Consider the following 914,078-nt stretch of genomic DNA (forward strand, 5'->3'; position numbering starts at 1 on the left):
CGAAGCATGCTCCCGTCGAAGGCGAGCCCGCCGAATGCGAGTCCTACGTCAAGCGCGTCAACGCCTGCGTCGAGAAGGCCCAGGGTGCGAACCCGGCCGGCGCCGAGGCGTTCCGCCAGCAGCTCGAGACGACGCGCGCGCAGTGGGCGCAGATCCCCGACAAGACCGCCCTCGCCGCGGCGTGCAAGCAGGCCGAGGATGCGTTCGCGCAGACGGCCGCCATGCTCAAGTGCGAGTGAGCCAAGCCCCTTTTCCCGTTTCCCCCTAAAGACGACGGCTGCACGCGCAGCCGTTTCGAAGCCACAGGTAGCACATCCATGAGCTCAGCCAACACCGCAGGCAAAGTCGTACAAATCATCGGCGCCGTCGTCGACGTCGAGTTCCCGCGCGATTCCGTGCCGAAGGTGTACGACGCGCTCACGATCGACGGCATGGCGATCACGCTCGAGGTGCAGCAGCAGCTCGGCGACGGCGTCGTGCGCACGATCGCGCTCGGTTCGACCGACGGCCTCAAGCGCGGCCTCGTCGCCAAGAACACCGGCGAAGGCATCAAGGTGCCGGTCGGCAAGGCGACGCTCGGCCGCATCATGGACGTGCTCGGCAACCCGATCGACGAAGCCGGCCCGATCGGCGAGCAGGACCGCTGGGTCATCCACCGCGGCGCCCCGTCGTACGACGACCAGGCGGCGGCCAACGACCTGCTCGAGACCGGCATCAAGGTCATCGACCTGGTCTGCCCGTTCGCGAAGGGCGGCAAGGTCGGCCTGTTCGGCGGCGCCGGCGTCGGCAAGACCGTCAACATGCTCGAGCTCATCAACAACATCGCCACGCAGCACGCCGGCCTCTCGGTGTTCGCGGGCGTCGGCGAGCGAACGCGTGAAGGCAACGACTTCTACCACGAGATGATCGACGCGGGCGTCGTCAAGCTCGACGACAAGACGCAGTCGAAGGTCGCGATGGTGTACGGCCAGATGAACGAGCCGCCGGGCAACCGCCTGCGCGTCGCGCTGACCGGCCTGACCATGGCCGAGTACTTCCGCGACGAGAAGGACGAGACCGGCAAGGGCAAGGACGTGCTGTTCTTCGTCGACAACATCTACCGCTACACGCTGGCCGGTACGGAAGTGTCGGCGCTGCTCGGCCGCATGCCGTCGGCGGTCGGTTACCAGCCGACGCTCGCCGAGGAAATGGGCGTGCTGCAGGAGCGCATCACCTCGACGCGCACCGGCTCGATCACCTCGATCCAGGCCGTCTACGTCCCGGCCGACGACTACACCGATCCGTCGCCGGCGACCACGTTCGCGCATCTGGACTCGACCGTGGCGCTGTCGCGCGACATCGCGTCGCTCGGCATCTACCCGGCCGTGGACCCGCTCGCCTCGACGAGCCGCCAGCTCGATCCGCTCGTGATCGGCCAGGAGCACTACGAGACCGCGCGCCGCGTGCAGGGCACGCTGCAGCGCTACAAGGAGCTCAAGGACATCATCGCGATCCTCGGCATGGACGAGCTCTCGGAAGAGGACAAGCAGGCCGTGTCGCGCGCGCGCAAGATCGAGCGCTTCTTCTCGCAGCCGTTCACGGTGGCCCAGGTCTTCACCGGCGCGCCGGGCAAGTACGTCTCGCTCAAGGAGACGATCCGCGGCTTCAAGATGATCTGCGACGGCGAGTGCGACCACCTGCCGGAGCAGGCGTTCTACATGGTCGGCGGCATCGACGAGGCCTTCAAGAAGGCCGAGGACATGGGCGTCAAGAAGGCGGCCTGATGAAGCCGGGCGCCGGCCACGCGCCGCGTGGGGACTCGTCCCCGGCGCGGCGCTGACGCCCCGCCCACCCGTGCAACGAGCAAGGCGAGACAGAACATGAGCACCATCCGCTGCGACATCGTCAGCGCCGAGGCAGAGATCTTCAGCGGCAACGCGCAGATGGTCGTGGCCTCGGGCGAGCTCGGCGAGCTCGGCATCACCCCGCGCCACGCCCCGCTGATCACGCGCCTGCGCCCCGGCCAGGTGCGCGTCATCCTCGAGAACGGCGAGGAGCAGTCGTTCTACGTGTCCGGCGGCATCCTCGAGGTGCAGCCGCAGGTCATCACGGTGCTGACCGACACGGCCGTGCGTGCCGCCGACCTCGACGAGGCCGCCGCGCGCAAGGCCAAGGAAGAAGCCGAGCGTGCGCTGGCCAACCGCGGTGCCGCGATGGACATCGCCGAGGCCCAGGCCCAGCTCGCCCAGGCGGCGGCGCAGCTGCAGGCCCTCGAGCGCCTGCGCCGCAACCTCAAGCACTGAGTCTTCGCGATATCGCGTGACGACGAACGCCGGCCACGTGCCGGCGTTTTTCGTTTTCGGGAGCACGCTACCGGCGTCACCGCGGCCGGCCATGTGCAGGGCGCGCACGCCGCCACGGCCCCGCATCGCCCGCGCCGTCGTGAAGCCCGTCACACCTCTTCGCCGCGCCACGGATTTCCGTTAAGGTGCCGGGCCAGTCCAGGGGATGCCGCCATGTCTGCCGTACCGCTGCACGTCGTGATCCTCGCCGCAGGCGAGGGCAAGCGCATGAAGTCGTCGCGGCCCAAGGTGCTCATGCCGCTGGCAGGCCGGCCCATGCTCGGCCACGTTCTCGAGGCGGCGCGCTCGCTGTCGCCGGTCGCGATCCACATCGTCTACGGCCACGGCGGCGACCAGGTCCGCGCCGCGTTCGCCGATCCCGACCTCTCCTGGGTGCACCAGCCCGAACAACGCGGCACCGGCCACGCGGTCAAGCTCGCGATGGCCGCGATCCCCGAGGACGCGCGCGTGCTCGTGCTCTACGGCGACGTGCCGCTGATCAGCCACCGCACCTTGTCGCAGCTGCTCGCGCATCCCTCGCCGCTGGTCGCGCTCGTGACCCAGCTCGAGGTGCCGTACGGCTACGGCCGCGTCGTGCGCGACGGCATCGGCCGCGTGCGCGCGATCGTCGAGGAGAAGGACTGCAGCCCCGAGCAGCGCGCGATCACCTGGGTCAACAGCGGCATCCTGGTCGCCGATTCGCGCCGCCTGCGCGTGTGGATCAACAACCTCTCCGACGACAACGCGCAGCACGAGTACTACCTCACCGACATCTACGCGCAGGCCAACGAGGAAGGCGAGCCCGCCGAGGCCAGCCACTGCACCAACCCGCAGGAAGTCTTCGGCGCCAACGATCCCTGGCAGCTCGCCGCGCTCGAACGCCTCTACCAGCGTCTGCGCGCGACCGAGCTCGCGACCGCCGGCGTGCGCTTCGCCGATCCCGTGCGCTTCGACGTGCGAGGTTCGGTCACGGTCGGGCGTGACGTCGAGATCGACGTCGACGTGATCCTCGAAGGCCGCGTCGAACTCGGCGACGAGGTCACGATCGGTCCGTTCACGCGCATCGCCAACTCGCGTCTCGCCGCGGGCACGATCGTGCGTGCGCATTGCGACCTCGAAGGCGTCGTCACGCATGGTCCTTGCGTGGTGGGCCCGTTCGCACGCCTGCGGCCGGGCACCGAACTCGGTGCCGGCACGCGCGTCGGCAACTTCGTCGAGACCAAGAACGCCGTGTTCGCCACGGGCTCCAAGGCCAACCATCTCAGCTATGTCGGTGACGCCGAGGTCGGCGCCTCCGCGAACATCGGCGCCGGCACGATCACCTGCAACTACGACGGCGTGAACAAGCACCGCACCGTGATCGGCGACCACGCCTTCATCGGCTCGAACTCCGCACTCGTCGCGCCGGTCACGATCGGTGCCGGCGCGACGGTCGGCGCGGGTTCCGTCATCACACGCACAGCCCCGGAAGGCGAGCTCACGATCGCACGTGGACGCCAGGTCACCGTGCCGGGCTGGCAGCGTCCCAAGAAGACCTGAGCGCCCCTTTCCCATCCGGACTCCCTGCATGGCTTCGGCTCCCCTGCCCGCTCCCTCCGACATCCGCGTCGCGATCCTCGGCCTCGGTTACGTCGGCCTGCCGCTCGCGGTCGGCTTCGGCCGCCAGCTGCCGACGCTCGGCTTCGACATCAATGCGGCGCGCATCGCCGAGCTCAGGGACGATCGCGACCACACGCTCGAGGTGTCGAGCGAGGAACTGCGCGACACGCCGCAGCTGGGCTTCAGCGCGGACCCGGCCGACCTCGCGCAATGCAACGTGTTCATCGTGACCGTGCCGACGCCGATCGACGACGCCAAGCGTCCCGATCTCGGCCCGCTGGAGTCGGCGAGCCGCACGGTCGGCCGCGCGATCAGGCCGGGCGGCATCGCGATCTTCGAGTCGACCGTGTACCCGGGCGCGACCGAAGAGGTCTGCGTGCCGATCATCGAGCGCGAATCGGGCCTGCGCTTCAACGTGGATTTCTTCGCCGGCTACAGCCCCGAACGCATCAATCCCGGTGACAAGCAGCACCGACTCGAGACGATCATGAAGGTCACCTCGGGTTCCACGCCCGAGGTCGCCGACGTCGTCGACGCGCTGTACCGCCGCGTCATCACGGCCGGCACGCACAAGGCCTCGAGCATCCGCGTCGCCGAGGCCGCCAAGGTCATCGAGAACACCCAGCGCGACCTCAACATCGCGCTCATCAACGAACTCGCGCTGATCTTCCACCGCATGGGCATCGATACCAGCGAGGTGCTCGCCGCGGCCGGCACGAAGTGGAACTTCCTGCCGTTCCGTCCCGGCCTCGTCGGCGGCCACTGCATCGGCGTCGATCCGTACTACCTGACGCACAAGGCACAGCAGATCGGCTACCACCCCGAGGTGATCCTGTCGGGCCGCCGCATCAACGACGGCATGGGCAGCCACGTTGCCCAGCGCGTCGTGAAGCTCATGACGCAGCGGCGCATCCACGCGGCAGGCTCGCGCATCCTCGTGCTCGGCCTTGCGTTCAAGGAGAACTGCCCGGACCTGCGCAACACGCGCGTGACCGACGTCGTCGACGAGCTGCGCAGCTACCATGCCAACGTCGACGTGCACGATCCCTGGGTGAGTGCCGCCGAGGCGCAGCACGAGTACGGCCTCACCCTCGTCGACACGCTCGAGGACGGCCTCTACGACGCGATCATCCTCGCCGTCGCGCACCGCGAGTTCATCGAACTCGGCGCGGCGCGCATCCGTGCACTCGGCAAGCCCGGCTGCGTGCTGTTCGACGTCAAGCAGGCGCTGCCGCGCGACGCGGTCGACGACCGTCTCTGAGGACGAAGGAAGACACGCCATGAAGGTCCTCGTCACCGGCGCCGCCGGCTTCATCGGATCCACGCTCAGCACGCGCCTGCTCGAGCGCGGCGACGAAGTGCTCGGCTACGACAACGTCAACGACTACTACGATCCGCGCCTCAAGGAGGCACGCCTCGCCCGCCTCGTCGACCGGCCGGGCTTCTCGTTCGTGCGTGCCTCGCTCGAGGATCGCCCGGCGCTCGAGCAGGCGTTCGCACGCTTCGGCCCGCAGCGCGTGGTCAATCTGGCCGCACAGGCCGGCGTGCGCTACTCGCTCGAGAACCCGCACGCCTACATCGACAGCAACATCGTCGGCTTCACGAACATCCTCGAGGCCTGCCGCCACGGCGGCGTCGAACACCTCGTCTACGCCTCCTCGAGCTCGGTCTACGGCGCCAACCGCAAGCTGCCGTTCTCGGTGCGCGATCCGGTCGACCACCCGGTCAGCCTGTACGCCGCGACCAAGAAGGCCAACGAGCTCATGGCGCACACCTACAGCCACCTGTTCGGCCTGCCCACGACCGGGCTGCGCTTCTTCACCGTGTACGGCCCGTGGGGCCGACCGGACATGGCGCTGTTCCTGTTCACGCGCAAGATCCTCGCCGGCGAGCCGATCGAGGTGTTCAACCATGGCAGGCACACGCGCGATTTCACGTATGTCGACGACATCGTGGAAGGCGTGATCCGCACACTCGACCGCGTGCCGGGCCCGGATCCGGCGTTCGACCCGCTGCAGCCGACGCCGGCCTCCTCGGGCGCGCCTTATCGTGTCTACAACATCGGCAACCACGACCCGGTCGAACTGTCGCGCTACATCGAGGTCATCGAGGCCAGCGTCGGCCGGCGAGCCGAGAAGATCCTGCTACCGCTGCAGCCCGGCGACGTGCCCGACACCTGCGCCGACGTCGAGGAGCTGAGCCGCGACACCGGCTACGCGCCGTCGACGCCGATCGAGGTCGGCGTGGAGCGCTTCGTGGCCTGGTACCGGGACTACTACAGGGTTTGACCGAGGTCGCGTACACCCGAAATTCTGTGATACGTTTCACATTATCGAACCGGGGAAGGGAGGTAGGACCGTGTACGTCATCGTTCGCACCCTGATGGCCTGCGCCATGCTGCTGCTCGCAGCCTGCGCGACCGCACCACGCTCCACCGACGCGCCTGCGGTCGATCCGCAGGTACAGGCTGTCGAGGCCTACCGCATCGGCGTCGACGACAGCATCCGCGTCGCCGTGTGGCAGAACCCCGACCTCAACGTGACCGTGCCGGTCCGTCCCGACGGCAAGATCTCGGTACCGCTGGTCGGCGACGTCGAAGCCGGCGGCAAGACGCCCGAAGAAGTCTCGGCCGACATCCGCACGCGCCTCGAGGCGTTCGTGCGCAATCCCCAGGTCACCGTCATCGTCGACCAGCTGCGCAGCCACGAATACCTGTCGCGCGTGCGCGTGACCGGTGCGGTGCGCACGCCCGTGTCGGTGCCGTTCCGGCAAGGCATGACGGTACTCGACGCGGTGCTCGCCGCGGGCGGCACCAACGAGTTCGCCGCCGCCGACCGCACCTCGCTGTACCGCCGCGCCGGCAGCGGTACGCAGACCTACGCGGTACGCCTGGACCGCATCCTGCAGAAGGGCGACCTGCAGACGAACTACGGCGTGCAGCCCGGCGACGTGATCACCGTGCCCGAACGGGCGTTCTGATCCCCGCAAGGCCACGCGCAAAGGATGCCGACACCGATGACCCCCGATGCGATCACCCCGCTCACCGAGCTGGTGCCGCCGTTCATCCGCGAAGCACGCCGCCACGGCGTGCTGCTTGCGGTGCTGTTCGTCGTCATCGCGGCCCTCGCGCTGGTCGCCGGCATCCTGTGGCCCAAGGCCTACGTGTCCTCGACGACGATCCTCGCCCAGGGCAGCGACATCATCCAGCCGCTGCTCGAGGGACGCGCCGTTCCCACGGGCGTGACCGATCGCGCCGGCCTCGCACGCCAGGTGATCTTCAGCCGCAAGGTGCTCGAGGACGCGCTCGAGACCGGCGGCTGGGACAAGGACAAGCCGAGCGCGGTCGCACGCGACCGCCTCATGGAGCAGATCAAGGACCGCACGAGCGTCTCGAGTCCGCGTCCCGAACTGGTCCAGATCGCCTACCGTGATCCCGAGCCCGAGCGCGCCTACCGCATCGCCGCGCGTTTCGCGGCACAGTTCATCGAGGAAAGCCGCCTCGCCAAGGAGCGCGAGAGCCGCGAGGCGTTCGAGTTCATCGACAACCAGGTCAAGGACTACCACCGCAAGCTCACGGGTGCCGAGGAAGGCCTGCTGCAGTTCCGCTCGAAGAACGCCGATGCACAGCCGGGCAGCGCGACCGATGCGACCGCGCGCATCGGTGCGCTGCGCACCCAGGTCGAGCAGGCGCGCATGCAGCTCATGGAGCAGCAGTCGCGTGAATCGGCGATCGTCGCGCAGATGTCGGGCGAATCCGAGGTCACCGCCGTGCAGACGCGCGAAGGCCTCTACCGTGCCCAGCTCATCGAGCTGCAATCCCAGCTCGACCGCCTGTTGCTGACCTACACGGAGCAGTATCCGGACGTCGTCCGCACGCGCATGCAGATGCAGGACATCCAGCGCCAGCTCGAGGCCGAGCAGCAGCGGCGTGCCGCGTCGCCCGGTGCACAACAGAGCCCGTTCGACAACGCGCAGTTCAACCCGCTCTACCAGGAGCTGCGCCTGCGCCTGGGCGAAGTGCGTCGCGAGGTCGCCGCGACGCGTTCGCGCATGAGCGCGAGCGAGTCGATGCTGGCCGACGAACTCGACCGCAGTCGCCGCATCGCGGCATCCGAGGGCGCGCTCGCCGAGCTCACGCGCGACTACGAGGTCAACCGCGATATCTACCAGGACCTCCTGCGCCGTCGCGAGAACGCACGCGTCTCCATGGTGCTCGACGAGGAGCAGCGCGGCCTGCAGTTCCGCATCCAGGATCCCGCGACGCTGCCGCTGCGCCCTTCCGGACTGCGCCTGACCCACTTCGCCGCGGCAGGCCTCGGCCTCGCATTCCTGATCCCGCTGGGACTCGTGTTCGCGCTCGTGCGCTTCGATCCTCGCGTGCGCACGGCGACCCAGCTCGAGCGCGCGACCGGCATGAAGGTCCTCGCGACGATCCCGACCTACGCGACCACGCGCGAGAAGCGGCGCCAGCGCCTGCGCCTGGCCATCGCCTCGCTGCTCGTCGTCGGCGTGCTTGCCGGCTACGCTTCCGTGTACTGGATCAGGGTGCTCACCGCATGACCTCGCCCGGAAACGACAACGACCTGCCCGACCACGTCGGCGCGGCACTCGGCGCCGCTGCGGGCGACATCGCCAGGCGCGCGAACGCATCGCGTTCGATCTCGCGCATCGTCGAACCGACGCCGCTGATGCCCGCCCGCCTCGAGGAGCGACGCCTGATCCATCGCGAGCAGTCCGTGCGCGAGCAGGCCGATGCGTTCCGCGAGGTGCGCACCGCGCTGCTCGCGCTCGGCGACGGCCGCAACTTCATCACGATGGTCGCGCCGGTCAGCTCGGGGTCGGGCGGCAGCTTCGTCGCGCGCAACCTCGCCGCCGCGTTCGCGTTCGACGAGGCCAAAACCGCCTTGCTGATCGACTGCGACCTGCGCCATCCGTCACTGCACCGGGACCTCGTCGTCGATGCCGAGCGTGGTGGCCTCACGGACTACCTCGACCATCCGGCGCTCGGCGTCGAGAACATCCTCTACCACACCGGCGTGCCGCGCCTGCGCCTGATCCCGGCCGGGCGCCAGCGCGAGACCAGCGGCGAGTACTTCACGTCCTTCCGCATGCGCGCGATGCTCGACTCGCTGCGTTCGCGCTACGCCGACCGTTACCTGTTCCTCGACGGTCCCGCGGTGCGCAATTCGCCCGATGCGCAGATCCTCGCCGACCTTGCCGACTACGTCGTGCTCGTCGCCGGCAGCGGCCGCGACACGCCGGCGGCGATCCAGAAGGCGGTCGCGCGCTTCGATCCGAACAAGCTCGCCGGAGTCGTTCTCAACGAACTGCCCTGAGCGGCAGCGGTACTGGAGGGATTCGCGATGCGCAGAGGAACCGTTGCCCTTGCCGCGCTGCTGTTCGGCGGCGCCGACGCCGCGCACGCGTGGCGGGTCGAGGGATTCGCCGAGCTCGGCCTGCTCCACAGCGACAACATCGGCCTCGATGCCGAGGGCCAGGTGTCGCAGAACGTGCTCGTTCCGAGGGTCGGCATCACGTTGTTGGAGACCGGCTCCACGGTGCAGGCGCAGGTCGCCGCACTGATCGAGTACCGCGACTACCTCGGTGGCGCATTCGCGAGCGACACGCGCGGCAGCCTCGACGCCGCGGTCAACTGGTCGATCGTGCCGGAACGCTTCGCGTGGACGTTCGCCGACAACCTCGGCCTCTACCCGGTCGACCTGCGCGCGCCCGACACGCCGTCGAACCTGCAGCAGGTCAACGTGTTCAGCACCGGCCCGACGTGGCGCATGCGGCTCGCGCCCAACACGACGGGCCAGGCCGAGCTGCGCTACGCCGATGCGCGCGCCGAGGAGGACACCGGCTTCGACTCGTCGCGTTACGCGGCCGCCTACCGCCTGTCGCATGCACTGTCGCCGTCACGCAACCTGCTCGGCAACGTCGAGTTCCGCCAGGTCGATTTCGACAACGACCGCCTCGCCACCGACTACGACCGCTGGGACGTGCACGCGGGCTACACGCAGACGTTGTCGGCGCTCGACCTCGCGCTCGCCGCGGGCTGGTCGCGCCTGTCCTTCGACGACGGCCGCAGCGCGAGCGGCCCGCTCGTGCGCGGCAGCCTCGACTGGCGCGCCGCGCGCAACACGCTCGGTGTCGCGGTCGCCTGGCAGTTCTCCGACGCGGCCACGCAACTGGTGGACGCCCCCGGGTCGTTGCGCGGCCCCCTCGGCGCGGTCGGCATCGGCCATGTCGACGTCAGCCCCGACGTGTTCGAGGAACGTCGCGTGACGCTGCGCCACGCCTACGAAGGCGCGCGCCTCGTCACGGGCGCGCACGCCTATGTCGCACGCATCGCGTACGAACAGGTCACGACCACCTTGTCGGACGACCGCGACGACGTCGGCGGCGGTGTCGACGTGGCCTACCGCCTGCGCCCGCTGCTGCGCATCGGCGCGCTCGCCGGCATGGAGCGCCGCGACTACCGCCGCGCCGGCACGCGCGACAGTGACCGTTACTACGGGCTCTACCTCTCCCAGCAGTGGGCGCGCCACTGGAGCTGGCGCCTCGACCTGACCCGCAACGAACGCACGTCCGACATCGCCGACCTGACGTACGACGAGAACGTCGCCTACGTCAGGATCACCTACACGCTCTGACGCGCACCGTCACGCATCCGGAGAACAGCGCTTGGGCAGGATCCTCGTCACCGGCGGCGCCGGCTACATCGGCAGCCACGTCGTCCGCCAGCTCGTGGAGCGTGGCGAAACCGTCGTCGTGCTCGACAACCTCAGCACCGGCTTCCGCGACGCGGTGATCGGCGCGGAACTCGTCGTCGGCGACATCGGCGACCGCGTGGCCGTGGACGCCCTGCTCGGCACGGGCGACATCGACACGGTCATGCATTTCGCCGCGCACACCGTGGTACCGGAGTCGGTATCGAATCCGCTCAAGTACTACGGCAACAACACCTGCGGCACGCGCAGCCTGCTCGCGGCGTGCGCGGAGGCCGGCGTCGCCCATGTCGTGTTCTCGTCGACCGCCGCGGTCTACGGCATGCCGTCCAGCGGTGTCGCCGACGAGGACACGCCGACCCTGCCGATCAACCCGTACGGCTGGTCCAAGCTCATGAGCGAGACGATGCTGCGCGACCTCAGCGCGGCGACGCCGCTGCGCCATGTCGTGCTGCGCTACTTCAACGTCGCAGGATGCGATCCGGGCGGGCGCATCGGCCAGAACACGCCGAACGCGACACTGCTGATCAAGGTCGCCTGCGAGCATGCCGTCGGCAAGCGCCCTGGCCTCGCGATCTTCGGCACCGACTACGACACGCCGGACGGCACCTGCATCCGCGACTACATCCATGTCGAGGACCTCGCCGCGGCGCATCTCGGCGCGCTCGACCACCTGCGCGGAGGCGGTGCATCGACGACGCTCAACTGCGGCTATGGCCACGGCTACAGCGTGCGCGAGGTGCTCGAGGCCGTCCAGCGCATCAGCGGCACGCGCCTGGACGTGCGCGAGGAGCCGCGCCGCGCCGGCGATCCGCCCGCGCTCATCGCACGCAGCGAGAAGCTCGCGAAGATCTTCGGGTGGACGCCGCGCCACGATGACCTCGACGTGATCGTGTCGACCGCGCTCGCGTGGGAACGCACGCTGCTCGCGCGCGGCGTGCGCTGAGGTCGACGCGGGCATGCGCACGAGGCGCTCAGGTGTAGGGGCGGCGGCAGAACACGTGCGGCAGCTGCACCATCGCGCGGAAGAGATCGGTGTCGACATGCGTCTCGATCGCGACGCGCGGCATGTCGTAGCGGTCCGAATCGCGCGTGGCGAATCCGCCGTAGTACGAGAACGCGTAGCGCACGCCGAGGTCGGCGAGGCAGGCACGCGTGTTGGCGTCGAACGCGTCGCGCGCGCCGACCGGATAGGCGAAGAAATCCATCGGCGTGTGGAGCTCCTCGCGCAGGCGCATCGCGCAGGTCGTGAGCTCGTCGCATTGCTCGTCCGCCGACAGTCGCGACAGCACCGGATGGCTGACCGTGTGGCCACCGATCGTCATGCCGTGGTCGCGCATCTCGCGCAGCATGTCCCAGTCCATCCAGTAGCGGTCGAACGCGGGATCGTCGTCGACGCCGCTGGCGCCGCGGATGTGCGCGAGGAAGCGCGCCGATTCCGCGGATGGAAGCCGCTTGTAGGCCTTGAGGAGCGTGCGGATCGCCGGCGTGCGGTCTCCGCCGGGACCGAGGTCGAGCGGCTCGTCGAGCCATCCGGCGGCATCGAGCCGGCGCAGCGGCGACGCCCGCACGAGGTGGGCGATCTCGTCCCACCACGGTATGCGGGGCTTGTCGATGAAGCCCGTCGCGACGAAGAACGTGCCCGGGACCCCGTGGCGGCGCAGGATCGGATAGGCGATCTCGTAGTTGTCCCGATAGCCGTCGTCGAACGTGATCGCGACGTGGCGGCCACGGCGGGAAGCGAGCGCAGCGGGGATGTCGGCGGGCGAGATGACGTCGCAATGCGAGGCCAGAAACGCCACCTGTTCGTCGAACGCCTCGGCGCTCGCGCTCCACAGTTCGCGATCGAACGGCGAGTCGCCGCCGTCGCCGATGCGGTGGTAGTTGAGGATCAGCACGCCGTCCGGCCGGGTCAACGACGCGACGAGGCCGCGCGTGCCGGTCAGCGCCAGGGCTTTCGCAACGATCCTGCTCTTCACGTGGCGCCTCCCTGGCATCGCCCCCGCGACGCCACCTCGCGCTGTGTCCACCGCGCGAGGGTCGACGCACGCGGCATGCTGCGCACGGCCTGCGCGGACGCGCGCGCACCGGTGTGCATCGACGCGAGGGCGCATCCATACGATGAAGGTTGTACCGGAATCCTCGCCCCCTGGCCGCTGCCGCTTCCCCGGCGGCAAGCCCGCGTAGTAGAACCGATCGGCCAGCCCAGCTCAACCGCCGGGCCACCGCATGCCATCCGGCCCGGCAAGGAGTCCGCATGAACGCCATCCGCCTGCTGGTGGCTGTGCTCGCCCTCGCTCCGACGAGCGCTCCCGCGCGCGAGTGGTTCGTGTCCACCGGTGGCGACGATGCCACCGGCAAGGGCAGCCTCAAGCAGCCGTTCCGCACGATCAAGCGCGTGCTGAGCACCAGCAACGGCGTGGCGCGCGCCGGCGACACGATCACCGTGCGCGGGCCGGCCGGCAACGCGACCTACAACGAATGCGACGTGCGCCTGCGCGTGCCGCTGACGCTGCGCTCCCATCCCGGCGAGCGTGCCCACATCCATTGCGACATCACGACGCCCGACAGCGTCACGGTACAGATCGACGCCGGTGCGTCGGGCAGCCGCCTGTCCAACCTCGAGATCAGCGGCGGTGCCTATTACGGCGTCATGCTGCAGACCGACTGGTACCGCGGCGAGGGCGAGCACCTGACCGGCGCGTCGGACGTGATCCTCGAGGACCTGCTGATCCGCGACACCGGCCGCGACGGCATCAAGGTCACCCCGCGCTCGGATCGCGCCACGATCCGCCGCGTCGAGATCCGCAACACCGGCGCGATCCACCCGCCCGGCACGCCGCTCGACAAGCGCAACGCCGACGGCATCGACAACGTCAACGGCTCGGGCATGGTCGTCGAGGACAGCTACATCCACGACATCTCCACGACCGGCCTGTACTTCAAGGGCGGCTCGGCCGACGTCATCGTCCAGCGCAACCGCATCGAGAACACCGGCATGGCCGGCATCCTCGTGGGCTTCGACACGAGTCCGGAATTCTTCAACCTCGACGTCAACCCGCAGTACTACGAGTCGGTGCGCGGCATCGTGCGCAACAACCTCGTGCGCAACACCGACTACGCCGGCATCGGCCTGTACGCGGCCAAGGATGCCCTCGTCGCCAACAACACGATCGAGAACGCCGCGCGCGTCGGACACGCCGCGATCTACTTCGGCGTCACGTTCCAGGACTGGGAAAAGGAGGCCAGGCGACCCGCGACGATCAACCCGCGCATCGTCAACAACCTCGTCGTGCGTCCCGCCGGCACCTGCGTGGAGATCCGCTGGTCGCGCGAGCTCGGCGGCCTGTCGGCGCTCGACGGCGCGACCGGCATGAACGCCAACGGATACGACGCGACGCGGAGTCCCTGCCGCTTCGTCGACCATCGCCCCGGCAGCCCGTTGCGCGGTGGCGGCGATCTCGATGCATGGCGCACCCTGCCCGACACCGAGGTCCGCGGCATCTCGGCGCGCTTCTCGCTGGACGCCCGCGGGCGACCACTGCCCGGCGACGCCTCGATCGGCGCGGGCATCGTCGTCCGCGAGGTCGTCGACGATGCCGAAGGGCATGCGCGCCGCGCGCCTTACGATCTCGGCGCCTTCGCCGCACCGGCGCAGACCGCCCCGCCCGCCACTCCCGCTCCCGCCTCCCCTGCCCACGGTTCCCGATGACCCCGATGCTCTGGTTCGCCGCTTTCGCCCTCCTCGGCCTGCTCGGCCTCGCCGCCGCCGCGCTGCACCTGGCAAGGCGACGCAACATCACGGCCTGGCTCATGGCCTACCTGCGCCAGGACTGGCGCACGCCGGTGCCGCAGGGCACGACGCGCCACCTGCTGTTCTGCTTCGTCGATCACTACGAGCCGGCATGGGGCAAGCCCGACCTCGCGCTCGAGCGCGCGCGTGTCGCGCGCTGGCGCGCCGATCTGCCGAAGCTCTGCGAAGGCCATCGCGACGCCGACGGGCGACCGCCGGTCCACTCGTTCTTCTACCCCGAGGAGGAGTACCGCGAGGAGCACCTCGACGCACTCGTCGAGCTGTGCCGACTCGGTCTCGGCGAGATCGAGATCCACCTGCACCACGACGGCGACACCGAGGCACAGCTGCGCGAGAAGCTCTCGCGCTTCACCGAACTGCTCGCGAGCCGCCACGACGCGCTGCCTCGCGATCCGGCAACCGGGCAGCCGCGCTGGGCCTTCATCCACGGCAACTGGGCCCTCGACAACAGCCACCCGAGTGGACGCCACTGTGGCGTCGACAACGAACTCATCGTGCTGCGCGAGGAAGGCTGCTATGCGGACTTCACGCTGCCGGCCGCGCCCGATCCGTGCCAGACCAGCACGATCAACCGCATCTACTGGGCCAAGGACGATCCGCAGCGCCCGAAGTCGCACGACAAGGGGCCCAACGTGCGCGTCGGCGGCGGCACCGGCGGCGACCTCATGATCCTGCAGGGCCCGCTCGGCCTGCGCTGGAACAGCCGCAAGTTCGGCATCTTCCCGCGCATCGAGAACGGCGACATCCGCGCCGTGTCGCCGCCGTCGCGCGACCGCATCGACGCCTGGGTCGACACCGGCATCCACGTCGAGGGCCGCCCGGAGTGGATCTTCGTCAAGATCCACACGCACGGCGCCGAGGACTGCGACATGGACACCCTGCTCGGCAAGGCCATGGACGACGCGTTCACGCATCTCGAGACGCGCTACAACGACGGTCGCTTGTGGAAGCTGCACTACGTCAGCGCACGCGAGGCCTACAACATCGCCAGGGCCGCGGAGGCCGGACTCGACGGCGACCCGGGCCTTTACCGCGACCACGTCATCGCGAGGCCGGCCTATGCCACGGCAGCCGAGCGTGACCTTCCGGCGGGCGCCGGCACGGCGCGTTAGGGCAGTTCGCGCTCGAGGGCTTCGCGGGCGCCCGGCGCCCGGAAGCCGAGTGCGCGCAGCCTTTCGCCCGAGTAACGCAGGGGCTTCCATGTCGCACGCACGCGGTAACGCGTCAGCGGCGCGGGGAGGCGACCGCGCGACCAAGCACGCAGGCGTTCGGACAGTCCGGCGATCCGCAGCAGCATCGCGTAAGGCAACGTCACGACGCGCAGGCCGGGCGCATGCGCGCGTCGCCATCGCGACAGGTAGTCCCGGCAGCTGACCGGATCCTCGTCGACGACGTCGTAGGTGTCGCCGTCGAAACGCGCATGCGTGGCCGCGAACACCAGCGCGGCCGCGCAATGGTCGACGTGCGCGAGCGGCAACGTGTTGTCGCCGCCGACCGCCACGAACACGCCGCGGCGCGGGCCGAAGCCGACACGCGCCACCGGCGCGAGCCGCCCGCGACCGTACAGCACGCCGGGACGCAGCACGACGAGCGGCAGCCCGTGACGCGCAAGCGACGCGCGGAACAGGCGTTCCTGCTCGAGTTTCGCGTACGCGTAGAGATCGCGCCGCGCCGGCGACGGCTCGACGGGCGTCGTCTCGTCGACGAGCGCACCGTCGTCGAGCACGGCGGTGCCGTACACGCTGAGCGAACTCGCGAGCACGATGCGCGGCGGTGCCGGCATCGCAGCTGCGGCGTCACGCAGGTGGCGCGAGGTGGTCAGCGTGCCGTGCACGATCGCGGCGACGTCGCCGCGCATCGCCGCGGCGAGATGGTAGACCAGCGACACGCCCTGCAGGGCACGCGCCGCATCCTCGACGGTATCGAGCGTACCTTCGACGCGCGTCACGACGGGATCCGCACCCGCCACGGCCTCGTCGAGCGCGCGCGTGTCGCTGCCGGGCCGCACGAGCACGCGCACGTCGGGCACCGCATCGGCCACCAGCCTGCGCAGCAGCGCCACCCCGAGGTAGCCGGTCGCACCGGTGACGAGGACGGCCATGTCAGCGCGCCCAGGGCATCGGGTCGATCGGCGCGAAGCGCGAACGGATCGGCACGCGTGCCGGACCCTCGAGCGATGCGGTGATCGCGAGGGCGATCTCGGCCACGTGCAACGCCAGTTCGGCCGACAGGCGGCTCGGCCTGTCCTCGCGCAAGGCACGCGCGAGTTCGGTCGGGCCGAGGCAGAAATCGACCTTGCGCCGTCCCTTGGAGAGCCGCCGGGCCTCGTCGTCGCCGAGCAGGCGCTGGCGTGCGTTCCACGGCGACTCGGTGGTGCGGCCGCGCCAGGTCAGGCGACGGCGCACGCGCACGGCCGCCTCGGGCGTCCACATGTCGTCGACCGACAGGATGCCGTCCTCGCCGAAGATGCGCAGCTGGTGGTCGTGGCGCGCGACGATGCTGCAGGTCAGCCGCGCCACGATGCCCGACTCGAACGTGATGCCGGCCACCGTCATGTCGGCCGCCTGCTCCTCGAGCGGTACGCCGAGTCCCTTCTCGGCAACGCATCGCGCCCCGAACGCGGTCACGCTCTCGGCAGGCCCGAAGAAGGCGGCGAGCCACGTGAGTGCATAGCCGGCGTGTTCGAGCGTGTTGCCCACGCGCAGCTCGTCCTCGTACGGCCACGGCGCGCCGGACCTGCCGCGCCAGCGCTTCACGCCCATGCGGTGCAGCAGGCCGTCGTCCATCTCGGCGTAGACGAGGTGCGGGCGCCCGATGGCGCCATCCCGGAGCAGCTTCCACGTGGTCTGGGCCGGACGCCCGAGCAGCCGGCTCGGCGCGCCGGAGAGGCGCAGGCCGCGCGCCGCCGCGCGGGCGACGAGATCCTCGGCCTCGCCGACATCCATCGCGAGCGGCTTCTCGGAGTACACGTGCTTGCCGGCCTCGAGGCAATCGCGGGACACCTCGTAGTGGCTGGCCGGGTGGGTCAGGTTGAGCACGGTCTCGACGCGTGCGTCCTCGAGCAGCTCTTCGAACCCCGTGTACGAAGGCACGTCCCAGGTACGGCAGAACAGGGCGAGGCGCACCGGGTCGCGATCCCACGCGCCGACGAGCTCGAGGTCGCCATGGCGGCGCAACGTATCCATGTAGAGGTCGGCGACGAAACCGCATCCGACGATCGCAATGCGCACTGCGCGGTCTCCTTGGTGGGTCGTCACCGCGCCGCCGGGCGACGCGTCACGCCGGCAGCGCCGCCGCGTAGACCGCATCATAACGGGCGCACATCGCCTGCATCGACGCGTTCGCCTCGACCCAGGCACGCGCGGCCGCACCGAAGCGCGCGCGCTGGCCGGCATCGGCGAGCAGCGCGCCGACCGCCGTGGCGAGCGCGGAGGCATCGTCGGTCGGCACGAGTCGCCCCGTCGCCCCGTCGGCGACGATCTCGGGATTGCCGCCGACGGCGGTCGCGACGATCGCGAGCCGGCTCGCGCACGCCTCGAGCAGGGCGATCGACAGGCCTTCGGTACGCGAAGGCAACGCGAACACGTCGAGCGCCGGCAGCAGGTCGGCGATGTCGGAGCGTGCGCCGGCGAACACGACGCGCGACGCGATGCCGAGCGCCGCCGCCTGTTCGCGCAGCGGCGCCGCGAGGGGACCGTCGCCGAGCAGGACGAGATGGACGTCGGGATGCGCCCGCGCGAGCAAGGGCATCGCCTCGAGCATGGCGGCGTGGTTCTTGAGCGCGACGAGCCGGCCGACGCAGCCGACCAGCGGCACGTGCGAGGGGATGCCGAGGGCCTCGCGCGCCGCCGCGCGCGAGGCCTCCGTCCGCGCGTAGCGCTCGACCGGCACGCCGTTGAAGACCGTCTCCGCGCGCGATGCGGGAACGATGCCGCGCGCGACGAGGGCATCGCGCGCGCCGCGCCCCACGAGTGCGATGCGCGCGGTGCGCGCGAGCGAGGCCCGGTAGAGCCAGCGCAGGCGGCGCTGCGCGAGGCGCGTACCCATGTTGTGGCAGGTGTTGACCAGGCGGATGCGCGCCATGCCGAGGGTGGCGAGCGCGGCGTAGTAGTTCGGCACGAAGTTGTGCGTGTGCACGATGTCGGCCCGCGCGCAGGCGGTGCGCAGCGCGCGCAGCACGCCGAGGTCGAGCGTGCCGCGCTTGCCGCCGACGACCACGGGCACGCCGCCGGCCTCGAGCACGGCGCGGAATCCCTGCGTGGCGGCGAGGCTGAAGACGCGAACGCGGTGCCCGCGCGCCTGCTGCTCGAGCGCGAGGTCGGTGACGACGCGCTCGAGGCCGCCCGTCTCGAGCGTGTCCACGACATGGACGATGGCGGGCGCGGCGGATGCGTGCATCGGGTCCGGGAAGCGGGAGCGGCGTCGAAGTGTGTCAGATGCCCCCGGCGCCAGCCAGCCGCGACGAAGCCCGCTCGCGGCGATACCGCAGCCACGCGCGTGACCGTATGATGCGCCGGCGTCGTGCCGCCGCGCGCGTCGCGACGATGCCCCGCCTCGCGGGTCCACGCCTTCCAGCCGGTCGAAGCATGAATCAGCCCTTCAGCGGCGTGGCCGCGATCCGCGCGGCGATGATGGTGATGGGCTCGACCTACGTCACCTATGCCCTGGGGCTGCTGACCAGCGTACTGGTCGCACGCAGCCTCGGGCCGGACGACTTCGGTCGCTACTCCTATGTCGTCTGGCTGGCCGGCATGCTCATCGCGTTCGGCAACAACGGCCTCACCACCACCGCGATCCGCTTCGTCTCCGAAAGCCTGGGCCGGCGCGCCGAGGACGACGCACGCCGCGTGCACGGCTGGCTGCGCCGCCGCCAGCTCGCCTGCCTCGCCGCGGTCGGACTCGCGGTCGTCGCGCTGACGCCGTTCCTCGAGCCGGCGGGCTGGGAAGGGCACCGCACCGCGTTCCTGCTCGTCGTGCTCGCCGCCGGCATCGCCAAGGCGATGTTCCTGTTCGACGTCTCGGTCGCCAAGGGCCACGGCCTGTTCGGAGTCGAGGCCAAGTCGACCGTCGTGCTGAGCCTGCTCAACATCGTCGCCGTACTCGCGCTGCTCGCCCTCGACGCACCGCTGATCGCCTACATGACGCTGTTCGCGTTCGTCGGCATCGGCTACGCGATCGCCTCGGCGACGATGCTGCACACGGCGCGCATCGCCCCGTCCCGCGAGGCACCGGGGGACGACCTCCTCGCGCGCCTGCGCAGGCATCTGTTCTGGACGGTCGTGCTCACGGTGGCACTCGCCTTCAGCAACAAGTCCATCGAAACCTACCTGCTCAACGCCCTCGTCGGCCCCGCCGAAGTCGGCTACTTCGCGATCGCCGGTGCACTGACGCGCGGCGGCATCGACCTGCTGTCCTCGGGCCTGACCACCGTGCTCATGCCGATGATGGCGCACGCGTTCGGCGAGGGCGGCATCGCGCGCGTCAACGCGATCATGGCCGGCGCGGTCCGCTACTTCATGTTCATCGGCCTGCTGCTGGCGGGCTCCGGCGCGCTCGTGGCCGACCTCGCCGTCGCGATCATGTACGGCGAGCGCTACGCGCCGGTCGTCGACCTGCTGCGCATCATGATCGTCGTCGGCGGCCTCACGCTGGCCGAAGGCGCGTTCACCGCCCTGCTCGCCACGACCGACAACCAGCGCCTGCGCGCGACGTTCGCGGTCGTGTCGATCGGCGTGACGGCGCTGTTCGCGATCGTGCTGATCCCCGAGTACGGCCTGACCGGCGCGGTCGTCGCCCATGCGTCGTCGCGGCTGATCGTGTTCACGGGGATCGGGATCGGCATCCTGCGCCGCATGCGCGTGGCCATGCCGTGGGGAGCGCTCGGGCGCCTGTTCGCGGCGGCCGCCCTCGCCGCACTGGCCGCCACGCTGCCGCTGCTGCTCGTGCAGGGCGTGTGGGTCGAGGCCGCCGCGGCCGTGGTCTATGCCGTCGTGTTCGTCGGTGCGACGGTCGCCCTGTCGGCGTGGAGCGCCAGCGACATCGTCAACATCGCCGCGTTCACGCGACGCTACCCGCGCATCGGCGACCGCGTCGGACCCGTGCTCGAGCGCTGGGCGCAACGTCTGGAACGTCGCGAGGCGCCGTGAAGGCCTGTGGACAGCCGCGCGATCGCGCGGGCATCCTTGACGCGATGGAAACAGGGGAAGGACACGTGCCGAGCGCGCGCGCCAGCCATGCAGGGACGATGCATGCCGTGACCACGGGCGTGCCGCGGTGAGCCTCCTGTTCTGGATCAGCGCGGCACTGGTCGCGTACACCTTCGCGGGTTACCCGCTGTGCATCGCACTGCTCGCGCGGCTCGCCCCCCGCCCGGTCGCGCGTGGCGATGCCTGCCCGACCGTCACCGCCGTGATGGCCGTGCACGATCCCGGCCCGATGCTGCAACGCAAGCTCGACAACCTGCTCGCCCTCGACTACCCGACCGATCGCCTCGACATCGTCGTCGCCTGCGACGGCTGCCGCGACGGGTCCGCCGACGTCGCGCGCGCCAACGACCCTGCGCGCGTGCGCGTGCTCGCGTTCGAGGAGCGGCGCGGCAAGAGCCGCTGCCTCGACGATGCCGTCGCGACCGCGACGGGCGAGATCCTGCTCATGATCGACGTGCGCCAGCGCATCGAGCCGGGCGCACTGCGCGCACTGGTCGCGCCGTTCGCCGACCCCGCCGTGGGTGCCGTCGGCGGCGAGTTGCGGTTCGAGGATCCCGACACCGGCTTCGCCGCGAGCGTCGATGCGTACTGGCGCTACGAGAAGGCGATCCGCCACGCCGAAAGCCGCAGCGGCTCGGTGATCGGCGTGAGCGGTGCGTTCTACGCGATGCGCCGCGCGCTCTACGCGCCGCTGCCGCCCGGCACCGTGCTCGACGACGTGCTGACGCCGATGCGCCTCGTGCGCGACGGCCACCGCGTCGTGTTCGAACCCGGCGCGATCGCCTGGGACGTCGCCTCGCGCGACGCAACCTCCGAGCGTCGCCGCAAGATCCGCACGCTCGCCGGCAACTACCAGTTGCTCGCCCTCGCGCCCTGGCTCGCGAACCCGTTCGCGAATCCCGCGTGGTGGCGCTTCACGAGCCACAAGCTGCTGCGCCTGCTCGCGCCGTGGCTGCTCGTCGCGCTAGGCGTCACCACCCTCGTGCTCGCACCGCGTCATCCGTTCTACCTCGCCTGCCTCGTCGCGGCGACCGCGGCGGTGGGCGCGGTCGCGGCCGGCCATGCCGTGCCACGCATCGGCCGCTTGTTGCCGGTGCGCCTGCTGACCGCGTTCCTGCACATGAACCTCGCCGCCGCGCAGGCGCTGTTCGCATTCGCGCGCAACCGCACGCTGCACCTGTGGTGACCCGCATGCCTCCCCACGCCTCGACGACCCGGGCCTGAGAGACGATGGCCGCCTACTTCTTCATCGTCCTCTACCTGCTGCTCGTGCTCGTGCGCCCGCAGGAGTATCCGGCCTTGGCCGGTTCCGGCATCCCGATCCTGCCGGCCGTGCTCGGCCTCGCCGCACTGACCTGGCTGTTTTCGCGGCAGAAGCGCTTCGACGCGCCCTCGTACGTGCTCGTGGTGGCGTTCCTGGCCGCGACGATGGCGTCGCTCGCGCTGAGCGGCTGGGTCGGCGGCGCGGTCGAGCAGCTCGCCAACTTCGCACCGACGGTGATCGCGTTCTTCCTGCTCGCCAATGCGGCGACGCCGCAGAAGCGCATCGCCTTCGTCATGACCGTGTTCGTGGCCAGCGCGGCGCTCATGGCCGTGCACGGCGCCGAGCAGTCCGCGCTCGGCGAAGGCTGGACCGGCATGCCGCTGGTCGACGACGGCCGCATCCAGTACGTCGGCATCTTCAGTGACCCGAACGACCTCGGCATGCTGTTCGTCATGTGCATGCCGATGGCGTTGTTCCTCGGCAGCCGCGGCGGCCTGCTCGGCCTGCGTCGCCTGTTCTGGTACGCGGCCTGCGTACTGCTGCTCTACGGCGTCTACCTGACCAACTCGCGCGGCGCGCTGCTCGCCGTGGTCGCGATGACCGGCGTCTACGTCTGGCAGCGCCGCGGCCTGTTCGCGGCCGGCGTCCTCGGCGCGCTGGCCCTCGCGGCGCTCAAGCTCATGCCGTCGCGACTGAGCGAGCTCGACGTGCAGGAGCGCTCGGCCGCCGGTCGCGTCGATGCCTGGTACGAGGGCATGCAGATGCTCATCTCGCATCCGTTCTTCGGCGTCGGCACCGGGCGCTTCACCGAGCACCACCCGCTGACCGCGCACAACTCGATCATCCTCGTGCTCGCCGAGAACGGCTTCATCGGCTTCACGATCTGGTTCGCGCTCGTCGGCTACGCGTTCTGGATGATGATGCGCATCCTGCGCCAGCCCGCGCCCGAGGGCGATGCCATCGTGCAAGGCACATGGCGTACCGACCGCGCGATCGCGCTGACCCTGCTCGTGTCGCTGTCGGGTTTCTTCGCCGCGGCATTCTTCCTGAGCCGCAGCTACGTGATCCTGCTCTACCTGCTCATCGCGCTCGTGGTCGCGCACTTCAGCGGCGTGCGCGACCGCTTTCCGCACATCGCGCCGATGCTGCTGCGCAACGACCTGTTGCGCTGGCCGGCGCTCGCCGCGGTCGCCACGGTCGCGTTCTACGCGATCCTCAAGGTGCTGCTTGCCCTCGGATGACGAACGACCACGCTCCCGCCTCCTCCCGCCTGCGCATCGCGCTCGTCACGCCGATCCTCCCGGTGCCGCACGACGCCACGCGTGGCCGCTACATCCACGAGACGGCACGCGCGCTGTCCACGCTCGCGGACGTGCGCGTGTTCTTCCCGCAGCTGCGCTACCCGCGCCTGCCGGGACTCGCGCCGCGCAGCTTCCTGCAGGGCGAGGTCGGCCCGGATTTCCGCCTCGACGGCATCGACGTCGAGGCCTTCACCTACCCGGGCCTGCCGGGGCTGTCGCGCGCGACCAATGGCTTCGTCGAAGGCCTCGCGCTGACGCCGCGCGTGCGCAGGTTCGCACCCGACATCGTGCTCGCATACTGGATCTACCCCGACGGCGCAGCCGCCGTGCACGCCGCGCGGCGCCTCGGCGTGCCGTGCATCGTCGGCGCGCGCGGCTCCGACATCCACGTGCGCTCGGGCGTCAACGTGCTTCTGACGCGGCGCACCCTCGCGCGCGCCGACGCCGTGCTGACGGTGAGCCACGCGATGCGCGCCGCGGCGACGCGCGATTTCGGCGTTCCCGCCGGCAAGGTCACGACGATCGTCAACGGCATCGACACGGGCGTGTTCCACCCGCGCGATCGGGCCGCGATGCGCGCGAAGCTCGGCATCGACGCGGAGGCGAAGCTCGTCGTCTACGTCGGCCGCTTCGTCGAGGCCAAGGGCATGCGCGAGCTCGTCGAGGCGTTCCGCCGCCTCGGTTCGCGCGACCCGCACATCCAGCTCGCGCTGGTCGGCGACGGCGTCATGCGCGCCGAACTCGAGGCACTCGTGCAGGCCAGCGGACTCGGCGCGCGCACGCACCTGCCCGGGGCGATGGCCCCCGCCGGCGTCGCCGAGTGGATCGGCGCGTCGGACGTGCTGACCCTGCCGAGCTGGTCGGAGGGCTACCCGAACGTCGTCGTCGAAGGCATCGCCTGCGGCTGCCCGGTCGTCGCGACCGATGTCGGCGGCACGCGCGAGATCGTCGATGCCGGCAACGGCATCCTGATTCCGCCACGCGATACGGACGCGCTCGAGCACGCGCTCGACCAGGCCCTCTCGCGCGACTGGGATCACGCGGCGATGGCGGAGGCGATGGGCCGCGGCTGGGCCGATGTCGCGGCCGACACGCTGGCAGCCTGCCGGCGCGTGCTGGACACCCGCGCGGCACGATGATCGCCCGCGGAGACGATCGGGGCGATTCTGAGACTTGCATCACATATTGAGGTCGCTTTATGGTTCGGGTTCCGCTTTGCGCGACACGACCTCATGCCGACCATGGACCAGGCAGCACGCGGCGCGTGCCCCACGCCGTTCCCCCTACCCGCCCCGCCCGGGCCCGTCACGGGCGCCACCGGATGACGGGCGCACGCATCACGCGTGCCGAGCTGCTCGATGTCGCGGACTGTCCCGACCTGCACGATGCCTGGTGCCGGCTGCAAGCCGGCGCGACCGGCTCGCCGTTCACCTCGTGGCGCTGGGTGTCGACATGGCTGGCCATGCTGCCGGCGAGCGCGCGTGCACTCGTGTTCCGTGCCTCCGATGGCGATGACGTCGTCGCCCTCGGCCTGCTCGTGGAGGTCGAGGAATCGGGCACGCGGCGCATCTTCGGCAGCCGCATGCTGCACTGGCAGGAGACCGGCGACGCGACGCTCGACGAGATCACCGTCGAGTACACGGGCCTGCTCGTTCGCGAGACGCACGCCGAAGCCGCCTACGCCGCGCTGCTGGGCATGCTCGGGGCCAGCGATCGTTCGTGGCGCGCGCTGCGCCTGAGCGGTTCGACCCACGGCCACTGGATCGCACGTGCGATGCCGGCCGGCCTGCGCGCCTTCACCGAGCACGAGGATGCCTCGTGGTTCGTCGACCTCGCCGCGACGCGCGCGGCCGGGACCGACTACCTGCACCGCCTCAGCAAGAGCACGCGCGCCGGCCTGCGCCGCACCGAGCGCGCGTATGCGGCGCTCGGCGAGCCGCGCCTGGAGCTCGCGCCGGATCCCCGGACCGCGCTCGCGTGGTTCGGCGAGCTCGACGAGCTGCATACGCGCTACTGGCGCGCCAAGGGCCGCCCGGGTTCGTTCGCGAGCGCGCCGTTCCGCCGGTTCCACGAGGACCTCGTCGTGCATGGCCATGCCGAGGGACTCACCCAGATCATGCGCGTGACCGCCGGCGAGCACCTCGTCGGCTACCTCTACCACCTGGTCTGGGACGGCTGGGCGCATTTCTACTCGAGCGGCCTGCATTACGGCCTGCTCAAGCGCGAGGATCGTCCCGGCTACCTCGCCCAGATGCTCGCGATCCGCCACTACGAGGCCGCCGGCCTGCAGGCCTACGACTTCATGGCCGGCGCGAGCGAGTACAAGCGCATGATGAGCACGCACCGCCGCCCGATGCACTGGATCCGCATCAGTCCGGCGACGTGGCGGCTCGCGCTCGAGCGCGGCATCGTCTCGCTGCTGCGCGGCAAGTCGCCACCGCCGGCGCTCGCGCCGGCCGGTCCCGCCATCGTCGCGCTGCGCGGCTGAGGAGGACGGACCGATGTGCGGCATCGCGGGCTTCCTCGGACACGGCGACGGCACGATGCCGCCGCGCATGCTGCTCGAGCGCATGATCGGCACGCTGCGCCATCGCGGCCCCGACGGCTTCGGCTACCACGAGGGCGACGGCATCGGCCTCGCCCATGCGCGCCTGTCGATCATCGACCTCGCCACCGGCGACCAGCCGATCCACAACCCGGACCGCGCGGTCTGGACCGTGTTCAACGGCGAGATCTTCAACTACGTCGAACTGCGCGAGACGCTCGTCGCGCAAGGCCACGTGTTCTACACGCAGTCCGACACCGAAGTGATCGTGCACCTGTACGACCGCTACGGCGACGCGTTCGTCGACCACCTCAACGGCCAGTTCGCGATCGCGCTGTGGGATGCGCGCGCGCGACGCCTCGTGCTCGCGCGCGACCGCACCGGCATACGCCCGCTGTTCCATGCCCGCGCGCGCGGCCGCACCTGGTTCGCGTCCGAACCGCGCGCGCTGCACGCCGTGCTTCCGGAATGCGCCGAACTCGATCCGCGCGGCGTCGCCCAGGCCCTGAGCTACTGGGCCTGCGTCGATCCCGACACCGTGTACCGCGGCGTGCGCAGCCTGCCGCCGGGCCATGTGCTCGCGATCGAGCACGACGGCCGCGAGACGCTGCGGCGCTACTGGGACTGGACCTTCCCCGCCCACGGCGACACCACGCCCTACGCCTCGGCCGAACAGGCTGCCGGCGCGTTGCGCGAGCTGCTCGTCGATGCGGTGCGCCTGCAGTTGCGTGCCGACGTGCCCGTCGGCGCCTACCTCAGCGGCGGCCTCGATTCGTCGGGGCTGGTCGCGATCATCCGCCGCTTCACCGATGCACCGGTGCGCACGTTCTCGGTCGCGTTCGACGACGCCGAGTTCGACGAGAGCGCGCAGCAGCAGGCGATGGTGCGCCACCTCGGCACCGACCACAGCACGCTGCGGGTGAGTTCGCGCGACATCGGCACGGTATTCCCGGACTTCGTGCGCCACGCAGGTTCGCCGGTGCTGCGCACGGCCGGCGCACCGCTCATGCTGCTCGCCGGCATGGTGCGCGAGCAAGGCTACAAGGTCGTGCTCACCGGCGAAGGGGCCGACGAGGTGTTCGGCGGCTACGACCTCTTCAAGGAAGCCAAGGTCAGGCGCTTCTGGGCGCGCCAGCCCGAGTCGCGATTCCGCCCGCTGCTGCTCGGCAGGCTCTACGGCTACCTCGCCCGCTCGCCCGTGCAGCACGCGGCGTTCGCGCAGTCGTTCTTCGGCCAGGGCATGCAGCACGCGGGCAGCCCGGTGTTCGCGCACGTGCCGCGCTGGACCACGTCGCAACGCGCGCTGCAATTCCTGTCGGCCGACTGGCGCGAGGCGGTGAGCGGCTTCGATCCCGTCGCCCATTACGAGGCGACGCTGCCCGACGCGATCTCGACCTGGTCGCCGATCGCGCGCGACCAGTACGTCGAGGCCAAGACGCTGCTGGCCGGCTACCTGCTCGCTGCACAGGGCGACCGCGTCGCGATGGCCGCGTCGATCGAGGGCCGCGTGCCCTACCTCGACCATCGCCTCGTCGAGTTCGCGAGCCGCCTGCCGCCGCAGTGGAAGATCCACGGGCTCACCGAGAAATACCTGCTGCGCAAGGCGCTGGCCGACCTGCTGCCGCCCGAGATCGCCACGCGCACGAAACAGCCGTACCGCGCACCGGACAGCGCGAGCTTCTTCGTCGGCGGCGCGCCGCTGGATTATGTCGCCGAGCAGTTCTCGCCCGCACGCCTGCGCGATGCCGGCTGCTTCGACCCGACCGCCGCGGCCCGCCTGTTCGACAAGTGCCGGGCGGGCCGTGCCACGGGATTCGCCGACAACCAGGCCTTCGTCGGCATCCTGTCGACGATGCTGATCGAGGCCGGGCTGCGCGACGCGCGCCGGGCAGCCGCATGACCCCCTCGACCCGCCCCCGACGCCCTGCCCGGCGACGGGTCCGATCGGGCACAATCACGCGCAGGGGTTTCGCGCGTTTTCCAGGCCAGGCATGCGACGCGGCGGCGACGAGCCGCCGGACCGCATGCGGGTGCCTGCCCAACCACATGGAACAAGCGCTGTGACGATGGATTCCAAGCAGACGATCCGCTCGTTCATCCTCAAGAACTTCCTCTTCACGGACGACGCCTCCGCCGTCGCCGACGATGCCTCGCTGATCCGCGGCGGCATCGTCGATTCGACGGGCGTGCTCGAGCTCATCGAGTTCCTCGAGGAGCGCTACGCGATCCGCGTCGCGCCCGAGGAGATGATCCCGGCCCATTTCGATTCGATCGACGCGATCGACGCGTTCGTGGCGCGCAAGCGCCAGGCCTGACGCCGCCGCCATGCGGTTGCTCGCCACCCGCCTGCTCGACCACGCACGCGAGACGCCGCGTCGCGTCGCGCTTGCGCACGCGCAGGTCGCGCTCGACTATGGCGCACTCGCCGATGCGTCGCTGCGCTTCGCCGCGATGCTGCGCGCACGCGGCGTGGTCGCCGGCGATCGCGTCGCGCTCGTGCTGCCGAACCGCCTCGAGGCGGTCGTCGCGACCTACGGCGCGTGGCTGGCCGGTGCCGTGGTCGTGCCGCTCAACGCGCAGGCGCGCGAGCGGGATTTCACGCCGTGGCTGCGCCATGCCGGCGCACGCTTCGTCGTCGTCGAGTCGACGCATCCCGACGGCATGCTCGCCGCGGCCGGACTGGCCGACGCTGCCGGGCGCCTCGTGCTCGACGCGCCCGACGCCGAACCGTCGACCGACTGGCGCGCGGTGCTGGCGACGGATCCCCTGCCCGAACCCTGCGCCGTCGAGCACGGCGCGCTCGCCGCGATCCTCTACACCTCGGGCACCACCGGTGCGCCGAAAGGCGTCGCACTGAGCCACGCCAACCTCGCCAGCAACGTCGACGCGATCCTCGCCTATCTCGAACTCGGGGCCTCGGACAGTACGGTATCGGTACTGCCGTTCTACTACGCCTACGGCGCGTCGGTGCTGCATACGCACCTCGCCGCCGGTGCGCGCCTCGTGATCGAATCGAACCTCGTGTTCCCGCACCTCGTGGTCGGCACGCTCGCGCGCGAACGCGCGACCGGATTCTCGGGCGTGCCCTCGACGTTCGCGCTGCTGCTCGACCGCGCCGCGTTCGACGGCCACGACCTGTCCGCGCTGCGCTACCTCACCCAGGCCGGCGGCGCGATGCCGGTCGCGCTCGGCGCACGCCTGCGCGCGGCGCTGCCGCAGGCGAGCGTGTTCGTCATGTACGGGCAGACCGAGGCGACCGCGCGCCTGACCTGGCTGCCGCCTGCGCAGTTCGAGGCCAAGGCCGGCTCGGTCGGCCGCGCGATCGGCGGCGTCGAGCTGCAGGTCCGTGACGAACACGGCGAGGTCGTTGCGCCCGATGCGGAAGGCGAGGTCTGGGCGCGCGGCCCGGGCGTCATGACCGGCTACTGGAACGATGCCGAGGCCAGCGCGCGCGTGCTGCGCGACGGATGGCTGCGCACCGGCGACGAGGGCCGCCTCGACGCCGACGGCTTCCTGTTCCTCGCCGGGCGCCGCAGCGACATCATCAAGACCGGCGCACACCGCGTGCATCCGCTCGACGTCGAGGAAGCCATCGCCGAAGTCGACGGCGTCGCCGAGGTTGCGGTCGCCGGCATCGACGACGCCACGCTGGGCCAGGCCATCAAGGCCTTCGTCGTGCGCGCACAAGGCGCCGAACTCGACGCCGACCGCATCCGCGCGCATTGCCGGACGCGCCTGGCCACATACAAGGTGCCGCGTCAGGTCGACTTCGTCGAGGCGCTGCCGAAGACCGCATCGGGCAAGGTGCGCCGCGCGCACCTCGTCACCCCACCATCGCTGCAGGAGGCCCCGTGAGTGCATTGACGTACGACGTGCTGGACATCGACTACGCCGGCGAGGCGGATCGCATCGCCGGGCGCCTGCGCGAGATCACCGCGCGCACGCTGCACCGGCGCGGCCTCGTCGTCGCGATCTCGGGCGGCATCGACTCCTCGTGCAGCCTCGCGCTCGCGGTGCGCGCGCTCGGACCGCAGCGCGTGCACGCGCTGATCCTGCCCGAGCGCGATTCGTCCGACGACAGCGCGGTGCGCGCCGGCATCCTCGCCGACCACCTCGGCGTGCGCACCGAAACCGTCGACATCGCCCCCGCGCTCGCCGCGATCGGCTGCTACGCGGCGCGCGACGACGCGGTGCGCCGCGCGCTGCCGGCGTACGCGGAGGGCTGGCGCTTCAAGATCGTCATCGACGGCGGCATCGAAGGCCGCATCAACCAGTTCCGCCTCGTCGCCGAGGACCCGGCCGGGGCCACGCACGACGTCGCACTCGGCCTGTCGGAGTACCTGCAGATCGTCGCCGCGACGAACTTCAAGCAGCGCATCCGCAAGACGCTCGAGTACTACCACGCCGACCGCCTCAACTACGGCGTCGTCGGCACGCCGAACCGTCTCGAGTACGATCAGGGCTTCTTCGTCAAGAACGGCGACGGTGCCGCCGACGTCAAGCCGATCGCGCACCTGTACAAGTCGCAGGTCTACGGCATGGCGCGCTTCCTCGGCCTGCCCGAGCGCGTCTGCGCGGCGATTCCGACCACCGACACCTACAGCCTCTCGCAAGGCCAGGACGAGTTCTACTTCGCACTGCCGTACCGCGCGATGGACCTCGCGCTGTGGGCGCTCAACCACGAGCGCCCCGCAGCCGAACTCGCCACGGCGCTCGGCATCGACGTCGCACGCGCCGAGGCCGTCTACGAGGACATCCGCAACAAGCGCCGCACCACGGCCTACCTGCACCGCTCCGCGGTGCTGGTCGACCCGACACCCGAGCGCGAGCGCGGCGCGTGAGCGAGGCGGCCTACCGCGTCGATGACGGGACGCCCGCGCGCGATCGCGAGGCCGCGCTCGCGATCTGGCGTGGCAACCTCGGTGAAGACGCGCGCATGCCGCTCAAGTTCGACTGGTTCTACACGGCATGTCCGTTCGGCGAACCGGCGATGAAGTTGTTGCGCCACGCGTCGGGCGATCCGGTCGGCATCGCCACGGCCGGTCCGCGCCGCATGCTGGTCGACGGACGCGACGTGCGCGCGGGCGTGCTGGTCGACCTCGCCGTCGTCCCCGAGCATCGCGCCCTCGGCCCGGCGATGATGCTGCAGGCGAGCTTCCTCGCCGCCGGCGATGCACGGTTCGACCTGCTCTACGGCTTCCCGAACCCGCGCGCGGCGCCGGTGTTCAAGCGCTCCGGCTACGCCAAGCTCGGCGACATCGTGCGCTACGCCCGCGTGCTGCGCCACGCCGGCTACCTCGCGCGCAAGTTGCCGCAGGGCCTCGCCGCGGTCGCCGGCGCGCTCGTGGACGTCGCACGACGCCTCGGTGACGCCTGGCGCAGCTTCGGCAACGCACCGCTGCTCTCGAGCTGGTCCACCCAGGCCGATCCGCGATTCGACGCGCTGTGGGCCGCGGCACCGGCGACGCGCGGCCTCGCCGCGGTACGCGACGCGACGTTCGCGCGCTGGCGCTTCGACGAGTCCCCGCTCGCGCAGACGCGCTACCTGCTGCTGGCCGATCCCTCCGGAAGCACGCTGCGCGCGTGGTTCGCCTGCCGCGACAACGGCAAGGTGCTGCAGGTCGTGGATTTCTGGTCCGACGATGCCGCGGTCGGACTCGGCAGGCCCTACATCGACGCGCTGCTGCGCGCGGCACGCCACGGCGGCTACGCAGCGGTCTCGGTCGAGTATGCCGGCCCCGTCGAGGGCACCACCGGATGGACCGCCGCGGGCTTCCGCGAGCGCAGTCGTCGCCCGGTGTTCGGACACGCGTTCGGCGCGACGACGCTGCCCGCGACGCTGCACCTGACCGCCGCCGACGAGGACGAATGAGCGCCTCCACGCCCACTGCCCGGACGCCCGAAGCGGCCGGACCTCCCGACAGGAACGCCACGATGCCAGCCGACCACGACGCACCACGCGTACGCAAGGTGCTCTACCACCACCGGACCCAGGGCAAGGCCGTGGAGGGCGTGCACATCCGTGGCATCACCGACGCGCTGCGCGCCGAGGGCGTGCACGTCGACATCATCTCGCTGCCGGGTGCCGATCCGTATTCGTCACCCAAGGCGATGTCGCCGACGAAGCAGGCCAAGCCGTGGATGAGCTTCGTCACGAAGCTCCCCGAGCCGCTGTTCGAGCTGGTCGAGATCGCCTACAACCTCGTCGCCGGATCACGCCTGCGCACGTACCTGCGCGACAACCCCGACGTCGACTTCATCTACGAGCGCTACTCGCTCTTCATGTGGGCCGGCATCCGCGCCGCACGCAGGCGCGGCATCCCGATCATCCTCGAGGTCAACGACTCGGCGACCGTCTACCGCGTGCGTCCGCTGTTCTTCCGCCGCATTGCGATGGCGATCGAGCGCAGCGTGTTCCGCAAGGCCTCGGGCCTCGTGTTCGTGTCGGGCGTGTTCCGCGACCGCGCGCGCGCCGCGCACCCCGACATGGCCGCGGCGATCGTCACGCCGAACGCGGCCAACATCGACAAGTTCACCTTCACCCAGGCGCAGCGCGACGAGGCGCGCATGCGCTACGGCCTCGAAGGCTCGGTGGTCTGCGGCTACCTCGGCGCGTTCGTGCCGTGGCACGCGATCGACCGCTTCGTGCACCGCATCGCCGACCGGCTCGCGGACAATCCCCACCTCAAATTGCTGCTCGTCGGCGACGGCGCGACCTTCCCCGCGCTCAAGGAGTTCGTCGCGTCACGCGGTCTTTCGGAGCAGGTGATCCTGACCGGGCGTGTCGGCCACGACGCCGTGCCGGGCCTGCTCGCCGCGATGGACATGGCGATCCTGCCGAGCGCCGGCGACTACACCTCGCCGGTCAAGCTGTTCGAGTTCATGGCCTGCGGCGTGCCGCCCGTGGCGCCGGATTTCGAGCCGATCAAGGAGGTCGTCGTCGAGGACCGCACGGGCTGGATGTTCAAGGCCGACGACCTCGACGAGGCGGTGCGGCAGGTCCTCGAGCGCAGTCGCGACACCGCCGCCCTCGCACGCGTCGGCGCCGCGGCGCGTGCCTACGTCACCGAGCACCGCCAGTGGCGCAACAACATCCTCGAACTGCTCGACTTCCATGCCCGCGTGCGCCATCGCGATGGCGCGTGAGCGCGCGTCACTCGAAGCCGTTGCGGAAGATCGCGTTCGACTGCGTCTCGTCGGCACCGATGTCGTAAGGCGCGGCGCGGCCCTGGCGATCGATGTCGTCGGTGACTTCGGGCACCGTGGTGCCCGCGTTGATCGCGGCACTGCCGGCCGGCAGGTGGCCGGTCGCATCCACGCTGAAGGTGCCGACGATGCTGTTCGCATCGACGCCGTTCTGCGTGCGCCACTGGGCCAGCGTGCCGCCCGAGGAGATGCTGCTGCCCGGACGCGCGTCGTGGAAGCGGCAGCCGGCGTCCTGGAAACCGTTGAAGTTCGTGCCGGGCGAACCCTGCAGGCCCGACAGGCCGCCGAGCTCGTTCGAGTAGCGCACGTCGATGCAGCGGCCGGCGCTCTTGATGACGAGGTTGTTGAGCACGCGCGGGTTGATCGAGGGCGGGCGGCGTGCGTTCGGATCCCAGTCCTGGAACGTGATGCCGAAGTAGATCGCGGCGTGCCCGACGCGTGCGGCGTTCTCGATCGTGTTGTTGGCGACGAGGGCATCCTTGGCCGCGTACAGGCCGATGCCGGCGTAGTCGGTGTTGCGCACGAGGTTGTTGCGCACGATGCCGCGCACCGACTCGTAGTACTGCGGGTTGACGTCGAGGTTGAAGAATTCCGGGCTCGTGTCGAAGCCCACGAGGATGCCGGCCATGCCGGTGTTCTCGATGCGGTTGCGCTGGACGATGACATCGGCCGAGCCGCCCTTGAAGTACAGGCCGGTCGTGGAGATGTCGTGGATGTAGCTGTCCTCGACGACCATGCCCGAGCCGTTGACGTTGTCGATGCCGTCGGCGTTGCGGTTGTCGAGCGGCGTGCCGGCCGGGTAGATCGCACCGGTGTTGCGGATCTCGACGCGGCGGATCGTGGCGCGGTCCGAGCGCGGGGTGACCTTGATGCCGTCGCGGCCGGTGTCGTGGATCAGCACGTCCTCGATCACGACATCCGACGCGCCGGTCAGGTGCTCGCCGCCGCCGCGGTACCAGCCGGTCTGCAGCATGATGCCGTAGTAGGCGCCGCCGCTGACCGTGAGGTTGCTGATGCGGCTGCCCGAGGCGGCCGGGTCGATCTGGATCGTCACGCTGTCGGGCGTGGTGATCGCGCAATGGATGCGCGCGCGCTCGCCGGGGTAGGAGCGCAGCGTCAGCGGCACGCGCAGGCGCACGTCGCATTCGTTGTAGGTCGCGTTGCCGGCCGGCCCGCGCACGGTGATCGTGTCGCCGGCGCGCGCCACGCCGTTGCTGGTGCTGAGCACGCGCTTGATCGTGCGGAACGGCGTCTGCTCGGAACCGGTGCCGGTCGAGTCGTTGCCCGTCGTGGACACGAACCACTCCACGGCATGGAGCGGTGTCGACGCGAGCGCCAGAAGGGTCGTCAGGAGCAGGTTGCGGGTCATGCGTGGGTCCTCGCCATGCCTCGCGCTCATGACGTCCTCGATGGAAACACGGGGATGCGGCGCGGGTCGCGGCGAATGATCCAGCCGCGAAACCGACCCGTTCGTGAACCCGGCCACAGACCTTCCCCATCTGTGGGCGAGTACGCGAAATCGTATCGCGGAATCGGTGAAACCGTCGACATTCGGCTTCGAAAAGAAAGGTGTCCAGACGTCCATAAGGACCTCCGAACACCATTCTGCGACTCTGCTAGGCTGCGCGGCCGGCGCCCCGGCAGCTCTTTCCCCACCCTCCCAGCGCCACAAGGAACGCCCCCGTGAGCACCGTTTCCCCGCCTCCCGCCGCCTGGTCCGGCAGCGATCCCTGGCCCCGCGATGCCTCGGGCGAGCTCCTCGTCGGCGGCCGGCCGCTCGCGCGCGTCGTCGACGCGGTCGGCAGCACGCCGTGCTACCTCTACGACCGCGGCCGCCTGACCCGTCGCGCACGCGCCCTGCGCGAGGCCTTCCCGGCCGGCGTGCTGCTGCATTACGCGATGAAGGCCAACCCGATGCCGGCGCTGGTCTGCCACATGGCGACGCTCGTGGACGGCCTCGACGTGGCCTCGGCCGGCGAGCTGCGCGTCGCGCTCGATACCGGCATGCCTGCCGAACACATCAGCTTCGCGGGACCGGGCAAATCCGATCGCGAACTCGAGCAGGCCCATGCCGCCGGCATCCTCGTCAACCTCGAGTCGTTCCGCGAGGTCGGCGTGCTTGCACGCGCCAGCGAGCGCAGCGGCACGCGTGCACGCGTCGCGGTGCGCGTGAACCTGCCGTTCGAGCTCAAGGCCTCGGGCATGAAGATGAGCGGCGGTGCACGCCAGTTCGGCATCGATGCCGAGCTCGTGCCGGACATGCTGCGCGCGATCAGGGAGGCCGACCTCGCCTTCGAGGGCTTCCACATGTTCGCGGGCTCGCAGAACCTGCGCCACGCGGCGATCGTCGAGGCGCAGGCCAAGTGCTACGACCAGGCGCTGGAATGGAGCGACCTGTTCCCGTCTCCCGTGCGCAGCCTCAACCTCGGCGGCGGCTTCGGCATCCCGTACACGCCGACCGAAGCGCCGCTCGATCTCGCCCCCGTGCTCGACAACCTCGCTGCGCTCGCCGAGCGTGCGGGCAAGGACCTGCCCGGCGCGCATCTCGTGATCGAGCTCGGCCGCTACCTCGTCGGCGAGGCCGGCGTCTACGTGACGCGCGTGGTCGACCGCAAGATCTCGCGCGGCCAGGTGTTCCTCGTGGTCGACGGCGGCATGCACCACCATCTCGCCGCGTCGGGCAATTTCGGCCAGGTCCTGCGCCGCAACTATCCGGTCGCGGTCAGCGCCTCGGGCGAGGGCGGCGAGCGCGAGGTCGCGAGCGTGGTCGGCCCGCTGTGCACGCCGCTCGACCTGCTCGCCGACCGAATGGAACTCGACCATGCCGAGCCGGGCGACCTCGTCGCGGTGTTCCAGTCCGGTGCCTACGGACGCAGCGCGAGCCCGCGCGCGTTCCTGAGCCACCCGGACGCGGTCGAGGCGCTGGTCTGATCGGTGCGGGTCGGCGCGGTATCGCGCCGACCCGCCGGTTTCACTCGTCGTCGGCCGGCAGCACGCGACCTTCGGCTTCGGCCTGCAGCGCGGCGCGGCGGATCTTGCCTGTGCCGGTCTTGGGCAGCGCCGTGCGGAACTCGACCTCGCGCGGGATCATGAAATCCTCGAGGTGGGCACGGCAGTGCGCGATGATGTCGCGCGCCTCGATCTTCACGTCCTCGGCGATCACGACGATCGCCTTAAGCGACTTGCCGAGCACCTCGTCGGGCACGCCGACGATGGCCGCCTCGCGGATGCCCTCGAGCGCGTAGAGGACGTTCTCGATCTCCTTCGGGCTGACCTTCTCGCCGCGCGACTTGATGATGTCGTCCTTGCGGCCGACGAAGTAGCAGAAACCCTCGTCGTCCATGCGGAACAGGTCGCCCGTGTGCAGCACCTTCTCCCACGGGTAGCGGCCCTGCTTGAGCGTGCGCGCGGTCGCTTCCTCGTTGCGCCAGTAGCCCTGCATGACATGGCCGCCGCGCACGACGAGCTCGCCAACCGTGCCCGCCGGCACCGGCTTGCCGTCGTCGTCGGCGACCCACACCTCGGTGCCGGGGATCGCGATGCCGACGCTGTCGGGGCGCTTCGCGAGCTGTTCCGGCGGCAGGTAGGTGCAGCGCTTGGACTCGGTCATGCCGTACATCGAGAACACCTGCGCCTCGGGGAACAGCCCCTGCAGCGCGAGGATGTGCGCCGGCGGCAGCGCGGCCGCGGTGTTGGTCAGGTAGCGCACGCTGCGCGCCCAGTCCGGATTGAAGTTGCGCAGCTGCACGATCAGCGCCGCCATCGTCGGCACGAGCGGGAAGCCCGTGACCTTCTCCGCGGCGAGCATCGGCAGGATCTTCTGCGGGAACGCGAACGACTTCTCGAGCACCAGCGTCGCGCCGACCTTCACGCACATGAGCAGCTGGTAGAGGCCGTAGTCGAACGCGAGCGGCAGCACGCTGAGCACGACGTCGTCGGCACGCGAATCGAGGTAGGTGGTGATCGACGTGGCCGCGTGGACCATGTTCTTGTGCGTCATCATGACGCCCTTCGGATGGCCCGTGGACCCCGAGGTGTAGACGAGCATCGCGAGGTCGATGTCGAGGCCGGCCGGCGCGAGCGGTGCCTGTGTGGCGAGCAGTTCGTCCCAGCCGATGCGCGGCGTCGTGCCGGCGGCCTCGTCGGCGCCCTCGCCGACGACGACCACACGGCGCACGCTCGGCGCCTGTGCGGCCGCGGCGAGCGCGGCGGGCAGCAGGCTGGCCTGCGTGACCAGCACCGACGCCTCGCAATTGTTGAGCACGTAGGCGAGCTTCTCGGCCTTCGTGGTCGGATTGATGACGCTGAAGATGCCGCCGGCGCGCAAGGTGCCGAAGATCGCCACGGCGGTCTCGACGCGGTTGTCGAGGAACAGCACGCAGCGCTCGCCGTTGGCGAAGCCGGTCGCGCCGACGAGGCCGCCGGCGAAGCGGTCGGCCAGTGCGTCGAACTCGGCGTAGCTCGTGCGCTCGCCGCCGGCGACGATCGCCGTGCGCGACGGATCGCGCTGCGCGCTGTCGCGCAGGAACTGCTCGTAGCGGTTCATGCGTCGAGCCCCGCGTCGCGGCGCTTGCCCTCGACGTAGGCGGTCAGGCGGGCGATGCCGTCGAGGTTCTCGGGCACCACGTCGTCGTCGTCGACGACGATCTCGAACTCCTGCTCGAGCCACGTCACCAGCGTCAGCACGCCGATCGAATCGATCACGCCGGCGTCGAACAGGCTGGTGCCGGCGTCGAGCTCGGTGCCGGCCTGGGTCGGGAAGGTCTCGTGGATGAAGGCGCGGATGCGGGCCTGGATCGTTTCCATGGAGGTTCCGGGTCTTGGAAGGTGGAGTGTGTCGACGCGGGCGGCACGTGGCCGCCTTCTGCGGCGATGGTCAGGAAGCGGGCGGCGGCGTCGCTTCGGCGGTCGCGGCCTCGCCGGGACGCGGCAGTGTACCGACCCTGCGCGCGGGATTGCCGGCGACGATCGTGTACGGGGCCACGGTTCCGGAGACGATCGAACGCGCCGCGACGATGCTGCCCTCGCCGATCTCGACGCCGGGCAGGATCATCGCGCCGTTGCCGATCCAGACGTTGTCGTGCACGACGATCGCCTTGACGTCGTCGTCCGACGGCGGCGCGCCGGCCTTGCGCAGTTCCGGATCGCTGGCGTGGCCGCCCGAATCGCGGAACGACACGTTGGCGGCGATCTGCACGTGCGCGCCGATGCGGATCTCGCGGCCGACCACGAAGCTCGTGCCGTGGGCGACGTCGGTGTACGCGCCGATCACGAGGCGCGGCCGCGCGACGAAGCTCGCCGCGAAGTTGATCGATACCTTGCCGTCGAAGCGCGCGTAGTCCTCGAGCACGAGCTCGCCGCGGCCGATCACCCACGGCACGTAGATGCCCGCGGTGACGCCGCGGCCGACGCGCGTCGCATAGGCCTTGAGCAGCGGCTCGGCGATGAACTTGCTGCGCACGAAGAACACCACCGCGCGCAGCGCGAGGAACACCCACAGCATCGGCAGCACGACCACGCGCGGCGCCGGCAGCGTGAAATGCACGAGGCGCTTGCGCAGGCCGCGCGCGGCGCGTGCGAGCGGATGCGGCGAACGCGCGGCCCATTGCCGCCACGAGGTGCCGCTCATCGTGCGCCGCGCCGGAAGATCACGATCTCGACCGTCTGGATCAGGATCATGAGGTCGAGCATGAGGTTGTGGTTCTTGACGTAGAAGATGTCGTACTTGAGCTTCTCGGCCGCATCTTCCTCGGTCGCGCCGTACGGGTAGTTCAGCTGCGCCCAGCCGGCGAGACCCGGCTTCACGCAGTGGCGCAGCTCGTAATAGCGGATCTTCTGCGCGAGCTCGGCCACGAACTGCGGACGCTCGGGACGCGGGCCGATCAGGCTCATGTCGCCACGCAGCACGTTCCACAGCTGCGGCAGCTCGTCGATGCGCACCTTGCGGATGAAGCGGCCGACGCGCGTGACGCGATCGTCGCCGGCCGTCGCCCAGCGCGCGACGCCGTCCTTCTCGGCATCGGTGCGCATGCTGCGGAACTTGATCAGCGGGAACGGACGGCCACGCTCGCCGACGCGCTCCTGGCGGTACAGGATCGGCGCGCCACGCCCCGATTCGAGGCGGATCGCGATCACCGCGCCGAGCATGAGCGGCCACGACAGCAGCAGCACGATGAGCGCAGTGACCACGTCGAACGCGCGCTTGCTGAAGCGACGCAGCGGCGTCGCGTCGAAGCCCGACGAGAACACCAGCCACGAGGGCTCGATGAGGCCGAGCTTGACCTTGCCGAGTTCGCGCTCGAAGAACGTGACGAGGTCGATCACCGCGATGCCGAGCTGACGGCACTCGAGCAGCTGCTCCATCGGCAGCTGGCCGCGGCGGTCGTCCGGTCCCACGACGATCTCGTTGATGCCCATGCGCTGCGCGTACGCCGCCAGCGATTCGCCGACGTCGACGACCTCGCCCTCGGGCACCGCGAGCGTCTCGCCCGGCATCGGCATGAAGCCGACGAGGTTGAAGCCGCGACGGTCGACGCGGCGACGCATGCGCTGGGTGACCATCGCGGCGCGGCGCCCGGATCCGATCACGAGCACGCGGCGCTTGAGCGCCTCGACATCGACGAGGCGCATGAACACGGCCCGGAACGCGAGCAGCGCAGGGAAGCCGATCAGCAGCGCCAGACCGAGCACGCCACGGCCGACGTAGAGCTGCGGGATCACGTAGTACAGCATCGCCACCGCGATCCAGCCGAAGCCGAAGCCGACGAGCTGGCGCGCGAACATGCCGAACCAGCTCTCGCGCAGGCGAGGCTGGTAAAGGCCGAGCGCCGCGAGGGCGCCGATCAGCACGCCCGCGAACAGCAGCGCACGCACGAACAGGTATTCCGAGTGCAGCGCGAACGAGCCAGGCTCGTTCCAGTAACGCACATGCATCGCCGCGACCATCGCGAGCACGAGCAGCACGAATTCACAGCCCGCCAGCAACAGCAGCCAGCGCGCACCTTGTTCACGCAGGAAACGGATCATCCACCCCTCCAGGATCCCGATCGGCCTCGCATCCGGCGAAGCATTCGGATCGGGTTCGCGATATTCGGCGGAACGCATTGACAGCCCCCCGGGGCCCCGTTGATTCTGTGACGCAATTCTCACATTACCGGCGGATCTTGTCGCCCCCATGAACCGTGCCACCGCCTCGACCCGATTGCGGCGCCCGTCCGGGGGCAGCCAGCCCACCGCAGGCTCCCTGATCGCAAGCGATGCCACGGGCCATGGACCATCAAGGTGCCACCGTGCCCGCGGCCTGCCCCAGGCCTGCCCGCGCTCCGCCATGCCGACCGTTTATCATTCACGTTCCGTGCCGCCGCCGGCCTCCGGTGGTGCCCGTCGCCCCCTCTCGAGAAAGGAATTCCCATGTGTGGAATCGTCGCCGCCGCCGCGCAGCGTGATGTCGTCCCGATCCTGATCGCCGGCCTGCAGGCGCTCGAGTACCGCGGCTACGACTCCGCCGGCCTGTCGGTCGTGAACGGGGGCGCGCTCGAGCGCGCCCGCACGGTCGGCAAGGTGCGCGAACTCGAGGCCCGCCTCGCCGCGCAGCCGCTGGCCGGCACCACCGGCATCGCGCACACGCGCTGGGCGACCCACGGCGTGCCGAACGAAGCCAACGCCCATCCGCACCTGTCGGAAGGGTCGGTCGGCGTCGTCCACAACGGCATCATCGAGAACCACGCCGAACTGCGCGAGGAGCTTCGCGGCCTCGGCTACCGCTTCACGTCCGACACCGACACCGAGGTGATCGCCCACCTCGTGCACCACCTCATGCGCGACGGCACCAGCCTGCGCGAGGCCGTGCAGGCCGCGATCCCGCGCCTGCACGGCGCTTACGCGATCGCCGTGGTCAGCGGAACCGAACCCGATCGCGTCATCGGCGCGCGCCGCGGCAGCCCGCTGTGCGTCGGCATCGGCATCGGCGAGCACTTCCTCGGCTCGGACGTGCAGGCCCTCATCAAGGTCACCAACCAGTTCGTCTACCTCGACGAAGGCGACCTCGTCGACCTCACTCGCACGACGATGCAGGTCTACGACGAGGCCGGTCAGGCCGTCGAACGCCGCCTGCACACGAGCGAACTCTCGGCCGACGCGGTCGAGCGCGGCGAGTACCGCCACTACATGCTCAAGGAGATCTTCGAGCAGCCGCGCGCGGTCACCGAGACGCTCGAAGGCCGCATCGCCGGCGACCGCATCCTGCCCAACATCTTCGGCGTCGATGCGGACAAACTCCTCGAGCGCGTGCGCCACGTGCAGATCGTCGCCTGCGGCACGAGCTACCACGCCGGCCTCGTCGCGCGGTACTGGCTCGAAGGCCTCGCCGGCATTCCGTGCAGCATCGAGGTCGCCAGCGAGTACCGCTACCGCAAGGTCGTGGTGCCGAAGGACAGCCTGTTCCTCGCGATCTCGCAGTCGGGCGAGACCGCCGACACGCTCGCCGCGCTGCGCGAGGGCAAGCAGCGCGGCTACCTCGGCTCGTTCGCGATCTGCAACGTGCCGGAATCGAGCCTCGTGCGCGAATCCGACCTCGTGCTCATGACGCGCGCCGGCCCCGAGATCGGCGTTGCCTCGACCAAGGCCTTCACCACGCAGCTCAGCGCGCTCGCGCTGCTCGTGCTGGAACTCGCGCGCCTCAACGGCCTCGCCGAAGAACGCTACACGCGCCTCGTCGGCGACCTCGCCAGCCTGCCGCGCCGCATCGCCGATGCGCTCGAACTCGAGCCGCAGATCGCCGCGCTCGCCGAACGCTTCGTCAGCAAGAACCATGCATTGTTCCTCGGCCGCGGTGCGAACTACCCGGTCGCCCTCGAAGGCGCGCTCAAGCTCAAGGAAATCTCCTACATCCACGCCGAGGCCTACCCCGCCGGCGAGCTCAAGCACGGCCCGCTCGCGCTCGTCGACGAGGACATGCCCGTCATCACGGTCGCGCCGAACAACCAGCTGCTCGAGAAGCTCAAGTCCAACCTCGAGGAAGTCCGCGCCCGCGGCGGCGAGCTGTTCGTGTTCGCCGACAACGATGTCGAAATCCGCGACGACGGCGTCCGCGGCGCGGTGATCAAGGTCGACTCCGGCGGCAACCTCATCGCCCCCGCCGTGTTCACCGTGCCGCTGCAGCTGCTCGCCTACCACGTCGCCGTGTTGCGCGGCACCGACGTGGACCAGCCGCGCAACCTGGCGAAGTCGGTGACGGTGGAGTGATGCCGTGTCGCGCTGCGGACATCGTCACGGCGCGATGATGGCCTGACGTATTTCCGCCCGATGCGCCGCCGTTCCGGGATTCCTGTCCTGCAGCACAGCGGATTCAGGCGGCCCGGCGACGGGTCCACGCATGCGGGATGTCTCGCGTGAACGCGCGGCACGGCAAGTCCTGGCTGCGCTCCTCAACGCTCTCGGGAACTGATCCAGAAACTCGCGCCGCCAAAGACGCTGCCATCGGGGTTCGACAGCGCCTTCGCAACGAGATCCGGCATCGTCCTGAACGCGTAAGCGCAACCGAACTCCACCTCGTAGCGCTCGCTGAACATGAGAAGCGCCCTCACGAGGTATTGCTCGTTCCAGCTCCTGTTCTCGTCGATCACCCACTGCCTCGGGTACTCGTCGGGAAGAAAGGTGTCGTGGATGTGGATCTTCACGCCCCTTCGGATCCTGGGGAGGATGTTGAAGTAGATGTGATTGACGTCGCTGCCCGTCTTGGCGACATGCGAGCTGTCGATGAACAGAACGTCGCCGGCCTGAAGGTCCTCGAAGACGGCGAGATCCACCTGCTGCACCTTCTTCTCCACGAGCTGCCCGAGCGCGCCGGCGTTGTCTCTGAGAAAGCGGCGAGGATACGGTTCGATGCAGGTCACGTGCATGCGGCCGCCAAGGAATCGCCTGTTAACGTCCATGACCAGCATGCTCGAGAACCCCGATCCGATCTCGATGAAACGCCTCGGCTTCCAGTGCCGGAGAAGCGCGAACAGCACGCGCGAATCCAGCCAACCGAACTGGGAGTTCTGCGTGAAGAAGCTGCCGTCGCCATTCTCCTCGTCGCCCGATTCCTCGTAGTCGTACTCCCGGAAATACTTCGGGAACAGGTTCGACAGCCAGTCCCTGTGCTGCTCCTCGTTGAAGTCGATACCGAGCACTTCGGGCTCTTCCGGCCACAGCTCCGATGAGCTTCTGCCGGCTTCCTCGGTGTTCACGACGGGAGAGTAGAAATGACCGTTCGGGTGTGCCGGTCTCGACTTCGCCCAATCACGCCCCAGCACCAATCCCTTGACCAGATCCACGGCACGCCTGCGCAGTTCCATTGCCACCTCAATGATGTCGGATCGGTAGCGCCTGAGCCTGACGGCGCGACGGGCTGGCCATGCGGGACGACCGGCTGTTGCCCGCGACGAGGGACCGCCTCATCGTCATTCGCGGCATCACGGTAAGGAAACGACACTGCGTGGCCATGGCGAGCGTCGTCCAGCGCGTGCCGGCATGAGGTCGATCGCGCACATTCAACCCTGCGATCGTCCGTCCGGCAACCCCACGTCGGCTCGGGCCAGATGCGCGGGACATCGGAGCGCGTACGAAATTTCCCACACAACCCTCCGCGTTTTCCTACGGCACTCGGATCGCCTGAGCCGACGACTGCTGCCATGGGCGCTGGCATGGTCGCGGCGCGCATGGTCGGCGACGATCGCTCATGATGGGAAAGCAGATGATGACCCCTTCCACGGCATGCCGGGACGAAACGCCAAGGGATGACCCCACCGGATGCATGCCATGCCGTCGAATCGCCTGATCCTGTTCGCAGCACTTCCGACCGCAGTCCTGATCCTGGCAGGCGCCTTCTTCCTCAAACCGGTTTCAGCCTGGTACCTCCGCCATCACCACTCCACCATGCTAGGTACCATGTTCGCGCTGCTGGCTCCTCCTGACGACTTCTACTCCACCATTGCGAGCGAGCATGTCAGGTACGGAGAAGCGCGGACCTTCGATATCGAATTCAGGTACGCAGGTGGTCATCTTGTCTACGGGAGCATGGAAGGCCCCATCAACACGTCCACCAGAGGCCATCTGTCCTGCGGAGACATGTCCATCGACATCGGCTACAGGAGCAGGATCTACTCCCTTTCAAAGGGGCGAGAGTTGTCCAATCTTGGGCATTTCATCGTGGATGGGCCCATGGTGGGACGCATCATTCGATGCGAGATGCTTCTGCACGGCCAAGAAGGCGATGTGGAAAGGATCGCGATCGCCAAGGTGTCCGACCTGTGAACGACTGCTCATCCGGCGCAGTCGTGCCGGCAATCCTTTCACGCCGCCACATCGCGGCGCGACGGCAGCGAGACCTTAGGCAACATCGACATCGATCCCCAAGGAAGGCTCATCGTGAAGCACGCATGGATGACGATGGCGATACTGGCGCCGACGATGAGTGCGATGCCGGGCTGCGCGCTTGTGCGGAGCGGAGGCGTCGAGACCATCTTCTTCGTCGACGATGCGGCGTCCATCAGCGCATCCTGCATCGACGTCGGGTACAGAGAAGCTGCGCTCGCATGCCACCGCATTCGCGATGGAGACAATCTTGTTGTCGGTCTTCGCAGATATTCTCCGAACCGGACCGATCGCGAAGGTTTCTTGAAGCTCACCTTCGTCATCGACCGTGGCGTCGCCGATGGGGAGGTCGTCGAGCTGCCAAGTGATCGAGTCAAGGCCGCGTTCGGATCCGGGCTCAGCTTCATGCCTGGAGGGTCGGGATGCCATGGCCAGGCGACGTCCGGGACGGTGTCTTTTGCACGCACCGGCAAGGAAGCGTTGAAGTTGCATGCCGATGTCGTGTTCGATCTCCGAAGCGCTCCCGGGTGGCCTGACCACTGCAAGCCGTACGCATTCCGGTCCGAGCTGGAAGCTCGTCGATCCACCCTCGACAGGATGGGGCCTTGGGAAGGCGTCGTGAACGGCGAGTCCGAAGCAGAAGAATCCCATCCCTCCTCGAAAACGAAGTAGAAAAACAGGCATCGCCGACTCATGTCACATCCCGATGATTGAACATGAAGAACCGTGCCGCAAGGATCGGGAACACGGCGACGATCGTCATCCTTCTGGCGTTCCTCATGGTGACGAAGATTCCTTCGATACTGTTTTTCCTGGATCGAGAGCTCTGGATGACAGCATCGGAAAGTGACGATGCGTTCCTGCATGACCTGAAAGTGGATCTTCTTCTCCTGCGGGGAGCCGATCCTCAGCGGGTCTATGGCGACGCGCGAGGATACAGTGCCATCGACATGGCCTCGATTGCCGGAAAGAAGCGGTTCCTCGATCGGATCTACTGCAGCGCAACCCAGCAACGGAAGGACAGCATCCTCGCCACGGTGGCGTCGAGAAACAGTGGCCTCGCCATCTACACATCCAGCAGCTGATGTCGCGCCTGCCCACTGGAGGCCTCAACCTTCCAGTCGTGCAGAAGCCGCCGCTCCAGGCAGACGAAGTCGCATCCTCTGCCCGAATGACCTCGACATGCACCGGGACGCTGTTGCCGTTTACATCTGCTTGAACAGATGCAACCAGCTCCGACTCACCGGCACCGTCTCGGGGCGATCGCGCAGGTGGATCGTCGCGGCGTCGTCTTCGCGGACGACGTGGGCGATCGCGCGCAGGTTGACGACGACGGCGCGGTGGACCTGGGCGAACAGCTGCGGATCGAGTTGCGGCAGCAGGTCCTTGAGCGGGGTGCGCACGAGGGCGTCGGCAGGGCGGCCGGCGTCGCGCCAGGCGATGCGCGTGTACTTGGTGTCGGCGCGCAGGTAGTCGATGTCCTCGACGGCGATGAGGCGCAGCGTGGTGCCGGACTGCGCGCGCAGCCAGCGCAGCGGTTCCTCGCGTGGCTTGGCCTGTATCAGCTCGGCGAGCTGCGCGAGCAGCGACTCGGCAGGCGCGACCGGTGACGCGGCGGACAGGCGAGCCTTGAGGCGCGCGACCGTGTCGGCTAGGCGCGCGGGCTCGACCGGTTTGACGAGGTAGTCGAGCGCACCTTCGTCGAAGGCCTGCACGGCGTAGCGGTCGAACGCGGTCACGAAGACCACATGCGCACGACGCGCGACATGGCGCGCCGCATCGATGCCGTTGAGGCCGGGCATGTGCACGTCGAGGAAGCAGATGTCCGGCGCGAGCGCATCGAAGCGTTCGATCGCCTCGCGGCCGTTGCGTGCCTGCGCGACGATCTCGAGCTCCGGCCACGCGCGCGCGAGCTGCAGCACGAGCGCTTCGCGCAGCAGCGGCTCGTCGTCGGCGACGAGCGCGGTCGGTCGCGTGCTCATGCCTTCACCTCGCGCAGCGGCAGATCGAGTTCGGCGCTCGTGCCGTGCGGGTACTGGCCTTCGATGCGCACGTGCGCGCCGACGCCGAACGCGAGGCGCAGGCGTTCGCGCAGCGTGGCGAGTCCGGTGCCGAGCCCGGCGCGTTCGCTCGCGCCGAGGCCCACGCCCGTGTCGACGACGCGCATGAGGCAGCGCGTGCCGACGCGTTCGACATGCACGTCGATGCGACCGCCCTCCTCGGCCGGATCGATGCCGTGGCGCACGGCGTTCTCGACGAGGGTCAGCAGCGTCATCGGCGGGCAGACCTGCGTCTCCATGCCCTCGTCGACATGCAGCGCGAAGCGCAGGCGATCCGGCATGCGCAGATGCATGAGTTCGAGGTAGGCGCGCACGAGGCGCAGCTCGTCGCCGAGCGTGGTCGCGCCGTCGCCGAGCCGCGGCACGCTCGCACGCAGGTAGGCGGTGAGGCTGTCGAGCACGGCAGGCGCACGCGGCGATCCCGCCGCGACCAGCGCCTGCACGTTGGCCAGCGTGTTGAACAGGAAGTGCGGCGCGACCTGCGCCTGCAGCAGGCGCAGGCGTGCATCGAGGGCCTGACGCTCGAGCTCGCTGCGCGTGAGGTCGAGGGCGAGCTCGTGCTCGCGCGCGAGTGCCTCCTTCTGGCGCACGAGTGCGCCGAGCGCGACCCACGGTGCGATCAACACGCCGAACACGAGCAGCATGCCGAAGCCCGAGAGCCGGTCCGGCTCCTCCCAGAACGGCGGCGCGCCGGCCGGCGTCGAAGCCATGTAGATCGTCACCACGGCCACCGGCATCACCAGCGCGACCGCGACGACCTGCAGCACCCAGCGCGCGATCCAGCGTGGCAGGCGCGAGGGCCACTGCTCGAACACGCCGAACGCGACCATCGCGACAAAGGCGAGCATCGCCACGCGCACGGCGAGCGACCACCAGCCCGATTTCCAGCCGAAGCCGAGCAGCAGGCTGATCAGCAGCACGGCGATCGCGACCGCGCGCACGCGGCGCCAGCCGAACATCAGCGCGAGGCCGCGCGGTCGATCGAAGGTGGGCATCACGGGCATGGCGGCGAGCATAGTGCAGCGGTAGGCAGCACTGCGTGGGTCACAGACGCGGCCACCACATGATCATCGTCGCCGCACCGATGCCGAGCAGTGTTGCGCCGGTCGCCGCGAGCAGGAACGCGCCCATCGTGATCCTGGCCGCCGTGCCGCCGGCCTGCGCGCGCAGGAAGCCTTCGAGCACGAGCAGCGGCAACAGCGACTGCGCGAACGACAGCGTGGTCAGGGTCGGCCCCGTGAACGTCTTCGGATCGAAACCGGCCGGTCCTCCGTTGGCGACGATCCAGGCCATGAGGCCGACCCGGAAGAACCACACGCCGCTGACCACGAGGAACAGGCGAAGCGCCCAGCGCCGGTGGGCATCGAGGCGACGTGCACGTGCGTGCCGCCACGCCATCGCCGCGCAGCCCAGGATCAGCAGTGCGTTGAGGGTGATGCCGAGGTGCTGCGAGAGGTCGCCGACCGTGCCGCGCACCCACACGAGCACGAGGCCGCCGACGCTGAGGATCACGGCTGCGGCGAGATAGACGCGGCCGACGACGCGATGGAACGCCGGCCAGCGCCGCCGCAGCGGCGGCAGCAGCTGCAGCGCGCCACCGACGAGGATAACCGCCGCGAACGCGAGGTGGAGCACGAGCACGCCGGCGAGGAAGGGCTCGTCGGCGGACGGCGCCTTCGGCAGCACCTCGCCCCACTCGTCGAAGCGCCCCGCGAGCGCGGTGCGACCGTAGAAGCCGACGACATAGGCCGCGAGCAGCAGCTGGCCGAGCAGCGCCGTGCCGAGCCACAGCGCGCCTGCGGTGCGAAGGAAGCGCGCGGGCCTGCCGTCGTCGCGCCCGGAGCGCACGGGCTTGCGGGATGTGGGCACGCTGCGGCCCAGGGGCATCGTCGAGGACATGGCGGGACTCCGCGGCATCGGTTGCCGCACAGTCTTTCGCCGGGCCACGCTGCCCGCCGCGTACGGGCGACGATCTGCGGATTCGCGCCGACGGAATGCGCCGGAGACCGATGAACCGTCCCGCACCGTCGGGCGCCCCGGAACACCCGGCGAGAAGTCGCGACTGCGGCTGGCGCACGCCTCAGCGGGCGTCGTCGCTCCGAGGCTCGACGAGTCCGACCATTGCCGCGACGAGCGCATCCTGGGACGCACGCGGCGTGAACGTGTGGTCGCTGCCTTCGAAGAGAGCCACGCCGATCGCGCCGCGCGCGACGAGTGCGGCGACCATGCGCCCGCCTTGCTCCGAGAGCAGATCATGGCCGGGATCGCCTTCGGCGAACAGGAAATCGACCCGCACGCCTCGCCGGACGAGGGCGCGCAGATCGCCCGCGAGATCGTGCCGCATCGGAACGTGCAGCAGGCGCAGCAGGCCGACGCCACGGGCGCGTGCGAGCATCGAGGCACGCCGTGCGACCACGCGCAGGGCCGCCACGACGTCGACCCGACCACGCAGGAGCTTGCGCCACCCGCTCCATGTGCGCAGCAGCGCTCGATAGCGTGCGGCTTCGCCGATCACGCGCGCGACCGGCAACGGCGGCGGCATGCCGGCAATCGGACGGAACGTGAGCGGATTGATCGCGATGACCGCATCAAAAGGCGTGCCGTCGAACGCGGCCTGCAGCGCATGGAACGCCCCCGCGCAGACACCCGCCACGGTCACGTGCGGCGCACCGAGCCCGCGCGCCATAGCGACTGCGGCGGCGACATCCGCGGTTGCAGCGACGCCGGGATACACGGTGCCGGCTTCGACGCCGTCGGCTGGCGGGCTGTCGCCGAGACCACGCAAGTCGATGCGCAGCACGAGCGTGCCGCGCGAGGCGAGCTGGCGCGCGAGGCGTACGTGCAGGCGGTTCGGCCCGATGCGCGGCGTCGCACCCGCGTTGAGCAGCACGAGCGCAGCGCGTGGCGTAGCCGCGGGCAGCGTGGCGACACCGCGTGCGCCCGAGGCGAGCGTGACAGGCGCTTCCCGCAGGGCATCGATACGCGCACCCGTCGACTCCCTGCACACCGGCGCGCCGTCGTGTGCGCTGCGCTCGTCGTGCACCGTCATGCCCTTGCGGGCGAAGGCGACGACGGCGTCGAGCAGCCGCTCGGGCACCGTCGAGCGATGCGGATCGAGCATCATCTCGGTATAGCCGTCGAACACGCGCTGCTCGACGTGCGCGCCGAGCACGCCGAGCTGCACGGGCCAGGCGGTCGATGCCGCCAGGTCCGCGCGCTCGAGCACGAGCACGTCGGGAGCCGGCGCGGGTGCCGGCAGCGCAGCGAGATCGAGGCGCTCGAGCGCGGCATGCGTGTCGGGCGTGATCGCGAAACCGATGAGTTCGCCGAGCGGCTCGCCCTCCCGCGGCGCGGCGAGCGGCAGGCCGAGTGCGCGCTGCAGCATGCGCGACTCGCGCAGGAAGCGCTTGCCCTGCACGACCGGCGCGATCGCGACGAGGCCGACGACATCGTCGCGCAGGCGTGCCGCGAGCACGGCCCAGGCCGCGCCGAGCCGCAGGCCTGCGAGCACGAGGCGTGTGGCGCCTTCCGCGCGCGCGCGGTCGCAGCCCTTGCCGACGCTCGCGACCCAGGCGTCGATGCGTGCGTCGTCGAGGTCGTCGCCCGCGCTGTCGCCCGTGCCGTCGGGATCGACCCGCAACGCGAGCAAACCCGACTCGGCAGCCAACTCGGCGAGCCGGCGCAGCGTGCGGTGCGCACAGATCGCCTCGTAACCGAACGGCGGCACGATCACGAGCGCGGTGTCGCCCGCGACCGCGGGCCTGTGCAGCCACGCGAACGTCGCGCGCGTGTCGTCACCGAGCCACACGGGCTGCGCCTCGGGGACCGTGGCGATGCTCACGCGAGCGTGAACCGGGTACGCGTACGCGCATTGAGCGCCGAGGCCACGCCGCGAAACGGTGCTGCGGGATCGACGCCTGCGACGGCATGCAACACGATCTCGCGTGACTGTCCCGGTGCGAGATGGAAATCGTCGTCGGAGGGCACGTGGCCGGGCACGTCGAGCATCACCGACTGCGCGAACATGCGCGCGGACACGGCGAGCACGATCTCGTCACCGCGGCGCCGCGCCTCGACCGCGAGGCCTACGTCGTCGCGCACCGAGAATCCCATGCCGTCCGGGAACGCGAACGTGTCCGAGAGCAGCACGTCGTCACGCACGAGCGCGACATGCACGACGTCGGCGACCGGTGGCCCGAAGCGGTATGCGTACGCGAGGTCGACGAAGGTGTCGAACAGGGCTGCCGCGGCGAGCTCGATCGATGCATGCGCAGGCACCTCGACGTCGCTGCCGGCACGTCCCGCGACGATGCCGCCGTCGCGATGGAGCGTGACCGCGACGCGTGCGCGCAACGGCTCGGGACCATCGTTGTGCACGTGGATCGCGAGACCGTCGAGTCCTTCGTCGGTGATCGTCACGGCGACCGGTGCGAGCACGCGGCGCAGCGCATGCAGGCAGGTCTTGGGACGACCCAGCGCATCGACGAGACCCCAGCCGGCACCGGGCCAGAGATCGTGCAGGAACCAGACGAGCGCGCCCTGGGTGCGCGAGCGCGCACGGCGCCACTCGGCGAACGTGCGCGCCATGACATCGCCCGTCGCGGCGCGACCGAGCGCGAGGTAGCGCTCGTGGTCGCGTGCGCGCAGCGCCGCGGCGTCGACACCGTACAGCGCCTCGACATAGTGGTCGCGCACGTCGTCGAAATCCCAGCCGGCGCCAAGGTCGCGCGGCACGCGCGCGGCCCAGCGCGGATCGGGCGCGCGCACCGCACCGCCGGCCGGCAGTGCAGCGTCGGCCGGCACGTTCGCGAACGCGAGGCACTCGCTCGCGAACGCGGGCGCGCCACGGCGCGCATCATCCAGGCCGCGTCGGTAGGCACCGACGCCGTAGTACGAGGTGACGCCGTCCGAGGCCTGCGGGAACGCACCGCCGTGCGTGCTCGACGGCACGTAGACGTGACCGCGCGCGATCACCGGCAGCGCGAGATGCTCATGGAACAGTGCCGGCGTCCATGCCTCGCGCGGTGCGCCGGACATCGCCGCCTGCTGAGCCACCTCGCTGTTGCCGCAGACGATCGCGACGCTCGGGCGTGCCTGCAGGCGATCGAGCAGCTGGCGCGTCTCGCGGCGCGCCTCCTCGACGAAGGCCTCGTCGTCGGGATAGTCCATGTTCGCGAACATGAGGTCCTGCCAGAGCAGGATGCCGTGACGGTCGAGTGCGTCGTGGAATGCGTCGTTCTCGTACACGGTCGCGCCCGACACGCGCAGCATGTTGAAGCCGGCGTCGCGCACGCGGCGCACGGCCGCTTCGATGGCCTCGTCCGTGGCATCGAGCGTGACCACGTCGAGCGGCGTCCAGCACGCGCCGCGACAGAACACCGGCACGTCGTTGACGCGCAGCGCGAAGCCACCGTCGCTGCGGTCGACCGTGATCGTGCGGAAACCCGTCGCACCGAGCTCGAGGCGCTCGTCGACGCCGTCGCGCACGGCCTCGACATGCAGGTCGTACAGCGCGGGCTCGCCGTGCGTGTGCGGCCACCAGCGTTCGACGCCGGCGATGCGCGCCTCGCCGCGCCAGGTCGTGCCGTCCCATTGCAGATCGACCGCGCTGCGATGCGCGCGTCGCGTCACGACGATCGTGGCCTGCGTGGTCCCTGCGGCGAGCGCGATCGCGACATCGACGATGCCGTCGACGTCCTCGAGGCGCGCCTCGACGTGTACGCCGCCGGCGCGGCCTTCGGCCGGCTCGAGCCAGACCTCGCGCCACGGCCCGACCGCGGGACACGGTGGCGACCATCCCGGCGTGCGCCCGAGCAGGCTCGTACGGAACGCACGCAGGTTCTGCTCGACGAGCATCGGCACGCGCCAGCGCGGGCGCGCACGGCGCTGTGCCAGTTCCGGCGCGAGTGCGCGGCAACGCAGGAGCAGTTCGTGCGTACCGTCGAGATCGAGCTCGATCTCGTGGGCGAGGCACATGTTGGCGCTCGACAGCAGCGGCTCGCCGTCGAGCCACGCCTCGGCCAGCGTCGCGAGGCCGTCGAAGCCGAGCACGAAGCGTCCGTGCGAAGGCGGCAGGCACACGCGCCACCAAGCGTCGAGCGCATCGAAGGCGAGCGGCGTGTCCCAGGACCAGCGGCCCGCTTCACGCAGCGCGCCCGCGGCGGTGCCGGGCACCTGCGCGGGCAGCCAGTCGAGCGCGTCGATCGTCTCGCGCGGCGTGCCGGCCGGTGCGAGCGCCAACGTCCAGCCGTCGCGCAGCGGCGCGCGACGGGCGGCGGCGACGGCGCGCCCGGCGCTCACTGCGGCGCGAGCGAATCCACCGCGTCGCGGATCGCGGCGATGCTTTCGAACACGCTGCGCTTGAGCAGGTGGTCGGGGAACTCGATGTCGAACGCGCCCTCGAGCGCGAGCATGACGTTGACGCTCGCGTGCGAGGTCATGCCGGCCTGGTAGAGGTCGGCGTTCTCGTCGAGTGCGGACGCGTCGGCGTCGAGGCGGCCGTGCTCGGCGAGGATCGTGCGGATGCGTTGCGTCGTGCTCATGGGGTCGTCGGTGATGTCGGGTGGGAGGCGGCCCAGGTCGCGAGCGCGTCGTGCGCATGCTGCCATGCGTCGATCCACGTCGCGAACAAGGCCTCGGTGTCGGGCGTGCGCTTCGCGTTGACCGCACGCGCGGCCTTGAGGATGAAGGCCTGCGCGCCGGTCGAGAGGATCTCGAACGCGTCGGCGGCCGTGGCGAGGCGCACGTCGGCATGCTCGTGCCCGTGCAGCCAGCGCAGGTGCATCGCGGCGAGTTCGGCAGACGAGCCGAGCTGGCGCAGCGTCGCGAACGCCCAGGCGTGGTAGTGCTCGAGGCCGCGCGCCTGCAGGTCGGGAAGCTCGCGCGTGAAGCGCGCGGTGAAGCGTGCGACCGGATTCGTCGCCGGCATGCGCGCGACGTGCCGGACGAGCATGCCGGCGGCCTGCGTCGCGAGCGTCGCCGCATCGGCGTCGCGCAGACGATCGATGCGCACGAGCTCGGCGTACAGCGGCAGCGCGCCGGATTCGTCGCGCGTGCGGAACGTGTTCTCGAAATCCTCGCCGTCGAGCTCGAAGTAGCCGGCGTTGTGGAAGTAGCCGAGGCGGCGCGCTTCGGTGTCGACGTCGGCGAGCACGATCGTCGTCTTGACGTGGTTCCTGCGGTAGTCGGTGCCCGAGGTGTCGGGCAGCCACCACGCATCGGCTTCGGTCGCGATGAGCTTGCCCGCGCCGAGGTGCTCGATCGCGTGGTCGAGCAGCGGCCGCCAGCACGTCATCTCGCCGAGCTCGACGCCGTACAGGCGCTGCAGGTCGTCGTGCGACGGCTTGTAGAACGACCACTGGTCGCCTTCGAAGTCGATCGCGATCGTGCCGCCGAGCATCGCGAGCGGCTCGCGGCCGAGCGCGTGCAGCAGCTCGATGCAGACGTCGACGTAGCAGTTCTTCTCGAGCCAGACGCTCGGCGGCTGGTGCGTCGCATGACGCACGTGGCCGGTCGCGTCGACCTCGAGGGCGCGTACGCGCATCAGGGCCACAGCACGTCGCGGACCGCCGCGGGCCACTGCGCGGGGTCGAAGCCGTGGGCCTGGAACAAGGCCATCGCGATGCGTTCGAGGCCGAAGCCGAGGCAGGCGGTGTTGGCGATGGCGCCGTCGGCGGCATGGATGCCGAACACGGTCGCGAACTTGTCCTGGTGCCAGTTGAACGAGCAGATCGCGGTCGGCGCGGCTTCCGAGATCACCGGCACGAGCACCTCGAACTTGAGCTGCTGCTCGCGCTGGTTGACCGCGAGCAGGCGGCCGCCCTTGCCGAAGAACGGATCGTTGGCGATGTCGGAGCGCACCGGCAGCTCCAGCGCACGCAGCAGGCCAAGCGCGCGCTCGAGCCAGTCGTTGCGCCAGGTCACGACCTGGTCGGGCGTGCCCGCGCGGATGTACTCGCGCATGCGGAACGACTGCAGGCGCGTCGGCTCGTCGGAAGGCTCGTGGCGGAACACCCAGCCCAGCGAGGTCGCGAGCCGCCCCTCGGGTGACAGCGTGCCCGCGAACGTCGGGTACACCGGATAGCAGACCGCCGGCGTGAGCATCACGTCGGTCATGCCGAGGCGATCGCTCCAGGGCTCGCCGGCATGGATGCAGGCACACAGCGCGCGCGCCTCGAGCTCGCTGCCGAAGAAGCTGTGCACGGCGCCGGCGAGCTGCGGGAAACTCTCCATGTAGCCGGTGCGCTCGACCAGCGCGCGCGGCAGCGTCGGCGGGAAGTGCACCTCCTCGGCGCCGTCGTCCTGCGCGAGGCGACGCACGGCGGCGTCGAACGCGGTGACCACGCCCTCGAACACCGCGCTGCGGCCGATCACGCCGCGCACGCCGCTCGGCACGACCAGGCCGTGCCGGCGCAGGCCTTCGGCGAATGCCGCAGCGTCGTACGCGGTCGCGGGCATGGTCAGTCGTCCTTGTAGACGAGCAGCATCGAGGCGTTCTTCGCGGCGATGCGTTCGTTGGAGATCATGAGCGAGGCCGACAGCGTGTCGCGGTAGTGGCGACCGACGCTGAAAGGCGTGTCGTTGCGGAAGCCGAGGATGCCGATCACCTGCAGCGCCTCGTGGACGAGCTGCGGCGCCTTCTCCGAGCACGCCATCTTGAGCTCGTTCATGCGCAGCGCCCAGCCGATCGAGGTGAGCTGGTCGTGCTGCGCCGCCATCGGCGTCGCGGCGATCTCGTCGAACGCGCGCGCACAGCCTTCCCAATGGTGGCGCATCGCCTGCAGCTGGGCGTGGGCACGCGCGAGGCGCGGTGCGCCGGCCGGCACCACGCCGGGCTTGCGGCGTGCCTCACCGCGCACGAAACGCGCGGCACGGTCGAGTGCATCGGCAGCGATGCCCCACCACAGCGCCGACCACAGGATGTGCGAGTACGGCACCATCGTCAGCGCCGAGGCGTCGCCGAAAGCACCGGGCACGATCTGCGCAGCGCTGCCGCTGCCCTTGAACTTCGCACCCGGGCTGCAGGTGCCGCGCATGCCGAGCGTGTCCCACTGGCCGACTTCGGCGAGCGTGTACTGGCCCTTGGTGAACAGCACGAGCACCTGATCGCCCGACGCCGCATCGGCGGCGCGGCGGCAGGTCACGAGCTGGGCGTCGGCGTGCTCGCCGTAGGAAATCGTCGTCGCGTCCTTGGCGAGCGTCATCGCGTCGCCGTCGACATCGACCGCGCAGACGCTGGTACGGGTGTCGCCGAACGTGCCGTTCTCGGAGGTGATCGAGGCGACGAGTTGCTGGCGCCCGACGAGGTCATCGCGCAGGAACGCGTCGAAGTAAGGCGTGCTGGCACCGTGCCGCGCGAGGCAGGCCACCTGAATGTGGTGCATCGCGAGGATCATGCCCGAGGCCGAGCAACCCCTCGCGAGGGCCGCGCACTGGCGACCGAGCTCGGTCATGCCGGCACCGGCGCCGCCGTGACTCGCCGGCACCGCGGCCGACAGCAGGCCGGCCGCGCGCAACGCGTCGATGGATTCGATGGGGAAACGGGCCCGAGCGTCGACGTCGGCCGCGTGCGGTGCCGCGATGTCGCGCGCGATCGCCTCGGTGGACGCGACGAGCGCGCCCGACGCCGCACCCGGATGGTCGTTCATGGGAAGCCTGCCTCGCAGTGCTCGCGGCGTCGGATCGATACGGGTGCGGATTTGTTGCGAATCATCCTCGATTCGTGAACCGCGTTCCAGATCCCGCGCGATGCTCAGGCGCCGGGCAGGTCGCCGGCCATGCGCACGAGTTCCTCGACCACCTGGGCGCGTTCGTCCGCGGTCATCGAGCACAGCTCGAACACCTCGCAGAAGAACAGGCCGTCCAGCGCGAGCGACACGGCCGCCGCACGCGGGAACGCGACGCCGGCCTTGCGCAACTCCTCGAAGTGTCGGCGTTCGTAGTGGCGCGGGCGTTCGAGCAGGGCCGGGAAGTTCGCCGCCGCGGCAAGGAACGATCGCGCGGCCGCCGGCTCGTGCGCCTCGTCCTTCGCGCATTCGATCTGCGCCTCGATGTAGGCGCGCAGATAGCCCGCCGGTGTGTCGGGATGACGGGTGCGCGCCTCGGCGAGCACGGCCTCGTGCATGTCGAGGTGGTGATCGACCATGCCCTTGAGCAGCGCTTCCTTGCTCGCGAAGTGATAGAGCAGCCCGCCCTTGCTGACGCCCGCCGCGGCGGCGACCGCATCGAGGGTCAGGTTCGCCGCGCCGACGTCGCGGATGACCTGTTCGGCCGCCTCGAGGATGCGGTGGCGGGCACTGGGGCGGGCTTTGGCGGGCATGGGGTCGAGGGTTGACGAGGTCGGGGCGATTATAGACTATACCGTCCGGACGGTTTAGACGACGACGCCGCGATGAACGCACGTACCCGCACCACCACGCTGATTCCCCTGCCCTTGCCGCGCACGCCGGCGATCAACGCCGAAGGCATCGCCTCCGACTTCGCAGCCGCGGCCTGGATCCAGGAGTTCGTGGACCTGAGCCAGCAGGCGATCGCCGAGGTCGACGACGAGGACATGCGCCGGCACTACGAGGACGAGCTGTTGCGCCGCGTGCCCTACCTGCGCGCCGCAGGCGTTTTCGAGGTGTTCCAGGTCGCCCATCCGGCGTTGCGCGCGATGATCGAGGACCACGCGCGCGGCTGAGACTTCGCGATCGGCGACAGCGCCCGGCGCGGCTGGCCGACCGCCCCACGGCAGCACGCCTCCCCGCCCACCCGCGCCTCGAGGCCCGCAGCCCGCGCGTACAATGCGCGCCCCACCGCTGCCGGAGCGCCTGCCGTGCGCATCTGCGTCTACTGCGCCTCCAGCCAGGAGTGCGATCCGCTCCATCACGAGACCGCGTATCGCGTCGGCCAGCTGCTCGCCGAGGCCGGGTGCACGGTCGTCTACGGCGGCGGCTCGGCCGGATCGATGGGCGCGGTCGCGAACGGTGCGCTCGCCGCAGGCGGCGAAGTCGTCGGCATCCTGCCGCGCTTCATGGCCGACCTCGAATGGGGCCATCCGGGCCTCACGCGGCTCGAACTCGTCGAGGACATGCGCGAGCGCAAGCACCGCCTGCTGACCGGATCCGACGCGGTCATCGCGCTGCCGGGTGGCTGCGGCACGCTCGAGGAACTGTTCGAGGCGATCACGCTCAAGCGGCTCGGGCTGTACTTCAACCCGATCCTGCTGCTCGACACGCAGGGCTTCTATCGTCCCCTGCAGACCTTCATGGAGCAGGTCATCGACCAGCGTTTCATGAACACCGAACACCTCGCGATGTGGCAGCTCGTCGAGCAGCCCGAACAGCTGCTCCCGACGATCCGCGCGACGCCGCGCTGGCGCGAGGACGCACGCGAGATCGCGGTGGTGAGGCGCTGACCGGGGCGAGGTGAAGCGCGGGACGCCAGCACGCAGGCTGCGTGTCGAGACCGCTGCCGCGTCACGCTCCACGGCGGAATCGCCTGCGGCGGTTCCGCCCTACCCGTTACCCGTCGAAACGATGCGGAACAGGCGTGCTCCGGTAGGGCGGAACCCGCGCAGCGGATTCCGCCGTCAGGCGGAGTGATGCGTGCATCATCGTGCGCAAACCTGTCGCGGCGGCACCAGTCTGCACGCTTGGGAGCATGACGCAGCGACACGCTCCACGGCGGAATCGCCTTCGGCGGTTCCGCCCTACCCGCAACACGCCGAAACAATGCGGAACAGGCGTGCTCCGGTAGGGCGGAACCCGCGAAGCGGATTCCGCCGGTAAGCAGGACTCAATCGAAGTCGCGCGACGTGCCGGTGAGCTCGCGCACGCCGCTGTCGCCGTCGCCGAAGCCGTCGCCGTCGGACTCCGCCTCGGCGGCCGGTGCGCTGCCGTCACCGTCGTTGCGGGCGCTGCGGTCGGCGGCCTTGTCCCAGCGCGACTTGATCGGGTTGACCGCTTCGGCGGCATCGACCTCGAGCAGCAGGCTCGCGCGGCGATCCTCGGGAAGATCGGTCCAGTGGCAGTCGTCGATCGCACCGGCCATCGCATAGAGCAGGTTGAGGCTCGGGCGGAAACCCGCGCGCTTGACCTTCATGAACGCCTCGACCGGGCCGACGCGCACGAGGTCCTCGTGCGTGCGCACGCCGACCTGACGCAGCCACGCGGCCGATTTCGGGCCGACGTTGCGGATCTTCACATCACGACTCATGCGCTGGTCTCCCCATGCGGTGCCGCGGCGAGCGCGTCGAGGAACACGCGGCAGAGTGCTTCCATGCCGGCGCGATCGTCCTCGTCGAAACGCGCGGGCAGCGGGCTGTCGACATCCCATACGCCGACGAGGCGATCGCCGGCCACGAGCGGCACGACGATCTCCGAACGCGAGGCCGCGTCGCAGGCGATGTGGCCCGGGAATGCGTGCACGTCGGCCACGAGCTGCGTCTCGCGCGTGGCCGCGGCCGTACCGCAGACGCCCTTGCCGATCGCGATGCGCACGCAGGCGGGCTTGCCCTGGAACGGGCCGACGACGAGCTCGCGGCCGTCGAAGAAATAGAACCCGCACCAGTTGATGTCGGGCAACGCGTGCCACGCGAGTGCGGCGAAGTTGGCCGCATTGGCGATGCGGTCCGGTTCGCCATGCAACAGCCCGCGCGCCTGGTCGGCGAGCTCGGCGTAGAAGCCGGCCTTGTCGGCGGCGGTGATCGGGGCGGCGTCGAACGACATCGGCGGCACGGCACGGGACGGAAACGCGGATTCTACCCGTCAATCGCCGGGATGGACGACTGCGTCACCGTTTGGCGGCCGCGTCCGCGTCCACGATCGGGGTTCCGTGCCGCTCCACGAGGAACCCCTGATGCCGCATCCCGTCCCGTCACGCCCGCACCTGCTGCTCGCCGCAGGCATCGCACTCGCCCTCGGCCTGCCCGCCTTCCCCGCCACCTCCCACGCCGCCGGCGCCAGTGAAGCACGCGCCGCCGCGCGCCATGCCCTGCGGATGGAGAACCGCCGCCAGCGCAACGCCGGCATCGCCATCACCGCAACGCAACGCCCCGTCGGTACCCGCGCGATCCTGCCCGTCACGAGCTGCGCCGACGACGGCGGCGCCGGCACGCTGCGCAGCGTGCTCTACGCCGCGAACGAGGGCGACACGGTCGACCTCTCCGCACTGACCTGCGGCACGATCACGCTGACCCAGGGCGAGATCGACATCAGCGTGCTCGGCGACGAGCAGGTCAACGACATCACGATCGTCGGCCCGGGCCGCGACCTGCTGACGATCGACGCCAACAACGATCGCTTCATCTACCACGGCGATTTCCAGACCGGCCTCGCCCAGCTGCGCATCCGCGACCTCACGATCGCCAACGGCCTCTACACGCACGGCCTCGCGAGCTGCATCGACACCTCTGGCGATGCCGAACTCACGCGCGTGACGATCACCGGCTGCCGCGCCAGCGGTGGTTCGCCACTGACCTTCGGCGGCGCCGTGAGCGTGTCGGGTGACCTCGCGATGGTCGACAGCACGATCACCGGCTCGTCGAGCACGGCCGCAGGCAACGCGGTCGCGATCGGCGGCGGCGCCTACGTCTCGGGCGACCTCAGCCTCGTCGACAGCACGATCTCCGGCAACAGCGTCACCGCGGTCACGGCCGGCGACGGCGAGTACTACCTGACCGCCGGCGGCGGTGCCTACGTGCGCGGCGCGCTCACGGCACGCAACAGCACGGTCAGCGGCAACACGATCAACGCGACGGGGGCCTCGCAGGACGGCATCGGCGCGGGAATCTACGTGCGCGCCGAAACCGACATCGAAGGCACCACGTTCGACGCCAACACCGCCGACGGCGCCGGCGGCGGCCTCTACAAGGACGTCTACAGCGTGTTCGGCGATCCGGGCACGCTGCTCGAGGTGCGCAACAGCACATTCTCGGGCAACACCGCGCTGCGCGGCGCCGGCTTGGTCGCGAAGCGTCCGACCACGCTCGCCAACAGCACGATCGCGTTCAACACGGGAGCCGAAGGCGCCGGCGGCGCGCTGTTCACGGGCGACATGGCGACCACGCTCGACCTGCAGAGCGTGATCATCGCGTCCAACAGCGCCGGCAGCGGCGCGACGCTCGCACCCGATCTTTCCGCCACGGGTCCACTCGCCGTGACCGGCGCGAACAACCTCGTCATGAACGCCGGCACGCTCGCGCTGCCGGCCGGCACGCTCACCGCCGATCCGCAGCTCGCGCCGCTCGCCGACAACGGTGGCCGCACGCGCACGCACGCGATCGACTCGGACAGCCTCGCGTTCGATTCCGGCAACAATGCGGCCGCCCTCGCCACCGACCAGCGCGGCAGCGCGCGCGTGGTCGGCGCAGCCGCCGACATCGGCGCCTTCGAGTGGATGAGCGACGTGATCTTCGCCGACGGCTTCGACCCGGCCGCAGCCAACGTCACCTACCGGTACGACGACGGCGACGGCGACACCAATCAAGGCCCGCCCTCGTCGTTCAGTCCCGACATGCTGTGGGGCAACTACTACACGACGCAGCCCGGCGGCACGGTCATCACGCGCATCGAGGTCGCATTCGGGCCGACGTTCCCCTCGCTCGCGAACGGCCCGGTGACGTTCTGGCTGCTCGACGATCCCGATGCCGACGGCGATCCACGCAACGCGATCCTGCTGACCAGCGTGCAGGGCACGCCCGACGTGTTCAACGACACGTTCTTCAGCGTGACGATCCCGCCGACCGCGGTCAGCGGCGCGTTCTTCGTCGGCGCGAGCGCCAAGCTCGCGGGCGGCGTCGACAGGCCCGCGCGCGTCGACCGCGATGCTCCCGGAACGAACTCGTGGTTCTTCTACGCGCCCGAGATCGCCGACGTGATCGACGATCTGAACTCGGCGCCGTTCGGCGCGCAGAACACGAGCCCGACCAACCCGCTGCCCGGTGCGTTCATGGTGCGCGCGATCGGAACGTCGCCCTGACGCACTGCTACCCGGGGAAAATGCGCACACCGCAACGGAGCTGTTGCACGGTGTAACCGGCGTGCCGCGGCGCGCGACTTCACAGGCTCGACGCGTCCTCCCGAAGCGGCGTTGCGCTCGAGCCCCTCTCCCTCCGGGAGAGGGGTTGGGGAGAGGGTGCGGGATCGTGACCACGTCGGATCATCGTCGCGATCCCGGACCCTCATCCGGCCCTGCGGGCCACCCCGTATCGGAGTACGGGGCAGGCTCTTCTCCCGGTGGGAGAAGGGAAACGACGCGCGTCATGTCGAGCTGCCGCAAGAACGACTTGGCATCCCGGGATTCGTCGTCGGAAGCCTGACGCGGCAACGCTCTGCAGCCTTCGCTTCGAACTTTCCCCGGACAGCAGTGCACCCTGAAGGCATTCGCGCCGGCATGCTGCCCGCGTGGCGGCGTGGCGGCGTGCCGGCGTGGACATGACCGCGGCCGCGCGGCGCCCGCATAATCGGCGCCTCGCCGACACGACGCGCCCGATGCCGCATACGCCCCCCGTTCCCCTCGAAGCCCGCGTGCGCGGCGAGGACGGCTTCCGCAACCGCGGCGCCGAAGTCACGCGCATGGAAGCATTCCTCGATGCGGCCTTCGCGTTCGCGGTGACCCTCATGGTGATCTCGATCGACGAGATCCCGAAGAGCCGCGACGAGCTCATGGCCGCGCTCAAGTCGGTGCCCGCATTCGGCGCGAGCTTCCTGCTCATCGCACTGTTCTGGCGCGGCCATGCCGACTGGAGCCGACGCTACGGCATCAACGACCGCGCGAGCCAGCGCCACGGCCTGCTGCTCGTGTTCCTCGTGCTGGTCTTCATCTACCCGCTGCGCATGGTGTTCGGCGCGTTCTTCGACTGGGCCACCGGCGGCTGGCTGCCGGCCAACCTGCGCATGGGCTCGGCCGACGACGTGCGCTTCCTGTTCGTGGTGTTCGCGATCGCGTTCGGCTCGATGGGCGGCGTGCTGCTCATGCTGCACGTGCATGCCTGGCGCGTGCGCGGCACGCTCGCACTCGATGCGCTCGAGACCGTGCTGACGCGCCTCGCGGTCGTGCGCTGGTCGATGATCCCCCTGTTCGCACTCGTCTCGCTGGCACTCGCGGCGTGGATGCCGGTGATCCCGGGCCATACCTGGACGCTGGCCCTGCCCGGCTGCGTGTTCTTCGGCCTGCACATCACCCAGGTCGCGCTGCGCCTGCGCGAGAACCGTCTCGTCGCGCAGCTCGCGCCGCAGGTCACACGATGAAACCGCTGTTCGTCACCGGCACCGACACCGGCATCGGCAAGACCCACGTGTCCTGCCGCATCGTCTCGACGCTGCGCCGCGAAGGCCTCGACGCAGTCGGCATGAAACCGGTCGCGAGCGGCTGCCGCGCCACGCCGGAAGGCCTGCGCAACGAGGATGCGGAAGCGCTGATCGCGGCGTCGCGCTGGACCGGCGCCTACGAGACCATCAATCCGCTCGCGTTCGCCGATCCGATCGCACCGCACATCGCCGCGGCCGATGCCGGCACCGCGATCACGCTCGCGCCGATCGGTGCGGCCTACGCGTTGCTCGCCGCCGCGCGCGCACCGGTCGTCGTCGAAGGCGTCGGCGGCTGGCTCGCACCGTTGTCGGACACGCTCATGCAGGCCGACCTCGCACGCGTATTCGGGCTCGACGTGGTGCTCGTCGTCGGCATGCGCCTGGGCTGCCTCAACCACGCGTTGCTGACCGCGCGCGCGATCGTCGAGGACGGCTGCCGACTCGCGGGATGGATCGCGAACCGCGTCGACGCCGACATGCCGCGCTTCGACGAGAACCTCGCCACGCTGCGCGCGCGCCTCGCCGCACCGCTGCTCGGCGTCGTCGCGCACGGCGCCGACGCCACCGACACGCTCGACCTCGCGCCGCTGCGACGCTGAACCCGCGCTGCGCGGTCGTCGTCTGACCGCGACCTGACCATGCATCGGCGCACGCCGTCTCACCGCGCGCCTCGCGCACTAGACTCCTCGCACCCCGCAAGGAGACACGCATGGCCCAGCGCTTCTACATCTCGATCGACGACCTGACCCGCGCGCGCGGCGAGCACACGTCGCTGTCGTTCACGGGCGACTCGCCTGCCTCGCTCGCCGCGGCGTTGCAGGCCGCCTTGCGCGAGCCCGCGCTGTGGCAGCGCTGGCGCGACCTCCAGGACGATCCCGACGAGGTCGATCCGTCCACTGGTGCGACCGATCCGTCCGCGAGCGTGACCGGCGAACTCGTCGACTCGCGTGGCGAACTGGTCGTGACGACGTCGCTGCCGCACGCGATCGTCAAGCACCGCCTCGACCTGCTCGCGGGTCGCTCGTGGACGCTGCGCGACGTCAAGGGCGCGTGACGTCCACCGCGGCGCGCGCGCCCATCGGTGCGCGCGTCGCCAGCCACACGCCGACCGCGGCGCAGGCGAAGCCGGCCAGCTTCAAGGCCGTGAGGTGCTCGCCGAGCACGACATGCCCCATCACGGCAGTGACCGCGGGCATCAGGAAGAACAGCGACGCGACCGCGCTTGCCGCGCCGCGCCGGATCAGCACGAACAGCAGCGCGAAGCCGCCCACCGAGTTGACGACCACGAGCCACGCGAGCGGCACGAAGAACGCGCGCGTGGCCTCGAAATGGAAGTGCTCGAGCGCGAGCGCGAACGGCAGCAGCACGAGCGTCGCGGCGAGGTTCTGCGTGGCGAGGCCGACGCGCAGGTCGATCGTCGACGCATGGCGCTTCTGGTACAGCGTGCCGGCGCTGATACCGACGAGGCCCGCGAGCAGCGCGATCCAGGCCGGCCACGGCGTCGCGCCATCGATGCGGTCGGCGACCACGAGCAGCACGCCGCCGAAGCCGATTGCGAGACCGAGCCATTGGCGCGCGGCGAGGCGCTCGCTGCCCGCGGCGACCGCGATCACCGCGACGAGCAGCGGCATCGCGCCGATCACGAGCGCGGCGACGCCGGCCGTCGCGCCCCAGCGCAGGCCGAGGTAGACGCCGCCGAACTGCAGCGCGAGCGTGAGCACGCCGACCACCGCGCTGTGCATGAGTGCACGCCGAGGGCCCAAGGCCACGCGCGCACCGACGGCAAGCCCGCCGAACACGAGCGCCGACAACGCAAAGCGCCAGACCAGCGCCGTAAACGCGCCCGCATGCGTCACCGCGAGCTTGCCGGCGAGGTAGCCCGTGCACCACACCAGCACGAACGACAGGCCCGTCGCGGACAGGGCCGGATTCGGGGCGGACACGGCATCACGGCTCACGGGGAACGATCCTGACCGGCGCACGGCGCGCCATCCCGCACCGTAGCCTGCGCCCGCGCGCGCGGCCATCCGCCGATGGTCGAGCCTCCGGGACTTCCTTCCCGGGCGGCGCGGCCCCGAGTCGCCTACGATGGCGGTTTGACCATGCTCCGGGGAGCCCCATGATCTCGATGCGTCCGTTGTCCGCCGCGCTGCTCGCGGCCCTGTTCGTGCCGTCGCTGGCGCTCGCCGCCGACAAGAAGAAGGACGAGGCGCCCAAGTGGGACGTCGAGACCGCCCACGGCAAGAGCGCCAAGACCGTGCGCTTCTCGGTCGAGGAAGGCACCTGGATGGACCTCGACGTCAGCCCCGACGGCAGGACGATCGCGTTCAGCCTGCTCGGCGACCTCTACGTGCTGCCGATCGAGGGCGGCACCGCCAAGCGCGTGACGCGCGGCGCGGCGTGGGACGTGCAGCCGCGCTTCTCGCCGGACGGCCGCGAGCTCGCCTTCACCTCCGACCGCGGTGGCGGCAACAACGTCTGGCGCGTGCCGGTCGGTGGCGGTACCGCGACCCAGGTCTCGAAGGAAGACTTCCGCCTGCTCAACAACCCGTCGTGGACGCCGGACGGCCAGTACCTCGTCGCGCGCAAGCACTTCACCGGGCAGCGCTCGCTCGGCGCGGGCGAGCTCTGGATGTACCACCGCAGCGGCGGCAACGGCCTGCAGCTGACCAAGCAGAAGAACGACCAGCAGGATCTCGGCGAGCCGGCCGTGAGCAAGGACGGCCGCTACGTCTATTACTCCGAGGACGTCACCGCGGGTCCGTTCTTCCAGTACAACAAGAACCCGCACGACACGATCTACGCGATCAAGCGCCTCGACCGCGAGACCGGCGAGACCGAGACCGTCGTCGGCACGCCCGGCGGCGCGGTGCGTCCGCAGCCCTCGCCCGACGGCAAGTCGCTCGCCTTCGTCAAGCGCGTGCGCGAGAAGAGCGTGCTCGAGGTGCAGGATCTCGACAGCGGCAAGGTGCGCCCGCTGTGGGACGGCCTCTCGCACGACCTCCAGGAAGCCTGGGCGATCTTCGGCCCGTACGCGAACTTCGCCTGGACGCCCGATTCGAAGCACATCGTGATCTGGGCCAAGGGCAAACTGTGGCGCGTCGACGCCGCGACCGGCGCGCCGACCGCGATCGCGTTCAAGGCCGATGTCGAGCAGACGCTCGCGCAGCCGCTGCGTTTCGAGCAGTCGATCGAGAAGGGCACGTTCGAGCCGAAGATGATCCGCGACGTCGCCACGAGCCCGGATGGCCGCACGCTCGTGTTCCACGCGCTCGGCCACCTCTACACGAAGACCTTGCCGAACGGCGCGCCGCAGCGCCTGACCAGTGACACCTCGCGCTTCGAATACCAGCCCTCCTTCAGCGCCGACGGCCGCAAGCTGCTCTACACGACGTGGTCGGATGCCGGCCAGGGCGCGATCGTCGAGCGCGACCTCGCCAGCGGCCAGGTGCGCACGCTGACCACGAAGCCGGGCTTCTACTACGGCCCGAAGTACTCGCGCGACGGCGCGCGCGTCGTCTACGCCAAGACCTCGGGATCGTCGCTGACCGGCAACCTCAACGCGGGCGAGGAAGGCATCTACGTGATGCCCGCGAGCGGCGGCGACGCGCGACGCGTGGCCAAGTCGGGCGGCGAGCCGCAGTTCACCGCCGACGGCAAGCGCGTCACGTTCCTGACCGGCGGCGGCCTCAAGAAGAAGCTGCAGAGCGTGTCGATCGACGGCAGCGAGCCGCGCGACGTGTTCGACCTCAAGTACGTCGATTTCGTCAGCATCAGCCCCGACGGCAAGTGGGTCGCCTTCACCGAGCTGTTCAACGCCTACGTCGCGCCGATGCCGCAGACCGGCGGCAGCATCGAGCTTTCGAAGGATTCCAAGGCGATCCCGGTCACCGCGATCAGCAAGGACGTCGGCTCGTACCTGCACTGGGCCGCCGATGCCGCATCGGTGCACTGGATGGTCGGCCGCGAGTACCACTCGCGCGACATCAAGGACAGCTTCGCGTTCGTGCCCGGCGCGCCGAAGGAACTGCCCAAGCCCGGCAGCGACAAGGGCATCGACGTCGGCCTCACCGCGAAGGTCGATGCGCCCGATGGCGTGTTCGCGTTCACCGGCGCGCGCCTCGTCACGATGCGTGATGCCGACAAGACGCAGGACGTCATCGAGGACGGCGTCGTCGTCGTGCGCGGCGACACGATCCAGGCGATCGGCGCGCGCGGCAGCGTGGCGATCCCGGACGGCGCGACCGTCATCGACGCCGCCGGCAAGACCATCGTGCCGGGCTACGTCGACGTGCATGCGCACGTGAACCACTTCAACAGCGGCGTCGTCCCGCAGCAGAACTGGGCGTACTACACCAACCTCGCGTTCGGCATCACGACCACGCACGATCCGTCGGCGACCACCGAGACCGTGTTCTCGCAGTCCGAACTTGTGAAGTCCGGTGCGATGGTCGGCCCGCGCATCTACTCCACCGGCACGATCCTCTACGGCGCCGACGGCGACTTCAAGGCCGTGGTCAACTCGATCGACGACGCGCGTGCGCACCTGCGCCGCATGAAGGCGAACGGCGCCTTCAGCGTCAAGAGCTACAACCAGCCGCGCCGCGACCAGCGCCAGCAGATCAACCAGGCCGCGCGCGAGCTCGGCATGCTCGTCGTCGAGGAAGGCGGTTCGACGTTCAACCACAACATGACGATGGTGCTCGACGGCGTCACCAGCATCGAGCACAACCTGCCGGTCGCGCCGCTCTATGCCGACGTCATCAACCTGTGGAAGGAAACCGACGTGCGCAACACGCCGACGCTCGTGGTGAGCTACGGTGGCCTCAGCGGCGAGTACTGGTGGTACGCGCGCGACAACGTGTGGGAGGACAAGAAGCTCAACCGCTTCTTCCCGCGCGAGACGCTCGATGCGCGCTCGGTGCGCCGCGAGACCGCACCGGACTGGGACTACTACCACATCGAAGTGGCGAAGGCCGCCAAGTCGCTGCGCGATGCCGGCGTGAAGATCACGGTCGGCGGCCACGGCCAGCTGCAGGGCCTGTCGGCGAACTGGGAAACCTGGTCGCTCACCCAGGGCGGCTTCAGCAACTGGGAAGCGCTGCGCGCGGCGACGATCGACGGCGCCGACCTGATCGGCCTGTCCAGGCAGATCGGCTCGCTCGAAGCCGGCAAGCGTGCCGACTTCGTCGTGCTCAACACGAACCCGCTCGACGACATCCGCGCGACGATCGACACGCGCTACGTGGCCGTCAACGGACGCGTGTTCGATGTCGACGCCGACATGGCCGAAGTCGGCGGCCTGCAGCGCAAGGCGCCCGAGTTCTACTGGCAGCTGCACCGCGACGGCCGCACCTACGGCCTCGAGTACGGTCCGACCGCGCCCTGCCATTGCCCGAAATCGGGCACGGTGCACACGCACTGAGCAAGGCGCTCGAACGTCGATCCCCCGTCCGCGCGGGCGGGGGATCGGTGTCGAAGTGATCCACGCAGCGGCCGTGCAAGGCGGCCGCATGCCGCGACGTCAATCGTCGGTGGTGTGCCGCTCCGGCATCGCGTCACCCACGCTGCCCGACATGGTACGAGACGCTTCGCGGCGCGCCAGCGGCACCGCGAGCGCGTACAGCAGCGCGGTGACGCCACCGAACAGCATCGCGAAGATCCACAACGCGCCTGCCCGCGAATCCACGAGCGGATAGACCACGCAGCCCGCGGTCGCGAGCGCGCTGACTCCGACGACCAGATAGAACGCCCAACGCGAGAGATCCGCAGCAAGCCCGCTCGCAAACCAGGCCAGCAACCACACGGCCGCGAGCGCGGCCACGGCCATGATCACAAGCGACATCGGCAGCACTCCGTCGCGGAGAAGGCGCCATCATTCTGGCGTGTCCTGCACGCCATGCAAGCGGCCTGTCCGACGATGGCACGCGGCGCGACGACGTCCGTGACGCGAAGCGTCGGCATCACGCCGACGCGTGGATCCGCATGAGCCATGCCGCGACCACGAACGCCGCCACAAGCCACACCGCGACGATCACCGCCGCGGCGGACCGGCTCACGGGACGCATCGCGGCATCACGTGCGCGCCGCCGTGCCCGCGCGAGCACGCGCTTGGGCATGAGCCTGATCACGAGCAGCAGGCCGAGCGGCACGAGGATCACATCGTCGAGCAGACCGAGGATGGGGATCGCATCGGGGATCAGGTCGATCGGACTGAACGCGTATGCGGCCACCGCGAGCGCGAGCACGCGTGGTAGCCATGGCGCCGCCGGATCGCGGGCGGCGAAGTACGCGGTCAGCGCCCACGCGCGCATCGCACGCAGCGTCGCGCGCCAGCCCGAATCCGCCTGCCGCGTAGCCGTCCGCTCGTGCGATGCCTGCGTCACGCAGCGCCCGGCGCGCCATTCGACATGTCGGTGATGAACATCTCGCAGGCACGCACCTCGACCGCGAAACCGAGCCTGCCGCCGAGGTTCGCGGCCGGATGTTTCGATGCGACCTGCACGGCCACCTCGACACTGTCGGCCTCGACGAGGAAGAACGCGCCGGGCTGATGGCGACCCTCCAGATACGCTCCCGCTCTGCGTTCGGGCGCACCGTCGGTCGGAACGAAGTGGACAGCGTCCGCCGGCATCGCCAGTGATCCCAAGGCCGTCACGCTCCCGGTCGCGCGCAGCGCGGCATCGTGCGGCGCGCACGCAGGCCCGAGCGCAGCACCCTCTTCGGTGGACATCGTCTCGAACGCTTCGACGTCGAACCAGCACAGGCACAGGAACATCATCCGCGCGTCTCCTCGTGACGGGCGCCGGAGCGCCGACGCGACAGGCGCATCGTAACGCCGGGCGCCGCGCTCGGTGCCACGGACGTGGTGTGCCGTCGTGGCTCCATGAGGCATGCCCCCGAGGCGATGGCCTGCCCCGCTTCGCACCCGCGTTACGTCAGACGGTCCGCCTCAGTACGCCGGTGATCGCATGACCCGCCACACATGCCGCCACGGCATCACGAGACCGACCAGCACGACGCCGATCAGGCATGCGAACACGGTCTCCGAGGCGTACTCGTCAAGCGCGCCTGCGCGCGAAGCCGGCCACGCGACCGCGAGCAGCCAGATCGTCTTCCACGCGAACTCGAAGCCGAGCAGCGGCAGCATGCGCAACGGATGACGCACGCCGATCGCCGAGCCCAGCGCGATCGCCGCGAGCAGCGCACGCACCACGCTCGACGGCCCGGCCTCGACATTCGGCGGCGACACGATCAGCGGCCAGAACGTCGACGCGAGACCGACCGCGATGACGAGGTAGGTGCCGCGCAACGCGAGCAGGCGCAGGCGGCCGGGTTCGTGGGGCATGAGGCTCGCTCCGTGCGACGCGGGGTTGCGTCGGGGGCGATGCTGATGCGCTCGGCGCATTCGTGCGCGAACGATGCGACGGGATGCGGATGCGAGGGATGAGATGCTTCCCAAGGATCACGGAGCGGACAGCGTCACGCTCGACGCCTGGAAGTAGCGCGCTCGTCGACCATACCGATGCTTCGGTGCATTGGAGCGTCGAAACTTCACCGAACGCTCACATCAGGTCGTCGTCGGCGCCGTTCTCCGACACGCCCCACTCATTCCTTGATCCGTCCATACGCCACCACGCGCGCATCATCCGTATCGCGCAGGCGAAGGCGTCCGTCGCGCAGCCCGAGCACGTCGTAGACGAACGGTTCGCCGCTGCCGTCGCGCGGCACGATGACGAGCCGGCACGCCGCGTACGTCCACGTGCCCGACGTATCAGGGCGCTCGTGCAGCCACGAGCCGAACGTGCGCTCGCCGCTTTCGATGGCGAGACGGAACGTCTCGAAGAAGCCGCCTTCACCGCGCGCTCGCCACGAACCGACGAGATCGGCCTCGTCGACGCCGCACGACTTCGCCGCAGCCTCCGGCCTCGTCATGGCCGCCGCCGGCGAGCGTTCCGTCGGCACGCCTCCCTTGGCCCATGCCGCGCACGGCACGAGCATCGCAACGAGTACGACAGAAACAAGCGTCGCGAGGCGCCTCGGCGACAACACACGCAGTCCATGGCGTGACACTCGATGCTCACTCACGCGCGAACACCTCCGACAACGCATCGCCGGTCGGCGTGACGAAGTCGTCCAGTCGCCAGCAACCGTCGTGACGACGCAGCACGAGGCGCACGACATGGGGTATGGCCGGCCTCTCGTCACCGAGCACGAAGCGGTAGCGCATCGACACCTCCGAGGTCTCCGCATCACGCGCCTTCGCCTCGAACGTGACCGGCTGGCCGATCTCGCCATCCTGCGCACCGAGCCAGGGATCGTAGTCGAGATGACCGACTTCGCCGTCGGCGTACGCAGCCTCCTTCGACAGCAGCGTGCCGAACGACGGCGTGAGCTGCGCGAGCAGCGCAGGCGAAGGCGGGCCGGCGTAGAAGCGTGCATGCCGGTCACGGAAACCGCGCGCCCAGTCGGCGGGCTCGGGGCACGCCGCATCGGCAACATGAGGCACCGCTGCCAGCACGAGCATCACACCGGCGGCGACACGCCTCACGACGTGCGCACCCGCAGACCACCGGCCGATCGCGGCATGCGCCAAGTACGCCATGCGAGTTCCGCCAGCGTCACGATCACGATGAGCACGAGTCCGCCCTTGAAGGCCTCGTCTCCGGCCGACGTCGCGAGCGCAGGGCCATCGAGCACGGTCCAGACCATCGCCGCGCAGGTCAGCAGCGCGAGGGCGTCCTGCACGCGGCGCAGGCGCGGCGTCCAGTGGCCTTGCACGAGCACGTGCGCGAACAGCGGCAACGACGAGGCGACGAGCAGGAACAGCACGAACGCCTGACGTTGCAGGAACGTGTCGGTCCAGGTCAGCGCGAGATAGGCCTCGGGCGCCGCGCGACCACCGAGCGCGAGATCGAGCACGAGACGTGGCTCGGCAAGGATCGCGAGCCCCGCGACGATGCCGATCATCGCGAGCACGAGCCCGCCGCGCGCGACACGACCGGAGCGGGCGTCGCGCGGTTTCCACGTCGACGCGCGCGGTCGACGTCGGTCCGCCAGGTTCGCCGCTGCGAACCACGCCACGAGCACGCCGGGCCACCACAGCGACGGCACGACCACGCGCAGCCACCAGGTCGCGAGCAGCGACAGCGGATCGGACGGCGCGCCGGGCGGGGGCTGCAGGCTGGCCAGCAGACCGAGGCTCCAGATCACCGCGAGGCCGATCCAGGTCAGCCGCACGAAGCGGCGTGCGTCGGCCGGCGCGATGATCGTCGGCACCGTACCGTAACGTGACGCGACCTCGGCCGGCTCGCCGAACGCGCGTACGAGCGCGATCGCCATCGCCGCATCGGCGGGGCGTGCCTCCTCCTGAGCCTTGCGCTCGAGCGCTTCGCCGAGCAACGCCTGCAGTTCGAGTGCGACGTCCCCGCGCTCCCGGCGCGGCAGGTGCCCGACCACATCGGCCACGTACGCAACGATCACGTCCAGCGGATTCATCGTGTGCCCTCCTCGAGGAGTCGGTTCATGGTGTCGTTCATCGCGCGCCACGACGCGGTCAGGCGTTCGAGCAGTGCGCGGCCTTCGGCATTGAGCGCGTAGTAGCGACGGGGCGGGCCTTCGTCGACGCGCCATTCGCTGGCGAGCGCGCCCTGGGATTCGAGGCGGCGCAGCAGCGGATAGAGCGTGCCCTCCTCGACCACCATGCCCTGCTCGGCGAGGGCCTGGCGCAGCTCGTAGCCGTACCGTGGCTCACGCAGCTGCGAGAGCGCGGCGAGCACGACGACGCCGCGCCGCAGCTCGAGCTCGAGTTTTCCTGAAACGTCGGCTTCACCCATGTGGCGCACTGTACTGTGCGTCACACAGTCATGCAACACCCACGTTGCGCGACCGGATCTTCGGCGGGCACATCCCCTGTCACCCGGCGTCGAGCGCCTTCCTGAAGTAGACGACGCGCTCGGTCTCCTCGAAGCCCAGCGCCTCGTGCATGCGATGGCTGTCGACGTTGTCGAGCAGCGCATCGGACGCGAACTCGCGGCACCCGTTCGCGCGCGCCCACGCCGCGACGGCCTCGACGAGGCGACGCGCGACGCCCCTGCGGCGATGCGCGGCGTCGACGTAAAGCCCCTCGAGGAACGCGACCGGCGAATGCTCTGTGCCATTGACGTAATCGTGGCGGATCGCGGCCTCGACGAAGCCCGCAGGCGTTCCGTCCACCGCGTATGCGACGAACTGCACGTAGCGTGCGGGCTCGTCGAGGAACGACTGCATCTCCTCGAGATGCCCGGCATCGTCGCCCTCCGGCCACAGCGCGCGACGGAGGGCGAGCCACCCGGGCTGGTCGAGGCGGGTGCAGGCGATGATGCGGACGCCCGTCGACGAGCGGCTGCCGTCAGGACTCGGCATGTGGAACCTCTGCTTCAAGGATGGGTGACACCGCGATCATGCCTCGGCGCACGACAGGCCATCAGGGCGATGGATCCGATCCGGCAAACATCGACAGCCGCGCGGACGCGTGACCCGTCGTCAACGTCCCGGTCCACACGCGTGCCACGCGCAGCGTGCGTGATCGTTCAAGGCCTGCGCTCCGGGAGCACGCCCGCCGAGTGCGCAGACGATTCGCTCCAGATCGCCGGACTGCGGAACGCGTAGCGCCAGATCGCCCACCACAAGGGTGCCGACAGGATGACGCTCGCCAGGGCGATGACGGCATAGGCCGGATCACGCTCATGCGACGCGACCCACAGCAGCATCGCCGTGAAGGCGAACCCTCCCGCCATGAGGAAGAATGCGTAGCCGCACCACACCGACCGCCAGCCGATCGCCTTCTGCGAAAGCCAGCCCCAGAGCCCGACGATCGCGTAGCCGTTGACGATCGACATGAGCAGCGCTGCCGGTGAATCCACACCCGAGACGATGCCGGCCACGCTCAGCACGAGCATGAGAAACAGATAGACCATCCACCAGCCGCTCTGCGGCGCTCGCCCGGCATCCATGTTCTTCCCCACACGACAGCGTCGCGGAAGGCAGGCCGCGACTTGTGCGCACGATCCTAGTCGTGAGACCTGCGATCTGCCAGCCACCTCGCCGCGCGCGCATCGATCTCCGCGATGAACGCATCCTTGCCCTGCGTGTAACTTCGCGTGTCGTACGGATGGATCGCCGCGAGTCGATGCTTGAGCGCGTCGTACGCGCGGGCGACCTCCGGATGCGCGATCAGGTAGTCGCGGAACGCGAGGTGCCTTGCGATCTGCGGCGATCCCGCCTCGAAGGCGTGGATCTGGTGCGTGCGCTCACCGTCCGGGCCGTCCTTGCGGAAATAGCGACGCCCCGCGATGCCGAATTCGCCGAGCGCTTCGTAGCCGAGGGCGACGAGGCGATCCGCGCGCGCGTCGAGTCGCGCGAGATCCGCCGTCACCGCGAGCATGTCGATGACGGGCTTGGCGTGAATGCCCGGAATCGCCGTGCTGCCGATGTGGTGGAGCGTGTCGAGCGCATCGCCGAGTGCATGCGCGACGGCAGCCGCTTCACGCTCGAAGGCATCCAGCCAGCCGACGTCATGCGACGAAAGGACGATGCGCTGGACGCTCATGGCATTGCGCTGCCACAGGCTCCCGATGTCACCGCGTAAACCGGACGCAATGGACTCGTGTCGTGGCGATGCGACATCAGTACGCTTCCTTGGCGTGAAAAACGGCCGGCTCGGGATCCAGACGGACATGGATCACGTTCAGGTCCGAGAACCGGATCGCGAGGCTGCGATGCTGCGGATTGGCATGGACCTCGAGCGAGAAGACCTGCTCAGCCTGCAGTTCGTACACCAGGCGGCCCGCCACCACGATGCGCAAGGAGATGTCCGGCGCCACCGGATCGATGGAAGCGACGACGCTCCAGTCGGACTCCATACGATGGAACGTCACGAGCTGATAAGGCCAGGGAACGTCATCGTCGGAAAGCCTGCCTTCACAACCGAAAAAGGCCTCGAGATCCTCGAGCGTGATCGCGGAGCGCTCACGTGGCGACGATGTCGTCACGCCTGCTTGTTCTTCGCGTCGAAGAGCTTCGGCTCCCACAACTCGACCTTGTTGCCTTCGGGATCCATGATCCAGGCGAACGTTCCGTTCTCGTGCGCATCGGGGCCGCCGACGATCTCGACGTCAGCGGCACGCAGCTGCGCGATCAATGCCTCGAGGTCGTCGACGCGGTAGTTGATCATGAAGTTCGAGTCGCTCGGACTGAACCACTGCGTGTCCTTGTCGGCGACGTTCCAGACCGTGAGGCCCTTGTCCTCGGCGGTGTCGTCGGGCCAGCGCAGCACCGCGCCACCCCAACTCTCGAGCGGGATGCCGAGATGCTTCTGGTACCACGCCGAGAGTGCGGCGCTGTCGCGCCTGCTCTTGAAGAAGATGCCGCCAATGCCGGTGACCTTGGCCATGTCGATTCACCTCGTGAGTGGGAAGGGCGCTGTCGACACGACAGCGCCCCGTCGTGGAATGTGTCGGCGCGCATCGCCTGTGGATCGTGCGATCCGATCGTAACGCTCAGGCCGACGCCGCGGGTTGCAGGCCGTCGATCGTCCAGAGGCCGGCCGGGCAATGGCAACGCCCCTGCATGTCGTCGAGCACGGAGAATCCGAGTGCGACGGCTTCCTCGAGCAGCACGGGCAACACCGTCCCGCGTGCTTCCGGCGTCAGTCGCAGGATGTAGAGCGGCGTGTTGTCGGGCACCTTCTCGAGCGGCGTGCCGAGCGATGCAGCGAGCACCTCGGGCGACAGCCGCGCGCGCAGCGCGTCGCACAAGGCACCGTATTTCGCGTGATCGGTCGTGTAGCGGAACCCGTAGAGGCGGCTCTGCCGCTGCGCATCGAAGGCATCCGTGAACGCGGGATGCTCGAACACGTAGAACGGCTGGTCGGCGTCGGACATCGGCAGGTGATCCTCGTGGCAGGGCAGCGGACGGACGGCGGCATTCTGGGTCGCCGCCGTACTGTCGGGCAAGGATCGGCTGCAGGCCCGCCTAACGTCTTGTCGCGAGAGCCTTGTCGAGTTCGATGAGGATCAGCGGAAACGTCGTGAAGCCGTCGCTGCCGAGGAAATGTCCGCCACGCTCGACCGCGATGAACCTCGCATCCAGTGACGCCGCCAGGCGCTCGCTCGCCGCAAAAGGCACGATCGCATCGTCGCGAGCGGCGATGACGATCCTGGTCGGCGTGACGCCGGCGAGCCTCGCGTGATCGAGGTCGGCGACGATGAAGTCGTCGAGCTGGGGCAACAGCGGAAGGCGTTCGTTGAATCCCGACACCAGGGCGTAACCGCCGATCGTGGTGTCGCGCCCTTGCGACGCAAGGAACCGCAGCACGGCGATGCTGCCGAGACTGTGGGCCACGAACCAGGTGTCCGCATCGAGCACCGGCACCTGCGTCTCGATCGCGTGCTGCCACTCGCCCGGCTTCGGCTCGGAGGGCGAAGGCAGGGAGACGATCGACACCTCCGCCCCTCTCGCCTCGAGCTCGCGCTCGAGCCACGCGAACCAGTGATCGGAGGGTGATGCTGCGTATCCATGGACGATGACCACACGAACGGGCGCTCGCGATGCGTCGTGCTGCGTCGCGCACCCCGATGCGGCGATCGACGACGCAAGAAGGAACGGAAGTGATCGGCTCATGCCACCTACGCTACGCGATGCCATGGCCGGGCGTGATGACCGACGCTCACAGCGAACGCACGTTTGGTCATGACGCAGATCGGCGGGATGCGCTCACGCGCGATCGGCGTCGGCACGACCCTCGTCGTCCTCCTCACGACCCGCCACCACCACCTTGCGCAGCAGCACCGCGAAGACCGCGCCGATGCCGATCCAGACCGTGAGCATCACCACGAACATCGCCGGATCCTCGATCCAGAGGATGTCCGGGCGCGATCCGAACGCCGGGATGCGTGCCTCGGCGATACCCCGCACCGCGATGAGCGACGGCGCCAGCGCGAAAACTGCCAGCCCCAGATAACCGGTCCATCGACCGAGCGTCTCGCGCAGGGTTTCGCCGGGCTTCGGACGCAGGTGCGCCACGTTGAAAAGGATCGGCGCGACGACGAGCAATGCGGTCAGCACGACGCCCACCGCGACCACCGGATCGAACAGGTGGGGAAGGTCGAACGCCACGCGGAGCACCGCGCCGGCGAGCAGCAGGAACACTCCGTAGACGATGACGACGCGCATGTCCGATCCCGACCGTGGCGCGCGAAGCGTAGAGCATTGGCCCTGCCGCGTGGGGGGCGACGAGACCTTTCGCATCGGAAGCCCGAGAGCGATGGGCGAGTGAGCCGCAACCACGCCGTCAATCGTGGAAACCGACCTGATAAAGCCGCGCCGGGACCTCCGGCGTGCAGCCACGCGAGCACACGTAGATCGCCTGCACGAGCGCATCGCCGCGCTGCGTGCCCGACCCGAGCTTCGCGGCGCGGGCAAGCTCGCGGTACTCGTCCGCGTAGGGCGCGCCCTGCGGCGGATGCATGCCCTGCGCAGGTATCGGGAGCGCGTCGTAGACGATCGCCGGATCGCGGTCGGGCGCCGAAGCACAGGAGAGTCGCACCGCAACCTCGTCCACCTTGGTTGCCCGGCAGAACGCGAGGCTTGCCGGACTCGTCGCGCCGTAGACGGCACCGCCCGGCGATCCGGCGGGCGCATCGTCCTTGTACGCGAGGCGCACGAGTCCGCCATCGTCACGAAGGCCGACGAAGGCCGTGTCCTCGACGCCGAGCGCGAGGCATGTCGGCGGCGCCATGCATGCGACGGCGGCCATCACGCACACCGCGATCGCGAGGCGCTTTCGCATCACGAGCCTCTGCCATCGAAGCAGGTCGGTCGACATCGCGGCACGTGGTGTCATGTGATCGTGATCCCTGCTCATGCATCGGCCTGCGGAACGTGGAAAAGATGCGCGTTGGCGCGGAAAAAGGCCAGCAATCCGGCGTGACGTTCATCGTCCGCATACGCTGTGCCCGCAGCGTGATAGGCCGCCGTGGCGGCATCTTCATCGTGGGGGTCGATGCGGCACGCCGCCAGCGCCGCCTCGAGCGCGCGAGCTTCTCCCTGCATGCCGACGCGATCATAGGCGGCGATGGCGGACGGCAGCAGCCATTCCCCCGCATTGGTCAGCGCCGTCCAGCCGTTGATGGCGTAATCGTCCTCGAGCCAGAAGATCGGGAACGCGAGTCCGAAGCCCTCGGGCATGCGTTCGATGCCGGGCACGACGCCGTGTTCGTCGATGCCCATGTGCAAAGGCAAGGCCTCGAGCGCTTCCATGAAAAGCTCGTCGTCATCGATCGCCCAGAAGGCGAGGGGAATCGCTTCGGACGGTTGTTCCGGGTGAAGCCTGCGCAGGTGATCCTGGACGGCGGCGAGCACATCGTCCACCGCGCGTGATGGACGCGTCACGAGCGTGACGCCGTGTGGCGTGCGCGCATCACGCGAGCGGCACCAGATGGTCGGCGAACGGCTCGAGTTCGATGTCGGGCAGGCGCTCGGCGATCGCACGCGCCATCCGTTCGCCGGCTTCGGTGTCGACCGGGCCGAGCGCGAATGCATCGGCGCGTTCCTGCGCGCTGGGCCACTGCGCATAGCTGTACCAGAGGCCGTCCGAGCCACGGTGCAGGCGCGAGCCGAGGGAGCCTCGCTCCGAGCGCAGCAGCTCCGACACGCGCGACCATGCCTGGACGAAGGCATCCTCCTGGCCTTCATGCAGGCGCCAGCGGTAGAGGACGATGTAGGACGGCGTCGCATGGGCGTCGATCGTGGTCATCGTGTCGGCGTTTCCGGTGGCGGTTTCGAGGCACGACATGGATCGCCGCGCAAGGGTCCTGTCGAGCGAGCAGAGGGATGCCGTCCCGACGGCGGAAGACGCATCATGCGATGCACATCGCCTCTCATGCCTCGTGTCCTTCGGGCATCGGCGACGCCGGGAACGGCGCATCGAGCGGCTCGACCCGATGCGCACGGTTCGCCGGAGGCGCGTAAGCCTCCGGCCAGTACTCGACGAGACGCGTGATCCTGCCGTCGACGACCTCGAAGAACGAGATTGCTTCGGCGGCCTGCACGCCGTCGCCGATGGCCACATGCGTGACCACCTGGTCGCCCGACGCGACGAGCCGCAACACGCGGAACGCCCAGCGACCGTGCGCCGGGTATTCGACGTTCATGCGCGCGAAGTTCGCCGCACCGCGGATGCGCTCGCCGGACTGTGGCCACTCGAGGACGAACCCGTCGGCGAGCACCTGCCCCACCGAGGCGAAGTCGTTCGTCGCCATAAGGCGCCAGAAGCCGCGGACGGTGTCCTCGGGCGTGGCGCAGGCACCCTCTCCACTCGATCGCGTCATCGCCGGCGACCCTCCAGCGCACGTGCACCAACCCCAACCAGCAGGCACGCCAACGCCACGGCATCGGCCGTGACGACGCGCGCGATCTGCGCGTTCGCGCCACCGACCGACCATGCCAGCCACAGGAATGTGACCACGCTGACGAACCCGGCGACGAAGGCGAGCACCTGAAACGCAGGGCGGAACGCCGCGACCAGAAGGAACGCGCCGAGCAGTCCGAACAGCACGGCTCGGTGCCGCATGAGGATCTCGAGGTTCGGCTCGTCGAACGCGAGACCATAGAGCGACGCGAGTCGCTCGCTGCCGAGTACGCCCGACAACGGCAGCAGGTGGATGACCGCGACGATCACGAACATGACGGTGACGACGTGTTTCACGATGGCTCCTTCCGCGTTGGATTCACGGCCCGATCACGTGCGCGACGCTGACCGATCCGCGGCGAAGATCCCGTCTACAGGTAGGACACGACCCACGTCCTGACCACGCTCCAGGTTTCGCCGGATCGCTGCAGCCGGCATGCGGCCATGCCGCCGTGGGGCGACGGACCGAAGGATGCCAGCACCAACGCTGTGCCGCTCGCCTCATCATGCCCCGGCGGCCAGAACGACAGATAGAAGTCCTTGTAGCCGAGCACATCGTCCCTGCGCGGCGCCGCGAGCCGCACGATCACACCGGGAATCGTGATGCGGGACGGAGGCGCCCAGCGTTGCGCCGAACGTGCGTGTACGTCGTCGAGTGCCGGACCGACGACCGACCCGTCGGCACCGTCGAACACGCCGAGCAGCTGCTCACGCCCGATCTCGCGCGTGGAGGTCTCGCCCCTCGGCAGGACGTGCACGATCCTGGGATCGCGCCGACCGGCCTCCGATGCGGCTTCGCGGTAGACGGCCGTGGCGCACGCTCCGAGCAGGTTGCGATCGCTGGCGGAGTCCGCTGCCGATGCCGCCATCGACGACACGGCGAGCACGGACGACACCATGAGGCGCACGAGCCGCGACGACGTGCCGGAGCCGTCTTGCCGTGCATGCGCGGGATCGATACATCGAAGCACGATCATGCCTCACCGAGCGCGTCGCGCTCGTCCTGCGTGGCGGCCTTCGACGCCGCGAGCCGGATGGATCGTTCGAACATCACGGTTGCCCCCTTCCCTTGCCATGCGATCCAGACAAGCGACGAGACGCGCCCATCCCGATCACGTCATGCCTTCACGAACACGGCCTGCACCGTCGACGTCCCTGCACGGCCATCAGATCGTCGCCTCCCGGCGCGCCAGGAAGGCTTCGAAGCGCGTCTGCATCGCGTCCTTGGCGTCGAGCAACGCTTCCGCAAGCGCCTTGTTCTCCGCGAGATCGATGTAGACGAGCAGCGGGCGATTGAACGTCGTGTCGTTGAGACTCAGCACGAGCATCGAGCGCACGATCTCCGAGGCCGACGTCGCCCGCCGGCACGTGCGCATCTCGAGCGCGTGGATCTCGTCGGCCGCACGCTGGCTCGCGCTGCGTACCGATGATGGCGCACCGACACGCCGCGGCTTCTCGCCGGCGCGCAGGCGGTTGTCGATGCATTGCCGCTGCGTCGCGTCCTCTTGCTCGGCGAGCGCAACGGCAGCGTCCTTGAGCTCACGCAGCTCGGCAGCCTCGTCGGGCACCGACGCGATCGCGATCGCGGCATCGAAGTACTCGACGCGCAACAGGGGTTCCAAGGCCTTCCTCCGATGATCCATCCGTGATCCCGAGCACTCGATTCTACGCGCAGAGCCGGCGCAAGCACCGATGCCATCGGCGCGACCCGTCGGATGCCGTCCGAGTCCGGGGAAGCACGCACACCGTGACGTGCAACCGCTACGGCCCTGTCCGCATCTCCTCGTGCGTCTCCCGACGCGGACTCCTGCAATGAACCGATGCCTTGTTCCCGCCCTGTCGCTCCTGATCGCCCTGATCGCGCTCGATGTCCCGGCGGCGGCGCCGGTGACCGATCCCGTGCCGAACCCGAACGCCGCCGCGAAACCGACGAGCGAGGATCCCGCCCGCGACGCGCTCGACGCCTGGCTCGCGGCCTTCAATGCGGACGATCGCGCCTCGCTCGAAGCCTTCCGCGATAGCCACCAGCCGACGATGGACGTCGACGGCATGCTCGACTTCCGCGCGCGTACGGGGGGCTTCCGGCTGATCCGCCGTGAAGCCTCCGAGGCCGGTTCGTCGAAGGCACTGGTGCAGGAGCGCGAGTCCGACACGATCGCACGCGTGGAGACCATCGTGAAGGACGGCGCGCCGCTCGTCGTCAGGATCGAACGTATCGAACCGCCTGCCGATCTGCGCGTCACGCGACTCGACCAGGCGGCCGCGGTCTCGGCACTCGCTGCGAAGGCCGACCAGGACGCGCAGCGCGATGCCTTCGCCGGCGTGCTGCTCGTCGCGCGCGGGGACAGCGTGCTGCTGCAGCGCGCATGGGGACTCGCCGACCGCAAGGCCGGCACGCCGGTGACCCTCGACACCAGGTTCCGCCTCGGCTCGATGAACAAGATGTTCACTGCGGTCGCGACGCTGCAGCTCGTGCACGCGGGCAAGCTGTCGCTCGACGGCACGGTCGGCCAGTACCTGCCGGACTATCCGAACGCGGCGATCGCGAAAGTCACGGTCCGCCAGCTGCTCACGCATGCGGGTGGCACCGGAGACATCTTCGGGCCGGACTTCGATGCGAAGCGTCTGACCCTCAAGACGCATGACGACTACGTTCGCCTGTATGGCTCGCGCGGCCCCGATCACGCACCCGGCGAAGACCATCGCTACAGCAACTACGGCTTCGTGCTGCTCGGCGCGATCATCGAACACGCCAGCGGCCAGTCGTACTACGACTACATCGACACCCACCTGTTCGCGCCCGCCGGCATGCGCGACAGCGGCTCGCTGCCCGAAGAGACAGCGGTTCCGTCGCGCGCGACCGCCTACACGCGAGCCAGGCCCGGCGCACCGTGGACCGATGCGATCGACACCTTGCCGTACCGAGGCACGGCAGCAGGTGGCGGCTACAGCACGGCCGGCGACCTGCTCAGGTTCGCACGCGCACTGCAGGCCGGCACGCTGCTGCCATCGGAGTTGCTCGCCGAGGCCACGCGCGACCAGAGCCCGCGTTACGGATACGGCTTCAATGTCGCCAAGGTCGACGGCATACCCGTCTACGGCCACGGCGGTGGTGCGCCCGGCATGAACGGCGAGTTGCGCATCTTCCCGACGCTCGGCGAAGTGGTGATCGGACTCGGCAATGTCGATCCGCCGGCCGTGTCGCGGCTGGTCGAGTTCTACCAGGTGCGCATGCCGCTGGGGTCGTGAGGCTCGGCGTGACGCCGCGTGCATCCCGGCACGTCACCGCATGAGCGGAATGGATCGACAGTCCGACCACGCTGTCGATCCACCCAGTGCCACGCCCATGTGTATGCCGACCGCAGCGAACGCAGAAGGCATCCCGACGCTACTCGGAACAGGCATCCTGACATCAGGGACGATCCGGGAGCGCTACCGATCATCCCCGTGCGAGGGTGACGGACCTGCCAGGAACTCCGGAAGCTCCGCCATGGCCTCGGCCGAGGCTTCCACCTCCCAGATGTCGACGCAGCAGCCGCATCCCTGGTTGTCGGACTGATACGTGATCGCCGTGGACCAGCGCGCGAGCCAGCGCTCGGCCGCCTCGATTTCGCCCGGCTCATCGACAGCGACGACGATTGTGGCGCGCGGCATACGCAATCAGTCCAGCGTCTGGGCAGGCAGCATCGCCCTGCGACACGCGCCCAAGCGAGATTCGAGGCTGCATGCGCAACATCCCTGTCCCGGCAACGACGAGTGCACGAAGAATGGCATCCCGTATCGGGTCGACGGAAGGTCGAGTGCCGGCCCCGACGTGTTGCCCGACCTGCTCAACGCAACACGTCCGGACGGGATCGGACCTCGATCAGCACGGCCGTCCGGTGATGCCCCGTGATCGGCGGGAACAGGCTGCCCGTCACCGAGACGCGACGGCCCGCGTACTTCGTGAACCCGATGCCTGCCAGCGGAACGAGCGTCACTTCGGTGACACCGACGGCATCGCTCCCGGAATCCTCGCCGGAGGCCCGCACGCAGAGGGGCGCATCGAGCGCGAGCAGCGCCTGCGTCTCGAGCGCGTCGATGTCGGGACTCTCGCCGTAGTTCGGAGGACCGTAGAAGGTCTTGAGGTAGACCAGACCGGTCAACACGACGCCTTCGCGGTCGAACGCGAGGCACGCGTCGGATGCGAACGCATGCACACTGCCCAGCATGAGACACAGCGAGCAGAGGATGCGATGCATGCGGGCTCCGCGAGCAACCATGGGGAGACGCACATGATGGCATGTCACCGTCATGCGCCGACGGCAAAAGAGGCCGCACCAAGACGACATCCCAACTAGTCGCCCTCGACGCGGCGCACGATGCGCGCTTCGTCACGCAACGAAAGGTTTCCGCTTCTGCGCTCGACCCAGCCTGCCCTGAGTACATTGCCGTCACGCAGATAGAAAATGTACCTAAGGCCGGCGGACACCTGGCCATTGTGGAACATGTCGGACTCCCGACACGAGATGACGAGGCCTTCCAAGCCATGCGCCGGAAGGCGCACCGACGTCTCCGCTTTTCCCTTCAGGACCCTATCGACCACCACATGCGCCAATGACGCGTCGTCGATGCTCGTGACTTGGCCGATGAACACGGCCTCGGCTTCGCTCGCGAGCGATTCGGCGTACTCAACCTGCAGTGCAAGGTCCTCCGCGTCGATACGACGCTGCTCGTCAGGCGCCAAAACGAGACAAGCACTCGCGGATCCGGCTGCCATCATCAGCAGGAGCGCGAGCGTCAGAGCAGGCCTGCTCAAGCCGGATGCCGCTGAACGCGCTCTCGATCGCATGCCGACAACCGCATCCTGCGACCTTCCGATCGAGACAGCACCGGGACGACCGGCCGAATCCGCGCGAGATGTCAGATTCCAGCGAGCAGACGCTCGAATCACACCATCCATGACGTTCACGCTGATCGGACTGCCAGCCCTCACGCGCGCCACCACGCAAGCGTGCGGGCCGTGCCCAGTAGAAGTGCAGCGGATCGCAGTCTCCGCCGCTCACCACGATCTCGACGCATGTCGCGCAGATCTCGTAGCCTCGAGGCGCCTCGCCGAGTGCCTCCAGCGGAGCTTCGGACTGCGCTTCCACACGGATCCCAGGGTCGGAACCGTCGCAGATTCCGAACTGCATCGACCCGTCGACAGGAATGTCGATGACCGGCAAAGGAACGTCGTCGATCGTCACGAGTAGCCCGACGCTCCCGGCGGCGATGCCGAGCCGGGCGGCATCCTTCCGGCCAGTCCTGTCGAGATCGACCTCGACCACCAGCGACGCAGGCCAGTCGTAGGCGACAGCTCGATCCACGTTCGCATCAGTGGACGCGAAGGCCAGGGCGATGCCCGACACTGCGATGAATCCTTCCATGGAATCTCCCTCACTCGGCAAGCGACGGCCTGAGAAGCAGCCTGATCATGATGGGCCTTTTTTTTGGCGGGTGACGGGCGACTCCCTGCCCATCCATACGCCCAGTCCGTTCAACTGTACCGCAGACATCACTTCGGGGAGCGCACGTCGGCACCGCAGCCGATCCACGTCCGGCATCCTCGGCAGAACCGCGCTTCCGATGCCAGCTGGCGATCACTGCGATCTCCCCGCAGCGATGAGCTCCGGGCTCACGTTTCCGGCGACCTGTCGCGGCTTCCGATCTCCGATTCATCAAGGATTGGCTTCGCGAGCGCCAGCGCGAGCAGATCGAGCTTGTCCTGCAGCTCCTCGAGCGTGTCGCCGTAGACGGTGCTCGGGATCTCATGCGTCGCTATCGGCCTCCCGTCATCGTCATCGTCGTAATAGACGTCGAAGATGTGCAAGCCGGTGCTCGTTCGTACGACGCGATGATTCCAGCTCATGGAGGTACGCTCGCTGCAAGTTGGACATGTTGCGACGCCGGATCGTGGCATCGACGGTCAGTATTCGAGGCGTATCGACCAGCTTGTGACGTTGAGCCCGCCAAACGAAGAGATCCTCGAGAGGCATGCTGACCTCATGATGCCTTCGAGTCCATCACCACGCGGATGCTCCACGCCATTCCGCCCACGAGGCACTCCGCGCTGCCGGGAGCAATCGCGAAACGTCTGGCCAGACCGACTCGCTCATGGGATCGGGGTGCCCCGCGCGTGGCCTTGGTCCACAGGATCTGGACGACTTGCATGATGAGCACGCGCAGGTGCCCGATGCTGGATCGCACGATCAGACATGCAGCTGCTGGCCCAGCTCATTGACCAACGCCCGCCATTCGGCGAAGTCGTCCGTCTCTTCCCACAGCTCGCGGAGTTCGGAGTTCTCGGCCAGGATCATGGTCAGGGCCTCCCGCGCCTGCGCGACGAGGTCGGCGTCAATCTTCGGACGGATGCTCGCCAGCCACCTGGAAAGATCTTGCTGTTGTTGCGCGGCCAGAGTCGCGCGCCCCAGCGCCGCCGCCACGATCTCTGCCGCGACGATGGCCTGGCACGCGTCCGGCGCTTCGACGTACTCGGTGGAGGTGAGTACGTTGTCCAGCACCTCGCGGATCAGCGCGAGGTCGCCGCTGTCCGTCACGTCCGCGAGGAAGTCGCCCGCGTCGTCGTTGTCGAAGGAACCCGTTCCCCATGCGCCCATGAATCCTCCTGGCAGTGCAATGGATCGAACCGAGCCACACCATGAAGCGGTGTCGGATCGATCGAGCGATCAGGCTGCATGCTGCCCCGTGCCGACGCTGTAGACCAGCACGCCGAAGCCCACCAGATGGACGACCAGGATCACGCGCATGAGATGGGCATGCAGAAGGATCGTGCGGTCGCCCAGGGACTCCGGCTTGTTCGTCAGCAGGAAGCCGAGCAACGCCACGCCTGCCTGAGGCTCGAAGCCACGTGGGCTTCCGATGCGCTGATGCATGGCGGGATGCCTCTCTTCCAGGGAGCGGAAAAGAAGCAACGCTGACACGAGCCAGACAATGGCGAGGCCGAAGAGGGAGAGGAAAATCGGAACCACGTGGTGTGTCATGCAACCTGAGGCTTCCGCCGGCGAACGCGCGACGGGACGTCATCGCCCACGGCGCGCGAAATCGTCTTTCATGCGTTCGTTCAGCGCCTGGAAGTCCTGGACCAGCCGATCGCAGGATGCCTTCTCGGCCTGGCAAAGAACGCTCATGCTCACCACGAGTGCACCGTTCGATTCCGATACAACCCTCCTGACCGCAGAAGGATAGGCAGGGTCGGTTTCCGGTGCGAAGGACCACAGTACGCGCTCTTCCCGGATGCTGACGATGGTCCAGCCATTCTGGACCTCGATCTCCGCACCGGGCGCGGCACGCGCAGCATCACGTGCGGCACTCACCGTCGGGTAGCCCATGCTTCCCGCCTGCGATTCGAGCACCGGCCGCGAAGGCATCTCGGCGAGCGCATTCGCCGAGAGCAACAGCACCGCGAGGATTGCATGCATTCCTCGAGCTCCTGCCTTCAACCAGACCTCCTCGCCAATCCGGACCACCATTCGGTTCACTCCATGGAAAAGCAGCCCCAACCGTCGTTGCGGCCTGCCAGGGACTCGGACTCCATGGCGAGCACGTTCTCGAAATCCGTGACGTTCCGGTGCGTCGGCAGCATGACCGGATGCACCTCGACCTGCCACGGGCACTCGTCATCTCCTTCGTGGGATCCGAACGACACCTTCTCGCCGCGTCGCAAGAGACGGGTAGCGAATTGCATGGCCGCCTCCTCCGAGGGGAAGATCACGGAGAAATCGATCTCCCTCGCCTTGTCGAGGTTGTCCCCGTCCTGCGCCATTCGCCACAGGACCTCGCCATTCTCGTCGTCGGGGAACAGATGAGGATCCCGCATGTTTACGAATCTCCACCGACGGCAGCTGACGGTGGGCATGGGCGACACGTGGAGGCCGCCACGGTGCGTCCACCCGACGGGAGCTCCGCCCGACCTGGCACGCCCTGCATGTTCGACTTCCGGATGCCCAGTCCCTGCCAGAACGCGTTGGGATAAGTGAGGCTCGGCGTGCCTATCCAGCCGCGCGTGAGATTCAGCTCGTACCCGGACTCCAGCCGCACGTACTCGACGGATGCGAGTGAGATCTGATCCCACGCGCCCGCGAAGCGAAGATCGTCGAGGGTCGCCGGATACGAGCCGGTGCGCACCTTGTGCAACTCGATCAGGGCGATTGCCGTCTTGAAATTCTGATCGCCCATCCTGGCATCACCCTCCTCCTGAAGATCGCACCCGGCGACCGCAACAACCAGCAATGTGCAGAAGGCCAACCGCATGGCATTCATGGTGAATGTCCGATCCGAAAAGTTGCTGTCCATCACTTCGATGTCAGAAGTCGCGTACCTGCCCACACATGAGATTGTTCCGGATACCTCGTGTGCAGGGCCCGCCATGTCTCGAACCATGTTTGGCTTTCTTTCTCCGGCGTGATCACCAGGACACGCTCGTTCCCGAAATCCACCCACGTAGATCCGTCAGCGAGGATCAACGATGCCCCTACCCTGAACGCGGTGTCCTGGGCCATGTGCCAGTACCGTTGCTCCTTGTCGCTGGCAAAGGAGTCCGGTCGTGGGCTGACGGGCCGTTTCATGTCCTTCATCTCGTCAGCACCCGAACCGGACGGCGACCAGCCCGAAGAAGCCGCTGCCGGTGACGGCAACCACGGCGTCAGACACGCCATGGCGGCTGCAGGGAGTGTCATGCATGTGACGCTTCTCCGTTACTGAAGCTCGACCGCGAACGACGACATGCCGGTGCGGGCGGGCCCGCGTGCCTCGTCAACCTGGATCCCGTGCATAGAAGCCCATGCTGAGACTGGCTCCCAGCATGGCGAGAGAAGCAACACTACCCGCATCGATGCCGCCCCCTTCCTGCTCGTCCGAGCCGAGGATCCACATGGCGATATCGAACTCGATGAACTCGGGCATCACCCGGGCCTTGATCGCCATCAGTTGATCGACGCCACCTACCCGTGAAAGAAGAGCCGGAATCATCTCGCCGAGTCGGGTGGCGTCGGAAAACTCGATCTCCCACGATACCGCCGATCTTCTGAAGGGCGTGCCGTTCGGCACCCTGGCCTCGCCGCGGGCGACGGACGACGATGCCGGCACGCCGATCAAGGCCTCGACCTCGGCAGGTTTCATCTCGAAGCCGCGCAAGCAGACCGAGCCGATGAACTTGGGACGGCGAGCGATGGGCGGGGTTGCCGTCATGCGTGTCCTCGATGATGCCCGACGCCGGAACCCGCGCGCGCGCCCGTGACGATCGTGCCGCGTGACAAGACTGGCCCGCGGCTCGGGCCAAGCGTAAGGGCCGCGACGATTCGTCGGGCGCGCACCGGACCCATGACGTTTCCAACACGAACGACGTGCCGGTACTTGTCCATGCAAGCGATCCTCGGGGCGAATTGCCGCTCCGGCTCGCGGGATGGTCCGGGGTGCCTGCTCATGCAGGGAGCACACGCTCGCATCGGAAGCCTCTGCAGCCGGGTCGTCGCGCGCAGTGACGCAGCGGGAACCCGGACGGACGGCGGGACCGCCTAGCCGTGACCATGACGAAATCCACCTTGCACCGTCGACGTCGGGTCACCCAGTTCATTGTGGAGCGACGCCAGGATGGCCGATATCGAATCGGGAGCAGGTTGGCCATACCGCTCTTCAAGCGCGTTGGCGATGTGCCTGATCGTGTCCGCGAGGAAGATGCCCCAGGCAGGCGCCTCGTTTCGCCCGTTGTCCTGCCACAGACCGATGTTGATGGCGCAATGCTGCCCCCGCTCTGCAATCCAGGCGCTGAGCATCTGGACAGCCTTCTCGTCCCGTTGTGCTGCTGGTGGAACCACGAGTGGCTTCATGGAAGGTGCCTCGCCCGAGTCATGCCGTGTCCCCGGATCGCGTCGATGGAACGGTCATGTGCCTGGCTCGCCGTCGATCTCGGCTGACTTTCTCCCGGCCGGCTCGTCGGGAATCGCGTCGATGCTGCGCCGGGTGAGGTCGCGATAAGCCTGGAACATCACCGCGAAGGGCGCTTCGCTGCCCGCGAAGTAGCCGATCTGGTTGACCTTTCCGGAGTGGACGGAGCGCGTGACCCACGCCGGATGGGCGGCGTGCCCGGCGGTGGTGAACGCGACATGCATGACGTTGTCCGGGCTGCGCAGCACCTCGAGGTGCTCTTCCGGAAACTGGCGGAGAGAAGCCCCGTAAGCGCCATGCACCTGCTGTCGGTAGGCCTCCCACTGGGCAACACTGATGCGGGCTTGCGGAAACGGCTGGAACTCGGGCGGATCTTCGGCGAGGACCATCGTGGAACCCAGCAGAAGGACCGCAGCAACGACGATGCTTTTCATGGCGCCCGATACCCGAGACCTGCCGTGTTGTAACGGCCTGGGGAGCGAGTGGCAAGCTTCGACATGACACCCACGCCTCGCGTCGACGCATTCCCGACTGCCAGGTGTCAGGCTTGCGTGCGCCTGGGCACCACGAAGGGCAGTCCGGACAGGCTGATGTCGGGCAGTCGAGCCAGGGCCCGCTTCTCCAGCCCCTCCCATGTTCCGGTCAGGTCCATGCTCGCCAACGGCGGCAAGCGCCACACCTCGTAACAGTCCATGTACTCGTCGGCCTCTTCGTCGAACCTGGAGTAGAACAGGTAGGCCTCTCCGCGCCGCTCCGCGACGATCATCCGCGGAACATCCCAGAATTCCCGGTACGCGATATTCGACCAGGCGCTCATGCGTCAGCTCTTGCTGGAGTCGGACAGTGTGCACGGCGCGCGCTATTGAATGAGCTTCACGCTTCAACCGGCATCGCAGCGGCTCGACACCTGACCCAATCGTCGCCACCGATCGGCATCGGCTCCAATGCCGTACCACGTGGCAATCGGGTCGGGCCACGCGAACGGGAACGCGACGAAGGCGAAGACTGCCGCACATGCGGCTGGCCTGGCATCCGAGTCAGCCCATGCTACAGACGGTCATCGGCTCGAGCGCAGGGTCATGGCGCATGCCCGGCCTTGTGCAGTAGCGCTTGTGCCCGCTGGGCCAGCTTGTCCGGCTCACGCATGTAGGGCGCAGGCGCATGAGTCATCGCGACGGTAGCGGCTGCCTGCGCCGGCGACAGTTGGCTCAGCGGTCGACCGTACCGGCGAAGCGCAAACGCGCCGAGACCATGATCCGTGCCGTTGTAGGCAAGCGTCGCGTAAAGCCCGTACATCTCCGACTCTTCGAGATGCACGGGCAGGAGAATCCGCCAAAGCACCTCGCGCATGTGCCACTGACTCTGGGGCAGGTCCGAGTAGACAAGAGACATGACCAGACGGGTTGCATGTGGCGCAGGCGATGTGGCGTTCGCATCGATGAGCTCGCGAATGATCAGCGGAGGAGAGGCTTCCTCCGGGCTCGCCTGGACAAGCACGCCATGAATCCGTTCAAGATGGGGGCGGACAGCGAGCATGTCGTAAGCGAACAACGCCAGGACAGGAACCCCGGTCAGGAGCGCCATCGTCTTGGCCACGCTGCCGATCACCTTGCTCATCGCCCCCTCGACCGGATCAAGCCGCACCGTGAAGCGGCGTCGGCCCGTGTGGGTTGCCTGGTGGCCCGGACATCGGAACAACCCGTAGTGGCCAAGCCAAAGCTCATGAAAAGCATGAAAGAACCGTGTGGATCAAACCGATCCTCGAAGTCGAATGAACGGTTGGCCGCCTATCGGACAACGAAGGTGGTCCGCAGCGGAATGCTGACGCCGCGCATGCGATCCTTGACCACGACCTTGACGGCCCAGATGCCGCGTGGGTCTGTAGGCTCCGCAACGTACGTCAAGGAAGCGGTGGAGAGGTAAACGCTTGCCGGATCTGTCGTGAGTTCGGCTTTGAAGCACGGCATGTCGAACTCCTCGACAGACCTGGAGCCATCCGGGCGAGAAACCACGAAATCACACGCGACATCCGTCATGCCGGATGCATCGAGCATGGGATTCGCCAGGAAGGTGAGGATGAAAAGCTCGCCGCCGGCCGAGACCTCGTCGGAGGTGGAAAAGCCTGGAACGGTCTCCGGTGGAGCAGCCCATCTTTCCTGCCAGTCCTTGTCTGGCGTGATCAGCAAGGAGGCGCTGAAGCCGTCCTTCGACTTCGCAGAGTCCGTATCGGGAAGCGGGTTTCCGCTCATGTCTCTCCAGCCGCTCTGGGCCGAGGCTGCCAGCGAGAAGAACGCGAGAGCGATGGATGAGATACCGGGACGCTTCATGAGCAGCCGAGACCAGAGTTCAGCCGCGTTGTAGCGGTGATCGGCCATGTCGGCAAGCCCTGCCTGCCGACGCAGCGTCGGCCGTAACGAATCGTCATGCACCGGCCCCCACCCCGAAGCCCTCGGGAACCATCCGGAGCTCGGCGGCGGTGCACACGCCGTTGCCCCCGGAGAGAGGGCGAACACCGAAGAGGGTCCCGTGCGGGGAGATCTCTGCCTGGATGACGACGACAGGCTGCTCCGACCCATCGTCGAGCCGCTGGAACGCGCAGCATGGCAGTCGAATCGGATCGTGCTTCGACTCACCCTGCACGTAGAATACGGCCTTGCCGGCACGGACGTCCTCCTCGCGCGCGGCACGTCCGGCCACATGAGGCGTGCTTCGCCATTCGGCTTTGTCGATAGGTCCCCAGAGATCCGTCATGGTCGGCACCTGGGTTCAGTGTCCGGCATGAGCGGCGTCGCCACGGATTGCCTGAACGGTGGGACGGAGGGCGCAACCCACCGCCTGGGACTTGAGCGTCATGACGAAAGTCTCGGCGTCCTTCGACTCAGGCGTCGCCGTCAGGCGTGCACTTGAAGGATGGGTCAGGCGGCACACTGCAACTCGCTGCGCCCACCGGGATGAGCATCCGTTCCGACGCTCTTTCCGTGAGCCAGCTTGCGGGCCCATAAGCAACCGCCACGACCGAAACGGCAGAACGCCGCGCGTTTGCCCAGCTGGCCGAGACTTCAACTTGCACGAGCTCTCCATCGATCTCCACCTCGTGCGCTTCCGATGGGGCCCCCACTTGAGCGACCACCTCCGACACAGGACGTGCGCACCATTCTTCGAGAGCGCGCACCAGGACTGGATAGACTCTTCCACTTTGCATCGCGGGTCCAATCCTTGAATCAAGCCGATTCGCTAGACGGTGCCGGCGTGGACGAATGACCGGACGTGGTCACTTGATACTGCAAGTGTCGGCATGAGCACCGTCCGACCTGACGTAAGTAGAGGTACTTCCGGTCCTTTTGCTGTACAGAAACAGCTTGTCGAAGCCTGAAGAAGAGGACAGTTCGATGGGGATGGCGTAACCGTTTGCATTGGCAAGCAGCGACACAGCCCGCTCCGAGTGCCTGTGCCGGAACTCGGTGCTTCCCTTGGCACGAATGACAAGACCGGTTCCATCAGCGTTGAACTGCAAGGTATCCCTGGGGCTATGGTCCGGGTCTTCGCATAGAACCCAGTTGCCGACAAGCCAGTCTGGCTTGGGTGCCGCACGTTCCGAGGCCACGGCCGTCGCCGCAGACATCAGCAACAACACTCCGACTGCACGTTTGCAGAAATCCATGGACACCTCCAGAACCGAGTCGGCCGCGTTGCGGAGCAACGTCGGCTTGAACGAACCGTCAGGCTTCATCTGCCGGAATGTGCTGCCTTACCCAGGCATCTACCGGGGAAGCTCGCTCCGCAACATGGCCAGTCTCGAGATCGGCGCACTCGACGAGTGACGGATCGCGTGTGGCGAGATGCGCCACATGCACGTAGTAGAAATCGTCCGCTCCGTCGTGGTCCGTGCAGCCGCATGCGAAGTTCCAGCCATCCTGATCGTGTGCCACCAGCAGGATCGGCCGCGATGCATCCAGGACATGGCTGCATATGATGGCGCCCATATCCGTCGGAAAGCTTCTCATGAGGCATGACGCCGGAGCCGAGCGGCGGCATGAGGGAACGAGTCCTTGGGACTTGAAGGCAGAATCGCGACCGTCCGCTTGAGCGCCTTGTCGGGCATTACAGACCCTGCCAGTAAGACGCCGCGCCGGCGAAAGTCGCCGGCCTCGATCGGTACGCAAACTCGTCGGGGATCGCGAGATCCTGACGGCGAACTCGATAGCCCGTGCTGACCTTCACGTAGTGCGCAAAGTAGTGATACCCGGTGTCGCTGCCGAGATACCACAAGGTACTGATGCTGCCGATTCCACGGTACTGCGCCAGATGCTGCGGAGAGACGATGCTGCCCCCTCTGACACTGGTCATGAAACCAGAGCAGCCCGTCGCGATGATGAGATACCCAAGACCAAGCGCCATCGAGACGTTCTTCATGTTGCCCAACCCCCTGGTCAAGCCGACCGGTGAAGCCGGATCGGCATGAATGAACCATCAGGCAGCATCGTCTTCGACGGCCTCGTCATGGCTGCAGATGGACTCCACTAACGGCAATGGCGCCGGATCCTCGGAGTAGGTGTAGACCTCGAGGCCGGAAAGCTCTCCCTCCAAGGCCCAGACAATGAGACCCAACGACTCACCGCCAGGGGCCTTTGCAGCGGCCTCCGCGACTACCCGGGCGGTCCGTCCTCGAACAGGCACGCGAAAGTCCACCGAAGCGCACCCGCAGCCGCAGCGCCCGACCACCTGAAGCGCTCCGATCTGGCTGGCGAAGTCCATGGCAGAAGAATCCGTCGCAGCCACGGCCAAAGCACGCCGCACCACGGCAGCCTCGGCCTCCGATATTGCCCTGACGGTCGCGGAAGATCTGGGCATGCTCCTAATCCTCGAGACGAGCGACATCACCGGGGCGGTGAGCCCGCCCAGATGATGCCTCCTCCACGGATGAGTCAGGCACTTCGGCGAACACACCGGCGTACCAGATCGCTGCAGGGGAGCGGAACCACGTCGTATTCGACGTGTTCTCGAACTGCGCGAGCTCGCTCAACCTTCCGCCGAACCGGCTGTAGAGGGCAATGAGTTCGCGCAAACTGGCCTGGCTGATTCGCCGCGACTTGAGACTGACATGAAGCTCGCGCCCCACACCGCGCACTGCGACCACGCCGGGAATGCTCTGCAACCAGGTGAAGAACGCGGCCTCGTCACCAGCCGAAAGGTAGGTCATGGGGGCCTGCCACACCAGGGTTGCCATGTTCCGCATCACTCCAGATCAGCACTTTGCAACGCAACGCCGGATTGAACCGTCAGGTTTTCCGCGCCATTGCCCGGAGCTCGTCCTCGACGGCTTCGCGATTGTCCTGGATGAACGCATCGAGATTTCCGCCGACGTTCCTCGACTCCATCTGCGCAAGAATGGCGTACGCCTCTTCCCGTCTTGCCTCGGGCCCCAGGTGCTCCTTGGCGAAAAGCTGACGAAGATCCTCGACACGAGCGGTAAGGAACGCCTGCAGCTCCGTGGCACGCTCCATGGCACATTCGTCGAGGGACAAGCCCCGGGCCTTCCGCCGCAACAGAAGCGCGCCGAACACCAGGATCACCAGGGCCACGACGAGAACTGACGAGGAATACATGATCCATCCTTTGCGGTCCAACACCTGAGTCGAGCGCCACGTAGAGGCGTCGACGTTTGATGAATTGTGCTCGTGACTACTGCCACGTCCACAGATTTCTTGCGGCGGAAATCAGCAGGAACAGCCCGGCCAGCCCGAAGGCGACAATGCAGAACTCGGCAACCCAGCCGGTATAGGTAACCCCTTTCATCTCGAATGATGGAAGTCCGGAAGATAGCCATGCAAGTGCACGAGACCCGGAGCAGAGCACGAGCACGGCTCCACCAAGCAGCATCATCCATTGGGTCATGCGATCAGTCTTCGACATGTGCTGCCTGACATTCGGTCTCGACGGGCCAAGGGCGTCCACTGCGCATGATCAAGCCGCGCCGTGAAGCAGCGCAGGACGTTGTGGATTGTCAGGGCGCACCGATGGGATGCCTAATGCGCCACAGAACACCGCTCGGATCAGAGAGCGTGAAGTCTCTCATGCCCCAGGACCTGTCCTGCACGTCGCTGAAGGAGACTCCGTAGTCTCGGGCAATGTCCAGAGATTCGAGATGCGTGTGCCAGTCATCTGCGCTCTTGACCAGAAAGTGCATCTGGAAATGGTGTGCGTGCTCTTTGACGAAGAAGTTCTGCAGAAGAAAGCTTGTCTCTCCATGGCGGAGGTAGGCCAACTCGCCAGATGACCATCCGACCGTAAAGCCCAGTCGTTGGTAGAAGCGCAACGAGAGCTCGAAGTCCTGTGCCGGGACGAATGCCTTGATCTCGACGGCCTGAAGATCGCTTGAGGTCATCTGCGCTGTACACCTCGACGCCATAACTCAGTCGAGTTGTAGCGGGCCGGAAGGCAGGCAGCAAGCTCTACCAGCCGCCTCACTCACACACCGGTGCAACGTCGGCGACGAAGACCCGTGAGGCCACCCGCCACACCTAAGAACCAGGTGGCGCCCCAAGCACGTGGAGGACGAGTCGCATGACGTGAGCGGCACGAGACAGCAGGAGCAGCACGCCGGTCAGGATGGTGGAACCCGCAGAAGAACTGCCGGGCCTCATGTGGCTGTCCCAGTAGGACCCGGCCAGGCCGAAGAGAAGCAGGACAGCGCCGATCGCGATTACCGCGAGACTCAGGACGCCCTTGAGCCAACTCGGCAATGGCAACAGGAGCGAACCCCAAGCCACCAGGACGAGCACGACGTACTCCATGGGCTGCTCCCGACTACCGACGTACGGCCTGACGCCTGAGTCAAGCTGCGCCGCGAAGCGGCGTCGACTTGAATGATTTGCCAGGTTTCTTTCCGACCATCTTCACGAGCTCTCGCTCCACCTCTTGGGGGGCGGGCTGAGCCACCGGGTGATGTAGATTAGGATGGCGAGAGGAACTCCGAGTGCCGGGGCGATCCAAAGGTTCGCAGTGCGCTCCAGCTGGGTGACCAAGTCCTCACCGAGATTGGCAATCAGACCCATTGCGGCGAGCACGCCGGTCCACACGACCATCTCCTTCAGGACTTCGCGATTGAAGAGGCCGAACGGTCGTTGTTGCTTGAGTGAAATCGCCCACGGCTCTCGCCACTTCATAAAAAACCCTAATGCCATTGCTCGGGCGCGTTCACTTCTCACATCACCTGCCGCGATGTTCTGGACGATTCTATTTGACCTCGCGTGGCTCAACGATTTCGCCACCCATGAGAACCACAACTGAAAAGCGAGAATTCATGACCATGGAACCGTCCAGATCGCCGACGAAATCAAAGGTGTAGTACCAACGATCGGGCGCACGCGAATTGCCGGACGAGAACAGGCCGTAGCTGCGAAGCTTGAAGGAGGAAATCTTGGGGAATGACCTTTTCAACCAATCGTATGCACGTTGATGTGCTGCTGGCATATCCAGGGGTGGAGAGTTTTTTCCGTCGAATATCCATTTGGGCGTCTTCAGGAAATGGGCATCCGAGACATACCAGCCGATCTGCGTTCCGTCCGCTTCGTTAGAAGAGCGAATGGGATACTCGGCCGTACCAGCCGCATCTGCACCACAGGCTGCCAACAGCAGTAATAACCAAAGTCCTTGCTTCATTCTTCCCTCATTTGGGACTTCCCTCGAAAAAATTGACACCGTTGAGTTAGGCGCATCGGCGCTCTTAGTCGACGGGGCTCCGGTAATCCAGTGCCGAGTGTAGGCGCTGGCGATTGTAGAAGTCGACGTAGCGGCTGATCGAAAGCCGCAGGTCGCGATCGGTGGCAAACACGCTGCGGTGATAGAGGTCGGACTTCATCGTCTTGTTCCACGACTCCATGTGCGCGTTGTCGTTCATGCGATGCGGTCGGTTCACGGACTGCACCATCCCGGCACGCTGCAGGGCGTGCCTGAAGTGACCTCGCGCAGCGCCTTCAGCTCGGCTGCGGCCTGCTTGTCCACTTCGACACCCTTGCTCACGATCTCACCCTCGCGTGCCAGCCTGCGCCAACGAGACAGCATGAAGGGAGGATGTGAAGCGACTCGGCAACGTCTCGCACCGAGACGCCCGGCAGCTCGCTCAGGCGTACGGACGTGGCCTTGAAGTTGTCGCTGTAACGGGTTGTCGTGCGTGGACCTGGACGGGGCATGGGCACTCCTGATCGTTAGGTCAGGGTGTCCACCAAACCGAAGGAACTACCGTGTCGGCTTGAATGAATTGTTAGGCCGCACCCAATTTTGAGGCGGCGCCCATGATGCGGTCAATCTCCGCTGCGGTTGTCCAATCGACCCGCGGCTGCTTTAAGGCAAGTACGTCCACGATGTCGCTTGCAGAGAGAATGCAGTAATGGGTCGGGATATTATTGAATGTTTCTGCTTGCATCGAGCTAGCGGCCCACGCTGAGTCCTGTACTTGCAGAAAAGGGAACGTCCAATAGCCGCCCGAAGACTTCGGAAGCGACATCGAGTCGGACTCTCCTGGCCACTTATGAGAGAATTCCTTGTGGGTAGTGACAGCCTCAAAGTTATCAAAGCGTAGAACGAGCAAGTTCCCATCCGCGAACTCACCATCACAAACGATAGTCATTGCTCCAGCACTATGCTGAAGAATAAATACCCCGGCCAGAAACTCTGGCACGTGCTGGATCGGTAACCATGGAATGAACGTCTGCATGAAATTATCTGTGCGCCCTAACGTTGGAGATAACCGGAAGCAACCGGCTTGTCGGGTGATGTCCGGTTGATTGACTTGTTAGGCCGCACGCTCGAAACCAAAGAGTGGCATTGCAATGGCGAACAGGCTAAGAAGAGCAGCAATAAGACCGAGGCGTAGAACCATGACTTTGTGTTCCTTAAGACTGCCTGGCTTCCAGCGATCTTGGATGAACATGCCTAGTAGGAATGCGGGAAAGGTGGCCAAGGCACCACCGAACCACATGCTCTCGAACCAGTGAGAGAAGCGAGGAAGCAAGAAGCCGAGCGCAGCTCCCAACACTTGAGCTCCGAGAACGACAACTGACAAAGCCCGTATTGGCTCAAGATCGCGCCAAGAGTATGAAAAGCCAAACTGTGACTCCTTCATGTCTTGTCCGACTGGATAGCGGTCATGGTGGCCTAACGGTTGAGTTGAGCGGCGCGCGCGCCGCAGTTTGGGCTTGGCACTTTATCGCGCCCGCGTCCGCTCGAACGAGGTGTTAGGCCGCTCGCCCTCATTGGTAGTGCTCGTTGCTAAGGCCGCGTTCTAGAAGCTGTGACGACGTGGCCGCGACAAAGGAATCGGTCCCTACAGCACCGCACCCGGGACAGATAGGCGAGTTGGATTGCTGGAACCGAAGGTCTCCAGCGATGCCACGGAAGAAGGTGCCCGTCTCTTGGCACTCCGCCGCGAGCCCACCGCACTTTCGACAAGCCACAATTATGGGCCCACCCTGGCCACAGCACGGGCACGTCTGCTTGAGCGTCCAGATGGGAGTGTCGATTTGCACGAGCGTGCGGCCTAACGTCCGAAATAAGCCGCACCGCGAAGCGGTGTCGGCTTGATTGAGTTGTTATACGCCGCGGCGCCGGCCGGAGCCAGCAGCAGGACAGCGCGCCACGATGGGCGGGAGGCCAGTAGCAGAACCAGCCTGCGATACCAGTGGCTGGCGATGGTGCTGCTGCACAAACCAGAGTTGAAAATGACCAATGCCTTTGGCAGAGAGCCTGACGATTGCAGTCCAGTCATCCTTGACCTCCTAGAACTCATTGTCTGACCACGTATAACGCCTGAATTAAGCCGCGCCGCGAAGCGGCGTCGGCTTGAATGAATTGTTAGGCGGCTACCCCGCGCTCTATGAGCACGAAATCCTCAGCCGTCTCCGTTGTGTAATGCACAAGGCCTGCAAAGTCTGTGTGGACCATGATGCCTGCGCCAAGGTACGCCCAACCATCCTCGCCTGGGAGGTACTCGCTTGTGTCCATTGACGCGATGACACGGCCACGGTAGTCGCCGTCAATCTGGATGACGTCACCTGGCTTGATGTCTGTGCCATCCGCGTACTTCATGCTGCCGCCTAACGCCTGAATTAAGCCGCGCCGCGAAGCGGCGTCGGCTTGAATGAATTGTTAGGCATCGCAAAGCCTGCGTAGCTTGAACAGGGCTTGTGAGTGCCTCTCGGAAACTAGGCCAATCGATGGATGATAGCGAAACCCCGACCGATCTAAAGCCGCAGCCTCCAGCGCCAGCCTGGCCGCCGAGCGTGCAGCTGGCGGATCGTGTTGCGCGAAGATTAGCGCCCGTGCAGCGTGATGCTTGAAATGGTCAACGGGGAACATGAGCTGACTCTCCGAGCTAGTGAGCATGCCCATGGCTTGGTCAAAGCGGTCTGTGACGTCATTAACGGCTATTAGGTAAGGCAGCTCTAAGTACGCACCTGTACGCAGGTTGGGGAATACTCGCTCCCGTTCCAACGCTGCTTCATAAGCTTGGAAAGCCAAATCCAGCTGGCCGAGTGCGAGGAAAGCGGTGGCGCGGTCTACGTAGGCCTGCGCGTTATCAAAGTCATCTCCGAGCGCAAAGTACCGATCAAGAAGCTCAAGCGCTATCTGCGGCTCTATGCTCGCCAAGGTACAGGCCTGTATCCGAAGGTACTGGCTCTTTCGCCGCGCACGCTTCAGCTTTTGCTCAAACGCAAGTGCGATCTCTTCGTTCCACTCTGAGTTTCGGAACCATGAGTTGTCTGCCATTGCGATGCCTAACGCCTGAATTAAGCCGACCCGCGAAGCGGGTTCGGCTTGAATGAATTGTTAGGCATGCGCAGCGAGAACGCTTGCATGCCGCTCACTGGGCAAGCCTGCTGTCTAGTTTTTCCATCAACTCGTCGAGTCTTGGCGCAAGGCCACATGCACAGACTCGCTTTTGCTCGTCCCAAGCGTTCGCATCGATCCCTGGGCAATCCCCGTCGTGCTCGGCGTAAGCGAGTATGAACCTACGAAGCTCGATTGTTAGTGGGTCACGATCCATAGACTTTACCAAAGCATGCCTAACGCCTGAATTAAGCCGTCCTGCGAAGCGGATTCGGCCTGAATGAATTGTTAGGTGGCTCACGCATGGAATGCGAGCGCTAGAACTGGAGCATGACCGGCCTCAATGCGGCGCCAGTTGACGAAGGCAGAGCATTCGACAAGCGCGGAGAATAGTTCAGGGCAACGGGCTTTGAAGTCTTGAGCATGGTCAATGACGAGCGACAGTGCTTGGCCAGAATCAATGTGCACGGTGGTCATACCTGATCCCGGATCATCCAGGTTGGAAAGACAGTCGATCCAAGCGTCCATGTTGTGACCGTAGAAGGATGGAAAACCAAAGGCAGCAGAAAATACGATGTGAAAAGATTCAGCGTCTACGATTCTTTCTGCGTCAATTCGCATTACTACCTCTGAGCCGCCTAACACCAGAGTTCAGCCACGTTGTAGCGGGCTGGGAGGCAGGTGGCAAGCTTTACCTGCCGCCTGACTCATAGACCGATGCAACGTCGGCTGCAACGACTCGTTAGGCGCCAAGCCGAGGTCTATGAGCGCCAGCATTGAATCGCGTACAGCGCACTCGTGGCGTGGCGCCCCCAGTGACTTCGGAAGGATTCCCGCCACTCCCATGCAGCGGCTGCTCCGTTCCCTTTGTCGTAGAGGGCCAGGCCGGCCCGCAGATCTCTCCATACGTCAGCAAGGTCGTCCGCCAGATCGCCGGTAACGGGCTCAGGTGATTCTAAAATCGACGGCTCAGCGAAAGTTGCGTAGTAATTGAATGGCAACGACGAAAGTCTCTGGTACACCGCGACCCACTGCTTATGCTCCAGCCTCGGCGCGTCCTCGTCATCGAAGAGCTCGGGCAACTCGTTGACTTGAGCGCACAGTTTTGAAAGCAGAAGAGCAGCGGTCTCCGCTTCTAGATCGGGAGATGCCGCAAAGCCTTCTATCCACGCACAGTAAGCGCGAGCGGTACTAACGAAGTCTTCCAGCCGCTGCGTGTCGTCCATGGCGCCTAACACCAGAGTTCAGCCGCGTTGTAGCGGTGATTGGGACTGGTGGCAAGCTCTATCTGCCGCCTGGCCCAAGCGCCGATGCAACGTCGGCTGCAACGACTCGTTAGGCGCCGCCGGGGATCCCGATAGAAGCGGACTGTTCCACGTTTCGTCTGCCGAGGTTACCTAACGACTCGGCTCTGCGTGACGCCCCTCTATCTCATACCCATCTCTAGTTCGCATCCTTACGACGCAAGTATTCGGCGTACGACGCTGGCCAGCGTAAGCAAACTCCGCCTGAGCGAACATTACATAAGAGGGATCTATGTCCTCTTTCGCAATAAGCTCAGCGAACTTGGCCGGAAGCGTAGCTGAGTTGCCGACGTCTGCGGCCGCGAGGAGGGAGACCATGATGCAACCAAGGCCAGACTTCCGTTGCTCCAGATCTCGTTCCGGAGGATGAAATCCGTTCCCACTCAGCGCGTAGTGCGCCAAGCTATTGGCAACGCTGCGAAGTCTTTTAACGCCGGGCATGGTGGTAGCGCCTAACTACAAGTAGACCCCGAACCCGGGGAATAGCACGCATCGTTCAGCAGCCGGGCGACGCTGTCAACGTTCAAGCGCCGCGAAATCAAGACTTTGCGCTTGGGCGCCTCGATGAACGCGCCCGGGATATCCTGCGGAAACGACGTGATAAATGATATCGCCTCAGAAACGGGTGATATCGCGACAGCTGCCGCCGACGAAGATGGCAGCCCGATGTCGACACGTTAGTCGGCGGTGGCTATCGGAAGGAACCACAGAGAGGCACACCGACCGATGAGACAGCGCGCATGCCGTTCAGCCGAATGGCGGTCGAGGACACCCGGCCCGCGTTATCGAGCCGGGTGAGGACACCCCCTCACGCCACGCGGTAGTTGTCCTGCATCGGGTAATTGCGCGCGTAGGCCGCGAAGGCCAGTGCGGCGAGGAACGCGAAGCCGGCGAAGAAGAACATCAGGAACGCGGGCTCGCTCAAGCCCGTGTTGGTGATCATCGCGCGGAAGCCGTCGTTGCGGACGCCGGCGTTGGTGAGCAGCACCCACAGGCTGCCGAACGTGCTGGTGAGGTACCAGAACGCCATGATCACGCCCTTCATCGCATGCGGAGCCTGGCTGTAGGCGAACTCGAGCGCGGTCGCGGAGACGAGCACCTCGCCGAACGTGAGCAGCAGGTAGGGCAGGCTCTGCCAGGCGAGCGAGACTTCGGCGCCGCTGTCGATCCACAGCTGCAGCACGCCGGCGACGATCCACGACACGCCCGAGAACGCGATGCCCCAGCCCATGCGGCGCAGCGGGGTCACCGTGAAGCCGAGGCGGCGCAGTCCCGGATAGAGCACGATGTTGTTGAACGGGATCAGCAGCATCACGAGCAGCGGGTTGAGCGCCTGCATCTGCGCGGCATCCTTGATGAGCCAGCTCGGCCACCACCAGGTGTCGTGCGGGATCACCATCGTGTTGCCCTGCAGGATCCACGTCGAGGCCTTCTGGTCGAACAGCGACCAGAACGGCGTGACCAGCGCGAAGACGATGAGGATGCGTAGCACCGCGCGCACGCCGTCGACGGCGGCATCGGGATGCGCACCACGCGCACGCTCGAGCTGCAGCGAAGCACCCCAGCCACCGAACGCGATCAGCACGCCGAGCGACAGGCAGGCCGTGATGACGAAGCCGAACGCGTCGGGCCACGGCAGCGGTGCGCCGACGGCCTTGAGTGCCCATGCCGCGAGCATCGCGACCGATGCCGCCACGCCGGCCCAGGCGATCATCGCGCCGGTGCTGCCCTCGCCTTCTCTGCGCGTGCGCAGCGCGGTGCGGATGACGTTGAGGAACGAATGCGGATCGGCACCCGACGGCGGCACGTTGACGTACTGGCGGCGACCCATCCAGAAGATCAGCGTGGCGATGAACATGAGTACGCCCGGGATGCCGAACGCGACGGCAGGGCCGTAGTGGCGCAGCAGCAGCGGCGCGAACAGCGACGCGAAGAACGAGCCGAAGTTGATGATCCAGTAGAACGCGTCGAAGACGAGCTTCGCCTTGTCCTTGTTGCGCTGGTCGAACTGGTCGCCGCAGAACGACACCACCAGTGGCTTGATGCCGCCCGAGCCGAGCGCGATCAGGAACAGGCCCGTGTAGAAGCCGTAGGCGTGGTTCTCGAACAGCGCGAGGCAGGCGTGGCCCGCGCAGTAGATCAGCGAGAACCACAGCACCGTGTTGTACTTGCCGAAGAAGCGGTCGCTGAGCCAGCCGCCGAGCAGCGGGAAGAAGTACACGCCGATCACGAACGTGTGGAAGATGTCCTTGGCGACACCGGCGCGATCCGCATCGGGCAGGTACTGCAGCAGCACCGAACTGATCAGGAACGGCACGAGGATGTTGCGCATGCCGTAGAAGCTGAAGCGCTCGCAGGCCTCGTTGCCGATGATGTAGGGAATCTGGCGCGGCATGCGCGCGTCGGACGAGGTGGCCGTGGCGGGTGCGGTCATCTTCTGGGGATTCGGTCGCGAGGGGGATGCGCGCTACTATGCACGGCGCGGCGCGTGGCGGGAACCTTCGGGACTCTTCGCGCCGTGTCCGAACATCCGGCGCGCGGGCGTGAAGGCGCTGGATCCCGGCCTGCGCCGGGATGACGGAGGCTTATCCGAGGGCTCGGGCCTTGCTCACGCTCCGGATCGCCTGCCGCGCGTCCAGCCGCAGACGTGCAGCACCGCCACCATCCATCCGCCGAAGGAACGGCACCGCCACGGGGAGTCCTGATGAGCACCACCAAAGTCCCGCAATTGACCGTCCGCGCGGTCGTCCTGTCGATCGTGCTGGTCGTCATCCTCGCCGCGGCCAACACCTACCTCGGCCTGTTCGCGGGCATGACGATCGCCTCGGCGATTCCCGCCGCGGTCGTCTCGATGGGCGTGCTGCGCCTGCTCGGCGGCGGCACGATCCTCGAGAACAACATCGTGCAGACGGGCGCTTCGGCGGGCTCGTCGATCGCCTCGGGCGTGATCTTCACGATCCCGGCGCTCGTGATCCTCGGCTACTGGAACACGTTCGAATACTGGTGGGTGTTCACGATCGCGGGCCTCGGCGGCCTGCTCGGCGTGATCTTCTCGGTACCGCTGCGCCGCTCGCTGATCGTCGACCAGGGCCTCGCATTCCCGGAAGGCAAGGCTGCCGCCGAAGTGCTCAAGACGGGTGAGAACCCAGGGCAAGGTATCAAGACCCTCGGCATCGCCGCATCGCTCGGTGGCCTCGCCAAGCTCGGCGCCGAGGGCGGCCTGCGCCTGATTCCCGATGTCGCGTCGTCCGCGACATGGCTCGGCAAGGGCATCGCCTACATGGGCACCAACCTTTCCCCGGCGCTGCTCGGTGTCGGCTACATCGTCGGCCTCAACATCGGCATCGTCGTGCTGCTCGGCGGCATCATCGGCTGGAACATCGCGATCCCGATCTACAGCACGTTCTTCCTCGACGGCGACCCCGTGCTGGCCGCGCGCGTTGCCGGCATGAGCGCCTTTGACACGGCCTGGGAGATCTGGTCGGAACAGATCCGCTACCTCGGTGTCGGCGCGATGCTGATCGGCGGCATCTGGACGCTGATCTCGTTGCGCAAGTCGCTGTTCTCGGGCATCCGCAGCGGCTTCGAGGCGACGCGCTCGGATGCAGGCGCGACGCTCGCGCACACCGAGCGCGACATCCCGATGAAGTTCATCGGCATCGGCCTCGTCGTGTTCACGCTGCCGCTGCTCGCGCTGTACCAGAACATCGTCGGCCAGTGGACTGCGAGCATCCCGATGACGATCATCATGATCGTCGCGGGCTTCCTGTTCGTGTCGGTGTCGGCCTACATGGCCGGCCTCGTCGGCTCGTCGAACAATCCGGTCTCGGGCATCACGATCTCGACGATCCTGTTCGCCGCGGGCGTGCTGGTACTGCTGCTGGGTCGCGATTCGAACATCGGTGCGGTCGCCGCGATCATGATCGGCGCCGTCGTGTGCTGCGCTGCGTGCATCGGCGGCGACAACCTGCAGGATCTCAAGGCCGGCCACATCGTCGGCGCGACGCCGTGGAAGCAGCAGCTCATGCTCGCGATCGGCGCGATCTCATCGGCGCTGATCATGGCCCCCGTACTCAACCTGCTCATCGCGGCGAACGGCATCGCGGGGGCACCAGGGGCCGAAGCCTTCCCGCGCCCCATGGCGGCGCCGCAAGCCAATCTCATGGCCTCGGTGGCCAAGGGCATCTTCGGCGGCCAGTTGCCTTGGCCGACGATCGGAGTCGGCGCAGGCATCGGCGCGCTCATCATCGCGATCGATTCGTGGCTCAAGTCGAGCGGCAAGAGCTTCCGCATCCCGGTGCTCGCCTGCGCGATCGGCATCTACCTGCCGATCGAACTCATGGTGCCGATTTTCCTCGGTGGCCTGCTGTCGTGGTTCGTCGAGCGCCGCAAGGGTGGCGCCAAGACCGAGGAAGAGCACGGCCGCCTGCATCTCAAGGGCATGCTGTTCGCGGCCGGCCTCATCACGGGCGAGGCGCTCATGGGCATCTTCATCGCGATCCCTGTCGTGGTGACCGGCGACAAGAACGTGCTCGCGCTGCCCGACTCGCTGCACTTCGGCGGCTGGCTCGGCCTGGCCCTGCTCGCCTTCATCGCGATGCTGCTGTACCGCGCCGCGGTCAAGCGCGATCCGGCCTGATCGTTTCCAGGTGACGGCGGAATCCGCTGCGCGGGTTCCGCCCTACCCGAGCGCACGTCTCCGCGCACCGCAGGTTCGCGTAGGGCAGAACCGCCGAAGGCGATTCCGCCGTGCCCCGCGACATCATCTCGTACCGTGTCGTGGCGCATCCGTACAGACGTCATGCACGGGAGCTCGACGATTGCTCAACTTCGGCTCACTTCACGGCGGAATCCGCTGCGCGGGTTCCGCCCCACCCGGGCAGGTATGACCCCGTGCGATGCGGATCGTGACGCTTGCGTAGGGCGGAACCGCCGCAGGCGATTCCGCCGTCACCGCACGCTCGTGACACACGCGACGGTGCGCGCGAGCCCGAACATCAACCCGTATTCTGGATGCCCGCCGAGATGCCGTTGACGGTCGCGATGAGGCCGTGCAGGAGCTCGTCGTCGTCGCGATCGGCCTCGCGCCAGCGCGAGAGCAGGTCGACCTGCAGCAGGCTGATCGGATCGACGTAGGGATTGCGCAGGCGGATCGACTGGCGCAGGCGCAGGTCGTGGGCGAGCAGCTCGTCCTCCTGCTTGAGCTCGAGGATCGCGCGGCGCGTGCGTTCGAACTCGGCCGAGATGTCGGCGAAGAACGGCGCGTGCAGGTCGCCGGCGAGCCGCGAATAGCGCTCGAAGATCGCGATGTCGCACTTGGCGAGCACCATCTCGACGTCGTCGACGAGCTGCGCGAAGAACGGCCAGTCGCGCGTCATCTCGGCGAGCTGCGCGCGCCCGAACGTGGCGATGCCGTGGGCGAGTCCGCTGCCGACGCCGTACCAGCCGGTCAGGCCGCAGCGGTTCTGCGACCACGCGAAAACCCACGGGATCGCACGCAGGCGATCGATGCCACCGGTGCCGCCGCGGCGCGACGGGCGCGAGCCGATGCGCAGGCGCTCGATCACGTCGATCGGCGTGGCCGCGCGGAAGTAATCGGGGAACGACGGGTTCTCGTGCACGAGCGTGCGGTAGGCACGGCGTGCCTCGGCCGCGATCAGCGTGGCCATCGTGCGCCAGGCCTGTTCGCGTGCCTCGGGCGGTCGCGGGCGCAGCGTGGCGCGCAGCACGGCGCCGGTCATCTGCTCGAGGTTGCGCAGCGCGAGCGCGCGGATGCCGTACTTGCGGTGGATCACCTCGCCCTGCTCGGTCAGGCGCAGGTGGCCGTCGACCGAACCGCGCGGCGAGGCGATCACGGCGCGCTCGGTCTTGCCGCCGCCGCGGCTCGCCGAACCGCCGCGGCCGTGGAAGAACACGATGCGGATGCCGGCCTCGCGCGCGAGGCGCGTGAGCGCGATCTGGGTCTGCTGCAGCGCCCAGCGCGAGGCGACGAGGCCACCGTCCTTCGCGCTGTCGGAATAGCCGAGCATGACGATCTGGCGATCGCCGCGCGTGGCGAGGTGCGCGCGGTACAGCGGGTCGGCAAACAGCGCGCGCACGACGCTCTCGGCGGCGTCGAGGTCGGCGACGGTCTCGAACAGCGGCGCGACATCAAGCGGCACGCTGTCGTCGTCGCAGGTGCAGCCCGCGATGCGCGCGAGCGCGAGCACGGCGAGCGCATCGGCCGCGCTGCGGCTCATGCTGATGATGTAGGGACCGAACGCGCGCGCGCCGTAGCGCGGGCGCAGCTCGGCGACGGTGCGGAACACGGCGAGCGTGCGGCGCGCCGTGTCGTCGGTGCTCGCGTCGATGCCGCGCGGGTTGCCGATCAGCTCGCCTAGGCGCCTCACGCGCGTGGCGACATCGTGGTTCGCCCAGCCCTCGTCGCCGAGCAGCGCGGCGAGCGCGGCATCGTGCGAGGAGGATTCCTGGCGCAGGTCGAGCGTGGCGAGGTGGAAGCCGAACGTCTCGATGCGACGCACGAGGCGGCGCACCGCGAACCAGCCCGCGTGACGGCCGCGGTGCTGGGCGAGGCTGTCGGCGACCACGCGGATGTCGGCGAGGAACGTCGCCGCGTCGGGATAGCCACCTTCGCGGCCGCGCTCGGTCTCGCCGAGGCGTTCGGCGACGAGCTGCAGCAGCTGGCGATACGGCATGTCCTGCTGGCGCGAGCGCAGGCGCGCGGCGGCCTTCGGCAGCAGCGCGCGGTAGACGTCCAGACGCGCGAGCACATCGGCCGAGCACGGCACGCGCGAGACGGTCTGGCTGAGCAGGCTCGCGAGCGCGAGCACCTCGCGGCGGTACAGCGCGACGACCTGCGCACGCTGCGTCGCCAGCGTCGCGGCGATCGTCTCGGCACCGACATTCGGGTTGCCGTCCATGTCGCCGCCGACCCACGTGCCGAAGCCGAGCACGGCCGGAAGATCGGGCGCGTCGCCGGCCTCGGCGAGCGCGTCGGCGAACACTTCGTAGAACACCGGCACGACGCGGTAGAGCACGTCGGTGAGGTAGAAGCCGACGTGCTCGAGCTCGTCGGCGACGGTCGGCTTCTCGAGTGCGAGTTCGGCGGTCTGCCAGGCTGCGGTCAGCGCGAGGCGCATGCGCTCGAGGTCGGCACGGCGCTCGACCGGGGTGCGGCTGCCGTCGATGTCGGCGACCAGCGCGCGCACGACCTCGTGCTCCTTCTCGAGCAGCGCGCGACGCACCGCCTCGGTGGGATGCGCGGTGAACACGGGTTCGATGCGCAGGCGCGACAGGCACGCGGCGACATCCTGCGCGGAGACGCCGTCATCGCGCAGGCGCGCGAGCACGTCGCGCAGGCTGCCGGGCTGTGCGGCGGCGCCGGACATCTCGTAGGCACGACGGCGGCGGATGCGGTGCACGCGCTCGGCGACGTTGACGGCCTGGAAATAGGTCGAGAACGCACGCACGAGGGCGCTCGCATGCGCGACGTCGGCGCCGGTCAGTTCACGCTCGAGTTCGGCGGTGGCTGCACCGGTCTCGCGGCGATGGATCGCGGCGATGCGGATGCGTTCGACCTCGTCGAGGAAGGGCTGGCCTTCCTGCTCGGCGATGATGTCGCCGACCAGCGAACCGACGCGGTTGACGTCGTCGCGCAACGGCTGGTCGGTCTCGGGAAGGTCGATGGAGCGCAGGCTGTCGGCGGCGTGGCGGGCGTGTTCGTTCATCGCCCAAGCCTAGCGTGTTGCGCTGCGCCATCAAAGCGCGACGCGGGCCGCAACACGCGGCCCGCGCTGGAAAAAAGGTATCAGACGAGACCTTCGGCGACCTCGAACGCGCACTCGGTCTTGGCCTTCACCTCTTCCACGGTGACGCCGTCCTGCAGCTCGATGAGGCGCAGGCCCTTGCCGCGTTCCACCTCGAACACGGCGAGGTCGGTGATGACGAGGTCGACCACCTGCTTGCCCGTGATCGGCAGCGTGCAGGTGTTGCGGATCTTCGGCGTGCCGTCCTTCGCGGTGTGCTCCATGAGCACGACCACGCGCTTGACGCCGCTGACGAGGTCCATCGCGCCACCGGGACCCTTGACCATCTTGCCCGGCACCATCCAGTTGGCCAGGTCGCCGGTGCCCGAGACCTCGAGGCCGCCGAGGATCGACAGGTCGATGTGGCCGCCGCGGATCATCGCGAACGAATCGGCGCTCGAGAAGAAGCTGCTGCCCGGCAACGCGGTGATGGTCTGCTTGCCGGCGTTGATGAGGTCGGGATCGACGTCGCCGTCCTCGGGGAACGGGCCGATGCCGAGCAGGCCGTTCTCCGACTGCAGCGTGACGTCCATGCCTTCGGGGATGAAGTTGGCGACGAGGGTCGGGATGCCGATGCCGAGGTTCACGTAGAAGCCGTCCTGCAGCTCCTTCGCGGCGCGGCGCGCCATCGCCGTGCGCACCGGGCTTTCCTTGCCCGTGTTGGCGCCCTGCACGGTGCGGAACTCGATGCGCTTCTCGTACGAGGGACCCTTGATGAGGCGGTCGACGTAGATGCCCGGCACGTGGATCTGGTCGGGATCGAGCGAGCCGACCTCGACGATCTCCTCGACCTCGGCGACGCAGACCTTGCCGCAGGTCGCGATCATCGGGTTGAAGTTGCGCGCGGTCTTGCGGAACACGAGGTTGCCGAGCGCGTCGCCCTTCCACGCCTTGACGATCGAGACATCGGCCTTGATGCCTTCCTCGAGCACGTACTCCTTGCCGTCGAAGACCTTGGTCTCGCGGCCGTCGGCGAGCAGCGTGCCGAACGCGGTGCGCGTGTAGAAGCCCGGGATGCCCGCACCGCCGGCGCGCAGGCGCTCGGCGAGCGTGCCCTGCGGCACGAGCTGCAGCTCGAGCTCGCCGGCCAGCACCTGGCGTTCGAATTCCTTGTTCTCGCCGACGTAGGACGCGATCACCTTCTTGACCTGGCGCGTCTTGAGCAGCGGGCCCATGCCGAAGTCGTCGACGCCGGCGTTGTTGCCGACGATGGTGAGGTCCTTCGTGCCGGCCGCGAGCAGCGCGCCGATGAGGTTCTCGGGGATGCCGCACAGGCCGAAGCCGCCGGCGGCGATCGTCATGCCGTCGAACAGCAGGCCGTCGAGCGCCTCCGCGGCGCTGGCTTGGATCTTGTTCACGCGATGCTCTCGTGCAGGGGAACCGGCCGCCAAGGATACCCGCTCGCCGGGTCGGGCGGCCGCTGTACGAAGGTACAGCGGGCCGACGCCATGTCGCCGGGATGCGCGAGGGGCCGGAGAACATTCCCCGCGGGCGAGGCTGCCTGCACACACGCGTTCGTCGTTCGCGCGCCTCCTCTCCCCCGGCGCCTCTCCCGCGAGGGGCGAGGGGCGAGGGAGGGACACGCTGCGCCGGGGCCATGCGGGGCGTTCCCGCACGTGCGCTGTCGTCCCGGCGCAGGCTCACTACCGTCCGGCTCCCCACCATGCGGAGACCCGCGGTCGTCCGAGCCAACGCCAGACTCCCCTCTCCCCTTGCGAGAGAGGGACTGGGGGAGAGGGGTGCGGCAGCATGATTCCGTTCGACGTCGTACGTCTCCGCCTCCTCGAGGGACCCGGTGCGGATCGCACCGGGCATGTCGTCGATCAGCGCGGCGCGGGCTGCACGCCGACGCTGCGGAACAGCGCGTCGGCGTCGTAGAGGCGGTCGCCGCGGATCGTCGTGGCGACCTTGCGGATGTCGGCCATGACCACGGTCGGGTCGCCGTCGACGAGGATCAGGTCGGACACGTAGCCCGGCGCGACGCGGCCGTACTCGGCCTCGCGCTTCATGACCTTCGCGCTGTCGTGCGTGGCGATGCGCAGCACGTCCTTCGGCGGGATGCCGGCCTCGACATAGAGTTCGAGCTCGCGCGGCAGGGTCATGCCGGCGAGGTTGTCGGTGCCCGGCACGATGCGCACGCCGCTGCGGTACAGCACGCCGACGTAGTCGACGAGGCGCTGGTAGGAATCGCGGTACAGCGCCTCGGAACCCGGCGCGATCGGCAGGCCGCCCGAGCCCGAGCGCATGCTGCGCTGGACGGTCGGCGGGAAGCGGTCGATGATCGCCGACATGCCCGGGCCCGGCACGCCGGGACGGCCGAGGAACATGTCCTCGAACGTGCCGACGGTCGGGTCGACGACGATGTCGCGCGCCTTGAGCAGGCCGATGAACTCGCGCACGGGCGCCGAGCCGAGATCGAGCTTCGCAGCGTGCTGCGCGACCGCGGTGAAGCGCGCGGGGCTGCGCGTGTCCTGCACGATGTCGAACAGGAAGTTCAGCACGAGCATGTTGATGTGCTGGATCTCGTCGGCGCCGCCTTCGACGAACTGGCGCGCGGTCATGAACGCGGGCACGTGGCCGCTCACGCGCAAGCCCTTCTCGTGCGCGGCGCGCGCGATCACGGGCATGAGCTCGGGCTTGATCGAGCTGTAGATCTTGATCTGCTCGTGGCCGCTGGCCGCGTACATCGCGACCGCATCGACGGCTTCCTTCTCGTTGTCAGCGAGCGTCTTGATCGGGCCTGCGTACGGCCCGCGTCCGTCGATCACGCCGGCGCGGATGATGCGCGGCCCGAGGTCGGCGCCGGCCTCGATCGCATCGATGCGACCCTTGAGCGCCTCGAGGTTGTTGGCGAGATCGCGGATCGTGGTCACGCCCGAACCGAGGTTGAGCGGACCGTCGGCGCCGGCCGAGTAATGCGTGTGCATGTCCCACAGGCCCGGCATCAGGAAACGCCCGCCGCCTTCGAGCACTTCAGCGCCCGCCGGCAGCGCGCGGTCGGCCGCGTCGATCGAGACGATGCGGCCCTTGTCGATGAGCACGGAGCGACCGTCCACCACCTCGCCCGACGGCGGATCGAACACGCGCACGTCGCGGATCAGCAGCGGTTTGGCGAGCGTGCGCGTGAGGGACGCGGCGCGCTCGCGGGCGAGGCGCTTCTCCTCCTTGTCCTGGCGTTCGCCGAGGCGCGCGAGCGCGCCTTCGTGACCTTCACGGACGAAGGACATCCAGCTCGACCAGCTCGCGAAGAAGCGCTGGTCGGCATCGAGCCAGACGTATTCGGGCTGCAGGCCGAGTCCGCTGAGCATGTAGAGCGTGACGGTGCCCTTGCCCTTGACCTTCTCGGTGGCGACCTTCTCGATGCGCGCCTCGCCGGCCGGCAGCAATGCGAGCTTGCCGCCCGGTGCCTTGAGCAGCGCACGCACGAGCACGACGGCTTCCTCGGGCTGCATGTTGAGCGGCAGGTAGAACGCCGGCGCCGCGAGCTCGCGCGTCTCGTCCTCGGCGTTGTTCTTCCAGCGGTAGCGCGCGCCGTCACGCGAGAACGTCTCCTCGACGGCGCCCTTGAAGTAGTCGTTGCCGGTCGCGCGCGACGACAGCGGAATGCCGTCGGCACCGATGCGCAGCGTGGTCTCGAGCTTGGGGCCGCGGCCACGGTCGTTGTACTCGTAGCGCGCGACGAGGCTACCGTCGTCGGCGTAGCGCGCCTCCGAGGAACCGGCCGGCTGGCCGAGCAGCAAGGCCTTGCTCTTCTCGACCCGTTCGGCCGCGGAGGCGCCGAAGGCGGCGAGGCCGGACAGCAAGGCGAGCACGAGACGCGTCGTACGCATGGCGATTCCCCGATCGATGGTGGCCCGACCCTAGCCGGGTCGTGCGGGCCGTGAACGTGCCGGAAGGCGGGTGCGCAATGGCCCATGCCCGCAAGGCCCGCTTGCGCGACAATGCGCGCCCCGCGGCGCTGCGTGCCGCGCCCTCCAGCCTGAAGGCCTCCCCATGCTACGTCCCTGTCTCGCCGCCTGCATCGCCGTGGTGCTGGCCGGCTGCTCCGGCGGCGATCCCGCCCCCGCGCCGACCGCCGAAGCGCCCAAGCCCGCCGCCACCCAGGAAGCCACCCGCGTGAATCCGCTGCTCACCGCCAGCACGCTGCCGTTCCAGGCGCCGCCGTTCGACGCCATCCAGGACACCGACTACCAGCCCGCGATCGAGCAGGGCATGCGCGAGCACCTCGCCGAGATCCGCGCGATCGCCGACAGCACCGAGGCGCCGACGTTCGCGAACACGATCGAGGCATTCGAGCGCAGCGGCGCGACGCTCGAGCGCGCCAGCCGCACGTTCTTCTCGATCGCGCAGGCCAACACCAACGACACGCTGCAGAAGGCGCAGACCGAACTCGCGCCGAAGCTCGCCGAGCACGGCGACGCCGTGCACCTCGACGCCAAGCTGTTCGCGCGCCTCGAGGCGATCCACGCCGGCCTCGCGACGGGCGGCTACGACGCGCAGCAGGTCGCGCTGGTCGAGCACCTCTACCGCGACTTCGTGCGCGCCGGTGCCAAGCTGTCGGCGGAGGATCAGAAGGCCGTGCGCGAGCTCAATGTCGAGATCTCGACGCTCGAGACCGACTTCTCGCAGCGCCTGCTCGCCGCCACCAATGCGGCCGCCGTGGTCGTCGACGACGCGGCCCAGCTCGAAGGCCTTTCGGACGCCGAGAAGACCTCCGCTGCCGATGCGGCCAAGGAGCGCAAGCTCGACGGCAAGTACCTGCTCGCGCTGCAGAACACCACGCAGCAGCCGGTGCTCGGTTCGCTCGCCAACCGCGACCTGCGCCTCAAGGTGCTCGAGGCGTCGGAGAAGCGCGCCAGCCACGGCGACGCCAACGACACGCGCGCGATCGCGCTGCGCCTCGCCGATCTGCGTGCGCAGCGCGCCAAGCGCCTCGGCTACGACTCGTACGCGGCCTATGCGCTGGCCGACCAGATGGCCGAGACGCCGGCCGCGGCCGACAAGCTCATGACCGACATGGTGCCCGCCGCGACCGCGAAGGCGCGTGGCGAGGCTGCCGCGATCCAGAAGCTCATCGACGCGCAGAAGGGCGGCTTCAAGGTCGGCGCGGCCGACTGGGACTACTACGCGGGTCAGGTGCGCAAGGCCGAGTACGACCTCGACGATGCGGCCGTGAAGCCTTACTTCGAACTCGACCGCGTGCTCAAGGACGGCGTGTTCTTCGCCGCGACCGAGCTCTACGGCATCACGTTCAAGGAGCGCACCGACCTGCCCGTCTACCACCCGGACGTGCGCGTGTTCGACGTGTTCGACGCCGACGGCTCGCCACTCGCGCTGTTCTATGCCGACAACTTCGCGCGCCCGAGCAAGGCCGGCGGCGCCTGGATGGACGTGTTCGTCGAACAGAGCGGCCTGCGCGGCACCAAGCCGGTCGTGTTCAACGTCTGCAACATCCCCAAGCCCGCCGCTGGCCAGCCCGTGCTGCTGACCTGGGACGAGGTGACCACGCTGTTCCACGAGTTCGGCCACGCGCTGCACGGCATGTTCTCGAACGTGACCTACCCGAGCATCGCGGGCACCAACGTGCCGCGCGACTTCGTGGAGTTCCCGTCGCAGTTCAACGAGCACTGGGCGCTCGATCCGAAGGTGTTCGCGCACTATGCGCGCCACCACCAGTCCGGTGAGCCGATGCCGCAGGCGCTCGTCGACAAGATCGTCAAGGCGCGCGCGTTCAACCAGGGCTACGCGACCACCGAGTACCTCGGCGCCGCGCTGCTCGACATGGCCTGGCACACGCTGCCGGTCGGCGAGGTGCCGAAGGACGCCGACGCGTTCGAGGCCGAGGCACTCAAGCGCTTCAAGGTCGACGTCGCGCAGGTGCCGCCGCGCTACCGGACGCCGTACTTCGCGCACATCTGGGGCGGCGGCTACGCGGCCGGTTATTACGCCTACCTGTGGAGCGAGGTGCTGTCGCACGATGCGTTCCAGTGGTTCGTCGAGAACGGCGGCCTCACGCGCGCCAACGGCGACACGTTCCGCCAGCGCATCCTGTCGCGCGGCGCGACCGAGGCGTTCGCGGGCCAGTACCGCGCGTTCCGCGGCAAGGACCCGAGCGTCGAGCCACTGCTCGAGCACCGCGGCCTGAAGTGACGTGACCGGCCACGGCGGGACGGGCCTCGCGCCCGTCCCGCCGTGGCCCTCGTTCCACGCTTGCAGTCGCGCGGATGCGCGCCGATGATCGGCCGCCTCGACCCGATGGGAACGACGATGCCCGCGCGCCTCCTCCTCGCCCTGCTGCTCGCCGTGCCCGCGGTCGCCACCGCGCAGAGTGCCGGCGGCTCCCCGAACCGGCGCTGCGAGGACGCCACGTCCAAGACGATCGAAGCCTTGCAGTCGTCCCGTTTCAAGGACGCGACCGAAGGGTTCGGCGCGGCGCTGCGCGCGCGCATGGGCGAGGACGACCTCGCCAAGGCCTGGAACGGCATGCCGGAAAAGGACGGCGAGCTGCGCACGATCGGCCGCCTGCATGCCGGTACGGTCGGCGGCCATCCCGAGGTCTACGTGCCGCTGATGTTCGCGAGCGCGACGTGGACCCTGCGCATCGCCTGCGCGTCCGACGGCACGATCACCGACCTCGCCTTCAAGCCGCCGCGGCGTTGACGCCCTCTCCCCTCGACGAGCGGACCCGACCATGACCGCGATGCGGCGTCTCCCCGTGCCTTCGCTACCCGTCACCGTGATCTGGACGCTCGCCGCGGGCGTGCTGCTGCGCTTCGCGACCGGACTCGAGCCGATCGCGTGGCTCACGTGGATCGCACCGGTTCCCCTGCTGCTGCTCGCGTTCGCGCTGCCGCGTTGGCGTGCCCTGCTCGCCGTGACCGTGGCCGCGCTGATCGCGACGAGTGCCTACCTCACGTTCTTCCGCCTCGTCATGCCGTTGCCGGCCGCCCTCGCGGCCATGACCGGACAGGCGCTGCTGTGGGTGCTCGTGGTCATGCTCGCGCGGCGCGTCGTGCTCGCGTTCGACACGCCATGGACCGTGCTCGCCTACCCGCTGCTGTGGGTCGCCGTGGACATGCTGCAGGCGCTGACGAGCCCCGACGGCAACTGGGGCAGCGTCGCGTACACGCAGTCGGACGTACTCGCGTTCGTGCAGGTCGCCGCGATCGGCGGCGTGCCCGCGATGCTGTTCGTGCTCGGCCTCGTACCGTCGTGCCTCGCGATGCTCGCGTGGCGCAGCAGCCTCGACCGGCGCGCGATCGGCGTGGTCGTGACGGTGGTCGTGATCGTCGCGGCGACATTCGGCCATGGAGCATGGCGCCTCGGCCAGCCGCTCGACGGCACGTCCGTGCGTGTCGGCATCGTCTCGATCGACGACGCGATCGGCCCGAATGCGAAGGACACCTACGCGCTGCCGATCCGCGACGGTTACGACGCGCTCGTCGCGCGCGTGGCCGGCGAGGGCGCGACGCTCGTCGTGCTGCCCGAGAAGATCGCGACCCTGCGTCCGGACGCGGCCGAAGCCTGGAAGACGCACTTCGGGACGCTCGCGGCGACGCATCGCGTGTGGCTCGAGGTCGGCCTCGGCATCGACGACGGCATGCAGCCGCGCAACCGCGCCTGGCTGTACGACCCGCAAGGCGTGCTCGTGCAGGACTACGAGAAGCACCTGCTCGCGCCGCCCGAGCGCTTCGCGAACTACGGCTCGGGCGATGCGTTCAACCTGCACCCGATCGGCGGCACGCCGTACGGCCTCGCGATCTGCAAGGACATGCACTTCGCCGCGTTCGGGCGCGACTACGGCCAGCGCGGCGCCGGCGTCATGCTCGTGCCGGCGTGGGACTTCGCCTACCTCGACGCCTGGCTCGAAGCACGCACGACCGTGCTGCGCGGCGTCGAGAACGGCTATGCGGTCGTGCGCGCAGCGCGCGAAGGGCTGCTCACGGTCAGCGATGCGCACGGCCGCGTGATCGCCGAGGCACCGAGCGCGGCGATGCCGGGCGCACACCTCGTCACCGACCTCGTCGTCGGCCCGCAGGTCGCGACGCCTTACACGCGTATCGGCCCCGTGCTCGGCTGGATCGGCCTCGTGTTCGGTGCGCTCGTGTTGCTGCCGTGGGGCGTGCTGCGGCGAAGCTCGCGGCGCTGACGACGCGAAGACGCATTGCGCAATCGCAAGCCCCGGGTAGCGTTGTGCTTGAGCCCCTCTCCCTCCGGGAGAGGGGTTAGGGAGAGGGTGTGGAATCGAGATCACGTCCGACTATTGTCGCGATCCCGGACCCTCATCCGGCCCTTCGGGCCACCTTCTCCCGGAGGGAGAAGGTAAGAAATCGCACCGCGCGATGCTGTCGCAAGGCAAGCCGGCACTCGTCGCCTGAAGCCTGTCGCAACAACGCTTTCCGCCTTTAGCTCCGAGCCGTCCCCGGATAGCGGTGCGACGAGGGCTGAATCGAAGCCGCGTCACTCAGCACACGGGCCTTGTCGCACACCTCTACGCATCCCGTCTGCACCAAGATCACGGCCGGTCGGCGGCCGCAGCAGCCCAGGAGATACCGATGGCGGACTTGTCCTCGTTCCCGATCACGACGCGCTGGCCGGCGCGCCATCCGGACCGCATCCAGCTCTACTCGCTCAACACGCCGAACGGCGTGAAGGTCTCGATCATGCTCGAGGAGACCGGCCTCCCGTACGAGGCGCATCTCGTCGACATCATGAAGAACGAGAGCCACGTGCCCGAGTTCGTGTCGCTCAATCCGAACGGCAAGATCCCGGCGATCCTCGATCCCGACGGGCCCGACGGCACGCCGCTCGGCCTGTTCGAATCGGGCGCGATCCTGCTCTACCTCGCCGACAAGACCGGCCGCTTCATCCCGAAGGACGCTAACGCACGCTGGGAAACCATCCAGTGGGTGTTCTTCCAGATGGGCGCGATCGGCCCGATGTTCGGCCAGGTCGGGTTCTTCCACAAGTTCGCGGGCAAGGACATCGCCGACAAGCGCCCGCTGCAGCGCTACGTCGATGAATCCAAGCGCCTTCTGAAGGTGCTCGACACGCGCCTCGAAGGCCGCACGTGGATCATGGGCGACGACTACACGATCGCCGACATCGCGACGCTCGGCTGGGTGCGCAACCTCGTCGGCTTCTACGAAGCGGGCGAGCTCGTCGGCTTCGATGCGTTCACGAACGTCGCAGCGTGGCTCGAGCGCGGTCTCGCACGGCCGGCCGTGCAGCGCGGTCTCGCCATCCCGGCGCGTCCGTCCTGAGCATGCGCCGGCACGCGTGGCGTCGCGCCACGGGTCTCGCCGCCGTGCTCGTGCTGGCCGGCTGCGCGACGCCGCGCGGGCCCGAGATACCGCCGCGCAGCCCGGCCGAGATCCGCGCAGAGATCATGCGGCTCATGCCGGCTTCGGCGCGTGACCGCGAGGCGTGGGCGACCGACATCCAGGTCGCGTTCGCGTCGCTGAAGCTCGAGCCGACCACGAGCCACCTGTGCTCGGTGCTCGCGGTGACCGAGCAGGAGTCGACGTTCACGGCCGATCCCGCCGTGCCGAACCTGCCGAAGATCGCACGTGCCGAGATCGACAGGCGCGCGGCATCGATGCACGTGCCGCGCCTCGTCGTCTCGGCGGCGCTGCGCGTGGATTCGCCGAACGGCAAGTCCTACGGCGAACGCCTCGAGCGCGTGCGCAGCGAGCGTGAACTCAGCGAACTCTACGAAGATCTCATCGGCCGCGTGCCGCTCGGCCAGCGCCTGTTCGGTGGCTACAACCCTGTACGCACGGGCGGCCCGATGCAGGTCGGCATCGCATTCGCCGAGACGCACGCGAAGCAGCACGGTTATCCCTACGACGTGGACGGGTCGATCCGCCGCGAGGTGTTCACGCGTCGCGGCGGCATGTACTTCGGCATCGCCCACCTGCTCGCCTACCCGGCCAATTACCCGAAACCCGTGTACCGTTACGCCGACTTCAACGCCGGCTGGTACGCGAGCCGCAACGCGGCGTTCCAGTCCGCCGTGAGCCGAGCGACCGGCATCCCGCTCGCGCTCGACGGCGACCTCGTCGCCCACGAGAGCCGCGAACCCGGCAAGACCGAGCGCGCCGTGCGCGCGATGAAAGGCCTCGACATGAGCGAGTCGTCGATCCGGCGCGCGCTCGACAAGGGCGACACGCTCGCGTTCGAGGAGACGAAGCTGTACACGCGCGTGTTCGAACTCGCCGAGGCGATCGAGCGCAAGCCGCTGCCACGCGAGGTGATCCCGCGCATCACGCTCGAGAGCCCGAAGATCACGCGCACGCTGACGACGGAATGGTTCGCACGCCGCGTCGAGGATCGCCACACCCGCTGCATGGAGCGCGCGAAGGCGCCGGCGAAGCGTTGAGCGATCCACATCGGCATCGCGTCCGCCGGCAGGAGCATCGTCGCCCCGGCGCAGGCCGGGGCCCAGTGCCCTTCGATGTAATGGCGGCGTGATGGCGAAGTCCGGAGCCGGACCTGAATGTGCTGCACCATCGGTAACGCTTGTTGCCCCTCGTCGCACAAGGAGGCGCTGGGCCCCGGCCTGCGCCTGGGCGACAAGTCGTGTGGGGCAGCACCGCGGATTCGACGTGGCGGAATCCGCTGCGTGCGTTCGGCGTAACGGACGTAGGGTGGAACCGCCGCAGGCGATTCCACCGTGCATGATCACATCGCCGCCGAAGGCACGGCTTTCCATGCCTTCGGGATGGCGTTGCCGCACACAGAAAACTCGTCACCCCGGCGAACACGAATGGGGTCAGGTTCATTTTCCCGAGAGGGGCTACGCGCCTTGGGCGCTATCCGGGGAAAATGAACCTGACCCCAGCCTCGCCAGCCTTGGATTCGGCCTCGCGAGTGCGAAGCGGCGGAATCCGCTGCGCGAGTTCCGCCCTACACGAGCGCTTCGCGCGAGAGGTTCACCAGCGGCTTCACGACCATCGCGAGGCGATGACCGGGGTCAGGTTCATTTTCCGCGAGGAGCCACGCGCCTTGTGCGCTGTCTGGGGAAAATGAACCTGACCCCAGCCTTGGCAGCCCTGAATTCGGCCTCGCGATCTCGACACGGCGGAATCCGCTGCGCGGGTTCCGCCCTACGTGTCTGCTCCATGCGCAGGGTTCGCCAGCGGCAGCACGACCGTCGCGAGGCCGTCGCCTTCCTCGACATGCAAGGCGAGGCCGTGGTGCGCGCACAGGCGCTTGACGATGACGAGGCCCAGGCCGAGGCCGTGACTGGCATCGCCTTTCGCGAACGGTCGGGCGGCATCGAGTCGCCCGGCGAGTACGGCGGCAGGCGCCGGATTGGCAATGCGCAACGTGTGCGCTTCGGTCGTGATGCGGATCTCGCCTTCGGCCGTATGCGCGAACGCATTCCCGACGAGATTGCCGAGCACGCTGTGCAGCACCGCCGCAGGCAATGCGATGCGCGCCTCGTCGCGTACGTCGACGACGACCTCGACCGCGCGAGCGCCGAGCAGAGGTGCCTGTTCGAGCACGACCCGTTCGAGGACCGGCGCGAGCAGGCTCGTCGTGCGCGACGGTTCGACCTCGCGCGCGAGTGCGAGCAGCATCGCGAGCGTCTCGCCGATCTGCAGCGCCGCACGATGGACCTCGCGCAACGTGGCCTGTGAGCCGATGTCGGTGCCGGAAGACGCGAGCCGCGCCTCGCAGGCCGCGACGATGAGCGCGAGCGGCGTACGCAGTTCATGACCTGCGTCTCGCGTGAAGGCCTGCTCGCGCGCGACGAACGCGTCGATGCGCGCGACGAGGCCATCGAGTCCGCGTGCGAGCACGCCCACCTCGTCATCGCCGAAGCCCTGCGCGAGATCGCGCGGGAGGCGATCCGGCGTCGCCTCGTCGACGCGCGCGACGAGGCGCCCGAGCGGCGTCGTCGTGCGCCGCGCGAGCCACACCGCGACCGGCAGCGCGACGACCACGACGAACAGCGCCGACAGCGCGAGCAGCATGAACACCTGATCGCGCACCGGACGCACGACGAGGCGGTCGCCGACCTCGGCGACGATCCACGCCGACGGCGCGGTCGCACCCGGCAGCGTGATGCCCGCGAGATGGAAGTGATGGCCGTCGCGCCCGTCGAACTCGCGGCGGCGCGGCTCCTCGGCGTGGCGTGCCGCGAGATCCTCGGGGAACGTCGCGGGATCCTCGTGAAGGGTCATCGCCATGTCGCGCGGTGTCGCCCACTCGCCCGTGGCGAGTCGCGCGGCCTTCTGTGCATCCACTTCCTGCACGAGCATCGCATCGAAGAATGCGTCCTCGACCGTGTACATGAAGACGATCGCGTAGAAGCCGAACAGTGCCGCAACGACGAGCGCGTACGCCGCGAACGCGACGACGAGGCGACGCTGCAGCCGGCGGCGCGGCCGCGTCACGTGTCGTCCTCGAGGCGGAAGCCGACGCCGTGCACCGTGCGCAGCATCGGCACCGCATACGGTTTGTCGAGCACCTGGCGCAACTGGTAGAGGTGCGAGCGCAGCGGATCCGACGGCGGTACCTCGTCGCCCCAGACGCGTGCGGCGAGCTCGCTGCGCGTGAGCGTGCGCGGCCAGGCCTCGGCCAGTTCGACGAGCACGCGGTACGCGGTCTGGTGCAGCGCGAGCACGTCGCCGTGGCGCGAGGCTTCGCCGCGGCGACGGTCGATCGCGAGCGAACCGATGCGCAGCACGTGCGGCTGGCCGACGCGATGGCGACCGGCCAGCGCGACGCAGCGCGCAAGCAGCTCCGCGCCCGAGAACGGCTTGACGAGGTAGTCGTCGGCGCCGGCCTCGAAACCGCGCAGCTTGTCGACGAGCGCATCGCGTGCGGTGAGCATGAGGATCGGCACGTGGCGGTCGGCCCGCTCGCGCACGCCGGCACAGACGGCGAGCCCGTCGAGTCCCGGCAGGCCGAGGTCGAGCACGAGGACGTCGGGCGGCTCGGCGAGCGCGAGCTGAAGGCCGCTGCGGCCGTCGGCGGCGAAATCGACATGATGCCCATGCGCCTCGAACAGCGCCGCGAGGCTCGCCCGCAGCGCGTGGTGGTCTTCGATGACGAGGATGCGCAGACGGGACATGTCAGCCGTCGAGGCGGGCCAGGAGCTGCCTAGCTTCGTCGAGGTCGGGATGCGCTTCCAGCACTTCGCCGACCAAGGCGCGCGCCGCGGCCGTGTCGCCGAGCCGCCACGTCGCCTCGGCGATGCCGACGCGCAGCTGCGGTGCGTCCATGTAGGGCCTCGCGAGCTGCATGAGCGAGCGTGACTCACGCACGACCGTGTCGTCGGCCGCGACCTTGAGCCGGTAATAGCCGAGCAGGCCGATCAGGTCGACATGGTAGGCCTCAGGATCGCGTGCGAGTTCGGCCGCGACCGCGGACTCACCACGCGTCGGCAAGGATTCGACGAGTGTCATCGTCGCTTCGTCGCGCCACGGCGTGCGCGCGACCGGCGTGCGACCGCTCGCGCTGACGATGGCTTCGGCGAGGGCCGGCGTCGAATACGGGTTCTGCCCGGTCACGAGGCGGCCGTCGACGACGACTTTCGGCATCATGAGCGGCGCTTCCTGCCAGCGCGCGCCGCGTTCGCGCATGCGGTCCTCGATGAGGAACGGGAACGAGGCGGCCCAGCGCTTGCCGAAGAGCTGCTCTTCCTCGTTCGTGAAACCCGTGAGCGCCTTGCCGGCCACGAGCGGCGTGCCGTCGGCGAGGCGTACGTCGACCAGCGCGGCGGGTCCATGGCAGACCGCAGCGACGACGCCGCCTTGCGTCCATACGTCCGCGATCAACGACTGCAGGGCACGATCGCCTGGCAGGTCGAACATCGCGCCCTTGCCGCCGATCACGACGACCGCGGCGTAGTCGGAGGCTTTCGCTTCGCCAGTCGACAGTGTCGCGGCGAGCGCGCGCGTGGCGTCCGCATCGGCGAGCACGCGCGCGTTGAACGGCAGCGCGGCGTCGTACTTGTCGGCTTCGACCGCGCCGCCGCGCGGACTTGCGACGTCGATCGCGAAGCCGTTGTCACGCAGGATCGCCCAGGCCTGCGCGAACTCGTCCATTTCGAAGCCGGGGCGCGTCTTGCCGGCGTCCTTGCCTTCACCGCTGACGACGAACAGGGCACGCGGTGGCGCGGCCTCGGCGGCGACGGCCGGGGGCACGAGGGTTGCGCCGACGCAGAACGCGGCGGCGAAGAAGGTGGAACGCATCATGGTCGATACTCCTGGAGAAACGGACGTCGACCTGCACGATGGAGGTCGACGATCACGAGTGTCGACCGTCGCCGTGAAGCGGATATCAAGCGGGCGCACGATGGCCGCGGCGCCGCGCCATCAGGCATCCTTCATGCGCGGTCCGCGATGCTCGCGGGCCACGAACCAGGGGGACAGTGACGATGGCGAACGGACAAGGCTCGGCGGGCAACGTGATCGCGGCGCTGTGCAGCTTCTTCGTGCCCGGACTCGGCCAGCTCATCCAGGGCCGCCTGCTGTCGGCGATCGGCTAGTTTCTCGTCGCCTGTATCGCATTCGCGATCACCTGGGTCATCACGCTGTCGACGCTGCCGTTCGGCTGGTTCATCGTGAGCGTGTTCGCGTGCATCAATGCGGCGATGTATCGGCCGGGGGTCTAGCTTCTCCGACGGCGAGGCGAGAGCCGACTGGGGTCAGGTTCATTTGCCGCGAGCGGCTGCGAACGCGTGAAACGGCGTGCCAAGGCAAATGAACCTGACCCCGGTTGCACGCCTCCGCCACTATGGAGCACGCGCATCCGCTGACACGCAAAGGCGCCGGATTCCCGCCTGCGCGGCAATGACGGCAAGAAGCGGGCTCGCGTGCGTCCATATCAACCGAATGGGGTCAACCGAATGGGGTCAGGTTCATTTGCCGCGAGCGGCTGCGAACGCGTGAAACGGCGTGCCAGGGCAAATGAACCTGACCCCGATTGCACGCCTCCGCCACCATGGAGCACGCGCATCCGCTGACACACAAAGGCGCCGGATTCCCGCCTGCGCGGCAATGACGGCAAGAAGCGTGCTCGCGTGCGTCCATGCAGCAGCATGTCGGCGGCAATCCGGTCATGAAGCTGCGGAAACGCCTGCCCTGCATGACAGGTACATGCAGCAAGAAGGAACGATCTGGCGCGGTGCTTTTCCAACCCTTCTCCCTCCGGGAGATGGTGGCCCAAAGGGCCGGATGAGGGTCCGGGATCGCGATGATGATCCGGCTTTGTGACGATCCCGCACCCTCTCCCCAACCCCTCTCCCGGAAGGAGAGGGGCTCGAGAAAGGTCACGCTGGCGAAGCGTCGTCCATGCGCCGTCACGTGCTCGAAGACGATTCCAGCAACCGCACGATCGCGTGCAGCGCGCGGTTGACCGGCGTGGCGATGCCGAGGCCGTCGCCGAGGGTGGTCACGAAGCCGTTGAGATGGTCGATCTCGCTGCGCTTGCCACGGGCGAGATCCTGCGCGGTCGAGGAGCGCTGCGCGGCCATGCTGTCGGCGATCGCGAGCACGTGCGGCCACAGCTCATCGCCGAGCGCGACACCCGAGGCGTGGGCGACCGCGAGGCATTCGTCGAACACGTCGCGCATGACGTCGACGATGCCGTGGCCGTGCACGAGGCGGCCGTACGGTTGCTGCGAGATCGCCGACAGTGCGTTCCACGCGCAGTTGATGACGAGCTTGGACCACAGCGCTTCGGCGACGCGGTCCGAGACCTCGCTCGGTACGCCGCCCATGGTGAACGCTTCGGCGATCGTCTCGCTCGCTGCCGACGGACCGAGCACGAGCTCGCCACGGCCATGGTGGCGCACGTGGCCGGGACCGCCCATGTCGGTGGCGACGTAGACGACGACGGGCACGACCTCGCGGCCGAGCACGCCGGCGAGGCGCGACGCGTTGTCGACACCGTTCTGCAGGCTCAGCACCGTGGTGTCCGGCGCGAGATGCGTTCTCATCGCCGCGCCGGCCGACTCGGTGTCGCCCGACTTCACGCAGAACAGCACGACGTCGGCGCCTCCGACCGAGGAAGGCTCGGACGAGGCACCAAGCTCGACGCGCCCCGTGTACGCAGCCGAATCGAGTTGCAGGCCGTGCGAATGTATCGCGTCGACCAGCGCGGGCCGACCGATCAGCACGACCTCGTGTCCCGCCAGCGCGAGTTTCGCGCCGAAATAGCAGCCGACGGCACCTGCGCCCATGACGGCGATCTTCATCGTGGTGTGACCTCGTGTGGGGACGTCTGCATCGCGCGGGGCGTGCCATCGTGATCGAAGCACCGTAGGCGACGCCGACACACCCGCGCAACCGCGACGATGGTCGCCATCACGCGGCTCATCCCGCATCGCCGCCCGGCAGATGCGGTTGATCGGGCTTCTCGTCGAGCTCGAGGCAGTGCACGCAGTGTGTGTGGCACAGCGTCGCGAGCGTCGCACGCAAGGTGTCGAGGCTGACGCCGTCCGAGACCTCGAACGTGACTTCGACAACCTTCGCCGAGGCCTCGCCGTCGACGAGCTCGGCGAGCGGTGCATCGGGCACGCTCGCACGCGACGCCTCGAGCGAGGCGACGAGGCGCTCGACGACCTCGACCGCGACGGCGACCAGGGCCTCGTCGCCGTGGTCGGACACGAACCGGTAGCACAGCTTCATGCGGCATCCCTCGCATCGCTTCGACCAAGCGCTTGTCGCATGCCGCGCATGACGCGGCGATGAGCGGTCCTCCGACCTGCATCGTCGCTGAGCGCATCGCGGCCGCCGCGGCGTGGTTCACGCGGGCTTGGGCCGTGGCCGCCCAGCATGCGGGCTCTCCCACGACGCGAGGCACGCCATGGCCACCGCAAACGAAAAGCGCGAGCAGCTCCGCTCGCTCATCAAGGGCATCGACATCGCGATGTTCACGACCTACGGCGCGGGCGGCTTCCCGGTCAGCCGCCCCTTGAGCACGCAGGAGGCCGAGTACGACGGCAAGCTGCTGTGGTTCATGGTCCGCCGCAAGAGTCCGAAGATCGAGGAGATCCGGCGCAACGCGAAGGTCAACGTGGTCTACGCGTCGAAGGAGAAGAACGTGTACCTGTCGATCGCCGGCATCGCCGAGGTCGTCGACGATCAGGCAAAGATCGACGCGTTCTGGAACGACGGACACAAGGCGTTCTTCCCGCGCGGGCGCACCGATCCGCAGATCGTGCTGATCCGCGTCACGGTCGGCACGGTCGAGTACTGGGATGGCCCGTCCTCGCTGGTCGGCAAGGCCGTCGCGTTCGTCGTCGCGCGCCTCACCGGCAACGACGACGCGATGGGCGACAGCGGCACGATCCGCCTCTCGCGCAAGGCCGGGCCGCCGGCCAAGGCGAAGACTGCGGGCAGGAAGACAGTGTCGAAGCGGACGCCCGCGAAGAAGACATCGAAGAAGGTGTCCGCCGCACGTGGCGCGTCACCTCGCAAGGCAGCCGCCGCGAAGAAGCCGCGTGCCACGACGGCACGCAAGGCGGCGACGCGCAAGACCGTGGCGAAGCGCGCCTTACGCTGAGCACTCTCGATCAACCGGCGCGGCGAAAGGTCAGGTTGATGCGCGCCGCGCCGGTGAGTTCGTGGTGCCCGTCCGCGAGCGGCAGGATGCCGTGGTGGCGAAGGCGGTCGACGCCGCCCCAGACCACGACGTCGCCGTGCAGCAGCGCGATGCGCGCGACGCGATCGCCGCGCGCATCACCACCGAACTGGAACGTCGCGGGCAGGCCGAGCGATACCGATACGATCGGATGCGCGAGATCGCGCTCGTCGCGATCCTGGTGCAGCGACAGTTTCGTGCCCGGCACGTAGCGGTTGACCAGGACGCTGTCGGGCACGAATCCGTCGAACCCGGCCGCTTGTGCGGCCTCGCTCGCGAGCGTCGCGAACGAACCCGGCATCGAAGGCCAGGCATGCCCCGTGAGCGGATCGGCACACTCGTAGCGGTAGCCGCGCGCGTCGCTGGTCCAGCCGAGCGTGCCGCAGCACGTCATCGCGACGGCCATGCGGCGACCGCCCGGCGTGACGAGATGACGGAACGGCGCAGCGGCCGCGATCACCTCGACGTCGGCGAGCAGTTGCGGCGCGCGATCGACAGCGAAGCCGCGCAGCACGCAGGCCTGCGCGCCGAGCACGATCGGCGCTCGCGACTCGGCGACCGCGAACAGGTCGCCGGCCGGCGCCGACATCGCCTCAGTCGGAGTCGCCGTTCGCCCCATGGCACTTCTTGTACTTCGCACCGCTGCCGCAGGGACAGGGATCGTTGCGGCCGACCTTGGCCTCGCGGCGCAACGGCGCCTGCGAGTTGAGGCGATCCAGGCGCGTGAGGTTCAGCGCATGCAGCACGTCGGGCACCTGGCCGAGCGCTTCGAGGCGCTCGCGCGTCGTGAGCGGGGCCTCGGGGTCTTCATCGTCATCGTCCTCGGACGCCTCGGCGTCGGCCTGCCAGCGCAGCGGCTCGCGCGGCGTGTCGGCGGCCTCGCCTTCGTCTTCGACGTCGGCATCGTCCCCGTCGTCTTCGCCTTCGGGCAGCAGCGCGGCGATGAAGTCGAGGTCGGCCTCGGTGTCCTCGTCGGCGTCGACAAGCGCTCCCCAGGCATCCTCGCGCAGGCCGACGCCGCCCATGAAGCCGATCGCCCAGTTCGCACCGGGGATGCAGCCGAGTTCGGCGAAGCCGTCCTCGTCGAGTTCGTCGGCATCCTCGGGCAATGCGAAGTACGGCAGCGCCTGCTCGTCGGGATCGCGCGCGACGCGACGCGTGACGTGCGCAAGCAGGCCGGCGAGCAGCGCCGAGGCGTAGGTGGTGTCGGCCTCGTCGGCCCATGCCGGCGCCGCGCCCTGCAGCACGACCGGCATGAGTTCGTCGAGCCCGACGGACTCGGGACCGACCACGGCCGCGCAGAACAGGCCGTCGACCGCCTCGAGTGGCAACACGCCGTCGTCGGCGCGCGCGTCGAGCAGGTCCGACAACGCCTGCGCGTCGAGATCGGTGAAGTGGCGGGCGAGGCGGTCGGGGCTCGTGGTCATCGCGGTCGTGCTCGTTTCGGGGCGCACAGGATACGCGCCATGGTCGACGCGCGCCGGAAGGTCCGTGCGGGTGTCTCGATGTGCGGGTATCTAGGTGATGCTGCGCATTCCCCTCTCCCCCGGCCCCTCTCCCGCAAGGGGAGAGGGGAGTGCGCGGTGTTGCGGTCGATGTCGTGACCGTCGGCCTCATCGCGCGCATGCCCGCCATGCGGCGTAATGGCGAACCGGCATGCCACGACGGTCCGCCACGACGAGGACCGCCTTCAGCCCCTCTCCCCTCGCGGGAGAGGGGTTGGGGAGAAGGGGCGGTTCGGACGGGCACGGCTCTCGTCGTGGACTCTCAGGCCATGTGGCGCCGTGACGAACCGGCATGCAACGACGGTCCGCAAGACGAGCACCGCCTTCAGCCCCTCTCCCCTCGCGGGAGAGGGGTTGGGGAGAAGGGGCGGTTCGGACGGGCACGGCTCTCGTCGTGGACTCTCAGGCCATGTGGCGCCGTGACGAACCGGCATGCAACGAAAGTTCGCCACAACTTGAGGAACGCTTTCAGTCCCTCTGCCCTCGCGGGAGAGGGGTTGGGGAGAGGGGGCGGTTCGGACCGGCGACCGCGCTCAGTGCGTGCGGCGGCAGCGGATCGCGAAATCGACGTGGACGTGCTCGTCGTGTCGCACCCAGGCCGCACGCGGCATGAAGCGGATCTCGCGTTTCAGCGCGGCACCGTGGCGCGTCGCGTACAGCAGCGGCAGCAGCGGTGGATCGAAGATGACCTGGGCGAGATCGGCGCCGCGTGCCTTCGCGGCGCGCTTGAGCGCGAGCAGGTGTGCGGCGAGCGCTTCCGCATCGAGCGTGAACTCGCCGAAACGGCCTTTCGCGTCGAACTCGATGTCGTAGCCCCAGCGGTTGCCCGCATGCGTCGGCAACGGCACGGACACGCCGTCGCGGTCACGCACCGGCACGAAGAAGTCGACCGAGGTGCCGTTGCGGTGCGTGCGGTGCGGCGCGAACGGTCCGCCCTCGCGCGCGCCGGTTTCGCCGTAGACGAACACGGCGTCCGGCATCGACGAGGCGAGATCCGCATAGGCCGCGACGACGATGTCGCGCACCTCGGCATGCAACCAGGTGCGGCCGAGGCCGATCGCGAGCGTGCTGTAGCTGCTGAAGTTCGGACCCGAAGCCGGTAGCCGCACGCCGCCTTCGAGGTGGCCGTTCGCGACCGTGCCGAAGCAGGTGCTGGCTTGGACACCTGGCGTGGCGCTCGCGGTGAGCGTCGCGGCGAGCACGACGGCGCACACTGCACGCACGATGACGCGGAATCCCCGACGCGCGACGGACGCGCGCGTCGCCACGCGTCAGTACGCGAACTCGCGGAACAGCGGATCGACCGAACCGTTCCACTGGTGGTGGTAGAGCTCGAGCTTGCGTTCGGCCGGCGTCTGGCCGGCGTCGAGGATCTCGAGCAGCGGCTCGAGGTAGATCGACTCGTCGGCGCCGTTCGCGTTGAGGCGCGCGCGGCGGCGCAGGCCGTGCGCGGAGATGCGCACAGCCTCGATCGCGAGCTCGTGCAGCGTGCCGCCGCGGAACGGCAGCTTGAGCGCGTGCTTGGCGACACCGTCGCGCAGCGCGTTGCGCTCGTCGCGCGTGAAGTCCTTGACGAGGTCCCACGCGGCATCGAGCGAGGTCTGGTCGTAGAGCAGGCCGACCCAGAACGCCGGCAGCGCGCACAGTCGGCTCCACGGGCCGCCGTCGGCGCCGCGCATCTCGAGGAACTTCTTGAGGCGCACCTCGGGGAAGGCCGTGGTCATGTGGTCGGCCCAGTCCGTGAGCGTCGGCTTTGCACCGGGAAGCGCGGGGAGGCCGCCGTCGAGGAAACGCCGGAACGACTGGCCCGAGAGGTCGTGGTAGGTGCCGCCGCGGTAGCTGAAGTACATCGGCACGTCGAGCAGGTAGTCGACGTAGCGCTCGTAGCCGAAGCCGTCCTCGAACACGAAATCGAGCATGCCGGTGCGGTCGGCATCGGTGTCGGTCCAGATGTGCGAGCGGTAGCTCAGGTAACCGTTCGGCTTGCCCTCGGTGAACGGCGAATCGGCGAACAGCGCGGTCGCGACCGGCTGCAGCGCGAGCGAGGTGCGGAACTTCTGCACCATGTCGGCTTCGTCGGCGTAGTCGAGGTTGACCTGCACGGTGCAGGTGCGCGTCATCATGTCGAGGCCGAGTTGGCCGACCTTGGGCATGTACTCGCGCATGATGCGGTAGCGGCCCTTGGGCATCCACGGCATGTCGGCGCGCGACCACTTGGGCTGGAAGCCCATGCCGAGGAAGCCGATGCCGAGTTCGTCGGCGACCGTCTTGACCTCGCGCAGGTGGCTGGTGACCTCGCTGCAGGTCTGGTGGATCGTCTCGAGCGGCGCGCCCGACAGCTCGAGCTGGCCGGCCGGCTCGAGCGTCACCGAGGCCTTGTCGCGCAGCAGCGCGATGAGCTTGCCGTTCTCCTCGACGCGCGACCAGCCGAAGCGGGTCAGGCCGTCGAGCAGTGCGCCGATGCCCTGCTCGCCTTCCCAGGTCGGCGGGCGCAGGTCGTCGAGGCGGAAGCCGAACTTCTCGTGCTCGGTGCCGATGCGCCAGTCGGCCGCAGGCTTGCCGCCCGCGGCGATATAGCCGACCAGCTGGTCGCGACCCTCGATGGGGTCGTCCTTGACGGCGCTGGGTCCGGACATGACGGGCAATCCTGGCGGGTGAGGCGGGCGATATGGGGCTGGCCTTGCGACGGGCAAGACCGGCGGCGCAAGACTAGCGGCTCACCCGTGCCGGGACGACGCGCGATCCGGCGGCAGGCTGCCGCAGTCCGCGCGCCGGGGCGGTCACGCCGGCGTGATCCCGAGCCAGCGCAGGATCACCGCGCGGGCCTCGTCGAGGCCGGTCTTGGCGGTGGCCGAGAACAGCTGCACGCTCACGCGCGCATCAGGGCCGTCGTCGGCACCGAGCTCGGCCCGCGTGTGGGCCAGCGTGCGCGACGCCTCGCTGCGCGACAATTTGTCCGACTTGGTCAGCACGCAGTGGCACGGCAGGTCGATCGAGGCCGCGTAGGCCAGCATCTGGCGGTCGTATTCCTTGAGCGGATGCCGCGAATCGATGATCAGCACGACGGCTTTCAGCGACTCGCGGTTGCGCATGTAGGTATCGACGAGGCCGCGCCAGTGGTCGCGGATCGCGACCGGCACCTTCGCGTAGCCGTAGCCGGGAAGGTCGACGAGGCGATGGTCGTCGTCGAGCGAGAAGATGTTGATGAGCTGCGTGCGGCCCGGCGTCTTGCTGACGCGCGCAAGTCCCTTGTGCGAGGCCAGCGCATTGAGCGCGCTCGATTTTCCGGCATTGGAGCGCCCCGCGAACGCGACCTCGGCGCCCGTGTCGGGCGGCAGGTCGCGCATGCTGTTGGCGCTTTTGAAGAACCGGGCGGTGTGCAGAATGTGCATGTCTGTCCGTGGCTGCTACGATGAGGCGCAGGGCTGTTTGACCGGCCTCCGGCTGGTGCGGATAATTCCCCGGTTTCCGTCCTCGCGCCGCCGCCGAATGGAGGGGTGGCGCGTGATGTCCCGTCATCCTGTGGAGTGAGTGTATGAGTTTTCGGCGCGTTTTTGCTCTGGCGGCCCTGATCGCGATCGGGTCGGGCCATGCCTTCGCTGCCGAAAAGGTCCAGCCCGGCGACGCCAAGGCCGGTGAAGGCAAGGCCGCCGCGTGCGGCGCCTGCCACGGTGCCGACGGCAACTCGCAGAGCCCGATGTATCCGAAGCTTGCGGGCCAGAACGAGGCCTACATCGCCCGCCAGCTCGTGCAGTTCAAGTCGGGCAAGCGCAACAACCCGATCATGGCGCCGTTCGCCGCGACGCTGACCCCGCAGGACATGCACGACATCGGCGCGTACTTCGCGACCAAGCACCCGACGCCGGCCGAGGCCGACGAGTCGCTCGTCGCGCGCGGCCAGCAGCTCTACCGTGCCGGCGACGCCAAGCTCGGCGTGCCTGCCTGCATGGCCTGCCATGGCCCCGACGGCCGCGGCATGGCCGGCTCGGCCTATCCGCAGCTCTCGGGCCAGTGGGCCGAGTACATCACCGCGAAGTTCGGCGAGTGGCGCGACGGCGCCAGGTGGGGCGAGGACGAGCACGCCAACATCATGCCGGACATCGCCGGTCGCCTCAGCGACAAGGACATCGCGGCCCTGGCCTCGTACGCCCAGGGCCTGCACACCGCGAAGTAATCCCTGCGGCCGGTCCGCCGTCACGTGACGGCCGCGACGGCCGCGCACGTGACACGACCGTTCCCGGAGGACCCATGTTCAGAACCCTTTCTTCCCTGATCCTGGGCCTCGGCCTCGTGGCCGGCGCGCATGCGCAGTCCGGCGAGTGGGTGGCCGGCAAGCACTACTTCGTCATCGAACCGCCGCAGGCCACGACCACGGGCGACAAGGTCGAGGTCGTCGAGGTGTTCTCGTACGCGTGTCCGCACTGCAACGAAGTCGCGCCGATCGTCGAGAACATCAAGAAGAACCTGCCGTCGAACGCGCAGTTCGTGCTGCTGCCGGCACAGTTCGGCTTCGACGCGTGGAAGGTCTATGCGCGCGCCTACTACACGGCGCAGGCGCTCGGCATCGCCGACAAGGCCCACACCGACCTGTTCCGCGCGATCTACGTCGACCGCAAGCTCGACACACGCGCGCCGAAGATCGAGGACGTCGCCGCGTTCTACACGAAGTACGGCGTCAAGGCGGAAGACTTCGTCGCGACCTCGAAGTCGTTTGCGATCGAGGCGCGCCTCAAGCGCAACGACACCGTGATCAAGGCCTACGGCGTCGACGGCACGCCGGCCTTCATCGTCGCCGGCAAGTACCGCCTGAGTGGACAGTCCGCGGGCGGCTACAACCAGCTCGAACCGCTCATCAAGCACCTCATCGCGAAGGAATCCGGCGGCTGAGGCAACTTGCCGCGCTTCCCGCTGTCCCACGCGCCGTCCTTCCCGGAGAAACCCCGATGTCCAAGCGCCTGACCCTGCTGCTCGCCACTTTGCTCATGGCGTGCTCGTTCCAAGCCTTCGCCCACGACGACCATGCCGGCCACGCGCATGCCGAAGCCCCGGCCTCGACGCCCGGTGCGGCCGAAGCCGGCAAGAACTATTTCCTCGTCGAGCCGGCCCAGCCGGCGAGCGGCGACACGATCGAGGTCGTCGAGGTGTTCAGCTATGCGTGCATCCACTGCGCGCATTTCCAGCCTTACGCCGACCAGCTCAAGGCCGCGCTGCCGTCGTATGCGAAGTTCACCTACGTGCCGGCGATCTTCAACGCGCAGTGGGAAGCGTTCGCACGCGCCTTCTACACGGCGCAGTCGCTCAACGTGCTCGACAAGACGCACCAGAAGCTGTTCGACGCGATCCATCGTGACCGCCGTCCGTTCCGCTCGTTCGACGACATCGCCGCGTTCTACGGCGAGAACGGCGTCGACGTCGAGAAGTTCAAGCAGGCGTCGACCTCGATGGTCGTCGAGAGCCAGCTCGCGCGTTCGAAGGACATCGTGCCGAAGTTCGGCGTCGACGGCACCCCGACGCTCATCGTGAACGGCAAGTACCGCATCACGGGCGCATCGGCCGGCGGCTATCCGCAGCTCATCGAGCTCGTGCAGAAGCTGGTCAAGCAGGAGCACGAGGCCGCCGCCAAGCCGGCCGCGAAGGGCAAGAAGTAAGCGTACCGGCACGCCAACGGTCCATGCGGAGGCCGCCCGAGGGCGGCCTTCGTGTTTGAAGATCCCGATTTGCCCGGCAGTCAGGCCTCGTCGCCGACGATCCGCTAGGCTGCACGCAGCGCCTCCGCTCCATCGATCCGATGCCTCCCGACACCCCGACGCCGACCACGCACCTCGACGTGCTGAGCTGCAACATCCTCGCGGGCGGCAGCGTCAAGCGCTACCGCGAGTACGTCACGCAGAGCTGGAAGCACGTCGTGCCGCACGGCCGCCGCGCCAACCTCGACGGCCTCGCCGCGCTCGCCTCGAAGTACGACCTCGTCGCGCTGCAGGAAGCCGATTTCGGCAGCCTGCGCTCCGGCTTCATGAACCAGACGCAATACCTCGCCGAGAGCGCGGGCTTCCCGTTCTGGAGCCACCAGCCGAACCGGCGCATGGCCAAGGTCGCCAACTCGTGCAACGGCATGCTCGCGCGGCTGCGCCCGAGCGAGGTCGTGGACTATCCGCTGCCGGGCCGCATCCGCGGGCGCGGCGCGCTGTGGGTGCGCTTCGGCGACGAGGCGTCCTCGCTCGTCGTCGTGATCGCGCACCTGTCACTCGGTCCCAAGGCGCGCGCGTTCCAGCTCGCCTACATCACCGAGCTGCTGCAAGGCCATCCGAACGCGCTGCTGATCGGCGACCTCAACACGCCGATCGAGAGCCCCGAGCTGCGCACGCTGTTCGCGACCACCTCGCTTCAGGCGCCCGAACAACCACCGCTGACGTTCCCGAGCTGGGCGCCCAAGCGCGCGATCGACCACATCCTCGCCTCATCGACGCTCGTCGTCGAGGACCTGCGCGCCCTGCCCCACCTCGTCTCCGACCACCTGCCGATCGCGGCACGCATCCGCCTGCCGGAGCCGCTCGCACGCGGCTGACGGGCAGGCCTCCTCAGGGTGCGCGAGTCGCGCCCCCGTCGCGCCACAGCGCTTCCCACCCCTCGAATCCGAGCCCGCGCAACGTCTCGAGGTTGCGCTCGACGATCGCATCGGTGTCGCCGACCGCATCGACCACGCGCGCGATGCTGGCCTCGCGCAACAGGTGCAGGGTCGGATACGGCGAGCGGTTCGTGGCGTTCGTGACATCGGCGGGATCGGTTCCCGCGAAGCAGTAGTCGGGATGGAAACTCGCGAGCTGCAACTCGCCCTCGAGCCCGAGCGCGGCGATTTCGATGTCGGCAAGACCGAGGAAGTCGTTGTAGTCGAGGAAGTCGCCGAGCACGTGCGGATGCACGAGCACGGTCGTCTCGACCACCTCCGCATCGCCTTCGTGCAGCGCGACCAGTTCGCGGCGCAGGTCCTCGAGCAGCGCCTCGGGCGTCTCCGCCGCGCTAACCACGAAACGCACGCGGCCCCTCACGTACGGGGCCCGTGCGAAAGGACACAGGTTGAGGCCGATGACCGCGCGCTCGATCCAGCGGCGTGTCGCGGCGACGACGACATCGTCGTCGGGCGGCGGTGCGCTCACGCGCGCACGAGGTCGTGAGGGCGCGTCACGTCGCTTGCGACGGCTTGGCGAACACGCACGCGAGATCCTCGGCGTCGAGCAGCCGCCATTCGCCCTCGGACAACGTGCCGAGCGTCAGCGCGCCGACCGAGGCACGATGCAGCTGCTCGACGTGGTTGCCGACCGCCGCGAACATGCGACGCACCTGGTGGTAGCGGCCTTCGGTGAGCGTGAGGCGCGCGTGGCGCGCATCGACGACCTCGAGCTCGGCCGGCGCGAGCGGCGTCTTCTCGGATTCGAGCATGAGCGTGCCGCTCGCGAACAGCGCGGCCTCGTCGCCGCGCAGGTCGCTCGCGAGCGTGGCCTCGTAGACTTTCGCGACGCTCGCCTTCGGCGAGATGATCCGGTGCAGCAGGCCGCCGTCGTCGGTGAACAGCAGCAGGCCCGAGGTGTCGCGATCGAGTCGCCCCACGCTCGACAGCAGCGGATCGCGCAGCGCGAAGCGTCGTGGCAGCAGATCGTAGACGAGGCGCCCGGCATCCTTGGTCGAGCAGGTCACGCCGACCGGCTTGTGCAGCATCAGCGCGATGCCCTGCGGCGGATCGAGCGGCTCGCCGTCGACATACACGTCGGCATGGCCGACCTTGTCGTCGGCGTAGAGCACCTCGCCCGACGGATCGGTGATGCGGCCCTCGCGGAACATCGCCTGCACCTCGCGACGGCTGCCGTAACCGAGGTTGGCGATCAGCTTGACCAGCCTCATGTGCGCACCCCACGAGCCTCGAAGACCTTGAAACCGTGTTCGACAGCGACCTCGCGCACCTCCGTGAAGCGCTCGGCCAGAGACACCTCGTACGGCAGGTGGCGATTGGCGACGAGCCACAGCACGCCGCGCGGGTCGAGCGCACGCGCCGCGGCGGCAATGAAGGCCTGGCCGAGGCCGGGCTGGTCGGCACGGCCCTGATGGAACGGCGGGTTGCTCACGATCACGTCGTAGCGCCGTGGCAGGCCCGCGGTCACGTCGTGCCAGAGCACGTCGACCGCGACCTCGCGTCCGCTCGCGGCCACCGCACGCGCGAGATTGTCGCGCGCCGGTCCGAGCGCGCGCGCCTCGGCCTCGTAGAGGTCGATCGCCGTGATGCCCGCGCAACGTGCGACGAGCTGCGCTGAAAGGTATCCATAACCGGCACCGAGATCGGCGGCGCGACCGGCCAGCGTGGTCGGCAGGTGCGTGGCGAGCAGCTTCGAGGCGACGTCGACGCGATCCCACGCGAACAGGCCGGGTCGACTCGCGTAGCCGTCTGCGGTCGTGCGCGGCGCATCGAGCGCGCTCCATGCCGAAAGCAACGCGGTGTCGACGTCGCCACCGAGCGGCGCGGTCCAGAAGATGCGGCACTTGTGCTTGGACATCACCTCGACACCACCGGCCAGGCGCGCAAGGTCGGACTCGCCCGAGCGTGCACCTTCGGTGTTCGCGATCGCCGCGAGCACGACGCCGCCGTCGCTTGCATGCGTCACGGCACGCGCGAACAGCGCGCGCGCCTCGTCACGCTGGCGCGGTGGCAGCACGAGCACGAGCGGGAAGCGCTCGTCGTCGGCAGGCTCGGCGACGCGGTGACCCGCACGCTCGAGCGCATCGGCGAACGGCTTGAAGCCTTGCTGGAACGTCCAGCCGGAGCGCGAGTGCCCGCTCCACCAGCGCCCCTCACGCGCGCGCAGGAACAGCACGCGACCGTCGGCGGGCATCGCCACGGCGTGACTGGACAGGGCATGGAACAGGGCATCGATCGCCGCCTCGGACGTGGCGGCGGACAGGGCGATCGCGGTCAAGGCCGTATCCGGTTCGAAACGACCGGCGATTCTACAAGAGCGGGGCCGGAGCCTTGGGGGACGAGGCCCGGGGTCAGGTCGAGACCTGGGGTCAGGTTCATTTTCCCTTGCGAGGCTCCGAAGCTGGGGTCAGGTTCATTTTCCCCGCGATGCAAACCGGTATTCGAACGCAGGCGCAAAGGAAAATGAACCTGACCCCAGGCCTCGAAATGTAGGAGCGAGGGAAAATGAACCTGACCCCAGAGGCTCGGGCGTGGCGACGGAAGTGATCCGCCGCCTCGCCGGAACGGTCAGAACTTCACGCTCGCCTCGACGTAGCTGAAGCGGCCGACGAGGTCGTAGGTCGACGCGTCGTAGCCGTTGAGCGAGCAGCTCAGGCAGATCGGCGGCGACTTGCCGAACACGTTGTTGACGCCGCCCGACACGGTCAGGTCGAACGAGGTCGGCAGCTTCCAGCTCGCGCGCACGTCGTGGTACGTGGTCGCGCCGAGGCGGTTGGTGCCCGTGTCGTTGTCACCGCAGATGTCGTAACCCGTGGCGGCGGCGCAGCTCTCGGTGAGGCCCGAGATGTAGCGCGTCGTCCACGCCGCGCTCCAGTCGGCCAGCGACCACTTGAGCGTCGCGGTCGAGCGGATGCGCGCGATCGCCGAATCGGCGACTTCGAGGCCGACCGCTCGCGGTTCCGCCGCACCCGAGTCGGTCGCGATCGCCTTGTAGCGGCTCACGTACGTGGTCTGCCAGCTCGCACCGAAGGTGCCGATGCCGGTCGCGTTGCCGATCCAGTTGATGCCGACATCGAAACCGCGCGTCTCGACGTTGCCGAGGTTGAACAGCGTGTTGTCGAACGCGTTGATGTTGCCGCCCGAGGAACGACCGATGCCGCTGCAGAACACGGGATCGAGCGTGGCGACGCAACGATCGAGCTGGGTCTGCGCGTCGGAGGCCTGGATCGCGTCCTCGATGCGGATGCGGTAGTAGGTCAGCTCGAAATCGAGCTTCTGCGACCAGTTCGTGCCCTCGGCCCAGCTCGGGCTGTAGACCGCGCCGAGCGTCATGCTCGTCGAGGTCTCGGGCTTGAGGCCCGGGTTGCCGCCGGTCACCACCGAGATCTGCGAATTGGCCTGCTCGAAGCTGCCCGGATCGGGCACGCCGAGCGTCGCGCAGTTCGAAGCGGTCTGGCCGGTCGCGAAGTTGCACGGATCCTGGATAGAGGCATCGAAACGCGAGAACGTGCCGTACAGCTCGCCGATCGACGGCGCGCGGAAACCTTCCGCCCAGGTGCCGCGCAGCGTGAGGTCGTCGCCGAGCTGCCAGCGCAGGCCGAGCTTGTTGTTGGTGGTGCCGCCGAAGTTCGAGTAGTCGGAATACCGCGAGGCCACGCTGAGGTCGAGGCGCCTGGCGAACGGCGCATCGGCGACGAGCGGTGCATTGAGCTCGAGGTAGACCTCCTCGACGTCGTAGCCGCCGCTGGTCGGGCCCGAGGGCACGCCGTTGGATTCACCCGCGACGACGATCGCGTCGGGCTGGTAGTAGCCGCTCTGCTTGCGGTACTCGTAGCCACCCGCGAACGCGAGCGCACCGGCCGGCAGCTCGAACAGGTCGCCGGAGAGGTTGGCCGTCCACGAGCTGAGCTTCTGCAGGCTGCGGTCGTGCTCGGTGAACAGGATGTAGTCGAGCATGTCCTGGGTGATCGAGCCCGGGCCGCCGAACAGGTTCAACGGCACGCACGGTGCCGTGCAGTTCGCGACCGGTCCGAGCGCGCGCTGGATGTGCGCGATGTTGTACGTGCCCGTGACGGTCTGCGTGGCCTTGTTCTCGGCGTTGACGTAGTTGACGTCCCAGAAGAAGTTGCGCGAGCCGATGCCGAACTCGCCGTTGAGGCCCGTGCTGAAGTACCGCGTATCGACATCCTGCGAGAAGATGCGCGGACCGCCTTCGACCGGGCGCCGCGCGACGAGCGTGCCATCGGGACCGATCGTCATGCCGAACGGGTTGTACGGGTTGGTCGCGTCGATCGCGACGAAATCGCCGAGTCCGTACGTGCCGGCTTCCGAACCGAGGAAGATCGGCTCCGGCGCGGCCTGGTTGGTCGACTCGCGCTGCGTGTAGGCGCCCTTGAGGTTCCAGTTGACGCTGTCGGTGATGCGGTACGTGCCTTGCGCGAACAGCGACTTGCGCTCGGACGGTGTCAGCAGCAGGTTGTACGGCGCGAAGTTGAAGCGGTCGCTGTTCGGACCCGCACCGATCCACGGATGGAAATCGCCGATCGTCGGGATGCCCGAAGCTCCGTCACCGGCGAGGTTGCAGAACGAAGCACCGCCACTGATCGGGCACAGCCCGCCGTAGGTCTGGGTCGGATCGAGCGGCGCGAACACGAAGCGACCGCCCGGCGTGGCCGAGCTGCCGTTGTCCACGCCCGTGCCCGGCACAGGGAAGCTCGACTGGCCCCACACGCTCGAGCTGATCGCGTTCTGCTTGTAATAGCTCACGTCGACGAAGGCATCGAAGCGCTCGCCGCTTGCGCCGAGCGAGAGGTTGCCCTGCTTGGTCGTGCCGTCGCCCTTGGAGTAGTCGCCGTAATAGAGGCGCGCGCCGGCGCCGTCCTGCTTCTTCTTGGTGATGATGTTGACGACGCCCGCGATCGCATCGGAGCCATACAGCGACGAGGCGCCGTCGGTGAGGATCTCGATGCGGTCGACCGCGCTGGCCGGGATCGTGTTGAGATCGACCGCGGCCGAGACGCCCGAGGCCGAGGATTCGCTGACCCACCGCAGGCCGTCGACGAGGATCAGCGTGCGCTTGGCGCCGAGGTTGCGCAGCGAGACCGTGGTCGAGCCCGAGCCGACGCCGCCGCCGTCGGGCGGGAAGCCGAAGTTGCCGGCCGAGTTGAACTTGGTGTTGAGCGACGAGCCGCTGACCGAGAGGCGCTGGATCACGTCGCCGATCGAGCCGAGGCCGGTCGCCTCGATGTCGGCCGCGCTGATGACCTGCACCGGTGCCTGGCCTTCGATCTCGGCCTTCTTGATGCGCGACCCGGTGACCTGCACCGCCTCGAGGCGTTGCGTGTCGTCACCGACGGGGTTCTGCGCGAAGACGGCCTGGGCCGGAAGGGCCGCGGTGGCGGCGAGCAACGACGTCTGGATGGCAAGACGAGTACGGCGGATTCGCACCTGCATGGATCCTGTCTCCCGTGGGCTGGCTGGAACGGAACGTACGATCCCCTGGCTTCACGCGGGCCGGTGACGACCCCGACGTTAAGAAAAGGTATACCCCCTCCCGCCAAACAGCCAGCACCGCGTGTCACAGTTTCGTCACGCGACGACCACGGTTTCCGCTGCAATCGTTTCCATCGCGCATGGCCACCGCAGGGCGTCGCGTTACACTGGCCGCATGCCAGCCTTCGCCCGTGTCACCCGATCCTGCGTGCTCGCCGCCCTGATCGCTCCACTGCTCGGCACGCCCGCCGCAGCCGCCCCCTCCTCGCACGACCGCGCCGACCAACGCCAGCGCTACCTCGCCGCGCGTGCCGCGGTCGACAAGGCGCCCGGTGATGCGTGGAAGAAGTTCGCGATCGACCTCGACGGCTACCCGCTGCTGCCCTACCTCGAGCTCGCCGTGCTCAAGCGCGGCAAGGCACCGCCCGCACGCGTGCAGGTCGAGGCCTTCCTGCGCCGCTGGCCGGACAGCCTGCCCGCGCGCGACCTGCGCGAGTCGACGCTGCGCGAGTTCGCCAAGAATGGCGACTGGGCCGGCTTCCGCCTCACGTGGACCGACAGCCAGGCGCGCGACCTGCGCTGCGCGTGGCAGCGCGCGCGCATCGCCGCGGGCGAGAAGCCGGTCTATGCGGACGATATCGAACCGCTGTGGATGCAGCCGCGCCCGGTGCCGGCGACCTGCGAGCCGCTGTTCGACTGGGCCGCCGCGAACGGGCAGCTCTCCACCGACGTGATCTGGCAGCGCATCGAGGGCGCCGCCGCGGCCGCGAACCCGGGCACCGTGCGCACGATCGCCGCGCGCCTGCCGGCCGCGGACAAGGCCGCCGCCGAGCGCATCGCGAGCGCGGTCGACGATCCCGCAACCGTGCTCGCGAAGGCATCCGCATGGACCGACACGCCGCGCACGCGCGACGCGATCGCGTTCGGCATGATGCGACTCGCACGCCGCGACAGCGCCGCCGCCGAGACGCGCTGGGCCGAGCTCGGCGACAAGTTCACGTGGGATCCCGCGCAGAAGCACCGCATCCTCAACGCGATCGCGGTGTACCGCTCGACGAACTACTCCGACGACGCGCTCGCACGCCTCAAGGCCTTGCCGAGCGAGGCCGCCGACGACAGCTCGCGCGAATGGCACGTGCGCGTCGCACTCGCCGCGCAGGACTGGAACGAGACGCTCAGCGCGCTCGACGGCATGACGCCCGAGCAATCCGCCGATGCGCGCTGGCGCTACCTTCGCGCACGCGTGCTGACCAAGCTCGGCCGCAAGGACGAGGCGGCGCCGATCTTCGCCGCGGTCGCCGGCGAAGCGAACTTCCATGGCTTCCTCGCCGCCGACTGGATCGGCGCACCGTACGCGATCTGCGAACTGCCGCTCGCGACCGACAAGGCCACCGAGGCGCAGCTGCTCGCGCAGCCCGACCTGCAGCGCGCGTTCGAGTTCCACGCGCTCGGTCAGCTCGACGCCGCGCGCCGCGAATGGGATTTCGCGATGACGCGCCTCGCCCCCGCGCAGCGCGCGCACGCGGCCGACCTCGCCTACCGCGAGGAGTGGTACGACCGCGCCGTGTTCCTGCTGTCGGCGTCGTCGGACACGCAGCGCCACTACGAGCAGCGTTTCCCGATCGCGCGCAAGCCGCGCGTGACGCGCGAAGCGCGTGATGCCGGCATCGACCCCGCATGGTCGTACGCGATCATCCGCGCCGAGAGCGCGTGGATGACCGATGCACGTTCGCATGCCGATGCCTACGGCCTCATGCAGCTGCTGCCCGGCGTCGCCAAGCAGGTCGCGACGCGCGCGGGCCTGCCCTACGCGAAACCGTCGGACCTGTTCGATCCGGATCTCAACATCCCGCTCGGCACGCGCTTCCTCGCGCAGATGGCCGGGCAATACCAGGGCAGCCCGTGGCTCGCGAGCGCTGCCTACAATGCGGGCGGTCGCCCGGTCGGCCGCTGGATCGACGCACGCGCGACATTCGAGCCCGACTTCTTCATCGAGACGATCCCGTACAAGGAGACGCGCGAGTACGTCGCGCGCGTGCTCGCCTTCAGCGTGATCTACGACTGGCGCCTCAACGGCAACGTCGTGCCGCTGGCCACGCGCATGCCGAAGATCGGCCAACCGTACGAAGCTCCGAAGGACGACGCACAACGCAAGGCCGTGGCGTGTCCCGCTGCGGCGGTCGCAGCGACCGCATCGCGCTGAGAAGACGTTCCGCTCTCGCTTCTTCAGCGAAGGAAAAAGAGCGGAAAGCAGTGCATGGGCGCGAGCCCGTCACGGCGACAATCCCTGCTGCCGTCACTCGGCGACCGATGCACTGTTGTCCGGGGAACGTTCGAAGCGAAGACCGGAAGCGTTACCGCGTCATGCTTCCGGCGATGAGTGCCGGGATGCCGACTCGTTCTCGCCGCGACACGGCATCGCGCACGCTCTTCCCTTCTCCCTCCGGGAGAAGATGGCCCGCAGGGCCGGATGAGGGTCCGGGATCGCGACGATATCGGACGTGGTCACGATCCCGCACCCTCTCCCCAACCCCTCTCCCGGAGGGCGAGGGGCTCAAGCGCAACGCCACTGCGGGAGGACGCATCGAGCCTGTGAAGTCGTGCGCTGCCGAGCTCTGGAAATCACCATGCGACAGCCCCGTTGGCGGCGCGACGCGATGTGCGGCCCTCCCGGACAGCAGTGGCAACCGACGCGATCGCCGGCTTCACCTGCGTGGAGCACGACGCCGCTCGCGCATCGATGGACGCATGAGCAGTACCGCGCCGTCGAGCGCGTTCATCCCCACGGCAGCAACGACTCGAACGTGCCTTGCATGAGCTGGTCACAGGCGTTGTTCGGATGCGGCGTCGCCCACCAGGGCGTCGCGCCCGTGAGCTGGCTCCACGCGCTCGACGCGGTCTGCGTGAACAGGTTCGGACAGATCGACACGAAGCCCGCGACGACGAAACGCGGCGGCGCAGGCAGCGTGCCGGACAGGCGGTTGCCGCCGAAGCGCAGTTCGACGAGCGTGTTGAGCACGGTCAGGTTGAGCGTCGGCAACGGACCGGTGAGCAGGTTGTCGCTGACGTCGAAGGTACCGAGGTTGCGCGTCTGGGCGAGGTCGGGAAATGCGCCCGTGAGCGCGTTGCGCTGCAGTTGCAGTGTCGCGAGGCGATTGACGCCCGACAGCACCGGCATCGTGCCGGTGAGCCGGTTGTTCGACAGCCGCAGCGTGACGAGCTCGCCGAGGTCGCGGATCTCGGGCACGGGCCCCGTGAGCTGGTTGTCCTCGGCCGTGAACGAGGTCAGCAGCGGCAGTGCGCGCAGCGACGGCACTTCGCCCGACAACCGGTTGCCGCCGACGCCGTAGGCACCGAGTGCCGGCACGTTGTCGAGCGGCGGGATCGGCCCGCTCAGCATGTTGCCGCTCGCCTCGAAGCCTTGCAGCTGCAGCAGCCCCGACACGCCCGGCAGCGTGCCACTCAGCAGGTTGTCGGCGACGTTGAACGTGCGCAGGTTCGTGAGCGAGGCGAGCGCGGGAATCGTGCCGGCGAGACGGTTGCCTGCCGCATCGAAGGTCTCGAGGTGCGTCGCGCCCGCGAGGGCACCGATCGTGCCGTCGAGGCGGTTGTTGCGCGCATTGAAATGGCGCATCTGCAGCATGCCGGACAGGTTCGGCGTGCTGCCCGTGAAGCGATTGCCTTCACCGTTGAACGACTGCAGCCGCGACAGGTTCGCGAGCGCCGGGATTGCGCCGGTCAGCGGTCCCTGGCTCTGCGTGACGCCGGGATTGCCGGACACGTTGATCGAGACGAGGAACGGCAGGTCGTCGAGGGCGGGCAAGGTGCCGGCGAGGTAGTTGTTCGGAAGCGCGAGCGCGATCACGTGCGATGGCGGCCCGCCGATCGCGTGCTGGTCGCAGGTGACGCCGAACCAGATGCACTCGTCGACTTCCTCGGGATCGTCGTCCGGATCGTTGTCGCGCCAGAGGCTGTTGTTGCGCCAGAACGGCCCGCTGGTCTGCTCGAAGAGGCGCTTGAGCACGAGGCGCTCGCTGCGCGGCAGCACGCCGGCAGCCGCCTCGAGCGTGACGCTGCCGAACAGCGCGGCCACCACGATCGCGATCCATGTGGCAGGACGAGCCATGACATGCCTCCGCGCACCCGCAGCGGGTGCTTCGGTCGCTCAGGCGCGGAAGGGGCATGCGATGTCGCATCCATGCATCGTCCGGCACTGGCAGGTACCCGGACTCCGATGGCAACATCCGCAATGCAACGTCGTGCCCTCCAGCACCACGGACGACAGGGGACAATCAGGATGAACACGACGCTCCGCGCTCTTGCGGCCGGGATTCTGCTGGGCATGCCCGCCCTCGCCGGCGCCACGCAGGTGGCGTTCCATCCGCTGGTCGAGAATCTGCCGATATGCTCGGGATGGTTGGGGGCGCGATCCGCAACCGACATGGATGGCGACGGGCGCAACGACCTCGTCCTGGGCTGCAGCATCAGCTACGAGTCGTGGGTGATCAACGTCCTCGGCCTGGACGGCTCGGGGCAGCTCGTCGAGAAGCGGACCTGGACGGTTCCGTACGGGGATGTCTCCTGGCCTCCCATGGTCTGGCACGACAGTACCGGTGGACACGTCGGCCTGCGGCGCCCGCAGGGGCTGGAGCGATGGTCGGGTTGGCCACCACGCAACGAAGGCTTCGTGCCTTTCGCCGGCCTCGCACCGTCGCAGATCGATCCCGCGACGACGGTCATCGCGGACATCGACGGCGATGGTGCCGCCGAGATGCCGATCCTCGCGCAGAACCCGCTGCGCATCGATGTCTATGCCGTGCCTTCCGGCGCCTTGCGCTGGAGCGTACCCCTCGAAGCACGTGGCGGAACGAACTACCGGCTCCAGGTGCTCCAGCTCGATGCGGACCCCGCACTCGAACTGCTGGTGACGGGGACGTCCGGACATGTCGTGATGGTCGACGGCGCAACGCGTTCGGTCGACTACCAGATCGCCGGACGCCTCGATACCGGCGTGGCCGTCGCGGGACGTTTCCTCCCTGCTTCGGGCGGCCTTCTCGACGCGGTCGGCCAGCGCTGGACGCTGTATCGCACCACGCCGTGGCAGGAGATGTGGTGGAACCGTACCGTGGTGGCGGCAGGAACGCCGCAGGTCGGCGACATCAACGGCGACGGCATCGACGAGATCGTCTTCCGCGCGCCGGGCAGCCGTGATGTCGTGGGCATGGCGGTGACGGAGAACGCTCCGCGCGTGGTCGCCGATCTGGGTGACCGTGGATCCTTGCTCGGTCTTGCGGACATCAGCGACGACGGACGGGCGAAGATCCTCGTCGATGAATCGGGGAACGGCCTCGGCTGCAGGCTCACCGCCTGGGATGGCGTCACGGCAACGATACGATTCCAGTTCCAGATCGGATGCCAGGACCGGATCGCCGGCCCGTTCCTGCACGATGCATCCGGCGCGGCGACCGACATCGTCATGTACGAGCGGAACACCCAATCTTTCCTCCGCCGCGTCAATGTGCTGACCGGCGCAACCGTCTGGACGGCTCCGACACCGATTCCCGAATTCCAGGGCAGTGTGTGGGCCGTTGCGGCGTTCCGGGGCCATGACGGGAATGCCGAGATCATCGCCAGCGCACCCAGCGAAGATTACGGGTGGATGGTGTTCCACGACGCCACGACCGGCGCGCACAAGCGCACGTTGCAGATCGGCGGACCGGGCTTGTGGGTCGCTCCGCGCGAGTTCGCCGTGCGCACCGATGCGCAAGGCGCGCCGTACAGCCTCGTCACCTGCATGAGCGATGGCCGCGTCCGCGAGTTCCGTTACGACACCGGTGCCCACCTGTGGACGATGCCCGACGCGGGATTCGGCTGCAGGAACGTCTGGTTCGACGATGGCGCCGTCGTCGCGAGCGGCAGCGACACGGGGCTGATCGCGTACGACGCCGGTACGCATCAGCTGCGTTGGCAGACGCCCTCCGGCCTCGTGTCGTGGAGGGTCATGCCGATCAGGCCGGCAGGCTCGTCCACGCAGTACCTGTTCGTGGACGGGACCGACGTCCATGTCTTCGATCCTCCGAGCCAGCAGGTCGTGCGCTCGTTCCCCCTGCCTGCGCGGTTGTCCGCGCACACGGGCGTCCAGGACATCGTGTTGCCGCCCGGTGGCGACATCCACGGCCTGATCGTCCGCTCGCACGACGGTGTCGCCGTGATCGACGGCATCACCGGCGAGCTTCGCACCGGAATCGATCACCTCGCCCACCACAGCCTGCGCCACGGTGCCCTGAGCGTCGGCTCGACCGGGACACCCGGACGCCATCTCGTCGCGGCCATCGGCAACTCGGCGTGGTGGACCTTCGCATTGGACCTGCCGCCTGACCGCATCTTCGCAGGAGGTTTCGATCCCTGACGGGAGACGTACCTGCCGCCGGCATGTACGCGCGATCCACGCGAACGGCGGCAGGGTCCAGCACGCTTTCGCGGACAGCCACCTGCGGCGCCGCGCCACATCGGGCGCCGCAGGCCTGCCGTACCCGCATCACGTGAAACGGGTCTAGAATCCGCGCCGCGACCCAGGTCGCGGCCGTCCAGACGGCCCCACGGCAAAGCCGACGCCATGCCTGCTTCCTCCTGCCACCGGAGTCATGCATGCGCGTCACCCGTTTGTCGGCCGCCCTCGTGCTGGCCTTGCTGCCGTTCCCTGCCGCGTTCGCGCAGGATGTCGAGACCCCCGATGCCGCCGACGTCGACCGTGAGTCGACGCTCGCGACGATCATCGTAAAGGGCGAGAAGGCCGAGCGTTCGCTGCAGGAGACGACCACGAGCGTCGCCGTGACGACGCCCGAGCGCATGCGCGAGGAAAACCTCGTCGATCTCTACCAGGTGCTCAACCGCACCGCCAACATCAGCCAGACCTACGGCAACGCGGGCTTTACGATCCGTGGCGTCATCGACCGCGATGGCGGCGGTGCCTCGCCGCTGTCGACGATCTACCTCGACGGCGCGGCGCTGCCATCGGTGCTCGTCGCGGGCGGCCCGACCACGCTGTGGGACCTCTCGCAGCTCGAGATCCTGCGCGGTCCGCAGTCGACCATCCAGGGCGAGAACGCGCTCGCCGGCGCGATCATCCTGCGCACCGAGGACCCGACCATGGACTGGAGCGCACGCGCGCGCCTGCTGTATTCGGACCCGGGCGACCGCGTCGCCGCGTTCGCGGGCGGCGGTGCGCTCATCGCCGACGAGCTCGCGTTCCGCATCGCCGTCGAGGACCGCGACACCGACGGCTTCGTCAAGAACCCGACCCGCGGCACGCACGAGGACGCGTCCGAATCGACGCTCGCGCGCGCCAAGCTGCTGTGGACGCCGTCGGCCCTGCCGGGCCTCGAGGTGCGCCTCGGCTATACCTGGTTCGAGCGCCCGGGCCCGTACATGTTCACGTACTCGCGCCTCGACACGCCGGATCCGTACGAACACCGCTACAACTATTCGGATGCACCCAACACCGAAGACTCGCGCGCCGACATCGGCACGCTCGAGGTCGACTACGCGTTCGGCGACCACTGGACCTTCCACGCGGTGACGGCGTGGAGCGATACGACGAGCCGTCGCCTCTACGACGGCGACCTCACCGAACTGCCGCTGTCGTGGGGCGGCTCGGACATCGACAGCGACGCGCTCTCGCAGGAGCTTCGCCTCGGCTTCGAGGGCGACCGCCTCAAGGGCCTCGTCGGCGCGTACTACTCGCGCCGCAAGGAGTTCACGGCATCGGCCTCGCAGACCAACGTCGAGACGCCGGCCGCGACGATTGCGGGCCTGCTCATGCTCAACGGCGTCGATCCTGCCACGGCCGGCCAGATCGCCGGACTCTACGTGTCCGCGTTGCCGGTGATCCCGGTCGACTACCACAGCACGACGCCGACGCATTCGGAGAACCAGGCGATCTTCGCCGACGGCGAGTTCGCGATGACCGACCGCTTCGCCCTGCTCGGTGGCTTCCGCTACGACCGCCAGAGCTACCGTTTCGGCACCGACACGACCGCACTGTTCGCGGGCCAGTTGCCCGACCCCGCCAACTACGGCCCGCCCGGTTCGGACCTCAACACGATCTTCACCGTAATCAACCAGGCCGTGCTCGGCTTCGTCGGCCAGGCCTCGGGCGCGACGCCGCAGGGCACGCGCGATTTCGACACGTTCCTGCCCAAGCTCGGCGCGCGCTTCGCGTTCACCGACGACGTCTCGGCGAGCTTCGTCGTGCAGCGCGGTTACCGCTCGGGCGCGTCGTCGTTCAACATCGCACGCAGCACGACGTACGCCTACGATCCCGAGTACACGTGGAACTACGAGGCGTCGCTGCGCTCGCTGTGGCTCGACGGCCGCTTCTCGCTCAACGCGAACGCCTATTACGTCGACTGGAAGGACAAGCAGGTCAACGCCTTCTTCGGCCTCAACGATTTCGACTACCACACCGTCAACGCAGGCCGCGCGCACCTCTACGGTTTCGAGCTCGAAGCCAGCCATCGCGTCAACGATGCGTTCGACTGGTACGCCTCGCTCGGCCATTCGCGCACGCGCTTCGACGAGTTCGAGACGATCCTCGGCGCGAACATCGACGACTACTCGGGCACCGAGTTCGCCTACGCACCGCGCTGGACGCTCGCCGCCGGCACCAACTGGCGCTTCGCGCAGGACTGGGTGCTCAACCTCAACGCGAACCACCGCACCAAGGTCTACACCGACCTCGGCGACTTCCGTACGCAGCTGGCCTCGCGCACGCTCCTCAACGCGAAGTTCGGGTACGAGAAGGGCAACTGGAGTGCCTGGGTGTTCGCCAACAACCTGCTCGACGAGAAGTACATCCAGTACCGCTGGTCGGACCAGCCGCAGGCGATCCTCGGTGCGCCGCGCGTCGTCGGCGTCGGCCTCGAAGCGCGCTGGTGACCGGCGTCGCACCGTGACGACCGCGCTCTGGCTCGTGCTGTCGCTGGTCTCGGCGCTCGCCCTGCACCTGGCGAGCCCGCACCAGCACCTGCGGCCCGTGCTGCGCTCGCATGCGCGCGCGTTGCGCATCGCCGCAGGGCTCGCCGCGGCGGGCGCGCTGGCCGCGGCGATCGTCGAGCTCGGCATCTGGGCCGGCGTGTTCGCGATGCTCACGGCGTGGATGCTCGGCGTCGTGGTGCTGCCCTACCTCGACGCGTGGCGACGCGCGCGCAGGGAGCACCGCGATGTGGGCTAAGTCGCTCGCCGCGGCGCTGCTCGGCCTGCCGTTGACCGCCGGCATCATCGGCTTCGTCGTGCTGCTCGGGCCGGGCCGGCTCGAGACGATCACGCTGCCGTGGCTGCTGATGTCGTTCCCGGTGTGGATCGGCGTCATGTCGCTCGCGTTCGTCTTCCGCACCGGTCTGCGCGCATGGCTCTGGCTCGGCGGCGCGACGTTCGCGTGCTACGCGCTGATCCACGTGTGCAAGCAGCTCGGCTGGACCGCGGTGCTGCCGGCATGAAGGCCTCGACGCTGCGCATCTACCTGTCGGTGCACACCTGGGTGGGCCTGCTCTCGGGCATGGCCTTGTTCATCGCGTTCTACGCCGGCGCGATCACGGTGTTCTCGCACGAGCTCACGGGCTGGGAACGCCCGCCCGCCGCGATGCCCGCCGAGACGCAGGCGATCGCCCAGGCGCAGGCGCTGGTCGACGGCGTCATGCACGAACACGGTTCCAAGCTGCACGATTTCTACGTGTCGCTGCCCGGCGAGCACGGCCCCGAGACGACGCTGTACTGGTACGACACCGAGGCCGAGCAACAGCATCGCTTCGTGCTCGACGACAAAGGCGGCGTCGCGCAGACGCCGGCGCGTGACGGCTTCGTCGCGTTCATCTACGACCTGCACTTCACCGCAGGCCTGCCGCGCACGTTCGGCACGTACCTGTTCGGCATCGTCTGCATCCTCTACGGACTCGCACTGGTCAGCGGCGTCGTGCTGTACCTGCCGACGTTCTTCAAGGACCTGTTCGCGCTGCGCCTCGGCCGCAACATCAAGCGGCTCTGGCAGGACGCGCACAACGTCGTCGGCGTGCTGTCGCTGCCGTTCCACGTGATCTTCGCGTGGTCGGGCGCGGTGCTCACGATCGGCTTCATCATGCTCGCGCCGTTCCAGTTCCTCGTGTTCGAGAACAAGCTCATGCCGATCGTCGAACGCGACTTCGACGTCGCCACGCATGTCGAATCCGCGGGGCGCTCCGCGCCGATGCTGCCGGTCGCCGAGCTGCTCGCACGCGCGCGCGTCGCGCTGCCGGGGCTCGAGATCGAGAGCCTGTCCTACCACGACGCCGGCGACGCCAATGCGCGCGTCACGCTGTACGGCGACCTGCCGCAGCGCCGCCTCAACCACCATGGCGGCGTCGCGCTTGATGCGGTCAGCGGCGAGGTCGTCAACGCGCTGGGCCCGCGCGACTACCCGCCCGGCATGGCGATGCTGCGCGGCCTGCAGGCGCTGCACTACGGCGACTTCGGCGCGAGCGCGGTGAAGTGGCTGTACTTCGCGCTCGGTATGGCCGGCGCGTTCCTGTTCTACAGCGGCAACCTGCTGTGGATCGAGTCGCGCCGCAAGCGCCGCCAGGTCGACCAGCCGCGGCGCACGCGCGTCATGGCCGCACTGACGCTCGGCACCTGCCTCGGCTGCATCGCGGGTGTGTCGGCCACGTTCCTCGCCGGTGCCCTGCTGCCACCAGGCTGGGTCCCTACCAGCTACTTCATCGTGTTCTTCGCGGCGATCGCGTGGGCCTGCCTGCGCGCTCCTGCGCGCGCCGCGCACGAGCTGCTGTGGGCGTGCGCCGTGCTCACGGCAGCGATCCCGGTCGCCGGCTTCGCCGGCTCGGGCGAGCACCTGTTCGCGGCGCTGATCGCCGGGCACTGGGACCGCGTGCTGACCGACGCGACGGCGCTGGTCATGGCATTCGCGTTCTCGCGCATGGCCGTGGCCACGCTGCGGCGGGGGCGCGACGGTGATCCGAACAGCGTCTGGGCGTTGCCGGCACGCCGATGAGCACGTTCATCGACGACGTCGCTGCGCTGCAGGCCTGCGTCGGCGCCCTGCCCGGCCCACGCGACCTCAAGGTCATCGATTTCCTCGACGAGCACGCGCTGCGCTGGCTCGCCGCGTCGCCGCTCGCGTTCGTGACGTTCGGTGACAGGGACGGCCTCGCCGTGACCGTGGCCGGTGGCGAGCGCGGCTTCGTCGGCATCGACGATCCGCGCCGCGTGTCGCTGCCGCGCGCGAGCCTCGACGACAGCGCGGACGTGCGCATCGGCCAGGGCGTCGGCTCGCTGTTCCTCGTACCGGGCCTCGGCGAGACGCTGCGCGTGAACGGACGTGTCACGTCGATCGACGACACGCGCGTCGGCATCGCGGTCGAGGAGTGCTACCTGCACTGCGCGAAGGCGCTGATCCGCTCGGCGTTCTGGAGCGCGCAGCCCGACCGCGGCGACGTGCCGATGCCGCCGCGTGCGCTCGCGCAGGCGAGCCGGCTCATGCTGCTCGCGACGGTCGATGCGGAAGGACGTGCCGACCTGAGCCCGAAGGGCGATCCCGCCGGCCTGCTGCTGCAGGTCGAGGATGGCGCGGCCTGGTATCCGGACCGTCCCGGCAACCGCCGCGTCGACAGCTTCCGCAACATCATCGCGCAGCCGCGCATCGCCGCGATCGCGCTCGTACCCGGGTCGACGCGCGTCGTGCATCTCGTCGGCTGTGCGCGCGTGTCGACGGATGCCGCGATGTGCGAGCGCTTCGCAGTCGACGGTCGCGTGCCGAAGCTCGTCACGCGCATCGACGAACTCGTCTGGCGCGTCGAGGACAGCGCCGCGCTGCGTCGCGTGCAGCCGTGGCCCGCCGCGAGCGCACCGCCGGACCTCGATCCGGCGGCGATCTTCAAGGCCCACGTGAAGCTGAGCCGAGAAGGCGGACTGCAGGCCGCCCTCGTGCGCGCCGCCGTGTCGATCCCGGGCCTGATGCGGCGCGGACTCGCCAGCGACTACGCGAAGAACCTCTACTGACGCCGCGCGCTCAGGCGAGCGCGAGGGTCAGGCACTTGGCCGAACCGCCGGCCTTGATGAACTCGTCGAGCGGCGTCTCGACCACGGTCAGGCCGAGGCCGTCGAGCGCGTGCTTGAGCTTGCCGCTCGCGCGATGCACGACGACCGCCGTGCCGAGGCTCACCGCGTTGCACGCGAAGGCCTCGGCGTCGCGATCGTCGACGGCGACGCGCAGGCGCTGCGGGATGCGCGTCTCGACGTGGCGACGCGACTCCGCGTCGAACGCCTCGGGATGCCAGAGCAGCACACCACCCGGCAGCGGACAGAAGCAGGTATCGAGGTGGTAGAAGCGCTCGTCGACGAGACGCAGCGGCACGACCTCGGCATCGACCACGCCTTGCAGCGCGGCCGCGGCGGCCGCCTGGGTGCGATGGCCGTGGCCCATCCACAGCACGTCGAGCGCGTGGTCGAACAGCGCGTCGCCGGCGCCTTCGAAGGTGACGCCCGCGGCGAGTGGCGCGATCGCATAGCCCTGCTCGCGGAACCACGTCGTGTACGGTGCTTCCTCGCCACGGCGCTGCGCGTGCGTGAAGCGGCTCGGCACGAAGGTGCGGCCGCGCACGAGGCCGGCGTTGGCCGTGAACGGCATGTCGGGCAGGCCTTCGACCGGCGCGACGGTCTCGACCGAGGCGTGGCGCTCGAGCACGTCGCGCAGACCCTGCCACTGCGCGAGCGCGCGTGCGGGATCGGTGCGGTGCTCGTTGCCGGCCATCCACGGGTTGATGACGTAGCTCACCTCGAAGTGCGCCGGCGCGCACAGCAGCAGGCGCGCGCGGACGCCGCTCGCACGCACCGAGGTGCGGCGCGACGCGTCGGCGGTCGGGAAGGGGCGAACCGGCCAACGGCCGTCGAGTTCGCGGTCGAAAAGGGGAATGCTGGCGGTATCCATCGTTCGTCGTTCGTGAAGTGTCGCAGCGATGTAGCGGTTCGACGTGTCAGGCACATGTCAACGCTGCGGAAATGTCCACATTCGCGGGATCGTGTCACGAGGATGACGCCGTCCGTTCAGGCTCGCCGCGTCCCGTGCGGGCCATGCCGGCGCTTCCGCGCTATCGTGGGCCCATCAGGAACCAGGGGAAGGAGGCGACGATGAAGCCGATGCGCGTGGTGATCCTCGGCGGGACCGGATTCATCGGATCGCGGCTGGTGCCTCGCCTGCACGCCGACGGCCACCGCATCACGCTGCTGTCGCGCAACCGCGACGTGCACCGCGAGCTCGGCGTGCTGCCGCGCGTGCGCCTCGAGAACGCCGATCCCTACGACCGCAAGACACTCGAGCGCCATCTCGCCGGTGCCGATGCAGCGATCAACCTCGTCGGCATCCTCAACGAGCCCGGCAGCGACGGCAGCGGCTTTCGGCGCGCCCACGCCGAACTGACCACGACGCTCGTCGCCGCGTGCACGGCCGCGCGCGTGCCGCGCCTGCTGCAGATGAGCGCGCTGCGCGCCGGCGAAGGTGCCAGCCACTACCTGCGCACGCGCGGCGAGGCCGAGGCCGCCGTGCGGGCCTCGCGTCTGGCCTGGACGATCTTCCGCCCGTCGGTCGTGTTCGGCCCGGGCGACGGCCTGTTCTTCCGCTTCGCGCAGCTGCTGCGGATCGCACCGGTACTGCCGCTCGCGCGCGCCGGCACACGGCTCGCGCCGGTGTACGTCGGCGATGTCGCCGAGGCCTTCGCGCGCGCCCTCGCGCATCGCCACACGGCCGGCCACGTCTACCCGCTGGTCGGCCCGCGCGCGATCACGCTCGGCGACCTCGTGCGCTGGACCGCGCAGCTGATCGGCCGCAGGCGCCTCGTGATCGGCCTGCCCGATGCCCTCGGCATGCTGCAGGGGCGCGTTGGCGAATGGCTGCCGGGCAAGCCCGTCTCGCGCGACAACGTGCGTACGCTGATGCTCGACTCGACCAGCGAGACCGACGGCCTCGGTGCACTCGGCATCGTCGCGACACCGATGGAAGCGATCGTGCCGGCGATGCTGTCGGGCACGACCGCGCGCGAGGTCGCCTACGCGGGCTACCGCGCGCGTCGCGTGGCGCGCTGAAGCGCGCGCGCCTCTGGCACACTGGCGCGATGCAGATCTATCTCGTCGGCGGCGCGGTCCGCGACAAACGCCTCGGCAGGCCCGGCGTCGACCACGACCACGTCGTCGTCGGCGCGACGCCCGAGGCCATGCTCGCCGAGGGTTACAAGGCCGTCGGCAAGGATTTCCCGGTGTTCCTGCACCCGCGCACGGGCGAGGAGTACGCGCTCGCGCGCACCGAGCGCAAGACTGGACGCGGCTACCACGGCTTCGCGTTCCATGCCGATGCGTCGGTGACGCTCGAGGACGACCTCGCGCGGCGCGACCTCACGATCAACGCGATGGCCGAGGACGCGGACGGCAGGCTCGTCGATCCCTACGGCGGCGCGCGCGACCTCGAGACACGCGTGCTGCGCCACGTGTCGCCGGCGTTCGTCGAGGATCCCGTGCGCGTGCTGCGCGTCGCACGTTTCCTCGCGCGCTTCGCGCCGCTCGGCTTCACGATCGCCGACGAGACGCTCGCGCTGATGCGCACGATGGTCGAGGACGGCGAGGTCGATCATCTCGTGCCCGAACGCGTCTGGGCCGAGACGCGCAAGGCGCTCGCCGAACCCCGCCCGTCGGCATTCCTGCAGGCCTTGCGCGCCTGCGGTGCGCTGCGCGTGCTGTTTCCCGAGATCGATGCGCTCTACGGCGTGCCGCAGCGCGCCGAGTTCCATCCCGAGGTCGACACCGGCGTGCACACCGAGATGGTCGTCGACATGGCCGCGACACTCGCGCCCGGCGACGACCTGATCGGCTGGTGCGCGCTCGTGCACGATCTCGGCAAGGCGCTCACGCCGGAGGAGGAGCTGCCGCGCCATGTCATGCACGAGGAACGCGGCGTCGAACCCGTGCGCGCGGTCGCGCAGCGCCTGCGCGTGCCGAACGAACACGCCGCGCTCTCGGAGCTGTGCTGCCGGCTGCATCTGCTCGTGCACCGCGCGTTCGAGCTCAAGCCGGGCACCGTGCTGGAACTGTTCGAGAAGCTCGACGCATTCCGCAAGCCGGCGCGCGTCGACCAGCTGCTGCTCGTCTGCGAGGCCGACAAGCGCGGCCGCCTCGGCCTCGGCGACACGCCGTATCCGCAGGCCGGCTACCTGCGCGAGGCGTTCGCCGCCGCATGCGCGATCAAGGCCGCGCCACTCGTCGCGCAAGGCATCACCGGTACCGCGATCGCCGAGGCGATGAAGCGCGAGCGCGTGCGTGCGATCGCGACGCTCAAGGCAACCCACGCGTGAAGCAGGGCCGGCGCGAACGTCCGGAGTAGCGTGGTACTCGAGCCCCTCTCCCTCCGGGAGAGGGGTTGGGGAGAGGGTGCGGGATCGAGATCACGTCCGACTATTTTCACGATCCCGGACCCTCATCCGGCCCTTCGGGCCACCTTCTCCCGGAGGGAGAAGGGACAAGGTCGCGCCGCGTGCGGCTGTCGCGAACACAAGTCGGCATCTCGACATTCATCTTCGGATGCCAAGTACTGCAACGCCCTACAGCCTTTGCTTCGAACGCTTCCCGGACAGCAATGATGTCACCAGCGAAGCCCTCATGCGTCCGGCAGCGATACGGGACAAGCGCGACGGGCCTTGCGGATCACGGCGACGCGTAGCCGAGATAGTCCAGGCTCGCCTGCAGCATCGCCGTGGTGCCCGTCGCGAGCGCGCCTTCGTCGACGAAGAAGCGTGGCGAGTGGTTGCTCGGCGCGGTATCGGGGTCCTGTCCGGCCGGCGTCGCGCCGAAGAAGAAGTACACGCTCGGCGCGCCCGCGCCGATGGCCAGATGCGGGAAATCCTCCGAGGCGGTCCAGCGTTTGGCCTCGATGACGTGCTCCTTGCCGAGCGCCTTCTCGAGACTCGTGCGCACGCGTGCGGTCAGTGCGGGATCGTTGTGGTTGACCGGATTGCTGCCCGGCACGACCGGGATCTGCGCGTCGACCTTCGCGCCGTGTGCGGCGGCGACGTGCTCGGCGACGTTGCGCAGGTCGGCCAATGCCTGATCGCGCATGTCCTTGTCGAACGCGCGCACGGTACCGTGCAGCTCGGCGCTGTCGGGCACGATGTTGAATCGCTGGCCGCCGTTGAAGATGCCGAAGGTGACGACCGCCGGTTCCTTGTTGATGTCCAGGCGGCGGCTCACGATCGCCTGCGCCGACATCACGATCTCCGCACCGGCGACGATCGGATCGATGCCGCGCCACGGCGTCGCGCCGTGCGCCTGGCGGCCCGTGATGGTCATGCGGAACGTGTCGGAGCTCGCCATCATGCCGCCTTCGCGCAGCGCGACCGAGCCGACCGGATACGCACTCGTCACGTGCATGCCGAAGATCGCATCGGGCTTGAAGGCGGCGAACACGCCTTCCTCGACCATGAGCGGCGCGCCGCCGCTTTCGCCGGGAGGCGAGCCTTCCTCGGCCGGCTGGAAGATCACCATGACCTCGCCGGGCAGGTCCTTGCGCAGCTTCGCGAGCGCGGCGGCGACGCCGAGCGTGGTCGCCATGTGAACGTCGTGGCCGCAGGCGTGCATGACGCCGACGCTCTTGCCGAGGTACTCGCCCTTGGCCTTCGACGCGAACGGAAGATCGACCTCTTCGGTGACCGGCAGCGCATCCATGTCGGCGCGGATGGCCAGCTTCGGGCCCGGCTTGCCGCCCTTGAGCACGCCGACGACGCCGGTGTGCGCGATGCCGGTCTTCACCTCGTAGCCGAGCTTGCGCAGCGTATCGGCGACGATCTTCGAGGTGCGCGTCTCGCGGTTGCCGAGTTCGGGATGCTGGTGGAAATCGCGGCGCCACGTGGTGATCTGGCCGAGCTGCGCCTCGACCTGCTGGCGCGCGACCTCCGCGGCCGTGGCGGTCGACGCCGCGAAGGCGAGCACGAGGGCGGCGACGGGCATGGGACGCATGGCGGATCTCCTCGGGAAGGATCCGCAGTCAAGCGCATCGACGCGCGCGCGACAAGCGCCGCAGGTCAGGCGCGGTGGGCGCGGGCGAGGTAATCCTCGCTCTGCATCTCGATGAGGCGCGACTCGGTACGCGCGAACACCGCGCGCAGGCGACGGCCGTCGTAGAGGTCGACGATCGGTGCCGCGGCCGACAGCACGAGCTTGACGCCGCGGTCGTAGGCCTCGTCGACGAACTCGACGAAACGCTGCGCGGCGTCTTCGGTCTGCGGCGTGAACTCGGGCACGCCCGAGATCAGGATCGTCGCGTAGGTGCGGGCGAGGAAGATGTAGTCGGCGACGCCACGCGGACCTTCGCACAGCGCATCGAAATCGAACCAGATCGCACCGTCGGAGGCGCGCCGCGCCGGGATCGGGCGGTCGTTGACCTGCAGTGTGACCGCCTCGCGCTCGTTGCCGTGGGCGACGCGGTGGAACGTCGCGAGCATCGCGCGCTCGGCGTCGGCACCCGGCGGACAGTGGTAGACCGGTGCCTGGCGCAGTGCGCGCAGGCGCCAGTCGGTCGGCGAGACCATCTCGACGACCTCGCAATGCTTCTCGATCAGCGCGATCGCGGGCAGGAAGCGCTCGCGCTGCAGGCCATCCTTGTACAGCGAGGGCGGCGGCGTGTTCGACGTGGTCACGAGCACGACGCCGCGCTCGAACAAGGCGGCGAGAAGGTTGCCGAGGATCATCGCGTCGCCGATGTCGAGCACGAAGAACTCGTCCAGGCACAGCACCTCGGCCTCGTCGGCGATGCGCCCGGCGACCTCGACCAGCGGATCGCTGCGCCCGGCCAGCGTGCGCAGCTCGGCGTGCAGGTCCTGCATGAAGCGATGGAAGTGCACGCGGCGCTTGCGCGTCGTCGGCAGCGCCTCGTAGAACAGGTCCATCAGGAAGGTCTTGCCGCGGCCGACGCTGCCCCACAGGTACAGGCCGCGCGGCGACGGCGGGCGCTGGCCGCGCAGGCGCTGCCACAGCGACGGCGCAGGACGCGCGGCGAGTTCGGCGTGGATGCGGTCGAACGCGACGAGTGCGGACTCCTGCGCGGCATCGTGCTGCCAGTCGCGCCGGGCCACGCCGGCCGCGTAGCGCGCCGACGGAGTCTCGAGCCCGCTCATGCCCCGCTGCGCGGCGGCGGCAGGTGCGCCTTCATCGCGTTCTTGACCGCGCCGCGCAGGTCCATGAGGCGGCGATGGAAGAAGTGCGTGGTCTCGGGCATGCGCACGAGCTGCGGCGGAGCCTCGAGCGCGTCGATCCAGTCGAACACGGCCTGCGGTTCGACGATCTCGTCGTCCTCGCCCTGCACGACCAGCCACGGGCAGGCCGGCAGCGTGATCGCGTCGAAATCCCAGCGACCCACCGGCGGCGCGATCGTCACGAGCGCGTCGGCCTCGAGGCGCACCGCGTTGCGCAGCGCGACGTAGCTGCCGAACGAGAAACCGGCCAGCCACAGCACCGCACCGGGGCGCACGCGACGTGCCCACGCGACGACCGCGGCGAGATCGTCGCCTTCGCCGTTGCCGTCGTCGAACGTGCCCTGCGACTGACCGATGCCACGGAAGTTGAAGCGCACGGTGTCGAGGCCAAGCTCCGACAGCGCGCGCTCGACGATCGTGACGACCTTGTTGTGCATCGTGCCGCCGTGCAGCGGGTGCGGATGGCAGACGATCGCGATGCCGTCGCGCGGGGCCTCGGCCTCGATCTCGGCGGGCGACGCGGCGACCTCGAGCGCGCCGGCGGGGCCGTCGAGCAGGAACGTCGTGGTCGCCTCGGGGAAGCGCGCGGGGGCCGCGGGAAGCTCGGGTGCATTCATGCGCACATGATACCGTGAAGCGCCTCGACGCCTTCCCGCACGACGATGAACCACCTCGCCCACGCCCTGCTCTCGGGCTCCTCGCCCGACCGCGTGCTCGGCGGCTTTCTCGGTGATTTCGTGCGCGGCGCGATCGATCCCGCGCTGCCGCGCGGCGTGGCCGAAGGCATCGCCCTGCACCGCGCGATCGACAGCTGGACCGATGCGCATCCGGAAGTCGTCGCCGCGAGAGCACGCTTCGTGCCGCCGTTCCGGCGCTACGCGGGCATATTCGTCGACATCTGGTTCGACCACCTGCTCGCGCGCAGCTTCGCGCGCTGGTCGACGCAGCCGCTCGAGGCCTTCGGCGAATCCGTCGTCGCGCTGCTCGAGTCGCGCCTGCACGAGTTGCCGGCCGACCTGCAGCGCTTCACGCGCTACCTGCGTGCGAACGGCCTGCCTGCCGCGTACGCGGACCGCGCGGTGATCGGGCGTGTCTTCGCGGGCGTAGGCTCGCGACTGGTGCGCGAGAACCCGATCGCACGCGGCCTCGACGCGATCGCGCCGCTCGAGACGCTGCTCGAGGCGCATTTCGAGGCCTTCTTCCCCGAGCTCGTCGCGTTCGCTGACGAGCGGCTCGCTCGGCTCGACGACGACGCCGTCGCAGGCCCCTGAAAACGCGGCGGGACCGGGCTCCCCAGCCCGGTCCCGCCAGCACCCCCCTGGCAAACGTGGATCAGTGCTCGTAGGCCGATTCACCGTGATAGGTGATGTCGAGGCCTTCGCGCTCTTCTTCTTCGCTGACACGCAGGCCGAACACGACCTTGGCGATCAGCAACGACACCGCCGCGACGAGGCCGATCCAGACGATCGTGATGACCACGCCGAGCGCCTGGATGCCGACCTGCGAGGCGATCGAGAAATCGGCCGCGCCGGTGCCGCCGAGCGACGGCGCCGCGAACACGCCGGTCAGGATCGCACCGACGATGCCGCCGACCGCATGCACGCCGAACACGTCGAGGCTGTCGTCCGCGCCGAGCAGGCGCTTGAGGCCGTTGACGCCCCACACGCAGACGATCGCCGCCGCCGCGCCGATCGCGATCGCGCCGAACGGACCGACGAGACCGGCCGCCGGCGTGATGCCGACGAGGCCCGCGACCGCACCCGAGGCCGCGCCGAGCACCGACGGCTTGCCCTTGACGATGCCTTCGACGAGCGACCACGTGACGACCGCGGCGGCCGTCGCGAACAGCGTGTTGATGAAGGCGAGCGCGGCGCCGGCGTTGGCCTCGAGGTTCGAGCCCGCGTTGAAGCCGAACCAGCCCACCCACAGCAGCGAGGCGCCGACCATCGTGAAGGTCACGTTGTGCGGCTTGATCGCCTCGCGGCCGTAGCCGAGGCGCTTGCCGACGAGGTACGCGGCGACGAGGCCCGCGACGCCCGCGTTGATGTGCACGACGGTGCCACCGGCGAAGTCGAGGGCCCCCTTCTCGAACAGGTAGCCACCGGCCGCCCACACCATGTGCGCCATCGGCAGGTAGCCGAACGTGAACCACAGGACCACGAACAGGATCGTCGCCGAGAACTTCATGCGCTCGGCGAAGGCACCGACGATGAGTGCGCCGGTGATGCCCGCGAACGTGGACTGGAACGCGATGAACACGTACTCGGGCAGCTTGACGTTGTCTGTGAACGTGTCGGCCAGCGACTCGATCGTGACGCCGGACAGGAACAGCTTGTCGAACGTGCCGATGAACGCGTTGCCGCCCGCGAACGCGAGGCTGTAACCGTACACGGCCCACAGCACGACGAGCAGCGAGAACACGACCAGCACCTGCATGAGCACGGAGAGCACGTTCTTGCTGCGCACCATGCCGCCGTAGAACAGCGCGAGGCCCGGCACGGTCATGAGCAGCACGAGCAGCGTCGAGGTGAGCATCCACGCGACGTCGCCCTTGTCGACCGTCGGCGCGACCGCCGCGGCGGCTTCCTGGGCGAAGGCGAGGCCCGGCACGAGCGCACCGAGCAGGACGAGGGTCATCGGAAGGAACCGGTGCAGGCACCGGGAAGACAGGATGGTTTTCATGAAGTCCTCGCGGGTGTCGTTAGAGGGCATCGGCGCCGATTTCGCCGGTGCGGATGCGGATGACCTGCTCGATGGGCGAGACGAAGATCTTGCCGTCGCCGGTCTTGCCGGTGCCGGCGACGCCCTGGATGGCCTCGATGACGGCCTCCACGCGGTCGTCGGTGACGACGGTCTCGATCTTCACCTTGGGCAGGAAGTCGACGACGTATTCGGCGCCGCGATAGAGCTCGGTGTGGCCCTTCTGGCGACCGAAGCCCTTGACCTCGGTGACGGTGATGCCGGACACGCCGGCCTGGGACAGCGCTTCGCGGACCTCGTCGAGCTTGAACGGTCTGACGATGGCGGTGATGAGTTTCATGGTCGCTCCCGTGGATCGGTTGGAGCCGGCCGCACGGCGGCCGGCGCGCGGATCAGAACGCCTTGGTCAGCGTGACGATGCCGGCCTGCTTGCCCGTGTATTTGCCGAATGCGTTCGTGTAGAGCGACTCCTCGGCGTTGGTGTCGACGTAGGCAACGGCGATCGAGAAATCGTGCGGCAGCGCGGCCGTGACGCCGACCTTCCAGTCGGTGTACTCGCCGGCGCTGAAGCCGCTGATCCACTGCTTGCCCGCATGCAGGTTGAGCGTGAACGTCTCGCCGAGCGGCTGGTTCCAGGCGAGGTCGAGGTAGCCGCTGCCGTCGGAATCGGAGATGCCGAACAGGTCGGTGAACGCGTACGAGTACTTGGCCGTGACCGTCGCGAACGTCACCGCGAAGTAGCCTTCGAGCGTATCGGCATCGTTGAAGCCGCTCGGGAACGTGCCCGGGTACCAGTAGTAGTTGAGGCCGACGTCGTAGGAGACGCTGTCGCCCCAGCTGCCCTTGTAGCCCGTGTAGAAGTCGAGCTCGACGCTGCTCGAGATGCTGTCCTGGCCGTCGGAGAGCCAGCTGATGTTGCTGCCCCAGGTACCGGCATAGAAGCCGCTCGCGTGGTCGAACTGGAAGCCTCCCTGCAGCGCGGGGTCACGGTTGGTCTGCGTGATGCCGCGGAACGTGTAGTCGTTGGTCAGCGAGATCGAGCCGGAGAACGGCGAGGAGGCTTCCTCGGCATTCGCGGACGCGGCGTACAGGCCGACGAGCGGGATGAACATGCAACACGCAAGTACGTGCTTCTTCATGGGCAGGCCTCGACAGGTGGGAGAGGAAAACGGAACGGCGCGAAGGATTCGGGCGCGAAGCCCGGGGAGCTCCCCAGCTCCCCGGCTCCGGTCAGACCGAGTAGTACATCTGGTATTCGATGGGGTGTGTCGCGGCGCGGAACTTCGTGACTTCCTGCATCTTCAGATCGATGTAGCCGTCGATGAAGTCGTCGGTGAACACGCCGCCGGCCTTGAGGAACTCGCGGTCGGCATCGAGCGCGGCGAGTGCCTGGTCGAGGCTCGAGCAGACCTGCGGGATGTTCTTCTCCTCCTCGGGCGGCAGGTCGTAGAGATCCTTGTCCGAGGGCGAGCCGGGATCGATCTTGTTGAGGATGCCGTCGAGGCCGGCCATGAGCAGCGCGGCGAATGTGAGGTAGCCCGAGTTCATCGGATCCGGGAAGCGCACCTCGATGCGGCGGCCCTTCGGGTTGTGCACGAACGGAATGCGGCAGCTCGCCGAGCGGTTGCGCGCCGAGTAGGCCAGCATCACCGGCGCCTCGAAGCCCGGCACGAGGCGCTTGTAGCTGTTCGTGGTCGAGTTCGAGAACGCGTTGATCGCCTTGGCGTGCTTGAAGATGCCGCCGATGTACCAGAGCGCGGTCTGCGACAGGCCGCCGTAGAGGTCACCCGAGAACAGGTTGACGCCGTCCTTCGCGAGCGACTGGTGCACGTGCATGCCCGAGCCGTTGTCGCCGACCAGCGGCTTGGCCATGAACGTGGCGGTCTTGCCGTTGCGGTGGGCGACGTTCTTGACGACGTACTTGAGCGTGAGCAGCTCGTCGGCCTTCGCGGTGAGCGTGTTGAACCGCGTGCCGATCTCGCACTGGCCGGCCGTGGCGACCTCGTGGTGGTGCACTTCGACGACCTGGCCGAGCTCGGTCAGCACGTTGCACATCTCGGTGCGGATGTCCTGCAGCGAGTCGACCGGCGGCACCGGGAAGTAGCCGCCCTTGACGGCCGGGCGGTGGCCCGTGTTGCCTTCGGCGTAGCGCGTGCGCGACGACCACGAGGCTTCCTCGGACTCGACCTCGAAGAACACCTTGCCCATGTCGTTCTGCCAGCGCACCGAGTCGAAGAGGAAGAACTCGGGCTCGGGACCGAAAAACGCCGTGTCGGCGATGCCGGTCGACTTGAGGTAGGCCTCGGCGCGCTTGGCGAGCGAGCGCGGGTCGCGCGAGTACGCCTGCATCGTGTTCGGCTCGAGCACGTCGCAGTGCAGGATCAGCGTCGGCTCGGCGAGGAACGGGTCGATGTAGGCCGTGGCCGGATCCGGCAGCAGCACCATGTCCGACTCGTTGATGCCCTTCCAGCCCGCGATCGAGGAGCCGTCGAACATCTTGCCGTCCTCGAACACCGACTCGTCGATCGTCGCGGACGGGAACGTCACGTGCTGCTGGCCGCCACGCAGGTCGGCGAAGCGCAGATCGACGTAACTGATGTTCTTGTCCTTGATCAGCTTGAGAACGTTGGCGGCGGAAGACATGGAGACCTCGTGGTTGACGGATGTGAGGCTTGTTAAGCAACCGTCATGCCACGATTGGTGCGCTGCAAAACATCTTTCATATCAATGTCATAAGAACATCGATGTGATGCAGACCTCAATGGAATGCACCGCAATGGATCTACTTTCTATGAATATGCTCGATAGTGGTGCAATGGTCTGGCACGCCGATTGACGCGGCGACCTGCTCCGCCTGGCGGCGAACACCCCGGCGCCCGACGGCCGCGCGCGACATGGTTTTGGCCAGTCTTCACCGAGCCTTCCGACACTTCAGACGCCGCCGTGCGCCACTGCGTGCCCTTCCCGTGAACGAGGCACCCCGATGCGTACGACCCCGATCGCCGTCCTGATGGCCGCCTGCGCCTTCTTCGCCCACGGCGCGGCCCGCGCCGACGCGCCGACTCGCCTCGACGACGGCTGGCGCGTCGCCGATCCCGCCGCGCAGGGCTGGGATCCGAAACCGTTCGCCGAGGCCGAGGCGAAGATCGCCGACGGCACGTGGAAAGGCGTCACGAGCCTCGTCGTCGTGCACCGCGGCAAGCTCGTGCACGAGCGCTATTTCAACGGCACAGACCGCGACACGCTGCACGACACGCGCTCGCTGACCAAGAGCGTGACCGCGATGCTCGTCGGCGCCGCGATCGACCGCGGCCTCGTCGCCGACGCGCAGGCACGCGTGTTCGCGCTGTTCGGCGACAAGGCTCCCGTGCGCAACCCGGATCCGCGCAAGGACGCGATCACGTTCGAGGACCTGCTCACGATGAGTTCGCTGCTCGAATGCAACGACGAGAACAGCTTCTCCTCGGGCAACGAGGAGCGCATGTACGTGAGCGAGGACTGGATCCGCTTCACGCTCGACCTGCCGATCAAGGGCTTCGCGCCGTGGGAATCGCCGCCCGCACGCAGTCCGCACGGCCGTGCGTTCGCCTACTGCACGGCAGGCTCGTTCCTGCTCGGCGCGGCGGTCGAACGCGCGAGCGGCAAGCCGCTCGAGACCTTCGCGCGCGAGGTGATCGAGGCACCGCTCGGCATCACACGGTCGACCTGGAACCGCGCGCCCGACGGCACCGGCATGGGTGGCGGCGGCACGCGCTACCGCAGCCGCGACCTCGCGAAGCTCGGCGAGATGCTGCGCGACGACGGTCGCTGGGCCGGCAAGGCGGTGCTGTCGAAGGCGTGGACGCGTGCGATGCTCCACGTGCATGCGCAGGCCCGCGACGACGCCGACTACGGCTACCAGACCTGGCGCTTCCGCTTCCCGCATCGCGGCGGCGAGCAGCCGGCCTGGGCGATGTCGGGCAACGGCGGCAACTACGTGTTCATCGTGCCCGAGCTCGAACTCGTCGCGGTGATCACGAGCAACGCGTACAACCAGCGTTTCGCGCATCCGCAGTCGCAGGGCATCTTCCGCGACGTCGTGCTCGCGGCGATGCCGCCCGCGCGTGACGACGCGAAGCGCAACTAGCGCACGGGTGCGTCGCGTCGCGCGGCGAGCAGGTCGGCGGGCAGCCAATTCGCCGCGAGCACATGCTCGCGCTCGCCCGCGACGCGGCGGCCGATCGTGTCGATCGCCGTCGCGAAACGCGGTTCGCCGGCGAGCGGCCGGAACAGCGGCGAGGTCTGCAACCAGGCGCGATCACTGAAACCGGCCGCGATCGCCGCATCGAGGGCGTCGAGCGCGGCCGCGTGATGCCCGCCATCGGCCTCGAGGATCGCGAGCTCGAGCCAACTGTCGGGCCAGCGGTCGCCGGCGTCGATGCCGTGGCGCAACACCTCGCGTCGCGCGGTGCGCCAGGCCTCGTCGGGCGGCGCCGCGCCGAACAGCGTCGCGAGCGTCACCGGCATGCCCGCATGCGGTCGCGCGGCGCGTGCCTCGCCGAACGCCTGCGCGGCCGCTTCGCGATCACCGTCGAGCAGCGCGAGTTCGCCGGCGAGCAGGAACAGGTCCGGATGGCGCGGCCGCGCCATCGCCTCGGCGAGCGCCGCACGCGCCTCGGCGAAACGGCCCTGCAGGAAAAGGTGGCGCGGCCAGGCGACGTTGCCGAACACGTTGTCGGGAAACAGCCGGAAGACCCGCGCGTAGCGCTGCTCGGCGACGGTCGTGAAACCGAGCAGTTCGAGCGTGCGCGCGACCTGTACCTCGAGGAAGCGCAACCGTGCACCGGCATCGCCGACCGCGAGGTTCGCCTCGAGGGCTTCCGCGAGACGCCCTTTCACGGCGAGCAGGTTGGCCGCCGAGGCGAGGCTGTCGGCACGGCCGGCCGGATCGAGCGCGTGCGCGCGCCGGTACGCGGCGAGCGCGTCGTCGATGAAGCCACGGCAGTCGAGCGCGTACGCCAGCGCCGCGTGCGCACCGGCATCGTCGGGCGCTTCGGCGAGTCGTTCGCGCGCGATCGCCTCGGCACGCTCGGCCTCGGCGGGCGGGAAGTCGTAGAGGCACATGCGCGCCGACAACGCGAAGCTGAGACCGATGCGTGCAGCCGCATCATGCGGCGTGCGCGCGAGCACGTCCTCGAACAACGCGATCGCGCGCTCGTTGTTGTCGCGCTGGCCGATCGCGGCGTAATGGCGTGCGCGGGCGAGCGCATCGTCGGAGGTGTCCGCCATCGGCGCAGGCGGTACCTGCGGGCGAGCGCGCAGCACGAGGACGATGACCGCGGCCGCCACGAGCACGACCGCGACGGACACGACGATCGCGCGCCTCGCGGCGATACCGCGTGGCGCTGCGGATGCCGTCGCGGGCGCCGGTGCGCCGACCACGTCGTCCACGAGCGGCTCGGGTACGTGGCACAGCTGGTAACCGCTGCCGCGTACCGAGCGCACGTAGCGCGACTGGCGGCCGTCGTCGCCGAGTGCCTGGCGCAGCAGCTTGACGCGCTGGGTGACGGTTTCCTCGCCGACGACCGCGGGCGACCAGACCTCGTCGATGAGCGCGTCGAAGCCGAGTACGCGGTCGCCGTGCCGCACGAAGCATTCGAGCAGGCGGAACGTCAGCCCGCCGACCTCGAGCACGGTGCCGTCGCGCGTGACGCGCTGACGGTCGAGGTCGACGACGAGGTCGTCGAGGCGGTAGCGGCGCGTGCTCATGCCGGTGTACCCGACCCCGAACGCGAAACGCCGCCTTGCGGCGGCGTTTCGATGCGATCGCGCGGGAAAGCGGCGATCACTTGACCTGGCTGATCATCCACTCGACGGTGGCCTTGACCTGCTCGTCGTTGAGCGCCGGGTTGCCGCCGCGCGGCGGCATCATGCCGAGGCTGCCCGTGAAACCTTCCTCGGCGTGCTTGATCAGCGTCTCGGCGCCGAGCGCGATGCGCTCCTTCCAGTGTGCCGAATCGGTGAGCTTCGGCGCGCCACCCGCGCCACTGCCGTGGCAGGCGCTGCACAGGTTGCCGTAGATGACCGAACCGTCCGTCGTGCCTCCGTAGGCGACTGCCGAAGCCGCCGCCTTCTTCGCTTCCTCTTCGGCCGCGGCAATCGCCTGGCGTCCCGATTCGCCCGCGTGCACGCCGCCGACCGGCGCGAGGCGCTCGGCGACCTTGACGGCCTTGGACGGGTTGTCGGGACTCGGATGCTTGGAGTAGACCCAGGCCGCGAGGCCGATGAGGCCTGCCGCGACGATCATCAGCGCGACGATCAGCAACGAGAAATGCTTGAGGAAGACCGCATCGGTCTGGGGAACGGGATTGCTCACGAGGGCCACCTCTTTGAGACGTCCGGACCTGCTGCCGGCCGCCGGAAACGACGCAGGAGTATAACGATGGCCATGGGGACGCGGAAGGCCGCGCCGCGGTCGGTTGGTCGCAGCCGGTACGGCACGGTATGATCGCCGCCCGCGTCATGCCCCGATGCGTGCCTCGCGGTTTCCGCCACCGGCACGCCCTCGAACGGCCTCGGCGCACTCTGCGGCGCGATGCCGCAGCCGCTCCACCCCGTGCGCCCGTAGCTCAGCTGGATAGAGTACCGCCCTCCGAAGGCGGTGGTCGGAGGTTCGAATCCTCTCGGGCGCGCCATTCCCGCCTTGCATGCCCGGCCCACGACCTGTGGACGCGCGAGGCCTCAGTCGATGACGCCCTGCTGCCTCAGCGTCTCGATCGCGAGCCGCGCTGCCGGCGAGCAGGCGTCGAGTGCCTCGCTGCCGATCCACGCGATCGCCTCGATCTCGGCCGCGGCCCTCGGTTCGCCCGCGAGTTCGCCGCGATAACAGCGCAGGCGCACGAACGTGCCCGCGGGCTTGCCGTCGGCCTGGGCTTGGAAGTCGCCGACGAACACGAGGCTCGCGGGATCGAGGTCGACCGCGAGTTCCTCGGCGATCTCGCGCACCAGCGCCGCGGCATCGCTCTCGCCGGCCTCGCGCTTGCCACCGGGCAGGTACCACGCGGCGCGGCCACGCGAGCGCGCGACGAGCACGCGGCGGTCGCGCACGTGGACGAGGGCGAGCTTGTCGATCGGGGTCGTCATGGCCGGGCCTGTGGCGGATCTGCGCCATTGTCGGCCATCGCGTGTGGCCCGTGTCAGCCATGTGCGGCGTTTCCCGTATGCACGAGGACGGGCATCGCGCCCGTGCGGACGCCGCGCGTCGTCGCGTCCGTGGCCACGACCGGGAGGGATCGCGATGGGCATGCTGCTGACGAGAGGGAGCCGGGGCCGCGACGTCGCGCGGCTGCGCGCGGCGCTGCGCGAGCGCCTCGGTGCCGACGCGGCGACATTCGCTGGCCTCGCGGGCGACGGCGACACGTTCGATGCCGACACCGAGGCGGCCACGCGACGCTGGCAGTCCGGCAGCGGCCTCGTCGGCGACGGCATCGTCGGCGCGCATACGGGCGCCCTGCTCGGCCTGCGCAAGCCGGCGCGCTTCGAGGTCGAACCCGACTTCCCGCGCGTTCGCCTGCTGTTCCCGGCGACCAAGCCCGCGAACATCGCGCGCTATCTGCCCTACGTCGCCGCGGCGCTCGAGGCCGAAGGCCTTACCGACCGCCCGATGCTGCTCGCCGCGCTCGGCACGATCCGCGCCGAGAGCGAAGGCTTCGTGCCGATCAGCGAACTGCCTTCGCAGTACAACACGAAGCCGGGCGGCGAGCCGTTCGGCGCCTACGAGGGCCGCACTTCGCTGGGCAACACGCAGCCCGGCGACGGCGCGCGCTTCAAGGGTCGCGGCTTCGTGCAGCTGACCGGGCGCGACAACTACACGCGCTACGGCGCGAAGCTCGGCATCGACCTGCTCGAGGTTCCCGATCGCGCGAACGCACCCGAGGTCGCCGCCGCGCTGCTCGCGCGCTTCCTCGCCGACCATGCCGACGCGATGCGCGCGGCCCTCGCGCGCGGCGACTATGCAGGCGCGCGCAAGCTCGTCAACGGCGGCTCGCACGGACTCGCACGCTTCAGGGAAGTGTTCACGATCGCCGCGCGCGAGGCGTCGCAACGGGATGCTCCCGCAGCGGTACCGGCACCGGCACGCCGCAAGGTCGCGGCCGGCACGGCGAAGGCGGCGGCGCGCAAGCCGAAGCGCCCTGCGCTGACCGTCGTGCGCGACCCGGCCGACCTGCGCGATCGCCCCTACTACGCGCCGCCACGCGGCCTCGCCGAACGCTGGCCCGGCGATGCGGACATCGCGACGTTCCTGCCTGCGTACACGAAAGCCGGCCTGATCCTCGACCAGGGCGAGGAAGGTGCGTGCACGGGTTTCGGCCTCGCCTGCGTCGCCAATTACCTGCGCTGGCGCGCCGCCGGCACACCGGCGAACCTCTCATCGGTGAGCCCGCGCATGCTCTACAGCTTCGCGCGCCGCTACGACGAGTACGCCGGCGAGGACTACGACGGCTCGAGCTGCCGCGGCGCGCTCAAGGGCTGGCATCACCACGGCGTCTGCCTCGAGGACGACTGGCCGTACCAGCCCGCCTCGCGCCAGCCGGCCTACGGCTACGTCGAACGCGCGGCGCGCCACACGCTCGGCGTGTACGCGCGCGTCGACCTCGGCTCGATCACCGACCTGCAGGCTGCCATCCAGGAAGTCGGCGCGGTGTACGTCTCGGCGTTCACGCACGACGGCTGGGACGAGGTGCCGAAGCGCGTGCGCGCGCCGTCGTCGCACGACGACCTGCCCGTGATCCCGTTCGACGGACGGCCTTCCGACACGGGCGGCCACGCGTTCGCGCTGGTCGGCTTCAACGCGACCGGCTTCGTCGTGCAGAACTCGTGGGGACGCCAGTGGGGCGTCGGCGGTTTCGCCGTGCTCACCTACGCGGACTGGCTCGCCAACGCGATGGACGCATGGGTCGTGTCGCTCGGCGTTCCGGGCGTCGTGGTCGGCCGCATCGGCCGCGACGAGCTGACCGGCGCCGCCGCGGCGCTCGCGCGCGGCACCGACACGCGGCGCTGGTGGAGCGAGGATCAGGCCTACCGCCACAGCGTCGTGTTCGGCGACGACGGCCGCATGAAGCGCTACCTCAGCGAGGACGAGCTCACGCGTACGCTGCTGCACCAGGCCACGGGCCTGCCCGACGCATGGTTCCGGACGCGGCCCGCGAAGGAGCCGCGGCGCCTCGTGCTGTACGCGCACGGCGGTCTCAACAGCGAGGATGCCGCGATCAAGCGTGCGCGTGCGATGGGTCGGCACTTCGTCGCGAACGGCTGCTATCCGCTGTTCCTGGTCTGGAAGACCGGCCTGCTCGAATCGATCGGCGGCATCCTGCGCGGTGCGTTCTCGCGCGAACCCGCACGCGCGGCCGGCTTCGGCGAACGCATCAGCGAACGCACCGACCTGCTCGTCGAGAAGACCATCGGCCGCCCGCTCGCGCGACCGGTCTGGAGCGAGATGAAGGAGAACGCCGAGCTCGCGTTCGGCTCCGGCCGCGGCGGCGACCTGCTCGTGACCGCGCTGCAGAAGCTCTGCGAGACCTGGGGCGACGACCTCGAGATCCACCTCGTCGGGCATTCCGCGGGGGCGATCCTGCTCGGCAGGCTGATCAGCGCACTCACCGCGCGCGGCCTCGTCGGCAAGGTGGCCTCGACGCACCTCTACGCGCCCGCGTGCACGGTCGAGTTCGCGAACCGCCACTACGCGCCGCACGAGGCGCTCATGAAGCGGCTGCACCTGGACGTGCTCAGCGACCGCGCCGAGCGCGACGACGCGGTCGGCGGCGTCTACCGCAAGTCGCTGCTGTATCTGGTCTCGAACGCACTCGAAGCCGACCTGCGCACGCCGATCCTCGGCCTCGACCGCATCTTCCGCGAGGACGACGCGGGCTGGGACGGCACCTCGAGCACGGCCGATGCGCTCAAGCAGTGGCGCGCGGCGGCGGCGCGTGCAGGGCTGGTGAAGAACAGGCTCGGCGTGCTCGACGACGACAAGGTGACCGTCGCGCTGCCGAAGCACCGCATCGCGGCGGCGCACGGCAGCTTCGACAACGACATCGCCGTCGTGTCGCGCACGCTCGAACGCATCACGGGCGGCAAGCTCGCCACCGCGGTCGACGACCTGCGCGGATTCTGAACGCGCGGTGCGTTGCGGGCGAAGAACCCGCAGCGCCCGCACCGACCCACCATTGTCCGGAGAAAATCCACACATCGTGCCGCACCGTCAGCGGAGCTGTGGCGCGGTATTTTCCGCGCGCTCACCGTCGCGTGACCGCACAGGCTCACCGCGTCCTCCTGGAGTGGCGCTGCGCTTGAGCCCCTCGCCCACCGGGAGAGGGGTTGGGGAGAGGGTACGGCATCGACACCACGTCCGATCATCCTCGCGATCCCGGACCCTCATCCGGCCATTCGGGCCACCTTCTCCCGGAGGGAGAAGGGATAAGGATCGCGCCGTGTGCGTCTGCCGCGAGAGCGAGTCGACATCCCGGCATTCATCGCCGCAAGCCTGACGCGGCAACGCTCTCCAGCCTTCGCTTCGAACTTTTCCCCGGACAGCAGTGCGCACCGACCGGCATCGCGTAGACTCGCGCGCATCGGGGAGTGCGACGGGCATGCGGGCGAGCGGCATCGTGCTGGCAATGGTGTGCGGCTTCGCCGCGGCGGCCGGCCGCGTCGACGCTGCCGAGCTCGTCGTCGCGATCGTCGACGGCCAGGGCGCGCCGGTCGAGGATGCCGTCGTCACGGCGACGCCGCGCGATGCCTCGCTGGCCCCGCCGCCGCGCGCGCCGGCGACGCGCGTGATCGACCAGAAGGACGAGCGCTTCGTGCCCACGCTCGAGGTGTTCCGCCCGGGCGACCGCCTCGTGTTCCACAACAGCGACCCGACGCGCCACCACGTCTACTCGTTCGCCGATGCGAAGGCGTTCGAGTTCGTGCTCGCGAGCGGTGAGCAGTCGGCGCCGATCGTGCTCGACAAGCCCGGCATCATCGCCGCGGGCTGCAACATCCACGACACGATGATCGCGCACGCCTTCGTGTCCGACGCGCCCTGGCTTGCACGCTCCGACGCGACCGGGCACGTGCGCATCGAGGGCCTGCGCGCCGGCATCTACGACATCGCGGTCTGGCATCCGCGCCAGCGCCCGGGGCGCGCGCTCGCGCCACAGCCGGTCACGATCGACGCGGTCGTGACCTCTGTCGCCGCGACGTTCACGCTGCCGCTGCTCGCCGATCCGCACGGCGACCACGGCCGCGAGCGCAGCGGCTACTGAGGCATGAGCCTGCGCCTGCGCCTCGTCGTGTTCATCGTCGCGACGATCGCGGCGATCCAGGCGTTCACGGCCGCGCTGGTCTACGACGTCGCGCGCGACACGAGCCTCGCCACGGGTCGCCAGCAGCTCTCGCAGGCCGCCGAGGCCTTCATGCTGCAACTCGAGGACGCCTCGGCGCGGGTCGCCGACACCGTGCACGTGCTGTCGCTCGATTTCGCGCTGCGCACCGCGATCGCGCAACGCGACCGCGACACCGTGCTGTCGGCGCTGCGCAACCACGGCCGCCGCGTCGGCGCGGCGCGCATGATGCTGCTCGACGTCGACGGCGGGGTCGTCGCCGACACCGGCGATGCGCCACTGCCGGCCGACGCCGCGCTATCGCCCGAGCTGATCGACCGTGCGATGGAACGTCCTGCCTCGACCGTCTCGGCCTGGGACGGCCGTGCGTACTGGACCGTCGTCGTGCCCGTGTTCGCACCGGCACTCACGGGGCTGATCGCGGCGAGCATCCCGATCGACGACGCGCTGCTCGCACGCATGCAGCGGCAGTCGGCGCTGCCGCAGGCGATCGAGCTCGCCGCGCGCGACGGCGACGGCCGCTGGCAGGTCGTCGCGGGCGGGCAACGCCGGGCCGGACTCGTCGCGCACGCGCAGGACTGGATCGCCGCGGACGCGCCCGAGCCGCACCTCGTCGACCTCGACGGCAACGAGTACCTCGCGCTCGCCGCGATGCTCGGCGACGCGACCGCGCCACGACCGGTGGCCGTGCTGATGGGGTATTCGGTCGACGACGCGCTCGCGCCGTACCGGGCGGTCGCGCCGGCCTGGGCGAGCCTGCTCGTGCTCGGCGTACTGGTCGGCCTCGCCGGCGCGCTGCTGTTCGCACGCGGCGTGTCGCGGCCACTCGATCGCCTCGTCGCGCGTGCACGCGGCATCGCCGCCGGCGACTACACCGTGCCGCCGGCACGCCGCGAGCCGCGCGAAGTGGCCGAACTCGCTGCGGCGTTCACCGGCATGGGCCAGGCGATCGCCGAGCGCGAGGAGCACATCCGCCACCAGGCCGACCACGATGCGACCACGTCGCTGCCGAACCGCGCGAGCTTCGAGGCGGAGGTCGCGCGGCATCTCGCCCATGACGCGGCGGGCGGTGGTGCGCTGCTCATGATCGCGCTCGCGCGCCTGCCCGAGATCGTCAAGACGATGGGGCATGGCCTCGGCGATCGCGTCATGCGCGAAGCGGCACGACGCCTCGCCACGCCGGCTGCCTCGGCGTCGCTCGCGCGCGTCACCGACGGCGCGTTCGCGCTGTGGCTGCCCGGTGGCGACCGCGACGCCGCTATCGCGCTCGCGTTCCGCGTTCTCGACGCGCTCGGCGCGCCGCACGTCGAGGCCGATCTCGCCGTCGATCTCGCACCGGCGGCCGGCATCGCGCTCGCCCCGTTCCACGGCCGCGAGGCGAGCACCTTGCTGCAGCGCGCGGAGGTCGCGCTGATCGCGACGCTCGGCAGCGACGATCCCGTCGCGGTCTACGATCCCGCCACCGATCCGCACCGTCCCGACCGCCTGTCGCTGATGGCCGACCTGCGCGAGGCGATCGACCACGACCACCTGCACCTGCAGTTCCAGCCCAAGCTCGGTCTCGCGCACGGCACGATCGGCGATGTCGAATGCCTCGTGCGCTGGCGCCACCCGCGTCTCGGTGCGCTCGCGCCCGACGCGTTCATCGCGCTCGCCGAGGAGACCGGCAACATGCGCCGCCTCACACGCTGGGTGCTCGCCGCGGCGATCGCGCAGGCCCGCGCATGGATGCTGCGCGGCCTCGACCTTCGCGTGGCGGTGAACCTGTCGGCGCGCGACCTCGACGACGCCGACCTGCCGCGCCGCGTCGGCGAACTGCTGACCGTGCACGCGCTCGCGCCGTCGCGGCTCGTGCTCGAGGTCACCGAGAGCGCGGTCATGCGCCATCCCGATGCGGCGCTGCCCGTGCTGCAGCGGCTCGCGGGGATGGGTATCGAACTCGCGATCGACGACTTCGGCGTCGGCCAGGCGTCGTTCGCCTACCTGCGCCGCCTGCCGGTACGCGAACTCAAGATCGACAAGGTGTTCGTGCTCACGCTCGCGACACGCGAGGACGATCAGGCCATCGTCGACGCGATCGTCGCGCTCGGCCATCGCCTCGGCCATCGCGTGACCGCCGAAGGCGTCGAGGACGCGGCCACGCTGGCCCATCTCGCGCGCATCGGCTGCGACCACGCGCAGGGCTTCCACATCGCGCGGCCGCTCGATGCGGCCGATCTCGAACGTTTCCTCGCGTCACGCGCCGCGGAGGGTGACGCACGATGACTCCGAAAATTCTCGCCGCCGCACTCGCGCTGCTGCCCTGCGCCGCCGGCGCGCAGGACATCCGCTGGCAAGGCTTCCTCGACCTGCGTGTCGTCGCCGCGGCCGACGAACGCGCCTGGCCCGATGGCGGCATCGGCAAGACGCGCTACGGCGACGGTGGCATCGGCGTGCATGCGAGCGCGGCGGCGCTGATCGGTCGCTTCCAGTTCACGCCGGCGCTGTCGGGCTACCTCGACGTGCAGGTGCACGACGCCGACCGCGCGAATCCGCAGCTCGTCGAGGCCTACGCGCGTTATCGCCCCGTGTCGACCACGCCGTGGCGCTGGGCGCTCAAGGCCGGCGTGTTCTTCCCGCCGATCTCGCTCGAGAACGACGCGATGGGCTGGACCAGCCCGTGGACGCTGACACCCTCGGCGATCAATGCCTGGGTCGGCGAGGAGCTGCGCGCGATCGGCGGCGAGTTCGCGCTCGAGCATCGCGGTGCGAATGCGACCTGGGAAGGCCGGCTCGGCGTGTTCGGCGGCAACGATCCCGCCGGCGAGCTGCTCGCCGCCCGCGGCTGGTCGCTCAGCGATGTCAACGTCGGCCTCGGCGGCCGCATCCGCGAGCCCGACGCCTATGCGGAGGACGACGACACGCCGCCGCTTCGTTACGACGCGTTCCTCGAGCTCGACGACCGCCCCGGCGCGTATGCGGATCTCACGTGGCGCTCGCGGGGCGGCACGCGCGTGAGCGTGATGCGCTACGACAACTTCGCCGACCCCACCCTGAGCACGCGGTACGAGGGCCACCGCACGTTCGCGTGGCGCACGCGGTTCTGGAGCGTGGGATGGCAGACGCGGATCGGATCGATCGAACTGCTCGCGCAAGGCATGACCGGCGACACCGTGTTCAAGCCGTCACCGCGCTTCACGGGCGAGACCGAGTTCCATGCGGGCTACCTGCTCGCCGGGCGCGCGGAAGGCATATGGCGCCCGGCCGTGCGCGTCGACTTCTTCACGTTGCGCGACGTCGCGGGCGGCCCGGTGCCACTGAGCGAACACGGCAACGCGCTGACCGCTGCGCTGGCATGGCGCCCGAACGACCACTTGCGCATCACCGCGGAGCTGCTTCGCACCGACAGCTGGCGCATGCAGCGCGTGATCGAAGCGCGCGACCCGCGCGAGGTCGACACGCAGGTGCAGCTCGGCCTGCGGTGGTTCTACTGACCCAGCTCAACCGGCGTGGGCGCGGCGGTCGGCGACGTGGCGGATACGGCGCGAGACGATGCGGCGACCGCTGAGCGGTACCGCAATGCGCGCGCCGTCCGACGTGCGCGCGGGCTGGGTCGCGCGCCCGTCGGCATGTTCGTAGGCCACACCGCCCGCGTGGACACCGAGAATGCGGAACGGCACGCCGTGGAAACGCGACTGCGCGTCGAGCGCATCCTGTGCCGTGGCGAGCGAACGATAGAGGTGGAGGACGATGCCGGTCGACGGGTGATGCATCACCCAGCCGACGAGGCCTTGCCGGCACATCGCGCGCTGCGCGGATTCATCGCGTTGCAGATCGAAAGGAAGGACTTTCTGCATGGTCGACATCGCGTGCTCCTCGTGAAAGGTACGGATACTCGAAAACGCGCATGCAGTGTGGTCGCGACGGGCTGAACGCAAGTGTCCGATGCGGGAAACAGGCGCTGAATGCGCGGGATCGCCCGCCCGCGCTTCGCGTCCGTTCAGGGCAGCGTGTAGGTCAGCGCATAGCGGTGCACGCCGCCTTCGATCGTGATGACGAGTTCGCCTTCGAGGCCCTTGAGCTCGTCGGTGCCCGACTCGGGGACTACGGTCACGCTCCAGTTCTCGGGCTTGCCGCCGCGCAGGCCGGAGCGGTGCATGAGCGCGAAGCTGCCCTTGCGTCCGTCGAGCGTGCCGGTGACCTTCTCGATCGCGACGTAGGCGCCCGCGTCCTTGCCGTCGCCGTAGGCGAGCATCTCGCCATAGGCCACGGCCTCGAGCGGGCCGTGGTAGGTCTTGTGCAGCGCGAGACGGCCGAGCCCCGCCGCCCTGGCCGGATCGTTGTCGGGTTGCTGCGGCGTGATCTTGACGTCGAAGCTGCCGTGGGCGTTCATGCTGGACTCCTTCGCGGCCCAGGCCGCGTGACTGAATACGAGGGCCGCGCCGAGCGCGACGTGACGGATGAAGGACGTGGACGGCATGCGGATGGGCATGATGGCGACTCCCCGGGCGAGTGGCGCGCATGACACCACGGCGCGCGACCGGCCGATTGTAGAAACGCGACGCGGCCGCCGCGAGCCGCGGGCATGACGCGCGAGGTCGGCAAGGCCCGCGGGCTGCTGCGCCACGCGCCGGTCGAAGGCACGTTCCATCATGCGCGCCTCGCGCCGTCGCCGAGCCTCGCCGATCGCATCGCGCATTTCTGGAGCGTCGGCTGGGACCTGCACGGCGGACCACCGCAACGCCGCGAAACGCTTCCGCATCCGACCATCCACATCGTCCTGCAGGCCGGACGCAGCCGCGTGCACGGCATCGAACGCGGACGCTTCACGACCGTGCTCGAGGGGCGAGGCAGCGTGTTCGGCGTCAAGTTCCGGCCCGGCGCGTTTCGTGGCCTGCTCGGACGCGCCGTCGCGACGCTGCGCGGCACCTCGCTGCCGCTCGCCGCCGTGTTCGGCGAGGACGCCGCGACGCTCGAAGCGCGCGTGTTCGACGTCGACACCGACGCAGCGCGCGTGGCGATCCTCGAGGACCTGCTCACGCATCACCTGCCGCCGGCCGACGACGATGCCTTGCACGTCGCCGATCTCGTCGAGGCGGTCGCGACCGACCCGGCGCTGCTGCGCACCGACGTGCTTGCGCATCGCGCCGGCACGACATCGCGCGGCCTCCAGCGCCTGTTCCACGAGTACGTGGGCGTGACGCCGAAGTGGGTCATCAACCGCTATCGCCTGCACGAGGCGCTCGAACACCTCGACGCCGGCGAGCCCGTGTCGTGGACACGGCTCGCGCTCGACCTCGGCTATTTCGACCAGGCCCACTTCATTCGCGACTTCAAGGCGATGGTGGGCTGCACGCCGGGAGCGTATGCGCGGCGTGCGCGCTGATCATACGAACCACGGAACGTATCCGCAGCCCGGAACGCGCCAGCCCCAAGCCCCCTACGCAAGCACGAGCTCAACCCCGTATTCCGCGTCTGGCCCGCCCTGTCCATGAGCCTCGATGATCTCGACGAGCCAGTCGAACACCGTAGGCCCCTGCCTTGCTTGGGCCCGCTCGAGGTCCCGCGTGATGCCCGCGACGCCCGAGGAATGGCAGGCGTGCAGCCGCGCACGCAGGACACGCTCGGTCTCCGCGAATCCCAGTCTCTGTCTGGAAAGACGGTGATGTTCCCACGTGATGACGAAACCTTCTTCGGGCGTTCCGAATCCACCACGCAGGACATCGTCGAAGGCATCGAGATTGCGCCCCCATTCGCGATCCGCCAGTGCACGCTCCCCGAAGTGACGAAAGAATCCGTCGAGGTCGGAGAACGCTCGTCCGTCGATGAGGATGATGGGTTTCACGCAGGGCACCTGGTTACTGGACTCGCACGCCTGATGAGGATCGAACCGACCAACCATCACGAAGATACTACCCGTCAGCGAAACACCCTCGACCCGCCGCACCACTGCTCCTCGCACGGTATCCCGTCGCGATCGCCGTCCATCTTCACGCCGGGACAATGTTGCAGAAAGAACGTCGCCTCGGCACACGAGGTCATCTGCGAGCAGTGGATCCGGCCGTCGCACGCGAAGGCCGGAGACTCGACGCGTGGCGCCGCGACGGCGACGCTTTCGCGTTGCACAGCTGCCGCGGGACGTTGACGCGGTGCCGATCCTGCATCCGAGCGCGATGGAACACGCTGTTCGAGAACTTCTTCGCGTGCCGCCCAAGGCGCTTGCGCCGCGAAGCGGGCGTGAAGCGACACGCCGGCAGCGGCGACCAGCACGAGTGCAGCCGCGATACCCTTCACGCTCGCCCCGCGCTTCTGCGGCGCGCGACGTGCCGGGCGCGCGGACGATGCCGGCGTGCGCACGCCGACCGCACGTGGACGCCTGTCAGGTCCGTCGACGACCGTGAACGACAGCATCTGCCCGACGACGGGCTGCTCGCCGCGCGGGAACGCCGAGATGTGCACGAACAGTTCGTGGGTGCCTTGCGCGGGCTCGATGAAACCGAAACCGCGCGCCTCGTTCCAGCGCTTGAGCGTGCCGTGTCGACGCATGCAGGACTCCGTGTCCGGGCTTCGCCGCGTGCCGGGCTCGCGCCCTCCCCTGTGCCGGCGCCCCGTGCGGCACGGGGCGCCGCGCGCTCACGTCACTTCTTCTTCGGGATGTACAGGTCGGTGATCGTGCCTTCGTAGACCTCGGCGGCCATGCCGACCGATTCGCTGAGCGTCGGGTGCGGATGGATCGTGAGGCCGATGTCGGCGGCCTCCGCACCCATCTCGATCGCGAGTCCGAGTTCGGCGATGAGATCGCCCGCGTTCGGCGCGACGATGCCGCCGCCGATGATGCGGTGCGTGGCCTCGTCGAACAGGAGCTTGGTGAAGCCTTCGGTGCGGCCGATGCCGACCGCGCGCGCGGAGGCCACATGCGGGAACTTGCCGACGCCGTAGGCGATGCCGGATTTCTTCGCCTCGACTTCGGTGAGGCCGACCCAGGCGATCTCGGGATCGGTATAGGCCACGCTCGGGATCACGCGCGCGACGAACTCGCTCTTCTGGCCCGCGGCGACTTCGGCCGCGACCTTGCCTTCGTGCGTGGCCTTGTGCGCGAGCATCGGCTGGCCGACGAGGTCACCGATGGCGAAGATGTGCGGCACGTTGGTGCGCATCTGGCGGTCGACCGGGATGAAGCCGCGCTCGGTCACGGTGACGCCGGCCTTGTGCGCATCGACCTTGCCGCCGTTCGGCGCGCGGCCGATCGCCACGAGCACCCGGTCGTAGGTCTGCGGCTCGGGCGCGCCCTCGCCTTCGAACGTCGCGACGAGGCCCTTCTTGCCGGCCTCGATCTTGGCGACCTTCACCTTGAGGTGGATGCCCGCGTAGCGCTTCGACAGGCGCTGCTGCAGCGGCTTGACGAGATCGGGATCGGCACCCGGCATGAGCTGGTCCATGAGCTCCACGACGGTAACCGCGCTGCCGAGCGCGTCGTACACGCAGGCCATCTCGAGGCCGATGATGCCGCCGCCGACGACGAGCAGCTTCTTCGGCACGTCGACGAGGTCGAGCGCGTCGGTCGAATCCATCATGCGCGGGTCGTCCCACGGGAAGCCCGGCAGCTTCACGGCCTGCGAGCCGGCCGCGATGATCGCCTTTTCGAAGCGCACGAGCTTGTTGCCGTCGGGACCTTCCACTTCGAGTTCGTTCGGCGAGACGAAGCGGCCCGTGCCCTGCACGACCGTGACCTTGCGCTGCTTGGCCATGCCGGCGAGGCCCTTGACCATCTGGCCGACGGTCTTCTCCTTGTGGCCGCGCAGCTTGTCGAGGTCGATCTTCGGCGCCCCGAAATCCAGGCCGATGTCGGCCGCATGCGCGGCTTCCTCGATCACGCGGCCGGCGTGCAGCAGCGCCTTCGACGGGATGCAGCCGACATTGAGGCAGACGCCGCCGAGGTTCGCGTAGCGCTCGACGAGCACCGTGTCTTGGCCGAGGTCGGCCGAGCGGAACGCGGCCGTGTAGCCACCCGGACCCGAGCCGAGCACGACGACCTGGCAGGTCACGTCGGGCGTGCGCCCGCTCGCCGCGGCGGCCTGCGGGGCCGGTGCGGACGGCGCAGCAGCGGGTGCGGGAGCCTTGGCCGGCGCGGCGGCGGCCGGTGCGGGAGCCGCAGCAGGCTTGGCGGGTCCCGCGGCACCGCCTTCGGCGACCTCGACGATCGCGACGATGCTGCCTTCGCTGACCTCGTCGCCGAGCTTGACCTTGAGCTCCTTGACCACACCGGCCACCGACGACGGCACTTCCATCGTCGCCTTGTCCGACTCCAGCGTGACCAGCCCCTGGTCCTTCTTCACGCTGTCGCCCGGCTGCACGAGCAACTCGATGACGGGAATGCCGGCGTAGTTGCCGATGTCGGGAACCTTGATCTCGATCGTGTTGGCCATGGTGGGTCTTCTTGAGGAATGAGGAACGCGCGGCGCCGTCAGGGCGCCGTGCAGGAAAGCGTGGCGAGGCCGTTCGCGGGGCCGGAGCCCGCGACGCCGGTCGCGCCGACCTCGGTGAAACTGCCGCCGATCGCGAGCGCGCCGCCGGGCAGGCTCACGGCCTTGCCGGGATTGTCGCCGGTACCGCCCGCCACCTCGACCCAGGTCGAGCCGACGAGCTTGGCGAGGCGGCGGATCGGCGTGCCGGCCGTGTCGGTGGTGAAGATGCCGGTCGCGAACAGCGCGGGGCCGTCGCCGTCGTCGTGCACGACGAGGCCGCGGATCTCGCCCGTGATCGGGAAGCCCGCACCGACCGCGCTCAGCGTGGTGCCATCCCAGCGCGCGATCGCGGGCAGCGACTGCGAACCGTCGGCCGAGGCATTGAAACGGCCGCCGATGTAGAGCGCTGGACCGTTGCCGTTGTCGAAGGTCTTGAGCGCGAGCACCTGCGAGACCGGGTTGCCGCTGCGGATCACGCCACCGCCGACGCTGAAGAACGCGCTGCCGTCGAAGCCCATGACATTCTTCGATTCGGTGACGATCTGGCCGCCCGCACCGTCGGGCATGCGGATGCGGTCGAAACGGCCGGCGAAGTAGAGGTCGCCGTCGAACACCTCGGTGGCGAGAATCACCGGCGCGACGAGGCCTTCGAACTGTTCGTGGTAGACGGTCCAGTCGGTGCCGTCCCACAGTGACAGCAGCGGTTTCTGCGGCGGATCGACCGCACCGCGCGAACCGCCGACGACGAGCCGGTCGTTCCACGTCGTCACGGCCTGCGCGAACGTGAGGTCGGCCGCGAACGGCGAGCCCGGCACGGTCGTCGTGGTCGCACCGTCCCAGGCGACGAGGCCGCGCGAACCGGGCAGCTCGTTGCCGCCGAACGCGATGCCGTTGAACGCACCGGCGATGTAGAGGCGCTCGCCGGTGCCGGCGTCGTACGGCGCGAAGCCGGTGACGAAACCGTCGACGAGCTCGGTCGTCGCGAGCGGCGAGGCGATGCCCGTGGCGGGATCGACCGTGACGACGCCACCCGACACGCCGCCGACGTCGCCGCCGAGCGAACCGCCCGCGTACAGCGTGCCGTTCCACAGCCCGAGCGTGCTCAACGAGCCGCCCGGCGTGCCTGCCGCGGTATTCCAGGTACAACCGGGCTGCGGCACGGGATCGAATCCGTCGGCGAAGATCGCATCCTCGACGGGCAGCTGGTTGAGGAACACGACGACCGAGGGCTGCCCCGAGTAACCGATCGCGAGATCGAGCCGGCCGTCGCCGTTGAAGTCGGCCGCGGCCAGCGCGGTGCCCGAGCCCGGCGCGTCGTAGCTCCAGTCCGGCGTCGTTGCGGGAAGGCCGTCGCGGTTGAGGTAGAGGTAGGCGCGCCCGGTCGAGAAATCGATGTCGACGATGTCGGGACGGCCGTCGCCGTCGAAATCGGCGACGAGCAGGTCTTGGTGGCTCGCGGTCTGGGCGGACGTCCAGACGTCCGTGAACACTCCCGCGCCGTCGTTGCGGAAGATCTTGATCACGTTGCCGAGGCCGATCACGACATCGAGGTCGCCGTCGCCGTCCATGTCGGCGAAGCGGATGCCGCGGTCGCCCGTGCCGGTGCCGAACGTGCGCCACGGCACTGCGGCGAAACTGCCCGAGGCGTTCTCGTGCAGCGCGCTCGGGAAGTTCACCCAGCGCGCGAAGCCGAGGTCGATGTCGCCGTCGCCATCGAGGTCGCCCGCGGCGACGCTGTTCTGGATCGACACCTCGCCGATCGTGACCGGCGAGGTCGCGAGCGTGCCGGCGGTGTTGCGGAACAGGTACGACGGGCGGAAATCGTCGCCCGAGCCACGCCCCTGGTTTGCGGTGACGAGGTCGAGCAGGCCGTCGCCGTCGATGTCGACGAGGGCCATGCCGACCGCCCACGCCGGGGCGTTGCTCTGCCAGCCCGGCGACGTCGCGAGGCCGGTGGCGCTGCCGAAGTAGATGCTGTTCGGCGCGTACGCGCTGCCGCCGTTGGCGACGACGAGGTCGGCGAAACCATCGCCGTTCACGTCGCCGATCGCGGCGTCGCCCGAGTGCACCTGGTCGGCCGAGGTCCAGCCCGGCTCGGCCTGCAGGCCCGTGCCGGTGTTGAAGTAGACGCGGTTGCGCCAGTCCTCGTAGGGCGGAAAGCTGTTGGACTGGTAGGCGACGACGGCGAGATCGGGCTTGCCGTCACCGTCGAGATCGCCGGCAGCGAGGCCGCCGACCTGGATGCGCAACGTGTTCTGCCAGTCGGGCGTGGCGCCGAACGGCACCACCGGTGCGGTGCCGGACGGCGCCGGCAGCGAGGCCGACGGGTGCGCCGCGGGCATCGTGCCGTCGGGAGCGATCTCGAGTGCGTACGCCGCCGGGGCTCCGGCGGTGGCCGCGAGCGCGGCGAACAAGGCTGGCATCTTCATCGGAACCGTATCTCCCGTGGGCGGTCGTGCGGCAGGAAGCCCCTGTCCTTCCCGATGGATTCCTCTCTGGTGACGATGGACGCGCGCGTGCGCCTTAGAGCAGCACGCGGCGCATGTCGGCCAGCACCTGGCCGAGGTAGCTCGTGAAGCGCGCCGCCGAGGCGCCGTCGATGACGCGGTGGTCGTACGACAGCGACAGCGGCAGGATCAGGCGCGGCGCGAAGGCCTTGCCGTCCCAGACCGGCTTGGTCGCGGACTTGGACACGCCGAGGATCGCGACCTCGGGGGCGTTGACGATCGGCGTGAACGCGGTGCCGCCGATGCCGCCGAGCGAGGAGATCGAGAAGCAGCCGCCCGACATGTCGGCCGGGCCGAGCTTGCCGTCGCGCGCCTTCTTCGCCAGCTCGCCCGATTCGTTCGCGATCTCGATGACGCCCTTGCGGTCGGCGTCGCGGATCACCGGCACGACGAGGCCGTTCGGCGTGTCGGCAGCGAAACCGATGTGGAAGTACTTCTTGAGCACGAGGTTCTCGCCGCTCGCATCGAGCGAGGCGTTGAACTCGGGGTACTTCTTGAGTGCCGCAACCACGCCCTTGATCAGGAACGCGAGCATCGTGAGCTTGATGCCGGCCTTCTCGTTCTCCTTGTTGAGCGCGACGCGCAGCGCCTCGAGGTCGGTGATGTCGGCATCGTCGAACTGCGTGACGTGCGGGATCATGACCCAGTTGCGCGCGAGGTTCGCGCCCGAGATCTTCTTGATCTTGGACAGCGGCTTCGTCTCGACCTCGCCGAACTTCGAGAAATCGACCTGCGGCCACGGCAGCAGGTTGAGGCCGGCAGCACCGCCGCCACCCGCGGCCGGGCGCGGCGCGAAGCCGCCGGCGAGTGCCTGCTTGACGTACTTCTGCACGTCCTCGCGCGTGATACGGCCATGGCGCTCGCTGCCGGTCACGCGGCCGAGGTCGACGCCGAGCTCGCGCGCGAAGAGGCGCACGGCCGGGCTCGCATGCGGCACCTTGTCCGGCATGACCGCGCTCGCGTCGAACGCGACGGGCGGCGTGCGCGGACCCGACATCTCGGGGTCGAGCTCGGGACGGGCCGGTGCTGCGGGTGCCGCTGCCGCGGATGCCTCGGCGGCAGGCGCCGGTGCCGGCTTCGGCGCCTCGGCCTTGGCCGGCGCAGGCTTGGGGGCTTCGGCCTTTGCGGGAGCCGTTGCCGGCGCGGGCGCCTCGGCGCCGCCGGCCGCTTCCTCGATCACCGCGACGATGCTGCCTTCGCTGACCTCGTCGCCGAGCTTGACCTTGAGCTCCTTGACCACGCCCGCCACCGACGACGGCACTTCCATCGTCGCCTTGTCCGACTCCAGCGTGACCAGGCCCTGGTCCTTCTTCACGCTGTCGCCCGGCTGCACGAGCAGCTCGATGACGGGAATGCCGGTGTAGTTGCCGATATCGGGGACTTTGACGTCGTGGGTGGCCATCGAATGCTCCAGGGGAATTGCCGCACGGCTCGCGCGGTGCATCCTCCATTGTGGCGGCTACGCCCCGCGACGCCAACCGCCAAAGGTCGCAGCCTGCGCTAGGATGGACTTCCACGCACCGTGGAGCACGCCGCCATGCCCGTCGCCTCCCGCCTTGCCGTCGCGATCGCCGTGATCGCCGCCTGCGCCGCACCGGTCGCCACGCACGCGGGCCACGCGCCCGGTGGCGGCATCTGGAAGGCTGCCGTGCCGGCGCATGCCGTCGAAGCCGCGTTCGAGGGCCACGATCCGCTCGGCCTGTCGGCAGGCAAGCGCATCCGTGCCGACTGCTCGCTCAACTGGATCGATCCCGACACGCGTGAACGCTACTGCTTCGCGAGCGGCACCTCGCTGCTCGTGTTCCTCGAACACCCCAAGGCGAACATCGCAAGCGCCGCCGCGGCATGGTCGCGGCTGGGCACGCAACGCCCCTGAACGACGGTCCCGCGGGGGCGACACCCCCGATTCCGCGACGGTCGGGCTAGAATCGGCGTCCTGTCACGGTCCCGCATGCACGCGCGGGCCTGCGGCACGCGTCGCTCCGTCCCCCGAGATGCAGGATCGTTCCCCATGAAGAACCCGCTCGCCGCAGCCCTGACATGCGGCCTCGCCGGCCTTGTTTCCGTGTCGGCCGTGTCCGCCCAGTCCTCCGTGCTGCACGAGAACGGCCCCTATGTGACCCATGTCGGCGGCCATGCGTCGGGTGCCGACGCGAGCCTGCTCGAGAACGTCAGGTTCCCGGCCAACACGAGCAACGGCTTCGCGGTAGGAGCGCCGCGCTACCGCCTCACGGACGATTTCACGATCCCGGCGAGCACGACCTGGACGGTCGACCGCCTGCGCGTCTACGCCTACCAGGCCGATGGCGCGACGGCGCCGTTCACCTCGGCCAACCTGATGATCTGGTACGGCCAGCCGGGCGTGGGCGCGTTCCTCGTCTACGACGGGCGCGAGACGAATGCGCTCGTCCATGCCGAGCCGGTGGCTTATCGCGTCTCGGAAACCAGCGGTTTCGCAGACGTTTCACGGCGCGTGCAGGCCATCGACCTCGCGATCCCGAACGTCATCCTGACCACGCCCGGCCGCTACTTCGTCAGCTGGCAACTCAAGATCGGCGACACCCAGGCCGCGATCTACACGCCGCAGGTCACGATCCTGGGCCAGGTCGACACGACCAACCCGGGCGGCACCGCGGGCCAGCACGACGCGAATCTCGGCAACGTGCTCTCGGCAGGCAGCTGGATCAACCCGATCCGCAGCGGCGAACCGAGCTCGCCGCACCGCGTCGACCTGCCGTACATCATCTACGGCTACGCCAACGACCGCATCTTCATCGGCACGTTCGACTGACGCCGACCGGGCCGGCGCGATGCGCCGGCCCGTGCCGGATCATTCCGGCCGCGACAGTCGGCTGTGGCGGATGCCATAGCCGAAGTACACGACGAGACCGATCGCGAGCCAGATGCCGAAGCGCTCGAAGGTGTGCAGCGGCAGGCCCGAAATCAGCCAGATCGAGAAGCCGATGCCGACCAGCGGCACCACCGGTACGAACGGCGTGCGGAATCCGCGCGGCAGCTCGGGACGGCGCACGCGCAGCACGATGATCGACGCGCAGATCACGATGAACGCCGCAAGCACGCCGATGTTGACCATCTCGGCGAGCTCGCCGATCGGGAACGCCCCCGCCGCGAGACCAGTCACGACGCCGAGGATCAGGGTCGGGCGGTAAGGCGTGCCATAGGTCGGGTGCGGCCTGGCGAACCACGCCGGCAGCAGGCCGTCGCGGGCCAGCGCGTACCAGATGCGTGCGGCGCCGAGCATGAAGGCGAACACCACGCTGATGATGCCGGTCACGGCGGTGATCGAGATCGCAACGCGCACCCAGGTCAGGCCGAGCGCGCCGAACGCGTTGGCGACCGGCGCATCGTTGCCGAGCGTCGAGTAGTGCGCGACGCCCGTGAGCACGAGCGAGATCGTCAGGTACAGCGCCATCGAGATGCCGAGCGAGAGCAGGATCGCGCGCGGCAGGTCGCGCTGCGGGTTCTTGGCCTCCTCCGCGGCCGTCGTCAGCGTGTCGTAGCCGAACACCGCGAAGAACACGACCGCCGCCGCGGTGACCACGCCGTTGAAGCCGAAGTGGCTCTTGCCGTCGTCGCCGACGATGCGCTCGGGGATGAAAGGTGTCCAGTTCGCCGGATCGATATAGAACACGCCGACGCCGATGATCAGCGCGACGCCGATGATCTTGACGATCACGACGGCGGTGTTGATGCGCGCGCCGAGTTCGGTGCGCATCGTCAGCAGCACCGCGATCGCCATCGCGACGAGCGCGGCGATGACATTGAAGTAGCGTCCCTCGCCCGTTCCGTAGGCGCCCTGCGCCCACACCGGAAGGCCGAGTCCCATCGCCTCGAGGATGTTCTGCAGGTAACCCGCCCAGCCGCTCGCGACCGCGGCGACGATGAGCGCGTACTCGAGCAGCAGGTCCCAGCCGATCAGCCAGGCCGCGAATTCGCCGAGCACCGCGTAACCGTAGGTGTAGGCGCTGCCGGTGACCGGGATCATGCCCGCGAACTCGGCGTAGCACAGTGCCGCCGCGGCGCTCGCGACGCCCGCGATGACGAACGCGAGGGCGACCGCAGGGCCGGCATTCGCGGCCGCCTGCTGGCCGGCCAGCACGAAGATGCCGACGCCGATGATGCCGCCGAGACCGATGCTCGTGAGCTGCCACAGGCCGAGCACGCGGCGGAAATCCCGCCGCTGGCCGAGTTCGGCCTGCAGTTGTTCGACGCTCTTGTGGCGCGTCAGCTTCGCGATCAGGCTCATCGGCATCCTCCCCAGGGCAGCGCAGGATCATAGCGACGAGCGGTCGCGGGTGTCGCGTGCGGCATCGCATGCCGCCCGTGGTCCGTGACGCCCCGCACCGACGTCCCCGCCTGCCTTGCCCGCCCCGCGCCAGGCGGCCCCGCCCCCCCGGAAACGTGCAGGAATCCCAAAAGGGGGCGTCGCCCTAACTCATCCATATGTAAATTTGGTTGCAGTCGATCACAAACCCGTTGCCTTGCCGCGACAACAGGCAGAAGATCGGCGCGGTCCGTGTCAGGAAGGGGTACGGGCTTACAAGGGGATCGCTGCTTCGACAAGGATGACCGGCTGCGCCTGCGCGGCCGGCGAAGCCGCGCGTCCGTTTCGTCCATTCGAAATGTTGGGGAATTTCATGACTTCGAGGTCAACCGCTCGGCGCATTGCGAGACATCGCATGACGCCCGTGGCGGGTGCCCTGGCGCTGACCCTCTTCGCAGGGTTGACGTCCTCGGCCTCCGCTTCTTTCAATCCCGTATACGATGCCGCGCGCATGCTGCCCAAGGCTGCATCCGCCGCCGTGCTGATGCCGTCGCCCGCGGGTGACGTCGCCTACTACACGGTCGTATTCAAGGAAGCCCCGCTCGCCACGTACGCGGGTGAAGTCGCCGGCATCCCGGCCCCCGAGCGCCAGCAGCGCGGCGCGGCCACCGGCAAGCTCGACCTCGAATCCGCGGGCGCGGTCGCCTACGTGAGCTACCTCGAGGCTCGCCAGCAGGGACAGATCCAGTCGATCGAGTCCTCGCTCGGCCGCCCGCTCGCGGTCATGGCGCGCATGCAGCACGCCCTCAACGCCGTGATCATCGGCCTCGACAGCATCGAAGCCGAGGAACTGAAGAAGCGCGACGACGTGCTGTTCCTCGAGCGCGAGCACGAGCTCGAGCTGCACACCGACCGCGGCCCCGCGTTCATCGGCGCGCCGGCGATCTGGACCGGCGAGACCGCCTCGGGCGTCGACACGCGCGGTGAAGGCATCGTCGTCGGCATCATCGACACGGGCATCAACTGGCAGAGCCCTGCCTACGCCGCGACCGGTCCGATCGACGGCTACGTGCACCAGAACCCGCGCGGCACCGGCAATTACCTCGGCCTGTGCCAGACCGGCTTCGCAGATGCCGGCCGATGCAACGACAAGCTCATCGGCATGTACAACTTCGCGTCGACGGCGGCCGACCGCAGCGGCGCCGACACGCAGGGCCACGGCTCGCACACCTCGAGCACGGTCGCCGGCAACCGCTGGCAGGCCACCTACGCGAGCGGCCAGTTCACGATCTCCGGCGTCGCCCCGCACGCCAACGTGATCTCCTACCTCGCCTGTCCGTCGACCTGCCCCACGACCGCGACGTCGCAGTCGGTCAACCAGGCCGTCATCGACGGCGTCGATGTCATCAACTATTCGATCAGCGGCGGTACCTCGCCGTGGACCGACTCGACCTCGGTCGCGTTCCGCAATGCCAATGCGGCCGGCATCTTCGTCGCCGCCTCGGCCGGCAACACGAGCACCACGGTGCCCGACCCGCAGGGCCAGACGAACCACCTCGAGCCGTGGGTCGAGACGGTCGCCGCGTCGACGCAGGACCGCATCATCGCGGTCAGCCTTAACCTCGACGGCAGCAATCCGCCGGCCAACACGCAGAACATCCCGATGCGTCCGGGTGGACTGCCGCTGCCGACATCCAACCTCGTCAACGTGCCGATCATCAAGAGCCCGAACTTCGGCAGCGGCGCGACGGACGGCTGCGCGGCCTACCCGGCCAACACGTTCACGCGTGCCTACACGCCACCGACCGTGCCGGCCGACCGCATCTTCGCGGACGGCTTCGATCCGGTCACGACGCCGCCCGAGCGCGTCGGCGCGGTCGCCGTGCTGCGCCTCGACGGCACCACCAGCACCTGCGGCAGCGGCGCCCGCCGTACCGCGGCGCTGAACGCGGGTGCCGTCGGCGTGATCTTCGTCGACACGGCCTACCTCAACCTCGGCGCGGCGGACACGTCGTGGTCGATGCTGACGACGGACTGGGCCAACCTCGAGACGGCCATGACCCCGGCCACCGCGACGGTGTCGATCGACATCGCGGCGCAGGCCTATCCCGGCACGCCCGACGTCATCGCCGGCTTCAGCTTCCGTGGCCCGCGCATCCTCAACGGCCAGGGCATGGTCAAGCCCGACATCACGGGTCCGGGCGTGGACATCCTCGCCGTCGGTGCCGCGAACGTGGTCGGCCCGAACGGCGTGTACCTCAACAACGGCACGTCGATGTCGAGCCCGCACCTCGCCGGTTCGGCCGCGCTGCTGCGTGCGCTCAACCCGACCTGGACGCCGCCGCAGATCAAGTCGGCGCTGAACCTCACGTCGAACAACTCCGGCGCGATCAACCACGACGGCACCCCGGTGCGTCCGTGGGACTACGGCTCGGGTCGCGTCAACCTCGCCAAGGCGGCGAAGGTCGGCCTGATCATGGACGAGACCCCGGCGAACTTCCTCGCGGCCAACCCGGCGGCGGGCGGTGACATCTCGTCGCTGAACCTCGCGAGCATGGCGCGCTACAACGCCGTCGGCACGCACACGTTCACGCGCACGCTGCGCCGCGCACGTTCGGGCACGCAGACCTACACGCTGTCGGTGACGGGCCTGCCGGAAGGCGCCGCCTCGTTCACGCCGGCCTCGTTCACGGTCAACTCGTCGGGCTCGCGCACGATCACCGTCTCGGTCGTCAGCGGCCTGCTGACCCCGGCCCAGTGGACGTTCGGCGAACTGACGCTGACGCCGTCGGGTGGCGACGAACCGCCGCTGCACATGCCGATCGCCGTGTACCCGGGCGGCCCCGCCATCGCGGTCAACCCGACCTCGCTGTCCGGCTCGTCCGACACCACGGTCAGCAACAACCTGACGATCAGCAACACGGCCAACCCGACGCTCAACTGGCAGGTCCAGACCACCGGCACGGGCACGCTGACGCCGATCAACACGAGTTCGACGACGAACGGCTGGCAGGGCGGCACGTACACGGGCTTCACGCCGGCGCGCGGCTACCACTGGTCGCAGAACTTCGACGTGACCGCTCCGCTTCGCGTCACCACGCTGCGCGCCAACGGCTTCACGCTGCCGGGCACGACCGCCCTCAGCACGACCAACACGCCGTCGATCACGTTCAGCGTGTACGCCGACAACGCCGGCGTTCCTGCCGGTGCGCCGGAAGGCTTCGGTGCCGCGCCGCTGTGGACGTTCTCGGGCGCGATCAGCACCGCGAACGGCATCACGACGACCGGCGGCAGCCTCGCGCTGAACCTCAACGCCGCCAACGTCTCGGGCACGCCGCTCAACCTGACGTCGGGCCGTTACTGGCTGACCGTCACGCCGACCATCAACGGCACCGGTGCGCAGACCGCGGCGAGCCCGCTGTGGGCCTGGTACGTCAGCGGCGACACGCAGATCGGCAACGTGCCGCGCCTGTACGCGCCGTGGCAGAACGCGACGCAGTTCCAGACCGGTGACGGCCTCAACATGCTGTCGACGTTCGTCCAGGGCGTCGCCGACTGCACGCTGCCCGCCTGGGCCAGCGTCGGCACGACCTCGGGCGCGCTCGGCTTCAACGGTTCGCAGGTGGTCCCGGTCACGTTCAACGCGTCGGGCCTGTCGGCCGGCACGTACACGGGCTCGCTGTGCATCTCGAGCAACGCGACGAACATGCCCGTGACGGTGGTGCCGCTGAGCTTCACGGTACCGAACGGCGGCGCGATGGCGCCGACGCTGGCCAAGGCCTTCGCACCGGCGAGCATCACCGCCGGTGGCACGAGCACGCTGACGATCACGCTCGGCAACGGCGGCGGCTCCGCGAGCACGCTTTCGGCCTCGCTCGTCGACACGTTCCCGACCGGCCTCACCGTCGCCGGCACGCCCAACGCGTCGACGACGTGCACGGGCGGCGCCGTCTCGACGACCTCGGGCTCGGTCACGCTCGCCTCGGGTGCGTCGATTCCGGCATCGGGTTCCTGCACGGTCTCCGTCGATGTCACGGCTGCCGCAGCCGGAAGCTTCGTCAACACGCTCGCCGCCGGCGCGCTGCAGACGAGCACGGGCACCAACGCCGCTGCGGCGACCGCGACGCTCACGTCGACCGCTCCGGTCGGTGACGCGCCGACGCTCTCCGCAGCGTTCGCACCGTCCAGCGTCACGGCCGGTACCGCGAGCACGCTGACGCTCACGCTCGGCAACACGAACGCCTCGGCGGTCGCGCTGACCTCGGCTCTGGTCAACCACCTGCCGGTCGGCCTGCTCGTCGCGACGGCGCCCACGGCGTCGACGACGTGCGCGTCCGGCACGGTCTCGGCGACGGCCGGCGCCAACACGGTCTCGCTGGCTTCCGGTGCGCAGATCCCGGCGAACGGCTCGTGCACGGTCACGTTGAACGTGTCGTCGGTGAGTGCCGCGACGCTCGTCAACACGATCCCGGCGGGTGCCCTGCAGACGGTCTTCGGCGGCAACGCCGCAGCAGCCTCGGACACGCTCACGGTGACCGCGGGCACGTTCCCGGCGCCGTACTGCGCGCGCGCGTTCTCGACCACGGTCGAGCCGATCACGCTGGTCAACATCGCCGGCATCAACAACACGACGACCAACGTCACCGGTTCGGCGGCGTCGCCCGCCCTCGAGGACTTCACCTCGCTGAGCGGCACGGTCCGTCCGGGCATGTCGTACCCGTTCACGCTGAAGGGCAACTCGGACGGCGCCTATGCCGATCCGTTCCGCATCTACGTCGACTGGAACCAGGACGGCGTGTTCGCCGAGAACGAATCCGAGCTCTACGCAGGCGGCACGATCTTCGGCTCGACCGGCATCGACGCGATCAGCACCGGTGGCGTGCTCACGGTGCCGGTCAGCGCCAAGCCGGGTCCGACCCGCATGCGCGTCATCAAGGTCAACTCGACCGGCCCGACCGCATGCACCTCGACCGCAACGGCCGGCTATGGCCAGGGCGAGGACTACACGCTCGTCGTCGACTACAGCCTGCCGACGATCGGCCAGGCGTTCTCGCCGAAGACGATCGTGCCGGGCGGTACGAGCTCGCTGACGGTGTCCATCGTCAACCAGGGCACGACGGCCGCCACGCTGTCCGCGGCGTTCCCGGTGGGCCTGCCCTCCGGCGTCACGATCGCCTCGACGCCGAACGCGAGTTCGACGTGCGGTGGTACGGTGACGGCGACGGCCGGTGCGGCGGGCTTCTCGCTCGCTTCGGGCGCGCAGATCCCGGCCCGCGGCAGCTGTTCGGTCAAGGTCGACGTGACCTCCGGCACCGCCGGCGGCTACGTGGTCTCGATCGCCGACGGCGTGCTGCAGACCAGCCTCGGCAACAACGCGGGCACTGCACCGGCGACGCTCAACGTCGACACCCCTGCCGCGGATCCGACGCGCCTGTACGCCAACCTCGGCACCGACGCCAATGCGGCGCTGCTGGTGGGTACGCCGAACACCTACCCGGGCTCGACCACGCGCTACACGCCGATGGTCTGCGACCGCGTGACGCTGTCGCAGCCGGGTGAGCAGCTCATCACGAGCTTCACCGTGGCCCTCGCCAACACGGGCGCGACCGCGATCTCGTCGACGACGACCACCGCGATCTCGTTCTGGGACGACACCGGCACGGACGGTGCCCCCGGCGTGCGCCTGAGCTCGTCGAACGGCCTGTATCCGGGCTACACGAGCGGCTACTTCGGCTACGGCTTCGCGATCCCGGCCAATGGCAAGGCGATCCTCAACGCAGCGCCGTTCGGCTACCGCGCCATCCGCGTGCCGTCGCCCGTGAACGGTGGTCGCGCCCGCGTCTGGGCCTGCGTGAACTTCGTCACGAGCACGGCCGCGGTCACCGACACGATCCTCGCCGGCCTCGGCGTCGAGAAGTACACGAATGCACCGACCTCGGGCAGCACGGAGGACCTCGCGTTCATCTCGGCGACCGGCGGTCCGCTCACGGTCAACAACCCGGCCGGCAACCTCGTCAGCAACTCGGGTGGCACGCCGAACGTGTTCGGCTGGCAGCTCCAGACCGCGGGTCAGGCGCCCGTCCTCGACACCATCGAGACGATCACCCCTGCGGGCGTGCCGGGCACGACGAGCAACACCACGACGGGACAGACCGGTGTGGCCAAGAAGTTCCAGGGTCATGCCGCCACGCTTCCGGTGGCCGCCGACCGGTTCTCGGTGTCCGGCACCGCGAACTGGAGCATCAACGGTGCGATCCTGCCGCCGCTGTGCACCGTGGTCGGCAACTACACCGGCGTTCGCGCGACCGTGAAGCTGTGGGGCACGTTCAACGGCACCGCCGCCACCGACGTGTTCGACACGCCGCTCGCGACGAAGACGTTCGACCTCGGCCCGATCAACTGCACCGCGGCCAACACGATCCTCAACGGCATCCCGGTGCGGTTCGACAGCCCGGTCGTGGTTCCGGGCGGTTCGCAGCTCGGCATCTCGGTGATGTACGCAGTGGACAGTGGCACGGGGTATGTCGAGAACGGCGACATCACGTCGTACATCGCCGCGGCCGCTGCGGGCAACCTGCCGTCCGTCGGAGCGAACGCCTCCGTCAACGGCTGGTACCGCAGCGCGAGCGATCGCGCTGACCTGAACTTCGTCGGCGGTGCAGCCAACGACTACATCAGCACCGTGCGTCAGGGCGTCGCGATCCGCCTGTACGGCGAACGCGTGCAGTAACGACGTGCAACACGTGCCGGGTCTCCACGACCCGGCACGCTCCATCGGGGGCGAGGCGCAAGCCTCGCCCTTTTCTTTGGCCCCCATATCGACATGGCCAACCACCATGCCGCGCATAACCTTTTGCTAACCGCCCGCGCGCACAATCGATTCCCTCTCGACATCCAGGGGATACGGCCATGCGCGGAACCATCAGGACGGCGTTGCTGCTCGGCGCGATCGCGTTCGGGCACGCCCTCGGCGGCAACGCGTTCGCCGCGGACCGCACCCTGCTCAACGTGTCGTACGACCCGACGCGCGAGCTCTACCAGCAGCTCAATCCGCTGTTCATCGCCGACTGGAAGGCGAAGACCGGCGACACGCTGACGATCCGGCAGTCGCACGGCGGCTCGTCCAAGCAGGCCCGCGCGATCATCGACGGCCTCGAGGCCGACGTGGCCACGCTCGGCATCGCCTCGGACATCGACGCGCTGGTCGAGCACGGCGGCCTCGCGCCCGCGAACTGGCAGGAGCTGCTGCCGAACGACGCGACGCCGTATGCGTCGACGATCATCTTCCTCGTGCGCAAGGGCAATCCGAAGGGCATCGCCGACTGGGGCGACCTCGCCAAGCCCGGCGTCAAGGTCATCACGCCGAACCCGAAGACCTCGGCCGGTGCGCGCTGGAACGTGATCGGCGCATGGGCCTGGGCGCTCAAGCACAACGCCAACGACGAGGCCAAGGCACGCGCCTACCTCGGGCAGCTGTTCGCGAACGTGCCCGTGCTCGACACCGGCGCGCGCGGCTCGACCGTGACGTTCGCGCAGCGCGGCCTCGGCGACGTACTGATCGCGTGGGAGAACGAGGCCCATCTCGTGCTGAAGGAATTCGGCGCGGAGAAGTTCGACATCGTCGTGCCGTCGCTGTCGATCCTCGCGCAGCCGCCCGTGGCGGTGCTGCCGAAGAACGCCGACAAGCACGGCGTCGCCGACATCGCCAAGGCCTACCTCGAGTTCCTCTACACCGAGGCCGCGCAGGACGTGATCGCGAAGAACCACTACCGTCCGCTGCACGAAGGCGTCGCCGCACGTTACGCTGCGGACTTCCCGACCCTCGAACTCGTCAACATCCGCGACTTCGGCGGTTGGAAGACCGTGCAGCCGAAGTTCTTCGGCGACGGCGGCGTGTTCGACCAGATCTACACGAAGAAGTGATGCCGCCGCGGTCGCGCCGCGGCGCCCCAGGGGACCGATGAGCACGACCATGACCTCGCCCGCGCCCCACCGACCGCGCCGTCCGCGGCGTTCGGCGATGCCGGGCTTCGGCCTCACCCTCGGCTTCACGCTGAGCTACCTGTCGCTGATCGTGCTGATCCCGCTCGCCGCGCTGTTCGTGCGCGCGGGCGGCCTCGGCTTCGCCGGCTTCTGGACCGCCGTCACGAGCGAGCGCGTGCTCAACGCGCTGTGGCTGAGCTTCGCGGGCGCGCTCGGCGCGACCGCGCTCAACGCCGTGCTCGGTGTGCTGTTCGCGTGGGTGTTCGTGCGCTATGCATTCCCGGGCAAGCGCCTGTTCCAGGCGATGATCGACCTGCCGTTCGCGCTGCCGACCGCGGTCGCAGGCATCGCACTGACCACGCTGTACGCCTCGAACGGCTGGCTCGGCGCGCCGCTCGAGGCGCTCGGCCTGCAGGTCGCCTACACGCCGGTCGGCGTGATGCTCGCGATGACGTTCGTGAGCCTGCCGTTCGTCGTGCGCACGCTCGAACCGGTGCTCGAGGATCTCGACGTGCATCTCGAGGAAGCCGCCGCGACGCTCGGCGCCTCGCGCTGGCAGACCATCACGCGCGTGATCCTGCCGCTCGTGATGCCGGCGCTGCTGACCGGCTGCGCGCTCGCGTTCGCGCGCGCGGTCGGCGAGTTCGGCTCGGTCATCTTCATCGCCGGCAACCTGCCGAACGTGTCGGAGATCGCACCGCTGCTGATCTTCATCCGACTCGAGGAGTTCGATTACAACGGTGCCGCCGCGATCGCCGTGGCGATGCTCGCGATCTCGTTCGTGCTGCTGCTCGTGATCAACCTGCTGCAGCACTGGAGCCGCCGCCATGCGCATTGATCCTGCGCGCGGAGGAGCCCCGTGACGCGCGCGCGCTCGAGCGCGACGACCGAGCCTCCGTGGCTGCGCGTCGCGCTGATCCTGCTCGCGCTCGCGCTGCTCGGCGTGTTCCTGCTGATGCCGCTCGGCGTGATCTTCGCCGAGGTCTGGAAGGGCGGCTGGGCCACGTTCAAGGCCGCGGCGACCGATCCCGATGCCGTGCACGCGATCAAGCTCACGCTGCTCGTCGCGGCGATCGCGGTACCGCTCAACACGGTGTTCGGCGTCGCCGCTGCGTGGGCGATCACGAAGTTCGACTTCCGCGGCAAGAACCTGCTCGTCACGCTGATCGACCTGCCGTTCTCGGTGTCGCCGGTGATCGCGGGCCTGGTCTGGGTGCTGCTGTTCGGCCGTAGCGGATGGCTGCACCCGTGGCTCGAGGCGCACGACATCAAGATCATCTTCGCGCTGCCCGGCCTCGTCGTCGCGACCGTATTCGTGACGTTCCCGTTCGTCGCGCGCGAGCTCATCCCGCTCATGCAGGCGCAAGGCAGCGACGAGGAGTACGCCGCACTGACACTCGGCGCGGGCGGCTGGAGCACGTTCTGGCATGTCACCCTGCCCAACATCCGCTGGGGCCTGCTCTACGGCGTGCTGCTTTGCAATGCACGCGCGATGGGCGAGTTCGGCGCGGTCTCGGTGGTCAGTGGGCATATCCGTGGCCTCACCAACACGATGCCGCTGCACGTCGAGGTGCTGTACAACGATTATCAGCTGACCGCGGCGTTCGCGGTCGCTTCGCTGCTCGCGATCCTCGCGTTCATCACGCTCGGGCTCAAATCGCTGCTGGAATGGCGACACGGCCCGGAACTCGCCGCACTGCGCGGCCACTGAACGACTCCACGCATGAAGATCACGATACGCCAGGTCGGCAAGAGCTTCCGCGATTTCACCGCGCTGCACGACGTCGACCTCGACGTGCACTCGGGCGAACTGCTCGCGCTGCTCGGGCCGTCGGGCTCCGGCAAGACGACCCTGCTGCGCGCCATCGCGGGCCTCGAGCCGATCGACCACGGGCGCATCCTGTTCGACACCACCGACGCCGCGACGCTGTCGGTGCAGCAGCGTCGCGTCGGCTTCGTGTTCCAGCACTACGCGCTGTTCCGCCACATGAGCGTGCTCGACAACATCACGTTCGGCCTGCGCGTGCGCCCGCGCGCGCAACGGCCGAACGCCGCGCAGATCCGCGCGCGTGGCCGCGAGCTGCTCCAGCTCGTGCAGCTGCCGGGCCTCGAGGACCGCTACCCGAACCAGCTCTCGGGCGGCCAGCGCCAGCGCGTCGCACTCGCGCGCGCGCTCGCGATCGAACCGCGCGTGCTGCTGCTCGACGAGCCGTTCGGTGCGCTCGACGCGAAGGTGCGCAAGGAACTGCGCGACGGCCTGCGCGAACTGCAGCGCCGCACCGGCTACACGACCGTGTTCGTGACCCACGACCAGGAAGAAGCGCTGGAACTCGCCGACCGCGTCGTCGTCATGAACGCCGGACGCATCGAGCAGGTCGACACGCCCGACGGCATCCGAACGCGGCCCGCGACGCCGTTCGTGACGAGCTTCGTCGAGCGTGAGGCTCCACCGCAGCGATCGCCCGCGTTGCGCACGGCGTGGCAGTCCTGATGCGTCTCGACGGGGTGACCGACGACGCCGGCATCACGCATGTCGGCCGGCCCGCAGCGCGCTGACGGCGCGGATCCGCGACAAGTTTCAGTCGGGATCGAAGCCGTCGGCGAAGACCGCATCCGTCGTGCATGTGCCGTCGGCATCGTAACGCTGCAGGCGAGCGCCCTGGTTCGCGCCTTCACCACCGCTGCCGAGGACGGTCCAGCCCTCGTCACCTGCGACCGCCGCGTTGAAGTACGACAACGAGGAGACTTCGCCCTCCCGGCATGGCCTGCCATCGGACTGGAACTCGGCGAACTTCGCCGTGGTGCGCCCTCCTCCTCCCATCACGAACGCGAAGCCGACGGCGAGGACGCGCCCGTTCGGCGCTTCGGCAAGGGACGTGACATCACCGATCGTCGATGACGAGCGATCCCAGCGTGTCGCGCCGCTGGTGCCGTCCACGCGCAGCAGCCGCATCGCCTGGCCCGCTCGTTGAGCCGCGACGAGCAGGTCGCCATCGGCAGCGAGGATCGACGGTCCGGCGCTGAACGTCTCGGCCGTCGAGGCCTGATTGGACAGACGGCGCGTCCACAGCCGTGTGCCTTCCCGCGCAACCTTCCAGGCCATGGCACCCGGCGAACCCAGTTGCGTCTCCGGCGATGCGACGACGATCACCGCGTCGTCGGCGGTCGCGAACACGCTGGCATTGCCCAGCGGATTGCCGATGTCGCCGGTTTCCAGGTCGGCGTGCCGCACCGTACCGTCCGGCGCGAAGCGCACGGTCAGGAACCCGCTCATCGTGCCGGGTCCGTGTGCGGCCACGACCGCCCCGCCATCCGCGAGCGAGGCGATCGACATCACGCGCACGAGCGGGAGTCCCGACACCCAGCGCCATGCCGGCAGCGGAAGACCACTGCCGGCGGCGAAGCGCAGCACGACGATGTCGGTGCCATCACGCGCCCTCACGAGCAGGTCACCCTGGGTTCCGACGGCCGCAACGCGTACGCCCACGGCCTTCGCGCCGAGGTCGAGGCGTCCGTCCGGCTGGCTGTGCTCCCATGCGGACAGGCCTTGCACGTCGAACGCCTGCGCGAAGATGCCGACGCCGCCACGTTCACCGATCAGCGCCGCGGTGGCGTCAGGCAGGAGCACGGCGCCGCCGCCGAGCACATTGGTGCCGCCATGTTCCCGTGTCCACGCCAGAACGCCTTGTGCGCTCAGGCGCGAGAGCGCGATGCGGTTGCTGCCCGCGCGCGAGATGTCGAGTGCCACGTACAGGTCGCCGTCGGCGGCACGTTCGAGTGTCGAGCCGCTCGTCCATGCCGCATCGTCGACACGCCATGGCGTGGTCCAAAGCGGTTCCGGGAAAGCCCGCGCAGGAGCCGGCAGCAAGGCCGCGGCCGAGACCAGGCATGCGGCGAGTGTGCTGAGACGAACATGCATGCCGGTCGTTCCCGTTGCCCGGCGACATGCTGGGCTTTCCACGATTACGTGCTGCGGCGTCACGAATCCCAACGGCCGGGGCTGTTGCGCCTGGCGCGACCGTCACCGCGGGCGGCCCACGGAAACGCCCCGCGATCGGCTGAACCGCGGCCGAGCGCCCACCCGAAGCGGCCCGCGCGACGTACTTTCGTGACACGCCGCGCGGTTCCGCGGCGCGCGATCCTCCAGCCTGCCGGCTCCGGTGGTCGTCGTGGACGAGGTGGATCATGCGCAGAAGGATCGTGGCGGGCCTGTTGTCGATCGCATCTGCGGCATCGGCGGCGGCCCCGGGCATCACCACCGTCACGTCGGCATCGCTCGAGCGCGTCGCTGCGGCAGCGCCCGGCGCGTCGCTCGAACTCGAGGCGTTCCCGTCCGGTCCGGCTGCGACGACGCGCGTGACGTTCGAACGCATCGAGGTCTACGCCCCGGGGGCACGCATCGTCGAGATCACGCCGGCCGGCGAGCGCGAACTCCCGCGCAGCACGCGCGTGCACCTGTACGGCGAGGGTGCCGACGGTTCGCGCATCGTGTTCTCGTATGATCCCGACCTCCGCGAGGCGCCGTCGGGCTCGGGATCGGGTCCGTCCGGCGGCTTCATCCTGCGCGGCGAGCGCGTGGCCCAGGGCTGGCGGTTGCGCGCGCTGACGCCGGAGGACGCGCTGCCGCGGGGCGTCAAGCTCGAGTACGCCGACAACGTCGACTCGCTGTCCCATCCCGACGGCGCACCGGGTCCACTCGACCACCTCGCGTCGCCGCCCTCGACACAGGCGACGCCGGCGGCTCGCCTGGCCACCGTCGCGGTCGATACCGACGCGCAGTTCATGGCGAACCGATTCGGCGGCAACACGGCACAGGCGACGGCATGGATCGCCGACCTGTTCGCCGAAATGAACGTCATCTACCGGCGCGACCTCAACGTGATCCTCGTGCAGGGCACGACCATGCTGCGCACCGGCAGCGATCCCTACTCGCAGACCGGCTCGCCCGCATCCGGCGCGCACCTCAACGAGTTCGGCAACTACTGGGCCGCCAACTACGCCAGCGTGAATCGCTCGTTCGCGATGCTGCTGTCGGGGAGATCGCCGAGCCCGAATTCCGCCTCGGGCATCGCCTGGGTCAACTCGTACTGCCGCACCCAGGGCAGCGGCGGCAGCTACAGCGTCAACCAGATCTTCACGGGGTCGGGCATCTCGGTGGCGTCGAGCGCGTTCATCGTCGCGCACGAACTCGGCCACAACTTCGGCGCCTCGCACACGCATTGCAGCAGCGCCAACAACGGCGCCGCACCCGTATCCACCGGCACGATCGACCAGTGCTACAGCGGCGAGAGCGGTTGCTTCTCGGGCACGACCAGTTGCCCGTCGTCAGGGCCCGGCGCACCGCGCGGCACGCTCATGAGCTACTGCCACATCAACGGCTGCCAGCAGAACGTGCTGCAGTTCCATCCGACCCACGTGACCCAGCTGCTCGCGCGCGTCGCGGCGAACACGCCGAGCTGCCTGCGCACCGAGACCCTCCTCACGACGGGATTCGAACTGCTCTAGGGCGGCGTCAGCGTCGCGGCCCGCGCTGCCACGACGCGAGTCACGTCGGCGCGACGAGCGCAGCCGCTAGTAGAGGTCGCGCGGCCTCGACCGGCCGCGCACGGTCGCGCGGCGCCGGATCAGCATCTGGTCCGCACGATGGACGGTCTGCTCGAGCGTCTCCGACGCCTCGCGACTCGCCCACCCGAACGACAGCGGCACCGGCGCGCCGGCGCGCGTGGTCGCCTGCAGGCGTTCGACGAACGCTTCCAGGTCGTTCGAGCCGTAGTGCGCGAGGAGGATCAGGAACTCGTCGCCGCCGAGGCGCACGATCGCGTCCTCCCCGCGCACGAGCCCGCGCAGGAACTGCACGGTCTCGACGAGGATGCGATCGCCGACGCTGTGGCCATGGGTGTCGTTGTAGTGCTTGAAGTGGTCGATGTCGACGACGATGCAGCCCCAGCGATCGTGCTCGCCGGCCAGGCGCGAGACCCTGGCGAGATGTCGACGGTTGTGACTCCCGGTCAACGGATCGGTGCGGCTCGACTCGGCGAGTTCGCGTTCGTAGCTGCGCCGCTCGGTCACGTCGATCGCACAGCACAGCACGTGGCGCACGCCGTCGGCGCCGACATGCAGCTGGTTGCGGTATTCCCAGACGCGTTCGTCGCCGTTGCGGTGGAACAGTGTGCCGCTGTCGGCGGCATGGCCGACCGTCAACACGCGCTCGAGGTAGATCTTGTAGAAAGGGCGTTCGCTCGTCGTGATCAGGTCCGCCAGATCACGCCCTTCGAGTTCGTGCGGCTCGTAACCGATCGCATGGGCCATCGCCTGATTCGCCATCACGATGCGACCGCGCTCGTCGTGGACGAACATGAGGCCGAGGCTGAGCTCGACCATCTCGCGGAAGCGGCGCTCGCTAGCCTCCAGCGCGCGCTGCAGCTGCAGCCTCGCCGTGACGTCGCGCACCGACACGAACCACACCTCGCGGCCGCGGAACGTCGTGCGCTCGACACTCGTCTCGACGTCGATCGTCGTGCCGTCGGCACGCCGGTGCAGGTGCACGCCGCTGCGCGGTTCGAGCACGGCCGCTTCGCGCTTCGTCTTCGGCTGCACGAGCAGGTCGCGCATCACCAGGCGCACGGCCTGTTCGCGGGCGAAGCCGTACAGTGCAGCGGCGGCGTGGTTGGCGTCGATCACGCGCAGGGTCGACGCATCGACGAGCAGCGCCGGCACCGGGCTCGCGTGGAACAGCACGACGGCATCGTCGGCCTGCGCGGGACCGGGCGCCGGCTGCATGCGTCGGCGTGCACGCATCACCGACGCGAGCGCCGCCACGCCGAGCAGGCAGGCCGCGCCGACCACGACGACGTGCTCGAACATCGCCCGCTCGGGCTCGGCGAGCCACAGCGCCGCCGCCGTGGCGTACAACGCCGCGGCGGCGAACCACGCGAAGCCGGTCGATGGCCGCGAGGCGATCATGAAGGGCGCACGCGCCGTCGATGGGTGCACAGGTCCACTCCCACGGACGACCACGCCCGCTCCCGTTTCCTCCGAACCGGCGCGGATTGTCGTGCGGCGATGTGGAGAATGCGCACCTGCGAAACAGTTGTTGACGACACCCCCGTTCCGTTCAGGAACCGGACCGGGCGCGTCAATCGCGCATCAGCGTGCTCTTGCCGAACAGGCTCTCGACGAGGTCAACGGCGAGCACCGCGGTCTTGTTGTGCTCGTCGAACGCGGGATTGAGTTCGACGATGTCGAGCGAACCCAGCGCGTTGCGATCGGCGATCATCTCCATGCAGAGCTGCGCCTCGCGGTAGTTGGGGCCGCCCGGGATCGTCGTGCCGACGCCGGGCGCGATGCCCGGATCGAGGAAATCGACATCGAAACTGACGTGCAGGTGCGTGTTCTCGTCGACGTCGGCGAGCGCTTCCTCCATGACCCGCTTCATGCCGATCTCGTCGATGTAACGCATGTCGTAGATGTCCAGGCCGTGCTCGCGCACAAGGCGGCGCTCGCCCTCGTCGACCGAACGGATGCCGATCTGGCGGATGCGGTCGGGCGTGATCGCGGGGCGGCTGCCGCCGAGTTCGGTCAGCTCGCGCGGGCCGAGGCCGCACAGGCAGGCCACCGGCATGCCGTGCACGTTGCCCGACGGCGTGATCGTGCTCGTGTTGAAATCCGCATGCGCGTCGAGCCACAGCACGAGCAGTTTCTTGCCGCGCTCGCGGCAGACCTGCGCAACGGCCGTGATCGAGCCGATCGCAAGGCAGTGGTCGCCGCCGAGCAGGATCGGCAGGCGGTCCTGGCGCAGCTCGGCACGCACCGCCTGCATGACGTGGTGATTCCACTTCTCGACCTCGACGAGATGCCGGTAGCCGGCATCCGGCGCGGTCCACGGGTTGAGCGGACCGCCGAGGTTGCCGCGGTCGACGACCTCGAGGCCGCGCGCGACGAGCGCCTGCTCGATGCCCGCGACGCGCAGGGCTTCCGGCCCCATCGAGGCGCCGCGATGGCCGGCGCCGATGTCGGTCGGGGCGCCGATCAGGGAAATGGGGGGAAAACGCTGCATGGGCTGATCCGCGAAACCGGAAAGGCCGGCAGGATAGTCCATGCCTCCCTGGGCGGCCAACGCGCCCCGCGGCTCAACCGGCGCGACGCGCGGCCACGCGGCGGTGCAGTTCCTCGATGAGGCGCCCCATCGGCTCGCTCTTGGTGAGCACGACGTCGCAGCCGCAGGCGAGGATCTCCTCGTGGCGCGCCACGTCGCGCTCGACCGTGAAGCACAGGATCGCCACCGACGCGAAGCTCGGCTCGTCGCGGATCACGCGCACGATGCCGAGCGCGGTTTCCTCCTCGAGCCAGTAGTCGGTCACGACCGCGTCGCACGGCCATGTCGTGATGCGCTCCCACAACAGGTCGCGGTGTGCGGCGACCACGACTTCGCAGCCGGCTTCACGCAGGGCGGCGGCGATGACGTCCGCCTGGTCGGGATCGTCCTCGCAGAGGATCACGCGCAGGCCCGCCCCCTCGTCGCGCAACACGCCGCTGTGGCGCACCTCGCCGGCGGACACGGCATCCATCGCGGCGAGCACGCGCGGCATGAGGCGTTCGACGACCGGCATCGCGAGGATCTGCGCGAGGGTACGGCGGCGGTCGAGCAGGTGCGCGTTCAGCGCGGTGGCGGCCTCGCCGAGCGCCTCGTAGCCGTAGGCGGCGGCCGAACCGGCCAGCCGATGCACGAGCGAGCGCAGCTCCGCCTCGCTCGCGGCGTCGCCCGGATCGGCCGCGACACGGCGCCAGGCAGCCTGGAGGGCGGTGCGTTTGGTCGAGAGCGACGCGCGATAGCGCTCGCGCAGCAGGTCGAAACGGTAATCGGAATCGCTCATCAGTGACGCGGCGTACATCGCTTGAGGTGCCTTGGCAGACTACCCCGGCCCAAGCATTTAACGCGCCAACGTCACGATCTTTAACGACCTTTAACGAAGCGGACCCGCCCCCGTTGCCGACGGAGAGAATCCGCGGGAATGGCGCCGGGCCGCCATTCCGGGCGCCACAGCGCGGCAGCCGGACTCCACGGCGACGCCCTGGCACGCGCCCTGAAGCAGCCCGTCCACGGCTCCCTGCGTGTGTCTTCCTGACAAAGACCGCGACGCCGGCATGCTTGAATCCACGCCGTTCGCCCCCTCGGAAGGGAACCGATGCCGCAGGCGGCGCGTGGACACGGCCCCACCGGCAGCCCGCGCGAACACCTCAGACGCGCAGATGCCAACCGCGGCGGTCCATGACGCGCACGACGCCCCACCAGAACGCGACGAACGCGAGCGCGAACGCGAGCGACGGCAGGGTCGGGCCGAACCGGGGCGTCATCCAGCCCGCGAATCCGGTCTCGTACAGCACCGACCACAGGCCGGCCGCAGCGAGGACGTACACCATCAGCGCCGAGCCGACATAGGCCGCGATCGCGTTGACCCCGAAGGCCCGGCCCCATGCCGGTACGCCGAGGCGGTCGACGAGCGCATGCGCACCGGCGAGCGCGAGTCCGGCCCAGCCGGCCGTCCAGGCCACGTACGACGGCGTCCACAAGGCCTTGTTGATCGGCAGCACGAGCGACCATGCCGCCCCGAGCGCCAGCGCGATCAGCGAGCCGGCCACGATCGCGCCGACGCGGCCACGCCGCAGCGCTTCGCCCGCGCGCACGCCGAGCAGGGTCGTCGCGATCGCCGGCAGCGTCGACAGCAGGCCTTCGGGATCGTGGCCGCGCCCGGTCGCGGGATCGATCTGGTACAGCCACGGCGCGAAAAGCGCGGTGTCGAGACGGCTCGCGAGGTTGTCCCAGGGCTCGTAGCTGCCGCCCGCGGCGAGCAGCGCCCAGGTTGCGCCGAGCAGCACCGCGACGACGACCCACTGCCCCGCCGCACGCACGTGGATCGCGAGCAGGCCGGCTGCGGCGAAGCACAGCCCGATGCGCTGCAGCACGCCCCAGGGGCGATAGTGCTCGCCGCCGAGCAGCCACCACGCCGCGAGGTGCAGGCCGAGGCCGAGCGCGACGAGGCGCGCGGCGCGTACGAGTACGCCGCGCGACAGCGCCGCGCGATCGCCATCGGCTTCGACGCGAGGGCCGAGCGCGAGCGCGATCGACACGCCGACCACGAACAGGAAGAACGGGAAGATCAGGTCGGTCGGCGTGCAACCGTGCCAGTCGGCATGGCGCAGCGGGGCGTAGACGTGCGACCAGTCGCCCGGGTTGTTGACGAGCAGCATCGCCGCGACCGTGAGGCCGCGCAGCGCATCGACCGAGGCGAGGCGCGTGGCGGCCACGTCAGCCTGCGATCGTGCCGCGAGGTCGCCGATGCGCCGCGCCGCGCATCACGGCGCGCGTCGCCGCCACGCCAGCGCGCGCACGACCACGGCGAGCAGCAGCACGCCGAGAAACGCACCGTAGATGAAGCTCGACGCGGCGACCTGCTTCCAGATCGAGCCGCCGATGTCCGCGTTGGCTTCGTACGACGCGATCATCGCCCACGCCGAGATGCCGACGGCGACCGCGATCGCGGCGAGGTCGAACGCGCGCCGCGCGAGCGTGCGCGGCAGCGACTTCGGGAACGCCCAGTATGCCCACACGAGGATCGCGAACCACGGCGCGAACAACACGAGCGCGAGCCAGCGCATCAGGGCTTGTCCTTCTTCGCGTCCTTGTCGGCCTTGAGGATCGCCAGCGCGTTGCGCAGCGCTTCCGCATCGCCGGCCACCACGGTCGCACCGGCGGCGGCGATCACGGACTCGAACGCACCATCGGAATCGATGAGCGCCGCGACGAGGCGACCGCTGTCCTTGGGCGAGGCGAAGCCGGCGCTCTGCAGCAGCACGGCGCCGTCGCCACCGACGAGCTTGACGTAGAACAGGCCGTCGTCCTCGCGGTAATTCTTGAATACGGGTTTCGCCGTGGTGGCGGTCGCCTTCGCCACGGTCGCCGGCACGATGCCGCCGAGGCCGACCGCCTCGCGCAACGCGGCCACGAACGGCGCGCTGCGCTCGCGCGCCTTGCGCGCACCGGCGAGCAGGTGCTGCTCGATGTCGTCGGGGCGCGCGATGAGTGCGTCGTAGCGCGCGCGTGGCTCGGCGAGCTCGGCGTCGATGCGCTCGAACAGCTTCTGCTTGGCGTCGCCCCAGCCGATGCCGGCCGCGAAGGCCTCGCGCATCGCCGCGGTCTCCTCGTCCGTCGCGAATGCCTGGTACAGCGCGAACACGTTCGAACCTTCCGTCTCCTTGGCCTCGCCCGGCGCGCGCGAGTCGGTCACGATGCCGAGGATCGCCTTGCGCAGGTCGGCCGCGGGCAGCCACAGCGGGATCGTGTTGTTGTAGCTCTTGGACATCTTGCGGCCGTCGAGGCCGGGCAGCGTCGCCACGTTCTCCTCGATCACGACTTCGGGCAGCACGAACGGCACGCCGTCGCCGCCCGTGACGCGACGGTAGGCGTCGCCGTACAGGTGGTTGAAGCGCTGCGCGATGTCACGCGCCATCTCGATGTGCTGGATCTGGTCGCGCCCGACCGGCACGCGATGCGCGTTGAACACGAGGATGTCCGCGGCCATGAGCACCGGGTACATGAAGAGGCCCGCGGTGATGCCGGCGTCGGGATCGACTTCCCCCTGCATCGTGTTGCGGTCCACGGCGGCCTTGTACGCATGCGCACGGTTGAGCAGGCCCTTCGACGTCACGCAGGTCAGCAGCCAGGTCAGCTCGGGGATCTCGGTGATGTCGGACTGGCGATAGAAGAACGCGCGGTCCGTATCGAGGCCGAGCGCGAGCCAGGTCGCCGCGATCTCGAGGCGCGACTGCGCGATGCGGCGCGGATCCTCGCACTTGATCAGCGCGTGGTAGTCGGCGAGGAAGTAGAACGACTCGACGTCGGCGCGGCGGCTCGCGACGATCGCCGGGCGGATCGCTCCGACGTAGTTGCCGAGGTGCGGCGTGCCGGTGGTCGTGATGCCGGTCAGGGTGCGGATGGTCGTGGTCATGGCGGTTCGGTGACGCGGGGATCGCGCAGTCTAAGCGATCCGCGCGCACGCTCCGACGATCAGATCCGGCGTGCACGGCCGGCGCAGGAGGCCGACTGCCGGCTGAACGCTTTCGCGCCGGCGTCGCCCCGCCAACCCCGCCGTGCGAGGCGCCGCGTTGAACCTCCCACACAACCGGAGGTGACCCATGCGTGCCCTGCTCTGCGCTTCACTGATCGCCCTCTCGACGAGCCTGCCCGCGTTCGCCGGCAACCTCGTCGACCTGTCCGTCGTCGACCGCGATACGGGCACGACGCTGCCGACCTACATGAAGAACGGCAAGCTCTACATCGCCGGCAAGCCGGGCCATCGCTATGCCGTGCGCATGAGCAACCGCAGCGGCGGCCGCATCCTCGCCGTGCTGTCGGTCGACGGCGTCAACGCGGTCAGCGGCGAGACGGCCGGCCCGTCGCAGAACGGCTACGTGCTCGACGCCTGGGAGACGACCACGATCAACGGCTGGCGCAAGTCGCTCGACGAGGTCGCGCAGTTCAACTTCACCGCGCTGCCCGACAGCTATGCCGCGCAGACCGGCCGTCCCGACAACGTCGGCGTGATCGGCGTGGCCGTGTTCACCGAGCGCGTGCCGACCCGCCGCGAGCGTCAGGCCATCGCCGATGCGGCTGCGCCGCCGCCCGCCCCGGCGAGCGCCCCGCAGGCCTCGCGTTCGGCCCAGGGCATGGGCGAATCGAAGGCCGCACCGGCCGAAGCCGAGCGCTCGTCGAACGACGCGATGGCCAAGCGCGCCGAAGCACCGCGCCTCGGCACGGGCCATGGCGAGCGCGAGTGGTCGCGCGTCGGCACGACGACGTTCGAGCGTGCGAGCAGCCGCCCGGCCGAGCAGGTCGCGATCTGGTACGACAGCCGCCCGAACCTGATCGCACGCGGCATCATCCCGCGCCAGCCGATCGCACGCCACGTCGAGCCGGATCCGTTCCCGAACCGCTTCGTGCCGGATCCGCCGCGCCGCTGGTGATCCTTCCGCAGTGCCCCTCGCGGGCCCGTCATCCCCTGCGGATGGCGGGCCCGCGCACGTTCCCGCCTGCTACGCTTGTGCGCCCCCAACGCGGACCACGTGCATGCTCGACCGCCTCGACGCCGCCTCGTTCGCCTCGCTGGTCGGCCAGCGGGTCTCGGTCACCGCCGCGGACGCGGTCGCCGCGTGGGAGGTGGTGCAGGTCAAGCCGTTGGCCGCCCCGTCGCCGCGCCCCGTGGCGCCGTTCTCGGTGCTGCTGCGCGACGCGGGCGCCAAGGCGTCGTGGCCGCAAGGCCTCTACCGCCTCACCCACCCCGAGCACGGTGACCTCGACCTGTTCGTCGTGCCGCTCGGCCCCGACGGCGACGGCATGCGCTACGAGATCACGTTCAACTAGGCGCCCAGCCGAGGTAGCGGTAGATGCCGCGATCCTCGAGCAGCACGAAGCCGTGCCGCAGGTACCAGTCGTGGGCGCGGTTGTGGGCCTCGACGTGCAGCGTCATGCGCCAGCCGCGTTCGCGCGCGATCGCGAGCAGGGCTTCGAGGATGCGCGTGCCGACACCTTGCCCGCGCCGGCCGGCGAGCAGGCCGATGTCCATGAGGTTGAGCGCACCGTCGCCAACGTGCAGGCACAGTCGACCGACCGGTTCGCCACCCTCGACGATCACGAGGAACTCGGCGCCCGCGTAGTGCGTACGGTAGTGATGCCGCTGCAGCGCGGACTGGCTGTCGAGGAACGCGCGCTTCTGTTCGGGCGTCCACGGCACGACCGCGAGCTCTTCGGCACGGCCGTCGGCGTAGACCTGCTGGAGTAGCGCGAGGTGCGAGTCGTCCTCGACGACGAACGCAAGGCCCGGGCAGCGCGCCGCGAGCGCCGCGGCGAGCGGTGCCGCGATCACGCCGCAGCCGTGACCGAGAACACGAGGTAGTCGCGGAGCAGCGGCGTACCGTCGAGGTTCGCGAGCGGCCAGCGCACGTCGCCGCTGTCGGCGACCACGATCGGTGCCCGCATCGAGGTCGGCACGATCCACGCATAGACGCCGGGCTCGAGCCCCGCATCGGGTGTCGAGGCCGGTGCGCAGGCCAGTGTCGAGCACGTGCCGGGCACGTCGCCATGTCGCGTAGCGGAGATGTCGAAGCCGCACCAGACACCGCGTGTGGCGTGGAACACGAGACCCGCGCTGGTCTCCTCGGGCGCATCGGCACGCCAGCGCAGCACGTCGTGGCGATGCGCCCCGCCCTCGCCGTCGGCGTGCACGGCCTGCACGTCGAGGCCCGCGAGCGGACTGTCCTTCGTCGCGACGAGACCGTGCAGGTGCACGCGCCAGGCCTGCACCGAGGCGGCATCGACCGCACGATGCGCGGCGACCGTGGTCCAGCGCACGATGCCGTCGTCGCCGACATCGCGACGCAGCAGGCCGTCGAGCGGCGCGCGATCGACCGCGTACGCGGGTGCGGCTGCACCGAGCATGGCCGGCACGGCCGGCGCGAGGCTCGCACCGAGCAGGAAATGGCGACGTTTCATGGTGATCGGATCTCCGGCGAAGTCACACGGCCATCGCGGCGGGCTGGAAAATGAGGACACGTATCAGGCACGACCTTGCACACACGGCACTCAAGGCCTCGGCGGGAAGACACCTTGCAGCGCGATGCAGAAATTGAGTGTCAGGTAGGGCTGCATGTTGTTGTGCGGAAGTCCGCCACCCACCGCGGGCAGCAGCAAGGACGGCGTCAGCGGTGCCTGCGCGAGCGGTGCGTACGCGGCGATGCCGCCGATGCCCGTCGCGAACAGGTTGTTCTCCGGCGAGATGCTGATCGCATCGCCCTGCGACACGGTCACGCCGTGCGCATGGATCGGCATCTCGGATTCCAGCAGCGTCACGCTCGCGGCACCGCCGACTTCGCCGAGATCGTGCAGCGACAGTCCGGGCCCCTGGCCAGGATGCATCGGCACGCTGCCCTGCAGGTTCGGCAGCGCGAAGTTGCTCTTGCCGTTGCCGCCGTAGGTCGTACCGAGCAGCGAGAACAATGCGGTGTTCTGGGACAAGGGCAGGAGCTGCCCGTTGCAGAATGCCCAGCCACGCGGCGCGAAATTGAACGGGTAGATGCGGATCTCGGCGACGAAGGGATCGCTCATTCGAAGGTCCTCAGGTCGGCGAAGGGAAGATGCCGAACATCGAGATGATGTAGTTCACGCACAGGTAGGGCTGCATGTTCTCGTGCGGCTGGCTGCCGCCCGCGGGCGTCACCGACTGCGGCGCAAGCGTCGCGAACGGCGCGTCGGTGCCATAGGGCGAGACCGTGGCCGAGGCGCTCGCGGCCGGCACGAGGCCGACTGGCGTCGCATCGGTGGCGAGCGACTTGGTCGCGAGCAGCACGTGCGAATGCGAGGGCATCTGCGGTGTGCCGAGGGTGACGGACTCCACGCCACCGCTCTGGGCCATGCTGTAGGAGACGCCCCCCGGTCCTGTTCCCTGATGGATCGGCACGCGCCCGCGCATGTCGGGCAGCGCGAACGTGCTCTGTCCGTCGCCTCCGTAGGTCGTGCCGATCAGGTTGAACAGCGTCTCGTTCTCCGAGATCGGCATCAGCTGCCCGGAGCAGAACTCCCAGCCCGCCGGGGCGAAGTTGCCCGCGAACAACCTGATTTCACCGACATAAGGGGTACCCATGGTGGAAGGCCTCAGTTCGGGGAAGGAAAGATGCCCTGCAGGGCGATGCAGAACGAGATCGTGAGGAAGGGCTGGCGGTTCTCGTGCGCCTGGGAACCGCCGTTCGGCGTAATCGCATTGGGCGCCATCGAGATGTTGGCGGATGCCGCGCTCGCGTAAAGCGCCGAACCTGTCGTACGTGCGAGAACATCGGTCGCGAGCGGCGTCGACGTGGTCGCAAGGGCGCTGCTCGCCTGCAGCACGTGCGCGTGGGTCGGCATCTCCTGCAGGTTCAGCGTGTGCGCGGCTTCGCCCGCGCTCTCGCCGAGCGTGCGGCCACTGCCGAAGTGGACCGGCACGCGGCCGCGCAGGTCGGGCAGCGCGAAGTTCACCTGGCCATTGCCGCCGTACGTCGTGCCCAGCAGCGAGAACAAGGCCTGGTTCTGGTTGATCGGCAGCAACTGGCCGTTGCACAGCGCCCAGCCCCGCGGAGCGAAGTTGAAGCTCATCATGCGGATCTCGGAGAGGAACGGTTGCGACATCGGTGCATCTCCTGGCGGTTCGTTGTTGCCGGTGGCGAATCGCCACCGGACGCAGGCTTCATCAGAGGGTGCAGTCGCGGAATCCGGACGTCGCGGAAATCAGGAGCGTACCGCCGCCTGCCGGGTTCTGCCCGTTCACGTAGGCCTGGAGCAAGGGCGATGTCGTGTTCACCCCGAGGCCGACGATCCCGAACGCATCGGTCGTCGCCACGGCGCCCTGCTTGCGCAGGCCGATGCCCTCCGTACCGCCGCTGCCCGCACTCGTGTTGCCCGAGAGGGCCACGCACAGCGTCGTGTTCTCGCCCACCGCATTGTTGCCCGAATCGAGACGGATGCCCGGTCGCACGCCACCGAGAGGCGCGGCGACCGTGTTGTTCTCCACGCGGGCATTGAGCACGCCCTGGGTCGCCCGGACGACGCCGAGGATGCCGTTGCCGTCGGTCTGGCTGACGATGTTGTTGCTGACGTTGATGCTCATCGTCGGATTGTCGGTCGCGTTGACACCGTTGACGCCGAACGCGATGCCGTTGGCGCCAAGCGAATTCGCCGGGTGGGCGGGCGCAACGACATTGTTCGTGATCGAGCCCGTGACCTCGGCACCCGCGTTGAGGGCACTGACCGAGATCGCGCTGCCGGTGATGTTGGCGATCGGCGTGCCGGCGGTACCGTTGCCCGAGATGTTGACGTTGCCGCGCCCGCGATCGCCGATCGCGAACAGGATGCCTTCCAGGTTGATGCGGTTGGCCGCGCTTTCGCCGCGCACCTGGTTGCCGGTGATCGCGATGAGATTGCCGCCGTCGTGCGGGATGCCGAGCGTGGCCTGCGTCGCGCCTGCCGCGTTGCCGCCCTGCACGCGGATGCCCGAACCGCCGGGGAAGTTCGTGATCACGTTGTTCGTGATCGCCGCCGCGTTGACCGTGGCAGCCCCTCCGGCACTGCCGTTGGCGACCACGAGGATGCCGCTGCCGAGCGACTGCAGGTTGCTGGTGCTGCTCGTGAACGTGTTGCCCGACACCTGCAGGTTCGAGATCGAGCCGGCGTAGTTCGCGATGTGCACGCCGTGGTAGCGCGCATTGGTCAGCGCATTGTTCGTGATCGCGACGGCACCGGTGAGGTTGACCTCGGTGCCGGTCACCGCCGTGTTGAACGCGATGTTCGACTCGCCCGGCGCGCCGCCCGTGCCCGATGCGTCGATCGCGCCGTTGGCGAACGTGAAGCCGTTGACCAGCGTGCCCTTCACGCCACTGCCCGCGGTGCCGAGGACGCGCATCGAGGTGAACGACGGGTTGGACGTGCCGGTCAGCTGGATGCCGTGTGTGCCCGCATTCTGGATCGTGCCGCCGCTGCCGGCGCCGCCGGTACCGGTCACGGCGAGGCGACCCGACGTGCCTGTCGCGTTCAGCACGATGCCGCTCGACGCGCCGTTCGACGACACCGACTGGAATGTCGCGTTGCCGAAGCCGATCGTCGTGTTGAGGACGTTGAGCGCGATGCCCGAACCGCTCGAGATCGTGTTGCCCGAGCCTTCCACGGAAATCGTGCCGCCGCCCGTGGCCTGGAAACCGGCGCCCGTGGTCGTCGACAGCACGAGGCCGCCGTTGGTGAACGCGATCGTCGAACCCGTATTGGTCGTGAGGTCGACCGCGTTCGCGGTCGTGCTCGCGAACGTCTTCGAAGCCCCCGAGAACGTGATCGTGCCGCCGCTGTTGGCGTTCGCGCGGACACCGCTGCCGACGCCGCTCGACGACAGGTTCCCGCTGAACGTCAGCGCGCCGCTCGTGCGCGTTCCGATGTCGAACAGGTGCCCGTTCGTGGTCTTGCCCACGCTGCCCGAGTAGATCGCGGTCAGACTGCCGCCGCTGACCAGCACGGCGGGACTGCCCGCGGCACTGGCCGACAGCGCGCCGTTGCCGAAATTCACTTCGCCACTGACGTTCGTCAACGCGATGTTGCCGTTGCCGCTGCTCGACGAGACACCTTCGAAGATCGAGCCCGCCACGAAACTTCCGTTGCTCAGCGCGAGCGCCTGCCCGCTGCCGCTGATCAGCACGCCGTCGCGCACGTTGAGCATTCCGAAGCCGTTGCCGCTGATCGACGGTCCGGTCGTGTTGCCGATCTCGAGTGCGCGCAGCGTGTTGCCGTTGCCGAGCGTGATGCCGGGCGTGGTGCCGGTGGTCGTCGTGATCACCGGACGCGCCTGACCGATCGCGGGACGCGCGACGCTGTTGGACGGCGGGAACAGGCCGAACTCGGCATCGAAGCCCGCGCCGGTGACGGAGTGCCCGATGACCCACACGCCGGCGGAAAGCGTCGCGCCGCCCGTGTGCGTGCCGCTGTACAGGAAGATCCGGTCGGTATTCGCGTTGGCGAGACCCGCGGCGGTCGCGAACGTCTGCAGCGGCCTCTGCAACGTGCCGGTGCCGCCCGGCGTGGCCGCGGGATCGACGAACCACACGCGCGGGCCCGACAGCGTGAACGTCATCGTCGCCGGAGCACTGCAGGCGACCGGGACGCCGTCGTCGCAGACCTGGTAGCTGAAGCTGTCCGTGCCCGACGACACGCCGGCCGGCGGATCGTAGGTGTACGCACCGGTCGCCGCTGTGATCGTGACGCGACCGCCTTGTGTCGTCGTCGTCGGGATCGATCCGCCGACCACGAACGTCGAACTGTCGGGATCGCTGATAGAGCCCGGTGCGAGCAGGTAACCGGTCGCACCGGCGGCCACGTCGATCGCGATGTGCGAATGGACCGGCAGCGCCGCGGGCGGCGTGACGACCGGTGCATCGTTGACAGGCGTGATCGTGATCGTGCTCGTCGCCGTGGCGCTTGCAGCCTCGCCGTCGCTGGCGACCCACGCCACGGTGCGCGGCGCGGTCGATGGATTCGACGAGGTGTTCGTGTAGGTCACGGAACGCAGCGCCGCCTGATAGGCCGCGACGCTCGCCGTGCCCGTCAGCGTCAGCGTGCCGGTGCCTGCATTGAACGACGCCGTCACGCCACCGCCCGAGCCTCCGCCGAGCACGTCCTGGCCGTTCGTGTAACCGGCGGTGATCTGCACGGTCGCACCGGCGAGCTGGGTGTCGTCGGCATCGGTCACGGTCAGCCCCGGCGCGATCGCGACCGCACCGCTGCCTTCGGTATAGGCCAGCGTGCCGCCCGCCATGACGACGGGCGCCTCGTTGAGGCGCTGCACGGTCACGGTCGTGGTCGCGGCTGCGCTGGCGAGATCGCCGTCGGTCGCGCTCCACGCGAGCGTGCGCGGTGCCGTGGTCGGCTGCGCGATCGTGTTGACATAGGTCACGCTGCGCAACGCGGCCTGATAGTTGGCGACACTGCTCGTGCCGGTCAGCACGAGCGTGCCGGTCGCGGCCGTGTAGCTGCCCGTGATGCCGTTGCCCGGCGTGAACGCGAGCACGTCCTCGGCGGCGACGAGACCGGCGGCGATCTGCACGGTCGCGCCTTCGAGGTCGGCGTCGTCGGGATCGGTCACTGTCAACGCCGGTGCGACGGCGACGGGCGCGCTGCCCTCGAGGTAGTCGACGTTGCCGGCCGCGGTGACCACGGGCGCGTCGTTGACGGCCGCGACGGTGATGGTGCTGCTTGCCGGCGTGCTCGTCGCACCGCCGGCGTCGGTCGCGGTCCAGGCGACCGTGCGCGGCAGCGTCGACGGATCGTCCGACGTGTTCGCATAGGTGACGGCACGCAGCGCGAGCTGGTAGTTCGCGACCGTGTCGGTGCCGGCCAGGGTCAGCGTGCCCGTGGCCGGGACGAACGTCGCGGTGATCGTCGCGGTGTTCACGAAGGCGAGCACATCCTCGCCCTCGACGCGGTTCGTGGTGATCTGCACGGTCGCGCCGGAAAGGTTCGTGCTGTCGACGTCGGTGACCGTGAGCGACGGATCGACCGGCGTCGCCGCATCGCCTTCGGTGAACGCGAGCGTGCCACCTGCGGTGACCACAGGTGCATCGTTGACCGCGGCGACCGTGACCGTGCTCGTGACGGGAACACTCGTCGCCGCACCGTCGTTGGCGACCCACGTGATCGTGCGCGCGGACGCCGAAGGATCACCCGACGTGTTCGCGTACGTCACCGCGCGCAACGCCGCCTGGTAGTTGCCCAGCGTATCGGTGCCCGTGAGCGCCATTGTGCCGCTGCCGGCATCGAACGTCGCGGTGATCGTGGCGGTGTTCGCGAACGCGAGCACGTCTTCGCCGTTCACGTAGTTGCCCGTGACCTGCACGCTCGCGCCGGCGAGCGTCGTGTTGTCCGGATCGGCGACCGTGATCGTCGCGTCGACCGGCGTCGGGGGATCGCCCTCTTCGTAGGCCAGCGTGCCGCCTGCGGTGAGCACGGGAGGATCGTTGACGGGAGTGATCGTGATCGTGCTCGTCGCCGTGGCGCTCGTGGCCTCGCCGTCGGTGACCGTCCACGCGATGGAACGCGGCGTGGTGGACGGGTTCGTCGACGTGTTCGCGTAGGTGACCGAACGCAGCGCCGCCTGGTAGGCCGCGAGGCTGGCCGTACCGGTCAGCGTCAGCACGCCGGTCGCGGGGTTGAAGCTCGCCGTGATGCCGCCGGCCGGCGTGGCGGCGAGGACATCCTGGCCGGTCGCGAAGCCCGCGGCGATCTGCACGCTCGCGCCGGCCAGGTCGGTATCGTCGGGATCGCTCACCGTGACGGCGGCGTCGATCACCGTCGCAGCGCTGCCCTCGGTGTAGGCGAGCGTGCCGCCTGCCGTGACGACCGGCGCTTCGTTGAGGCGCTGCACGGTCACGGTCGTGGTCGCCGGCGCGCTGGCGAGGTCGCCGTCGGTCGCAGTCCAGGAGAGCGTGCGCGGTGCCGTCGTCGGCAAGGCGATCGTGTTGACGTAGGTCACGCTGCGCAGGGCGGCCTGGTAATTCGCGACGCTGCTCGTGCCGGTCAGCACGAGCGTGCCGCTCGCCGCCGTGTAGCTGCCCGTGATGCCATTTCCGGCCGTGAACGCGAGCACGTCCTCCGCGACGACGAGGCCGGCGGCGATCTGCACCGTCGCGCCCTCGAGGTTCGCATCGTCCACATCGCCGACGGTCAGGAACGGCGCGGCCACGACCGGCGCGCTGCCCTCGAGGTAATCGACGTTGCCGAGCGCCGTGACGACCGGTGCATCGTTGACGGCCGTGATCGCGACCGTGCTCGCGGCGGGCTGGCTCGTGGCGCCGGCATCGTCGCTGGCGGTCCAGGTGATCGTACGCTGCAGCGTCGACGGATCCTGCGACGTGTTCGCATACGTGACCGTGCGCAGCGCGGCCTGGTAGTTCGCGACCGTATCGGTACCTGTCAGCGTGAGCGTGCCGGTGGCCGCGGCGTACGTGGCCGTGATCGTGGCCGTGTTCGCGAACGCGAGGAAGTCCTGGCTGTCGTCGTGGTTGGCGGATATGCGCACCGTCGCACCGGCGAGGTTCGCGCTGTCGACGTCGCTGACCGTAAGCAGCGGATCGAGCGCCGACGGGGCATCGCCTTCGGTATAGAGGAGCGTGCCACCTGCGCCGATGACCGGCGCATCGTTGACCGCGCCGACCGTGATCGTGCTCGTCACGGGCACACTCGTCGCCACGCCGTCGGTCGCGGTCCATGTGACCGTGCGCGGCAGCGCCGAGGGATTGCCCGACGTGTTCGCGTACGTGACCGCGCGCAGCGCAGCCTGATAATTCGCGAGCGTGTCGTTTCCGCTGAGCACCAGCGTGCCGGTGCCCGCGGTGAATGTCGCGGTGATCGTGGCCGTGTTCGCGAACGCGAGCACGTCCTCGCCGTTCACGTAGTTGGCCGTGAGCTGCACGCTCGCGCCGGTGAGCGTCGTGTTGTCGGGATCGGTGACCGTGACCGTCGTGTCGACCGGTGTCGCGGCGTCGCCTTCCTCGTAGGCCAACGTGGCGCCGGCAGTCAGCACGGGCGCGTCGTTAACCGCGGTGATCGTGATCGTGCCCGTGGCCGGTGCGCTGTCACCCCCCGCATCGCGTGCGATCCACGTGACCGTGCGCACGGCGGTCGACGGATCCTGCGAGGTGTTCTCGAAACGCACGTTGCGCAGCGCGGCCTGGTAGTTCGCGATCGTGTCGGTGCCGCTCAGCACGAGCGCACCGGTCGTCGGCGTGTAGACGCCCGTGATCGTCGGCGTGTTCACGAACGACAGCACATCGGCGCCCGACTGCAGGTTCGTCATGATCTGCACGGTCGCACCGACGAGATCGGTGCTGTCGGGATCGGTGACGGTCACGCCGGCATCGAGGATCGCCGGCGCGTCGCCCTCGGTCCACGCCAGCGTGCCGCCGGCCGTGACCACGGGCGGATCATCGACCGCATTCACGGTGACCGTGATCGTCTGCGGCGCGCTCTCGTCGACGCCACCGTTCGCGGTGCCGCCGTCGTCGCGCAGCACGACGGTGAGCGCCGCGGTGCCGTTCTCGCCGGCCGCGGGTGCCCAGCTCAGCACGCCGGCCGGGCTGATCGTCGGCGTGCCGTCGAACAGCGTCGGGTTGCCGTTCGCGGTGATCGCGAACGTGAGCACCTGACCTGACTCGTCGGTCGCGGTGACCGGTCCGGGACGGATGCCGGTCGCGACGGTCGCGGTCTGCGGGCCGGAACCTTCGTCGACCGCGGGCGGATCCTGCGGCGTGAATTCGGGTGCGTCGTTGACCGGCGTGATCGCCACGGCCGCCGTGGCCGGGATCGAGGTTCCCTGGCCGTCGCCGGCCGTGAACGTGAAGCTGTCGCTGCCGTTGCGGTCGGCATTCGGCGTGTAGGTGACCGTCGCGGTCGACGGCGAGGTCGACGTGACCGGCCCGAGCGTGCCCTGCGTCGGCGGCGTGGCGATCGCGAACACGAGCGCATCGCCTTCCGGATCGACGCCCGACAAGGTCAGCGTGACGGCGGTGTCCTCGAGCGTGGTCGCCGCCGTCGGCGTCGCGGTCGGCGGCGTGTTGCGCGTGTTGGTCACGTCGATGCGCATGAACACGCGGCCGTTCTCGATGGCGGCGAAGAACGCGCGCAGGTCGATGCCGGCCTCGCCGCTCGTCGCGTCGCCGGCCGCGTCGACCGCGAGCGGACCGACGCCGTTCCAGTCGCCGGTGAGGCCGTCGACCACGAAGTTCGCCGCGAGCGCGCCGCTGCTGCCGAGCAGCACGAGGCCGACGAGTCGCCACGCCGCCTTGAGTCGCCGCGCGCGGCGCGCACCGGCGAAGGCCATCAGGGTCGCGAGCAGCAGCACGGCCGGCCAGGCCAGCGTCGGGATCGCGATCGCCGGCAGGCCCACCACGATCGGACCACCGTCCGCGCCGGCGAGAAGGTCGTCGCTGCCGGATGCGCTGCGCGCGACGACCGCGACCGTGAAGCGCGCGGCCGTACCGACCTGGAGTTCACCGAGCGCGTCGGCGATCTCGACGGTGTCGGTGCCGGCGATGCCGTTGCCGACGCCGACCGGGTAGCCCGCACCGAGCGGGATGCCGGCGCCGAACGCGCCGCCGCTGCAGCGATGGCGCGTCATCGAGGTCACCTGCGGCGAGCTGCCACCGGCGACGACCACGTCGAGGCGCACCTCGCCTCCGCCCGCAGGCGCTTCGACGCAACCGGTCGCCGGGTTCGCGTCGGTATCGACGTAAACGGAATAGGTGTAGGTCTGGGCGATCGCGGGCAGCGACGCGGCCACGAGCAACGCGCTCAGCGCGCGGACGATCCATCGGCTCGACATGATGTTCCCCTTGTTTCACACCCTTCCCGACCGGCAGACCACCCTCCGCCGGGCCGACGGCGGGTCAGTGCCCGCCGTGAACATTGTGAAGAATAGTCTCGTGAAGCCGCTGCCGCCATCGATTCCTGCGGCGCCGGATCGCGCCGTTCGTCAGTCCGGCTTGCGCGGCAGTGCAGCATGCACGGGCGGTGTGACCGAACGTCCGTAGGCATCGCAGGTACCGAGCTCGCACAGCACACGGCGCAGGCCGGGCTGGGCCTGCACGACGAGGTGGAACAGCACGTTCTGTTCGAGCGAGCCGCGTACGGCCTCGGCACCGGGGCCACGTGCGAACACCGCGACGTCCTCGCCACCGTGCGTCTCGCTGGCCAGCGGCACGCCCGACTCCTGCTGGTAGTCCGGATGCGCGGTGTCGACGTCGTCGAGCGGATGGCGGTCGGGTCCTTGTGCGACGAAACGCTTGGGCTCGTGCGGGAAATGCTTGGGACCTTCGGGCTGCAGGTTCGAGGCACCGAGGTAGCCCGAGCCGTTCGCGTAGCCGAGCGTCGTGTAGGTGCGGCCCGTCGCATCGTGCGCGAGCTTGTCGCTCGGCGCCCCCTCGAACGACAGCCCGCGCACCTTGCCGAGGATCGGATTGCCGCGCACCGGGTAGCCCGCGATCGTGAGCGTGTGGCTGTGGTCGGCGGTGACGAGGATCAGCGTGTCGTCGACCGAGGTCATCTCCGCCGCGGCGCGCACCGCATCGGACAGCGCGACCGTCTCTGACAGCGCGCGGAACGCGTTGCTGCCGTGGTGGGCGTGGTCGATGCGGCCTCCCTCGACCATGAGGAAGTAGCCTTCGGGGTCGTCGCGCAACAACGTGATCGCCTTGCGCGTGAGCTCGGCCAGCGAGGGCTCGCCAGCGCCGTCGGCGACACGATCATGCTCGTAGCGCATGTGGTCGGGCTCGAACAGGCCGAGCACGCGGCCCTGCCGCGGCACCGGCAAGGCGTCGAACTGGGCCTGGTTCCAGACGTAGGTCGAGCCCGCCACGGCCGACCATTCGGCGACGAGGTCGCGACCGTCGCGGCGCTTGCCGCGCAGCGCCGGATACTCGGGATCGGGCGTCGTATCCGGCATGAACCACGCGCGTCCGCCGGCGAACGTCACGTCGATGCCGCGGCCGACGTCGTACCGGGCGAACTGGCGAGCGAGGTCGACGCAGCCTTCGGCCACGGCCGCCGCCGGCAGCGAGACGTCGGCCTCCCAGTTGCGATCGGGCGAGTGGCCGTAGGTCGCGGCAGGCGTGGCATGGGTCAGGCGCGCGGTCGAGACGACGCCGGTGGCGAGGCCGGCCGCGCTCGCAAGCTCGAGCGCGGTCACCGCCTCATTGCCGGCCAGCGTCGCGCAGTCGCGGCGCTGCGTGCGCTGGTTGACCGAGACGACGCCGAAGCGCGTCTTCACGCCGGTCATGATCGCGCTCATCGTGCCGGCCGAATCGGCGGTCTGCGCATCGACCTCGTAGGTGCGGCTCAACGCCGTATAGGGGAAATCCTCGAACGACAGGCGCGTCTCCTCGCCCGGGCGGCCTTGACGCTGGCCCGCGAGCACGCGCGCCGCGGCGATCGTCGAGATGCCCATGCCGTCGCCGAGGAACACGATCACGTTGCGGGCGCGCGGCGGCGCATCGCCGCGCTGCGCCGCGGCCGTCGCGGCGCCGGCGCGGTACCACCACTCGGGCGTCTCGCCGCCGGGGCGGGCGATCGACGGCACGTCGATCGGCGGTGCGGCCACGGTCGCTGCCGGGCGTGGCGCCGTTGCGCACGCGGCGAGACCGGCCACGCCGCAGGCGGCAAGCGCGAGGCGCGGGAAGAACGATGTCATCCGGAGGGTCCTCGATCACGGCACACCCGGATGGTGCGCCGCAGAAAAAGACGATTGTCACCCATCCGGCCGGTTTTCCGTACGCCTCCGCACACCCTCGTGATTCCGCGGGGTCCGGAAACGCTGCATGACCACCGTGCCACCCCGTCCCTGCATCCTGCCCGCGCGCCTGCACGCCCGATTCGGCGCGCACATGCGCGAGGCCGTGTACGCCTGCGTGGCGATGCCGGACGGCGGACATCTGCTCGGCGGCCGCTTCGGCGCGGCCGATGCTGGTGTGCCGGCATGGCTCGTGCGGCTCGGCGCCGACGACCGCCCGCACCGCCAACATCCCGCGAGCATGGATGGCGCGGTCTGCGCGATCGCGCTCGACGCGGTCGGCGGCGTGCTGATCGGCGGCCTGTTCGCGCACGTCGGCGACACGCCGCGGGCAGGCCTCGCGCGCCTGCATGCCGACGGCACGGTCGACGCCGCGTTCGATCCGGGCGTGGACGGCACCGTGCTCGCGCTCGCGACGCTGCCCGATGGCGCGATCCTCGTCGGCGGCGCGTTCACGCGCGTCGACGGCCACGCACGCCACAACCTCGCCTGCGTGACCGTCGAAGGACGCGTCGATGCACGCTTCGCCATCGGCGCCGATGCGTGGATCGACCGCATCACCGTGCAGCGCGAAGGCCAGGTCATCGTCGCGGGCGGCTTCGCCTCGTTCGGCGGCCTGCCGCGCGAACGCATCGCGCGCCTCGACCGCCACGGTCGCGTCGAGTCGCTGTTCGATCCGAACGGACGCGCGTGGATCCCACGCCGCCCGCTGCGCTCGTCACCGGCCTCGCCCGCCCTGCATCGCATCGATCGCCGCGAAGGCACGCGCTGAGCACACGCCACCGCCTGCCATATCGATATGGCAGGCGGGCATGGGCCCGTGCCGCCGGCGCGACGCATGATCGGGAACTCGCCCGCCCGGAGCCCGCCGATGTCCCGCCTCGCCACGCTGTTCGCCGTCACCTGCGCGCTCGCCAACCTCGCCACGACGGCCCACGCGGCGCCAGCCACCAAGCCCGCCGAGGCGACCGTGACCGTGCTCTACGACGCGTTCGGCAAGGACGCGGGCACGCACAAGGACTGGGGCTACGCGGCACTGGTCGAGTACGGCGACACGCGCATCCTGTTCGACACCGGCAACGATCCCGAGGTGTTCCGCCGCAACGTCGAGGCCAGGAAGGTCGACCTCGCGAAGCTCGATTTCGTCGTCATGTCGCATCGCCACGGCGACCACATGGGCGGCATGAATCATCTGCTCGCGGTCAATCCGAAGGTGAAGATCTACGCGCCGAAGGAAGGCTTCGGCGTCTACGGCGGCGACCTGCCCGCCACGTTCTACCGCCGCGATGCGTCGCTGCCGGCCGAGCAGCGCTACTTCGACGGTGCCCCGCCCGAGACGCTGCGCTTCGGCTCGGCGTGGCCGAAGGCCAACATCGCGCTCGTCGACAAGACGATCGAGGTCGCGCCGGGCGTGCACCTGATCGCGCTCGTGTCCGACAAGACCGGCACGCTCGAGCTGCGCGAGCTCTCGCTCGCCCTGGAGACGACGAACGGCACCGTGCTCGTCGTCGGCTGCTCGCACCCGGGCCTGGACCGCATCGTCGAGGCCGCGACCGCGATCGACCCGCGCATCCAGCTCATCGCGGGCGGCTTCCACCTCGTGGTCGCCGACGACGCCGCGATCGGCGCGCTCGCGACCGCGCTCGACCAACGCTTCAAGGTGAAGTACCTCGCGCCGGGACACTGCACGGGCGAGCCCGCGTTCGCGGCGTTCCGCAAGGCTTTCGGCGAACGCTTCCTCTACGCCGGGCTCGGCTCGCGCATCGTCGCAGGCGCCACGCCACGTGCGTCGGCCGCCGTCATCGACGACGCCGACCTGCGCGACTACCGCGCCGCGCTCGCACTGCGTGGCGGCGACGACCACCACGACCACGGCGAGCTCGCCGTGCACTGAGTCACGCTCCGCCGTCGTACCAAGGTACGACGGCGGCCGCGCGACGCGGCGACTACGCTGGCCCGGGCCAGCCCTTCGGGGCACCTCGGGAGGAAGCATCATGCGTACCGTCTCGCGCGCGCTCGCCGCGCTCTGCCTCGCCGGCACGGGCCTCGCCCACGCCGCCTGCGTCGACAACGTCGTGCTCGTGCACGGCAACACGGGCAGCCCCTCGGATTTCGTCAACACGACCAACACGCTGATCGCGCGCGGCTACACGTCCGCGCAGATCATCCGCCCGTCGTGGGGCACCTCGTGCGCGGCCTGCAACGACCACCTCGGCAGCGAGGAGACGCCGGTCGAGAACGCGCTGATCGACGCGATCGCCTCGTCGTGCACGGGCCGCATCGACGTGATCGGCCACTCGATGGGCGCGACGCTGGCCGCGCGCGTGATCGACCGCCTCGGCATGAAGGCGTACGTCGACAGCTTCGTCGGCATCGCCGGCGCGTTCCGCGGCCTGCGCAGCTGCGGCACCTATCCGTACAACGTCTGGACCAGCACCTGCGGCGCCTGGGGCCTGTCGGTCAACAGCCCGTTCGTCAACGGCATCGCGGGCAAGCGCTTCGGCGCGCGCGTGCACTCGATCAAGTCCTACTACGACGAGATCGTCTGCGCGACCGGCGTGTGCACGGTCGCCGGCGTGCACGCCTCGTCGATCGCGGGCGAGGACACGAGCACCACGTACACCTGGGGCCACTTCGGCCTGCTCTGGTACACGTCGACTAAGCAGGCCGACCTGATCCAGTAGCGCGGGCTCAGACCAGCTTGCTCCAGCGCATCTCGGCGACGCCCGCCGGCGGCGTGAAGGCGTCGGCGCGCGCCTCGGGCCAGAACCGCTGGAACACCGCGTGCTCCGGCACACCGTCGAGCAGCTCGCCGGGGCGCACGAACGGGTACAGCACCGCGAGGGAACGCACCTCGTTGCCCGACACGCGACGGATGATGTGCTCGGGACCGAGCTCGCCGGGATGGCGCAGGCCGGCCGCCGCGACGAGCTCGCGTAGCGCGCGCAGCGTGTTCTGCTGGAAGTTCTTCACGCGCTCGGCCTTGTCGGGCACGTCGAGCGCGCGCCAGCGCTTGGCATCCTGCGTCGCGATGCCGGTCGGGCAGTGGTCGGTGTGGCAGGTCTGCGACTGGATGCAGCCGAGCGCGAACATGAAGCCGCGCGCGGCGTTGCACCAGTCGGCACCGAGCGCGAGCGTGCGCGCGACGTCGAAACCCGTGATGATCTTGCCGGCCGCGCCGATGCGTACCTCGTCGCGCAGGCCGAGCCCGACCAGCGTGTTGTGCACGAGCAGCAACGCCTCGCGCAGCGGCGCGCCGACGTGGTCGGCGAACTCCATCGGCGCCGCACCGGTGCCGCCCTCGCCGCCGTCGACCACGATGAAGTCGGGTCGGATGCCGGTCGTGAGCATGGCCTTGGCGATGCCGAACCATTCCCAGGGATGGCCGATCGCGAGCTTGAAGCCGGTCGGCTTGCCACCCGACAGCGTGCGCAGGCGGGCGATGAAGCGCAGCAGGCCTTCCGGCGTGTCGAACGCCGAATGGCGCGCGGGCGAGATGCAGTCCTCGCCCTCGGGCACGCCGCGCGTCAGCGCGATCTCGCGCGTGACCTTGGCCCCGGGCAGCATGCCGCCGTGGCCGGGCTTGGCGCCTTGCGAGAGCTTGAGCTCGATCATGCGCACCTGCGGCAGCACGGCGCGTTCGACGAAGCGCTCCTCGCTGAACACGCCGGCGCGTTCGCAGGCACCGAAATAGCCCGAACCGAGCTCCCAGACGACGTCGCCGCCCATCTCGCGGTGGTACGGCGACAGCGAGCCTTCGCCGGTGTCGTGGTAGAAGCCGCCGCGCCGCGCACCTTCGTTGAGTGCGCGGATCGCGTTCGGCGACAGCGAGCCGAAGCTCATCGCCGAGATGTTGAACACGCTCGCCGAGTACGGCTGCGTGCAGTCGGGCCCGCCGACCGGCACGCGGAAATCGTGGTGCTCGATCTCGGTCGGCATCATCGAGTGGTTGATCCACTCGTAGTTGGCCGCGTAGACGTTGCGCTCGGTGCCGAACGGACGCGTCTCGAGCGCAAGCTTGGCGCGCTGGTACACGATCGCGCGCTGGTCGTGCGAGAACGGCACCTCGTCGTCGTCGGCCTCGACGACGTACTGGCGCATCATCGGCCTGATCGTCTCGAAGAAATACCGCACGTGGGCGAGGATCGGGAAGTTGCGCGGCAGCGTGCGGCGCGTCTGCGCGATGTCGGTGACACCGACGACCGTGAGGAAGCCGCTCGCGAACGCGAGCACGCGCCACGCCCAGCCGTCGTTCCACAGCACGAGCGAGGCGACGAACGCGATCACGACGGCGGCGAAGAACCAGTAGCGCGTCGGCAGCGGAGACTTCAAGGCTGGCGTCCTTCCGGGGCGGGCATTCCCGAGCATAGCGCAGCCGCGCGAAGCAGCCGGCGGCGCGGGTGCCGGCCTCCCGTCATCAAGCGCTCAGGACGCGCGGCATCGCTTGCTTCGACGTCGCCGAAGACCGCGGCGGGGCACCACCAACTGTCGGACGGCGACGCGTCGAACAGATGCAGCGTGGCGACGATCAGCCCTTGCCGGCGTTCGCCGCCGGAGGCGGACGCCGTTGCAGCGCCATCGCCTTGAGCGCGTTGAGCGCCTCGCTGAGCGCGTAGTCGCGCGGCGCTTCGCTGCGCACGAGCGGCGTCGTCACGGGTGGCGTCGCGCCCGGGGTCTCGTTGTCGCCGCGCAGATGGTTGCGCAGGTCGCGCTCGCTCGCGATCGGGTAGGGATCACGGTCGCTCTCGGTGAGCTGCAGGTCGGCGAGCTCGATGTCGGGCGCGATGCCGGCAGCCTGGATCGAGACGCCGCTCGGCGTGTAGTAGCGCGCCGTCGTGAGCTTGATCGCATGCTGCTCGTCGAGCGAGAGCACCGTCTGCACCGAGCCCTTGCCGAAGCTGCGGCGCCCCATGAGCAGCGCGCGGTGGTTGTCCTTGAGCGCACCGGCGACGATCTCGGCGGCCGAGGCCGAACCCTGGTCGATCAGCACAACGATCGGCGCGCCGTTGAGGGCATCGCCCGGCGTCGCGCGGAACGCCATTTCGGCCTCCTTGACGCGCCCGCGCGTGGTCACGATCGTGCCGCTGTCGAGCAGCGTGTCGCTGACCTCGACGGCCGCCGTGAGCAGTCCACCCGGGTTGCTGCGCAGGTCGATGACGGCCCCCGCGAGCGGCTTGCCGTTCTCCTTCTGCAGGCGGTCGATGCGCCGGCGCAGTTCGCTGCCGGTCTCCTGCTGGAACTGGCTGATGCGCAGGTAGGCGTAACCGGGATCGAGCAGGCGGCCACGCACGCTGACGACGCGGATCGTCTCGCGCTTGAGCTTGAACTCCTGCGGGCCGCTGACGCCTTCGCGCAGGATCGACAGCGTCACCTCGCTGCCGGGCTTGCCGCGCAGCAGGTCGACCGCCTCGTTAACGTTCTCGCCCTGCACGACCGTGTTGTCGATGCGCAGGATCGTGTCGCCGGGCTTGATGCCGGCGCGCGCGGCCGGCGTGTCGTCGATCGGCGAGACCACGCGCAGCGTGCCGTCGAGCGTGGTCACTTCGATGCCGAGGCCCTGGTAACTGCCGCTGGTGTCCTCGCTGAGCTGGTCGAGCGCAGTCGACTCGAGGTACTCGCTGTGCGGATCGAGTCCGACCAGCATGCCGCGGATCGCCGCCTGCATGAGCGCCTTGTCGTCGACATCCTCGACATAGGCCTGCTTGACCAGACTCATGACCGCCGTGAACGTGCGCACGTCCTCGAGGCTGATCTGGCCCGTGGACGGCACACCTGCCGGCAATGGCGTGGACGTCTCGCCAGTGGCCGCCTCTGCCTCGTCGGCCTCGACCTGAAGCGCTGCAGGCGGATCGGCCGCGTGCACGGCTCCGGCGAACGTGGCGAGAAGGACGAGCAGGCGGCGACGCGGAAAACGGGACATCGGGGGCACCTCGGCAGGATCGCGCCGATCATAGCGCGGTTGGCGGAACGGCCCCGGAAGGCGCGTGCCGAACCGCGTCAGACCGTCATGCGCACGATCGGTTCGCGATCAGCGTGCGCGCAGCCACGGTTTCGGGTCGATCGGCTGGCCCTGGCGACGCAGCTCAAAGTACAGCGCAGGCGTCGACTGGCCGCCGGTCGCGCCGGCCTGGGCGATCGACTCGTCGGGGGCGACCCAGTCGCCGACGTCCTTGAGCAGGGCCTGGTTGTAGCCGTACAGGCTCATGTAACCGTCGCCGTGGTCTACGATGAGCAGCAGGCCGTAGCCCTTGAGCCAGTCCGCGTAGGCGACGCGGCCGTGGCCGACCGCGCGCACGTCGCTGCCGGCTTCGGCACCGATGAGCAGGCCCGACAGGCGCCGGCCCGACGCATCGCGTCCGCCGAAGCCCGCGACGAGCCTGCCGGCGGCCGGCCAGCCCATCGCACCACGGCGGCTCGCGAACGGTGCCGAACCATCGAGCTGGCGCGGGATGTCGGCGAACACGTCACGCAGGCGCTCGATGAGGTCGAGCAGGCCCTTCTCGTCCTTGCCGAGCGTGGCGAGACGCGCCTGCTGGTCCTTGACGCGCGTTTCGAGATCGGCGAGCAGCGTGGCACGCTCGCCACGCTCGCGCTCGAGATCGGCGACCCGCGCCTGCTGCTCGGCCCGCGTCGCGTTGAGGTCGGCGTTCTTGGCCTCGATCGCGGTCTGCACGTCGGCGAGCGCGCGCAGGTCGGCGAGCAGGCCGTCGATGCGCTCGACGCGCGCACGCTGGAAATAGCGGTGGTAGGCCATGACGCGCGCGATGCGGCCGACGTCCTCCTGCTGCAGCAGCAGCTTGAGTTCCTCGTCGTGGCCGAGCGCGTAGGCCGAGCGCAGTAGGGCCGCGAGCGCCTCGCGCTGCGTGCCGAGCGCCTTGGTCAGCGTCGAGCGTTGCGCCTCGAGCCCGGCGAGTTCTTCCTGCTGGCCGCCGAGGCGCGCATCGAGTGCGCGCAGCTCGCCGATCGCGGCGGCGATCGCGGTCTCGTGCGTACGCAGCGCGCGCGTGGCCTCGTCGCGCTCGCCGGTGGTGCCGCGCTGCTGCTCCGTGAGCTCGCGGATCTGCGCGCGCAGCGTCTCGAGCTTGCCGCGCGCGACCTGCTCCTCGGCGGCGCGCTTCGCGGCATCCTCGGGCTGCGCCTGCGCGGTCGCGACGAAGAGCGACAGCGCACAGGCGAGGAACACGCGCATCAGGCGAGGAACTCGACCAGGTTGCGGCCCGTCATCTCGACGGGTTGCGGCAGGCCCATCAGCGCGAGCGCGCTCGGTGCGAGGTCACGCAGTGCGCCGGGTTGGAGCTTGGCGGGGCGACCGACGTAGACCAGCGGCACGGGACCGACCGTATGCTGGGTGTGCGCGACACCGTCACCGTCGAGCATCTGTTCGAGGTTGCCGTGGTCGGCACTGATCAGCATCTCGCCGCCGCTCTCGCGGATCGCCGCGACGATGCGCCCGAGCGCGATGTCGATCGCCTCGACCGCCTTGATCGCGGCGGCCTCGATGCCGCTGTGGCCGACCATGTCGGCATTGGCGACGTTGCAGGCGATGAAATCGAAGCGCCCGCCGCGGATCGCCTCGACGAGGCGGTCGGTGAGTTCGGGCAGGCTCATCTCGGGCTGCAGGTCGTAGGTCGCGACCTTCGGGCTCGGCACGAGGATGCGCTCCTCGCGGTCGAACGGTGCCTCGCGCCCGCCCGAGAAGAAGAACGTCACGTGGGCGTACTTCTCGGTTTCGGCGATGCGCAGCTGGCTCAGGCCGAGCGAAGCGAGGTATTCGCCGAGTGTGTTGGCCATCGACTGTGCGCCCCATGCGATCGCGCTGACCGGCAGGTCGGCGGCGTACTCGGTCAGCGACACGAACGCCGACAGCGCGATCGCACGCGAGCGCGCGAAGCCGTCGAACGCGGCGTCGACGAACACGCGCGTGAGCTGGCGTGCGCGGTCGGCGCGGAAGTTCATGAACACCACCGCATCGCCGTCGGCGATGCGCGCGCCGTCGCCGATCACGGTCGGCAACACGAACTCGTCGTTCTCGCCGCGCACGTAGGCCGCGTCGAGCGCGGCACGCGCGCTCGTCGCGACGTGGTCGGCGCGCGCCTCGGCGATCGCGTCGTAGGCCTTCTGCACGCGATCCCAGCGCTGGTCGCGGTCCATCGCGTAGTAGCGGCCGCTGACGCTCGCGACGAAGGCACCCGGCGTGGTCGCGCACAAGGCTTCGAGTGCGTCGATCGATGCGCCGGCGCTGCGCGGCGGCGTGTCGCGGCCATCGAGGAACGCGTGCACGGCAATGCGCGGCACGCCACGCGCGGCGGCGAGCGCGATCATCGCGTGCACGTGCGCCTCGTGGCTGTGCACGCCGCCCGGCGAGAGCAGGCCGAACAGGTGCAGCGTGCCGCCGCGCGTGACCGCGGCATCGCAGGCCGAGACGAGCGCCGCATTCGAGGCGAAGCTGCCGTCGGCGATCGCCGCGTCGATGCGCGTGAGGTCCTGGTAGACGATGCGGCCCGAGCCGATGTTCATGTGGCCGACTTCGGAGTTGCCCATCTGCCCGTCCGGCAGGCCCACGGCGAGGCCGTGCGTCTCGACCAGCGTGTGCGGGCACTCGTCGAGCAGGCGGCGCCAGTTCGGGCAGTCGGCCTTGGCGATCGCGTTGTGCTCGTGTGCCTCGCGATGGCCCCAGCCATCGAGGATGAGCAGCAGGACGGGCTTGGGTCGGGACATCGGCGGGCAGGTCTCGGCGGGAAACGACGCGGCATGGTAGCGGAAGCGTCGCCGGGCGCTTAAACGGTTTCGCCTCCCGCCGCATCCCATGCCGCACGACCCCCAAGGAGACCGACCATGCTGCGCCCCCTCTGCCTCGCCCTCGCCCTCGCCCTCGCCCTCGCCTTCACCGCCGCCTCAGCCCATGCCGCCGACGACATCAGCAAGGTCAACGGCGCGATCCGCGTCGAGGCCGGCCAGGAAGCCGGTGACGTCGACACCGTCAACGGCGCGATCCGCATCGGCGAGAACGCGCGCGTGCGCAAGGTCTCCACGGTCAACGGCGCGATCGACATCGAGTCCGGCGTGACGCTGGAAGCCGTCGAGACCGTCAACGGGCGCATCGCGATCGGTGCGCGCGTGCAGGTCGCCGGCGATGCCGAGACCGTCAACGGTGCACTGACGCTGCGCGAAGGCAGCGACCTCGCCGGCAAGGCCTCGACCGTCAACGGCGTGGTCCGCCTCGAGTCGGCACGCGTAGGCGGCGGCATCGAGACCGTCAACGGCGACATCGAGATCGGCGAGGGTTCGCGCGTCGAGCGCGGCATCCTCGTCGAGAAGCCGAGCGGCTGGTCGTTCGGCAAGCCCAAGCTGCCGCGCGTCGTGATCGGCCCGAATGCGGTCGTCGAAGGCACGCTCGAGTTCCGCCGCGAGGTCGAGCTGTTCGTGAGCGACACCGCGCGCGTCGGCGAGATCAAGGGCGCCACCGCGAAGCGCTTCAGCGGCACCTCGCCGTAACGCGGGCGATGCCTCGCGCCGGCGCCTGCTTCGTGCAGTGCGCCGGCGCTGCGACGTGAACGCAAGGTTCACCTCGCCGAACCTCCCCTGAATTCGGTTCAGGTTCACTGCAGCGGTGGAATCGTGGTGCCGACACACCACCGACGTTCCACGCCGCGCGGCCCGCCGCGCACCTGCAGGAGAACCCACCCATGACCCGTTACCTGTTGCTGCTGCTCGTCGCGACCTGCAGCGCCTCGGCGTTCGCCGCCGACCGCAAGGACGCCGAGATCGCCCTCGCCCAGGCCGAGACGGCCGTCCAGGCGGCCGAACGCGCCGACGCGGGCGCCGCCGCGGCACCCGACTATGCGTCGGCACGCGACAACCTCGTCGCCGCACGCGGCGCGCTCGAGCGCCGCAACTGGACCGACAGCGCGATGAATGCGGAAAAGGCCAAGGCCGACGCCGACCTCGCCGCCTCGCGTGCCCGCCAGGCACGCGCCGAATCCGCCACCGCCGAGATCGACGCGAGCGTGCAGACGCTGCGCCGCGAACTCGCCCGCCCGGGAGTCTGAGCCATGAACACCGTCATCCGCCGCGCCACCCCGCTGCTCGCCGTCGCCCTGCTCGCTGCGTGCGCCTCGACGCCGAAGGGACCGCCGCCCGAGATCGTGCGCCTGCAGGACGAGGTCACGCGCCTGCGCTCGGATCCCGCGATCGCGCCCAATGCGGTCGAGGAGATCGGCCGCGCCGACGCCGCGGTGTCGCTGCTCGCCGCCGAGCATCGCCAGCTCAAGGAGCCGATGTTCCGCCACGGCATCTACATCGCCGACCGCCTCGTGCAGACCGCCGAAGCCAATGGCCTGGCACGCTACGCCGAGACACGCGGCAAGGAACTCGGCATCGAGCGTGACCGCCTGCTCGTCGACGTGCGCGCCCGCGAAGCGGCCGATGCACGCCTCGCCGCGAACTCGGCGCTCGCGACGGCCGAATCGGAGCGCCGCGCCGCCGAACTCGCACGTGCGGATGCTCTCGCCGCGCGCAGCGAGCTCGAGACCATGCGCAGCAAGCTCACCGAGCTCGAGACCAAGCAGACCGAACGCGGCCTCGTCGTCACGCTCGGCGACGTGCTGTTCGAGGTCAACCGCTCCGAGCTCAAGCCCGGCGCCGCGCGCTCGCTCGACCAGCTCGCCGCCGCGCTGCGCGAGGATCCGCAGGCCAGCGTGAGCATCGAGGGCCACACCGATTCGACGGGCAACCACGCCTACAACATCGACCTGTCGGCGCGCCGCGCCAACACCGTGCGCAATTACCTCGTGAGCCAGGGCATTCCCGATGCACGCCTGCGCACGCGCGGCCTCGGCCCCGACTACCCGGTCGCGAGCAACGGCAACGAAGCCGGTCGCCAGCAGAACCGTCGCGTCGAGGTGATCGTGAGTTCCGGTCTGGCACAGCGCTGAAGCGCGGTGCCGCAGGGGGATGCCCGTCAGGCGGCGACGCCGGGCGGGCATTTTCATGTGCCGTATCGTGACTTGCGGCCTTGCGCGCGATCGCACGGCGCGGACTAGAATCGGCGTTCCCCTCGCCCGGAGACCGCCCATGGTTCGACTCGCCCTCGTCAGCGCGATCGCGCTCGCCCTCGCCGCCTGCGGCAAGCAGGAGGCCGAAGCGCCCGCTGCGCCGGCGACGCCACCCGCGGCCCCCGTCGCGACGAAGCCCGCTCCGGTCGTGCCGACCTCGGAAGGCCGCTTCTCGCCCGAGATCAAGGCCGAGGATTTCGCCGCACGCGTCAAGACGCTGTCCTCGGACGAGTTCGAAGGCCGCAAGCCCGGCACGCTCGGCGAGCGTGCGACCACCGCCTACATCAAGGATCAGTTCGAGCGCGCCGGCCTCAAGCCCGGCAACAAGGGCAGCTGGTTCCAGACCGTGCCGATGCAGACGACCACGCTGCTGGACGCCGACAAGGTCGCCATCGAGGTCGCCGGCGGCAAGGGCAACGAGAGCTTCTCGCTGACCGGCGACGCCGTCGTCGGCACGCTCGACGGCAGCACCGACGTCGAGCTCAAGGCGTCCGACATCGTCTTCGTCGGCTACGGCGTCAACGCTCCCGACTGGAACGACTACGCCGGCCTCGACGTCAAGGGCAAGACGGTCATCGTGCTCGTCAACGATCCGGGCTGGGGGAACCAGGATGCGGAACTGTTCAAGGGCAAGGCACTGACCTACTACGGCCGCTGGACCTACAAGTACGAGGAAGCCGCACGTCAAGGTGCCGCCGCCGCATTCATCGTGCACGAGGATGCCGGCGCCGGTTACCCGTTCGGCGTCGTGCAGAGCGGCTGGAACGGACCGCGCCAGTCGCTGCCGCCGAGCGAGGATCCCGCGCCGAAACTCAAGACCGCAGGCTGGTTCACCGAAGCCGCGGCGACGCGCCTGTTCGCGAGCTCCGGCCTCGACTTCGCTGCGCTCAAGAAGAGCGCCGACGTGCGCGGTTTCAAGCCGACCGCGCTCGACGCGAAGCTCTCGGTGAGCTTCAAGAGCCGTGTCGACACGAGCAGCTCCGAGAACGTCGTCGCGATGATCCCGGGCAGCGAGCGTCCCGACGAGGCGATCGTCTACACCGCGCACTGGGACCACCTCGGCAAGGACGAATCCCTGCAGGGCGACCAGGTCTACAACGGTGCGATCGACAACGCGACCGGCGTGGCCGGCATCATCGAGATCGCCGAGGCGTTCGCGAAGCAGGAACCCGCGCCGAAGCGCTCGGTCGTGTTCACGGCGGTGACGCTCGAGGAATCGGGCCTGCTCGGCGCCCAGTACTTCGTCGCGCACTCGCCGTTCGCGCTCGACAAGATCGCCGCCAACATCAACCTCGACGCGCTGCCGGTCGACGGCCCGACCAAAAACGTCACCGTGATCGGCCTCGGCCAGTCCGAGCTCGACGGCTACATCGAGGAGGTCGCGAAGGCGCAGGGCCGCGTCATCGGCGGTGACGAGGAACCCGAGAAGGGCTTCTTCTTCCGCTCCGATCACGTCAACTTCGCGCGCGCCGGCATCCCCGCGCTTTACGCGTCGGGCGGCCTCGACCTCGTCGAGGGTGGCGAGGCGGCCGGTCGCGCCGCGGCCGAGGACTACACGCGCAACCGCTACCACAAGCCCGGCGACAACTACGATCCGAACTGGGATTACCGCGGTACCGTGCAGGACCTCGAGGCGCTCTACGCGGTGGGCCGCAAGCTTGCCGACGAGGCCACGTTCCCGCAGTGGAAGCCCGGCGCCGACTTCGCGCGTCCCGCGAAGAAGTGACCGACATCCGCCGACGCGGCGTGCCCCGGCACGTCGCGTCGTCACCTGAGAGCCGGCCCGGCAGGATCGTCCGTGCCGGCGAGGGCAGCCCTTCGTGACGGACCCGCATGCGGTCGCGTTCACGGTGCGCTACCGCCTTCGCGAATACCTAGCCTTCGTGGTCGAGCATGCGTTCGACGTCGATCCCGAGCTGCGCGCCGCGGGTCGATGGAAGCGCGTGCAGGCGCGCGTGCTCATGGTCGTCGTCGCGACGTTCGCGTTCGCGATCAAGTCGTTGCGCCTGGGTCGTTGCACGTTCGTCATCGACGCGCGCGGCCTGACACGCGGATCACGGCTCGGCACCGCATCGGTGCCGTGGGCACGCGTGAAGGCCTTGCACGCGTACCGACCCGGCTTCCTGCTCGAGCTCGCGGAAGGCGCCGTACCCTTGCCGTACCGTGCTTTCGACGCCGTGGACCGCGAGCGCATCCGCGCGTTCGCGGCGGCGGGAATCCCGGTGCGCGTGGACGCGGCGTCATCCTGACGGAGCACTCCCGGCTGGCTTCGCGTTCAGCGCCCGTAGGCGACCATCGCCGGAATCGCCCTGCCGGACCGCCCCATGCGCCGCACGACGCGCTTCCCCTCACTTGCTTTCCTGATCGGCGCGCTCGGCGTGGTCGCCGCCTGCGCCGACTCCGCGCGCACGTCGGGCACCGCGCAGTCGGCACCGCCGCATCACGCCGCCCCGGCCTCGTGCGACGCCGCGCGCGTGGCGTGGACGACGGGCGAACGCATCGGCGAGGCGCTGACGGACAAGGCGCAGCGTGACAGCGGCGCACACCTCGTGCGCGTGATCCGTCCGGGCCAGGCCGTGACGAAGGACTTCAGCCCCGACCGCCTCAATCTCGATCTCGACGCCGACGACAAGGTCGTGCGCGCGCATTGCGGCTGAGGCCGCTCCACCCCGCGTCAACCGCGCTTCGACGACCCTTTCGCCGCACCGCGCGAGCGCAGCACACGCAGCGCGAGCGCCTCGAGCTGGCGCGCGCCACGCGCACCGGCACCGGCATACCGATGCAGGCGGCCGTCCCGCCAGGCCTCGAAGACGCGCGGATCGATGTAGGACGCGCGGCACACGGCCGGCGTGTTGCGCAGCGATGCGGCGACATCGCGCACGACCTGGTTGACGACACGCGTGACCGCGCGCTCGCTCTCCGGAACGGGCTCGCCGGCCAGGCGCGCGACCGCGTGCAGCGTGCCGCCCCAGGTGCGGAAGTCCTTGGCCGTGAAGCCCTCGCCCATCGCCTCGTGCATGTAGGCGTTGACCATGCCCGAGTCGATGCCCTGGCGACCGCCATCGTCGTCGAGGTACTGGAACAGCTGCTGGCCGGGAAGCTGCTGGCAACGGCGCACGATGCGCGCCAGCCGTTCGTCGTCGACCGTGACCGCGTGCTCGAGCCCGCTCTTGCCCTTGAAGCTCAGCGACACGCGACCGCCGCGCACGAAGTCGACATGGCGTGCACGCAGCGTGGTCAGGCCGAACGAGCGGTTGTCGCGTGCGTACTGCTCGTTGCCGACACGCACGAGCGTGCCGGCGAGCAGCGCGACGACGACCGCGAGTACCTTGTCGCGCGGCAGGCCCGGCAGCGCGAGATCACGGCGCAACCGCCTGCGCAGGCGCGGCAAGGCCTCGCCGAACGCGACCAGCCGCGCGAACTTGTCGGCGTCGCGGCGCAGGCGCCAGCGCGCGTGGTAGCGGTATTGCTTGCGCTCGCGCGCGTCGCGCCCGGTCGCCTGCAGGTGGCCGCGCGCATCGGGACAGATCCACACCTGCGTATAGGCGGGTGGCACCGCGAGCGAGCGGATACGCGCGAGTTCGTCGGCATCGGTGATGCGCCGACCGTCGATGCCCAGGTAGGTGAAGCCACTGCCGGCGCGGCGTCGTCGGATGCCCGGTGCCGTGTCGAGCACATAGACGAGGCCGGCGCGCCGCGCGAGCTTCGCCTCTTCGGGCGGCGGCGGCACGGGAACGGGCGAACGCGGCGTCGTGGGCATGCGCGCAGCGTGCCGCGGCGCGCATGAACGCGGGGAGGCCATGGCACCTGCATGCCACGGCCGTTCACGCCCGCGCCAGACTCGCCGGCGCGGGCCCGTGCATCACGGCGTGACGGGGGCGTCGCGCAGGTGCTTGTCGAGGAAGGCCAGCATCGCGCCGTAGCCGGCGATCTGGTTCTTCTTCTTGGTGAAACCGTGGCCCTCGTCGTCGAACACGACGTACTCGACCGGCACGCCGTTCTTCTTCACGGCTTCGACGATCTCGTCGGACTCCGCGAGGATCACGCGCGGATCGTTCTTGCCCTGAAGGACCAGCAGCGGACGCTTGATCTTGTCGGCGTGGAACAGCGGCGAGATCTCGATCAGGAAGTCCTTCTGCGTCTCCGGATTGCCGATCTCCTGGTAGAGCGCCTCGCGCATGCTCTCCCAGTACGGCGGAATGCTCTCGAGCGTGCGCACCCAGTTGCTGACGCCGAACACGTCGACGCCGACCTTGAACACGTCGGGCTGGAACGCGAGCGCGGCCAGCGTCATGTAGCCACCGTAGCTGCCGCCGGCGATGCCGATGCGGTCGGCGTCGACGTAGTCGAGCGACTGCAGGTACTTCTTCGCCTCGACGCAGTCCCACAGCGGCTCGCGGCCGTGCTTGCCGTCGTCGGCGGCGAAGAACGTCTTGCCGTAGCCCGAGCTGCCGCGGTTGTTGATGCCGAGCACGACGTAGCCGTTGTTGGCGAGGTATTGCATGACCGGGTTGTAGGCCCGCGTGGTCTGGCCGCCCGGACCGCCGTGCACCCACACGATCGCCGGGCGCTTGTTCGTCGCACTGGCCTGGTGCGGCTTCCACAGGATGTTCGGGATCTCGAGGCCGTCGAAGCTCTTGAAGCGCACGACGCTCGAGTCGACGAGGTCGGTCGGGGCGATCTTCGCGCTGAGGTTGGTCGTCAGGCGGCGCGCCTCGGGCTGGCCGAACTCGACGAGGTAGAGGTCGCTGGGCTGGCGGTCGCCGTTGAGGAACAGCGCCGCGCGCGACTCGGAGCGAGCGATCACGACGCCGCGGATCTCGCCGGCCGGCAGGGTCGGCAGCGTGACCTTGTCGCCGCTCGCCGCGTCACGCACTTCCAGGCGCGTGCTGCCGTCGGCGTTGATCGCGACGACGCGGTACTTGCCGTCGTGCGAGAAGTAGGAATAGACGATGTCCCAGTCTTCCTTCTGAACATCCTCGTGGGCGTCGGACGCGATCACGTAACGACGCAGGCGATCGAACTCGCTGCCTTCGTTGCTCAGGTAGAGCAGGCTCGTGCCATCCGGGGAGAAATCCTGCGCGGCGAACTGGGCATTGCCTTCGTGCTTGGACAGGTGGCGCAGCGTGCTGCTCGCGCGCTCGAGCAGGTAGAGATCGCTGTCGTTGGTCGTGCGAGGCTTGCCGAGCGCGAGCCATTTCTCGTCGTGCGACAGCGGACCGATCTCGTAGCCTTCGGTGTTCTCGTACAGTCGCTCGCGCGCGTAGGTCTTCGCGTCGTAGCGGTAGAGGTCGAAGAACTTCGGATCGCGCTCGTTGGTGGTCACGTAGAACGCATCGCCGGCGTGGTTGAAGCCCGCGAATGCGGCCTTGAGCTTGTCGCCCGGCGTCAGGTCCTTCTCGCTGCCGTCGGCCTCGATCACATAGAGGTGGTTGAGTTCGTTGCCGCCGCCGTCACGCGTGACGAGCTTGCGCTCGTCGTTCGGAAACCACGCTACCGCGTTGACGTTGTCGGTGGTCGACTGCGTGACCGCGGTCCACTCGCCGCCCGCCACCGGGATCGTGTACGCGTTCCAGATGCCGCTCCTGTTCGACGAGAACAGCAGTTTCGATTCGTCGTGCGAGAACGAGGCGTTGGCGACGCTCGTCGTGTCGACGAACTCCTCGATCGTGTACTGGCGCGACGGCAGCGTCGCAGTGGCCGTTGCAGGCGCTTCGGCGGTCTTCGCATCGGGTGATGCCTCACGCTGGCACGCGGCCAGCAGTACGGCGGTACAGGCGAGGCCGATGATCGGCAACGCTCGGAATCGGTGCATCTCGTGTCTCCCCGGTTACTGGAAAAAGTGCGCCACGCTAGCACGGCGCCGATCACGCCGAACGGCGCATGACGCATCGCAGCATGGCGCACTGTTCCGATCGCGATGGCACAGCCGCATACGAGGCAGTGTCACGCATCGGGAACACTTCCTGTTGCGACGCACAAGGAAAACATCCCTTTTTCTTTTCGCATGCAACTGAACGCAAAGGGATTTTTTTCGCGGCCGCGATTGGCACAACCACTGCTTATAAGGCCATGCGCAACGATCGTAAGCGATGCGGTTCGGCGCATGACCCTCGGGTGCATGCCGCCGGCGTCGCCGTTGCCGGGGGTCCCCATACGCGGAGAGGAGAGCAGCGAATGAAATTCAGAACAGTGGCGATGACGTGTTCCGCAGTGCTCGCGGGAGTGCTCTGCGGAAGCGCGCTCGCGAATCCGGAAACGTTGCAGCGGCAGAAGGATCCGAACCAGTGGCCGGCGCCCGGCCGCGACCTCGGCATGACCCGTCACAGCTCGCTCAAGGACATCTCGACCGACAACGTCGGCAAGCTGCAGATGATCTGGTCGCAGTCCAGCGGCACGCTGCGCGGCCACGAGGGCCAGCCCGTCGTCGTGACCGAAGGCGGCAAGGCGATGATGTACATCATCAGTGGCTGGCCGAACATCGTGCAGGCGCTGGATCTTTCCGATCCGGACAACCCGAAGGCGATCTGGCGCTACAACAAGGAAACCGACCGTGACGAGTCGGCCGTGCCGCGCGCCTGCTGCGACACCGTCAACCGCGGCCTGTCCTACGCGGACGGCAAGGTCGTGTTCGGCACCCTCGATGGCTTCCTCATCGCGCTCGACGCCAAGACCGGCAAGGAAGTCTGGGTGGTCAAGCACGCGTTCCCGGACGCCGGCGAGACGATCACGCCCGCGCCGCTGATCGCCGAGGACAAGGTGCTGATCGGCTTCGGTGGCGACGAGTTCGCCGCGCGTGGCCGCTTCACGGCCTACAACCTCAAGGACGGCAAGAAGGTGTGGGAATGCCACGCCACCGGCAGCGACAAGGACGTGTGCGTCACCAAGAACACCAACAAGGCCAATCCGCACCACGGCCAGGGCGGCAAGGACATCGGCATCTCGAGCTACCCGGGCGACGAGTGGAAGCGTGGCGGCGGCGCGAGCTGGGGCTTCTACAGCTACGACCCGGACCTCAAGCTCGTCTACCACGCGACCGGCAACCCCGGCCTGTGGAGCCCGTCCTACCGCTGCAAGTACAAGACGCACGAGGAGTGCAACAAGGGTGACCAGGACAACCACTGGTCGATGACGATCTTCGCGCGCAAGGTCGACACCGGCGAAGCCGTGTGGTCGTACCAGATGACGCCGTTCGACCAGTGGGACTACGACGGCATCAACGAGAACATGCTCGCCGACTGGACCGTCGACGGCAAGAAGCGCAAGGTCCTCGTGCACTTCGACCGCAACGGCTTTGCCTACGTGCTCGACCGTGCCGACGGCACCCTGCTCAAGGCACACAAGTTCGTGACCGCGAACTGGGCCGAGAAGGTCGACCTCAAGACCGGCAAGCCGGTCAAGGTCAAGGAGCACTCGCCCTTCAGCGTCGAGCAGAACACCCAGGTCTGCCCGTCCGCGATGGGCGGCAAGGACCAGCAGCCGTGCGCCCTCGATCCGAACGAGGAAGGCATGGCGTACTGCCCGACCAACAACTGGTGCATGGAGCTCGAGCCGCAGGAGCGTTCGCACACCCAGCAGGGCACCGTGTACGTGTTCGCCAACGTGTACATGTATCCGGAGAAGCCGGGCGTCACGGGCAAGTTCAAGAAGTTCAACGTGCTCACGGGTGAGACGGTGTGGGAAATCCCCGACCAGTATCCGAACTGGGGTGGCGCGCTCGTCACCGACGGCGGCCTCGCGTTCTACGGCAGCCTCGGCGGTGACTTCCGCGCGGTCGACCGCAAGACCGGCAAGGTGCTGTGGTCGCGCAAGCTCGGCTCCGGAATCATCGGCAACCCGATCACCTACAAGGTGAACGGCAAGCAGTATGTGTCGGTGTGGAGCGGCATCGGCGGCTGGATCGGCCTGCCGGTCACGGCTGGCCTCGACCTCGAGGACAAGTTCGGCGCGATCGGCGCCACCGCCATGACCAAGGCGGCCAACCTCGACAAGATCCCGCAGGGCGGCACGCTGTATACGTTCCGCGTCGGTGACTGACCGCGACGTGACGCAACCCGAGTGACACCTGCCCGGCGCCGAACAGGCGCCGGGCATTTGCGTTTCCGTACCCCCACCAAAGTCGTGTTGATGTGATGCCGCTGCCGAGAACAGGCTCTGCGCGTCCCGATGCGATGGATGCCGCAGGAGCCGCACGAATGCCCCGGACACTTCCCCTGGCGATCCTCGCCGCGCTCGCCCTCGCAGGCGCTGCCGCACCCGCCCATGCCGACGACGAGATCCGTGCGCTGCGCGTCTGCGCCGATCCCGGCAACCTGCCGCTCTCCAACGACAAGGGCGAAGGCTTCCAGAACAAGATCGCCCAGGTGCTCGGCGAAGCACTCGGCACCGGCGTGCAGTACGACTTCCGCCCTTCGACCGAGCGCGGCCTCATGCGCGGCACGCTCGACGCGAACGCGTGCGACGTCATGTTCGATCTTCCCGCGGACCTCGAGCGCATCCTCGCGACCAAGCCGCTGTACCGCAGCACGTTCGTGTTCGTCTCGCGCAACGACCGCAAGCTCGTCGTGCGCGACCTCGACGACCCGCAGCTCAAGAAGCTCAAGATCGGCGTGTACCAGATGTCGTCGATCCGCGCGGCGCTCGCCGACCACGACGTCAAGGAGAACACGGTCACCCATTTCATCAGCTACGACGGTGCGCGCGTGCCCGAGCACCAGCCGTCGTACCAGGTCCAGCGCATGATCGACGGCGAACTCGACATGGTCGCGATCTGGGGCCCGTTCGCGGGCTGGTACCGCACGATCAAGCAGCAGCCGATCACGCTGCAGCCGGCCAACCTCATGTCGACCGGCGAACCGCTGCAGTTCGACATGGCGCTCGGCGTGCGCCGCGGCGACCGCCAGCTGCGCGACAAGCTCGACACGCTGCTCGAGGCCAACAAGGACAAGATCCGAGCGATCCTCGACGAGTACGGTGTGCCGCTCGTGCAGTGCGAAGGCTGCATCATCAGCGGCGACCTCGTCGCCAAGGCCGACACGACGCCCAAGCCGCCGACCGAGGTCGCGACGATGGCCACGCCGAAGGGCGGCACCGGCGCGTCGCTCGACCAGCTCAAGCGCTGGCTCAAGGAAGGTGCCGATCCGAAGAGCGAACTCTCCAACGCCGCGACCGCCGGCGATGTCGTGCGCGTGAAGTACCTCGTCGAGCTCGGCACCGACATCAACGTGCGCGACGACGAGGGCTACACGCCGCTGCTCACCGCCGTGAAGACGCGCTACAACGAGCTCACGCGCTATCTGATCCAGGCCGGTGCCGACGTCAACCTCGCCGACCGCGACGGCTGGACGCCGCTCATGTACGCGGCCTGGCGTGACAGCCCCGAGATCGTCGGCATGCTGCTCGCCAAGGGTGCCACGCTCGAAGCGACCAACAAGCAGGGCCTCACGCCGCTGTGCATCGCCGCGCAGCACGGCAAGAGCGGTTCCACCGCGGCGCTGCTCGAGGCCGGCGCGAACGTCGGCGTCGTTGTCGGCGGCGGCGGCTACACGCCGCTCATGCTCGCGCTCGTCGGCGGCTGGGACGATGCCGCAGCCAAGCTCATCGAGCGCGGCGCCGACGTCAACGCGCAGAACAAGGCCGGCATCACGCCGCTGATCATCGCGGCAGCGGCCAACCGCGTCGAATCGGTCAAGCGCCTGCTCGCGAAGGGCGCCGATGCGAATGCGAAAAGCGAGGACGGCACCACGGCACTCGGCATCGCCAGCGAGCGCAACAACAAGGCCGTGGTCGAGGTGCTGCAGCAGGCCCATTCGGGCCTGAAAGGCAGCGGTTCAGGCGGTGCGGCGCAGCGTGGCTGAGCCACGACCCGCCCGCGTTACCCAGGTGACATACCAGGCAAGCATGAGGAGTCGTTCGTGTTGAAGACAGTTGCAGCAGGTATCCCGATGGTGCTCGCGATCGCCGCGTTGTTCGGCGCCGCCGGCATGACCCAGGCCGCCGAGGAGAAGGCCGCCGCTCCCGCCGCCGCGGGTGGCACGATGCCACCGCTCGAGCGCGTCAAGGCCACACCGAAGGGACAGCTCAAGAACCCGTACACGGACGAGGACAAGACGATCGTCGAGGAAGGCCGCAAGCTGTTCATGCGCGCGAGCTGCAACGGCTGCCACGGCGGATCGGGTGGTGGCGGCATGTGCCCGCCACTGACCAACGAGACCTGGGTCTACGGCGGCGACGACGACACGCTTTTCCGCCTCGTCTCCGAGGGCAGCGACTCGCTGCAGAAGGACGGCTACCACCGCATCGGCAAGGAGAACGTGGTCGGCCCGATGATGCCGTTCGGCACGATCATCAAGAGCGACGACGACCTCTGGAAGATCATCACGTTCATCCGCTCGAACTGGCGCGGCAGCCCGGCCAAGAAGTTCGGCGACGCCTCGAAGGATGCTTCCGCCGCGAAGGCTGACTACGGCAAGCACTGAGGAACCTCCCGTGCGCCGGCCTCGCCGGTGCACGGGCTACCCGCGGCACGCGCGGCGCGGGTATCGTGCGGCATCGGCCGGCGCGCCGGATGCCGCGCACGCCGCGATGCCCCGCACGAAGGAGATCCCCCGCATGATCCGAACGCACCGTGGCCTCGCCCTGCTCGCGCTCGTCGCGCTCGCGCCGCTCGCACACGCCGCACCGATGGCCTACGTGCCGAACCAGCGCAGCGGCACGATCTCAGTCATCGATACGGGCACCGACACCGTCGTGCGCACCCTCGACGGGCAGAAGACCTTCGGCAAGCGCCTGCAGCAGGTGGCCGTCGATCGTGACGGAAAGACCCTCTTCGTGATCGACGCCGCGCACTCCAAGCTCGTCGCGCTCGACATCGCAACCGATACGGTGCGCACGTCCACGGAGATCGAGGACGACGCCGAAGGCGTGACCGTCTCGCCCGACGGCAAGACGCTCGCGGTCTGCGTCGAAGGCTCGCAGCACGTGCTCGTCGTCGATGCGACTACGCTCGCGACGAAGGCCGACATCAAGACCCAAGGGCGCAATCCCGAGCACTGCGTGTTCTCGCCCGACGACAAGTGGCTGGTCACGAGCAACGAGGCCTCGAGCGACCTCGACGTGATCGACCTCGCCACGAACACCTCGGTCGCGACGATCAAGACCACCGGCCATCCGCGTGGCATGGCGTTCGTGCCCGGGACGGGCCATCTCTACGTCGCGCAGGAGACCGGCAACGTCGTCGACGTGATCGACGTGGCGGCGCGCAAGAAACTGTCGAGCATCGCGGCGGGCCTGCGCACGGCCGGCCTCACCGCGAGCAGGGACGGCAAGCACGTCTACGCGTCGAACGGCGGCGCGGGCAGCATCTCGGTGATCGACGTCGCCCAAGGCAAGGTCGTCGCCGAGGTCAAGGTCGGCGAGCGCCCGTGGAACCCGTCGCTGACGCCGGACGGCAAGAAGCTCTACGTCGCCAACGGGCGCTCCAACAGCGTCAGCGTGATCGACACGACCACGCGCACGAAGCTCAAGGACATCCCGGTCGGCGAGATGCCGTGGGGCGTCATCGTCGGACCCTGAGTCCACCCGGCGCGGCGGCACATGGTCGCCGCGCCGTCCCGCTCACGAGCCGAGCTTCTTCGCGAGATTGTCGAGACCCGCGCGCAGCAGGTCGTGAATCGCCTTCTTCGCGGCGTCGTCATTGAGGTTTTCGGGCGGATCGTTGTGCGTGTCGCCGCGGTAGAAGCGCGCCGACCAGGTCACCTCGCTGCCGCCATCGGCCGGCTTCACGCTCAGCTCGGCCGTGTAGTAGCTGACCGGGAACGCCTCGAGGTTCTCCTGGTAGAGGCGATACGAGTACGTCATCGCCGCAGCGTCCCAGGTGTCGAGGTTGTCGACGATCTCGCCACCCGAGGCGAGCTCGACCTTGCGCTCGGAGCCGGGCGTATTGCCGTTGCTGACCGTGCTCGCCTTCACGGCCGGGTTCCATGCCGCGAGGTTGCCGAAGTCGCCGATCATCTTCCACACCTCGGCTGGCGGCTTGGCGATCTTCACGGTCTCGTCGGCCTTGTGCGGGGTCGGGCCGTGCGCGTGCGCCGGCGCGGCGAGTGCCGACGCGACGACACAGGCCGCGAGGAGGAACGGGATCTTCATGCGTGTCTCCTGATGATCATGGAACGAAGGCGGATGCTTCGCGCAGCGCGCGCGATGGCGGGCAGCAGCCAGACGATGCACAGGCAGGCGAGCGCGAGCGCGGCGAGGAACGGTGCCAGCGGCACGTGTGCGTCGACCTCGCGCGGCGTCGCGTCCCGCACGATCGCGCGCTCGAGGTCGAGGCCCGGGGCGAGCGTCGCGTAGCCGAGTCCGGTCATGCCGGCAAGCGTGCGCAGGAACGGTTCGCGTACCGACGACAGATGTTCCTCGCCCTGCGCGGCTGCGGCACCCCAAGGTGCGTTGCGCGGATGCCAGCCTTCGCGGTGCTGCACGTCGGCCGGCGGTTCGCCGCTGCGGTTCTCCTGCGTGACGTCGTCGGCTGCGAGGAAGCCAATCTCGCGGCCGTCGCGATCGAACTTCGGTATCGGTGACGGCACGGTGCCGCCGACGCCGACGACGAGGCCACGCACCTTGCCGGGTTCGCCTTCGTAACGTGGCGGACCGCTCCAGTGCGTCGGCGGCGACTCCTGGCCGTCGGTCAGGAACACGAGGTCGGTGCCGTAGCGCGACGCGAGGTCGATGGACTGGTACAGCCCTGAGGCGACGTAGCTGTCACCCTCCCAGCCCATGCGCCAGTCGAGCGCGGCGAGTGTCCCGGCGAGCGTGGCGTAGTTCGCGCAGGTCTCCATCGGTGCGAGCAGCAGGAACGGGCGCCGCTCCGCGAACAGCGCGAGGCCCGCACGCGATCCGCACGGCAATCCGGCAACCAGTGCGGCGAGTTCACGCGAAACATGCGCGAGGCGGCTCTCGGGCGCCTCGCCATGGCGGTAGTCGCGCACGTTCATGCTGCCGGTGATGTCGACGACGAACAGCGCGTCGACGCGCTGGCGCGGGATCGACACGCGCGGCGAGAACGCCGCGACGATCGCGCATGCCGCGGCGGCGGCGAGCAGCCAGAAACGCGCATCGCGCCGCCCCGTCACGGCCCACCCCGCGGCTGACCCGGCAGGTCGGTCCACAGCTTGTCGGGCTGTTCGGGCGGCTCCTCGTCGCCTTCGGCCTCGCCGTCGGGGAAGTCGCGCACGAGGCGCATCGCGATATCGAGGTTGACCTTGGCGTCCCAGTGCGCCGGATCGATCTGCAGCGCGCGCCGGTAGAACTGCTTGGCGAGGTTCACCTGCGCGATCGTGTCGTCGTAGCGGTGCGCGCCGACGATCGCGAGCGCCTGGCGCAGGTGCGCGTTGGCGAGGTCGTAGAGCGCGGCCGCTTCGAACGCCGGCGCGCCGTCCGCGGCGAGGTGCTCGACGAGCGGACGCGCCTCGTCGAAACGGCCCCGCGAAGCGAGCCAGTGCACACGTGCAAAGCGGACTGCATCGCGCGCATCGTCGGCCACGGCCACGTCGTCGCCACGCGCGAGTGCCGCGATGATGCGGTTGTCGTCGACGATGCGCTTCCAGGCGAGCAGGCTCGCGGCGAGCGCGAGCAGCGCGAGCGCGAGTGCGGTCCAGACGATGATGCCGCGCCAGCGCGCGCTCACCGGCGCACCACAGGCATGGGCATGTCGGCGCGCACCTCGACGAGTTTCGCGGCCGCGAGCAGCGCGCACGCGAGTGCCGCGAGTCCGAACGCAAACGGTGCGAGGTCGCGCTGCGGCGCCGGTTCGAGCCACTGCACCTCGCCGCGCTCGGCCTCGTCGATCGCGTCGATCGCGGCGGCGAGCTCGCCTGCGCTCTCGGCCTCGAACGCGCGATACGGTACGCCGAGCGTGCGGAAGAACAGGTCGAGATGGCGTTCGGGCATCGATTGCGGGGTGTCCTGCGACGGATCGGCCGGCGCATCGAACGGCCCCGCACTGCGCTCGGTGCGCAAGAACAGCCAGTACAGGCGCAGCGGCCGCGCCGCGAAGGCCGCGCGCAGGCTCTCCTGCACGCGACGATCGATCACCGCGGCGCCGTCGGAGACGAGCACCATGACCTGCGAGGCGGTCTGATCGCGTTCGTCGAACAGCGAGAACGCCATCGCGAGGCCGCGTGCAACATCGGTGTAGGCGAGCCCGGGCTCGTCGATCGGCGCGATCGCCGCGCGGATCGCCGCGCGACGGTCGGTCATCGGCAGGATGAACATCGGCGAGGTCGAGAACCCGACGACGCCGACACGGTCGTGCCCGCGGCGTTCGACGAAGGCGTCGAGCAGGCGCTTCGCCGCGGCGGCCTTCGACTCCTCGCCGCCTTCGGGGGTGCGTCCCGCGAACGTGCTGTTCATGCTGCCGCTGCGGTCGATGACGAGGCCGAGGTGGGCACCCGTGCTCGTGCGCGGGATGCTGTCGTGCTGGCGCACGGGCGCCGCCAGCGCGAGCACGAACGCGACGAGTGCGAGCGAGCCGAGCGTGCGCAACGCGATGTCGAGCGCGTCGGACGCACTGTCCGCCGGTACGCTGCCGAGCCAGCTCCAGTCCGAAACCGCGCGGCTGCCGAGCCACCACGGCAGCAGCGCAAGCGGCAGCAACCACAAGGCCTGTGGCCGCAGCAGCACGAGATGCGACCAGATACTCATCGTGTCCGCCGCTCGGCGACGGCCAGCGCACCGGCGAGCGCCACGAGCTCGCGCACCGACAGGATCGTGCGCGCGGCTGCGCCATCGCCGGCGAAGAACAGCGCACGTGACGCCGCGAAGAAGCGCCCGATAGGCTCGGCAAGCGTGGCGAAGGCAGGCCGTGCGGCGAGCCAGGCCGCGACGTCCTCGGCGAACAGGCGGCGGCCAGCGCTCGTATCGAAGGCGCGGTGCAGTCGGCGCACGTGGTCGTCGTAGTGTGCGTCGTCGGTGCGGCGCAGCGCGCGCGAAGCGTGTGCGAAAGGTCGGTCGGGCCGCGCATGGAACGGCCACCAGGCGTGGCGGCGCACGACCGCGGCGAAGGCGAGCAGCACGAGCACCGTACATGCGGCGACGGCGATCCGCGCCGATCGCGTGTCGCGCATCGTCGGCAAGGCATCGGGCCGCAACACGATCGTGCGCTCGCCATCGACGCCACCGGAGCCGAGCTTGACCTCGCGCAGCGGCGACATCGTCACGATCGCTTCGGGCACGCGCGCCTGCACGACCGTGGTGCCGTCGGTGACGCCGATGTCGAATCCCGGCAGCGTGCGTTCGAGCGCCTGGATCGGTGCGTAGAAGGTCTGGTAGTCGAGGTCGATGCGCAGCACGTCGACATCGCCGTCGCGGCGCGACGACGTGCGCACGCTGCGCAGGTCGAGCCAGTAGCGCTGCGCACCGGGCGCCGGAAGCGACGTCGCCTGCAGCGTCCATCCGCGCTCGACCTCGATCTCGATCGCGCGCGGCACGAGGTCGCCGATCATGAAGCCGTAGGCGCGCGTATCGACCGCGTGCACGCCGCGGACCTGCGCATGCACGAGGCCGGCCGACAGGACGATCAACACGCTGGCGGCAATGCGCAGGCCGTGCATGTCAGCGTCCGATCAGGTGGGCGGACAGCGCTTCGGCATCGACGCGCGCGCCGACGTCGAGCATCGCGGCACCGTGCGCCGCGCAGATCGCATGCAGCGCGCGCGACTGCGCCTCGCGCGCCTCGCGCCAGCGCGTGTGCAACGCCGGCCGCAGCCAGACGAGCCGGCGACGGCCGTCCTCGCGGTCGCGCAGTTCGGCGAGGCCGTGACGAGGCAGCGTGTCCTGCGACGGATCGAGCAGGCGCAGCGGCACGGTGTCGTGCGCGGCGAGCGCCTCGAGCAGGCGATTCGCATCGTCTGGCCCGAACGCGAAGTCCGACACGACGAACACGAGGCTGCGACGCCGGCCGAGACACTCCGCGGCACCGACGAGCGCGTCGATGCCACGCCCCGACGGCAACGTGGTGTCGAGCGCATCGAGATCGCCGTCGGCGTTCGCGTGGCGTGCGGCGCGCTCATGCAGCACGGCACGTCCTGCGACGACGAGGCCGAACGCATCACGCAGCGTGCGTGTCGCCGTGGCCACGAGGCGAGCCAGCGCGCAGGCGCGTGTCCACGCCGGCCGCATCGAGGCCGAAGCATCGACGAGGACGTGCACGGCCGCGGCGGCGCGCTGCTCGAACTCGCGCACGTGCAGGCCGCCGAACGGATCGCGCAGGCTGGCGCGCAGGTCGATGCGACGCGGGTCTGGGGAACGGTCGAACGGCACGATCTGGCGCAGGTGGCCGAGCGCGCCGGCATCCACGCCGCGATGCGCGCCCGGCATCGGCGAACGCACGCGCCAGCGCAGCGCGTAGGCGAGCACCGCGTCGTCGGACGTGACGGCCGCCTGGGCGGAGCTGCTCGTCATCGGCACGGCGCCTGCGTCAGGGTGCCGGCACGTGGTCGAACACGGCCTTGCACAGCGCGCGCACGATCGTGTCGCGGCGCGGCTCGTAGACCGGCGCGAGGAACACGCGATGCGCGACGACTTCGAAGAACACCGCACGCAGGTCCTCGGGCACGAGCATGTCGCGCCCCTCGAGCCAGGCCCGCACGCGCGCCGCGCGCACGAGGTTGGCGATGCCGCGCGGGCTCGCGCCGCCGACGACGAGACGCGAGGTGTCGACACCGTCGATCACGAGGCCCGCTCCGGCCGGATCGCGCACGGCGCGCCACAACGCCTCGACGTAGTGCTGCACGCTGTCGCTCGCGGCGACCTGCGCCTGGATCGCGCGTGCGACGCCGTCGAGCGCGGCCGGATCGAGCACGCCGGGCGAGACGCCCGCGACCAGCGCGGCCACGTCGTGGAAGCGCGGATCGAACACGAGCGCACGACGGGTCGCCGCATCGTCCGGAGCGGTGATGGTGACCTCCATGAAGAAGCGGTCACGTGCCGCCGCGGGCAGCTCAAACGTCTCCTCGCGCTCGACCTGGTTGCGGTCGGCGAACACCTGGAGATGCGGGAACGCGTACTCGCGGTTGAACGCCGACAGCGTACGCTCGGCCATGAGGCGCAGCAGCAGCGAATGCACCTGCGGGCGCGCGCGGTTGATCTCGTTGAAGAAGAACACGGCGAGGTCTTCGCCCTTGCGCAGCACGGGGCCCGGCTCGACACGCGGCTTGCCATGCTCGTCGAGGTAGGTGTGGTAGACGAGGTCGCCCGGCATGAGATCGATCGTGCCTTCGACGCGCCCGTAGGCGCCGCCGATCGCACGCGCGACCGCCTGCAGCATGGTCGTCTTGCCGACACCGACATCGCCCTCGAGCAGCACGTGGCCGCGTGCGAACACCGCGATCGTGAGCAGGCGCAGCGCGCGCGACTGGCCGACGACGGCCTTGCCGACTTCGTGTTCGAACCGCAGCGCGCGTTCGCGCCAGGCCGCGAGGTCGACGGGAGGTGACGCGACGGATCCGTTGGACATGTTCACGCGTTCGTGCAGGGGTGTCGTTGGGGTCGGGATGTGCGCCCGCACGCGCCTCCCGCGCGACGATCGCTTGCGGAGCATCGCCGCGGCCGGTGCGATCCGGCCGCCGCGACAATGGGTGGCATCACGGGTTCGGCAGCTTGGCGACGTCGTACTCGAACTTGCCGGTCTTCTTGAAGTTCGCGATGCGCCTGGCATTGCGCTCTTCCATCGCGGCCAGCGACACCGACTGCTTGTTGAGCTCGGTCGGGTTGTGCTTCGGGTCGTACTTCGAACCCGCGACCTTCTCGGGGTAGCCCGGCTTCGGTTCCCAGCAGTTGCCGGGTTCCTTGCACTTGGTGCCGTCGTAGGCGGACGCGGAACCCGCGAACAGGCCCGCCGCGGCGAGCACGAGCACGGAAGCGGTGATGCGCAAAGTGGTTTTCGTCTTCATCGTGGTCCTCTCTCGGTTGGACGTGGAACCTCATCGGTGCGCCGGCCCCTCGCCGACGCATCGTGTGTTGTTTTTCAGGGAGCGCACTCGGCGCCGGCGGGCACCTCGAGCGTGTCGTCCTTCGACCAGGGCTTGTAGGCTTTCTTCTCGTCGTCGCTCATCCACTCGGCTTCCTCGACCTTGCCGTGGTAGATGTGGCGCACCCACGCCATGACCTGCAGCATCTCGTCGAGCGTCAGGGCGAGGTACTGCGGGCCCATCTGCGCGCGCGCGCCACCGAACACGATCGAGAACAGGCCTTCGTCGGTCTTGCCTTCGGGATAGGTCCAGTAGTCGTCGGTGAGCGACGGGCCGATCTTGCCCTCGGCGTAATGGCCGTGGCAGGCCGAACACGCCGTGAGCATGAGTTCTTCGCCCTTCTTCAGGCACGCGGGCTTGCTGTTGTACGGGTTCCTGCCGGTCTCGAGGAACTGCTTCACGCCGGGCGTGTCCCTACCCTCGTCGCGCGCATTGGAAAGGTCGAGCGCGGAGCCGTCGGTCACGTTGCGGAACGTGATCTGTGCCACCGCATTCGTCGCGGAGAGGCCGGCCGCCAGCGCGGTCGCGGCAAGGATCATGCGTACTGCTTTCTTCATCGTCTGCCTGTCTGGGTAGTCCGTGGAACGCGTCGCGTCGGGGTGTCAGGACGCGACCGGAAGCACCGGCACGCCTTCGTCGTCGAGGATCTTGCGGATGCGCGGTGCCGCCTTGACGAGCGCCGCATTGATCTCGTCCAGCAAGGCCTGGTCGCCCTTGCGGACGGCCACGGACTGGTCGAACTGGAACGGGATCGGCGCGCCCTGACCGGTCTCGTCGGGCGGCACGAGCTTCATCTGCAGCGGCGTGGTGGATCCCTTCACGTAGCGCGCGACCTCGGGGCCGAATGCGATGGCCGCCTCGGCGTTTCCTTGCGCGACTTCGTTGACCATGCGTGCGGGATCGACGCGGATGTACTGGTTGCGACGCGACTTGAAGTCGACCAGCGAGTAGACGTAGTTCGAGTTGTCCTCGTACTTGCCGATCTTCTTGAGCATCGCCTCGCCCGACGACGCGAAGCCCGTCGCGATCTGCTTCATCGCGGCGAGTCGCGCATCGTTCCACGCGGTCAGGTCGAGACCGCGGTCGGAGCGCGTGACGAACACGTAGCCCGAACGGTAGTACGGCCGCGACGTGAGCACGCGCTCGTCGCCGCTGTCCAGGCCCATGACGACGTCGCACTCGTTCTTGTCGAGCTGGTCGCGAACGAGGTAGATCGCCGCACGCGGCGACCACACGAACGTGGCCTTGCGGCCCATCGCTTCGGCGATCGCCTCGGCGATGCGGTTCTCGAAGCCGCTGCCGTCCTTGTACGAGTACGGCGCCTCGATTTCCGATGCGCAGATGCGCAGCGACTTGTCCGTCTGCGCGGCGGCGAACGGGGCGAACAGCGCGGCGGCCGCGAGCGCGACGCGGCGCAGCGTGGTGGAAAGGTGTCGAACGGTCATCGTGGTGTCCATGGCAGGGCGTGGAGAACGCGGGGCGCCACGCGGCGCCCCGCGCGTGGCATCACTTGCTCGCGTACTCGCCGATCTTCAGGTCGTCGTACGGACCCTTGCCGTCGAGCGAGAACACCATGACGCCGCCGCCCATCTGCGTGTAGTTGGCGAGCTTCTTGAACGCGCCGACCGCACCGAGGCCCGCGGTGGGATCCTCGAGATCCTGCACGAGGCCGATGCCCGGCCAGCCGCCGACGCCGTAGAAGATCGCGACGTACTGCGTGCCCTTGTGCGTGTAGGTCATCGGATGGCCGATCACGCCGGACGGCAGCTTGAACTTCCAGAGCAGGTCACCCGTGTCGGCGTTGCGCGCCTTGATGAAGCCGTCGAGCGTGCCGTAGAACACGAGGTTGCCGGCCGTGGCGAGCGTGCCGCCCCACACCGCGAAGCGCTCCATGTGCTCCCACTTGTACTCGCCGGTGATCGAGTTGTAGGCCTTGATCTGGCCGAGGCCCTCGTAGTTCTGGCGATCGCCCTTCGGGCCCGGGTACATGTTGAGCGTGGCGCCGACGAAGAACTGGCCCGCGCGGTACGGCAGCATGAACGGTTCCCAGTCCATGCAGATGTGGTTGATGCCGAGGAAGAACAGCTGCTTGTTCGGGTCGTACGAGTCGTGGCCCTGGTTGTGGTAACCCATCGCCGACGGGCAGATGTCGCGACCGTTGTGGTCCATCTTCGTGGCGAACTCGGGATCACGCACGGGCAGGCCCGTCTTGAGGTCGACGTGCTTGACCCAGTTGACCGTGTCGTCGAGCTTGTCGGCCGAGACGAGGTCGCCGTTCTCGCGGTCGAGCGTGTAGATGATGCCGTTGCGGTCCGGATGCGTGAGCAGCTTGCGCTTCTTGCCGGCCTTGTCGGTCTGCTCCGACAGCATCATCACGTTCACGCCGGCGTAGTCCCACTCGTCGTGCGGCGTCTTCTGGTAGCCGAACTTGGCCATGCCGTCGTCGACATTGCGGCCCCAGATGGTCATCGTCCACTTGTTGTCGCCGGGACGCATCGTCTCGTTCCACGGCGCGGGATTGCCGCTGCCGAAGTAGATGAGGTTGGTCGCCGGATCGAATGCATACCAGCCCCAGTTGGTGCCGCCGCCGATCTTCCAGGCCTCGCCTTCCCAGGTCTTGAGGCCGAGGCCGAACTGGCCGTAGTGCGGATTGGCCTTGTTGAAATCCTTGGCGAGACGCAGGTCGTCGTCGCTGCCGGTCGCGAACGCGCGCCACTTCTGCTCGCCGGTCTTGACGTCGTAGGCGGTCAGGTAGCCGCGCACGCCGAGCTCGGCGCCCGACGAACCGACGATGACGAGATCCTTCACGACGTACGGCGCGATCGTGAGCGTCGAGCCGACGCGGATGTCGGAGTTCTCGAGCTTCCAGTACACCGCGCCGGTCTCGGCGTTGAGCGCGACGATATGGCCGTCGAGCTGGGTCTTGAAGACCAGCGCCGGCACCTTGCCGTCACCGGGCCAGTAGGCGAGGCCGCGGTTGACGACGTCGCAGCACGCGACTGCGCGCGCAGCAGCGTTCTGCTTGGGCTTGTCCTGCCAGAGGATGCGCGTCGGGTTGTCGAGGTCGAGCGCGAACGTCGAGTTCGGGAACGGCGAATGGATGTACATCTTGCCGTTGACGACGATCGGCGTGCCTTCGTGGCCGTTGAGCACGCCGGTCGAGAACGTCCACGCGGGACGCAGCTGCTTGACGTTCTTGTCGTTGATCTGGGTGGCTTTGCTGAAGTTGTTCGCGTTGTAGTTCTTGCCGGTCATCACCCAGTTCTCTTCGCTCTGCGAGAGCTGGACCAGCTTGTCGTTCGCGATCGCGAGCGACGCCATCACGGACGTCGCGAGGACCGATGCGCCAAGGACGATTCGCCTCATTGCCCCTTCTCCTGTTTCCCGGTTGTTGTTGCCGTGCTGCACAAGCACCGTGCGTTGCGAGCTGCCGTGCAAGGACGGTTCGAGCCTTGCCACTGCGACCAACAGGAAGAGCAGGAAGCGGGCCAGCACGCGATGCGCGACGCGATCGCGAACGTGCTTCGTGAACGCACAACACTTCGTCGGACGACGCGGGAAAAATTCCTGCATGGGCGTCGCTGTTGCGCGTCGTGCAGGCACGACGCTTTCGCGTGACACGAATGCTCCAGAAGCGAAACAGGCGGAGCAGCGCGAGCGACGTCTGCATGCGCTTGCAAGCGTCGCGGATGAACGCCTGCACACCGCGATGACGGACGAAGGCGCGCCTTCACGATGCGTCGCAGAAGGAACTCTTCCCGATATGCACGAAGTCTCCTTCCCGATCTCGCGCGATCACGCGCGGCCCCGGACACGTCCCCGCGCGTCGCGCCTGTCGTCGCACCTGTCAGCGAACGCGCACGCGCGCGAGGCCCGTGCGACGCGGCGGCTCGCGCGTCGCCACCCCGCCATGCCCGGTGCGACATCGCGCCGGGTGCGGCGCGATGACCATGCCAGCGCTGGAGCACCTGCCCCGGGACAACTGTCGCGGAACGGTTACGGTGTCGTCGCCGATGTTGCAACGCACACGCCGGAATCTTCCCTATCCCATTGACAGGAAAGGCCTTTGAGGTGTCCACCGCAGTTGGCACGGCCAGTGCTAAATACTGTGCGCTGCCGGCGCCGTTCCGGGCCTGCAACCGTACACATCACCATCTGGAGCACGAAAACGCATGAAGACCAGAGCTGCAGTCGCCTGGGAAGCCGGCAAGCCGTTGTCGATCGAGGAAGTCGACCTCGCGGGACCGAAGGCCGGCGAAGTCCTCGTCCGCATCGTCGCCACGGGCGTCTGCCACACCGACGCGTTCACGCTGTCGGGTTCCGATCCGGAAGGCCTGTTCCCGGCGATCCTCGGCCACGAAGGCGGCGGCATCGTCGAGGAAATCGGTCCCGGCGTGACGAGCGTCAAGCCCGGCGACCATGTGATCCCGCTGTACACGCCCGAATGCGGCGCGTGCAAGTTCTGCCTCTCGGGCAAGACCAACCTGTGCCAGGCGATCCGCGTCACCCAGGGCAAGGGCCTCATGCCGGACGGCACGTCGCGCTTCTCGCTCAACGGCAAGCCGATCCTGCACTACATGGGCTGCAGCACGTTCTCCGAGTACACGGTGCTGCCCGAGATCGCGCTGGCCAAGGTCAACCCCGCGGCGCCGCTCGACAAGGTCTGCCTGCTCGGCTGCGGCGTCACCACGGGCATCGGCGCGGTGCTCAACACGGCCAAGGTCACGCCGGGCTCGACCGTCGCCGTGTTCGGACTCGGCGGCATCGGCATGTCGGTGATCCAGGGCGCGGTCATGGCCAAGGCCAGCCGCATCCTCGCCGTCGACATGAACCCCGACAAGTTCGAGATGGCGAAGATGCTCGGCGCCACCGACTTCATCAATCCGAAGGATTATCCGGACACGCCGATCCAGCAGGTCATCGTCGACCTCACCGACGGCGGCGTCGACTACTCGTTCGAGTGCATCGGCAACGTCAAGGTCATGCGCTCGGCGCTCGAGTGCTGCCACAAGGGCTGGGGCGAGTCGATCATCATCGGCGTCGCCGGCGCGGGCCAGGAGATCTCGACGCGCCCGTTCCAGCTCGTCACCGGCCGCGTCTGGCGCGGCTCGGCGTTCGGCGGCGTCAAGGGCCGCTCGCAGCTGCCGGGCTACGTCGACCGCTACATGGCCGGCGAATTCAAGATCGACGAGTTCGTCACCGAAGTCCTTCCTCTCGAGCAGATCAACCACGCCTTCGACCTCATGCACGAGGGCAAGGTGATCCGCTCCGTCATCAAGTTCTGAGCGTTTCCGGCCGGCCTCGCGACGGCATCACATCGGCCGTCGCGCGTCGCGGCATGGCGACTGTTTTCCACCTGCAATCCGAAGGAGATTCCCCATGGCAAATCCCGTCATTTCCGGCGACGGCGTCGTCTCCCACGTCTTCATGGGCGCGGCGGACGTGGCCAAGTCCGCGGCGTTCTACGACGCGGCGCTCGGTGCCCTCGGCATCAAGAACCTCGGCCCGTTCGGCAACGGCTGGATCCTCTACGGCCGCGACAAGCCGGCCTTCATCATCGCCAAGCCGGGCAACGGCGAAGCGCCGTCGAGCAATGGCGTGACGATCGGCTTCGCCGCGTCGAGCACGGCCGAAGTCGATGCGTTCCACGCTGCGGGCCTCGCCGCCGGCGGCACCGATGAAGGCAAGCCGGGCCCGCGCGGCCACCTGCCGGGCGCCTACGCGGCGTACCTGCGTGACCCGTCCGGCAACAAGGTCTGCACGTACACGTTCGTCTGATGCAACGCCAGCCCGCGCGCGCCGGGAGACTTCCGGGCATGCGCGGGCCATGATCGCGACGCAAGACCCGTCCCGCACCCGCGGGACGGGTTTTCTCGGCAATGCCGCCGGGAAGATCTCCTTCACACGCCTGGACGGGGCATGATCCCGTACACGTGCGTCCACCTCGTTCCGGACTGTGCACGCCACTCGACCCATCGCCCGTGATGATCGACGCCTGACCCGAGCACAGCACGAAACGGAAACCACCCGGGAATTTTTCCCGACGCATCGCAGCACGCACGCCCCCGGCTTTCGTCCGGTTGTGGCATGCCGCGTCGATTCGCACAATCGCGCTCCCTCCGACCGTTCTCCCGGGAGCCGCGCATGTCCGCCATGAAGATCGCGATCGCCGACGACCACGCCGTCGTGCGTGCCGGCTACCGCCGCCTGCTCGAGCTCGAGGACGGCCTCGAAGTCGTCGCCGAGTTCGGCGACGGGGACAGCGCGAGCCAATGGCTGGCCGCGCATCATGCCGACATGCTGATCCTCGACCTGTCGATGCCGGGCCGCGGCGGCATGGAGACGCTGCAGCGCCTGCACGCGCGTTCGCCGGAGCTGCACATCCTCGTCTTCACGATGCACGAGAGCCCCGCGCTCGCCGCGCAGGCGATGCGCCTCGGCGCGCGCGGCTACCTCACCAAGAGCAGCCCGCCCGAAGCGCTCGTCGACGCCGTGCGCAGCATCGCCGCGGGCGAGCGCCCGGTGTCCGAGGACCTCGAGGAGGGCATGAAGCAGAAGGTGCGCCGCACGCCGCTGCCGCACCTGTCGCTGTCACCGCGCGAGCTCGACATCTTCCTCATGCTCGCGCAGGGCGCGAGCGTCGAGGCGATCGCCGAACAGCGCCGCATGAGTTTCAAGACCGCTGCCAACTACCAGACCGCGATCCGCAAGAAGACCGGCCTCGGCAGCGCCCTCGACATGAACCGTTACGCGGTGGCCCATGGCCTCTTGCAGACGACGAGCGACGGACGCACGAACTGACCCCGTCCCCTCATCCCGCCACCCCGCCGGACCGCGCGAAGCGCGCGACGAGGCGGAGGCCGGGACGCCCGCCGTCGTCGCGTGCCGCCTCGATCGCGATCTCGCCCTGGTGCGCCCACGCGCGCTCGCTGATGCCGGCCAGACCGTTGCCGCGATGCATCGCGCGCGTCGCCGAATCGAGCCCGACACCGTCATCCTCGACGCTCCACGCGACCGTGCCGTCGGCCTCGACGGCGATGCTCACGTCGATGCGCGTCGCCGCGGCGTGGCGCATCGCATTGGTCAGCGCTTCCTGGGTCATGCGGTAGAGCGCGAGCGCGAAATCGTCGTCGAACGTGTCGAGCGCGGCATCGAGGTGCAGCTCGACGCGCGCGCCCTCGCCCGGGCGCTCGTTCCAGCTGCGCGCGAGATCCTCGAGCAGGCGACGCAGCGGCACGGCCTCGCCCTCGACACGCGGATCCTGCGGACGCAGCTCGCGCAGCAGGTCGCGCACGTCCTCGTGGACGCGCCGGCAGTGGTCGGCGAAGCCGCGCACGACGGCCTGCACGTCGGGACGCTCGCCCACCTGCTGGGCGAGCCACGCCGCGTCGGCGCGCATCGCCGTGAGCACCTGGCCGAACTCGTCGTGCAGCTCACGCGCAATGCGCGCACGCTCGTCCTCCTGCAGCGTGAGCAGCTTGAGGCTCAGCGTGCGGCGCACGTTCTGCGCCTCGTCGAGCGCACCGGCCATGTGGTTGAGCGACTGGCCGACCGCATCGAGCTCACGCATCGACAGGGCCGGCACGCGCCACGCGTAGTCGGCGCGCTGATAGTGCCCGATCGCGACATGGATCGGCTGCAGCGGCGCGAGCGCACGACGCAATGCCCAGTAGATCGCCGCGAGCGTGAGCACGCCGTAGCCGAACAGCATGACCAGCAGGCTCGCGGTGTCCTCGAAGGCCTCGTCCTGTTCGCTGACCGGATTGAGCATGAAGGTCGCGACGAAGCGCACGCCTTCGTCGCGGCGGATCACCCACGTCGTCGCCTGACCTTCGCCCGGCTCGGTCGGAAGCATCGCGACGAAGGCACGCTCGACGAGCGACAGCGGCTCCGGTGGCGCCGGCGAGACGACCTCGCGGCCGGCGACGTCGGCGACGCGCAGCTGCAGATGCCGCATGCGCCCCGAGCCCGCGATCTCGCGCAACGCGGCGAGGTGGCCGTCGAGCGTGTCGATGTCGTCCTCCTGCAGCGCGCTGAGCAGTTCGAACGCACGCACGACCTCGGCCGCGCCGCGCCCCTCGTGCTCGACGTCGAACTGCGCACGCCACATCGCGAATACGAACGCACCGAGGAACATCGCCGCGGAGACCGCGGCGATCCGACCCATTAGAAACCGTGACATGTCCATCGGAGTTTTCGCACGTCCACCGAGCAGGAAGTTTTCCCGATCCACCACGCGCCGCCACGACAACGGTTCGCGATGCACCCCATCGACGACCGGACAACCAAGGGAGAAGGGTCCATGACAGTCCGCAGCACCGCGTTCCGCCATCGCCGCAAGCCCGCTTCGATCAGGCCTTCGGCATTCGTCCTGGCGACATTCTGCATGATGGAGATGCCCGCCTCACGCGCCGAGACCGAGCGCCGCGAGGAGGAGGATGCGGTCACGCTGCCGCTGATCGACGTGCGCGAGATCCTGCCGCACCAGCCCGAGGACGCACCCGGTGCGACCGGCATCCTCACCGCCGACGAGATCGACAAGCTGCTGCCGTACACCGTGCACGACGCGCTCGATTTCATCCCCGGCGTGCACACGCAGGACGACGACGTGTTCGCGCGGCGCTCGGGCATCGGCATCCGCGGTGCACCGTCGCGGCGCTCGCGCAAAGTGCTCATGCTCGAGGACGGCACGCCGATCAACGCCTCGACCTACCTCGACTCGAGCACCCACTACACGCCGCCGATGGAACGCCTCGAGCGCATCGACGTGCTCAAGGGCAACGGCCAGATCCTGCACGGGCCGCTCAACAACCACGGCATCGTCAACTTCCGCAACACGGCACCGACCGCGATACCCGAGACGACCGCCGAGTTCGCGTTCGGCAACCACGCGACCTCGAAGCAGCACGTCATGCATCGCCGCACCGACGGCGACCTCGGCAGCGTGCTCTCGTACACGCACCTGAAGGGTGACGGCGTGTTCGACGTCGAGGACACCGAGTACCACGACGTCTACGCGGGCTTCGACTACCGCCTCGACGAGCGCCAGGACCTGCACGTCTCGCTGACCTACCTGCGCGAGCGTTCGCACTACGACGAGAGCAATCTCACGCCGCAGGAGTACGCGGTCGATCCGTTTCGCAAGCGTGGCCGCTTCGGCCAGGAGTACGACACGATCGCGGTGAACTACGCCAAGCTCGATCTCGTCCACAACATCGACCTCTCGTCGCAGTGGCGCTCGTCGACGAAGTTCTTCGCCACCGACCTCGATCGTCCGCGCTTCACGGTCGATCCCGGCGAATACCTCGTCGGTGCGCTGCCCGACCTCGTGCTCGACGACGGCGACGGCGCGTTCGTGCCGGGAGCGGACGGCAACGGTCAGATGATCAGCCGCGACCGCCACTACCGCACGTTCGGCCTCGAGAACCGCATGGAAGTCGGCGGCATCACGACCGGTGCGGTCGCCCATACGCTGCAATGGGGTGCGCGCGTCGAGCGCCACCTGTTCATGGACAAGCGCACCGAGGGCGAGGTCGGCGAGATCCTCTCCGAAAGCAACCGCGGCGAGACCACGCGAAAGGAACCGTACCAGTCCTCGGCGGTGTCGCTGTTCGTGCAGGACGTCATGCGGTTCGGCGACTGGACCTTCACGCCGGGCCTGCGCGCCGAGCGCTACACGCAGCGCCGCCAGCGCACGTTCCCGACGCGCGAGGCGCGCGAGGAGTACGAGAAGACGATCGCGCTCCCCGGCGTCAGCCTGCTCTACGACGGCTGGCGCGACACGCATGTGTTCGCGAGCGTGCAGCGCGGCTACACGCCGGCGACCGCGCGCGGCAGCGACTTCCCGCTCGTGCCCGAGATCGGCGTCAACAGCCAGATCGGCCTGCGCTCGAACGTCGGCGCCAGTCTCGCCGTCGAGGCCGCGGTGTTCCACAACAAGCTGCGCGACACGCTCGTGCAGTTGCCTTTCATCGACCCGGCCAGCGGCGAGGATCTCTTCATCAACGCGGCCGATTCCAAGGCGACGGGCATCGACCTCGGCGTGCGCCTGGATTCGGCGGCGTTCACGGGATCGGCGCTCAACGTCTACGGCCTGCTCGCCTACAGCTACACCGACGCGGTGTTCACGCAGGGCGCGAGCAAGGGCAACCGCGTGCCCGAGGTGCCGATGCATTCGGGCAGCCTCACGCTCGGCCTCGAGCACGACAAGGGCTGGCACGTCAGCGCGACGGTCACGCGCCAGGGCGAGTTCTTCACCGATCCCGCCAACACGCGCGATCCGATCCTCGCCAACGAGGACGGCGAGCCGCTCGGCCCCGAGGACGTGATCGACCTGCGCGAACCGATCGTGCTCGGCCTCGTGCCGGGCCGCACGCTGCTGTCGGCGCGCGCGAGCTGGGCGATTCCGAACACGAAGGCGACGCTGTGGGTGCAAGGCCGCAACCTCACCGACAAGCGCTACATCTCCGACTACGCCAACGGCCTGCGCCCCGGCGCGGAACGCACGGTGATCGGCGGCGTGACGCTGCGTTTCCAGTAATCCGTTCCACGCCGCGGCGGGCGACCGCCGCGGCGACACCGCATCACGACAAGGGATCGCACCGCTCCGGTGACGACCCGCCAATGAAGAAGGGAGAGCAGCATGTCCACCCGCCACACCCCGATCCGTTCCATCACGACACGCCCGCGTCCGCGCGCGATCACGCTCGCCGTGCTCGGCGCGCTCGCCGCGTCGGCCGTCGCGCAGGCACAACCCGCGCTGCCGTCCGATGGCGACGAGCTGCCCGCCGTCACGGTCATCGGCATCACGCCACTGCCCGGTGCCGCACTCGACAAGGACCAGATCGCCGCGCCCGTGCAGATCGCCACCGGCGAGGAGATCGCGCGCAGCAACGCGATCGACCTCACCGCCTACATGAACCGCACGCTCGGCAGCGTCTACGTCAACGACATCCAGAACAACCCGCTGCAGCCCGACATCAACTATCGCGGCTACACGGCCTCGCCGCTGCTCGGCACGCCGCAAGGCCTGTCCGTCTACCTCGACGGCGTGCGCCTCAACCAGCCGTTCGGCGACGTGGTCAGCTGGGACCTGATCCCGCGTGCGGCGATCACCTCGATGGCGCTGATGCCCGGATCGAACCCGCTGTTCGGGCTCAACACGCTCGGTGGCGCCTTGTCGATCCGTACCAAGGACGGTTTCAGTGCCCCGGGTGCCGCGATCCAGCTCGGCTACGGCTCCGATTCGCGTCACGCCGGCGAGTTCGAGATCGGTGGCCATGCCGACAGTGGCGTGCACGGGTACCTCACCGGCAACCAGCTCAAGGACGACGGCTGGCGCGACGATTCGCCGACCGACGCCAAGCAGCTGTTCGGCAAGATCGGCTGGCGCAACGACAGCACCGACATCTCGCTGACCGGCGCCTGGGCCGACACCGACCTCACCGGCAACGGCCTGCAGGAACAGCGCTTTCTCGAGCGCGACTACGCAAGCGTCTACACCAAGCCCGACAACACGACCAACCGTTCGGACTTCCTCAACCTCGCCGCGACGCACCGCTTCAACGACACGCTCTCATTCTCGGGCAACGCCTGGTGGCGCCGCATCGAGACGACCACCTACAACGGCGACATCAACGAGGAAGCGCTCGAGGAGAACGTCTACCAGCCCAGCGCGGCCGAACGCGAAGCGCTCGCCGCCGCCGGCTACACGGGTTTCCCGGTCAGCGGCGAGACCGCCGCGAACACGCCGTTCCCGTACTGGCGCTGCATCGCCAACGTGCTGCTCAACGACGAGCCGAACGAGAAGTGCAACGGCCTCATCAACCGCACCGCGACGAACCAGATCGATCGCGGCGTGTCGGGCCAGTTCACGCTCGACGGCAGCTTCGGCGATCGTCGCAACGTGCTCGTGTTCGGCGCGTCCGCCAATGCGAGTCATTCTCGTTTCAAGCAGACCTCGCAGTTCGGCTACCTGTCGCCCGATCGCGGCGTGGTCGGCGTGGACGGGCCCGGCGCGTTCGCCGACGGCACGCAGGATTCCGAGAACGCGTTCGACGCGCGTGTCGATCTCGGCGGCCGCACGCGTACATGGAGCATGTTCGCGAGCGACACGATCGAACTCGCACCGGCGCTCGCGCTGACCGTGTCGGGGCGCTACGACCGCACACGCGTGAAGAACCGCGACGCGATCACGCCGGGTGGCGAACCCGGCTCGCTCGACGGCGACCACACGTTCGACCGCTTCAATCCGGCCGTCGGCCTCACGTTCGCGCCGTCGGAGGCGTGGAGCGCCTATGTCGGCTACAACGAGGGCAGCCGCGCGCCGTCGGCGATCGAACTCGGCTGCGCCGATCCCGAAAACCCGTGTCGCCTGCCGAACTCGATGGCCGGCGACCCGCCGCTCGAGCAGGTCGTGACCAAGACGATCGAGGCCGGCATGCGCGGCGACGCGGGCGGCTTCGCGTGGAACGCGGGCGTATTCCGCGCCGACAACCACGACGACATCATGTTCGTGTCCGACGAGCAGGCCGGCTTCGGCTACTTCCGCAACTTCGGCGAGACGCGCCGCCAGGGCGTCGAGCTCGGTGCCTCGACCCAACTCGGTGCATTCCGCCTCGGCGCAAACTACACGTTCCTCGACGCGACCTACCGCAGCGAAGAGGAAGTGAACGGCGAAGGCAACAGCTCCAACGAGGAAGGCAACGGCTTCGAAGGCGCGATCGAGATCGAACCCGGCGATCGCATCCCGCTCGTGCCACGCCACCTGTTCAAGGCCTCGGTGCAGTGGGACGTGACCGAGCGCTTCACGCTCGATGCCGACATGATCGCGCTCTCGGGCGTGTACGCGCGCGGCAACGAGAACAACCAGCACGAACCCGACGGCCTCTACTACCTCGGCAAGGGCAAGACCGGCGGCTACGCGGTGACCAACCTCGGCGCGAGCTTCCGCCCGACGCCGTCGCTGACCGTGTTCGCACAGGTCAACAACGTGTTCGACCGCCAGTACTACACCGCGGCGCAACTGGCCGCGACCGGCTTCACCGACGACGGCAGCTTCATCGCACGCCCGTTCTCGGGACCGGTGGTCGACGGCGAACGCCCGCTGCGCCACGCGACGTTCTACGCACCGGGCGCACCGCGTGCGTTCTGGGTAGGCGTGCGTTACGCGTTCTACTGAGCACCACGGCCCGCCTCCGTGAGGGGGCGGGCTTTTGGCAACACGCCACGACGACCACCGCATGGATTCACCACACGGGTATCGCGTAGGGCGGAACCGCCGCAGGCGATTCCGCCATGCACGGTAACGGCGTCGCATGCCATGGCGTCACGAACCTCCGGGATGAATGGCATCTTTCGCGAGAGGCTTGCGTGAAGCACCGACGCGTGGATCTTCGCGAGCGGCTCTCGACTCGTGCGGGCTTATCGTTCTCCACGGCGGAATCCGCTGCGCGGGTTCCGCCCTACCCGTGCACTCGACACGTAGGGCGGAACCGCCGCAGGCGATTCCGCCGTGCACGGTGACGCCGTCACACGCCATGGCATCACGAACTTCCCTGGGCATGACGTTTCTCGCGGGGGATTTGCGTGAAGCACCGACGCGTGGACCTTCGCGAGCGGCTCTCGACTCGTGCGGGCTTGTCGTTCTCCACGGCGGAATCCGCTGCGCGGGTTCCGCCCTACCCGTGCACTCGACACGCAGGGCGGAACCGCTGCAGGCGATTCCGCCGTGCACGGTGACATCCGCCGCATGCCGTGGCTCCGCGAAGGTGTGCGGGGCATGACGTTTTTCCGAAAGGTTTGATGATGCGCGGAAGCACGCCTTCACCATCGGCGCGTGACTCATTGCGCATGAGCGTTACCTCACGCGCCGCGGTGCTTGCCCTTCCACGGCGCGTAGAACGCGCGGATGCGCGCGACGTCGGCGTCGACGTCGGCCGTGGTCTCGAACACCGGACCGAAGCCGATCGTGCGTTCGGGGTAGTGGAAGTACACCGCCATGACCGGCACGCCGGCCGCGCGCGCGATGTGCCAGAAGCCGGTCTTCCACTTGTCGACGCGGCGGCGCGTGCCCTCGGGCGCGATCGCGAGCCACAGCTGCGGCTGCTCGGCGAAGCGCGCGACCATCTGGTCGACGAGGCCGTGCGTCGCGCTGCGCTCGATCGGGATGCCGCCGAGCCGGCGCAGCAGCCAGCCGAGCGGCCCGACGAACAGCTCGCGCTTGGCCATGAACGACACGCGTGCACCGATCGCGACCTTGACCAGCAGTCCCCACACGCCGTCCCACCACGACGAGTGCGGCGCACCGACGAGGACGAGCCTGGATAGATCGGGGTACTCGCCGACGAAGCGCCAGCCGCAGCGCTCGAGCACCCATCGCGCAAGACGTCGCCACGCATTCTGCGGGTACTGCGGCATCGACGGCGGCAGCGGACGGTGCAGCAGGTCGTCGCTCAATCGCCACCCCAGTCGCGCGAGCCGCGGCCCTGCTTGATCGTCGCGCGTTTCTTCTTGCCGGTGATGCGCCGCTCCTGCGAGGCACGCGAAGGTTTCGTCGCGACACGCTTCTTCGGCACGACGAGCGCGGCACGGATCACCTCGGCGAGGCGCGCCTGCGCGTCGTCGCGGTTCTTGGCCTGGTCGCGGAAGCGGCTCGCCTGGATCACGAGCACGCCTTCGTCGGTGAGGCGACGGTCGCGACGCGCGAGCAGGCGCTCGCGCAAGGCCTCGGGCAGCGACGGCGAGCGCGCGACGTCGAAGCGCAGTTCCACCGCGCTGGCGACCTTGTTGACGTTCTGTCCGCCGGGCCCCGACGCACGCACGAAGCGTTCGACGAGTTCGTCGTCGGGGATCGACAGCTGGGCATTGATCTCGAGCATGCGCGGATTCTAGCGGTGCGGCGTGTCGACTCCACGCTGCCGTGCGGCATGGCGAGCCGATCAGCGGCGAGAACGCCGGCATCCGGTGCGGGAGCGGCCAGGCCGACTCAGGCCGCGGCGGTCTCCGCCGCGGCACCTTCGCCACTGCGCGGCGCGCCCTCGAGCGTCCACTCGAATCGCTGCAGCAGGCCTGCGAACTCGGCATCGAGCGGCGCCGACACCTCGACGCGCTCACCCGTCACCGGATGGGCGAACGCGAGTCGCCACGCGTGCAGCAGCAGACGGTGCACGCCGTAGTACTGCTTGTAGAGGCGGTTGTGCTCGGTGCGACCGTGGCTGGTGTCGCCGACCAGCGGATGCCGCGCGTGGGCGAAGTGACGGCGGATCTGCCGGTAGCGCCCGGTCTCGGGCGACACCTCGACGAGCGCGTAGCGCTGCTGCGGGTAGCGGTTGATCGCGATCGGCACCTCGATCGTGTGCAGGCGTCGCCAGCGTGTCAGCGCGGGCTTGCGCTCGCCGTCCTCGCGCACGCCGGGCAGCGGGTAGTCGATCTCGCCGGTCTCGTCCGGCCAGCCGCGGCAGACCGCGAGGTAGGTCTTCTCGACGTCGCGCGCCATGAACTGGCGCCCGAGCACGCCGGCGACCTCGGCATTGCGGCCGATCAGCACGACGCCGCTCGTGGCGCGGTCGAGGCGATGGATCAGGTGCAGCGCGCCGGGCACCTGCTCGCGCACCACGTCGATGAGGTAGGCGTCGTCGCAGGCGACCATGCGGCTGCGGTGCACGGGCATGCCGGCGGGCTTGTCGACGACGACGAGATGGTCGTCCTGGAACAGGATCATCGGAGGTTTCCGTGTCAGCGCGTGCGCGCGGCGGCGACGAACGCGACGAAGGCGATGCCGGCCGCGGCGAGTGCGGCGACGGACGCACCACCCCAGCGCGGGAGCTGCGTGTCGAACACCTGCAGCAGCGCCGCGGCGATCGCCGCGGCCGCGCCAAGCACGAGCCAGGTCGCGAGGCGCTGGCTGGTGCGCGAGCGCGCCTCGAGCCGCGCGAGGTCGTCGGAACGGATGCGCAGTTCACCACGCCCGGTGGTCTGCTGCTCGAGCCAGTCGTGCACGAGCTGCGGCATGTCGGGCGCGACCGCGAGCCACTCCGGCAGGCGTCGACGCAGTTTCTTCAGCATCGCCTTCGGGCCGCGACGCGCCCACCAGATCTTCTCGAGCACGGGGCGTGCGGTCGCCCAGATGTCGATGCGCGGGTGCAGCAGGCGGCCGACGCCCTCGATGTTGAGCAGGGTCTTCTGCAGCAGGATCAGCTGCGGCTGCAGCGTGAGCTGGTAGCGGCGCGCGGTCTGGAACAGCTTGACCACGACCTCGGCCAGCGAGATCTCGCTGAGCGGCCGCGTGAAATACGGCTCGCACACGGCGCGCACGGCCGACTCGAGCTCGTCGGTGCGCACGTTGGCCGGCATCCAGCCCGCGCGCAGGTGCAGCTCGGCGATGCGCTTGTAGTCCTGGTGGAACAGCGCGAGGAAGTTCTCGGCGAGCCAGAACTGATCCTGCTCCGAGAGCGAGCCCATGATGCCGAAGTCGAGCGCGATGAAACGCGGGTTCTCGCGGCGTGTGGCATCCACCCAGATGTTGCCGGCGTGCGCGTCGGCGTGGAAGAAGTTGTCGCGAAACACCTGCGTGTAGAACAGCTGCACGCCCTTCTCGGCGAGGCGCACGCGGTCGATGCCGGCCGCGTCGAGCGCGGCGAGGTCGTCGACCGGGATGCCGTGCACGCGCTCGAGCGTGAGCACCTCGGCGGTCGTGTGCGACCAGTGCACCTCGGGCACGTAGAGATCGTCGGAGCCGAGGAAATTGCGCCGCAGCAGGCTCGCATTGGCGCCCTCGCGCTGCAGGTCGAGCTCGTTGAACAGCGTACCCTCGACCTCGGCGACGACGTCGAGCGGGCGGATCTTGTCGGCGTTCGGATGCACGCGCGCGGCGAGTTCGCCGAGCGCGCGCAGCAGGCCGACGTCGCGCGCGATGCGCGCACGGATGTCGGGACGCAGCACCTTGACCACGACCTCGCGGCCGTCCGGCAGCGTCGCTGCATGCACCTGCGCGATCGAGGCCGAGGCGAGCGGCTCGTCGTCGAAACGCGCGTAGCGCTGCTCGACCGGCGCGCCGAGCGCGCGCTCGACGGCGGCACGCGCGAGCGCGCCAGGGAACGGCGCGACACGGTCCTGCAGGCGCGTCAGCTCGTCGGCGATGTCGGGCGGCAGCAGGTCGCGCCGCGTCGACAGGATCTGTCCGAACTTCACGAAAATCGGGCCGAGCTCGGTCAGTGCGAGTACGAGGCGTGCGCCGCGTGGCAGCGCCGCGACCTCGCGCGTCGGACCCGGCAGCACGAGGCGTGCCCAGCGCAGCGCGCGCACGCGGCGCGCATCGTCGAGGACGTCGTCGAGGCGGTAGCGCACCGCGACCGCGAGGATGCGCACGAGGCGCGGCAGCACGCGCAACGCGATCATCGGCGGGCCTGCAGGCGGCGCACGCGCGCCTCGAGGCGATCGCCACGCTCGCGCACGGCATCGACGTCGTCGAGGAACGCGTCCATCTCGCCGCGCGCGACGAGGTCGCGGCTCTCCTCGACGAGGTAGTCCGCGCCGTCGCGCACGAGGCCGACGACGCCGTCGCGCACGAAGGCGAGACCGCGCCGCACGCCGCGTGCGACCTGCACGCCGGCGACGTCGCCGAACACGCGCGCGAACGCTTCGTCGACATCGGGCTCGAAGCGTATCGCGAGGCGCTCGAGACGGCGCGCGAGGTCGGCATCACCGGCGATCTCGATGCGACCCGGCAGCACCGCGTCGGCGTCGCCGCGCAGGCGCGCCACGGCCATGCCGAGCAGGCTTCCCGGCGTCGCCTCGACACGCAGGTCGCTCGCGCCGCCGAACGCGGGTCCGACGCGCAGGCGCGTACCGTCGACGGCCAGGCGCATCGCCAGCGGCGTGCCGCGGAACGTGATCGCGACGGCACGGCCGTCGAGCGCGCCGAGGGCCTGGCGCGTGTCGGGATCGAGCGCGAGCGCGCGCTCGAGCACGGCTTCGAGGGCACGGCCGAGCACGGCCAGCACGGGGTTCGGCGCGCGCGGCGCGGCGGAGTCGTCGGTCATCCGCGCATTCTAGCGTGGCGCGTGGTCAGCGCCGCCGCATCGCGTAGGCCTTCTCGACACGAACGATGCGCACGTCGTAGTGCTCGTACCAGCGCGCGCGGCCGATGCGCCGGGCCTCGAGGTGCTCGGCGTCGCGCTTCCACGCGGCGATCGCGCCGAGGTCGGGATCTGGGGTCAGGTTCATTTTCCGCTGCGTCGCCTCGAGACTCCCGACGTCTTCCCAGGAAAATGAACCTGACCCCAGATCCTCGACCCCGGATCCTCGCGCGGAGGAGTCGTCGGTCATCCGCGCATTCTGGCGTGGCGCGTGGTCAGCGCCGCCGCATCGCATAGGCCTTCTCGACGCGGGCGATGCGCACGTCGTAGTGCTCGTACCAGCGCGCGCGACCGATGCGCTGCGCCTCGAGGTGCTCGGCGTCGCGCTTCCACGCGGCGATCGCGGCGAGATCGGTCCAGTACGAGAGCGTGATGCCGAGGCCGTCGGCGCCGCGTGCACTCTCGATGCCGAGGAAACCGGGCTGGCGCGACGCGAGCTCGAGCATGCGCTCGGCCATGTCGCCATAGCCGTCGTCGATCTCGGTCCGCCGTGACGTGAACAGGACCGCGTAATACGGCGGCTCGGGCGTGCTGGCGATCGACGGCGTGGCCATCCGGAACTCCCGCGTGTCGGCGTGGCGGCGGCGTGGCGTGCCGCGGGACGCGTATTGGAACAGGAGTGCCGTGCCGCGGTCACGCCCCGCGCGCCATCGTGAAGGTTCATCCCGCCGTTTCGCGTAATCTCCCCGATGCTTCCGGGGAGACCACCATGCGCCACCTGATCCTGCTCGCCACCGGCGTGCTCGCTGCGACGCCGTGCCTGGCCGACAACACGTTCGTCGTCAACACGACCAGTGATGTGGGCGGAGGCAGCCTGCGCGTCGCGATCCAGCAGATGCAGCCCAACAACGGCATCCAGACGATCCGCTTCGAGCTGCCGGCGAATGCGCAGATCACGCTGACGTCGGCGCTGCCGCCGCTGGTCGGCCAGACCATCGTGATCGACGGCTCACCCAGTCCGGGGCTGCGCATCGAGGGCGCGGGCTGGTCGATGCTGCGTTTCGCGAGCGGCAATTCGGGCCAGAGCGTGCGCCTGCAGAGCCTCAACCTGCGCGGCGGCTCGAACGCGGACGGTGGCGGCTGCGTCGACCTCACCACGCAGGGCTACCTGCAGGTGATCGACTCGACGTTCGACAGCTGCTTCAACTCCGGCCCGCCCGCGACCGGCGCAGGCGGCGGCGCGATCCGCACCAATGGCACGCTGCGCCTGACACGCTCGCGCTTCACGAACAACGCCTCGTCGGATGGCGGCAGCATCGGCCTCGTCAACGCGGGAGGCGCCGTACGCGTCGCCGGCCCGCTGGCGAACTCGGTCCTCATCGAGCGCACGCAGTTCATCGGCAATCGCACGCACGCGACCCAGAACGGTACGGCCTGCAACGGCGGACAGGGCGGCGCGCTGTCGTTGAGCCTTCCCGCTAGCGCGAGCGCGGCGATCCTCGACACGCAGTTCATCGACAACGCGACGCTGTGTCCCGCCACGGGATCGCGCCAGGCCGGTACCGGTGGCGCCGTCGTCGTCTATGGCGAAGGCCTCGGCAGCAACGTCTCGTTCGAACGCGTGACGTTCCGCGGCAACGAGGCGCGCACGGCGGGATCGATCTCGGTCGAGAGCGCCCGCCTCAACGTCGTCAACGGCACGTTCTTCGAGAACACGGGACTCGCCACGGCCGACCTCTACCTGCTCACGCGCACCGGACGCCCGCCCACCACGTTGTACCTGCGCAACAGCACGTTCGCGCGCGGCACGAGCACGTTCGCGAGCAACGGCGCCTACCTGCACCTGCAGAACGGTGCCACCGCGACCGAGGTGCGCAACACCGTGTTCGCCAGGCCGCTCGCGGGCCCGGCCTGCAGCCCATCGACGATCAACGTGCAGAGCGGCGACATCGCCTTCACGGGCGAGAACTCGTGCTACTTCTTCCGCCCCGACAACTCGACGTTCACGAGCTACTTCCCGAACGCGCCGTTCAACACGTTCGGCCTCGACGCGATGACGCAGAGCTGGGGATCGGTGCCCACGCTGCACCCGGCCGCCGACAGCGTGCTGATCGACAACGGCACCAACACGGGCTGCCCGACACTGGACGCACGCGGCCTGCCGCGCCCGATCAACGGCGGCCAGGCCACCTCGTGCGACGTCGGCGCGGTCGAGGTCAACCGGGACCGGATCTTCGGAACGGGATTCGATCCCTGATCGCGGCGCCGCCGATCAGCGACCCTGCAGGCGCTCGCGCGTGAGCTGGGTGAGCAGGCGCGTCATGCCCTCGGCGAGGCTGACCTTCGGGGCGTAGCCGAGGTCGCGCCGGGCCGCGGCGAGGTTGAACCAGCTCGCCTGGCCGAACAGTTCCAGCGTGCCGGCGTTGAGCAGCGGCGACGGTACCTCGTCGCCCTGAGCACGCGCGCCGCTCGCGAAGGTTCGCGCCGCGATCGCCGACAGGCGTCGCGTCTCGGGCGGGAAGCCGCCGGCGCGCAGCAGCGCATTGAAGAAGGCCTCGATCGTGATCGGCTCGCCCTGACCGATGAAATAGGGCTTGCCGGCGATCGGTGAACCGATCTCGAGGCGCTCGAGCGCGAGCGCATGCGCCTCGGCGGCATTGTCGACATGGCAGGTGTCGATGCGCTTCTCGGGCTCGCCGAACAGACGGAAGCGCCCGCGCTTGGCGAGATCGAACAAGGCCGGCAGGCGATGCGGCTCGCCGTGTCCCCACAGCACATGCGGACGCAACACGACCGTCGCGATGCGCTCGCCGTTCGCGGCGACCACGCGCTGCTCGGCGAGCGCCTTGGTGTGCGGCAGAGGGGTCGCCCAGCGTGCGGGATACGGCAGCGACTCGTCGGCGTTCTCGAGATCGCGTCCGCCGAGCACGACGCTCGCGCACGAGGTGAGCACGAGTCGTGGCACGCCGGCGAGTTCGCAGGCACCGAGCACGCAGTCGGTCGAGCGCACGTTGGCCTCGTGCATGGCCTCGATGCCGGCGAGCGGATCGACGCAACCGGCCGCATGCACGACCGCGTCGCAACCCTCGGCGGCGTTGCAGACGTCGTCGAACGCGGTGGCACTGCCGGTGCGTGGCTCGATGCCGGCCGCGGCGAGTTCGGGGCCGATGCGGCGCACGAGCGCGCGTACCTTGTGGCCGCGTGCGGCGAGCACGCCCGCGAGGGCACGCCCGAGGAATCCGGTGGCTCCGGTCAGAAGGATCTGCATCCGCCGCGTGTCGCCTTGACGTGTCTCCCGTCGCGTCGCGACGGCCCCTGTGACGGATAGTGCAGGAAACCGCCCCCCGATTTCGAGGCCGGCTCGACGATCCGCTTAACGATCCGCTCAGTGCCCGCGTTCCAGAATCGGCTGTCGCTCACCCCGGGGACCCGCCATGATCCGATTCGCCCTCGCCTTGCTCGGCTTCGTGGCGCTGCACGCACACGCCCAGCAGGACATCAACGGCAGCACGCCTTCCGGCGCCTACTGGCGCATCGCGGTGCCGGCCGGCTGGCAACCGGGTGGCCCTCTCGTGCTGTACCAGCATGGCTTCACGTTCTCGCAACCGGAACCCAACCCGGGACTCGGCGTGCTGCGCGACGTGATGCTGTCGCAGGGCTATGCCGTCGCGGCGACGAGCTACCGCCAGCGTGGCTGGGCCGTGTTCACGGCCGTCGAGGACAACCGCGAGCTCGTCGAGATCTTCCGCGAGCGCATCGGCGAGCCCGGCGAAGTGATTCCGTGGGGCGGTTCGCTCGGAGGCCTCGTCGCGCTGCGCATCGCCGAGTCGTCGGGCTTCCCGCCGATCCACGGCGTCTATGCGGCCTGCCCTGCCGCGGCCGGCTCGCGCCTGTGGGACCACGCGATCGACCTGCGCCTCGCCTACGACGTGGTCTGTGCCGGCGCAGGCAGCCTGCCGACCGGCGCCGAACCGACACCGTGGGCCTTCAACCTCGGCGACATCCCGACCAACCTCGACGATTTCGAGGACCAGCTCTCGCTGCTGCCGACCCTGCTGCCGCTCAACCAGTGCACGGGCGTGAACCTGCCCGACTCGCTGCGCACGAGCGACAAGCGCCGTCGCCTGGCCGAACTCATGGCCGTGGCGGGCACCACGGACGAGGATTTCTTCGTCACCCAGTTCGCCTACGCGACCTATGCGATGAGCGACCTCGTGCGCGCGCCCGACAAGCTCGCCGGGCGCAACCCGTTCACGACGACCGGCGTGGTCTATCCGCAACCGGCCATCGAGGCCGGCATCGCGCGCATCACGGCCGATCCGTTCGCTGCGCAACAGCTTCGCGAGGCTTCCGACGTGCGCGGCGCGACCGGTACCGCGAAGATCATGTCGATGCACACCTCGCGCGACGAACTCGTCGTGCCGTCCAATCAGGACGTGCTGCGCCAGCGCATCCCGTCCGGCAGGCTCGTCAGTGCGATCGTCGCCGAGGCCGAGCCGAGCCATTGCGGCTTCTCGCTCGCCGAGGGCCTCGCCGGCTGGATGACGCTGCGCGACTGGATGCAGAACGATGGTCCCGCGCCGGCCGTGGCCGACCTGCAGGCCTCGTGCGAGTCGCTCGTCGCGCAGGGTGCCGACGGCGATTGCCGCTTCGATGCGAATGCCGTCGTGCCACCGCTCGACAGCGTCTATCCCGTGCGCCCGTCGGCCGGTGCGATCGACGCGCGCTACAGCGGTCAGTGGTACGACCCGTCGCGCAGCGGCGAAGGCATCTCGCTCGAGGTGCTGCCCGACGGCCGTGCGCTCGTCTACTTCTTCACGTACCCACCCGAAGGCGTGACCGGCACGCAGGCCTGGATGATCGGCAGCGGCCCGATCGACGGCAACGCGATCGCGATCCCCGACATGCGTCGCCCGCAGATGCGCTTCGACGCGACGACCTTCACCGACGTGCTCGACCAGCCGCTGTGGGGCGCACTCCGGATCACGTTCGACGACTGCGGCAGCGGCCGCATGCGTTGGGAAGGCCCGCAAGGCTGGGGCTCACGCGAGGTCGCGCTGCGCCGCCTCACCGCGCTCGACGGCCTCGCCTGCGACGACGTCGGCGAAGCGCCCGCACAGCCGAGCGGCGCGTGGTCGGACCGACGCTTCAACGGCAACGGCTTCCTGATCGAGCGCCTCGACGACACACGTACGGCGACGCTGTGGTTCAGCCCGGGCAGCCTGGCCGGCGGACAGACGTGGATGACCGGCGTGCTCGAGGGCGACCTGACGACGGGCGTCACCGCGCAGACGCTGTACCGCCCGAGTGGTCCGCGTTTCGGCGATGCGTTCGATCCGTCGCAGTTCCAGAGCGTGCCGGCGATGCAGCTCGACTTGCGGCTCGGCTGCGGTACGGCCGGCGCGGGCCAGTACACGACGACACCCGTGCTGCCGGGCTCGGGCACACCGCTCGACCTCAATCGCATCACGCGCCCGGCCGGCGTCGGCGACTGCACCGACTGAGGACGGGGACGCGGCGCCCGCGACGGGCGCCGCCTCGCCCCTCTCAGGAGCGAGAGGCGTTGCGCTCAGCGTGTCAGTGCTTGCCGAAGAAGCGCGCGATGCGGTGGAAGAAGCCGGGCTTCTTGTGCGCAGCGGCCGGTGCCGTGACGGTCTCGGTCGGCGTGGAAGCACGCGCCTCGCTTCCCGCACGCGGTGTGCGCTCGCGGCGCGGCTTGCGCTCACCGGGATGTGCATCGGACTTGGCCGGCGTGGCGGTACCGTTCGCTGCCGCGGGTGCTGCCGCAGCCTCGCCGTCACGACGGCTGCGGCCGCGACCGCCACGACGGCGGCGCTTCTTCGGCGCACCCGTGGCGGGATCGATCGCACCGACGGCGTCAGGAGCTTCTGCGGCAGCAACGGCCACGGTCGTTTCAGCGGCCGGAGCCTCGACAGGCTTCGGGGCACGCGGCGGACGCGACTCGCGGCGCGGACCGTCGCGACGCTCGCCGGAGCGACCACCGTCACGGCCACCGCCGCCACCCGTGCGCGAACGCGGGCCACGCGAGGAGGGCCCGCTCTTCGGCGGCGCACCGGCCGTGTTGCGTGCGTCGTCGGCGGCGTCCTCGTCCTCGTTGGCCGGGATCGAACCGTCGGCGCGCGGGCGCGGCTGCGGCACGACGAGCAGGTCGGGCGTGACCGCCGCGGTCGGGATCTTCTGGCCGATGTAGGCCTCGATGTCGGGCAGGCCCATCGCGTAGAGGTCGCAGGCGAAGCTGATCGCGTCGCCCTCGGCGCCGAGGCGCGCGGTGCGGCCGATGCGGTGGACGTAGTCCTCGGCATCGTGCGGCAGGTCGAAATTGAACACGTGCGACACGGCCGGGATGTGCAGGCCGCGCGCGGCGACGTCGGTCGCGACGAGCAGGTCGATCTCGCCCTTCTGGAAGCGGCCGAGCAGGCGCTCGCGCTTGGCCTGCGGCACGTCGCCCGACAGCGTGGCGACACGGAAGCCCTGGCGCTCGAGCGTGCGCGTGAGGCGCTCGGCCATCGCCTTGGTGTTGATGAAGACGATGCTGCGGTGTTCCTCGAGCTTGCCTAGGAGGTTGAGCAGCAGCGGCATCTTCTCCTCGGTGGCCGGGAAGTAGACGACCTGGCGCACGCGGTCGGCGGTGACGTTGTCGGTCTCGACGGTCACCTTCTCGGGCTCGTTCATGTGCTCGTAGGCGAGCTCGAGCACGCGGTGGCTCAGCGTCGCCGAGAACAGCATGCCCTGGCGCTCGGCCGGCGGCGGCATGCGGCGCAGCAGGAAGCGGATGTCCTTGATGAAGCCGAGGTCGAACATGCGGTCGGCCTCGTCGAGCACGACCGCCTCGACGGCACGGAACGACACCACGTGCTGCTTGAGGTAGTCGATGATGCGGCCCGGCGTGGCGATGACGATGTCGACGCCGGCCTTGAGCATGTCGCGCTGCTTGTCGTAGTCGACGCCGCCGTAGATCAGCGCGGAGGTCAACCCGGTATTGCGGCCGATGTTGCGGAAATCCTTCTCGATCTGGATCGCGAGCTCGCGCGTCGGCGCGAGGATCACCGCGCGCGGGTCGCCGGTCTTGCGCTCGACCATGGCCGGGCGCGTCAGCAGGCGGTTCAGCACCGCGACGAGGAAGGCCGCGGTCTTGCCGGTGCCGGTCTGGGCCTGGCCGGCGATGTCCTTGCCCTGCAGGGCGAACGGCAACGTCTGCGCCTGGATCGGCGTGCAGCGGATGAAGCCGGCGTCGGTGAGGCCTGAAAGCAGGCTCGGGTGCAGGTCGAAACTCTCGAAAACGATGTCGGTGAGCGGTTGCTGGTGTGACATTCCGTGGCGGTCTCTGGAGGCGGGGAGCCGGGGGGCGCGGGCTTGCGTCGCGCGATTCCATCCCCAACTTGCGCTGAGCAGCCGAGTTCGGCTGAAATGGACTGAAGCCGGGCGCAAACCGGTTCAGGTCGGCATCGGGTCAACCGTGCAAGTGTAGCCGAACCCGCCGCGCGACGCGCGTGCGCCCCGTTTACCCCCATCCGTCACCTTTCCGGAGAACCCGCGTGAGCCAGCAGATCGCCCACGTCAGCGACGACCAGTTCGAGGCCGAAGTGCTCCAGTCGTCCGAGCCCGTGCTCGTCGACTTCTGGGCCGAATGGTGCGGCCCGTGCAAGATGATCGCCCCGATCCTCGACGAGCTCGCCGACACTTACCAGGGCCGCCTCAAGGTCGCCAAGATCAACATCGATCACAACCGCAGGACGCCGCACGACTACAAGGTCCGCGGCATCCCGACGCTCATGATCTTCAAGGATGGCAAGGTCGAGGCGACCCAGGTCGGCGCGATCAGCAAGACCCAGCTCGCGCAGCTCATCGACCGCACGATCTGAACGTTCCGAGGGCGTCGTCGCCACGCGCGATGACGCCTTCCGCCGGCGGAATCCGGCCCGTTCCACGCAGGCCGGGCGCTTGTCGCCCGCATTTCACGGTGCTAAGTTACCTGCGCACCGGGGAGCGCCTCCGCTCCGATCCTCCGGTAACCCCCCCGAAAGTCTTCCCTCCCAACGGCACCCCATCGAGGTCCGTCCGTGTCCGATATCGAAAATCCAGAAGGTGGCGAAGGCGCCACGCCGCCCGCGCGCGAACCGCGTCAGCGCCAGCGTGCCCCGCGCCCGCCGCGCGATGCCCAGGCGACCCCGCCGCAGCCGAGTCCCGACCAGCAGCAGCTCGACTACCAGCCGCCGGCCGAGTACGTCGCGCCGCAGAACAACGCCGATTCGCAGGCGCCCTCGGGCGGCCAGAACGAGCCGCGCGACAACGCACAGCAGCACCAGGGCGGCGGCCAGCAGCGCCACGGCGGCCAGCAAGGCCACCAGGGTGGTCAGGGCGGCCACCAGCAGGGCAACAACAACAACGGCCAGCGCAACAACCGGCGCGACCGTGACCGCGACCGCCGCGGCAACCGCAACCCGCAGAACAACCAGCACCGCGGCCTGCCCCAGGTCGACGAGGAGTGGGACGAGTCCCGCGAAACCGGGCCGCTGATCGACCTCAACGAGCTCAAGCGCAAGAACGCGCTCGACCTGCTCGCGCTGGCCGAGACGCTCGGCATCCAGGAAGGCGTCGCGCGTGCACGCAAGCAGGATGTGATCTTCAACATCCTCAAGGCGCACGCCCGCGCCGGCGGCGGCATCTACGGCGAAGGCGTGCTCGAGATCCTGCAGGACGGCTTCGGCTTCCTGCGCGGCCCCGACCAGTCGTTCCTCGCCGGCCCGGACGACATCTACGTGTCGCCGTCGCAGATCCGCCGCTTCAACCTGCGCACCGGCGACTACATCACCGGACGCATCCGTCCTCCGAAGGAAGGCGAGCGCTACTTCGCGCTGCTCAAGGTCGACCACATCAACGGCGAGCCGCCGGAAGCGTCGAAGAACAAGGCGCTGTTCGAGAACCTCACCGCGCTGTTCCCGCGCAAGTCGTTCCGCCTCGAGCGCGGCAACGGCTCCACCGAGGACATCACGGGCCGTATCCTCGACCTCGTCGCGCCGATCGGCCGCGGCCAGCGCGGCCTCATCGTCTCGCAGCCCAAGGCCGGCAAGACGATGATGATGCAGAACGTCGCGCAGGCGATCGTGCACAACCACCCGGACGTGCACCTGATCATCCTGCTCATCGACGAGCGTCCCGAGGAGGTGACCGAGATGCAGCGCGGCGTGCGCGCCGAGGTCATCAGCTCGACGTTCGACGAGCCGGCGACGCGCCACGTGCAGGTCGCCGAGATGGTGATCGAGCGCGCCAAGCGCCTCGTCGAGCACAAGAAGGACGTGGTCATCCTGCTCGACTCGATCACGCGCCTCGCGCGCGCCTACAACACCGTCGTGCCGTCGTCGGGCAAGGTGCTCACGGGCGGCGTCGACGCGAACGCGCTGCAGCGTCCGAAGCGCTTCTTCGGCGCGGCTCGCAACCTCGAGGAAGGCGGCTCGCTGACCATCATCGCCACCGCACTCGTCGAGACGGGTTCGAAGATGGACGAGGTGATCTACGAGGAATTCAAGGGCACCGGCAACATGGAAGTGCACCTGAGCCGCCGCATCGCCGAGAAGCGCGTCTACCCGGCCATCGACATCAACCGCTCGGGCACGCGCCGCGAGGAACTGCTGATCGAGCCGGACATGCTGCAGAAGATCTGGATCCTGCGGAAGCTGCTGCATCCGATGGACGAACTCGCCGCGATGGAGTTCATGCTCGACAAGATGAAGAACACCAAGTCCAACGACGAGTTCTTCAATTCGATGAAGCGCGGCGGCTGACCGCAGCGCTTCCGTCGATACGAAAGGCCGCCGCGAGGCGGCCTTTCGCGTTTCCGCCCCACGCTTGTGCGGACATACGCGTGCGCATGGCGCGCCCTCGCATCGGGCAGGCCTGCGGAACCTGAACGCGTTGTTCGAATCGACACGGCACGGACGCATTCCGTTCATGTCTGCTCGACGACACTCGCTCCGTCGCCACACAGCCACGCGGAGTTCGACCATGATGGGCCTGACCGTTGTCTTCGGGGATCGCGAACACAAGACCTCGCAGCCGGACATCGTGCGCCGCGCCCGTGCGGTCGTCGACGAGGCCCTTTCGCCGGGCTTCTTCCCGGACGAGCATGGTCGTTTCGAAGGCCCGCTCTGGCACAGCGTCGCGATGCAGATGACCTGCCATGACGAACGCGACTACGAGCGCGTGCTCGAGGTCCTTTCGTCGAGATCGCGCGAGCGCGGCCTCGCCATCCTCGGTGTGCGTCGCGGCTGATGCGCTGATCCGCAGGAGCGCAACCCGCTGCTCCGTCCAGGACGATCACGAATCTCCAGTACACGCTCCTGCTATGGTCCGGCCATGCCGCTCCGCATGGCCTTCACCGCACTGCTCGCTGCCGTCGTCGCGGCCTCGTCCACGAGCGCCGAAGCGGACTCCCCTGCAGAGCCGACGAGTTGGCGCATCCGTGACGTCACCGTCGTTCCGCTCGACGCAACCGGCAGTCTCCCGCATCGCGACGTCGTCGTACGCGACGGGCGCATCGCCGCGATCACGCCGCACGATGCCGCGGATGCCGACGCAAAACCCGGCGACGTCGACGGCCGTGGTCGTTTCCTCGTGCCGGGTTTCGTCGACGCGCACGCCCACCTGACCACCGAAGGTATCGTGCGGGACGCGCGCGATCCATGCATCGTCGGGCTCGACGTCGGCGATGACCACGCGCTCGACCGCCACGTCATGCTCATGCTGCTGCGTGCGGGTGTCACCTCGGTCGCCAACCTCGGCGCCTCGCCGCATGCCGACGAGGCCTTGCTGGCGCTGCGCGACGCGATCGCGCGAGGCCGGATCGACGGCCCGCGCCTGTTCGTGGCCAGACGCATCGACGGGCCTCGCGCCGCGCTCGTCGACGACGCCGGCGACATGCCGGTACCCGCCTCGACACGGTCCGCACCGATCACGCGCACCGACGCGATCGAGGCCGTGCGCGAGGCGAAGCGCCGCGGCTACGACGCGGTCAAGCCGTACCAGTTCCTGTCGAGCGAGGCGTATCGCGCGGTCGTCGACGAGGCACGACGGCTGGCGCTGCCGACCACGGGACACCTGCCCGAACTCGGCTGTGCGCGCTGTGCCCGACCGCGCGACGCGTTCGCGCATCGGCTCGATGCGATCGCGCACGCCGAGGAACTCGCGCGCTACGCCGCCGCGGACGACTACGCACCGCATGCGCTCGAGCGCCTCGCTCGCGAGGTCGCGCGACGCGGCATCGCGGTGACCCCGACGCTGATCACGCAGAAGACGATCACGGGCATGTACCTGGACCGCAGCGTCGCCATGCTGCCACCGGAATGGGATGCGCTTCTCGACCCGCTGTCGCGCCGCGATGCGCTCGCGCCACGCAACCGCTACCTCGGTGAAGCGTTCCGCGCGCAACCGGGCGCCGATCGCTTCCCGGCCGCCTACGACGCCGCGCGCGTGATCACGCGCGAACTCTGGAAGCGCGGCGTCCCGCTCACGGTCGGCACCGATGCGGCACTGCCGGGCCTCGCCTTCGGGCTGTCGGTGCAGCAGGAGATGCTCGAACTGCGTGCGATCGGCCTTGCGCCGATCGACGTGCTGCGCGCTGCGAGCGTCCATGCGAACGCGCTGTTCGCGCCCGGCTCGAATGACGGTGTCGTGCGCGTCGGCGCGCGTGCCGACCTCGTACTGCTCGACGCCGACCCGCTCGCCGACCTGCATGCGATCACGCGCATCGCCGGCGTGTCGGCGGCAGGACGCTGGCGATCGACCGGGATGATCGACGCCGCGCTCGCCGGACTCGCACCGTCGCTCGATTCGATCCGCTCGCAGCTCGCCGCCTGCGACGCGCGCGCGCCGGCACGCTGAGCGCGAGGCGATGCCAGGCACGCGGCCCGGCACCGCCCTTGGTCACGGCGCGCTGTCGACGAACACGAGCTCGCTGTCCTCGAGCGCGGTGATGCGGATCGTCGACTCGCCGCGGATCGCCGCACCGTCGCGCGCCTCGAGCACCACATCGCCGACCTGCACGCGGCCGTGCGCCGGCACGAGGTAGCCGTGGCGCTTCACGTCGGCGAACGTGTACTCGACGCTCTCGCCGGCCTTCAGCGTCGCGCCGAGCACGCGCGCGTCGGTACGGATCGGCAGCGCATCGGTGTCACCCTCGATGCCGCTCGCGAGGGCCACGAACTGGCCCGAGCGATCGGTCTTCGGGAACGGCTTGGCGCCCCAGGTCGGCGCGCCGCCGCGACGGTCCGGGATGATCCAGATCTGGAAGATGCGCGTCGTGCCGGACTCGAGGTTGTACTCGGCATGCTGGATGCCGCTGCCCGCGCTCATGACCTGCACGTCGCCCGCTTCGGTGCGCCCGCGGTTGCCGAGGTTGTCCTGGTGCGTGATCGCGCCTTCACGGACGTAGGTGATGATCTCCATGTCGGCATGCGAATGCGGCGGGAAGCCCGTGTTCGAGGCGATCGTGTCGTCGTTCCAGACGCGCAGCGCGCCCCAGCCCATGCGCTCGGGGTCGTGGTAACCCGCGAACGAGAAGTGGTGCTTGGCGTCGAGCCAGCCGTGGTTGGCACCACCGAGGCTGTCGTAGGGTCTGCGGAGAATCATGGCGTGCTCCCGTGGCGTGGATGAGTGGGTGCACGATAGGCCGTCGCGACTTCGTTTAGAATGGAATCGATGGAATACCATTCTTTCCATTTCTGACATGTCGAAGCTGCCCGACCTCGAAGCCTGGGCGATCTTCGCGAAGGTCGCCGAGACCGGTTCGTTCGCACGCGCGGCGGCCGATCTCGAGCTCGCCCAAGCCACCGTCTCCAAGGCGATCACGCGCCTCGAGCGCCGCCTCGGCACGACGCTGTTCCACCGCACGTCGCGACGCGTCGCCCTGACCGGCGCGGGCGAGGGCGCCCTCGAACGCGCGAGCCGCCTGCTCGCCGAAGGCGAGGCGGTCGAGTCGGAAGTCACCGAGCAGGCCACGCGCCCGCGCGGCCTCGTGCGCATGGCCGCGCCGATGTCGTTCGGCGTCAGCCACCTCGCGCCGGTGCTGCCGGCCTTCATGGCGAAGCATCCCGACATCACGCTCGACCTCGACTTCAGCGACGCGCAGATCGACCTCGTCGGCGGCGGCTTCGACATCGCCCTGCGCATCGCCGCGCTCGGCGATTCGAGCCTGCTCGCGCGGCGCCTGTGCGGCGTGCGCATCGTGCTGGTCGGCGCACCCGCGTACTTCGAACGGCACGGCCGCCCACGCCATCCGCGCGATCTCGCCGCACACCGCGCGCTGACCTACGCCTATGCGCGCAGCGGCGCGGCGTGGCGCTTCCAGCACGCGCGCCACGGCGAGTTCTCGACCGCGGTGCCGAGCGTGCTGCGCGTCAACAACGCCGAGGCCCTGACGCCGCCACTGGTCGCCGGGCTCGGCCTCGCGCTGCAGCCCGAATTCCTCGTCTGGCGCGAACTCGCCAGCGGCGCGCTCGAAGCCGCGATGCCCGAATGGTCGCCGCCGCCGATTGCCGTGCACCTCGTCATGCCGCCCGGACGCGCGCGTCCGCAACGCGTGCAGGTGCTCATCGAACACCTCGTCGAGCGCTTCGCGAAAGCGCCATGGGCCGCCGCGTGAACACGCCGACCTAGGGCGGCGCGAGCGCATCGGCGAGCGCGCGCACCGCGGGCGGCAACGCATCGAACGAGCGCGCGCACACGTGCAGCGTGCGCTGCGCCCAGGCGTCCTCGATCGCGTGCACGCGCAACGCATCGGCCACGCCGGTGCGCGCGAGCACCGCATGCGGCACGACCGCGACACCTACGCCGCGCGCGACGAACGCGAGCACGCCATCGAGATCGCGCGCCCGCACGCGCACGCGCAGGCCCCGCCCCGCGCGGCGCGCCTGGCGCTCGATGAAGGCCTGCAACGGATCGTCCGCCTCGAGCGCGACGATGCGCGCATCGAGCACGTCGGCGAACGCGACGCCGCCGGCACGCGCGGGCAATCGGTCGGCCTGCGCGCTCGCCGCGCCCTCGATCACGACGAGCGGATCGGCGACGAAGCGCCGCGATGCAAGGCCGGCCTGGTCGACCGCGTCGGCGAGCACGCCGAGATCGGCGCGACGCGAGGCGATCGCATCGACGATCGCCTGGCTCGAACGCTCCTCGATGTCGACGTCGACCTGCGGATGTGCGACGAGGAACACCGCGAGCCGCGGCGGCAGGTGCACCGCGCGCGCGGCCGAGTTGCACAGCAGGCCGATGCGTACGCGCGCGCCCGCGGCGACGTCGCGCAGGTCGTCGGCCATCTGCTCAAGCTGGGCCGCCACCGCGCGTGCGTGCCCGACGACCGCGAGCCCCGCTGGTGTCGGCACGACGCCGTGCGCGAGGCGCTCGAACAGCGCGACGCCGAGTGCATCCTCGAGGCCTCGCAGGCGCGCGCTCGCCGACGGCAGCGCGAGATGGCAGCGTGCCGCGCCGCCCGTGATGCTGCCGGCCTCGACGATCGCGACGACGAGGCGCAGGTCGGTCAGGTCGTGGCGCATCGCGGCGACGCCTCCGCAGCCTTCGGCGCAGGCGCAGGCCGCCTGCGCGAATGCCACATTCCCATGTCGCCGCCGACGCCTGCACGCTGCGCGACGTGTTCCGTCCGGGTCCTCGCCATGCTGTTCACGATCACGGTGTTCCTCCTCGCGGGCCTCGCCAAGGGCGTGCTCGGCCTCGGCCTGCCGACCGTGGCGATGGCCTTGCTCACGCTGCGCATGATGCCAGCCGAAGCCGCCGCGCTCATGCTCGTGCCGTCGCTGGCGACCAACCTGTGGCAGATCGGCCCGCTGCGCGAACTCGCCCCGCTCGCGCGCCGACTCGCCCCGCTGCTCGCCGCGTCGGCGATCGCCACGCTCGCGAGCGCGTCGATCCTCGCCGCTGATCGCTCGACATGGCCGATGCTGCTGCTCGGCGGCTGCCTCGCCGCCTACGGCGTGCTCGGCCTCGTGCGCTGGCGTCCTCGCGTATCACCACGCCACGAAGCGCCGTGGTCGATCGCGGTCGGGGCCGTCACGGGCCTCGCCACCGGCGCGACCGGCGTGTTCGTCGTGCCCGTCGTCGCATGGCTGCACGCAATCGATCTCGGCAAGGACCGACTCGTGCAGGCGCTCGCGCTGTCGTTCACGGTGTCGACGCTCGCACTCGCCGTCGGACTCGCCTCACGCGACGCGCTTGCACCCGCCGACCTCGCCCGCTCGCTGCTCATGCTGCCCGCCGCGTTCGCGGGCATGGCGATCGGCCGCGCGCTGCGCGATCGCCTCGACGAACGGCGCTTCCGCACGCTCTTCCTCGCTGCGCTCGTCGTGCTCGGTGCGCAGCTGGTTGGGCGAAGCCTCGTGAACGGATGACCGACGCCGGAATCCAGATCAGGCGCGCGTCGACGTCTCCGCCGCACCCGGCACCGGATCCGCGATCGGATCAGCCGCCGCTTCGGGTTCGACCGGGATCGCGTCGGGATGGTCGAGGCGGTCGCGCAGCACGGCGAGGTCGACGTCGCCTTCCCAGCGCGCGACGACGATCGTCGCGACGCCGTTGCCGACGAGGTTGGTCAGCGCGCGCGCCTCGCTCATGAAGCGGTCGATGCCGAGGATCAGCGCGAGGCCCGCGACCGGCACCGACGGCACCACCGCGAGCGTCGCGGCGAGCGTGATGAAGCCCGCGCCGGTCACGCCCGAGGCCCCTTTCGAGGTCAGCATCGCGACCGCGAGCAGGGTCAGTTCCTGGGTCAGCGTGAGCTCCACGTCGAGGGCCTGGGCGACGAAGATCGCGGCCATCGTGAGGTAGATGTTGGTGCCGTCGAGGTTGAACGAGTAGCCGCTCGGGATGACGAGGCCGACCACCGACTTCGAGCAGCCGAGGCGCTCGAGCTTCTGCATCATCGGCACCAGCGCAGACTCCGACGACGACGTGCCGAGCACGAGCAGCAGCTCGTCGCGGATGTAGCGCAGGAACTTGAAGATGCTGAAGCCCGAGAACTTCGCGATCGCACCGAGCACGAACACGACGAACAGCACGCAGGTCAGGTAGAAGCTGCCCATGAGCTTGGCCAGCGGGCCGAGGCTCTCTAGGCCGTACTTGCCGATCGTGAATGCCATCGCGCCGCCCGCGCCGATCGGCGCGGCCCACATGACCATCGCCATCATGCGGAAGAACACCTTCGAGATCGAATCGAGCAGGCCGAGCACGGGACGCCCGCGCTCGCCGAGGCCGGTCAGCGCGAAGCCGAACAGCAGCGCCACGAGCAGCACCTGCAGCAGGTCGCCGTTGGCCGTGAACGCGTCGGTGAAGGTCTTGGGGATGATGTCGAGCAGGAACTGCGTGGTCGAGCGTTCCTCGGCCTGCTTGGCGTAGCGCGCGACCGCCTCGCCGTCGAGCGTGGCCGGATCGACATGGAAGCCCGCACCGGGCTTGAGCGTGTTGACGACGACGAGGCCGATCACCAGCGCGAACGTCGACACGACCTCGAAGTAGACGATCGCCTTGACGCCGACACGGCCCACCTTCTTGACGTCGGCGACACCGGCGATGCCGATCACGACGGTCAGGAAGATGATCGGCCCGATCAGCATCTTCATGAGCGCGATGAACGCGTCGCCGAACGGCTTGAGCTTGACGCCGGTCTCGGGCGCGAAGTGGCCGACGAGCCCGCCGACGACGATCGCGAGCAGCACCCACAGGTAGAGGTGGCGCGAGGAACCCGAGGTCGACGTGCTCATGGACGGTCCAGGACGGTGAGTTGGTGGCGGCGCGTCGCGCCGGACAGCGGGACGAGCCCATCATCGCGCAGGATGCGCTGGCCTTGCGCGCCGAGCGCGAAGCGCAGCAGCGCCTCGACCTGCGGATCGAGCGCGACGCCGGGCTTGCGGTTGACATAGGCGTGCAGCCCGCGGGTCAGCGGGTAGGCGCGCGAAACGAGGTGCGGCGTCGCCGCGGCATAGGCGGCGCGCCCGCGCATCGAGGCGACCTCGAGCGCGACCACGCCGTCGCCGGCCGAGCCGAGATCGGCGAGCGCGATGCCGCGCGGATCGCGCGCGAGCGCGTCGAGGATGCGCCGCCCGGCATCGTCGCGCGCGCCGTCATGGCGCACCGGCTCGTCGAACTCGACGAGCGCGTCCCAGTGCAGCTTGTTGCTGTCGCCGAGCACGACGTGGCGGAAGAAGCGCCCGGTGCCGCTCTCGGCATGCGGGGCGTAGAGGCGGATCGGCGCGTCCGCCCAGCCGCCGGCGAGGCCGAGCTCGCCCCAGCGCCGGATCGGTGCGGACGCGTGCCGCGGCGCATGGCCGAACACGGCCTCGAGCTCGGGCAGCGAGATCGTGCGCAGCGGGTTGTCGCGATGCACGAACACGACCAGTGCCGGCGCCTTGCCGACCTGCGACACGCTGCCGTTGCCGAGCCGCACCGGCGTGGGCTTGTAGCGGAACACCCACTCGAAGGCCTTGATCTCGCTCTCGGTAGCCTCGCGTCCCATCAGCACGATGTCGGCCTGCGCCGTGTAGAGCTTCGCCATGCCGACGTCGCTGCCGTCGAGGCTCACTTCGATGCGCACGTCCGGCGCGGTCGCCGCGAAGCGCTCGGACCAGCGCTGCACGAGCGCTGCATACAGCGCATTGCCGTGCACGCGCACGATGCCGGCCGGCGCATGGTGATCGGGCGGATCGATGCCGGCGGCGCCCGCACGCGCCGACGCGAACGCGAGCATCGCGAGACCGACGGCGACGAGGCGCTTCGCCGAAGAGACGACGTGCTGACGCGACGGGTTCATCGCAGCCTCGCCTTCTGCACCTCGATGACGTCGCGCGACAGCGGCAGGTAACCGCTGTGCGCGATCAGCATCGACTGGCCCTCGCGGCTCAGCACGAAGCGCAGGAACTCGCGCACCGGCGCGGCGAGCGGCTCGCCGGGCGCGCGGTCGACGATCGCGGGGATGATGCGCACGAGCGGATAGTCCTGCGCGATCAGCGCAGCCGGGGTCGGCGCGTGCGCGGTTCCGCCATCCTCGCGCGACAGGCGCAGCATCTTCACGCCGGGACGCGCGTAGCGCACGTTCGAGATCGCGATGCCGTGCGGATCGGCGGCGAGCGCGTCGAGGATGCGCTGGCCGTGGTCGTACTGGCTGCCGTCGGCGCGCGTCGCGTGCACGAACTCCTGCGTGTCAGGGTTCCAGCGGTGGCTGTCGCCGAGGATGCGCTCGCGGAAGAACAGCGCGAAATCGACGTCGGTCTTCCACGCGTACGGCTGGATGCGCTTCGCGGCCCAGGCGCCGTCGAGGCCGAGCTCGCCCCAGGTGCGCAGGTTGCGTGGCGAGCGCCGATGCTCGGCACCGAACACCGCATCGAGCTGGGCCATCGACATCGCGTCGATCGGGTTGCTCTCGTGCACGAAGACCATGTGCGCGTAGTCGTAGAAGTTGACGTCGACGCTGCCGGTCGCGATCGGGATGTCGGTGTGCGCGTAACCTTTGGCGCGCAGGAACGCGCGTGCGGCAGCCGGGCTGATCTCCTCGCCGAGGATCGCGATATCGCCCGCGCCCGAGTAGACCGCGCCGACCGCCGAGGCGGTGCCGTACATGCGGTAGTCGAACCGGACGCCGGGCTGGTGCGCGCGGAACGCGTCGATCCACGCGTGCACGAGATGCCCCATGAAGTCGCGCTTGAAGCTGCCGTGGCCCCACACGCGGATCGTGCCGTCCACGCGCGCCTCGGGCACGTAGGCCGGCAGCGCCGCGACGAACGCGAGCGCGGGATCGTCCGCCGGCACGCCGCCCGACGCGGCCGCGGCATCGAGCGAGAGGCCGAGCGCGAGCAGGCCCGCGGCGAGGTGCAAGCATGGCTTCACTGCAGCTTCTTCAGCTGCTCGCGCGCGACCTCGGCGGTCAGCGGCAGGTACTTGCCGTCTGCCTGGATCGCCCGCTGGCCGTCGCGGCTCAGCACGTAGCGCAGGAACGCGCGCACGTTCGCGTCGATGGGCTTGCCCTTCTCGCGCTTGACGTAATAGTAGACGTCGCGGATCAACGGGTAGCTGCGGTCCTGCACGGTCTCGAGCGTGAGCGGCACGTACGGCCCCGCCGCGGTCTCGGCGAGCGCGAGCGCGCGCGTGCCGTCGACGAGGAACGGGATGCCCGTGTAGGCGATGCCGTAGCGGTCCTTCGCGAGCGCGCCCATGATCAGCTCGCCGCCCGCGGTCAGCGAGCCGTCGGCCTTGAGCCCGGCGACGTTCGAGAACGCGCGCATGCGCTCGTTCCACTTGCCCGAGCCCTTGAGCACCTTCTTGTCGATCTCGTCGTTGAAGTGGTACTTCATGTTGTAGCCGTACGGCTGGATCGGCTGGTTCGCCCATTCGCCGGTCAGGCCGAGCTGGCCCCAGGTGCGCAGGTTCTTCTCGGGTCCTCGCGCGCGCGACGTGTCCCAGGTGAGGCCGTCCCAGCCGCCGTCGCGCTGCGCACCGAAGATGCCGTCGAGCTGTTCGATCGTGAGCTGGCGGATCGGGTTGTCGGCGTGCACGTAGACGCCGAGCGCGAAGGTCCAGCCGCGCACGTCGAACGAACCCGTGGCCATGACGATCTCGACGATCTCGGTGTTGCCGCTGCCCTCGTCGCCGCCGCCGGCACCCTCGCGCTCGAAGCCCTTGAGCTCGTCCCACAAGGCCTGGCGGCCCATCGGCGCGAGGTCGGCCACGCCGGCGACGAGGCCCGGGAACGCCACCGCCGAACTCGCGAGGTTGTCCTCGAAGCGGATGCCGGGATGATGCTTGCGGAAGCCTTCCTCCCAGACCGCCATGAGGCCGCTGTCGGCGAGGTAGTTGTTGCCCCACTGGCGCAGCGTGCCGCGCAGCTCGCCTTCGGGCGCGTACGCGGGCAGTCCGGACAGGTCGAACTCGCGCGTGTAGAAGCGCTTCACCTTGCGCGCCTTGGTGCCGATCGCGCGCGCCTTCGAGAGAGCGTCCGCGTCGGTGGTCGGTCGCGAATCGGCCGCGTGTGAGGCGGGGCCGGCGACACACGCGACCGCGACCACCGCCGCGGACAGCAGCAGGGAGCAGGCACTCGTGAGCAATCGGGGCGTCATCGGGGTGTCCTCAGTCGAGCGTGCGCGAAGCGCGGCCGACCGCCTCGAGCTCGCGCAGCTGTGCGCGTGCGATCTCGGCGGTCATCGGCAGGTACTTGCCGTCCTTCATGACGAGCGCCTGGCCTTCGCGGCTGACCACGAAGCGCAGGTACTCGGCCACGACCGGATCGATCTTCCCGCCCACCGCGCGGTTCGTGTAGTAGTACACCTCGCGCGACAGCGGGTAGCTGCGGTCCTGCACCGTCTCGAGCGTCGGCGCGACGAACGGGCCCTTCGCGGTCTCGGCGAGCGGCACGGTCTTCACGCGCGGCTGCCCGCGGTAAGCCATGAGCGTGTAGGTGATGCCGTAGCGGTCGTCGGCGAGCGCCTCCATCATCTGTTCGCCGGCGCCCCACAGCTTGCCGAAGTCGCCGCCGCCCTCGCGCAGGCGGTTGCTGTATTCCTTGATGCCCTCGTTCCACTTGTAGCCGCCCTTGAACACCTTCTCGGCGAAGTCGCGCGGGAAATGGAAATTGAGGTTGTAGGCGTGCACGCGGATCGGCTTGTCGGCCCATTCGCCGGTGAGGCCGAGCTGGCCCCAAGTGCGCAGGTTCTTCTCGGGTCCGCGCGCGGCCGACGGATCCCAGTCGTTGCCGTGCCAGCCGCCGTCGCGCTGTGCGCCGAAGATGCCGTCGAGCTGCTCGATCGTGAGCTTCGAGATCGGGTTGTCGGCGTGCACGAACGGCACCAGCGCCGCGGTCCAGCCCGTGACGTCGTAGCTGCCGGTCGCCATGACGATCTCGACCGGCGCGGTGCCGAAGATGCGCTGGTAGGCCTGCAGTTCGTCCCAAGTCGGGCGGCGGCCCATCGGCGCGAGGTCGGCCTGCTTCGTGTAGAGGCCGGCCATCGCGATGAACGTGCTCGAGAGGTTGTTCTCGAAGCGCACGTCGGGATGGTGCTTGCGGAACGCTTCCTCGAGATAGCCTTCCAGCGGACTGTCGGCGAGGTAGTTCGATCCCCACTGGCGGATCACGCCCTTGAGCGGCGCCGAGGGCTTGTACTCGGGCAGGCCCGAGAGGTCGAACGTCGTCGTGTAGGCGCGGCGCTGGCCCTTGGTCTTGAGTGCGTCGGCACGCGCCTTCTGCAGTTCGATCGAGGCGACCGGCACGTCCTGCGCAGCCGCGAACGGCACGGCCATCGCGAACGCGATCGCGGCGAGAGCGGCGCGCCTCACTTCGCACCCGCCTCGAGCTTGGCCAGCTGAGCCTTCACGACATCACCGGTCAGCGGCGTGTAACGACCCTCGCGCTGCACCTGCTGCTGGCCTTCGCGGCTCAGCACGAAACGCAGGAACTCCTCGACCTTGGGATCGGCCGACTTGCCCGGCGGCTTGTCGGCGTAGAAGAAGATCTCGTTGATGAGCGGGTAGCTGCGGTCGCGCACCGATTCGAGCGTGCGCTTGACGAACGGGCCGCCCTCGAAGCCCTGCACCGCGAGTTCGCGCATGCCTTCCTCGGCCACGGTGAGCGGCGAGGCGATGCAGATCGCCTGCGGATCGCGCAGGATCTCGTCGCGCACCTGATGGCTCCACGGCGCGATCTTGCCGTCGGGCGTGGCGTAGTTCGCGAATGCGCGATAACCCTCGACCCACTGGTCGCTGCCGCGCAGCACGAGGTTCTGGAACACGACCTGGATGTTCGCGCGCGGCGACTGTCCGCAGGGATGGATGCGCTTGTCGGTCCATTCGCCGGTGAGGCCGAGCTGGCCCCACGTACGCACGTTGTCCTCCTCGCCGCGGCGGAACGGCGCATCGGTGCGCCACACGCTGCCGTCGTAGCCGCCGAGGCGCGCGGTGCCGAACACGCCGTCGAGCTGCTTCATGCTGATCTGCGTCAGCGGGTTCTTCTCGTTGACGAGGATGATGAACGCGGGCGACCAGCCGTAGACGTCGTACGAGCCCGTCGCGGCCGTGATCTCGGTGATCGGGTAGCGGAACACCTGCTCGAACGTGAGGTGGTCCATCAGCGTCGCGGGGCGGCCTACGCCGAGGTCGGCGACCTTCGCGGCGACGGCCGGGATCGCGATGCCGGCCGTCGGCAGGTTCCACTCGAACGTGATGCCGGGATGGAACTTCCGGAACGCTTCCTCCCAGTAGCCGCCGAGCGGACCGTCCTTGAGGTAGTTGCTGCCCCAGATGCGCAGCGTGCCCTCGAGCTTGTGCTTCGGCTCGTAGCGCGGCAGGTCGCCGAGGTCCCACTCCTTCGTGTAGCCGCCGATCGCGCCGCGCTCCTTGCGGAAGCTCGTCACGTTGAGCGTCCAGATGCTGCGGTTCGCGTTGGTCGGCGTCTCGGCTTTCGCAGGCTCGGGCTTCGACGGCGTCTCGGCGACGGCGGGCAGCGCGGCAAGCAGCGCAAGGGCGGGAACAAGGGCCTTCATGGGCGGATCCTCGGCGAGAGGGCGTGGAAGGAACGGCACGCACGCGCGAGGCGGCATGCCGTGGACGAGAGGTGTGGACGGGGCGACGCGCTCATCGCAGCTGCTCGCGGCCGCGGCGCACGACGTCGACGGGCACGGGCAGGTAGCCCTTGCCCTCGTCGACGACGAGCTGCTGGCCTTCGCGGCTCAGGATGTAGCGCAGGAACTCGGCGACGCGCGGCTCGACGGGCTGGCCCGGCGCGCGATCGAGGAACATCGTGATGACGCGCCTGAGCGGATAGCGATGGTCGGCCACGCTGTCGCGTGTCGGCATCACGGCCGACGTATGCGCATCGACCGCGACCGCGATCGGCTTCACGTCGGGATGGCCGTACAGCAGGCCCGACCAGCCGAGGCCGTCGCGATCGAGGGCGAGCGCGTCGAGCAGCTTCTGCCCGCCGTCGCTCGCGCCACCGCGCGAGCCGGGATCGTCGGCGTACTCGCGCATCGACGGCTGCCAGAGATGACCGCCGTCGAACACCGCATCCTCGAAGAAATCGGCGAAGCCGCGCGCGATCGCGAGGCCATGCAGGTTGACCGGGCGCGTCGCCCATTCACCCGTGAGGCCGAGGTCGCCCCAGGTGTGCACGGGCGCGTGGCCGCGTCGCCGCTCGATGCCGAACGCCGCGTCGAGCTGCGCGAGCGTGAGCGACTCGACCGGGTTGTCCTTGTGCACGAACACGACGATCGCGTAGCCCTTGTTGCGCACGTCGAAGCTGCCCGTGAGCACGTCGACGCCGGTCGGCGCGTAGCCGCGCACTTCCTCGAACGCGGCGATCTCGGGCGGCCAGATCTCGCGCCCCATGAAGGCGAGGTCGCCCTGCCCCGTGTACAGCGCGCCGATCGCCGACGCGGTGCCGTGCAGGCGGTTCTCGAACACGATGCCCGGATGGTGGGCCTTGAAGCCGTCCTGCCAAGCACGCGTGAGGCCTTCGACGAAATCGGTGTGCGCGCCGTACGAGCCGTGGCCCCAGATGCGGATCACGCCGTCGACGCGGGCCTCGGGCGCATACGCCGGCAGCGCCTCGACATCGGAGGCCTGCACCGGCGAACTCGCGAGCAGGCAGGCCGCCAGTGCGGCGCGCCAGGCGATGCGCCACGTCATGGCAGCCTCCCGCGGGCTTCGGCGAGCGCGGCGTCGCCGAGCGGCAGGTAGCCACCTTCGCGCGCGAGTACGGCCTGGCCCTCGTCACCGAGCACATGCGCGACGAACGCGCGCACGAGCGGTGTCATCGGCTCCTGCTTCGTGTGCGCGGTCACGAGCACGATCGACCGCACGAGCGGATAGGCGCGCGAGCGGATGGCGGCCTCGTCGGGCAGCAGGAACGGGCCTGCATCGTCGCGTGCGAGACCGATCAGCCTGACCGCAGGCGTTGCGTCGCGCACGGGCGCGTAGGCGATGCCGTCGCGATCGGCGGCGAGCGCGGCGACCACGTCGGCACCTTCGGATGCCGATGGCCGGTATTCCGGCGTCCACTTGCGGCTGTCCTCGAGCACCTGGCGCCGCAGATGGATCGCCTGCAGGCTGTCGACCGGCGGCCCGTAGACGTGGACCGGGCGCGAAGCCCAGTCGCCGTCGAGGCCGAGATCGCCCCAGGCCGACACGGCCGCACCACCGCGCCGCCGCTCGGCACCATAGACCGCATCGAGCTGGCGCAGCGACACGCCGGTGATCGGGTTGTCGGCGTGCACGAACACGCCGATCTGCGTCGACAGGCGGTCCGAGGCGAGGCCAGCTTCGGCCACCGGGATCGCGAGCGGCTTGTCGAGGCGCACCCATTCGAAGGCCATGCGTTCGAGCGGCTCGCGCAGCTCGCGCCCCATCAGCGCGACATCGGCCGTGCCCGTGTAGACCGGTGCGAGCGTCGATTCGGGTCCGTGCAGCGATTGCGTGAACACGACGTCGGGATGCAGGCGCGTGAACGAGGCCTGCCATGCATCGAGCAGCGCGCGATCGGCAGGACTGCCGCTGATGCGCAGCGCACCCTGCAGCGACGGCGCTGCCGGCGCGTCGTCGCGCGAGCACGCCGTCGCGGCGAGAACGAGCGCCGCGACCATCGCGCGGAGCATGACGCCGGCGGACGTCGCGCGCGGCACCGGATCAGTCCTTGCGCTCGAGCTTCGCGCGCTGTGCCTCGAGCACCGGCTTCGTGAGCGGCAGCCACTTGCCGTCACGCGCGATGATCGACTGGCCCTCGCGGCTCAGCACGAAGGAAAGGAACGCCTTCGCCTTCGCGTCGAGGCCCTTGCCCGGCTGCGCATCGGCGTAGCCGTAGACCTCGAGATGCAACGGATAGCTGCGGTCGCGCACGCTGTCGAGCGTCGGCAGCACGTAGGGCGACTCCGCGTCGCGCGCAATCGGCACGAGGCGCGTGCGCGCGTCGACGAAGCCGGCCGACGCGAACGTGATGCCGCAGCCGTCGTGGGCGACGGCCGAGACGCGGTCCGCGCTCGGCACGCTGCGGTCGCCGTCGGCATCGAGGGTGAGCGGGATCTCGCGCACGCCGTCGTTCCACATGTTGCCGCCGACGAGCACCTTGCGCTCGAACACCGACATCGGGTGGTACTTGAGGGGCGGCGTGAAGACGATGATCGGACGGTCCGCGCACGGTCCCGTGGTGACGCCGACGTCGCGCCAGCGGCGCAGGTTGACCGAGGCGTCGCGGCCGGCCTCGCGACGCCACGTCGTCGAAACCCAGCCGCCGCGACGCGGGCCGCCGAAGATGCCGTCGAGCTGGCGGATCGTGAGGCCCTTCACGGGGTTGTCGCGGCCGACCACGATCGCGAACGCGGGATTCCAGCCCGACACGTCGAACGATCCCGTCGCGAGTTCCACCTCGCGCGGCGAGCGCTCGTGCTTCTGCTGGAAGTCGAACACCTCGCCGGCGAAGTACAGGCTCCAGCGGCGCCCGATCGAGACATCGACCTGGCCGGCCGTGAGATCACCGTCGGCGAGCTCCACGCGCAGGCCGGGCTGGTGCTTGCCGAATGCCGCGACGAGCGCCCTGCCCGCGGTGCCCTGCATGAGCTGGCCGCTGGCCGGCATGCGCAGCGTGCCTTCGAGTCCTGCTACCGGCGTATAGGCCGGCAGGTCGGCGAGGTCGAAGCGCTTCGTGTAGTACGCCCTGGCCGGATCGACCTTGCCGGTCTCGTCGGGACTTTCGCCGTCCCACTTCTTCGGCGCGAGCATGTCCAGATGCAGGCCGAGCGCCTTCGGATCGACGCGCTCGCCCTTCTGCTCGAGCTTGGCGAGCATGGTCTTCGCGCGCTCGGCCGGCAGCGTGATCCACTTGCCGTCGCGCTGCACGGCATCCTGGCCGTCGCGGCTCAGCATGAAGGTCAGGAAGGCCTTGACCAGCGGCGGCAGCGACTGGCCCGGCGCGAGGCGCACCTGCGCCCATTGCTCGATGAAGAGCGGATAGCTGCGGTCGCGCAGCGTCGCGAGCGAGATCGGCACGAACGGGCCGTCGGCGGTCGCGCCGAGCGGCACCGTGCGGATGCCGGGACGGTTCGAGCCCATGTCCGAGAACACGATGCCGTAGCGGTCGGCCGCCATGTCCTTGACCATCTCGACCGACGACGTGTAACGCGTGCCGTCGGGATTCATCTCGTGCGAGTACTCGCGCGTGTTCTCGTTCCAGACGTCGCCGCCGTCGAACACCTTGCGCTCGAAGCCGAGCTGGATGTTGTACTTGAGCGGGCGGCCGTAGATGCGGATCGGCTGGTCCTTCCACTCGCCGGTGAGGCCGACGTCGCCCCAGGTGCGCAGGTTCTTCGACACGCCGCGCGCGACCGACGGATCCCAAGTGGTGCCTTTCCAGCCACCCGTGCGCGCACCCGCGAAGATGCCGTCGAGCTGCTCGATGGTCAGGTGCGCGATCGGGTTGTCCGCATGCACGAAGATCACGAAACCCGGGCTCCAGCCCGGCACGTCGTACGAACCGGTCGCCCAGTCGATCTCGAACAGGCGCTCGCCGGTCGCGCGCTCGTATTCCGAGGCCGCACGCAGGCGGTCGGAGATGCGCGGGCCGGTCTCGATGTCGACCGTGCCCGAGGCGATCGTGCCCTTCTGCGAGATGACGACCTTGACGCCGGGCTGCAGGCGCTCGAACGCCTCGATCCACTGATCGCGGATCAGGCCGTCGTGCAGGTACAGGCCCGACACGCGCACGGTGCCCGACAGGCCCGGCACCGGCGTGTACGGCGCGAAGCCGTCGAGCGGCTGCAGATCGGTGTAGAAGCGCTTGTGCTTGCGCGCGTCGGTGCGCGAGTCGTGCTCGGCGCGGATGACGAGATTTTCGCGGTTGCCGTCGCCGAGGCGTTCGAGGATCTGCTCGAAGGTCTCGCCGGTCGGGCGCTTGTCGGCGGTCGCGGCCGGCGCCGACGATGTGGCGACGGCGAGCGGCACGGCCACGCACAGCGCGCGGAAGGTCTGGGTAAGGCGATCGTTCGTCATCGTGGCGTTCTTGGTCATGCGGGCTGCGCGCATGCCGGACGCTCGCGCGCCCGGCATGCGCGGTCGATCAGTCGAGCTTCTTGAGCTGTTCCTTGGCGTACTCGGGCGTCAGCGGGTAGTAGTAGCCGACGCGCGCGATGATCTCCTGGCCTTCGCGGCTCAGGACGAAGCGCATGAACTCGCGCACCTTCGGGTCGAGCGCCTGGTTCGGCGCCTTGTTGACGTAGAAGTAGGCGTCGCGGATCAGCGGGTAGGTGCGGTTGGCGACCGTCTCGGGCGACAGCTCGACCGCCTTGCCGCCCTTCTCGTGCGACACCTTGAGCACCTTCACGTACGGGTAGTTCTTGACGTGCATGAGTGCGGCGATGCCGATCGCGTGCTTGTTGGTGCGCAGGTCCTCGAGTGGGCGCTCGCTCGCGACCGCCTGGCCGAGGTCGCCCGGCGAGGTCTGCTTGGTCTCGACGTACTCGCGGAAGTTCGGGTTCCACTTCTTCGACCAGTGGAACCAGCTGCGCTCGATCGCGATCGCGAAGCCCGGTGCGGCGTAACCGAACGTCTCGATCTCGCGCCTGGCGTAGTCGCCCTTGAGGCCAAGCTGGCCCCAGGTGCGGATGTTGGTCTCGGGACCGCGCGCGAACTTCGAGGTGAAGCGGTAGTCGTTCTCGACGAGTTCCCAGCCGCCCGAACGCTCGGCGCCGAACACGCGCTTGAGCTCGTCGACCGAGATCTCGTTGAGCGGGTTGTCCTTGTTGACGACGATCGCCCACGCCCACAGCGAGCCACGCTTCTCCGAGCCGCCGGTCGCGACCGAGATCTCGGTCGGCATGTAGCCGAACGTGTTGTAGAACGGCATGAGGTCGGTAATCTTGGCGTCGTCGCCCATCGGCGCGACGTCGGAGAGATCGAAGTACAGGCCGGCGATGCCGCCTTCGCTGCTCGGCAGGTGGCTGGTGGTCGTCTTGACGTCGGGGTGGAACATCTTGAAGCCCGCGGCGAGCTGGTCGACCGCGTTCTTGAGCTCGCTGCCGACGATGCGCAGGCCGCCCTTGAGCTTGGCTTCCGGCTTGTACGGCGCGAGACCCGGCAGCGACGGCGGCGGCAGTTCGCGGTAGTGCGCGATCGTGGTCGCGCCGTCGGTGCGCAGGCTGTCCTTGGTGTCGTTGAGGCGCTTCCAGGTCGGGTTGGTCGCAATCAGGTGCGCCTTGTACTCGTCCTTGATCGCCTCGCGGCCGTCGTAGGCCACCGCGTCGCGGTATTCCATGACGAGCAGCGAGCGCAGCTTGCCGCCCGCCTTCTCGCGGTCGATGAACATCGTGTAGCGCAGCAGGATCTTCTTGTCCTTCTGGTTCGCCATGTTCGGCGCGATGTAGTCGGTGACGTACTGCGCGTAGTCCTTCGGCGACACCAGCACGTCGTAGGCGTTGACGTGGAAGATCGACTTGTTCGAATCGCGCGGCGTCTTCTCGCCGTGCAGCAGCACGTCGGCGCGGCGCACCTCGAGCGGCGGCTTGAGTTTCGGCGCCTCGGTGCGGTTCCACGCCTCGTACGAGCCCTCGCTCACGAACTCGAGCACGACGAGGTTCTCGAAGCCGGGCGCCTCCGAGCGCGCATCCTCGAGCTGCAGCACGTTGGCCACCTGGCCCGCGTTGCGCCACGTCGACAGCAGTTCGGTGTAGTCGGCCTGCGCACGCGCACCGGGCGGCAGCGTGACGAGCACCTGGGTCGGCTCGAGGGTGGCAGCCGAAGCGGCCGCGGCGAACCCGGCGAAGGCCGCGCCGGCGAGGACGAACCGCCGCAGGCGGTGCGCGATGGTGCTCAATGTCGATCTCATGCTGGCATTCCCGTAGCGAAAGGAAGGATGGAACGGCCGGTGCGTGCCGGCGGTGGAGCGTCGGGTCATTCGAGCCGGGCGAGCTGCTCGCGGAGCATCGCCGCGGTCAGCGGCAGGTAGTCGCCGTCGCTGACGAGCTGCTGGCCGTCGCGGCTCAGCACGAAGCGCAGGAACTCCTTGAAGCGCGGCTCGAGTGCCGCGCCCGGGGCGCGGTCGAAGTAGATGTAGATGTTGCGGGCGAGCGGGTAACTGCGGTCGCGGAAGCTCGCGAGGCTCGGCGCGACGGCCTTGCCGCCACCGCGCGGGGCCAGGGCGACGGGCTTGATGCCGTCGATGCCCTGCGCCTGCGACATGATCGTCCAGGCGATGCCGTAGCGGTCGTCGACGAGCTCATGGCGCAGCATGTGCTGGATGCCGAGCTTCTGACCGGCGTCCTCGGGCGCGATCATCTTGCTGCCGGTCTCGACGTAGCCCTTGTAGTTCGGGTTCCACTTCTCGGTGTTGCCGAGGACGTGCAGCTGGAAGAAGCGCGTCGTGCCCGACGGCGCGTGGCCGTAGGTCTGGATCGGCTTGTCGGCCCACTCGCCCTTGAGGCCGAGCTGGCCCCAGGTGCGGATGTTGCCTTCCGCACCGCGCGCGAGCGACGGCGTCCACTCGAAGCCGCGCATGCCACCGTTGCGCTCGGCGCCGAAGATGCCGTCGAGCTGCTCGATCGTGAGCTGCGCGAGCGGATTGTCCTTGTGCACGAACACGACCGGGCCGTTGGAGCGGCTCTTGACGTCGAACGAGCCCGTGGCCACCACGACAAACGAGGCGTGGTAGTTGCGCGTCTCGAAGAAGCTCAGCGTCTCGGTGATCGCGGGCTCGCCGCCGTTCGGGCCGAGATCGGTGACGCGCGTGACCAGCGCCGGGAACGCCGCGTCGCTGGTCGGCAGCGTGTTGTCGAAACGCACCTTCGGGTGGTGTTTCGCGAACGCGGCCTGCCACTTCTCGTAGACGCCGCCGAGTCCGAAGCCGTAGCTGCGGATCGTGCCCTCCACGGGCGCGGACGGCGTGTAGGCAGGAAGGTCGTCGAGCTTCACGCCGCTGCCGGCGGCCGCGGTAAGGCTCGTGGCCGCCGCGACGAGCGCGGCGACCAGCGACGGGACGAGGGTGCGGGTACGACGTGGCATGGGCATCACCTGGATCGGAACGGTCATCAGAAGCTCGCGCGGAACGACAGCGTCACGTAGCGTGGCGATCCCGGCGTGATCTGGATCGGCGCGGTGAGGCCGGTGCCCTCGTAGTAGGTCTTGTCGAACAGGTTGCCGACCTTGAGGTTGAACGCGTAGTTGTCGAAGCTGTAGGTCAAGGCCATGTCGGCCACCGTGTAGCCCGGCATCGGCATGAGCTGCGGCGTCGCCGTGGTCGGCACGATGCCCTGGTAGTCGCCGACATGGGTCAGGCCGACGCCGAGCTTGAAGCCGTTCTGGAAGTCGTAGCTCGACCACAGGTTCGCCGTGTGCTCCGGCGCATTGGCGAGGCGCGCGCCGACCTGCACGGGGACGTTGGAGGTGGTGACGCGCGCGTCGGTGTAGGCGTAGCCGAAGATGAGCTGCCAGTTCTCGCTGACCTGCATGTTGGCTTCGAGCTCGACGCCTTCCGAGCGCGCCTCGCCGAGCTGGTTGTAGCAGACGCCGAACGGGCAGCTGAAGCTGTTGAGCACGTTCTTCTGGTCGATGCGGTACAGCGCGAGGCTCGCGGTGAGACGGCCGTCGAGCAGGTCCTCGGTCTTGACGCCCACTTCGGTCTGCTTGCCGGTCAGCGGATCGAACGTGTTCTCGCCGTTGATGTCGAGATCGGCCGGATCGGCCGGCACGTACGACTCGGAATAGCTCGCGTAGATCGTCCAGTGCTGGTTCGGCTGGTAGAGGATGCCGCCCATCGGCAGCAGCGACTCCTCGGACGTCTTCTTCACCGCAGGCACGTCGGGACGGCGCTTGTCCCGATTGCGGCTCTTCTCGCTGAAGTTGCGCGCGCCGAGCGAGAGCTTCCAGTGGTCGCCGAACCCGATCAGGTCGGACAGGTAGAACGCGCGGTTCTCGGAATTGAACGCGCGATAGGTGAGCAGGTTCGGCGTCGCCGGGTTGAATGCCGGGATGTCGTCGAATGCCGGGTAGCCCGAGTAGTCCGGGTTGTAGATGTCGATGTCGAAGCACAGCGGGCCCGGGCACACGCTGTTGAAGAACTTCTTGCGTTCCTCGTCGGTGGAATCGCGGCCGCCGCTGAGCCCGACCACCATCTTGTGCGAGACGACGCCGGTGTTGAACGGCATGGTCAGGTTGGTGTCGTAGTTCTTGTAGGTGCGCGCCGTCACGAGATGGCGCGCACGACGGTTCAGCGTCGTGTTGTTGGGGCGTACGCCGACGTGGCTGAATTCCTTCTGCTCGCTTTCGTAGTCGACGTCGCGGTACGAGGTGTTCCAGGTGAAGTCGTTCGCGAACGTATGCGACAGCGACAGGCTCGTCGTGAGGCCGTCTTCCTCGCGGTAGTCGCCGGGCTGGCTGTAGTACGTCGTGATCGGTGCGACGAGGCGGATGTCGCGGTTCGGTGCGACGAGACCCTGGTCGAAGCTGCCCTTGCTCTCGCGCTTCTCGATCTGCGCGGTGAGGTAGGTCATCGCGCCGATGTTCCAGGTGAAGCTCGGCGCGAGGTAGGTGCCGCGGTCGAAGCCATAGTCGCGGAACGTGTCGGCGTCGCCGTGCTCGCCGATCAGGCGATACAGGAATCGCCCTTCGCTGTCGAACGCGCCGGTCGTGTCGAAGTTGACGCGGTAGCCCGAGGCATCACCGAGGCTCAGGCCATGGCCGGAGTACGCGGTCGACTGCAGGCCGACCGTGGTGACGCGATCGGCCTGCGGCTTCTTGGTGACCATGTTGATGAAGCCGCCGGGCTGGTTCTGCCCGTACAGCACCGACATCGAGCCGCGCACGAGCTCGACGCGCTCGAGGCCGATGCTCGGCGGCGAACCGAAGCGTCCCGCGAGGCCCGGCAGGCCGTCGACGAGCAGCGAGTTCTTGTCGTCACCGCCGCTCTTGAAGCCGCGGAACGAGATGTCCATGCCGGTCAGGCCGGACTTCTTGATGCCCGTCATGTAGCTGAACATGTCGCCGAGGTTGGTCGCCTCGATCGACTGGATGAAGGCCTCGCCATAGCTCTGCACCGAGAACGGCGTGTCCATGACCGGCACGTCCATCTTCATCGCGCTCTTCGCGTCGGTCTCGAGGAACTGGCCCTCGACACTGATCGTGTTGAGCGTCTCCGACTCGAGCTTCTCGTCGTCGTTCGCGTCGGCCGGGGCCTGCACCGCCGCGATGTCCTGCGCGCGCGCATCGGGGACCAGCATGAACGGCATGGCCATCAGGATGGCCATCGCCAGCGTGTTTCGGTTGAACATTGATCCACCCTCCCAAGTTGATCTTCGTTATGTTTTTGGTGTCGCGGTGACGCGGGTCGCGCAATCCATGGGGTCGTGCACGCCGGGCGTCCTCGCCAGGCGGAGCGGTGTCAGGCCGCGAAAGGGAACACGGCGCAGGCGAGCGCCGCGAGCATCATGAGCAGGCAGATCAGCGTGGCCCAGCCGATCGTGTAGCGCTGGTGGTCGCCGAACTCGACGCCGGCGAGACCGACGAGCAGGTAGGTCGACGGCACGAGGGGACTCAGCAGGTGCACGGGCTGACCGATCAGCGAAGCACGCGCCATCTCGACGGGCGTGATGCCGTAGGCCTGCGCGGCCTCGGACAGCACCGGCAGCACGCCGTAGTAGAACGCGTCGTTGGAGATGAAGAACGTGAACGGCAGGCTGGCCAGCGCGGTGATCGTAGCGAGGTACGGACCGAGCGGATCCGGAATCACGGCGAGCAGGCTCTTCGACATCGCCTCGACCATGCCGGTGCCGCTGAGGATGCCGGTGAACACGCCGGCCGCGAAGATCAGCGCGACGACCGCGAGCACGTTCGGCGCATGCGCGGCGATGCGCTCGCGCTGCTGCTGCACGCGCGGGTAGTTGATGACGATCGCGATCGCGAACGCGATCATGAACAGCACCGACAGCGGCAGGATGCCCGCGACGAGTGCGACCATGAGCGCGAGCGTGAGCGCCGCGTTGACCCACAGCAGGCGCGGGCGACGCAGCGCGACGACTTCCTCGCCGAGCACGAGCGCAGTGACGTCGACCGGAGTTCCCGGCTGCGCATCGAGCGACACGGTGCCGAGTCGCTCGCGCTCACGGCGACCGAGGATGTAAGCCAGCACGAGCACGCCGATCACGCCGACCGCCATCGCGGGCAGCATCGGCACGAACACGTCTGCGGCGTCGACATGCAACGCGCTGGCAGCGCGGGCGAGCGGACCTCCCCATGGCGTCATGTTCATGACGCCGCCGGCGAGCATCGTCACGCAGGTCAGGTTGAGCGCGCTCATGCGCAGGCGCAGGTACAGCGGCAGCATCGCCGCGACCGTGATCATGTAGGTGGTCGAGCCGTCGCCGTCGAGCGACACGAACAGCGCGAGCGCGGCGGTGCCGACGACGACCTTGAGCGGATCGTTGCCGACCAGGCGCAGGATGCGGCGGATGACCGGATCGAACAGGCCCGCATCGATCATGATGCCGAAGTAGAGGATCGCGAACATCAGCATCACGCCGGTCGGAGCGAGCGTGCGGATGCCCTCGAGCATCATCTTGCCGAGGCCTTCGCCGCCGAAGCCGCCGAGCAGCGCGAACAGGATCGGGATCGCGACGAGCGCGACGAGCGGCGACAGCCGCTTGGTCATGATCAGCACCATGAACGTGATGACCATGCCGAATCCGAGCATCGTCAGCACGAGATCGCTCCCCGCATCTTGCCTCTCCTCCCCGGTGCGCGTTTCGTGGTTCCGCCGACGGCGGCACGCGCTTGATGTGTGGCAGGAGTCTAGGCAGGGCTGGCTGTCAACCGACTGACATTGCAGCGCAGCAACTCACGGCGTCGCCACGGGCACGATCGCGCGCCACGCCTGCAGCAGGCGCCGGCGCTTCTGTGCATCGAGGTAGACCAGAAGGCCGGGCCCGAGCGCGATCGGACGCAGGATGCCGACCTGCGCCTCCTCGATGCCGAGGTCCGTGTACGGCCCGTCGACGTCGCGCCGCACCGGCGGCAGGCCGCTGCGCGACGCGATCACGCGCTGCCCGCGCAGCGACAGCAGGTACTCGAGGAAGCGATGTGCATTTGCCGCGTGCGGCGCGTGGCGCGGCACCACCGCGGTGCGCGATACCACGAGCGTGTGGTCCTGCGGGTAGACGATGTCGAGCGGCGCGCCGGCCGCGACGCGTGCACGCGCGTACGAGCCAAGCAGGTTGTAGCCGATCGCGAGATCGCCCGACTCGAGGCGGTCGAGCAAGGTCGACGTGTTTTCCTCGGTCTGCATGCGCGCGTCGCCGAAGGCCTCGACGAGTGCGCCGAACTCGCTGCTCTGGCGCGCATCCTGCGAGGCGAGCAGGTAACCCACGCTGCTGCGCGAGATGTCGTAGCTGCCGATGCGACCGCTCCAGCGCGCATCGTGCTTGAGCAGATCGAGCAGCTCGGCACGCGATCTCGGCAGCGTCACGCCACGCATCGCGCCGCGGTTGAACACCATCACGGCCGGCTCGAACGTGAAGCCGAACGCCTCGTCGCGCCAGCGCGCCCACGCCGGCAGTGCGCGCGCGTTCTCCGAGACGTGCGGCGTCGCATAGCCGTCGTTGACGAGCTTGACCTGCAGGTCCATCGCGGTGCTGAGGAGAAGATCGGCGACGTGCTCGCCTGCGGCGACCTCGCGCAGGTGACGCTCGTACAGCGGCGCCGCGTCGATGAGCTCGTAGCGCACCGCGATGCCGGGGTGCAGCTCGCGGAAGTCGTCGAGCACGGGATCGAACACGCTGCGGTCGATCGTGCTGTAGATCACGAGCCTCGACTGCGACGGCGCGGGCGCCGTGTCGACCGCGCGCGCGACGCTTGCAGCCATCCCGAGGATCATGGCGATGGCGACCAGCACGGCACGTGTCATGTTCGCTCCACGGGCAGGTGCACCTGCATCTCGATGCCGCCGCCGTCGCGGTCGACGATCGTGATCGTGCCGCCCTGCGCCTCGATGGCCTGACGCACGATCGCGAGCCCGAGTCCCGCGCCGGGACGCGTGCTGTCACCGTGTGCGAAGCGCTCGAACACGCGTTCGCGCAGCGCGACCGGAATGCCCTGGCCACGGTCGGCGACACCGATGACGTAGTGGCCGCCTTCACGCACGAGCCGCACGGCGACGTCGTCCTCGTCGCTGTAGCCGTGCCTCAACGCGTTGTCGACGAGGTTCTTGACCGCCTCGCCGAGCATGAGCGCATCGCCGACGTAGGGCGCCTCGTCGAGGTCGCTCGAGAACCCCACCTGCACATCGGCGGCCACCGGCACCGCCTCGCGCAACGCGCTGCGCACGAGCGGCACGAGGTCGAAGGCCTCGAAGCGGCGCACGTCGGAGCGGTGCATGATCGTCGCGTCGCTGAGCAGCTGGTTGAGCAGGCGCGACAGCTTGGCTGCATTGCGCTCGACCGCGCGCAGGCTGTGCCGCAGCTCCTCGGGATCGTCGTCGGCCGCGACCTGGGCCTGCAGGCGCAGCGCCGCGAGCGGCGTGCGCATCTGGTGCGCGGCCTCGGCGATGAAGGCACGCAGCGTGTTGATGTTCGCCGACAGCCGCTGCATGAAGCCGTTGATCGCCTCGACCACGGGCGCGACCTCCGCGGGGACCGGCGCCGCGACCGGATGCAGGTCCTCGGGCCTGCGGCGAGAGAGGTCGTTGCCGATGCGCGCGAGCGGCCGCAGCGCGCGCGAGATGCCGAACCACACGAACGCGAGCGCGAGCACGGTCATGAGCGCGATCGGCACGAGTGCGCCCAGCACGAGCTCGTGCGCGAGCGCTTCGCGCGCGCGGCGCGTCTGACCGACCTGCACGGACACCCAGCCGCGCACGCCGGGCTCGGCGATCTCGCGCCCGAGCACCGCGAAACGCACGAGCTCGCCGCGGTACTGCGCGTCGAAGAATCTCGGCTGGTCGTGCGCGGGTGTGCCGCGCTGGCGTACCTGACCGGTGCCGACCGGGAGATCGTCGTAGCCCGTCACCGTACGCCCGTCCGGCGCGGCGACGCGGTAGAACACGCGGTCTTCGGGCGCCGACGACAGCATGTCGAGCGCCGCGTACGGCAGGTCGACCTGGATCTCGCGGTCGCTCGCCGACAAGGTCTCGATGATCGACAGCGCCGAGCCGACGAGCAGGCGATCGTACGAACGGTCCGCCGCGGTCTGCCCGTACACGCGCGCGGCGACGTACATGACGACCGTGCCGCCGAGGAAAAGCGCGCCCATCGTGCCGGCCAGGCGTGCACGCAACGACAGCCGCGACTCACTCATCCGTCGGCGTCGCCTCCGCGACATAGCCGAGGCTGCGCATCGTGCGGATGGTCAGCGAATCCCCGAGCTTGCGGCGCAGACGTCCGACATAGAGCTCGATCGCGTTCGGACTCGCCTCGTCGTCGAAGTCGAACAGCTGCGAGGCGATGTCGTCCTTGCTCAGCGTTCGCCCAAGGTTGCCGATGAAGATCTCGAGAAGACGATACTCGCGGCGCGGCAGATCGAGCAGCACATCGTCGAGGCGCGCGGTCTTCGCGGCACGATCGAACACGAGGTTGCCGATGCGCGTGACACCCGACGCGATGCCCTGCGAGCGGCGCAGCAAGGCGCGGCAGCGCGCGTCGAATTCGCGCACGTCGAACGGCTTGGACAGGTAATCGTCGGCGCCGACGTCGAGGGCGCCGACGCGATCCTCGATCTGCGAACGCGCCGTGAGCATGAGCACCGGCGTACGGTCGTTGCGCGCGCGCAGCGCCCGCAACACCGAGAAGCCGTCGCGTCGCGGCAGGCCGATGTCGAGCACGACGAGCTCGTAGCGCTGGTAACGCAACACCTCGTCCGCGTGTTGGCCATCACGCTGCCAGTCGACGGCATGCCCATCCCTGCGCAACCGGCGCAGCAGCGCGTCGCCGACATCGGCATCGTCTTCGACGACGAGTATCCGCACGTCGCTACCCTCCCGTTGTACGGGACGCGTGCGAAAGGCCTGCGATGACACGGCCCTCTTCCGCGTCCCACCTTCGATCACCGTTCTTCGACGGCGCTTGAGCCGAACCTTGCACGACAGCTTGCCGACAGGTTCGACTTCTAGTTTTGCGGACATCCTACACACTCGCACCATCGATGCCAGTGGGGGATGGAGGGGAATGACCACCATCGAATCACTCGCCACGGGCGGGTTCTGGATCGCGATGCTGCAGATCGTCGCGATCGACATCCTGCTCGGCGGCGACAACGCCGTCGTCATCGCGCTGGCGTGCCGCAAGCTGCCCGAGGACCTGCGCCGCAAGGGCATCTTCTGGGGCGTGGTCGGCGCGATCGTGCTGCGCGTGATCCTCGTGTTCTTCGCGCTGCAGCTGCTTGCGCTGCCGTGGCTGCGCATCGTCGGCGCGCTGCTCCTGTTGTGGATCGGCATCAAGCTGCTGCGCCCCGCGGACGACGATGGTCACGACGGCATCGGCGCGAGCACGCATCTGCTCGGCGCGATCCGCACGATCATCGTCGCGGACGCGGTCATGAGCCTCGACAACGTCATCGCCGTGGCCGGTGCCGCACACGGCGACATCGTGCTCGTCGCGTTCGGCATTCTCGTCAGCATCCCGATCATCGTGTTCGGCAGCCGCTTCGTGCTGCAGCTCATGGACCGCTACCCGTTCGTCGTGACGATCGGCGCGGGCCTGCTCGGCTGGATCGGCGGCGGCATGTTCGTCGACGACGTCGTGCTCGCCGACACGATGGCCGGCCTGCCGTCGACCACGCGTCACGTCGCGGCGGCCTGCGGTGCGCTGCTCGTCGTCGCGGTGGGCCGCGGCCTCGCGCAACGGCACCTGCGCGACCGCAAGGCGACCTGAGTCCGGAGCACGCCGATGCCGATCGACGACGGCACGCGTCAGGCGGATGTCAGCGCATCGCGCTCATCGTCGTGCCGACCGTCCATGTGCGCGCCGGTTCCTGCGTGATGCGCGCCGCCGCTCCAACAGGCCGGGACGCCCTCACTTCCGCTGGAGGTTCCACCATGTCCGTGCTCCATCCGCCGCATGCGCCACGCGCGCAGGTCCGGTTCACGTCGCACGCCCGCATGCTCGGCGCTCTCGTCGCGCTGTTCGCCACCTGCGGCGCCGCACAGGCGCAGTCGACGCTCGACACCGACGCGATCCGCGAACAGATCGCCGCGCTGCGTGCCGAACAGGCGCGCATCGCCGAGATGCAGGCACGTACCGAGGCGAGCATCCGCACGCTCGAGGCCTCGCTCGGCATCGCCGCTCCACCGCGTGACACCGCGGCGCTCGCGACCACGACACCGCCTGCGCCTGCAACGGTCGCTGCCACGGCACCCGCTGCGGCACCGGCCTCGCGCCTCAAGGTCGCCGGCGACCTGCGCGTGCGCGGCCAGGGCGACTTCTCCGACGACGCCGCACCGGACCGCCGCAGCGGATCGGTGCGCGGACGCCTCGGTGCGACCTACGAGGTGTCCGACCTCGTCTCGGTCGGTGCGCGCCTCGTCACCGGCGACGACGACGATCCGAACAGCACGGACGTCGCGATCTCGAACTTCGACGACAAGTTCAAGGTCAGCCTCGATCTCGCCTACACGCGCCTGAACTTCGGCAACCTGCAGGTCTACGGCGGCAAGACGCCGCTGCCGTTCACGCGCACCGAGCTGGTCTGGGACGGTGACGTCAATCCGCAGGGCGTGAGTGCGACGTACAAGCTGCCGCTCGCGGGCGGCTCGGCGTTCCGCGCGAACGGCCTGTTCTTCCTCGTCGACGAGCAGGCCGCCGGACCCGAGAGCACGATGCTCGGCGCGCAGGTCGGCTACGACACCGCGAAGCTCGGCGACTGGGCGTTCGATGCCTCGCTCGCCTACTACCACTACACGCTCGACAGCCTCGCCGGCGCCGACGCGGGCGATTTCCGCACCAACCTGCGCAAGCCCGACGGCAGCTACCTGTCCGACTTCCACCTCGGCGACCTCATCGTCGGCGCGACGTGGACCGGCCTCGGCGAGAACTGGCCGCTGCGCGTCGTCGCCGACTACGTGCACAACTTCGGCGCGGCGACCTCGGCCGACACCGGCTACGGAATCGACCTGCTCGTCGGACGCACGCGCCATGTCGGCGACTGGCGCTTCGGCTACGGCTTCGCGGTCGCGCAGACCGATGCCGTGCTCGCCGCGTTCTCGCACGACAACACCGCGATCGCGACGAACTACCGCCAGCACATGCTCAGCGCGGACGTCATGGTCACCGACGGCACCACGATCAACGCGAGCTGGGCCCACTACAAGCCGTACAGCGCCGTCGATGCCGGTAACCGCTCGCCGGGCGACTGGCTCGACCGCTTCCGCCTCGCCCTGCTCGTGACCTTCTGACGTCCAGCGCCCGCGACGGCGGGCACGCCATCCCACCGACCGGACCCGCCACCATGATGCGCTCCGCCCTTTCGTTCCGCGCCACGTTCGCCGCGATCCTGCTCGCCACCTGCGCCACGCCATCGCTACACGCGGCCTCGTTCCACCGCCTCGAATCGGTCACGCCGATGCCGTCCGAATCACCGGACTGGGACTACGTGACGCTCGACCAGAAGCGCTCGCACCTGTTCATCGGCCGCCGTGGCGACGGCGTCGCGGTCTACGACACCGCGGCGCGCAAGCTGCTGCCGACGCTGGCCGACTCGGCCGAAGGCAACGCGATCGTGCTCGCCGAACCGTTCCGGCGCGGCTACACGGTCAACGAGGATGGCACCTCGACCGTGTTCGACCTCGAGACGCTGAAGACGATCGAGCGCATCAAGCTCGGCGACGCGGCCGATTCGGGCACGTTCGATGCCGCCACGCACCAGGTGCTCGTGACGATGAGCGATGCGCAGTCGATCGCGTTCCTCGACGCGAAGACCGGTCGCCGCGACGGCACGCTCGTGCTCGAGGCGCACAAGTTCGACGGCCTCGCCGCCGACGGCGAGGGACGCGTATTCGTCGCCGAACGCGACCGCAACGCGATCGCGGTGATCGACACGCGCAAGCGCGTGCTCGCCGCCGAATGGCCGCTGGCAGGTTGCGACGAACCGACTGGCCTCGCCTACGACGCCGAGCGAAAACGCGTGTTCGTCGGCTGTCGTGGCAAGGCGCCCGTGCTCGCGGTCGTCGATGCCTCGTCGGGCAAGGTCGTCGCCACGCATCCGATCGGCCGCGGCAACGACGGCGTCGTCTACGATGCGCAGGCGCGCAAGGTCTACACGGCCAACGGCGTCGACGCGAACCTCGTCATCTACGACCAGAAGGATGCCGACACCTACGAACTGGCCGAGGCGACGACGACGCGCCCGTACGCGCGCACGATGGCGCTCGACCGTGCGACGAAGAAGCTCTACCTCGTCACCGCCGAGGGCACGGTCGACCCGGATCGCAAGGTCAACCGCGGGCCGGCGCCGTTCTACCCGAACCGTTACCATGCCGGCACGTTCACGCTGCTGACCTACGCCCCGCAACCATGATCGACCCGGCCCCACCGGCACGCGCACCGCGATGCCGGTGACCGCCCCGTACGCCCGCGCCGCGGCGGTGCTTCCGTTCGCCGCGCTCGCGGGCGCGCTGCTCTCGCACCTGCACGTCCCGCTCGCGTGGATGATCGGGCCGCTGCTGCTCCTCGCGATCGCCAACGGCTTCGGTGCCGGCATCCGCATGCCGGCGCCCGGTCGCTACACCGGCCAGTGGCTGGTCGGCAGCGCGCTCGGCCTGTACTTCACCGCGCCCGTGGTCGCGCAACTGCTCGATGCGGTCGGCTGGATCGCGCTCGCGGTCGCCGCGAGCATCGCCGTGAGCTTCATCGCCGGCCTCGTGCTCGCGCGCCTCGGTGGTGCCGACCCGGTAACCGCGTTCTTCGCGAGCGCGGTCGGCGGCGCCGCCGAGATGGCCGTGCACGCCGAGCGGTATGGCGCGCGCGTCGACCAGGTCGCGGCTGCGCAGGCGATCCGCGTGCTCGTCGTCGTGCTCGTCGTGCCGTTCGCGTTCACGCTCGGCGGCCAGCATGGTTCCGACGCCTACGCGCCGGTCACGCTCGACCTGCACCTGCCCGGCCTGCTCGGCCTGCTCGCGCTCGGCAGCGTCGCCGGCCTGCTGCTCGCGCGCCTAGGCGTGCCGAACGCGTGGCTGCTCGGCCCGCTCGCGGTCGGCACGCTGCTGACCGCGACCGGCAACGCGCTGTCGTCGATCCCGTCGCCGCTCGTCAACGCCGGCCAGCTGCTGATCGGTTGTGCGCTCGGCGCGCGCTTCACGCCCGCGTTCTTCCGCGAGTCGCCGCGCTTCCTCGCCGGCGTGGCCGCGAGCAGCGCGATCCTGCTCGGCGGATGCGCGGCGATCGGCGTGGCGGTCGCGCGGCTGTCCGGCATCGCCTGGCCGACCGCCGTGCTCGCGACCGCGCCGGGCGGCCTCGCCGAGATGAGCCTCACGGCCAAGGTGCTGCAGCTCGGCGTGCCGATGGTCACCGCGTTCCACACGGCGCGGCTCGTCGTCGTGGTGACGACCGCGGGCCTGCTGTACCGCGGCTTCCTCGCCTGGCGCACGCGCCGCTGACTCAGAAGCGGTACTGCACGACGAACTTGGTCTTGGTCTCGACGCCGGCCTCGCGGTGCAGCGAGCGCGCACCGACGGCGTGCACTTCCCAGGGCCCGCGTGGACGCCACTTGACGCCGACGCCCGCGAACACGGCCGCGCGGTCGAATGCATCGTCGTGCGCCTTGGCGTACACCTCGACGCCGCCTTCGAAAGCACCCCAGCGGCGCACGCGCGCGATGCCGGCGGTGATCTCGCCGCGCGAAGCGTTCGCGCCGCGTTCGTAGGCGAACTTCGTCGAGAACCCACCTTGCGCATCGAGCCGGCCCGCGAGCACGGCGAGGTTGAGGCGCACCTCGCCGGCACCGAGGCCTTCGTCCGCATTGCCGGTCGGCAGCATGAGCTTGGCCTCGATCGCGACGGCCCGGCCACGCGCATCGCGCGGCAGCGCCGCCCATTTCACCTTGATCTCGGCATCGCCCTCGCCGCGCGAATCCTCGCCGTCACGCCGCAGGATTTCGCGGCGCTTGTGCGAGAACTCGATCTCGAGGCGCGTGTGCACCGGTACGGTCAGCGCGAGCTTCGGCGCATCGCGCGGATCGACGTTCGGCGTGCGCTTGCGCTCGTGGACGAGCTTGAGCGTCGTCGCGGTCGCGACGCCGGGCATGCCGACCTCGAGCGCGGCGGCTTCGCCGCCGAGCGACATCGCGCATGCGGCGACGAGGCGCCGGTAGAAGGGCATCGATCCGGCAGCGTGCATGCGGGCATCGGTCGCGCGCGGATGCACCATCGTCGCGACACCACGACCGGTGTCGTGCGCCGACCCTAGAACGACGGACCCCGGAGGCAGGCCGCCCGCGTGGGAGGACACGGGCGGCCTGCCGGGCCGGGCGACACCGGCCGATGACACGGCTACGGCAGCGCGACGGGGCGCGCGAGGGTTTCGTCGAGGTCGTTGCGCAACGTCGCCTTGGTGTCGTTGATGCGCTTCCACTCGGGATGCGTCGCGAGCAGCGCGACCTTGTATGCATCCTTGACCTCGGACTTGCGCGCGAAGGCCTGCTCGCCTGCGTACTCGGTGACGAGCAGCGACAGCGGCTTGCCGGCATCGCCGGACACCGGCCGCTCGAGGTACATCGTGTAGCGCGTCATGATCCCCGAGAACACCTGGTTGGACATGTTCGGCACGATGTAGGCCTCGGTGTAGTCGCGGTACGCGGCCGGCGCGACCAGCGGCTCGTAGCGGCCGATCACGAAGATCGATGCCGCGCCGTCACGTGCGCGCTTCTCGTGGTGGACCACGACGTCGGCACGACGCACGCGCAGCGGCGCAGCGAGCTTCGCGGCCGCATCGCGGCGCCAGGCTTCGTAGCGCGCCTCGTCGGGGAACTCGACGATCGCGAGCGAGGCGAGTCCGGGCGGTTCGGGACCGTCGAACTGCTTGAGCAACGTCACCGACGACGCGTGATTCGCGCTGCGCCACGCCGCGACGTGCTTCGCATGATCGGCGGGTACGGCCTGCCCGGCCGGCACGCTGACGAGCACATGCGCAGGCTCGGCGAGCGCGACCGCGGGCGACATGAGCGAGAGCCCGATCGCCGCGGCGAGCGCGAACGAGGGCACGAGGGACGAGGCCGGCATGGCGTTCTGTGCGTAAGCGGCCATGGCTCAGTCGATCCGGCGGTGCTTGGGCAGCTTGACCTGCTGCGAGAGGACTTCGCCGGAGCGGCGGTCGATCATGAGCTTGACCTTGCGCAGCTCGGCGTCGTGGCCTTCGACCTCGACGAGCAGGTCGCGGATCTCGATCTCCTTGACCTGGATGCCCTGCGCGGTGACACGGCGCTCGATCTCGTCGAGCGACAAGGTGCCCGGTGCGCCGTTGGACTGCGCATGCGCGGACGGGACGACGACGTGGCCGACGGCGGTGCCGGCCAGCAAGGCCAGGGCGGTGGCGAGGGATGCGGTACGGATCGACATGACGTGCTCCTGTGTGGCGGATGGATGCCTCGCGGCGGGATCCGTTCTACGCAGGCCGCCCTGACACGCCCCGTGCGCTGGATGTCAGTCTGGTGTCAGCGAACGCGTGCGAGGCTTGGTCGATGAACCGCCGCCGCATCCTCCTCGCCGTGCTCGCCTGCGCGTCACTCGCGCCTGTCGCGACCGGTGCCCAGGACACGTCGAAGGACGACAAGAAGGAGCGCAAGAAGCGCGCCCAGCGCGAGGCGCTCGAAGCGTTGCGGCGCGGCGAGATCCTGCCGCTCGCACGCATCCTCGAGATCGCCGTGCGCGAGGTGCCAGGCGACGTCATCGAGGTCGAGTTCAAGGGCGGCCCGGTGTACGAGATCAAGGTGCTCACGCCGGCCGGACGCATCCGCGAGGTCAAGCTCGATGCGCGCAGCGGCGACCTGCTGTCGGTGAAGGACGACTGAGATGCGCGCCCTGCTCGTCGAGGACGATCCCGATGTGCGCGCCGACGTCGCGCTCGCGCTGCAGGGCGCGGGCTTCGTCGTCGACGAGGCCGCGGACGGCGAGCACGCCTGGTTCATGGGTGGCACCGAGGATTACGACGTCGGCGTGATCGACCTCGGCCTGCCGCGCCTCGACGGCCTTTCCATGCTGCGCCGCTGGCGCGCCGACGGTCGCGACTTCCCGGTGCTGATCCTGTCCGCGCGCGGCGACTGGGCCGAGAAGGTCGAAGGCATCGAGAGCGGCGCCGACGACTACCTCGCCAAGCCGTACGAAGCCGGCGAACTCGTCGCGCGCGTGCGCGCGCTCGTGCGCCGTGCCGCCGGTCGCAGTTCGCCCGTGATCGCCTGCGGCCGCCTCGTGCTCGACACGCGCCGCATGACCGCCTCGCTCGACGGACGCGCCCTGCGCCTGTCGCCACTCGAGTTCCGCTTCTTCGACTACCTCGCCCACCAGGCCGACCGCGCCGTCTCGGCAGGCGAACTCGCCGAACACCTTTACGGCGCCCAGGAGAGCGGTGACGCCAACGCGATCGAGGCGCTCGTCATGCGCCTGCGCCGCAAGGTCGGCGCCGATCTCATCGAGACACGCCGCGGCTTCGGCTACCTGATCGCCGGCACGCGCGCATGACCTCGGGGTCGCTGCGGCTGCGCCTGCTCGTCGGCGCCGCCGTCGCGATCCTCGCCGCGATGATCCTCGCGTGGCTGTCGATGACGGTGCTGTTCGCGCGCCACATCGAACGTCGCACCGCGACCGAACTCACCTACGACGCGGTCGAGCTGCTCGCTGGCCTGCGCGTCGGACAGGACGGCACGCCGGTCGTCGATTCGCCGCCCGGCGATCCGCGCTTCGACATGCCGAGCAGCGGGCTGTACTGGCAGGTCACGACACCGGCCGGGTCCGTACAGTCGCGCTCGCTGTGGGACGAGAGCCTGCCCGAGCCACGCGCGACCGCCGCCGCGGACTGGACCACGCGCCTCGCGGAAGGACCGTTCGGCCAGCGCGTCTTCGTGATCGAGCGCGAGGTGCATCCGCCGGGTGCCGACGGCCCCGCGCTCGTGCAGCTCGCGCTCGACACCGACGAGCTGATCGCGGCACGCCACGAGTTCGGTCTCGAGCTCGCCTCGTTCCTCGGCGTGCTGTGGATCGCGCTGCTCGGCGCAGCCTGGCTGCAGGTGCGCCTCGGCCTGCGCCCGCTCGCGGCGATCCGCGCCGAACTCGCGACGATGCGGCGTCATCCGGCCATGCGCATGAGCGACCGCCACCCGCGCGAGATCCGGCCGCTGCTCGATGCGATCAATGAACTCGCCGAGGCGCGCGAGGGCGATCTTTCGCGCGCGCGTCGCCGCGCGGCCGACCTCGCGCATTCACTCAAGACCCCGCTCGCGGCACTCAGCGCGCAGAGCCGGCGCGCACGCGCGGCCGGCGCGGTCGAAGCCGCCGACGGCCTCGACCGCGCGATTGCCTCTTCGGCCGCGGCGGTCGAAACCGAACTCGCACGTTCGCGCGCCGCGGCCCTGCGTCACGCCGGCGGCGTGCGCGAGTGCTCGCCGCACGATGTCGCCGAGCAGGTCATCGGCGTCGTCGAGCGCACCGAGGCTGGCGCACGCCTCGCGTTCGAGGTCGATGTCGAGGAGACGCTGCGGCTGCCGGTCGACCACGACGACCTCACCGAGATCCTCGGCGCGCTGATCGAGAACGCGGCGCGCTTCGCACGACGTCGCGTGCGCGTTGCCGCGGGCGCGTCGGACGACCGCATCACGCTCGGTGTGGAAGACGACGGCAAGGGTCTCGACGTCGATGCCGGGATCGCGCTCGCGCGCGGCGGACGCCTCGACCAGTCCGGCACGCTCCATCATGGCCTCGGCCTCGCGATCGCACGCGACCTCGTCGAGGCCTCGGGCGGCACGATCGAACTGGAACGCGCGGAGCTCGGCGGCCTGCGCGTCGCGATGACGTGGACGTCGCGGACCGATTGATCGCCACGCGTCAGACGAGGCGGCGTCGAGGCGGATGCAACGGGGCCGTCCCGCGCAGTCGCGCGACATCGGCCTGCCATGCGGGAATGAACGGCGGCATCGCCTTGCGCGACGCGCCGAGGACGCTCCCGGCGGCCCGCATGACGCCGGGCCACCGGAAGCGTGGGCGGACTTACTTGACCGGCTTGAACAACGCGGCCGCGTCGGGAATGCGCGAGGCGATGCCGTCGCGGATCGCGAGGCCGGGCTTGAGGAAATCGGTGTCGATGCGCGTGTCGCCGGCGTCCTTCTTGAACGCGATGATCATCGCCGCGGCGATGTACTCGCCGGACGTGTCCTTGAGCGGCAGCGCGATCGAGACCTTCTTGCCGTAATCGGGCGTGCCCCACTTCGACTCGACCTGGCTCACGCCCTTGAGGATGCTGCGCAGGTCGCCGACCGAGGACTCGTTGCCGATGCGGTCCGGGAACGAGCCCGCGAACATCGTGTAGACCTCCTTCGTGCCGGGCGGCGTGCCGTGCATCGTGATGCTCATGATTTCCGGGTGCTTGGCCATGAGTTCGTCGACGATCACCTGGCCGGCGATCTTGACGCCCTCACCGGGACCGACCCAGTTCTTCGGTGTGTTCGGCGTGGACGCCGCGCGCGGGATCGCCTCGGCGGCGAACGCGGCGGGCAACGACATCGCGAGCGCGATGCCGAGGAACAGACTTCTGGCGTGCGTGGTGTTCATGCAATTCCTCCCTCGGGAATGATGGCGGCGCGATGCTGCGCGGCCTCGGCTTCTGTGAGCCCGGCCACGCTACGGCGCGAAGCTGTCGCCTTTCTGTCGTGCGTGGCGCGCGCGATGCGGCGTCACGCGACACCCCGAAGGGATCGACGCATGGCATGTGAAACGGCGTTCTTCAGGCAGGAATCCGAAGGAAGGGATGCTGCAATGCAGCGCATCGAAGGTGCACGCGACGCGCGATCGTCCGTACCGATGGGGTCACCCGTGCACGGCGATGCGATCGATGTGACGGGGGGCTCAGCCGCGCGTGTCGAGCGCGAGCAACGCGCGCAGGTCGTCGACCACGGCGACCGCTCCGGCGCCCGCGAGATCGAGCGCATGGTGGTAGCCATAGCTCACGAGTACGACGGGCATGCCGGCCGCGCGTGCGGCGAGCAGGTCACTCTCGGAATCGCCGACCATGAGGCAGGCCTCGGCGGCGACACCGAACCGATGCGCGAGATGCAGCAGCGGCAGTGCGCTCGGCTTGCGCTCGGCGAGCGTGTCGCCGCCGACGATCGCCTCGACATGCACGCCGAGACCGAGCGCGTCGAGCAGCGGCGCGACGAAGGCTTCGTTCTTGTTCGTGCATACGGCGACGTGCACGCCGCGCGCGCGCAGGCCCGCGAGCGCGTCGGCGACGCCGTCGTAGGCGTGCGCGCCGAGCGCGGTGTCGCCGTAGTGGACGAGGAAACCCGGCATCACCGCATCGAGCTCCATCATGCCGCCGGCCGCGTCGAGCGCGCGGCGCATGAGCACGCGCGACCCCTCGCCGACCCAGGCGATGACCTGATCGGTCGTGAACGTCGGCAGCGACCAGTCGCGCAGCGTGCGGTTGACCGCCTCGGCGATGTCGGCGGCGCTGTCGACGAGCGTGCCATCGAGGTCGAAGATCACGAGGCCGTACGGGTAGGTCATGCGGGATTCCGGTGGACGGTCATCGCGCGCAGTGTGACAGCGACGCTCGGGCACGTCGCTGCGGTGGTCTGGCGCAGAGGCATCGACCGCCAGGCACGTGGCGCGTGGACGCGCGGCCACCGACCACGCGCATCGTCAGAACGTGATCTCGACCGACGCCGCACTGCGCGTCGCCTCGCCGTGGTACACGGCCTCGATGTTGTTGCCGTCGGGATCGAGCACGAACGCGGCGTAGTAGCCCGGGTGGTAGGGGCGTTCGCCCGGTGCGCCGAGGTCCTCGCCACCGTTCGCGAGCGCCGCGGCGTGGAAGGCGTCGACCATTGCACGGTCGGCGGCCTGGAACGCGAGGTGGTGGCGCCCGGTCAGCTCGCCTTGCGCGGCCTCGCTCGAGGCGGTCGACACGAACAGCTCGTCGGCCCAGAAATGATCGTCGGCCTCGCCGCCGATCGGCATGCCGAGCACCTCGAACACGGCGCCGTAGAAACGCCGGCTCGCCGGGAGGTCACGCACGACGAGCTGGAGGTGGTCGATCAGGCGACCGCGATGCAGGTGCTGGGCTTCCATGGAGGTACCTCGCTGGGCAGGGCGGTGCAGCGTCGCGCGCCGGCCCTGAAGGTCGCGACAACGGGCCCGGGTTGGTCGTCGCGCTCGGGCCGACTATGCTTGTCGGCCGCGTCCTGCCACCGGTCACGCATGTCCCGATCCCACGAGCCGTACGACGTCCTCGTCGCCGGTGGTGGCGCCGCCGGCGTCCTCGCGGCGCTGCACCTGCTGCGCCAGCCCGGCGCGCCGCTGCGCGTCGCGCTCGTCGAGCGCGGCACGCCCGGCGAGGGCATCGCCTACGGCACGGACCGTCCCGAGCACGTGCTCAACGTGATCGCGAAGCGCATGAGCGCCTTCGACGACGTGCCCGACGACCTCGTGCGCTTCCTCGCCGCCGGCGATGCCGGCGCGGCCGACACGCTCGGCCAGCGCTTCGTCGCACGCCGCGACTACGCGCGCTACCTCGCGACGCGCCTCGAGGAGGCCATGCACGCCACACCCGGCGCGCTGACCCATGTGCGCGGCGACGTGGTCGACCTCGCACACGAGGGCACGTCGTATACGGCGACGCTGGCCGACGGCACGCTGCTGCAGGCTCGTGCCGTCGTACTCGCGCTCGGCAACACGCTGCGGAAACTGCCGGTCGACACCGGCGCGCTCGCGCGCGGCGTGGCGATCGAGGCCTGGGACGCTTCCGCGATCGCGGCGATCGGGCGCGACGCGGACGTCTGCATCGTCGGCTCGGGCCTCACGATGGTCGACGTGCTCGCCACGCTCGATGCGACCGGCCATGCCGGACGCGTGCACGTGCTGTCGCGCCACGGCCATCTTCCGTTGCCGCATGCCGCACACGGTTCGCAGTCAGGCGATGCACACGACCTCGCCGGCCTGTCGCTCACTCGTCTGGTGCGCCTCGTGCGCGATGAGGCACGCAGGCGCATGGCAGCCGGTGAACCCTGGCAGTGGACGATGGATCGCTTGCGCCCGCACGTACAGGGGCTGTGGTCCACGCTCGGCATCGCCGACCGCAGGCGCTTCCTGCGCCACGTCGTGCGTCAGTGGGACATCCATCGCCATCGCATCGCCCCCGCGTCCGCGGCGATCGTGGAGGCGGCGCGCGCCTCCGGGCGTCTCGTCGTGCATGCGGGACGCCTCACCGCGATCGATCCACGCGACGGCGGTGCGGACCTGCGCTACCGCCCGCGTGGCCATTCGGAGGGGCAGGTGCTGCACGTCGACCACGTCGTCAATGCGATGGGGCTCGAGACCGCCGCGCAGCGCATCGACAACCCCCTCGTGCGGGCGCTCCTCGCGCACGGCCTCGCGACGCCCGGGCCGCTGGGCCTCGGCGTCGCCACCGATGCGAGCGGCGCCTTGCGCGACCGCGACGGCCAAGCCGACGCATCGCTTCTCGCGATCGGCAGCCTGCGCATCGGCGAACTGTGGGAGAGCCTCGCGATTCCCGAACTGCGCACGCAGGCCGCCGACGTCGCACGCCACGTGCGTAAGTTGCTCGACGGGATGTCGACACCCGCGGCCTGAGCGGCTCACGCGGGCGTGCTTCGGCTCGTTCGCCTGCGCCTGCCCCGGTGACCCCATGCCGGTGACGTGACGGCACCGCGGAGACGCGAGGTCGCGAGCATCCACGAATTGGGGCCACACGCTGGTGGCCGCTCGTAAGCCGGGGTCAGGTTCATTTGCCCGTGCCAATGGCACGAAGATCAGCCGCACCTCGGGGCAAATGAACCTGACCCCAGCCCCAGCGGCCCCAGCACCGATTCAATCCCCGCGCGTGGCGCGTTCGCGTTCTTCCTTGCTCAGCACCGCCGGTGCGACGACGGGTTCGCCGGCCTCGTCGAAGAACGGTGTCGGGCGATGCGCGCCGGCGAGTTTCGCGACGATCATCGTGCGCACGAGACGCAGGATCGCGACGCCGTTGCGCAGCGGCGTGCCGGCGACATGGCCGCGCGCCGAAGCCGTCTCCAGCACGGCGCGGATCGGACCGAACGAGGCTTCGAGCGACGGTTCGCCGTGGACGAGGCAGCGGTCGACGAGGCCGACGTACGGCACCTTCGGGTTGCGCGGCGTGTTCGCGATCGGCGTGTCGCAGCAGCGCGCATACCAGCGCAGCAGGCCTTTCGGCGAGAGCGACAGGCAGGCGAGCTGGTCGAGCCCCTGTGTCAGACGAACGTACCGCGGCGGTGTCGCGACGATCGAGGTGCCACCGTACGTGTCCAGCACGCCGGCCTTGCCGAGCGCGTTCGCGTAGGCCTGGCAATCCTTGCAGTAGCACAGCGCGCGGGTCGCCTTGTGCGTCTCGGCGACATGGCCGCGCAGCGTGCCGCAGTCGCATTGCAGGGGATGGTCCATCGCATGCCCTCCTCGATCGGGTGATGCCGGGATGTCAGACGCCCGGCGGCACGTAGCCGCCCGCATGCAGCGCGGCGAGCGGCGCGAACAACGGTGACGGCAGGTCGCTCCACGCGAACCACTGCCAGCCGCGGCACTTGCCGGGCTCGAGCACGATCGCCTCGCCGCGCGGTGCGTTCGCGACCACGAACAGCGTGACGTAATGGCGCGTGCCATCGACGAGATCGTTGCTCCACGGCGCCCGCGTGATGCCTGCGATCTCGAGTCCGGTCTCCTCGAGCACCTCGCGCGCCGCGCAGGCCTCGACCGTCTCACCGTACTCGAGGTGTCCGCCCGGCAACGCCCAGGTGCCCGCCCCATGGGAGCCCGCACGTTCGCCGAGCAGCACGCGGCCGTCGCGCACGAGGATCACGCCGACGCCGACCCGGGGCTGATTCGCATCCATCGGCGCAGTCTAGTCGTCGCGGCTTAACGCGTGTTGGCCATGCGGTCGCGACCCGCTCTCGGTTGCACCGCGATTCAACCCCCCGGCGTAACGCTGCGCATCTCCCGCACGAGGAGCACACCATGCCCCGCTCCGCCATCGACATCGCCAAGGCCTGCTTCCAGGCCTACGCCGACAGCGACCGAGCCGCCCTCGAGGCGCTCATCGCGGACGATCTGCGCTTCACGAGCCCGCTCGACCACGGCATCGATCGCACCACGTACTTCGAACGCTGCTGGCCGAACCATGCGCAGGTCGAGCGCTTCACGTTCGTCCACGCCGCCGCGGACGGCGATGCGGTGTTCATCACCTACATCGGCCATCGCCACGACGGCAGCGGATTCCGTAACACCGAGCGCCTGCGCGTGCAGAACGGCAGGATCACCGAGGTGGAGGTGTACTTCGGCTGGGACGTGCCGCATCCGGCTCCCGCGGGTGGCTACCTCGACGCCTGAACCGGCACGTCCGCGCGGGCGGGCATGACGCGCATCGCGGCCGCCGCACATGGCATGCTGATGCGGTATCCCATGCGTCACGAGGAATGCCCATGCGCGGTCTCGACTTCAGCTCGTGGCAGGCTGTACTGACGACCCTCGTCGGCCTCGCCGTGATCACGCTGATCGGCGTCGGCATCCGCCTGCTCGCGATGCAGACCGTGCAGCAGCGTCGCGAGCGCGAGAACCGCCAGATCAACGAGCGCCTGCGCACGCTGATCGCGGCCTACAAGACGCTCGGCGGTTCGTTCACGGGCGCGCTCGATGTCGACCCCACGCATCTGCGCGACCTGCGCCGACGCGTCGCGGAACGCGCCTCGGCACCATCGTCGACGACCGACCACGCGCCCATCATGTTCGACGACACCGGTAGCGACCGCTCGCGGCGCATCCGCGACGCCGTCGAGGCGGCGCTCTCCGACATCGTGCTGCTCGGTACCGACGAGCAGGTGCGGCTCGCCGCACACGCCGCGACCGAACTCGCCGCGGGACGGCCGATCCACACCGCCGAGCTCGTGGTCTCGCTGCGCGACTTCATCCGCCGCGTGCTCGGCCTCGAGGCGATCCCGGCCGATGTCGTGATCCCGAAGCAGGGGCCGGCCCGCCCCGGCGCGGCATCGAAGGGCAAAGGCGACGCGGCCGGCAAGGAGGGCGGCGAACGGGGCGGTAGCGGCCGCGGCGGTGGTGCAGGCGGTGGCATGGGCGGCGGTGCCGGACTCGGCATGGCGGCAGGCGCAGGTGCCGGCATCGGCTACGCGATCGACGAGGGCCAGGACACGCCTCGTGGCTGACGAGAAACGATAACGCCTGAGTCAACGACGCGCGGGAGTCTTCCGCTGGCGAGGACCGAAGCGGCCCTTCGCAGCCGCACGCACGATGCGCTGGAACGTCGGGCATTCCGCATGGCTCGGTGCGCTGCAGCGTGCGGCATGGCGCAGGCCGTCGCGCATCGCGGCGAGGCGCGCGATCGTCGCATCGAGTTCGTCGGCCTTCGCGTCGAGCGCGGTGCGATCGAGCTGCACGCGACCGTCGTTCGCGATCATGTTCGCGATGTCGACCAGCGCGAAACCCGCCGCGCGCCCGAGTGCGACCAGTGCGAGCCGTTCGAACACGTCGTCGCGATAGACACGGCGCAGCCCGCGCCGGCCGATCGGCGTGACGAGGCCGAGCGTTTCGTAGTGGCGCAGCGTCGCCGGCGTCACGTCCGCGCGCCGTACCACCTCGCCGATGTCCCATTCAGCCACGGCTTGACCTCATGTCGACCCGAGGTTGCACGATGGCGGCATCGCCTCGACGAGGCAATACGGAACCGGACCATGAGCGACGCTCCCTCACCTCCCGTCGACCAGACCGCGCTCTGGAACGGCGACGCCGGCCACGCCTGGGTCGACCTGCAGGCCACGCTCGACGCACTGTTCGCGCCGATCGCCGAGCATCTCGTCGACACCGCCGTCGATGCAGAAGCCCGCGACGTGCTCGACGTCGGCTGCGGCACGGGCGCGACGACGCTCGCGCTCGCACGCCGGCTCGGGCCCGCGTCGCGCTGCACCGGCGTCGACGTCTCGGCGCCGATGCTCGAACTCGCGCGCACGCGAGCGGCCGATGCCGGCCTCGACGCGGCGTTCGTGCTCGCCGATGCGCAGACGCATGCGTTCGATCCGGCGACGTTCGACCGCATCGTGTCGCGCTTCGGCGTCATGTTCTTCGCCGATCCGGTCGCTGCGTTCGCAAACCTGCGCCGTGCCTCGCGCAGCGTTGCCGCGCTGCACGCGATCGCGTGGCGCAGCGCCGACGACAACCCGTTCATGACGACGGCCGAACGCGCCGTCGCCTCGCTGCTGCCGCCGTTGCCGCCGCGACGCGCCGACGGCCCCGGCCAGTTCGCGTTCGCGAATCCCGCACGCGTGCGCGACATCCTCGCCGACGCCGGATGGCGCGACATCGTGCTCACGCCACTCGATACGCCGTGCGCGATGCCGCGCGACGCGCTCGAAGGCTACGTCACGCGCCTCGGCCCGGTCGGCCTCGCGCTGCGCCAGGTCGACGATGCGACACGCGAGCGCGTGGTCGAGGCACTGCATGAGGCGTTCGTCTCGTACATCTTCGGCGACGAAGTGCGCTTCACCGCGGCGTGCTGGTCGATCGAGGCACGCACACCCTGACACGATCGACGCCTAGAACGGCCCCGCCTCACGCTCGCGCCGGGAGCGTGCCGCCTCGAGATCCTCGAGCACGTGGATGCCGACGCCGCGGCGCTTGGCCTCGCGCTTGGCCGATGCCGCGAGCGAGGCAAATTCCTCGGGACTGCCGAGAGCGCCGGGCTCGACCCTGACCACGCCCATCATGAGCGTGGTCAGCGGGAACGTCGCGTAGCGGCCGCTGCGATCCTCGCCTTCGAGCACGCCGCGCTCGAGGTCGTGCGCATCGAACAGCGCGCGTGCGGCCACGTTGAACTCGGCGATGATGCGCTCGCACAGGGCGAGGCCGTCCTCGCTCTGCAGCAGCAGCACGAAATCGTCGCCGCCGACGTGGCCGACGAAATCCCAGCGCGCGTCGACGTGCTTGACCAGCGTCGTCGCGACGAGCTGGATCATGCGGTCGCCGCGGAAGTAGCCGTACTGGTCGTTGTAGGGCTTGAAGCTGTTGAGGTCGCAGTAGCAGGCCAGGAACGTGCGGCCGGTGTCGAGCAGCCGCCCGATGTGCTCGGTGATCGGGATGTTGCCGGGCAGGAACGTCAGCGGGTTCGCGTAGCGCGCCGCCTCGATGCGCAGCTCGGTGACGCGGCGCACGAGCGCTTCACCGGCACCGACGCCGCGATACTGGCCGTTCTCGGTGATGATGAAACCGTCCGAGAGGTAGCGCTGGTCCTCGCCGAGCAGGATCTCCGACATCTCGTCGATGCTCTGGCCGACGTCGCAGACCACGGGCGAGGCATGCATGTGCAGCGTGCACGACTTCCTGCCGATGAGCTCGCGTGCGTACGGGATCGCCATCTGCTCGTTGAACACGCGGCGGTTGATGAGCCCGACCGGCTGGCCGCGCGCGTTGACGACCGGGATCGCACCGAGGCGCGGGTTGGCGCGGAACACGGCCTCGGCGGTGTCGTTGGTGCTCGTCTCGAGGATCGACGGCGCCGGCATCAGCATGTGCTCGGCGGTGATGCGCCGGAACGCCGACGGACGGCCGCCGCGCGGCCACACGGTCACGCGCGTCTCCTGCGCGGCTTCGACCGCGGCCGGTGTGCCGAGCGTGATGCCGGGTTCCGGCCGGCCAAGCAGGAAGCCCTGCGCATACGGGATGCCGAGCTCGCGCACGAGGCGCAGGTCCTCGAGGCGCTCGATGCCTTCGGCAATGAGGCGCGTGCCGTAACCTTCGGCGACCTGGATCAGCGCCTTGAGCACGTTGAGCCGCTCGGGACTGTCGGCGACCTCATGGATCAGGAAACGGTCGATCTTGACGAATTCCGGCGCGAGCTCGTGCCACATCTCGAAGTTCGAGTGGCCGTTGCCGAAATCGTCGAGCGCGATGCGCGCGCCGGCCGCGCGCAGGTAGCCGATCGCGTGGGCGAGGCGCTTGCAGTCCTCGACGATGTCACGCTCGGTCAGCTCGATGATGTAGCGGCCGAGGTCCTGTCCCGCCGCCTGCAGGCTCTCGAGCACGAGCTGCGGCTTCGCATCGCCGCGCAGGATCGCATTGACGCTGAGGTTGACGAGCAGGCGTCCGCCGTTGTCGAAATCGAATTCGGACGCGGCCCGACGCACGCTCGCCGCCTCGAGGTCACCGAGACGTCCCGCCACGCGCGCCGCATCGAGCAGCTCGAGCGGCGAGCGCCCGTCCTCGGGGCGCATGAGCGCCTCGTGGCCGGTGATGCGTCCGTCGCGCAGGCGCACGATCGGCTGGAACACGATGCGGAACGCGGGCATCGACGTGCGCGACATCGCCGGGGACGCCCCTCCTCGTGGAACATCGCTGCGCTGGAACGGATGACGACGCATGGCGCGGCCTCTGTGACGACTGAGGGGATCGGCATGCGGGTGATCCGTCACGGGAGCGCAGGCCCCACCCTGCCTGCGTCCATGCGAGGCATTGCAGCGGACGAATGTGACATTCGTGCGAAAGTGACCTGAACGCGATGACGGTTCAGCTTCACCGCGCGGCGGCCTCCGATCGACGCGACGATGTTGCAGATGCACCTTTTTCGTGGGCTCCGGATGCCCATCGTGGTCATTCCGACATGCCGGCAGGCTAGACTCCGCGCCCCGCGCCTGCGCCGCGCACGATTCGTGCATGGCATGCGCGGCTGAAATCCCAGGGGAACTCCGATGTTCGAGCACGTCCGCAGCGTCACGCCGTCCGGCGTGGCGTGTCGCGCCATCGTCGCCGCGCTCGCCTTCGCTGCCGCGGCCCCCGCCGCGCTCGCGCAGACGATCGTGCCGAATCCTTACCTGCACAACGACCTAGCGCCGTGGAGTGCCTTCACGTCGACCGCACCCGACCCGATCGGCTCCGGCGCCGCACCGGTGTGGCAGCCGTCACCCGACGTGAACAGCAGCGCGGCCTCGGGCTCGGCGCGCATCACGCTGGCGCCGTCGGCGCCGGGCGCCGCCTCGGGCATCGCGCAATGCGTGGATTTCGGTATGCCGACCGCCGTGTCGTTCTACAACGTCGACATGGCGTTCCATGTCGCCGATGCCGCCGTTCTCGACGGCAGCACGAGCATCGATGTCGAGGTGCGCCTGTTCGCGGATACGGGCTGCATGGGCTTCCTCAGCGGCGGCACGCAAGGCCAGGCCTTGTCCGCACCGTCCGTGCCCATCGCGACGTGGTACCGCATCGCCGACAACCACTTCGTGCCGCAGGGCGCGCCGCTCACGGCGGCCAGCGCGCAGGTCCGTGCCTACCTGCGCCAGACCGGCACCGCGCCGACCCAGGCGCAGTACACCGTCGCGCTCGACCAGTTCGTGCTCGTGCTCAACAGCACGACGCCGGTCGAACTGCTGCACTTCAACATCGACTGAGGGGCGCACCGTGATCCGATCCTTCATCCGCAGCGCCACGCTCGCGCTGCTCGCGACGGCCGCCTTCGAGGCCGCCGCCGCGCCGTGTCCGACCACCACCGTCGAGACCCCTCATCCCCTTCCCAGTGCCGCGGTCGGCGTCGCGTACGCGCAGACGTTCAACGCGAGCAACGCGAACGCCTCGGCGTTCACGTTCGCGATCACGAGCGGCCTGCCGTCCGGCACCGGATTCGCGATCGCCGCAACCGGCCCGTCGTCGGCCACACTCTCGGGCACGCCGACCACGGCTGCGGACTACATCGTCACCACGACGGCGACCGATGCGAACGGTTGCAGCGGCGGCCGCGTGTTCGCGCTGTCCGTCGCGCCCGGTCCGCAGACCATCACGTTCACCTCGACCGCGCCGGTCGGCGCGAGCGTCGAAGGTCCCGCCTACACGGTTGCCGCGACCGCGAGCTCGGGTCTGCCCGTGGCGTTCTCGATCGCGTCCGCATCGAGCTCGGTATGCGCGATCTCGGGTAGCAGCGTGTCGTTCCAGTCGGCCGGCACCTGCATGATCCTCGCCGACCAGGCCGGTGACGCGAACCACGCACCGGCACCGCAGGTGCAGCAGAGCTTCACGGTCGAGCCGGGCGACCAGACGATCACGTTCACGTCGACCGCGCCTGCCGCAGCCGTCGTCGACGGCCCAACCTACACGGTCGCCGCGACCGCGACGTCCGGCCTCGCCGTGACGTTCTCGATCGACGTCTCCGCCAGTGCGGTGTGCGCGCTTGCGGGCACCACCGTGAGCTTCACGGGTGCCGGCACCTGCGTCGTCAACGCGAACCAGGCCGGCGACGCGGACTACACGCCCGCGCCGCAGGTGCAGCAGAGCTTCACGGTCGGCCAGGCCAGCCAGACCATCACGTTCACCTCGACCGCGCCGTCGAACGCGGTGTTCGGTGGCCCGACCTACACGGTGGCCGCGACGGCCTCGTCGGGACTGCCGGTGGCCTTCACGATCGACGCTTCGGCGAGCACGGTGTGCACGATCACCGGCTCGGCCGTGAGCTTCACGGGTGCCGGCACCTGCGTCGTCAACGCGAACCAGGCCGGCGATGCGGACTACACGCCCGCGCCGCAGGTGCAGCAGAGCTTCGCGGTCGGCCAGGCCAGCCAGACGATCACGTTCACCTCGACGCCGCCGTCGAATGCCGTGTTCGGCGGCCCGGGCTACTCGGTCACCGCGACGGCCTCGTCGGGACTGCCGGTGGCGTTCACGATCGACGCCTCCGCGAGCGCGGTGTGCACGATCACCGGCTCGACCGTGAGCTTCACGGGCGTCGGCACCTGCATCGTCAACGCGAACCAGGCCGGCAACGCGAACGTGCAGCCCGCCGCCCAAGCTCAGCAGGCGTTCGCGGTGGCGCGAGCCGACCAGACCATCACGTTCACATCGACCGCACCGGCCGGCGCCGTGTTCGGCGGCCCGACCTACACGGTCTCGGCGACCGCGAGCTCGGGCCTCGCCGTGTCGTTCGCGATCGACGCGAGCGCGACCTCGGTGTGCTCGATCAGCGGCACCACCGTCAGCTTCACGGGTGGCGGCACCTGTGTCGTCAACGCGAACCAGGCCGGCGACGCCCACTGGAATCCTGCCCCGCAGGTCCAGCAGAGCTTCGCGGTCGCACGGGCCAGCCAGACGATCACGTTCACCTCGACCGCGCCGGCGAGTGCGCAGGCCGGCGGAACGTACGTCGTGTCGGCGACGGCGACGTCCGGCCTCCCGGTCGCGTTCACGATCGACGCGGCCTCGACGACGGTCTGCTCGATCGCCGGCAATACGGTGACGTTCAACGCCGCCGGCACCTGCACGATCGACGCGAACCAGGCCGGCGACGCGAATCACGCGCCAGCTCCGCAGGTCCAGCAGAGCGTCACGGTCTCCGCGTGCATCACGCTCGCGGTCGGTGAAGTCGCGCATCCCGCGATGCCCGGAGGCTCGACCCTGTGCATCCACAACAGTGCGGGCGCCGATGCCGAGTACACCTACCTGCCGATCAACTTCGCGACCGCGGGCAGTGCGACGTTGAGCGCGACCGGCACCGGCATCGTCGCCGTGAGCGGCCCGCCGACGCCGCCGCCCGGCCCGGAAGCGTCCATCGCGCTCGCGCCGCTCGCGACGTCGTCGCCCGATGCGCACGTGCACGGCATGCCGACGCCCGAAGCGTTCGATGACGGGCGCTCGATCCAGGCCGCCGATCTCGTCACGCGTCCGCAAGGCGGCACGACGCCGCTCGTGGTCGGCCAGCTGATCGACCTCAATGCGGCGATCGGCAGCTGCGGCGTCGCGCCGAGCATACGCAAGGGCCGTGTCGAGGCCGTCACGACCGGCCAGCCCGCGGGCCAGCCGCGCCTCTATGCGGTGCAGGAGGTCATGGAGAACCAGCCGGGATCCGGCAACTGGACGCCTGCCATCGTCGGTGGCTTCGCGACGCAGGATTTCCAGAGCATCGTCGATGCGTTCGTGACGGAGCCGCCCGGTCTGGTGTACGGAGCCCCGAGCGGCACGACGTTGTCACAGTTGCGTACCGGCGCAATGCAGATCGCCGGCACGAACCTCGGCCAGGTGACGGATGTCGACAACAACGGTGGCGTCATCGTGTTCTTCACGCGCGCGATGAACGAGCAGTCCCCTCCCGCGTCGTCCACGGTCACGCCGGGAACGTTCCTTCCGCGTGACCTGTTCGCCTCCGCGAGCTGCCCCGGCAGCAACGAGGGCGAGATCCTGTACATGCTGATGCCGGACCCGACCGGTTCGGTCAACAGCAACGTGCGGACCGTCTCGTTCGTCTACGGCCAGTCGGTCTCGACGCTCGCGCATCACTACGCGCATCTGACGAACGCCGCGCGCCGGCTGTACGTCAACAGCGCAACAGGGCTCGAAGCCACCTGGCTCGACGAGGCGATCGCCTGGCAGGTGGGCGAACTCGTGTTCTACAACACGTCGGCCGGCCTCGCGCCGCGCCAGAACATCGTCCTGACGAACCTGAACACGGGCCCGAATGCCTCGACCCGCGTCAATGCGTTCAATACGCACATCAACGCCCGCTTCGGGAATGATCGCGATTGGTTCTTCCAGCTTGGCCTCACCAACAGCTCGCGACGCGTGGGCCCGCTGGCGCAGATGTCCGCCTCCTCGGCGGCCGATCCGAACGCCCACCAGAACGCCGTACCGACGTTCTCGATCCACGCGACCTTCCTGCGCTACATGCTCGACCGCAAGAACACGGGCGACGCGGCCCTGCTGCATGCCCTCGCCAATTCGACCGCATCGGGCATGGCGAACCTGCAGGCGGTATTCAACGAACCCCTTCAGGATTGGGCACGCGATTTCCTCGTGGCGATGTACACCGATGACGCGGTCGCCGGCATCGCGCCCGCCTACATGGCCCCGTCGTGGAACTACCGCTCCGTCTACGGCGGCCTCGGCGGCTTCCCGATGGCGGTCAATCCGCTCACGAACGGCACCGCGCTCCCGATGACGCTTCGACCCGGCGGCGGCGCGCGTTACCTGCGATTCGGCATCCCGGCCGGCGGCAATGCCGACCTCGCGCTGACGCAGGATGGCAGCACGCCCGGCGCATCGATCGTCGTCTCGGTCGTGCGCACGAAGTGACCTCTCCCTCCGCGCGGACACCTCGTCCGCGCGGAGGATCGCGGTTTGCGCAAGCCTCCGCGTTGCCATGTCCGGAAACGGCGAGCATGAACCGCTCCGCGACGTGACCATGGCGCTCCCGAAAGGAGTCCGCCATGCCCGCCACGTTCCGCTTGATCGCACTCGATCACGAGCGTTTCGAAAACCTGTTCGCGCTCGACGACCGTCAGCTGCGGGCGATCGGCGCGGAGCGCCGCATCGCCGACGCGCCGACCGGCTATCCCTGCCGCGTGAGCCTCGAGGACGCCGCCGTCGGCGACGAGCTGCTCCTGCTGCCGTTCGAACACCAGCCTGCCGACTCGCCGTACCGCGCGTCGGGCCCGATCTTCGTGCGCAAGGGCGTGATACGCCGCGATCTGCCGCCCGGCGACGTACCGCCCTACGTCACGCGACGCCTCATCTCGATCCGTGCCTACGACACCGCGCACCGCATCGTCTCGGGACGCGTATGCCAAGGCGTCGACGTGGCACGCGAGCTGGAAGCCCTGTGTCTCGATCGAGCCGTTGCCTACGCGCACCTGCACAACGCCGCGTACGGGTGCTTCTCGTGTCGGGTGGAGCGCTGCTGATCGGACGTCGTCGTCAGCGCGGCACCTCGTCCCCGACATGCTTCGCACATCGTGCCGCGAGTGCTGGTAAGGCGGGCGCCCGATGTTCAGCCACAGGGTCGCCACAGATCTCGCAGATCGTCTCGGAAAGACGACTCGCGAACGCAATGAGGCCACGCTGGTAATCGGAAGCATCCGTAGCCTGGACACGCAGGGATCCGAGCTTTTCCTTGATCACGTGTACCTGCAGGCGTGCACCGCCGTTGTCGATGTCGTGCTCTAGGAGCTCGCAGAGCATGTGCACCACGGATCGCCAGCCAGGCCCGCACTGGATCCCGCGGGCGCGCAGCACATCGCTTCCAGGAAGCCGCGGATAGCGCGCGAGCAGATCTGCGGCTTCGTCATGATCCATGCGCAGGGTACCTTCCCGAAGTTGCGCGCCATCGATCGCCGCCCGATCGACCGAGGCTCATGTTCGATTGCGGGCTCACGAGCCTGCACCGGCCAGTCCCACGCCGTAGAGCGCCGCAACCCCGATCGCGTCCTCGATCATCCTCCGCCTGAGGCTTGCCGGCTTGACGACTTCGACCGATGCGGCATGGCTGCGCAGCCACCATTGCAGCTGATCCGTGTCGGCAACGGTTGCAGTGACACGCTCGAGCTCGCCGTTGCTTCCGCGGACCGGCGTGATCGTCTGGTCGGTGGACAGCCGGCACTCGCGAAGATGGCCTGCCATCCACCTGTGCACCTTGAGTTCCACGCGGATATCCCTGCCCGCAGGCATCTCGAAGGCATGCTCGCCATGGATGTAGCGCGCGAGATCGAACTCCGGGAGGATCCTCGATGGCGCGTCCAACCGTGAAGCATTGGACATGCGGTGCAACGCGAACTGGCGGACCTTGTCGTAGTCGAGGATCGCGGCGACGAGGTAGACGACGCCCTGGCGGTACACGATCCCGTGCGGGCTGAAGGCCCACCGTCTCATGTCACCGGTGTTGGCCGACACGTAGTCGGCCTCGAACTGCGTGTCATGCAGCAACGCGTCGTAGACCACGTCGCTCACCTCGTCCGCCACATCCGGTGCAAGCAGTGGCTGGCCGTTCGGAATCACGGCGATCTTCATCGACCACTGCCCGATCGGTGCCGAGCCGAACATGCCGAGGGTATGTCGCGCTTCGTTGAAGACCGGCTGCATCTGCTGGCGCATGCCGCGCGGAAGCACCGGCAGAAGATATTGCGCGAGCAGTTCGTAGGTCAGCGCCGTCGACAGCGACATCGGCGGGAACGTCACGCTCTCGCTCTTGCCCGCCCATGACCACCCCGCAGGACGGGCCTCGTCGCAGGTCAGCGCGAAGTGCTCGGCCAGCTTGTGGAGGTCGCGCTCCACGCTGCGCTTGTGGGCACTGAAACCGGCCCCCTCGAGCTTCTCGCACAAGGTCTTGATCGCGATCTTCTGCGGTGCGCGCGGGATCATGCCGAGCATGGCGAGGTAGCGCAGGCTGGTGTCGGGCATCGCGACGTTCCGGTGATGGACCGGTTCGAAGTCTAGGGCCTGTCGCGCCGGCGGGCGCGCCACCCTGGACCGCATGCGACAGCATATGTCGCATCAGGGAGGTTCAATGGAGGCCTGCCAACGAGGGATTCCCCATGCGGTCACGTGATGCCGATCTCGACGAAATCTTCGGTACGCATACCCATCTGTCCGACTTCGGCACGAACCCCTTTGGATCAAAGGCAAGCGCGCGAGCCTCGCGGCTCAAGCCCGTGCGGATCGCCTCCGCCATCGGTCGCGAGGCGGCGCTCTACGCCTTGCGGATGATCCAGAAGGGAAAGTGGCATGCGAAGCTTCTCGAACGCGGACGGTTCCGCGACGAGGATGTACTCGCATTGGTCGGCTTCGAATGGGAAGACCAAGGCGAAAGGACGAGCAGTGCAGCGGAACTCCGCGAAGCTTTCACGCATCAGGCCGCACGACTCGAAGCATCGGCCGGCAAGCAGACCGGCGTTCTGCACAGGAACATCGAGCGCTTCGCATCGATCATCGGCCTGTCGGGTGCCGAGCGGATCTTCCTGAGGTTCTGCATCGTCGCGAGCGAAGTCGGTCAGATCAGTGACCTTTTCCGCCTCGCGATCTCGTCGCAGAAGGATTTCGTGTCGAGCATCTGCGCGGCGACAGGACTTCGCCAGAAGGAGGTGCTCTCGGCCACGAGCCGTAGCTCGTCCCTGCGCCGCAGCGGCTTGCTCGAGCACTGGGGTGTGGAGTCGCGCTGGCGCGAAGAACAACTCGTTCTTTCCGCCACGGTCATCGACGCCTTGACATTGCCACGCCTCGACGAGGCAGCGCTGCTGAGGAACAGCGTCCGCAACGCTCCGAAGTCGAAGCTGCGGCTCACGGACTACACGCATGTCGAGGAGCTTCCGCTGCTGGAAAGCCATCTGCGACATGCCGTCACGCAGCGCAGGAGTGGCGTCAACATCCTGATCCACGGCAAGTCTGGCACCGGCAAGACCGAGCTCGCGAGAACCGTGGCGTCCGCGGTCGGCGCACGGCTCCACGAGGTGTCCAACGAGGACAGGGACGGCAGCACGCTTTCCGGGAGCGCGCGCATGTCCGCCTACCAGGTGTGCCAGAGCCTGCTCGCACGTCAGCAGGGGTCACTGCTGCTGTTCGACGAAGTCGAAGACGTTTTTGGGGGCGAGGGCGACCTGATCCGTAGCCTGTTCGGAAGGGACGCGGCCCGATCCGGCATGCACAAGAGCCGCATGAACGATGCGCTGGAGCAGAACGCCGTACCGGCGTTCTGGACCTGCAATTCCATCGCAGCGATCGATCCGGCCCATCTGCGCCGCTTCGACCTCGTGATCGAGCTCGGATCGCCGCCCCGCTCTGTCCGACGCGGCATCGTGGATCGCTACTTCCGCAAGGGCGAGATCTCGCAGGCATGCGCAGACCGGATCGCCGCCAACGACCTGCTCGCCCCCGCCAACGTGGAGCGCATCGCGCATGTCGCGCGGTCGATGCCCTCGACGTGCATGCAGAAGAGGGATGCGACGGCAGAACGCCTCGTACGCTCGGCGATCAAGGCGGCAGGCGGAACGCCGCCGATCATGCCGGCGGCGGCCGACGAGCACTACGACATGGCCTTCCTCAACACCGACGTCGACACCGCCGCCATCGTGCGTGCGGTCCATTCCGGTGTAGGCGCACGCCTCTGCCTGCACGGCCCGCCCGGATCGGGCAAGACCGCATTCGCGCACCACCTCGCGCAGCTGGCGGGCAAGCAGGCCCTGGTGAAGCGCGGATCCGACCTGATCAGCAAGTGGATCGGCGAGACCGAAACCCTCATCGCCGGAGCATTCGCGCAAGCCCGCAACGAAGACGCCATCCTCGTCATCGACGAAGCCGATGGCTTCCTGCGAGACAGGTCCAGCGCGCATCGAGGATGGGAAGTCACGCAGGTCAACGAGCTGCTGACACAGATGGAGGCGTTCGAAGGCATCTTCATCGCGACGACCAATTTCATGGACGGCATCGATGCAGCGGCAATGCGTCGCTTCGACTTCAAGATCCGCTTCGACTGCATGACCCGCACCCAGCGCAGAACGCTGCTGGCACGCATGAGCACGGGTGTGCGTGTAGCGGACGCAGTCCTTGAAGCGCTGGATCGCCTTGATGCGCTCACACCGGGCGACTTCGCGAACGTCGGACGCCAGCTCCGACTGCTCGGCGAAGAACCTCGCGCGTACCGCATCGTCGAGCTGCTCCAGCGCGAGGCAGCCCATAAGCCCGAAGGCCGCCGCAGCCCGATGGGATTCGTGGCATGACCATGGGCCGACACGACGCTGTGGACACGCCTACCCTCATGCCCGCCACCCCGCGGGGTCCGCTCAAGCTTTCGAAGTCGCGCGTGCAGTCCGGTCGCCAGTGCGCGAAGCGGCTGTGGCTCGAGATCCACGATCGCGACACGATGCAGTGGTCGGATGCTGCTCAGGTCCGTTTGCAGGAAGGGACGCGCTTCGGTGAACTCGCGCGCGACCTGCTCGGTGGCGGGCTTCTGATCGATGCCGACCATCGCCATCCCGAGGACGCCTTGCACCAGACCTCGGCGGCACTGGCGAAGCCGAGGCACGAGGCGCCTCGGCTGTTCGAGGCCGCGTTCGAGCATCGTGACGTGCGCGTGCGCGTGGACGCCTTCGAGAGAGGCGCGCGTGGCGATACCTTGATCGAAGTGAAGTCCACGACCCAGGTCAAGGACGAGTACCTGTGGGATTGCGCGATACAGACCTGGGTCGCGCGCGGCGCCGGGAGGAACGTGCGCAAGGTGCTCCTCGCGCTGGTCGACCGCGACTTCGTGTACCGGCGTGACGGCAACTTCGACGGCATCCTGAAGCTCGAAGACATCACCAGCGAGGTCGAAGAGCGGCTGCCGCGCATTCCCGAGATCGTCCGCCGCCTGGCGGAAATGGCCCGTGGCCCGTCGCCGGGCATCACGACCGGCCCGCAATGCCGTGCTCCGTACGAATGCCCGTTCATTGCGCACTGCCGATCCGGTGAACCGGAGCCTCCGAAGTACCCTATTGATCTGCTTCCGTACGGCCGGAAAGCCGTGGAGAAGCTCCAGGCGCTCGACTACACCGACCTGCGCAAGGTGCCGGATCATCTGCTCGACAGCGACCTCCACAAGCGAATCGGCGCGGCAACGCGGCGCGCGAAGCCGTTCGTCGCCGACGAGCTCGGGAAGATCCTTGATCAGATCCCGTTTCCGCGCTTCCACCTCGACATCGAGACCGTCAGCTTCGTGGTCCCGAGGTGGAAGGGGTCGCGCCCATTCGAGCCTCTGCCATTCCAGTTCTCCTGCCACGAGGAACGCGAGCCCGGCGATCTTCGGCATGCATCGTTCCTCGATGTCTCCGGGAGTTCGCCACTCGCTGCCTTCGCCGAGCGCCTCGTCGAGGTCCTCGGCACATCGGGTCCCGTACTGGTCTGGAACATGGCGTTCGAGAAGTCGCGCATCCTGGCCCTCGCGCAGCGATTCCCGAAGCAGCGCCGCGCACTCTCCGCCATCGCACGCCGGCTCGTCGACCTGTTGCCGATCTACCGCGAGCACTACTACCACCGCGACATGCTCGGCTCATGGTCGATCAAGGCGGTCCTGCCGACCATCGCGCCCGATCTGCGCCACGACAGACTCGACATCGCAGACGGCCAGGCGGCCCAGGCGGCGTGGCACGAAGCAAGCCATCCAGACACCACACCACGGCGTCGCGACGAACTCCGTGGGCAGATGCTCGACTATTGCGAGCGTGACACGCTGGCACTGGTCAGGCTCGCGAACTGGCGCCCCGCATCGCCCAAGCCCGGAAAGCCAGGCACATGACCAGGGAAAGAACCATGCATCTCCGCTTCGATCAGAACCAGACCCGCCGACTGCTCGCGTGGGCGGGCCACCACGCTCGCGCCGAGGTCGAGGCCGGTTGCGAGCCGGCCGGCTATACGCTGGTGATCGATGTCGCGGGTCCTTTCGGTTGCGCGGCTCATGCCGAGAAGGGATCGAGCAGCCTGGAACTCGGCGACATCATGCTCGACATCACGGAGTCGGCATGATGTCGTCACCGGACCAAGCGCTGCCTCGAGCCGAGGTTGCCCTCTGCATGGACATCGGCAACTGCCGCGAGCAGCACGATGCAGCAGGCTTCCTGGGCGAACTCGTGCAGCGTGATCGCGCGTTGCGCCACATGACATGCGCCATCGACGACACATTCTTCGTGCTCGCCGACGGTGTTGCATCGAGTCCCGCACCGGGGCAGGCGAGCAGGCTCGCGGTCACGCGCCTCATGCATGAGGTTGCGCGACACCCCGAAGCGTCATTCGACGGCATGGTCGGCCCGAAGCATGTGCGCGCCACGCAACGCCATCTCGGCGAAGCCGCTGCGAAGCGCGCCCTCCCGCGCGGGGCGTCGACCACCCTGGTCGCCGCGCATGTGCGCAGCGACGTGGTGACGTTCGTGAATACCGGGGACAGTCGCGCTTACGTGCTTCGATCCGACGGCCGGTTCGAACGCATGAGCCACGATCATACGGAACTGCAGCGCCTCCGCGACGAAGGCCAGGCTCTCGAGAGCCGCCGCTACGCGGGCCTCTACAACGCGCTGACCGACTGCCTAGTCGCCGACGAGAGCGCCAACGACTTCGCGGTACACCGCAGCAGCTCGAGGCTTCTGCCAGGCGACGCATTGATCCTCTGTACCGATGGCGTCCACGACGTCCTCGGCGAGGATGAAGCATGGTTGCCAATGCTTCGAGGTAAAACACCGCTTCAGCAAGTCGCGGCGATTCGAGAAGCCGTGTACGCTCAAGGCGCAAATGACAATTTCTCCATCATCGTCGCCAAACCAGAACGCGCCTGAATGCTCGACGTCGCCCCCCCTATTCGATCGAAAGAGGAAGATACCGTGAGCAACTCAGAGAGCAAGATGAAAATAAACGGCAGATTCGATATATTTACGGAAGGACTTCAAATTCTATGGTACGAATCCATGGAGCTTGAGATTATTCCCCTTCATGTCATTGAATCTGGATCTCCCGGCCCGATTGAGACCATCGGCAAGTACACGAGCAAGACTGATAGCCATTACTACTTCTACGAGGCCATCCTAGAACACCCTGAAAATTCGGTTATCAGAATAGATTACAATGAACGTCCGAAAGAATGGGAAGGCATGGAATGGCAGATCGAGTTTGGATCGACAGAAATACGCCTAGATAAAAATGGCGAGCCATCCTCCGTTTTCTGGAAAGGCAACGATAGCAATACCGTCGAGCTCGAGAGAAATAAGGACTGGATATATGTTCGTTCGCAAGAACCTTTTGGCCGGGTGAAGATATCGAGATCAGTTCTTAATAGACCTGATCAGAGTGCCCTCAGGAAGATACTTATTTCAGAAGTAGGTCAATGCTTGCTGACTGGCTGTGATCTGCATGCGTGCCTAGATGCGGCTCACATTGTGCCCGTCAAGTCCGGCGGTAGAGATTCAACCAGCAATACTATTCTCCTGAGATCGGATATGCATCGCTTGTTTGACGCCGGTTTGCTCTGCCTGAAGTTCTCGCATGAAGGGCTTGAGATTATGGCAGCGGAATGTGTTCGGCATTACGTCTTGGAGCAGATGAAGAACTACAATCCATGCTCATATGCTGCAAGGCATGCTGAAGCCTTGAACGAAAGATATGAGAAATATCCAAGAGCCGCCGAACTTCATCGCCTGGTGTTTAACCGATAGCAACGACCTTTAGTATTCACGGCATTCCTAAATCTATCGCAACTAATTATATAGAGCTAAAATGAAGACTATCGAAGTAAGAGAACTCGCCCGTGAGGTATTGGGCGGAAGCACCGGCCCGTACTCCCATCACATCATCGACGAGGTCTTCGAGGCCATCGAGAAAGATCCATCACTGCGTGCGCGCTACGAACATCTGTGCGCGATCCTCGACAAGAACACCGTCAACCACTGGATCGGACGCTGGACCGCGATCACGCTCGGCAAACGCGGCGAGCAGCAGGTTCCGAGTAGGCTGAGCACGCTGATCGGCTCGTACTCGATCCTCGATACCGACGCGAAGGCGAGAAAGCCCGACAGGACGGAAGCGCTCCAGCTCATGTCCGACTACAGCAGGAGCAACAAGGCGAGCCTCCCGCCACACGCCCGCGATCATCGCGAAGCGATTCTCGACCTCATCATGGAGGGCGTCCCGGTCGAGGAAGCCTTCGCCGAAGCCCTTCGTGCAGGAGCCTGAGCCCGGTCGGTGCCGCTCGGAAACACTCCTTGGTTTTGGTCGAGAGAGAAGCTCAGCGTCGACTCACTCTGGAAAGGCACGCATTCGTCGAGCAAGTGGCGGGCATGACGGTTGGCGACCGACATCCGGCACGCTACATCATCATGCCCGCTTCCTCAGCGCATCGCGTGCCACGCCTCCGGCAGCAGCCCGAACGCACCGAGCGCCATCCACACGGCCATCGCGATCATCATGAGGTTCTCGGCCAGTGACACGGCGCCGAGCGGCACCTTGCCTGCACCCCCGACGCAGGCGCAGCGCAATTCGCGTCGATCGACGTAGACGGCCTTGAACACCGACACGGCGCCGATGCCGCCGATGACGAGCGCGACGGGCACCGACAGCCACGTGAGTGCGCCCGCGACCATGAGCACGCCTGCGAACCCTTCGGCGAACGGGTAGACGTAGGCATATGGCACCCAGCGGCGCGCGAGCAGGTCGTAGTTGAGGAACATCGTCGCGAAGCGCTCGAGGTCCTGCAGCTTGAGCAGCGCGAGCACGACCATGCTGAAGCCGATGAACCACTCGGCCGCGCGCAGCGTGAACGGCGTACCGTGGATCGCGTAACTCGCCGCGAGCGCCATGAGCAGGGTCATGCCGAACAGCGCGGCCACGGGCCGGTACGACGGCGTGTCCGGATCGGCGACGCGCTTGCCGAGACGGCGGCGCAACTCGTCGTAGCCGCCGATGCGCTCGCCGTCGATGAACACCTGCGGCGTCGTCCTGACGCCGTGCTCGGCCTTGAAGGCGTCAACGGCCTCGCGCGACGTGAGCCATCGATCCTCGACCGTGAAGCCCTCGCGGCGCAGCAGGTGCCTCGCCTTGAGGCCATACGGACAGACGTGGCGCTCCATGACCATGCGAACCAACGTGGCGACCTTGCGCGGCGGTGACGGCGACGTGCTCATGCGGAACTCCTGCGCCGGAGGCTTGCGTCCGGCCTGCAGCGATCCTACGTTCCGTACCATGGTACGGAGTCAAGTCATGGGCATGGCGATCGGCGCGTTCGCCGAAGCGGGTGGCGTCGGTGTCGAGACGGTGCGCTACTACCAGCGCAAGGGGCTGCTCGATACGCCGACCGGCGGGCACGGCGTGCGTCGCTACGGCGACGACGATCTGCGCCGCCTGCGCTTCATCCGCACCGCGCAGCGCGCGGGCTTCGCGCTCGAGGAGATCCGCGAGCTGCTCGCCCTCGATGCAGGCCGCGACCATCGACGTGCGCGCGATCTCGCCCTCGCGAAGATCGCGCGCCTCGACGAGCAGATCGCCGACATGCAGCGTGCACGCGACGCGCTGCGCACGCTGGCACGACGCTGCGCACGCGAGGATGCAGGCCCCTGCCCGATCCTCGCGGCGTTCGACGACGCGGCTCGATGACGGACGATCGGCGGCATCCGTGCGGATGCCGCCGCGCACCTGCAGACGAAGATCCGCGTGAACCCACGTCGCCTCAGGGCTGGTAGATCTCCACGCCGGCGCCGGCGACGTCGATCGTGACGTCCACGGGCGCGTCGCCGAGGTTCTTCCAGTACCAGCCGTGCGTGCCGGTGAACGGCGCGACGAACGTGCCCGCGGCACTCTCCTGCGCACGCTCGACCGCGTAGCTCGTCCACGCGTTCTTCGCATCGGGACGCTCGCCGTGCATGTCGACCGCGATGGGAGCGGTCGCGAGCCAGCTGAAGACGAGGCCTTGCCCTTGCTCGAGCGCAGCCTTCACCTCGACGCCTTTGCCCGGCGCGAGCGAGACGGTCATCGTCCTGCGCGAAAGACTGCCCGACGTCGGCGACAGCGCCGCGGCGTCGAACGACTGGCCCTTGGATTCGCCGAACGCGGACTTGGCGTTCGCGGCGAGCACGGCGTCGCGATCGGTGGCGGGCGCGGCGGCCGGCGCCGAGTCCGGTGCATCGTTCACGGCGTCCACGTCGTGAAGCGCATCGAGTCCGAGGAGGCGGCCCGTGCCGACGGGATCGATGCCGAACTCGGCCGGCATCACCACCGTGACGAGCAGGGCACCGGCGACGAGGATCGAGACGATCGTGGCGCGCACGAGTCGGCGCGAGGAAGGAAGATTATGAAGCGGGATCGAGGACATGGGGGTTCCTTTCACGAGACGACATAGCCGGTGATCTGGTAGCCCATGAGCAGGAAGCCTGCGGTCATGAGCACGACGTTGGCGCCGAAGGCCTGCCTTCCGAACGACGCACGGCGTCGCCAGAACCCCATCACGATGAGGATGCCCGCGAGCGCGAGCAGCTGGCCGATCTCGACGCCGAGGTTGAACGCGAGCATGTTCGGCACGAGGCCGTCGGGCGACAGCGAGAAATCTTGCAGCTTGGTCGCGAGGCCGAGGCCGTGGAACAGGCCGAACACGAGCACGGCGATGCGGTTGTCCGGCTGGATGCCGAACCAGCGCCGGAATGCGCCGAGGTTGTCGAGCGCCTTGTAGACCACCGAGAGGCCGATGATCGCGTCGATCACGTACGGATCGACGTGGAAGCCGCCGAGCACGCCGGCCAGCAGCGTGACGCTGTGCCCGACCGCGAACAGCGTGACATAGAGGCCGACGTCGCGCATGCGGTGCAGGAAGAACACGACGCCGAGCAGGAACAGCAGGTGGTCGTATCCCGTGACCATGTGCTTGGCGCCGAGGTAGGTGAAGGTCACGAGCTGAACGCCCGTGCTCTGTTCGAGGAACTGCTGGTCGCCGCCGCTCACGCCGTGCGCGAACGCGAGTCCTGGTAGCAAGGACACCACGGCGGGGATCAGCCAGCGGCCGATCCCGGGTAGAGCGCACACGAGCATCGCCGTGTCGCGTGGAGACGTACTGGAACGCATGGAGGCTCCTGGTGACGGCGCACGACGGCGCCGGAGGCCTGCGACAGCGCGTGCCGTCGCGAACCCGTGGTGATGCGGAAGGGCATGAACGATCCAGGCAGTGCATCCGTGTCGTGACGGCGCACGACAGCGACCCGTCGGCGAGGTCGATACCTCGGGTGAACGAACGGACGGCACGCAGGGATCGATGCCGCCGGGACGGAACGCCTCGGCGGTGATCGCGGAGGTCAGCCGATCGGTGGCCGGAACGGTGTCACGGCCTGCACGGACGCGAACATGGCCGGCGCCCACACGGAAGGCTTCACGTCATCGAAGTGCGGCTTCGCCGCTTCGACTTCGACCACGAGCGTCGCGAGCGTGATGCCGTCGGCGTGGTGGAACAGGCCGTGGCCTCCGAGGCCACGTTGCAAGGCGTCGTCATCGGAGGTCGCGTCGTCGCGACCGTCGCAGGCCCCGATCTGCGCATGATCGTGGCCGTGCGCGACGAGCGCCGCGTTCATTGCGTGGTCGGCCGCGTGGAGCTCGCCGACCAGATGCAGCCCCGCACGTCCAAGCATGCCGACGACGAGCAGCATCGCGAGGACGATGCGGAACGTGTTCGACGACGTGGCGCGCGTGGCGGGCATCCATGAAGGCTATGCCACGCCGACGCAGCGGGGCAAGCTCGAACGATTCGTCCCTGCGAGGCCTCGGCGCACCATTGCCGGATCGTCGCGCGGAGACGTCGCCCGACGAAATGGCCAAGAGAACCGCCATGCACGCAACGTGGCCATGACTCTCAGACGCCCAGGCCGAGGCCGATGTCGACACCGAGCAGGATGAGCACGCCGAACAGCGCGAACAGGAACGCCGCGACGAAGCGCATCTTCGACAGCGGGAAGCGCTTGGCGAGCTTGTCGCCGACGAGCACGGCCGGCACGTTCGCGGCCATCATGCCGAGCGTCGTGCCGATCGAGACCATCGCGAGGTTGGCGTACTGCGCGCCGAGCGCGACGGTCGCGAGCTGGGTCTTGTCGCCCATCTCGGCGAGGAAGAACAACACGACCGTGGTCGCGAACGCGCCGTGGCGGGACGGCTTCGCGTCGTCGTCGTCGAGCGTGTCGGGAATCAGCGCCCATGCCGCGAACGCGAGGAAGGCCAGGCCGAGGATCCAGCGCATGATGTCGGCGCCGACATTCGCGGCGACCCAGTCGCCGACCGCGGCGGCGAACAGGTGGTTGACGATCGTGGCGACGAAGATGCCGGCGATGATGCGCCCGTGCTGGCCGGCGAAGCGTGCGGCGAGCACGAACGAGAGCAGCTGGGTCTTGTCGCCGATTTCGGCGATCGCGACCATGCCGAACGAGGCGATGAGGGCGTCCAAGGGATTGTCCTGAGGGGCCGGCGAAAAAATACCAATGACCCTGCCGTCCATCGCCGGCCCCGGCTGTGGACAACAAGGTCAAAGGTCTCGCTCAGCAGATGCCGCCGACGCCATGGTCTGTGGACCAAGTGTGTTGACGTCGGCTCCTCTTTGCAGAGGCGGCTACTCCCCGATGACGCGGCGATTGTACCCCCGCCCCGGACGGCGGACAACCGGGCCGGCGTCCCGGGAATCCGCGCTTCACGCTTCTTCACATGGCGCACATCACGCGCTGACGCGCCGCGCCCACGCTTCGGCCTGCGGGAATCCTCCCGCGTCCCGAAAGGAGTCTTCCCATGTCCCTCGCCTGGCGATCCGCGATCCTCGGTGTCTTCCTCGGCGTGGCCGCATCGGCCATCGCCGTGCACGCGCACGGCGAACCCCACGCCGGTCCGCATGCCGGCGCCCGTCCGTCCGACCTGCTCTCGGCGGCGGGCCGGCCCGCCGAACTCGCCGCGCGCAGCCGACAGCTCGCGGCGCACATCTGCGAGGTGATCGAGGCGGGCGACGCGTGCACGCTGCCGGCGCTGGCCGAGCGCGCTGAGGCCGACCTGCAAGGCCTCGCCGCGCGCGAGGCCGAGGCGCAGTCCGCGCTGCACCACGCCCTGCTCGCACCGTCGCTCACGGAGAGCGCGTGGACCGGCGTGAAGGACGAGCAGATCGCGCTGCTCGACGTGGCGGGCCGACGCTACCTGCGCTTCCTCGCCGACGCCGCGGCCACGCTCGATGCCGAGCAGAAGCGCCGGTTCGCGCACTGACGCGCGCATCCGGCTAGGCTGGCGCTTTCGCACGCGGACCACGCCATGGGCCCACGCATCCTCGTCCTCGAAGACGACCGCCGGCTCGCGGGCATGATCGTCGAGTACCTCAACGCGTCGGGGTTCGCCGCGACCACGGACGCGACCGCGCACACCGCGCTGTCGCGCCTGCGGTCGGGCAGCTTCGATGCGCTCGTGCTCGACCTCATGCTGCCCGATGCCGACGGACTCGACGTGTGCAGGCAGCTGCGCGCCGACGCATCGCTGCGCGGGCTGCCCGTGGTCATGCTCACCGCGCGTGGCGACACGGCCGATCGCATCGTCGGCCTCGAACTCGGTGCGGACGACTACCTCGCCAAGCCGTTCGAGCCGCGCGAACTCGTGGCCCGGCTGCGCGCGGTGATGCGGCGTGGCGCTTCCGGTACTACGGGCGCCGGCCAGCCGGTGCTGCGTTTCGGGCGCCTCGAGATCGATCGCGACGCGTTCCAGGCACGCCTCGACGAGGCCGTCGTGGCGCTGACCGCGCACCAGTTCGCGCTGCTCGTGGTGCTCGCGGAGCACGCCGGGCGCGTGCTCGGCCGTGACGCCCTGCTCGATGCGATGCGCGGACGCAGCGGCGACGGCTTCGATCGCTCGATCGACGTGCACGTCTCCAAGCTGCGGCAGGCCATCGAGGACGATCCCAAACAGCCGAAGCGCCTGCTCACCGTGCGCGGCGCCGGCTACGTGTTCGCACGCGCGCAGGACTGAGGCGATGAAACTTCCGCACCTGTTCCAGCGCTTCTACCTGCTGCTGCTCGGCTGCCTGCTCACCTACCTCGTGATGGGCATGATCGTGCGGCACGGCTGGACGCAGCTCGGCCCCGTGACGGGGACGATCGCGCTCGTGACGCTCGCGATGCTGGTCAGCGCAGCGGCGTATCCGCTCGCGCGCCGCCTCGGCGGACGACTCGACCGCCTGCGCGACGCCGTGCGCGCGTTCGGCGAAGGCGACCTCGCACGCCGCGCGGTGGTCGAGGGCAGCGACGAGATCGCCGCGCTCGCGAGCGGCTTCAACGTCGCCGGCGAACGCATCGAGCGACTGCTGCACGCCCACCGGCAGCTGCTCGCGAACGCGAGCCACGAACTGCGCACGCCGCTCGCGCGCATCCGCCTCAGCGTGGAGCTGCTCGCCGAGCGCGACGACGCCACGCGGCGTGCCGACCTCGTGCGCGACATGCGCGAGCTCGACGACCTGCTCGAGGAAATCCTGCTGTCGAGCCGGCTCGATGCGGAGCTTCCGCTCGCGGCAGAGGACGACGTCGACGTGCTCGGCCTCGTCGCCGAGGAAGCGTCGCGCTATCCCGATGTCGACGTGTCGCCTGGTGACACACCCGTCGATGCCGGCGCGCACCTCGCCTCGGCCGACCCGCGCCTGCTGCGCAGGCTCGTGCGCAACCTGCTCGAGAACGCGCATCGCCACGGACGAGCGCCGATCCGTATCGAGGTGGTGCCATCGGCGTCGACGCTCCGCATCGTCGTCGACGACAGCGGCACCGGCATCGACGCCGCGGACCGCACGCGCATCTTCGAGCCGTTCTTCCGCAGCCGCGCGCATCGCGAGAACGTCGGCAGCGGACTCGGCCTCGCCCTGGTCCGGCAGATCGCCGAGCGCCACGGCGGCCATGTGTCCTGCGACACGAACGCGCACGGCGGCGCGCGCTTCGTCGTGGCATTGCCGCGACCGAGCCGCATGCAGGGCTGAGCGTCCCGCGCGATTGATCACCGCGGGATATCAATTCAGCGATCCGCGAGCATTCCTCCACATATCCACACACCGGTCACGGCGTACGTCTACATGTAGTCGTGCGGTAATGATATGGAGGCGCGCCGGAGCGTCCCGCCGGAACCCGTGCGCGAGATGATCCCGCCGGGATCGGGCGAGGTGCCGCCGTCGCGTCGAGACCACTTCATGCCGCACCATCCACGCACTGCCATGGATCCTTCCGGAACAAGGCCCGATCAACGATGACCGCCCGCTACTTCTTCGGCATCTTCCCGCTCGACGACGAGCGCGATGCGTTCGCGGAGGCCGCATGGCGCCAGAGCGAACGGCGCGGAATCGAGGTGACGCTGATCCACCCCGCCGACCTGCATCTGCCGCTAGCCAAGGGGCCCGACAGCGACAAGCGGCAGCCCCACCTCGAGGGTCGGCTGGTCGAGATCGGATCGGCCGTCCGCTTCCGGCCGGGCACGCTGGCCTTCAACCGGGTCGACGAGCATCTCGACGCCTCGGGGGCGAGAACCTGCACGTTCGTCGCGGGCGCCTCGCCGCGGTCGATCCTCGATGCAGCCGCGCTGCTGTCTCGCGCCTGTGCCGTGCATGCGCCCCCTTCGCAGACAGCGTGGACGCCGCATGTCACGTGGGGCATCGTCCCGACCTCCGCATCCGGCAAGCACATCCCCGCGAGTCCGCTCGACCGCCCCCTCGACATGACGCTGCTCGGCTTCGCGCTCGCCTGGGGGCCCCTCCAGGGTCCTTGCATGCGCATCGCGGAATGGACCCAGATGGTGCTCTAGGATGGCCGGGGCGCCATCCGAAGCGTCCCTTCGTGCCGATCGGCGCGCCGGCACCGCAGGACGAACGCATGTCGAAGCATCCGCACATCCTCAATGCCGCCTCGAACCTGCTCGGCATCGCGCTCATCATCGTCACGGGCCTGCACGTCACGCAGTACAGCCAGCGCTCGATGGCGGACGAAGTCGCACTCGTGTCCGCGCTGCTCCTCGGCCTGAGCTGCCTGTTCTCCTACATCGCGATCCGCGGGGAACCCGCGGTCTCAGGCTTCGAGATCTGGGCGGACCGTGCCTTCCTGTGCGGCCTGCTGTCCATCCTCGTCGCCGTGGACCTGTTCGCGATCGCCGAGGGATGAAGGGCACGCCGCGCGCGACATGCAGGGATCGGCACGGGATGGTGGTCCGGCCCGCGCCGCGACGTGGTGAACAAACGTTGCGGCAGGCGTCCTTCCCGTCGGTCCTTCAAGCAGGCGCCGCATAATCGCCGATTGGCGATCAAGGGCGCGGCCCGTGCGGCGTTTCAACCTCCTTCTCGCGACGCTCGCCGTGCATGCAGGTCTCGCGTCGTGCACGTCGTCGGCCGAAAGCCTGCGCCACCACGTCGACGAGGCCGCCTATATCTACGACGAGGGCATCCGGCTCGCGACGATCCAGGCGTGTACGACCTCGGATCCGACCGGGCGCGCCGAGTACGAGGCCCTGCCCGCCTGCCGGCGGGCCCGAGAGATCGACGAGGCGATCAGGCACGGCTGGAAGCCGACGCACTGAGGCGCCTACCTGCCAAGGCCACGCCGACGAGCGGCGCCACGCCCGGCCACGCATCCCGATACGCGTGGGGCCCTTGCGATCAGGTCGCCGCCGGGCGGCCGTACCGCGCAGCCTCGTCCGGATCGAACATCGACACGCCGCCGAGCGCCGTCGTCGCGGGCACCTCGTCCTGCAGCACGTCCCAGTGCTCGGCGAGTCGTCCGGCCTCGATGCGGAAAAGGTCGACGACCACCTGCGGCGACTCCGCCCAGCCACGGATGCGGCCGTGGATCGCGACGAGATCGCCTTCGGCGACCACGAGGCCCGGCTCGTAGTGCACGTCGGGCGGCAGGTCCGCGACGAGGGCCTGCAGCGCGTCTCGGCCTTGCGGAATACCGGGATTGTGCTGTCGGTAGTCCGCCGCGTAGAGCCGCTCCACGGCGGACGCATCGCGACGCTGGAACAGCGCCGTCATCGCCTCGAGCACGAGCGCCTTGTTGCACCGCGGGCGATCGTCGGCGACATGCCGTGCGGGCTGCACGATGGTGATCGTGCCGGTCATGCGCAGGAAGCGGCCGTCCGCCAACGTGGCGTACGCGTGCACGAAACCGGCATCGTGATCCTGCACGTTCACGACCGTCGCGCCATCGGCCTCCCGCCAGCTCACGACGAAACGGCCACCGCCGAGCGGCACCACCTCGATGCCGACGGTTTCGGTGCGCGCGAATGCGGCCTCCGCGATCTCGAATCGCAATTGCGTGGTGGACAGCAAGGTCACGCGCGCGCGGAATGCCGGGTAGGCGACCTCCATCACCAGCCCGACGGGGAAGGCATCGATCGACATGGTCGTGGCCCGGGTCTCGAAAAAGGAGGATCAAACGGATGGCGCGCCGCATCGACGCGCCATGCGCGTCGGAATCAGCCCGCGGCCTTCGGCACGGGCGTGTTGAGCAGTTGCTGCTCCCACAGGTAGGCGATGCCGCTGCCCGCGGCATGGTGCTTGATCACGTCGGTGAGTTCGGCCGCGTGCTCGCTGCGCGCCCAGTCGCGCTGCCATTCGGCGGCGAGCGCGAGCCACGTCATCATGTTCGCGCCGGCCGCGATCATGCGCTGGATCGCGACCTCGTGCGCCTCGACCGAGACCGCGCCCGAGGCGTCGGTGATCACGGTCACGTCCCAGCCTTCGCCGAGCGCCTGGATGACCGGCATCGCGACGCAGATCTCGGTCCACAGGCCGGCGATGACCAGCTGCTTGCGGCCGGTCGCCTCGACCGTCTCGACCACCTTGCGGTCTTCCCAGGTGTTGATGAAGGTGCGGTCGATGACGGCCTGGCCCGGGAACACGTCGGTGATCTGCGGAAAGATCAGGCCGCCGCGATCGGCGACCACGCTGGTCAGGATGGTCGGCACATTGAAGGCCTTCGCGGACTTCGCGAGCGCCGTCGCGTTGTTGACCACGGCCTGCGGGTCATGGCTGTTGAGGTTGGCGAGCTGGTAGGGCTGGTGGTCGATGAGCACGAGCACCGAGTCTTCGGGACGCAGGAGCGAAGCGAGGCCGTTGCGGAACGTCATGGGGTTGTCCTCCAAGGGGTCAGGATGCGGCGTGCGACGACGCGCGGCGAATGGCGTGTCGTGCGGAACACGCACCTTGTCAGCCCGCTGCACGGCGCGGTAGCACACGCTGGCGTGCCGCTGTGTCGCGTTTCGCGGAACGCCGGGCGCGTCGCGTTTCGTGGCAGGCTGTGTTGCCGGAACGGGAACACCACGTGGACATCGAAGCCCTGCGCACCTTCGTCGAAGTCGCCGATGCCGGCGGCGTGTCGCCCGCGGCGCGTCGGCTCGGCGTCGCCAAGTCGGTCGTGAGCCGGCATCTCGCCCGGCTCGAGGCCGAGCTCGGCGTGCAGCTGCTTGCGCGCACGACACGCGGTGCGTCGCTGACCGAAGCCGGCGCGACGTTCCGCGAGCACGCCGCGCGCATCTGCAACGAGGTCGACACGGCGATGGAGACGCTGCTGCCGAGCGGCGAGCTGCGCGGCCGCCTGCGCATCGCCGCGCCGCTGTCGTTCGGCCCCACGCACCTCGCGCCCGTGCTCGCGGACATGGCGCGCCGGCACCCGCAGCTGCATGTGCACACGTGCTACAGCGACCGCTTCGTCGATCTCGTGAGCGAAGGCTTCGACTGCGCGATCCGCATCGGCTATCTGCAGGATTCGAACCTCGTCGCGCGGCGCGTCGGGCCGCTGTACGGCAAGCTCGTCGCGAGCCCGGCCTACATCGAAGCACACGGTGCGCCGGAGACACCGGACGAGCTCGCCTCGCACGAAGCGCTCATGCAGGGCACGGAAGCCTGGATGTTCCTGGACGGCGAGCGCACCGTGACAGTGCATCCGCGCGGCCGCTTCAAGGCCGACAACGCGACCGCGCTGGTCGCCGCCGCAGTCGCCGGACTCGGCGTGGCGTGGCTGCCCGATGGCATCACCGACGACCACGTGGCATCGGGTGCGCTCGTGCCGGTCATGACGCGCTACCCGCCGCCACCGGCCGGCATCTACGTCGTGCGCCCACCCGGACCGCATCCGTCGCGCAAGGTGCGCGCACTCACCGAGTTGCTGATCGCATGCTTCGACCACGCCACGCACGATGCGGGAGCGCCTCCGTGACGCAGCCGATCCCATCGTGCAGCGCGCGCGACGTCGCCATCACCTCGCGATGCGAACGGACCTCATGACGACGGCGGCAGGCCGTTCTCGACGAGCATCCACACACCCATCGCGATCATGAGCGATCCGATGATCCTGTCGATCCACAGACGTGACGGCGAGCCTTCGTGCAGACGGGCGAGCGCGCGGCCACCGAAGGCATAGGCGTACAGCGCCGCAAGCTCGATCGCGACGATGATCGCGAGCATGACGGCGAGCTGCGCCGCGAGCGGCCGCGAAGGGTCGATGAACGGCGGCAGCAGCGCGACGTACAAGGCCCAGACCTTCGGATTGGTGACCGCGGTCGTGAAGCCCAGCCCCGCGAGCGAGAGGCGAGAGCGCGGACCACGGACCGACGCCTGGCCTCCGCCGCGCGCATGCGTCCACGCCTTGCAACCGAGCACGATCAGGTAGGCGCTGCCGGCCAGCTTGAACACGCCGAACAACCACGGCTGCACGTGCAGGGTCGCCGCGATGCCGAGCATCGCCGCTACGGCGACACTGCCCATGCCGACGACCTCACCCGCCATCATCCACTGCGTCCTGCGCAATCCCAGCGTGGTCGCGAGGTTCATGCACAGCATCGCGCAGAGGCCGGGCGTCAGCGAGACGAGCAGGCAGGTCGCGACGAAGGCAGTCAGGCGCGCGGTGTCCACATCGGGGCTTCCGTGGCATCGGGGCGAGGTAGACGATGCGGGCATCGCACCGACGGCATGCAGGAGCTACTGGCGGATCGTGACCGGCGGTCCGAGTGCATCGGCGGCGATCTCGGCCTCGGAGAACGGGAAACGGTGCAGCACGTTCTTCGAGAACTCGCGCGTCTGGTCGGCATGGTGCGGCGAGGCCGGATCGGTCGACTGCGAGTACGCGAGGATCGCGTTCGCGACCGGACCGGCGTCGTCGAAGCCGACCGCCTGCACGTAGCTGGCGCCGAAGATCACCGAATAGCCGCCTTTCGCGGGCACGGCCTTCGTGTAGTTGAGCGTGCCGCCGCCCTGCAGGCCCGCGATCGGAATCCGTTCGTCGCCGCGCACCACGAACTGGACCTCGCCGAGCGGCGCGTCGGGTGCCACGCCGACCTTGTCCATCGCATCGGCAGCGGCGGCCAGTGCGGCGAGCAGGTCGGTCGCGACCGCGCCTTCCGTCACGAAACCACGCGGCGTGCCGAGCATGTCGTCGGGGTCGAACGGCGTCGTCCAGATGTCGGCACGCTCGCCGACGGCGGCCCAGAACAGGCCGAACAGCATCGCGCCGCGACTGTCGAGCGCGGCCTTGCCGTCCCAGCCGGCGAGCGCCGCGCAGGCTTTCGCCGGTGCATCGGCACGCCGGCAGAGCGCGAGCATGGACGGCAACACGAGCTCGGCCGCGAGCACCTCGTTGCCGAACATCGCCTGCACCGCGCGGTCGGCATCGAACGGACCGGTACGCAGCGTGCGGCGGATCGTCTCGATGCCGGCACGCGTGCGCAACCGGCCGACGCCGGGATCGCGCCCCATGATCGGGCCGAGCGCGTGCACGGCGTCGGGATGCGTCCAGCGGTAGCTGTCGTTGCTGTTCTGCACGTAGTCGCGACGGACCAGCGTCGCCATCTCCGACGCCGGCAGCAGGCCGGGCTCGACCGCATCGGGCGAGGTCGCCCACGCGCAGTCCGAGCGGCTTCCGTCGAGCACGACGAGATCCTGCAGATGCCCGATCGGGCGTGCCTCGATGCGGCCACACGCCGACAGGAGCGCCGCCGGCACGTTCGGAATCGTCCCGATGTCGGCGTACAGCGCGTCGCCCGCGCGATCGGCGGCGAGCGTGTTGAGGAACGGCGCACCGAGGTGCGTGGCGAGCGCGGCGCGCACGTCTTCGACGTTGCGAGCGCGGGCGATGTCGAGCCAGGTGTCGCCGCTGCGCAGGTTGCCGCGGTTGGCATCGGCGATGGCGTAGGCCTTCTCGCGCGTCCATTCGAACGGACCGCCCGGCACCGAGACCATGGGGCCGTGGCGCGTGGCGTAGACGGTGCGCGTGATCGTCGTGCCGTCCTTGTCCTCGATGCGCAGCTCGCGGCGCGTCATCGGTTCGGGCCGGCCGTCGACCATGTAGACCGTGGGATCGGCCGGATCGATCGCGAGCTCGAACAGCGTCATGTGCACGGCCATGTCGACCGTGTGCGTCCACGCGACGTCGCGGTTGAAGCCGACACCGACGTACGGCAGGTTCATGATGGCCGCGCCGGCGACGTCGAGCTCGCCCGGGATGGTCAGGTGCGTCTCGTAGAAGCGGTTGGAGCCCATCCACGGGAAATGCGGATTGGCCAGGACCAGGCCCTTGCCGTTATGCGTCGCCTCGCCGCCGAATGCCCAGCCGTTGCTGCCCGGCAGCATCACGTCGTCGACGACCGCGGTCACGGCGGCATCGCGGCGGACCGCCTCCGCGGGCGGCGACGCGTTGGCGAGGGGCACCGCGAGCACGCCCGACGTCGACAGGACCGAGAAGGCCTCGAGCGACCGCAGCACGTCGTCGCGCGTGATCGCGCGCACCCAAGGCGCATCCGCGCACGCAGCCGGCCATCGGCCGCGATGATCGTCGACATACCGGTTGTAGCCGGCCGCCCAGCCGTCCACGAGCTCGCGGTACGCCGCGGAGCGCTGCGCGAACGCGGTGTGCAGGCGCGGCAGGTCGGTGAGCGTGCGATGGAACACGTCGCTCTCGAGGTTCGTGGCCGTGACGAGTCCGACCATCGCCATGCCGGTGGATCCGAAGAACCTCGAGCGCTCGCCGGCGAAGCCGACGTACGAGTCGGCCATCAGGCAGAGGTTGTCCTGCGCGCGTGCATAGGCGGCGCCGAAGCCGAGCCCGCCATAGTCCGCGGCCCTGATGTGCGGGATGCCGAAGCGCGTGCGCGTGATGGTCGCCTCGTAGCCCGGTGTCGTCTGCGGCGGCACGCCCGCGCAGCCCGCGAGGACCATCACCGCAGCGGCGAGCAGCGTGCGCGGGCGCGTGCCGGTCGCGATGCGTCGTTCGGCAGCCGCAGGGGATCGGCGTGCGTGCACGACGGACATGGGATCGGATCGATTCATCACGTGGCTCGCCTCGTCGGGTCGCGTCCGCGGGTGTCGGTACGCAGGCGGCAACGCTAGGGCAGCGCCCGTGTTCGTGGAATCGAATAGTGCTTAAGCGCGCCATAAGCCCGGCTTATGGCGCGGCGGTCGCGATCCCGTGAAACGCAGCCGCGGACGCGGCCTACGACCCCGACAGGATCGCGCGCACCTCGGCTTCGAAACGCTTGAGCAGCGGCGAAGCCTCGCCTTTCGCGGTCGCGAGCGTGATGCCGATTGAGGGCAGTGCCGGCAGCCCGCTCGACGCGGGCAGCACGACCAGATCCGGTGGCACGGCGTACTCCGTCAGCACCGCGATGGCCTGCCCCGAACGCACGACCGAGATCAGACCCGCGACGCTGGCGCTCGCGTAGGCGATGCGGTACGCGAGGCCCGCCGCATCGAGGCCGGCGATCGCGGCCTGATGGTTGAGATCGTCGCGGTCGGTGAGCGCGAGCAGCAGCGGATCGCGCCGGTGCGCGTCACTTCCGGGTGCACCGACCCACACGAACTGCGCCTTGGCCAGGAACGGGCGATCCGGATGGTCGGGTTCGGACACGATCGCGATGTCGAGTGCGCGGTCGCGGAGCTTCGCGAGCAGCTGCGTGGTCGGCGCGCACACGACCTCGATCACGACCTGCGGATGCCGGTTCGAGAATCCGCGCAGCAAGGCCGGCAGGAACGCGTAGGCGTAGTCCTCGGGCAGGCCGAGCTTGAGTTCGCCGGAGAGGCTCTCGCCGCGCAGCGAGGCGACGGCTTCATCGTGCACGCGCAGGATCTGCTGGGCGTACGCATAGAGACGCTGGCCGTGCGCGGTCAGCGTGATGCCACGCCCGCTGCGCAGCATGAGCGTCTGCCCGAGCTCGCCCTCGAGCCGCTTGACCAGCTGGCTCAGCGCCGCCTGCGTGCGTCCGACGCGGTCCGCCGCGCGCAGCATGACGCCCGCGTCGGCGATCGCGACGAAGTGGCGCAACACGTCGATGTTCAAACGGGTACTCATCGGCCCATGCCGCGCGGTCGTCGGACGACGTCACGCCCGACTCTATCCGCCCGCGCCGTCCATGGAAACGGCGACGAGGCGTCGACCCTTGAACCGCTTCCGTGGTGAAGGCGGCATCAGCGCTGCGGCATGACGGTCTCGAACGCGTCGCAGTAGACACCGTCGGTGCCGTACTGCAGCGCGCAGGGCCGGAACGTCGGGATCTCGTGCCAGGCGCACTGCACCCGGGTCGGATCGTTCGCACAGCTTGCGAGCGTCTGCGTGCTCGCTGGCGACGAGGTGTCGACCGCACCGAGCAGCACCACGGGGCCAGGTGCCTCGGTGCCTGCATCGGGATGCACGCCGAAGCTCACGTAGCCGCTCGTGCCCGACGGCAGGCCCGGGCCCGTGCAAGTCAGCACCTGGCCGTTCGCGATGCTGCCGCTCGCGCTGCAGGCCATGGACGGGATCGCGCTGAACAGGTGCGTGTAGATGAAGCCCGGCGGCAGCTTGAACAGGACCGACGTGGCGCCGGCGAGGCCGTCGCCGACGTTGCGGAAGCTCGCGACGATCGGTCCCTGGTCCTGCCCGAGCGTGAAGATCGCGGGCGAATGCGTAATCGCAGGCGTCTCGAAGCGCAGGAACGGCGTGCGCGGCGCGCGTGTCGGCATCTGCAGCCGGCCGCAGCGATCCTGGTGCGGATTCGCCACGCAGTCCGACGGTGGCGCGACGACGTTGTTGCCGACCGCGGCATGGAAGAACAACGGACCGGGCACCGCCACGCCGTGGCTCACGCGCGTACCGATCACGACGTAGCCGTTCTGCGTGTCATACATGTGGGGCGTCGTGCAGGTCACGAGCTGACCGGCTGCCGAGCACGTGAACGTCGGGATCGAACTGCCCGTGCTGCGAAAGCTGACGCCGTCGGGCAGCATCACGCGCAGCGTGATCGGCGTGTTGCTCGAGCTGAAGCCGATGTTGCGCAAGCCGATCACGATCGTCTCGTCCGTACCCGCCTCGTACGGCGGACCGTTCCAGACCGCGACCGGCGTGTTCGCGACCCAACCCGAGCTCGCGCCCCAGTCGGTGATGCGCAGGCTCGATGCGGTCACGGGCGTCGCGACGATCGCGCACCCGGTCGTCGACGGACTGCCGGTGCAGATCACGTTGCCGGGCAGCGGAACCTGCGCGCTCTCGATCGTCGCCTCGAGATCGACGGGACCGAGCGGCATGTCGATCGGCGTGTCGCCGTGGACGCTCAGGAAGCTCGAGGCCGGATTCCAGAACGTCAGCGCGGTGGGATAGGTGCAGCTCATCGTGATCGCGCCGGCGGGAGGAGGCGGACACGTCCAGTTTCCGCCCGTGGCACCACGCAGCGTCATGCCCGCCGGAATGCGGATCCGCAGCGTGAACGGCCCGTCGTGGACGATGCCGTCGTTGCGGTCGGTCTTCTCGAAGCCGAGCCCGAACGTGTACTGCGTGCCCGTGTAGACCGGTGGCACCGGCGACATCGTCAGCGTGAGGCCGGCCGCGTGGGCGACGCCACCGGCGACGAGGCACGACAAAACCGCGAGCGCGCGGAAAAACGAGGTGACGTGGACGTGGGGCATGACGACTCCGATCGTGACCGTCGGAAGCGTAGGCCGTGGCTCGGCGGCGTCGTACCCCGCGTTCGCGGGGTTGCCGGGCGGGCGGAGGGTCGACACGCCGACCCGCCGTGCTTGCAGAACGAGGGCTTTCGCGCGCGGACGTGGCCTTCGTCCGGGGGCGATCCGACACTCCGATCACGCCCCATGAGACACCTCGCCCTCGACCCGCGCCATACAGGACGTCGCGACGTGCGGCCTTGCAGGGGAAGCGTCCATGAACCGGCTGGATCATCGCGTGCCTACACTCGTCGCCGCGGCGTTTCTCGTCATCGCCATGCTGTCGGCGACCGCCTCGGCGCAGTCGCCCGCACCGCTCGCGGCGCCGCACATCGATCTCGTCGTCAACGGCCGCGTGCTCGCGATGCTGCGCACGCCCGACGGTGGGGTCGTGCTCGGCGGAACCTTCGGCTCGATCGACGGCGTGCCGCGTCGCAACCTCGCCCGGCTGCGCGCCGACGGCAGCCTCGATCCCGCCTTCGATCCCTCGCCGGACCGCACGGTCAACGCGCTCGCCATCGACGCGAGCGGGCGCATCTACGTCGGCGGCGAGTTCCAGGAGATCGGCGGCCTCGGCATCGAACGCCTCGCGAGGGTCTCGGCGACCGGTGTCGTCGATCCTGCATGGACACCGCAGCCCGACTCGTTCGTCTACGCGCTCGCCGTGGACGCCACGTCACGCGTGCATGTCGGCGGGCAGTTCAGCGTGATCGGCGGCGTCACGCGCAGCGGACTCGCGCGCGTGTCGACCGCGACGCCGGCGGTCGTCGACGCGGCGTGGAATCCGGCCCCGGACAACACCGTGCGCGTCATCGCGATCGCATCGGACGATCGTGTCTACGTGGCGGGCGGCTTCTTCAATGTCGGTGGCGCACAACGGCGCCGCATCGCGCGCCTGCTCGGCAACGGCAGTGCCGACCCGGTCTGGAATCCCGATCCGGGCGGCGACGTCCTCGCGATCACGTTCGATGCCTCGGGCCGCGTCTACGCCGGCGGCAGCTTCACGAGCATCGGCGGCCAGACGCGCAACCGCATCGCACGCCTGTCGGCCGGCGACGGACTCGCCGATGCCGGGTGGAACCCGAATGCGGACAGCGTCGTGCACGCCATCAGCGTCGCGAGCGACGGCGCCGTGTACGCGGCCGGACTGTTCAGCCAGATCGGCGGCATCGCACGACGCAACCTCGCGCGCCTGTCGGCCAGCAACGGTGCGCCCGATGCCGGATGGGATCCGTCACCGCTCGGCGGCGCGCCGTACGCTTTGCTCGCGGACACGAACCAGGTGCGCATCGGCGGAGCGTTCCATCGCGTCAGCAGCCAGTACCGGCTCGGCTTCGCCGTGCTGTCGACACAGGCCGGTGCGGGCGTGCAACCGGCGCGCGACGTGGAGTCGCTGTCGCCGGCCATCACGCTGATGCTGAAGCGCCCGTACGGCATGCTCGTCGGCGGCACGTTCTACAAGGCCGACGGCGTGGTGCGACCGTACATGCTGCGCTTGCGCCACGACGGCACCATCGACGCGACACCGAACGCCGACGACACGATCATCGCGCGCATCGTCGCCTCGTTCGAGGAGCCCGGCCCGCTCACGATCAACGGCCTGCTGCGCACGATCGCCGCGCTGCCCGACGGCAGCTTCGTGTTCGGTGGCAGCTTCACGTCGGTCGGCGGACTGTCACGCAACCGGCTCGCCCGCCTGCTCGCCGACGGCAGCGTCGACACCGCGTGGGCGCCTTCCGCGGACAGTTCGGTGCACGCGCTCGCGACCGATGCCGCCGGCAACATCTACGTCGGCGGCGACTTCACGACGATCAACGGCACGCCGCGCACACGCCTCGCGCGGCTGCGCAGCGATGGCACCCTCGATACCGCGTGGAATCCCTCGGCCAACCAGACCGTCTACGCCCTCGCCGTCGGTGCCGCGGGCATCTACGCGACGGGATCGTTCACGACGATCAACGACCAACCACGCCGGCAGATGGTGAGATTGGGCGCGACCGGCAGCGGAACCATCGATGCCGCGTGGAATCCCGGCTCCGACCCGTTCCAGCAATCCGTGCGCGCGATCGCGGTGGGCAGCGACGGCAGTGCCTGGATCGGCGGCCGCTTCGATGCGATCGGCACCGAACCGCGCGCGCGCATCGCACGCCTCGGTCCCGATGGCAGCCTCGATCCCGACTGGAACCCCGGTGCCGACAACGACGTGCAGATCCTCGCCCTCGCCGCCGACGGCAAGGTCTACGCCGGCGGGCGATTCCTCACGATCGGCGGACAGCCGCGTGTCGGACTCGCGGCGTTCGCACCGGTGTTCGGCGATCGGATCTTCGCGAACGGGTTCGACGGCGCGCCGATGCCGTGAGATCCCACGCACGCGGCCGGACTCATGGGGGTCGATGGTTCGCGTCACAAGGCGCGTCCCTGCATCCGAACGCATGTGCAGTGCAGGCCAACGCCACGTGCCGAACGGTGGGAACGGACGTCGTCTGCCATCGGCATGATCACCGTGCCGCCGTGCACGGCGCGCGACAGGCTGCTGCCGGCACCGCAGGCTGATGGCAGCTTCCGCGCGATGCCCGGGATGCCGAGGCAGCCCTGCCGATCGGACTCGCCGTGAACCCGTTCGCGCTACCATGCGCGAATGAAAACCAGCGCGCCGCAGGGCGACACGCAACAGCCGACCGTCATCGGCTTCGAGATGCCGAGTGTCGATGTCGACGGGGAGGTGACGCACGGCGTCATGAGCGTACTTCTCGACGTGCTCCCTTCGCTGAAATGGGCGGTGTCGCTGACCGTGCTGCACGAGGCGTTCGCGCGGGAACACCGGCTGGATGTGGTCAGGCTCGTCGGATCGACGCTGACCCTTTCGGGACCTGTCGACACGTTGCGCAAGCTTTCCGGCGACGTGCGCGACTTCGTGCAGTCCGTCTCCAACCACTGCATGAGGCTTCGCCACGCGCGCCTCCTCGACGACGCGCAGCCCGTGGGAACCGTCCCGCTCGACGACACCGCCGCGCCCGGCAGGATCGATCTGCAGCTCGACCTGGACGCCATCCGCCGGATCGCCGGCATCCCCGCCATGCTCGAGGCGGTCGTGCGTGCCGCGGACATGCGCTTCGCGGCCGTGGCGCGCGTGACGGATACCGAGTGGACGGCGTGCGTGGTGCGCGACCTCGTGGGCTTCGGTTTGCAGGCGGGGCAGGATCTCGCCCTCGAGACCACGATCTGCAACGAGATCCGGCAGCACGGCAAGCCCGTGTATTTCGATTCGGCGTCCCGCGACGACACGTTCGCCAACCACCCGACGCCCGCCATGTACGGCTTCGAAAGCTACATCTCCGTGCCCATCCACCTGCCCGATGGAACCTTCTTCGGCACGCTGTGTGCGCTGGACCCCAAGCCGGCCAAGATCACCGTCCAGACGGTCCGGACGCTGGAGATGTTCGCCACGGTGATCGGGCGCGAGTTCGACGCGGAGCGCGGCAACGCGCCGTAGCGCCATCGACAGGGTGGAACCCGCGTGCGACCGTTGCGGACCGGCGCGTGGATGCCGTCGAGGCGCGACGCCCCCTGCCATGGAATCGGATCTTCACCGTGGAGCCGGCCGATGAACGAAGGATCGAACGGAACCCCTGTCACGCGTGCCGGCGAGATCGAAGGCGCGCGCTGGCGGGCGACCGTGCTGCAGCTGCCCGACGGTCGACTGGAGGTGATCGGCCTCCAGCTGTGGCACGGCCCTTCGGCGACGCCGATTCGACTCTCCGACGGCCGCGCGACGTATGCCTCCTTCGAAGAGCTCGACGACGGCATCGCGGCCGTCGCGACCGACTTCATCCGCAACATGCGATTCTGATCCGCGCAGCACGGCATCCCGCTCGGTCACTCCAGACTCCGCACGACGCACGGAGGTGGGCCACACCGATCACGCCCCGCCTCCGACACCGTCGGGATCGGGCATCGTCACGCCCGCTCACGCATTGCGGAACACCGGCGGCCGCTTCTCGGCGAACGCACGCATGCCTTCCTTCTGGTCGTCGGTCGCGAACAACGAATGGAACAGCCGGCGTTCGAAACGCAGGCCGTCGTTGAGCGAGGACTCCCAGGACTGGTTGATCGCTTCCTTGATCATCATCACCGATGCCAGCGATTTACCGGCAATCGAGGCGGCCATCGCGATCGCGGCCTCGTGCAGTTCGCCTTCCGGCACGACGCGCGAGACGAGGCCTGCACGTTCCGCCTCCTCGGCGCCCATGCGGCGTGCGGTGAGGCAGAGGTCCATCGCCTTGGCTTTCGAGATCGCGCGCGGCAGGCGCTGCGTACCGCCTGCGCCCGGCATGATGCCGAGCGTGACTTCGGGGAGGCCGAACTGCGCGGTGCGGTCGGCGATCACGATGTCGCACATCATCACGAGTTCGCAGCCGCCGCCGAGGGCGTAACCGGATACGGCGGCGATGATCGGCTTGCGGATGTCGCGGATGGCCTGCCAGTCGATGATGTTGCCGACGTAAGCCGACACGAAATCGTGGTTCTCCATCTCGCCGATGTCGGCACCGGCAGCGAACGCACGCTCACCGCCGCGCAGCACGATGGCCCCGATGCCGGGATCGAGGTCGCTGGCCCTCAGCGCATCGATCAGTTCCGCAACCAGGGTGTCGTTGAGCGCGTTGAGCACGCGCGGACGGTCGAGCGTGATGACGGCGACGCGGCCAACCGTCTCCAGGAGGATGCACTCGTACGAAGCGCTCATGCGCGGTTCTCCGTGTCGGCAGTGGCGCGCAGGCGCAGTTCGCGGCGCATCAGCTTGCCCGTGGTGGTGGTCGGAAGGCTGTCGAGGTATTCGATCAGGCGCGGGTATTCGTGGCCGGCCAGGCGGCGCTTCACGTGGTCCTGCAGTTCGCGCGTCAATCCGGCATCGGGTTCGAAGCCGTCGTTGAGCACGATGCAGGCCTTGACCACTTCGGTGCGCTCGGGGTCGGGCACGCCGATCACGGCGACGAGTCGCACCGCGGCGTGGCCGAGCAGGCAGTCTTCGATGGGTCCGGGTCCGATGCGATAGCCGGCGCTGGTGATGACATCGTCGTCGCGGCCGACGAAGCGGATGTAGCCGTCGTCGTCCATCTCGCCCTGGTCGCCGGTCAGCAGGAAGCCTCCGGCGATTTTTGCCGACGTCGCCGCCTCGTCGTTCCAGTACCCGAGGAAGGCCACGGGATCGGGCTGGCGGATGCCGATCAGCCCGAGCGTTCCGCGCGGCAGCAGCGCACCCGCCGCATCGACGACCTGCACGTCGTGCCCCGGCACGGCCTTGCCCATCCATCCCGGCTTGGGCGGGAAGCGGCTGCCGCAGGACGAGACCACCATGTTGCATTCGGTCTGGCCGTAGAACTCGTTGATCTCGACGCCGAGCACGCTGCGGCCCCACTCGAGCAGTTCCTCGCCGAGGCTCTCGCCGCCGCTGGCGACCGAGCGCAGCGACAGGTCGTACGAACGTCCCGGCTCGGAGCCGGCGCGCATCATCTTCAGAGCCGTCGGCGGCAGGAACGCGTTGCGTACGCGATGCCGCCGCATGAGCTCGAAGGCCTGCGCGGCATCGAACTTCTCGAAGCGTCGCGCCACCACCGGCAGGCCGTGATGCCAGGCCGGCAACAGCAGATCGAACAGGCCGCCGATCCACGACCAGTCGGCCGGTGTCCACATGAGGTCGCCCGGCAGGCCAAGACCGTCGTGCGACATCTCCACGCCGGGCAGATGCCCGAGCAGCGTGCGGTGCGCATGCAGCGCGCCTTTCGATTTCCCGGTCGTGCCCGAGGTGTAGATGATGATCGCCGGATCGTCGGCCGCCGTATCGACCGCTTCGAACTGCTCCGCACAACGGCTGCGCACGGCGTGCAGATCGATCGCGTCGTCGACCGCGCCGTCGATGCAGAACACGTGCTGCAGCACCGGCAGACGCGTGCGGATCGATGCGAGCTTCGCCACGGCCTGACGATCACCGATGAACGCTTCGGCGCCGCTGTCGGACAGGCGATGCTCGATCGCCTCCTCGCCGAACAGCGGGAACAGCGGCACCGCGATCGCGCCGAGCTTGTAGATCGCGACGTGCACGCAGGCCGCTTCGGGGCGCTGCGGCGCCATCAGCGCGACGCGCGCACCGCGCCCGATGCCGCTGCTGCGCAGCATGTTCGCGATCTGGTTCGACAAGGCCTCGATGTCACGGAACGAGAAGCGCTCGCTGCGGCTCCCGGTGTCGTGGATCAGCGCTATGCGGTCCGCGTCGTCGATCCAGCGCGTGCATACGTCCACGCCGATGTTGAAGCGCGCCGGTATCGCCGGCATGCGGATCGCAGGCACATCGTGCCTTTCACGCTGCGCGCGCTCCCGCGTCTCTGTGCTGCTCATCGAGCGCTCCCGTCCATCGAAGAATCCATAGGCGCGGCCATGCAGGCCGACGCTGCGCGAGGTGCACGACCATGTAACGACCAGGCCCGCCCTTTCCCGCGGCGTGAAAAGCTGCAACCCTTGAAAGCAGGCGACGTGCAGCCACGATCGACGCCACCGCCGGCATCACACGTGCCGACGCTGCCCGCAGTACGCCACGCATCGCATCTCACCGATCGCCTCCCTCCACTCGCCGAAGCCACCGCATGAGAGCGAAGACCGCTGCCGAAAAGGTGGCGCACGACATCGAGACGCAGATCCTCGCCGGCACGCTCAAGGCCGGCGACAAGCTGCCTTCGCTGCGCGAGTACGCGCGCCTCTATTCGCATTCGTTGAACACCGTCGTCGCGGCGTTCGAATCGCTCGCGCAACGCGGCTTCGTCCGCGCCGACCGCGGCCGCGGCTTCTTCGTGCGCGTCGAAACCGAACCGACGACCGACGAGGCGATCGACGAGCCGGTCGTCGAACACGACGAGCCGCGGGCCTACCACCGCGCCCTCGACACGATCTGGCTCATGCGCCAGCAGCTGCTGCAGGCGCCCGGCGAATCCAACCTCGCGATCGCGGTGCCACCGCCGCTGTGGCTGGCCGACATGCGCCTGGACAAGTTCCACCGCCAGATCACGCGCGCGGGGATCGGCGGGCTGTTCCGCTACGGCAGCCGCTACGGCAACCAGAACCTGCGCGCGCACATCAACCGCAAGCTCGCCGGCTACCGCATCGCCGCGTCCGAGCGGCAGATCATGACGACGCACGGCGGCAACCACGGCCTCGACCTCATCATCCGTCGCTACGTGTCGCCGGGCGATCCGGTGCTCGTCGAGGAGCCCGGCTACTACCCGTTGTTCGGCAAGCTCGAACTGCAGGGTGCACGCATGATCGGCATCCCGCGCCTCGTCGACGGCCCCGACATCGACGTCCTCGAGCAGCAGATCCGCAGCGAGCGGCCGCGCGTGTTCTTCGTGCAGTCGGTCGGACAGAACCCGACCGGCTCCGACATGAGTCCCGAGAAGGCCGCGCGCATCGCGCAGCTGGCGGCGACGAACAACCTGCTCGTCGTGGAAGACGATGCGGTGGCCGACTTCAAGCGGAACTCGGCACCGCGCATCAGCGCGATCGACCAGCTCCGCAACACGCTCTACGTCGGCAGCTTCTCGAAGTCGCTCTCGCCGACGCTGCGGGGAGGCTTCATCGCCGGAAGCGCCAACCGCATCGAGGAACTCGCCGACATCAAGATGCTGCTGCACGTCAGCGGCAGCGAGTACAGCGAGCGCATCCTCGACGTGATCCTCACCGAGGGGCATTTCCTGCGTCACGTGGCCAAGCTGCAGAAGCGCGTGCGCGAGACCACGGCCAAGGCCATCCGCATCCTCAGGGACCTCGGCCTCGAGCCGTTCTGCGAGCCCGAGCAATCGCTGTACCTGTGGGCACGCGTGCCCGGCCTCGACGACATCGGCGAACTGACGATGAGCCTGATGGCGCGCGGCGTGGTCATCGCGCCGGGCAACAACTTCATGCTCAACCGGCGACAGGCCAGCCCCTGGATGCGCCTCAACGTCGGCTACATCGAGGATCCGCTGTTCATCGACAGCATGCGCGAGTGCCTGCGCGAGGCGGGAGGACCGGACAGCACGCCCGGCCGCACCCGCCGAACCGCACGCCGGACGGTCAGGAGCCCGAACGCGCCACATGGATCACGTGGTGGTCGGTGAACTCGTACAGGCCTTCCATGCCGAACTCGACGCCGAGTCCCGACTGCTTGCGGCCGCCGAACGGCACATCGGGTGCGAGCGCGAAATGCGTGTTGACCCAGGTCGTGCCGCTGTCGATGCGATCGGCGACTTCGGTCGCGCGCGCGAGATCCTTGCCCCAGACCGAACCGCCGAGCCCGTACGGCGTGTCGTTGGCCCTCGCGATCGCCTCGTCGATGGTCGCGTAGCGCAGGATCGAACGGATCGGACCGAAGGTTTCCTCGCGCACGAGACGGCTCGCGTCGTCGATGTCACGGACCACGGTCGGCGGCACGAAGTAGCCCTTGCCGGGTAGCGGTTCGCCGCCCGCGATCACGGTGCCGTCGGCCTTCGCGATCGCGAGGCATTCGAGCACGGCCTCGTACTGGCGACGGTTCTGGATCGGTCCGAACTCGGTCCTCTCGTCGAGGCCGTGACCGACCACGGCAGCCTTGGCGAGAGCCGCGAACTCGGCGCAGAAGTCTTCGTGCAGCGCATCGGGCACGAAGATGCGCTTGATGTTGATGCAGACCTGGCCGCTGTTCATGAAGGCCCAGTCGAAGATGCCCTTGGCCACGCTCTTGACGTCGGCGTCGTCGAGCACGATGGCCGCGTCGTTGCCCCCGAGTTCGAGCACGATGCGCTTGAGCGTCGGTGCGCCGGATTCCATGACCTTGCGGCCTGCCGCAGTCGAACCCGTGAAGCTGACCTTGCCGATGTCCGCATGCGAGGAGAGCAGCGGACCGATGCTGCCGTCATCGCCGAGCACGTTGACGACGCCGGCCGGGACGATGTCGGCGAGGATCTCGCCGAGCAGCAGCGCATTGACCGGCGTGGTCGGTGCCGGCTTGATGATCACGGTGTTGCCCGTGAGCAGCGCCGGCACGAGCTTGTACATCGTCTGGAAGAACGGGAAGTTCCACGGAATGATGCAGGCGACCACGCCGATCGGCTTGTGGCGGACTTCGACGTAGGCATCGGCGTCGTCGCGGACCACCTCGGGCTTGAGCTCGATCGCCGCGACATGGCGTGCCCACTGCAGCGACAGGTCCACGTCGGCACGTGCCGCGCCGATCGGCTTGCCGACCTCGAGCGTGATCGCACGCGCGATCTCCTCGCGGCGCGCCTGCACGGCCTCGATGATGCGCGCGATGATCGCGGCGCGTTCGCCCGTCGACGTGTGCTTCCACGTCGCGAAGGCGCGCTTCGCGGCGGCGACGGCCTGCTCGAGCTGCGCCTTGTCGGCGACCGCCGCGAACGCGATGGTCTCCTCGGTGGCCGGATCGATCACCGGAATCGTGCCCGCACCGGCGACCTGTCGGCCATCGATCAGCTGGGCGTAGGTGGGGACGTCCGCGGCGGCGGTTGTCTTCGCGATGGCGTTCATCGGCATTCCTCGTGTGTGTTGCGGGATGGACCCGAAGCATGCCGGCACGCGCGGCGCGCCGGCATGGTCCGATGGTCGTGACTCACATCGGCAGGACGAAGCGCACGTTCAACGAATCGCCGGCGGGACGATTCTTGCCGTCGATCGCATGCGCCCAGTGCAGGCCGAAACTGCCTTTGCGGAGATGGAACAGCATGCCGGCGATCAGGTCGGTCTCGCTGTTCGCGAGGTTGATCGACGAGGCCTTCTGGTAGGCATAGGCGGCGCCGACGTACGGCTCGATGAGCGACGTGGCGCGGTATCCGAACAGGTGCTCGGTCGACCAGCCCTTGCCGGCGGTCGCATCCGCGCGCGTCGACTCGCGCGGGTAGTCCCAGATCACGTCACCGGTGTAATTGAACTTGCCGAGCTGCACGTCCATGAAGACGGAGTTCGTCACCTTCCAGCTGTCGCCGCCGCCGACGCTGCTGTCGCCGACCGGTACCTGGAACAGCAGGTCGGTGCCGATCGTCACGTTCTCGCTGAGCTTGTAGTAGATGTACGGCGCGATGATCGGATCGCCGATGCCGCTGACCGACGTGTTGGCGGTGCGATCGCGCACGCTGCTCACCGGCAGGATCACTTCCCACGCATAGCCGAAGTCCGGGTTGCTATCGAGCGTCCAGGCCTGCGAGAACTTGAAGAGGTTCACGAGCGCGCTGGTGCGGTTGGCATCGACCTCGTCACCGCGCGCATCGAACGCACGGTCGGCGTTCTCCAGGTAGGAGTAGAAGACGAACACGTCGAAGCGATCGGGGATGTTGCCCGGGAGCGCGTACTCGTGCGGGCCGATGAAGCTGCGGCCCGTGGCCGCCTCGACCGCCGGCGCAGCGGCAAGGCCAGCGAGCAGGGAGAGGCCGAGCAGACTCGGCAGCGCGTGCGCGCGCCGGCGGATCTCACGTTGGATGGTCATGCGGGATGTCCTCGATGGTCGGTCCGGCCGCCGCGCCACGGGGCGCGGCGGCGGTCACGTCTGTGGGGTCGACTCAGGGATTGGCCTTCTCGGCGGCATTGCCCGCGGCGCGCGCGGCCTGCTCGGCGTCTTCGTCGGCCTTGAGTTGCTTGGCGCGATCGACGAGATAGGCGCGCAAGGCCTCGACGTCTTCGCGGCTCATGCGATCGGCGAAGCTCACCATGCCGCGGCTCTCGAGGATGCCGTCGTGCACGACCGAGGCGAACGCGTCCTTGTGCAGCAGCATCGGCGAGCGGCGCAGGTCGGGCACGACCTCGTCGTTGGTGTAGGTGCCGTAGCCGTGGCAGGCCACGCAGTTGCCGTAGAACGCGGCACCCTTGGCGACGAGCTCCGGTGCGAAGGTCTCGTCCGGAACCTGGGCGGGGCGATGGGCGCGCTGGTACGGCGGCAGCGTGCCCTTGCCGTCGAGCTTGAACACGAGCACGCGACCGATGCCTGCACGCGGGTTCTTCATGTGCGGGATCTGCAGGCCCGCCGATCCGCCGAGGCCGGCGAGCACGGCGACGTACTGCGTGCCGTCGATCTCGTAACTCATCGCGCCGGCGATGATGCCGATGCGGCCGTCGTAGCTCCACACTTCCTTGCCGGTGTCGGCGGCGTAGGCGTGGAAGATGCCGTCCGGCGTGCCCTGGAAGACGAGGTTGCCTGCGGTGGCGAGCGTGCCGCCCGCACCGATCGACGGATACGAGACCCGCCACACTTCCTTCTGCGCGGCGGGATCCCAGGCGATCAGGTCGCCGCGGAAACTCTGCGTGATGCTGAGGCGATCCGCCTCGTCACGCGGCGCGAGCGTCGGATGCCCGGAGATGTTGGCGAGGTTCCAGGCGCCGTTGAGCGGGTTGTACTTGAAGTTGGGATCGTGCTTGTAGCCGAACGAACCCTGCTGCGCCGGAATGTAGACCAGCCCGGTCTTCGGGCTGTACGCCATCGGCGGCCAGTTGTGCGCACCGAACGCGCCGGGAATCGCGAGGAAGTCGCCGCCGGTCTTCGAGTAGCGCGCCGCCGGATACTCGATCGGACGGCCGGTCTCGAGATCCACGCCGGCGGCCCAGTTGATCGGCATGAAGTTCTTCGCCGAGAGCAGCTTGCCGTTGCTGCGGTCGAGCACGTAGAAGAAGCCGTTCTTCGGCGCCTGCATCGCGACCTTGGTGCGCTTGCCGCCGACGTCGAGTTCGGTCAGCACGATCGGCTGCGTTGCGGTGAAGTCCCACTCCTCGGCGGGCGTCGACTGGTAGTGCCACTTGTAGGCACCCGTCTTCGCATCGACCGCGACGATCGACGAGATGAACAGGTTGTCGCCGACGCCGCCCGAACGCGCCACGTAGCTCCACGGCGTACCGTTGCCGGTGCCGATCAGCAGCTGGTCGTAGTCCTTGTCATAGACGAGCGCATCCCACGCGGTGCCGCCACCGCCGGTCTGCTTCCACCATCCGTCGCCCCAGCTCTTGAGTCCGATCTCCTTGTGGATCTTGTCGGAAGCTGCGCCGTCGGGTTTCCCCTCGGGATTGGGCGTGATGTAGAAGCGCCACGCGAGCTTGCCGGTGTCCGCCGAGTAGGCCGACACGTAGCCGCGCACGCCGAACTCGGCGCCGCCGTTGCCGATGAACACGAGGCCATTCGATACACGCGGCGCGCCGGTGATCGTGTAGCTGCGCGTGACGTCGGTGGTCTGCGTTTCCCAGACCGGCTTGCCCGTCTTCGCGTCGATCGCGATCAGGCGGCCATCGTAGGTACCGACGTAGATGCGTCCCTTCCACGCGGCGACGCCGCGGTTGACGATGTCGCAGCATCCGTCCGGGGCCTTCTTGCCGGGCACTTTCGGATCGAAGAACCACAGCTGCTTTCCGGTCGCGGCGTCGTAGGCATAGACCTTCGACCACGCCGTGCTGGTGTATAGCACGCCGTCGATCACCAGCGGCGTCGCCTGCTGCCCGCGATTGGTATCGAACTCGCCGTACCAGGCGAGGCCGAGGCGCTCGACGTTCGAGGTGTCGATCTTCGCGAGCGGGCTGTAGTGCTGCTCGTCGGTGTTGCCACCGCGTGTCAGCCAGGTGCCCGGCTCGCTCGCGGACCCGACCAGGCGCTTCTGGTCGACATTCGCCGCGGAGCGATCGGCCGCGAACGCGGCGATCGGCATCGCCGTGACGATCGACAGCGCGAGCGCGATGACGCGCGAAGGAATGCCGGATTTCGTCGTGGAACGGTGCAACGACAATCTGCTCATGTACTGCCCCTCCCGTTGTTTTCCTGCCACCGGTGGACCGGTGGCGCCTGCCTGCGCAGCCTCATCGTCGTGAGGCTGCGCGGTGGGAACACCTGCTCGCCTGCTCTCGATCACCGACGACGGCGCGAACGCGGGCAAGCCGACACCTGCCGGCCAGAAATCGGCCGGAGCTGCTTCGAACACTTCGGATGACATCCGCCTGCCGTGATCGACACCCGGCAAGGGCGACGACCGGTTCGGCGCGGAGGAGTCAGCGGATACGCACCCGCCGGCTCATGAACCTGACGACTGCTTCATCGATGCCTGCCTCTTCACGCGGATGTCGTGCTGCAAACCTGGCGTTCCGCGCCACCTGCGAATCCTGTGCGCCGACGTGCAGCGCGGACCGATGGTATGCCGATCGACGCATCGCATCGGCGCCCTGCAGAGGTACAGTTCGGGCAAACAGTCTTGCGCCCTGCACAACGAATCAGCGTCCGGTGCGCGTACTCGCGCCGACCGCACGGCAGCAGAAGTCGACGATTTCGCCGACGAGTCTCGTCTTGCTGATGCGTCCTGCGAGCGGCGTGACCGGTCGCGCCAGGGCCTCGGTAAAGGCGCCGACGATGCAGGCTGCACTGACGTTGGCGGACTGTTCGGGGAACTCGCCCGAGGCCACGCCCTGGCGCACAACCTCCTTGAAAACGCTGCCGAACTCGCGTCGACAGACCAGGCGCGCGGCTTCCACTTCGGGATCGACCGGCTCGATGATGAAGGCGTACGCGAGCCACGGCCCGCTCAGCGCGCGGCGCGCGAACGACTCGACCGCCGCGGCCAGGCGATCCGGTGCCGTCGCAGGCCTGGCGATGATCGCGCGCAGGATCGCGCACTCGCGCTGCACTGCATCAGTCAGCAGTTCGACGAAGAGATCCGACTTCGACGGGAAGTAGCGGTACACGGCACCGGTGGACATGTCCGCCGCGCCAGCGACCGCCACGATCGAGGCTTCGCGGAAGCCGCCTTGCGCCACGAGCGAGCGCGCGGCGGACAGGATGCGGTTGCGGTTTTCCTCGAGTCGCTGCTGCACACGCGGGGAACGTCGGTAGGCCATGGGGATATCATCCGGTCGAAAGAGTGAACTAAGATTCACTTTTTAGGCGGCACGCCTCCGCGTGCCCGTGAACCCGAACGGTAGCCCATCATGTCCACGATCCGCAGCAAGCTGCGCACCGATTCCGACGAGTTCCGCGCCAATGCCGCCGCGCTGCGTGCGCAGGTCGACCAGTTGCGCGAGTCGACGCGCAGCGTATCCCTCGGCGGCAGCGAGGCCGCGCGCGCCAAGCACATCGCACGCGGCAAGCTGCTGGCCCGCGACCGCATCGACACCTTGCTCGATCCGGGCACGCCGTTCCTCGAGCTGTCGCCGCTGGCCGCACACGGCATGTACGGTGGTGAGGTGCCGAGCGCGGGCGTGGTCGCCGGTGTCGGCAGCATCGAGGGACGCGAGTGCGTCATCGTCGCGAACGACGCGACGGTCAAGGGTGGCACCTACTACCCGATGACGGTCAAGAAGCACCTGCGCGCACAGGAAGTCGCGCTGCAGAACCGCCTGCCGTGCGTCTACCTCGTCGACTCCGGCGGCGCGTTCCTGCCGATGCAGGACGAGGTGTTCCCCGACAAGGAGCACTTCGGCCGCATCTTCTACAACCAGGCCAACCTCTCCGCGCTCGGCATTCCGCAGATCGCCTGCGTGATGGGCTCGTGCACGGCCGGCGGTGCCTACGTGCCGGCGATGTCGGACGAGACGGTCATCGTCCGGAACCAGGGCACGATCTTCCTCGGCGGTCCGCCACTCGTGAAGGCCGCGACCGGCGAAGTCGTCAATGCCGAGGATCTCGGCGGTGCCGACGTGCACACGCGGATCTCCGGCGTGGCCGACCACCTCGCCGAGAACGACCATCACGCGCTCGCGCTCGTACGCCGCTGCGTCGCCCAGCTGAACATCCGCAAGCAGATCGGGCTCGACATGCGCACGCCCGAGGCGCCGCTGTACGACCCCGAAGAGCTGTACGGCGTGATTCCTGCGGACCCGAGGAAGCCCTACGACGTGCGCGAGGTGATCGCGCGCATGGTCGATGGTTCGCGCCTCGACGAGTTCAAGGCACGCTACGGCACCACGCTGGTCACCGGTTTCGCCCACATCGACGGCCATCCGGTCGGCATCGTCGCCAACAACGGCATCCTGTTCGGCGAGAGCGCGCAGAAGGGCGCGCACTTCATCCAGCTGTGCGGGCAACGCGGCATCCCGCTGGTGTTCCTGCAGAACATCACCGGCTTCATGGTCGGCCGCAAGTACGAGAACGGCGGCATCGCCAAGGACGGCGCGAAGATGGTCACGGCGGTGTCGACCGTGCAGGTGCCGAAGTTCACGGTGCTGATCGGCGGCTCGTACGGCGCCGGCAACTACGGCATGTGCGGACGCGCCTACTCGCCGCGCTTCCTGTGGACCTGGCCGAACTCGCGCATCTCCGTCATGGGCGGCGAACAGGCCGCGAACGTGCTGGCCACCGTGCGACGCGACGGACTCGAAGCGAAGGGCGTCGCCTGGAGCGCGGAGGAAGAGGAAGCGTTCAAGGCGCCCACGCGCGAACAGTTCGAGGCGCAAAGCCATCCCTACTACGCCAGCGCGCGCCTGTGGGATGACGGCGTGGTCGATCCGGCGCAGACGCGCCGCGTGCTCGCACTGGGCCTCTCGGCTTCGCTCAATGCCCCGATTCCGCCGACGCGCTTCGGCGTGTTCCGCATGTGAGGTTGCGATGAACGACACCCTGATCCAGATCGAACACGCCGGTCCCGTCGCCACGCTGTGGCTGGACCGTCCGACCGTGCACAACGCCTTCGACGAGCACCTGATCGGCGCGATCACCGACGGCCTGCGCGCACTCGAGGACGACGACCGCGTGCGCGTGGTCGTCCTCGCCGGGCGCGGCAAGAGTTTCTGCGCAGGCGGCGACCTCGCATGGATGCGGCGCATGGCCGGCTTCAGCGAGGCCGAGAACCTGGCCGATGCGGGCCGTCTCGCCGAGATGCTGCGGACCCTGGCCGAGCTGTCGAAGCCGACCATCGCACGCGTGCACGGTGCCGCGCTCGCCGGCGGCACCGGCCTCGTCGCCGCCTGCGACATCGCCGTCGCGAGCGAGCACGCGAGTTTCGGTACCACCGAAGTGCGTCTCGGCCTCGTGCCGGCGACGATCGGCCCCTACGTCATCCGCGCGATCGGCGCGCGCGCGGCACAGCGCTACTTCCTGAGCGGCGAGCGCATCGATGCGCGCGAAGCCTTGCGGCTCAACCTCGTCCACGAGCTGTGCACGGCCGACGAGCTCGATGCGCGCGTCGCCTCGATCGCGCAGGCCTTGCTGGCGGGATCGCCGGACGCGCTGCACGCGTGCAAGCAACTGGTCGCCGCGCTGATGAACCAGCCGCTGTCGCCGCAGCTGATCGACGACACCTGTCGACGCATTGCCATCGCGCGCGCGAGCGCCGATGCACGCGAAGGCATCGCCGCGTTCTTCGACAAGCGCAAGCCCGCCTGGACCACCGAAGGAACACCCTGACCATGTTCACCCGGATCCTCATCGCCAATCGCGGCGAAATCGCCTGCCGGATCATCCGCAGCTGCCGGCGCCTCGGCATTCACAGCGTGGCCGTGTACTCCGAGGCCGATGCCAAGGCGCGCCACGTGCGCCTCGCGGACGAAGCGTTCTGCATCGGCCCGGCCGCTTCGCGCGAGAGTTACCTGCGCGCCGACCGCATCATCGAAGCCGCACGCGCCGCGGGCGCGCAGGCGATCCATCCCGGCTACGGCTTCCTCTCGGAGAACGAAGCCTTCGCCGAAGCCTGCGCGGCCGCGGGCATCGTCTTCATCGGCCCGCCCGTCGCGGCGATCCGCGCGATGGGATCGAAGTCCGCCGCCAAGTCGCTCATGGAGAAGGCCGGCGTGCCGCTGGTGCCGGGCTACCACGGCGACGAGCAGTCGCCCGCGTTCCTGCGCGCGCAGGCCGAGGGCATCGGTTATCCGGTGCTGATCAAGGCCGCCGCGGGCGGTGGCGGCAAAGGCATGCGTGTGGTCGAGCGCGATGCAGACTTCGACGCCGCGCTCGCGAGTTGCCAGCGCGAAGCGAGTGCCTCGTTCGGCGACCAGCACGTGCTGATCGAGAAGTACCTGACGAGCCCGCGCCACATCGAGATCCAGGTGTTCGGCGATACGCACGGCGAGGTCATCCACCTCAACGAACGCGACTGCTCGGCGCAGCGCCGCCACCAGAAGGTCGTCGAGGAAGCCCCCGCGCCGGGCATGGATCCCGCGCGACGCGTGGCCATGGGCAAGGCGGCCTGCGATGCCGCACGCGCGGTCGGCTACGTCGGCGCCGGAACGGTCGAGTTCATCGTCGATGCCGACGGTTCGTTCTACTTCATGGAAATGAACACGCGCCTGCAGGTCGAACATCCCGTCACCGAGATGATCACCGGCCTCGACCTCGTCGAGTGGCAGCTCCGCATCGCCTCGGGCGAGCGCCTTCCGCTCACCCAGGACGAGGTGCCCCTTCGCGGCCACTCGATCGAGGTGCGCGTCTACGCCGAGGAGCCCGAGAAGGACTTCCTGCCGTCGATCGGCACACTGGTGCATTTCTCCCCGCCCGTGGAATCGTCCGCGCTGCGCATCGACACCGGCGTGGAACAAGGCGACGCGATCAGCCCGTACTACGATCCGATGATCGCCAAGCTCATCGTGCACGACGACACGCGCGAGCGTGCGATCGAACGTCTTTTGCTCGCGCTCCGCTCGTTCCGCATCGTCGGCGTCGGCAACAACCTCGGCTTCCTCGCACGCCTGATCGACCATCCCGTGTTCCGCGCCGGCGAGGTCGACACGGGCCTCATCGCGCGCGAGAGCGAGCGTCTGCTCAAGCCGCCCGCGACGGTGCCCGATGCCGTGTTCATCGCCGCCGCGCTGCGTATCGTCACCAGCGACGCGAATCGACTGATCGCGGATGCGAACGCTTCCACCGATCCACGCTCGCCGTGGTCGGCCACCGATGGCTGGCGACTCAACGGCGCGCTCGAGCGGCCGCTCGAGTTCCGTTACGGCGAACAGGAGCGCCGCGTCACCGTGACACGCCGGGGCAAGGGCTGGCTCATCGATGGCGTGGCCGTGCAGGTCGAGTCCGACGACGAGCATGGCATCCGCTGCCGCATCGGCGACCGCACCGCGAGCTACGTCGCGATTCCGTTCGGCGAGCGCATGCACGTGTTCGACGGCAACGCCCACTACGCGCTCGACGTGATCGATCGACTTGCACATGCCGGCGAGGACGACCACCCGCAAGGCGGACTCGTCGCCGCCATGCCGGGAAGGATCATCGCGCTGCTGGCCGAGCCCGGCGTGACCGTGGACAAGGATGCGCCGTTGCTGGTCATGGAAGCGATGAAGATGGAGTACACCGTGCGCGCGCCGGCGAAAGGCGTCGTGAAGGGCTTCCACTACCAGGTCGGCGACCAGGTCGCCGACGGTGCGACCCTCGTCGATTTCGAGGCTGCCGCATGAACTCGCCGTTCGCCGGGCAGAAGGTGCGCATCGTCGAGGTCGGCCCGCGCGACGGCCTGCAGAACGAAGCCGCGATCGTGCCGGCTGCGGTCAAGCTCGCGTTGATCGAACGGCTCGCCGCAACCGGACTGACCCACATCGAAGCGACCGCCTTCGTCTCGCCGAAGTGGGTGCCGCAGATGGCCGACCATGTCGAGGTGATGCACGCGCTGCCGAGGGCCGGCGCGGTGCGCTACTCGGCGCTGACACCGAACCTCAAGGGATTCGAAGCCGCGCTCGCCGCCGGCGCGGAAGAAGTCGCGGTGTTCGGTGCAGCGTCGGAAGCGTTCTCGCAGAAGAACATCAACTGCTCGATCGCCGAAAGCCTGCGGCGCTTCGAGGACGTCATGCGCGCGGCACAGTCCGCAGGCATTCCGGTACGCGGCTACGTGTCCTGCGTGCTCGGCTGCCCCTACCAGGGCGAGGTGCCGCCCGCGGCGGTGGCGGACGCCGCGGCGCGGTTGCACGACATGGGCTGCCACGAGGTGTCGCTCGGCGACACGATCGGCGTCGGCACACCCGAGAAGACCAAGCGCATGCTCGAGGCCGTGTTGGCCTCGGTGCCGGCCACGCGACTCGCTGGCCACTTCCACGACACCTACGCCCAGGCCCTCGGCAACATCTACGCCTCGCTGCAGATGGGCCTGCGCTGCTTCGACAGCTCGGTCGCCGGCCTCGGCGGCTGCCCCTACGCGGACGGCGCCGCCGGCAACGTCGCGAGCGAAGACCTCGTCTACCTGCTCGACGGCCTCGGCATCGAGACCGGCATCGATCTCGACGCGCTCGCCGACGCCGGCGATTTCATCTGCGGCGTACTCGGGCAGCCCTCCCGCTCGCGCGTGGCCCAGGCTGTGATGGCGAAGCGCGTCAGAGCGGCGGCTGTGGCGTAACCGCTGCGGGCGACGCAATGCAGGATCAGCGGCTGGACGACGGCCGAGTCGAGGGTCACGCCGCACGCACGGTACCTAGCCGACGACCGACTACCGCGAACGAATCGCGGCTGCTGAGCGGAGCACGATGCACAGGGAGCTCGCGCGACGCCGATGCAGACGTGCGCGGCATGCTCGGCATGGCGGTCAGCGGTTCCGGTGATCACGAGCGCTGGCATATGCCTGCTCACCGAGACCGATCAAACGCAGTGTGCGCGACGCGCCTCGCGAATGCTTTGCACCCGTCGCCGCAATGCACGGGTGTCGAGCGTGGCCGTACCAGTCTGGGCTGACTTGGCTTCACCATAGGGCCCCAGCAACTCCACCGAACAGCTGAGCAACGGGCATGAATCGGACGTGCGCCCTAGTCAATGAGGCGTGGCGATAGACTCGAGGAACTCGCGCTTCGCTTCTCCATCGCGGGTCTGGGTCAGGTTGGCGAGCGACACCATGCCTACCAATCGCTCCTTTCGATCGAGCACGGGAAGCCTCCTGACCTCGAGACTCGCCATGGTGCGCGCCACTGCCTCCGCGTCCTCGTCGTCGTAGCAGAACTTCACGTCGGCCGACATGAACCGATCGACCGTGCCGTCGGTCTTCCCGTCCGCGACCGCACGGATGACGATGTCCCGATCGGTCAGCATGCCGACAAGCTTCTGGCCGCTTCGCACTGGAAGGGAACCGATGTCAGCGTCACGCATCATGCGAGCGGCGGCACGGATGTCCTCAGCCACGTCGATGACATGCGCGTCTTTGGTCATGATGTCGCGGATCTTCATGTGAGCGTCCTCGTTCGGTAACTGCGCTTGGTGGAATGCGAACGTGCGAAGGGGCTGCAGTAGCAGCCCCTTCGCATCGGCTTACAGCGTGCCTTCGAAGTCGCGCACGTGCTTCTCCGCCTCATCCTTGGCGTAGCCGTAGCGCTCCTGGATCTTGCCGGCGAGGTACTCGCGGTTGCCTTCGGCAACCTTGAGATCGTCGTCGGTCAGCTTGCCCCACTTCTCCTTGATCGTGCCGGAAAGCTGCTTCCACTTGCCCTTGATGCGATCTTCGTTCATGGCGGTACTCCAGGCGTGGTGCGAACTAGGCGCACAAGGTCATTGGGTCGGGATCAGGCCTTGGGAGCGCTGGCTTCCGAGCCCGTCGAAATGTCGTCGGCGTTGTGGCGCTTGAAGATGTCCTTCGCGACGTCACGCTGCTTGCCGTCCTCGGTGTGGACCGACAGCAGGATGTTTCCGCTACGGACCTTCTCCTCGTAGCGCTTGGCTTCGAACTCGGGGATACCCATACCCACGAGTGCGCCAATCACGCCGCCCGCGGCGCCACCGACAGCGCCGCCCGCCAGCGCGGCCATGATCGGGCCGGCAGCGATCAGCGGGCCGACGCCCGGAATGGCAAGCGCACCGATGCCGGCAAGCCAGCCCAACGCCGCTCCGACGCCGAGGCCCGCAGCACCACCGGCCGTCGCGCCTTCAGGCGCCTTGGTGTTGTGCTCATGCGCGAAGTCCTTGGTCGTGCGCTTGTCCGGCAGAAGCGCCGAGATGTCATTGCTCGTGAAGCCGGACGCCTTGAGGTCGGCGATGATGAGCTCGGCTTGGTCGACGGTGCGGGCAGTGCAGTACACGGAAGCTTTCATGTGGATCTCCTGCGAATCGAAGGGTTGAATCAGGGCGTATCGAGGGCGATCTGGTTGGTCACGCGCTTCACGCCCGCCACGCGGCTGACGATGCTTTCGACGCGCGCCTTGTCGTCCGCCGAAGCGACGGTGCCGCGCAGCGTCACGTGACCGCCTGCAGCCACCATCGTCACGTTCTTCGCGGAGGTCGAGAGTGATTCGTCGTCGACGATCGCCGATCGAACGGCTGCGGCGAGATCGATGTCCGCCTGGTTATTCTGCTGATCGAGAGCCGTCACGCCCTTTTCGGCGGCGTGCTTCGTGGTCTTCGCATCCTGCGCGGGCGGATCGGCGGCAATGGCCAAGCCGACAGCGCTGGCGCTCGCCAAGGCGAGGCCGATAAGAGTGAGCTTCATGGGGGTGATCCTTAGAGTCCGTGGAAGCCATGGTGGCCTCCGGGGTGCAGCGAGTAGGCCACTCCTCGGATGAACATGAGCCCGCTTCCACATGACCGACGCTGGTGCCATTCAGGCACGCTGTCCGTGTGGCGCTGATCGCAGCGAATGCGACAACGCATGGATGTGGAAAACGTCTCGTCGAACGAACTGTGCGCGCTTTGCATGCACCTGAAGGTATCGCTGTGAACGCCGAGACTGCTGCTCATTACGGCATGCGGTCCCGCCCCCGCAGGGCCGTCGTCCTTCAGCCTCAGGTGTGGGGTGAAGTGCGATCGTCTGAGCTCACGAGGAGAAGCGCGATGTGGCTTAGTGCGGTCATGCCTGATAGGTCGACGTTCGAGACGCTGTCGTCTGCCTTGCGCGCCGAGTCTGCGCACTGCGTGCGGACTCAAGGTCTCGGACCATGCGTCATGGTGTGCGCCGAACGTTTGGAGGTTGTGTGGAACGAGCCGGCCTTGGCGATGCTCAACAGCATCATGGTTCTGGAGAATGTCGAGGAACTGTCCGGTCCGATGCGTGAAGGACTCGTCCTCCTCTCGGCATGACGTGTCGAGCCAATCACCGCAGGGCCATGCCTGGTTTATCACGCTCCTAAGGGCGGGAGTTCTTCGAAGTGTCCTTATCAGCGTGGTTGAACGCCGTCATCACGGACGAAGCCTAGCTCGCCAGCGCCTTGAAACAATGAGAATCCGGGCACTGCCCCATCGACGACGTTGTTGAACTGGATGAAGATTCCGGATGATGCGTGTGAAAACGTCTGCTCGCTGATCGGCTCGAGCGCGAACTCGTCCTGCCCGGCCGCACTTGCAATCAGCCCGCCTTCCAATCTTCGTACTGCCATCCCCATGTCGATCTCCTTGCACGTGTAGGTGCCGGGGTACCGCGAACACTTCGCTGCTCGTCCAGCGACAGGTAGGCCTGATGCATCGGCGTGCCCTCGATCGCACGCCAGGCATCACCGACCACAAGAAATTTCCGCTCGATCTCAACGCTCAAAGCCTTCGCTTCATGGATGTGATGTTGGGCCGACGATAGCTTCCCGTTCCCACGGGGGGCGATGCGCTGACTTCGGGGGTGCTCAAGTAGCCTGCAGCGGCGCGCGTGCGACGTCGTGAGGCGATCGCTGCGGCGAGCGTAGGAGAGTTCCTACGGCAAATCGCCCAGATCAGAACCGCATGTTGCGGATGAAGTCTTTCACCATCTCGGCCACCGTCTGGTCGAGCTCTTCGACGGAAGCGTAGGTCACGCGACCATCGGACAGACGAATCGGTGTAGCTGACGGGCCGTGCCACAACTGGATGCTCGTCACCTCGAGCCTACCGTCGGAGATCTTCACTCCGTCTGCCTGCCATCGGGCGCCATCGACATCGCCCTCGCGCCTGACGGGCTCCCCGTTCAACCCTTCGCTCATCGCTCGGCCCCATGGTGGAGAGCCTATTCTATTCCAAGGCAGGGGCACCCCTTACCCCGGGTTCACACGCCGGGGCGCGATAGTCGTTGACCGACAAGTCGTCGGCATCCACGGAGATCGTCATGGGAAATCAAAATCAGTCTGGCCAGGGCCAGCCGCAGGATCCGAAGCAGCAGGATCCGAAGGACAACGGCACGGGCACGCCCAAGAGCGACCCTCAGCCGACGCCCGGCAAGAACGCCGATCAGCAGCGTAACGGCGGCAACTGAAGTCCGTAGTACCTGACTGATCAGGTACGAACCGAGGGACGGGGAGGACGCTTCCCGCCTTTCCAATCGCTGCACAGAGTGACCTCATCGATCGTCCGTACTGAAGCAGGCGTCCCCATGTTGTCTCGACCGAACGAAGGTGAGTGGGTGTGGGTGGAGCTGCACGTCGAGGAGTTCGTCTGGGCACAATTCCGGATACGAACGAACGGAGGAACCTTTACAGAGGTCGGTCATCGATCGATACCCGCCATCGACGTCATAGGGTGGACACGTAGCCTCCCGCAGCCCTTGCGCGCGCCGGATCTCGGCGAAGTCTTCATGTAGGGGCACACGCGCACTACTCGCGCAGGCCGGGACATCTAGATATCGCGCCCCCTTCTTCGCGTCTGTCGCAACTTCGCATCGCGAAGCTCGTTCAGTGCCACAAGGTGCGGCCTCAGGGCTTGGAGGCCGTGCACGAAGCTGGCCACGGCACTGTCGAACTCGAGCATGGAGCCACTGTCTTGGACGAAGATGGCCACGAGTTCATCTATTTCTCTGGCCTCCCCACGATCTGCGTGCCGAAGAGCATGCAGGCACCGATAGCGGCGCCTTCGCTTGACGACACCCTGGAAGCCACTTGCAGCGCTTTGCGGTGACAGGCTGAGAGATCACGTCGTGCACCTCGCTGCGAGCGCGAGCTGATGAGCTTGCCGATCCGGGCGGCAAGCTAGAGTCGGGGCTACGATCGTGCAGCTGACGCTTCCCCTAGCGATTGCCGCCGTGACATGAGCTTCGATAACCTCCGCAGCGCCTCGGGTGTCGGCGCCCCCTGCGGCAGGGCGCTCGCACGCCGATGCTCGAGGCACTCCTCAGCCGCGTAGTCGAAGTGGTCCTAATGGCACGATGATCTCGCGAGCTGGGCGGCATGCCCAACATGAACTTGCCCCTGATCTCGTGAGTCGACACTGGCTTTCCGCGCCTGCAGGCGCGATCTGCCGTGCCCTCCATGGGGAGGCGTATGCTGTAAACCGAAGTGCTGAACAAGGCTGTCGCGAATGGATTGGTTCTGGTCGGCATCTTGGCGCTTCGGCACGTGGCTGGTGGCGAACGCACTTCGCCACCTCGACTCCAACAAGCGTCAGAGGATCGTGGATGCCGATGCGCATGCGGTTCTGTCCCGTGTCGTCAATGCGTGGCTGGACCGACTTACGAAACTCCGAGACGATCTGAAGATCTCTGGCACGAAGAGGCAGCAGGACTTCTTCTACTCGCTGGGGCCGCCTCACAGCCTGACGACCGATGCAGTCATCATCCTGCCTCCCAAGGAGATCGAGAACTACAAGGACTTGCTTGGGGTGACGGGCGTGGGAGGCCACCTGATGGCTGCGCACGCGAAAGCCTGGGCCATCTTCGACGCCTGCGCCGAGGGCCCCAAGGATGCCGACAGGCAGATGGAGCGGCTGACGATCCTCATCAGTCGGCTCGAGGTGACGCGCGAAAGCTTCTTGTCACTCTTGCGGAGCGGCTACCGGCGCTCGGACTGATCCGCATGCGCTTTGAATCTAACGACTAGTGCTCCCCTGATTCCGTCGCATCACGGAAGCGCGGCTTCAGATAGCGAATGTCGCATCCGCCTTACCCCTACAAGCACGGCGCCTGCGAAGGTCGTACGCTGGATGCGCAACGCAGTCAGGGGTCCAGCGCCTTTCGCGCCCAGCAGTCCTTGAGAGAACGGTTTCGTCGAGAGCTTCAAAGGCCAGCTGCGCGAAGAACTGCTCAACCACGAATGGCTCCGCAGCCCCGCGGAAGCGAAAGTGCTGATCGAGTGATGGCGGCAGTTCTACAACGAGAAGCGGCCCTACAGCGCGCATCGCCGTAAGACCCAAGCCAGCATCCGCAAAGGCTGGGAGCTCGCTACCCTACGGCGGAACTCATCACCTGATTGGCTACAAGTCCTACCCAGTCCATTGGCGCCATGCGTGCGGATGCGAGGGAGGTCGCGACTGAAGCCGATTTGTGTGATGGGCGGCTGCACGTCCTTCCGACGAGCCGCATCTCTAGATGAGAAGGGCTCGCTCTTTCGTTCCGGAAGCAATGGCGTCAGCAAACCATACCGGCTGACGCCCGCGCCCGCTCCACTCCTGATAGGGTGGTTTCGGATTGCGGTACTTCTTTGGGACCTGAGCTTTCGTCTTGCGAGCCGCTTGACGTCCTTTCGTCCTGGAGCCCAGCACCTCGTCGATCGTCAGGCCTTCCTTCTCGATCAGCGCGAAGACCTTCTCGCGAAGCACATCGAGTGTCTGCTTCTGCAACTCGACCTGGCGCTGCTCAAGCTGGGTGCGGAGCTCGGCGAGCTCTTTGGCGGAGAGCTTATTCAACGGGATGGGCATGGCAGTTACTCCGAAGGGCTGGGATCAGGGGACATGCGGCCAAACGATGCTTTCCATTGGCCGGTCAACACGGCTGAATTGGCGCGTACGCGCTGAACGCCTTGACGCTAGTCGCTTGACTCCATCGACCCTCGCAGCTCGGCGCAAAAGTGGAAAAGTCATGGCGATCAGAATCTTGCGATCACGCAAGTCACGCCGACAAGCCAATCGAAAACGGAGTGCGCGGCCAAACTATGCTTTCCTGACAATCATAGTTTGGCCGAAGCGGCCAACTTATGCTTTCCCGCACAAGGCCTGTGCGGGTAACCATAAGTTGGCCGCCCATGGAAAGCATAGTTTGGCCGCTTCGCGCACTGCCGTTACGCGTTCATAGTCGCCGCGCAAGTAGGGAAGGCTTCAATTATGCCTGCTACTCACAGGCGGGGACGCTAGGGAATTCATCAACCCATCGGCCACGCGATTCGACCCAGGTCACAGCTAACGACCTATGTTCGATGAGGCAGCATCTCGTCAGACTACTACGGATGGCCGCTGGATAGCAGGAAATGAGAGCTCCTAAGAACGATCCCACTGCAAAAGCCGGACTTTCCGAGGTGATGGCTGACTTTGAGCGCATCGGGTGGGGGCCGGTGCCGAATTCTTCGCACGACCTCGGTACCGATCTCATCATCCAAGCGAGGGACAGCCGCCGCTTCGAATCGGGGCTACTGGTCGGGGCACAAGTGAAAGCCGGTCTCACATTCTTCGAAGCGCCGGCATACGGTGAAGATGGCGAGTTGCAGGGTTGGTGGTTCTACGAGCCAACGGCCGATCACTTTGACGATTGGGTCACGCACGCGCTGCCGCATTTGATTGTTTTGCACGACATGGAAACACGAATCTCATACTGGGAACACGTCACTGCAGAGCGCTGCGAAAGCACCGGCAAAGGCGTCAAGATTCTAATTCCGGCCTCGCAAACAGTAGACAGTGAACATCAGAACATGTTGTTTCAGGTGTCCTGCAAGCAGAGAGCGGCTTCTTCCTTGGAACGTGCGGTTTTTCATGCATCTGCGAACCGCGCGCCACCTGCGCGCCGCCTGCGCTATGCAGTGCTCACGCCACGCTTGGTCGCGCTGCACGGCAATGCGTCCGTCACCCGCGAACCAGAGCCAGAAGAGACCATCGCGCTCATCGCCAGTAGGCGAGGCTGGCAACTCGAACGGCTTGAGCGGAAGTTCCCAAAGAACCTTGTGGCAAAAGAAGGGGTCCTCCCCTCGGATTGGCGCTGGCGTTTTGCGCACGCCCTTAAGCAGCTGCTGGACGAGGGCCTGCTCGAACCCCTGACCGATCTTATTGCCGTCGCGCCGAATCTCAGTTCCCGCTGCGTGGCTCTCGCTGTCGTCGCGGCTACGCTGTTTGAGAGAGAACAATGGGACGAGGGCATCGCTCTGACGAGCCAGGCCATCGATGCCGATGAGGCAGGTCCGGTCGACCACGCTTGGCTGTTGCTGCACCGGGCAAGGCTTCGCATGGAAGTCGGCCATACCTTAGAAGCGCAACGCGACGCGGCGAATGCGCTCATCAGCTTGCAGGCAGACACGGACGACCCTACCGCCTCCCTGCTTGCGGGAGTGGCTTCAACTATTGTCTTCGTCGCCGCCACATTCCTCCATGGGAACCTCGAAGAGGTCATCAACGCCAACGACACCGCGCCGTCTTGGTGGAGAATGCAAGTGCTGGGCTGGGCTTTCGGCCACGCGTTCGACGACGACTTCGATAACTGGGTCGGTGGAGAGCCACAGGGCTTCACAGAGGAAGACCGCGCCAAGCAACATTTCGACTCGTTGCTGCTCAACACGTCGTGGTCTGCAGACCAAGAGTCGTGGCGCTCGGTAGCCAGCAAGGCTGCAAGGTATGGTTTGCGGACTGCCGTAGCGTCTCGCGATCCCCCCAACGTCGCGAACGCCCTAGACAGGCTACGCCGCTCCGGCGACGAGCCGCGCCTCCGCGCCTGCGCGCGGTTTACATGGGCCATCGGTCCATCGCTGGGTCTACGTGACGCGGGTTCACGTTGTGCACTCGACCATCTCGGGCGCACGTCCGCCAAGGCGACGTTTACGCTCGTGACCGAATCCTGCGACGTGCTGAACGACGACGATTTCCGGCGTCATATCGAATGGTGCTTGGCGACACTACGCAGTCCGGCCGTGCTCGAACAAAGTGTCCGCGCATTGGGCAAGGGCTTCCCGGTTGTCGGAGCAGCCATAACAGTCCTCACGCGCTCGTGGGAGCGCTTGGAGCAGCGACAGCGCGCTCGCGCGGCAGAGCTTCTCATGCACATGGACGATGCTCAGACAACAGCTTCTTACAGCTACGCCGTGCTTGCATCTCGTCTTGGTGCCGACGCGCTGGGCGCGGATCTGATAGGAGCACTCCATTGTAAGGCGCAGCGCAACTCGGACCGCGATGTTCGAAACTGGCTCCTACACGCGTTAGCCCGGGCTGGGCACGCTGAGTCGCTCGTCGCGCTGCGATCCGCGTCGTCTGTTGGAGACCTCACCGCGACGGCCTGCCTCATCCTGAGCGACCTACTGCTCGAGGATGCTGCACCAGGAACTGCCGCGCACCTGGAAGAGAGCGTTTCGGAGATCATTCGAAATGCTCGCCGACGCTCGTATGCTTTTGGCGGGCAGGACGCTGCTGCGCTTCTCTTTCAACTGGGTCTTCGCTGGCCTGAACACGGTCGATGGGATCCACTTCTAGAATTGGTTGGGGAGCCTGCTGTCGCACACGATCACAAACTGAACTTAGTTCGTGCATTTGCGAAGCATGCCGACGTACTCACGATCGAGCAGAGGGCACGCTTGCGATCCTGCTTGCCTGCGCTAGAGAGTAGGCTAGACACAACCTATTTCACCCATGGCGCTCCCTCAGCGAGGCTACGGTTGCAGTTGGCGTTGACCACCGAGCACGAAAGAGAGTCAGTTGTGGCCACTTGGCTCAGCGGCAGCCGTACAGAACGAGGCGTGGCGCTCGCGACTATCGGAGAGCAAGATCTTCGACGGCTGCGCCCGGCGTTGGCTGCCTCGATTCAGGATAGCAGCGTCGTCATCCAAGAAGCAGCTGCGCGTAGCATCGGATGTGCCTTGGCGCTGGGAGATCCGGGGCCGGATCTCGCGCACGCTGCCCGCGCCATCGCTAGGGGCGACGGATGCCGGGTGCCGTATGCGTTGATTGAAGGCTTCATGTCCAAGGCGGACGCGTCCGCTCCGTCACCCGACGCATTCGATCCTCTTCGTGAACACCCCTCCTTCATTGTGCGGACAAGCGCGCGAGACCTCTAGGCGCTCGCTCGAGAAGCCCTGTAGATAGGCGGTCATGCTCCGCACAATCTCGCTCCATAGCCCGACGCCCCCATGTTGAGTAGCGGCCGGGCCTAGAGTCCGGGTCTGACGCGAGCGGGTCCCGCCGCGAGCCGCCTTGCATATGCGTGGCCAACGCACCGAGTCAAGTGTCTTCTTGGGTCCCTTCTCGTTGAACCCGCGCCGCCACACTTCGATCACCGTACGGGCGTGCAGCGTATGCGTGAATCGATCCACGTAGAGGCCCTCGTAGCGCAGCCTTTCGTTAAACAACTCGAGGTAGGAGCTTTGGCCGAGTCTGCACGGCTCGATCAGACGCGGTAGCACGCCGAGCGTGCGCTAACACTGACCTGTGTACCAGCGGAGACCTACGATGCCCGACCAAGCATGTATACATCCATTCGACGCTCAAGCCTATGCGCGCTGCCACATCCCGGATGTGATGTCTGAAACAAGCATCCAAGCCAACACGAAAGGGAACAGAGGCGCCATCCACCTTTTCCCTGTAGGCATTGCAGAAGGACCTTAACAACGGCAGAATATTATTAATGTCATGGCCCAAGTTTAATCAGGCATGAGTACTGAACCAATTTTCTCAGCTGGCAGTGAAGGACTAGTCCCTAAGGCTGACGAAGCTAGGCAAGCGGTCGACGCGTTGCGTGGATACGTGTACCAAGTCACAGCAGCAGCGCTTGCTTGGTTAGATCTCGGAGATCACTCAGCGATCTTCCTAGAGGTGGCTGAGGACTATGCCATTGTAGCCAAGAACGCCATAAACGCTGTCCAAGTGAAGGACACGGTTATGTCGGGAAGTGTGACTCTCAATACGAGCAACATTCGAGAAGCAATAGCAAACTACGTTGCACTAATTAATGATAACCCCGGTAAAAATATTAGACTCGAGTACTTCACCACCTCAATGGTCGGATTGGAGAAGAACGCGGCTGACCTAAATCTCCATGAACCGGGGTTGTCGTATTGGCGCAAGGCGGCACTTTCGGCAGATGTAGCCCCAATTCGAAGGATCCTCCAGACTGACAAGTACTCTCTGACGGTAAAGGAGTTCGTGGAGCATAGAACAGACGATGCTATACGAACTGATCTACTCCAAAATATTCATTGGAACTGCGGTAATCCAGATCTCACGACATTAAGAATAGAGTTCAACTCTAGACTGACGACGATCTGCTGGGATCAGTTCAAAGTCCCTTACCCGGATGTTCCAAAGATTGCTGATCATCTTCTTTATCGCGTACTCGAGACGAGTATCGGTAAGACGCCTAGCGGCCGCAAGCTAACAAGATCTGACTTAATCAGAACCATTCATGAATATACATTCATATCGATACCTAGACCCTTCTTTCATACGCTGAGCGAAGCATCTACTGCAATCAACAGCCAAGTTCAAGGAAATCGCCAATCAGATATTGCGATAACTATGGGATCTCCGATCTGGCTAGCAAAAAGTGAGTTGCTAGTGAAAGCCTCACGTCAGCTTTCCCGCTGTGTGACAGAAGCAAGGATCGAGGCGAAGCTGCGAACTTCCGGAGTCTGCTTCATTACCGGCGCAAGCGGCGTAGGTAAAACTCAATTAGCGAGAGCCGTCGCGGACAAGCTCGGGTGGCAGTTTGTGATGGCGGATTTTCGCAATATCAACAGTGAGGAGGCCGCTAAGCGCCTCTCTACTATCCTTTCGTATCTAGGCGGATTGCATGCTAAAGCGATAGTCCTCGAGGACCTCAACTGTTTCAACGATCCCACTCTCGCATTGGCACTAACGCAAGTATTTAGCGCTACAGCACGGCGTGACATAGCGATCATCGTAACCTCCTATAACTCACCCGCTACAAAGTCACTTACTGCTGTCGGCTTGGATACAGCTTGCGAAGAGATTTGCCCGTATTTTAGTGAGGACGAAGCCTCACAGCTCGTTGCCTTGTACGATGGTGACCCGAACGCGTGGGGAAAGCTGGCTTATGCCACCGGCGCGGCAGGCCACCCCCAGCTCGTACACGCTTTCGTTGCGGGAATGGCTGCCCGCGGGTGGCTGCGATCGGAAATGTCCGATGTTGTTATGGAAGGTTTCTCTACCAATGATGTAAACCTAGAACGTGATGCTGCACGACGTACGATAGCAACCGCCCTTCCTGAAGGAGCGCGTAACCTTCTCTATCGCGCGAGCGTCATAATAGGTAGCTTCGATCGAGATTGCGTGCTTCGTCTCGCCGGCATACAGCCGTCATTGCCATCGCCAGGCGAGAACCTTGACGCCCTCATCGGTCCGTGGCTCGAGACGATGGGGCGTGATCGATACCGCATTTCTCCTTTAGCTGCGCAAATTGGTCAGAAGATGATCGCGCGAACGGCTCAGGTCCAGCTTCACCACGAGATCGCGGAGCACTTAATGTCACGTCAGGTAGTCGATGTCAGCGACATCGATAAGATCGTCATGCACGCAATGATAGGCAAGAATACGCAAATACTCGGCAGCATTGCAGCGAATCTTTTGGCGTCAGAGAGTTCCGTAATAGAATATCTTGCTTGTAATTTTTCCGTTGTTCGTCTACTTGCTACTGAAAGGCCCATCTACCCAGAAGACCTCAGCATTTCGACCATGATGCGAATAGCGCAATTCAAGATACTTGCTGTCGCAAAGGATTATAAGAGTATTTCAAAATGCGTTGATGCGCTGAACGTTGAGATCGAAGCTCAGCCAGCGGGGACTTCGCGCGATGTAGTCCAAGTGTTGGGTTTCTGCACCGTTCTTGGAACTCTTGGGATAGCGAATTATTTGAATAACTGGCTAGCGCTATTACAGCGGTTCGAGTCATTCATAGGCACTAGTACAGTTGCGAGGGAGATGCATTCTGACTCCGGGAATCTTCTCTTTTCAGAAGAGGGCATGATTCCGGCCCTCTTCGCGATCGGCAGTGCCGATTTACAAGAAGTCGCCTCACTCGAAAGAGTCTTTGATCAGCTCAACGGCATCTCTGCAGCGGATCGAGATGCCTATCTCAGCCTAATTAGATCCTCGGCGCCGGATTACTCCGCATTTGTAAACGGTCCGTGGCTCGCCGAGCACCGGAAAGCGCTCGACTATAGCGATGCCGCAGATCGCTATCGCCGAATGGCGACTACATCAGCGTCCTGGAAGGTCCGCAGACTAACGCTGCAGTGCTGGATAGCAAGGGCCGTCATGCTCGACGAGTACGGTAACGACCAAGACAGAGCGCTTCGTGCGCTAGACGAGGCGGAGAGCGAGCATGGCCCGGATATCCTAGTCTCCCGGGCTCGAGCCAAAATCTTCTGGCGCGCGAAGGACCATGTACGTGCGCTATCTATTTTGCGCGCCATCGCCGATGTAGTCGGTCAAGATAACTTCATCGAACGGGCCTTCGCCCTGCGAGAGGCTGCGATCAGCGCGGCCTCGACGGGAGACTGGAATCAAGCGGAAACTTGGTTTCAAAGTGCTCAGACAGCCGCACTGAGATCGACCGTCGACGACATGCGAATCATGGCGATTGGCCTAGGTGCCGACACCGCAGTTGCTGCCCTAGAGAATGGCCGCTCTCAAGATGCGCTGATGGGGATAGGTGCGGCGCTGCGAGAGCTTGAGGCCTTCCCACCGCAGTCATCACTGCGCGCTGCATACTGCCACCATGTCGTACGACATGTCATCCTATGGCTTAACTCGCGAATTGAGGACGTTGCTTGTGACATAGACGGAGAACCCATTACCGTCAAACCCGGCTGCTGCAGCAATCCTGAGCCGGACGCTAGCTTTATGAGCCGCCCACTAGGCGCAGTCAATATTGCATGGTATATGCTCGCTCAACTCGACGTGACATCCCGATCGGACATTGGTTACGTCAATGCATTGAGGAGTAAAATGGGCGGTGAGTCAATTCTGCCGATGGAGCTAATGCTTAGATCCGCTTTGCTTATGCGTAGTATCCAAGACCTAGACTGCGAACGATTCATAGATCGCATGTGGGACTTCGTAGAATGCGGTGTCGCTACTCTCCCCTCTCTTAGAAGCTCAGCAATGCAGCTCAATGCTTTTAATCCCGAGACGGTGGTCATTCCAGACCTATTATCTCCCCCGTCGGGTAAAGAGTCTGCGCTCTTTATTAACGATTCTATTCTAGCTTTTGCCATATGCTGTGCCACCAAGCTGTCATCGGATCTTCTCTCAGTTATGCGACAAGTGGCTACTACGAGATTCGGGCCAGATATAGCAAGCTCTACCGCTCTCTCGTTCATTGGGGAGTCGACCGTAAATTCCTCGTTCGAAGCCCAATTAATAGGTGACCTGTCATTTTTCAAAGCCGGAAGTTTTCCAACCCCTAAACAATATTGCGTTTCAGGAATCCGTTCGCTTCAGCAAGCACAACAATCCGGCATGAAGCGCGAATTAGTTAGAATGATTGCTGCTTGGCAGCGAAAGGCTTGGACGCGAATTATAGCTTCTGAAACTTTTAGGCTGCCCTATCCGCGGCTTTCGGTTCCATCGATTAAGGACGCTCTATTGCCTGCGAAGGACGACGAGCGGTTTTTATGTGGCCTACTGCTTATAACGGCCGATGCTACCGAGGTAACTCTTCCTAACGAAATCCGAGAAGATTTCCGCTCACGGTCATTTATCTAACCATGTTGAGATTTTCTCAGCACCCTGTCGCGACACGACGTGCGCTGGGCATTGCACCGTAGCACTACCTGCCGCCGATGAACCAGTCTAATGCTTCAGAGTCCGATGCCGGCTTCTCTCGCAAGGTCCGGATTGCTTCATCAATTTTTATTGAGAGCCCTTTTTTACTTTCTCCAAGTTCACTGTCGTGATAGTTATAACGATCGCGTAATGAGCTACCTAAGGTATCGCATATGTGGTCGGCAAGTTCTCCCGGAGCTATAATACGATCGCTGCATTCTACAAGCACTTTCCACGAGCGAGAAAATTGTGGATTAAGGATGATTACCGCGGGAAATATCCCACGTACAACATCTTTTGCTACGCCATGGCCTCTCGAACTGCCTTTTATTATGGAGTCGCGCGCAACGTAGAGTGCCGCTTGCAAAGCCCCGATTGCGCGCGATCCTGGGGACGGCCTGACTTGCTGATTAGTCATACCTGCCCACTTACTAAGGCGTAACCCTGTGTCCAATCGATTGAGGTGATTTGCCCACCACGGTTCGAACATGTAGCTAGGCGGGTTTGCTATAAGTAGCGACCAGAGTGGCAGATCTCTCCACCACCTGAGATCCACGGCACCTTGCGACTTGATGAGTACGTGTCGAGCCGTTTTGTCACTCGCCAAGGCTTTACCGTCCCTCCAACGCCTGTACTTCCCAGACCACGCCACCTCGCCGTTCTTCGTCGAGTAAGCCGATCGCTCGTCGATGAGCTGCTCGAGCTTGACCGGTGAAGCTGTGCCGTAGTGTGCCGCAAGCACGCCGAAGCAGGTCATGCTGCGACATGCGCTCACCTCTGCGTCATGTCGAGCCCACGACTGTGACACCTCATTTGAAGCCTCCGACGTCGACATGGCGCGATGTCCGATGGGTCAACTTACGGATGAGATACCGTGTGGATCTTGTTAAGCACCGAACGGTTGCAGAGAAATACACCCTGCCATGCGCTTCGGGTGTAGGTCTACGATGGGCGTGCCGGACCCGCCGCGCTAGGCTTTTTGGGCCTGGCAGGTGCCATCACAGCGCCGAAGAAGGTCTCGCACGGGTCAGGTGCGCCAGTGGTTGGCGTGATCAAGCCAGTGTCTATGCGCCTGGCGTCCGACCATCAGAGAGCGGCTAGGTTGCCTAGCCGTCACAGTCGATATCCAACCGCGGCCTAGAAGCCGAGGGAGGTTCTAATGTCTTAGCGCCAGCTCTTGGGCGCAGAAACGCCAAACCCCGGCGCCAACCGGGGTTTGGTGAAGAGATCTAGCTTGTCGAACTGCTAGCCTCGATTCTGCCCCCCGTCCTTCCTTTTTGCAAGCCCTTTCAGGGAGGAACTCGGCTTGCCCGACGAACCGATTCCGTGCCGCCCCATCGCGGCGCGGGGGAGCCAGAACATGCCTTTTCTCGAGAAAGATTTCGATGCGTACACGTCGCGCCTCCATCTGAGTGACCCGACCAAGACCTACCTGAGGGAGGCCCGAAAGGGGCTCTCCCGAAGCGTTGGAACGACCGGATTTCCGTCGGTCGTCGTGGAGTACCCCTCGCGCAAGATGGGCACGTCCATCGTGGCCGAGAGTCGGAGCGGCGAGATGGCCTTCGCGGTGCTCTGCGAGTACGACCCCAAGGTGGTGGCGTTCTACGAGCAGCCTCCGCAGGTCGAGGTCTTCCGCCAAGACCGTCGCGGCAGGCGCGTGCTCCGACCTCATCACCCTGACTTTCTGGTGCTACATGTCGATGGACCGTTCGTCGTCGAGGTTAAGCCTCAGGACAAGCTCGAAGACAACGTCAAGCGGAGTCCGATCGACTGGACCTTCGACGGTGAGCATTTCCATGATGGCCCCGCGGAACTTGCGCTGGGTGTGATTGGGCTCTCGCATCGCGTCGTGTCGACGGAGAGCATGCCTTCCATCCGGATCAACAACCTTCAAACGTTGCTGCACGTAAGAACCTATTCGGACGGAAATGCCCCACGTCTCGGAATCGAGGACCTCACCAAAGCCTTCCGCACGACGGCCATTTCTACACTGGCGAGCATCGCCGAGGTGTTGAAGCTGTCTAGCTACGAACCTCTTCTTCAACTGATCGACGAAGGCGTTCTGCACTGCGACCTCGATCGTGAGTTGCTTACAGAGGTCACGTCCTGCCGGACTACATTGCTACCCGATCTTCTCGACGACCCCTCTCACTGCAACTCACAGACGCCAGCTTCGGCATCGGTCCTTCATTGCCCGCCGCTCGTGCAAGCCCGGCGTGCACTAGAGAACCTTCAACGGCTGCAGGACGGAACCTTGCCGAAGCGGACAGCTCGCCGTTTGAACAGCGCCATACGCGAGTGCCTCGCAACTGGTGGCACCCGCTTCCTTGCCGTGACACCACGCACATTCAACTCCGGCAACCGGCAGTGGAAGCGCCCCGCATTCCTGATTGAGCATGCGTTGGAGTTCATTCGAACGAACTACGCATCCGCCAAGCGTCCGTCCGTTGCGTCGACCTACAGGGCTTACAGGGTCGCATCCCAAGAGCGCTTCCCCGGGACACAGCCGTTGAGCAAGCCGACGTTCACTGTGCGAGTGCGCGAGCTGAGCAAGGAAACTGCATCAGGAAGGGGCGGTGTACGGATGGCAAACGCCGCCTCGGCACCGACCGACGTGACGACACGCGTGCAGGTTCCGCAACGCCCATTCGAGCTCGCGACGTGCGACCACTTCAACGTGGACTTGGAGCTCGTGGTGCTACGCACGGAGTCGCGGTCTTACACCGCGAAGCCTTGGCTGACCGTGCTCAAGGATGTCGCCACAGGCTTAGTCCTATCGATCTGGATCTCATTCCGGCCACCGAGCAGGATCGCATGCGCTACCCTCCTGCGATGCTGCGCCCGAGTCCATGGGCGGCTTCCAGAAGGTATCGTCGTCGACCGCGGAAGCGACTTCCAGTCCACATACTTTGCAGCACTGCTGGCGTCGCATGGCATCAAGCATGTGAGCCGCCCGAGCTCTCACCCAAGATTTGGATCGGAAGCTGAGCGCTTCTATGGCGAGTTCAGTTCGCTGTGGCTACCTCAACGACCAGGCAACTCAGCGGATCCTGTGCGCGCGAGAGCCATCTCTGGTTCTCATAGCGCTGCGTCCACCGCGCAGATCGACCTCGAGACGTTCCTGCAAGAGTGTCTGAACTTCTGCGACTGGGGCCGAAGCAACGTTGCTCCAAGGAATGCGGACAGCCCTGGCAAATTGTTTGCGGACGGAATGGTGCGCTTCCCCAGCTCGGGGATCCCAGTGGTCTACGACGACACCTTTCTCATCGCTACGGCCGTCGACGACACGCGTATCAAGCTCGATCCTGCACGGGGGCTTCACGTTGGGGCCAGCCACTACTGGCACCCAAGACTCGCGTCGCCGAACCTGCGGCGATCAAAACTCGAGGTCCGCCGAGATCCAGAAGACAGCTCTACGGTGTACGCGAGAGTCGAAAACGACTGGATCACGTGCAAGGACTCCACTCACCCTGTTCAGCGCTCTAGATCCTACGCAATTCGCGTGGCTAACAGCCTTGTGGCCGCCGAGATGGCCGCGGTTCGACAGAAAGCCAAGGACGATGCGGACCGGAACCTCACAGAACGATTGAGAGATAGCGACGCGCGACTTCTGCAGCTCGGCGGAGCACGCCCGAGTGCCACCCGCAAGCACGACGAGTGGGAAGACGACGATCAGATCGAGGTGCCCCAGATGTCGCAATGGGAGCCATCTCATGACTGAGCAAATCCGAACCGCGCTCGAAGCGGTCCTCGAAGTTCGAATTCAGCACGCTCACTTCCTCCGTGCGGTGGATGAGCTGTTCAACGCGATGGTTTCCGTGCGACCAGGCGAGGTCGTCCTCGCGGTTGGGCCGTCGCGCGTGGGAAAGACCTCCGCGATTGCGGAGGCGCTGGAGCGCATATATGGACCGAGCGCCGAGCGTGGGTTGAATCGAATCCCCTACGTGCTCGTGGAAGCAGGCAACACGTCCGGTGGTGGCGCGTTCTCGACCAAGGCCTTCATGTGGGATGCCTGCAAGGCGATCAAGCATCCCTTCTACGGCAGTCCGACGCCAGACGATCCGCAAGGCGACAAGCTGCACCATCGAATCTACAGAACTCCTGAGAGCGTGCTGCGCAGTGCCTTTGAGCACGCAACATCCGCTATGGGGACCCAGTTCTTCGTGATCGACGAGGCCCAGCACTTCAAGTATGTCGCCGGACGTGGCCGCGCGGAGGCCGTCCTCAACTCCCTGAAGTGCCTTGCGAACACGACAGGCATGGTACTCGTGCTCGTGGGCTCCTACGAACTCCTCGACATGCTCTGCCTTGCCCCGCACATGATCGGCAGGCAGGTGACGATCGAGTTCCCCCGCTACCGAGCCGACCTCGCTCACGATCGCAAGGCATTCAGAGGCGTCTTGGCCGCGTGGAGCAAGCTTCTTCCTTTCGATCAACCCGCGACTTCTCTGCTGACTTGGACGAAGTTCCTCCACGAGCAGACGTTTGGATGCGTTGGCCTGCTGTCAGTCTGGCTGAGAGCGGCGTTAGCGTCGGCCCTCTCTGCCAACGAGTCGACTTTCACGCTCGCAGCTCTAAGCCGAACGCGTATGGCCTTCGGCTTCAAAGACGCCATCCAGCGCGAGATCGATCGCGGCGAGCAGCTCATCGGCGAGCTTCGCGGCGAGGTCGATCTTCCCGCTCCTGGCAGTGGTGGAAACCCGGTCGATCAATCTGGTTCCAACGGCGCTCAGCCACCGAGTCCAAGAAAGAAGAAGCCCTTCAAGCGCGAGTCCAAGCGGCACCCATTGGGAGGTCGAGCATGAGCCCGTTGTATCCACTGCCCATTCAAGGTGTGGGGACAGCTCGGATCGAAGCACTCTCGTCCTACCTCATGAGGCTTGCGCACATGCACAGCGTGAGCACTGCGCTCCTGATTCAGCACGTATGCGAAGCCGGTGGCGGCAGCCTTCCACCGTCCGCCATTCTGGCCGGGCCCATCTCTGCGGTCATCCGGCCCAACGCCACTACGGACGGTCTGGTGAAGACCTTGGCAATGGCAGGCCGAGAGCGCGCACAAGATCTTGAGTGCTTGACGATGCTCGCGATCAGCGACGCGCTCCATCGTGGCATGAAGACCTACAGCCAATATCTCCGGTGGTGTCCCGGCTGCTTTGCCGATCAGGTGAAAGCTGGTACGCCCAGCTACTTTCAGCTGGCGTGGCAGATCTCCCTGCTCGGCATCTGCTACGACCATGCCATGCGACTCCGCGATCGTTGCCCGCACTGTAACGGCCGGCAGGATGGGTATCGCCTCCGCCAAGACCTGGCACGTTGCGTCAAGTGCGACGGCCGACTCGACATGGTCTACACAACGGACCTCTCGACGGAAGCACCCATCAAGGACATCACGAATCTCGTCGAGCACATAGCCCAAGCCCCAGGGCCACCGGTTTCCTGCGGACGGCATCTCCTGTGTCGTCCGCACGCTGTTTGATGAAGCGTGGGCGAGAAACAGCGAAGAAGAGCTCTACCGAATCCTCCGGAGGGATGACTGTATCCGGTTCGCAGATCCCGATGAGCCGATCACGCTGCTCTCAGCATTGCGCCTCTCGCACCGTCTGCAGGTTCCTTTGATCGCGCTACTTCGGGGCGATCTCTCTGGATCGCCATTGCCCATTTTCGGAACCCACGATGAGGTGTTTCCGTCCCCTCTGGCGCCTCGACCGAGGCAGCGAATAGACGCGGCACGTGTTGAGCAAGCTGCCACCATCTATGCTGATGAGTCTAGAGATGTCCGCACATCCGTGTCACTGAAAGCATTAGGTCGGATGCTTTCAGTGTCGACGGGGGCGATCAGATACCGGTGTCCTACCGCCTCCGATCTGATCGTCTCAAGGCACCGCACGAAAGAACTCAACCGCATGCGCACCATGCGGCGCTCAGCCCGCTTAGCAGTCTCTAGATCGATCAGAAAGTGGGCTTTGACCGGTACCACCCCTTTGTCGCGTAAGGCCCTTCTCAAAGCTCTACGAAGGGCTACCGATCTTCCCAAACGCGTGCTCGTGGAAGAGATCGCGAGGCATTTCATGAGCCCACGCACATGTACCGTCGAGGCATCCCGATGAGCCATCTAGACGACGAAGACCTCGCCACCAAGCTCGAGCGCATCATGCTCCGTCGCCCTGCCTCGGTGGAGCTCAAACCGCTCAAGGACAGGGTTCTCTGGGCTATGTGTGCACTTGACGGAGAGGACATCTATATCGAGCCACACCATGTGCGCTGGCTCACTGGCCAGAGGGGCACGCTGGGCGAGATCAAGCAACTGATCCGAGAGTGCTGTGCGGAGCGACGCCTACGCAAGGGGACCTCCCTCATCTCTTCACCCGCTTACGACGAAGCGTTTGCAGTCCTACTTGATCACGCACGCGCCGCTATCGAAGCCGAGTTCAACGATCGTAATGATCAGTTGCTACAGGACGCTCGAGCATTGGTAGTAGCCCAAGACGAACTCGAGAAGGCTATACAAGTTCATGAGGACCGCGAAAAGGCAGCGGAAGATCTCAAGACAGCGCTTGCCAAAGAACTGAGAGATGGCCGTGACGAAAGGACTCGATTACAGGCACACGTCACCGAGAAGGATATCCAGCTCGCTTCGCTGGCGACGGAACTCAGCGATGCACAAGAACAGCTGATGGCATCGCGCGACGAGCTTGCAACGGAGAGGTCTCGTCTGGCGGAAGCTAGCGAGGAGATCCACCGTGTGGAGACCGAACTCGCGATTCGCGACGCGGCGATTGCCCGTGCCACGTCCAGCATAGACGAACAGTCCGCCTTGATCCGTGGCCTGCGCTCGGCGAACACGCGGCTCGACGGAGACCTGCGAGCTTCCACGAAGAGTCTTGATGTCGCGAGCAAGCGTGAGCGGCAGCAGGAGAAGGAGCGAATCAGGCTCGAGAGTAGTCTGTCGCAAGCAAACGCGAAGCTTGCTCGCGAGCGAAGCCAGAGTGCGAGCTATAGAGATCAGCTAAAGGCTGCGCAGCAGCAGACTACGGGCAGCCAGCGCGACGTTCGGAATCTCACACGCGAGCTCGCCATCAGCCAGAAGTCGCGTGAAGCGGACGCCGAGGCGCTGCAAGTCGCAAGGGTGCGATCTGAGGAACTACGTCGAGATCTACGACAGACGCGGGTCGATCTTCTCCGGGCGACTCGATCCCTTCAGCAGCGGCCCGGACAGCGTTAGCCGACATCGCGTCACGAAGAGGAAGATCTTGTACGCGAGTGCTCTTGGCAAAGCCACGCCATGGCACTCGGCAGCTAGGGCGGGGCCCACCAGCTCACTCTTTCGACTTCGTCTTCTCGGCGTCGCATCGATGCGAACAGCCAGAGAACTGACCGGCTATCGTCAAGAACGCTGACCGGCTTCGCCACAGAAGCTGACCGCACTTCCCATTAGAGGTGCCCAGCATTCAACTCCCCCGGGGGAAGTGCGAGGAATGCTAATGATAGCGTTCCGGGATTCCGATGACCACGAGCGCCGACGAATGACTGCTTACAGAGGCCGAATAAGCGAATCAGTGCAGCCTGTTCGACGCGCCTCGCCATTGCGCCGCGACGCAGGGGTGTCGAGCGCGTGGCCGTTCCAGTCTGACTTGCCTTCTGCGTATTTCGCAGGACGTGATCGCACGGTTCGGCGCGGGAGTTAGGAAGTTCAGTGGTCATGACCACGGCCGCAAGATGGCCTTATAGGCCGAACTGATGCACACGCGCTTTCACAGCGCTTCCGGAGGTTTCCTGCAGATGGCGCGGTGAGCGAGTCGACTAAGGACGCGCGGTGGACCGCAGCACAATTTCTCCACCTGAGGTGTCATCGGCCGCAAGATTCCATCCAGACTCGAGCGCCTTTAGCAGAGCCTCTTGATCTCTGATGTCGAGCACTCCGCTTACGCGCTGGTTTCCCGCGGTCGGGTCTGCAAGCCGAATTGGCTTCGAACCGTAGCGGTTGAGCTCCATGAGGACCTCGTCGAGCCTTCGATCACGGAACACGAGCTGGCCGGTTATCCACCCCCGGCCCGCTACGAGGTCCGCTGCTTGCGGTTCAGTCATTGCTCCGCGCGGATCAAAACGCAGTTGCTCGCCTGGTGAAAGACGCACGACCTGAGGTCCCGAGTCAGTGCCGACTTCGACCACGCCCTCGATAAGGACGACACGAACATGCTCGCCCTCAAGCGCGATCTGAAACTCCGTGCCGATGTCGCGCACGCGGCTGCCACGCGCCAGCGCAACAAACGAACGCCCCTCTTGCGCTACGTCAATGTTGACGCGACCGCGAAGAACGATGAGTTCCCGGATATCGCGATCCATTCGAACCGCAACTTCCGAGTCCGTGTCGAGCACGATCTTGGAGCCGTCTTCCAAGAGGTGCTCGCGGGGAGCGCCGATCGCGTTTGTGTAGTGCTTTGCCTCGGCGGGGATGTAGCGCGCGATTCCGAATGCGAGCATCAGCAGAGCAGCTGTCGCTAGCGCAATGCGAGCGGACCAGCCCCGTCGGATTCTTTGCTGCGCACGACTCGAACGTCGAACGATGACGTTGATGGTCACGTCGTCCTGTAGAAGCTTGGCCCCCTCATGTGCGTCAGCAACGGAAAGCCACGCTTCAAGATGCGACGGATCCTGAGCGCACCATGCCTCGAACCCTGCGCGGTCCGATGCCGAACAATCAGGTGCGAGCAGGCGCGCATACCAGGTCGCGGCAGCGTCATGGGTCGCATCGTCGGATGGGCGTGGGTAAGTCATCGACGCAGTGCTCCGTGAGCAGATGACCCGCTCTCGACATGGTGGCGCAGATCTCGCAGAGCACGCGAGATATGCTTCTCGACAGCTTTGACGGAGATTCCGCAATGCTGGGCGATCACCGGATACGTCCATCCGTTGAGGCGGCTGAGCAGATAGATCTCACGGGTACGTGCCGGCAGGTTCAGCAGCGTTCGGCGGACGAGCGCAATTCGCTCTCGATGGATGGCGTGGTGTTCAGGCGAATCCTCAGGCGCCGTCGCAGGCTCGGAAGCGCCGAACTCTCCCAGTCCCGCACTCACATCGTGGCTCGACGCCCTGCGCTGATGGTCACGAAACAGATTGAGCAGGATTCTGTAGACCAGCGGCGTCCACTCGTGAGGTGGACGATCGTGCCGATAGCGCATCAGGCGCAACAAAGCTTCCTGGACGAACTCCTTGGCATCGTCGAGCGAAGCCCCTAGGTTGACGACGAATCGCTGCAGCCCTTCGCGTCTTTCGACGACGAAACGATCGAACTCCGCCTCGCGGTATCGATCGTCGGGAATGCGGGGGGCACTCATCCCACGATCATAGGGCCAGATGACGGCGAGGCGCACATCGCCTGTGCAGGGTCGGCAATTCGAGTTTCGAGGTGATCCGGCCGGGCAGCCCAACGCCATCGCGAGCGCATGGACCCTCGCACTCGCTCGGGTCGGATAGCCAACGGATTCGGGAACAGCAGCGTGCATGCGGATCTAGAACGTTCGTCGGGGTGTTTCCCCTACGCCAGACGCCAAGTTTCAGAAGCGACGTGCCAGTCCGAGGGTCACGTAGCGCCCGACCGGATCGTCGGTGAGGGGGTTGTAGCCATAGCTTCCCGGCCGATAGTCCCTAGGTTGGCGGTTGAGGAGGTTGCTCACGCCGAACGACAGTCGCCAACCGGCCACGCCCGTATAGGCGGCATGACCGTTCAGGAGCGTGGATGCGGGATTACGGCATCGCCAGCGCGACGAGCTCGAGCTACCGCATGCGACGCGCTCGCCTTCGAAAAGCGCGACCGAGGACGATCCCCTGTAGCGCAGGTCTGCGGACAGGACCCAACGCTCGGTTGTCCATCTTAGCGTCGTCTTTGCCGACCAATCGGGAGCATCCGCGTACCCAGCGCGCTCAACCGCGACAGCTTGGGGCATGACGCGTGTTCTGTAGTCGAAGACATGATTGATGCCGACGACGAAGCTCAGCACGGCGTGAGATCTCGTCGGCTTGCTCCACTGCAGATCCGCGTCGACGCCTCGGGTGAGCGTATCGCCGAAGTTCACTCTGAAGGAACGAAGTCCTTCAAGCCGACCTTCGCCATCTCTGATCAGGAGGTCTTGGAACATGCCAGCGTTCTGGACGACATAGGCGGCCGGGAGCACGCCGATTTCGTCACGCCGCCTGGCTTGGTATACGTCGATGCCGGCGCTGAAGCCGGCACGCGGTTCCCAGATCGCTCCCAGGTGAGCGTTGACGGAGCGCTCCGCCCGGAGCGGCGGTCCGTCTGTGGGCCTTAGTTCAAGCAAGCATCTGGTTTCCGCGCCGTTGAGGTGCTGTGCGCAGGGTGGAGCGTTATGAGGCAGATCGAAATAGCCGTAGGTCGGCGTCACACCAGCGTTCCCGAGGTTTCGTTGCTCAAGGAGCGTCGGCACACGTCTTCCTCGCGCGGCGCCTGCGCGAAGGAGCACGCCTTGCGCGGGATTCCAGCGAAGCCCCAACGCGGGGGCGACTACGGCACCATGCTCCTGTACCTGCTCGATTCGTAGGCCTCCATCAGCTGCGATCGATTCGGACAACGGGATGTCCATCCTAGCGAAGAGGGCCGCGCTCGATCGTGAGTCGTCGATCGGACTCAAGGCCTCCAAGGCGATCAGATCTCCCGATACCAAGGAGGCGTCCGGCGAAAGATCAAGAGCGTCGTGCCTCAGATCGATACCCAAGTGAAAGCTCGCTGGGCTCGTAGCCCACGTATCGATCGAACGGGAGGCGATCGCCCGCACTCCCGCCGACCGCGTCGAGCCTCGATTGAGGATGGTTGGCGCCAAGATGCCCGCGATCTCTTGCGGGGCAGGCCGTGCGTCGAATCGGTAACCGAGCTCCGAAACCTCAATGAAGCCGAATCGATTCACGAGTCCGTGGATGCGGTCGCGGACAGCGCTGCGCTCGGCGTCGAAACCGAGATCCCACTCCCAAGTCCCGGTGTTGCCGATGATCCCGCCGTCGAGACGTATGAGCGAGGCATCGGTGGCCTGCCGGACTGGACCGACGTCCCAGAACGAATGACGAACGAGCTGTGACGCAGCGACATCGTCGTCAGTGGGGAGCAGCAGCGTTGCGCTCACGGGGGAAGACTGCTGCTCTTGGTGAGTTGCCGTCACGCGCATGCCGAGATAGGTGCTGGTCGATGCGCCTAACGGAGCAGAGATATACGTGCGGATCGACGCCGACTGGCGCTCGGCGCCGAGCGAGGTCGACTTCGCGCGATCTTCCCTGCAGGTGTTTTGCTCGTCGAGATCTCGGGGGGCACAACCGGCGCGCGACACGAGGGTCACGTTACCGTCCTCCTCGAGCACTCGATTGCCAGGAAATGAAAAGTAGCTTCGCGCATCGGGCAAGCCATCTCGACGTCGGTCCTGACTGTGCCACCCGCGGCGATAGCCGTGCAGGGGCTCGCGATCGACGAGGTCGAGCATGAGTAGAGCTTGGACGTCATGCCGTGTACGCCCGGATAGCACGGCGGTGACCTGACGCTGTTCAGCATCTCCTTCATCACTGCTGCCCAGCACCAGCCCTACCTCGCGGTACGCAACATCCTTGCGCAAACTGATGTCGATGACGCCTCCGATCGCATCGGCCCCATAAAGGGTACTTGCGCCTTCACGCAGGACGTCGATCCGTTCGATCATCGCGAGCGGGATCGAATCGACATCGGGAACACCGCCCGTACCATCTGCCGCAAGGCCATAGTTCGTCATGCGCCTTCCGTCCACCAGGAGCAGCGTTGCCTTTGCACCCAAGTTGCGCAAGGCAACCGACGCGGCCCCGGTTGCGCGGGTTCCGAACGACTCGCTTGTCCCTCCTGAGCCTTGAACAGGATGGCTCGTCACCTGGACGCCAGGGAGCGAGCGTAAGAGATCGAACAGACTGAGGTGGGTGCTAGCCTCTATGTCCTGGCGCGTGAGCGTGATGACGGGTATGGACGACTCCGATGCGACACGCAACAGAGGGCGGCTGTAAACGCTCACTGTCTCCAGTACGTGCGAGACGGCTGCTTCATCCCTTGGGCTTGAATCGTCGCGAGGTACCGGGCTCTGAGCGCGACGACGGGACGGTGCCTTGCGCAGGATCCACGTCGCCGCACCAGTCGATTCCGCCTGCAGCCCACTGTCCCTCAGAAGGATCTGCAGGGCGTCGCTCGCCGCGTGACGCCCCCTAATGGCAAGAGACGATTTGGACGCGACAAGATCGGGAGAGTAGAGGATCTGCGCCTTGCTGGTGATTGCCCACGCGTTGAGTGCGTCAGAAAGGCGGCCTGCCGGGACGTCGTAGTTCCTCTGAACATCGAGTGCGGCTGCATCAGCGCAGGATGCGGTCATGGCGAGAACGATCAGAATCCGCCGCATCGACCGACGCACGAATGCTTCGAAAGTCTCCACGTGCTCCGGACCCTCTTCGACCCGCGCTCCACACGTATGTACTACAACGCTGAGCCACAGGCACGCGTTGAGCGGCAATGCGGAGACAGTGTCCGTCGACAAAAAAGAACGGAAGCCCTCCGGGGGAGGGCTTCCGCGGGGGCTCCTGGAGGGCAAACCCCCTGGGCCGTCGACGGCTGCGGTGCCGTGGTCAGGACCGCAAAGTGTCCGCGACGCTTGGGGTCGTCGGGGACGACTGGGAGGACGTCGAACGGCAGGCATAGGCTGCCTCTCTCACATGGTTGCGAGAACTGGATGAGGGGAGGTGGTTACAGAATCAACTGTATGACTGAGCGCGAGCTTCCAGTCTTTTGGGTCGTTCCCGATCGTCGGCTACTGATGAAGTAGGGGTAGGGGATAGCCACGATCTGACGTTCTAGGAGTTGCCGGACAGGACAGAAGCAACGCGCCTCTGTATGCGACCGGTTGATCATCTGGAGTGCCGTCGATGGCGTCTTCCGTTCCACCGAGCGATCTGACCGGCAAGGCGCGCATTCGTCTTGCGGCAATGTCCCTATTCGGACGCAAAGGCTTCGACCAGACGTCCTTACGGTTGGTTGCGCAGCGCGCCAATGTGTCGATCGCTCTGATCGGGCACCACTTTGGAGACAAGACTTCTCTGTTCGGCGCGGTGTGCGACTGCGCGGCTGAGGAACTGGTTGGCGCGGCAGCGGACGGACTGCCGAGGGGTATCCCCCTCGCTCAAGCGAGCGCACAGCTCTTTGCAAGCCTGCATGAGGCTGTGGCGTCGATGGACGTCATCGGTCCCTTTGTGAGGCGGGCGTTGACGGACGCCGTCGCCAACTCGAAGCGATCCCACATCCTGAATGCGCTCGACGCGTCGCTCGCGCGCCTCTTCGAGTCGCGCATCGTCGCCGAAGGCGGCGCGGCTGATTCAGTGGATGCCGGCTGGTGGGCACGCCAGACGCGTACATTCTTCGTCGGAAGTGTCGTCACCGGGGACGCTCCAACGCAGATGCCGTCTTTTCACCCCACTCGTCTCACCGCCCTCTTCTACTCCTGGTACCGCACCGATGCCCAGTTGACCGCACGAGCAGCGGTTGCAGACTCTACCTAAAGTCACAGGATCGATACGGCCGAAAGCCGTATGCTGGCCCCGCGGATCCCACGCCCTCGGAGGAGGCCGGTATGCGAATGGTCCTGACCTACGGTACTGCGGGCCTACTGGCGTCGCTAGCTATCGGCGCTCGTGCTGCAGACGGAAAGTTCGACATCTCCAACAGTGGGCGACCCTTTCCACCGTTGGTGCTTGCCAACAGCCTTCGCGCCATCGACTACGCCGGGATCGAAGGGCACGAGAACCTTTCTGTCACGCTCGGCTCGTCGAGCTCGACGTTCAACAGGCCACTGACCTGCAGTGACCTGTCGACCAAAGGGCGATCAGCTCCCTACGAAGCTGTCGTTGTCCGCAATTCCGGTCTGAAGGATGCTGTCCTGAATCTTCGGCTCGGCGTGGCCGGGGATCCCCATCGCCCTTGCGGCGAGCAGACCGACACCATGATCGTGGTGTACAAGGACTTCTTCGAGCCCGCGTCGCCTCTGACCAACTGTCTTGCGATCAACGATGATGCGGTCACGACAGGCGATCGCTGCAGTACGCTGACCGGCCTTGAGTTGAGACCTGGGGAGCGTCGCGTCATCGTACTCACGACCTTCGAGTCGACGAACAAACTCGCCTCGACGCAGTCGCAGTACGAACTCTCTTTCAGCGGCTCCCTCCCGGTCACGCTCCTCCGATTCGCGATCGAGTGATCGTACGCTGACAAAGTGGGCTCGCACATCCCGTTGCCTGGCAGAGCTAGGACTTCGAAGCGGAAAATGCCTTCCGAATGACTGCACGCAACGTGCATTCGTACAGTAGGGAAGCCCGGTAGCACTTCGTTGAACCCTCCACGAGCCGGCGACAGACGCATGGGGTGTGTGTCGCGCGACTTGTGTATCCGTTGGAGGGGTTCATGAGTTACCACCGTCACACAGGGGGGCTGCTTCCACTCGCAGCCGCTCTTTCCGTCACACTCGTTTCAGGCATGGCCCATGTATCGGCCACACCCGTGCTCGGGGCGCATCCGACAGCCGCTGGCGTTCCGCCCGTCGTCACAAGCGCAACCGCCATCGACTCCAGGGGTCAAGGCAATGCGCCCACGCTCGCGACGAGCTCTGATCGCGCTCGCTACGTGATCATCTTCAAGCGTCCGGCGCTTGCTGCGTATCAAGGAGATCAGGTCGGCATCGCCAAGGCGCCTCGCGCAAAGACAGCGCAAGGTCGGGATCGACTTGACGCGAAATCGTCGGAGGCACGCGACTACGTCCAATGGGTTCGCGGTGAGCAGTCGTCCTTCATAAGCGAGGCGGAAGCTTCCCTTGGACGGTCGATCGAGGTCGTCGAACAGCTCCAACATGCGCTCAACGCCGTCGTCGTCGACATCACCGAAGCGGAGGCGGAGATCCTGCGTAGAAGCGATGAAGTGGAGAGCGTTGAACGAGAGCCCGACCTGAAGCTTCAGACCTATGGAAGTCCCCAGTTCATCGGTGCCACGACTCCGTGGACGGATACCGCTGCGCCGAACGGCATCGGCTACAAGGGCGAAGGAATCGTGATCGGCATCATTGACACAGGCGTGAATCCGCTCAGCCATTCCTTTCGAGCCACCGGAGACGACGGCTACACCCACACCAATCCGTTAGGTGAGGGCAACTACTTGGGACTCTGTGCTCTTGGCGAGGCGTTGAACGGCCTCTGCAACGGCAAGCTCATCGGCATGTACTCGCGCGTGAGCGAAGGCCGAGACTTGAACGGACATGGCTCGCACACGGCCAGTACGGCGGGAGGCGGCGTCAGCGATTCGTTGCAGGGTGGCGGAACCTTTCGCTTCAGCGGGGTCGCGCCCCATGCCAACCTCATCTCTTACAACGCGTGCCCACCCGCCGGCTGCAACACGCTCGGCATGATCGACCAGGCCGTCGCCGACGGCATCGTGGATGTCATCAACTACTCGATCGGCGGCGTCAACAGTGGGCCCTGGCTCGATGCATCGAGCCAAGCGTTTCTCAATGCCACGGCAGCTGGCATTTTCGTGGCGCAGTCGGCGGGCAACGATGGCCCCAATCGGTCGGGTGACGTGGATGGTGGCGATGGATTCGTCAACAGCTACGATCCATGGGTCACGACGGTCGCATCCACGACCCCGAATGCGCGCCCTGGATACACACTTACCGTGAGAGGTGTTCCTGGCCCCATCACCCTTGGTATGGGTGGCAATCCTCCGCCGACAGCGGCGCCGCCGCCGAACATTCCGTTGATCGAAAGCCCGTCATTCGCCAACGGTACGAATGACGGATGTGTGGACTATCCGGCGAATGCCTTTCGGCGCCCGCAGAGCGCCGACGGCGTTGGGGGTATCGCCGTGATCCACTTGGACGGCGAAACGAGTGCATGCCCGAGTGGACAGCGACGCACACGAGCTCTTGCCGCTGGCGCGGTGGCCGTCATCTTCGTCGACGTCACACGGCTTACGCTGGGCGCTTCGGACACGACGTATTCCTTGCTGATGTCCGAATGGACAACGATCCGCCAGACGCTCGGCAACGTCAGCGTCGCCGGCGACGCCACAGCGACCGTGAGTCCCCTTACGCCGGTGAGCAGACAGGGCGATCTCCTCAGCACGTTCAGCTCACGGGGACCGTCGCGTTGGGGAACCCTCAAGCCCGACATCAGTGCCCCCGGCGACGAAATCTTCGCCGCCATTTCGCCCGAATCGATCGACGGGTACTCAAGCGCCAACTCCCAAGCGACGTCCAACCTGTACGGTCTCAAGAGTGGCACCTCGATGGCGTCGCCACATATCGCAGGTGCCGCCGCACTCGTCCGTCAGGCGCACCCTGACTGGTCGCCGATGGAAGTGAAGTCGGCATTGATGACGACATCGCGCTCGGGCGTGCTGGTCGCGGACGGCGTCCCTGCCAACCCTTTGCATGTCGGAGCCGGTCGCGTAGACCTCACCCGTGCACTTCGGGCGGGCCTGCTCTTTGACGAGACCATTGAGAACTTTCGAAACGCCGATCCGTCCAACGGCGGCGACGAGAGTCAGCTCAATCTCGCGAGCTACTACCGACTCAGTTGCGTCGGTATGTGCACATTCCCTCGCACGGTGCGTAACGCGACGGGGAAGGCGCAGACATGGACTGTCAGCGTGAGCGGGCTACCGGAAGGAAGCTTCACGCTTCGAGAGAGAAGCCTGCGACTTGCGGCCAGGGGCGAGGCGAGCTTCACGCTGTCAATCGACGCCTCCCGTCTCACGCCTGATACATGGACGTTCGGGGAAGTGACTTTGACGCCCTCTGACGATTCGGTGCCGGAATCGCGGCTTCCGGTGGCGATTCGATCCGAGGCTGCAGTCATGACGGCTGATGCAGAGGTCGTCAACGAACTGGTCGTGCGAGGTACGCAGCTGCATCGCAACATCGTGATCAAGAACACGGGTGGTCCGCTACGTTGGCGCGTCGCCACCGATCGCATGCATGGCTACTTGGCGCAGCGCCCAGTGTTCGATAGCGAGGGAGAAAATGGCACCTACTACACCTACGACAACATGACTCTCGGCGCCACCGGCACGGAAATCGATTCCACAAACGCCCGAAACTTCTACGTGGCCGACTGGTTCGACGTGCTGGTTGAAGGTGTCCGCATCACTGATCTGCGTTACGACGGGTATGCCACGAGGACAGGGAGCCCGTTGCCGATAGCGGGCTTCGCCGATCAGTTTGCGTGGCGCATCTATGCTGACGACGCTGGCAGTCCAAATGGCTTTCCAGGCGGCGGCGCTGGAGCCTTGTTCCAGTATCCCGAGATGGCAGGAGGCGCTGGACCCGGCAGCCCCGGAATCAGCTTTCCGCCATCGGTGCTCGGTGAGGCCATCAGCGGGATGCGTCTCGATCTCGAAGACGCCGGCATAGGAGCGTTGGCAGTGCGGCCTGGTCGCTATTGGTTCAACGCAGCGCCGACGCTGTACGCACCGGGATCGTTCGTGGGTAAGACCCGCATAAGGTCCATTCCAGGCAAGGCGCCTTTGGGCAAGGTGACAGTTCCGAACAACCCGTTGGTTAGGGGAACGTGGTACGACCTGAGCACAATTCAAGGAACGATCGTAGGTTCTGCCGCTCCGATCACTGTTGGAGCATCCGTGCCGTGCGGCGCCTCATGGTTGCGCTACGACAATACACGTGGAGGCACGGTGGCACATGGTGGGCAAGCGACACTGGGCCTCACGATCGACGCATCCGCACTCGAGCCAGGTCTTCATGCCGCGTACCTGTGCATTTCCAGCGACGGCACCGCTACCGAGTTCCTCAACAAATCTGCTAGCAACTTGTTGATACCGGTAAGAATAAAGGTGGTCGATCAGAAAGAGCTTACGGGCTTGGCTGTTGACCGCGCTGAGGCAACCCCTTCACCGGTTCTCGCAACCGAGAAGACACTGATCACAGTCGATGTGCTTCCCGCTACCAGCCCCGGCAGCAGCGGGATCGAAGTGAAGGCCGATTTGGCTCCGATAGGTGGCCGTGCCGCTCAGCCGTTGAACGATGAGGGTCTCTACGGTGACGAACGAGCCGGTGACGGACGCTTCTCGTTCTTGGCAACCGTCCAACCCGGCACGGCGAGCGGAAACAAGGCGCTGAAGGTGACTGTCAAGGATGCCCAAGGTCGGAGTGCAGGAGGCACGGTTACGCTGCGTGTCGGAGCCTCGGTTGCGCTTTCGGCGAGCGGAACGGCAACCCCCGAGATCGTGTATCTGCCTGGCGGACAAACCACGCTCACGGTCACGGTGACAGCCGCGACCGGTCCAGAGGCCACGAGCCACACGGTGACAGCCGATCTTTCGAGCCTTGGGCGCTCATCCAACGCAACCCTCGAGGCCGTGGAAGGCGAGCCGCTCATGTTCAACAGAAGCGTGACGTTGGGCGCCTCGGTCACTCCAGGGCCCAAGGCCGTACCGATCACCGTCCAGGACAGCACGGGACGTCGGTTCACGACCACAATTCTGATCTCTGTGGCACAACCGGGTGTCGACGCAATCTTCACCAGCGGGTTTGACGCCAATGGCGGGTAGATTGGAGCATTAACGAATCGGAGGGCGCGTCCAAGGGCGCGCCCTCCGAATCTCGCCTATTGCTCTGGCCCCTGTTCGCGAGGTTGCGGGAGCCATCGGAGCAGCCGGGGCTGTTGACGAGCGCCGATGGCGCTGCCCGGTGCCACCACTGAGGGCACGGCTTCCACCACCGCGATATCGCAACGTCCGTCGTCTGGCGCAGTCTCGACGTGCCAAGCTTCTGACTTCAGTACAAGGCATACGCTTACGAGCGCTTGCAACACCGACATCACGATGAAGGCTCAGAGCCTCGTTCCAAGACTCTGATACCACGCCATGCTCGCTTGCCTTGAGTCACCAGCACGCTCGGTGTGGGAACAACCGATGCCGCGATCTCGTAGGCCAAATCCCTTACCTGCGTGAGGCTTCCGATTCGATCGTAAGAATACTCACCGGGAGGCAGGGGGTAGACACTACCGTTCTTCCCGACGACCGTTTTGCTAAAGCCCCTCGAGCGCATGCGCTCGACGAGCACTTGCAGAGCGGTGGAATCGGCGTGAGGCGCGTCAATCCGCACCGTGAATGTTGGCATGTCATCCTCAGAATGCGTACTCGTTATCGACCCCACACGCAGCCGAGCAAACGAGCGTCAGTCGAGTTCAGCACGGCATAGACTTGGAGAGTTGCTCGACCGTCGACAGATTCTAGTGCTGCTTCCTCACAAGGACACCCGTAATTTTCACCGGCAAGCTCTCAGAATGCGAGAGCGACTGCGTTCTTCGGGAGCTTCTTTTTCGATGCGTAAAACCCCCTAGCGATAGAATGATGTACCGCAGCGATGGCTTACTCTGGCGAGGCGCTACCATGGCTACTAGATCGATTTCTTCGAAGAGCCAAACGGAAAAGCGAGGTTCTTCTCTGCGCGTCGATGCAGGGATACATCGTCGCTTGAAAGTCATCGCCGCCCTCAAGGGACGTCCCCTATACGATTTGACCAATGACGCGCTGGAGTACTATCTCGACGATCAGGAACGTCGGCTACTCGGCAAAAAAAGCCTGTCATCATCTCCATCATGAGCTGTCATCATCTGCCAAGTAGGTTAGCTAGCTCACTGATGAGGACTCGCGAACTTTTCAGTATGGCCCCACTGAGCAGTTGCGACCGCGGCTCTTGGCCATGTAAAGCGCCGCATCCGCTTCCGAGATCAGTGCCGTCACGTCATTCGCCGCTCGCGTCGGAAGGGTACTCGCGGCACCGACACTTACCGATATCCGTCCAAGAGGTGACTGCGGATGTTCAAAGTTCGCGTCGAAGACCCACTCTCGAATACGCTCCGCGACTCTTGCGGTCTCTTGAGGAGAAAGATTGGATAGCAACAGGACGAACTCCTCGCCACCGTACCGAGCAACCAAGTCCTTCTCGCGCGGCACCTCGCATCCTGCGAGTCGATGGGCAACCCGCTGAAGGCAAAGATCTCCTTCCGAGTGACCACGCGCATCGTTGTACTGTTTGAAGTGATCCACGTCCACGAAAAGGGCGCTGAGGTAGCAACCCGCCTCCGAGCACGTGGTCCACCTTGAATGCAACTCTTCAGTGAAGTGGCGACGGTTGGCCAATCCTGTCAGCGGATCGATGCGCGCAAGGCGTGCCATGCTGTCATGAGCACGGATCCATTCTGCTTGGCTCTGACCTTGGGCGATTTGCGTGAGAACGGAGCTTCCCGCATAAAGCGCAATTGCCAAGGCAGCCAGGATTGCTGCTACTCCAGGATCGCGGGGCGCCAGCGCGAACGCCATCACGATGCAAGCGGTAGGCATGAACGCTGGTACGAATAGCAGGGCAGCACGACGTGTGGTGCCACGTGCCAACGGCCTCTGCGCGTCGGTATCGGCTCGACCTTGCAAACTCGCGAGGATGTAGAGGACGACGGGTATAGTGCCCAGCATGAAGAGGAGCGATCCTGGTGGTGGCGCGATCTCGTCGATGATGATGTGATTCACGACGAGCGCCGAGAGCGCGTAGCTCACGAGGAGGATGGCAAGGTTCCGAGTGAAGCGCCGCTCCTCTTCGTTCGGCTGAAGATTCATGAAAACCCACGCGAGCAACGCAAGAATCCCGTTGACGAGGTCATGAAAGTGCGCAGCTCGATCTCCAGTCAGCGGACTGACCTGATCGCTCCCACCCAGCAGTTGGGGGTAATAGAAGAGCGTCGCAGTCGTCGCGAAAAGTATGGCCTGCCCGACATCGAAGAGACGGGTATGCGGCAGCACGGTTCGATCGCTGGTCCGCACGAGAGCAAAGAACCAGGGAATCGCCCTGAGGGCAAATATCAGGAGATACGGCAGAGCCAGCGATCCATTCGCTCCCGTGAGTTGGCTATAAGAGCTCGCGGCGTAGCCTGCGATCCACAGCGCGAAGCCTCCGGCGACGAGATACCAGCGCACGCGATACGCTCGGGATGCGGCGCGACCTCGGCTCCAAGCGAACGCCATGCCCACCGACAAGTTCAGGCTTATCCCCAGCGGCGTCACCCATGCGCGATCGCTGTAACCCCACGCGAGCAGCGCATGCATGCCAAGAGCCAGAATCGTAGCGGCGATCCAGAAGCGCGATTCGAGAGTCATGAGAGCAAAAGGCGAACGTGATTCATCAGATCGTGCAGTATTTGCGTCATTGCGGCGGTACGTGAATCACCATTCCGCGCCGTTCAGTAATCTGTGGCGAAGGACCTCCATTGATATGATCGGATTCCAAAGATCATTGAGTCGGCCACCCCCACACGTTGCTACATCGGATAGGAGCAAGTAATGGAGTGCGAGATCACATTGGCCATGCGCAGCTCGCCACCCGCTGCAGCGCAGCGCCCCTTGCATCTCGTCCACGTGTCCATGCACGTCACCCAGATGACGGATACGGTCGTGGTGGATCTAGACCTATCGTCATCGCGCTCGTCGCAGGGCAACGGAAGCGGCCCTGCAGGAGCCTCACCGCAGGAGGCGCTCTCCCACGCGGACCGGATCTGCGGCATCGAGTGTACCTTCTCCGCGCGCCTTCTTGATCCGGATAGGGAGACAGGAGCACAGACCATCGCCCTACTGAGTGTTGCTGCGTCAGGGCGGACCCGGTCGGCGCACGCGGTTCGGATTCGCTTCAACGCCGAGGAGTGGAGGCTGTATGTCATACGCGACATGCAGTGGGCTCCCGATTGGATCCTGATAGAGGTAGACAGCGTACCCGAGCGATGAGGTCGCACTTCTCATGCATCGCACTTCCTGCCGCCACTCACGGTCGAGAATCGCAAGGCTCCGAAAGAGGCCGGACTTGAGGAAGGCCGCGCCGATCCCTTGGGATCATCAAGGTTGCACGGGCAGCCGTTGAGCGCTCCAGTCGCTCGGCGAAGCGTTGCAGTTTTTCCACAAGCGCCTCAGAGCGCGCGATCCTCCCCCGCACGAACGTGGACTGTCCGCACGTTGTGCATACCAATGAGCATCCAGCGGATGTGATGCGAGCCTGGGTGGCCGACCAAAGCCCACACCGCGAACAGTAGTTGGGGAAAACTGCGGCGACGCGATTGTGGTAACGCTCGTTCATGGGGTCTCCATCACCGCGCCGCGTAACGAATAGCAGGGCAGCGCCATGACCAGTGGCACAGACCATACCCTAGTTGCGCACGGCGGGGGACTTCAACCAAGAGGTACGGACACGACGTTTCGCCCTAGCCATGAGGGCCGCTATAGTGTGCATGTCGAACTCGCCTGCGGCGAGCTGGCAGTCAAGAGGTTAGGTTTCCGCCGCAGTGGATGTTTCTCTCGTTGGGAAGCGCTGGCATGTCTCGCGGGATTCTACCGGGCAAGGACACGGGAACTCTCGGTAGTGCGAGCATCTCGGAAGGCGACGAGGTGCAACGCATCCTCGGGGAGGGCGCTATCCGCGTCGTTTTCCAACCCATCGTGGATCTCGTGGATGGGAGCCGCTTGGGCATGGAAGGACTCAGCCGGTTCGACTCCGGATGGCCCGAGCCGTTCGGTGGCTGGTTTTCGGCAGCGGTGAGATGGGGATTATCGCAGGACTTCGAACTGGCGTGCCTACACGCAATCGCGCGTGCTCGAGCTTCAGTACCCGCAGTGAACGGTTACACGTCGGTGAATATGTCACCGGATACCCTGATGCGTGTCGATCTGGAAGATCATCTACCTTGCGAGCATGCCCGCGAGTGGGTGTTGGAGATCACCGAGTACAGCGAAGTGCGGGACTACAAGGTGTTGGCAAGTCGGGTACGCGAACTCCAGCATGCGGGGTGGCGCATAGCGGTGGATGACGTGGGTGCAGGCTACTCTACGATACAACACGTGTTACGCATCGAGCCCGACATCCTGAAGCTCGACAGCTCTCTCACGCGCGATATCGACGCACAGCCGAGGCATCGCGAACTCGTGGCGGCCATCACCCGATTCGCATCCGACACAGGCGTGGCAGTCATTGCGGAAGGCATCGAGACCGAGGCCGAGAAGGCTACATTGATCCAACTGGGCATCCGCGCTGGGCAGGGTTTCTTGCTGGGGAGGCCCGCCGATCTTGGAGCATTGTGAACTGAGAGTTCGACGCTAAAGACGTTCAGAATCCAGGTTGAACAGGGGGCGAGCGTCTCGCATGCGAGCGGGGTTGAGCGGCACTGATAGCGAACCCCGGTCACGCCTCAACGTTCGACAGGCCGATCATTTCGCTTGGATTGCCACGCGAGCTTGATCGATAGAAGCTCGTAACGAGTGCCTGCGAAGAAGTCATGCATGTCGTTCCACACCATGAAACCCATGGTCTCTCGTTGCCTGTAGTGTGAAGGCACGACGTCGTGAGCGGTGACGTCGCCAGCTTCTGGTTTGAGCACCCCGAACCAAGCGAAGATCCCGTGCACGCCGCAATCAAAGAGCGTGATCGCGCGGACGCTACCATCATCATCGGACTCCGGTGCGCGCACGTGCGCGACCCTAGTTCGCATCATGATCTTCAGTCCGCCTCGCACGCCTGGGTCGCCATACCTACCCAAGCTTCGACGCCAAGCATCCGACGCAGCAACGTAGAAAGGAGTGCCTCGCCTGAGGGAGTCAGGCGAGGCCGGAAGAGCAGGAACTGGGGGAACTCTTCCGAGCGATCAGGCGATCGGCATCACTCCACCTTCAATCTAAGGCCATCCCTTCGGGCTCGCAAGATGGAACAAGGACGCCGCCCTCTCGTCAGGGGAGCGACGCGGGACGAACACAAGGTCCATCGAAGCCATGGGCGTGCAAGGGATCGCCGAGTCCGAGGTTGCGTAGATTGAACTCGAACGACGGAAGCAGGGTGTGGCGCACACCGGCTGTCACGACGTAACTGCCCTGGATGCTGTTGGCTCGCGCCTCGGCCCATGCAAAGCCGTCGCCATCGGTGACTGCCTCCAGGGAGACACCGCTCGAGATGTCATTCGAAAGGATGGCCGATGGTCCGGTCAGCGGTGCCAAGAAGTCCACCACGATGCCGGGAAGCGGCAGGCCCTCTGCGTCGCTTACGTGTACCAGAAGAACGCAGGAGAACAGACCATTGACCTCACCGAGCAAGCGCGGCTCACCTGTGACGATCGTGATGTCGTCCGGCAGGATGTTGCGCACCTGAAACGCTTGAGAGGGTACGCCCGGCACACTGGCCACAATCGAGTAGCTGCCGAGTTCCGCATTGGCTACTGCGGTTGCTGTTGCAGTCCCGTTCGTGTCTGTTGTCACCGGATTGGGCGCTATGACGGCACTCGCACCTGTGATAGGTGCAGTGAAAGTGACGTTGACGCCGGGTATGGGATCGCCCAGGGCGTCGACCACGGTCACAGAGATCTCGGGCGTAACCGGTGACTCTGGGAACGCGGTGTAAGGGCCAGGGTTGCCGGGGACGAGTCCCGCCGGCGTCTGCGTGAGGAGTTGAGACGCGAGTGCCACGTCGTCGAACGTGATCGATGACAGCAGGTTCGCGGAAAGTACTCCGCCCGGTTCGGCGAAGAGATGGATGAAGACGTTCCCGCTAACGCTCGCATTCGTCTCGTGCGTGAGCGTGATGCGATAGCGCGTGCCGCTCAACAGCGTGAGCGTGACGGGAGCGCCGGTGGCGGACGAGGCGACGCGGGAGGCCACCGTGTTGGACGTGGCCAACGCAACACCCACGTTACCCGAGGTCAGAACCCCTGCGCCCAACAGCACATTCGCATCCACGTCGACCGAAACTGTATAGCGGCGGTTGCCGATCCACGCGGCCCCGGTGTCCAGGTGGAAGCGCCCACTGTTGTTGAGAATGCCGGCGACGTTGATGCTGAGCAGTCCGTCGATGCGCGCTGCGCCTGCACCGATCGTCAACGTGGGCGGAAGAAGAAGTCCCGCAACGGCCACCGAGGTTCCCGACCAGGGACCACTTCCGATGGGTGCAGTGCCTGCCGTGTTGATCGTTCCATTGTTGGCAGGGTTGGAGAAGTCCCCGTTGGGTACAACGATGGGAGCCGCAACGGCGGTCAGTACCCAGCCCGCGAGCAGCAGACTTGCAAAGCAACTCAACCACCTGAGAGCCGCGCGTGTCCCTGTGACGGTGTCCGAAACGTTTGATGCGCCTGATAGAAAAGACATAGCGACGATTCCTTCCGACATGCAATCCCCACGTGCCGTGAGGGGACCTGTGGTACCTGTCAGGGGCAGGTCGAACGACTCAGCTGGCGCGAGCTCCGGCGGAACGTTCTGGCACAAGCCATACAAGCACTAAAAATGCTATGTGTACAAGTGGAAAGTAGCTTATCTAGTGGAGATCAACCGTTCAGACGACGAAGATTGGGATTTGCGGCGTGAGCAATGCCGCACCTTGCCGCGAGGAGGGTGATCAATCGTTAGGCCGGGATGATCAATTCATTCGTAAGAATGAACCGTTCAACATTTTCGGCTAGAAGAGCAAGGCGATCGTCCGGGAAGGTTTTCGATCGACGCCATGCCGCACGCGTACAACGTGGCGGAAGCGCGTGTCGGAACGATCGGTGCTCGCAACTCAAGAGATTCATGAGATCCAAGGCCGCAGAGGATTTCCGCCAGAGTGAAGCGCCGCCAGACAGAACGTGATAGTTGCTGTTTCGTGCAATCGGGGTGGTTCACATAGGATCCGCGATCCTATGAATGGGAAAGCCTTGCAAAGCGGATGTAGAGTGGACGGCGTACGATCGCCTGCCTTGCATGAGCAAGCCGTCGGGCGAACGTCCCCCAAGCTGCCCTCAATGCGGCGAGGCGATCGACTCGAGAAACTCGCGTTTTGCCTCGACATCACGGGTTTGAGTCAGATTGGCGGGCGACACGATGCCCCACCAAGCGATCATTGCGGCCGAGCACCGGTAGCGTCCGAACGGGCTTGCTATGGTGCGCGCTGCGTTCTCGGCATCCTCATCGTCGTAACAGGACTTCAAGTCAGCCGACACGAAGCGATCCACTGCTCCTTAGATCTGCCCATCTGTGACGGCGCGAATCACGATATCGCCATCAGTCAGCCCGCCGACGAGCTTCTGGTCGCTTCTCCGTGGCTGGCAACCCCTGTCGGCATCGCGTAGCGATCGCGGACTTGGCCCAGGACGTCGCGTTCCTCTCGAGGAAACGTAACGGGACGTCCCCGGATGGTGTGCAGCTATCTGAAACGGGCTCGCGCCCGCCGTTGCACGCGTGCGGTTCAGCGACGTGCCGCTTTACTCATGGTTCCTGCATTGAAGGACGCTGTCATGGCTCGTTCCTCCCGCTCGCGTTCGCAGAAGCTCATGACCGACCTTTTCTTCGCGGTGCCCTCGGTGGTTCTCCACCGCCTTGCTGCTATGGCCGCGCCCTCCGGCCGCTCGACACCTGAACAACAGCGTGAGCTTCGAAGGATGGTCGCCGAGAAAGGCCAAGCTTTCAGCCAGGCGTGGACCGCTATTGCATTTGAGTCCGCAAGGCAGTGGCAGTCGATGTGGTGGGGGAAGGCGCCCAACCCCGACGCGGTCCTCACGGCCGCACTAAAACCGGTACACGGGGCTGCCACCCGGAACGCGGCTCGACTGAAACGCCGTGCGTCGCGATGAACGTGCATGGAATGTGAGTGCATGAGACTCGTATCGGAGCGTCCGTATCGACGTCCCTCACGCTACGAGCTCCATGACATCAGGATTCGTAGACGTCAGCAGCATGGATCCCTCGACCGATGTCACCTACATCGCGCTGAGGCTCGAAGAGTGTGGTCGCGTAGGATTCTGGGTACGGTTGGGGCGCCACGTGAGGTTGATAGGCGTCGATGACGCTGGCGACGCGACCGGCTCGACCGTCAACGTGAGCTTCGAGCGCATCACAGATGTTCGAATCTACCTCAAGGGCAGTGGCTATGAAGCGCTCTTTGAAGAAGCGCTGCGTCGCGCCGCTTGGATGAGAGAATCAGGGTTGCCGACCGCGCCCCTTTTTTGATCGGATCGCGTGCGAGCTGGCTGCATCGGCGAAGGCGCATTGGCGAGCTTGATCAAGATGTCGGCGTGACAGGGAGCATCCGGCGCGCACCAACATGCGAGAGGCCTGCCGCGCAGCTGCTGGAGGTCTGCCATCCGGCGAGAGAGCGCGATGGCACGTTGTATGTCGACAGGATCGAGTGGCCACGCGGTTACCGGCTCTCCGAGAAGACAACGGCGAAACTCGTCGCAGCAATGCTGCGCCGAACCGTCGCGGCCGACACGCCATGGGTTGCCCCATGCACGCGGACGGGCGACGACAACGGCCCCGGCGGGCAGCCGCCAACCCGCGCGACGGGAGAGCTGAAGACGAGGCGGCAACGTCACGGACCGCGCGCTACGCTGCGCTGTGCGCCGCTGGCGCGCTGACACCCCAGCGCTTGCGCGTGACAAGCTGCCATCCTCGCCACGAAGCGAGCAGACGCGTCGCGGTCGCACCCGCGAGCACGATTAGCGCGCTGTAGTACACCCAGAGCAAGAACAGCACGAGTGAGCTGGCACCTCCGTACGGATTGGCGGCGTCGGTCGTGGCCAAGTAGGCGCCCAGCGCCCACTTGCCTGCTTCGAAGAGCGCCGCCGTGACCAGGCCGCCGGCGATGGCGCCCCGCCACGGGGGCACTCGGTCAGGCACGTATCGATAGAGGCAAGCGAAAGCGCCTCCAAGGACGATCAGCGTGACGGCTTCGTTGATCACGACCCAGACCGCACCTTCACGCGTGAGGATCGCGGCGAGGAGCGTGCTCACGACGAGCGCAGTAATCAGGAGGAACCCGATCACCGCGAGGATGCCCAGCGAAAAGACGCGGCGTCGCAGCCAAGTCACGACGGCGTTCGTGTCGGTGAGCTCATCACCCCATACCCGGTTGAGCGCTTCCTGCAGCTGGGCGAACGCGGTCGTGGCCGACAACAGCAGCGCACCGCCGGCAATGAGACCGGCCATGTTGAGCTTCAGGGACGATGCGTCGGCATTGTCGATGACCAGTTCGGCGGCGGCTTGGACTTGCGAACCGAACACGCTTCCGATCTGCTCTACCAAGCGCACTTCCTCACCCGGCGAGAGCTTGGTAATGGCCACGACGGCGAGCACCAGGATGGGTGCAAACGAGAGCGCGGTGTAGAACGCGATGGATGCCGCCAAGGTGAGAGGATCGGCCTTCCATGCATCGTCCAGAATCGTGCGAACGGTGTGTCGTGCGGGCATCAAGTTGTCCAGGCGTCATTGACCTGCAGAGCGTGTCGTCCGGGCTATGGCCGGAGGGTGAACGACGAAGGGGAATGATGCTGCCCGTTTGACCCACGCGTACGCGCCACCCTGTGCTGCGGCAGCAGCTTTGTCCGACGTCAGCGCGACGTCTCATCCTCGGAAGCATCGCGCTTGAAGAAGGAGACCTCTCCGTCGGGCTCGAGCAAGGCGAGCTCGACGTCCTCATACCGCCGAATGGCTTGAGAGCGCATGGCCTCGCGAAGATCATTCTCGGGCATGTTGTTGGCGAGCAAGGCGTCCTTGATGACCTTTCCCCGACGGATCAGTACGACGGGCCTTCCCTGCAGGAGCTTGTCCACCATGCTGCTGCGCGTGCTGAGGAAGGCCGAGAGGTAGTTCAAACCGATGAGGGTGGCGACGACGATGAGTCCGCCCTGTACCGATTCCTCGCCACCAGTCATCGAGTTGGACGCTGCCTCCGACAACAGCATCAGGACGATTACGTCGAAGGGCGTGAACTCGCCCACCGTTCGCTTGCCCGAGATCCTCATCATCACCAAAACGGCGATGTAGACGATGACACCTCGAAGCACCAGTTCCCACCACGGCAGTTGAAGCTCGAACATGGCTACGCCCTCTGCTGGCCAGTACCCCGACCCCATGCATGAAGAATCGACGGAACCTCGCCGGCGATCTCGCGTGCGAGGAACCCTAACGGGCCGTATCGCCGGGAAAGTTGCCGTCCTGCCTCACCGTGGCTCGCCACAGCCCAAGCCAAGGCGTCACGCGGCGACGCACCCCGCGCGAGGAACCCCGCAACCAGGCCGGCCAGAACATCGCCCGAGCCTGATGTTCCCAGTCCGACGCATCCAAGGGCGTAGCGAAGTGTGGGACCGTCTGGCGTGCCGACGAAGCTCGAGGTGCCCTTCAACACAAGAGCGAACCCTGTGCGCTGCGAGAACGCGTGCACGAGCTTGACGGGATCCGTGTCGAGGTTCTCCACCGGAATATCGAGCAGTGCCGCCATCTCGCCATGGTGCGGTGTGATGAGCGTCGACGTGTCATGAACATCGAGTTGCGTGCAGGCGCTGATCGCACCGGCGTCGAGCACCAAGGGCGCTGTTCGTACCGCGTGAATCTCGCTGACCAGGTGGCGGGTCGACGCGGTGGCGTCCATGCCACATCCGATCAGAATTGCATCGGCATGCCGTGCGGCCTGCAGCAGATCACGCGAGGCACGCGCGATGTGTCCGCCGCGCGACGGCAAACCCATCACCTTGGCTTCGGGAACGCTGAGCGCGAGATGCGGTGCAATAGGCGCACACGTCGCGATCTGGAGCTTACCGGCACCGGCACGGAGAGCGGCCACCCCGGCAAGCAGGACGGCGCCCGCGACCTCACGGGATCCTCCGATGACAAGCACGCGCCCTCTATCTTCCTTGCTGGCGATCCCCTCCACCGATGGCAGAGGGTGACGCCGCAGGAACGACGGCGTGAGCGCCGTCGGGCGCGAGCCGTCAGCGCGGCCCGGCGGGGGCATCGGGAGCTCGCGTGGCGCCCACGGCAGCAAGGTCCTCGGGCACCATGTTCGCGCGTACGAGCATCAGCGTCTGGGCATCCTCAGCCAACGCATACTCGGTAAACGCGCCGTTGGGCACGTCGCCCTCCCGGTCGATGGCAAGAATGGTCGCCTCATCCAAGCGCTCAAGGATGTAGCGAAAGCAATTCACGATGACCTGGTGCGCAACGATCATGACGCGCCGCCCGGCATGGTCGATCTTGATCTCGTCGTAGACGCTGCGAAGACGCAGGATCACGTCGCACCAGCTCTCGCCACCCGGCGGTCGGAAATAGAACTTTCCTACCGACTGGCGCTGGGCGGAGAGCTCGGGGAACGTGCTGCGGATGCCATGCGTCGTGTAGCGGTCAAGCACGCCGAATTCCTTCTCGCGCAGGCGCTCGTCGATGTGCACGCAGTCAGGAGCGATCCCAAGCGCATCGGCCATCGCGCGGCAGGTCTGCACGGATCGAACAAAGGGTGAGGTCATCAAGCGTTCGGGCCGTTCCTCAGGTGACTGCCGGGCCATCCACGCCGCCAACGCCTTGGCCTGTTCCATTCCGAGGTCCGACAACGGCACGTCGGCGTCGCGCGTGGCGAGGTCGATCAGCTCGAGCTTGGCGGCCTCGGCCGAGTCGCGAGCCACGTTTCCCGCGCTCTGCCCGTGGCGAACGATCCATAGACGCTGGGGTAAAGGGACGGGATGCATGGGCGAGGACGCTACCTGGTGTCGTGGAGGGCCAGACTACGAAGCGCGCAGTCATCCCGCCTGAAGCGGGCGCCCGATTTGCGAGGTGGGGCACGTCGCCCTTGGTACCTCTTGGGTCACGGGACCTGCACCGGACGGGCGAACAGGGATTCGCGTGCCGGGCCGTGGTAGCCGAAGTCTCTGGCCTCTTCACTCGCGAAAGCGTCCGCGTTCGCAACCGAACCTGCTTCAGCCTCGATGGATGCATCCTCTCTCCAGCGTCCGCCGCCCGACGCCTCCTCACGCCATTCCGGCGGATCCCGGTACCAGCGTGCCCCGTCGGCATCCCACGCCCAGAAGCGAGCCCACGAGGGCGCCTGATGCCAGTCGATCGAGTGATCCACGTGCACGGGTGCGGTGTCATCGCATGCGGGCGCCTTGGCCGGCACGAATGGACTGATGGGATCCGAGCAGTCGGAAGTCTCCTCGAGCGCCTGATCGAGGTTGTCCGATTCCCGTCGCTTGCGGGCCTCTCGCTCGGCCCGCGTTTCCTCGACGATCGCGTCAGGCGCTTCGTCGAGTCCGACATCCTTACGATCGCGCGTCGTCATGTCGTCCTCACAGCATCGTATCGCGCGCGTTCTCGGCACGCGCGGCGCCGATCGCGGTTTCGACCTTCTTGACCTCCTCCGGCGGCGGGAGCACGGCAGGGAATCCAAGCGACTGGATCCACAACTCCCGGCACCAGCCCTTGGTGTGATACAGGTGATGGTCCTCGTCCTTCTCCACCGCTTGGTGGGCCTGCTTGAGGATCTTGGCCGTCTCGCCTTGAGCGTGCTCGGCCACGTGGCCGATGAGCTCCCAGTTGGTATGGTCCTTCGTCTCGGCGAGGACCACGCACTCTGCAGCGACAAGCTCGGCGGCCGCCGGATCAGCCTTTGCCATCGCCGTCTGAATGGCTTTCACGAGCGACGCACCGTGATGGGCAACGATGTCGCGACCGGGGCTCTGGGTCTCCGTATCCAGGCCGAGCTGCTCGAACACGCGCGTCAACACCTGCTCGTGCGTCTTCGTCTCCTCGAGGTATTCGCCCCACTCCTTGCGCAGATCCTCATTCACTGCCGCCTGGATGGCCGCGGTGTAGATCTTGATACCGCCACGCTCGGTCTCGATGGCCTGATAAAGGAGCTCATGGACCTGGTCGGTGTTGTATTTGCGTTGCATGACGTCGTCTCCTGCTGGGCATGCCGCGCGTCCTTCGCAGACACCGCGGCGAGTCGGGCGATGGGTGGGAATCAGGATGCGGGGGAGAGGCGGACGAGAACCTCCGGCGACGGAAGCTCGGCAAGATCTTCCACGTGATCCAGAGCCAAGAACGCGTCGAACAACGCGAGGGCCGTGTCGTTCCACACAATCTCCTGCCTCTCGAATAACGCGTAGATGCAGGGCGAAGACCCCGCGCCGTGAGCGCAACGCTCGCAGTCCAGCCGCAACTTTTCGGTCAGCTCTACGAAGGTCGTGCTGTCGTGAATCACCGCTTTAAGCCAAGCCATGATGCATCTTCCGTTGAGGCCGCCGGCAACCATGCGCCATGGCACCTCACTGCCTGCTGAAGAGAGCGCCTAAATGTGCACAAAGTCCGGATGCTAGGAACGACGGCAGTGCTAGATCGGCAAGTGCGCACAACCGCGAGGTCTTCGGCTAGCGAGGATTAAGGTGTTCGCGCGCATACCACTGGTTGGCGCGATCTCGCGCCGTCATTCAGCACCGGAGGAGAATTCGGATGTCTCGCGAGGTCTTTCACATCGTCTATACCCAAGACGACGGCAAGTGGCACGTCAGCAAGGTCGGTGGCGACAATGTCAGTCGTCACGACACCAAAGAGGAAGCCGTGACGGCAGGTCGCAAGCACGCGCGCGAAATCCACGACGCGGGCGGCCTGTCTCAAGTGGTGGTGCACCGCGAGGACGGATCCTTCGAGACCGAACACACGTACGGTGATGATCCGCGGCGTACGCCAGGCTGACTTATGGGCCTCGCGACTTATGCCAAGAAGCGGAACTTCACGAAGACGCCCGAGCCGGCCACCGGTGGAAAGGAGGGCGGGCGGATCTTCGTAGTGCAGCTGCATCACGCGTCCTACCGACACTTCGACTTCCGGCTCGAGTTCGATGGCGTTCTCAAGAGCTGGGCGGTTCCGAAAGGCCCGAGCTTTGATCCCGCGGTGAAGCGGCTGGCAATGGAGGTGGAGGACCACCCCATCTCGTACGCCACGTTCGAGGGCGACATTCCGAAAGGAAACTACGGCGCGGGGCACGTCGACGTGTTCGACTCGGGCACGTGGGAGCCCGTGGGCAGCGTACGCGAAGGCCTGGCGAAGGCAGAGCTCAAGTTCACCCTCCACGGCGATGTGCTCCGCGGATCATGGTTTCTCGTTCGAACACGTAAGCAAGGTTCCAAACAGCAATGGCTGCTGATCAAGCATCGCGACGCCTACTCGGGCCCGCGCGACGCTGATGCCTTCGTCGACCCGAAGACCGATCGGCCGATCTCACTGGCGAAGCGAAAGAAGACGTGGCCCGAGGACAAGGCCTCGCAGCCGGCGATCGCCGATGTGAATCGAGCGGTGAGAGCGCCCGCCCACGGGAAGCGCGCCCCGCTTCGTGAACCGTTTTCACCCGAATTGTGCCAGTCCCTTGACGCATCCCCGCCCGGCGATGCGTGGCTGCATGAGGTGAAGTGGGACGGTTATCGGATCCTGGCCACTGTGGCGCGCGGCAAGGTGCGACTGTGGTCCCGCAACGGCATCGAGTGGACGGCCAAGCTCCCGGAGCTGGTGGAAGCCGTCGAGTCGCTTGGGTTCAAGAGCGCGCAGCTCGATGGCGAGATGGTAGTGCTGGATGGCGCCCGCGAGAGCTTCAATGCGTTGCAGGCGCGGCTGTCCGCCAAGTCAAAGGCGCCGGCCCTCTATGTGCTGTTCGATCTGCTGTATGTCGATGGCAAGAACCTGTGGGATGTGCGCCTTCTGGATCGCAAGACGTTGCTGGCGGACCGGCTGAAGAAGCGTACGCATGACCTGTTGCGCTACTCGGAGCATCAGATCGGCGGTGGCGCTGCGGTGTTCGCGCAAGCAGCTCGCAACGGCATGGAAGGTGTCGTCAGTAAACGCATCAACAGCTTGTATACCGGCTCTCGTAGTGGCGCGTGGGTGAAGGCCAAAGCGCGTCCGACGGACGAATTCGTCGTCGTGGGATTTACCAAGCCCAAGGGCGGCCGAGCAGGCATCGGTGCCCTGCTGCTGGCCGCGCCGGATGATGCCGGCGGACTCACCTACGTGGGACGCGTCGGCACGGGATTCAGCGATGCTCAGCTCAAGGAGCTGCGCGTCACGCTCGAGCAATCGAAAGTCGCCAAGCCACCCGCTGACATCGAGCGTATGGCCAAGGTTGATCGAAGGCTGGCCATCTGGGTGAAGCCTCGCCTGATCGCCGAAGTCTTCTACCAAGGCTACGGGGGGCAAGGCCTGCTGCGGCAAGTAGCCTTCAAGGCATTTCGGTCGGACAAGTCGATCAAGGACCTTTCCGATTTCGAAAAATCGGCCCCGTCTTCTAAGGCAAAGGCGAAGACGTCGGCGGAGCCGCGAGCTTCAGAGGAAGTGACGCTGACGCATCCCGAGCGCGTCGTGTTTTCCGAGCGCGGCATCACCAAGCAGCAGGTCGCGGACTACTACCGCGCAGCTGCGCCGTGGATCCTCAAGGAGCTCGATGGGAGACCGGTGTCCGTGCTTCGCTGTCCTGACGGCGTGGGCAAGGCATGCTTCTTTCAGAAGCATGTCGGCCGTGGCTGGGGCAAAAACGTGTACGGCATGACGGTGGGCAACGCATCGAGAGAGCACGACTACCTGTGCATCCAGGATGAGGCCGGGCTTCTCGAGTTGGTCCAGATGAACGTGCTCGAGTTCCACCCTTGGGGCTCACCAATGGGCGATCCCGATCACGCCAGTCGCATCGTCTTCGATCTCGATCCCGGCGCGGACGTGGCATGGTCGCGCATCGTCGCTGGGGCGCGCGAGGTGCGCGCACAGCTCGCGTCGGTAGGTTTGGAAGCCTTCGTGCGTACCTCGGGTGGCAAGGGACTGCACGTCGTCGTCCCTCTCAATCCACCGGCACCTTGGGACGCCGTGAAGCGCTTTGCACAAGGCGTGGCCAAAGCGCTCTCGACCATGCACCCGAACGAGTTCGTCGCGATCGCGGGCGAGGAAAACCGCAAGGACAAGATCTTCATCGACTGGTTGCGCAACGGCAGGGGCGCCACAAGTGTCGCCTCCTACTCCCTGCGTGCTCGCGAATCAGCTGGCGTGGCCATGCCCCTGACCTGGGCGGAACTGAGTCGGGTGAAATCGGCTGACGCATTCGATCTGTCCAGCGCCGTCGCCCGTCTCAAACGACGCAAGACCGATCCGTGGCACGACATCGATACGGTGTCTCAACAACTACCTGATCTCTGACCCCTCCTTGCATCGTCCCATCAACGGACGGCAGCCAGCTTTCAACCAGAGCACGCCATGCAACGCAAATTCAACATCGACAACGTCAACGAACTTCTCTGTCAGGCTCTCGAGACCGAGCGCGGAGGCATCAAGATTTGCGCGGCTGCGATCCAGGCTGCGGTCAACGAAGATTTGCGCAAGGAGTGGGAGGATTGCCTCTAAGAAACCACAACGCACGAGCAAGCGCACGCTCGTCTTCGAGCAGCTCGGCTTGGATAGCGAGACGCAAACCCCGGCCGCAAGATCGTCGCCGATCACGGCACCTCGCTCGGGAGGGCCATCGCGAGGGCGATCGCCGCAGGTGAACCCGAAGCGGCCGAACTGGTCGCTGCCGAATGCGTCGTGCTGGCCGAGACCAAGGATCACACGAACATGGGAGCTCATCGGCCACGTGGCCACGCACGCGCAAGGCCAGACGGCCAAGATCCTTAGCAGGCTCACGAGGCCGTCGAACAGGACGAGGACCACCACCGCTGTCACACCACGGGCTGGTGCTGGGAGTTGTGGATCCAGTCGCTCGGTTTTCCGGCCGTCCTGCCCCCGCCCGAAGAGGTGAAGAACGTCGAGACCGCCATCGGTGCGGCGCGCGTCGAGAATGCGCGCGACACCATGCTGTAGTCGCCAGCGAGATCAAGTGAAGCGGGGTGTGGGTCATTCCACGCCCTGTTTTGATGCCTCTCTCCGCATCGTCCCGGCCGGCACAGTTGGTCGTCAATGTCGTGATGTCGTCAACGCTCGTTTCACCGATCGGCTCAGGATCAACGTGGCGGCATCGCGATCGATCAGCTGCTGGAGTGCCCGCTTGTTTCGTAGCGAGGTCTTCGACGCCGTAGCGTCGGCGGCCACCCTCACTTCAAAATCTCGGCTCTTGCCATCGACGGTGGTGCTTACTCGCCGTCTTGTGCAATCCGGACGACCCGGCGTCAGTCATGTCCGCCGTCGCGAGACTCGCATAGACCGCGCTGGATTCTCACAGCGTGGCCTTCACCAAAGGCATGACGTTCGCGTCGGTCGGTACCGATCCGCAGAATAGGGGCGCCGTCCTTCGGATGGCGCTCGACGCTCATGAGGAAGCCGTTGGACGTTCGCCGCTCGCGGTGATGCTCCACGGGGCAGAGTCGTGGGAGAACACTCAGGTACGACTGACGAAGTGTGAGGACGCCGAGAAGTAATATTAGAGTGCGTAAGGCGAGATGCCGAGCGATGAGGTCGCATTCTCGATAGATCGGAAAGGCGGGAAGCGTCCTCCCCGTCCCTCGGTTCGTACCTGATCAGTCAGGTACTACAGACTTCAGTTGCCGCCGTTGCGCTGCTGATCGGCGTTCTTGCCGGGCGTCGGCTGCGGGTCGCTCTTGGGCGTTCCTGTGCCGTTGTCCTTCGGATCCTGTTGCATCGGATCCTGCGGCTGGCCTTGGCCAGACTGATTTTGATTTCCCATGACGATCTCCGTTGATACCGACGACTTGTCGGTCAACGACTATCGCGCCCTAGCATGTGAACACCAGAAGGGTGTTGCATCCTTCCTGTCGTATCTACACCGCGCAGCTGAGCCAGGCAAAAAGGCAAGCACGATGGCGACCGATGTAGTCGGATACACTCTCTGGCGTCCGGCAGTCTCCGCAGTCGCTCAGAGCGAGTAAGGCAACCACCATGAATGTTGCAGCGGTTCGTTTTACCCTCACCCTGACAGCTTTGTGCGCCGGTCCTGTTGCAGCTGAGGATCAACCCAAGGCGAAGACGCATCAGGTTGAGAGGCTGATGGACGAGATGTTGGTCGCGGCGAACGCGCACGATACCGATCGTTTCATGGCTGTGTACTCCAACACGCCTTCGCTTGTGGTGACCTTCGACGATATGACGATGCGAGGCTGGAAGAAGGTTCGCGACCAGCAACTGGAATGGTGGAACGGCGGCAATTCGGACGCGGTGTACCGAATGCGCTCCGCTCCGCAGATCACCCCCATCAGCACGGACGTCGTCGCGACATTGCAATGGATGGACGTGACGAGTACCGGCCCCGACGGCGAGAAAGGGGCGGTGCAGGTCGTCTCGACATCGATCTGGCACAAGTTGCCCGAGGGCTGGCGCATCGTGGTCGCGCACGAGTCGCTGATCCGCTGATCACTGACCTCCTTTCTGCGAAAGCTGGCAGCGGTCCGTGGGACCTCTGCGTTACCCCGGCAGCAGGATGGCCTCCATCAACTCGTGTTTCGAAGAGCATGTCGCTCAGGTGCGGGTGTCAATGCCGGCAGCTTGTTCAACATCGAACGCCGTAGCCCACCACAGTACGCTTTCCTTTTCCGCCACGACGTCGAACGTGGTGTTGTCGATCAAAGTCCCGCGCACGTACCTGGCAACGCCGTGATGGCCGTCGGCGGTGTAGTAGACGAGCTGTCCGTCGCGCGGCTGGACATCAGCGAGCATATGGCGCTGGCGCATGCGGCTTCCCCAAGTGGCGATTCCTGCCTTTATCAGAGCGGGCGCCAAGGACTTCGTCAACGGTCATCAAGCTCGGATGTTAGGGGATTGTTACGCCGCTGCTCAGGGTTCATCCGTCAAGGTACTTGCGTCCGCGCCGGGTCGTAGATCGGAGGAACATTCGTGATTGCGACCGCAGCGATCGTTCTCATCTTGTTGAACGTCGCACACGGCATTTACGTGCTCGTCAGAGACCCACACGCTAGTGCTCGAACCATGACCATCTTCATGGTACGCATGACGATATCGATCCTTGCCATGCTCGCAGTCGCCGCAGCGATTGCGACGGGCACGCTTGAGGCACCTTTCGTCGAGTAGGTGTCGAGCGGCGCATGCTGGCGCTCACAGTCACGCGGATCCGCTTCTCCTACGATCATCTCCGTCGTGACGGCATCCCATGAGCGCAAGAACTTGCAGATCCCTGTCCGCAGACGTCCATGCGTCCTTCGAGCTGGACGAGCTCGGACAGGATCCGCACGAGCTCATCTCTCAGTTGCACCGTGCGTTGGAGGTCCAGAGAGTCATCCCGTCGCCGGCGTGATATGCGTTGTACGGGCTACTCGCTCCGAGTGCAAATATTTAGTCAACTGACCACGCATCGTCGTCCACGCTAACCACACATTGTCGTCGAGGCTGACCTCGCATCGCCGTTGACGCTGACCACATGAGGGCGAGGATTCACCGACGCTCCATAGGACGCCTGTGAATGCACGCACGACCGTGCCGGCCCTTCCGCTCATCGGTGGGCAACGGTTGCGGTGACGAGGAATACTCTTCTCCAAGAACGCGGCATGGGAGACTCGATCATGCGCCAGACCATCACGTACTCGGGGACGGGCTCTTTCCGCAATCGCAACAACGCGTGCGTCACGGCCAAATTCGCACTGAGAGGCAAGGCGGGCATCGACAACGTGACGATCAACGATCAGAACGGCTCGGCCGTGATTACCTTCGAGGGCGATCCTTTCGTCGTGCAGTCTGCCTTGGCGACTCCTCGCACTACCATCTATTTCGTGCGTGTCGAGCCTCTAGCCGCTCCCGTGGAGGACGTTATCGCCACCGCGAAGTCGGCCTTAGCCTCCATCGGTCCCCTCCACGGTATCGAGGTCGATGACGAGCTCGCTGGTCATGCTCTGACCTTCGAGTACGCGGGCGAGCCGGATGCTCGGATGATCGAACGATCGCTCAACCATGTTGGGCTCGCCATGCGCGCCATGGACGTGCTCTGAGATCACACCTATCAACCGTGCATGCCCAAGCCCTCGATCGCAGGCGCGTCGAGCACGTTCGCATGCAGTTCGGACGGTGAATGGTGATGAATCGACGAGTCGACTGGATCTCCCTGGACGCCGCGCACGATGGCATCACGCACGTGATCGCCCTGATCAGCGGGCGTCTCGAAGCCGTGGCTCTAGCGCACCAGAAGACTGAATTGCGAATGGCACGGGATGCGCGGGTTGCACAACGGGGATGTCTAGACCACGTCGCTGTGAATCCAGCCGTGCCGCGGGAGCGAGCCGCTATGGCAGTGGGGCAGATCGAGGGGGAGCGGTACCCGACCCATTGCCCTTAGCATGTGAGACAGCTGCACTAACCTGCAGTGTCGGGAGGTCTTCAGCACGCCCGGCCGCGCCAATCTGAGAGTTCTTCGTCATGCTCCGGTCCGCTGAGCCGGGAGTTCTTCAGCCTGCCCGGCCGCGGCGATCTGAGAGTTCTTCATCACGCCCCGGCGACCCTATAGGATCTCGCTGCAAGCAGCACACAAGGGGATCACGTACGTGAACGCCTGATCAGCGAGCGTCTCGAGGCCGCGGGTGAGGCTGACCAGCTGGCTGAGCAGCATGGGCCGTCGACGTCGTCGGTGGTCCGAGCGAACGCTCCGGCCATGCTCGCGCGATGCGTGAGAGCACCGCAGTCCAGTTGATGCCGCCGCCGTCCTTGCCCAGACGTACGAGCACGAGGCGCTTGCCGCGATCGAGAAGGATGCGCTGGCCGAAGTGGCCATTCGCGTAGATGTCCGGCTCCGCACCGTCGCTGCGGTCGGCGCCCCACCACAGGCGACGATGGAATCCGTCGGGCAGGCGATTCGGCGAACCAGGCGGCGGCGGTGTCAGGCTCGCGAGCACCCAGGCCTGCGGCACCACCTCGTGTCCGTCGACGTGGCCGAGGTCGAGGTAAAGCTGGCCGAACCGCGCGAGATCGATCGCACGCGCGACGAAGCCGCTCTCGGTCTTCTCGAGGCCGTCGCCCTCTCGGTCGATCACCCATGCCGCGTCGTGGCGCGCGCCCATCGGTCGCCACAAGCGTTCCTCCGTGTAGCGTGCGAGCGTCATCGCGGGATCGCGACGACGCAAGGCCTGCTCGAGCGCGTAGCCGAGCAGCAGCGGGCTCAGTTCCTCGGCTTCGAATGTCGCGCCGGGTGTGCGCTCGACTTCAAGATCGCGCAGCATCGCGCGCACGTCGGTCGTGTAGTACATGCGCGGCTGCTCCTTCCACGGGGCGTTGCCGCGCCGGTAGCGGAAACCGCTGGTGTTGTCGGCGAGCTGCTCGAGCGTGATCGCCGCGACGGCCGGCGTGTCGTGCAGCGGTACGTAGTCGCCCACCGCATCGCCGAGCGCCAGCACGCCGCCGGCTTCGGCGATGCCGACGAGCGCCGACAGCACCGACTTGGACATCGAGAAGCTCTTGAATAGCGCGTCGCGGCGATGGCCGTGGTAGTAGCGCTCGTCGACGAGACGTCCGTCCTCGAGGATCAGGAATGCCGTCGTGCCGTGCGAAGCGAGGAACGCGTCGAGTCCGGCCTGGTCCTCGATGCGTCCGCCCGCCGCGGCGAACGGCGCCGCGGCGATCCAGTTCCGATCAAGGGGAGCAGCCTCGTCGCGTGCCTGCGGCGATGCGGCGACCGCGCGTGTCGGCAGGTGCCGGTGGTCCTCGACATCAATGCCCTGCAGCCAGACCAGCCGACCGACGTAGGTCTGGCATCCGGTCAGGCAGGACACGCCCAGCATCACGGCTAGGCTGAGCTTGCGCAAGGACACGACCTTTCCCCTGTCGAGAGCGTCGCCACGACAGTAGGGGCATTTTCTGACAGTGTCAATATTGCTATCGTAGCGGAGTGGCGCCACGCATCCCGAACCTCGAGGAACACCTGCTCGTCACCGCGGCCGAACTGATCGGCAAGCGCGGCGTCGAGGCGTTGTCATTGCGTGAACTCGGCCGGCTCGCCGGTGTGTCGCGCGGTGCGCCGTACTACTACTTCGCGGACAAGCGCGAACTCGTCGCGCGCATCGGCGAGCTCGGTTTCCGCCGCATGGGCGCGCGCATCGATGCGGCGTCGCGCAGCGAATCCGGAGTCGCAGGCCAGCTGCACGCCGGGTTGCGCGCCTACGTGCAGTTCGCGCTCGATGAAGGCGATTTCTTCGACCTCATGTTCGCGAGCGTGCTCGAACGTTCGACGCCCGCCGGCGATGGCGACGCGGGGTTCGCCTACTCGAGCACCGCTGCGCGCGACGCGTTCGCGATCCTGGCGCGCGGCATCGAGGAGGCGCAGCGTACCGGCCAGCTGCGTGGAGGCGATCCGCTGCTGCTCGTCAACGCATTGTGGGCGTACGCGCACGGCGTCGCCGTGCTCGCGCGTGGCCGCCACCTCAAGCATGGCGGCGGTGTCGATGCAGTGTTCGACGTGGGTCTCGCGGCACTGATCAAGTCCCACGTCATCGCAGAAGGCTGACTTGCGAGCGATGCGGAGGATCGACAGTTGTTCGACGATCCTGCTCGGTCAAATACCGGTAAAGGACTGGCACAACTTCATCGACGCCCCCGCGCTCGCTGACGCGATACTCGATCGCATCATCCATAGCAACGTCAAGATTGATCTGCATGGCGACTTGATGCGTCGACTCAAGAAGAGTGGTCAGTAGGCTGGCGACGGTGGTCAGAGCTGCTGACGGTGGGTCAGCAGCTCTGGCGAGCGTGGTCAACTTCTACAGCGACATCGGTCATCAGCTTGGTGTTTTGCACTCCGAGCCCTCCGCCGATCGAGCAGTCCGAGGTAGTCGGTCGAGCATTACGTGTGCTCAAGCGAGCCGTAGCGAAAGGGCGTTTGACGGACTCTCGAATCGTGACAGGTGATTACTTGGCGGAGATGGTAGCTACCAACGATTCTCGCCATGGCGCTCTAAACGCCCCTGTACTGCCTGATAGCTGAGCGTCAATCGATCGAGAAGTGCTGCAGCTCTATCGGCACGAAGCCGACGGACGTACCCGCGCCCGAATCTTCGTGGCAGCCAGCAGCGGCATGCGGCATGCGGGATGCGGGATGCGGGATGCGGAAATGCTTCGACTTTGTGCTCGACATGATCGGTCTCCCATCCGATCGCGATAGGCCATGCTACAGCGATGCCTAACGCCAGTGCAGGTGCGCACCTTCCGTCAGGTGGATCTCTGAAAGTCGCTCCGCGCGAGCTCAAGGAAACCGTCGCGCGCGACTTCGAGACGAGCGATCAGGACGGCCAAGCGCCCCATCTGCTTCTCGACGTCCTGAGGATCCTCGGCGCAGGCATCGAAGATCGACCAGGCCTTTGCGTGCGCTGCCATGAGGTGCACGCCGACACCGGTCAGCCCCAACAGATCCTTGTATTGCTCGAGCTGCTTCGGCGGCAGAACGATGATGGCGTCGACCGTCAGGTTGTGCGGCGGGCCCAGCGAGTAGAAGAAGTATTGCTGCTGTTCCGTACCGCCGTCGATCAAGTCGTCTCGGAGCTTGATGAGGCCGTCGAGCCAGGCAGTGGTGACTCGCGCGAGAGCGCGGTGCCCGTTCGCATCGACGATCGCTTGGCGCTTCTTGGCGTCGAGGCGCTCAAGCGCCGCCTGCATCAACCAGGCACCGACTCGCCAGCACGCCGACCAGAACATTTCCATCGAAGGCCTCCGCGCGGTGACAGGGCAGCTGCGAGATCCTACGCCGGGGTTAGACATCTCCCAAACCTAGCCACGGCGATCATCTCGCGACGTCGCGCGTGCACCCGTGCAAGTTACGCAGGCACGCCGAGTTCAGCGCATTCGTACGTGTGGAGCGGTTGCACCGCCCACGAGTGGCAGGAAAAAATGCCCCGGACCAGCCGGGGCACTTCGTGCTGCATGGGTGTTCGGGTCAGTCGACGGAGAACGATTGGCAGGTGGGAGAGGTAGAGGGTAAGGGTACGAATGTCCGTCCATCGACCCGCCGTAGTCAACGAGGCGTGCGCGTCACACGATGCCGATGGTGACTGCCTCGACCGTGCGCGGTCTGTCGGTGTCGACTTCCTTCGTCGGCCTGATCCAGACGGACATGTCTTCGGGCACCACACGTCCGTTCCAGAACGTGGCAAAGGCTGCATCAGCGGCGTCGCGACCCGTCGCCACTCTGACGAATCCCGCCAGATCGGCCTTCCGCGTGGGATCGAACAGGTACCACTGGCCATCGAGGTACGCCTCGAACACGGCGTGGAAATCCGGCGGCTCGAGTCCGAGCGCGTAGACGCTCACGAAGCGTGCCGGGATCCCGAGCGAACGGCAGAACGTGATCCCCACATGCGCGAAGTCGCGACACACACCTTGGCGGTCGGCCAGGGTGTCGACGGCCGTCGTATGCGTGGTGCTCGTGCCGCTCTGGTACACGATGTGATCGTAGATCCAGTTGGCGATGGCCGTGACACGCGTGTGGCCAGTGAACGCGCCGAAGGTCTTGCGCGCGAACGTCGCCAATCGATCAGCCTCGCAGTAGCGACTCGGCAACAGGTAGGGCAGCACGTCGACCGGGAGTTCCTGCAGCGGCGTTTCCCTTACAAGCGCAGGGTCGTGCTCCTGAGGCCAGAGGTTCACGCTAGCGCGATAGGCGATTCGCAGTGGACCAGGCTGGAGGATCGTACGATCCCACCGTGTTCCGTTCGTAGGGTCGCTGAGGAGTTGCGCGGCAGCGCTGATGGGGAGCTCGAGCGACTCATGCTCGATCCACTGCTGGGGCGTGACGGCAGGCCGAATGTTGAACACCGCTATCGACGGTTGCTCCACGATGTAGCTCAGCGAACAACCGACCTCGTAGCGCATGCGAGTTCTCCGTCAGGGCGGCGAAGCCTGCACGCTCGAACCTGACGGCGGAATGACCCCTACGGTCGACGTCGACGCTCCAAGAGTTTGGTTCAGCGTCGCCCGCAGTTTCGAGGGCATCAAGGCTGGTGACCGCGGCGACACCTCAACTCGTCGTCAGCTCCACATCGAACGCCGTTGCCCACCAGAGCACGCTTTCCTCTCCGGTCACGACGTCAAGAGTGGTGTTGTCGATGAGCGTGCCGCGGACGTATCGGGCAACTCCATGGTGTCCATCGGCGGTGTAGTAGACGAGCTGTCCGTCGCGCGGTTGCGCCTCAGCGAGGTTGTGTCGTGATCGCATGATGGTTCCCCTGTTTCTGTGATGCCTCTATGCGCTGGGCTGACCGACCCGTTCCAAACCGGGGATGTGCAGCTCGTTCGAGCCGTGAGGCCTTGCCACCTCAAGCCGGCCGCACCCGGGCGTGCGCTGGGCGCTCGTACGCGGAGACGCCTTCCGAAACACTGCTGGCCGTTGGAAGTTGATACGTACGATTGTACGCTATCCACCCGTCAGCCCGTCCAGCCGCTGCCATGCGCGACGTCCTCAACCCCTACGGCCAGCTGGCTCTCGTAGAGCCGGCCTTCGACTGCGCATCGCGAGCCCGTGAGCTCAAGGAGCCTGGACCCTTCACGCCAGAGCAGCGCCGGAAGCTCGTCCAGGACACCTACTGGCTGCTTCGCGCGGTCTCGAGCGTCATCGAGTGGGGACCACTGCTGCCGGGAGGCAAGCGCAGGCCTGGTCGACCACTGGACAGTCGCGACGAAAGCTTCGAGTCCTGCTTCCTACCGTGGTACGAGAAGGAGAAGGCTGTGCTGCGCGTGATCATCGCCGAGCGCGCCTTACGCGTCGGCTACCCAGAGCGCAGGGAACCCGGCTTCAGGGCCGCCTCGCTCCACCAGCAGGTCGCTGGGCGCTAGGAAGACCTACGCATGTTCTTACAGACGCTCGAAGTGCGCTTCGGCCGGCTCCGGCTGCGCAAGCCGATGATGGGAGCGCCATGAGGGCTCGATCGCGGTGTCCCCGTGAAAGGTGAGACACTGGCGGGCTTCGCCGCCGTCGCGGCATTCACTGCACATCTCATGGCTGATACGCCTTACCTCGTCGGATTCGACATGCCCGGCGCAGCGTCGGACCCTGCCCACGAAACAATACTCGTCGCGCTCCTCGATCGAATCCCAACCCTGGCTTGGCAGCAGACGTTCCTGAGGCACGCCGAGCGATTCGTTGCCGAGCATCGACTCGCCGACGTGCGCTTGATCGGAAAGCACATCCATCTCGTAGGGCCAGCAGGGCGACTCCGCACGTCGGCTGCGGCCGTCCAGCGATTGGTTGAGTCCTCCACGCTCGACACCCTCAAGGCGCTGCATCAAGAAGTGGATGACGAGCTCCAGACACACGACGTTCGTGTCGCGGAGATCGCCGCGGTATCCCAGGTTCCCGACCTGCCGAAGATCCTCGCGGAGGTATGCGCGATCACAGGCATGCGCTTCTCGGCCGTCGCACGCGTGACGGAGAACCGGTGGACGACATGCGCGGTGAACGACCTACTCGATTTCGGGTTGCGCCCCGGTCAAGACCTGATCCTCGAGACCACGATCTGCCGAGAACTGCGGGCCGGTCAAACCACGAGCTTCGGTGAAGCCAGCAAGGATCCGGTGTACTCCAGGCACCACGCCCCACAGATCTACGGCTTCGAGAGTCACATCTCGGTGCCGCTCAATCTCGCTGACGGCACATTGTTCGGCACGCTGTGCGTGCTTGATCCCAAGCCTGCCCAGCTCGGCGCCGACGTGCTCGCCCGTGTCGAGTCGCTCGCGGCAAGCATCGCGTCGCACCTTCATCTCCAATCCGGCGGCCAGCATTAGCCCCGCGTCAGGGCCGGCGGTCAAAGCTTGTGGAATCCTGAACGGCCGGCGTGTGCACCGTCACAACACCGGCTTTGCTCATCATTCGTTTGGCGCGTGCGTGCGAAATCTCCGTCACCACACCACGAGGATTCGGCGATGAGCTTCGACGACTTCGGACGCGCTATCGAGCACGCGGATCAGGCCAGCGAAGAGATGCTCGGCATACCCGTAGTCGACGAAGCCTTGGCCGCATCTGCAATGCAGGACGCTCGTCGGGCGTGGGCCGTGCAGCTTGCTGATTCAGTCGGTATGCGTCGGCGGATTTCCCGCTTCCGCTACGGGTACACGTACGGCGCCAGTGGCCTTCCGCAGGCCAGCAAGGCCATGACGATGCGCCAACGAGCGCGTCAGATCGTAGGAAGCGCGGCTATCGTGCAGTAGTCCTCACGCGCCGGATCGACAGGTCGAGAGAGGGCCGTCTACCGAAGCGCGTGTGACATCCACGACGAGTCGCAACGCGACGACTCACATCAACCCGACTGCATCCATCACGTTTGGTATCCCGGACGCTTCCGCATGCAGCACTTCTTGTACTTCTTTCCGCTGCCGCACGCGCAGAGCGCGTTGACGGCCTGCTTTCGCGGCGAGGGAATGCTAGGGGTGTCAATCGCGCGGTTCTGAGCACGCATCGCTCTCCACCAGCGAACCACCTTCTCCAGCTCCGCTGACGGCGTCCAGGGCTGGTCCAGTAAAAGTGCGGCGCGAAGCTCCCCTGAGCGATCGACCCATGCGCCGAACCACTTGTCCGCCCGGCACTCGTACTTGTTGAGCGCGCATTGGTCTCTAAGTCCTCGCTGTCCGATGTCGTCATCTGCGTGGCCGACTTGGACTGTCAAACCTTGGCGCTCGTCGCCTAGTCTGAAGCTACATAGGCTGCCCTGTTCATCACTGCGGGCCGCCGACTTCACGAGAAGCCGGTCGACGGTCTCGGCGGTGTGTGATCCCATCGACAGCAGCTCAAACCCAAGTTCGAGCGCCGCAGCGTTGTCAGAGTGTTCAAGTGTGCCAATCAGATGCTCGAATGGCCTGTTTCGGAACCTCGTGAGGATGCCTGGTGGTGTATCCGGGCCTTGCAAACCCATCCTGCGAACCATCATGGCCGCTTCGAGGCCGGCGCCAATGTCGTCACCCAGCTGGATGAAATTAACGCCAGGTGGCAGAACCAGATTCTGGCTGAGGTGGTAGGACAAGACCGTCAGTTCATGGCCAGACGATATACGGTCGAAAAGAGCGGCTCGCTGCTTGACGTAGGCGAGCAAGCGTAGTGGCGTGCGCAGCATCTCGGTCATCGCGTCGAGCAGGAAGACATCCATCACGAACGGCTCGCGAATGATGTCGGTCGTCGTCGGTTGAAGCATGGATCGCGTTTGGAAGCTCAGCGAGGGGTAGTGGTCGGCGACGACGCAGAATGGAAAGATCTCCTTGATCGGAACCCGAGGCTGCAGCGTGCTTTCGTCGTCCAGCACCAATGCGACGTCACCCGCCACGAGGTGCGCAGCGCAACTCAACGCTTGCGCGTAGCCGTCTCGCACAGCTGCCTTGAAGTCGCTCTTCAGACGATCGCTGTCTCCCTTGCGTGCGCCAATAGTGAGCCCTTTGGACTTGGCTTGGAGGACGATGCAGCGGTCGCCATACACGACGAGCACATCGACTTCGTCAACGATGGTCTTGCCCTGTTTGAGTTTGACGTTGGCGTGCACGTTCTCCGCGCCGAACACGCGCTGCAGCAAAGTAACCGACAGGCCTTCGGTGGACGCGCCGCGGTGCTCGCAGGCGGTGCTTTCGTAATCCGTGTCACGCATCCAGAAGATCGGAGACTCGTATAGGGATTGGTTGAGCGCGGCCGGATCGAGAATGAGGAAACTGTCCTCACCCAACGGTACGAGCGGTAACGCCGCCGCTTCGTTGTAGTCGTCCATGGCTCGGAAGCGCTCGTTGCGCGACTTGAGCTCGAACGCACCGAACACCGCCCCCACAACGGCCGGATCCAACCCCGTACTTTCGGCGATGCGCGCTGGCCTCACCACGAACGCGGGCAGCAAGTTCGTGGGATCGCGCGATTCAGCGTGAAGGTGCGTCGCCTCTGCAACTTGCACATGCAGCGCAGCGTGAATCGCCCCCAGGATCCTTGCGGCTTGGTCAATCGAGAACCCTTTGTTCGCCACAAGCCATTCGCGGTCTCGCTCATAGCGTTGCGGGGCGAAATCAAGAAACTGGTAGTGATAGGCCGACGGAGGCCCGTAGAAGATTGCCTCGCGCAGCACGTCTCCTTGCGAGGGATGCTGGACACTCCCCCTCGTCATGAATCGAATGGCCGTCATGATGGGAGCGTTAAGCGCCTCGTGCGCTTCCTCCATGAGGCAGCAGGCCTCCGCGGCGTACGACTTCAGCGTATTCCCGTCGATGGGTTCGAGGTTGATAGGTTGCTGGACCAGCAGCCCGAGCAGGACCACCGCTTCGGTCCTCAGCAATCGCTCGCGCGAATAGGTGGACTCAAGCGCATCTGCGTCGACCGAGTCGGCCAACGACAGTGTGTTGTCGCGCCAGTAGAGGTACGCGAGAGCATGTGCGAACCCTGGTCTCGCGCAAAGTAGGCGGAGAGCCTGGAACACCTCCCCGTCGGAACGGACCAGCTTGACTTGCTCCACCACGCTGTTGGCCTCCAGTTGGAGACTGGTGCCATCGCCTCACGGTACGGCCCCATGTCGCTGATGTCGCGCCTTAGTGCCCCGGACAAGTATGGTGCCTGTGAAGGCTATGTGCCGGATGCGCGACGCCGTCGTCGGTCCAGCGCTTATCGCACCAAGCAGTCCTTCGGAGAGTGGTTTCGTCGAGAGCTTCCGTTGGAAGCTGCGCGAAGAGCTCCATAGCCAGCCAGCTGACGCACGCGAGGCGCTGCGCGACGGCTCTCAACGGAATTTCACTTGATGAGGAGCGACTGCTCCTTCGTTCCCGAGGCGATCGCTTCCGCGAACCATGCGGGCTGACGCCCACGACCACTCCATTCCTGGTGAGGCGACTTCGGATTCCGGTACTTCTTCGGGACGGCAGCCTTGGATCGGCGCCCGGCGGCTCGCGCTCGTGTCTTGGTGCCCAGCACCTCATCGACCGTGAGCCCCTCCTTTTCGATCATGGCGAAGACCTTCTCCCGAAGCACGTCCAGCGTTTGCTTCTGCAGCTCAGCCTGGCGCTGCTCCAGCTGCGAGCGCAACGCAGCGAGCTCTTTGGCGGAAAGCTTGTTCAGTGAGATGGGCAAGACAATTACTCCGAAGGCGTGGGATCACGGGAAAAGCGGCCAATCTATGCTTTCCACTTGCACTCAAGACTACTGAATTCGCGAGTGCGCGCTGGACGCGTTGACGCTAGCCGCCTGCGCCACCATCTGTCGCAGCTGAGGCGCGAAAGCATAAACATCAATCCGATCATAATCTTGCGAACACTCAAGGTGCGTCGAGAGGTCAATCAAGATGAGGGGCCGCGGCCAAACTATGCTTTCATGGCAATCATAGGTTGGCCAAAGCGGCCAACCTATGCTTTCCCGCACAGGCCCACCGCGCCCCTGCTCGATCATGGGCCCACCAGGATTCGAACCTGGAACCAAGGGATTATGAGTCCCCTGCTCTAACCGTTGAGCTATAGGCCCGTAGCGGGTTTGCGGGCTGATGCGAGGGGCTTCGGCGCAGTTGCGGTGCAATCGCGCCTTGCCTGCGACCGCCCCCGCGTTGGCCGACCTGCGGCGCGCAGTGTACCGTCCCGCCCCCGAGTGGGCACGCGCGACGTAGGCACGTCACCCACGCATGCAGTTGCCACGGCCGTATGCGACGACGCAAATCCATCCGGCGCTGCAGGCCGGGCCTGCATCGAACGACGACGCATGCCATCGGGACTCGATACCGCGACGCCGCGGAACCTTTCCGTTGACGGGTCAACGCCTCGGGCGTAGGTTGGTCCCTCTTCTACCGCGCACGTCACGGCGACGCTCCCCCTGTCGGGGATCGCCTCCGTCCTGGGCCGCAATGGCCAGCGCGTCCACGGGTAGCCGAGATGCACCATGCCGGGTTTCACCGGCCTACCGGACCATGACCATGTCATTCGTCGACGTCCCCGGCCTGGCGCCGGCGATGCGCCTGCGCGTCACGAGCGCGCGACCGGGCGGCTTCGTCGTCCGGGTCACATGTCGCAGCCATTGGCCGTGCTGACCGATGCGGTCCACGTCCGAGGCGACGAGGTCGCCGACGACGGAAGCTGCCTTTCCGTCACGATCGAGCGCGAGGGAGCAGCGGGCTTCAGGGTCTCGGTCGGCCGCCACCATGCAGCGCTCGCACCGGCGGAGCCCACGATCGCCGATCGCGTGAGCGTCAGCTTCACGACATCCTCGGATGCGGACCACTTCTTCCGCGGATGGCCGTACCACGCTCTCGTCATGGAGGCGCTGGCATCACCGTCGTGGGCAGCGTCCTCACCGGCATGAAGCGTGCGACGACGGGTCAGCCTCCGGAATCCCGCAACGGCGTGCACCGACCCGTGACCGCGGCCCACAGGACGTGGGCACGCAACGTGGTGACGAGCCGCGACGCGGCAATCGCGGCCCGCATGGGCTCCGCCGTGGAGATCGTGAAGCAGGGACGCGCGCTCGATGAGCTGATCGCCAGCTTCATCGAACGAGGTGGCGCTATCGGCGCATTCGACGCCGCGGTACAGACCTTCGGTCACCATCTCGAGGCCTTGAGACCCCATCTCGTCGCGCTCGCGGAACTGCGTCGCAATCCGGTTCGGTAGATCCGCATCACACGACGATGGTCGTGCCGATGGCGGAAGTGCCACGTGCCGGGTACGGCACCGCTGCTGGCACGTGAACCGCCCCGTCCCACTCGCAAGGAGAGCACCTTGGCATCGCCCGAAGACCGATCGTTGCGTGTGCGGTCCGATCAACTCGCCGCGAGGATCGACATCGTCGATTCGGTGATCGCGACGCAGCAGGATGCGACGCTGACCAGCCAGCAGACGAAAGTCGTGCTGATGGCCGCGATGGTGGCCCTCTACGACGCGCATCCGGACAAGGCGCGACTGCACGCGTCGTTCCAGTGCGCCTGGAATGTCGCGCGCGGTGCGCTCGGGGTTCCGGACATGCCGGACGAGAACAACGAGGAGGCGCTGTCGCTGGTGCGCCAGCTGAGCGGCGCCTTGCGCAAGATGATCCTCTGACGCCGCACGCGCCCCGCGGAACGACCGCCAAGGGACTCGGCGACACCGACTGCGGTGTTCCACGCGACGACCGCTTCCGGAGCAGCCTCGGAAACCATGGGTGCCCTTCTTCCGCAGGTCTGATGCCATGCGTGGACGCGACGCTCGCGGCGCCCTACGATGCGCGACCTCCCAAGGCATCCCTCGGCCATGAGCCCCAGAATCTACGGGACGCCTTCCACGAGTGCCCTTGCGTCATTCGAAGTCGACGAGCTCGGCCCCGATCCGCGCGCCATCCTCGCCGGGGTGCATCCTGCGCTCGTCGCCACGCGCACCTCACCGTCACCGGCCGGCTTCGCCTGGTACGGACTGGGCGCGCCCGCCCTGCCCGGCGTCCAGCAGGCCGCGGTCGTCGGCAGGGCGCTGTGCGTGCTGCAGAGTGCTGCGGCAGCAGGCGACCTGGTCGATTTCCGGATCGTGACGGGGGCCTACCTCACCGATCTCGCACGTCCTGTCGAGTAGCGGCTCCTGCGCGGCCCGGGACGGAGGCTCGCCTTCTCGGACGGGAGCATGATCCCCTGCATCCCCGACGCGCCGCAGGCGGGAGCAAGCTTCCCCACGGTCGTCCGCCATCACACCGTCGGCGCCGTCATCGTCATATCGGCGCTCAGCGCCCGTTTCGCATTGCCGTTGCCTACTTCGTGGACAAGGAGGGCTGCGGACATGGCGATGTACTTCGTGGCATACGATGCACACGCCGAGCGGGACGATGCGCGCATCAAGGCCGCGCTCGCGCCGCTCGGCATCCCGATCCTGAAGTCGACGTGGCTGGTCGAGTACAAGGGTTCGGCGGCGCAACTGTGCGAGGCGCTCAGCGCGCGCCTGCAGTCGCGCGACGCGCTGGCGATCATGCAGATCGTGCCGAATGCGGACTGGTCGGTCTTCAACGAGGCCAAGGGCGCGCACGCGTGGCTGCGCAGCCGCATCCACTTGTGACACGCCCGACGCGCTCAGCGAAGGTCCGGGAAGTCGTCGCCGCAGTCTGATGCGGCGATGGCGGCGGTCCACTCGCGCCACCATGCGGCGGGCTGGTCGAGCGGCGTCGACAGCGTGATCGGCACGAGCCTGACCTCGCCGTTCCACGGCAGCGCGTCGACGCAATAGGTACGCAACACGCGCTCGCCGGCGAGCGTGATGCCGCCGAGGCGCTCGAAGTGCTCGACGACGGCGGGCTCGAACGGCGTGGTGACCATGATGCTGCCGGTGTGCGGATGGGCGGGCACGACACCGCCCTGCCCCATGCCGCCCTGGGCGTTGCGCGCGAACGTCGCCGTATGCAGCGTATCCGCCGCGAGCACGAGACCGAATTCGCCACGCGCATGCAGCGCGCCGGCTTCGGTCGCGAGTCTGGGCAGCAGGTCGCGCATCGCGAGACCGGCTTCGCGCCAGGGTTGCGTCGCGACGGCGAGGTGGATCGCGAACACCGGCAGCAGGATCGTTGCGCAGGCACGCAGCGCACGTGTGCGTGTGGCGTACGCGAACGGCAGGAACAACGCGATCGCGAGCCAGGCGCCGGTCACGTAGAACAGGCGCGCGCCGAAGCCGGTGGTCTCGACGCCGGTGAAGTGCACGACGATCGCCGCGGCAGTTCCCATCGCGGCACCGAGGGGCAGCAGCCACGCGCGCACGAAACGGCCGGCCTGCCACGCGACCATGGCGCCGGTCGCGAGCACACCGAGGACGGCCGCGGCGAGCACGCCGGCCCAGGCACCGAACGGCTGCGCGAGCACGGGTGCGAAGCCGGCGAGGCGCTGCGTGACGATGCCCAAGTCGAAGGCCTGCAGGGGAGCGTGTACCTCGTAAACCTGCACCGCGTGGCCGAACAGATGCCGGCGCAGCATGAAGTAGGCGACGAGCATCGCGAGTGAAGGCAGCACGTCTCGCAGCTCGCGCAGGATGGGACCCATCCACGCGCGCCGTCCTGGCGCCGCGGGTGCAGGCATCGCAACGAGCGCGACGACGAGCATGAGCCCCGGCGTGAGGATCGCGGGTTCCTTCGAGGTCAGCGCGAACGCGAGTGCGAGCAGGCTCGCGAGATGTGCGCCGTCGAAGACGCGATCTCGCGCGAGATGGCGCTCGCACGCGACCAGCATGCCGGCGAGCGCGAGCTGGTCGAAGCGCGCGGCGATCCAGACGCTGGCCTCGGGCGCGAGCGGGTAGAGCCAGAACGCGGCGGCCGCGAACCATGCGACGGGCGGCGTGCGTTCCGCGCCGACGATGCGGCGCACGATGCGCAGCACGAGCCAGCCGTTGAACAGGTGCAGAAGCGCGTTGCCGAGTCGCCATCCGGCCGGTTCGTAGCCCGCGTGCAGTGCGCTCACGATCCAGCTGGCGAGGCCCATGGGGCGGTAGAAGCCGTTCTGCAGGCCCTCGGCCTGCGTGAAGGCGCCGAACAGGTAGCCCAGCGCACGCCCCTCGCCGAGCACGCGATGCGCGTGGTGGACGAGGCTGACGTCGTCACCGAGGAAGCCGCCGCTCCACGTGCCCGCACACAGCGCGAGCATCACCGCGGCAGAAAAAAGGGCGGCCGTGGTGGCCGCCCTTGTATGTCGTTCGCGATCCATCGCGTCGTGGCTCGCGCGTTATTCGAGGTCGAGGAACGAGCGCAGCTGCTCCGAACGGCTCGGGTGGCGCAGCTTGCGCAGCGCCTTGGCCTCGATCTGGCGGATGCGCTCGCGCGTGACATCGAACTGCTTGCCAACTTCCTCGAGGGTGTGGTCGGTGTTCATGTCGATGCCGAAGCGCATGCGCAGCACCTTGGCCTCGCGCGGCGTGAGGCCGCCGAGCACGTCGCGCACGGTCTCCATGAGGCCGATGTTCGTCGAGGACTCGATCGGCGAGACGATCGAGATGTCCTCGATGAAGTCGCCGAGGTGCGAATCCTCGTCGTCGCCGATCGGCGTCTCCATCGAGATCGGCTCCTTGGCGATCTTGAGCACCTTGCGGATCTTGTCCTCGGGCATCTCCATCTTGACGGCGAGCTCTTCCGGCGTCGGCTCCCGACCCATCTCCTGCAGCATCTGGCGGCTGATGCGGTTGAGCTTGTTGATCGTCTCGATCATGTGCACGGGGATGCGGATCGTGCGCGCCTGGTCGGCGATCGAACGCGTGATCGCCTGGCGGATCCACCACGTGGCGTAGGTCGAGAACTTGTAGCCGCGGCGGTATTCGAACTTGTCGACCGCCTTCATGAGGCCGATGTTGCCTTCCTGGATGAGGTCGAGGAACTGCAGGCCGCGGTTCGTGTACTTCTTGGCGATCGAGATCACGAGGCGCAGGTTGGCCTCGACCATCTCCTTCTTCGCGCGGCGGGCCTTGGCCTCGCCGATCGACATCGCGCGGTTGATCTCCTTGATGTCGGCGACCGACAGGTACAGCGTGTTCTCGATCGAGACGAGCTTGTTCTGCTCGCCGACCAGCGCGTCGCGGTGCGTCTTGACGGCCGGCGACCACTTCTGGCGCTTGCGCGCGAGTTCCTCGGCCCACTCGAGATTGGTCTCGTTGGACGGGAACATCTTGAGGAAGTCCTTGCGCGGCATCTTCGCCTGCTTGATGCAGACGTCCATGATCAGGCGCTCGTGGTGGCGGATATTGCTCACCACCTCGCGCAGCTTGCGCACGAGGCCGTCGATGAGGATCGCCGGCAGCTTGAGCTTGAGGAACTCCTCGGCCATCGTGTCGCGCAGCTTCTGCGTCTTGCGGTCGGCGATGCCGTGCTTCTCGGCGGCCTTCTGGAACTTCACGTAGCCCTGGCGCAGCTCGTCGACGCGGCGCGCGACCTCGACCGGGTCGGGACCCGTGTCGACGGTGGTGCTTTCCTCGTCACCGCTCTCCTCGTCCTCGTCGGCCTCGGCCTCGTCGTCGCTGGCGGCCGCCGGCTCGGGTACCGCGACCACGGGCTCCTCGAGGTCGGCGAAGCCCGCGATGACCTCGGACATGCGCTTCTTGCCCTCGCTGACCTGGTCGTACTCCTCGACCAGCAGCTGGATCGACCACGGGAAGCTCGCGAGCGCGGACTGGACCTGGTTGAGGCCTTCCTCGATGCGCTTGGCGATCGCGATCTCACCCTCGCGCGTGAGCAGCTCGACCGTGCCCATCTCGCGCATGTACATGCGCACGGGGTCGGTCGTGCGGCCGACCTCGGCGTCGACGGCCGACAGCACGGCCACGGCCTCTTCGGTCGCGGTCTCGTCGTCGCTCGATGCCGTGGCGGTGGCGCGCAGGGTCTCCGTATCGGGTGCGATCTCGTGCACCTCGATGCCCATGTCGTTGATCATGCCGATGATGTCTTCGATCTGTTCGGGATCGACGATGTCGTCGGGCAGGTGATCATTCACCTCGGCATAGGTCAGGTAACCCTGCTCCTTGCCCTTGGTGATGAGCATCTTGATATCGGTGGTCTGCTGCTCCTGGATGTGCTCGCTTGCCATGAAGATTCCGCTGTTACCTTAAGCAAAGACTCGGAAGTATAGGAGCCGCGTCAAGGGCATCCCAAACCGTTGATTTGAAAGGATTCAAACGTTTTCAGCCGCTGTCGCGGCGAGGCGTGGTGCGCGGACCGTTCAGGCGGGCGCGACGCGCAGGTGGAACGTGACGGGGCCGTCGTTGACGAGGCTGACCTTCATGTGGGTACGGAAGCGCCCGGTTTCCACCCGCGGGTGCGCCTTGCGCGCGAGTTCGACCACGCGCGAGAACCAGCGTTCGCCCTCCTCGGGGCTGGCCGCGCCCGAGAAGCCTGGCCGGCTGCCGCTCGAGGTGTCGGCCGCGAGCGTGAACTGGGAGACCAGCAGCAACCCGCCACCGGTGTCGCGCAGCGAGCGGTTCATGCGCCCCTCGTCGTCGCCGAACACGCGGTAGCCGAGCAGGCGCTCGACGAGGCGCGCCGCCTGGGCCTCCCCATCGCCCCGTTCCACGGCCACAAACGCAAGCAGGCCCGCCCCGATCACGCCGACCGTCTCGCCGTCGACGTCCACATGGGCACTCTCGACCCTCTGCAACAGTGCGATCACGGGCGTCCTCCAGCGGCAAACCGCCATGCTCGCCGCGGCCCGCAGGGGCGGTCAACGGGCACGATGCCGCTAAGATGGGGGTCGTCCGCACGTCCGCCTCCTCTGCATGATCCTGCGTTTCCGCCTGCTCCACGCGCTGCTCTCGCTGGCCGGCCGCCTGCCCCTGCGCACGCTGCATGCGCTCGGCGCACTGGTGGGCATGGCGTACTGGCGGGCCAACGGCCGCGAGCGCCGCGTTACCGAAGCCAACCTCCATCTGCTCCAAACGCGTCATGGCGTGGAATCAGGACAGATCCGCTCACGTGACGTGCTCGCCGAGACCGGCAAGTCGGCCCTCGAGGTCGCCAAGGTGTGGTCGGGCCGCCCCGGCGACGCGCTCGCGCTCGTGCGCGAGGTGTGCGGCGCCGAGGTCTTCGATGCCGCGATCGCGGCCGGAAAGGGCGTGATCGTCGCCGCACCGCACCTGGGCTGCTGGGAGCTGCTCAACTACTGGCTGGCCGCGCGCACGCCGCTCGCGATCGTGTACCGGCCGCCGCGCAATCCGCACCTGGAGCCGTTTCTGGTCAAGGCACGCGGCGCGCTCGAGGTCGAGCAGGTGCGCGCCGAAGGCAGCGGCGTACGCACGCTCTACCGGCGCCTCAACGCGGGAGGCGTGGTCGGCATCCTGCCGGACCAGCAGCCCAAGCAGGGCGAGGGCCAGTTCGCGCCGTTCTTCGGCGTCGAGGCACTGACCATGGTACTGGTGCCCCGTCTCGCCGAGCGCACGGGTGCGACGGTCGTGTTCGCGTTCGCCGAGCGCCTGCCCGAAGGCGAGGGTTTCCGCATCCACGTGCTGCCGGCACCCGACGGCATCGCCGACGCCGACCTGCGCGTGGCCTGCACGGCGCTCAACCGCGGCGTCGAAGCCTGCGTCGAACGCGCGCCGCTGCAGTACCAGTGGCATTACAAGCGCTACTCGATCCGCCCGGATCCGGACGAACCCAACCCCTACGCGCGTTCGCGCTGACCCCCCTGTTCGCGGGGTACCGGCTACGCAGGCCGCTGCCTAGCATCGCGGTCCACGGTGCGCACCGGTCCGCGCGCCGATGCACCCAGGGGAACTGCTCCGATGTCCATGCCCTCTTCCGCGCGCCCTCGCGGGCGCCGCGTCCTCGCGCTGCGCGCCGCGGTCGCACTCGCCGTCGCGACCCTCTCCACGCCCGCGCTCGCCGTGTTCCAGAACGGCGGCTTCGAACAGAACAACTTCGCCGGCTGGACGCTCGACGGCGGCACCAATCCCGGCCTCGCCGGCAGCCCGCCGTTCACGGGGGCGAGCGTGACGATCAACCCGGGCGCCGCGGGCCCCGCCGACATCGTCGGCCAGGTCGCCGACCCGCGTGCGCCGACGATCGCGCTGCCGCGTGCCGGCGATCACACGGCACGCCTCAACGACGAACATGGCGGCGCGCTCGTGACGCGGCTGACCCAGGTCGACACGCTCACCGCGGCCGACATCGATCCCTCCGACGGCCTGCCGCACCTGCGCTTCGCGTTCGCGCCCGTCATGGACGATCCGAACCACGCGCCGCACGAGCAGCCGTACTTCTATGTGTCGGTGCGCAACCTCGCCGACAACACGGTGCTGTTCGAACAATTCGCGTACTCGGGCCAGCCCGGCGTGAACTTCCTGCAGGGCAGCGGCAACTGGAAATACCTGCCGTTCCAGGACGTCGACGCGGTGCTGCCGCTGTCGGCGATCGGCCAGCCGATCGAACTGACCGTCATCGCGGCGGACTGCTCGCTCGGCGGGCATGGCGGTTACGTCTACGTCGACGGCTTCGGCTCGGCGCCGGTCGGCCAGCCCGGCGGCGGCACGGGAGCACCTGCGATCGAGCTGCCGGTCGGCCATCCGTTCGCACTCGCGGCGCTCGCCGCCCTGCTCGCCGCGGCAGGCTGGCGTCGCGCGCGCAACGTTTGACGACACCACGACAGGACGCGCGGCGCTCGCCCCGCCGCGACCGCCCAGGGAAGGTCGCTCTTCGTCAGGACGGCGCGACGAGCCCGCGCCGCGTCGCCTCGAGCGTGGCCTCGGCACGCGAGGTCACCGCGAGCTTGCGGTAGATGTCCTTCACGTAACCCGCAGCGGTGTGGCGCGACAACGCGAGCGCCTCGGCGACCTCGGGCACCGTGTAGCCCTTCGCGATGAGGCGCAGCACTTCGGTCTCGCGCGCGGTCAGCACGATGGCCGGCACCGATGCATCCGGCGCGGGCTGGAAATGGCGCAGCAGGCGCCGCGCGATCGAAGGCGACAGTGGCGGACGCCCTTCGGCGATGCCGCGCAGCATGCCGGCGAGCGTGTCGGTCGGCTGGTCCTTGAGCACGTAGCCCTGCGCGCCCGCGTGCAAGGCCGGGAACAGGTGCGCATCGTCGTCGAACACGGTCGCGACGACGCAGGTCGTGCCGGCCGCGTGCAGGCGTTCGATCAGCGTGACGCCGGAGCCGTCGGGCAGGCCGAGATCGATGATCGCGAGCGGTGCGTGTGCCGAACGCAGGCCTTCCGCGAGGCTGCCCGCGAACGCGATCGCGATGCCCGGGAACGCGAGGCCAAGGGCCTGCGCGAGCCACTCGCGGCTCGAGGCGAGGTCGTCGACGACGAGCGCATGCGACGGCGTCACGGCGCGCCCCCGATCGGCACCGCGAGCACGACCTTGGTGCCGCCCTCGGTGCCCGGCGTCCAGCGGATGTCGCCCTCGAGCTCGGCCGCGCGCTCGCGCATGCCGCGCAGGCCGCTGCCTTCGACCGGCGAGGCCGGCGCGCCGTCGCCGTCGTCGGTGAGGTCGAGCACGAGCTGGTCGCCGCTGAGGCCGATGCGCACGCGCACGCGACGCGCCTGCGCGTGGCGGATCACGTTGCTGATGGCCTCGCGCGCGATGCGGTAGAGGTGCAGCGCGCGGGCGTGGTCGAGCGGTGCATCGGGCAGGTCGGGCCGTTCCTGCCAGGCGAGACCGATGCCGACCGCGGCGAGGCGTTGCGCGGCCTCGGCACGGATCTCGCCGAGCACCTCGCCGAGCGTTCCGGGCGTGCCGCGCGAGCGCGTGACGACATCGCGCAGGTCCTGCAGCGCGGCGCGCGCGCGATCGGCGTACTCGGGCGTCGGCGCGGCGTGGATCAGGCCAAGCAGGCGCGCACCGAGGTCGTCGTGGAGGTCGCCGTGGATGCGCTCGCGCTCGGCCGCGGCGGCTTGTTCGCGTGCACGCGCCTCGCGCTCGGCAAGCAGTGCGAACAGCTGCATGCGCTCGGCTTCGAACACGCGCCGCTCGAGGCGCAGGCGCACAAGGGTGAACGTGGCCGCGGCCACCGCGACGAGCGCCACGACGAGCGCGATCGTCGCGAGGCTCACGGCGTGCGCCTCGTCGAAGGTGCAACGGCCAACGCCGCGAGGCGTTCGGCCGAAGCCTTCGTGCGCGCGTGATCCGGTCCGAGAACGGCGGCGAGGCGTGCGTGCGCGGCCTCGAGCGCGGCACGCGCCTCGTCCGCACGACCGAGACGCCCAAGACACAACCCCTGGTTGCTCATGAAGATCGCCGTGTTGACGTGGTCGGCGCCGAGCGTGGCGCGCGAAGCGTCGACGAGGGTGCGGAATTCCGTGCAGGCCTCGTCGACACGCCCCGCGTCGAGCAGCAGCATCGCAAGGTTGTTGCGCGGCGCGAGCGTCGACGGATGGGTCTCGCCCGCACGCTGCTGGATCGCGACGAGGCGCCGGTACATCGCCTCGGCGGCATCGACCTGGCGATCCTCCTCGAGCAGATAGGCGAGCGTATTCATCGCCGCGAGCGCCTGCACGTGGGCCTCGCCGAACTGTGCCTCGAAGCCGGCCAGCGACTCGCGTGCCAGCGCGATGGCCTCGGCACGGCGCGGCGTGCCGGCGAGCGCGTTGGCCAGCGACTGCATCGTGGTCAGGGTGGCCGCGTGGGTATCGCCGAGCACATCGCGCTGTGCGGCGAGCACGGCCTGCGTTTCGGCGATCGCCTCGTCCTGGCGACCGCGGGCGGCGAGCACGAGGGCAAGCTTGTGGCGGCTCGCGAGCGTGGCCGGCGCGCGCTCGCCGAGTTCGGCGCGACGCGTCGCGAGCACCTCGCGAAGCAGCCGCTCGGCCTCGTCGAGCTCGCTGCGCTCGCGCAGCAGCGAGGACAGGTTGCTGCGCGCGATGTCGAGCGTCGCGGCGAGCTCGTGTGCGGCCACCGGATCGGCAACCTCGATGCCCGATGCGTCGGCGAGGATCGCGCGGTAGGCGCGCATCGCGGCGTCGACGTCGCCATCGTCGTCGTCGATGCGTGCGGCGCTGAGCGCGAGGCCCAGGCGTGCCAGAGGTGTCGCGTCGGGCCACGCGGCGCGTGCGTCGGCGATCGCGGTGCGCGCCTCGTCGAAACGTGTGAGATCGGTCAGCACGACGGCGCGCTGGCGCAGCAGGCGATGGCGCCCTTCGGCATCGTCGTCGGTGGCCAGCGCGAGCGCTCGCGTGTTGAGCGCGAGCGCATGCTCGTAGTCGCCGAGCGAACGCCGCGTCGAAGCGAGGGTCGTCGCGACCGCGCGCTCGACGGCCGGTGCGCCGGCACGCGCAAGGCTCCGCTCGGCTTCGTCGACGACCTCGTCGACGGTCGGTGCACGACCGCGTGAGACGTCGGGATCGGCCGACGCGAGCATGCGTTCGAGGAACGCGACCACGGCAGCGCTCTCCTGCGCACGCTGCTCGGCGAGCACGCGCGCGCGTTGTTCGGACCAGGCCGCACGCAGCGAGACGATGCTCGCGACGAGCAGCACGAGGAACGTGATCGCGGCCGCCGCGGTCAGCGCGCGGTAGCGGCGCACGAAGCGCGCGGCAAGATACGTCCGCGTCGGCGGACGCGCCGACACGGGCCGATGCGCGAGTACGCGTTCGAGGTCGTCGGCGAACGCGGCCATGCTCGCGTAGCGGCGCGCGGGATCGGCCTCGAGCGCCTTCATGACGACCGTCTCGAGGTCGCCACGTGCCTGCGGCGCGACGCGGCCGAGCGGCATCGGCAGCTCGCGACGCACGATGTCGAGTGCCTCGAACAGCGTCGACGTGGTCAGGCGCGGATGCGGCAGGCAGCCGGCGACGAGCTCGTAGGCGACCGCGCCGAGCGCGTAGACGTCGCTGGCCACGTCGATGCGACCGCCGCCGAGCTGCTCGGGACTCATGTACGGCACGGTGCCGAGCACCTGGCCCGCGAACGTGAGGCCTTCGGCGCCGTCGTCGCGCAGGCGCGCGATGCCGAAATCGAGCACCTTGGGCTGGCCTTCGGCATCGACGAGGATGTTGCCGGGCTTGAGATCGCGGTGGATCACGCCGCGCGTGTGGGCGTAGTGCACGGCACGCGCGACCTTGGCGACCAGCGCGATGCGCGCAGCGGGATCGGGATGCGACTGCTCGACATGCGTGCGCAGGTCCACGCCCGGCACGTACTCCATCGCGAGCCACGGTACCGTCGTGCCTTCGAGCGTGGCCTCGCCGGCCGCGTACAGGCGTGCAATGCCCGGATGCTCGAGGCGTGCGAGCACCTCGATCTCGCGGTGCATGCGCTCGATCACCGCAGCCGACACGCCGCGCACGACCTTGAGCGCGACCTCGCGCACCGGATGCGACTCGACGGCCAGCCAGACGCGGCCCATGCCGCCCTCGCCGAGCAGGCGCACGAGCCGGTACGGCCCGATGACCGGCACGTCGGGCGTGGCGGCGCCGTGCCCGACGGGCAGCGTCGTGTGGTCGTGCGTGGACACGTGGTTTTCCCCTTCCCCAGGGGCCGATCCTGCCACAACCGCGGCGCGCGCTGCGGGGCGCGCCGCGTTCAGCTCGCCGGCTTGCGCAGCCGGCGCAGGAACACCTCCATCTCGCGCGCGGCCTGCTGGTCGCCGCGTGCGCGCGCGACCTCGATGCCTTGCGTCCAGGCGGCTTCGGCGCCGGCCGTGTCGCCGAGGTCGACGAGCGCGCGACCGAGCAGCTTCCACGCCGCCGAGTACGTCGCGTCGAACCCGGTGGCGGCACGCAAGGCCTCCGCGGCGCCTGCCGCATCGCCAGCCGCGAGTAGCGCGTTGCCGATCGAGAAGCGAAGCAGTGCACCGTCGCGCGGCCCGCCGATCTGGGTACGCAGGCGCGCGACCATGTCACCGCTCACGGCGCGACCTCGCGCAGCAGGCGATGGATGTCGTGCGTGACGACGCCGACGTCGCGCGGCGGCGGCGCGAAGTAGCTCGGATGTGCGAGCGTGCGCTGCATGTCCTCGCGGCCGCTGTCCCAGTGGCCACGCATCGACAGGGGGCTGAACGCGTAGTCCTTGTACTGCTCCTCGTACGGCTTGGCGCGGTAGATCAGGTGCACGATCGTGTGCACGCGATCGCACATCCACGGCCGCACGTCGTCGAGCAGGCCGGGCGGAAGATCGTCCTCGGGCACGCGACGCACGAGTTCGGCGAGCGCGACGCGCAGCTTCTGCAGGCGCTCGACCATGTCGGTGCCGAGGCGCGTGCGGCTCGAGTACTGGATGTCCTTCTGGCGTTCGAACACGTCGGGCAGCGTCGCCGGCACGTCGCCGCGTGCACTCCACAGGTCGACCTGCAAGGCCAGCGTGTCGCGGCGCGGCTGTTCGCCGAGCACGTGCTGCAGCGGCGTGTTGGAGACGATGCCGCCGTCCCAGTAGGCCTCGCCGTCGATCTCGACCGCCGGGAACGCGGGCGGCAGCGCACCCGAGGCCATGATGTGCTCCGCGCGCAGCTTCATGCGCGAGGAATCGAAGTAGACGACGTTGCCGGTGCGCACGTTGACCGCGCCGACCGACAGGCGCGCGCCGCGGCCGATGCGGTCGAAGTCGACGAAGCGCTCGAGCGTGGCCTTGAGCGGCGCGGTGTCGTAGAAGCTCGTCGCCGCCGCGCTGCCCGCCGGCTGCAGGAACGGCAGCGTGTGGCGCGCCTCGAAGAAGCCACGCTGGCCGTGCGCGATCGCGTCGACCGCGGCGAGCGCACCGGTCCACGTCGCGATGCCGTTGCCGGGCCACGCGCCGAGCGTGTCGCGCATCAGCGCGCCGGGCCATGCGAGCGGACTCGCCGGCTGCACGACGAGGTCCCAGAACGCGTGCAGCCGCTCGACGCGATGCGCAGGCGCGTTGCCGGCGAGGATCGCCGCGTTGATCGCGCCGATCGACACGCCGGCGAACCAGTCCGGACGGATGCCGGCCTCGTGCAAGGCCTCGTAGACGCCGGCCTGGTAGGCGCCGAGCGCGCCGCCGCCCTGCAGCACGAGGGCGACCTGCTCGAAGCGCGCGGCCAGCTCGGCCGGGGTCGCCGTCTCGACGCGCGGAGCCGCGCGACGCGGCGCGCGTGCACTCATTGCATGTGCCAGCCGTGGCTGACCGTGATGCTCTGGCCGGTCAGCGCATTGGTCTCGAACGCGGCGAGGAACAGCGCGAGGTTGGCGACGTCGTCGACGGTCGTGAACTCGGTGTCGACCGTGTCCTTGAGCATGATGGTCCTGACGACATCCTCCTCGGAGATGCCGAATGTCTTGGCCTGCTCGGGGATCTGCTTCTCGACCAGCGGCGTGCGCACGAAGCCCGGGCAGATCACGTTGGCGCGCACGCCCTTGGGGCCGCCTTCCTTCGCGACGACACGGGCGAGGCCGAGCAGGCCGTGCTTGGCGGCGACGTACGGCGCCTTGAGCTTCGAGGCCTCGTGCGAGTGCACCGAGCCCATGTAGAGGATCGCGCCGCCCTGGCCACGCGCGTACATGTCCTTGAGGCAGGCACGCGTGGTCAGGAACGCGCCGTCGAGGTGGATCGCGAGCATCTTCTTCCACTCGTCGTACGCGAACTCCTCGACCGGCTTGACGATCTGGATGCCCGCGTTCGAGACGAGGATGTCGACCTTGCCGAAGCGGCGCACGACCTCGGCGACACCGAGCTCGACGTCGTCTTCACTCGTCACGTCCATCTTCACGCCGATCGCCTTGCCGCCGGCTGCCTCGATCTCGCGCGCGGTCGCGCTGGCGCCGTCGAGGTTGAGGTCGGCGATCGCGACGGCCGCGCCGTGCTGCGCGTAGACCTCGGCGATGCGCCGGCCGATGCCGCTGGCCGCGCCGGTGACGAGTGCGACCTTGCCTTCGAGTGTCATGGGTGTCTCCTGCAGGGGAAGGGATGCGTGGCCCGCCGCGCGCGCGGCGACTGGGACGTCGCCTGGCGCGGCGCGGTTCCCGCCGCGGCCGTGCGGCGCGGCCGAATGCCGCAGCGAACCATGGCGGCGGGCGCCGCGTCCATCGGCCGAAAGTCCGATGGACGCGACGAGCCTCGCACGCGCGCGTGACGGCGCGCCGTCAGTCCTCGCGTCCCGCCAGCTTGGGGTCGACGCCGAGGTCCTTCAACTTGCGGTAGAGATGGGTGCGCTCCATGCCGACCGCCTTGGCGAGCTTGCCGACGCTGCCGCCAGCCTCGTTGAGCTGGTGCAGCAGGTAGGCACGCTCGAACTGCTCGCGCGCCTCACGCAGCGGCAGCGCGAAATCGACCTCGAGCCCGCGCGGCGCATCGCTGCGTGCCGCTGCGGCAGGCGTCGCGCTGCCGAGGGCGAGCTCGAGTTCGTCGAGGGCGACATCGGGCGCGTTGCCGAGGATCAGCAGGCGCTGCACGAGGTTGCGCAGCTCGCGCAGGTTGCCCGGCCACGGGTAGTGGCGCAGGCGGTTCTGCACGGCGACCGGGAAATGCCGGTACGGCAGCTTGTCGCGGTTGGCGAAGAAATCAGCGTAGTAGCGCAGCAGCTCGGGGATGTCCTCGACGCGCTCGCGCAGCGGCGGCACGGTCAGCGGCACGACCTTGATCTGGTAGTAGAGCTCGTCGCGGAAACGCCCGGCCTGCACCGCGGCCTCGAGATCGTGCGAGCTCGCCGCGATCACGCGCACGTCGATCGGCACGGCCTCGTGCGCACCGCAGCGCAGCAGCGCGCGGCGCGCGAACACGCTCGACAGGCGCAGCTGCAGCTCGGGATCGAGATCGGCCACGTCGTCGAGGTAGAGCGTGCCGCCGTTGGCCTGTTCGATGAGGCCGTACTGGATCGCCGTGCCGTCGTCGGTGCCGAACAGCGCGCTGGCCGCGTGGTCGCGCGCGATCGAACCCGGCGCGACGGTCACGAACGGGCCCGCACGGCGCGCGCTGCGCTCGTGCAGCCAGCGCGCGAGGGCCTCCTTGTCGGTGCCGGGCTCGCCCTGCACGAGGATCCAGGTGTCGTGCGCGGCGAGCTTCTCGGCCTGCGCCTTGAGCGCCTGCATCGAACGGCTCGTCGCGACCGGATCGAGCGGCACCGCGAGCTGGCTGCGCAGGCCCTCGTTCTCGCGGCGCAGGCGGCTCGCCTCGAGCGCGCGCTCGACGGTCAGCAGCAGCTTGGCCAGCGAGATCGGCTTCTCGACGAAATCGTAGGCGCCCAGGCGCGTCGCCTCGACGGCGGTCTCGACCGTGCCGTGGCCGCTCATCATGATGACCGGGCACGGCAGGCCGCCACGCTCGCTCCACTCGCGCAGCAGGCTGATGCCGTCGAGGTCGGGCATCCAGATGTCGAGCAGGACCACGTCGGGACGCTCGCCGCGACGCGCCTCGCGCGCGGCCGTGGCGGACTCGGCGACCGCCACCGTATAGCCCTCGTCCTCGAGGATTTCCTTGACGAGGCCGCGAATGTCGGGCTCGTCGTCGACCACCAGGACGCGTGCGGAAGGCATGGATTCGGTCGGTTGCGAAAAAGAGACAACGAGCATACCCGAACCGCACGGCGATGCCGCGCCCTCAGGCGTCGATGAGGCCCGCGCGCACTGCGATGAGCGCGAGTTCGGCCTGGTTGCCGGCGCCGAGCTTCTGCTTGATGTTGTAGAGGTGCGTGCCGACCGTGCGCGGCGACAGGCTCATGAGCTCGGCGATGCGGTTGACCGACTGCCCGCCCGCGAGCTTGAGGAACACCTGGTACTCGCGCTCGGTGAGGCGCTCGATCGGGTTGTCACCCGGGCCGACGCTCTGGATCGCCATGCGCTGGGCAACCTGGGCATCGATGTAGCGGCGGTTCGCGGCGACGCTGCGGATCGCCTCGATGAGGGCCTCGGGCGCGCTGCGCTTGCTGAGGTAGCCGAGCGCACCGGCCTTGAGCATGTGGCGCGCATGGGCCGGATCCTCGTGCGCCGACAGTGCGAGCACGCGTGCGCCCGGATCGCGCGCGAGGATGCGCTCGGTGGCCTCGAGGCCCGAGACGCCGCCCATCGCGATGTCCATGACGACGACGTCGACGGCTTCGTCCTGGTAGCGCCGGTACGCGGCCTCGCCACTGTCGGCCTCGGCCGCGACGACGATGTCGGGCGTGCCCTCGAGCAGCAGGCGGAAACCCATGCGCACGACGGCGTGGTCGTCGACGAGCATCACGCGGATCGTGCCGCGGGGCGTGGTGTCGCGCGCGTTCATGCGTGGCTCCGCGGCGCGGGTTCGAGCGGCACGCGCACGCGCACGACGCTGCCGCCGGCGGCCGTCGCCTCGATCGCGAGCTCGCCGCCGACCAGCGCGGCGCGTTCGTGCATCGAGCGGATGCCGTGGCGCGAGCCATCCGGACCTCGCGCGGGCATGCCGACACCGTCGTCGGCGACGCGCGCCTCGAGCACGTCGCCTTTCGCGCCGACCGCGACGTCGATGCGCCGCGGCCGCGCGTGGCGCACCGCGTTGCTGAGCGACTCCTGCACGATGCGATACACGCCGACGCGCACGGTGTCGTCGGGTTCGGCGGCAAGCACGTCGGCCGTGAAGCCGAACGTGATCTGCGGCGCACGCAGGCGCCAGTCCTCGACGAGGTCGGCGAGCGCGTCCACGAGGCCGAGCGTGTCGAGCGCGAGCGGGCGCAGCCGCGGGATCATCGCGTGCATGTTGTCGTACAGGGTATTCGAGGTTTCGGTCAGCGCCTGCGCGGCCGATCGCAGGCCGGCATCGTCGGCGGCGCGGTGTGCCATCGCGAGCGCGATGCTGCGGATCGCCGTGACCTGCTGGCCGAGCTCGTCGTGCAGCTCGCGCGCGAGGGTGCGGCGCTCTTCCTCGATGCGTGCGTGCAGCTCGCGCGAGAGTTCGCGCTGCGCTTCGAGACGCACCTCGCTTTCGGCGGCCTGGCGGCGCACCTCGAGGCCGCCTTCGAGAGCCTCGGCCATGCGGTTGAACGCAGCGCCCATCGCGGCGGCCTCGCGACCGCGCAACGCGGGCAGGCGCGTGTGCAACGCGCCGCGCTCGAGCTCGCGCAGCGCGCCGACGATGCGTTCGAACGGTGACACCGCGCGCCCGACCAGCACGTAGACGAGGCCGTTGGCGAGTGCGAACGCGAGGCCGGCGACGCCGAGCAGCAGCAGCATGTCGTCCCAGCCGTCGAGCACCGCACGCGAGGCCTCGGCCTCGATGACGAGGCGTCCTTCGCCACCGAGCTCGATCGTGCGCCGCTCCGGATACGGCTGCACGAGGTCGGCGAACCATTCGGGCGCGTTGCGGCCGGCCTTGTAGGTCGACGGCGGCGAGCGGTACAGCTCTTTACCTTGCGCGTCGTAGAGCAGGATGTTGTTCGCGCGCACGCGGCCGAGGTCGCGCAGATAGATGGCGATCTCGTCGGCGCGGTTGCGACTGCCGACCCAGATCAGGCGCTCGAGCAGCTGGCGCGTGATGCCGCCCGAGGCGCCGATCTCCTCGTGCACGCTGCGCCGCGTGTCGCCGATGAACAGCGCGACCATCGTCGCGACGAGCGCGAACATGAGCACGGTGATGATCAGGTGCAGCTTGACGCGCAGGCTCATGCGGCAGGCCAGCGCGTGAAGTCGCCGTCGGCGGCGAACGCGTCGAGCGCGCCCGTGAACGCGTCGTACAGCGCCGGATGGAACGGATCGTGACCCGCGCCGTCGACGAGGCGCAGGCGGCTGCCGCCGGCTGCGCGGTGCACGCGCCAGGCATTGCGCGGCCGGCAGACGAGGTCCTCGCGGCCGTGCACGATCGCGACCGGCAGGCCGCGCAGGCGGCTCGCCGCACCGAGCAGCGCGCGTTCGCCGAGGAAACAGCGCCGCGCGAGGTAATGCGCCTGCACGCGGTAGCGGTCGACCGCACGGGCGATCGCGTCGCCGTCGGGCACCGGGGCCGGTCCCGACACGCCGAGCAGCGCGCGCTCCCAGGCCCACCAGGCCCGCGTGCAGGCCGCGACGCGCTCCGCGTCATCGTCTTCGAATACGCGCACGAGTACCGCGAGCGGGTCGCGACGGTGGCGCCGCGGGAAGGTCGCGGCGAACGCCTCCCATGCATCGGGCACGAGTTCGCGTGCGCCCGTGAAGAACCAGTCCAGATCGGCGCGCCCGGTCAGGAACACGCCGCGCAGCACGAGACCGGTCACCGAGGCGCGATGCGCATCGGCGTAGGCGAGCGCGAGGCTCGAACCCCACGAGCCACCCGCGACGAGCCAGCGCTCGATGCGCAGACGCGTGCGCAAGGCCTCGATGTCGGCGAGCAGGTGCGCCGTCGTGTTGTGGCGCGTGCCGCCGCGCGGCGTGCTGCGTCCGCACCCGCGCTGGTCGAACAGCACGGCGCGGTAGCGCGCGGGATCGAAGAAGCGCCGGTGCGCAGGGCTGCAGCCGCTGCCCGGGCCGCCGTGCAGGAATACCACGGGCACGCCGTCGCGCGCGCCGCACTGCTCGTAGTGCACGCGGTGGCCGTCGGCGGTGTCGAGCACGCCCTCGTCCCAGGGCGCGATGTCGGGGTACGGCGTGCGCATGCCGCGATGGTAGCCCGCGACCCGCGCCTGCGGACGCGCCTCATGATTTTCACTAGATGACGACACGCGGATTCGCGCAGGCATGTTGCGGCGCGATGCCGACAGACTCGAACCGGCCCGGCGACTTCGCGCCGGGCGGGTGACGCACTTCCGCGCCGCCACACCGACAGGAGCACCGCCATGATCTGGGAAACCCCGCAGGCGATCGACCAGCGCTTCGGCTTCGAAGTGACGATGTACATCGCCAACCGCTGAGCTGTACGGCCGGCGCCCCGATGCCGCGCGAGGATGCGCGCGGACGGCCGAGGGCCGGGCGCCGGCCTTTTCCGGAATCCACGCACCGATGAAGGTACGCATCCTCGGGTCCGCCGCCGGCGGCGGCTTCCCGCAATGGAACTGCAACTGCCCCAACTGCCGCGGCGTGCGCGACGGCAGCCTGCGCGCCACGCCGCGCACGCAGTCCTCGATCGCGATCAGCGCCGACGGCATCGACTGGCTGCTGGTCAACGCCTCGCCCGACATCCTCGCCCAGCTCGCCGCGAACCCCGTGCTGCAGCCCGCCCGCGCGCTGCGCGACACCGGCCTCGTCGGCGTGCTGCTCATGGATGGCCAGGTCGACCACACGACCGGCCTCTACATGCTGCGCGAACACCGCGGCCCGCTGCGCATCTGGTGCACCGATCCCGTGCATGCCGACCTCACGCAGGGCAACCCTATCTTCGGCGTGCTCAGCCACTTCTGCGGCGTAGACCGTCGCGTGCTGCCGTTCGACGGCACGCCGTTCTCGGTCGACGGTCTCGAGGCACTCGCGTTCTCGGCGATCCCGCTGTCGAGCAAGCCTGCGCCGTATTCGCCGCACCGCGAAAACCCGCAGCCCGGCGACAACATCGGCCTGCTCGTAAGCGACACGCGTGACGGCCGCACGCTGTTCTACGCGCCGGGCCTCGGCGCTATCGACGCACCGACCTGGCAGGCCATGCAACGCGCCGACGCGGTGCTCGTCGACGGCACGTTCTGGCACGACGACGAGATGCCGCGCCTCGGCGTCTCGAGCAAGACCGGACGCTCGATCGGCCACCTGCCGCAGGCCGGCGACGACGGCATGATCAGCTGGCTCGACCGCCTGCCCGCGACGACGCGCAAGCTGCTCATCCACATCAACAACACGAATCCGATCCTCGACGAGGCCAGCGCCGAGCGCGCCGAACTCGCGCGCCACGGCATCGAGGTCACCCGTGACGGCATGGAGTTCAGCCCGTGAATGCGCTGCTCGACACGATCCGCGATGCATCCGGCGACACGGACGCCTGGCCGGCCGACGTGTTCGAGGCCCGCCTGCGCGAGCAGGGCGCCGCGTACCACATCCACCATCCGTTCAACGTCATGCTCAACACAGGCAAGGCGACGCCCGAGCAGATCCGCGGCTGGGTCGCGAACCGCTACGCCTACCAGCTCGCGATTCCGATCAAGGACGCCGCGGTGCTGTCGAACTGCCCGGACCGCGAGGTGCGCCGCGAATGGATCCAGCGCATCCTCGACCACGATGGCCACGGCGACGACCCGGGTGGCATCGAAGCCTGGCTGCGTCTGGCCGAGGCGACCGGGCTCACCCGCGAGGAGGTCACCGACCAGCGCCACGTCGTGCCCGGCGTGCGCTTCGCGGTCGATGCCTACATCGACTTCGCGCGACGCCGGCCGTGGCAGGAATCGGTGTGCGCCTCACTGACCGAACTGTTCGCGCCGGCGATCCACCGCCAGCGCCTCGCGAACTGGCCCGAGCACTACCCGTGGATCGCGGGCGACGGCCTCGCCTACTTCCGCAACCGCGTCTCGCAGGCACGCCGCGATGTCGACCACAGCCTCGCGATCACGCTCGCGCATTTCCGCACCCGTGAAGCGCAGCAGCGCGCGCTCGACATCCTGCGCTTCAAGCTCGACGTGCTCTGGGCGATGAACGACGCGATGGCGAACCGCTACGGGGTGACGACGTGAGCACCACGCCGGAGGTCCACGCCACGCCGCGTCTTGCACGCCACTTCCGCCTGCAGTGGGAAGAGGTGCAGCAGCGCCACGTGCTGCTGTATCCAGAGGGCATGGTCACGCTCAACGCGAGTGCGGCCGAGATCCTCAGGCGATGCGACGGCACACGCGACGTGCCGGCGATCGTCGCCGAGCTCGAGGAAGCCTTCGAACGCCGCCCGCTCGACGCCGACGTGCGCGCCTTCCTCGATTTCGCTCGCCAACGCGGCTGGATCGCACCGTGAGCGCCGCGCCACCGGGACCGCCACTCTGGCTGCTCGCGGAGCTCACCTACCGCTGCCCGCTGCACTGCACGTTCTGCTACAACCCGGTCGAGTTCGCCTCGATCGAGCACGAGCTCGGCACCGACGACTGGCTGCGCGTGCTTCGCGAAGGGCGTGCGCTCGGTGCCGTGCAGTGCGGCTTCTCGGGCGGCGAACCGATGCTGCGCGACGACCTCGAAGTGCTCGTCGCCGAGGCGCGCCGGCTCGGCTACTACACGAACCTGTTGACCTCGGGCGTGGGACTCAACGAGAAGCGCATCGCCGCGCTCAAGGACGCCGGCCTCGACCACATCCAGCTGTCGTTCCAGGATTCGAGCAAGGAGCTCAACGACTTCCTGTCGTCCACGCGCACGTTCGACCTCAAGCAGCGCGTCGCCACGCTGATCAAGCAGCACGGCTACCCGATGGTGCTCAACGTGGTGATCCACCGGCTCAACATCGATCACATCGACCGCATCATTGCGATGGCGGTCGATCTCGGCGCCGAATACCTCGAACTCGCGAACTCGCAGTACTACTCGTGGGCGCAGCTCAACCGCGAGCATCTGATTCCGTCGCGTGAACAGCTCGCGCGTGCCGAGACCGTGACGAACCACTGGCGCGAGAAGGTCGGCGACGCGATCCGCATCCTCTACGTGGTACCCGACTACTACGAGCAGCGCCCGAAGAAGTGCATGAACGGCTGGGGCAACGTGTTCCTGACCGTCACGCCCGACGGCACCGCGTTGCCCTGCCACACCGCGCGCATGCTGCCGGGCATGGCGTTCCCGAACGTGCGCGACATGGACCTCGCCTCGATCTGGAACGTGTCGGAAGGCTTCAACCGTTTCCGCGGCGATGCGTGGATGAAGGAGCCTTGCCGCAGTTGCCCCGAGAAGGAGCAGGATCTGGGAGGCTGCCGCTGCCAGGCCTGGATGCTCGCGGGCGACGCCGCCGCGGCCGATCCCGTCTGCGCCAAATCGCCGCAACACGACGTCGTCGAACGCATCGTCGCGCAGGCGCAGGTGCCGTTCGACGCGCGTCCGCCCGCGCAGCCGCTGGTGTTCCGCACGGCCAAGGCCTCGCGCGAACTCGGCACGGCGGTACCGCCAGCCGCCTGACGGTCATGATCCCCGTGTGACACTGCGGAACCCGCGAGCGCGGCGAAGGTCGAAACCCTTCCGCGCGCCGCGCGACCCGCCCCACACCAGGAGACCACGCCGATGACCCGACACACCCTTCTCGCCCTCGCCCTCGTGGGCACGATCGGCTGCGGCTCGAAACTCGAAGCCGATGCCGCCGCGCCGAAGGCCGCCGCGAAGGCCGAGCCGTCCTCGCAGACGAGCACGAAGGGCACGTTCCGCGTCGTCGAGGTTGCCAACGGCCTCGCGATGCCTTGGGCGGTCGCGTTCCTGCCGGACGGCCGCTACCTCGTCACCGAGCGCGCGGGCGTGCTGCGCATCGTCGGCGCCGACGGCAGCGTGTCGAAGGCCGTCACGGGCGTGCCGGCCGTGTTTGCCGAAAGCCAGGGCGGCCTGCTCGACGTCGTGCTGTCGCCGTCGTTCGCGCAGGACGGCCTCGTTTACCTCTCCTACGCCGAACCCGGTGAAGGCGGCAAGGCGCCGGCCGGCACCGCGGTCGCGCGCGGCAAGCTCGACGGCGAGGCGCTGACCGGCGTCGAGGTGATCTACCGCCAGGCGCCGAAGCTCTCCAAGGGCCACCACTTCGGCTCGCGCCTCGTGTTCGACGACCAGGGCTTCCTGTTCGTCACGCAGGGCGAGCACAACGAGCGCGCGACCTCGCAGGACCTCGACAAGCTGCAGGGCAAGCTCGTGCGCCTCAACGCCGACGGCAGCGTGCCGCAGGACAATCCGTTCGTCGGCCGCGACGGCGTGCGTGCGGAGATCTTCTCGTACGGCCATCGCAACATGCAGGGCGCGGCGCTGCATCCGGTCACGCGCAAGCTGTGGACCAGCGAGCATGGCCCGAAGGGCGGCGACGAGGTCAACATCCCGGAAGCCGGCAAGAACTACGGCTGGCCCGTGATCACCTACGGCGTCAACTACTCGGGCCTCAAGATCCCCGAAGCCGAAGGCACCGAAAAGGAAGGCCTCGAGCAGCCGCACCACTACTGGGCGAAGTCGCCGGCGCTGAGCGGCATGGCGTTCGCGAACGCGCCGTCGGCGTGGAAGGGCAACCTGTTCCTCGGCGCGCTGTCGGACCGCAACCTGATCCGCCTCGAACTCGACGGTGACCGCATCGCGGGCGAGGAGCGCCTGCTCGGCGACCTCGGCGCGCGCATCCGCGACGTGCGCGAAGGACCGGACGGCAACCTCTACGTGCTCACCGAGGACGCCAACGGCAAGCTGCTGCGCCTCGAGCCGCCCAAGGCCTGACCACGGTGACGCGCCGGCCCTTCAGGGGGCCGGCGCGTGCGCGGCATCGACCGCGCGGAACGGCCAGTAGCCTTCCGGATGACGCTGCGCGGGCTGCGCCGGCGGCTGCGGCGCGCCGCGCAGGCGCGCCCCCCAGGTGCCGGCACGCTCGATGAGCAGCCAGTCGGAACGGAACGGCTGCACGAACTCGGCGTTGGCGAGATCCGCGGCGGTCAGCGTCTCGACGTAGTGGATCACGCGCGCCTCGGGATGCGCGTCGAGCCACGGCTCGTGGCCGTGCAGCGGCAGCACCTCGAGCGGCTTCTCGAGTCGGCCGAGGAACTGGAACTGGTTGTGGTAGATGTCGTGGTGGACGACCTGCGTGCCGGCCGCCTGCATCGCCGCGATACGCGCCGCCGCGGGCGCGAGATCGAAGCGTGGCCACAAGGTCTGCGCGAACACGACGTAGACCAGCGCGAGCCCCGCCATCGAGACGACGGCGATGCGCCGCGCCGCCGCCGCATCGCCGCGCGGACACGCGAGCAAGGCCAGGCCGAGGCCGAGGCAGCCGAGCGCGAACGCCGGTGCCGCCGGTGCGAGGTCGATGTACCAGACCGACGTGACCTCGCCCGACGCGACGCCTCCAGGCAGCCATGCGAGCGCCGCCGCGCCGGCGAGCAGCACGAGCGCGAGCGGCCAGGGACCGAGCCACCACGGTGCCGGTGCGCCGCGCGCACCGACTCGAGACAGGCCGAGCGCGAGCAGCATCGCCCCGCCCGCGGCCTCGGGCAGCAGGTAGTAGAGCTGCTTGCCGCTGACCAGCGAGAACGCGATCGCGATCGGGACGAGCCAGCAGGCGATGAAGCGCAGGCCCGTGCCGCGCGGTCGCGACAGGCCGGCGACCGCGGCCTGCCACGCGCGCGGCCACAGCAGCCACGGTACGAGCAGGGCCGGCAGCATCTGGGCGTACCACCACCATGGCCGCGCATGGTCGAAGCTGTCGACGACACGACCCGCCGTCTGCATGAAGAACAGCTCGTGGCGATACACCTCGCCGCCGGCCATGCTCGCCGGAATCGCCCACGCGAGCAGCACGGCCATGGCGGCGACGAGCGCGAGCGCACCGCGTCCGTACCACGCCGCGCGGTGGTGCGACGCCCACGCGCTCCAGAACGGACCGAGCAGGAACGGGAATGCGACGTGCAGCAGCATGACCGGCCCCTTGGTCATGAGGCCTGCGGCGACCGCGACCGCGAACCAGCCGAAGCGCGGCCGGTTCTCGCGATCGCCGGCCAAGGCGACGAGCGCACCGAGCACGCACAGGCACAGCAGCATCTCGTACATGATCTGCAACGCGAACAGGAACGCGTAGCCGAACGCGGCGAGGATCCACGGCGCGAGGGCCTCGACCCCGGGATCGTCGCGGAACAGCTTGCGCGCGAGGCGCGCCGCGAGCACGAGCACGCCGAGGCCGATGCCGACCTCGAGCAGGCGCGGCCAGACGTCGCCGACGCCGCCGACGGCCCAGCCCGCGTGGATGAGCCAGAACAGCAACGGCACCTTGTGGCTGTAGGGCTCGCCGTTCGCGTACGGCACGAGGAACTGGCCGGCCTGCCACATCTCCCACGCCACGCCGAGCGTGCGCGTCGAGTACAGGGGCATCGGGCCAGTCTGGAAGATCGCCACGAGGGCGGCGAGGGTCCAGGCAGGCATCCACAGCGGCGTGGCGGAAGGGCGGCGTGCGTGGTGCGAAAGCGGCAAGGGCGTTGTCCTTCGACGGGCGGTCAGTCGGGTGCCGACCAGTCGATCCAGCGGTAATAGCGCATGCGGGCCTGCAGCTTGCGCCACAGGTTGAGGGGCTTCGGCGCGAGCGTGCCGAGGTCGCCGCGCGCGAGCGCATCGACGGCTTCGAGCACGCGCGCGCTCGAGGCGCCGTCGCGCGACGGATGGATCTCGGCGCCGTAGGCACGCAGGCGCTCGAGCCATTCCGGCGACGGCGCGAGCGCGGTCGCGAGCGCGGGCTCGAGTTGCGCGACATCGGCGATGTCGAGCATGTGCGGCTTCGGCGCGCGGTTGCGGAACGTCACCACGGGCTTGCCCTGGACCGCGAATTCCGACACCACCGACGAGGTGTCGCAGACCAGCACGTCGGCGGCGCGCAGCATCGGCACCACGTCGTCGGCCTCGAGGAAGCGCGCGTTCGGGCCGGCGAGTGCGCGATAGCGCGCGACGAGCGCGGGGTCGGACTTCGGATGCAGCGTGAGCAGCCAGTAACGCGAGCCTTCCGCGACCTGGCGCGCGATCTCGGCATGCAGCAACGGTGCGGACGTCAGCGACTCGGTGAACGTCGAGGCGTACATGACGACGGGACGGCCGTCGCGCGGACGCAGGTCGTCGGATGCGGGCGCCGGCGCGAACAGGGGGTCGAGCTTGGGCCAGCCGGTCTCGACGACGGCGAAGTGGCCATGCTGAGCGGCGAGTTCGCGGAACGGACGCGTCGTCGCCGGCCCCTGCGTGCAGTACAGGTCGAACAGGCTGCGGATGCGGAAGTGGCCGCGCTCGGGCGCACGCTTCTCGACGTTGAAACCGTGGAACACCTGCACCTTGAGGCCCGGGAAGAAATGCGGCACCCAGTTGCTCGCCGAGAACACCGCGAGCGGCGCGAACTCGCGGACCTCGCGGGCATCGTTGAGGCGTCGCTCACCCGGTGCGAGGTGCGAGGCGAGCGGTGCCGACACGAACCATGCGACCTCGCCACCGGCGTTGACGATCGCCCGCGCCAGCGGGCGCAGGATCGGCAACGCGTACAGCTCGGTGGCGAACAGCAGGTAACACCGCATAGACGTCCCATGCATGCGGCCGCGCGGCCCACGCGAGAAAGCCAAGGGGGAGCGACGGCCGGATGGCCGATGCCCGTGCGGGCAAGGACCCGGTTCCCCGGCCGCAGGATGCGCATCCTACCAGTCCGGCGGCACGAGCCGGATGACAGGCCGGCGACGGATCAGGCGCAGAGTTCGAGCAAGACCGCGACGAGGCGCTCGCGGAATGCGCGGTCGTTGGCCTCGTACCACGCCCGCGCACGCGCGCCGAGCGCTTCGCAGGCCGCGTCGTCGAGCGCGAGCATGCCTTCGATGCCGTGCTCGAGCGCGACGGGATCGACGAGGTAGCGCGTCGCGAGGCGGAACGGTTCGGTTGCGCGATGGCCCACGAGGACGCCGCGCGAGGCGTCGACGAGGGCATTCATCGGCGGCGCGTCGACGGTCAGCACGACCGCTCCGACGCTCGTCGCCTCGACGAGGTGATGTCCGAAGCCTTCGGTTTCGGACGGGCACAGGTGGAAGCGGTGGCGGTTCTGCAGCGCGCGCAGCTCGCCGTCGTCGATGCGTCGCGTCAGATGCACGACGTTCGGCAATGCAAGGCTTTCGCGCACGCGCCCCGGGTGCTGCAGCAGCGTCAGCGTCGGCCACTCGGGATGCCGCCGCCAGGCCTCGACGATCGCCGCGGTGCCCTTGAGCGGGCTACGCCCGGCCAGGTGGAAGAACGCGCGTTCGCGCGGCACCGATGCGTCCAGCCGGTCCTCGCTGGTGAAGCCGACCTCGACGACACGCCGCGCGGCGGTCGCGAACAGCGGAACCGCGTGCGTGGTCTTGGCGAGCACCGCATCGAGCCGGTGCGCGGCGCGCAGGTCGCTGCCCTTGAAGAAATCGGGATTGCCGAGCAGCAGATTGCGATGCGAGCCCGTGAACCAGGCCGGCCGCACGCGCTCGACGAACAGGTTCGTGCGGTGGCCGCCACGCCAGGCGCCGATGAGCTGGCGCAGACGAATACCCAGGCCAGGCCCCTTGCGGCCGCGGCGATCCTTGTCGACGCCGATGCGGCGCACGTCGAAACCCGCGTCATCCAGGATCGACGTGACCAGGTCGAGGTCGCGCGAAAGGCCGGCGCCGTTGTCGTAACCGATGACGTCGACGCGCGGCAGGCGCACGTCATTCGGCATCATGGTCCTCGTCGGCCCTCGGCACGGGCACGTCGCCGTCGCGGCATGCCGGCTCGACCGCGTCGGCGCGGAACAGCCACCAGTCGCGCCGGTTCGCGTTGCCGACGTGCACGGCGCGCTCGCGCGCGATGCACGGCGCCATGACCTCGCCGAGCACGAACACCCAGCGCTTCTCCGGCACCTCGCGCTGCCAGCGGATCGCCAGCGACAGCTGCTCGTGCCACGGGCGCAGGAAGCCGAAATCGACGGCCGGCCGATCCACGTGCAGCAGGTTCTGCTCCTTCCACGCGACGAGCGCGAGCTCGGCGTCGCGCGGCATCAGTGCACCGGCGTCCTGCATCACGTCGGCGGCCGACGTCGACGCATTGAGCTGCGGGTAGCCCCACAGGCTCCACGCGAGCCAGAGTCCGGCGAGCGTCGTCGCGAGGGCCAGCGGCGCGCGACGCACGCGGAAGACCAGTACCGAGACGGCCGCGACGACACCGATGCCGATGAGCATCGTCCACAGCGCGACGCCGCCGTCCTCGAAGCCGCGCTCGACCACGAGGCGGTCGGCGCGCGGCAGGTGCCCCGTCCACGCGGCGATCCCGACGCCGACGAACAGCAAGGCCAGCATGGCGACGAAGCCGGCGAGCAGGCGCCGGTAGCCGAGCCTGCGCAGCAGGTCCTCGGCGAACGGCGCGGCGACGAGCGCGAGCCAGGGCAGCGCCGGCATCACGTACACGTCGCGCTTGCCGCGCGGGATGCTGAAGAACACGATGACGATGACGATCCACGCGAGCGGGAGCAGGAAGCGTGCGTCACGTGCGCGCAGGCGCTCGCGCCACGCCGGCACGAGCCCCGGCAGCAGGAACGACAACGGGATCCACGAGAACGCGATGACGCCGACGTAGTACCAGGCCGGCTGGTGGTGGTCCCACGAGTCCGTGTAGCGCCCCGCGGTCTGGCGGAACAGGATGTCGTTCATGTAGGCGCGGTGTTCGGGCGAGTCGCTCGTGAGCACGGCGACGAGCATCGGCACGATCCACGACGCGACGGCGGCGAGGAACGCGAGGCCGCCGGCCGCCCAGCGCCAGCCGCCGCCATGGATCGGCGCGAGATGCGACCAGCCGCGCCAGCGCGCGACGAGGTACGGCAGGAACAGGAACAGCGCGAGCACGCCGACGCCCTTCGTGATCACGCCGAGGCCGGCCGCGAAGCAGCCGAGCCAGTAGGCACGCCAGTCGGGGCCGAGCAGGAAATGCCGCAGCAGGCCGTAGTTCGCCGCCGTGATGAAGAACGTCACCAGCGGATCGATCTGCGCGCGCTTGGCCTGGTAGACGAACTGGAACGTCGCCAGCAGGGCGATGGCGGCCCATAGGCCCGTGCGGTGGTTCCACAGCCGCCGGCCGAGGTCGTAGACGAGGAACAGCGTGCCGAGCGACGCGAGCAGCGACGGCAGCAGGAATGCGATCCGCCAGTTGCCGGTGAGCGTGTGCGCAGCGGCCTGGGCGGCCATGAACATCGGCGGCTTGTCCGAGTACAGCTCGCTGCCGCGATGCGTGATCAGCCACTCGCCGCTCTCGACCATCTGCTTGGCGACGAGCGTGAAGCGCGGCTCGTCCGCCGGCCACGGATCGCGCAGGCCCATGCCGGCACCGAGGAGGATCAGCGCAGCGAGCATGAAGAACCAGAACTCGCGACGCGCGGTCGCAGTCTCCGGCGAAGCGGGTCGTGCAAGGTCGATCATGGAGCCTCACGGTGCCGGTGGCCGCCGCCCCCTATGGGTCGGGCCGCGGGAACGGGTGCAGATGATAGCGATGCCGATGTCGGATTTCCGACGTCACGACCGGAGTGCTTCATCGGCGCACGGCCTGCGCCAGCGACGCGTCGAGCTCTGCGAGATCGCGCGAGAAGTGCCGCGCCACGAGTTCCGCGCGCAACGGCGCAGCCAGGCGCTGCGCCTGCTCCGTCGCCCCGTCCATGGCGAGAACGTCCACCTCGGCGAGCCGGAGCGGCAAGCGATCGAGGTACCCGGTGGTCTTCTCCGCGAACGCGCGACTCGCCACGAGGGCCACGCGGGCCTCGGGCATGCGGTGCTGGGCGCCCAGCGCACGCGCACGCAGCGCGGCAAGCTTCACGAGGTCGCGAACGCTGTCGGCCAAGGACGATTCCGCATCGATCATGCGAGCGAGCGCCCGAGCCGCCTCGCCCTCCTCGAGATCCAGCCCGGCGAGCGCGAGATCGATGCGCGCGATGCCGAGGCGGTCGTCGCGCTGCGCGGCGATGGCGCGCGCCTCGGCATAGGCCGCACGTGCCGACGCCACATCGCGCCGTGCCTGGGCGACATCGGCCACGGCCTTGAGGGCGACGATGCGATAGCGAGCGTCGTCGATGGCGGCACTCACGGAAAGGGACTGCGCCGCGGCGTCATCGGCGAGCCTGAACTGACCTGTCGTGGCCAGCAGCGCGGCCATGTAAGCCAGAGAGGCGGCGTGCTGGGCGCGGTTGCCCGCGCGTGCGTTGAGCTCGGCCGCCTCGCGGTACGCACCGAGGGCCGCGTCGCTGTGGCCCGCATCGAGCTCGACCCAAGCCAGGTACACGAGGGCGCGTGCTTCCGCGAGCGTTTCGCCCAGCGCACGCGCCGACGCGAGCAGTTCCTCGACCGGCCTTCGCGCGGATGCCGGATCGCCCCGCGCCACCGCGATCGCGAGCAGGTTGTCGAGTGCGACGTTCTCGTTCGCGCGCGCGCCGACCGCATGGTAGCCCTCGACTGCCGCGCGGTAGTGCACCTCGGCTGCCGCGAGGTCGCCAGCGAACATGCGCAGGTTGCCCAGCAACAGTTCGGTGCGTGCCATGCCGTTGCGATCGGCCGCTTCGACGAAGGCCATGCGGGCCTCCTCGAGGTCTTTCGCGGCCGCAGCGGCGTCTCGCAGCTCGATCGACGCCTGTCCGCGCAGGGCGAGCGCGCGTGCGCGCAGCGCTTCGGATTGCACGAGACCCGCACGCGCCACGAGTCGCGACGCGACCTCGCGTGCGCGGACCCAGTCGTCCATGCCACGCGCAAGCTGGAACTCGGCGAGCAGCACGTTCGGGTCATCGGCCAGACCGGGCCGCTCCTTCAGCTGCGCGAGGGCCTGCGTGGCCGACGCCTTGTCGTCGGCTGACAGAAGGGCATGGACAAGACGCAGACCGTATTCCGGCTGGTCGGGGAAGAAGCGGTACAAGGCCTGCCATGTCTCGACGGCCTGACGCCACGCACCCCCCGCTTCGAACTGAACCGCCTCGAGCGAAAGGCGCAATTCGCGCGGCGCAGACGCCGCGCGCGAGAGTCCTGCGCGGGCGGACCGTGCCGCGCGCGTGGCGTAGCCCTGCTCGAGTTCGGCGCGCGCGAGCTCGAGCCACGCGGCGACGAAAGCCGGATCACGCTGCACGACATCGCCGAGACGGTCCACCGCGACCTGCTGCATGCCCGCGGTCAGCGCCTCGACGGCCAGCGCGTAGAGCCGCGCGGTCTCGGCATCACGGGGCACGTGGGCATGTCGTGTGCGCGCGAGCGAGTCGCTGAGGGGATTCACGCCGAGCGCCGAGCGCACGCGTTCGCCCGCCACGGCGACCAGGCGGTCGAGATCGTCCTCGCTGCCGGCCACGCGGAGCTCGTCGGACACGTGTCCGTTCGCGGCATCGTGCAGGCGCAGGCGCAGCTCGATGTCGCGTGGCCCCCCGCCCGCAGCGCGCTGCACGACCACCGCGAGTACGGCATCGGTACCGAGGGAACGCCAGTGCGCGAGGTCCTCGCGACGTGTCGCGGTGCCGGCACGACGGGACAGCCTTGGGAAATCACGCACGGCTTCGCGCTGCGGGACGATCCGCAACTGTTCGGAGACCGCGAGTTCCCGCGCGAGCACCTCGGCCACCGCGGTCCCGAGCCATGTGGGCAGCCCGTCCAGGACATCGGCGGGCGCCACCGCGACCGCGGGCCGTGCGGTGTCGGGCAGCGGCAGCGCGGTAGCGGAACCCTGCGCCGCCTCGACACGCGGCTCCCGGCGCGCGGCGAGGCTCCATGCCGCGAGACCGGCGAACGCGAGGCACAGCGCCACACCGCCCCATGCCAACCGTGTCGGTGTCGATGCCGGCGTACGCGATGCGACGCGTGGCGTCGTCGGCGCGGATTCGCCAAGCACGACCGCAGACGATCCGCGCTCGACCTCAGCAACGAAGCGGTAGCCCTGGCGCGGGACGGTCTCGATGAACCTCGCGTCGCCGTCACCTTCGCCCAGCACGCGCCGCAGCTGCCATACGTACTTGTTCAGCGTCGCCTCGCTGACGACCTGACGCGGCCAGAGTGCCGCGTGGAAATCGTCCTTGGCGACCAGATGCCCGGCGCGGCCGACCAGCATGCACAGCACGTCGAAGATCTTCGACGGCAGCTCCACGGCGACGCCAGCCCGGCTCAGGCGGCGCTCCGCCGGCTCGAGCACGAAGTCGCGGAACACGTATCGGGTGGGCGAGGTATCCATGCGCAACGCGTGCTCGCGGGATGCCCGGCGGACGGCGCGGAAGTGTAGCGCCAGCGGGCGTGAAGAAAACGCGACGAATAAATGAACCGGACGTCGGCGACAACGGCGGCCGGGATCGCGACAGTCGGCCCGTCCGTCAGCACGGTGTTTCCCGCCGTGGATCGCTGCCCGGCGGAACCCGCGACCGGCATCGCACCGGACCGATCGACCTTCTCGACAGGAGCACACGATGCGCACACTCACGCCGATGGCCGCCCTCGCAGCGCTGCTGGCATGGTGCCCGACCGGCCACGCACAGGACGGGTCCTTCGATACCGGATTCGCCGGCACGGGACGCGTGCTCGTCGATGTATCGGACGGGCCCGGCGACGATGGCAAGGTGCTGCGCATCCAGCCCGACGGCAAGCTGCTGATGGGCGGGACCTGCCAGAAGGGCGAGGCGCAGGGTGGCACGACGATCTTCTTCTCCAAGTTCTGCGCCACGCGCCTTCGCGGGGATGGCAGCTACGACACGACATTCGGCCCCGGCGGCGTCGGCTACATCCGTTTCGACCGGTTCGAGACCGACGGCTCGGGCTTTCCGCACAACTCGGCCCTGCAGGACATGCTGCTCCTTGCCGACGGACGCATCGTGTTCGTGGGGGCGCCGACCGCGCTCGACGAGGTCCTCGTCGCGGTGCTGCGCGCCGACGGCAGCGCGCTCGACACCGGCGTCGCCGGCGTGGGGCATTTCAGCTTCAAGTACGGCGGGCGCCGCAGTTCCGGCAACAGCCTGCTCGCGCAGCCCGACGGCAGGATCCTCGTCGCGGGCCAGGTCACCGGGCCGAACAACAATCCCGACATGGCAGTGCAGCGCTTCCTGCCGGATTTCAGTGTCGACACGGGCTTCGGAACCGCCGGATACCGCAGCGTCGCGTTCGACATCGGTGGTCCCGGCGGCGACAACAGCGATACCGTCTTCGATGTGGCATTGCAGGACGACGGACGCATCGTCCTGGCGGGCTTCGCGGTCGCCACGACGGCCGGGACGGGCGTGCTCGAGGGCGCGGTCGCGCGCCTGACGACGACAGGGCAGCTCGACACCACGTTCGGCCCGAACCAGGACGGCCGCACACGCATCGCGCTGAACGGCTTCGCGGGCGTGACCGCGGTACGCGTGGATCGCCAGGGCCGCATCGTGGTGGCGGGCGTCGCCGCCGACCCCGTGACGGGCCGCAACCGCTGCATGATCGACCGCCGACTCGGCAACGGCAACCGCGACCCGGCCTTCAATGCCTCCGGCGGAACGGGCCGACCGCAGCTGTTCTCGATGCCGAACGGGTCGGGCGAGCACGCCTGCATCCTCTACGACCTCGCGCTGCAGCCCGACGACAGCATCCTCGCCGTCGGCGTGACCAGCCGCACGGTCGATTCGAACGAGACGTACTTCGGGGCGGCGCGCCTCACGCCGGCCGGCGCGCTCGATCCGACCTTCGGCGGCGGCGGCCGCTCGTTCTCGGCGTTCTCCGCCCTTGCCAACCGCAGCGACCAGGCGACGTCGGTCGCGATCGGCAACGGCGGCATGATGATCGCCGGCAGCAGCACGAACGGTGCGGGGACACGCATCCAGTTCGGGCTCGCACGATTCAGGCTGGAGCGGATCTTCGCGGGCGGCTTCGAATGATGCGATCCAACCACGCATCGGCATGCGGCACGCGATGGCACGGTGCCGGAGCAGGATGCCGGCGCTGACGACGGCAGGGGCCGAGCCGCTCGCGATTGCGGCGTCTCCGCCTACCTGCCGGCAGATGCCGCCTCGAGAGGCAGTCGCATCGTGAACACCGCCCCTCCCCCCGGGTGGTTCTCCGCACGCACGCTGCCGCCGTGTTCCTCGGCGATCTTCTTGACCACGGCGAGGCCGAGGCCGGTACCACGCGCCTTGCTGGTCGTGTACGGCTCGAACCAGCGCTCGCCGAAACCCTCGGGCAGCCCCGGGCCGTTGTCGGCGACCGACAGCTCGACCCAGTCGCCGTCGCTGGCACGCGTGATCGACGTGCCGACGACCACCTGCGGCTTGCGCACGTCGCCGATCGCCTCGAGCGCGTTCTTGATGAGGTTGTGCAAGGCCTGCCGCATGCGCACGGCGTCGACGCGCACCTGCGGCTCCTCCTCGGCGAACTGGCGCACGAGCACGAGGCGCTGGTCGTTCGCGTAGAGATCGAGCACTTCGCCGACCAGTACATGCAGCGCGGCGGCGCGCAACGCGAGCTGCGGCGGGCGCGCGTAGTCGCCGAACGCGTTGACCATGGTCTTGAGCGCCTCGACCTGGCTCACGATCGTGTGCGTCGCGCGATCGAGCAGCTCGCTGTCGTCGGCGGCGAGGCGGCCGACGAAACGCCGACGCAGGCGTTCCGCGGCGAGCTGGATCGGCGTGAGCGGATTCTTGACCTCGTGGGCGAGGCGGCGTGCGACCTCGCCCCAGGCCGCGTCGCGCTGCGCGCTGTTGAGCACGGTCAGGTCGTCGAAGACCGCGACGAAACCGCCGTCGTGCGGCAGCGCCGCGCCACGCAGCATGAGCACGCGCTTCTCGCCGGTCGCCTCGAGGACGATCTCCTCGCGCCACTCGCGCAAGCCCTCGCGCATGTGCCGTGCGAGCGGATCGACCAGCGGCGCGAGCTCCGGGCGTTCGCGCTTCACGTCGGCGAGCGTGCGGCCCGTATAGACGGCCAGGGCGACACCTAGGATCGCGTCGCCGGCGCGGTTGGCCGTGCGCAGCACGCCGGCCGCGTCGAAGCCGAGCACGCCCGCGGAAAGGCGCTCGAGCACGGCACCGAGCCAGGCACGCTGGGTCTCGATCTCCTGCGAGCTGCGCTGCGCGCGTGTGCCGGCGAGCTCGAGCTCGCGCGTCATCTGGCTGAACGATCGCACGAGCGAGCCGAGCTCGTCGTCGCTCGCGACCGGCAACGGCGTGTCGTAGCGTCCCGCGCCGACCGCACGCGTCGCGTGCACGAGGCGGCCGACCGGGGCGAACAGGCGACGCGACACGCCGAACGCGGCCAGCAATGCGAACAGCACCGACAGCAGCAGCACGAAGGTAAGGATGAGCCCGAACGTGAGCTTGAGCGAGTTGCGCAGGTACTTGAGGCGCTCGAAATCGAAGCTCGCGTTCTCGATGCTGCGGGTCAGTGGCTGCAGGCGCTCGGGCAGCGGGAACAACCCCTGCAGAAGCCGCGTCCCGTTCGAACCGGGCACGTCCTCGACGGGCAGCACGACGCGCAGCAGCAAGGTGTCGCCGATCGGCTCGGCGACCGCGTGGCGGCCGTCCATGCCGACGCGCATGAGCACGCTCGCATCGGGATAGGCCGGATCGAGGTAACGCGGATCGGAGCTCGCCATCGCGAGCACGCGGCGGTCGGCGCCGAACACGGTGAGCTGGATCGCGCCGAGCGCGTCGATGCGTTCGTCGAGTTCCTCCTGCAGCATCGCGACGTCGCGACGCGCGAGCGCCTCGGCGAGCGCGAGGCTGCCCGCTTCCGCGGTCGCGAGGTGCTCGTCGACGACGATGCGGCCGACGTCGAGCGCGTCGTCGAGCGCCTGCTCGAGGTTGACGTCGAACCAGCTGTCGACGGTCGCATTGAGGAAGCGCAGCGCGAAGCCGTAGACGACGACGACCGGCGGCACCGCGAGCAGCACGATGATCAGCAGCAGGCGCCGACTCAGGCGCGCACCCGGCGCCTCGCGCGAGAGGTCGCGACGCAGGCGCCACAGGCGCTGGCCGATCAGCGCGATCATCGCCACCAGCGCGAAGGCCGCCGCGCCGAGCACCCAGCGGTAGCGCTCGGTGAAGCCACCGGTGCCGAGCGCGGCATCCTCGGCGAGCTTGAGCGACGCGGCCAGCAGTGCCAGCACCGCGAGGGCCGGCAGCACGCGGCGCGTCAGCAGGGTCAGCCCGCCGCGACGGTCCATGCGTACTCCGGGGCGCGCAGGTGCCAGGCGGGTTCGAAGAACGCCGGCAGGCGCAACGGCCCCGGCAGGAGGTCACGATCGATGCCGATGTCAACGCGCACGCGCGTGCCCGGTGCGAGGTCAGCGAACGGTCGCGGAAGCGGCAGGCGCAGGGCCGCGAGCGAGTCCGTGAGGTATTCGTAGGCCGGGAAGCTGCGCACGCTGTCGGTGGCCACGTCACGCAGCTGGTAGCGGCGCGTGAGCGGGAAGTAGCGCAACTCGACATGGCGCCGGTCCACCAGCGCATCGGTGCGCACGTCGACGCGCAACGTGATCGGGATGCCGTGCTCGAGCGCGTCGCTCATCGGGCCGTTGAGGCGGCAGTCGACGTCGAGCACGAGTTCCGCCCCCTCCGCCGCCGGCGTGAGGCGCGCGTCGCGCACTTCGAGGCTGCCAGGTTTCTGGTCGCGCAGCGCGTCGCAGCCCGCGAGCGCGAGCACGGCCGCGAGAAGGCCCGCACTAGCGCGCCTTCTCGACCAGCGCATAGAAGAATCCGTCCATGCCTCCACCCCCCCGGCAGGTTCTGGCGACCGCCCCCGGCGGACTCGCCGAGGCCGTCGGGCAGTGCGATCGTGCGTGCATCGGCGTGCGCGGCGGCGAACCCGGCCACGACCGCCTCGTTCTCGGCGCGCAGGACCGAGCACGTCGTGTACAGCATCCTGCCACCGGGCACGAGCAGCGGCCACAGTGCATCGAGCAGGCGGCGCTGGGTCGTGGCGAGCACGCGGATGTCGGAGCCGCGTCGGTGCAGCTTGACGTCGGGCTGGCGCCGCACGATGCCGGTCGCCGAGCACGGCGCATCGACGAGGATGCGATCGAACGGCCGGCCATCCCACCATGCCGCGGGCGCAGCCGCGTCGCCCTGGCGAACGTCCGCGGAAAGCCCGAGGCGCACGAGGTTCTCGCGCAGGCGCGGCAGGCGCGCGGCATCGGCATCGAGGGCGACGACGTCGAGCGAGGCGCGCTCGAGCAGATGGGCGGTCTTGCCGCCCGGGGCCGCGCAGGCATCGAGCACGCGCTGGCCGTCGACGGCGCCGAGCAGCGTGGCGACGCGCTGGGCCGCGCCGTCCTGCACCGAGAAGTGGCCCTCGGAGAACCCGGGCAGGCGGCTCACGTCGGTGCTCGCATCGAGCACGATCGCATCCTCGAGATCGCCGTGCGCGGTGGCACCGACGCCGTCGGCGACGAGGCGCTCGAGCAGGGCTTCGCGCGTGCTGCGGCGGCGATTGACGCGCAGCGTGAGCGCCGCCGCACGGTTGTTCGCCTCGAGCATGCCGCGCCACGCATCGGGCCAGTCGGCGCGCAGCGCGTCGACGAGCCAGCGCGGATGCGCGGCCTGCGTCGTGGTGTCGGCGTCGAGCGCGGCGAGCCGCGCCTCGCGTTCGCGCAGCCAGCGCCGCAGCACGGCATTGGCGAGCCCGGCCAGGCCAGGCTGACCGAGCAGGCGCACCGCGTCCACGCACGCGGCGACGACCGCATACGACGGCATTGCCATGACCTCGACCTGCACGAGTGCGAGCACGAGCAGCGCGCGCACTTCTCGCGCCTTCGGCGGCAGCGGGCGCTCGAGCATGCCGGCCAGCGCCGCGTCGAAACGCAGCCACCAGCGCGTGGATTCGAACAGGGTCGCGGAAAGCAGCGCGCGATCGCGTGGGTCGGCGTTGCGCGCAGCGCGTGCGTCGAACGCGCTGCGCAGCGACACGCCGTCGAAGACAGTGCGTGCGAGCGCACGCGCGGCTTCGGCGCGCAGGCGTGCGCCGGGATCGGCCGTCGTCGCGCTCATCTACGCACACCGAGCGTCGCGGCGAGGTCGGGACGCGCGTTGAGCCAGTCGCGCACGCGCATGCGCTTGCCGCCGTCGCGCTGGATCTCGACGAGGCGCAGCACGCCGTCGCCGGTGGAGACGTCGATGCCGTCGGGGCCGACCGCGATCACCGCCCCGGGCTGCGCGGTGTTGCGCATCGCGGGAACGGCTGCAGACCAGATGCGCACGCGCTCGCCGGCGAGCGTGGTTTCGGCGACGGGCCAGGGATCAAAGGCACGCACGCGACGCTCGAGCGCCACGGCCGGCTCGCTCCAGTCGAGCACGGCTTCGCGCTTGTCGAGCTTGTGCGCGTACACGACACCGTCGTCATGCTGCGCACGTGCCTCGGGCAGATTTCCGGCAACGAGGCGCGCAAGACCTTCGCCGAGCACCCCGGCGCCGAGTGCGGCGAGGCGGTCGTGCAGGCGGCCGCCCGTGTCGGACGATTCGATCGGCGTGCGCCTCTCGAGTAGGACCGGGCCGGTGTCGAGGCCCTCCTCCATGCGCATGAGGCCGACACCGGACTCGACATCACCGGCGAGGACCGCGCGCTGGATCGGTGCCGCGCCGCGCCAGCGCGGCAGCAGCGAGGCGTGCACGTTCCAGCAGCCGTGCTGCGGAATCGCGAGCACGCGTGGCGACAGGATGAGCCCGTAGGCGACAACGACCATCAGGTCGGGCTGCCACGCCGCGAGCCGCGCGCGGGCTTCGCGCGTACGCAGGGTCTCGGGTTGCTCGACGGGAATGCCGGCGGCGAGTGCAGCCTCCTTGACCGGACTGGCAGCAAGCTTGCGGCCCCGTCCGGCGGGACGATCGGGCTGCGTGTAGGCCGCGACGACGTCGACATCGGCCGCGAGGCAGGACCGGAATGCGGCCACGGCGAATTCGGGTGTTCCCGCGAACACCAGGCGCAGACGCCGGGACATCGGGATCAGGCCGCGTTGCGGCGTTGCTTGGCGAGCTTCTTGCGGACGAGCTCGCGCTTGAGCGGCGAGAGGTAGTCGACGAAGAGCTTGCCCGCGAGATGGTCCATCTCGTGCTGGATGCAGACGGCCAGCAGGCCGTCGGCCTCGATCACCTGCGCCGCGCCCTTTGCGTCCTGGGCCTCGACGCGGATGCGCTCGGCGCGTTCGACGTCGGCGAAGATGCCGGGCACGGAGAGACATCCTTCCTGGCAGACCTGGGTGCCGGACCGCTCGACGATGCGCGGATTCACGAGCACGAGCGGCTGGTTCTTGTCCTCGGACACGTCGACCACGAGCAGCTGCCTGTGGACGTCGACCTGGGTCGCGGCGAGACCGATGCCGGGCGCCTCGTACATCGTCTCGAACATGTCGGCGACGAGCTTCGCGAGTTCGGCGTCGAACACGGTGACCGGCTGCGCCACGGTACGCAGGCGCGGGTCGGGAAACTCGACGATCTTCATGAGGGCCATGGTGGCGGATCCGGGAACGTGTCGGTGCGGCGTCGACGCCGATCTGGGGTCGAAGCGAGAGGAAACAACGTGTTGCGACGCCATTCTACGCGTTTCGCGACATCCCCGCGATCCTGGCGTGGAACCGCGACCGAAGGGTTGCGCGAACCCCGTGCAGACCCGACGCGACGGGGCATTTTCCCCGCCGGGCCCGTGGCTTGCGCGACGACCGGATTTGGGAAGTCGGTCATTTTCTCACGTTAAAGTTTCCTATACACTCGCCAAGCCATAGGGGAATCAGGTAATTGGCGGCCATGCTTAAAAAACTACTTTCGGTTTCGGCTGGACTGCTCCTCACCGTCTCGGTTTTTGCCGCCGGACAATGGGCCGAGAACGCGCCCGAGCGTTACGTCGTCAAGCGCGGCGACACGCTATGGGACATCTCGTCCAAATTCCTCATCAAACCCTGGCACTGGCCGGAGATCTGGCAGCTCAACCCGCAGGTGCGCAATCCGCACCTGATCTATCCGGGTGACGAACTCGTGCTGTCGGGCAACAAGGTCATGCACGGCGAGGGGTCGATCGGCCCGCACGTGCGCGAGACCTCGCTCGAGGACGCGGTCAAGCCGATTCCGCTGTCGGCGATCAAGCAGTTCCTCAAGAACACGCACATCATCGGCGAAGACGAGCTGCGCAAGGCGCCGCACGTCGTCGGCATCGAGGAAGACCGCCTGCGCGGCACGACCGGCCAGCTGATCTACGTGCGCGGCCTGCAGGCTTCGGTCGGTGACAAGCTCGCGGTGGTGCGCCCGCTCGGCCGCTACTACGACATGCCGCCCGAAGAAGACGGCGGCGTGCGCGAGACCTATCGCCAGGAACGTGACGGCCGCGACGGCCGCCAGAGCATCCTGTGGCGCCACGGCCCGCACGAGTGGAGCTTCCAGGGGCGCGTGCGCTTCCTCGGCTACGAGGTGCTCGAGTTCGGTACCGTGCAGGTCACGCGCACGGCCGACGTTTCGTCGGCACTCGTCACCTATTCCGATTTCGAGGTGAAGGCCGGCGACTACCTCATCGCACTCGACCCGAAGCCGTACGACGACCAGTTCGTGCCGCACCCGCCGTCGCGGGCTCCCGACAACATGCGCGTGATCGCGTTCACCGACGCCATGAACGCTGTCGGCGTGCGCCAGGTCGTGGCCTTGTCGCGCGGCAGCGAGGACGGCGTCGACAACGGCACCGTGTATTCGATCTACGCCGACGGCCAGGTCGTGCGCGACCACACCGATTATCCGGAAGGCAAGTCGCGCACGTTCTTCAAGCCGGGCCGTGCGAAAGTGCAGTTGCCTCCCGAGTTCATCGGCCACGTGATGATCTTCCGCACGTTCGACCGCGTCAGCTACGGGCTCGTCATGGACGGCATCCGCCCCGTGCACGTCGGCGATTTCCTGCACGATCCCGACTCGACGCCCTGACCTGATCCACGCGATCACGCGCGACGGCGCGGCCTCCGGGTCGCGCCGTCGTCGTTTCGGGGTTCCGCTACACTGCCCCTATGGACACCGCCCCCGGCAACCGGACTGCCTGGCTCATCCTGCTGCGCGCGCCTGCGCTCGGATCGGCCGCCCTGCGACGTCTCGTCGCCCACCACGGCAGCGCGGAACGTGCGCTTGGCGCGCTGCGCGGCGGTACCGCCGCGCGGGAACTCGACGAGGCGACACGCGGATGGCTCGATGCGCCCGATGACGCCCGCATCGATGCCGACCTCGCATGGCTGGCGCTTCCCGCGCACCAGCTGGTCGGCTGGGACGATCCCGACTACCCGACCCTGCTGCGCGACATCCCCGGGGCACCCGCAGCGCTGTTCGTCGCGGGAGACGCCTCGCTGCTGTGGATGCCCCAGCTGGCGATCGTCGGCAGCCGCGCGGCCAGCGCAGGCGGCCTCGCGACGACCCGCCGCTTCGCACGCACGCTGGCCGCGGCGGGATTCACGATCACGAGCGGCATGGCCGACGGCATCGACGGGGCCGCGCACGAGGCCGCGCTGGACGCTGGTGGTCGCACGATCGCCGTGCTCGGTACGGGGCCGGACCTCGTCTATCCGCGCAAGCACGCCGGCCTCGCGGCGCGCATCGCCGCCGAGGGTGCGCTGGTCAGCGAGCTGCCGCCCGGCACGCCCGGCAAGGCGGAGCACTTCCCGCGCCGCAACCGCATCCTGTCAGGCCTCGCGCTCGGCACGCTGGTCGTCGAGGCGGGGCTCAAGTCGGGCTCCCTCATCACCGCGCGCTGCGCGACCGAGCAGGGCCGCGAGGTGTTCGCGATCCCGGGGGCGATCACGAATCCACTCGCGCGAGGCTGCCACCAGCTGATCCGCGACGGCGCACGGCTCGTCGAGACGCCCGAGGAGGTCGGTGCGTCACTGGCCTCCCACGCGATCGAGCTCGGCGACCATCTGCGCGAACGCCTCGGCGTCATGGCCGACGCCGGCGCCGCATGCGACACCGGCGCCGATCGGGCCGCCGCGCACGACCCCGAGTACGCCCGCCTGCTGTCGGCGCTGGGACACGAGGCCTGCGACGTCGACACCCTGGCGGCGCGCAGCGGCCTCGCCGTGCCAGCGCTCTCTTCGATGTTGCTGCTTCTCGAGCTCGAAGGACGCGTCGCGGCGGCGCCTGGCGGGCGTTACCAGCGCCTCGATGGCGGCCGCTGAACCAGCGTCGCCGGCCTGCGGTCGGGAAGCGCCGGGCTTGACAGCCCGCGAACGCGTGTGTCCTCCTGAATAAGGAATGGTGCGCTCGCACCGCGATCCACGAGCTTCCACGGTGCCCGCGGGCACCCCGCACCACCGGCGGCAAGGACCGCATCCATGGCCAAGAGTCTCCTCATCGTCGAGTCGCCCGCCAAGGCGAAGACGATCAACAAATACCTCGGCAAGGACTTCCAGGTCCTCGCCTCGTACGGCCACGTCCGCGATCTCGTCCCGAAGGAGGGCGCGGTCGATCCCGCGAACGACTTCGCGATGAACTACGAGCTCATCGAGAGGAACGAGAAACACGTCGACGCGATCGTCAAGGCCGCCAGGCAGGCCGACTCCCTCTACCTCGCGACCGACTTGGACCGCGAAGGGGAAGCCATTTCCTGGCACATCGCCGAGATCCTGCGCCAGCGCAAGCTGCTCGAGGGCCGCGCATTGCATCGCGTCGTGTTCTCCGAGATCACGCCGCGCGCGATCAAGGAGGCGGTCGCCAATCCGCGCGCGTTGTCGATGGACCTCGTCAACGCCCAGCAGGCGCGCCGCGCACTCGACTACCTCGTCGGCTTCAACCTGTCGCCGGTGCTGTGGCGCAAGGTGCAGCGCGGCCTGTCGGCCGGTCGCGTGCAGTCGCCCGCGCTGCGCATGATCGTCGAGCGCGAGGAGGAGATCGAAGCCTTCGTGCCGCGCGAATACTGGAGCGTGGAAGCCGACCTGGCCCATCCGGACCAGGCCTTCAAGGCCCGCCTGCTGCGCCTCAACGGCAAGAAGTTCGAACAGTTCGATCTCACCAACACCGACGACGCGCACGCCGCCCGCGACGCGCTCAAGCGCGCCGCGCAGGGTCGCCTCGTCGTCGGCGACGTGCAGTCCAAGGAGCGCAAGCGCCGTCCGTCGGCGCCGTTCACGACCTCGACGCTGCAGCAGGAGGCCGCGCGCAAGCTCGGCTACGCGACGAGCCGCACGATGCGCATCGCGCAGCAGCTCTATGAAGGCATCGCGATCGGCGACGAGGGCGTGGTCGGCCTCATCACCTACATGCGTACCGACTCGACGCAGCTGTCCAACGACGCGATCGGCGAACTGCGCGACGTCATCGTGCGCGAGTACGGCCGCCAGGCGCTTCCCGAGCAGCCCAACGTCTACAAGTCCAAGTCCAAGAACGCGCAGGAAGCCCACGAGGCGATCCGTCCGACCTCGGCCGCGCTGACGCCGCGCAAGGTCGCCGCCTACCTGTCGCCGGACCACGCCAAGCTCTACGAGCTGATCTGGAAGCGCACGGTCGCCTCGCAGATGCAGCACGCCACGCTCAACACGGTCTCGGTGGATTTCCCGTGCGGCGACGACGCCGCGTTCCGTGCCACCGGCACGACGGTCGTCGACGCGGGCTTCCTCGCGGTGTACGAGGAAGGCCGCGACCAGAAGACCGCCGAGGACGACGACGACGCGCGCAAGCTGCCGGCGATGAAGGTCGGCGAGGCGGTCCCGCTGCGCGACATCGTCACCGACCAGCATTTCACCGAACCACCGCCGCGCTTCTCCGAGGCGAGCCTCGTCAAGGCGCTCGAGGAATACGGCATCGGCCGCCCGTCGACGTATGCAAGCATCATCCAGGTGCTGCTCAACCGCGAGTACGTGATCCTCGACAGCCGTCGCTTCAAGCCGACCGATGTCGGCCGCGCGGTCGGCAAGTTCCTGTCCGGGCATTTCGCCAAGTACGTCGACTACGACTTCACGGCGAACCTCGAGGACGAGCTCGACGCGGTGTCCCGCGGCGAGGAGGACTGGGTCCCGCTGCTCGAGAAGTTCTGGAAGCCGTTCAAGGCGCAGGTCGACGAGAAGGTCGAGACGGTCGACAAGTCCGAGGCCAGTGGCAGCCGCGTGCTCGGCGACGACCCGGCCAGCGGCAAGCCCGTGTCGGTGCGCCTCGGCCGCTACGGGCCGTTCGCGCAGATCGGCACCAAGGACGACGAGGACAAGCCGAAGTTCGCGAGCCTGCGCCCGGGCCAGAGCATGCACACGCTCACGCTCGAGGAAGCCCTGCAGCTGTTCAAGCTGCCGCGCACGCTCGGCGCGCACGAGGACGGCCAGGACATCACGGTCGGCGTCGGCCGCTTCGGTCCGTTCGTCAAGCACGGCTCGATCTACGCCTCGCTCGGCAAGGAGGACGATCCGTACGTAATCGAACTCGAGCGCGGCCTGCAGCTGCTGCGCGAGAAGGCCGAGGCCGCCGCGAATCGCATCATCAAGGACTTCGGCAACGGCATCCAGGTGCTCAACGGCCGCTACGGTCCGTACATCACCGACGGCGAGAAGAACGCGCGCATCCCGAAGGACCGCGAGCCCGCGGGCCTGAGCGAAGCCGAGTGCGCCGAACTCATCGCGGCGGCACCGCTCAAGCCCAAGCGTGGCGGCTTCGGCCGCGGCGCCAAGGGCAAGCCTGCGGCGAAGAAGGCCGCAGCATCCGAGGCCGCAGCCGCGAAGAAGGCGGCCGTGAAGAAGGCACCGGCGAAGAAGACCGCTGCGAAGAAGGCGACCGCCAAGAAAGCCGTGGCGAAGAAGGCTGCTGCCAAGAAGGCGCCGGCGAAGAAGGCGTGATGGCGCCCGAACTCGCCGATGCCGTCGCGCGGCTGCGCCAGGGCGGCGTCGTCGCCTACCCGACCGAAGCGGTCTGGGGACTTGGCTGCGATCCGCTCGACGAGGCCGCGGTGCGCAAGCTGTTCGCGCTCAAGCAGCGCCCCTCCGGCCTCGGCGTCGTGCTGATCGGCGCCGACGTGGCCCAGGTGATGCCGTTCATCGGCGACGTCCCGGCCCCGGCACTGGCCCGCGCAGCGGCCACGTGGCCCGGCCCCCATACCTGGATATTTCCGCGAAGCAGCCGCGTTCCTGCCTGGATCAGCGGCGAACATGCAGGCATCGCGCTGCGTGTCACTGCTCATCCGGTCGCCGCCGCGCTGTGCCGCGCGTTCGGCTCGGCATTGGTTTCGACGAGCGCGAATCCGCACGGCATGCCCCCTGCGCGCTCGCGCGCCGATCTCGACACGCTGTTCGGAGACACCCTCGATGCGATCGTCGACGGCCCCCTCGGGGCACTTGAGCGGCCGACGCCGATCCGCGACGCTATGACCGGGGAATTCATCCGTTCGTGAACACGACGGCGAGGTCCGCGCCGCAGGCGGCGCGGGCGCGGCTCGTCGTGCGATGCGGTCCGTGATCGTCGAGGGAGGTTTGGCAGCGTGTCGGCAGTGATCCATCCGCAACCGGGCGACGCAGTACCCGCATGGCCGCTCCTGGCCGGCGACGACATGGCGCGCACCGTCGCGTGGCGCGACGGCGGGCCCGTCACCGCTGCGGCGTTCCTCGCCGACGTCGCGCGCGTCGCCGCGTGCCTGCCTGCGCGCGCCCACGCGATCAACCTCTGCGAGGACCGCTACGCGTTCACGGTGGCGTTCTGCGCGGTCGCGAGCCGCGGCCAGACCACCTTGCTGCCGCCGTCCCGCGCGCCGCGCGCGGTCGACGAAGCGCTCGCGGCCTATGCGTCGACCTACGTGCTCAGCGACACCGTGCTCGATCCCGCGCCGGAACCGCTCGTCATGCTGCCGGTGCTGGACGGCGTCGCCGACGGGCCGGTCGACATGCCGCGCATCCGTGCCGACCAGGTCGTCGCGATCGGCTTCACCTCGGGCAGCACGGGCCAGCCCAAGCCCAACACGAAGACCTGGGACAATTTCCGGCGCGGCACGCTGCGCAACCTCGAGGTCCTCGCCGCCACGCTCGGCATGGGCGCGCAGACGCCGGCGCACGTCGTCGCGACGGTACCGCCGCAGCACATGTACGGCATGGAGACCTCGGTGCTGCCGCCGTTGTTCGGCGCGTTCGCGGTGCATGCGGCGCGACCGTTCTTCCCGGCCGACATCGCGCGCGCGCTGGCGTCGATTCCTTCGCCACGCATCCTCGTCACGACACCGGTGCACCTGCGTGCCCTGCTGCGCGACGACGTCGTGTTCCCGTCCATCGACGCGATCGTGTCGGCGACCGCCCCGCTGCCAGCGGAGCTCGCGCGCGAAGCCGAGGCGCGCCTCGGCGCGCCGATGCTCGAAGTGTTCGGCTCGACCGAAACCTGCGTGATCGCGTGGCGACGGACCGCATTGGAGAGCGCGTGGACGCTGCACGACGACGTCGACCTGCGTCCGCAGCCGGACGGCACGCTCGTGACGGCCGCGCACTTGGACGCCGCGGTTCTGCTGCAGGATGTCGTCGAGGTGCTGCCCGAGCGACGCTTCGAACTGCGCGGCCGCAACGCCGACCTGCTCGAGATCGCCGGCAAGCGCGCCTCGCTGGCCGACCTCACGCGCCGACTCCTCGAGATTCCGGGTGTTGTCGACGCGGTCGTGTTCCAGGCCGAAGAAGCCGATGCGTCGGGCGTGCAGCGCATCGCCGCGCTCGTCGTCGCGCCGACGCTGGCCGATGTCGACGTGCTCGCCGCGATGCGCCGCATGATCGATCCCGTGTTCCTGCCGCGGCCGCTGCGCCGCGTCGATGCCCTGCCTCGCAACGAGACCGGCAAGCTGCCACGCGCGGCACTCCTGGCGGCCCTGCGCAGCGCCAGCTGACCTGTCGTCGCGGAGCGCAGGCAAAGAAAAGCCCCGAGGGCTAGGGGGAGCCCTCGGGGCGGGGGTCGAAAACCGGTCTGGGGAGGGACCGATTCCCGGGGATCCAGCCAGGGAGGTGGGTGGATCCGGGGGCGCCGTTGCGTGCACCCGGATGATCAGACGCCGGGTAGCGGCGGAAAGTTTCGGCGGGTTCGCAAATCGGCCGGATTCGTTTAACGGCGATTCACCTGGATGACATCGAAGCTGAACGAGCTCAGTGTGCCTCGTCCCAGTTGGCTCCGCTGCCGATATCGACGACCAGCGGCACGTCGAGCGAGGCCGCGCCGGCCATGCGCTCGCGCACGCCGTCGGTGATCGCGGCGACGCGATCCTCGCGTACCTCGAACACGAGTTCGTCGTGGACCTGCAGCAGCATGCGTGCCTCGTCGGTCCGCCCGGCGAGCCAGGCGTCGACCTCGATCATCGCGCGCTTGATGATGTCCGCGGCGGTGCCCTGCATCGGCGCATTGATCGCCGCACGCTCGGCGCCGGCACGCTGGGTCGCGTTCGCGGAACGGATGTAGTCCAGATGCAGGCGGCGGCCGAACACGGTCTCGACGTAGCCTTGCGCATGCGCCTCGGCGCGGATGCGGTCCATGTAGTCGCGCACGCCCGGGTAACGCTGGAAGTAGCGCGCGATGTAGTCCTGCGCCTCGCCGCGGCCGATGCCGAGCTGACGCGCGAGCCCGAACGGGCCCATGCCGTACATGAGGCCGAAATTGATCGCCTTGGCGGCGCGGCGCTGGTTGCCGTCGACGTCCTCGAGCGGCACGCCGAACACCTCCGAGGCGGTCGCGCGGTGCACGTCCTGGTTGCCCTGGAACGCAGCGAGCAGGCCCGCATCGCCCGACAGGTGGGCCATGATGCGCAGCTCGATCTGCGAGTAGTCGGCGGCGACGATGCGCCAGCCCGGCGGCGCGACGAAGGCCTGGCGGATGCGACGGCCCTCCTCGGTGCGGATCGGGATGTTCTGCAGGTTCGGATCCGACGACGACAGCCGCCCGGTCGCCGCGATCGCCTGGCCGTAGCTCGTGTGCACGCGCCCGGTGCGCGGGTTGACCATCTCGGCGAGCTTGTCGGTGTAGGTCGAGCGCAGCTTGGCGAGGCCGCGGTAGTCGAGGATCAGGCGCGGCAGCGCGTGTTCGTGCGCGATCGCCTCGAGCGCCTCCTCGTTCGTCGACGGCTGCCCCTTCGGCGTCTTCACGAGCGCCGGCAGCTTGAGCTGGTCGAACAGCAATGCCTGCAGCTGCTTGGGCGAGTCGAGGCTGAAGGTATGACCGGCCAGCGCATGCGCCTCGCCGGTGATCTCGTGCATGCGTCGTGCGAGCTGCTGGCTCTGCAGACGCAGCGCATCGACGTCGATGAGGATGCCGGCCTGCTCCATGCGCGCGAGCACCGGCACCAGCGGGATCTCGATGCGTTCGTAGACCTCGCACAGGTTCGGCACCTGCTGCAGGCGCGGCCACAGCGCCTCGTGCAGGCGCAACGTGACGTCGGCGTCCTCGGCGGCGTAACGCGTCGCGATGTCGAGATCGACCTGCGAGAACGGGATCTGCTTCGCGCCCTTGCCGGCGACGTCCTCGTAGTGGATGGTCTCGTAGCCGAGATGCTGGCGCGCGAGCGAGTCCATATCGTGGCGCGAGGCCGTCGAATTGAGCACGTACGACTCGAGCATCGTGTCGTGCGCGATGCCGCGCACGGTGATGCTCGCCTGGGCGAGCACGTTGGCGTCGTACTTGAGGTGCTGGCCGAGCTTGGGCTTGCCGGGATCCTCGAGCAGTGGCTTGAGGCGCGCGAGCACGTCGTCACGCGCGAGCTGCGCCGGCGCACCGGCATAGTCGTGCGCGACCGGCACGTAGGCGGCCTTGCCAGGCTCGACGGCGAACGACACGCCGACCACCTCCGCACGCATCGGATCGAGCGAGCTCGTCTCGGTGTCGAACGCGACCAGCGGCGCGGCGTGCAGGCGCGCGATCCAGTCGTCGAGTCGTGCGCTGTCGAGCACGAGTTCGTACTCGCCCGGATGCGCCCGATCGGCGGTCGGCGCCGCGGCAGGTGGTGCAGACGCTTCCGCCGTCGCAGTGGCCGGCACCGGCTCGCCGCGATCGAGCTCCTTGAGCGCGGCATTGAAGCCGTAACGCGTGTAGAGCTCGCGCAGGCGCTCGACGTCCTGGCCGCGCAGCGCGAGCTCGGTCGCGGCGAGCGGCAGCACGACGTCCGTGCGGATCGTGACGAGCTCGCGCGACAGCGGCAGGTGCGCGAGCGCGGCGCGCAGGTTGTCGCCGATCTTGCCGCCGACCTTCGCGGCATCGGCGATGACGCCGTCGAGCGAACCGTACTCGGCGATCCATTTCGCGGCGGTCTTGGGACCGCACTTCTCCACGCCGGGCACGTTGTCGACGGTGTCGCCCGTGAGCGCGAGGAAATCCACGATGCGCTCGGGCGGCACGCCGAACTTCGCGATCACGCCCTCGCGGTCCATCGTCGTGTTCGTCATCGTGTTGACGAGCGAGATGTGCGGCGAGACGAGCTGGGCGAAGTCCTTGTCGCCGGTCGAGATGACCACGTCGATGCCGAGCGCCTCGGCCTGGCGCGCGAGCGTGCCGATCACGTCGTCGGCCTCGACGCCGGGCTCGCGCAGGATCGGGAAGCCGAGTGCGGCGACGATCGTCAGCATCGGCTCGACCTGCGCCTTGAGGTCGGGCGGCGTCGGCGGACGGTTGGCCTTGTACTGCGGGTAGAGCTCGTCGCGGAACGTCGGCCCCGAGGCATCGCTCACGAACGCGACGTAGTCGGGACGCTCCTTGAGCGTGGAGCGCAGCATGTTCACGACGCCGAACAGCGCGCCGGTCGGCTCGCCGGCGGCGTTCGACAGCGGGGGCAGCGCGTGGAACGCGCGGAACAGATACGACGAACCGTCGATGAGGACGAGGCGCGGACGCGTCGACATGGCAACCTGGCACGGCAGCGGGCCCGCAGCTTCGCGCGGGCCGCCCGCAATTGCAACGCGATCAGCAGCCCAGCGCGATCGGCGCCACGCGGCAGACGTCGAGCGTGAGCTGGTTGTCCTCGAGCGCCGAACGGAAGATGACCTCGTTGGTGACCATGAGATTGACCGCCGGGTAGCCGACCACGCCCACGTCGGGATTCACGCGCCAGCGGATCTGCGTGCTGCCGGGCTGCGGCTGACTCGCACGCAGCGGGATCAGCAGCTCGATCCAGAAGCCGAAATGCATGAGCCACGCCCCACCGGCGGTTCCCCGCGGCGGCATCACGCGCACGCCTTCGAATCCGACGGGGAACACCTGCGGACATCCGTAATCGGGCTCGTTCTCGAAATTGATGACCCGCGGCACCGGATTCGACTGCGTGGCGGGCAGGCGCGCGAAACAGAACGCCGGATTCTGCGTGCTCGCGGCGGTCGTCACGCCCGGCGGCAGGATCAGTTCGAGACCGACGGCGCTCGGCGCGCAGGGATTGCCCGGGTGGCTGAGCACGAGGTGCGTGTAGAACACCTCGCCGACGGCCGGGTTGAAGTTCGGCGGCAGCAGCGTGTAGCCCGTGTAGCCCATCGTGCGGGGCTGTACTAAAGGCGGATCGCTCAGGCACGCCGTCACGCTGCCGACCTGGGTGATGACGCCGTCCCACCAGCGCAGCACGAGCTCCGGGCGCTCGGCGTCCGGCGGTGCGAACTCGACCGCGCCCGCGACGGTCGACACGAGCATGGTGGCCATGAGCGCAACGACGCGCCGGATTCCGTTTCGCAGGTCCATCGATTTGTACTCCCAGTTCCGATCCGAACCGCGACTTGTTACGCAGAATGGCGGCCCGGATCCCCATTGCGTTTGACGGGCGATACACTGCACGGGTCACCAGCAGCGGCATGCCGTCATGTCCGAACACGGGGAACATGACGTCACTCGACTCATCGTCGCGTGGCGTGGCGGCGATGAAGCCGCGAGGGAGCAGCTCATGGAGCGCGTCTACGCGAACGTGCGCGCGATCGCGGCACAGTCGTTGCGTCGCATGCCGAACGCGACGCTCAGTGCGACGGATCTCGCCCACGAAGCCCTGATCCGCATGCTCGGCGCCGATGCCGACTGGGAGAATCGCAAGCATTTCTTCCACGTCGCCGCGCAGGCCACGCGCCAAGTCCTCGTCGACGCGGCACGCAAGCGGCTCGCCGACAAGCGCGGTGGCGGCGCCGAGCGCATCGACATCGACGATGTGCGCGACCTTGCCGGTCCCGAGAGCGACGCCGAGCTGCTGCGCGTGGATTCCGCGCTGAAGGACTTGTCGGGCGCCGACACGCGCCGTGCCCAGATGATCGAGCTCGTCTACTTCGGCGGTCTCAGCCGTGCGGAGGTCGCGGCTGCGATGGCGGTGTCGGAAGGCACCGTGGACCGCGACCTGCGCCTCGCGAGGGCCTGGCTGAAGACCGCGCTGAGCGCATGAACCCGCCGTCGCCCGAGCGACTCGCCGCGCATTTCGAGCGGCTGGTCGCGATGCCTGCGCAAGCGCGGGCGGCCGAGCTCGACAGGCTGCCGCTCGACGACGGCGAGCGACGCTGGCTCGAAGGCATGCTGGCAGCGGACGACGACACGTCCGATCCGGTCGCCGATTCGATCGCCGCGGGCGCCGGGCGCGTCGGAGCCACGAGGGTCGAGCGTCTTGGTCCGTGGCGGTTGCTGCGCGAGATCGGCGCGGGTGGCATGGGCACCGTGTTCCTCGCCGAGCGCGCCGACGGAGGCTTCACGCAGCGTGCCGCCATCAAGCTGCTGCGGGGGTTTCCCACCCGCGAAGGCATGCGCAGGCTGCGACAGGAACGCCAGATCCTCGCCGGACTCGATCATCCCAACATCGCGCGCCTGCTCGACGGCGGCGAAAGCAGCGATGGCCAGCCCTGGTTCGCGCTCGAGTACGTCGACGGCGTCCCGCTGCTTGACCACATCGCCGCGAGCTCCCCGTCGCGCGATCGACGCCTCGCCCTGTTCACGTCGATGCTGGACGCGGTGGAACATGCGCATCAGCGCCTCGTCATCCATCGCGATCTCAAGCCGGCCAACGTGCTCGTCGCCGGCGGCGCGATCAAGTTGCTCGATTTCGGCATCGCCCGCCTCGTCGAACTCGACCCCGTGGCGGGGCGGGAGACATCGACGCGGGTCTTCAGCCGCGGCTATGCGAGTCCCGAGCAACGGGAAGGCCGCGCGATCACGACGGCGAGCGACGTCTACAGCCTCGGCGTCCTCCTGCGCGAGATGCTCACCGGGCGCGATGACGCGTCCGCGACGTGGCCGCGCCTGCCACTGGACGCCGAAGTCGAAGGCATCCTCGGCAAGGCCTGTGCCGACGATCCGCGGGATCGTTACATGGGCGCAGGCGGGTTCCGTGACGACATCGTGCGCTACCGCGAAGGACGCCCGGTGCGTGCCGCGGCGTTCACGCGCACGTACCGACTGCGCAAGTTCCTTTCCCGGCATCGTGTCGCGAGCGCCCTGGGAACGCTCGCGGTCGCCCTGCTCGGCATCTTCGTGTGGCGGCTCGACGCGGAGCGCGCACGCGCGGTCACCGCGGAACACAGGACCCAGGGAGCACTCGAGACGGCCGAGCGCGACGCGGCGCGGGCGCGCGCGGCACTCGACTTCCTGACCGACGCGTTCTCGGCAGCGTCGCCCGAGGTCGCGCGCAGCCCGCAGGTCAGCGTACGCGACCTGCTCGACGCGGCGCGGCACAAGCTCGACGAGCGCCAGGCGGGCCATCCGGAGCTGCACCAGATCATGCAGCGGCTCCTCGCCCACCTCTACGGGTCGCTCGGCGAGGCAACCATCGCTTCCGAGCTCATGCGGGAAGGCTTGTCGGGTGTCGAACCGGGGGACGCGGCCGAAGGCCTGCGGCTCGCCGACGACTACGAGGAGTACGCCTCGGAACTCGGCGTGCGCGCGGAAGGTGCTGCCGCACTCGAGGCCGCGCGGGAAGCCGTGTCGTTGCGGGAGCGCTTCGCGCCCGCCGACGACGCGCTGCGGGTGCGGTCGCTGTTGGCCGTGGCGTCGGCCCACCATCGCAACGCCGACAACAGGAAGGCGATCGAGCTGCTCGACGAGGCGTCGGCACTCGCCGAGCGGACACCTTCAGTCGAAGCGGCGGTCCGCGTCGAACTCTCGACCGTGCACGCTTCGCTCCTCGCGATGGAAGGCGACTGCGCCCGCGCGACGGAGGTCGCGCAGCACGGACTCGAGCTCAACACCGATTCCAGGCGCGAACAGACACCCGATCACGTCATGCTGATGCGCGCCAAGGCGTCCGCGCGAAGTGCCTGCGGACGCCCCGCGGAGGCTGCCGCCAGCCTGCGCGAAGCGATCGCGTTGCAGGAGCGACTCGTCGGTCGCGGCGGTGCGCGCATGATGACGTTGACCAACGACCTCGCACTCGCGCTCAACGATCTCGGCGAATACCGGGAAGCTGCTGCAATGCTCGGCGTCGCCGAAGTGGCGATGCGGGGCGTGGGACTGGGTGCATTCGACGAAGCGCTCGGCTTGTCCAACCAGGCCGGCACGTTCGAGAACGCCGGGGACTACGCATCGTCGATGGCGCTCTCGGATCGTGCCGTCGCCCTCGTCAGGGACGCCCGCCTGCCGGGTGATGAACTGCTGCTCAGGCGCGTCGAGCGTACGAGGGCGCGGACCATGGGCATCGTCGGACGCCATGACGAGGCGCGCACGATCCTCGAGGAGCTTCGTGATCGCAGCGAGCGTATCGAAGGTCGCGAGTCCGGCGAGTACGCGATGCTGCTCTGGCAGCTCGCCCAACTGGAAATGCGTGCCGGCAAGCCCGAGCGCGTCGAGCCGCTGCTCGACAACGCGCTTCGCGCGTTCGCGAGGATCGTACCGGAGTCGCACCCCCTCTTCGCGCATGCGCACCGCATCCGCGCGAACCTGTCGCGCCAGCGCAGCGACCTCACCGCGGCGACGCGCGAGGCGCGCGCCGCGGTCGCGGCCTTCGAGGCATCGGGTTCGCTCGCCGTCGATCTCGCGATCGCACGCGCGGAGCTTGCGGCGATCCTGAGCGACACCGGTCATGTCGCGGAGTCGCGTGCACTCCTTGAAGCCGGCCTCCCCGTGATGCGGTCGTCACTGCTGCCGACCGAGGTGAACCGCATCGCTGCGGAAGAGGTCGCCCGACGATACGCGATGCCGTCCGCGGCCGACTGAGGTCAACGCCGAGTCAGCCGCGGCGCCCTACACTCGACGCTCCTGACCGGAGAATCGCCATGGCCGCCCGTCTCGTCGCTTCCCTGCTGACTTCCTCGCTCATCGCGGTGCATGCGTTCGCGGCGCCACCGGCGAAACCGGAGAAGTCCGGGCTCCCGCCGCCGGCAATCGATGCGCCAGGCGTCGCTCCGGCCTCGGCACCGCCGGCCGATGCTTCCGGTGGCATGCCAGCGGTCGCTTCCACGGCCGATGATGGCGTGCAGCCCGTCATGCCCGATACGCGCCTCGTGCGCGACAAGGCATCGCGAGACGCGCGCACGCAGCAGGCGAGCGCCATCCGCGCGAGCGCCGACTCCGTGACGACGCGCCAGGAGGGCACCGACACCGTCGAGGAGTACCGCGAGAAGGGCAAGCTGCGCATGATCCGCATCATCCCGCGCACGGGCCCAGAACAGATGTACATGGACAACAACGGCGACGGCCGTCTCGTCCGCGATCCGCTCGACGGTCCTGTCTCGCCGGTCTATTTCACGCTCTACGAGTGGAACTGACGACAGCTCAGCCCGTGTTGCTCGCGAGCCAGTCGCGCGGCACGAGATAGTCGGACAGCCGCGCCTCGTCGCTTCCCGGCGCAGGGGCGTAGGCGTACTCGAAGCGAACGCGTGGCGGCAGGCTCATGAGGATCGACTCGGTGCGACCACCCGATTGCAGACCGAACAGCGTGCCGCGGTCGTAGACGAGGTTGAACTCGACGTAGCGGCCGCGCCGGTAGAGCTGGAACTCGCGCTCGCGCTCGCCGTGTTCGGTGCCTGCACGACGATCCACGATCGGCAGGTAGGCGTCGAGGAAGCCGTTGCCGACAGCCTGCATGAATCCGAAGCAGGTATCGAAGCCGGGCTCCGACAGATCGTCGTAGAAGATGCCGCCGACGCCGCGCGTTTCGCCACGGTGCTTGAGGTGGAAGTATTCGTCGCACCAGCGCTTGTAGCGCGCGTAGGCGTCGCCCCCGACCACGCCACACGCCTCGCGCGCAGCGGTATGCCAGTGCACGATGTCCTCGTCGAACGGATAGAACGGCGTGAGGTCGAAGCCGCCGCCGAACCACCAGACCGGATCCTTGCCGTCCTCGTGCGCCTCGAAGTAACGCACGTTCATGTGCGTCGTCGGCACGTAGGGGTTGCGCGGGTGGAAGACCAGCGACACGCCGACCGCGTCCCATGCCCGGCCCGCGATTTCGGGGCGGTGCGCGGACGCAGAAGGTGGCAGCCGGGTACCCGACACGCGCGAGAACCCGACGCCTGCCTGCTCGAACACGCCGTCCCCGGTGAGCACGCGCGTTCGACCGCCCCCGCCCTCGGGACGTGTCCACGCATCTTCGCGAAAACGTGACGCCCCGTCGATCGACTCGACCGACGTGCAGATGCGGTCCTGCAGACCACGCAGGAAGCCTTCGACGTTCGCGAGCTGCTGGGATGCCACGATCCTGGGTTCTCCGATGCCTGGGCGCCCCGCCGGTAGGGGCGGGAGCGACGATTATCGTCGAAGGCCTCGACGCCGGGCCATGAGGCACTGGTTTCGGCACCTGTCGATGCAGCGCAAGAGCATGCCCGGTGAAGCACCACGCCGTAAGAACGGTCATCGGCACGCGATGCGACGAGGTCGGAGAACGGCTCACACCGAGCCCGGCCGAGCGGCGTTCCAGGAATGGCCTGACGTCGCGAGCAGGGTCCGATGTTGGCAATCTCAAGAGCGGTGCGCCAGACCAGGATGCGCGCAGCGGCTTCGATGAAGCGAGGGCTCGCGTGGCACGCGCGAAAGAGATGCGGCAGCCGCCACGAGGGGTGGCTGACGACGACGACATCGCATCGCGACGGGCACGATCGGCGAAAGCGCCCCCCGCCGTGCACAGCGGGGAGGTGCTGCGATGGCGCGGCGGAGGGTGTGCCGAGCGCGCGGTGGTGCGCGCAGGCGTGCGCGATGACATTCGATCGCGCACAAGGAAACGCCCCACCGGTGTTAGCCGGCAGGGCGTTGGATAAAGCGCTCAGCGATGACCTACTCTTGCATGGCTTAAGCCACACTACCATCGGCGCAGCTGCGTTTCACTTCCGAGTTCGGGATGGGATCGGGTGGTTCCACAGCGCTATGTTCGCTGAGCAAGCGGTGGAGACAGCGCACGGATGCGCCGGTCTCACGTTGGGTCTTGGGACGTAATAAGTGGGTTTCGGCTTTCCGATCGACGTGACGTCGAGGAAGCGAAGCAACTTGGAGTTATATGGTCAAGCCGCACGGATCATTAGTATCGGTTAGCTCGGCATTACTGCGATACACACCCGACCTATCAACCACGTAGTCTTCATGGTTCCTTCAGGGGACTTGTGTCCCGGGAGATCTCATCTTGAGGCGCGCTTCCCGCTTAGATGCTTTCAGCGGTTATCGCTTCCGAACGTAGCTACCCGGCAGTGCCACTGGCGTGACAACCGGAACACCAGGGGTTCGTCCACTCCGGTCCTCTCGTACTAGGAGCAGCCCCTCTCAAATCTCCAACGCCCACGACAGATAGGGACCGAACTGTCTCACGACGTTCTGAACCCAGCTCGCGTACCACTTTAAATGGCGAACAGCCATACCCTTGGGACCGGCTACAGCCCCAGGATGTGATGAGCCGACATCGAGGTGCCAAACACCGCCGTCGATATGAACTCTTGGGCGGTATCAGCCTGTTATCCCCGGAGTACCTTTTATCCGTTGAGCGATGGCCCTTCCATACAGAACCACCGGATCACTAGGACCTACTTTCGTACCTGCTTGATCCGTCGATCTCGCAGTCAAGCGCGCTTATGCCCTTACACACACTGCACGATGTCCGACCGTGCTGAGCGCACCTTCGTGCTCCTCCGTTACTCTTTGGGAGGAGACCGCCCCAGTCAAACTACCCACCATACACGGTCCCCGATCCGGATTACGGACCTAGGTTAGAACGTCAAGCACATCAGGGTGGTATTTCAAGGATGGCTCCGCCAGAACTAGCGTCCTGGTTTCATAGCCTCCCACCTATCCTACACAGACGAACTCAACGTTCAGTGTAAAGCTATAGTAAAGGTTCACGGGGTCTTTCCGTCTTGCCGCGGGAACGCTGCATCTTCACAGCGATTTCAATTTCACTGAGTCTCGGGTGGAGACAGCGCCGCTGTCGTTACACCATTCGTGCAGGTCGGAACTTACCCGACAAGGAATTTCGCTACCTTAGGACCGTTATAGTTACGGCCGCCGTTTACCGGGGCTTCGATCAAGAGCTTCGCCTTGCGGCTGACCCCATCAATTAACCTTCCGGCACCGGGCAGGTGTCACACCCTATACGTCCACTTTCGTGTTTGCAGAGTGCTGTGTTTTTGATAAACAGTCGCAGCGGCCTGGTCACTGCGGCCCAGTCCCGCTCAGCTACGCATGTAGCCACGGATCTGGGCGCACCTTCTCCCGAAGTTACGGTGCTATGTTGCCTAGTTCCTTCACCCGAGTTCTCTCAAGCGCCTTGGGATTCTCACCCTGCCTACCTGTGTCGGATTACGGTACGGTTCTATCGCAGCTGAAGCTTAGAGGCTTTTCCTGGAAGCGTGGGATCAGTGACTTCGTCCTGAAAGGACTCGTCTCGGTGCTCGGCATGGATGGGAGCGGATTTGCCAACCCCCAATGCCTACCTCCTTTCCCCGGGACAACCAACGCCCGGTACACCTACCCTTCTCCGTCCCCCCATCGCACTGCGATAAAGTGCTGGAATATTAACCAGCTTCCCATCGACTACGCGTTTCCGCCTCGCCTTAGGGACCGACTCACCCTGCGCCGATGAACGTTGCGCGAGGAAACCTTGGGCTTTCGGCGGGGGGGCTTTTCACCCCCCTTATCGTTACTCATGTCAGCATTCGCACTTCCGATACCTCCAGCAGACTTCTCAATCCACCTTCACAGGCGTACGGAACGCTCCTCTACCGCTCACACATAGTGTGAACCCCGAGCTTCGGTACACGGCTTGAGCCCCGTTAAATCTTCCGCGCGGGCCGACTCGACCAGTGAGCTATTACGCTTTCTTTAAAGGATGGCTGCTTCTAAGCCAACCTCCTGGCTGTCTATGCCTTCCCACATCGTTCACCACTTAGCCGTGATTTTGGGACCTTAGCTGCGGGTCTGGGTTGTTTCCCTTTTCACGACGGACGTTAGCACCCGCCGTGTGTCTCCCGTGCTTGCACGTGTTGGTATTCGGAGTTTGCAATGGTTTGCTAAGTCGCGATGACCCGCTAGCCATAACAGTGCTCTACCCCCAACAGTGATACACGAGGCGCTACCTAAATAGCTTTCGAGGAGAACCAGCTATCTCCGGGTTCGATTAGCTTTTCACTCCTATCCACACCTCATCCCCTACCTTTGCAACGGGAGTGGGTTCGGGCCTCCAGTCCGTGTTACCGGACCTTCACCCTGGGCATGGATAGATCACCCGGTTTCGGGTCTACGCCGTGCGACTATGCGCCCTATTCAGACTCGGTTTCCCTTCGCCTCCCCTAGACGGTTAAGCTCGCCACACAACGTAAGTCGCTGACCCATTATACAAAAGGTACGCCATCACCCTTACGGGCTCTGACTGCTTGTACGCATACGGTTTCAGGTTCTATTTCACTCCCCTCTCCGGGGTTCTTTTCGCCTTTCCCTCACGGTACTGGTTCGCTATCGGTCGGTCAGGAGTATTTAGCCTTGGAGGATGGTCCCCCCATGTTCAGACAGGGTTTCACGTGCCCCGCCCTACTCACTTTCATCATGCAGGCCCTTTCGAGTACCGGGCTATCACCTTCTATGGCCGGCCTTTCCAGACCGTTCCTCTAGAACCTGCAAGACTTTTGGGCTGTTCCCCGTTCGCTCGTCACTACTTAGGGAATCTCGGTTGATTTCTTTTCCTCCAGGTACTGAGATATTTCAGTTCCCTGGGTTCGCCTCACATGCCTATGTATTCAGCATGAGATACTCCTTGCGGAGTGGGTTTCCCCATTCGGACATGACCGGATCAAAGCTTGTTGCCAGCTCCCCGGCCCTTTTCGCAGGCTGCCACGTCCTTCATCGCCTCTGACCGCCAAGGCATCCACCGTATGCGCTTAGTCGCTTGACCATATAACCCCAAGTCGCCTCAGGATCACATGCAAACAACTCGTATTACTTCGCCTACTTGCCTCAACGACACGTTCGACTCGTTCGAGCCAAAACGCTTATTACGTCCCAAGTTTTCAAAGAACACGGTGCCGACCTCAACGTCGGTCCGTTTCAAATCATCAATTCGTGTGCGCGCCGTTCAATGCGAGAATCTGGTGGAGCCAGTCGGGATCGAACCGACGACCCCCTGCTTGCAAAGCAGGTGCTCTCCCAGCTGAGCTATGGCCCCAGATGTGTGCCATCGGCATGACCAAATGGTGGGTCTGGGAGGACTCGAACCACCGGCCTCACCCTTATCAGGGGTGCGCTCTAACCACCTGAGCTACAGACCCAATCTGGAACGGGCCGTGTGACCCGTGGCGCCAACGCATCAACGAACCGTCCTCTCGGACCGTTCGAGCATGTGCCGCTGCCGGCTTTCTCGTTGAACGTGCAAGTGCCTTGTGTGGACGCCTTGGGATGGCGAAGTCTTATCTCGAAAGGAGGTGATCCAGCCGCACCTTCCGATACGGCTACCTTGTTACGACTTCACCCCAGTCATGAACCACTCCGTGGCAAGCGTCCTCCTTGCGGTTAGACTACCTGCTTCTGGAGCAACCCACTCCCATGGTGTGACGGGCGGTGTGTACAAGGCCCGGGAACGTATTCACCGCGACAATGCTGATTCGCGATTACTAGCGATTCCGACTTCACGGAGTCGAGTTGCAGACTCCGATCCGGACTGAGATTGGCTTTCTGGGATTGGCTCCACCTCGCGGTCTTGCAACCCTCTGTACCAACCATTGTAGTACGTGTGTAGCCCTGGCCGTAAGGGCCATGATGACTTGACGTCATCCCCACCTTCCTCCGGTTTGTCACCGGCAGTCTCCCTAGAGTTCCCACCATTACGTGCTGGCAACTAGGGACAAGGGTTGCGCTCGTTGCGGGACTTAACCCAACATCTCACGACACGAGCTGACGACAGCCATGCAGCACCTGTGTTCCGATTCCCGAAGGCACTCCCGCATCTCTGCAGGATTCCGGACATGTCAAGGCCAGGTAAGGTTCTTCGCGTTGCATCGAATTAAACCACATACTCCACCGCTTGTGCGGGCCCCCGTCAATTCCTTTGAGTTTCAGTCTTGCGACCGTACTCCCCAGGCGGCGAACTTAACGCGTTAGCTTCGACACTGAGCACCTAAGTGTGCCCAACGTCCAGTTCGCATCGTTTAGGGCGTGGACTACCAGGGTATCTAATCCTGTTTGCTCCCCACGCTTTCGTGCCTCAGCGTCAGTGTTGTCCCAGATGGCCGCCTTCGCCACTGGTGTTCCTCCCGATCTCTACGCATTTCACCGCTACACCGGGAATTCCACCATCCTCTGACACACTCTAGCTGGCCAGTATCCACTGCAGTTCCCAGGTTGAGCCCAGGGCTTTCACAGCAGACTTAACCAACCGCCTACGCACGCTTTACGCCCAGTAATTCCGAGTAACGCTTGCACCCTTCGTATTACCGCGGCTGCTGGCACGAAGTTAGCCGGTGCTTATTCTTTGGGTACCGTCATTCCCGCCGGGTATTATCCGACAGGTTTTCTTCCCCAACAAAAGTGCTTTACAACCCGAAGGCCTTCTTCACACACGCGGCATGGCTGGATCAGGCTTGCGCCCATTGTCCAATATTCCCCACTGCTGCCTCCCGTAGGAGTCTGGACCGTGTCTCAGTTCCAGTGTGGCTGATCATCCTCTCAGACCAGCTACGGATCGTCGCCTTGGTGGGCTTTTACCCCGCCAACTAGCTAATCCGGCATCGGCTCATCTTATCGCGAGAGGCCTTGCGGTCCCCCTCTTTCACCTTACGGTCGTATGCGGTATTAGCGTAAGTTTCCCTACGTTATCCCCCACAACAAGGTAGATTCCGATGCATTCCTCACCCGTCCGCCGCTCGCCGCCAGGTTGCCCCGCGCTGCCGCTCGACTTGCATGTGTTAGGCCTGCCGCCAGCGTTCACTCTGAGCCAGGATCAAACTCTTCAGTTGAACTCTTTGGTCAAGGCCGAAGCCCCAACCGATTTCTTCCGAGCGTGATCCAAGCATTTGGTTAAAGCTATGCTTTGACTTCTTGCTTGGACGCTCTTGATAACATCGATGGACTGTCATCCACCTCAAGGCGCCCACACAAGTCACTTGCGCACACTGTCAAAGATCAATGGCTTGCGAGGTCTTCTTCACCTCGCACCCCAGGACATTTCGTCCGAGGGAGCCGCTCACTATACAACCATTTTCGAAACCGTCAACACCTCGCAGCGATCTTTTTCAGCACCACCGCGTCAGTCCAGACCGCTTCTCCAACACCCCGCCGACACCCCGTTCCCAGGGCCCCGCTGCGAGGGGGGCGAATCCTAACGAGGCATCGACGACTTGGGAAGGGGTCGGACGAGATTTTTTTCGTCCGCGCCAACCGACCCCAGGAAACATGCGGGTCGCGTGTCGTGATCGTCACGCACCGACGAGTCGGACGCGCGCGAACGTGCGCTTGCCGACCTGCACGACACCCTCGAAGCCCGGCAGGAACACCCGCTGCGGATCGGACACGACCTCGCCGTCGAGGCGCACCGCGTTTTCCTTGAGCTTGCGCGAGGCCTCGGAGTTGCTCGCGGTGAGGCCCGCCGCAGTGAGCAGCCCCGCGATGCGCAAGCCTTCGGCCGGCACCATGATGTCGGTGAGCGGCAGCAGGCTCGTGTCGCCCTCGCCGCGCACCACCGCATGCCAGCCCGCGACGGCCTGCTCGGCAGCCGCCGCATCATGGAACCGCGTCGCGAGCTCGCGCGCGAGGCGCAGCTTGAGGTCGCGCGGGTTGAGCTGCCCGCCTTCGATGTCCGCCCGGAGGCTCTTCGCCTCGGCAATCGAGATCTCGAAGCTGAGCAGGTCGATCCAGCGCCACATGAGCGTGTCGTCGATCTTCATCGTCTTGGTCACGATGTCGATCGCGGGCTCGCTGATGCCGATGTAGTTGCCGAGCGACTTGGACATCTTGGCCACGCCGTCGAGACCCTCGAGCAGCGGCATGGTCAGCACGACCTGGGGCGGCTGGCCGTGGTGCTCCTGCAGGCCGCGGCCCATGAGCACGTTGAAGCGCTGGTCGGTGCCGCCGAGCTCGACGTCGGATCTCAACGCCACCGAGTCGTAGCCCTGCACGAGCGGGTAGAGGAACTCGTGGATCGAGATCGACTGCTGGGCGGCGTAACGCTTGGCGAAGTCGTCACGCTCGAGCATGCGCGCGACCGTATGCTGGCCGGCGAGCCGGATCATGTCGGCGGCGCCCATGGCGCCGAACCACTCGGAGTTGAAGCGCACCTCGGTGCGCTCCCGATCGAGCACCTTGAAGACCTGGTCCTCATAGGTACGCGCGTTGGCCAGCACGTCCTCGCGCGTCAGCGGCTTGCGCGTGACGTTCTTGCCAGAAGGGTCGCCGATCATGCCGGTGAAGTCGCCGATCAGGAAGATGACCTGGTGGCCGAGCTCCTGGAACTGCCTCATCTTGTTCAGCAGCACGGTATGGCCGAGGTGCAGGTCCGGCGCGGTCGGATCGAAGCCGGCCTTGACGCGCAGCGGGCGGCCCAGCTTGAGCTTCTGCTCGAGCTCCTCGCGCTTGATGATGTCTTCGGCGCCCCGACCGATCAGGTCGAGCGCGGCGGTGATGTCCTGCATGGTGGTCCTCGAGCTGGAAAGGCGGCGGAAACGACCCGCCGCAGCCATCCGGAAGTGATGGCGCGGTTAATTGTTCGTTAACTGAAGAAGTTCACGCAAGTCCGCGCCAGTATTGACGTTGACGTCGGTCTTCAGGCGCCGTTATGGTACGTGGCCAGTAGCCGGAACGCGATTGTGACCGAGACAAGCCCGCCGTCCCAGGACGCCAAGAAAGTTGCCCGCCGGCTCGCCCTCAGGCGCCGCGCGCAGCGCAAGCATTTCCACTTCTACCTGCGCAACCAGACGTGGACGTTCCTGCAGAACGTCGCCGCCGCGCCGGTCTCGTGGCGCCGCGAGCACTGGGTGCTCGGCGGCACCGCCGTCCTGCTGACGCTGCTGGTCGGCGTGATCATGCCGACCTTCGCGAGCGCGACGCGCACCGATCCCGTCGACATGCCGTACACGACGCTCGAACTCGACCTGCCCGCGCTGCCGGCCGGCGCCGAGGCCGAGGCGGCCGTCGCCGCGCTCGCGGCCGACGGCGCGCTCGATCCGGACTGGCGCATCGTCGAGGTGCGCTCGGGCCAGACCTTGTCGGACATCTTCCGCGAGCAGGGCCTGAGCCCGAACGAACTGCAGCGCGCGCTCGATGCGCAGGCCGATGCGACCGCGCTGCGCCGCATCCGTCCTGGCATGGAGTTCGCGTTCGACATCGACGCCGAAGGCGCGTTGCGCGCGATGCGCTTCGACCGCGACGACAGCACGCGCGTCGTGCTCAATTTCGCCGACGGCAAGGTGCAGGAAGAGATCGAGGACCGCGCCGTCGAGCGCCGCGTCCAGGTCGCCCACGGCGTCATCTCGCGTTCGCTGTTCGAGGCCGCCGACCAGGCCGGCATGAGCGATCCGATGGTGCTCAAGCTCGCCAATGCATTCGGCTACGACATCGACTTCGCGCAGGACCTGCGCGTCGGCGACAGCTTCAGCGTCATCTACGACCAGGTCTACCGCGAAGGCGAGCGCCTGCGCGACGGCGACATCGTCGCCGCGACCTTCATCAACCAGGGCAAGCGCTTCACCGCAATCCGCTACACCAACGCGCAGGGCGAGACGCTGTTCTACACCGAGGACGGCCGCCCGCTGCGCAAGGCGTTCCTGCGCACGCCGGTGGAGTTCACGCGCATCTCCTCGCGCTTCACCGCGGGCCGCATGCACCCGGTGCTCGGCAAGATGCGCGCGCACCGCGGCGTCGACTACGCCGCGCCGACCGGCACGCCGATCCGCGCCGCCGGCGACGGCAAGATCACGTTCCGCGGCTGGCAGGGCGGTTACGGCAACGTCGTGATCATCCAGCACAACGGCCAGTACACGACGCTGTACGGCCACATGTCGCGCTTCGCCAACGCCAAGGTCGGCCAGCGCGTAAGCCAGGGCTCGATCATCGGCTACGTCGGCGCGACCGGCCTTGCGACCGGCCCGCACCTGCACTACGAATTCCGCCTCGGCGGCAAGCACCGCGATCCGCTCACGGTCACGCTGCCGAAGGAAGAGCCGCTGCCCGCGAGCGAACTGGCGACGTTCAAGCAGCGCGCCAACCCGCTGCTGGCCCGCCTCAAGATGGTCGAAGGCACGCGTCTCGCCCGCGCCGACTGACGCGTGGCCACGCCGGACACGGCTCTTTACCTCGGGCTGATCTCGGGCACGAGCGCGGACGGCATCGACGCCGCGCTCGTCCGCTTCTCGCCGCGCACCGAGATCCTCGCCGCGGCGACGACCCCCTACTCCGCTACCTTGCGCGAGCAGCTGCTCGCGCTGACGGCACCCGGCGCGGCGATCCCGCTCGACGCGCTCGGCGCGCTCGATGTCGAGGTCGGTCGCTGCTTCGCCGACGCCGCGCTCGCCCTGATCGCCTCGGCCGGCCTCACGCCCGCCGACGTGCTCGCGATCGGCTCGCACGGGCAGACGATCCGCCATCGCGGCACCGGCACGCACCCGTTCTCGATGCAGATCGGCGATCCGTCCGTGATCGCCGAGCGCACCGGCGTATGCACCGTGGCCGACGTGCGCAGCGCCGACGTCGCCGCGGGCGGGCAGGGCGCGCCGCTCGCACCGGGCGTGCACGCCGCGCTGTTCGCCGATCGCGCACCGTGCGCCGTGCTCAACCTCGGCGGCATCGCCAACCTGACGCTGCTCGGCGCCGACGGCGCCGTGCTCGGCTTCGACACGGGCCCCGCGAACGGCCTGCTCGATGCCTGGCACGCGCGTCACCGCGACGGCGACTGCGATCGCGACGGTGCCTGGGCCGCCACCGGGCGCGCGGACACCGCACTGCTCGAGGTGCTGCTCGCCGAGAGTTACTTCTCGGCTCCGGCGCCGAAGAGCACGGGTCGCGAGGTGTTCAACCTCGCGTGGGTCGAAGCACGTGCAGACATCGCCGCCCTCGATCCCGCCGACGTGCAGGCGACGCTGCTCGCGCTGAGCGCACGCACGATCGCCGATGCGCTGCGCCGCGAGGCACCGCCGTGTGAACGCGTCTACGCCTGTGGCGGCGGCGTGCACAACGGCGCGCTCATGCGCGCGATCGCGGCCGACATCGCGCCGGCGACGCTGACGACCACGGGCGATGCCGGTGTCGATCCCGATGTCGTGGAAGCCGTGCTGCTGGCCTGGCTCGCGCGCGAGCGGATCGCCGAAAGGCCCGGCAACGTCGTCACGGTGACCGGCGCGCGCGGGCCGCGACTGCTCGGCGCGATCCACGACGGACGCGGCATCGGCCGTCCACGCTGACGAGCTATTCGAACGACGGTCCCGATTCGACGCGCTTGAAGGCTTCCATCGCTTCGCGGAACGCCTGGTTCTCGGTCGCGTGCCAGAGGCCCGGCAGCATCACGCCGTCGTCGCCGGCGCGCGGCACGATCTCGCGATCACTGAGGCCGAGCGCGTAGCGCAACGCGTCGCGCGCGAGCACGTTCGACGGGAGGCCGCGCTCGCTGGCGAGAGCCTCGAGGCGTTCGATCGTCGCGGTGTCGAGGTCGTTGACGAGGAGATCCGGCATGGCGCGCTCCCGGGAAACACGCCGAGCATGCCAACCCGACCGCCTCGTGTCACGGCACTCCGTCGCGTTGCGGCGCATCGGCGATGCGCGGCCACAGCCATGCGAGCACGGCCAGTGTCGGGATCACGGTCAACGCGCTGAGCACGAAGAACGTGCCGTACGACGTGTTCTCGACGATGTACCCCGAAGCACCACCGACGAACTTGCCCGGCAGGTTGGCGAGCGAGACGAGCAGCGCGAACTGCGTCGCCGTGAACGCGCGGTCGGTCAGCGACGACATGAACGCGACGAGCACCGTGCCGGCGAAACCCTGGAACAGGTTGTCGGCCGTGATCGCGGCGTAGAACGCCCAGATCTGCGAGGGATTCTGCGCCATGAGCAGGAAGGCGAGGTTCGACAGCGCCACACCGATCGCCGCGCAGAGCAGCATGCGCCGGAAGCCGAACGCGGCGACCGCGATGCCGCCAAGGAAAGCGCCCGCGATGCCGGTCCAGACGCCGTAGAGCTTGGACACGGTCGCGATGTCGGCCTTGGTGTAGCCCGAATCGAGGTAGAACGGCCCGGCCATGACGCCGATGACCTGATCGGGGAACTTGAACAGGCCGACGAACACCAGCAGTGCCGCGCCGAGTGCGAGGCCGTTGGTCGCGAAGAACGACGAGAACGGCTGCCAGAACGCACCCACGACGTCGATGCGTCGCTGCACCGACACCACCGGGGCCACGGGTTCGCGGCTCAGCAGCGTCGCGACGAAAGGAATCGCCATGAGCGCGGCCATCGCGAGGTAGGCGAAGCGCCAGTCGCGGAACTCGGCGAGGTACAGCGCGCCCGCGCCGGACAGGATCAGCCCGATGCGGTAGCCGAGCGTGTACGTCGCCGCGAGGGCAGCCTGCGCCTCCGCGGGCGCGATCTCGATGCGGTAGGCATCGACGACGGAATCCTGCGTGGCGCCGGCGAACGAGGCCACGAGCACCCACGCGACGAGCGCGAACACACCGTCCTCGGGGCGCACGAGCGCGAGCGCGGCGAGGCCGATCCCGACGACGAACTGGGAGGCGATCAGCCACGACCGGCGGCGGCCGAGGAAGGCCAGGCCCGGCAGCGCATAACGGTCGATCAGCGGCGCCCACGCGAACTTGAGCAGGTAGAAGAAGCTCGCGAGACTGATGAGGCCGATGTCGGACAACTGCAGGCCGGCGTCGCGCAGGCGCGTCGACAGCGTCATCGACGCGATCAGCAGGAACGGCAGGCCGCAGCCGAAGCCGAGCGCGGCCATCGTCGCCGCGGCCGGCGTGCCGAACGCGCGCCGGATCCCGGCCCAGCCCTTGTATGACGTTGGCGGCGCAGTGTCCGCCGGCGTGCTCACAAGGTGTAGTCCACGATGTACGGGGCGTGGTCGGAGAAGCGCGGCACCGGTGCGACCGAGCAGGCCTTCACGCGGTCACGCAGCGACGGCGTCGCGATCTGGTAGTCGATGCGCCAACCGACATTGTTGGCGCGCGCGGCGCCGCGGTTCGACCACCAGGTGTATTCGACGGCATCGGGCTTGGCGACGCGGAACGTATCGATCCAGCCGTTCGTCGGCGCCGGCGTGTCGTCGCCACAGGCATCGGTGATCATGCCGTTGAGCCAGGCGCGCTCGCGCGGCAGGCAGCCCGAGTTCTTCTGGTTCGAGCTCCAGTTCCTGATGTCGTTGCGCGAACGCACGATGTTCCAGTCGCCGCACAGCACGTAGTCGCGGCCGCTCGCGAGCCATTCCGCGAAGACCTTGCCGAGGAAGTCCATGACCTCGTACTTGAAACCCTGGCGCTCGTCGCCCGACGTACCCGAAGGGATGTAGAACGAGACCACGCTGAGGTTGCCGTAGCGCGCCTCGATGTAGCGGCCCTCGTCGTCGAACGGTGCCCAGCCGAGCGCCGTGCGCACCTCGTCGGGCTCGCGCTTCGAATAGATCGCGACACCGCTGTAGCCCTTCTTCGTGATCGCGTCGCGGTAGAAGCTGTGGTGGCCGTCCGGACGGAACATCGGATCGGTCAGCTGGTCTTCCTGGGCCTTGGTTTCCTGGATGCAGGTGACGTCGGCGTCCTGCGCGCGCAGCCAGTCGAAGAAACCCTTGGTGGCGGCCGAACGGATGCCGTTGGCGTTGAAGCTGATGATGCGCATGGGGGAGAGGTCGGCGTCGCGGGCGGCCAGCGTAACGGCCCCGCGACGGTGCGCCAAGTGCGCATGCGGCGCGGCTATCATGCGCGTCCCGCGCCCCGGAGCCCGTGCGATGCAGCCCTACCAGCGTGACTTCCTCGACCTCGCGATCGCCCGCGACGTGCTGCGCTTCGGCGAGTTCACGCTCAAGTCCGGGCGCGTGAGCCCGTACTTCTTCAATGCAGGCCTGTTCCACTCGGGCAGCGCCCTGGCGATGCTCGGGCGTGCCTACGCACAGAGCGCCGTGCAGTCGGATGTCGCGTTCGACCTCGTCTTCGGTCCCGCCTACAAGGGCATCGCGCTCGCCGCACTCGCCGCCGCCGCGCTCGCCGACCACCATGACCGCGACTTCGCCTACGCGTACAACCGCAAGGAGGCCAAGGCCCACGGCGAAGGCGGCACGCTCGTCGGCGCTCCGCTGCAGGGACGTGTGCTGATCATCGACGACGTGATCACGGCCGGCACCGCGATCCGCGAATCGCTCGCACTGATCCGCGACAGCGGCGCGACGCCGGCCGGCGTGCTGATCGCCCTCGATCGCGAGGAGCGCGGCCAGGGCGAGCGCTCGGCTGCACAGGAAGTCGCCGAGGAGCACGGTATTCCGGTGATCGCGATCGCACGCCTGACCGACCTGCTCGCGTACACGGACGGCCACCCGCGACTCGCCGGCCACCGACCGGCGCTCGAGGCCTACCGCGCGCGTTACGGGGTGTGACCGCGCGCGCTGCGCGCGCCGCGGCGGCTCGCCTATACTCGGCGCAAGGAGACCTCCCATGCGTCCACTGACCCGCGCCATCGCGCTGACGATCTGCTCGACCGCCCTCGCCGCCACGGCGCTCGCGGTGGGTGGCACGCGCTACAAGTGGCGCGATGCCGATGGCAACCTCCACTATGCCGACTCGCTTCCGCCCGAGGCGTCGGCGCGCGGCTATGAGGTCATCAATGCGCAGGGCATCGTCGTGCGCCGCGTCGAGCCGGCAAAAACCGCCGCGCAGATCAGCGCCGAGAAGGACGCCAAGGTGCGCGAGCAAGCCGCGCGCGACGTGGCCGACGCGCAGTCGCGCAACGACCAGCAGATGCTCGCGGCATATCCGACCGAGGCGGACCTCAAGCGCGCGCAGACGCAGCAGCTGCAGATGGTCGACCAGAACATCCGCAGCGCCGAGATCGGCCTGCAGAGCCAGGAGCGCAGCCTGTCGGAGATGCTCGGCAATGCCGCCGACTACGAAGGCAACGGCAAGCCGCTGCCGGCCGTGCTCTCCAAGCAGATCGCCGACCTGCGCAAGCAGATCGAGGCACAGCACGCCGTCGTCGACAAGCGCCGCGCCGACCGCGAGAAGACCCTCGCGACGTTCGCGAGCGACCTCGAGCACTACAACAAGCTCAAGGCCGCCGAGGCCGCGCGCACGCCCCAGTAGGGCGTACGCGCCGCCCTCCTCAGAACGGAAGCGGCATCGCGCGGTCGATCGCGTGGAACTGCTGGCGGAAGACTTCCTGGATGCGCGCGAGGGCAGCCTCGTTGTCGGCATCGAAGCGCAGCACCAGCACCGGCGTCGTGTTCGACGCGCGGACCAGTCCCCAGCCGTCCGGCCAGTCCGCACGCACGCCGTCGATCGTGGTCAGGCGCGCGCCCTCGAAGCTCGACTTCGCCTTGAACGTGTCGATGAAGCGGTAGTGCTCGCCCTCGTGAAGCGGGATCTTGAGTTCCGGCGTCGACACGCCCTTCGGCACGCTCGCGAAGATCTGCTCGGGCGTGCGGCCATCGAGGTCACCCGCGACGATCTCGAGCAGGCGCGCGGCGGCATAGATGCCGTCGTCGAAGCCGTACCAGCGCTCGGCGAAGAAGAAGTGGCCGCTCATCTCGCCGGCGAGCTGGGCATCGGTCTCGCGCATCTTGGCCTTGATCAGCGAGTGGCCCGTACGCCACATGATCGGGCTGCCGCCGTGCTGCAGGACGATCGGCTGCAGGTGGCCCGTGCACTTCACGTCGTAGATGATCGTGGCGCCGGGATTGCGGCTCAGCACGTCGATCGCGAACAGCATCAGCAGGCGATCGGGGAAGATCACCTCGCCGCTCTTCGTGACGACGCCGAGGCGATCGCCGTCGCCGTCGAACGCGAGTCCGAGATCGGCGCCGGTCTGCTTCACCGACAGGATGAGGTCCTGCAGGTTGTGCGGATCCGACGGATCGGGGTGGTGGTTCGGGAACTCGCCGTCGACCTCGCAGTACAACGGGATCACCTCGCAACCGATGCCCTCGAGCACGGCGGGTGCGACGGCGCCGGCGACGCCGTTGCCGCAGTCGACGACGACCTTGAGGCGACGCTCGACCTGGATGTCGCCCGTGATGCGGTCGACGTAGTCCTGGGTCAGGTCCATGACCTGCAGCCCGCCACTGCCCTCGCTGAAGCGGCTTTCGGCGATGCGTGCGTAGAGGTCCTGGATCGCACCTTCGGAGAGCGTCTCGCCACCGAGCACGATCTTGAATCCGTTGTAGTCGGGCGGATTGTGACTGCCCGTGACCGACACGCACGATCCCGTCTGCAGCTGATAGGCCGCGAAATACGTCAGCGGGGTCGGCGCGAGGCCGATGTCGATGACATCGATGCCCGACGCGCGCAGACCTTCGTTGAGCGCACCGGACAGTTCCGGACCCGAGAGGCGGCCGTCGCGCCCGACGACGATCTCGCGCAGGCCGCGCTCGCGCGCCTCGCTGCCGATCGCGCGGCCGATAAGGCGCGCGATGCCTGGCGTCAGGGTCGTGCCGAGTACGCCACGGATGTCGTAGGCGCGGAAGATGCTGCGGTCCACGCTCACCGGGGCTTCTTCGTCCCTGCGCGCCGCGGATTGCGGCTGCGCCGGCTTTCCGGCCGTCGCCGACGTGGCGGACGGCTTCGCAGGCGTACCCGCAGCCTGCTGTTTGATCGCTTCACCCAAGGTGATCTCCTCGTGACCCGAACGATGGGAAGCCGAGCGCAGACGCTCGACTGCCCCTTGCATGCCGACCTGCCTGAGCCAGAGCGCCACGAATGCGGCGAACAGCACGAAGGCGGTGAGCGGAAACAGCACCCACATGTTGCGGGTGACGACGATCGCATAGTCCGCGTCGGCCACGCCGAGGCGCAGACGTGATCCGGGAACCGGTTCGCCGAGGTCGCCGATCGACGTCTCGGTCGACGATCCCACGCTGGCGAGCACGAGGTCGCCGCGGCCGTCGCCCTGACGCAGATCCACGCGGCCACCGCCCGGCGACACGCCGCTGAAGGCTCGCAAGACCGTCTCGAACGGCAACTGAAGGTAGGCGTACGCGACGGCCTGCCCGTTGGCGAGCACGGGCATCGCGAGCACGAGCTCGAAGCCTCCCTTGAGGTCCGAACGGGCCTGCACCGGCGCGGGCTTCGAGGTCGATTGCGCCTGCATGAGCATGTGGGCGCGCGCATAACCGAAACGCGCGAGATCCTGCTTGAGGATCTCCATGAGCTTGGGACTGTAGAAACTCGCGTCGACGAGCTCGGGCCATGCCTGCCGCGCCGCAGCGGCCGCGCCCGCGAGCGCCTGCTCCTCGTCCGGACCGGACAGGGCCTCAACGATGGCCGGCGACGCGAGGACCTGCTCGGCCTTCGCGGTGGTCGCGGCGACTTGCGCACCGATCGCCGCGATCTGCTGGCGGCGGGCCGCCTCGGCCTGCTCGAGGCTGCCGCTGGCCTGGTAGACCAGCGAACTCTGCCAGATGAGGAAGAACGCGAGCAGCATGAGGAACGTCGCGACCGCGAGCGGCAGCAACACGCGCCAGTTGGGCCTGATCGCAGGCAGGCGCGCGGTGCGCCGGGCCTTTCCGGTGCTCTCGCCGTTGTCCGCCATCACCGCGTCCGTCCCATGGTGGTTCCCCTTGCCGTGCACGCCTGCGGCGTACCGCGCGTAGCGTAACAAGTCGGGAACGCATGCGCAGGACGCCGCGCACAGTCCGCGCGGCAGTCGGCCGGATCAGGCCCTGCCGGAGCTTCCGAAGCCACCCTCGCCGCGCACCGTCGGCTCGAACGCATCGACGACCTCGAAGCAGGCCCGCATCACGGGCATGACGACGAGCTGGGCGATGCGTTCGCCGGGCTCGATCGTGAAGGCCTGCATCGAACGGTTCCAGCACGAGACCATGAGCGGCCCCTGGTAGTCGGCATCGATGAGGCCGGTACCGTTGCCGAGCACGATGCCGTGCTTGTGGCCGAGTCCCGAGCGCGGCAGCACCAGCGCGCACAAGGCGGGGTCGCCGATGTGGATCGCGATGCCACTCGGCAGCAAGGCGGTCGCGCCCGGCGCGAGCTCGAGCGGCGCATCGAGCATCGCGCGCAGGTCGAGCCCGGCTGAACCCTCGGTGGCGTACTGCGGCAGCGGCCACTGCGTGCCGAGGCGCGCATCGAGCACGCGCAGGCGGATCGATGTCGTCGCCGTCATGCGCGGCGTGCCTTCGAAGAGGCCCGGTAGCGTGCCGCGACGCGGTCCAGCAGCGCCGCGGCGATGACGCGCTTGTCGGCGCGCTCGAGCTGCTCGCTGCCGTCGGCCCAGATCAGCAGCAGCGCGTTCTCGGCGCACTCGAAACCGAGGTCGTTGCCGACCTGGTTGGCGGCGATCATGTCGAGCTTCTTGCGCTCGAGCTTGCCGCGCGCGTAGCGCTCGAGTTCGTCGGTCTCGGCGGCGAAGCCGACCAGGAAAGGTGGCGCGTCGAGGGACGCCACGTCGGCGAGGATGTCGGGATTCTGGACCAGGTCGAGCCGGATCGGCTCCCCGGACTTCTTGAGCTTCGACGCCGACACGACTTCGGGACGGAAATCGCCCACGGCGGCGGCAGCGATGTAAATGTCGTGCACGGGTGCCGCGGCGAGCACCGCGTCGTGCATCTCGCGGGCGCTGCGCACGTTGCGGCGCGACACGCCAGGCGGTGTCGGCAGCGCGACGGGACCCGCCACGAGCGACGTGTCCGCGCCATGCGCCGCGGCGGCCTCGGCGATCGCGAACCCCATGCGCCCGGAGCTGCGGTTGCCGATGTAGCGGACCGGATCGATGTCCTCGAACGTCGGTCCTGCACTGACGAGGATGCGCAGTCCCTCGAGCGTCTTCGGTCCGCGCCCGACGGCGACGGCAGCGATGATGTCGGCCGGCTCGAGCATGCGCCCGTCGCCGACCTCGCCGCAGGCTTGGCCGCCCGACGCGGGGCCGAGCACGCGCACGCCGCGCTGGCGCAGCAGCGCGACATTGGCCTGGGTGGCCGCATGCGCCCACATCTGCCGGTTCATGGCCGGCACGACGGTGACCGGTGCGGCGGTCGCGAGCACGAGGGTGGCGAGCAGGTCGTCGGCGCGGCCGACCGCGAAGCGCGCGAGCGCATCGGCCGACGCCGGTGCGACGAGCACCTCGTCGGCCCAGCGCGCGAGCTCGATGTGGCCCATCGCAGCCTCGGCGGAGCTGTCCCACAGCGTCGTGCGCACGGGGTTGCCCGACAGCGCCTGGAACGTGAGTGGCGTGACGAACTGTGTCGCGCCCTCGGTCATCACCACGCGTACCTCGGCGCCCGCGTCGCGAAGCCGGCGGACGAGGTCGGCAGCCTTGTAGGCGGCGATGCCCCCGGTGACACCGAGCAGCACGCGGACGCCGTCGAGCGGCAGAGCAGCCATGGGAAGGACGTTTTCTTACGACGGAAAGGGCCGATAGCTTACCGAAAACCACCCCCGCCTCCGCTGCCCGATCGGCATATCGATGGATAGTCTGGCTCTTTCGCAAAGGCCAGGGAGGCGACGATGGGCATCCGCGAATGGCCCGAGGACGAGCGGCCGCGCGAGAAACTGCGTGCACGCGGCGCCACGGCCCTGTCCGACGCCGAGTTGCTCGCGGTGTTCATCGGCTCCGGGGGACGCGGCCGCACGGCCGTCGATGTCGGCCGCGACCTGCTTGCGACACACGGTGGACTGCGTGACCTGCTGCGCCCCGCGAAGGTCCGCAAGGGCGTCGGCGCCGTCGCGTGGTGCCGCCTGCAGGCCGCGCTCGAACTCGGGCGCCGCTACCTCGATGCCGAGCTGCGCGAACCCGACGCCCTCGCCGATCCGGAAGCGAGCGGGCGTTACCTCAAGGCACGCCTCGACGCGTACCCGTACGAGGTCTTCGCGTGCCTGTTCCTCGACAACCGCCATCGCGTGATCGCGTTCGAGGAGCTGTTCCGCGGCACGATCGACGGCGCCAGCGTGCACCCGCGCGAGGTCGTCCGGCAGTGCATCGCCCACAATGCCGCGGCGGTGATCCTCGCCCACAACCACCCGTCGGGCATCGCCGAGCCGAGTGCAGCCGATCGTGCGATCACGCTGCGCCTGCGCGACGCGCTCGCACTCGTGGACGTGCGCGTGCTCGACCACTTCATCATCGGCCACGGCACGCCGACCTCGTTCGCGCGCCGCGGATTGCTGTAAAGATCGACGCCCGTGCGCATTTTCGTCTCGCGCCGACGTCATATACTCGGGCACAGCCAGGACGCGAGCCCGCCCATCGGTGATCTTCCCGTTTCCCCATGCGTTCCCCGCCGACGCTTTCGAGCGCGCCGTGCCGGATGCCGCGAGCGCCCTGACGCTCGGCGGCGATCGCATGGCGGGACTCGAGGCCGCACTCGCCGCGCGCCGCGCGGAGCTCGCGCCGCTGCTCGTGCTGCGCAACGACGGCGACGCACTGCTCGCGCGCACCGAGGACGCGATCCGCATCGGTTACGCCCGCCTCGCGCTGCGGCACGGCCACTGGGGCAACGACGTTCACGCGTACCACAACGAGGGCCACGTCCTCGAGATCCTGCGCGACCGCATCGGCCGCGTGGTCACGACACACGGCATCCATGCCCTCGGCCTGCGCGACTGGTGCGCGCTCGGCCTGTTCGCGGCTTGCCATGACCTGCGCCAGCGCGAGACGGCCGAATACGCGGCAGGCGTCGGCGCTAACGAGCGTGCGAGCACCGAGGAGACCCTGCGCATCCTCGATGCGGTCGGCTTCGCGGCCGATGACGACATGCGCATCTGGCTCGACCTCATGATCGCCGGCAGCACGTTCGATGCGCGCCCGGCACCCGGTGGCGCCGCGTTCAACCCCGCGGAGCTCGTGCAGTCCGGCGGTGCGCTCGCGGCCAAGCTCGACGCCAAGCTCGACAAGCATCGTCCAGGGTGGCGCGACGACGCCCGTATCGTGCACGCGCACGATCTCTCGCTCCTCGCCGCCGACCTCGATACCGCGAACGTCGCCGAACCATTCGCGCGCTTCGCCTCGAGCGCGCGCAACCTCTGCCTCGAACGCGAGATGCTGTGCCGCCGCGACCTCGACGCCGCGGACAGCGCGATGCCCGTGCTCGGCTTCCTCACCGACGGGCAGGACCGATTCTTCTTCGACCTGCATCGCTTCAATTCCGCTCTGGGCCGTGAAACGTTCCAGGACGCGAAAACGGGCAACGCAGCCCGCGTCAAGTCGCTCGGCATGGGCCTGCGCGCGCGCCTCGCCGTCGGCGGCATGCCGGGGAGCGGGCGTGACGTGCTCGCCGCCTACGACACCGTGGTCGCACGCATCGCCCCGGCGGCCGCAGCACGCGCGTGACGCGTCCGGTGCCTTGCGTCAAGCGATTTATGCACATGCCGCAGCGCGCCAAGGAAACATGCAGAAATCCCGCACCTGCGCTGGGGGCAACGAAATAAATCCTTTTATTTCATTCACTTGCGTACCCATCGGACCTGAATGCCCGATGCGTGCTTGACATTGCGGGAAACCCCGCCCGCCTCGCGGCGGCATTCCCCCACAGAGTTATCCACAGGCTCGCGCAGCGACTCCCGGGAGCTTGTCCATCAATCCCTTGGCGCGCGTTCCTGCCCCGGGCGCGAGGATGCGCACGCAAGCCACGGATGCGGCGGTGCCGCACGGCATTCCGTGATCACGGCGAGGGCCCTACAATGGACGGTCCTGCCGATCGACGAATCCTTCCGTGAAAGACGTCCTGCGCGAGCTCATCCTCAACGCGCTCGCTGACCTGCGCGCCCGCAACCTGCTGCCCGACGGCGACGTGCCGTCGTTCACGGTCGACCGCACGCGCAACCGCGACCACGGCGACTTCGCCAGCAACATCGCGATGACGCTGGCCAAGCCCGCCGGTCGCAAGCCGCGCGAGGTCGCGGAAGCGTTCGCGCAAGTGCTCTCCGACCCGCGCATCGCGCGCCTCGAGATCGCGGGCCCGGGCTTCCTCAACGTGTTCCTGTCCGACGAGGCCACCCACGACGTCATCCGCACGATCCACGCGCAAGGCGAGGCGTTCGGCCGCAACACGGCCGGCGCGGGCCGCAAGCTGCAGATCGAGTTCGTCTCGGCCAATCCGACCGGTCCGTTGCATGTCGGCCACGGGCGCGGCGCCGCCGTCGGCGACAGCCTCGCGCGCGTGCTCGAGGCGAGCGGCTGGGGCGTGACGCGCGAGTTCTACTACAACGACGCCGGCGCGCAGATCCAGAACCTCGCGCTGTCGGTGCAGGCACGCTGCAAGGGTGTCGAGCCCGAGCAGGACGGCTGGCCCGCCGACGGCTACCGCGGCACCTACATCGTCGACGTCGGGCGCGACTACCTCGCGCAGGCCACCGTGCACGCCGACGGCCAGGACGTCACCGCCGCGGGCGATGCCGAGGACCTCGACGCGATCCGCCGCTTCGCGGTCGCGTGGCTGCGCCGCGAGCAGGACCTCGACCTGCGCGCGTTCGGCGTCGCCTTCGACGTGTACTTCCTCGAGTCCTCGCTGTATGCCGAAGGCAAGGTCGAGGAGACCGTGCGCGAGCTCGTCGCGGCCGGCCACACCTACGAGCAGGACGGCGCGCTGTGGCTGCGCACGACCGACTTCGGCGACGACAAGGACCGCGTCATGCGCAAGTCCGAGGGCGGCTACACGTATTTCGTGCCCGACGTCGCCTACCACCGCAACAAGTGGCAGCGCGGTTTCGGCCGCGTGATCAACGAGCAGGGCGCCGACCACCACTCGACGGTCACGCGCGTGCGCGCAGGCCTGCAGGCACTCGACATCGGCATCCCGAAGGGCTGGCCCGAGTACGTGCTGCACCAGATGGTCACGGTTATGCGCGGCGGCGAGGAGGTCAAGCTCTCCAAGCGCGCCGGCAGCTACGTGACCGTGCGCGATCTCATCGACGAGGTCGGCCGCGACGCGACACGCTACTTCCTCGTCGCGCGCAAGACCGATTCGCAGCTCGTGTTCGACATCGACCTCGCGCGTGCGCAGACCAACGACAACCCGGTCTTCTACATCCAGTACGCCCACGCGCGCGTCTGCAGCGTGCGCCGCCAGCTCGCCGAGCGTGGGGTCGTCGCCGACCTCCCCGCCGGCCTCACCGCGCTCGCGCGCCTGGACAGCGAGCACGAGCGCGTGCTCATGAGCGAGCTCACGCGCTACCCTGAGGTCGTCGAGGCCGCGGCGACCAACCTCGATCCGCAGCTCGTCGCGCAGTACCTGCGCGAACTCGCCGCGGCGTTCCACGGCTACTACAACGCGCACCACTTCATCGTCGACGACGCGACGCTGCGCGATGCGCGCCTCGCGCTCGCCGAAGCCGCCCGCGTGGTGCTGCGCAACGGACTCGACCTGCTCGGCGTGTCCGCACCGGAGAGCATGTGATGGCGACGCGTTCACGCAAGCAGGCAACCCGCGGCGGCTCGCGCCAGTGGCCGGCCTGGGTCTGGCTCGGCATCGGCGTACTGCTCGGCCTCGCCGGAGCGGTGGTGTTCCTGGCCGGCAGCTGGGCGCCGATGCTGCGGGGGAACAAGCTGCCGCAGCCGAATCCGGCCGCGGTCGCGCCGCGCGAGAGCGATCCGCCCGTCGCCGACGGCAAGGACGCCAAGCCGAAGAAGGCTTTCGATTTCTACTCGGTGCTTCCCGAGATGGAAGTCGTCATCCCCGACGCCGAGATCTCGGCCAAGGCGCGTGACGAGGCCAAGGCACGTGCCGCGGCCGCCCAGCAGCAGGCCCAGACGCCGCCGGGCACCCCGACGCCGCCCCCCGCGGCTGTGGCCACCGGCGGGGCGCGTTACCTGCTGCAGGCAGGGTCGTATCCGAACGCCAAGAGCGCCGAGGAGATCAAGGCCAAGCTTGCACTGAGCGGCTTCTTCGCACAGGTCTATCCGGTCACGATCAACGGCAAGACCTGGCACCGCGTGCGCCTGGGGCCGTATGCGAGTGCGAGCGAACTCGAAGCCGCCAAGGCCTCGCTCGCCGAGAACGGCGTCAACGCGATCGCGCTCAAGGAAGAAGCCGGGCGCTGAGCCCGCGCCGTGCGCCTTCGTCGGAAGGCGCACGGTTGCCCTGCATCAGTCGTCGAAGCCGGACGTGAAGATGCGCTCCGATGCGAAGCGGTACACGGTGCCGCTCGAGGTATGCGCGACGTAGAGGTTGCCTGCCTCGTCCTCGCCGAAACCCGAGTAGGTGCCGTAGCCGTTGGCGTCGTCGCGCCAGATGCTCGTGGTCCACGCACCACCGGTTCCGGGCTTGGCGAACCAGATCTCGCTCGTGCACGAGTCCGCGTAGACGTACATGCCGCGCAGCGGACCGATCGGACCACGGAAGCGGAACCCGCCCGTGACCGCGCAACGGCTGTTCGTGTGCGTGTACTCGAGCACGGGCAACACGTTGGGAGCGACCGGCGGCGCACAGACGTTGGCGCTGTTGTACGTCGCGGACCCTTCCAGGCAGCGCCAGCCGTAGAAGGTCGGCTCGGTCGAACCGGCCACGCGGAGGTTGATCTCCTCGACGTTGTTCTGGCCGACGTCGCCGATCCAGAAATCGCCGGTCTCGCGGTCGAAACTCGTGCGCCACGGATTGCGGAATCCGTGCAGCCAGGTCTCGTCGCAGGTGTTGCCCGTCGCGACGTGCGGGTTGTCGGACGGAATCGCGTACTGTGCGGGCGAGATGCCGCTGGAGCCGCACATGTCGGCCGTCACCGCGCCGCCGCGCGTGTCGACGTCGAGGCGCAGGATCTTGCCCATGAGGAAGTACGTCGGCGTGCCCGTGCCGCAGTTCGCGGGCGTGCTGTCGAGCGCCTTCTTCCACAGGCACATCGCGAAACCGTGCGGATCGCCCTGCGAGCCGCCGTCGCCGGTCGCCATGTAGAGGTAGCCGTCGGGGCCGAAGTGGATGTCGCCGCCATTGTGGTTGGAGGCATTGTCCGGCACGCGCAGCACGACGGTGCCCGCCGGGTTCGCCGTGTCGGAATCGAGCGACGGCACCGTGTAGCGCGCGAGCGCGACATCGGGTGACGAGCCGAGGCGGGGCTCCGAGCCCGCGCGGTTGTAGGCGACGTAGAACTCGTCGTTGTGCGGCAGGCCGACCTTGCCGAAGTTCGGATGGAACGCGAGGCCGAGCAGGCCGCTCTCGCCTCCGGACGTCACCGGAACGCTCACGAACGGCGTCGTCAGCAACGTGCCGTTCTTGACCACGCGAACGGTACCGGACTGGTTGACGATGAACACGCGTCCGCTGCCGTCATGCGGCGCGCGGATCGCGACGGGAGCTCCGGTGCCTGTCGCGAACGTCACGAGCGTGAGGTCCGACGGGGCCGTCTGGGCCATCGCCATGGGCGCGGTGCCGGCGAGCAACGCGGCCGCCAGGAGGGTCATTCGCATGTCGGATCTCCGATGGTGGCGCCGGAGGGGATCGGCGCGCGGGTGAGGGGCAACGTGGCAATCGAGCGTGCAGCACGGGCATCGCAGCGCGCCATTGTCGAACGGCGCGACGGCACATGCTGCCACGCACCTCACGGAACCTCGACGGCCACCGTGGCTCGGGTGCGTGGAACGTTGTGGAGACGTTAAGCGGCCGACTTGCGCTTGAGCCGGATCAGCGAGGAGATGTCGTCGTCGCCATGCCCTTGAGCCATGAGCACGGCGTAGTCGGCGAGCGCCTTCTCGATGATGCTGCGGTCGGTGCCGGCGCTGCGCGCGAGACCGTTCACGATCTTGAGGTCCTTGTGCAGCAGCGCGAGCTTGAAGCCCACCTTGAACTCGTCGCGCAGCATCGTCGCGCCACGCTTGTCGAGGAACCAGTTGCCGGCCGCGCCCGCACCGAGCGTCGGCAGCAAGGTTTCGGCGTCGAGCCCGAGCGCCTCGCCCAGCGCGAGGCCTTCGCACACGGCCTGCGCGATGCCCGCGACGAGCACCTGGTTGACCGCCTTGGTGTCCTGGCCCGCGCCGACACCCCCCATGTGGCTGAGCTTCGCCGCGTAGGCCTCGAGCACGGGTCGCGCGCGTTCGAGCGTCGCCGCCTCGCCGCCGACCATGACCGACAGGCGACCGTTGATCGCACCCTCGACGCCACCCGACACGGGTGCATCGAGGAAATCGCTGCCGACCGCACGCAGGCGTGAGGCGGCCTCGCGAGCGGTTACCGACGACACGGTGGAGTGGTCGACGACGATCGTGCCCGGTCCTGCATGCGCGACGATCGTGTCGACCGCAGCGAGCACGTCGGCGTCGGCCGGCACGCACAGCGCGATGACGTTGCAACCACGCGCGAGGGCCTCGAGCGAATCGACCGCGTCGACGCCGAACGTGCGCGCGCCGTCGACGACCTTCGCCGGCGTGCGCGTCCACACCGCATGCAGCAGACCGACGCGCGCGAGGTGCCCGGCCATCGGCCAGCCCATCGCGCCGAGTCCGACGAACCCGGCCGTGATCGTGCCCATCATGCGTTCTCCGCGAGGTAGGTGTAACCGGTCAATCCGGCCTCGAGCGAGGCTTCGAACGCCTGTGCGGTGGCCGCGTCGACGCCGGCCGCGTCGATCTTCTCGCGGTACGCGGCGCGCAACGCGGCGAGGTCGTAGCCGACGTAGTCGAGCATGAGATCGGTGGTGTCGCCGCGGCGCAGGTGCGTGAATGTGTAGCCGTCGCCGTCGAGCTTGACGTTGACCGCGTCGGTGTCGCCGAACAGGTTGTGGATGTCGCCGAGTGTCTCCTGGTACGCGCCGACCATGAACAGGCCGAGCAGGTACGGCTTGTCCTCGGACACCGCGTGCAGCGGCAGGCTGACGTCGACGCCGTCGGCATCGACGTAGCGGTCGATGCGGCCGTCCGAATCGCAGGTGAGGTCGGCGATCACGCCGCGTCGGTCGGGCGCCTTGTCGAGGCCCGCGATCGGCACGATCGGGAACACCTGGTCGATCGCCCAGATGTCGGGGGCGGACTCGAACACCGAAAAGTTGACGAAATACTTGTCGACGAGCGTCTCGTTGAGTTCGTCGAGCACCTGGCGGTGCGAACGCTCGTCGGGCTTGAGACGCTCGCGCACCGCGTTGACGATCGCGTAGTAGAGATCGTCCAGGCGCGCGCGGTCGGCAAGCGTGAGCTGGCCGAGCGCATACAGCGACTGGCCTTCCGAAAGGTGGTACTGCGCCTCGTGGTAGAGCTCGGTGGCCGGACGCGTGCCGATCTCGGCATGCGCCTCGCGCAGGCGGCGCAGCACGGCCGGTTCGTCGTCGCGCTCGGACGGCACGGCGCCCGCCGGCGCCTGCTCGACCTCGCTCACGTTGACGACGAGCACCGCGTGGTGCGCTGTCAGCGCGCGACCGGATTCGGTCAGCACGTGCGGCGGCTCGAGTCCGTTCTCGGTGCAGGCCTCGGCGAGCGCGCCGACCACGCTCGAGGCGTACTGGTCGAGGCCGTAGTTGATCGAGCAGTCCGAACGCGAGCGCGTGCCCTCGTAGTCGACGCCGAGGCCGCCACCGACGTCCATGTAGCGGATCGGCAGGCCGAGCTGCGAGAGCTCGACGAAGTAGCGCACGGCCTCGCGCATGCCACGCGTGATGTCGCGCACGTTCGACATCTGCGAACCCATGTGGAAATGCAGCAGCTTGAGCGTGTGCGTGAGCTTCGCCGCGCCGAGTTCGTCGATCAGCGTGAGCAGCTGGCGCGGCGTGAGGCCGAACTTGGCCTTGTCGCCACCGGAGTTCTGCCACTTGCCCGCGCCGAGGCTCTTGAGGCGCATGCGCACGCCGAGCAGAGGCTCGACGCCGAGCGCGGCGGCCTCCTCGATCACGTAGCGCAGCTCCGACGGCTTCTCGATGACGATGAAGATGTCGAGGCCGAGGCGGCGGCCGATCAGCGCGAGGCGGATGTACTCGCGATCCTTGTAGCCATTGCAGATGACGATGCTGCCGCGGCGTGCGAGCGCGAGCACGGCCATGAGTTCGGGCTTGGAACCGGCCTCGAGGCCGAAGCCCTCGCCGCCGTTCGCGGCGAGCTCGCCGGCGACGTTCTTCTGCTGGTTGACCTTGATCGGGTAGATCGCGGTGTAGCCGCCGGGATAGTCCCAGTCGGCCATGGCCTTGGCGAACGCGCGCTGCTGGCGCTCGCGTCGGTCGTTGAGGATGTCGGCGAAGCGCACGAGCAGCGGCAGGCGCGCGCCACGCGAGCGCGCGTCGGCGACGATCGCGGCGAGGTCCAGCGCGGTGCCTTCGCGGCGCGGCCGCACGAGGATCGTGCCGGCGTCGCCGACGTCGAAATAGCCTTCGCCCCAATGCGGGATCGACCAGGTGTGGCGCGCGTCGTCCTTGCTCCAGGAATGGGTCATCGTTCTCTCCGGGTGGCAGCGACGTCGCAGCGGCGGGGCCTGGACGCGAACACCCCGCGGATCGGAAGCCTCGCACGCCGCGGGATCCTCGGGGGCGCACAGTGTAGCGGCCCGTTCCTGTCCGTGCGTTTACAACGATCCGGCCCGTGACGCCGTGCCGTGTCCAACCGTCATGCCGACCCGCTACAATCGTGCGCTTTTCCCGCCACCGATCCCTCTCCACAGGACAGCCGCCATGTCGCAGCCAGAGACCACCTGGTTCACCGAAGAACACGAATCGTCGGGTTCCTCGATCGGGTTCCGCACGCGCGAGCGGCTGCACGCCGAGAAGACGCCGTTCCAGTCCATCGAGATCCACGACTCGACCGACTGGGGCAAGCTCATGGTCATCGACGGCTGCATGATGCTGACCACGCGCGACAACTTCCTCTACCACGAGATGATGTCGCACCCGGCGCTGTTCACCCACGCGCGCGCCAAGCGCGTCGTCATCATCGGCGGCGGCGACTGCGGCACGCTGCGCGAGGTGCTGCGCCACGAGGAGGTCGAGAAGGCCGTGCAGGTCGAGATCGACGAGCGCGTCACGCGCCTCGCCGAGAAGTACTTCCCGGAGCTGTGCGAGGCCAACGACGACCCGCGCGCCGAGCTGCTGTTCGACGACGGCATCAAGTACATGGCCGACTGCGAGCCCGAGTCGGTGGACGTGGTGATCGTCGACTCGACCGACCCGGTCGGTCCGGCCGAAGGCCTGTTCAACGCCGCGTTCTACTCGAGCTGCTTCAAGGCGCTGCGTCCCGGCGGCATCTTCGTGCAGCAGAGCGAGTCGCCGCTGGCCCACCTGCAGCTGATCAAGTCGATGCGCGCGGCGATGCGCACGGCGGGGTTCCAGGCCGTGCGCACGCTGACGTTCCCGCAGCCCTGCTACCCGACCGGCTGGTGGAGCGCGACGATGGCGCGCAAGGGCGCCGACCTGTCGGGCTTCCGCGAGCGCGGCGCGCAGACCAAGCAGTTCGAGACGCGCTACTACAACGCCGAGATCCACAAGGCGGCGCTGTCGATGCCGGAGTTCATGCGCAGGGAACTCGGCGAGTAAGCCGAACCTGCCGAAGGCGCGGAGCCGCAACGGCTCCGCGCCCGATGTTCACGGCGTCGCGGGCTCGAAGCCGTGCGCGAAGATCGCGTCGACGATGGGGAAGGCGATCTTGAACACGGTCAGGGTCGGGTCGGGTTGCGAGTAGGCCGCCGTGTATACGTTGCCGTCGGGAAGTTGCACCACGCCGATCGGGTAATCGTTGCGGCCGCGTTCGCCACGCGGCATTCCGCCGGTCGTGTTCGCGATGATGTCCACGTGCCAGGCGAGATCGCCGGTCGCCGGGTCGAGCGCAGCGGCCGTGTGATTGGAGTAACCCTCTCCCCCCGCCGCGAGGATCCGCCCGTCGCGCCCGATCGCGAGCGTCGACACGCGTTCGTTGTTGAACGGCCCGAACGGTCCATGTGTGCGCGACCATGCCGTCGTGCCGTCCGTGCCACGCAGCTTCTGCACGCCCCAGCGATCGTTCGCCTGGCCGCCGACCACGAGATCGCCGTGGGCGTCCAGAACCGCCGCGGACGCCCCGACCGTGAGCGGCACCTGCCAACGCACCGCGCCGTTCGCGCCGGAGAGGCGCCACGCGCGCGAACGGGCCACGACGAACACGTCACCCCCTGCATGCACGACGGGCGGCGAGGCCGGCAACCCCGACGACGCCGCATCACTGCCCCGCCACGTCCATCTCGCGACGCCGGTCGCACCGTCGAGACGCCGCATCTGCAGGCGGTCCGATCCGTCACCAAAAATCCGTGCGCCCACGTAGGCATCGCCATCCGGCCCGACCGCGACCCGCTGGTCCTCTTCCGACGGGTTGCCGGGTGCGGCCGGCGTGGACCAGAGCCACTGGCCATTCGCGGCGGAGAATGCCGCGACGACAGCCGTGGACGCCCCATCCCTCTCGAGGCCGGCGACGACACGCCCACCGGCACCCTCGGCGACGTGAAGGCCGCGCCCCGGGAATGCCGGATCCGCCTGCCACACGATCTGGCCGGTGCCCGCGGCGACACGCACGAGCAGCAAGGGGGCGTCATAGTCGCCGGTGAAACCCGCCGCCACCACGTGATCGCCCGCACCGCGCGTGATCGATCCGAAACGCCCGCCGACGTGTCCGGAGGCATTCCATCGCCACGTGGTCGTCCTGGCGGTCGCATCGAAGCGCGCGAGCGCCGGATACGCGTAGCCGCCCGGCGCGGCGGCGAAGCCGGCCATCGCGAATCCCGAGGCGTCCGCGATCATCGCCTGCGGAAGCGTGGCCGGATCGAAGCGTTGCGGCACCGCGACCGCGTGGCGTCGTGACCACCGCACGGCATCCCCTACCGGCTGGACACGCGTCTCGTGGAGACTCTGCCCGTCGTAGCGATTGCGCCCGACCGATGCGGCGAGCACGACATCGCCGTCGGTCACGACGCGCGCACGCAGGAAGCCGGCGGGAATCATGTCCGCCGCGGGAATCGGCACCACGACGCGCGCCAGACGCTGCCCACTGGTAGCAGCGTAGGTCTCCAGGGCGACAGCGGTGACGTAGCCGATGACGCCCTCGTCGCGTTCGACGACGTGCACGCGATCGCCGACGGCAAATGGCTGGCGCGTGACCGAAGGGCCCGGTCCCGGCTCCGGCAGCGCCGGCAGCGACCACGAGACCTGTCCCAGCTCGGCATCGAGACGCGTGGTGCCGACCGTCTGGCCTGCGACGACCAGGCGTCCCTCGAGCAGGACGTTGCCGTGGCTGTCGACGAAACCGTGGCGCAACCCCGAGGTCTCGAACACGCGCTCCCATACGACCGCGCCATCGGCGGCGAGACGCCCCGCATGCGCCGACGATGCCGAACCTGCCGAGCATCCCGCCGCGAAGACGATGCTGCCGTCGGCGATCACGCGCAACCGGCCGCCGTCCTGCTGCACGAGACCCGCAGCCGTTCCGCCCGGGCAATGGTCATGCGACCACTGCCGTTCGCCGGTCAGCGCGGACACGCTCCAGACCTGCAGGCGGCGGCCGCCACCGGACGTCGTGGCAAGAACATGCACCGCGACGCCGCTGCCCGCCCCGCGCGCCACCTCGAACGCATTCAGTCGCTCGCCGGTACCCGAGGTCGCGTGGCGTTCCCACACGGCTTCGCCGGTGTCGCCGAACAGGCGCGCGATCCACGCATCATCGCCGTGCCGACCGACGGCCAGCACATCGCCCGTGGCGTCGGCTGCGAGATCGTTGACCGCCACGCGTACCCATGGCGAACGGAACTCGCGGATCCATAGCGGACGGCCGTCGACCCCCAGGCGAGCCACGCAGGCGAACGAGGTCTGCGTCGCATCGGTCGCGAGCATCGACACCGCGACGGAGCCGTCGGCGAGCGTCGCGACACGCGCCATGGGTTCGCCGTCGATCGCGCACGCGGCACCGAAATCATGTACCCAGCGCGCGTCACCGCTGACGGCATCGGTCGCGATCGCGCGATACAGGGCGCGGCCGTCGGCCGCGGTGTAGGGCATCATCGCCACGAGCAGATCGGGCGCCGCCCCTGCCGTCGGCTGATTCAAGCCCTGCACGCCTTGACCGGCCGGAACGTCGGCGGTCACGCCCGCGCGCCATGCGAAATCCTGTGCAGAAGCCGCACCCGCAGCCCATGCCAACCCGCAGCCGAGCACCCACGCGATCGCGGGCGACCGTCCCTTGCTGTCCATGTTGTCCCCTGTTTCCCTGGTGAAGCGTGAAGCGCGTGCTCAGAGGTTGCTGAGCACGCCTGCGATGGTCGCCGTCATGAAGGTCGCGATCGAGCCGCCGAGCACCGCGCGAAGGCCGAAGCGCGCGAGGTCCGGTCGGCGCTCGGGCGCGAGGCCGCCGATGCCGCCGATCTGGATCGCGATCGACGAGAAGTTCGCGAAGCCGCACAGCGCGTAGGTCGCGATGAGGCGGCCCTGGTCGCTCAGCACGACGCCTTGCACCTGGCCGTTCACGATCGAGGCAAGCTCGGTGTAGGCGACGAATTCGTTGATGACGACCTTCTGGCCGATCAGCGAGCCGACCGTGGTCGCGTCGGCCCACGGCGTGCCGATGACCCACGCGATCGGCGCGAGCAGGAAGCCGAAGATCGTCGACAGGTTGGTCGGCTTGCCGATCGCCGCGGCGAGGCCGGTGACCTCGCCGAACCAAGTCAGCGGCGCGTTGAGCATCGCGATCAGCGCGATGAACGCGAGCAGCATCGCGCCGATGTTGAGCGCGAGGCGCAGGCCGTCGCCGGCGCCGGCCGCGGCCGCGTCGATGACGTTGCTGGTGGTCTTCTCGACTTCCATCTTGACCGTGCCGCGCGTGAGCGGCTCGCCGGTCTCGGGGATCAGGATCTTGGCCACGACGAGCGTCGCCGGCGCGGCCATGATCGATGCCGCAAGCAGGTGCTTGGCGTAGAACGCCTGCTGCTCGGGATCGCCGCCGCCGAGCATGCCGACGTAGGCCGCGAGCACGCCGCCCGCGATGTGCGCCATGCCGCCGATCATCATCGTGATGAGCTCGGACTCGGTCATGCGCGAGATGTACGGACGCACCGTCAGCGGGGCCTCGGTCTGGCCGATGAACACGCTCGCGCAGACGCTCGTGGTCTCCGCGCCGGACACGCGCATGAGCTTGGTGATCGACCAGGCCATGCCGCGCACGATCGCCTGCATGACGCCGAGGTGGTACAGCACGCCCATCAGCGCCGAGAAGAAGATGATCGTCGGCAGCACCTGGAACGCGAAGATGAAGCCCATCTTCGAGGTGTCCATGAGCCCGCCGAAGATGAAGTTCGAGCCTTCGTTGACGAAGCTCAGCACCTTGACGAAGCCATGCCCGAGCGCGTCGAACACGTCGCGGCCGCCCGGCACGAGCAGCACGACCGCGGCGAACGCGACCTGCAGCACGATGCCGGCGCCGACGAGCTTCCAGTCGACCGCGCGCTTGTTGTTGGAGAACGCCCATGCGATCGCGAGGAGCACGGCGAGGCCGAAGAAACCGAAGGCCACCTGGCCCAACGCGTTGAACATGAGGCACTTTCCCCGAGGCGACCGGGACGGTCGCGCCCGCGAGGTTAGAGCAGCCTCCCGCGTGCGGCAAGGCGAATCCACCTTCGCTGCGCTACAGTTCGCGGCGCACCCGACGATGGCCAGGGGTATCCATGCTGCAGATCCAGGGACAGTTCGCGGTCCCGTTCGCGTTCGATGTCCACCCCGACCCGGCCCGTCTCAATGCGGCGCTGCGCACGCTGTTCCTCGCCCGCGAGAACGGGCGGTTCGCGAACCCGAATCCCTACACGGTGCGCAACCCGGAGCTGTTCGAGAGCCATTTCGACCTGTTCGGCTGGCCCGAACCCGAGATCGCGCACCTGCGCGAGTTCTGCCTTTCGCGCGTCGTGCAGCTGGTCTGCGAGCTCAACGGCTACGATGCCGCCGCGCGCGCCCGCCTGCGCGTGCGCACCGATGCCTGGTTCCACATCACGCGTCGCAACGGCTACTTCGGCGTGCACAACCATCCGCTGGCGACGTGGTCCGGAGTCTATTGCGTGTCCGCCGGGCAGCACGACGCCCACCAGCCCGACAGCGGTGCGCTCGTGTTCCTGCATCCGAACAGTTCCGCGACGATGTATTCGGATCCGGGCAACGAGGCCGTGAAGCCGCCGTTCGGCGGCGGCAACAGTGCCTACAAGCTCGAGCCGGGGCAGCTCGTGCTGTTCCCCTCGTGGCTGCTGCACCACGTCTCGCCGTTCTTCGGCGAGGGCGAGCGCATCACCGTCGCGTTCAACTGCGCGTTCCACCGCGAATAGGCCCCCACGGGCAGGGACGGGACGGGCGCGGCGCGCTGGTACAATCGCCGACCGCTCCCAGCCTCCCGCCAGGTACGCCATGTCCGTTCCCGCGTCCGTCGTCGATCGCGAGTACACGCTCGAGCACAAGTACACCCGTGCAGAAGGCCGCATCTACCTGTCGGGCGTGCAGGCACTCGTGCGGCTGCCGCTCATGCAGCAGATGCGCGACCGCGCCGCCGGCCTGAACACGGGCGGCTTCATCTCGGGTTACCGCGGCTCGCCGCTCGGCGGCTTCGACCTCGAGCTGTGGAAGGCGCGCAAGCACCTGAAATCCTCGAACATCGAGTTCACGCCGGGCCTCAACGAGGACCTCGGCGCGACGATGGTGTGGGGCACGCAGCAGACCAACCTGTTCCCGGGTGCCAAGGTCGATGGCGTGTTCGCGATGTGGTACGGCAAGGGTCCCGGCGTGGACCGCTGCGGCGACGTGTTCAAGCACGGCAACGCGGCCGGCACCTCGCGCCACGGCGGCGTACTCGCGCTCGCGGCCGACGACCACGCCTGCCGTTCGTCGACGCTGCCGCACGGTTCGGAGCTCGAGTTCGTCTCGGCGATGATGCCGATCCTCAATCCTGCCGGCGTGCAGGACATCCTCGACATGGGCATGCTCGGCTGGGCGATGTCGCGCTTCACGGGGCGCTGGGTCGGCTTCAAGACGATCGCCGAGACGGTCGAGTCGAGCGCGAGCGTCAACGTCAACCCGCACCAGCTCGACATCGTGCTGCCGCAGGATTTCGCGCTGCCCGAGGGCGGCCTCAACATCCGCTGGCCCGATCCGCCGCTCAACCAAGAGATGCGCCTGCACCAGTACGCGGTCGAGGCCGCGTGCGCGTTCGCGCGCGCCAACCGCATCGACAAGGTCGTGCTCGATTCGCCGAAGGCACGCCTCGGCATCGTCACCACGGGCAAGAGCTACCTCGACGTGCTGCAGGCGCTCGAGTACCTCGGCATCAGCGAGCGCGACGCGCGCGACATCGGCATCCGCGTCTACAAGATCGGCATGACCTGGCCGCTCGAGCCGGTCGGCATCCGCGATTTCGCCGCGGGCCTCGAGGACGTCATCGTCGTCGAGGAGAAGCGCTCGTTCATCGAGTCGCAGATGAAGGAGTACATGTACAACTGGCCGACGCGCCCGAGCGTGGTCGGCAAGTACGACGAGGAGGGCCGCTGGGTGCTGCCGAGCACCGGCGAGCTGACCCCGGCGATGATTGCGCTGGTGATCGCCAAGCGCCTCGCGCGCTTCTTCACGAGCGAGGCGATCCGTTCGCGCGTCGCCTGGATCGAAGCCAAGGAACAGCAGCTCACGCTGCCGCGCGCGACGTTCCCGCGCGCCGCGCACTACTGCTCGGGCTGCCCGCACAACACCTCCACGGCGGTGCCCGAGGGCTCGCGCGCCCACGGCGGCATCGGCTGCCACTACATGGTCACGTGGATGGATCGCAGCACCGACACGTTCTCGCACATGGGCGGCGAAGGCGTGACGTGGTGCGGGCAGGCGCCGTTCACCGAAACGCCGCACATCTTCCAGAACCTCGGCGACGGCACGTATTTCCACTCGGGATCGCTGGCCGTGCGCCAGGCGATCGCGGCCAAGGTCAACATCACCTACAAGATCCTCTACAACGACGCCGTCGCGATGACCGGCGGCCAGCCCGTCGACGGCACGCTGACCGTGCCCGACATCGCGCACCAGATGCGCGCGGAAGGCGTGCAGACGATCATCGTCGTGTCCGACGACATCGCGAAGTGGTCGCGCCCCGAGATCTTCCCGAGCGGCGTGGAGTTCATCCACCGCGACGAGCTCGACGCCGTGCAGAAGCGCATGCGCGAGATCAAGGGCACGTCGATCCTGATCTACGACCAGACCTGCGCGACCGAGAAGCGCCGCCGCCGCAAGCGCGGCAAGCTCGAGGACCCGAAGAAGCGCGTCATGATCAACTCGCTGGTCTGCGAGGGCTGCGGCGACTGCGGCGTGAAGTCGTTCTGCGTCTCGGTGCTGCCGAAGGAGACGGAGTACGGGCGCAAGCGCGAGATCGACCAGTCCGGCTGCAACAAGGACTTCTCGTGCGTGAAGGGCTTCTGCCCGAGCTTCGTCACCGTGCACGGCGGCGGCCTGAAGAAGAAGAAGGGCAGCGCCGGCGCGATCGATTTCGACGCGCTGCCGATGCCCGTGTTCGCGACCGACCTCGAGCGCCCGTGGAACGTGCTCGTCACCGGCATCGGCGGCACCGGCGTGGTCACGATCGGCGCGCTGATCGGCATGGCCGCACACCTCGAGGGCAAGGGCAGCACCGTGCTCGACCAGACCGGCCTCGCCCAGAAAGGCGGCGCGGTCACCTGCCACCTGCGCATCGCGAAGGCGCCGGGCGACATCCATGCCGTGCGCATCGCCGCAGGTGAAGCCGACCTCGTGCTCGGCTGCGACATGGTCGTCGTCAACGACTACTGGGCGCTGTCGAAGATCCGCGCCGACCGCTCCAACGTCGTGCTCAACACCTACGAAGCGATGCCGGGCACGTTCACGACCAAGCCCGACATGCAGTTCCCGGCGCAGAAGATCATCGACGCCGTGAAGCTCGCGCTCGACGGCGGCTCGCCCGAACTCGTCGACGCGACCGACCTCGCGACCGCGCTGCTCGGCGACACGATTGCGGCGAACCTGTTCATGCTCGGCTACGCCTGGCAGAAGGGCTGGGTGCCGGTGAGCCACGACGCGCTCATGCGCGCGATCGAGCTCAACGGCGCCGCGATCGAGATGAACAAGGCCGCGTTCAACTGGGGCCGCATGGGCGCGCACGATCTCGCCACCGTGCAGCGCGCGGCAGGCATCAAGGCGCACCTGCCGTCCGGCGCGATCCCGCTCGCGCTGCCGTCACGCCCGGCCCGCGTGCCGGCCGGCGACGGCACGATCGCCTCGCCGCTCGCCGACGAGACGCTCAGCGGCAGCCTCGACGAGCAGATCGAGCGCCGCGCCGCGTTCCTCACCGATTACCAGGACGCCGCCTACGCGAAGCGCTACCGCGACCTCGTCGAATCGGTGCGCGCGTCCGAGCAGCAGAAGACACCGGGCTTCACCTCGCTGACCGCCGCGGTCGCGCGCTACGCGTTCAAGCTCATGGCCTACAAGGACGAGTACGAGGTCGCGCGCCTCTACACGAGCGGCGATTTCGAGAAGCGTATCCGCGACACGTTCGAGGGCGACTTCAAGCTGCACTTCCATCTCGCGCCGCCGCTGCTCGCGAAGAAGGATGCCGAAGGCCACCTGCGCAAGGCCGAGTACGGCCCGTGGGTGTTCACGGCGTTCCGCATGCTCGCGAAGTTCAAGCGCCTGCGCGGCACCGCGCTCGACGTGTTCGGCTACACCGCGGAGCGCCGCATGGAGCGTCGCCTGATCGAGGACTACACGCGCCAGGTCGGCGAGGTCGTCGCGGGTCTCGATGGCACGAACCACGCGCTCGCGGTCGACATCGCGAGCGTACCCGAGCACATCCGCGGCTACGGCCACGTCAAGGAGCGCCACCTCGCCGATGCGCTCAAGCGCCAGGACGACCTGCTCGCGGCATGGCGTTCGCCGTCGCGCGAGCGTTCGGTGGCCTGATCGCCCCGAGAATCGCTCCATCCCGATGAACGCCGGCATGTCCGATGGCATGCCGGCCCTGCGTATCCCCGGTCACCTGCCGCCCGCACACGCGCGCGGCATCCGCACCGGAGAGCCGCGATGCCGTCATCGTTCCACCGTTCCGCCATGCACCGCCGCCCGCTCGCGCGTGCGCTGGCCGGCGTGCTCGCCGCGTTCGCGGCGCAGGCCGAGGCATCTTCGTCGGGCGTGCAGGATCTCGCCGACTTCCTGCTGAGCCCGGCGGTGCACGATGCGCACCTGCGCACGCCCGACGAGCTCGCGCAGCTCGCCGACACCTACGGCCTGCACGCCTACCTTCCCGACGCGACGCGGGCGACACGCCCGGTCACCAACTGCAACGACAACGGCGCCGGCAGCCTGCGCGGCGAGATCGCGCTCGCCGCGAGCGGCGACACGATCGACCTGCGCAACCTCGGCTGCAGCACGATCTCGCTGACGACGGGCCAGATCGCGATCGCGATCGACAACCTCGCGATCGTCGGGCCGGGTCGTTCGGCGCTCACGATCAAGGCCGGCGGCGGCAAGTACGAGAACCGCATCTTCCACCACACGGGCCAGGGCAACTTCGTGATCCAGGGGCTCACGGTCAGCGACGGCCTCGTCGGCGGTCGCGCCTCCGCGCAGAACGTCGCGGGCGGCTGCATCCTCTCGAACGGCACGCTCACGCTCGGCAACCCGTTCGCCGCGGCACTGCCCGAGACTGGCGTCGCCGTGCGCAACTGCCGCGCGATCGCGGCAGCGGGCGGGCTCGGCAGCGGCGGCGGCCTCTACGCGAATCAGGTCACCCTCGTGAACAGCATCGTCAGCGGCTGCGAGCTCCGGGCGCGGAGTGACGGCGGCGGCTTCCGCATCGACGGTGGCGGCGGCGTGTTCGCGGGCAGGCGCCTGCTCATGATGAACAGCGAACTCGTCGACAACGACGAGGACGGCTCCAAGTACGGCGGCGGCGGTGCGGCCGTCGGCCTCGGCGGGGAGGAGAACCGCAGCCTCATCCTGTCCTCGACGATCGCCGGCAACGGAGCTCGCTTCGGCGGCGGCCTGAGCCTGTTCGGCAACGCCGACGTGCGCAACACGACACTCTCGGGCAACACGGCCTACCGCGGCGGCGGCCTCGGCATCTCGGGCCTCGGCTCGGACGTCACGATCGCCAACGCGACGATCACCGCGAATGTCGCGATCGCCGACAACACGGGCGGCGGCATCGAGGCACTCATCGGTGGCGCATCGCTGCCGCTCACGAGCACGCTCGTGGCGGGCAATTTCCGTTCGACATCGGTGCCCTCGGACATCGCCAACGGCAACAGCCCCGACTCGAGCGTGTCGGGCGCGAACAACCTGATCGGCGTGTCGACGCTGCCCGTTCCGGTCGGCACGATCAGCGGTGTCGATCCACGGCTGCGCCCGCTCGGCTGGTACGGTGGACCGACGCGCACGCATGCGCTCATGCCCGACAGCCAGGCGATCGGCGCCGGCAGCAACCCGGCGAACGAGACCTACGACCAGCGCGGCAACGGCTATCCGCGCCAGGTCGGCCAGCTTGTCGACATCGGCGCGTTCGAGTACAGCGACCGCATCTTCACGAACGGCTTCGACTGAGGCTCAGGCGCCGACGCGCTCGCGCACGGCGTTCATGTCGCGCACTGGACGCACCTCGATCGCGCCGGCCTGCGCCCACGGGAACGAGGTCGCGATGCGCATGGCCTCGTCGATGTCGGCGGCCTCGATGAGGTTGAAGCCGCCGAGGTACTCCTTGGTCTCGGCGAACGGGCCATCGACGATGCTCGTGCGGCCCTGGCGTACGCGCAACGTCTTCGCGGTCGACGGCGGCTCGAGCTGCTGCGATCCGAGCAGGCGGCCCTCGCTGCGCAACGTGTCGGCGTTGGCGAGGCAGTGGCGCATCATGTCGTCGGCCTGCCCTTCGGGCAGCGCGTCGAGCAGGCTGTCGTCGTTGTAGATCAACACGAGGAACTGCATGGGCGGACTCCTTCCGGGGCCGCCACAAGTACGGCGCCGGCGCGCTGCGGTCAAGCGCCGGAGGTCGCGACGTCTCCGGACCATGCCTGCGTCCGATCATTTTTTTCGTGGATCCGGAATCGCCGTGTCGATCCGGCACGCGCCCGTTCGTCGTGACCATGAACAGGCGCTCTGCGGCGCCTCGAGCGGAGTTCCGCGATGCGCGTCCTGATCCTCGCCAGGCCCGAAAGCCCGCCACCGCACGATGCCGATGCGTGCGCCATGCTCGCACGCGGAAACGAGGTGTTCGCGCGTGCCGGCGTGCTGCTCGCCTCGGGCCGCCTGCATGCCGCGGCAACCGCCGACGAAGATGGCGCCTCCGCATTCTGGCTCGTGCAGGTGCACACGGTCGCCGACGCGCTCGCGTGGTCACGCCGTTGCCATGCGCACGAGGCGGCCCATGCCCTCGAGGTGCGCATCGTCGCCGACGAACGGCACGACATGCCGACCCGCCCCTCCCCCGCGTGCGCCGACACCGCGCACGACCGATCCGCGACCGCCGCGACCCGTGCGGCACCTTCAGGAGATCCGCGATGAAGCTCGTCACCTACCTCAGTTTCGAAGGCACCTGCCGCGAGGCGTTCACCTTCTACGCCGGTCTGCTCGGCGGCCGCGTCGAGGCGCTCATGCCGTTCGGCGGCTCGCCGATGGCCGAGCACGTCGATCCGAAGGACCACGACCGCATCATGCACGGCAGCGTCGTGTTCGGTGAGCAGCAGCTCATGGGCACCGATGCCGATTGCGGCCATCCCTACGAGGCCATCCGCGGCGCCTACGTGACGCTGCTCGTGCCGACCGTCGAGGAAGCCGAGCGCGTCTTCGCGGGGCTCGCCGAAGGCGGCACGGTGACGATGCCGCTGCAGGAGACGTTCTGGGCACCGCGTTACGGCATGCTCACCGACCGTTTCGGCGTACCGTGGATGATCAACACCGACATGCCGGCCGGGTCCGAAACCTGCGTCGACGCCCCCTCCGCGACCTGAAACCCTGCAAACGCCCTCGAACCAAGGACACCGCCATGACCACCCGGATCTTCGTCAACCTGCCCGTCAAGGACCTCAAGCGCTCGGTCGCGTTCTACACGGCGCTCGGCTACACGTTCAATCCGCAGTTCACCGACGAGAACGCGACCTGCATGATCGTCGCCGACAACATCTTCGTGATGCTGCTCGTCGAGTCGTTCTTCCAGACCTTCACGCCGAAGCCGATCGCCGACGCGAAGAAGACCACCGAGGTACTCGTCTGCGTGTCGGCCGAGAGCCGCGAGGCGATCGACGCGCTGGTCGCCAAGGCGGTCGCTGCCGGTGCGGCGACGCCGAATCCGGCCAAGGACTACGGCTTCATGTACCAGCACGGCTACGAGGATCCGGACGGCCACATGTGGGAGCTCGCGTTCATGGCCGATCCGTCCGCGGTCGGTTCGCCGGCCTGACGGAACGAGGCACCGGAACGGACACGCCGACGGTGCCGCCCGCCTGCCCGCCACGGCCGTGCGCTTGCATGGCCGCGGCGGCGATGGTGTGATCCGGCCCCGATGACGAACCACGAGACCCGCGCCGCGATCGATGCGGTCTGGCGCACCGAATCGCCCCGGCTGATTGCCGGCCTCGCGCGCATGGTGCGCGACGTCGCGATCGCCGAGGAACTCGCCCAGGACGCGCTGGTCGGCGCGCTCGAGCGGTGGCCCGTCGACGGCGTGCCCGACAACCCCGGCGCCTGGCTCATGGCGACCGCCAAGCACCGCGCGATCGACATGCTGCGCCGACAGCGCATGCTGACGGACAAGCACGCGCTGATCGCGCGCGAACTCGAGGGCAGCGAGGGCGACGCGTACGAGGCCGCGATCGAGGCGCTCGACGACGACATCGGCGACGACCTGCTGCGCCTCGTGTTCGTCGCCTGCCATCCGGTGCTGTCGACCGAGGCGCGCGTCGCACTGACCCTGCGCCTGCTCGGTGGCCTGACCACGGTCGAGATCGCACGCGCCTTCCTCGTGCCGGAGCCGACGATCGCGCAGCGCATCGTGCGCGCCAAGCGCACGCTCACCGACAAGCAGGTGCCGTTCGAGGTGCCGCGCGCCGCGGAACGCGCCGAGCGCCTCGAGTCGGTGCTCGAGGTCATCTACCTGATCTTCAACGAAGGCTACGCGGCCACGGCCGGCGACGACTGGATGCGACCCGCGCTGTGCGACGAGGCGATGCGCCTCGGGCGCGTGCTGGCCGGGCTCGCACCGGACGATGCCGAGGTGTTCGGCCTCGTCGCGCTCATGGAGATCCAGGCCTCGCGTGCGAAGGCGCGCGTCGCCGCGGATGGTTCGCCGATCCTGTTGCCTGACCAGGACCGCACGCTGTGGGACCGCCTGCTCGTCGAACGCGGACTCGAAGCACTCACGCGCGCCGAAGTGCTGTCGCCGCAACGCGGCCGCTACACCGCGCAGGCCGCGATCGCGGCCTGCCATGCGCGCGCGCTGCGGGCCGCCGACACCGACTGGGCGCGCATCGCCGCGCTCTACACCGAGCTCGCGATCGCGGCGCCGTCACCGGTCATCGAGCTCAACCGCGCGTTCGCGGTCGGCATGGCCGAAGGCCCCGCCGCGGGCCTCGCGATCCTCGATGCGCTCGCGGGCGACGGCGCGCTGGCCGGCTACCACCTGCTGCAGGCCGCACGCGGTGACGCGCTCGAGCGCCTCGGTCGCGTCGACGACGCGCGGGACGCGTTCGAACAGGCGGCCTCGCTCGCGCGCAACGCACGCGAGCGCGCGCTCATGCTCGAGCGCGCGGCACGCTGCAGGCCGACCCGCAGCGCTCAGCCCGCGGGCGGCTGATAGATCTGCACGAGGTTGCCGCAGGTGTCGGCGAACATCGCGATGACGACCGGCCCCGCCTGCATCGGCGCACGCGTGAACACGACGCCTTTCGCACTCAGCCGCGCATGCTCGGCACGCACGTCGTCGACTTCGAACGCGGTGGCCGGGATGCCCTGCGCGAACAGGCTTTCCTGGTAGGTGCGCGCGGCCGGATTCGCGTTCGGCTCGAGCACGAGCTCGGCGTCACCGCCTTCGGGCGAGCGCACGGTGATCCAGCGGTACTCGCCCGCGGGCATGTCGAGTCCCGGCACGAAGCCGAGCACGTCGGTGTAGAACGCGAGCGCTTTCGACTGGTCGTCGACGAACAGGCTCACGAGCCGGATCCTCATGGCAACTCCTGCTGGGTGATCGGTGCGACGGAGCATGCCGGCGCCGGCACCGGCGCGCTTCTCGAAAAGTGCGGAACCGCAGCCCACGCCGCTTCGAACAGCGACAGGCAGTGCGGTTGCTGCAACGGCAGGCGGTCGCGCAGCGCGATGCCGCTGGTGATCCAGCGTCGCCGATACGCCGACGGCGCGATGCCGACGCGGCGCGTGAACAGCGCGCTGAAACTGCCGAGGCTGCTGAAGCCGAGCTCGACGCACACGCGCGTCACCTCGTCGCCACGCGCGAGCTGCAGTCGCGCCTGCTCGAGCCGCGCACGCGTGCGCCACTGGTGCGGCGTGTCGCCGAACACGGCGGCGAACGTGCGGATGAAATGCGGCGTCGACATCGACGCCTCGCGCGCGACATGGGCGAGCGAGGCGGCATCGCCGTCGCGGAGCCGTTCGCGTGCACGCTGGAGTCGCAGGAGTCGGGTCGTCATGGCACCGGCAGGACGGTATCGCGGCGAGCACCATCCTCGCGATGCGGCGCCTCCACTGCAAGCGCACGACACATCGCAGGTCGCGCATCCCCCGTTCGGCAGCGCACCGGCCCGGAAGACGAAGGCGCGGTCCGTCGTCCGCCCACGAAGCGACCGGCGTCGCCCCGCGCTCAGCTCGCCGCGTCGAGGAACGTGACCACGCCGGTCTCCAGAGAGTACTCGGCGCCGACGATCAGCAGGCGACCACCGAGCACGAGCTGCTCGAGCACGCTCGAACCGTGACGCAGCTGGTTGACCGACATGCGGATGTTGTTGAGCACGGCCTGGTGCACGAGCGCGCCGTGGTCATGCGCGAGCGAGGTCGCGAGCAGCGGTTCGACCGACGGGCGCACGCGATCGACGATCGAGCGCAGGTTGCGCGACTGCTCTTCGGAACGGCGACCGAGCTCCTCGATCGTGGCGAGCACGGCGCCGCAATTGGAGTGCCCGAGCACGACGACGAGCGGCGTGCCGTAGCGCTCGGCCGCGAACTCGACGCTGCCGATCTGCGACGGCGCGACGACGTTGCCGGCGACGCGGATCACGAACAGGTCGCCGAGACCCTGGTCGAACACGATCTCGGCCGGCACGCGCGAGTCCGAGCAGCCGAGGATGATCGCGAACGGCGACTGCGCGTCGGCCACCTCGCGGCGACGCGTCGTGCTGGTCTGCGCATCGCTGCCGATCGTGTCGGAGACGAAGCGCGCGTTGCCTTCACGCAACCGCGTGAGCGCTTCCTGCGCGGAAATCATCGGCCACCGCCGAGGCGCGTGCGGCACGCGTGGTCGGGGCGAGGGAAGCGGGCAGCGGTTCGGGACATCTCGGGCAGGATCCTGATGGCGCGGGACGGCGATCATACCGGCGCCCGGCGAGGCCTGCCGCCATGCGCCGGCGTAGGGTGCGCTGGCCCGCGCGGCCACCGCGCGTCATCATCGGCGGATGGAACGACATCTTCTCCGTGCATCGCTCCGCGCCATGGTGCACATGCTGGCGGCCGCGATGCTGACCACGCTGCTCGCCGGCTGCGCAGCCTTAGCGACGCAGGCGACCGCGCGTGCGACCACGGACGACACGCGCTTCACCATCGTCACCCTCAACCTCTGGCACGACAAGGCCGACTGGCCGGCGCGCCGCGACGTCATCGTGGCGACCCTGCGCGACATCAATCCCGACGTGATCGCGCTGCAGGAGGTGCTGCAGCACGAGACACTGCCGAACCAGGCGACGACGCTCGCCGATGCCCTGGGCTACCGCGCCGTGTTCGTCTCGGCCGATGCGGCCGGGGCAGCGCGCCGCTACGGGAATGCCCTGCTCGTGCGCGATGCGCCGATCGACGAGGATGCGGTCCTGCTGCGCCCGCTCGACGACTACCGCACCGCCGCGCGCGTACGCGTGGCCGTGCGCGGCCATCCCGTCGACGTCGCCGTGACCCATCTGCACTGGCAGCCCGAGGGCGGTGCGATCCGTCACATGCAGCTGGACCACCTGCTCGCCTGGCTCGACGCGCGCCCGCATCGCGACGCAGCGCTGTTCGTCGCCGGCGACTTCAACGTGCCGTCCGACGCGCCCGAGATCGCGACGTTCGCCGCGCGCTGCCGCGATGCCTACGACGCCATGCATCCGGGCGCAGCGCAGGACGACGTCGCCCACACGACGCTCAATCCCGCGTTCCATCCGCCGCTGCGCATCGACCACGTGTTCTTCGATCCCGCGCGCGCGACGCCGCTGTCGGTGCGCCGCCTGTTCGTCGAGCCGTATGCGCCCGAGGCGTGGGCCTCGGACCACTTCGGTGTCGTTGCGACGTTCCGGCTCGAGCCTTCACCGTGATCGCAGGCCGTTGAGCCCTTGCGGAGCCGACCGCGCGCCTCCATGAACGGTGGCGCCCGAGCACGGCACGCGTGAGGCGCGCATCGGGTAGCATGCGCGCCGCGGACCGCGGGTCCGTCCGTATCGCGACATCGCCGCGACGCCGTGCCGACGCCATCCGCATGGCCGCGCAGGAGACCGCATGCCCCCCGAATCCCCCGTTTCCCGGTCCGACGCCATCGTTTCGGTGCGCGGCGTCGGCAAGACCTACAAGAGCGGCCTGCAGGCGCTCAAGCCGATCGACCTCGACATCCGCCGCGGCGAGATCTTCGCGCTGCTCGGCCCTAACGGTGCCGGCAAGACCACGCTGATCAGCATCATCTGCGGCATCGTCAACGCGAGCGAAGGCCAGGTGCTCGCCGACGGCCACGACGTCGCGCGTGATTACCGCGCCGCACGCGCGAAGATCGGCCTCGTGCCGCAGGAACTGTCCACCGACGCGTTCGAGACCGTCTGGGCGACCGTCAATTTCAGCCGCGGCCTGTTCGGCAAGCCGAAGGACCCGGCCTACCTCGAGAAGGTGCTGCGCGAGCTGTCGCTGTGGGAGAAGCGCGACGCCAAGATCATGACGCTGTCGGGCGGCATGAAGCGCCGCGTGCTGATCGCCAAGGCACTGTCGCACGAGCCGAGCATCCTGTTCCTCGACGAGCCGACCGCCGGTGTCGACGTCGAGCTGCGCCACGACATGTGGCAGATGGTGCGGCGCCTGCGCGAGAACGGCACCACGGTGATCCTGACCACGCACTACATCGAGGAAGCCGAGGAGATGGCCGACCGCATCGGCGTCATCGCCAAGGGCGAGCTCATCCTCGTCGAGGACACCCACGTGCTCATGCGCAAGCTCGGCAAGAAGCAGCTCGCGCTCACGCTGCAGCATCCGCTCGAGGCGATCCCGCCCGCGCTCGCGTCGCTGCCGCTCGAGCTCTCGGCCGACGGCACGGTGCTCACGTACACCTTCGACACGCAGACCGAGGAAACCGGCATCGCCGGCCTGCTGCGCGTGCTCGGCGAGCACGGCATCGACTTCAAGGACCTGCGCTCGCACGAGAGCTCGCTCGAGGACATCTTCGTGAGCCTCGTCCACCGCAAGGAGGCCCGCGCATGAACCTGCACGCGATCCGCGCGATCTACCGCTTCGAGATGGCGCGCACGTTCCGCACGATCACCCAGAGCATCGCCTCGCCGGTGCTGTCGACCGCGCTGTACTTCATCGTGTTCGGCGCCGCGATCGGGTCGCGCATGGGCGACATCGACGGCGTCAGCTACGGCGCCTTCATCATCCCGGGCCTGCTCATGCTGTCGCTGCTCAGCGAGAGCATCTCGAATGCCTCGTTCGGCATCTACATGCCGAAATGGGCCGGCACGATCTACGAGCTGCTGTCGGCACCGGTGTCGTGGTTCGAAGTGGTCATCGGCTACGTCGGTGCCGCCGCGACCAAGTCGCTCATGCTCGGCGTGCTGATCCTCGTCACCGCGCGCGTGTTCGTGCCGTACGAGATCGCGCATCCGGTATGGATGATCGGCTTCCTCGTGCTGACCGCGGTCACGTTCAGCCTGTTCGGCTTCATCATCGGACTGTGGGCCGACGACTTCCAGAAGCTGCAGGTGATCCCGCTCATGGTGGTCACGCCGCTGACGTTCCTCGGCGGCGCGTTCTACTCGATCGGCATGCTGCCGCCCTTCTGGCAGAAGGTCACGCTGTTCAATCCGGTGGTGTACCTGATCAGCGGGTTCCGCTGGAGTTTCTACGGCACCGCCGACGTCGGCATCGTCACGAGCACGGCGATGACGTTCGGCTTCCTCGTGCTGTGCCTCGCGTTCGTGTGGTGGGTGTTCCGCACGGGCTGGAAGCTGCGCAACTGAAATCACCGTACCGCGGAGCGCGCTGACCACACGCCCTCTGTCGGGCACGGGCTGCAGAAGGCACGACCGGCGCAAGGGCGCCGGCCGTGCGCTCACGTCACAGGCCGAGCACTTTCTCCACCGACCCCTGCGTCAGCGGGTGGTAGCCCGGCTTGGCCTTGCGGTAGATCTCGATCGCGAACGCCTTGCCGTCGGGGGTCTTGGCGAGTTCCTCGTAGATCGGCACGACGAGCTTGCGGCGGCCGATGTGGCCGATGAACTCGCCGATCTGCGGACGTGCCTTCATGTAGCCGGCGCGCACGGTGGCGACATACCAGCGGAACGCGACCTCGGCGTTGCCGGTGCCCGTGAGCTTCCAGGCATCGTCGAGCGCGCCGAGCTGCTCGACGGTCGGCCTGGCCGGCAGCGCGTTGATGAAGCGCAGCCACTCGTAGGTGACCCATTCCTTCGCGGGCAGGTCCTTCGCGGCGAGCGTGCCGGCGAGAAACGCCTTGCTCGCCGCGTCGACCGCGTCGAAGCGCTTCGAGTGCGCGACCGGCGCATTCTTCGGGATGCCGGGCTTGTGCAGCCACTCGTCGAGTTCGGCCTGGGTGACCTTGCCCGGGTGCTTCTTCGCGAGATTGGCGTCGTAGTAGGCGAGGAAATCGTCGGTGATGATGCTCTTGAACGCGAAATGGTCGAAGTACGCGCGCACGAACGGATCGAACACGTCGCGGCCGTAGCGCGATTCGAGGAAACGCAGGAACCAGCGGCCCTTGTCGTACGGGATGCCGCTGAGGCCTTCGTCGGGATCGATGCCCTTGAGATCCGTCACGAGCAGCTGCTCGGCCGGCTTCATCTTCGCGATATCGGTGCGCAGTTCCTGGTCGTCGACGACGAGCTGCATCGTCGCGACCTCCTTGCCGTACAGCGCCTCGACGATGCGGTTCTCGACGAACGTCGTGAAGCCTTCGTTGAGCCACATGTGCTGCGCGTTGGCGTTGGTGACGAGGTTGCCCGACCAGGAGTGCGCGAGCTCGTGCGCGATGAGGCCGACGAGGCTCTTGTCGCCGGCGATGATCGTCGGCGTCGCGAACGTGATGCGCGGGTTCTCCATGCCGCCGAACGGGAAGCTCGCCGGCAGCACGAGAATGTCGTAACGGTCCCAGCGGTAGGGGCCGTAGAGTTTCTCGGTCGCGGCGATCATCGCCTCGGTGTCCTCGAACTCCCTGGCCGCCTTGGCGACGACCGACGGCTCGGCGTACACGGCCGTGCGCGGGCCGGTCTCGCGCACGTCGAGCTCGCCCACCGCGATCGCGAGCAGGTAGGCCGGGATCGCCTGCTTCATCGTGAAACGGTAGTCGCCGTCGAGCGCGTGCTTCACCTCGTTGTCGGCGCTCATGAGCACGCGCAGCGCCTTGGGCGCCTTCACGTGTGCGCTGTAGGTGAAGCGCACCGAGGGCGTGTCCTGCAGCGGGATCCAGCTGCGCGCGTGGATCGCCTGCGACTGCGAGAACATGAAGGGATGCTTGCCGCTCGAGGTCTGCTCGGGCGTCATCCACTGCAGGCCCGAGGCCTCGGGCTTCGAACGGTAGGCGATGCGCACGGCCGGTGCGGCGGACGGCAGCTCGATGCGCAGTGCCGAGCCGAAGATCGGATCGCGTGGCGCGAGCGTCCAGGTCGCCTTGGTGGCCTTGCCGTCGGCGCCGATCGCCTCGATGGAGCGGATGTCGAGGTCGCGCGTGTCGAGCACGAGTGTGCGCGCGGCCTTGTCGTGCCAGTCGAGCGCGAGCTCGGCGCTGCCGGCGAGCTCCTTCTTCGCGAAGTCGACGTCGAGGTCGAGCTTGAGGTCGCGCACGCTGACCACCTGCGGCTGCGCGTAGCTGTGCGGGTCGGTTTCGGCCATGAGCGGGCCCGTGAGGACGGCGAGGACGCCGGCGGCGAGGAAACGGAACGGTTGCATGCGGACTCCCGGTGCGAGCGGGCCAGTATGCCACTGCGCCGACGGGCGCCGCCCCCGCGACGATCGGCCCTCGTGCGCGCGCGTGCGCTGGCGTATAGTGAGGCGCTGGGGGAGTTCCACATGCACGCTCGACTCGAATCGCTCTACGGCCTGCTCGACAGCCCAACGGTCGACGAGGTCCGTGCCATCGTCGGCGACGCAGTCGCCGAAGCCGGTTTCGACGGATGGCTCTACGCGTCCGGCGCCGCGCAACCCAAACCCACCTGGCTGCTCGACGAGTATCCGCGCGCGTGGATGGCGCACTACCTCGATCGCGGCTACTTCGACATCGATCCCGTCGTCGGCCACTGCCGCATGCGCTCGGTGCCGTGCCTGTGGTCGTCGACGCCAGAGGCCCGCCGCACCGGCTACATGACGGACTTCTTCGGCGAAGCGGCCGATTTCGGCCTCGTCGCCGGCGTCGGCATCCCGTTGCACGGCCCCGGCATGCCGTCCGGCATGGTCGCCGTGTCGACCGCCGATCCGCGCGAAGTGCCGAGCCTGCAGCAGCTCTCGCAGCTGCACCTCGTCGCCACGTTCCTGCACGAGGCCGGCCTGCGCCTGGGCCAGCCCGTCGCGGCGTCGCCGGCGCCCGTCGCCGAATCGGCGCACCTGACCTCGCGCGAGGCCGACTGCCTGCGCTGGGCGGCCGAAGGCAAGACCAGCTGGGAGATCGGCCAGCTACTCGCGATCGGCGAGCGCACGGTGACGTTCCACCTGCAGAACGCCGCGCGCAAGCTCGGTGTCGCCGGCCGCCGACAGGCCGTGGCGCGTGCGATCTCGCTGCAGCTCATCGCCGTCTGAAGCGTGGCGCCCGTCGGGCCTAGCACATCCCACCACCCTTGCCTAGCTGTAAGAACTTACAGCTAGGCGAAACCCTGTCTGCCGGTCATGCTGGACTCATGGAGCGGCGACGCTCCACCTCCCCCCTGGTCGGGCGGGAGGGTTACGGGCCGACGGATGCGGTTCGTCTTCCGCCCGGCCGTCTAGTCCCGTCACGCCGATCCGCCGGACCCAGGATCGACGGAGCGCCAGGGATCGGCGCTCAGACGCGGTACCCGCGATGGATTGCAACGATGCCGGCCGACAGATTGCGCACATCGACGCGCGCAAGGCCGGCGTCCTCCATCATGCGCTTGAGGGTCGCCTGGTCCGGATGCCTGCGGATCGACTCGGCGAGATAGCGGTAGCTCGCGGCATCGCCCGCGACGAGGCTGCCCACGCGCGGCAGCACCTTGAACGAATGGAAGTCGTACAGCGGCCGCAGCAGCGGCTCGCGCACGGCCGAGAACTCGAGCACGAGCGCACGCCCGCCGATCCTGAGCACGCGATGGATCTCGGCCAGCGCGCGCTCCTTGTGCGTCACGTTGCGCAGGCCGAACGCCATCGTCACGCAGTCGAAGCTGCGGTCCGGGAACGGCAGCGCCTCCGCGTCGAGCTGCGCATAGTCGAGGCCACGTACGAGCCCGCGGTCGGTCAGGCGGTCACGACCCACGCGCAGCATGTCCCCGTTGATGTCGCCGATGACGATGCGGCCGTTCGCGCCGACCTTCGGCAGCAGCAGCGCGGCGATGTCGCCCGTGCCGCCCGCGAGATCGAGCACGACGTCACCCGAGCGCACCCCGCTCGTGGCGACGAAATGGCGTTTCCAGAGGCGATGCAGGCCGAACGACAGCAGGTCGTTCATGATGTCGTAGCGGCGCGCGACCGAGGTGAACACCTCGCCGACGAGGCGCGCCTTGTCGGCCTCGGGAACGTCGCGGTAGCCGAAATGCGTGGTCGGGGTTTCGCTCATGCGCGCATCGTACCCGAGCGGTCATGGCGGCGTCGCCCGATGCCGCCCCGCCGCGGCTGCTTGCCGCGCGTCAGTCGGTGACGCGCTTGCGCAAGGTCATGCGCGCGCTCGGCACGGCGGCGTGGCGGGCCACGCCAAGCTCCGCGGCGACGTCGACGTAACCGAGCAGCGCCGCCACCTCGCCGGCCGTGCGACCGAGACCGTCGCGCAACTCGATCGAGGCGCCCTGCGCACGCAGCAGGCGGGCCACGCCGAGCAGCCCGTGCATCGCGCACGCGTGCAGCGGACTCACGCCGCGCTTGTCCTGCACGTCCGTCGCCGCGCCATGGCGCACGAGCAAACCCGCGAGCGTGCCGAGATGACCGGCCTCGCACTCGGCTCCGGGCTCGGCACGCGCACCGAGCAGCAGGAGCAGGGCATCCTGCCCCGCCTGGTTGATCTCCGTCGCGCGCGCGCCGTGCACGAGCAAGGCTTCGAGCAGGGCCGCGGACGTGGCGGTGTCGCGGCTCGCGAACGCGAACTGCGCGGCAGCCTGCAGCGCGGTATTGCCGCGCTCGTCGGCAGCGTTCGCGTCGGCGCCGTGCTCGACGAGCAGTTCGACGATCGCCGGCAGGCCGAGCGCCGCGGCGATCATGAGCGCGGTGCCACCACCGGGCAGGCGGCGATCGGCTTCGACACCGTGCTGCAGCAGGGTCCGCACGACGGCCTCGCGCCGCGCCGCGACGGCCGCCGACAGGCAGGTCGCCCCGCTGTGCGCAGCATGTGCGGGGTTCGCGCCGGCCTCGAGCAGGCGCACGACCAGCGCCGCGTAACCCGATCCCGCCGCGCGGATCAACGCGCTCGCGCCTTGCGCATCGCAGGAATCCACGGGAAGCCCCAGCGCGAGAAGCTTCTCGAGCGCGTCGAGGTCGCCGCTCGCCGCGGCGAGCGGCAGGTCCGTCGCGGCCAGCGCGCGGCGCGGCAGGCGCCAGCGCGGCCAGTTGAGCCAGTACACGAGTTCGCGATCGGCGCGCGCGAGGGCAAGTCCCAACGGCGTCTCGCCGCTCGCCGCCGCACGCTCGGGATCGGCACCGTGGCGCACCAGCACACGCGTGACGGCCGCCGCGTGCGTCGCCTTGAAGGCGTAGTGCAACGGCATGCGGCCACGCGCGTCGCGCAGGTTCGGATCGACTCCGCGTGCCAGCAACGTCGCGGCCAGGGCATCACCGCCGAGCGCGCAGGCCAGGTGCAATGCCCCGACGTCGCCGGGCAGCGTGCCGGACACGTCGGCGCCGCGCTCGACGAGGTCGGCCGCAAGCGCGAGGATCGCCGCGGGATCGCCTCCCGCGGGGGCATGCGAGAGCACGCGCGCGACCAGCGCTGCACCACCGACCGGCGCACCACGGCGCACGAGGTCGTCGAGCGCGGCGAGGCCGGCGGGCAGTCCGTCGACGAGCGTGTCGAACAACGTGCGCCCGTCACCCAGGCGCGCATCGGCGGCAAGCCCGAGATTCGACAGCCAGTCGCGGGCCGCGGGGTCCGCATCGACGAGGCCGAGGAGAAGCTGCGCGCGCTCACCCGCCGGCCAGCCGCGTACGGCGGTGCGCATGTCCTCGGCGATGTTCCAGTGCCCGAAACGCAGCGCGTCGATCAGGTGCGCGGCACTCGCGGCATCACCGGCCGAGTGCACGGGCGAAAGGTTGCTCGGCAGCGGGTACGCGGCATCGAGCAGCGCGACGATCGGCCAGCGCCCGCCCGCCGCGGCATGATCGAGCGCGCGCTTGCCGTCCCCGCCGGCGAGGCTGCGATCGGCGCCGAGCGCGAGCAGCGCGCGCACCGTGTCCTCGTTGCCGAGTCGCGACATGCACGCGATGACCAGCGCACTGCGGCCATGGGCGTCGACACGGTCGGGATCGACCTTGCGCTTGCCGAGCGCGTGGATCACGTCGACGCAGCCCGAGCGTGCCGCCTCCATGAGCGCGGTGGTGCCGTGCTGATCGGCGAGATCGACACCGGCGCCACCGGCGATCAGCGCTTCGGCGATGCGCGCGTGGCCTGCGAGTGCCGCCGCCATGAGCGGCGTCCGTCCGAGCGCGGCGAGTGCATCGACGTCGGCCTTGCGCCGGAGCAGCAGCTTGACGCCGGCCGGATCGTCGTCGGCGATCGTCGCGGCGAGGTGGATCGCCGGCTGCGTGCGCTCGCCCTGCGGCTTCGCGCCACGCTCGAGCAGGAAGCCCGCGATGGCCCAGTTGCCGTTCGCGCAGGCCACGCCCAGCGGCGTGAGGCCTTCGCGGTTGGGTACATCGACGACGGCCGCCGCATCGAGCAGCAGGGCCGCGACTATCGGCTCGCCGCACAGTGCCGCATGATGCAGCGCCGTGTTGCCGTCGGCATCGGCGACGCGCGTGTCGGCACCGTTGGCGAGCAGCGTCATGACCGCATCGGGACGCCCCTGGTAACTGTCGCGCGTCGCCGCGATGAGTGCGACGAGGCCACCGCGCGCATCGTTGACGTCGACGCCCTTGGCGATGAGCCCGCGCAACAGGCGCAGGTCGGGCAGCGTGACCGCATGCACGAGCGCGCTGCGCTGGTCGCGCTCGCCGGGCATCGGCAACGTGTTCGGATCGGCGCCGCGCTCGAGCGCGGCCAGGGCGAGGTCCACCTGCCCCGACCGTGCCGCGGCGAGCAACGTCGTGCCGAGCTCGAGCGCACCGATGCCGGGCGGCAGGCGTACCGGCGGCGCCTCTCCCGTGGCGTGGGCGGCGGCCGGTTCACGTGCCTGCCTGCGGTCCGCGGATGCGGTCGTCAGCAGCGCGTTGACGCAACGCGTGGCAAGGACGAGGCAGGCGATCGGCGCGACGACGAGGGCATGGCCGGCGAGCAGCGACAGGCGCAGTTCCAGTGGCAGCATCGCCGCGAATGCCGACCACGCGAGCGGCCCGAGCGTGAGCACGAGCAAGGCGAGACCGGCGGGCAGGCCGTGGCTGAAGAACAGGTCGTGCTCGCCCGTGAGATGCCGCGCGAACGCAAGCGAGCGGCGGATCGACGCGAACAGCCACGAGCCGCCGTCGTCGCGCGGGTAGGCATCGTCCCAGACGAACGGCAGCGCGAACGCGGGCCACAGCCGCCACAACGCGAGCAACGCGACCAGCGCGGCCGCGGACATCGCCAGTGAAGCCGGGAACGCCGGCCCGTGCGTCATCCACCAGGCCGGTGCCGCGAGCAGCACGCCCACGAACACGCCGTACAGCGCGAGCATCACGAACGCGGTGAGGCCCCGCCGCGCGATGCTGCGCGCGAAACGACCGTCCATGTCGTAGCCGATGCCCGCGCAGACCGCCGTCAGCACCAGCGCATTGCCGGCCAGCATCAGCACGAGCGTGAGCGGGTGGACGATCGCGGCCGCGGCCGCGTAGCACGCGAGCGCCGGCATGAAGCGGGCGAGGCCGACCAGCAGCGAACGCGGACGAGCAGCGACGGGCTTGGGCATGTCGGGCGGCAGGGTCGACCGGAGCGCGGCGGCCGCCGCGTCGGTGCCGAGTATATCGATGCCCGCCGTCGTTGCGGGCTGGTCGCGCGGGAATTCCGGTGCGTCGCCGGGAGGGCCGGCCGTCACGCCTCGTCCACGGGATCGACGACGGGGGGCATCTGCAGGTGGAAGCCGCGGTCGGCGAGATTGGCCATGACCGCGACGACGTCCTCGCGCGCGAGCTTGCGCTCGGGCGACAGCTCGACCTCGATGACGAACGAGAATGGCCCCAGCGTGCTGGCCAAGGCCGGCGGCAAGGCGTCGAACGCGTCGGCGGCACGCAGGAACACGTAGGTGTCGGCCTTGCGCAGGCTCTTGTACACGAAACTCTGCATGGGGACGATGCGACCTGTGCGGGCGGGAGCGGGAGTGCAGGATAACGCAGGCCACCCGCCACGATCCCGATCCTGCCACGCCACGCGTTCATGCGGTGTTGTCGTGGCGTTCACGGCTTGCGAGGCCCACGATGACCGCAACGACCCTCACCACGCGCGCCGCGCGCACCGACGACCAGGCCTTCCTCGTCGAGGCAAACGCCGCGATGGCACGCGAGACCGAAGGCAAGGCACTCGATGCCGACGTGCTCGCGCGCGGCGTCGCCGGCGTCTTCGCCGATCCGCGCCGCGGGCACTACCGCGTCGCCGAGCGGGGCGGCATGCGCGTCGGCTGCCTGCTCGTGACGACCGAATGGAGCGACTGGCGCGACGGCGACTGGTGGTGGATCCAGAGTGTCTACGTCGTGCCGGAGGCGCGTCGAACCGGCGTGTTCCGCGCGCTGCACGCGGAACTCGAGGACGTGGCGCGCGCGACGCGCGGCATCGTCGGCCTGCGCCTCTACGTCGAGCATGCCAACCACGCCGCGCAGGCCACGTACGCCTCGCTCGGCATGCACGACGCCGGCTACCGCATGCTCGAAACGCTGTTCTGACGGCGCGGCGCGCTCAGCGCGCGTCGACCTCGATGCCGTGCGCAGCGAGGATCGCCCGTGCCTGGCCGCGCTCGGGACGCTCGCCGCCGGTCATCGCGACGGTGCCGTCGGCATAGCGCAGCACGGTACCTTGCGGCAGCACGACATCCAGCGTGCGCGACGGACTCAGCAGCACGGTCTCGACGACCTGCCAAAGCGTGTCGAGGCCGGCATGCACGTACTGCGCGCAGGCGAGCGCGCAGAGGTCGTGCAGGCTCATGTGACGCACGTGGCGGATCGGCGTGCCGAGGCGCTCGCGCAGCACGAGCGAAAGATCCGCGCCGGCCATGCCCGTGTCGAGCAGCTCGCGCTCGAGCTTCGAGGCGAGTGCGCCGAGCGGGCCTGCGTCGCCGTGCAGCTGCCACGGCAGCATGAGCATCGCGCTGCCGTGCAGTCGCGTGTCGGGCTCGAGCGCCGGCGCCGGCATGCGTCCTTCGTGGGCGCCGATCGACACCAGCGAACCGCGCGAGCCGTCGCCGGCGAGGCGTTCGTGGGCATCGCCGAGCGCGGCATGCACCGGCCAGCCGGGCCGCAGGATCTGTGCCTGGTCGTAGAGCGCGCCGGCGAGCACGAGGTCGAAGGCGCCGACGTCACCGACGAAGCGGACGAGGTCGCGCGCGAGCGCCTCGCCGAGGTGTTCGGCATCGCCGCGCTCGAGCATCGGGCGCGGTGGGGCTTCGGCCTCTTCGCATTCGATCGCGATCACGGCCGCGAAGCAGGGCAGGTCGCTCACGCCAACGGTGCCGGTTCGAGGGGCGCGGAGTGTACCATCGCCTCGCCGCGCGCCCCGGCGCGCGAGGACCCCTGCATCCCGTGATCGATCTCGTCCGTCGCAACGCCGCCGACGCCCTCGAACTGTTCGCGCTGCCGCTGCTCGTCGCACTGCTGCCGTGGCGCGCCGGTTTCGCGCTGCTGCGCTGGCGCGCACGCCATGGCCGCCTGCACGAGCGTGACGTCGAGGCCGCGGCGCGCATGGCCGTCGAGCACGTGGGCATCGCCGATGTCCGTGGCTGGAAGGCGTGCTTCCGCCTCGTGAGGCTCGTCGAACGCGCCGACACCTGGCTGACACTGCTGCGCGGCCGGCGCTGGTGGAGCCGCCACGTCGACGTCGAGGGAGCCTGGCCCGAACGGGATCGACCGCGGATCCTGCTCACGTTCCACTGGGGCAGCGGCCACTGGATCTGGCACCTGCTCGCCGCGCACGGCGTGCGCGCGCACTTCCTCGCACGCCGGCCCGTGCCGCGCGATTTCGGCGCCGGACGCGTCGCGTCGTGGTACGGCGAAGTGCGCGCGCGCGCGATGCGCCGCATCGGCAGCGAAGGCGTCCTCTACACGGGCGGCAGCAGCGCCGCGATACGCGAAGCCCTCGCCCGTGGCGAGAGCGTCATGGGCATGCTCGACGTGCCTGCCGAGCCGGGCCAGCGCAGGATGCCCGGCAGCCTGCTGGGACATCGCGTGGACATGCCGTTCGGACTCGCGCGACTCGCCGAGTCGGAACGCGTCGACGTCGTGATCCTCAGTTGCGGACTCGATCCCGCCAGCGGGCGACGCCAGCTGCGCCTCGAGACGCTGCAGGCGGGAACGGATGCCGCCGCGATCATGCAGCGCTACCTCGCCCACCTCGATCGTCGCCTGCGCGAGCAGTCCGCGTTCTGGCACCTGTGGCCGGCCGCACCGACGCTCTTCACCTCGGGCGAGGACACGCCGGTCAGGTGAAGTGGTAACCCTTGTAGAGCGTGTTGTGCGGCTCGCGCATCTCCTCGGCAGGCCTCGCCGTCGTGTAGTAGTACAGCGCGATCGACTGGCGGTTCACGTCGACCGGCGTCCAGTGACGCGGATGTCCGTGGAAGCTGTCGGACAGCGTCGAGAACACGACGGCGCGGTTGAATACGGGTTCCACGCGGCGCGCGAGCGCCTTCGCCCCCTTGTCCCACAACTCGAGTTCGCCGCCGTAGGCCTCTTGCCAGTCGGGCGTGACGTAGATCAGCACGTTGAGCCGACGATGCGCCTGCAGGCGCTCGTGCCAGTTGAAGTCGGCGTGGATGCCGAGGTGACCACCGGCGCGCGTGAGATGGATGCCGCCACCGACGAGGTGCGGATCCGGCAGCAGGTGGTCGATGCCCGTCAGTGCTTCGAGGAAGCGCACGAACACGCCCGAGTTCATGTCGTGGATCGCCTGGCGCAGGTGCGCGGGGAAACGCTCCTCGCGCGACGAACCCATCTTCACCTCGAAGTGCTCGGCGCCGTAGTAGTCCCAGCCGACGTCGTCGGCGGGTTGCGGGAACGACGCGGCGATCGACGCGGCCGCATCGGCCTCGAGGAAGTCGTCGATGACGACGTGCGGATACGGCGATGCCGTCCGGTAGCCGGCGCCGTGCTGCGCGGCGAGGCGCTGCAGACGCTCGACATCGAAGACGTAGGACATGGAGGATTCGGCGAACGGGGGCTTCGCGTTGCATAATAGCAGTCGATTCCGTATTCCCTGCGCGAGAGGTGGACGTGACTTCGAGCAAACGCGTCGGCGTGATCGGTGGCGTGCGCATCCCGTTCTGCCGCAACAACACGGCCTACGCCGACGTCGGAAACTACGGCATGGCCGTCAAGACGCTCGGTTCGCTCGTGGAGCGCTTCGGCCTGCATGGCGTCGAACTCGGCGAAGTCGCGTTCGGCGCCGTCATCAAGCACGCCTCGGAATGGAACCTCGCGCGCGAGGCGACGTTGTCGTCGGGCCTCGCGCCGACCACGCCGGGCATCACGACGGCGCGCGCCTGCGGCACCGGCCTCGACAACGCGATCCTCGTCGCGAGCAGGATCGCCACGGGCGAGATCGCCGCGGGCATCGGCGGCGGCAGCGACACCACGAGCGACGTGCCGATCGTCTACGGACGCGCGCTGCAGCAGCGCCTGCTGGCGATGAACCGTGCGAAGAAGCCGGTCGACAAGCTCAAGACCGCCGTGAAGGGCTTCTCGTTCGGCGAGCTCGCGCCGTCGTTCCCGGGCGTGGCCGAGCCGCGCACGGGCAAGTCGATGGGCGAACACTGCGAGCTCATGGCGCGCGAGTGGAAGATCGGCCGCGAGGAGCAGGACCGCCTGGCCTGGGAGAGCCACCAGAAGGCCGCCGCCGCCTACGAGCGCGGCTTCTTCAAGGATCTGGTCGTGCCGTTCCGCGGCCTCGACCGCGACAACATCCTGCGTCCCGACACGACACTCGAGAAGCTCGCCTCGCTCAAGCCCGCCTTCGACAAGACCTCGGGCCACGGCACGCTGACCGCGGGCAACTCCACCGCACTGTCGGATGGCGCCTCGGCCGTGCTGCTCGCCAACGAGGAATGGGCCGCCTCGCGCGGCCTGCCCGTGCAGGCCTGGCTGACCCATTCGGCGGTCGCCGCGGTCGACTTCACCCACGGCGAAGGCCTGCTCATGGCACCGACCGTGGCCGTCCCGCGCATGCTCGCGGCCGCCGGGCTCACGCTGCAGGATTTCGATTACTACGAGATCCACGAAGCCTTCGCCGCGCAGGTGCTGTGCACGCTGCGCGCGTGGGAGTCGGCCGACTACTGCCGCGACCGCCTCGGCCTCGACGCGCCGCTCGGCGCGATCGACCCGGCGAAGATCAACGTCAACGGCTCGAGCCTCGCGCTCGGCCACCCGTTCGCGGCGACCGGGGCGCGCGTCGTCGCGACGCTCGCCAAGTTGCTTGCCGAGAAGGGTTCGGGACGCGGACTGATTTCGATCTGCACGGCCGGCGGCATGGGCGTGACGGCGATCCTGGAGCGCTGACGCACGGGGGCGTGCTGCAAGCGGTCGCGACTCGGGGGCGCGACCGTCCCGCCATTATTGCGGCGCGCAGGCGGGCGCGCACCGGGGAGTTCCGATGAGCGACACGACGTACGCGCTGGTGCTGACCGGCGAGCTGCTGCCGGGCGTGGATCCGGACACGGCCTGGCCCGCGCTGGCCACGCATTTCCGCCTCGACCCGCAGCGCCTGCGCGACGACGTGCTCGCGCGCGCGCCGATCACGGTGCGCCAGCACACCTCGCTCGACGAGCTGCAGGCCATGCAGGCCGGCATCGAGGCGATCGGGGCACTCGCCGAAGTCCACGCGAGCGGACCCGAAGCGGCCGTGTTCGCGCTCCTCGACAACGTGCCGCGGGGTCCCGTGCCGCGCCAGTTCGTGCGCGACCGCGTGCAGCACGGCACGTGGCCGGCCGACATCCTGGTCGCCACCCTCGGTACGTCGGCGTGGCTGCCGTTCGCGGCACCCGAACCCGCTGCGCCAGCCGCCTCGGCAGCGACCGACACGGCCACGCACGCGACCGGACCGACGACGATCTGGAACGTCGACGGCGGCCGCGACGATGCCGCCGAACTGCCGACCGGCGAGGCGATCCATGCCGGCTTCTGGCGCCGCTTCGCGGCCTACGTGCTCGACGCGCTCGTGGTCATGGTGCCGAGCTTCGTGGTCTCGATCATTCCGCTGCTGGGACTGATCACCTCGATCGTCGGTCACTGGCTGTACTTCACGCTCATGGAGAGCTCGGGCTGGCAGGCCACGCTCGGCAAGCGCGCACTCGGCATCAAGGTTGCCGACCTGCGCGGGCGGCGCATCGGCTTCGGCCAGGCAACGGGGCGCTACTTCGGCGCGATCATCTCCTGGCTGATCCTGTTCGTCGGTTACTTCATGGCCGGCTGGACGGCGCGTCGACAATCCCTGCACGACCTCATGGCCGGCACGCTCGTGATCTTCGACGACGTCCATCCGGGCCGTCCGCTGCCGACCGTACGCCGACCGATGCCGTGGTACGGCTGGCTGCTCAACATCGTCGCGTCACTCTGCGTGCTCGCCATCCCGGCCTCGCTCATCGCGATCGCGATTCCCGCTTACCACACCTACGTGGCGCGGTCGAAACTCACCGGCGTCGCCGCCGACGTGGCGACGCTTCGCCTCGAAGTCGCCGAGCATGCGATGAAGGAGAACGCCTGCCTGCGCGGCACGCGTCCCTCGACGCAGGCCTGGGTCGCCGGCATCACGCTAGGCGGCGTCGCGCCGGAGTGCACGATCACGGTGTCGCTCGGCAACGACGCGTCCATGCCGTCCGGCGTGCGCGGCGGCGAACTCACGTGGATCTCGTCGGGCGATCCGTCGAACGGCGTGCTCGACTGGGAGTGCACGTCGCATCTGCCCGACACGTACCTGCCGCGCGAGTGCCGCTGAGCGCGCGTGCATAAGGCCGCCACGGCGGCGATACTTCGCGTCCGGTGCCGGCCGATGCCCGGCACCGCCTGATCACCGATGGGGAAGGAAACGATGGATACCCTCAAGCATGCCCTGGTCCTGACCGGCGACGTCCAGCCGGGTCACGACGCGGCGAACGTGTGGCCTGCGCTGGCCACGTTCTTCCGCATGGATCCCGAACGCCTGCGCGCCGAACTGCTCTCGCGCGTGCCGATCGCGATCAAGGAAAGCGACGACCTCGCCAAGCTGCAGACGCTGCAGGCCGGCGCGGCCTCGGTCGGCGCGGTCACCGAACTGCATGCCCTCGGCGCCGAAGGCAGCCTGTTCGTGCTCGTCGACAACACGCCGCGCGGCCCGGTGCCGCACGCGTTCGTCGAGGAGCGCGTGCGCAGCGGCGCCTGGCCGACGACGATCAACGTCGCGGCGGTCGGCAGCAACACGTGGCGCCCGTTCCTCGCACCCGCTCCCGCGCCGCGCGTCGCGCCGGCACCGCAGCCGGTCGCCGACCAGCAGGCCACGGTCGCGTTCTCGGCGGTCGCCGCCGATGCCGCACCGACGGCCGTGCATCCTGCCGCCGCAGTCGCGACGGCCGCTGCAGCCGGGGGCGGTTACGCCGCTGCCGCACCGGGTGGCTACGCCGGTGCGCCTGCGGCCGCGGGCGACATGCTGCCGGAAGGCGCCATCGTGCATGCGGGCTTCTGGCGTCGCTGCGCGGCCTACGTGTTCGACTCGATCGTGCTGACGATCATCTTCGCGGTGCTCATGGCGGTCGTCGGCGGCATCGGTGTGGCCAGCGGAAACCTCGGCGTGATCCTCGGCCTGACGATGCTCGTCTACGTGCTGCTCATCGTGCTGGCGTGGCTTTACTTCGCCAAGCTCGAGAGCGGCACCGGCCAGGCCACGTTCGGCAAGCGCATCATGGGCCTCAAGGTCACCGACGACCGCGGCAACCGCATCAGCTTCGGACGCGCGACGGGCCGCTTCTTCGGCAAGATCGTGTCCGGCATGATCTTCAACATCGGCTACATGATGGCCGGCTGGACGGGCCGCAAGCAGGGCCTGCACGACATGATGGCCAACACCTGCGTGGTGTTTCGCACCGTCGAGCCGGGCCGTCCGCTGCCGGCCGTGCGTCCGCCGATGCCGTGGTACGGCTGGCTGCTCAACGTGCTGCCGTTCCTCGCCGCGATCGGCTACTCGGTGTTCGTCGGCCAGATGGTCGGCACGATGGCCGCGCTGCAGGGCGCCGGAATGGGCTCGTCGAACCCGTTCGAGGAGTCGTCGCTGCCGGCCGAAGTCACCAGCGTGCCGGGCTTCGGCGGCGACAATGCCGAGGCCGACAAGGCCGCCGTGCAGGCCGGCCTCAGCGGCATCACCGCCGAGATCGAGGGCATCAAGGCCGAGGCCGCACAGGCCGCCCAGGCCGGCGAATGCCTGTCCGACGAGCGCACGTCGTCCAACCCGTGGATCGACTCGATCCAGCTCGGCGGTTACACGCCCGAGTGCTCGGTGACGGTGCGCCTGTCGTCGTCCTCGGACATCCCGTTCGCGGCGCGCATCGAACGCATCGAGTGGACGCTCTCGAACGGCGAGTGGTCGTGCTCGTCGAGCATGGACTCGTCGTACCTGCCGTGGCCGTGCCAGTGATCGCAGCACATCGCGGATAGTGAAGAAAAAGGCCGCCTCCGGGCGGCCTTCTTCGTTGCGCGATCCCGATGCGGGACCCTCGCCGGCGTCACGCCCTGCGGGTCGAGCGGAAAGCCGAGGATCACCCGGCTTCGGGGCGATGCATGGGACACCCAGCGCCACCGTCCCTCCCTCTCCCCGTCGATGAGGAAAGGGACAGGCAGGATTCCCGCGCCGCAAAGAAAAAGGCAGCCTCGTGGCTGCCTTTTTCACGTCCGGGCCGACGCCCTGAGAGGAACGATCAGCGCGTGCGGAACAGCGTCGGCTGCCAGCCGCCACCACCGCCGTAACCGTCGCGGCGACGCTTGCGCATCGTCTCGTGCGCCTCGAGGCGGCGCGTCTCGAGCCAGTCGACGCGCTGCGCCTTGAGCTCGACCGGGTCGACGCCACGGCGCGCGGCTTCCTGATTGCGGTAGAGCACGAAGTCCGAATAGGCCTCGATCTCCGGGCGCAGTTCGCGCACGCAGAGCTCGATCATGATCGCGTCGTCGAGGAAGCCGATCACGGGCACGTTGTCGGGAATGATGTCGTGCGGGTCGGCGAAGTAGGCCAGGCACGACAGCACGCGCTTGCGGTCCTCGTCGGGAAGGCCGTAACCCTCGTCGGCGACGAGCTGAATCATCGTGTCGAGCTTGCCGAGGCGATCCTCGATGAAGTGCGGCACGCGCACGTTCGGGACCGTGTCGAGCAGCTTCGAGGCCGCCTGCAGGATCGTCTCCGCCGGCACGTCGGCAGCCTTCGATTGCGCGCGGCGCATCGCCTCGACGAAATGGTCGAGATCGGCATCGTCGAGTTGGATCGTGATGTCCAGGGACATGGGGGAGCGACTCCACTGAGGGACGGAAACGGGGACGACGAGACTAGACGGCGGACCCGGACGCGTCAACGGCGATACGGCACGGCCGCCCGGCATCGACGCCGGGCGGCGGCATCTAGAGGATGCCGACCGCGCCCGCACCGAACGCCGTGGCGATGCGCGTGTAGATCGTCTTGAGCGGCAGGTCGACCTCGGGAAAGTCGCCGACTGCGGTGTAGCACTCGTGGAACCGCGGGTGGTTCGGCGGCAGCGGCTCGCAGCCCTCGTCGAGTTCGTAGCTCGTCGAGTAGCGGAACGGCCAGAAATCGAACAGCGGCAGCGCGGTGGAGAAATCGGCGATCGCGTTGTTGATGCGGTGCAGGAGGTTGGTGCGCGGCCGCTTGGCGATCGTCCACGCATTGCCGGGTGCGATGTCGCGCTCGATCTCGGCGGTGAGCCGGCGTGCCACCTCGCGGTCGCGGATGATGAAGCCCGACTCGGTGTTGTAGTTGTCCGAGCGCGGATCGAAGTTGTGCGAGCCGATCAGCGCGATCTCGTCGTCGATGACGATCGACTTGGCGTGCATGCCCAGGCGTACGCCGCGCGTTGCCACGGGCGCCTGCCCGTAGCGCTGGTAGCCCTTGCTGTCGCCGGCGCCACTGAGCTCGGCATAGTTGGCGACCATCGCCGCGGCGTCGGCCGGGAACGGCTTGTACTCGTGGATGTGGAAGCCGAGCTTGAGGTAGCGCTTCTTGTACTTGTGCGAGAGTGCGTAGACGTAGAACGCGTCGGTCGCCGCGAGCGAGTTGGTCGACACGATGATCCGCGGCGCGTTCTCGCGCGCGTGCAGGTCGGCGAACACGCGCCGCGCACGCTTGCTGATGACGAGGTACGGCGTCTGCAGCACGATGCGCGAGCGGGCACCCGCGATGAGGCCGGCGATGCGGTCGCCGAGCATGCGGTCCTCGGTCGGCGCGGCGCCCTGCTTGTGCGGACTGTCGGAGAAGTAGTCGACATGGCCGACGCGCATCGCGGTGTCGACGAAGCGGCGGCGCACCTCGCCCTCGTCGGCGGCCCAGGCACGCATGCGCTCGACGTACTGCGGCACGGTCGGATGCAGCGCCGGCAGCTCGAGGACCTCGCCGGCCTCGGCGACGATGCTGCGGTTGACGTCGTTGAGGCGGGTCAACGGCGCCGCGCGGCGGAACGTCCAGAACTGCTGGAACGACGCGGCCATCTCGCGCCCGGCGACGGGGCCCGTCACGAGCACGTCGCGGTCGCGGTAGTTGAACTCGTGGTCCCAGTCGAAATAGCGGTTCTGGTGGTTGCGACCACCCGCGATGCCGTAAAGGTCGTCGACCAGGAACAGCTTGTTGTGCATGCGCTGGTTGAAGCGCGTGAAGCAGCACACGATGCTGACCGCGAACTCGAGCGGCCGGGTCACCGCCTTGTCGAAGGTCGGGTTGTAGATGCGTACCTCGAAGTTCGCGTGCATGCGCGCGAGCCGCGACAGCAGCTCGGCATCCTCGAGCGAGAACAGCTGGTCGGCGATGACGCGCACCTTGACGCCGCGGCGCGCCGCCTCGAGCAGCTCGTCGAGGATGAGCCGCCCCGCGTCGTCGTCGTCCCAGATGAAGGTCTGGATGTCGATGCTGCGACGCGCGGCGCGGATCAGGTGGATGCGTGCGAGCAGGGCGTCCTCGCCGCGCTCGAGCATCGTCGTGAAGTGCACGGGGGTGTCGTCGCTGCCTTCGGCGCGGGTGCGCGCGGCGAGCTCGGCCAGGGGCGAGGCGATCGCACAATGGTCCGCGCGCGCGCAGGTCACCTCGTGCACGCGCTCGGCGGCGACGACCGCATCGGCCTGGCGCGCGAGCTGGCGGTTGAGCCCGCAGCCACCCAGCAGCGCCAGCATCGCGAGCAGCAGCGGCACGCGCCAGCGGGGCGTGCGCGAAAGGAAGGAGATGGCGTTCACGGTGTCGCTTGGGTGTCGTGCGGGCGGACCAGGATGCTGAGCTTGAGTTCGACCTTGTCCGACAGCGTACCCTTTCGCGAGCGCATGCCGAACGACGCACGGCGGATCGTGCCGTTCGCCTCGACCGGACAGTCGTAGGCGGGATGGTCACACGTGGCGGGCTGCATCTGGAACGTGACCGGACCGCGCACCCCGCGCAGGCTCAGCCAGCCGGGCAGGTCGCCGCCCTGCTTGAGGCGCGCGACCGGAAACGGTGCCGACACGAAACGCACCTCGGGATGACGCTCGACATCGAAGAACTCGGGGGATTTCACCCAGCTCTCGGTGCCGGGCCGGCGCATGCGCACGGCATTGGCATCGATGCGCGCCTCGACGACGGCCTCGCCGCGCTCGCGGTCGATGCGCACGTTGCCGTGCACACCGCCGAACTGGCCGTCGACGTCGACCATCCACAACACCTTGACGCTGAACGTCGCGCTCGAGCGCGCACTGTCGAGCACGACCACCTCGGGTTGGCGCTCGGGCGTGGCGAGCGCGACGAAGCCGGCAATCCAGGCCGGCAGGATCGTGCCGGTCAGGGCCACCAGAAATGGCGCAGGCTGGCCACGCCCGGTTCGAGCGCGGCCTCCTCGTCCAGATCGAGCCACGCGATCGACGAGGTCGGCATGCCGCGACCGGTATCGGAGGTGCCGTCGGTGAGCAGCGCGACGAGCGTCTCGAGGCCCGGGTTGTGGCCGATCAGCAGCACCGAATCGGCATCGGCGTGGTCGTCGAGCACTTCGATCAGTGTGCCGGGCGTGGCTTCGTAGATGCGCGGCTCCTCGCGCACGTCGAGCGCGCCCAGCGCGGCGACGACGGCCACCGAGGTCTGGCGCGTGCGCAGTGCCGGCGAGCACAGCACGACATCGGGCTGCACGCCCTTGCCCTTGAGCCATGCCGCCGCGGCGGCGGCCTCGCGCTGGCCGTCATCGGTCAACGGGCGCTGGGCATCGGCCTGGCCTTCTTCGGGAGGTTCCGCGTGCGCGTGGCGCAGCAGGATGATCTGGCGGACGGTCATGGCAACTCCTGCGCAGCGGGCGGCCATGATGCCGCAAGCGCCACGGTTTGCCCAAGCCGCGCTGCGGCATGCCGTGCGCCGCGGTTCAGGCCGCCTTGTTGAGCCAGCGCACGAGCTTGTCCCAGTCGGCCTGGTGCGAGCGCACGATCTCGGAGTGGTAATCGAAGATGCTCTTGCCGAGTCCGGCCATGAGCACGTAGGCCTGAGTGTCGCGCAACGTCGCCACGAGCGGGAAGGGCAGCTCGCGGATCTGGTCGATCGCGTGCTGCGAAGCGTTCGTCCAGGGCTTGGTGCGGTTGGCGACGAGGCCGACCGGAAGCTTGCCACGCTTGATGCGCGGAAGCTCGGCGAGTTCCTCGAGGAAGGCCGTCGTCGCGTCGAGGTCGATCGTCGAGGGCAGCACCGGCACGACGATCGCCGAGAGCTCGTCGACCGACGCGGCGATGTCACTGGCCCTTACGCCGGCCGGCGTATCGATGACGACGCGATCGGCATCGGACGGGATGCGCTGCTGCCAGCCCTTGCGCGTCGCGTCGACCGGCAGCACGGCCGTGTCGAGCTCGGCGCGGCGCGCGCACCAGCGGCTGCTCGAGCCCTGCCGGTCGGCGTCGGCGAGCACCGTCGCCTTGCCCTTGAGTGCGTAGTACGCGGCCAGCGTCGTCGCGATCGTGCTCTTGCCGCAACCGCCCTTGGAACTCGCCACCATGACCTTCAGCATCTCGCCTCCCGTCGGTACGCCACGCTGGCGGCAGCCTACACCAGCTCGGCGCGGCGTGCCGGGTCAGGGTGCCGGCGGCGTCTTGCGCTCCGGCGCACGCCAGCCGTCCGGGGGCAGGAAAGGAACGCCGGCGCGCGCGAGGCGCCTCTCGAGCACCGCCATCTCGGTACCGCCCTCGCGCCAGTCCGCCGCGAGCGTGCGCATCGCGTCGTCCTCCCCTGCGAGCGCAAGGTTGGACGCGATGTCGTCTGCGTGCGCGCCATGCTGGTAGGCGAAGATGCGCGCCTGCTCGTCGCGCTCCGGTGCGTCGACCGCGCGCAGCAAGGCGCCGCCGATGCCACGCGCCACGAGCGTGTCGCCACGCGTCGCGAGCAGCAGGCCGATCGCGTGGCAGTCGTCGCGCCGCACGGGATCGAGGTCGACCACGACCTTCGCGTCGCCGGAAAGGCCGCAGGCAAGGGTCAACGGCCGGAATGACGGCAGCGCATGGGCCGAGGCGAAACTCACCGCCAGCACCGTGGTGTCGTACTCCGATGCGGGACCTCCCGCACTGCGGAACGGACCATGGTCCTGTGCCGCGCGCAGCCATTCCATCATGATCGCGCTGTAGCGGTCGTCGAAGCGGCCGGCCCGCGCCATGCGCGCGAGTGCCGCCGCGGTCGCCTTGTCGTCGCCGGTGGCGACCGCCCCCGACAACGCGAACAACCAGGTCGCCGCGTCGTCGGGGGCGATGCGCACGAGCGCGTCGATCGCCTCGTCGCGCAAGGCACCTTCGGCTTTCGACGCCACGATCCACTGCACGAAGGCGTCGTCGGGCGCGCGCATTGCGACATCGGCCAGGCGCGCCGTACGTCGATCGGTCGGCGAGGCCGAAGCCGCGAGCGCCGCGAACCTCGGATCGGGCGAGTCGGCCAGTAGCTCAACGACCGCGTCTGTCGCATTCGGTGATCGGCCGACCTCGTCGCGGGCGGCATGCACATCGCCGGCATGCATCTGCGCCGCAACGACGATTGCCAGCACCGATGCCACCACATCCGTCTGGAAGGTCTTCCCTTGCATCACCCACCTCCTTTTCAACCGACTCCGAACGCCGCTCAGTATCCGGCCGCCTGCCCATCCTTGCGGCCTTCCGACGCGCCAATGTACACCTTGCTGGCCGGATCCCTCGCGATCGCCTGGTAGCCGCCGAAGCTGCCGTCGGCGAAGCGCACGCGGTGGCCCTTGCGCATGAGCGCGCGCACGGTCGCGTAGTCGAAACCGGTCTCGAGCTCGATCGTGCCGCCGTCGGTCATCGGCACGGCCTGGCCTTCGGGCGAGGTCGAGCCGTCGTGCTGGATGCGCGGCGCGTCGCCGGCTTCCTGCAGGTTCATGCCGAAGTCGACGAGGTTCACGACGATCGCGGCGTGGCCTTGCGGCTGCGTGTCGCCGCCCATGACGCCGAACGACAGCCACGGCTCACCGCCCTTGGTCACGAAGCCCGGGATGATCGTGTGGAACGGACGCTTGCCCGGCGCGTAGGTGTTGGCGTGGCCATCCTTGAGCACGAACATCTCGCCGCGGTCCTGCAGGATGAAGCCGAGCCCGGTCGGCGCCATGCCCGAGCCCATGCCGCGGTAGTTGGACTGGATCAGCGAGACCATGTTGCCCCAGCGGTCCGCGGTGGTCATGTAGATCGTGTCGCCCTGGGTCTTGAACTCGCCCGGATCGACCTGCGTGATCGCCTTGTCCATCGAGATGAGCTTGCGGCGCTCGGTGGCGTAGTCCTTCGACAGCAGCTGCGCGACCGGCGCCTGCGCGAACGCGGGATCGGCGTAGTACTTCGCACGATCCTCGAACGCGAGCTTCTTGGCCTCGACGAACAGGTGCACGTGCTCGGGGCTGCCGAAACCGTACGATTTCAGATCGTAGCCTTCGAGGATGTTGAGCATCTGCAGCGCGGCGATGCCCTGGCCGTTCGGCGGCAGTTCCCATACGTCGTAGCCGCGGTAGTTCACGGAGACCGGCTCAATCCACTCGCCCTGGTGCGTGGCGAGGTCCTCGTACGAGAGGAATCCGCCGCTGGCCTTCATGTAGTCGCCGATCGTGCGCGCGATGCGGCCCTTGTAGAACGCGTCGCGGCCGCCCTTGGCGATCGCCTCGAGCGTCGAGGCGAGGTTCGTGTTGGTCCAGATCTCGCCCTTCGCGGGCGCACGGCCGTCGCGCGTGAACTGCTCGAGGAAGCCCGGATACGCCTTGAGGCGCGGCACCGAGCGGTCCCAGTAGTAGGCGATGAGCTCGGTGACCGGGAAACCTTCGCGCGCGTACGTGATCGTCGGCGCGAGCAGATCCTTCATCGGCAGCTTGCCGAAGCGGCCGTGCAGCGCGAACCAGCCGTCGACCGCGCCGGGCGTGCTGACCGGCAAAGGGCCGTACGGCGGGATCTTCGTGTGGCCGTTGTCCTTGAACCACTGCAGCGTGAGCGCCTTCGGCGAGCGGCCCGAGCCGTTGTAACCGTGCAGCTTCTTCGTCTTCGCATCCCAGACGATCGCGAACAGGTCGCCGCCGATGCCGTTGCCGGTCGGCTCCATGAGGCCGAGTGCGGCATTCGCGGCGATCGCGGCGTCGACGGCCGTGCCGCCGCGCTTGAGCACGTCGAGGCCGACCTGGGTCGCGAGCGGATGCGAGGTCGCGACCATGCCGTGGCGCGCGAGCACTTCCGAGCGCGTCGCGAACGCGGCACCGGTGACGCGGTCTGCCGCGGACGCGGGCGCGGCGGCCACCGCGAGGCAGGCAGCGAGCAGGGCAGGAGCGGAACGGAACATGCGGGTGATCCGGGCAGGCGAGGAATCCCGAGCATAGCGCCGCGCGCCGGGCGCGACGACGCACCGCTGCACGGTGCTCGCGGCGATCACGCATGATCCGGCCATGTCGACCGAAGCCTCCGCCCCCCTCATCGAACTCGACCGTGCGACGGTCATGCGCGGCCTCGACATCGTGCTGCGCGACGTCAGCCTGCGCATCGACGCCGGCCAGCACACCGCGATCCTCGGCCCGAACGGCTGCGGCAAGTCGACGTTCGTGAAGCTGATCAACCGCGAGCTGTACCCGGTCGCAAGGCGCGAGTCACCGCCCGTGCGCGTGCTCGGCGCGGCGCGCTGGGACGTGTTCTCGCTGCGCGCGCAGCTCGGCCTCATCTCGAACGACCTGCACCGCGACCTCGTCGCCGCACCCGACCTGCACGGCGAGGACGCGGTCGTCTGCGGCTTCTTCGCGAGCCAGCGCATCCCCGATCATCTCGAGGTCGAGCCCTGGCAACGCGAGGCCGCGCGCGACGCCCTCGCGCAGCTCGACGCCGCGCACCTCGCGACGCGCCGCCTCGACACGCTGTCGAGCGGCGAGATGCGCCGCGTGCTGATCGCACGTGCGCTCGTGCACCAGCCGCGCGCGCTGCTGCTCGACGAACCCACGACCGGACTCGACGTGGTCGCGCGCCAGCGTTTCCTCGACACGCTGGGCCGGCTCGCGCAACGCGGCATCACGCTGGTGCTGGTCACCCACCATCTCGAGGAAGTGATTCCGGAGATCGACCGCGTGGTCCTGCTGCGCGACGGCGGCGTGCTCGCCGACGGCACACCGGCCGACGTGCTGACACCGGCCACGCTGTCGGCGCAGTACGGCGTACCTATGCAGGTCGAACGGCGCGGCGACGCCTGGGCGCTCGCGGTCGCGCAGCAGGGTGCCTAGCCGCCGCCGAGATGCCGCAACAGCAGGTGCAGCACACCGACCGGCAGGCCGAGGAACAGCATGCTCAGCGCGAGGCTGAGCCAGGTGCCGAGCACGAGCAGCACGCCGACGAGGAACACGAGCAGGGCGAGCAGCGGCGACAGCAGCACCGACAGCAGCACGTTGGGTGGCGTGGTCGGCGGCGGCTCCACGGCCGCACCCATGCCGTTGAGTCGCTCGATGCGCCGCGCGAGCGTCGGGTACGGCGAGGCCACGCGCGTCGCACCCGGGCCCATCACGTCGAGCACGAAGAGGTTCACGAGCCACGGCGCCTTGAGCGGCAGCGTCGTATCGAGCGGCGCGAGCGCGGCACAGGCTTCCGCGAGGGCCTGCGGATCGCGCGTGAACTGCACGGCGGTCGCATCGGCGAGCAGGCGACGACGACGCCAGACCAGGCCGAGCAACGGCGCGAGCAGGAACAGCAGCGTCACCGGCACGAGCAGGATGCCGATCAGTAGCGAGCCCATGAGCGGCATGCGCAGCCAGTCCTTCCACGTGAGGCGGGCCCCTTTTCCACCCACGTCGTCGGGAAAGCCCGCATTCCACGGATCGCCGAGCGCATGCCGCAGCGTGTCGAGCGCGTCGCCGCCGCGGCGCCACGGCAGCAGCGGCGCCAGCAATGCACGTGCCTTCGCGCTCATCGGCGCCTGCGACAGCAGCATGAGCAGGCCGCACATCTCGATCAGGCGCAGCATGCGTGCGGCGAGCAGGCCGTCACCGTTGCCGAGCGCGGCGATCGCCTGGCCGACCAGCGCCTGTGTCGGCGCACGCGGCAGGCGGTCGAGCAGGCCACGCGTCGCGACGATCACGGCGTCGGCACCCTCGCCGAGGATCGCGAGGTTCGGGCTGTCGTCGTCGATGAGCATGAGGCGCGGTGGCGGCAGGCCCGCGGCGATCGCCATCTCGTCGACGAGGTTGCGCAGCTGCTGTTCCTCGAGGTCGCCGAGACGCGGCGCGCGCCAGCCCAGCGCCGCGCCGACGACATCGGCATGCTGCCCGCGCGACACGCGCGCGAGCGTGAGCCAGCCCGCACCGAGCAGCAGCATGCCCGGGATCGCGGCGACGGCGAGACCGAGCGTGATGCCGGCTGCCGAGGCCTTGCCGTCGGTCAGCGCCTCGAACGCCTTGAAGGCCTCGCCGAGCAGGTTGGGCGTCGGCGTGACGAGGTTCGCGAAGTCGGCGAACAGGCCGACCGCAAGGATCGCGAGCGGCGCGAACAGCAGGCTGATCGTGAGTGCGAGCGCGGCGACGATCGCGCCGGCCAGCAGACTCCAGCGCCGTGCGGCCGCGCGATGGCGCGCCTGCGCGGCATGGAACGACTCGCGACCGCTCGTGGTCTGCGCCTGCATGCCCTGCCTCCGTCCCGCCCCGCATCCCGGCGTCGCGCGCATCCTGACACGGATCGTTCAGCGTGCGCTGGCACGCTCGCGGCATAGTCCATGCTCCGGCCTCGCGTCCATCGCGGCGGCCGGGCTCCACCACGCTCGAGGGATCGCATGAACGACCAGTGGCGCGCCTTCGCCGCCATGCGCTGCGGCAGGCGCTTCCAGCAACGCAACCGCGCACGTCGCGAGCGCAAGGCAGGCCTCGTGCGCAAGACGCTCGTGATCTCGCTCGGCGTCATCATCATCCTCGCCGGCATCGCGATGCTCGTGCTGCCGGGACCTGGCATCCTCACGATGATCATCGGTGCCGCGCTGATCGCCGAGGAGTCGGTGTTCGCGGCACGCCTGCTCGATCGCGCCGATCTGTGGATCACGCGCCGCGTGGTCGCCTGGCGCCAGCGCCGCGCCGCGAGACGCGCGGGCTCCTGAGTCCTACGCGTCGAACAGCGCGCCCTGCGGGGCGACCTCGTCGGCCTCGCGGAAGTTCGATATCCCGACGCCGACGAGTCGATAGCGCGTCGACGCCGGCAGCGTGACACGCTCGCGCAGCGCGAGCGCGATGTCGACGAGCTCTTCTTCCGAGCGCAGCACGTGGCCCGGTGTGAAGCTGCGCGTGAGGATGCGGAAGTCGTTGGTCTTGAGCTTGAGCACGACCGTGCGGCCGATGCGATCCGTCTTGCGCGTGGCCGCCCAGACCTTCGGCGCGAGGTCGCGGATCGGGACCTCGAGGGCCTCGAGCGCGAGGTCGGTCGCGAACGTGTCCTCGGCCGAGATCGACTGCACGGGCCGGTCCGGCATGACGCGATGCATGTCGATGCCGCGCGCGAGCTCGTGCAGGCGGCGCCCGTAACGGCCGAACGCCTGCTCGAGCGCCTCGACGGTCCATGCCCGCAGGTCGCCCATCGTGCGCAGCCCGAGCGCGGCGAGCTTGCCGTCCATGACCTTGCCGACGCCGGGAATGCGTCCGACCGGCAACGGCGTCAGGAACGCCTCGACGGCCTCGGGCTTGATCACGAACAGGCCGTCGGGCTTGTTCCAGTCCGAGGCGATCTTGGCGAGGAACTTGTTCGGCGCGACGCCGGCCGACGCGGTCAGCGCTGTCGTCTCGCGGATCTGTTCGCGGATGCGTCGCGCGATCGCGGTCGCCGAGCCGAGGTCGCTGCGCGGCGTGGTCACGTCGAGGTAGGCCTCGTCGAGCGACAGCGGTTCGACGAGGTCGGTGTGGCCGAGGAAGATCTCGCGGATCTGCCGCGACGCCGCGCGGTAGCGCGTGAAATCGGGCGGCACGAAGATCGCGTCGGGACACAGGCGCTCGGCACGCAGCGCCGGCATCGCCGACCGCACGCCGTACACGCGCGCCTCGTATGAAGCCGCGCACACGACCGAGCGCTGGCCGCGCCACGCGACGACGACAGGCTTGCCGCGCAACGAGGGATCGTCGCGCTGCTCGACCGACGCGTAGAACGCGTCCATGTCGATGTGGATGATCTTGCGCAAGCGACGAGTGACGAGCAGCGAAGGACGGCGGTGCGCGCATGCTACTCCGCGCGGCGCATGGCGTTCATCGATCGACGAGGTGCGAAGGCATCGCGATCGGCATCGCGTCTTCACGGAACGGTGGCCGAACACATCGTTCGCCCCTTACCGCGCGTTCGTGTGCCGCTCATCCCACGCGTGACAGCCTGCGAGTCCCCGGATCCGGAGCCTCCGCATGGCCACGAAGTCGCCGCCCACGCCGCCACCGAAGAAGAAACTGCCCGCATCGGGCTATCCGCACGAGCAACCCGAACCGGGATCACCCAAGCTGCCGGGACGCGGCCGCCCGGACGAGCCGCAGAACGATCCCGACCAGAAGCCGGGACGTCCGCGCACGGACGACTGAAGCGTCAGTCGCCCGTGTCGCGATGCGGCGCCGAGGCCACCACACGCTCGGCGTGCTCGAGCGCGTCGGCTTCCGACATGCCCTCGAGCAGCCAGAAGCGCTGCGGCCCGCGCGAGGTCGTCACGCGGCCTGCCACGTAGACGACATCGCGCCACGGATGCACGAGCGACGCACGCACGAGCGTCTCGCCTTCCGTCGAGCGCATCTGTCCGTGCCACGGCCCTCCGAGGCATTGCAGCGTCGTCATCCCCATGCCGCGATGCTCGCGCGCCGCAGGACCTGCTTCAATCCGGTCTTTCGGCACTGTTGCCGCGCGTGCGGAGCGCGCGCCGGGGAACATGTTGCGACGCGATGACGATGCCGGACCGGCGATCTTCACACCCATGGATACGGTGCTCGGGGCGAACACAGGATCCTTCGGGGATCGACACACACATACCCGGAGGGCACGCCGACAGACTCCGTACCGGCCCCCTTGGCGACGGCGTGCCACCGATCCGCCATTACCTGCGTAGGACATCTCCTACGCGATGGCAGGAAATCCGCTCGTGCTTCGTACGTCATGGCAACCCCATCCTGCCGGAGTCCCGCCGTGTCGATGCAAGAAGCTTCCGTCAACGCCCATGTCGCCGTCTCGACCCTGCACAACGTGCGCTCGATCTGTGCCGACCTCGCGCCGTTGTCGATGCCGATGGACGACCAGCAGCTGCGCCAGCGCGCGCGCCTGATCCACGGCGCCCTGCGTGCGCGCGAACAGATGCAGGCGCTGCGCGACCGCGCCGTGCGGCTGGCCGGTGCGCTCGAGCGCTTCCGCCAGCGCCGCGACGAGATCGAAGGCCGCGCATATGCGGTCGATCGCCGCCGCCATGCCGATCCGCGCTTCGTGTCGGGGTTCAACGACCAGCGGCGGGCGTGAAGAACGAGACATCACGACGAGCCGCGACAACGGCGAGCCTGACGCCGGCGACTCACTCGTCGTTCGCGTAGCCCATGTTGAGGACCTCTCCCGTTCCTGCATCGACCGCCACGACGACCGATGATCCGACGCGTCCGGCCAGGTATGGTGAGGCCGCGATACCGATCCAGCATCGCGCAAGATCGACCCCGTACAGGATCGAGCTCGCGGCTTCCGGAGATGCGGGACGATGCAGCGCATCGACATGCGATCCCCGACCCGAGCATTACAGTGCACGCGTCGCGATGCGCCGTATGCGTGCCTCTTCGATCACGACTCGTTCCTGACGTGGTCGTCACCGAAACGGTACCCCTCGGCGCGCTCGTAGACCTGCGCGGGACGCTGCGCACCGCGCACGAACAGGTCGGGGACCGCGGCGAGGTCGCGCGACGACTTGAGCTGGCGCCGGAATGCGGCCTTGTCGAGCGGTCGGCCAAGGATCGCCTCGCTGGCCTTCTGCAGCTCCGTCAGCGTGAAGCGCGAGGGCAGCAGATGAAGCGGCAGCGCGCCGTCGCGCACCTTCGCGCGCAGCGTCGCGAGCGCACGCGGCAGCATGTGCCCGTGATCGAAGCCGAGCGCACGGCCGGGCGCCTCCGGATCGACCCAGGCGATCGACTCGGTCTTGCTGCCTGCCACGGCCGGCACCTGGTCCGCTGGCAGCAACGCATAGAAGAGCGCGCTGACCGACCAGCCACGCGGATCGCGATCCGGGCCGCTGAACGTCGCGACCTGCTCCAGATACGGCAACGCGACGCGCGTCTTGTCGGCGAGCACGCGGCGCGCAGCCGCTTCAAGGCTGTCGTCGCGGTCCGGCTTGAGCAGGCCGCCCGGCAAGGCCCAGCCACCGGGATCGGGGCGGTTCGCACGCTGGATCAGCAGCACGCGCAGGCGCGACGTGTCGTCGAGCGTGAACAGCGCGACGTCGGCGTTGACGATCGGAAACAGCCTCGGAGTGGGGCTCTCGGGCACTTAGTTGCTCTCTGACACTAAGGGGCGTATCGTACTTAGTGTCAGACTAGCACTAAGGAACGCCATGGCCTACGACGTGATCGGCGACCTGCATGGCCAGCACGGCAAGCTCGTCGCCCTGCTGGCCGACCTCGGCTACCGCGAGACACAGGGTGCGTGGCGCCATCCGGGGCGCACGGCGGTGTTCGTCGGCGACTTCATCGATCGCGGGGATCGCCAGCTCGAGACGCTCGACGTCGTACGCCGCATGGTCGATGCAGGAAGCGCGGTCGCCGCGATGGGCAACCACGAGTTCAACGCGATCGCCTGGGGCACGCCGCACCCGGACGGCGACGGACGCCACCTGCGCGCGCACAACGAGCGCAACCGCCACCAGCACGAGGCCTTCCTCGATGCTGTCGGCGACGGTGCACACCGGCATCGCGCGATCCTCGACTGGTTCCTCGACCTGCCGGTATGGCTCGATCTCGACGGCATCCGCGTCGTGCACGCCTGCTGGGATGCCTCCTCGATGGAGGCGCTCGCACCGGCGCTGCGTAGCGGCCACCGGCTCGATGCCGGGCTCATGCTGCAAGCCGCGACGCGGGGTACAGCCGCGTTCGCGGCGATCGAAACCCTGCTCAAAGGCCCCGAGTTCACGCTTCCGGAAGGCCTGCGCGTCAGGATCGGCGACGACGAGCGCGGTGAAGTCCGCACACGCTGGTGGGATGCCGCCGCCGACACGCTGCCGCGCGCTGCGATCGTGCCGCGCGGTGCACAGGCCTCGCTCCCCGACACGGCCGTGCCCGCGCACCTGCGTCCCGGCTACGACGACGAGAAGCCGGTCTTCATCGGCCACTACTGGATGACCGGCACGCCGAGCAGGCTCGCGCCACGCGTCGCCTGCGTCGACTACAGCGCCGCTAAGAAGGGCCCGCTCGTGGCCTACCGCTGGAACGGCGAACCGGAACTCGACGACGCGAACTTCCACTGGGTCGGCAAGCCGCGCAGCTGAGGCTCGGCGACACCTTGGCACCGCCAGCGTGGATTACACGAGGAGCGAGCAAACAAAAAAGCCCGCACGAGGCGGGCTTTTTCGCATCCGGTTCTGACGGTCCGGAAAGGTTGGCTGGGAGACTAGGATTCGAACCTAGATAAACGGAGTCAGAGTCCGTTGTCCTACCGTTAGACGATCTCCCAAGAACCGTGCGGTCGGCCATCGCGAGATGGCCGCCGCGGGCGTCGGGACGCCGATTAACGCTTCGAGTACTGCGTGGCGCGACGCGCCTTGTGCAGACCGACCTTCTTGCGCTCGACTTCGCGCGCGTCGCGGGTCATGAAGCCCGCCTTGCGCAGCGGCGACTTGAGATTCTCGTCGTACTCGACCAGTGCGCGGGCGATGCCGAGGCGGATCGCGCCGGCCTGGCCCGTCGTGCCGCCACCGGCGACCGTCACGAGCACGTCGAACTTGTCCGTCGCGTCGACCAGCTGCAGCGGCTGGCGCACGATCATGCGCGCGGTCTCGCGGCCGAAGAAGTTGTCGAGCGTCTTGCCGTTGACCGTGATCGCGCCACTGCCCTTGCGCAGGAACACGCGCGCTGCGGAGGACTTGCGACGGCCGGTGCCGTAGTTCTGCTGGATGGTGGCCATGACTTCAGTGCCTGATCGGATTAGATGTCCAGCGCTTGCGGCTGCTGGGCGGTATGCGGGTGGTTCGGGCCGGCGTAGACCTTGAGCTTGCGATACATCGCACGGCCCAGCGGGTTCTTCGGCAGCATGCCCTTGACGGCGATCTCGATGACGCGCTCCGGGTGCTTGGCGAGCATGTCCTTGAGCGAGGTCGTCTTGAGGTTGCCGACGTAACCGGTGAAGCGGTGGTAGTTCTTGTCTTCGAGCTTGTTGCCCGTGACGGCGATCTTGTCCGCGTTGACGACGACGATGAAATCGCCGGTGTCGACGTGGGTGGTGAAGACCGGCTTGTGCTTGCCACGCAGGCGGCGCGCGAGCTCGGTGGACAGACGGCCGAGCGTCTTGTTCGTGGCGTCCACCACGAACCAGTCGCGCTTCACGCTCTCGGGCTTGGCACTGATCGTCTTCATATCGGAACCTTGGATGCCCGCAGGCGGGCTGGATGCGGCGAAAGGCGCGGGAGAATAGCGGAAGCCTCCCGACTGCGCAAGCCCGGATGATGGGGCGCACGAGGCATGCCGCGAGAAAAGCCGGCGATCCGCGGGGCCGTGCAGACGGCCACGGGACGATCACTATACAGAAGGAACGGCACGCGGGCGAGGCGGCGACGCGATGCCGCGGTTTCCGTGCTTGCGAACCATGACCCCGGCGTCGACACTCCGGACCATGAAGACGATGACGTTCTCGCCGCTCGACCGCGTGCTCGTCGAGCTCGACCGCGCGCTGTTCACGGCCTTCCAGCCCGAACCCTCTGCCCAACGCCCTTCGCCTGCCGGCGCACTCGCCGACCGCGAATGGACCGAGCCGGAACGCCGCCACGCGGCCGCGCTCATGCGCATCAACCACGTCGGCGAGGTCTGCGCACAGGCGCTCTACTTCGGCCAGGCCGCGGTCGCGCGTGATGCGTCGACGCGCGCGCACCTGCTCGAAGCGGCCGCCGAGGAGACCGACCATCTCGCCTGGTGCGGCCAGCGCCTGCGTGAACTCGGCGACCGGCCCAGCCTGCTCAACCCGCTCTGGTACGGCGGCGCCTACGCGATCGGCGCCGCAGCCGGCCTCATCAGCGACCGCCTCAGCCTCGGCTTCGTCGTCGAGACCGAGCGCCAGGTCGAAGCCCACCTCGAAGGTCACCTCGACACGCTGCCGGCCGGCGACGAACGCAGCCGCGCGATCGTGCGCCAGATGAAGGAGGACGAGGCCCGCCATGCCGACGAGGCGCTCGCCGCAGGCGGTGCCGCGCTGCCGGCACCGGTCAAGGGACTCATGAAGCTGGCGGCGCACGTGATGCGCACGGTGGCGTACCGCGTCTGACGCGGCGGCGCGTGCCTCGCGCCGCATGAGGTCGATGGACGGGGCTTCCGTCCCATGCGCCGGTGAGCGCCCCTGAAAAGCACAAGGGGCGCCGAAGCGCCCCTTGCGACATCCTGCCACGCCCCGGGCGAAGCCCGGGCGGCGACCTCAGCTGAGGTTGCGGCCGTGGAACAGTTCCTCGATCTCGCGCTTCACGAGCGCCTCGATGCGCTGGCGCTCCTTGAACGACAGGTCGTCGGCATGCGACTCGAACAGGTACGTGTCGAGGTCGAAGTCCTTGATGTGCATCTTCGTGTGGAACATGTTTTCCTGGTACACGTTCACGTCGATCATCTCGTACTTCTGCCGGATGTGCTTGGCGAGGTACTCCTGCACCGAGTTGATCTTGTGGTCCATGTAGTGCTTGCGGCCCTTCACGTCGCGCGTGAAGCCGCGCACGCGGTAGTCCGCGATCACGATGTCCGACTCGAAGCTGTCGATGAGGAAATTGAGCGCCTTGAGCGGCGAGATCACGCCGCACGTGGCCACGTCGATGTCCGCACGGAACGTCGCGATGCCGTTGTGCGGATGCGTCTCCGGGTACGTGTGCACCGTGATGTGGCTCTTGTCGAGGTGCGCGACGACCGCGTCGGAGATCGTGTCGCGGCCGAGCTTCTCGACGACCGGCTCCTCGGAGATGAGGATCGTCACGCTCGCACCCTGCGGATCGTAATCCTGGCGTGCGACATTGAGGATGTTGGCACCGATGATGTCGGCCACGTCCGTGAGGATCGTGGTCAGACGCTCGGCGTTGTAGGCCTCGTCGATGTATTCGATGTAGCGACGGCGCTGGTCTTCCGACACCGCGTAGCAGATGTCGTAGATGTTGAAGCTCAGGGCCTTGGTCAGGTTGTTGAAACCCTGCAGACGCAACCTGGGAAGGGGCTTGACCACTGTTTCTGTCTCCGACCCGGACCCCGGGAAAGGGCGCGCATTATGGGCCAATCGCCAGGGCGATGAAACCGGCGGGGGCGCGCACCCGCCGGAGGCCGATTGTCAGAAAGCGACATCTTTCGTCGGTTTTGCAATAAGATCGGGACTCGGCGGCGTAGAGGGGCGCAGTCGATGGAAATTTCCGCGCAGATATGCCGCACCAGGGACAGCCGAGGGAGAACCCGCGTGAAGATGGCCGACTTCCGTTACACGCTGCAGCGCAACGTCTCGACGGTGCAGGCGCCGGCTTCGCTGATCCCCGATCGCGGCGCGATGGAGCGCTTCCTCGGCATGTGCCACCGCCGGCGCTACCCGAGCAAGACCGCGATCATCCGCCCGGGTGATTCCGCGAACATCCTCTACTACGTGATCGACGGCTCGCTGACCGTCTCGTCCGAGGACGAGGAAGGCCGCGAGCTCATCCTCGCCTACCTCAACCGCGGCGAGTTCATCGGCGAGATGGGCATCTTCGTCGAGACCCCGCGCCGCGAGGTCATGGTGCGCACGCGCACGCCGTGCGAACTGGCCGAGATCGGCTACGAACGCATGTTCAACCTGTTCGAAGGCCCACTGCGCGACGAGTGCCCGAAGATCCTGTTCGCGATCGGCTCGCAGCTGACCAACCGCCTGCTGCACACGAGCCGCAAGGTCAGCCGCCTCGCCTTCATGGACGTGACCGGCCGCGTCGCCAAGACGCTGATCGACCTCACCGAGGAGCCCGATGCGATGAGCCACCCGCAGGGCATGCAGATCCGCATCTCGCGCCAAGAGATCAGCCGCATCGTCGGCTGCTCGCGCGAGATGGTCGGCCGCGTGCTCAAGCAGCTCGAGGAGCAGGGGATGATCACGGTGTCGGGCAAGACGATCGTGGTGCTCGGCCGCCGCTGAGTCCCGACTTCCGCTGCCGTCGAAGGCCCGCGCTCGCGCGGGCCTTTTCGTTGGTGCGCCGTCAGCGCCAGTCGACGCGCACGAGGCTGCGCCCGAGTGCGCGCTCGAGCGCCTTGCAGGTGCGCGGATCACCGTTGACTAGCACGGCCTCGCGCGCGCCGCGCAGCATCGGCGCGTCGGTCGCCGAATCGGTGTAGGCGACATCCCATGCGGTCAGGCCGAGCGCGGCGAGTTCGCGCGGCTTGCGCGCGCCGAAGCAGTGCACCTGCGTGCGCATGCCGAGCCAGCCCTGCCGCAGGCGCGAGGCGACGACCTCGAAGCCCGACAGGCCGATCGTCTCGAACAGTCCGTTGACCACGCGCGATTCGCAGCCCGTCACGACGAGCACGCGGTCGCCGGCGGCGACGTGGCCGCGCAGCACCGCGATCGCCTCGCGCGAGAAGATGCGCGGGGTGTTGGCGTGCTCGCGCACGAACGCCTCGGCGAGTGCGGCGTAGCGCCGTTCCGACACGCCGAGCAGCGCGACGCGAACGAGCAGGCCGACGACCCACCAGCGCCCGCGCGCCACGATCGCGAGCGGTGCCGTGAGCAGCACGATCGGCAGCGCGAGCAGCAGGCGCCACGGCGCGCGGCGGTAACGCGAGCGCACGAAGGCCGCGAACGAATCACCGCGGATCAGCACGCCGTCGAAATCGAACAGCACGACGCGCGGCGCCGCGACGGCCTCGCTGGAGGCCGCTTCCCCCTCGCCCGGTGTGCTCACGGCGTGCCGAACAGCCGCGCGAGTTCCGCGCCCGGATCATCGGCGCGCATGAACGCCTCGCCGACAAGGAACGCATGGATGCCGGCGCCGCGCAGCCGCGCGACATCCTCGTGCGTGGCGATGCCGCTCTCGGTGACGAGCAGCCGCTCGTCGGGCAGGCGCGCATGCAGGCGCAGCGTCGTGTCGAGCGAGACCTCGAACGTGCGCAGGTTGCGGTTGTTGACGCCGATCAGCGGCGCCGGGATCTCGAGTGCACGCTCGAGTTCCTCCTCGTCGTGCACCTCGACGAGCACGTCGAGATCGAGCTCGGCCGCGAGCAGCGCGAGTTCGAGCATCGCCTCGTCGGACAGGGCCGCCGCGATCAGCAGGATCGCGTCGGCGCCGATCGCGCGCGCCTCGACCACCTGATACGGATCGATCGTGAAGTCCTTGCGCAGCACGGGCAGCGTGCAGGCCTCGCGCGCCGCGTGCAGGTAATCCTCGTGGCCCTGGAAGAAGTCCGCATCGGTCAGCACCGACAGGCAGGCCGCGCCGCCGGCTTCGTAGCTACGCGCGATCGCGGCTGGATCGAAATCGGCGCGGATCACGCCCTTGCTCGGGCTGGCCTTCTTGACCTCGGCGATGACGCCGGCGTGACCGGCCTCGATCTTCGCCTCGAGCGCGGCCGCGAAGCCGCGTGTGTCGGGCAGGCCGGCGACGCGTGCGTGCAGATCGTCGATCGACACGCGCGCGCGGCGCTCGGCGATTTCTTCGACCTTGCGGGCCAGGATGCGTTGCAGGATGTCGGACATGGGTCGGTCGTCGTCGGGCCGTCGCGCATCGGCGCGACGTGGAAGATGAAGGAACGGAACTCAGCGCGTGCCGGCGAGCTCGCGGGTCGTGCGCACGAACGTGTCGAGACGCTCGCGTGCCGCACCGCTCGCGAGCGCTTCGCGCGCCTTGTCGATGCCGTCGGCGATCGAGTCCGCGACGCCGGCCGCATATAGCGCCGCGCCCGCGTTGAGCGTGACGATGTCGCGCGCGACGCCTTCGCGATTGTCGAGCGCCTCGAGCACGCGCTCGCGTGACTCGGCCGCATTCTCGACGCGCAGCTGGCGACCCGAGGCCATCGCGAAGCCGAACTCCTCGGGGTGCACCTCGTACTCACTGACCACGCCATTCCTGAGCTCGCCGACCATCGTCGCGCCGCCGAGCGAGATCTCGTCCATGCCGTCCTTGCCCCAGACCACGAGCGCATGCTGCGCGCCGAGGCGTTCGAGCACGCGCACCTGGATGCCGACGAGGTCGGGATGGAACACGCCCATGAGGATGTTCGGCGCGCCGGCCGGGTTGGTCAGCGGGCCGAGGATGTTGAAGATCGTGCGCACGCCCATCTCGCGGCGCACCGGCGCGACGGCCTTCATGGCCGGATGGTGATTCGGCGCGAACATGAAGCCGACGCCCGTGCGCGCGATGCATTCGGCGACCTGCGCCGGCTGCAGGTCGATCGCGGCGCCGAGCGCCTCGAGCACGTCGGCGCTGCCTGATTTCGACGACACGCTGCGGTTGCCGTGCTTGGCTACGCGCGCGCCGGCCGCGGCGACGACGAACATGGCCGTCGTCGAGACGTTGAAGCTGTGGCCGCCGTCGCCACCCGTGCCGACGATGTCGACGAAGCCCGTGACGTCGTCGACGAGGACCGGCGCCGCGAGCTGGCGCATGACCTGCGCGGCCGCCGCGATCTCGCCGACGGTCTCCTTCTTGACGCGCAGGCCCGTCAGGATCGCCGCGACCATGACCGGCGAGACCTCGCCGCGCATGATCTGGCGCATGAGGTCGATCATCTCGTCGTGGAAGATCTCGCGATGCTCGATCGCGCGCTGCAAGGCCTGTTGGGGCGTGATGGGCATCGTGGGGTCCTCGGGAACCCGCGATGATGCCGCAGCACGCGGCGGGCGTCATCCGCACGGACGTGCATCGGCAGCAGCATGGGGGCGGGGCATGTTCCACGGTCGCACGTCATCACTCCCCTCTCCCCTCGCGGGAGAGGGTCCGGGGGAGAGGGGGACGGGATCGAGACGCCGGCAGGATTCGCGCGTCGCCCACAGCTCGCGGCGGCGGCGCATTCCCTGACGGAAGCGGAGAGCCGATGATGTCATGCACCACCGCTTTCCGTCGTACGTCCGGACGACACCGCCTCCGGACCCGCCATGCCCCGCTGCACCCTGCTCGCCACGCTCGCTCTTCTCGTGCCGCTCGCCGCCCATGCCGGCACACCGACGCGTGGCATCGCCTACGTCGGTGCCGCCTTCGGCGCCCACCACGTGCACCGTGTCGTGTTCGACTACGACGGCGACGCCTCGCTCACGGCGACCTCGGCGATCCTGGCCACGCTGCCGACCGCGGCCGATGCGCTCGTCGTGCCCGGCGGCACGCTCGTCGTCGCGGGCCAGGGCGCCAACGTCCATCACCTCGATCCCGCGACCGGCGCGTTCGAGACGCGGCTGACCGGCAACAACGGCAATGCGGTCTCGCTCGACCCGTCCGGCCGCAGCGTGTGGATCGGCTGGACCGACAGTTCGCTGTCGCACGTGCCGCTGCAGCCGTTCGGCAACGGCGTCGGCCACAGCGTGACCGGCGACGACGCCACGGTCACCTCGCTCGCGTTCACGCCGTCGCACGGCGTGTTCTACGCCAACGGCGGCGAAGGCCCGATCGGCGCGTTCGGCCGTATCGACATGGCCACGTTCACCACCTCGCGCCTGCGCAGCGCCGCACCGGCGACGACGGTCCACTACGACGCCTTCAGCCGCACGCTGATCCTCGCCTCGGCCGGTCGCGCCGAACAGGTCGATCCGGCCACGCCGGGCAGTGTGCTCGCAGTGCGCGACGACACCGCGGCCGGCCACAACTACCTGTGCCTGCGCCCCGATGGTCGAGGCCACCTGTTCGGCGTGCGCTGGGGCGGCGCGGGCGCGAACCCGGCCGGCGGGCGCCTCGTCGTCATCGACTACTCGGCCAGCGGTCGCCTCGACGACCCGACCACGCGGATCGCGAGCGCCCCGATCCCCGATGGCCTCGCCGGCTGCCTCGCTATCGACACGTCGCTACTCGCGGACGGATTCGATCGGCGGGGGTGAGAGTCCGCCATCAGCGCCCGTCGGCTTCAGGTGCAGGCAGCGGGAGCTGGTGCCAAGCCTCGCGATAAGGGTCGAGCCAACCCGGGCCGCAGCCGAACACCTGCCCGACGCGCGTGTAATCGGGAAGGAAACGGCGCATCGCACCGTCCCGGCGCGGTTTTCCACCACGTCCCGGCGTGTCGAGCCACTCGCGATGCGACCGCGAAAGCGCATCCGCGACGATCCCGGCCGGCACCACGAAACACGCGGTCGGCGCGGCAGGATCGGCCGCGAATTCGACGAACGCGTAGAAGAACCGCCCTTCGGGCACACGCTCGTGCTTGACGCCCATGTGCCAGCCGCCGTCGGCGCCGCCGACGCGCCGTGTCTTGAGCTGTAGACCGCAGATCCCTGCGCCGCCTTCGTCGGTCACGAGGATGTCGATGGCGGGCGAGCCGACCGGCGCGAGCGCCGCGATGAAACCATGACGCAGCAGCTGCGCCATGACGTGGTGCTCCCCGGCCGCCCCGAGCAGCGTTGGTCTGCGACGGCACGGCGTGAACGACCTCAGGCCACGCGGCGCGCCGCGGGCTCGTCGCGGGTCAGGAAATTGCGCAGCAGGTCGTGGCCATGCTGCGTGAGGATCGATTCGGGGTGGAACTGCACGCCCTCGACGTCGAGCTCGCGGTGGCGCAGGCCCATGATCTCGTCGAAGCCGCCGTTTTCGTCCTGCGTCCACGCGGTGATCTCGAGGCAATCCGGCAGCGAGGCCTTCTCGACCACGAGCGAGTGGTAGCGCGTCGCCTCGAACGGGTTCGGCAGGCCGCGGAACACGCCCTTGCCCGTGTGATGGATCATCGAGGTCTTGCCGTGCATGATCTGCCGCGCACGCACGACCTTGCCGCCGAACGCCTGGCCGATCGACTGGTGGCCGAGGCAGACGCCGAACACCGGCACCGTCGACGACAGCGCCGTGAGCACCTCGAGCGACACCCCCGCCTCGTTCGGCGTGCAAGGACCCGGCGAGATGACGATGTGCGAAGGCGCGAGCGCGGCGATCTGCGCGACCGTCAGCGCGTCGTTGCGCACGACCTGCACCTCCTCCCCGAGCTCGCCGAAGTACTGGACGAGGTTGAAGGTGAAGCTGTCGTAGTTGTCGATCATCAGCAGCACGGCACGGCATCCCATCGGTCGCAGGCCCGTCCGGTCGAACGGGACGCGCATTATCACGCGGCGAGGCGCGTCCCGACAGGCCGGATCGCGGTCCGATCAGGTTCCACCGAGCGCGTGGACCTGGGCGAGCAGCCGCGAGCGCGTGCGCCGGGCCTGCACCAGCAGCACCGCCGCGACCAGCACGAGCGCCGTGCCGAGCAGCGTCGCCGCGTGCGCCATGCGCGCTCCCGTCGCCAGCGACCACGAGAACATGCCGGTCGTGAACAGCGCGGTCGCGGCGAGCGCGAGGCCGGTCGCGACGACACGATCGCGCGCCATGAGCGGGCGGCGTGCGCGCAGCACCCAGGTCGCATAGGCCATCCAGGCCATGCCGATCGCGAGCAGCACGCCGAACGCGATGACCGTGCGCGAAGGCAGCGAAGGCTCGGTCAGCAGCAACGCGGCGAGCAGCGCGCTCATGCACGCAGAGGCGACCAGCAAGGCGACATGCGCGGCGCGGGCACGAGGCGACAGCACGCGTGCCGTAAGCGCGCGAAGTGACGTTTCGAGATCACGGGCAGGACGATCGTTCATCGGGACATCTCCTCGGGGGCGAGCGGGGCGACATGCCGGCGCAGCAGCGCGCGGGCACGGAACAGGCGCGATTTCACGGTGCCGACCGGCACGCCGGTCATTCCCGCGATCTCGGCCAGCGTGAAGGCTTCGAGATGGAACAGCACGACGACCTCACGCTCGACGAACGAGAGTGCGTCGAGCCCGGCCGCCACGAGGCGTGCGACGTCGGGATCGGGCCCTTCATCGTCCGGCGGCGCGATGTCCTCGAGTACGAGTCCGGTGTCCTCGGGCGTCGCATAGCGCAGGCGCAGCTGGTCCATCGCGACACGGTGCGCGATGCCGAACAGCCAGCCGCGGAAACCCGCGGCGTCACGCAACCCCGCGATGCCGCGCACGACGCGCAGCCACGTCTCCTGCGCGAGGTCGTGTGCGGCATGGCCGTCGACGGCGAGCCGTGTGGCGTGGCGCAGCAACGGCGCGGCCCAGCGCGTCACTAGCGCATCGAACGCGCCGCGCTCGCCGAGCTGGCAGCGCAGCACGAGCAGCGTATCGGCACGCGTGTCGTCATCAGGGGTCACGCCGAGGCTCCATGATCCGGTCGGGCATCAGGGTCGGGAATCGGCGCCGAAAGGTTCACGCGCATGCCGCGCGTCGATCGTCAGCGTCCGGCAGCGGGAGGATCGTCGACCAGATACTCGTCGGCGGGGTAGTTCGCGTACGCGACCTTCCAGCCGTAGGTATCCCGGATCGCCTTGTGGAGCCCGTCATTGTCGCTGTCGAGGCGCAGCTCGCGCAGCGTCGGATGTCCGGCGAGCGGCCGCAGGGCCTCGATAGCGTGAAGCGCAGGACTTCGATCGAGGATCAGGCAGCGCAACGCAGGTGCGGCGGCGATGTTCGCGAGGTTGGAAGGCGTCACCAGCTTGTCGAGCAGCAGGACACGCAGCGACGTCATGCCGTGCAACGACGGCAGGTCCGTGGTGATCGAGCACGACAGCAGCCGCAGCTGGCGCAGATCGCGCAGGGCCAGCAACGGCTCGATGCTCGTGATGCCCGGATGGTGGTCGATGCTCAGCATCCTCAATGACGTCAGCGCCGCGATCGGTGCGAGGTCGCGTGGACCCGCGGAGCGCAGGTCGAGGCTGCGCAGTGCGCCGCAGACTTCGATCCCCGCGAGCGTGGCGAGGCGGTTGCGCCACAGCGACAAGGCCTCGAGTCGACCGAGGTCGGCCAGGAACGCGAGGTCGCGCAGACGGCCACACACCGACAGCTGTCCGAGATGCCGCAAGTGACCGAGCGCCGCGGTCCCGGTCTTCGGTCGATCGCGCTTGGGGTCGCTGCCGAACTGCACGGTGTCCAGTCCCAGGCTGACGAGACCCTCGGGCAGGACGCGCAACGGCGACAGGTCGACGAGATCGCCCGCGTCGGCTTCGATCCAGAGGTGGCGCAACGCAGGCAGCAGGGCGAGGAACGCGTAGTCGACCGGCTTGCCCGGCACCTCGGTGTAGAGGCGGTACGGCGTTTCGGGATGCCGCTCGAGGTAGGCGTCCAGGCGCGCGCAGTCCGCGGCATCGAGCGCACGCGTCGACTGCAGGCGCTCGAAGGCCGAGAGGTCGCGATCGAACGTTCCCTCCTTGAGCGGACTCTTCAGCTGGAATGCGTTCGTGAACATGGCGTTGCTCCCGGAGTGGATCGCTGCGTGATGTCGAAGGTCCTGCGCGATTCCGCCGATCCTCGGCTCAGGAGTCGACCGGAACGAAGGCTCCGGCCTCCGCGTCGTACACGAACGCACGGCCGACCGGACTGTCGAGCAGATGGATCCACGCATCGTCGAGATTGAGCACCTCGCCGAGCGTGACCACGCGAAGGTTCTCGACATCGTCGAGCTCGTCCTGACTCTCCTCTCCCGAGAGGAGGCGCCAGCCACTGTCCTGCTCGTGCTCAGGCTCCTCGCGGACGAGGTACCCGACGGGCGCGCGGTCCGCGATCACACGCGTGGACACGATGCAGCCCCGTGCGTACCTGTCGACCGCCTCGTCGTCATCGTCTGCCGTAGAGCAGACGTGGATATCGCGGAACACGACCGCGTCGCCGAGGTCGATATCGCTGATCCAGCCCGGCGGATGCGTCAACGTGCCGGTAAACCCGCCGTCACCGTCGACCGTGTCGACCGCGACCCACATGCGCTCCGCACGCGGCGCATCGGGATCCTCGCTGTCGAACGCGAACGACAGCTTGACGAGCTCGCCGGGGCACAGCGCGGCGATGCGTTCTGCGGTCGGACGGAGGAATGTGTAGGGGAAATCCGCCGCGCGCTGCGCGGCATCCTCGAGTCGCCAGGTCGGCATGTCATCGTCCCTGAAGGTCGTCACCCTCGGCTCGGGATCACGACGATCGCGACCACGTGGGGCTCAAGGGTCCGAGCATAGCCGGCGAGCGTGTCACGCGACGTCACGTGCACATCGGCCCCGCGCCGATGCCGTGCGATGGATCAGGGCGATCGCGCCTGTGGCGCGTGCGCTTCTTCGCCGGCGCCTGCAGCGACGGGCGTGCGAGCCGGTGCAGGAGGTTCGGCAGCCGGCGGCTTCTCCTCGTTCGCCGCGAGCTCCTCGGGTGCCGGCGTGTTCTCGTCGCCGAGCACGACGATCTTGACGCGGCGGTTGCGGTTGCGGCCTTCGAGCGTGGTGTTGTCACCGTCGGGATGGAACTCCCCCATGCCCATGATCGCCATCTTGGTCGGATCGACCTTGCGGTCGGCGAACAGGCGCGCGACGCTCGCTGCACGTGCCGCCGACAGCTCCCAGTTGGAAGGATAGACGGCCGTGGCGATCGGCACGTTGTCGGTGTAGCCCTCGATGCGCATCTCGTTCGGGAAGCCCGACAGGATGCCGGCGACGCGCTCGAGGATCGGGATCGACGGCGCGGACAGCGTGGCGACGCCGCTCGGGAACAGGATGTCGGTGCGGATCTCGACCTCGAGCCACGAGTGCTGGCGGCGCACGACGACGAGGTTCTCGTCGATGAGGTTCTGCAGCGCGCGCTCGACTTCCTTGGCGATCGTCTCGAGGCCGCGTTCGGTCTTGCCGGGACTCTGCGGGCTGCCTTGCGGCGTCGCACGCAACGCGATCGGCGCGGTGAGCGAGACCGGCTGCACGGCCGGCGCGGGCACGGCATTGAGATCGAGTGCGGAAGGCGACGGGCTCGACGCGGACTGCTGGCCGACCTGGATCGGCTCGATGACCTTGGGCGTGCCGTTGAACGCGGCCTCGAGGGACTTGGAGAGCACGCGGTACTTGCCCTCGTTGAGCGAGGACACCGCGTACATGACGACGAAGAACGCGAGCAGCAGCGTCACGAGGTCGCCATACGGGATCGCCCACGCCTCGTGGTTGACGTGGTCCTCGTGCTCTTCCTTTTTCTTGCGCGCACCCATGTCAGTGAACGTATCCGCGCAGCTTCGACTCGATGTTGCGCGGGTTCTCGCCCTCCGCGATCGCCGCGATGCCTTCGACCATCATCTCGCGCTCGCGTGAATGATCCGTAACGACGAGCTTGAGCTTGTTGGCCATCGGCAGCAGCAGCAGGTTGGCGAGGCCGATGCCGTACACGGTCGAGACGAATGCGCCCGCGATGCCGGGGCCGAGCTTGCTCGGGTCGGCGAGGTTCTGCATCACCGCCATGAGGCCGAGCACGGCGCCGATGATGCCCATGGTCGGCGCGTAGATGCCGGCCGCCTCGAACACCTTCGCCGAGAGCATGTCGTTGTGCTTCTTGGCGTCGTTCTCGACGCCGAGGATGTTGCGGATGTTGTCCGGCTCGGTGCCGTCGACGAGCAGCTGCAGACCCTTCTTGACCATCGCGTCGGGCTCGGCCTCGACCTGCGGCTCGAGGCCGAGCAGGCCCTGGCGGCGCGCGGTCTCGGACCAGTTCACGATCTTCTTGAGCTGCTCCTCCATGTCCTGGTGCGGCGGGTTGACCAGCCACTTGAGCATCTTGAGCGCGCGCGACAGGATCGGGCCGGGTGTCTGCACCATGATCGCCGAGGCCGTGCCGACGAACACGACGACGAGCGCCGCACCGCTCCACAGCGCATGGATGCCGGCACCCTTGAGCAACGCGCCCGTGATGACGACGACGAACGCCATGACGATGCCGATGGCGGTGAGCTTCTGCATGACCTAGTCTCCGTTGCGCCAGTCGCGCAGGCGCGCACGCAGGCGCACCAGCGCCTGTCCGTGCAGTTGGCAGACCCGCGACTCGCTCACGCCGAGCACTTCGCCGATCTCCTTGAGGTTGAGTTCTTCGTCGTAATACAGCGCCATGAGCAGCTTCTCGCGTTCGGGCAGCCCGTCGATCGCCTCGGCGAGCGCACCCTGCCGTCCTTCGAGTTCCGCGCGCACGGCCGGCTGCGCGGAGATGTCGTCGGCGACGTCGATGACGTGGCTCTCGCCCTCGTCGTCCTCCATGCTCAGGCTCAGCACGCGCGAGCGGCTCGCGTCGTCCATCACCTGCGCGTACTCCTCGCGCGTGATGCCGAGGCGTTTCACGACCTCGGCCTCGTCGGCCTCGCGACCGGTCTCGGTCTCGATCGCGCGGATCATCTCCATGACCTCGCGCAGGCGCCGGTAGACCGAGCGCGGCGTCCAGTCCGTGCGGCGCAACTCGTCGAGCATCGCGCCGCGGATGCGGATGCCCGCATACGCCTCGAAGCTCGTGTTGCGCGCAGGCACGTACTGCCGCGCGGCTTCGATCAGCCCGATCATGCCGGACTGGATCAGGTCGCCGACGTCCACGCTGCCCGGCAGCTTTCCCTTGAGATGCCAGGCGATGCGCTTGACCAGCGCGGCGTGCCGGTGCACCAGCTCGTCCGCGCCACCGCGCTGGACCTGCTGGTAGAGACCGGCACTGGGTGCAGTCACTGCTCGACCTCGGAGGCCTCGGCGCGCGTGCGGCGCTCGACGAAGAACTCGAGGTGGCCGCTGACGCCGGTGCCGCCGATCCACTTGTCGGTGGCCTGGGCGAGGTTCTTGAACGCGAGCGCCGAACGGCTCGCCGGATACGCGTCGACGACGGTCATCTGGCGGCGCACGGCACGCTGCAGGTAGTAGTCGTCGGGGATCGCGCCGCTGAAGTCGAGCGTCACGTCGAGGAAGCGGTCGGCCACGCGCACGATCTTGGTGAACAGGTCGCGGCCGTGCTGCAGCGTCGGCACGCGGTTGGCGATGATGCGGAAGCGCTGCACGCCGTACTCGCGGCTCAGCACCTTGATCAGCGCGTAGGCATCGGTGATCGAGGCCGGGTCGTCGCAGATCACGACGGCGACTTCCTGCGCGGCCGAGCAGAACATCGTCACGCTGTCGGCGATGCCGGCGGCGGTGTCGACGATGAGCGTGTCGAGCGGCTCGCCGTAGTCGCAGAACGCCCGGATCAGGCCGGCGTTCTCGGCCTGGCTGAGCTGCGCCATGCGGCGCGTGCCCGAGGTCGCCGGCACGATCTTGAGGCCGTGCGGGCCCTCGAGGATCAGGTCGTTGATCGAGCAGTCGCCGTTGAGCAGGTGGGCGAGGTTGTAGACCGGCTGCAGGCCGAGCATGACGTCGACGTTGGCGAGGCCGAGGTCGGCATCGAGCAGCATCGTGCGCTTGCCGGCGAGCGCCATCGCGGTGGCGAGGTTCACGCTCACGCTGGTCTTGCCGACGCCACCCTTGCCGCTCGCGACGGCGATGACTTTCACCGGCTTCTGGCGCGGGACGGGTTGTGCGAGTGCACTGGCCTGGTTCATGGCGGCAGGGGTGTCCATAGGCTTAGGCGAACGCCACGTTGCCGCGGCTGAAGCGGTCGGCCATGGCGAGTTCATCGGCGACCGCGGCGACGGTCGGGTTGGCGATGCGGCAGACCACGCGGCGCGCGTCGGCGACGGCGATGTCCTGCGGCACGCGCTGGCCATCGGTCGTGTAGTGCAGCGCCAATGCGTGGCGGATCAGGATCGACACGGCGGGGCCCAGCGTCGGCGTTTCGTCGAGCTTGGTCAACACGCAGCCCGACGGATCGAGGTCGGAGTAGGTGCGCAGGCTCTCCTCGAGCGCGGCGGCCTGGGTGTTCGCGGCAAGCACGAGCAGGCTGCGCACGCGCGTGACGTTGGCGCGCAGCGTGTCGAGCACCGAGACGAGGCGCTCGTCGCGATGGTTCATGCCCGGCGTGTCGATGAGCACGAGGCGGCGATCGGCGAGGTGCACGAGCAGCTTGGACAGCTCCGCACCGTTGCGCGCCGTATAGGCCTGCACACCGAGCAGGCGGCCGTACTGCAGCAGCTGGTCCTGCGCGCCGATGCGGTAGTCGTCGGTGCAGATCAGCGCGACCTGGTCACGGCCGTACTTCTCGGCATGGCGTGCGGCGAGCTTGGCGATCGTGGTGGTCTTGCCCGAACCGGTCGGACCGACCAGCGCGATCGCGCCGCCCTGGTCCGCAAAATCCTTGCCGCCGATCGTGAGGCGGCGCGAGAGCAGGCCCAGCGGCAGGTAGCGCGACTGGTCCGGGGTCATGTCGGCAGGCAGGTCCTCGACGATGTCGATCGCGACGTCGGGCTCGATGCCGAGACGGGTCATGTCGCGCAGCACCTGCGTGCGCAGCGGCTGGCGGCGGTCCATGTCGTTCCAGGCGAGGCTCGACAGCTGGGCCTCGAGCAGCTGGCGCAGCTGGCTGAGCTCGCGCTGCATGCGCTGGTAGGCAGGATCGTTGGCCGGGTTGACCGGCGTCGCGGGAGCGACGGCCGGGATCGGCGCGGCAGGCGTCGTCGCGACGACGACCGGCGCGGGAGCCGGTGCAGTCACCGGCGCAGGCGCCACGGCCTCGACAGGCGGCGTGACCGGAGCCGGACGCTGCGGCGCAGCCGCAACAGGTGCGACCTGCGTTGCGGGGGATTCGAAGGCGGGCGTCGCGGGAACATCGAAGCTCGCGCGGTTCGGCGCGGTGGCCTTGCGCGGCAACGTACTCTGCATGAGCAGGCGCGCCGCCTCGTCGGGGCTCGCGCGCAGCGACGCGGGCGACGGCGCCAGCGTGCTCGGCGCCTTCTGCGGCGCCTGTGCGTGCTGCTGCGTCGGTACCTGGCGGCGCACGACCTTCGCGGGTGCCGGCGCGGCGGCCTGCACGGGCGTGGACGGCAGCTCGGCGACGGCACCGGCGCGCATCTGGCCGACGGCTTCGCGCACGAGTGCTTCGTCGTAGTCGATCGCGGCGACGATCTCGTTCATGCCGTCGACGCGGCGCGAGGACAGGATGACCGCGTCGGGGCCCTGGTCGTCACGCACCATCTGCATCGCCTGGCGCATGTCGGCCGCCACGTAACGTTTGATCTTCATGCAACCTCCAACGGTCGCGTGTTCTGCTCAGTCATCGTCGTCACCGTCCCAGACTCGCGGCCAGGCGCACCTGGCGGTTGTCCGGCACCTCGTTGTACGCCAGCACGCGCAGGCCTGGTGCGGCCTGCTGCACGAACCTGGCCAGCCACGAACGCAGGCTCGGCGAGGTCAGCAGCACCGCCGGCTCGCCGGCCATCTCCTGCCGTCGCGTCGCGTCCGCCGCGCTCTTCTGCAGGCGTTCGGCCAGTCCGGGCTCGAGCGCGGCACCGGCCGGCGTCGCGCCCTGAAGCGACTGGAGCAATATCTGTTCCAAGTCAGGAGCGAGCGTGATCACGGGCAATTCCGCGCCGAAACCGCTGATGTCCTGCACGATCTGGCGGCCCAGCGCCACGCGCACGGCGGCCGTGAGGGTGTCGGGATCCTGACTCTGCGGCGCGCGCTCCGCCAAGGTTTCGACGATGCTGCGCATGTTGCGGATCGGTACGCGCTCGGCGAGCAGGTTCTGCAGCACCTTGACGACCACGCCGAGCGAGAGCCGCTTCGGCACGAGTTCCTCGACGAGCTTGGGCACGCTCTGGGCGAGGCGGTCGAGCAACTGCTGGACCTCCTCGTGGCCGATCAGCTCGTGGGCATGGGTCTGCAGCAGGTGGCTCAGGTGGGTCGCCGCGACCGTGGCCGGATCGACGACCGTGAAGCCGAGCGTCTGCGCGTGGTCGCGCGTGCCCGGCTCGATCCACAGCGCCTCGAGGCCGAACGCGGGATCGCGCGTCGGGATACCCATGACCGAACCGTGCACGTGGCCGGGATTGATCGCGAGCAGGCGGTCGGGATGCAGCTCGGCCTCGCCGACCGGCACGCCGAGCAGGGTGATGCGGTAGGCACTGGGCCCGAGGTCGAGGTTGTCGCGGATGTGCACCGGCGGCACGAGGAAGCCGAGGTCCTGCGAAAGCTTGCGCCGCACCGCCTTGATGCGGCCCATGAGCTCGCCGCCCTGGTTGCGGTCGACGAGCGTGATGAGGCGGTAGCCGACCTCGAGGCCGATGACGTCCACTGCGGCGACATCGTCCCAGCCGATCTCGGCCGATTCGCCACCGGGGGTGGATGCGAGCGCGGCCTTCGGCGAGGCGGCCTCGATGACCGCGGTCTCGCGGCGCTTGTTGAGCAGCCACGCCGCACCGAGGCAGATCGCGCCGAACAGCAGGAACGCCGCGTTCGGCATGCCCGGCACGAGGCCGATCATGATCAGCACGGCGCCGGTGACCGCGAGCGCCTTGGGCTGCGCGAACATCTGGCCGACCACCTGCTTGCCCATGTTGGTGGGCCGCGAGACGCGCGTGACGATGATCGCGGTGGCGATCGAGAGCAGGATCGCCGGGATCTGCGCGACCAGGCCGTCGCCGATCGCGAGCACGATGTAGGTCTTGGCCGCCACCGAGGCGGACAGGCCGTGCTGCAGCATGCCGATCGCGAAGCCGCCGACCATCGTCACGACGAGGATCAGGATGCCGGCGATCGCGTCGCCGCGCACGAACTTGCTGGCGCCGTCCATCGAGCCGTAGAAGTCCGCTTCCTCGCGCACTTCCTGGCGGCGCTCGCGCGCCTGCTCGGGATTGATGAGGCCGGCGTTGAGGTCGGCATCGATGGCCATCTGGCGGCCGGGCAGCGAATCGAGGGTGAAGCGCGCGGTGACTTCGGACACGCGCGTGGCGCCCTTGGTCACGACGACGAAGTTGATGATGGTGAGGATCGCGAACACGACGAGGCCGACCGCGAAGTTGCCGCCGATCACGAACTCGCCGAACGCCTCGATGACCTTGCCCGCAGCGCCGTGGCCCTGGTGGCCGTTCATGAGCACGACGCGCGTCGACGCCACGTTGAGCGCGAGGCGCAGCAGCGTGGCCATGAGGATGACGGTCGGGAACGCGCCGAACTCGAGCGGGCGCGCGACGTAGACGACCGCGAGCAGGATCACCAGCGACAGCGCGATGTTGAAGCTGAACAGCATGTCGAGCAGGAACGTCGGCAGCGGCACGACGAGCATCGACAGCGCGAGCAGCACCACGATCGGCGCGCCGAGGCCGCGTCGGCCGGCATCCTTGATCTGATCGAATACGGCGGTGGCGCTCGACACGTGGCGGATCCTTGGTTCAGTGGCGCGGCGGCGGATCCGACAGGGCGGGGTCCACCTCGGGGGTCGGCACGTCCGGCGTCGGCACGTTCGCGTCCAGCGCGGCCTGCTTGAGCTGATAGACGTAGGCCAGGACCTGCGCGACCGCCACGTACAGCGACGAGGGCACTTCCTGGCCGACCTCGGCGTTGTGATACAAGGCTCGTGCCAACGGCGCCGCGGTCAGCGTCGCGACCTTGTGGGTCTTCGCAAGTTCGCGAATATGAAGGGCAATATGGTCGACGCCCTTGGCCACGACGATCGGCGCGCGCATCTTCGCCTCGTCGTAGCGCAGCGCCACCGCGAAGTGCGTCGGATTCATGACGATCACATCCGCCTTGGGAACGTCGGCCATCATTCGGCTGCGCGCCATCTGGTGCTGGACCTGGCGCACGCGACTCTTGGTCTCGGGGCTGCCCTCGGCTTCCTTGTGTTCCTGGCGCACCTGTTCGCGCGTCATGCGCAGGTTCCTGGCGTGCTCGAACAGCTGCCACGGCGCGTCGACGAGGCCGATCAGCAGCAGGGCACCACCGAGCCACAGCGCGGCCTTGCCGGCGAGGCTGAAGGCGAGGCCGATGCCGTTCGAGGCGACCGTGTTGGCGCCGGCGAGGATCTCCGGCAATTCGGAGGCGACCAGGGCCATGCAGATGGCGCCGATGACGAGCACCTTGGCGATCGCCTTGGCCAGCTCGACGAGGCCGTTCCTCGAGAAGATGCGCCCGAAGCCCTTGAGCGGGTCGAGGCGCTCGCCCTTGAAGCTCATCGCCTTGGTGCTGAAGTTGAACCCGCCGAGCAGCACCGAGGAGCCGATCGCGGCGCCCGCCGTCACCAGCAGGATCGGCGCGAGCACGACCAGCGCCTGCATCGACAGGTCTGCGAGCGCGGTCGTCATCGCGTCCTCGGCGAGCAGTTCCGCGCGGCTGTGCGCGAGGCCGCCGTGCAGGATCGCGGTGACACCCTCGCCGAGCGGACCGCCCGCCATGAGGATCAGCGTGACGGCCGACAGCGTGACCGCCGCCGCGGCGAGATCGCGTGATCGCGGGACCTGGCCTTCCTCGCGTGCATCGCGGCGACGTTTTTCGGTGGCCTCTTCGGTTTGGCTTTCCTTGTCGGTCTCGTCGGACATCGGTCACGACCTCCCGAGCAGGTCGCGGATCGCGTCGAACGCGCCGTCCACGAGCGAGGAGAACGTCGGCGGCAGGCCGCCGAGGCTGAGCCAGATCATGACCAGGCCGACGATCAGCGTGACCGGGAAGCCGATCGCGAACATGTTCAGGGCCGGCGCGGCACGGCTCATCGCGCCGAAGCCGAGGTTGACCACGAGCAGCGCGATCATGACCGGCAGGGCGACGCGCACGGCGCCTGCGAACAGTTCCGAACCGAGTCCCGCGATCGCCCAGAACGTCTCGCGGCCGAGCACGAACACGCCGACCGGCAGCGCATCGAAGCTCTGCGCGAGCAGGCGGATCAGCTCGAGGTGGCCGTCCATGCCGAGGAACATGAGCGTGGCGAGGATCATGTAGAGCTGGCTCGTGACAGGCGTCGAGGTGCCGTTGGATGGATCGATCACGCTGCCGAAGCTCAGGCCCATGCTGATGCCGACGATCTCGCCACCGAACGCGACCGCCTCGAACAGTACGCGCAGGATGAAGCCGATCGTCGCGCCGATCGCGACCTGCTGGATCAGGATGCCGGCACCGGCGAGGCTCAGCGGCTCGACGTCGGAAACGCCGGGCGCGGCCGGCATCATGACGATGCTGAACAGCACGATGAGGCCGACGCGCACGCGACGCGGGATCGTGTTGGAGCTCAGCACGGGCGCGACGAGGAACAGCCCGCTGACGCGCGCGAGCGGCCACATCGCGGCGGCGACCCACTCGGCGACGCGGGACAGGTCGAGCTCCACGGTGCCTAGCCGACGAGGTTGGGCAGGTCGGCGAACAGCGCGCGCGTGTAGTCGATCATCGTGCGCAGCATCCACGGACCGCCCGCGGTGATCACGAGCGCGAGCGCGATGAGCTTCGGGATGAAGCTCAACGTCATCTCGTTGATCTGCGTGGCCGCCTGCAGCATGCCGACCACGAGGCCGACCACGAGCACGGCGAGCAGCAGCGGCGCGGCCACGATCAGCGTCGTGTAGAGCGCGTGCTGGCCGACCGCGATGACGCTTTCGGGAGTCATCGGCGCGGGCTCCGGGCAAGGGCCGGCGCGGGCCGGCGCGGTGCGTCCACGGTGGCGCGCGGCGCGGTGGCCGGCACGGCGAAGCGGAACGCGAACGGGGTGGCGAGGAAGGCGTTCATCGTCGTCGCCTACAGCACGAAGCTGCTCGCGAGCGTGCCGATCAGCAGCGCCCAGCCGTCGACGAGCACGAACAGCATGACCTTGAACGGCAGCGACACGATCATGGGCGACAGCATCATCATGCCCATCGACATGAGCACGCTGGCCACGATGAGGTCGATGATCACGAACGGGATGTAGATCAGGAAGCCCATCTGGAAGGCGGTCTTGAGTTCGCTGACCGCGAACGCCGAGACGACGACCGGGAACGGTACCGCGTCGCGGTCGCCGTAGCCGGGCACGCGCGCGATCTGCGCGAACAGCTTCAGGTCGGATTCGCGCGTCTGGTCGAGCATGAAGTCGCGCATCGGCTTGATCGCCGCGGGCAGCGCCTGCTCGGCGCTCATCTGGCCTGCCATGTACGGCTTGACGCCGGCGTCGTAGGCCTTGGTCAGCACGGGCGCCATGATGAACGCCGTCAGGAACAGCGCGAGGCCGAGCAGTACCTGGTTCGGCGGGCTCTGCGTGGTGCCGAGCGCCTGGCGCATGAAGCCGAGCACGATGATGATGCGCGTGAACGAGGTGGTCAGCAGCAGGATCGCCGGCAGCAGGGTCAGCGCCGTCATCGCGGCGAGAATCTGCAGGCTCAGGCTCCAGGTCTGCGTGCCGCCGGCCCCCTGGGTGACGGTCAAAGCGGGCAATGCCGGCAGCGCGATCGGATCCGCGGCGGCCGCCATGGCGGGAACGAGTGCGACGAGGCCGGCCGAAGCGGCGGCGAGGCGACGCGCGCTCACGAGGCGCGCCCCTGGCGCAGGCCCGCGAGCAGCTGCGCGAAGCCGCGCGGTGCGTCGCCGGCGGCGACGACGGGCTTCGGTTCGGGCAGCGGCGTCTCGAGCACGTGCAGCGTGCGCACGCTGCCCGGCGCGATGCCGACGACGAGCTGCTGGCCGCCGATCTCGATCAGCGCGACGCGCTCCTTGGTGCCCACCGCGATCGTCTCGAGGCAGCGCAGACGCTTGCCGCGCGCGCCGCTCACGCCCTGCAGGCGACGCGCGAGCCAGCCCGCGGCGAAGATCGAGGCGACCACGATGGCGAGGCTGCCGAGCACGCGCAGCAGCGCGGTCGCGCCGTCGGGCGGAGCCGTGACGGTCTCGGCCGCGTGCGCGGCGAGCGGGGCCGCGAACAGCGCGGCGCTGGCGAGGAAGGTCTTCATCATTCCGCTCAGCGCAGCTTGCGCACGCGCTCGGCGGGGCTGATGACGTCGGTCAGGCGGATGCCGAACTTGTCGTTGACGACCACGACTTCGCCGTGCGCGACGAGCGTGCCGTTGACGAACACGTCGAGCGGCTCGCCGGCGGCGCGATCGAGCTCGACGACCGAGCCCTGGTTGAGCTGCAGCAGGTTGCGGATGCTGATGCGCGTGCGGCCGACTTCCATCGCGAGCGTGACCGGCACGTCGAGGATGACGTCGAGGTTGACCTCGGCGCCCTTCTGGTCGCCGCCGAGCTCGTCGAACTGCGCCTTGGCGTAATCGTCGCGGGCGCGCGCGGCCGGGTCGGGGGTGTCGTTCATGGTGCCGTGTCCTTGGGGGCTTCAGGGGTGGCGCGTTCGGGGCGGCGCAGCGGGTCGGCGAGGCGCACGGCGTTGTTGCCGGACGAGGTGCCGAAACGGCCGCGGTAGATGGGGATCTCCTCGGCGGTGACGGTCACGCGCTCGGGCAGGTCGATCGGGATCACGTCGCCGCGGCGCAGGCGCAGGAAGTCGCCGATGCGGATGCGCGTCTGGATCAGCGTCGCGCCGAGTTCGATCTCGGCATCGAGCACGTCCTCGCGCAGGCTGCGGCTCCAGCGCTCGTCCTTCTCGACGCGGTCGCTCTGCATGCCGGCATCGAGCGTGTCGCGGATCGGCTCGATCATCGAGTACGGATAGGCCACGTGAAGGTCGGCGGCGCCGCCGTCGAGGCCGATCTGGAAGCGCGAGACGAGCACCGTCTCGGTCGGATTGACGATGTTGGCGAACTGCGGGTTGATCTCGGAGTTGACGTACTCCCAGGTCAGCGCCATGACCGACGACCAGGCCTCGGTCATCGCCGCGAACGTCTCGCGCAGGATGATGTGGATCAGGCGCGTCTCGGTCGGCGTGAAGTCGCGACCCTCGATGCGTGCCTGGAAGCGGTTGCCGCCGAAGAAGTTCTCGACGAGGTTGAACACCAGCGCCGACTCGAGCGCCACCAGCGCGGTGCCGCGCAGCGGGTGCACGTTGACGAAGTTCATGCTCGTCGGCACGCCGAGGCCGTGCACGTAGTCGGAGTAGCGCTCCTGCTTGACGCCGCTCGAGGTGACCTCGCAATTGCGGCGCAGCAGGCCGAACAGGGCGCTGCGCAGGCCGCGCGCGAAGCGCTCGTTGATCATTTCCAGGGTCGGCAGGCGGCCGCGCACGACGCGGTCCTGGCGCGAGAAGTCGAACTGGCGCACCTCGCCCGGCGCGGCCGGGCCGGCGGCGTCGAGGTCGCCGTCCTCGACACTGTCGAGCAGTGCGTCGACCTCGTCCTTGGAGAGGATCTTGTCGGTGCTCATGTCACTGCATCACGAACGCGGTGAAGTAGACGGCTTCGATGCCGGGACGGCCGAGCTGGCCCGAGACGATGCGCTGCACCTCGGCGAGCGCATCGGTGCGCAGCTTGTCCTTGCCTTCGCGTGCGATGAGTTCGTTCGCATCCTGGCCGCTGAACAGCAGGATCAGCGCATCGCGCACGGCCGGCTCGTTGGCCTTGGCGGCATCGAGCGCGGCCTGCTCGTGCGCCATGAGCTGCACGCCGATCTGCAGGAAACGCATCGAGCCCTGATCCTTGAAGTTCACGACGAAGGCGGGATCGAGGGCGAGGTAGAGCGGATCCTTGGCCTTGACCACGGCCGGTGCGGCGGCGGCCTCGGGATGCTCGGCCTCCGCGGCGGCGTGCTTGCGCTGCTGCATGACCAGCCAGCCGATCGCACCGAGCGCACCGACGAGCAGGACGACGAGGATGATGATGAGCATCTTGCCGCCGCTCTTGGCCTGCCTGGGTTCCTTCTTTGCCGCCATGATCGCCTCGCGAGGTTTGCCTGCCCTCGTGAGAGCAAGTCGCGTGCCATTCGCGAAACGCCTCGAAAGGCCATGCCGATCAACAGCATGGTGAAAAGCAGTCGGCGCGGTGCCAATTTCTTGACTGGCCCTGGCGGCGGTATCACCACGTCGCTGTGGAGGCGCCGGCCTTCCGTCGGCGCGACCTGTCGCGAGGCGATTTCAGGTGATCGTGGCAAGCCGGCCACGCCGATGCGGCGACGCCACGGCCACGGCGTCGGTCGGCACTGCTGTCCGGGGAACGTTCGAGGCGACAGCTCGAAAACGTTGTCGCGTCGGGCTTCCGGCAATGAAATGCCGGGATGCCGACTCGTTCTCGCGGCAGACGCACGCGGCGCGATCCTTATCCCTTCTCCCTCCGGGAGAAGGTGGCCCGCAGGGCCGGATGAGGGTTCGGGATGGCGACGATGATCGGATGGGGTCTCGATCCCGCACCCTCTCCCCAACCCCTCTCCCGGAGGGCGAGGGGCTCAAGCGCAACGCCACTGCGGGAGGACGCGTCGAGCCCGTGAAGTCGCACGACGCCGAGCGCCGGGAACCACTACGCGACAGCTCCGCTGACGGGGCGACGCGATGTGCGACTTTTCCCCGGACAGCAGTGCGTCGGTCGGCGAGCCCCTGGCGGACGGCTTCAGGCGAAGTCGTCGAGCAGCCCGAGCGGTGCGGCGCGTGCCCGCGGCACGGAGACCCCATCGCTGTCGACGCCGGCCGCGTCATGCGACGCGGCGCCGAAGCGCACCTCGGCCGCGGCGTGACGGCCGTCGCGCTGCTGCGCGTTGGCCTGCGCCTGGGCCTGCCCCTGGTCGACGCTGGAGTGGCCGAGCGAGAGGCCCTGGTGCTCGAGCATGCGCTCCAGACGCGGCAGCGCGTCCTGCACGAGCATCGCGGTGATCGGGTGCTGGATCGCGAAGCGCACGTCGACGCGTTCGCCGTCGAGGCGCACGCTGACCTCGATCGGGCCGAGCTGGCGGCCCTCGATCTGCAGGCGCGCTTCCTTGAGATCGCCGGTCGCGAGCAGCATCGTGTGCTTGGCTAGGGCCTGACTCCAGGCCTCGACATCGGCAACCGGCGAGGGATCGACGACCGCGGCAGCAGGTGCCGCACCGCGCAGGGCGGGCCCGGCGACGCTGATCCAGCTGCCCTGCGACGGCGCGGGCGCTTCCGGCGCTGCCGCGCCGCGCAGCGCGATACCGAAACCGTCGTCGGCCTTGCCGAGCGCGATGCGTGTGTCCAGCGGCGCGTCGCCGGGGGTGCGCACGGCGACGGGCGTCGTGGTCGTCGCGGCCTCGCGTGTCGCGGATGCGCCACGGCGTGCCACGGACAAGGTCTGTGTGGGAGGTGCTGCATCGATCGCGTCGGCGAGCGCGGCAAGGTCGACTGCCGTCATCCTCGACGACGCGGCATCGACCGACGCCGGCGGCGGAGTCGGCACCGGGGCCGTCGCGAACGAGAAGCGCGGCGGACGAGGCGCGACCGGCAGCGTCGGTGCATCGAAACGTCGCTGCTTGCGCGTGCCGTCGCGATCGTCGACACGCTCGGAGATCGCGAGCCGTCCCGCCACGGGATCCGGCTCGACCGCATCGGTGGATGCGGATGCAGCCGCCTGGAGGGGGACGCGGGCGTTGCGCGAATCGCCCGACACCGGTTCGACGGCGATCGCACGCGACTGCGCAAGCCACGGCAGCAGGACGGCAGGAGCCGTCGCGTCCGCGGGCACGTCGTCTTCGTAGTCGATTTCGAGCGCGGGTGGGTCGCGCGTGTCGTCCTCGCGCAGGTCGACAGGCGCGCCGTCCGCGTCGTCGACGGGCTCGGTACGGCCGCCGAGGAGACCGGCGAGCGCGCCACCGAATGCCGCGGGGGCGTCGTGTGCGGCGGCGGCCGTCGCCTTGGCCGGTGAAGCCGGTGCGCTGCGCGTGATCGCGTCCATCAAGGTCGTGTCCATCAGGTCGGCATGCCGTTCGTGGATGTCATCGGTCGTGCTCGTCGCGGGCGGCGTCGCGCGCCGCGCGTTGCAGCGCGCGTTCGTCGGCTTCGCCCTGGTCGTGGCGGTCCTCGACGCGGCGCTGCTCGTCGGTCAGGCGCTGCACGACGTTGTCGAGTGCCTTGGACTGGGCCTGAACCTGCAGGAAGCGCTTGCGCTCCTCCTCGAGCAGGCGTTTTTGCCGCGCGATCTGCGCGTGCTGGAACGTGATCGCCTCGTTGATGCGGTCGAGGAAACGGCGTCGGTTGACGAGCGCGGCGACGTTGGTCGCGGCGGGTTCGGCATCGAGGTATTCGGCGCGGAAGCGCTCGAGCTCGGCGAGCTGCGCCTCCTCGCCTTCGACGCCGCGCATGCGCTCGGCGAGCTTGCGCGTGGCCTCGTCGGTGCGGTCGCCGGCGAGATCGGCGAGCTGGGTCATGCGTCCGACGCGCGTCACGCGGCGACCCTCCTCGCGCCGAGCATCGAGTCGAGCTCGCGCACGGAATCGGCGTAGGCGTTGGGCGTGCGCACGTCCTGCTGCATGAACGCCGAGACCTCGGGCCAGCGCGCGATCGCCTCGTCGACGCGCGGGTCGCTGCCCTTCTGGTAGGCGCCGACGCTGATGAGGTCGCGGTTCTGGCGGTAGCTCGAGTAGAGCTGGCGGAAGCGTCGCGACGCCGCGAGCTGCTCGGGCGTGACGACGGCCGGCATGACGCGGCTGATCGAGGCGTCGACGTCGATCGCGGGGTACTGGCCACCTTCGGCGAGTTCGCGCGACAGCACGATGTGGCCGTCGAGGATCGCGCGCGCGGCGTCGGCGATCGGATCGTGGCGGTAATCGTCGCCTTCGGTGAGCACGGTGTAGAACGCGGTGATCGAGCCGCGGCCGCTGGCGTCGTTGCCGGCGCGCTCGACCAGCGCGGGCAGCTTCGCGAATACCGACGGCGGATAGCCCTTGGTCGCGGGCGGCTCGCCGATCGCGAGCGAGATCTCGCGCTGCGCCTGCGCGAAGCGCGTCAGCGAATCCATGAGCAGCAGCACCTTGAGGCCGCGGTCGCGGAAATGCTCGGCGATCGTCGTGGCCAGCCAAGCGCCGCGCAGGCGCATGAGCGGCGGCGCGTCGGCCGGTGCGGCGACCACGGCGGCGCGCTGCATGCCCTCGGGACCGAGGATCTCCTGCACGAATTCCTTCACTTCGCGGCCGCGCTCGCCGATCAGGCCGACCACGATCACGTCGGCATCGGTGAAGCGCGTCATCATGCCGAGCAGCGTGCTCTTGCCGACGCCGCTGCCCGCGAACAGGCCCATGCGCTGGCCGCGACCGACCGTGAGCAGCGCATTGATCGAGCGCACGCCGACATCGAGCGGCTCGTGGATCGGATGGCGCAGCATCGGATTGATCGGGTTGCCGGTCAGGCGCGCGCGGCCGTCGCACTGCAGCGGACCCTTGCCGTCGAGCGGACGTCCCGCGGCGTCGATGACGCGGCCGAGCATGGCCGTGCCGACCGGCACCTCGGAGACGGTCTCGTAGGGACGCACGCGTGCGTTCGGCAACAGGCCGTGCATCTCGCCCGCCGGCATCAGGAACAGTTTCTCTCCCGAGAAGCCGACCACCTCGGTGTCGATGCGCGAGCCGTCGGCGTTGAGCACGAGGCAGCGGCCTCCGAGCGGTGCCTCGCAGCCGACCGCCTCGAGGGTCAGGCCGATCACGCGGCGCAGCGTGCCGTCGGCGACCAGCGGTTTCTCGGGACCCAGCTGCGCGCGCTGCGTCGCGAGCGCGGCGGCCCAGCGCGCGTGGCTTCGCGCCTTGCGGGCGGCCAGCATAATCACGCAGCCTCCGGCGGTGCCGCGGCGTCGCGGCCGAGCACCTCGTCGAGCACGGTCGCGATGCGTGTCTCGACGCTCGCGTCGATCTGGGTCGCCTCGGCCTGCACGAGGCAGCCGCCGCGCGAGAGTTTCGGGTCTTCGAGAATCTCCCAGGCGTGCCCACCCTCGCCCGGCGCGAGGTGCTCGCGCACGAGCGCGGCATCGCCGGGCTGCAGGCGGATGCGCACCTGGCGCGCGTAGGCGGGCAACGCGGCGAGCGCGCTGCGCACGGCGTCGAGGATGCGCTCGGGCGACGTGGCCAGCTCGTGGCGCGCGATTCGCTCGGCGGCGATCGCGGCGAGCTGCACGAGTTCGTGCTCGACCGTCGCGTCGAGCGCCTCGAGCGGCGCCTGCAGCGCGGCGACGATCGCGTCGATGCGGCGCACCTGCTCCGCGAGTTCGGCCGTCGCGGCACGACGGCCCTCGTCGAGGCCGCGCGCGTAGCCTTCGTCGCGCGCGCGCTGCTCGGTCTCCTCGAGCTGGCGCAGCGTGCGCGGATGCCAGGCGCCGCCTTCCGCAAGCGGCTCCTCGGCGACGTCGGGCACGGACCAGACCTGCGCATCGCCGGCCTGTTCGCGTGGCAGCACGGAGACGCTGGCGGGCATCGTCCTGGCTCCCGGGGCATTCCTGGAGGGGTCAGACATACTCTTCCCCACCCGAACCGAGGCTGATCTGGCCCTGCTCGGCGAGGCGGCGTGCGACGGTCAGGATTTCCTTCTGTGCCGCATCGACTTCGCTCAGGCGTACCGGACCCTTCACCTCGAGGTCGTCGCGCAGCATGTCGGCGGCGCGCTTGGACATGTTCGAGAACACCTTCTCGCGCACGCCCTGGTCACAGCCCTTGAGCGCGATGACGAGGCGGTCGGTGGACACTTCGCGCAGCAGCGCCTGCATGCCACGGTCGTCGACGCCGATGAGGTCGTCGAACACGAACATGAGTTCCTGGATGCGCTGGCCGAGCTCGCCGTCGAGCGCGACGATCGATTCGAGGATCTTGGTGTCCTTGCCCGAGTCGAGCTGGTTGAGGATCTGCGCGGCGGCCTTGATGCCGCCGACCGACGAGGTCGAGAACGACGACTGGCCGCCCGCGAAGCGGCGTTCCATGATCTGGTCGAGCTCGTGCAGCGCGCTCGGCTGCACGCCGTCGAGCGTGGCGATGCGCATGATCACGTCGTGGCGGATCGCGTCGGGCAGGAAGTTCAGCACCTCGGCGGCCTGGTCGGTGTCGAGGTGCGCCATCACGATCGCGACGATCTGCGGATGCTCGCCGCCGATCATCTCGGCGATCGAGCGGCCCTCCATCCACTTGAGCGCCTCGAGGCCCTTGGAGTCGCGACCGAGCTTGATGCGGTCGAGGATGCGTGCGGCCTTGTCCTCGCCGAGCGCGGTGATGAGCATGCGCCGCACGTACTCCTCGGTGCCGACGCCGAGCGCGGTCTCGCGCTCCAGCGCGGCCGTGAACGTGTCGAGCACGTTGTCGGCCTGCGAGCGCGAGATGCTGCCGAGCGAGGTCATCGCCGAGCCGATCGCCTGCACGTCGCGCGCGCTCATGTGCTTGAGCACCTCGGCCGCTTCCTTCTCGCCGAGCGAGAGCAGCAGCACCGAGGCGCGCTGGGCACCGGTCAGCTTGGCGTCGGGCGCGCCCGGATCAGCCATCGTTGCTCACCCAGCTCTTGACGATCTGCGCGACCTGCTTGGGATCCTGGCCGGCGACACGCTTGGCGAGCATGATCTTCTGCTCGATGTCGAGCGGCGGATTGCCGTTGCCGTTCGCGGCGAGCGTGCCGGGCATGCCGCCGCCATTGGCGACCTGCACCTTGCTCGACAGGATCAGGTTGTCGGGAGCGACGTCGCCGGGCAGGCCCGCCATGCGCGGGTCCATGCCGATCGGCGCGAGTTCGTTCGAACGCTTCGGCTGCGGCGGCACGAGGTTGCGGAACAACGGGCGCACCACCGCGAACACGAGCAGCAGCACGAGCAGCACGCCGAGGCCCTGCTTGAACACCTCGCGCAGCATCGGCTGCTCCCACAGCGGCACGGCGATCGGCTCGATCGGCGCATCGACCTGGAACGGCGCGTTGACGACGCTGACCGTGTCGCCGCGCGTGGCATCGAAGCCGACCGCGTTCTTGACGAGTTCGGTCATGCGCGTGACCTCGTCCTCGGTCAACGGCGTGCTGGTCGGCTTGCCTTCGGCGTCGAGGCCGGCCTTGTTGTCGAGCGCGACGGCGACGCTGAGGCGGCGCACGTTGCCGACCGGCTCGCGCGTGTGGCTGATCGTGCGGTCGATCTCGAAGTTGCGCGTCGCGCTCGAGCTGACTTCGGTCGTGGTCTGGTCCTGCGCGGTCGAGGCACCGCCCGCGTTCGGTGTCGCGGCCGAGGCCTGTGCCGGCGTGTTGGGCGGCTGGTTGCTGAGCGCCCCGGGCACGCCGCCCTGGTTGTTCGGATTGCCGTCGATGCGGCGCTCGCTCGCGGTCTGCTCGCTGCGCACCGAGGTCTTGGCGGGGTCGTAGCTCTCGCTGGTCTTCTCGGTCTCGGTGAAGTCGAGCTGGGCGACGACCTGCGCGCGCACGCGGCCGGCGCCGACGAGCGGCGTCAGCAGTTCCTCGACGCGCCCCGCGTAGGCGGTCTCGATCTGGCGGATCAGGCGGAAGCGCGTGTCGTTGACGGCCTCGAGGCTGCCCGGATCCGACACCGTCAGCAGCGCGCCCTTCTGGTCGACCACCGACACCTGCGAGGCGTCGAGGTCAGGCACGCTGGCCGCGACGAGGTGCACGATCGCGCCGACCTGCGTGTTGTCGAGCGTGCGGCCCGGGTACAGCGACACCATGACCGACGCGCTCGGGCGGCCGCGGTCGCGGATGAAGGCCGAGGACTTCGGCAGCGCGAGGTGCACGCGCGCCGACTTGATCGACTGCAGGCTCGAGATCGTCGAGGAGAGGTCGTTCTCGAGCTGCTGCTGGTAGCGCGTGCGCTCGGCGAGTTCGCTCAGGCCGAACGGACTCGCGGCATCGCCGGCAACACCGAGGCCCGACGACGACGATCCGCTGCCGCCGCCGCGCGGCAGGCCTTGCGCGGCGAGGCGCAGGCGCGTCGCATTGACCTCGGAGGCCGGCACGAAGATCGAGGTGCCGCCGGCGCCGAGTTCGTACCTCGTGTTCGCGGTCTGCAGTGCCTGCACGACCTGCGCGGCATCGCGCTCGTCGAGGCCAGCGTAGAGCTGCGCATACGTCGGTGCGCGCGACCACAGCACGATCGCCACGCCGATCGCGACCGCGGCGGCGATGCCGACCAGCAGCAGGGCCTGGCGCGCACCGGGGATGCGGGCGATGTCGAAGCGCTGCGGCGGCGGGTTGGCGACCGGAAGCGAAGTGGAATCGGGAGGGACGCTCATCTAGGTCAGACCTGCATGTTCATGACGTCGCGGTACGCTTCGACCAGCTTGTTGCGTACCTCGTTGACCGCACGGAACGACAGGTCGGCCTTCTGCAGCGCGACCATGACGGTGCCGATGTCGGCATTCGGATCGCCGCGTTCGAACTGCGCGGCGAGGCCGCGCGCGTGCTGCTGGGTCTCGTTGACGCCCTGCAGCGACTGCTTGAGCACGGCACCGAAATCGCTGGTCGTGCCCGTCGGTGCAGGCGTGGCGGCCGGCGTGCGCAGCACCGACTGCGCCTGCGCGCTCATCGCGCGCATCTGCTGGAGGAGACCGGAAACGTCGACCGGATTCATGGCGTGGCTTGCCCCGCGCCGGTGCGATGCCGGCTTCGCGCGAGGTCTTACAAGGTTTGTGCCATGGCATGACCGCTTTCCGGTTCAACGACTTGCATCGAGCGAGCGAGCCGATGTCAAGAAGTCGACACCGCCCGACTCTGCCCTGCGCCATCGCGTTGGCGGTGGCACGGCACCGCCACGCCGGTCCTTCGCGATGCCTGGCAGGACACCCGGCGAGGCGCAGAACGGGACCGCTTCGCCACGTCGCCACGGTGCGCCGTGGCGGATCTTCGCGCCACCCGGTGTCTTCCCGTAGCTGCCCACGCCGTCACGCCACATCGGGCGCGAGCCTTTGTACACTCGGACCCTCCTCTGGAACGACGCTTGCACGAAGGATGATCGTGAAGCCCTCCGATCCGCCGACGCGACCTTACCCTCTGCCACCGGACGAAACCGCCCGCCTGCGTCGCCTCCGCGACCTGCGCGTGCTCGACACGCCTTCGGAACCGCTGTTCGATGCGCTCGCGCAGGCGGCGGCCGAACTCGTCGGCACGCCGATGGCACTGGTCAGCCTCATCGACGAGCACCGCCAGTGGTTCAAGGCCAACGTCGGCCTGCCCGATGCGACCGAGACGCCACGCGACCTCGCGTTCTGCACGCACGCCATCCTCGACGACGCGCTCATGGAAGTGCCCGACGCGCGTGACGACGTACGTTTCGCCGACAACCCGTTCGTCACGGGCGAGGCGAACATCCGCTTCTACGCGGGCGCGCCGATCACGTTGCGCGACGGCCTGCGCATGGGCTCGCTGTGCGTGGTCGACAACCAGCCGCGCCAGCTCAACGACATGCAGCGCCGCGTGCTCTCGCAGCTCGCGCGCGCGGTCGCCGAAGCGCTCGACCAGCGCCTGCTCGCCGTGCAGCGCGAGGCCGCGATGAAGCGCCAAGCCGAGGCCGAGCGCCTGCGCCTGCTCGATCAGGACCGCCTGCACCAGATCATCGAGTCGATGCAGGCCGGCACCTGGGAGTGGGATGCGCGCGACGGCCGCCTCCACGTCAACGAGCGCTGGGCCGAGATCATCGGCTTCACGCTCGAGGAGCTCGGCGAGCTGCACGTGGAGTTCTGGGCCGGGCGCGCCGATCCCGAGGACTGGTCGCGCGCGGTCGAGGAACTCGAGCCGCACATCCGCGGCGAGGCCGATTACTACGCGACGCAGATGCGCCTGCGCCACAAGGATGGCCGCTGGATCTGGGTCAGCAGCCAGGGGCGCATCGTGCAGCGCTTCCCCGACGGCAAGCCGCAGCTCATGTACGGCACGATGCTCGACATCTCGACGGCCAAGGAAGCCGAGCGTCGCCTGCGTGCGAGCGAGGCCCTGCTCGATCGCACGGGCCGTCTCGCCGGCGTCGGCGGCTGGGAAGTCGACCTCGCCAGCGGCGAGATCGTCTGGTCCGACGAGACCTGCCGCATCCACGGCCTGCCGCCGGGCTTCCGGCCGACGCTCGACGAAGGACTTTCCTACTATCCACCCGAAGTGCGACCGCGCGTCAGCGAAGCGATCGAGAAGGCGATCGCCGACGGCTCGGGCTGGGATCTCGAACTGCCCTTCATCACCGCCGACGGACGCTCGATCACGGTGCGCACGCTCGGCACGGTCGAATACGACGGTGGCCGCCCGCGCTGGCTCGTCGGCGCGTTCCAGGACACCACGCTGCGCAAACGCGCGACCCAGGCGCTCGAGGTCAGCGAGCGGCGCTTCCGCAAGCTGTTCGAGTTCAGCCTGGGCCTGATCTGCACGCACGATCTCGAGGGCACGATCCTGTCGGTCAACCCGGCCGCCGCGGCGTCGCTCGGCTACAGCGTCGCCGAACTGCTCGGCTGCCCGCTCGCCGACATCATGCCCGAGTCGTTCCGCCCGCGCCTGCCGAACTACCTGTCGCGCATCATCACGAACGGCTCGGCGACGGGCCTCATGCACCTCGTCACCAAGGATGGCCGCCAGCGCATCTGGGAATACCACAACACGCTCGACACCGAGGACGAGGATCCGTACATCCTGGCCCACGCGCAGGACGTCACCGAGCGCCATCTGCACGAGCGCTCGCTGCACGAGGCGAGCATCCGCGACGCGCTGACCGGACTGTTCAACCGCCGCCACCTCGCCGAGATCGCCACGACGATGGCCGAAGGCGACGTCTGGGGCTGCGTGGCGGTCGACCTGCGCCACTTCAAGGCCGTCAACGACACCCAAGGCCATCAGCGCGGCGACGAGGTGCTGGTCGAGATGGGACGTTTCCTGACCCGCCACGTGCGGCCCGACGACGTCGTCATCCGACTCGGCGGCGACGAGTTCCTGCTGCTGCTGCGCGGTGCCGAGGAACGCGCGACCCAGCGCGTCTGCGAACGCATCCGCGCCGACGCGGAGCAGGCGCCGATCGGGTTCACGCTCGGCTCGGCGATCCGCCGTGAAGGCGTACCGCTCGAGGTCGCGATGGCCGAAGCCGACGCGCAGCTCTATGCGGCGCGCGCGGAGGATGCGGCCACGCGGTGAACGTGATGAGGCGATGTCGTCTGACATGATGTTGCATTGCGGCGGGAATTATTCCCGATAGATCGCAAGAATCCCCTCGTGCCGCCGCGCAACGTGCGGCTCGCCTGCTTCCGAGGGGAATGCGATGGATCCCGCCACGCGCCGCGGCCGCCCCGCGATCGCGCGCCTGCAATGTCATGCCGTCCACGGATGGCGCGCGGCCGTGCTCGCGCTGGCGTTGCCGCTCGGCGGCTGCATGACGGTGCCACCGCGACCGCTCGACCCCGTCGCGATGCACGAGGCCTTCGCGACTCGACGCCTCGACGATCCCGCACTCGCGGCACGCGTTGCCGAGGCGTTCCCGCAGCTTCCGGAGTCGGCGCCACGCTGGGACCGCGCGCGCCTCGTCGCGACCGCGTGGCTGCTCGATCCCGGACTCGCCGCGGCACGCGCGGACGTCGCCGCCGCGATCGCCGCACGCGGCGAAGCCGGCCTGCGTGACCCCTCGACGCTCGCGCTCGACATCGAACACGCGCGACGCGAACGCTCACCGTGGCTGTACGGACTTGGCCTCGAGTGGCCGCTCGGTGGTGCGACGCGGCGCCGGCTCGCGCGCGAGGCAGGCGACCTCGACATCGCCGCGGCTCGCGCACGCCTGCTCGGCGAGGCCTGGCGCGTGCGCGCTCGCGTCGTCGCCGCCCTTTCCGCGGACATCGCCGCGCAGCACGATGTCGAGGTCCACGAGTCGCTCGTCGACGTGCAGCGCGCACGTGCAGCACTCGCCGCACGCCGCGTCGCCGCGGGCGAAGACGCGTCTTCCGATGCCTTGCCTGCGCGCGAGGCCGCGCTCGCCGCGGAAGCCGCGCTCGGCGAGGTACGCATGTCACGCGTTCGCGCGCGCGGCGAGCTCGCCGCCGCGATCGGCATGCCCGTCGACGCGCTCGTGGTGCTCGATCCCGTCGCGACCACATGGGCGGATTGGGGCTCGCCCGCAGCGTTCGACGACGTCGGCCTCGACGCCGAACGCGAACGTGCACTGCTCGCGCGATCCGACATGGCCGAAGCGATCCAGGCCTACGCGCTGGCCGAGAACGCGCTCCAGCAGGCGGTCGCCGACCAGTTCCCGCGGTTCACCGTCTCGCCCGGATACGCTTGGGACCACGGCATCGCCAAGCTGCCGCTCGGCGTCGACGTGACGCTTCCACAACCACGACGCGACCGCGCGCGCATCGCGCGACTCGAGGCCGAACGCGAGCGCGCGGGGCAGTCCCTGATCGGCACGCAGGCCGGCGTCCACGCCGCGATCGACATCGCGCGCGGCGCCGAACGCGCCGCGCGCGACAACCTCGATGCGGCGCGGCGTCGCCACGATGCGATACGCGTCGACGGCGAACGGCATGCGCGTGCGCTGCACCTCGGCGCGATCGATCGTGCCGAGGTGCTCGCCGTCGACGTGCTCGCCGCCGAGGCCGCGCGCGATGTCGTGACGGCGCAGCGCGCACTGCAGTACGCACGGCTCGCGCTCGAGGACGCCGTGCACGTCCCGCTTTCGGGGCCCGAGCGCGGGCTCGCATGGCCGATCGATCCGGAGGAACCGCGATGAGGCGACCACGAACCGCCTGCAGCCTGCTCGTGGCGTCGATCCTGCTCGCGGCGTCGCCGTGGGCACTCGCCGTCGACGACGATGATGACGACGCCGGCGAGGCCGCGCTGGTACTCGAGGCGTCGCAGCGCGAGGCCATCGGACTGCGCGTCGCACGGCCCGTCGCCGTGACCGCACCGAACGTGCTGGCCACCTCGGCACGCGTCCTCGACGCGACCGACATCCTCGCCGCCGCGGGCGAGGCCGAGGCCGCCAGTGCCGGTGAACGCGTCGCCTCCGAGGAACTCGCACGCGTACGCGCGCTGCATGCCGACGGCGCGGCAGCCTCGCGTCGCGTCGTCGATGCCGCGGTCGTCGAGCAGGCTCGCCAGAAGGCGGCCCGTGACGTCGCGGAGCGTCGCCTCGCGCAGCTCGCCGGCTTCCACGCATCGACGGCGGCGCGCGACCGCGACGCGACGCTCGAGGCACTGCGCAGTGGCACGCTCGTGTTGCTGCGCGCGGAAGTCACGGGTCGCGAAAGCCTCGCCGGTGTGCCGCGTGCTGCACGCGTGTCGATCGACGGCGTCGCCCACGACACCCGCGTACTCGGCCCGCTCCAGGGCGCGGGCGAGATCGCCGCGCCCGCGCTGCTGCTGGCCCTCGATGCTCCACCCGAGGGACTCGTGCCCGGCATGCGCCTCGCCGCGACGCTCGGGGGCGAGCCCGTGAAGGGCGTCGCCGTACCGCGCGGCGCCCTGCTGCACGACGAGCGCGGCGCGCACGTCTACCTGCAGTCCGCCGGCGACGGTGGCACGATGCGCTACACACGCCGCGACGTGAGCCTGCGGGTGCCGTTCGGCGAGGGTTGGCTCGTCGACGGCCTCGATGACGACGACGACGTGGTCGTCGCCGGTGTCGGCCTGCTCTGGTCGATGCAGGGCGGCCACGTGGACGACGACGACTGAGGCCGCACCATGCTCGCCGCCATCGTCCGCGCCTCGCTGGCCCATCCGCGCATCGTCGCGGCGCTCGCCCTGCTGGTCACGCTCGGCGGCGCGTTCGCGCTCGCCAACGCACGCTTCGACGTGTTCCCGGACTTCGCGCCGCCGTTCGTCGTCGTGCAGGTCGAGGCACCGGGACTCTCCGCACCGCAGGTCGAGGCGCGCGTCACGCGGCCGATCGAGCAGCTGCTCGCCGGCACCGGCAGCGTTGCGCGCATCCGCTCGGCCTCGAGCCAGGGCCTCGCCGCGATCCGTGTCGTGTTCCACCACGGCAGCGATCCGCATCGCCAGCGCCAGGCCGTGCTCGAGCGGCTGTCCGAGGCCTCCGGCCTGCTGCCCGAGGGCGTCGGCGCGCCGCAGCTGTCGCCGATGAGCTCGTCGATGGAGTACCTGCTGCACTTCGGCTACACGAGCGACACGCTCGATCCGCTCGCGCTGCGCGACCTCGTCGAGTGGACGATCAAGCCGCAGATCCTCGGCGTGCCCGGCGTCGCCCACGTGCAGCTGTTCGGCGGGCGCGCCCGCGAGCGCCGCGTCGAGGTCGATCCGCTACGGCTCGCCGGCGCGGGCTTCGGCATCGACGACGTCGTCGATGCCGTGCGCCGCGCGACCGCACAATCGGGCGGCGGCTACGTCGAGACCGGCGTGCAGCGCTTCGCGGTGCAGGTCGAATCTGCCGGCGCAACGGCCGAAGCACTCGCCGCGGCCGTGATCGCCGCTCCCGGGGACACGCCGCGTCGCCTCGGCGACATCGCGCACGTCGTCGACGCGGCGCAACCGCTGTTCGGCGACGCGACGATTGCCGGCAAGCCCGGCATCCTCGTCGAGACCTCGTCGCAGTACGGCGCGAACACGCTCGAGGCGACCCGCGCGCTCGAGGCACGCCTCGACGCGCTCGCACCGGCCCTCGCCGCGCAAGGCGTCGACTACCACCCGGCGCTGCTGCGCCCGGCGACCTTCGTCGAGAACGCGATGGGCACGATGCGCCAGTCGCTGCTCGTCGGCGCCCTGCTCGTGGTCGCGCTGCTGCTGGTCATGCTGCGCGACTGGCGTGGTGCGCTGATCTCGTTCAGCGCGATCCCGCTGGCCCTGCTCGCCGCCGTGTGGATGCTCGGTGCCTTCGGCTTCAGCCTCAACACGATGACGCTCGGCGGCCTCGTCGTCGCCCTCGGCGTGGTCGTCGACGACGCCGTCATCGACGTCGAGAACATCCTGCGCCGGCGCCGCGATGCCGGTCCCGGCGTCGATGTCGACATGCTGTTCAACGCGGCCTCGCTCGAGGTGCGCCGCCCGGTGTTCTTCGCGACCGCGGCGGTCGCCGTGGCATTCGTGCCGATCCTGTCGATGGGCGGCCTGCAGGGTGCGTTCTTCGGACCGCTGTCGATCGCGTTCCTGCTCGCCGTCGGCCTCTCGCTGCTCGTCGCGCTCGCGGTGACGCCGGCCTTGTGCATGCTGTTCATGCGCGAGCATGCGCCGCGGCCCGAGGCGCGCCTGCTCGCGCGCTGCAAGCATCTGCAGCGGCGCACGATCGAGTCGCTCGCACGGCATCCGCGCCTGCTCGTGGTGCTGTTCGTCGCGAGCGGCGTCGCCGGCATCGCGCTGCTGCCGCTGTTCGGCGCACGCCTGCTGCCCGACTTCCGCGAGACCTACCTGATCGCCCACAGCAGCCTGCGTCCCGGCATCGCGATCACCGAGACCGCGCGCGTCGGCCGCGACGTCTCGGCGCGCCTGCTCGCGATCGACGGCGTCGAGACGGTCGCCCAGCAGATCGGCCGCGCCGAGAACGGCCAGGACACCGACACGCCGAACGAGAGCGAGTTCGAGATCCGCGTCGCACCGACGCGCGCGAGGACGCTCGAGGCGATCGAGGACGACATCCGCGCCGTGTTCGATGCCTATCCGAACCAGCAGGCCGAGGTCTACTCGGTGCTCGCCGAGCGCATCGGCGAAACCCTCACCGGCGACGGCGCACCGTTCTCGGTCGCCGTGTTCGGCAACGACCTCGATGCCAACGACCGCGTCGCGCAGCGCATCGTCGAGGTCGTGTCGTCGGTGCCGGGCGCCGACGGCGTGCGCCTCGTCGTGCCGCCGCGCGAGCCGCAGCTGCGCGTCGTGCTCGATCATGCCGCCCTGCACCTGCACGGCCTCGCCGCCGACGAGGTCATGCGCACGATCGAGGCGGCGTTCCACGGCACACTCGCGACCGAGATGACGCTGAGCGACCGCAGCCTGCCGGTGGTCGTGCGCGTGGCCGGACTCGACGAGAGCCCCGATGCGCTGCACAGCCTGCCGCTGCGCGCGCGCGACGGACGCCTCGTCACGCTGGGCCGGCTCGCCGCGATCGACATGGTCGAGGCGCGCAGCGTGCTCGAGCACGAGGACGGCCTGCGTCGCCAGCTCGTGCTCGCGCATCCGGACGTCGCCGACCAGGTCGGCTTCGCGCGGCAGGCCCGCGACGCGATCACCGCGCAGGTCGAGCTGCCCACGGGCGTCTACCTTCGCTACGGCGGCAGCGCCGAAGCCCAGCGCGAGGCCACGCGCGAGCTGCTCGTCTACTCGGGTTTCGCGTTCGTCGTGGTCGTGCTGCTGCTCGCGCTGGCCTACTCGAGCGCGCGGCATGTCGCGCTCACGCTCGCCGCCCTGCCGAGTACCCTGATCGGCGGCGTCGCCGCACTCGCGCTCACCGGAGGCACGCTCACGCTCGGCTCGATGGTCGGTTTCGTCGCCTTGTTCGGCATGGCTGCGCGCAACACGATCCTGCTCGTGTCGCACTACGACCATCTCGTGCGCGAGGAGGGTGCGACATGGAACCTCGACACCGCGCTGCGCGGTGCGGGGGAACGGCTCACGCCGGTGCTGCTGACGGCACTGCTGACCGCGTTCGCGCTGTTGCCGGTGGCCTTGCAGGCCAACGAGGCCGGCCACGAGATCGAAGGCCCGATGGCGATCGTGCTGCTCGGCGGCCTCGCGACCTCGACGCTGGTCAGCCTGCTGCTCGTGCCGCCGCTGGCGGCACGCTGGCTGCGCATCGCCGCGTGATGCGGCGATGCCGGGCGGTCACTCCGCCGTGGTGCCCGCGAACGCGTTCTGCAGGCCGTACTTGCGCAGCTTCTCGACGAGCGTCGTGCGCTGCAGGCGCAGCACCTTGGCGGCCTGGGCGACGACGTTGTCCGACAGCGCCATCGCCTGGCGGATCAGCGCGACCTCGATCTCGGCGAGGTAGTCCTTGAGGTCGAGGCCTTCGTGCGAGAGCGCCGGCGCTCCAGTGACGACGGTCGGCGCGGCGGCCGGCATCGCGGCAGGCACGGCGGCCGGGAACTCGAGCTGGGTCTGTGCGGTGTCCTCGAGCGCGGCAGCCTGGTGCATGCCGTACATGTCGTCGAACGACTGCAGCGCGCGGTAGCGCTTGGGCAGGTCGGCACCGCGCACGGTGCGGCCCGGGTACATCACGGCGAGGCGCTCGACGAGGTTGCCGAGCTCGCGCACGTTGCCGGGCCAGCTGTGGCGCGCGAGCGTGCGCAGGGCCTCGTCGCCGATCGAGGCGGTGTCGACGCCGCGGCGCTGCAGGCGCTGGGTGAACTCGCCGACGAGCTCGCCGAGGTCGCCGATGCGCTCGCGCAGGCTCGGCATCTCGATCGGGAACACGGCAAGACGGTAGTAGAGGTCTTCGCGGAACGTGCCGCCGGTGGTGATCGCGCTCTCGAGATCACGGTGCGTCGCGGCGACGATGCGCACGTTGCACGGGATCGAACGGTTGCCGCCGACGCGCTCGAACACGCGCTCCTGCAGCACGCGCAGCAGCTTGACCTGCATGGTCAGGCTCATGTCGCCGATCTCGTCGAGGAACAGCGTGCCGCCCTCGGCCAGCTCGAAGCGACCTTTGCGCGCGCTGATCGCGCCCGTGAACGCACCCTTCTCGTGGCCGAACAGCTCGCTCTCGAGCAGGTCCGGCGGGATCGCGCCGCAGTTGATCGCGACGAACGGGTGGTCACGGCGCGGCGAGGCGTCATGGATCGTGCGCGCGACCATTTCCTTGCCGGTGCCCGACTCGCCGAGGATCAGCACGCTGGTGTCGTGGCGCGCGACCTGGCGCACGAGATCGTGCAGGCGCTGCATCGGCTCGGAGCTGCCGACGAGGCGGCGATCGCCGGTCGGCGCAGCGAAGCCGGTCAGGCGCTGCAACAGCGTGTCGACTTCCTGACGCTGCGGCGGGAACGCCACGCGATGGCAGGGACGGCTGGCCTCCTCGAGGTGGCTCGCGGCCGGCGAATCGCCCGTGACGATCAGCGGCAACTGCGAAGCACGCGCACCGATCGCGGCGAGCAGGCGGTCCAGATCCTTGCCGGCCTCGATCGCGCCGATCCACGCCGCGCACGACGGTGCGTTGGCGACTGCCTGCGCCTGGTGCAGCTGGCCGGCGACGCAACTGTCGTAGCCGAGCGAAGCGAGCAGCTTCTCGACGGCGGCGGCACGGTCGGTGTCGGGTTCGATGATGACGATCGAGGGGCGCATGGGTCGGATCCGTGGCTTGCGTTGCGGGGCCGTCACGTTTCGTGACAATGCTCGAGCAACAGCAATTCCGATGCCAAAACGTCGGAATCCCGACGCATGCCCGTGCCGGCATTCCGTCAGTCGGTGCGCTGCGACGCCTTGCCGTCGGCGAGTTCGCGACGGTGCATGCGGAACACGAAGCGCTCCAGACCCTCGGTCAGGGTGTCGCCGAGATCGACGAACACCGCGCGTTGCCAGGTGCCTTCGGCCGCATGTTTCGGCTCGGCCATGCGGGCCGGCAACTCGAGCGGAAGAGCCGCGTGCGCCTCGAGGTGCACGCGCACGAAAACCTCGTCGCCACGGGCACTTGGCGCGGTATCACCACGCCAGGTGATACCCCACGCATTGAACTCGACGGGCACCGCCGGCGGCGTGCCGACCGCGCGCGTCAACAGCGTTCCGACGAGGTCGATGAGGTGGTTGAGCTTGGCGTCGAGACGCATGAGTTCGGGCGCCAGCGGAAGGTCGTCGCTGGCCTCGCCACGCTTGTCGTCGAACGCGGTCTGCGCGGCGAGCACGCCGAGCGCACGCTTGAGGCGGAGCTCGCGATCGAGTGGCGTGTTGGGACCTTCACGCGGTATCACCTCGAAAGGTAATACCGAGTGATACCGGAGGTGTTCCTCGAACGCGTGAAGCGGATCACTTTCCATCGGTCAACTCTCGACGATCGCGGATGAACAATGTGCCACGGAATGTCACATTCAGCCCGCGGTCATCCTTCGTGCCCGGTCAGCCGTTGCCGATGCTGCCGTAGGCACCGACCGCCTGGCCGCCGCGATGCAGGGTTTCGAGGGCCGCGGCGGTCGCCGCGCGGGCGTCGCCGGCAAGCGTCTCGAGTTCACGATTCAGTGCGAGCAGGTCTTCGAGCAGGTGGCCGACCGCGCGCGAGACCTCGGCGCTGTCGGCGAGCAGGGTCGCACGATCGGCCTCGAGTGCCGCGACGGCTTCCCAGTCATCGGCGCCAGCCGCGGCGATCATGTTCTCGGTGAGCGAGATCGCTTCACGCAGTAGCCCGGCACTGTCGGCGACCGGGGACATCAGCGCAGGCCGATCGCCGGCGCGTCGGGGGCGATCGCGCTCCAGCCCTCGCGGATCTCGCGGAACAGCGTGGTGACTTCGTCGAGCGCGACGAGGTCGTTGGCGAGGTTCGCGTGGAGCAGGCGGCGCGTCATGTAGTCGTACAGCGAGGCGAGGCTGCGCGAGACCGCGGCGCCGCGCGCGTGGTCGAGGCTGCCGTTGAGTTCGCCGATGATCTCGATCACGAGCGAGATGGCCTGGCCCTTCGGCGCGGTCTCGCCGCGTTCCATGTGGCCGCGGGCTCGCGCGAGGCGGGCGATCGCGCCCTCGAGCAGCATCGCGATGAGGCGATGCGGGCTCGCGTCCTCGATGCCGCCGCGGGCGGCCATCTGACGGTAGGCGGCGGCGCCGTTGCCTGGGTAAGCCATGTTCATGTCCTCCGGGGTGCCCGTCAGCTCGACTTGTTGAGCGACTCGAGCTGCTGGGTCAGGAACGCGCTCGTGCTGTTGAAGCTCGCGAGCAGCGAATCCAATGCGGTGTACTGGGTGCGCAGGCGCGCTTCGACGGTGAGCATGCGCGCGTCGAGGCGATCCTGGCTCGCGTCGAGCTGGCGGTTGCGCTGGGTCAGGTTCTCGGTGCGCGTCGCGAACACGCCGTCGCTGCGCAGGTAGTCGTCGAGCTTGCCGGTGAGCAGCGTGCCGACGCCGTTGGCACCCGTGAACAGCGCGGACACGCGCTCGGGGCCGGCCTGCAGCGCGCGATCGAACGCGGCGCCGTCGAGCTTGAGCTTGCCGTCGACCTGCAGCTGCAGGCCCACCTGGCTCAGCGAGGCGAGCGCGCCTTCCGCGCCGCTGCCGTATTCGTTGCCGCCGACCATGCGCGACAGCGTCGAACTGATCGAACGCAACGTGGAATCGCCGATCAGCGCGCCCTTCCTGTTGGTCGTCGCGTCGAAGCTGGTCAGCTGCTTGTTGAGCGTGACGAAGTTGTTGTAGGCGGTGACGAAGGCCTCGAGCGAGGTCTTCATCGCGGCACCGTCGGTGCCGACGTCGAGTGCCAGCGTCTCGCCGGGACGCGACGATGCGAGGTTCAGCGTGACGCCGTCGATCGCGGTCGTGACGACGTTGCTGGCGCTCGTGACATCGAAGCCGTCGACGCGCACGAGCGCGTCGCTCGCCGTCGTCAGGCTCGAGAAGCCCGACACGAGGGTGTCGAGGCCGCCGTCGCCGCCGCTCGCCGAGAGCGAGAACGCCTTTTCGACGCCGGTCTCGCGCGAGGTCAGCACGAGGCGTGCGCCGTCGCTGCCGTTGACGATCGTCGCGTTGACGCCAGGATTGTCCGACGCGCGGTTGATCGCGTCGCGGATGCCCGCGAGCGTGTTGTTGTTGCTGCCGATCGTGAGGTCCATCGTCGTGCCACCGACCGACACGCTGAGCGTGCCCGTGCCGACGACTGCACTGGACGAGGCATAGGCAGCCGACGCCGACTTCTGCGCCTGGGCGATGTTGACCACTTCGATGTCGTAGCGGCCGCTGGCCGCACCGCTTCCCGCCGTGGCGGTGAAGACGGCCGTGTTCGAAGAAGTCGCGGTGCGCGCGCCGAACGCGGCGCCGCTCTTGAGTCCGGCGAGCGCATCGCGCAACGCGGACAGGGAAGACTTGAGCGAACCGATCGCCGAGAGCTGCGTCGTGACGGCGCTGCGCTGCGTGTCGATCGCCTTCTGCGGCGTGGCCTTCTCGGCCGCGACGAGCTGGGTAACGATCGTGGCGACGTCGATGCCCGTGCTGGTGATGCCGGCCATGGTGATCGTCCTCCGCGTCGTCGTCCAGGGATGCGCCGCCTCGCGGCGGCGCGGGTCTTGCGACACCGGTCCGGATCATCCCCGGACCGGCGTCTCGTGGGCAAGGATCAGCCCAGCAGCTTCAGCACGGTCTGCGGCAGCGAGTTGGCCTGGGCGAGGACCGAGACGCCCGCCTGCTGCAGGATCTGTGCCCGCGTCATCTTGGCCGTCTCCGACGCGAAGTCCGCGTCTTCGATGCGGCTGCGCGACGCGTCGAGGTTCTGCGAGATCGTCTGCAGGTTGGCGATCGTCGACTCGAAGCGATTCTGCACCGCACCGAGGTCGCTGCGCACGCCGCTCACCGTGGTCAGGGCGAGGTCGATCGCGTCGATCGCGGCCTGCGAGTTCGCGAAGTCGAGCACGTCGATCGCGTCGATGGCGAGGGTGGCCGTCTCGACGCCGGCGCCGAGGTCGACGTCGATCGTCTGGCCCGAGTTCGCGCCGACCTGGAACGTCAGCACGCCACCGGTGCCGGCCGTGCCGTCGAGCGTGTTCACGCCGTTGAAGCTGGTCTGCGTCGCGATGCGGTCGATCTCGGCGAGGCGCTGGATCACTTCGGCGTTCAGCGCGATGCGGTCGTCGTCCGAGTTCGTCGCGTTCGACGACTGCACGGCGAGCTCACGGATGCGCTGCAGGTTGTTGGTGACCTCGGCGAGCGCCGACTCGGTCGTCTGTGCGAGCGAGATGCCGTCGTTGGCGTTGCGGACGGCCTGGTTGAGGCCACGGACCTGCGTGGTGAAGCGGTTGGCGATCGCGAGGCCGGCCGCGTCGTCCTTCGCGCTGTTGATGCGCAGGCCGGACGAGAGACGCTCCATCGCAGTGGACATCGCGCTCTGCGAGCTGTTGAGGTTGCGCTGCGCGTTGAGCGAGTTGATGTTGGTGTTGATGGTCAGAGCCATGACAGTTCTCCTGGTGGAACGTTGAGCCGCATAGAGGGCGGGTTCGGGTTTCAAACCGGCGAACCGTTCCTCGTGGGATGCTGGCCGCCTCAGGAGAAGGAATCGGCACGGCGGGGAGAAACTTTAGGCCTCGTGTCGATTTTTTTTGCGACGCGCTGCGCATTCGAGGGCGCGCGCCAGGGCGTGGAAACGCCTGAAAAACCTGGGGAAAACCCCAGGTTTGTCACGATGTGACGATGCGTGTCCGGAGAGCTGCGCGATCAGCGCAGGTAGTTGAACAACGAGAGGCCCTGCACCTTCACGTAGGCCTGCTGCGCGGCCTGCAGGCCGAGCATCTGCATGTTCAGTTCGGCGACGGCGCTCGCGTAGTCGAGGTCCTCGATGCCCGAGAGCGTCGCCTTGACCTGCACCTGCAGCGATTCGTTGATGCCTTCCTGCTGGTCGAGCGCGTTCATGCGGCCGCCGGCCGACGCGCGCGTGTCGATCATGCGCGTCGCGGCCTGGTCGAGGTTCTCGAGGCCACGGTTGATCGTGTCGCGGAACGCGGCCTGCGCCTGCGGGGTCGTGATCGGCGTCTCCATCGCGGTCGCGAGCGCGTCGATCATCGCGAACACGTCCTGCGTGCCGCTCGGCACCACGTCGTAGCGGTCGCCCGCGGCAGCGGCGCCCGAGAACGTGATCTGCGCGCCGTTGAACGCGACCGTGGTGCCGGCCGGATCGTAGGCGCCGCTCGTGACGAGCGCATTGCCCGCGTCGCGCACTTCGTACGTGGTCGGCGACGTGAACGTGATCGCGTACTGCCCGCGGTCCCACGCGCCGATGTCGGTCATCTGGGTGGCACCGGCGACGACACTGCCCGTGTTGCCGGGATCGCGCGCCATCGCGAAATAGCCGTTGCCCGCCGGGATCTGCTGGAACACCGACGAGCCCGGGAAGTTCGTGCCGACCGTCTCGCCCGGTGCGATCTCGAGCGCACGCACGCCCTGGTCGCCCATGTAGGTGACGCCACCGGGGCCGATCGCGAAAGGCTGGGTGCGCGTCGCGTTGCCCGCGAACAGGTATTCGCCGTTGCCGTCGCGGCTGTTGGCGAGCTGCACGAGCTGCTGGTAGCGCTCGCGCAGCTCTTTGGCGATGTCGCCGCGTGAATCGTCGCTCTGCGAGCCGTTGGCGGCCTGCAGCGCGAGTTCGCGCACGCGCGTGAGCACGTCGCCGACCGAGGTCAGCGCATTCTCGGCCATGCCGAGGCGGCTGTTGGCGAAATCGATGTTGCGCTTGAACTGCGCATTCGCGTTGAGGAAGCTGTTGAGATCGACCGCGCGCGCACTGCCCGAGGGATCATCCGACGGCGTGAGGATGCGCTTGCCGGTCGTCACCTGCAGGTTGACGTGGGCGAGCGACGCCTGCTGGTTCAGCATGGCGTTGACCGTCTGCTGGTGGATCCACGCGGTGGCGATTCTCATGGTCAGCGTCCTCGTACGGCGACCAGCAGCGTATCGAACAGCGTGCTGGCGACATTGATGACCTGCGCGGCAGCCTGGTAGGACTGCTGGTAGCGGATCAGGTTGGCGGCTTCCTCGTCGAGGTTGACGCCGGAGGTGTTCTGCTGGGCCTGCGTCGACTGGTTGAGCAGCGCGGTCGCGGCGGTGAGGCCGTTCTTGGCCTGCTGCGTGCTCGTGCCGACCTGCGCGACGAGTTGGCCGTAGGCGTTGCCGATCGTGCTGTTGCCACCGTCGAGCACGCCGAGGTTGGCGATGCCCGCGAGCGCGAGCGCGTTCGTGTTGTCGCCTGCACCCGAGGTGTTCGCACCGACGACGAACGTGTCGCCCGGCTGCGGCGTGCCGGTCAGGTTCATCTCCCAACCATTGACCGCGATCGGCGAACCCGGCGTGAACGTGTAGCTGCCGGCACCGTTGATCTGGTACGTGTTCGGGCCCGTGAACGTGATGTTGACCGGCGAGAGCAGGTTCGGATCGGTCGCATCGGTGACGTTGAACGAACCGACCACGCCCGTACCCGTGTTCGCGCCCGCGGCGGTGCCACGTAGCGGCGATGCCGCGGCGATGCGCGTCGGGTCGGTGATCGCGACCTGCAGGCCAGCCGCGGCGTTCTGGGTCGGGCGGATCAGGAAACTGTCGCCGGCTGCGGCAGCACCCGACACGACGAACTCGAGGCCGTCGGCCACGAACGGATCCGCGGCCGTGCCGCTGCCGGTCAGCGTGACCGCGCTCCCGTCGCTGCGCGTCGCCGACCAGGTGGTGCCGTCGAAGCGCATCGTGTAGTCGGACGAGGTCAGGTTGGCGACGTTGCCGAAGCTCGCCGCGATCGAGGCCGTGCCCGCATTGTTGCGATGGGCGAGGCTCGTCGGCGTGGCCATGTTGAAGAAGTCGCCGCCGAGCTGGCCGGTCAGGTCCATGCCTTCGCGGTGCTGGGCGTTGAACGTGGTCGCGAGCGCGACCGCGGCGCGTCCGAGCGCATTGCGCGTCGGATCGAGCATGTCTCGGCGGAAATCGAGCAGGCCGCCGAGCGCACCGCCGCCGATCTGGCTCGTCACCACCGCGCCACCACTCGTGGCGATGTCGAAGCGCGTCGGATCGTAGGCGTTCGGCACGGCCTGCAGCTCGCTCGCGTTGCCGCCGAGCACGAGGGTCTGGCCGTTGCCGGTGAACACGTTGACCTGGTTGCCGTCCTGCTGCACGACGTTGATGCCGACGTGGCTCGACAGCTGGCGCACCAGCTCATCGCGCTGGTCCATGAGGTCGTTCGGCGAGGTCCCGGTCGCCTCGGCCTGCTGGATGCGCACGTTCATCTGCGCGATGCCGGCGCTGAGGCTGTTGATCTGGCCGACCTCGTCGCGGATGCGCTGCTCGGTCTCGCGGCCCATGCTGTCGAGGCGGCCGGCCAGCGTGTGCAGGCGCGTGGTCAGCGCGTTGGCCTGGCCGAGCAGGGCCTGGCGGCTCGCCGTGTCCGAGGGATGGTTGGCGAGGTCGCCGAGGCCGGCGAAGAACGCGTCGAGCGCCGGCTGCAGGCCCGCGTTGGGGTCGGCGAGCAGGTTGTCTATGCGCGTCGCCATGCCGGTCAGCTCGACGAGCCGGCCCTGCGAGGACGTCGCGTCGCGCACCTGACCGGTCAGGTACTGGTCGTACAGGCGACGCACGCCGATGAGCTCGACGCCGCTGCCGATGTAGCTGCTGCCGAAGCGCTCGGGCAGGCGCGCGCCGAACATCGTCATCTGGCGCGTGTAGCCGGCCGTGTTGACGTTGCTGATGTTGTGGCTCGTCGTGTTCAGCGCGAGCTGGGACGCGAGCAGGCCGGAGATACCGGTGGACATGATGTCGGGCATGGCGGTGTCTCCGGAGCGGTGGCGCGGTTATACGTTCGGCAGGAAGTCGGAAATCTTGAGCGCCTCGAGCTGCAGCGAGGTCATCGGGGCCGGCACGGCCTCGACGGCCGGGCGGCGCTCGACGGCCGCCATCGCGGCGCGCATCGGCTCGGAATCGGCGATGCGGCTGAGCTTGGCGGCGTAATGCGGGTCGGTCGCGTAACCGGCCGACTGCAGCGCACGTGCGAAGCCGGCGACGTCCTCGCCGCGGTCGAGCGCCTTGGCGTAGCGCGGGTTCTCGCCGAGCAGGCGCGCGTAGTCCATGAAGGAGTCGGCGGGCGAGTCGTAGGCGCGGAACGCCTCGCGACGGCGCACGGCGACGCCGTTCTCGACCTCGAGCGTCGAGGCCGTGACCTTGGCGCCGTCCCAGCGCGAGCCGGCCTTGATGCCGAACAGGTTGAAGCTGTTGGCACCGGCCTGCTTGGGCATGTGCTTGCCCCAGCCGGTCTCGAGCGCGGCGTGGGCGAGCAGTGCGCGCACCGACACGCCGAGCTTCTCGGCCGCGGCCTTGGCATGCGGCAGCAGCGATTCGACGAATTCGCCCGGGCTCTTGGGCAGCCAGTCGTCGGCGAGCTTGCGCGCCCCCGACGCGGCCGCGTCCGCGGCCTCGCCGATCGCCTCGCGCATCGGCGCGATGCGGCGCTGCACGGCGTCGATCGCCTGGCTGGCGAGCGACACGCCCGAGGTCGCCGGCGTCGGCACGAACGCGGTCATGCCGACCGCGCGCGCGGGCACCGGGAAGCCGGCCGAGACCGTCGCGCCGAGCGCGTGCCCGGAAGCGCCGTTGCCGTGGATCGGGAACGCCTGAGGGCTTGCGGCCGGCGCGGCCTTGTCGCCGCCGAGCTGGCGCACGAGCATGTCGGCGATGCCGAGGCCCTTGCCGCGCGAGGCCAGCGTGACCGCCATCTGCTGGTCGTACATGTCGCGGTAGGACTGCGTCGCGCTGCTGTCGAACGCGCCCTCGCCGAGGCTCGCCGAGCGCATCGACTTGAGCATCATCTGCGTGAAGATCGTCTCGAACTGGCGCGCGACCTTCTCGGTCGCGGCCTTGCCGTCGGTGCGCGCGGCCGCCTTCAGCCGGGTCAGCCCGGCGAAGTCCGTGTACACACCCCCCTGGCTCGGGTCGACGGCCATGGTCAGATGACCACGAGCTCGGCGCGCAGCGCGCCGGCCTGCTTGAGGGCTTCGAGGATCGCGACGAGGTCGCTCGGCGCGGCACCGACCTGATTGACCGCGCGCACGATCTCGTCGAGGTTCACGCCCGGGCCGAAGCGCATCATGTGGCCGCCATTGCGCGCGACGTTGACCTCGCTCTGCGACGCCGTCGTGGTGCGGCCCTGGCTGAACGGCTCGGGCTGGCTGATCACGGGCTGCTCGGAGATCGTGACCTCGATCGAGCCGTGTGCGACCGCAGCCGCGCTGACCTTGACGCCCGAGCCGATCACGACGGTGCCGGTGCGCGAGTTGACGATGACACGTGCCGGCGCGTCGCCGGGCTGGACTTCCACGTCCTGCACGGCGGCGACGAAGCTCACGCGCTGGTTGACGTCGGCCGGCGCGCGCAGCGCGACCGAGACCGCATCGACCGCCTGTGCGGTGCCTTCGCCGAACGTCGCGTTGATCGCGCGGGCAACGCGCGAGGACGTCGTGAAGTCCGGCGTGTTGAGGTTGAGGACGAGGCCGGCGCTGTTGCCGAAGGCGCTCGCGACCGCACGCTCGACGGTCGCACCGTTCGGGATGCGGCCGCTGTTGGAGATGTTGACCTGCACGCTCGAGCCGCTCTTGCCGCTCGCGCTGACGCCGCCGATCACGAGGTTGCCCTGCGCGACCGCGTAGACCTGGCCGTCGGCGCCCTTGAGCTGGGTCATCAGCAGCGCACCGCCGCGCAGGCTCTTGGCATTGCCGATCGAGGCGACCGTGATGTCGATGGTCTGGCCCGGCTTCACGAACGGCGGCAGCTCGGCGCTGACCGTCACCGCGGCGACGTTCTTGAGCTGCGGGCGCACGTTCGGCGGCACCGTGATGCCGAACTGCTGCAGCATGTTCTCGAGGCTCTGGGTCGTGAAAGGCGCCTGGCTGGTCTGGTCGCCGCTGCCGTCGAGGCCGACGACTAGGCCGTAGCCGACCAGCTGGTTGGTGCGCACGCCGGCGACCTGGGTGATGTCGCGCACGCGCTCGGCCTGCGCCGTCGCGGCGATCATCGGGACGAGCACGGCGGCGAGGCCGGCGAGCAGGCGCGAGGCGTTCATCAGTACGGCATCCACTTGGAGTTGAACACGCGCGCGAGCCAGCCCTTCTCGTTCGCATCGGCGAGCGAGCCGCGGCCCGTGTAGGAGATGTTCGCGTTGGCGACGCGCGTGGACGAGATCGTGTTGTCGGTGGCGATGTCCTGCGGACGCACGATGCCCGAAATGCGCACGAGCTCCTGGCCCTGGTTGATCGTCAGCCACTTCTCGCCGCGCACGAGCAGGTTGCCGTTGCCGAGGCGCTGCGCGACCGTGACCGTGATCTCGCCCGACAGGCTGTTGCTCTGCGAGCTCTCGCCATCGCCGTTGAACGCGCGCTCGCCACCGAAGCCGAACGAGAACGGCTTGCCGTTGAGCGTGGCACCGACGCCGGCGATGGTCGGCGCACCGATCGTCGCGTTGCTGTTCTTGCTGGTCTTGGTGCTGGCCTTCTTGCTGGCCTGGGTGTTCTCGACGAGCACGATCGTGAGGATGTCGCCGGCGCGGTGCGCGCGCGCATCCGGGAACAGCTCCATGTTCTGGTTGACGTGGTAGATGGCGCCGTCCGCCGGCGCGACTTCCGCGTAGGCCTCGTTCGGCAGCGTCGGTGCCCAGGCCGCGTCGTTGCGCGCCTGCGGCACGCTCGCGCAGGCGCCCAGCGCGAGCAGCGCGGCAGCGGCGGCGAGTCGGATGAGGAAGGTGTGCATGGGCCGGTCCGTCAGATCTTGTTGGTGAGGTTCTGCAGCATCTGGTCGCTGGCCGAGATCGCCTTGGAGTTCATCTCGTAGGCGCGCTGGGTCTCGATCATGTTGACGAGCTCCTCGACGACGTTGACGTTGGAGCTCTCGAGCGTGCCCTGCAGCAGCGTGCCGACGCCGTTGAGGCCCGGCGTTCCGGTCTGCGGCGCGCCGCTCGCGGCGGTCTCGAACAGCAGGTTCTCGCCGCGCGCCTCGAGGCCGCCCGGATTGATGAAGTCGGCGACCTGGATCGTGCCGATCTGCGCCGCGGCCGACTGGCCGGCGAGCTGCACGCTCACGGTGCCGTCGTTGCCGATCGTGATGCTCTGCGCATTCGCCGGCACGGTGATCGCGGGCTCGAGCGGGTAGCCGCTGTTGCTGACCACCTGGCCGTCGGAATTGAGATGGAACGAGCCGTCGCGCGTGTAGCCGATGGTGCCGTCGGGCATCGTCACCTGCAGGAAGCCGCGGCCCTGGATCGCGATGTCGAACGCGTTGCCGGTCTGCACGACCTCGCCCTGCGTGAACAGCTTCTCGGTGCCGACCACGCGCACGCCGGTGCCGAGCATGAGGCCGGTCGGGATCTGCGAGGCTTCCGAGCTCTGCGCGCCTGGCTGGCGCATGTTCTGGTAGACGAGGTCCTCGAACGCCGCGCGGCCGCGCTTGAAGCCGGTCGTGTTGACGTTGGCGAGGTTGTGCGAGGTCACGGCCATGCGCGTCTGCTGCGCATCGAGGCCGGTCTTGGCGATCCAGAGGGACGAGAACATGGGTTTCTCCTGCGCGTGCGCGGCGTGGGGTTACGTCGCCTGCAACAGGCGCGTGGCGGCTTGGGCGTTCTGGTCGGCGTTGCGGATGCCCTGCACCTGCAACTCGAACTGGCGCGACAGCGAAATCATCTTCACGAGCATTTCCGACGGGTTGACGTTGCTCGACTCGAGCATGCCGCCGGCGACGCGCACGCCCGGATCGGTCTCCGCCGTACCGCCGTCGCGCAGGCGCATGAGGTTGGTGCCGTCGGCCTCGAGCGTCGACACGTCGGGATTGACGAGCTTGAGCTTGCCGACCGCGGCGACCGTCGCCGCGCTCTGGCCCTGTGGCACGACGACCACCGAGCCGTCGCTGCCGATGTCGAGCTTCGCGTACGGCGGCACCGTGATCGGACCCGCCTCGCCGAGCACGGGATGGCCGTTCGAGGTGGTCAGAAGGCCCGATTCCTCGATGCGCAGGTCACCGGCGCGCGTGTAGGCCTCGCCACCATCGGGTGCCTGCACGGCGAACCAGCCGTTGCCCTGCACGGCCACGTCGAGCTCGCGGCCGGTGCTCATCATGAGCCCCGGCGTGAAGTCCGAGCCGAGGCCCTGGCTGACCGCATTGATGCGCGTCGGCATGCCGTCGCCGAGGACCGGCACGCTCTTGAACGCCGCGATGCTGGCCTTGAAGCCGGCCGTGCTGGCGTTGGCCAGGTTGTGGCTGACCTCGGTCTGCGCACGCATGGTCTGCGTGGCACCGGTCATCGCGACATAGAGCGAGCGGTCCATGGGTCAGCTCCGTCAACCGCGCAGGTTGATGATGGTCTGGGTCAGCGTGTTGTCGGTCTGGATGACCTGCGCATTCGCCTGGTAGTTGCGCTGCGCCTTGATCATCTTCACGAGCTCCTGGGTCAGGTCGACGTTCGAGCTCTCGAGCGCACCCGACTGCAGCTGACCGAAATCACCCGTACCAGCGACGCCGCGGATGACCTGGCCCGACGCGTTGGTCTCGGCCCACATCGTGTTGCCGATCTTCTGCAGGCCCTGCGCATTGGCGAAGTCGGCGAGCGCGATGCGCCCGAGCGCCTCGGTCTGGCCGTTGCTGTAGCGCACCGAGACGACGCCTTCGTTGTCGATGTCGATCGTGCTGACGTTGCCGGCGCCGTAGCCGTTCTGCACGATCGAGCCCATCGAGTAGGCATCGCCGTACTGGGTGACATTGGCCATGTCGACGGTGAGGGCGAGCGGGTTCGCGCCGTTGGCGAGCGTGTAGGGCGGGAACGTCACCGAACCGCCGGCGGGCGTCAGGATCGCGCCGTTGGCGTCGAACGTGACCGCGATCGGACCACCGGCCGGGTTGCCGTCGATGGTCATGTGCGCTTCCCACGCACCCGGGCCCGTGTTGACGTAGTAGACGTTGGCCGCGTGCGTGGCGCCGAGCGAGTCGTAGGCCGTGAACGAGGTCGACTCGTTGAAGCTGGTCGGATCGGTCGGATCGAACGGCGTCGTCGCGGGCGGCGTCGCATTGGCCGGCAGGTTGAGGCGGAACGTCGCCGTCGAGGTCGCGCTCGGCGCGCCCTGACCGGTCTGGATGCGCAGGTCGGTCAGCGTGCTCTGGTCGAAGCCGCCCATGCCGTTCGGCGGATAGACCTGCAGGAAGCCGCCCTGCGGCAGCACGATGTTGCCGGCGTTGTCGGGCTGGAAGTTGCCCGCACGCGTGTACGCGTAGCCCGCGCCCGTGCGCACGGTGAAGAAGCCCTCGCCGACGACGGCCATGTCGAGGCCGTTCGAGGTGTACTCGAGGTTGCCCTGGCCGAACTGCTGGGCGACGTTGCTCAGGCGCACACCCTGGCCCATCTGGGTGTTCTGCGTGCCGTAGCGGTTGAACGAGAACAGATCGGCGAACTCGGCGCGCGAACCCTTGAAACCCGTCGTGTTGACGTTGGCGATGTTGTTGGAGATGACTTCGAGGTCGGCCGAGGCCGCGTTCAGTCCGCTCAGTCCCACATTGAATGGCATGTGCGTGTCCTCTGCGTAAGGTGGATCAGACGATCTGGTGGATCTGCGACAGCCTCACCCGGCCCAGCGGGCCGAGGTCGAGCATCGGGGAACCGCCACCGGTGGCCGGGATCAGCCCGAGCACGCTGGCGGAAGCGAATGTGGTGGCAGCCTGGCCGGTGCCGCCGACGATGGCCGTGGCGGCGATCGAGTACTCGCCGGGCGGCATCGCGTTGCCGTCGGCGTCGAGGCCGTCCCAGGTGAAGCGCGTGGTGCCAGCAGCGGGCGCACCGAGGTCGATCTCGCGCACGAGCTTGCCGTTCGAGTCGGTGATGCGGACCTTCACCGAGGTCGCATCCTTGGGCACGTCGACTGCGCCGGCCAGGCCGTCGGCGCCGAGCACGCCCTTCTGCGACGGCACGAGCACGCTGCGGCCGATCAGGCCGACCGCGCCGAGCGACTGGTCGGACTGGATCGCGCCGGCAAGCTGGGCGAACGAGTTCTGCAGGCCCTGCATGCCCGAGACCATGCTGAACTGCGAGATCTGATTGAAGAAGCTGGTCGGATCCATCGGCTGCGACGGATCCTGCGAGCGCAGCTGCGCGATCATGAGGCGCAGGAAATCGGTCTGCGTGAGGTTTTCGCTGCCGCTCGACACGGGCGCATTCGCGTACGCCGCGTTCATCGAGTTGGTGATGGTGGAAAGGTCGGTCATCGTGGCGCTCCTCAGCGACCCAGCTCGAGCGTCTTGAGCATGAGCTGCTTGGCGGTGTTCATGACCTCGACATCGTTCTGGTAGGCACGCGAGGCCGAGATCATGTTGACGAGCTCGTCGACCGGGTTGACGTTCGACGTGAAGACGTAGCCTTCCTCGTTGGCGAGCGGGTTGCCGGGCTCGTAGCGCGTGCCGCCGGGCAGCGGACTCTCGCTGACGCCCGTCGCACGCACGCCCGTGGCCGGACCGGTGCGGCCGAAGCCGTCGCGCATGACCTCGAAGACGGGCGACTTGGCGCGGTAGACCTCATCCGGCGACGACGCCACGCTGTCGGCGTTGGCGAGGTTGGAGGCGGTCGTGTTGAGGCGCAGCGACTGCGCACTCATGCCGCTGGCGGCGGTATCGAAGACGCGGAAGAAGGACATGGTCAGGTTCCCGTGATGGCCGTGCGCAGGGTGCGGATCTGTCCGCTGATGAAGGACAGGCTGGCCTGGTAGCGCACCGAGTTCTCGGCGAAGGCGGTCTGCTCGACGTTCGCGTCGACCGTGTTGCCGTCGAGCGAGGGCTGCAGCGGTACGCGGTAGAGCACCGCGCCGGTGCCGCCGCCGCTGGTGTCGACGTGGCCTTCGGTCGATGCCGTCATCGCCAGCGACGCGTTCTTCGACGCCGCGCCGAGCGCGGCGCGGAAATCGATGTCGCGCGCCTGGAACTGCGGCGTGTCGGCGTTCGCGAGATTGGTCGCGAGCACCTGCGCGCGCTTCTGCCAGACCGCCAGGGCACGGGTGTGGATGCCGAAAATGTCGTTGGGTGCGTTGCTCATGGCCGACGCTCTCCGCGGGGGTACGCGACGATTTGAGCAAGAGCTATGCCACGAGCCATTTATTTCTTTTGAATCAATGCATTGAGCATTCTCTTTACAAATCGATCGGCGATCCCGGAGCGGGCGTGACGGAAAACCGACGCGGCTCGTGGGCGGGTTCGCCGGCACTCCTGCCCGGCCGGATCGGCGCCGCCGACCGATGCCGGGCAACCGCTGCATGTGTCCCCGCACGCGCGATGGCGCGATGCCGGCACGCAGCACGCTCCTCGGGTTGCGGCTGTCCGACGACCGTTACGCGAGGCCACAGCGACTCGCGGTGCCGCGTGCGCGCCGATCGCGACGCGATGGCACAAGCCTTGCTCTTCAGTTTCCGCGAACGCTGCCGATAACCCTGGCAGCCCCAACGGAAACCCCCGTCGATGTGCGCCACGAGCCGACATCACGCCGATCCACGCATCGAACGCCGCATCCACGGCGTCGCGGGCGGCCGTGTCGGCAAATTGACGCTCGCCCTCGCACTCGCGACATCGCTGGCCGCGTCCGCGCAGCAGGATCCCGTCGCCGCCGTCATGGCCGCGGCGACCGAGCGCGTACGCGAGCATCACGCCGGCGCGGAAGGCGAGCTCGAGGTGCGCGCGCGTGCGCCCGACGCACGCCTGCGCCTGACGGCCTGCGACGGACCGCTGGCCACCGAGCTCGCGATGCCGCAACGCCAGGCACCGACCGCATCCGTACGCGTGCGCTGCACGGGCAGCGCGGCATGGAACGTCAACATCCTCCTCGACGTGAGCCTGCGTCGCGACGTGCTCGTCGCCGCACGGCCGTTCGCGCGCGGTGAGTCGCTTGTCGCGGCAGACCTGCGCACCGAGACGCGCGACGTCATGCGGCTGCCGTACGGCTACATCGCCGATGCAGCGTCGATCGACGGCGCACGCCTCGCGCGGCCGGTGTCGGCCGGCGCGACCCTGAATCCGGGCATGCTTGCCTCGCGCCTGCTCGTCGAGCGCGGGCGTCCCGTCACGATCGTCGCGGGCGGCGGGGCCATCGCGATCCGCGCGACCGGCGTCGCCCTCGAGGACGGCGTGGTCGGGGCGACCGTTCGCGTACGCAATCCGTCCTCCGGTCGCGTCCTGACCGGTACGGTGGATGCGGACGGTGCCGTGGTGGTGGCACGATGAGCACCTGCGCGCAAAATTTTTTCGTTCGGACCCTAAAGTTTTCCCGGAGACTGCCGATCTGGTCGATGACGGCCCGTTCCGTGTCGTCAGGAGTCACCCATCATGGATACTAAAATCAACAACTTGCCACCGGTAACGGCGACGCAGGAGCTGTCCGCTCCTCCGCGCGTTGCGGTGAACACGCGCAGGGCCGAAACCTCGGTCGCGGCGTCGCTCGACGACCAGGTCAGCCTGACCGGGTCGGCGCAGGCGATGCGCCAGGCCGAAGCCGAGGCGGAGATCGACTCCGCCCCGGTCGATGCCGGTCGTGTCGCCCGCCTGCGCGAAGCCATCGCCGAGGGCAAGTACCGCATCGACGTCCAGCGCATCGCCGCGCGGCTGCTCGAGCTCGAGCTTCCGGCCGGCGTTTGAAGGTGGAAGCCGAACTCGCACAGGCGCTGGCGGCCACCGTCGGCGAGATCGCTGCGACCACGCGAAAGCTCCTCGTCGCCCTCGAAGAGGAGCGCGAGGCGCTGCAGCTCGGCGACGACCAGCGTCTGCTCTACGTCACGGGCGTGAAGACCGGTCTCCTGCAGCGCCTCGAGGCGCTCGAGGCCGAGCGCGCGCACCTCGTCTCCCAGGTGCCGAGCGGCAACCCGCCGGCACCGTTCGCGATGACGCGCGCGCTCGCCGCGCATCCGGCCACACTCGCCGCGTGGGAGGAAACGGTCGAGCTGCTCGGCTATTGCCGCACGCTCAACCAGTCCAACGGCGCGGCCGTCGAACTGCGCCTGCGCCAGGTCCGCCAGGCGCTGCAGATCCTCAGCGGCGCACCGCCGAGTGCCGGCCTGTACGGCCCGCAGGGCGCGCGCGAGAGCCTGCGCCGCTCCAACCCCATCGCCAAGGCCTGAGGCGCGCCTTCGCGTGATCTATTCCGATCCGCCCGTCGTGCAGGCGCTGCTGCAGCGCGTGATCGACGAGCGTGTCCCGTTGTCGATCGCGCTGCCGGGCGTCGATCGCCCCTATGACAGCCTGCTCATCGGCATCGAGCCGACCCTCGGCGCGCTGATCGCCGACGAACTGCACCCGATCAGCGGCCACTCGCGCATCAAGCCCAACATGCTGCTGCGCGTCGGGACGCGTCTGGGCGGCGTCGAGGTGCGCTTCCGCACGCGGGTCGCCGCGATCGACCGCGATGCGGACATCGCCGCCTACCTCCTCGACATGCCCGAGGAGATCGACTATCGCGAGAACCGCAATACCTACCGCGTGCGCATCCCGCTCGCGACGACGCTGCAGTTCGTCGTCAGACCCGAGAAGCCCGACACCCCCGAACTGCGCGCGCGCATCGTCGACCTGTCGCTCGGCGGCATCGGCCTCGCGCTGCCGCACCCGCATCCCGTGCAGGTGCTCGACCAGCACGACGGCGTCATCGAACTGCCCGACGGCGAAGCCGACGTGCGCGTGAAGGTGCGCTACGTGCGCAAGAACGCGTTCGGACCGCGCGAGGATCGTGCCGGCGCGGAGTTCGTGCGCATCAGCGGCAACGACCAGCGCCGCCTCGGCCGCTTCGCCGCCGAGGTCCAGCGTCCCGCGCTGCGCGACCGGCGCATCTGGCTCGGTCGCGATCCCTGACGGGCTGGCGGCACCGGCGGATCGCCGGCGCGCCGTCGCGATACCTCAGGCCGGCAACGGCGTCGCCGGCGGCTGACCTTCACCGGGACCATGCGAACCCGTGCGCTGCACCTCCTCGAGGCGCGGCACGAGGCGCATGAGCGACTCGACCGAGTCGCACATGCTGCGTGCGATCTCGCTCTCGCCCATGATCGTCGCGTCGGCACCGGCCTTCATGAGGTAGGCGACCTCGTCGTCCGAGTGCGCGCGCGCGAGGATCGCGATGCCCGGATTGGCCTCGCGCGCCTGCTTGATGATCGGCCCGGCCTCGAGCGTCTGCGGGATCGCGACGAGCAGCGCGCGTGCGCTGGCGACGTGCGCGTCGGCGAGGACCTGTGGGGCGACCGCGTTGCCGAGGATGCACGGGATACCGAGCTTGCGCGCCTCGACGCAGTCGTCACGGTCCGATTCGATCAGCACGAGCGGCACGTCGCGCTCGTGCAGCGCACGACCGACGCGCGAGCCGACGCGGCCGAAGCCGATCAGGATGATGTGGTCCTTGAGCGGGATCAGCGCGCGATCGGGCAGGAAATCGTCGGCTTCCTCGTCCGGCACGGCACCGGCGTCCTCGCTGGCCGGCTTGGCCGCGTTCTTCTCGGCCTCGCGTTTCGCGTTCCAGCGGTCGAGCACGACGAACAGCATCGGGTTGACGATGATCGACAGCAGCGCGCTCGCGAGGATGAGGTTGCGGCCCTCCTCGCTGAGCAGGCCGAGGCTCACGCCGAGTGCGGCGAGGATGAACGAGAACTCGCCGATCTGCGCGAGCGCGGTCGCGATGGTCAGGCTGGTCTGCCACGGGTGGCCGAACGCACGCACGATCGCGAGCGCGCCGATCGACTTGCCGACCGTGATGATGAGGAACGTCGCGAACACCGCGACCGGCTGCTCGATGAGGATCTTCGGATCGAACAGCATGCCGACCGACACGAAGAACAGCACCGCGAATGCATCGCGCATCGGCAGCGAGTCGTTGGCCGCCTCGTGGCTGAGCTTGGACTCGTTGAGCACGACGCCGGCCAGGAACGCGCCGAGCGCGAACGAGACGTCGAACAGCGCCGCCGACATGTAGGCGACGCCGAGCGCGATCGCGAGCACCGACAGCGTGAACAGCTCGCGCGAACCGACCGCGGCGGTGCGCTCGAGCGCCCACGGGATCACGCGGCGGCCGATCGCGAACATCAGCACGATGAACAGCGTGACCTTGCCGAGCGTCCACGCGAGCGCCTTGAGGATGCCGAGCGTGTCGGTCGGCGCGCCGTCCGGAACATTGCCTCCGAGCAGGCCGGCCACGGCCGGCAGCATGACGAGCACGAGCACCGTGACGAGGTCCTCGACGATGAGCCAGCCGATCGCGATGCGTCCGCGCATCGTCTCGAGCAGACGGCGTTCCTCGAGTGCGCGCAGCAGCACCACGGTGCTCGCGACGGACAGGCAGATGCCGAACACGAGGCCCGCGCCGGGCGTCCAGCCGAGCGACCAAGCGAGCAACATGCCGAGGCCGGTCGCGATCGCGATCTGCACGATCGCACCGGGGATCGCGATCTTGCGTACCGACAGCAGATCGCCGAGCGAGAAATGCAGGCCGACGCCGAACATGAGCAGGATCACGCCGAGTTCGGAGATCTCGTGCGCGAGATGCGCATCGGCGACGAAGCCCGGCGTGAACGGGCCCACCACGACACCCGCGACGAGATAGCCGAACAGCGGCGACAGTTTCAGGCGCTGCGCGATCATGCCGAACACGAACGCGAGGACGATGCCGCCGACGAGCATGGCGATCAGGGGCGTGTGATGGGGCATCGGTTCTCCTTGGGGTGGCGTGGTGCAGGCGTGGATACACCCGACTATACAAGCTCGTGCCGCAACACCCGGCCACGCAAGGGGTAAATGCGTGTAAACCCCGCCCCGTACGCCGCCACGATGACGTGGCGGCGTGTCATGCGTGCGTCAGCCCGCGCGCAGCTGGTCGCGCACCGGCAGCGTGCGGATGCGCTTGCCGGTCGCCGCGAAGATCGCGTTGAGCAGCGCGGGAGGCACGGGCGGCAGGCCCGGCTCGCCGACGCCGCCGAGCGGCAGCGACGCATCGGTCGCATTGACCGCATGCACGTGAATCTCCGCCGGTGCACCGTCGATTCGCGTCAAGGTGTAATCGTGGAAATTGGTCTGCACCGCACGCCCCTTGGCGAAGCGGATCTCGCCGAGCAGGGCCAGGCTGATGCCCTGGATCACCGAGCCTTCCATCTGAGAGCGCACGCGTTCCGGGTTGATCTGCAGGCCGCAGTCGATCGCGATGTCGACGCGCGGAATGCGCAGCGTGCCGTCGGCGGCGACCTCGACCTCGACGACCGCGGCCGTGTAGGTCGCGAAGCTGCGGTGCGCGGCGATGCCGAGACCGCGGCCCTTCGGCAGCGTGCGGCCCCAGCGCGAGGCCTTGGCCACCGCCTCGACGACGCCACGCAAGCGCGCCGTGTCGACCGTGTGCACCTTCGGATCCTCGCCGTAGTTCGAGGCTTCTGCGAGCGTCGACGGATCGACCTGGCGCGGCGACCCGATCAGGTCGAGCAGCATGTCCTTCGGATCACGGCCGGCCGCGTGCGCGAGCTCGGCGACCGCGCACTGCGTCGCGAACGCGTGCGGGATGTTGTAGACCGAGCGGAACCAGCCGATGCGCGTGTGCGCAGCCGCCTCGGGGTTCTCGATGCGCAGGTTCGGCACGCCGAAGAAGCCGAGGTCGGTCAGGCCCTGGCCGAGTTCGCCGGCACGCTGGTGCTTCGTGTCCGGACCGAACAGCGAGCCGATCGACGGCGCGGCCGTACGGTGCAGCCACGCGACCGGCTTGCCCTTCGCGTCGGCACCGGCCTCGATGCGCTCGAGGGCCACGGTGTGGAAGTAGTCGTTGACGATGTCGTCCTCGCGCGTCCACGTGACCTTGACGGGCTTGCCGTCGACGGCCTTCGAGAGCAGCGCGGCCTCGCCGATGAAATCCGGCTTCGACTTGCGGCCGAAGCCGCCGCCGAGCAGGGTCTGGTGGATCGTCACCTTCTCCTTCGGCAGCTTGAGCAGCTCGGCGAGCAGCGTGCGCGCGGCCTCGGGTGCCTGCACGCTGGCCCAGGCCTCGCAGGCGCCGTCGGCGATGCGCACCGTCGCCACGGGCGCCTCCATCGGCGCGTGCGCGATGTGCGGGATGTAGTACTCGGCGGCGATCTTCTTCGGCGCGCGTTCGAGCGCGGCATAGGTGTCGCCGGCGTCGCGCACGAGCTTGCCCGGCGCACGCACGGCCGTCTCGAGCGTGGCGCGGTAGGCTGCCGAGTCGTAGCCCGCGTTCGGGCCGTCGTCCCACTCGATCGCAAGCTTGCGGCGCGCCTCGATCGCGGCCCAGGTGTTCTCGGCGATGATCGCGATGCCGCCGAGCGGCAGGAACGCAGACGGGATCGGCGCGCCGTCAAGCGGCACCACCTTGACCACGCCCGGCACCGCGAGCGCGGCCTTGGCGTCGTGCGTGCGCACACGCCCGCCGTACACGGGTGGTCGCGCGACGACCGCGTACAGCATGCCGTCGAGGCGAACGTCGATGCCGAACGTGGCCTTGCCGGTCACGATGTCGTCGTTGTCGACGAGCGCGCGGCCATCCTTGCCGATGTAGCGGAAGTCCTTCGCGGCCTTGAGGCGCAGCGTCGCGGCCTCGGGCACCGGCAGCTTCGCGGCCGCTTCGGCGAACGCGCCGAAACCCGCGCGCTTGCCGCTCTTCGCATGCACGAGCTCGTGGTTCACCGCGCGCACTTCCGACGCAGGCACGGCCCATGCCGCCGCCGCGGCGGCCTCGAGCATCTGACGCGCGGCCGCACCGGCACGGCGCAGCGGCGCGAACGCGTGGCGGATGCTGCGCGAGCCGTCGGTGTTCTGGTTGCCGTAGGTTTCCTGGTCACCGGGTGCCTGACGTACGCGCACGCGCGCGAAATCGGCCTCGAGCTCGTCGGCGACGATCATCGGCACGCTCGTGCGCACGCCCTGGCCCATCTCGGCGCGGTGGTTGAGGATCGTGACGGTGCCATCGGCGTCGATCGCGATGAACGTGCGCGGATCGTCCTTGAGGCCACCCGGCATGCCGTCGCCGCCGTACTTCCTGGCCTCCTGCGCGAGGGCGCGCGGCGCCGGCAGGCCGACCGCGAGCACGAGCGCACCGGCACCGAGGCCGAACAGGAACGCGCGCCGGCTCTCGTTGGCGATCGGCACGTCGAGCGGCTTCACGGGGATCTGGCCGTCGGCGCTCATGCGGCACCTCCGGTCTTGACCACGGCGAGATGGATCGCCGCGCGGATGCGCGTGTAGGTGCCGCAGCGGCACAGGTTGCCGGCCATCGTCGCGTCGATGTCGGCATCGCTCGGCTTCGGCTTCTGCTTGAGCAGCGACGCGGCCTGCATGATCTGGCCGGCCTGGCAGTAGCCGCACTGGGCGACGTTGAGTTCCTTCCAGGCCTGCTGCACGGGATGGTCGCCGTCGGCAGACAGGCCTTCGATCGTCGTGACCTTGGCGGTCAGCGCGGCCGCGACCGGCGTCACGCAGGCGCGCGTCGCGACGCCGTCGAGATGAATCGTGCACGCGCCGCACAGCGCCATGCCGCAGCCGAACTTGGTGCCGGTCAGGCCCGCGACATCGCGCAGGAACCACAGCAACGGCATCTCGGGATTGCCTTCGAACGCATGGTCGCGTCCGTTGACGTTGATCGTCGGCATCGTCTTCACCTCCGCAGGTCGTGCATTGGCCGGCGACGGGGAGGTCGCCGAGATTCGGAGCGGCTGCCTTGCCGCGGGTCGCTGGCGCGACCGGACCGATGATTCTATCGGCCGCGCATGGCCGGGTTGTTGCGGTGCGGTAAACGCAGTTGTAACCGTCGCTCCACAGTCGTGGCGCCGCGACGGGAATGATTCGCAACGCGCACGCTGGCGGGATCGCATGCCTCGACGGGTTCCGGGACACACCCCTTATCAGCCGAGGAATCCTTCATGGCATGCATGCCTGTCCTGCGACGCGCGCCCGCGTCGCTCCGCTTCACGCTGACCGCGCTGCTCGCCGCGACGAGCGTCACGATGATGCCGTCTGCACGGGCCGCCGACCTCCACGACGACCAGAGCCGTCTCTACAATCTCGGCAGCGCCGCACTGCCGAACAGTGGTGGCGCCGACTACCCGACCTTGCTCGTGGCGGGTGATTTCGACTGCGATGGATCCGCCGACATCGCCGTCGGCAACTGGGCCGCCACCGTGAGTGGACTCGAGTACGCCGGTGCGGTGACGGTGGGTTACGCGGACCGCCTGCTCGGCCTGCGCGCGAACGGGCGCGCGTGGAACCAGAACAGCGCGGGCGTGATCGACCAGGCCGAACGCAACGACCAGTTCGGCACCGCGCTCGCAGCGGCCGACTTCGACGGCGACGGCTGCGACGACCTCGCGATCGGCGTGCCGATGGAAACCCTGGGCTCGCCCCCGCTGACGTACGCCGGTGGCGTGCACGTGCTGTTCGGTCTCGAGGGCGGCCTGCAGGCTTCGGACGACCTGTTCCTGCCGGCATCGAACTCGCCGAACCTGCACGGCCACCAGGCCGGCCATCGCAAGGGCACCGCACTGGCGACGCCGACGCGCTTCACGAACGCGTCGAGCCTGCCGATGCTCGCGGTCGGCGCACCGCGCCATGGCTCGCCGGCGACGCCGCAGTCGGGCGGTGTCGCCGTGTGGCGGTCGGGCAGCAGCGTGCTCGGCAATCCGGTCGCGTTCCTCGAACAGACCACGGGTGGCGCGACGCCTGTCAACGTCGTCGACAACCTGCTCGGCAAGACGATGACCCACGGCGACTTCAACGGCGACGGCTACGACGACATCGTCGCGGCGAGCCTCAACCCCGAGGGCTGTCCCGTCATCGGCATCCCGTTCTGCGACAACCTGCGCGGCCAGGTCGTCACGTGGTACGGCGCTGCGACCATCGGCGGCGTCGTGTCCGACCTCGTCTACATGGGCTTGCCGGGCATCATGCCCGGCGGTGAAACCCGCAGCGGCTTCGGTGACGTCCTCGCGGTCGGCGACTTCGATGCCGACGGCTTCGACGACCTCGTGGTCGCCTCGCCGCGCCGCACGGTCGGAAGCGCCGCGACCGCAGGCATCGTGACGATCCTGTACGGCTCCTCGAGCGGCCTGCGCCTCGCGCTGCGCAGCCACACCTTCAGCCTCGCCGATCTCGGCCGCACGTCCAGCGCGGCGGACTACTTCGGCCACAGCCTGGCGACGGGCGATTTCAACCGCGACGGCTTCGCCGATCTCGCCATCGGCACGCCGTACAGGAACGAGAACGGCCTGCGCGATACCGGTCTCGTCAGCGTGGCCTACGGATCGGCGTCGGGCCTGCGCATGCAGGGCGCGAGGCATTTCAACGCCCAATCGGCCGGCGTGTCCGTGTCGCTGCGTGCCGACGACGCCTTCGGCACGTCGCTGGCCGCCGCGGACTTCAACGACGACGGCGTCGACGACCTCGCGATCGGCCTCGGCCGGATCGAATCGACCGGCACGCCGGGACGCGTCGCGTTCCTCTACGGCTCGAGCGCGACGACCACCGAGATCCGCAGCATCACGCCGAACCCCGTGATCCAGGGCGGCACCGTGACGTTCGAGGTGTCGAGCGTGCGCACGCCGTTCGCAGGCCTGCCGCTCGGTCGCGGCGAGGTGATCGTGAGCGTGGCCGGCATGCAGTCGTGCCGCGCGACGATCGGCTCGAACGGGCGCGGCCAGTGCTCGATGACCGCGTTCGCAACCGGCACGCGCCAGGTCGCAGCCCACCATCCCTCGATCATCGGCTTCCGCACGAGCATCGCCGAGAGCCGCTCGCTGACGATGATCCCGAGCGACGACCGCATCTTCGCCGACGATTTCGAATGACCCACGCCGACGTGGCGGGAACCGGCGCCGTCCCGGGTGTCCTGCCGCAGGCCCGCCTGTCGCGCGCCCTCCGTCCCCGAACCAGGAGTGTTCCATGCCGTCCCTGTCCTTGCTTCGCCCGCGTCTCGCCAGCGTGCTCGTGCTGCTGGCCACCTCGTTCCTCGCACTGTCGGCACATGCCCAGTCGCTCACCGTCTCGATCGTCTCGGGCAATCCGCAGTCCACGACTGTCGGCACGCCGTTCCCGGCGCCGCTGGTCGTGCGCGTCACCGACGGAAAGGGCGGTCCCGTCTCAGGGCAGGAAATCGAGTTCTTCGTCGTCGCATCGGGCAGCGCCGACGGCAGCGTCGTCGCATCGGCCGCCTCGACCGACAGCGACGGCCTTATCTCGGCCGACGCGACCGCCGGCAACGAGCCCGGCACCTACGTGATCCGCGCGGCGGCCGTGTTCGGCGGCAAGTCCGGGCCGCAGCCGCAGGGCGTCATCGCCTCGGTCGACTTCACGATGACCAACCTCGCCGGCACGCCGGTCGAATCGGTCGCGCTGCCGGTCGGTTCCTGGCCGATGCTCGGCCTGCTCGTGGCCCTGCTCGGCGTGGTCGGCCTGCGCGCACGCGCGCAGGCCTCGCGCCGCTGAGTTCCACGGCCGCGCACGGGCGCGTGTGCCCCCCGACACTTGACCGTGCGCGGCCGACTCGCCGATACATCCCCTTTCGATACCGGAAGGGGAACCCCGATGCGCCATCTCCACTGGCTGCTCGCCGCGCTGCTGCCGCTCGGCGCGAACGCCGCCGAAGCGCCCGCGGGCAAGCCCGACGCGAAGTCGGCCGAGTCCGCCGGCGTCGCCGAACGCTCGAGCACGCACAAGGCGTCGGTCACGATCCGCGGCCAGCGCATCGCCTATACGGCGACCGCGGGCACGCTCGTGCTCAAGGACAAGGCCGGCAAGCCGCGCGCCGAGGTGTTCCACGTCGCCTATGTGCGTGACGGCGTGCGCGACGCGGCGACGCGCCCGGTGACCTACGTGTTCAACGGCGGCCCCGGCTCGTCGTCGGTATGGCTGCACCTCGGCGTCATCGGCCCGCGCCGCGTCGCATTCGCCGACGCCGTGCAGCCCACGCCTGCGCCGTACACGCTCACCGACAACGCCTGGAGCCTGCTCGACGCGAGCGACCTCGTGTTCATCGACCCGGTCGGCACCGGCTACAGCCGCGCGCTCGGCGACGCCAAGGCCGAGGAGTTCTACGGGGTCAAGGAGGACGTCGAGTCGGTCGGCGAGTTCATCCGCCTGTGGACCGTGCGCGCCAAGCGCTGGAACAGCCCGAAGTTCCTCGCCGGCGAAAGCTACGGCACCACGCGCGCGGCCGGCCTCGTCGCCCACCTGCAGGAACGCGAGGGCATGTTCTTCGACGGCGTCATGCTGATCTCGTCGATCCTCAACTTCCAGACCGCACGCTTCGACACCGGCAACGACCTGCCGTACATCACGTTCCTGCCGACCTACGCGGCGACCGCGTGGTACCACGACCGCATCCCGTCGAAGCCGCCGCTCGAAACCTTCCTCGCCGACGCGCGCCGTTTCGCCGAAGGCGAGTACGCGGCCGCCCTCATGCTCGGCTCGCGCCTGCCGGCCGAGCGCCGGCGCGAGGTCGCGGCCAGGGTCGCCGCGTTCATCGGCACCAGCGCCGAGTTCGTCGAGCGCACCAACCTGCGCCCGAGCATCCAGCGCTTCACCAAGGAGCTGCTGCGCGACCAGCGCCGCTCGGTCGGCCGCCTCGACAGCCGCTACCGCGGCATCGACGCCGATGCGGCCGGCGAGCGATTCGACACCGACCCGTCGTACACGGCGATCCTCGGGCCCTACACGGCCGTGCTCAACGACTACGTCGGCCGCGAACTCGGCTACGCCGAGGACCGCACCTACGAGATCCTCAGCGGCGAACCGGGCCGCGCGTGGAAGTGGGGCGGCCACGGCTACCTCGACGTCGGCGAGAGCCTGCGCTCGGCGATGAGCCGCAACCCGCACCTGCGCGTGCACGTCGCCAACGGCTACTACGACCTCGCCACGCCGTTCTTCGCGACCGAGTACACGTTCGACCACCTCGGCCTCGAGCCCGAGCTGCGCGCCAACGTCTCGATGAGCTATTACGAGGCCGGCCACATGATGTACAGCCACCCCGCCTCGCTCGAGAAGCTCTCGCGCGAGCTGCACGCGTTCGTCACGAAGGCGCGCTGACGCGGCGCGGGCCCAGACACGCGGCCGGCGCTTCACGCGCGGGCTGCGTCAGGCGCGCAAGGCCTCGCGCTCTCCGCCGACGGTGGCCGCGCGCGCGGGCCCGACGAGATCGAGGAAGCCGTTGAACACGGTATCGGCGCGTGCCTGCATCGCGTCGATGTGCTCGTCGGTGCGCGCGCGGATCGCATCGGCATCGTGGCCGAGGCGCGCCGCGACGAGATCGGCGAGGTAATGCGGCAGGCCGAGCCAGCGCTCGACCAGCGGGCGGTTCATCTCGAGGTGGAACTGGAACCCGTAGGCATTGCCGCCGTAGCGGAACGCCTGGTTCTCGCAGGTCGCCGACCGTGCGAGGTGTTCGGCGCCGTGCGGGATGCCGAACGTGTAGCTGTGCCACTGGAACACCGGCGCGAGCGCGCCGAGTCCGCCGAGCACGCCGTCGCGGCGCCCGTCCTCGGTCGCGGCGACGTCGTACCAGCCGATCTCCGAGGTGTCGTTGCGGCGCACCGGCGCGCCGAGCACGTGGGCGAGCAGCTGCGCGCCGAGGCAGATGCCGAGCACGGGCTTGCCCTGCTTCAACGCCGTCTCGATCACCTGCATCTCGGTGCGCAGGTGCGGACGCGCGTGCTGGTCCTCGACGTTCATCGGGCCGCCGAGCACGACGAGGCCGTCGTAGCGGTCCACGCGCGGCTCGGCGTCGGGCTGGCGCTCGAAGTTGACGAACTTGACGCGATGGCCGCGCCGCCGGATCAGCGGATCGAGCGTGCCGAGCGGTTCGGCGGCGACGTGCTGGAAGACAAGGAGGCGCGACACCGGTGGATGCTGCTCCGCAACATGGGTCGCGCCACTGTAGCGTATCGACGTCTAAATGTCCGAACTCAGTGGCGCACCGCCGGCGGCTCGACGAAACCGGTCGGCGTGCGGTAGGTATGGGTTCGCGTCGTCGAGCCCGGCCACCAGCGCTCCATGACGTCGACGGCCCATTCCGGACCCTCCGGCTTGTGGCAGTCCGTGCACGCGTTCGGCGCCTTCTCGAGACCGAACTTCACGCTGTCCTGCGGGTTCGGGATCGAGCTCATCTCGTGCGTGCGTGCGCGCTCCCAGATGCCGCGGTTGAGCTTGGTGATGTGCCAGGGCATGTGGCAGTCGTAGCAGAAGCTGCCCGGCGTGCCGCCGGCGTGCTTGGTGTGCGCGTCGGGTGCCTTCGCGATGTCGGCGTGGCATTCGGTGCAGTACGCGTTCGAGCCGGCCGATGCGGTCAGGCGGCCCGGCACGGCCTCGCGCTTGTTGTCGTGCGGGTTGTGGCAGTCGTAGCAGCGCACCTCGTCCTTGGCGTAGCACGAGGATTCGACGAACGAGCGGAACATCATGCCGATGCCGCGCGGGCGGCCGTTGTCCCAGACCTCGACCGTGGCGTCCTTGCGGCCCGGCGTGAGCGGGGTCTGGAAGAAGTAGTCCGACAGGTCGTTGATGCGGCCCTCGAGGCTGTAGCCGGGCTGGAACGTGCGGTAGACGTCGTAGTTCGCGGCGAAGATGTCGGCGCCGTGGCAGCGCGCGCACACCGACAGCGACTGGCCCTTGGGCAATTTCGCGGCACTCGCGATGTAGGCCACCGGGCGGCCCTTGAGGTGGTTCTGCACCCACATCGCGAGGCGGTTCGCCGCGCTCGACTTCATGTACTCCGAATGTAGGCTGCCCGGGCCGTGGCAGGCCTCGCAGGTGATGCCGTCCTCGTGCCAGCGCACCTGCGCACGCGTGTGCGAAGGGTTCTTGGCGACGATGTCGAGGTCGGTCACGTGGCAGCGCGCGCAGTACAGGTTCCACGCCGAATGCAGCGTGGTCATCTGCTCCCAGAGGTCGGCGACGCTCTGCGGGCTGCCTTCCTGCACGTTCCAGTAAGGGAAGTACGAGCCCGTCGCGGTCGACCACTGCAGCGGCAGGCGGCGCATGACGCCGCCCGGTTCCGGGGTCAGGTATTCCTGGCGGTACTGGTAGCCGACCACCTTGGTGATCGGGAATTCGACGAAGCGGTCCTCGGTGGGATGCCGGATCGCCATGAAGTACGCGCCGCCGCGCATGTAGGTGCGCGCGACGACCTCGCCGCGCAGCGGATCCGGGCTCTCGGGCGGCAGCCGGAACTCGCCGTCCTTGAAGTTGCCGACCACCGACTGCTGGCTCGGATCACGCAGCATGTTCGCATGCGGCGAGACTTCCCACTGCGCGTGCACGAGCGTGTGGCACTCGCCGCAGGTCTGCGAGCCGACGAACGAAGCGTCGAAGCGCGCGTCGAACTGTTCCGCACTCCACCAGCTCCAGCCGAACACGAGCGCGAGCACCACGACGAAACCGGCCAGCCACGGCCACAGGCGGCGGCGACGCGGTTCGGGTGCGGACGTATCCGGAGCGTGGCTGGCGGGGGGCGTGGCAGCGCCTGAAGGCGCCGCAGCCCCCTGCTTGCGGCGTTTCTTCGACATGCGCCCAGTATAGGCGAGACGCCCTCAGCGGAAGAACGTGCCGAACGCCTCGATCGCACGTTCGATGCCGTCGTCGTCGATGTCGAGATGGGTCACGAGGCGCACGCTCGGCAGGTAGCCGATGCTCGCGACGACGCCGGCGCCGCGCAGGTGCGCGTCGAGCGCACGCAGGCGATCCACCGGCACCGCGACGAACACCATGTTCGTGTGGTGGCCGAGCACGTCGACGCCGCCGACGCGGCGCAGGCCCTCGGCGAGTCGGCCGGCACGCGCATGGTCGTCGGCGAGGCGCGCGACATGATGATCGAGCGCATGCAGTGCCGCCGCGGCCAGCAGGCCCGACTGGCGCAGGCCGCCGCCGAGCATCTTGCGCCAGCGCCGTGCCGAGGCGACGACCTCGGCACGGCCGGCGAGCACCGAGCCGACCGGCGCGCCGAGGCCCTTGGACAAGCACACCGAGACGCTGTCGAACGGCGCTGCGAGTTCGCGCGGCGCGACGCCGCTCGCGACCGCCGCGTTGAACAGGCGCGCGCCGTCGAGGTGGCAGGCCAGCCCCTTGCTGCGCGCCCATGCCGTCGCCGCGGCGACGTAGTCGGCCGGCAGCACGCGACCATGCCAGGTGTTCTCGAGCGCGAGCAGGCGCGTGCGCGCGAAATGCGCGTCATCCGGCTTCACGGAGCGCTCGAGCACGTCGAGCGGCAGGCTGCCGTCGGCCGCGTGCACGATCGGCTGCGGCTGGATCGAGCCGAGCACGGCCGCGCCGCCGCCCTCGAACTTGTAGGTGTGCGCCTCCATGCCGACGAGGTACTCGTCGCCGCGCTGGCAGTGCGCGAGCAGCGCGGCGAGGTTGGCCTGGGTGCCGCTCGGCATGAACACGGCCGCCTCGAAACCGAGCTCGCGCGCGACGCGCGCCTCGAGCGCCGCGACGGTCGGGTCCTCGCCGTAGACGTCGTCGCCGACCTCGGCCGCGACCATCGCCGCGCGCATCGCCGACGTCGGTCGGGTCACGGTATCGCTGCGCAGGTCGATCGGCGTCATCGGGGGCTCCGGGTGGGTGGGACGGAGGCGCGATGCTAGCCGGTCGCACCACGCGCGCCGCATGCCGGAGGTCGCGCCGGCGATGGGATTCCGGACTCGATCGGCGCACGATACGCGGGCCCGGCACCGACGCCGGAGGCGGAGCCTGCCCCCATGGACGAGCAGCAGCACGCGGTGCCGTCGACGCCTTCCGACGCGGTCGAGGGCGGATCCGCGCCAGGCGGATTCGAAGCACGCCTCGTCGACGAGAACGAGGCGATCGCCGCACGCCGTCGCGAGGCGTTTCCCGACGGCCTGCGGCCGGCGACCCGCATCGGCCTCGCCTTGTCGGGCGGCGGCATCCGCAGCGCGACCTTCAGCCTCGGCCTCGTGCGCGGGCTTGCCGCGAACGGCCTGCTGCGCCGCTTCGATTATCTCTCGACCGTATCGGGCGGCGGCTTCACGGGCGGCATGCTCGGCCGCCTGATCGGTTCGGTCGGCATCGACCGTGCGGAGAAGGCGCTCGCGCGCACCGATTCGCTGGTGATGTGGTGGCTGCGCCGCAACGGCCGCTACCTGAGCCCGGGTGGTTCGCGCGACCTCGGCATGGCCGTGGTGACGTTCCTGCGCGCCTGGCTCGCGGTGCACATCGAGTTCGCGTTCGTCGCGCTGCTGATCGGCGTCGCGGTCGTGCTGCCGCACCTCGTGCAGAACGAATGGGGCTGGATTCCCGCGGCGACCTGGCCCGGCATCGCCTCGGCCTGGTGGATCATCGCCGCACTCGTGTGGCTGGGCGGGACTCCCGGCGCGATCCTCTCCTACTGGATCGCACGCGACGGCTCGGATGCGCGTGCCGGGCAACCCGCGACGCGGGCTGGACCGGGTGCTCGCGACGCGTTCGTGCTGGTCGTGCTTGCCGCGCTGACCGCATGGGCGGCCGTGGGCGTCGTCGCACTCGATGCGGGCCTCATGGGCCTCGCCGCGATGCTCGCGGCCGGTGGTGCACTCGTGCGCTACATCGGCACGTTCCTGCGCGTGCGCGGTGCGGCGCGCGATGCCGACGGCGTCGCCCGCGAGCGCAACCGCCTCACGCGTGCATTGCGCCGCTGGAGCGTGGTCGCGGCCGTGCTGTTCGGCATCGGCGTGCTCGATGCGGCGAGCTGGCAGGTCAACCTCATGCTCGCTCGCACGGGCGGTTCGACGTTCTGGACCTCGCTGTCGGGCGGGCTCGGCCTCACCGGCGTCGCGCTGATCGTGCTGCGCGCGCTCGCCGAGCCGCTGCAGAAACTCGAGAGCGCGGCGACCGCGTCACGGCTGGACTGGCGTTCGCGCGCGCTCAACCTGCTCGGCCTCGCACTGGCCGGCGTGCTCGTGCTCGGCTGGGCGTCGCTGGTGCAGTGGTTCGTGTTCGCGGGGCCACCGGTCGCGAACCTGGACGACTGGGGCGAGCCCGCACGCGCGGGCGTGGTCGCCGCCGTCGCGATCCTCTGGCTTGCGCTCACCGCGCGCCACGCACAGACCGCCAACGCCTCGTCGCTGCACAGCTTCTACCGCGCGCGGCTCGTGCGGGCGTGGCTGTCGGTCGGCAATCCCGCGCGCTTCGCGAGCGGACACGCGCGCGAGGCTGCAGCCGGCGGTGCCACCGCGGTACCGCCCGACGAGCGCAACGGCGAGACCGTGCTCGACGCCGTGCACAGCGTCACCGACGTGATCCCGGGTGACGACATCGACCTCGGCGCCTATCGCCCCGAAGCGCGCGGCGGCCCGATCCATCTCGTCAACACCTGCCTCAACCAGACCCGCGACGACACCAGCGACCTCTACAACGCAGACCGCAAGGGCTGCATGCTGACCGTCGGTGCGCGCGGCTTCGAATGGGGGCGCGACGCGGTGCGTCCGCTCGACGGCGACGCCTCGGTCGGCACGCTGGGCCGCTGGGTCGCGATCTCGGGTGCCGCAGCGTCGCCGGGCGCGGGTTCGTACACGTCGAGCGGCTGGGCGATGACGCTGTTCTTCCTCGGCGTGCGGCTCGGCTACTGGCTGCGCCGCCCGTTCACCGACGCGACGACGATGGCCGCGAAGGACACATGGGCGTGGCGCGCGCTGCCGAAGGTTCGCCTGCTGCTCGCCGAGGCACGCGCGCGCTACGGCGGACTGCGCCAGCCGTGGTGGTACCTCTCCGACGGCGGCCATTTCGAGAACACGGGCGTCTACCCGCTGCTGCGCCGGCGCCTCGACCTCATCGTGCTGTCCGACGCGGGCGCCGATCCGGCGTTCGAGTTCGGCGACCTCGACAACCTCGTGCGCAAGGCGCGCATCGATTTCGGTGCCGAGATCGAGTTCCACACGCACGCCGACGCGGTCGAACGTTTCGGCCTCGACGGCGACGACCTCACCGTGCTGTCGCCCGAGGATCTCGCCGCCAACACGTCGGCGCGCGGCGTGCTGCTCGCACGCATCCGCTACCGCGACGACGGGAACGGTCCGCACACCGGCACGCTGGTCGTGGTGAAACCGAACCTGCATGCGGCCCTCGACGCCGACGTGCTCGGCTACGCGCTGCGCCATCCGGGCTTCCCGCAGCAGGGCACGGGCGACCAGTTCTTCGACGAGGCGCAGTGGGAGAGCTACCAGCATCTCGGCTTCGACCTCGGCCAGCAGCTGCGCGAGGACTGGCTCGCGAAACTGCCGGGCTGGAACGCGCCCGCGCCGGCCGATGCGGGCCAGCTCGCGCGGGTGCGCACGCCCGTGGTGCGCGTGGTCGAGCGCGAGGTGCCGTTCTGGCGCCGCGCGGTGCCGGCCGCAGCGCTCGGCACGACGCTCGGCATCGGCGCCTCGGGCACGCTGCTGTTCGCGGCGTGGCAGGCGGTGGACCAGGTCCGCAAGGAGCAGGCCGAACGCCGCGACGCGCTCGTCGCGAGCGTCGCCGATGCGGAACGCTACCTCGATGGCCTGCCACCGACGGCCACCGGCATCGCGCTCGCCGCGCGCGCACACGCCGCGACCCTCGTCGCGCTCGACCGCGCGACGCTGCCGGCTTCGCTGCAGGCGCGCTACGACACCGTGATCGAGGCCTTCGCGCGCCACTGCAGTGCGCTCGATGCCGCACCCGCGTCGCAGGGCACCACGCTGTGCGGTGCCACGCGGCGCGTGGTCTCCGATGTCGCACCGTCGTACTGGCATCCGAGCTGCCGCAGCACATGGGCGCGGCCGCTCGACCTGCGCGGCTGCGAAGGCCAGCTGCCGACCCAGGTCGCGGTCGCGCCCGTGGTGTCGCCGACGCCGGAACCGCTCGCGCTGCCGACACCCGAGTCCCCACCCGTTCCGGTTGCCGCACCGTCGCCGATCGCCGCGACGACGACGGCTTCGCGACTGCCCGCCTGCCTCGACGAACGCGGCATCACCGTCTACACACAGGTCTACGACGAGGCCACGCGCGAGGCCGTCGTTGCGCGCGTGGCAGCGCTGCTGCCCGAGGCGCAGGCGCGCAAGCGCATGCCCGGTGTCGAGAACGTCGTGCGCAGCGCCGAACGCCGTGGCGCGAACCCGCCGACGCGCTGGCGCAAGCCGACCCTGCTCGTGCACGACCCGGCCGACCGCGCCTGTGCCGAAGCGCTCGTGCGCGCGGCGGGGCCGGCGTTCCTCGCGCCGGGCAGCGAGGTCGCCGTACGTGCGCTGCCGCCGACGCTGCGCGCGACGCCGCGCGTGCTCGAACTGTGGCTGCCGCCCGGATCGGTCGCGACGACACCGTGAACGCGCCGCGCCGAGCCGTGCGCCGGCGCGAGTCCGCTACACTGGCGCCATGAAGATCGCGTCATGGAACGTCAATTCGCTCAACGTGCGGCTGCCGCACCTCGAGCAGTGGTGCGGCGAGGCGGGTCCCGACATCGTCGCGGTGCAGGAAACCAAGCTCGAGGACGCGAAGTTCCCGCGCGCGGCGATCGAGAACCTCGGCTACGAGGTGCGCTTCTCGGGCCAGAAGACCTACAACGGCGTCGCGCTGCTCGCACGCGCGCCGATCTCGGACGTCGTCACCGACATCCCGGGCCTCGAGGATCCGCAGCGCCGCATCCTCGTCGCCACGGTCGGCGACCTGCGCATCGCCAACCTCTACGTCGTCAACGGCCAGGCTGTCGGCAGCGACAAGTACCACTACAAGCTCGACTGGCTCGACAAGGTCACGCGCTTCCTCGAGGGCGAGCTGCGCAACGACCCGCGCCTGCTCGTGCTCGGCGATTTCAACATCGCGCCCGACGACCGCGACGTGCACGACCCCGTCGCCTGGCACGAGCAGATCCTGTGTTCCACGCCCGAACGCGAGGCGCTGCGCCGCCTGCTCGACCTCGGCCTGCACGACACGTTCAGGTTGTTCGACACCGACGGCGGCCACTTCAGCTGGTGGGACTACCGCCAGGCCGGCTATCGCCGCAACCTGGGCCTGCGCATCGACCTCGTACTCGCCTCGGAAGCCTTGAAGCCTCGCGCACGCGCCGCCACCATCGACCGCTCGCCGCGCGGATGGGAGCGTCCTTCGGACCACGCGCCGGTGCTGCTGGAGCTCGACGATGCCTGAAGCCGACTGGCCCGCCTCGCTGGCGGATTCCGAACTCGAGGAACTCGACCAGTTCCTGCGTGCGCTTCCCGGCGACCAGCATCTGCTGCTCGACGGCGTGCACGGCCTGCTGACGTCGCTCGCGATCGGCCCGGCGCCGCCAAAGCCCGACGAATGGCTGGCCGAGGTGCTGAACGAACCTTTCGACAGTGCCGAGCAGGGCGAACGCGTGCTGACCCTGCTCGCGCGCCTCAACGATTCGGTCGTCCTCGAGATCGAGGGCGGTGTCTACGAGCCGATCCTCGGCGAACTCGATACCGAGGACGGCAGCCTCGCGTTCACCGCGCGCGGCTGGTGCGAGGGCTTCAGCCGCGGCATCGACCTGCGTGCGCAGGCATGGGAAGCCCGCCTCGGCCAGGACTCCGACCTCATGCAGCATCTCGGCCCGATCATCGCGTTGTCGATCGAGGACGAGGTGTTCGACAGCGACGCCGAGTTCGCACCGCTCAGCGACGAGGAGTACGACGAATGCCTCGCGCGCATCCCCGAGGCGGTCGATGCGGTCGCCGATTACTGGCGCGAGAACCCGGCCACCGACGAGGAAGCCGCCGCACACCACGCGTCCGGCGACACGCCGCCGCGCCGCCGCGCCGGGCAGTGGGTGCATTGAGGAACAGGCGGCGCGCCATGCGCCGCCGTCGCGCCGACTAGACCGCCGGGCCGCGCATGCCGTCGCCGCCCTGGCCTTTCACTTCGTAGAGCAGGCAGTCGGCGTCGCTGTACCAGATCGCCCAGTCGGTGTCCTCGGCGCACAGGTGTGCACCGATGCTCACGCTCACGGTGAGGCCTTCGCAGGTCGGGAAGCGCAGGCCGCGTACCGCACTGACGACCTGCGACGCGCGCGCGGCGAGTTCCTCGGCACCGGTCACCTGCGCGAGCAGCGCGAACTCGTCGCCGCCGAGGCGGCTCGGCAAGTCGCAGGCCGAGGCCGCGCCCTGCACTTCCTCGGCGATCGCACGCAGTACCTGGTCGCCGACGAGATGGCCGCAGCGGTCGTTGATCTGCTTGAAACGGTCGATGTCGATGAGCATGAGGCCAAGCTGCGTGCCCGGCAGGCGCGTCTCGACGAGGCGCTCGAGGAACATGTATAGGCCGCGCCGGTTGCACAGGCCGGTCAACTCGTCGGTCTGCACGAGGCGCTGCGCGGTGTTGAGCTGGGTCTGCGTCTGGCGCAGCGAATCCAGCGTCACCATGAGGTCCTCGTTGCGCCGCTTCAGGCTCGAGATGAGCTGCTGCTCGCTCGCGACGAGGTAGGAGAACGAGCGGCGCATGAACTGTGCGAGCAGGCGCGGCTCGGCGTCGAGCAGCTGCTCGAAGGCCTGCTGCTCGATGATGTGCATCGTCGTCGCCGACGTGGCGACCGCGTTGGCGACGCGCGTGTGGTTGCCGATGAACAGCGTCAGCTCGCCGAAGAACTCGCGCGCACCGATGAGCTTGTCGGGCATGCCGTCGCCGAACTCGAGGCGGATCTGGCCCGACTCGATCACGAACATGCTGCGGCCGAGTTCGCCGCGACGGAAGATGACCTCGCCCGCCCGCAGGTCGCGGCGGTCGCCCACGCTCGTGAACAGGCCGAGCTCGCGGTCCGACAGCTCGCGCGGCAGCAACGGCGGACGCGCACGCGCACCGGCCTGTCCGATCGACACGACACTGCCCGTGGACTGGTTCGACGACACGGCATCCCCCATCAAGAGACGTCTCTTGCTGCGTGCATGGTACCCGATCGCCGCAGGACGACGACGGGCCGACCATGGTCGCAAATGTGACTTCCGTCATGTGCGCAGGCGATCACGGCCGCGTCAAGCTGGCCTGTCGTCCCGCACCCTTGCGGGCCCGCAAGCGTCGCACTCCGGTGCGGCGTCCGGCGCAGCGCCGGCATCGGAACGCAGGCTCCGGCCTTCCCCGGCCGGGGCTCTCCCTCCGCCCCCGGCGTTCCGATGCCGGCGTGTCGCGCCGCAGGCACTTGCCCGCGGCGTGACGTGTTCTCCAGCGCCGCTATCAGGCCGCGTTCTTGCCGCCGTGGAACTGCTCCTCCTCGGTCGAGCCCTTGAGTGCGGTCGTCGAGGACTGGCCCTGCTGGATCGCCTGGGTGACCTGGTCGAAGTAGCCCGTGCCGACCTCGCGCTGGTGCTTGACCGCCGTGAAGCCACGCTCGGCGGCCGCGAACTCGGCCTCCTGCAGCTCGACGAACGCACTCATCTGGTTGCGCGCGTAGCCGTAGGCGAGGTTGAACATCGAGTAGTTGAGCGCGTGGAAGCCGGCCAGCGTGATGAACTGGAACTTGTAGCCGTAGCCCGCGATTTCCTTCTGGAACTTGGCGATCGTGGCGTCGTCGAGGTTCTTCTTCCAGTTGAACGACGGCGAGCAGTTGTAGGCCAGCAGCTTGCCCGGGAACTTCGCGTGGATCGCCTCGGCGAACTTGCGCGCGAACTCGAGATCGGGCTTGCCGGTCTCGCACCAGACGAGGTCGGCGTAGGGCGCGTAGGCGAGGCCGCGGCTGATCGCCTGGTCGAGGCCGTTGCGCGTCTTGTAGAAGCCTTCGACGGTGCGCTCGCCGGTCGTGAACGGCTTGTCGTTGGCGTCGACGTCGCTGGTCAGCAGGTCGGCCGCCTCGGCGTCGGTGCGCGCGACGATCAGCGTCGGCACGCCCATGACGTCGGCGGCGAGGCGCGCCGCGTTGAGCTTCTCGACCGCCTCGCGCGTCGGCACGAGCACCTTGCCGCCCATGTGGCCGCACTTCTTGACCGAGGCGAGCTGGTCCTCGAAGTGCACGCCGGCGGCGCCGGCCTCGATCATCGCCTTCATGAGCTCGAACGCGTTGAGCACGCCGCCGAAACCGGCCTCGGCGTCGGCGACGATCGGCTGCAGGAAGTCGATCGAATCGTTGCCTTCGGCGTGGTGCAGCTGGTCGGCGCGCAGCAGCGCGTTGTTGATGCGCTTGACCACGGCCGGCACCGAATCGGCCGGGTACAGCGACTGGTCCGGATACATCTGGCCGGCGAGGTTGGCGTCGGCGGCGACCTGCCAGCCCGACAGGTAGATCGCCTTGAGGCCGGCCTTGACCTGCTGCATGGCCTGGTTGCCGGTCAGCGCGCCGAGCGCGTTGACGAACGGCTCGCGATGCAGCGAGCTCCACAGCTTCTCGGCGCCGAGGCGCGCGATCGAGTGCTCGACGTGCACGGTCCCGCGCAGGCGCACGACGTCCTCGGCCGAGTAGTTGCGCGTGATGCCGGCCCAGCGCGCGTTGTTGGTCCAGTCGAGCTTGAGTTGTTCGGCGCTCGGCAGCGGGTTCTTGCTCATCGGGGTGCTCCTGGGGTCGAGGTGGCGCGGTGGACGTGCGGAAATGACGTGGACGGAATCAGGCGAGGCGCTCGTAGGCGGCCAGCGTGAGGAAGTCGGCGAGCTCGTCGGCGCGCGTGAACGCGTCGAGCATCGCGGTCGCCTCGACGAGGCGCGCCTGGCCAGGCAGGCCCGCGGCCGGCAGGCGCGTCGAAGCGCCGGCGAGCACGGCCTCGAACAGCACGAGATCGATCGGCGTGCCGTCGTCGAGGCGCAGGCCTTCGTGATGCAGCCACTGCCACAGCTGGGCGCGCGAGATCTCGGCGGTCGCGGCGTCTTCCATGAGGTGGTGGATCGGCACGCAGCCGAGGCCGTCGAGCCATGCCGCGAGATAGCGCAGGCAGACGTCGACGTTGGCCTCGAAGCCCGCGCGCGTGATCGTGCCGGGCGGCGCGAGCAGCAGGTCGTCACGCGCGACGACGACGTCCTCGCGCAGGCGCTCGAGCTGGTTGGGTCCCGGCATCGCCGCGTCGAAGGCCTCGAGCGCGATCGGCAGCAGGCCCGGATGGGCGATCCATGTGCCGTCGTGGCCGGCACCGGCCTCGCGCTGCTTGTCGGCACGCACGCGCGCCATCGCGGCCTCGTTCGCCGCGGCGTCGCCGCTGATCGGGATCTGTGCGGCCATGCCTCCCATCGCGAACGCGCCGCGGCGGTGACAGGTGCGGATCAGCAGCTCCGAATACGCCTTGAGGAAGGCCGCGCCCATGCCGACCTGGCCGCGCTCGGGCAGCACGTGGGTGCGCTGCGCGCGGAACGTCTTGATGTAGGAAAAGATGTAGTCCCACCGCCCGCAGTTGAGGCCGACCACGCGCGTGCGCAGCGCGTGCAGGATCTCGTCCATCTCGAACACGGCGGGCAGCGTCTCGATGAGCACGGTGACCTTGATCGTGCCGACGGGCAGGTCGAGCGCGTGTTCGGCGTCGGCGAGCACCTCGTCCCACAGCGCCGCCTCGCGGTGGCTCTCGAGCTTGGGCAGGTAGAGGTAGGGACCGCGATCGCGCGCATGCAGCGCGGCCGCGTTGTGGAAGAGGTACAGGCCCGCGTCGAACAGCGCGCCGGACGTCGGCGCCCCGTCGATACGCACGTGCTTCTCGGGCAGGTGCCAGCCACGCGGACGCACGACGAGCACGGCCGGATCGGGGCGCAGGCGGTAGTCGCGGCCGTCGGGCGAACGGAACGTGATCGTGCCGGCGACCGCATCGGCGAGGTTGGCCTGGCCGTCGAGCAGGTTGCGCCAGGTCGGCGAGGTCGAATCCTCGAAGTCGGCCATGAACACGCGCGCGCCCGAGTTGAGCGCGTTGATGATCATCTTGCGGTCGACCGGTCCGGTGATCTCGACGCGGCGATCCCACAACGCGCCCGGGATCTGCGCGACGCGCCAGTCGGCGGCGCGCAGCGCGGCGGTCTCGGCGAGGAAGTCGGGTGCGTCACCGGCGTCGAAGCGCGCCTGGCGCGTGCGGCGCGCGGCGAGCAGGTCGAGGCGGCGCGCATCGAAGCGGCGGTGCAGGTCGGCCACGAACGCGAGGGCGTCCTGCGTGAGGACGCGCGCGTCACCCGGCGCGTCGAGGTCGACGCCTTCGGGAAGGTCGTGCGGCAAGGCCAGGGCGTCGATTGCAGCGGACATCGGCAGGCTCCTCGAACGGAGGCGCAGGCTACGCCCGCGACTTTTCATTTGACAAAGCAAATGTTTCAATGCGGATCATTGAATTTGTCAATTCATTGGCAAGACATTGAAGGACAAGCCGAAAAAGAAAGCTTCAGTACGCCGCGCGGGTGCCCGGAGTGCCTCCTCGCGCGCCACCGAGGCCGCCGAGCCGCGCTTCTACTACAAGGGCAACCGGCTCAAGCAGCTGCGCGCGTTCTGCTACACGGTCAAGCTCGGCACGCTGTCACGCGCGGCCGACGCGCTGTTCCTGTCGCAGCCCTCGGTGAGCCTGCAGCTCGCCGCGCTCGAGAAGGAGCTCGGTACCGAGCTCGTCGAGCGCCGCCGACGCCGCGTCGCTCTGACGCCACGCGGCCAGGTGCTGTACGACCTCGCAAGACCGCTCGTCGACGGCCTCGAGGCGCTCGACGAGGCGTTCCGAGCGAGCACGCAGGGCATCGGCCCGGCCGGCCTCGACATCGCCTGCGGCAACGCGACGATCCAGTACCTGCTGCCGCAGATGGTCGCGACGTTCCGCGAGCGTCACCCGGACGTGCCGCTCAACCTGCACAACGTGACCGGCAGCGACGGCCTCGCGCTGCTGCGCTCGGACGAGGTCGATTTCGCGGTCGGTTCGATGCTCGACGTGCCGAACGACCTCTCGTACGAGCCGCTGCACCATTTCGATCCGTTGCTGATCACGCCGCTCGGCCATCCGCTCGCGAGCAAGCCCGAGATCACGCTGGAGGATCTCTCCCCGCACGGCCTGATCCTGCCGCCCAAGCGCCTGACCACCTATCGCCTCGTCGACCTCGTGTTCCACCAGCGCAACGTGCCGTATCACGTCGCGATCGAGGTCGGCGGCTGGGAGGTCATCAAGCAGTACGTCGCGATGGGGCTCGGCATCTCGATCGTGACGGGCATCTGCATCGGACCCGAGGACCAGGGCCGTCTCGCCGTGCGCAACCTGCGCCAGTACTTCCCGCAGCGCAGCTACGGCGTGGTCGTGCGCAAGGGCAAGTACCTGAGCGCCGACGCACGCGCGTTCATCGACCTGATCCGGCCCGGCCTGTTCACGCGCCGCGATTTCTTCGAGGCAGGCCACTCCGAGCGCTAGGCGGGAGGCCCGACGGACCGAGGCCGAGCGCGCCGGCCAGCCAGCGGTCGGCGTGCACGACGCCCTCGTCGCGCACGCGGCGACGGTACTCGCCCGAGATCGCGGCGAGGCCATCCGGGGTCGCACCGGACACGGGCGCAGCGGGTACCGCAGCGGCGAACTCGCGCGAGGTGAGGGTACGCAGGGCGAGATCGCCGGCCTGCGCGAGCACATCGCGCGTGACGCTCACGTCGGCGGTGGTCGGCGGCGGGGCGTCGTGCGCGCCGTCGTCGGACCATGCACCGGACGGCGTGTCGAGCATGGGGTCGTGGTTCATCGGCGCGACTCCGTCGGACGTGGGGCCACGGTAGGTGCAGCGCGGTTAAACCTGGGTGAAATCCCACCCCGTGACTGTGGGGAAACCGTGGAACCGCGCGTTCAGCCCCAGACCTCGCGCATGACCCGGGCCATGTTGCCGCCGAGGATCTTGGCGATGCGTGCCTCGCCGTGGCCACGCTGCGCGAGCAGGTCGGCGATCACGTCGAAACGGTCGGCGCGATTGAGGTCGGGAATGAACGTGTAGAGATCGGGCGGACGGCCCTTCTCGAAGATGCCGTCGGCGACCATGCCGGCGATCATCGCGCGGTTCTCCTTCTCGAAATCGCCACTGCGGTCGATCGGCGCGACGCCCGCATCGGTGCCGATGCCGACGTGGTCCTCGCCACAGACGTCGATCGCGTGCTCGAGATGCCGGATCACGTCGACGGCCATCGGCTGCGTGTCGGTACGCAGGTACGGCCACAGGATGATGCCGGCGACACCGCCGCGCTCGGCGAGTGCACGCAGCTCGGCGTCGCCGGTGTTGCGCGGCAGGTCGGCGAGTGCACGGCAGCCGGTGTGGCTGATCAGCACGGGCGCCTTCGAGGCGCGGATGCCTTCCGCGATCGTGCGTTGCGAGCCGTGCGCGAGATCGACGACGACGCGCTCGGCATTGAGACGCTCGACGACGGCATGGCCGAACCGGCTCAGGCCCGCGTTGCCGGGTTCCGTCGCGCCGTCGCCGACGAGGTTGCGGCGGTTGTGGGTGAGCTGGATCACGCGCACGCCGAGTTCGCGGAAACGGGCGATGCGATCGATGTCCTCTCCGAGCGATTCGGTGCCCTGGAACGTCATCACGATGCCGGTGCGCCCGCCACGTCGCGCGCGCTCGAGATCGGCGCCCTCCTGCACGAGCAGCAGGTGGTCGGCATGGCGCGCGACCATCGCCTTGCAGCGCGCGATCGCCTGCTCGGTCTTCTCGCGTGCGGCGTCGTCGAGCCAGAAGCGCCCGGAAGGCGCGACCGTCAGCACGATCGCGTCGAGGCCCGAGGCACGCAACGCGGCGAGATCGTCCTTCGCCCGCGGATCGCCTTCGTCGAACCAGTACACGCCGAGGCCACCGGCACCGTCGATAGCGAGGCGGTCGCGGAAGCGCGGTGCCTTCGCGGCCGCCGCATGCGCAGGCGCGGTGGCGAGCGCCGCGAGCGCGGCGGCCGACAAGGCGAGGAAGCGGCGACGGTCGGTCATGCGCGTGTTCCCGGCAGCCCGGAAACCTGCACCGTAGCCCATCGACGCACGCGCCGCATCTTGCACTTGCACGCGACGACATCCATGGTGTCTCCATACCCATGCAGGGAAGGAGCGACCCGATGCTGCGCATCCAGGCCATCGACCACGTCGTCATCCGCGCGATCGATCTCGAGCGCATGGTCGCGTTCTACCGCGACGTGCTCGGCTGTCCGGTCGAGCGCCGCCGTGACGACCTCGGCCTCGTGCACCTGCGTGCCGGCGACAGCCTGATCGACCTCGTCGCCGTCGACGGCCGGCTCGGCCGGGCAGGCGGAGCGGCACCGGGCCGCGAGGCGCGCAACATGGAACACCTGTGCCTGCGCATCGAGGACTTCGACCACGCGCGACTACGCGAAGCCTTCGCGCGTGTCGGCGTCGACGTCGGTCCCGAAGAGGACAACTTCGGTGCGCACGGCGACGGTCCGTCGCTGTACCTGCGCGACCCCGAAGGCAACGGCATCGAGCTCAAGGCCGCGGTACGCGGCTGAAGCGCGGCGCATGAAAAACCCGCGGTGCCTGAGCACCGCGGGTTCGAAGGGAGGCATCCGTGCCGGCGCCGCGTCCGTGCGGCGGATCCGTCAAACGTCGGTCAACGCGGCACCGCGTAGGTCCACGGCTTGGTCCAGTCGTCGTGCGGACCCGCGAAGGCACCCGCGTACGGGGCCGGGGCGAAGAACGCGTCCTGGACCAGACGGCCACCGGTGCGCACCGGGGACGTGGCGCTCGGCAGGAAGCCGTTGAGCTGCGGGTTCGCGGTGGAGTTCGACGCCTGCGCCGTGAAGAACGCCTGCGGGGTCCACGGCGCGGCCGAGTCGGCGCGGTACGTGGTCGCACAGTTGAGGAACGTGTGGTCGAGCGTGAGCACGCCGGTCAGTGCGGTCGGCGTACCCGCGGCCGTGAACGTCGAGGCATTGAACATCGCGAGGCAGGCCTTGCCCGAACGATCGAAGCCGCTGACGATGCCGTTCACGAGGCGACCACCGGTGCCTTCCTTGAGGTGGATGCCGTCACCGGCCGTGGCGCTGCCGAGGAACGTGAAGTTCGCGAACGTCGGCGTGGCGCGCGGCAGGGCGTCGTGGTTCTGGTTCTGGTTCGACGACTCGAAGCCGTTGTCCTCGCCGAGGCCGCTGCCGGCCTGCGAGAGCGCGAACTGCACCTTGCCGCTCCAGCCCTCGTCCCAGTCGAACGAGTCGTCGCCGCCTTCGGTCACCACGAGGTAGCGCGCGTTGACCGTGCCGCCGAACCACTCGAAGCCGTCGTCGCCGCCGCGGTAGGCCTGCAGGTACTCGAGCACCGTGCCGTCGCCGACCGACTGGAACGTGAAGGAGTTGACCTCGCGACCCTCGGCGAACACGTAGCCGCCGTAGCGGACCTGCACGTAGCGCATGACGCCCGAGCTGTCGTGCGCGTTGTTGCCGCCGTAGCGCAGGTTCGGATCGAACTCGCTGCGGCAGTCGAACGGAGCGGTCGGGCACTTGTTGTTCGGCGCGTTGCCGGACAGCACGACGCCACCCCAGTCCTTCGGCGCCGGCAGGCGATCGCTCGTGATGCCGTCGTCGGGACTCGTGAAGACGATCGGCGCGTACGCCTTGCCGTCGGCGATGATCTTCGAGCCCGGCTGGATGTAGAGGTAGTCCGAGGTCGCGCCGTTGCCGGTCAGGATCGTGCCGGGCTGGATCGTCAGCACGGCGGCGTTCGTGTTGTCGCCACCGACGCGCACGAGGCCGTCGAGCACCCACGTCGTGTCGTTGGTGAGCGTCATGTCGCGCGTGATCGAGCCCGACAGCACGCAGCTGCGCGGCAGGGCACCCGCGACGGAGCCGGCCGGGCAGCCCGTGAACTTGGTCTCGTACACGCACTTCGGGCCCTTCTGCTCGACGCCCGACACGAGCGACTGCGACGGCACGAGGCGCTGGGTCAGCGGCGCGAAGCCGCTGGCGGCGTTCGGCGTGATGCTGACGTTGATCTCGCCGCAGCTGTCGACGCGCACGTCGACCGTGCCGATGTCGCGACGCACCGGCGTCTCGTTGCCGGCGAAGCTGCCGCCTTCGAACGTGGCCAGCGTCTTGCCGGTCCACTGGAACTCGAACTCCTTGATCTCGAAGTTCGTCGTGACCCACATGGGCTTGCCCTGCGCGTCGTACGTGGCGGAGTAGAGGAACAGCACCTTGTTGCCGTTCGCACGCTGCAGCACGTCGATGTCCCAACCGCGGTTCGGACGGTCGGCATCCTTCCAGTTGCCGGAGAACGCATCGGTGAGGACGACCGCGGCGTACGACGGAGCCGCGGCGAAGCCCGCCGCCACGCACGCCGCGAGCGCGGCTTGCTTGAGAGTCTTGATCATGGGTTATCCCTGTTCGTTGAGCGGATCGGACGCCGCCACGCCGAGCGATTTCGACGGCCCCTTCGACGAGGATGCGCGAGGAGCCGTGACGCGCTGTTGTCCCCGGCGTGACGGTTTGCGGTCAGTGCGCCTCAGGATCCCGGGCGCCATTCGATCGAGACGAGTGCTTCGCGACCACGCTTGAAGGCGCGCGTGTCGAGACCGCCCTGCGTGAACGCGACATCGGGATCGAGCAGGTTGCGCAGGCGGAACGTGAGGCGCCAGCCCTCGGCGATGCGGTAGCGCCACAGCGCGTCGAGGCTGTCGAACGATTCCTCGTAGATGTCGGGCTGGCCTTGCACGCCGACCTCGGAGATGCGGCGACCGAAGCGGTTGAACAGCAGGTTCGCCTCGTGGCGCTCGCCTTCGTAGCCGAGCTGCAGGTTGACCACGTACGGCGACTGGCCCTGCATCGGGCGCGACAGGTTGGTCTGGTAGCTCGCGCTCGCCGCGTCGAGGTCGATCGACGATTCGATGCGCGAATAGTTGAGACCGATCTGCCAGCGGCTCGTGTCGAGGCCGCCGAGCCAGCGCTCGCCGACGAAGCCGAGGTTCTTGTTGGCGTCGATCTCGATACCGTAGTTGTGCGCTTCTGCGGCGTTGGCGAGCTCGAGCAGCGGCGACGAGCCCGGCACGCGCAGCTTCTCGATCGGATCGGCGAACTGCTTGTCGAACAGTGCCACCGAGACGCTGTCGCGGCCTCCGAAGTAGTATTCCCAGCGCAGGTCGAGGTTGCGGATGCGCGTGGTGCGCAGGTTCGGGTTGCCGATCGTGTCGATGTCGAGCTCGGGATCGGTGAACGGCGCCTGCGACAGCTCGCGGAAATCCGGACGCGACAGCGTGCGGCCGAAGGCGAGGCGGATCTGCGCGTCGTCGCTGTAGGCGAACGTGATGCCGGCAGCCGGCAACCAGTGGCTGCTGTCGTCGCGCGCGACGATCGGCTCGCGCGCCGAGTTGCCGATGTCGAACGTCGTCACCGACTGCTCGTTGCGCTCGTGGCGCGCGCCGGCGGTGAAGCGCCAGGCGCCGAGGTTGAGGTCGGCGTTGAGGAACAGCGCGTCGAGCGACTGGTCGGCGAAGTAGTTGTCGGTCGGGCGCGTCACCTCGCGCAGCACGAAGCCGTCGGGGCGGATCGTGTCCGGGTTGATGACGAGGTCGATCGGTTGGGCGAGGAAGCCCGGCTGCGTCGCCAGCGGCGAACCCGGGGCGAGCTGGTAGGCGAACGTACGGATCGCCGAGTCGCGCTCGCGCTCGGTGCGGCCGCCGCCGGCGCTGATCGCGAGCGTCGTGGTATCGCCGAGCATGATCGGCAGCATCGCCCTGAACGAGAAGTCGTCCTGCTCGTCGTCGAGGGTGCCGTACGTGGTCGCGTGGGCGTCGGAACGGCGCGAGTACTCGAGCACGTCGCCGGCGTAGTCGTAGCGGTAGTTGCGACGGTTCGGCTCGTCGCGCGTCGCGGTGGCGTTGGTGTACTGCCAGTCGATCTCGAGGTCGCGCGCAGCCGGGAACACGTGGTGTCCGGTCAGCTGCCGCGCGCTGAGCTCGTTCTCGACCCAGCGCAGCTCGTGGAAGCGCGACTCGACGCTGTCGACGACGCCGTCGCTGATGCGCGTGCGGTCGTCGGTCTGGCGCAGCTGCATGAGCGTGAGGCCGAGCCGGTGGTTCATGCCGATGTCGAGCCCGAGGCCGAGGAAACCGCTCGCATCGATCGAGCGCTGCGTGCTGTCGACGTCGAGCCGGCCCGTGTTGGAGAGGCCCGCGCTGCTCGCCGCGTACGTCGCGCGCGTCTCGTGGCGGTTCTCCCAGTCCTGGTTGTAGCGCACCGCGCCGATGACGCCGAGGCGCACGTCGTCGGCGATCTCGTAGCCGTTGCCCAGCCCGATCGAGAAGCCGGTCTCGGGACCGACCTCCTTGTTGCGCACGCCGAAGCCCGACGCAGCGAGGTCGCGGCCGTAACCCTGCAGCTGTTCGGGCGTCGCACCATTGGGATTGGTCGCCGATCGAGGGCGCAGGTAGGCGCCGTTGGCGATCACCGAGGCCAGGGAACCCGGAAGCTCGCGCGTACCGTCGTCGCGGCCGGTCCAGTCACGCGCGCCGCCGTCGTAGCGCAGGCCATCCTCGAACGTCGTGCCGTCCGCCCAGCCGAGCGTGCCCTGCACGCGGAAGAACGGCGCACGCGGCACCTCGCGCGTGCGCAGCAGCACGGTGCCGCCGCCGAACTCGCCCGGCATGTCGGGCGTGTAGGATTTCTGCACGACGATGCCGTCGAGCAGTTCGTTGGGGAACAGGTCGAGCGGCACCACGCGGCGCGTGAAGTCCGGGCTCGGCACCTGGGCACCGTTCAGCAGCACGCTCGAGTAGCGCTCGCCGAGGCCGCGCACGTAGACGTAGCGACCGTCGACGAGGCTCAGTCCGGCGATGCGGCGCAGCGTCGTCGCCGCATCCGAGTCACCCGTGCGCGAGATCTGCTCGGCGCTCACCGCTTCGGTCACCGCGGGCGCGATGCGCTTCTCGTCGAGGTACAGCGTCTCGCCACTGGAGCGCGCACCCTGGACGCGCACGCCCTCGAGCTCGGTCGCGGACGGATCCGCCGCGACGACGGCGTCGTCCTCGGGTGTCTGCGCGTGCAGCGTGCCGAGCTGGGCGAGGATGGCGAGGACGAGCAGGCGTCGTCCGCGCGCGGCGGGCGTGGCGGGTTTCATCGGAGGTTTTCCCTGTAGGACGAGACGCGACGGCGCGCGCCGATCGACCGGGACCGTAGCCATGCGATGTTGCGACGGCATGACGCGGCCTTGCGCGTCATCGCCGTTGAACACGACCGACACGTGCGTGTCATGGCCTTGGCGGCATCGTGACGCAGGCGCAAGATCGCGCCATCGATGCCGTCGCGACGCGATGCGCAACGCCGCCTCGAGAGGATCCCCGCGATGCCCATGGCCCTTCCGCTCACCGCGCTGCTCGCCTTCGGCGTCGCCGTGCCGCCGCCCGCGGCAACGGCAACGGCGACGTCGGCGGCATGGCGGGCGCCGACGACGAACCGCAAGGTGCTCGTCATCGGCCATCGCGGCGCGAGCGCGCTGCGCCCCGAGCACACTCTCGCGGCGTACGCGAAGGCAATCGAGGACGGTGCCGACTTCATCGAACCCGACCTCGTGCTGACGCGTGACGGCATACCGGTCGCGCGCCACGAGAACGAGATCGGCGGCACCACCGACGTCGCCGACCGCGCGGAGTTCGCCGATCGCCGCACGACGCGCGACATCGACGGCGGACCGGTGACCGGCTGGTTCACCGAGGACTTCTCGCTCGCCGAGCTTCGCACGCTGCACGCGCGCGAACGCCTGCCGCAGCTGCGCGGCACCGCCCACGATGGTCGCTACGGCGTGCCGACGTTCGCCGAGGTCATCGAGCTCGCCGCGCGCCTGTCGCGCCAGAAGGGCCGCACGATCGGCGTGATCCCCGAACTCAAGCACCCGAGCCATTTCCGCGCCCTGGGCTTCGATCCCGAACAGGCCGCGCTCAAGGTGATCCGCCGCCATGCCTACACGCGGCGCGCGCCGGTCGGCATCCAGTCCTTCGAGATCGACAGCCTCAAGCGCCTGCGCGGCCTGCTCGGCACGCAGGGTGGCAACGTGTTCCTCGTGCAACTCGTCGGCTCGCCCGACGCGCGCCCATGGGACCGTGTGCTCGCCGGTGACGCCGCCACGACCTATGCCTCGATGCTCACGAAGACCGGCCTCGCGGAGATCGCGCGCTACGCCGACGTGCTCGCGCCGCCCACGCGCCTGGTCGTGCCGCTCGACGCGAAAGGCGGGCTCGCCGCACCGACACGCCTCGTCGCCGACGCGCATGCGGCGGGCCTCGACGTGCACGTGTGGACGCTGCGTCCCGAGAACGCGTTCCTGCCACCGGCCCTGCGCTGCGGCGACGATCCCGCAACGCGTTGCGAGCGCGGCGCGCGGCGCGAAGCGGACGCCTTGTTCGCCGCCGGTGTCGACGGCGTGTTCGCGGACGACCCCGCGCTCGCGCGCGAGGCAGTCGATGCCTTCAAGGGCGTGCCGGCCTCACGAAAACGCTGAGAATTCTCGCCCCGAGGGTGCGACCGGGATCCGGGGCCACGATCTCGAGTCACGGTCTGGGGTCCACGCACTGGGGTCAGGTTCATTTTCCGGACGTCCACGCCCGATGCCCTGGATACCTCGGGAAAATGAACCTGACCCCACGCAGGATGGCCCGTGCGGCGACGCGCTGGACGAACGGGCCTTGTCGGGGGCCCTGAAGAAACAAAGCCGCCAGCGCGTGCGCTGGCGGCTTCCGTCCACTGCACCCGACGTTGGAGAGGCGTTCGAGTGGGCGCAGTATCGTGCGCGCAGGTTTCAGCGCCGCGACAACGCGATCAGGCCGCGATGCGCTCGATCGGCGTGACATTCGACACGGCGTCGTCGAGGCCCGCGTCGCCGTCGGCACGCCATTCGACCAGTTCGAGGCGGCCGTCGTGGTGCTCGACGATCGCCGTGCAGCTGTCGACCCAGTCGCCGCAGTTGACGTAGGTGACGCCGTCGACGTCGCGCAGCGCGGCCACGTGGATGTGCCCGCAGATCACGCCGTCCAGGCCACGGTCGCGCACGGCGCGCACGACCGATGCCTCGAAGTCGCCGACGAAGCTCACCGCGAGCTTGACCTTGCGCTTGGCGTAGCCGGCCAGCGACCAGTAGCCCGCGATGCCGAGCTTGCGGCGCACCCACGACAGCCACACGTTGACTCGCACGAGCCACGTGTAGGCGACGTCACCGAGCACCGCGATCCAGCGGTGGTGACAGGTGACCTGGTCGAACTCGTCACCGTGCAGGACGAGGTAGCGCTTGCCGTCGGCCGCCTCGTGTACGCACTCGCGCTCGATGCGGATGTCCCCGAACGTGATGCCGACGTGGTCGCGCAGCGCTTCGTCGTGGTTGCCCGGGATGAAGGTCACCTTCTCGCCGTGACGCGCGCGTTTGAGGATCTTCTGCACGACCGTGTTCTGCGCCGCCGTCCAGCGCACCTCGCGCTGCATCGCCCAGAAGTCGACGATGTCGCCGACGAGATACAGGTGGTCAGCCGGGTAGGCGCGCAGGAACGCCAGCAGGCGATCGGCCTGGCAGGCACGCGTGCCGAGGTGGACGTCGGAGACGAACACCGAACGCACGCGCGACGTCGCGGTCATGGCGTGTGACCCGTGAAGACGAAGTAGGGCACGCGCAACCCCGGCAGGTAGGGTACCGGGGCACGTGCCTCGACGAGTTCGTGGCGCGGCAGCGCGCGGCACAGCGTCGGCAGCAGCTGGTCGTCGAGGCGCACGCCGTCATGACCGAACCATGCCGGCCAGAACCGGCGCGTGATCCGGCCATGGCTCACGCAGCCGGGCAGCGGTTCCGGCGTCGAGACGTAGAAGTCGACCACACCGAGCACGCCGCCCGGTTTGAGCATGTGCATCGCGTTGACGATCGCCGCGCGCCAGTTCGGGATCATCGTGAGCGCGTACGACACGATCACCGCGTCGACCGGCGCCTCGGGCTGCCAGCGCGTCGCGTCGCCGTGCACCGCGTTGAGCTGCGGAATCCGTGCCGAACGCGCACGCGCCTGCTCGAGCATCGGGGAACACAGGTCGACGACGTCGTAGCGCGCGATCGTGTCCAGGCGCGCACCGAAGAACTCGGCGTTGCGGCCCGTGCCACCGCCGAGCTCGACGACGTGCGCGTCGCGCGGCAGCGCGAGCCGCGCGACGAGCTGCTCGCGGCCATGCAGCAGGCGCTCGCGGAAGCGGTCGTAGTGCTCGACCTGCGGCCCGTAGAACGCATCGAGCTGCTGCGCCTGCGACGGCGCACGCGGCATGCCGCGCAGCATCGCGCGCAGGATGCCGGCATCGGCCTTCAGCGCGTCAAGCCGGCGCATCGGCGATCACGAAGCCGGCATAGGTGTGCACGCGGTCGCGCGGCTGCAGCGCGTCGGCGAGTGCATCGTGAAACTGCAGCTGGGTGCGCAGGCCTTCCGCGCGCGGGCCGGCGCGCACCGCGTCGAGCCAGGCCGGCTGGCGCTGCGCGCTGCGCAGCAGGATGCGCGCACCGGGCGCCGCGCGCGCGAGGATCGCATCCCATTCCTCGTCGAGGCCGCGCGGATCGTGCGAGGCCATCCAGTCCATGTGGTCGAGCAGCACGAAGCGCGTGATCGGCGCATCGCCGTCGCGCAGGAAGTTCGTGACCGTCGTCGTGTGCGTGTGCACGTTGTCCACGGCCTCGCGCAGCCTGGCGAAGTTCGCCTCGCGCAGGTACTCGGGGCAGCAGTCGCGCGCGTAGCGGCCGGTCAGGTAGACGCGCCAGAAGTAGTTGTCGGCCACCGGCAGCTCGCGGAACACGTAGCGCACCGCGTCGCGGATGAAGCCGGCGACACCGTCGGCATGCTGCGCCTCGACGAGGCGTCGCTGTGGATGCGGCACGCCGAGCATGTTCATGAACAGCTGGCGCGACATCGCCCAGTCCAGCGTGCGGCTCCACAGCGCCGGCGCGACGCGCTCGTCGTAGATGCGGCGCTGTTCGTCGAGGTCGCGTGCCTCGAGCAGGTCGAGCGTGGCCGTGCGCAGGCGAGGCTTCGCGCGGAACCAGGTGCGTGCGGCGCGCGCGACGAGCCCCGAGAGTCCGTGGAAGTAGAAGCTGCCGTTGCGGCTCGTGAACCACGCGGTGCGCTCGTCCCACCACGTGCGTGCGAACGGCGACAGGTGCCGGCGCAGGTGTGCGTGGTAGAGCCGCTCGAAGTCGGCGTGGCGGCCCTCGCCGAACACGGCGAAGAAGTCGTCGTAGGCGAGTTCGCGCGCGGCGGCGATCTTGAGCTCGAGCAATGCGTTCTGGCGCGGATTGGCATCGACGCAGTCGACGCGGCGGGCGCCGGCGAGCGCGTAGTCGAGTGCGTTGCAGCCCGCGCTCGTGATCACGAGCACGTGGTCGTCGGCGCCGAGGCGCAAGGCCTCGCGATCGACGGCGGGATCTTCCCAGCAGGTGTTGTAGACGAGGTTGCGCGACCAGATCGCGTTGAACACGCGGCGATCGATGCGGTCGCGCAGGCGCGTGGTGCCTTCAACGGGGGCCGCGAGCATGCCGGTATCCGGGGTCCGGGGGAACGCCGCGCATGCTCCCGCCGGCACGTGACAACCCCGTGAAAGCGCGGTCACGGCACTGAAACGCACGCTCGCGAGCATGCCGACGACTCCCGGAGGCACGCGCATGCTCGATCTCGAAGGCAGGTTGCAGACTCGCTTCCCGGCCTGGTTCGCCGGCCGCCGCGCGCACATCGCGCGTCCGCTGGTGCGCTCGATCGCCCGCCTCTCGCGCCTCGACGCGATCGAGGCCTTCATGCGCGAGCACGCGCACCTGCGCGGCTTCGCGTTCATCGAGGCTGCACTCGAGCGCTTCGACTGCCGCTTCCTCGTCGACCACGTCGAGCGCGAGCGCATTCCCGAGCAGGGCCGCGTCGTCATCGTCGCCAACCACCCCATGGGTGCGCTCGACGCACTCGCGCTGCTCGCGTTCGTCGGCAGCATCCGCCGTGACGTGCGCATCGTCGCCAACGACTTCCTGCTCGCGTTCGACATGCTGTCGGACCTGCTGATCCCGTTCCGCATGCTCGGTGGCCGGCCGGGTGCCGAAGGCCTGCGCCAGGTCGACGCGGCGCTCGCCCGCGAGGAGGCCGTGATCGTGTTCCCGGCCGGCGAAGTCTCGCGCCTGACCCCGTTCGGCGTGCGCGACGGTGCGTGGCGGCACGGCTTCGTGCGCTTCGCCGAGGCGTCGCATGCGCCGCTCGTGCCGGTGCGCATCGAGGGCCGCAACTCGGCGCTGTTCTACGGTGTGTCGGCGCTGTTCAAGCCGCTCGGCACCGGCATGCTCGCGCGCGAGGTGTTCGCGCGCCGGCACAGCCGCCTCGTGCTGCGCGTAGGCGAGCCGATCACGCTCGACGAGGTCGGTGGTGCCGCCGATCGCCGCGTCGCGAGCCTCGCCGTGCGCGAGGCCGTCTACGCGATCGGCCGACGCCATGAGCGTCGCGTCGCCACGCAGGCGCCGATCGTGCACCGCCCGTCGGCGAAGGCGATCCGCGCCGACCTCGACGGCCTCGAACTGCTCGGCGAGACCGCCGACGGCAAGCGCATCCACGGCGGTCGTCTCGCCAGCGACTCGGCGCTGCTGCGCGAGATCGCGCGCCTGCGCGAGCTGACCTTCCGCAAGGTCGGCGAAGGCACCGGCAAGCGCATGGACTGCGACGCCTACGACAGCTGGTACGACCACATCGTGGTCTGGGACGGCGACGACGGCGAGGTCGCCGGCGCGTACCGCGCGGCACCGTGCGCGCGCGTGCTCGGCACGCACGGCCTGCGCGGCCTCTACACGAGCAGCCTGTTCTCGTTCGACGGCCGCCTGCTGCCGGTCATCGAGCGCGGCATGGAACTCGGCCGCAGCTTCGTGCAGCCCCGCTACTGGGGCTCGCGCAGCCTCGACTACCTGTGGGCCGGCATCGGTGCCTGGCTGCGCGGACACGAAGACATCCGTTACCTGTTCGGCCCGGTGTCGATCAGCGCGAGCCTGCCGCGCGAGGCGCGCGAGCTCATCGTGGCCTACTACGCACGCCACCATGGCGGCGAGATCGGGCTCGCGCGAGCCCCGCGACCGTTCGAGCCGTCCGACGCCGCGCGCGAAGCGTTCGAAGGGCTCGATGCCGATGCCGCGCAGGCGCTGCTGCGGATGCGCCTGGCCGCGCTCGGCACGACCATCCCGACGCTCTACAAGCAGTACACCGAGCTGTGCGAGCCCGGCGGCGCGCGCTTCCTGTCGTTCGGCACCGACCCCGCGTTCAACGACGCGGTCGACGGCCTGATCCTCGTCGACCTCGCCTGCATCAAGCCGAAGAAGCGCGAGCGCTACCTCGAAGCCCCGCGCGCGCGCCTGGCCGCCTCGACCCGCTGACGCCACGGCGGCCGCGGGCCGCTACACTGGGCGCGTCACGGGAGGCGGCATGGCCGGCACGGGCGCGATCACCGGGGTGCTCAAGCGGCTCGCCGCGGGCGAGGCGCGCGCGGATGGCGAGCTGCTCGAGCTCGTCTACGCGGAACTGCGCGTGCTCGCCGCGCGCCATCTCGGCGGCGAGCGTCCCGGCCACACGCTGTCGCCGACCGCGCTCGTGCACGAGGCCTGGATGCGCCTGGCCGACGATGCCTCGCTCGCACCCGAGGATCGCCGCCAGTTCTTCGCCGCCGCCGCGCGCCGCATGCGCCAGGTGCTCGTCGACCACGCACGCCGTCGCGACGCCGCCAAGCGCGGCGGACCCGTGCGCGAAGCCGTCACGCTGTCGGCGCTGGTCGACGAAGGCGGCACCGGTGTCGACGCGCTCGCGCTCGAGCAGGCCCTCGAGAAGCTCGAGGCGCATGATCCGCGCAAGGTGCGCGTGGTCGAGCTGCGCTATTTCGCCGGGCTCGAGATGCACGAGATCGCCGAGGTGCTTGGCATCTCGCGCGCGACCGCGCAGCGCGACTGGGAGGTCGCCAGGACATTCCTGTACCAGGCGCTGGCGTGAGCGCACTCGCCGCGCTGTCGCTGTTCGAGGCTGCGCTGGCACGCGATCCGGCGGTACGCAAGGCGTTCATCCGCGTCGAGGCCGGCGATGACGATACCCTGCGCGATGCCGCACTCGCCCTGCTCGCCGCACATGCCTCGAGCGAGGGCTTCCTCGAGCCGGGTCCGCGCTTCGTGCCACGCGACCTCGGCCCGTACCGGCTCGTCGCACCGCTCGGCGAAGGCGGCATGGGCCGCGTCTACCTCGCCGAGCGCCGCGACGGCGCGTTCGAGCAGCGTGTCGCGATCAAGGTGCTCGCGGCGACGCTCGGTGATGCCGATGCGGTGCGGCGCGCCGAGGCCGAACGCCAGTTCCTGGCCTGGCTCGAGCACCGCAACATCGCGCGCGTGCTCGACGGCGGTACCACGCCCGAAGGCCAGCCGTACGTGGTCATGGAGTACGTCGACGGCGAGCGCATCGACGACTGGTGCCGAGGCCGCGCGCTCGACATCAAGGCGCGCATCGGCGTGTTCCGCCAGGTGCTTGGTGCGGTCGACGCCGCGCACCGCGCGCTGATCATCCATCGCGACATCAAGCCCGCGAACGTGCTCGTCACGGCCGACGGCTCGGGTAAGCTGCTCGACTTCGGCATCGCGAAATCCCTCGACGGCCGCGTGCGCAGTGCCGCGACGCAGGCCGGGGCGGGACCGCTCACGCCCGACTACGCGAGCCCGGAGCAGCTCGCCGGCCAACCGCTCACGACCGCATGCGACGTCTACGCACTCGGCCTGCTGCTGCACGAACTGCTGACCGGACGACCCGCGTTCGAGCGCGGACGCCGCTCGCTCGTCGAGTACGCGCAGTTCGTCGCCACGCATGCGCCGACGCGGCCGAGCGCGCGCGTCGACGCGGATCGCCTCGGCCTCGCGCCGCGCGCGGAGAACGCGTGGCGGCGCCGGCTCGGCGGCGACCTCGACCGCATCGTGCTCAAGGCCTTGCAACCCGAGCCTGCGCAGCGCTACGCGTCGGCGCGCGCGTTCGCCGACGATCTCGAGCGCTGGCTCGGCAACCGTCCCGTGCTCGCGCGCCCAGCCGGCCTCGCCTACCGCTCCGCGAAGTTCGTGCGCCGCAACCGCCTCGTGGTCGCCGCGTCGACCGCCGCGGTGCTCGCCCTCGCGACCGGCTTCGGTGTCGCCGCGGTGCAGGCCCACCTGGCGCGCGAAGAAGCCGATCGCGCGCACCGTGCGAATCGCTTCCTGCTGTCGATGATCGAGCGCGCCGATCCCTACGTGAGCGGACGCAACCCGACCCTCGCCGAGGCACTCGACCGCGCCGCGACCGACATCCCCGCGCAGTTCGCCGACCAGCCCGCGCTCGAGGCCGACGTACGCCACGCGATCGGCCGCGCCTACCTGTCGCTCGAGCGCCTCGACGAGGCCGAGTCGCATCTCGATCGCGCCGCCGTGCTGCGCGAACCCGCAGGCGGCACCGCATTCGCCGAGACGCTCGATGCGCAGGCGATGCTCGACTGGTCGCGTGGGCGCTACGAACGCGCCGAGCAGCGCATCCGTCGCGCGATCACGATCGCCGGCGCGGTCGACGGTGGACGCAACCAGGCCCATGCGGTCGCGCTGAACGACGCCGCCGCACTGCTCAACAACCTCGGCCGCTACGCCGAGGCGCGCCCGCTTCTCGAGCAGGCCATCGCGATCGGCGGCGCACTGCCCGGACTCGCCCCGCGCGAACTCGCGATCACGCGCAGCAACCTCGCCTACGCGCTGCACGGCCTCGGCGAGCTCGCGGCGGCCGATGCCGCCTACGTGCGTGCCCTCGACGAGCTCGAGCGCGCGATGTCGCCGCATCATCCCGACATCGCGATCACGCTCAACAACCGCGCCGCCGTGCTCACCGACATGGGCCGCGACGCCGACGCGCTGGCGTTGCTCGAGCGTTCGATCGCGATCCGCGATGCGTTGTTCGGTCCCGATCATCCGCTCGTCGTGATCTCGCGCTCGAACATCGCGCTGACCTACGCGAAGACCGGACATGCGGAGCAGGCGCGCGCGGCGATCGCAACGGCGCTCGAGCATGCGCCGCGTGCGTTCGAGCCCGGCAACCAGGCGATCGGCCACGTGCATTTCACGGCCGCGCGCGTCGCCGAGGCGCTCGGCGATCCGGTCACGGGCCTGAGCGAAGCGCGTGCGGCGCTCGCGGTCTACGATCGCCTCGACGCCGTCGAAGCCGGCCGTCGCGAGCGCACCGAGGCGCTGGTCGCGTCGTTGCAGGCGAAGCTCGGACCGTCTGCAGCCTCGCCGAAGCCGTGATGCGCGCGTGACGTGTCTGCAGAGTCACCTCGAGCGTGCGCGACACACCCCGATGACGGCGGAATCCGCTGCGCGGGTTCCGCCCTACGGAAGCATGTGGCCGTCGTGAAGATCTGCTGCCCCCGTCGTCGAGCTCGACGGGTAGAGCGGAACCGCCGCAGGCGATTCCGCCGTGACAGGCGTCACCATCGCGCGGCAAGGCATCTCGCGCGGCGACATGCCGCCCACTCGGCATCGGCCCGCTTCAGAGCACAGCGATCCAGTTGCGCAGCAAGGCCGTCAGCGCAGCGCCGCGTGCCTCGAGCATGCCGAGGTCGGTCACGACGAGCATCGCGCGATCCGCGCCGAGCCATGTGAGCAGGCCTTCGGGATCCTCGATCGCGGCGGCGTCGAAGGCGCGCTTCTTCGCACCGGCATGCAGGATCAGGCCGACGCCACCCTTCGTGCGCAGGTGCATCGTGGCGAAGTCGGAATCGACGAGGAAGCTCGGCGCGTTCCACTTGATGCCTTCACGGATCGAGGCATCACTCGCGAGCACCAGCGTACGCAAGGCAACGATCACCTCGCGATGCGGATGCTCGAGGGCGGCGAGGAAGGCGTCAACGGCGGGTGTTCCTGCCGTCGCCACGCTGCTGCGTTTCGTGGCCAGGATCGTGATCCTCGGGCGGTTCAGGCCGTCGCGCAGCCGTCGGGCTCGGACAGGATCACGAGCACGCCGTCCGGATCATGGAACGCGAACTCGCGACGACCGTAGGCGTAGCGTTCCGGACCCCATGCGATCGCGCGCTTCGCCGCCACGCGTGCATGCCATGCATCCAGGCCTTCGACATCGAGCCAGAGCGAGCACGAGGCGCCTTTCGACGAGCCTCGTGCGCGCTGCGCGAGCTGAAGTCGTCGCCCACCGTGTTCGAGGATCGCGAACGTCGGTGCGTCCGCAGGCCAGCGTGTCGTCACCGTGAAGCCGAGGACCTCGGCGTAGAACGCCATGCTGGCCTCGAGATCGGCGACATCGAGACGGACTTCGATCACACGCAGGTTCGCGGGCACGGCCTTCCCCTTCGACACAGGGCGGCCAGTGTGGCATGCACCGCATGTGCGCCTCATGGGACGCCGCAACATGCGGCTGACAATGCCGCCGGGAATGGGGTCAGGTTCATTTTCCCGACAGAATGGCTTCGCGTCGTGAGGACGCGCGGGGGAAAATGAACCTGACCCCATGTCGTCTGACTCCATGTCCTCGCACGCCGAGCGCCCGTCGCGCCTGCCCGAGACGACGCCTCAGCCTCGCGTGGCGGCGAAGACCGGCAGGATGTGCCGCGCACTGAGCGGCGCCACGTCGACGTGACCGTGCGCGAGCGGATCGATCCACGCGAGCGCCTCGATCTCCGCCCCGGTGCGCGGCTCGCCGAGGATCCCGACGACCCAGGCTTCGGCGCGTACGCGGCGCCCAGGTTCGTGCACGGCGACGTCCTCGAACGTGCCGAGATACCGTGCACGCGCGAGGTCGAACGTCACGCCGAGTTCCTCGTCCAGCTCGCGGGACAGCGTCGCCAGCGATGCTTCGCCCGGCTCGCGCTTGCCGCCAGGCTGGATGAAGATGCGCGTGCCGCGTTTGCGCACGAGCAGCACGCGGCCGTCGTCACGCGTGATCACGGCCGCGACCGTGTGGATCGGTTCGCGGGTGTGGCCGGAGTCATGCGGTGCGGGCACCGCCGCTTCCGTAGCGTCCGTCATGCCTCACTCTCGACGAGGCCGGCCAGGCGATCGAGCGCCATGCGCCAGCCCGTCTCGTTGTCGGCCGGCGACACGCCTTCCGGAACACCTTCGTGCAACGCCGTGACGAGTGTTCCCCCGACGGCATCGGCGAGAGTGATCGTCGTCGTCATGACACCACGCATCGATGGATCACCGGTCTCGAACGCGATGCGGTCGACGATGCGTTCGCCGGGCACGAGCGTGACGAAGCAGCCGCTGTAGGTGTCGGAATGCGCGTCCGTCTTGCCCTCGCCCTCGCCGTCGTAGGTAAGGGTCACGCGGATCGCACCGCCTTCGCGAGCCTCGAAGGCATGCACGCGGGCATGCATGCCTTCGGGAACCTTCCAGCGCGAGACGGCTTCCGGATCGAGCATCAGCGCGTAGATGCGCTGCCGCGATCCCCGGACGAGCCGTTCGACGCATGTCGTGCTCATGCCGATCGCACGCGCGGACCGGCACTCCTCACCGGCGTCCGGACACCGAATCGCGCAGGCGCCTCGCGAGCCTGCGCCAACCGCCCGGAAGAGGGGCGGTGACCACGGCCTTCACGTGCTGCACGAGCGGCATCGCGTCGCGTGCCGCATTCGCGTGCTCGAGCTGGGTCGTCAGGCTCGTGATGTCGCGATACAGGCGCTGGATGTGCTGGTCGCGGCGCGCGAGCAGGATGCGGATCTCCTGCATGTCGTCGCCGGTCAGCGTGAGGCCCGGCAGGAAACGCGACGGCAAGGGACGATCGACGTAGATCGTCGAATGCGTCTCGGCGAGCTCTTCGGCCGGGCGCTCCTTCGAGTAGAAGTAGAGCGCGAGGGAACGCCGCGTCTTGCCGCGATGCTCCTCGGGCAGCACGATCGGCGGGAAGCCATGCCAGCTCGTCTCGGTCGTCTCGAAGATCACGCACCTGTTGAACGAGGGCGTCACGCGCGTCGTGACGTTGTCGGGTGCGCGCGGGTCCGAGTGCAGCTCGAGCGCACCGCCCCAGTCGTCCTCCCAGGCATGGTTCAGATAGACGATGAGGTTGAGGCGGCGATGCCAGTTCTCGATCGGGTGACGGTTGAAGTCGACGTGTGCATCGAGATCCTGGCCATGGCGACTCTCGTGCGTGCCGCCACCGAAGTACCACGGATCGTAGAGGAGGTCGTCGATCCCGGTCAGCTTGCCGACGAGGGCAAGGAACGCCGGCGACTGGATGAGGTCGTCGAGCCCCTCGAACGACGCGCCGAGCCCGCGGATCTTCTCCACGGTCGACTTGTTGCCGAGGTCGCCGTTTTCGGTCCGAGCGCTGCCACGCTCGAACGGCGGGAACTCGCGATCGATGCGGGCCACGTAATCGGCCGAGAAGAAGTCGTCGATGACGACATGACGGAACGGTGCGGCATTCGCGAACGCCGCGCCGTAGGCGTCTGCGTCGCGAAGGACATGGTCGGCGATGAACGTGTGCAAGCGAATCCCTCCGGTGGGTGACGGCCGGACGGCATGCCTGCCGTGCAGCGATGATCCGATTGTCTCAAACGCGCTCGAGGTCTGGAACGCCCGGGCACGCGCGTCGCGGGTCGGATGGACAGGCCGTTGATGCCGAAGTTCACACGGCGGCCTCGACCCCTGCCGGCCCACGGGCGTTCACCCGATCCGGGTCGGGTCGCCGAGCTCGGCGTCGAGCCGCACGGCCTCGGAGACGAGCGCGCGCACGACCTCGTCGTCGATCGCGCTGCCCTCGACGAACGTGGCGGTCGCGAGCTCGTACTTCCCGCCGGGCTTCAGGCGCGGCTCGATCGCGCGCAGGCGCTTGCCGCGCCAGAACCCGAACAGCACGCGCGCCTCTTCGGCGCGGATCAGCAGCACGGGGCCGTTGGCACGGTAGACGATGTGGCTCCAGCGGATGCCTTCGCCGAGTCCGGGCGTCGCGCGCACGAGGGCGCGCAGGCGCGCGACGATGTCGCGCCGCCATCCATCGAGCGCGGCGACGTAGGCTTCCGCATCGACCGCGGGTACAACGCGCTTCATCGGCGGCATGTCACGGGATCCCCGGCAGTCGTGTACACCGATCGTGCAGGAGGCACCGACGGCATGTCGATTCCCCGCCCACCCGATCGTCGACCCGTCATGCGGCGCCGTAAAGCGCGCCGACGACACCCACCACGCCGAGGAGATTCCGATGTCCGATCGCACCGTCCACCTGCACCGCGTGCTGCGCGCGCCCGCCGAGCGCGTCTACCGCGCCTTCCTCGAACCGGCCGCGCTGTGCCGCTGGCTGCCGCCCTACGGCTTCACCGCCGAGGTCCACCACCTCGACGCGAGCGTTGGCGGCACGTTCCGCATGTCGTTCACCCACTTCGCGAGCGGGCACACGCATGCGTTCGGCGGCGAGTACCTCGAGCTCGAACCCGGTCGCCGCATCCGCAACACCGACCGCTTCGACGATCCGGGCCTGCCCGGCACGCTCGAGGTCGACGTCGTGCTGACGCCCGTCTCGTGCGGCACCGAGCTGCAGATCACCCAGTCGGGCATCCCCGAGGCGATCCCGCTCGAGATGTGCACGCTCGGCTGGCAGGAATCGCTGGTCCAGCTCGCGCGGCTGGTCGAGCCCGAGATCCCGGCCTGAGTCAGGGCGTCGCCTGCGCAGGCGTGCCGGCCGGCCATGCGAGCGCTCGCACTTGCGCGACCGTGGCCGCGTCGTAACGCGTACCGACCGGCGTCGACGCGCGCGGCGGCGGCGCGGCCGACGCGCGCACGATGGGCTCGAGCCCGGTGTCGGTGCCGTAGATCGCTGCGTCGACATCGAGCGCGGCGGCGACGGGCCGCGCACCGGTGAGGCGTTCGACGAGCAGCATCGCCTCGAACAGCACGAGGTCGCGCCCCGGATGCATGCCGTCGGCGGCGAACCACGCGAGCGCGGGATCGCGTTCGCGCGACAGGCGGAAACGTTCCGAGATCGCGAGGTACGGTGCACCTATGGCCTGCGCGGCGCGCCGTTCGGCCTCGACGAGCCGCGCCGACACGGCCGCATTGCCCTGGTAGGTGCCGAGCACGACGAGCGCCGCGCCGTGCGCCGACACGCGGCTCGCGATCGACGACAGCGCGCGACGCGACGCGGCCCGCGCGTCGTCGCCGAACGCGCCGAACAGGTCGCCGCCTCGCTCCTTCACGACGACCACGTCGTAGCGGTGCGCAGCGAGTGCAGCGTCGAACGAGCCGTCGTCGACGCGTTGCGCGAGCGTCGCGCCGCCTTCGACGAGCATGTCGCTCGCGGTCGGACGCGAGGTCGCGGCCGCGAGCGCGTCGACCACGGCGGGCAGGTTGCCCGTGTAGACGAGGCTGTTGCCGACGAACAGCACGCGTTGCGGGGCAGGCTCGGCAGCACGCAGTGTCGCGTATCCGGTGAGGAACGACGCGAAAGCGAGCGCCGCGAGAGCAGCGAATCGGATCAGGACAGCCATCACATGGTCGTGGTGGCGGCCACGGTGCGACGCAAGGGTGTCAGGGTTGGCGACCGAATCGCCGGCGTGCGAGCTGCACGACGTCCCCCGAACCGTCGCGTACCGCGACGCCCGAGCGGATCGCCTTGACGAGCTCCTTGCCGAGCGCGTCGTCGCCGAGAGCCTCCGCGAGCACGAGCAGTTCGGCCTGCCAGGTGGCGCGCATCGCGTCCTGCTGCGAGGCGGAGTGACCGCTCCACGCGTAGCCCTTGTCGTTGTACGACGCGGCCGACCCGAGTACGTCGATCAGCCGGTCGACACGCGGATCGCCGTGCGTCACAGGCCCGCGGCGGCCCGCGCGACCGCGCGGAACAGCGCGCGGCCCTTGTTCATCGTCTCCTCCCACTCCCTGGCGGGGTCGGAGTCGTAGACGATGCCGGCGCCGGCCTGCACGTGCAGGCGGCCGTCCTGGATCACCGCGGTGCGGATCGCGATCGCGGTGTCGGCGTCGCCGTTCCAGCCGATGTAGCCGATCGCGCCTGCGTAGATGTTGCGCTTGATCGGCTCGAGTTCGCGGATCACCTCGAGCGCGCGGATCTTCGGCGCACCGCTGACCGTGCCGGCCGGAAACGCCGACTCGAGCACGTCCATGTACGAGAGCCCGTCGCGCAGCTCGCCCTCGACCTGGCTGACGATGTGCATGACGTGCGAGTAGCGCTCGACCACGAAGCTCTCGCTGAGCCTGACGCTACCGGTCGTGCTGACGCGGCCGACGTCGTTGCGGCCGAGGTCGATCAGCATGAGGTGCTCGGCACGCTCCTTAGGATCGGCAAGCAGCTCGGCCTCGAGCGCGGCATCCTGTTCGGGCGTGGCACCGCGCGGGCGCGTGCCCGCGATCGGGCGCAGCACGACCTTGCCGCGCTGCTGGCGCACGAGGATCTCGGGCGACGAGCCGACGATCTGGGTCGCGCCGAGGTCGATGAAGTACATGTACGGCGACGGGTTGAGCGCGCGCAGCGCGCGGTAGACGTCGACCGGACGCGCGCGGAACGGCACGCTGAGGCGCTGCGACAGCACCACCTGGAAGATGTCGCCCGCGCGGATGTACTCCTGCGCGCGGCGTACCGCGTCCTCGAAGCCTTCGCGCGTGAAACCCGAGACGAAGTCGGCCTCGTCGAGCGGCTTCGGATCGAGCGTCTCGGGGTAGCTCGAGCCGGCGTGGCGCAGGCGGAACGCGAGCTCGTCGAGCCTGCGGCGCGCACGCGCATACGCCTGCGGCTGGGACGGATCGGCGTGCACGATCAGGTAGAGGCGGCCCTTGAGGTTGTCGAAGACCGCGACTTCCTCGCTGAGCATGAGCAGCGCATCGGGCGTGCCGAGCTGGTCGGGCTTGTCGACGCGCGCGAAGCGCGGCTCGATCCAGCCGATCGTCTCGAAACCGAAATAACCGACGAGGCCACCCGAGAACGCCGGCAGGTCCGGCAGCTCGGGCACGCGGTACTGCGCGCGCAGGGCCTCGATCGCGGCGAGCGGATCGTCGAGCTCGCGCGTCTCCACGACCTCGCCGAGATCCTCGACCGTGAGCGTGCGGCCGCGCACCGAGAATACGCGCCGGCACGGCAGGCCGATGATCGAGTAGCGGCCCCAGTTCTCGCCGCCTTCGACGGATTCGAACAGGTACGCGTACGGACCGTCGGCGAGCTTGAGGTAGACCGACAGCGGCGTGTCGAGATCGGACAGCACCTCGCGCACGACCGGGATGCGGTTGTGGCCTTGGGCGGCGAGCGCGTCGAACGCGTCCTGGGTGATCACGGGGCAGACCGCTGGAAAACGGGTCGCGACGATAGCAGGGGACCGCCGCGCGCGACAGCGCCGCGCCGGCATAATCCGGTCATGACGTTCATCGAGACCCGCCATCGTCCTCCGTCCCGCTGGCCGGCCGTGCTGCTGGCCGTGGCCATGCTCGCGGTCGCCACGATCGGGCTGGCCCTGATGGTCGTCGTCTCGCCACGCGTACCGTATGCAGACCAGTGGGGCTTCTACCGCCTGCTCATCGAGGAACCGTTCGGGCGCTACCTGTTCATGGCCGAGAACGGCCATCGCGAGGTACTGCCGAAACTCGCGCGCATGGCCGAGTTGCGCTGGCTCGACGCGGACCAGAGCCTGCAGATCGGCGTCGCGATCGTGTTCGCGCTGGCGACGCTCGGCGTGCTCGTGCACGCGACCGCACGGGCACGCCTCGTGCCGGGCACGCGCCTGGCCATCCTCGCGATCGGCGTGCTCGGCGTGTTCTGGACCGGCAATCAGCGCGCGCTCGCGCATCCCAACGACGCGATCCACGCCTACCTCGTCACGTTCTTCGCGTTCGCGGGCATCGCACTCGTGCTGCGTGCTTCGGGCCGCGACGAGACACGCCGCGCGGTCCTCGCCGCGTCGTGCGGCCTCGCCGCGACGTTCTCGTTCGGCAGCGGCATCGCCGCGCTGCCCGCGATGCTGCTCGTGCTCGTTCTGCGCCGCGCACCGTGGGCGGCGTGGTGGCCACTGCTCGCCGGCCTCGCGATCGCGTTCGCGCTGTACCTGACCGGCGCCGCCGAGGCGACCACGACGACGCTGCGCTTCGATCCGGTCGCCCAGCTCGCGATCGGCCTGCACTGGCTCGCCGCGCCCCTCGTCTACGTGTTCTGGCCGCTGCTCGATCCGGCGATCGCGGCGCAGCTGCCGGCCGGACCCGCGCGCGCCGTCGCGACGACCGTGGCCGATGCCTGGGCCGGCGTGTTCGGTCCGATCGATGCCTCGCGCACGCCCCAGATCGTCGTCGGCGCGATCGGCCTCGCCTGGTTCCTTGCGGCGTGCCTGCGTGCGTGGCGTGGACGCGAAGCGGAAGCGCCGGTCGCGCGCCTCGCGCTCGGCATCGCGGGTTTCGCCGCCTGCGTCGGTGCGATCATCGCGCTGTCGCGCGCGACGTACTTCGTCCTGCTTCCGGACCAGATCCAGGCACCGCGCTACCTCGTGTGGTCGAGCCTGTTCTGGGCCGGCCTGCTGATGGCGTGGCTGGCGCATTCACGCGTGCCGGCACGCGCCGTCGGCGTAGCCCTTGCCGTGCTGCTCGTCGTCGCGCCGAGCGAGGTCTGGATGGGTCGCCTCGCACTGGCGATGCGGTCGGCCGCCGACCAGGTCGCGATCGGCGCGACCGTCGGGGTGCTCGCCGAGGACGAGCCGCTCGGCGAGAACCTCATCGAGCAGGTCCGGGCGCTCGTGCCCTTGCTGCGCGAGCGCGGCGAGATCATGTTCGCGTGGCCGGACGCGGCTGCACTCGGCACGGTGCCGGCACGCGTGGTGGAGGTCGTGGCCTCAGACGTCCGTGTCGAGCCGGTGGTCAACCGCTTCGCGGACGAAGGTGCGCGCATCACGCTCACGGTCGAGGATGCGCCGTCCACGCGGCTCGTCGTGCTCGACCCGGACGGTCGCGTGCAAGGCCTCGTGATGCGGGGTCCACTGCCGGGCGACGACCGCTACCGCGGCTGGGTGCGCGGTCGCCCGGACATCGCGTCCTGGCGCGTGGCGGTGATCGAGTAGGACCTCGCGCTTCGCCCCGGCGGCGCCGCACGTTCGCATGCCGGGGTTGCACGCGGCCCGGCGGTACGCATACTCCGGGCAGGGGAGTTCCGATGTCCGTTGCCACGCGCATTCCCGCGCGACACGGACCTGCGAACGACGCGCCGCAGCGCGCACGATGCGCGCCTGCCGCCGTCCGCGCGACGGCGCCCCGCGAGGACAACCACCGCAGAAGGAACCGCCATGGGAGCCTCATCGCCCCGTTCGCCACGACGCGCCGTGCGTGCGTCCGTCTCCGCCCTCCTCGCCGCGCTGATGCTGCTTGTCGCAGCCTGCACCGACGAACGCACGCGCCTGCAGGCCGAAGCCAGGGCCCTCGAGGCACGCGACTGGAACCATCTCGCCGGCCTGCCGGACGCGAAGTCCGTCATCGCGCGCGTCTCGGGCAGCAGCCCGCTGCAGGCGATCGCACGCCAGTGCCAGGCCCTGACCCACCTGCACGGCCTGCTCGACGATCCGATGTTCACGCCGAAGGCGCTCGGCGCGCTGCCGCCGGCCGGGCGCCAGCGTGCCGACGAGTATGCGAAGGCCATCGACGGCGAACTCTATGCGCGCTTCCGCGACACCGGACGTCGTGCGGGAACCTCGCAGGGCGAATGGCGCAAGGCCTGCAAGGGCCAGGGCGCGGCGTGGCAGTTCGAGAAACTCAAGGCCGCCGACTGGACCGCGCTGCTCGCGCCGCCCGCACGTGATCTCGCGGCACGCCAGGTCGCATGGTTCGAGGCCTCGACGTCGACCTACACCGACGCGGTGCAGACCGCACGCGAGCGCAGGATCCTCGCCGAGCGCGTGACCGTGTCGGGCATCGGCCTGCTCGTCACGCTGCTCGGCCTCTTCATGCTGCGTCGCGGCTGGCGCGTCCAGCGCGAACTCGACCGCTACGAGTTCGAGCACCGCACGGACGGCGGCGTCGTGCACTTCGAGACCTACGACGACGCCGTGCGCCACAACCGCCGCCGGGTGGTGGCGATGAAGTTCCTCTATCCGTTCGGCGTGCTGATCACGCTGATCGGCCTCGTCGCCCTGTTCGCGCGCATGTTCGGCTGAGCCTCTCCGGCCGGGTTCGCACGGCTTCAGTCGAAGCCGGTCGTGAAGACATCGTCGCGTACCGTCACGGCGTCGGCGCGCACGATCGCGTAGCGCTGGCTGCCGAGCGGCGACTCGCGGCCCCAGTAGAGCTGCACGTGGGTCGACGACGTGCCGACGAGCGGATGCGGCTCGACATCGTTCTCGGCGGGCGTGGCAGTGACGACGAGCTCGCGCTGCCACGCCACACCGTCGGGCGAGCGGCGCGAGCGCAGGTCGAACTGGCTGCCGTTCGCGGCGATCCAGAACAGGCCGAACGCGCCGTCGGGCATCACGAACGGCAACGAATCGTGGTGGTTTCCGCCGGTCGTGAACGCGCGTGCCGGCGCACTCCAGTCGCGCACGTCGGTGGTCGTCTCGACGAACAGCTGCAAGGCCGAGCTGCCGACCTGGTAGCTCGCGAGGTAGACACCGTCGCTCTCGCGGTAGGCGATGCGCGGCAGCTGGCTCGATGCGGCGATCGACGTCTGCAGCGTGTCCCAGGTGACGCCGTCGTCGGTCGACTGCGCGACGTAGGATCCGCCCTGGATGCGCTGGTAGCTCATCGTCAGCGTGCCGTCGGCATGACGGATCACGTGCGGGTTGATCTCGCCGGGCGTGCTCCAGCCGAGGTCGAGTGCGGGCTGCTCGGCGAACGCTGCCCCGTCGCTGCTGGTGGCGCGATGGATGCGGTAATTGCTGCTGCCCGAACCCTTGAGGTAGAACAGCGCGAACGCGTCCGGCGCGAGCTGCAGCAGCGCCGGGTGACGCTCGGTGGCGCTGGTCGACACGACCGGCGAAGGCGCGCTCCAGGTCGCACCGTCGTCCACCGAGCGGGTCACGAGCAGGTCGCCGTTGCCTGCATCGAGGCGCTCGAACACGAGCAGGAGGTCGCCCTGCGTGGTGCGGATCACCGAAGGCTGGTAGTCGGTGCGCGTGCCGTCGGTGACGGCCGTCGGCTGCGCCTGCGCGGCGGCGCCGGCGACGAGCGCCATGCCGGTTGCCCATGCACGTGCCGCGCGTCGTCGCGTCCGTATCGTCTCAATCATGCGCATCTCCCCTCCCGATCCGTCGACGCGGCATGCCGCGCAGATGCAAGGTGAACTCGACGCCGTCACCGGCGGGCAGGTTGCGCGCGGTGGCGCGGCCCGCATGCAGCTCGGCGACGAGCTTGACCACGTAGAGGCCCAGCCCGAGATGCGGGGTCTCGCCCGCGCCACGCGCCTGCGGCTCGCGCACGCTCACGAGCGTGTCGAAGAGGCGGTCCTGCATCGCTTCGGGCAGGGTCGGGCCGCGGTTGGCCATGCGCACGAACCAGCCGTCGTCCCCGGCGGGTTCGACCGCGAGACGGATCCAGCCGCCTTCGGGCGTGAACGAGCGCGCGTTGTCGAACAGCTTGTCGAGGGCCTGCGCGACGAGGTCGGGTGCCCCGTGCAGCGGCATCGGACCTGCGGGCGCTTGGAGGCGGACGTCGCGCGAGCCGGCCACCGCGCGGTAACCGTCGGCACAGCCGGTGACGAGTGCGCGCAGGTCGACATCTTCCGCTTCGGCACCCGAGATCGCACGCTCGATGCGGCTCGACTCGCTCATCGCGCGCACGATCGTGCCGAGGCGCTCGGCACCGTCGCGTGCACGCCCGAGGTAGGCGCGTGCACCGTCACCGGGCACGTGGTGGTCGAGGTTGTCGAGCGACGACTTGACGATCGCGAGCGGCGTGTTGAGCTCGTGCGAGAGCTTCGAGGCGAGCGTGCGGAGGTAGTCCGTGTAGCCGCCGACCTCGTCGAGCAGGCGTCCGAAGCTGCGCGCGAGGTCGCCGAGCTCGTCGGGCGAGTCGACGAGCGGCAGGGGTCCTGCGAGGCGACCGCCGCCCTGCGTCGCGCGCTCGGCGGCGTCACGCAGGCGACGGATGCGCAGCGACAGCATGCCGCCGAACACGAGCAGCAGTCCCGCGGTGACGCCGAACGCGAGCAGGCTCGCGCCGAGCAGGCTCGACAGCGCGCGGTTGGCCAGCGCCGGCACGGCCGGATTGGCCTGTTCGACGACGAGCGCGCCACGCACCGCGCCGTCGCGTCGCAGCGGCACCGCCGCCGACAGCAGGATGCCTGCATCGCCGGACGCGACGCGCCAGCTCGTCGCGTCCTCTCCCGCCAGCGCGGGGCGCAACGCCGCATCGCCGAGGCGCGCGGGATCGGCGTCGGACGACGTGTACGCACGCGACGCATCCGGAGGCGAAGCGAGCACGAGCCAGTAGACGAGCCGCGCGAACAGACCTTGCTCGCCGGGTGCACCCTGCGCATCGAGCTTGCCGCCCGCGCCGACCACCCAGCCGTCCGCCGAGACCATGCTCACGCGCACGTGCGGCGGCGCGAGCCGCGCGAGGATGCGCCCCGTGTCCGCGCTGTAGCCGAGCAACGCGAGCGGTTCGCCTTCGAACGGGGCGGCGTCGGCGCTGTCGTGGACGGTGAAGGCGAGGCGCTCGGGTGCGGCGACGCGCGCGATGCGCAGCTCGAAGCGATAGCCCGAGCCGTCTTCCTGCCACTCGCCGGTGAGACGGTCGGGAAGGGCGCTGCCGCGCTCGAGTGCCGTCGCTTCGAAGCGGCCCGGCGCCGCGCTCGCGATGCGGTAGCGCCGTGATTCGTCGCCACGCTGCAGGGTGAGGTCGACGTGGTCGCTGGCCGCGACCGCGAGCGTGCGTGCATCGACGCGAGCACGCGTCGCATCGCGCACCTCGGCGAACAGGTACAGCCACTCGCGGTCCTCGGCGAGCATGACGCGCAGCTTGCCGGGCTCCGAGGCTGGCCCGATCGCCTGCTCGTACGGCTTGTACGGCTGCCAGTCGTCGGCGTAGCCGTCAATGCGCAGGATCGCCTTGCGTTCGTGCACGTACAGCGCGGTGCCCGGTGCGGGTGGCTCGACCGCGAGTGCATCCAGCGCGCGGGCGAGCGTGCTCGCCGAGGCGAGCAGGGTCTGTTCCTGGCCTTGCCGAAGCAGCGCTTCGGTCTGGCGCACGAACTGCCAGCCGGCCCATGGCAGGCTCAGCGTCGACAGCGCGACCAGCAGCAGCTTGAGGCGCAGCGACATCAGCAGCCCACGCGCACGGCGACGGTCACGACCGCGTCACGGCACGTCCTCGCAACGGTATTCAGGGCTTCCACCGGTAGCCTGCGCCGTGCACGGTGTCGATCGCGTCGAACGCGGGATCGATCGCGATGAACTTCTTGCGGATGCGCTTGATGTGCGAGGTGATCGTGGCGTCGTCGACGACCACCTGGGCATCGCGCATGAGCTGCTCGCGGCTCTTCACGTGGCCCGGGAAGCGCACCAGCGTGTGGACCATCCAGAACTCGGTCACGGTCAGCGGCACGTCCTCGCCGTTCCAGGTGATGCGCATGCGCTCGGATTCGAGCCGCAGCGGCCCCTGCTCGAACACGTTGTCGGCCTGGGCGGGCTTGCGCAGCGCGTCGACGCGCCGGAACAGCGCGCTGATGCGCGCGGCGAGCTGGTGGAACGACACGTCCTTGGCGAGGTAGTCGTCGGCACCGAGGCGCAGGCCCGAGATCACGTCGAAATCCGAATCGCGCGCCGTCAGGAAGAGGATCGGCAGCGTCGTCGCCTTGGCGCGCAGCCAGCGGCACAGGTCGAAGCCGCCCTCGGGCTCGTCGCCGAGGCCGACGTCGATGATGACGAGCTCGGGCAGGCGCTGCGTGAACGCGGCCTCGGCCTCGGGACGCGAGCCGTAGCCGCGCACCTCGTAGCCGACGCGCGTGAGCGCCTCGACGTAGTTGGCGCGGATCAGCGGTTCGTCCTCGACGATGGCGATGCTGCGCGGCATGGGAATCCTCCTTCAGGGCGCGGCGAGCTTACGCAGCGCCGTACGAACCGCGCAATGCGCGGCGCACGATTGCCCGCAAACCGCCATGAATGATCGTCGCGAGGCCACGGACGTGGCGCGGCGCAGCCTTCGCGCGGCCTCGCAATGCGGGCCGTACACCACGAAGGAGCCCGCCATGAAAGCGCCACGCGAGAACGACACCGACCTGCACCGCGGCATCGAGCCGCTGCGCACCACGTTCGCGATCCTGATCCTGCTGCTCGGTTTCGTCGCCGGTGCACGCGCGGACAGCGGCTTCGGCGTGCTCGAGGCGCGCGCAGGCGATGCCGAGCCGGTCGAGCTCGTCGCGCTGTCGAGCACGGTCGACGTCACCGTGTCGGGGCTCGTCGCCGAGGCGCGCATCCGTCAGCGCTTCACGAACACCTCCGACGCATGGGTCGAGGCACAGTACCTGCTGCCGCTGCCCGATGGCGCGGCCGTGCACGACCTCGAGCTGCGCATCGGCTCGCGCGTCGTGGTCGGCGAGATTCGCGAGAAGGAGCAGGCACGCGCCGAGTACGTCGAGGCCGCCGCAAGCGGACGCCGTGCCGCCCTCGTCGAGGCGGACCGTCCGCAACTGTTCCGCACCGCGGTCGCGAACATCGCGCCCGGCGAGACCGTCGAGGTCGACGTGCGCTGGTGGCAGTCGATCGCCTACCGCGACGGCCGTTTCCGCTTCGCGCTGCCGCTGACCTACACGCCGCGCTACACGCAGGCCGCGGGCGTCGAAGGCGCCACGGGCAACCCTTCCGCCGACGATGCCCATGCCAGCCAGGCTCCGCGCGTCGGCGTGCGCGTCGCGATCGACGCCGGCCTCGAGCTCTCGCGGGTCGAGAGTGCGAGCCACCGCATCGCGGTCGCGCGTGACGGCCGTCGCCACACGGTCACGCTCGCGGACGGCGAGGTGCCGGCCGACCGCGACTTCACGCTCGAGTGGACGCCGGTGCTCGGCGCCGAACCCGCCGCCGCCGTGCTCGCCGAGCAACGTGGTGGCGAGACCTATGCGATGGTCATGCTGATGCCGCGCGAAGAGCTCGCCAACCCGCTGCCGCGCGAGCTCGTGCTCGTCGTCGACACCTCGGGCTCGATGGAGGGCGAATCGCTGCGCCAGGCGCGTGCCGCACTCGATCTCGCGCTGACGTCGCTGACGCCGCGCGACCGCTTCAACGTGATCCAGTTCAACTCGGTCACCGAGGCGCTGTTCGATGCGCCGGTCGCCGCCCAGCCGGGCGACGTGAAGCGCGCGCGCGAATGGGTCGCACGCCTGCAGGCGACCGGTGGCACCGAGATGGCACCCGCCCTCGAACGCGCGCTCGCCGGTGCACCGCCTGCCGGCTACGTGCGCCAGGTCGTGTTCGCGACCGACGGCGCGATCGACGACGCCGGCCGCCTCTACACGCTGATCGACCGCGACCTGCGCGAATCGCGCCTGTTCCCGGTCGGCATCGGCAGCGCACCGAACACGACCTTCATCGAGCGCGCGGCGACGCTCGGCCGGGGCACGTCGATCACGATCGCCGACATCGGCGAGGTGAGCGAACGCATGCGCACGCTGTTCACCAAGCTCGAACGACCGGCACTGCGCGACGTCACGCTCGCGTGGCCCGGTGCGGCCGAGGTCTACCCGAGTCGCCTGCCCGATCTCTACGCGGGCGAGCCGCTGCTCGTCGTCGCGCGCCTGCCGGCCACGAACGGCTCGCTGCACGCGAGCGCGCACGCCGACCTCGCACCGTGGCAGGTCAGCCAGCGCCTCGACGGCGCGGCGCACACGAGCGGCGTCGCACGCCTGTGGGCGCGTCGCAAGATCGACGATCTCGAACGCTCGCTCGATGTCGGCGGCGATGCATCCGCCGTGCGCGAAGGCATCCTCGCACTCGCCCTCGATCACCACCTCGTCACGCGCTACACGAGCCTCGTCGCGGTCGAGAAGACGCCCGCGCGCCCGCTCGAGGCCGACCTCGCCTCGACGCGCGTCGCCAACGGTGCCCCGACCGGCGGTGTCGCGTTCGCGTCGACCGCGACGGGCGCACCGGTCCAGCGCCTGCTCGGCTTCGGTCTGCTCGCGCTCGCCCTGCTCACGATGCTCGCGGCCCGCCGCGTGCGCCACGCCTGACTCACGGAGAATCCCATGAACACGTTCGCGAAGATGTTCCTGCGTCGCCGCGGTCCGCGCGCGGCGCGCCACGACGACACCTGGCTCGGTGGCGAGGCGCTCGTCGCACCGTTGCCGGTGACGCCTCGTGCAGATCCCGTCCCTCGGCCTCGCGACGACGCGCGTGACCGCGGCGACGACTGGATCGCCATCTGAGGCCACCGTGATGACGCGCCCACATCGCCTTCTGCAGCTCGTCGCCCTCGTATTGGCCTTGTCGGGCAGCGCGGCACTCGCGCACGGTTGCTGGCTGCCGGCCAAGGCCTGGCTCGCGCAGGTGCTGCTGCAGCGTGCGTGGGAGCGCGTCGAAGCCGGCGAGGCCGAAGCGAAACCGTGGCCATGGGCCGACACCTCACCGGTCGCACGTCTGCGCATGCCACGCCTGGACGTCGATACGATCGTGCTGCGCGGCGATTCGGGACGCACGCTCGCGTTCGGACCGGGCTGGACCGAGTCGAGTGCGTTGCCGGGCGAGCGCGGACTCAGCGTGGTCAGCGCCCATCGCGACACGCATTTCGCGTTCCTGCGCGAGGCACGCGTCGGGGATGAGGTCGCGATCGAACGCGACGGGCGCGTCACCGCGTACCGCATCGATGCGCTGCGCGTGGTCGATGCGCGACGCGAGCGCATCGACACCTCGGTCGACGGCGACACGCTCGTGCTGGTGACCTGCTGGCCGTTCGACGCGCTCGATGCGCGCGGGCCGCTGCGCTACGTCGCCCTCGCCCATCCGCTCGCGGCGGGCGAGGGCGCGTAGCGCGACCGGATCATTCCTCGTCGCGCGCCGGCGCATCGCGGCGCGGCGCGGGACCGTCGCCGCCGCGCGGGCCCGGTCCGCCCCGCGAGGCCAGTTCGCGCGGACCGTGCGCGGGCTTCACCTTCGCCTCGACGTAGCGCTGGTAGCCCTCGTCGCCGAGCGCACCGCGCAGGCGCTTGTCGGCATCCTCGTCGATGCGGCGATGCTCGCCGCGCTGCCTGATCGCGAGCTCGTCGTGCGCATCGCGACGCGTGGCCTCGATGCGGCGAACCTCGGTCTGCTGCGCCGGCGTGAGGCCGGCAGCGATCGCGGCCACATCGTGCGGCGGCGGTCCGTGGTCACGGCCCGGCGGGCCCGGCTGGGCGTGGGCGCAAACGGCGGCCAGCAGGAGGCCGCTCCCGGCGAAAGCGCGGAAGTGCATGCTCATGGGATCTCCTCGGTGGATCCGCGGCGTGGCGCGGATCGCGTTGTCGGGGTCAGGAAGGAAACGACCCCGGGTACCGGGGGTTGCCTGATCTCCGTCGGGAGCGCGCAGTATCGGGGGACGGTGTGCTCGTGGTCGGTAGCACGCTGCGCTGTTGTTCCGGAGACGGCGTACCCGGGGTCGTTTCAATGTGGAGAATGGGCCACAAACATGTTCCGCGGTCGCAGGAATCAAGGAAAAATGAAGGAGTCCCGGACCGTCCCGACACGAGGCGCTAAGGTGTCCGTCCCTTCGATCCCGCACCCTCCATGCATCTGCGACTCTGGCAACGGCTGTTCCTCGTCATCGCCGCGCTGAGCGGCCTGGCGCTGGCCGGGTTCGCGACGTGGCAGCAGCGCGACTTCCGCCGCGGCTTCATCGGCTATCTGGACGAGGTCGCGCTCGAACGCCTGCAGCCCGCGGCCAATCGCATCGCGGCGGCCTATGCCGACCACGGCAACTGGGACTTCCTGCGCGGCGACGAACGCCGCTTCGCGATGCTGATCGAGCCCGACCCGCGCGAAGCCGCGCGACGCGAGGCCTTGCCGCCGCCACTGCCACCCGCGGGGCCCAGCGGTGATGCGATCGTCGTACCCGGCGCGCCGCCGCCACGCCTCGTGCCGCCCGGCATCATGGCGCGGCTGCAGCTCGTGGATGCGGACGATCTGCCGATCGTCGGCAACGCCGAGCTGCCCCAGCGCTCGCAGGGCATCGCGGTGACGCTCGACGACGTGCGCATCGGCACGCTGCGTCTCGGTGCACTGCCGCAGCTGCGTGGCGGCGCCGACATCGCGTTCGCGCGCGAGCAGACCCGCAACGCGCTGATCGCGGGCGCCGGCGTGCTCGCCGCGGCGCTGCTGCTCGCGTTCGCGCTCGCGCGCTGGATGCTCGAGCCGGTGCGTGCGCTCGCCGACGGCACGCGCGCGCTCGCCGAAGGCGACTACGCACGCCGCATCGCCTCGTCGCGCCGCGACGAGCTCGGCGCGCTCGCGCACGACTTCAACCACCTCGCCACGACGCTCGAGCAGCACCGCGAGGCACGCCGGCGCTGGGGCACCGACATCGCGCACGAGCTGCGCACGCCGCTGAGCATCCTGCGCGGCGAGATCCAGGCGCTGCAGGACGGCGTGCGCTCGCTCACCCCGCAGGCGCTCGCTTCGCTGCACGCCGAGTGCGACCGCCTCGGCGCACTCGTCGAGGACCTCTACCAGCTCGCGCTCGCCGATGCGGGAGCCCTGGAGTACCGCTTCGAAACGCTCGACCTGACCGAGCTCGTGCGCGATACGCTCGACATGCACCGCCACGCGCTCGCCGACGCCGGCCTCGCGCTCGAGCACGACCTGCGCGACGTGCCGCCCGTGCGCGGCGATGCGCGCCGTCTCGCCCAGCTCGTCGACAACCTGCTCGGCAACACGCTGCGCTACACCGACGCCCCGGGCCGCGTGCGCGTGAGCCTGGCCACCGCGGCCGACCGCCACGTGCGCCTGGTCGTCGAGGATTCGCCGCCCGGCGTGCCCGGCGAGGCACTGCCGCAGCTGTTCGATCGCCTGTTCCGCGTCGAACGCTCGCGCAACCGCGCCGCCGGCGGCGCGGGCCTCGGCCTCGCGATCTGCCGTGCGATCGTCGATGCGCACGAGGGACGCATCGAGGCGCGCACCTCGTCGCTCGGCGGTCTCGCGATCGTCATCCACCTTCCCCTGCAGGATGCTGCCCCATGACCCCATCCCCGCACGTGCTGATCGTCGAGGACGAACCCAAGCTCGCCGCGCTGCTGCGCGACTACCTCGCCGCGTCGGGTTACCGCGTCGACGTGCTCGACACGGGTCGCGGCGCGGTCGACTGGATCCGTGCGCATGCGCCCGACGTGATCCTGCTCGACCTCATGCTGCCCGGCGAGGACGGCCTCGCGATCTGCCGCGGGGTGCGCACGTTCTCGGCCGTGCCGATCCTCATGGTCACCGCGCGCGTCGAGGAGATCGACCGCCTGCTCGGGCTCGAGCTCGGCGCCGACGACTACATCTGCAAGCCGTTCAGCCCGCGCGAGGTGGTCGCACGCGTCAAGGCCGTGCTGCGCCGCGCCGCGGGCACAGCGCCGACGCCGGAGGCGGCCGTCGTGCTCGACGAGGAGCGCTTCGAGGCCCGCATCGGCGGGCGTCCGCTCGTGCTCACGCCGGTCGAGTTCCGCCTGCTGCGCAAGCTCGCAGGCCAGCCCGGCCGCGTGTTCTCCCGCGCGCAGCTCATCGAGGCGCTGTACGAGGACCACCGCGTGGTCAGCGACCGCACCGTCGACAGCCACGTCAAGAACCTGCGCCGCAAGCTCGCCGATGTCGGCCACGACCCGATCTCGGCCGTGTACGGCGTCGGCTACCGCTTCGAGTGGCCCGATCCGGACGCCGACGCCGCGGCGTGACGCGCGTCCGGCCCGGCACCTGCCGCGGCCGCTACACTCGGCGGTGCTGCCAGCCGAGCCCGTGAGGAATGTTCCCCGCGACGGCGAGCCCGCCCGGTGCCTCGTGCGTCCCTGCCCGTCCGCCGTCGCATCCGCGGCGGCGCGTGCCGTGCGGATCGTGCTGGCGAGGCACTGCGGGCATGCGCCGGAAGCGTGTGCCCGTGACCGCGTCGCACGGAACACGTCCACACGCAGGAGACGTCCATGACCTCCAGGCTCCATCCCCACCGCATCGGCGCCGCGCTCGCGCTGACCTTCGCCACGCACGCTGCCACGGCGCAGATTCCAGCCTACGACACGCTGCAGCAGCAGGCGCGCAGCAACCTCATCGTCAACGACGACGGCTGGAACCTGCCGCCGGGCTCGTCGTTCAACAGCATCACCGCGACCCTCAACGATGCCGGGCAGGTCGCGTTCCCGGTACAGCTCGTGCCGATCGGCGGCAACCTCTCCAACACCGCGCCCGGCGTATGGCTCGGCACGAACGGCAGCGGCGGGATCGTCGCCACGCTGCCTTCGGAGAGCATCGGCGACCGCGTCGCGATCAATGCGACCGGCCAGCTCGCCTACTACGGCTTCGGCGACGCCTACACGCTGCGTCGCTGGGATGCGGCCGGTGGCGAAGGCCAGGTCGGCACCTCGCCGCTGTTCCCGACCGGCATCGGCGCCGTCTCGCTGAGCGACGACGGCGTGATCGGCTGGCGCGGTTCGTTCTCGGGCGGGCAGGCCCTCGTGTCGACGCTCGGCACGAGTTCGTCCCTGCACGCGCAGAGCACCGGCCTCGATCCTGCGAGCACCTACGCGTTCCTCTACACGCCGTCGATGAATGCGTCGCGCCTCATCGCCGCCAAGGTCAACATCGGCACGACCACGCCGGCCGAGATCCGCGTGTTCGCGAGCGATGGGTCCAGCACACGCGTCGTCGCCGACACCTCGCTCGATCCGGCCTCGCCGTTCGACCGCTTCGACAACAGCCTCGCCTTCAGCGACGGCGGCTCGATCGCGGTCGTGCTGCGCGTGGCCAGCGGCACGGTGCGCGCGGTCTACCGCTTCGATCCGCTCGACGGCGGCGGCTACGCGGCGACCGAGATCGCACGCGTGCAGGCGGCCGGCACGATCCGCGAGATCGATTCGTTCCCGCCCGACGTCAACGACGACGGCCTCGTCGTGTTCCGTGCACGCGACGCGGCCGGGCAGGCAATCTACGTCGGCGACGGCAGCACGCTGGTGCGCGTCGTCGGCCAGGGGACGGTCGTCGACACCGACCTGGGCACCGGCCAGGTCGGCCAGCACGACACCTCGCCGATCTTCAGCGGCGCACCGACGATCAACGCCGCCGGCGCGGTCGCGTTCATCGCCGGCCTGCATCCGCAGGGCAACAACCAGGTCGAGTGGGGCAGCGGCGTGTTCGTCGCGAAGGCCGCGTCCGGCGATACGATCTTCACCGACGGCTTCGACGGCTGAAGACCCGGCCCGGCCGACGCCTCGCGGTGTCACGTCGACCGGGCCATTCCGCGTCATCCGGGCATGGCTCTTGCTAGTCAACGGACTCTGAAAAACGACAGCCGCCTCGAGCGGCGATCCTGGGAGGGGTGCACCATGCTCGACCGTTCCATTCCCGCCAAGACCGATGCCGGCCGCCTCGAGATCGAACAGCGCACGCTGCGCCTCGGCGCGCGCCAGCGCACCGTGCTGATCTCGATCAACGGCGAACGCACGCTCGGCGAGATCCGCCGCCAGTTCGAATCGATCGGCAACGTCGACGCGATGATCGGCGAACTCGCCGATGCGGGCCTCATCGAAATCACGGGCGCGACGCCCGCCGCCAACGCGGCCGACGTGTCCGTGCCGGAGTCCGCGCCGGCCGCCGCCACCGCGGTGCCCGACGAGCTCGCGCCGCTTCCGGCCGCGCGCAAGTACATGAACGACACGGTGGTCTCGCACCTCGGCCTGCGCGCGTTCCTGTTCTCGCTGCGCATCGAGAAGTGCTATTCCAAGCGTGAACTGTTCGAGCTGCTGCCCGAGTTCCGCCGCCAGCTGCGCAAGGTCGTCGACAACGACCGCGTGAACGCCTGCCACGAGGAAGCCGAGGCGCTCATCGCGCGCATCTGAGTCGCCTCGCGCGCGGCGCCGCTGTCCGGGCGGCGCTCACGCATGCGATGCTCGTGCGCGTCCTTCCGCGGCGCCGCGCATGCTCAACGTCCTCTGGTTGTCGTTCTTCCTCGTCGCCACCGTGGCCGCGCTCGCGCGCTGGCTGCTCGGCGGCGAAGGCACCGTGTTCGCGGCGATGGTCGGCAGCCTGTTCGACATGGCGCGGCTGTCCGTCGAGGTCATGGTGCTGCTGTTCGGCACGCTGACGCTGTGGCTCGGCTTCCTGCGCATCGCCGAGAAGGCCGGCCTCGTCGACGCGCTCGCGCGCCTGCTCGGGCCGCTGTTCGCGCGGCTCATGCCGGGCGTGCCGCGCGGGCATCCCGCGATCGGCCTCATCACGCTCAACTTCGCCGCCAACGGCCTGGGCCTCGACAACGCCGCGACGCCGATCGGCCTGCGCGCGATGCGCGAACTGCAGACGCTCAATCCGAAGCCCGAGACCGCGACGGATGCGCAGATCCTGTTCCTCGTGCTCAACGCGTCGTCGCTGACCGTGCTGCCGGTGTCGATCTTCATGTACCGCGCGCAGCAGGGTGCGGCCGATCCGACGCTGGTGTTCCTGCCGATCCTGCTCGCGACCAGCGTCTCGACGCTGGTCGGCCTGCTGACCGTCGCGGTCATGCAGCGCCTGAAGCTGTGGGACCCGGTCGTGCTCGCGTTCCTCGGCGGCGGCGCCCTCCTGCTCGGCGGCTTCATGGCCGTGCTCGCGACACTGTCCGCGACCGCGCTCGCGGCACTCTCGTCGCTGCTCGGCAACCTCGTGCTGTTCGGCATCGTCGTCGCATTCCTGGTCGCGGGCGCGTTGCGTCGCGTGCCGGTCTACGAAAGCTTCGTCGAAGGCGCGAAGGAGGGCTTCGACGTCGCCCGCAACCTGCTGCCCTATCTCGTCGCGATGCTGTGCGCGGTCGGCGTGCTGCGTGCCTCGGGCGCGCTCGACCTGCTGCTCGACGGCATCCGCTGGCTGGCGGCACTCGGCGGTGGCGACACGCGCTTCGTCGACGCCCTGCCGACCGCGCTGGTCAAGCCGTTCTCGGGCAGTGCCGCACGCGCGATGCTGATCGAGACGATGCAGACCCACGGCGTCGACAGCTTCCCGGCGTTGCTCGCGGCGACGATGCAGGGCAGCACCGAGACCACGTTCTACGTGCTCGCGGTGTACTTCGGCGCGGTCGGCATCCAGCGCATGCGCCACGCGGTCGGCTGCGCACTGCTCGCCGACCTCGGCGGCGTGCTCGCCTCGATCGCCGTGTGCTACTGGTTCTTCGGCTGAACACCCCACGGTCGCGACACCGGCGGCGCTGGACGCGAACCGCGCGAGAGGGCACGATCGACTGTTGGTTTCGCTGTCGAATCGCCCTCCCGGCCCCATGGACGAGACGCTCTTCCGCCAGTTGCTGTCGCGCAGCGCCGCCTCGGTGCTGGACCGGCGCACGCTCGACAAGGGTGCGGAGTACCTGCGCGGCGGCCGCGTGCGCGACATCTGGTTCCGCCAGGACGCGGGTGCCGGCATGGCCTTCGGCGCGGTCAAGGGCACCGAGTCGGAACCGTACACGGCCGGCATCCGCATCGCGGTCAGCGGCGGCCGACCGCATGTCGACACGCAGTGCACCTGCCCGCTCGAGGGCGAGTGCAAGCACGTCGCCGCGGTCGCGCTCAAGGTGCTCGGCGCCCGCGTGCCCGATGCGACGCCGGAGTCGCCGACCTCGGGCAAGCCCGACCTCGGCCCGTGGAAGCGCTGGTTCGAATCGCTCGAGGCGCCGCGCACGCCGCTGCCGCGTGCACCCAAGCCCGACACCGCGCAGGTGTTCGGCATCCTGCTGCGCATCGGCGACGGCACGCTGCCGCGCCTGCTCGCCCAGCCCGTCTGGCTCAAGCCGAACCGCCGCGGCGGACTCGGTTCGCCGCAGCCGGTCGGACACACGTACTACGGTGGCGATCCCTGGGAACGCCTCACGCCCGAGCAGTTCGAGCACGTCGCGCGCCTGCGCATGGGCCAGAGCGGCTATGCGGCGAGTGGCCAGGCCTACTCGCTGACGGGACAGCGCGACGAATCGCTGCTCGAGATCCTGCTGGCCAGCCATCCATGCTTCGTCGACAAGCCGTCGGCGGGTCGCGTGAGCGCGGGCGCGCCGCGCAACCTGCAGTGGGCCTGGCAGACCGGCGAGGACGGCAACCAGACCCTGGTCGCACGCCTCGATGTGGCGTCGGCGAAGACGCGCCTGCTGCGCATCGACGGCGTCTGGTACTTCGATCCCGAGCAACGCACGCTCGGTCGTGTCGACGGCGACGCGCGCCTCGTCGAGGCCGCGCTGCGCGCGCCGACGCTGCTGCCCGAGCAGGCGCCACTCGTCGACGACCGCCTGCAGAGCCTCGAAGCCGTGCGCGCCCTGCCAAGGCCCGCGCGACCCGATGCGGCCGAGGTGCATCGCGTCGAACCCTCGCCCGTGCTGACCCTGCGAGCCTTCCCCGTGATGACCGCGGCGAGCGGCACGCCCGTGCGCTACCAGGCCGGCGTGATGCGCCTCGGCTTCGACTACGGCGGCCCGACGCTGCCGTTCTCGGCCAGCGCGAAGACGCGCGAACGCCGCATGCACGACGGACGCCTGCTCGAGATCGTGCGCGATCGCGCCGCCGAGATCGCCGCCGTCGAACGCCTCGAGGCCCTCGGTTTCATCGATGCGGACCTGCTGCCGCCGGTGCCCGGCGTCAACCGCGAAGCCTTCAGCGACGGCGATTTCGTGCCCGAAGCGAGGCGTGGCCAGCTCGCCGCGGCCGAGCAGGTGTTCGCGCTCGCGCCACGGCTGCGCGAGCAGGGTTTCCGCCTCGAGACCGAGGCCGGCTTCCCGTTCGAATTGCTCGACGAGCCCGAGCGCTGGTATGCCGAGGTGGACGACAGCGGCAACGCCTGGTTCGACCTCAGCCTCGGCATCGACATCGGCGGCGAACGCGTCGACCTGCTGCCGATCCTGCGTCGCCTGCTCGCCGATCCGGCATTCCCGCTGCTGCCGCGCCGTGGCGAGGACGAAGACGCGGTCTGGCTCGTGCCGCTCGACGCGCGCCGTCGCGTGCCGCTGCCGCTCGGCCGCCTGCGGGCGCTGATCGCTCCGCTGCTCGAATGGCTGCAGGAGGCGCCGGACCGCGACGACGACATCGACGGCGCGCTGCGCCTGCGCCGCGCGCACGCCGGCGTCGTCGACGAGCTCGCCGGCCGCAGCGGCCTGCCGTGGCGCGGCGGCGAGCGCCTGCGCGCCGAGCTCGAGCGCCTGCAGGGCATACGCGAACCCGCGACCGAACCGCCCGGCCTCATGGCGACCCTGCGCAGCTACCAGCGCGACGGCCTCGCCTGGCTCGGCTTCCTGTCCGACGCCGGGCTCGGCGGCGTGCTCGCCGACGACATGGGGCTCGGCAAGACCGTGCAGGTGCTCGCCCATCTGCTCGTGGAGAAGCAGCGTGGTCGCCTCGACAAGCCGGCGCTCGTCGTCGCACCGACCAGCCTCGTCGCGAACTGGCGCAACGAGGCGCGCCGCTTCACGCCCGATCTCTCGCTGCTCGTGCTGCACGGCCCCGAACGCGGCGGCCTGCACGAGGCGATCCCGCGCCACGACCTCGTCGTGACCACCTATCCGCTGCTCGCGCGCGACCGCGACGAGCTCGTCGCGCACGAGTACGCGCTGCTCGTGCTCGACGAGGCGCAGGCGATCAAGAACCCGAAGAGCCAGGCCGCGAAGATCGTGCGCGAGATCCCCGCGCGGCGCCGTCTCGCGATGACCGGCACGCCGCTCGAGAACCACCTCGGCGAACTGTGGGCGCAGTTCGACGCGGTCGAACCGGGGCTGCTCGGCAACGACAAGCACTTCACGCGCTTCTACCGCACGCCGATCGAGAAGCACGCCGACGTCGAGCGCCGCGAGCGCCTCGGCCGCCGCATCGCGCCGCTGCTGCTGCGCCGGCGCAAGGAAGAAGTGCTCGACGACCTGCCCGAGAAGACCGTCGTCACGCACGCGATCGAACTCGACGGCGCGCAGCGCGAGCTCTACGAGTCGCTGCGCCTGGCCCAGCACGAGCGCGTGCTCGCCGAGGTGCACAAGCGCGGCCTCGCGCAGAGCGGCATCGTCGTGCTCGACGCGCTGCTCAAGCTGCGCCAGGCCTGCTGCGATCCGCGCCTGGTCAAGCTCGACAACGCACGCCGCGTCGACGGTTCGGCCAAGCTCGAGCTGCTGCTCGAACTCGCCGACAGCCTCGTCGCCGAAGGTCGCCGCATCCTCGTCTTCAGCCAGTTCGCCGAGATGCTCGCGCTGATCGGCGAAGCCTTCGACGCACGCGGGCTGCGCTGGCAGACGTTGACCGGCCAGACCCCCGGCACGCAGCGCGCCGAGCTCGTCGAGCATTTCCAGGGCGGCCATGTGCCGATCTTCCTGATCAGCCTCAAGGCCGGCGGCGTCGGCCTCAACCTGACCGCGGCCGACACCGTGATCCACTACGACCCGTGGTGGAACCCGGCGGTCGAGGCGCAGGCCACCGATCGCGCGCACCGCATCGGCCAGGACAAGCGCGTGTTCGTCTACAAGCTCATCTGCGCGGGCACGGTCGAGGAGAAGATCCAGGCCCTGCAGCAACGCAAGGCCGACCTCGCCGCGGCCGTGCTCGAGGGTGGCAGCACGCAGAGCCTGCGTTTCGACGAGGCCGACCTCGCCGAGCTGTTCGCGCCGTTGTGAGGCGACGCCGCGGCGCGTGACCGCGCACGTCGGCGTGGATACGATCCGGACGGGGATCGGGATCGAGGGAACGATGCGACGCCAGGGACGCATCACGCAGTGGAACGACGACAAGGGCTTCGGCTTCATCACGCCGAGCGCGGCCGGTGCACGCGTGTTCGTGCACGTCAGCGCGATGCGGCGCGGACAGCCGAGGCCCGCCGGCGGCGAACTCGTCACGTTCGAGCTTGCGAGCAATGCGCGCGGCCCGACCGCGCTCGACGTCGCGCACGTGATGTTGGCATCGGCTCCGCCTGCCGCCACGCGCGGCAGCGGCACATGGCCCGCGATGATCGGCGCATGCTTCCTCCTGCTCACGGCCGTGCTCGCGTTCGTGCATCACCTGCCACCGGTCGTGCCCCTCGCCTACGCGCTCCTGAGCCTCGTGACGTTCGTCGCCTACGGCCTCGACAAGTCCGCGGCGCGGGCCGGACGCTGGCGTACGCCCGAGCGCACGCTGCACTTGCTCGCGCTCACAGGCGGCTGGCCCGGCGCCGCGATCGCGCATCGCGTGCTGCGACACAAGTCGAGCAAGCGCGCATTCCGCAACGTGTTCTGGACCTGCGTGGTGCTCAACGCCGCCGCGTTCGGCTGGCTGTGCCTGTCCGCCGGTGGCCGGCAATGGCTCGCCGTGCTCGAAGTGCTCACGCGCTGGCGATGAGGACGCCGTCCCGCCCGATTCCGCGTTCTTTACATGTCCCGTAGTGAAATCGACGCACGCGGTGCGCTAGATTCGTTCTTCGACCATCACAGGGAGCGTGAGTCATGCGTCATGCCGGCATCATCCTTTCGGGCGCGATCGCGCTCGGCCTCGTCCCGGGGATCGCCTCGGCCTGCCACGCGACGTTCAACGAGACGTGGACCTCCGGCGGCAGCGCCACGTGGTCCGGCGCAGGCAACGACTGCGTGCTCGAGGCGACCGTCAGTTCGAGCACTCCCGCGGCAGCGACCGTGCACTACCGCCGCGCGCGCCCCGACGCCCCGCTGCGCCTGAGCTTCCGCGTCGATCCGCCCGTGCCGACGTGGAACTCGAACACGTCGTTCACGATTGCGCGCGGCACGGCCGACCGCGTTCCGGTCGGTGCACCGATCCAGGCGGCGTTGTTCGGCGTGGGCCTCGTGGGCAACCCGGCGGGAACGCAGGTTCGGGCGACCCTCTCGGCGGCGTGCGGCAGCGAGCCCGGCGGCGTGTGCGCGATCGCGGTCCCGGCGCCGCTGACGTTTCCCCACCTCGTGACGATCGAACTGCAGCTGGGTGCCGGCGCCGCGGGACGCCTGCTGTACTGGGCCGGGGAGGACACCTCGGGCCCGCCGACCGCGACGATCGAGAACCTCGACAATGCGGCCTGGGGTGGCGTGGAGCGCGTGAGCCTCGGCGTCTCCGATCCGACTGACGGGTACATATCGACCTTCAACGGCGAACCGGTCGTCTTCGATGCGATCTCGGCATCGGAGCCCTACATCTTCTGGAGCGACTTCGAGCTCGGTGCCGGCCATCCGGTCGCCTCGAACGCCAGTCCGATCCCCATGACCTCTCAATCGGTGGTCGGCACGACCTGCGGCGGCAGCGACGCGTTGCCCGTGCTCGCCTCGGGCAGCACGCGCGTGGCCGGGCCGAAGGTGATCCACAGCTTCACCGTCGGCGCCTCGCAGATGCCGGTCTTCTCGCTCACGTCGGAGGTCGCGACCACGCAGATGTTCGTCTGCGAGGATGGCGTGTCGACGACGTCGCGCTGCGTCGGCGCCGGCAAGCCGGGCTCTCCGATCATGGTGTCGCAGCCCGGTCGCTACCAGCTCGTGATCGGTGACCGTCTCGGCGGCTGCGGCACCTACGTCCTGAGTGTCGGGCCGCTCGGCCTCGGCGGCTGATTCTGCTGGCGACATCGCGCCGACGCGAACACCGCCACAGGTCTTGTGAAAGACCGTGGCGAACCCGATAGTCGCGATGTTGCTGGCCGGAGATCCGACGATGCGCGTGCTGTTCGTGCTGCTGCTGTGGGCGCTGGTGCTCGTGCTGTGCTGGCCGGTCGCGCTGGCCGTGCTCGTGCTGTGGCCGATCCTGTGGCTGCTGTCGATTCCGTTCCGCATCGTCGGCGCGCTCATGGAGGCCATCCTCGCCTTCGTGAAGGCACTACTGTTCCTGCCGGCGCGCCTGCTCGGCCATCGTCCCGCGTGAAACGTCGCCCGGTGCATGCGCCGGGCCTCAGACGTCGCGCAACACCTCGCCGCTGACGCGATCGCGCCCATCGGCCTTGCTCTGGTAGAGCATCGCGTCGGCGACGCGCACGAGTTCGGCGATGCCGCCGTGGCTCTGACCCGCGCGCACCGAGGCGACGCCGATGCTGACCGTGACGACCACGTCGGTGTCACCGATGGTCAGCGTGCGCACCTCGCGGCGCAGGCGCTCGGCGAACGCGAGTGCGCCGTCATGGCTGACGCCGGGCAGGATCACCGCGAGCTCGTCGCCGCCGAAGCGGAACGCATGGTCGGTCGTGCGCACGCTCTCGCCGAGCACCGCGGCAACGTCGCGCAGCACGCGGTCGCCGGTCTGGTGGCCGTGCAGGTCGTTGATCGACTTGAAGCGGTCGATGTCGAACAGCATGAGGCTCATCGGCTGGCGCTGGCGCGTCGCCTGCTCGAGCAGTTCGCGGCTCAGCGTGTCGAACTCGCCACGGTTGAGCAGGCGCGTCACCGCATCGCGACGCGTCGCCTGGCGCAGCGCCTCGTAGCGCTGGCGGTAGGTCAGCGTGCCGAACAGCACGCCGAGCGACGGCTCGCGGTGGCTGTCGTGCAGGTCCGCCGGCGTGTCGAAGCAGCGCAGGTAGACGCCGATCATGAGCGCGTACAGCGCCGACGCGACCACCTTGCCCGCGAGTCCCGCGTAGCCGGCCTCGATCGGTACGCCGTAGAAGACGTGCAGCGCAGCGAAGAAGCCGACCTGGTCGAACACGAGCACCGAGGCCGCGGCGATCCACAGGCGCAGCTCGAGCGGCAGGCGCGGCACGCGCACGAGTGCCTCGTAGACCACGATGACGAGCAGGCAGTCGATGAAGAGCAGCACGCTGCCCCAGATCATGAGCAGGCCCATCTGGTCGAGCAGGCGCTGGTCGGCGGGCGCGCCTCCCGGTATCGGCGCGGGCAGGTGCTGGGCGACCAGCAGCACGAGCAACGCGGTCAGCAGGTTGCCGGCGAGCAGGCCGTAGATCGGCTGGTGCGCGACCTGCGCATCCTCGCGCACGTAGACGAGCAGCACGAACAGCAACTTGCCCGAGAACAGGATGACCGAGCCCGGCGAGAGCACGAAGCCCTCGGCGAGCTGCACGTAGAGATTCGCGGCGAGGTAGGTCTCGAGGAAGTGCAGGCTGCCGAGCGCGGTGAAGAACAGGCCGAGCCCGAACCGCGCACGCGCGCGGAACAGCAGCAGCATGCCTGCCGCATAGACGACCAGCTCGAGCAGCAGCAACGCGTACGCCTTCCCCATGGGCGCGAAGGATAGCCGACGCGCCGCGACCTGCGTGCGGCGGCGTACGGTCACGCGACGTCGCAGCGGGAGTGCGGGACACCCGCCGCGGGTCGGTCACGCACGAGGCTAGGGATCAGCGCGCGCGTCCGCGACGCACGCGCCGGCGCATCACCAGGGCAACGCCTCGTCGCGGTAGAAGTAACCGCCGCTCGGGCCGGCGTCGTCGATCAGCGCGAGGCGCACGCTGGTCGCCGCGCCGTCGGCGACCTCGAGCTCGCCGTTCTGCTCGTCGCCGTGCTTGTTCATGTCGGTGCGCACGTAGCCCGGATGGATCGTGTTGACCTTGACGGTCGAGCCACGCAGCTCGTGCGCGAGCTGCACGGTCCACGCGTTCACGGCGGTCTTGGACACATTGTAGGCCGGGATCTTGAAGTCGTAGATGAAGGACTCCGGATTCAGGTGCTCGCGGATCGAGCCGAGCAGGCTCGACACGTTGACGATGCGTGCCGACGGCGACGCGTGCAGCAGCGGCAGGAATGCGTTGGTCACGGCGATCAGGCCGAACACGTTGGTGTCGAACGTCGTGCGCCAGGTCGCCATCGTCTGCTGCGAAGGCTTCAGCGTGCCGTTGTCGATCGCGATGCCGGCGTTGTTGACGAGGATGTCGAGGCGGCCGTACTTCGCGCGCACCTGCTCGACGGCGGCGGCGATGCTGGCCTCGTCGGTGACGTCGAGCGCGATCGGCTCGACCGGCAGGCCGTCGGCCTTGAGTTCGGCGGCGGCCACGGCCGCGCGCGCGGGATCACGGCCGGCGAGCAGCACGTGCACGCCTTCGGCGGCGAGCTGGCGCACGGTCTCGAAGCCGATGCCGCGCGTGGCGCCGGTGACGAGGGCGATGCGGGAGGGAGCGTTCATCGTGGGGACCTCATGTCGATCGGGGGAGGGATCCGCGGACGACGTCGGCCGTCCACGGGTTCGAGTGTGGTCCGGAAGCGGCGCGCGGTCGCGCCGTTTCCGGACGTTTCAGGCGATCAGGCGTGCGCGACCGCGGTCGTGCCGTGGGCCGGGCCATGGGTGACCAGCGGGCGGTTGGCGAGCTTGCGCAGGGTCACGTAGAACACCGGCGTCAGCGCGAGACCGAACAGCGTCACGCCGAGCATGCCGGCGAACACGGTCACGCCCATGACGTGGCGCACCTCGGCACCCGCGCCCGTCGCGACCACCAGCGGCACGACGCCCGCGATGAACGCGATCGAGGTCATCACGATCGGACGCAGGCGCAGGCGGCTGGCCTCGAGCGCGGCCTCGACGATGCCCTTGCCCTGCATCTCGAGCTCGCGCGCGAACTCGACGATGAGGATCGCGTTCTTGCAGGCCAGGCCCATCAGCACGACCAGGCCGACCTGCACGAACACGTTGTTGTCGCCGCCGGTCAGCCATACGCCGAACAGCGCCGACAGCAGCGTCATCGGCACGATCAGGATCACCGCGAGCGGCAGCGTCCAGCTCTCGTAGAGCGCGGCGAGCACGAGGAACACGAGCAGCACGGCGAGCGGGAACACGATCGCCGCGGCGCCGCTCTGCGTGGTCTGCTGGTAGCTCAGGTCGCTCCACGCGATGCCCATGCCGCCCGGCAAGGCCTTGCCGGCCAGCGCCGTGACGGCCGCGAGCGCCTCGCCCGACGACAGCACGCGTGGATCGGCCTCACCGAGCAGGTCGGCCGCCGGATAGCCGTTGAAGCGGATCACCGGATCGGGGCCGTAGGTCTGGCGGATGTCGACCATCGAACCGACCGGCACCATCTCGCCCGCGGCGTTGCGCGTGCGCAGGTTGGCGATGTCGGAGACCTCGTCGCGGAACGGGCCGTCGGCCTGCGCGATGACCTGCCAGGTACGGCCGAACATGTTGAAGTCGTTGACGTAGGCCGAGCCAAGGTAGGTCTGCAGCGTGTCGAACAGCTCGGTCAGCGGTACGCCCTGCGCCTTGGCCTTGGCACGGTCGACCACCGCGTCGAGCTGCGGCACGTTGGCCTGGTAGCTCGAGATCGGGAAGCCGAGGCCCGGCGTCTGCGCGGCGGCGCCCTGGAACATCTGCACCGCGGCCTGCAGCTCGCCGTAACCCAGGCGCGTGCGGTCCTGCACGAACAGCGACCAGCCCGAGCCGTTGCCGAGGCCCTGGATCGGCGGCGGCATGAACGCGAACGTGAAACCTTCCTGGATCGTCGAGAACTTCGCGTTGAGCTCGGCCGTGATGTCGGCCGCGCTGCGCGAACGCGTCGCGAACGGATCGAGCGTGAAGAACACGACGCCGTTGTTCGGCGTGTTGGTGAACTGCAGCGGGTTGAGGCCCGGGAACGCGATCTCGCTGGCGACGCCGTCGACCTCGCCGGCGAGCGCGGCCATCTTCTTGAGCACGGCATCGGTGCGCTCGATCGAGGCGCCTTCCGGCATCTTCACGCCGGCGATCACGTAGAGCTTGTCCTGCACCGGGATGAAGCCGGCCGGCACGAGGTTGAACATGAACACCGCACCCGCGAGCAGGCCCGCGTAGATCGCGAACACGAAACCGCGGCGGCCGAGCGAACGCGACACCGTGCGCTCGTAACCGGCCGAGCTGCGGTTGAAGAAACGGTTGAACGGACGGAACACCCAGCCGAACAGGCGATCGATGATGCGCGAGGCACGGTCGCGGGGTGCGCCGTGGGCCTTGAGCAGCTTGGCCGCGAGCGCCGGCGACAGCGTCAGCGAGTTGATCGCCGAGATGACGGTCGAGATCGCGATCGTCACCGCGAACTGCTTGTAGAACTGGCCCGTCACGCCGGTCAGGAACGCCATCGGCACGAACACCGCGCACAGCACCAGCGCGATCGCGATGATCGGGCCCGACACCTCGCGCATCGCGAGATGCGCTGCCTCGAGCGGCGTGGCGCCGAGCTCGATGTGGCGCTCGACGTTCTCGACGACCACGATCGCGTCGTCGACGACGATGCCGATCGCGAGCACGAGGCCGAACAGGGTCAGCGTGTTGATCGAGTAGCCGAGCAGGTAGAGCACCGCGAACGTGCCGACCACCGACACCGGCACGGCCAGCAGCGGGATGATCGACGCGCGCCAGGTCTGCAGGAACAGGATCACCACGAGCACGACGAGCAGGGTCGCCTCGAGCAGCGTCGTGACGACCGACTTGATCGAATCACGCACGAAGATCGTGGTGTCGTAGATCGACTGGATCTGCACGCCGGGCGGCAGCGAGGGGCGCAGCTCCTCCATCTTGGCGACGACGCCGTCGCGGATGTCGAGCGCGTTCGCGCCGGGTGCCTGGAAGATGCCGATCGCGGCGGCGTTCTTGCCGTCGAGGCGCGCGCGCAGCGTGTAGTCGCCCGCGGCGAGCTCGATGCGCGCGACGTCGGCCAGGCGCACGATCTCGCCGTCCGCACCGGCCTTGAGCACGATGTCGCCGAACTCCTGCACGGTCTCGAGGCGGCCCTTGGCGTTGATCGGCAGCAGGAAGTCGCTCTTGTTCGGCATCGGCTCGGCACCGAGCTGGCCGGCCGAGACCTGCACGTTCTGCTCGCGCACGGCGCGCAGCACGTCGCCGGCGGTCATGCCGCGCGCGGCGACCTTGTCCGGATCCAGCCACAGGCGCATCGCGTAGTCGCCACCACCGAACAGCTGCGCGTCGCCGACGCCGGGGATCTTGGCGAGTTCGTCCTTGACGTGCAGGCGCATGTAGTTGCGCAGGTACAGCGAGTCGTAGCGGCCGTCGCTCGAGGTCAGGTGCACGACCATGAGGAACACCGGCGACTGCTTCTGCGTGGTCACGCCCTGGCGGCGCACGTCCTCGGGAAGGCGCGCCTGCGCCTGCGCCACGCGGTTCTGCACGCGCACGGCCGCGTCGTCGGCGTCAGTGCCGGGCTTGAACGTCACCGTGAGCTGCAGCACGCCGTCGGAGCCGGCGACGGACTTGATGTACATCATGTCCTCGACGCCGTTGATCGCCTCCTCGAGCGGCGTCGCCACGGTCTCGGCGATCACCTTGGGGTTGGCGCCCGGGTACACCGTGCGCACGACGACCGAGGGCGGCACGACCTCGGGGTATTCGCCGATCGGCAGCAGCGGCAACGCGATGAGGCCACCGGCGAAGATCAGGATCGACAGGACCGCCGCGAAGATCGGGCGGTCGACGAAGAAACGTGAGAAGTCCATGTCAGCGCGCACCCACCTGGGCGATGCCCTGGCCGGGCTCGTCCATCGGCACCGTCGTCGGCGCCACGGGCATGCCCGGCATGAACACCTTCTGCAGGCCGTTGACGAGGATCACGTCGCCCTCGGCGAGGCCTTCGTTGACCACGCGCAGGCCGTCGATGACCGCGCCGAGGCGCACGTCGCGGCGCTGCGCGGTGTTGTCGGCGCCGAGCACGAACACGTAGCGGCGGTCCTGGTCGGTCAGCACGGCGCGGTCGTTGACGAGCACGGCGCGGAACGCGTCGCCGCCGGCCAGCTGCACGCGTGCATAGAGTCCCGGCGTGAAGCGGCGCTCGGGGTTGGCGACGCGGGCACGCGCGCGGATCGTGCCGGCGCTGCGGTCGATCTCGTTGTCGAGGAAGCTCAGCTCGGCCACGTGCGGGTAGCCGCCGTCGTCGGCGAGGCCGAAGCGGATCGGCGTGCGTGCCTGGCCGTCGATCGCGCGCTCGCCGGCGCGCGCCTGCTGCTGGTAGCGCAGGAACGTCTGCTCGTCGCCCTCGAACGTCACGTAGACCGGATCGAGCGAGACCAGCGTGGCGAGCACGGTCGCGGTGGCACCGCCGCCGACGAGGTTGCCCGGCGTGACCAGCGCCTTGCCGACGCGGCCGTCGATCGGTGCGGTCACGCGCGTGAAGCCGAGGTCGAGGCGGGCCTGTTCGGCGGCGGCCTGCGCGGCGCGCACGTCGGCCTGGGCCTGGGCGGCCTCGGCTTCGCGCGTCTCGAGGTCGGTGCGCGCGATCGCGTTGGAGGTCATGAGGCGCTGCGCGCGTTCGAACTGGCTGCGCGCGAGGGCGAGCCGCGCCTTGGCGCGTTCGACGTCGGCCAGCGCGCGCTCGTGGGCGGCGTGGTACTCGCGCGCGTCGATCTCGAACAGCACGTCGCCCTTGCGCACCTCGGCCCCTTCGGCGAACAGCACGCGCTCGAGGTAGCCGGCAACACGCGGGCGGATCTCGACGCGGTCGACCGCCTCGATGCGGCCCGTGAACGCGTCCCAGGGCGTCACGTCCTTGGTGACGACGGCGGCCACGCTGACCGCGGGCGGCGGCGGCTGGGCCGGGGCTTCGGACCCGTCCGCGCCGGCACAGGCGGCGAGGGCGAGCGACAACGCGAGGATCGACACGCGCATCGCGGCGCGTGGCAGGCTGAGGGCAGGCATGGGTGGCTCCCGAAGAGGATGGTGCGTCGCCACACAAGCTGGGAGCGCCGGCCGCCCGACAACAGCCGTTCAGAATGGGATTGATTATCCCGGAGGCGGTCCAATGTCGAGGATCCGATCCGGCAGAATCCTACCCATGAACCACGATCTCAACGACACGCTGATCTTCGTCAAGGTGGTGGAGACCGGCGGCTTCATCAACGCCGCGCGCGCCCTCGGCGTGCCCAAGACCACGGTCAGCCGCAAGGTGCTCGCGCTCGAGCAGCGCCTCGGCGCGCGCCTGCTCAAGCGCACCACGCGGCGCATCGGCCTGACCGAGGCGGGCTCGGCCTATTACGAGCGCTGCCGCGGCATCGTCGGCGCGCTCAGCGAGGCCGAGGCCATGGTCAGCGAGTTGAACACCGCGCCACGCGGATGGCTGCGCATCAACCTGCCGTACTCGATGGCGCTCGACAGCATCGGCCCGATGCTCGACGGCTTCCTCGCGCGCTACCCGGACGTGCGCGTCGAACTCGTCGCCAGCGACGAACCGCTCGACCTCGTCGCCTCGGACATCGACCTCGCCCTGCGCATCGGCGCACTGCCCGATTCCACGCAGTCCGCGCGCCAGCTGTGCAAGTCGGGCTCGCATGTCTACGCGAGCCTCGACTACATCCGCCGCCACGGTGCGCCGTCCTCGCCGGACGACCTGCGCCACCACCGCGTGCTCGCGCTGACCACGCAGCGCCAGGGCAGCCGCTTCGGCTGGCACCTGCGCCCGGCCGATGCGAAGGGCGTCAACGGCTTCCGCGAATACGCGGTCGACGCGGTGCTCGTGAGCAGCGACGCCGAGACGCTGGTCGCGCCGCTGGTCGCCGGCGCCGGCCTCGCGATGCTGCCGGACGGCTATGTCGACGATCCGATCGCCGAAGGCCGCGTGCAGCGCGTGCTGCGCGACTGGGCCGGTCCGGTCACCGAGTTCAACGTGGTGTTCCCGCCGGGCCGCACGCCGCCGCCGAAGGCGCGTGCGTTCGTCGACTACCTCGTCGAGGAGCTGCGCCGCAATCCCTGCGTCGAGGTCTGCGCGCGTGCCGGCATGCCCAAGCCCGAGGACGAGGTGCGCCGCATCGCACCCGAGGCGTCGTTCGCGGCGTACTGACCGAAGCATCCGCGCGGCTCGTCGTCCGGCGGCGTCGATGCGACGGCGGCGACACGCCGCCCGCTAGACTGCCTCGACTCCACGCTCCGAGGGATCCGGCATGGCGAGGCACCGCAAGCGACGCTGGCTCGCGATCCCGATGGCGCTCGTGTATGCCGGCCTCGCCGTCGTGTTCGCATGGCCGGCGTTCGAGACGCTGCGCGCCTGGCGTGATCCCGCCCTCGGTGGACCCGAGCCTGCCTCGCAGGCATGGCGCTGGCATCGCGCGCTGACACCGGCGTACGCCGACTGGGCCGTCGAACGTCGCGTGTCGCGCGCGGCGACGACGCTCGGCCTCGACGACATCTCGGGCACCGAGTGGCCGCTGTTCGGCAGCGTCTATTACCTGCGCGCGACCGAGAACCTCGACCGCGCCTGGCAGCGCGCACCGCACGGCGAGCGTCCCGCCGACTACGCGCGTGCCGCGATCGACGCCGCCGCCGACCTGCTCGCCGATCCGCACCAGGCCGCATGGGTGAAGCTGCACTGGGGCGAAGACCACCTGCATCGCGAGAACGTGTTCTACCGCATGCTCGTCATCGACGGCCTCGCCACGCAGGCGCGCCTGCTCGGCCGCACGCCGCACGAGGCCTTGCTGCGCGACCAGGTCGGGAGTCTCGCCGCGGAACTCGATGCGGCACCGACCGGCCTGCTCGCCGACTACCCGCGCCAGACCTTCCCGGCCGATGTCGCCGCGGCATGGCATGCGATCCGCCGCGCCGACGCGGTACTCGGCAGCGACCACCGGGCCATGGCCGATCGCGCACTGCGTGGCTTCACCGGTGCGATGGCACCGACCGGCGACCTGCCGCCGTACGCGTGGTTCGGCGATCCGCCCGAACCGACTGCGGTGCGCGGCAGCGCGAGTGCATGGCTGCTGCACCACGCCCCGTTCCTGTGGCCGGACCAGGCCCGCACCTGGTTCGGCGCGCACACGCGCGGCTACTGGCAGCAGGGTCGCTGGCTCGCCGGCTATCGCGAATTCCCGCGCGGGCAAGGCGACGTGTTCTACATCGACGTCGACGCAGGCCCCGTGCTCGACGGACTCGGCACCTCGGCGACCGCGTTCGGCCTCGGCGCCGCACGCAGCATGGGCGCGCACGGCGAGGCACGCACACTCGGCCTGCTCGCGGTGGCGCTGTCGTGGCCGCTCCCGAACGGCCGCCTGCTCGGCCCGCGCCTCATGTCGGATCTTTCCGATGCGCCACTGCTCGGCGAGGCCGCGATGCTCTACAACCTCAGCCAGCCTGCGGCCGATGGCATGGGGCCCGTCCCGCAACAGGATCACGGCGCACCACCCTGGCTCGTCGCCGCACTCGCGGCCGTCCAGCTTCTGCTGACCGGCTTCCTCATCGTGCTCGCCGCGCGGGCACTGCCGCGCATCCGCCGAAGCTGACCGTGGCGGCGCGCCGGGGGTTTCCGACGCGATCCTGCGTACAGGGCGGGGCACATCCCACAATCAGGAGGTGGATCGTGTCCTCAAGAACCTTGTGGCTCGCCGGTGCGAGCCTGCTCGCGGGCCTGTGCCCGCTGTCGCCCGCCGAGGCTGCCGAAGGGCCGAGCGGCGCCTCGATCGTCGAGATCACGCCCGATCCCGCTGCTCCGGGACGCTTCTACGCACAGGCCTCGAACGCCACTTACGCGACCGCCGACCACGGCGCGACGTGGTCGCGGTTGCGCGGCGGTCTTCCCGCGCCGCAACCGAACGGACCGCGCATCCCGCCGACCTGGATCGCCGACGGCACGTCGCTGCACGCAGCTGACGCGGGTTGCCGCTGGCTCTACCGGTCGACGGACCACGGCCATTCGTGGTCGATGTCCGGAGCGTTGCCCGTCGGCGGTTGCGTCGCCGGACTCACGCGCACCGCCGGCGCGAACGCGCGATTCCTCGTCTCGAATGGCCCGGATGTCCATGCCAGCCTCGACGGCACCGCGTTCACGTCGGTGGCGACCTCGCTTCCGTCCGGCACGGTACTCACGGTCCAGGCCAATCCTTTCGACGACGGCGTGGCCTTCCTCGTCAAGCAAGGTTCCGACGGCAGCGTCGATCTTTACCGCAGCGACGACGACGGTGCGCAGTGGTCGGCGGTGGCCCTCTCGCCCGAACCGATGTTCGATCCGAATGTCGTGGTACGGCTCGTATTCGGACCGCAGGGGCGCATCTACTACTTCCCGCGCCGCGACGCCGGCTTCCGCAGCGATGACGGTGGCCTGACGTGGTCGGTCTTCCCACAGGGCGCGGTCGCGGCAGCCGTGCACCCTCTCGACCCCGATACCGTCTACCTCATCGACCACGCCAATAAACTGCTCGTGACCGAGGATGGCGGCGCGACGTTCTCGCATGTGTATCCCTCGCACCTCATCGTCGCCGGACCCGGCGGCCCGGCGCGGATGACGTCGATCGCGATAGACCCGCTTGGCGGAGGTCACAACCTGATCATCGGTACGGCGGAGGCCGGCCTGTTCAAGCGCTACTGGGCAACATGGTCGCGCGTGGAGGGAAACTTCGTTTCGGAGATCCGCCCTGTCGCCTTCCATCCGCACCAGCCCGGCCACCTGCTGGCAGGCTCCCAGCAGCAGACGGGCATCTTCCGCGGCGTGGTCGGCCAGGGCTTCGCCGAAGCCTCCAGCGCTCCGCGCTCATCGATCGTCCGGGCGCTGGCGTTCGATCCGACGGTGACCGACCCCGCGACCACGACCGTGTATGCAGGGGGCAGGAGAGCCTTCCCGATTCCGGGTGAGCCCTTCGCCACGATGGACATGTGGAAGAGCAACGACGGCGGCGTCACCTGGAACGACACCGGTTACGCCTACATCGGCGTCGTGCGCGACATCGCACTGGATCGCCGTTCGTGCATGACGCCGCCGCCCGGCCTGGCGCCTTGCACGCAAGGTCCGCTGCAGACGATCTACGCGACGTCGACGGGAAGAACCGGTGGCACGGCCTCGCATCGGATCATCAAATCGCAGGATGCCGGCGCGACCTGGATCGACATCGACACGCTGCCGCGCACGGCATCGGCGGCCAGCGAGAACATCGAGCCGATACCGATCACGATCGACCCGTTCGACTCGCAGACCCTTTACGTCGGCACCCTTTGGCAACCGGACGCGACGCCAACGCCGACACTCGCCAACGGCATCTTCCGCAGCACCGACGGTGGTACGACCTGGGCATTGCGCTCGAACGGCTTGCCGCTCATGCCCGGCACGTCCGACACGCATCATTCGGTGTTCGCGATCGCCGCCGATCCGTCGTCGCCGTCACGCCTCTGGGCCGCGGTGTCACCGAATCCGTCGTGGTACGAAGCAGGCGCCGTCGTCTACCGCAGCCTCGACGGCGGCGCGAACTGGGCGTTGTCGAACAAGGGCATCACGGCCGGCGACGTCCGCGCCTTCGCACTCGATCCGACCACGCCGTCCACGATCTATGCAGCAGCCGCGGGAAGGCCCGATGAACCGGGCGGCGTGTACCGCTCGACCGACTCGGGCACGACGTGGCGCTCGATCAGCGCAGGGCTCGGCGATGCCGGGGCCAGCATCGCCGTCGATCCCGGCGATCCGACGTTGCTCGCCACCGGTACGCAGCACGGCGTGAAGCTGCTGCGCCTCGCGCCGGATGCGGACGGCGACGGCGTGCCCGATGCAGTCGAGCAGTCCGGGCCCGGACAGGGTGACGCCAACGGCGACGGCATCCCCGATGCCGGTCAGGCGCACGTCGCCTCGATCGACGCGGCCAGCACGCTCGGTCGCTGGCTGCCGGAAGGCGGCGCGATCGACAGCTTCGATCCCGCGCGCATCGTGATCGACGTCGAACCGGACACGGCGGGCACGTGCTCGCAGCTCGTCGATGCGCAGGTCGTGCATCCTCGCGAACGCCTGGTCGATACCGATGCGGGAGCGGCCTACCTGCACGACACACCGCTGCTGCGCTTCGAGATCCTCGACTGCCCGGGCGCGAACGTCGTCGTGAGCTGGCCCGGCACCCCGTTCGCCACCGCCGCGACATGGCGTTTCCATGGTCCTTCGATGCCGGGCGATTCGCGCATCGGCTGGCACGACTTCACCGCGCAGGCGACCCGCCTCGGCCCCTCGCGCTGGCGCCTGCGCCTGGATCGCGGCGCCTTCGGCAGCTACCGTCCCGCCGGCACCGGGTCGATCCTGTTCGAAGGCCGCCCGGCGACACCGGACCGCATCTTCACGGCCGGCTTCGATCTTTCGCCGTGAAGACGGCGCCGCGCCACGCGAGCCGTGGCGCGGCGTCCGGCGGACATCAACCGCGTCGACCCGCGTGCTGCCATCCGACGCACAGCAGGCAGGTGATCAGCAGCACGCTGTACTCGACGCCGTTGCGGCCTAGGCCGACCACGAACCAGCCCGCCGGCGCGTGCACGAGCACGATGCCCGTCGCGTAGATCGCGGCATAGACCAGCGTCAGCGGCAACACGAGGAACCGTCCCCACGCGAGCAGCAGCGTGCCGAGGATCTCGAACGCCGTGATGCCCACGGCGATCGCCATGCCGAACGGAAAGCCCAGGCCGTCGAGCCAGCTGCCGAACGGCGTCACCGCATCGGACCACCAGCGCGCCCAGCCGTGCGCGGCGATGAGACCGGCGAGCACGAGGCGCAGCAACGTCCATCCCCATGCACTGCGCCGCGCGGCATCGAATCGTGGAAGGCGTGTCGCCATGGCCATGTGCCTCGAGGACCGGGAGCTGCATCATGCATGGGTTCCCTGCATGGGGTCAGGTTCATTTCTTTCGCCAACAGATGGGGTCAGGTTCATTTTCCGGCGACCATGTCGCGACCGGCACGACTCACGGGAAAATGAACCTGACCCCATTCGACCTCATCGCGCCGCGTCGTCGGCGATGCGCAGCAGATCCTCGACCTTAATGAACCTCATGTCCGGCCCGAGCGCCGCCAGCGATTCGATCGTGGCGTAACCCCAGGCGACTGCGCCGAACGCGACGCCGGCCTTGCGCGAACATTCGAAATCGGATGCCTGGTCGCCGATGCTGATCGCCTCGTGCGCGGCGACACCGGACGCGCGCAGCACCTTCCTGATGCGTGCTGCCTTGCCGAACATCGACATGCCGCATTCGACATGGCGCACGCGCGCCGCACTCGGCCCGAGCACGGCTTCGACGTTGTCGCGCGCGTTCGACGACACGACCGCGATCGCCACACCGCGCCGATCCAGCTCCACAAGCACGTCGGCGATGCCTCCGAACAGACGGATCGACGAACGTCCTGCCCGCATCGCGGCGATGAAATCCCTTGCGACGATCGGCAGCTTCCAGGCCGGCATGCCGACATGCGCCATGATCTCGCGCGGTCCCATGCCGCGCAGCGTCGCCACGTCGGCGGCATCGACCGTGCGGAAACCGTGCCGTGCCGCGAGTCCGTTGAATGTCGCGGCGAAGAACGGGAACGAGTCGGCGAGCGTGCCGTCGAAGTCGAACAGGACGAGTCGGTAGCGCATGTGAAGGAGTGCCTGGGGAGCGTCGCCGCCCGGAGTGGTCACGACTCCCGACGGAAGCCGGCGCGGAAACCCGTCAGCATCTCCGGGCCGGTCGTCGACCTCGGCATCCTGGTCCCGTCATCGGGGCGAGCAGTCGAGGTCGAACTCCGGACGGTGTGGTCCGCGTCAGTTCTCGTCCCAGTAGCGCTGCGCCTTCGCGCGATCCCAGGGAGCGAGCACCGCGCTTTCGATCTCGACACGCTCGAGCGCCGGAAACGCCTTGCGGAACATCGCGACGTCGTGCTCGTACGCATCGCTGATCACGATGTCGAACGTGCCCGTCGACGCACCGGCGATGGCCTGGTCGATCAGCGGGATCACCGCACCGGCACGGAACTCGCCATCCCGGCGTTCGCGGACGACGGCCTCGGCCGAGCCGAGGTAGTGGACGCCACGATCGAAACGCGGCACCTCTGCATGCATCGGGACGAAGTAGTAACCGTGGATCGGGAAGGCGCTGCCCTGGGCGAAGAAGCCGCGCAGGCCGACCGGGACCTGCTCGCCCGTGAAGCGGACGAGGTAGGTCGTCTTGCCGCCTTCTTCGACCGGCTTGACGACACCCTTCGGATCCATGCGCAGCGCGAACCACTCCGGCTTGGCACGGCCGTCTTCCTTCGTGAGGATCACGTTGAGGACACGTGGCTGCCAGCGCGGCTTGTGGTCGTTGCGCAGCACGACGGACATCAGGTACAGCGGCCTGGCCTGATCCACCGCAGGTGCCTTGTCGGCCAGCGGCATGAACGGAACGGTCGCACAGCCGCCGAGCAGGAGCAGGGCGAGAGCGAGAGCGGGCAGCAACAGTCGGCGCATCGTGGAGTCCTTGATCGTCGTGGGTTCGGCGAAGGAGACGTGGTGTCCTCGACGCGCGCGCACGGCGGGCCACGCCTCCGCGCAACCACCTCACGACGACCGGATCAGGATGCCGAAATGTCTCGCCCCCACGAGGCATGCCGGTGGACTCCGCGCGTGTCTCCCCTGTCCGCGGTGCCCGTCCGCGATGGTGCCTCTTCGGAATGCACAACGCCAGTCGTCCGTGTCGATGGACCATCGACGCGCACAGGCATGCGCTCAGGTCGCCGCGTACGGCACCACGGACGACGCGTTCACTCGGCCACGAGCGTCATCGTGATCGGTGCATCATCGCGCCGCACGGTCAGCGTCACGCGCTGGCCACGATCGAGGCCGCCGAGCGTGGAGAAGAAATTGCGCGCCGAACTGCCTGCGAGCGGCTTGCCCTCGAGCGCTTCGAGCACGTCGCCGACCTGCATGCCCGCGCGCTCCGCGGCCGAACCCGCTGCCACGTCGACGACGGCGACCCGCTTGAGCGCGGCATCGAGGGTCGTGCGGTCGGCCTTGAAGTCGACCGTGAAGCCGAGTTTGCCGCCGCCCGCGTGCGCAACCGCGCAGAAGGTCGATGCGAGGACGAAAGCAAGGGTCGCGAGACGGATCATGGTCGGCGCTCGGTCGGGCAGGTCGCCATGCTCGCGCGAAGCGTCACGCGGAACCGCGGTGGACGTCGCCGTTCGCGGTGGAGGTCCAACGTCAACGCACCTTCTTGAGCACGACGCCGTCGACGGTCATCGTCCACGCGCCGTCGACCTGTCGCGGTGGCACGTTCACGACGAAGCGCGTCTCGACGTTCATGACGCCGACGAAGAAGTCGTCGCCCTCGTAGGCCTTGATCGGTGCGTCGATCGACGTGCGGCCGCCGTTGCGCTCGCGACGGTAGACCACGCGCCCTTCCTGCCGGATCGCGAGCTGCATGCCCTCGCCGCGCCATTCGCCGACATAGGCCAGCTTCTCGGGCGGCACGGGCTGCGCGCACGCGGCGAGCGCGAGGATCGCGGCGAGTGCGAACGCGCGCCATGCGCCTTGGAAGCTTCGCGCCACGCGCCGTCCTGCCACACCGCACCGGGTCGCCGTGACGACGGCGGGACTCGCGTCATCGCGCATCGAACGCATGCCCACCGTCATCGCGCACCTCGCGACGTCGAGGCGATCGCCCACATGCGCGCCGTGGGCCGGATGTCCTCGTCGTAACCGCCGGTCACGAGCGCACCGCCGCCAGGCAACGCCGTCACCACGCTGAACGCGCGGCGGGCACCGAGATCGCCCGCCACGGGCACGAAGGCCGACGTGCCGGGCGTCCAGCGTTCGACATCGTTCGCGTCGCCGGCGATGAGCACGTCGCCGTTCGCGAGCACCGCCGCCGCGCCTGCGATCTTGTAGCGCGCATCGTGCAGCGCGGGACCGGGCGTGAACACGCCGCGCTCCGGATCGTAAATCTCCGTCGTCGCGAGACGACGCCGGTCGTCGCCGTCGGAGGATCCGGCCAGCACGAGCACGCGGCCATCGTGCAGGCGCAGCGCGGCGAGCTTGGCGCGCGCTTCGCGCAGCGATCCGGTCGGCACGAACCGGCGTGTCACGGGGTCGTAGCGCTCGGCCGATGCGGTCGCCTCGCCACGCCCGATCAGTCCGCCGACGACGAGCACGCTGCCGTCGGCCAGCGTCACCGCAGCGTGATGCGCGCGCGCAACCCGCATGTTGGCGGCGGCCTGCATCGTGCGCGTCGACGGATCGAAGGCCTCGACCACCGCAGTCGGCCGGTTCGTCGCGGTCGCGCCGCCCGTCACGAGCACGCGGCCGTCGGCGAGGGTCGCCACCGCGGCGTCCATGCGCGGCATCGCCATCGGTGCGACGCGCGTGAAACCTCGCGTCGAGGCGTCGTAGACCTCGACGCTGGCCGTGGTCGCGCTGCCGGTCCAGCCGCCCGCGACGACCACGCCTCCGTCCGGAAGCGCCGCGGCCACGTGCGACACGCGCGCCTGGTGCATCGCGCCGACCGTGCCGCGCGACGCACCGGTCGCATCGAGCCGCTCGGCGGACGCCTGGATCGATTCGCAACTCGCCGTCGCGCATCCGCCCGTCACGAGGATGTAGCCATCGGACAACGGCGTCGCCTGATGGCCGGCGCGCGCCACGTGCATCGCACCAACCTCGCGCACGACGAACTCGGGCGATGGCGCGGCCTGTGCAGTGGTGGCACACGAAGCGAGGACGACGAACAGCAGGCGGCGTGTCATGTCGGCTTCCTTGCGCTGGGGTTGGACCGACTCTACTCCTTGCGCGGCGCGCGCAGCAGTGCGTGGCTCTCGACCGCGTCCGCCGCCCGACGTAGACCATGCATCAGTCCGCGAACCACGACGACCTAGCTCGCACCGCCCGGGGCGATGGTGCACCCGTCGATCACGCCGCGCGTGTGTGTCGCCTCGACGACGCGCTTGTTCGCGATGTCGACGCGCCCCGCCATGAGCAGGCGCATGTCGCGAATCAGGTACGCCGAGAGCACGTCGTCGGCGATCGCCTCGCCCTCGATGTCGAGGCGGAAATCGTGCGCGGACAGCCGACTGCCGTCGGTGAGGTGGACGGCGACATCGAGAACAACGCGACGGTCGGCCGTGACGGGAAACACGTGCAGGCAGGTCGTCGGTAGACCGTGCGCATCACTGCGGCGGTGGATCCGCGGCAGGACGGTTGCGTCCATCGTGCGCGACGATCGGCACGAGGTACGCGTATGCCAGGGCAACCGGCACCGTCGCGAGTACGCCGCCACTCATGAACGCCGCAAGGAAGACCCAAGCTGTCGTCGAGCCGATCATCGCCACCGTGTGGAAGGCCCCGAGTGCGAACGCGATGGTCCCGAGCACGAAGACGAGCGTGGCGGACCAGGGTGCGACACCCACGCCCTGCGCGCAGTGCAGGCAGCGCCTGCGCTTCACCGGACCCGTGGCGATCTTGGTCCAAGCGCTCATGCAGGCCTGCCCGCAGTACGGGCAGCGAAGCATGCGTGGAACCGACGATGCAGCGCCGCTCACTCCCACGCTCCGAGACGCGCAATCGGCGAGTACGCGGCCCACACGACGAACAGGAACACCGCGAGCGACAACGGCAAGCCCGCGGCCAGCGTCGCGCGACCGTGTTCCTCGCGCTTCGGCCACAGGAACCACGCCAGCAGGCAGGCGAACGGCAGCAGCGCGATCGCGACGTGACCGCGCAGCAGGAGCTTCGTCTGCCAGGGCAGCGGCATATCGAACCCACGGTAGACGTCGGCGAACTGCGGCACCGCGAGCAGCACGATCGTCGCGACGATCAGCGGTGCAAGCAGACCGAGCAGCAGGTAGCCTCGCTCGCTCATGCGTCAGCTACCCGTGACGTACCTGTGCTGCGACGATCGGCGCCACGCCTTCGAATCTCGATGACGGCCGCATGGATGGCGTCATGTCTTTCGCGCGTTTCGATCACGTGGAACTCCCTGTGCCGTGCGTCCGAGGCTCGCATCGTCGGAGGACTGCGGCGGTGAATCAAGCACCTGCACCGCTGCGATCACGCGATAACGAGGCCATGCACATCGTGGCGCGTCAGAGCGTCAGGCCCATGATGTCGTCGTCGTAGAACCGATGGCCGACGTTGAACGTGCGCGTGCCGACCTTGCGGAAGCCCATGCGTGCGTAGAAGCCTATCGCAGCCTCGTTGCGTGCGTAGACGCCGAGCAGCACGCGCCGTGCACCACGTTCGCGCGCGGCGTCGATCGCCTGTTGCGCCATGCGCTTGCCGAGGCCACCGCCGTGGAACCGACTCAGCAGGTAGATGCGCTTGATCTCGAGGTCGCCTTCGGCGAGGTCGTCCAGCGGAAGCTGCGCGGGCGCGAGCACGATGAAGCCGACCGGCGCGCCGTGTGGCGCTTCGGCGAGCCAGAGCCGGCAGTCGTCGCGTGCGAGCCAGTCGCGGTAGGTCTCCACCGCGTGCGAGCGCGCGCAATGCGCGACGATGTCGGCGCCGTCGAGGATGCCCGCGAACGTCTCGAGGAACGTCGCGCGGCCGACGAGCGCGAGCGCCTCCTCGTCGCCAGGAACGCAGGGCCTGATCGAAACCTCGTCGCGTACCGTCGTCATGCCTCGTCACCTTTGAAAGGACGACCTCGGACATGCCCGCATCGCCATCGGTTCCCAAAGCCGCTGGCTGAGGACGGCACCGTCACGGCGACGGCGCGCGATCACCCTGGTACCAAGCCTCGAGCCCACCGCCGTCGTACGTCGTGAAGCTCGCGCGCGTCGGGTTGTCGCCATCGAACCTCAGGAAGCACGACATCCCGGCCGGTGTCGGCGTCGTCGCGTAACGCACCCTCAGCACCGGGAAGCGGTCCGGACTGCAGTGCTCGAGCCAGGCTTCGCCCTCGACACGGCGACTGCCGATCGTGCGCACGAGCACGAAGGCGTCGGCGCCGGTCTCGATCGCGAGTGTCCCGGCGTAGGGCTGGTGCGTGGTCGCGTGGCGACCGATCACCGCGTAGTGGCCGGTCAGTCCGGGCGGCTCGTCTTGGCCGAACGCGAGACGCGTGCAGTACGGCTCGGCCTGTGCAGCCGTGCCGGCCATGCACGCCATACCGAGACATGCCGCACGCCACCGCCGCGCGAGGCTGGCGCTGGGCGTCGTACCGACCGGTGCATACCCGCTACGCGTCGAGCCTTTCATGGCTCGTGCACCTCGATCGAGGCGCGCCCGGAGGCAGCCTCGAAGAACAGGTTGATGCCTTGCACGCCGCTGGAACCGCTCGGCAGGGCCTGCCGCCCGATCGAGCCCGACGGTGCGTTCACCTCGCGGAACGCGTGGCCGGCGAGCAGCCGCTGCACGTCGTCCGGCGTCGTGCGCAGCAGGCACTCCGTCACCGGCAGTCCATCCGGATTGTCCTGCGCGCGGCAGGTCTCGACGATCGTCGTCTCGGGCAACGTGCCGATGCCCAGGCGCGTCGCCACGTAGTCGCGATCGCGCTTGGCCGCATGGCCTTTCCATCCGATGCCGGCCGCCGCGGTCAGCGCAGCGATCACGATCACGCGGGCTTTCATGACATCACCGCTGGAAGCATGGGGTCAGGTTCATTTTTTAGGAGAGTTCACTCGATGACGTCGCTGGCACGGAAAAATGAACCTGACCCCATGCCGTCGTCACGGCGAGGCCGGACGTTCGACGCGGCTGATCGTGCCCCCGGACACCGCGAACAGGTTGTCGGGTCCATTCGTCACGACGTAGATCCTCTTGCCGACCCACAGGCTCCAGAACACGTGCACGTCCGTCGGCAGCGGATCGAGCAGGTGCGACACCATCAGCGCCGCGACATCCTTGCGGTCCTCGAGCTGGAGGCAGGTCTTCGTGTACGGACGCACCACGGCGTCGCCCGAGCGGATGTCGACGTCGACACGGTACGACCCGCCGATCGGCACGACGCCCTTCTTCGTCGTGGCCGGCAGGAGATGGACGGTCCATTGGCCGGCCCCAGCATCCTTCGGCAGCACGACGGTGTTGTACTGCTCGGTGCACGGCTGGAACGACGTGCGCTTGGCGATCGATCGCGCTTCGGCCGCCTCGGCCTCGAACGTCGTGAGTGGCTCGGGTGACTTGGGAGACGAGGTCTTCTCGATCACATTGCCGCCCGCATCGACACGGACGTGATGGAAGGCCGCAAGCGGCTGGCCCTTGTCGCGTCCGAAGAACGTCACCTGGATGCCGTCGGCCTGCGCCTCGGTGATCCAACCCTCCATCCGCTTGTCGCGCTTGAAGCCACGGACCTTGGCCAGTGCATCGGTCGCCACACTCGCAGCCTGGTCATGCCGATACAGCAGGACGCCCGTCTGCTCGGCCATCCGCAGTGCGGCGTCTTCCTGCGCCGGTTCGAGCGGAGGAGGAGGAACCGTATCCGCCACCGACGCGGTGGACAGCGAAAGGAGTACGAGGATCGCGGGCGTCCGGAGCATGCAGGTCTTCCGTGGCTCGGGTTGAGTGAATGAGGATCGGTGCAGGTGACGGCTCGACCACGTGATGGCGATGCTACAACCCGTCCTCGCGCGGCGATCGCCACGCCGTGTACTTGTCGTCCAGGACGGCGCGTGTCTGGTCGTCGACGAAGACATCCATGCCGCCAGCATAAGGGCAGAAGACATTCCCGCTGAACGGCGATGCGACGCACACCGGGGCATCCTCATCCTGGACGGCGACGCGGCGGACAATGCCGTCGAAGGCCTCGAAGGGCCAGGTCTCGACAGCGGCCGTTACCCGGTAGAGCATGTCCTGCTCGCGCGGCATCGCGTCGGGATCGGCTCGCAGCACGACATACGGCGGATCCGCATCGAACGTCCAACCCGGCAAGGCATCGGTGTCCGACTGCCAGCCCGACCGGTAGATCACGACGTCCTCGCCAAGCAGGAAGACATCCTTCGCGACCGCGAAGGCGCGACGGACGACCTCCTGCATATCGCCCTCGTCACGCGGGTATTGCCGGGAATCCGGCAACGAGTGGAAGCGGATCCAGCGGGCCGGATCGTGCCGACGGAGGACGTACCCGACCGGTGCGAGCTCGCCGTGCTTCATCGTCCACCACGTCAATCCCTGCGTCATCTGCGTGCGCTCCTCGAGGATCCGAGCGTCGACATCCGGCCCCGAGCCCCAGGTGTGCGCTGCGCGACCGCGCGCATGTGCGGTGAGGAACTCCCTCGCCAGACCTTGCGCCTCGCGCGGCTGCGGCGCCCTCCGGCAACCGTCCTGCGACCACAGTTCGTGGCAGACCTGCCAGCGCTTCGCGAGCACCATCCATCGCCAGACGAGGATGTGCTCGTGGAACGCATCCCAGTGTGACGCGAGCTCACGCTGACGCGCCGGCTGCTCGTCTGCCGGGAAGGCGAGGTATGCCGACAGGATCGCACCCCAGACCGTGCTCGGCACGACGAGCGAACCCGCCGCCACGATCGCCGAGAGCAGCACGCCTGCGCCGCCGAGGATCATCGCAGCCAGCATGCGACCGTGCATGGTCAGGAAGAATGCCGTGGCAAGCGCGAGCACGACGAGCACGGCGCAGGTGAACGTCCAGCCCTTGAAGAGCAGCGTGACGTCCGCAGCGATGCTCGTCAGCAGGCTCATGCCCGGTCATCCTCCCTGATGCATCGCGTACGGCATGATCGTTTCCCTCGAGCACGCTCACCACAGTGCGGTCCTGTACTTCTCGAGCCGTGCGGTGACCACGGCATCGACGCCCGACATCCACACGCCATTCAAGAGTCACCGGAACGCCGGGTCCCGGCGTGCGAGGACATCGATCGCCTCGACCATCGCAGGTCCGTGCGCCACGAGCAGATTCTCGAGCGGGCTCGCGGCGAGCACCTGGAAGCGCGTGTCGGCCGGATCGGCGGGAATCAGGGTCAGCACCACGAGGATCGCCTCGAGGCACAGCGTCGGATGCTCCTCTGGCACATCGGAGTCGAGATCGGGCGCATCGCTGTCTTCCTGGAGCGCGATCGGTGTCGACCACTTCTCGACCCAGCGGGTCGCGATGGCATGGGCCGTGTTCCCGTCCATGCATGACCTCGCATCGGTGCTGTCCGGTGGCAGCAGTTTGAGACCTCAATCGCCTGCCACGAAGAACGTCGCGCGCCAGCTGCCGCCGTGCCGCACGAAGCGGATGCGATGGTCGATCGGGCTGCGCACGAAGCGGCGATCGACGTAGCCGACGCGACCTTCCGCGAGCTTGACCGCGGTCCAGCCCTCCGGAGCCTCGTTCGGTGCGGTCTCGAGGATCGCGAAGTCGAGCGTGTCGAGGATCGCGCCTTCGGCATGCGGGTGCTCGCGGACACGCACGCCGGTGCCGATCACGGCCACGTGGTCGAACACGTCCTTGTCCGCGGGCCATCGCGTAAACACGTAGGGCGCCGTGAAGCTTCCGTCGGCGTCGAACGTACCGCCGAGCGCGAGCACCGTCGCGAGCGTCTCCCACAGCGCCGAGTCCACAGCATCGGGCGTCCACACGCGCCTGAAGCCCTCGGGACCGCTGTCGCCGCCGAACGTGAGCACCACATCCTTGTCGAGCACCGCCATCACGGCCGCAGTGTCGCGTCTCGCCACCGCAGCCTGCAGCCGCGCGCGGAACGCGAAGAACCCGGGTACCGACGCCGCTTCGTCGACCGGCACGAGCCTGTCCCTCGACCAGCCCGCGATCGGCCAGGCGAGCACGGCGACGGCGATGCACGCCACCCAGCCGATACGCAGGCCGGCACCCCGCGCGCTCATGCCGGCACCCCGAGCATCGCCAGCACCTCGCGTACCTCGGCGAGCTGCGTGGCATCTCCGGGGCTGGGCTTCTGCAGCCTCGCATGCGGTTCCTTCTCGTGCACGATGCGGCCGTCGCGCGTGATGTACTCGGGCAGCGCGAACAGTCTCTCGGCCTCGCGAAGCCAGCGCGCGGCATCCGCCGTGCGACCGGCCTTGAGCAGCAGGTAGCCACAGGTCGCCGAGCGGAAGGCCTCGCCGTACGCGGTACCGTGCGATCCGATGCGCGCCTCCTCGATCGGATTCACGCGCAGGTACTCGGCCGCGATCGCATCCCAGCTGCCGAGCGCATCGAACCACGGACGCGCGATCGCACGGTGCTGCGCCAGCACACGCGGGGCGCTGTCCTCGACCTCGCGCTTCGTCGCGCGGTCGAAACCCCCCGTGTCGTCGACATCGCGCAGCCGGAAACCCAGCAACATGCCGCAATCGGTGATCTTCTCCGGCGTGGCCACCGGACAGAGATCGGGCACGGCGATGCCGACGTTGACGTAGAAGAACTCGACGCCCGAACTGGCCTGCAGGCCGAACACCTCGTGCCACCCACCCGCCAGACGCGAGTAGCTGATGCCCGAATGCTGCTCGTAGCCGAGCTCGCGGGCCACGTCACGGAAGCAGCGCTTCGCGACGGCACTGAAACTCGAGTAGTCGAAGGTGGTCATGGCGTGTCCTTTCGTTCCAGACCTGTCACGCGGGCCCGTGGCGAAGCCGGGCGTTCACGACCGCGCACAGCCGTCCGGCTTCACGATCCGTTCCTCGGAAGGCGGGTACTTCGCCACGAGATGCGGCGGGCGGATCGGCCGCTCGACGAGGTTGCCGCCACAGTTCGGGCAGGTTCGCGCGAGCACGCCGTCCGCGCAATCCCGGCAGAACGTGCATTCGAACGAACAGATCGCCGCGTCGGCCTCGGGCGGCACGTCCTTGCCACAGCATTCGCAGTTCGGGCGCAACGCGAGCATGGCGTGATTCCGATACCAGGGAACGATGGTGTCACGGGTGGCGGATCATGGCCGATGATGAAGGCACGCATGGAGTTCACGCATGGGGTCAGAGTCATTTTTCCATGGGGCGCTCGGGTCCTTCGAATCGGCGCGGAGGAAAAATGACTCTGACCCCATGCCTTCACCCCACACAGCCGGACGCTACTCCCGCGGTCCGCGACGGCGCGGGTGGCGGGCGTAGTCCACGATGAAGGCCGCGACCACGCCGGTGCCGAAGCAGGCCAAGTGCAGGACGCCCGTCGGAACGACACCGAACACAGGATTGGATGGACTCAGCGGCATCAACGGCCTCGCGTCCGCATGCATGATGCCGTCGAGCACCACATGCGAATAGGCGCCGAGGGCCGCGCCGACAAGCACCTGCCGCACGGTCAGCGCGCGCCACCGGAACAGGTCCGGCAACCAGACCTTCGCCGCAAACCACCGCGCCGCGAGGAAGAGCAGCAGCGTCGCTCTGACGACGAGCGTCGCGCCCACGAAGGTGTGGAAGAACGCGTGCAGGGGATCGCGTCGCTGCACGAGGTTGACCAGCGTCTCGATGTCGATGAGCACGTTGGCCCCGCAGAACGCGATGAAGCTGACGTGCCTCGGCGCGATCGCGTGCAACAGAGCACCGGGGCCGAAGTGGAACGGGGTGAACGGCATGTGGTGCGCTCCATGGCCCGCGGCAGCGGATCGTCCGCGCACGGTCGACAGCAACGCGGATCACGCCTCAACGCAGGATCTTCTCCATGGCCTTTCCCTTGGCGAGCTCGTCGACGAGCTTGTCGAGCCAGCGGATCTTCTGCATGAGCGGATCGTCGACGTCCTCGACGCGCACCCCGCAGACCACGCCCTTGATCAGCGACGCGTGCGGATGCAACGCCGGTGCCTCGGCGAAGAACGTCTCGATGTCCTTGTCCTGCGCGATCTGCCTCTCGAGTCCGGCCTGGTCGTAACCGGTCAGCCAGCGGATGACCTCGTCGACCTCCTCCTTCGTGCGGCCCTTGCGCTCGGCCTTCTGCACGTACATCGGATGGAGCTTCGCGAACGCGGTCCTGAAGATGCGGTGGCCTGTCATCGTGTCCTCGCGGGGTCCGATCTCGAATGACGTCGACTATGCCCCCGCGAACGATCATGTGGAAGCCGACGTGATCGCAGTCACTCCGATTGCCTCAAGCCACCGATGCACGGGGAGCTTGCGTATCAGCGTGGAGGCGTCGATCTGCGGTACCGCGAAGCGATCGCGGCCACCAGCACCAGTCCGATGAAGATTACCCAGGCGATCCACCAGACCCACGCTGTCAGCTCCTGGCCGGAGAAGCTCCAGCCCGACAGGAAGTAGTCGGCCGCGAGCGATGGCTCAAACCCCACGATGCAGACGAACGCGATGGACCATCCGATCGCATAGCCGGCCAGCAACCTGATGAGGATGCGGAAGACCCTTCCCGCCTTCATTGCTCGACTACCGAGTGGCTGAACATGCACCTGCCTCCTGCCGTCCATGACAAGCGTCTCGCACGCATCGCCCCCTGCGCGCGCCTCGCGACCGCCATTCGAGGTCGCGTCGTGTCCCGCCTCAGCGCAGGTGCGGCGCCATCTTAGTCTCGAGCAGCGCAATCAACGCCGCATCCATGTAGTCGTAGTCATCGGGAATACCGAGGCAGATGACCCGCTTGCCGTCGAGATGACGCCTGAACCGGCTCGACAGCTTCGTGCGATGCGCACGCTCCATGACGAAGATCACGTCGGCCCAGGCGAGCAGCTCGGGCGTGACCGGATTCTCCGCATCGTGGTTCAGGCCAGCCGACGAGGTCTCGATGCCGTCACGGTCCGCGAACACCTGCTCCGCGGTCGGGCTGCGCAGGCGGTTCTGGCTGCAGATGAAGAGGATGTGTCGCATCGTGGTGTCCCCATGCCCGTCGACGCACCCGGAATCGGCGTGGTGATCCGGACGACAGCGGCGGGCTCCTAGCGGTCGCGTTTCTTGAGACGCTCGGATTTCTTCAACCATGCGTCGCGTTGCTTGACGTCGCCGAGCTCGGAATAGGCCGCGGCGATGTTCCGCGCGAATTCCCACCGACGCGTGGACGGACCACCCTTGCGGTGGTCAATCGCACGGCCGTAGAGCGTGATGGCGGCGTCGTATTCGCGCAACCTGAGCTTGGCGAATGCGAGCTCGGCGATCAGGTCCGCCGTCTTGTCGCTGGACGCCACGACAGGCTCCAGAAGCACGACCGTCTCGCCGTATCTGCCGAGCACGTTCAACGCGAAGGCATGCTCGAATGTCAGGCTGTTCGAGGAAACGCCGGCGGCCAGGGCTTTCATGACGTGATCGAGCGCGATGTCGCTCGCCCCGATGTGGTTGTAGTGGAACGCCCAGCGTGCGTGGTGCTCCCCGGGCGACCGTTCGTCCTTGTAGAAGGCCATCGATTCGGGTGCCGACGGCAGGCCGAGCATGGCCGCTTGCGGGCCCGTCAGGCATGTCGCGGGCACATTGGTGTCGATGCGATGGATGACACGCGATTGCCCGTAGAGCTCCGACGGCACCGCGCGGAGCACGCCATCCGAACGCTGCAAGGTTCCGTAGTGTTCGTACGTGAATCCCGCGTCCGGATCGATGTAGACGTAACCGAGGACGACGTCGCCACCCTCGGTCCGTGCCCCGAACCACGCTTTCTCGCATTGCGCGATCCGCTGCGCGAACGTGAGTTCCAGCGGCTCGGCCAACTGGGCGTGCGCCAGCGTCGAGCAGGCGAGGACTGCGGCGAACAGGATGACCTTCATCGATGACCTCGTCGGGATGACTCGCGTGTCGGAAGTTCGGGATCCTTCAGCCGGTCGACGCGGCCCGGCGGACAAGGCGCGTGCCGACTCGGCAGCGGCAGTGCAATCGACTGGAACACGATCCGTTCGATCGCCATGACTCACTCGCATCGGTGCACACGCAGCGAGCGTTCCGCGCGCGCCTCGCATGCGCGACATGCTCGCCTGCAGACACGTGATCCGCGGCACGGGAACCCGCTCACTCGACGATCGTGAATCCCGGTGGCGCGCGCCCCGGTGCCGGTACATCGCAGTGGTACATGTCGAGGTAGAGCGTGGTCGTCCTGTCTCGTCCGCACTGCACGCGATAGGCATCGACCATGTGGTGGTCGACCTGGCCGGGCGGGAGGCTCGCGCCGTCCAGCGCCCCCAGGACCATCGCCATCTCGTCGTCCTCGGACGTTCCGGGCGGGATCTCGTTGCGCAATCCGACGCTGCCGATGCGTTCGAATGTGGGGTGGGCGCCACCGGGGCAGACGAGGCGGGCGAGGTAGGCCCGCTGACCTGCGGGATGGCAGACCTCGATCGCCTGCTTCACGGACATGCCCAAGAGGCGATCCGGAGTTTCCTGCGCCTTGACGGGAAGCGTGTTCGAGATCGCGAACATCGCGAGTGCGAAGCGCAGCGGACCATGCTGGCGTGCCATGCGTTTCCCCTTCCGTGCGGAACGATCGTGCCTCGCGTTGTAGCGTTCCGGCATGCCTGTGGCAAGCGTCATCGGGCGATGATCGGCGCCACCGGGAAAGTCCCGGTCAAGGTACTGCAGGATCGAACCATCGCAGGGCGTGGCCTGCATTCGCCGATCCCGCGACGGGCACCCGCGTGTAACGTGTTCCGGCGCGTCGGCTCACGCCCCGCCCTGGACATCCCGGAACGAGTCGAAACTGTCATGGAACGTCCGCACGCAGTCTCTGCAGATGGTCGATATCCTGCAAGAGTGTCATGGGTGCCGTGCGGGCAGACCGTTCACTGCCGCCGATACGGACCGTACACGCAGGCATCACGCTGCGGGCCGATGCACATCGTCATCGTCGAGCCGCTCGCTTCGAAGAACGACATGTACAGCCGGCCCGTCGTGTCGCCGCTTTCGCCGTCGCAGTTGCGACCGCCATCGTCCCTGGCCACGGTGTAGGTGACCGTCGACATGCCGCTGTCGCGGTCGGTGCGCACCTCGTAACGCCCCTGCGTCCTCTTCTCGCCGTTGACGACCTCGCCGGTGCCGTCGGCGTGATAGGTGCGCACGATGCGGCATGACGTGTCCGGCATCGTCCATGCCCAGGTACCGACGAGGGCGTCCTGACCGGAGCCTTGCGAACAGGCCGACAGCGCGAGGGCGCAGCACATCGACGCAGCGAAACGGAAGGAACGGAAGGTCATGAGGGCATCCTGCGATCGGAAGGGACGGGAGATCGGGGTGGAAGCGTACGCCACGCGCATGGTCCCGCAGCGATCACGCAGGCGAGGTCCGTGAGGCGATCGGCTAACGACGCGATTCACGCAGCCGGTCCAGGAACCACGACGCACCAGGCACAGGCTCCGCATCGCCGCAGCGCACGAGGTACGCCTCGCCGGACATGCTGCTCTTCGATGCCGCGAGATCGATGAAGACTTCGGCCGACGTGACCAGTCCCTTCCTGACCAGATGCTCGTACTTCCTGCGCAGATGCGCGGTGGCCTTGTCCGCGTCGTACCCGCTGCCGTTGCGGAAGAACCTGCATCCCGAGTCCTGCAAGGCCGTGAACAGCTGCTCGATCTCGCGGACTGCTTCGGGCGGTGGGTGCTGAGCGACTGCGGCAACGGGAAGGAGCAGCAGGAGGAAGTGTGCCGGGATTCTCATGACGCGGGCCTGTTCGTCAGTCGAGGTACTTGCCGGTGTTCGCGCCGTCCTTGTGGCGAACGCGCGCCGTCGCGAGCAGCTCGGCGCCGAACAGTCGCGCATTGATGCCGCGCTTCTGACGCGACGCATCGCGTGGCATCCAGTGCGTGATGCAGCCGCACGTGCGACAGCGATGGAAATCGACATGCCGGCCGTTCCAGGCATACGTGTCGGTCAGCGAAGCATCGGGCAGCGACACGATGTCGACCACGTCGTGATACGCCCAGATCACGCCGTAGGCCACGCACAGCGAGCAGTTGCAGAGCGTCACCTCCGACGGAAGCGCGACGACCTCGATGTGGACGGCACCGCAATGGCAGGCAGCTCGCTCGGTCATGCAGGAACAACCCCTTCGACGTTGCCCGGGATCATAAGCGAGCCGATTCGGCGCGACGCTGACGTCGCTACCCACCGTTCGCGCATGAAACGAAGCGTGGTCACGTCGCGACCCTGCGCACGAAGTTCACCGTCATGACCGGCGAGGCATCGGCCGTGGTCGACCACTGCCCCGTCATCGCATCGCCGTCCGCCGAGAAGCGCCCCTCGAACGACAGCTCGGGGCCGTGGATCCGCAACGTACGGCCACGGAACACGATGCTCGACGCCGTGAACGAGCCATCGGCGTCGTACGCATGTGCGTACAGGCTGCGCCGGTCAGCAGCGAGTCCGAAGATCTCGACACCCCGATGAGGGCCGTCCGGCATGCGAACGCGCCACGTGTGCTCGAGGAACGCCGATCCCGGCAGCCAGCGGTAGACATCGGATCCCGAGAACGCGCGTCCCGCGTCCGGTCCCGCGAGCATCGTGCCCGTGGTGCGCCAGCGGCCGACGAGGCGGTCGAGCTGGCGCGTGAAACGCGAAGGTATCGGCATGGTCCGCGGTCCTCCGATGCGTGATGCGTGAGTCCGTATCTAGCGTTGCTTGCGCGTGCCGCGTTCTTTCCCTGCCCGCACTGCCGCCGCGAGCGCGGCGAACAACGCGTCGACGTCCTTCTCCGAGATTCGAGCCGATGCGGGCGGCGTGCGATCGGCATCGTGGAAGCGCGCGAGGTAGCGCGCACTCACGCAGAAGTCGCCGATGACAAGCTCGTTCGCGAGGATCCTGCGCAGCTTCACCGCTGCCATCGCACGATCCTTCACCTCGAAGGTGACGTCCATCGCGCCACCACCCGACGACCGCCCCGTATAGCGTCCGATCCTGCGCCTGCCGACCAACGCGATGAAGTCGTCGAGCATCGCCGATTCGCGCGGCGTCGCCGACCAGCTGCGTCGCAACCGGATCTCCACCCACACCTCGCCCGCCACGGGCTTGAGCCGCGTGGAAGGCGAGTGATCCGTGACCTGCGTCATCGTGCTGCTGGGCATGGTGGCGTCCTGTCGTGCAGGGCATCAAAGGCGATGGCTAGAGACGTTTGTCGAAGCGGACGCCACACGCCGGACAGGCATCGGGAGGATGCCTGCCACCCAACGCCTGTCCCACGCTGGCCTTGCACCTCGGGCAACGGATGAAGAAGAGGATGTACAGCACGGGAGCACCGAAGAACGCGAAAAGCGTCAAGCGGATGGTCCGGTCCTGCATATGGTCCGTGACGAAGGTCGCCACGGCGATGACAGACCCCGCCACGAAGGCCACCGCGCGGGCTCCGTTCAACCGGGTCATGAGGTGCTCGCGTATCGTCATGGCCGGGTTCCCCGACCCGACGGCGGCGAGATCGGCACCTCGATCATCGTCACGACGCGATCTCCGGAGATGCCGGGCGATACTCCCCATCGGGATCCAGGTCAGGGTACTGCCGCACGATGTGCATGACGATGTCGTACAGCGGGCCCGTCATGATCGTACCGAGGTTACGACGCAGATCTCGTCCTCGTCCGCCATGGCCTGCGTGACATGGGTGGCCTCGTCCAGACCGGGACCGAGCGAGCGGATCGCCGCCAGCATGCGTATCGCGAGTTCACGCTCCATGCCCACTCCTTTCAAACGAGATCGACGTCCGCTGCGAGCCCGTCGTTCTCCATGATGCCACCATGACCTCGGACATCCCGCACTACACGACGCAGGTTCTCTCGACCTTGCCTCGGCGCACATGCGGGCGATCGCACGAGCTGATCATTTCCGAAGCACACTCGCCGAAAGCACGTTGCCCGATCTTCTTGTCGAGAGGTGCCAGGCAGAAGGCTTCACACTCACTGTCATCCTTGCAACGGCGCCCGACGTCCGTCGGCAGCACGATGCACACCTCTCTCTCGCCCTGCATCGTCCACCATGCTCCGATCGCTGTGCAGTGCTCCGGTGTGTCGATATCCGAGCGCACGCCGGAATAGGGCCGAACCTCGACATGCAACGTGCCGTCGACGCCTCTCGTCACGGATCGTTCCTGGGACACGCAGCCGACGAGGCTCCACGCGAGGACGATGACCAGCCGGCTTGCCGCTCGCATCGTTGCCGACACACGGCAGACGGGTGGGAGAGCGTGCCGGGATGAGTCGTGGCTCAACGCCCCTGACTCGCGATCCACTCGCGCCCCTTGGTCTCGAATTCATCGGTGGTGAACGACATCGACACGATGCCGTTGCGGCGGCGGCAGGTGACCCAGATACGGCCGTCCACCGGCGCATCGGCGACCCAGCCATCACGCAGCGGGTCGCGGTCGCGGGCGATCTGGACGCGGAGCTTCTCGTTCTTCTCTGCCGCGATGGCGTCGTCGAGGAGCGGCCCGAGCGACGTGATGCCCGATTCCCTCACCGCCGAAGCGGCGAGTTCGCGAACCTTGGTGCTCGCGTCCCGCAGCAGGCGGGAAACCAGCTCGTCATGGAGATCGCCCCACGACAATCCGCTCAGCGCGATCAGTGCGCTGACGCGGCCGTGCACCACCCTGGCGCCCGCGAGCGTCCTGATCGCATCGCGTGCCGCCGGAAGCGTGCCCGCGAGCCTGGCGATCATCGCGGCGACATTCTCGGCGAGCGGCCTCCTCGGGCGCGATGCCAGCTCGACGAGCCGCGCGGCGGCTTCCGCATCGAGGTGTCCCGCGGCCCTCGCACTCGAGGCGATACCATGCGCCTCGAGGTACTCCGGCACCAGCTCGGGATACCTCGGCCGCAGGTAAGTTTCCAGCCATGACGACTCGCTTTTCGTCAGCACGTTCCATGTCCTTCGTGACGTCGTCCGCTCGCTCGGCCGATCATGGCGCTGCAGCGTATCGCTCGAAAGCCTCGATCACCTTGCGTGCGACGTCCTCGGGCGAGCCGTACACACCTTCCACGGCCGACTGCAATGCATCCTCGAGGACGTCGAAGCGCTCGTGGACATCATCCGGAAGGCCGGCAGCCTGGGCAACCTGCATGGCTTTGTGTAGCGAATCGATCACCGTGATCTCGCCTGACCTGAGCCGATCGAGCAGATCGCGCAACAGCCAGCGTCCGGCGGTGTCGTGGTCCGCACCCGACGCGGCGAAGTGCAACGCATCGAGCGCAGCGTCGCGATCGACGGCCATGGCGATACCGGCGATGCCCTCGGGCGGCGATCCGGAGGATGCGATCACCGCATCCGCCCACGCCCTGGCGTGCTCGAACGGCACCACGCCGACCACGATGCCGACCCAGAAGTAGGCACAGATCGTCGCCGTGCCGGCGTGTTCCGGAAATGTCCTGTGCGGCATGGCGTACTTCATGTCCCGGGTCGCCGCTGCTTCGACGTCATCCGTGCTTTGCATTGCACTTGCGCAGTCCCTCCACGAGCCCGTCGAAGTGGGATCCCGACGGATCCTTGAACAACGTGCAGAGGCGCTTGAGCTCCGGATTGGCGCGATACGCGGCCGCGAAATCGTCGAGCGCGTCGCCACCGGCGCGCTGCGCCAGGGCCAGAAGCGCCGGGTAGATCGGGAAGCCCATGCGTCCCGTGCGTGCGTTGCGCAGCGCGGCGTCGTTGACGAACAGCGGCACCAGGTCGTCCACGCTGCGCACGCCATCGAGGAACGGCAGAAGGTTCCCGCGCACCCACGGTTCGATGCCGTCGACCAGCGCCTGCAGCTGTGTCGCATCGGCGAAGCGCATGCGGCTGTCGGTGGCATGGCTCAGGTCGGCCGGCAGCGGGCCCGAGGTGAGATCGCGCAGATACCAGCGGAACTCGAAGTCCGTACCACCCGCAGCGCGATCGTAGTTCTCGCGACGCTTGACGAAGGATTCGGGCAGCAACGGCATCCACCGTGCCGTGAACGCTTCGCAGGCGAAGCCCAGTTCGCAGTAGACGCGCGCGCTCACCTTGTCGGTCGAGCGCATGACCCGCACCGCGAGCATCTGCCGCAGCTCGCCGTGGTCGCGCCGCACGAACGTGGCTGTCGTGCCGTCGGCGATCGCGAACTCCGGACCCAGCGCACCCTGACAGGCCTCGGCGATCGTCCTTCGCGCACGATCGAAGCGCAGCCCGCGCAGGTTCTCGGTCATCACCGAGTACGCGAAGTTGCTGATGGGGGGCAGCGGCTTTGGCGTGGCATCGGCCAGCTCGATGCAGCGCGGCCCCGGTCCGAACAGCATGCCGCTCTGTTCGTCCAGCACCTGCAGCCCTGCGGCGTCGGCATGCTGCGCGATCACCGTCATCACGCCGTCGTCGAGCAGGTCCGCGTTGATGAGGATGTTGACGACGGCGCCGTCGTGCTCGTCGGATGCGAGGCCTTCGGGCCACAGGTTGCGGTCGTACTCGGGTTCCTCGTCGTCATGCCCCGACAGGTCCGGATAGAACTCCGTGATGCTCTCGACGAAGCGCGCGAAGTGCGGGTTGCGGCCGGTCTCCGCGCGGCTGCGGTCGTCGGCCCACTTGACGGCCTCGCGCACGGTGGTGACGTGGGGGGCGTGGAAGAAGCGCAGGACGAAGCTCATCGAATGTTCCCGGGACAACGGCACATGAAGGGCGCCATGCCGCGGGAGGGCATGACGTGGAGCGACGACCTTTGTATCGTCCCGATCGGCGACGGATCAGGGCGATCGGTAGCGTCTCACGACGCCCCTTGCTGCCTCCATAGGCGGCCGAACGTTCCTGCGCGACACGACCGACATGCACGTTTTTCGTAGGGTGGAACCCGCGCAGCGGATTCCACCATCCGTGGCGAAGTCGTGCTTCACGGCGGAATCGCCTGCGGCGGTTCCGCCCTACCCAGCGGACGATCGCGGACAAAGGCAAGCGGTTACCGGCAACAGCGTGTCGACGTCAGCGAACCACCACGAAGTCATTCGCTTCGCACCATCGCTGCAGCTCCCGCTCCAGCGCCGCCTGCTCGTAGGCGCCCCACGCCTCGTACTGACCCGCCTGCATGAGGATCGACCTGAACTTCGCGTAGGCACCGCTGCGGCGGAAAGCCTGCCTGACGTCGTCCAGACGGTCGGCGAGATGCTCTGCCGCGAAAGCGATCGCGAGCCAGCTGCCCAGATCCATGTCGCGCCGGCGCGGCACCGGCGCAAACAAGGTGAGGTCGTCGATGTGGTCGGGAACCTCGTCCTCCATGCCTTCACCCACCATGTGCACGGCCCCGGTGGTCTTGTCGACATAGGCTCCGCAGTCGAAGCCCGACGATTCACCCGAGCTGACGAACTCGCAGGCGAGCATGAGATCGTCGAGGTTCACCGAGGGATTCTTTGTGTCTGTCATCGAGTCATCAATGATCGATTATTGGGCGCATGACCGTCCACAGCACCCGGTTCGTGATCGGATCACGTGATTCGTCTGGACGGCACCGCACAGCGGGTTCCATCATCGGCGGCGACGTCACGCCTCATGGTGGAATCGCCTCTGGCAGTCTCGCACCGTGCGCACGATGGCTTGTGCCGCCGAGCCGGATGGCAATCGTTGCGGTACCGACAGATGCGAAGAGCACCAGAAGCGACGCCCAGAACGCGATCGACACGCTCTGTCCATGACGCTCGTACAACCACTCGTACTGCCGAGCGATGCCCTGGATACGCCGTCCCTGCACGTCGGGCGGCGCGAGTCGTTCGATGGTCGCCATGGCGTCGTGTGCCATGCGGTTCGTCACCGACCGGTTCAGGAACGCGTCGCATGACCACATGAACGTGGTCACTCCGACCGCGCCCAGCACGATCGCGATGGCGAGAAGCGGGGCTCGGAACGTCGTCATGTCGATCCTCGGTCTTCCTGATCCGTCTCGTTTGACGGCTTCGTGCACCCCGCGGCCGTGAAAGCTCAACGCCGACGGGCATAGGGTCCGATCCCGTACCGACGCGCAGCGAAGTCTCCGAACACCACCGCGATATCGTCCGACATGCCGCTCAACTGGTCCTTGTCGCGATCGTAACGGGAGGCACAGACGTACACGATGGAGCCGCCATCGAATCCTATCGCGACGTCCTGCGGAGAATACTCCCTGTCCTGTCCCTCGTACTGGGCCTCCTCGGCTCAGCCGCCACGCAACTCGCTCCTCACGAGAGCGAGCACCTGCGCATGCGTGTAGGACGGGAGCAGATCACCCAGATGTCGGGAATCCCCACGGCCCAGGTAGGGAAACATCGGGATGAAGCTACGACACCATGCGAGAAAGCGCCCCGGCCATGGATAGCGCGTCGTGCACTTGCGTACCTCGAGCCGGCCATCGGGCCAAGGCTGCAGATCGATCACGTGATGGGTCGCGCCTTCCCACCAGTCCAGCGTCCAGTTGAAGGCATCGAAATGGGTATCGTGGCCGAGCGAAACACCCGCTGCGCTCGCCATGGAAGCAGCGATCGCGGGCAGGTCGGAATGGGCGTGCATGACGACGTGGAATCCGGGCGAAGGCCTTGGTGATCTCACAAAAGCTCCCGAGGTGCGATCACAACCTGGAACACGATGCCGAACGGCTCTTCACGTGGGGATGATCACATCGGACGATGCCCCGGGTCGATCCCGCAGCAGGATTCACCGCCCTGCCGTGGCAGGGCCCGACGCATGGTCCAGCGCTTGAGGGGTTCCTGCGGTCGCCGCGACGCGGCCTGCTTCCCGTCGGCACGCCGGATGAAGACACCCGCGACGCCATGGCGGTCACGAAGGACCGGCGGACCCGGATCTGGCCCACCGGGCCAGCCACCATGCCGCTGTCACATGTGCAGCGACGATGGCAGGCCATGCGGTGAGCCACACCACCACGGTGCCGTAGACGACGGCCATCGGAAGTGCTGCCAGATCCCGCGCCGGGACCGGCTTTTGCGCCGCAAGCATGAAGAAAGCGAATGCAGACGCCGATCCACCCAGGCTCGAGAACAGGTAGACGACGACGGGACAGAACACCAGCTCGAAACCGGGCCGCTCTCCATCGACGGGGCAGTACCAGGCACCCAGCCGATAGCCGAACACGGCGGAGAGCAGCACCGCCACGACCAGCCCGCTGACGATCTGCCACGGAACGCTGCCCAACCCGGACTGGAACACGAACCAGGCCATGGAGATCGCCATGGCGGCCGACAGCAGGACGGCTGCTCTCGTACGCATGCGCCTCGTGAAAGTGTCTGCGTTCACTCGTGCATCACGCACGTTCGTCCGGGAGCACCGGCTGCCACACGGGATCGCGTGGTTGGACCCGTGGGCATCGACGAGCCTAAGCCCGCTCTCGCAGACCGCGCGGCCTTCGCGCCTCCCATCGAGGAGAGTCGTTGAATGCGGCAGCAGGCTTCCGGAACGTGGAGCGCGAGCATCGCGCGACCGCGGCTTTGCATGACCCATCCCGTCACGACGACCGCTCCGGCGAGTCGTCGCGCGACTCGTTCGGATCGACCACGAATACGGAGATCACACGCCAGATGCCTTCTGCTTCGCGAAGGTGGACGAGCCCCGCGCCGTAGCGGCCACTCGCGCAGAAGAGCGCGTCGCGAGCGGCAAAGCCGACCCTCGAGAGGCGCATGACGGGGAGCCGCCGTGAACCCGCTTCATGGTGTGGAAGACCCTTCGCGTCCAGCGCTGCCAGTTGGCGCGAGTTGGCAACAGCGGCACGACCGCGAAGACGCGACACGTCGGCGAAACCCGCGCCGGGGCGATTGGCTTCCCGGAACGCAGCGACGAGCTCCGGTGGGAGGCCGTGGTCGTCCGAAGATCCCGCGCCGCACAGGGTCGGGGCGCTCGCGATGGCGAGCTCCGACGTGTCGAGGGTCGCGAGGAATGCATCGTAGACACCCGGTTCGGGGTCGAGCCAGCGAGATGCTGCGAACGTCGCCAGCCCTGCGGTAAGCGCGAGCGTGAGCACCAGGACGCGAACGGGCTTCATGACACGCGATGCTCGACGGGAATAGCTCGCTCCGGGCGTCCACGACGATGCCTCGAACAGAGCGGGTGGGAACAGCGGCCCGGCATGTGCCGCCCCTTGTTCGCAGCCCTGAGGATCGCCGCGCGCAACGTCATCGCCGGCCATGTCGACCAGTGGTAGGCGTGGTGCCAACCAGGCGTGGAGGGGCGTCTGTTGTGCAGGATCGGCATCAGTGAACCACCGTCACGAAAACTCGATGCAACATCACGAAAGCCTCCGGGAAGGCCTTGCAACGACGAACCGCCCCCTGCCGCGTGCTCCTGCCCATTCGTCGGCAATGCTTCCGCCATCAACCTGTGGCCAGCAGCGTCGGAATCAGAGCTTCTCGAGCTTGACGTTCGAGGCCACGCGACGATCAGGCGCCGTTGTCTGGTCGAGGAACAGGAACACATAGAACGCGTCGTGCCGGCTCGCATGGACGAGTTGGGCCGTCAGTTTGGCGTTCAAGGGATTACGGTGGGGAATAAGGTCGAGGACCGTCGTTGCGACGACCTTGTGCTTGCGCTTGAAGTCTTCGCCGAGCTTGGGAGCCTGACCCAGCACGCGATCGAGCACGATACCCAAGCTGATCCTGTCCAGCGACGTGGAACCGTCGACTCCGGCTCCCGAGACTTCGATGCCGGGAACCGACGCGCCGCCGAAGCGCGACGAGAAAAGATCGAAAAGACCAAGCGAGGCCTTCTTCGCCTCCGCGAAATCCGTCCCCTCGTACAACCACACCTGGATGTACTCGACACGATCCGATGCATCGAACACGAACGAGACCGTCACCTTGCTGTCGAGGAAACGCGCGTGACGCGTCTCGAGTCCACCCGTGAGGGCGACCGGCTCGAATGGACCGAATTCGGTCGCCTCGAGCACCTTCTCTCTCGTGTCCCCGATGTTCCATGGACCGATATGGAAGACATCCTGACTTGCCGCCATTCGCGGCAGGAGCACGATCAACAGGAGAAAGAACACTCTCATACGCGGCTCCGATCCCTCGAGGTGATTCCTTGTGTCACTGCGCAAGGGCATGACTCAGCATCATGCGCCACGGAAGAACCTTACCCCGATGTCGCGTCGGGTTGAATCCTCTTCAGCGGCGGACACGCCGACTGAACCGAACCACCGCGACACGTGCAGACGTCGGAATCTCCCGGAACGCAGCGAGCATCCATTCGAGTGCCGCATCCTGATCGAAACCGCCGGAGCCCGCACCGATGATCGGGAAGGCTACCGACGAAAATCCATGCTCGGACACACGCGCCATGGCGGAGTGGACGGATCCCTGGATGGAAGCGGCAGATGCCCGCCACAGCATGTCGATGCCTGCGACATGGATGATGGCCTTGTGCGGGAGCTTCCCGGCCGACGTGACGACGGCTTCCCCGAGGGGTATCGGTCCTGCCCGTCCCACCTCGACGAAGGGCCGATAGCCCGCCCGGCGCTTGATCGCGCCCGAAACGCCTTGGGGTATCAGAAGCCACCACGGAATGATGTTCCTGTTCCAGGCATTGACGATGACGTCGGTTTCCTGATCGAGAAGATCGCCGTCCACCAGTTGCGGTTGCATGAGAGTTCCGGTCTCCAGTGATGGAACGATCCCGCAACACAAGGACGCACAGACGTGCGGAATCGCTGCGCATGCTCCGCTCGTTGTTTCGAAAGGCATCGAGCCTGCACGCGACCATGTGAGGCGTACTCATCCCGTGGGACAGCTCATCCATCACGCAGTTCCGGCGTGCGTGGTTCATCGGCTTTCCCGTCACGGCGTCGCGAACGGATCAGCCCCCAACCTGCACGAACCGCCACACCACTGCCTCCGGCTTCACCGACGCGCAGATCGGACCGCCGTCGCGCATCGTGCCCTGCACGCGGGCCTCGAGGATGCCGCTGGCGGACAACGCCTGCTCGACCACTTCGCGTGGAATCGAGGCGATCTTGAGTTTGGCACGACGCGTCCAGTTGGTGCCGTGCTGGCCCGCGAGCGTGCCGGAGTTGAGGTAGACGAAGCGATCCGCGGGTGTGCCCTGCGCGAATTCACCGAGCATGTTCGGCGAGCCGTCCGGCAGCGGCGTGCCGAGACGCAGCGGGAACTCGAACGCGATGACGTCGCGCTCGCCGCCGGACGGTACGAGCAAGCCGTCCTTGCCGCGCTGCACGGCGAACCGGACGCCGGCCGGCGGATCGATGACGATGATGCGCATCGTGATCGTCGGCGGTACTGGATCGCGTTTGCTCATGGCTGGGAACTCTTCGACTTCATGTCGTCCATGGAACGGGCACGTCCAAAGCAGCGTATCGACACGCGGGAATCGTGACGCGTGGTGTCGTGAGGCAGCGCAGGATCGAACCCATCATGCGGCCTGGATGCAGCGCCCGACGCCCGGAACCTGACCGCCTGGCTGCGATGCCTGACGCCACCGCAGCGCACAGTCGAAAGCCTGTGCGGATTATCGGGCGAGCGAGCTCGAAGTCGTCCTCGTCGCACCGCAGCTGCGTTGTGCTCGAACAGCGCTGTCACGATCCATCCGATGCGTGCGTTCGCACGAGGCGAAGCGTTCCGAAACGACGCAGCAGCGCGCCTTGCAGCAGGCCGAATCCCACCAGGATGGCGGTCAATGTGCCGAAATGGACGATCATCTCCAGCGAGCCGGATGGCTGGATGCCTCCCGTCTCCGCGTCGAAGTCGCCGGACATGAGCAACGGCACCAGACAGGCAGGCAGCAGCACGGCCATGAAGGCCGCGCCGATGAGGTGACCGTACGCGTAAGCATGCCTGGCATCGCAACGCTGGCAGATGATGAACGTCGGCCACTGCAGCGCCACGCGCAGTGGCGACATGCGATGGCGGCAGGAGAGGCAGGTGATCGACATGAAAGGTGCCTCGTTGAGTCGGACCTGGAAGCGGCGGCCGGAATGAAGGATTCAACCAGCCATCGGGGCGGTCGACGCGCGCCCGCCCGGGTTGGAATCGGTGATGGAGTGGTGCCGGCCCGCGCACACGACGTTACGCCCGTCAGCGGCACAGGGCACGCGCCATGCCGATAAGGAAACGTGAAGCCCATCGCTTCGCCCGACCAACACTTGGCTCGATGGCGGACATGTCATGGCGCGGAAGCCGGAACCCGCACTCGTCGCGATCCACCACCCCATCGCCGACGTGTCGGAGGACGCCGTCATGTCAGGTAGTCCCACGCCGAGAGCATCGTCTCGACCTGCTCCCGATCCCCGACGAACGCCGTCAGACGATCCCTGATCTTCGCGACCGCGGACGCGGTCGGCTCGTCGTCGATGAAGTCGGTGTCGTCCAGGGCGACATAGGCTGCCGCGACCGTGGCGAGCGATCCGATCGCCGTCATCAGATCGCCGGCGAAGACCCTCGGCGTCCACGAGCCCGCACCGTGGAAGGCAAAGAGGATGGCCCCGGTCGACTTCTCGAGAATGAAAGGATCGCCGCCCTGCTCGGCGACGACGAGCCAGTCATCGTCCCAACCCTGCAGTCTGTCGAGCGGATCCTTCGACCAGGCATAGCCCGCCTGCAGACGCTCGAGCTTGTGGAGGGGAGGAATGCGTACGGGATTGCCTCCCACCGTCAGCGTGCAACCGACCGGCCCGACGTTCTCGTGGTGCGTCTCGCCCCAGGGCCCGACCTCGCGATAGAACGCCGCGACGGCCTCGGGCAGCGGATCGGTGCCGCTCCAGTCGGTTGCAGCTTGCGGGCGCAGCGCTCCGAAGGGTTCGAGCAACGCCTTCACGGATGCAGGGTCCATGCGCGGGATCTCATGCGGGCTGATCGGCGGGGCAGCATCGGCATGCAAGGTATGCTCGGGCAAGCCATCAGGAGGTCGGTCATCGTGATAGTCGTCAGGGCTCGTCGCCGAAAACGAACTCGAACGACGTGTAGAACGGACTGGTCGGCGGCGTGAACAGCGTGGCGTCGCGGAAGGCCTTCTCCACGCATGCCGTAAACACAGTGGCATTCTCGTGCCATGTGGCCTGCACCTTGCCCATGGCGTCCAGCTTCATGACGATCGTGAAGGATGGAACGGTTTGCGGTAACGGCGACGGCATGCAGGCGCGGAACGCTGCTCGACCGACGCCGCTCAGGGATGCGCCCAGTCGTTCGCCCTGTTCCTCGGTCAATGCGGATTCGTGTCGGTCGGCGAGTGCCTTCGCGTCGTCGAAGCGCATCGTGTCGGCGGCGATCGATGCGACGAGGACAAGGGAAGCGAGCATGAAACCCTCCTTGGCAATCAACGTGACGGAGTATGCCGCGCTTCGCGTCTGCACCGCGTGACGAACCGTCAGCCTACCGCGCTGACCTCTTCGAGGTAGACCCCCGTCTCCGTGCCATTCGACGCGAGAATCAGTTCCAGGAGGATGTCGCGCCCGTTGTCCGTCGGAATGCGCTGCTCGACCAGCGCGAGCAGTCCCGTATCGTTGGGCTCGAACCAGCTCACGGTCGGCGGCGTCGAGGGCGCCTCGCCCAGCGCCGTGGCGCCGAGCTCTTCGAGGCTGCAGGCAAGCTCCTCACGGATGGCGATGGCCGGATCCCGATCGTAGGCCAGCGCGTAGCCGAACCGCTCCGCCAGCGTGGCGAAGTCACCCTCGCACAGCAGCCGCGTGGCCTCGACGCCGAAGGCCTCGAGCGTCTCGACACCGGGTAGCCCGTCGACGATCGTCATGTGATCACCGATGCTGGTGGAATGCGCGACATCCCTCAAGACTCCGGATCGAAGGCGATCTCGCGAACTTCCTGCGTGCAGCGACACGCCGCCGCAATCCTCGCCGCCCAGGCATGCGCCTCGTCGCGCGACGACACCTCGAGGATCGAGAACCCGCCGACCACGGCCTTCGTCTCCGGTGCGGGCCCGGCCGTGATCGCTCCGTCCGTCGCGACATGCGTCGCCTGCTGGCGCAGGATGCCGCCGCCGAAGATCCACACGCCGGCGGCCTTCGCCTCCCGTACGACCTGGTGCGACACCTCGCTCACCGAAGGCAGCTCGTCCTCGCTGATGTGGGCCATCGAGCCGTCGTCGAACGAGACGAGGTAGCGCTGTTTCGTGGTCATGGGGTTCTCCGTGCGGTGGACTCATGGTGCCGGTCGGGACGATCGGTTCGAGGCGATCCGTCCTGATCGACGAACGGAGCCGTCGTTTCTCGACATGACAGGGTGGATTCCGCGGACGGAAGAATGTGCCACGCGTCGGTCCGCGTAATCGAGTTGCATCACCTTGGATCGGTGGGGGTGCTGGATACTACTGGCGCCTGGTGCCGGGACACCGCCTTGCGAACAGTGGGTGTCCCGAATGCTGTCCCGAACGCTGTGCGGCCCAGCAAAGGCGTCAGCCATCACCGCCATCACCGCCATCACATGGCATTTTTCTGGACTTGAAGACCATGTTGGCCTTCTTGTGATGAGACTCCATCACGTCGTTGTCCAACCAACGGGTGTCATAGGTGTCCGTGAAGATCGGGTCCTGCACATCCACAGGCCTTCCGTCGATCGTCGTGGTCACCGTGGTGTAGCTTTTGCCATGCTGTGACCACGTGCCTTCCTCGCGCTGAACCGGGCCGTCTTCCGGGATGAACGTGATGCTGAACGTGCCGTCGGCCCTACGATTCATGACCCATTTCGCCCGTTGCGAAAGCACAGGTTGAAAGTCCTCACCGAGCCAACAACCGGTCAAGAACATCTCGTTGTCCGTGCGACTGGCTGCCCTGCCGCATGAGGCCAGGCCTATGAATGCCACGATCGCGAGCAGGAGGTTGGCAGGTGATGGCGTGTGCATGGGATGATGACGATGCCTGGCCTTGGAGTCTTCCCAAGGGCATTGAGAGCCCGATGGCGGGCGTCCGATGGCGCTTCGATGTAGCCGCACCGGATCCAGCAAGGGCCAGGTACCACGCCCAAACCCGGGGCGTGAGCTGCGCACGATGCCTCGACATGGTGACGCCAGCCGAGTGTCCCGATAGCGGACATGGACGGCGTCCACTGATCCTGTGCAATCTGCCTCAACGCTCCGAATCGTTCGAGACGGAATGCTCGCCTTTATCGAAGTTCCGGCGTGGTCCACCGTAGCCATATCGGGGGCACTCCGTCGACTCGCCCTCGACGAGTGTGAACGTCTGCTTCCGCTGCACCCTCTGGCCCCCTCCATTGCTTGTCGCAAAGGTCTTGTAACCGGCCTTGGTCACGCACCAATTCCAGTAGTAGAACTCCGCCCCATGCAGCACGATGGCCTCGACGCGCCACTCCTTCTTCGCATCGAATGTCGCCACGCCGTGTTCGTCCGTGGTGTCGGACACCCGACTGCGCTCCCGGTTGTACGGATTGGAGCTCGCGACGAGTTGCACCGTCGCATCTTCAATCGGCCTTCTGCTCTCGTCGGTCACCACCACCGTGGACCGGGGCTGCAAGGTCTTGTACACGGGATAGGGAATGCAGCCTGAGGTGAGCAGGGCGACGCCTAGAAGTGCACTTCGCATGCAACGCTCCTGGGTCATGGCTCGAATGGTTCTTTATGCCCGTGAGACGTTGCCGACTGCGCTGATCATGCATGCGCGGAGAGAGGTGGGTGTCCCGGATGCCGCTGGACGTCGAACCGCGACGCCTGCGGAACGGAACGGTTACAGCTAGAAGCGCTGTGCCCACAACTCGAGGTCACCGCCCTGACTACCGAGCCCACTCGAACACGATGCGCGGTTGGCGTTGTCGTAATCGTAGTGAGGCACGCAGTACAGGGCTTCCCCCGTTGCCAGAGTAACCGCCAATTGCCGCACGTGATCCAGGCCGCAGCGGACATGACGCACTGAACCTTTCCGCGGCGAGCCGTCGACCGTGCCCGTCAGATCCAGCGACTCCGCATCTTCGGCGCCGGACATCGTGATCTCTCCGACGTACGGTCGACCGCCGCGTGAACCGATCACACGGTAATCGCCGCGAAGCCATGTGACCATCTTCGCATCGTTCCCGGTCGCGTCGACACAGATGGAAGCGGGCGAAACCACTGGAGGGGTCCCGGCAGAGAGCGCCATGACGAGAACCAGGGTCATCTCCATCACCGCACTCCTGAGGTGAGATCAACCCGCAGACCTGTCGGGCACAAGGCTGTCGGCTTGGATCGCGGGTACCCGAGCTTACCTTTGCGCGGTGTCCTCCGCGCCGTTCCGAGCGGCCTGTCCCTGTCGCCGCTCACGGCTTGGACACCGGATCCCGCTGCGACCAGATCACCGAGATGATTTTCCAGCCCTCGTCGGTGCGCACCAGATGCCACATCTCGCGGCCCCAATGTTCTTGCTTGCCGTCGAACATGAAGGCGTAGTCGAAGTTCACGGAGGCGATCTCGCCGTCCGTGTCGATCGCGAGGTTCCGGAACACTTCCTCGATGGACCCCGAATCCGGCGCGACCGTCCTGTCGATCATGGACAGGTAGTTGTTCTCCGGCCACCGCACCACCCTGCGCGCCTCGGGCACGATCTTCTTGAGTCGGGCGACGCGAGCATCGTCGTCCACGAGCTGCCACGTCACATGCTCGGGCTTGTCGGAGAAGAACAGCTTGACGAAGGTCTTCTTGTCCTTCTTTACGATCGAGGTGCGGAACGCCTCCACGACCTCGCGAATGGCGGCCACGTCCCTGGGATCGTTGGGTGCGGCCCACGCGGGTTGCAGGCAGGCTGACAGAGTAAGGAGAGCAAACAGCACGAGCTTCTGTGGGGTCAGCATGTGATGTCTCCTGAGTTGTGGGGCGAGGATAGGGTATTCCGCGCGGCGACATCGGGCTGGGCGGGCTCTACGTGCTACTGGTCGGTGTCCTGGATGCTTGGATGTTGGACTTAGCGCTTCTACATGCTTGCAATGGTACCCAAGTGCAGTCCTTGGCTGCCGCAGGGCAACGGCGCCTGAGCGACGGATTAAGCCTCACGCGCGTTGAACACCCGAAGTTGATAGTCCTGATCCAAGAATGCACTGAACTCGACGTACACTCGCGACAAGTGGTGTTCTCCGCTTGCTCGCCGAAACGTCGGCGTGGTTCTGGATAGGAATGCCTCGTCGTACACGAAGTTCGAACCGCTCTCTGTCCTCCAGAACTGTGAGTAGGAACCTTCATTTGCGGTGAAGTACTTCGCCATCTCAGAGCAGGTGAGGTAAACGACCACACAGCAGCGACTACTCGAGGCCAGAGAAGCCATCCGACTCACGTCCTTAAACAGAGCGCCAGCCTTCTGGGGCTTGGGTGACGAACTCCTCGAAACGCGGTGGAACTTGAATTCTATGAAAGCTTCGGGACGACCGTCCGCAGGGAGAATGTATGTGTCTACCTCTTTGCCAGGGAACTTGGGATGCGGTAGTTCGAGAACGATTTCATGTTGCTTGATCGAAGTTGTTTCGAGTACGGCCAGGAAGAACGCGTAGCGAACACTATCTTCGGTCAGATGCTGTCGATTTTGGATACGCTCATTAAGAAATAGGGCGAACTGCTCGTAGGTAGAACCTTGGAATAGTTGCATTAGCGTGGCAACGTTAAATTAAGCGGCGCCATCAGACGTCCGCTCGAGAGAGGTTTGAAACGCTTTGAGCTTCATCTTTTCGTGCTCAGGGACTAATGCCATGAGACGCTTAAGCGTTGCGGCGGAGATTTGGTACTGACCGTTTTTTGGGCGACGTTTGTTTAAGACCAAGGACCAGACACGTGAGCCAGCGCCGTTGTAGATCTCCGTGAATGATCCGTCGCGATGCAAACGCAGCACAAGCAAATGTTCTGGCTCAGCGGTGACCGATACTCGAACACCTTGCGTGGCCTTGATCTGTACGCTCTTGCCATCACGCACACCGTCGTGGCGTTCAAAGGACGCTCCGTGCAGAGTAATTCCGTAGTGGTGTGCTGCGTACGCCTCTCCGAGGCTACCGACCATATGGCCGTCCGGCGTGAACTTGCGCCCAGGAAACATGGCTTCCAGCTCAGCCACCGCGCTGTAGATGGAACGCACAATCTCAGGAAAGCGAGTTTCGTCCATTGATTGAAGCATCTAAGACCGGAGTTCAGCCGGGTTGTTGGGGTGCATCGGGGACACACGCAATTTGCGGGTTGTATCAGAAACGTCCCCTCGAATCTCACCGCTTGGTGGGTGTCCCGGATGCCGGCAGATGTTCCACTCTTAGTGAGAGTCCCAAGTCCCTGATGCTTCGCGAACGCCTTGTTCCCGGAGGCTCTGCCCCGCTAGACGGCGCCGCCATGCTCTTCGATCGCTCCGATCGACTGAGCGGAGTCGGATGTCCCGGCATCAACGAGATCGGTGCCGCATACCAGCACACCGCAGCCGTGCTCCGGATCCCAGTCACACTCCAGCTCGAACCCCAGGTAAGGAAGACCTGCTTTGGAATGGGGGAAAATGCGGACGAACGAGAGATCGACATTGGCCGTAAGCTGCTCGACGGACTCGATCTCGTTCAGTTCCTCGTCGTCGATCCCGTACTCCGTGCGCATGACGACAATGTGGCCGAGGATTCCCCGGAGCACCACGTCCCTTGCTTCTGCCTGGTGTTCCACTAGCCAGAGAAGGGCGCTCTCGTAGCGTTCGCGAGAGCCGAGCTCTGGATCGGCCTCGTCGCTTTCGGACTCGAGGACAAGGATGACATTCGCGCCATCGCAGCCATCCCGGGTGTTCTCCGAAGAGAATCCTTCCCACGTCTCAAGACGGAATCGGCAGACCGTCTGATTCAAGTCATCGTCGAACCGGAAGGAGAGCGTCGCATCACCAAGGCTGATATCCACCGAATCCTCCTTCATGCAGTTGAATGACAGAGTCCAGCCGCCTTGTAGCGGCGATTCGGCTAGGTGGCAAGTTGTTCCGACCGCCTGATCAAGCGGCGATGCGATGTCGGCTGCAACGACCGTCAGGCATCACTTGGTTGACCCGAGCTGCTAGTTCGAGACACGTCGGGGGTGAGGAGTCGATGGCGAGCCGTGGTCATGACCCGCATGGTCGGATGCCTCGACGGCTACGTCTGTAGGAGATCTTCGACTTTGCGGGTCAGGGAAGATCGGAAAAGTGGGTGTCCCGGATGCGATGCTGCTCGGATGCTGCTAAAAAAGTGGGTGTCCCGGATGCCGCGCCAGGTGTCCCGGATGCCGCGCCACCGGCCGCTCAGCGCGTCGGTGCCGCACAGCCACGCACGGCGAACGCAGCGCGAGATGCAGTGGTAGAAGCCGGATTCGTCCGGGGCGACGAGTCGATGGCGAGCCGTGGTCATGGCTCGAATGGTCGGATGCCGCGACCGCTACGTCTGTAGGAGATCGTTGACTGTGCGGGTCAGGGAGGAGCGGAAAAGTGGGTGTCCCGGATGCTGGCGAATGGCTTGAAGGTTGTTCGGATGGAGGAACTTCAGCTTCCGGACGAGCCGCCTCAGCAAGAGTTGGCCTTTGGTCCTACCTCAACTGATTACCCTGCGCCGCCTACGCCTCCGCCTCAGTGATGTAAGCGAAGTTGATTCCTAAGCCAATATCAGGGTCGCTTTCCATCCATGTGCTATGTTTTTTAGGTCACGCGCTGGATGCGTGACGCCGCCATCGGTCAGGTGTTCAACGCGCCGGGCAGTCCTTGGCAAAACGGTTTCGTCGAGAGTTTCAACGGCAAGCTGCTGCGCGGCGCCTGGATCGATCCGAAGCACGACATGCGTGTGATTGCTCATCACGGCGTAGGCGTAGAGCCCGACTGCGAAGATGTCCGCCAGTTCAAGCAACCGTTGCTCGACCCAGTCACGACGATGCCCCAACGACCGGCCGCTCAGTGCGTCAGTACCGCACAGCCAGGCACGGCGCACGCAGCGCGAGATGCAGTGGTAGAAGCCGGTTTCGTCCGGGGCGACGATTCGATGGCGAGCCGTGGTCATAGCTCGCATGGTCGGACGTCACGACGGTTACGTCAGTAGGAGATCGTCGACTGTGCGGGTCAGGGAATATCGGAATAGTGGGTGTCCCGGAAGCTGCTCGGAAGCTGCGGAAGCTGTCTTCCCGGAAGCTGTCTGTTGTCCCGCCCAAGGCCGCTCCAAGTCAGAGCGACTCAAGCTGAGCGTCAGCTAGTCACCTCTCGGGCACACCCGATCAGCCTGGGCTCGAATAGCGCGCCACCAACGCTTTCGAAGAATTGTGCGTCCCACCGTGAGCCAGACGCGTTCCAGCGGAGAATGTTGTACGAAATCGCTGAGTTCTCTGCACCCAGCGAGCTCCCACATCCGACCGCAGTAACGGGCACCGGACGTCGATTGCGCAGCTCAATTCCTTTTGTGAGGTATCGCGCCATGTGCTTATGGCCATGGAGTACAACAGAGATCCGAAGACGCGCGCACCACTCCAGGAACTCTTTGGCATCTTCTAGGCGCAAGAATCCCTCTTCACGACGCCCCAGAATGCGACTCACCAGTCCTTTGGCCTCGGGCGCTTTCGTGTAAGGGAAAGGATGATGATGAACCAATACAACGCGAAGGTACGATTCAACTTCGGGCCGTGCTGCAAACTCGGCGTTGAGTTCAGCACCCAGTTCGGTGAGCTGTTGCTGTGTAACTCTGCCTTTGGCAAAGTCCCCTTCAAGTGCAGAGTTGACACCGATGAAAATCACGCGCATGCGGCCGTCGACGGTTACCCTCGTCACGGGAACCTGTGCGACTTGCTCAAAAGTTCTTCCGATATTGCCCAAGTACCTCATATCGTGGTTGCCAGGTACTACCACGAGCTGCTCCTTAACCATTGCACGCAGAGTGGTGCGAAACGCCTGAAACTGCACAAGGTCGCTAGCGCGCGGGTTGTCGAGCAAGTCACCAGTAATCGCGATTCGGTCCACGTCCCGCCCGATGCGCGTCAGCTGTGTCTGAAGCATTCCAAGATTGGCAGCAGCGTCCTTCCGGCCGAAGTGCAAGTCGCTGAGATGAAGAATCGTAGCGCCACGTTCGTCCCCTTGCCTCCGGAGAAGCTCGTGCAGAGCATTGCGGTCGCCTCGTTGAATCGCCTCAAGCAGACTAGCTCGAAACTTGCTACTGAAGTCCATCTCGGAAACGAACCGGGCATCTCCATCCGGAGTCCAAAGCAGAACCCCAGCACCGCGTGCTTGTTGGAGGACGGCAGCGGGCGGCAGCATATCTACTACGTTTGGGGATTCGTGTCCGTAGTCACCCACCGGTAGCAACACCAGAGCGTCGCCGCCGGATTCAAGTGCGAAGTCCCTCGCCGAGAAAGCCTCCCATCCTGCGGTTACGAGTGCGTAAAGTCGGTAGCCTGTTAGCTCAGCACGGATGTCTCGGAGGCTTTCCTCCACTTCCTCAGAGGAAGCGAGACGTCTTCTGATTCCCGCCCTCTCAACCCGTTCCATGGCGTCGCACGCCGCACGACTCATGTACTCTGGCCAGTCCGGGTCTCGGGAGATTAGCCACCCGGTGTGCCTCGCGTGACTTATCGCGCCGAGAAATTCCCAGAGCTGCTCCGCGTCCACGCGCGGAGCTTCGGCGGCGATGGTTGTCGCATAGGCGACAAGGTTCGTATGTCGAGAATAGAACTGGAATCCCATTGCTCCCCCCGATTCGCGTTCAGTTAATGTCGTTATGAACGACGCTGCATCAGTCCGCCCAACGTCTGAATAAGCCGTGCCGCAAAGCGGCAGGGATTTCGTTCAAAAAATTGGAAACCCGCAAACTAGGCACATATTCGTTCGTAGTCGACGGGGCTCTGGTAGTCCGGTGCCGGGTGTAGGCGCTGGCAATTGCAGAAGTCGACGTAGCGGCTGATCGAAAGCCGCAGGTTGCGATCGGTGGCAAACACGCTGGGCGGTAGGGGTCGGACTTCATCGTCTTGTTCCACGATTCTATTTGGGCTCTGTCGTTCATACAATGCGGTCGATTCACCACCGGAAATGTGCGTTTCTTAGATGCCTACCCGGGCCAGGGAGAGCAAGAAAGTGAGTGTCCCGGATGCTGCTGAGCTGAGCCGGACCCAGCTAAAGCCATGATTAGAAGCCAACCGGGATCGGTCATAGCGGCCTAACGCCAGAAAGCGGAAAAGTGGGTGTCCCGGATGCCCACGTCAGCGCAGTCTCAGGCGTCATCTTGCGTAGAGCCTCTTCATTTCATTCATCAGCTCCGATGTGTCTCCGATGGACAGGTTCAACGTAATCTTCCGCTGTTCCTCCGGTTTCTGAAGTGCTTCGACGACATTTTCGAAAAGGCTCGCGGAGAACCCTTCAAGCTGCGATATTGACTCAGCGACAACTGCTTGCGTTAGCGAGATCGCCTTCTTGAATTCATCATCGACAATGACTCGGTTGAACTCAAGTGCCCAGCTGAGGAGCTCTTCGTATGCATCTGACACACGCTCCGCCAAGTGCCAAATCCGGCCTATGTCGCCTGGCTCTCCCGGCTTTCCCACAGCCACTTGCATGCCTCCGTTTACAGCCTTTGTCAACTGCTCGACCGTTTGCCCCATTTGGGCAACCTTCTCTTGGATCCAATCCATAGCTGCCGCTCGGCTCTTCAGTATAATCGAGCGCCCTAAACTAATTCCAAGCTCATAGTCGTATCTCCTTGCTTTGTGAAGCGCCATGCACTCTTGCAAAGCCCTTGCGAACGCCTTGAACTCCCAAGCGTAGGGCTTCTCTACATATATGCGCAGCGTTTGCGGCCCCAGCGCGATCACAGACTCGTCGCGCGTTTGTAGCCGTGACCTTAGCTCCAAGCAATCGGACAGCAGAAAACTGAGTTGCTTTCGCATGACTTGCGAGATGTCTTGAGCGCTGTCAAATGGAAACACCCACAAGTCGCCCGAACTTCGGAGACCTGACACAAACTCAAAGAGCTTAGGCGTATCAACGCTGGCTTTGAAGTCTGCCTCGGGATTTGCTTTCCACGTCGACAACAACGTGATGATCTCGCGCTTGACGAATACGTACCGAGGAATGCCTCGGGCTGAAGCCTCTAGGAACTCTAGATTGGTCACCGACTTTCCCGCCTCGGTCACTGACCCGTACCGATTGCCCACGATGAGCAAGAAGATGTCCGCACGAGACCGGACGATCTCCAAGCAGTTGCTGACGGTGTCGAGCGATGGATCGACGGGGAAGGAGTCCAGCTCGGAAAGAATCGGCTCCAGTCCAAGCGACCTACTGAACTCGGCGAGATCTGTCCGAACCTGGCCCAGGTCGTAGCACGTCGAACTCACAAAAAGGGTCGTCGGGTGACCTTTAGGCATGACTATCCTGTATGTCTAACGCCTTAGTTAAGCCGTGCCGCAAAGCGTTGTCGGCTTGAATGAATTGTCAGTTCGCGCTTGCGGCCGCACCCTGAAGTCGCTCCAGCTTTCTCAGTTTTTGGACTAAGAGCCTTGCTCCACTCTCGTCCACGAACTTCTCGTACATGACGGCGCTGTCTCTAAAATACAGATCTAGGCGATTCATGACGGCTCTTAATGCGGCGAGCATCTCCTCTACTGAGGTTCTGCTAATACCGCTCAGAGGAACAAAATTGCGATTGCTGAGGTAGTCGCGATCCTGATGAGCGATGCGCTTGTTTCGATGCTCGCGGGCGAAATCCGCTGCAGTCAATGCTTTGTCACAGAGATTCTGCACCTCGCCCCGCAACTCTGTATCGGTGATTAGCGGAGGGAGAGACTGGATTGTAAGATTCTTTTTCTTGCCTGTGGTTGGCGGGTCGGTCATCCGAGAGACACCCAATAGAACACTGTCCCACAGCTCGTCTTGAACGATTTTGAAGAACAGTCCAGAGGTCCGATTAAGCAGGTGGACCGTGTCAGGGTCGCGGCCAAAAAGATGGCGGTACTGTTGCCAAAGAACGTGAAGTTCCACGAGCTTTCGGTGCAGCTCATAGAAGCTGGCCCCAAGCTCTTGTCCCATCACGGAGATGTACTCGCTACGGACTTCATCCATGGAACGAGTGACCATTGATGTGCGCCCAAACTGCAAGTAGAGCCCGAATACGGGGAATAGCACCGATGGTTCAGTAGGTCGCGGCGTCCGTCAAGCCGGTTTCCTACGCGCGATCAAGCTCTTGTCATCTCGACGTGAGGCGCCGCCTACCTGAACGTCGTCGCGCTATCCGACGAAGGCAGGGTGATATGCGCTATCACGACGAGTCCGCGGTGATACCTATGGCCGCTGACGCAGCGGGCGAAACCCGACTCTTCGACAAAGTTCGACGTCGCATGCGGCTCAAGCGCCACAGTCTGCGGACCGAGGTGGTCTACTCGGGATGGATGCGCCGGGCCATCATCGCGAACGAACGCCGGCATCATCTGGAAATGGCGAGTGTCGAGGTCGAGGTATTCCTGAGCGCACCGGCAGTCGAAGGAAATGTCGCGGCGAGCACGCAGATCTAGACGCAAAATGCTCAACCGCGGCGGCCGTGGCGTGATCAGCCCGCTCGAACAAGCGCGATGATACGACGCGACCTCAATCCCGGCGCTTCCACACCACACAAAAATTGTTCGCCGGCATCGCATGCGTCGCGACATGCATGAAGCCGGCACGCGCCGCGAGCGCATCGACGACTTCGAGATCGCGCAGTCCCATGTGCGCGCCGCGCTGCTTCAGCGAGGCATCGAACGCCGCATTGCTGTCGCTCGTGAACGTGCCGCCGACATTGAACGGGCCGTAGACGGCGAGCACGGCGTCGGCGGTGGTCACGGCGGGCAGGTGGGCGAACAGGGCTTCGACTTCGGGCCAGCCCATGATGTGCAGCGTGTTGGCGCTGAACACAGCGTCGTGGCGGGCCTGCGGCCAGTCCTCGTTGCCGACATCGAGCACGAGCGGCGCGGGCGTGTTGGGCAGCGCGGTTTCGTCGAGCCATTGGCGCAGGCCGGGCAGGCTCTCGTCGCGTTCGCTGGTCTGCCAGGTGAGCCACGGCATCGCGGCGGCGAAGTGCACGGCATGCTGGCCGGTGCCGCTGCCGATCTCGAGCACGTGGCGGCGATCGGCGAACGCTTCGCGCAGCACGCCGAGGATCGGTTCGCGGTTGCGTTCGCTCGCGGGGGCGAACGGCTTGTCGGTCGGTCTCATCGCGTGGCCTCGCCGGGTGCGGGTTCGTTCGGAGGCACGGGTGCGACATCCGACAACGGCGGTTCGCTCGGCACGGGCGTGGCGGCGAGCGGACGCAGGCCGACCGTGGCGCGCCAGCCGATCGCGAGGCCGGTCGCGACGAGCACCGCCGAGAGCAGGAACGCGGCGCCCGGCAGCTGCACGCCCGTGTGCGGGCCGATGAAGTACGCGAACACCTGCGTGAACAGGAACGGGCCGAACACGGTGGCGAGGCTCGCGAGGCTGGTCATCGCACCTTGCAGGCGGCCTTGCTCGCGCGGATCGACCTGCTGGGTGACGATCGCCTGCGCGGTCGGACCGCCGAGGCCGGACAGCGCAAGCAGCGGGATGCCGAGCAGGAACACCGGCCACACGCTCGCGAACGCGAGCGTCGAGAAGCCCGCGATGCCGAACGCGAGGCCGGCGAGCATGACGCGGCGCTCGCCGAACATCGGCACGACGCGACGCACGAGGCCAGCCTGCACGATCGCGCTGCAGATGCCGACGAGGCCGAGCGTGAAGCCGACCTCCTTGGCGCCCCAGCCGTAGCGGTAGTCAGCGTAGAGCACGAAGGTCGAGTTGAGCGAGAACTGGGCGAGGCTGACGAGGAAGAACACCACCGCGAGGCCGAGCACCTGCGGGTGGCGCTGCAGCATGCGCAGCGCGCCGAGCGGGTTGGCGTTGCGCAGCTCGAAGCGTTCGCTGCGACGATCGCGCGGCAGCGACTCGGGCAGGATGAACCAGCCGTAGGCGAAGTTGGCGAGCGCGAGGCCCGCGGCGACCCAGAACGGCAGGCGCACCGAGACGTCACCGAGGAAGCCGCCGAGCGCGGGGCCGATCACGAAGCCGATGCCGAACGCGCCGCCCATCATGCCGAACGCGGCGGCGCGCTTCTCCTTCGGCGTGACGTCGGCGATGTAGGCGTTGGCGGTGGAGAAGCTCGCGCTCGCGATGCCCGAGACGATGCGGCCGATGAACAGGACCGGCAGGGTCTGCGCGAGTGCCATGACGACGAAGTCGACGCCGAGCGCGAAGTTCGAGGCGAGGATGACCGGGCGGCGCCCGAAGCGGTCCGACAGCGCGCCCTGCACGGGCGAGAACACGAACTGCATGAGCCCGAACAGCGCGCCCATGATGCCGGTCCACTTGGCCGCGGTGCCGATGTCGCCACCGGTCATCGCCTGCACGAGGTGCGGGAACACCGGGATGATGATCCCGAACGCCAGCATGTCGAGCGCGACCGTGATGAAGATGAAGACGACCGCGGCGCGGCGCACCGGGACGGTGGGGGCATCGGTCATGAAGAGCGCATCACGGGCAACGGAAGCGCCGCGGACGATACACGATTGCGCCCGCCACCGCGGCGGACGCGCTGACGCGGCTGGTCAGGCGCGCGGGCGCGGGACCGGGTGCATCGCGTCGATCGGCATCACGACCGGGCCCGCGACGCGGTTGCGACCGGCGCTCTTGGCGCGGTACAGCGCGGAGTCGGCGGCCTCGATCCAGTCGCGCAGGCCGGCATGGCCGTCGACCGCCTCGGCGACACCGATGCTGATCGTCACGCGCAGCTCGGCCGCGCCGGGCAGCACGGCATCCTCGACGTCGGCACGCAGGCGCTCGGCGAGCTGCACGGCCTGGCGGTAGCGCACGCCGGGCAGCACGATGCCGAACTCGTCGCCGCCGTAGCGGCCCGCGTCGGCGGCGTTGCCGATGCGGTCGCGGATCACCGTGGCGACGGCGCGGATCACCTCGTCGCCGAGCGCGTGGCCGCGCGAATCGTTGATGGTCTTGAAGCCGTCGATGTCGAGCATGAGCAGCGAGGCCGCGGCAGCGCCGGCATGGCGCTGCTGCAGCACCTGGGCGGCGTGGTCCTGCCAGGCGCGGCGCGCGGCGAGGCCGGTCAGGCCGTCGGTGCGGCTGAGCTCGTCGAGCATGCGATTCTGGCGGCGCACCTTGCGCACGAGGCGGTAGCTCACGAGGCTCACCGCGATCGTGTGCACGACGAGCATCGGCATGCAGGCCACGATGACCGGCATGCTCGTGAACGGCTGCCACGCGAAACCGGTCAGCACGCCGGCGACCACGCACGCGATGAACATGCCGAGACTCGACCACAGCCACAAGCGCGGGATGCCGACGGCGATCTTGTCGACCGTGGACAGCGTCGCGAGCAGCAGGCTCGGCAGCAGGTTGAAGTGCATGAGCGGGATCCACAGCCCCGCGAGCGCCGAATCGACCAGCAGGTTGCGGCATTCCGCGGTGTAGGGATCGCGCGACCGCGCGGCGACGAGGTAGGCGATCTGCGACCACGCGATGGCGGTGCCGAACAGCAGCACCCACTGCCACACCGGGGCCGACAGCTCGTGCAGCACGGAGGCGATCGCGACACCGGCGAGACCCATGCCTAGCATGCGCAGGCGATACACGCGGCGCGGCAGCCGCGCGAGCTCGGCATGGTCGCGCTCGCTGGGCACGCGGGTGGGATCCGCGCGCGGATACACCGCCTCGGTGACTGTCTCGTCGGGTACGCCGGATGGCCGCATGCCTGGAACCTCCGCCGGGCAGTCTAGACCGGCCGGATCGCGTGCGCACGCCATGTGTCGCCGATCGGTGGCCGCTGGTCAGGGGTGGGCATCCTCAGGGTTCCCGGGAATGCGTCTTCGTGCATCTGTGCACAATGCGTCTTCACGGTGACGCAAGCGCCGGTAGCAGACAGGCGAGCCACGATCGGCGCTCTACGGCGTGATGAGCCCGGCTGGCGATGAAATTGCGCCCGGCATCAGGGCGACCGTGTCGTGCGGATCGGTATCGGAACGGTTACGTCTGACGGGGTGGCTTCGTCACCGACGACATCGCGCCGGCGAACAGAAACCTCGTCGCCCCGGCGAAGGCCGGGGCCCAGTGTCTTTCGATGTAACGATGACTTGAATGCAAAGGCTGAGAAGCAGGCCCGTGCGGATCGGGGCATACGCCAGTCATCACGCAGGCGCTGGGCCCCGGCCTGCGCCGGGGCGACGAATCCAAGCGGATCGACATCGTCGCGGCGGCGCGTGCGCGACTGCAATGGCTCGACGCGTCCTCCGCGGTGGTGTTGTGCTTGAGTCCCTCTCCCTCCGGGAGAGGGGTTGGGGAGAGGGTGCGGGATCGTGACCACGTCGGATCATCGTCGCGATCCCGGACCCTCATCCGGCCCTGCGGGCCACCTTCTCCCGGAGGGAGAAGGGAGCCAACGCGCGCAGTGCCGTGTTGTCGCGAGAACGAGTCGGCATACCGGCCTTCGTCATCGAAGGCTGATGCGGCAACGCTTCCCCTGCCTGCGATGTTGCCCGTCACGGCGGAATCGCCTGCGGCGGTTCCGCCCTACGTTTGAAACGGGTCAGGCCGATCGGGCACGGTGATAGGCCACGAGCGCGTTCGCATGGCCGTGCCCGAGGCCGTGGTCGGATTTGAGCCGCGCGACCTGTTCCATGTGCTTGAGATCTTTCATGCCGTCGATCACGCCGAACCAGTGGGCGACCGGCTTGCCGTACTTCGCCTCGATGGAGGGGAAGTAGGAGGCGGGGCCTTTGACCGTGTCTTTCGCTGCCGGCTTGGTGGCCATGGGTGCTCCGATCGTGGGGACGGCCCAGCTTCGCACGGGGCGATCCGCTGGCCGACATGCGCGTCGTGGATTCCGTAGGCCATGGCCGTGATGAAGGCGAGGCGGAGGCGACAGGCGCGGCGGAATCGCCTGCGGCGGTTCCGCCCTACACGAGCGACGCGAGCGGCCGTTCCGTGGATGCACCGCGACGCGCGGCGCACCATCTGCAGCTCAGCGGCGCAGCGAGTCGATGTCGATGAAACGCAGGAATTCGGCGCGGGTGCGGGCGTCTTCGCGGAAATCGCCGAGCATCTGGCTGGTGATCATCGAGACGCCGCGCTTGTGCACGCCGCGGGTGGTCATGCACTGGTGCACGGCGTCGATGACGACGCCGACGCCGCGGGGCTTGAGCACGTCCTCGATGCAGTGGGCGATCTGTGCTGTGAGCTTCTCCTGCACCTGGAAGCGGCGCGCGAAGCCGTCGACGACGCGGGCGAGCTTGCTGATGCCGACGACCTTGTCGGTGGGCAGGTAGCCGATGTGCGCACGGCCGATGATCGGCGCCATGTGGTGCTCGCAGTACGACTCGAACTCGATGTCGCGCAGGACGATCATTTCGTCGTAGCCGGCGACTTCCTCGAAGGTGCGGCGCAGGTAGTCGGCCGGGTCGTTCGCGTAGCCTGCGAACCAGTCGCCGTAGGCGTCGACGACGCGCTTTGGCGTGTCGAGCAGGCCTTCGCGCGAGGGATCCTCGCCGGCCCAGCGCAGCAGCGTGCGTACGGCCTCCTCGGCCTGCGCGCGATCGACCGGGACGAGGGCGGGGGACTTCTTGGCGCGCTTGGCCATGGTGATCGCGGACGCTCGTGAGGGTCGCGCAGTTTAGCAGGCGCGCGCGGCCGGCCTCAGCGCGCGCGCGGCGGGCGCTTCATCGACGGTGCACGTCGCGCGGGCTTCTCCGCTGAGGCACGGCGCGCCGGCTGGCCTTCGAGCGGCGCGAGCACCCAGGCCAGCGCGACGAAGCGGCCGTCGTCGTCCTCGCCACGCGGCTGCTGCAGAAGGTCCATGAGGCGGACGAGCAGCGTGTTGATCTCGGCGAGGTCGTCGCGGTTCACCCAACCTTTCCCGCGTGCAGCCCACAGTTCGCGGTGCGGACCTTCGACGACGGTCGCGGGATCGGCCAGCGCGCGGCGGAAATCGCGCTCGGCCCCGCGCAGTGCGCTCGCGGCAACCCGCGCGACGGCTTCGGCGTTCGCGGTTGCGCCGGGCCTGTAGCGCAACGACAGGCGTTCGCCCGCACGCACGCGGCTGCGGTAGCGGCGGCCGTCGGGGGTGTCGTGTTCCTCGACGAGGCCGCCATCGGCGAGCTGGCGCAGGTGGTAATAGAGGCCGTCGGCGGCGCGACCAAGGCGTTGCGCGAGCTCGGCGACGCTGAGGGCTACACCACCGGTCGCCTCGAGCGTATCGACGATCTCGATGCGCGTCGGCGAGGCGAGCAGACCGATCTCGGCGGGATCCTCGAGATGCGTGCGCGTGCGGCGTGCCATCGGTCACGTTGCCTTGTTTGAAAATTTCAATGATTATTCAATCAACGCGGCCGTGCCGCAACCCTCGACCGGAGGCCGTGGATGGCCCTTTCCTCCCTGATCCGCCTCGCGACGTGGTGCATTACTGCGCTCGCCGTGCTGGCTGCGACCGGCGCCCATGCGGCCGACGCGGCCGAGGTGTTCGCGCGCTTCAAGGCCGCGAGCGGCGGCGAGCGCTGGGACACGGTCACGACGTTGCGCAGCATCGGCACACTGCAGGCGGGCGGCCTCGACGGCGAAGTCACGTCGCTGCAGGACCTTCGCACGGGACGCTCGGCGGACCGCTACACGCTCGGCCCGATCACGGGCGCGAACGGTTTTGACGGCGCCCATGCGTGGTCGCAGGATCCGGGCGGCGAGGTCGAGAAGCTCGATGCCGTTGACGCGAAGCAGCGCGCGCGCAGCCAGGCCTGGCTCGGCGCGCGCGGCTACTGGTACGCGCAGCGCATCGCCGAGGCGACGCTGACCGAGCCCGTGCGGCGTGAGCGTGAAGGCCGCGCGCACGACGTCGTCGTGGCGACCCCGCAAGGCGGCGACCCGCTGACGCTGTGGTTCGATGCGGCCACTCACCTGCTCGTGCGCGTCGAGGAGCGCGATGGCGCCGGCACTTCGGTGACGACGCTGGCCGACTACCGCGAGGCGTCCGGCGTGCGCGTGCCGTTCCATGTCGTCGGCGACACGCTCGATGCGCAGGGCCGCGCCGAACCGCGTGCACGCACCGAGGTGCACTACGCGACGGTCGAAGTCGATGCGACGCTCGACGACACTGCGTTCGCGATGCCCCAGATGGCGCCGACCGCGCGCATCGTGGCCGACGGCGGCATCACGCGCGTGCGCTTCGATCTCGTCAACCACCACATCTACGCGGACGGCGCGATCGACGGCAAGCCCGCGCGCTTCCTCGTCGACACGGGCGGCGCGAACCTGCTGACGCCCGAGGCTGCGAAGCGCTTCGGCCTCGAGGGCGAAGGCCGCATCGCGGGACGCGGTGTCGGCGAAGAGGTCGTCGATGTCGCATTCGCACGCGCGAAGGAGTTGCGCCTCGGCGACGCGGTGCTCGAGACACCCAGTTTCGTGATCATGTCGCTCGGCGATCTAGAGGCCGTCGAGGGCGTGACGTTCGACGGCCTCGTCGGCTACGAACTGTTCCGGCGCTTCGGCGTGACGATCGACTACGCCGCGCGCACGCTCGAACTCGCCGAGCCCGAACGCTTCGTGCCACCCGCGAACGCACATGCCGTGCCGTTCGTGTTCAACGAGCGCATCCCGATCGTGCAGGGCACGCTCGATGACGTCCCGGGGCGCTTCAGCCTCGACACGGGTTCGCGCGTGTCGCTGAGCCTGCACTCGCCGTTCGTGCGCGAGCACGGGCTCGTGAAACGCTACGCGGCGCGCGACGAAGGCATCATGGGCTTGGGGTGTCGGCGGGCCGTCGCGCGGGCTGCCGGTGCGCTTCGGCACGCTCGTGCTCGGCGACCTCGCGATCGGCGGCATCGCGGGTGACCTCTACACGGGCGACAAGGGCGCGTTCGCGACGCCCGACATCTCGGGCAACCTCGGCGGCGGCGTGTTCAAGCGCTTCACGCTCGCGTTCGACTACGCGAAGCGCACCGTGCATTTCGCGCCGAACGCACTGTTCGGCCAGGCCGATGCCTACGACCGCAGCGGCCTGTTCCTGCTCGGCGAAGGCGACGCGCTGCGCATCGCCGACGTGACCGCACACAGCGCCGGCGCGAAGGCCGGCCTGCGTGTCGACGATCGCATCCTGTCGATCGACGGCGAGAAGATCGCGCCACGCACGCTCGATGCGTGGCGCACCTTGCTGCGCGAGACGCCGGCCGGCACGCGACTGAAGATCGAGGTTGTGCGTGCGGGCGCCGTCACGATGCGCGAGCTCGTACTGGCCGATCGCATCCCGGCCAGGGCCGCGAAGAAGCCCGCGCGCTGATCGCGCAGGGCGACGACCGAAACCTCAGTCGACGCGGCAGAACACCGCCTTGAGGTAGCGCGACTCGGGCACGTGGGCCTGCCACGGATGATCCGCGCCGGCGCCGCTGACCTTGAGCACCTGCACGGTGCGGCCCGCGTAGAACGCGGCGCGGCGCAGCATGTCGAGGAACTGCTCCTCGCTGACGAGGCCCGTGCACGAGCAGGTCAGCAGGATGCCGCCGGGTTTCACGGCCGACATCGCGAGCTTGTTCATGTCGAGGTACTTCTTGAGCGCGGGGATGACCTGCTCGCGGTCGCGCGTCATCTTGGCCGGGTCGAGAATGACCACGTCGAACTTCTCGGCGCGGTTGTTCGCGTAGTCGCGCAGCCAGTGGAAGATGTCGGCCTGGACGAACTTCACCTTGACCTTGTTGAGCCAGGCGTTCTTGGCCGCGACCTCGAGGATCTCCTCGTCGAGATCCACGCCGACGACTTCTTCCGCGTTGCCGACGGTCTTGGCGTAGATCGCGAAGCCGCCCGAGTTGCAGCACAGGTCGAGCACGCGCTTGCCGTCGCAGAACGCGGCGAGCGCCTTGCGGTTGTCGCGCTGGTCGGCGAAGAAGCCGGTCTTGTGCTTGGTGCCGGGCGCGGCGTGGAACTGCACGCCGTGCTCGTGGATGACGCTGGGCTTGGGCATCGGCGGCACCGCGCAGTCGAAGCTCTCCTGCTTCTGCACGTGCTCCTCGGCGTAGGCGTAGATCGCGCTGCCCGGGAAGTGCTCGAGCAGGCAGCGCTTGATCACGTCGCGCTGGCGGAACATGCCGGCCGAGAAGTATTCGATCACGAGCGTCTCGGCGAAGCGGTCGACGACGAGGCCGGACAGGCCGTCGCCCTCGGAATGCACGACGCGGTAGGCGTCGGTGACCTCGTCCAGGCGCAGCAGGTCGCGGCGCAGCGCGACCGCGTCGGCGATGCGGCGGGCGAAGAACGCCTCGTCGACGGCCTCGTCCGGATCGGCGCTGAGCACGCGCAGGGCGATGCGCGAATGGCCGTTGTAGAAGCCGCGGCCGGCGAAGGTGCCGTCGCGGTCGACGATCTCGACGATGCTGCCGGGCTTGGGCCGCGGCTCGGGTTTCTCGACCATCTTCTGGAAGATCCAGGGGTGGTTCGAGCGGCGTTCGATCTTGAGCCGCACGAGCGGCAGGGAGTCATGGGCATTCATCGGCGGCATGATACGCGATGCCCCGGCGGCCCCGGCCTGGCACGGGCGAGCCCTGCCGGGGCGTGAACGGATCGACGCAGGGACCATGACATCGGTCACGCCTTGGGCTAGAGTCGCCGCGAGTTTCGAAGGGGAGTAGCCCTCCCGCTGCCTTATCGTCATCACGGACCGCCCCGCCGGTCCCGGTACGGCAGGTGGAACGCGGTCCTCCCCGGCCGCGCTCCGCGGGCAAGACCTTCGCCGCATGACGGCGAAGCTGTGCCCGGAATCCGACCCCGAGCCCCGCGCGCCCCATCGGCCCCGCGGGGTTTTTCGTTTTCCGGAGCAGCCAATGCAAACGATCGGTTCGGGTGGTCTCTGGGTGGCGTTCGGCCTCGTGGTCGTGGTCGCCCTGATCGTGGATTTCGTGGTCCTGCGCGCGAGCGGCGCACACAAGGTGTCGTTCAAGGAAGCCGCGCTGTGGAGCATCGCGTGGGTGATCCTCGCGCTGCTGTTCAACCTCGGCCTGTGGTGGTGGCTCGACGGCCACCAGGGCCGCGAGGTCGCCAACGACGTCGCACTCGAGTTCCTGACCGGCTACGTGGTCGAGAAGGCGCTCGCGATCGACAACATCTTCGTGTTCCTGCTGATCTTCACGCGGTTCAAGGTCGACGCGGAACTGCAGCAGCGCGCGCTGATGGTCGGCATCCTCGGCGCGATCGCGCTGCGCGCCCTTCTGATCCTCGTCGGTGCCGCACTGATCGCGCGCTTCCACTGGATCCTCTACATCTTCGGCGCGTTCCTCGTGTACACGGGCATCAAGATGGTCAAGTCGCCCAACGACGAGGCCGACTTCGAGGGCAACCCGCTCATGCGCTGGATGCGCGGGCACCTGCGCCTGACCAACGAGTACCACGGCACGCGCCTGAGCATCATCAAGGACGGCGTGCGCCACTTCACGCCGCTTTTCGTGGTCATGGGCCTGATCGCGGTGACCGACGTGATCTTCGCGGTCGACTCGATCCCGGCGATCTTCGCGATCACGACCGACCCGTTCATCGTGCTGACCTCGAACGTGTTCGCGGTGCTCGGCCTGCGCGCGCTGTTCTTCCTGCTCGCCGGCATGGCCGAGCGCTTCCACCTGCTCAACTACGGCCTCGCCGCGGTGCTCGTGTTCATCGGCATCAAGATGCTCATCATCGACGTCTACAAGATCCCGATCGGCATCTCGCTGGGCATGGTCGCGCTCATGATCGGCGCCTCGCTCGTGGCGAGCCGCCTCATCAAGCCGCGTGACGAGGCGCATTGAGGATCGCGCAGGTGCGCCGGTTTGGGCCGGCGTGTTTGCGACGCGACGAAGGGACGACCGTCTGCACCTCATGTCTTGCGTCGATATGGACGGCGACGACCTGGAGGAATGACCGACCCATTCGAGTCACCGTCATCCCGGCGAAAGCCGGGATCCCCTTGGGCATAGCCCGACATTCAGCGACGGTTGTAAGGGAGAGCGTCTCGACACCATTCGGGTGCGCTGCAAACTTGAGCCAGCGCAAACAATCTGACGCTTGAGGGGATCCCGGCTTTCGCCGGGATGACGGTGACTTTAAGTTCCGCGAGGCATCGCGAGCAGCAAACCTGCTTCTTCAGCAGCTCGTCCTGACGCCAGCCATGCCCGACACGAAGGCACTGGGCCCCGGCCTGCGCCGAGGCGACGAAGCTCACTTCACGGGACGGCACGGCACGGCCAGGGCTCGGGTCGGACAGGCCCGGGGTCAGGTTCATTTGCCTGACGAATGCCTCGTGACTCTGCTGCGCATCGGGGCAAATGAACCTGACCCCAGCTTGCGGCGGACCTCGAGCGAGCGGCGGGTCCGCCGCCGTGTCCCGATCACCTACTCACGACATCGCCGCAAGCGCGGCGGGCATCTCGCAGGCGTGCGAATCGAGTTGGGAGGCGGCGACGACGCGGTTGCGGCCGGCGCGCTTGGCGGTGTGCAGGGCGACGTCGGTGGCGCGCAACAGGTCGCCGACGCCCGGGGCGCTCGCGTCGAGCGTGCCGACGCCGATCGAGGCGCGCAACGGCACGGGCCATCCGCTGATCTCGAAACCCGAATCGGCGATGCGCTGGCGCAGCATCTCGGCCAGGGTGCGCGCGGCGGCTTCGTCGGTATCGGGCAGCAGGGCGACGAACTCCTCGCCGCCCATGCGCGCGAGGATGTCGTCGCCGCGCAGGTTCTCGGCGACGATGCCTGCGAAGCGGCACAGGGCCGCGTCGCCGGCCTCGTGGCCGAACTCGTCGTTGATGCGCTTGAAGTGGTCGATGTCGAGACTGACGATCGACAGCGGGCGGCCCCGGCGGACCGCGTCCACGTACGCACGATTGGCCAGTTCCGCCAACGTGTGGCGATTGTAGACACCGGTCAGCGGGTCGCGCGTGGCCAGCCGGGTCACGTCGCGGGCGAGGCGGTCGCCGACCATGAGCATGAAGGCCGAGGTCGCCACGACCGGCATCAGCGCGGCGTAGGTGAACACGATGCCTTGCAGCGTGGCCGCCGGTGCACCGTCGAAACCGACCGCGGCGGGCTGCACGACGACGCGCGCCGCGAGCAGGCCGGCGCCGACCACGAAGATGCCGCCGAGCAGCTGTTCGGCACGCGTGCGCACGCCGTGGCGGCGTCGCAGCGCCGACAGGCCGAAGCCGACCAGCAGGATGATCACGAGCGAGACGAGCACGATGCGCAGCGCCAGGCTCGGCCAGAACCACGTCAGCAGCGCCTCGCCGACCAGGGTGGCCACGACGAGGCCGGCGAACAGCGGCACGCGTGCGGGACGGCCGTTGAACAGGCGCAGCGCATGCATCTGGAACGCGAACGTGGCCACGAGCAGGGCGTTCGCGAAGACGATCGAGAAAAGGTCGTGGATCTCGCCACGCAAGGCGAACAACACGTACGGCAACGGCTGCAGCAGCAGGCCGTGGACCCATGCGCGCACGGGACCGGCGACTTCGGCCGGGTAACCACGCGCCGCGTAGGCAACGCCGAGCCCGACCAGCAGGGCCAGCGTCGCGGCGAGACTCATGGCGGTGGGGATGTCGAGGTGCATGGGTGGAGAGTCCCAAGCAAGTCCCGCGCCATGATCACGGACCGGCCTCGGTTGATGCGACGCGGGTCACGTCAGGTACTCGGCGAAATGTGCTTGCGAGGCGGGGCGCAGCCGGGCGGCGCGAGCGGAATGCGGAATGGGGTCAGGTTCATTTGTCCTGAGCGGAGCGGGATCCCTGCGCCCACCCACCGACAAATGAACCTGACCCCATTCTTGAAGCTGACCCCCATCCCGGCCCCATTCCCGGGACGGCCGTTCGAGCCATTGACCACGTGGATCGCGGCGACCCTCGGAACCCGCGCCCTGGTATTCGCTCCGGGCCCGTCCGCCGTTGCGGGGAGGGCTTCGGGCAAGGAAGGCGACCCGCCGCCTCAGTCCGCGGGCGGCGTCGGCGGCTCGCGGCGCGGGAACGTGATGACGACGGCACCGGGGGGCTGCTGCGGGCGGTTCCACAGCACCGGCACGTCGTGCGGTCGCGGCATCTCGAACTGCTCGTCGGGCACGGGTTCGAGATCCTCGTCTTCCCAGTCGTAGCGCTTGCGGGCCGGTTTGGGATCGAGCCGGAACAGCGCGATCGCGGCGACCATGCCGGCGATCGCGCCGGCGAGGTGGTACTCGAACGACACGTGCTGCTCGCGTGGCAGCACGGTCAGCAGCATGCCGCCGTAGAAGAAGAACACGAGCATCGAGATCACGATGCCGAGGCGGTCGCGCCGGAACAGGCCCATCAGGAACAGGAAGAACATGAGCCCGTGGGTGATGCCGCTGATGCCGACGTGCACGGAACTGCGCGCGAGCAGCCACACGCCGAGCCCGGCGGCGAGCCAGATCCACGGGATCGCGGCGCGCGAGGCGAGCGGGTAGGCGTACAGCGTCAGCGTGGCGAGCACGGCGAGCGGGAACGTGTTGGACACCAGGTGCTCGAACGAGGCGTGCGCGAGCGGCGCGAAGACGACGCCGACGAGGCCGCCGAGCGTGCGCGGCACGACGCCGAGGTCGTCCATGCGCCAACCGAGCAGATGGCCGCCGAGCCAGACCAGCCAGATGCCGGCGACGAGGGCGGCCGCGCCGAAGAACGCGTAGCGGATGCGGTAGCGGTCGAGCTTGACCGCAGCCTGGGTCGGGTCGGGAGTGGGCGGTGCGATGTCCATCGCCGGGACTTGGGGGCAGGCGTGGCGCGCGCAAGCCCGCGCTCAGCGCGCGGCGTGGGCGAGCGGCAGCGCGCGTGTCTGCTTGACCGTGCGCAGCACGAAGCTCGAGTTGACGTCGGCGACACCGGCCGCGTCGAGCAAATGGTCGAGCAGGAAGCGCGAGAAATGACCGAGGTCGACCACGACCACGTGCAGCAGGTAGTCCATGTCGCCGGTCAGTGCATGGCAGGCGACCACCTCGTCCCATTCGGCCACGCGCGCGACGAAGCGTTCGATGCCCGGCGTGCCGTGGTTGTCGAGCTGCACGCGCACGAAGGCCTGCAGGCCGAGGCCGACCGCGGCCGGATCGACGATCGCCGCGTAGCCGGCGATGACACCCGCGGCCTCGAGCCGCTGCACGCGGCGCAGGCAGGCCGACGGTGACAGGTTCACCGCCGCGGCGAGCTCGGCATGGGTGGCGCGGCCCTGGCCCTGCAGATGGGCGAGGATGCGCAGGTCGATGCGGTCGAGCGGCGTCGCGACAGTCATTTCATGCATCAATCATGGACTGAACGCACGAATCATGCGCCATAGCGCGCCAGCGCGCCAAGCTTGCACGCTTGTTGCGCGGCGTCGGCGCTAGCATGGCCGCTTCCCACCGGATCTCCGCCATGGCCAGCGAACCGCGCCGCGTCGAACACCAGCAGACCGACAAGGGCTACGTGCCGGTCTACACGACCGCCGTCGTCGACCAGCCCTGGGACACGTACACGGCCGAGGACCACGCGACCTGGGCGACGCTGTTCAAGCGCCAGCGCGAGATCCTCAAGGGCCGCGCGAGCCGCGAGTTCCTCGACAACCAGGAACGCTTCGGCCTCGCGCCGGAGCTCATCCCGCGCTTCGAGGACCTCAACGCCGTGCTCGGCAAGGCGACCGGCTGGCAGCTCGTCGGCGTCGAAGGCCTGCTGCCGGAGCTCACGTTCTTCGACCACCTCGCCAACCGGCGCTTCCCGGTGACGTGGTGGATCCGCCGTCCGGACCAGATCGACTACATCGCCGAGCCGGACATGTTCCACGACCTGTTCGGCCATGTGCCGCTGCTGCTCAATCCGGTGTTCGCCGACTACATGGCCGCCTACGGCCGCGGCGGCGTCAAGGCGCACGGCATCAGCCCCGAGGCGCTCGTCAACCTCACGCGCCTGTACTGGTACACGGTCGAATTCGGCCTGATCCGCGAGGACGACGGCCTGCGCATCTACGGCTCGGGCATCGTGTCGTCCAAGGGCGAGTCGATCCACTGCCTCGAATCGCCCGCGCCGAACCGCATCGGCTTCGACCTCGAGCGCATCATGCGCACGCGCTACCGCATCGACACCTACCAGAAGACGTATTTCGTCATCGACAGCTTCGAGCAGCTCATGGACGCGACGCGCCCGGACTTCGCGCCGCTCTACGAACGCCTCGCCGAGCAGGCCTCGATCCCGGCCGGCGAAGTACTCGACACCGATCATGTGTACCAGCGCGGCACCGGCGAAGGCTGGTCGCGCGACGGCGACGTCTGACCGACGCTGACGACATTTTCACGCGCGGCGCGTGACGCTGCGCTACCGTGCGCGGCCCCGACGACGCCCCGACGGACCATGGACGCCACCGAGAACCCGCTGCTCGCCTATTTCAACGCCAACCCCGGTCGCCTGATCGACAAGTGGGAGCATTACTTCGACGCCTACCACCGCCACCTTGCACGCTTCCGCGGCAAGCCGGTGACGCTGGTCGAGATCGGCGTGTTCCACGGCGGCTCGCTGCAGATGTGGAAGCACTACCTCGGTGACCAAGCGCGCATCGTCGGCGTCGACATCAACCCGCGCGCGCTGCAGCTGGCCGAGCCCGGCATCGAGATCCTGATCGGCGACCAGGCCGATCCCGCGTTCCTGCAGCAGCTCGCCGCGAAGCTCGGCCGCATCGACATCCTCATCGACGACGGCGGCCACACGATGGCGCAGCAGATCCGCACGCTGCAGGGCCTGTTCCCGGCGGTTGCCGACGACGGCGTCGTGCTCGTCGAGGACGTGCACACGAGCTACTGGCAGGACTACGGCGGCGGTTTCCGCAACCCGTACAGCTTCATCGAGTTCTCCAAGCAGCTCGTCGACCAGCTCAACGGCTGGCATTCGCGGGATCCGAACAGCTTCGTGCCGAACGAGTTCACGCAGCGCACGCGCTCGATCCACTACTACGACAGCATCGTGATCTTCGAGAAGGGCGCGCATCCGCGGCCGCGGCCGTGCCAGAGCGGCACGCCGTCCTTCGAGGGCGACACGTTCACGAGCATCGGCCCGACGACGCGATGACGCTGGGCCTGCTCGCCAACATCGACGTGCCCGACCTCGCACGCGCCGAGGCGTTCTACACGCGCGCACTCGACCTGCGCGTCGGGCGCCGTTTCGGTGATGGCGGCGTCGAGCTGCTCGGCGCGACCTCGGCGATCTACCTGCTGTGCAAGCGCGCCGCGTCGACGCCGGGCGACGGCGTGCCGGGCCGGCGCGACTACCAGCGCCACTGGACGCCCGTGCATCTGGATTTCGTCGTCGACGACCTGCCTGCCGCGATGGCACGCGCTGCGTCGGCCGGTGCGCGCCTCGAAGGCCGCATGCGCACGGCCGAGTGGGGCCGCATCGCGACCTATGCCGACCCGTTCGGGCACGGCTTCTGCCTCATCGAGTTCCTCGGCCGCGGCTACGACGCGATCGCGACCTGCGCGCTGCTCGATCCGCCGGCCTGACGCGCCGGCGTCCTCGCCTCAGCGCACCTTGTTCTCGGCGATGAACTCGCGCACCTGCGTCTCGAGCACGGGCAGCGGCACCGACCCCTGCGCGAGCACGGCATCGTGGAACGCGCGGATGTCGAACTTCGCGCCGAGTTCGCGCTCGGCCTCGGCGCGCAGCTCGACGATGCGGATCTCGCCGAGCTTGTAGCTGAGCGCCTGGCCCGGCCACGAGATGTAGCGGTCGACTTCGGTCGTGACCTCGTGCTCGCTGAGCGCGGTGTGGTCGCGCAGGTAGGCCAGCGCCTTGTCGCGCGTCCAGCCCTTGCTGTGCACGCCCGTGTCGATGACGAGGCGGCAGGCGCGCCACATCTCGTAGGTGAGGCGGCCGAACTCCTCGTACGGCGTCTGGTAGATGCCCATCTCCTGGCCGAGCTTCTCGACGTAGAGGCCCCAGCCTTCGCCGTAGGCCGAGATGTAGCTCTGGCGGCGGAACGCGGGCTGGCCGGTCTGCTCGTCGGCGAGCGAGAGCTGGAACGAGTGGCCGGGCGCCGACTCGTGCAGGGTCAGCGCGGGCAGGTTGTAGAGCGGACGCGACGGCAGGTCGTAGGTGTTGAGCCAGTACGTGGTCGGGCCGCCGCGGCCGGCGGTCCAGTACGGCGCGATGTCGGCCGGCACCGGCTCGATCGCGAAGCGCGCGCGCGGCATGAGGCCGAAGTAGCGCGCGAGCTTGGCGTCGACGCGTTTGGCGATCCACGCCGCACGCATGAGCAGCTCTTCGGGCGTCTTGGCGTAGAACTGCGGGTCACGGCGCAGGAACGCGAGGAACTCCGGGAACGTGCCCTCGAAGCCCGCGCGCGTCATCGTCTCGAGCATCTGCGCGTGGATGCGCGCGACCTCGGCGAGGCCGATCCTGTGGATCGCGTCGGGCGTGAGGTCGAGCGTCGTGAACTCGCGGATCTGCTGGCGGTAGAACGCCTTGCCGTTCGGCATCGACTCGGCGGCGAGCGTCTTGCGCGCCTTCTTCATGTACTCGTCGCGGAAGAACGCGAGCAGGTTCGCGTAGGCCGGGATCACCTCGTCGCGCAGCACCTCGGCGGCGCGTTCGCGCAGGCGTTCCTGATCCTCGGCGTCGATCGACGCGGGCAGGTTCTTCAGCGGCTTGTAGAACTCGCTCGCGGTCGGATCCTCGAGCGTGGCGACCGCGGCGATCGAGGCGTCGCGCCCCGGCAGCACGGCCTGCGGCACGCTGAAGCCGCGCTTGAGGCCGGCGCGCATGTTGGCGATCTGGTCGTCGAAGTAGCGCGGGATGTCGGCGAGGCGTGCGATATAGCTCTCGGCATCGTCGACCGTGCGCAGCGGGCGGCGCGTCATGAAGCCGAGGTTCGACCAGAACGACGAGTCGCTGTTGAACGGCATCTCGTAGCCGCCGAAGCGGATGTCGGCGGCGAGGTCGGCGAGCTGCGGGCGGTAGATCGCGAAGTTGATGCGTTCGGCGGCCGAGAGTTCGGCCTGCGGCAGCGCGTCGAGCTCGCGCAGCGTCGCGTCCCAGACCTTGAGGCGCTCGAGCTGGGTCTCGCGGTCGATGCGCGGCAGTGAGGTCGCACCGGCGGAGTTGTCGCGATCCTCGTCGACCGACGGGAACTGCGTCTTGCGCCAGGCCCATTCCTTCTCGTAGATCGCCTTGAAGCGCTCGTCGGCGGTGCCGCCGCCTTCCTGGGCATGCACGAAACCGGCGCACAGGCCCGAGGCCGCGAGCAGGAACGCGGCGATACGGATGTTCATGGGGGACCCCGTCGACTCGATGACGCGCGATCATCGCATCGAACACCCCCGTTCGCCGAGACTCCGTGTGCCACGTGGTGCCGGAAGTCACGACTTCGCTGCAGCCCCTTGAGCACGCCGGCGCGGCGACGCAAGCTGCGGCCATGCCTATCTCCGCTCCGCATCCCCGCGCACGCAGGCCGACACGATGACCGCGCCGCTGCGCCTCGCCCTCGCCGACGACCAGGCCCTCGTGCGACGCGGCCTCGCGGCCCTGCTCGGTGCCGACAAGGGGCTCGAAATCGTGCTCGAGGCGGCCGACGGCAGCGAACTGCTCGACGCCCTCGTGGCGACGCCGGTCGACGTGATCCTGTCCGACATCCGCATGCCGGGCATGGACGGGCTCGCCCTCGTGCGTGCGCTGCGCGAGCGTGGCGATGCCACGCCCGTCGTGCTGCTGACCACCTTCGACGAGGACGCGCTGCCGCTGCAGGCCGCCGAGGCCGGCGCGCAGGGCTTCCTGCTCAAGGACGCCTCGCCCGAGGACCTGCACGAGGCCGTGCGCCGCGTCGCCGCCGGCGAGACCCTGCTCGCGCCGGTGGCCACCGACGCCGTGCGTGCGCGCTATGCGTATCGCGACGCGAGCGCACCGAGCGACACCTTCGGTGCGCGCGAGGTCGCGATCCTGCGCCTGCTCGCGGGCGGGCTCTCGAACAAGGAGATCGCGCGCTCGCTGTTCCTCGCCGAGGGCACGGTCAAGAACTACGTGTCCGACATCCTCGACAAGCTCGGCACGCGCGACCGCACGCGCGCCGTGCTCAAGGCGATCACGCTGCGCGTGATCTGATCGAGCCTGCGGGCACGCGTGGACGAACCGTTACCGTCGCGGCATTGCGGCAGGCGACGGCGCGCAGCCAGCATCGTGGCGTCCCTTCGACGGGACGATCCCTCCCCTGATCCACCGAGGTCCACGATGAAAACCACCCCGCTCGCCGTCGCGCTCGCCTGCGCGCTCGCCCCGTTCGCAGCCCACGCCGGACAGGCCGACATCTGCTACAGCGATCCGCAGGACGCGTTCTCGAGCCCGCCGCCGCCGACCAACGCGACCGTGTTCCGCTGCCCGACCGCGGGCGACAAGACGATCCCGCAGCTCGCCGCCGAAGGCTGGCAGATCGGTCAGCTCGTGCCGATCATGGTCAACGCGAGCCAGTCCGCGGGCCAGCTCGTCATCCAGAAGTAGGCCGCGCCATGGCCAGGCTCATTCCCGTCGGCCTCGCGCTCGCCGCGGCGCTCGCCGTGCCCGGCGTCGCCCACGCGGGCCGTGCCGCGATCTGCTACACGCCATGGAGCAGCTCGAGCGCGCCGCCGACCAACGCGACCGTGTTCACCTGTCCCGACATCGGCAACCTCACGGTGCCGCAGCTCGCCGCGCAACGCTGGCGCATCGGCGGCATGAAGCCGCTGTCGCGCCAGAGCGGTCCGACCACGTTCGAGTACACGACGCAGCTCGTGATCCAGGAGGAATGGATCTTCCGCAGCGGCTTCGACGGCTGAGGCAGGTGTTCGAGCCCCTCTCCCTCCGGGAGAGGGGTTGGGGAGAGGGTGCGGTGGTGCAACAACGTCCGAAGCTCGTCGCGATCCCGGACCCTCATCCGGCCCTTCGGGCCACCCCGTATCGGGGTACGGGGCAGGCTCTTCTCACGGAGGGAGAAGGGAGAAATCTCGACGCTTGCGGCGCGATGACGCAGCGCCGGTGCGCTTGACCAGGATCAACCGCGGGCTCGAGGGCCGCGTCGAGGATGGCGCCCTGCCTTTCCTCCCGATGGTGACCGCGCATGAACGCTTCCACGCTCCGCCGTACCCCGCTCCTCGCCGCATGGCTCGCACTCGCCGCGCCACTCGCGCAGGCCGCCGATGCCGGCGACTGGCAGCTCAAGCTCGGCGCGCACGTCGTCGATCCGACGTCCGACAACGGCTCGCTCGCAGGCGGCGCACTGAAGAGCGACGTCGACAGCAGCTGGCGTCCGACGATCGCGCTCGAATACTTCTTCACGCCCCACCTCGGCCTCGAGGTACTCGGTGCGCTGCCGTTCGCGCACGAGGTGCGCCTCAACGGCGCCAGGGCCGTGTCGGTCAAGCAGCTGCCGCCGACCGTGTCGCTGCAGTGGCACTTCAATCCGGCCGGCAGGGTCGATCCGTTCGTCGGCGCAGGCATCAATTACACGCGCTTCTTCTCGATCGACGAGAAAGGCCCGCTCGCCAGCACGGACGTCGACCTCTCCGACTCGTGGGGCCTCGCCGCGCACGCCGGCCTCGAGTTCCGCACCTCGGCGCGCGCCTCGATCATCGTCGACGCGCGCTGGGCCGACATCGATACCAAGGTGAAGGTCGACGGCGCACGCGTCGGCACGGTCGCGATCGATCCGCTGGTCTACGGCGTCGCGTTCGCCTACCGCTTCTGAGGCGTCAGTCGATCGCGTCGGCTTCGACGCCGGCCGCGCGCAGGTAGTCCTCGAGGCCGCGCCCCGGCACGGCCTCGAACGCCTCGCCGGTGGTCGCGAACGTGCGCACGCGGTCGGGCCGGAAGCTGCGGAAGCCGCCGCGCAGGCGGCACCACGTACCGAGCGTCCAGCAGCCGCCCCAGAACGCGAGGCACAGCGGCTCGACCTCGCGCGCGCTCGTGCGGCCTTCCGCGTCGGCATAGTCCAGGCGCAGCACGAGGCGACGTTCGATCGCCTCGTGCAGCTCGTCGATGACGCCGTTCCAGGTCTCCCAGCCGCCCGGTGCGTAGATGCGCGAGCGCTGCGCACGCTCGCGGCGCTCGGCCGGCAGCACGGCCTCGATCTTGAGCATCGCCGCCTGCGCACCGGCGGCGAGCCGCTTGCCCGCGAACGCGCGCACGAAGCGCGTGCCTACGACGAGAGCCTCGAGTTCCTCGGCGTTGAACATCAGCGGAGGGACATCGGCGCCCTTGCGCAGCACGTAGCCGACGCCGGCCTCGCCCTCGATCGGGACACCGGAACGCTGCAGGTCGACGACGTCGCGGTAGACCGTCCGCAGGGACACCTCGAGGGTGTCGGCGAGGCGACGGGCCGGCAACGCGGTACGGCGGCCGCGCAAGGCGTGGACGAGCAGGAACAGGCGGTCGGCGCGGCGCATCGGTGCATGATCACCGCGAGCCGCGACGCGCGCCAGCCACCGCGACGCGGTGCCTCAGCGTGCGGACCACAGGCCGACACGGTTGCCTTCGCTGTCGAGGAACTGCGCGTAGACGCCACGCCCGCCCGGCAGCTCGGTGCGCGGCACGAACACGTCGGCACCGTGCGCGAGGGCACGCGTGAGGACCGCGTCGAGATCGTCGACATTGAGGTAGACGACGCAGCCCTGCACGGACGGCTCGCTGTCCTCCTGGCGGATCAGCGCGCCGCCGGTGCCGGGCCGGCCGCCGAACGGGAACATCGCGAGCTCGGTCGCGCCGACGCGGTTGCGCGCGAGCGTCGTGCCGAGCACGGCCTCGTAGAAGCGCTGCGCGCGATCGAGGTCGCTGGTCGAGATCTCGAACCAGCTCGCGGGAACGTTGGGATCCAGCATCGGGGACACTCCGGGCACGTGCGCGATCCGCACCGGGGCATCCTGCGCCGGGGCTGCTGCCAGCATGGTGGCAGCAGGGTCACCCACTTCGACCTGAAGCTACTCGTCGCCCGGCACGAACCAGGTCAGCTGCCACGTCTCGCCGCTCGCCTGGGCGAGCAGGGCGAGAAGGAGCGCGCGTTGCATCGCGTCTTGATCATGCAGTCCCGCAGCCTCCAACCGACGGGTGACCGACGGGGAGTTCATGACGTGGCGCCGATAGACGAGGTTGGGAACGAACTCCAGGGCGATGTCCCCGCAGCCGTCGAGCGCGGGATGCAACTGCGCGGCGAAAGCATCCCGGACACGGGCACGAAGTGCGAGCAACCTGGCCCGCCTGTCATCTGCACGCTCGTCACGCGGTTTCAGGCCATCGCCGGCCGCGGACGCCGCCTCCGCAAAGGCGCGCTGCATCGCGGCCGGGAGCGCATCGAACACCGCCGATACGAATTTTTCGATGCTCGCGGATTCGTCATGAGCCAGCGGTCTCCTGCCGAGATCGGCCTCGAGGGCTTCGATGCAGGCATCTCTCGATTTCAGAAAGGACATGATTGCATCAAAGTCGCGATGCGCTTCGGGCTCGGCAGACAGCATCAGCACGCCCGCGACGATGATTCCCGTGACGCTCATGCATGCGGCTCCCGATATTCCTGTCGCACACCATCATGCCGCAAGCCGACCCCCCGACGTCGACGCACGACTGAGGTCTGGCGCCCGCATTCCGGTCGTCATCATCCCGCGACCTACCTAATCGAACGCGCCGAGAAACACGCGGTCGGCGACGTAGCGGATGAGGTGGATCGCATGGAAGCGCTGCGAGTCGGGGCCCGATGACACCACGGCGGTCATGCCACCGTCGGGCTCGACGTGGATGCCGTGGATCATCGTCGCGCGAAATCCGTCCGGGCCGCTGAGGACCGGATCGAAACGGTTCCACTCGGACGTCGGCAGGAAGACCCCCGATGACGTCAGGATGTGGAGGGAACGCGTCGTGACGCCTTGTTCCGCGGACACCGCCGTCGTCCCGAACGCGATCGAACCGTCATCGAGCACGGCGAGCCCACGCACGCGTCCGCGCGCACTGATGGTCGGTACGGTCGTGAAGGCCTCGAATGACGGATCGGCACGCCCGTCCGGCAGCAGCCGCAGGATCGACCATCCCCATCGCTGCCCATCACTCTGGTAGAGCGTCCATTCGGCCAGCACGACGATGCGGCCATCCGTCTGCTCGACCACGTTGCGTACATCGCAGACCCAGTTGCCCGAGGACCAGGTCATGTTGTCGAGATAGACCGCACCGCCGTTGCCGAAGCTGCCGTCACGGTTCCCGTTGCCGAGCAGGCGCGCGACGACGCAGGCACCGTTACCGGTCGCCGACGTCGAGTAGGTCACGCCACCGCCGACGAGGATGCGCGCCGAGCGGTCGATCGCGAGGCTGCGCACGCGCGAGCGGCGTGGCGGTGCGCCCACGAGGAACGGGTTGAAGTCGAGCACGAGCTTGCCCTGCGTGCCGAACGAAGGATCCTGCGTGCAGTCGCTGAGCACGCGCAGCACTGCGCCACGGGTCTCGTCGCCGCCCGAGAACGCCTGGCCGCCGAGCAGCTCGGTGCCGGCGACGCCGGCGATGTGCGTGTAGGCGTAGTCGTCCGGGCGTGTCGTGTTGAGGTCGAAGCCGTAGCTGCGCTGGAAGCCGCCGCTGCATCCCGCGTAACCGAACGAACCGTCCGCGTTGCCGCGCCGCACGAGGAAGTCGATGTCGTCTGGATTGCCGTTGAACGGGAAGCTGCCGCCGTAACTCAGGCCGCCGTCGTTCGCGCGCACGATGCCGGCGAACGTCACGTTCGGGAACGGCAAGCCCATCGGCGTGTACGCCCCGGCACCGGGTTGCGCGGGCGTCGGTCGGCCATTCGGTTCGAACCAGGCCACATCGACGACATTCGTCGCGCCATCGGACTGGAACAGCGCGGTGGCCCAGCGACCGTCTAGCTGGCGCGTCGCGTAGGCCTCGACCTGCGTCCACGGCTGCGCGCCGGACAGCGGCCAGGTCATCGTCGCGATGCCGCCTTCACCGAAGCGCGGATCGAGCACGAGCTTGCGTGGCGGTCCCGCCGTCGCAGGCCATGCCGCCCACGACACCGCCAGCGCGAGGGCGATGCACGCGCCGCGCTTCACGGCGCCCCCTGCACGTCGAAGCCCGTGCGCAGCAAAGTGTCGGGCAAGCCGAGTTCGAGCGCGAGCAGATCGAGGTTGTCGACCGGCGAGAACGCATCGCCGACCAGCCACAGCCGCGTGCCGGGAAGGTCGGTCACGATCGCGTAGGCCGTCGCGTCGCCGTTGCTGCCGAACGTGATCATGCGGCGGCCGTCGAGACCGAAGAAGCGGTCGAGACGGCCGTCCGGCTCGTAGGCGGCGACCGCGACGTCGCTGCCGGTCGTGGTCGTGCTGCGCCGCGCGTAGCCGGCGACGACGATGCGGCCCCACGGCATCACCGCGACCGCGCGCGCGACGTCGTCGCCCGGACCGATCGGTGTCGTCACGAGGCCGCTGCCGTTGAACGACGCGTCGAGGCTGCCGTTGGCGAGGTAGCGCGCGACGAGCAGGTCGCGGGTCGACACGCCGACCGGATACGCCGAGCCCGCGACGACGATGCGTCCGTCGGCGAGCAGCGCGACTGCATTCGCGGTGTCCTCGATTCCGATGTGGGTGAGCACGCGGCCGGTCGCGTTGAACGACGTATCGGGGCTTCCGTTGGCGAGAAGGCGCATGACGAGGACGTCCGGATTGCCGCCCGGTCCCGACGCGCGCCCCGCGATCACGATGCGGCCGTCCGGCTGCAGCACGATCGCGCGCGCCTCGTTGTCGGCGCTGCCGCTCGCGTTGGCGTCGACGACGACGCGCCCGCCGCTGCCGAACGAGGTATCGAGCGCACCATCGGCCAGATAGCGCACGAGGGCGACGTTGTTCGGCCCGTTCTGCGCGCTGGCGCCTGCCGCGACGATGCGGCCGTCGGGCTGCACGGCGATCGCGAGGCAGCGGTCGGTGAGCGTCGCGCCTATCGTGCCCGCGAAAGGCGTGGAGACGATGCCGTCGCCATCGAACGTTGGATCGAGCGTGCCGTCGGCGAGCAGGCGCACGACGAGGAAGTCGTTGCCGGTGCCGGGCCTCGCGATGCCGCCGCAACCGACGAAGCGGCCGTCCGGCTGGCGCACGAGCGCCTCGAGCGCGACCGCGCCGCTGGTGCCGAGCGTGTAGGTGATCACGCCTTGGGTGCCGAAGGCCGGATCGGACGCCTGGCCCGCCACGCGTGCGAGCGCGACGCGCGACTGCGAGCTCGCATACCCCGCGAGCGTGAGCCGGCCTTGCGGATCCAGCGCGGCGGCATGCGCCGAGTCGGCCGTCGTCGTGACCGGGAACAGCACGCGCGCGCCGTCCTCGCCGGGATCGAGGGCGTGTGCCGCCGGGCCGGCGAGCAGTGTGGCGACGAGGATCGTGCGTGCCGCACCGCGGAAGCGGCGGATAGAGTGCAACGGTGTCATGGCGTGCTCCTGCAGGTGGCCGGCATCCGTGCGCCCTGCCCGCGCGATGCCGCTTCCCAACCACGCAAACGCGCGCGGCGAGCCATCACGCCGCCTTGCGATGGCCGCGCCGGCGCGGTTTCGCTACGCTGGCAGGCGACGCGATCGAGCCCCCGTGATGACCGCACCTTCCGCCAGCAGCGTCACCGAACTGCTCGCGGCGTGGCGCGCCGGTGACGCCTCCGCGCCCGATGCGCTCGCGTCGCTCGTCTACGCCGAACTGCGGGCGATGGCCGCACGGCGCCTGGCAGGCTCCGCACGACGTCCGCTGCAGACCACCGAGCTCGTGCACGAGGCCTTCGAGCGCCTGCTCGGCGAGCCGCTGTCGGCGATCGACCGCAGCCATTTCTTCCGCACCGCCGCGCTTGCGCTGCGCTAGGCGCTCGTCGACGCGCTGCGCCGCGAAGGCGCCGGCAAGCGCGGCGGCGATGCCGTGCACGTCACGCTCGATGCGGCGGCCGACGTCGCGATGCCCGACGGCGTCACCTGGCTCGCAGTCGAGGAGGCGCTGCAGGCGCTCGAGCGCGAGGACGCACGCAAGTGCCGCGTCGTCGAACTCGCGCTGCTGATCGGCCTGCCACAGGCCGAGATCGCCGAGGTGCTCGCGATCTCGGTGCCGACCGTCGAGCGCGACCTGCGCTTCGCGCGCGCCTGGCTGCGCGACCGCCTCGAGCGCTGACATGGCACGCCTCGACGCGGTGCAGGCCTTGTTCGACGCGGTCGTCGCGCTGCCCGCCGCGGCGCGCGAGCGCGCGCTGTCCGAGGCCCACGTCGATGCCGACGTGCGTGCCGAGGTGCGCCGCCTGCTCGCCCACGACAGCCGCCGCGACGACGTGATCGAACGCGCGCTCGGCCGCGCGCTCGATGCGGCGGGCAGCACCGCGCGGCCCGGCCAGGTCGGGCCTTACCGCCTGCTCGGCGAACTCGGCAGCGGCGGCATGGGCAGCGTGCACCTCGCCGAGCGCAGCCTCGGCGGCACGCGCCAGCGCGTCGCGCTCAAGCTCATCCGCGGCCTGCAGACCGCGCAGGCACGCCACCGCCTCGCCCGCGAGCGCGAGCTGCTCGCCCAGCTCAACCATCCCAACATCGCGCGCCTGCTCGATGCCGGCGACGACGGCGACCAGCCCTACCTCGCGATCGAGCACGTCGAGGGCGAACCGCTGCTCGACTGGTGCGCGCGCCACGCCTTGCCGCTGGCGTCGCGGCTGGTCCTGTTCGAGCGCCTCTGCGCGGCCGTGCAGCACGCCCACCAGCGCCTCGTCGTGCATCGCGACATCAAGCCCTCGAACGTGGTCGTGCGCGGCGACGGCGATCCCGTGCTGCTCGATTTCGGCATCGGCGCGCTGCTCGACGATCCCGCCGACGCCGGCATCACGGCCGCGTTCACGCCCGCGTACGCGGCGCCCGAACAGCGCCGCGGCGGCCGTGCGACGACGGCGAGCGACCTGCACGCGCTCGGCGGCGTGCTGCGCGATCTCGGCGTGGACGCGAGCGCGCCGACACGCATGCGCCGCGACCTCGGCCTCGTCGTCGCCAAGGCCATGCACGCGAACCCGGCGCGCCGCTACGCCTCGGCCGATGCGCTCGCCGCCGACGTCGCGCGCCTGCGCACCGGGCGCCCCGTGCACGCCGCGCCCGATCGCGCCGGCTACCGCCTGCGCCGCTTCGTCGCGCGGCATCCGCTCGGCAGCCTCGCCGCGCTTGCCGCCGTGGTCGTCGCGGCCGTGTTCGTGTGGCGGCTCGCGATCGAACGCGACCGCGCGATCGAGCAAGCACGGCGTGCCGAGGCGACGCGCGACATGCTGCTGTCGGTGTTCGACGCCGCCGCGCCGGACCGCACGGCCGGCCGCACGTTCAGCGCGCGCGACCTCATCGCACTCGGCCGCGTGCGCCTCGCCGACGCCGGCCGTGGCGACCTGCACGCGCCGCTCGCCGCGACACTGGCGCGCGTGCACGTCGCGCTCGGCGATCCGCAGACCGCACTCGAGCTGCTCGAGCCCGCGCGCGAGGCCATCCTCGGCGACGACCGCGAGAACGTGCTGCTGCGCGCCCAGGTCGACGAACTGCTCGGCCGCGCCTACCGCGACCTCGATCGTGTCGACGACAGCCTTGCCGCATACCGACGCTCACTGGCCGCGCGCGAGGCCTTCGCGGCGAGCGATCCCGCCCCGCTCGCCACGGCGCTGCAGCAGGCCGGCCAGGCCGAGCTCGAGGCCGGTCGCGCCGGCGCGGCCGAACCGCTGCTCGTGCGTGCGCTCGGCCTGCGCGAGAAGCTCGTGCCGGTCGATGCGCTCGCCATCGCCGAGACGCGGCGCACGCTCGCGCTCGTGCATCTCGAACTCGGCGAGGTCGCGCGTGCGCGCGACGAGGCCGCGCAGGTCGAACGCGAGCTCGTCGCAAGCCTGCCTGCCGCGCATCCCGCGCTGATCGATGCGCTGGCCGCGCATGCGACGATCCTCGTGTGCCAGGGGGCGTACGAGGACGCGCGCGGACGCCTCGAACGCGCGCTCGGCATCGCGCGCACGACGCTCGGCGAGACCAGCACGATCACCGCCTCGCTCGAGAACCGCCTCGCCGAAAGCCTGCTCGGCCTCGGCCGCTTCCGCGACGCGCTCGCCCACAACGAGGCGGCGTTCCGCATCCAGCGCGACGTGCGCGACGGCGATCCGGTCGCGGGTGCGATCGCGCAGGCCGACCTCGGCAGCGCCTACGCGACGATCGGGGACTACGCGCATGCGCGCGACCTGCTCGCCGGCGCGGTCGATGCGCTCGCGCAGGCACGTCCGGCCGATGACCCCGAGGTGCTGCGCGCGCGCTCGAACCTGGCCCGCGTCGACAGCCTGCGCGGCGAACACGCGAGCGCGCTGGCCACGCTCGACGACGTGCTCGCGCGCACGCGCGCGACGCGTGGCGAGGACGCCGAGCGCACCGCATTCGAGCTGCTGCGCCTGGCCGCCGCACGCGTGCGCGCCGGCCGCTTCGACGAGGCCGCGGCGACGCTCGACGCGGTCGAGCCACGCTTCGCGGCACGCCTGCCGGCCGACCATCCCTGGCGCTGCGACGTGCACGTGCAGCGCGGCCGCATCGCGCTCGCGCGCGGCGACGCGACTTCTGCGGAACGCGAGTTCGAGCTCGCCCTCGACGGCCTCGCCACGCAACCCGGCCTCGCCTACGACCTGCGCCTGATTGCGGGCGTCGGCCGGCTCGAAGCGCTCGTCGCGCTGGGCCGCCTCGACGAGGCCCGTGCCGGCGCCGACGCACTCGCGCCGACGATCGAAGGCGAACTGCTGTCCGCGGCGACCGAACGACGGCGTTTCGAGGCGGTGCGACTCGCGCTGGCCACGCGCGGTGGCGCGCCCGCGCGCAACCCGTGACAATGGGCGTCCCCCTGTCCTGGACACCGCGCCGATGGCCGACGCCAAGCCGATCTCGCTGACCCGGTTCCTGCTCGAACAGCAACGCGACCAGGGACGCATCAACGCCGACCTGCGCCTGCTCATCGAAGTCGTCGCACGCGCCTGCAAGCGCATCTCGATCGCGGTCGGCAAGGGTGCGCTCGGCGGCGTGCTCGGCAACGCCGGCACCGACAACGTGCAGGGCGAGGCCCAGAAGAAGCTCGACGTGCTCTCCAACGAGATCCTGCTCGAGGCCAACGAGTGGGGCGGCCACCTCGCCGCGCTCGCCTCGGAAGAGATGGACGACCCGCACCCGATCCCGCACCGCTACCCGAAGGGCGAATACCTGCTCGTGTTCGATCCGCTCGACGGCTCGTCGAACATCGACGTCAACATCTCGGTCGGCACGATCTTCTCGGTGCTGCGCTGCCCGGCCGACATCGAGCCCGGCGAGCAGGCCTTCCTGCAGGCCGGCACGCGCCAGGTCGCGGCCGGCTACGCGGTGTACGGCTCGAGCACGGTGCTCGTGCTCACGCTCGGCGACGGCGTGCACGCGTTCACGCTGGACCGCGAGCAGGGCACGTTCCTGCTCACGCAATCGGACATGCGCATCCCCGAGCAGACCTCGGAGTTCGCGATCAACATGTCGAACCTGCGCCACTGGGAGCCGCCGATGCGCCAGTACATCGAGGAGCTTCTCGCCGGCAGGACCGGCGTGCGCGAGCGCGATTTCAACATGCGCTGGGTCGCCTCGATGGTCGCCGACGTGCACCGCATCCTCACGCGCGGCGGCATCTTCATCTACCCGCGCGACATGAAGGACCCCGACAAGCCCGGCAAGCTGCGCCTCATGTACGAAGCCAACCCGATGGCGATGATCGTCGAACAGGCCGGCGGCGCGGCCACCGACGGTCGCCTGCGCATCCTCGACATCCAGCCCGAGAAGCTGCACGAGCGTGTCGCGGTGTTCCTCGGCTCGAAGGATGAGGTCGAACGCGTCACGCGCTACCACCGCGAGGCGGCGACGTGACACGATCGCGTGGCATGCACGGCTGACGGCACATCCAGCGGGGCGAACGTGGCGGACGATTTCATCGAGGTGTACGAGCGCGCGGTGGACCCTGCGGTCTGCCGTGCGCTGATCCAGCGCTTCAACGCGAGCGGCAAGGCCGTGCGCGGCAGCACCGGAGGCGGCGTCGACACGCGCCTCAAGGACAGCTGGGACATCACGATCGACGACCATCCCGAGTGGCGCGACGCGGTCAACGCGCTCAACACCGCGATGATGGGCGCGCTCATGCGCTACGTGCGCAAGTACCCGTACGTCGCGCTCGCGCCGCTGTCGCTGCGCATGCCGGACCCGAAGACCGGCGAGCTCGCGATGCTCGATCCCGACTCGCTGCGCGCACTTCCCGACAACCTGCTGCAGCACCTGCTCGTGAAGTGCTTCCGTCCCGGCACGATCAACCTGCAGAAGTACATCGCCAACCAGGGCGGCTATCCGTACTGGCACTGCGAGCTGTACCCGAAGATGGGTGATACGCACGGCGAGACGCTGCACCGCGTCGTGCTGTGGTCGGTCTACCTCAACGACGGCTTCGCCGAGGGCGAGACCGAGTTCGTCCACCAGCAGCGCAAGGTCGTGCCCGACACCGGCTCGCTCGTGATCGCTCCGGCCGGCTACACGCACACGCACCGCGGCAACATGCCGAAGGGTGGCGACAAGTACATCGCGACCTCATGGGTGCTGTTCCAGCGCCCCGAGGTGCTGTTCGGGACGCCGCAGCAGCAGGCGGCGAACAAGCGCTGATGGGAGGGTGAGCCACCTCCGTTCGAGCACCGGGACCGATCGTCCGCTGGCTCCCGACGAGCTGGGCGTGGTTCGTTGGCTGCTCGAGCACGGCGATGGCGACAACACCGTTTACCTGCAGCAGTTGCAGCGTGCCCGTGTCGCCGGCGTCTGCGGTTGTGGATGCGCGAGCATCGATTTTTCCGTCGATGGACGGCAACCGGCGAATGCCGGCATGCGCATCCTGTCCGACCATCGATGGCGCGACGACGAGGGCAACCTCTACGGCGCCTTCGTGTTCGAGCGCGAGGGGCTGCTCGCGGGTCTGGACCTATGGTCGATCGACGGTCGATCCACTCCGGATGCCATGCCGCCGCTCGAGCGCCTGGAGCGCCTTGTTTGAACATCGCGGCTCCGGCCGCGCAGTCAGACCTGATATCGCTTCGTGACACGGCTTAGCGTCCCGAGGATCCGTGCCGGTGTTCAAAGCACGCGCTGCACCAGGCTTTCCCTCACCTTGCGTAGCGCCGGAGGTCGTCCGTCTCGACTACGACGGCTGGACACTACACCACCGCATCTCCGCGACTTGCAGCCAGCGCCACCTGCTCTCGCCATGAACCGCACTGCAGTCGTCACCTCGCCCCGAGGGAGCAGGTTTCAAGCGAGATGGTCGTGCTCACCGGCGGATGCGCGGGCTTCGAATGCCGAGAGCATCTCGCCCATGCGTTCGAGCTCATCGGCAGGTCTCGACGAGTTCATGTCGGCCACCACGGCCGAGACCAGGTAGTACTCGGCTTCGCTTCGAAGATGTCCACGTCGCAGGATCGCCCGCGTGGTCTTGGATCTCGAGACGAGCAGTTCCGTAAGCGTCGGCGCACCGACACCGGCGAGCGAGGCATCCGCCGCCCGGATCCGATCGGCCGTCCAGTCTTCTGCGGCCTCGAGCGAGTCATTGACGGCTTGCCGCAATCCGGACAATGCCTGCGAGAACGATGCCTTGCGCTCGATCATCGCGAGCATGTTGACCGGATGATGCGGGTGCGCCGCGTCATGGAAAGGTGACGGCGAAACATGCATCACCCAGTGTACGAAGAACCGCTTGAGCGCTTCGTAGCGTGCGATCTTCTCGTCGGAAGGGCGGCGCGGCATGGTCGAACTCCTTTCGTCGAAGCCGGCGTCAGCTTCCCCCGTCACCCGCCGCCGCATCGAGCTCCTCGCGCACGCCGCGCAGCAGCTCGGGCACGGCCACGGGCTTGGCAATGAAGCGGAAGCGCACGTCCGGCGGCAGGCCTTCGCGATCGACCGGCGCATCGCGGCGTTCGAGCAGGATGACCGGGCCGGTGTAGTCGCGTTCGAGCAGCGCGTCGAGCGTGCGCACGAAGGTCATGAGGCTGAGGTCGGCGTCCATGACGAGCAGCTCGGGCAGGCCGAGCGTGTCGAGTTTCTGCAGCGCCTCGGTGCCGCTCTGCGCGGTCGTCACGGCGTAGCCGTTGAGGTCGAGCGCGTCGAACAGCATCGCGAGCTTGCCGGCCTTCTCGGCGACGACGAGCACGCGCTCGCCGCGGCCGCGAGCGACTGCCGCAGGCTCGGCACCGTTCTCGCGTGCGTGCGCCAGCGGGAGGTACAACTCGAACGTCGTGCCCTTGCCGGACTCGCTGAGCACGCGCAGGTAGCCGCGGTGGTTGGTGACGATGCGCTTGCACGAGAGCAGGCCGAGGCCGGTACCGTCGGCCTTGGTCGTGAAGAACGGACGGAACAGGTTCGCGCGCACGGCCTCGGGCATGCCGATGCCGGTGTCGGTGACGCGCAGCGTGAGGTAAGCGCCCGGCACGTTGGCCTCGTCCTCGCGGAAGAAATCCGCTTCGAGCGTCGAGGCCACCGCGCCCAGCGTCAGCGTGCCGCCGTCGGGCATCGCCTGCATCGCATTGAGGCAGAGGTTGAGCAGGCACTGCTGCAGCTCGGTCTGGTTGCCTTCGAGGACGATGTCGTCCTCGGGCTTCTCGAATGCGAGCGTGACGTTGCGCGGCACGCTGCCGCGCAGCAGCATCGCGAGCGCGTCGAACAGCGCGGCGAGCTTGACCTGCTCGATCTCCACGCGCGCGCCACGCGCGAACGAAAGCATCGAGGCGACCATCTCGAGGCCGCGCTTGGCACAGTCGCGCACGAGCTCGCCGTGCTTGCGCAGTTCCGGATCCTCGCTCTCGCTGATCAGCGACGAGGTCAGAAGCAGCGGCTGCAGGATGTTGCGCAGGTCGTGGCTGAGGCCGCCGGCGAGCAGGGCGAGGCTCTCGAAACGCTGCGCGCGCAGCAGCTCGACCTCGGCGCGCTCGCGCGCGACCGAGTCCTGCGCCTCGCGCAGCGCACGGCGCACCGCCGAAGCGAGGCGCACGAGGCGGCCCTTGAGCACGTAGTCGGTGGCACCGCGCTTGAGCGCCTCGATCGCGGCTTCCTCGCCGATCGTGCCGGAGACGAAGATGAAGGGCATGTGCGGCCACTGCGCGCGCAGGATGTCGAGCGCGTGGTAGCCGCTGAATCCGGGCAGCGCGAGGTCCGACAGCACGATGTCGGGCTGGAACGTCTCGAGCGCGTCGCGGAAGCCGGCTTCGTCGTCGACGGTGCGCGATTCGAAGGCGAGACCGTCGTCGCGCAGCTCGTCGATCGCGAGCTCGGCGTCGATGGGGTCATCCTCGACGACGAGGATGCGCAGCGGGGCCTCTCCCGAAGCAGTCGCCATGCACGCCTCTCGTCAGGGTGCTTCGTTGAGCACGGCCCAGAACTGTCCGAGCGTCTGGACGGCCTGGAAGAACTGCGACACGTCGACGGGCTTGACCACATAGGCGTTGACGCCGAGGTTCCAGCTCGCGACGAGGTCGCTTTCCTCGCGCGACGACGACAGGATCACCACGGGCACCCGACGCAGGTTGTCGTCGGCGCGCATGCGCTTGAGCACCTCGAGGCCATCGAGGCGCGGCATCTTGATGTCGAGCAGCACGACGGCCGGGTTGCCCTTGCCGCGGCCCTCGAACGCGCCGCGCGCGAACAGGTAGTCGAGCGCCTCGACGCCGTCCTCGACGTGCACGACGGGATTGGCGAGCTTGGCTTCGCGCAGCGCGTCGATGGCCATTTCGGCGTCGGCGGCGCTGTCCTCGGCGAGCAGGATGGTGCGGATGTCACGGTTCATGGCGTGGTTCCGTTGGGACTCTGGCTGGCGCCGCCCACGGGCAGCGAGAAATAGAAGGTGGCGCCCTGGTCGGGCTTGGCCTCGGCCCAAGTCCGCCCGCCGTGGCGCGCGACGATGCGCCTGACGTTGGCGAGCCCGATGCCGGTGCCGGGGTACTCGGTGCCCTTGTGCAGGCGCTGGAACACGCCGAACAGCTTGCCGGCGTAGTCCATGTCGAAGCCGGCGCCGTTGTCGCGGACGAAGAACACGGTGCCTTCGTCGTCGGACTGCGTCACGCCGACCTCGATCGTGGCGTGCTCGCGGCGCGAGGTGTACTTGACCGCGTTGCCGAGCAGATTCTGCCAGACCTGGCGCAGCATGTTCTCGTCGCCCATGACGAGGGGCAGGCCGCCGACCGTCCAGGTGATGTCGCGATGGCCCGCATCGGTCATGACGAGGCTGCGCAGCTCGTCGACGAGCGCCTGCATGTCGACGGGCTGGAAGCGCATCGCATTGCGGCCCAGGCGCGAGTACAGCAGCAGGTCCTCGACCAGCGCGGACATGCGCCGCGCGGCATCGCCGATGACGCCGAGGTAGTGGTGCGCGCGCTCGTCGGCGGCGTCGCCGAGGTGACGCTCGAGCTTGTCGGCGAAGCCGGCGATGTGGCGCAGCGGTGCGCGCAGGTCGTGCGAGACCGAGTAGCTGAACGACTCGAGCTCGCGGTTGACCTCGGAGACCTGCTCGACCTTGCCCGAAAGCTCGCGATTGAGGTCGCGGATCTGCGCCTCGGCGCGCTTGCTCGCGGTGACGTCGTTGACGGTCAGCACGACCGCAGGCTCGTCGCGCTCGGGCAGCGCCATGCGGCGCGCGTTGACGAGGACGATGCGCTCGACGCCCTCGACGGTGCGCTGGCCGAGTTCGTAGTCCCACAGCTCGCGGTTGCGGGTGGCGACGTCGGCGAGGCGCTGGTGCAGCACCTTGTCGGCCCAGGCGCCTTCGCCGATCTCGGCGAGCGCGCGGCCGGTGCCTTCGTCGTCCTCGTCGAGGCCGTAGACCTCGCGGAACGCGGCGTTGAGGGTCATCACGCGCAGATGCTTGTCGAGCAGCAGGATCGGCTCGCGGATCGTCTGCACGATCGCACGCGAACGCGCGACGGCCTGGGCCATGCGCGTCTCGGCGGTGAGGCGGCGCTGAACCTGGCGCTCGGAGACGAAGATCACCGCGCCGAGCAGCAGCAGCTGGGCGAACAGCACGCCGGCCGTGGCCCAGCGCGCGCCGCGTTCGGCAGACTTGGCCTTGGCCTCGCGGTCCGCGAACAGCGCGGTCTCGGCGGCGAGGATGTCCTCGGCGACGGCACGGAACTGGAACAGCTGTCGCGCCTGGGTCAGCGCGGCACCGACGCCATCGTAGTTCTTGATGCCGAACTGCTCGATCGCGGTGTCCATGAGCTTGAGGCGGCCCTGCAGGATCGCCTCGAGGTTGCCGCTGCGCGCCTGCTGGTCGGGGTTGTCGCGCGTGGACGCGATCAGCGTCGCGAGCAGCGGCGCGATGTGGGTGCGCTGCTTGCGGTAGAGCTCGATCGCGCCGTCCGACGGCAGGCCCACGTAGAGCGCCATCGCGAGCGTCTCGAGGTCGCGGATCGTGAACATCAGCTCGTGCACGGTCTCCTTGACCTGGCTGCTGTGCACGACCCAGGACGAGGCCTCTGCGGTCTGCTGCGCGTTGCGCTGCATGATCCAGTACGGGAACAGGGCGCTCGCGAGGACGGCCACGGTCAGCAGCGCGACGCGGAAGCGGGACTCGGCATCAGGCGTGAAGTCGGACCAGCGCATGCGTTCTCGTGTGGGCTTTCGGGGTCGCACCGGGTGCCGGCGCCACGTGGCTGAACGCGCCCCGCCCGGCCGGCCACAATTCTGCGAGCATAGGCGATCCAGAAGGAAAAAGCGCCATGCGCCAAGCGTCCAGGCGGGTCCTCATCACCGGTGCCGGCAGCGGCCTCGGCCGCGCCCTCGCGTTCCGTTACGCCGAAGCCGGCTGGCGCGTCGCCTGCGCCGACATCCGGCTCGAGCGCGCCGAGGAGACGGTCGCGCTGATCACCGGCTTCGGCATCGGCGCGATGGCGCTGCATGTCGATGTCGGTGACGACGACTCGTTCGAGGGGCTGCGCGACCTGGTGCTGGCCGCGTGGGAAGGCGTCGACCTCGTCATCAACAACGCCGGCGTCGCCGCAAGCGGTTCGGCGCTGACCACGCCGATCGACGACTGGCGCTGGATGCTCGAGATCAACCTGCTCGGCGTCGTGCGCGGCTGCCGCCTGTTCGGACCCGTGCTGACCGAGCAGGCCGAAGGCCGCATCGTCAACATCGCCTCGTTCGCGGGACTCGCCGGCCCGCCCGGCATGGTCGCCTACGCGACCGCGAAAGCGGCCGTCGTCGCGTTCTCGGAAAGCCTGCGCGCGGAGCTGCACGGCAGCGGTGTGGGTGTGTCGGTGGTATGCCCGTCATTCTTCCAGACCAACCTGCTCGAGAACTTCCGCGCCGCCGATCCGCGCGGGCTCGAGACCGCACGCACGCTCATGCGTGATGCGAAGGAAAGCCCGACCGACATCGCCGACGCGGTCTATCGCGGCGTCGCGCGCGGCGAGTTCCTGATCCTGCCGACCGCGGTCGTGCGCAAGGCCTGGCGCCTCAAGCGCTGGTGGCCCGAACGTTTCTTCCGTGTGCTCATGCAACGCGTGCAGGGGAGGTGAGGCCATGACCACGCTCATGATCTACGGCGCCAACGGCTACACGGGACGGCTGATCACCGCCGAGGCCGTCGCACGCGGTCTGCGCCCGGTACTCGCCGGCCGCGACCGCGACGCGCTCGATGCGCTCGCCGCGCCGCACCAGCTCACGCGGCGCGTATTCACGCTCGACGACGCCGCGACGGTCGCGCGCAACCTCGACGGCATCGGCATCGTGCTCAACTGCGCGGGCCCGTTCTCGGCGACCTGCGAGCCGCTGCTCGAAGCCTGCCTCGGTGCGCGCGCGCACTACCTCGACATCACCGGCGAGATCGACGTGTTCGCACGCTGCCATAGGGCCCACGTGCGCGCACGCCACGAAGGCGTGGTCGTGCTGCCGGGCACGGGTTTCGACGTGGTGCCGACCGACGGCGTCGCGGCGATGCTCAAGCAGCGCCTGCCCACGGCGACGTCGCTCGTGCTCGCGTTCGAGGCCGGCGGCGGGCCGAGCCCGGGCACCGCGAAGACCAGCGTCGAAGGTCTTCGCCACGGCGGCCGCGCGCGTCGCAACGGCGAGGTCGTCGAGGTGCCGATCGCGTGGAAGACGCGCACGTTCGACCGCGACGGCGAGCCGCGCAGCGCGGTGACCATTCCGTGGGGCGACGTCTACACGGCGTTCGTCTCGACCGGCATCCCGGACATCGAGACCTACATGGCGCTGCCGCCGAAGACGATCGCCTCGATGCGGCGCCTGCGCCTCGTACGGCCGCTGCTCGCGCTCGCGCCCGTGCAGCGCTGGCTGCAGGCGCGCGCCGCACGCACGCCCGGCCCGGACGAGAAACGCCGCGAACGCACCGGCTGTCACATCTGGGGCGAGGTACGCGACCGCGACGGCCGCGAGGCGACCCTGCAGCTCAAGACCCCGAACGGCTACACGCTGACCGCGACGGCGTCGCTCGGCATCGTCGAGCACCTGCTGCGCGAACGCCCTGCCGGCGGCTACTACACGCCGTCGATGCTCATGGGTGCCGAGTACGTGCTCGGCCTGCCGGGTGTGGCGCTGATCGAGCCAGGGGCAGGCTGAGCCTGCCGCGGGGGACGTTCCACGCTGCGACGAAGCGCGCGCGGACCGTCACCGGAACGCCGCGTTTGGACTGCTAGAATCGCGCGCCCTTTCCCATCCGACCGACGCCCATGTCCACGCCCCACACGATGCGCCCGCTGCCGCGCCTGATCTTCTTCTCGCGCTGGCTGCAGCTGCCGCTGTACCTCGGCCTGATCGTCGCGCAAGGCGTCTACGTGTTCCTGTTCATCAAGGAGCTGCTGTACCTGATCAAGGGTGCGGGAGGCTTCGGCGAACAGCAGATCATGCTGATCGTGCTGGGCCTGATCGACGTGGTCATGATCTCGAACCTGCTCGTCATGGTCATCGTCGGCGGCTACGAGACCTTCGTGTCGCGCCTCGGCCTCGACGGCCATCCGGACCAGCCCGAGTGGCTCAGCCACGTCAATGCCTCGGTGCTCAAGGTCAAGCTCGCGATGGCGATCATCGGCATCTCCTCGATCCACCTGCTCAAGACGTTCATCGCCGCGGGCACGCTGGGCGGCCTGCCGTTCTGCTCGCCCGAGCAGCTCGCCGCGATCAAGGACATCACCGCGATGAATCCGAACTGCGCGACGCTGACCACGACCGGCGTGCTGTGGCAGACGATCATCCACTGCGTGTTCATCCTGTCGGCGATCGGCATTGCGCTGACCGACCGCCTCATGAACGCGTCGGCGCCGCACAAGCCGAAGGCCAACGGCGCGCACTGAGCACCCGATGCCCGCGTGCCGGAAGCCTGAACGGCAGCCGGCGCGCGGTGCGCGGACGCCTTGCGGGCGTGCGGAGCCATGGCCATCCTTGCGCGCACCAACCGCCAGGGGATACGCACATGCGCATGGGTCTGATCATCGTCGGCGTCATCGTCGCCGCACTCGGCATCGCCGCACTGACCGGCAACCTCGACTTCACGCGCGACAAGGAAGTGCTCAAGGTCGGCGAGCTGTCGGCCTCGGTCTCCAAGCAGGAATCCGTGCCGACCTGGGCCGGCGGCATCGGCGTGCTGGTCGGCCTCGGCCTCGTGGCCGCGGGTGCGATGCGCAAGCGCTGAGACGCGCCCACGCGGCGGATCGGCGCACGCGCCTGTCCGCCGCCACGGCGATCACGCTAGGATCGCCGGATGGATGTTTCCCATTTGCTCGACGCGCTGAATCCCGCGCAGCGCGAGGCCGTCAGTGCGCCGACCGGCCATCACCTCGTGCTCGCCGGTGCCGGATCCGGCAAGACCCGCGTCCTGACCCACCGCATCGGCTGGCTGCTCGAGGTCGAGCGGCAGTCGCCGTGGTCGATCCTCGCGGTCACGTTCACGAACAAGGCCGCGGCCGAGATGCGCGCGCGCGCGCAATCGCTGGTCGGCGACGGCACGCGTGGCCTCACGATCGGCACGTTCCACGGCATCGCGCACCGCCTGCTGCGCCGGCACTGGCGCGAGGCACGCCTGCCCGAGACGTTCCAGATCCTCGACTCGGACGACCAGCAGCGACTCGTCAAGCGCACGATCCAGGGTCTCGGCATCGACGAGGCGCGCTTCCCGCCGCGCCAGGCGACCTGGTTCATCAACTCGGCCAAGGACGAAGGCAAGCGTCCCGACGCGATGGAGCCGGGCGGCAACCCGATCGCGACCGTGCTCGTCGACATCTACCGCGCCTACGAGGCGGCCTGCCAACGCGCGGGCCTCGTCGACTTCGCCGAACTGCTGCTGCGCTCGCACGAACTGTGGCTGCACGACGAGGCGCTGCTCGCGCACTACCGCGAGCGCTGGCGCCACCTGCTCATCGACGAGTTCCAGGACACCAACACGCTGCAGTACGCGTGGATCCGCGTGCTCGCCGGGCAGACCGGCAACGTGTTCGTGGTCGGCGACGACGACCAGGCGATCTACGGCTGGCGCGGCGCGCGCGTCGAGAACGTGCAGCACTTCCTGCGCGACTTCCCGAGCGCGAAGACGATCCGCCTCGAGCAGAACTACCGCTCGACCGCGAACATCCTCGGTGCCGCCAACGCGGTGATCGCGCGCAACCCGGGCCGCCTCGGCAAGCAGCTGTGGACCTCGGGCGAGGACGGCGCGCCGATCGAGGTGTACGCGGCCTACAACGAACAGGACGAGGCGCGCTTCGTCGTCGAACGCATCCGCGAGACCGTGCGCGCCGGCTCGCGTGCGAGCGACATCGCGATCCTCTACCGCTCGAACGCGCAGTCGCGCAACTTCGAGGAACAGCTGATCCAGCACGACGTGCCCTACCGCGTGTACGGCGGCCAGCGCTTCTTCGACCGCGCCGAGGTCAAGGACGCGCTCGCCTACCTGCGCCTGATCGCAAACCGCCATGACGACGCGGCGTTCGAACGTGTCGTCAACACGCCGCCCCGCGGCATCGGCGACCGTACCGTGGACCTGCTGCGCGGACGCGCGCGACGCGAGAACACCTCGATGTGGGAGGCCGTGCTCGGCGAGCTCGGCGACTCCACGCTGGCCGGCCGCGCCAAGAATGCGTTGCGTGCGTTCCTCATGCTCGTCGACGAGCTCGCGCGCGACTGCCTCGCACCCGATGCCACGCTGCCGGGTGAAGGCGACGAAGGCGATGCGGTCGCCGCGTCGATCGTCGACGACGTGCCGGGCACCGACGAACCGCGCCCGCTCGCGCGGCAGATGGAGCTCGCGATCACGCGCTCGGGCCTGCGCGACTACCACGAGCGCGACAAGACCAGCGCCGAGTCGCGCATCGAGAACCTCGACGAACTCGTCAACGTTGCGAGCCGCTTCTCGCCGACGGCCGAGGATCTCGAAACCGGCCTGTCCGACCTCGCAGCCTTCCTGTCGCATGCCGCGCTCGAGGCCGGCGAGTCGCAGGGCGAGGCCTGGCAGGACTGCGTGCAGCTCATGACGCTGCATTCCGCGAAGGGCCTCGAGTTTCCGCTCGTGTTCCTGGTCGGTCTCGAAGAAGGCCTGTTCCCGGGCCAGAAATCGGCCGAGGAACCCGGCCGGCTCGAGGAGGAGCGCCGCCTCGCCTACGTCGGCATCACGCGTGCACGCGACCGCCTCGTGCTGTGCTATGCCGAGTCACGGCGCATGCACGGCATGGAGATGTACGGCCGACCCTCGCGCTTCCTCGGCGAGATACCGCCCGAACTGCTGCACGAGATCCGCCCGCGCGTGCAGGTCAGTCGCCCCGTGTACGGGGGCAGCCACCATGCTCGCCTCGACGAGGCGCCGCCGCTCAAGCTCGGCCAGCGCGTCACGCATGGCACGTTCGGCGACGGTGTCGTCGTCGACTACGAAGGCACCGGCGCGCACACGCGCGTGCAGGTCAACTTCGAACGCGCCGGACAGAAGTGGCTCGTGCTCGCCTACGCGAACCTGCAGCCGGCCTGAGCACGCCGCCCTCGCGGCGGCGTGCGATGCCCCTCAGTTGAAGCCTGCGCGGAAGAGCGTGTCGGGCTTCGGGCCGCTCGTGTTCGTGTAGCGCGCGGTCATCAGCGCGGGCAGGCCGCCTTCCGAAGCGATGCCCTGCGCGTAGAGCAGCGGTCGCCCACCCGCGTCGACCGCGATCGACACGCCCGCATCGGGTCCCCAGTCGGCGAGTTCGTTCGCGAAGATCGGGCAGAAGCCGTTGTTCTGCGGATGGCAGTTGCCGTAGTTGGCGACCGGCACGAGGCTCGCGTCGAACGCCTGCACGAGCAGGAAGTTGTCGGTGGGACCGCTGTTGCCCGCGACGAGCACGCGCGTGGCCGTCGCGTCGACCGCCTTGACGCTGCGGAACTGGCCGTTGTTGCCGAGGCTTTCGGCGACGCGCTCGGCGGCGAACACGCCCGCGTTGTTGAAGCGGGCGACCGCACCGCGGCGATTGGAGCCGTCGTCGGCGTAGGTCGCGCCGGCGATCAGGTAACCGCCGCTGCCGATCGCATCGACCGAGAGCGCCTCGTCGGCGTGCACGGTCTGTGCGCCGAACACGTAGACGGTACGGCCTTCACGGATCGCCGAATAACCCGCGTTGAACGCGCAGCCGGACGGGCACAGCGTGGTGTCGAGGCTGCCGTTGTCGTTGAGCCGCACGACACCGATGCGCAGGCGCGAGGCCGCGTTGTCGAGCGCACTGCCGACCGCGAGGATGCGGCCGTCGCGCGTGATCGTCACCGCGTTGGCCTGGTCCAGGAACAGGCTTCCGGACAGGTCGAACGCGACCGCGCGATGGCCGTTGCCGTTGAACGACGTGTCGAGCGCGCCCGTGCCGAGCAGGCGCGTGATCAGGAAGTCGCTGTCGGTGGCGGAGAACGAGGCCGAGCCCGCGATCACGATGCGGTCGAGGCGGTCGATCGCTACCGCGGCGGGGAACTCGTCGCGCGTGTTGAACGATACGCGCACCCAGCCCGTGCCGTTGCCGAAGCGCAGGTCGCGCGTCAGGGTCTCGCCGTTGAAGCGCGCGACGAGGATGTCGCGGCCGTTCGGCCCGGGATTGGTCTGCGCGGTCACGACGATGTAGCCGCTCGCGTCGACGGCCGCCGCGGTCACGCGCGCGACATCGTTCGGGAACGTGCCGACGCGCTCGAGCGTGCCGTCCGCCGCGAACAGCTTGATCGCGATGCACCGCGCGTCGGTGCAGAACCCCGTCGTCTGCGGGAACTGGAACACCGAGGCGGATTTCCCGCCGGGCATCGGCAGCGTCGTGACCGCGCGGAAATCGTAGGTCCCGAACTGGCCGTAGAGGTAGCGGCCGTTGTCGGCGAACGTGGTGTCGGGGGCTTCCGCCGAGGCGATTCCCGAGAGGCCGAGGGCGAACGTGGCGAGCAGCGCTTGCATGCGCATGGGGGTTCTCCGTGGGTCGTGTGCACGGAGTACGCAAGGCGGGCCGGGATCGGGACATTCCGCGCATCACCGCGACCACGCACGGCGTGCACGCGCATGGTCCGCGCAAAAAGAAAGCGGGCTTGCGCCCGCTTCCACGGATCACGCGATGGCGGCGTCGATCAGCCGCGGCCGCGGCGCGAGCGGAACTCGTCGAGGTTCTGGTCGACCGCGTCGAGCAGCGGATCGATCGCTTCCTGCGCCTTCTCCGCCGCGTTGAGCGTCGTGAAGTTGACCTGCTCGGTACGGCTGCTCCACAGCGTCGAGCCGTCCGACACGCGGTACGCCTTCACGCCCATCTGCACGGTGTAGAGCGTCGAGGCCTGGCCGTAGTAGGTCAGCTCCTGCGAGCCGATCGGCTTGGCCTGCACGAACACGACCGCATCGGCACGACCCTGCAGCGAGCGCAGGTTCGGCTGGCTGCCCGAGGCGCTGCCCGCTTCGATGACGCGGAAGCCGCGGCTCTGCAGCAGGCTCACGACCGCATCGCGTGCGGGTTCGGCGATCACGTCGTCGCCACCGGTGACGACCGCGACGGTCGGCACGCGCGGCTTGGCCGGTTCGGCCGGACGCTTCGGACGATCGGCCGCGGCGATCTGCTGGCCTTGCGCCTCGGCAGCGCGCGCGGCCGGCAGGTCGCGCAGCGCGTCGATGTCGGCCTGCGAGGCACGCGGGCCCGGACCGTCGGCGGCTGTGCCGTTCATGGCCTGGGTCTGCGCGATGAGGCGATCGGCGGTCTCGGTCGCGTCACGCGCCGACTGCAGGCCCGTGGCGAGCGCATCGGCGGCGCCCTCGGCCGACGGCGTGGTCGATTGCGCGGGCGTGTCGACAGCCGGCGGTGTCGCATCGGCGACCGCAGGCGGCGTGGTCGACGGCGCCGTCGTCGCGGCGGTCGAGACCGGCGCGACCGGCGGCTGCGCAGGCGGATCGGCCGGACGCGTCGTGTCGTTCGTGGTCGCGACACTGGTCGCGGTGGCGGTCGACGACAGGCCCGGGATGCGGTCGCGGAACGCCCAGGCACCGCCGGCCAGCGCGAGCACGGCGACGGCGGCGATCGCGATCGGTACCACCGGCGAGCCCTTCGACGGCTGCGCGGGACGATCGAGCACGGGGCGACGCTCGAAGCCCGGCGACGACGAGGCGGACGCCGCGGTCGGCGCCGGATCGAACGCCGGCGGCAGCGGCTGGCCCGACGGCGTGATGCGCGTGTTGGCCTGCGGGATCTGCGGGATCGCCGACGACGGCGCCGGGGTCTTCGGCGGATCGGAGAACACGCGCGGGCTCGACACGGGCGTCTTCTGCCCGATCAGCGTGGCCGCGGCGGCCGACATCTTCGGCACGATCGTGATCGGACCGGGCTTGGCGACGAGCGGATGCTGGGCGAGATCCTCGGCGAGCTCGTGGCAGCTCTGGTAACGGTCGTCCGGCTCCTTGGCGATCATCTTGGAGAGGATCCACGAGATCTTCTCGTCGACCTCGCTGTTGAGCTCGCGCACGTCCGGGATCTCGGCGCGCACGACCTCGAGCATGAGGCCGAGCGGCGATTCGTCCGTGAACGGCATGCGGCCCGCGAGCATCTCGAAGAACACGATGCCGAGCGAGAAGATGTCCGAGCGACGGTCGACGACCTTGCCGAGGCAGACCTCGGGCGACAGGTAGCCGGGCGTGCCGACGAACTCGCCGGTCGAGGTGAGCTTCTTGGAGATGTCCTGGTTCGACAGCGCGATGCCGAAGTCGGCGATCTTGATCGAGCCGCGGTTCGAGACCATCAGGTTGCCGGGCTTGATGTCGCGGTGGATCACGCCGTGGTCGTGCGCGGTCGCGAGGCCGAGCGCGGTCTGGTAGATGATCTTCGCGGCCGGGCCGACCGGCACCTTGTGCTCGCGCTTGAGCAGCGTGCCGAGCGATTCGCCTTCGACGAACTCCATGACGAAGTAGGTCTGGCCGTCGTCGTCGCCGATGTAGTAGATCTGGATGATGTGCGGGTCGTTGAGCGCCGCCATGCTGCGCGCTTCGCGCAGGAAGCGCTCCTTGACGCCCTCGTCGTGGGCAAGGGAATCGGCGAGCACCTTGATCGCGACGTAGCGCCCGAGGGAACCCTCGTAGCCCTTGTAGACCACGCCCATGCCGCCGCGACCCAGCTCGGCGACGATGTCGTAATGTCCCAACCGCGTTTTCATCGGTGTCTCCATGGCGCCGTGGCGCCGGTTGATGAGAGCAGGGTGGTGATGCTAGCACCGCGTTCCTGACCGCGTTCGATCGCTGCTTGGCAGGCGCCGGCGTGCATGCCGCACGCGCCGGGTGTGAACCGCTTCACGCTCCGCACCCGCTCAACCTCTGGCGGAGGTTCACCGTAACGACCCGGACGCCGTGCATACTCGCCATGTTGCCCTGCCGCAAAACCGCGAGTCCCCGATGCCGGAAACGTCCCGCACGCGCAGCCGCCCCGTCGCGCTGCTCGTCCTGCTGCTGATCCTCGCCGGCCTCGCCCGCGCGCTCGTGCTGTGGGCGCACGATCCGCTCTACGCCTACGCCAACACCTACGACCAGACGCGCTACACGGCGTGCTTCGACGTCTACCCGGACCGTCCCGCCGACGTACCGCCGGACCAGAACAGCCCGCTCGCGCCGTACGAGCATTTCCGCTTCATCCCCACCGGCGACCCGATGTGCTACTGGTCGTCGGAGCTCGTGTTCGGCGGCCTGACCGCGGCGGCGTGGCATGTCGTCGAAGCGGTCGGCGGCGGACCCGTGCATTCGGTGCGCCTGGCCGGGGCGCTCAAGCTGCTGGCCACGTTCGCCTTCGCGGCTTGGCTGTCGATGGCGTTCCTGCGCCGCGGCCGCCACGGCGCCGCACTCGCCAACGCGGCGATCGTGGTGCTGCTCGTCGCCGATCCCGGCAACACGCTGTACGCGAATACGTTCTATGCGGAGTGGACCGCGCTGACCGCGCTGTACGCGCTGTTCGGCCTCTACCTGCTGTGGCACGGCGAGGCCGGCAACCGCTGGCGCTTCCTCGCGATCGCCTTCGCGGCGCTCGCACTGGCCTCGAGCAAGATCCAGCACATCGTGCTGCCGCTGTCGGTCGCGGTCGCACTGCTCGCGCTGCACCGCTGGCAGGACGGCCGCTTCGGCTGGCGCGCGGTCGCGCTGCTGTGCGGCGCGTTCCTGGGCGCGTTCTTCCAGTTCGTGCAGCTGCAGCGCAGCGGCGAGATGATCCACTCGATACGCCAGTACAACCGGGCCGGCGTGGTGCTGACCGCGCTGCTGCCGTTCGCCGAGGACCGCCGTGCGCTGCTCGAAGGCATCGGCATCGATCCGGACTGCGCGCAGTACAGCGGTCTGCGCGCGTGGCAGCTGCCCGACATGCCCGAGCGCGCCTGCCGCGGCGTCGAACACTTCGGCTACGGCCAGCAGCTGCAGCTGCTGGTCACGCATCCCGGCATCGCCGTGCGCCTCGGCCTGCGCGGCGTCGCCGCGCTGAACCCGTGGATCGCCGCGAACATCGGCCAGGTCGAGGGCGAGGAACTCGCCGAGATCCCCGACGACATGGCGACGATCGGCGTGCCGCTGCGCGCGCATCCGTACCTGCAGTTCGGCGTGCTCGCGCTGCCGCTGCTCGGCCTCGCCATCGTGCTCGCACGCGCGCGAAGGCGACCACAGGGCGCGTTCCTCGCCTACACCGCGGCGACCGTCGTCGTGATGGTGGCGACGCTCGGCGTGACCCTCATGGGCGACGGCCTCGCCGACACGGCCAAGCAAGGCCACCTCGTGCTCAACGTGGCGATCGCGTGGATCATCGCGACGCTGGTGGGCGGTGGATACGCGGTGCTGCGGTCACGCAGCGGCCTGCCGCGTTGAGCTCCGGCGTCGGCTCCTTTCTCGCATGAGCGGCAGGCATGGGGTCAGGTTCATTTCTCTCGACGGCGTCGGACTACAGCCAGTCTGTCGCCGAGAAATGAACCTGACCCCAAAGCTGCTCAGCGCGTGGCATCGGAATCAAACACGCGGCTTGCGACGACGAGCAGTCCGAAGCCGAGCCACGGTGCCGCGCCGTAGCCGACCATTGGCGCGGGCGTGAGGCCCGCTACCGAGCACGCGAAAAGCACCGCGTAGTAGCCGGCGACCGCGAGCAGCCATCGCGGCCCGCGTCGCGACGTCCAGGCGAGTCCTGCGACGAAGGCCGCCGCGCACAACATCACCGCGAGTCCCGCCACGAGGGAATGTGCGAGCGCAAGCGCGAGCACGCCTTCGACATGCGGCACGGGCTGCAGCGGATCGGGCAGCGTGAAGGCCCACGCCGTCAGCGCGGCGAGCGCGATGACGAGCGGCGCGCCGATGCGCAGGCCGATGCGCTCGACCCATGCCACGATCGCCACGCCGATGCACAAGGCCAGAGCCTGCGAGGCATCGGGCTGCAGGACGAACAGCCCGCCGGCGACGATCGCGGCAGCGACGCCGACGATGCGCGCACGGCCCCGGTCGCGCAGCAGGATCGCGACGGCACCGAGGAACGCCGGCATCACGATCGGTGCCGCGTAGAGTGCGATCGGGCCAAGGTGCCACCAGCGCTGTGGCCCCGATCCCTGGCGGACCAGCGTCGCGGCGATGCCGAGCAGGGCCATGACGGCGATCGAGACGGCCCACGATCGCGTCGACAACGGCACGGGAATCCGCGATCCGGCCAGCGCGACGATGCAGGCGAGCGCGACGGCCGCGAGCTGGACGATCCACGCCGTCCTGCCGACATCGGCGAGCATCAGCACGATCGCGCTGCCCAGAAAGACGGCCGCGATCGGAAGCATCGTCACGACGCGGTGGGACATCATGGGGTCGGCCTGAGGAGGGATCGTGTCGAGCCTACGCGGTGAGCGATCGCCGCACACGCTCGGCAATACAGGAGGTCATCCCTGCCTGCGGCGACGGCGTCCCGCAAGATCGACAATGTCGGCGAGCACGATCGTCGCGATCAAACCGAGCGTGCACAGGAACGCGCCGTAGAACGTAGCCCCGAGCAACGCGTTCATCGTGTGCACGGTGGGGGTCATGAAGGCGATGAAGGGCATGGGCGGCAGCAGGACGACCAGCACGAGCCCGATGCTCCCGAACGAGATCCCCGCTGATCGCAGCGGGCCGCTCGATTGCTCGACCATGCGCAGCGCTTCGAGGTTGGCGACGAGCGCGGTGATCCAGGCGACGCCCACGGCGACCAGAGCCAGGGTTCCTCCGTCCATGCGTCGTCTCCTCGATCGCATCGGCCGCCACGCGACAGCTCGCGACGGTCATCGTAGACCTGCCATGCCAGCGTGCCCTGCGACGCGTCGACGCACACCTCATGCGGGCCACATCCTGGGGTCAGGTTCATTTTTCCAGGATGGATGACCTCGATGAATGGACCCACTGAAGGGAAAAATGAACCTGACCCCAGCCCCGACGCCAGCCCCCCTCACCGCGGAATTCCGCTAGTCCACCATGTTCCGGTTCAATGCGTAGACAAATGCCTCGACACGCGCCCCGTCGCGCAGCACGGCCGGCACTGCGACGCGCACGTAGCCCGAGCCTTCGAACGCGTCGAGCCTCTCCCAGTGCTGCGGCAGGTCCGCCGACGTGAAGACCTGGCCCTGGACCTCGCCCGCGGTCTCGTCGGGCTCGAGGGCGGGATAGCCGAGTGCTGCACCCCAGCCCTCGGCGTGCAGAACGCCTCGTACCGCCGCCGGCTCCCACGTGCCGTACAGGTCAGCGAGCTCGTGTGCATTCGGTTGCCCCGGCGCGAGCGTGCCGTAGACGAAAAGGCGGGCGGTCATGCGGTCACTCCTCCAGCCAGGGATCGAAGCACGGGGTCAGGTTCATTTCTTCGCATCGCCTACCGCCAGCACGGGGCCTTGCGAGGAAAAATGAACCTGACCCCATGTCATGCGCGCCGCGCCTGCCACGCATAGACCAGCGCACCGACGACGAGCGCGAGCGCGCCAGCGGCGAGATGCTTCGCTTCCGCGCTGAGCAGCAGCACGAACGCGAGCAGCAGGGCAGCGGAAGGGATCAGTGCACCGCCCGGCAGCACGAGCGCACCCTCGCGCGACGCGAAGCGCGTGCGCAGGCGCAGCACCGATGCGGCGGTGCCCATGTAGGCGCACAGGCGCGCCACCATCGACAGCAGCGCGAGCTCGACGAAGCTGCCGCTGAGCGCGAGCGCGATCGACAGCGCGGCCTGCACGAGGATCGCCACGTACGGCGTGCGGAAGCGCGGATGCACGCGCGCGAGCACGCCCGGTGCGTGGCCGTCGCGCGCCATCGCGTAGAGGAATCGAGGCCCGAACAGCATCGTCGTGCTGAGCGTGCCGAGGATCGAGATCGTCGCGCCGGCGCCGACGAGCAGCACGCCGGCCATGCCCGCGAAGCCCGACATCGCCTCCGCCAGCGGTGCCTTGGCCGTGGCGAGTCCCGGCAGCGTGCCGAGCGCGACGACCTGCACGCCGAGGTAGAGCAGCGTCACGATCACGATCATGCGCACGAGCGCAGCCGGCAGGTCGCGGCGCGGATCGCGGTACTCGCCCGCCGCAGCGGGCGAGTTCTCGAATCCGGCGTAAGCAAACAGCAGCAGCAACGCGGCCTTGCCGAGGTTCTCGAGCGGCGGCCAGGCGTCGATGCGCAAGGCTGCGGGATCGACATGCCAGGCGCCGAGCGCGACGAACACGACCAGTGGCACGAGTTTGCCGACCACGAGCACGATGGCCGTGCGCGCACCCGAACGCACGCCGATCACGTTGACGAGGGTCGCGAACACGAGCACACCCACGACGACCGCGACACGCGGCGCGCCCTCGGCGAGCGCCGGCACGAACGCCGCGAGCGCGAGAGCAAAGCCGTTGGACAGGGCCGCCGCGACCGCGATGCGCGTGAGCCACGTCATCCAGCCGATCTGGAAACCGACGAACGGGCCGAACGCCTCGCGCGCATACAGGTACGCGCCGCCGGGCTGGTCGAACCAGCTCGCCGCCTGCGCGTAGCAGAGCACGAGCAGCGCGACCGCGACGCCGGCGACGAGCACGGCCCACGGGCTCGCCGGACCGAGCAGCAGCGCGGCGCTCATCGGAAGCAGGTAGATGCCGCTGCCGACCACGTCGTTGATCGACAGGCCGAGCACCTGCCAGCGGCTGACCGCGCGCAGCAGGGTCGGTGGCGGGGACGATTCGTTCGACGGCATCGACGCGACGCTAGCACGCCGCCGCGCGATGCCGGCAGGCGTCAGCCGCCGCGGATGCCGTCGACTTCGACGCGCAGCTCGCGCCGGCAGATGTCGCCGTGCAGGATGACGAGGCCTTCAAGCCCCGGCAGGCGCGCACGGATTGCCGCGCGTACCGCGTCGGCATCGGCCGCGTCGCGCACGTAGGCCTTGAGCAGGGTCGGCGTACTTCCGGCCGGTATCGCCGCGAACAGCACGCCGAGGTTGTCGAGCGTCTCCTCGACCTGCGCGGCGGTGTCGCCGGCGTGCTGCGAAGCATGGCCGACGACCGCGGCGGTGCCCGAGATCAGCAGCTGCGCGGCCGGCGTGCGCATCGCACGCGCGAAGGTCGGCGGGGTCGGGCCGTACTCGCGCGGGTAGCGCCACGCACTGACCTGGCGCGGGTTCTCGATGCGTTCGCCGTCGGCGCGCGCGGCGAGGCCGTAGACCTGCAGCACGCGACGGCCATCGATAGCGCCGATCGCGGTCGCGGCCGGGAAGCCGCGTCCTTCGGGCAGCGCGATGCCGCGCGCGCGCCCGGCGCAGAAGTGACGGTAGCGCTCGTCGTCACCGTCGCCGTCGTTGATCGCGTCGAGGTAGTTCCACAGGCGCAGCACGTGCGCGGGCGAACCGTCGGCGAAACGCACCGTCGCGAGCAGGTGGCCGATCGCGCAATACGCACGTTCGGCGGCCGCGTCGGGTCCGCCGGCCTCGTGCTCGTCGATCTCGACCGCAAAGAACAGGTAGTCGTCGTCGCGGCTCCAGCGCACCTCGCCCTCGCGGCCCGTGTGCACCTCGCCGCGGGCGTGCCAGACCTCGACCGGAGCATCACCGAGCGGCTGCAGCGCGACGCGCACGTGGCGCGGATCACGCGTCGCCGCGTCGCCGTGTCCGAAATCGATCGCCGAGAGCACGCCGCGATCGGCGAGCACGTCGTCGAGGGCGGCGTGGGCGTAGGTGACGCGCAGCGGAGGCAGCGCGCGGGGCGGGTCGACGGGCAGGGCGGACACGTTCAGGAGCGGTGAAAACCGGTCAGCGCAGCGAGTGCGGCGGGCGCGGATGATACACTGCCCGGCCTTCCAACCCTGCGCATCGACCTCGTCCAGAGGCAGGAAAAGACACCGTGACCGAACTCCAGGCATCGCCCTCCCAGACGCCGGCCGAACGCGAACTGGCCGAACTCGTCGTCTCCAGCCTCAACATCGAGGGGGTGCAGCCCGCCGCGATCGATCCCGACGCGCCGCTGTTCGGCGAGGGCGACCTCGGCCTGGATTCGATCGACGCACTCGAGCTCGCTCTCGCGGTGTCCAAGCGCTATGGCTTCCAGCTGCGCTCGGACAACCCGGACAACCGCAAGATCTTCGGCAGCCTGCGCGCGCTCTCGCAGCACATCGAGCAGCACCGCGCCGCCTGAGGCCTCAGCCTCCCGGCACCACCACGGCACCCCGGAACGCGCGCACACGGCGCGCGCCGCCACGCCATGCCAGTGCGCCCGCGTGGCCTTCCCCGGCATCGAAACGCGCGAGGTTCCAGTCGCCCGGCGTGCCGGCTTCATCGGCGATCGCCACGAGCGCCTCGGGTGAGGCCGCTTCGTCGAATCCGAAACGCAGGCGATCGAGGCCGAATGCGAGGCCACGCCCGACCGCCTTGAGCACGGCTTCCTTGCACGTCCACAGATGCATGAAGGCCTCTTCGCGACGTTCGGGCGCGAGCGCGGCGAGCACGCTCGTTTCCTCGGCCGCGAAGAAGCGCTCGGCCAGCGCGAGCGCGCCACGCCGGCGTGTCGTCGCGTCGACATCGATGCCGACCTCGACGCCGCGTGCGAACGCAAGCGCGATGCGCGAGCCGCCGTGGCTCAGGTTGAAGCGCGGGTAGGCGGGATCGAGCGCGTACGGCTTGCCGTGTTCGGCGCGCGCGAGCGCCGGCGGCGTGGCGCTACCCGCGTAGGCCTGCAGGCGGCGGCCGAGCTCGGCATGCGCGAGCGCCGACAGCGCGCGCGCCGTGGCCGGACCCGACACGTCGAGCAGCCACAGGTGGACCTCGTCGTCGCCGAGCGCGAGGGCGCCGGCGGCCTCCTCGAAGCCGTGATGGTCGATGCGCAGCATGCCGCATGCTTGGGGGCGCGCGGCGCATCGTCAAGCCACGGCGTGTCCCTGCTGCCGGATGACGCCGGAGCGATGTGCCACGAGGGGCGCCGGCCGCGTCGCGAATCGACATTCCGCGGCGCCACCTCCTTCCATTCTTCCACCCGCAGATTCGCCAGCCACGCATCTGGTGAGGGTCGGAAGCTGGGGTCAGGTTCATTTGCCTTGACGTGCAACCGAGATCCGCAGCATGCCACCGGCAAATGAACCTGACCCCGGCCTCTGCGCTTCGTCTGCCCCGACGACATGACGCGCGAGCCGACGCGGCGAACCCGGGCGGCGCAGACCGCGCGCCCGAGCCACCGCGCGGCCTACAATCGCCGTTCCGTCGCCGCCAGGAACCGCGCCCCGCGTGATCCCCGCCTGGATCCTCCTGCTCGTGTCCGTCCTCTACGTGGGCGGACTGTTCGCGCTGGCCTACTACGGCGACCGCAAGCCGTTGTACCCGTCGCGCGAGTGGCTGCGGCCGATCGTCTACAGCCTCGCCCTGGCCGTGTACTGCTCGTCGTGGACGTTCTACGGCGCGGTCGGCACGGCGGCGCGCTCGGGCCTGTCGTTCCTGCCGATCTACCTCGGTCCGATCCTGCTGTTCGTGCTCGGCTTCGGACTGTTCCGGCGCCTCGTGCTGATCGCCAAGGAGCGCAAGGTCACCTCGATCGCCGACTTCATCGGCGCGCGTTTCGGCAAGTCGCACATGCTCGGCGCGCTGGTAACCATCATCGCGGTGACCGCGATCGTGCCGTACGTGGCCTTGCAGCTGAAGGCCGTGTCGATGGGCTTCGACGTGCTCACGCGCACCGGCACGGCCACGGGCATGACGCCGCTGCTCGCCGACAGCGCGCTGTGGGTCGCGCTGCTGCTCGCGGTGTTCGCGATCCTGTTCGGCACGCGCGGCATCGACGCGACCGAGCACCACCACGGCATGATGCTCGCGGTGGCCGCCGAGTCGCTGGTCAAGCTGCTCGCGTTCGTCGCGGTGGGCCTGTACGCGCTCATGCAGTCGGACATCGGCGAGGCCTTCCGCGAGCCGCTGCGCCAGGTCGCCACGCACGAACTGCCGGGCGGCTTCTTCGCGCAGACCGTGCTCGCGTTCGCGGCGATCTTCTGCCTGCCGCGCCAGTTCCAGGTCGGCGTGGTCGAGTGCGAGAACCCGGCCGACCTGCGCCGCGCGCGCTGGATGTTCCCGCTGTACCTCGCGATCATCTGCGTGCTCGTGCTGCCGATCGTGCACGCGGGCGCACGCGCCGCGGCGGGCACGTCGGTATCGGCCGACGCCTACGTGCTGTGGCTGCCGATGGCACACGGCAACGGCCTGCTCGCCGTGTTCGCCTACATCGGCGGTTTCTCGGCGGCGACCGGCATGGTCATCGTCGCCTCGGTCGCGCTCGCGACGATGGTCAGCAACGACCTCGTCATGCCGGCCCTGCTGCGCATCCGCTCGCTGCACCTGGAAAAGCGCGGCGACCTCTCGGGCATCGTGCTCGGCGTGCGCCGCGTCGCGATCGTGCTGCTCGCGCTGCTCGCGTTCGCGTACTACCGCTTCACGACCCAGCACCAGAACCTCGCCGCGATCGGCCTGCTGTCGTTCGCGGCGGTCGCGCAGTTCGCACCGGCGATCGTCGGCGGCCTGTACTGGCGCGGCGCGAGCCGCACCGGCGTGATGGCCGGGCTCGTCGCGGGCTTCGTCGTGTGGGGCTACACCTTGCTGCTGCCGTCGTTCGCGCTCGCCGGCTGGGTGCCGTCGAACTGGCTCGAAGCCGGTCCGTTCGGCATCAGCTGGCTGAGTCCGCAGGCGCTGTTCTACCTGCATGGCTGGGAGCCGATCACGCATGGCACGTTCTGGTCGCTGCTCGCCAACGTCGGCTGCCTGATCTTCGTCTCGCTGCGCTTCCGCCCGAGCGTCGACGAGCGCCTGCGCGCGACCGCGTTCCTCGATCCGGCCTCGATCCGCCCGGCCCCGGTCAGCGAGTGGCGCGGCCGCGTCAGCGTCGGCGACCTGCGCAACGTCGCCGAGCGCATCGTCGGCGAGAAGAACGCCACGCGCGCCTTCGACGAGTTCACGCAGTCGACCGGCAAGCCGCTGGCACCCGACGCGGCCGCCGATCGCGCCCTGCTGCAGCACACCGAGCGCCTGCTCTCGGCGGCGGTCGGCGCGGCATCGGCGCGGCGCATGCTGACCTCGGCACTGCGCGGCACCGGCCTGGACCTGTCCGAAGCGGTGGCGATGCTCGACGAGACCTCGCAGGAGCTGCGCTTCAACCGCGAGCTGCTCGCGGTGACGTTCGAGAACATGATGCAGGGCATCAGCGTGGTCGATGCCGACCTGCGCATCGTCGCGTGGAACCGCCGCTACCTCGACCTGTTCGACTATCCCGAAGGCTTCGTCTACGTCGGCCGCCCGGTCGCCGACCTGATCCTCTACAACGCCGCTCAGGGCCTGCTCGGTCCCGGCGATCCGGACCAGTTCGTGAGCAAGCGTCAGGCCCACCTGCGCCGCGGCCTGCCACACGTCTACGTGCGTCGGCGTGCCGACGGCCGCGTCATCGAGACGCGCGGCGACCCGCTGCCCGGCGGCGGCTACCTCACCACGTTCACCGACATCACGGCCTACAAGCGCGCCGAGCAGGCGCTCATCGACGCCAACGAGACGCTCGAGCAGCGCGTCGAGCAGCGCACGCACGAACTCAGCGAGGCGCTGACCGCGCAGGAGAGCGCCAAGCGCCAGGCCGAGGCCGCCAACCAGTCGAAGACGCGCTTCCTCGCCGCGGCCAGCCACGACCTGCTGCAACCGCTCAATGCCGCGCGCCTGTTCACCTCGGCGCTGCGCCACCAGCCCGACCTCGACGCCGAAACCGGCGAGATCGTCGAGCGTATCGACACCTCGTTCAAGGCTGCCGAGGACCTGCTCGATGCGCTGCTCGAAGCGTCGAAACTCGATGCGGGCAAGTACCACGCCGATGTCGGCACGGTCTCGCTCGCCGAGGTGATCGCGCCGTTGCGCCATCCGTTCGGCGTGCAGGCCGCCTCGCGCGGCATCAAGCTCGCGTTCTTCGAGAGCAAGGCCTGGGTGCGCACCGACCCGCAGGTGCTGCGCCGCATCCTGCAGAACTTCCTCTCCAATGCGCTTCGCTACACGCACCACGGCAGCGTGCTGCTCGGCGTGCGCCGGCTGCGCGACGGCAACGTGCGCATCGAGGTGCGCGACTCGGGCCCCGGCATCGACCCCGATCAACAGGCCGGCATCTTCGACGAGTTCCGCCGCGGCTCGCAGGTCTCGCCATGGGGCGAGAAGGGCCTCGGCCTCGGCCTTTCGATCTGCGAGCGCATGGCGCGCCTGCTCGGCCATCGCCTGAGCCTGCGCTCGCAGCCCGGGCGTGGCTGTGTGTTCGCGGTCGACCTGCCGCGCGCCGAACCCCTCGCGGTCGCGCCGCGCCAGGAAGGCGAGCCCGCACCTGCGGTCGGCATGCCGCGCGGCCTGCATGCGCTGTGCCTCGACAACGACGCCTCGATCCTCGACGGCATGGCCGCGCTGCTCGCGCGCTGGGGCGTGACCTGCGACCTCGCCGCGACGACTGCCGAAGCGCTCGACGCGGTGGCACGACGCCGACCCGACTTGATCCTCGCCGACTACCACCTCGATGCCGGCGACGACGGCCTCTCCGCGCTGGCCGCGCTGCGCAAGGCCTTGCCTTCACCGCCGCCGTGCGCGCTGGTCACCGCCGACAACAGCGCCGAGCTCACGTCGAAAGCCCGCGAGTTCGGTTACGCGCTGCTGCGCAAGCCGGTCAAACCGGCCGCGTTGCGCGCGCTGATCGCGCAGTTCGGGCGCAAGCCGGCGCCCCATGCGGAGGCGGACAAGACAGCACAAGACGCCTGAGGGCTTGCGGGAATCCGGGAGCGTCCCTCGGTTCCGCTGCATCGACAGACGGGATCGCAGCGCCGATGACGGCTTCCGCGACCGCGTTCCGTCCTGATCCATGCGGCACGACGCCGCCTGGAGATCGACCATGCTGCCCCTTGCCGAGCGACGCGCCTCGACGCGTGCCATCGTCACGATCCTCGTCTGCGAAATCGCGCTGTCGGCGTTCTTCGTCTCATCGTGGTTCCCGCGCGAGACGCTGATCGCGCTCGAACGCGCGACCGGCGGCTGGATCTCGGTGACGCTGCTCGCTTCGAGCGTGTTCGGCGGCGTCGGTGTGTGGCTCGCCGTGACGCTTGGCGGCCAGTCGCTGCGCGCGCTCGGCTGGATCGCGCGTGATCTCGTGCCGGCGGCGATCGTGCTCGTCGTGTTATGGCTCGCGCTCAACGCGAGTGCGTGGCTCGCGCACGATGCGCCACGCGTGACCGATGCGTTTTCGAGGGGTGCGTGGGGACGCGTGTTCGGTCCGGTGTTCGCGCAGCTCGTCGGCACCGCGCTCATGGAAGAGACGCTGTATCGCGCGTTCGTGTGGCGCCAGCTGCAGCTGCGCTTCGCCGACGCGATGCCGCCGATGCGCGCGGCGCTCGCGGCACTGGTGGCCTCGCAGGCGCTGTTCGCGCTCATGCACGTGCCGATCCGGATCTACGAGGGTGTCGCGGTCGGCGACCTCGCGGGCGCGATGCCGATGCTGTTCGCGAGCGGTGTCGTGCTGGCCGGTGTCTACGCGGCGACGCGCAACCTCTTCGTCGCGGTCGCGGTGCATGCGCTCGGCAATACACCCACGCTGCTCGTCGTTCATGCGGGGCCGTCGCCGGGCACGGTGCTGCTCGTCGCATGCGGCGTCATCGGCACCATGTGGCCTTTGGCGCGGTGGTGGCATGGGCGGACGTTCGTCCGCGACGCGGTTCAGGCGTGAAGGTCGCGGAGCCTGCTGGCCACGTCGATCGACGGCCGACTCGATGGGACTCGATGGGGTCGACTCGATGGGGTCAGGTTCATTTGTCTGGAGCGATCGCGTCGTCGTCGAAGCGGTGGGTTGGACAAATGAACCTGACCCCACCTCCAGCGGTGAGTCTGCCCACGTCACGACATGCACGGCGAAGGCACTGGATTCCCGCCTTCGCGGGAATGACAGGAAGAGCGGAGGATCGGCGCAACGGCATGCATGCGCGCGCAAGGTCGCGTGCTGTCACGTCGCGTGCCTCGACGCGAAGGCTCAGGCCGGATCGACCGGCGTGTTGCCGCCCGTGAAGCCGAGGCGCGCCTGGCGCCGGCGTTCGCGCCATTCGGCGAACCAGCCGCGCAGGAAGGCCATGCCGTGCAGCGCGTAGATGACCTTGAAGATGCGCAGGCGCGCATGTACGGGCGGCTTGTCGAACACATCGCCGGCGAGCATCGAGATCACGCCCTGCTCGACCTGCCAGGTGTTCTTCGGCCGCGAGAACAGCAGGCGCATGACCGGCGAGTTGAAGCGGTAGATGAACCACGAGAACACGCCGACGCCGCGCTGCATGCGCCGGTGCAGCGCGGTCTGCAGCGCGGACTCGCGCGCGGGTTCGCGCAGCACATGGTCGACGACGCCGGCGACCTGCGTGCCGCTGTCCATCGCGAGGAACACGCCCGACGAGAACAGGGGATCGACGAACGCCCAGGCATCGCCGGCCATGATCCAGCCCGGGCCACCCATGCGCGAGCAGACGTAGGAATAGTTGCCGGTCACGCGCACGCCGCCCTGCATGACCGCGCCTTCCATGCGCTTCCACGCCTCGGGCATGAGCTTGAGCGTGTCCATGAGGAACGCGTCGTTGGCGCCGCGGCGCTGCTTGAGGTACTCGGGGCGCGCCACGCAGCCGACGCTCATGACGCCGTCGCGCAGCGGAATGAACCAGGCCCAGCCGTGCTCGAAACGGTAGATGCTGATGTTGCCGGCGTCCTCGCCTTCGCGGTGCCGCACGCCCTTGAAGTGAGCGAAGATCGCTGCGGTCTGGTGGTCGGCGTTCTTGCGCTTGAGCTTGAGCTTGCTGCCGAGCAGCGTGTCGCGGCCGCTCGCGTCGACGAGGTAGCGCGCCTGCACCTCGTAGGCGTTGCCGTCGGCGTCGCGTGCCTGGGCGCGCACGCGGCCGATGCCGTCGGTCTCGACCGACTCCACCTTCGTGCAGTCGCGCGCGTCGACGCCGTTCTCGCGTGCGTGCTCGAACAGCAGCTGGTCGAATTCCTCGCGGCGCACCTGGAACGCGTAACCGGGCGAGTCGCACAGCGCGCGGCGGAAGTGGAAGGTCTGGTAGCTGTCGACGCCGGTCGGGAAATCCGCGCCGAGCTTGAGCACGCCGATCGCGCGCACCTTCTCGAGCGCACCGAGCTCCTCGAGGATCGGCATGTTGCACGGAAGCAGCGACTCGCCGATGTGGAAGCGCGGGTGGGCGTCCTTCTCGAGCTGCAGCACCTGCCAGCCCTTGCGCGCGAGCAGCGTCGACACGGTCGATCCGGCGGGGCCGCCACCGACGACGAGCACGTCGCAGGTGACCGGGGACGGCGCAGTCGACATCGCTCCACTCCTCGAAAACGTTCAGATTCGACGCACGCCGGTGACCCTCGCGTGCGGGCCGCCATGGTACATTCTCGGGCCGTTTTTGCCTGCGCACTGCGCGTTCCCGCCTGCATGGACCAGCGCCTTCCCGCCCGCTCCGAGGCGCCCCGCCCGGGCCCGGCCCGCGGCGTCGTCTTCGGCGCGCTGGCGATCTGGGTGGTGCTCCTCGCAACCTCGCTCGCGACCGGCAACCCGTGGCTGTCGGTGAGCTGCCTGATCTACCTCGCGGGACTCGTGCTGGCCGGCCGCCTGCTGCGCGGCGACCGCATCGCGTGGATCGGCTGGATCGCGTTCGCCGCAGGCCTCGTGCTGCTCGCGCGCTCCGGTCATGGGCGCAGCACGCTCGATGCGCTGCCGGTGGCGATCAACCTCGGCATGGCCGCGCTGTTCGGGCACACGCTGTTCGCACCACGCGTGCCGCTGATCGCACGCGTGATCACGGCAGTCGAAGGCGCCGAACGCCTCGCGCTGCCGCGCGTCGCCGACTACGCGCGTCATCTCACGCTCGCGTGGACGTTGCTGTTCCTCGGCCAGGCCGCGCTGATGGGCGTGCTGCTGTGGCGCGGCTCGGCCGATGCGAGCACGCAGACGCCGTCGATCGGCTACCTGCACGTGGGCGGCTATCTCGTGCCGGCCGTGTTCATGATCGTCGAGTACGCATTCCGGCGCTGGCACCTGCGCCACATCCCGCACATGTCGCCGCAGCGCTTCGTGCGCCAGCTCGTCGCGCACTGGCCGCGCGTGCTCAGCGAACTCGGCGGGATGCCACGATGAGCACGGCGCGCGAACTCGACGGCGAGGTCTGCATCGACGCGACGCATCCGAGCCTGCCCGGGCACTTCCCGGGCCAGCCGGTCGTGCCGGGCGTCGTGCTGCTCGACCATGTCGCGGCGCGCCTCGAAGAGGCCGGCCTCGGCCGCCTCGCGCGCATCGCGTCGGTGAAGTTCATGACCCCGCTGCTGCCCGGCGAACGCGCCGCGCTGCAGGCGACGGTCGAAGGGGCGCGCGTGAAGTTCCGCATCACGCGCGATGGCATCGGCATACTCGGCGGCGAAGGGGAGCTGGCATGAGTAGGAATGGACACTGGACGCAGCAGTCGGAGGGCGGCGGCCGGTTCGCACTGTGGCTCATCCGCACGATCGGCCTGCGCCTGGGCCGCGGGCCGGCGCGCCTGCTGCTGTACCCGATCACGCTGTACTTCTTCCTGCGCCGCGGCGCCGAGCGGCGCGCCTCGCGTGCCTACCTCGAGCGCATCACGGGCCGCCCCGCGAGCGCGTGGCAGGTCATGCGCCACATCCACGGCTTCGCCGCGACGATCCTCGACCGCATCTTCCTGCTGACCGGCCACCTCGACCGTTTCGACATCGGCGTGCACGGCATCGACGACCTGCACGACCAGATGCGCCCCGACCGCGGCGTGCTGCTGCTCGGCGCGCACGTCGGCAGCTTCGAGGCGTTGCGCGTGCTGTCGCTGCGCCGCCCCGACGTGAAGGTACGCGTCGTGCTCGACACCCAGCAGACGCCGGCCATGACCGAACTGCTGCACGAGCTCAACCCGGGGATCGCGCGCAACGTCATCGACGCGTCGCAACCGGGCCACGAGATCGTGCTCGCGCTGCACGACGCGATGCAGGAAGGCGCGCTCGCGACGCTGCTCGGCGACCGCGCGCGGCCGCACGAGAACACGGTCATCGTCGATTTCCTCGGCGCGCCGGCACGCTTTCCGGTCTCGCCGTTCCTGATCGCGAGCATGCTCAAGGTGCCGATCGTGCTGTGCCTGGGCATCTACGGCGGCGGTCGCCGCTACGACCTGCACTTCGAAGTGCTCGCCGAACGCCTCGACCTGCCGCGCCGCGGCCGCGAAGCCGAGCTGCGCGCGATCGTGCAGCGTTACGCCACGCGCCTCGAGCAGCATGTGCGCCTCCATCCCTACAACTGGTTCAACTTCTATGACTTCTGGAACCTGGACGCGCCTCGCGCTGACGAGCCTGCCGTGGATGCTGCTGCCGTGCCTGGCCGCAGCGGCTGATCCCGATCCGCAGGCACTCGTCGCCGGACTCGCGCGGCCGGTACCGGCGCGCACCGCGTATACCGAAGTGCGCTTCGCGCAGATGCTCGACCGCCCGCTGGTCGTGCGCGGCGAACTCGAGTACCTGGGTCCCGGCAAGCTCGGCAAGCGCGTCGACACGCCGTACAAGGAGCAGACGACGATCGCCGACGGCCAGGTCAGCGTGCAGCGCGGCACGCGCAAGCCGCGCGAGATCGCACTCGGCCAGGTGCCGGAGCTCGAGGGCTTCCTGCGCGGCTTCAGCGCGCTGCTCGGTGGTGACGCGGCGGTCCTCGCACAGGATTTCACGCTGACCACGCGCGGCACCGCGCAGCGCTGGCACCTGAGCCTCGTACCCAAGGACGCACGCCTGAAGCGACGCGTCGCCTCGATCGAAGTCGATGGCGACGACGCCGGCGCGCGCTGCTTCGGCATCGTCGACGCCGACGGTGACGCCAACATCCTGCTCGTCGAGGCGCTCGCCTCGGCCGAGCTGCCCAAGCCGCTCACGCGACGCAACGTCGAGATCACCTGCGCCGGGACCGCGCCGAAGTGAGGCGCGCCACGCTTGCGCTGCTGGTCGCTTGGATCGCGGCGCTCGCGGTGCTCGGCGTGGTCGTGCAGCGCAACCTGCACGTCGGCTCGGACCTGCGCAGCTTCATGCCGCCGGCGCAGACGCCGGACCAGAAGCTGCTCATGGAGCAGATCGGCGAGGGTCCGGGTTCGCGCCTGCTGCTGCTCGCGCTGTCGGGCAAGCCGGCCGGCGAACTCGCTACCGCGAGCCGCGCGATGGCCGACGCGTTGCGCGCCGACGAGCGCTTCACCCAGGTCGCCAACGGTGCGTTCGAGAGCGGCCTGCTCGACGACGCGCTGCTGCCGTACCGCTTCCTGCTGACGCCGTCATTCGACGACGCGCCGCTCGACCGCGACGTGCTCGCCGACGAACTCGCGCAGCGCCTCGAAGACCTCGGCTCGCCCGCCGCGACGCTGCTCAAGCCGCTGCTGCCGCGTGATCCGACCCTCGAGATCATGAAGCTTGCCGAGCACTGGTCGCCGCCGAAGCCGCCGCTCGTGCGCGAAGGCGTGTGGTTCTCGCCGGACGGCGAGGCTCTGCTGCTCGTGCAGACGCGTGCCGCGGGCTTCGACCCCGATGCGCAGGGCGCGGCGATCGAGGCTTTGCAGGCCTACGGTAGAGACCTTCCCGCGATGGCCGGTGCCGAGCTCGTCATCAGCGGGCCCGGCTATTTCGGTGTCGTCGTGAGCCGCACGACGAAGGGCGAGGCGCAGTGGCTCGGCCACCTCAGCACGATCGGCTTCGTGATCCTGCTGCTCGTGGCCTATCGCAGCATCGCCGTGCTCGGCCTCGCCGCGCTGCCGATCGTCTCGGGCGGACTCGCCGGCATCGCCGCGATCGCGCTCGCGTTCGACGCGGTGCACGGCATCACGCTCGCGTTCGGCTTCACCTTGCTCGGCGTCGCCCAGGAATACCCGATCCGCGTGCTGAGCCATCGCCGCGCCGGCGAAAGCGCGCTCGAAAGCGTGCGTGCGCTGTGGCCACTGCTGCTGACCGCGATCGCCTCGGCGTGCATCGCCTACCTCGCGTTCTTCGCCTCGGGCGTGGAAGGCCTGCAGCAGCTCGCGGTGTTCACGATCGTCGGCCTGCTCGTCGCGGGATGGAGCACGCGCCACCTGCTGCCGCGCGTGCTGCCCGAGCGCTTCCGCGACGCCGCCGACACACCGGGGCTCGAACGCGCGTGGCGCTTCCTCGACGGCCTGCCGCGCCCGCGCTGGCTGCCGCCGCTGCTGCTCGCGCTGTCGGCGGTGATGCTCACGACGGCGTCGACACCGTTCTGGCAGAACAACCTCGCCGCGCTGACCCCGGTGCCCGCCGACCTGCTGCAGCGCGAAGGCCGCCTGCGCGCCGCGCTAGGCGCGCCCGACGTGCGCTACCTGCTCGTCGTGCAGGCGGCCGATGCCGATGGCGTGCTCGCGCTGTCCGAGCGCATCACGCCCGACGTCGACGCCCTCGTCGAACGCGGCGCGATCGACGGTGCCGAGCTGCCGAGCCGCTACCTGCCGAGCCTCGCGACGCAGCGCGAACGCCAGGCCGCGCTGCCCACGCGCGACGCCTTGTCGACGATGCTCGGCGAAGCGCTCGAAGGCGTGCCGTTCCGTGCCGGGTTGTTCGAACCGTTCCTCGACGACGTCGAACGCGCGCGCACGCTCGAGCTGCTCACGCCCGAGCGCTTCGCCTCGTCGCCGCTGGGCGCGCGCCTGCAGGCGATGCTCGTGCCGCACGACGGGCAATGGATCGGACTCGGCACGCTGATCGGCGTGCACGACGCGGCCGCGTTCGACGCGATCGCGCAGAAGACCGGTGGCGCGGTGCGCCTGCTCGACCTCAAGGGTGCCTCCGAGTCGCTCGTCGCGGCCTACCGCGAGCGTATCCTGCACGCGTTCGGCATCGCCGTCGTGCTGCTCGTCGCGACCGTGCTCGTGGCGTTCCGCGACGTGCGCCGCGCCTGGCACGTGCTCGCGCCGATGACGCTCGCGACGATCCTCGTGCTCGCCGTGCTGCGCGCCTGCGGCGTGTCGATGTCGCTGTTCCACCTCGTCGCGCTGACCCTCGCCGCCGGGCTCGGCCTGCACTACGCACTGTTCTTCGAACGCATCGCACCCGATGCGGCCGAGGCGCGCCGCACGCTGCACGCGACGCTCGTGTGCGTGGTCTCGGCCTTGCTCGTGTTCGCATTGCTCGCATGGTCGTCGCTGCCGGTGCTGCGCGCGATCGGCCTGACCGTGAGCCTCGGTGTCGGCTTCCATTTCTGCCTGTCGATCCTCATGGCGCGCGAGACGCGCGCCGGGGCGCCGGGTCCGCTCGACGGAAAAGGCCACGATGCTCGCCAAGGCTGACTGGGGTCACCTGATCCCGCACCAGGGCCTCATGTGCCTGCTCGACACGGTGGTCGACTGGCACGACGAGGCGATCCATGCGCGCAGCGCGTCGCACCGTCGCGCCGACAACCCGCTGCGCCGCGACGGCATGCTGCGCGCCGTGCACCTGTGCGAGTACGGTGCGCAGGCGATGGCCGTGCACGGTGCGCTGCTCGCGCGTGCGGCCGGGCAGGCCGCGTCGCCGGGCCTGCTCGTGTCCCTGCGCGGTGTCACGCTCGCGCGGGCACGCGTCGACGATCTCGACGGCGCGCTCGACGTGCACGCCGAGCGCCTGCTCGGCGGCGAGGCCGCGTGGCAGTACACGTTCCGCATCGTGCACGCCGGCGACGAGATCGCGAGCGGTCGTGCCGCGGTGATGCTGCGGCCGGCCGCGTAGCGGGGATCGACGAGCCTGCGGCAGGCGGTTCCGGCGTGAACGCTGATCAAGCTGGGGTCAGGTTCATTTGTCCCGAGCCGCGCATGATTCCTGCGCCTGCTCACCGGACAAATGAACCTGACCCCAGTTCCGACCGGCCTCGCGGGTACCTAGTACCTCACCGCGTGGCGGAAGCCCGCGCGCTCGAGGTGGTGTTCGGTCCAGCCGCCCGCGAGGCGGCGCCGCACCATGACGACGCCGGACTCCATGCCGACGATCTCGACGCGCATCGCCGGCTTGGTCGCGAAGTGCACGATGAAACGCTGGCCGACCTGCTTGCCGAGCTCGCGGTAGTCGCGGATCGCGCCGGCCATGGCTTCGTCGGGTTGAGGCGGTGCGAGGAACGGCTCGTCGGCAGCCGGTGCGGGCGCCGGCGCAGGCGTGCGCGCCGCGAGCGTCGCCAGCGAGGCACGCAAGGCCTCCGACCCGGATGGCATTGGCGTGCTGCCCACGGTCGATGCCGGCGGCGGCGTCGACACGTCCGCGACCGGGGTCGCGGCATCGACCGACGCCGGGGCTTCGCCGGTCTCGCGCTGCAGGCGTGCGAACGCGGTCAGTTCGTCGTCCTCGGGGAACGGACGCGCCGTGGTCTGGCGCAGCGGCATGCCGAGGTCGACGCCGTTGATCGTGAGCCGGCCGGCGAGGTACGGCAGGACATCACCCCAGGTCGGTTCGTCATCCTCGTCGAACGGCGGATCACCGTGGTATTCGACCGCGAACTCGATCGAGCCGCCGCCATTCGCGTACGTCGCATACGCCGACACGAAGCCGGCATCGGCGGCGAGGCCGGCCGACTGCAGCAGGCGCTGCACGGTGCGCACGTGGCGGTTCGCGAACACCTCGGGCGTGACGCCGTCCTCGCGTGCGCAGTAGGCGTTGCGCGCCTCGGCGAAGCCGTCGTCGCGCACGATCCAGGTATCGGACACGAGTTCGTCCTTGCCGGTCTCGTAGTAGCTCAGCAGCGGCAGGTTGTCGTGCACGTTGGCGACGCCCTTGTGCTCGATCGCGCCGATGCCGCGGCGCTCGACGCGCGTGGAGGTCTCGAAGCGACCGCTGGCACGCGACCACGTGCGTGTCATCGTGAGCGGTTCGAGCGGCAGGCCGAGCGCAGCGAACTCCTCCTCGAGCCACAGGTCGTGCTCGACGCAGCCCGAGGCCTCGAACGGCGCGAACGTGGCCGCACCGAACAGGTCGAGGTCGGGTGACAGCGGGAGTTCGAGATTGCCGCGGCCGCCCTCGAACACCATGGTCACGTTGTGGATGCGCTTGAGCCAGTTCGAGCGCTTGACCAGCGCGGTCGTGTATTCGACGAACGGGATCTCGACGCGCACGCTGTCGAAGCGGTAGGCGTGCTCGGTCATCCCGGAGACGGGTACAAGGGTCACGTCGCTCGCGGTCGCACCGCCGGCGAGGCGCGGCCACGCGGCGCGGTAGCTGATGTCCCAGCCCGGGTAGGCGTTCTCGAGCGAGCGCTTCACGATCTGGTTGGCGTTGAAGAACAGGTACACCGTGACCAGCACGACCAGACCGACCACGTAGGCGATGCGCTTGAACGACGCGCCGCCCTTGGCGGGCTTCACCGCTTTTCCTGCCATGGAATTTTCCCCTGCACCCCATTCCGCCTCGGCGCGATGCCGGGCGCGACCGTCGCATGCTAATCCCGCCCGGCGCCAGCGGGGCGGCAGCGCGTCACGAATGCAGTGTCACCAGCCAGCCTGGCGCAGGCGTTCCTCGGTGGCCGCGTCCGCGGGGCGCGCGACGAGACCACCGGTCGGCGCCAGCGTGACCGTGTAACGGCCACCGTCGACGAGCGGCAGGTAGGCCGCGCTGCCGTAGTCGGCGTCGATCCACCCGAGCCACTCGGGGAAGCGCCGACGCAGGTCGAGCACGTCGACCGGATTGTCGTCGGCGAGCGCGACCGCGCTGCGCGGCTGCGAGGTTTCCATCGCCGTGTCGGCGTAACGGCCGTTGAGGCGATCGAGGCGGTAGACGGTCGGCGCACCGAGCACGACGGCCTGCGGCGTCCACTTCACGACGCGCGCATCGAGCTGCCACTGGTCGCCGTGCAGGTCGGTGGTGCGGCGCGTGCCGTCGGGATACTCGATGCGTACGGCGAAATGGCGCTCGCCGAGCTGGCGCGCATCGAGCATCGCGATCGGCGTCTCGGTGGTCAGTCGGCGGTAGCCGAGCAGCGCACTGCCCGCGAACGCACCGAGCAGCGCGAGCAGCACGAACACGAGGCTCCACAGGCCGCTGTGGCAGGCGGCGAAACGCCGACGCCCACGCCAGCGACGCCGCGCGCCGAACGCGTTGGCCAGCGCGAACAGCGCGCAGAACCCCGCGAACACGTAGAAGGCGATGAGGAACGGCGTCAACGGCATGCGTCGAGCATACCGCCGCGCGGCGCGCGTGCGGACGCGCTGGCTATACTAAGGTCAGCACCCGCTCATCCTCGGACCGACGCATGCCCCGTCTCGCCCGCCTGACCTGCCTGATCGCGCTGTGCGCGGCGATCGCCGCCTGCGGCAACAAGGGCGACCTCGTGAAGCCGAATACGGGTCCCGTACCTGCGCCGGCCCCCGCGGGTTCCTGAGCACGCACGATGACGCTCGTGTTCACCAAGATGCACGGGATCGGCAACGATTTCGTCGTCGTCGACTGCCGTGATGCCCCGCTCGCGCTCGGCACCGAGGCGATCCGCCGCCTCGGCGACCGCCATCTCGGCGTCGGCTTCGACCAGCTGCTCACGATCGAGCCCGCGCGCGATCCGGACTGCGCCTACGCTTACGGCATCTGGAACACCGACGGCACGCGCTCGGGCCAGTGCGGCAACGGCGCACGCTGTGTCGCCGCGTGGCTCGCGCGCGCGGGTCTGCTCGGCGAGGGCCTCGTGCGCCTGGAGAGTCCCTCGGGGCCGGTCGGCGTCGAGATCCTCGCCGGCGGCCATGTGCGCGTCGACATGGGCGAGCCGCGCTTCGCACCGCCCGCGCTGCCGCTCGATGTCGCGCACGAAGAGGATCGCTACACGATCGACGTGGTCGGCCGTCCGCTCGAGATCGGCGCCGTGTCGATGGGCAACCCGCACGCGGTGATCGAGGTCGACGAGATCGCGACCGCACCGGTCGGCGTGCTCGGTCCGCAGGTCGAACACGCGGCGGCGTTCCCGCGCGGCTGCAATGTCGGCTTCGCACAGCGCGTCGCGCGTGACGCGATCATGCTGCGCGTGTGGGAGCGCGGCGTCGGCGAAACCCTGGCCTGCGGCAGTGGCGCCTGCGCCGCGGTCGCGGTGCTGCACCGTCGCGGCCTCGTCGACGACGAGGTGCGCGTCACGCTGCCCGGTGGCAGCCTCGACATCCGCTGGCCCGGCGCCGGCCATCCGCTGTGGATGACCGGTCCGGCCGCTTTCGTCTTCGAAGGAACCTGGCATGAGTGAGCTGAGCGTGAAGGAAGGCCTCAACGCGATGGACGTGGCGAGCTACCTGCGCCGCCACCCGGATTTCCTCAAGGAGTTCCCGGACCTCGCGATCAACCTGCACGTGCCGCGCGAGCAGGGCCCGGCGGCGTCGCTGGCGAGCTACCAGCTCGAGGTGCTGCGCGACAAGAACACCGAGCTGTCGCGGCGCCTGCGCGAGCTCATCGACATCGCGCACGAGAACGAGCAGCTCATGGTGCGCGTGCACACGCTCACCCTCGCGCTCATGCGCGCGACCAGCCTGCCCGACACGGTCACGCGCGTCGTCGCGAGCCTGACCGAGGATTTCGCGACCGACCTCGTGCGCATCGTGCTGTTCCGCACCGATCCGGCGCTGCCCGCCGCCGACTGGCTGCTCGTGGAGACCGGCGGAGCGGCCTCGCTTCCCGCCTTCGCCGAGTTCCTCAAGCGCGGCGAGCCACTGTGCGGGCGCCTGCAGCAGGACAAGCTCGATGCGCTGTTCGGCGCACGCGCGGACGAGGTACGTTCGGCCGTGCTGCTGTCGATCGGCGACATCGGCATGCTCGCGATCGGCAGCCTCGACGCGAACCGTTTCCATCCCGGCATGGGCACGGTGTTCCTGCGTCTCATCGCCGAAGCCGTGTCGACGGCCGTCGACCGCTACACGCGCGGCTGAGCACGATGCCGGCATGACGGCGATGCAGGGCGACGTCGACCGTTTCCTCGGCTGGCTGCGCGTCGAGCGTCGCTATGCGCCGTCGACGGTCGACAACTACGCACGCGGCCTCGCGCGCCTGTCGGCGCTCGCCGAGTCGCTCGGCCTGACGCGCTGGATCGACGTGCGCACCGCGCAGCTGCAGAGCCATGCCGCGCAGCTGCATCGCGGCGGCCTGTCGCCGGCCAGCCTCGCGCTCTACCTGTCGACCTGCCGCAGCTTCTTCCGCTTCCTCGCGCGCGACGGCGAGCTCAAGCTCAATCCCGCCACCGGCATTCGCACGCCGAAGGTGCGTCGCAAGCTGCCGCAGGTGCTCGATGCCGACGAGATGGGTGCGCTGCTCGAGTTCCCGACCGACGATCCCGAAGCCGTGCACGACCGCGCGATGCTCGAGCTGCTGTACTCGAGCGGCCTGCGTGTCGCCGAGATCGTCAGCGTGCGCTGGCGTGATCTCGACGCCGGCGAGGGCATGCTGCGCGTCACCGGCAAGGGCTCCAAGACGCGCATCGTGCCAGTCGGCGGGCAGGCGCTCGCCGCGCTCGCGGCGCTGCGCGAACAGGAGCACCCGCACGACGATGCACTGATCCTGCGCGGTCGCGGCGGTCGACCGCTCAGCACCAACGGCGTGCGCACGCGACTCAAGCAGCGCGCCCGCGAGCAAGGCGTGTGGAAGCGCGTCTACCCGCACCTCATGCGCCATTCCTGCGCGAGCCACCTGCTCGAGTCCTCGGGCGACCTGCGCGCCGTGCAGGAACTGCTCGGCCACGCCGACATCGGCACGACGCAGATCTACACGCACCTCGACTTCCAGCACCTCGCACGCGTCTACGACGCGGCGCACCCACGCGCGAAGCGGCGCGGCGAGTCGGGTAGCGAATGACCGGAGCACGAGCCAGGCGCTAGACGATCACACCCGCTCTTCTGTCGCGCGATCAGGTCGGGCGTGAAGCGGGACGCATCGCGTGTCCTTCATCGAATCAGCGATCCATCCCACTGTAGAAGACGAAGTCTTCGGTAGAGACGACGATGGCGCCGGAACCGTCGAAACTTCCGGCGTCACGCGCGTAAGGGATGCCGACGATCCACGTCGCTCCACGACCGGCGAGCGCCGCACCGAATGCCCAACCCGTCGTGTCCTGGCCTCCGAGCGTCACGCCTGCTTCCGTGATGACACCGTCCGGTTCGAGACGGTATGTGTACAACGCGCCTCCGGCACCGTCGAAGTCAGCAGTCGCGCCGACCCAGAGAAGATCCTTCGCGAGTGCGACCGACCTGCCGAACCCCGCTCTTCTGCCTTCGTCGGGTGAAGAAATCACCCGGCGCAGGAACCAGAACTCGCCGACCTTCTGATAGACCCAGACCTGTCCCGGTCGCGAAGCCGCGGCGTCACCCGGCGCTCCTATCGCGACCCAGTCTCCTTGCAGCGCGAGAGACTCCGCGTACGTCACCGACGTCGGACTCGTCGCCGTGAACGTAGCCGTGTGCACCTGCGCACCTATGAATCCCGCGGTGTACAGATAGGCCGTACGACTTCCCGGGGCGCCGACGAGGATGCGGGTTGCGTCGCTCGCCATGCTGTAACCGAATGTCATTCCGGAGACGGGCTGCGGCGCCGACAATGGCGGGCCGATTCCGTCGAAGCTCGCGACGATGCCGCAGTCGACGCCGACACTGCAGTCTGCCGTGGGAGCGGCTGTCCACATGGTGCTCCGCGTGCGCGCGACAGCGTATCCCCACACCGCATCGGCCGGACTCGTGACGGGAAAGTCCACTCGCTGGATGTGTGCGCTCTCCACGGAGACCATGTAGGCCGCACCCCTTGGTTCACCAGGTGCGCCGATGGCGACGTGCCCCGCATCGTTGGCGGACAAGGCTTCACCAAACCGCCCGTTCGCTTCCGCACGTGGCGAGATCATCCTTCGATCCAGTACCCATCCGGAACCATGGCGTACGTACTGGTAGACGATACCCGTGCTCCATAGGTCGGCATGGGTCGCACATGGATCCACGATCCAGAGCCAGCGGCCAGCGAGTTCGACGCGCGTTCCAAAGCATCCGATGCCGTCTTCCGGAGGCTTGTCGATACGGATAGGTGACGATCCGCCGTGAGCCATCATCGAGGCCGCGAGAAGGCCCGGTTTCAATGCCCAGCCGAGCGCACGAAGAATCGAGACGTGCCTGTCCATGATCGCTCCCCTGTGCCCCTGCACATCGATCGTCAGCAGTATCGGTCAAGGCGGTACCGAAGTTCGACCCTCGTCCCGTGTCCGTCGACTAAGGGCCGTCGAGTCTTGGCAGGCTCGTCGGCCAACGCGAGCCGCTAGCGCGCCATGCAGCACACTCAATTGCCGTATCGTTGCGGCGATGCCCCGTCGAGCCTGCATGTGATCGGCTCGACGGGGCCCCTCCGTCAGGACAACGTCCTCACCACACGTACTTCACGCGCGCGTAGAACGTCGCGTTCGACGGTTCGCGGTACTCGGTGCGCGCGCCCGGCGTGCCGTTCGCGGCCACGTTCGTGATGCTGCGGCGGTCCTTCGTCGCGAGCAGGTTGAGCGCACTCAGCGACACGCTCGTGCGCTCGCCGAGCTGCGTGCGTGCGGACAGGTCCAGGCGCGTCTGCGCGGCGAACGCGGTGCGCGTGACCACGCCGTCGACGTCGGCGAAGGCCTGGTCGTAGGCGAACACGCGGTTGGCGTTGACGCCGAACGTCGTGCGCAGCGGTGCGGCGAACCAGTCGAGGCCGAGGTTGGCGACGAGGTCGGGTTGCTGGTCGAAGCGGCGCGTGTCGTTGCCGCCGTCGACGCGCAGGCTCGTGTGCACGCGGGTCGCGTTGGCCCACAGCACGAGATCGGGCAGGCCCGCGAACGTGAGCGGCAGGCGGCCTTCGACTTCGGCGCCGTAGAGCTTGCCGGTGCCGACGTTCTCGGGCTTCGCGAGCCAGCGGCCGTCGACGAGGCGCGCGTAGTCCTCGATCTTGTCCTCGATGCGGCGCGAGAACAGGTTGGCCGAGACGAGGCCACGGCGGTCGTCGAGGTAGCCGTCGATGCCGAGATCGAGACCCCAGGCGCGCTCCGGGCGCGTGTCGGGATTGCCGGCCGTGTCGGGGCTGGACAGCGTGCCCGATTCCTCGCTGATCGTCGGCGTGAGGTCGCGCAGGTCGGGGCGTCGCAGCGTGCGCGCGAGGCCGGCGCGCAAGTCGACCGCGTCGTTCAGGGCGTGGCGCAGCTGCAGCGTGGGCGTGACGTCGGTCGAGGTGACCGTGCCGCGTTCGCTTTCGTGGCTAGTCGTGCGCGTGCGGCTGCGTTCGACGCGCGCGCCGGCGGTCAGCAGCGTGGACGGCGACAGCGTGATGCCGTCGGCGATCCACGCGTGCGCGACCGTCTCGCCGACCGCGTAGATGCGGCCGTAGTCGGGCGTCTGCGGCGCGCCGTTGCGCAGGCGCGATTCGTCCTCGTCGCGCGTCGCGTCGCTGAAGCCGACACCGGCATCGAACGCGTGCGCACCTCGCGTCCATGCGAACGCCGCGCCGGCGTTCCACTGGTCGAGGTCGACATCGGAGAAGCGCTGCTCGGTGCGGTTCTGCACGCCGGCCGCATTGAAACGCTGGGAGTCGCGCGTGGTGTCCTCGCGCGCGTCGCTGGTCTCGTAGTACAGCGTCGCGTTGCCGCCCGCGGCGAGGTCGTGCTGCCACTCGACGCGGCTGCCATAGGTCTCGCGCACGCGGCGGCGCAGTTCGTTCGTGGTCTGGTTGACCGTCCCCGCGGCGGTCAGCACGCGGTCGCTCTGGTCGCGGCGTTCGCGGGTCTTGTACAGCGACGGCGTGACGACGAGGCGGTCGCGCGCACCGAGCGCGAAGTCCAGGCGCGTCGTCAGCGTATGTTCCTCGAACGTGCGCTTCTGGTCCTGGTCGCTGCCGCCGTTGAATGCGCCGGCGGGCGTGTAAGCGAACGAGCGCGAGCCTTCCTCGAGCAGTCGGCGCTGCGCGTCGACGGCCGCGAACGCACGCAGGATGCCGTGCTCGCCGCCGTACCAGAGGGCCGCGTCGCCCGTGTCGCCGTTGCCCTCGACATGGCCGGCGCCGAGGCTCACGCCACCCGACGGTTCGGCATAGTGGCGCTTGGTGATGATGTTGATCGTGCCGGCGATGCCGGCCGCAGGCTGGCCGGCGAGCGGACTGCGCACGATCTCGATGCGCTCGATCATCGCGGCGGGCAGGCGATCGACCTCCATGTTGCGGCTCGAGTTGCCGTCGAGGAACGGACGACCGTCGAGCAGCACCTGCGTGTACTCGCCGCCGATCGCACGCAGGCGTGCATCGCGCGAGCGGTTGACGCCCGGGAAGGTGACGCCGGGCAGGCGGCGGATCGCGTCGCCGACGCTGAGGTCGTTGAACTGGTTGAGCTGCTCGCCGTCGATGACGACGCGGGCATTCGGCGCCTCGTGGCGGTCGGCGAGCGCTTCGCGCACGGACGGGTCGATGAGGTCGCCGCGCACGACGACGGCATCGAGCTCGGTGTTCGCTTCGGCGATGGCGGACGCCCACGCAGGCGCGAGCAGGCCGGCCAGGATGGCCGACGTCAGGAGAGTCCTGGACATGGTGTTCTCGGATGGTGGAGCGCGGGCGACGGCGGCGCTCGTGGCGTGACGGTGGCTCGATAAACGAGAATGATTCTCGTTATGTAATCTTAACGAAACACGTGCGTGTCGTCACGCTTTCGGGGCTGAGACGCTGCTCAGTCCCGGCAGAACCCTTCCGAACCCGGCGTGATCACGAGGCAATCGCGCTTGTCGGCCAGCCATTTCATGCCGGTGCCGGCCCCGTCGGTGGCGCGGATCGCCTGCTCGGCGCCGTCGCGATCGAAGCGCAGGTGGTCGCCGGCGGTGCGACCGTCGTAGGCCTTCGGACCGTCGAGGTCCTGCACGGTCACGCGATAACCGGCCGCAGCCGAGCCCTCGACGAGCAGGAACGTGCCTTCGGGACCGGTCCAGCGTCCGACCCAGGCATCGGTCTTCGGCGCACCACGCGTCTCGGGCGGCGGCGTCGCGGCCGCTTCGGGGGATGCAGGCGCGGCAGCGGGTGGCTCGTCGCGCGTGCAGGCCGCGAGCGACGCGACGACGGCGAGGACCGGGGCGATTCGGACGAGGCGGTGCATGGCGGACTCCCGTGCTGGATGCCGGCGCACGGTAGCGCCCGCGGCCTGAAGCGCCGGCCACCGGATGCGCTCGGCGAGCCGCTTGGAAACGCCGGCCCGGCCCCCACGTCCAACGTTCCCGTTTTGCCGGAATCCCGCATGGAATCGTTCCACGCCACGACCATCGTCTCGGTGCGCCGTGAAGGCCGCGTCGTCATCGGCGGCGACGGCCAGGTCACGCTCGGCCACACGATCATGAAGGCGAACGCGCGCAAGCTGCGCCGCCTCGGCGCCAAGGGCGACGTGCTCGCGGGCTTCGCGGGTGCCACGGCCGACGCGTTCACGCTGTTCGAGCTGTTCGAACAGAAGCTCGAGCGCTTCAGCGGCAACCTCACGCGCGCCGCGGTCGAGATGGCCAAGGACTGGCGTACCGATCGCCGCCTCGGCCGCCTCGAGGCGATGCTCGCCGTGGCCGACAAGGATGTGTCGTTGCTGATCTCGGGCAACGGCGACGTCGTCGAGCCCGAGAACGGCCTCATCGCGATCGGCTCGGGCGGTCCCTACGCGCAGTCCGCGGCGCGTGCGCTGCTCGAAAACACCGACCTCGATGCGCGCACGATCGTCGAGCGCTCGCTCAAGATCGCCGGCGACGTCTGCATCTACACGAACCACAACGTCACGATCGAGGAACTCGCCGCCTGAGGCGATGCGCGGCGCAGACGCCGCGCCGTTCCCGTTCCGCGCGGCCCGTGCGCCGCGCTCCCCCTTCCTGGATACGGCACACCCGCATGTCCGACATGACTCCCCGCGAGATCGTCCACGAACTCGACCGCTACATCATCGGCCAGCACGCCGCCAAGCGCGCGGTCGCGATCGCGCTGCGCAACCGCTGGCGGCGCATGCAGCTCGAGCCTTCGCTGCGCCACGAGGTCACGCCGAAGAACATCCTCATGATCGGCCCGACCGGCGTCGGCAAGACCGAGATCGCGCGCCGCCTCGCCGCGCTCGCGAATGCGCCGTTCATCAAGGTCGAGGCGACCAAGTTCACCGAGGTCGGCTACGTCGGCAAGGATGTCGAGCAGATCGTGCGCGACCTCGCCGAAGCCGCGTTCAAGATGGCACGCGAGCAGGCCAAGTCGCGCGTGCGCACGCAGGCCGAGGACCGTGCCGAGGACCGCATCCTCGACGCGCTGCTGCCGCGCCGCCAGACCGTCGGTTTCGCCAACGAGCCGGCGACGCCCGATGCGCGCGACACCGACACGCGCCAGAAACTCGCGCGCCAGTACCGCGAGGGCAAGCTCGACGAGCGCGAGATCGAGGTCGACCTCGCCATGAACCTCGGCGGCGTCGAGATCATGGCGCCGCCGGGCATGGAGGAGATGACGAGCCAGCTGCGCGGCATGTTCCAGTCGCTGTCGGGCCAGCGCACGCAGAAGCGCAAGCTCACGATCGCGCAGGCGCGCCCGCTGCTCGTCGAGGAAGAGGCAGGCAAGCTCGTCAACGACGAGGAGATCAAGCAGCAGGCGATCGACAACTGCGAGCAGAACGGCATCGTCTTCATCGACGAGATCGACAAGGTCGCGCAGCGCGGCGAGTTCAACGGCGCCGGCGTGAGCCGCGAAGGCGTGCAGCGCGACCTGCTGCCGCTCGTCGAGGGATCGGCGGTGTCGACCAAGCACGGCGTCGTGCGCACCGACCACATCCTGTTCATCGCCTCGGGCGCGTTCTCGCTGGCCAAGCCCTCGGACCTGATTCCGGAGCTGCAGGGCCGCTTCCCGATCCGCGTCGAGCTGTCGGCGCTGTCGGCCGAGGATTTCCGCCGCATCCTCGGCGAGCCGCGGCACGCACTGACCAAGCAGTACGCGGCGCTGCTCGGCACCGAGGGCGTCTCGCTGACGTTCACCGACGACGGCATCCACCGCCTCGCCGAGATTGCGTTCCAGGTCAACGAGCGCACCGAGAACATCGGCGCGCGGCGCCTGCACACGGTGCTCGAGCGCCTGCTCGACGAGATCTCGTTCGAGGCCTCCGACCACGCCGGCAGCGCCGTGACGGTCGATGCGGCCTACGTCGACGCCCACCTCGGCACCCTCGTCAAGGACGAGGACCTGTCGCGCTACATCCTGTGATGACCGCCCGGCGCGGCAACGCGCCGGAGGCCCGAAGTTGCATGAACCCCCCAATCGTCCGACCATAGCGCCATGAGTACCGTCGTTCCGTTCAAATCCCGTGGCGTACGCGCCGTCCTGCGTGAAGCGCACGAGCAGCACATCCCGATGCGTTTCGCGCGCGAGCGCATCCAGCCCGGCTGGATCCACGGCTTCGTCGTGGGGCTGTCGCGCGAGTACTGCCTGATTGCCGAAGTCGGCGACGCGATGCGTTACGACGGCTTCGTCGTGCTCGCGATCTCCGACCTCAGCCAGATCGAGGAAGACCCGTCGCGCGAGTTCGTCGAGAAGGCGCTCGCGCTGCGCGGCGAGCCGCTCGTCGTGCCGCCGGACTTCCGCCTCGACGACTGGGGCACGATCGCGCAGTCGGCGATGCGCCTCGCGCCGATCATCTCGGTCAACGTGGTCGAGGACGACGCAGGCGAGATCAGCTACATCGGCCAGCTCACCGAGCTCGAGTCGGACGGCCTGATCCTGCGCGAGGTCGATCCGAACGCGCACTGGTACGCCGACACCGGCGACTACGGCTTCGACGAGATCGCCTCGATCGGCTTCGGCACGGGCTACCTCGACGCGCTGTGGCAGGTCGCCGGCACGCCGGCCGATCCGCTCAAGCCGCGCGCGCCGGTTTCCGACTCGCTGCACTGAGGCCTCGCGCCGGAGCCTCCGGCGCGCCCCTTCCGAGCGCCGTGCACGGCGCGTCCGGAGTCCGCATGGCCACCCCCACCGAGATCACCCTGCACCGCGCCTCGCACGTGCTCGAGGTCGCGTTCGACGACGGCCTGCGTTTCCGCCTGCCGGCCGAATACCTGCGCGTGCACTCGCCGAGTGCCGAGGTGCAGGGCCACGGCCCGGGCCAGAAGGTGCTCGTGTCCGGCAAGCGCGAGGTCGCGATCGACGCGATCTCGCCGGTCGGCAACTACGCCGTGCTACTGCGTTTCAGCGACGGCCACGCGACCGGCATCTTCTCGTGGGAGGTCCTGCACGAACTCGGCCGCAACCACGCGCGCAACTGGGATACCTACGTCGCCGCGCTCGAGGCGGCGGGGCGGTCGCGGGAGAGGTGAGGCAAGATGCGATGACACCGTGCATCTCGCCGGTAGCACACTGCACTCGCTGACCTCTTCTACCGTCATTCCGGCGAAAGCCCACTGCTGACCGGGGAAAATCCGCACACTACGTCGCGCCGTCAGCCGGACTGTCGCTTGGTGTTTCCCGCCGTTCGGTGTCGCGCGACCGAACAGGCTCGACGCGTCCTCCCGCCGTGGCGTCGCGCTTGAGCCCCTCGCCCTCCGGGAGAGGGGTTGGGGAGAGGGTGCGGGATCGAGACCACGTCGGATCATCGTCGCGATCCCGGACCCTCATTCGGCCCTGCGGGCCACCTTCTCCCGGAGGGAGAAGGGAAAGAACGCGCGATGCCGCGTTGCCGCGAAACAAGTAGGCATCCCGGCGCTCATCGCAGGAGGCCGGGCGCTGGAACGCTTTCCAGCCTTCGCTTCCAACTTTCCTCGGACAGCAGTGGGCTTTCGCCGGAATGACGGTACAAGAGTGTGATGGGTGACCGCGGAAAGTGACGGACCAGAGCAATGCGAAGACACCGGTCACGTCGCAACGAAACGCACACCACCACCTGCGCCGCGACCTGTGCGCCTCACCACCCTCCGCCACCGCCTCCACCACCGCCACCACCCGATGAACCACCGCCGGAACTGCCGGACGACGAGCCGCCGCCGCTGCTGCCCGACGACGAGCCAGGCGGCATCGACGACGAGCTGATCGCGGTGCTCAGCGACTGTCCGAGCGAGCTTCCGAAGCTCGACGGCGAGAAGCCTTCGTCACCCCGGCGGCCGTGGTACCAGGCCAGGCTCGTCGCGGCCGCTGCCGCCGCGGCGGGTCCGACCGCATCGACGAGGCGATCGCCCCAGGTCTTCTCGACCTCGAGCGCCATCGCGTAGGCGAACAGGCGCTGGTACTCGGCGACGTCCATCGGCGGTGCCTGTACGCGTGCGAGGTCGTCGCGCTCGGCGACGCCGAGGTAGAGCCGCAGGCCCTCGATGCGGTCCAGCAGCGCACGACCCGGCACGGTCGTGGCCGGCATCCAGTACGAGAACGGCACCTGCACGAGTGCGAGCGCGGCGACCAGCAGCGCGAACACGAGGCTGGCTGAGTGCGCGAGCACGGCACCGATGCCGATCGTGACGAGCGCGACGAGCACCGCGCCGAAGAAGCGCCCGCCCGCATCGACACCGTCACGGCGCGCCTGCAGCGCGCTGCCGAGCAGGCCGCCCGCGAACATCGCGAAGAAGAACACGCCGATCGTGCCGAACACGGCGGGTCCGGTCGGCGTCTCGCGGTCGGCGAGCAGGGCGACCGCGCCGACGACGATCGCGAACACCGCACCGAAACAGCCGATCGCGGTGTTGCGCCGGAAATTGGCCTTCGCGTAGGTGTCCTCGAGATGCTTGGCGTGCGCCTTGTGCGCGGCACCGATGACCTCGTGGTTCACGTCGTCGAAGCGCAGTTTCGGACGCGTGCCGAGCAGCGCGTCGTAGAGCACGCGCGCCGCGTCGGGCACGTCGGATGCACCGCCGACCGTGCGCTCGATCGTGTAGGTCTTGTTCTTCTCGTGGATGCGCAGCGCGTTGCGCACGCCGAGCTCGACGAGATCGGCGGCGAACCCGCGATGGTCGTGGTGACGACGCCAGATGAAGCGCACGGCCGCGGGCGACAGGCCCGGCGGTGGATCGTATTGCGGGATGATCACGCCGGCCGCGGGATCGCGTCCGACACGCCACCACTGCAGCACGAGGAAGGTCGCGAGCACGAGCAGGCCGATCGCGGCGATGCCTTCGCGGCGGTTGTCCTCGACGAACCAGGCGAGGCGCTGGCGCGCGCCGGGTGCGGCGACGACACCCTTCGGGAACGTCACGACCAGCGTGAGGCCTTCCTGCGGCGCGAGCGGCACGGTCGCGGCGATGCGTGCGACGGCCTTGCCGTCGACGTGGGCGGCGACGTCGCGTGCGGTCGAGCCCTGCGGACCCGTGTAGCCTTCGATCGCGACATCCGCGGCGGCGATGCCGTCGGGCAGCGTGACGCTGGCCTGCGCGTGATCGATCGCGAACGCCCAGCCGTTGCCGGTGACGTTCCAGTACAGCTCGTCGTGGTCGTCGAAATAGCCGAGCTGGCGCGTCGTGCGGTAGTGCAGCGTGTAGCGGTACTCGCCCGGCTCGAGCTCGGTGTAGGTGTCGCCGAGGTAGACGCGCACACCGTTGGACAGGCGCTCCTGGTGCCAGCTCTCGGGCTCGCCGTCACGCGAGGCTTCGAGGAACTCGAAGCCGACGCGCACGCGGCGACCGTTGCGATCCTGGTAGTCGGTCGGGAAGTCGCGGAAGATGCCGCGCCGGATGTCGTGCCCTTCGGCGCGCACGTGGATCGTCTCGGTGACCGTCATCGAGGTGTCGGCCGCGACGACGATGTCGCTCCAGAAATCGAGGATGCGCTCGTCGGCGTGCGCGCGTGGCGCGACCGTGAGCAACACGAGGCAGGCGAGGGCGGCGAGCACGCGCATCATCGCGGTGCCTCCTGCTGCGCGCCGGCCTCGAAGAACTCGGCCGGCCGGAAACCCGCGAGGCGCGCGACGACGATGTCGGGGAACTGCTCGATGCGCGTGTTGAGCTGGCGCACGGCGCCGTTGTAGAAGCGCCGCGCGTACTGCAGGTGGTCCTCGATCGCGACGAGGTCGCGCTGCAGCTGCAGGAAGGTGTCGCTGGCCTTGAGCTCGGGATAGCGCTCCTGCAGCGCGAGCAGGCGCTCGATCTGGCCGGCGAGCTCGTCCTCGAGGCGGGCGCGCTCGGGCAGCGCGGCCGCCGCGTCGATGCGCGTGCGCAGCTCGGCGACCAAGGTCAGCGTCGTGCGCTCGTGGTCGGCGTAGGCCTTCACGGTGCTCACGAGCTGTGGCGTGAGGTCGTGCCGGCGCGTCAGCTGCACGTCGATGTCGGCCCAGGCCGCGCGCACCTGGTTGCGGTCGGCGACGAGGCGGTTGAACAGCAGCACGCCGACCACGAACGGCGCGACGAACACCACGATCGCGAGCATCAGCAGCATGGAAGTCCCTACGGCGTCGGCGTCTCCGGCGCGGGCGGCGCCTTGAGGTGGCGGTCGAGGAAGGCCTCGATCGCGTGGTAGACGTGCTTGCGCATCGCCGGCGTCGACAAGCCGTGCTTGCCGCCCGGATACGTCATGAGGTCGAACGCGACGCCGCGGTCCTGCAGCGCGGCCATGAGCTTGGTCGAGTTCGTGAACAGCACGTTGTCGTCGGCCATGCCGTGCACGAGCAGCATCGGCGCGTTGAAGCCGTCGAGCCACGCGAACGGTGCACTGCGGATGTAGCCGGCGCGGTTCGCATCGGGCTTGCCGAGGTAGCGCTCGGTGTAGTGCGTGTCGTAGAGCGCCCAGTCGGTGACCGGCGCGACCGACACGCCGGCCGCGATCGCGCCGCCCGAGCGTGCGAGCAGCATCGTCGTGAGGTAGCCGCCGTAGCTCCAGCCGAACACGCCGACGCGCTGCGCATCGACCCACGGCTGCTGGCCGAGCCAGCGGATGCCGGCGAGCTGGTCCTCGACCTCGACCGCGCCGAGCTCGTGGTGGATCGCATCGGAGAAGCGCCGGCCGCGACGCGACATGCCGCGATTGTCGAGCGTGAAGACGACGTAGCCCTGCTGCGCGAGGTATTCGCAGAAGCGCACCTGCTGCGCTCCGTGCGCCGAGGCCGGATCGCCCCAGGCGCGCACCACCTTCTGCACGCCGGGACCGCCGTAGTAGAAGCTGAAGACCGGATAGCGCTTGGACGGATCGAAGTTCTTCGGCTTGAACAGGCGGTAGTGCAGGGTCTGGCCGTCACTCGCCTCCAGCGTGCCGAACTCGGGCACGATGCGCGACCCGCGGAAGCGCCACGACGGATGGGTCTGGTCGTACGGGTTCTCCTCGATCCACGCGAGGCGGTCGCCGTCGGCATCGCGCAGGCTCACCTGCGGCGGCGTCGACGGGTTCGAGAACGTGTCGATGTACAGCTGGCCGTTGGCGGAAAACTCGGTCGCGTGCCAGCCGTCGCCGCGCGTGATGCGGCGCGGCGTGTTGAACGTGCTGCCGTCGAGTGACACCGCATAGAGCTGGCGGTCGGGCACGAAATCGCGGTTGGATTCGAGGAATACGCTGCCGGTCTTCTCGTCGACGCCGGCGAGGCGGTCGACGTTCCACTCGCCGCCCGTGAGCGCGTGACGCAGCTTGCCGTCGACCCCGTACAGGTAGAGATGGTGGAAGCCGCTGCGGTCGCTGCCCCAGATGAAGCGCTTGCCGTCGGCGAGGAAGTGCAGGTCGTCGTTGAGTTCGACCCAGGTGTCGCGCGTCTCGGTGAGCAGGCGCTTCACCTCGAGCGAGGCGACGTCGACCAGCTCGAGGTCGAGGCGGCGCTGGTCGCGCTGCTGCAGCTGGTAGGTCAGGCGGCGCGCATCGGGCAGCCAGTCGACACGGGCGAGGTAGATGTCGGGGTTCTGGCCGAGGTCGATCCAGCGCGTGTCGCCGCCCTGCGGCACGACGAGGCCGAGCCTCACCTTCACGTTCGGATCGCCCGCGGCGGGATAACGCTGTTCGATCACGTCGGTGCGGTCGGCATAGACCTCGAAGCGCTTGACGACCGGCACGTCGGCCTCGTCGTAACGCTGGAACGCGATCGCCGAATCGTCGGGCGCCCACCAGTAGCCGCTCGTGCGGCCCATCTCTTCCTGCGCGACGAATTCGGCTTCGCCGTTGTGCACGGTGCCGCCGCCGTCGTGAGTGAGCCGGCGTGGCGCGCCACCCGCGAGGTCGATGACCCAGAGGTCCTGGTCGCGCACGTACGAGACGAAGCCGCCCTTCGGCGAGATGCGCGGATCGACCACCGCGCCGCCCGTGTCGAGCGCACGCACGGGCCTGGCCTCGCCGGGTTCGTACAGGTAGAGCTTCTCGCCGAGCGGGAACAGCAGGCGCTTGCCGTCGGGCGACCACTGGTAATCGACGATGCCGCTGTAGCCAGCCGTGCGCGCGCGCTCGCGGCGCGCCTCTTCCTCGGCCGACAGTTTCTCGCCGCCGGGCTGCAGCTTGTCCGCGTCGACGAGACGGCGCAGCTCGCCGTCGGCCACGTGGTATTCCCACAGGTCGAAGCGGTTGCGGTCGTCGGGGCGCGGGCGCAGCAGCGTGACCCGCGTGCCGTCGGGCGACAGCTTGAGGCCACGCGGCGCGGCACCGTCGAGGTTGCCGCCGTCGAAGATGCGGTCGATCGTGAGGGGTTCGGCCATGAGCGGAAACGACACCGTCATCGCGACGGCGACCATGAACAGACGCATTCGATTCTCCCTACCTTCGGGCATTATCGCTCCTGCGGCCACGCGCGGGAACCGCGAGGGTTCCCGGGTTGCGCGGGGGGCCGCGATCGGCGACGGAGGGGATCGCATGCGGCGGGTATGGAAGATCACGGGCGTGCTCGCCCTGCTGGCCGGTTGCGCCTCGTCGCCACCGCCGCGTACCGAGCGCGCCGACACGCAGAAGGCGCGTCCGTTCATCGAGCGCAGTGCGATCGACGTGCCGCGCAGCGTTCCCGGCGCGACGCTCGTCAATGTGGTGCGCGAGGAGAACGTCGGCCTCGGCGTCGATGCGATCTACCGAATCGACGGCTGGCGCGATGCCTCGCTGGACCTGTTCGTGTTCCCGGCCGGCAACCTGCCGCCCGACGCCGGCGTGCGCCGCGCGCAGGAGGATTTCATCGCCTCGCTGCACGCGGCTCGCCAGGCCGACACGTTCTCGGCACTCGTGATCGACGCGCAGCAGCCGTTCGAACTCGATCCGGCCACGCCGGTCACGCGCAGCGCGCACAAGACGCTGATCAGCCTGAGCAAGGGCGACACGCCGCTTGCCTCGCGTGCCTGGGTCACTTACCGCCAGAACTACTTCTTCAAGGTGCGCCTGTCCGCACCCGAAACCGATGCGGCGCGCATCGACCTCGTCGGCGATGCGATCGCACGCGTGCTGATGCGCGACACGCGCGTCACGAGCATCGGCCGCTGCGGCCAGCCGAGCATCTCGATGGTCAAGGAACTGCCGCCGGGCCAGCCCGGCATGCTCGATCCGGTCAGCGTGGACGGACGCCACATCGTGCTGCCGTTCCCACCGGAGAGCGACGCGCTCGCGCGTGCCGTGGTCACGAGCAGCGGACGACTGCGTGAGCACGGTTGCGTGGCCGACGCACTGCCACCGGTGGCCGACGGCCTGCAACGCCTCGAGCTGCCGTTCAAGCCCGAGGACTGGACCGCAGCTCCGCCGCGCTGAGCGCGTTCAGCGCGGCGGCAGGCCGAACAGCACGCGACGCGCCTCGTCGTCGAGCGTGCGATCCGGAGGCGCGACCTCGTAGCCCTTCGCGTAGGCCCGCTGCGTCGCGGGCCGCGCCGCGATCGCCTCGCGCCAGCGCCGCACGTTCGCGAACGGTGCGAGATCAATCGGTGCCTTGCGGTACGGATCGATCCACGGATAGCTCGCCATGTCGGCGATCGTGTAGTCGTCGCCCGCGATGAAGGCACGGCCTTCGAGACGCCGGTCGAGCACGCCGAGCAGACGCAGCACTTCCTTCGTGTAGCGCTCGACCGCATATGGAATCGTCTCGGGCGCATAGACGTTGAAGTGCCCGTACTGCCCGGTCATCGGCCCGAGCCCGCCCATCTGCCAGAACAGCCAGGCATCGACGAGCGCACGACCGCGCGCGTCGGCCGGCAGGAACAGGCCGGTCTTGTCGGCGAGGTAGCGCAGGATCGCCCCCGACTCGAACACCTCGATCGCCTCGCCGCCGTCGGCCGGCGCATGGTCGACGATCGCCGGGATGCGGTTGTTCGGCGCGATGGCGAGGAACGCCGGCTCGAACTGCTCGCCCTTGCCGATGTTGACCGGCTTGAAGCGGTACTCCAGCCCTGCTTCCTCGAGAAACATCGTGACCTTGTGGCCGTTCGGCGTGGGCCAGAAGTGGAGGTCGATCATGGGGACGCGCTCATGTGACGGGGACAGTCAGGTCGAGATGGGCGGGGATGTTCGTGAATCAACCGGCTTGGGACACTTGTATCCTGAGCCGCGAAAGCGTGCGCCGCATGACGATCCTCGAGACCAGCCGCGAGGTCCACCCGGCGGCGCGCGGCATGCTTGCTTGCGTCGGTTTCCGGCGCATCGACGGCGCTGCGAGTACGAGCGAGCAGGAGGGATCGAGATGACGTATGCAGATGGCCTGACCATCGAACCCGGTGACATCATCTCGATCGACGGCGCGTATCGCGGCCGAGTGGTTGCCTGCATGGACACGAAGACGCATGTGCCCGGTGCGGAAGGATGGGACTATCTCGGCGAAGGCATCATGGTCGACACCGACTTCGGCGGGCTCGTGCACTACACTGCGGAGACCGCCGATTCCTTCGTGCTGATCGAACGGGCCGATCCCGCGTAAGCGAAACCACCTGTTCGCCGCTCGTTGCATTCATGCCGAGCTGGAACGACATCACGCGTACTTCCAGTTCCTCTGCTTGCCTTCCGCGAGCCACTCGATCGCCTGCGCGACGCGACGCTCGCGCGTGTCGTCGCGTTTGGCCTCGGCGATCCATTCGCAGTACTCGCGGCGATGGCTCGGTGCGAACGCCTCGAAGGTCTTGCGTGCCTTCGCGTTGCGCTTCAGGGCCGCAGCGAGCGCTTCGGGAACCTCGGCTTCGCCGCGCGGTGCCTTGCGTTCGCGCGCAGGCACGGTCACACCGTGTTCGTTGAGCGCCATCGCCTTGCGGAGGATCGACACGAGCGTGCGCTTCGCGGGCAGGTCGTCGAGCGAGGCGATGCGCCCGAACTGGCCCATCGCGTCATCGCGCGCGCCGGGTCCGCCGACGCCTTCGATGAGCGCGCCCTTCCAGAATCCGAACGCGACGTGCTGCTTGAACGCGGCCATGCTGCACAGGATCGCGCCGGCGTGCATGAAGTGCGGGAAGCCCCACTTGATCGTCTCGACGACGTCGGGACAGGTCGCGTGCACGAGCGCGCGCAGGTGACGCAGGATCGGCTGCGCGAACGGCGCAGCCTTGTCGATGTAGGCGTCGATGCGCGGATCGGTCACGGGCATGGCGTGGTCTCCGAACGTGGCGTCGCGCGATTCTAGCGCTGCACACAAACGCAGGCGCCGGGCGTCATTTGCCGATGCAGAAGTCCGCGAAGATTCGGCCGAGCAGGTCGTCGCTCGTGAACTCGCCGGTGATCTCGCCGAGGTGCTGCTGCACGACGCGCAGTTCCTCGGCGGCGAGTTCGCCGGCCGAGGCGCCGAGCAGGTGATCGCGGGCGAGGGCGAGGTGTTCGCCGGCGCGCTCGAGCGCGGCGACGTGGCGGGCGCGCGCACTGAACGCACCATCGTGCACGGCATCGTGGCCGGCGTGTTGCTTGAGGCGGTCGACGAGCAGGTCGAGGCCCGTGCCGGTACGCGCGGACAGCCACACGTGCTCGATGCCGGCCGCGTGTTCCACGTGCGGCGTCTGGCCGTCCAGGTCGATCTTGTTGTGCACGACGACGCGCGTGGCCGAGGCGGGCAGGCCTTCGAGCAGGGCGAGATCGGTGGCGGCGTGGGCATCGTCGCTGACGAGCAGGACGAGGTCGGCGCGTGCGAGTTCGTCGCGTGCGCGACGCATGCCTTCGCGCTCGATCGCGTCGCCGCTGTCGCGCAGGCCGGCCGTGTCGACGAGCGTGAGCGTGATGCCGTCGAGGTCGACGGTCTCGCGCAGCACGTCGCGCGTGGTGCCGGCGACGTCGGTGACGATCGCGCGGTCGCTCGCGGCGAGTGCGTTGAGCAGGCTCGACTTGCCGGCGTTCGGACGTCCGGCGATGACGACGTGCAAGCCGTCGGCGAGACGCACGCCGCGGCGCGCGGCAGCGAGCAGGTCGGAGTGGCGCGCGCGCAGTGCGTCGAGATCGATCGCGAGCTGCGGCGTGGCGAGGAAGTCGATCTCCTCCTCGGGGAAATCGATCGCGGCCTCGATCCACACGCGCACGCGCACGACCGCGTCGACGAGCGCGTGCACGCGCTGCGAGAACGCACCGTCGAGGCTGCGCACCGCGGCGCGCGCCGCGGCTTCGGACCCGCTCGCGATGAGGTCGGCGATCGCCTCGGCCTGGGCGAGATCGAGCTTCCCGTTGAGGAACGCGCGTTCGGAGAACTCGCCCGCACGCGCATGGCGTGCGCCGAGCGCGACCGTGCGCGCGAGCAGGCGGCGCAGCACGACGGGACTGCCGTGAGCATGCAGTTCGAGGACGTCTTCGCCCGTGAACGAACGCGGTGCGCGGAACAGCAGGGCGAGGCCGTGGTCGATGGCCTCGCCGTCGGCGTCGCGGAACACGGCCATGGTCGCGACGCGCGATGCAGGCAGGCGCCCGCAGAGCGCTTCGGCGATGGGGCCCGCGAGCGGGCCCGAGACGCGCACGATGCCGACGCCGCCGGCACCGGCCGCCGTGGCGATCGCCGCGATGGTGCCGGTGGCGGCGCTCATCGCGGCGGGATGCTTACTTCGCCTTGGCCGCCGCGGCGGCCTTCTCGCCGCCTTCGATGCGGCGCGTGATGATCCACTGCTGGGCGAGGCTGAGGACGCCGTTGACGGTCCAGTACAGCACGAGGCCGGCCGGGAAGAACGCGAACAGCACCGAGAACACTACCGGCATGAACTTCATGATCTTCGCCTGCAGCGGGTCCATGCCGGCCATCGGCGTGAGCCACTGCGTCGCGAGCATCGCCGCCGCGTTGAGCACGGGCAGCACGAAGTACGGATCCGGCGCGGTCAGATTCTGGATCCACAGGATGAAGGGCGCCTGGCGCAGCTCCACGCTCTCGAGCAGCACCCAGTACAGCGCGAAGAACACCGGGATCTGCACGAGCATCGGCAGGCAGCCGCCCAGCGGATTGATCTTCTCCTTCTGGTACAGCTCGAGCATCGCCTGGTTCATCTTCTGCTTGTCGTCGCCGTAGCGCTCCTTGAGCGCGGCGACGCGCGGCTGCAGCTTGCGCATCTTCGCCATCGAGCGGTACTGCGCTTCGCTGAGCTTGAAGAACGCGGCCTTGATGAGCAGCACGAGCAGGATGATCGCGAAACCCCAGTTGCCGGTCAGCGCATGCAGCTTGGCGAGCAGCCAGTGCAGCGGATCGGAGATGATCGTGAACATGCCGTAGTCGATCGTGAGCGACAGGCCCGGTGCGACCTGCTCGAGTTCGCTCTGCAGCTTGGGACCGACGTAGAGGCGCGCGCTCAGCGCCTGTTCGCCACCCGGTGCGATGCTGACCGACGGCGAGACGGCGCGGATCAGGTAACGCGTGCCGGACGCGTGCTTGACCTCGGCGGTCGAGAACGTCTCCTGCTCGTCGGCGTTCGGGATCCACGCCGCGAAGAAGTAGTGCTGCAGCAGCGCGACCCAGCCGCCGGACACGGTGCTGTTGACCGGCTCCTTGGCGAACTTGTCGAACGCGAGCTTCTGGAACTTGTCCTTCGGGCTGTACCAGGCGGCGCCGGCGAAGCTGTAGGCCTCGGTGTTCGTGTAGCCCTTGAGGCCGGAACGGTCGACGTGGTGCGGCACGCGCTGCAGCTGGCGGTAGGCGTTGCCGGTCCAGGCCTGCGAGCCTTCGTTGCGGATGTCGTGGCGCTGCGTGATCGCGTAGCTGCCGCGCTCGAACACGAACACCTTGCGCACGACGAGACCCGAGGCATCACGCCAGGTCAGCGGCACCTCGATGCTCGCGGCGCCGTCGGCGAGCGTGTATTCGCGCTGCTCGGTCTCGTAAAGCGCCTGATGGTCCGGTGCCACGCCGCTCGCGCTGGAGAGGCCGCTCTGCGCGACGAAGAAGCTCGCCGGATCGGTGGAGAGCAGGCGCACGCGCTCGGGCTGCTTTGGCTGCACGGGGTAGGCGAGCAGGTCGGCGGCGACGATGGTGCCACCACGCGGATCGATCTCGATGCGCAGCACGTCGGTGGTCACGACGACCGGATCGGCCGCCGGCGCAGGCGCGGCGGCTTCGGGCGACGGTGCCGTCGGAGCGGCGCTCGCGGAAGCACCGGGGACATCGGACGGTGCCGGCACGTCGGCGGACGGCGCCGCGGCGGTGGAGGTCGCACCCGCATCGGTGGTCGTGGCGGCGGCGGCGGGACGCTTCGGACCGTAGTCGGTCTGCCACTGGGCCCAGGACAGGTAGCCGAGCGCGAGCAAGGCAACCAGCAGGAACATGCGGGGATTGGTCATGACGGAATCGATTCTCGCGGAGCCCGGCGATCGGCCGGGACGGATACGGTGGGTCGCGTGGGATCCGGCGGCATGCCGGCTCCTCTGGCGCGTCCGCGCGCGCGCGCGGTCAGCCGCGCATTGTGCCGGTGCCGGAGTCGCCCTTCAATGCCGCGAGGCGTTGCCACAGGCGCGCGAGGTCTGCGCGCAATGACGCACTGTCCTGCTGCTTCGCGCTCTGGCGCGCGATGAGCAGGATGTCCACGCAGGGCAGCTCCTCGCGGACGTGGCGATAGCTGTCACGGACGAGGCGCTTGATGCGGTTGCGGTCGACCGCGCGCTTGGAGACGCGGCGGGAGACGGCCTGGCCGAGCCGGCACGTGGGCTGGTCGGCGGGCGCGAACTCGGCGAGGAAATGACTCGAGCCGAGGCGCCGGGAACGGCCGCGCAGCGCGGCGAAGTCCCCGGGCTTGAGCAGGCGCGCGGCGCGAGGGAGGCTGAAGCGCCCCATGCTGCCGCGCGCGACGGACTCAGTTCGGAACCGAGACGGCCAGGCGCTTGCGGCCCTTGGCGCGGCGCGCGTTGATCACGGCGCGGCCACCGCGGGTCTTCATGCGGGCGCGGAAGCCGTGCGTGCGGATGCGCTTGATGTTGCTGGGCTGGTAAGTACGCTTGGTGGCCATGATCGGCGCCGGATGAGGGAAAAAGGGCGCGAATCATAGGCGTACGGTCGCCACGGCGTCAACCATCGCGCGCTGGCCGCTGTGCCGTGGCACGGGTAGACTAACCGGTCCCCCCGTGTCCCGCGACCGCGCCTTGCGGTCGGCATCCACCCGCAAGTCCTATAGAGGTGTCATGAGCGAGCTTTGGCGGCGCTGCCTGGAGCGTCTGGAGACCGAGTTCGGTCCCGAGGACGTCCACACCTACCTCAAGCCGTTGCAGGCCAGCGAGAGCGAGCAGGGCCTGCGCCTGCTCGCACCGAACGCCTACACGCTCGACACGGTGCGCGAGCGTTTCGCTGCCCGCATCCGCGCGATCATCGAGTACCAGAACCGCGCGCCGGTCGAGATCCACCTCGAGGTCGGCTCGCTGACGGCGCCGCGCAAGACCGCCGCGGCCACACGCACGACGCGCGCCAAGGCCGCGCCGGCTGCCGCCGAACACAATCTCGATCCGAACTACACGTTCGAGACCTTCGTCGAGGGCAAGACCAACGAGCTCGGCAAGGCCGCGGCGATCCAGGTCGCGACCAATCCCGGCCGCGCGTTCAATCCGCTGCTGCTGTACGGCGGCACCGGCCTCGGCAAGACGCATCTGATGCACGCGGCAGGCAATCTCATGCGCGAGAACAAGCCGGGTACGAACGTGCTCTACCTGCGCTCGGAGCAGTTCGTCGGCGCGATGATCGACGCGCTGCGTACCAAGAACATGGACGAGTTCAAGCGCCGCTTCCGTTCCGTGGATGCGCTGCTGATCGACGACATCCAGTTCTTCGCGGGCAAGAACACCACGCAGGAAGAGTTCTTCCACACCTTCAATGCGCTGTTCGACGGCAAGCAGCAGATCATCCTGACCTGCGACCGCTTCCCGAAGGAGGTCGAGAACCTCGAGCCGCGCCTCAAGTCGCGCCTCGGCTGGGGCCTGTCGGTGGCGATCGAGCCGCCGGACTTCGAGACGCGCGCGGCGATCCTGCTGAGCAAGGCCGCGAGCAAGGGCATCGTGCTGCCCGAGGACGTCGCGTTCCTGATCGCCAAGCGCATGCGCTCGAACGTGCGCGACCTCGAAGGCGCGCTCAACACGCTGGTCGCACGCTCGAACTTCGGCGGCCGCCGCATCGACGTCGCGTTCGCGCAGGAGACGCTGCGCGACCTGCTGACCGTGCACGCGCAGGCGATCACGATCCCGAACATCCAGAAAGCGGTGGCCGACTACTACCAGCTGCGCGTGCAGGACATGTTGTCCAAGCGCCGCAGCCGTTCGGTTGCGCGACCGCGCCAGGTCGCGATGTCGCTGGCCAAGGAGCTCACCGAGCACAGCCTGCCCGAGATCGGCGACCAGTTCGGCGGCCGTGACCACACGACCGTCCTGCACGCCTGCCGCACGATCAAGGCCCTGCGCGACACCGACGGCAAGCTCAACCAGGATTGGGACAAGCTGTTGCGTACGCTGACCGGTTGACGAGCTGTGGATAAGCGGTGTGCAAATCTTCGGGTTAGAATTATCCACAGATGATGCACACCTGAACGCCCGCGTTCTCCCCAGCGAACTTCAGCTTCAAATCATTGATTGAAGAGGATTTATTGGCCAGATCAGGGTTGTCCACCGGCCCTGCTACCACCAACAATCTTCTTAAAGAAAAAACCTTAGAAACAGTGACGGGAAGGGATCAAGACCATGCGCTTCAGTCTGAACCGAGAAGCTCTGCTCAAGCCGCTGCAACAAGTCGTCGGTGTCGTGGAACGTCGACAGACGCTTCCGGTGCTGTCGAACCTTCTCGTCCATGTCGGTCCGGACGGCGTGTCGTTCACGGGTACCGATCTCGAAGTCGAGATGGTCGCGCGCACCGCAGCCGAGGATCTCGTCGAGGGTGAGGTGACGATTCCGGCGCGCAAGCTGTTCGACATCTGCCGTGCCCTGCCCGATGGCGTGCGCGTGAAGATCGAACAGAACGGCGAACGCGTCGCGGTGAACGCAGGCCGCAGCCGCTTCACGCTCGCGACACTGCCGGCCAGCGAGTTCCCGACGATCGACAACATCGAACTCGTCGAGCGCGTGACGCTGCCGGAGGCCACGCTCAAGGACCTGATGAGCCGCACCGCGTTCGCGATGGCGAACCAGGACGTGCGCTACTACTTGAACGGCCTGCTGCTCGACCTGCGTGACCAGGCGCTGCGCTGCGTCGCCACGGACGGCCATCGCCTCGCGCTCGCGGAAACCAAGCTCGAAGCCGAGATCAGCGCACGTCGCCAGATCATCATCCCGCGCAAGGGCGTGCTCGAGCTGCAAGGCCTGTTCGAAGCCGGTGACGGCACGGTCGAGCTCGAGTTCGGTCGCAACCATCTGCGCCTGCGCCGCGGCGGCGTGACGTTCACGTCCAAGCTCATCGACGGCCGCTTCCCCGATTACGAGGCCGTGATCCCGATCGGCGCGGACAAGGACGTGCGCGTGAGCCGCGAGGAGCTGCGATCGGCGCTGCAGCGTGCGGCGATCCTTTCGAACGAGAAGTACCGCGGCGTGAAGCTCGAGGTCAGCCCGAACAAGCTGCGCATCGTCGCGCACAACCCGGAGCAGGAAGAGGCGGTCGAGGAACTCGAGGCGCGTACCGGCGTCGCCGAACTCAGCGTCGGCTTCAACGTGAACTACCTCATGGATGCGCTCGCCGCACTCGGTGGCGAGGAGATCCTTCTCAGCCTGCGTGATGCACAGTCGAGCTGCCTGCTGCGCAAGGTCGATTCCGACGACACGCGCCACGTGATCATGCCGCTGCGCCTCTGACGCGTTAGGCTGCATCGCCCTCGAGGCCCGCGTCTCCCGCCGAGGAGCCGCGGGCCTTTTCGTTTCACGGGTTCGTGTCGAACCCCGCAAGGATCATCGTCCCGTCGTGCATCTCCGCGAGCTTCGCATCGAGAACCTGAGGATCCTCGCGAACGTCGACCTGGCGCTGTCGCCAGGTTGGAACGTATTCGTCGGCGCCAACGGTGCCGGCAAGACGAGCGTGCTCGAGGCGGTGTTCCAGCTGTCCCATGGTCGATCGTTCCGCAGCGCGACGCGCGATGCGCTGACACGACTCGGTACTGCCGGCCACGCGACGTTCGGACGGCTGGTGCTCGGCAGCGGGCAGGAGCGGCGTATCGGTCTGGCACGTGTCGGCGGACGGCTCGAGGCACGTATCGACAGCGACACCGTCGGCATCGGCACGCTCGTGCAGACCTGCGCGGTCGTCTGTTTCGAACCGGGCTCACACGAGCTGATCCACGGTGCGGCAGAGGAACGTCGACGCTACCTCGATTGGGGGGTGTTCCACGTGGAACATGTCTTTCTGCGCGAGTGGCGGCGATACCAACGGGCGCTCAAGCAGCGCAATGTGCTCGTGCGCGAGGGCGCTTCGGATGCCGCGTTCGAGCCGTGGGAGATCGAGATGGCCGCCTCGGGTGAGGCGTTGACCGCCAGTCGGCGACGCTACCTCGACGCGCTCGCGGCGGTGATTCATCCGCTGCTCGCCGACCTGCTCGGTGAACTCGGAGCGCCAACCCTCGGATTCTCGGCCGGGTGGACCAGCGAGCTCACGCTGGCCGAGGCCTTGCGCGAGGGCAGGGCACGCGACCGCGAGCGCGGCCACACCATGCGCGGTCCGCACCGCGCCGACTGGACGATCGGCTTCGAGAAGGCACCACGCCGCGAGCATCTGTCGCGCGGTCAGGAGAAGCTGTGCGCACTCGCGTTCATGCTCGCGCAGGCGCGTCTGCACGCCACGGCTACCGGCGATTGGCCGGTGCTGTGTTTCGACGACATCGCGTCGGAGCTCGATCGTGAGCACTTGCGCATCGTGCTTCAGGCCGCCCGGGAGAGCGGGGCACAGGTGCTCGTCTCGTCGACCGAGGTGCCGGACGACATCGCTGCGATGGATCCGCCGCCGCGCGTGTTCCACGTGGAACAAGGCGTCGTAAACCCCTGAATGCTATACTTCGGGCGTTGTTCCATGCCGATGCGCCGCACGGGCTGCATCGCGCCATAGCGTGCCGTGGAGGCCCATGAGCGAGTCTTACGATTCAAGCAAGATCAAGGTCCTCAAGGGCCTTGAAGCGGTGCGCAAGCGCCCCGGCATGTACATCGGCGACACCGATGACGGCACCGGCCTGCACCACATGGTGTTCGAGGTCGTCGACAACTCGATCGACGAAGCGCTCGCCGGCTACGCCAACGAAGTCCTCGTCACGATTCACACCGACGGTTCCGTCAGCGTCGTCGACAACGGTCGTGGCATCCCGGTCGGCATGCACGAGGAAGGACGCTCGTCGGCCGAAGTCGTCATGACCGTGCTTCACGCCGGCGGCAAGTTCGACGACAACAGCTACAAGGTTTCGGGCGGCCTGCACGGCGTCGGTGTGTCGGTCGTCAATGCGCTGTCGCAGCACCTGTGGCTCACGATCCATCGCGAAGGCTTCGAGCACCACCAGGAGTACGCCCACGGCGAGCCGCAGTATCCGCTCAAGCAGGTCGGGCCTTCGACGCGTACCGGCACCACGGTGCGCTTCCTGCCGAGCACGGCGACGTTCTCGGACGTCGAGTTCCACTACGACATCCTCGCGCGCCGCCTGCGCGAGCTCTCGTTCCTCAATTCGGGCGTGCGCATCGCGCTGACCGACGAACGCAGCGATCGCCACGACGTGTTCGAGTACGCGGGCGGCATCCGCTCGTTCGTCGAGCACCTCGCGCACCTCAAGACGCCGCTGCACCCGAACGTGGTGACCTTCTCGGCGCAGGATGGTGCGATCACGGTCGAGGCCGCGCTGCAGTGGACCGATGCCTACCAGGAATCGACCTACTGCTACACGAACAACATTCCGCAGAAGGACGGCGGCACGCACCTGGCCGGTTTCCGTGCGGCGCTGACGCGCACGCTGTCGAACTACATCGAGCGCGCCGGCATCCAGAAGACCGCCAAGGTCGGCCTGTCGGGCGACGACATGCGCGAAGGCCTCATCGCCGTGCTGTCGGTGAAGATGCCGGACCCGAAGTTCTCCTCGCAGACCAAGGACAAGCTCGTCTCGAGCGAGATCAAGGGCATCGTCGAGTCGTCGGTCAACGAGAAGCTCGACGAATTCCTGCTCGAGAACCCGCACGAGGCGCGCGCGATCGCGGCCAAGGTCGTCGACGCCGCGCGTGCCCGCGAAGCCGCACGCAAGGCGCGCGAGATGACGCGCCGCAAGGGCGCGCTCGACATCGCCGGCCTTCCGGGCAAGCTCGCCGACTGCCAGGAGAAGGATCCGGCGCTCAGCGAGCTGTTCATCGTCGAGGGCGACTCGGCAGGCGGCTCGGCCAAGCAGGGCCGCAACCGCCGCACCCAGGCCGTGCTGCCGCTGCGCGGCAAGATCCTCAACGTCGAGCGCGCGCGTTTCGACCGCATGCTGTCCAGTGCCGAGGTCGGCACGCTGATCACCGCGCTCGGCACGGGTATCGGCAAGGACGAGTACAACATCGACAAGCTGCGCTACCACCGCATCATCATCATGACCGATGCGGACGTGGACGGCTCGCACATCCGCACGCTGCTGCTGACGTTCTTCTATCGCCAGATGCCCGAGCTCATCGAGCGCGGGCACATCTATATCGGCCAGCCGCCGCTGTACAAGCTCAAGCAAGGTAAGCAGGAGCTTTACCTCAAGGACGATGCCGCGCTCAACGCGTACCTGATCGCGCACGCGGTCGACAACGCCGAGCTCGCCTACAGCCCGGACGCGCCGGCGCTGTCGGGGCCGGGCCTCGAGAAGCTGCTGGGCGACTACCAGGCTGCCGTCGACCAGATCGGTCGCATGGCCGCTCGACACGATTCCGGCCTGCTGCACGCCCTGCTGCATGCACCGGCACCGTCTGCCGAGGGCTGGGCCGACGAGGCGCGCCTGCAGGCCTGGCTCGCGGCCGTGCGCGCCCATCTCGCGACGAAGGCCGGGGCAGGCCAGCCGCGTTATGCGCTGCAGGTTCGCGCCGCGACCGCCGAGCATCCGGCCGCGCTCGTGGTGGATCGCAGCCAGCACGGCACGACGACGACCCAGGTGCTGCCCGCGAATTTCTTCGCCGGCGGCGAATTCCGCGTCATCGCGGATGCGGCGCGCCAGCTCGACGGACTCATCCAGCCCGGTGCGCGCATCGCGCGTGGCAACCGCAGCGTCGAGCTCACGGGCGGCATCGCGCAGGCCCATGCCTGGCTCATGGACGAAGCCAAGCGCGGCCGCATGATCCAGCGCTTCAAGGGCCTCGGCGAAATGAATCCCGAGCAGCTCTGGGAGACCACGGTCAATCCCGAGACGCGCCGCCTGCTGCAGGTGACGATCGAGGACGCCGTCGCGGCCGACCAGATCTTCTCGACGCTGATGGGCGACGTGGTCGAACCGCGTCGCGAGTTCATCGAGCAGAACGCGCTGCGCGTGAGCAACCTCGACGTCTGACCTCCGGTGCGGCCGGAGCGCCGCACCGCACGGAGGCATCCAGCGCATGCCGATGACGGTCGGGCGGGACCGTCGTCGAACCCCGGGGGCGACCCTCGCGCGTTGAACGGAAGCGACGCCACGGGTCGTTCCACGGTCAGGCGCTCGGCTTGTACAGCCGGGCGCGCCGGCGGTACGCTCCGGCGACCCGATATCCGCTGTCCGCGTGCAGACAGCCTTCCCTGATCTCCAGTCGAGGTGAACACCATGACCTTCCCGAGGCTCGCACGATTCGCGCTGTGCGCGTTCGTGCTGCTGCTGTCGACGGCGACCTACGCGCAGCGCAACAAGAAAGAAGTCAACGAGTATCCGAATGCGACGCGCTCGGATCCCAAGAGCACGATGTCGGAGCGCGAGCAGCGCGACCTCAGCAAGGCGACGGACCTCGTCAACGACGGCAAGGGCACCGAAGCCATGCCGCTGATCGAGAAGGCACTCGGCAACGCGAAGATCGGCAAGTACGCCGAGGCCTACGCCTACCAGTTGCAGGGTCGTGCCAAGTGGGAGCTCGACGACGAAGCAGGCGCGATTGAGGCCACCAAGAAGGCCATCGATCTCAACACGCTGCCGAACAACCAGCACTTCCCGCTCCTGTACCAGCTCGCGCAGATGTACGTGCAGGGCGAGAACTACACCGAAGCGCTCACCACGCTCGAGCGCTGGGAGAAGGAAGCCGGCAAGACCACGCCGGACGCGCTCGCGCTCAAGGGCAACGCCTACTACCGCCTCGACCGCTTCCAGGAAGCGATCGACACGATGAAGAAGGCGATCGCGGGTTCCGAGACGCCGAGCGAGAGCTGGAGCCAGATCCTCATGGCCAGCTACTTCGAACTGAACCAGTTCGACGAGGCCGCCAAGCTCACCGAGGCCGAACTCGCCAAGAAGCCGAACGACATCCGCCTCATCAAGCAGCTCGCCACGATCTACGTGCAGGGTGACAACTACCCGAAGGCGATCGAGGTGCTCAGCAAGGCGCGCAGCCAGGGCCTCATCACCTCGGCCGACGACTACATGCAGCTGGCCAAGCTCTACGCGAACGCCGACAAGCCCAAGGATGCGTCCGAGGTGCTCAAGGAAGGCCTCGCCAAGGGCATCGTGCCGGCCTCGCTCGACGCGCTGCGCCTGCAGGGCGACCTGTGCTCGCAGTTCGACGACGACGCCTGCGCGATCGACGCCTACACGAAGGCCTCGCCGCTCGCGAAGGACGGCAACGTCGACTACCAGCTCGGCTACCTGCTGTTCTACGCCGACAAGGCTGCACAGGCCAAGGAAGCGTTCACGCGTGCGCTGACCAAGGGCGGCCTGCGTCAGGAGGGCGAAACCTACGTCCTGCGCGGCGATACCGAGAACGAGCTCGGCAACGACGCGGCTGCCCTCGCCGACTGGCGCAAGGCAACCACCTATCCGAGCGCGAAGGCGATGGCCGAGCAGCGCATCAAGGCCGCCACGGGCGGTGTGAAGCTCAAGCGCCCCGTGAAATCAAAGACCTGATGAACCCTGTCATCAGACTGTCCGCCCACTGTCCGAACCTGTCCGCCGGCTCTTGTCGGACAGGTTCCGGGTGTTGTACCGTGACGGGCTCCGCTGTTTCGGACGCACGCTGGTCACGCCCGTTGGGTACCCGGCCGACCGCCGGTCTCAATAACACTCGTTTGGTCTTTACCGATGGCTGACATCTACAAACCCGACAGCGATTCATTCAACTGGCGCCGCGTTACCGCGTTGTCGGGTGCGTTCCTCACGCACGTCTTCGCTCTGGCCCTGCTCGCGACCCCTCCGTCGCCGCCGCCGCCGAAAGAGAAGAAGGTCGACAACAAGGTGACGGTCGAGTTCATCGAACCGCCACCGCCGCCGCCGCCGCCACCGCCGCCGCCTCCGGAGCCGCCCAAGAAGCCGCCGCCGAAGGTGATCGAGAAGATCAAGCCGCCGCCGACTCCGCCGCCGGAGCCGCCGCCGCCGGTGATCGTCGAGGAAGCGTCGCCGATGTCCGTCGCGGCGCCGCCGCCTGCGCCGCCGGCTCCGCCTGCGCCGCCGGTCGACATCGCGCCGAGCGAGAACATCAGCTACCGTAAGATGCGCCCGCCGAAGTACCCGCCGCAGGCCATCCGCCAGCACCAGCAGGGCAGGGTCATGCTCAAGGTGCTCGTGGGCCTCGACGGAACGCCGGAGGAGATCACGGTGGAAAAGTCCAGCGGTTCGCGTTTGCTGGACCAGGCTGCGATTGCAGCCGTCAAGACCTGGGTGTTCAATGCAGGCATGAAGAACGGCGCACCCGCCCGCGGGTATGCCTTGGTCCCGATCGAGTTCAACCTCAACCAGTAGCCCTCATCTCAAGGTAGCGCCATGCAGCAAGAAGCCCCTACGACCACGCCTGCGGATCAGTCAGGTGTCATTCCTCCTCCGGTGCCGGGTGGTGGCAACAACGCCCAGGCGATGTCGCAGATGGGCTTCGACCATCTGATCCACAACTTCGACGCGGTCGGCTGGGTGGTGTTCGCCACGCTGATCATCATGTCGCTGCTGTCGGTGTACTTCATCATCGCCAACCTCATCCGCAACGCCATGGTGCGTTCGCGCATGGACCGCGTGATCCACACGTTCTGGGAAACGCCGTCGGCGCAGGACGCGATCCGCTTCCTCGAAGAGCAGCCGAAGTCGGAGCCGTTCTCGAAGATCGCGCTCGATGCCGCGCAGGCCGCGCAGCACCACTCGCGCCATGAGGGCAGCCGCCTCGTCGAGGCCCTGAACCGCTCCGAGTTCATCGACCGCGCGCTGCGCCAGGGCGTCGCCCGCGAGAGCATGCGTCTCGAAGGCGGCCTGACGGTGCTCGCCACGGTCGGTTCGACGGCTCCGTTCGTCGGCCTTCTCGGTACGGTGTGGGGCATCTACCACGCGCTCATCAAGATCGGCGCGACCGGCAACGCCTCGATGGAAGCCGTCGCCGGCCCCGTCGGCGAAGCGCTGATCATGACCGCGATCGGTCTGTTCGTCGCGATCCCGGCCGTGCTCGCGTACAACTTCTACGTGCGCAGCAACCGCCTCATCTACGCCCGCTTCGACGAGTTCGCGCACGACCTGCACGACTTCTTCGCGATCGGTTCGCGTATCGACGCCGCTGCGGCTCCGGCACCCGCCATCGCGAGGAAGTAAGCCATGGCCTTCAGTTCCAATTCGGGCAGTGGTCCGATGGCGGAAATCAACGTCACGCCCCTCGTGGACGTGATGCTGGTGCTCTTGATCATCTTCATGATCACGGCGCCGCTGATGACCCACAAGATCCGCATCGACCTTCCGCAGGCCAATCCGAACACGCAGGAAACCACCCCGCCCGAACCGATCGATCTCGCGGTTCGTGAAGGTGGCGACCTGTTCTGGAACGACGAGCCGATCACCGAAGCGATGCTGCAGGCCCAGCTCCGTGTCGCGGCACAGAAGAATCCGCAGCCCGAGCTGCAGATCCGCGCCGACAAGACCACGCAGTACCAGCTCATCGCGACGGTCATGGCCAACGCCAAGAGCGCAGGCATGGTGAAGATCGGCTTCATCACGGCCCAGCAGTAACACGCTCCACGTTCCATGTTTCGACGAAACGGCGCCCTTCGGGGCGCCGTTTTCGTTTGCGCGTGATCAGGGGACTTCCGGCCGCTCCATACGCGGGTGTACGCTGAAGGCGTCGCGGTCCTCGATCCCGGCATGCCCGGTTCGACATCGCGACGGCCGTTGTCCGATCCCGCCACGTCGAGGAGGTGCCTCCATGTCGTTCGCCGTCGATCGCTCCACCACGTCCGCGCCGCTGAGCCAGATCAACATCACGCCGCTCGTCGACGTCATGCTCACCGTGCTCATCATCTTCATGGTCACGACGCCGATCGTGCTCAAGAAGGTGCCGCTGCCGTTGCAGGGCAGCGAGAACACGCCGCAGGTCGAGCCGCGCGTGCTCGGCGTCGCGATTCTCGACGACGGACGCTTGGTCCTGGGTGAAAGGCCCACGACGCGCGGTGAGCTGGATACCGAGCTGCGCATCGCCGCGGCGAACGGGCCGGTCCGTCTCGAGATCCGCCCGCAATCCGGTTCGGCCTACGACGACCTCGCCCAGGTGCTCGTGCTCGCGAGCAACGCGAACGTGTCGAACGTGGGCGTCGAGGTGCCCGCAGACCGCTGAAGCAGGCCGGGAACGGTTCCGGTCGCGGACCCGGTCCCGACGCGAGGCTTCGTGTGCAGCCCGGTGGCTCTTCCCAGCGACCACCGGGAACCCGAACGAGGTAACGCCGCTCAGCGCGGCGTACCGCCGGCCAGCACGTCGTTGTAGCGCGCGATCGTCGTCGCGAGCCCGTACTCGATCGCCTCGGCGAACAGCGCGTGGCCGATCGACACCTCGTCGATGCCGTCTACCGCTCCCAGCAACGCACCGAGATTGTCGAGGCTGAGGTCGTGACCGGCGTTGACGCCGAGACCGGCCTCGCGAGCCTCGCGAGCGGTCGCCACACATGCAGCAAGCTCGCGCGACGCGTCGCCGCCCGCGTGGGCGTGCGCGAAAGGTCCCGTGTACAGCTCGATGCGCTGTGCGCCGATGTCGGCGACGCGCGCGATCCCCGTCGCACCGGCATCCATGAACAGGCTAACGCGACAGCCCTCCGCGCGCAGCGCGGCGACGAGCGGACGCAGGCGTTCGGCGTCGCGCGCGAGGTCGAAGCCGTGGTCGGAGGTGATCTGACCATCGCCGTCGGGCACCAGCGTCGCCTGCGCGGGGCGGACGCGTCGCACGAGTTCGAGGAATCCGGGATAACCCTCTCGCGGCGGTGCGAAAGGATTGCCTTCGAGGTTGTACTCGGCACCGTCGAGCACGCCGGCGATCCGCGCGACGTCGTCGCTGCGGATATGGCGCTGGTCCGGCCTCGGATGCACGGTGATGCCGTGGGCGCCCGCGGCGAGCGCCTTGAGCGAGAACGCGGCCGGATCGGGAAACGCGCCGCCACGCGAATTGCGCAGCACGGCGATCTTGTTGACGTTGACGCTGAGGACGGTCACGGCGTCCGCTCCACGGAGAGGAACGCCTAGCGTAGCGGATGCGATCGGCGATCCCGCGTCAGCGGCAGGCTTCGCTGCTCTCTCGCCACACGACCGGTTCCCAGTACGCGCCGTCCTTCCATTGGGTGCGCTTGTCCTCGTCGAGCCTCGCGGCGACGTGGTAAGTCGTACCGGGTGCGACGTCGATCGTCAGCCGCTTGTAGACCTTGCCGGCGCTCCGTTGGCGATCATTGATGCCGAGGTAGCGGTTCTCGATCTTCTCGGCGATCTCCACGACGTGCTGGCCTGCCTCGACGCGGAAAGACTGCTGACCCTGCACGCCGGCGAGCCTTCCGTCGATGCTGATCAGCATCGCTTCGTGCAGCTTGTCCTGGCGCGGGGCGACGTCGAACGTGCTGATGCGCCCGCAACCACCCGCCGCGGTGGTCGCCGCGCCACCGGCGCTGCCGATCGACACGCGCACGGCCGGAATCCATGTGGCCGCGAGCGCCCCGCTCAGCGCGATCATCTGGCCGCCGCGACGTACGTCGAAGCGCACGGGCGCGCCATCCTCGAGTCCGTTCACGCGGTCGCGCAGCACGCCCGCCGCGCGCGCGGAGCCGCCGTCGTCGCTGCCGAGCGCGACGAGGGTGTCGCCATTGACCCCGACGAGCACGTCACCGCTGCGCAGGCCGATGCGCTCGGCGCTGCTACCGGGTGTCGTGCCGAGCACGCGCAGACCTTCGCGCGCACGGTCGCCGTTCGAACTGTCGACGAGCACGCCGAGGTTGCCGACGCGCTGGCGCGGCTCGTCGATCGTGAGCGCGATCTGCTCCGGTGGCGTGTCGCCGAACGCGCCACTTTCGATCATGTCGAGCAGGAGCACGCGAAGATCCTCGCGCAGGCGTTGCTCGGCGCCCGTCGTCGCGGCCTTCGTTCCGGCCGCCACCGCGACGGAAGGCGTCGTCGCGATCGCGTCCGCGGCGAACGCGGACGACGCGCCAAGCGCGGCGGTCAACGCAGTGGCGATGGCGATGCGCTGCAGGTTCATGTTCGTTCTCCGACCCACGTGTTCATGTTCAGATGCGTGTCACCGCGGCGGTACGCGCCGCGTCGTGATCGATGAGACTGCGCAGCGCGGCATGGCGTTGCCGCCACAGCGGTTCGAGTTCATCCGCGGTTGCGCCGCGGTCGTAGGCAGCCTGCAGCGCACCGTCGATGCCGAGCAGGCGAGCACGCGCCGGTGCATGGCCGGGCGCCCTCTCGCCGGCGAGCCACTCGCGCTCGAGCGCTTCGGACTGGCGCTGCCACGCCAGCGTCCCGCTTTCGTCGGCGGAAAGCCCCGGATCCGGCGCACCGGTGCGCAGCACGACCACCGCGAGCGCCGCAGCGATGCCCGCACCCCACCATGCCGAGCGCACCGCGAGGCGCGCACCTCGACGCCGCGCGCGCGCAGCCTCGATGCGCGTCCACAATGCCGCATCGGGTTCGAACTCGGGGAGGTTGTCCAGCATCGCCTGTACGCGTGCGATGGACCCGTGCGACGTGCTCATGCGATCTCCTCGGCCTCGCCATCATGTCCGTCGACTTCCGCGGCGAGGCGCTTGAGCGCCCGCGCGAGGATCGACTTCGAGTAACTCTCGCTCTGCCCGAACAACTCGGCGAGCTCCTTGTGCGTGTAGCCTTCGACCTGGTGCAGCACGAGGATCGCGCGTGCCCGCGGCGGCAGCCGCCTGAGCAGCGACCACGCGTCGACGGCATCCTCGCCCGAAACCTCCACCGCGCTCATGCCGGCGAAGACCTCTTCCGCGTCCTCGTCGCCGAAGCGCCGGTTGCGCCGAACGACGTCGATCGTCGCATTGGCGGTCATGCGCTTGAGCCACGCGCCGAACGGCGCATCGCCGCGGAATCCCTTGATCGTGTCGAGCATGCGCACGAACACGTCCTGCACGACATCCTCGGCGGCGGCCGGCTCGCCGAGGATGCGCATCGCGAGGGTGTAGCACGCCTTGGCGTAACGCGCATAGATCGCCGCGTAGGCCCGCCCGTCGCCACGACGCGCGCGTTCGAGCGTGAGGGCGTCGAGTTCCTGGCCGAAGCCCGAGCTCACGCGCAAAGGTGTTCCGTCTGCAGCCACGAAGACAGGGACGAACGACGGTGCATCCCCGTCGCAGTCGCGATCACGGCGCTCCGGCGCGCCGTGGCACGCGGGCCTCGCGGATGTTGGACAGCGGCACGGCCATCGCCGCATCGCCCCCCCCGACACGCACGGCGAGCGTGACACGGCTCCCGTCGACCTCGCGCACGCGCCCCTCGATGACCTTGCCACCACGCGTCACGATCCGTACGCGCTGGCCAAGCCGCTGGCCGAGGCTGCCGACGGGAACCACGTCGTGATCCGGTCCCTGCTCCGTGCGCGGCGCGAGCCGTTCGACGACGCCCTCGCGCCATACCATGGCGAGCGTGGAGCCTTCCGGCGGACGCGGTGCGCTGGCGCCGAGCCGTTCCTCGCCGATGCTTCGCCCCGGTCCAGGTGCAGATGCCGATGGCCTGTCGGTGGAAGGAGGCAGCACGGGAGACGGTGCTTCGCGCGCCTCGGGCGCCGCCGCAACGTTGCCGGCCGGAGACTGCACCGGTACGGGTGCCGGCGTCGCGGCCGGGGCGACCGCCACGACCTCGCGCGGCGGGCCCGCTTCCGGCGTGGCCGCGATCGCCGCCGCGGCAGGTTCGGCGACGTCGGGCGCGAGCGTCCTCGCCGCTGCAGGAGGAGGCGTAGGGGCGGGCGTCGGGCCTGGCGCTGCAGGCGACATGGTCGGCGCGAGCGGACCGGGGGATCCCGTGGCGCCGGCGATCTCCGGCACGTTCGCGTCCGGCACGTCGGTGGCCGGCGTTCCGACCGGATCGGAGAAGGCGAGGCGCAGCATGACCGGCGGCGTGTCGTCATGGCGCATCGTCACGCTGAGCAGGCGCAGCAGTTCGGCCCGCGACTCGCTCGCATGGCGTTCCGGCGCCCATCCCGGATCCGGCACGCTCGCGAAGGCGAGCGTGCCGCCGCGCTCGACGAGTCGACGGTAGGCGGTGCGGATGTCCGTGCCCGGTTCGATGCCACGTGTGGCCAGGAACGCCTCGACGGCGGCGAGGTGGCGGTCGACGAACTGTGCAGGCGTGATCGACAGCCGCTGCGCGCAGTAGTGGTTGCGGCGCGCGAAGTAGCCTTCGTCGCGGTAGGCGACTTCGGCGCGCGAAAGCCGCACGTCGCCACGCGCGGAATCCTCGGCGAGCGCGTCGGGCGTGAACGCGGCGATCTCGGCGCGCACGCGCAGGCGCGAGACGCCCGGTGCGTCGAGGTCGAGCGCGAGGTCGACGCGCTGGCGGTCGATGTCGTAGCGGTAGCTGACCTCGTCGCGGCGCTCGCCGACCTCCACGCCCATCTGGTGCCGGTCGCCGGCGTCGAATGCGCCCTCGTTGCAGCCGAGCGATTCGAACGGTGCGAGGACGGGCGTTCCCCACCAGTCCTTCATGGCATCGGCGGTCGCTCCTTCGAGCGCGAGTCCGCGGACGTCCATGTCGAGCGAGGCGAAGCGTTCCGCGTCGTCGCGGAACCATCCACCGACGAGCCAGAACAGACCGGGTCGGCGCACGTAGGCCACGCGTGCGGTCGCCGCGCCGCCCGGCCAGGCGAGGCGGGGTTCGCGCAACCGTGCACTGCCGTCGAGCGAGATGCCGGCGGAGGCGTAGGTCAGCGTCGCGAGGGGGGCGAGCGACGCGGCAAGTCGTGCCGCTTCGGCGCGCGCGGCGATCTCGAGGCACGCCGCGACGGCGCCGGTGGCGATCACCAGCGCAAGCACGACGTGGCGCGATCTCATCCGCATGTGCATCCCTGTAGTCCGGCACCGACGGCACCGGATCACCCCCTGCGTGAACGACGATAGCCGGATTGCCCAGGAGCGGCAACGCGCTCCGTCACACGAAACGTAACGCTTGGTGATGTCGGAACGGCGTCGCGTGACGCAGGTCGCGCCTCCTGCCTCCGTTCAGCCGATCGCCGCGGCGAGCGCGGCCTCGAAACCGTCCGGTTCCGCGTGCAACGCGTCGAGCGTCACGCGATCCCAGGATCCCGCGATGCGCCCCTCGTGCAGCAGCATCGCGTGGCCGGCGTGGCGCTCGACGATGTCCAGTGCATGCGTGGCGAGGATCACCGCGCAACCGTCGCCGTGCGTGCGTTCTTGCAATTCCTGCTTGAGCACGCGTGCACTCGCCGGATCGAGGCCGTTGAAGCTCTCGTCGAGCACGACGAGGCGCGGTGACCCGACCAGCGCGAGCAACACGCCGAGCTTCTGGCGCGTGCCGTAGGAGTAGGTCGCGACGGGCGCCTCGAGCCAGCGCGCGATGCGCAAGGCCTCGGCGAGCGCTTCGAGACGTGCATCGCGTGCGTCGACGCCGCGTGCGGCCGAGTGCACGGCCAGGCATTGCGCGCCGGTCAGCACGTCGGGCAGCCGATCGGCCGCGACCGCCTGGCCGAGGGCGACGCGATCGCCGCCGTGCGTCGTCGACACCGGACTGCCGTCGAGCCGGATGGTCCCCGCACTCGCGGGCAGGCGACCGCAGATCGCGTCGAGCAGCGTGCTCTTGCCGCTGCCGTTCGGGCCGAGCAGCGCGAGCCATCCGCCGGCCTCGAGGTGAAGGTCGACGCCGTGCAGCACGACGCGACCGGCGCGCATCACGACGAGGCCGTCGACGTCGAGCAGGGCGGTCATGCGCGACTCCTCCGGACGAACGGCAGGACGGCACCCGGCGCGAACAGTGCGACGAGTGCCCACGGCGAAACGGCGGCGGCGACGGCAACGGTCGCGAGCACGGCGCACTGGATCATGCGTGCTCGCCGCGAATCGTCGCGCCACGCGAACGCGGCGTCGACGAGCCACGCCGAGGTCGCCCATGCCGTCGCGACGACCGCGACGACCGGCCCGGGCGTGACGCCCAGCGCGACCAGGGCGAAACCGCCGAGCATGCCCGCGATGACCTGCACGAGCACGACGCGCCGGCACAGCGGCCACGCCCACTGCGAGACGGCCAGCGGAGCCGAGGGCAGCCACTGTGCGGCGCGCGGCACGGTCGCGAGCAGGGCGCGCGACGTCTCGACGACGACGAGCGCGCTAGCACCGACGACGAGCACGCCGAGTCCCTGCGCTCCGGTCGTGCCCATCGGCAGCATCAGCAGCAGCGCGCCGAGCACTCGCGTGTGAAGGCCCGGATCACCGTCGGCGACCGCTTGCGCGAGCGGCCAGCGGGCGAGGGCGCCGAGGCCCGGGACGATCGCCGTGCCGTGTCGCGGCAGGCGCCTGTCGCGAAGTCGCTGCGGCGGTGCATCGCGGCGACCCTGCCACCAGCCCGCCAAGGCGCCGAGGCATCCGCAGGCGATCACGAGCGCGAGTGCCGCGACGGGGCGTTCGCCGTCGGCACGGAATGCGACCAGCAACGGTGCTGCCATCACGATGCCGAGGACGGGAACGAGTCCCCGCCCCGCCAGCACGAGCCGGTGCGGCCACGCCTGAACCGGCAGTACGCCGAGCCACGAGACGGCGTGCGCGGCGCGCAGCCGGCGATGTCGACGCAGCGCGGCGATGCCTGCGAGCAGGGCTGCAGCGAACGCGAACGGTGCCGGCTGGATCGCCAGTCGGGCCATGAGTGCCGTACACGCGTCGCCCAGCGAGGCGAGGGCGACCGCAGTACCTGCGAGGACGAGCAAGGTGACACCGGGCGCCGTCAGGCGCGACGGAAGCGGGGACGATCGCCATGCTTTCAGGCGGTTCGAGCGGCCCATGCGCGCCGCGAACAGGATCGGATGGGTCATGCGCGGGCGGCGGCCTTGGGGTGGGCTGCCATGGAACGTCCCGCGAGGGGATGGTTCCCGCTCAGTGCGACGGTGGCAGCCCGCCGTTGGCGCCTGAGAGTGCGTCCTGCTCGACCGCGAGATGGTTGGCGAGCAGCGCGACCTGGGTGCGGTTGCTCACGCCGAGCTTGCGCATGATCGCGGTCATGTGAGCCTTGACCGTCGCCTCGGACACGCTGAGCTCGTAGGCGATCTGCTTGTTGAGCAGGCCTTCGGCGATCATCGACAGCACGCGGAACTGCTGCGGCGTGAGTTCGGCGATGCGCGCCGCGATCGCGACCTCGTCGGGCGGCAGCGCGGTGTCGGAGCCGCCGGCGGCCTCGGGCGGCAGCCAGACGTCGCCGTCGAGCACGCTCAGCACGGCGCCGACGATGACGTCGACCGACACCGACTTGGGGATGTAGCCCGACGCGCCATGCGCGATCGCGCGTCGCATGACCGCGCTTTCCTCGTGCGCCGAGACCACGATGATCGGCAGCGAAGGGTGCTGGCCGCGCACGTGGGCGAGCGTCGAGAACCCGCGCGCGCCCGGCATGTGCAGGTCGAGCAGCAGCAGCTCGGCGTCGGGATGGCGATCGGCGAGCACCTGCAGCGAGGCGACGCTGTCGGCCTCGTGCAGGGTCGCGTCGGGCAGTGCACGCAGCACGGCCCTCCGCAACGCGTCGCGGAACAGCGGATGGTCGTCGGCGATGAGGACTTCGCGCATCTTCCCTGGCTCCCGGGTCGGTCAGCCCTTCCCGGCGAGCACTCCTAGCGCACGAGGCGCTCGTTGACGAGGTTGGTCACGACCGACGGATCGGCCAGTGTCGAGGTGTCGCCGAGCTGGTCGGGCGCGTTCTCGGCGATCTTGCGCAGGATGCGCCGCATGATCTTGCCCGAACGCGTCTTCGGCAGGCCCGGCGCCCACTGCAGGTGGTCCGGCGTGGCGATCGGTCCGATCTCCTTGCGCACCCACGCGACGAGTTCCTTGCGCAGCGCTTCGGTCGGCTCGATACCGGTCTTGAGCGTCACGTAGGCGTAGATGCCCTGGCCCTTGATGTCGTGCGGACAGCCGACCACCGCGGCCTCGGCGACGTGCGGATGCGCGACGAGCGCGCTCTCGACCTCGGCCGTGCCCATGCGGTGGCCCGACACGTTGATGACGTCGTCGACGCGGCCGGTGATCCAGTAGTAGCCGTCCTCGTCGCGACGCGCGCCGTCGCCGGTGAAGTACGTGCCCGGATACGTGCGGAAATACGTGTCGATGAAGCGTGCATGGTCGCCGTAGACCGTGCGCATCTGGCCCGGCCACGAATCGGTGAGCACGAGGTTGCCCTCGGTCGCGCCCTCGAGCACGGTGCCGTTGGCGTCGACGATCTGCGGCGTGATGCCGAAGAACGGCCGCGTCGCCGAACCGGGCTTGAGGTCGGTCGCGCCGGGCAGCGGTGTGATCAGGATGCCGCCGGTCTCGGTCTGCCACCAGGTGTCCACGATCGGGCAGCGGCCGTCGCCGACGACGCGGTGGTACCACTCCCAGGCTTCCGGATTGATCGGTTCGCCGACCGAGCCGAGCAGGCGCAGGCTCGCGCGCGAGGTCTTGCGCACGGGCTCCTCGCCCTCGCGCATGAGCGCACGGATCGCGGTCGGTGCGGTGTAGAACAGCGTGACCTTGTGCTTGTCGACGACCTGCCAGAAGCGCGAGGAATCGGGGAAGTTCGGCACGCCCTCGAACATGACCGTGGTCGCGCCGTTGGCGAGCGGGCCGTAGACGAGGTAGCTGTGGCCGGTGACCCAGCCGATGTCGGCGGTGCACCAGTAGACGTCGTCCTCGCGCAGGTCGAACACGCTCTCGTGCGTGAAGCTCGCATAGACGAGGTAGCCGCCGGTCGTGTGCAGCACGCCCTTGGGCGTGCCGGTCGAACCCGACGTGTAGAGGATGAAGAGCGGATGCTCGGCCTCGCAGGCGACCGGCGCGTGCGTGGCCGGCTGGTCGGCGACGAGCGCATCCCACCAGCGATCGCGCGGCACCTGCATGTCGACCGTACCGCCGGTGCGCTTCACCACCAGCACGGTCTCGACACTCGTCGTGTTCGGGCGCTTGAGCGCCTCGTCGACGTTGGCCTTGAGTGGTACGCGCTTCTTGCCGCGCAGGCCTTCGTCGGCGGTGATGACGAGCTTGCACTGGCTGTCGGCGATGCGGCTCGCGAGCGAGTCGGGCGAGAAGCCCGCGAACACGATCGTGTGCACGGCGCCGATGCGCGTGCACGCGAGCATCGCGACGGCGGCCTCGGGAATCATCGGCAGGTAGATCGCGACGCGATCGCCCTTCTTCACGCCGAGGCTGGTCAGCAGGTTGGCGGCCTTGCACACCTCGGCGTGCAGCTCGCGGTAGCTGATGCGGCGCGACTCGGCCGGATCGTCGCCTTCCCAGATGATCGCGGTCTTGTCGCCGCGCGTGGCGAGGTGGCGGTCGAGGCAGTTGGCGGACACGTTGAGCGTGCCGTCGTGGTACCAGCGGATGTGCAGGTCCTTCGCGTCGAAGGACACGTCCTTGACCTGCGTGTACGGCGTGATCCAGTCGATGCGCTCGCCGATGCGTCCCCAGAACGCGGCCGGGTCGGCGATCGACTCGGCGTACATCGCGTCGTAGCGCGCGCGGTCGATGCGCGCCTGCGCGGCGACGTGTGCGGGAACGGGGTGCAGCGTCTGCGACATGGGGATCTCCGACAGTCCATCGATCATCGTGCGCCGAAGATCATGCCATGCGCTTTTGCGGCAAAGGGGGCCGTTACGACTTTGGTCGCATCTCGACCAATGGTGAATAGGCGCGGCGGAATGCCACGCGCGATGCTCCGGCGGTCCTATTCACCGGGAGGGGCCCATGACGATCCACACCACCACCAGATTCAGGCTCGCGGCGATCGCCGCCGCGTGCGCACTCGCACTGCCCGGCGTCGCCGCCGCGCAGTCCGCCAGCCGCGAACAGCTCGAACAGCGCGTCGCCGAGCTCGAGCGCCAGGTCCAGGAACTCGTCGGCGAACTGCGCGCCCAGCGCGCCGCACCGCCGCCGGCCGCGGCACCGGCCGCACCCGCCGTCGCGGCGGTGCCGGCCGGCAAGCAGCCGATCCAGGCCGTGTCGCTGACGCCGAACGCGCCGGCCGGCACGACGCTGCGCTACTCGGGCTTCATCAAGGCCGACTTCATGGCCACCAAGGCGCATGACGGCCAGCTCGCCGACGGCGCGGTCGGCCGCGCGCTGTACCTGCCGAGCCAGACGCCGGTCGGCGGCAGCGCATCGGACGTCGACTACGACGCCCACGCCAAGTTCTCGCGCTTCGGCATCGGCGTCGACACGGTCACCGAATCCGGCGACAAGGGCGGTGCCTTCGTCGAGATGGACTTCTTCGGCAACACGCTCGGCACCCAGGTCGCGACCAACACCTACGGCGTCACCCTGCGCCACGCCTACGCCTACTGGAACAACTGGCTGGCCGGCCAGACCTGGTCGAACTTCATGGACGTCGGCGCACTGCCCGACGCGGTCGACTTCATCGGCCCGACCGACGGCGTGATCTTCGTGCGCCAGGCCCAGGTGCGCTACACGAACGGCGCGTTCTCGGTCGCCCTCGAGAACCCGGAAGTCACCTACATCCAGAACGGCGGCGGCGCGGTCACGCAGTCCGATCGTGGCGCGATGCCCGACCTCACGCTGCGCTACGGCTGGAAGGGCGACTGGGGCACGTTCGGCATCGGCGGCCTGCTGCGCAACCTCAAGGTCGAGCGTGCGGGCACGGCGACGGTCGCCGGCATCGACGGCACCGAGATGGCCGGTGCGCTCACGGTCGGCGGCAAGTTCAACATGGGCAAGAACGACGACATCCGTTACCAGGTCACCGCGGGCAACGGCTTCAGCCGTTACATCGGCCTCGGCATCACCGCCGACACGGCGATCGATGCGAGTGGCGACCTCGACGCGCTCGGTGGCGTCGCGGGTTACGTCGGCTGGCGCCATGTGTGGTCGCCGAAGGTGCGCTCGAACCTCATCTACGCGCGCAGCCAGTACGACAACCCGATCGCCCTGACCGGCGGCGGCGTGACCGAATCCGTGCAGAGCCTGCGCGCGAACGTCTTCTACTCGCCGTTCCCGAAGGTCGACGTCGGCGCCGAGCTCATGGTCGGCGAACGCGAACTCGAAAACGGCACGGACGGCAGGCTGACGCGCCTGCAGTTCACGACCAAGTATTCGTTCTAAGAGGAGGGGAGAACACATGGCCAGCACACCCGCAGGAGCGGCGCCCGCATCGGGCTCGCTCAACCAGAACCACCGGCGCGTCATCCTCGCGTCGAGCCTCGGTACCGTCTTCGAGTGGTACGACTTCTATCTGTACGGCTCGCTCGCGGCGATCATCGCGGTGCACTTCTTCAGCTCGCTCCCGTCGGGCAGCGCGTTCATCATGGCGCTGCTCACGTTCGCGGCCGGCTTCGCGGTGCGTCCGTTCGGCGCGATCGTGTTCGGCCGCCTCGGCGACCTGATCGGGCGCAAGTACACGTTCCTCGTCACGATCGTGCTCATGGGCGTGTCGACGTTCCTCGTCGGCATCCTGCCCACGTATGAAACGATCGGCATCGCGGCGCCGATCCTGCTCGTCGTGCTGCGCTGCCTGCAGGGCCTCGCGCTCGGCGGCGAGTACGGCGGTGCGGCGACGTACGTGGCCGAACACGCCCCGATGGGCAAGCGCGGCCTCTACACGAGCTTCATCCAGACCACCGCGACGATCGGCCTGTTCCTGTCGCTGCTCGTGATCCTGGGCGTGCGCACGATGCTCGGCGAGGAAGCGTTCAAGGAGTGGGGCTGGCGCATCCCGTTCCTGATCTCGTTCCTGCTCCTGCTGGTGTCCGTGTGGATCCGCATGAAGCTCAACGAGTCGCCGGTGTTCCAGCAGATGAAGGCCGAGGGCAAGCAGTCCAAGGCGCCGCTGACCGAGAGCTTCGGCAACTGGAGCAATGGCAAGATCGTGCTGCTCGCGCTGCTCGGCGCGACCGCCGGCCAGGCCGTCGTGTGGTACGCGGGCCAGTTCTACGCACTGTTCTTCATGACCCAGACCCTCAAGGTCGACGCGGTCACGGCGAACCTGTTCATCGCCGCGGCTCTGGCCATCGCGACGGGCGGCTTCATCTTCTTCGGCTGGCTGTCGGACAAGATCGGCCGCAAGCCGATCATCATGGCCGGCTGCCTGCTCGCGGCGATCACCTACTTCCCGATCTTCAAGGCGCTCACGCACTACGCGAACCCGGCGCTCGAGGTCGCGGCACAGACCTCGCCGGCCACGGTCGTCGCCGATCCGGCAGACTGCTCGTTCCAGTTCGTGCCGGGCGAGCTCAAGGGCCACGTCAAGTTCACGAACTCGTGCGATCTCGTGAAGAACCTGCTCAACGGGCGCAGCGTGCCGTACACGAACGAGAAGGCTCCGGCGGGCACGCTCGCGAGCGTGAAGATCGGTGCGACCACGATCGAGAGCGTGGCGCTGAGCAGTCTGTCGGCCGACGAGGCCAAGGCGGCCCAGGCCAAGTTGTCGGCCGATGTCACGGCGGCGATCGACGCAGCCGGCTATCCGAAGGTGGCCGACAACGCGCAGATGAACAAGCCGATGGTCCTGCTGCTGCTGACCATCCTCGTGGTCTACGTGACGATGGTGTACGGACCGATCGCGGCCTGGCTGGTCGAGCTGTTCCCGACGCGCATCCGCTACACCTCGATGTCGCTGCCGTACCACATCGGCAACGGCTGGTTCGGCGGCTTCCTGCCGACCACGGCCTTCGCCCTCGTGCTGCTCACCGGCGACATCTACTACGGCCTCTGGTATCCGATCGTCGTCGCGCTGTTCACGTTCGTGATCGGCACGTTCTTCCTCAAGGAAACCAAGGACGTCGACATCACGAAGTGAGGGTCTCCACCCCGATCCCGCGCGGCGCAAGGCCGCGCGGGGCACCTCGAGGCCGGGCAATGCCCGGCCTTTTTTTTCGGATGAACGGGGATCGGAGTCGACGTTCCGCGAGCGTCCGCATCACCGTGCGGGCAGCGAGGAGTGACGAGGCGATGTTGCCTGCCTGCAGGGATCAGCCCGCAGCAGGACGCGGCGCCTCGCTCCCCGAGGCGCCGCGTCGGGGATGTCAGACGCGCCGGATCAGGCCGATGATCACGAGCAGGATCACCGCACCGATCATGGCGTGCAGGATCGATCCGACGATGCCTCCGCCGATCGAGATGCCCAGCTGCGGCAACAGCCAGCTCGCGAGGAACGCGCCGACGATGCCGATGACGATGTTGCCGATGATGCCGAACCCGAAGCCGCGCACGATGAGGCCGGCGAGCCAGCCCGCGATGCCGCCGATGAGCAGGATGATGAGGAGTGCTTCGACCGAAATCGCCATGGAGTTCCCCTTGGGTTGAGGTCGCGACGATGCGACGCGCGGAGTCTGCGCGACGTGGTGACCACCGAAGATGAACGGATTCGCGCCCGCGGCCGGTGTCGCTCGGCCTGGCGGACGGGTCAGCCCTGCGGCGGTCGTACCGGCGGCACGGGACGCTGCGCTGCCGGTGCCGCCGGCCGGCCCTGGGGCGGGGTCCCGTGGGTCTGGCGTTGGGCGCGGTCGCGGATCGCCGCGATCACGTCGGGCTCGAGAAGCGCCGCATCGGGTCGAGCGCGATCGGCGATGCGTTCGGCGGCGATCGAGAACACCGTGCCGACGGCGCCGATGAAGGCGACGAGCAGGGACAGTCCGAGCACGCCGGGGCTGTGCGTCAGGAATGCCACGACGATACCGCCGACGGTCAGGGCGATCAGGAACAGGCGCATCATGACGGTGCCCCGCGGAAAGCCGGAAAGGTGGCGGCAACGCTAGCAGAAAGCCGCCCCGCGCCGCATGACCGCCGATCGGCCCGCCATTGCCGCCAGCGCTGCCGGCCGCGTCGACGTGCGCGGTCCGATGGCGCAGACTCGCGCCATGGACGCACTCTCGTCGTGGGCCCTCGCGGCCGGCCTCGCCTGGGCCAGCGGGTTCCGCCTGTATGCCGCCGTGTTCGCGGTCGGCATGCTCGGCCGTTACGACGTGCTGGACCTGCCCGCCTCGCTGGCCGTGATCGAGCATCCGTGGGTGCTCGTGGCCTCGGGCGTGCTGCTGGTCGGCGAGTTTCTCGCCGACAAGGTACCCGCGTTCGACTCGCTGTGGGACGCGCTCAACACCTTCGTGCGCATCCCGGCCGGTGCCTTCCTCGCCTGGGGGGCCATGGGCGAGTCGGAACCGGCCGCGCAGGTCGCCGCGGCGCTGCTCGGCGGCTTCGTGACGAGCGGCACGCACCTGTTCAAGAGCGGCGGCCGCGCATTCCTCAACGGTTCGCCCGAGCCGTTCTCGAACTGGACCGCGAGTTTCGGCGAGGACGGCCTGCTCGTGGTCGGGCTCTGGCTCGCGATCCAGCACCCGTGGGTCTTCCTCGTACTGCTCGTCGTGTTCCTTGCCTTCGTCGCCTGGCTCGTGCCGAAGCTGTTCCGGTTGTTCGGCCGCGTGTTCCGACGTCTGCGGGCCGCAGCATCGCCGCCCTCGGCGGGCGGGTCCACGCCGCCCGCGTGATGGCATCGCGCGCCGGATCGCGTACGGAAAGCTGAGGCCGCGCCGCGGCGTTCAGCCAGTCCACGGGGCGATCGCTATACTCGCCGCCACTTCGAAAGCGTCGATCCTGCGTGCCAGACCCCATCGATCCGATTGCCGTCACCGCATACACCGCGACCTCCGCGCTGGGCCGTGGCCGTGACGCCCACCTCGCGGCGCTGCGCGAACGGCGCAGCGGCCTGCGTGCGAACGACTTCACCGCGGCCGCGCTGCCGTGCGCGATCGGCCGCGTCGACGGTGTCGAGGACGCTGCGCTGCCCGACGCGCTGGCAACCCACGAATGCCGCAACAACCGTCTCGCCTGGCTGGCCCTCCAGGCCGACGGCTTCCTCGATGCCGCGCGCGCCGCGATCGCACGCCATGGCGCCTCGCGCGTCGCGCTGCTGCTCGGCACCTCGACCGCGAGCATCGGCGAGAGCGAGGCGAGTTACCGCGACCTCGAGGACGGCCGCATGCCCGCATGGGCGCAGCGCCCCGAAGTGCACAACCCGCACTCGCTCGGCCTGTTCCTGCGGAACCTGCTCGGCGTGCGCGGCCCGTGCCTGACCACGGCGACCGCGTGTTCGTCGAGCGCCAAGATCTTCGCCAAAGCCGAGCGCATGATCCGCCTCGGCCTCGTCGATGCGGCGATCCTCGCCGGCGTCGACACCTTGTGCGACAGCGTGCTCTACGGTTTCAACTCGCTCGAACTCGTCTCCCCCGATCCGTGCCGGCCGTTCGACGTCGCGCGGCGCGGCATCTCGATCGGCGAGGCGGCGGGTTTCGCCTTGCTCGAGCGCGACGGCGACGCGACGCGACCGCACCTCGTCGGCTGGGGCGAATCGAGCGATGCCCACCACATGTCGACGCCGCATCCCGAAGGCCTCGGCGCACGCCTCGCGATGACCGACGCGCTCGCACGTGCAGGCCTCACGCCGGCCGACGTCGGCTACATCAACCTGCACGGCACCGCGACGCCGAAGAACGACGAGGTCGAGGCCGGTGTGGTCGCGGCGCTGTTCCCGGCGCACGTGCGCGCGAGTTCGACCAAGGGCTGGACCGGCCACACGCTCGGCGCGGCCGGCATCCTCGAAGCCGTCGTGAGCCTGCTCGTGCTCGAGCATGGTGTCGTCCCGGGCCTGCTCGGCACGACCGAGCTCGATCCGGTCTGCGGCCCGCAGATCGCGATCGACAATGCGAACGCCGAGGTCTGCGTCGCGCTCAGCAACTCGTTCGGCTTCGGCGGCAGCAATTCGACGCTCGCGTTCGCGCGCGGAAGGCGGGCCGCATGACCCTGCTCGACCTGCAGATCGAAGGCATCGGCTTCTGGGCGCCGGGATGGCCGAACTGGGACGCCGCCTGCGCAGGGCTGCGTCGCGGCGACGCTCCCGCCGCCGATGCGCCGGCGCGTCCCGCACCGGGACTGCTGCCGCCGGCCGAGCGTCGTCGCGCGCCGGAACCCGTGCTGCTGGCCTGCGAGGTCGCGAGCCAGGCCTGCGAGGCGGCTGGCCGCGAAGGCGCCGAGTTGCCGAGCGTGTTCGCCTCGACCCACGGCGACCTCGCGATCACCGACTACATGTGCTCGACGCTCGCAACCGCGCCGCACGAACTGTCGCCGATCCGCTTCCACAACTCCGTGCACAACGCGCCGGCCGGTTACTGGACGATCGCGACGCGCTGCCACCGGCCGTCCACCTCGATCAGCGGCTGGACCGCGAGCTTCGGCGCGGCGCTGCTCGAGGCCGCCGTGCAGGCGGTGTCGGGCGACACGCCGGTGCTGCTCGTCGCCTACGACACCGAGTCGCGCGGTCCGCTCACCGAGGTGTCGCCGAGCACGCCGTTGTTCGGTACCGCGCTCGTGCTCGCGCCGTTCGTCGAAGGCTCGGGCCTGTCGCGGCTGCGCATCGGCCTCGATCCCGATGGCGTCGTCACGCTGCCCGCGTTGCCGCCCGCGTTCGCGGCGATCGCCGCGGGCAACCCGACGGCCGCGCACGCGTTGCCGTTCCTGTGCGCGCTGGTCAGCGACCTCGCCGGTCCGCTGCACCTGCCGGGCGGGCAGGGCGACGCGCTGCGCGTCGAATGTCCATGAGCGTGCCGTCGCGCACACCGCACCACCGCGCTGCGCCCCCGCGGCGCACGGCCAGGGAATGACCGCCATGTCCAACGCTTCCGATTCGCCCCGCGTCGCCATCGTGATCCCCGCGCTCAACGAGGAGCGCGCGATCCGTGCCGTCGTCGAAGCCGCGCTCGCCGTGCTGCCCGATGTCATCGTCATCGACGACGGCTCGACCGACCGCACCGTCGAGCTCATCGCCGACCTGCCCGTCACGCTGATCCGTCACGCGACCCCGCAGGGCAAGGGCGAGAGCCTGCGTGACGGTTTCCGCGAGGCGCTGCGCCGCGGCTTCGATGCCGTCGTCACGATGGACGGCGACGGGCAGCACGATGCCGCCGACATCCCGCGCATGCTCGCCGCCGCGCGCCAGTTCCCGAAACATCTCGTCATCGGCGCGCGCATGCGCACGCGTGACAACCAGCCGACTGCGCGCCGCCGTGCCAACGCGGTCGCCGACTGGGGCATCTCGTGGGGCTGCGGCGTGCCGGTCGCCGATACGCAGAGCGGCCAGCGCTACTACCCGCGCGTCGCGCTCGAGCGCGTCGATCTGCTGCAGCAGGGCTTCGTGTTCGAAGCCGCGATCCTGATCGCCGCGACGCGCGAATGCGGGCTCGGTGTGGTCTCGGTGCCGATCGACGCGCGCTACCACGGTGGCCTGCGCCGCAGTCATTTCCGACCCGTCATGGATATCACGCGGATCACGTGGTACACGATCTGGCGCGTCGTCCACTACGGCCGCATCATCGAGAGCTATCGCCGTTCGCATGGCTCGCCGCCGTGTGTCGTCGATCCGCCCCTGCTCGGCGTGCACGCCTGAGCGCGCGGCGGCATCGATCATCTCCCCTGAAGGACACCGCATGACGCCCGCTACCTCCCACGATGTCGTGATCCTCGGTGGCGGCCTCGCCGGCCTGTGTCTCGCGCTCCAGCTTCGCCAGCGCTTCGAGGGCATCGATGTCGTCGTGGTCGAGCGCAAGCGGCATCCGCTGCCACCGGCAGCGCACAAGGTCGGCGAGTCGACCGTCGAGATCGGCGCGCACTATTTCGCCGAGACGCTCGGCCTGCGCGACCATCTCGACGCCGAGCACATCCGCAAGTTCGGTTTCCGCTTCTTCTTCAGCGAAGGCCGCGAGGATCTCGAGAACCTCACCGAACTCGGCGTAAGCCAGGTCATGCCGACGCCGACCTGGCAGATCGACCGCGGCATCTTCGAGAACCACCTCGGCGACGTCGCGCGCGAACGCGGCATCAGCTTCCTCGACGGCGCGGTCGTGCGCGGCGTCGACATGGGCAGCGGCGAGGATGAACACCTCGTGCGCGCGACCGTCGACGGTGACGAGCGGCATTTCCGCGCGCGCTGGGTCGTCGACGCCTCGGGTCGCGCCGGCCTGCTCAAGCGCAAGTTCGACCTCGCCGAACCCGACAACGGCCATCACGCCAACGCGGTGTGGTTCCGCATCGACGACCGTCTCGCGATCGACGACTGGATCGGCGACGCCGCCTGGGGCGGACGCTGCACGCCGCCCGAGCGCTGGCGCTCGACCAACCATCTCTGTGGCCCCGGCTATTGGGTGTGGCTGATCCCGCTCGGCTCGGGCGCGCACTCGGTCGGCATCGTCTGCGACGCGACCATGCATCCGCTCGAGAAGATGAACACGTTCGAGCGCGCACTCGAATGGCTGCGCGAGTTCCAGCCACTCGTCGCGCGCCACTGCGAGTCGCGCCGCGACAAGCTCATGGACTTCCTGTTCTTCCGTGATTTCTCGTACGGCTGCAAGCAGGTGTTCTCGGGCGACCGCTGGGCGATCACGGGCGAAGCCGGCGTGTTCCTCGATCCGTTCTATTCGCCGGGCAGCGACTTCATCGCGATCGCCAACACCTACGTCTGCGAACTCGTCGCGCTCGACCGCGCACGCAAGCCGCTGGCGGCGTACGCGCGCCTGTACGAGCAGTTCTACTTCTCGTTCTACGAGAACACGCTGAGCCTCTACCGCGACCAGTACGCGATCTTCGGCGACGCCGAGGTCATGGCCACCAAGGTGATCTGGGACTACACCTACTACTGGGGCATCCTCTGCCAGCTCACCTACCAGGAGCGCCTCGCCGACGTCGCCCTGCTCGGCGAACTGCGCGAGGACCTGCTCGCCGCGAGCCAGCTCAACCTCGACATGCAGGCGTTCTTCCGCCGCTGGTACGAACAGGGCTCGCGCCGCAGCGACGCGGTCATGTGGGACCAGGGCCGCATCGACTGGTTCCTGCGCATGAACGCCACGCTCGCCGACCCGCTCGACGACGCCGGCGTGCGCCAGCGCCTGCGCGACAACGTCGCCCGCATGCGCGAACTCGCCGCGACGATCGTGTCGCGCGCCGCTGCTGCTTGCCCCGGTCTCGAGATCGAAGGCCTTCCGAACGAACCCGAGGCACCGCTGCCGTTGTTCGAGAAGGCGGCGTAGGGAGGGCGCTTCGCTGCGCGATCTCGCCGACCGGCGACGTCTGGTCGGGCCGGAATGACGGCAGGTGAGGGCGCTTGGCGGAACCGCCGAAGGCGATTCCGAAAAGCGCGAGCATTCCCGATGGAGAGATCGATCCGTGACCTGATCAGGACCGACGCCCCCGGTTGTCGCAGCGGCCGCTCAAAGCTATTTCACCGTCATCCCGGCGCAGGCCGGAGGTGCTTCACAACAGCGCAACGCGCTGGTCATCCAGCGCCTTTGACTCGCCATCGAGATATCCACGCAAGCACGATGCGACGTGCGATGGAAAATCGCTTCGGAAGCGAGTTCTGACGGTCGGTTGTCGCAATGGATTTCCAGGCCTTTGCACCGTCATCCCGGCGCAGGCCGGAGACGCTTCACAACAGCGCAACGCGCTGGTCATCCAGTGCCTTCGACGTTCCCATCGACATGCCGTCGCCGTCAAAGGTGTGGGCACACCACAAGGCCCTGGATTCCGGCCTGCGCCGGAATGACGATAGGTGAGGGCGGTTCGATCCTGGCGACTCGCTTTCGACCTGACGCTCGTCCGAGCGCTGGCGATTCACGCGCTTTCGGAACTCGAATGCCGTGTCGATCGCCGTCCGCCTTTCCCGCCCCCTCACCCCATCCCGCCATTCACCCCGATGACCTGGCCGTTGACGTAGCTCGCCGCGTCCGAGCACAGGAAGCCGACCAGCGCGGCGACTTCCTCGGGGCGGCCGGCACGTCCGGCGGGAACGATCGCCTTGACGTGGGCGGGATCGAACGTCGAGCCGAGCATCGCGCCTTCGACGAGGCCCGGCGCGACGACGTTGACGGTGATGCCTCGCGAGGCCATCTCGCGCGCGAGCGAGCGCGAGGCGCCGTGCAGCGCGGCTTTCGCGGCCGCGTAGTTGGTCTGGCCGCGGTTGCCGAGCACGCCGGCCACCGACGACACGCTGACGACGCGGCCGAAGCGCGTGCGCGCCATCGGCAGCAGCAGCGGCTGGGTGACGTGAAAGAAGCCGTGCAGCGACACGTCGATGACGCGCCGCCACTGCGCGCTCGTCATGCCGGCCATCGGCGCGTCGTCGTGGATGCCGGCGTTGTTGACGAGCACCTGGATCGCGCCGCCTTCGAGCAGGCCTTCGAGTGCCGCGCGCGAGGCCTCGCCGTCGGTGACGTCGAACGCGATCGCCTCGGCGGAGCCGCCGTCGGCACGGATCGCCGCAGCGACCTCCTCGGCGCGCGCGACGTTTGCGTGGGCGTGCACGATCACGTGGCAACCCGTCGAGGCGAGCTCGCGCGCGATCGCGCCGCCGATGTCGCCGCTGCCGCCGGTCACGAGCGCGCGTCGCCTGCCGGTGTCGTTCATGCGTGAGTCCTTCGTTCCAAACCGCGCATGATGCCGCAAGGCGTCGCCATGGTCCCGTGCCCGCCCTTGATGCGATGCGCGGCGCCGATCCCGATGGACAGGGAATGGCGGGCGTCGCCTGTGCCCCATGCACGAGCGGCGCTTGGGTACGGATCGCCCGACGCAGCAGTCGACCTCGCTCACGAAGACGACGTCGCCAGCTCGGGGCGCTTCTCGAAGTGCCGTGCATCCTCGCCATTCTCGCGATGGCCGCCGCGTCGCCCGAACGGTGCAGAGGGGCAGGCTGCCCTGCGTGGTCGTCGACCTCGCTTACGACGAAGGCATCGCCTCGTCGAGCCGCTTCTCGAAGCGCAGCGCGTGCGCGCCATCCTCGTAGTAGCCGTCGCGTCGCCCGATCGGCGCGTAGCCGCGGCGTGCGTACAGCTGCTGCGCGGCGACGTTGTCCTCGCGCACCTCGAGGCGCATGCGCGCAGCGCCTCGCACCCGCGCGGCGTCCTCGGCCGCCTCGAGCAGGCGTTCGCCGAGTCCGAGTCCACGCGTCTCGGGCGCGCGCGCGATCGAGTAGAGCCTGGCGATGTCGAGGCCGACGCGGAAGAACACGACCGCCGCGCCGAGCAGCGCGTCGGCGCGTACCGCGACGATCACGGCGGCACCGGCGTTGCCGACGTGCCGGCGCCACTGCCGCGCGCTGAGGCGGTCGGCCGTGAACACGCGGTTCTCGAGCGCAACGAGTGCAGGCACATCGTCCGCCTCGGCGCGACGCAGCACGACGGGCACATCGACGGACTCGGGGGTGTGCGGCGGCACGTGTGCAGACGTCATACGGGGAGCGTACATGGGGTCAGGTTCATTTTCCGCGCCGCTTCCGCGTGTGATGGCCTGCCGCACCGGCACCGGCACCGGCACCGGCACCGGCACCGGCACCGCGACTCGCACGGGCTCCGCAAACCATCATGTGCCGGTCGGGCCCACCGCCCTCGTCCCTGCATGCACGTCCGCTCGCACCCAACCGGGAAATGAACCTGACCCCAGGCGTGCCTCGATGTACGCCGCGCCGCGTTTCATTCAACCGGCCTTCAGGTGCCGGCCGCGATAAGTCGCGCGCCGCGCGGGCCGAAAGCACGCGCGTTCCCGACGTGACATGCCCGGCGCCCGCACCCGCACGCCATGCCCCGCGGATCCACCCGTACCGGAACGGTCAGCGCTGCATGAGCCGCCTCGTCATCGTCGTCGAAAAAGCCTCCGACTGGGGCTCGTATTACCCGTCCGACAACGTCGTCTCCGCCCAGGATTACCTCAAGCAGCCGCTCAGCGACGACGACGAGCGCACCCAGGTCATCAACCTCTGCCGCAGTTACAAGTACCTCGGCACGGGCTACTACGTGTCGCTGCTCGCCGAGGCGCGCGGCCACAAGGTGATCCCGTCGGTGCGCACGATCAACGACCTGCGCCGGCGCTCGCTGTACGGCCTGGACATCGACGATCTCAACAGCCAGCTCGGCAAGTTCCTGCCGGCGGGCGGCCGCGACACCACCGATTTCGGCATCCTCGTCTACTTCGGCCACACCTCGCATCCCGCGCTCGAGGACCTCGCGCGCCAGGTGTTCGAGGCGTTCCCGTGCCCGATCCTGCGCATCGAGTTCGAGCGCGAGCGCGTCTGGCAGATCGGCGCGATCAAGCCGACCGGCCTGCACACGCTGTCCGACGAGCAGGAGGACGCGTTCGCCAAGACGCTCGACGCGTTCTCCAAGAAGCTCTGGCGCAAGCCGCGCGCGCGCCGCAAGTTCCGCTTCGACCTGGCCATGCTCGTCAATCCCGACGAGGCGATGCCGCCGTCCAACCGCAAGGCGCTCAAGCATTTCGTCGAGGCCGGCAGCGAGCTCGGCATCGAGGTCGATACGGTCGGCCGCAACGACTACCAGCGCCTCGCCGAGTACGACGGCCTGTTCATCCGCGAGACTACCGCGCTCGACCACCACACCTACCGCTTCGCCCACAAGGCGGAGAAGGAGGACATGGTGGTCATCGACGATCCGGGCTCGATCCTCAAGTGCACGAACAAGATCTACCTGCACGACCTCATGCTGTCGCGCAAGCTGCCGATCCCGCGCACCGAGATCCTCTACCGAGAGGACACGCGCAAGCTCGAGGAGGTCGTCGAGAAGCTCGGCTTCCCGCTCGTGCTCAAGATCCCGGACGGCTCGTTCTCGCGCGGCATCGTCAAGGTCGAGGACGCGAGCCGGCTCAAGGAGGCGGCCGACCAGCTGTTCCAGCACACCGCACTCGTGCTCGCTCAGGAATTCATGTTCACCGAGTTCGACTGGCGCATCGGCGTGCTCAACCGCGAGCCGCTGTATGCGTGCAAGTACTTCATGTCGCGCGGCCACTGGCAGATCTACAACCACGGCGCGAAGGGCACGGCCAAGTCGGGCGGGTTCGAGACGCTGCCCGTGCGCGAGGCGCCGGCCGACGTGGTCAAGCTCGCACTGCGCGCGACCGCACCGATCGGCGACGGCCTCTACGGCGTGGATATCAAGAAATCGGGCGAGCGCCTCGCCCTGATCGAGGTCAACGACAACCCGTCGATCGACGCGGGCGTCGAGGATGCCTACCTCGGCGAGGACCTCTACCGCCGCATCATGGACGAGTTCCTGCGCCGCATGGAGCGCAAACGCCTCGGCTCGCGTGGCTGAGCGTCAGCGTCGCGCGAGCGCTGCGCGCAGCACCGCCAGCCAGCGCCGTCGCGTGAGCCAGGCGATGTCGACGAGCGGTGCGCCGAGCAGCCAGAACGGCAGCGTCGCACCGCCGAAGCCGCCGCCACGCGTGGCCGGCACGAAGGCCAGCAGCAGCGCGCCGACGACCGCCCACGCGACCAGCCAGGCCGGCACGCGCACGGCCGGTACGGTCGCCTTCGCGGCGGCACGGCGCGTGCGGCGCGGCGAGCGGGTGGCGGGAACGTCGGCGAGCGTGAACGGGGCCAGCAGCATGGGGCGTCTCCTCGGATGTCCGCGCGCAGCCTCGCGCGCCGCCGTCTCAGCGCCTGAGAAGCGCGCCCATGCCAACAGGTCCTTGACGAACCGCGTGCCATAATCGCGCGCCGGAAACGGCGATGCGGCGCGCTTCGGCGCCGCCCGCCGACGCCGCGCAGGAGTTCTCGTTGCAGTCCGATGCCTTCCTCCAGTACGCCGTGGTGCTGCTGCTGGCCGCCGTCATCGCGGTGCCCCTCGCGCGACGCTCGCGCCTCGGCGCGGTGCTCGGCTACCTCGCCGCCGGCGCCCTGATCGGACCCAGCGGCCTGAACCTCGTCGGCAACGCCGAGGAGATCGCCCACGTCGCCGAGCTCGGCATCGTGCTCATGCTGTTCGTGATCGGCCTGGAACTGTCGCCGCAGCGGCTGTGGGTCATGCGGCGCCAGGTGTTCGGCATCGGCAGCCTGCAGCTCGTGATCAGCGCGCTCGCGATCGGCGGCGTCTGCGAACTGTTCGGCATGGGCTGGAAGGCCGCGCTCGTGGTCGGCCTCGGCCTCGGCCTGTCGTCGACCGCGATCGGCCTGCAGATCCTCGCCGAGCGCAAGGAGCTGCAGTCGCCACACGGCCGCCTCGGTTTCGCGATCCTGCTGCTGCAGGACGTCGCCGCGATCCCGATCCTCGCGCTGATCCCGGCCCTCGCGATCCACAAGGCCACGGGTGACGCGGGCTCCGACACGCTGGTCGTCGCGCGCGTCATCGTCACGATCGCGATCGTCGTCGTCGGGGGCCGCTACCTGCTGCGCCCGCTGTTCCGCATCGCCGCGCGTTCGAAGATCCCCGAGGTGTTCACCGCGAGCGCGCTGCTCGTCGTGCTCGGCACCGCGATGATCATGGAAGGCGCAGGCCTCTCGATGTCGCTCGGTGCGTTCCTCGCCGGCGTGCTGCTCGCCGATTCCGAGTACCGCCACGAGATCGAAGCACGCATCGATCCGTTCAAGGGCCTGCTGCTCGGCCTGTTCTTCATCGGCGTCGGCATGACCGCCGACGCGCGCCTGATCCTGTCCGATCCGCTGCGCGTGCTCGCGATGCTCGCGGTGCTGCTCGCGATCAAGGGCGCGGTGCTGTACGGCCTCGCACGCTTCGTCGCGAAGCAGTCGCGCGGCAACGCGCTCGCGCTCGCCGCGGTGCTCGCGCAAGGCGGCGAGTTCGCGTTCGTCGTGTTCACGCTCGCGCTCGAGCATCGTCTCATCGACGCCGCATTGCGCGACCTGCTCGTCGTCGTCATCACGCTCTCGATGGCGTTCACGCCGCTGCTCGTCGCGCTCGGTGCACGCCTCGCGCCGAAGGTCGCGGCCGGCGGAGGCGACGTGCCGGCCTACGACACGCTCGACGGCGAGACGCCGCGCGTGATCATCGCGGGCTTCGGCCGCGTCGGCCAGATCGTCGCGCGCGTGCTGCGTGCGAGCCGCGTGCCGTTCACCGCGATCGAGAACTCGATCGAGCAGGTCGAGGTCTCGCGCCGCTTCGGCAGCCGCATCTTCTTCGGCGACCCGGCCCGGCCCGAGTTGCTGCGTTCCGCCAACATCGACCACGCGGAGATCCTCGTCATCGCCACCGACGACCCCGACACCAACATCCGCATCGCGCGCCACGTGCGTCGCCTGTACCCGCACGTGAAGGTGTTCGCGCGCGCGCGCAACCGCCAGCACGTGTTCCGCCTCATGGACCTCGACGTCGCCGTCGTGCGCGAGACGTTCCACTCGAGCCTCGTGCTGTCGCGCGACGTGCTCGAGGCGCTCGGCCTCGAACACGACCTCGCCGCGCAGCGCGTCGAGACCTTCCGTGCCTACGACGAGAAGCTGCTCGCCTCGCAGCATCTCGTCTACGACGACGAAGCCGCGATCGTGAAGGCCACGCGCGAGGCGCTCGCGGAACTCGACAGCCTGTTCGAGGCCGACGAGGCCGAGCAGCAGCGCGAGGCCGGCGCATGAGCGTGTTGCCACGCGGCTACGCGCTCGCCGACCTCGATCTGTCGACGTTCGATCGCTCCACGCGGTCCACCGTGCGCGTGCAGCGCCCGGACCGCTACCGCCTGCTCGAAAGCCTGCCCGCCGACGTGCCGCGCATCGCGCGTGGATCGGGCGTGTCCTACGTCGCCGCGAGCTTCGGCGACGGTGCGATCTCGCAGGAGCTCGGCGCGTTCGACCGCCTGCTCGGCTTCGATGCCGAACATGGCCTCGTCACCGTCGAGGCCGGTGCACGCATCGGCGACGTCGCGCGCTTCGTGCTGCGCCACGGCTGGTCGCTGCCGGTCGTGCCGGGTCATCCGCGCGCGAGCATCGGCGGCTGCATCGCCGCCGACGTGCACGGCAAGAATCCCGCGCGCGACGGCACGTTCCGCGATTACGTCGAAGCCCTCGGCGTATTCGATCCGCTGCACGGCTGGCTGCAGGCCAGTCCGCACGAAAACGCCGAGCGCTTCGCGGCCTGCCATGCCGGTTTCGGCATCGCCGGCACGATCGTGCATGCGACGCTGCGCCTCGCGCCGGCACCGGCCGCGTACACGATCCGCCGCCTGCCGGTCGCGAACCTGCGCGAGGCGCGCGATGTGCTCGTCGCGCACGCTGGCGCGCCACTGCTGTACGGCTGGCACGACGGCCGCGCGCGCCACCTCGGCCGCGGCGTGATCCGCTTCGGCCTCGAATCGCACGAGGCCGCGCCGCGCGCGAAGACGAGCGCCGACCTGCCCGTGCAGGTCGCGCCGTGGCGCGCCTGCGCATGGACGCCGGCCGGCATCGCCGCGATGAACGCGTGGATCCACCATCGCTGGTGCCGCGCGGGAAGTTCGCAGGTCGACGTCGCCTCGGCGCTGTTTCCGCTCAACGATGCGCGCGTCTACTACGCGGGCTTCGGCCCTGAAGGCTTCGTCGAGGCGCAGTGGCTCGTGCCGCACGCGACCTACGACGCTTTCGTGGACGGCCTCGAGGCGCTCGTCGCGAAACATCGTCCCGCGATCACGCTCGTCGCAAGCAAGCTGTTCGACGGCGAACCCGAAGGCCTCGCGTTCGACGGCCGCGGCATCGCGTTCGCGATCCAGCTCCCGCGCCCGCGCGCGACGACGCAACGCGCGTTCCTCGACGCGCTGACCGCACTCGCGCTCGAACAGCGCGCGCGTCCGAACCTGATCAAGGACGCCTCGCTCGATGCGGCGACCGTGCGCCAGGCGATCAGCGGTTTCGAAGGCGCACGCGCACGCCTGCGCGCGTTCGACCCGCAAGGCCTGCACCGTTCCGACCTGACCCGGAGGCTCGACCTGTGACCGCCATCGTCATCGGCGCCTCGAGCGGCCTCGGCCGCGCCCTCGCCGAGGAACTCGCGCGCAACGGGCATGCGTTGCTGCTCGTCGCCTCCGACGTGCGCGACCTCGTCGCGCTCGCCGCCGACCTGCGCCTGCGCCACGGCGTCGCCGTCGAACCGCTCGCACTCGACCTGTCGCGCGAACCCGATCCCGGCGCGCGCGTGCTCGAGGCGCTAGGCGAAAACGAAGCGAGCGCCTTGCTCATGCCGGTCGGCGTCTCGCGCGAGGACGACGCGTTCGGCCTCGGCGCCGGCGCGATCGGCCAGCTGCTCGCGATCAACCTGCACGCACCGCTCGCGATCGCACACGCGCTGCTGCCGCGCCTGCTCGTCGCACGCGGCGCGATCGTCGGCTTCGGCAGCATCGCGGCCGTGCGCGGCCGTGGCCGCAACGTCGTCTATGCCGCGGCCAAACGCGGCCTCGAGACGTTCTTCGAAAGCCTGCGCCACCGCCATGCGCCATCCGAACTGCGCGTGCAGTTCTGGAAACCCGGCTTCCTGCGCAGCAACCTCACGTTCGCGATGAAGTTGCCGATGGCGCCGGCAGAGCCTTCCGACCTCGCCGCGGACGTCGTGCGACGCCTGCCGAAGGGCTCGTTCGACCGCTACGCACCGGTCAAGTGGGCGCTCGTCGCCCGCGTGCTGCGCGCGCTGCCGTGGAGCCTGTTCCGGCGCGTGAAGGCCTGAGGCGCTGGCTCCGGTCGGCGGAGCTCGAGCGGTCCCGTTGTCGAACGACACCGGGATGACGGATCCGGCAATCAGGCAACATCGGTCCCCGCGACATGTCGCCCCGGCGCAGGCCGGGGCCCAGCGCCTTCTGACGGGATCGCGAGCCACAAGGATTGTCCTGCGATGTCGCACGTGCGAGCTCTACGGCTCGCGTTTAATCCTCAGATTCGGCGCCATCGATCCCCACGACACGTCGCCCCGGCACACGCCGGAGGCCCGGCGCCTTCTGACTGCATGACGAGCGACAAAGCTTGTCCTGTGATATCGCACGTACGCGCTCCGTGCCTCGCGCTTCGCCTTCACGCTGCACTGAAAGACACTGGACTCCGGCCTGCGCCGGGGCGACGACGTCGTTGCAATGCCATCGCCATCGATGACGACGTACCTCTTCACGGTGAACCGCTGCGGCGGTCCCGCGCTACGTTGAGCGCCGCGGCCGATTCGCGAGGTCATCACATTACGAACGCTTGAGGGGATCCCGGCTTTCGCCGGGATGACGTCGGGTAAGGGTGGCTTGACGATGCAGCGTCTCGGCACCCGAAGGTCTTACGGTGCAGGGCATGACGAAGCGATGCATCACTCGTTGCCAATGCGGATCATCATGATGAGACGTCATCCCGGCGAAAGCCGGGATCCCCTCAAGCATCACAACGTGAGGTACATCCGAATCACGGAATAACGTCATGGAGATGCGCGAAGCTCACTCCTCCCACTCGATGCGGCATGGAGCGACCAGCACCAGATGCGGTTGTGAAGCCTTAGCCCGTCGGCGCCTCTGCGCTCGAGAACTGCGGCAACGATGCATCCACGGATTCGACGCCATCGATCCCCACGACACGTCGCCCCGGCGTAGGCCGGGGCCCAGCGCCTTTTGACGGCACGAGCGACAAAGCTTGTCCTGTGATGTCGCACGCATGAGCTCTACGGCTCGCGCTCCGCCTTCACGCTGCATTGAAAGGCGCTGGGCCCCGGCCTGCGCCGGGGCGACGGGGCTGTTGCGAGGCTGGTGAACGACTCAGAACCGCCCCGCCTGGAAATCCTCGATCGCCTGCACGATCTCGGCCTGCGTGTTCATGACGAAGGGGCCGTACTTGGCGACCGGTTCGCGCAGTGGCTTACCTGCGACCAGAATGAGCCGCGTCGGTGCATCGCCCGCGGCGACGAGCACGCCGTCGCCGTACTCGAGCACGGCGAGCTGGCCGCGCGCGACCGCCTGCGGCGCGTCGGCCGGTCCGATCGCGGCGTCGCCGTCGTAGACGTAGGCGAACGCGGCGTGTCCTGCCGGCAGCGGCAAGTGCAGGCGCTTGCCCGCCTCGAGGCGCACGTCGAGGTAGAGCGGCTGCGTGACGACGCCTTCGACGGGTCCCGTGGCTTCGCCGAACGTGCCCGCGATCACGCGCACCTCGGCGCCGTCGGTCGCGGCCACGACCGGGATGCGCGCGGGCGCGATGTCCTGGTAGCGCGGCGCGGTCATCTTGTGCGCGGCGGGCAGGTTCACCCACAGCTGGAAGCCCCACATGAGGCCGTCTTCCTGCTCGGGCATCTCCGAATGCACGATGCCGCGCCCGGCGGTCATCCACTGCACGCTGCCCGGCTCGAGCAGGCCCTGGTTGCCTTGGTTGTCGCCGTGGCGCATGCGCCCGGCGAGCATGTAGGTGACCGTCTCGAAGCCGCGGTGCGGATGGTTCGGGAAGCCTGCGAGGTAGTCGCCGGCCTGATCCGAACGGAACTCGTCGAGCATGAGGAACGGGTCGAGCATGCCGAACGTGCGCGTGCCGATGACGCGGTTGAGCTTGACGCCGGCCCCGTCGCTGGCGGGTTCGCCGCGCACGAGGCGCGTCACGCGACGCGAGGAGGTGGTGGTTTCGGTGCTGGCCATGGCGGGCTCCGGATCGTGGAATGCCGCCCAAGATGGCGTGCCGGGCCGATGCGGACAAGCCGGCGCGCGTGAACGTGCTGGGCGTGTCGCGTGAACAATGCGGCGTGTAAAGCGGCTTGGCGACCTTCGTGCACGCGGGCAGAATCGATGGCTCGCCAAGGCCACACCTCGAAGGACCGCGAGTCGTGAACGCCGTGGCTGCACGTGACGACCATCGTTCCGCCACCCGCACGCTGCTGTGCACGCTGGTCGTGACCGATCTCGTCGACGGACTCGCGCTGATCGAACGCATCGGTGATCGGCCCGCCGCCGAACTCATCCGTCGCCATGACCGCATGGTGCGCTCGGTGGGAGACCGCCACGGCGGCCGCGAGATCGACAAGACCGACGGCTTCCTGATGATGTTCGACCGTCCGATCCAGGCGGTCGCGTTCGCGCTGGACTACCAGCGCAGCCTGCGCCGGCTCAATGCGTCGGAGACCGCGACACTGGCCTCGCGCGTGGGCATCCATGTGGGCGACATCCTGGTCTGGGACAACGCGCCGGAGGACGTCGCCAGGGGCGCCAAGCCCGTCGAGGTGGAAGGCCTCGTCAAACCGATCGCCTCGCGCCTCATGAACCTCGCGTTGCCGGGCCAGATCCTGATGTCGAACATCGCCTATGCGCTCGCACACCGCTCGCAGGGCGAGCTCGGCCTGCAGCTCGAGCGCGTGCGCTGGCGCCGCCATGGGCGCTACCGTTTCCGCGGCATTCCCGATCCGATCGCGGTGGTCGAGGTCGGCGAGGAAGGGCTCGCGCCGTTGAAGACCCCTTCGTGGTCGGGCACGGCCCATCGCGAGATCCCGCTCTGGCGCCGGCCGGGCGTGATGGCCGCGGCAGCCCTCGCGCTCGCGGCCATCATCGCGGTACCGGTGTCCATGATCGTCAGGCCTTCGCCGTCGATCGCCTTCACGGGGCGTGACTGGGTGGTCATCGGCAGCCTCGACAACCTGACCGGGCAGACCGTGTTCGACGAATCGCTGCAGGGTGCCCTGCGGCTCGCGCTGGAGCAGTCGCGCCACGTCAACGTGCTGCCCGACCTCCGGGTGCGTGACACGATCAAGCACATGCGGCGCGATCCCGAAGCGACGCGCCTGGATCGTGTCGTCGGGTCCGAGGTGGCGATCCGCGCGGGCGCCAAGGCGCTCGTGCTGCCGACGCTCGTGGAGGTCGGCGGACGGATGCGCGTCACGGCCGAACTGATCGACCCACGCACGCGGACCACGGTGTACTCGGAGTCGGCCGATGGCGTTGGCGCGGAATCGGTGTTGTCGTCGCTGGATCTCGTGAACCAGCGCCTGCGGATTCGCCTCGGCGAAGCGCTCGCGACGGTCGGCGAGGCGTCGGAGCCTCTCGAAAGGGTCGCCACGGAGAACCTCGACGCTCTTCGGGCGTACTCCCTCGCGATGCGTGAGAATGCCAGCGGCAGCACGATCCGGGCCCGCGAGCTCTACCAGGAGGCCCTGGAGCGGGATCCGGATTTCGCCGCCGCGCGCCTGAAGCTCGCCATGCTGCATTTCACCGCAGGCCGAACAGCCGAGGCCCGTCGCGAGCTCGACCTCGCGCTCGACGACACGCAGCGCCTTTCACCACGCGAACGTATCATCGCCGAGGCGACGCGAGCGAACTTCGGATCCCAGGAAGATGCCTAGAGGGCATGGCGCGCCGCAGCCGCGCAGTATCCGGACCTCTTCTCCGCGCAAGGCTCGCTCGCCTTCTACACCTGGCATTACGCCAACGACTTCGATGCCGCGATCGATGCCGTCAGGGCCAATGTCGTGCCGCAGAATCCGAACAGTGGCCTTGGCCACTACCTGCTCGGCACGCTGCTCGTGGGCACCGAGCGCTACGCGGAAGGACTCGCGGAGTTCGATGCCGCGACGGCGCTCGGCGCGTCGTTCGGCAACCTGTTCGTGGCGGCGGCGCACAGTGCCCGTCGGGACCACGCGAAAGCCGATGCGGTGCTCGCGAGCGGCCGGGCTCCCGAGCGCTCGGTCGATACCTATACGGAGCGTGTGTTCGCGCTCGCCCGCGCGCTCGATCGTGGACACTGGAGCGAGGCGGCGTCACTGCAAGCCGCCGGTGAGGAGCACGAACTCGACGCGGCGCATGCCCACGCCTGGGAGGTCAGCCGGCTCGTGGCGGCGGGTCTGGTCGTCGACGATCGCGACCACGTGACCGCCCGGCTCGCGCTCGCGGCGTCGCGTGATCGCGAGCCCGGAACGGGCGTGGATCGAACCGCCTGGGCGACCCGCATGCTCGTGCGGGCCTGGCTCGCGGCACGCCTCGGCGACGACGTGCTCGCAGGCGATGCGATCGACCTCGCGAGACCCGTGGTCGACGAGGGCGGCGTGCCGGTGCTCGCCAAGCTCATGCACCTCGTGCAGGTCGAGCGCCTGGACCATGGCGATGCGGCGGCCGTCGTGAACCTGAGGGCGATGCTCGACGGTACCGAGCTCTACGCGAGCCACGTGCTGCTCATGGAGCGCCTCGCGGCGACCCGCGACTTCGCAGGGGCACAGGAGCAGGCCCACTGGCTCGCCACGCATCGCGGCCGTGCCTACATGGAAGTCACCGACAACGTCATGTTAAAGGCTTGGAACGTCGCCCAGTCCAACCTCGCCGTGCTGCGTGAAGCCGAATTCGCCGCGCGTCTCGGCGAGCTCGCCGAAGCAAGGTCGAGCCTGCGACGTTTCCTCGCGATCTGGCCTATGGACGGCATGCCGTCGAAGCTGCACGAGGACGTGGAGCGTGTCCGCGCCCTGATCGAGGCCCTCGCGGCCGCCGACATGCGGGAGTGAAGGTCCGCCCCGCGCGGGATGCCGTGTCGTGGCGCGGCGGGAGGCGGGGTCCACGGCTCCCGGATCGTTTACATTCGCGAGGGCCCGAAGAGGGTGGAAGTCGGCCAACACGTGTGCGAGTGTGGGCAGCGGCCCCGCGTGGTGATTCCGCCGCACGACGCCACCGGGTGCACAATGGTGCGTCGGACATGCCGAAGGATCGCTTGTCGTGAGTGCTTCACCCACCCATTTCGAGCCCGAAGCCGGTGCCAGCGCGCTGCTGCGTACGCTGCTGCTGTGCGACCTCGTCGGCTCGACGGCGCTGGTCGAGAAGCTCGGCGATCGCGCGGCGGCGGAACTGATCCGCAAGCACGACCGCATGGCGCGCACGGTGGCAGATCGCCACGGCGGCCGCGAGATCGACAAGACCGACGGCTTCCTGATGATGTTCGACCGCCCGATCCAGGCGGTCGCGTTCGCGCTGGACTACCAGCGCGGCCTGCGCCAGCTCAACGCGGCAGAACAGTCGTCGCTGGCGGCGCGCGTGGGCATCCACGTCGGCGATGTCGTGGTCTGGGACAACACGCCCGAGGACGTGGCGAAGGGTGCCAAGCTGGTCGAGGTCGAAGGCCTCGTCAAGCCGGTCGCATCGCGGCTCATGAACCTCGCGCTGCCGGGCCAGATCCTGCTGTCGAACATCGCCCATGCGCTGGCGCACCGCGCGCAGGGCGAACTCGGCGTGCAGCTGGAACGCGTGCGCTGGCGCACCTACGGCCGTTACCGCTTCAAGGGCATTCCGGATCCGATCCCGGTGTTCGAGGTCGGCGAGGACGGCGTCGCGCCGCTCAAGGCGCCGCCGTGGTCGGGCAAGGCGTATCGCGAGATCCCGTTCTGGCGCCGGCCCGCGATGCTCGCCGCGGAAGCGGTCGCCCTCGTCGCGTTCGTCGCGATCCCTGCCTTCGTGATCTTCAAGCCCGAGCCCGCGATCGCATTCGCCGACCGCGACTGGGTGGTCGTCGGCAACCTCAACAACCTCACGCGCGAACCGGTGTTCGACGACACCTTGCAAGGCGCGATGCGCATCGCGCTCGAACAGTCGCGCTACGTCAACGTGCTGCCCGACCTCAAGGTACGCGACACGGTCAAGCGCATGGAGCGCGATCCCGTCACCACGCGCATCGACCGCACGATAGGCTCGGAGATCGCGATCCGCGACGGCGCAAAAGCCTTGATCCTGCCGACGGTGGCCGAGGTCGGCGGACGCGTGCGCGTCACGGCCGAAGTGATCGATCCGCACACGCAGACCACCGTGTACTCGGAGTCCGCCGATGGCATCGGCGCGGAGTCGGTGCTGCCTTCGCTCGATCTCGTCAACCAGCGTCTGCGTGTCCGCCTCGGCGAAGCGCTCGCGACCGTGACCCAGGAGTCCAGGCCACTCGAGAAGGTCGCGACGAAGAACCTCGATGCGCTGCGGATGTATTCCAAAGCCGAAGCCGTCATCGCGACCGGCGATTTCACGACGGGACTGCAGCTCTACCGTTCGGCGATCGAACTCGATCCCGAGTTCTCGCTGGCCCGCATGGAACTCGCGTCACGCCTCATCAGCAGCGAGGGCAAGAAAGCCGAAGGCAGGGAACAACTGCGGCGCGCAATGGCGAATCCAGAGCGCTTGTCCACGCGCGACAAGCTGTTGGGCGAAGCGCTGTTGAGTGATTTCGAATCTCCGGGCAAAGCGCTTCTCCACTGGCGTGCCCTTGCCGAGCTCTATCCCGACCTGTTCCGCGCGCAAGGCGCGTACGGCTACTACGCCTGGCACTACGCCAACGACTACGACAAGGCCTTGATGGCGACCCGGCGCAACGCGGTGGATCGCAACCCGAGACCGGGCATCGGCCACTATCTGCTGGGTACGCTGCTGCTGGGTACGGAGGATTACGCCGAGGCGCTCAAGCAGTTCGAGCTGTCCGAGGCCGCAGGCCTCAAACTGCAGAACCATCTGTATGCGACGGCGTATGCCGTGCAGCGCCGCTACGACGAGATCGACGGGATTCTTGCCAAGGGACGCTCGGCTCCTTCGCCGTCGCCACGCGACGGCCGACTGTTCGACATCGCGTACGCGGCCGATCGAGGCGAATGGAAGCGGCTGGAGTCGCTGGCCGCAGCGGCGGCGGGCCCATCGTCCGGATCCTCCACCGGCAAGCTCGTCGACAGCGATGTCCAGCTGGTCATGAGGTTGCTGCTGACCCGGCCCGGGGACCGCGCATCTCTCGTCGGCAAGCTTGATCCGGCGCTGATCGACGAGGTTCGCAAGGCCGACGACCACGATCCCAAGGCTGTCGATGCGCACATCCTGTTCCGGGCGTGGATGGCGGCCCGTTACGGAAGCGTGGATGTCGCCCGATCCATGCTCGGCAGCGCGAGCGAGCGTGCGAGCGACGACGACTATCCCGCACTGCGCAAGGTTCGGGATCTGGTACTGGCGGAGATCGACCGACGCAGTGACAACGGCTCGGCCGCGATCGCACGCTTGCGGGATGCAGCCGACGGGACCGAGCTCTACGCGTCGCGGGTGGTGCTCATGGAAGCGTTGTCCGATGCAAAAGACGCGCGCGGGACCTGCGAACAGGCGCGCTGGCTGTCCGGACATCGAGGCCGCGCCTACACCGAAGTTGCCGGTGGCCCGATGTTCGTTCCCTTCAATGTTGCTCAGTCGAACATCGCCACGCTTGCACTTGCCGAGTGCTCCATCGATCTCGGGAAGATCGATGAAGCCCGTCGTGCATTGGCGACCTTTCAGGCCGCCTGGAAGGTCGACGCGATGCCGGAATGGATCCGCGAGCGCATGCTGGCGGTCAGGCAGAGAATCGATCCACCGCAGCCGTCAGTTGCCGCCCGGTAGCCTGAGCTGGGGGATGACCATCGTCATCGTCGCGGTCAATGCGACCTGATCGAGCGTGTCGACGGCCGTCTGATAGAACGGCTTGCCCAGCAGCGTGACCGGCTTGAGGCAGCACGGATCGAGATCGATGATCTCCTCGGCGGTCAGTCCGATGTCGAGCAGGGCCTTGGCCGGTTTGACGGCGAAGCGCGCGCGGAAATCGTCGTTGGTGGCGAGGCGGGTCAGCAGGTCGATGGCCTGCGCCTGGGTGAGCGTGGTGTCGGTCATGGCGTGGTCCCCTGTTCGCCCTGGCATCGTCCGACCGCCCCGATGCGAGACGCCCCTCCGGACGATGTACCGGGGCGAATGGAAGTCTAGCGTCCGCTGTGCCAATGTCGATGTCGCGCCGCGGCCGGATCCGCGGCGTTCTTGCCGCACATTGGCGTCACGTCGCGCGACGGCGCACAATGCAAAATGTTGTGTCGGACATGTCGAAGGATTCGCCCGTCGTGAGCGCGTCACCCGCCCCAGCCGAACCCGAGGCCGGCACCAGCGCGCTGCTGCGCACGCTGCTGCTGTGCGATCTCGTCGGTTCGACGGCGCTCGTCGAGAAGCTCGGCGATCGCGCGGCGGCGGAACTGATCCGCAAGCACGACCGCATGGCGCGCACGGTGGCCGATCGCCACGGTGGCCGCGAGATCGACAAGACCGACGGCTTCCTGATGATGTTCGACCGCCCGATCCAGGCGGTCGCGTTCGCGCTGGACTACCAGCGCGGCCTGCGCCAGCTCAACGCGGCGGAACAGTCGTCGCTCGCGGCGCGCGTGGGCATCCACGTCGGCGACGTCGTGGTCTGGGACAACGCGCCCGAGGATATCGCCAAGGGCGCCAAGCCCATCGAGGTCGAAGGCCTCGTCAAGCCGATCGCGTCGCGGCTCATGAACCTCGCGCTGCCGGGGCAGGTGCTGCTGTCGAACATCGCCTACGCGCTCGCGCACCGCGCACAGGGCGAACTCGGCGTGCAGCTCGAGCGCGTGCGCTGGCGCACCTACGGACGTTACCGCTTCAAGGGCATTCCGGATCCGATCCCGGTGTTCGAGGTCGGCGAGGAAGGCACCGCGCCGCTCAAGGCGCCGCCATGGTCGGGCAAGGCGCATCGCGAGATCCCGTTCTGGCGCCGGCCGGCCACGGTCGTGATCGAGGCGCTCGTGCTCGCGCTGCTCGTCGCGATCCCGCTGTACACGTTCCTGAAGCCCGCGCCGGCGATCGCGTTCGCGAACCGCGACTGGGTGGTCGTCGGCAACCTCAACAACCTCACCGGCGAAACCGTGTTCGACGAGGCGCTCGAGAGCGCGCTGCGCATCGCGCTCGAACAGTCGCGCTACGTCAACGTGCTGCCCGACCTCAAGGTGCGCGACACGGTCAAGCGCATGGAGCGCGATCCGGACAAGACGCGCATCGACCGCGCGATCGGCTCGGAGATCGCGATCCGCGACGGCGTCAAGGCGCTGATCCTGCCGACGGTCGCCGAGGTCGGTGGCCGCGTGCGCATCACCGCCGAGGTCATCGATCCGCATACGCAAACGACCGTATATTCCGAGTCGGCCGACGGTGTCGGTGCAGAGTCGGTGCTGACCTCGCTCGATCTCGTCAACCAGCGCCTGCGCGTGCGGCTCGGCGAGGCGCTGGCCACGGTGAGCCAGGATTCTCAGCCGCTCCAGCAGGTGACGACGAGCAACCTCGATGCCTTGCGTGCGTACTCGCTCGGCATGCGCAGCTACGTCAAGGGCGAGTTCGACAACTCGCTCGAGTTCCACCAGCAGGCATTGAAGATCGATCCCCAGTTCCTGTCGGCGTGGATCCGCATCGGCGCGGTCTATATCAGCGCCGGCCGCGCACGGGATGCCTTGCAGGCGTTCGAAGCCGCGATTGCCGACCGCACCCGCCTTTCGATCCGTGATGCGATGTACGCGGACGTCATGATCCTGACCTTGAAGTCTCCCGATGCCGCGCTTCCGAAATGGGCCGTTCTCGCGGAGTCGTATCCCGATTATTTCGCCGGAAGCGGCGGTTACGCGTACGTGAGCTGGAAGGATGCCAACCGTTTCGACGACAAGACGCTCGGCATCGCCGAGATCGGTGCGTCGAACCGCAATCCCAATCCGACGCCGTCGCTGCATCTCGTGGGCATTCTTCGCACCGGCCGCGGCGAGTACGAGAAGGCACGCCAGTCCTTCACGAGCGGCGAATCGATGGGTTTCGTCCGAACCGAGTACCACTCGGCCAGCTACGCTGCGGAGCGCAAGCTCGAGCTCGCACGCACCACGCTCGCGCGCTCGCCACTCGATGCGGCGACGGCGAATCCGGTCGCCAACGTCACGCGCAACCTGTTCGAGGCGGCGTTCCGCGTCGATGCCGAACGCCGCAGCGATGCACGCAAGGTCATCGCCGACGCGCGTGCGGCACTTCCGCCCGGGCACGGCTTGTCGCTCTTCTACGAGGTCGTCGGCCTCAGCCTCGACGGTGACGACGCGACCGCGCATCGGGAAGCCTTGGCGGCGGCCGTGAAAGAGGGCATCCGTCTGCGCTCCACCGCCAACGACGTCGACAAGGCATCGATCGAGATGAACCTCGCGATCCTCGCCTACCTCGCCTCCCGGGACGGCGCTCCCGCGGCGGCGGCCGAAGCACTGGCTGCGCTACCTTCCGACGATGCCGAGGGCGCCATCCTTCCCAGGAAGATGCGCGCCGTCGCCCGCGCGCGGGCGACGCTCGCGGCGGGTCATGCGCCCGATGCCGTGCTCGCACTGGAGCGGCTGCTCGATGCGAGCGAGCTCTACGTCACCCACATCGCCCTGGCGGACGCGTATGCGGCCGCAGGCCGTCCGAACGAGGCACTCAAGGAAGTGCAGTGGCTCGCCACGCATCGCGGGCGAGCCTATGCCGAACCGCCTTCGGCGTTGACGGTTTCGAACGTCGAGCAGTCGACGCTCGCATTCCTCAGGGAAGCGGAGCTGTCCCGCGAGGCAGGCCATACGGCGCGCATGAAAACCGCCCTCGACGCGTTTCGTGCGGCATGGCCGAAGTACGCCGATGATCCTGTGCTGCGCCGTCGCGTCGAAGCGCTTCAGTCCGCGGATCCGCCGCCGGTACCGTAGTCGAGGCGCAGGAACGGGAACACCATGCAGCAGGTATCGGTGACCGCTCCGGCATCGAGCTGCGCATGCGTTGCCGCGATGGTCGACTTGTCCGCGAGCTCCCCGGGCTGCAGCGTCGAAAGCCCGGCGGAAGCCAGATGCTCGTCGCTCACGCCGATGTCGCGCAGCGACTGGACGGGGTCGCTCGCGAACTGGGCCCTGTAGTCGTCATCGGTGGACAGTTTGTGCAGCAACTGGAGTTCGTGCTCGCGAGGAAGGCGAGTGGTGCTCATGATGACTCCCCTGGAAGTGATGGAGCGCGTCGTCCGTCGACGACGCGATGGGCGCTGGTGTTCACAGGGGAGTGCCCGGCCACGATGCCGCAGCGACTTGCCGCCCCCCTTCGGCGCTACGTAGGCTAGCAGAACTCCATCACCGGAAAGCCAGCCCATGCAGGTCCGTCGTTGCGCCGCCGTCGTCGTCGAACCGCGCGAGCGCCTCGCCTTCGATCTCGCCAGGCTGCTGCAGGGAGGCACCGGGCTGGACGGTGTACGCGAGTGGGTCGCACTTGCGGCGCACCTCGACGACGAGTTCGTGCTCGACGCGGACGAGGTGGCGGTGCTCGGCGAGGTGCCGGTCGAGCAGTGGACGCCTTTCGAGGATCTCGCCGCGCGTCACGGTCGTGGCCTGCTGGAGGGGTTGCTGGCGAACGGCCTGCTCGTCGGTGACGACGAGGCGTCAAGCGGCATACGCCGTCGCGACGACGACGTGCGCGCGAGCCATTGGCGTGGCATCGCCGCGACCACGCACCGCCATACGCGCTGGGGCGATGTCGACACGCTCGAAGCCGAGCGTCGTTTCGGTCGCGAGACCGACCGGCCGTTCCTGCAGCGCCTCGGCCCACCCGAACCGCTCGTGCGCGAACGCGTCGAGGCCGCCGACCGTATCGCGCTCGAACGCCCCGAGGACACGCCTCTCGAAGCCCTGATCCGTCAGCGCGTCACCTGCCGCAACTACGACCGCGCGCGCCCGCTGTCGCGTGCCGACCTCGAGGCGACGCTGTTCCGCGCGTTCGGCGCACGGGCCGTGAGCGATCAGCCCGGCATCGCGGTGATGAAGCGCGCGGTGCCGTCGGCCGGCGGCCTGCATCCGACCGAAGCCTACCTGCTCGTGCAGAACGTCGAAGGCGTCGCCCCCGGCCTGTACCACTATCACCCGGTCGACCACGCCCTCGAGCCGCTCGGCGCCGTGCCGGGCGACGAGACGGCGGCCCTCGCGCTGCGACTCGTCGCGGGCCAGCGTCATTTCATGGACGCGCACGTCGTCGTCGTGCTCGCGAGCCGCTTCCGTCGCACGTTCTGGAAGTACCGCAACCACGCCAAGGCCTGGCGTGCGGTCATCCTCGATGCCGGGCATCTCTCGCAGGCGATGTACCTCGCCGCGGCCGAACGAGGTCTCGCCGCGTTCATCACGGCCGCCGTCAACGAACGCGACATCGAGGCGACGTTCGGTCTCGACCCGATGCTCGAGGGCGTCGTCGCCGTGTGCGGCTTCGGCTGGCGCGGCGAGATGGTCACCGAAGTCGAGTTCGATCCGCTGTGCAGCGTGTGGCCGCATGGCGGGACGGGCTGAGACGAAGGCACGTCGGCCGTCGTGGCGACGGCACCCTCGCACGGCGGAATCGCCTGCGGCGGTTCCGCCCTACCCGTGATTGCACCACGCATCATTTCGGAACGCCGATCCTTATGAAACGTCGCCCCGGCGCAGGCCGGGGCCCAGCGCCTGCCTGTGTATGGTTACGTGCAGCGACACGCGCTTACAGATATGTACTCCGGGTTTCGCTCCAAGGGCGACTATCAACCGAAAGGACACTGGGCCCCGGCCTGCGCCGGGGCGACGAAGCTCTTGCTGCGCGCGTGATGCGATCGGTGACGGCGTCGCCCGCACGGCGGAATCGCCTGCGGCGGTTGCGCCCTACCCATGAGCTCGATGCGCCGCCGCTTTCGTAGGGAGGAACCCGCGCAGCGGATTCCGCCATCGTGCGAAGTCGATACCTGGACGGCCGTGATGGCCCGCCCAGCACCACACCTCGTGCGCGGCTAGTCCGCGCGGCCACTCCAGCGCGCGAGATCGCCCGTCGTGTCGAGATCCGCAGCGAGCGCAGGCGCGGCGACGATCTCGACTTCGGCACGTCGCGCCCGCAGCAGATCGCGCGCGCCACGGTCGCCTTGCAGCGTCGCTAGCCCGGTGAACCATGCGCGTGGCAACACGGCCGGAACGCCGAGCGTGTCGGCGTAGCCGCTCGCCACGGCGTGCTCCGGGCGAGCCCGCCACGTCGAGACGAGCGCTTCGAGGTGCGCCGCGTCGAGCGCGGGTTGGTCGGTCAGCACGACGAGTGCGGCTGCACAGTCGGCTGTGAGCGCGGCGAGGCCGGTGCGCAGCGAAGCCGACATCCCTTGTGCGTGGTCGTCGCAGCGCACGTGACGCGCGGCAAGCCTGTGCAGCGCCTCGTCAAGGCCTTCCACGGGTGCGCCGGTCACGACGACGGCATCCAGGGGCGAGGTCTCTAGCGCGAACCGCACGACGCGACGCACGAGCGGTTCGCCATCGAGCATGACGAGCTGTTTGGGTCGGCCGAGGCGCGACGAGGACCCCGCCGCGAGCACGATCACGCCGTGCCGCGGCGCGTCTCCGTCAGGCGAGTGCGTCATAGGCGAGGTAGTGCTGCAGCTGCGCGATGATCGCGAGCGCGGTCGCCTCGGGGCCTTCGCCGCCGAGGCGCAGACCGGCCGGTGCGTACAGGCGCGGCTCGAGCTGGGTCGCGACGATGTCGCCGAGCTCCGACAGCATCGCGTCGCGCAGGTCCGGCGAGCCGAGCAGGCCGACGTAGCCGATGCCGGCACCCGCGAGGTGGCGCAGGTGCTGCAGGTCGATCGTGAAATCGTGGCTGCAGGCGACCGTCGCGTCGAAGTGGCGCTCGCTGAGCAGGCGCGGCAGGCCTTCGGGCACGATCGCGTGGACGCGATCGACGTTGCGCGTGATCGCCTCGGGCAGGCTTTCGACGCGGTGCTCGACGAGGTCGACGTACCAGCCGAGCAGGCGCGCGAGGCGCGCGAGCGTCGCGGTCTCGGGTGCGGCGCCGGTCAGCAGCAGCCGCGGTGGCGGTGCGAGCGCGAGGCCGACGTGGCGTGTGAACGGCATCGACACGGCGAGGGCGTCGCCTCGCGCATCGAACGCGAACATGCGCGAACCGATGCGTGCCTCGCCGCGACCGAGTCCGGTGCGCCCGGCATCGTCGGCGCCGGTGTCGAGGCGCAGGCGCAGCCAGGCACTCGCCTCGGCCGCCGTTGCGAGCGCTTCCCGCAATGGGGAGCCTGCCGCAGGCAGGCGCAGCACGAACGTGCGTGCGCTCGCGAGTGCGGCGCGTCCGCTCGCCTCGAGTAGTGTTCGGCTCGCCGCTGCGGCGACCAGCGGCAGTTCGATCGCGCGCCCGTTCGCGAGAACGTCACGCGCAGCCGTGAGCAGGGAGGCCTGCTGCAGGTCCGCCGTCAGCGCACCTTCGCGCACGCCGTCGGTGTCGAGCAGCGCCATCGCGCCGCGCCCGCGATAGCACGCACCGGAGGTGTCGACGACCATCGCGAGCGCGCAGTCGATCCCCTTGCCGCCGAGCTCGACGGCATGCTCGACGAGGCGGCGAGTCGCCCCGTAGACGGAGATCGGAGACGGGGCGGCGGTCGAGGACAAGGGCGCACGGGCGGGCAGCGGGCCGGCATTGTAGCGCCGCGCCACGCGCGTTCACGATGGATCGAGGCGCCGGTACTGGATCGCTTCCGAAAGATGCACGGCCTCGATGCGCGCGCTCGCGGCGAGGTCGGCGATCGTGCGCGCGACGCGCAGCACGCGATGGTAGGCGCGTGCGGACAGGCGCAGGCGTTCGATCGCGCGGTCGAGGAAGGCCTGCTCGGACGCCTCGAGCACGCCGTCGCGCTCGGTCTCGCGGTTGCCGAGCCAGGCATTGGGCTTGCCGGCACGCGCGAGCGCGCGCTCCCTCGCGGCGCTCACGCGTTCCCGCACGGTCGCCGAGGATTCCCCCGCGGCACTCGTGCGCAGTTCGACCGGATCCACGCGCGGCACCTCGAGCTTGAGGTCGATGCGGTCGAGCAACGGCCCCGAGATGCGCCCGCGGTAGCGCGCGACCTGGTCGGGCGTGCAGCGGCAGCGGCCTTCGGCGTCGCCCGCGTACCCGCACGGGCAGGGATTCATCGCCGCGACGAGCTGGAAGCGCGCCGGAAACTCGGCATGGCGCGCCGCGCGCGAGATCAGGATGCGCCCGGATTCGATCGGTTCGCGCAGCACCTCGAGCACACGTCGGTCGAACTCGGGCAGCTCGTCGAGGAACAGCACGCCGTGGTGGGCCAGCGAGACCTCGCCGGGGCGAGGCACCGAACCGCCCCCGACGAGTGCGACCGCGGAAGCCGTGTGGTGCGGGGCACGGAACGCGCGGCGCGTCCATTCGTGGGCCTCGTTGCCGAGTCCGGCGACCGATCGCACGGTCGCGAGTTCGAGCGCCTCGTGCTCGGCGAGCGGAGGCAGGATGCCGGGCAGGCGCGAGGCGAGCATGGTCTTGCCGGTGCCGGGAGGGCCGACGAACAGCAGATTGTGCGCGCCGGCCGCGGCGATCTCGAGCGCGCGCCGCGCATGCGTCTGGCCGCGCACTTCGGCGAGATCGGGCTCGCCCGCGGGCGTCGGCGCGGCAGCCACGGGTTCGGCGCGCGGCAGTTCGATGCGCCCGCACAGGTGGGCACAGACCTCGAGCAGGTTGTCGGCACTGCGCACGTCGGCATCGGCGACGAGCGCGGCCTCGGCAGCGTTGGCGCGCGGCACGACCACCGAGCGCCCGGCCCGCGTCGCGCGCACGACCGCCGGCAGCACGCCGTGCACGGGCCGCAGTTCGCCGGAAAGAGCAAGCTCGCCGAGGAACTCGCGCTGCTCGAGCGCCTCGCGCGGCAGGCCGCCGTTCGCGGCGAGGATGCCGAGCGCGATCGGCAGGTCGAAGCGGCCACCGTCCTTGGGAAGGTCGGCTGGACCGAGATTCACCGTCACTTTTCGCTGCGGATACTCGAAGGCGGTGTTGAGGATGGCCGCGCGCACGCGGTCGCGCGCCTCGCGCACGGCGGTTTCGGGCAGGCCGACGATCGAGGTACCGCTCGTTTAGTACTCGGAACAGTACTATCAAAAGACACAAATGCCTTTGAAATCAGTACGATATCCGAAATGCCTTGCTTCTTCTTGCCATGACAATTGTCAATCAAACGCTTTGCTTTTCGGGCTACCGCCATCGCGCCATGAGCGACGAACTTGCGGAGGCCTTGCGAGCTGGGATGCCTCGCTGGGTGGGTTGTGGTGACGCCTTGCTGATCCGCCTAGAGAGCTTTCTGCAGATCACCGGCCGATCGCTGGGCCTCGAAGACATTGGTACAGACAAATGGCGGACGGTCTGGATGCAGTTCTCGGCTGTCCTCCATGTCAAGGGTTCACAAGGCACGATCACAGCGGACACCGCATACAACCTCCACCGTCGGTGCGTCACGCTACTCAAAACGCTCGGTGACGCAAGTCTTGATTCCCTAAAGTTTCCATTCAATGGAGGGCCGACGGAACAAATAAACACCCTAGTAACGAATGTCACGAACGCGTCGATAACCGAACGCGTAGAGTACTGGCGCGGCTGGACCGCGAAAAATAAGCTCGGAAAAGAAATCGTTTTCCGGCTCTACCCATTGTACGACCGTGTAGGAAAGGAATTTACTACCAATTTTTTCCTGGCATGCGAAGCACACGTCCTGACCGGACTGAGCACGAGTATTCCCTACGTGAACGATATCGCAAGATACATCGGCGATTACCAAGGGGAAATAAGTGCGGAAAGCTTTCAAGATAGACACTGGCTCTCTGAATTCCTAGAGCGCTTCTGTGTAGCGGCGGTGCACGAAAAGCACGAGAATCATAAACAGCTTTACTCGGCAACCCGAAGCTGGTCAAAATTCGCGCATTTCCTCGACCAATGTGTGATCGGTCAGATCTGGGCCGAGCTCGGAAGGCCAATCCCGCGGCCGAAAGCACCGGCTGTAAAAGGCGACCAAACGCGTGTTATAGAAACGTCGGAAGGTCTACAGGTGCGCCGTACTCTCCTGACAGACGTCCCCCTCTACGTACCCGATAGTGAAGCCAAAGAGCTCCTATTCAGAGAGATTCAATCCGATTTCGATGCCATCGTCAGATGGGCGCGTAAAGAAGTTCAGGACGCGTGGGCAAGACGCAACAATCGTCTTGCTTTATCGCCTGAGGGAATCGTAAGCCACCCAGGGCCGTCCGGGAAGAACTCTGGACTCGACTGGCGCCTGACAAAAAACTGTCCTACTTGGTTGGCGCATGCTGCAGCTACTTTCGAGTCGCGGGGACTAGTAATCGGACAGAAAAAACCGACAGCATCTGCGTACTATCCTTCGCCGCTTGACGAGACCGCGTGGGACCTAGGAATTCCGACGCCAAACCTACTTCTTGCGCACGCCGCGGTACTTATCGCCAAGCATCCGCAGATAACCCCGTCCTTTCTGGAGAGGCTGGAGATATATGATAGGAATGACCAGAAAACCGGTTTAGTTGAGACCGACGCCGGGCACTACCTGGTGGGCGTAAAATCAAGGAAGGGGGGAAGGACCGCCGAACAAGTAATAAAATTAGACGATGAGACCACAGAAGTCGTACGACAGGTGATCGATTTAACCCAACCACTGCGCTATCAAATAAAAGCCGCCAAATCCCCAACTTGGCGCCGACTATTTCTAGCGACCCCTTCCATGGGCTCAACACCGAAATTCTGGTGCGCCAGCAGTACCGCGAACCGTTCTGCCCTCTGGCTGTGCGGGAGACTTACGCAATGCGCCGAAATAGAACCATACCGAGCCTACGAGATCGCCAAGAGATTCAGCCTTCGAGGGCTGCGTGCGAGTGCAGCAGTTCTTGTATATATCAAGTCAGGGTCCTTAGAAGAATTTTCAAAAACCTTGGGCCATGAAGAGTGCAAGCCCGAGCTTCTAGATAGCTACCTTCCACGTCCTATTCAGGAGTTCTTCGTGGACCGCTGGGTCCGCATTTTTCAGATCGGAATAATCGTTGAAGTGATGCGCGACTCAGAAGTTTTACATCAAGCTAGCGGGTTCAACACCATGGAAGAATTAGATCTCTTCCTAGAGCACCACGCGCTTCGAAGCATCCCGAAACATCTCAGCCAACCAGAATACTTGCCAGCCTATAAGTCCGCGGACGCACTTCCACAAACAAAGTTAGTTATCGGATTGGACCAGGAAATCTTGACAATTCTAGTTAGTATGAATTCTGTAGTGAAGGACGCTAGACGCGAAGTAGACGACCGCGCAATCCGGTGGGCCGCGTTCTGCGACCATCTAATTGAATTCATTGAGACGGACGAAGAGAAGCCCGAACTCAAAGACATGCTCACGTATGCATCGGCAAATGCAGATGGGAAGAAGGTGGAGCACCTAATATATGCGTGATCCACTCTCGCTGCCGAAAGAACTGGCGTTCCTGTTGCCTCATATTCAAGGGGCGGGGCCGAGGTACCGGAAAGCAAGCTGGTTACGAGTACCGTTCGAAGCGGACATATGGATAATAGAAACTGACTGCAGGACGGTCATTGATTGGCGGGTGCCTGTTGGGCATTCGCGAAGACTCCTAACGTCACCATATCATTCGCGCGTACTAGAGGTCTTCAAGTCGCTCCTGATCTTACAGACGCACGTCGACACAACAGGCGGAATTGCGCTGAGTGCCACAACTCAACATCGCCGCCTTCACGTCGCACTCGACTGCATTGACTATTTTTTGATTAATGCGGACAGGCTCGGTATAACAGAGTCAGGTCTCGAATGCCTCTCCGAAAGCGAATATTGCTCGTCACTAGCTCAAATTCTCTCCCATCCATGGAGCACCTACTCCGTCTACAGATGGAATTTCCGTATCGCTGAATACCTGCGCGCAAACATGGTAGCAATAGATGCTATAGACATAGCGAACGCTCTCGAGAGGCACCAGTTTCTAGGAAGAGACATCCCTGATATACAGGAAAGGGTAACAGATCTTACCGAAGTGGAAATTATACAAGCTAGAGTATGGCTGTGGTTGAATGCTCGGTACAGTCAAAGAAGGGGGACGCAAGCGGGATTTCAATACGTCCCAGATTTTGCAAGAATTACGTCGGAAATATACAGGAATACCCTTGGAGGGAAGACCGGTTGGACAACTATCCCCGAGCTCGGTCTAGTGCCCGGCTACCGAGTTCACTTCGAGCGTGCCAGAGCTCCCATAACAGACGATCCGCACAACTGTCTCACTCCAAAGAGAGTTAGAACCTACTGTGCGACGTTATTGTCGCTCGAAACGTTGCGCGAAAGTGGGCTTCCGATATCTACTGTTCCAAGGGTTGCTCTTCAAAATCTAGCAAGTTCGATTAATACGGAGTCGACCGGCCGGTTTCGAACTCTTAGGCAGGACGTCGTTTTTTTTGCGCTTCGTAATGCGCTTGAGTTCTGTATAAAGCACGGCGAACATCTACTCGAAAGTTTCGTAAACATAGCGATAGCTGCCCGGGATGCAAGACTCTCGATTAACGTCTTTGCAGAAAAGTTCGGTATCTCATCCCAGTTAGCAACTCAGACAGTAGAATTCGGCGTAAGGTCTTGGACAATCGAACCATGCTACGCAGGAAGCGGCGTCATGAGATATTCTCCGAAGAAACTGTCCGGTCAGCAGTACTTTCAAGCACTACGGAATAATCATGGCCTTCACGAGCTACTGCTGGTGCTGTATGGCGCAATACAAGTGGCAGTTGCAACACTCACTGCACGCCGTCAAGGTGAGCTGAATGATCTGATCAGCGGACGATGTCTAGATTACAGCCGAACCTCGATGATTTTCGATCTTCGGAAGTCAGGGGTGGCGGGCCGCAGACAAAGAGTACATCGCGCCATCCCTCCTGTGGTCGCAACACTACTGGGATTAGTTGAGCGTATGCAGGACCGTTTGGTCAGCAACGGTATAATTGAAGCAAGAACAAACCTCTTCGCGAGCCCAGCTCAGCGAGGAAAAGTCGCGTTGGGAAAGCTCATACCGATGCGCTACAACGAAGCAATCGACTATTTTTGCGACTACGTGGAAACGCCCACGAACGAACTTGAGCAGCGATTCTACCTCCGAACACATCAGCTTCGTAGATTCTTCTGCCTTCTGTTTTTCTGGGGGGCCGGATTTGGTGGGGTCGATGCGCTCAGATATCATCTTGGCCACACTAACAACGAGCATCTATGGCACTACATCACTGAGTCCGTACCTGGAGAGGTCTTACGCGGCGTCAAAGCGGAATGGGCAGCGACCAATCTCAAGGAGGGAAGAATCGAGGAGCAACGCTTCGCCGACCTTATCGAGGCGCAGTTTGGGACGAGAGATTTCAACTTACTCAATTCCGACGTTCTCGCTCTGCATATAGAAGACCTAATTCATGCTGGGGAAGTTGCAATAGAGCCCGTCTTTCTTGACGCGGGACAGAGCTACCAGATCGCCGTGCTAGTTAAGCCGACTAAAACATAATGACTGACTTAAAGAGAAAGGCAGACATAGCAAGCGTAATAGCGCTCCGTGCGCTATTGGCAGACATTGTGGCTAGGCCAGAATCTTACTCTGATAGAGCTGAGGTGAGAGCCGCGCTGCGTTCTCAGTCTTCTCTCGCTTCATACTCATCGTGTGAGCCCACAATTCTAGGGATGTCACTTAACCATCAGAAAAAAATTGCTGCTCTTGCATTGTCAGACTACAAAGTAGTAGATAACTTTAGGCGCAACGCCAAGAAAGCTATTGATTCCCTGAGTGTAAAAGAGAGAAAAGCTAAATTATCCGGCACTATTAGATTCGAGGAGCGCCTTCGTGAGGCAGAGCGAGAGCTGTCTCTACTTAGAGAGGATCTACTGCTCCTTCAGCGCGCATATGATATCCGTTGTGCTCAAGCGCGTCGCTACGCTAACGCTGCCGGTGACAAGTTGCTCACCATATGTAACAAAGAGCAAAGAGAAATTGACGCCACGCTGTCCGCTATACGTAATCGTAGAAGCAATTCAGGAGTAACGATTGGGTACAAGCGATGAAAGCAGATCGGACTCAACTTTATTCACTCACTCCGCGTGGATTTGAGATGCCTCAATTCATCGACGGAGCAGGCCTATTGCATGGTACTGAAGCGGATAACCTGCCAGTTATGCATTGGCCTGACGGAAGCTGGTGCCACTGTGCTAACCGGTACTTGCGTGAGCTCTTCGAGAGAGGTCTTTCGAGAAGAAACAGAGGCGGATCAATTGCGACGGCTGCGGCACACACAAGTCACCTAGTGCGCTTTTGCTGGCGCTTAGGGATTGACTTCATAGAATTAACAAACAACCAGTTCTCACAGTTCATTGCAGAGCTAATTGCGGAAAAGAAGTATAGACGATCGGATGAAAAAGCGCGCGACGCAAACTCCACGATTGCGATTGGGCGCAGCTGTATTGCACTACTAATAAGTGTGGCCGCTCACTTTGGCGATTCTTCATTCGTAGGCCCGAAAGGACGAATTGTCGTATACAGAGCGTATAGCCGCCGTGAATGCCAGGGCCCCGAATATAAAAAAACCTACGGGCGTTCTGCTCAAGGCTGGCGACATGCTGCATTTCCAACACCCGACCGGTTGCATCGAAGACTACCTATCAAGAGCGCGGACATTCAGTGCCTGCGAGACGCCATACACAGATTCTCGCGCACCTCTCACCAGAGAGCTAGGCGGAGAGTGATGCTGAAGCTACTGGAGATCACCGGGCAGCGTCGTGGCGAAGTTTCAGAGGTTACCGTCGATTCCGTACGGCGGGCAGCATCTATGGAAGAACCTATGTTAAGGACGCTAACCCTAAAAAGATCCGGAGGCAAGGAAGATTACCGATATGTACCGATATGTCGAGCGGATGCCATGACGCTACTCGAATATGCCGACGTGCATCGCAGGACAGTTGTTCGACGGATCTTAAAAGGACGGGATCACGGTGTATTTCTTGTCAATGGAAGGACCGGTGAACCTCTTCGCCCAGGCACTATAACTCAAGAAATCAGATTTCTAGCGAAAAAAGCAGGAATACGCAACGCCGCCTGCCCTCACATGTTTAGGCACAGATTCATAACGAAGTTGTTTGTCACCCTTATCGAACGTCACAGAATCGAAAATACCGATAAGTTTAGGCAGCTCTTTCTTAGTGCGGAAACGCTGAAGCAGAAGATAATGGAGTGGACTGGCCATAAAAGTACTTCGTCATTAGAGCAGTACATTCATCTGGCATTTGATGAGGCGAGCTCATACAAAGAAGCGTATGACCACGTACGTGTGACGAGCATGCTCGAGTCCTTTACCGGAATCTTGTCTGAATTCTCCGACCGCTTACGTGAGGGCGAACCCGCTCTCAATGAGGTGGACCGGGTGATCAAGCTTGCAACCGCGCTACGGGCTGACATACTTAAGACTGCGCGTCGTCACGAACCAGGCGAAGAATAGACCCTACAGCCGAGCCCAGAGCATCCACTCGTCAATCTTAATGACGAATAGATGGTGTATCTTATGGCAGCGTTCGCACTCGGCGTATCTTGAGAAGTTGATCGTTGTTCTGGAATTGTTTCTCATCGTGTATGTCGGAGTGAAGCTTACGCTTGACCGGACTAATAGCATAGATCTCCGCAACTTTATAAGTCGGCCATAAACGAAAAGATCATGATCGATTGGCATGTCTCAGGGGAAGTACTCAACACGCGACGTCGGAGTGGCGGCTCAGTTGCGCAGGACGGAGCTGAGTATCAGCGTACTTATGCGCTTTTTAAGCTATGCCAGATGCTCGACCAATCTAGCGGAATCCAGGCACTAAGATGGGAAGGCTCGCAGGACCTCGATTTGAGACTCATTGACGGCTGGGATCTACATACGCAGGCTAAGAGTTCTGCAATCTCGACAATCACGCTCGTATCCCTCGCTGATACTCTTACGGGTTTCGCGCTAGATCTCCTCGACGCAAAATGTGATTGCGTGAGATTCGAGTATGTTGCGAGGATGGGACGCTTGGACGATTCGGTCAGACGCCTTCATGCCGGAGAGTCAACCCCAGCCGACCTCTCACGTATCACCAAACTTATAGCAGCCAAAGATCAAACATTAAGAGCTCTTCCTCCGGATGCGCTGTATGAACTGGTCAGGAAACTCTCGACTCGCGTTTCCTTTGACGTCCCAAAGGGGCATTTCGATGCTGGCGTCTGGTCTTTCGAGCCGCTCGCCGATCTGCTCCTGCGCAGGTTCGGTGTGAGGGATGCTGCCCGTGACGCAGCTAGAAACGCGCTCTACGTGTCACTTCGAAACCGAGTTGAGATTACGCGCGCGGAAGCTGTGACGATTGTAGAGGACGAAATGGCACGCGCAGGCCGAGTCGCCTCCATGCAACCCGCAACGGACGCGTTCTTCGTGCATCGCCCTGTAGCGCTAATCACCGGAATAACCGCTATCACGTCGCGCGCCACACGAAGTGTGGCACTTCACGGCATGGGTGGCATAGGTAAAACTCAGTTAGCAGCGGCCATGACCCATAGCAGCGAGGTCGCGGCAGCCTTTACCGACGGCATTCTATGGGGGGTCTTGGGATACAGTGGAGATGCCGTCCCAATCATTAATGCGATGCTTACTTCGCTTGGTCTTCCGGCGGCGCAAAGTGAGTCCATGGCAGCATCTGCGAGACTTCGGGACGCTCTGGCTTCGCGGAGCTGCCTCGTTGTTATTGACGACGTCTGGAGGCGCGCGGACGTAGAGCTTTTTGTGCCCGGATCAGGGGATTCCTGTCTTCTATTCACCACGCGTGATCTTAGGCTGTGCAGCGAAATCGGTGCTGAAGTCATCTCAGTAGGTCCTATGGAGCGCAGCGAGTCGTTGAACCTCGTTCAAAGTGTGATTGCACAGCAGGCGGCTTTTGATACTGCTAATGCGACTCTTTTCGCTGAGCGCGTAGGCGATCTTCCACTAGCTTTGCGACTTGGTGCGTCGCAAGTTCGCGAGGGCATGACATTTGCTGAACTCATCGAAGCACTCGAGGCAGCTGACTCGAAGCTAGTCGTTCTTGACGGAGATTTGGGGGAATGCAAGACATCTGATCTCGAATTGCGAAGACTACAAAGTCTTCGCGCATGCTTCGACCTTTCAGTCCGAACGCTGTCGCCGCTCGTTCGGGCAACGTTTCTTGCTCTTGCCATTGTCCGAGACGATACATATTTTACAAAAGAAGAAGCTGCTCTTATTACAGGCATGTCGTCGCCGAATAACGCGGCCTGCGATCTTCGTGTACTTGTAAGGAAGGCGCTGGTTTTAACCGACTCCCATGGAGCCAACGAGGCTTGGTATCTCCATGACATCATCCGCGACTATGTTAGGGACATCGCTTACGAAGAGCGATCGCTCAGCGAGATGCACACTGGCTTTCTAGATCGCTGCGGCGATGGTCTTGATCGCTTGTGGTCAGACGCACCGCCACTTCGCTATGTAGACAGGAATCTTATCTGGCACGCCGAAAAAGCTGGTCGCATCAACGTTCTCCATGCTCTCGTAAGAGAATCGCGAAACGGACAGCACTTATGGCGCAATAGGATGCGTGCACAGGGCCTGCGAACAATCTTTACGGAAACCTTGGACCGATCTCTCTTCTACGCATCAGCAGAGATCAGTGCATCATCGTCCGCTAGCGTGCTACCACCCATCGCTGCGATAGTCAGTGCCGGGATCGCGCGCTCGTCGCTCGTAAGCGAAGCAGGAAAGGTTGCTCCGCCCTTGGCCGCGAGGCTGGTTGCCGAGGGTGCGTGGGCCATGGAAGACGGCCTTGCTCATATTGAGCTGACGTCCGGCCTCCTTACGACGTGGTCACTGGGCTGGCTTCAGCCTTACGCAAGCCCACGTGATCGACAGATCATCGAAGACAAGCTTTACGTACTGATCTCAACAGCGCAGGTTCTTGAAGACACCTCACTACTTGCCGTCGCGCCGTACGCATCGGCGGCGCTGCGAGCGCGGCTCGTTGCCTATGGCGAGAGTACGTCAGGGGAACGTCACGCACGCATTCTTGCGCATGTTGCACCGTACGAACCTCTACTGCGCGATGAATGGCTCTTTCGCTTCTCCTCCCGAGACTGGAAGAATCTGCGAGAGAAGCGGAACGCGTACCTGCTCTTATTGAAAGTGGGGCTATTGCCGCCTAGCACAACCTCGGCAGACCTTCTTTCAATGCAAGCGGAGCCTGACACCTCCACACCGGCGTATCTTGCGCGCATCGTGACTTTACTGGCCGAGGACGTTGCGTCCCTCCTCGTAGAGACAATTGCAGAGAAAGCTGACTTCATCCTGCTAGAGATCGTTGACGAGCATCCAGAAGGACTGCCCATCGAACTGCTTGGGAAGCTCCGCGAGGTGGCAGTTAAAGTAAGCAGTCCTCTTGTAGCAGCATGGCTTCTGGGTGTGACAACAACAATCCTTGCGGTAGGCGATCGGTCGAACGCACTGCAGCAAGCCCTAGGTCGCCTAAGAACTCTGCCTCGAGAGGAATGGCGCACAGCACTTGCGATCATAGCGATGAGTTATCAGGTAAGCGGCGAAGAGGGAGAAATACTTCACATCGAGGCTTGGAACATGGCAGCCGAGGCTAGCCTCGAGCAATATGGCTCAGCGCAATTTGCAAAACTCTGTCGTCCACTAGGCTCGAAAGGCGTTCAACACGCAGCGAAGATGGTCGCGTCCGCTTCCGGAAAGGTACGTCAGAGGTGCCTTCCCCATCTCATCCGAGTTGCACCGCTCGATCAGGTCAAGGAGCTAGTGGACAGCCTCATCGCGACTACGCGCGAGCTCGGCTCGTTTGCGGATCTTCTGCCGTGCATAGACAGGATACCTCTCCAACAACTGGAGCCACTTCTTGCCGCCAGCGTCGATCTAGCGCCCGTCCGCGTGTCGTTTGAGAAGGGACCTAATCAAGAGCCGGCACCAAAGTTGTCCGATCATGCTTGGACTCAGCAGGGCATCCTGGAGCGACGGATAGCCGAGGCTCGCGTAGCAACGTCAGAACGCATGCAGGGCATTGAGGGCGCGCCCATAGAAGACGTTCGAGCCTGCATCGCTGAGGTACTGAGCAATCCCAACTTGAGTCCACGTGAGGTCTATGGTGCAACTCTGGAGTCCACGGCTCCCGCGCTAGAGCGGTGCCTGGAAGCCGTGGAACTACGAGAGCTCGAGTCGCTTGCGAATAGAATGTTCGCCCTGCTTTCTACCGGCTGATTTTGCACACGACACAGAGCCCATCGGGGCTTATGATGTGGTTCCGGCCTTTACGCCGCCTGCGCCGGCAGAGGGATATCCCGTGCCGATACCTGTTCAACCGAAAACGCCGAGAGAACTCGTTACCGCGGTCGCAGCTGGTTCGTTTGTGCCGTTTATCGGAAGTGGTATATCTAGTAACTGTGGATCACCAACCTGGAGAGAGTTCGCCGATAGGGCTGCACAGCAGGCACTCGAACGTAAGCTTGTTACGCAGGAGGAATATGATGTATTGGTCAATCCGAAGCTCCCTCCCCGAACCGCGCTATCAGTGATTGCACAAAGGGAAGGTAGTAGAGGATTGAGGTTGAACTATACCTCAATCTTGCATCCCGAAGGCATGGACTATCCGCTGGTAGGAAGGAGAATTCTCGCGGCACTCTCTCGAATGGCCTCCACATTCGTGACTACAAACTACGACCGCTGGCTGGATCAGCGCATCGTAGACCTTAGAGATAGCGATCACCATTTGCGCGAGAATGTGCGCACTGCGGTGTTCGATCGTTCAACATTCTCACCATCGCAGCTTCTGCTGGATAATACGGTCATCCATCTACATGGTCGCTGTACAGAACCTTCGTCCATGATCGTCACCACTGTGCAATATTTAGAGCACTATAGAAGTTATCGGCCTGAAAATGAGGGCGAAGGTAGACTGCAGCTCTTGTTACGTAGTCTCTTTCGCGATAAATGCGTCATTTTTATGGGATATGGGCTCGCTGAGCTCGAAATACTCGAATTTGTCATGCAGAAAGGACTTCCCACAACCGACCATAATTCAAAACCTCGTCACTTCATTCTGATGCCTTTTGAACCCGGCGAAGAGGTTCGCGCAGATCTATTGGGTGAATACTTTCAGAGCTTCGGTGTTGGACTGATGCCGTACCTAATTGAGAACGGCGATCACTCGCCCATAGCTGATGTGCTTGAACGACTAGCGGATTCGCTACCTACGCCACGTCGTCCCGAAATCGAGATCGAGCGCCAGCTGCAACGGCTTGGGGGAGATATCTGAAATGTCAGCAAATGCGGTGCAAGCGTTCGTTTCAGTGATGGGTGATGGGCTCCATCCAGAGCGTATGGAGTTCGGTTTCGGCATTTTGACCAAGAAGCCAGAGCCTGAGAGGTATCTCGTACCCCTACGCGAAGCAGGGCTACTTTCAACTGTTCCCTCAGGCAAATTGCGCGAAGGGGCTGAAGAACTGAGCGTTTGGCCCGCGGGTCCCTATCTCGCCGCTGTCGCAATGAGAGCCACGGCCGATGAGGGCCTCGCAAGTGCAGTTCTGGAAGCAGTACGGGGGGTAACGACAGAAGGGGGGCGGTCGTGTGTGCGCGACAATTATCAGATTTGGCGAGATTGCGCAGAGATTATTGGACATCTTCCGGTGTCGGCTTTGCAGGATGAAGACATCGGCCGTGTTCGCACTTGGCTCAGTTCACCTTTCGATTCCTCACTGGTAGCCACTGAAGTTTCAAAAGGACTGATCCCCAATTTGCTGGATGCAGGAGACGAGCTATCAAAGCGGCGATTGTGCGAACTCCTCGCGATCTTGACCGAATTCGAGGTTGTTGAGGATGATGCTGGTGGTCGTGCCCTAAAGACTCTGGTGGAGGAGTATTGGCTTGGTGAGATCTTAAGCGCACATAGCCAAAGGATTGGAGAGGTTTGTGGGAAACCCGCCGTCGAAATTCTAATCGGGCGAGTCGCTTCGTTGTTCCAAGATCAGCCTTTGAGCGCAAGCTGGCTTGTAAGGGCCGCAGTCGAAAATAATCCGCAGAATCTGAGCCGGCACGATGCTAAAGATGCTCTGATTGACGCGCTCCGCGACACTGCCACCTCGGCTACTAGCCGTGTCGCCGACATGATTAGCGAAATGCTAACGAGCGAGAGCGAGATGGTATTCCGGATCGGACTGCACGTGGCACGGGTCCGGTGGGACGCAGCGGTTGATGGGATCGCTGACTTGATTCGGATCGAATGGTTTGTAGGCGGCGGGCGCCACGAGCTGTATCTACTTATTCGCGATCGCTTCCAAGATTTTCCACCGGCTCTTAGGACCAAGGTCTTGGAGCTGATACGCGGCCTCCCTCTGCGAGAAGGGCGGGAGGACGATGTGCCAGCACGTTCGCACCACGAGCGGTATTGGCTGCTGGCGATGGCGAATTCGGGTGACGGACTGGTAGCAGAACGACTCGTAACTTTGAACGCGCTGCTGGGTCCGCCGCCTCCGCAGGACTCACATGAGGGGCTGCTCATCTATTTCGAATCGTTCCACGGGGCGGGGCCGCCCCCTTACTCGCCGGCCGCGCTGCGATCCCTAGCAGAGCGTGGTTCGTTGATCGAGACGCTCAATGCTTTCAAACCGACGGTCGATCTGAATGGGCCCACGGTCCGGTCGCTTGTGAAGGCGCTGGAAGGCGCTGTAGTTGAGTCGCCCGTTACGTTCTTCGAGATTCGTGCGGACTTCCTAAAAGCGAAGCCTGCTTATCAGGTGGGCTTTCTATCTGGATTCCTCACAGTCTGGGAGGCCGGGAGGAGGGAACGTACGCCTACACTCGATGCGAACGCGTGGAGCGAACTTTTGCAATTTGCGTCAGAAGTTTCTGCAGGAGCCGAGATAAATTTAGATGACGCAGCTGCTGAGCTATTGCAGCCGCAGGCGACTTGGCTGCCTGGACTTATTGCTAGCTGGATAGACGCGGGAGTGAAAGACGACGACTACGCTATGGACATAGCATCGCTCCCGCACGCCGCGAATTTGCTGATAGATCTGCTCACTCGGCTCGAGCCTCTTCACGATTCTGGCGAAGAATCTGACGCGATGAATGCAGCCATAAATGCGCCGGGCGGAAAGGTCATCGAGGCCCTTCTTGCGCTTATTCTTCACGCAAAACGTACAGGTCAGCCGGATGAGCTCATTCGACAGGTGATGCAGCATTTGAGTGTAGCTCTAGAGAATGGGGGGATTGAGGCTGTGACGCTTCTGGCTGCTGCGGTTGCGCAACTCAACTATCTCGAGCCTGGCTGGGTTGAGGCGAGGTTTCATCAACTCTTTCCACTCGACGACGATCGGCGCTTGAGGTGGGGACTTCGCGGGCTCGCCAATGCTCGCGCCTCGAGTCGGCTGCACTCCTTGCTTAAAGATAAGAATATATATACGGCCGCGCTGAAAATCAGGAGCCAACTAGGGAAGGCTTGGGAGTCACTCCTTGATAGAATGAGCATCGCATATCTACTGGGAGACGAAAATTTAGAAGAGCCGTTTTGGCAATCCCTCGTGAAGCTACACGACTATGAGTCCTTTCGACATATCGTCTGGTTTATGTGGACTCAGCGTAATGATCAGCTTACCGATACTCAACGGAGCCGTATCGTCGACTTCTGGGAGTTCCTAGAGCCCAAAGTGGATCTTGCGCTTCCGAATGCTCAGCACCTAAAAGGGAATCTAGGACTGCTGGCATGGGCCCTTTCCGCGGATGATCACCGTGCCGGAGGTCTTTTGGCGGCGGCTGCCCCTTTCGTCCGCCATGTCTTTCATGACTACGAGTTCGTGGGAGAGCTCCTAAGAGTGGCTGCCAGCCAACCGCTCGTTGCGATGTCCACACTTGAAGCAATGGTTGCGAAAGGCGTACCAGCGATCGATTACGAGGACGCCTACCTTGATTTGCTGCGAGCTTTGTACGAGCACGGACTGGTCGACAAGGTGATTGCAGTCGCGGACGAACTTCGACACATCCCAGCCATACGGGAGCTATATGACAAAATTATCGGCTAGTATATCCATGTAGGTTCGGCAAGCCACTTTCGCTGGTCATCGAGCATTACACGGCTGGGCACGAGCCGAAGTCGCCCGGGAACAAATCGATATCATGGTCGTCGACCCGATATTAAGGACAGGCGGCATTCGTGGCGTATAAGTCCGAATGCAAAATAGTTCTTGATTTCCCAGCTTCCCATCTACACAGCGCGCCCTTATCGAACTCGAAAACAGGCTGGCCGGGGAACGTTTTGCATATTTCCGCTGCGCATGTCCTTTTGATTCCTATCCAAGGCTTGTTTCCTATTATTGCCGATGAAACTCCAGGAACGTTCGACGGCGGAAGTGAAACTGATATCTCATAAGGTGGGACGGCAAATATCCCAATGACGTCGTAGTCAATCACGATCCACTCGTTGTAACTACCACTGTCTCGACCTGTGATGCTATCCGAGACGATTTCCCGTGTTACTTCATTCACCAAGAAACTCTCACGGACTCCATCGTATTCAGATGATCCGCAGTCGCGAGGGCTTGCTCCCTTCAACGAAGCGCCGCTTTTTAGCCCTAGCAATACTCCGACGCATCCAGTCGAATTACGTCTAGTGCCCTCAAAACGGTCTCCCGGCTTCACTGTTGAGCAAGACAGCCCCCCTTGAGCCCGTCCGGCGAGCACATGATGGATATCATGAGGGTACAAATGATTCTCACGCATTGTACCTATGCCTTTGGGACAACCGGAGAAGTGAACGATGAGAGCCTTGTGGTCGCTCAGGATCTTGTAAATATCTGCTTTCGATAGCGGCATTGTTATGGTGCTCAAACGTTCCATTTGCGTGGATTTACCAGGGGGGACATAGACCAAAGCTGTAGACGGTCAAGACGCCGACATGATGCTCGATGCGCTGGTGAGGATGTACGTAATGATGCGCTTCGCTCCCTCGCGCACACCGTCCTTCACGCCATCCTTTGCCACTTCGCCGAGAAGATCGCGGATCTCCCCGGCAACTGTTGAGCTGCCCGAAAGTGGGGCCGGCATGCTGTCCATGACCAACAATCCCTTGCTGGTGAGGCTCACGTCTACGTAGGTCCCATCATCGAGGTGCATGTCTCCATGCTCGATGAATCCTTCGCGCTTGAGAAATGCGACCGTGTGTTCCGCTGCACCGAAGAGACGAAGGCCGTCTTCGCCTTCCACGTTCTCCGGTAAGAACGAGTAAGCGAGCTTCATCGGGTCAATATCGATGGGAACAGGAAAGCTCTGGTATAGCTGCTGAAAAAGGGCAAGCGTCAACGTCTCGAAGAACTCAAGATTCGTGGGAGCAACCATCTCGTCCCCTGGATCGCTTAGGCTGTCTCGGTGGCAGCGCGGGAAGTAGGTGGTGCTCAGCCCGCAGCGACAGGCTTGCTGTCTAGCGGTATGTTTAGGCGCGCGAGCCACGCTCTGAGTTCCCCGTCCTTCGCTGCAGCGTCGACGCTGAGGGTTGACCCCATAGAAGCACTTTTCCACGGTTCAAAAGAGTGGCTCGCAGCAGATAGCGCCGATCCCGACAATGCACCGAGCCGATCGGCCACATCCCGGATCACGCTCATCTCGAATTCGTTGAACCCGACTTGTGGGTCAGCTCGCACTAGATCAAGATCGATGTTGCCAAGCTTGTAGCTGTACTCGCCGTATCCGAATGACGTGTCGTACTGCTCCGACAGGTAGCTCCAAGCTACCAACGCCGCGCGCGTACTACCCATTTCCGCGGGCACCGGCCCGAAAGGCAATTTCTCATAAGTCGCGCTCGTCAACGAGCAGCCCGCTCTAATCCGAGCGGTGACGTCGGCGAAAAAGCATAGTTTGTTTAGCGCCGTGCGATTTAAACTGCCTCTGCGCTCGATGAGAAATAGCATTATCGCAGCCAGCTTCTTGGAGAATTCACTCATTTGGCCCTACCTTGGGGTTGTCAAAGCCCCACTGGGGTTTCACAAATGTGTTTGCATCTTGCGCTTGCTCACAATCTATCATCACGCGCAGAAGCTCAGACGTGACGTGCTCGTCATTGGGGCTTGGCGGCGGCGGCTCCGCTCGAATCGCTGCAGGGGACACTAGGACGAAGAAATCTTGCGGACCCTTGTGTTCCCATCCCCGCATATTACGTTCACATCGCATAAGTCTCGGTGCCTGTCTGCTCGCCTGGGTAGAATCAGAGGCCCACGTAGTCGCGCGCGCAAGTTCAGCGTTGAGGATCACGTGCGACGATCCTGCAAACTTTTCCAACCTGAACAGGAAGTCGATACCCCTCCCAAGTACATCATGACCGGGGCATTTATCTGGATCATCAACATCCCGCCCCACAACTGCGATGTCATTCAGAAACGCCACAACGGCCTTCAATCGAACGTGACCAATTTTCTCGCCCAGGCTATCGTGAACCATCTCCCTGAACTCGATAACTCGGTGGACGAACTGCTCGTAAAATGACGAAGGTGGTGCAACGTTTCCTTTCACCTTACTCGAAGCGCGTATTAGCGGGAAGTATGCCAGAAGGCCATCTCCCACAAACTTCACAATTGGCGATCCAATCGATTCGAACGACGCGCTGACATCCTTGCAGAAATTACTAAATGCTTCGTATAGACATTCCGTGTGCAACTGCCAGTTACGCTGGGTCTGCTTGCGGCGAGTAGATCCGATGATGTCTAAAAGAATGGCTAGCCCCGCACTACGCGAGTCAAGAGCACGGCTGAGATCTTGATGCCGAGCAACCGGCAAATATTTGAATTGCGGCTCTTCCGCAATAGCCGAACTTTCCACCGGATCAGGAGAAATCATTTGCAATGCTCAACTCACGAAGTCGGCAGCGTGCCTTCGAATTCGATCACCTATCGAGCAACTTCGCCGGCATCCTGTCGGTCCGATGCTTGGTGACTGTGAGCCCCTCACTGATCACAGCATCATCAAGCCTTAGAGGCAAGGTGCCATGCGTCAGCTCGACGCAGCTTGCTTGACATCGAGAGCCGTAGCCCACCACAGCACACCCTCCTCGCCCGTCACGACGTCGAACGTTGTGTTGTCGACAAGGCGCCCTTCGACGAAGCGCGCAACCCCATGATGGCCGTCTGCAGCGTAGTAGACGAGCTGTCCCTCGCGAGGCTGAGCCTCCTCGAGCATTTGTCTTGAGTGCATGGTGATTCCCCTGTCCTGTGCCGCCTGTATGCCGGCGGCTGGCTGACCGGATCCCAACCGGCATGCGGATCTCGGTCGCGACGGAGCCCCGCACTCCGAAGCCATTTCAGGCACCTTCGCGTCCATGTCGATCGCGCCGGCGTACGTTGGCGGCGTTGCAGACCGTTGGAAACGTGTACGTACGATTGTACGCTACTCGTCCTTCAGCCGAATCAGTCGCTGCCATGCGCGATCCGCTCAACCCCTACGCCCGGCGACACCTCGTGCAGCTCGCCTACGACTGCGGGGCGCGCGCTGGCGATCTCAAGCAACCCGGCCCCTTCACGCCCCAGGAACGACGGAAGCTCGTGCAGGACACGTATTGGCTGCTCTGCGCCGTCGCCAGCGTGATCGAGTGGGGGCCGGTGCTACCGGGCGGCCACCGCGGGTCCGACCAGCCACAAGGTCGCGACGAGACCTTCGAAGCCTGCTTCCTTCCCTGGTACGAGAAGGAGAAGGCTGTGCTGCGCGTCGTCATCGCCGAGCGCGCCCTACGCATCGGTTACCCCGACCGGCGCGACATGGGCTATTCGCCCTCTTCGCTGCTCAAGCAGGTCGCGGGGAGCGAGGAGGATCTGCGCATGTTCCTGCAGTCGATGGATGTGCGCTTCGGTCGCTCCCGGCTGTGCAAGCCGATGATGGCGCTCCTTAACGGACGCTCGCTACGTACGACCACGTGAAGGCGTAGCATCGGCGCCAACATTCCAGCCCCGGAGGAGACGCTGTGAGTCCGGAAGAGATCGCTATCTGGATGCCGTATCACGCCCTTCTAGCTCGCGTCACTCAGGCCGCCAACGAGGGTTGCGACGGACTGTCGATTCTGATCCCGGAAGACCGGCACACAGTCGAATGGGGCATCCGCTCGTTCCACCTCGCAGTGGAACATGCGATGTCGATCCAGCTGCTGACTGCTGTGGAGGGGCCTGGACACTACGGTACTGCGGCAGCGCTCTTGCGCCCTCTCGTTGAGGCGACCATGCGGGGTCACTTCTTTGCTTGGTGCACGCTGACGGAGCACGAGCAAGAGGCGTTCCAAAGTGCTCGAATGAGCTTCAAGCCAGATCCGATGCGCACACGCATACGCGAGGCCCCTGACTGTGGGGAAATAGCGAAGAGGCTCGACTCGGTGTGGAAGGAATACGAGGGAGACCTACATCGATTCACGCATGGCGACATTCATCAGCTGTGTCGGCGCGGCAGTCCAGACGGGCGTGAGATCGATCTCCAGCGCGACCCTCATGACTATGTCAGCGCTTTGAGATTGGCCATCTATATGGCTATCTTGTCAGTGGTCGGCATCGCGTCACTCGCCGGCCATGTGGGGCTCACGGACACGGCGGTGAGACACACGGAGGAGCTAGCCGCGCTTGACGATGCATACCTTCACAAAATCCCTACGGGCGCCGCCTAGCGGCACCCGACATCGCGGCGGGCGGTGCGAGCCGTAGGACATCTCCTACACCTCGCCGCGGCCATCGCCTCACGACGTCTCGATTGCGCCCGCACACGATGTTCGAGCACCCCCGAAGTCAGCGCATCGCCCCCGTTGGGAACGGGAAGCTCTCAGACGCGGCGACGGGGGTGCGTATCTCAAGCTCTACTTGTCATCTCGCGCCCGCTCGCGCTCTGACTCTACCTTCGTGGATCATATTCAAGATCTCCTCCTGAACATCCGTCGCGTCTGCGCATGCCTTAATTTCTGAAAGAACAAGTGGGTGGGCGATCTCAGCGAGCCCAGCATCCGAAGAAGCGCGCTTGCCCTACGTGGACTGACGACTTGATCCCATGAGCCCAACTTCAGTTTCTGGCACGAAGCGGTGCAACCGCGTGGCCATGGATCGAGAAGGCGTGGCCGGGGATGGGAGGGTCCAGTAGAATTCGGCCTCCACCACACTGAGCACAGCTGCCGAATGAGCAAGACCACCTTGGATTCTCTGGCCGCGGCCAAAGCAAAACTTGCAGAGGAACTGCGAAAGCTGGAGGAGCAAGAAGCTGAGCTCAGGCAGCAACAATCCGTACAGGCATTCACCGATGTGATGGACCGAATCGCGGAATTCGGTGAGTACTTTACGGCTAAGCAGAAAGTGGAGATCTCCGCTGCGGTCCGTCCTCAGGAGACCACTAAGCCTAGTGCTCCGCGTCAGCAGAAGAAGGTAGTCGCTCCCAAGTACTGGTTGCCGCACAACGGTGAGACGTGGAGCGGTCGAGGGCGAACACCTCGTGCCTTCGCGGCTTGGGAAGGTACGGCCGCGTATAACCAATGGAAGGCCGCACATCCGAACGAGAAGTTTCCCAAGTATCCGGGCTGAACTTCGCGTACGCGTGGCTTTAGCTCATCAGCGGCGTCGCGCCTGAGGACTATCCTGGCATCCGATGGCGAGGTCTTGCGGCGATCGCAAGGGCGACGTCCCCCCACCTTTGAGTAGCACGCGGATCTGGAGTCCAATCCCTGACGAAGAGGAGATTGGACGTGAAGAAGCGTTTCAGCGAAGAGCAGATCATCGGCTTCCTGCGTGAAGCCGAGGCGGGGGTGGCGGTGAAGGACCTGTGCCGCAAGCACGGTTTCAGCGAGGCGTCGTACTACCTGTGGCGCAGCAAGTTCGGTGGCATGAGCGTGTCGGAGGCCAAGCGCCTGAAGGAACTGGAGACCGAGAATGCACGGCTGAAAAAGCTGCTGGCCGAGCAGGTGCTCGAGAACGAGGTCATCAAGGATGCCTTGCGAAAAAAGTGGTGACCGCACCGGCGCGCAGGGAGCTGGTGCGGCAGATGACGACGAAGGGATTGAGCGAACGTCGCGCGTTGTCAGTGGTGGGCATGAGCGCGAGTGCGTTGCGTTACGCGCCACGGCCGGACCGGAACGTGGCGCTGCGCGAGAAGATCATGGCGCTGGCGCATCGGCACCGTCGCTACGGCGTCGGCATGATCCACCTCAAGCTGCGCCAGGATGGCGAGAAAGCGAACTACAAGCGCGTGGAGCGGCTGTATCGCCTGGCGCAGTTGCAGGTGCGGCGTCGCAAGCGCAAGAAGGTGCCGGTCGGAGAGCGCCAGCCGCTGGAGCGTCCCGTGCGTGCCAACGCGGTGTGGTCGATGGACTTCGTGTTCGAGCGCACGGCCGATGGACGCGTGATCAAGTGCCTGACGATTGTCGACGACGCGACGCACGAAGCGGTCGCGATCGAAACCGAGCGCGCGATCTCGGGCCACGGCGTGATCCGGGTATTCGAACGACTGGCGTTGAGCCGAGGGCTACCGAAGATCATCCGCACGGACAACGGCAAGGAGTTCTGCGGCAAGGCGATGGTGACGTGGGCACACGAGCGTGGGGTGGTGCTGCGCTTGATCGAGCCGGGCAAGCCCAACCAGAACGCCTACATCGAGTCGTTCAACGGAAGGCTGCGCGACGAGTGCCTCAACGAACACTGGTTCACGCATTTGCTGCACGCCCGTACGGTGATCGAGGTGTGGCGACGCGAATACAACGAAGAGAGACCCAAGAAGGCACTCGGCGGGCTGACGCCCGCCGCATATGCAAAGCAGCTGGCAGCGAAAGCCGCTAGCATCAAAACTGGACTCTAGACCCGACCGCTACTCAACGCGGGGGGACGTCGAGGGAGTTGTGCGCGCGCACCACTTGTACCTTGGTCCCGGGGAAGGGTGCCGGCACTCGTGGGACATATGTGTCGCGTACACGCGCAGTTTGACGCAAGGCGCGCCGGGACACCGGCTGCGTCCAGCGCAGCGTAGCGCTCAGCCGCCCACAATGACTGTTCCGTCGGACGGGCTGAGCGCAACCACGTCCCTAGACGGCAGCATGCGATACAACATCTCGTCGTGCGCGTGCCCATGTGCCTCTACTTGAGGAAGCCCTCAATCTCGTTCGCGCGTCACCAGCCGGCCTCCGCCAATGCATGCTCTTGAAGCGGTCTGGACCAGTACGCATCGCCCAGGCGACTCGCCAACCGGAAGACTCCTGCGAATGTGCTTGGAGGTAGCGATCGATGTCGCGTGAAGATGGGTACCGATCGGCCGACTTGATCCGCTCGCTCGTAAGCGTTCAGTACTGACCTCGACATCTCTCTTTCGGCAAGGCCTGGCGCCCCACCGTGTCGAAGGAAGGAAGCCGCAACGTTCTTGGCGGACCACCACATGAGCGCGCAGCTCTGGCCGATGGAATGCTGGCCGAACAGTGGCGGAAGGAGTGGCGCGATGCCGCTCGCGATGCTCGGGTCCATTCTATGCGAGGCGAGCGCGTGCTCTGCAAATGCGAGGCACTCGGCCGTGGCGAGAGCGACCCACGTCTCCATAAGGATTTCGCGATTGCGCTCCGTGCGCTCCAGCGCATCGAGGTAGTCACGAAGGCGGCTGGGCAAAGCGCCACGCGTGGCCTCGTGCCAATGAATGACCCAGTCCACGTCCTCCAGCTCGGCGACGTCCCACCCGGGCTCTGAAAGGGCCGCGTCCAGACGCATGCGGCGGTCGGCTGCGGGAATCAGCACCCCGCACTCCAAGAGCGCCACCACGATCTGATGCCGAAGGGTACGGTGGGGTGCCAAGCGTTGGGACCGGGTTGGAAGCCTGCGGACGTAGCGATATCCCGGATCGGCACCGCACTGGATCATGGCGAGCAAGGCCATTGCGCCGAACGTCCCAAGGTCCTCGAGTTCGCTGAATGGAGGAGTGGCCTCCAAGTCGGACGATCGCGCGACGGTGCCTTTCACGCCAGCTCCGGAAGGTGACAAAGCCGATTTTGGACTATTCCAAAGCGGACTCTAGCGTGCGTTGCCGAGGTCCGGCAACCACATGGCGCAGTCAACCCACCATCGACACTATCGCTCGCTGCTCGATGTGCTCAGGCAAGCACGCGAGGAGCTTGGCGTGAGTCAGTCAGCCCTCGGCGAGCGTCTGGGCAACACGCAGACTTTCGTGTCCAAGGTTGAGAGGGGTGAGCGACGCTTGGATGTCGCTGAGTTCGTCGAGTGGTGCCAGGCTCTGGGGGCCGCCCCCGAGGATGTCTTCAATAAGTTCTTGCTGGTAAGAGGTCGCGGGCGCGGCTCAAAGCTTCGGTCTAGCGCTCGGGCACAAAAGTAGCCCTCAGAGATTTCCCGCAAGTCGAAACGGTACATGCTGCTATTCCAAGCGCAGCAGGCGATCATTGTAAGACGTCGACGGAAGCCCATCCATGCCCGATGCTGGCTTGCGAGCTGACCTGTCGTCGCTGACATGGTGGCCGAATGTGGCTCCCGGCCCACTGCTCTCCTCGATGTCAGTCAGGTGCTTGCGCGGGATCCTCGTTTTCGAACAAACATCTCTGCGGTAAGCGTGCGTGAACGTTGGTCACATCATCGACACGGTCAGCACCGGCCAGTCGGTGTCCTAGGGCCGCGGGCTAATGACCACATCTGCCGCGGAGTTACTTTTGAGCTTCAGCTGCGCGCTGCTGTGCAGCATCCGGTCGAAGATGCGCTCCTAGTGGGCCAGGCTGTCACTGCCAGGCCCGATTCCAGGTCAGCTCCACCAGTGCGAGCTGAAACTCCTTCGGAGAAAAGGCGTTCTCCTCGTCGCCGGACGGCTCTCCTGATAAGAGCGCTTCGAGCCCCCCTGCCAATGCAGTGACACACGGACGCTCGATCCCACGAAATTGCCCGCGTAGCGCGGGCAGAAATTCGATCAAAGCGGTGGTGGATTCGCGCCAAGCCTCTTGCTCGGCCGCTGGCCTTTCCGGGCCACCCAGCCCATAGCGGTGTAAACCCATGACCCGTTCAATTGCTGTGAATCCGCGCTCGAACTCGGCGGGATGCCGCAATATCGGTCGATCGAGTCGTTGCATCAAGGCCTCACTCAAGTGGCCCAACCGGCTCGCAACGCCGGCGGCATCCATCAGGGAGGCTACGATGGAGCCGGGCCGCCCTCGATTCAGTGGATAGCTGTAGTCCACCAAGGCGTGACCATTCACGATGGGTACGAACGTTACATCTTCACCGTCCGACACTGCGGCGAGCAGCCTATCGCCGACAGCCTGCGCGTTCTCGACCCAATGGAGAAACTCGTCCAGAGTATGAACGGTGAACGTGGCAATAAAGCGAGATGACCAAATGAGTCCATCTTGGATCAGCGGCGCAATGAGCATCGCTTGGGGCAACTCGCTTCGCACCGTCTGAAGCAAGGTTGCGCTGCGCGCCTCGATTCGCTGTTGCATCGCCGCCCGGGAGCGCGCAGCCAGCACGCTGAAGGCGCCACCACCGCGTGGAAGGCTCGCTTGCCAACGCTGCCGTGGATCTCTACCAGACGCCGACGCCTCCAGCGCAATGTGCTCGATCTTGAGAAACACCTCTTGCAGCTCGCTGAGTTCGGCGGGTGGCCCGTCGCGCACCAGCTGCCACGGCTCCGCTCGCGCCTTTTCGGCCAGCTCGACCATATGTGAAGTGTGGCCTGCCAACGCCCCGGCACCATTTGGTAGCTTCGCGAACCTCAATACCAGTTCTGCATTCCCGTTAAACACGACGTTCTGCAACGGGGTCAGATGACGCCCGTCAATCTCTCCGTCATCCTGCAGGATCAATGGCTCGGGTGGTGCGATCAGATCATCGCAGCCGGCAACCGCGCTGTTCAAGCGCTCCAAGGCCTGTTGATTGACCCGTCCGACACAAACACTGTCGAGCAATCGCTTAAGTGCTCGCAAACCCTCCCTAAGCAGCCTTTCGCCATCCGTGAGGTAGCGCGACCAGCTCTCGCTGGCAACCTCAGCGGCCACGACGTCTATCACTCGACGGTTGAAGTGGATCGCTGTTTTCGGCGGCGCATGCTCCCGGGAGATGTTCTTCTCTGCATCCATGTGCGCGGAACGCACGCCAGCTGAGCCGACCAGACGCACGTTTGCTCGTACGGTCGACGGCTCTAGTCGCATGATGGCATCGACATGCCGAACGAGGACGTCATTCGGCGAGATACCCTCCTCAGTGATGGCTTCAAAAATGTCTCCCTCGACGACAAAACCGTAGGCAGTCCTTTCGCGCGCAAGGGGTAGCGCGAATGCTGTCTCATCGACGAGTCGCTGGAGGAAATCTTGTTCCGCATGGTCAACCCATGCCCGGGAAATCTGAGGGTCGATACACTCCGCCGCATCGAGAATGCGCACGACGTCCTGGATTGGGAATACCGCCAGTTCTAGCTGCGCAGATGCAATCTGAGCCCTCTGCGATGCATCGAGCGGCGCGCGCGCGAGCGAATCGAGCGCATCGACGACATCCCCGGCGCTGGCACCACGCGCCTTTTCCCCCAACGCCGAAATCAGCGCAGACGCCAGTAGTTGCGGAAATCGCTGCGCCGCCACCGCCGTGTGCAAGCTCTGGCCCCATTCCGCAATCCGCTGCTGCCGTTCGTCGGGGAATGGGCTGTTGGGCACGAGGCCCATCATCGCTGCAGTTGTGGCCACCTTCTTCGGGAAGACGTCGCGTGGCGCGGCCGCTAGCCAGGCGCGCACCGAGTGCACTAGTGCGCCCGCCCGCAGCCCGCGTAACGCTGCGGCGAGACCAGGAAGCTTGGCTTCGCCCAACTCGCGGTGGGCGACGGCAGCAGCGGCAGCGTCATGGTCGATGGTAGATGACGCCACCAAGCCGCCGATCACCTTCTCCAGTCCATCGATCTCTGCCAAACGCACGGCAGCGATGGCCTGCTCGGAGAGGGTCGAGTGGCCGACGTCACTCAACGACTGGGCGATTGCCGATGCGCGCAGGGCATGCAAGCCGCCGAGGCGCTCCCCGGTCACATCGAGGCGAACCAGATGTTCTGACAATAATCGTTCGAGGGCCCGTGCCGTAGTGGCCGGATCCAAGGCGAGGTGCCGACG

General features: G+C 68.3%; 834 protein-coding genes, 5 tRNA genes, 3 rRNA genes, 7 pseudogenes and 1 riboswitch (2 of these 850 running past the window's edge). Of the genes and pseudogenes, 338 read left to right on the forward strand and 511 right to left on the reverse strand.

Annotated features, from left to right (window positions below; genetic code table 11):
- The 11 genes from ACQQ2N_RS02705 to galE all read left to right on the forward strand — a co-directional run.
- Positions 1–239: the 3' portion of a DUF5339 family protein gene (locus ACQQ2N_RS02705; RefSeq protein ID WP_440224134.1), read on the forward strand. It extends 163 nt beyond the left edge of the window; 239 of the gene's 402 nt are visible here — the last part of the coding sequence; its start codon lies beyond the left edge, outside the window; the stop codon is at positions 237–239.
- Between the two features lie 78 nt (positions 240–317).
- Positions 318–1,763: a F0F1 ATP synthase subunit beta gene (atpD, locus tag ACQQ2N_RS02710; protein WP_440224135.1), complete on the forward strand. Its 1,446-nt coding sequence runs from the start codon at positions 318–320 to the stop codon at positions 1,761–1,763.
- Between the two features lie 96 nt (positions 1,764–1,859).
- Complete coding sequence (locus ACQQ2N_RS02715) at positions 1,860–2,282, forward strand: F0F1 ATP synthase subunit epsilon (RefSeq protein WP_440224136.1); 423 nt, start codon at positions 1,860–1,862, stop codon at positions 2,280–2,282.
- A 213-nt stretch (positions 2,283–2,495) separates the two neighbouring features.
- The gene (glmU, locus tag ACQQ2N_RS02720) at positions 2,496–3,860 is read left to right on the forward strand and encodes a bifunctional UDP-N-acetylglucosamine diphosphorylase/glucosamine-1-phosphate N-acetyltransferase GlmU (protein ID WP_440224137.1); all 1,365 of its coding nucleotides are present in this window, start codon (positions 2,496–2,498) and stop codon (positions 3,858–3,860) included.
- Positions 3,861–3,888: 28 nt separating this feature from the next.
- Positions 3,889–5,181, forward strand: coding sequence for a nucleotide sugar dehydrogenase (locus ACQQ2N_RS02725; protein WP_440224138.1), 1,293 nt, complete (start codon positions 3,889–3,891; stop codon positions 5,179–5,181).
- A 19-nt stretch (positions 5,182–5,200) separates the two neighbouring features.
- Positions 5,201–6,208 carry an NAD-dependent epimerase gene (locus tag ACQQ2N_RS02730; RefSeq protein WP_440224139.1) on the forward strand — a complete coding sequence of 336 codons (1,008 nt, stop codon included), beginning with the start codon at positions 5,201–5,203 and terminating at the stop codon, positions 6,206–6,208.
- A gap of 70 nt (positions 6,209–6,278) precedes the next feature.
- Positions 6,279–6,899, forward strand: coding sequence for an XrtA/PEP-CTERM system exopolysaccharide export protein (locus ACQQ2N_RS02735; RefSeq protein WP_440224140.1), 621 nt, complete (start codon positions 6,279–6,281; stop codon positions 6,897–6,899).
- A gap of 36 nt (positions 6,900–6,935) precedes the next feature.
- Positions 6,936–8,480, forward strand: a complete 1,545-nt coding sequence (locus ACQQ2N_RS02740; RefSeq protein WP_440224141.1) for an XrtA system polysaccharide chain length determinant — start codon at positions 6,936–6,938, stop codon at positions 8,478–8,480.
- Positions 8,477–9,256 carry a polysaccharide biosynthesis protein gene (locus ACQQ2N_RS02745; protein ID WP_440224142.1) on the forward strand — a complete coding sequence of 260 codons (780 nt, stop codon included), beginning with the start codon at positions 8,477–8,479 and terminating at the stop codon, positions 9,254–9,256. Before ACQQ2N_RS02740 ends, ACQQ2N_RS02745 begins: the two co-directional genes overlap by 4 nt.
- 27 nt (positions 9,257–9,283) lie before the next feature.
- Positions 9,284–10,576 carry a hypothetical protein gene (locus ACQQ2N_RS02750; protein ID WP_440224143.1) on the forward strand — a complete coding sequence of 431 codons (1,293 nt, stop codon included), beginning with the start codon at positions 9,284–9,286 and terminating at the stop codon, positions 10,574–10,576.
- A gap of 31 nt (positions 10,577–10,607) precedes the next feature.
- Entirely contained in the window at positions 10,608–11,597 is a 990-nt protein-coding gene (galE, locus tag ACQQ2N_RS02755) for a UDP-glucose 4-epimerase GalE (RefSeq protein WP_440224144.1), read from the forward strand.
- Between the two features lie 28 nt (positions 11,598–11,625).
- On the opposite strand, the gene ACQQ2N_RS02760 is transcribed toward galE, so the two are convergent.
- Positions 11,626–12,630, reverse strand: coding sequence for a polysaccharide deacetylase family protein (locus ACQQ2N_RS02760; protein WP_440224145.1), 1,005 nt, complete (start codon positions 12,628–12,630; stop codon positions 11,626–11,628).
- Between the two features lie 278 nt (positions 12,631–12,908).
- Between ACQQ2N_RS02760 and ACQQ2N_RS02765 the strand changes: the two genes are divergently transcribed.
- Together ACQQ2N_RS02765 and ACQQ2N_RS02770 are read left to right on the forward strand one after the other, a co-directional pair.
- Complete coding sequence (locus tag ACQQ2N_RS02765; RefSeq protein WP_440224146.1) at positions 12,909–14,363, forward strand: right-handed parallel beta-helix repeat-containing protein; 1,455 nt, start codon at positions 12,909–12,911, stop codon at positions 14,361–14,363.
- Positions 14,360–15,577 (forward strand): hypothetical protein, encoded by a 1,218-nt coding sequence (locus tag ACQQ2N_RS02770; RefSeq protein WP_440224147.1) that lies wholly within the window; start codon positions 14,360–14,362, stop codon positions 15,575–15,577. Before ACQQ2N_RS02765 ends, ACQQ2N_RS02770 begins: the two co-directional genes overlap by 4 nt.
- On the opposite strand, the gene ACQQ2N_RS02775 is transcribed toward ACQQ2N_RS02770, so the two are convergent.
- Genes ACQQ2N_RS02775 through ACQQ2N_RS02785 form a run of 3 tightly spaced genes read right to left on the reverse strand, consistent with a single transcriptional unit; the run spans position 15,574 to position 18,863 of the window.
- Positions 15,574–16,566, reverse strand: coding sequence for an NAD-dependent epimerase/dehydratase family protein (locus ACQQ2N_RS02775; protein WP_440224148.1), 993 nt, complete (start codon positions 16,564–16,566; stop codon positions 15,574–15,576). The genes ACQQ2N_RS02770 and ACQQ2N_RS02775 overlap by 4 nt on opposite strands.
- Before the next feature lies 1 nt (position 16,567).
- Positions 16,568–17,695 (reverse strand): Gfo/Idh/MocA family protein, encoded by a 1,128-nt coding sequence (locus tag ACQQ2N_RS02780; protein WP_440224149.1) that lies wholly within the window; start codon positions 17,693–17,695, stop codon positions 16,568–16,570.
- Between the two features lie 46 nt (positions 17,696–17,741).
- The gene (locus ACQQ2N_RS02785; RefSeq protein WP_440224150.1) at positions 17,742–18,863 is read right to left on the reverse strand and encodes a glycosyltransferase; all 1,122 of its coding nucleotides are present in this window, start codon (positions 18,861–18,863) and stop codon (positions 17,742–17,744) included.
- 188 nt (positions 18,864–19,051) lie between these two features.
- On the opposite strand from ACQQ2N_RS02785, the gene ACQQ2N_RS02790 reads away from it, so the two are divergent.
- From ACQQ2N_RS02790 to ACQQ2N_RS02840, 11 genes are all read left to right on the forward strand, one after another.
- Complete coding sequence (locus tag ACQQ2N_RS02790) at positions 19,052–20,611, forward strand: lipopolysaccharide biosynthesis protein (protein ID WP_440224151.1); 1,560 nt, start codon at positions 19,052–19,054, stop codon at positions 20,609–20,611.
- A 127-nt stretch (positions 20,612–20,738) separates the two neighbouring features.
- A complete protein-coding gene (locus ACQQ2N_RS02795; protein ID WP_440224152.1) occupies positions 20,739–21,857 on the forward strand; it encodes a glycosyltransferase family 2 protein in 1,119 nt (372 codons plus the stop codon).
- Between the two features lie 44 nt (positions 21,858–21,901).
- Entirely contained in the window at positions 21,902–23,176 is a 1,275-nt protein-coding gene (locus ACQQ2N_RS02800) for an O-antigen ligase family protein (RefSeq protein WP_440224153.1), read from the forward strand.
- The gene (locus tag ACQQ2N_RS02805; protein WP_440224154.1) at positions 23,173–24,375 is read left to right on the forward strand and encodes a glycosyltransferase; all 1,203 of its coding nucleotides are present in this window, start codon (positions 23,173–23,175) and stop codon (positions 24,373–24,375) included. Before ACQQ2N_RS02800 ends, ACQQ2N_RS02805 begins: the two co-directional genes overlap by 4 nt.
- 182 nt (positions 24,376–24,557) lie before the next feature.
- Positions 24,558–25,724: a GNAT family N-acetyltransferase gene (locus ACQQ2N_RS02810; protein ID WP_440224155.1), complete on the forward strand. Its 1,167-nt coding sequence runs from the start codon at positions 24,558–24,560 to the stop codon at positions 25,722–25,724.
- Between the two features lie 13 nt (positions 25,725–25,737).
- Positions 25,738–27,681, forward strand: a complete 1,944-nt coding sequence (gene asnB / locus ACQQ2N_RS02815) for an asparagine synthase (glutamine-hydrolyzing) (protein ID WP_440224156.1) — start codon at positions 25,738–25,740, stop codon at positions 27,679–27,681.
- A 166-nt stretch (positions 27,682–27,847) separates the two neighbouring features.
- Positions 27,848–28,096 carry an acyl carrier protein gene (locus tag ACQQ2N_RS02820; RefSeq protein WP_440224157.1) on the forward strand — a complete coding sequence of 83 codons (249 nt, stop codon included), beginning with the start codon at positions 27,848–27,850 and terminating at the stop codon, positions 28,094–28,096.
- Between the two features lie 10 nt (positions 28,097–28,106).
- Complete coding sequence (locus tag ACQQ2N_RS02825; protein ID WP_440224158.1) at positions 28,107–29,636, forward strand: class I adenylate-forming enzyme family protein; 1,530 nt, start codon at positions 28,107–28,109, stop codon at positions 29,634–29,636.
- The gene (gene nadE, locus ACQQ2N_RS02830; RefSeq protein WP_440224159.1) at positions 29,633–30,622 is read left to right on the forward strand and encodes an NAD(+) synthase; all 990 of its coding nucleotides are present in this window, start codon (positions 29,633–29,635) and stop codon (positions 30,620–30,622) included. Before ACQQ2N_RS02825 ends, nadE begins: the two co-directional genes overlap by 4 nt.
- Positions 30,619–31,653: a hypothetical protein gene (locus tag ACQQ2N_RS02835; RefSeq protein ID WP_440224160.1), complete on the forward strand. Its 1,035-nt coding sequence runs from the start codon at positions 30,619–30,621 to the stop codon at positions 31,651–31,653. The genes nadE and ACQQ2N_RS02835 overlap by 4 nt, the downstream gene beginning before the upstream one ends.
- A gap of 62 nt (positions 31,654–31,715) precedes the next feature.
- The gene (locus ACQQ2N_RS02840; RefSeq protein ID WP_440224161.1) at positions 31,716–32,927 is read left to right on the forward strand and encodes a glycosyltransferase; all 1,212 of its coding nucleotides are present in this window, start codon (positions 31,716–31,718) and stop codon (positions 32,925–32,927) included.
- Positions 32,928–32,934: 7 nt separating this feature from the next.
- Here the strand turns inward: ACQQ2N_RS02840 and ACQQ2N_RS02845 are convergent, their stop codons facing one another.
- Positions 32,935–34,356, reverse strand: coding sequence for a right-handed parallel beta-helix repeat-containing protein (locus tag ACQQ2N_RS02845; protein WP_440224162.1), 1,422 nt, complete (start codon positions 34,354–34,356; stop codon positions 32,935–32,937).
- Positions 34,357–34,670: 314 nt separating this feature from the next.
- On the opposite strand from ACQQ2N_RS02845, the gene ACQQ2N_RS02850 reads away from it, so the two are divergent.
- Positions 34,671–35,918 carry a pyridoxal-dependent decarboxylase, exosortase A system-associated gene (locus tag ACQQ2N_RS02850; RefSeq protein ID WP_440224163.1) on the forward strand — a complete coding sequence of 416 codons (1,248 nt, stop codon included), beginning with the start codon at positions 34,671–34,673 and terminating at the stop codon, positions 35,916–35,918.
- 40 nt (positions 35,919–35,958) lie between these two features.
- On the opposite strand, the gene ACQQ2N_RS02855 is transcribed toward ACQQ2N_RS02850, so the two are convergent.
- From ACQQ2N_RS02855 to ACQQ2N_RS02870, 4 genes are all read right to left on the reverse strand, one after another.
- Positions 35,959–37,533, reverse strand: a complete 1,575-nt coding sequence (locus ACQQ2N_RS02855) for a class I adenylate-forming enzyme family protein (protein ID WP_440224164.1) — start codon at positions 37,531–37,533, stop codon at positions 35,959–35,961.
- A complete protein-coding gene (locus ACQQ2N_RS02860; protein ID WP_440224165.1) occupies positions 37,530–37,793 on the reverse strand; it encodes a phosphopantetheine-binding protein in 264 nt (87 codons plus the stop codon). Before ACQQ2N_RS02860 ends, ACQQ2N_RS02855 begins: the two co-directional genes overlap by 4 nt.
- A 70-nt stretch (positions 37,794–37,863) precedes the next feature.
- Positions 37,864–38,616 (reverse strand): acyltransferase, encoded by a 753-nt coding sequence (locus ACQQ2N_RS02865; protein WP_440224166.1) that lies wholly within the window; start codon positions 38,614–38,616, stop codon positions 37,864–37,866.
- Positions 38,613–40,013 (reverse strand): TIGR03013 family XrtA/PEP-CTERM system glycosyltransferase, encoded by a 1,401-nt coding sequence (locus ACQQ2N_RS02870; protein ID WP_440224167.1) that lies wholly within the window; start codon positions 40,011–40,013, stop codon positions 38,613–38,615. Before ACQQ2N_RS02870 ends, ACQQ2N_RS02865 begins: the two co-directional genes overlap by 4 nt.
- 384 nt (positions 40,014–40,397) lie before the next feature.
- On the opposite strand from ACQQ2N_RS02870, the gene glmS reads away from it, so the two are divergent.
- Positions 40,398–42,230: a glutamine--fructose-6-phosphate transaminase (isomerizing) gene (gene glmS, locus ACQQ2N_RS02875; RefSeq protein WP_440224168.1), complete on the forward strand. Its 1,833-nt coding sequence runs from the start codon at positions 40,398–40,400 to the stop codon at positions 42,228–42,230.
- A 182-nt stretch (positions 42,231–42,412) separates the two neighbouring features.
- On the opposite strand, the gene ACQQ2N_RS02880 is transcribed toward glmS, so the two are convergent.
- Entirely contained in the window at positions 42,413–43,303 is an 891-nt protein-coding gene (locus tag ACQQ2N_RS02880) for a class I SAM-dependent methyltransferase (RefSeq protein ID WP_440224169.1), read from the reverse strand.
- A 484-nt stretch (positions 43,304–43,787) separates the two neighbouring features.
- Here ACQQ2N_RS02880 and ACQQ2N_RS02885 point away from each other — a divergent pair, with 484 nt between their 5' ends.
- From ACQQ2N_RS02885 to ACQQ2N_RS02895, 3 genes are all read left to right on the forward strand, one after another.
- A complete protein-coding gene (locus ACQQ2N_RS02885) occupies positions 43,788–44,282 on the forward strand; it encodes a hypothetical protein (protein ID WP_440224170.1) in 495 nt (164 codons plus the stop codon).
- Positions 44,283–44,396: 114 nt separating this feature from the next.
- The gene (locus ACQQ2N_RS02890; protein WP_440224171.1) at positions 44,397–45,014 is read left to right on the forward strand and encodes a hypothetical protein; all 618 of its coding nucleotides are present in this window, start codon (positions 44,397–44,399) and stop codon (positions 45,012–45,014) included.
- A gap of 44 nt (positions 45,015–45,058) precedes the next feature.
- Positions 45,059–45,427, forward strand: coding sequence for a hypothetical protein (locus tag ACQQ2N_RS02895; RefSeq protein ID WP_440224172.1), 369 nt, complete (start codon positions 45,059–45,061; stop codon positions 45,425–45,427).
- Positions 45,428–45,547: 120 nt separating this feature from the next.
- Here the strand turns inward: ACQQ2N_RS02895 and ACQQ2N_RS02900 are convergent, their stop codons facing one another.
- The 10 genes from ACQQ2N_RS02900 to ACQQ2N_RS02945 form a co-directional block, all read right to left on the reverse strand.
- A complete protein-coding gene (locus ACQQ2N_RS02900; RefSeq protein ID WP_440224173.1) occupies positions 45,548–46,324 on the reverse strand; it encodes a LytR/AlgR family response regulator transcription factor in 777 nt (258 codons plus the stop codon).
- Positions 46,321–47,397 (reverse strand): sensor histidine kinase, encoded by a 1,077-nt coding sequence (locus ACQQ2N_RS02905; RefSeq protein WP_440224174.1) that lies wholly within the window; start codon positions 47,395–47,397, stop codon positions 46,321–46,323. Before ACQQ2N_RS02905 ends, ACQQ2N_RS02900 begins: the two co-directional genes overlap by 4 nt.
- 49 nt (positions 47,398–47,446) lie before the next feature.
- Positions 47,447–48,301, reverse strand: a complete 855-nt coding sequence (locus ACQQ2N_RS02910; protein ID WP_440224175.1) for a DUF2306 domain-containing protein — start codon at positions 48,299–48,301, stop codon at positions 47,447–47,449.
- Positions 48,302–48,482: 181 nt separating this feature from the next.
- Positions 48,483–50,243 (reverse strand): hypothetical protein, encoded by a 1,761-nt coding sequence (locus tag ACQQ2N_RS02915; RefSeq protein ID WP_440224176.1) that lies wholly within the window; start codon positions 50,241–50,243, stop codon positions 48,483–48,485.
- Positions 50,240–52,702, reverse strand: coding sequence for a glycosyl hydrolase 2 galactose-binding domain-containing protein (locus ACQQ2N_RS02920; RefSeq protein ID WP_440224177.1), 2,463 nt, complete (start codon positions 52,700–52,702; stop codon positions 50,240–50,242). Before ACQQ2N_RS02920 ends, ACQQ2N_RS02915 begins: the two co-directional genes overlap by 4 nt.
- Complete coding sequence (locus tag ACQQ2N_RS02925; RefSeq protein WP_440224178.1) at positions 52,699–52,944, reverse strand: acyl carrier protein; 246 nt, start codon at positions 52,942–52,944, stop codon at positions 52,699–52,701. Before ACQQ2N_RS02925 ends, ACQQ2N_RS02920 begins: the two co-directional genes overlap by 4 nt.
- Positions 52,941–53,945: a DUF1839 family protein gene (locus ACQQ2N_RS02930; RefSeq protein ID WP_440224179.1), complete on the reverse strand. Its 1,005-nt coding sequence runs from the start codon at positions 53,943–53,945 to the stop codon at positions 52,941–52,943. Before ACQQ2N_RS02930 ends, ACQQ2N_RS02925 begins: the two co-directional genes overlap by 4 nt.
- Positions 53,945–54,859, reverse strand: coding sequence for an amino acid--[acyl-carrier-protein] ligase (locus tag ACQQ2N_RS02935; RefSeq protein WP_440224180.1), 915 nt, complete (start codon positions 54,857–54,859; stop codon positions 53,945–53,947). Before ACQQ2N_RS02935 ends, ACQQ2N_RS02930 begins: the two co-directional genes overlap by 1 nt.
- Positions 54,860–54,861: 2 nt before the next feature.
- The gene (locus ACQQ2N_RS02940) at positions 54,862–56,049 is read right to left on the reverse strand and encodes an acyl-CoA dehydrogenase family protein (RefSeq protein ID WP_440224181.1); all 1,188 of its coding nucleotides are present in this window, start codon (positions 56,047–56,049) and stop codon (positions 54,862–54,864) included.
- Between the two features lie 104 nt (positions 56,050–56,153).
- Positions 56,154–56,720 (reverse strand): TetR/AcrR family transcriptional regulator, encoded by a 567-nt coding sequence (locus ACQQ2N_RS02945; protein WP_440224182.1) that lies wholly within the window; start codon positions 56,718–56,720, stop codon positions 56,154–56,156.
- 72 nt (positions 56,721–56,792) lie between these two features.
- On the opposite strand from ACQQ2N_RS02945, the gene ACQQ2N_RS02950 reads away from it, so the two are divergent.
- Positions 56,793–57,083 (forward strand): hypothetical protein, encoded by a 291-nt coding sequence (locus ACQQ2N_RS02950; RefSeq protein ID WP_440224183.1) that lies wholly within the window; start codon positions 56,793–56,795, stop codon positions 57,081–57,083.
- Positions 57,084–57,218: 135 nt separating this feature from the next.
- Positions 57,219–57,800 carry a TIGR00730 family Rossman fold protein gene (locus ACQQ2N_RS02955; protein ID WP_440224184.1) on the forward strand — a complete coding sequence of 194 codons (582 nt, stop codon included), beginning with the start codon at positions 57,219–57,221 and terminating at the stop codon, positions 57,798–57,800.
- Positions 57,801–58,180: 380 nt separating this feature from the next.
- Here ACQQ2N_RS02955 and ACQQ2N_RS02960 read toward each other — a convergent pair whose 3' ends face one another.
- Positions 58,181–58,600, reverse strand: coding sequence for a TfoX/Sxy family protein (locus ACQQ2N_RS02960; RefSeq protein WP_440224185.1), 420 nt, complete (start codon positions 58,598–58,600; stop codon positions 58,181–58,183).
- The gene (locus tag ACQQ2N_RS02965; protein WP_440224186.1) at positions 58,597–59,112 is read right to left on the reverse strand and encodes a GAF domain-containing protein; all 516 of its coding nucleotides are present in this window, start codon (positions 59,110–59,112) and stop codon (positions 58,597–58,599) included. The genes ACQQ2N_RS02960 and ACQQ2N_RS02965 overlap by 4 nt, the downstream gene beginning before the upstream one ends.
- A 130-nt stretch (positions 59,113–59,242) precedes the next feature.
- Between ACQQ2N_RS02965 and ACQQ2N_RS02970 the strand changes: the two genes are divergently transcribed.
- The 4 genes from ACQQ2N_RS02970 to ACQQ2N_RS02985 all read left to right on the forward strand — a co-directional run bounded on the left by ACQQ2N_RS02970 (position 59,243) and on the right by ACQQ2N_RS02985 (position 63,748).
- Positions 59,243–61,363 (forward strand): choice-of-anchor Q domain-containing protein, encoded by a 2,121-nt coding sequence (locus ACQQ2N_RS02970; RefSeq protein ID WP_440224187.1) that lies wholly within the window; start codon positions 59,243–59,245, stop codon positions 61,361–61,363.
- Positions 61,364–61,875: 512 nt separating this feature from the next.
- Positions 61,876–62,634, forward strand: coding sequence for a TMEM175 family protein (locus tag ACQQ2N_RS02975; protein ID WP_440224188.1), 759 nt, complete (start codon positions 61,876–61,878; stop codon positions 62,632–62,634).
- Positions 62,631–63,293, forward strand: coding sequence for a dethiobiotin synthase (bioD, locus tag ACQQ2N_RS02980; RefSeq protein WP_440224189.1), 663 nt, complete (start codon positions 62,631–62,633; stop codon positions 63,291–63,293). The genes ACQQ2N_RS02975 and bioD overlap by 4 nt, the downstream gene beginning before the upstream one ends.
- A 110-nt stretch (positions 63,294–63,403) precedes the next feature.
- Entirely contained in the window at positions 63,404–63,748 is a 345-nt protein-coding gene (locus tag ACQQ2N_RS02985; RefSeq protein ID WP_440224190.1) for a hypothetical protein, read from the forward strand.
- Here the strand turns inward: ACQQ2N_RS02985 and ACQQ2N_RS02990 are convergent.
- Positions 63,735–64,652, reverse strand: coding sequence for a DMT family transporter (locus ACQQ2N_RS02990; RefSeq protein ID WP_440224191.1), 918 nt, complete (start codon positions 64,650–64,652; stop codon positions 63,735–63,737). The two genes, ACQQ2N_RS02985 and ACQQ2N_RS02990, sit on opposite strands and share 14 nt — an antisense overlap.
- Before the next feature lie 161 nt (positions 64,653–64,813).
- Between ACQQ2N_RS02990 and ACQQ2N_RS02995 the strand changes: the two genes are divergently transcribed.
- Positions 64,814–68,119 carry an amidohydrolase family protein gene (locus ACQQ2N_RS02995; protein ID WP_440224192.1) on the forward strand — a complete coding sequence of 1,102 codons (3,306 nt, stop codon included), beginning with the start codon at positions 64,814–64,816 and terminating at the stop codon, positions 68,117–68,119.
- 99 nt (positions 68,120–68,218) lie between these two features.
- Here ACQQ2N_RS02995 and ACQQ2N_RS03000 read toward each other — a convergent pair whose 3' ends face one another.
- The 23 genes from ACQQ2N_RS03000 to ACQQ2N_RS03110 form a co-directional block, all read right to left on the reverse strand.
- Positions 68,219–68,539 (reverse strand): hypothetical protein, encoded by a 321-nt coding sequence (locus ACQQ2N_RS03000; RefSeq protein ID WP_440224193.1) that lies wholly within the window; start codon positions 68,537–68,539, stop codon positions 68,219–68,221.
- A gap of 118 nt (positions 68,540–68,657) precedes the next feature.
- Positions 68,658–69,080 carry a YkvA family protein gene (locus ACQQ2N_RS03005; protein WP_440224194.1) on the reverse strand — a complete coding sequence of 141 codons (423 nt, stop codon included), beginning with the start codon at positions 69,078–69,080 and terminating at the stop codon, positions 68,658–68,660.
- Complete coding sequence (locus ACQQ2N_RS03010) at positions 69,077–69,475, reverse strand: YciI family protein (RefSeq protein WP_440224195.1); 399 nt, start codon at positions 69,473–69,475, stop codon at positions 69,077–69,079. Before ACQQ2N_RS03010 ends, ACQQ2N_RS03005 begins: the two co-directional genes overlap by 4 nt.
- Positions 69,476–69,646: 171 nt before the next feature.
- Complete coding sequence (locus tag ACQQ2N_RS03015; protein ID WP_440224196.1) at positions 69,647–70,042, reverse strand: hypothetical protein; 396 nt, start codon at positions 70,040–70,042, stop codon at positions 69,647–69,649.
- Positions 70,043–70,302: 260 nt separating this feature from the next.
- Positions 70,303–70,629 carry a hypothetical protein gene (locus ACQQ2N_RS03020; RefSeq protein ID WP_440224197.1) on the reverse strand — a complete coding sequence of 109 codons (327 nt, stop codon included), beginning with the start codon at positions 70,627–70,629 and terminating at the stop codon, positions 70,303–70,305.
- 145 nt (positions 70,630–70,774) lie between these two features.
- A complete protein-coding gene (locus tag ACQQ2N_RS03025) occupies positions 70,775–71,245 on the reverse strand; it encodes a hypothetical protein (RefSeq protein WP_440224198.1) in 471 nt (156 codons plus the stop codon).
- The gene (locus ACQQ2N_RS03030; RefSeq protein ID WP_440224199.1) at positions 71,242–72,192 is read right to left on the reverse strand and encodes a hypothetical protein; all 951 of its coding nucleotides are present in this window, start codon (positions 72,190–72,192) and stop codon (positions 71,242–71,244) included. The genes ACQQ2N_RS03025 and ACQQ2N_RS03030 overlap by 4 nt, the downstream gene beginning before the upstream one ends.
- A complete protein-coding gene (locus ACQQ2N_RS03035) occupies positions 72,189–72,530 on the reverse strand; it encodes a PadR family transcriptional regulator (protein ID WP_440224200.1) in 342 nt (113 codons plus the stop codon). The genes ACQQ2N_RS03030 and ACQQ2N_RS03035 overlap by 4 nt, the downstream gene beginning before the upstream one ends.
- 79 nt (positions 72,531–72,609) lie before the next feature.
- Positions 72,610–73,098 carry an aminoglycoside 6'-N-acetyltransferase gene (gene aac(6'), locus ACQQ2N_RS03040; RefSeq protein WP_440224201.1) on the reverse strand — a complete coding sequence of 163 codons (489 nt, stop codon included), beginning with the start codon at positions 73,096–73,098 and terminating at the stop codon, positions 72,610–72,612.
- A 167-nt stretch (positions 73,099–73,265) separates the two neighbouring features.
- Positions 73,266–73,688 carry a hypothetical protein gene (locus tag ACQQ2N_RS03045; RefSeq protein ID WP_440224202.1) on the reverse strand — a complete coding sequence of 141 codons (423 nt, stop codon included), beginning with the start codon at positions 73,686–73,688 and terminating at the stop codon, positions 73,266–73,268.
- A gap of 56 nt (positions 73,689–73,744) precedes the next feature.
- Entirely contained in the window at positions 73,745–74,413 is a 669-nt protein-coding gene (locus ACQQ2N_RS03050; RefSeq protein WP_440224203.1) for a GrpB family protein, read from the reverse strand.
- Complete coding sequence (locus tag ACQQ2N_RS03055) at positions 74,361–74,726, reverse strand: hypothetical protein (RefSeq protein ID WP_440224204.1); 366 nt, start codon at positions 74,724–74,726, stop codon at positions 74,361–74,363. Before ACQQ2N_RS03055 ends, ACQQ2N_RS03050 begins: the two co-directional genes overlap by 53 nt.
- Complete coding sequence (locus ACQQ2N_RS03060; protein ID WP_440224205.1) at positions 74,723–75,127, reverse strand: VOC family protein; 405 nt, start codon at positions 75,125–75,127, stop codon at positions 74,723–74,725. The genes ACQQ2N_RS03055 and ACQQ2N_RS03060 overlap by 4 nt, the downstream gene beginning before the upstream one ends.
- Before the next feature lie 106 nt (positions 75,128–75,233).
- A complete protein-coding gene (locus tag ACQQ2N_RS03065; RefSeq protein ID WP_440224206.1) occupies positions 75,234–75,617 on the reverse strand; it encodes a hypothetical protein in 384 nt (127 codons plus the stop codon).
- A 91-nt stretch (positions 75,618–75,708) separates the two neighbouring features.
- A complete protein-coding gene (locus tag ACQQ2N_RS03070) occupies positions 75,709–76,356 on the reverse strand; it encodes an RBBP9/YdeN family alpha/beta hydrolase (RefSeq protein ID WP_440224207.1) in 648 nt (215 codons plus the stop codon).
- Positions 76,357–76,449: 93 nt separating this feature from the next.
- Positions 76,450–76,884, reverse strand: coding sequence for a hypothetical protein (locus tag ACQQ2N_RS03075; protein WP_440224208.1), 435 nt, complete (start codon positions 76,882–76,884; stop codon positions 76,450–76,452).
- A 142-nt stretch (positions 76,885–77,026) separates the two neighbouring features.
- Entirely contained in the window at positions 77,027–77,578 is a 552-nt protein-coding gene (locus tag ACQQ2N_RS03080) for a hypothetical protein (protein WP_440224209.1), read from the reverse strand.
- Positions 77,579–77,595: 17 nt separating this feature from the next.
- Entirely contained in the window at positions 77,596–78,225 is a 630-nt protein-coding gene (locus ACQQ2N_RS03085) for a hypothetical protein (protein WP_440224210.1), read from the reverse strand.
- The gene (locus tag ACQQ2N_RS03090; protein ID WP_440224211.1) at positions 78,155–78,490 is read right to left on the reverse strand and encodes an antibiotic biosynthesis monooxygenase family protein; all 336 of its coding nucleotides are present in this window, start codon (positions 78,488–78,490) and stop codon (positions 78,155–78,157) included. Before ACQQ2N_RS03090 ends, ACQQ2N_RS03085 begins: the two co-directional genes overlap by 71 nt.
- A gap of 124 nt (positions 78,491–78,614) precedes the next feature.
- Positions 78,615–79,064 carry a nuclear transport factor 2 family protein gene (locus ACQQ2N_RS03095; protein WP_440224212.1) on the reverse strand — a complete coding sequence of 150 codons (450 nt, stop codon included), beginning with the start codon at positions 79,062–79,064 and terminating at the stop codon, positions 78,615–78,617.
- The gene (locus tag ACQQ2N_RS03100) at positions 79,061–79,441 is read right to left on the reverse strand and encodes a hypothetical protein (RefSeq protein ID WP_440224213.1); all 381 of its coding nucleotides are present in this window, start codon (positions 79,439–79,441) and stop codon (positions 79,061–79,063) included. Before ACQQ2N_RS03100 ends, ACQQ2N_RS03095 begins: the two co-directional genes overlap by 4 nt.
- Before the next feature lie 74 nt (positions 79,442–79,515).
- Entirely contained in the window at positions 79,516–80,031 is a 516-nt protein-coding gene (locus tag ACQQ2N_RS03105; protein ID WP_440224214.1) for a hypothetical protein, read from the reverse strand.
- A gap of 279 nt (positions 80,032–80,310) precedes the next feature.
- On the reverse strand, positions 80,311–80,766 hold the full coding sequence (locus ACQQ2N_RS03110) for a hypothetical protein (protein ID WP_440224215.1): 456 nt from the start codon (positions 80,764–80,766) through the stop codon (positions 80,311–80,313).
- Positions 80,767–80,956: 190 nt separating this feature from the next.
- On the opposite strand from ACQQ2N_RS03110, the gene ACQQ2N_RS03115 reads away from it, so the two are divergent.
- Positions 80,957–82,393, forward strand: a complete 1,437-nt coding sequence (locus tag ACQQ2N_RS03115) for a serine hydrolase domain-containing protein (RefSeq protein WP_440224216.1) — start codon at positions 80,957–80,959, stop codon at positions 82,391–82,393.
- A 183-nt stretch (positions 82,394–82,576) separates the two neighbouring features.
- Here the strand turns inward: ACQQ2N_RS03115 and ACQQ2N_RS03120 are convergent, their stop codons facing one another.
- From ACQQ2N_RS03120 to ACQQ2N_RS03225, 22 genes are all read right to left on the reverse strand, one after another.
- On the reverse strand, positions 82,577–82,798 hold the full coding sequence (locus tag ACQQ2N_RS03120; protein WP_440224217.1) for a hypothetical protein: 222 nt from the start codon (positions 82,796–82,798) through the stop codon (positions 82,577–82,579).
- 176 nt (positions 82,799–82,974) lie between these two features.
- On the reverse strand, positions 82,975–83,385 hold the full coding sequence (locus tag ACQQ2N_RS03125) for a DUF4431 domain-containing protein (RefSeq protein ID WP_440224218.1): 411 nt from the start codon (positions 83,383–83,385) through the stop codon (positions 82,975–82,977).
- Positions 83,386–83,480: 95 nt separating this feature from the next.
- On the reverse strand, positions 83,481–83,870 hold the full coding sequence (locus tag ACQQ2N_RS03130) for a hypothetical protein (RefSeq protein ID WP_440224219.1): 390 nt from the start codon (positions 83,868–83,870) through the stop codon (positions 83,481–83,483).
- Positions 83,860–84,552: a hypothetical protein gene (locus ACQQ2N_RS03135; protein ID WP_440224220.1), complete on the reverse strand. Its 693-nt coding sequence runs from the start codon at positions 84,550–84,552 to the stop codon at positions 83,860–83,862. Before ACQQ2N_RS03135 ends, ACQQ2N_RS03130 begins: the two co-directional genes overlap by 11 nt.
- A gap of 248 nt (positions 84,553–84,800) precedes the next feature.
- Positions 84,801–84,995, reverse strand: a complete 195-nt coding sequence (locus tag ACQQ2N_RS03140; protein WP_440224221.1) for a hypothetical protein — start codon at positions 84,993–84,995, stop codon at positions 84,801–84,803.
- A 379-nt stretch (positions 84,996–85,374) separates the two neighbouring features.
- Positions 85,375–85,782 (reverse strand): DUF4259 domain-containing protein, encoded by a 408-nt coding sequence (locus ACQQ2N_RS03145; RefSeq protein ID WP_440224222.1) that lies wholly within the window; start codon positions 85,780–85,782, stop codon positions 85,375–85,377.
- A 69-nt stretch (positions 85,783–85,851) separates the two neighbouring features.
- Entirely contained in the window at positions 85,852–86,166 is a 315-nt protein-coding gene (locus ACQQ2N_RS03150; RefSeq protein WP_440224223.1) for a hypothetical protein, read from the reverse strand.
- A gap of 39 nt (positions 86,167–86,205) precedes the next feature.
- Complete coding sequence (locus ACQQ2N_RS03155) at positions 86,206–86,604, reverse strand: hypothetical protein (protein WP_440224224.1); 399 nt, start codon at positions 86,602–86,604, stop codon at positions 86,206–86,208.
- Between the two features lie 56 nt (positions 86,605–86,660).
- Positions 86,661–87,002, reverse strand: a complete 342-nt coding sequence (locus ACQQ2N_RS03160) for a ribonuclease E inhibitor RraB (protein ID WP_440224225.1) — start codon at positions 87,000–87,002, stop codon at positions 86,661–86,663.
- Between the two features lie 2 nt (positions 87,003–87,004).
- A complete protein-coding gene (locus ACQQ2N_RS03165; RefSeq protein ID WP_440224226.1) occupies positions 87,005–87,445 on the reverse strand; it encodes a hypothetical protein in 441 nt (146 codons plus the stop codon).
- A gap of 492 nt (positions 87,446–87,937) precedes the next feature.
- Positions 87,938–88,372 (reverse strand): hypothetical protein, encoded by a 435-nt coding sequence (locus ACQQ2N_RS03170; RefSeq protein ID WP_440224227.1) that lies wholly within the window; start codon positions 88,370–88,372, stop codon positions 87,938–87,940.
- A 326-nt stretch (positions 88,373–88,698) separates the two neighbouring features.
- Positions 88,699–89,010 (reverse strand): DUF5076 domain-containing protein, encoded by a 312-nt coding sequence (locus ACQQ2N_RS03175; protein WP_440224228.1) that lies wholly within the window; start codon positions 89,008–89,010, stop codon positions 88,699–88,701.
- A 54-nt stretch (positions 89,011–89,064) separates the two neighbouring features.
- The gene (locus ACQQ2N_RS03180; protein ID WP_440224229.1) at positions 89,065–89,502 is read right to left on the reverse strand and encodes a hypothetical protein; all 438 of its coding nucleotides are present in this window, start codon (positions 89,500–89,502) and stop codon (positions 89,065–89,067) included.
- A 107-nt stretch (positions 89,503–89,609) separates the two neighbouring features.
- Complete coding sequence (locus ACQQ2N_RS03185) at positions 89,610–89,885, reverse strand: hypothetical protein (RefSeq protein WP_440224230.1); 276 nt, start codon at positions 89,883–89,885, stop codon at positions 89,610–89,612.
- Between the two features lie 260 nt (positions 89,886–90,145).
- Positions 90,146–90,685 (reverse strand): hypothetical protein, encoded by a 540-nt coding sequence (locus ACQQ2N_RS03190; RefSeq protein ID WP_440224231.1) that lies wholly within the window; start codon positions 90,683–90,685, stop codon positions 90,146–90,148.
- Positions 90,686–90,855: 170 nt separating this feature from the next.
- A complete protein-coding gene (locus ACQQ2N_RS03195) occupies positions 90,856–91,443 on the reverse strand; it encodes a hypothetical protein (protein ID WP_440224232.1) in 588 nt (195 codons plus the stop codon).
- A gap of 46 nt (positions 91,444–91,489) precedes the next feature.
- The gene (locus ACQQ2N_RS03200; RefSeq protein ID WP_440224233.1) at positions 91,490–91,819 is read right to left on the reverse strand and encodes a hypothetical protein; all 330 of its coding nucleotides are present in this window, start codon (positions 91,817–91,819) and stop codon (positions 91,490–91,492) included.
- Between the two features lie 520 nt (positions 91,820–92,339).
- Positions 92,340–92,798 (reverse strand): hypothetical protein, encoded by a 459-nt coding sequence (locus ACQQ2N_RS03205; RefSeq protein ID WP_440224234.1) that lies wholly within the window; start codon positions 92,796–92,798, stop codon positions 92,340–92,342.
- Positions 92,788–93,072, reverse strand: a complete 285-nt coding sequence (locus ACQQ2N_RS03210; RefSeq protein WP_440224235.1) for a hypothetical protein — start codon at positions 93,070–93,072, stop codon at positions 92,788–92,790. The genes ACQQ2N_RS03205 and ACQQ2N_RS03210 overlap by 11 nt, the downstream gene beginning before the upstream one ends.
- Before the next feature lie 97 nt (positions 93,073–93,169).
- Positions 93,170–93,481 (reverse strand): hypothetical protein, encoded by a 312-nt coding sequence (locus ACQQ2N_RS03215; protein WP_440224236.1) that lies wholly within the window; start codon positions 93,479–93,481, stop codon positions 93,170–93,172.
- Positions 93,482–93,538: 57 nt separating this feature from the next.
- Positions 93,539–93,919: a hypothetical protein gene (locus ACQQ2N_RS03220; protein WP_440224237.1), complete on the reverse strand. Its 381-nt coding sequence runs from the start codon at positions 93,917–93,919 to the stop codon at positions 93,539–93,541.
- A 4-nt stretch (positions 93,920–93,923) separates the two neighbouring features.
- Positions 93,924–94,295, reverse strand: coding sequence for a hypothetical protein (locus ACQQ2N_RS03225; protein ID WP_440224238.1), 372 nt, complete (start codon positions 94,293–94,295; stop codon positions 93,924–93,926).
- Here ACQQ2N_RS03225 and ACQQ2N_RS03230 point away from each other — a divergent pair.
- Positions 94,294–94,662, forward strand: coding sequence for a hypothetical protein (locus ACQQ2N_RS03230; RefSeq protein ID WP_440224239.1), 369 nt, complete (start codon positions 94,294–94,296; stop codon positions 94,660–94,662). The two genes, ACQQ2N_RS03225 and ACQQ2N_RS03230, sit on opposite strands and share 2 nt — an antisense overlap.
- An 88-nt stretch (positions 94,663–94,750) precedes the next feature.
- Here ACQQ2N_RS03230 and ACQQ2N_RS03235 read toward each other — a convergent pair whose 3' ends face one another.
- From ACQQ2N_RS03235 to ACQQ2N_RS03270, 8 genes are all read right to left on the reverse strand, one after another.
- Positions 94,751–94,981: a hypothetical protein gene (locus tag ACQQ2N_RS03235; protein WP_440224240.1), complete on the reverse strand. Its 231-nt coding sequence runs from the start codon at positions 94,979–94,981 to the stop codon at positions 94,751–94,753.
- Positions 94,982–95,072: 91 nt separating this feature from the next.
- Positions 95,073–95,453, reverse strand: coding sequence for a VOC family protein (locus ACQQ2N_RS03240; RefSeq protein WP_440224241.1), 381 nt, complete (start codon positions 95,451–95,453; stop codon positions 95,073–95,075).
- A gap of 136 nt (positions 95,454–95,589) precedes the next feature.
- A complete protein-coding gene (locus ACQQ2N_RS03245) occupies positions 95,590–95,862 on the reverse strand; it encodes a hypothetical protein (RefSeq protein WP_440224242.1) in 273 nt (90 codons plus the stop codon).
- 442 nt (positions 95,863–96,304) lie between these two features.
- Positions 96,305–96,730 carry a hypothetical protein gene (locus ACQQ2N_RS03250; RefSeq protein ID WP_440224243.1) on the reverse strand — a complete coding sequence of 142 codons (426 nt, stop codon included), beginning with the start codon at positions 96,728–96,730 and terminating at the stop codon, positions 96,305–96,307.
- Positions 96,731–96,794: 64 nt separating this feature from the next.
- Positions 96,795–96,998, reverse strand: coding sequence for an integrase core domain-containing protein (locus ACQQ2N_RS03255; protein ID WP_440224244.1), 204 nt, complete (start codon positions 96,996–96,998; stop codon positions 96,795–96,797).
- 333 nt (positions 96,999–97,331) lie between these two features.
- Positions 97,332–97,784, reverse strand: coding sequence for a hypothetical protein (locus tag ACQQ2N_RS03260; RefSeq protein WP_440224245.1), 453 nt, complete (start codon positions 97,782–97,784; stop codon positions 97,332–97,334).
- Between the two features lie 78 nt (positions 97,785–97,862).
- The gene (locus tag ACQQ2N_RS03265; RefSeq protein WP_440224246.1) at positions 97,863–98,192 is read right to left on the reverse strand and encodes a hypothetical protein; all 330 of its coding nucleotides are present in this window, start codon (positions 98,190–98,192) and stop codon (positions 97,863–97,865) included.
- A 728-nt stretch (positions 98,193–98,920) separates the two neighbouring features.
- On the reverse strand, positions 98,921–99,154 hold the full coding sequence (locus tag ACQQ2N_RS03270) for a hypothetical protein (protein WP_440224247.1): 234 nt from the start codon (positions 99,152–99,154) through the stop codon (positions 98,921–98,923).
- Positions 99,155–99,574: 420 nt separating this feature from the next.
- Between ACQQ2N_RS03270 and ACQQ2N_RS03275 the strand changes: the two genes are divergently transcribed.
- Positions 99,575–99,808, forward strand: coding sequence for a hypothetical protein (locus tag ACQQ2N_RS03275; RefSeq protein ID WP_440224248.1), 234 nt, complete (start codon positions 99,575–99,577; stop codon positions 99,806–99,808).
- 384 nt (positions 99,809–100,192) lie between these two features.
- On the opposite strand, the gene ACQQ2N_RS03280 is transcribed toward ACQQ2N_RS03275, so the two are convergent.
- The 3 genes from ACQQ2N_RS03280 to ACQQ2N_RS03290 form a co-directional block, all read right to left on the reverse strand.
- Entirely contained in the window at positions 100,193–100,516 is a 324-nt protein-coding gene (locus ACQQ2N_RS03280) for a barstar family protein (RefSeq protein ID WP_440224249.1), read from the reverse strand.
- Positions 100,517–100,656: 140 nt separating this feature from the next.
- Positions 100,657–101,121 (reverse strand): DUF5063 domain-containing protein, encoded by a 465-nt coding sequence (locus ACQQ2N_RS03285; RefSeq protein ID WP_440224250.1) that lies wholly within the window; start codon positions 101,119–101,121, stop codon positions 100,657–100,659.
- 886 nt (positions 101,122–102,007) lie between these two features.
- Positions 102,008–103,633: a POT-type proton-dependent oligopeptide transporter gene (locus tag ACQQ2N_RS03290; protein WP_440224251.1), complete on the reverse strand. Its 1,626-nt coding sequence runs from the start codon at positions 103,631–103,633 to the stop codon at positions 102,008–102,010.
- Positions 103,634–103,903: 270 nt separating this feature from the next.
- Here ACQQ2N_RS03290 and ACQQ2N_RS03295 point away from each other — a divergent pair, with 270 nt between their 5' ends.
- Positions 103,904–105,838, forward strand: coding sequence for an OPT family oligopeptide transporter (locus tag ACQQ2N_RS03295; protein ID WP_440224252.1), 1,935 nt, complete (start codon positions 103,904–103,906; stop codon positions 105,836–105,838).
- Positions 105,839–106,196: 358 nt separating this feature from the next.
- Here ACQQ2N_RS03295 and ppc read toward each other — a convergent pair whose 3' ends face one another.
- From ppc to ACQQ2N_RS03310, 3 genes are all read right to left on the reverse strand, one after another.
- Positions 106,197–108,926, reverse strand: coding sequence for a phosphoenolpyruvate carboxylase (ppc, locus tag ACQQ2N_RS03300; protein WP_440224253.1), 2,730 nt, complete (start codon positions 108,924–108,926; stop codon positions 106,197–106,199).
- A gap of 80 nt (positions 108,927–109,006) precedes the next feature.
- Positions 109,007–110,362, reverse strand: a complete 1,356-nt coding sequence (locus tag ACQQ2N_RS03305; protein ID WP_440224254.1) for a 3-oxoacid CoA-transferase — start codon at positions 110,360–110,362, stop codon at positions 109,007–109,009.
- A 465-nt stretch (positions 110,363–110,827) separates the two neighbouring features.
- On the reverse strand, positions 110,828–112,834 hold the full coding sequence (locus ACQQ2N_RS03310; RefSeq protein WP_440224255.1) for an amidohydrolase family protein: 2,007 nt from the start codon (positions 112,832–112,834) through the stop codon (positions 110,828–110,830).
- A 163-nt stretch (positions 112,835–112,997) separates the two neighbouring features.
- Between ACQQ2N_RS03310 and ACQQ2N_RS03315 the strand changes: the two genes are divergently transcribed.
- The 5 genes from ACQQ2N_RS03315 to ACQQ2N_RS03335 all read left to right on the forward strand — a co-directional run bounded on the left by ACQQ2N_RS03315 (position 112,998) and on the right by ACQQ2N_RS03335 (position 119,385).
- Positions 112,998–115,154, forward strand: coding sequence for a M3 family metallopeptidase (locus tag ACQQ2N_RS03315; RefSeq protein ID WP_440224256.1), 2,157 nt, complete (start codon positions 112,998–113,000; stop codon positions 115,152–115,154).
- A 117-nt stretch (positions 115,155–115,271) separates the two neighbouring features.
- Positions 115,272–115,664: a hypothetical protein gene (locus ACQQ2N_RS03320; protein ID WP_440224257.1), complete on the forward strand. Its 393-nt coding sequence runs from the start codon at positions 115,272–115,274 to the stop codon at positions 115,662–115,664.
- Positions 115,665–115,719: 55 nt separating this feature from the next.
- Complete coding sequence (locus ACQQ2N_RS03325) at positions 115,720–117,153, forward strand: nitrilase-related carbon-nitrogen hydrolase (protein ID WP_440224258.1); 1,434 nt, start codon at positions 115,720–115,722, stop codon at positions 117,151–117,153.
- Between the two features lie 406 nt (positions 117,154–117,559).
- Positions 117,560–118,267, forward strand: a complete 708-nt coding sequence (locus tag ACQQ2N_RS03330) for a glutathione binding-like protein (RefSeq protein WP_440224259.1) — start codon at positions 117,560–117,562, stop codon at positions 118,265–118,267.
- Positions 118,268–118,269: 2 nt separating this feature from the next.
- A complete protein-coding gene (locus ACQQ2N_RS03335; RefSeq protein ID WP_440224260.1) occupies positions 118,270–119,385 on the forward strand; it encodes a DUF1615 domain-containing protein in 1,116 nt (371 codons plus the stop codon).
- Positions 119,386–120,112: 727 nt separating this feature from the next.
- On the opposite strand, the gene ACQQ2N_RS03340 is transcribed toward ACQQ2N_RS03335, so the two are convergent.
- The 5 genes from ACQQ2N_RS03340 to ACQQ2N_RS03360 all read right to left on the reverse strand — a co-directional run bounded on the left by ACQQ2N_RS03340 (position 120,113) and on the right by ACQQ2N_RS03360 (position 125,650).
- On the reverse strand, positions 120,113–121,408 hold the full coding sequence (locus ACQQ2N_RS03340) for a sensor histidine kinase (RefSeq protein ID WP_440224261.1): 1,296 nt from the start codon (positions 121,406–121,408) through the stop codon (positions 120,113–120,115).
- Complete coding sequence (locus ACQQ2N_RS03345) at positions 121,405–122,088, reverse strand: response regulator transcription factor (RefSeq protein WP_440224262.1); 684 nt, start codon at positions 122,086–122,088, stop codon at positions 121,405–121,407. The genes ACQQ2N_RS03340 and ACQQ2N_RS03345 overlap by 4 nt, the downstream gene beginning before the upstream one ends.
- Before the next feature lies 1 nt (position 122,089).
- Entirely contained in the window at positions 122,090–123,214 is a 1,125-nt protein-coding gene (locus tag ACQQ2N_RS03350; protein ID WP_440224263.1) for a type 1 glutamine amidotransferase domain-containing protein, read from the reverse strand.
- Positions 123,215–124,320: 1,106 nt separating this feature from the next.
- Positions 124,321–125,217, reverse strand: coding sequence for a ketopantoate reductase family protein (locus ACQQ2N_RS03355; protein ID WP_440224264.1), 897 nt, complete (start codon positions 125,215–125,217; stop codon positions 124,321–124,323).
- Positions 125,218–125,335: 118 nt separating this feature from the next.
- The gene (locus tag ACQQ2N_RS03360; protein WP_440224265.1) at positions 125,336–125,650 is read right to left on the reverse strand and encodes a hypothetical protein; all 315 of its coding nucleotides are present in this window, start codon (positions 125,648–125,650) and stop codon (positions 125,336–125,338) included.
- 178 nt (positions 125,651–125,828) lie between these two features.
- Here ACQQ2N_RS03360 and ACQQ2N_RS03365 point away from each other — a divergent pair, with 178 nt between their 5' ends.
- Positions 125,829–126,527: a pyridoxamine 5'-phosphate oxidase family protein gene (locus ACQQ2N_RS03365; protein WP_440224266.1), complete on the forward strand. Its 699-nt coding sequence runs from the start codon at positions 125,829–125,831 to the stop codon at positions 126,525–126,527.
- Positions 126,528–126,537: 10 nt separating this feature from the next.
- Here ACQQ2N_RS03365 and alkB read toward each other — a convergent pair whose 3' ends face one another.
- From alkB to yihA, 6 genes and pseudogenes are all read right to left on the reverse strand, one after another.
- Positions 126,538–127,194, reverse strand: coding sequence for a DNA oxidative demethylase AlkB (gene alkB, locus ACQQ2N_RS03370; RefSeq protein WP_440224267.1), 657 nt, complete (start codon positions 127,192–127,194; stop codon positions 126,538–126,540).
- Between the two features lie 4 nt (positions 127,195–127,198).
- Positions 127,199–127,294: pseudogene (locus tag ACQQ2N_RS03375) on the reverse strand (SEC-C metal-binding domain-containing protein); the annotation flags it as partial.
- A gap of 201 nt (positions 127,295–127,495) precedes the next feature.
- Positions 127,496–128,032 (reverse strand): annotated as a pseudogene (locus ACQQ2N_RS03380) (UPF0149 family protein); the annotation flags it as partial.
- A gap of 611 nt (positions 128,033–128,643) precedes the next feature.
- Positions 128,644–129,333, reverse strand: coding sequence for a penicillin-insensitive murein endopeptidase (locus ACQQ2N_RS03385; RefSeq protein WP_440224268.1), 690 nt, complete (start codon positions 129,331–129,333; stop codon positions 128,644–128,646).
- A 48-nt stretch (positions 129,334–129,381) separates the two neighbouring features.
- Entirely contained in the window at positions 129,382–130,746 is a 1,365-nt protein-coding gene (locus ACQQ2N_RS03390; protein WP_440224269.1) for a glutamate--cysteine ligase, read from the reverse strand.
- A gap of 144 nt (positions 130,747–130,890) precedes the next feature.
- A complete protein-coding gene (gene yihA / locus ACQQ2N_RS03395) occupies positions 130,891–131,502 on the reverse strand; it encodes a ribosome biogenesis GTP-binding protein YihA/YsxC (RefSeq protein WP_440224270.1) in 612 nt (203 codons plus the stop codon).
- A 143-nt stretch (positions 131,503–131,645) separates the two neighbouring features.
- Here yihA and ACQQ2N_RS03400 point away from each other — a divergent pair, with 143 nt between their 5' ends.
- From ACQQ2N_RS03400 to ACQQ2N_RS03415, 4 genes are all read left to right on the forward strand, one after another.
- Positions 131,646–132,284, forward strand: a complete 639-nt coding sequence (locus ACQQ2N_RS03400; protein ID WP_440224271.1) for a c-type cytochrome — start codon at positions 131,646–131,648, stop codon at positions 132,282–132,284.
- Between the two features lie 74 nt (positions 132,285–132,358).
- Positions 132,359–132,997, forward strand: a complete 639-nt coding sequence (locus ACQQ2N_RS03405) for a thiol:disulfide interchange protein DsbA/DsbL (RefSeq protein WP_440224272.1) — start codon at positions 132,359–132,361, stop codon at positions 132,995–132,997.
- A gap of 56 nt (positions 132,998–133,053) precedes the next feature.
- Complete coding sequence (locus tag ACQQ2N_RS03410; protein WP_440224273.1) at positions 133,054–133,758, forward strand: thiol:disulfide interchange protein DsbA/DsbL; 705 nt, start codon at positions 133,054–133,056, stop codon at positions 133,756–133,758.
- A gap of 140 nt (positions 133,759–133,898) precedes the next feature.
- A complete protein-coding gene (locus tag ACQQ2N_RS03415) occupies positions 133,899–134,675 on the forward strand; it encodes an endonuclease/exonuclease/phosphatase family protein (RefSeq protein WP_440224274.1) in 777 nt (258 codons plus the stop codon).
- A gap of 13 nt (positions 134,676–134,688) precedes the next feature.
- On the opposite strand, the gene ACQQ2N_RS03420 is transcribed toward ACQQ2N_RS03415, so the two are convergent.
- The 4 genes from ACQQ2N_RS03420 to ACQQ2N_RS03435 form a co-directional block, all read right to left on the reverse strand.
- Positions 134,689–135,264, reverse strand: coding sequence for a DUF1415 domain-containing protein (locus ACQQ2N_RS03420; RefSeq protein WP_440224275.1), 576 nt, complete (start codon positions 135,262–135,264; stop codon positions 134,689–134,691).
- A 25-nt stretch (positions 135,265–135,289) separates the two neighbouring features.
- A complete protein-coding gene (locus tag ACQQ2N_RS03425) occupies positions 135,290–136,006 on the reverse strand; it encodes a pseudouridine synthase (protein ID WP_440224276.1) in 717 nt (238 codons plus the stop codon).
- On the reverse strand, positions 136,003–137,073 hold the full coding sequence (locus ACQQ2N_RS03430; protein WP_440224277.1) for a class I SAM-dependent methyltransferase: 1,071 nt from the start codon (positions 137,071–137,073) through the stop codon (positions 136,003–136,005). The genes ACQQ2N_RS03425 and ACQQ2N_RS03430 overlap by 4 nt, the downstream gene beginning before the upstream one ends.
- 290 nt (positions 137,074–137,363) lie before the next feature.
- Positions 137,364–140,249, reverse strand: a complete 2,886-nt coding sequence (locus ACQQ2N_RS03435) for a TonB-dependent receptor (protein ID WP_440224278.1) — start codon at positions 140,247–140,249, stop codon at positions 137,364–137,366.
- A 247-nt stretch (positions 140,250–140,496) separates the two neighbouring features.
- Here ACQQ2N_RS03435 and ACQQ2N_RS03440 point away from each other — a divergent pair, with 247 nt between their 5' ends.
- Positions 140,497–142,491 carry a transglycosylase SLT domain-containing protein gene (locus ACQQ2N_RS03440; protein ID WP_440224279.1) on the forward strand — a complete coding sequence of 665 codons (1,995 nt, stop codon included), beginning with the start codon at positions 140,497–140,499 and terminating at the stop codon, positions 142,489–142,491.
- Positions 142,492–143,064: 573 nt separating this feature from the next.
- Here the strand turns inward: ACQQ2N_RS03440 and ACQQ2N_RS03445 are convergent.
- Positions 143,065–144,414, reverse strand: coding sequence for a hypothetical protein (locus tag ACQQ2N_RS03445; protein ID WP_440224280.1), 1,350 nt, complete (start codon positions 144,412–144,414; stop codon positions 143,065–143,067).
- 108 nt (positions 144,415–144,522) lie between these two features.
- Between ACQQ2N_RS03445 and ACQQ2N_RS03450 the strand changes: the two genes are divergently transcribed.
- The 6 genes from ACQQ2N_RS03450 to ACQQ2N_RS03475 all read left to right on the forward strand — a co-directional run bounded on the left by ACQQ2N_RS03450 (position 144,523) and on the right by ACQQ2N_RS03475 (position 152,333).
- On the forward strand, positions 144,523–146,697 hold the full coding sequence (locus tag ACQQ2N_RS03450) for a hypothetical protein (RefSeq protein WP_440224281.1): 2,175 nt from the start codon (positions 144,523–144,525) through the stop codon (positions 146,695–146,697).
- A gap of 239 nt (positions 146,698–146,936) precedes the next feature.
- Complete coding sequence (locus tag ACQQ2N_RS03455; protein ID WP_440224282.1) at positions 146,937–149,225, forward strand: TonB-dependent receptor; 2,289 nt, start codon at positions 146,937–146,939, stop codon at positions 149,223–149,225.
- A 13-nt stretch (positions 149,226–149,238) separates the two neighbouring features.
- Positions 149,239–149,520, forward strand: a complete 282-nt coding sequence (locus ACQQ2N_RS03460; RefSeq protein ID WP_440224283.1) for a hypothetical protein — start codon at positions 149,239–149,241, stop codon at positions 149,518–149,520.
- The gene (locus ACQQ2N_RS03465) at positions 149,510–149,785 is read left to right on the forward strand and encodes a hypothetical protein (protein WP_440224284.1); all 276 of its coding nucleotides are present in this window, start codon (positions 149,510–149,512) and stop codon (positions 149,783–149,785) included. The genes ACQQ2N_RS03460 and ACQQ2N_RS03465 overlap by 11 nt, the downstream gene beginning before the upstream one ends.
- Positions 149,782–151,326: a PepSY-associated TM helix domain-containing protein gene (locus ACQQ2N_RS03470; protein WP_440224285.1), complete on the forward strand. Its 1,545-nt coding sequence runs from the start codon at positions 149,782–149,784 to the stop codon at positions 151,324–151,326. Before ACQQ2N_RS03465 ends, ACQQ2N_RS03470 begins: the two co-directional genes overlap by 4 nt.
- Entirely contained in the window at positions 151,323–152,333 is a 1,011-nt protein-coding gene (locus tag ACQQ2N_RS03475) for a pyridoxamine 5'-phosphate oxidase family protein (RefSeq protein WP_440224286.1), read from the forward strand. The genes ACQQ2N_RS03470 and ACQQ2N_RS03475 overlap by 4 nt, the downstream gene beginning before the upstream one ends.
- A gap of 10 nt (positions 152,334–152,343) precedes the next feature.
- Here the strand turns inward: ACQQ2N_RS03475 and ACQQ2N_RS03480 are convergent, their stop codons facing one another.
- The gene (locus tag ACQQ2N_RS03480; protein ID WP_440224287.1) at positions 152,344–153,261 is read right to left on the reverse strand and encodes a dimethylarginine dimethylaminohydrolase family protein; all 918 of its coding nucleotides are present in this window, start codon (positions 153,259–153,261) and stop codon (positions 152,344–152,346) included.
- A 200-nt stretch (positions 153,262–153,461) separates the two neighbouring features.
- Between ACQQ2N_RS03480 and ACQQ2N_RS03485 the strand changes: the two genes are divergently transcribed.
- Positions 153,462–154,412, forward strand: coding sequence for a complex I NDUFA9 subunit family protein (locus tag ACQQ2N_RS03485; protein WP_440224288.1), 951 nt, complete (start codon positions 153,462–153,464; stop codon positions 154,410–154,412).
- Positions 154,413–154,441: 29 nt separating this feature from the next.
- Positions 154,442–155,671 carry a multifunctional CCA addition/repair protein gene (locus ACQQ2N_RS03490; RefSeq protein WP_440224289.1) on the forward strand — a complete coding sequence of 410 codons (1,230 nt, stop codon included), beginning with the start codon at positions 154,442–154,444 and terminating at the stop codon, positions 155,669–155,671.
- Between the two features lie 349 nt (positions 155,672–156,020).
- On the opposite strand, the gene ACQQ2N_RS03495 is transcribed toward ACQQ2N_RS03490, so the two are convergent.
- From ACQQ2N_RS03495 to ACQQ2N_RS03505, 3 genes are all read right to left on the reverse strand, one after another.
- A complete protein-coding gene (locus ACQQ2N_RS03495; RefSeq protein ID WP_440224290.1) occupies positions 156,021–157,328 on the reverse strand; it encodes an amidohydrolase in 1,308 nt (435 codons plus the stop codon).
- Between the two features lie 65 nt (positions 157,329–157,393).
- Positions 157,394–158,485, reverse strand: a complete 1,092-nt coding sequence (zapE, locus tag ACQQ2N_RS03500) for a cell division protein ZapE (RefSeq protein ID WP_440224291.1) — start codon at positions 158,483–158,485, stop codon at positions 157,394–157,396.
- Positions 158,482–159,180 carry an alpha/beta hydrolase gene (locus tag ACQQ2N_RS03505; protein ID WP_440224292.1) on the reverse strand — a complete coding sequence of 233 codons (699 nt, stop codon included), beginning with the start codon at positions 159,178–159,180 and terminating at the stop codon, positions 158,482–158,484. Before ACQQ2N_RS03505 ends, zapE begins: the two co-directional genes overlap by 4 nt.
- Positions 159,181–159,225: 45 nt before the next feature.
- On the opposite strand from ACQQ2N_RS03505, the gene ACQQ2N_RS03510 reads away from it, so the two are divergent.
- Positions 159,226–159,834, forward strand: a complete 609-nt coding sequence (locus tag ACQQ2N_RS03510; RefSeq protein ID WP_440224293.1) for an ACP phosphodiesterase — start codon at positions 159,226–159,228, stop codon at positions 159,832–159,834.
- Positions 159,835–159,895: 61 nt separating this feature from the next.
- Here ACQQ2N_RS03510 and ACQQ2N_RS03515 read toward each other — a convergent pair whose 3' ends face one another.
- The 4 genes from ACQQ2N_RS03515 to glnA all read right to left on the reverse strand — a co-directional run bounded on the left by ACQQ2N_RS03515 (position 159,896) and on the right by glnA (position 163,906).
- On the reverse strand, positions 159,896–161,200 hold the full coding sequence (locus tag ACQQ2N_RS03515) for an ammonium transporter (RefSeq protein ID WP_440224294.1): 1,305 nt from the start codon (positions 161,198–161,200) through the stop codon (positions 159,896–159,898).
- A gap of 64 nt (positions 161,201–161,264) precedes the next feature.
- On the reverse strand, positions 161,265–161,603 hold the full coding sequence (locus ACQQ2N_RS03520; RefSeq protein ID WP_440224295.1) for a P-II family nitrogen regulator: 339 nt from the start codon (positions 161,601–161,603) through the stop codon (positions 161,265–161,267).
- 52 nt (positions 161,604–161,655) lie between these two features.
- Positions 161,656–162,402, reverse strand: a complete 747-nt coding sequence (locus tag ACQQ2N_RS03525) for a TorF family putative porin (RefSeq protein ID WP_440224296.1) — start codon at positions 162,400–162,402, stop codon at positions 161,656–161,658.
- Between the two features lie 91 nt (positions 162,403–162,493).
- Positions 162,494–163,906, reverse strand: coding sequence for a type I glutamate--ammonia ligase (gene glnA, locus ACQQ2N_RS03530; protein WP_440224297.1), 1,413 nt, complete (start codon positions 163,904–163,906; stop codon positions 162,494–162,496).
- A gap of 340 nt (positions 163,907–164,246) precedes the next feature.
- On the opposite strand from glnA, the gene ACQQ2N_RS03535 reads away from it, so the two are divergent.
- Positions 164,247–165,389, forward strand: a complete 1,143-nt coding sequence (locus ACQQ2N_RS03535) for a serine hydrolase domain-containing protein (RefSeq protein ID WP_440224298.1) — start codon at positions 164,247–164,249, stop codon at positions 165,387–165,389.
- Here ACQQ2N_RS03535 and ACQQ2N_RS03540 read toward each other — a convergent pair.
- Positions 165,386–167,011, reverse strand: coding sequence for a winged helix-turn-helix domain-containing protein (locus tag ACQQ2N_RS03540; protein WP_440224299.1), 1,626 nt, complete (start codon positions 167,009–167,011; stop codon positions 165,386–165,388). The genes ACQQ2N_RS03535 and ACQQ2N_RS03540 overlap by 4 nt on opposite strands.
- Before the next feature lie 76 nt (positions 167,012–167,087).
- Positions 167,088–167,549 (reverse strand): c-type cytochrome, encoded by a 462-nt coding sequence (locus ACQQ2N_RS03545; protein ID WP_440225704.1) that lies wholly within the window; start codon positions 167,547–167,549, stop codon positions 167,088–167,090.
- A gap of 311 nt (positions 167,550–167,860) precedes the next feature.
- Here ACQQ2N_RS03545 and ACQQ2N_RS03550 point away from each other — a divergent pair.
- Positions 167,861–167,937 (forward strand) — tRNA-Arg (locus tag ACQQ2N_RS03550).
- Between the two features lie 46 nt (positions 167,938–167,983).
- Here the strand turns inward: ACQQ2N_RS03550 and ACQQ2N_RS03555 are convergent.
- Positions 167,984–168,385: an NUDIX hydrolase gene (locus ACQQ2N_RS03555; protein ID WP_440224300.1), complete on the reverse strand. Its 402-nt coding sequence runs from the start codon at positions 168,383–168,385 to the stop codon at positions 167,984–167,986.
- A 160-nt stretch (positions 168,386–168,545) separates the two neighbouring features.
- Here ACQQ2N_RS03555 and ACQQ2N_RS03560 point away from each other — a divergent pair, with 160 nt between their 5' ends.
- From ACQQ2N_RS03560 to ACQQ2N_RS03575, 4 genes are all read left to right on the forward strand, one after another.
- Complete coding sequence (locus ACQQ2N_RS03560) at positions 168,546–171,416, forward strand: C1 family peptidase (RefSeq protein WP_440224301.1); 2,871 nt, start codon at positions 168,546–168,548, stop codon at positions 171,414–171,416.
- A 475-nt stretch (positions 171,417–171,891) separates the two neighbouring features.
- Positions 171,892–172,551 (forward strand): hypothetical protein, encoded by a 660-nt coding sequence (locus ACQQ2N_RS03565; protein ID WP_440224302.1) that lies wholly within the window; start codon positions 171,892–171,894, stop codon positions 172,549–172,551.
- A gap of 3 nt (positions 172,552–172,554) precedes the next feature.
- Positions 172,555–174,894: a putative bifunctional diguanylate cyclase/phosphodiesterase gene (locus ACQQ2N_RS03570; RefSeq protein WP_440224303.1), complete on the forward strand. Its 2,340-nt coding sequence runs from the start codon at positions 172,555–172,557 to the stop codon at positions 174,892–174,894.
- On the forward strand, positions 174,891–176,102 hold the full coding sequence (locus tag ACQQ2N_RS03575; RefSeq protein ID WP_440224304.1) for a hypothetical protein: 1,212 nt from the start codon (positions 174,891–174,893) through the stop codon (positions 176,100–176,102). The genes ACQQ2N_RS03570 and ACQQ2N_RS03575 overlap by 4 nt, the downstream gene beginning before the upstream one ends.
- Positions 176,103–176,108: 6 nt before the next feature.
- Here the strand turns inward: ACQQ2N_RS03575 and ACQQ2N_RS03580 are convergent, their stop codons facing one another.
- Complete coding sequence (locus ACQQ2N_RS03580) at positions 176,109–176,465, reverse strand: hypothetical protein (protein ID WP_440224305.1); 357 nt, start codon at positions 176,463–176,465, stop codon at positions 176,109–176,111.
- A gap of 143 nt (positions 176,466–176,608) precedes the next feature.
- Positions 176,609–177,001: a DUF3224 domain-containing protein gene (locus ACQQ2N_RS03585; protein ID WP_440224306.1), complete on the reverse strand. Its 393-nt coding sequence runs from the start codon at positions 176,999–177,001 to the stop codon at positions 176,609–176,611.
- 192 nt (positions 177,002–177,193) lie between these two features.
- On the opposite strand from ACQQ2N_RS03585, the gene ACQQ2N_RS03590 reads away from it, so the two are divergent.
- Entirely contained in the window at positions 177,194–177,994 is an 801-nt protein-coding gene (locus ACQQ2N_RS03590; RefSeq protein WP_440224307.1) for a helix-turn-helix domain-containing protein, read from the forward strand.
- A gap of 54 nt (positions 177,995–178,048) precedes the next feature.
- Here the strand turns inward: ACQQ2N_RS03590 and ACQQ2N_RS03595 are convergent, their stop codons facing one another.
- The 5 genes from ACQQ2N_RS03595 to aceF form a co-directional block, all read right to left on the reverse strand.
- Positions 178,049–178,453: a barstar family protein gene (locus ACQQ2N_RS03595; protein ID WP_440224308.1), complete on the reverse strand. Its 405-nt coding sequence runs from the start codon at positions 178,451–178,453 to the stop codon at positions 178,049–178,051.
- 74 nt (positions 178,454–178,527) lie between these two features.
- Positions 178,528–179,154 carry a cold shock domain-containing protein gene (locus ACQQ2N_RS03600; RefSeq protein ID WP_440224309.1) on the reverse strand — a complete coding sequence of 209 codons (627 nt, stop codon included), beginning with the start codon at positions 179,152–179,154 and terminating at the stop codon, positions 178,528–178,530.
- Positions 179,155–179,246: 92 nt separating this feature from the next.
- Positions 179,247–181,034 carry a dihydrolipoyl dehydrogenase gene (gene lpdA / locus ACQQ2N_RS03605; protein WP_440224310.1) on the reverse strand — a complete coding sequence of 596 codons (1,788 nt, stop codon included), beginning with the start codon at positions 181,032–181,034 and terminating at the stop codon, positions 179,247–179,249.
- 38 nt (positions 181,035–181,072) lie between these two features.
- Complete coding sequence (locus tag ACQQ2N_RS03610) at positions 181,073–183,502, reverse strand: FG-GAP repeat domain-containing protein (RefSeq protein WP_440224311.1); 2,430 nt, start codon at positions 183,500–183,502, stop codon at positions 181,073–181,075.
- A 94-nt stretch (positions 183,503–183,596) separates the two neighbouring features.
- Complete coding sequence (aceF, locus tag ACQQ2N_RS03615) at positions 183,597–184,982, reverse strand: dihydrolipoyllysine-residue acetyltransferase (RefSeq protein ID WP_440224312.1); 1,386 nt, start codon at positions 184,980–184,982, stop codon at positions 183,597–183,599.
- A gap of 135 nt (positions 184,983–185,117) precedes the next feature.
- Between aceF and ACQQ2N_RS03620 the strand changes: the two genes are divergently transcribed.
- Positions 185,118–185,456, forward strand: coding sequence for a hypothetical protein (locus tag ACQQ2N_RS03620; protein ID WP_440224313.1), 339 nt, complete (start codon positions 185,118–185,120; stop codon positions 185,454–185,456).
- A gap of 135 nt (positions 185,457–185,591) precedes the next feature.
- Positions 185,592–186,371 (forward strand): hypothetical protein, encoded by a 780-nt coding sequence (locus ACQQ2N_RS03625; protein WP_440224314.1) that lies wholly within the window; start codon positions 185,592–185,594, stop codon positions 186,369–186,371.
- Between the two features lie 39 nt (positions 186,372–186,410).
- Here the strand turns inward: ACQQ2N_RS03625 and ACQQ2N_RS03630 are convergent, their stop codons facing one another.
- Complete coding sequence (locus ACQQ2N_RS03630; RefSeq protein ID WP_440224315.1) at positions 186,411–187,847, reverse strand: amino acid permease; 1,437 nt, start codon at positions 187,845–187,847, stop codon at positions 186,411–186,413.
- Positions 187,848–188,376: 529 nt separating this feature from the next.
- Between ACQQ2N_RS03630 and ACQQ2N_RS03635 the strand changes: the two genes are divergently transcribed.
- The 5 genes and pseudogenes from ACQQ2N_RS03635 to ACQQ2N_RS03655 form a co-directional block, all read left to right on the forward strand.
- Positions 188,377–194,595: a S8 family serine peptidase gene (locus tag ACQQ2N_RS03635; RefSeq protein WP_440224316.1), complete on the forward strand. Its 6,219-nt coding sequence runs from the start codon at positions 188,377–188,379 to the stop codon at positions 194,593–194,595.
- Positions 194,596–194,774: 179 nt separating this feature from the next.
- Positions 194,775–195,788, forward strand: coding sequence for a sulfate ABC transporter substrate-binding protein (locus ACQQ2N_RS03640; protein ID WP_440224317.1), 1,014 nt, complete (start codon positions 194,775–194,777; stop codon positions 195,786–195,788).
- 37 nt (positions 195,789–195,825) lie between these two features.
- Complete coding sequence (cysT, locus tag ACQQ2N_RS03645; protein ID WP_440224318.1) at positions 195,826–196,686, forward strand: sulfate ABC transporter permease subunit CysT; 861 nt, start codon at positions 195,826–195,828, stop codon at positions 196,684–196,686.
- Positions 196,687–196,707: 21 nt separating this feature from the next.
- Positions 196,708–197,559 (forward strand): sulfate ABC transporter permease subunit CysW, encoded by an 852-nt coding sequence (gene cysW, locus ACQQ2N_RS03650; protein ID WP_440224319.1) that lies wholly within the window; start codon positions 196,708–196,710, stop codon positions 197,557–197,559.
- A gap of 12 nt (positions 197,560–197,571) precedes the next feature.
- Positions 197,572–198,282 (forward strand): annotated as a pseudogene (locus ACQQ2N_RS03655) (sulfate/molybdate ABC transporter ATP-binding protein); the annotation flags it as partial.
- A gap of 144 nt (positions 198,283–198,426) precedes the next feature.
- Here the strand turns inward: ACQQ2N_RS03655 and ACQQ2N_RS03660 are convergent.
- The gene (locus ACQQ2N_RS03660) at positions 198,427–199,767 is read right to left on the reverse strand and encodes a hypothetical protein (RefSeq protein WP_440224320.1); all 1,341 of its coding nucleotides are present in this window, start codon (positions 199,765–199,767) and stop codon (positions 198,427–198,429) included.
- Between the two features lie 266 nt (positions 199,768–200,033).
- On the opposite strand from ACQQ2N_RS03660, the gene ACQQ2N_RS03665 reads away from it, so the two are divergent.
- Entirely contained in the window at positions 200,034–201,353 is a 1,320-nt protein-coding gene (locus tag ACQQ2N_RS03665) for a zinc-dependent metalloprotease (protein ID WP_440224321.1), read from the forward strand.
- A 66-nt stretch (positions 201,354–201,419) separates the two neighbouring features.
- Here ACQQ2N_RS03665 and ACQQ2N_RS03670 read toward each other — a convergent pair whose 3' ends face one another.
- The 6 genes from ACQQ2N_RS03670 to ACQQ2N_RS03695 form a co-directional block, all read right to left on the reverse strand.
- Entirely contained in the window at positions 201,420–202,811 is a 1,392-nt protein-coding gene (locus ACQQ2N_RS03670; protein WP_440224322.1) for a sensor domain-containing diguanylate cyclase, read from the reverse strand.
- Between the two features lie 172 nt (positions 202,812–202,983).
- Positions 202,984–203,904: an arginase gene (gene rocF / locus ACQQ2N_RS03675; protein WP_440224323.1), complete on the reverse strand. Its 921-nt coding sequence runs from the start codon at positions 203,902–203,904 to the stop codon at positions 202,984–202,986.
- Positions 203,905–203,977: 73 nt separating this feature from the next.
- Positions 203,978–204,721 carry a response regulator gene (locus ACQQ2N_RS03680; protein ID WP_440224324.1) on the reverse strand — a complete coding sequence of 248 codons (744 nt, stop codon included), beginning with the start codon at positions 204,719–204,721 and terminating at the stop codon, positions 203,978–203,980.
- 364 nt (positions 204,722–205,085) lie between these two features.
- The gene (locus ACQQ2N_RS03685) at positions 205,086–206,153 is read right to left on the reverse strand and encodes an acyltransferase family protein (protein ID WP_440224325.1); all 1,068 of its coding nucleotides are present in this window, start codon (positions 206,151–206,153) and stop codon (positions 205,086–205,088) included.
- Between the two features lie 48 nt (positions 206,154–206,201).
- Complete coding sequence (locus tag ACQQ2N_RS03690) at positions 206,202–206,504, reverse strand: hypothetical protein (protein ID WP_440224326.1); 303 nt, start codon at positions 206,502–206,504, stop codon at positions 206,202–206,204.
- A complete protein-coding gene (locus ACQQ2N_RS03695) occupies positions 206,504–207,853 on the reverse strand; it encodes a tryptophan--tRNA ligase (RefSeq protein WP_440224327.1) in 1,350 nt (449 codons plus the stop codon). The genes ACQQ2N_RS03690 and ACQQ2N_RS03695 overlap by 1 nt, the downstream gene beginning before the upstream one ends.
- 187 nt (positions 207,854–208,040) lie before the next feature.
- On the opposite strand from ACQQ2N_RS03695, the gene ACQQ2N_RS03700 reads away from it, so the two are divergent.
- Both ACQQ2N_RS03700 and ACQQ2N_RS03705 read left to right on the forward strand, forming a co-directional pair.
- Positions 208,041–208,868, forward strand: coding sequence for a hypothetical protein (locus tag ACQQ2N_RS03700; protein ID WP_440224328.1), 828 nt, complete (start codon positions 208,041–208,043; stop codon positions 208,866–208,868).
- Positions 208,869–208,971: 103 nt separating this feature from the next.
- Positions 208,972–209,265, forward strand: coding sequence for a DUF6916 family protein (locus ACQQ2N_RS03705; protein WP_440224329.1), 294 nt, complete (start codon positions 208,972–208,974; stop codon positions 209,263–209,265).
- Here ACQQ2N_RS03705 and ACQQ2N_RS03710 read toward each other — a convergent pair.
- From ACQQ2N_RS03710 to ACQQ2N_RS03740, 7 genes are all read right to left on the reverse strand, one after another.
- On the reverse strand, positions 209,258–209,767 hold the full coding sequence (locus ACQQ2N_RS03710) for a GNAT family N-acetyltransferase (protein WP_440224330.1): 510 nt from the start codon (positions 209,765–209,767) through the stop codon (positions 209,258–209,260). The genes ACQQ2N_RS03705 and ACQQ2N_RS03710 overlap by 8 nt on opposite strands.
- Positions 209,764–210,393 carry a hypothetical protein gene (locus ACQQ2N_RS03715; RefSeq protein WP_440224331.1) on the reverse strand — a complete coding sequence of 210 codons (630 nt, stop codon included), beginning with the start codon at positions 210,391–210,393 and terminating at the stop codon, positions 209,764–209,766. Before ACQQ2N_RS03715 ends, ACQQ2N_RS03710 begins: the two co-directional genes overlap by 4 nt.
- Positions 210,394–210,483: 90 nt before the next feature.
- Positions 210,484–211,005: a phage tail protein gene (locus ACQQ2N_RS03720; RefSeq protein ID WP_440224332.1), complete on the reverse strand. Its 522-nt coding sequence runs from the start codon at positions 211,003–211,005 to the stop codon at positions 210,484–210,486.
- Between the two features lie 10 nt (positions 211,006–211,015).
- Positions 211,016–211,540: a phage tail protein gene (locus ACQQ2N_RS03725; protein WP_440224333.1), complete on the reverse strand. Its 525-nt coding sequence runs from the start codon at positions 211,538–211,540 to the stop codon at positions 211,016–211,018.
- An 11-nt stretch (positions 211,541–211,551) separates the two neighbouring features.
- A complete protein-coding gene (locus tag ACQQ2N_RS03730; RefSeq protein ID WP_440224334.1) occupies positions 211,552–212,061 on the reverse strand; it encodes a phage tail protein in 510 nt (169 codons plus the stop codon).
- Between the two features lie 61 nt (positions 212,062–212,122).
- Positions 212,123–219,784, reverse strand: a complete 7,662-nt coding sequence (locus ACQQ2N_RS03735) for a beta strand repeat-containing protein (RefSeq protein WP_440224335.1) — start codon at positions 219,782–219,784, stop codon at positions 212,123–212,125.
- A 150-nt stretch (positions 219,785–219,934) separates the two neighbouring features.
- Entirely contained in the window at positions 219,935–221,647 is a 1,713-nt protein-coding gene (locus ACQQ2N_RS03740) for an alkaline phosphatase (RefSeq protein WP_440224336.1), read from the reverse strand.
- Positions 221,648–221,774: 127 nt separating this feature from the next.
- On the opposite strand from ACQQ2N_RS03740, the gene ACQQ2N_RS03745 reads away from it, so the two are divergent.
- The 3 genes from ACQQ2N_RS03745 (at position 221,775) to ACQQ2N_RS03755 (ending at position 224,430) form a co-directional block, all read left to right on the forward strand.
- Positions 221,775–222,518: a delta-60 repeat domain-containing protein gene (locus ACQQ2N_RS03745; RefSeq protein ID WP_440224337.1), complete on the forward strand. Its 744-nt coding sequence runs from the start codon at positions 221,775–221,777 to the stop codon at positions 222,516–222,518.
- 99 nt (positions 222,519–222,617) lie between these two features.
- The gene (locus ACQQ2N_RS03750; RefSeq protein ID WP_440224338.1) at positions 222,618–223,640 is read left to right on the forward strand and encodes an MBL fold metallo-hydrolase; all 1,023 of its coding nucleotides are present in this window, start codon (positions 222,618–222,620) and stop codon (positions 223,638–223,640) included.
- Positions 223,641–223,740: 100 nt separating this feature from the next.
- Positions 223,741–224,430: an alpha/beta fold hydrolase gene (locus tag ACQQ2N_RS03755; RefSeq protein ID WP_440224339.1), complete on the forward strand. Its 690-nt coding sequence runs from the start codon at positions 223,741–223,743 to the stop codon at positions 224,428–224,430.
- A gap of 7 nt (positions 224,431–224,437) precedes the next feature.
- On the opposite strand, the gene ACQQ2N_RS03760 is transcribed toward ACQQ2N_RS03755, so the two are convergent.
- The 4 genes from ACQQ2N_RS03760 to gpmI form a co-directional block, all read right to left on the reverse strand.
- Positions 224,438–226,078, reverse strand: a complete 1,641-nt coding sequence (locus ACQQ2N_RS03760; protein WP_440224340.1) for an FMN-binding glutamate synthase family protein — start codon at positions 226,076–226,078, stop codon at positions 224,438–224,440.
- Positions 226,079–226,274: 196 nt separating this feature from the next.
- Entirely contained in the window at positions 226,275–227,666 is a 1,392-nt protein-coding gene (locus ACQQ2N_RS03765; RefSeq protein ID WP_440224341.1) for a S41 family peptidase, read from the reverse strand.
- A 108-nt stretch (positions 227,667–227,774) separates the two neighbouring features.
- Entirely contained in the window at positions 227,775–228,935 is a 1,161-nt protein-coding gene (locus ACQQ2N_RS03770) for a murein hydrolase activator EnvC family protein (RefSeq protein ID WP_440224342.1), read from the reverse strand.
- Entirely contained in the window at positions 228,935–230,464 is a 1,530-nt protein-coding gene (gpmI, locus tag ACQQ2N_RS03775) for a 2,3-bisphosphoglycerate-independent phosphoglycerate mutase (protein ID WP_440224343.1), read from the reverse strand. Before gpmI ends, ACQQ2N_RS03770 begins: the two co-directional genes overlap by 1 nt.
- Positions 230,465–230,581: 117 nt before the next feature.
- Between gpmI and ACQQ2N_RS03780 the strand changes: the two genes are divergently transcribed.
- From ACQQ2N_RS03780 to ACQQ2N_RS03805, 6 genes are all read left to right on the forward strand, one after another.
- On the forward strand, positions 230,582–231,241 hold the full coding sequence (locus tag ACQQ2N_RS03780; protein WP_440224344.1) for a hypothetical protein: 660 nt from the start codon (positions 230,582–230,584) through the stop codon (positions 231,239–231,241).
- Between the two features lie 191 nt (positions 231,242–231,432).
- A complete protein-coding gene (locus ACQQ2N_RS03785) occupies positions 231,433–231,795 on the forward strand; it encodes a hypothetical protein (protein WP_440224345.1) in 363 nt (120 codons plus the stop codon).
- Between the two features lie 3 nt (positions 231,796–231,798).
- The gene (locus ACQQ2N_RS03790; protein WP_440224346.1) at positions 231,799–232,680 is read left to right on the forward strand and encodes an OmpA family protein; all 882 of its coding nucleotides are present in this window, start codon (positions 231,799–231,801) and stop codon (positions 232,678–232,680) included.
- A 139-nt stretch (positions 232,681–232,819) separates the two neighbouring features.
- Positions 232,820–234,526: a M28 family metallopeptidase gene (locus ACQQ2N_RS03795; RefSeq protein ID WP_440224347.1), complete on the forward strand. Its 1,707-nt coding sequence runs from the start codon at positions 232,820–232,822 to the stop codon at positions 234,524–234,526.
- 94 nt (positions 234,527–234,620) lie between these two features.
- Positions 234,621–235,049: a YcxB family protein gene (locus ACQQ2N_RS03800; RefSeq protein ID WP_440224348.1), complete on the forward strand. Its 429-nt coding sequence runs from the start codon at positions 234,621–234,623 to the stop codon at positions 235,047–235,049.
- 75 nt (positions 235,050–235,124) lie between these two features.
- Positions 235,125–235,457: an I78 family peptidase inhibitor gene (locus ACQQ2N_RS03805; protein ID WP_440224349.1), complete on the forward strand. Its 333-nt coding sequence runs from the start codon at positions 235,125–235,127 to the stop codon at positions 235,455–235,457.
- A gap of 17 nt (positions 235,458–235,474) precedes the next feature.
- On the opposite strand, the gene ACQQ2N_RS03810 is transcribed toward ACQQ2N_RS03805, so the two are convergent.
- Positions 235,475–236,560, reverse strand: a complete 1,086-nt coding sequence (locus tag ACQQ2N_RS03810) for a DNA topoisomerase IB (protein WP_440224350.1) — start codon at positions 236,558–236,560, stop codon at positions 235,475–235,477.
- Between the two features lie 102 nt (positions 236,561–236,662).
- Positions 236,663–238,615 carry a S9 family peptidase gene (locus tag ACQQ2N_RS03815; RefSeq protein WP_440224351.1) on the reverse strand — a complete coding sequence of 651 codons (1,953 nt, stop codon included), beginning with the start codon at positions 238,613–238,615 and terminating at the stop codon, positions 236,663–236,665.
- Between the two features lie 383 nt (positions 238,616–238,998).
- On the opposite strand from ACQQ2N_RS03815, the gene ACQQ2N_RS03820 reads away from it, so the two are divergent.
- The 4 genes from ACQQ2N_RS03820 (at position 238,999) to ACQQ2N_RS03835 (ending at position 244,374) form a co-directional block, all read left to right on the forward strand.
- The gene (locus ACQQ2N_RS03820; protein ID WP_440224352.1) at positions 238,999–240,837 is read left to right on the forward strand and encodes a PQQ-dependent dehydrogenase, methanol/ethanol family; all 1,839 of its coding nucleotides are present in this window, start codon (positions 238,999–239,001) and stop codon (positions 240,835–240,837) included.
- Positions 240,838–240,995: 158 nt separating this feature from the next.
- A complete protein-coding gene (locus ACQQ2N_RS03825) occupies positions 240,996–242,657 on the forward strand; it encodes a quinoprotein dehydrogenase-associated putative ABC transporter substrate-binding protein (protein WP_440224353.1) in 1,662 nt (553 codons plus the stop codon).
- 57 nt (positions 242,658–242,714) lie between these two features.
- Positions 242,715–243,278 (forward strand): c-type cytochrome, encoded by a 564-nt coding sequence (locus ACQQ2N_RS03830; protein WP_440224354.1) that lies wholly within the window; start codon positions 242,715–242,717, stop codon positions 243,276–243,278.
- A gap of 133 nt (positions 243,279–243,411) precedes the next feature.
- Positions 243,412–244,374: a beta-propeller fold lactonase family protein gene (locus tag ACQQ2N_RS03835; RefSeq protein ID WP_440224355.1), complete on the forward strand. Its 963-nt coding sequence runs from the start codon at positions 243,412–243,414 to the stop codon at positions 244,372–244,374.
- Positions 244,375–244,416: 42 nt separating this feature from the next.
- On the opposite strand, the gene ACQQ2N_RS03840 is transcribed toward ACQQ2N_RS03835, so the two are convergent.
- From ACQQ2N_RS03840 to ACQQ2N_RS03890, 11 genes are all read right to left on the reverse strand, one after another.
- Positions 244,417–244,947, reverse strand: a complete 531-nt coding sequence (locus tag ACQQ2N_RS03840; protein WP_440224356.1) for an SRPBCC family protein — start codon at positions 244,945–244,947, stop codon at positions 244,417–244,419.
- Positions 244,944–245,930, reverse strand: coding sequence for a vWA domain-containing protein (locus ACQQ2N_RS03845; RefSeq protein ID WP_440224357.1), 987 nt, complete (start codon positions 245,928–245,930; stop codon positions 244,944–244,946). The genes ACQQ2N_RS03840 and ACQQ2N_RS03845 overlap by 4 nt, the downstream gene beginning before the upstream one ends.
- Positions 245,927–246,484: a hypothetical protein gene (locus tag ACQQ2N_RS03850; protein ID WP_440224358.1), complete on the reverse strand. Its 558-nt coding sequence runs from the start codon at positions 246,482–246,484 to the stop codon at positions 245,927–245,929. Before ACQQ2N_RS03850 ends, ACQQ2N_RS03845 begins: the two co-directional genes overlap by 4 nt.
- Positions 246,481–247,500: a vWA domain-containing protein gene (locus ACQQ2N_RS03855; protein ID WP_440224359.1), complete on the reverse strand. Its 1,020-nt coding sequence runs from the start codon at positions 247,498–247,500 to the stop codon at positions 246,481–246,483. The genes ACQQ2N_RS03850 and ACQQ2N_RS03855 overlap by 4 nt, the downstream gene beginning before the upstream one ends.
- On the reverse strand, positions 247,497–248,408 hold the full coding sequence (locus tag ACQQ2N_RS03860; RefSeq protein ID WP_440224360.1) for a hypothetical protein: 912 nt from the start codon (positions 248,406–248,408) through the stop codon (positions 247,497–247,499). Before ACQQ2N_RS03860 ends, ACQQ2N_RS03855 begins: the two co-directional genes overlap by 4 nt.
- 1 nt (position 248,409) lies before the next feature.
- Entirely contained in the window at positions 248,410–249,258 is an 849-nt protein-coding gene (locus tag ACQQ2N_RS03865; RefSeq protein ID WP_440224361.1) for a DUF58 domain-containing protein, read from the reverse strand.
- Positions 249,259–249,274: 16 nt separating this feature from the next.
- On the reverse strand, positions 249,275–250,312 hold the full coding sequence (locus tag ACQQ2N_RS03870) for an AAA family ATPase (protein ID WP_440224362.1): 1,038 nt from the start codon (positions 250,310–250,312) through the stop codon (positions 249,275–249,277).
- A 127-nt stretch (positions 250,313–250,439) separates the two neighbouring features.
- Entirely contained in the window at positions 250,440–250,748 is a 309-nt protein-coding gene (locus ACQQ2N_RS03875; RefSeq protein ID WP_440224363.1) for a methanol dehydrogenase [cytochrome c] subunit, read from the reverse strand.
- Between the two features lie 74 nt (positions 250,749–250,822).
- Positions 250,823–251,365 carry a cytochrome c(L), periplasmic gene (gene moxG / locus ACQQ2N_RS03880; protein ID WP_440224364.1) on the reverse strand — a complete coding sequence of 181 codons (543 nt, stop codon included), beginning with the start codon at positions 251,363–251,365 and terminating at the stop codon, positions 250,823–250,825.
- Between the two features lie 63 nt (positions 251,366–251,428).
- Positions 251,429–252,271, reverse strand: a complete 843-nt coding sequence (gene moxJ / locus ACQQ2N_RS03885) for a methanol oxidation system protein MoxJ (RefSeq protein WP_440224365.1) — start codon at positions 252,269–252,271, stop codon at positions 251,429–251,431.
- Between the two features lie 61 nt (positions 252,272–252,332).
- The gene (locus tag ACQQ2N_RS03890; protein ID WP_440224366.1) at positions 252,333–254,192 is read right to left on the reverse strand and encodes a methanol/ethanol family PQQ-dependent dehydrogenase; all 1,860 of its coding nucleotides are present in this window, start codon (positions 254,190–254,192) and stop codon (positions 252,333–252,335) included.
- 160 nt (positions 254,193–254,352) lie between these two features.
- Between ACQQ2N_RS03890 and ACQQ2N_RS03895 the strand changes: the two genes are divergently transcribed.
- The 4 genes from ACQQ2N_RS03895 (at position 254,353) to ACQQ2N_RS03910 (ending at position 257,627) form a co-directional block, all read left to right on the forward strand.
- Positions 254,353–254,880, forward strand: coding sequence for a hypothetical protein (locus ACQQ2N_RS03895; RefSeq protein ID WP_440224367.1), 528 nt, complete (start codon positions 254,353–254,355; stop codon positions 254,878–254,880).
- A 118-nt stretch (positions 254,881–254,998) separates the two neighbouring features.
- The gene (locus ACQQ2N_RS03900; protein WP_440224368.1) at positions 254,999–256,111 is read left to right on the forward strand and encodes an S-(hydroxymethyl)glutathione dehydrogenase/class III alcohol dehydrogenase; all 1,113 of its coding nucleotides are present in this window, start codon (positions 254,999–255,001) and stop codon (positions 256,109–256,111) included.
- Positions 256,112–256,205: 94 nt separating this feature from the next.
- Positions 256,206–256,604, forward strand: a complete 399-nt coding sequence (locus ACQQ2N_RS03905; RefSeq protein WP_440224369.1) for a VOC family protein — start codon at positions 256,206–256,208, stop codon at positions 256,602–256,604.
- A gap of 366 nt (positions 256,605–256,970) precedes the next feature.
- Positions 256,971–257,627 (forward strand): response regulator, encoded by a 657-nt coding sequence (locus tag ACQQ2N_RS03910; protein WP_440224370.1) that lies wholly within the window; start codon positions 256,971–256,973, stop codon positions 257,625–257,627.
- A 10-nt stretch (positions 257,628–257,637) separates the two neighbouring features.
- Here the strand turns inward: ACQQ2N_RS03910 and ACQQ2N_RS03915 are convergent, their stop codons facing one another.
- A complete protein-coding gene (locus tag ACQQ2N_RS03915; RefSeq protein ID WP_440224371.1) occupies positions 257,638–258,993 on the reverse strand; it encodes a sensor histidine kinase in 1,356 nt (451 codons plus the stop codon).
- 135 nt (positions 258,994–259,128) lie between these two features.
- Here ACQQ2N_RS03915 and ACQQ2N_RS03920 point away from each other — a divergent pair, with 135 nt between their 5' ends.
- Positions 259,129–261,366: a TonB-dependent receptor family protein gene (locus ACQQ2N_RS03920; RefSeq protein ID WP_440224372.1), complete on the forward strand. Its 2,238-nt coding sequence runs from the start codon at positions 259,129–259,131 to the stop codon at positions 261,364–261,366.
- Between the two features lie 102 nt (positions 261,367–261,468).
- Positions 261,469–264,006 carry a TonB-dependent receptor gene (locus tag ACQQ2N_RS03925; RefSeq protein WP_440224373.1) on the forward strand — a complete coding sequence of 846 codons (2,538 nt, stop codon included), beginning with the start codon at positions 261,469–261,471 and terminating at the stop codon, positions 264,004–264,006.
- 683 nt (positions 264,007–264,689) lie between these two features.
- Here the strand turns inward: ACQQ2N_RS03925 and ACQQ2N_RS03930 are convergent.
- The 7 genes from ACQQ2N_RS03930 to ACQQ2N_RS03960 all read right to left on the reverse strand — a co-directional run bounded on the left by ACQQ2N_RS03930 (position 264,690) and on the right by ACQQ2N_RS03960 (position 269,517).
- Positions 264,690–265,283 (reverse strand): lysophospholipid acyltransferase family protein, encoded by a 594-nt coding sequence (locus tag ACQQ2N_RS03930; RefSeq protein WP_440224374.1) that lies wholly within the window; start codon positions 265,281–265,283, stop codon positions 264,690–264,692.
- The gene (gene arfB / locus ACQQ2N_RS03935) at positions 265,280–265,705 is read right to left on the reverse strand and encodes an alternative ribosome rescue aminoacyl-tRNA hydrolase ArfB (protein WP_440224375.1); all 426 of its coding nucleotides are present in this window, start codon (positions 265,703–265,705) and stop codon (positions 265,280–265,282) included. The genes ACQQ2N_RS03930 and arfB overlap by 4 nt, the downstream gene beginning before the upstream one ends.
- A 107-nt stretch (positions 265,706–265,812) precedes the next feature.
- A complete protein-coding gene (locus tag ACQQ2N_RS03940; protein WP_440224376.1) occupies positions 265,813–266,547 on the reverse strand; it encodes a pseudouridine synthase in 735 nt (244 codons plus the stop codon).
- Between the two features lie 14 nt (positions 266,548–266,561).
- A complete protein-coding gene (ubiB, locus tag ACQQ2N_RS03945) occupies positions 266,562–268,223 on the reverse strand; it encodes a ubiquinone biosynthesis regulatory protein kinase UbiB (protein ID WP_440224377.1) in 1,662 nt (553 codons plus the stop codon).
- Positions 268,220–268,867: a ubiquinone biosynthesis accessory factor UbiJ gene (locus tag ACQQ2N_RS03950; RefSeq protein WP_440224378.1), complete on the reverse strand. Its 648-nt coding sequence runs from the start codon at positions 268,865–268,867 to the stop codon at positions 268,220–268,222. Before ACQQ2N_RS03950 ends, ubiB begins: the two co-directional genes overlap by 4 nt.
- Positions 268,868–268,892: 25 nt before the next feature.
- Positions 268,893–269,051, reverse strand: a complete 159-nt coding sequence (locus tag ACQQ2N_RS03955; RefSeq protein ID WP_440224379.1) for a hypothetical protein — start codon at positions 269,049–269,051, stop codon at positions 268,893–268,895.
- 127 nt (positions 269,052–269,178) lie between these two features.
- Positions 269,179–269,517: an antibiotic biosynthesis monooxygenase family protein gene (locus tag ACQQ2N_RS03960; protein ID WP_440224380.1), complete on the reverse strand. Its 339-nt coding sequence runs from the start codon at positions 269,515–269,517 to the stop codon at positions 269,179–269,181.
- A 155-nt stretch (positions 269,518–269,672) separates the two neighbouring features.
- Here ACQQ2N_RS03960 and ACQQ2N_RS03965 point away from each other — a divergent pair, with 155 nt between their 5' ends.
- Positions 269,673–271,160 (forward strand): choice-of-anchor Q domain-containing protein, encoded by a 1,488-nt coding sequence (locus ACQQ2N_RS03965; protein WP_440224381.1) that lies wholly within the window; start codon positions 269,673–269,675, stop codon positions 271,158–271,160.
- A 15-nt stretch (positions 271,161–271,175) separates the two neighbouring features.
- Here ACQQ2N_RS03965 and ACQQ2N_RS03970 read toward each other — a convergent pair whose 3' ends face one another.
- Positions 271,176–272,171, reverse strand: coding sequence for an NAD-dependent epimerase/dehydratase family protein (locus tag ACQQ2N_RS03970; protein ID WP_440224382.1), 996 nt, complete (start codon positions 272,169–272,171; stop codon positions 271,176–271,178).
- Positions 272,172–272,337: 166 nt separating this feature from the next.
- Between ACQQ2N_RS03970 and ACQQ2N_RS03975 the strand changes: the two genes are divergently transcribed.
- Positions 272,338–274,407: an alpha/beta hydrolase family protein gene (locus ACQQ2N_RS03975; RefSeq protein WP_440224383.1), complete on the forward strand. Its 2,070-nt coding sequence runs from the start codon at positions 272,338–272,340 to the stop codon at positions 274,405–274,407.
- A gap of 73 nt (positions 274,408–274,480) precedes the next feature.
- Here ACQQ2N_RS03975 and rhlB read toward each other — a convergent pair whose 3' ends face one another.
- The gene (gene rhlB / locus ACQQ2N_RS03980; protein WP_440224384.1) at positions 274,481–276,235 is read right to left on the reverse strand and encodes an ATP-dependent RNA helicase RhlB; all 1,755 of its coding nucleotides are present in this window, start codon (positions 276,233–276,235) and stop codon (positions 274,481–274,483) included.
- Between the two features lie 224 nt (positions 276,236–276,459).
- Here rhlB and trxA point away from each other — a divergent pair, with 224 nt between their 5' ends.
- The 4 genes from trxA (at position 276,460) to ACQQ2N_RS04000 (ending at position 280,801) form a co-directional block, all read left to right on the forward strand.
- The gene (gene trxA / locus ACQQ2N_RS03985) at positions 276,460–276,786 is read left to right on the forward strand and encodes a thioredoxin TrxA (RefSeq protein ID WP_440224385.1); all 327 of its coding nucleotides are present in this window, start codon (positions 276,460–276,462) and stop codon (positions 276,784–276,786) included.
- A 198-nt stretch (positions 276,787–276,984) separates the two neighbouring features.
- Entirely contained in the window at positions 276,985–278,706 is a 1,722-nt protein-coding gene (gene rho, locus ACQQ2N_RS03990) for a transcription termination factor Rho (protein ID WP_440224386.1), read from the forward strand.
- Positions 278,707–278,926: 220 nt separating this feature from the next.
- Positions 278,927–279,193 carry a hypothetical protein gene (locus tag ACQQ2N_RS03995; protein WP_440224387.1) on the forward strand — a complete coding sequence of 89 codons (267 nt, stop codon included), beginning with the start codon at positions 278,927–278,929 and terminating at the stop codon, positions 279,191–279,193.
- Positions 279,194–279,277: 84 nt separating this feature from the next.
- The gene (locus ACQQ2N_RS04000; protein ID WP_440224388.1) at positions 279,278–280,801 is read left to right on the forward strand and encodes an amidohydrolase family protein; all 1,524 of its coding nucleotides are present in this window, start codon (positions 279,278–279,280) and stop codon (positions 280,799–280,801) included.
- Positions 280,802–280,843: 42 nt separating this feature from the next.
- On the opposite strand, the gene ACQQ2N_RS04005 is transcribed toward ACQQ2N_RS04000, so the two are convergent.
- Positions 280,844–281,548, reverse strand: a complete 705-nt coding sequence (locus ACQQ2N_RS04005) for a pirin family protein (protein WP_440224389.1) — start codon at positions 281,546–281,548, stop codon at positions 280,844–280,846.
- A 97-nt stretch (positions 281,549–281,645) separates the two neighbouring features.
- Here ACQQ2N_RS04005 and ACQQ2N_RS04010 point away from each other — a divergent pair, with 97 nt between their 5' ends.
- Entirely contained in the window at positions 281,646–282,560 is a 915-nt protein-coding gene (locus ACQQ2N_RS04010; RefSeq protein ID WP_440224390.1) for a LysR substrate-binding domain-containing protein, read from the forward strand.
- A 10-nt stretch (positions 282,561–282,570) separates the two neighbouring features.
- On the opposite strand, the gene ACQQ2N_RS04015 is transcribed toward ACQQ2N_RS04010, so the two are convergent.
- On the reverse strand, positions 282,571–283,470 hold the full coding sequence (locus ACQQ2N_RS04015) for a LysR family transcriptional regulator (RefSeq protein ID WP_440224391.1): 900 nt from the start codon (positions 283,468–283,470) through the stop codon (positions 282,571–282,573).
- Between the two features lie 117 nt (positions 283,471–283,587).
- Between ACQQ2N_RS04015 and ACQQ2N_RS04020 the strand changes: the two genes are divergently transcribed.
- Complete coding sequence (locus tag ACQQ2N_RS04020) at positions 283,588–284,319, forward strand: sulfite exporter TauE/SafE family protein (RefSeq protein ID WP_440224392.1); 732 nt, start codon at positions 283,588–283,590, stop codon at positions 284,317–284,319.
- A gap of 18 nt (positions 284,320–284,337) precedes the next feature.
- On the opposite strand, the gene ACQQ2N_RS04025 is transcribed toward ACQQ2N_RS04020, so the two are convergent.
- The 16 genes from ACQQ2N_RS04025 to ACQQ2N_RS04100 form a co-directional block, all read right to left on the reverse strand.
- Positions 284,338–285,687 carry a dicarboxylate/amino acid:cation symporter gene (locus ACQQ2N_RS04025; RefSeq protein WP_440224393.1) on the reverse strand — a complete coding sequence of 450 codons (1,350 nt, stop codon included), beginning with the start codon at positions 285,685–285,687 and terminating at the stop codon, positions 284,338–284,340.
- The gene (locus tag ACQQ2N_RS04030) at positions 285,684–286,733 is read right to left on the reverse strand and encodes a PstS family phosphate ABC transporter substrate-binding protein (protein WP_440224394.1); all 1,050 of its coding nucleotides are present in this window, start codon (positions 286,731–286,733) and stop codon (positions 285,684–285,686) included. The genes ACQQ2N_RS04025 and ACQQ2N_RS04030 overlap by 4 nt, the downstream gene beginning before the upstream one ends.
- Positions 286,730–287,806, reverse strand: coding sequence for a PstS family phosphate ABC transporter substrate-binding protein (locus ACQQ2N_RS04035; protein WP_440224395.1), 1,077 nt, complete (start codon positions 287,804–287,806; stop codon positions 286,730–286,732). The genes ACQQ2N_RS04030 and ACQQ2N_RS04035 overlap by 4 nt, the downstream gene beginning before the upstream one ends.
- Complete coding sequence (locus tag ACQQ2N_RS04040; protein WP_440224396.1) at positions 287,803–289,032, reverse strand: PstS family phosphate ABC transporter substrate-binding protein; 1,230 nt, start codon at positions 289,030–289,032, stop codon at positions 287,803–287,805. Before ACQQ2N_RS04040 ends, ACQQ2N_RS04035 begins: the two co-directional genes overlap by 4 nt.
- A 10-nt stretch (positions 289,033–289,042) precedes the next feature.
- Positions 289,043–290,245, reverse strand: coding sequence for a PstS family phosphate ABC transporter substrate-binding protein (locus tag ACQQ2N_RS04045; protein WP_440224397.1), 1,203 nt, complete (start codon positions 290,243–290,245; stop codon positions 289,043–289,045).
- Complete coding sequence (locus ACQQ2N_RS04050) at positions 290,242–291,447, reverse strand: PstS family phosphate ABC transporter substrate-binding protein (protein WP_440224398.1); 1,206 nt, start codon at positions 291,445–291,447, stop codon at positions 290,242–290,244. Before ACQQ2N_RS04050 ends, ACQQ2N_RS04045 begins: the two co-directional genes overlap by 4 nt.
- 91 nt (positions 291,448–291,538) lie before the next feature.
- Entirely contained in the window at positions 291,539–292,591 is a 1,053-nt protein-coding gene (locus ACQQ2N_RS04055; protein WP_440224399.1) for a PstS family phosphate ABC transporter substrate-binding protein, read from the reverse strand.
- Complete coding sequence (locus ACQQ2N_RS04060; protein ID WP_440224400.1) at positions 292,588–293,583, reverse strand: PstS family phosphate ABC transporter substrate-binding protein; 996 nt, start codon at positions 293,581–293,583, stop codon at positions 292,588–292,590. Before ACQQ2N_RS04060 ends, ACQQ2N_RS04055 begins: the two co-directional genes overlap by 4 nt.
- 4 nt (positions 293,584–293,587) lie before the next feature.
- Positions 293,588–295,960: a PstS family phosphate ABC transporter substrate-binding protein gene (locus ACQQ2N_RS04065; RefSeq protein ID WP_440224401.1), complete on the reverse strand. Its 2,373-nt coding sequence runs from the start codon at positions 295,958–295,960 to the stop codon at positions 293,588–293,590.
- Between the two features lie 49 nt (positions 295,961–296,009).
- Positions 296,010–297,773: a PstS family phosphate ABC transporter substrate-binding protein gene (locus ACQQ2N_RS04070; RefSeq protein WP_440224402.1), complete on the reverse strand. Its 1,764-nt coding sequence runs from the start codon at positions 297,771–297,773 to the stop codon at positions 296,010–296,012.
- A 65-nt stretch (positions 297,774–297,838) separates the two neighbouring features.
- Complete coding sequence (locus tag ACQQ2N_RS04075) at positions 297,839–298,945, reverse strand: PstS family phosphate ABC transporter substrate-binding protein (RefSeq protein ID WP_440224403.1); 1,107 nt, start codon at positions 298,943–298,945, stop codon at positions 297,839–297,841.
- Positions 298,946–298,971: 26 nt separating this feature from the next.
- The gene (locus tag ACQQ2N_RS04080; protein ID WP_440224404.1) at positions 298,972–301,209 is read right to left on the reverse strand and encodes a TonB-dependent siderophore receptor; all 2,238 of its coding nucleotides are present in this window, start codon (positions 301,207–301,209) and stop codon (positions 298,972–298,974) included.
- Positions 301,210–301,319: 110 nt separating this feature from the next.
- Positions 301,320–302,636, reverse strand: coding sequence for a CitMHS family transporter (locus ACQQ2N_RS04085; RefSeq protein WP_440224405.1), 1,317 nt, complete (start codon positions 302,634–302,636; stop codon positions 301,320–301,322).
- A 135-nt stretch (positions 302,637–302,771) separates the two neighbouring features.
- Positions 302,772–303,836 carry an ABC transporter substrate-binding protein gene (locus ACQQ2N_RS04090; RefSeq protein WP_440224406.1) on the reverse strand — a complete coding sequence of 355 codons (1,065 nt, stop codon included), beginning with the start codon at positions 303,834–303,836 and terminating at the stop codon, positions 302,772–302,774.
- A complete protein-coding gene (locus tag ACQQ2N_RS04095; RefSeq protein ID WP_440224407.1) occupies positions 303,833–305,224 on the reverse strand; it encodes a sensor histidine kinase in 1,392 nt (463 codons plus the stop codon). The genes ACQQ2N_RS04090 and ACQQ2N_RS04095 overlap by 4 nt, the downstream gene beginning before the upstream one ends.
- The gene (locus ACQQ2N_RS04100; protein ID WP_440225706.1) at positions 305,217–305,891 is read right to left on the reverse strand and encodes a response regulator transcription factor; all 675 of its coding nucleotides are present in this window, start codon (positions 305,889–305,891) and stop codon (positions 305,217–305,219) included. Before ACQQ2N_RS04100 ends, ACQQ2N_RS04095 begins: the two co-directional genes overlap by 8 nt.
- A gap of 199 nt (positions 305,892–306,090) precedes the next feature.
- On the opposite strand from ACQQ2N_RS04100, the gene ACQQ2N_RS04105 reads away from it, so the two are divergent.
- From ACQQ2N_RS04105 to ACQQ2N_RS04120, 4 genes are all read left to right on the forward strand, one after another.
- Positions 306,091–306,795 carry a TerC family protein gene (locus ACQQ2N_RS04105; RefSeq protein WP_440224408.1) on the forward strand — a complete coding sequence of 235 codons (705 nt, stop codon included), beginning with the start codon at positions 306,091–306,093 and terminating at the stop codon, positions 306,793–306,795.
- A gap of 164 nt (positions 306,796–306,959) precedes the next feature.
- Complete coding sequence (locus tag ACQQ2N_RS04110; protein ID WP_440224409.1) at positions 306,960–308,315, forward strand: putative porin; 1,356 nt, start codon at positions 306,960–306,962, stop codon at positions 308,313–308,315.
- A 53-nt stretch (positions 308,316–308,368) separates the two neighbouring features.
- Positions 308,369–309,436: a YncE family protein gene (locus ACQQ2N_RS04115; RefSeq protein ID WP_440224410.1), complete on the forward strand. Its 1,068-nt coding sequence runs from the start codon at positions 308,369–308,371 to the stop codon at positions 309,434–309,436.
- 37 nt (positions 309,437–309,473) lie between these two features.
- Positions 309,474–310,514, forward strand: coding sequence for an AbrB family transcriptional regulator (locus ACQQ2N_RS04120; RefSeq protein ID WP_440224411.1), 1,041 nt, complete (start codon positions 309,474–309,476; stop codon positions 310,512–310,514).
- Position 310,515: 1 nt separating this feature from the next.
- Here ACQQ2N_RS04120 and ACQQ2N_RS04125 read toward each other — a convergent pair whose 3' ends face one another.
- From ACQQ2N_RS04125 to ACQQ2N_RS04135, 3 genes are all read right to left on the reverse strand, one after another.
- A complete protein-coding gene (locus ACQQ2N_RS04125; RefSeq protein ID WP_440224412.1) occupies positions 310,516–311,253 on the reverse strand; it encodes a hypothetical protein in 738 nt (245 codons plus the stop codon).
- Between the two features lie 152 nt (positions 311,254–311,405).
- The gene (locus ACQQ2N_RS04130) at positions 311,406–312,158 is read right to left on the reverse strand and encodes a hypothetical protein (protein WP_440224413.1); all 753 of its coding nucleotides are present in this window, start codon (positions 312,156–312,158) and stop codon (positions 311,406–311,408) included.
- A 3-nt stretch (positions 312,159–312,161) separates the two neighbouring features.
- The gene (locus tag ACQQ2N_RS04135) at positions 312,162–312,470 is read right to left on the reverse strand and encodes a PepSY domain-containing protein (protein WP_440224414.1); all 309 of its coding nucleotides are present in this window, start codon (positions 312,468–312,470) and stop codon (positions 312,162–312,164) included.
- 122 nt (positions 312,471–312,592) lie between these two features.
- Between ACQQ2N_RS04135 and ACQQ2N_RS04140 the strand changes: the two genes are divergently transcribed.
- Genes ACQQ2N_RS04140 through ACQQ2N_RS04150 form a run of 3 tightly spaced genes read left to right on the forward strand, consistent with a single transcriptional unit; the run spans position 312,593 to position 314,938 of the window.
- The gene (locus ACQQ2N_RS04140) at positions 312,593–312,922 is read left to right on the forward strand and encodes a PepSY domain-containing protein (protein ID WP_440224415.1); all 330 of its coding nucleotides are present in this window, start codon (positions 312,593–312,595) and stop codon (positions 312,920–312,922) included.
- Position 312,923: 1 nt separating this feature from the next.
- Positions 312,924–313,589: a response regulator transcription factor gene (locus ACQQ2N_RS04145; RefSeq protein WP_440224416.1), complete on the forward strand. Its 666-nt coding sequence runs from the start codon at positions 312,924–312,926 to the stop codon at positions 313,587–313,589.
- Entirely contained in the window at positions 313,586–314,938 is a 1,353-nt protein-coding gene (locus ACQQ2N_RS04150; RefSeq protein WP_440224417.1) for an ATP-binding protein, read from the forward strand. Before ACQQ2N_RS04145 ends, ACQQ2N_RS04150 begins: the two co-directional genes overlap by 4 nt.
- 172 nt (positions 314,939–315,110) lie before the next feature.
- Here ACQQ2N_RS04150 and ACQQ2N_RS04155 read toward each other — a convergent pair whose 3' ends face one another.
- The 3 genes from ACQQ2N_RS04155 to ACQQ2N_RS04165 form a co-directional block, all read right to left on the reverse strand.
- Positions 315,111–315,671, reverse strand: coding sequence for a hypothetical protein (locus ACQQ2N_RS04155; RefSeq protein WP_440224418.1), 561 nt, complete (start codon positions 315,669–315,671; stop codon positions 315,111–315,113).
- A gap of 294 nt (positions 315,672–315,965) precedes the next feature.
- Complete coding sequence (gene gph, locus ACQQ2N_RS04160; RefSeq protein WP_440224419.1) at positions 315,966–316,625, reverse strand: phosphoglycolate phosphatase; 660 nt, start codon at positions 316,623–316,625, stop codon at positions 315,966–315,968.
- A gap of 135 nt (positions 316,626–316,760) precedes the next feature.
- Entirely contained in the window at positions 316,761–317,189 is a 429-nt protein-coding gene (locus ACQQ2N_RS04165) for a VOC family protein (protein WP_440224420.1), read from the reverse strand.
- Between the two features lie 129 nt (positions 317,190–317,318).
- Here ACQQ2N_RS04165 and ACQQ2N_RS04170 point away from each other — a divergent pair, with 129 nt between their 5' ends.
- Positions 317,319–318,710, forward strand: a complete 1,392-nt coding sequence (locus tag ACQQ2N_RS04170) for an FAD/NAD(P)-binding protein (protein ID WP_440224421.1) — start codon at positions 317,319–317,321, stop codon at positions 318,708–318,710.
- A gap of 237 nt (positions 318,711–318,947) precedes the next feature.
- Here the strand turns inward: ACQQ2N_RS04170 and ACQQ2N_RS04175 are convergent, their stop codons facing one another.
- Both ACQQ2N_RS04175 and ACQQ2N_RS04180 read right to left on the reverse strand, forming a co-directional pair.
- The gene (locus ACQQ2N_RS04175; protein WP_440224422.1) at positions 318,948–319,538 is read right to left on the reverse strand and encodes a DUF6151 family protein; all 591 of its coding nucleotides are present in this window, start codon (positions 319,536–319,538) and stop codon (positions 318,948–318,950) included.
- Between the two features lie 34 nt (positions 319,539–319,572).
- Positions 319,573–319,983: a nucleotide triphosphate diphosphatase NUDT15 gene (locus ACQQ2N_RS04180; protein WP_440224423.1), complete on the reverse strand. Its 411-nt coding sequence runs from the start codon at positions 319,981–319,983 to the stop codon at positions 319,573–319,575.
- A 122-nt stretch (positions 319,984–320,105) separates the two neighbouring features.
- On the opposite strand from ACQQ2N_RS04180, the gene ACQQ2N_RS04185 reads away from it, so the two are divergent.
- The gene (locus ACQQ2N_RS04185; RefSeq protein ID WP_440224424.1) at positions 320,106–320,477 is read left to right on the forward strand and encodes a nuclear transport factor 2 family protein; all 372 of its coding nucleotides are present in this window, start codon (positions 320,106–320,108) and stop codon (positions 320,475–320,477) included.
- A 92-nt stretch (positions 320,478–320,569) separates the two neighbouring features.
- Positions 320,570–321,307, forward strand: coding sequence for a hypothetical protein (locus tag ACQQ2N_RS04190; protein WP_440224425.1), 738 nt, complete (start codon positions 320,570–320,572; stop codon positions 321,305–321,307).
- Positions 321,308–321,328: 21 nt separating this feature from the next.
- Here ACQQ2N_RS04190 and ACQQ2N_RS04195 read toward each other — a convergent pair whose 3' ends face one another.
- The gene (locus ACQQ2N_RS04195; RefSeq protein ID WP_440224426.1) at positions 321,329–321,760 is read right to left on the reverse strand and encodes a helix-turn-helix domain-containing protein; all 432 of its coding nucleotides are present in this window, start codon (positions 321,758–321,760) and stop codon (positions 321,329–321,331) included.
- Between the two features lie 72 nt (positions 321,761–321,832).
- On the opposite strand from ACQQ2N_RS04195, the gene ACQQ2N_RS04200 reads away from it, so the two are divergent.
- Positions 321,833–322,678, forward strand: a complete 846-nt coding sequence (locus tag ACQQ2N_RS04200) for a class I SAM-dependent methyltransferase (protein ID WP_440224427.1) — start codon at positions 321,833–321,835, stop codon at positions 322,676–322,678.
- A gap of 12 nt (positions 322,679–322,690) precedes the next feature.
- Here ACQQ2N_RS04200 and ACQQ2N_RS04205 read toward each other — a convergent pair whose 3' ends face one another.
- Entirely contained in the window at positions 322,691–324,454 is a 1,764-nt protein-coding gene (locus tag ACQQ2N_RS04205; RefSeq protein ID WP_440224428.1) for a GGDEF domain-containing protein, read from the reverse strand.
- 384 nt (positions 324,455–324,838) lie between these two features.
- On the opposite strand from ACQQ2N_RS04205, the gene ACQQ2N_RS04210 reads away from it, so the two are divergent.
- The 3 genes from ACQQ2N_RS04210 to ACQQ2N_RS04220 all read left to right on the forward strand — a co-directional run bounded on the left by ACQQ2N_RS04210 (position 324,839) and on the right by ACQQ2N_RS04220 (position 329,803).
- On the forward strand, positions 324,839–325,534 hold the full coding sequence (locus tag ACQQ2N_RS04210; protein WP_440224429.1) for a hypothetical protein: 696 nt from the start codon (positions 324,839–324,841) through the stop codon (positions 325,532–325,534).
- 10 nt (positions 325,535–325,544) lie between these two features.
- On the forward strand, positions 325,545–329,195 hold the full coding sequence (locus ACQQ2N_RS04215) for a hypothetical protein (RefSeq protein ID WP_440224430.1): 3,651 nt from the start codon (positions 325,545–325,547) through the stop codon (positions 329,193–329,195).
- A 134-nt stretch (positions 329,196–329,329) separates the two neighbouring features.
- Positions 329,330–329,803, forward strand: coding sequence for a DUF1203 domain-containing protein (locus ACQQ2N_RS04220; RefSeq protein WP_440224431.1), 474 nt, complete (start codon positions 329,330–329,332; stop codon positions 329,801–329,803).
- A gap of 13 nt (positions 329,804–329,816) precedes the next feature.
- Here ACQQ2N_RS04220 and ACQQ2N_RS04225 read toward each other — a convergent pair whose 3' ends face one another.
- Positions 329,817–330,194, reverse strand: coding sequence for a hypothetical protein (locus tag ACQQ2N_RS04225; RefSeq protein ID WP_440224432.1), 378 nt, complete (start codon positions 330,192–330,194; stop codon positions 329,817–329,819).
- Positions 330,195–330,269: 75 nt separating this feature from the next.
- Positions 330,270–331,295, reverse strand: coding sequence for a helix-turn-helix transcriptional regulator (locus tag ACQQ2N_RS04230; RefSeq protein WP_440224433.1), 1,026 nt, complete (start codon positions 331,293–331,295; stop codon positions 330,270–330,272).
- Between the two features lie 134 nt (positions 331,296–331,429).
- On the opposite strand from ACQQ2N_RS04230, the gene ACQQ2N_RS04235 reads away from it, so the two are divergent.
- The 6 genes from ACQQ2N_RS04235 (at position 331,430) to ACQQ2N_RS04260 (ending at position 337,580) form a co-directional block, all read left to right on the forward strand.
- On the forward strand, positions 331,430–333,607 hold the full coding sequence (locus tag ACQQ2N_RS04235; protein ID WP_440224434.1) for an AAA family ATPase: 2,178 nt from the start codon (positions 331,430–331,432) through the stop codon (positions 333,605–333,607).
- Between the two features lie 2 nt (positions 333,608–333,609).
- Entirely contained in the window at positions 333,610–335,160 is a 1,551-nt protein-coding gene (locus tag ACQQ2N_RS04240; RefSeq protein WP_440224435.1) for a DUF2779 domain-containing protein, read from the forward strand.
- 14 nt (positions 335,161–335,174) lie between these two features.
- Complete coding sequence (locus ACQQ2N_RS04245) at positions 335,175–335,387, forward strand: hypothetical protein (protein WP_440224436.1); 213 nt, start codon at positions 335,175–335,177, stop codon at positions 335,385–335,387.
- Between the two features lie 47 nt (positions 335,388–335,434).
- The gene (locus ACQQ2N_RS04250; RefSeq protein WP_440224437.1) at positions 335,435–336,190 is read left to right on the forward strand and encodes a PP2C family protein-serine/threonine phosphatase; all 756 of its coding nucleotides are present in this window, start codon (positions 335,435–335,437) and stop codon (positions 336,188–336,190) included.
- Positions 336,191–336,235: 45 nt separating this feature from the next.
- A complete protein-coding gene (locus ACQQ2N_RS04255) occupies positions 336,236–337,063 on the forward strand; it encodes an HNH endonuclease (RefSeq protein WP_440224438.1) in 828 nt (275 codons plus the stop codon).
- A gap of 61 nt (positions 337,064–337,124) precedes the next feature.
- On the forward strand, positions 337,125–337,580 hold the full coding sequence (locus tag ACQQ2N_RS04260; RefSeq protein ID WP_440224439.1) for a hypothetical protein: 456 nt from the start codon (positions 337,125–337,127) through the stop codon (positions 337,578–337,580).
- Between the two features lie 155 nt (positions 337,581–337,735).
- Here the strand turns inward: ACQQ2N_RS04260 and ACQQ2N_RS04265 are convergent, their stop codons facing one another.
- Positions 337,736–338,527 (reverse strand): glutaredoxin family protein, encoded by a 792-nt coding sequence (locus tag ACQQ2N_RS04265; protein WP_440224440.1) that lies wholly within the window; start codon positions 338,525–338,527, stop codon positions 337,736–337,738.
- 76 nt (positions 338,528–338,603) lie between these two features.
- Here ACQQ2N_RS04265 and ACQQ2N_RS04270 point away from each other — a divergent pair, with 76 nt between their 5' ends.
- Positions 338,604–338,996 carry a MerR family transcriptional regulator gene (locus ACQQ2N_RS04270; RefSeq protein ID WP_440224441.1) on the forward strand — a complete coding sequence of 131 codons (393 nt, stop codon included), beginning with the start codon at positions 338,604–338,606 and terminating at the stop codon, positions 338,994–338,996.
- Between the two features lie 73 nt (positions 338,997–339,069).
- Here the strand turns inward: ACQQ2N_RS04270 and ACQQ2N_RS04275 are convergent, their stop codons facing one another.
- From ACQQ2N_RS04275 to ACQQ2N_RS04290, 4 genes are all read right to left on the reverse strand, one after another.
- Positions 339,070–339,711: a hypothetical protein gene (locus ACQQ2N_RS04275; protein WP_440224442.1), complete on the reverse strand. Its 642-nt coding sequence runs from the start codon at positions 339,709–339,711 to the stop codon at positions 339,070–339,072.
- Between the two features lie 11 nt (positions 339,712–339,722).
- Entirely contained in the window at positions 339,723–340,454 is a 732-nt protein-coding gene (locus tag ACQQ2N_RS04280; RefSeq protein ID WP_440224443.1) for a HupE/UreJ family protein, read from the reverse strand.
- Between the two features lie 227 nt (positions 340,455–340,681).
- A complete protein-coding gene (locus tag ACQQ2N_RS04285; RefSeq protein WP_440224444.1) occupies positions 340,682–341,080 on the reverse strand; it encodes a hypothetical protein in 399 nt (132 codons plus the stop codon).
- Between the two features lie 152 nt (positions 341,081–341,232).
- The gene (locus ACQQ2N_RS04290; protein ID WP_440224445.1) at positions 341,233–341,817 is read right to left on the reverse strand and encodes a TMEM165/GDT1 family protein; all 585 of its coding nucleotides are present in this window, start codon (positions 341,815–341,817) and stop codon (positions 341,233–341,235) included.
- A 6-nt stretch (positions 341,818–341,823) separates the two neighbouring features.
- Positions 341,824–342,000: riboswitch (yybP-ykoY riboswitch) on the reverse strand.
- Positions 342,001–342,152: 152 nt separating this feature from the next.
- Between ACQQ2N_RS04290 and ACQQ2N_RS04295 the strand changes: the two genes are divergently transcribed.
- The 6 genes from ACQQ2N_RS04295 to ACQQ2N_RS04320 all read left to right on the forward strand — a co-directional run bounded on the left by ACQQ2N_RS04295 (position 342,153) and on the right by ACQQ2N_RS04320 (position 345,938).
- The gene (locus tag ACQQ2N_RS04295) at positions 342,153–342,614 is read left to right on the forward strand and encodes a hypothetical protein (RefSeq protein ID WP_440224446.1); all 462 of its coding nucleotides are present in this window, start codon (positions 342,153–342,155) and stop codon (positions 342,612–342,614) included.
- Positions 342,615–342,659: 45 nt separating this feature from the next.
- Positions 342,660–343,364 (forward strand): response regulator, encoded by a 705-nt coding sequence (locus ACQQ2N_RS04300; RefSeq protein ID WP_440224447.1) that lies wholly within the window; start codon positions 342,660–342,662, stop codon positions 343,362–343,364.
- Positions 343,365–343,368: 4 nt separating this feature from the next.
- Positions 343,369–344,358 carry a sensor histidine kinase gene (locus ACQQ2N_RS04305; RefSeq protein WP_440224448.1) on the forward strand — a complete coding sequence of 330 codons (990 nt, stop codon included), beginning with the start codon at positions 343,369–343,371 and terminating at the stop codon, positions 344,356–344,358.
- A gap of 263 nt (positions 344,359–344,621) precedes the next feature.
- Positions 344,622–345,173, forward strand: a complete 552-nt coding sequence (locus tag ACQQ2N_RS04310; RefSeq protein WP_440224449.1) for a 2'-5' RNA ligase family protein — start codon at positions 344,622–344,624, stop codon at positions 345,171–345,173.
- Between the two features lie 68 nt (positions 345,174–345,241).
- Positions 345,242–345,526, forward strand: a complete 285-nt coding sequence (locus ACQQ2N_RS04315; protein ID WP_440224450.1) for a hypothetical protein — start codon at positions 345,242–345,244, stop codon at positions 345,524–345,526.
- A 154-nt stretch (positions 345,527–345,680) separates the two neighbouring features.
- A complete protein-coding gene (locus tag ACQQ2N_RS04320) occupies positions 345,681–345,938 on the forward strand; it encodes a hypothetical protein (protein WP_440224451.1) in 258 nt (85 codons plus the stop codon).
- A gap of 79 nt (positions 345,939–346,017) precedes the next feature.
- Here ACQQ2N_RS04320 and ACQQ2N_RS04325 read toward each other — a convergent pair whose 3' ends face one another.
- The gene (locus ACQQ2N_RS04325) at positions 346,018–346,761 is read right to left on the reverse strand and encodes a nuclear transport factor 2 family protein (RefSeq protein ID WP_440224452.1); all 744 of its coding nucleotides are present in this window, start codon (positions 346,759–346,761) and stop codon (positions 346,018–346,020) included.
- A gap of 74 nt (positions 346,762–346,835) precedes the next feature.
- Positions 346,836–347,489 (reverse strand): hydrolase, encoded by a 654-nt coding sequence (locus ACQQ2N_RS04330; protein ID WP_440224453.1) that lies wholly within the window; start codon positions 347,487–347,489, stop codon positions 346,836–346,838.
- A 194-nt stretch (positions 347,490–347,683) separates the two neighbouring features.
- Between ACQQ2N_RS04330 and ACQQ2N_RS04335 the strand changes: the two genes are divergently transcribed.
- Complete coding sequence (locus ACQQ2N_RS04335; RefSeq protein ID WP_440224454.1) at positions 347,684–348,577, forward strand: LysR family transcriptional regulator; 894 nt, start codon at positions 347,684–347,686, stop codon at positions 348,575–348,577.
- A 62-nt stretch (positions 348,578–348,639) separates the two neighbouring features.
- On the opposite strand, the gene ACQQ2N_RS04340 is transcribed toward ACQQ2N_RS04335, so the two are convergent.
- The 4 genes from ACQQ2N_RS04340 to ACQQ2N_RS04355 all read right to left on the reverse strand — a co-directional run bounded on the left by ACQQ2N_RS04340 (position 348,640) and on the right by ACQQ2N_RS04355 (position 354,288).
- On the reverse strand, positions 348,640–349,272 hold the full coding sequence (locus ACQQ2N_RS04340) for a LysE family translocator (RefSeq protein ID WP_440224455.1): 633 nt from the start codon (positions 349,270–349,272) through the stop codon (positions 348,640–348,642).
- Positions 349,273–349,338: 66 nt separating this feature from the next.
- Complete coding sequence (locus ACQQ2N_RS04345) at positions 349,339–351,663, reverse strand: penicillin acylase family protein (RefSeq protein ID WP_440224456.1); 2,325 nt, start codon at positions 351,661–351,663, stop codon at positions 349,339–349,341.
- Positions 351,664–351,844: 181 nt separating this feature from the next.
- Complete coding sequence (locus tag ACQQ2N_RS04350) at positions 351,845–352,699, reverse strand: LysR family transcriptional regulator (RefSeq protein WP_440224457.1); 855 nt, start codon at positions 352,697–352,699, stop codon at positions 351,845–351,847.
- Positions 352,700–352,815: 116 nt separating this feature from the next.
- Positions 352,816–354,288, reverse strand: a complete 1,473-nt coding sequence (locus ACQQ2N_RS04355) for a hypothetical protein (RefSeq protein ID WP_440224458.1) — start codon at positions 354,286–354,288, stop codon at positions 352,816–352,818.
- Positions 354,289–354,541: 253 nt separating this feature from the next.
- On the opposite strand from ACQQ2N_RS04355, the gene ACQQ2N_RS04360 reads away from it, so the two are divergent.
- From ACQQ2N_RS04360 to ACQQ2N_RS04370, 3 genes are all read left to right on the forward strand, one after another.
- Entirely contained in the window at positions 354,542–356,683 is a 2,142-nt protein-coding gene (locus ACQQ2N_RS04360; protein ID WP_440224459.1) for a hypothetical protein, read from the forward strand.
- 279 nt (positions 356,684–356,962) lie between these two features.
- Positions 356,963–357,817, forward strand: coding sequence for a GAF domain-containing protein (locus ACQQ2N_RS04365; protein ID WP_440224460.1), 855 nt, complete (start codon positions 356,963–356,965; stop codon positions 357,815–357,817).
- A gap of 111 nt (positions 357,818–357,928) precedes the next feature.
- Positions 357,929–358,174: a hypothetical protein gene (locus ACQQ2N_RS04370; protein WP_440224461.1), complete on the forward strand. Its 246-nt coding sequence runs from the start codon at positions 357,929–357,931 to the stop codon at positions 358,172–358,174.
- Between the two features lie 117 nt (positions 358,175–358,291).
- On the opposite strand, the gene ACQQ2N_RS04375 is transcribed toward ACQQ2N_RS04370, so the two are convergent.
- Both ACQQ2N_RS04375 and ACQQ2N_RS04380 read right to left on the reverse strand, forming a co-directional pair.
- On the reverse strand, positions 358,292–359,068 hold the full coding sequence (locus tag ACQQ2N_RS04375; protein ID WP_440224462.1) for an enoyl-CoA hydratase: 777 nt from the start codon (positions 359,066–359,068) through the stop codon (positions 358,292–358,294).
- Complete coding sequence (locus ACQQ2N_RS04380; RefSeq protein WP_440224463.1) at positions 359,065–360,834, reverse strand: acyl-CoA synthetase; 1,770 nt, start codon at positions 360,832–360,834, stop codon at positions 359,065–359,067. The genes ACQQ2N_RS04375 and ACQQ2N_RS04380 overlap by 4 nt, the downstream gene beginning before the upstream one ends.
- A gap of 128 nt (positions 360,835–360,962) precedes the next feature.
- On the opposite strand from ACQQ2N_RS04380, the gene ACQQ2N_RS04385 reads away from it, so the two are divergent.
- Positions 360,963–362,468, forward strand: coding sequence for a PLP-dependent aminotransferase family protein (locus ACQQ2N_RS04385; RefSeq protein WP_440224464.1), 1,506 nt, complete (start codon positions 360,963–360,965; stop codon positions 362,466–362,468).
- Here the strand turns inward: ACQQ2N_RS04385 and ACQQ2N_RS04390 are convergent.
- The 4 genes from ACQQ2N_RS04390 to ACQQ2N_RS04405 all read right to left on the reverse strand — a co-directional run bounded on the left by ACQQ2N_RS04390 (position 362,425) and on the right by ACQQ2N_RS04405 (position 368,199).
- Positions 362,425–363,873, reverse strand: a complete 1,449-nt coding sequence (locus tag ACQQ2N_RS04390; protein WP_440224465.1) for an aldehyde dehydrogenase family protein — start codon at positions 363,871–363,873, stop codon at positions 362,425–362,427. The genes ACQQ2N_RS04385 and ACQQ2N_RS04390 overlap by 44 nt on opposite strands.
- 82 nt (positions 363,874–363,955) lie before the next feature.
- On the reverse strand, positions 363,956–364,825 hold the full coding sequence (locus ACQQ2N_RS04395; RefSeq protein WP_440224466.1) for a transporter: 870 nt from the start codon (positions 364,823–364,825) through the stop codon (positions 363,956–363,958).
- A 73-nt stretch (positions 364,826–364,898) separates the two neighbouring features.
- Positions 364,899–367,109 carry a PQQ-dependent dehydrogenase, methanol/ethanol family gene (locus tag ACQQ2N_RS04400; protein WP_440224467.1) on the reverse strand — a complete coding sequence of 737 codons (2,211 nt, stop codon included), beginning with the start codon at positions 367,107–367,109 and terminating at the stop codon, positions 364,899–364,901.
- 469 nt (positions 367,110–367,578) lie between these two features.
- Complete coding sequence (locus tag ACQQ2N_RS04405) at positions 367,579–368,199, reverse strand: TetR/AcrR family transcriptional regulator (protein ID WP_440224468.1); 621 nt, start codon at positions 368,197–368,199, stop codon at positions 367,579–367,581.
- 90 nt (positions 368,200–368,289) lie between these two features.
- Here ACQQ2N_RS04405 and ACQQ2N_RS04410 point away from each other — a divergent pair, with 90 nt between their 5' ends.
- Genes ACQQ2N_RS04410 through ACQQ2N_RS04425 form a run of 4 tightly spaced genes read left to right on the forward strand, consistent with a single transcriptional unit; the run spans position 368,290 to position 373,622 of the window.
- Entirely contained in the window at positions 368,290–369,897 is a 1,608-nt protein-coding gene (locus tag ACQQ2N_RS04410; RefSeq protein WP_440224469.1) for a carboxyl transferase domain-containing protein, read from the forward strand.
- 7 nt (positions 369,898–369,904) lie between these two features.
- Positions 369,905–370,702 carry an enoyl-CoA hydratase/isomerase family protein gene (locus ACQQ2N_RS04415; protein WP_440224470.1) on the forward strand — a complete coding sequence of 266 codons (798 nt, stop codon included), beginning with the start codon at positions 369,905–369,907 and terminating at the stop codon, positions 370,700–370,702.
- Positions 370,703–370,704: 2 nt separating this feature from the next.
- On the forward strand, positions 370,705–372,693 hold the full coding sequence (locus ACQQ2N_RS04420; RefSeq protein ID WP_440224471.1) for an acetyl/propionyl/methylcrotonyl-CoA carboxylase subunit alpha: 1,989 nt from the start codon (positions 370,705–370,707) through the stop codon (positions 372,691–372,693).
- Positions 372,690–373,622 (forward strand): hydroxymethylglutaryl-CoA lyase, encoded by a 933-nt coding sequence (locus ACQQ2N_RS04425; RefSeq protein WP_440224472.1) that lies wholly within the window; start codon positions 372,690–372,692, stop codon positions 373,620–373,622. Before ACQQ2N_RS04420 ends, ACQQ2N_RS04425 begins: the two co-directional genes overlap by 4 nt.
- 407 nt (positions 373,623–374,029) lie before the next feature.
- On the opposite strand, the gene ACQQ2N_RS04430 is transcribed toward ACQQ2N_RS04425, so the two are convergent.
- The 6 genes from ACQQ2N_RS04430 to ACQQ2N_RS04455 form a co-directional block, all read right to left on the reverse strand.
- Positions 374,030–374,440 (reverse strand): CBS domain-containing protein, encoded by a 411-nt coding sequence (locus ACQQ2N_RS04430; protein WP_440224473.1) that lies wholly within the window; start codon positions 374,438–374,440, stop codon positions 374,030–374,032.
- Positions 374,441–374,521: 81 nt separating this feature from the next.
- Entirely contained in the window at positions 374,522–374,719 is a 198-nt protein-coding gene (locus tag ACQQ2N_RS04435; protein WP_440222832.1) for a CsbD family protein, read from the reverse strand.
- Positions 374,720–374,772: 53 nt separating this feature from the next.
- Positions 374,773–375,297 (reverse strand): hypothetical protein, encoded by a 525-nt coding sequence (locus ACQQ2N_RS04440; protein WP_440224474.1) that lies wholly within the window; start codon positions 375,295–375,297, stop codon positions 374,773–374,775.
- 29 nt (positions 375,298–375,326) lie between these two features.
- Positions 375,327–375,692, reverse strand: a complete 366-nt coding sequence (locus ACQQ2N_RS04445) for a BON domain-containing protein (RefSeq protein ID WP_440224475.1) — start codon at positions 375,690–375,692, stop codon at positions 375,327–375,329.
- A gap of 664 nt (positions 375,693–376,356) precedes the next feature.
- Positions 376,357–376,581 (reverse strand): hypothetical protein, encoded by a 225-nt coding sequence (locus ACQQ2N_RS04450; RefSeq protein ID WP_440224476.1) that lies wholly within the window; start codon positions 376,579–376,581, stop codon positions 376,357–376,359.
- Between the two features lie 318 nt (positions 376,582–376,899).
- Positions 376,900–377,070 carry a hypothetical protein gene (locus ACQQ2N_RS04455; protein WP_440224477.1) on the reverse strand — a complete coding sequence of 57 codons (171 nt, stop codon included), beginning with the start codon at positions 377,068–377,070 and terminating at the stop codon, positions 376,900–376,902.
- 161 nt (positions 377,071–377,231) lie between these two features.
- Between ACQQ2N_RS04455 and ACQQ2N_RS04460 the strand changes: the two genes are divergently transcribed.
- From ACQQ2N_RS04460 to ACQQ2N_RS04470, 3 genes and pseudogenes are all read left to right on the forward strand, one after another.
- The gene (locus ACQQ2N_RS04460; RefSeq protein WP_440224478.1) at positions 377,232–377,414 is read left to right on the forward strand and encodes a hypothetical protein; all 183 of its coding nucleotides are present in this window, start codon (positions 377,232–377,234) and stop codon (positions 377,412–377,414) included.
- Positions 377,415–378,451: 1,037 nt separating this feature from the next.
- Entirely contained in the window at positions 378,452–378,940 is a 489-nt protein-coding gene (locus ACQQ2N_RS04465) for a hypothetical protein (protein WP_440224479.1), read from the forward strand.
- Positions 378,941–379,054: 114 nt separating this feature from the next.
- Positions 379,055–379,303 (forward strand): annotated as a pseudogene (locus tag ACQQ2N_RS04470) (integrase core domain-containing protein); the annotation flags it as partial.
- Between the two features lie 150 nt (positions 379,304–379,453).
- Here the strand turns inward: ACQQ2N_RS04470 and ACQQ2N_RS04475 are convergent.
- A complete protein-coding gene (locus ACQQ2N_RS04475) occupies positions 379,454–379,786 on the reverse strand; it encodes an H-NS histone family protein (protein WP_440224480.1) in 333 nt (110 codons plus the stop codon).
- A 545-nt stretch (positions 379,787–380,331) separates the two neighbouring features.
- On the opposite strand from ACQQ2N_RS04475, the gene ACQQ2N_RS04480 reads away from it, so the two are divergent.
- Positions 380,332–383,112 (forward strand): DUF4365 domain-containing protein, encoded by a 2,781-nt coding sequence (locus ACQQ2N_RS04480; RefSeq protein WP_440224481.1) that lies wholly within the window; start codon positions 380,332–380,334, stop codon positions 383,110–383,112.
- Here ACQQ2N_RS04480 and ACQQ2N_RS04485 read toward each other — a convergent pair.
- On the reverse strand, positions 383,041–383,457 hold the full coding sequence (locus ACQQ2N_RS04485) for an integrase core domain-containing protein (protein ID WP_440224482.1): 417 nt from the start codon (positions 383,455–383,457) through the stop codon (positions 383,041–383,043). The genes ACQQ2N_RS04480 and ACQQ2N_RS04485 overlap by 72 nt on opposite strands.
- 247 nt (positions 383,458–383,704) lie before the next feature.
- Between ACQQ2N_RS04485 and ACQQ2N_RS04490 the strand changes: the two genes are divergently transcribed.
- The 5 genes from ACQQ2N_RS04490 (at position 383,705) to ACQQ2N_RS04510 (ending at position 395,060) form a co-directional block, all read left to right on the forward strand.
- Positions 383,705–387,778, forward strand: coding sequence for an AAA family ATPase (locus ACQQ2N_RS04490; protein ID WP_440224483.1), 4,074 nt, complete (start codon positions 383,705–383,707; stop codon positions 387,776–387,778).
- Positions 387,779–389,198: 1,420 nt separating this feature from the next.
- Complete coding sequence (locus ACQQ2N_RS04495) at positions 389,199–391,559, forward strand: DDE-type integrase/transposase/recombinase (protein WP_440224484.1); 2,361 nt, start codon at positions 389,199–389,201, stop codon at positions 391,557–391,559.
- Positions 391,552–392,643: an AAA family ATPase gene (locus ACQQ2N_RS04500; RefSeq protein ID WP_440224485.1), complete on the forward strand. Its 1,092-nt coding sequence runs from the start codon at positions 391,552–391,554 to the stop codon at positions 392,641–392,643. The genes ACQQ2N_RS04495 and ACQQ2N_RS04500 overlap by 8 nt, the downstream gene beginning before the upstream one ends.
- On the forward strand, positions 392,640–393,314 hold the full coding sequence (locus ACQQ2N_RS04505) for a TniQ family protein (RefSeq protein ID WP_440224486.1): 675 nt from the start codon (positions 392,640–392,642) through the stop codon (positions 393,312–393,314). Before ACQQ2N_RS04500 ends, ACQQ2N_RS04505 begins: the two co-directional genes overlap by 4 nt.
- A 627-nt stretch (positions 393,315–393,941) precedes the next feature.
- Positions 393,942–395,060, forward strand: a complete 1,119-nt coding sequence (locus ACQQ2N_RS04510; protein ID WP_440224487.1) for a hypothetical protein — start codon at positions 393,942–393,944, stop codon at positions 395,058–395,060.
- Between the two features lie 578 nt (positions 395,061–395,638).
- Here ACQQ2N_RS04510 and ACQQ2N_RS04515 read toward each other — a convergent pair.
- The 3 genes from ACQQ2N_RS04515 to ACQQ2N_RS04525 form a co-directional block, all read right to left on the reverse strand.
- Positions 395,639–396,613, reverse strand: a complete 975-nt coding sequence (locus tag ACQQ2N_RS04515) for a FecR family protein (protein ID WP_440224488.1) — start codon at positions 396,611–396,613, stop codon at positions 395,639–395,641.
- The gene (locus tag ACQQ2N_RS04520) at positions 396,610–397,173 is read right to left on the reverse strand and encodes an RNA polymerase sigma factor (RefSeq protein ID WP_440224489.1); all 564 of its coding nucleotides are present in this window, start codon (positions 397,171–397,173) and stop codon (positions 396,610–396,612) included. Before ACQQ2N_RS04520 ends, ACQQ2N_RS04515 begins: the two co-directional genes overlap by 4 nt.
- A gap of 219 nt (positions 397,174–397,392) precedes the next feature.
- Positions 397,393–400,284: a TonB-dependent receptor domain-containing protein gene (locus ACQQ2N_RS04525; RefSeq protein ID WP_440224490.1), complete on the reverse strand. Its 2,892-nt coding sequence runs from the start codon at positions 400,282–400,284 to the stop codon at positions 397,393–397,395.
- A gap of 487 nt (positions 400,285–400,771) precedes the next feature.
- Here ACQQ2N_RS04525 and ACQQ2N_RS04530 point away from each other — a divergent pair, with 487 nt between their 5' ends.
- The 4 genes from ACQQ2N_RS04530 (at position 400,772) to ACQQ2N_RS04545 (ending at position 407,507) form a co-directional block, all read left to right on the forward strand.
- Positions 400,772–401,401, forward strand: coding sequence for a TetR/AcrR family transcriptional regulator (locus ACQQ2N_RS04530; protein ID WP_440224491.1), 630 nt, complete (start codon positions 400,772–400,774; stop codon positions 401,399–401,401).
- A gap of 77 nt (positions 401,402–401,478) precedes the next feature.
- The gene (locus ACQQ2N_RS04535) at positions 401,479–402,096 is read left to right on the forward strand and encodes a hypothetical protein (RefSeq protein ID WP_440224492.1); all 618 of its coding nucleotides are present in this window, start codon (positions 401,479–401,481) and stop codon (positions 402,094–402,096) included.
- A 203-nt stretch (positions 402,097–402,299) separates the two neighbouring features.
- Complete coding sequence (locus ACQQ2N_RS04540) at positions 402,300–406,451, forward strand: S8 family serine peptidase (protein WP_440224493.1); 4,152 nt, start codon at positions 402,300–402,302, stop codon at positions 406,449–406,451.
- Between the two features lie 927 nt (positions 406,452–407,378).
- Positions 407,379–407,507 (forward strand): hypothetical protein, encoded by a 129-nt coding sequence (locus ACQQ2N_RS04545; protein WP_440224494.1) that lies wholly within the window; start codon positions 407,379–407,381, stop codon positions 407,505–407,507.
- 57 nt (positions 407,508–407,564) lie between these two features.
- Here ACQQ2N_RS04545 and ACQQ2N_RS04550 read toward each other — a convergent pair whose 3' ends face one another.
- Positions 407,565–409,004, reverse strand: a complete 1,440-nt coding sequence (locus ACQQ2N_RS04550) for a GGDEF domain-containing protein (protein WP_440224495.1) — start codon at positions 409,002–409,004, stop codon at positions 407,565–407,567.
- A gap of 1,326 nt (positions 409,005–410,330) precedes the next feature.
- Between ACQQ2N_RS04550 and ACQQ2N_RS04555 the strand changes: the two genes are divergently transcribed.
- Positions 410,331–411,020, forward strand: a complete 690-nt coding sequence (locus ACQQ2N_RS04555) for an EAL domain-containing protein (protein ID WP_440224496.1) — start codon at positions 410,331–410,333, stop codon at positions 411,018–411,020.
- A gap of 107 nt (positions 411,021–411,127) precedes the next feature.
- On the opposite strand, the gene ACQQ2N_RS04560 is transcribed toward ACQQ2N_RS04555, so the two are convergent.
- The 3 genes from ACQQ2N_RS04560 to ACQQ2N_RS04570 form a co-directional block, all read right to left on the reverse strand.
- Positions 411,128–411,406 carry a hypothetical protein gene (locus ACQQ2N_RS04560; RefSeq protein WP_440224497.1) on the reverse strand — a complete coding sequence of 93 codons (279 nt, stop codon included), beginning with the start codon at positions 411,404–411,406 and terminating at the stop codon, positions 411,128–411,130.
- A 256-nt stretch (positions 411,407–411,662) separates the two neighbouring features.
- Positions 411,663–413,087 (reverse strand): Ig-like domain-containing protein, encoded by a 1,425-nt coding sequence (locus tag ACQQ2N_RS04565; protein WP_440222818.1) that lies wholly within the window; start codon positions 413,085–413,087, stop codon positions 411,663–411,665.
- 608 nt (positions 413,088–413,695) lie between these two features.
- A complete protein-coding gene (locus ACQQ2N_RS04570; protein WP_440224498.1) occupies positions 413,696–413,896 on the reverse strand; it encodes a hypothetical protein in 201 nt (66 codons plus the stop codon).
- Between the two features lie 733 nt (positions 413,897–414,629).
- Between ACQQ2N_RS04570 and ACQQ2N_RS04575 the strand changes: the two genes are divergently transcribed.
- Complete coding sequence (locus ACQQ2N_RS04575) at positions 414,630–414,902, forward strand: hypothetical protein (RefSeq protein ID WP_440225827.1); 273 nt, start codon at positions 414,630–414,632, stop codon at positions 414,900–414,902.
- Here ACQQ2N_RS04575 and ACQQ2N_RS04580 read toward each other — a convergent pair.
- From ACQQ2N_RS04580 to ACQQ2N_RS04615, 8 genes are all read right to left on the reverse strand, one after another.
- On the reverse strand, positions 414,821–415,378 hold the full coding sequence (locus ACQQ2N_RS04580; RefSeq protein WP_440224499.1) for a DUF4326 domain-containing protein: 558 nt from the start codon (positions 415,376–415,378) through the stop codon (positions 414,821–414,823). The two genes, ACQQ2N_RS04575 and ACQQ2N_RS04580, sit on opposite strands and share 82 nt — an antisense overlap.
- On the reverse strand, positions 415,278–416,141 hold the full coding sequence (locus ACQQ2N_RS04585) for a YihY/virulence factor BrkB family protein (RefSeq protein WP_440224500.1): 864 nt from the start codon (positions 416,139–416,141) through the stop codon (positions 415,278–415,280). Before ACQQ2N_RS04585 ends, ACQQ2N_RS04580 begins: the two co-directional genes overlap by 101 nt.
- A gap of 140 nt (positions 416,142–416,281) precedes the next feature.
- Positions 416,282–416,770 (reverse strand): DUF421 domain-containing protein, encoded by a 489-nt coding sequence (locus ACQQ2N_RS04590; RefSeq protein WP_440224501.1) that lies wholly within the window; start codon positions 416,768–416,770, stop codon positions 416,282–416,284.
- Positions 416,771–416,772: 2 nt separating this feature from the next.
- A complete protein-coding gene (locus tag ACQQ2N_RS04595; protein ID WP_440224502.1) occupies positions 416,773–417,684 on the reverse strand; it encodes an NAD(P)H-hydrate dehydratase in 912 nt (303 codons plus the stop codon).
- Entirely contained in the window at positions 417,662–418,411 is a 750-nt protein-coding gene (locus tag ACQQ2N_RS04600; RefSeq protein ID WP_440224503.1) for a histidine phosphatase family protein, read from the reverse strand. Before ACQQ2N_RS04600 ends, ACQQ2N_RS04595 begins: the two co-directional genes overlap by 23 nt.
- 116 nt (positions 418,412–418,527) lie before the next feature.
- Positions 418,528–419,001 carry a hypothetical protein gene (locus tag ACQQ2N_RS04605; protein WP_440224504.1) on the reverse strand — a complete coding sequence of 158 codons (474 nt, stop codon included), beginning with the start codon at positions 418,999–419,001 and terminating at the stop codon, positions 418,528–418,530.
- A 7-nt stretch (positions 419,002–419,008) separates the two neighbouring features.
- Entirely contained in the window at positions 419,009–419,614 is a 606-nt protein-coding gene (locus ACQQ2N_RS04610) for a hypothetical protein (RefSeq protein ID WP_440224505.1), read from the reverse strand.
- Positions 419,615–419,685: 71 nt separating this feature from the next.
- Positions 419,686–419,976 carry a hypothetical protein gene (locus tag ACQQ2N_RS04615; RefSeq protein ID WP_440224506.1) on the reverse strand — a complete coding sequence of 97 codons (291 nt, stop codon included), beginning with the start codon at positions 419,974–419,976 and terminating at the stop codon, positions 419,686–419,688.
- 197 nt (positions 419,977–420,173) lie between these two features.
- Between ACQQ2N_RS04615 and ACQQ2N_RS04620 the strand changes: the two genes are divergently transcribed.
- Complete coding sequence (locus ACQQ2N_RS04620; RefSeq protein WP_440224507.1) at positions 420,174–420,416, forward strand: DUF2188 domain-containing protein; 243 nt, start codon at positions 420,174–420,176, stop codon at positions 420,414–420,416.
- 3 nt (positions 420,417–420,419) lie between these two features.
- On the forward strand, positions 420,420–422,897 hold the full coding sequence (gene ligD, locus ACQQ2N_RS04625; protein WP_440224508.1) for a DNA ligase D: 2,478 nt from the start codon (positions 420,420–420,422) through the stop codon (positions 422,895–422,897).
- On the opposite strand, the gene ACQQ2N_RS04630 is transcribed toward ligD, so the two are convergent.
- Positions 422,883–423,323: a hypothetical protein gene (locus ACQQ2N_RS04630; protein WP_440224509.1), complete on the reverse strand. Its 441-nt coding sequence runs from the start codon at positions 423,321–423,323 to the stop codon at positions 422,883–422,885. The two genes, ligD and ACQQ2N_RS04630, sit on opposite strands and share 15 nt — an antisense overlap.
- Positions 423,324–424,230: 907 nt before the next feature.
- Positions 424,231–424,413: a hypothetical protein gene (locus ACQQ2N_RS04635; protein WP_440224510.1), complete on the reverse strand. Its 183-nt coding sequence runs from the start codon at positions 424,411–424,413 to the stop codon at positions 424,231–424,233.
- Between the two features lie 176 nt (positions 424,414–424,589).
- On the opposite strand from ACQQ2N_RS04635, the gene ACQQ2N_RS04640 reads away from it, so the two are divergent.
- Positions 424,590–425,060, forward strand: a complete 471-nt coding sequence (locus ACQQ2N_RS04640) for a YybH family protein (protein ID WP_440224511.1) — start codon at positions 424,590–424,592, stop codon at positions 425,058–425,060.
- Positions 425,061–425,165: 105 nt separating this feature from the next.
- Here the strand turns inward: ACQQ2N_RS04640 and ACQQ2N_RS04645 are convergent, their stop codons facing one another.
- Entirely contained in the window at positions 425,166–425,378 is a 213-nt protein-coding gene (locus ACQQ2N_RS04645) for a hypothetical protein (RefSeq protein WP_440224512.1), read from the reverse strand.
- Positions 425,379–425,540: 162 nt separating this feature from the next.
- Between ACQQ2N_RS04645 and ACQQ2N_RS04650 the strand changes: the two genes are divergently transcribed.
- Together ACQQ2N_RS04650 and ACQQ2N_RS04655 are read left to right on the forward strand one after the other, a co-directional pair.
- Entirely contained in the window at positions 425,541–425,735 is a 195-nt protein-coding gene (locus ACQQ2N_RS04650; RefSeq protein WP_440224513.1) for a DUF2909 family protein, read from the forward strand.
- A 488-nt stretch (positions 425,736–426,223) separates the two neighbouring features.
- Positions 426,224–426,646 (forward strand): hypothetical protein, encoded by a 423-nt coding sequence (locus tag ACQQ2N_RS04655; RefSeq protein ID WP_440224514.1) that lies wholly within the window; start codon positions 426,224–426,226, stop codon positions 426,644–426,646.
- 561 nt (positions 426,647–427,207) lie between these two features.
- Here the strand turns inward: ACQQ2N_RS04655 and ACQQ2N_RS04660 are convergent.
- Positions 427,208–428,455, reverse strand: coding sequence for a serine hydrolase domain-containing protein (locus ACQQ2N_RS04660; RefSeq protein WP_440224515.1), 1,248 nt, complete (start codon positions 428,453–428,455; stop codon positions 427,208–427,210).
- Positions 428,456–428,532: 77 nt separating this feature from the next.
- Here ACQQ2N_RS04660 and ACQQ2N_RS04665 point away from each other — a divergent pair, with 77 nt between their 5' ends.
- Positions 428,533–429,147, forward strand: a complete 615-nt coding sequence (locus tag ACQQ2N_RS04665; RefSeq protein ID WP_440224516.1) for a TetR/AcrR family transcriptional regulator — start codon at positions 428,533–428,535, stop codon at positions 429,145–429,147.
- 10 nt (positions 429,148–429,157) lie between these two features.
- Positions 429,158–429,337: an ATP-binding protein gene (locus tag ACQQ2N_RS04670; RefSeq protein ID WP_440224517.1), complete on the forward strand. Its 180-nt coding sequence runs from the start codon at positions 429,158–429,160 to the stop codon at positions 429,335–429,337.
- A gap of 290 nt (positions 429,338–429,627) precedes the next feature.
- On the opposite strand, the gene ACQQ2N_RS04675 is transcribed toward ACQQ2N_RS04670, so the two are convergent.
- The 3 genes from ACQQ2N_RS04675 to ACQQ2N_RS04685 form a co-directional block, all read right to left on the reverse strand.
- A complete protein-coding gene (locus tag ACQQ2N_RS04675) occupies positions 429,628–429,774 on the reverse strand; it encodes a hypothetical protein (RefSeq protein WP_440224518.1) in 147 nt (48 codons plus the stop codon).
- A gap of 74 nt (positions 429,775–429,848) precedes the next feature.
- Positions 429,849–430,337: a hypothetical protein gene (locus ACQQ2N_RS04680; protein WP_440224519.1), complete on the reverse strand. Its 489-nt coding sequence runs from the start codon at positions 430,335–430,337 to the stop codon at positions 429,849–429,851.
- 327 nt (positions 430,338–430,664) lie between these two features.
- Entirely contained in the window at positions 430,665–431,504 is an 840-nt protein-coding gene (locus tag ACQQ2N_RS04685; RefSeq protein WP_440224520.1) for a transglutaminase-like domain-containing protein, read from the reverse strand.
- Between ACQQ2N_RS04685 and ACQQ2N_RS04690 the strand changes: the two genes are divergently transcribed.
- The 4 genes from ACQQ2N_RS04690 (at position 431,503) to ACQQ2N_RS04705 (ending at position 433,835) form a co-directional block, all read left to right on the forward strand.
- Complete coding sequence (locus tag ACQQ2N_RS04690) at positions 431,503–431,841, forward strand: hypothetical protein (protein WP_440224521.1); 339 nt, start codon at positions 431,503–431,505, stop codon at positions 431,839–431,841. The two genes, ACQQ2N_RS04685 and ACQQ2N_RS04690, sit on opposite strands and share 2 nt — an antisense overlap.
- A 236-nt stretch (positions 431,842–432,077) precedes the next feature.
- The gene (locus ACQQ2N_RS04695) at positions 432,078–432,464 is read left to right on the forward strand and encodes a hypothetical protein (protein WP_440224522.1); all 387 of its coding nucleotides are present in this window, start codon (positions 432,078–432,080) and stop codon (positions 432,462–432,464) included.
- Between the two features lie 105 nt (positions 432,465–432,569).
- Entirely contained in the window at positions 432,570–433,412 is an 843-nt protein-coding gene (locus ACQQ2N_RS04700; protein ID WP_440224523.1) for a GAF domain-containing protein, read from the forward strand.
- A 138-nt stretch (positions 433,413–433,550) separates the two neighbouring features.
- Positions 433,551–433,835, forward strand: a complete 285-nt coding sequence (locus ACQQ2N_RS04705) for a hypothetical protein (RefSeq protein ID WP_440224524.1) — start codon at positions 433,551–433,553, stop codon at positions 433,833–433,835.
- Between the two features lie 107 nt (positions 433,836–433,942).
- On the opposite strand, the gene ACQQ2N_RS04710 is transcribed toward ACQQ2N_RS04705, so the two are convergent.
- The 3 genes from ACQQ2N_RS04710 to ACQQ2N_RS04720 form a co-directional block, all read right to left on the reverse strand.
- A complete protein-coding gene (locus ACQQ2N_RS04710; RefSeq protein ID WP_440224525.1) occupies positions 433,943–435,979 on the reverse strand; it encodes a YecA family protein in 2,037 nt (678 codons plus the stop codon).
- Between the two features lie 395 nt (positions 435,980–436,374).
- Positions 436,375–436,710 (reverse strand): H-NS histone family protein, encoded by a 336-nt coding sequence (locus ACQQ2N_RS04715; RefSeq protein WP_440224526.1) that lies wholly within the window; start codon positions 436,708–436,710, stop codon positions 436,375–436,377.
- Positions 436,711–437,024: 314 nt separating this feature from the next.
- Positions 437,025–437,097, reverse strand: a tRNA-Ile gene (locus tag ACQQ2N_RS04720).
- Positions 437,098–437,505: 408 nt separating this feature from the next.
- On the opposite strand from ACQQ2N_RS04720, the gene ACQQ2N_RS04725 reads away from it, so the two are divergent.
- The 5 genes from ACQQ2N_RS04725 to ACQQ2N_RS04745 all read left to right on the forward strand — a co-directional run bounded on the left by ACQQ2N_RS04725 (position 437,506) and on the right by ACQQ2N_RS04745 (position 439,634).
- Positions 437,506–437,925 (forward strand): hypothetical protein, encoded by a 420-nt coding sequence (locus tag ACQQ2N_RS04725; protein WP_440224527.1) that lies wholly within the window; start codon positions 437,506–437,508, stop codon positions 437,923–437,925.
- Positions 437,901–438,233 (forward strand): hypothetical protein, encoded by a 333-nt coding sequence (locus ACQQ2N_RS04730; protein ID WP_440224528.1) that lies wholly within the window; start codon positions 437,901–437,903, stop codon positions 438,231–438,233. Before ACQQ2N_RS04725 ends, ACQQ2N_RS04730 begins: the two co-directional genes overlap by 25 nt.
- Positions 438,234–438,416: 183 nt before the next feature.
- Positions 438,417–438,659 (forward strand): hypothetical protein, encoded by a 243-nt coding sequence (locus ACQQ2N_RS04735; RefSeq protein WP_440224529.1) that lies wholly within the window; start codon positions 438,417–438,419, stop codon positions 438,657–438,659.
- A 189-nt stretch (positions 438,660–438,848) separates the two neighbouring features.
- The gene (locus ACQQ2N_RS04740) at positions 438,849–439,160 is read left to right on the forward strand and encodes a hypothetical protein (RefSeq protein ID WP_440224530.1); all 312 of its coding nucleotides are present in this window, start codon (positions 438,849–438,851) and stop codon (positions 439,158–439,160) included.
- Positions 439,161–439,208: 48 nt separating this feature from the next.
- A complete protein-coding gene (locus ACQQ2N_RS04745) occupies positions 439,209–439,634 on the forward strand; it encodes a hypothetical protein (RefSeq protein ID WP_440224531.1) in 426 nt (141 codons plus the stop codon).
- Between the two features lie 14 nt (positions 439,635–439,648).
- Here the strand turns inward: ACQQ2N_RS04745 and ACQQ2N_RS04750 are convergent, their stop codons facing one another.
- The 3 genes from ACQQ2N_RS04750 to dtd all read right to left on the reverse strand — a co-directional run bounded on the left by ACQQ2N_RS04750 (position 439,649) and on the right by dtd (position 443,707).
- The gene (locus tag ACQQ2N_RS04750; RefSeq protein ID WP_440224532.1) at positions 439,649–441,202 is read right to left on the reverse strand and encodes a hypothetical protein; all 1,554 of its coding nucleotides are present in this window, start codon (positions 441,200–441,202) and stop codon (positions 439,649–439,651) included.
- Positions 441,203–441,280: 78 nt separating this feature from the next.
- Positions 441,281–443,128, reverse strand: coding sequence for an RNA polymerase sigma factor RpoD (gene rpoD, locus ACQQ2N_RS04755; protein ID WP_440224533.1), 1,848 nt, complete (start codon positions 443,126–443,128; stop codon positions 441,281–441,283).
- Positions 443,129–443,260: 132 nt separating this feature from the next.
- A complete protein-coding gene (gene dtd, locus ACQQ2N_RS04760) occupies positions 443,261–443,707 on the reverse strand; it encodes a D-aminoacyl-tRNA deacylase (RefSeq protein WP_440224534.1) in 447 nt (148 codons plus the stop codon).
- 106 nt (positions 443,708–443,813) lie between these two features.
- On the opposite strand from dtd, the gene ACQQ2N_RS04765 reads away from it, so the two are divergent.
- Positions 443,814–444,713, forward strand: a complete 900-nt coding sequence (locus ACQQ2N_RS04765) for an LpxL/LpxP family acyltransferase (RefSeq protein WP_440224535.1) — start codon at positions 443,814–443,816, stop codon at positions 444,711–444,713.
- A gap of 102 nt (positions 444,714–444,815) precedes the next feature.
- The gene (locus tag ACQQ2N_RS04770; protein WP_440224536.1) at positions 444,816–445,664 is read left to right on the forward strand and encodes a hypothetical protein; all 849 of its coding nucleotides are present in this window, start codon (positions 444,816–444,818) and stop codon (positions 445,662–445,664) included.
- A 64-nt stretch (positions 445,665–445,728) separates the two neighbouring features.
- Here ACQQ2N_RS04770 and ACQQ2N_RS04775 read toward each other — a convergent pair whose 3' ends face one another.
- The 10 genes from ACQQ2N_RS04775 to pip all read right to left on the reverse strand — a co-directional run bounded on the left by ACQQ2N_RS04775 (position 445,729) and on the right by pip (position 456,502).
- On the reverse strand, positions 445,729–446,361 hold the full coding sequence (locus ACQQ2N_RS04775; RefSeq protein WP_440224537.1) for a LuxR C-terminal-related transcriptional regulator: 633 nt from the start codon (positions 446,359–446,361) through the stop codon (positions 445,729–445,731).
- Complete coding sequence (locus ACQQ2N_RS04780; protein ID WP_440224538.1) at positions 446,358–447,086, reverse strand: sensor histidine kinase; 729 nt, start codon at positions 447,084–447,086, stop codon at positions 446,358–446,360. Before ACQQ2N_RS04780 ends, ACQQ2N_RS04775 begins: the two co-directional genes overlap by 4 nt.
- A complete protein-coding gene (locus tag ACQQ2N_RS04785; RefSeq protein WP_440224539.1) occupies positions 447,083–449,485 on the reverse strand; it encodes a protein kinase domain-containing protein in 2,403 nt (800 codons plus the stop codon). Before ACQQ2N_RS04785 ends, ACQQ2N_RS04780 begins: the two co-directional genes overlap by 4 nt.
- 68 nt (positions 449,486–449,553) lie before the next feature.
- Positions 449,554–449,868, reverse strand: coding sequence for a hypothetical protein (locus tag ACQQ2N_RS04790; protein ID WP_440225708.1), 315 nt, complete (start codon positions 449,866–449,868; stop codon positions 449,554–449,556).
- 8 nt (positions 449,869–449,876) lie between these two features.
- Entirely contained in the window at positions 449,877–451,088 is a 1,212-nt protein-coding gene (locus ACQQ2N_RS04795) for a patatin-like phospholipase family protein (RefSeq protein ID WP_440224540.1), read from the reverse strand.
- Positions 451,085–451,867, reverse strand: a complete 783-nt coding sequence (locus ACQQ2N_RS04800; RefSeq protein WP_440224541.1) for a 3-hydroxybutyrate dehydrogenase — start codon at positions 451,865–451,867, stop codon at positions 451,085–451,087. The genes ACQQ2N_RS04795 and ACQQ2N_RS04800 overlap by 4 nt, the downstream gene beginning before the upstream one ends.
- A gap of 199 nt (positions 451,868–452,066) precedes the next feature.
- Positions 452,067–453,455, reverse strand: coding sequence for a sigma-54-dependent transcriptional regulator (locus tag ACQQ2N_RS04805; RefSeq protein ID WP_440224542.1), 1,389 nt, complete (start codon positions 453,453–453,455; stop codon positions 452,067–452,069).
- Between the two features lie 64 nt (positions 453,456–453,519).
- Positions 453,520–454,182, reverse strand: coding sequence for a response regulator (locus tag ACQQ2N_RS04810; protein ID WP_440224544.1), 663 nt, complete (start codon positions 454,180–454,182; stop codon positions 453,520–453,522).
- Complete coding sequence (locus tag ACQQ2N_RS04815; protein ID WP_440224545.1) at positions 454,179–455,540, reverse strand: ATP-binding protein; 1,362 nt, start codon at positions 455,538–455,540, stop codon at positions 454,179–454,181. Before ACQQ2N_RS04815 ends, ACQQ2N_RS04810 begins: the two co-directional genes overlap by 4 nt.
- Complete coding sequence (gene pip, locus ACQQ2N_RS04820; protein ID WP_440224546.1) at positions 455,537–456,502, reverse strand: prolyl aminopeptidase; 966 nt, start codon at positions 456,500–456,502, stop codon at positions 455,537–455,539. Before pip ends, ACQQ2N_RS04815 begins: the two co-directional genes overlap by 4 nt.
- Positions 456,503–456,682: 180 nt before the next feature.
- Here pip and pqqA point away from each other — a divergent pair, with 180 nt between their 5' ends.
- The 6 genes from pqqA to ACQQ2N_RS04850 all read left to right on the forward strand — a co-directional run bounded on the left by pqqA (position 456,683) and on the right by ACQQ2N_RS04850 (position 461,180).
- Positions 456,683–456,757 carry a pyrroloquinoline quinone precursor peptide PqqA gene (gene pqqA, locus ACQQ2N_RS04825; protein ID WP_440225709.1) on the forward strand — a complete coding sequence of 25 codons (75 nt, stop codon included), beginning with the start codon at positions 456,683–456,685 and terminating at the stop codon, positions 456,755–456,757.
- An 88-nt stretch (positions 456,758–456,845) separates the two neighbouring features.
- Positions 456,846–457,763, forward strand: a complete 918-nt coding sequence (gene pqqB / locus ACQQ2N_RS04830; RefSeq protein ID WP_440224547.1) for a pyrroloquinoline quinone biosynthesis protein PqqB — start codon at positions 456,846–456,848, stop codon at positions 457,761–457,763.
- Positions 457,760–458,494 carry a pyrroloquinoline-quinone synthase PqqC gene (pqqC, locus tag ACQQ2N_RS04835; protein ID WP_440224548.1) on the forward strand — a complete coding sequence of 245 codons (735 nt, stop codon included), beginning with the start codon at positions 457,760–457,762 and terminating at the stop codon, positions 458,492–458,494. Before pqqB ends, pqqC begins: the two co-directional genes overlap by 4 nt.
- Positions 458,491–458,766, forward strand: a complete 276-nt coding sequence (gene pqqD, locus ACQQ2N_RS04840) for a pyrroloquinoline quinone biosynthesis peptide chaperone PqqD (RefSeq protein ID WP_440224549.1) — start codon at positions 458,491–458,493, stop codon at positions 458,764–458,766. Before pqqC ends, pqqD begins: the two co-directional genes overlap by 4 nt.
- Positions 458,763–459,905 (forward strand): pyrroloquinoline quinone biosynthesis protein PqqE, encoded by a 1,143-nt coding sequence (gene pqqE, locus ACQQ2N_RS04845; RefSeq protein WP_440224550.1) that lies wholly within the window; start codon positions 458,763–458,765, stop codon positions 459,903–459,905. Before pqqD ends, pqqE begins: the two co-directional genes overlap by 4 nt.
- A 102-nt stretch (positions 459,906–460,007) precedes the next feature.
- On the forward strand, positions 460,008–461,180 hold the full coding sequence (locus ACQQ2N_RS04850) for a PQQ-dependent sugar dehydrogenase (protein ID WP_440224551.1): 1,173 nt from the start codon (positions 460,008–460,010) through the stop codon (positions 461,178–461,180).
- Between the two features lie 21 nt (positions 461,181–461,201).
- On the opposite strand, the gene ACQQ2N_RS04855 is transcribed toward ACQQ2N_RS04850, so the two are convergent.
- The 5 genes from ACQQ2N_RS04855 to ACQQ2N_RS04875 form a co-directional block, all read right to left on the reverse strand.
- Positions 461,202–462,872 (reverse strand): ArnT family glycosyltransferase, encoded by a 1,671-nt coding sequence (locus ACQQ2N_RS04855; protein ID WP_440224552.1) that lies wholly within the window; start codon positions 462,870–462,872, stop codon positions 461,202–461,204.
- A 71-nt stretch (positions 462,873–462,943) separates the two neighbouring features.
- A complete protein-coding gene (locus ACQQ2N_RS04860) occupies positions 462,944–463,999 on the reverse strand; it encodes a CDP-glycerol glycerophosphotransferase family protein (protein WP_440224553.1) in 1,056 nt (351 codons plus the stop codon).
- A gap of 161 nt (positions 464,000–464,160) precedes the next feature.
- A complete protein-coding gene (locus ACQQ2N_RS04865; RefSeq protein ID WP_440224554.1) occupies positions 464,161–465,159 on the reverse strand; it encodes a glycosyltransferase in 999 nt (332 codons plus the stop codon).
- Positions 465,146–466,885, reverse strand: a complete 1,740-nt coding sequence (locus tag ACQQ2N_RS04870) for an ArnT family glycosyltransferase (RefSeq protein ID WP_440224555.1) — start codon at positions 466,883–466,885, stop codon at positions 465,146–465,148. Before ACQQ2N_RS04870 ends, ACQQ2N_RS04865 begins: the two co-directional genes overlap by 14 nt.
- A 109-nt stretch (positions 466,886–466,994) precedes the next feature.
- The gene (locus ACQQ2N_RS04875) at positions 466,995–469,655 is read right to left on the reverse strand and encodes a winged helix-turn-helix domain-containing protein (protein WP_440224556.1); all 2,661 of its coding nucleotides are present in this window, start codon (positions 469,653–469,655) and stop codon (positions 466,995–466,997) included.
- A gap of 229 nt (positions 469,656–469,884) precedes the next feature.
- Here ACQQ2N_RS04875 and ACQQ2N_RS04880 point away from each other — a divergent pair, with 229 nt between their 5' ends.
- Positions 469,885–471,318 carry a hypothetical protein gene (locus tag ACQQ2N_RS04880; RefSeq protein WP_440224557.1) on the forward strand — a complete coding sequence of 478 codons (1,434 nt, stop codon included), beginning with the start codon at positions 469,885–469,887 and terminating at the stop codon, positions 471,316–471,318.
- 110 nt (positions 471,319–471,428) lie between these two features.
- On the opposite strand, the gene ACQQ2N_RS04885 is transcribed toward ACQQ2N_RS04880, so the two are convergent.
- Genes ACQQ2N_RS04885 through def form a run of 5 tightly spaced genes read right to left on the reverse strand, consistent with a single transcriptional unit; the run spans position 471,429 to position 476,878 of the window.
- Positions 471,429–473,600, reverse strand: a complete 2,172-nt coding sequence (locus tag ACQQ2N_RS04885; RefSeq protein WP_440224558.1) for an ATP-binding protein — start codon at positions 473,598–473,600, stop codon at positions 471,429–471,431.
- The gene (locus ACQQ2N_RS04890) at positions 473,579–473,977 is read right to left on the reverse strand and encodes a DUF4390 domain-containing protein (protein ID WP_440224560.1); all 399 of its coding nucleotides are present in this window, start codon (positions 473,975–473,977) and stop codon (positions 473,579–473,581) included. The genes ACQQ2N_RS04885 and ACQQ2N_RS04890 overlap by 22 nt, the downstream gene beginning before the upstream one ends.
- The gene (rsmB, locus tag ACQQ2N_RS04895) at positions 473,941–475,422 is read right to left on the reverse strand and encodes a 16S rRNA (cytosine(967)-C(5))-methyltransferase RsmB (RefSeq protein ID WP_440224562.1); all 1,482 of its coding nucleotides are present in this window, start codon (positions 475,420–475,422) and stop codon (positions 473,941–473,943) included. The genes ACQQ2N_RS04890 and rsmB overlap by 37 nt, the downstream gene beginning before the upstream one ends.
- Complete coding sequence (gene fmt / locus ACQQ2N_RS04900; protein ID WP_440224563.1) at positions 475,419–476,369, reverse strand: methionyl-tRNA formyltransferase; 951 nt, start codon at positions 476,367–476,369, stop codon at positions 475,419–475,421. The genes rsmB and fmt overlap by 4 nt, the downstream gene beginning before the upstream one ends.
- Positions 476,370–476,374: 5 nt before the next feature.
- Entirely contained in the window at positions 476,375–476,878 is a 504-nt protein-coding gene (def, locus tag ACQQ2N_RS04905; protein WP_440224564.1) for a peptide deformylase, read from the reverse strand.
- A 284-nt stretch (positions 476,879–477,162) separates the two neighbouring features.
- On the opposite strand from def, the gene ACQQ2N_RS04910 reads away from it, so the two are divergent.
- The 5 genes from ACQQ2N_RS04910 to ACQQ2N_RS04930 all read left to right on the forward strand — a co-directional run bounded on the left by ACQQ2N_RS04910 (position 477,163) and on the right by ACQQ2N_RS04930 (position 484,219).
- Positions 477,163–478,329, forward strand: a complete 1,167-nt coding sequence (locus tag ACQQ2N_RS04910; RefSeq protein WP_440224565.1) for a LysM peptidoglycan-binding domain-containing protein — start codon at positions 477,163–477,165, stop codon at positions 478,327–478,329.
- 80 nt (positions 478,330–478,409) lie between these two features.
- Positions 478,410–479,564: a DNA-processing protein DprA gene (dprA, locus tag ACQQ2N_RS04915; RefSeq protein WP_440224566.1), complete on the forward strand. Its 1,155-nt coding sequence runs from the start codon at positions 478,410–478,412 to the stop codon at positions 479,562–479,564.
- Between the two features lie 156 nt (positions 479,565–479,720).
- Positions 479,721–482,204, forward strand: coding sequence for a DNA topoisomerase I (locus ACQQ2N_RS04920; RefSeq protein WP_440224567.1), 2,484 nt, complete (start codon positions 479,721–479,723; stop codon positions 482,202–482,204).
- A complete protein-coding gene (locus ACQQ2N_RS04925) occupies positions 482,204–482,755 on the forward strand; it encodes an L-threonylcarbamoyladenylate synthase (RefSeq protein WP_440224568.1) in 552 nt (183 codons plus the stop codon). Before ACQQ2N_RS04920 ends, ACQQ2N_RS04925 begins: the two co-directional genes overlap by 1 nt.
- A gap of 87 nt (positions 482,756–482,842) precedes the next feature.
- Complete coding sequence (locus ACQQ2N_RS04930; protein ID WP_440224569.1) at positions 482,843–484,219, forward strand: AMP-binding protein; 1,377 nt, start codon at positions 482,843–482,845, stop codon at positions 484,217–484,219.
- A 253-nt stretch (positions 484,220–484,472) separates the two neighbouring features.
- Here the strand turns inward: ACQQ2N_RS04930 and polA are convergent, their stop codons facing one another.
- Positions 484,473–487,208, reverse strand: coding sequence for a DNA polymerase I (polA, locus tag ACQQ2N_RS04935; RefSeq protein ID WP_440224570.1), 2,736 nt, complete (start codon positions 487,206–487,208; stop codon positions 484,473–484,475).
- Between the two features lie 61 nt (positions 487,209–487,269).
- A complete protein-coding gene (locus ACQQ2N_RS04940; RefSeq protein WP_440224571.1) occupies positions 487,270–487,992 on the reverse strand; it encodes a hypothetical protein in 723 nt (240 codons plus the stop codon).
- A 157-nt stretch (positions 487,993–488,149) separates the two neighbouring features.
- Between ACQQ2N_RS04940 and ACQQ2N_RS04945 the strand changes: the two genes are divergently transcribed.
- The 3 genes from ACQQ2N_RS04945 to ACQQ2N_RS04955 are packed head-to-tail and all read left to right on the forward strand — an operon-like array spanning position 488,150 to position 492,017.
- The gene (locus tag ACQQ2N_RS04945; protein WP_440224572.1) at positions 488,150–488,713 is read left to right on the forward strand and encodes an ECF-type sigma factor; all 564 of its coding nucleotides are present in this window, start codon (positions 488,150–488,152) and stop codon (positions 488,711–488,713) included.
- The gene (locus ACQQ2N_RS04950; protein WP_440224573.1) at positions 488,710–491,466 is read left to right on the forward strand and encodes a protein kinase domain-containing protein; all 2,757 of its coding nucleotides are present in this window, start codon (positions 488,710–488,712) and stop codon (positions 491,464–491,466) included. Before ACQQ2N_RS04945 ends, ACQQ2N_RS04950 begins: the two co-directional genes overlap by 4 nt.
- Positions 491,467–491,525: 59 nt before the next feature.
- Complete coding sequence (locus tag ACQQ2N_RS04955; RefSeq protein ID WP_440224574.1) at positions 491,526–492,017, forward strand: DUF2782 domain-containing protein; 492 nt, start codon at positions 491,526–491,528, stop codon at positions 492,015–492,017.
- A 7-nt stretch (positions 492,018–492,024) separates the two neighbouring features.
- Here ACQQ2N_RS04955 and hemF read toward each other — a convergent pair whose 3' ends face one another.
- The 7 genes from hemF to tyrS all read right to left on the reverse strand — a co-directional run bounded on the left by hemF (position 492,025) and on the right by tyrS (position 500,345).
- Positions 492,025–492,945, reverse strand: a complete 921-nt coding sequence (gene hemF, locus ACQQ2N_RS04960; RefSeq protein ID WP_440224575.1) for an oxygen-dependent coproporphyrinogen oxidase — start codon at positions 492,943–492,945, stop codon at positions 492,025–492,027.
- Positions 492,946–493,508: 563 nt separating this feature from the next.
- Positions 493,509–493,623: ribosomal RNA gene (gene rrf, locus ACQQ2N_RS04965) — 5S ribosomal RNA — on the reverse strand.
- Positions 493,624–493,741: 118 nt separating this feature from the next.
- Positions 493,742–496,618 (reverse strand): 23S ribosomal RNA (locus ACQQ2N_RS04970).
- Between the two features lie 194 nt (positions 496,619–496,812).
- Positions 496,813–496,888: transfer RNA gene (locus ACQQ2N_RS04975), tRNA-Ala, on the reverse strand.
- 26 nt (positions 496,889–496,914) lie between these two features.
- Positions 496,915–496,991: transfer RNA gene (locus tag ACQQ2N_RS04980), tRNA-Ile, on the reverse strand.
- Between the two features lie 146 nt (positions 496,992–497,137).
- Positions 497,138–498,674: ribosomal RNA gene (locus ACQQ2N_RS04985) — 16S ribosomal RNA — on the reverse strand.
- Together the 16S, 23S and 5S rRNA genes with 2 tRNA genes alongside form the textbook arrangement of a ribosomal RNA operon.
- Positions 498,675–499,133: 459 nt before the next feature.
- Positions 499,134–500,345 carry a tyrosine--tRNA ligase gene (gene tyrS / locus ACQQ2N_RS04990; protein WP_440224576.1) on the reverse strand — a complete coding sequence of 404 codons (1,212 nt, stop codon included), beginning with the start codon at positions 500,343–500,345 and terminating at the stop codon, positions 499,134–499,136.
- Positions 500,346–500,519: 174 nt separating this feature from the next.
- On the opposite strand from tyrS, the gene ACQQ2N_RS04995 reads away from it, so the two are divergent.
- Positions 500,520–501,974, forward strand: a complete 1,455-nt coding sequence (locus tag ACQQ2N_RS04995) for a peptidoglycan DD-metalloendopeptidase family protein (protein WP_440224577.1) — start codon at positions 500,520–500,522, stop codon at positions 501,972–501,974.
- 3 nt (positions 501,975–501,977) lie between these two features.
- Positions 501,978–503,108 carry an anhydro-N-acetylmuramic acid kinase gene (locus tag ACQQ2N_RS05000; protein WP_440224578.1) on the forward strand — a complete coding sequence of 377 codons (1,131 nt, stop codon included), beginning with the start codon at positions 501,978–501,980 and terminating at the stop codon, positions 503,106–503,108.
- A 4-nt stretch (positions 503,109–503,112) separates the two neighbouring features.
- Here the strand turns inward: ACQQ2N_RS05000 and ACQQ2N_RS05005 are convergent, their stop codons facing one another.
- The 3 genes from ACQQ2N_RS05005 to ACQQ2N_RS05015 are packed head-to-tail and all read right to left on the reverse strand — an operon-like array spanning position 503,113 to position 505,539.
- Complete coding sequence (locus tag ACQQ2N_RS05005) at positions 503,113–503,376, reverse strand: hypothetical protein (RefSeq protein ID WP_440224579.1); 264 nt, start codon at positions 503,374–503,376, stop codon at positions 503,113–503,115.
- A gap of 49 nt (positions 503,377–503,425) precedes the next feature.
- Complete coding sequence (locus ACQQ2N_RS05010; RefSeq protein WP_440224580.1) at positions 503,426–504,742, reverse strand: AmpG family muropeptide MFS transporter; 1,317 nt, start codon at positions 504,740–504,742, stop codon at positions 503,426–503,428.
- Positions 504,739–505,539 carry an exodeoxyribonuclease III gene (locus tag ACQQ2N_RS05015; protein ID WP_440224581.1) on the reverse strand — a complete coding sequence of 267 codons (801 nt, stop codon included), beginning with the start codon at positions 505,537–505,539 and terminating at the stop codon, positions 504,739–504,741. Before ACQQ2N_RS05015 ends, ACQQ2N_RS05010 begins: the two co-directional genes overlap by 4 nt.
- Positions 505,540–505,648: 109 nt before the next feature.
- Here ACQQ2N_RS05015 and pyrE point away from each other — a divergent pair, with 109 nt between their 5' ends.
- Both pyrE and ACQQ2N_RS05025 read left to right on the forward strand, forming a co-directional pair.
- Positions 505,649–506,290, forward strand: a complete 642-nt coding sequence (gene pyrE, locus ACQQ2N_RS05020; RefSeq protein WP_440224583.1) for an orotate phosphoribosyltransferase — start codon at positions 505,649–505,651, stop codon at positions 506,288–506,290.
- Between the two features lie 58 nt (positions 506,291–506,348).
- On the forward strand, positions 506,349–506,993 hold the full coding sequence (locus tag ACQQ2N_RS05025; protein ID WP_440224584.1) for a DUF4124 domain-containing protein: 645 nt from the start codon (positions 506,349–506,351) through the stop codon (positions 506,991–506,993).
- A 19-nt stretch (positions 506,994–507,012) separates the two neighbouring features.
- Here the strand turns inward: ACQQ2N_RS05025 and ACQQ2N_RS05030 are convergent, their stop codons facing one another.
- The 3 genes from ACQQ2N_RS05030 to coaBC all read right to left on the reverse strand — a co-directional run bounded on the left by ACQQ2N_RS05030 (position 507,013) and on the right by coaBC (position 511,241).
- The gene (locus tag ACQQ2N_RS05030; RefSeq protein WP_440224585.1) at positions 507,013–509,436 is read right to left on the reverse strand and encodes a phosphomannomutase/phosphoglucomutase; all 2,424 of its coding nucleotides are present in this window, start codon (positions 509,434–509,436) and stop codon (positions 507,013–507,015) included.
- Between the two features lie 123 nt (positions 509,437–509,559).
- Entirely contained in the window at positions 509,560–510,024 is a 465-nt protein-coding gene (gene dut, locus ACQQ2N_RS05035) for a dUTP diphosphatase (protein ID WP_440224586.1), read from the reverse strand.
- A complete protein-coding gene (gene coaBC, locus ACQQ2N_RS05040; protein ID WP_440224587.1) occupies positions 510,021–511,241 on the reverse strand; it encodes a bifunctional phosphopantothenoylcysteine decarboxylase/phosphopantothenate--cysteine ligase CoaBC in 1,221 nt (406 codons plus the stop codon). Before coaBC ends, dut begins: the two co-directional genes overlap by 4 nt.
- Before the next feature lie 123 nt (positions 511,242–511,364).
- Between coaBC and radC the strand changes: the two genes are divergently transcribed.
- The 4 genes from radC (at position 511,365) to ACQQ2N_RS05060 (ending at position 515,895) form a co-directional block, all read left to right on the forward strand.
- Positions 511,365–512,027 carry a RadC family protein gene (gene radC, locus ACQQ2N_RS05045; RefSeq protein ID WP_440224588.1) on the forward strand — a complete coding sequence of 221 codons (663 nt, stop codon included), beginning with the start codon at positions 511,365–511,367 and terminating at the stop codon, positions 512,025–512,027.
- A 79-nt stretch (positions 512,028–512,106) separates the two neighbouring features.
- Positions 512,107–513,186, forward strand: coding sequence for a hypothetical protein (locus tag ACQQ2N_RS05050; protein WP_440224589.1), 1,080 nt, complete (start codon positions 512,107–512,109; stop codon positions 513,184–513,186).
- A 382-nt stretch (positions 513,187–513,568) separates the two neighbouring features.
- Positions 513,569–515,251 carry an arginine--tRNA ligase gene (gene argS / locus ACQQ2N_RS05055; protein WP_440224590.1) on the forward strand — a complete coding sequence of 561 codons (1,683 nt, stop codon included), beginning with the start codon at positions 513,569–513,571 and terminating at the stop codon, positions 515,249–515,251.
- Positions 515,251–515,895 carry an SPOR domain-containing protein gene (locus tag ACQQ2N_RS05060; RefSeq protein WP_440224591.1) on the forward strand — a complete coding sequence of 215 codons (645 nt, stop codon included), beginning with the start codon at positions 515,251–515,253 and terminating at the stop codon, positions 515,893–515,895. Before argS ends, ACQQ2N_RS05060 begins: the two co-directional genes overlap by 1 nt.
- Before the next feature lie 45 nt (positions 515,896–515,940).
- On the opposite strand, the gene ACQQ2N_RS05065 is transcribed toward ACQQ2N_RS05060, so the two are convergent.
- The 3 genes from ACQQ2N_RS05065 to speA all read right to left on the reverse strand — a co-directional run bounded on the left by ACQQ2N_RS05065 (position 515,941) and on the right by speA (position 520,192).
- Positions 515,941–517,251 carry a PQQ-dependent sugar dehydrogenase gene (locus tag ACQQ2N_RS05065; protein ID WP_440224592.1) on the reverse strand — a complete coding sequence of 437 codons (1,311 nt, stop codon included), beginning with the start codon at positions 517,249–517,251 and terminating at the stop codon, positions 515,941–515,943.
- A gap of 185 nt (positions 517,252–517,436) precedes the next feature.
- Complete coding sequence (locus ACQQ2N_RS05070) at positions 517,437–518,312, reverse strand: NAD(P)-dependent oxidoreductase (RefSeq protein WP_440224593.1); 876 nt, start codon at positions 518,310–518,312, stop codon at positions 517,437–517,439.
- On the reverse strand, positions 518,309–520,192 hold the full coding sequence (gene speA / locus ACQQ2N_RS05075) for a biosynthetic arginine decarboxylase (protein ID WP_440224594.1): 1,884 nt from the start codon (positions 520,190–520,192) through the stop codon (positions 518,309–518,311). Before speA ends, ACQQ2N_RS05070 begins: the two co-directional genes overlap by 4 nt.
- A 235-nt stretch (positions 520,193–520,427) precedes the next feature.
- On the opposite strand from speA, the gene speE reads away from it, so the two are divergent.
- Complete coding sequence (gene speE / locus ACQQ2N_RS05080) at positions 520,428–521,285, forward strand: polyamine aminopropyltransferase (protein ID WP_440224595.1); 858 nt, start codon at positions 520,428–520,430, stop codon at positions 521,283–521,285.
- A 48-nt stretch (positions 521,286–521,333) separates the two neighbouring features.
- On the opposite strand, the gene ACQQ2N_RS05085 is transcribed toward speE, so the two are convergent.
- Positions 521,334–523,961 (reverse strand): outer membrane protein assembly factor BamB family protein, encoded by a 2,628-nt coding sequence (locus ACQQ2N_RS05085; RefSeq protein ID WP_440224596.1) that lies wholly within the window; start codon positions 523,959–523,961, stop codon positions 521,334–521,336.
- A 39-nt stretch (positions 523,962–524,000) separates the two neighbouring features.
- Complete coding sequence (locus ACQQ2N_RS05090) at positions 524,001–525,296, reverse strand: NupC/NupG family nucleoside CNT transporter (protein WP_440224598.1); 1,296 nt, start codon at positions 525,294–525,296, stop codon at positions 524,001–524,003.
- A 131-nt stretch (positions 525,297–525,427) separates the two neighbouring features.
- Between ACQQ2N_RS05090 and ACQQ2N_RS05095 the strand changes: the two genes are divergently transcribed.
- From ACQQ2N_RS05095 to ACQQ2N_RS05105, 3 genes are all read left to right on the forward strand, one after another.
- Complete coding sequence (locus ACQQ2N_RS05095) at positions 525,428–526,072, forward strand: putative 2OG-Fe(II) oxygenase (protein ID WP_440224599.1); 645 nt, start codon at positions 525,428–525,430, stop codon at positions 526,070–526,072.
- A gap of 79 nt (positions 526,073–526,151) precedes the next feature.
- Positions 526,152–529,712: an indolepyruvate ferredoxin oxidoreductase family protein gene (locus ACQQ2N_RS05100; RefSeq protein WP_440224600.1), complete on the forward strand. Its 3,561-nt coding sequence runs from the start codon at positions 526,152–526,154 to the stop codon at positions 529,710–529,712.
- A 147-nt stretch (positions 529,713–529,859) separates the two neighbouring features.
- Entirely contained in the window at positions 529,860–531,350 is a 1,491-nt protein-coding gene (locus ACQQ2N_RS05105; RefSeq protein WP_440224601.1) for a choice-of-anchor Q domain-containing protein, read from the forward strand.
- A 3-nt stretch (positions 531,351–531,353) separates the two neighbouring features.
- Here the strand turns inward: ACQQ2N_RS05105 and ACQQ2N_RS05110 are convergent, their stop codons facing one another.
- Entirely contained in the window at positions 531,354–531,728 is a 375-nt protein-coding gene (locus tag ACQQ2N_RS05110) for a YciI family protein (protein WP_440224602.1), read from the reverse strand.
- 198 nt (positions 531,729–531,926) lie between these two features.
- Between ACQQ2N_RS05110 and ACQQ2N_RS05115 the strand changes: the two genes are divergently transcribed.
- From ACQQ2N_RS05115 to ACQQ2N_RS05130, 4 genes are all read left to right on the forward strand, one after another.
- Positions 531,927–532,304: a hypothetical protein gene (locus ACQQ2N_RS05115; protein WP_440224603.1), complete on the forward strand. Its 378-nt coding sequence runs from the start codon at positions 531,927–531,929 to the stop codon at positions 532,302–532,304.
- The gene (locus tag ACQQ2N_RS05120; protein ID WP_440224605.1) at positions 532,301–532,750 is read left to right on the forward strand and encodes a VOC family protein; all 450 of its coding nucleotides are present in this window, start codon (positions 532,301–532,303) and stop codon (positions 532,748–532,750) included. Before ACQQ2N_RS05115 ends, ACQQ2N_RS05120 begins: the two co-directional genes overlap by 4 nt.
- Positions 532,751–532,785: 35 nt before the next feature.
- Positions 532,786–533,199: a VOC family protein gene (locus tag ACQQ2N_RS05125; RefSeq protein ID WP_440224607.1), complete on the forward strand. Its 414-nt coding sequence runs from the start codon at positions 532,786–532,788 to the stop codon at positions 533,197–533,199.
- A 102-nt stretch (positions 533,200–533,301) separates the two neighbouring features.
- Positions 533,302–534,591 carry an RNA polymerase sigma factor gene (locus ACQQ2N_RS05130; RefSeq protein ID WP_440224608.1) on the forward strand — a complete coding sequence of 430 codons (1,290 nt, stop codon included), beginning with the start codon at positions 533,302–533,304 and terminating at the stop codon, positions 534,589–534,591.
- Here the strand turns inward: ACQQ2N_RS05130 and ACQQ2N_RS05135 are convergent.
- The 3 genes from ACQQ2N_RS05135 to ACQQ2N_RS05145 all read right to left on the reverse strand — a co-directional run bounded on the left by ACQQ2N_RS05135 (position 534,573) and on the right by ACQQ2N_RS05145 (position 536,229).
- Positions 534,573–534,962, reverse strand: coding sequence for a VOC family protein (locus ACQQ2N_RS05135; protein WP_440224609.1), 390 nt, complete (start codon positions 534,960–534,962; stop codon positions 534,573–534,575). The two genes, ACQQ2N_RS05130 and ACQQ2N_RS05135, sit on opposite strands and share 19 nt — an antisense overlap.
- A complete protein-coding gene (locus tag ACQQ2N_RS05140) occupies positions 534,959–535,438 on the reverse strand; it encodes a helix-turn-helix domain-containing protein (RefSeq protein WP_440224610.1) in 480 nt (159 codons plus the stop codon). The genes ACQQ2N_RS05135 and ACQQ2N_RS05140 overlap by 4 nt, the downstream gene beginning before the upstream one ends.
- Before the next feature lie 170 nt (positions 535,439–535,608).
- Positions 535,609–536,229, reverse strand: coding sequence for a carbonic anhydrase (locus tag ACQQ2N_RS05145; RefSeq protein WP_440224611.1), 621 nt, complete (start codon positions 536,227–536,229; stop codon positions 535,609–535,611).
- Between the two features lie 223 nt (positions 536,230–536,452).
- Here ACQQ2N_RS05145 and ACQQ2N_RS05150 point away from each other — a divergent pair, with 223 nt between their 5' ends.
- From ACQQ2N_RS05150 to ACQQ2N_RS05160, 3 genes are all read left to right on the forward strand, one after another.
- Complete coding sequence (locus ACQQ2N_RS05150; RefSeq protein WP_440224612.1) at positions 536,453–537,304, forward strand: endonuclease/exonuclease/phosphatase family protein; 852 nt, start codon at positions 536,453–536,455, stop codon at positions 537,302–537,304.
- Positions 537,305–537,485: 181 nt separating this feature from the next.
- Positions 537,486–538,448, forward strand: coding sequence for an ABC transporter ATP-binding protein (locus ACQQ2N_RS05155; protein WP_440224613.1), 963 nt, complete (start codon positions 537,486–537,488; stop codon positions 538,446–538,448).
- Positions 538,445–539,206 carry an ABC transporter permease gene (locus ACQQ2N_RS05160; RefSeq protein ID WP_440224614.1) on the forward strand — a complete coding sequence of 254 codons (762 nt, stop codon included), beginning with the start codon at positions 538,445–538,447 and terminating at the stop codon, positions 539,204–539,206. The genes ACQQ2N_RS05155 and ACQQ2N_RS05160 overlap by 4 nt, the downstream gene beginning before the upstream one ends.
- A 97-nt stretch (positions 539,207–539,303) precedes the next feature.
- Here the strand turns inward: ACQQ2N_RS05160 and ACQQ2N_RS05165 are convergent, their stop codons facing one another.
- Positions 539,304–541,148: a M1 family metallopeptidase gene (locus ACQQ2N_RS05165; protein WP_440224615.1), complete on the reverse strand. Its 1,845-nt coding sequence runs from the start codon at positions 541,146–541,148 to the stop codon at positions 539,304–539,306.
- Between the two features lie 120 nt (positions 541,149–541,268).
- On the opposite strand from ACQQ2N_RS05165, the gene ACQQ2N_RS05170 reads away from it, so the two are divergent.
- Entirely contained in the window at positions 541,269–541,991 is a 723-nt protein-coding gene (locus ACQQ2N_RS05170; protein WP_440224616.1) for an autoinducer binding domain-containing protein, read from the forward strand.
- Positions 541,992–542,232: 241 nt separating this feature from the next.
- Here the strand turns inward: ACQQ2N_RS05170 and ubiE are convergent, their stop codons facing one another.
- The 3 genes from ubiE to ACQQ2N_RS05185 all read right to left on the reverse strand — a co-directional run bounded on the left by ubiE (position 542,233) and on the right by ACQQ2N_RS05185 (position 546,825).
- Positions 542,233–542,982 carry a bifunctional demethylmenaquinone methyltransferase/2-methoxy-6-polyprenyl-1,4-benzoquinol methylase UbiE gene (gene ubiE / locus ACQQ2N_RS05175; RefSeq protein ID WP_440224617.1) on the reverse strand — a complete coding sequence of 250 codons (750 nt, stop codon included), beginning with the start codon at positions 542,980–542,982 and terminating at the stop codon, positions 542,233–542,235.
- A 70-nt stretch (positions 542,983–543,052) separates the two neighbouring features.
- Entirely contained in the window at positions 543,053–546,577 is a 3,525-nt protein-coding gene (locus ACQQ2N_RS05180) for an ankyrin repeat domain-containing protein (protein ID WP_440224618.1), read from the reverse strand.
- Positions 546,574–546,825 (reverse strand): YcgL domain-containing protein, encoded by a 252-nt coding sequence (locus tag ACQQ2N_RS05185; RefSeq protein ID WP_440224619.1) that lies wholly within the window; start codon positions 546,823–546,825, stop codon positions 546,574–546,576. The genes ACQQ2N_RS05180 and ACQQ2N_RS05185 overlap by 4 nt, the downstream gene beginning before the upstream one ends.
- A 131-nt stretch (positions 546,826–546,956) precedes the next feature.
- Between ACQQ2N_RS05185 and ACQQ2N_RS05190 the strand changes: the two genes are divergently transcribed.
- Positions 546,957–547,418: a GNAT family N-acetyltransferase gene (locus ACQQ2N_RS05190; protein WP_440224620.1), complete on the forward strand. Its 462-nt coding sequence runs from the start codon at positions 546,957–546,959 to the stop codon at positions 547,416–547,418.
- A 13-nt stretch (positions 547,419–547,431) separates the two neighbouring features.
- Here ACQQ2N_RS05190 and ACQQ2N_RS05195 read toward each other — a convergent pair whose 3' ends face one another.
- Positions 547,432–548,190 carry a hypothetical protein gene (locus ACQQ2N_RS05195; RefSeq protein ID WP_440224621.1) on the reverse strand — a complete coding sequence of 253 codons (759 nt, stop codon included), beginning with the start codon at positions 548,188–548,190 and terminating at the stop codon, positions 547,432–547,434.
- 80 nt (positions 548,191–548,270) lie between these two features.
- Here ACQQ2N_RS05195 and ACQQ2N_RS05200 point away from each other — a divergent pair, with 80 nt between their 5' ends.
- Positions 548,271–549,173 (forward strand): hypothetical protein, encoded by a 903-nt coding sequence (locus ACQQ2N_RS05200; protein WP_440224622.1) that lies wholly within the window; start codon positions 548,271–548,273, stop codon positions 549,171–549,173.
- On the opposite strand, the gene ACQQ2N_RS05205 is transcribed toward ACQQ2N_RS05200, so the two are convergent.
- Positions 549,166–549,882: a 2OG-Fe(II) oxygenase gene (locus ACQQ2N_RS05205; protein WP_440224623.1), complete on the reverse strand. Its 717-nt coding sequence runs from the start codon at positions 549,880–549,882 to the stop codon at positions 549,166–549,168. The genes ACQQ2N_RS05200 and ACQQ2N_RS05205 overlap by 8 nt on opposite strands.
- Before the next feature lie 74 nt (positions 549,883–549,956).
- On the opposite strand from ACQQ2N_RS05205, the gene ACQQ2N_RS05210 reads away from it, so the two are divergent.
- The 3 genes from ACQQ2N_RS05210 (at position 549,957) to ACQQ2N_RS05220 (ending at position 554,340) form a co-directional block, all read left to right on the forward strand.
- Positions 549,957–551,237: an acetyl-CoA C-acetyltransferase gene (locus ACQQ2N_RS05210; protein ID WP_440224624.1), complete on the forward strand. Its 1,281-nt coding sequence runs from the start codon at positions 549,957–549,959 to the stop codon at positions 551,235–551,237.
- Between the two features lie 94 nt (positions 551,238–551,331).
- Positions 551,332–552,672, forward strand: a complete 1,341-nt coding sequence (locus ACQQ2N_RS05215) for an RDD family protein (protein WP_440224625.1) — start codon at positions 551,332–551,334, stop codon at positions 552,670–552,672.
- 93 nt (positions 552,673–552,765) lie between these two features.
- Positions 552,766–554,340, forward strand: coding sequence for an RDD family protein (locus tag ACQQ2N_RS05220; RefSeq protein ID WP_440224626.1), 1,575 nt, complete (start codon positions 552,766–552,768; stop codon positions 554,338–554,340).
- A gap of 280 nt (positions 554,341–554,620) precedes the next feature.
- Here the strand turns inward: ACQQ2N_RS05220 and ACQQ2N_RS05225 are convergent, their stop codons facing one another.
- From ACQQ2N_RS05225 to ggt, 7 genes are all read right to left on the reverse strand, one after another.
- Entirely contained in the window at positions 554,621–555,196 is a 576-nt protein-coding gene (locus tag ACQQ2N_RS05225) for a YkvA family protein (RefSeq protein ID WP_440224627.1), read from the reverse strand.
- A 115-nt stretch (positions 555,197–555,311) separates the two neighbouring features.
- Positions 555,312–557,147: a phospholipase D-like domain-containing protein gene (locus ACQQ2N_RS05230; RefSeq protein ID WP_440224628.1), complete on the reverse strand. Its 1,836-nt coding sequence runs from the start codon at positions 557,145–557,147 to the stop codon at positions 555,312–555,314.
- The gene (locus tag ACQQ2N_RS05235; RefSeq protein WP_440224629.1) at positions 557,144–557,731 is read right to left on the reverse strand and encodes a YceI family protein; all 588 of its coding nucleotides are present in this window, start codon (positions 557,729–557,731) and stop codon (positions 557,144–557,146) included. Before ACQQ2N_RS05235 ends, ACQQ2N_RS05230 begins: the two co-directional genes overlap by 4 nt.
- Positions 557,722–558,204 (reverse strand): SixA phosphatase family protein, encoded by a 483-nt coding sequence (locus tag ACQQ2N_RS05240; protein WP_440224630.1) that lies wholly within the window; start codon positions 558,202–558,204, stop codon positions 557,722–557,724. Before ACQQ2N_RS05240 ends, ACQQ2N_RS05235 begins: the two co-directional genes overlap by 10 nt.
- Before the next feature lie 85 nt (positions 558,205–558,289).
- Positions 558,290–558,922: a nucleotide-binding protein gene (locus ACQQ2N_RS05245; RefSeq protein ID WP_440224631.1), complete on the reverse strand. Its 633-nt coding sequence runs from the start codon at positions 558,920–558,922 to the stop codon at positions 558,290–558,292.
- Between the two features lie 63 nt (positions 558,923–558,985).
- On the reverse strand, positions 558,986–559,981 hold the full coding sequence (locus tag ACQQ2N_RS05250) for a hypothetical protein (RefSeq protein ID WP_440224632.1): 996 nt from the start codon (positions 559,979–559,981) through the stop codon (positions 558,986–558,988).
- 35 nt (positions 559,982–560,016) lie between these two features.
- Positions 560,017–561,723: a gamma-glutamyltransferase gene (gene ggt / locus ACQQ2N_RS05255; protein WP_440224634.1), complete on the reverse strand. Its 1,707-nt coding sequence runs from the start codon at positions 561,721–561,723 to the stop codon at positions 560,017–560,019.
- A gap of 103 nt (positions 561,724–561,826) precedes the next feature.
- On the opposite strand from ggt, the gene ACQQ2N_RS05260 reads away from it, so the two are divergent.
- Positions 561,827–562,645: an ABC transporter ATP-binding protein gene (locus ACQQ2N_RS05260; protein WP_440224635.1), complete on the forward strand. Its 819-nt coding sequence runs from the start codon at positions 561,827–561,829 to the stop codon at positions 562,643–562,645.
- On the opposite strand, the gene ACQQ2N_RS05265 is transcribed toward ACQQ2N_RS05260, so the two are convergent.
- Positions 562,642–564,033, reverse strand: coding sequence for a M48 family metalloprotease (locus ACQQ2N_RS05265; RefSeq protein ID WP_440224636.1), 1,392 nt, complete (start codon positions 564,031–564,033; stop codon positions 562,642–562,644). The genes ACQQ2N_RS05260 and ACQQ2N_RS05265 overlap by 4 nt on opposite strands.
- A 147-nt stretch (positions 564,034–564,180) precedes the next feature.
- Between ACQQ2N_RS05265 and ACQQ2N_RS05270 the strand changes: the two genes are divergently transcribed.
- Positions 564,181–564,498, forward strand: coding sequence for a PGPGW domain-containing protein (locus tag ACQQ2N_RS05270; protein WP_440224637.1), 318 nt, complete (start codon positions 564,181–564,183; stop codon positions 564,496–564,498).
- A 3-nt stretch (positions 564,499–564,501) separates the two neighbouring features.
- On the opposite strand, the gene dinB is transcribed toward ACQQ2N_RS05270, so the two are convergent.
- Complete coding sequence (gene dinB, locus ACQQ2N_RS05275) at positions 564,502–565,566, reverse strand: DNA polymerase IV (RefSeq protein ID WP_440224638.1); 1,065 nt, start codon at positions 565,564–565,566, stop codon at positions 564,502–564,504.
- 214 nt (positions 565,567–565,780) lie between these two features.
- Between dinB and ACQQ2N_RS05280 the strand changes: the two genes are divergently transcribed.
- Entirely contained in the window at positions 565,781–565,951 is a 171-nt protein-coding gene (locus ACQQ2N_RS05280) for a hypothetical protein (RefSeq protein ID WP_440224639.1), read from the forward strand.
- A gap of 4 nt (positions 565,952–565,955) precedes the next feature.
- Here the strand turns inward: ACQQ2N_RS05280 and ACQQ2N_RS05285 are convergent, their stop codons facing one another.
- A complete protein-coding gene (locus tag ACQQ2N_RS05285) occupies positions 565,956–566,156 on the reverse strand; it encodes a hypothetical protein (protein ID WP_440224640.1) in 201 nt (66 codons plus the stop codon).
- A gap of 393 nt (positions 566,157–566,549) precedes the next feature.
- On the opposite strand from ACQQ2N_RS05285, the gene ACQQ2N_RS05290 reads away from it, so the two are divergent.
- Positions 566,550–566,867 (forward strand): hypothetical protein, encoded by a 318-nt coding sequence (locus tag ACQQ2N_RS05290; RefSeq protein WP_440224641.1) that lies wholly within the window; start codon positions 566,550–566,552, stop codon positions 566,865–566,867.
- Between the two features lie 309 nt (positions 566,868–567,176).
- Here ACQQ2N_RS05290 and ACQQ2N_RS05295 read toward each other — a convergent pair whose 3' ends face one another.
- Positions 567,177–567,875, reverse strand: a complete 699-nt coding sequence (locus ACQQ2N_RS05295; protein WP_440224642.1) for an NUDIX hydrolase — start codon at positions 567,873–567,875, stop codon at positions 567,177–567,179.
- 64 nt (positions 567,876–567,939) lie between these two features.
- On the opposite strand from ACQQ2N_RS05295, the gene ACQQ2N_RS05300 reads away from it, so the two are divergent.
- Positions 567,940–568,869 carry a metallophosphoesterase gene (locus ACQQ2N_RS05300; RefSeq protein WP_440224643.1) on the forward strand — a complete coding sequence of 310 codons (930 nt, stop codon included), beginning with the start codon at positions 567,940–567,942 and terminating at the stop codon, positions 568,867–568,869.
- Positions 568,870–568,980: 111 nt separating this feature from the next.
- Here the strand turns inward: ACQQ2N_RS05300 and ACQQ2N_RS05305 are convergent.
- The 3 genes from ACQQ2N_RS05305 to rplM form a co-directional block, all read right to left on the reverse strand.
- Positions 568,981–569,054 (reverse strand) — tRNA-Gln (locus ACQQ2N_RS05305).
- A gap of 54 nt (positions 569,055–569,108) precedes the next feature.
- Positions 569,109–569,504: a 30S ribosomal protein S9 gene (gene rpsI, locus ACQQ2N_RS05310; protein ID WP_440224644.1), complete on the reverse strand. Its 396-nt coding sequence runs from the start codon at positions 569,502–569,504 to the stop codon at positions 569,109–569,111.
- Between the two features lie 20 nt (positions 569,505–569,524).
- Positions 569,525–569,953, reverse strand: a complete 429-nt coding sequence (gene rplM / locus ACQQ2N_RS05315; protein ID WP_440224646.1) for a 50S ribosomal protein L13 — start codon at positions 569,951–569,953, stop codon at positions 569,525–569,527.
- Positions 569,954–570,209: 256 nt separating this feature from the next.
- Between rplM and coq7 the strand changes: the two genes are divergently transcribed.
- On the forward strand, positions 570,210–570,854 hold the full coding sequence (coq7, locus tag ACQQ2N_RS05320) for a 2-polyprenyl-3-methyl-6-methoxy-1,4-benzoquinone monooxygenase (protein ID WP_440224647.1): 645 nt from the start codon (positions 570,210–570,212) through the stop codon (positions 570,852–570,854).
- Between the two features lie 147 nt (positions 570,855–571,001).
- Here the strand turns inward: coq7 and speD are convergent, their stop codons facing one another.
- On the reverse strand, positions 571,002–571,787 hold the full coding sequence (gene speD, locus ACQQ2N_RS05325; protein WP_440224648.1) for an adenosylmethionine decarboxylase: 786 nt from the start codon (positions 571,785–571,787) through the stop codon (positions 571,002–571,004).
- Positions 571,788–572,018: 231 nt separating this feature from the next.
- Here speD and crp point away from each other — a divergent pair, with 231 nt between their 5' ends.
- Positions 572,019–572,714: a cAMP-activated global transcriptional regulator CRP gene (gene crp / locus ACQQ2N_RS05330; protein ID WP_440225710.1), complete on the forward strand. Its 696-nt coding sequence runs from the start codon at positions 572,019–572,021 to the stop codon at positions 572,712–572,714.
- A gap of 61 nt (positions 572,715–572,775) precedes the next feature.
- Here the strand turns inward: crp and ACQQ2N_RS05335 are convergent, their stop codons facing one another.
- From ACQQ2N_RS05335 to trpD, 3 genes are read right to left on the reverse strand one after another with little or no spacing between them, the layout of a single operon-like run.
- The gene (locus tag ACQQ2N_RS05335; RefSeq protein WP_440224649.1) at positions 572,776–573,477 is read right to left on the reverse strand and encodes a haloacid dehalogenase-like hydrolase; all 702 of its coding nucleotides are present in this window, start codon (positions 573,475–573,477) and stop codon (positions 572,776–572,778) included.
- Positions 573,474–574,268 carry an indole-3-glycerol phosphate synthase TrpC gene (gene trpC / locus ACQQ2N_RS05340; RefSeq protein WP_440224650.1) on the reverse strand — a complete coding sequence of 265 codons (795 nt, stop codon included), beginning with the start codon at positions 574,266–574,268 and terminating at the stop codon, positions 573,474–573,476. Before trpC ends, ACQQ2N_RS05335 begins: the two co-directional genes overlap by 4 nt.
- 60 nt (positions 574,269–574,328) lie before the next feature.
- On the reverse strand, positions 574,329–575,366 hold the full coding sequence (gene trpD, locus ACQQ2N_RS05345; protein ID WP_440224651.1) for an anthranilate phosphoribosyltransferase: 1,038 nt from the start codon (positions 575,364–575,366) through the stop codon (positions 574,329–574,331).
- 300 nt (positions 575,367–575,666) lie between these two features.
- Here trpD and ACQQ2N_RS05350 point away from each other — a divergent pair, with 300 nt between their 5' ends.
- The gene (locus ACQQ2N_RS05350) at positions 575,667–576,596 is read left to right on the forward strand and encodes a hypothetical protein (RefSeq protein WP_440224652.1); all 930 of its coding nucleotides are present in this window, start codon (positions 575,667–575,669) and stop codon (positions 576,594–576,596) included.
- Between the two features lie 10 nt (positions 576,597–576,606).
- Here ACQQ2N_RS05350 and ACQQ2N_RS05355 read toward each other — a convergent pair whose 3' ends face one another.
- The 27 genes from ACQQ2N_RS05355 to fliE form a co-directional block, all read right to left on the reverse strand.
- Positions 576,607–577,080 carry a hypothetical protein gene (locus ACQQ2N_RS05355; RefSeq protein WP_440224653.1) on the reverse strand — a complete coding sequence of 158 codons (474 nt, stop codon included), beginning with the start codon at positions 577,078–577,080 and terminating at the stop codon, positions 576,607–576,609.
- A gap of 62 nt (positions 577,081–577,142) precedes the next feature.
- Positions 577,143–577,748 (reverse strand): anthranilate synthase component II, encoded by a 606-nt coding sequence (locus ACQQ2N_RS05360; protein ID WP_440224654.1) that lies wholly within the window; start codon positions 577,746–577,748, stop codon positions 577,143–577,145.
- Positions 577,749–577,844: 96 nt separating this feature from the next.
- Positions 577,845–578,321 carry a hypothetical protein gene (locus ACQQ2N_RS05365; RefSeq protein ID WP_440224655.1) on the reverse strand — a complete coding sequence of 159 codons (477 nt, stop codon included), beginning with the start codon at positions 578,319–578,321 and terminating at the stop codon, positions 577,845–577,847.
- Positions 578,318–578,881 carry an RNA polymerase sigma factor gene (locus ACQQ2N_RS05370; protein ID WP_440224656.1) on the reverse strand — a complete coding sequence of 188 codons (564 nt, stop codon included), beginning with the start codon at positions 578,879–578,881 and terminating at the stop codon, positions 578,318–578,320. Before ACQQ2N_RS05370 ends, ACQQ2N_RS05365 begins: the two co-directional genes overlap by 4 nt.
- 80 nt (positions 578,882–578,961) lie before the next feature.
- Complete coding sequence (locus tag ACQQ2N_RS05375; protein WP_440224657.1) at positions 578,962–579,972, reverse strand: hypothetical protein; 1,011 nt, start codon at positions 579,970–579,972, stop codon at positions 578,962–578,964.
- 67 nt (positions 579,973–580,039) lie between these two features.
- Positions 580,040–580,648 carry an immunity protein Imm33 domain-containing protein gene (locus tag ACQQ2N_RS05380; protein ID WP_440224658.1) on the reverse strand — a complete coding sequence of 203 codons (609 nt, stop codon included), beginning with the start codon at positions 580,646–580,648 and terminating at the stop codon, positions 580,040–580,042.
- A 143-nt stretch (positions 580,649–580,791) separates the two neighbouring features.
- Positions 580,792–581,733 (reverse strand): flagellar motor protein MotD, encoded by a 942-nt coding sequence (motD, locus tag ACQQ2N_RS05385; RefSeq protein WP_440224659.1) that lies wholly within the window; start codon positions 581,731–581,733, stop codon positions 580,792–580,794.
- Between the two features lies 1 nt (position 581,734).
- Positions 581,735–582,475 (reverse strand): flagellar motor protein, encoded by a 741-nt coding sequence (locus ACQQ2N_RS05390; protein WP_440224660.1) that lies wholly within the window; start codon positions 582,473–582,475, stop codon positions 581,735–581,737.
- Between the two features lie 3 nt (positions 582,476–582,478).
- Complete coding sequence (locus ACQQ2N_RS05395) at positions 582,479–583,219, reverse strand: RNA polymerase sigma factor FliA (RefSeq protein ID WP_440224661.1); 741 nt, start codon at positions 583,217–583,219, stop codon at positions 582,479–582,481.
- Positions 583,216–584,079 carry a MinD/ParA family protein gene (locus tag ACQQ2N_RS05400; RefSeq protein ID WP_440224662.1) on the reverse strand — a complete coding sequence of 288 codons (864 nt, stop codon included), beginning with the start codon at positions 584,077–584,079 and terminating at the stop codon, positions 583,216–583,218. The genes ACQQ2N_RS05395 and ACQQ2N_RS05400 overlap by 4 nt, the downstream gene beginning before the upstream one ends.
- A 22-nt stretch (positions 584,080–584,101) precedes the next feature.
- Entirely contained in the window at positions 584,102–585,655 is a 1,554-nt protein-coding gene (flhF, locus tag ACQQ2N_RS05405; protein WP_440224663.1) for a flagellar biosynthesis protein FlhF, read from the reverse strand.
- Positions 585,656–585,695: 40 nt separating this feature from the next.
- The gene (flhA, locus tag ACQQ2N_RS05410) at positions 585,696–587,696 is read right to left on the reverse strand and encodes a flagellar biosynthesis protein FlhA (RefSeq protein WP_440225712.1); all 2,001 of its coding nucleotides are present in this window, start codon (positions 587,694–587,696) and stop codon (positions 585,696–585,698) included.
- A 106-nt stretch (positions 587,697–587,802) separates the two neighbouring features.
- A complete protein-coding gene (gene flhB, locus ACQQ2N_RS05415) occupies positions 587,803–588,948 on the reverse strand; it encodes a flagellar biosynthesis protein FlhB (protein WP_440224664.1) in 1,146 nt (381 codons plus the stop codon).
- 3 nt (positions 588,949–588,951) lie between these two features.
- Positions 588,952–589,728, reverse strand: a complete 777-nt coding sequence (gene fliR / locus ACQQ2N_RS05420) for a flagellar biosynthetic protein FliR (protein WP_440224665.1) — start codon at positions 589,726–589,728, stop codon at positions 588,952–588,954.
- Between the two features lie 5 nt (positions 589,729–589,733).
- Positions 589,734–590,003 carry a flagellar biosynthesis protein FliQ gene (fliQ, locus tag ACQQ2N_RS05425; RefSeq protein WP_440224666.1) on the reverse strand — a complete coding sequence of 90 codons (270 nt, stop codon included), beginning with the start codon at positions 590,001–590,003 and terminating at the stop codon, positions 589,734–589,736.
- 128 nt (positions 590,004–590,131) lie between these two features.
- The gene (gene fliP, locus ACQQ2N_RS05430; RefSeq protein WP_440225713.1) at positions 590,132–590,839 is read right to left on the reverse strand and encodes a flagellar type III secretion system pore protein FliP; all 708 of its coding nucleotides are present in this window, start codon (positions 590,837–590,839) and stop codon (positions 590,132–590,134) included.
- Between the two features lie 53 nt (positions 590,840–590,892).
- Positions 590,893–591,315 carry a flagellar biosynthetic protein FliO gene (gene fliO, locus ACQQ2N_RS05435; protein WP_440224667.1) on the reverse strand — a complete coding sequence of 141 codons (423 nt, stop codon included), beginning with the start codon at positions 591,313–591,315 and terminating at the stop codon, positions 590,893–590,895.
- A gap of 8 nt (positions 591,316–591,323) precedes the next feature.
- The gene (gene fliN / locus ACQQ2N_RS05440) at positions 591,324–591,674 is read right to left on the reverse strand and encodes a flagellar motor switch protein FliN (RefSeq protein ID WP_440224669.1); all 351 of its coding nucleotides are present in this window, start codon (positions 591,672–591,674) and stop codon (positions 591,324–591,326) included.
- Complete coding sequence (fliM, locus tag ACQQ2N_RS05445) at positions 591,671–592,678, reverse strand: flagellar motor switch protein FliM (protein ID WP_440224670.1); 1,008 nt, start codon at positions 592,676–592,678, stop codon at positions 591,671–591,673. Before fliM ends, fliN begins: the two co-directional genes overlap by 4 nt.
- 1 nt (position 592,679) lies before the next feature.
- On the reverse strand, positions 592,680–593,183 hold the full coding sequence (locus tag ACQQ2N_RS05450) for a flagellar basal body-associated FliL family protein (protein ID WP_440224671.1): 504 nt from the start codon (positions 593,181–593,183) through the stop codon (positions 592,680–592,682).
- Positions 593,184–593,853: 670 nt separating this feature from the next.
- On the reverse strand, positions 593,854–595,164 hold the full coding sequence (locus ACQQ2N_RS05455; protein ID WP_440224672.1) for a flagellar hook-length control protein FliK: 1,311 nt from the start codon (positions 595,162–595,164) through the stop codon (positions 593,854–593,856).
- Between the two features lie 25 nt (positions 595,165–595,189).
- Positions 595,190–595,639, reverse strand: coding sequence for a flagellar export protein FliJ (gene fliJ, locus ACQQ2N_RS05460; RefSeq protein WP_440224673.1), 450 nt, complete (start codon positions 595,637–595,639; stop codon positions 595,190–595,192).
- Entirely contained in the window at positions 595,636–597,003 is a 1,368-nt protein-coding gene (fliI, locus tag ACQQ2N_RS05465) for a flagellar protein export ATPase FliI (RefSeq protein WP_440225714.1), read from the reverse strand. Before fliI ends, fliJ begins: the two co-directional genes overlap by 4 nt.
- Before the next feature lie 5 nt (positions 597,004–597,008).
- Positions 597,009–597,653, reverse strand: a complete 645-nt coding sequence (locus ACQQ2N_RS05470; RefSeq protein WP_440224674.1) for a FliH/SctL family protein — start codon at positions 597,651–597,653, stop codon at positions 597,009–597,011.
- 31 nt (positions 597,654–597,684) lie between these two features.
- Positions 597,685–598,674, reverse strand: a complete 990-nt coding sequence (gene fliG, locus ACQQ2N_RS05475) for a flagellar motor switch protein FliG (protein ID WP_440225715.1) — start codon at positions 598,672–598,674, stop codon at positions 597,685–597,687.
- 22 nt (positions 598,675–598,696) lie between these two features.
- A complete protein-coding gene (gene fliF / locus ACQQ2N_RS05480) occupies positions 598,697–600,442 on the reverse strand; it encodes a flagellar basal-body MS-ring/collar protein FliF (protein ID WP_440224675.1) in 1,746 nt (581 codons plus the stop codon).
- Positions 600,443–600,447: 5 nt separating this feature from the next.
- Entirely contained in the window at positions 600,448–600,780 is a 333-nt protein-coding gene (gene fliE, locus ACQQ2N_RS05485; RefSeq protein ID WP_440224677.1) for a flagellar hook-basal body complex protein FliE, read from the reverse strand.
- A 383-nt stretch (positions 600,781–601,163) separates the two neighbouring features.
- Between fliE and ACQQ2N_RS05490 the strand changes: the two genes are divergently transcribed.
- The 4 genes from ACQQ2N_RS05490 (at position 601,164) to ACQQ2N_RS05505 (ending at position 608,915) form a co-directional block, all read left to right on the forward strand.
- On the forward strand, positions 601,164–603,314 hold the full coding sequence (locus tag ACQQ2N_RS05490; RefSeq protein ID WP_440224678.1) for a PAS domain S-box protein: 2,151 nt from the start codon (positions 601,164–601,166) through the stop codon (positions 603,312–603,314).
- A gap of 124 nt (positions 603,315–603,438) precedes the next feature.
- Positions 603,439–604,896 carry a TolC family protein gene (locus ACQQ2N_RS05495; protein ID WP_440224679.1) on the forward strand — a complete coding sequence of 486 codons (1,458 nt, stop codon included), beginning with the start codon at positions 603,439–603,441 and terminating at the stop codon, positions 604,894–604,896.
- The gene (locus ACQQ2N_RS05500) at positions 604,893–605,840 is read left to right on the forward strand and encodes a hypothetical protein (RefSeq protein WP_440224680.1); all 948 of its coding nucleotides are present in this window, start codon (positions 604,893–604,895) and stop codon (positions 605,838–605,840) included. Before ACQQ2N_RS05495 ends, ACQQ2N_RS05500 begins: the two co-directional genes overlap by 4 nt.
- A gap of 9 nt (positions 605,841–605,849) precedes the next feature.
- A complete protein-coding gene (locus ACQQ2N_RS05505) occupies positions 605,850–608,915 on the forward strand; it encodes an efflux RND transporter permease subunit (RefSeq protein ID WP_440224681.1) in 3,066 nt (1,021 codons plus the stop codon).
- An 18-nt stretch (positions 608,916–608,933) separates the two neighbouring features.
- Here the strand turns inward: ACQQ2N_RS05505 and ACQQ2N_RS05510 are convergent, their stop codons facing one another.
- The 17 genes from ACQQ2N_RS05510 to flgB all read right to left on the reverse strand — a co-directional run bounded on the left by ACQQ2N_RS05510 (position 608,934) and on the right by flgB (position 624,806).
- Positions 608,934–610,388 carry a sigma-54 interaction domain-containing protein gene (locus tag ACQQ2N_RS05510; RefSeq protein WP_440224682.1) on the reverse strand — a complete coding sequence of 485 codons (1,455 nt, stop codon included), beginning with the start codon at positions 610,386–610,388 and terminating at the stop codon, positions 608,934–608,936.
- 116 nt (positions 610,389–610,504) lie between these two features.
- Positions 610,505–611,077: a PilZ domain-containing protein gene (locus ACQQ2N_RS05515; protein ID WP_440224683.1), complete on the reverse strand. Its 573-nt coding sequence runs from the start codon at positions 611,075–611,077 to the stop codon at positions 610,505–610,507.
- Positions 611,078–611,156: 79 nt separating this feature from the next.
- Positions 611,157–611,465, reverse strand: coding sequence for a flagellar protein FliT (locus ACQQ2N_RS05520; RefSeq protein ID WP_440224684.1), 309 nt, complete (start codon positions 611,463–611,465; stop codon positions 611,157–611,159).
- Positions 611,465–611,872: a flagellar export chaperone FliS gene (gene fliS, locus ACQQ2N_RS05525; protein WP_440224685.1), complete on the reverse strand. Its 408-nt coding sequence runs from the start codon at positions 611,870–611,872 to the stop codon at positions 611,465–611,467. Before fliS ends, ACQQ2N_RS05520 begins: the two co-directional genes overlap by 1 nt.
- A gap of 23 nt (positions 611,873–611,895) precedes the next feature.
- Positions 611,896–613,245 (reverse strand): flagellar filament capping protein FliD, encoded by a 1,350-nt coding sequence (gene fliD / locus ACQQ2N_RS05530; RefSeq protein ID WP_440224686.1) that lies wholly within the window; start codon positions 613,243–613,245, stop codon positions 611,896–611,898.
- A gap of 107 nt (positions 613,246–613,352) precedes the next feature.
- The gene (locus ACQQ2N_RS05535; RefSeq protein ID WP_440224687.1) at positions 613,353–614,183 is read right to left on the reverse strand and encodes a flagellin domain-containing protein; all 831 of its coding nucleotides are present in this window, start codon (positions 614,181–614,183) and stop codon (positions 613,353–613,355) included.
- A 260-nt stretch (positions 614,184–614,443) separates the two neighbouring features.
- Positions 614,444–615,643, reverse strand: coding sequence for a flagellar hook-associated protein FlgL (flgL, locus tag ACQQ2N_RS05540; protein WP_440224688.1), 1,200 nt, complete (start codon positions 615,641–615,643; stop codon positions 614,444–614,446).
- 2 nt (positions 615,644–615,645) lie between these two features.
- Complete coding sequence (flgK, locus tag ACQQ2N_RS05545; RefSeq protein WP_440224689.1) at positions 615,646–617,523, reverse strand: flagellar hook-associated protein FlgK; 1,878 nt, start codon at positions 617,521–617,523, stop codon at positions 615,646–615,648.
- Between the two features lie 27 nt (positions 617,524–617,550).
- The gene (gene flgJ, locus ACQQ2N_RS05550; RefSeq protein ID WP_440224690.1) at positions 617,551–618,696 is read right to left on the reverse strand and encodes a flagellar assembly peptidoglycan hydrolase FlgJ; all 1,146 of its coding nucleotides are present in this window, start codon (positions 618,694–618,696) and stop codon (positions 617,551–617,553) included.
- Positions 618,697–618,698: 2 nt separating this feature from the next.
- Positions 618,699–619,811: a flagellar basal body P-ring protein FlgI gene (locus ACQQ2N_RS05555; RefSeq protein ID WP_440224691.1), complete on the reverse strand. Its 1,113-nt coding sequence runs from the start codon at positions 619,809–619,811 to the stop codon at positions 618,699–618,701.
- Positions 619,811–620,494 (reverse strand): flagellar basal body L-ring protein FlgH, encoded by a 684-nt coding sequence (gene flgH, locus ACQQ2N_RS05560; protein ID WP_440224692.1) that lies wholly within the window; start codon positions 620,492–620,494, stop codon positions 619,811–619,813. The genes ACQQ2N_RS05555 and flgH overlap by 1 nt, the downstream gene beginning before the upstream one ends.
- 11 nt (positions 620,495–620,505) lie before the next feature.
- On the reverse strand, positions 620,506–621,291 hold the full coding sequence (gene flgG, locus ACQQ2N_RS05565) for a flagellar basal-body rod protein FlgG (protein ID WP_440224693.1): 786 nt from the start codon (positions 621,289–621,291) through the stop codon (positions 620,506–620,508).
- A 30-nt stretch (positions 621,292–621,321) separates the two neighbouring features.
- Positions 621,322–622,062, reverse strand: coding sequence for a flagellar basal-body rod protein FlgF (gene flgF / locus ACQQ2N_RS05570; protein WP_440224694.1), 741 nt, complete (start codon positions 622,060–622,062; stop codon positions 621,322–621,324).
- Positions 622,063–622,074: 12 nt separating this feature from the next.
- Positions 622,075–623,292: a flagellar hook protein FlgE gene (gene flgE, locus ACQQ2N_RS05575; protein ID WP_440224695.1), complete on the reverse strand. Its 1,218-nt coding sequence runs from the start codon at positions 623,290–623,292 to the stop codon at positions 622,075–622,077.
- A 25-nt stretch (positions 623,293–623,317) separates the two neighbouring features.
- The gene (locus ACQQ2N_RS05580) at positions 623,318–623,986 is read right to left on the reverse strand and encodes a flagellar hook assembly protein FlgD (RefSeq protein WP_440224696.1); all 669 of its coding nucleotides are present in this window, start codon (positions 623,984–623,986) and stop codon (positions 623,318–623,320) included.
- 11 nt (positions 623,987–623,997) lie between these two features.
- Positions 623,998–624,411 (reverse strand): flagellar basal body rod protein FlgC, encoded by a 414-nt coding sequence (flgC, locus tag ACQQ2N_RS05585; RefSeq protein ID WP_440224697.1) that lies wholly within the window; start codon positions 624,409–624,411, stop codon positions 623,998–624,000.
- 2 nt (positions 624,412–624,413) lie between these two features.
- Positions 624,414–624,806 carry a flagellar basal body rod protein FlgB gene (gene flgB, locus ACQQ2N_RS05590; protein WP_440224698.1) on the reverse strand — a complete coding sequence of 131 codons (393 nt, stop codon included), beginning with the start codon at positions 624,804–624,806 and terminating at the stop codon, positions 624,414–624,416.
- A 419-nt stretch (positions 624,807–625,225) separates the two neighbouring features.
- On the opposite strand from flgB, the gene flgA reads away from it, so the two are divergent.
- From flgA to ACQQ2N_RS05610, 4 genes are all read left to right on the forward strand, one after another.
- Positions 625,226–625,984, forward strand: coding sequence for a flagellar basal body P-ring formation chaperone FlgA (flgA, locus tag ACQQ2N_RS05595; protein WP_440224699.1), 759 nt, complete (start codon positions 625,226–625,228; stop codon positions 625,982–625,984).
- 102 nt (positions 625,985–626,086) lie between these two features.
- The gene (gene flgM, locus ACQQ2N_RS05600; protein ID WP_440224700.1) at positions 626,087–626,395 is read left to right on the forward strand and encodes a flagellar biosynthesis anti-sigma factor FlgM; all 309 of its coding nucleotides are present in this window, start codon (positions 626,087–626,089) and stop codon (positions 626,393–626,395) included.
- A 2-nt stretch (positions 626,396–626,397) separates the two neighbouring features.
- Positions 626,398–626,874, forward strand: coding sequence for a flagella synthesis protein FlgN (locus tag ACQQ2N_RS05605; RefSeq protein ID WP_440224701.1), 477 nt, complete (start codon positions 626,398–626,400; stop codon positions 626,872–626,874).
- Between the two features lie 13 nt (positions 626,875–626,887).
- Positions 626,888–627,598 (forward strand): flagellar brake protein, encoded by a 711-nt coding sequence (locus tag ACQQ2N_RS05610; protein ID WP_440224702.1) that lies wholly within the window; start codon positions 626,888–626,890, stop codon positions 627,596–627,598.
- Between the two features lie 45 nt (positions 627,599–627,643).
- On the opposite strand, the gene ybaL is transcribed toward ACQQ2N_RS05610, so the two are convergent.
- The 3 genes from ybaL to ACQQ2N_RS05625 all read right to left on the reverse strand — a co-directional run bounded on the left by ybaL (position 627,644) and on the right by ACQQ2N_RS05625 (position 632,370).
- On the reverse strand, positions 627,644–629,437 hold the full coding sequence (gene ybaL, locus ACQQ2N_RS05615) for a YbaL family putative K(+) efflux transporter (RefSeq protein WP_440224703.1): 1,794 nt from the start codon (positions 629,435–629,437) through the stop codon (positions 627,644–627,646).
- Positions 629,438–629,584: 147 nt separating this feature from the next.
- Positions 629,585–631,909 (reverse strand): molybdopterin cofactor-binding domain-containing protein, encoded by a 2,325-nt coding sequence (locus ACQQ2N_RS05620; protein ID WP_440224704.1) that lies wholly within the window; start codon positions 631,907–631,909, stop codon positions 629,585–629,587.
- Positions 631,906–632,370, reverse strand: coding sequence for a (2Fe-2S)-binding protein (locus ACQQ2N_RS05625; RefSeq protein WP_440224705.1), 465 nt, complete (start codon positions 632,368–632,370; stop codon positions 631,906–631,908). Before ACQQ2N_RS05625 ends, ACQQ2N_RS05620 begins: the two co-directional genes overlap by 4 nt.
- 270 nt (positions 632,371–632,640) lie before the next feature.
- Here ACQQ2N_RS05625 and ACQQ2N_RS05630 point away from each other — a divergent pair, with 270 nt between their 5' ends.
- From ACQQ2N_RS05630 to ACQQ2N_RS05640, 3 genes are all read left to right on the forward strand, one after another.
- On the forward strand, positions 632,641–634,560 hold the full coding sequence (locus tag ACQQ2N_RS05630; protein WP_440224706.1) for a hypothetical protein: 1,920 nt from the start codon (positions 632,641–632,643) through the stop codon (positions 634,558–634,560).
- 94 nt (positions 634,561–634,654) lie between these two features.
- Positions 634,655–635,197, forward strand: coding sequence for a hypothetical protein (locus ACQQ2N_RS05635; RefSeq protein WP_440224707.1), 543 nt, complete (start codon positions 634,655–634,657; stop codon positions 635,195–635,197).
- 99 nt (positions 635,198–635,296) lie between these two features.
- On the forward strand, positions 635,297–636,796 hold the full coding sequence (locus ACQQ2N_RS05640; RefSeq protein WP_440224708.1) for a S10 family peptidase: 1,500 nt from the start codon (positions 635,297–635,299) through the stop codon (positions 636,794–636,796).
- Between the two features lie 48 nt (positions 636,797–636,844).
- Here the strand turns inward: ACQQ2N_RS05640 and ACQQ2N_RS05645 are convergent, their stop codons facing one another.
- The 3 genes from ACQQ2N_RS05645 to ltaE form a co-directional block, all read right to left on the reverse strand.
- Entirely contained in the window at positions 636,845–637,606 is a 762-nt protein-coding gene (locus tag ACQQ2N_RS05645) for a type 1 glutamine amidotransferase (protein WP_440224710.1), read from the reverse strand.
- 65 nt (positions 637,607–637,671) lie between these two features.
- Positions 637,672–639,267 (reverse strand): cytochrome c3 family protein, encoded by a 1,596-nt coding sequence (locus tag ACQQ2N_RS05650; protein WP_440224711.1) that lies wholly within the window; start codon positions 639,265–639,267, stop codon positions 637,672–637,674.
- 24 nt (positions 639,268–639,291) lie between these two features.
- The gene (gene ltaE, locus ACQQ2N_RS05655) at positions 639,292–640,305 is read right to left on the reverse strand and encodes a low-specificity L-threonine aldolase (RefSeq protein ID WP_440224712.1); all 1,014 of its coding nucleotides are present in this window, start codon (positions 640,303–640,305) and stop codon (positions 639,292–639,294) included.
- 153 nt (positions 640,306–640,458) lie between these two features.
- Here ltaE and ACQQ2N_RS05660 point away from each other — a divergent pair, with 153 nt between their 5' ends.
- From ACQQ2N_RS05660 to ACQQ2N_RS05670, 3 genes are read left to right on the forward strand one after another with little or no spacing between them, the layout of a single operon-like run.
- Positions 640,459–644,037 (forward strand): patatin-like phospholipase family protein, encoded by a 3,579-nt coding sequence (locus ACQQ2N_RS05660; protein WP_440224713.1) that lies wholly within the window; start codon positions 640,459–640,461, stop codon positions 644,035–644,037.
- A gap of 49 nt (positions 644,038–644,086) precedes the next feature.
- Entirely contained in the window at positions 644,087–644,857 is a 771-nt protein-coding gene (gene xth / locus ACQQ2N_RS05665) for an exodeoxyribonuclease III (RefSeq protein ID WP_440224714.1), read from the forward strand.
- The gene (locus ACQQ2N_RS05670) at positions 644,850–645,506 is read left to right on the forward strand and encodes a YecA/YgfB family protein (RefSeq protein WP_440224715.1); all 657 of its coding nucleotides are present in this window, start codon (positions 644,850–644,852) and stop codon (positions 645,504–645,506) included. Before xth ends, ACQQ2N_RS05670 begins: the two co-directional genes overlap by 8 nt.
- A gap of 37 nt (positions 645,507–645,543) precedes the next feature.
- Here the strand turns inward: ACQQ2N_RS05670 and ACQQ2N_RS05675 are convergent, their stop codons facing one another.
- The 3 genes from ACQQ2N_RS05675 to aceB form a co-directional block, all read right to left on the reverse strand.
- Positions 645,544–646,572 (reverse strand): diguanylate cyclase domain-containing protein, encoded by a 1,029-nt coding sequence (locus ACQQ2N_RS05675; protein ID WP_440224716.1) that lies wholly within the window; start codon positions 646,570–646,572, stop codon positions 645,544–645,546.
- A gap of 322 nt (positions 646,573–646,894) precedes the next feature.
- Complete coding sequence (aceA, locus tag ACQQ2N_RS05680; RefSeq protein ID WP_440224717.1) at positions 646,895–648,196, reverse strand: isocitrate lyase; 1,302 nt, start codon at positions 648,194–648,196, stop codon at positions 646,895–646,897.
- 58 nt (positions 648,197–648,254) lie between these two features.
- Positions 648,255–649,859 carry a malate synthase A gene (aceB, locus tag ACQQ2N_RS05685; protein ID WP_440224718.1) on the reverse strand — a complete coding sequence of 535 codons (1,605 nt, stop codon included), beginning with the start codon at positions 649,857–649,859 and terminating at the stop codon, positions 648,255–648,257.
- 106 nt (positions 649,860–649,965) lie between these two features.
- Here aceB and ACQQ2N_RS05690 point away from each other — a divergent pair, with 106 nt between their 5' ends.
- Positions 649,966–650,994, forward strand: coding sequence for a LysR family transcriptional regulator (locus ACQQ2N_RS05690; protein ID WP_440224719.1), 1,029 nt, complete (start codon positions 649,966–649,968; stop codon positions 650,992–650,994).
- Here the strand turns inward: ACQQ2N_RS05690 and ACQQ2N_RS05695 are convergent.
- Entirely contained in the window at positions 650,951–651,310 is a 360-nt protein-coding gene (locus ACQQ2N_RS05695; protein ID WP_440224720.1) for a hypothetical protein, read from the reverse strand. The two genes, ACQQ2N_RS05690 and ACQQ2N_RS05695, sit on opposite strands and share 44 nt — an antisense overlap.
- 101 nt (positions 651,311–651,411) lie before the next feature.
- On the reverse strand, positions 651,412–652,539 hold the full coding sequence (locus ACQQ2N_RS05700) for a dipeptidase (RefSeq protein ID WP_440224721.1): 1,128 nt from the start codon (positions 652,537–652,539) through the stop codon (positions 651,412–651,414).
- Between the two features lie 122 nt (positions 652,540–652,661).
- Between ACQQ2N_RS05700 and ACQQ2N_RS05705 the strand changes: the two genes are divergently transcribed.
- Positions 652,662–653,069 carry a VOC family protein gene (locus ACQQ2N_RS05705; protein ID WP_440224722.1) on the forward strand — a complete coding sequence of 136 codons (408 nt, stop codon included), beginning with the start codon at positions 652,662–652,664 and terminating at the stop codon, positions 653,067–653,069.
- Positions 653,070–653,170: 101 nt separating this feature from the next.
- Here the strand turns inward: ACQQ2N_RS05705 and ACQQ2N_RS05710 are convergent, their stop codons facing one another.
- On the reverse strand, positions 653,171–654,925 hold the full coding sequence (locus tag ACQQ2N_RS05710) for a hypothetical protein (protein WP_440224723.1): 1,755 nt from the start codon (positions 654,923–654,925) through the stop codon (positions 653,171–653,173).
- Between the two features lie 131 nt (positions 654,926–655,056).
- Positions 655,057–657,666, reverse strand: coding sequence for a TonB-dependent receptor domain-containing protein (locus ACQQ2N_RS05715; RefSeq protein ID WP_440224724.1), 2,610 nt, complete (start codon positions 657,664–657,666; stop codon positions 655,057–655,059).
- A gap of 231 nt (positions 657,667–657,897) precedes the next feature.
- On the opposite strand from ACQQ2N_RS05715, the gene ACQQ2N_RS05720 reads away from it, so the two are divergent.
- Complete coding sequence (locus ACQQ2N_RS05720) at positions 657,898–659,043, forward strand: glycerophosphodiester phosphodiesterase (RefSeq protein ID WP_440225716.1); 1,146 nt, start codon at positions 657,898–657,900, stop codon at positions 659,041–659,043.
- Between the two features lie 317 nt (positions 659,044–659,360).
- Here ACQQ2N_RS05720 and ACQQ2N_RS05725 read toward each other — a convergent pair whose 3' ends face one another.
- The 3 genes from ACQQ2N_RS05725 to ACQQ2N_RS05735 are packed head-to-tail and all read right to left on the reverse strand — an operon-like array spanning position 659,361 to position 662,090.
- Positions 659,361–660,167, reverse strand: a complete 807-nt coding sequence (locus ACQQ2N_RS05725) for a UDP-2,3-diacylglucosamine diphosphatase (protein ID WP_440224725.1) — start codon at positions 660,165–660,167, stop codon at positions 659,361–659,363.
- Entirely contained in the window at positions 660,164–660,895 is a 732-nt protein-coding gene (locus ACQQ2N_RS05730) for a class I SAM-dependent methyltransferase (protein ID WP_440224726.1), read from the reverse strand. Before ACQQ2N_RS05730 ends, ACQQ2N_RS05725 begins: the two co-directional genes overlap by 4 nt.
- On the reverse strand, positions 660,882–662,090 hold the full coding sequence (locus tag ACQQ2N_RS05735) for a DUF3419 family protein (RefSeq protein ID WP_440224728.1): 1,209 nt from the start codon (positions 662,088–662,090) through the stop codon (positions 660,882–660,884). Before ACQQ2N_RS05735 ends, ACQQ2N_RS05730 begins: the two co-directional genes overlap by 14 nt.
- A 127-nt stretch (positions 662,091–662,217) precedes the next feature.
- Between ACQQ2N_RS05735 and ACQQ2N_RS05740 the strand changes: the two genes are divergently transcribed.
- From ACQQ2N_RS05740 to ACQQ2N_RS05750, 3 genes are read left to right on the forward strand one after another with little or no spacing between them, the layout of a single operon-like run.
- Entirely contained in the window at positions 662,218–663,948 is a 1,731-nt protein-coding gene (locus tag ACQQ2N_RS05740) for a lysophospholipid acyltransferase family protein (protein WP_440225717.1), read from the forward strand.
- Between the two features lie 49 nt (positions 663,949–663,997).
- The gene (locus ACQQ2N_RS05745) at positions 663,998–664,555 is read left to right on the forward strand and encodes an ECF-type sigma factor (RefSeq protein ID WP_440224729.1); all 558 of its coding nucleotides are present in this window, start codon (positions 663,998–664,000) and stop codon (positions 664,553–664,555) included.
- Positions 664,552–666,858 (forward strand): protein kinase domain-containing protein, encoded by a 2,307-nt coding sequence (locus ACQQ2N_RS05750; RefSeq protein WP_440224730.1) that lies wholly within the window; start codon positions 664,552–664,554, stop codon positions 666,856–666,858. Before ACQQ2N_RS05745 ends, ACQQ2N_RS05750 begins: the two co-directional genes overlap by 4 nt.
- A 244-nt stretch (positions 666,859–667,102) precedes the next feature.
- Here ACQQ2N_RS05750 and ACQQ2N_RS05755 read toward each other — a convergent pair whose 3' ends face one another.
- The 6 genes from ACQQ2N_RS05755 to ACQQ2N_RS05780 form a co-directional block, all read right to left on the reverse strand.
- On the reverse strand, positions 667,103–667,486 hold the full coding sequence (locus ACQQ2N_RS05755; protein ID WP_440224731.1) for a DUF1801 domain-containing protein: 384 nt from the start codon (positions 667,484–667,486) through the stop codon (positions 667,103–667,105).
- Between the two features lie 41 nt (positions 667,487–667,527).
- A complete protein-coding gene (locus ACQQ2N_RS05760; protein ID WP_440224732.1) occupies positions 667,528–667,905 on the reverse strand; it encodes a VOC family protein in 378 nt (125 codons plus the stop codon).
- Positions 667,906–668,136: 231 nt separating this feature from the next.
- Positions 668,137–668,568, reverse strand: a complete 432-nt coding sequence (locus tag ACQQ2N_RS05765; protein ID WP_440224733.1) for an NUDIX hydrolase — start codon at positions 668,566–668,568, stop codon at positions 668,137–668,139.
- 20 nt (positions 668,569–668,588) lie between these two features.
- Positions 668,589–669,047, reverse strand: a complete 459-nt coding sequence (locus ACQQ2N_RS05770) for an SRPBCC domain-containing protein (protein WP_440224734.1) — start codon at positions 669,045–669,047, stop codon at positions 668,589–668,591.
- 28 nt (positions 669,048–669,075) lie between these two features.
- A complete protein-coding gene (locus tag ACQQ2N_RS05775; protein WP_440224735.1) occupies positions 669,076–670,053 on the reverse strand; it encodes a 2OG-Fe(II) oxygenase in 978 nt (325 codons plus the stop codon).
- 177 nt (positions 670,054–670,230) lie between these two features.
- On the reverse strand, positions 670,231–670,623 hold the full coding sequence (locus ACQQ2N_RS05780; RefSeq protein WP_440224736.1) for a DUF1801 domain-containing protein: 393 nt from the start codon (positions 670,621–670,623) through the stop codon (positions 670,231–670,233).
- Positions 670,624–670,765: 142 nt separating this feature from the next.
- Here ACQQ2N_RS05780 and ACQQ2N_RS05785 point away from each other — a divergent pair, with 142 nt between their 5' ends.
- Positions 670,766–671,212, forward strand: a complete 447-nt coding sequence (locus ACQQ2N_RS05785; RefSeq protein ID WP_440224737.1) for an SRPBCC family protein — start codon at positions 670,766–670,768, stop codon at positions 671,210–671,212.
- Position 671,213: 1 nt separating this feature from the next.
- On the opposite strand, the gene ACQQ2N_RS05790 is transcribed toward ACQQ2N_RS05785, so the two are convergent.
- From ACQQ2N_RS05790 to trpE, 3 genes are read right to left on the reverse strand one after another with little or no spacing between them, the layout of a single operon-like run.
- On the reverse strand, positions 671,214–672,047 hold the full coding sequence (locus ACQQ2N_RS05790; protein ID WP_440224738.1) for a hypothetical protein: 834 nt from the start codon (positions 672,045–672,047) through the stop codon (positions 671,214–671,216).
- A 40-nt stretch (positions 672,048–672,087) separates the two neighbouring features.
- The gene (locus ACQQ2N_RS05795) at positions 672,088–672,366 is read right to left on the reverse strand and encodes a hypothetical protein (RefSeq protein WP_440224739.1); all 279 of its coding nucleotides are present in this window, start codon (positions 672,364–672,366) and stop codon (positions 672,088–672,090) included.
- Positions 672,363–673,838 carry an anthranilate synthase component I gene (gene trpE, locus ACQQ2N_RS05800; RefSeq protein WP_440224740.1) on the reverse strand — a complete coding sequence of 492 codons (1,476 nt, stop codon included), beginning with the start codon at positions 673,836–673,838 and terminating at the stop codon, positions 672,363–672,365. Before trpE ends, ACQQ2N_RS05795 begins: the two co-directional genes overlap by 4 nt.
- An 81-nt stretch (positions 673,839–673,919) precedes the next feature.
- Here trpE and ACQQ2N_RS05805 point away from each other — a divergent pair, with 81 nt between their 5' ends.
- A complete protein-coding gene (locus ACQQ2N_RS05805) occupies positions 673,920–675,602 on the forward strand; it encodes a hypothetical protein (RefSeq protein WP_440224741.1) in 1,683 nt (560 codons plus the stop codon).
- 258 nt (positions 675,603–675,860) lie between these two features.
- The gene (locus ACQQ2N_RS05810) at positions 675,861–676,688 is read left to right on the forward strand and encodes a hypothetical protein (RefSeq protein WP_440224742.1); all 828 of its coding nucleotides are present in this window, start codon (positions 675,861–675,863) and stop codon (positions 676,686–676,688) included.
- 26 nt (positions 676,689–676,714) lie between these two features.
- On the opposite strand, the gene ACQQ2N_RS05815 is transcribed toward ACQQ2N_RS05810, so the two are convergent.
- The 3 genes from ACQQ2N_RS05815 to pdsR all read right to left on the reverse strand — a co-directional run bounded on the left by ACQQ2N_RS05815 (position 676,715) and on the right by pdsR (position 680,538).
- The gene (locus ACQQ2N_RS05815) at positions 676,715–677,755 is read right to left on the reverse strand and encodes a sialidase family protein (RefSeq protein ID WP_440224743.1); all 1,041 of its coding nucleotides are present in this window, start codon (positions 677,753–677,755) and stop codon (positions 676,715–676,717) included.
- Positions 677,748–679,787 (reverse strand): ATP-binding protein, encoded by a 2,040-nt coding sequence (locus ACQQ2N_RS05820; RefSeq protein WP_440224744.1) that lies wholly within the window; start codon positions 679,785–679,787, stop codon positions 677,748–677,750. The genes ACQQ2N_RS05815 and ACQQ2N_RS05820 overlap by 8 nt, the downstream gene beginning before the upstream one ends.
- 61 nt (positions 679,788–679,848) lie before the next feature.
- Positions 679,849–680,538 (reverse strand): proteobacterial dedicated sortase system response regulator, encoded by a 690-nt coding sequence (pdsR, locus tag ACQQ2N_RS05825; RefSeq protein WP_440224745.1) that lies wholly within the window; start codon positions 680,536–680,538, stop codon positions 679,849–679,851.
- A 175-nt stretch (positions 680,539–680,713) separates the two neighbouring features.
- Between pdsR and ACQQ2N_RS05830 the strand changes: the two genes are divergently transcribed.
- Genes ACQQ2N_RS05830 through ACQQ2N_RS05840 form a run of 3 tightly spaced genes read left to right on the forward strand, consistent with a single transcriptional unit; the run spans position 680,714 to position 683,486 of the window.
- Complete coding sequence (locus tag ACQQ2N_RS05830) at positions 680,714–682,690, forward strand: marine proteobacterial sortase target protein (RefSeq protein WP_440224746.1); 1,977 nt, start codon at positions 680,714–680,716, stop codon at positions 682,688–682,690.
- A gap of 15 nt (positions 682,691–682,705) precedes the next feature.
- Positions 682,706–682,885, forward strand: a complete 180-nt coding sequence (locus tag ACQQ2N_RS05835) for a hypothetical protein (protein WP_440224747.1) — start codon at positions 682,706–682,708, stop codon at positions 682,883–682,885.
- A gap of 10 nt (positions 682,886–682,895) precedes the next feature.
- The gene (locus ACQQ2N_RS05840) at positions 682,896–683,486 is read left to right on the forward strand and encodes a class GN sortase (RefSeq protein ID WP_440224748.1); all 591 of its coding nucleotides are present in this window, start codon (positions 682,896–682,898) and stop codon (positions 683,484–683,486) included.
- A 10-nt stretch (positions 683,487–683,496) separates the two neighbouring features.
- Here ACQQ2N_RS05840 and ACQQ2N_RS05845 read toward each other — a convergent pair whose 3' ends face one another.
- Positions 683,497–683,913, reverse strand: coding sequence for a hypothetical protein (locus tag ACQQ2N_RS05845; protein ID WP_440224749.1), 417 nt, complete (start codon positions 683,911–683,913; stop codon positions 683,497–683,499).
- Positions 683,914–684,218: 305 nt separating this feature from the next.
- On the opposite strand from ACQQ2N_RS05845, the gene ACQQ2N_RS05850 reads away from it, so the two are divergent.
- From ACQQ2N_RS05850 to ACQQ2N_RS05890, 9 genes are all read left to right on the forward strand, one after another.
- Positions 684,219–685,667: an ATP-binding protein gene (locus ACQQ2N_RS05850; RefSeq protein ID WP_440224750.1), complete on the forward strand. Its 1,449-nt coding sequence runs from the start codon at positions 684,219–684,221 to the stop codon at positions 685,665–685,667.
- A complete protein-coding gene (locus ACQQ2N_RS05855) occupies positions 685,664–686,359 on the forward strand; it encodes a response regulator (protein WP_440224751.1) in 696 nt (231 codons plus the stop codon). Before ACQQ2N_RS05850 ends, ACQQ2N_RS05855 begins: the two co-directional genes overlap by 4 nt.
- Before the next feature lie 243 nt (positions 686,360–686,602).
- A complete protein-coding gene (locus ACQQ2N_RS05860) occupies positions 686,603–687,862 on the forward strand; it encodes a choice-of-anchor tandem repeat NxxGxxAF-containing protein (protein WP_440224752.1) in 1,260 nt (419 codons plus the stop codon).
- Positions 687,863–687,997: 135 nt separating this feature from the next.
- A complete protein-coding gene (locus tag ACQQ2N_RS05865) occupies positions 687,998–688,510 on the forward strand; it encodes a hypothetical protein (protein ID WP_440224753.1) in 513 nt (170 codons plus the stop codon).
- Positions 688,511–688,589: 79 nt separating this feature from the next.
- Positions 688,590–689,819 carry a nucleoside recognition domain-containing protein gene (locus ACQQ2N_RS05870; protein WP_440224754.1) on the forward strand — a complete coding sequence of 410 codons (1,230 nt, stop codon included), beginning with the start codon at positions 688,590–688,592 and terminating at the stop codon, positions 689,817–689,819.
- A 97-nt stretch (positions 689,820–689,916) separates the two neighbouring features.
- On the forward strand, positions 689,917–693,264 hold the full coding sequence (locus ACQQ2N_RS05875) for an SNF2-related protein (RefSeq protein WP_440224755.1): 3,348 nt from the start codon (positions 689,917–689,919) through the stop codon (positions 693,262–693,264).
- 73 nt (positions 693,265–693,337) lie between these two features.
- The gene (locus ACQQ2N_RS05880) at positions 693,338–693,964 is read left to right on the forward strand and encodes a DUF1294 domain-containing protein (protein ID WP_440224757.1); all 627 of its coding nucleotides are present in this window, start codon (positions 693,338–693,340) and stop codon (positions 693,962–693,964) included.
- 104 nt (positions 693,965–694,068) lie between these two features.
- Complete coding sequence (locus ACQQ2N_RS05885) at positions 694,069–695,172, forward strand: hypothetical protein (protein WP_440224758.1); 1,104 nt, start codon at positions 694,069–694,071, stop codon at positions 695,170–695,172.
- A gap of 76 nt (positions 695,173–695,248) precedes the next feature.
- Positions 695,249–695,479 (forward strand): hypothetical protein, encoded by a 231-nt coding sequence (locus ACQQ2N_RS05890; RefSeq protein WP_440224759.1) that lies wholly within the window; start codon positions 695,249–695,251, stop codon positions 695,477–695,479.
- A gap of 27 nt (positions 695,480–695,506) precedes the next feature.
- Here ACQQ2N_RS05890 and ACQQ2N_RS05895 read toward each other — a convergent pair whose 3' ends face one another.
- From ACQQ2N_RS05895 to ACQQ2N_RS05910, 4 genes are all read right to left on the reverse strand, one after another.
- Positions 695,507–696,784: a diguanylate cyclase gene (locus ACQQ2N_RS05895; protein WP_440224760.1), complete on the reverse strand. Its 1,278-nt coding sequence runs from the start codon at positions 696,782–696,784 to the stop codon at positions 695,507–695,509.
- A gap of 150 nt (positions 696,785–696,934) precedes the next feature.
- Positions 696,935–697,681 (reverse strand): SDR family oxidoreductase, encoded by a 747-nt coding sequence (locus ACQQ2N_RS05900; protein ID WP_440224761.1) that lies wholly within the window; start codon positions 697,679–697,681, stop codon positions 696,935–696,937.
- A 116-nt stretch (positions 697,682–697,797) separates the two neighbouring features.
- Positions 697,798–700,971 carry an efflux RND transporter permease subunit gene (locus ACQQ2N_RS05905; RefSeq protein ID WP_440224762.1) on the reverse strand — a complete coding sequence of 1,058 codons (3,174 nt, stop codon included), beginning with the start codon at positions 700,969–700,971 and terminating at the stop codon, positions 697,798–697,800.
- Position 700,972: 1 nt separating this feature from the next.
- Complete coding sequence (locus ACQQ2N_RS05910; protein ID WP_440224763.1) at positions 700,973–702,166, reverse strand: efflux RND transporter periplasmic adaptor subunit; 1,194 nt, start codon at positions 702,164–702,166, stop codon at positions 700,973–700,975.
- A gap of 136 nt (positions 702,167–702,302) precedes the next feature.
- Between ACQQ2N_RS05910 and ACQQ2N_RS05915 the strand changes: the two genes are divergently transcribed.
- The 3 genes from ACQQ2N_RS05915 to ACQQ2N_RS05925 all read left to right on the forward strand — a co-directional run bounded on the left by ACQQ2N_RS05915 (position 702,303) and on the right by ACQQ2N_RS05925 (position 707,570).
- Positions 702,303–703,304, forward strand: coding sequence for a LysR family transcriptional regulator (locus ACQQ2N_RS05915; protein WP_440224765.1), 1,002 nt, complete (start codon positions 702,303–702,305; stop codon positions 703,302–703,304).
- Between the two features lie 100 nt (positions 703,305–703,404).
- Positions 703,405–704,739 (forward strand): hypothetical protein, encoded by a 1,335-nt coding sequence (locus tag ACQQ2N_RS05920; protein ID WP_440224766.1) that lies wholly within the window; start codon positions 703,405–703,407, stop codon positions 704,737–704,739.
- Between the two features lie 77 nt (positions 704,740–704,816).
- Complete coding sequence (locus ACQQ2N_RS05925) at positions 704,817–707,570, forward strand: hypothetical protein (protein ID WP_440224768.1); 2,754 nt, start codon at positions 704,817–704,819, stop codon at positions 707,568–707,570.
- A gap of 46 nt (positions 707,571–707,616) precedes the next feature.
- Here ACQQ2N_RS05925 and ACQQ2N_RS05930 read toward each other — a convergent pair whose 3' ends face one another.
- From ACQQ2N_RS05930 to ACQQ2N_RS06195, 54 genes are all read right to left on the reverse strand, one after another.
- The gene (locus ACQQ2N_RS05930) at positions 707,617–708,033 is read right to left on the reverse strand and encodes a DoxX family protein (protein ID WP_440224769.1); all 417 of its coding nucleotides are present in this window, start codon (positions 708,031–708,033) and stop codon (positions 707,617–707,619) included.
- Positions 708,034–708,192: 159 nt separating this feature from the next.
- Positions 708,193–708,828 carry an HAD hydrolase-like protein gene (locus tag ACQQ2N_RS05935; RefSeq protein WP_440224770.1) on the reverse strand — a complete coding sequence of 212 codons (636 nt, stop codon included), beginning with the start codon at positions 708,826–708,828 and terminating at the stop codon, positions 708,193–708,195.
- A 165-nt stretch (positions 708,829–708,993) separates the two neighbouring features.
- Positions 708,994–709,677: a hypothetical protein gene (locus ACQQ2N_RS05940; protein WP_440224771.1), complete on the reverse strand. Its 684-nt coding sequence runs from the start codon at positions 709,675–709,677 to the stop codon at positions 708,994–708,996.
- A 293-nt stretch (positions 709,678–709,970) separates the two neighbouring features.
- Positions 709,971–710,318, reverse strand: coding sequence for a PDZ domain-containing protein (locus ACQQ2N_RS05945; RefSeq protein ID WP_440224772.1), 348 nt, complete (start codon positions 710,316–710,318; stop codon positions 709,971–709,973).
- Positions 710,319–710,409: 91 nt separating this feature from the next.
- The gene (locus tag ACQQ2N_RS05950) at positions 710,410–710,757 is read right to left on the reverse strand and encodes a hypothetical protein (RefSeq protein ID WP_440224773.1); all 348 of its coding nucleotides are present in this window, start codon (positions 710,755–710,757) and stop codon (positions 710,410–710,412) included.
- 80 nt (positions 710,758–710,837) lie between these two features.
- The gene (locus tag ACQQ2N_RS05955) at positions 710,838–711,950 is read right to left on the reverse strand and encodes a Kelch repeat-containing protein (protein ID WP_440224774.1); all 1,113 of its coding nucleotides are present in this window, start codon (positions 711,948–711,950) and stop codon (positions 710,838–710,840) included.
- A 125-nt stretch (positions 711,951–712,075) separates the two neighbouring features.
- Positions 712,076–712,411: a hypothetical protein gene (locus tag ACQQ2N_RS05960; protein ID WP_440224775.1), complete on the reverse strand. Its 336-nt coding sequence runs from the start codon at positions 712,409–712,411 to the stop codon at positions 712,076–712,078.
- Complete coding sequence (locus tag ACQQ2N_RS05965) at positions 712,371–712,679, reverse strand: hypothetical protein (RefSeq protein WP_440224777.1); 309 nt, start codon at positions 712,677–712,679, stop codon at positions 712,371–712,373. Before ACQQ2N_RS05965 ends, ACQQ2N_RS05960 begins: the two co-directional genes overlap by 41 nt.
- A gap of 59 nt (positions 712,680–712,738) precedes the next feature.
- Positions 712,739–713,062: a hypothetical protein gene (locus ACQQ2N_RS05970; protein ID WP_440224778.1), complete on the reverse strand. Its 324-nt coding sequence runs from the start codon at positions 713,060–713,062 to the stop codon at positions 712,739–712,741.
- 223 nt (positions 713,063–713,285) lie between these two features.
- Positions 713,286–713,819, reverse strand: coding sequence for an N-acetyltransferase family protein (locus ACQQ2N_RS05975; protein WP_440224779.1), 534 nt, complete (start codon positions 713,817–713,819; stop codon positions 713,286–713,288).
- A gap of 82 nt (positions 713,820–713,901) precedes the next feature.
- Positions 713,902–714,300, reverse strand: coding sequence for a hypothetical protein (locus ACQQ2N_RS05980; protein ID WP_440224780.1), 399 nt, complete (start codon positions 714,298–714,300; stop codon positions 713,902–713,904).
- Between the two features lie 95 nt (positions 714,301–714,395).
- Complete coding sequence (locus ACQQ2N_RS05985; protein WP_440224781.1) at positions 714,396–714,770, reverse strand: hypothetical protein; 375 nt, start codon at positions 714,768–714,770, stop codon at positions 714,396–714,398.
- A gap of 99 nt (positions 714,771–714,869) precedes the next feature.
- The gene (locus ACQQ2N_RS05990) at positions 714,870–715,676 is read right to left on the reverse strand and encodes a hypothetical protein (RefSeq protein WP_440224782.1); all 807 of its coding nucleotides are present in this window, start codon (positions 715,674–715,676) and stop codon (positions 714,870–714,872) included.
- A gap of 73 nt (positions 715,677–715,749) precedes the next feature.
- Entirely contained in the window at positions 715,750–716,835 is a 1,086-nt protein-coding gene (locus tag ACQQ2N_RS05995; RefSeq protein ID WP_440224784.1) for a DUF3885 domain-containing protein, read from the reverse strand.
- A 138-nt stretch (positions 716,836–716,973) separates the two neighbouring features.
- The gene (locus ACQQ2N_RS06000) at positions 716,974–717,270 is read right to left on the reverse strand and encodes a DUF6869 domain-containing protein (protein WP_440224785.1); all 297 of its coding nucleotides are present in this window, start codon (positions 717,268–717,270) and stop codon (positions 716,974–716,976) included.
- A 45-nt stretch (positions 717,271–717,315) separates the two neighbouring features.
- Positions 717,316–717,978: a hypothetical protein gene (locus tag ACQQ2N_RS06005; RefSeq protein ID WP_440224786.1), complete on the reverse strand. Its 663-nt coding sequence runs from the start codon at positions 717,976–717,978 to the stop codon at positions 717,316–717,318.
- The gene (locus tag ACQQ2N_RS06010; protein ID WP_440224787.1) at positions 717,975–718,679 is read right to left on the reverse strand and encodes a DUF4304 domain-containing protein; all 705 of its coding nucleotides are present in this window, start codon (positions 718,677–718,679) and stop codon (positions 717,975–717,977) included. Before ACQQ2N_RS06010 ends, ACQQ2N_RS06005 begins: the two co-directional genes overlap by 4 nt.
- 54 nt (positions 718,680–718,733) lie before the next feature.
- Positions 718,734–718,976, reverse strand: coding sequence for a DUF1272 domain-containing protein (locus tag ACQQ2N_RS06015; RefSeq protein WP_440224788.1), 243 nt, complete (start codon positions 718,974–718,976; stop codon positions 718,734–718,736).
- 183 nt (positions 718,977–719,159) lie between these two features.
- On the reverse strand, positions 719,160–719,663 hold the full coding sequence (locus tag ACQQ2N_RS06020; protein WP_440224789.1) for a hypothetical protein: 504 nt from the start codon (positions 719,661–719,663) through the stop codon (positions 719,160–719,162).
- 67 nt (positions 719,664–719,730) lie between these two features.
- On the reverse strand, positions 719,731–720,078 hold the full coding sequence (locus ACQQ2N_RS06025; protein WP_440224790.1) for a DUF2200 domain-containing protein: 348 nt from the start codon (positions 720,076–720,078) through the stop codon (positions 719,731–719,733).
- Positions 720,079–720,203: 125 nt separating this feature from the next.
- On the reverse strand, positions 720,204–720,455 hold the full coding sequence (locus ACQQ2N_RS06030) for a hypothetical protein (protein WP_440224791.1): 252 nt from the start codon (positions 720,453–720,455) through the stop codon (positions 720,204–720,206).
- A 121-nt stretch (positions 720,456–720,576) separates the two neighbouring features.
- On the reverse strand, positions 720,577–720,900 hold the full coding sequence (locus ACQQ2N_RS06035) for a low molecular weight protein tyrosine phosphatase family protein (protein ID WP_440224792.1): 324 nt from the start codon (positions 720,898–720,900) through the stop codon (positions 720,577–720,579).
- Positions 720,901–720,968: 68 nt separating this feature from the next.
- On the reverse strand, positions 720,969–721,784 hold the full coding sequence (locus ACQQ2N_RS06040) for a hypothetical protein (protein WP_440224793.1): 816 nt from the start codon (positions 721,782–721,784) through the stop codon (positions 720,969–720,971).
- A gap of 238 nt (positions 721,785–722,022) precedes the next feature.
- Positions 722,023–722,619, reverse strand: coding sequence for a hypothetical protein (locus ACQQ2N_RS06045; protein WP_440224794.1), 597 nt, complete (start codon positions 722,617–722,619; stop codon positions 722,023–722,025).
- A gap of 170 nt (positions 722,620–722,789) precedes the next feature.
- On the reverse strand, positions 722,790–723,200 hold the full coding sequence (locus ACQQ2N_RS06050; protein ID WP_440224795.1) for a hypothetical protein: 411 nt from the start codon (positions 723,198–723,200) through the stop codon (positions 722,790–722,792).
- A gap of 103 nt (positions 723,201–723,303) precedes the next feature.
- On the reverse strand, positions 723,304–723,660 hold the full coding sequence (locus ACQQ2N_RS06055) for a DUF5329 family protein (RefSeq protein ID WP_440224796.1): 357 nt from the start codon (positions 723,658–723,660) through the stop codon (positions 723,304–723,306).
- 16 nt (positions 723,661–723,676) lie between these two features.
- Positions 723,677–724,036, reverse strand: a complete 360-nt coding sequence (locus tag ACQQ2N_RS06060) for a GFA family protein (protein WP_440224797.1) — start codon at positions 724,034–724,036, stop codon at positions 723,677–723,679.
- 100 nt (positions 724,037–724,136) lie between these two features.
- On the reverse strand, positions 724,137–724,571 hold the full coding sequence (locus tag ACQQ2N_RS06065; protein WP_440224798.1) for a DUF1579 family protein: 435 nt from the start codon (positions 724,569–724,571) through the stop codon (positions 724,137–724,139).
- Between the two features lie 39 nt (positions 724,572–724,610).
- Complete coding sequence (locus ACQQ2N_RS06070) at positions 724,611–725,063, reverse strand: hypothetical protein (RefSeq protein WP_440224799.1); 453 nt, start codon at positions 725,061–725,063, stop codon at positions 724,611–724,613.
- 37 nt (positions 725,064–725,100) lie between these two features.
- A complete protein-coding gene (locus ACQQ2N_RS06075) occupies positions 725,101–725,379 on the reverse strand; it encodes a hypothetical protein (RefSeq protein WP_440224800.1) in 279 nt (92 codons plus the stop codon).
- Between the two features lie 150 nt (positions 725,380–725,529).
- Positions 725,530–725,664, reverse strand: coding sequence for a hypothetical protein (locus ACQQ2N_RS06080; RefSeq protein WP_440224801.1), 135 nt, complete (start codon positions 725,662–725,664; stop codon positions 725,530–725,532).
- A gap of 82 nt (positions 725,665–725,746) precedes the next feature.
- Positions 725,747–726,067, reverse strand: coding sequence for a hypothetical protein (locus tag ACQQ2N_RS06085; protein ID WP_440224802.1), 321 nt, complete (start codon positions 726,065–726,067; stop codon positions 725,747–725,749).
- A gap of 125 nt (positions 726,068–726,192) precedes the next feature.
- A complete protein-coding gene (locus ACQQ2N_RS06090) occupies positions 726,193–726,840 on the reverse strand; it encodes a hypothetical protein (RefSeq protein WP_440224803.1) in 648 nt (215 codons plus the stop codon).
- A 40-nt stretch (positions 726,841–726,880) separates the two neighbouring features.
- Positions 726,881–727,369 (reverse strand): hypothetical protein, encoded by a 489-nt coding sequence (locus tag ACQQ2N_RS06095; RefSeq protein WP_440224804.1) that lies wholly within the window; start codon positions 727,367–727,369, stop codon positions 726,881–726,883.
- A 25-nt stretch (positions 727,370–727,394) separates the two neighbouring features.
- Complete coding sequence (locus tag ACQQ2N_RS06100) at positions 727,395–728,573, reverse strand: hypothetical protein (RefSeq protein WP_440224805.1); 1,179 nt, start codon at positions 728,571–728,573, stop codon at positions 727,395–727,397.
- A gap of 328 nt (positions 728,574–728,901) precedes the next feature.
- Entirely contained in the window at positions 728,902–729,315 is a 414-nt protein-coding gene (locus ACQQ2N_RS06105) for a hypothetical protein (RefSeq protein ID WP_440224806.1), read from the reverse strand.
- 148 nt (positions 729,316–729,463) lie between these two features.
- Complete coding sequence (locus ACQQ2N_RS06110) at positions 729,464–729,826, reverse strand: hypothetical protein (RefSeq protein ID WP_440224807.1); 363 nt, start codon at positions 729,824–729,826, stop codon at positions 729,464–729,466.
- 278 nt (positions 729,827–730,104) lie between these two features.
- Complete coding sequence (locus ACQQ2N_RS06115; RefSeq protein ID WP_440224808.1) at positions 730,105–730,455, reverse strand: hypothetical protein; 351 nt, start codon at positions 730,453–730,455, stop codon at positions 730,105–730,107.
- Positions 730,456–730,722: 267 nt separating this feature from the next.
- Entirely contained in the window at positions 730,723–731,169 is a 447-nt protein-coding gene (locus ACQQ2N_RS06120; RefSeq protein WP_440224809.1) for a hypothetical protein, read from the reverse strand.
- Between the two features lie 235 nt (positions 731,170–731,404).
- A complete protein-coding gene (locus tag ACQQ2N_RS06125) occupies positions 731,405–731,938 on the reverse strand; it encodes a hypothetical protein (protein ID WP_440224810.1) in 534 nt (177 codons plus the stop codon).
- Positions 731,939–732,292: 354 nt separating this feature from the next.
- On the reverse strand, positions 732,293–732,943 hold the full coding sequence (locus tag ACQQ2N_RS06130) for a hypothetical protein (RefSeq protein WP_440224811.1): 651 nt from the start codon (positions 732,941–732,943) through the stop codon (positions 732,293–732,295).
- A 112-nt stretch (positions 732,944–733,055) separates the two neighbouring features.
- Complete coding sequence (locus ACQQ2N_RS06135) at positions 733,056–733,532, reverse strand: macro domain-containing protein (protein WP_440224812.1); 477 nt, start codon at positions 733,530–733,532, stop codon at positions 733,056–733,058.
- Positions 733,533–733,743: 211 nt separating this feature from the next.
- Positions 733,744–734,202 (reverse strand): DUF5990 family protein, encoded by a 459-nt coding sequence (locus ACQQ2N_RS06140; RefSeq protein ID WP_440224813.1) that lies wholly within the window; start codon positions 734,200–734,202, stop codon positions 733,744–733,746.
- 277 nt (positions 734,203–734,479) lie between these two features.
- The gene (locus ACQQ2N_RS06145) at positions 734,480–734,836 is read right to left on the reverse strand and encodes a hypothetical protein (protein WP_440224814.1); all 357 of its coding nucleotides are present in this window, start codon (positions 734,834–734,836) and stop codon (positions 734,480–734,482) included.
- Positions 734,837–735,138: 302 nt separating this feature from the next.
- Complete coding sequence (locus ACQQ2N_RS06150; RefSeq protein WP_440224816.1) at positions 735,139–735,795, reverse strand: hypothetical protein; 657 nt, start codon at positions 735,793–735,795, stop codon at positions 735,139–735,141.
- A gap of 31 nt (positions 735,796–735,826) precedes the next feature.
- Positions 735,827–736,198, reverse strand: a complete 372-nt coding sequence (locus ACQQ2N_RS06155; protein WP_440224817.1) for a hypothetical protein — start codon at positions 736,196–736,198, stop codon at positions 735,827–735,829.
- Positions 736,199–736,266: 68 nt separating this feature from the next.
- Entirely contained in the window at positions 736,267–736,647 is a 381-nt protein-coding gene (locus ACQQ2N_RS06160; protein ID WP_440224818.1) for a hypothetical protein, read from the reverse strand.
- 35 nt (positions 736,648–736,682) lie between these two features.
- Positions 736,683–737,033 carry a YciI family protein gene (locus tag ACQQ2N_RS06165; RefSeq protein WP_440224819.1) on the reverse strand — a complete coding sequence of 117 codons (351 nt, stop codon included), beginning with the start codon at positions 737,031–737,033 and terminating at the stop codon, positions 736,683–736,685.
- Positions 737,034–737,307: 274 nt separating this feature from the next.
- Positions 737,308–737,658, reverse strand: coding sequence for a hypothetical protein (locus ACQQ2N_RS06170; protein ID WP_440224820.1), 351 nt, complete (start codon positions 737,656–737,658; stop codon positions 737,308–737,310).
- 319 nt (positions 737,659–737,977) lie between these two features.
- Complete coding sequence (locus tag ACQQ2N_RS06175) at positions 737,978–738,451, reverse strand: hypothetical protein (protein ID WP_440224821.1); 474 nt, start codon at positions 738,449–738,451, stop codon at positions 737,978–737,980.
- A gap of 147 nt (positions 738,452–738,598) precedes the next feature.
- Complete coding sequence (locus ACQQ2N_RS06180; RefSeq protein WP_440224822.1) at positions 738,599–739,024, reverse strand: hypothetical protein; 426 nt, start codon at positions 739,022–739,024, stop codon at positions 738,599–738,601.
- Positions 739,025–739,157: 133 nt separating this feature from the next.
- The gene (locus ACQQ2N_RS06185) at positions 739,158–739,688 is read right to left on the reverse strand and encodes a nuclear transport factor 2 family protein (RefSeq protein ID WP_440224823.1); all 531 of its coding nucleotides are present in this window, start codon (positions 739,686–739,688) and stop codon (positions 739,158–739,160) included.
- An 803-nt stretch (positions 739,689–740,491) separates the two neighbouring features.
- The gene (locus ACQQ2N_RS06190) at positions 740,492–740,980 is read right to left on the reverse strand and encodes a DUF6998 domain-containing protein (protein ID WP_440224824.1); all 489 of its coding nucleotides are present in this window, start codon (positions 740,978–740,980) and stop codon (positions 740,492–740,494) included.
- 203 nt (positions 740,981–741,183) lie between these two features.
- The gene (locus ACQQ2N_RS06195; protein ID WP_440224825.1) at positions 741,184–741,738 is read right to left on the reverse strand and encodes a DUF6985 domain-containing protein; all 555 of its coding nucleotides are present in this window, start codon (positions 741,736–741,738) and stop codon (positions 741,184–741,186) included.
- 767 nt (positions 741,739–742,505) lie between these two features.
- Between ACQQ2N_RS06195 and ACQQ2N_RS06200 the strand changes: the two are divergent.
- A pseudogene (locus ACQQ2N_RS06200) lies at positions 742,506–742,649 on the forward strand (integrase core domain-containing protein); the annotation flags it as partial.
- Positions 742,650–743,038: 389 nt separating this feature from the next.
- Here the strand turns inward: ACQQ2N_RS06200 and ACQQ2N_RS06205 are convergent.
- From ACQQ2N_RS06205 to ACQQ2N_RS06215, 3 genes are all read right to left on the reverse strand, one after another.
- A complete protein-coding gene (locus ACQQ2N_RS06205; RefSeq protein ID WP_440224826.1) occupies positions 743,039–744,523 on the reverse strand; it encodes a metallophosphoesterase family protein in 1,485 nt (494 codons plus the stop codon).
- A gap of 530 nt (positions 744,524–745,053) precedes the next feature.
- The gene (locus tag ACQQ2N_RS06210) at positions 745,054–746,196 is read right to left on the reverse strand and encodes a DUF4062 domain-containing protein (protein ID WP_440224827.1); all 1,143 of its coding nucleotides are present in this window, start codon (positions 746,194–746,196) and stop codon (positions 745,054–745,056) included.
- A 67-nt stretch (positions 746,197–746,263) separates the two neighbouring features.
- Positions 746,264–746,905 (reverse strand): AbiU2 domain-containing protein, encoded by a 642-nt coding sequence (locus ACQQ2N_RS06215; RefSeq protein ID WP_440224828.1) that lies wholly within the window; start codon positions 746,903–746,905, stop codon positions 746,264–746,266.
- 206 nt (positions 746,906–747,111) lie between these two features.
- On the opposite strand from ACQQ2N_RS06215, the gene ACQQ2N_RS06220 reads away from it, so the two are divergent.
- Positions 747,112–747,339: a phage integrase N-terminal SAM-like domain-containing protein gene (locus tag ACQQ2N_RS06220; RefSeq protein WP_440224829.1), complete on the forward strand. Its 228-nt coding sequence runs from the start codon at positions 747,112–747,114 to the stop codon at positions 747,337–747,339.
- Between the two features lie 73 nt (positions 747,340–747,412).
- Here ACQQ2N_RS06220 and ACQQ2N_RS06225 read toward each other — a convergent pair whose 3' ends face one another.
- The 6 genes from ACQQ2N_RS06225 to ACQQ2N_RS06250 form a co-directional block, all read right to left on the reverse strand.
- Positions 747,413–748,018 (reverse strand): DUF938 domain-containing protein, encoded by a 606-nt coding sequence (locus tag ACQQ2N_RS06225; protein WP_440224830.1) that lies wholly within the window; start codon positions 748,016–748,018, stop codon positions 747,413–747,415.
- On the reverse strand, positions 748,015–749,337 hold the full coding sequence (locus ACQQ2N_RS06230) for a TCR/Tet family MFS transporter (RefSeq protein ID WP_440224831.1): 1,323 nt from the start codon (positions 749,335–749,337) through the stop codon (positions 748,015–748,017). The genes ACQQ2N_RS06225 and ACQQ2N_RS06230 overlap by 4 nt, the downstream gene beginning before the upstream one ends.
- An 84-nt stretch (positions 749,338–749,421) precedes the next feature.
- Positions 749,422–750,579 carry a diguanylate cyclase gene (locus tag ACQQ2N_RS06235; RefSeq protein WP_440224832.1) on the reverse strand — a complete coding sequence of 386 codons (1,158 nt, stop codon included), beginning with the start codon at positions 750,577–750,579 and terminating at the stop codon, positions 749,422–749,424.
- An 833-nt stretch (positions 750,580–751,412) separates the two neighbouring features.
- Positions 751,413–751,637, reverse strand: coding sequence for a DUF4287 domain-containing protein (locus ACQQ2N_RS06240; protein ID WP_440224834.1), 225 nt, complete (start codon positions 751,635–751,637; stop codon positions 751,413–751,415).
- A 210-nt stretch (positions 751,638–751,847) separates the two neighbouring features.
- Positions 751,848–752,462 carry a GTP cyclohydrolase I FolE gene (gene folE / locus ACQQ2N_RS06245; protein WP_440224835.1) on the reverse strand — a complete coding sequence of 205 codons (615 nt, stop codon included), beginning with the start codon at positions 752,460–752,462 and terminating at the stop codon, positions 751,848–751,850.
- A gap of 56 nt (positions 752,463–752,518) precedes the next feature.
- Positions 752,519–753,160 carry a helix-turn-helix domain-containing protein gene (locus ACQQ2N_RS06250; protein WP_440224836.1) on the reverse strand — a complete coding sequence of 214 codons (642 nt, stop codon included), beginning with the start codon at positions 753,158–753,160 and terminating at the stop codon, positions 752,519–752,521.
- Positions 753,161–753,241: 81 nt separating this feature from the next.
- On the opposite strand from ACQQ2N_RS06250, the gene ACQQ2N_RS06255 reads away from it, so the two are divergent.
- Together ACQQ2N_RS06255 and ACQQ2N_RS06260 are read left to right on the forward strand one after the other, a co-directional pair.
- Positions 753,242–754,702, forward strand: a complete 1,461-nt coding sequence (locus ACQQ2N_RS06255) for an aspartyl protease family protein (RefSeq protein ID WP_440224837.1) — start codon at positions 753,242–753,244, stop codon at positions 754,700–754,702.
- Positions 754,647–755,147, forward strand: a complete 501-nt coding sequence (locus tag ACQQ2N_RS06260) for a PDZ domain-containing protein (RefSeq protein ID WP_440224838.1) — start codon at positions 754,647–754,649, stop codon at positions 755,145–755,147. The genes ACQQ2N_RS06255 and ACQQ2N_RS06260 overlap by 56 nt, the downstream gene beginning before the upstream one ends.
- A 24-nt stretch (positions 755,148–755,171) precedes the next feature.
- Here ACQQ2N_RS06260 and ACQQ2N_RS06265 read toward each other — a convergent pair whose 3' ends face one another.
- Entirely contained in the window at positions 755,172–756,350 is a 1,179-nt protein-coding gene (locus tag ACQQ2N_RS06265) for a class I SAM-dependent rRNA methyltransferase (RefSeq protein WP_440224839.1), read from the reverse strand.
- 331 nt (positions 756,351–756,681) lie between these two features.
- On the opposite strand from ACQQ2N_RS06265, the gene ACQQ2N_RS06270 reads away from it, so the two are divergent.
- Positions 756,682–757,638 (forward strand): TerC family protein, encoded by a 957-nt coding sequence (locus tag ACQQ2N_RS06270; protein WP_440224840.1) that lies wholly within the window; start codon positions 756,682–756,684, stop codon positions 757,636–757,638.
- A gap of 587 nt (positions 757,639–758,225) precedes the next feature.
- Here ACQQ2N_RS06270 and ACQQ2N_RS06275 read toward each other — a convergent pair.
- From ACQQ2N_RS06275 to ACQQ2N_RS06285, 3 genes are all read right to left on the reverse strand, one after another.
- Positions 758,226–759,431 carry a GGDEF domain-containing protein gene (locus tag ACQQ2N_RS06275; RefSeq protein WP_440224841.1) on the reverse strand — a complete coding sequence of 402 codons (1,206 nt, stop codon included), beginning with the start codon at positions 759,429–759,431 and terminating at the stop codon, positions 758,226–758,228.
- A gap of 371 nt (positions 759,432–759,802) precedes the next feature.
- Positions 759,803–760,582 (reverse strand): rhomboid family intramembrane serine protease, encoded by a 780-nt coding sequence (locus ACQQ2N_RS06280; RefSeq protein WP_440224842.1) that lies wholly within the window; start codon positions 760,580–760,582, stop codon positions 759,803–759,805.
- A 42-nt stretch (positions 760,583–760,624) separates the two neighbouring features.
- Positions 760,625–761,110: an Lrp/AsnC family transcriptional regulator gene (locus ACQQ2N_RS06285; protein ID WP_440224843.1), complete on the reverse strand. Its 486-nt coding sequence runs from the start codon at positions 761,108–761,110 to the stop codon at positions 760,625–760,627.
- Positions 761,111–761,232: 122 nt separating this feature from the next.
- On the opposite strand from ACQQ2N_RS06285, the gene phhA reads away from it, so the two are divergent.
- From phhA to ACQQ2N_RS06300, 3 genes are all read left to right on the forward strand, one after another.
- On the forward strand, positions 761,233–762,123 hold the full coding sequence (gene phhA / locus ACQQ2N_RS06290) for a phenylalanine 4-monooxygenase (protein ID WP_440224844.1): 891 nt from the start codon (positions 761,233–761,235) through the stop codon (positions 762,121–762,123).
- 78 nt (positions 762,124–762,201) lie between these two features.
- A complete protein-coding gene (locus ACQQ2N_RS06295; protein WP_440224845.1) occupies positions 762,202–762,912 on the forward strand; it encodes a class I SAM-dependent methyltransferase in 711 nt (236 codons plus the stop codon).
- Positions 762,909–763,343, forward strand: coding sequence for a VOC family protein (locus ACQQ2N_RS06300; protein WP_440224846.1), 435 nt, complete (start codon positions 762,909–762,911; stop codon positions 763,341–763,343). The genes ACQQ2N_RS06295 and ACQQ2N_RS06300 overlap by 4 nt, the downstream gene beginning before the upstream one ends.
- Before the next feature lie 18 nt (positions 763,344–763,361).
- Here ACQQ2N_RS06300 and ACQQ2N_RS06305 read toward each other — a convergent pair whose 3' ends face one another.
- Entirely contained in the window at positions 763,362–765,110 is a 1,749-nt protein-coding gene (locus ACQQ2N_RS06305) for a DUF885 domain-containing protein (protein ID WP_440224847.1), read from the reverse strand.
- A 187-nt stretch (positions 765,111–765,297) separates the two neighbouring features.
- On the opposite strand from ACQQ2N_RS06305, the gene ACQQ2N_RS06310 reads away from it, so the two are divergent.
- From ACQQ2N_RS06310 to ACQQ2N_RS06325, 4 genes are all read left to right on the forward strand, one after another.
- Positions 765,298–765,936: a response regulator gene (locus tag ACQQ2N_RS06310; protein ID WP_440224848.1), complete on the forward strand. Its 639-nt coding sequence runs from the start codon at positions 765,298–765,300 to the stop codon at positions 765,934–765,936.
- Positions 765,937–766,062: 126 nt separating this feature from the next.
- Complete coding sequence (locus tag ACQQ2N_RS06315; RefSeq protein WP_440224849.1) at positions 766,063–766,329, forward strand: hypothetical protein; 267 nt, start codon at positions 766,063–766,065, stop codon at positions 766,327–766,329.
- Positions 766,330–766,337: 8 nt separating this feature from the next.
- Positions 766,338–766,643, forward strand: coding sequence for a hypothetical protein (locus ACQQ2N_RS06320; protein ID WP_440224850.1), 306 nt, complete (start codon positions 766,338–766,340; stop codon positions 766,641–766,643).
- A gap of 281 nt (positions 766,644–766,924) precedes the next feature.
- On the forward strand, positions 766,925–767,551 hold the full coding sequence (locus ACQQ2N_RS06325) for an OmpW/AlkL family protein (RefSeq protein ID WP_440224851.1): 627 nt from the start codon (positions 766,925–766,927) through the stop codon (positions 767,549–767,551).
- 4 nt (positions 767,552–767,555) lie between these two features.
- Here the strand turns inward: ACQQ2N_RS06325 and ACQQ2N_RS06330 are convergent, their stop codons facing one another.
- The 5 genes from ACQQ2N_RS06330 to ACQQ2N_RS06350 all read right to left on the reverse strand — a co-directional run bounded on the left by ACQQ2N_RS06330 (position 767,556) and on the right by ACQQ2N_RS06350 (position 772,255).
- Entirely contained in the window at positions 767,556–768,248 is a 693-nt protein-coding gene (locus tag ACQQ2N_RS06330) for a helix-turn-helix transcriptional regulator (protein WP_440224852.1), read from the reverse strand.
- Between the two features lie 54 nt (positions 768,249–768,302).
- Complete coding sequence (locus ACQQ2N_RS06335; protein WP_440224853.1) at positions 768,303–768,680, reverse strand: VOC family protein; 378 nt, start codon at positions 768,678–768,680, stop codon at positions 768,303–768,305.
- A 99-nt stretch (positions 768,681–768,779) separates the two neighbouring features.
- Complete coding sequence (locus ACQQ2N_RS06340) at positions 768,780–769,349, reverse strand: hypothetical protein (RefSeq protein ID WP_440224854.1); 570 nt, start codon at positions 769,347–769,349, stop codon at positions 768,780–768,782.
- Positions 769,350–769,466: 117 nt separating this feature from the next.
- Positions 769,467–770,891, reverse strand: a complete 1,425-nt coding sequence (locus ACQQ2N_RS06345; RefSeq protein WP_440224855.1) for a hypothetical protein — start codon at positions 770,889–770,891, stop codon at positions 769,467–769,469.
- Positions 770,888–772,255, reverse strand: a complete 1,368-nt coding sequence (locus ACQQ2N_RS06350; RefSeq protein ID WP_440224856.1) for a delta-60 repeat domain-containing protein — start codon at positions 772,253–772,255, stop codon at positions 770,888–770,890. Before ACQQ2N_RS06350 ends, ACQQ2N_RS06345 begins: the two co-directional genes overlap by 4 nt.
- A gap of 157 nt (positions 772,256–772,412) precedes the next feature.
- Here ACQQ2N_RS06350 and ACQQ2N_RS06355 point away from each other — a divergent pair.
- The 5 genes and pseudogenes from ACQQ2N_RS06355 to ACQQ2N_RS06375 all read left to right on the forward strand — a co-directional run bounded on the left by ACQQ2N_RS06355 (position 772,413) and on the right by ACQQ2N_RS06375 (position 777,881).
- Positions 772,413–772,973 (forward strand): annotated as a pseudogene (locus ACQQ2N_RS06355) (ECF-type sigma factor).
- A 1-nt stretch (position 772,974) separates the two neighbouring features.
- Positions 772,975–775,668, forward strand: a complete 2,694-nt coding sequence (locus ACQQ2N_RS06360) for a protein kinase domain-containing protein (protein WP_440224857.1) — start codon at positions 772,975–772,977, stop codon at positions 775,666–775,668.
- A 34-nt stretch (positions 775,669–775,702) separates the two neighbouring features.
- Positions 775,703–776,719, forward strand: a complete 1,017-nt coding sequence (locus ACQQ2N_RS06365) for a class 1 fructose-bisphosphatase (protein ID WP_440224858.1) — start codon at positions 775,703–775,705, stop codon at positions 776,717–776,719.
- Between the two features lie 48 nt (positions 776,720–776,767).
- Positions 776,768–777,499: a 2OG-Fe(II) oxygenase gene (locus tag ACQQ2N_RS06370; protein ID WP_440224859.1), complete on the forward strand. Its 732-nt coding sequence runs from the start codon at positions 776,768–776,770 to the stop codon at positions 777,497–777,499.
- Positions 777,500–777,506: 7 nt separating this feature from the next.
- Positions 777,507–777,881 (forward strand): hypothetical protein, encoded by a 375-nt coding sequence (locus tag ACQQ2N_RS06375; protein WP_440224860.1) that lies wholly within the window; start codon positions 777,507–777,509, stop codon positions 777,879–777,881.
- A gap of 254 nt (positions 777,882–778,135) precedes the next feature.
- On the opposite strand, the gene ACQQ2N_RS06380 is transcribed toward ACQQ2N_RS06375, so the two are convergent.
- Genes ACQQ2N_RS06380 through ACQQ2N_RS06395 form a run of 4 tightly spaced genes read right to left on the reverse strand, consistent with a single transcriptional unit; the run spans position 778,136 to position 782,470 of the window.
- Positions 778,136–778,627, reverse strand: coding sequence for a hypothetical protein (locus ACQQ2N_RS06380; protein ID WP_440224861.1), 492 nt, complete (start codon positions 778,625–778,627; stop codon positions 778,136–778,138).
- 28 nt (positions 778,628–778,655) lie between these two features.
- Complete coding sequence (locus tag ACQQ2N_RS06385; RefSeq protein ID WP_440224862.1) at positions 778,656–780,212, reverse strand: response regulator; 1,557 nt, start codon at positions 780,210–780,212, stop codon at positions 778,656–778,658.
- A 12-nt stretch (positions 780,213–780,224) separates the two neighbouring features.
- Positions 780,225–780,659, reverse strand: a complete 435-nt coding sequence (locus tag ACQQ2N_RS06390) for a response regulator (protein ID WP_440224863.1) — start codon at positions 780,657–780,659, stop codon at positions 780,225–780,227.
- Complete coding sequence (locus tag ACQQ2N_RS06395) at positions 780,656–782,470, reverse strand: sensor histidine kinase (protein WP_440224864.1); 1,815 nt, start codon at positions 782,468–782,470, stop codon at positions 780,656–780,658. Before ACQQ2N_RS06395 ends, ACQQ2N_RS06390 begins: the two co-directional genes overlap by 4 nt.
- A gap of 116 nt (positions 782,471–782,586) precedes the next feature.
- On the opposite strand from ACQQ2N_RS06395, the gene ACQQ2N_RS06400 reads away from it, so the two are divergent.
- From ACQQ2N_RS06400 to ACQQ2N_RS06420, 5 genes are all read left to right on the forward strand, one after another.
- Positions 782,587–783,387, forward strand: coding sequence for an SDR family oxidoreductase (locus ACQQ2N_RS06400; RefSeq protein WP_440224865.1), 801 nt, complete (start codon positions 782,587–782,589; stop codon positions 783,385–783,387).
- A 4-nt stretch (positions 783,388–783,391) separates the two neighbouring features.
- Complete coding sequence (locus tag ACQQ2N_RS06405; protein WP_440224866.1) at positions 783,392–784,447, forward strand: saccharopine dehydrogenase family protein; 1,056 nt, start codon at positions 783,392–783,394, stop codon at positions 784,445–784,447.
- Positions 784,448–784,557: 110 nt separating this feature from the next.
- Positions 784,558–785,178: a TIGR00645 family protein gene (locus tag ACQQ2N_RS06410; protein WP_440224867.1), complete on the forward strand. Its 621-nt coding sequence runs from the start codon at positions 784,558–784,560 to the stop codon at positions 785,176–785,178.
- A 119-nt stretch (positions 785,179–785,297) separates the two neighbouring features.
- The gene (locus ACQQ2N_RS06415) at positions 785,298–785,516 is read left to right on the forward strand and encodes a hypothetical protein (protein WP_440224868.1); all 219 of its coding nucleotides are present in this window, start codon (positions 785,298–785,300) and stop codon (positions 785,514–785,516) included.
- 69 nt (positions 785,517–785,585) lie between these two features.
- Positions 785,586–787,835 (forward strand): ATP-dependent DNA helicase, encoded by a 2,250-nt coding sequence (locus ACQQ2N_RS06420; protein WP_440224869.1) that lies wholly within the window; start codon positions 785,586–785,588, stop codon positions 787,833–787,835.
- 33 nt (positions 787,836–787,868) lie between these two features.
- Here the strand turns inward: ACQQ2N_RS06420 and ACQQ2N_RS06425 are convergent, their stop codons facing one another.
- Complete coding sequence (locus ACQQ2N_RS06425) at positions 787,869–789,266, reverse strand: hypothetical protein (RefSeq protein WP_440224870.1); 1,398 nt, start codon at positions 789,264–789,266, stop codon at positions 787,869–787,871.
- A 161-nt stretch (positions 789,267–789,427) separates the two neighbouring features.
- Positions 789,428–791,485, reverse strand: a complete 2,058-nt coding sequence (locus tag ACQQ2N_RS06430) for a protein kinase domain-containing protein (RefSeq protein ID WP_440224871.1) — start codon at positions 791,483–791,485, stop codon at positions 789,428–789,430.
- Positions 791,486–791,720: 235 nt separating this feature from the next.
- Between ACQQ2N_RS06430 and wsfD the strand changes: the two genes are divergently transcribed.
- Positions 791,721–793,166 (forward strand): glycan biosynthesis hexose transferase WsfD, encoded by a 1,446-nt coding sequence (wsfD, locus tag ACQQ2N_RS06435; RefSeq protein WP_440224872.1) that lies wholly within the window; start codon positions 791,721–791,723, stop codon positions 793,164–793,166.
- A 119-nt stretch (positions 793,167–793,285) separates the two neighbouring features.
- Here wsfD and ACQQ2N_RS06440 read toward each other — a convergent pair whose 3' ends face one another.
- The 5 genes from ACQQ2N_RS06440 to ACQQ2N_RS06460 all read right to left on the reverse strand — a co-directional run bounded on the left by ACQQ2N_RS06440 (position 793,286) and on the right by ACQQ2N_RS06460 (position 797,537).
- Positions 793,286–794,134, reverse strand: coding sequence for an FtsW/RodA/SpoVE family cell cycle protein (locus ACQQ2N_RS06440; RefSeq protein ID WP_440224873.1), 849 nt, complete (start codon positions 794,132–794,134; stop codon positions 793,286–793,288).
- 75 nt (positions 794,135–794,209) lie between these two features.
- Positions 794,210–794,539: a hypothetical protein gene (locus ACQQ2N_RS06445; RefSeq protein WP_440224874.1), complete on the reverse strand. Its 330-nt coding sequence runs from the start codon at positions 794,537–794,539 to the stop codon at positions 794,210–794,212.
- A 228-nt stretch (positions 794,540–794,767) separates the two neighbouring features.
- Positions 794,768–795,109, reverse strand: a complete 342-nt coding sequence (locus tag ACQQ2N_RS06450) for a gamma-glutamylcyclotransferase family protein (protein ID WP_440224875.1) — start codon at positions 795,107–795,109, stop codon at positions 794,768–794,770.
- 107 nt (positions 795,110–795,216) lie between these two features.
- The gene (locus ACQQ2N_RS06455) at positions 795,217–796,509 is read right to left on the reverse strand and encodes an APC family permease (protein ID WP_440224876.1); all 1,293 of its coding nucleotides are present in this window, start codon (positions 796,507–796,509) and stop codon (positions 795,217–795,219) included.
- Positions 796,510–796,550: 41 nt separating this feature from the next.
- Positions 796,551–797,537 (reverse strand): pteridine-dependent deoxygenase, encoded by a 987-nt coding sequence (locus ACQQ2N_RS06460; RefSeq protein ID WP_440224877.1) that lies wholly within the window; start codon positions 797,535–797,537, stop codon positions 796,551–796,553.
- Between the two features lie 113 nt (positions 797,538–797,650).
- On the opposite strand from ACQQ2N_RS06460, the gene ACQQ2N_RS06465 reads away from it, so the two are divergent.
- Positions 797,651–797,941 carry a phosphopantetheine-binding protein gene (locus ACQQ2N_RS06465; RefSeq protein WP_440224878.1) on the forward strand — a complete coding sequence of 97 codons (291 nt, stop codon included), beginning with the start codon at positions 797,651–797,653 and terminating at the stop codon, positions 797,939–797,941.
- 4 nt (positions 797,942–797,945) lie between these two features.
- Here the strand turns inward: ACQQ2N_RS06465 and ACQQ2N_RS06470 are convergent, their stop codons facing one another.
- Positions 797,946–798,632: a 4'-phosphopantetheinyl transferase family protein gene (locus tag ACQQ2N_RS06470; RefSeq protein WP_440224879.1), complete on the reverse strand. Its 687-nt coding sequence runs from the start codon at positions 798,630–798,632 to the stop codon at positions 797,946–797,948.
- Positions 798,633–799,023: 391 nt separating this feature from the next.
- Between ACQQ2N_RS06470 and ACQQ2N_RS06475 the strand changes: the two genes are divergently transcribed.
- Positions 799,024–802,548 carry a hybrid sensor histidine kinase/response regulator gene (locus ACQQ2N_RS06475; protein ID WP_440224880.1) on the forward strand — a complete coding sequence of 1,175 codons (3,525 nt, stop codon included), beginning with the start codon at positions 799,024–799,026 and terminating at the stop codon, positions 802,546–802,548.
- A gap of 130 nt (positions 802,549–802,678) precedes the next feature.
- Positions 802,679–803,506 (forward strand): lysostaphin resistance A-like protein, encoded by an 828-nt coding sequence (locus ACQQ2N_RS06480; protein WP_440224881.1) that lies wholly within the window; start codon positions 802,679–802,681, stop codon positions 803,504–803,506.
- 300 nt (positions 803,507–803,806) lie between these two features.
- On the opposite strand, the gene ACQQ2N_RS06485 is transcribed toward ACQQ2N_RS06480, so the two are convergent.
- Entirely contained in the window at positions 803,807–805,135 is a 1,329-nt protein-coding gene (locus ACQQ2N_RS06485; RefSeq protein WP_440224882.1) for an NAD(P)/FAD-dependent oxidoreductase, read from the reverse strand.
- A 114-nt stretch (positions 805,136–805,249) separates the two neighbouring features.
- Between ACQQ2N_RS06485 and ACQQ2N_RS06490 the strand changes: the two genes are divergently transcribed.
- From ACQQ2N_RS06490 to ACQQ2N_RS06515, 6 genes are read left to right on the forward strand one after another with little or no spacing between them, the layout of a single operon-like run.
- A complete protein-coding gene (locus tag ACQQ2N_RS06490) occupies positions 805,250–805,951 on the forward strand; it encodes a hypothetical protein (protein ID WP_440224883.1) in 702 nt (233 codons plus the stop codon).
- On the forward strand, positions 805,948–806,247 hold the full coding sequence (locus tag ACQQ2N_RS06495; RefSeq protein WP_440224884.1) for a hydroxymyristoyl-ACP dehydratase: 300 nt from the start codon (positions 805,948–805,950) through the stop codon (positions 806,245–806,247). Before ACQQ2N_RS06490 ends, ACQQ2N_RS06495 begins: the two co-directional genes overlap by 4 nt.
- Positions 806,244–807,206 (forward strand): LpxL/LpxP family acyltransferase, encoded by a 963-nt coding sequence (locus ACQQ2N_RS06500; RefSeq protein WP_440224885.1) that lies wholly within the window; start codon positions 806,244–806,246, stop codon positions 807,204–807,206. The genes ACQQ2N_RS06495 and ACQQ2N_RS06500 overlap by 4 nt, the downstream gene beginning before the upstream one ends.
- Positions 807,175–807,780 (forward strand): LolA-related protein, encoded by a 606-nt coding sequence (locus tag ACQQ2N_RS06505; protein ID WP_440224886.1) that lies wholly within the window; start codon positions 807,175–807,177, stop codon positions 807,778–807,780. The genes ACQQ2N_RS06500 and ACQQ2N_RS06505 overlap by 32 nt, the downstream gene beginning before the upstream one ends.
- Complete coding sequence (locus tag ACQQ2N_RS06510; protein ID WP_440224887.1) at positions 807,777–810,137, forward strand: MMPL family transporter; 2,361 nt, start codon at positions 807,777–807,779, stop codon at positions 810,135–810,137. Before ACQQ2N_RS06505 ends, ACQQ2N_RS06510 begins: the two co-directional genes overlap by 4 nt.
- Positions 810,121–810,555 carry a phosphotransferase gene (locus ACQQ2N_RS06515; RefSeq protein ID WP_440224888.1) on the forward strand — a complete coding sequence of 145 codons (435 nt, stop codon included), beginning with the start codon at positions 810,121–810,123 and terminating at the stop codon, positions 810,553–810,555. The genes ACQQ2N_RS06510 and ACQQ2N_RS06515 overlap by 17 nt, the downstream gene beginning before the upstream one ends.
- Before the next feature lie 149 nt (positions 810,556–810,704).
- On the opposite strand, the gene ACQQ2N_RS06520 is transcribed toward ACQQ2N_RS06515, so the two are convergent.
- Both ACQQ2N_RS06520 and ACQQ2N_RS06525 read right to left on the reverse strand, forming a co-directional pair.
- Complete coding sequence (locus tag ACQQ2N_RS06520; protein ID WP_440224889.1) at positions 810,705–812,174, reverse strand: hypothetical protein; 1,470 nt, start codon at positions 812,172–812,174, stop codon at positions 810,705–810,707.
- A 123-nt stretch (positions 812,175–812,297) separates the two neighbouring features.
- Positions 812,298–812,975 carry a hypothetical protein gene (locus tag ACQQ2N_RS06525; protein ID WP_440224890.1) on the reverse strand — a complete coding sequence of 226 codons (678 nt, stop codon included), beginning with the start codon at positions 812,973–812,975 and terminating at the stop codon, positions 812,298–812,300.
- A gap of 83 nt (positions 812,976–813,058) precedes the next feature.
- Here ACQQ2N_RS06525 and lptM point away from each other — a divergent pair, with 83 nt between their 5' ends.
- Genes lptM through ACQQ2N_RS06545 form a run of 4 tightly spaced genes read left to right on the forward strand, consistent with a single transcriptional unit; the run spans position 813,059 to position 815,622 of the window.
- Positions 813,059–813,187, forward strand: a complete 129-nt coding sequence (gene lptM, locus ACQQ2N_RS06530) for an LPS translocon maturation chaperone LptM (RefSeq protein ID WP_440224891.1) — start codon at positions 813,059–813,061, stop codon at positions 813,185–813,187.
- A gap of 9 nt (positions 813,188–813,196) precedes the next feature.
- Complete coding sequence (gene dapF, locus ACQQ2N_RS06535; protein ID WP_440224892.1) at positions 813,197–814,027, forward strand: diaminopimelate epimerase; 831 nt, start codon at positions 813,197–813,199, stop codon at positions 814,025–814,027.
- Positions 814,020–814,703: a DUF484 family protein gene (locus ACQQ2N_RS06540; RefSeq protein WP_440224893.1), complete on the forward strand. Its 684-nt coding sequence runs from the start codon at positions 814,020–814,022 to the stop codon at positions 814,701–814,703. Before dapF ends, ACQQ2N_RS06540 begins: the two co-directional genes overlap by 8 nt.
- 13 nt (positions 814,704–814,716) lie before the next feature.
- Complete coding sequence (locus tag ACQQ2N_RS06545; protein WP_440224894.1) at positions 814,717–815,622, forward strand: tyrosine recombinase XerC; 906 nt, start codon at positions 814,717–814,719, stop codon at positions 815,620–815,622.
- A 97-nt stretch (positions 815,623–815,719) separates the two neighbouring features.
- Here ACQQ2N_RS06545 and ACQQ2N_RS06550 read toward each other — a convergent pair whose 3' ends face one another.
- The 3 genes from ACQQ2N_RS06550 to ACQQ2N_RS06560 all read right to left on the reverse strand — a co-directional run bounded on the left by ACQQ2N_RS06550 (position 815,720) and on the right by ACQQ2N_RS06560 (position 819,898).
- Entirely contained in the window at positions 815,720–816,928 is a 1,209-nt protein-coding gene (locus ACQQ2N_RS06550; protein ID WP_440224895.1) for a hypothetical protein, read from the reverse strand.
- A gap of 238 nt (positions 816,929–817,166) precedes the next feature.
- Positions 817,167–819,341: a TonB-dependent receptor plug domain-containing protein gene (locus ACQQ2N_RS06555; protein ID WP_440224896.1), complete on the reverse strand. Its 2,175-nt coding sequence runs from the start codon at positions 819,339–819,341 to the stop codon at positions 817,167–817,169.
- 137 nt (positions 819,342–819,478) lie between these two features.
- On the reverse strand, positions 819,479–819,898 hold the full coding sequence (locus ACQQ2N_RS06560) for a hypothetical protein (RefSeq protein WP_440224897.1): 420 nt from the start codon (positions 819,896–819,898) through the stop codon (positions 819,479–819,481).
- Between the two features lie 138 nt (positions 819,899–820,036).
- Between ACQQ2N_RS06560 and hslV the strand changes: the two genes are divergently transcribed.
- The 4 genes from hslV to ACQQ2N_RS06580 all read left to right on the forward strand — a co-directional run bounded on the left by hslV (position 820,037) and on the right by ACQQ2N_RS06580 (position 823,112).
- The gene (gene hslV, locus ACQQ2N_RS06565; RefSeq protein ID WP_440224898.1) at positions 820,037–820,579 is read left to right on the forward strand and encodes an ATP-dependent protease subunit HslV; all 543 of its coding nucleotides are present in this window, start codon (positions 820,037–820,039) and stop codon (positions 820,577–820,579) included.
- A gap of 86 nt (positions 820,580–820,665) precedes the next feature.
- A complete protein-coding gene (hslU, locus tag ACQQ2N_RS06570) occupies positions 820,666–822,006 on the forward strand; it encodes an ATP-dependent protease ATPase subunit HslU (RefSeq protein WP_440224899.1) in 1,341 nt (446 codons plus the stop codon).
- A gap of 72 nt (positions 822,007–822,078) precedes the next feature.
- Positions 822,079–822,693, forward strand: a complete 615-nt coding sequence (locus tag ACQQ2N_RS06575; RefSeq protein WP_440224900.1) for a hypothetical protein — start codon at positions 822,079–822,081, stop codon at positions 822,691–822,693.
- Between the two features lie 65 nt (positions 822,694–822,758).
- Positions 822,759–823,112 carry a gamma-butyrobetaine hydroxylase-like domain-containing protein gene (locus ACQQ2N_RS06580; protein ID WP_440224901.1) on the forward strand — a complete coding sequence of 118 codons (354 nt, stop codon included), beginning with the start codon at positions 822,759–822,761 and terminating at the stop codon, positions 823,110–823,112.
- Between the two features lie 584 nt (positions 823,113–823,696).
- Here ACQQ2N_RS06580 and ACQQ2N_RS06585 read toward each other — a convergent pair.
- The 3 genes from ACQQ2N_RS06585 to ACQQ2N_RS06595 are packed head-to-tail and all read right to left on the reverse strand — an operon-like array spanning position 823,697 to position 828,425.
- Complete coding sequence (locus ACQQ2N_RS06585) at positions 823,697–825,616, reverse strand: DUF2207 domain-containing protein (RefSeq protein WP_440224902.1); 1,920 nt, start codon at positions 825,614–825,616, stop codon at positions 823,697–823,699.
- Positions 825,613–826,149 carry a LemA family protein gene (locus ACQQ2N_RS06590; RefSeq protein WP_440224903.1) on the reverse strand — a complete coding sequence of 179 codons (537 nt, stop codon included), beginning with the start codon at positions 826,147–826,149 and terminating at the stop codon, positions 825,613–825,615. The genes ACQQ2N_RS06585 and ACQQ2N_RS06590 overlap by 4 nt, the downstream gene beginning before the upstream one ends.
- An 8-nt stretch (positions 826,150–826,157) precedes the next feature.
- Entirely contained in the window at positions 826,158–828,425 is a 2,268-nt protein-coding gene (locus ACQQ2N_RS06595; RefSeq protein WP_440224904.1) for a S9 family peptidase, read from the reverse strand.
- Positions 828,426–828,531: 106 nt separating this feature from the next.
- Here ACQQ2N_RS06595 and ACQQ2N_RS06600 point away from each other — a divergent pair, with 106 nt between their 5' ends.
- Entirely contained in the window at positions 828,532–829,404 is an 873-nt protein-coding gene (locus tag ACQQ2N_RS06600) for a hypothetical protein (protein WP_440224905.1), read from the forward strand.
- Between the two features lie 6 nt (positions 829,405–829,410).
- Here the strand turns inward: ACQQ2N_RS06600 and ACQQ2N_RS06605 are convergent, their stop codons facing one another.
- On the reverse strand, positions 829,411–830,103 hold the full coding sequence (locus tag ACQQ2N_RS06605) for a glutathione binding-like protein (protein WP_440224906.1): 693 nt from the start codon (positions 830,101–830,103) through the stop codon (positions 829,411–829,413).
- Between the two features lie 223 nt (positions 830,104–830,326).
- Here ACQQ2N_RS06605 and ACQQ2N_RS06610 point away from each other — a divergent pair, with 223 nt between their 5' ends.
- A complete protein-coding gene (locus ACQQ2N_RS06610) occupies positions 830,327–830,560 on the forward strand; it encodes a hypothetical protein (RefSeq protein WP_440224907.1) in 234 nt (77 codons plus the stop codon).
- Positions 830,561–830,611: 51 nt separating this feature from the next.
- On the opposite strand, the gene ACQQ2N_RS06615 is transcribed toward ACQQ2N_RS06610, so the two are convergent.
- The 5 genes from ACQQ2N_RS06615 to rpmH all read right to left on the reverse strand — a co-directional run bounded on the left by ACQQ2N_RS06615 (position 830,612) and on the right by rpmH (position 835,025).
- Complete coding sequence (locus ACQQ2N_RS06615; RefSeq protein WP_440224908.1) at positions 830,612–831,217, reverse strand: YdeI/OmpD-associated family protein; 606 nt, start codon at positions 831,215–831,217, stop codon at positions 830,612–830,614.
- 64 nt (positions 831,218–831,281) lie between these two features.
- A complete protein-coding gene (mnmE, locus tag ACQQ2N_RS06620) occupies positions 831,282–832,628 on the reverse strand; it encodes a tRNA uridine-5-carboxymethylaminomethyl(34) synthesis GTPase MnmE (protein WP_440224909.1) in 1,347 nt (448 codons plus the stop codon).
- Between the two features lie 13 nt (positions 832,629–832,641).
- On the reverse strand, positions 832,642–834,363 hold the full coding sequence (gene yidC / locus ACQQ2N_RS06625) for a membrane protein insertase YidC (RefSeq protein ID WP_440224910.1): 1,722 nt from the start codon (positions 834,361–834,363) through the stop codon (positions 832,642–832,644).
- Between the two features lie 109 nt (positions 834,364–834,472).
- Positions 834,473–834,853: a ribonuclease P protein component gene (gene rnpA / locus ACQQ2N_RS06630; RefSeq protein WP_440224911.1), complete on the reverse strand. Its 381-nt coding sequence runs from the start codon at positions 834,851–834,853 to the stop codon at positions 834,473–834,475.
- 19 nt (positions 834,854–834,872) lie between these two features.
- A complete protein-coding gene (gene rpmH, locus ACQQ2N_RS06635) occupies positions 834,873–835,025 on the reverse strand; it encodes a 50S ribosomal protein L34 (RefSeq protein ID WP_440224912.1) in 153 nt (50 codons plus the stop codon).
- 172 nt (positions 835,026–835,197) lie between these two features.
- Here rpmH and dnaA point away from each other — a divergent pair, with 172 nt between their 5' ends.
- The 9 genes from dnaA (at position 835,198) to ACQQ2N_RS06680 (ending at position 845,709) form a co-directional block, all read left to right on the forward strand.
- Positions 835,198–836,520 (forward strand): chromosomal replication initiator protein DnaA, encoded by a 1,323-nt coding sequence (gene dnaA / locus ACQQ2N_RS06640; RefSeq protein WP_440224913.1) that lies wholly within the window; start codon positions 835,198–835,200, stop codon positions 836,518–836,520.
- A 216-nt stretch (positions 836,521–836,736) separates the two neighbouring features.
- Positions 836,737–837,837 (forward strand): DNA polymerase III subunit beta, encoded by a 1,101-nt coding sequence (dnaN, locus tag ACQQ2N_RS06645; RefSeq protein ID WP_440224914.1) that lies wholly within the window; start codon positions 836,737–836,739, stop codon positions 837,835–837,837.
- Between the two features lie 106 nt (positions 837,838–837,943).
- Positions 837,944–839,017, forward strand: a complete 1,074-nt coding sequence (recF, locus tag ACQQ2N_RS06650) for a DNA replication/repair protein RecF (RefSeq protein ID WP_440224915.1) — start codon at positions 837,944–837,946, stop codon at positions 839,015–839,017.
- A 76-nt stretch (positions 839,018–839,093) separates the two neighbouring features.
- Positions 839,094–841,508: a DNA topoisomerase (ATP-hydrolyzing) subunit B gene (gyrB, locus tag ACQQ2N_RS06655; RefSeq protein ID WP_440224916.1), complete on the forward strand. Its 2,415-nt coding sequence runs from the start codon at positions 839,094–839,096 to the stop codon at positions 841,506–841,508.
- Between the two features lie 246 nt (positions 841,509–841,754).
- Positions 841,755–843,038, forward strand: a complete 1,284-nt coding sequence (locus ACQQ2N_RS06660) for a tetratricopeptide repeat protein (RefSeq protein ID WP_440224917.1) — start codon at positions 841,755–841,757, stop codon at positions 843,036–843,038.
- Between the two features lie 174 nt (positions 843,039–843,212).
- The gene (locus tag ACQQ2N_RS06665) at positions 843,213–843,869 is read left to right on the forward strand and encodes an energy transducer TonB (RefSeq protein WP_440224918.1); all 657 of its coding nucleotides are present in this window, start codon (positions 843,213–843,215) and stop codon (positions 843,867–843,869) included.
- Between the two features lie 111 nt (positions 843,870–843,980).
- A complete protein-coding gene (locus ACQQ2N_RS06670) occupies positions 843,981–844,697 on the forward strand; it encodes a MotA/TolQ/ExbB proton channel family protein (protein ID WP_440225718.1) in 717 nt (238 codons plus the stop codon).
- 3 nt (positions 844,698–844,700) lie between these two features.
- Positions 844,701–845,108, forward strand: a complete 408-nt coding sequence (locus ACQQ2N_RS06675; protein WP_440224919.1) for an ExbD/TolR family protein — start codon at positions 844,701–844,703, stop codon at positions 845,106–845,108.
- Positions 845,109–845,301: 193 nt separating this feature from the next.
- Positions 845,302–845,709 (forward strand): ExbD/TolR family protein, encoded by a 408-nt coding sequence (locus ACQQ2N_RS06680; protein WP_440224920.1) that lies wholly within the window; start codon positions 845,302–845,304, stop codon positions 845,707–845,709.
- 110 nt (positions 845,710–845,819) lie between these two features.
- Here ACQQ2N_RS06680 and ACQQ2N_RS06685 read toward each other — a convergent pair whose 3' ends face one another.
- The 9 genes from ACQQ2N_RS06685 to acs all read right to left on the reverse strand — a co-directional run bounded on the left by ACQQ2N_RS06685 (position 845,820) and on the right by acs (position 855,141).
- Complete coding sequence (locus ACQQ2N_RS06685; RefSeq protein WP_440224921.1) at positions 845,820–846,575, reverse strand: pyridoxine 5'-phosphate synthase; 756 nt, start codon at positions 846,573–846,575, stop codon at positions 845,820–845,822.
- A 58-nt stretch (positions 846,576–846,633) separates the two neighbouring features.
- Positions 846,634–847,605: a PDZ domain-containing protein gene (locus ACQQ2N_RS06690; protein WP_440224922.1), complete on the reverse strand. Its 972-nt coding sequence runs from the start codon at positions 847,603–847,605 to the stop codon at positions 846,634–846,636.
- 28 nt (positions 847,606–847,633) lie between these two features.
- Positions 847,634–848,107: a hypothetical protein gene (locus ACQQ2N_RS06695; RefSeq protein WP_440224923.1), complete on the reverse strand. Its 474-nt coding sequence runs from the start codon at positions 848,105–848,107 to the stop codon at positions 847,634–847,636.
- Positions 848,104–848,664 (reverse strand): RNA polymerase sigma factor, encoded by a 561-nt coding sequence (locus ACQQ2N_RS06700; protein ID WP_440224924.1) that lies wholly within the window; start codon positions 848,662–848,664, stop codon positions 848,104–848,106. The genes ACQQ2N_RS06695 and ACQQ2N_RS06700 overlap by 4 nt, the downstream gene beginning before the upstream one ends.
- A gap of 70 nt (positions 848,665–848,734) precedes the next feature.
- Positions 848,735–850,420: a hypothetical protein gene (locus ACQQ2N_RS06705; protein WP_440224925.1), complete on the reverse strand. Its 1,686-nt coding sequence runs from the start codon at positions 850,418–850,420 to the stop codon at positions 848,735–848,737.
- Between the two features lie 168 nt (positions 850,421–850,588).
- Positions 850,589–851,311 (reverse strand): ATP-binding cassette domain-containing protein, encoded by a 723-nt coding sequence (locus ACQQ2N_RS06710; RefSeq protein WP_440224926.1) that lies wholly within the window; start codon positions 851,309–851,311, stop codon positions 850,589–850,591.
- Positions 851,308–852,408 carry a hypothetical protein gene (locus ACQQ2N_RS06715; protein WP_440224927.1) on the reverse strand — a complete coding sequence of 367 codons (1,101 nt, stop codon included), beginning with the start codon at positions 852,406–852,408 and terminating at the stop codon, positions 851,308–851,310. Before ACQQ2N_RS06715 ends, ACQQ2N_RS06710 begins: the two co-directional genes overlap by 4 nt.
- A 61-nt stretch (positions 852,409–852,469) precedes the next feature.
- Positions 852,470–853,153: a LuxR C-terminal-related transcriptional regulator gene (locus ACQQ2N_RS06720; protein WP_440224928.1), complete on the reverse strand. Its 684-nt coding sequence runs from the start codon at positions 853,151–853,153 to the stop codon at positions 852,470–852,472.
- 44 nt (positions 853,154–853,197) lie between these two features.
- The gene (acs, locus tag ACQQ2N_RS06725) at positions 853,198–855,141 is read right to left on the reverse strand and encodes an acetate--CoA ligase (RefSeq protein ID WP_440224929.1); all 1,944 of its coding nucleotides are present in this window, start codon (positions 855,139–855,141) and stop codon (positions 853,198–853,200) included.
- 166 nt (positions 855,142–855,307) lie between these two features.
- Here acs and ACQQ2N_RS06730 point away from each other — a divergent pair, with 166 nt between their 5' ends.
- Together ACQQ2N_RS06730 and ACQQ2N_RS06735 are read left to right on the forward strand one after the other, a co-directional pair.
- The gene (locus tag ACQQ2N_RS06730) at positions 855,308–856,678 is read left to right on the forward strand and encodes a DcaP family trimeric outer membrane transporter (protein WP_440224930.1); all 1,371 of its coding nucleotides are present in this window, start codon (positions 855,308–855,310) and stop codon (positions 856,676–856,678) included.
- Positions 856,679–856,694: 16 nt separating this feature from the next.
- Positions 856,695–858,371: an MFS transporter gene (locus ACQQ2N_RS06735; RefSeq protein WP_440224931.1), complete on the forward strand. Its 1,677-nt coding sequence runs from the start codon at positions 856,695–856,697 to the stop codon at positions 858,369–858,371.
- Between the two features lie 226 nt (positions 858,372–858,597).
- Here the strand turns inward: ACQQ2N_RS06735 and ACQQ2N_RS06740 are convergent, their stop codons facing one another.
- Both ACQQ2N_RS06740 and ACQQ2N_RS06745 read right to left on the reverse strand, forming a co-directional pair.
- Complete coding sequence (locus ACQQ2N_RS06740; RefSeq protein ID WP_440224932.1) at positions 858,598–858,858, reverse strand: GlsB/YeaQ/YmgE family stress response membrane protein; 261 nt, start codon at positions 858,856–858,858, stop codon at positions 858,598–858,600.
- A 119-nt stretch (positions 858,859–858,977) separates the two neighbouring features.
- The gene (locus tag ACQQ2N_RS06745) at positions 858,978–859,283 is read right to left on the reverse strand and encodes a hypothetical protein (RefSeq protein ID WP_440224933.1); all 306 of its coding nucleotides are present in this window, start codon (positions 859,281–859,283) and stop codon (positions 858,978–858,980) included.
- Between the two features lie 148 nt (positions 859,284–859,431).
- Between ACQQ2N_RS06745 and ACQQ2N_RS06750 the strand changes: the two genes are divergently transcribed.
- The 5 genes from ACQQ2N_RS06750 to ACQQ2N_RS06770 all read left to right on the forward strand — a co-directional run bounded on the left by ACQQ2N_RS06750 (position 859,432) and on the right by ACQQ2N_RS06770 (position 864,642).
- Positions 859,432–860,055, forward strand: a complete 624-nt coding sequence (locus ACQQ2N_RS06750; RefSeq protein ID WP_440224934.1) for a DUF4126 domain-containing protein — start codon at positions 859,432–859,434, stop codon at positions 860,053–860,055.
- 110 nt (positions 860,056–860,165) lie between these two features.
- A complete protein-coding gene (locus tag ACQQ2N_RS06755; protein WP_440224935.1) occupies positions 860,166–861,365 on the forward strand; it encodes a beta-ketoacyl-[acyl-carrier-protein] synthase family protein in 1,200 nt (399 codons plus the stop codon).
- 2 nt (positions 861,366–861,367) lie between these two features.
- A complete protein-coding gene (locus ACQQ2N_RS06760; RefSeq protein WP_440225719.1) occupies positions 861,368–862,162 on the forward strand; it encodes a beta-ketoacyl synthase chain length factor in 795 nt (264 codons plus the stop codon).
- 67 nt (positions 862,163–862,229) lie between these two features.
- Entirely contained in the window at positions 862,230–863,006 is a 777-nt protein-coding gene (locus ACQQ2N_RS06765) for a glycosyltransferase family 2 protein (protein ID WP_440224936.1), read from the forward strand.
- A 40-nt stretch (positions 863,007–863,046) separates the two neighbouring features.
- Complete coding sequence (locus tag ACQQ2N_RS06770; RefSeq protein ID WP_440224937.1) at positions 863,047–864,642, forward strand: NAD(P)/FAD-dependent oxidoreductase; 1,596 nt, start codon at positions 863,047–863,049, stop codon at positions 864,640–864,642.
- Between the two features lie 640 nt (positions 864,643–865,282).
- Here the strand turns inward: ACQQ2N_RS06770 and fabG are convergent.
- Together fabG and ACQQ2N_RS06780 are read right to left on the reverse strand one after the other, a co-directional pair.
- Complete coding sequence (fabG, locus tag ACQQ2N_RS06775) at positions 865,283–866,017, reverse strand: 3-oxoacyl-ACP reductase FabG (protein WP_440224938.1); 735 nt, start codon at positions 866,015–866,017, stop codon at positions 865,283–865,285.
- Between the two features lie 309 nt (positions 866,018–866,326).
- On the reverse strand, positions 866,327–866,824 hold the full coding sequence (locus tag ACQQ2N_RS06780) for a GNAT family N-acetyltransferase (protein WP_440224939.1): 498 nt from the start codon (positions 866,822–866,824) through the stop codon (positions 866,327–866,329).
- Positions 866,825–867,225: 401 nt separating this feature from the next.
- On the opposite strand from ACQQ2N_RS06780, the gene ACQQ2N_RS06785 reads away from it, so the two are divergent.
- Positions 867,226–868,710, forward strand: coding sequence for a RimK family protein (locus tag ACQQ2N_RS06785; RefSeq protein ID WP_440224940.1), 1,485 nt, complete (start codon positions 867,226–867,228; stop codon positions 868,708–868,710).
- A 3-nt stretch (positions 868,711–868,713) separates the two neighbouring features.
- Here ACQQ2N_RS06785 and ACQQ2N_RS06790 read toward each other — a convergent pair whose 3' ends face one another.
- Complete coding sequence (locus tag ACQQ2N_RS06790; protein ID WP_440224941.1) at positions 868,714–869,004, reverse strand: hypothetical protein; 291 nt, start codon at positions 869,002–869,004, stop codon at positions 868,714–868,716.
- Positions 869,005–869,126: 122 nt separating this feature from the next.
- Here ACQQ2N_RS06790 and ACQQ2N_RS06795 point away from each other — a divergent pair, with 122 nt between their 5' ends.
- The 3 genes from ACQQ2N_RS06795 to ACQQ2N_RS06805 are packed head-to-tail and all read left to right on the forward strand — an operon-like array spanning position 869,127 to position 873,030.
- Positions 869,127–870,977, forward strand: coding sequence for a monovalent cation:proton antiporter-2 (CPA2) family protein (locus tag ACQQ2N_RS06795; RefSeq protein ID WP_440224942.1), 1,851 nt, complete (start codon positions 869,127–869,129; stop codon positions 870,975–870,977).
- A complete protein-coding gene (locus ACQQ2N_RS06800; RefSeq protein ID WP_440224943.1) occupies positions 870,974–872,305 on the forward strand; it encodes an FAD-binding oxidoreductase in 1,332 nt (443 codons plus the stop codon). The genes ACQQ2N_RS06795 and ACQQ2N_RS06800 overlap by 4 nt, the downstream gene beginning before the upstream one ends.
- The gene (locus tag ACQQ2N_RS06805) at positions 872,302–873,030 is read left to right on the forward strand and encodes an SDR family NAD(P)-dependent oxidoreductase (RefSeq protein WP_440224944.1); all 729 of its coding nucleotides are present in this window, start codon (positions 872,302–872,304) and stop codon (positions 873,028–873,030) included. The genes ACQQ2N_RS06800 and ACQQ2N_RS06805 overlap by 4 nt, the downstream gene beginning before the upstream one ends.
- 1,057 nt (positions 873,031–874,087) lie before the next feature.
- Here ACQQ2N_RS06805 and ACQQ2N_RS06810 read toward each other — a convergent pair.
- Positions 874,088–874,951, reverse strand: coding sequence for a pirin family protein (locus ACQQ2N_RS06810; RefSeq protein ID WP_440224945.1), 864 nt, complete (start codon positions 874,949–874,951; stop codon positions 874,088–874,090).
- Between the two features lie 185 nt (positions 874,952–875,136).
- On the opposite strand from ACQQ2N_RS06810, the gene ACQQ2N_RS06815 reads away from it, so the two are divergent.
- The 3 genes from ACQQ2N_RS06815 (at position 875,137) to ACQQ2N_RS06825 (ending at position 880,669) form a co-directional block, all read left to right on the forward strand.
- Entirely contained in the window at positions 875,137–876,642 is a 1,506-nt protein-coding gene (locus ACQQ2N_RS06815; RefSeq protein ID WP_440224946.1) for a putative peptide modification system cyclase, read from the forward strand.
- 126 nt (positions 876,643–876,768) lie between these two features.
- A complete protein-coding gene (locus tag ACQQ2N_RS06820) occupies positions 876,769–877,791 on the forward strand; it encodes a hypothetical protein (RefSeq protein WP_440224947.1) in 1,023 nt (340 codons plus the stop codon).
- Between the two features lie 208 nt (positions 877,792–877,999).
- Positions 878,000–880,669: a putative peptide modification system cyclase gene (locus tag ACQQ2N_RS06825; RefSeq protein ID WP_440224948.1), complete on the forward strand. Its 2,670-nt coding sequence runs from the start codon at positions 878,000–878,002 to the stop codon at positions 880,667–880,669.
- On the opposite strand, the gene ACQQ2N_RS06830 is transcribed toward ACQQ2N_RS06825, so the two are convergent.
- The gene (locus tag ACQQ2N_RS06830) at positions 880,652–880,936 is read right to left on the reverse strand and encodes an NHLP-related RiPP peptide (RefSeq protein WP_440224949.1); all 285 of its coding nucleotides are present in this window, start codon (positions 880,934–880,936) and stop codon (positions 880,652–880,654) included. The two genes, ACQQ2N_RS06825 and ACQQ2N_RS06830, sit on opposite strands and share 18 nt — an antisense overlap.
- A 221-nt stretch (positions 880,937–881,157) precedes the next feature.
- Between ACQQ2N_RS06830 and ACQQ2N_RS06835 the strand changes: the two genes are divergently transcribed.
- The gene (locus tag ACQQ2N_RS06835; RefSeq protein ID WP_440224950.1) at positions 881,158–883,806 is read left to right on the forward strand and encodes a putative peptide modification system cyclase; all 2,649 of its coding nucleotides are present in this window, start codon (positions 881,158–881,160) and stop codon (positions 883,804–883,806) included.
- Here ACQQ2N_RS06835 and ACQQ2N_RS06840 read toward each other — a convergent pair.
- Entirely contained in the window at positions 883,776–884,078 is a 303-nt protein-coding gene (locus ACQQ2N_RS06840; RefSeq protein ID WP_440224951.1) for an NHLP-related RiPP peptide, read from the reverse strand. The genes ACQQ2N_RS06835 and ACQQ2N_RS06840 overlap by 31 nt on opposite strands.
- A 157-nt stretch (positions 884,079–884,235) precedes the next feature.
- Here ACQQ2N_RS06840 and ACQQ2N_RS06845 point away from each other — a divergent pair, with 157 nt between their 5' ends.
- Positions 884,236–885,417, forward strand: a complete 1,182-nt coding sequence (locus ACQQ2N_RS06845; protein ID WP_440224952.1) for a putative peptide maturation dehydrogenase — start codon at positions 884,236–884,238, stop codon at positions 885,415–885,417.
- Between the two features lie 467 nt (positions 885,418–885,884).
- Here the strand turns inward: ACQQ2N_RS06845 and ACQQ2N_RS06850 are convergent, their stop codons facing one another.
- The 3 genes and pseudogenes from ACQQ2N_RS06850 to ACQQ2N_RS06860 all read right to left on the reverse strand — a co-directional run.
- Positions 885,885–886,496, reverse strand: coding sequence for a nucleotidyltransferase family protein (locus tag ACQQ2N_RS06850; protein ID WP_440224953.1), 612 nt, complete (start codon positions 886,494–886,496; stop codon positions 885,885–885,887).
- Positions 886,480–887,529 (reverse strand): XdhC family protein, encoded by a 1,050-nt coding sequence (locus tag ACQQ2N_RS06855; protein ID WP_440224954.1) that lies wholly within the window; start codon positions 887,527–887,529, stop codon positions 886,480–886,482. Before ACQQ2N_RS06855 ends, ACQQ2N_RS06850 begins: the two co-directional genes overlap by 17 nt.
- A 51-nt stretch (positions 887,530–887,580) precedes the next feature.
- Positions 887,581–888,987, reverse strand: a pseudogene (locus ACQQ2N_RS06860) (YifB family Mg chelatase-like AAA ATPase); the annotation flags it as partial.
- Positions 888,988–889,130: 143 nt separating this feature from the next.
- Between ACQQ2N_RS06860 and ACQQ2N_RS06865 the strand changes: the two are divergent.
- The 7 genes from ACQQ2N_RS06865 to ACQQ2N_RS06895 all read left to right on the forward strand — a co-directional run bounded on the left by ACQQ2N_RS06865 (position 889,131) and on the right by ACQQ2N_RS06895 (position 903,036).
- A complete protein-coding gene (locus ACQQ2N_RS06865; RefSeq protein ID WP_440224955.1) occupies positions 889,131–891,362 on the forward strand; it encodes a hypothetical protein in 2,232 nt (743 codons plus the stop codon).
- On the forward strand, positions 891,355–893,451 hold the full coding sequence (locus ACQQ2N_RS06870; RefSeq protein ID WP_440224956.1) for a hypothetical protein: 2,097 nt from the start codon (positions 891,355–891,357) through the stop codon (positions 893,449–893,451). The genes ACQQ2N_RS06865 and ACQQ2N_RS06870 overlap by 8 nt, the downstream gene beginning before the upstream one ends.
- Positions 893,452–893,624: 173 nt before the next feature.
- The gene (locus ACQQ2N_RS06875; protein ID WP_440224957.1) at positions 893,625–894,002 is read left to right on the forward strand and encodes a hypothetical protein; all 378 of its coding nucleotides are present in this window, start codon (positions 893,625–893,627) and stop codon (positions 894,000–894,002) included.
- 110 nt (positions 894,003–894,112) lie between these two features.
- On the forward strand, positions 894,113–895,429 hold the full coding sequence (locus ACQQ2N_RS06880) for a tyrosine-type recombinase/integrase (protein WP_440225720.1): 1,317 nt from the start codon (positions 894,113–894,115) through the stop codon (positions 895,427–895,429).
- 555 nt (positions 895,430–895,984) lie between these two features.
- Complete coding sequence (locus ACQQ2N_RS06885) at positions 895,985–899,221, forward strand: NB-ARC domain-containing protein (protein WP_440224958.1); 3,237 nt, start codon at positions 895,985–895,987, stop codon at positions 899,219–899,221.
- Positions 899,222–899,303: 82 nt separating this feature from the next.
- Positions 899,304–900,275, forward strand: a complete 972-nt coding sequence (locus ACQQ2N_RS06890; RefSeq protein WP_440224959.1) for an SIR2 family protein — start codon at positions 899,304–899,306, stop codon at positions 900,273–900,275.
- Position 900,276: 1 nt separating this feature from the next.
- Positions 900,277–903,036 carry a hypothetical protein gene (locus ACQQ2N_RS06895; RefSeq protein ID WP_440224960.1) on the forward strand — a complete coding sequence of 920 codons (2,760 nt, stop codon included), beginning with the start codon at positions 900,277–900,279 and terminating at the stop codon, positions 903,034–903,036.
- An 859-nt stretch (positions 903,037–903,895) separates the two neighbouring features.
- Here the strand turns inward: ACQQ2N_RS06895 and ACQQ2N_RS06900 are convergent.
- Genes ACQQ2N_RS06900 through ACQQ2N_RS06910 form a run of 3 tightly spaced genes read right to left on the reverse strand, consistent with a single transcriptional unit; the run spans position 903,896 to position 905,839 of the window.
- The gene (locus ACQQ2N_RS06900; protein ID WP_440224961.1) at positions 903,896–904,348 is read right to left on the reverse strand and encodes a hypothetical protein; all 453 of its coding nucleotides are present in this window, start codon (positions 904,346–904,348) and stop codon (positions 903,896–903,898) included.
- A gap of 56 nt (positions 904,349–904,404) precedes the next feature.
- A complete protein-coding gene (locus ACQQ2N_RS06905; RefSeq protein ID WP_440224962.1) occupies positions 904,405–904,950 on the reverse strand; it encodes a type II toxin-antitoxin system antitoxin SocA domain-containing protein in 546 nt (181 codons plus the stop codon).
- On the reverse strand, positions 904,943–905,839 hold the full coding sequence (locus tag ACQQ2N_RS06910; RefSeq protein WP_440224964.1) for a hypothetical protein: 897 nt from the start codon (positions 905,837–905,839) through the stop codon (positions 904,943–904,945). The genes ACQQ2N_RS06905 and ACQQ2N_RS06910 overlap by 8 nt, the downstream gene beginning before the upstream one ends.
- A gap of 578 nt (positions 905,840–906,417) precedes the next feature.
- Between ACQQ2N_RS06910 and ACQQ2N_RS06915 the strand changes: the two genes are divergently transcribed.
- The 4 genes from ACQQ2N_RS06915 to ACQQ2N_RS06930 all read left to right on the forward strand — a co-directional run bounded on the left by ACQQ2N_RS06915 (position 906,418) and on the right by ACQQ2N_RS06930 (position 909,808).
- Entirely contained in the window at positions 906,418–906,912 is a 495-nt protein-coding gene (locus ACQQ2N_RS06915; RefSeq protein WP_440224965.1) for a hypothetical protein, read from the forward strand.
- A gap of 44 nt (positions 906,913–906,956) precedes the next feature.
- Positions 906,957–907,643 (forward strand): DUF6988 family protein, encoded by a 687-nt coding sequence (locus ACQQ2N_RS06920; RefSeq protein WP_440224966.1) that lies wholly within the window; start codon positions 906,957–906,959, stop codon positions 907,641–907,643.
- Positions 907,644–908,142: 499 nt separating this feature from the next.
- Positions 908,143–908,541, forward strand: a complete 399-nt coding sequence (locus tag ACQQ2N_RS06925) for an H-NS histone family protein (protein WP_440224967.1) — start codon at positions 908,143–908,145, stop codon at positions 908,539–908,541.
- A gap of 161 nt (positions 908,542–908,702) precedes the next feature.
- A protein-coding gene (locus tag ACQQ2N_RS06930; RefSeq protein ID WP_440224968.1) for an IS3 family transposase occupies positions 908,703–909,808 on the forward strand; the annotation gives its coding sequence in 2 pieces (ribosomal slippage) (positions 908,703–908,961 and positions 908,961–909,808; 1,107 coding nt in all).
- A gap of 308 nt (positions 909,809–910,116) precedes the next feature.
- Here ACQQ2N_RS06930 and ACQQ2N_RS06935 read toward each other — a convergent pair.
- Positions 910,117–910,950 (reverse strand): hypothetical protein, encoded by an 834-nt coding sequence (locus ACQQ2N_RS06935; RefSeq protein ID WP_440224969.1) that lies wholly within the window; start codon positions 910,948–910,950, stop codon positions 910,117–910,119.
- An 82-nt stretch (positions 910,951–911,032) separates the two neighbouring features.
- Here ACQQ2N_RS06935 and ACQQ2N_RS06940 point away from each other — a divergent pair, with 82 nt between their 5' ends.
- Positions 911,033–911,320, forward strand: coding sequence for a helix-turn-helix domain-containing protein (locus tag ACQQ2N_RS06940; RefSeq protein WP_440224970.1), 288 nt, complete (start codon positions 911,033–911,035; stop codon positions 911,318–911,320).
- 394 nt (positions 911,321–911,714) lie between these two features.
- Here ACQQ2N_RS06940 and ACQQ2N_RS06945 read toward each other — a convergent pair whose 3' ends face one another.
- Positions 911,715–914,078 carry the 3' portion of a hypothetical protein gene (locus ACQQ2N_RS06945; protein ID WP_440224971.1) on the reverse strand. It continues 1,320 nt past the right edge of the window, so 2,364 of the gene's 3,684 nt are visible here — the last part of the coding sequence; the start codon falls outside the window, past its right edge; it ends in the stop codon at positions 911,715–911,717.

Origin of the sequence: Dokdonella aquatica (genome assembly GCF_051987395.1) — a bacterium.
Taxonomy (GTDB): Bacteria; Pseudomonadota; Gammaproteobacteria; order Xanthomonadales; family Rhodanobacteraceae; genus Dokdonella.

Coding starts and splice junctions, on each gene's coding strand:
- atpD (WP_440224135.1), top strand. CDS start 318: ATGAGCTCAGCCAACACCGCAGGCAAAGTCGTACAAATCATCGGCGCC.
- ACQQ2N_RS04365 (WP_440224460.1), top strand. CDS start 356,963: ATGAAAACCAGCGCGCCGCAGGGCGACACGCAACAGCCGACCGTCATC.
- ACQQ2N_RS05625 (WP_440224705.1), bottom strand. CDS start 632,370: ATGCCGACGATCAACGTCAACGGACGCGACCATGCGTTCGAAGGCAAT.
- ACQQ2N_RS06560 (WP_440224897.1), bottom strand. CDS start 819,898: ATGCACCGCCTCGTCCGAATCGCCCCGGTCCTCGCCGTCGTCGCGTCG.
- ACQQ2N_RS04875 (WP_440224556.1), bottom strand. CDS start 469,655: ATGGATACCTCGCCCACCCGATACGTGTTCCGCGACTTCGTGCTCGAG.
- ACQQ2N_RS04420 (WP_440224471.1), top strand. CDS start 370,705: ATGTTCACCCGGATCCTCATCGCCAATCGCGGCGAAATCGCCTGCCGG.
- ACQQ2N_RS06240 (WP_440224834.1), bottom strand. CDS start 751,637: ATGGCCACCAAGCCGGCAGCGAAAGACACGGTCAAAGGCCCCGCCTCC.
- ACQQ2N_RS06605 (WP_440224906.1), bottom strand. CDS start 830,103: ATGATCGACCTCCACTTCTGGCCCACGCCGAACGGCCACAAGGTCACG.
- ACQQ2N_RS04430 (WP_440224473.1), bottom strand. CDS start 374,440: ATGAAGATCCGCGACATCATGACCAAAGACGCGCATGTCATCGACGTG.
- ACQQ2N_RS06695 (WP_440224923.1), bottom strand. CDS start 848,107: ATGAGCACGTCGCACGGGTCCATCGCACGCGTACAGGCGATGCTGGAC.
- ACQQ2N_RS03920 (WP_440224372.1), top strand. CDS start 259,129: ATGACAGTCCGCAGCACCGCGTTCCGCCATCGCCGCAAGCCCGCTTCG.
- ACQQ2N_RS03455 (WP_440224282.1), top strand. CDS start 146,937: ATGCGCGTCACCCGTTTGTCGGCCGCCCTCGTGCTGGCCTTGCTGCCG.
- ACQQ2N_RS04490 (WP_440224483.1), top strand. CDS start 383,705: ATGAGTACTGAACCAATTTTCTCAGCTGGCAGTGAAGGACTAGTCCCT.
- ACQQ2N_RS03545 (WP_440225704.1), bottom strand. CDS start 167,549: ATGATCGTCGCGGCAGGCCTCATCGGCCTCGCGGCCTGGGTCTACTCC.
- ACQQ2N_RS04010 (WP_440224390.1), top strand. CDS start 281,646: ATGTCGAAGCTGCCCGACCTCGAAGCCTGGGCGATCTTCGCGAAGGTC.
- fliF (WP_440224675.1), bottom strand. CDS start 600,442: ATGAGCGTCCCTCCCGATTCCACTTCGCTTCCGGTCGCCAACCCGCCG.
- ACQQ2N_RS03405 (WP_440224272.1), top strand. CDS start 132,359: ATGTTCAGAACCCTTTCTTCCCTGATCCTGGGCCTCGGCCTCGTGGCC.
- ACQQ2N_RS04865 (WP_440224554.1), bottom strand. CDS start 465,159: ATGATGCCGAATGACGTGCGCCTGCCGCGCGTCGACGTCATCGGTTAC.
- ACQQ2N_RS03175 (WP_440224228.1), bottom strand. CDS start 89,010: ATGAAGCCACTCGTGGTTCCACCAGCAGCACAACGGGACGAGAAGGCT.
- ACQQ2N_RS03745 (WP_440224337.1), top strand. CDS start 221,775: ATGACCACCGTGCCACCCCGTCCCTGCATCCTGCCCGCGCGCCTGCAC.
- ACQQ2N_RS06205 (WP_440224826.1), bottom strand. CDS start 744,523: ATGGGATTCCAGTTCTATTCTCGACATACGAACCTTGTCGCCTATGCG.
- ACQQ2N_RS06545 (WP_440224894.1), top strand. CDS start 814,717: ATGACGGCGATGCAGGGCGACGTCGACCGTTTCCTCGGCTGGCTGCGC.
- ACQQ2N_RS05190 (WP_440224620.1), top strand. CDS start 546,957: ATGACCGCAACGACCCTCACCACGCGCGCCGCGCGCACCGACGACCAG.
- ACQQ2N_RS05150 (WP_440224612.1), top strand. CDS start 536,453: ATGGTGCACATGCTGGCGGCCGCGATGCTGACCACGCTGCTCGCCGGC.
- ACQQ2N_RS03525 (WP_440224296.1), bottom strand. CDS start 162,402: ATGAAGAAGCACGTACTTGCGTGTTGCATGTTCATCCCGCTCGTCGGC.
- ACQQ2N_RS04810 (WP_440224544.1), bottom strand. CDS start 454,182: ATGAACGCGCGCGACACCACGCCCCGCGGCACGATCCGCGTGATGCTC.
- ACQQ2N_RS05695 (WP_440224720.1), bottom strand. CDS start 651,310: ATGAACCACGACCCCATGCTCGACACGCCGTCCGGTGCATGGTCCGAC.
- ACQQ2N_RS04435 (WP_440222832.1), bottom strand. CDS start 374,719: ATGAACGAAGATCGCATCAAGGGCAAGTGGAAGCAGCTTTCCGGCACG.
- ACQQ2N_RS05885 (WP_440224758.1), top strand. CDS start 694,069: ATGCGTCATGCCGGCATCATCCTTTCGGGCGCGATCGCGCTCGGCCTC.
- ACQQ2N_RS04225 (WP_440224432.1), bottom strand. CDS start 330,194: ATGGATCATGACGAAGCCGCAGATCTGCTCGCGCGCTATCCGCGGCTT.
- ACQQ2N_RS03740 (WP_440224336.1), bottom strand. CDS start 221,647: ATGACATCGTTCTTCCCGCGCCTCGCGCTTGCCGCCTGCGGCGTGGCC.
- ACQQ2N_RS02715 (WP_440224136.1), top strand. CDS start 1,860: ATGAGCACCATCCGCTGCGACATCGTCAGCGCCGAGGCAGAGATCTTC.
- ACQQ2N_RS03030 (WP_440224199.1), bottom strand. CDS start 72,192: ATGAATCCGCTGGACGTGATCGTTGCGTACGTGGCCGATGTGGTCGGG.
- ACQQ2N_RS03415 (WP_440224274.1), top strand. CDS start 133,899: ATGCCTCCCGACACCCCGACGCCGACCACGCACCTCGACGTGCTGAGC.
- ACQQ2N_RS05785 (WP_440224737.1), top strand. CDS start 670,766: ATGTCCGATCGCACCGTCCACCTGCACCGCGTGCTGCGCGCGCCCGCC.
- ACQQ2N_RS03825 (WP_440224353.1), top strand. CDS start 240,996: ATGCCCCGGACACTTCCCCTGGCGATCCTCGCCGCGCTCGCCCTCGCA.
- ACQQ2N_RS06720 (WP_440224928.1), bottom strand. CDS start 853,153: ATGCGCGAAGTCCTCATCGCCGACGACCATCCGCTGTTCCGCGACGCG.
- ligD (WP_440224508.1), top strand. CDS start 420,420: ATGGGCCTCGCGACTTATGCCAAGAAGCGGAACTTCACGAAGACGCCC.
- ACQQ2N_RS04695 (WP_440224522.1), top strand. CDS start 432,078: ATGCGCGACGTCCTCAACCCCTACGGCCAGCTGGCTCTCGTAGAGCCG.
- flhB (WP_440224664.1), bottom strand. CDS start 588,948: ATGTCCGACGAGACCGACAAGGAAAGCCAAACCGAAGAGGCCACCGAA.
- ACQQ2N_RS04590 (WP_440224501.1), bottom strand. CDS start 416,770: ATGTTCGAGCTTCAACTGCCGTGGTGGGAACTGGTGCTTCGAGGTGTC.
- ACQQ2N_RS04295 (WP_440224446.1), top strand. CDS start 342,153: ATGTCCCTCGCCTGGCGATCCGCGATCCTCGGTGTCTTCCTCGGCGTG.
- ACQQ2N_RS04305 (WP_440224448.1), top strand. CDS start 343,369: ATGAAACTTCCGCACCTGTTCCAGCGCTTCTACCTGCTGCTGCTCGGC.
- ACQQ2N_RS04145 (WP_440224416.1), top strand. CDS start 312,924: ATGCGCGCCCTGCTCGTCGAGGACGATCCCGATGTGCGCGCCGACGTC.
- ACQQ2N_RS04245 (WP_440224436.1), top strand. CDS start 335,175: ATGCATCTCCGCTTCGATCAGAACCAGACCCGCCGACTGCTCGCGTGG.
- ACQQ2N_RS03555 (WP_440224300.1), bottom strand. CDS start 168,385: ATGACGACCCCGATCGACAAGCTCGCCCTCGTCCACGTGCGCGACCGC.
- ACQQ2N_RS02865 (WP_440224166.1), bottom strand. CDS start 38,616: ATGAGCGGCACCTCGTGGCGGCAATGGGCCGCGCGTTCGCCGCATCCG.
- ACQQ2N_RS03050 (WP_440224203.1), bottom strand. CDS start 74,413: ATGTCCGTCTGGATCCCGAGCCGGCCGTTTTTCACGCCAAGGAAGCGT.
- ACQQ2N_RS05365 (WP_440224655.1), bottom strand. CDS start 578,321: ATGAACGATCGTCCTGCCCGTGATCTCGAAACGTCACTTCGCGCGCTT.
- ACQQ2N_RS04050 (WP_440224398.1), bottom strand. CDS start 291,447: ATGAAGGCCCTTGTTCCCGCCCTTGCGCTGCTTGCCGCGCTGCCCGCC.
- ACQQ2N_RS06005 (WP_440224786.1), bottom strand. CDS start 717,978: ATGAGCGCGCGGGGTGCCGGCCTGCGTATCGGCTGGGTGGCGTGCATC.
- ACQQ2N_RS05965 (WP_440224777.1), bottom strand. CDS start 712,679: ATGAGCGCTTGGACCAAGATCGCCACGGGTCCGGTGAAGCGCAGGCGC.
- ACQQ2N_RS06145 (WP_440224814.1), bottom strand. CDS start 734,836: ATGTCGATCACCTGCCTCTCCTGCCGCCATCGCATGTCGCCACTGCGC.
- ACQQ2N_RS02725 (WP_440224138.1), top strand. CDS start 3,889: ATGGCTTCGGCTCCCCTGCCCGCTCCCTCCGACATCCGCGTCGCGATC.
- speA (WP_440224594.1), bottom strand. CDS start 520,192: ATGACCCATTCCTGGAGCAAGGACGACGCGCGCCACACCTGGTCGATC.
- ACQQ2N_RS04130 (WP_440224413.1), bottom strand. CDS start 312,158: ATGGCCGCTTACGCACAGAACGCCATGCCGGCCTCGTCCCTCGTGCCC.
- ybaL (WP_440224703.1), bottom strand. CDS start 629,437: ATGCCCCATCACACGCCCCTGATCGCCATGCTCGTCGGCGGCATCGTC.
- ACQQ2N_RS03410 (WP_440224273.1), top strand. CDS start 133,054: ATGTCCAAGCGCCTGACCCTGCTGCTCGCCACTTTGCTCATGGCGTGC.
- ACQQ2N_RS03120 (WP_440224217.1), bottom strand. CDS start 82,798: ATGCCGCGCGCCACAATCGTCGTCGCTGTCGATGAGCCGGGCGAAATC.
- ACQQ2N_RS03875 (WP_440224363.1), bottom strand. CDS start 250,748: ATGAAGACGAAAACCACTTTGCGCATCACCGCTTCCGTGCTCGTGCTC.
- ACQQ2N_RS02965 (WP_440224186.1), bottom strand. CDS start 59,112: ATGTCGTTCGACGCCGCCCCGATCACCGCCGCCGACAAGGCCGGCTTC.
- ACQQ2N_RS04575 (WP_440225827.1), top strand. CDS start 414,630: ATGGATCCCTCGACCGATGTCACCTACATCGCGCTGAGGCTCGAAGAG.
- ACQQ2N_RS06425 (WP_440224870.1), bottom strand. CDS start 789,266: ATGCGCATGCAAGCGCTGCTCGCCACGTTCGCCCTCGGCCTCTCGGGA.
- ACQQ2N_RS04675 (WP_440224518.1), bottom strand. CDS start 429,774: ATGTCGAGCACAAAGTCGAAGCATTTCCGCATCCCGCATCCCGCATCC.
- ACQQ2N_RS04795 (WP_440224540.1), bottom strand. CDS start 451,088: ATGAGTGCACGCGCGCCGCGTCGCGCGGCTCCGCGCGTCGAGACGGCG.
- ACQQ2N_RS03690 (WP_440224326.1), bottom strand. CDS start 206,504: ATGCGCTGGCTCGCGCTCGTGTTGTTCGCGCCGTGGTTCGCGATCCTC.
- ACQQ2N_RS06135 (WP_440224812.1), bottom strand. CDS start 733,532: ATGCAACCGCAACTGGTGGACGGCGATCTTCTCGATCAGGAAACCGAC.
- pyrE (WP_440224583.1), top strand. CDS start 505,649: ATGCAGCCCTACCAGCGTGACTTCCTCGACCTCGCGATCGCCCGCGAC.
- ACQQ2N_RS02885 (WP_440224170.1), top strand. CDS start 43,788: ATGCCGTCGAATCGCCTGATCCTGTTCGCAGCACTTCCGACCGCAGTC.
- ACQQ2N_RS05845 (WP_440224749.1), bottom strand. CDS start 683,913: ATGAGCATGCACTTCCGCGCTTTCGCCGGGAGCGGCCTCCTGCTGGCC.
- speE (WP_440224595.1), top strand. CDS start 520,428: ATGTCGCAGCCAGAGACCACCTGGTTCACCGAAGAACACGAATCGTCG.
- flgJ (WP_440224690.1), bottom strand. CDS start 618,696: ATGGCCGTCGACCCGAGCCAGGGGGGTGTGTACACGGACTTCGCCGGG.
- ACQQ2N_RS04390 (WP_440224465.1), bottom strand. CDS start 363,873: ATGAACGCCATCGCGAAGACAACCGCCGCCGCGGACGTCCCCACCTAC.
- ACQQ2N_RS05170 (WP_440224616.1), top strand. CDS start 541,269: ATGCACGCTCGACTCGAATCGCTCTACGGCCTGCTCGACAGCCCAACG.
- ACQQ2N_RS06610 (WP_440224907.1), top strand. CDS start 830,327: ATGACGTATGCAGATGGCCTGACCATCGAACCCGGTGACATCATCTCG.
- ACQQ2N_RS04400 (WP_440224467.1), bottom strand. CDS start 367,109: ATGAGCAGATTGTCGTTGCACCGTTCCACGACGAAATCCGGCATTCCT.
- ACQQ2N_RS04615 (WP_440224506.1), bottom strand. CDS start 419,976: ATGGTTGCCGGCGGCCTCAACGGAAGATGCATCATGGCTTGGCTTAAA.
- ACQQ2N_RS03445 (WP_440224280.1), bottom strand. CDS start 144,414: ATGGCTCGTCCTGCCACATGGATCGCGATCGTGGTGGCCGCGCTGTTC.
- ACQQ2N_RS03805 (WP_440224349.1), top strand. CDS start 235,125: ATGCGCCGCACGACGCGCTTCCCCTCACTTGCTTTCCTGATCGGCGCG.
- ACQQ2N_RS06490 (WP_440224883.1), top strand. CDS start 805,250: ATGGACCAGCGCCTTCCCGCCCGCTCCGAGGCGCCCCGCCCGGGCCCG.
- ACQQ2N_RS03720 (WP_440224332.1), bottom strand. CDS start 211,005: ATGAGCGATCCCTTCGTCGCCGAGATCCGCATCTACCCGTTCAATTTC.
- ACQQ2N_RS02960 (WP_440224185.1), bottom strand. CDS start 58,600: ATGAGTCGTGATGTGAAGATCCGCAACGTCGGCCCGAAATCGGCCGCG.
- flhA (WP_440225712.1), bottom strand. CDS start 587,696: ATGCTCGTCGTGCCGCTGCCGACGTTCCTGCTCGACATGCTGTTCAGC.
- ACQQ2N_RS03315 (WP_440224256.1), top strand. CDS start 112,998: ATGCTACGTCCCTGTCTCGCCGCCTGCATCGCCGTGGTGCTGGCCGGC.
- ACQQ2N_RS03635 (WP_440224316.1), top strand. CDS start 188,377: ATGCTGCCCAAGGCTGCATCCGCCGCCGTGCTGATGCCGTCGCCCGCG.
- ACQQ2N_RS05870 (WP_440224754.1), top strand. CDS start 688,590: ATGCTCAACGTCCTCTGGTTGTCGTTCTTCCTCGTCGCCACCGTGGCC.
- ACQQ2N_RS06215 (WP_440224828.1), bottom strand. CDS start 746,905: ATGGTCACTCGTTCCATGGATGAAGTCCGTAGCGAGTACATCTCCGTG.
- flgF (WP_440224694.1), bottom strand. CDS start 622,062: ATGGACCGCTCGCTCTATGTCGCGATGACCGGTGCCACGCAGACCATG.
- ACQQ2N_RS04725 (WP_440224527.1), top strand. CDS start 437,506: ATGCCGGGTTTCACCGGCCTACCGGACCATGACCATGTCATTCGTCGA.
- ACQQ2N_RS05650 (WP_440224711.1), bottom strand. CDS start 639,267: ATGTCGAAGAAACGCCGCAAGCAGGGGGCTGCGGCGCCTTCAGGCGCT.
- ACQQ2N_RS06480 (WP_440224881.1), top strand. CDS start 802,679: ATGCTGCCCCTTGCCGAGCGACGCGCCTCGACGCGTGCCATCGTCACG.
- ACQQ2N_RS03725 (WP_440224333.1), bottom strand. CDS start 211,540: ATGGGTACCCCTTATGTCGGTGAAATCAGGTTGTTCGCGGGCAACTTC.
- ACQQ2N_RS04870 (WP_440224555.1), bottom strand. CDS start 466,885: ATGATCGACCTTGCACGACCCGCTTCGCCGGAGACTGCGACCGCGCGT.
- ACQQ2N_RS03840 (WP_440224356.1), bottom strand. CDS start 244,947: ATGAAGATCCCGTTCCTCCTCGCGGCCTGTGTCGTCGCGTCGGCACTC.
- ACQQ2N_RS05505 (WP_440224681.1), top strand. CDS start 605,850: ATGCTCGCCGCCATCGTCCGCGCCTCGCTGGCCCATCCGCGCATCGTC.
- ACQQ2N_RS04765 (WP_440224535.1), top strand. CDS start 443,814: ATGATCCTGCGTTTCCGCCTGCTCCACGCGCTGCTCTCGCTGGCCGGC.
- ACQQ2N_RS03400 (WP_440224271.1), top strand. CDS start 131,646: ATGAGTTTTCGGCGCGTTTTTGCTCTGGCGGCCCTGATCGCGATCGGG.
- ACQQ2N_RS05930 (WP_440224769.1), bottom strand. CDS start 708,033: ATGGCGACACGCCTTCCACGATTCGATGCCGCGCGGCGCAGTGCATGG.
- ACQQ2N_RS03280 (WP_440224249.1), bottom strand. CDS start 100,516: ATGCGAATTGACGCAGAAAGAATCGTAGACGCTGAATCTTTTCACATC.
- ACQQ2N_RS03285 (WP_440224250.1), bottom strand. CDS start 101,121: ATGGACGACACGCAGCGGCTGGAAGACTTCGTTAGTACCGCTCGCGCT.
- ACQQ2N_RS06575 (WP_440224900.1), top strand. CDS start 822,079: ATGAGTACCGTCGTTCCGTTCAAATCCCGTGGCGTACGCGCCGTCCTG.
- ACQQ2N_RS05920 (WP_440224766.1), top strand. CDS start 703,405: ATGGCGAGGCACCGCAAGCGACGCTGGCTCGCGATCCCGATGGCGCTC.
- ACQQ2N_RS04370 (WP_440224461.1), top strand. CDS start 357,929: ATGAACGAAGGATCGAACGGAACCCCTGTCACGCGTGCCGGCGAGATC.
- ACQQ2N_RS06265 (WP_440224839.1), bottom strand. CDS start 756,350: ATGAATGCCCATGACTCCCTGCCGCTCGTGCGGCTCAAGATCGAACGC.
- coaBC (WP_440224587.1), bottom strand. CDS start 511,241: ATGGCTGCTCTGCCGCTCGACGGCGTCCGCGTGCTGCTCGGTGTCACC.
- ACQQ2N_RS04200 (WP_440224427.1), top strand. CDS start 321,833: ATGAGCGACGCTCCCTCACCTCCCGTCGACCAGACCGCGCTCTGGAAC.
- ACQQ2N_RS03060 (WP_440224205.1), bottom strand. CDS start 75,127: ATGGCCAAGGTCACCGGCATTGGCGGCATCTTCTTCAAGAGCAGGCGC.
- ACQQ2N_RS05995 (WP_440224784.1), bottom strand. CDS start 716,835: ATGAGCCTGCTGACGAGCATCGCTGCGGACGTCACGCTGCTCTTCAAG.
- ACQQ2N_RS02825 (WP_440224158.1), top strand. CDS start 28,107: ATGCGGTTGCTCGCCACCCGCCTGCTCGACCACGCACGCGAGACGCCG.
- ACQQ2N_RS05155 (WP_440224613.1), top strand. CDS start 537,486: ATGCCCCCCGAATCCCCCGTTTCCCGGTCCGACGCCATCGTTTCGGTG.
- ACQQ2N_RS04705 (WP_440224524.1), top strand. CDS start 433,551: ATGAGCTTCGACGACTTCGGACGCGCTATCGAGCACGCGGATCAGGCC.
- ACQQ2N_RS03580 (WP_440224305.1), bottom strand. CDS start 176,465: ATGCAGAAAGTCCTTCCTTTCGATCTGCAACGCGATGAATCCGCGCAG.
- ACQQ2N_RS03965 (WP_440224381.1), top strand. CDS start 269,673: ATGCGCCACCTGATCCTGCTCGCCACCGGCGTGCTCGCTGCGACGCCG.
- ACQQ2N_RS04920 (WP_440224567.1), top strand. CDS start 479,721: ATGGCCAAGAGTCTCCTCATCGTCGAGTCGCCCGCCAAGGCGAAGACG.
- ACQQ2N_RS04425 (WP_440224472.1), top strand. CDS start 372,690: ATGAACTCGCCGTTCGCCGGGCAGAAGGTGCGCATCGTCGAGGTCGGC.
- ACQQ2N_RS03425 (WP_440224276.1), bottom strand. CDS start 136,006: ATGAGGCTGGTCAAGCTGATCGCCAACCTCGGTTACGGCAGCCGTCGC.
- ACQQ2N_RS06415 (WP_440224868.1), top strand. CDS start 785,298: ATGCGCATGGGTCTGATCATCGTCGGCGTCATCGTCGCCGCACTCGGC.
- ACQQ2N_RS05900 (WP_440224761.1), bottom strand. CDS start 697,681: ATGAACGCTCCCTCCCGCATCGCCCTCGTCACCGGCGCCACGCGCGGC.
- ACQQ2N_RS04000 (WP_440224388.1), top strand. CDS start 279,278: ATGCCGCTCCGCATGGCCTTCACCGCACTGCTCGCTGCCGTCGTCGCG.
- ACQQ2N_RS04115 (WP_440224410.1), top strand. CDS start 308,369: ATGATGCGCTCCGCCCTTTCGTTCCGCGCCACGTTCGCCGCGATCCTG.
- mnmE (WP_440224909.1), bottom strand. CDS start 832,628: ATGAGCGCCGCCACCGGCACCATCGCGGCGATCGCCACGGCGGCCGGT.
- ACQQ2N_RS03705 (WP_440224329.1), top strand. CDS start 208,972: ATGCTCGACCGCCTCGACGCCGCCTCGTTCGCCTCGCTGGTCGGCCAG.
- ACQQ2N_RS03245 (WP_440224242.1), bottom strand. CDS start 95,862: ATGGAGTACGTCGTGCTCGTCCTGGTGGCTTGGGGTTCGCTCCTGTTG.
- ACQQ2N_RS02870 (WP_440224167.1), bottom strand. CDS start 40,013: ATGATCCGTTTCCTGCGTGAACAAGGTGCGCGCTGGCTGCTGTTGCTG.
- ACQQ2N_RS06500 (WP_440224885.1), top strand. CDS start 806,244: ATGAGTAGGAATGGACACTGGACGCAGCAGTCGGAGGGCGGCGGCCGG.
- ACQQ2N_RS06845 (WP_440224952.1), top strand. CDS start 884,236: ATGCAGGTCCGTCGTTGCGCCGCCGTCGTCGTCGAACCGCGCGAGCGC.
- ACQQ2N_RS03170 (WP_440224227.1), bottom strand. CDS start 88,372: ATGACGGCAACCCCGCCCATCGCTCGCCGTCCCAAGTTCATCGGCTCG.
- ACQQ2N_RS06110 (WP_440224807.1), bottom strand. CDS start 729,826: ATGACGACGTTCCGAGCCCCGCTTCTCGCCATCGCGATCGTGCTGGGC.
- ACQQ2N_RS05100 (WP_440224600.1), top strand. CDS start 526,152: ATGTCCGTTCCCGCGTCCGTCGTCGATCGCGAGTACACGCTCGAGCAC.
- ACQQ2N_RS05265 (WP_440224636.1), bottom strand. CDS start 564,033: ATGCAGGCGCAGACCACGAGCGGTCGCGAGTCGTTCCATGCCGCGCAG.
- ACQQ2N_RS06075 (WP_440224800.1), bottom strand. CDS start 725,379: ATGACGATACGCGAGCACCTCATGACCCGGTTGAACGGAGCCCGCGCG.
- ACQQ2N_RS02940 (WP_440224181.1), bottom strand. CDS start 56,049: ATGAACGACCATCCGGGTGCGGCGTCGGGCGCGCTCGTCGCGTCCACC.
- ACQQ2N_RS02770 (WP_440224147.1), top strand. CDS start 14,360: ATGACCCCGATGCTCTGGTTCGCCGCTTTCGCCCTCCTCGGCCTGCTC.
- ACQQ2N_RS05065 (WP_440224592.1), bottom strand. CDS start 517,251: ATGCGAATGACCCTCCTGGCGGCCGCGTTGCTCGCCGGCACCGCGCCC.
- ACQQ2N_RS02930 (WP_440224179.1), bottom strand. CDS start 53,945: ATGCGCGTACGCGCCCTCGAGGTCGACGCGACCGGCCACGTGCGTCAT.
- ACQQ2N_RS04855 (WP_440224552.1), bottom strand. CDS start 462,872: ATGCCTGCCTGGACCCTCGCCGCCCTCGTGGCGATCTTCCAGACTGGC.
- ACQQ2N_RS03365 (WP_440224266.1), top strand. CDS start 125,829: ATGGCCACCGCAAACGAAAAGCGCGAGCAGCTCCGCTCGCTCATCAAG.
- ACQQ2N_RS05470 (WP_440224674.1), bottom strand. CDS start 597,653: ATGCCCGCCAGCGTCTCCGTGCTGCCACGCGAACAGGCCGGCGATGCG.
- ACQQ2N_RS06050 (WP_440224795.1), bottom strand. CDS start 723,200: ATGACCTTCCGTTCCTTCCGTTTCGCTGCGTCGATGTGCTGCGCCCTC.
- ACQQ2N_RS06080 (WP_440224801.1), bottom strand. CDS start 725,664: ATGGAGCGTGAACTCGCGATACGCATGCTGGCGGCGATCCGCTCGCTC.
- ACQQ2N_RS03860 (WP_440224360.1), bottom strand. CDS start 248,408: ATGCACGGCCTGCGCATTGCCGCCAGCGTGTTGATCGTCCTGTCGGCC.
- ACQQ2N_RS03660 (WP_440224320.1), bottom strand. CDS start 199,767: ATGCATGTTCGTCTCAGCACACTCGCCGCATGCCTGGTCTCGGCCGCG.
- ACQQ2N_RS05205 (WP_440224623.1), bottom strand. CDS start 549,882: ATGTCCTACGTCTTCGATGTCGAGCGTCTGCAGCGCCTCGCCGCGCAG.
- ACQQ2N_RS04510 (WP_440224487.1), top strand. CDS start 393,942: ATGAGCCATCTAGACGACGAAGACCTCGCCACCAAGCTCGAGCGCATC.
- ACQQ2N_RS02785 (WP_440224150.1), bottom strand. CDS start 18,863: ATGCACGCATCCGCCGCGCCCGCCATCGTCCATGTCGTGGACACGCTC.
- ACQQ2N_RS02840 (WP_440224161.1), top strand. CDS start 31,716: ATGCCAGCCGACCACGACGCACCACGCGTACGCAAGGTGCTCTACCAC.
- ACQQ2N_RS04680 (WP_440224519.1), bottom strand. CDS start 430,337: ATGGAAATGTTCTGGTCGGCGTGCTGGCGAGTCGGTGCCTGGTTGATG.
- ACQQ2N_RS04325 (WP_440224452.1), bottom strand. CDS start 346,761: ATGTCGATCGATGCCTTCCCCGTCGGGCTGGTGATGGAGGTCGCCTAC.
- ACQQ2N_RS02730 (WP_440224139.1), top strand. CDS start 5,201: ATGAAGGTCCTCGTCACCGGCGCCGCCGGCTTCATCGGATCCACGCTC.
- ACQQ2N_RS06235 (WP_440224832.1), bottom strand. CDS start 750,579: ATGCGGCCATCCGGCGTACCCGACGAGACAGTCACCGAGGCGGTGTAT.
- ACQQ2N_RS03115 (WP_440224216.1), top strand. CDS start 80,957: ATGAACCGATGCCTTGTTCCCGCCCTGTCGCTCCTGATCGCCCTGATC.
- flhF (WP_440224663.1), bottom strand. CDS start 585,655: ATGAAGATCAAACGTTACGTGGCGGCCGACATGCGCCAGGCGATGCAG.
- gpmI (WP_440224343.1), bottom strand. CDS start 230,464: ATGTCCCGACCCAAGCCCGTCCTGCTGCTCATCCTCGATGGCTGGGGC.
- fliS (WP_440224685.1), bottom strand. CDS start 611,872: ATGGCTTACCCAGGCAACGGCGCCGCCGCCTACCGTCAGATGGCCGCC.
- ACQQ2N_RS05500 (WP_440224680.1), top strand. CDS start 604,893: ATGAGGCGACCACGAACCGCCTGCAGCCTGCTCGTGGCGTCGATCCTG.
- ACQQ2N_RS03215 (WP_440224236.1), bottom strand. CDS start 93,481: ATGAAGAACGTCTCGATGGCGCTTGGTCTTGGGTATCTCATCATCGCG.
- ACQQ2N_RS04540 (WP_440224493.1), top strand. CDS start 402,300: ATGAGTTACCACCGTCACACAGGGGGGCTGCTTCCACTCGCAGCCGCT.
- ACQQ2N_RS05070 (WP_440224593.1), bottom strand. CDS start 518,312: ATGATGGGCACGATCACGGCCGGGTTCGTCGGACTCGGCGCGATGGGC.
- ACQQ2N_RS04270 (WP_440224441.1), top strand. CDS start 338,604: ATGGGCATGGCGATCGGCGCGTTCGCCGAAGCGGGTGGCGTCGGTGTC.
- ACQQ2N_RS04655 (WP_440224514.1), top strand. CDS start 426,224: ATGCGCCAGACCATCACGTACTCGGGGACGGGCTCTTTCCGCAATCGC.
- ACQQ2N_RS04750 (WP_440224532.1), bottom strand. CDS start 441,202: ATGCTCGCGCTGTGTGCGGGCACGTGGAGCGGCGGCTTCCTCGGTGAC.
- ACQQ2N_RS06030 (WP_440224791.1), bottom strand. CDS start 720,455: ATGAAGGCGGGAAGGGTCTTCCGCATCCTCATCAGGTTGCTGGCCGGC.
- ACQQ2N_RS06155 (WP_440224817.1), bottom strand. CDS start 736,198: ATGCTCGCTTCCCTTGTCCTCGTCGCATCGATCGCCGCCGACACGATG.
- ACQQ2N_RS02995 (WP_440224192.1), top strand. CDS start 64,814: ATGATCTCGATGCGTCCGTTGTCCGCCGCGCTGCTCGCGGCCCTGTTC.
- ACQQ2N_RS04410 (WP_440224469.1), top strand. CDS start 368,290: ATGTCCACGATCCGCAGCAAGCTGCGCACCGATTCCGACGAGTTCCGC.
- ACQQ2N_RS03515 (WP_440224294.1), bottom strand. CDS start 161,200: ATGACCCTCGTCCTGCTCGGTGCGCTCGTGCCGGGCCTCGCCTTCGCC.
- ACQQ2N_RS06340 (WP_440224854.1), bottom strand. CDS start 769,349: ATGAGCGTCACGGGAATCATCGTCGCGGGCGTGCTGATGCTGTCTGCC.
- ACQQ2N_RS05110 (WP_440224602.1), bottom strand. CDS start 531,728: ATGCAGTTCCTCGTGTTGATCTACAACGACGACAGCCTGCTCGACGCG.
- ACQQ2N_RS06905 (WP_440224962.1), bottom strand. CDS start 904,950: ATGAGTGAATTCTCCAAGAAGCTGGCTGCGATAATGCTATTTCTCATC.
- ACQQ2N_RS03465 (WP_440224284.1), top strand. CDS start 149,510: ATGTGGGCTAAGTCGCTCGCCGCGGCGCTGCTCGGCCTGCCGTTGACC.
- ACQQ2N_RS03970 (WP_440224382.1), bottom strand. CDS start 272,171: ATGCAGATCCTTCTGACCGGAGCCACCGGATTCCTCGGGCGTGCCCTC.
- coq7 (WP_440224647.1), top strand. CDS start 570,210: ATGAAGACGATGACGTTCTCGCCGCTCGACCGCGTGCTCGTCGAGCTC.
- ACQQ2N_RS03590 (WP_440224307.1), top strand. CDS start 177,194: ATGACGCGCGAGGTCGGCAAGGCCCGCGGGCTGCTGCGCCACGCGCCG.
- ACQQ2N_RS03150 (WP_440224223.1), bottom strand. CDS start 86,166: ATGACACACCACGTGGTTCCGATTTTCCTCTCCCTCTTCGGCCTCGCC.
- ACQQ2N_RS03485 (WP_440224288.1), top strand. CDS start 153,462: ATGAAGCCGATGCGCGTGGTGATCCTCGGCGGGACCGGATTCATCGGA.
- ACQQ2N_RS03610 (WP_440224311.1), bottom strand. CDS start 183,502: ATGAAGATGCCAGCCTTGTTCGCCGCGCTCGCGGCCACCGCCGGAGCC.
- ACQQ2N_RS05635 (WP_440224707.1), top strand. CDS start 634,655: ATGCCGTCCCTGTCCTTGCTTCGCCCGCGTCTCGCCAGCGTGCTCGTG.
- ACQQ2N_RS04300 (WP_440224447.1), top strand. CDS start 342,660: ATGGGCCCACGCATCCTCGTCCTCGAAGACGACCGCCGGCTCGCGGGC.
- ACQQ2N_RS06765 (WP_440224936.1), top strand. CDS start 862,230: ATGTCCAACGCTTCCGATTCGCCCCGCGTCGCCATCGTGATCCCCGCG.
- ACQQ2N_RS04070 (WP_440224402.1), bottom strand. CDS start 297,773: ATGAGATCGACATTGAGCACCATCGCGCACCGCCTGCGGCGGTTCGTC.
- ACQQ2N_RS04280 (WP_440224443.1), bottom strand. CDS start 340,454: ATGCGTTCCAGTACGTCTCCACGCGACACGGCGATGCTCGTGTGCGCT.
- ACQQ2N_RS04885 (WP_440224558.1), bottom strand. CDS start 473,600: ATGGACCGTCGCGGCGGGCTGACCCTGCTGACGCGCCGCGTGCTGCCG.
- ACQQ2N_RS05715 (WP_440224724.1), bottom strand. CDS start 657,666: ATGAAACCCGCCACGCCCGCCGCGCGCGGACGACGCCTGCTCGTCCTC.
- ACQQ2N_RS02805 (WP_440224154.1), top strand. CDS start 23,173: ATGACGAACGACCACGCTCCCGCCTCCTCCCGCCTGCGCATCGCGCTC.
- ACQQ2N_RS06025 (WP_440224790.1), bottom strand. CDS start 720,078: ATGACAGGCCACCGCATCTTCAGGACCGCGTTCGCGAAGCTCCATCCG.
- flgE (WP_440224695.1), bottom strand. CDS start 623,292: ATGCCATTCAATGTGGGACTGAGCGGACTGAACGCGGCCTCGGCCGAC.
- ACQQ2N_RS04880 (WP_440224557.1), top strand. CDS start 469,885: ATGCGCACACTCACGCCGATGGCCGCCCTCGCAGCGCTGCTGGCATGG.
- rsmB (WP_440224562.1), bottom strand. CDS start 475,422: ATGAGCGCGACGACGGCCGATCCCGGCGCACGCCTGCGCGCCGAAGCC.
- ACQQ2N_RS04075 (WP_440224403.1), bottom strand. CDS start 298,945: ATGCCACGTCGTACCCGCACCCTCGTCCCGTCGCTGGTCGCCGCGCTC.
- ACQQ2N_RS06810 (WP_440224945.1), bottom strand. CDS start 874,951: ATGGCCAGCACCGAAACCACCACCTCCTCGCGTCGCGTGACGCGCCTC.
- fliN (WP_440224669.1), bottom strand. CDS start 591,674: ATGAACGACACCCCCGACCCGGCCGCGCGCGCCCGCGACGATTACGCC.
- ACQQ2N_RS03520 (WP_440224295.1), bottom strand. CDS start 161,603: ATGAAACTCATCACCGCCATCGTCAGACCGTTCAAGCTCGACGAGGTC.
- ACQQ2N_RS06430 (WP_440224871.1), bottom strand. CDS start 791,485: ATGAAAACGCGGTTGGGACATTACGACATCGTCGCCGAGCTGGGTCGC.
- ACQQ2N_RS06470 (WP_440224879.1), bottom strand. CDS start 798,632: ATGCTGCGCATCGACCATCACGGCTTCGAGGAGGCCGCCGGCGCCCTC.
- ACQQ2N_RS06400 (WP_440224865.1), top strand. CDS start 782,587: ATGCGCCAAGCGTCCAGGCGGGTCCTCATCACCGGTGCCGGCAGCGGC.
- ACQQ2N_RS05455 (WP_440224672.1), bottom strand. CDS start 595,164: ATGGACACGACCTTGATGGACGCGATCACGCGCAGCGCACCGGCTTCA.
- rpmH (WP_440224912.1), bottom strand. CDS start 835,025: ATGGCCACCAAGCGTACTTACCAGCCCAGCAACATCAAGCGCATCCGC.
- ACQQ2N_RS05835 (WP_440224747.1), top strand. CDS start 682,706: ATGAACACGTTCGCGAAGATGTTCCTGCGTCGCCGCGGTCCGCGCGCG.
- ACQQ2N_RS03480 (WP_440224287.1), bottom strand. CDS start 153,261: ATGGATACCGCCAGCATTCCCCTTTTCGACCGCGAACTCGACGGCCGT.
- trpC (WP_440224650.1), bottom strand. CDS start 574,268: ATGTCCGACATCCTGCAACGCATCCTGGCCCGCAAGGTCGAAGAAATC.
- ACQQ2N_RS03295 (WP_440224252.1), top strand. CDS start 103,904: ATGAGCACCACCAAAGTCCCGCAATTGACCGTCCGCGCGGTCGTCCTG.
- ACQQ2N_RS04640 (WP_440224511.1), top strand. CDS start 424,590: ATGAATGTTGCAGCGGTTCGTTTTACCCTCACCCTGACAGCTTTGTGC.
- dnaA (WP_440224913.1), top strand. CDS start 835,198: ATGAGCGAGCTTTGGCGGCGCTGCCTGGAGCGTCTGGAGACCGAGTTC.
- ACQQ2N_RS05120 (WP_440224605.1), top strand. CDS start 532,301: ATGAAGCTCGTCACCTACCTCAGTTTCGAAGGCACCTGCCGCGAGGCG.
- ACQQ2N_RS03890 (WP_440224366.1), bottom strand. CDS start 254,192: ATGAGGCGAATCGTCCTTGGCGCATCGGTCCTCGCGACGTCCGTGATG.
- ACQQ2N_RS06040 (WP_440224793.1), bottom strand. CDS start 721,784: ATGAAGGTCATCCTGTTCGCCGCAGTCCTCGCCTGCTCGACGCTGGCG.
- ACQQ2N_RS03390 (WP_440224269.1), bottom strand. CDS start 130,746: ATGTCCGGACCCAGCGCCGTCAAGGACGACCCCATCGAGGGTCGCGAC.
- ACQQ2N_RS02910 (WP_440224175.1), bottom strand. CDS start 48,301: ATGTCCTCGACGATGCCCCTGGGCCGCAGCGTGCCCACATCCCGCAAG.
- ACQQ2N_RS03950 (WP_440224378.1), bottom strand. CDS start 268,867: ATGACCGACGACTCCGCCGCGCCGCGCGCGCCGAACCCCGTGCTGGCC.
- ACQQ2N_RS03785 (WP_440224345.1), top strand. CDS start 231,433: ATGACCCGTTACCTGTTGCTGCTGCTCGTCGCGACCTGCAGCGCCTCG.
- ACQQ2N_RS03335 (WP_440224260.1), top strand. CDS start 118,270: ATGCGCCGGCACGCGTGGCGTCGCGCCACGGGTCTCGCCGCCGTGCTC.
- ACQQ2N_RS06440 (WP_440224873.1), bottom strand. CDS start 794,134: ATGATGTCCCACCGCGTCGTGACGATGCTTCCGATCGCGGCCGTCTTT.
- ACQQ2N_RS05375 (WP_440224657.1), bottom strand. CDS start 579,972: ATGTTCACGAACGCATTCCAGCTGAAGAGTCCGCTCAAGGAGGGAACG.
- ACQQ2N_RS06100 (WP_440224805.1), bottom strand. CDS start 728,573: ATGAGCTTCGTCCTGCGCTTCTTCCACGCCCCCCACGTCACCACCGTG.
- ACQQ2N_RS05250 (WP_440224632.1), bottom strand. CDS start 559,981: ATGCAAGGGAAGACCTTCCAGACGGATGTGGTGGCATCGGTGCTGGCA.
- ACQQ2N_RS06225 (WP_440224830.1), bottom strand. CDS start 748,018: ATGAGACCGACCGACAAGCCGTTCGCCCCCGCGAGCGAACGCAACCGC.
- tyrS (WP_440224576.1), bottom strand. CDS start 500,345: ATGCAGGACATCACCGCCGCGCTCGACCTGATCGGTCGGGGCGCCGAA.
- ACQQ2N_RS05975 (WP_440224779.1), bottom strand. CDS start 713,819: ATGACGACGGTACGCGACGAGGTTTCGATCAGGCCCTGCGTTCCTGGC.
- ACQQ2N_RS06230 (WP_440224831.1), bottom strand. CDS start 749,337: ATGACCGATGCCCCCACCGTCCCGGTGCGCCGCGCCGCGGTCGTCTTC.
- ACQQ2N_RS04505 (WP_440224486.1), top strand. CDS start 392,640: ATGAGCCCGTTGTATCCACTGCCCATTCAAGGTGTGGGGACAGCTCGG.
- arfB (WP_440224375.1), bottom strand. CDS start 265,705: ATGCTCGAGATCAATGCCCAGCTGTCGATCCCCGACGACGAACTCGTC.
- ACQQ2N_RS03625 (WP_440224314.1), top strand. CDS start 185,592: ATGAAGAACCCGCTCGCCGCAGCCCTGACATGCGGCCTCGCCGGCCTT.
- ACQQ2N_RS06185 (WP_440224823.1), bottom strand. CDS start 739,688: ATGCTGACCCCACAGAAGCTCGTGCTGTTTGCTCTCCTTACTCTGTCA.
- ACQQ2N_RS03450 (WP_440224281.1), top strand. CDS start 144,523: ATGGCAACATCCGCAATGCAACGTCGTGCCCTCCAGCACCACGGACGA.
- ACQQ2N_RS05225 (WP_440224627.1), bottom strand. CDS start 555,196: ATGTCCCTGGACATCACGATCCAACTCGACGATGCCGATCTCGACCAT.
- ACQQ2N_RS04405 (WP_440224468.1), bottom strand. CDS start 368,199: ATGGCCTACCGACGTTCCCCGCGTGTGCAGCAGCGACTCGAGGAAAAC.
- ACQQ2N_RS03960 (WP_440224380.1), bottom strand. CDS start 269,517: ATGGCCACGCCGTCGATCGCCAGCACGCCCGAGCCGCCGTATTACGCG.
- hslU (WP_440224899.1), top strand. CDS start 820,666: ATGTCCGACATGACTCCCCGCGAGATCGTCCACGAACTCGACCGCTAC.
- ACQQ2N_RS04740 (WP_440224530.1), top strand. CDS start 438,849: ATGAGCCCCAGAATCTACGGGACGCCTTCCACGAGTGCCCTTGCGTCA.
- ACQQ2N_RS05105 (WP_440224601.1), top strand. CDS start 529,860: ATGCACCGCCGCCCGCTCGCGCGTGCGCTGGCCGGCGTGCTCGCCGCG.
- ACQQ2N_RS06305 (WP_440224847.1), bottom strand. CDS start 765,110: ATGAACATCCGTATCGCCGCGTTCCTGCTCGCGGCCTCGGGCCTGTGC.
- ACQQ2N_RS06165 (WP_440224819.1), bottom strand. CDS start 737,033: ATGACCACGAAACAGCGCTACCTCGTCTCGTTCGACGACGGCTCGATG.
- ACQQ2N_RS06895 (WP_440224960.1), top strand. CDS start 900,277: ATGTCAGCAAATGCGGTGCAAGCGTTCGTTTCAGTGATGGGTGATGGG.
- ACQQ2N_RS06350 (WP_440224856.1), bottom strand. CDS start 772,255: ATGACACCGTTGCACTCTATCCGCCGCTTCCGCGGTGCGGCACGCACG.
- ACQQ2N_RS02775 (WP_440224148.1), bottom strand. CDS start 16,566: ATGGCCGTCCTCGTCACCGGTGCGACCGGCTACCTCGGGGTGGCGCTG.
- ACQQ2N_RS03475 (WP_440224286.1), top strand. CDS start 151,323: ATGAGCACGTTCATCGACGACGTCGCTGCGCTGCAGGCCTGCGTCGGC.
- flgK (WP_440224689.1), bottom strand. CDS start 617,523: ATGCCCGACATCATGTCCACCGGTATCTCCGGCCTGCTCGCGTCCCAG.
- ACQQ2N_RS03350 (WP_440224263.1), bottom strand. CDS start 123,214: ATGATGCGTTCCACCTTCTTCGCCGCCGCGTTCTGCGTCGGCGCAACC.
- ACQQ2N_RS06420 (WP_440224869.1), top strand. CDS start 785,586: ATGGATGTTTCCCATTTGCTCGACGCGCTGAATCCCGCGCAGCGCGAG.
- rocF (WP_440224323.1), bottom strand. CDS start 203,904: ATGCAGCGTTTTCCCCCCATTTCCCTGATCGGCGCCCCGACCGACATC.
- ACQQ2N_RS03080 (WP_440224209.1), bottom strand. CDS start 77,578: ATGACACCACGTGCCGCGATGTCGACCGACCTGCTTCGATGGCAGAGG.
- ACQQ2N_RS05140 (WP_440224610.1), bottom strand. CDS start 535,438: ATGACGACCCGACTCCTGCGACTCCAGCGTGCACGCGAACGGCTCCGC.
- glmU (WP_440224137.1), top strand. CDS start 2,496: ATGTCTGCCGTACCGCTGCACGTCGTGATCCTCGCCGCAGGCGAGGGC.
- ACQQ2N_RS03320 (WP_440224257.1), top strand. CDS start 115,272: ATGCCCGCGCGCCTCCTCCTCGCCCTGCTGCTCGCCGTGCCCGCGGTC.
- ACQQ2N_RS05240 (WP_440224630.1), bottom strand. CDS start 558,204: ATGACCGTCCGCCAGATCATCCTGCTGCGCCACGCGCACGCGGAACCT.
- ACQQ2N_RS03355 (WP_440224264.1), bottom strand. CDS start 125,217: ATGAAGATCGCCGTCATGGGCGCAGGTGCCGTCGGCTGCTATTTCGGC.
- glmS (WP_440224168.1), top strand. CDS start 40,398: ATGTGTGGAATCGTCGCCGCCGCCGCGCAGCGTGATGTCGTCCCGATC.
- ACQQ2N_RS06160 (WP_440224818.1), bottom strand. CDS start 736,647: ATGACGATCGTCGACGGGCTACCCGGTGTCGAGACGCTCGAGGCCTTC.
- ppc (WP_440224253.1), bottom strand. CDS start 108,926: ATGAACGAACACGCCCGCCACGCCGCCGACAGCCTGCGCTCCATCGAC.
- ACQQ2N_RS03815 (WP_440224351.1), bottom strand. CDS start 238,615: ATGCACCGATTCCGAGCGTTGCCGATCATCGGCCTCGCCTGTACCGCC.
- ACQQ2N_RS02765 (WP_440224146.1), top strand. CDS start 12,909: ATGAACGCCATCCGCCTGCTGGTGGCTGTGCTCGCCCTCGCTCCGACG.
- ACQQ2N_RS03540 (WP_440224299.1), bottom strand. CDS start 167,011: ATGAGCACGCGCCGCTACCGCCTCGACGACCTCGTCGTCGACCTCGAC.
- folE (WP_440224835.1), bottom strand. CDS start 752,462: ATGGCCAAGCGCGCCAAGAAGTCCCCCGCCCTCGTCCCGGTCGATCGC.
- pdsR (WP_440224745.1), bottom strand. CDS start 680,538: ATGCCGCGCAGCATCGCCATCGTCGAGGACGAACCGCTGATCCGCGCC.
- ACQQ2N_RS04275 (WP_440224442.1), bottom strand. CDS start 339,711: ATGTCCTCGATCCCGCTTCATAATCTTCCTTCCTCGCGCCGACTCGTG.
- ACQQ2N_RS05495 (WP_440224679.1), top strand. CDS start 603,439: ATGGATCCCGCCACGCGCCGCGGCCGCCCCGCGATCGCGCGCCTGCAA.
- ACQQ2N_RS06065 (WP_440224798.1), bottom strand. CDS start 724,571: ATGCCGATACCTTCGCGTTTCACGCGCCAGCTCGACCGCCTCGTCGGC.
- ACQQ2N_RS05185 (WP_440224619.1), bottom strand. CDS start 546,825: ATGCAGAGTTTCGTGTACAAGAGCCTGCGCAAGGCCGACACCTACGTG.
- ACQQ2N_RS06300 (WP_440224846.1), top strand. CDS start 762,909: ATGACGCTGGGCCTGCTCGCCAACATCGACGTGCCCGACCTCGCACGC.
- ACQQ2N_RS05030 (WP_440224585.1), bottom strand. CDS start 509,436: ATGGCGGACAACGGCGAGAGCACCGGAAAGGCCCGGCGCACCGCGCGC.
- ACQQ2N_RS04205 (WP_440224428.1), bottom strand. CDS start 324,454: ATGTCGCGCACGTCGATGCCCGCGTTCCGCATCGTGTTCCAGCCGATC.
- rpsI (WP_440224644.1), bottom strand. CDS start 569,504: ATGGCCACCATCCAGCAGAACTACGGCACCGGCCGTCGCAAGTCCTCC.
- dapF (WP_440224892.1), top strand. CDS start 813,197: ATGACGCTCGTGTTCACCAAGATGCACGGGATCGGCAACGATTTCGTC.
- ACQQ2N_RS03510 (WP_440224293.1), top strand. CDS start 159,226: ATGAACCACCTCGCCCACGCCCTGCTCTCGGGCTCCTCGCCCGACCGC.
- ACQQ2N_RS04850 (WP_440224551.1), top strand. CDS start 460,008: ATGACCCGACACACCCTTCTCGCCCTCGCCCTCGTGGGCACGATCGGC.
- ACQQ2N_RS04165 (WP_440224420.1), bottom strand. CDS start 317,189: ATGGAAGCCCAGCACCTGCATCGCGGTCGCCTGATCGACCACCTCCAG.
- ACQQ2N_RS03045 (WP_440224202.1), bottom strand. CDS start 73,688: ATGGATGCCGGGCGAGCGCCGCAGAGCGGCTGGTGGATGGTCTATCTG.
- fabG (WP_440224938.1), bottom strand. CDS start 866,017: ATGAACGACACCGGCAGGCGACGCGCGCTCGTGACCGGCGGCAGCGGC.
- ACQQ2N_RS06250 (WP_440224836.1), bottom strand. CDS start 753,160: ATGGCACGCCGCACGCGCACGCATCTCGAGGATCCCGCCGAGATCGGT.
- ACQQ2N_RS06035 (WP_440224792.1), bottom strand. CDS start 720,900: ATGCGACACATCCTCTTCATCTGCAGCCAGAACCGCCTGCGCAGCCCG.
- ACQQ2N_RS04645 (WP_440224512.1), bottom strand. CDS start 425,378: ATGCGCCAGCGCCATATGCTCGCTGATGTCCAGCCGCGCGACGGACAG.
- ACQQ2N_RS05790 (WP_440224738.1), bottom strand. CDS start 672,047: ATGGCTGTCCTGATCCGATTCGCTGCTCTCGCGGCGCTCGCTTTCGCG.
- ACQQ2N_RS06130 (WP_440224811.1), bottom strand. CDS start 732,943: ATGAGAGTGTTCTTTCTCCTGTTGATCGTGCTCCTGCCGCGAATGGCG.
- ACQQ2N_RS06055 (WP_440224796.1), bottom strand. CDS start 723,660: ATGAGAATCCCGGCACACTTCCTCCTGCTGCTCCTTCCCGTTGCCGCA.
- ubiE (WP_440224617.1), bottom strand. CDS start 542,982: ATGAGCGAAACCCCGACCACGCATTTCGGCTACCGCGACGTTCCCGAG.
- ACQQ2N_RS04150 (WP_440224417.1), top strand. CDS start 313,586: ATGACCTCGGGGTCGCTGCGGCTGCGCCTGCTCGTCGGCGCCGCCGTC.
- ACQQ2N_RS04950 (WP_440224573.1), top strand. CDS start 488,710: ATGAACCCGCCGTCGCCCGAGCGACTCGCCGCGCATTTCGAGCGGCTG.
- flgA (WP_440224699.1), top strand. CDS start 625,226: ATGTGCGCCACGAGCCGACATCACGCCGATCCACGCATCGAACGCCGC.
- ACQQ2N_RS04585 (WP_440224500.1), bottom strand. CDS start 416,141: ATGCCCGCACGACACACCGTTCGCACGATTCTGGACGATGCATGGAAG.
- ACQQ2N_RS06670 (WP_440225718.1), top strand. CDS start 843,981: ATGTCGCAGATGGGCTTCGACCATCTGATCCACAACTTCGACGCGGTC.
- ACQQ2N_RS03135 (WP_440224220.1), bottom strand. CDS start 84,552: ATGGAAGGATTCATCGCAGTGTCGGGCATCGCCCTGGCCTTCGCGTCC.
- ACQQ2N_RS04095 (WP_440224407.1), bottom strand. CDS start 305,224: ATGAGTGAGTCGCGGCTGTCGTTGCGTGCACGCCTGGCCGGCACGATG.
- ACQQ2N_RS06395 (WP_440224864.1), bottom strand. CDS start 782,470: ATGCGCTGGTCCGACTTCACGCCTGATGCCGAGTCCCGCTTCCGCGTC.
- ACQQ2N_RS04015 (WP_440224391.1), bottom strand. CDS start 283,470: ATGCGCCACGACCTGACCGACCTGCGCCTCGTCGTCGCGATCGTCGAG.
- ACQQ2N_RS04005 (WP_440224389.1), bottom strand. CDS start 281,548: ATGATTCTCCGCAGACCCTACGACAGCCTCGGTGGTGCCAACCACGGC.
- ACQQ2N_RS03940 (WP_440224376.1), bottom strand. CDS start 266,547: ATGATCCTGTTCCAGGACGACCATCTCGTCGTCGTCGACAAGCCCGCC.
- ACQQ2N_RS05945 (WP_440224772.1), bottom strand. CDS start 710,318: ATGATCCGTCTCGCGACCCTTGCTTTCGTCCTCGCATCGACCTTCTGC.
- ACQQ2N_RS06690 (WP_440224922.1), bottom strand. CDS start 847,605: ATGAACCTGCAGCGCATCGCCATCGCCACTGCGTTGACCGCCGCGCTT.
- ACQQ2N_RS03750 (WP_440224338.1), top strand. CDS start 222,618: ATGTCCCGCCTCGCCACGCTGTTCGCCGTCACCTGCGCGCTCGCCAAC.
- ACQQ2N_RS04220 (WP_440224431.1), top strand. CDS start 329,330: ATGCCCGCCACGTTCCGCTTGATCGCACTCGATCACGAGCGTTTCGAA.
- ACQQ2N_RS05400 (WP_440224662.1), bottom strand. CDS start 584,079: ATGAACCAGGCCAGTGCACTCGCACAACCCGTCCCGCGCCAGAAGCCG.
- ACQQ2N_RS03790 (WP_440224346.1), top strand. CDS start 231,799: ATGAACACCGTCATCCGCCGCGCCACCCCGCTGCTCGCCGTCGCCCTG.
- ACQQ2N_RS03235 (WP_440224240.1), bottom strand. CDS start 94,981: ATGTCGAAGACTGATCGCATGACCCAATGGATGATGCTGCTTGGTGGA.
- ACQQ2N_RS02985 (WP_440224190.1), top strand. CDS start 63,404: ATGGCCCAGCGCTTCTACATCTCGATCGACGACCTGACCCGCGCGCGC.
- ACQQ2N_RS04185 (WP_440224424.1), top strand. CDS start 320,106: ATGCCCCGCTCCGCCATCGACATCGCCAAGGCCTGCTTCCAGGCCTAC.
- alkB (WP_440224267.1), bottom strand. CDS start 127,194: ATGTCGGCGCCGGCCGGCGACCTGTTCGCGGTCGCCGAGTCGCGAGCG.
- ACQQ2N_RS06585 (WP_440224902.1), bottom strand. CDS start 825,616: ATGATGCGCGTGCTCGCCGCCCTCGCCTGCCTCGTGTTGCTCACGGTC.
- ACQQ2N_RS05880 (WP_440224757.1), top strand. CDS start 693,338: ATGCGACGCCAGGGACGCATCACGCAGTGGAACGACGACAAGGGCTTC.
- ACQQ2N_RS03290 (WP_440224251.1), bottom strand. CDS start 103,633: ATGACCGCACCCGCCACGGCCACCTCGTCCGACGCGCGCATGCCGCGC.
- ACQQ2N_RS03200 (WP_440224233.1), bottom strand. CDS start 91,819: ATGACGGATCTCTGGGGACCTATCGACAAAGCCGAATGGCGAAGCACG.
- ACQQ2N_RS03915 (WP_440224371.1), bottom strand. CDS start 258,993: ATGGGTCGGATCGCCGCGGTCTCCGCGGCGATGTTCCTCGGTGCGTTC.
- ACQQ2N_RS05510 (WP_440224682.1), bottom strand. CDS start 610,388: ATGCGCCCCTCGATCGTCATCATCGAACCCGACACCGACCGTGCCGCC.
- moxJ (WP_440224365.1), bottom strand. CDS start 252,271: ATGACCGTTCGACACCTTTCCACCACGCTGCGCCGCGTCGCGCTCGCG.
- ACQQ2N_RS05060 (WP_440224591.1), top strand. CDS start 515,251: ATGGCGACGCGTTCACGCAAGCAGGCAACCCGCGGCGGCTCGCGCCAG.
- ACQQ2N_RS05915 (WP_440224765.1), top strand. CDS start 702,303: ATGAACCACGATCTCAACGACACGCTGATCTTCGTCAAGGTGGTGGAG.
- ACQQ2N_RS02740 (WP_440224141.1), top strand. CDS start 6,936: ATGACCCCCGATGCGATCACCCCGCTCACCGAGCTGGTGCCGCCGTTC.
- ACQQ2N_RS05300 (WP_440224643.1), top strand. CDS start 567,940: ATGGCCTACGACGTGATCGGCGACCTGCATGGCCAGCACGGCAAGCTC.
- ACQQ2N_RS03640 (WP_440224317.1), top strand. CDS start 194,775: ATGCGCGGAACCATCAGGACGGCGTTGCTGCTCGGCGCGATCGCGTTC.
- ACQQ2N_RS05160 (WP_440224614.1), top strand. CDS start 538,445: ATGAACCTGCACGCGATCCGCGCGATCTACCGCTTCGAGATGGCGCGC.
- ACQQ2N_RS02790 (WP_440224151.1), top strand. CDS start 19,052: ATGAATCAGCCCTTCAGCGGCGTGGCCGCGATCCGCGCGGCGATGATG.
- fliP (WP_440225713.1), bottom strand. CDS start 590,839: ATGGCGGCCGCCGCGGATCCGATCGCGCTGCCGGCATTGCCCGCTTTG.
- ACQQ2N_RS06495 (WP_440224884.1), top strand. CDS start 805,948: ATGAGCACGGCGCGCGAACTCGACGGCGAGGTCTGCATCGACGCGACG.
- ACQQ2N_RS06550 (WP_440224895.1), bottom strand. CDS start 816,928: ATGGACAGGCACGTCTCGATTCTTCGTGCGCTCGGCTGGGCATTGAAA.
- ACQQ2N_RS05535 (WP_440224687.1), bottom strand. CDS start 614,183: ATGGCTCTGACCATCAACACCAACATCAACTCGCTCAACGCGCAGCGC.
- ACQQ2N_RS05085 (WP_440224596.1), bottom strand. CDS start 523,961: ATGGACAGCAAGGGACGGTCGCCCGCGATCGCGTGGGTGCTCGGCTGC.
- ACQQ2N_RS06310 (WP_440224848.1), top strand. CDS start 765,298: ATGACCGCGCCGCTGCGCCTCGCCCTCGCCGACGACCAGGCCCTCGTG.
- ACQQ2N_RS04140 (WP_440224415.1), top strand. CDS start 312,593: ATGAACCGCCGCCGCATCCTCCTCGCCGTGCTCGCCTGCGCGTCACTC.
- ACQQ2N_RS06000 (WP_440224785.1), bottom strand. CDS start 717,270: ATGGACGGGAACACGGCCCATGCCATCGCGACCCGCTGGGTCGAGAAG.
- ACQQ2N_RS05095 (WP_440224599.1), top strand. CDS start 525,428: ATGCTGCAGATCCAGGGACAGTTCGCGGTCCCGTTCGCGTTCGATGTC.
- ACQQ2N_RS06615 (WP_440224908.1), bottom strand. CDS start 831,217: ATGCCCGTGACCGATCCGCGCATCGACGCCTACATCGACAAGGCTGCG.
- ACQQ2N_RS05830 (WP_440224746.1), top strand. CDS start 680,714: ATGAAAGCGCCACGCGAGAACGACACCGACCTGCACCGCGGCATCGAG.
- def (WP_440224564.1), bottom strand. CDS start 476,878: ATGGCCCTCATGAAGATCGTCGAGTTTCCCGACCCGCGCCTGCGTACC.
- ACQQ2N_RS06010 (WP_440224787.1), bottom strand. CDS start 718,679: ATGACCACCTTCGACTACTCGAGTTTCAGTGCCGTCGCGAAGCGCTGC.
- ACQQ2N_RS04020 (WP_440224392.1), top strand. CDS start 283,588: ATGCTGTTCACGATCACGGTGTTCCTCCTCGCGGGCCTCGCCAAGGGC.
- ACQQ2N_RS06360 (WP_440224857.1), top strand. CDS start 772,975: ATGGCACGCCTCGACGCGGTGCAGGCCTTGTTCGACGCGGTCGTCGCG.
- ACQQ2N_RS06295 (WP_440224845.1), top strand. CDS start 762,202: ATGGACGCCACCGAGAACCCGCTGCTCGCCTATTTCAACGCCAACCCC.
- ACQQ2N_RS06275 (WP_440224841.1), bottom strand. CDS start 759,431: ATGCACCTCGACATCCCCACCGCCATGAGTCTCGCCGCGACGCTGGCC.
- ACQQ2N_RS06910 (WP_440224964.1), bottom strand. CDS start 905,839: ATGATTTCTCCTGATCCGGTGGAAAGTTCGGCTATTGCGGAAGAGCCG.
- ACQQ2N_RS04440 (WP_440224474.1), bottom strand. CDS start 375,297: ATGAAAGCTTCCGTGTACTGCACTGCCCGCACCGTCGACCAAGCCGAG.
- ACQQ2N_RS04800 (WP_440224541.1), bottom strand. CDS start 451,867: ATGACACTCGAAGGCAAGGTCGCACTCGTCACCGGCGCGGCCAGCGGC.
- ACQQ2N_RS04210 (WP_440224429.1), top strand. CDS start 324,839: ATGTTCGAGCACGTCCGCAGCGTCACGCCGTCCGGCGTGGCGTGTCGC.
- ACQQ2N_RS03155 (WP_440224224.1), bottom strand. CDS start 86,604: ATGCATGCAATCCTCGCGGTGCTGTTGCTCTCGGCGAATGCGCTCGCC.
- ACQQ2N_RS05580 (WP_440224696.1), bottom strand. CDS start 623,986: ATGACCGACCTTTCCACCATCACCAACTCGATGAACGCGGCGTACGCG.
- ACQQ2N_RS02845 (WP_440224162.1), bottom strand. CDS start 34,356: ATGACCCGCAACCTGCTCCTGACGACCCTTCTGGCGCTCGCGTCGACA.
- ACQQ2N_RS06170 (WP_440224820.1), bottom strand. CDS start 737,658: ATGTTCTTGACCGGTTGTTGGCTCGGTGAGGACTTTCAACCTGTGCTT.
- ACQQ2N_RS06280 (WP_440224842.1), bottom strand. CDS start 760,582: ATGGACATCGCACCGCCCACTCCCGACCCGACCCAGGCTGCGGTCAAG.
- ACQQ2N_RS04790 (WP_440225708.1), bottom strand. CDS start 449,868: ATGGTCGCGCGCCTGCGTACCCAGATCGGCGGGCCGCGCGACGGTGCA.
- ACQQ2N_RS05005 (WP_440224579.1), bottom strand. CDS start 503,376: ATGCCGGATCTCCTCGTCAACGACCTCGACACCGCGACGATCGAACGC.
- ACQQ2N_RS03070 (WP_440224207.1), bottom strand. CDS start 76,356: ATGAGCCGATCACTTCCGTTCCTTCTTGCGTCGTCGATCGCCGCATCG.
- ACQQ2N_RS02975 (WP_440224188.1), top strand. CDS start 61,876: ATGCCGCATACGCCCCCCGTTCCCCTCGAAGCCCGCGTGCGCGGCGAG.
- ACQQ2N_RS05980 (WP_440224780.1), bottom strand. CDS start 714,300: ATGGCCGGCACGGCTGCACAGGCCGAGCCGTACTGCACGCGTCTCGCG.
- ACQQ2N_RS03090 (WP_440224211.1), bottom strand. CDS start 78,490: ATGACCACGATCGACGCCCATGCGACGCCGTCCTACATCGTCCTCTAC.
- ACQQ2N_RS03185 (WP_440224230.1), bottom strand. CDS start 89,885: ATGAGCGCCTGGTCGAATATCGCGTACCGGGAATTCTGGGATGTTCCG.
- ACQQ2N_RS05770 (WP_440224734.1), bottom strand. CDS start 669,047: ATGAGCACGACATGCGTCGAACGGCTCGTCCGGGGATCGCGGCAGCGC.
- wsfD (WP_440224872.1), top strand. CDS start 791,721: ATGCCGGAAACGTCCCGCACGCGCAGCCGCCCCGTCGCGCTGCTCGTC.
- ACQQ2N_RS06125 (WP_440224810.1), bottom strand. CDS start 731,938: ATGAAGCCCGTTCGCGTCCTGGTGCTCACGCTCGCGCTTACCGCAGGG.
- ACQQ2N_RS05390 (WP_440224660.1), bottom strand. CDS start 582,475: ATGCAGAAGCTCACCGCCATCGGCATCGTCATGGCGTTCGTCGTCGTC.
- ACQQ2N_RS06060 (WP_440224797.1), bottom strand. CDS start 724,036: ATGACCGAGCGAGCTGCCTGCCATTGCGGTGCCGTCCACATCGAGGTC.
- ACQQ2N_RS06485 (WP_440224882.1), bottom strand. CDS start 805,135: ATGTCGACTGCGCCGTCCCCGGTCACCTGCGACGTGCTCGTCGTCGGT.
- ACQQ2N_RS06865 (WP_440224955.1), top strand. CDS start 889,131: ATGAGCGACGAACTTGCGGAGGCCTTGCGAGCTGGGATGCCTCGCTGG.
- ACQQ2N_RS05380 (WP_440224658.1), bottom strand. CDS start 580,648: ATGCCGACCTGGCGACTCGAGGATGCCGCGCAGCGCGCGGCGGATTTC.
- ACQQ2N_RS06365 (WP_440224858.1), top strand. CDS start 775,703: ATGGCCGACGCCAAGCCGATCTCGCTGACCCGGTTCCTGCTCGAACAG.
- ACQQ2N_RS05890 (WP_440224759.1), top strand. CDS start 695,249: ATGTTGCTGGCCGGAGATCCGACGATGCGCGTGCTGTTCGTGCTGCTG.
- ACQQ2N_RS02860 (WP_440224165.1), bottom strand. CDS start 37,793: ATGGAAACGATCCAGGCCCGCATCCGCGCCTTCATCCACGAGACCTTC.
- ACQQ2N_RS05860 (WP_440224752.1), top strand. CDS start 686,603: ATGACCTCCAGGCTCCATCCCCACCGCATCGGCGCCGCGCTCGCGCTG.
- rhlB (WP_440224384.1), bottom strand. CDS start 276,235: ATGTCACACCAGCAACCGCTCACCGACATCGTTTTCGAGAGTTTCGAC.
- ACQQ2N_RS04360 (WP_440224459.1), top strand. CDS start 354,542: ATGAACCGGCTGGATCATCGCGTGCCTACACTCGTCGCCGCGGCGTTT.
- ACQQ2N_RS04235 (WP_440224434.1), top strand. CDS start 331,430: ATGCGGTCACGTGATGCCGATCTCGACGAAATCTTCGGTACGCATACC.
- ACQQ2N_RS03495 (WP_440224290.1), bottom strand. CDS start 157,328: ATGCGTCCCATGCCCGTCGCCGCCCTCGTGCTCGCCTTCGCGGCGTCG.
- ACQQ2N_RS05555 (WP_440224691.1), bottom strand. CDS start 619,811: ATGAACGCCTCGCGCCTGCTCGCCGGCCTCGCCGCCGTGCTCGTCCCG.
- ACQQ2N_RS04180 (WP_440224423.1), bottom strand. CDS start 319,983: ATGGATGCGAATCAGCCCCGGGTCGGCGTCGGCGTGATCCTCGTGCGC.
- ACQQ2N_RS06580 (WP_440224901.1), top strand. CDS start 822,759: ATGGCCACCCCCACCGAGATCACCCTGCACCGCGCCTCGCACGTGCTC.
- ACQQ2N_RS03270 (WP_440224247.1), bottom strand. CDS start 99,154: ATGAAGTACGCGGATGGCACAGACATCAAGCCAGGTGACGTCATCCAG.
- ACQQ2N_RS03220 (WP_440224237.1), bottom strand. CDS start 93,919: ATGCCCAGATCTTCCGCGACCGTCAGGGCAATATCGGAGGCCGAGGCT.
- ACQQ2N_RS04135 (WP_440224414.1), bottom strand. CDS start 312,470: ATGTCGATCCGTACCGCATCCCTCGCCACCGCCCTGGCCTTGCTGGCC.
- ACQQ2N_RS03240 (WP_440224241.1), bottom strand. CDS start 95,453: ATGACCTCAAGCGATCTTCAGGCCGTCGAGATCAAGGCATTCGTCCCG.
- ACQQ2N_RS03810 (WP_440224350.1), bottom strand. CDS start 236,560: ATGCCCACGACGCCGCGTTCGCCCGTTCCCGTGCCGCCGCCGCCCGAA.
- ACQQ2N_RS06515 (WP_440224888.1), top strand. CDS start 810,121: ATGCTCGCCAAGGCTGACTGGGGTCACCTGATCCCGCACCAGGGCCTC.
- ACQQ2N_RS06095 (WP_440224804.1), bottom strand. CDS start 727,369: ATGAAGTACGCCATGCCGCACAGGACATTTCCGGAACACGCCGGCACG.
- ACQQ2N_RS03225 (WP_440224238.1), bottom strand. CDS start 94,295: ATGGCAACCCTGGTGTGGCAGGCCCCCATGACCTACCTTTCGGCTGGT.
- ACQQ2N_RS06390 (WP_440224863.1), bottom strand. CDS start 780,659: ATGAACCGTGACATCCGCACCATCCTGCTCGCCGAGGACAGCGCCGCC.
- ACQQ2N_RS03730 (WP_440224334.1), bottom strand. CDS start 212,061: ATGTCGCAACCGTTCCTCTCCGAGATCCGCATGATGAGCTTCAACTTC.
- ACQQ2N_RS06405 (WP_440224866.1), top strand. CDS start 783,392: ATGACCACGCTCATGATCTACGGCGCCAACGGCTACACGGGACGGCTG.
- ACQQ2N_RS06705 (WP_440224925.1), bottom strand. CDS start 850,420: ATGAGATCGCGCCACGTCGTGCTTGCGCTGGTGATCGCCACCGGCGCC.
- ACQQ2N_RS04030 (WP_440224394.1), bottom strand. CDS start 286,733: ATGAACCCGTCGCGTCAGCACGTCGTCTCTTCGGCGAAGCGCCTCGTC.
- rnpA (WP_440224911.1), bottom strand. CDS start 834,853: ATGGGGCGCTTCAGCCTCCCTCGCGCCGCGCGCCTGCTCAAGCCCGGG.
- ltaE (WP_440224712.1), bottom strand. CDS start 640,305: ATGACGCCGATCGACCTGCGCAGCGATACCGTGACCCGACCGACGTCG.
- ACQQ2N_RS05705 (WP_440224722.1), top strand. CDS start 652,662: ATGCTGCGCATCCAGGCCATCGACCACGTCGTCATCCGCGCGATCGAT.
- ACQQ2N_RS05820 (WP_440224744.1), bottom strand. CDS start 679,787: ATGTCGCTGCGCCTCAAGCTGCTGCTGGTCGCGCTGTCGACGCTGAGC.
- ACQQ2N_RS03230 (WP_440224239.1), top strand. CDS start 94,294: ATGTTCCGCATCACTCCAGATCAGCACTTTGCAACGCAACGCCGGATT.
- fliD (WP_440224686.1), bottom strand. CDS start 613,245: ATGGCCGGCATCACCAGCACGGGCATCGACGTCGCCACGATCGTTACC.
- ACQQ2N_RS06220 (WP_440224829.1), top strand. CDS start 747,112: ATGGCCGCTGACGCAGCGGGCGAAACCCGACTCTTCGACAAAGTTCGA.
- ACQQ2N_RS03620 (WP_440224313.1), top strand. CDS start 185,118: ATGCCCGTCGCCTCCCGCCTTGCCGTCGCGATCGCCGTGATCGCCGCC.
- ACQQ2N_RS03195 (WP_440224232.1), bottom strand. CDS start 91,443: ATGGCCGATCACCGCTACAACGCGGCTGAACTCTGGTCTCGGCTGCTC.
- ACQQ2N_RS03925 (WP_440224373.1), top strand. CDS start 261,469: ATGTCCACCCGCCACACCCCGATCCGTTCCATCACGACACGCCCGCGT.
- ACQQ2N_RS04925 (WP_440224568.1), top strand. CDS start 482,204: ATGGCGCCCGAACTCGCCGATGCCGTCGCGCGGCTGCGCCAGGGCGGC.
- ACQQ2N_RS05285 (WP_440224640.1), bottom strand. CDS start 566,156: ATGCGCTCGACGGAAGGCGAGACGCTCGTGCGTGCGTCGCTCGTGCAT.
- ACQQ2N_RS04550 (WP_440224495.1), bottom strand. CDS start 409,004: ATGCATGCGCTGCTCGCGTGGGGTTACAGCGATCGCGCATGGGTGACG.
- flgM (WP_440224700.1), top strand. CDS start 626,087: ATGGATACTAAAATCAACAACTTGCCACCGGTAACGGCGACGCAGGAG.
- ACQQ2N_RS05910 (WP_440224763.1), bottom strand. CDS start 702,166: ATGCCTGCCCTCAGCCTGCCACGCGCCGCGATGCGCGTGTCGATCCTC.
- ACQQ2N_RS03535 (WP_440224298.1), top strand. CDS start 164,247: ATGCGTACGACCCCGATCGCCGTCCTGATGGCCGCCTGCGCCTTCTTC.
- ACQQ2N_RS04945 (WP_440224572.1), top strand. CDS start 488,150: ATGTCCGAACACGGGGAACATGACGTCACTCGACTCATCGTCGCGTGG.
- ACQQ2N_RS04105 (WP_440224408.1), top strand. CDS start 306,091: ATGACCACCATCGAATCACTCGCCACGGGCGGGTTCTGGATCGCGATG.
- ACQQ2N_RS03585 (WP_440224306.1), bottom strand. CDS start 177,001: ATGAACGCCCACGGCAGCTTCGACGTCAAGATCACGCCGCAGCAACCC.
- fmt (WP_440224563.1), bottom strand. CDS start 476,369: ATGTCCCGGCGTCTGCGCCTGGTGTTCGCGGGAACACCCGAATTCGCC.
- yidC (WP_440224910.1), bottom strand. CDS start 834,363: ATGACCAATCCCCGCATGTTCCTGCTGGTTGCCTTGCTCGCGCTCGGC.
- ACQQ2N_RS04265 (WP_440224440.1), bottom strand. CDS start 338,527: ATGAGCACGTCGCCGTCACCGCCGCGCAAGGTCGCCACGTTGGTTCGC.
- hslV (WP_440224898.1), top strand. CDS start 820,037: ATGGAATCGTTCCACGCCACGACCATCGTCTCGGTGCGCCGTGAAGGC.
- ACQQ2N_RS03035 (WP_440224200.1), bottom strand. CDS start 72,530: ATGGGTGAAGCCGACGTTTCAGGAAAACTCGAGCTCGAGCTGCGGCGC.
- ACQQ2N_RS06385 (WP_440224862.1), bottom strand. CDS start 780,212: ATGGCGACTGCTTCGGGAGAGGCCCCGCTGCGCATCCTCGTCGTCGAG.
- ACQQ2N_RS04025 (WP_440224393.1), bottom strand. CDS start 285,687: ATGAGCACGTCGACCTCGGGTTCCTCGCGCCACCTCTACCTGTGGGTG.
- ACQQ2N_RS06455 (WP_440224876.1), bottom strand. CDS start 796,509: ATGCCGTCGAACGAATCGTCCCCGCCACCGACCCTGCTGCGCGCGGTC.
- ACQQ2N_RS05780 (WP_440224736.1), bottom strand. CDS start 670,623: ATGCCGCCGATGAAGCGCGTTGTACCCGCGGTCGATGCGGAAGCCTAC.
- dut (WP_440224586.1), bottom strand. CDS start 510,024: ATGACGGCGACGACATCGATCCGCCTGCGCGTGCTCGATGCGCGCCTC.
- ACQQ2N_RS04620 (WP_440224507.1), top strand. CDS start 420,174: ATGTCTCGCGAGGTCTTTCACATCGTCTATACCCAAGACGACGGCAAG.
- asnB (WP_440224156.1), top strand. CDS start 25,738: ATGTGCGGCATCGCGGGCTTCCTCGGACACGGCGACGGCACGATGCCG.
- ACQQ2N_RS05840 (WP_440224748.1), top strand. CDS start 682,896: ATGACGCGCCCACATCGCCTTCTGCAGCTCGTCGCCCTCGTATTGGCC.
- ACQQ2N_RS04670 (WP_440224517.1), top strand. CDS start 429,158: ATGCGGAGGATCGACAGTTGTTCGACGATCCTGCTCGGTCAAATACCG.
- ACQQ2N_RS06915 (WP_440224965.1), top strand. CDS start 906,418: ATGCGCGATCCGCTCAACCCCTACGCCCGGCGACACCTCGTGCAGCTC.
- ACQQ2N_RS04385 (WP_440224464.1), top strand. CDS start 360,963: ATGAGAGCGAAGACCGCTGCCGAAAAGGTGGCGCACGACATCGAGACG.
- ACQQ2N_RS05015 (WP_440224581.1), bottom strand. CDS start 505,539: ATGCGCATCATCAGCTTCAACGCCAACGGCATCCGTTCGGCCGCCACC.
- crp (WP_440225710.1), top strand. CDS start 572,019: ATGGCCGACTTCCGTTACACGCTGCAGCGCAACGTCTCGACGGTGCAG.
- ACQQ2N_RS06735 (WP_440224931.1), top strand. CDS start 856,695: ATGGCCAGCACACCCGCAGGAGCGGCGCCCGCATCGGGCTCGCTCAAC.
- ACQQ2N_RS06115 (WP_440224808.1), bottom strand. CDS start 730,455: ATGCACGCCCATTCCGACCTGCCCGCGATCGCTGCTTCCATGGCGAGC.
- ACQQ2N_RS05855 (WP_440224751.1), top strand. CDS start 685,664: ATGACCCCATCCCCGCACGTGCTGATCGTCGAGGACGAACCCAAGCTC.
- ACQQ2N_RS04355 (WP_440224458.1), bottom strand. CDS start 354,288: ATGCCCCACGTCCACGTCACCTCGTTTTTCCGCGCGCTCGCGGTTTTG.
- ACQQ2N_RS04685 (WP_440224520.1), bottom strand. CDS start 431,504: ATGCGCTACGAGGTCGGTTGTTCGCTGAGCTACATCGTGGAGCAACCG.
- glnA (WP_440224297.1), bottom strand. CDS start 163,906: ATGTCTTCCGCCGCCAACGTTCTCAAGCTGATCAAGGACAAGAACATC.
- ACQQ2N_RS03765 (WP_440224341.1), bottom strand. CDS start 227,666: ATGTCCCGTTTTCCGCGTCGCCGCCTGCTCGTCCTTCTCGCCACGTTC.
- ACQQ2N_RS03160 (WP_440224225.1), bottom strand. CDS start 87,002: ATGCGGGATCCTCATCTGTTCCCCGACGACGAGAATGGCGAGGTCCTG.
- ACQQ2N_RS03680 (WP_440224324.1), bottom strand. CDS start 204,721: ATGAGCGATTCCGATTACCGTTTCGACCTGCTGCGCGAGCGCTATCGC.
- ACQQ2N_RS03145 (WP_440224222.1), bottom strand. CDS start 85,782: ATGGGCGCATGGGGAACGGGTTCCTTCGACAACGACGACGCGGGCGAC.
- ACQQ2N_RS04110 (WP_440224409.1), top strand. CDS start 306,960: ATGTCCGTGCTCCATCCGCCGCATGCGCCACGCGCGCAGGTCCGGTTC.
- ACQQ2N_RS03165 (WP_440224226.1), bottom strand. CDS start 87,445: ATGAATGCCATGCGGTTGGCCTTCTGCACATTGCTGGTTGTTGCGGTC.
- ACQQ2N_RS04230 (WP_440224433.1), bottom strand. CDS start 331,295: ATGCCCGACACCAGCCTGCGCTACCTCGCCATGCTCGGCATGATCCCG.
- ACQQ2N_RS05130 (WP_440224608.1), top strand. CDS start 533,302: ATGACGAACCACGAGACCCGCGCCGCGATCGATGCGGTCTGGCGCACC.
- ACQQ2N_RS06880 (WP_440225720.1), top strand. CDS start 894,113: ATGCATTGGCCTGACGGAAGCTGGTGCCACTGTGCTAACCGGTACTTG.
- ACQQ2N_RS06445 (WP_440224874.1), bottom strand. CDS start 794,539: ATGGACGGAGGAACCCTGGCTCTGGTCGCCGTGGGCGTCGCCTGGATC.
- ACQQ2N_RS04600 (WP_440224503.1), bottom strand. CDS start 418,411: ATGCATCCCGTCCCTTTACCCCAGCGTCTATGGATCGTTCGCCACGGG.
- ACQQ2N_RS05620 (WP_440224704.1), bottom strand. CDS start 631,909: ATGAGCGCCGACGGCCAGATCCCCGTGAAGCCGCTCGACGTGCCGATC.
- ACQQ2N_RS05270 (WP_440224637.1), top strand. CDS start 564,181: ATGAACGACCAGTGGCGCGCCTTCGCCGCCATGCGCTGCGGCAGGCGC.
- ACQQ2N_RS06325 (WP_440224851.1), top strand. CDS start 766,925: ATGAACGCTTCCACGCTCCGCCGTACCCCGCTCCTCGCCGCATGGCTC.
- ACQQ2N_RS06785 (WP_440224940.1), top strand. CDS start 867,226: ATGAGCCGCCTCGTCATCGTCGTCGAAAAAGCCTCCGACTGGGGCTCG.
- ACQQ2N_RS04535 (WP_440224492.1), top strand. CDS start 401,479: ATGGTCCTGACCTACGGTACTGCGGGCCTACTGGCGTCGCTAGCTATC.
- ubiB (WP_440224377.1), bottom strand. CDS start 268,223: ATGATCGCGTTGCGCGTGCTGCCGCGCCTCGTGCGCATCCTCGCGGTC.
- ACQQ2N_RS05135 (WP_440224609.1), bottom strand. CDS start 534,962: ATGAGGATCCGGCTCGTGAGCCTGTTCGTCGACGACCAGTCGAAAGCG.
- ACQQ2N_RS04065 (WP_440224401.1), bottom strand. CDS start 295,960: ATGACCAAGAACGCCACGATGACGAACGATCGCCTTACCCAGACCTTC.
- ACQQ2N_RS03630 (WP_440224315.1), bottom strand. CDS start 187,847: ATGAGCCTGATCGCGAAGCTGACGCGCCACAAGAGCGTCGAACAACTG.
- ACQQ2N_RS03735 (WP_440224335.1), bottom strand. CDS start 219,784: ATGTCGAGCCGATGGATCGTCCGCGCGCTGAGCGCGTTGCTCGTGGCC.
- ACQQ2N_RS02800 (WP_440224153.1), top strand. CDS start 21,902: ATGGCCGCCTACTTCTTCATCGTCCTCTACCTGCTGCTCGTGCTCGTG.
- ACQQ2N_RS04445 (WP_440224475.1), bottom strand. CDS start 375,692: ATGAAGCTCACTCTTATCGGCCTCGCCTTGGCGAGCGCCAGCGCTGTC.
- ACQQ2N_RS06590 (WP_440224903.1), bottom strand. CDS start 826,149: ATGCTGCTGATGCTCGCGATCGTGGTGTTCGTCGCGCCGTTCGTGGTC.
- trpD (WP_440224651.1), bottom strand. CDS start 575,366: ATGCCCATCACGCCCCAACAGGCCTTGCAGCGCGCGATCGAGCATCGC.
- ACQQ2N_RS03905 (WP_440224369.1), top strand. CDS start 256,206: ATGGCAAATCCCGTCATTTCCGGCGACGGCGTCGTCTCCCACGTCTTC.
- ACQQ2N_RS05905 (WP_440224762.1), bottom strand. CDS start 700,971: ATGGACTTCTCACGTTTCTTCGTCGACCGCCCGATCTTCGCGGCGGTC.
- ACQQ2N_RS03470 (WP_440224285.1), top strand. CDS start 149,782: ATGAAGGCCTCGACGCTGCGCATCTACCTGTCGGTGCACACCTGGGTG.
- ACQQ2N_RS02895 (WP_440224172.1), top strand. CDS start 45,059: ATGAAGAACCGTGCCGCAAGGATCGGGAACACGGCGACGATCGTCATC.
- ACQQ2N_RS06770 (WP_440224937.1), top strand. CDS start 863,047: ATGACGCCCGCTACCTCCCACGATGTCGTGATCCTCGGTGGCGGCCTC.
- ACQQ2N_RS03910 (WP_440224370.1), top strand. CDS start 256,971: ATGTCCGCCATGAAGATCGCGATCGCCGACGACCACGCCGTCGTGCGT.
- ACQQ2N_RS05725 (WP_440224725.1), bottom strand. CDS start 660,167: ATGACCGCGACGTCGCGCGTGCGTTCGGTGTTCGTCTCCGACGTCCAC.
- moxG (WP_440224364.1), bottom strand. CDS start 251,365: ATGATCCTTGCCGCGACCGCGCTGGCGGCCGGCCTCTCCGCGACGAAT.
- ACQQ2N_RS05850 (WP_440224750.1), top strand. CDS start 684,219: ATGCATCTGCGACTCTGGCAACGGCTGTTCCTCGTCATCGCCGCGCTG.
- ACQQ2N_RS03570 (WP_440224303.1), top strand. CDS start 172,555: ATGAGCCTGCGCCTGCGCCTCGTCGTGTTCATCGTCGCGACGATCGCG.
- ACQQ2N_RS06525 (WP_440224890.1), bottom strand. CDS start 812,975: ATGCCGTTGACGCCGTTCCTCATCGCCTTCTACGTGTTCGCGGGGTTC.
- ACQQ2N_RS06800 (WP_440224943.1), top strand. CDS start 870,974: ATGAGCGTGTTGCCACGCGGCTACGCGCTCGCCGACCTCGATCTGTCG.
- ACQQ2N_RS03000 (WP_440224193.1), bottom strand. CDS start 68,539: ATGTCGCTTGTGATCATGGCCGTGGCCGCGCTCGCGGCCGTGTGGTTG.
- radC (WP_440224588.1), top strand. CDS start 511,365: ATGGGCATCCGCGAATGGCCCGAGGACGAGCGGCCGCGCGAGAAACTG.
- xth (WP_440224714.1), top strand. CDS start 644,087: ATGAAGATCGCGTCATGGAACGTCAATTCGCTCAACGTGCGGCTGCCG.
- ACQQ2N_RS06740 (WP_440224932.1), bottom strand. CDS start 858,858: ATGGCGATTTCGGTCGAAGCACTCCTCATCATCCTGCTCATCGGCGGC.
- ACQQ2N_RS04475 (WP_440224480.1), bottom strand. CDS start 379,786: ATGCCCATCCCGTTGAATAAGCTCTCCGCCAAAGAGCTCGCCGAGCTC.
- ACQQ2N_RS04940 (WP_440224571.1), bottom strand. CDS start 487,992: ATGGCCACCATGCTCGTGTCGACCGTCGCGGGCGCGGTCGAGTTCGCA.
- ACQQ2N_RS06940 (WP_440224970.1), top strand. CDS start 911,033: ATGGCGCAGTCAACCCACCATCGACACTATCGCTCGCTGCTCGATGTG.
- polA (WP_440224570.1), bottom strand. CDS start 487,208: ATGTCGACGCGTCCGCGCCTCGTCCTCATCGACGGTTCGTCGTATCTG.
- ACQQ2N_RS04125 (WP_440224412.1), bottom strand. CDS start 311,253: ATGCACGCTGCCGGATCGATGCCCTTCTACCGGCGCCTCGTCGCCGCA.
- ACQQ2N_RS06270 (WP_440224840.1), top strand. CDS start 756,682: ATGCAAACGATCGGTTCGGGTGGTCTCTGGGTGGCGTTCGGCCTCGTG.
- ACQQ2N_RS03855 (WP_440224359.1), bottom strand. CDS start 247,500: ATGAGTATCTGGTCGCATCTCGTGCTGCTGCGGCCACAGGCCTTGTGG.
- ACQQ2N_RS04690 (WP_440224521.1), top strand. CDS start 431,503: ATGCGAGTTCTCCGTCAGGGCGGCGAAGCCTGCACGCTCGAACCTGAC.
- flgC (WP_440224697.1), bottom strand. CDS start 624,411: ATGTCCTTCTTCCGCGTCTTCGATACCGCCGCCAGCGGCATGAGTGCG.
- ACQQ2N_RS03700 (WP_440224328.1), top strand. CDS start 208,041: ATGCGTGCCCTGCTCTGCGCTTCACTGATCGCCCTCTCGACGAGCCTG.
- ACQQ2N_RS03020 (WP_440224197.1), bottom strand. CDS start 70,629: ATGACGAGGCCGGAGGCTGCGGCGAAGTCGTGCGGCGTCGACGAGGCC.
- ACQQ2N_RS02935 (WP_440224180.1), bottom strand. CDS start 54,859: ATGCCCGCGACCGCGTACGACGCTGCGGCATTCGCCGAAGGCCTGCGC.
- ACQQ2N_RS05090 (WP_440224598.1), bottom strand. CDS start 525,296: ATGTTCAACGCGTTGGGCCAGGTGGCCTTCGGTTTCTTCGGCCTCGCC.
- ACQQ2N_RS04315 (WP_440224450.1), top strand. CDS start 345,242: ATGTCGAAGCATCCGCACATCCTCAATGCCGCCTCGAACCTGCTCGGC.
- ACQQ2N_RS04260 (WP_440224439.1), top strand. CDS start 337,125: ATGAAGACTATCGAAGTAAGAGAACTCGCCCGTGAGGTATTGGGCGGA.
- bioD (WP_440224189.1), top strand. CDS start 62,631: ATGAAACCGCTGTTCGTCACCGGCACCGACACCGGCATCGGCAAGACC.
- ACQQ2N_RS03795 (WP_440224347.1), top strand. CDS start 232,820: ATGGTTCGACTCGCCCTCGTCAGCGCGATCGCGCTCGCCCTCGCCGCC.
- ACQQ2N_RS04745 (WP_440224531.1), top strand. CDS start 439,209: ATGATCCCCTGCATCCCCGACGCGCCGCAGGCGGGAGCAAGCTTCCCC.
- ACQQ2N_RS04170 (WP_440224421.1), top strand. CDS start 317,319: ATGTCCCGATCCCACGAGCCGTACGACGTCCTCGTCGCCGGTGGTGGC.
- ACQQ2N_RS04520 (WP_440224489.1), bottom strand. CDS start 397,173: ATGAGTGCCCCCCGCATTCCCGACGATCGATACCGCGAGGCGGAGTTC.
- lpdA (WP_440224310.1), bottom strand. CDS start 181,034: ATGGCCAACACGATCGAGATCAAGGTTCCCGACATCGGCAACTACGCC.
- ACQQ2N_RS02905 (WP_440224174.1), bottom strand. CDS start 47,397: ATGCCCACCTTCGATCGACCGCGCGGCCTCGCGCTGATGTTCGGCTGG.
- ACQQ2N_RS03210 (WP_440224235.1), bottom strand. CDS start 93,072: ATGAGAAGCTTTCCGACGGATATGGGCGCCATCATATGCAGCCATGTC.
- pip (WP_440224546.1), bottom strand. CDS start 456,502: ATGCGCACGCCGTACCCCGACATCGCGCCCTGGGACGAGGGCGTGCTC.
- ACQQ2N_RS02750 (WP_440224143.1), top strand. CDS start 9,284: ATGCGCAGAGGAACCGTTGCCCTTGCCGCGCTGCTGTTCGGCGGCGCC.
- ACQQ2N_RS06665 (WP_440224918.1), top strand. CDS start 843,213: ATGGCTGACATCTACAAACCCGACAGCGATTCATTCAACTGGCGCCGC.
- ACQQ2N_RS02820 (WP_440224157.1), top strand. CDS start 27,848: ATGGATTCCAAGCAGACGATCCGCTCGTTCATCCTCAAGAACTTCCTC.
- ACQQ2N_RS06830 (WP_440224949.1), bottom strand. CDS start 880,936: ATGACCGACACCACGCTCACCCAGGCGCAGGCCATCGACCTGCTGACC.
- ACQQ2N_RS06070 (WP_440224799.1), bottom strand. CDS start 725,063: ATGCCCAGCAGCACGATGACGCAGGTCACGGATCACTCGCCTTCCACG.
- ACQQ2N_RS02925 (WP_440224178.1), bottom strand. CDS start 52,944: ATGAGCACGACGCAACGCATCCGCACGATCCTCGCCGAGCACGGCCGC.
- ACQQ2N_RS05145 (WP_440224611.1), bottom strand. CDS start 536,229: ATGATTTCCGCGCAGGAAGCGCTCACGCGGTTGCGTGAAGGCAACGCG.
- ACQQ2N_RS04080 (WP_440224404.1), bottom strand. CDS start 301,209: ATGTTCAACCGAAACACGCTGGCGATGGCCATCCTGATGGCCATGCCG.
- ACQQ2N_RS03560 (WP_440224301.1), top strand. CDS start 168,546: ATGCTGCTGACGAGAGGGAGCCGGGGCCGCGACGTCGCGCGGCTGCGC.
- ACQQ2N_RS02945 (WP_440224182.1), bottom strand. CDS start 56,720: ATGCCCGCCAAAGCCCGCCCCAGTGCCCGCCACCGCATCCTCGAGGCG.
- ACQQ2N_RS06660 (WP_440224917.1), top strand. CDS start 841,755: ATGACCTTCCCGAGGCTCGCACGATTCGCGCTGTGCGCGTTCGTGCTG.
- ACQQ2N_RS04605 (WP_440224504.1), bottom strand. CDS start 419,001: ATGACGACGCGCGATCGTAAGGATGTCGGACTCGACGAAGCGCCTGAC.
- ACQQ2N_RS04500 (WP_440224485.1), top strand. CDS start 391,552: ATGACTGAGCAAATCCGAACCGCGCTCGAAGCGGTCCTCGAAGTTCGA.
- ACQQ2N_RS05025 (WP_440224584.1), top strand. CDS start 506,349: ATGCGTCCACTGACCCGCGCCATCGCGCTGACGATCTGCTCGACCGCC.
- ACQQ2N_RS06675 (WP_440224919.1), top strand. CDS start 844,701: ATGGCCTTCAGTTCCAATTCGGGCAGTGGTCCGATGGCGGAAATCAAC.
- ACQQ2N_RS06850 (WP_440224953.1), bottom strand. CDS start 886,496: ATGACGCACTCGCCTGACGGAGACGCGCCGCGGCACGGCGTGATCGTG.
- ACQQ2N_RS02970 (WP_440224187.1), top strand. CDS start 59,243: ATGCCGCATCCCGTCCCGTCACGCCCGCACCTGCTGCTCGCCGCAGGC.
- ACQQ2N_RS06020 (WP_440224789.1), bottom strand. CDS start 719,663: ATGCCGTTCACCCCGTTCCACTTCGGCCCCGGTGCTCTGTTGCACGCG.
- ACQQ2N_RS04630 (WP_440224509.1), bottom strand. CDS start 423,323: ATGAGCTCCCATGTTCGTGTGATCCTTGGTCTCGGCCAGCACGACGCA.
- ACQQ2N_RS04250 (WP_440224437.1), top strand. CDS start 335,435: ATGGACATCGGCAACTGCCGCGAGCAGCACGATGCAGCAGGCTTCCTG.
- ACQQ2N_RS05220 (WP_440224626.1), top strand. CDS start 552,766: ATGGATACCCTCAAGCATGCCCTGGTCCTGACCGGCGACGTCCAGCCG.
- ACQQ2N_RS06315 (WP_440224849.1), top strand. CDS start 766,063: ATGAAAACCACCCCGCTCGCCGTCGCGCTCGCCTGCGCGCTCGCCCCG.
- ACQQ2N_RS04805 (WP_440224542.1), bottom strand. CDS start 453,455: ATGCCTTCCGCACGCGTCCTGGTGGTCGACGACGAGCCCGACATTCGC.
- aceB (WP_440224718.1), bottom strand. CDS start 649,859: ATGTCCGCTGCAATCGACGCCCTGGCCTTGCCGCACGACCTTCCCGAA.
- ACQQ2N_RS04175 (WP_440224422.1), bottom strand. CDS start 319,538: ATGGACCATCCCCTGCAATGCGACTGCGGCACGCTGCGCGGCCATGTC.
- ACQQ2N_RS06840 (WP_440224951.1), bottom strand. CDS start 884,078: ATGAGCACCACTCGCCTTCCTCGCGAGCACGAACTCCAGTTGCTGCAC.
- ACQQ2N_RS03125 (WP_440224218.1), bottom strand. CDS start 83,385: ATGCATCGCATCCTCTGCTCGCTGTGTCTCATGCTGGGCAGTGTGCAT.
- dprA (WP_440224566.1), top strand. CDS start 478,410: ATGGACACCGCCCCCGGCAACCGGACTGCCTGGCTCATCCTGCTGCGC.
- ACQQ2N_RS05735 (WP_440224728.1), bottom strand. CDS start 662,090: ATGCTCGCGGCCCCCGTTGAAGGCACCACGCGCCTGCGCGACCGCATC.
- ACQQ2N_RS06380 (WP_440224861.1), bottom strand. CDS start 778,627: ATGCCGCGCCGCCCTTCCGACGAGAAGATCGCACGCTACGAAGCGCTC.
- ACQQ2N_RS03190 (WP_440224231.1), bottom strand. CDS start 90,685: ATGAGCAAGGTGATCGGCAGCGTGGCCAAGACGATGGCGCTCCTGACC.
- ACQQ2N_RS04530 (WP_440224491.1), top strand. CDS start 400,772: ATGGCGTCTTCCGTTCCACCGAGCGATCTGACCGGCAAGGCGCGCATT.
- ACQQ2N_RS06410 (WP_440224867.1), top strand. CDS start 784,558: ATGTCCACGCCCCACACGATGCGCCCGCTGCCGCGCCTGATCTTCTTC.
- ACQQ2N_RS04240 (WP_440224435.1), top strand. CDS start 333,610: ATGGGCCGACACGACGCTGTGGACACGCCTACCCTCATGCCCGCCACC.
- ACQQ2N_RS03565 (WP_440224302.1), top strand. CDS start 171,892: ATGCGGGCGAGCGGCATCGTGCTGGCAATGGTGTGCGGCTTCGCCGCG.
- ACQQ2N_RS06505 (WP_440224886.1), top strand. CDS start 807,175: ATGCTGCTGCCGTGCCTGGCCGCAGCGGCTGATCCCGATCCGCAGGCA.
- ACQQ2N_RS03975 (WP_440224383.1), top strand. CDS start 272,338: ATGATCCGATTCGCCCTCGCCTTGCTCGGCTTCGTGGCGCTGCACGCA.
- zapE (WP_440224291.1), bottom strand. CDS start 158,485: ATGAGCGGGCTCGAGACTCCGTCGGCGCGCTACGCGGCCGGCGTGGCC.
- ACQQ2N_RS03435 (WP_440224278.1), bottom strand. CDS start 140,249: ATGCAGGTGCGAATCCGCCGTACTCGTCTTGCCATCCAGACGTCGTTG.
- ACQQ2N_RS03695 (WP_440224327.1), bottom strand. CDS start 207,853: ATGACCACGACCATCCGCACCCTGACCGGCATCACGACCACCGGCACG.
- ACQQ2N_RS03820 (WP_440224352.1), top strand. CDS start 238,999: ATGACGTGTTCCGCAGTGCTCGCGGGAGTGCTCTGCGGAAGCGCGCTC.
- ACQQ2N_RS04565 (WP_440222818.1), bottom strand. CDS start 413,087: ATGTCGGAAGGAATCGTCGCTATGTCTTTTCTATCAGGCGCATCAAAC.
- ACQQ2N_RS06555 (WP_440224896.1), bottom strand. CDS start 819,341: ATGTCCAGGACTCTCCTGACGTCGGCCATCCTGGCCGGCCTGCTCGCG.
- ACQQ2N_RS03600 (WP_440224309.1), bottom strand. CDS start 179,154: ATGCGTCGACACGGCACGCTCAAGCGCTGGAACGAGGCGCGCGGTTTC.
- ACQQ2N_RS04465 (WP_440224479.1), top strand. CDS start 378,452: ATGGATTGGTTCTGGTCGGCATCTTGGCGCTTCGGCACGTGGCTGGTG.
- ACQQ2N_RS06045 (WP_440224794.1), bottom strand. CDS start 722,619: ATGCAGGCCACGCCCTGCGATGGTTCGATCCTGCAGTACCTTGACCGG.
- ACQQ2N_RS05940 (WP_440224771.1), bottom strand. CDS start 709,677: ATGCGCCGACTGTTGCTGCCCGCTCTCGCTCTCGCCCTGCTCCTGCTC.
- ACQQ2N_RS04375 (WP_440224462.1), bottom strand. CDS start 359,068: ATGAGCGCTTCGTACGAGTGCATCCTCCTGGAGACGGTTGGCCGCGTC.
- ACQQ2N_RS06790 (WP_440224941.1), bottom strand. CDS start 869,004: ATGCTGCTGGCCCCGTTCACGCTCGCCGACGTTCCCGCCACCCGCTCG.
- aceF (WP_440224312.1), bottom strand. CDS start 184,982: ATGGCCACCCACGACGTCAAAGTCCCCGATATCGGCAACTACACCGGC.
- ACQQ2N_RS06870 (WP_440224956.1), top strand. CDS start 891,355: ATGCGTGATCCACTCTCGCTGCCGAAAGAACTGGCGTTCCTGTTGCCT.
- ACQQ2N_RS03575 (WP_440224304.1), top strand. CDS start 174,891: ATGACTCCGAAAATTCTCGCCGCCGCACTCGCGCTGCTGCCCTGCGCC.
- motD (WP_440224659.1), bottom strand. CDS start 581,733: ATGGGTGCGCGCAAGAAAAAGGAAGAGCACGAGGACCACGTCAACCAC.
- ACQQ2N_RS04330 (WP_440224453.1), bottom strand. CDS start 347,489: ATGACGTTCCGCAACGGCCTCGCTTCGCTCCTGCGTCCCGAAGACTCG.
- ACQQ2N_RS05865 (WP_440224753.1), top strand. CDS start 687,998: ATGCTCGACCGTTCCATTCCCGCCAAGACCGATGCCGGCCGCCTCGAG.
- ACQQ2N_RS05165 (WP_440224615.1), bottom strand. CDS start 541,148: ATGCAACCGTTCCGTTTCCTCGCCGCCGGCGTCCTCGCCGTCCTCACG.
- ACQQ2N_RS03205 (WP_440224234.1), bottom strand. CDS start 92,798: ATGAAGCCTGACGGTTCGTTCAAGCCGACGTTGCTCCGCAACGCGGCC.
- ACQQ2N_RS06210 (WP_440224827.1), bottom strand. CDS start 746,196: ATGCCTAAAGGTCACCCGACGACCCTTTTTGTGAGTTCGACGTGCTAC.
- ACQQ2N_RS05895 (WP_440224760.1), bottom strand. CDS start 696,784: ATGGGGAAGGCGTACGCGTTGCTGCTGCTCGAGCTGGTCGTCTATGCG.
- ACQQ2N_RS06335 (WP_440224853.1), bottom strand. CDS start 768,680: ATGCTGGATCCCAACGTTCCCGCGAGCTGGTTCGAGATCTCGACCAGC.
- flgH (WP_440224692.1), bottom strand. CDS start 620,494: ATGCACACCTTCCTCATCCGACTCGCCGCCGCTGCCGCGCTGCTCGCG.
- lptM (WP_440224891.1), top strand. CDS start 813,059: ATGCCCCGTCTCGCCCGCCTGACCTGCCTGATCGCGCTGTGCGCGGCG.
- ACQQ2N_RS03505 (WP_440224292.1), bottom strand. CDS start 159,180: ATGAATGCACCCGAGCTTCCCGCGGCCCCCGCGCGCTTCCCCGAGGCG.
- ACQQ2N_RS04350 (WP_440224457.1), bottom strand. CDS start 352,699: ATGAGTACCCGTTTGAACATCGACGTGTTGCGCCACTTCGTCGCGATC.
- ACQQ2N_RS05280 (WP_440224639.1), top strand. CDS start 565,781: ATGGCCACGAAGTCGCCGCCCACGCCGCCACCGAAGAAGAAACTGCCC.
- fliQ (WP_440224666.1), bottom strand. CDS start 590,003: ATGACTCCCGAAAGCGTCATCGCGGTCGGCCAGCACGCGCTCTACACG.
- ACQQ2N_RS04770 (WP_440224536.1), top strand. CDS start 444,816: ATGTCCATGCCCTCTTCCGCGCGCCCTCGCGGGCGCCGCGTCCTCGCG.
- ACQQ2N_RS03755 (WP_440224339.1), top strand. CDS start 223,741: ATGCGTACCGTCTCGCGCGCGCTCGCCGCGCTCTGCCTCGCCGGCACG.
- fliM (WP_440224670.1), bottom strand. CDS start 592,678: ATGAGCACCGACAAGATCCTCTCCAAGGACGAGGTCGACGCACTGCTC.
- ACQQ2N_RS04610 (WP_440224505.1), bottom strand. CDS start 419,614: ATGCAACGCAAATACAACACCGACCAGGTCCATGAGCTCCTTTATCAG.
- ACQQ2N_RS04860 (WP_440224553.1), bottom strand. CDS start 463,999: ATGCGGTGTTACCTGCTGTTCGCCACCGAGCTGTACGCGTTGCCGATC.
- ACQQ2N_RS04450 (WP_440224476.1), bottom strand. CDS start 376,581: ATGGGGATGGCAGTACGAAGATTGGAAGGCGGGCTGATTGCAAGTGCG.
- ACQQ2N_RS02745 (WP_440224142.1), top strand. CDS start 8,477: ATGACCTCGCCCGGAAACGACAACGACCTGCCCGACCACGTCGGCGCG.
- ACQQ2N_RS06900 (WP_440224961.1), bottom strand. CDS start 904,348: ATGGTTGCTCCCACGAATCTTGAGTTCTTCGAGACGTTGACGCTTGCC.
- ACQQ2N_RS05960 (WP_440224775.1), bottom strand. CDS start 712,411: ATGGACGCAACCGTCCTGCCGCGGATCCACCGCCGCAGTGATGCGCAC.
- ACQQ2N_RS03900 (WP_440224368.1), top strand. CDS start 254,999: ATGAAGACCAGAGCTGCAGTCGCCTGGGAAGCCGGCAAGCCGTTGTCG.
- ACQQ2N_RS03665 (WP_440224321.1), top strand. CDS start 200,034: ATGCGCAGAAGGATCGTGGCGGGCCTGTTGTCGATCGCATCTGCGGCA.
- ACQQ2N_RS03770 (WP_440224342.1), bottom strand. CDS start 228,935: ATGCGCGTGTTCCTCGCCTGTGCGCTGTCGCTCTTCGTCGCGACCGCG.
- ACQQ2N_RS04155 (WP_440224418.1), bottom strand. CDS start 315,671: ATGAACACCACGCACGCCAGAAGTCTGTTCCTCGGCATCGCGCTCGCG.
- ACQQ2N_RS02855 (WP_440224164.1), bottom strand. CDS start 37,533: ATGAACCGCTACGAGCAGTTCCTGCGCGACAGCGCGCAGCGCGATCCG.
- ACQQ2N_RS04190 (WP_440224425.1), top strand. CDS start 320,570: ATGCGCGGTCTCGACTTCAGCTCGTGGCAGGCTGTACTGACGACCCTC.
- ACQQ2N_RS06595 (WP_440224904.1), bottom strand. CDS start 828,425: ATGCGTCTGTTCATGGTCGCCGTCGCGATGACGGTGTCGTTTCCGCTC.
- ACQQ2N_RS05630 (WP_440224706.1), top strand. CDS start 632,641: ATGGCATGCATGCCTGTCCTGCGACGCGCGCCCGCGTCGCTCCGCTTC.
- ACQQ2N_RS05515 (WP_440224683.1), bottom strand. CDS start 611,077: ATGGAAAGTGATCCGCTTCACGCGTTCGAGGAACACCTCCGGTATCAC.
- ACQQ2N_RS05985 (WP_440224781.1), bottom strand. CDS start 714,770: ATGAAAGCCCGCGTGATCGTGATCGCTGCGCTGACCGCGGCGGCCGGC.
- ACQQ2N_RS02810 (WP_440224155.1), top strand. CDS start 24,558: ATGACGGGCGCACGCATCACGCGTGCCGAGCTGCTCGATGTCGCGGAC.
- fliE (WP_440224677.1), bottom strand. CDS start 600,780: ATGAATCCGGTCGACGTTTCCGGTCTCCTCCAGCAGATGCGCGCGATG.
- ACQQ2N_RS05640 (WP_440224708.1), top strand. CDS start 635,297: ATGCGCCATCTCCACTGGCTGCTCGCCGCGCTGCTGCCGCTCGGCGCG.
- ACQQ2N_RS06180 (WP_440224822.1), bottom strand. CDS start 739,024: ATGGAGATGACCCTGGTTCTCGTCATGGCGCTCTCTGCCGGGACCCCT.
- ACQQ2N_RS04415 (WP_440224470.1), top strand. CDS start 369,905: ATGAACGACACCCTGATCCAGATCGAACACGCCGGTCCCGTCGCCACG.
- ACQQ2N_RS03955 (WP_440224379.1), bottom strand. CDS start 269,051: ATGAACCTGACCCCAGATCCCGACCTCGGCGCGATCGCCGCGTGGAAG.
- ACQQ2N_RS06285 (WP_440224843.1), bottom strand. CDS start 761,110: ATGACTGTCGCGACGCCGCTCGACCGCATCGACCTGCGCATCCTCGCC.
- ACQQ2N_RS05450 (WP_440224671.1), bottom strand. CDS start 593,183: ATGGCGGCAAAGAAGGAACCCAGGCAGGCCAAGAGCGGCGGCAAGATG.
- ACQQ2N_RS06330 (WP_440224852.1), bottom strand. CDS start 768,248: ATGCGCCGCGCCGACCGCCTGTTCCTGCTCGTCCACGCCTTGCGCGGC.
- ACQQ2N_RS05990 (WP_440224782.1), bottom strand. CDS start 715,676: ATGCTCCGGACGCCCGCGATCCTCGTACTCCTTTCGCTGTCCACCGCG.
- ACQQ2N_RS03345 (WP_440224262.1), bottom strand. CDS start 122,088: ATGTCCCGTCTGCGCATCCTCGTCATCGAAGACCACCACGCGCTGCGG.
- ACQQ2N_RS04090 (WP_440224406.1), bottom strand. CDS start 303,836: ATGACACGTGCCGTGCTGGTCGCCATCGCCATGATCCTCGGGATGGCT.
- ACQQ2N_RS05520 (WP_440224684.1), bottom strand. CDS start 611,465: ATGTCCCCGGTCGCCGACAGTGCCGGGCTACTGCGTGAAGCGATCTCG.
- ACQQ2N_RS06710 (WP_440224926.1), bottom strand. CDS start 851,311: ATGACCGCCCTGCTCGACGTCGACGGCCTCGTCGTGATGCGCGCCGGT.
- acs (WP_440224929.1), bottom strand. CDS start 855,141: ATGTCGCAGACGCTGCACCCCGTTCCCGCACACGTCGCCGCGCAGGCG.
- ACQQ2N_RS04815 (WP_440224545.1), bottom strand. CDS start 455,540: ATGAGCCTGCGCGTCAAGCTGCACCTGATCATCACCGTGCTCATGTTC.
- ACQQ2N_RS06175 (WP_440224821.1), bottom strand. CDS start 738,451: ATGCGAAGTGCACTTCTAGGCGTCGCCCTGCTCACCTCAGGCTGCATT.
- ACQQ2N_RS06680 (WP_440224920.1), top strand. CDS start 845,302: ATGTCGTTCGCCGTCGATCGCTCCACCACGTCCGCGCCGCTGAGCCAG.
- dnaN (WP_440224914.1), top strand. CDS start 836,737: ATGCGCTTCAGTCTGAACCGAGAAGCTCTGCTCAAGCCGCTGCAACAA.
- gph (WP_440224419.1), bottom strand. CDS start 316,625: ATGACCTACCCGTACGGCCTCGTGATCTTCGACCTCGATGGCACGCTC.
- ACQQ2N_RS06730 (WP_440224930.1), top strand. CDS start 855,308: ATGACGATCCACACCACCACCAGATTCAGGCTCGCGGCGATCGCCGCC.
- ACQQ2N_RS03360 (WP_440224265.1), bottom strand. CDS start 125,650: ATGAAGCTGTGCTACCGGTTCGTGTCCGACCACGGCGACGAGGCCCTG.
- ACQQ2N_RS06140 (WP_440224813.1), bottom strand. CDS start 734,202: ATGAGCAAACGCGATCCAGTACCGCCGACGATCACGATGCGCATCATC.
- ACQQ2N_RS05290 (WP_440224641.1), top strand. CDS start 566,550: ATGCAAGAAGCTTCCGTCAACGCCCATGTCGCCGTCTCGACCCTGCAC.
- ACQQ2N_RS03310 (WP_440224255.1), bottom strand. CDS start 112,834: ATGCGTACGACGCGTCTCGTGCTCGCCTTGCTGTCCGGCCTCGCCGCC.
- ACQQ2N_RS03995 (WP_440224387.1), top strand. CDS start 278,927: ATGATGGGCCTGACCGTTGTCTTCGGGGATCGCGAACACAAGACCTCG.
- ACQQ2N_RS05955 (WP_440224774.1), bottom strand. CDS start 711,950: ATGACACGCCGCCTGCTGTTCGTCGTCCTCGCTTCGTGTGCCACCACT.
- ACQQ2N_RS04285 (WP_440224444.1), bottom strand. CDS start 341,080: ATGCCCGCCACGCGCGCCACGTCGTCGAACACGTTCCGCATCGTCCTC.
- rplM (WP_440224646.1), bottom strand. CDS start 569,953: ATGAAGACGATCAGTGCCAAGCCCGAGAGCGTGAAGCGCGACTGGTTC.
- ACQQ2N_RS05745 (WP_440224729.1), top strand. CDS start 663,998: ATGGCCGGCACGGGCGCGATCACCGGGGTGCTCAAGCGGCTCGCCGCG.
- ACQQ2N_RS02950 (WP_440224183.1), top strand. CDS start 56,793: ATGAACGCACGTACCCGCACCACCACGCTGATTCCCCTGCCCTTGCCG.
- ACQQ2N_RS05875 (WP_440224755.1), top strand. CDS start 689,917: ATGGACGAGACGCTCTTCCGCCAGTTGCTGTCGCGCAGCGCCGCCTCG.
- ACQQ2N_RS05815 (WP_440224743.1), bottom strand. CDS start 677,755: ATGATTGAGACGATACGGACGCGACGACGCGCGGCACGTGCATGGGCA.
- ACQQ2N_RS06600 (WP_440224905.1), top strand. CDS start 828,532: ATGCGGCGGGTATGGAAGATCACGGGCGTGCTCGCCCTGCTGGCCGGT.
- ACQQ2N_RS05720 (WP_440225716.1), top strand. CDS start 657,898: ATGGCCCTTCCGCTCACCGCGCTGCTCGCCTTCGGCGTCGCCGTGCCG.
- ACQQ2N_RS06875 (WP_440224957.1), top strand. CDS start 893,625: ATGTCACTTAACCATCAGAAAAAAATTGCTGCTCTTGCATTGTCAGAC.
- fliO (WP_440224667.1), bottom strand. CDS start 591,315: ATGAAGACCTTCCTCGCCAGCGCCGCGCTGTTCGCGGCCCCGCTCGCC.
- ACQQ2N_RS05260 (WP_440224635.1), top strand. CDS start 561,827: ATGTCGACCGAAGCCTCCGCCCCCCTCATCGAACTCGACCGTGCGACG.
- ACQQ2N_RS06190 (WP_440224824.1), bottom strand. CDS start 740,980: ATGGACGAAACTCGCTTTCCTGAGATTGTGCGTTCCATCTACAGCGCG.
- ACQQ2N_RS03330 (WP_440224259.1), top strand. CDS start 117,560: ATGGCGGACTTGTCCTCGTTCCCGATCACGACGCGCTGGCCGGCGCGC.
- rpoD (WP_440224533.1), bottom strand. CDS start 443,128: ATGGCAAGCGAGCACATCCAGGAGCAGCAGACCACCGATATCAAGATG.
- ggt (WP_440224634.1), bottom strand. CDS start 561,723: ATGTTCCGTTCCGCTCCTGCCCTGCTCGCTGCCTGCCTCGCGGTGGCC.
- ACQQ2N_RS03095 (WP_440224212.1), bottom strand. CDS start 79,064: ATGACGCGATCGAGTGGAGAGGGTGCCTGCGCCACGCCCGAGGACACC.
- ACQQ2N_RS03865 (WP_440224361.1), bottom strand. CDS start 249,258: ATGACGAGCAGCTCCGCCCAGGCGGCCGTCACGTCCGACGACGCGGTG.
- ACQQ2N_RS03180 (WP_440224229.1), bottom strand. CDS start 89,502: ATGAAAAGCATCGTCGTTGCTGCGGTCCTTCTGCTGGGTTCCACGATG.
- ACQQ2N_RS03010 (WP_440224195.1), bottom strand. CDS start 69,475: ATGATGTTCCTGTGCCTGTGCTGGTTCGACGTCGAAGCGTTCGAGACG.
- ACQQ2N_RS03015 (WP_440224196.1), bottom strand. CDS start 70,042: ATGCCCCACGAACCCGGCCGCCTGCGCCTGCTCGCGTTGCGCGGCACC.
- ACQQ2N_RS05970 (WP_440224778.1), bottom strand. CDS start 713,062: ATGAGCGAGCGAGGCTACCTGCTGCTCGGTCTGCTTGCACCGCTGATC.
- ACQQ2N_RS06320 (WP_440224850.1), top strand. CDS start 766,338: ATGGCCAGGCTCATTCCCGTCGGCCTCGCGCTCGCCGCGGCGCTCGCC.
- ACQQ2N_RS05805 (WP_440224741.1), top strand. CDS start 673,920: ATGACGTTCATCGAGACCCGCCATCGTCCTCCGTCCCGCTGGCCGGCC.
- ACQQ2N_RS04515 (WP_440224488.1), bottom strand. CDS start 396,613: ATGACTTACCCACGCCCATCCGACGATGCGACCCATGACGCTGCCGCG.
- aceA (WP_440224717.1), bottom strand. CDS start 648,196: ATGAGCAAGAACCCGCTGCCGAGCGCCGAACAACTCAAGCTCGACTGG.
- ACQQ2N_RS04040 (WP_440224396.1), bottom strand. CDS start 289,032: ATGACGCCCCGATTGCTCACGAGTGCCTGCTCCCTGCTGCTGTCCGCG.
- ACQQ2N_RS04495 (WP_440224484.1), top strand. CDS start 389,199: ATGCCTTTTCTCGAGAAAGATTTCGATGCGTACACGTCGCGCCTCCAT.
- ACQQ2N_RS05125 (WP_440224607.1), top strand. CDS start 532,786: ATGACCACCCGGATCTTCGTCAACCTGCCCGTCAAGGACCTCAAGCGC.
- ACQQ2N_RS03870 (WP_440224362.1), bottom strand. CDS start 250,312: ATGTCCAACGGATCCGTCGCGTCACCTCCCGTCGACCTCGCGGCCTGG.
- ACQQ2N_RS02900 (WP_440224173.1), bottom strand. CDS start 46,324: ATGAGCACGCGACCGACCGCGCTCGTCGCCGACGACGAGCCGCTGCTG.
- ACQQ2N_RS06540 (WP_440224893.1), top strand. CDS start 814,020: ATGAGTGAGCTGAGCGTGAAGGAAGGCCTCAACGCGATGGACGTGGCG.
- ACQQ2N_RS04595 (WP_440224502.1), bottom strand. CDS start 417,684: ATGCCCCCGCCGGGCCGCGCTGACGGCTCGCGCCCGACGGCGCTCACG.
- ACQQ2N_RS04395 (WP_440224466.1), bottom strand. CDS start 364,825: ATGACCATCCAACGTGAGATCCGCCGGCGCGCGCACGCGCTGCCGAGT.
- ACQQ2N_RS05740 (WP_440225717.1), top strand. CDS start 662,218: ATGCTCGATCTCGAAGGCAGGTTGCAGACTCGCTTCCCGGCCTGGTTC.
- ACQQ2N_RS06450 (WP_440224875.1), bottom strand. CDS start 795,109: ATGACCGCCCGCCTTTTCGTCTACGGCACGCTCGCGCCGGGGCAACCG.
- ACQQ2N_RS03670 (WP_440224322.1), bottom strand. CDS start 202,811: ATGATCGCCTCGCGGCCATCGACCGGCTTCGCGTGGTTCGCCGCCGCG.
- ACQQ2N_RS06750 (WP_440224934.1), top strand. CDS start 859,432: ATGGACGCACTCTCGTCGTGGGCCCTCGCGGCCGGCCTCGCCTGGGCC.
- ACQQ2N_RS05700 (WP_440224721.1), bottom strand. CDS start 652,539: ATGACCGACCGTCGCCGCTTCCTCGCCTTGTCGGCCGCCGCGCTCGCG.
- ACQQ2N_RS05710 (WP_440224723.1), bottom strand. CDS start 654,925: ATGATCAAGACTCTCAAGCAAGCCGCGCTCGCGGCGTGCGTGGCGGCG.
- ACQQ2N_RS04345 (WP_440224456.1), bottom strand. CDS start 351,663: ATGTCCGTCGTGCACGCACGCCGATCCCCTGCGGCTGCCGAACGACGC.
- ACQQ2N_RS03780 (WP_440224344.1), top strand. CDS start 230,582: ATGCTGCGCCCCCTCTGCCTCGCCCTCGCCCTCGCCCTCGCCCTCGCC.
- ACQQ2N_RS03265 (WP_440224246.1), bottom strand. CDS start 98,192: ATGAAGGAGTCACAGTTTGGCTTTTCATACTCTTGGCGCGATCTTGAG.
- phhA (WP_440224844.1), top strand. CDS start 761,233: ATGGCCAGCGAACCGCGCCGCGTCGAACACCAGCAGACCGACAAGGGC.
- ACQQ2N_RS05935 (WP_440224770.1), bottom strand. CDS start 708,828: ATGCGCTACCGACTCGTCCTGTTCGACTTCGACGGCACGCTCGCCGAC.
- ACQQ2N_RS04055 (WP_440224399.1), bottom strand. CDS start 292,591: ATGACGTGGCGCATCGCCTGGCGCGCCGCACTGGCGGCCTGCCTGCTC.
- ACQQ2N_RS05215 (WP_440224625.1), top strand. CDS start 551,332: ATGAGCGACACGACGTACGCGCTGGTGCTGACCGGCGAGCTGCTGCCG.
- ACQQ2N_RS04955 (WP_440224574.1), top strand. CDS start 491,526: ATGGCCGCCCGTCTCGTCGCTTCCCTGCTGACTTCCTCGCTCATCGCG.
- ACQQ2N_RS06120 (WP_440224809.1), bottom strand. CDS start 731,169: ATGCGTACGAGAGCAGCCGTCCTGCTGTCGGCCGCCATGGCGATCTCC.
- ACQQ2N_RS06715 (WP_440224927.1), bottom strand. CDS start 852,408: ATGACCCATCCGATCCTGTTCGCGGCGCGCATGGGCCGCTCGAACCGC.
- ACQQ2N_RS05670 (WP_440224715.1), top strand. CDS start 644,850: ATGCCTGAAGCCGACTGGCCCGCCTCGCTGGCGGATTCCGAACTCGAG.
- ACQQ2N_RS06745 (WP_440224933.1), bottom strand. CDS start 859,283: ATGCGCCTGTTCCTGATCGCCCTGACCGTCGGCGGTATCGTCGTGGCA.
- ACQQ2N_RS05115 (WP_440224603.1), top strand. CDS start 531,927: ATGCGCGTCCTGATCCTCGCCAGGCCCGAAAGCCCGCCACCGCACGAT.
- ACQQ2N_RS03260 (WP_440224245.1), bottom strand. CDS start 97,784: ATGCAGACGTTCATTCCATGGTTACCGATCCAGCACGTGCCAGAGTTT.
- ACQQ2N_RS04480 (WP_440224481.1), top strand. CDS start 380,332: ATGAGAGCTCCTAAGAACGATCCCACTGCAAAAGCCGGACTTTCCGAG.
- gyrB (WP_440224916.1), top strand. CDS start 839,094: ATGAGCGAGTCTTACGATTCAAGCAAGATCAAGGTCCTCAAGGGCCTT.
- flgL (WP_440224688.1), bottom strand. CDS start 615,643: ATGAGAATCGCCACCGCGTGGATCCACCAGCAGACGGTCAACGCCATG.
- ACQQ2N_RS03835 (WP_440224355.1), top strand. CDS start 243,412: ATGATCCGAACGCACCGTGGCCTCGCCCTGCTCGCGCTCGTCGCGCTC.
- ACQQ2N_RS05350 (WP_440224652.1), top strand. CDS start 575,667: ATGCCCCGCTGCACCCTGCTCGCCACGCTCGCTCTTCTCGTGCCGCTC.
- ACQQ2N_RS05730 (WP_440224726.1), bottom strand. CDS start 660,895: ATGCGCCGGCTTGACGCGCTGAAGGCCGATGCCGGCATCCTGCGCGCG.
- ACQQ2N_RS03715 (WP_440224331.1), bottom strand. CDS start 210,393: ATGAAACGTCGCCATTTCCTGCTCGGTGCGAGCCTCGCGCCGGCCGTG.
- ACQQ2N_RS05245 (WP_440224631.1), bottom strand. CDS start 558,922: ATGCTGAAGGTCATGGTGGCGAGTTCCAAGGGCGGTTGCGGCAAGAGC.
- yihA (WP_440224270.1), bottom strand. CDS start 131,502: ATGCACATTCTGCACACCGCCCGGTTCTTCAAAAGCGCCAACAGCATG.
- cysT (WP_440224318.1), top strand. CDS start 195,826: ATGAGCACGACCATGACCTCGCCCGCGCCCCACCGACCGCGCCGTCCG.
- pqqB (WP_440224547.1), top strand. CDS start 456,846: ATGAAGGTACGCATCCTCGGGTCCGCCGCCGGCGGCGGCTTCCCGCAA.
- ACQQ2N_RS06255 (WP_440224837.1), top strand. CDS start 753,242: ATGGCCCTTTCCTCCCTGATCCGCCTCGCGACGTGGTGCATTACTGCG.
- ACQQ2N_RS06795 (WP_440224942.1), top strand. CDS start 869,127: ATGCGGCGCGCTTCGGCGCCGCCCGCCGACGCCGCGCAGGAGTTCTCG.
- ACQQ2N_RS04310 (WP_440224449.1), top strand. CDS start 344,622: ATGACCGCCCGCTACTTCTTCGGCATCTTCCCGCTCGACGACGAGCGC.
- ACQQ2N_RS06015 (WP_440224788.1), bottom strand. CDS start 718,976: ATGCTCGCGTTGCGCCCGAACTGCGAATGCTGTGGCAAGGACGTGCCG.
- ACQQ2N_RS03255 (WP_440224244.1), bottom strand. CDS start 96,998: ATGGTGCAGTCCGTGAACCGACCGCATCGCATGAACGACAACGCGCAC.
- flgB (WP_440224698.1), bottom strand. CDS start 624,806: ATGAGCAACGCACCCAACGACATTTTCGGCATCCACACCCGTGCCCTG.
- ACQQ2N_RS03490 (WP_440224289.1), top strand. CDS start 154,442: ATGCAGATCTATCTCGTCGGCGGCGCGGTCCGCGACAAACGCCTCGGC.
- ACQQ2N_RS06925 (WP_440224967.1), top strand. CDS start 908,143: ATGAGCAAGACCACCTTGGATTCTCTGGCCGCGGCCAAAGCAAAACTT.
- ACQQ2N_RS05355 (WP_440224653.1), bottom strand. CDS start 577,080: ATGGCGCAGCTGCTGCGTCATGGTTTCATCGCGGCGCTCGCGCCGGTC.
- ACQQ2N_RS05660 (WP_440224713.1), top strand. CDS start 640,459: ATGGACGAGCAGCAGCACGCGGTGCCGTCGACGCCTTCCGACGCGGTC.
- ACQQ2N_RS03065 (WP_440224206.1), bottom strand. CDS start 75,617: ATGTCCGACGCCGACCAGCCGTTCTACGTGTTCGAGCATCCCGCGTTC.
- ACQQ2N_RS03250 (WP_440224243.1), bottom strand. CDS start 96,730: ATGAAGCAAGGACTTTGGTTATTACTGCTGTTGGCAGCCTGTGGTGCA.
- flgG (WP_440224693.1), bottom strand. CDS start 621,291: ATGTTCTCGTCCCTCTGGATCGCCAAGACCGGCCTCGATGCGCAGCAG.